General features: G+C 69.1%; 641 protein-coding genes, 3 tRNA genes, 10 pseudogenes and 2 riboswitches (2 of these 656 only partly in view). Of the genes and pseudogenes, 305 read left to right on the forward strand and 349 right to left on the reverse strand.

Going from position 1 to position 922746, the window contains the following annotated elements; genetic code table 11:
* The 3 genes in view from BHS09_RS18225 to BHS09_RS18235 are tightly spaced (at most 3 nt apart) and all read left to right on the forward strand, a layout consistent with a single transcriptional unit that may run on beyond the window.
* Positions 1–12433, forward strand: the 3' portion of a protein-coding gene (locus BHS09_RS18225) for a non-ribosomal peptide synthase/polyketide synthase (RefSeq protein ID WP_237080415.1). Its footprint begins 4721 nt before the window's first position; 12433 of the gene's 17154 nt are visible here — the last part of the coding sequence; its start codon lies beyond the left edge, outside the window; its stop codon occupies positions 12431–12433.
* Positions 12426–25571, forward strand: coding sequence for a non-ribosomal peptide synthetase/type I polyketide synthase (locus tag BHS09_RS18230; protein WP_140791666.1), 13146 nt, complete (start codon positions 12426–12428; stop codon positions 25569–25571). Before BHS09_RS18225 ends, BHS09_RS18230 begins: the two co-directional genes overlap by 8 nt.
* Positions 25572–25574: 3 nt before the next feature.
* On the forward strand, positions 25575–61406 hold the full coding sequence (locus BHS09_RS18235; RefSeq protein WP_140798446.1) for a non-ribosomal peptide synthase/polyketide synthase: 35832 nt from the start codon (positions 25575–25577) through the stop codon (positions 61404–61406).
* 54 nt (positions 61407–61460) lie between these two features.
* On the opposite strand, the gene BHS09_RS18240 is transcribed toward BHS09_RS18235, so the two are convergent.
* Together BHS09_RS18240 and BHS09_RS18245 are read right to left on the reverse strand one after the other, a co-directional pair.
* Positions 61461–62798: an ELWxxDGT repeat protein gene (locus tag BHS09_RS18240; protein WP_237080416.1), complete on the reverse strand. Its 1338-nt coding sequence runs from the start codon at positions 62796–62798 to the stop codon at positions 61461–61463.
* 328 nt (positions 62799–63126) lie between these two features.
* Complete coding sequence (locus BHS09_RS18245; RefSeq protein WP_140798448.1) at positions 63127–64419, reverse strand: ELWxxDGT repeat protein; 1293 nt, start codon at positions 64417–64419, stop codon at positions 63127–63129.
* Positions 64420–64794: 375 nt separating this feature from the next.
* On the opposite strand from BHS09_RS18245, the gene BHS09_RS18250 reads away from it, so the two are divergent.
* Positions 64795–66717, forward strand: a complete 1923-nt coding sequence (locus tag BHS09_RS18250) for a membrane dipeptidase (RefSeq protein ID WP_140791674.1) — start codon at positions 64795–64797, stop codon at positions 66715–66717.
* A gap of 165 nt (positions 66718–66882) precedes the next feature.
* Positions 66883–67698, forward strand: a complete 816-nt coding sequence (locus tag BHS09_RS18255) for a siderophore-interacting protein (protein ID WP_140798449.1) — start codon at positions 66883–66885, stop codon at positions 67696–67698.
* On the opposite strand, the gene mxcL is transcribed toward BHS09_RS18255, so the two are convergent.
* From mxcL to BHS09_RS18295, 8 genes are all read right to left on the reverse strand, one after another.
* On the reverse strand, positions 67695–68969 hold the full coding sequence (gene mxcL / locus BHS09_RS18260) for a myxochelin B biosynthesis transaminase MxcL (RefSeq protein ID WP_140798450.1): 1275 nt from the start codon (positions 68967–68969) through the stop codon (positions 67695–67697). The genes BHS09_RS18255 and mxcL overlap by 4 nt on opposite strands.
* A gap of 38 nt (positions 68970–69007) precedes the next feature.
* Positions 69008–70234, reverse strand: coding sequence for a myxochelin export MFS transporter MxcK (gene mxcK / locus BHS09_RS18265; RefSeq protein WP_161604893.1), 1227 nt, complete (start codon positions 70232–70234; stop codon positions 69008–69010).
* Positions 70235–70250: 16 nt separating this feature from the next.
* Positions 70251–71603, reverse strand: a complete 1353-nt coding sequence (locus BHS09_RS18270; RefSeq protein ID WP_140798452.1) for a class II 3-deoxy-7-phosphoheptulonate synthase — start codon at positions 71601–71603, stop codon at positions 70251–70253.
* A complete protein-coding gene (mxcG, locus tag BHS09_RS18275) occupies positions 71600–75940 on the reverse strand; it encodes a myxochelin non-ribosomal peptide synthetase MxcG (RefSeq protein ID WP_140798453.1) in 4341 nt (1446 codons plus the stop codon). The genes BHS09_RS18270 and mxcG overlap by 4 nt, the downstream gene beginning before the upstream one ends.
* A gap of 60 nt (positions 75941–76000) precedes the next feature.
* Entirely contained in the window at positions 76001–76900 is a 900-nt protein-coding gene (locus BHS09_RS18280; protein WP_140798454.1) for an isochorismatase family protein, read from the reverse strand.
* Between the two features lie 13 nt (positions 76901–76913).
* Positions 76914–78560 (reverse strand): (2,3-dihydroxybenzoyl)adenylate synthase, encoded by a 1647-nt coding sequence (locus BHS09_RS18285; protein WP_140798455.1) that lies wholly within the window; start codon positions 78558–78560, stop codon positions 76914–76916.
* Complete coding sequence (dhbC, locus tag BHS09_RS18290) at positions 78557–79765, reverse strand: isochorismate synthase DhbC (protein ID WP_140791690.1); 1209 nt, start codon at positions 79763–79765, stop codon at positions 78557–78559. Before dhbC ends, BHS09_RS18285 begins: the two co-directional genes overlap by 4 nt.
* Before the next feature lie 138 nt (positions 79766–79903).
* A complete protein-coding gene (locus BHS09_RS18295) occupies positions 79904–80677 on the reverse strand; it encodes a 2,3-dihydro-2,3-dihydroxybenzoate dehydrogenase (protein WP_140798456.1) in 774 nt (257 codons plus the stop codon).
* A 363-nt stretch (positions 80678–81040) separates the two neighbouring features.
* On the opposite strand from BHS09_RS18295, the gene BHS09_RS18300 reads away from it, so the two are divergent.
* Positions 81041–83428 (forward strand): ABC transporter permease, encoded by a 2388-nt coding sequence (locus BHS09_RS18300; RefSeq protein ID WP_237080417.1) that lies wholly within the window; start codon positions 81041–81043, stop codon positions 83426–83428.
* Between the two features lie 297 nt (positions 83429–83725).
* Here the strand turns inward: BHS09_RS18300 and BHS09_RS18310 are convergent, their stop codons facing one another.
* A complete protein-coding gene (locus tag BHS09_RS18310) occupies positions 83726–86206 on the reverse strand; it encodes an ABC transporter permease (RefSeq protein WP_140798459.1) in 2481 nt (826 codons plus the stop codon).
* Positions 86207–86284: 78 nt separating this feature from the next.
* Between BHS09_RS18310 and BHS09_RS18315 the strand changes: the two genes are divergently transcribed.
* Positions 86285–86587, forward strand: a complete 303-nt coding sequence (locus BHS09_RS18315) for a hypothetical protein (RefSeq protein WP_140791699.1) — start codon at positions 86285–86287, stop codon at positions 86585–86587.
* A 133-nt stretch (positions 86588–86720) separates the two neighbouring features.
* Here the strand turns inward: BHS09_RS18315 and BHS09_RS18320 are convergent, their stop codons facing one another.
* On the reverse strand, positions 86721–90107 hold the full coding sequence (locus tag BHS09_RS18320; protein ID WP_140798460.1) for a DUF4082 domain-containing protein: 3387 nt from the start codon (positions 90105–90107) through the stop codon (positions 86721–86723).
* Positions 90108–90488: 381 nt separating this feature from the next.
* Here BHS09_RS18320 and BHS09_RS18325 point away from each other — a divergent pair, with 381 nt between their 5' ends.
* The gene (locus BHS09_RS18325) at positions 90489–91199 is read left to right on the forward strand and encodes a hypothetical protein (protein WP_140798461.1); all 711 of its coding nucleotides are present in this window, start codon (positions 90489–90491) and stop codon (positions 91197–91199) included.
* 247 nt (positions 91200–91446) lie between these two features.
* On the opposite strand, the gene BHS09_RS18330 is transcribed toward BHS09_RS18325, so the two are convergent.
* Positions 91447–92523, reverse strand: a complete 1077-nt coding sequence (locus BHS09_RS18330) for a galactose-binding domain-containing protein (RefSeq protein ID WP_140798462.1) — start codon at positions 92521–92523, stop codon at positions 91447–91449.
* 291 nt (positions 92524–92814) lie between these two features.
* On the opposite strand from BHS09_RS18330, the pseudogene BHS09_RS18335 reads away from it, so the two are divergent.
* Positions 92815–93268: pseudogene (locus BHS09_RS18335) on the forward strand (sigma 54-interacting transcriptional regulator); the annotation flags it as partial.
* A gap of 27 nt (positions 93269–93295) precedes the next feature.
* Here the strand turns inward: BHS09_RS18335 and BHS09_RS18340 are convergent.
* Together BHS09_RS18340 and BHS09_RS40305 are read right to left on the reverse strand one after the other, a co-directional pair.
* A complete protein-coding gene (locus tag BHS09_RS18340) occupies positions 93296–94147 on the reverse strand; it encodes a type VI immunity family protein (RefSeq protein ID WP_140798463.1) in 852 nt (283 codons plus the stop codon).
* Positions 94140–94478, reverse strand: coding sequence for a helix-turn-helix domain-containing protein (locus tag BHS09_RS40305; protein WP_140798464.1), 339 nt, complete (start codon positions 94476–94478; stop codon positions 94140–94142). The genes BHS09_RS18340 and BHS09_RS40305 overlap by 8 nt, the downstream gene beginning before the upstream one ends.
* 405 nt (positions 94479–94883) lie before the next feature.
* Here BHS09_RS40305 and BHS09_RS18355 point away from each other — a divergent pair, with 405 nt between their 5' ends.
* The 3 genes from BHS09_RS18355 to BHS09_RS18375 all read left to right on the forward strand — a co-directional run bounded on the left by BHS09_RS18355 (position 94884) and on the right by BHS09_RS18375 (position 99673).
* Complete coding sequence (locus tag BHS09_RS18355) at positions 94884–96545, forward strand: FG-GAP repeat domain-containing protein (protein WP_161605162.1); 1662 nt, start codon at positions 94884–94886, stop codon at positions 96543–96545.
* A 489-nt stretch (positions 96546–97034) separates the two neighbouring features.
* A complete protein-coding gene (locus BHS09_RS18360; RefSeq protein WP_140798467.1) occupies positions 97035–98753 on the forward strand; it encodes a serine hydrolase domain-containing protein in 1719 nt (572 codons plus the stop codon).
* Between the two features lie 371 nt (positions 98754–99124).
* Positions 99125–99673, forward strand: coding sequence for a dihydrofolate reductase family protein (locus tag BHS09_RS18375; protein WP_140798468.1), 549 nt, complete (start codon positions 99125–99127; stop codon positions 99671–99673).
* Positions 99674–99921: 248 nt separating this feature from the next.
* Here the strand turns inward: BHS09_RS18375 and BHS09_RS18380 are convergent, their stop codons facing one another.
* Positions 99922–100239: an amidoligase family protein gene (locus BHS09_RS18380; RefSeq protein WP_237080418.1), complete on the reverse strand. Its 318-nt coding sequence runs from the start codon at positions 100237–100239 to the stop codon at positions 99922–99924.
* A 254-nt stretch (positions 100240–100493) separates the two neighbouring features.
* Here BHS09_RS18380 and BHS09_RS39925 point away from each other — a divergent pair, with 254 nt between their 5' ends.
* On the forward strand, positions 100494–100616 hold the full coding sequence (locus BHS09_RS39925) for a hypothetical protein (protein ID WP_257792147.1): 123 nt from the start codon (positions 100494–100496) through the stop codon (positions 100614–100616).
* A gap of 328 nt (positions 100617–100944) precedes the next feature.
* On the forward strand, positions 100945–101442 hold the full coding sequence (locus BHS09_RS18385) for a hypothetical protein (protein WP_140791711.1): 498 nt from the start codon (positions 100945–100947) through the stop codon (positions 101440–101442).
* Positions 101443–101526: 84 nt separating this feature from the next.
* Here the strand turns inward: BHS09_RS18385 and BHS09_RS40310 are convergent.
* Positions 101527–102106, reverse strand: a pseudogene (locus BHS09_RS40310) (ATP-binding protein).
* A 109-nt stretch (positions 102107–102215) separates the two neighbouring features.
* Here BHS09_RS40310 and BHS09_RS18395 point away from each other — a divergent pair.
* Genes BHS09_RS18395 through BHS09_RS18410 form a run of 4 tightly spaced genes read left to right on the forward strand, consistent with a single transcriptional unit; the run spans position 102216 to position 105851 of the window.
* Positions 102216–103430, forward strand: a complete 1215-nt coding sequence (locus BHS09_RS18395) for an aminotransferase class I/II-fold pyridoxal phosphate-dependent enzyme (RefSeq protein ID WP_140798469.1) — start codon at positions 102216–102218, stop codon at positions 103428–103430.
* Positions 103431–103448: 18 nt separating this feature from the next.
* Positions 103449–104339 (forward strand): HpcH/HpaI aldolase/citrate lyase family protein, encoded by an 891-nt coding sequence (locus BHS09_RS18400; RefSeq protein WP_237080420.1) that lies wholly within the window; start codon positions 103449–103451, stop codon positions 104337–104339.
* On the forward strand, positions 104336–104863 hold the full coding sequence (locus tag BHS09_RS18405) for a MaoC/PaaZ C-terminal domain-containing protein (protein WP_140791717.1): 528 nt from the start codon (positions 104336–104338) through the stop codon (positions 104861–104863). The genes BHS09_RS18400 and BHS09_RS18405 overlap by 4 nt, the downstream gene beginning before the upstream one ends.
* On the forward strand, positions 104850–105851 hold the full coding sequence (locus tag BHS09_RS18410; RefSeq protein WP_237080421.1) for an NAD(P)H-quinone oxidoreductase: 1002 nt from the start codon (positions 104850–104852) through the stop codon (positions 105849–105851). The genes BHS09_RS18405 and BHS09_RS18410 overlap by 14 nt, the downstream gene beginning before the upstream one ends.
* 5 nt (positions 105852–105856) lie before the next feature.
* On the opposite strand, the gene BHS09_RS18415 is transcribed toward BHS09_RS18410, so the two are convergent.
* The gene (locus BHS09_RS18415; RefSeq protein ID WP_140791720.1) at positions 105857–106861 is read right to left on the reverse strand and encodes a formylglycine-generating enzyme family protein; all 1005 of its coding nucleotides are present in this window, start codon (positions 106859–106861) and stop codon (positions 105857–105859) included.
* Positions 106862–107059: 198 nt separating this feature from the next.
* On the opposite strand from BHS09_RS18415, the gene BHS09_RS18420 reads away from it, so the two are divergent.
* The gene (locus tag BHS09_RS18420) at positions 107060–108202 is read left to right on the forward strand and encodes a hypothetical protein (RefSeq protein ID WP_140798470.1); all 1143 of its coding nucleotides are present in this window, start codon (positions 107060–107062) and stop codon (positions 108200–108202) included.
* Between the two features lie 41 nt (positions 108203–108243).
* Here BHS09_RS18420 and BHS09_RS18425 read toward each other — a convergent pair whose 3' ends face one another.
* Entirely contained in the window at positions 108244–108861 is a 618-nt protein-coding gene (locus BHS09_RS18425) for a hypothetical protein (protein ID WP_237078384.1), read from the reverse strand.
* Positions 108862–109066: 205 nt separating this feature from the next.
* Positions 109067–109130, forward strand: a riboswitch (guanidine-III (ykkC-III) riboswitch).
* Between the two features lie 17 nt (positions 109131–109147).
* Between BHS09_RS18425 and sugE the strand changes: the two genes are divergently transcribed.
* The 4 genes from sugE (at position 109148) to BHS09_RS18445 (ending at position 113360) form a co-directional block, all read left to right on the forward strand.
* The gene (gene sugE / locus BHS09_RS18430) at positions 109148–109468 is read left to right on the forward strand and encodes a quaternary ammonium compound efflux SMR transporter SugE (protein WP_140791726.1); all 321 of its coding nucleotides are present in this window, start codon (positions 109148–109150) and stop codon (positions 109466–109468) included.
* Positions 109469–109529: 61 nt separating this feature from the next.
* Entirely contained in the window at positions 109530–110729 is a 1200-nt protein-coding gene (locus tag BHS09_RS18435; protein ID WP_140791728.1) for an MBL fold metallo-hydrolase, read from the forward strand.
* 174 nt (positions 110730–110903) lie between these two features.
* On the forward strand, positions 110904–111605 hold the full coding sequence (locus tag BHS09_RS18440; RefSeq protein WP_237078385.1) for a hypothetical protein: 702 nt from the start codon (positions 110904–110906) through the stop codon (positions 111603–111605).
* A 222-nt stretch (positions 111606–111827) separates the two neighbouring features.
* Entirely contained in the window at positions 111828–113360 is a 1533-nt protein-coding gene (locus tag BHS09_RS18445) for a methyl-accepting chemotaxis protein (protein WP_140791730.1), read from the forward strand.
* A 36-nt stretch (positions 113361–113396) separates the two neighbouring features.
* On the opposite strand, the gene BHS09_RS18450 is transcribed toward BHS09_RS18445, so the two are convergent.
* The 8 genes from BHS09_RS18450 to BHS09_RS18485 form a co-directional block, all read right to left on the reverse strand.
* Positions 113397–114017: a cysteine hydrolase family protein gene (locus BHS09_RS18450; RefSeq protein ID WP_140798471.1), complete on the reverse strand. Its 621-nt coding sequence runs from the start codon at positions 114015–114017 to the stop codon at positions 113397–113399.
* 111 nt (positions 114018–114128) lie between these two features.
* Complete coding sequence (locus BHS09_RS18455; protein ID WP_026114134.1) at positions 114129–114398, reverse strand: DUF2277 domain-containing protein; 270 nt, start codon at positions 114396–114398, stop codon at positions 114129–114131.
* Positions 114399–114471: 73 nt separating this feature from the next.
* The gene (locus BHS09_RS18460; protein ID WP_140798472.1) at positions 114472–115686 is read right to left on the reverse strand and encodes a TolC family protein; all 1215 of its coding nucleotides are present in this window, start codon (positions 115684–115686) and stop codon (positions 114472–114474) included.
* On the reverse strand, positions 115686–118745 hold the full coding sequence (locus tag BHS09_RS18465) for an efflux RND transporter permease subunit (protein ID WP_140798473.1): 3060 nt from the start codon (positions 118743–118745) through the stop codon (positions 115686–115688). The genes BHS09_RS18460 and BHS09_RS18465 overlap by 1 nt, the downstream gene beginning before the upstream one ends.
* Before the next feature lie 5 nt (positions 118746–118750).
* Entirely contained in the window at positions 118751–120313 is a 1563-nt protein-coding gene (locus BHS09_RS18470) for an efflux RND transporter periplasmic adaptor subunit (protein ID WP_140798474.1), read from the reverse strand.
* Positions 120314–120583, reverse strand: a complete 270-nt coding sequence (locus tag BHS09_RS18475) for a hypothetical protein (protein ID WP_140791740.1) — start codon at positions 120581–120583, stop codon at positions 120314–120316. It abuts the gene before it with no gap.
* 155 nt (positions 120584–120738) lie between these two features.
* Positions 120739–121041 (reverse strand): hypothetical protein, encoded by a 303-nt coding sequence (locus BHS09_RS18480; RefSeq protein WP_140791741.1) that lies wholly within the window; start codon positions 121039–121041, stop codon positions 120739–120741.
* A gap of 34 nt (positions 121042–121075) precedes the next feature.
* Positions 121076–121585: a TlpA family protein disulfide reductase gene (locus tag BHS09_RS18485; RefSeq protein WP_140791743.1), complete on the reverse strand. Its 510-nt coding sequence runs from the start codon at positions 121583–121585 to the stop codon at positions 121076–121078.
* Between the two features lie 93 nt (positions 121586–121678).
* Here BHS09_RS18485 and BHS09_RS18490 point away from each other — a divergent pair, with 93 nt between their 5' ends.
* The gene (locus tag BHS09_RS18490; RefSeq protein WP_174260562.1) at positions 121679–122359 is read left to right on the forward strand and encodes an ArsR/SmtB family transcription factor; all 681 of its coding nucleotides are present in this window, start codon (positions 121679–121681) and stop codon (positions 122357–122359) included.
* Positions 122356–123681, forward strand: coding sequence for an MFS transporter (locus tag BHS09_RS18495; protein ID WP_140798476.1), 1326 nt, complete (start codon positions 122356–122358; stop codon positions 123679–123681). Before BHS09_RS18490 ends, BHS09_RS18495 begins: the two co-directional genes overlap by 4 nt.
* 115 nt (positions 123682–123796) lie before the next feature.
* Here the strand turns inward: BHS09_RS18495 and BHS09_RS18500 are convergent, their stop codons facing one another.
* Both BHS09_RS18500 and BHS09_RS18505 read right to left on the reverse strand, forming a co-directional pair.
* The gene (locus BHS09_RS18500) at positions 123797–125800 is read right to left on the reverse strand and encodes a M36 family metallopeptidase (RefSeq protein WP_237080422.1); all 2004 of its coding nucleotides are present in this window, start codon (positions 125798–125800) and stop codon (positions 123797–123799) included.
* A gap of 258 nt (positions 125801–126058) precedes the next feature.
* On the reverse strand, positions 126059–127549 hold the full coding sequence (locus tag BHS09_RS18505; protein ID WP_140791751.1) for an MFS transporter: 1491 nt from the start codon (positions 127547–127549) through the stop codon (positions 126059–126061).
* 206 nt (positions 127550–127755) lie between these two features.
* Between BHS09_RS18505 and BHS09_RS18510 the strand changes: the two genes are divergently transcribed.
* The 3 genes from BHS09_RS18510 to BHS09_RS18520 are packed head-to-tail and all read left to right on the forward strand — an operon-like array spanning position 127756 to position 129887.
* Positions 127756–128754 (forward strand): polyprenyl synthetase family protein, encoded by a 999-nt coding sequence (locus tag BHS09_RS18510; protein WP_140791753.1) that lies wholly within the window; start codon positions 127756–127758, stop codon positions 128752–128754.
* Complete coding sequence (locus tag BHS09_RS18515) at positions 128751–129347, forward strand: GbsR/MarR family transcriptional regulator (protein ID WP_140798478.1); 597 nt, start codon at positions 128751–128753, stop codon at positions 129345–129347. Before BHS09_RS18510 ends, BHS09_RS18515 begins: the two co-directional genes overlap by 4 nt.
* A gap of 18 nt (positions 129348–129365) precedes the next feature.
* The gene (locus BHS09_RS18520; protein ID WP_140798479.1) at positions 129366–129887 is read left to right on the forward strand and encodes a gamma-glutamylcyclotransferase; all 522 of its coding nucleotides are present in this window, start codon (positions 129366–129368) and stop codon (positions 129885–129887) included.
* Between the two features lie 203 nt (positions 129888–130090).
* Here BHS09_RS18520 and BHS09_RS18525 read toward each other — a convergent pair whose 3' ends face one another.
* From BHS09_RS18525 to BHS09_RS18545, 5 genes are all read right to left on the reverse strand, one after another.
* The gene (locus BHS09_RS18525; protein WP_140791759.1) at positions 130091–130300 is read right to left on the reverse strand and encodes a hypothetical protein; all 210 of its coding nucleotides are present in this window, start codon (positions 130298–130300) and stop codon (positions 130091–130093) included.
* Between the two features lie 1152 nt (positions 130301–131452).
* The gene (gene glgB, locus BHS09_RS18530) at positions 131453–133657 is read right to left on the reverse strand and encodes a 1,4-alpha-glucan branching protein GlgB (protein WP_140791761.1); all 2205 of its coding nucleotides are present in this window, start codon (positions 133655–133657) and stop codon (positions 131453–131455) included.
* Positions 133654–134988, reverse strand: a complete 1335-nt coding sequence (locus tag BHS09_RS18535) for a phosphotransferase (protein ID WP_140791762.1) — start codon at positions 134986–134988, stop codon at positions 133654–133656. The genes glgB and BHS09_RS18535 overlap by 4 nt, the downstream gene beginning before the upstream one ends.
* Positions 134985–136640 (reverse strand): maltose alpha-D-glucosyltransferase, encoded by a 1656-nt coding sequence (gene treS, locus BHS09_RS18540; protein WP_140791763.1) that lies wholly within the window; start codon positions 136638–136640, stop codon positions 134985–134987. The genes BHS09_RS18535 and treS overlap by 4 nt, the downstream gene beginning before the upstream one ends.
* 15 nt (positions 136641–136655) lie before the next feature.
* A complete protein-coding gene (locus tag BHS09_RS18545; protein ID WP_140798480.1) occupies positions 136656–138653 on the reverse strand; it encodes an alpha-1,4-glucan--maltose-1-phosphate maltosyltransferase in 1998 nt (665 codons plus the stop codon).
* Positions 138654–138873: 220 nt separating this feature from the next.
* Between BHS09_RS18545 and BHS09_RS18550 the strand changes: the two genes are divergently transcribed.
* From BHS09_RS18550 to BHS09_RS18565, 4 genes are all read left to right on the forward strand, one after another.
* Positions 138874–139473, forward strand: a complete 600-nt coding sequence (locus BHS09_RS18550; RefSeq protein ID WP_140791767.1) for a sigma-70 family RNA polymerase sigma factor — start codon at positions 138874–138876, stop codon at positions 139471–139473.
* A 90-nt stretch (positions 139474–139563) separates the two neighbouring features.
* A complete protein-coding gene (locus BHS09_RS18555; protein WP_237080424.1) occupies positions 139564–140283 on the forward strand; it encodes a dioxygenase family protein in 720 nt (239 codons plus the stop codon).
* A 4-nt stretch (positions 140284–140287) separates the two neighbouring features.
* A complete protein-coding gene (locus tag BHS09_RS18560) occupies positions 140288–140629 on the forward strand; it encodes a winged helix-turn-helix domain-containing protein (RefSeq protein WP_237080425.1) in 342 nt (113 codons plus the stop codon).
* Positions 140626–142167, forward strand: coding sequence for a sensor histidine kinase (locus BHS09_RS18565; protein WP_140798481.1), 1542 nt, complete (start codon positions 140626–140628; stop codon positions 142165–142167). Before BHS09_RS18560 ends, BHS09_RS18565 begins: the two co-directional genes overlap by 4 nt.
* Here the strand turns inward: BHS09_RS18565 and BHS09_RS18570 are convergent.
* Together BHS09_RS18570 and BHS09_RS18575 are read right to left on the reverse strand one after the other, a co-directional pair.
* Positions 142164–142799 carry a pentapeptide repeat-containing protein gene (locus BHS09_RS18570; RefSeq protein ID WP_140798482.1) on the reverse strand — a complete coding sequence of 212 codons (636 nt, stop codon included), beginning with the start codon at positions 142797–142799 and terminating at the stop codon, positions 142164–142166. The genes BHS09_RS18565 and BHS09_RS18570 overlap by 4 nt on opposite strands.
* A gap of 61 nt (positions 142800–142860) precedes the next feature.
* Positions 142861–143217, reverse strand: a complete 357-nt coding sequence (locus tag BHS09_RS18575) for a hypothetical protein (protein ID WP_011553706.1) — start codon at positions 143215–143217, stop codon at positions 142861–142863.
* A gap of 194 nt (positions 143218–143411) precedes the next feature.
* Here BHS09_RS18575 and BHS09_RS18580 point away from each other — a divergent pair, with 194 nt between their 5' ends.
* Positions 143412–144110, forward strand: a complete 699-nt coding sequence (locus tag BHS09_RS18580) for a hypothetical protein (RefSeq protein WP_140798483.1) — start codon at positions 143412–143414, stop codon at positions 144108–144110.
* 11 nt (positions 144111–144121) lie between these two features.
* The gene (locus BHS09_RS18585; RefSeq protein WP_140798484.1) at positions 144122–145081 is read left to right on the forward strand and encodes a hypothetical protein; all 960 of its coding nucleotides are present in this window, start codon (positions 144122–144124) and stop codon (positions 145079–145081) included.
* Positions 145082–145215: 134 nt separating this feature from the next.
* Here BHS09_RS18585 and BHS09_RS18590 read toward each other — a convergent pair whose 3' ends face one another.
* Both BHS09_RS18590 and BHS09_RS18595 read right to left on the reverse strand, forming a co-directional pair.
* Positions 145216–146145, reverse strand: coding sequence for a DUF4382 domain-containing protein (locus BHS09_RS18590; protein ID WP_237078388.1), 930 nt, complete (start codon positions 146143–146145; stop codon positions 145216–145218).
* A gap of 135 nt (positions 146146–146280) precedes the next feature.
* Positions 146281–147666 (reverse strand): sigma 54-interacting transcriptional regulator, encoded by a 1386-nt coding sequence (locus BHS09_RS18595; RefSeq protein ID WP_140791777.1) that lies wholly within the window; start codon positions 147664–147666, stop codon positions 146281–146283.
* Positions 147667–147752: 86 nt separating this feature from the next.
* Between BHS09_RS18595 and BHS09_RS18600 the strand changes: the two genes are divergently transcribed.
* Both BHS09_RS18600 and BHS09_RS18605 read left to right on the forward strand, forming a co-directional pair.
* Positions 147753–149657, forward strand: coding sequence for a serine/threonine-protein kinase (locus BHS09_RS18600; protein ID WP_140798486.1), 1905 nt, complete (start codon positions 147753–147755; stop codon positions 149655–149657).
* 76 nt (positions 149658–149733) lie between these two features.
* Positions 149734–151887: an alpha-amylase family glycosyl hydrolase gene (locus tag BHS09_RS18605; protein ID WP_174258823.1), complete on the forward strand. Its 2154-nt coding sequence runs from the start codon at positions 149734–149736 to the stop codon at positions 151885–151887.
* A gap of 59 nt (positions 151888–151946) precedes the next feature.
* Here BHS09_RS18605 and BHS09_RS18610 read toward each other — a convergent pair whose 3' ends face one another.
* Positions 151947–152156: a hypothetical protein gene (locus BHS09_RS18610; RefSeq protein WP_011553713.1), complete on the reverse strand. Its 210-nt coding sequence runs from the start codon at positions 152154–152156 to the stop codon at positions 151947–151949.
* Between the two features lie 229 nt (positions 152157–152385).
* Here BHS09_RS18610 and BHS09_RS18615 point away from each other — a divergent pair, with 229 nt between their 5' ends.
* Together BHS09_RS18615 and BHS09_RS18620 are read left to right on the forward strand one after the other, a co-directional pair.
* The gene (locus tag BHS09_RS18615) at positions 152386–152661 is read left to right on the forward strand and encodes a hypothetical protein (protein ID WP_090492493.1); all 276 of its coding nucleotides are present in this window, start codon (positions 152386–152388) and stop codon (positions 152659–152661) included.
* A gap of 62 nt (positions 152662–152723) precedes the next feature.
* The gene (locus BHS09_RS18620) at positions 152724–153455 is read left to right on the forward strand and encodes a PHP-associated domain-containing protein (protein ID WP_140791806.1); all 732 of its coding nucleotides are present in this window, start codon (positions 152724–152726) and stop codon (positions 153453–153455) included.
* A gap of 21 nt (positions 153456–153476) precedes the next feature.
* Here the strand turns inward: BHS09_RS18620 and BHS09_RS18625 are convergent, their stop codons facing one another.
* From BHS09_RS18625 to BHS09_RS18635, 3 genes are all read right to left on the reverse strand, one after another.
* Positions 153477–154223, reverse strand: a complete 747-nt coding sequence (locus BHS09_RS18625; RefSeq protein WP_140791808.1) for a hypothetical protein — start codon at positions 154221–154223, stop codon at positions 153477–153479.
* Between the two features lie 324 nt (positions 154224–154547).
* Positions 154548–154865: an FmdB family zinc ribbon protein gene (locus BHS09_RS18630; RefSeq protein WP_140798488.1), complete on the reverse strand. Its 318-nt coding sequence runs from the start codon at positions 154863–154865 to the stop codon at positions 154548–154550.
* A gap of 29 nt (positions 154866–154894) precedes the next feature.
* A complete protein-coding gene (locus BHS09_RS18635; protein ID WP_140798489.1) occupies positions 154895–156046 on the reverse strand; it encodes a hypothetical protein in 1152 nt (383 codons plus the stop codon).
* 444 nt (positions 156047–156490) lie between these two features.
* On the opposite strand from BHS09_RS18635, the gene BHS09_RS18640 reads away from it, so the two are divergent.
* The 4 genes from BHS09_RS18640 to BHS09_RS18655 all read left to right on the forward strand — a co-directional run bounded on the left by BHS09_RS18640 (position 156491) and on the right by BHS09_RS18655 (position 160020).
* Positions 156491–156982 carry a Fur family transcriptional regulator gene (locus BHS09_RS18640; protein WP_174258825.1) on the forward strand — a complete coding sequence of 164 codons (492 nt, stop codon included), beginning with the start codon at positions 156491–156493 and terminating at the stop codon, positions 156980–156982.
* Positions 156983–156987: 5 nt separating this feature from the next.
* The gene (locus BHS09_RS18645) at positions 156988–157503 is read left to right on the forward strand and encodes a TlpA family protein disulfide reductase (RefSeq protein ID WP_140791816.1); all 516 of its coding nucleotides are present in this window, start codon (positions 156988–156990) and stop codon (positions 157501–157503) included.
* A gap of 73 nt (positions 157504–157576) precedes the next feature.
* Positions 157577–157858: an FtsB family cell division protein gene (locus tag BHS09_RS18650; protein WP_140791818.1), complete on the forward strand. Its 282-nt coding sequence runs from the start codon at positions 157577–157579 to the stop codon at positions 157856–157858.
* Complete coding sequence (locus tag BHS09_RS18655; protein ID WP_140791820.1) at positions 157855–160020, forward strand: sensor domain-containing diguanylate cyclase; 2166 nt, start codon at positions 157855–157857, stop codon at positions 160018–160020. The genes BHS09_RS18650 and BHS09_RS18655 overlap by 4 nt, the downstream gene beginning before the upstream one ends.
* 55 nt (positions 160021–160075) lie before the next feature.
* Here the strand turns inward: BHS09_RS18655 and BHS09_RS18660 are convergent, their stop codons facing one another.
* A complete protein-coding gene (locus BHS09_RS18660) occupies positions 160076–162322 on the reverse strand; it encodes a di-heme oxidoreductase family protein (protein ID WP_174258826.1) in 2247 nt (748 codons plus the stop codon).
* 183 nt (positions 162323–162505) lie between these two features.
* Here BHS09_RS18660 and BHS09_RS18665 point away from each other — a divergent pair, with 183 nt between their 5' ends.
* Positions 162506–163369, forward strand: a complete 864-nt coding sequence (locus BHS09_RS18665; RefSeq protein WP_140798490.1) for a class I SAM-dependent methyltransferase — start codon at positions 162506–162508, stop codon at positions 163367–163369.
* Positions 163370–163446: 77 nt separating this feature from the next.
* On the opposite strand, the gene BHS09_RS18670 is transcribed toward BHS09_RS18665, so the two are convergent.
* Positions 163447–165156, reverse strand: a complete 1710-nt coding sequence (locus tag BHS09_RS18670) for an HAD-IG family 5'-nucleotidase (protein ID WP_140798491.1) — start codon at positions 165154–165156, stop codon at positions 163447–163449.
* 380 nt (positions 165157–165536) lie between these two features.
* Here BHS09_RS18670 and BHS09_RS18680 point away from each other — a divergent pair, with 380 nt between their 5' ends.
* Genes BHS09_RS18680 through BHS09_RS18700 form a run of 5 tightly spaced genes read left to right on the forward strand, consistent with a single transcriptional unit; the run spans position 165537 to position 171830 of the window.
* Positions 165537–167633, forward strand: a complete 2097-nt coding sequence (locus tag BHS09_RS18680; protein ID WP_237080427.1) for a serine/threonine-protein kinase — start codon at positions 165537–165539, stop codon at positions 167631–167633.
* 2 nt (positions 167634–167635) lie between these two features.
* A complete protein-coding gene (locus tag BHS09_RS18685) occupies positions 167636–168301 on the forward strand; it encodes a response regulator (RefSeq protein ID WP_174258827.1) in 666 nt (221 codons plus the stop codon).
* Between the two features lie 27 nt (positions 168302–168328).
* Positions 168329–169642, forward strand: a complete 1314-nt coding sequence (locus tag BHS09_RS18690) for a M16 family metallopeptidase (protein WP_140798494.1) — start codon at positions 168329–168331, stop codon at positions 169640–169642.
* A 29-nt stretch (positions 169643–169671) separates the two neighbouring features.
* Positions 169672–171129, forward strand: coding sequence for a M16 family metallopeptidase (locus BHS09_RS18695; protein ID WP_140798495.1), 1458 nt, complete (start codon positions 169672–169674; stop codon positions 171127–171129).
* Complete coding sequence (locus BHS09_RS18700; RefSeq protein ID WP_140791837.1) at positions 171126–171830, forward strand: RluA family pseudouridine synthase; 705 nt, start codon at positions 171126–171128, stop codon at positions 171828–171830. The genes BHS09_RS18695 and BHS09_RS18700 overlap by 4 nt, the downstream gene beginning before the upstream one ends.
* A 14-nt stretch (positions 171831–171844) precedes the next feature.
* Here BHS09_RS18700 and BHS09_RS18705 read toward each other — a convergent pair whose 3' ends face one another.
* Positions 171845–173383 carry a hypothetical protein gene (locus tag BHS09_RS18705; protein WP_140798496.1) on the reverse strand — a complete coding sequence of 513 codons (1539 nt, stop codon included), beginning with the start codon at positions 173381–173383 and terminating at the stop codon, positions 171845–171847.
* A 36-nt stretch (positions 173384–173419) separates the two neighbouring features.
* The gene (locus tag BHS09_RS18710) at positions 173420–174133 is read right to left on the reverse strand and encodes a hypothetical protein (protein WP_140791840.1); all 714 of its coding nucleotides are present in this window, start codon (positions 174131–174133) and stop codon (positions 173420–173422) included.
* Between the two features lie 30 nt (positions 174134–174163).
* On the opposite strand from BHS09_RS18710, the gene BHS09_RS18715 reads away from it, so the two are divergent.
* From BHS09_RS18715 to BHS09_RS18795, 18 genes are all read left to right on the forward strand, one after another.
* A complete protein-coding gene (locus tag BHS09_RS18715; RefSeq protein ID WP_140791842.1) occupies positions 174164–174979 on the forward strand; it encodes an MlaE family ABC transporter permease in 816 nt (271 codons plus the stop codon).
* A gap of 41 nt (positions 174980–175020) precedes the next feature.
* Complete coding sequence (locus BHS09_RS18720; protein WP_140800708.1) at positions 175021–175758, forward strand: ABC transporter ATP-binding protein; 738 nt, start codon at positions 175021–175023, stop codon at positions 175756–175758.
* A 105-nt stretch (positions 175759–175863) separates the two neighbouring features.
* Entirely contained in the window at positions 175864–177393 is a 1530-nt protein-coding gene (locus BHS09_RS18725; protein WP_140791843.1) for an MlaD family protein, read from the forward strand.
* A gap of 111 nt (positions 177394–177504) precedes the next feature.
* Positions 177505–178431 carry a PfkB family carbohydrate kinase gene (locus BHS09_RS18730; RefSeq protein ID WP_140791845.1) on the forward strand — a complete coding sequence of 309 codons (927 nt, stop codon included), beginning with the start codon at positions 177505–177507 and terminating at the stop codon, positions 178429–178431.
* 100 nt (positions 178432–178531) lie between these two features.
* Entirely contained in the window at positions 178532–178885 is a 354-nt protein-coding gene (locus BHS09_RS18735; RefSeq protein WP_217917601.1) for a TIGR02266 family protein, read from the forward strand.
* Positions 178886–178912: 27 nt separating this feature from the next.
* On the forward strand, positions 178913–179644 hold the full coding sequence (locus BHS09_RS18740) for a metallophosphoesterase family protein (RefSeq protein WP_002640070.1): 732 nt from the start codon (positions 178913–178915) through the stop codon (positions 179642–179644).
* 58 nt (positions 179645–179702) lie between these two features.
* Entirely contained in the window at positions 179703–180425 is a 723-nt protein-coding gene (locus BHS09_RS18745) for a hypothetical protein (protein WP_140798497.1), read from the forward strand.
* Between the two features lie 15 nt (positions 180426–180440).
* Positions 180441–181283, forward strand: a complete 843-nt coding sequence (asd, locus tag BHS09_RS18750) for an archaetidylserine decarboxylase (RefSeq protein WP_140798498.1) — start codon at positions 180441–180443, stop codon at positions 181281–181283.
* On the forward strand, positions 181280–182557 hold the full coding sequence (hisS, locus tag BHS09_RS18755; RefSeq protein WP_140791850.1) for a histidine--tRNA ligase: 1278 nt from the start codon (positions 181280–181282) through the stop codon (positions 182555–182557). Before asd ends, hisS begins: the two co-directional genes overlap by 4 nt.
* Before the next feature lie 145 nt (positions 182558–182702).
* Entirely contained in the window at positions 182703–183110 is a 408-nt protein-coding gene (locus BHS09_RS18760; protein ID WP_140798499.1) for a S24 family peptidase, read from the forward strand.
* Complete coding sequence (locus BHS09_RS18765; RefSeq protein ID WP_140798500.1) at positions 183107–183403, forward strand: PqqD family protein; 297 nt, start codon at positions 183107–183109, stop codon at positions 183401–183403. The genes BHS09_RS18760 and BHS09_RS18765 overlap by 4 nt, the downstream gene beginning before the upstream one ends.
* On the forward strand, positions 183403–183936 hold the full coding sequence (locus BHS09_RS18770; RefSeq protein ID WP_174258829.1) for a hypothetical protein: 534 nt from the start codon (positions 183403–183405) through the stop codon (positions 183934–183936). The genes BHS09_RS18765 and BHS09_RS18770 overlap by 1 nt, the downstream gene beginning before the upstream one ends.
* Before the next feature lie 11 nt (positions 183937–183947).
* A complete protein-coding gene (locus BHS09_RS18775) occupies positions 183948–187046 on the forward strand; it encodes an outer membrane protein assembly factor BamB family protein (protein WP_140798501.1) in 3099 nt (1032 codons plus the stop codon).
* 32 nt (positions 187047–187078) lie between these two features.
* The gene (locus BHS09_RS38865; protein ID WP_174258830.1) at positions 187079–187225 is read left to right on the forward strand and encodes a hypothetical protein; all 147 of its coding nucleotides are present in this window, start codon (positions 187079–187081) and stop codon (positions 187223–187225) included.
* Entirely contained in the window at positions 187213–188064 is an 852-nt protein-coding gene (locus BHS09_RS18780) for a hypothetical protein (protein WP_140798502.1), read from the forward strand. Before BHS09_RS38865 ends, BHS09_RS18780 begins: the two co-directional genes overlap by 13 nt.
* Positions 188057–188983, forward strand: a complete 927-nt coding sequence (gene miaA, locus BHS09_RS18785) for a tRNA (adenosine(37)-N6)-dimethylallyltransferase MiaA (protein WP_140798503.1) — start codon at positions 188057–188059, stop codon at positions 188981–188983. The genes BHS09_RS18780 and miaA overlap by 8 nt, the downstream gene beginning before the upstream one ends.
* 177 nt (positions 188984–189160) lie before the next feature.
* Positions 189161–189778 carry an HdeD family acid-resistance protein gene (locus BHS09_RS18790; protein ID WP_237078392.1) on the forward strand — a complete coding sequence of 206 codons (618 nt, stop codon included), beginning with the start codon at positions 189161–189163 and terminating at the stop codon, positions 189776–189778.
* Between the two features lie 116 nt (positions 189779–189894).
* Positions 189895–190821 carry a bestrophin family protein gene (locus BHS09_RS18795; protein ID WP_140798505.1) on the forward strand — a complete coding sequence of 309 codons (927 nt, stop codon included), beginning with the start codon at positions 189895–189897 and terminating at the stop codon, positions 190819–190821.
* On the opposite strand, the gene BHS09_RS18800 is transcribed toward BHS09_RS18795, so the two are convergent.
* From BHS09_RS18800 to BHS09_RS18810, 3 genes are all read right to left on the reverse strand, one after another.
* A complete protein-coding gene (locus tag BHS09_RS18800) occupies positions 190809–192536 on the reverse strand; it encodes a response regulator (protein WP_140798506.1) in 1728 nt (575 codons plus the stop codon). The two genes, BHS09_RS18795 and BHS09_RS18800, sit on opposite strands and share 13 nt — an antisense overlap.
* Positions 192537–192584: 48 nt before the next feature.
* Positions 192585–193541, reverse strand: coding sequence for a diguanylate cyclase (locus BHS09_RS18805; protein WP_140791872.1), 957 nt, complete (start codon positions 193539–193541; stop codon positions 192585–192587).
* Between the two features lie 399 nt (positions 193542–193940).
* Positions 193941–194684: a tetratricopeptide repeat protein gene (locus BHS09_RS18810; RefSeq protein ID WP_140798507.1), complete on the reverse strand. Its 744-nt coding sequence runs from the start codon at positions 194682–194684 to the stop codon at positions 193941–193943.
* 96 nt (positions 194685–194780) lie between these two features.
* Here BHS09_RS18810 and BHS09_RS18815 point away from each other — a divergent pair.
* The 6 genes from BHS09_RS18815 (at position 194781) to BHS09_RS18840 (ending at position 197805) form a co-directional block, all read left to right on the forward strand.
* A tRNA-Leu gene (locus tag BHS09_RS18815) sits at positions 194781–194866 on the forward strand.
* 102 nt (positions 194867–194968) lie between these two features.
* A complete protein-coding gene (locus tag BHS09_RS18820) occupies positions 194969–195643 on the forward strand; it encodes a response regulator (protein WP_140798508.1) in 675 nt (224 codons plus the stop codon).
* A gap of 101 nt (positions 195644–195744) precedes the next feature.
* Positions 195745–197031, forward strand: coding sequence for an RsmB/NOP family class I SAM-dependent RNA methyltransferase (locus BHS09_RS18825; protein ID WP_140796506.1), 1287 nt, complete (start codon positions 195745–195747; stop codon positions 197029–197031).
* Positions 197032–197087: 56 nt separating this feature from the next.
* Positions 197088–197489 carry a hypothetical protein gene (locus BHS09_RS18830; protein WP_237078393.1) on the forward strand — a complete coding sequence of 134 codons (402 nt, stop codon included), beginning with the start codon at positions 197088–197090 and terminating at the stop codon, positions 197487–197489.
* A 56-nt stretch (positions 197490–197545) separates the two neighbouring features.
* A tRNA-Ala gene (locus BHS09_RS18835) sits at positions 197546–197618 on the forward strand.
* 114 nt (positions 197619–197732) lie between these two features.
* Positions 197733–197805: transfer RNA gene (locus BHS09_RS18840), tRNA-Ala, on the forward strand.
* Between the two features lie 61 nt (positions 197806–197866).
* Here BHS09_RS18840 and BHS09_RS18845 read toward each other — a convergent pair.
* Positions 197867–198790, reverse strand: a complete 924-nt coding sequence (locus BHS09_RS18845; RefSeq protein ID WP_140791880.1) for a class I fructose-bisphosphate aldolase — start codon at positions 198788–198790, stop codon at positions 197867–197869.
* Between the two features lie 248 nt (positions 198791–199038).
* On the opposite strand from BHS09_RS18845, the gene BHS09_RS18850 reads away from it, so the two are divergent.
* Entirely contained in the window at positions 199039–200790 is a 1752-nt protein-coding gene (locus BHS09_RS18850; protein ID WP_174260564.1) for a TolC family protein, read from the forward strand.
* A 52-nt stretch (positions 200791–200842) separates the two neighbouring features.
* Entirely contained in the window at positions 200843–201448 is a 606-nt protein-coding gene (locus BHS09_RS18855; RefSeq protein ID WP_140791884.1) for an MlaC/ttg2D family ABC transporter substrate-binding protein, read from the forward strand.
* Between the two features lie 68 nt (positions 201449–201516).
* Here BHS09_RS18855 and BHS09_RS18860 read toward each other — a convergent pair whose 3' ends face one another.
* Genes BHS09_RS18860 through BHS09_RS18870 form a run of 3 tightly spaced genes read right to left on the reverse strand, consistent with a single transcriptional unit; the run spans position 201517 to position 205273 of the window.
* Entirely contained in the window at positions 201517–202518 is a 1002-nt protein-coding gene (locus tag BHS09_RS18860; RefSeq protein ID WP_140798510.1) for an NAD-dependent epimerase/dehydratase family protein, read from the reverse strand.
* Positions 202519–202545: 27 nt separating this feature from the next.
* Positions 202546–203727: an N-acetyltransferase gene (locus BHS09_RS18865; RefSeq protein WP_140791888.1), complete on the reverse strand. Its 1182-nt coding sequence runs from the start codon at positions 203725–203727 to the stop codon at positions 202546–202548.
* A gap of 7 nt (positions 203728–203734) precedes the next feature.
* Positions 203735–205273, reverse strand: coding sequence for an aminotransferase class I/II-fold pyridoxal phosphate-dependent enzyme (locus tag BHS09_RS18870; protein WP_140791890.1), 1539 nt, complete (start codon positions 205271–205273; stop codon positions 203735–203737).
* A 431-nt stretch (positions 205274–205704) separates the two neighbouring features.
* On the opposite strand from BHS09_RS18870, the gene BHS09_RS18875 reads away from it, so the two are divergent.
* The 6 genes from BHS09_RS18875 (at position 205705) to BHS09_RS18900 (ending at position 213788) form a co-directional block, all read left to right on the forward strand.
* Positions 205705–208206, forward strand: a complete 2502-nt coding sequence (locus BHS09_RS18875; protein ID WP_237078394.1) for an efflux RND transporter permease subunit — start codon at positions 205705–205707, stop codon at positions 208204–208206.
* A gap of 35 nt (positions 208207–208241) precedes the next feature.
* Positions 208242–209150, forward strand: a complete 909-nt coding sequence (locus BHS09_RS18880) for a phosphatase PAP2 family protein (RefSeq protein WP_140800709.1) — start codon at positions 208242–208244, stop codon at positions 209148–209150.
* Positions 209151–209187: 37 nt separating this feature from the next.
* Positions 209188–210378: an aminotransferase class I/II-fold pyridoxal phosphate-dependent enzyme gene (locus tag BHS09_RS18885; protein ID WP_140798511.1), complete on the forward strand. Its 1191-nt coding sequence runs from the start codon at positions 209188–209190 to the stop codon at positions 210376–210378.
* Positions 210375–211103 (forward strand): class I SAM-dependent methyltransferase, encoded by a 729-nt coding sequence (locus BHS09_RS18890; RefSeq protein WP_140791896.1) that lies wholly within the window; start codon positions 210375–210377, stop codon positions 211101–211103. Before BHS09_RS18885 ends, BHS09_RS18890 begins: the two co-directional genes overlap by 4 nt.
* Positions 211096–212073, forward strand: a complete 978-nt coding sequence (locus BHS09_RS18895) for a hydroxymethylglutaryl-CoA lyase (RefSeq protein ID WP_140798512.1) — start codon at positions 211096–211098, stop codon at positions 212071–212073. The genes BHS09_RS18890 and BHS09_RS18895 overlap by 8 nt, the downstream gene beginning before the upstream one ends.
* A 155-nt stretch (positions 212074–212228) precedes the next feature.
* Positions 212229–213788, forward strand: a complete 1560-nt coding sequence (locus BHS09_RS18900) for a methyl-accepting chemotaxis protein (protein WP_140798513.1) — start codon at positions 212229–212231, stop codon at positions 213786–213788.
* Positions 213789–213863: 75 nt separating this feature from the next.
* On the opposite strand, the gene BHS09_RS18905 is transcribed toward BHS09_RS18900, so the two are convergent.
* The gene (locus tag BHS09_RS18905; RefSeq protein ID WP_140791903.1) at positions 213864–215828 is read right to left on the reverse strand and encodes a TIM44-like domain-containing protein; all 1965 of its coding nucleotides are present in this window, start codon (positions 215826–215828) and stop codon (positions 213864–213866) included.
* 103 nt (positions 215829–215931) lie between these two features.
* Here BHS09_RS18905 and BHS09_RS18910 point away from each other — a divergent pair, with 103 nt between their 5' ends.
* Entirely contained in the window at positions 215932–216708 is a 777-nt protein-coding gene (locus BHS09_RS18910) for an enoyl-CoA hydratase-related protein (RefSeq protein WP_140791905.1), read from the forward strand.
* A 96-nt stretch (positions 216709–216804) separates the two neighbouring features.
* On the opposite strand, the gene BHS09_RS18915 is transcribed toward BHS09_RS18910, so the two are convergent.
* Positions 216805–217164, reverse strand: coding sequence for a YtxH domain-containing protein (locus BHS09_RS18915; RefSeq protein WP_140791907.1), 360 nt, complete (start codon positions 217162–217164; stop codon positions 216805–216807).
* A 202-nt stretch (positions 217165–217366) separates the two neighbouring features.
* Here BHS09_RS18915 and BHS09_RS18920 point away from each other — a divergent pair, with 202 nt between their 5' ends.
* The 13 genes from BHS09_RS18920 (at position 217367) to BHS09_RS18980 (ending at position 229884) form a co-directional block, all read left to right on the forward strand.
* Entirely contained in the window at positions 217367–218896 is a 1530-nt protein-coding gene (locus BHS09_RS18920; protein WP_140791910.1) for an acyl-CoA carboxylase subunit beta, read from the forward strand.
* Between the two features lie 71 nt (positions 218897–218967).
* Positions 218968–220113: an acyl-CoA dehydrogenase family protein gene (locus BHS09_RS18925; protein WP_140791912.1), complete on the forward strand. Its 1146-nt coding sequence runs from the start codon at positions 218968–218970 to the stop codon at positions 220111–220113.
* A complete protein-coding gene (locus tag BHS09_RS18930) occupies positions 220113–220976 on the forward strand; it encodes a hypothetical protein (protein WP_174258832.1) in 864 nt (287 codons plus the stop codon). Before BHS09_RS18925 ends, BHS09_RS18930 begins: the two co-directional genes overlap by 1 nt.
* Positions 220973–221755, forward strand: a complete 783-nt coding sequence (rnc, locus tag BHS09_RS18935) for a ribonuclease III (protein ID WP_140791917.1) — start codon at positions 220973–220975, stop codon at positions 221753–221755. Before BHS09_RS18930 ends, rnc begins: the two co-directional genes overlap by 4 nt.
* A 47-nt stretch (positions 221756–221802) precedes the next feature.
* A complete protein-coding gene (locus BHS09_RS18940; protein WP_140791919.1) occupies positions 221803–222510 on the forward strand; it encodes a peptidylprolyl isomerase in 708 nt (235 codons plus the stop codon).
* A 49-nt stretch (positions 222511–222559) separates the two neighbouring features.
* Positions 222560–223111, forward strand: a complete 552-nt coding sequence (locus BHS09_RS18945; RefSeq protein WP_140791921.1) for a peptidylprolyl isomerase — start codon at positions 222560–222562, stop codon at positions 223109–223111.
* Positions 223112–223233: 122 nt separating this feature from the next.
* Positions 223234–224178 (forward strand): GTPase Era, encoded by a 945-nt coding sequence (era, locus tag BHS09_RS18950; protein ID WP_140798514.1) that lies wholly within the window; start codon positions 223234–223236, stop codon positions 224176–224178.
* A gap of 1 nt (position 224179) precedes the next feature.
* A complete protein-coding gene (gene der, locus BHS09_RS18955; RefSeq protein WP_140791924.1) occupies positions 224180–225559 on the forward strand; it encodes a ribosome biogenesis GTPase Der in 1380 nt (459 codons plus the stop codon).
* 71 nt (positions 225560–225630) lie between these two features.
* Entirely contained in the window at positions 225631–226434 is an 804-nt protein-coding gene (locus BHS09_RS18960; RefSeq protein ID WP_140798515.1) for a tetratricopeptide repeat protein, read from the forward strand.
* Between the two features lie 11 nt (positions 226435–226445).
* Complete coding sequence (locus BHS09_RS18965) at positions 226446–227609, forward strand: outer membrane protein assembly factor BamB family protein (protein ID WP_140791928.1); 1164 nt, start codon at positions 226446–226448, stop codon at positions 227607–227609.
* Positions 227606–228034 (forward strand): (deoxy)nucleoside triphosphate pyrophosphohydrolase, encoded by a 429-nt coding sequence (locus BHS09_RS18970; RefSeq protein ID WP_090492616.1) that lies wholly within the window; start codon positions 227606–227608, stop codon positions 228032–228034. The genes BHS09_RS18965 and BHS09_RS18970 overlap by 4 nt, the downstream gene beginning before the upstream one ends.
* Positions 228034–228915: a ribonuclease H-like domain-containing protein gene (locus BHS09_RS18975; protein ID WP_140798516.1), complete on the forward strand. Its 882-nt coding sequence runs from the start codon at positions 228034–228036 to the stop codon at positions 228913–228915. Before BHS09_RS18970 ends, BHS09_RS18975 begins: the two co-directional genes overlap by 1 nt.
* Positions 228916–229071: 156 nt before the next feature.
* On the forward strand, positions 229072–229884 hold the full coding sequence (locus BHS09_RS18980) for a DUF3014 domain-containing protein (protein ID WP_140791932.1): 813 nt from the start codon (positions 229072–229074) through the stop codon (positions 229882–229884).
* Positions 229885–229912: 28 nt separating this feature from the next.
* Here the strand turns inward: BHS09_RS18980 and BHS09_RS18985 are convergent, their stop codons facing one another.
* Entirely contained in the window at positions 229913–230518 is a 606-nt protein-coding gene (locus tag BHS09_RS18985; RefSeq protein WP_174258833.1) for a hypothetical protein, read from the reverse strand.
* 283 nt (positions 230519–230801) lie between these two features.
* Between BHS09_RS18985 and BHS09_RS18990 the strand changes: the two genes are divergently transcribed.
* Positions 230802–233222, forward strand: coding sequence for an ABC transporter permease (locus tag BHS09_RS18990; protein WP_140791936.1), 2421 nt, complete (start codon positions 230802–230804; stop codon positions 233220–233222).
* Positions 233223–233525: 303 nt separating this feature from the next.
* Positions 233526–235619 (forward strand): S46 family peptidase, encoded by a 2094-nt coding sequence (locus BHS09_RS18995; protein WP_140791938.1) that lies wholly within the window; start codon positions 233526–233528, stop codon positions 235617–235619.
* Between the two features lie 122 nt (positions 235620–235741).
* On the opposite strand, the gene guaA is transcribed toward BHS09_RS18995, so the two are convergent.
* Complete coding sequence (guaA, locus tag BHS09_RS19000; protein WP_140791940.1) at positions 235742–237295, reverse strand: glutamine-hydrolyzing GMP synthase; 1554 nt, start codon at positions 237293–237295, stop codon at positions 235742–235744.
* 86 nt (positions 237296–237381) lie between these two features.
* Between guaA and BHS09_RS19005 the strand changes: the two genes are divergently transcribed.
* Positions 237382–238029 carry a hypothetical protein gene (locus BHS09_RS19005; RefSeq protein WP_140791942.1) on the forward strand — a complete coding sequence of 216 codons (648 nt, stop codon included), beginning with the start codon at positions 237382–237384 and terminating at the stop codon, positions 238027–238029.
* A 121-nt stretch (positions 238030–238150) separates the two neighbouring features.
* Here BHS09_RS19005 and guaB read toward each other — a convergent pair whose 3' ends face one another.
* Positions 238151–239608 carry an IMP dehydrogenase gene (guaB, locus tag BHS09_RS19010; protein ID WP_140791943.1) on the reverse strand — a complete coding sequence of 486 codons (1458 nt, stop codon included), beginning with the start codon at positions 239606–239608 and terminating at the stop codon, positions 238151–238153.
* A gap of 174 nt (positions 239609–239782) precedes the next feature.
* On the opposite strand from guaB, the gene BHS09_RS19015 reads away from it, so the two are divergent.
* Positions 239783–242086 carry a TIGR02266 family protein gene (locus BHS09_RS19015; protein WP_140798517.1) on the forward strand — a complete coding sequence of 768 codons (2304 nt, stop codon included), beginning with the start codon at positions 239783–239785 and terminating at the stop codon, positions 242084–242086.
* A 142-nt stretch (positions 242087–242228) separates the two neighbouring features.
* Positions 242229–288614, forward strand: a complete 46386-nt coding sequence (locus BHS09_RS39430; protein WP_237080430.1) for a non-ribosomal peptide synthase/polyketide synthase — start codon at positions 242229–242231, stop codon at positions 288612–288614.
* Here the strand turns inward: BHS09_RS39430 and BHS09_RS19040 are convergent.
* The 23 genes from BHS09_RS19040 to apbC form a co-directional block, all read right to left on the reverse strand.
* Complete coding sequence (locus BHS09_RS19040; RefSeq protein ID WP_140798518.1) at positions 288601–291162, reverse strand: patatin-like phospholipase family protein; 2562 nt, start codon at positions 291160–291162, stop codon at positions 288601–288603. The genes BHS09_RS39430 and BHS09_RS19040 overlap by 14 nt on opposite strands.
* A gap of 124 nt (positions 291163–291286) precedes the next feature.
* A complete protein-coding gene (locus BHS09_RS19045) occupies positions 291287–292066 on the reverse strand; it encodes a DedA family protein (RefSeq protein WP_140798519.1) in 780 nt (259 codons plus the stop codon).
* A gap of 408 nt (positions 292067–292474) precedes the next feature.
* On the reverse strand, positions 292475–292945 hold the full coding sequence (locus BHS09_RS19050; protein ID WP_140791951.1) for a cyclic nucleotide-binding domain-containing protein: 471 nt from the start codon (positions 292943–292945) through the stop codon (positions 292475–292477).
* 41 nt (positions 292946–292986) lie between these two features.
* Positions 292987–293502 carry a gamma carbonic anhydrase family protein gene (locus tag BHS09_RS19055; protein ID WP_090492640.1) on the reverse strand — a complete coding sequence of 172 codons (516 nt, stop codon included), beginning with the start codon at positions 293500–293502 and terminating at the stop codon, positions 292987–292989.
* Between the two features lie 4 nt (positions 293503–293506).
* The gene (gene miaB / locus BHS09_RS19060; RefSeq protein WP_140791953.1) at positions 293507–294895 is read right to left on the reverse strand and encodes a tRNA (N6-isopentenyl adenosine(37)-C2)-methylthiotransferase MiaB; all 1389 of its coding nucleotides are present in this window, start codon (positions 294893–294895) and stop codon (positions 293507–293509) included.
* A 73-nt stretch (positions 294896–294968) separates the two neighbouring features.
* Entirely contained in the window at positions 294969–295478 is a 510-nt protein-coding gene (locus BHS09_RS19065; protein ID WP_140798520.1) for a hypothetical protein, read from the reverse strand.
* 33 nt (positions 295479–295511) lie between these two features.
* The gene (locus tag BHS09_RS19070) at positions 295512–296909 is read right to left on the reverse strand and encodes a VWA domain-containing protein (RefSeq protein ID WP_140791957.1); all 1398 of its coding nucleotides are present in this window, start codon (positions 296907–296909) and stop codon (positions 295512–295514) included.
* A 253-nt stretch (positions 296910–297162) separates the two neighbouring features.
* Entirely contained in the window at positions 297163–298458 is a 1296-nt protein-coding gene (locus BHS09_RS19075; RefSeq protein WP_140798521.1) for a class I SAM-dependent RNA methyltransferase, read from the reverse strand.
* A gap of 7 nt (positions 298459–298465) precedes the next feature.
* Positions 298466–298834 (reverse strand): TIGR02266 family protein, encoded by a 369-nt coding sequence (locus BHS09_RS19080; protein ID WP_174258834.1) that lies wholly within the window; start codon positions 298832–298834, stop codon positions 298466–298468.
* A gap of 62 nt (positions 298835–298896) precedes the next feature.
* Complete coding sequence (locus BHS09_RS19085) at positions 298897–299553, reverse strand: CoA transferase subunit B (RefSeq protein ID WP_011553802.1); 657 nt, start codon at positions 299551–299553, stop codon at positions 298897–298899.
* Between the two features lie 11 nt (positions 299554–299564).
* Complete coding sequence (locus BHS09_RS19090; protein ID WP_011553803.1) at positions 299565–300263, reverse strand: CoA transferase subunit A; 699 nt, start codon at positions 300261–300263, stop codon at positions 299565–299567.
* An 81-nt stretch (positions 300264–300344) separates the two neighbouring features.
* Complete coding sequence (locus BHS09_RS19095; RefSeq protein WP_140791962.1) at positions 300345–301526, reverse strand: thiolase family protein; 1182 nt, start codon at positions 301524–301526, stop codon at positions 300345–300347.
* A 221-nt stretch (positions 301527–301747) separates the two neighbouring features.
* Entirely contained in the window at positions 301748–304255 is a 2508-nt protein-coding gene (locus BHS09_RS19100) for a WD40 repeat domain-containing protein (protein WP_140798523.1), read from the reverse strand.
* Positions 304256–304385: 130 nt separating this feature from the next.
* Positions 304386–306098: a 30S ribosomal protein S1 gene (locus BHS09_RS19105; RefSeq protein WP_002639616.1), complete on the reverse strand. Its 1713-nt coding sequence runs from the start codon at positions 306096–306098 to the stop codon at positions 304386–304388.
* A 370-nt stretch (positions 306099–306468) separates the two neighbouring features.
* On the reverse strand, positions 306469–307614 hold the full coding sequence (locus tag BHS09_RS19110; RefSeq protein WP_140798524.1) for an acyl-CoA dehydrogenase family protein: 1146 nt from the start codon (positions 307612–307614) through the stop codon (positions 306469–306471).
* Positions 307615–307624: 10 nt separating this feature from the next.
* A complete protein-coding gene (locus BHS09_RS19115; protein WP_140791968.1) occupies positions 307625–308077 on the reverse strand; it encodes an AgmX/PglI C-terminal domain-containing protein in 453 nt (150 codons plus the stop codon).
* A 5-nt stretch (positions 308078–308082) separates the two neighbouring features.
* Positions 308083–309225 carry an acyl-CoA dehydrogenase gene (locus BHS09_RS19120; protein WP_140791970.1) on the reverse strand — a complete coding sequence of 381 codons (1143 nt, stop codon included), beginning with the start codon at positions 309223–309225 and terminating at the stop codon, positions 308083–308085.
* Positions 309222–309929 carry a hypothetical protein gene (locus tag BHS09_RS19125; RefSeq protein WP_140798525.1) on the reverse strand — a complete coding sequence of 236 codons (708 nt, stop codon included), beginning with the start codon at positions 309927–309929 and terminating at the stop codon, positions 309222–309224. The genes BHS09_RS19120 and BHS09_RS19125 overlap by 4 nt, the downstream gene beginning before the upstream one ends.
* A gap of 4 nt (positions 309930–309933) precedes the next feature.
* Positions 309934–310710: an enoyl-CoA hydratase-related protein gene (locus BHS09_RS19130; RefSeq protein WP_140798526.1), complete on the reverse strand. Its 777-nt coding sequence runs from the start codon at positions 310708–310710 to the stop codon at positions 309934–309936.
* Between the two features lie 42 nt (positions 310711–310752).
* Positions 310753–311601 (reverse strand): 3-hydroxyacyl-CoA dehydrogenase family protein, encoded by an 849-nt coding sequence (locus tag BHS09_RS19135; protein ID WP_140798527.1) that lies wholly within the window; start codon positions 311599–311601, stop codon positions 310753–310755.
* 75 nt (positions 311602–311676) lie between these two features.
* Positions 311677–312120 carry a hypothetical protein gene (locus BHS09_RS19140; RefSeq protein WP_140791975.1) on the reverse strand — a complete coding sequence of 148 codons (444 nt, stop codon included), beginning with the start codon at positions 312118–312120 and terminating at the stop codon, positions 311677–311679.
* 2 nt (positions 312121–312122) lie between these two features.
* Positions 312123–312632, reverse strand: coding sequence for a hypothetical protein (locus BHS09_RS19145; protein WP_140798528.1), 510 nt, complete (start codon positions 312630–312632; stop codon positions 312123–312125).
* 16 nt (positions 312633–312648) lie between these two features.
* The gene (gene apbC / locus BHS09_RS19150; protein WP_140798529.1) at positions 312649–313734 is read right to left on the reverse strand and encodes an iron-sulfur cluster carrier protein ApbC; all 1086 of its coding nucleotides are present in this window, start codon (positions 313732–313734) and stop codon (positions 312649–312651) included.
* Positions 313735–314028: 294 nt separating this feature from the next.
* On the opposite strand from apbC, the pseudogene BHS09_RS19155 reads away from it, so the two are divergent.
* Positions 314029–315186: pseudogene (locus BHS09_RS19155) on the forward strand (IS3 family transposase).
* A 218-nt stretch (positions 315187–315404) separates the two neighbouring features.
* Here the strand turns inward: BHS09_RS19155 and BHS09_RS19160 are convergent.
* The 3 genes from BHS09_RS19160 to sppA all read right to left on the reverse strand — a co-directional run bounded on the left by BHS09_RS19160 (position 315405) and on the right by sppA (position 321787).
* Complete coding sequence (locus BHS09_RS19160) at positions 315405–318521, reverse strand: serine/threonine-protein kinase (RefSeq protein ID WP_161605163.1); 3117 nt, start codon at positions 318519–318521, stop codon at positions 315405–315407.
* 349 nt (positions 318522–318870) lie between these two features.
* Positions 318871–319944: a lipid A deacylase LpxR family protein gene (locus tag BHS09_RS19165; RefSeq protein WP_140798531.1), complete on the reverse strand. Its 1074-nt coding sequence runs from the start codon at positions 319942–319944 to the stop codon at positions 318871–318873.
* Positions 319945–319969: 25 nt separating this feature from the next.
* Positions 319970–321787: a signal peptide peptidase SppA gene (gene sppA, locus BHS09_RS19170; protein ID WP_140798532.1), complete on the reverse strand. Its 1818-nt coding sequence runs from the start codon at positions 321785–321787 to the stop codon at positions 319970–319972.
* 78 nt (positions 321788–321865) lie between these two features.
* Between sppA and BHS09_RS19175 the strand changes: the two genes are divergently transcribed.
* The gene (locus tag BHS09_RS19175) at positions 321866–322189 is read left to right on the forward strand and encodes a hypothetical protein (RefSeq protein WP_140796508.1); all 324 of its coding nucleotides are present in this window, start codon (positions 321866–321868) and stop codon (positions 322187–322189) included.
* 19 nt (positions 322190–322208) lie between these two features.
* Here the strand turns inward: BHS09_RS19175 and rtcA are convergent, their stop codons facing one another.
* The 7 genes from rtcA to BHS09_RS19210 form a co-directional block, all read right to left on the reverse strand.
* The gene (gene rtcA, locus BHS09_RS19180; RefSeq protein WP_140791989.1) at positions 322209–323291 is read right to left on the reverse strand and encodes an RNA 3'-terminal phosphate cyclase; all 1083 of its coding nucleotides are present in this window, start codon (positions 323289–323291) and stop codon (positions 322209–322211) included.
* Between the two features lie 153 nt (positions 323292–323444).
* Complete coding sequence (locus BHS09_RS19185; RefSeq protein ID WP_140798533.1) at positions 323445–325382, reverse strand: CocE/NonD family hydrolase; 1938 nt, start codon at positions 325380–325382, stop codon at positions 323445–323447.
* Positions 325383–325451: 69 nt separating this feature from the next.
* Positions 325452–326885, reverse strand: a complete 1434-nt coding sequence (locus tag BHS09_RS19190; protein ID WP_140791993.1) for a sigma-54-dependent transcriptional regulator — start codon at positions 326883–326885, stop codon at positions 325452–325454.
* Entirely contained in the window at positions 326875–328212 is a 1338-nt protein-coding gene (locus BHS09_RS19195; RefSeq protein WP_140791995.1) for a sensor histidine kinase, read from the reverse strand. The genes BHS09_RS19190 and BHS09_RS19195 overlap by 11 nt, the downstream gene beginning before the upstream one ends.
* Before the next feature lie 28 nt (positions 328213–328240).
* Positions 328241–328444: a hypothetical protein gene (locus BHS09_RS19200; RefSeq protein ID WP_140791997.1), complete on the reverse strand. Its 204-nt coding sequence runs from the start codon at positions 328442–328444 to the stop codon at positions 328241–328243.
* 337 nt (positions 328445–328781) lie between these two features.
* Positions 328782–329393, reverse strand: a complete 612-nt coding sequence (locus BHS09_RS19205) for a YdeI/OmpD-associated family protein (protein WP_140791999.1) — start codon at positions 329391–329393, stop codon at positions 328782–328784.
* A gap of 46 nt (positions 329394–329439) precedes the next feature.
* On the reverse strand, positions 329440–330717 hold the full coding sequence (locus BHS09_RS19210) for a hypothetical protein (protein WP_237080431.1): 1278 nt from the start codon (positions 330715–330717) through the stop codon (positions 329440–329442).
* A gap of 197 nt (positions 330718–330914) precedes the next feature.
* Between BHS09_RS19210 and BHS09_RS19215 the strand changes: the two genes are divergently transcribed.
* Positions 330915–332183, forward strand: a complete 1269-nt coding sequence (locus BHS09_RS19215; protein ID WP_418764028.1) for an MFS transporter — start codon at positions 330915–330917, stop codon at positions 332181–332183.
* Positions 332184–332196: 13 nt separating this feature from the next.
* On the opposite strand, the gene BHS09_RS19220 is transcribed toward BHS09_RS19215, so the two are convergent.
* On the reverse strand, positions 332197–332391 hold the full coding sequence (locus tag BHS09_RS19220; protein WP_140796509.1) for a hypothetical protein: 195 nt from the start codon (positions 332389–332391) through the stop codon (positions 332197–332199).
* 351 nt (positions 332392–332742) lie between these two features.
* On the opposite strand from BHS09_RS19220, the gene BHS09_RS19230 reads away from it, so the two are divergent.
* From BHS09_RS19230 to BHS09_RS19240, 3 genes are all read left to right on the forward strand, one after another.
* Positions 332743–333741, forward strand: a complete 999-nt coding sequence (locus BHS09_RS19230; RefSeq protein ID WP_140798536.1) for a bile acid:sodium symporter family protein — start codon at positions 332743–332745, stop codon at positions 333739–333741.
* Positions 333742–333867: 126 nt separating this feature from the next.
* A complete protein-coding gene (locus BHS09_RS19235) occupies positions 333868–334422 on the forward strand; it encodes a DUF2378 family protein (protein ID WP_237078400.1) in 555 nt (184 codons plus the stop codon).
* Positions 334423–334502: 80 nt separating this feature from the next.
* Entirely contained in the window at positions 334503–335579 is a 1077-nt protein-coding gene (locus BHS09_RS19240) for a hypothetical protein (RefSeq protein ID WP_174258835.1), read from the forward strand.
* Between the two features lie 30 nt (positions 335580–335609).
* Here the strand turns inward: BHS09_RS19240 and BHS09_RS19245 are convergent, their stop codons facing one another.
* The 4 genes from BHS09_RS19245 to BHS09_RS19260 form a co-directional block, all read right to left on the reverse strand.
* Positions 335610–336653, reverse strand: a complete 1044-nt coding sequence (locus BHS09_RS19245) for an alpha/beta fold hydrolase (RefSeq protein WP_140798538.1) — start codon at positions 336651–336653, stop codon at positions 335610–335612.
* The gene (locus tag BHS09_RS19250) at positions 336650–338221 is read right to left on the reverse strand and encodes a GMC family oxidoreductase N-terminal domain-containing protein (RefSeq protein ID WP_140798539.1); all 1572 of its coding nucleotides are present in this window, start codon (positions 338219–338221) and stop codon (positions 336650–336652) included. Before BHS09_RS19250 ends, BHS09_RS19245 begins: the two co-directional genes overlap by 4 nt.
* Before the next feature lie 12 nt (positions 338222–338233).
* On the reverse strand, positions 338234–340597 hold the full coding sequence (locus BHS09_RS19255; protein ID WP_140798540.1) for a GMC oxidoreductase: 2364 nt from the start codon (positions 340595–340597) through the stop codon (positions 338234–338236).
* 151 nt (positions 340598–340748) lie between these two features.
* The gene (locus tag BHS09_RS19260; RefSeq protein WP_140798541.1) at positions 340749–342224 is read right to left on the reverse strand and encodes an ELWxxDGT repeat protein; all 1476 of its coding nucleotides are present in this window, start codon (positions 342222–342224) and stop codon (positions 340749–340751) included.
* Between the two features lie 314 nt (positions 342225–342538).
* On the opposite strand from BHS09_RS19260, the gene gspG reads away from it, so the two are divergent.
* Complete coding sequence (gspG, locus tag BHS09_RS19265) at positions 342539–342991, forward strand: type II secretion system major pseudopilin GspG (protein WP_140798542.1); 453 nt, start codon at positions 342539–342541, stop codon at positions 342989–342991.
* 18 nt (positions 342992–343009) lie between these two features.
* Here the strand turns inward: gspG and BHS09_RS19270 are convergent, their stop codons facing one another.
* The 5 genes from BHS09_RS19270 to tesB form a co-directional block, all read right to left on the reverse strand.
* Entirely contained in the window at positions 343010–343711 is a 702-nt protein-coding gene (locus BHS09_RS19270; RefSeq protein WP_140798543.1) for a glutamine amidotransferase-related protein, read from the reverse strand.
* Between the two features lie 40 nt (positions 343712–343751).
* A complete protein-coding gene (locus tag BHS09_RS19275) occupies positions 343752–344030 on the reverse strand; it encodes a hypothetical protein (protein WP_237078401.1) in 279 nt (92 codons plus the stop codon).
* 85 nt (positions 344031–344115) lie between these two features.
* Positions 344116–346155: a DUF1592 domain-containing protein gene (locus tag BHS09_RS19280; RefSeq protein WP_140798544.1), complete on the reverse strand. Its 2040-nt coding sequence runs from the start codon at positions 346153–346155 to the stop codon at positions 344116–344118.
* 13 nt (positions 346156–346168) lie between these two features.
* Positions 346169–347461 (reverse strand): DUF1552 domain-containing protein, encoded by a 1293-nt coding sequence (locus BHS09_RS19285; RefSeq protein WP_237078402.1) that lies wholly within the window; start codon positions 347459–347461, stop codon positions 346169–346171.
* Between the two features lie 262 nt (positions 347462–347723).
* A complete protein-coding gene (gene tesB / locus BHS09_RS19290; protein ID WP_140798545.1) occupies positions 347724–348593 on the reverse strand; it encodes an acyl-CoA thioesterase II in 870 nt (289 codons plus the stop codon).
* A gap of 266 nt (positions 348594–348859) precedes the next feature.
* Here tesB and BHS09_RS19295 point away from each other — a divergent pair, with 266 nt between their 5' ends.
* Both BHS09_RS19295 and BHS09_RS19300 read left to right on the forward strand, forming a co-directional pair.
* A complete protein-coding gene (locus tag BHS09_RS19295; protein WP_140792027.1) occupies positions 348860–349783 on the forward strand; it encodes a bile acid:sodium symporter family protein in 924 nt (307 codons plus the stop codon).
* Entirely contained in the window at positions 349780–350757 is a 978-nt protein-coding gene (locus BHS09_RS19300) for a hypothetical protein (protein WP_140792029.1), read from the forward strand. The genes BHS09_RS19295 and BHS09_RS19300 overlap by 4 nt, the downstream gene beginning before the upstream one ends.
* Positions 350758–350839: 82 nt before the next feature.
* Here BHS09_RS19300 and BHS09_RS19305 read toward each other — a convergent pair whose 3' ends face one another.
* From BHS09_RS19305 to BHS09_RS19315, 3 genes are all read right to left on the reverse strand, one after another.
* Positions 350840–351322, reverse strand: coding sequence for an FKBP-type peptidyl-prolyl cis-trans isomerase (locus BHS09_RS19305; protein WP_174258836.1), 483 nt, complete (start codon positions 351320–351322; stop codon positions 350840–350842).
* A 118-nt stretch (positions 351323–351440) separates the two neighbouring features.
* On the reverse strand, positions 351441–353054 hold the full coding sequence (locus BHS09_RS19310; protein WP_140798547.1) for a ribonuclease H-like domain-containing protein: 1614 nt from the start codon (positions 353052–353054) through the stop codon (positions 351441–351443).
* A gap of 15 nt (positions 353055–353069) precedes the next feature.
* Entirely contained in the window at positions 353070–355487 is a 2418-nt protein-coding gene (locus tag BHS09_RS19315) for a DEAD/DEAH box helicase (protein ID WP_237078403.1), read from the reverse strand.
* A gap of 121 nt (positions 355488–355608) precedes the next feature.
* Here BHS09_RS19315 and BHS09_RS19320 point away from each other — a divergent pair, with 121 nt between their 5' ends.
* Positions 355609–356856 (forward strand): ArsB/NhaD family transporter, encoded by a 1248-nt coding sequence (locus tag BHS09_RS19320; RefSeq protein ID WP_140792036.1) that lies wholly within the window; start codon positions 355609–355611, stop codon positions 356854–356856.
* A gap of 15 nt (positions 356857–356871) precedes the next feature.
* Here the strand turns inward: BHS09_RS19320 and BHS09_RS19325 are convergent, their stop codons facing one another.
* On the reverse strand, positions 356872–357708 hold the full coding sequence (locus tag BHS09_RS19325; RefSeq protein WP_174259303.1) for a hypothetical protein: 837 nt from the start codon (positions 357706–357708) through the stop codon (positions 356872–356874).
* 173 nt (positions 357709–357881) lie between these two features.
* Here BHS09_RS19325 and BHS09_RS19330 point away from each other — a divergent pair, with 173 nt between their 5' ends.
* The gene (locus tag BHS09_RS19330) at positions 357882–358580 is read left to right on the forward strand and encodes a GspE/PulE/PilB domain-containing protein (protein WP_174258838.1); all 699 of its coding nucleotides are present in this window, start codon (positions 357882–357884) and stop codon (positions 358578–358580) included.
* A 2-nt stretch (positions 358581–358582) separates the two neighbouring features.
* On the opposite strand, the gene BHS09_RS19335 is transcribed toward BHS09_RS19330, so the two are convergent.
* The 6 genes from BHS09_RS19335 to trpS form a co-directional block, all read right to left on the reverse strand.
* Positions 358583–360730, reverse strand: coding sequence for a cyclic nucleotide-binding domain-containing protein (locus BHS09_RS19335; protein ID WP_140798548.1), 2148 nt, complete (start codon positions 360728–360730; stop codon positions 358583–358585).
* The gene (locus BHS09_RS19340; protein ID WP_140798549.1) at positions 360730–362850 is read right to left on the reverse strand and encodes a HEAT repeat domain-containing protein; all 2121 of its coding nucleotides are present in this window, start codon (positions 362848–362850) and stop codon (positions 360730–360732) included. The genes BHS09_RS19335 and BHS09_RS19340 overlap by 1 nt, the downstream gene beginning before the upstream one ends.
* An 86-nt stretch (positions 362851–362936) precedes the next feature.
* Positions 362937–365132, reverse strand: coding sequence for a pseudouridine synthase (locus BHS09_RS19345; RefSeq protein ID WP_140798550.1), 2196 nt, complete (start codon positions 365130–365132; stop codon positions 362937–362939).
* A 24-nt stretch (positions 365133–365156) separates the two neighbouring features.
* Complete coding sequence (scpB, locus tag BHS09_RS19350) at positions 365157–366146, reverse strand: SMC-Scp complex subunit ScpB (RefSeq protein WP_090494442.1); 990 nt, start codon at positions 366144–366146, stop codon at positions 365157–365159.
* The gene (locus BHS09_RS19355) at positions 366133–367002 is read right to left on the reverse strand and encodes a segregation and condensation protein A (RefSeq protein WP_140792046.1); all 870 of its coding nucleotides are present in this window, start codon (positions 367000–367002) and stop codon (positions 366133–366135) included. The genes scpB and BHS09_RS19355 overlap by 14 nt, the downstream gene beginning before the upstream one ends.
* A gap of 163 nt (positions 367003–367165) precedes the next feature.
* Positions 367166–368209, reverse strand: coding sequence for a tryptophan--tRNA ligase (trpS, locus tag BHS09_RS19360; protein WP_140792048.1), 1044 nt, complete (start codon positions 368207–368209; stop codon positions 367166–367168).
* A 258-nt stretch (positions 368210–368467) separates the two neighbouring features.
* Here trpS and BHS09_RS19365 point away from each other — a divergent pair, with 258 nt between their 5' ends.
* Positions 368468–369640 (forward strand): DUF4388 domain-containing protein, encoded by a 1173-nt coding sequence (locus BHS09_RS19365; protein WP_140792050.1) that lies wholly within the window; start codon positions 368468–368470, stop codon positions 369638–369640.
* A 53-nt stretch (positions 369641–369693) separates the two neighbouring features.
* Here the strand turns inward: BHS09_RS19365 and xerD are convergent, their stop codons facing one another.
* Genes xerD through BHS09_RS19400 form a run of 7 tightly spaced genes read right to left on the reverse strand, consistent with a single transcriptional unit; the run spans position 369694 to position 375729 of the window.
* A complete protein-coding gene (gene xerD / locus BHS09_RS19370; protein WP_140792052.1) occupies positions 369694–370626 on the reverse strand; it encodes a site-specific tyrosine recombinase XerD in 933 nt (310 codons plus the stop codon).
* Between the two features lie 45 nt (positions 370627–370671).
* The gene (locus tag BHS09_RS39030) at positions 370672–371652 is read right to left on the reverse strand and encodes a hypothetical protein (RefSeq protein WP_140798551.1); all 981 of its coding nucleotides are present in this window, start codon (positions 371650–371652) and stop codon (positions 370672–370674) included.
* A gap of 22 nt (positions 371653–371674) precedes the next feature.
* Positions 371675–372286 carry an L-threonylcarbamoyladenylate synthase gene (locus tag BHS09_RS19380; protein ID WP_140792056.1) on the reverse strand — a complete coding sequence of 204 codons (612 nt, stop codon included), beginning with the start codon at positions 372284–372286 and terminating at the stop codon, positions 371675–371677.
* 54 nt (positions 372287–372340) lie between these two features.
* Positions 372341–373639: a cation:proton antiporter gene (locus tag BHS09_RS19385; RefSeq protein WP_140792058.1), complete on the reverse strand. Its 1299-nt coding sequence runs from the start codon at positions 373637–373639 to the stop codon at positions 372341–372343.
* Positions 373636–374856 (reverse strand): sodium:proton exchanger, encoded by a 1221-nt coding sequence (locus tag BHS09_RS19390; RefSeq protein ID WP_140792059.1) that lies wholly within the window; start codon positions 374854–374856, stop codon positions 373636–373638. Before BHS09_RS19390 ends, BHS09_RS19385 begins: the two co-directional genes overlap by 4 nt.
* Positions 374857–374888: 32 nt before the next feature.
* Complete coding sequence (locus BHS09_RS19395; RefSeq protein ID WP_140792060.1) at positions 374889–375227, reverse strand: hypothetical protein; 339 nt, start codon at positions 375225–375227, stop codon at positions 374889–374891.
* A 46-nt stretch (positions 375228–375273) separates the two neighbouring features.
* Positions 375274–375729, reverse strand: coding sequence for a general stress protein (locus BHS09_RS19400; RefSeq protein WP_140792062.1), 456 nt, complete (start codon positions 375727–375729; stop codon positions 375274–375276).
* Positions 375730–376037: 308 nt separating this feature from the next.
* On the opposite strand from BHS09_RS19400, the gene BHS09_RS19405 reads away from it, so the two are divergent.
* Positions 376038–376781, forward strand: coding sequence for a TVP38/TMEM64 family protein (locus BHS09_RS19405; protein WP_140792064.1), 744 nt, complete (start codon positions 376038–376040; stop codon positions 376779–376781).
* Here BHS09_RS19405 and BHS09_RS19410 read toward each other — a convergent pair.
* The gene (locus BHS09_RS19410) at positions 376778–377722 is read right to left on the reverse strand and encodes a patatin-like phospholipase family protein (protein WP_237079679.1); all 945 of its coding nucleotides are present in this window, start codon (positions 377720–377722) and stop codon (positions 376778–376780) included. The two genes, BHS09_RS19405 and BHS09_RS19410, sit on opposite strands and share 4 nt — an antisense overlap.
* Positions 377723–377910: 188 nt before the next feature.
* Between BHS09_RS19410 and BHS09_RS19415 the strand changes: the two genes are divergently transcribed.
* The gene (locus tag BHS09_RS19415) at positions 377911–378534 is read left to right on the forward strand and encodes an SgcJ/EcaC family oxidoreductase (RefSeq protein ID WP_140798553.1); all 624 of its coding nucleotides are present in this window, start codon (positions 377911–377913) and stop codon (positions 378532–378534) included.
* Here the strand turns inward: BHS09_RS19415 and BHS09_RS19420 are convergent.
* Genes BHS09_RS19420 through BHS09_RS19430 form a run of 3 tightly spaced genes read right to left on the reverse strand, consistent with a single transcriptional unit; the run spans position 378522 to position 381887 of the window.
* Positions 378522–380021: a phosphatase PAP2 family protein gene (locus BHS09_RS19420; RefSeq protein ID WP_140798554.1), complete on the reverse strand. Its 1500-nt coding sequence runs from the start codon at positions 380019–380021 to the stop codon at positions 378522–378524. The two genes, BHS09_RS19415 and BHS09_RS19420, sit on opposite strands and share 13 nt — an antisense overlap.
* Positions 380018–380944 carry a fatty acid desaturase gene (locus BHS09_RS19425; RefSeq protein ID WP_140798555.1) on the reverse strand — a complete coding sequence of 309 codons (927 nt, stop codon included), beginning with the start codon at positions 380942–380944 and terminating at the stop codon, positions 380018–380020. The genes BHS09_RS19420 and BHS09_RS19425 overlap by 4 nt, the downstream gene beginning before the upstream one ends.
* Positions 380928–381887 carry a Rieske 2Fe-2S domain-containing protein gene (locus BHS09_RS19430; protein ID WP_140798556.1) on the reverse strand — a complete coding sequence of 320 codons (960 nt, stop codon included), beginning with the start codon at positions 381885–381887 and terminating at the stop codon, positions 380928–380930. Before BHS09_RS19430 ends, BHS09_RS19425 begins: the two co-directional genes overlap by 17 nt.
* A gap of 226 nt (positions 381888–382113) precedes the next feature.
* Between BHS09_RS19430 and BHS09_RS19435 the strand changes: the two genes are divergently transcribed.
* Both BHS09_RS19435 and BHS09_RS19440 read left to right on the forward strand, forming a co-directional pair.
* Positions 382114–382266 carry a hypothetical protein gene (locus BHS09_RS19435; RefSeq protein WP_201800531.1) on the forward strand — a complete coding sequence of 51 codons (153 nt, stop codon included), beginning with the start codon at positions 382114–382116 and terminating at the stop codon, positions 382264–382266.
* 83 nt (positions 382267–382349) lie between these two features.
* Entirely contained in the window at positions 382350–384008 is a 1659-nt protein-coding gene (locus BHS09_RS19440; protein ID WP_140798557.1) for a sensor histidine kinase, read from the forward strand.
* Between the two features lie 90 nt (positions 384009–384098).
* Here BHS09_RS19440 and BHS09_RS19445 read toward each other — a convergent pair whose 3' ends face one another.
* On the reverse strand, positions 384099–385892 hold the full coding sequence (locus BHS09_RS19445) for a thiamine pyrophosphate-requiring protein (RefSeq protein WP_140798558.1): 1794 nt from the start codon (positions 385890–385892) through the stop codon (positions 384099–384101).
* A 226-nt stretch (positions 385893–386118) separates the two neighbouring features.
* On the opposite strand from BHS09_RS19445, the gene mbhE reads away from it, so the two are divergent.
* From mbhE to BHS09_RS19485, 8 genes are all read left to right on the forward strand, one after another.
* The gene (gene mbhE / locus BHS09_RS19450; RefSeq protein WP_237079680.1) at positions 386119–388428 is read left to right on the forward strand and encodes a hydrogen gas-evolving membrane-bound hydrogenase subunit E; all 2310 of its coding nucleotides are present in this window, start codon (positions 386119–386121) and stop codon (positions 388426–388428) included.
* Entirely contained in the window at positions 388425–388868 is a 444-nt protein-coding gene (locus tag BHS09_RS19455; protein WP_140792081.1) for a Na+/H+ antiporter subunit B, read from the forward strand. The genes mbhE and BHS09_RS19455 overlap by 4 nt, the downstream gene beginning before the upstream one ends.
* Before the next feature lie 2 nt (positions 388869–388870).
* Positions 388871–389230, forward strand: coding sequence for an NADH-quinone oxidoreductase subunit K (locus BHS09_RS19460; RefSeq protein ID WP_140792082.1), 360 nt, complete (start codon positions 388871–388873; stop codon positions 389228–389230).
* Positions 389227–390732: a proton-conducting transporter transmembrane domain-containing protein gene (locus tag BHS09_RS19465; protein WP_140798560.1), complete on the forward strand. Its 1506-nt coding sequence runs from the start codon at positions 389227–389229 to the stop codon at positions 390730–390732. The genes BHS09_RS19460 and BHS09_RS19465 overlap by 4 nt, the downstream gene beginning before the upstream one ends.
* Entirely contained in the window at positions 390729–391202 is a 474-nt protein-coding gene (locus tag BHS09_RS19470; RefSeq protein WP_140792084.1) for a Na+/H+ antiporter subunit E, read from the forward strand. Before BHS09_RS19465 ends, BHS09_RS19470 begins: the two co-directional genes overlap by 4 nt.
* A complete protein-coding gene (locus BHS09_RS19475; protein ID WP_140792085.1) occupies positions 391199–391480 on the forward strand; it encodes an MrpF/PhaF family protein in 282 nt (93 codons plus the stop codon). The genes BHS09_RS19470 and BHS09_RS19475 overlap by 4 nt, the downstream gene beginning before the upstream one ends.
* On the forward strand, positions 391477–391848 hold the full coding sequence (mnhG, locus tag BHS09_RS19480) for a monovalent cation/H(+) antiporter subunit G (protein WP_140792086.1): 372 nt from the start codon (positions 391477–391479) through the stop codon (positions 391846–391848). The genes BHS09_RS19475 and mnhG overlap by 4 nt, the downstream gene beginning before the upstream one ends.
* A gap of 229 nt (positions 391849–392077) precedes the next feature.
* The gene (locus BHS09_RS19485) at positions 392078–392635 is read left to right on the forward strand and encodes a hypothetical protein (RefSeq protein ID WP_140798561.1); all 558 of its coding nucleotides are present in this window, start codon (positions 392078–392080) and stop codon (positions 392633–392635) included.
* Between the two features lie 18 nt (positions 392636–392653).
* Here BHS09_RS19485 and BHS09_RS19490 read toward each other — a convergent pair whose 3' ends face one another.
* From BHS09_RS19490 to BHS09_RS19545, 12 genes are all read right to left on the reverse strand, one after another.
* The gene (locus tag BHS09_RS19490) at positions 392654–393019 is read right to left on the reverse strand and encodes a cytochrome C oxidase subunit IV family protein (RefSeq protein ID WP_140798562.1); all 366 of its coding nucleotides are present in this window, start codon (positions 393017–393019) and stop codon (positions 392654–392656) included.
* A 10-nt stretch (positions 393020–393029) separates the two neighbouring features.
* A complete protein-coding gene (locus tag BHS09_RS19495) occupies positions 393030–393680 on the reverse strand; it encodes a cytochrome c oxidase subunit 3 (RefSeq protein ID WP_140798563.1) in 651 nt (216 codons plus the stop codon).
* The gene (gene ctaD / locus BHS09_RS19500) at positions 393670–395307 is read right to left on the reverse strand and encodes a cytochrome c oxidase subunit I (protein ID WP_140798564.1); all 1638 of its coding nucleotides are present in this window, start codon (positions 395305–395307) and stop codon (positions 393670–393672) included. Before ctaD ends, BHS09_RS19495 begins: the two co-directional genes overlap by 11 nt.
* Positions 395288–396328: a cytochrome c oxidase subunit II gene (coxB, locus tag BHS09_RS19505; protein WP_140792091.1), complete on the reverse strand. Its 1041-nt coding sequence runs from the start codon at positions 396326–396328 to the stop codon at positions 395288–395290. The genes ctaD and coxB overlap by 20 nt, the downstream gene beginning before the upstream one ends.
* Entirely contained in the window at positions 396325–396687 is a 363-nt protein-coding gene (locus tag BHS09_RS19510) for a hypothetical protein (protein ID WP_140792092.1), read from the reverse strand. The genes coxB and BHS09_RS19510 overlap by 4 nt, the downstream gene beginning before the upstream one ends.
* Positions 396684–397889, reverse strand: coding sequence for a hypothetical protein (locus tag BHS09_RS19515; protein WP_140798565.1), 1206 nt, complete (start codon positions 397887–397889; stop codon positions 396684–396686). The genes BHS09_RS19510 and BHS09_RS19515 overlap by 4 nt, the downstream gene beginning before the upstream one ends.
* Entirely contained in the window at positions 397886–398566 is a 681-nt protein-coding gene (locus BHS09_RS19520; RefSeq protein WP_140792094.1) for a c-type cytochrome, read from the reverse strand. The genes BHS09_RS19515 and BHS09_RS19520 overlap by 4 nt, the downstream gene beginning before the upstream one ends.
* Complete coding sequence (locus BHS09_RS19525) at positions 398563–399090, reverse strand: DUF3341 domain-containing protein (RefSeq protein ID WP_140798566.1); 528 nt, start codon at positions 399088–399090, stop codon at positions 398563–398565. Before BHS09_RS19525 ends, BHS09_RS19520 begins: the two co-directional genes overlap by 4 nt.
* Positions 399087–400511: an NrfD/PsrC family molybdoenzyme membrane anchor subunit gene (gene nrfD / locus BHS09_RS19530; RefSeq protein ID WP_140792096.1), complete on the reverse strand. Its 1425-nt coding sequence runs from the start codon at positions 400509–400511 to the stop codon at positions 399087–399089. Before nrfD ends, BHS09_RS19525 begins: the two co-directional genes overlap by 4 nt.
* A complete protein-coding gene (locus BHS09_RS19535) occupies positions 400508–403468 on the reverse strand; it encodes a 4Fe-4S dicluster domain-containing protein (RefSeq protein ID WP_140798567.1) in 2961 nt (986 codons plus the stop codon). Before BHS09_RS19535 ends, nrfD begins: the two co-directional genes overlap by 4 nt.
* Positions 403447–404094, reverse strand: coding sequence for a cytochrome c3 family protein (locus tag BHS09_RS19540; protein ID WP_140792098.1), 648 nt, complete (start codon positions 404092–404094; stop codon positions 403447–403449). The genes BHS09_RS19535 and BHS09_RS19540 overlap by 22 nt, the downstream gene beginning before the upstream one ends.
* Before the next feature lie 148 nt (positions 404095–404242).
* Positions 404243–405523, reverse strand: coding sequence for a dicarboxylate/amino acid:cation symporter (locus BHS09_RS19545; RefSeq protein ID WP_140792099.1), 1281 nt, complete (start codon positions 405521–405523; stop codon positions 404243–404245).
* Between the two features lie 184 nt (positions 405524–405707).
* Between BHS09_RS19545 and BHS09_RS19550 the strand changes: the two genes are divergently transcribed.
* The 4 genes from BHS09_RS19550 (at position 405708) to BHS09_RS19565 (ending at position 414957) form a co-directional block, all read left to right on the forward strand.
* On the forward strand, positions 405708–406814 hold the full coding sequence (locus BHS09_RS19550) for an isopenicillin N synthase family dioxygenase (RefSeq protein ID WP_140792100.1): 1107 nt from the start codon (positions 405708–405710) through the stop codon (positions 406812–406814).
* A 611-nt stretch (positions 406815–407425) separates the two neighbouring features.
* Positions 407426–410014 (forward strand): response regulator, encoded by a 2589-nt coding sequence (locus tag BHS09_RS19555; RefSeq protein WP_140798568.1) that lies wholly within the window; start codon positions 407426–407428, stop codon positions 410012–410014.
* Positions 410015–410102: 88 nt separating this feature from the next.
* On the forward strand, positions 410103–411368 hold the full coding sequence (locus BHS09_RS19560) for an MFS transporter (RefSeq protein WP_140792102.1): 1266 nt from the start codon (positions 410103–410105) through the stop codon (positions 411366–411368).
* A gap of 85 nt (positions 411369–411453) precedes the next feature.
* Positions 411454–414957 (forward strand): pyruvate carboxylase, encoded by a 3504-nt coding sequence (locus BHS09_RS19565; protein WP_140798569.1) that lies wholly within the window; start codon positions 411454–411456, stop codon positions 414955–414957.
* A gap of 16 nt (positions 414958–414973) precedes the next feature.
* On the opposite strand, the gene BHS09_RS19570 is transcribed toward BHS09_RS19565, so the two are convergent.
* From BHS09_RS19570 to BHS09_RS19615, 8 genes are all read right to left on the reverse strand, one after another.
* On the reverse strand, positions 414974–415444 hold the full coding sequence (locus BHS09_RS19570; RefSeq protein WP_140798570.1) for a Csu type fimbrial protein: 471 nt from the start codon (positions 415442–415444) through the stop codon (positions 414974–414976).
* Positions 415422–417716: a fimbria/pilus outer membrane usher protein gene (locus tag BHS09_RS19575; protein ID WP_237077242.1), complete on the reverse strand. Its 2295-nt coding sequence runs from the start codon at positions 417714–417716 to the stop codon at positions 415422–415424. Before BHS09_RS19575 ends, BHS09_RS19570 begins: the two co-directional genes overlap by 23 nt.
* Positions 417717–417786: 70 nt before the next feature.
* Positions 417787–418554: a fimbrial biogenesis chaperone gene (locus tag BHS09_RS19580; protein WP_140792106.1), complete on the reverse strand. Its 768-nt coding sequence runs from the start codon at positions 418552–418554 to the stop codon at positions 417787–417789.
* 16 nt (positions 418555–418570) lie between these two features.
* Positions 418571–419110 (reverse strand): fruiting body development fimbrial-like coat protein PRU, encoded by a 540-nt coding sequence (pru, locus tag BHS09_RS19585; protein ID WP_161604894.1) that lies wholly within the window; start codon positions 419108–419110, stop codon positions 418571–418573.
* Positions 419111–419567: 457 nt separating this feature from the next.
* Positions 419568–421316: an N-acetylmuramoyl-L-alanine amidase gene (locus BHS09_RS19590; protein WP_140792108.1), complete on the reverse strand. Its 1749-nt coding sequence runs from the start codon at positions 421314–421316 to the stop codon at positions 419568–419570.
* 85 nt (positions 421317–421401) lie between these two features.
* Complete coding sequence (locus BHS09_RS19595) at positions 421402–422166, reverse strand: DUF3592 domain-containing protein (protein WP_140798572.1); 765 nt, start codon at positions 422164–422166, stop codon at positions 421402–421404.
* Between the two features lie 49 nt (positions 422167–422215).
* On the reverse strand, positions 422216–423241 hold the full coding sequence (locus tag BHS09_RS19600) for a DUF3616 domain-containing protein (protein WP_237079684.1): 1026 nt from the start codon (positions 423239–423241) through the stop codon (positions 422216–422218).
* Between the two features lie 748 nt (positions 423242–423989).
* On the reverse strand, positions 423990–424229 hold the full coding sequence (locus BHS09_RS19615; protein ID WP_140798575.1) for a hypothetical protein: 240 nt from the start codon (positions 424227–424229) through the stop codon (positions 423990–423992).
* A 235-nt stretch (positions 424230–424464) separates the two neighbouring features.
* Between BHS09_RS19615 and BHS09_RS19620 the strand changes: the two genes are divergently transcribed.
* Entirely contained in the window at positions 424465–425022 is a 558-nt protein-coding gene (locus tag BHS09_RS19620) for a sugar O-acetyltransferase (RefSeq protein WP_140798576.1), read from the forward strand.
* Positions 425023–425082: 60 nt separating this feature from the next.
* Positions 425083–425676: a DUF998 domain-containing protein gene (locus BHS09_RS19625; RefSeq protein ID WP_140798577.1), complete on the forward strand. Its 594-nt coding sequence runs from the start codon at positions 425083–425085 to the stop codon at positions 425674–425676.
* 247 nt (positions 425677–425923) lie between these two features.
* On the opposite strand, the gene BHS09_RS19630 is transcribed toward BHS09_RS19625, so the two are convergent.
* A complete protein-coding gene (locus tag BHS09_RS19630; protein ID WP_140798578.1) occupies positions 425924–427930 on the reverse strand; it encodes an amidohydrolase in 2007 nt (668 codons plus the stop codon).
* 497 nt (positions 427931–428427) lie between these two features.
* On the opposite strand from BHS09_RS19630, the gene BHS09_RS39035 reads away from it, so the two are divergent.
* Positions 428428–428697: a hypothetical protein gene (locus tag BHS09_RS39035; protein WP_201800532.1), complete on the forward strand. Its 270-nt coding sequence runs from the start codon at positions 428428–428430 to the stop codon at positions 428695–428697.
* Here BHS09_RS39035 and mutS read toward each other — a convergent pair.
* Positions 428660–431431 carry a DNA mismatch repair protein MutS gene (gene mutS, locus BHS09_RS19640; RefSeq protein ID WP_140798579.1) on the reverse strand — a complete coding sequence of 924 codons (2772 nt, stop codon included), beginning with the start codon at positions 431429–431431 and terminating at the stop codon, positions 428660–428662. The two genes, BHS09_RS39035 and mutS, sit on opposite strands and share 38 nt — an antisense overlap.
* 149 nt (positions 431432–431580) lie before the next feature.
* Here mutS and nhaA point away from each other — a divergent pair, with 149 nt between their 5' ends.
* On the forward strand, positions 431581–432930 hold the full coding sequence (gene nhaA / locus BHS09_RS19645) for a Na+/H+ antiporter NhaA (protein WP_140796516.1): 1350 nt from the start codon (positions 431581–431583) through the stop codon (positions 432928–432930).
* 20 nt (positions 432931–432950) lie between these two features.
* Complete coding sequence (locus BHS09_RS19650; RefSeq protein WP_140792117.1) at positions 432951–434642, forward strand: ABC1 kinase family protein; 1692 nt, start codon at positions 432951–432953, stop codon at positions 434640–434642.
* Positions 434643–434652: 10 nt separating this feature from the next.
* Here the strand turns inward: BHS09_RS19650 and BHS09_RS19655 are convergent, their stop codons facing one another.
* The 6 genes from BHS09_RS19655 to BHS09_RS19680 all read right to left on the reverse strand — a co-directional run bounded on the left by BHS09_RS19655 (position 434653) and on the right by BHS09_RS19680 (position 443112).
* Complete coding sequence (locus BHS09_RS19655) at positions 434653–435114, reverse strand: DUF2267 domain-containing protein (RefSeq protein ID WP_140792119.1); 462 nt, start codon at positions 435112–435114, stop codon at positions 434653–434655.
* A gap of 389 nt (positions 435115–435503) precedes the next feature.
* Positions 435504–435998, reverse strand: coding sequence for a TlpA family protein disulfide reductase (locus BHS09_RS19660; protein WP_140792121.1), 495 nt, complete (start codon positions 435996–435998; stop codon positions 435504–435506).
* 115 nt (positions 435999–436113) lie between these two features.
* A complete protein-coding gene (locus BHS09_RS19665) occupies positions 436114–437151 on the reverse strand; it encodes an alpha/beta hydrolase family protein (RefSeq protein WP_237079685.1) in 1038 nt (345 codons plus the stop codon).
* Positions 437152–437387: 236 nt separating this feature from the next.
* Entirely contained in the window at positions 437388–440513 is a 3126-nt protein-coding gene (locus BHS09_RS19670) for an efflux RND transporter permease subunit (RefSeq protein WP_140798580.1), read from the reverse strand.
* Entirely contained in the window at positions 440510–441697 is a 1188-nt protein-coding gene (locus BHS09_RS19675; RefSeq protein WP_140798581.1) for an efflux RND transporter periplasmic adaptor subunit, read from the reverse strand. Before BHS09_RS19675 ends, BHS09_RS19670 begins: the two co-directional genes overlap by 4 nt.
* Positions 441698–441702: 5 nt before the next feature.
* Positions 441703–443112: a TolC family protein gene (locus BHS09_RS19680; protein ID WP_140798582.1), complete on the reverse strand. Its 1410-nt coding sequence runs from the start codon at positions 443110–443112 to the stop codon at positions 441703–441705.
* Between the two features lie 196 nt (positions 443113–443308).
* Between BHS09_RS19680 and BHS09_RS19685 the strand changes: the two genes are divergently transcribed.
* From BHS09_RS19685 to BHS09_RS19715, 7 genes are all read left to right on the forward strand, one after another.
* Positions 443309–445267: a MopE-related protein gene (locus BHS09_RS19685; RefSeq protein WP_140798583.1), complete on the forward strand. Its 1959-nt coding sequence runs from the start codon at positions 443309–443311 to the stop codon at positions 445265–445267.
* A gap of 17 nt (positions 445268–445284) precedes the next feature.
* A complete protein-coding gene (locus BHS09_RS19690) occupies positions 445285–445983 on the forward strand; it encodes an ABC transporter ATP-binding protein (RefSeq protein WP_140792131.1) in 699 nt (232 codons plus the stop codon).
* A gap of 100 nt (positions 445984–446083) precedes the next feature.
* Entirely contained in the window at positions 446084–446857 is a 774-nt protein-coding gene (locus BHS09_RS19695; RefSeq protein WP_140798584.1) for an MlaE family ABC transporter permease, read from the forward strand.
* The gene (locus BHS09_RS19700; RefSeq protein ID WP_140792133.1) at positions 446854–447600 is read left to right on the forward strand and encodes an MlaE family ABC transporter permease; all 747 of its coding nucleotides are present in this window, start codon (positions 446854–446856) and stop codon (positions 447598–447600) included. Before BHS09_RS19695 ends, BHS09_RS19700 begins: the two co-directional genes overlap by 4 nt.
* Before the next feature lie 13 nt (positions 447601–447613).
* On the forward strand, positions 447614–448363 hold the full coding sequence (locus tag BHS09_RS19705) for an ABC transporter ATP-binding protein (protein ID WP_140792135.1): 750 nt from the start codon (positions 447614–447616) through the stop codon (positions 448361–448363).
* Positions 448356–449366 carry an MlaD family protein gene (locus BHS09_RS19710; protein ID WP_140792137.1) on the forward strand — a complete coding sequence of 337 codons (1011 nt, stop codon included), beginning with the start codon at positions 448356–448358 and terminating at the stop codon, positions 449364–449366. The genes BHS09_RS19705 and BHS09_RS19710 overlap by 8 nt, the downstream gene beginning before the upstream one ends.
* A gap of 130 nt (positions 449367–449496) precedes the next feature.
* Complete coding sequence (locus BHS09_RS19715) at positions 449497–451212, forward strand: DEAD/DEAH box helicase (RefSeq protein WP_140792139.1); 1716 nt, start codon at positions 449497–449499, stop codon at positions 451210–451212.
* A gap of 86 nt (positions 451213–451298) precedes the next feature.
* On the opposite strand, the gene BHS09_RS19720 is transcribed toward BHS09_RS19715, so the two are convergent.
* The 3 genes from BHS09_RS19720 to BHS09_RS19730 all read right to left on the reverse strand — a co-directional run bounded on the left by BHS09_RS19720 (position 451299) and on the right by BHS09_RS19730 (position 454177).
* Positions 451299–452582 carry a PepSY-associated TM helix domain-containing protein gene (locus BHS09_RS19720; RefSeq protein ID WP_140798585.1) on the reverse strand — a complete coding sequence of 428 codons (1284 nt, stop codon included), beginning with the start codon at positions 452580–452582 and terminating at the stop codon, positions 451299–451301.
* Between the two features lie 73 nt (positions 452583–452655).
* Positions 452656–453549 carry a TonB family protein gene (locus tag BHS09_RS19725; RefSeq protein WP_237079687.1) on the reverse strand — a complete coding sequence of 298 codons (894 nt, stop codon included), beginning with the start codon at positions 453547–453549 and terminating at the stop codon, positions 452656–452658.
* Positions 453550–453688: 139 nt separating this feature from the next.
* On the reverse strand, positions 453689–454177 hold the full coding sequence (locus BHS09_RS19730) for an NUDIX hydrolase (RefSeq protein WP_140796518.1): 489 nt from the start codon (positions 454175–454177) through the stop codon (positions 453689–453691).
* Positions 454178–454414: 237 nt separating this feature from the next.
* On the opposite strand from BHS09_RS19730, the gene gltB reads away from it, so the two are divergent.
* The 3 genes from gltB to rnk all read left to right on the forward strand — a co-directional run bounded on the left by gltB (position 454415) and on the right by rnk (position 460971).
* Positions 454415–458980: a glutamate synthase large subunit gene (gene gltB / locus BHS09_RS19735; RefSeq protein ID WP_140798587.1), complete on the forward strand. Its 4566-nt coding sequence runs from the start codon at positions 454415–454417 to the stop codon at positions 458978–458980.
* A 3-nt stretch (positions 458981–458983) separates the two neighbouring features.
* Positions 458984–460444 (forward strand): glutamate synthase subunit beta, encoded by a 1461-nt coding sequence (locus BHS09_RS19740; protein ID WP_140798588.1) that lies wholly within the window; start codon positions 458984–458986, stop codon positions 460442–460444.
* Between the two features lie 110 nt (positions 460445–460554).
* Positions 460555–460971: a nucleoside diphosphate kinase regulator gene (gene rnk, locus BHS09_RS19745; protein ID WP_140792149.1), complete on the forward strand. Its 417-nt coding sequence runs from the start codon at positions 460555–460557 to the stop codon at positions 460969–460971.
* Between the two features lie 58 nt (positions 460972–461029).
* On the opposite strand, the gene BHS09_RS19750 is transcribed toward rnk, so the two are convergent.
* The 5 genes from BHS09_RS19750 to BHS09_RS19770 all read right to left on the reverse strand — a co-directional run bounded on the left by BHS09_RS19750 (position 461030) and on the right by BHS09_RS19770 (position 466867).
* On the reverse strand, positions 461030–461791 hold the full coding sequence (locus tag BHS09_RS19750) for a ParA family protein (protein ID WP_026114108.1): 762 nt from the start codon (positions 461789–461791) through the stop codon (positions 461030–461032).
* 9 nt (positions 461792–461800) lie between these two features.
* Complete coding sequence (locus tag BHS09_RS39040; protein WP_201800533.1) at positions 461801–462073, reverse strand: hypothetical protein; 273 nt, start codon at positions 462071–462073, stop codon at positions 461801–461803.
* Between the two features lie 83 nt (positions 462074–462156).
* Entirely contained in the window at positions 462157–462465 is a 309-nt protein-coding gene (locus tag BHS09_RS19760; protein WP_140798589.1) for a c-type cytochrome, read from the reverse strand.
* 53 nt (positions 462466–462518) lie between these two features.
* Positions 462519–463682 carry an efflux RND transporter periplasmic adaptor subunit gene (locus BHS09_RS19765; RefSeq protein WP_140798590.1) on the reverse strand — a complete coding sequence of 388 codons (1164 nt, stop codon included), beginning with the start codon at positions 463680–463682 and terminating at the stop codon, positions 462519–462521.
* A complete protein-coding gene (locus tag BHS09_RS19770) occupies positions 463679–466867 on the reverse strand; it encodes an efflux RND transporter permease subunit (RefSeq protein WP_237079688.1) in 3189 nt (1062 codons plus the stop codon). The genes BHS09_RS19765 and BHS09_RS19770 overlap by 4 nt, the downstream gene beginning before the upstream one ends.
* Positions 466868–466955: 88 nt before the next feature.
* Here BHS09_RS19770 and BHS09_RS19775 point away from each other — a divergent pair, with 88 nt between their 5' ends.
* Together BHS09_RS19775 and BHS09_RS19780 are read left to right on the forward strand one after the other, a co-directional pair.
* Entirely contained in the window at positions 466956–467510 is a 555-nt protein-coding gene (locus BHS09_RS19775) for a hypothetical protein (protein WP_237079689.1), read from the forward strand.
* 30 nt (positions 467511–467540) lie between these two features.
* Positions 467541–469112, forward strand: a complete 1572-nt coding sequence (locus BHS09_RS19780; RefSeq protein WP_140798591.1) for a GMC family oxidoreductase N-terminal domain-containing protein — start codon at positions 467541–467543, stop codon at positions 469110–469112.
* Here BHS09_RS19780 and BHS09_RS19785 read toward each other — a convergent pair.
* From BHS09_RS19785 to BHS09_RS19800, 4 genes are all read right to left on the reverse strand, one after another.
* Complete coding sequence (locus tag BHS09_RS19785) at positions 469096–469980, reverse strand: hypothetical protein (protein ID WP_140798592.1); 885 nt, start codon at positions 469978–469980, stop codon at positions 469096–469098. The two genes, BHS09_RS19780 and BHS09_RS19785, sit on opposite strands and share 17 nt — an antisense overlap.
* Positions 469956–470474 (reverse strand): NUDIX hydrolase, encoded by a 519-nt coding sequence (locus BHS09_RS19790; protein WP_140792159.1) that lies wholly within the window; start codon positions 470472–470474, stop codon positions 469956–469958. Before BHS09_RS19790 ends, BHS09_RS19785 begins: the two co-directional genes overlap by 25 nt.
* Positions 470475–470486: 12 nt before the next feature.
* Positions 470487–471485, reverse strand: a complete 999-nt coding sequence (locus tag BHS09_RS19795) for a radical SAM protein (protein ID WP_140798593.1) — start codon at positions 471483–471485, stop codon at positions 470487–470489.
* 512 nt (positions 471486–471997) lie between these two features.
* Positions 471998–472579, reverse strand: a complete 582-nt coding sequence (locus tag BHS09_RS19800; RefSeq protein WP_140798594.1) for a tRNA-uridine aminocarboxypropyltransferase — start codon at positions 472577–472579, stop codon at positions 471998–472000.
* 718 nt (positions 472580–473297) lie between these two features.
* Between BHS09_RS19800 and lspA the strand changes: the two genes are divergently transcribed.
* From lspA to BHS09_RS19825, 4 genes are all read left to right on the forward strand, one after another.
* Positions 473298–473825, forward strand: coding sequence for a signal peptidase II (gene lspA, locus BHS09_RS19810; protein ID WP_140792165.1), 528 nt, complete (start codon positions 473298–473300; stop codon positions 473823–473825).
* A 448-nt stretch (positions 473826–474273) separates the two neighbouring features.
* Positions 474274–475107 carry an MBL fold metallo-hydrolase gene (locus BHS09_RS19815; RefSeq protein WP_140792167.1) on the forward strand — a complete coding sequence of 278 codons (834 nt, stop codon included), beginning with the start codon at positions 474274–474276 and terminating at the stop codon, positions 475105–475107.
* 13 nt (positions 475108–475120) lie between these two features.
* Complete coding sequence (locus tag BHS09_RS19820; protein ID WP_140798595.1) at positions 475121–476710, forward strand: sigma-54-dependent Fis family transcriptional regulator; 1590 nt, start codon at positions 475121–475123, stop codon at positions 476708–476710.
* Between the two features lie 157 nt (positions 476711–476867).
* Entirely contained in the window at positions 476868–479225 is a 2358-nt protein-coding gene (locus BHS09_RS19825) for a hypothetical protein (RefSeq protein WP_237079692.1), read from the forward strand.
* A 95-nt stretch (positions 479226–479320) separates the two neighbouring features.
* On the opposite strand, the gene BHS09_RS19830 is transcribed toward BHS09_RS19825, so the two are convergent.
* From BHS09_RS19830 to BHS09_RS19845, 4 genes are all read right to left on the reverse strand, one after another.
* Positions 479321–480319 (reverse strand): hypothetical protein, encoded by a 999-nt coding sequence (locus BHS09_RS19830; protein WP_140796521.1) that lies wholly within the window; start codon positions 480317–480319, stop codon positions 479321–479323.
* 104 nt (positions 480320–480423) lie between these two features.
* Positions 480424–482667, reverse strand: coding sequence for a serine/threonine-protein kinase (locus BHS09_RS19835; protein ID WP_140798597.1), 2244 nt, complete (start codon positions 482665–482667; stop codon positions 480424–480426).
* On the reverse strand, positions 482664–484328 hold the full coding sequence (locus BHS09_RS19840; RefSeq protein ID WP_026114112.1) for an adenylate/guanylate cyclase domain-containing protein: 1665 nt from the start codon (positions 484326–484328) through the stop codon (positions 482664–482666). Before BHS09_RS19840 ends, BHS09_RS19835 begins: the two co-directional genes overlap by 4 nt.
* 107 nt (positions 484329–484435) lie before the next feature.
* Complete coding sequence (locus BHS09_RS19845; RefSeq protein ID WP_140792175.1) at positions 484436–485347, reverse strand: hypothetical protein; 912 nt, start codon at positions 485345–485347, stop codon at positions 484436–484438.
* Between the two features lie 71 nt (positions 485348–485418).
* On the opposite strand from BHS09_RS19845, the gene truD reads away from it, so the two are divergent.
* The 7 genes from truD to BHS09_RS19880 all read left to right on the forward strand — a co-directional run bounded on the left by truD (position 485419) and on the right by BHS09_RS19880 (position 493909).
* Complete coding sequence (truD, locus tag BHS09_RS19850) at positions 485419–487056, forward strand: tRNA pseudouridine(13) synthase TruD (RefSeq protein WP_140798598.1); 1638 nt, start codon at positions 485419–485421, stop codon at positions 487054–487056.
* A gap of 111 nt (positions 487057–487167) precedes the next feature.
* Positions 487168–487737, forward strand: coding sequence for an RNA polymerase sigma factor (locus BHS09_RS19855; protein ID WP_237078442.1), 570 nt, complete (start codon positions 487168–487170; stop codon positions 487735–487737).
* Positions 487734–488237 carry a hypothetical protein gene (locus BHS09_RS19860; protein WP_140792181.1) on the forward strand — a complete coding sequence of 168 codons (504 nt, stop codon included), beginning with the start codon at positions 487734–487736 and terminating at the stop codon, positions 488235–488237. The genes BHS09_RS19855 and BHS09_RS19860 overlap by 4 nt, the downstream gene beginning before the upstream one ends.
* A gap of 7 nt (positions 488238–488244) precedes the next feature.
* Positions 488245–489672 carry a DUF8173 domain-containing protein gene (locus tag BHS09_RS19865; RefSeq protein WP_174258839.1) on the forward strand — a complete coding sequence of 476 codons (1428 nt, stop codon included), beginning with the start codon at positions 488245–488247 and terminating at the stop codon, positions 489670–489672.
* A 233-nt stretch (positions 489673–489905) separates the two neighbouring features.
* The gene (locus tag BHS09_RS19870; protein WP_140792185.1) at positions 489906–491252 is read left to right on the forward strand and encodes a 2Fe-2S iron-sulfur cluster-binding protein; all 1347 of its coding nucleotides are present in this window, start codon (positions 489906–489908) and stop codon (positions 491250–491252) included.
* Entirely contained in the window at positions 491249–492766 is a 1518-nt protein-coding gene (locus BHS09_RS19875) for an FAD-dependent oxidoreductase (RefSeq protein ID WP_140792187.1), read from the forward strand. Before BHS09_RS19870 ends, BHS09_RS19875 begins: the two co-directional genes overlap by 4 nt.
* Before the next feature lie 348 nt (positions 492767–493114).
* The gene (locus BHS09_RS19880) at positions 493115–493909 is read left to right on the forward strand and encodes a trypsin-like serine peptidase (RefSeq protein ID WP_140792189.1); all 795 of its coding nucleotides are present in this window, start codon (positions 493115–493117) and stop codon (positions 493907–493909) included.
* A gap of 16 nt (positions 493910–493925) precedes the next feature.
* Here the strand turns inward: BHS09_RS19880 and BHS09_RS19885 are convergent, their stop codons facing one another.
* On the reverse strand, positions 493926–494786 hold the full coding sequence (locus tag BHS09_RS19885) for an SDR family NAD(P)-dependent oxidoreductase (RefSeq protein WP_140798600.1): 861 nt from the start codon (positions 494784–494786) through the stop codon (positions 493926–493928).
* A gap of 156 nt (positions 494787–494942) precedes the next feature.
* Here BHS09_RS19885 and BHS09_RS19890 point away from each other — a divergent pair, with 156 nt between their 5' ends.
* The gene (locus BHS09_RS19890) at positions 494943–495404 is read left to right on the forward strand and encodes a universal stress protein (RefSeq protein ID WP_140792193.1); all 462 of its coding nucleotides are present in this window, start codon (positions 494943–494945) and stop codon (positions 495402–495404) included.
* Between the two features lie 12 nt (positions 495405–495416).
* Here the strand turns inward: BHS09_RS19890 and BHS09_RS19895 are convergent, their stop codons facing one another.
* Positions 495417–496418 carry a hypothetical protein gene (locus BHS09_RS19895; RefSeq protein ID WP_237079694.1) on the reverse strand — a complete coding sequence of 334 codons (1002 nt, stop codon included), beginning with the start codon at positions 496416–496418 and terminating at the stop codon, positions 495417–495419.
* Positions 496419–496622: 204 nt separating this feature from the next.
* Between BHS09_RS19895 and BHS09_RS19900 the strand changes: the two genes are divergently transcribed.
* Complete coding sequence (locus tag BHS09_RS19900; protein ID WP_140792195.1) at positions 496623–497147, forward strand: hypothetical protein; 525 nt, start codon at positions 496623–496625, stop codon at positions 497145–497147.
* A gap of 1 nt (position 497148) precedes the next feature.
* Here BHS09_RS19900 and BHS09_RS19905 read toward each other — a convergent pair whose 3' ends face one another.
* The 4 genes from BHS09_RS19905 to BHS09_RS19920 all read right to left on the reverse strand — a co-directional run bounded on the left by BHS09_RS19905 (position 497149) and on the right by BHS09_RS19920 (position 501668).
* Positions 497149–497931, reverse strand: coding sequence for a lysophospholipid acyltransferase family protein (locus BHS09_RS19905; RefSeq protein WP_171410137.1), 783 nt, complete (start codon positions 497929–497931; stop codon positions 497149–497151).
* Positions 497932–497949: 18 nt separating this feature from the next.
* The gene (locus BHS09_RS19910; protein ID WP_140792199.1) at positions 497950–498732 is read right to left on the reverse strand and encodes an exodeoxyribonuclease III; all 783 of its coding nucleotides are present in this window, start codon (positions 498730–498732) and stop codon (positions 497950–497952) included.
* A gap of 81 nt (positions 498733–498813) precedes the next feature.
* Positions 498814–500568 carry a lamin tail domain-containing protein gene (locus BHS09_RS19915; RefSeq protein ID WP_140798601.1) on the reverse strand — a complete coding sequence of 585 codons (1755 nt, stop codon included), beginning with the start codon at positions 500566–500568 and terminating at the stop codon, positions 498814–498816.
* A gap of 131 nt (positions 500569–500699) precedes the next feature.
* The gene (locus BHS09_RS19920) at positions 500700–501668 is read right to left on the reverse strand and encodes an alpha/beta fold hydrolase (protein ID WP_140792203.1); all 969 of its coding nucleotides are present in this window, start codon (positions 501666–501668) and stop codon (positions 500700–500702) included.
* An 86-nt stretch (positions 501669–501754) separates the two neighbouring features.
* Here BHS09_RS19920 and BHS09_RS19925 point away from each other — a divergent pair, with 86 nt between their 5' ends.
* Positions 501755–502537 carry a phytanoyl-CoA dioxygenase family protein gene (locus BHS09_RS19925; RefSeq protein WP_140792205.1) on the forward strand — a complete coding sequence of 261 codons (783 nt, stop codon included), beginning with the start codon at positions 501755–501757 and terminating at the stop codon, positions 502535–502537.
* 2 nt (positions 502538–502539) lie between these two features.
* Here the strand turns inward: BHS09_RS19925 and BHS09_RS19930 are convergent, their stop codons facing one another.
* The gene (locus tag BHS09_RS19930) at positions 502540–504612 is read right to left on the reverse strand and encodes an ATP-binding protein (protein WP_237077252.1); all 2073 of its coding nucleotides are present in this window, start codon (positions 504610–504612) and stop codon (positions 502540–502542) included.
* 206 nt (positions 504613–504818) lie between these two features.
* Between BHS09_RS19930 and BHS09_RS19935 the strand changes: the two genes are divergently transcribed.
* Positions 504819–505586: a WbqC family protein gene (locus BHS09_RS19935; protein ID WP_237079695.1), complete on the forward strand. Its 768-nt coding sequence runs from the start codon at positions 504819–504821 to the stop codon at positions 505584–505586.
* 7 nt (positions 505587–505593) lie between these two features.
* On the opposite strand, the gene BHS09_RS19940 is transcribed toward BHS09_RS19935, so the two are convergent.
* Entirely contained in the window at positions 505594–507366 is a 1773-nt protein-coding gene (locus BHS09_RS19940; RefSeq protein WP_140792209.1) for an ATP-binding protein, read from the reverse strand.
* Positions 507367–507669: 303 nt separating this feature from the next.
* On the opposite strand from BHS09_RS19940, the gene BHS09_RS19945 reads away from it, so the two are divergent.
* The 4 genes from BHS09_RS19945 (at position 507670) to BHS09_RS19960 (ending at position 512305) form a co-directional block, all read left to right on the forward strand.
* Positions 507670–508446 carry a DUF6209 family protein gene (locus BHS09_RS19945; RefSeq protein ID WP_237079696.1) on the forward strand — a complete coding sequence of 259 codons (777 nt, stop codon included), beginning with the start codon at positions 507670–507672 and terminating at the stop codon, positions 508444–508446.
* A 90-nt stretch (positions 508447–508536) separates the two neighbouring features.
* A complete protein-coding gene (locus BHS09_RS19950; protein WP_140798603.1) occupies positions 508537–510198 on the forward strand; it encodes an acyl-CoA dehydrogenase family protein in 1662 nt (553 codons plus the stop codon).
* A 306-nt stretch (positions 510199–510504) separates the two neighbouring features.
* Positions 510505–511263, forward strand: a complete 759-nt coding sequence (locus BHS09_RS19955; protein ID WP_140792215.1) for a hypothetical protein — start codon at positions 510505–510507, stop codon at positions 511261–511263.
* Positions 511256–512305, forward strand: a complete 1050-nt coding sequence (locus BHS09_RS19960) for a GNAT family N-acetyltransferase (protein WP_140798604.1) — start codon at positions 511256–511258, stop codon at positions 512303–512305. Before BHS09_RS19955 ends, BHS09_RS19960 begins: the two co-directional genes overlap by 8 nt.
* 31 nt (positions 512306–512336) lie before the next feature.
* Here BHS09_RS19960 and BHS09_RS19965 read toward each other — a convergent pair whose 3' ends face one another.
* Positions 512337–513071: a DUF4336 domain-containing protein gene (locus tag BHS09_RS19965; RefSeq protein ID WP_237079697.1), complete on the reverse strand. Its 735-nt coding sequence runs from the start codon at positions 513069–513071 to the stop codon at positions 512337–512339.
* A 26-nt stretch (positions 513072–513097) separates the two neighbouring features.
* Entirely contained in the window at positions 513098–516142 is a 3045-nt protein-coding gene (locus BHS09_RS19970; RefSeq protein WP_140798606.1) for an error-prone DNA polymerase, read from the reverse strand.
* A gap of 373 nt (positions 516143–516515) precedes the next feature.
* Between BHS09_RS19970 and BHS09_RS19975 the strand changes: the two genes are divergently transcribed.
* Positions 516516–516998, forward strand: a complete 483-nt coding sequence (locus BHS09_RS19975) for an NfeD family protein (RefSeq protein ID WP_140792223.1) — start codon at positions 516516–516518, stop codon at positions 516996–516998.
* Between the two features lie 5 nt (positions 516999–517003).
* The gene (locus BHS09_RS19980; protein WP_140792225.1) at positions 517004–518110 is read left to right on the forward strand and encodes an SPFH domain-containing protein; all 1107 of its coding nucleotides are present in this window, start codon (positions 517004–517006) and stop codon (positions 518108–518110) included.
* Positions 518111–518202: 92 nt separating this feature from the next.
* Here BHS09_RS19980 and BHS09_RS19985 read toward each other — a convergent pair whose 3' ends face one another.
* Positions 518203–518652 carry a phytanoyl-CoA dioxygenase family protein gene (locus BHS09_RS19985; RefSeq protein WP_140792227.1) on the reverse strand — a complete coding sequence of 150 codons (450 nt, stop codon included), beginning with the start codon at positions 518650–518652 and terminating at the stop codon, positions 518203–518205.
* Between the two features lie 197 nt (positions 518653–518849).
* On the opposite strand from BHS09_RS19985, the gene BHS09_RS19995 reads away from it, so the two are divergent.
* Both BHS09_RS19995 and BHS09_RS20000 read left to right on the forward strand, forming a co-directional pair.
* Positions 518850–519224 carry a hypothetical protein gene (locus tag BHS09_RS19995; RefSeq protein WP_237077257.1) on the forward strand — a complete coding sequence of 125 codons (375 nt, stop codon included), beginning with the start codon at positions 518850–518852 and terminating at the stop codon, positions 519222–519224.
* Between the two features lie 239 nt (positions 519225–519463).
* The gene (locus tag BHS09_RS20000) at positions 519464–520966 is read left to right on the forward strand and encodes an ATP-binding cassette domain-containing protein (protein ID WP_140798607.1); all 1503 of its coding nucleotides are present in this window, start codon (positions 519464–519466) and stop codon (positions 520964–520966) included.
* Positions 520967–521029: 63 nt separating this feature from the next.
* Here BHS09_RS20000 and BHS09_RS20005 read toward each other — a convergent pair whose 3' ends face one another.
* Complete coding sequence (locus BHS09_RS20005; protein WP_140798608.1) at positions 521030–522004, reverse strand: NAD-dependent epimerase/dehydratase family protein; 975 nt, start codon at positions 522002–522004, stop codon at positions 521030–521032.
* A gap of 100 nt (positions 522005–522104) precedes the next feature.
* On the opposite strand from BHS09_RS20005, the gene BHS09_RS20010 reads away from it, so the two are divergent.
* Positions 522105–522635 (forward strand): FHA domain-containing protein, encoded by a 531-nt coding sequence (locus tag BHS09_RS20010; RefSeq protein WP_171410408.1) that lies wholly within the window; start codon positions 522105–522107, stop codon positions 522633–522635.
* A 19-nt stretch (positions 522636–522654) separates the two neighbouring features.
* Here BHS09_RS20010 and BHS09_RS20015 read toward each other — a convergent pair whose 3' ends face one another.
* The 4 genes from BHS09_RS20015 to BHS09_RS20030 form a co-directional block, all read right to left on the reverse strand.
* Positions 522655–523185, reverse strand: coding sequence for a hypothetical protein (locus BHS09_RS20015; protein ID WP_237079700.1), 531 nt, complete (start codon positions 523183–523185; stop codon positions 522655–522657).
* A 52-nt stretch (positions 523186–523237) separates the two neighbouring features.
* A complete protein-coding gene (locus tag BHS09_RS20020) occupies positions 523238–524749 on the reverse strand; it encodes a Y-family DNA polymerase (protein WP_140798610.1) in 1512 nt (503 codons plus the stop codon).
* Positions 524750–524757: 8 nt separating this feature from the next.
* The gene (locus BHS09_RS20025; protein ID WP_140798611.1) at positions 524758–525630 is read right to left on the reverse strand and encodes an ImuA family protein; all 873 of its coding nucleotides are present in this window, start codon (positions 525628–525630) and stop codon (positions 524758–524760) included.
* Between the two features lie 141 nt (positions 525631–525771).
* The gene (locus tag BHS09_RS20030) at positions 525772–526986 is read right to left on the reverse strand and encodes a vWA domain-containing protein (RefSeq protein WP_174259305.1); all 1215 of its coding nucleotides are present in this window, start codon (positions 526984–526986) and stop codon (positions 525772–525774) included.
* Between the two features lie 236 nt (positions 526987–527222).
* Between BHS09_RS20030 and lon the strand changes: the two genes are divergently transcribed.
* Positions 527223–529706, forward strand: coding sequence for an endopeptidase La (gene lon / locus BHS09_RS20035; protein WP_140798612.1), 2484 nt, complete (start codon positions 527223–527225; stop codon positions 529704–529706).
* 85 nt (positions 529707–529791) lie between these two features.
* On the opposite strand, the gene BHS09_RS20040 is transcribed toward lon, so the two are convergent.
* The 4 genes from BHS09_RS20040 to BHS09_RS20055 form a co-directional block, all read right to left on the reverse strand.
* Positions 529792–530637, reverse strand: coding sequence for a LysM peptidoglycan-binding domain-containing protein (locus BHS09_RS20040; protein WP_237079701.1), 846 nt, complete (start codon positions 530635–530637; stop codon positions 529792–529794).
* A 146-nt stretch (positions 530638–530783) separates the two neighbouring features.
* Positions 530784–533333, reverse strand: a complete 2550-nt coding sequence (locus tag BHS09_RS20045) for a hypothetical protein (protein ID WP_140798614.1) — start codon at positions 533331–533333, stop codon at positions 530784–530786.
* The gene (locus BHS09_RS20050) at positions 533333–538165 is read right to left on the reverse strand and encodes a hypothetical protein (protein WP_237079703.1); all 4833 of its coding nucleotides are present in this window, start codon (positions 538163–538165) and stop codon (positions 533333–533335) included. Before BHS09_RS20050 ends, BHS09_RS20045 begins: the two co-directional genes overlap by 1 nt.
* A 64-nt stretch (positions 538166–538229) precedes the next feature.
* Positions 538230–539381, reverse strand: coding sequence for an SH3 domain-containing protein (locus BHS09_RS20055; protein WP_237079704.1), 1152 nt, complete (start codon positions 539379–539381; stop codon positions 538230–538232).
* Positions 539382–539553: 172 nt separating this feature from the next.
* Between BHS09_RS20055 and BHS09_RS20060 the strand changes: the two genes are divergently transcribed.
* Positions 539554–540417, forward strand: coding sequence for an N-acetylmuramoyl-L-alanine amidase family protein (locus BHS09_RS20060; protein WP_174260565.1), 864 nt, complete (start codon positions 539554–539556; stop codon positions 540415–540417).
* A gap of 118 nt (positions 540418–540535) precedes the next feature.
* Here the strand turns inward: BHS09_RS20060 and BHS09_RS20065 are convergent.
* From BHS09_RS20065 to BHS09_RS20075, 3 genes and pseudogenes are all read right to left on the reverse strand, one after another.
* Positions 540536–554121, reverse strand: a pseudogene (locus BHS09_RS20065) (amino acid adenylation domain-containing protein).
* Positions 554118–565460 (reverse strand): non-ribosomal peptide synthetase/type I polyketide synthase, encoded by an 11343-nt coding sequence (locus BHS09_RS20070; protein WP_140800715.1) that lies wholly within the window; start codon positions 565458–565460, stop codon positions 554118–554120. Before BHS09_RS20070 ends, BHS09_RS20065 begins: the two are co-directional and overlap by 4 nt.
* Before the next feature lie 10 nt (positions 565461–565470).
* Entirely contained in the window at positions 565471–570738 is a 5268-nt protein-coding gene (locus tag BHS09_RS20075; RefSeq protein ID WP_237080458.1) for a non-ribosomal peptide synthetase, read from the reverse strand.
* Positions 570739–571063: 325 nt separating this feature from the next.
* Here BHS09_RS20075 and BHS09_RS20080 point away from each other — a divergent pair, with 325 nt between their 5' ends.
* Positions 571064–572044: an aldo/keto reductase gene (locus tag BHS09_RS20080; protein WP_140798619.1), complete on the forward strand. Its 981-nt coding sequence runs from the start codon at positions 571064–571066 to the stop codon at positions 572042–572044.
* 54 nt (positions 572045–572098) lie between these two features.
* On the opposite strand, the gene BHS09_RS20085 is transcribed toward BHS09_RS20080, so the two are convergent.
* From BHS09_RS20085 to BHS09_RS20095, 3 genes are all read right to left on the reverse strand, one after another.
* Positions 572099–573349 (reverse strand): DUF4130 domain-containing protein, encoded by a 1251-nt coding sequence (locus BHS09_RS20085; RefSeq protein ID WP_140798620.1) that lies wholly within the window; start codon positions 573347–573349, stop codon positions 572099–572101.
* Between the two features lie 70 nt (positions 573350–573419).
* Complete coding sequence (locus BHS09_RS20090) at positions 573420–574388, reverse strand: FHA domain-containing protein (protein WP_140798621.1); 969 nt, start codon at positions 574386–574388, stop codon at positions 573420–573422.
* On the reverse strand, positions 574376–575698 hold the full coding sequence (locus BHS09_RS20095; protein WP_140798622.1) for a S1C family serine protease: 1323 nt from the start codon (positions 575696–575698) through the stop codon (positions 574376–574378). Before BHS09_RS20095 ends, BHS09_RS20090 begins: the two co-directional genes overlap by 13 nt.
* A gap of 173 nt (positions 575699–575871) precedes the next feature.
* On the opposite strand from BHS09_RS20095, the gene BHS09_RS20100 reads away from it, so the two are divergent.
* On the forward strand, positions 575872–577272 hold the full coding sequence (locus BHS09_RS20100; protein ID WP_140798623.1) for a DUF3943 domain-containing protein: 1401 nt from the start codon (positions 575872–575874) through the stop codon (positions 577270–577272).
* A gap of 77 nt (positions 577273–577349) precedes the next feature.
* Complete coding sequence (locus BHS09_RS20105) at positions 577350–577763, forward strand: acyl-CoA thioesterase (RefSeq protein WP_237079705.1); 414 nt, start codon at positions 577350–577352, stop codon at positions 577761–577763.
* A 22-nt stretch (positions 577764–577785) separates the two neighbouring features.
* Here BHS09_RS20105 and BHS09_RS20110 read toward each other — a convergent pair whose 3' ends face one another.
* Positions 577786–578463, reverse strand: a complete 678-nt coding sequence (locus BHS09_RS20110; protein WP_140792269.1) for a hypothetical protein — start codon at positions 578461–578463, stop codon at positions 577786–577788.
* 425 nt (positions 578464–578888) lie between these two features.
* The gene (locus BHS09_RS38875) at positions 578889–579056 is read right to left on the reverse strand and encodes a hypothetical protein (protein WP_163973274.1); all 168 of its coding nucleotides are present in this window, start codon (positions 579054–579056) and stop codon (positions 578889–578891) included.
* A 467-nt stretch (positions 579057–579523) separates the two neighbouring features.
* Here BHS09_RS38875 and BHS09_RS20120 point away from each other — a divergent pair, with 467 nt between their 5' ends.
* The 3 genes from BHS09_RS20120 to BHS09_RS20130 all read left to right on the forward strand — a co-directional run bounded on the left by BHS09_RS20120 (position 579524) and on the right by BHS09_RS20130 (position 580952).
* A complete protein-coding gene (locus BHS09_RS20120) occupies positions 579524–580048 on the forward strand; it encodes a GNAT family N-acetyltransferase (protein WP_237079706.1) in 525 nt (174 codons plus the stop codon).
* Positions 580049–580155: 107 nt separating this feature from the next.
* Positions 580156–580503, forward strand: a complete 348-nt coding sequence (locus BHS09_RS20125; protein ID WP_140798625.1) for an ArsR/SmtB family transcription factor — start codon at positions 580156–580158, stop codon at positions 580501–580503.
* Entirely contained in the window at positions 580500–580952 is a 453-nt protein-coding gene (locus BHS09_RS20130) for an SRPBCC family protein (RefSeq protein ID WP_140798626.1), read from the forward strand. Before BHS09_RS20125 ends, BHS09_RS20130 begins: the two co-directional genes overlap by 4 nt.
* Before the next feature lie 15 nt (positions 580953–580967).
* On the opposite strand, the gene BHS09_RS20135 is transcribed toward BHS09_RS20130, so the two are convergent.
* From BHS09_RS20135 to BHS09_RS20150, 4 genes are all read right to left on the reverse strand, one after another.
* The gene (locus BHS09_RS20135; protein ID WP_140798627.1) at positions 580968–581636 is read right to left on the reverse strand and encodes a hypothetical protein; all 669 of its coding nucleotides are present in this window, start codon (positions 581634–581636) and stop codon (positions 580968–580970) included.
* Complete coding sequence (locus BHS09_RS20140) at positions 581633–581974, reverse strand: protealysin inhibitor emfourin (protein ID WP_140798628.1); 342 nt, start codon at positions 581972–581974, stop codon at positions 581633–581635. Before BHS09_RS20140 ends, BHS09_RS20135 begins: the two co-directional genes overlap by 4 nt.
* 20 nt (positions 581975–581994) lie before the next feature.
* Positions 581995–583149 (reverse strand): M4 family metallopeptidase, encoded by a 1155-nt coding sequence (locus BHS09_RS20145; RefSeq protein WP_140792282.1) that lies wholly within the window; start codon positions 583147–583149, stop codon positions 581995–581997.
* Between the two features lie 138 nt (positions 583150–583287).
* Positions 583288–583602 carry a VOC family protein gene (locus BHS09_RS20150; protein WP_201800534.1) on the reverse strand — a complete coding sequence of 105 codons (315 nt, stop codon included), beginning with the start codon at positions 583600–583602 and terminating at the stop codon, positions 583288–583290.
* Positions 583603–583738: 136 nt separating this feature from the next.
* On the opposite strand from BHS09_RS20150, the gene BHS09_RS20155 reads away from it, so the two are divergent.
* On the forward strand, positions 583739–585070 hold the full coding sequence (locus BHS09_RS20155) for a sialidase family protein (protein ID WP_140798629.1): 1332 nt from the start codon (positions 583739–583741) through the stop codon (positions 585068–585070).
* 18 nt (positions 585071–585088) lie between these two features.
* Here the strand turns inward: BHS09_RS20155 and BHS09_RS20160 are convergent, their stop codons facing one another.
* Positions 585089–586804: a phosphatidylinositol-specific phospholipase C gene (locus BHS09_RS20160; RefSeq protein WP_237079708.1), complete on the reverse strand. Its 1716-nt coding sequence runs from the start codon at positions 586802–586804 to the stop codon at positions 585089–585091.
* Positions 586805–587348: 544 nt separating this feature from the next.
* On the opposite strand from BHS09_RS20160, the gene BHS09_RS20165 reads away from it, so the two are divergent.
* From BHS09_RS20165 to BHS09_RS20195, 7 genes are all read left to right on the forward strand, one after another.
* Positions 587349–587831: a tetratricopeptide repeat protein gene (locus tag BHS09_RS20165; protein ID WP_140798630.1), complete on the forward strand. Its 483-nt coding sequence runs from the start codon at positions 587349–587351 to the stop codon at positions 587829–587831.
* Positions 587832–587983: 152 nt separating this feature from the next.
* Positions 587984–589069: a 6-phosphofructokinase gene (locus tag BHS09_RS20170; protein WP_174258843.1), complete on the forward strand. Its 1086-nt coding sequence runs from the start codon at positions 587984–587986 to the stop codon at positions 589067–589069.
* Between the two features lie 18 nt (positions 589070–589087).
* Complete coding sequence (locus tag BHS09_RS20175; RefSeq protein ID WP_140798632.1) at positions 589088–591028, forward strand: serine/threonine-protein kinase; 1941 nt, start codon at positions 589088–589090, stop codon at positions 591026–591028.
* On the forward strand, positions 591025–592032 hold the full coding sequence (locus tag BHS09_RS20180) for a hypothetical protein (RefSeq protein WP_140792293.1): 1008 nt from the start codon (positions 591025–591027) through the stop codon (positions 592030–592032). The genes BHS09_RS20175 and BHS09_RS20180 overlap by 4 nt, the downstream gene beginning before the upstream one ends.
* 28 nt (positions 592033–592060) lie before the next feature.
* On the forward strand, positions 592061–593953 hold the full coding sequence (locus tag BHS09_RS20185; RefSeq protein ID WP_140798633.1) for a sigma 54-interacting transcriptional regulator: 1893 nt from the start codon (positions 592061–592063) through the stop codon (positions 593951–593953).
* A 19-nt stretch (positions 593954–593972) separates the two neighbouring features.
* Positions 593973–594545 (forward strand): hypothetical protein, encoded by a 573-nt coding sequence (locus BHS09_RS20190; RefSeq protein ID WP_140792297.1) that lies wholly within the window; start codon positions 593973–593975, stop codon positions 594543–594545.
* On the forward strand, positions 594542–596155 hold the full coding sequence (locus BHS09_RS20195) for a peptidase associated/transthyretin-like domain-containing protein (protein ID WP_237079710.1): 1614 nt from the start codon (positions 594542–594544) through the stop codon (positions 596153–596155). The genes BHS09_RS20190 and BHS09_RS20195 overlap by 4 nt, the downstream gene beginning before the upstream one ends.
* A gap of 1 nt (position 596156) precedes the next feature.
* Here the strand turns inward: BHS09_RS20195 and BHS09_RS20200 are convergent, their stop codons facing one another.
* The 5 genes from BHS09_RS20200 to mutL all read right to left on the reverse strand — a co-directional run bounded on the left by BHS09_RS20200 (position 596157) and on the right by mutL (position 600715).
* A complete protein-coding gene (locus BHS09_RS20200) occupies positions 596157–596669 on the reverse strand; it encodes a hypothetical protein (RefSeq protein WP_174258844.1) in 513 nt (170 codons plus the stop codon).
* A gap of 90 nt (positions 596670–596759) precedes the next feature.
* Positions 596760–597746 carry a tetratricopeptide repeat protein gene (locus BHS09_RS20205; RefSeq protein ID WP_140798635.1) on the reverse strand — a complete coding sequence of 329 codons (987 nt, stop codon included), beginning with the start codon at positions 597744–597746 and terminating at the stop codon, positions 596760–596762.
* Between the two features lie 118 nt (positions 597747–597864).
* Positions 597865–598587 (reverse strand): hypothetical protein, encoded by a 723-nt coding sequence (locus tag BHS09_RS20210; RefSeq protein ID WP_174260062.1) that lies wholly within the window; start codon positions 598585–598587, stop codon positions 597865–597867.
* 17 nt (positions 598588–598604) lie between these two features.
* Positions 598605–598760, reverse strand: a complete 156-nt coding sequence (locus tag BHS09_RS38880) for a hypothetical protein (protein WP_163884409.1) — start codon at positions 598758–598760, stop codon at positions 598605–598607.
* 95 nt (positions 598761–598855) lie between these two features.
* Complete coding sequence (gene mutL, locus BHS09_RS20215) at positions 598856–600715, reverse strand: DNA mismatch repair endonuclease MutL (protein ID WP_140798636.1); 1860 nt, start codon at positions 600713–600715, stop codon at positions 598856–598858.
* 102 nt (positions 600716–600817) lie between these two features.
* Here mutL and BHS09_RS20220 point away from each other — a divergent pair, with 102 nt between their 5' ends.
* Both BHS09_RS20220 and BHS09_RS20225 read left to right on the forward strand, forming a co-directional pair.
* On the forward strand, positions 600818–601780 hold the full coding sequence (locus BHS09_RS20220; protein ID WP_140792309.1) for an SDR family oxidoreductase: 963 nt from the start codon (positions 600818–600820) through the stop codon (positions 601778–601780).
* Between the two features lie 2 nt (positions 601781–601782).
* Positions 601783–603654, forward strand: coding sequence for a lysophospholipid acyltransferase family protein (locus tag BHS09_RS20225; protein ID WP_140798637.1), 1872 nt, complete (start codon positions 601783–601785; stop codon positions 603652–603654).
* A gap of 39 nt (positions 603655–603693) precedes the next feature.
* On the opposite strand, the gene BHS09_RS20230 is transcribed toward BHS09_RS20225, so the two are convergent.
* Together BHS09_RS20230 and BHS09_RS20235 are read right to left on the reverse strand one after the other, a co-directional pair.
* On the reverse strand, positions 603694–604569 hold the full coding sequence (locus BHS09_RS20230) for a GGDEF domain-containing protein (RefSeq protein WP_140792313.1): 876 nt from the start codon (positions 604567–604569) through the stop codon (positions 603694–603696).
* A gap of 92 nt (positions 604570–604661) precedes the next feature.
* Positions 604662–607271: a carboxypeptidase-like regulatory domain-containing protein gene (locus BHS09_RS20235; protein ID WP_140798638.1), complete on the reverse strand. Its 2610-nt coding sequence runs from the start codon at positions 607269–607271 to the stop codon at positions 604662–604664.
* A 180-nt stretch (positions 607272–607451) separates the two neighbouring features.
* Here BHS09_RS20235 and BHS09_RS20240 point away from each other — a divergent pair, with 180 nt between their 5' ends.
* Positions 607452–607757 carry a DciA family protein gene (locus BHS09_RS20240; RefSeq protein WP_140792317.1) on the forward strand — a complete coding sequence of 102 codons (306 nt, stop codon included), beginning with the start codon at positions 607452–607454 and terminating at the stop codon, positions 607755–607757.
* Positions 607754–609268, forward strand: coding sequence for a CAP domain-containing protein (locus tag BHS09_RS20245; RefSeq protein ID WP_140792320.1), 1515 nt, complete (start codon positions 607754–607756; stop codon positions 609266–609268). Before BHS09_RS20240 ends, BHS09_RS20245 begins: the two co-directional genes overlap by 4 nt.
* A 76-nt stretch (positions 609269–609344) precedes the next feature.
* Here BHS09_RS20245 and BHS09_RS20250 read toward each other — a convergent pair whose 3' ends face one another.
* Complete coding sequence (locus BHS09_RS20250; protein WP_002636478.1) at positions 609345–609578, reverse strand: hypothetical protein; 234 nt, start codon at positions 609576–609578, stop codon at positions 609345–609347.
* A 359-nt stretch (positions 609579–609937) separates the two neighbouring features.
* Here BHS09_RS20250 and BHS09_RS20255 point away from each other — a divergent pair, with 359 nt between their 5' ends.
* Positions 609938–612073, forward strand: a complete 2136-nt coding sequence (locus BHS09_RS20255; protein WP_140798639.1) for a transglycosylase SLT domain-containing protein — start codon at positions 609938–609940, stop codon at positions 612071–612073.
* Positions 612074–612174: 101 nt separating this feature from the next.
* On the opposite strand, the gene BHS09_RS20260 is transcribed toward BHS09_RS20255, so the two are convergent.
* Positions 612175–612837, reverse strand: coding sequence for a glutathione S-transferase family protein (locus tag BHS09_RS20260; RefSeq protein ID WP_140798640.1), 663 nt, complete (start codon positions 612835–612837; stop codon positions 612175–612177).
* 92 nt (positions 612838–612929) lie between these two features.
* On the opposite strand from BHS09_RS20260, the gene BHS09_RS20265 reads away from it, so the two are divergent.
* The gene (locus BHS09_RS20265) at positions 612930–613430 is read left to right on the forward strand and encodes a winged helix-turn-helix transcriptional regulator (RefSeq protein ID WP_140798641.1); all 501 of its coding nucleotides are present in this window, start codon (positions 612930–612932) and stop codon (positions 613428–613430) included.
* 47 nt (positions 613431–613477) lie between these two features.
* Here the strand turns inward: BHS09_RS20265 and cmk are convergent, their stop codons facing one another.
* From cmk to BHS09_RS20280, 3 genes are read right to left on the reverse strand one after another with little or no spacing between them, the layout of a single operon-like run.
* Positions 613478–614170: a (d)CMP kinase gene (cmk, locus tag BHS09_RS20270; protein ID WP_140792328.1), complete on the reverse strand. Its 693-nt coding sequence runs from the start codon at positions 614168–614170 to the stop codon at positions 613478–613480.
* Complete coding sequence (gene hisC, locus BHS09_RS20275; RefSeq protein WP_140798642.1) at positions 614167–615258, reverse strand: histidinol-phosphate transaminase; 1092 nt, start codon at positions 615256–615258, stop codon at positions 614167–614169. Before hisC ends, cmk begins: the two co-directional genes overlap by 4 nt.
* Before the next feature lie 25 nt (positions 615259–615283).
* Positions 615284–616252 carry an acetyl-CoA carboxylase carboxyltransferase subunit alpha gene (locus tag BHS09_RS20280; protein ID WP_140792332.1) on the reverse strand — a complete coding sequence of 323 codons (969 nt, stop codon included), beginning with the start codon at positions 616250–616252 and terminating at the stop codon, positions 615284–615286.
* A 71-nt stretch (positions 616253–616323) separates the two neighbouring features.
* Here BHS09_RS20280 and BHS09_RS20285 point away from each other — a divergent pair, with 71 nt between their 5' ends.
* Positions 616324–617010 (forward strand): tetratricopeptide repeat protein, encoded by a 687-nt coding sequence (locus BHS09_RS20285; protein ID WP_237079712.1) that lies wholly within the window; start codon positions 616324–616326, stop codon positions 617008–617010.
* Positions 617011–617289: 279 nt separating this feature from the next.
* Here the strand turns inward: BHS09_RS20285 and BHS09_RS20290 are convergent, their stop codons facing one another.
* The 6 genes from BHS09_RS20290 to BHS09_RS20315 form a co-directional block, all read right to left on the reverse strand.
* Positions 617290–619257, reverse strand: a complete 1968-nt coding sequence (locus BHS09_RS20290; protein ID WP_140798644.1) for an ArsA family ATPase — start codon at positions 619255–619257, stop codon at positions 617290–617292.
* 269 nt (positions 619258–619526) lie between these two features.
* Entirely contained in the window at positions 619527–620981 is a 1455-nt protein-coding gene (gene nla6 / locus BHS09_RS20295; protein WP_140792338.1) for an enhancer binding protein Nla6, read from the reverse strand.
* A gap of 79 nt (positions 620982–621060) precedes the next feature.
* The gene (locus tag BHS09_RS20300; protein ID WP_140792340.1) at positions 621061–621798 is read right to left on the reverse strand and encodes a sensor histidine kinase; all 738 of its coding nucleotides are present in this window, start codon (positions 621796–621798) and stop codon (positions 621061–621063) included.
* 176 nt (positions 621799–621974) lie between these two features.
* On the reverse strand, positions 621975–622427 hold the full coding sequence (locus BHS09_RS20305) for a deoxycytidylate deaminase (protein ID WP_090490494.1): 453 nt from the start codon (positions 622425–622427) through the stop codon (positions 621975–621977).
* A 95-nt stretch (positions 622428–622522) separates the two neighbouring features.
* Positions 622523–623401 (reverse strand): S1 family peptidase, encoded by an 879-nt coding sequence (locus tag BHS09_RS20310; protein ID WP_140792342.1) that lies wholly within the window; start codon positions 623399–623401, stop codon positions 622523–622525.
* Positions 623402–623523: 122 nt separating this feature from the next.
* Positions 623524–625770 (reverse strand): PrkA family serine protein kinase, encoded by a 2247-nt coding sequence (locus tag BHS09_RS20315; RefSeq protein WP_140798645.1) that lies wholly within the window; start codon positions 625768–625770, stop codon positions 623524–623526.
* 273 nt (positions 625771–626043) lie between these two features.
* Here BHS09_RS20315 and BHS09_RS20320 point away from each other — a divergent pair, with 273 nt between their 5' ends.
* Complete coding sequence (locus BHS09_RS20320) at positions 626044–627564, forward strand: Hsp70 family protein (protein WP_140792346.1); 1521 nt, start codon at positions 626044–626046, stop codon at positions 627562–627564.
* 45 nt (positions 627565–627609) lie between these two features.
* Here the strand turns inward: BHS09_RS20320 and BHS09_RS20325 are convergent, their stop codons facing one another.
* Positions 627610–629670 carry a protein kinase domain-containing protein gene (locus BHS09_RS20325; RefSeq protein WP_140798646.1) on the reverse strand — a complete coding sequence of 687 codons (2061 nt, stop codon included), beginning with the start codon at positions 629668–629670 and terminating at the stop codon, positions 627610–627612.
* A 68-nt stretch (positions 629671–629738) separates the two neighbouring features.
* Between BHS09_RS20325 and BHS09_RS20330 the strand changes: the two genes are divergently transcribed.
* Positions 629739–631880, forward strand: a complete 2142-nt coding sequence (locus tag BHS09_RS20330; protein ID WP_237077269.1) for a carotenoid oxygenase family protein — start codon at positions 629739–629741, stop codon at positions 631878–631880.
* A 19-nt stretch (positions 631881–631899) separates the two neighbouring features.
* On the opposite strand, the gene leuS is transcribed toward BHS09_RS20330, so the two are convergent.
* From leuS to crtI, 3 genes are all read right to left on the reverse strand, one after another.
* Positions 631900–634386: a leucine--tRNA ligase gene (leuS, locus tag BHS09_RS20335; RefSeq protein ID WP_140798647.1), complete on the reverse strand. Its 2487-nt coding sequence runs from the start codon at positions 634384–634386 to the stop codon at positions 631900–631902.
* A 204-nt stretch (positions 634387–634590) separates the two neighbouring features.
* Positions 634591–634722, reverse strand: a complete 132-nt coding sequence (locus BHS09_RS39930; RefSeq protein WP_257792544.1) for a hypothetical protein — start codon at positions 634720–634722, stop codon at positions 634591–634593.
* Between the two features lie 455 nt (positions 634723–635177).
* Positions 635178–636635, reverse strand: a complete 1458-nt coding sequence (gene crtI, locus BHS09_RS20340; protein ID WP_335929545.1) for a phytoene desaturase family protein — start codon at positions 636633–636635, stop codon at positions 635178–635180.
* Positions 636636–636855: 220 nt separating this feature from the next.
* On the opposite strand from crtI, the gene BHS09_RS20345 reads away from it, so the two are divergent.
* Positions 636856–642150 (forward strand): trifunctional serine/threonine-protein kinase/ATP-binding protein/sensor histidine kinase, encoded by a 5295-nt coding sequence (locus BHS09_RS20345; RefSeq protein WP_140798648.1) that lies wholly within the window; start codon positions 636856–636858, stop codon positions 642148–642150.
* Positions 642151–642216: 66 nt separating this feature from the next.
* Here BHS09_RS20345 and clpX read toward each other — a convergent pair whose 3' ends face one another.
* From clpX to BHS09_RS20360, 3 genes are all read right to left on the reverse strand, one after another.
* A complete protein-coding gene (clpX, locus tag BHS09_RS20350) occupies positions 642217–643494 on the reverse strand; it encodes an ATP-dependent Clp protease ATP-binding subunit ClpX (protein WP_140792358.1) in 1278 nt (425 codons plus the stop codon).
* 223 nt (positions 643495–643717) lie between these two features.
* Entirely contained in the window at positions 643718–644374 is a 657-nt protein-coding gene (locus tag BHS09_RS20355) for a hypothetical protein (protein WP_140792360.1), read from the reverse strand.
* A 27-nt stretch (positions 644375–644401) separates the two neighbouring features.
* Positions 644402–645331 (reverse strand): AgmX/PglI C-terminal domain-containing protein, encoded by a 930-nt coding sequence (locus tag BHS09_RS20360; RefSeq protein WP_174259309.1) that lies wholly within the window; start codon positions 645329–645331, stop codon positions 644402–644404.
* A 44-nt stretch (positions 645332–645375) separates the two neighbouring features.
* Between BHS09_RS20360 and BHS09_RS20365 the strand changes: the two genes are divergently transcribed.
* Positions 645376–646221 carry a tRNA pseudouridine synthase A gene (locus BHS09_RS20365; protein WP_140798649.1) on the forward strand — a complete coding sequence of 282 codons (846 nt, stop codon included), beginning with the start codon at positions 645376–645378 and terminating at the stop codon, positions 646219–646221.
* A gap of 27 nt (positions 646222–646248) precedes the next feature.
* Here BHS09_RS20365 and BHS09_RS20370 read toward each other — a convergent pair whose 3' ends face one another.
* The 3 genes from BHS09_RS20370 to BHS09_RS20380 all read right to left on the reverse strand — a co-directional run bounded on the left by BHS09_RS20370 (position 646249) and on the right by BHS09_RS20380 (position 647652).
* The gene (locus BHS09_RS20370) at positions 646249–646413 is read right to left on the reverse strand and encodes a ribbon-helix-helix domain-containing protein (protein ID WP_011554065.1); all 165 of its coding nucleotides are present in this window, start codon (positions 646411–646413) and stop codon (positions 646249–646251) included.
* A gap of 59 nt (positions 646414–646472) precedes the next feature.
* Positions 646473–647048, reverse strand: coding sequence for a hypothetical protein (locus BHS09_RS20375; RefSeq protein WP_140792366.1), 576 nt, complete (start codon positions 647046–647048; stop codon positions 646473–646475).
* Between the two features lie 112 nt (positions 647049–647160).
* Positions 647161–647652, reverse strand: a complete 492-nt coding sequence (locus BHS09_RS20380) for a DUF1772 domain-containing protein (RefSeq protein WP_140792368.1) — start codon at positions 647650–647652, stop codon at positions 647161–647163.
* A gap of 77 nt (positions 647653–647729) precedes the next feature.
* Here BHS09_RS20380 and BHS09_RS20385 point away from each other — a divergent pair, with 77 nt between their 5' ends.
* From BHS09_RS20385 to BHS09_RS20395, 3 genes are all read left to right on the forward strand, one after another.
* Positions 647730–648518 (forward strand): helix-turn-helix domain-containing protein, encoded by a 789-nt coding sequence (locus BHS09_RS20385; protein WP_140792370.1) that lies wholly within the window; start codon positions 647730–647732, stop codon positions 648516–648518.
* An 89-nt stretch (positions 648519–648607) separates the two neighbouring features.
* Positions 648608–649546, forward strand: a complete 939-nt coding sequence (locus tag BHS09_RS20390) for a hypothetical protein (protein WP_140798650.1) — start codon at positions 648608–648610, stop codon at positions 649544–649546.
* 101 nt (positions 649547–649647) lie between these two features.
* Positions 649648–651480 (forward strand): leucine-rich repeat domain-containing protein, encoded by a 1833-nt coding sequence (locus BHS09_RS20395; RefSeq protein ID WP_237079713.1) that lies wholly within the window; start codon positions 649648–649650, stop codon positions 651478–651480.
* A 42-nt stretch (positions 651481–651522) separates the two neighbouring features.
* On the opposite strand, the gene larE is transcribed toward BHS09_RS20395, so the two are convergent.
* From larE to BHS09_RS20430, 7 genes are all read right to left on the reverse strand, one after another.
* Complete coding sequence (larE, locus tag BHS09_RS20400; RefSeq protein WP_140798652.1) at positions 651523–652419, reverse strand: ATP-dependent sacrificial sulfur transferase LarE; 897 nt, start codon at positions 652417–652419, stop codon at positions 651523–651525.
* A gap of 99 nt (positions 652420–652518) precedes the next feature.
* Positions 652519–653292: an adenylyl-sulfate kinase gene (cysC, locus tag BHS09_RS20405; protein ID WP_140792378.1), complete on the reverse strand. Its 774-nt coding sequence runs from the start codon at positions 653290–653292 to the stop codon at positions 652519–652521.
* Between the two features lie 192 nt (positions 653293–653484).
* Positions 653485–653898 (reverse strand): M67 family metallopeptidase, encoded by a 414-nt coding sequence (locus BHS09_RS20410; RefSeq protein WP_140798653.1) that lies wholly within the window; start codon positions 653896–653898, stop codon positions 653485–653487.
* Positions 653895–654536 carry a ubiquitin-activating E1 family protein gene (locus tag BHS09_RS20415; protein WP_140798654.1) on the reverse strand — a complete coding sequence of 214 codons (642 nt, stop codon included), beginning with the start codon at positions 654534–654536 and terminating at the stop codon, positions 653895–653897. The genes BHS09_RS20410 and BHS09_RS20415 overlap by 4 nt, the downstream gene beginning before the upstream one ends.
* A gap of 5 nt (positions 654537–654541) precedes the next feature.
* Positions 654542–654814 (reverse strand): ubiquitin-like small modifier protein 1, encoded by a 273-nt coding sequence (locus tag BHS09_RS20420; protein ID WP_140792384.1) that lies wholly within the window; start codon positions 654812–654814, stop codon positions 654542–654544.
* A gap of 7 nt (positions 654815–654821) precedes the next feature.
* Entirely contained in the window at positions 654822–655061 is a 240-nt protein-coding gene (locus tag BHS09_RS20425) for a sulfurtransferase TusA family protein (RefSeq protein WP_140792386.1), read from the reverse strand.
* Positions 655049–655816 (reverse strand): HesA/MoeB/ThiF family protein, encoded by a 768-nt coding sequence (locus BHS09_RS20430; RefSeq protein ID WP_140792388.1) that lies wholly within the window; start codon positions 655814–655816, stop codon positions 655049–655051. Before BHS09_RS20430 ends, BHS09_RS20425 begins: the two co-directional genes overlap by 13 nt.
* 122 nt (positions 655817–655938) lie before the next feature.
* Here BHS09_RS20430 and BHS09_RS20435 point away from each other — a divergent pair, with 122 nt between their 5' ends.
* The 3 genes from BHS09_RS20435 (at position 655939) to BHS09_RS20445 (ending at position 658455) form a co-directional block, all read left to right on the forward strand.
* On the forward strand, positions 655939–656325 hold the full coding sequence (locus BHS09_RS20435; protein ID WP_237077273.1) for a hypothetical protein: 387 nt from the start codon (positions 655939–655941) through the stop codon (positions 656323–656325).
* Between the two features lie 109 nt (positions 656326–656434).
* Positions 656435–657718: a sensor histidine kinase gene (locus BHS09_RS20440; RefSeq protein WP_140792392.1), complete on the forward strand. Its 1284-nt coding sequence runs from the start codon at positions 656435–656437 to the stop codon at positions 657716–657718.
* On the forward strand, positions 657715–658455 hold the full coding sequence (locus tag BHS09_RS20445; protein ID WP_140798655.1) for a response regulator: 741 nt from the start codon (positions 657715–657717) through the stop codon (positions 658453–658455). The genes BHS09_RS20440 and BHS09_RS20445 overlap by 4 nt, the downstream gene beginning before the upstream one ends.
* Before the next feature lie 16 nt (positions 658456–658471).
* Here BHS09_RS20445 and BHS09_RS20450 read toward each other — a convergent pair whose 3' ends face one another.
* A complete protein-coding gene (locus tag BHS09_RS20450) occupies positions 658472–659743 on the reverse strand; it encodes a glycoside hydrolase 5 family protein (protein WP_140792396.1) in 1272 nt (423 codons plus the stop codon).
* Positions 659744–659809: 66 nt separating this feature from the next.
* On the opposite strand from BHS09_RS20450, the gene BHS09_RS20455 reads away from it, so the two are divergent.
* A complete protein-coding gene (locus tag BHS09_RS20455) occupies positions 659810–660691 on the forward strand; it encodes an ABC transporter ATP-binding protein (RefSeq protein ID WP_140792398.1) in 882 nt (293 codons plus the stop codon).
* A gap of 9 nt (positions 660692–660700) precedes the next feature.
* Positions 660701–664306 (forward strand): ABC transporter permease/M1 family aminopeptidase, encoded by a 3606-nt coding sequence (locus tag BHS09_RS20460; RefSeq protein WP_140798656.1) that lies wholly within the window; start codon positions 660701–660703, stop codon positions 664304–664306.
* Positions 664307–664310: 4 nt separating this feature from the next.
* Here BHS09_RS20460 and BHS09_RS20465 read toward each other — a convergent pair whose 3' ends face one another.
* Complete coding sequence (locus tag BHS09_RS20465; protein ID WP_140798657.1) at positions 664311–664847, reverse strand: DUF2378 family protein; 537 nt, start codon at positions 664845–664847, stop codon at positions 664311–664313.
* A gap of 632 nt (positions 664848–665479) precedes the next feature.
* Here BHS09_RS20465 and BHS09_RS20470 point away from each other — a divergent pair.
* Genes BHS09_RS20470 through BHS09_RS20485 form a run of 4 tightly spaced genes read left to right on the forward strand, consistent with a single transcriptional unit; the run spans position 665480 to position 691843 of the window.
* Positions 665480–671938 (forward strand): type I polyketide synthase, encoded by a 6459-nt coding sequence (locus tag BHS09_RS20470; RefSeq protein ID WP_174260566.1) that lies wholly within the window; start codon positions 665480–665482, stop codon positions 671936–671938.
* A complete protein-coding gene (locus BHS09_RS20475) occupies positions 671935–681081 on the forward strand; it encodes a non-ribosomal peptide synthetase (RefSeq protein WP_140798659.1) in 9147 nt (3048 codons plus the stop codon). Before BHS09_RS20470 ends, BHS09_RS20475 begins: the two co-directional genes overlap by 4 nt.
* Positions 681078–691382: a non-ribosomal peptide synthetase gene (locus BHS09_RS20480; protein WP_140798660.1), complete on the forward strand. Its 10305-nt coding sequence runs from the start codon at positions 681078–681080 to the stop codon at positions 691380–691382. Before BHS09_RS20475 ends, BHS09_RS20480 begins: the two co-directional genes overlap by 4 nt.
* Positions 691379–691843 (forward strand): DUF2269 family protein, encoded by a 465-nt coding sequence (locus tag BHS09_RS20485; protein ID WP_140792410.1) that lies wholly within the window; start codon positions 691379–691381, stop codon positions 691841–691843. Before BHS09_RS20480 ends, BHS09_RS20485 begins: the two co-directional genes overlap by 4 nt.
* A gap of 85 nt (positions 691844–691928) precedes the next feature.
* Here the strand turns inward: BHS09_RS20485 and BHS09_RS20490 are convergent, their stop codons facing one another.
* The 4 genes from BHS09_RS20490 to BHS09_RS20505 all read right to left on the reverse strand — a co-directional run bounded on the left by BHS09_RS20490 (position 691929) and on the right by BHS09_RS20505 (position 698114).
* Positions 691929–693443, reverse strand: a complete 1515-nt coding sequence (locus BHS09_RS20490; RefSeq protein WP_140792412.1) for a DEAD/DEAH box helicase — start codon at positions 693441–693443, stop codon at positions 691929–691931.
* A 349-nt stretch (positions 693444–693792) separates the two neighbouring features.
* Positions 693793–695901, reverse strand: coding sequence for an elongation factor G (gene fusA, locus BHS09_RS20495; protein ID WP_140798661.1), 2109 nt, complete (start codon positions 695899–695901; stop codon positions 693793–693795).
* Positions 695902–696328: 427 nt separating this feature from the next.
* On the reverse strand, positions 696329–697519 hold the full coding sequence (locus tag BHS09_RS20500; RefSeq protein WP_140798662.1) for a cyclic nucleotide-binding domain-containing protein: 1191 nt from the start codon (positions 697517–697519) through the stop codon (positions 696329–696331).
* 118 nt (positions 697520–697637) lie between these two features.
* Complete coding sequence (locus tag BHS09_RS20505) at positions 697638–698114, reverse strand: FKBP-type peptidyl-prolyl cis-trans isomerase (protein ID WP_140798663.1); 477 nt, start codon at positions 698112–698114, stop codon at positions 697638–697640.
* Between the two features lie 171 nt (positions 698115–698285).
* Here BHS09_RS20505 and BHS09_RS20510 point away from each other — a divergent pair, with 171 nt between their 5' ends.
* Positions 698286–699482 (forward strand): metallophosphoesterase, encoded by a 1197-nt coding sequence (locus BHS09_RS20510; protein WP_140792420.1) that lies wholly within the window; start codon positions 698286–698288, stop codon positions 699480–699482.
* Between the two features lie 15 nt (positions 699483–699497).
* On the opposite strand, the gene BHS09_RS20515 is transcribed toward BHS09_RS20510, so the two are convergent.
* Entirely contained in the window at positions 699498–700262 is a 765-nt protein-coding gene (locus BHS09_RS20515; RefSeq protein WP_174259061.1) for a ZIP family metal transporter, read from the reverse strand.
* A gap of 192 nt (positions 700263–700454) precedes the next feature.
* On the opposite strand from BHS09_RS20515, the gene BHS09_RS20520 reads away from it, so the two are divergent.
* Genes BHS09_RS20520 through BHS09_RS20530 form a run of 3 tightly spaced genes read left to right on the forward strand, consistent with a single transcriptional unit; the run spans position 700455 to position 702000 of the window.
* A complete protein-coding gene (locus BHS09_RS20520; RefSeq protein ID WP_140798665.1) occupies positions 700455–701006 on the forward strand; it encodes an RNA polymerase sigma factor in 552 nt (183 codons plus the stop codon).
* On the forward strand, positions 701003–701668 hold the full coding sequence (locus BHS09_RS20525; RefSeq protein WP_140798666.1) for a DUF1109 family protein: 666 nt from the start codon (positions 701003–701005) through the stop codon (positions 701666–701668). The genes BHS09_RS20520 and BHS09_RS20525 overlap by 4 nt, the downstream gene beginning before the upstream one ends.
* The gene (locus BHS09_RS20530) at positions 701665–702000 is read left to right on the forward strand and encodes a Carotenogenesis protein CarS (RefSeq protein ID WP_140792428.1); all 336 of its coding nucleotides are present in this window, start codon (positions 701665–701667) and stop codon (positions 701998–702000) included. Before BHS09_RS20525 ends, BHS09_RS20530 begins: the two co-directional genes overlap by 4 nt.
* Before the next feature lie 16 nt (positions 702001–702016).
* On the opposite strand, the gene BHS09_RS20535 is transcribed toward BHS09_RS20530, so the two are convergent.
* Genes BHS09_RS20535 through BHS09_RS20545 form a run of 3 tightly spaced genes read right to left on the reverse strand, consistent with a single transcriptional unit; the run spans position 702017 to position 704907 of the window.
* On the reverse strand, positions 702017–702529 hold the full coding sequence (locus BHS09_RS20535) for a hypothetical protein (RefSeq protein ID WP_140792429.1): 513 nt from the start codon (positions 702527–702529) through the stop codon (positions 702017–702019).
* Positions 702530–702579: 50 nt separating this feature from the next.
* Positions 702580–703689: a hypothetical protein gene (locus BHS09_RS20540; RefSeq protein WP_237079714.1), complete on the reverse strand. Its 1110-nt coding sequence runs from the start codon at positions 703687–703689 to the stop codon at positions 702580–702582.
* 60 nt (positions 703690–703749) lie between these two features.
* Positions 703750–704907, reverse strand: a complete 1158-nt coding sequence (locus tag BHS09_RS20545; protein WP_140798669.1) for an AI-2E family transporter — start codon at positions 704905–704907, stop codon at positions 703750–703752.
* A gap of 109 nt (positions 704908–705016) precedes the next feature.
* Here BHS09_RS20545 and BHS09_RS20550 point away from each other — a divergent pair, with 109 nt between their 5' ends.
* Positions 705017–705490 carry a hypothetical protein gene (locus tag BHS09_RS20550; RefSeq protein ID WP_140798670.1) on the forward strand — a complete coding sequence of 158 codons (474 nt, stop codon included), beginning with the start codon at positions 705017–705019 and terminating at the stop codon, positions 705488–705490.
* A 31-nt stretch (positions 705491–705521) separates the two neighbouring features.
* Here BHS09_RS20550 and BHS09_RS20555 read toward each other — a convergent pair whose 3' ends face one another.
* The 7 genes from BHS09_RS20555 to BHS09_RS20585 form a co-directional block, all read right to left on the reverse strand.
* On the reverse strand, positions 705522–705641 hold the full coding sequence (locus BHS09_RS20555) for a hypothetical protein (protein ID WP_002636551.1): 120 nt from the start codon (positions 705639–705641) through the stop codon (positions 705522–705524).
* 42 nt (positions 705642–705683) lie between these two features.
* A complete protein-coding gene (locus BHS09_RS20560; protein ID WP_140798672.1) occupies positions 705684–707036 on the reverse strand; it encodes a DmpA family aminopeptidase in 1353 nt (450 codons plus the stop codon).
* A 110-nt stretch (positions 707037–707146) separates the two neighbouring features.
* Positions 707147–709336, reverse strand: a complete 2190-nt coding sequence (locus BHS09_RS20565; protein ID WP_140798673.1) for a D-alanine--D-alanine ligase family protein — start codon at positions 709334–709336, stop codon at positions 707147–707149.
* A complete protein-coding gene (locus BHS09_RS20570) occupies positions 709321–709965 on the reverse strand; it encodes an RDD family protein (RefSeq protein ID WP_174259311.1) in 645 nt (214 codons plus the stop codon). Before BHS09_RS20570 ends, BHS09_RS20565 begins: the two co-directional genes overlap by 16 nt.
* The gene (locus BHS09_RS20575; RefSeq protein ID WP_174259312.1) at positions 709962–710339 is read right to left on the reverse strand and encodes a hypothetical protein; all 378 of its coding nucleotides are present in this window, start codon (positions 710337–710339) and stop codon (positions 709962–709964) included. The genes BHS09_RS20570 and BHS09_RS20575 overlap by 4 nt, the downstream gene beginning before the upstream one ends.
* A gap of 204 nt (positions 710340–710543) precedes the next feature.
* Entirely contained in the window at positions 710544–711512 is a 969-nt protein-coding gene (gene hemB, locus BHS09_RS20580) for a porphobilinogen synthase (RefSeq protein WP_237077275.1), read from the reverse strand.
* A gap of 64 nt (positions 711513–711576) precedes the next feature.
* Positions 711577–711786, reverse strand: coding sequence for a hypothetical protein (locus BHS09_RS20585; protein ID WP_237077276.1), 210 nt, complete (start codon positions 711784–711786; stop codon positions 711577–711579).
* A gap of 298 nt (positions 711787–712084) precedes the next feature.
* Here BHS09_RS20585 and BHS09_RS20590 point away from each other — a divergent pair, with 298 nt between their 5' ends.
* The 3 genes from BHS09_RS20590 to BHS09_RS20600 are packed head-to-tail and all read left to right on the forward strand — an operon-like array spanning position 712085 to position 714919.
* Positions 712085–712972 (forward strand): ABC transporter ATP-binding protein, encoded by an 888-nt coding sequence (locus tag BHS09_RS20590; RefSeq protein ID WP_140800718.1) that lies wholly within the window; start codon positions 712085–712087, stop codon positions 712970–712972.
* Positions 712969–713805 carry an ABC-2 transporter permease gene (locus BHS09_RS20595; protein ID WP_140792442.1) on the forward strand — a complete coding sequence of 279 codons (837 nt, stop codon included), beginning with the start codon at positions 712969–712971 and terminating at the stop codon, positions 713803–713805. The genes BHS09_RS20590 and BHS09_RS20595 overlap by 4 nt, the downstream gene beginning before the upstream one ends.
* A gap of 1 nt (position 713806) precedes the next feature.
* Entirely contained in the window at positions 713807–714919 is a 1113-nt protein-coding gene (locus BHS09_RS20600) for a hypothetical protein (RefSeq protein WP_140798674.1), read from the forward strand.
* Positions 714920–714994: 75 nt separating this feature from the next.
* Here the strand turns inward: BHS09_RS20600 and BHS09_RS20605 are convergent, their stop codons facing one another.
* Positions 714995–715354 (reverse strand): hypothetical protein, encoded by a 360-nt coding sequence (locus BHS09_RS20605; protein ID WP_237079718.1) that lies wholly within the window; start codon positions 715352–715354, stop codon positions 714995–714997.
* 202 nt (positions 715355–715556) lie between these two features.
* Positions 715557–715823: a hypothetical protein gene (locus tag BHS09_RS20610; protein ID WP_237077279.1), complete on the reverse strand. Its 267-nt coding sequence runs from the start codon at positions 715821–715823 to the stop codon at positions 715557–715559.
* Between the two features lie 337 nt (positions 715824–716160).
* Here BHS09_RS20610 and BHS09_RS20615 point away from each other — a divergent pair, with 337 nt between their 5' ends.
* The 7 genes and pseudogenes from BHS09_RS20615 (at position 716161) to BHS09_RS20650 (ending at position 727166) form a co-directional block, all read left to right on the forward strand.
* On the forward strand, positions 716161–717825 hold the full coding sequence (locus BHS09_RS20615) for an Ig-like domain-containing protein (RefSeq protein WP_140798675.1): 1665 nt from the start codon (positions 716161–716163) through the stop codon (positions 717823–717825).
* A 682-nt stretch (positions 717826–718507) separates the two neighbouring features.
* The gene (locus BHS09_RS20620) at positions 718508–720835 is read left to right on the forward strand and encodes a DUF1588 domain-containing protein (protein ID WP_140798676.1); all 2328 of its coding nucleotides are present in this window, start codon (positions 718508–718510) and stop codon (positions 720833–720835) included.
* 5 nt (positions 720836–720840) lie between these two features.
* The gene (locus tag BHS09_RS20625) at positions 720841–722238 is read left to right on the forward strand and encodes a DUF1552 domain-containing protein (protein WP_140798678.1); all 1398 of its coding nucleotides are present in this window, start codon (positions 720841–720843) and stop codon (positions 722236–722238) included.
* 488 nt (positions 722239–722726) lie between these two features.
* The gene (locus tag BHS09_RS20635) at positions 722727–724001 is read left to right on the forward strand and encodes a hypothetical protein (RefSeq protein WP_140792448.1); all 1275 of its coding nucleotides are present in this window, start codon (positions 722727–722729) and stop codon (positions 723999–724001) included.
* Between the two features lie 63 nt (positions 724002–724064).
* Positions 724065–724415 (forward strand): annotated as a pseudogene (locus BHS09_RS40315) (DUF3857 domain-containing protein); the annotation flags it as partial.
* Positions 724416–724527: 112 nt separating this feature from the next.
* Complete coding sequence (locus BHS09_RS20645; protein WP_140798679.1) at positions 724528–726684, forward strand: xanthine dehydrogenase family protein molybdopterin-binding subunit; 2157 nt, start codon at positions 724528–724530, stop codon at positions 726682–726684.
* Positions 726685–726686: 2 nt separating this feature from the next.
* The gene (locus tag BHS09_RS20650; RefSeq protein ID WP_140792450.1) at positions 726687–727166 is read left to right on the forward strand and encodes a (2Fe-2S)-binding protein; all 480 of its coding nucleotides are present in this window, start codon (positions 726687–726689) and stop codon (positions 727164–727166) included.
* A gap of 36 nt (positions 727167–727202) precedes the next feature.
* On the opposite strand, the gene BHS09_RS20655 is transcribed toward BHS09_RS20650, so the two are convergent.
* Positions 727203–728288, reverse strand: a complete 1086-nt coding sequence (locus BHS09_RS20655) for an MBL fold metallo-hydrolase (protein ID WP_140798680.1) — start codon at positions 728286–728288, stop codon at positions 727203–727205.
* Here BHS09_RS20655 and BHS09_RS20660 point away from each other — a divergent pair.
* The 6 genes from BHS09_RS20660 to BHS09_RS20695 all read left to right on the forward strand — a co-directional run bounded on the left by BHS09_RS20660 (position 728279) and on the right by BHS09_RS20695 (position 734744).
* Positions 728279–728476, forward strand: a complete 198-nt coding sequence (locus tag BHS09_RS20660) for a hypothetical protein (protein WP_140798681.1) — start codon at positions 728279–728281, stop codon at positions 728474–728476. The two genes, BHS09_RS20655 and BHS09_RS20660, sit on opposite strands and share 10 nt — an antisense overlap.
* A gap of 183 nt (positions 728477–728659) precedes the next feature.
* Complete coding sequence (locus tag BHS09_RS39455; RefSeq protein ID WP_237079722.1) at positions 728660–729643, forward strand: glutathione S-transferase family protein; 984 nt, start codon at positions 728660–728662, stop codon at positions 729641–729643.
* 20 nt (positions 729644–729663) lie between these two features.
* Positions 729664–730272 carry a hypothetical protein gene (locus tag BHS09_RS20670; RefSeq protein WP_140798682.1) on the forward strand — a complete coding sequence of 203 codons (609 nt, stop codon included), beginning with the start codon at positions 729664–729666 and terminating at the stop codon, positions 730270–730272.
* A gap of 1809 nt (positions 730273–732081) precedes the next feature.
* Positions 732082–733017 (forward strand): LysR family transcriptional regulator, encoded by a 936-nt coding sequence (locus BHS09_RS20685; RefSeq protein WP_140798685.1) that lies wholly within the window; start codon positions 732082–732084, stop codon positions 733015–733017.
* Positions 733018–733077: 60 nt separating this feature from the next.
* Entirely contained in the window at positions 733078–734016 is a 939-nt protein-coding gene (locus BHS09_RS20690) for a pirin family protein (protein WP_140798687.1), read from the forward strand.
* A gap of 191 nt (positions 734017–734207) precedes the next feature.
* Positions 734208–734744, forward strand: a complete 537-nt coding sequence (locus BHS09_RS20695; protein ID WP_090490565.1) for an AAA family ATPase — start codon at positions 734208–734210, stop codon at positions 734742–734744.
* A gap of 109 nt (positions 734745–734853) precedes the next feature.
* On the opposite strand, the gene BHS09_RS38620 is transcribed toward BHS09_RS20695, so the two are convergent.
* Positions 734854–735027 carry a hypothetical protein gene (locus tag BHS09_RS38620; protein WP_161605164.1) on the reverse strand — a complete coding sequence of 58 codons (174 nt, stop codon included), beginning with the start codon at positions 735025–735027 and terminating at the stop codon, positions 734854–734856.
* Between the two features lie 24 nt (positions 735028–735051).
* On the opposite strand from BHS09_RS38620, the gene BHS09_RS39460 reads away from it, so the two are divergent.
* Both BHS09_RS39460 and BHS09_RS20700 read left to right on the forward strand, forming a co-directional pair.
* Positions 735052–735777, forward strand: a complete 726-nt coding sequence (locus BHS09_RS39460) for a hypothetical protein (RefSeq protein WP_237079726.1) — start codon at positions 735052–735054, stop codon at positions 735775–735777.
* A 17-nt stretch (positions 735778–735794) separates the two neighbouring features.
* Positions 735795–736442, forward strand: a complete 648-nt coding sequence (locus BHS09_RS20700; RefSeq protein ID WP_257792111.1) for an RsmE family RNA methyltransferase — start codon at positions 735795–735797, stop codon at positions 736440–736442.
* Here the strand turns inward: BHS09_RS20700 and BHS09_RS20705 are convergent.
* A complete protein-coding gene (locus tag BHS09_RS20705) occupies positions 736409–737215 on the reverse strand; it encodes an SDR family NAD(P)-dependent oxidoreductase (RefSeq protein WP_090490566.1) in 807 nt (268 codons plus the stop codon). The genes BHS09_RS20700 and BHS09_RS20705 overlap by 34 nt on opposite strands.
* 520 nt (positions 737216–737735) lie before the next feature.
* Positions 737736–738500, reverse strand: a pseudogene (locus BHS09_RS39465) (hypothetical protein); the annotation flags it as partial.
* 386 nt (positions 738501–738886) lie between these two features.
* Between BHS09_RS39465 and BHS09_RS20725 the strand changes: the two are divergent.
* A complete protein-coding gene (locus BHS09_RS20725; protein ID WP_011554118.1) occupies positions 738887–739144 on the forward strand; it encodes a dihydroneopterin aldolase in 258 nt (85 codons plus the stop codon).
* Positions 739145–739192: 48 nt separating this feature from the next.
* The gene (locus BHS09_RS20730; protein ID WP_020478328.1) at positions 739193–740482 is read left to right on the forward strand and encodes a mechanosensitive ion channel family protein; all 1290 of its coding nucleotides are present in this window, start codon (positions 739193–739195) and stop codon (positions 740480–740482) included.
* Between the two features lie 77 nt (positions 740483–740559).
* Here the strand turns inward: BHS09_RS20730 and BHS09_RS20735 are convergent, their stop codons facing one another.
* Positions 740560–740676: a PQQ-dependent sugar dehydrogenase gene (locus tag BHS09_RS20735; RefSeq protein ID WP_201800535.1), complete on the reverse strand. Its 117-nt coding sequence runs from the start codon at positions 740674–740676 to the stop codon at positions 740560–740562.
* A 53-nt stretch (positions 740677–740729) separates the two neighbouring features.
* Between BHS09_RS20735 and tnpA (BHS09_RS38885) the strand changes: the two genes are divergently transcribed.
* Together tnpA (BHS09_RS38885) and BHS09_RS20740 are read left to right on the forward strand one after the other, a co-directional pair.
* Positions 740730–740876 (forward strand): IS66 family insertion sequence element accessory protein TnpA, encoded by a 147-nt coding sequence (gene tnpA / locus BHS09_RS38885; RefSeq protein WP_174260567.1) that lies wholly within the window; start codon positions 740730–740732, stop codon positions 740874–740876.
* A gap of 320 nt (positions 740877–741196) precedes the next feature.
* Positions 741197–741385 (forward strand): annotated as a pseudogene (locus tag BHS09_RS20740) (transposase domain-containing protein); the annotation flags it as partial.
* A 115-nt stretch (positions 741386–741500) separates the two neighbouring features.
* On the opposite strand, the gene tnpC reads toward BHS09_RS20740, so the two are convergent.
* From tnpC to BHS09_RS20765, 5 genes and pseudogenes are all read right to left on the reverse strand, one after another.
* The gene (tnpC, locus tag BHS09_RS20745; protein WP_140798690.1) at positions 741501–743021 is read right to left on the reverse strand and encodes an IS66 family transposase; all 1521 of its coding nucleotides are present in this window, start codon (positions 743019–743021) and stop codon (positions 741501–741503) included.
* 46 nt (positions 743022–743067) lie between these two features.
* Positions 743068–743433, reverse strand: coding sequence for an IS66 family insertion sequence element accessory protein TnpB (tnpB, locus tag BHS09_RS20750; protein WP_140797277.1), 366 nt, complete (start codon positions 743431–743433; stop codon positions 743068–743070).
* A gap of 4 nt (positions 743434–743437) precedes the next feature.
* Positions 743438–743752 (reverse strand): IS66 family insertion sequence element accessory protein TnpA, encoded by a 315-nt coding sequence (tnpA, locus tag BHS09_RS20755; protein ID WP_140787622.1) that lies wholly within the window; start codon positions 743750–743752, stop codon positions 743438–743440.
* Between the two features lie 28 nt (positions 743753–743780).
* Positions 743781–744119 (reverse strand): transposase zinc-binding domain-containing protein, encoded by a 339-nt coding sequence (locus BHS09_RS20760; RefSeq protein ID WP_140798692.1) that lies wholly within the window; start codon positions 744117–744119, stop codon positions 743781–743783.
* Positions 744120–744513: 394 nt separating this feature from the next.
* A pseudogene (locus BHS09_RS20765) lies at positions 744514–744717 on the reverse strand (tyrosine-type recombinase/integrase); the annotation flags it as partial.
* Between the two features lie 82 nt (positions 744718–744799).
* On the opposite strand from BHS09_RS20765, the gene BHS09_RS20770 reads away from it, so the two are divergent.
* Together BHS09_RS20770 and BHS09_RS20775 are read left to right on the forward strand one after the other, a co-directional pair.
* Positions 744800–746437: an FAD-dependent oxidoreductase gene (locus tag BHS09_RS20770; protein ID WP_140792466.1), complete on the forward strand. Its 1638-nt coding sequence runs from the start codon at positions 744800–744802 to the stop codon at positions 746435–746437.
* Between the two features lie 58 nt (positions 746438–746495).
* Positions 746496–747740 carry a cytochrome P450 gene (locus tag BHS09_RS20775; protein ID WP_140798693.1) on the forward strand — a complete coding sequence of 415 codons (1245 nt, stop codon included), beginning with the start codon at positions 746496–746498 and terminating at the stop codon, positions 747738–747740.
* 354 nt (positions 747741–748094) lie between these two features.
* On the opposite strand, the gene BHS09_RS20780 is transcribed toward BHS09_RS20775, so the two are convergent.
* The 3 genes from BHS09_RS20780 to BHS09_RS20790 all read right to left on the reverse strand — a co-directional run bounded on the left by BHS09_RS20780 (position 748095) and on the right by BHS09_RS20790 (position 751313).
* Positions 748095–748559, reverse strand: a complete 465-nt coding sequence (locus BHS09_RS20780) for a tRNA1(Val) (adenine(37)-N6)-methyltransferase (RefSeq protein ID WP_237079730.1) — start codon at positions 748557–748559, stop codon at positions 748095–748097.
* 52 nt (positions 748560–748611) lie between these two features.
* Positions 748612–749757: a DUF1015 family protein gene (locus tag BHS09_RS20785; protein WP_174259422.1), complete on the reverse strand. Its 1146-nt coding sequence runs from the start codon at positions 749755–749757 to the stop codon at positions 748612–748614.
* A 68-nt stretch (positions 749758–749825) separates the two neighbouring features.
* Positions 749826–751313 carry a hypothetical protein gene (locus BHS09_RS20790; RefSeq protein WP_237079731.1) on the reverse strand — a complete coding sequence of 496 codons (1488 nt, stop codon included), beginning with the start codon at positions 751311–751313 and terminating at the stop codon, positions 749826–749828.
* A gap of 159 nt (positions 751314–751472) precedes the next feature.
* On the opposite strand from BHS09_RS20790, the gene BHS09_RS20795 reads away from it, so the two are divergent.
* Together BHS09_RS20795 and BHS09_RS20800 are read left to right on the forward strand one after the other, a co-directional pair.
* Positions 751473–752939, forward strand: a complete 1467-nt coding sequence (locus BHS09_RS20795; protein WP_140798694.1) for a deoxyribodipyrimidine photo-lyase — start codon at positions 751473–751475, stop codon at positions 752937–752939.
* A 104-nt stretch (positions 752940–753043) separates the two neighbouring features.
* Complete coding sequence (locus BHS09_RS20800) at positions 753044–753364, forward strand: polyhydroxyalkanoic acid system family protein (protein WP_011554140.1); 321 nt, start codon at positions 753044–753046, stop codon at positions 753362–753364.
* A 27-nt stretch (positions 753365–753391) separates the two neighbouring features.
* On the opposite strand, the gene BHS09_RS20805 is transcribed toward BHS09_RS20800, so the two are convergent.
* From BHS09_RS20805 to BHS09_RS20830, 6 genes are read right to left on the reverse strand one after another with little or no spacing between them, the layout of a single operon-like run.
* Positions 753392–755194 carry a protein-glutamate O-methyltransferase gene (locus BHS09_RS20805; protein WP_140801118.1) on the reverse strand — a complete coding sequence of 601 codons (1803 nt, stop codon included), beginning with the start codon at positions 755192–755194 and terminating at the stop codon, positions 753392–753394.
* Entirely contained in the window at positions 755188–756192 is a 1005-nt protein-coding gene (locus tag BHS09_RS20810) for a chemotaxis protein CheB (RefSeq protein WP_140792511.1), read from the reverse strand. Before BHS09_RS20810 ends, BHS09_RS20805 begins: the two co-directional genes overlap by 7 nt.
* 37 nt (positions 756193–756229) lie before the next feature.
* Positions 756230–758542, reverse strand: coding sequence for a hybrid sensor histidine kinase/response regulator (locus tag BHS09_RS20815; protein ID WP_140792513.1), 2313 nt, complete (start codon positions 758540–758542; stop codon positions 756230–756232).
* A 33-nt stretch (positions 758543–758575) separates the two neighbouring features.
* Entirely contained in the window at positions 758576–759829 is a 1254-nt protein-coding gene (locus BHS09_RS20820; protein ID WP_140792515.1) for a methyl-accepting chemotaxis protein, read from the reverse strand.
* Between the two features lie 5 nt (positions 759830–759834).
* Positions 759835–760209, reverse strand: a complete 375-nt coding sequence (locus BHS09_RS20825; RefSeq protein ID WP_140792517.1) for a CheW domain-containing protein — start codon at positions 760207–760209, stop codon at positions 759835–759837.
* A complete protein-coding gene (locus BHS09_RS20830) occupies positions 760206–760688 on the reverse strand; it encodes a chemotaxis protein CheW (RefSeq protein ID WP_011554146.1) in 483 nt (160 codons plus the stop codon). Before BHS09_RS20830 ends, BHS09_RS20825 begins: the two co-directional genes overlap by 4 nt.
* 170 nt (positions 760689–760858) lie before the next feature.
* On the opposite strand from BHS09_RS20830, the gene BHS09_RS20835 reads away from it, so the two are divergent.
* Positions 760859–761728: a response regulator gene (locus tag BHS09_RS20835; protein ID WP_140792519.1), complete on the forward strand. Its 870-nt coding sequence runs from the start codon at positions 760859–760861 to the stop codon at positions 761726–761728.
* A gap of 132 nt (positions 761729–761860) precedes the next feature.
* On the opposite strand, the gene BHS09_RS20840 is transcribed toward BHS09_RS20835, so the two are convergent.
* Entirely contained in the window at positions 761861–763165 is a 1305-nt protein-coding gene (locus tag BHS09_RS20840) for a radical SAM family protein (protein ID WP_140792521.1), read from the reverse strand.
* Between the two features lie 185 nt (positions 763166–763350).
* Between BHS09_RS20840 and ald the strand changes: the two genes are divergently transcribed.
* The 4 genes from ald (at position 763351) to BHS09_RS20860 (ending at position 768152) form a co-directional block, all read left to right on the forward strand.
* Complete coding sequence (ald, locus tag BHS09_RS20845; protein ID WP_140798697.1) at positions 763351–764475, forward strand: alanine dehydrogenase; 1125 nt, start codon at positions 763351–763353, stop codon at positions 764473–764475.
* A 242-nt stretch (positions 764476–764717) separates the two neighbouring features.
* The gene (locus BHS09_RS20850) at positions 764718–765359 is read left to right on the forward strand and encodes a sigma-70 family RNA polymerase sigma factor (RefSeq protein WP_011554150.1); all 642 of its coding nucleotides are present in this window, start codon (positions 764718–764720) and stop codon (positions 765357–765359) included.
* A gap of 22 nt (positions 765360–765381) precedes the next feature.
* The gene (locus BHS09_RS20855; RefSeq protein ID WP_140792525.1) at positions 765382–766290 is read left to right on the forward strand and encodes an anti-sigma factor family protein; all 909 of its coding nucleotides are present in this window, start codon (positions 765382–765384) and stop codon (positions 766288–766290) included.
* Positions 766291–766466: 176 nt separating this feature from the next.
* Positions 766467–768152 (forward strand): response regulator, encoded by a 1686-nt coding sequence (locus BHS09_RS20860; RefSeq protein WP_140798699.1) that lies wholly within the window; start codon positions 766467–766469, stop codon positions 768150–768152.
* Positions 768153–768203: 51 nt separating this feature from the next.
* Here BHS09_RS20860 and BHS09_RS20865 read toward each other — a convergent pair whose 3' ends face one another.
* The 6 genes from BHS09_RS20865 to BHS09_RS20890 all read right to left on the reverse strand — a co-directional run bounded on the left by BHS09_RS20865 (position 768204) and on the right by BHS09_RS20890 (position 775327).
* Entirely contained in the window at positions 768204–769337 is a 1134-nt protein-coding gene (locus BHS09_RS20865) for a hypothetical protein (RefSeq protein ID WP_140792529.1), read from the reverse strand.
* Positions 769334–770104 (reverse strand): type III pantothenate kinase, encoded by a 771-nt coding sequence (locus BHS09_RS20870; RefSeq protein ID WP_140796535.1) that lies wholly within the window; start codon positions 770102–770104, stop codon positions 769334–769336. Before BHS09_RS20870 ends, BHS09_RS20865 begins: the two co-directional genes overlap by 4 nt.
* Positions 770105–770117: 13 nt before the next feature.
* Positions 770118–771122: a biotin--[acetyl-CoA-carboxylase] ligase gene (locus tag BHS09_RS20875; RefSeq protein WP_140792532.1), complete on the reverse strand. Its 1005-nt coding sequence runs from the start codon at positions 771120–771122 to the stop codon at positions 770118–770120.
* A 31-nt stretch (positions 771123–771153) separates the two neighbouring features.
* Entirely contained in the window at positions 771154–771789 is a 636-nt protein-coding gene (locus BHS09_RS20880) for a hypothetical protein (protein ID WP_140798701.1), read from the reverse strand.
* Positions 771767–772684, reverse strand: coding sequence for a HEAT repeat domain-containing protein (locus tag BHS09_RS20885; RefSeq protein ID WP_140792536.1), 918 nt, complete (start codon positions 772682–772684; stop codon positions 771767–771769). Before BHS09_RS20885 ends, BHS09_RS20880 begins: the two co-directional genes overlap by 23 nt.
* Positions 772685–772750: 66 nt before the next feature.
* On the reverse strand, positions 772751–775327 hold the full coding sequence (locus BHS09_RS20890) for an HTH domain-containing protein (RefSeq protein WP_140798702.1): 2577 nt from the start codon (positions 775325–775327) through the stop codon (positions 772751–772753).
* A gap of 98 nt (positions 775328–775425) precedes the next feature.
* Between BHS09_RS20890 and BHS09_RS20895 the strand changes: the two genes are divergently transcribed.
* Complete coding sequence (locus BHS09_RS20895) at positions 775426–777624, forward strand: outer membrane protein assembly factor BamB family protein (RefSeq protein WP_174260568.1); 2199 nt, start codon at positions 775426–775428, stop codon at positions 777622–777624.
* Positions 777625–777637: 13 nt separating this feature from the next.
* On the opposite strand, the gene BHS09_RS20900 is transcribed toward BHS09_RS20895, so the two are convergent.
* A complete protein-coding gene (locus tag BHS09_RS20900; protein WP_174259314.1) occupies positions 777638–778552 on the reverse strand; it encodes a hypothetical protein in 915 nt (304 codons plus the stop codon).
* A 51-nt stretch (positions 778553–778603) separates the two neighbouring features.
* On the opposite strand from BHS09_RS20900, the gene BHS09_RS20905 reads away from it, so the two are divergent.
* The gene (locus BHS09_RS20905; RefSeq protein WP_140798704.1) at positions 778604–779635 is read left to right on the forward strand and encodes a homoserine O-acetyltransferase family protein; all 1032 of its coding nucleotides are present in this window, start codon (positions 778604–778606) and stop codon (positions 779633–779635) included.
* On the opposite strand, the gene udk is transcribed toward BHS09_RS20905, so the two are convergent.
* A complete protein-coding gene (udk, locus tag BHS09_RS20910; protein ID WP_140792544.1) occupies positions 779636–780271 on the reverse strand; it encodes a uridine kinase in 636 nt (211 codons plus the stop codon).
* A gap of 69 nt (positions 780272–780340) precedes the next feature.
* The gene (locus tag BHS09_RS20915; protein WP_237079732.1) at positions 780341–781993 is read right to left on the reverse strand and encodes an MbnB/TglH/ChrH family RiPP precursor modification enzyme; all 1653 of its coding nucleotides are present in this window, start codon (positions 781991–781993) and stop codon (positions 780341–780343) included.
* 116 nt (positions 781994–782109) lie between these two features.
* On the opposite strand from BHS09_RS20915, the gene BHS09_RS20920 reads away from it, so the two are divergent.
* The 4 genes from BHS09_RS20920 (at position 782110) to BHS09_RS20935 (ending at position 786588) form a co-directional block, all read left to right on the forward strand.
* Complete coding sequence (locus tag BHS09_RS20920) at positions 782110–782925, forward strand: GNAT family N-acetyltransferase (RefSeq protein WP_140798707.1); 816 nt, start codon at positions 782110–782112, stop codon at positions 782923–782925.
* 230 nt (positions 782926–783155) lie between these two features.
* A complete protein-coding gene (locus BHS09_RS20925) occupies positions 783156–783989 on the forward strand; it encodes a hypothetical protein (protein WP_237077290.1) in 834 nt (277 codons plus the stop codon).
* A gap of 297 nt (positions 783990–784286) precedes the next feature.
* The gene (locus tag BHS09_RS20930) at positions 784287–784979 is read left to right on the forward strand and encodes a response regulator transcription factor (RefSeq protein WP_140792552.1); all 693 of its coding nucleotides are present in this window, start codon (positions 784287–784289) and stop codon (positions 784977–784979) included.
* Positions 784948–786588, forward strand: coding sequence for a sensor histidine kinase (locus tag BHS09_RS20935; protein WP_140792554.1), 1641 nt, complete (start codon positions 784948–784950; stop codon positions 786586–786588). The genes BHS09_RS20930 and BHS09_RS20935 overlap by 32 nt, the downstream gene beginning before the upstream one ends.
* Here the strand turns inward: BHS09_RS20935 and BHS09_RS20940 are convergent.
* On the reverse strand, positions 786576–787754 hold the full coding sequence (locus BHS09_RS20940; protein WP_140792556.1) for a hypothetical protein: 1179 nt from the start codon (positions 787752–787754) through the stop codon (positions 786576–786578). The genes BHS09_RS20935 and BHS09_RS20940 overlap by 13 nt on opposite strands.
* A gap of 7 nt (positions 787755–787761) precedes the next feature.
* Complete coding sequence (locus tag BHS09_RS40065; protein ID WP_140792558.1) at positions 787762–789087, reverse strand: hypothetical protein; 1326 nt, start codon at positions 789085–789087, stop codon at positions 787762–787764.
* 176 nt (positions 789088–789263) lie between these two features.
* On the opposite strand from BHS09_RS40065, the gene BHS09_RS20950 reads away from it, so the two are divergent.
* Both BHS09_RS20950 and BHS09_RS20955 read left to right on the forward strand, forming a co-directional pair.
* The gene (locus tag BHS09_RS20950; RefSeq protein ID WP_140798708.1) at positions 789264–789785 is read left to right on the forward strand and encodes a hypothetical protein; all 522 of its coding nucleotides are present in this window, start codon (positions 789264–789266) and stop codon (positions 789783–789785) included.
* On the forward strand, positions 789782–790351 hold the full coding sequence (locus tag BHS09_RS20955; protein WP_140792562.1) for a DUF4123 domain-containing protein: 570 nt from the start codon (positions 789782–789784) through the stop codon (positions 790349–790351). The genes BHS09_RS20950 and BHS09_RS20955 overlap by 4 nt, the downstream gene beginning before the upstream one ends.
* Positions 790352–790416: 65 nt before the next feature.
* Here the strand turns inward: BHS09_RS20955 and BHS09_RS20960 are convergent, their stop codons facing one another.
* From BHS09_RS20960 to BHS09_RS20995, 8 genes are all read right to left on the reverse strand, one after another.
* Complete coding sequence (locus BHS09_RS20960) at positions 790417–792192, reverse strand: choice-of-anchor X domain-containing protein (protein WP_237079733.1); 1776 nt, start codon at positions 792190–792192, stop codon at positions 790417–790419.
* 225 nt (positions 792193–792417) lie between these two features.
* Positions 792418–793410 (reverse strand): cysteine synthase A, encoded by a 993-nt coding sequence (locus BHS09_RS20965; RefSeq protein WP_140798710.1) that lies wholly within the window; start codon positions 793408–793410, stop codon positions 792418–792420.
* Positions 793411–793460: 50 nt separating this feature from the next.
* On the reverse strand, positions 793461–794693 hold the full coding sequence (locus tag BHS09_RS20970) for an ABC transporter permease (RefSeq protein ID WP_140792566.1): 1233 nt from the start codon (positions 794691–794693) through the stop codon (positions 793461–793463).
* A gap of 4 nt (positions 794694–794697) precedes the next feature.
* Entirely contained in the window at positions 794698–795936 is a 1239-nt protein-coding gene (locus BHS09_RS20975) for an ABC transporter permease (RefSeq protein WP_140798712.1), read from the reverse strand.
* Positions 795933–796685 (reverse strand): ABC transporter ATP-binding protein, encoded by a 753-nt coding sequence (locus BHS09_RS20980; protein ID WP_140792570.1) that lies wholly within the window; start codon positions 796683–796685, stop codon positions 795933–795935. The genes BHS09_RS20975 and BHS09_RS20980 overlap by 4 nt, the downstream gene beginning before the upstream one ends.
* Positions 796682–797941: an efflux RND transporter periplasmic adaptor subunit gene (locus BHS09_RS20985; protein WP_140792572.1), complete on the reverse strand. Its 1260-nt coding sequence runs from the start codon at positions 797939–797941 to the stop codon at positions 796682–796684. The genes BHS09_RS20980 and BHS09_RS20985 overlap by 4 nt, the downstream gene beginning before the upstream one ends.
* Positions 797938–799284: a TolC family protein gene (locus tag BHS09_RS20990; RefSeq protein ID WP_140792574.1), complete on the reverse strand. Its 1347-nt coding sequence runs from the start codon at positions 799282–799284 to the stop codon at positions 797938–797940. Before BHS09_RS20990 ends, BHS09_RS20985 begins: the two co-directional genes overlap by 4 nt.
* A complete protein-coding gene (locus BHS09_RS20995) occupies positions 799281–799985 on the reverse strand; it encodes a YIP1 family protein (RefSeq protein ID WP_174258853.1) in 705 nt (234 codons plus the stop codon). Before BHS09_RS20995 ends, BHS09_RS20990 begins: the two co-directional genes overlap by 4 nt.
* Before the next feature lie 220 nt (positions 799986–800205).
* On the opposite strand from BHS09_RS20995, the gene BHS09_RS21000 reads away from it, so the two are divergent.
* Positions 800206–802737, forward strand: a complete 2532-nt coding sequence (locus BHS09_RS21000; protein ID WP_140792578.1) for an ATP-dependent Clp protease ATP-binding subunit — start codon at positions 800206–800208, stop codon at positions 802735–802737.
* Positions 802734–803603 carry a Rossmann-like and DUF2520 domain-containing protein gene (locus BHS09_RS21005; protein ID WP_140798714.1) on the forward strand — a complete coding sequence of 290 codons (870 nt, stop codon included), beginning with the start codon at positions 802734–802736 and terminating at the stop codon, positions 803601–803603. Before BHS09_RS21000 ends, BHS09_RS21005 begins: the two co-directional genes overlap by 4 nt.
* On the opposite strand, the gene BHS09_RS21010 is transcribed toward BHS09_RS21005, so the two are convergent.
* Complete coding sequence (locus tag BHS09_RS21010) at positions 803587–804912, reverse strand: hypothetical protein (protein WP_140798716.1); 1326 nt, start codon at positions 804910–804912, stop codon at positions 803587–803589. The genes BHS09_RS21005 and BHS09_RS21010 overlap by 17 nt on opposite strands.
* A 98-nt stretch (positions 804913–805010) precedes the next feature.
* On the opposite strand from BHS09_RS21010, the gene BHS09_RS21015 reads away from it, so the two are divergent.
* A complete protein-coding gene (locus BHS09_RS21015; RefSeq protein WP_418763903.1) occupies positions 805011–808415 on the forward strand; it encodes a TolB family protein in 3405 nt (1134 codons plus the stop codon).
* Positions 808416–808477: 62 nt separating this feature from the next.
* Here the strand turns inward: BHS09_RS21015 and BHS09_RS21020 are convergent, their stop codons facing one another.
* From BHS09_RS21020 to BHS09_RS21055, 8 genes are all read right to left on the reverse strand, one after another.
* Positions 808478–809239 carry a hypothetical protein gene (locus BHS09_RS21020; protein WP_237079736.1) on the reverse strand — a complete coding sequence of 254 codons (762 nt, stop codon included), beginning with the start codon at positions 809237–809239 and terminating at the stop codon, positions 808478–808480.
* Positions 809236–809991: a hypothetical protein gene (locus BHS09_RS21025; protein WP_237079737.1), complete on the reverse strand. Its 756-nt coding sequence runs from the start codon at positions 809989–809991 to the stop codon at positions 809236–809238. Before BHS09_RS21025 ends, BHS09_RS21020 begins: the two co-directional genes overlap by 4 nt.
* 14 nt (positions 809992–810005) lie before the next feature.
* Positions 810006–810482, reverse strand: a complete 477-nt coding sequence (locus tag BHS09_RS21030; RefSeq protein ID WP_140798720.1) for a hypothetical protein — start codon at positions 810480–810482, stop codon at positions 810006–810008.
* 192 nt (positions 810483–810674) lie between these two features.
* On the reverse strand, positions 810675–811247 hold the full coding sequence (gene nadD, locus BHS09_RS21035; protein WP_140792587.1) for a nicotinate (nicotinamide) nucleotide adenylyltransferase: 573 nt from the start codon (positions 811245–811247) through the stop codon (positions 810675–810677).
* 1 nt (position 811248) lies between these two features.
* Positions 811249–811920 (reverse strand): hypothetical protein, encoded by a 672-nt coding sequence (locus BHS09_RS21040; RefSeq protein WP_140792589.1) that lies wholly within the window; start codon positions 811918–811920, stop codon positions 811249–811251.
* Between the two features lie 3 nt (positions 811921–811923).
* The gene (locus BHS09_RS21045) at positions 811924–813144 is read right to left on the reverse strand and encodes an exo-beta-N-acetylmuramidase NamZ family protein (protein WP_140798721.1); all 1221 of its coding nucleotides are present in this window, start codon (positions 813142–813144) and stop codon (positions 811924–811926) included.
* Entirely contained in the window at positions 813144–814460 is a 1317-nt protein-coding gene (locus tag BHS09_RS21050) for an adenylate/guanylate cyclase domain-containing protein (protein WP_174258854.1), read from the reverse strand. Before BHS09_RS21050 ends, BHS09_RS21045 begins: the two co-directional genes overlap by 1 nt.
* 68 nt (positions 814461–814528) lie before the next feature.
* The gene (locus BHS09_RS21055; protein ID WP_011554192.1) at positions 814529–815257 is read right to left on the reverse strand and encodes a tetratricopeptide repeat protein; all 729 of its coding nucleotides are present in this window, start codon (positions 815255–815257) and stop codon (positions 814529–814531) included.
* A 75-nt stretch (positions 815258–815332) separates the two neighbouring features.
* On the opposite strand from BHS09_RS21055, the gene BHS09_RS21060 reads away from it, so the two are divergent.
* Entirely contained in the window at positions 815333–817738 is a 2406-nt protein-coding gene (locus tag BHS09_RS21060; protein ID WP_140800729.1) for an endonuclease MutS2, read from the forward strand.
* Positions 817739–817777: 39 nt separating this feature from the next.
* A complete protein-coding gene (locus tag BHS09_RS38625) occupies positions 817778–817936 on the forward strand; it encodes a hypothetical protein (RefSeq protein WP_161604899.1) in 159 nt (52 codons plus the stop codon).
* Here the strand turns inward: BHS09_RS38625 and BHS09_RS21065 are convergent.
* Entirely contained in the window at positions 817933–818733 is an 801-nt protein-coding gene (locus tag BHS09_RS21065) for a 4'-phosphopantetheinyl transferase family protein (protein ID WP_140792597.1), read from the reverse strand. The two genes, BHS09_RS38625 and BHS09_RS21065, sit on opposite strands and share 4 nt — an antisense overlap.
* 158 nt (positions 818734–818891) lie before the next feature.
* On the opposite strand from BHS09_RS21065, the gene BHS09_RS21070 reads away from it, so the two are divergent.
* Positions 818892–819659, forward strand: coding sequence for an ATP-grasp domain-containing protein (locus tag BHS09_RS21070; RefSeq protein ID WP_237079738.1), 768 nt, complete (start codon positions 818892–818894; stop codon positions 819657–819659).
* Positions 819660–819693: 34 nt separating this feature from the next.
* Here the strand turns inward: BHS09_RS21070 and BHS09_RS21075 are convergent, their stop codons facing one another.
* Complete coding sequence (locus BHS09_RS21075; protein ID WP_140798723.1) at positions 819694–820230, reverse strand: tetratricopeptide repeat protein; 537 nt, start codon at positions 820228–820230, stop codon at positions 819694–819696.
* A 31-nt stretch (positions 820231–820261) separates the two neighbouring features.
* On the opposite strand from BHS09_RS21075, the gene BHS09_RS21080 reads away from it, so the two are divergent.
* Positions 820262–820855, forward strand: a complete 594-nt coding sequence (locus tag BHS09_RS21080) for a hypothetical protein (RefSeq protein WP_140798725.1) — start codon at positions 820262–820264, stop codon at positions 820853–820855.
* A 62-nt stretch (positions 820856–820917) separates the two neighbouring features.
* Here the strand turns inward: BHS09_RS21080 and BHS09_RS21085 are convergent, their stop codons facing one another.
* Both BHS09_RS21085 and BHS09_RS21090 read right to left on the reverse strand, forming a co-directional pair.
* Entirely contained in the window at positions 820918–822270 is a 1353-nt protein-coding gene (locus BHS09_RS21085; protein ID WP_140798726.1) for a sigma-54-dependent transcriptional regulator, read from the reverse strand.
* A gap of 3 nt (positions 822271–822273) precedes the next feature.
* Positions 822274–823515, reverse strand: a complete 1242-nt coding sequence (locus tag BHS09_RS21090; protein ID WP_140798727.1) for a two-component system sensor histidine kinase NtrB — start codon at positions 823513–823515, stop codon at positions 822274–822276.
* A 538-nt stretch (positions 823516–824053) separates the two neighbouring features.
* On the opposite strand from BHS09_RS21090, the gene BHS09_RS21095 reads away from it, so the two are divergent.
* From BHS09_RS21095 to BHS09_RS21115, 5 genes are all read left to right on the forward strand, one after another.
* On the forward strand, positions 824054–825349 hold the full coding sequence (locus BHS09_RS21095; protein WP_140796541.1) for a TolC family protein: 1296 nt from the start codon (positions 824054–824056) through the stop codon (positions 825347–825349).
* Entirely contained in the window at positions 825346–826092 is a 747-nt protein-coding gene (locus BHS09_RS21100; RefSeq protein WP_140798728.1) for an ABC transporter ATP-binding protein, read from the forward strand. Before BHS09_RS21095 ends, BHS09_RS21100 begins: the two co-directional genes overlap by 4 nt.
* 45 nt (positions 826093–826137) lie before the next feature.
* Positions 826138–827586: an efflux RND transporter periplasmic adaptor subunit gene (locus BHS09_RS21105; RefSeq protein ID WP_140798730.1), complete on the forward strand. Its 1449-nt coding sequence runs from the start codon at positions 826138–826140 to the stop codon at positions 827584–827586.
* Between the two features lie 27 nt (positions 827587–827613).
* Complete coding sequence (locus BHS09_RS21110; protein ID WP_140792612.1) at positions 827614–828819, forward strand: ABC transporter permease; 1206 nt, start codon at positions 827614–827616, stop codon at positions 828817–828819.
* A gap of 141 nt (positions 828820–828960) precedes the next feature.
* Positions 828961–829518: a type 1 glutamine amidotransferase domain-containing protein gene (locus BHS09_RS21115; RefSeq protein WP_140798731.1), complete on the forward strand. Its 558-nt coding sequence runs from the start codon at positions 828961–828963 to the stop codon at positions 829516–829518.
* Between the two features lie 8 nt (positions 829519–829526).
* Here BHS09_RS21115 and BHS09_RS21120 read toward each other — a convergent pair whose 3' ends face one another.
* Positions 829527–830081 (reverse strand): response regulator, encoded by a 555-nt coding sequence (locus BHS09_RS21120; RefSeq protein ID WP_237079739.1) that lies wholly within the window; start codon positions 830079–830081, stop codon positions 829527–829529.
* Positions 830082–830100: 19 nt separating this feature from the next.
* Between BHS09_RS21120 and BHS09_RS21125 the strand changes: the two genes are divergently transcribed.
* Positions 830101–831435, forward strand: coding sequence for a sensor histidine kinase (locus tag BHS09_RS21125; RefSeq protein WP_140798734.1), 1335 nt, complete (start codon positions 830101–830103; stop codon positions 831433–831435).
* Positions 831436–831453: 18 nt separating this feature from the next.
* On the opposite strand, the gene BHS09_RS21130 is transcribed toward BHS09_RS21125, so the two are convergent.
* Entirely contained in the window at positions 831454–832734 is a 1281-nt protein-coding gene (locus tag BHS09_RS21130; RefSeq protein ID WP_237079740.1) for a lipoprotein N-acyltransferase Lnb domain-containing protein, read from the reverse strand.
* 161 nt (positions 832735–832895) lie between these two features.
* Between BHS09_RS21130 and BHS09_RS21135 the strand changes: the two genes are divergently transcribed.
* Complete coding sequence (locus BHS09_RS21135; RefSeq protein ID WP_140792619.1) at positions 832896–833426, forward strand: hypothetical protein; 531 nt, start codon at positions 832896–832898, stop codon at positions 833424–833426.
* A gap of 27 nt (positions 833427–833453) precedes the next feature.
* Here the strand turns inward: BHS09_RS21135 and BHS09_RS21140 are convergent, their stop codons facing one another.
* The gene (locus tag BHS09_RS21140; protein WP_174260569.1) at positions 833454–834209 is read right to left on the reverse strand and encodes an SDR family oxidoreductase; all 756 of its coding nucleotides are present in this window, start codon (positions 834207–834209) and stop codon (positions 833454–833456) included.
* 158 nt (positions 834210–834367) lie between these two features.
* Here BHS09_RS21140 and BHS09_RS21145 point away from each other — a divergent pair, with 158 nt between their 5' ends.
* The 3 genes from BHS09_RS21145 to BHS09_RS21155 all read left to right on the forward strand — a co-directional run bounded on the left by BHS09_RS21145 (position 834368) and on the right by BHS09_RS21155 (position 837419).
* Entirely contained in the window at positions 834368–835567 is a 1200-nt protein-coding gene (locus BHS09_RS21145; protein ID WP_140800730.1) for a metallophosphoesterase, read from the forward strand.
* Between the two features lie 147 nt (positions 835568–835714).
* The gene (locus BHS09_RS21150) at positions 835715–836500 is read left to right on the forward strand and encodes a tetratricopeptide repeat protein (RefSeq protein WP_140792623.1); all 786 of its coding nucleotides are present in this window, start codon (positions 835715–835717) and stop codon (positions 836498–836500) included.
* Positions 836501–836675: 175 nt separating this feature from the next.
* Positions 836676–837419 (forward strand): head GIN domain-containing protein, encoded by a 744-nt coding sequence (locus tag BHS09_RS21155; protein WP_140798736.1) that lies wholly within the window; start codon positions 836676–836678, stop codon positions 837417–837419.
* 16 nt (positions 837420–837435) lie between these two features.
* On the opposite strand, the gene BHS09_RS21160 is transcribed toward BHS09_RS21155, so the two are convergent.
* The 3 genes from BHS09_RS21160 to BHS09_RS21170 form a co-directional block, all read right to left on the reverse strand.
* Positions 837436–837654, reverse strand: a complete 219-nt coding sequence (locus tag BHS09_RS21160; RefSeq protein WP_140792627.1) for a DUF3185 family protein — start codon at positions 837652–837654, stop codon at positions 837436–837438.
* Between the two features lie 52 nt (positions 837655–837706).
* Entirely contained in the window at positions 837707–841240 is a 3534-nt protein-coding gene (rnr, locus tag BHS09_RS21165; RefSeq protein ID WP_140798737.1) for a ribonuclease R, read from the reverse strand.
* Positions 841241–841347: 107 nt separating this feature from the next.
* Positions 841348–842727, reverse strand: coding sequence for a protease inhibitor I42 family protein (locus BHS09_RS21170; RefSeq protein ID WP_140798739.1), 1380 nt, complete (start codon positions 842725–842727; stop codon positions 841348–841350).
* A 195-nt stretch (positions 842728–842922) separates the two neighbouring features.
* On the opposite strand from BHS09_RS21170, the gene BHS09_RS21175 reads away from it, so the two are divergent.
* The 3 genes from BHS09_RS21175 to BHS09_RS21185 all read left to right on the forward strand — a co-directional run bounded on the left by BHS09_RS21175 (position 842923) and on the right by BHS09_RS21185 (position 845830).
* Complete coding sequence (locus BHS09_RS21175; protein WP_140798740.1) at positions 842923–844155, forward strand: molybdopterin molybdotransferase MoeA; 1233 nt, start codon at positions 842923–842925, stop codon at positions 844153–844155.
* Between the two features lie 117 nt (positions 844156–844272).
* On the forward strand, positions 844273–844947 hold the full coding sequence (gene ribA, locus BHS09_RS21180; protein WP_140792635.1) for a GTP cyclohydrolase II: 675 nt from the start codon (positions 844273–844275) through the stop codon (positions 844945–844947).
* A gap of 49 nt (positions 844948–844996) precedes the next feature.
* Positions 844997–845830 carry an MBL fold metallo-hydrolase gene (locus BHS09_RS21185; RefSeq protein WP_140792637.1) on the forward strand — a complete coding sequence of 278 codons (834 nt, stop codon included), beginning with the start codon at positions 844997–844999 and terminating at the stop codon, positions 845828–845830.
* On the opposite strand, the gene lipB is transcribed toward BHS09_RS21185, so the two are convergent.
* The 5 genes from lipB to lpdA all read right to left on the reverse strand — a co-directional run bounded on the left by lipB (position 845820) and on the right by lpdA (position 852721).
* Positions 845820–846893 carry a lipoyl(octanoyl) transferase LipB gene (lipB, locus tag BHS09_RS21190; RefSeq protein WP_140798741.1) on the reverse strand — a complete coding sequence of 358 codons (1074 nt, stop codon included), beginning with the start codon at positions 846891–846893 and terminating at the stop codon, positions 845820–845822. The two genes, BHS09_RS21185 and lipB, sit on opposite strands and share 11 nt — an antisense overlap.
* Positions 846890–848785: a ClpX C4-type zinc finger protein gene (locus BHS09_RS21195; protein ID WP_140798742.1), complete on the reverse strand. Its 1896-nt coding sequence runs from the start codon at positions 848783–848785 to the stop codon at positions 846890–846892. Before BHS09_RS21195 ends, lipB begins: the two co-directional genes overlap by 4 nt.
* Positions 848786–848817: 32 nt before the next feature.
* Positions 848818–850074, reverse strand: coding sequence for a dihydrolipoamide acetyltransferase family protein (locus BHS09_RS21200; protein ID WP_140798744.1), 1257 nt, complete (start codon positions 850072–850074; stop codon positions 848818–848820).
* 60 nt (positions 850075–850134) lie between these two features.
* Positions 850135–851064, reverse strand: a complete 930-nt coding sequence (gene lipA / locus BHS09_RS21205; protein WP_090490647.1) for a lipoyl synthase — start codon at positions 851062–851064, stop codon at positions 850135–850137.
* Positions 851065–851323: 259 nt separating this feature from the next.
* The gene (gene lpdA, locus BHS09_RS21210; RefSeq protein WP_140792645.1) at positions 851324–852721 is read right to left on the reverse strand and encodes a dihydrolipoyl dehydrogenase; all 1398 of its coding nucleotides are present in this window, start codon (positions 852719–852721) and stop codon (positions 851324–851326) included.
* Positions 852722–852801: 80 nt separating this feature from the next.
* Between lpdA and BHS09_RS21215 the strand changes: the two genes are divergently transcribed.
* A complete protein-coding gene (locus tag BHS09_RS21215; RefSeq protein ID WP_237079742.1) occupies positions 852802–853938 on the forward strand; it encodes a hypothetical protein in 1137 nt (378 codons plus the stop codon).
* An 18-nt stretch (positions 853939–853956) separates the two neighbouring features.
* Here the strand turns inward: BHS09_RS21215 and BHS09_RS21220 are convergent, their stop codons facing one another.
* From BHS09_RS21220 to hisG, 10 genes are all read right to left on the reverse strand, one after another.
* Complete coding sequence (locus BHS09_RS21220) at positions 853957–854406, reverse strand: DofB protein (RefSeq protein WP_140792649.1); 450 nt, start codon at positions 854404–854406, stop codon at positions 853957–853959.
* A gap of 267 nt (positions 854407–854673) precedes the next feature.
* Positions 854674–855282: a bifunctional phosphoribosyl-AMP cyclohydrolase/phosphoribosyl-ATP diphosphatase HisIE gene (gene hisIE / locus BHS09_RS21225; protein WP_140792650.1), complete on the reverse strand. Its 609-nt coding sequence runs from the start codon at positions 855280–855282 to the stop codon at positions 854674–854676.
* Positions 855282–856061: a histidinol-phosphatase gene (gene hisN / locus BHS09_RS21230; protein WP_140792651.1), complete on the reverse strand. Its 780-nt coding sequence runs from the start codon at positions 856059–856061 to the stop codon at positions 855282–855284. Before hisN ends, hisIE begins: the two co-directional genes overlap by 1 nt.
* Positions 856058–856819 carry an imidazole glycerol phosphate synthase subunit HisF gene (gene hisF, locus BHS09_RS21235; RefSeq protein ID WP_140798746.1) on the reverse strand — a complete coding sequence of 254 codons (762 nt, stop codon included), beginning with the start codon at positions 856817–856819 and terminating at the stop codon, positions 856058–856060. Before hisF ends, hisN begins: the two co-directional genes overlap by 4 nt.
* Complete coding sequence (locus BHS09_RS21240; RefSeq protein WP_140792654.1) at positions 856819–857355, reverse strand: imidazoleglycerol-phosphate dehydratase; 537 nt, start codon at positions 857353–857355, stop codon at positions 856819–856821. Before BHS09_RS21240 ends, hisF begins: the two co-directional genes overlap by 1 nt.
* Positions 857352–858068: a 1-(5-phosphoribosyl)-5-[(5-phosphoribosylamino)methylideneamino]imidazole-4-carboxamide isomerase gene (locus BHS09_RS21245; protein WP_140792656.1), complete on the reverse strand. Its 717-nt coding sequence runs from the start codon at positions 858066–858068 to the stop codon at positions 857352–857354. The genes BHS09_RS21240 and BHS09_RS21245 overlap by 4 nt, the downstream gene beginning before the upstream one ends.
* Entirely contained in the window at positions 858065–858658 is a 594-nt protein-coding gene (hisH, locus tag BHS09_RS21250; protein WP_140798747.1) for an imidazole glycerol phosphate synthase subunit HisH, read from the reverse strand. The genes BHS09_RS21245 and hisH overlap by 4 nt, the downstream gene beginning before the upstream one ends.
* Positions 858655–859692, reverse strand: coding sequence for a pyridoxal phosphate-dependent aminotransferase (locus BHS09_RS21255; protein ID WP_140798749.1), 1038 nt, complete (start codon positions 859690–859692; stop codon positions 858655–858657). Before BHS09_RS21255 ends, hisH begins: the two co-directional genes overlap by 4 nt.
* Complete coding sequence (gene hisD, locus BHS09_RS21260) at positions 859689–860999, reverse strand: histidinol dehydrogenase (protein ID WP_174259424.1); 1311 nt, start codon at positions 860997–860999, stop codon at positions 859689–859691. Before hisD ends, BHS09_RS21255 begins: the two co-directional genes overlap by 4 nt.
* A complete protein-coding gene (gene hisG, locus BHS09_RS21265) occupies positions 860999–861859 on the reverse strand; it encodes an ATP phosphoribosyltransferase (protein WP_140792664.1) in 861 nt (286 codons plus the stop codon). The genes hisD and hisG overlap by 1 nt, the downstream gene beginning before the upstream one ends.
* A gap of 299 nt (positions 861860–862158) precedes the next feature.
* Here hisG and thiO point away from each other — a divergent pair, with 299 nt between their 5' ends.
* The 3 genes from thiO (at position 862159) to moaA (ending at position 865865) form a co-directional block, all read left to right on the forward strand.
* The gene (gene thiO, locus BHS09_RS21270; RefSeq protein ID WP_140798753.1) at positions 862159–863277 is read left to right on the forward strand and encodes a glycine oxidase ThiO; all 1119 of its coding nucleotides are present in this window, start codon (positions 862159–862161) and stop codon (positions 863275–863277) included.
* 290 nt (positions 863278–863567) lie between these two features.
* On the forward strand, positions 863568–864803 hold the full coding sequence (locus tag BHS09_RS21275) for an HD-GYP domain-containing protein (protein WP_140798755.1): 1236 nt from the start codon (positions 863568–863570) through the stop codon (positions 864801–864803).
* A gap of 57 nt (positions 864804–864860) precedes the next feature.
* On the forward strand, positions 864861–865865 hold the full coding sequence (gene moaA / locus BHS09_RS21280) for a GTP 3',8-cyclase MoaA (protein WP_140798757.1): 1005 nt from the start codon (positions 864861–864863) through the stop codon (positions 865863–865865).
* 82 nt (positions 865866–865947) lie between these two features.
* On the opposite strand, the gene BHS09_RS21285 is transcribed toward moaA, so the two are convergent.
* On the reverse strand, positions 865948–866313 hold the full coding sequence (locus BHS09_RS21285; protein WP_237077302.1) for a DUF4870 domain-containing protein: 366 nt from the start codon (positions 866311–866313) through the stop codon (positions 865948–865950).
* Positions 866314–866453: 140 nt separating this feature from the next.
* A complete protein-coding gene (gene thiC, locus BHS09_RS21290) occupies positions 866454–868328 on the reverse strand; it encodes a phosphomethylpyrimidine synthase ThiC (RefSeq protein ID WP_140798759.1) in 1875 nt (624 codons plus the stop codon).
* A gap of 49 nt (positions 868329–868377) precedes the next feature.
* A riboswitch (TPP riboswitch) is annotated at positions 868378–868485 on the reverse strand.
* Positions 868486–868695: 210 nt separating this feature from the next.
* Here thiC and BHS09_RS21295 point away from each other — a divergent pair.
* The 7 genes from BHS09_RS21295 to BHS09_RS21325 all read left to right on the forward strand — a co-directional run bounded on the left by BHS09_RS21295 (position 868696) and on the right by BHS09_RS21325 (position 876248).
* On the forward strand, positions 868696–869127 hold the full coding sequence (locus BHS09_RS21295) for a CBS domain-containing protein (RefSeq protein WP_140792676.1): 432 nt from the start codon (positions 868696–868698) through the stop codon (positions 869125–869127).
* Between the two features lie 66 nt (positions 869128–869193).
* A complete protein-coding gene (locus BHS09_RS21300; protein ID WP_140798761.1) occupies positions 869194–870585 on the forward strand; it encodes an SLC13 family permease in 1392 nt (463 codons plus the stop codon).
* A gap of 117 nt (positions 870586–870702) precedes the next feature.
* A complete protein-coding gene (locus tag BHS09_RS21305) occupies positions 870703–871200 on the forward strand; it encodes an OsmC family protein (RefSeq protein WP_140792680.1) in 498 nt (165 codons plus the stop codon).
* 27 nt (positions 871201–871227) lie between these two features.
* Positions 871228–872643, forward strand: a complete 1416-nt coding sequence (locus BHS09_RS21310) for a sigma-54-dependent transcriptional regulator (RefSeq protein ID WP_140792682.1) — start codon at positions 871228–871230, stop codon at positions 872641–872643.
* 83 nt (positions 872644–872726) lie between these two features.
* Positions 872727–873860, forward strand: coding sequence for a hypothetical protein (locus BHS09_RS21315; RefSeq protein WP_140792684.1), 1134 nt, complete (start codon positions 872727–872729; stop codon positions 873858–873860).
* A gap of 79 nt (positions 873861–873939) precedes the next feature.
* On the forward strand, positions 873940–874335 hold the full coding sequence (locus BHS09_RS21320) for a BlaI/MecI/CopY family transcriptional regulator (protein WP_026113894.1): 396 nt from the start codon (positions 873940–873942) through the stop codon (positions 874333–874335).
* Positions 874332–876248 (forward strand): M56 family metallopeptidase, encoded by a 1917-nt coding sequence (locus BHS09_RS21325; protein ID WP_140798762.1) that lies wholly within the window; start codon positions 874332–874334, stop codon positions 876246–876248. Before BHS09_RS21320 ends, BHS09_RS21325 begins: the two co-directional genes overlap by 4 nt.
* A gap of 25 nt (positions 876249–876273) precedes the next feature.
* Here the strand turns inward: BHS09_RS21325 and BHS09_RS21330 are convergent, their stop codons facing one another.
* The 4 genes from BHS09_RS21330 to BHS09_RS21345 all read right to left on the reverse strand — a co-directional run bounded on the left by BHS09_RS21330 (position 876274) and on the right by BHS09_RS21345 (position 880547).
* Positions 876274–877380: a sensor histidine kinase gene (locus BHS09_RS21330; RefSeq protein ID WP_140792688.1), complete on the reverse strand. Its 1107-nt coding sequence runs from the start codon at positions 877378–877380 to the stop codon at positions 876274–876276.
* Entirely contained in the window at positions 877377–878090 is a 714-nt protein-coding gene (locus BHS09_RS21335; protein WP_140798763.1) for a response regulator, read from the reverse strand. The genes BHS09_RS21330 and BHS09_RS21335 overlap by 4 nt, the downstream gene beginning before the upstream one ends.
* On the reverse strand, positions 878065–879255 hold the full coding sequence (locus BHS09_RS21340) for a sensor histidine kinase (protein ID WP_140792692.1): 1191 nt from the start codon (positions 879253–879255) through the stop codon (positions 878065–878067). The genes BHS09_RS21335 and BHS09_RS21340 overlap by 26 nt, the downstream gene beginning before the upstream one ends.
* 401 nt (positions 879256–879656) lie before the next feature.
* Positions 879657–880547, reverse strand: coding sequence for a LysR family transcriptional regulator (locus BHS09_RS21345; protein ID WP_140792694.1), 891 nt, complete (start codon positions 880545–880547; stop codon positions 879657–879659).
* 306 nt (positions 880548–880853) lie between these two features.
* Here BHS09_RS21345 and BHS09_RS21350 point away from each other — a divergent pair, with 306 nt between their 5' ends.
* Complete coding sequence (locus tag BHS09_RS21350) at positions 880854–882275, forward strand: RCC1 domain-containing protein (protein WP_140798765.1); 1422 nt, start codon at positions 880854–880856, stop codon at positions 882273–882275.
* Positions 882276–882366: 91 nt separating this feature from the next.
* On the opposite strand, the gene BHS09_RS21355 is transcribed toward BHS09_RS21350, so the two are convergent.
* Entirely contained in the window at positions 882367–883554 is a 1188-nt protein-coding gene (locus BHS09_RS21355; protein WP_237077303.1) for an SRPBCC family protein, read from the reverse strand.
* 236 nt (positions 883555–883790) lie between these two features.
* On the opposite strand from BHS09_RS21355, the gene BHS09_RS21360 reads away from it, so the two are divergent.
* Together BHS09_RS21360 and BHS09_RS21365 are read left to right on the forward strand one after the other, a co-directional pair.
* On the forward strand, positions 883791–884012 hold the full coding sequence (locus tag BHS09_RS21360; protein ID WP_140792700.1) for a hypothetical protein: 222 nt from the start codon (positions 883791–883793) through the stop codon (positions 884010–884012).
* Positions 884013–884190: 178 nt separating this feature from the next.
* Positions 884191–884871 (forward strand): phosphoribosyltransferase, encoded by a 681-nt coding sequence (locus BHS09_RS21365; protein ID WP_140792702.1) that lies wholly within the window; start codon positions 884191–884193, stop codon positions 884869–884871.
* 19 nt (positions 884872–884890) lie between these two features.
* On the opposite strand, the gene BHS09_RS21370 is transcribed toward BHS09_RS21365, so the two are convergent.
* The gene (locus BHS09_RS21370) at positions 884891–886087 is read right to left on the reverse strand and encodes a fatty acid desaturase family protein (RefSeq protein WP_140798766.1); all 1197 of its coding nucleotides are present in this window, start codon (positions 886085–886087) and stop codon (positions 884891–884893) included.
* A gap of 194 nt (positions 886088–886281) precedes the next feature.
* On the opposite strand from BHS09_RS21370, the gene BHS09_RS21375 reads away from it, so the two are divergent.
* From BHS09_RS21375 to BHS09_RS21420, 10 genes and pseudogenes are all read left to right on the forward strand, one after another.
* The gene (locus BHS09_RS21375) at positions 886282–888405 is read left to right on the forward strand and encodes a PAS domain-containing sensor histidine kinase (protein ID WP_140798767.1); all 2124 of its coding nucleotides are present in this window, start codon (positions 886282–886284) and stop codon (positions 888403–888405) included.
* Positions 888402–889769, forward strand: a complete 1368-nt coding sequence (locus tag BHS09_RS21380; RefSeq protein WP_140792708.1) for a sigma-54-dependent transcriptional regulator — start codon at positions 888402–888404, stop codon at positions 889767–889769. The genes BHS09_RS21375 and BHS09_RS21380 overlap by 4 nt, the downstream gene beginning before the upstream one ends.
* A 110-nt stretch (positions 889770–889879) precedes the next feature.
* Entirely contained in the window at positions 889880–890260 is a 381-nt protein-coding gene (locus BHS09_RS21385) for a response regulator (protein WP_237077304.1), read from the forward strand.
* A gap of 186 nt (positions 890261–890446) precedes the next feature.
* Positions 890447–892258: pseudogene (locus BHS09_RS21390) on the forward strand (OmpA family protein); the annotation flags it as partial.
* On the forward strand, positions 892258–893424 hold the full coding sequence (locus BHS09_RS21395) for a FecR family protein (protein ID WP_237079744.1): 1167 nt from the start codon (positions 892258–892260) through the stop codon (positions 893422–893424). The pseudogene BHS09_RS21390 and the gene BHS09_RS21395, both read left to right, overlap by 1 nt.
* Positions 893425–893495: 71 nt before the next feature.
* Positions 893496–894953, forward strand: coding sequence for a CHASE2 domain-containing protein (locus tag BHS09_RS21400; protein ID WP_140798771.1), 1458 nt, complete (start codon positions 893496–893498; stop codon positions 894951–894953).
* An 87-nt stretch (positions 894954–895040) separates the two neighbouring features.
* Complete coding sequence (locus tag BHS09_RS21405; RefSeq protein WP_140798772.1) at positions 895041–896825, forward strand: GGDEF domain-containing response regulator; 1785 nt, start codon at positions 895041–895043, stop codon at positions 896823–896825.
* Positions 896826–896863: 38 nt separating this feature from the next.
* A complete protein-coding gene (locus BHS09_RS21410) occupies positions 896864–897445 on the forward strand; it encodes an aspartyl/asparaginyl beta-hydroxylase domain-containing protein (RefSeq protein ID WP_140792720.1) in 582 nt (193 codons plus the stop codon).
* A complete protein-coding gene (locus tag BHS09_RS21415; RefSeq protein WP_140798773.1) occupies positions 897435–897641 on the forward strand; it encodes a hypothetical protein in 207 nt (68 codons plus the stop codon). The genes BHS09_RS21410 and BHS09_RS21415 overlap by 11 nt, the downstream gene beginning before the upstream one ends.
* Entirely contained in the window at positions 897638–898630 is a 993-nt protein-coding gene (locus BHS09_RS21420) for a sulfotransferase family protein (RefSeq protein WP_140798775.1), read from the forward strand. Before BHS09_RS21415 ends, BHS09_RS21420 begins: the two co-directional genes overlap by 4 nt.
* A 117-nt stretch (positions 898631–898747) precedes the next feature.
* Here BHS09_RS21420 and BHS09_RS21425 read toward each other — a convergent pair whose 3' ends face one another.
* From BHS09_RS21425 to BHS09_RS21440, 4 genes are all read right to left on the reverse strand, one after another.
* Positions 898748–899245 carry a DUF6232 family protein gene (locus BHS09_RS21425; protein ID WP_140798776.1) on the reverse strand — a complete coding sequence of 166 codons (498 nt, stop codon included), beginning with the start codon at positions 899243–899245 and terminating at the stop codon, positions 898748–898750.
* Entirely contained in the window at positions 899238–899651 is a 414-nt protein-coding gene (locus BHS09_RS21430; RefSeq protein WP_140798777.1) for a DNA-binding transcriptional response regulator, read from the reverse strand. Before BHS09_RS21430 ends, BHS09_RS21425 begins: the two co-directional genes overlap by 8 nt.
* 122 nt (positions 899652–899773) lie before the next feature.
* Complete coding sequence (locus tag BHS09_RS21435; RefSeq protein WP_140792730.1) at positions 899774–901132, reverse strand: sigma-54-dependent transcriptional regulator; 1359 nt, start codon at positions 901130–901132, stop codon at positions 899774–899776.
* Entirely contained in the window at positions 901122–903230 is a 2109-nt protein-coding gene (locus BHS09_RS21440; RefSeq protein ID WP_140798778.1) for a two-component system sensor histidine kinase NtrB, read from the reverse strand. Before BHS09_RS21440 ends, BHS09_RS21435 begins: the two co-directional genes overlap by 11 nt.
* A 153-nt stretch (positions 903231–903383) precedes the next feature.
* Here BHS09_RS21440 and BHS09_RS21445 point away from each other — a divergent pair, with 153 nt between their 5' ends.
* The 8 genes from BHS09_RS21445 to BHS09_RS21480 all read left to right on the forward strand — a co-directional run bounded on the left by BHS09_RS21445 (position 903384) and on the right by BHS09_RS21480 (position 910095).
* Positions 903384–904070: a TetR/AcrR family transcriptional regulator gene (locus BHS09_RS21445; RefSeq protein ID WP_140792734.1), complete on the forward strand. Its 687-nt coding sequence runs from the start codon at positions 903384–903386 to the stop codon at positions 904068–904070.
* Positions 904067–904864 carry a CoA transferase subunit A gene (locus BHS09_RS21450; RefSeq protein WP_140792736.1) on the forward strand — a complete coding sequence of 266 codons (798 nt, stop codon included), beginning with the start codon at positions 904067–904069 and terminating at the stop codon, positions 904862–904864. The genes BHS09_RS21445 and BHS09_RS21450 overlap by 4 nt, the downstream gene beginning before the upstream one ends.
* Positions 904861–905601 (forward strand): CoA-transferase subunit beta, encoded by a 741-nt coding sequence (locus BHS09_RS21455; RefSeq protein ID WP_140792738.1) that lies wholly within the window; start codon positions 904861–904863, stop codon positions 905599–905601. The genes BHS09_RS21450 and BHS09_RS21455 overlap by 4 nt, the downstream gene beginning before the upstream one ends.
* 47 nt (positions 905602–905648) lie before the next feature.
* Positions 905649–906686, forward strand: coding sequence for an alcohol dehydrogenase catalytic domain-containing protein (locus BHS09_RS21460; RefSeq protein ID WP_140792741.1), 1038 nt, complete (start codon positions 905649–905651; stop codon positions 906684–906686).
* A gap of 49 nt (positions 906687–906735) precedes the next feature.
* Positions 906736–907992 carry a hydroxymethylglutaryl-CoA synthase family protein gene (locus BHS09_RS21465; protein WP_140798780.1) on the forward strand — a complete coding sequence of 419 codons (1257 nt, stop codon included), beginning with the start codon at positions 906736–906738 and terminating at the stop codon, positions 907990–907992.
* 144 nt (positions 907993–908136) lie between these two features.
* Positions 908137–908622, forward strand: a complete 486-nt coding sequence (locus BHS09_RS21470; RefSeq protein ID WP_140792745.1) for an Hsp20/alpha crystallin family protein — start codon at positions 908137–908139, stop codon at positions 908620–908622.
* Between the two features lie 728 nt (positions 908623–909350).
* Complete coding sequence (locus tag BHS09_RS38630) at positions 909351–909494, forward strand: hypothetical protein (RefSeq protein ID WP_161604900.1); 144 nt, start codon at positions 909351–909353, stop codon at positions 909492–909494.
* Between the two features lie 85 nt (positions 909495–909579).
* Entirely contained in the window at positions 909580–910095 is a 516-nt protein-coding gene (locus BHS09_RS21480) for an SgcJ/EcaC family oxidoreductase (protein WP_140798782.1), read from the forward strand.
* Positions 910096–910098: 3 nt separating this feature from the next.
* Here BHS09_RS21480 and BHS09_RS21485 read toward each other — a convergent pair whose 3' ends face one another.
* From BHS09_RS21485 to BHS09_RS21515, 7 genes are all read right to left on the reverse strand, one after another.
* A complete protein-coding gene (locus BHS09_RS21485) occupies positions 910099–912531 on the reverse strand; it encodes a heavy metal translocating P-type ATPase (RefSeq protein ID WP_140798783.1) in 2433 nt (810 codons plus the stop codon).
* Positions 912532–912568: 37 nt separating this feature from the next.
* Positions 912569–913153: an HMA2 domain-containing protein gene (locus tag BHS09_RS21490; RefSeq protein WP_140798785.1), complete on the reverse strand. Its 585-nt coding sequence runs from the start codon at positions 913151–913153 to the stop codon at positions 912569–912571.
* A complete protein-coding gene (locus BHS09_RS21495) occupies positions 913150–913410 on the reverse strand; it encodes a hypothetical protein (protein WP_237079745.1) in 261 nt (86 codons plus the stop codon). Before BHS09_RS21495 ends, BHS09_RS21490 begins: the two co-directional genes overlap by 4 nt.
* A gap of 8 nt (positions 913411–913418) precedes the next feature.
* A complete protein-coding gene (locus BHS09_RS21500) occupies positions 913419–914636 on the reverse strand; it encodes a hypothetical protein (RefSeq protein WP_140798787.1) in 1218 nt (405 codons plus the stop codon).
* 173 nt (positions 914637–914809) lie between these two features.
* Positions 914810–915367 carry a hypothetical protein gene (locus BHS09_RS21505; protein ID WP_140798788.1) on the reverse strand — a complete coding sequence of 186 codons (558 nt, stop codon included), beginning with the start codon at positions 915365–915367 and terminating at the stop codon, positions 914810–914812.
* A 53-nt stretch (positions 915368–915420) separates the two neighbouring features.
* Entirely contained in the window at positions 915421–916350 is a 930-nt protein-coding gene (locus tag BHS09_RS21510) for a glycoside hydrolase family protein (RefSeq protein WP_140792761.1), read from the reverse strand.
* Complete coding sequence (locus tag BHS09_RS21515) at positions 916347–916697, reverse strand: hypothetical protein (RefSeq protein ID WP_140798790.1); 351 nt, start codon at positions 916695–916697, stop codon at positions 916347–916349. The genes BHS09_RS21510 and BHS09_RS21515 overlap by 4 nt, the downstream gene beginning before the upstream one ends.
* A gap of 177 nt (positions 916698–916874) precedes the next feature.
* Here BHS09_RS21515 and BHS09_RS21520 point away from each other — a divergent pair, with 177 nt between their 5' ends.
* Both BHS09_RS21520 and BHS09_RS40320 read left to right on the forward strand, forming a co-directional pair.
* Positions 916875–918188 carry a serpin family protein gene (locus BHS09_RS21520; RefSeq protein ID WP_140792765.1) on the forward strand — a complete coding sequence of 438 codons (1314 nt, stop codon included), beginning with the start codon at positions 916875–916877 and terminating at the stop codon, positions 918186–918188.
* 218 nt (positions 918189–918406) lie between these two features.
* A pseudogene (locus BHS09_RS40320) lies at positions 918407–918768 on the forward strand (trypsin-like serine protease).
* Between the two features lie 122 nt (positions 918769–918890).
* On the opposite strand, the gene BHS09_RS21530 reads toward BHS09_RS40320, so the two are convergent.
* From BHS09_RS21530 to BHS09_RS21540, 3 genes are all read right to left on the reverse strand, one after another.
* The gene (locus BHS09_RS21530; protein WP_140792767.1) at positions 918891–919589 is read right to left on the reverse strand and encodes a LysM peptidoglycan-binding domain-containing protein; all 699 of its coding nucleotides are present in this window, start codon (positions 919587–919589) and stop codon (positions 918891–918893) included.
* Positions 919590–919783: 194 nt separating this feature from the next.
* The gene (locus BHS09_RS21535; RefSeq protein WP_140798791.1) at positions 919784–922693 is read right to left on the reverse strand and encodes a helicase-related protein; all 2910 of its coding nucleotides are present in this window, start codon (positions 922691–922693) and stop codon (positions 919784–919786) included.
* A 10-nt stretch (positions 922694–922703) separates the two neighbouring features.
* Positions 922704–922746, reverse strand: partial view of a phospholipase D-like domain-containing protein gene (locus tag BHS09_RS21540; protein ID WP_140800731.1) — the 3' portion only. It continues 2150 nt past the right edge of the window; the window shows 43 of its 2193 coding nt (coding positions 2151–2193); its start codon lies off the right edge, out of view — the gene reads right to left on this strand; it ends in the stop codon at positions 922704–922706.

Below are 922746 nucleotides of genomic sequence, written 5' to 3' on the forward strand. Positions count from 1 at the left end.
ACGCATCGCGCTCTACCGCGGGGCCTGGCGCGAGGCGGGCCACGAGGGCGAGGGCCATGTGACACTGATGCTCCACACGTTCGTGGGGCACGACGTGGAGCGCGTGCGAGAGACGGTCGAAGCGCCGCTGCGGCGCTACCTGAGCAACTCCGCAGACCTGATGCGCGGGTTGGGCCGGACGCTGGGCGTGGACCTGGATCCCGCATCGGTTCGTCCGGAGGACCTGGACGCGCTCGTGGGACGGGCCTTCGGGCGCTTCTTCGAAGGGGCGGGACTCTTCGGGACGCCGCGCACCTGCCGGGAGCAGGTGGCGCGCATCGAGGCGCTGGGCGTGGATGAGGTCGCGTGCCTCATCGACTTCGGCGTGGACACGGATGCCGTGCTCGCCAGCCTTCCGGCGCTGGATGCCGTGCGGCAGCGCTGCGAGCGGGACTTCCGGCTTCAGTCGCAGGAGGAAATCACCGTGCCCGCGCAGCTTCGCCGGCACGGAGTCACGCATCTGCAATGCACGCCCTCCCTGGCCCAGGCGCTGCTCTTGGAGCCCGGTGCGGCCGGGGCGCTCGCGGGGCTGGAGCGCCTGCTCGTCGGCGGTGAGGCGCTGTCCGCGGAGCTGGCGGCACGGCTGCGGGACACCGTGGGCGGCGCGCTGCTCAACATGTACGGCCCCACGGAGACCACCATCTGGTCCTCGTCGCACGCCGTGGATGGTTCGCCGGGGCCGGTGCCCATTGGTACGCCCATCGCCAACACGTCGCTGTACGTGCTGGATGCGGAGCTGCGGCCCTTGCCCGTGGGAGTGCCCGGTGAACTCTACATCGGTGGCACGGGTGTCGCTCGGGGCTACCACGCGCGGCCAGAGTTGACCGCCGAGCGTTTCCTTCCGGATCCGGTGTCCGCCGACGCCGGTGCCCGGATGTATCGAACGGGCGACCGGGCACGGTGGCGCGCGGATGGAACGGTGGAGTTCCTGGGCCGGGTGGACCACCAGCTCAAGCTCCGTGGCTTCCGGGTGGAGCCTGGCGAAATCGAGTCCGTGCTTGCGCGGCACTCCGACGTGGCGCAGGCCGTGGTCGTGGCGCGGGAGGAGTCTGCTGGATGCGCTCGCCTCGTCGCGTACGTCGTCGCCCGGCCGGGTACGGCGCTTTCGGTGGAGGCGCTGCTGGCCTTCTCCCGGCGCTCCCTGCCGGAGCACATGGTGCCTTCGGCGTTCGTGCCACTCGACGCGCTCCCGTTGACGCCCAACGGGAAGGTGGACCGGAAGGCGTTGCCCGCGCCGGAGGGCGTCCGCGACGTCGCTCGGGAGTACGTGGCGCCTCGGACGGACACTGAGCGCCGTTTGGCCGAGCTGTGGGCCTCGCTGCTGGGCGTGGAGCGGGTTGGCGCCGAGGACGACTTCTTCGCGCTGGGCGGGCACTCGCTGCTGGCCACACGCGCTGCCTCCCGGATTCGTGAGGCGTTCGGGGTGGACCTGCCCCTGCGTGAGCTGTTCGAGTCGTCCTCGCCCGCGGCCTTGGGGGCGCGCATCGATGCTCGCCTCCTGGGGGCGTCCGGTGTGCCTCCGTTGGTGGCTCGGTCTCATGAAGGGGCGCTGCCACTGTCCTTCGCGCAGCAACGGCTCTGGTTCCTGGAGCAGCTCGAACCCGGCGGCGCCGCGTACAACGATGCGGTGGCTGTCCGTGTGGAGGGGGCGCTCGATGTAGCGTTGCTGGAGCGCTCTCTGAGAGAGGTGGTCCGGCGGCACGAAGTCCTCCGTGCCACCTTCCACGATGAAGACGGAACTCCTTCCTGGCGCATCCATCCCGAGGCCCGACTTGCTCTGGACCGGGTGGACCTGACCGCGCTTTCGGGGGCTGCTCAGGCGGAGGCCCTGTCGTTGCGATTGGCGCAGGAGTCGCTGCGGGCGTTCGACCTCGGCGCGGGACCGCCGCTTCGAGCCACGCTGCTCCAGGTGAGCGCGCGTGAGCACGTGCTCTTGTTGGTGCTGCACCACCTGGTGACGGATGGCGCGTCCATGGGCGTGCTCGTGCTCGAGGTAGCGGCGCTCTATCGGGCCTTCTCCCAGGGGCAGGTTTCGCCGTTGTTGGCGCTGCCGCTCCAGTACGTGGACTACGCGGCGTGGCAGCACGACTGGCTTCGCGGCGAGGCGCTGGAGGCGCAACTCGCGTATTGGCGGACCCGGTTGGAAGGGGCACCTCGGGCGCTGGACCTGCCCACGGACCAGCCTCGACCGGCCGTGCGCAGCAGCCGTGGCGTGAGCCGAAGCGTGCTCCTGGGTTCGGAGTTGTCGCGTGCGCTGAAAACGTTGGCCCAGCGCGAGGGCGCCACGCCCTTCATGGTGCTGCTGGCGGGCTTCTCCGCGCTGCTGTCCCGTCATGGAGGGCAGGACGACCTGTGCGTGGGAACGCCGGTGGAGGGCCGTGACCGGACCGAGCTGGAAGGGCTCATCGGCTGCTTCGTCAACACGCTGGTCCTGCGCGTGTCGCTGGCGGGCGCGCCCTCCTTCCGGGAGTTGATTGCCCGCGCGCGGGAGACCGTGCTGGGGGCCTTCGCGCATCAGGACGCACCCTTCGAGGAACTGGTGAAGGCGCTCCAGCCCGAGCGCGACCTGGGCCGCAGCCCGCTCTTCCAGGCCATGCTCGTGATGCAGGAGGACCCGCTGCCGGAGTTGGTGATTCCGGGGCTCCGGCTGAACGTCCAGCCGCAGCCGAGTCTCACCGCGAAGTTCGACCTGCGGCTCATCATCACGGACACGACGGCAGGCTTCTCCGCGAACCTGGAGCTGAGCACCGACCTGTTCGAGCCGGACACCGCATCGCGCCTGCTGGAGCACCTGCGCGTCCTGCTGGAGGCGGGCGTCCGTGAGCCGGAACAGCGGGTGCACGCGCTTCCCCTGATGACCTCGGCGGAGCGGCACCGGGTCCTGGTGGCGTGGAATGACACGGACCGTCCTTGGCCGGGAGTGAGCGTCCTGCATCGGCTCATCGAAGCGCAGGTGGACCGCACACCGGATGCGGTGGCGCTGAGCTTCGAGCGCGACACCCTCACGTATGGGGAGCTGGACCGGCGCGCGAATCAGCTCGCGCGCTACCTGCGGGCCCGAGGCGTGGGGTCGGACACGCGGGTTGCGCTGTGTGTGGAGCGTTCGCTGGAGATGGTGGTGGGGCTCCTCGGCGTGCTCAAGGCGGGGGGCGCCTACGTGCCGCTCGACCCGGAGTATCCCCGCGAGCGACTGGAGTACATGCTCGCGGACGCCGCGGCGCCGGTGCTGCTGACGCAGGCTCGGTGGTCGGAACGCCTGCCTCGGGGCGGCGCCACCGTGGTGTGCCTGGACTCGGAGTGGGACGCGGTGGCGCACGAGCGCGAGGAGCGTCTCGACTTGACCGTGGAAGGGAGCGGGCTGGCATACGTCCTCTACACCTCGGGCTCCACGGGCCGGCCCAAGGGGGCGATGAACACGCATGCCGCCATCTGCAACCGGCTCCTGTGGATGCAGGAGGCCTACGGGCTTGATGCGAGCGACCGCGTCCTCCAGAAGACGCCGTTCAGCTTCGACGTCTCCGTGTGGGAGTTCTTCTGGCCGCTGCTGGCGGGCGCGCGGTTGGTGATGGCGCGGCCTGGTGGGCACCGGGAGCCCGCGTACCTGACGGACACCATCGCTCGCGAGCGCATCACCACGTTGCACTTCGTGCCGTCCATGCTCCGGCCCTTCCTGGAGGAGACGGAGCTGGCGGTGTCCTGCGCCAGCCTGAGAAGGGTGTTCTGCAGTGGCGAGGCCCTGCCTCCCGAGCTGCGGGACCGCTTCTTCTCGTGCCTGCCCGCCGAGCTTCACAACCTCTACGGCCCGACGGAGGCCGCGGTGGACGTGACGGCGTGGGCCTGCTCACGTGAGGACCGTGGACATGTCGTGCCCATCGGGCGTCCCATCGCCAACGCGCGGATGTACGTGCTGGATGCGCGGCTGCGTCCCGTGCCGGCGGGCGTTCCGGGTGAGCTGTACATCGGTGGTGCACCGCTGGCGCGCGGCTACTGGCAGCGGCCGGACCTGACCGCTGAGCGATTCTTGCCGGACGCCTTCGCGGCGCAGCCGGGGGCGCGGATGTACCGGACGGGCGATCAGGCCCGCTTCCTGGCGAATGGCGCCATCGAGTACCTGGGCCGCCTGGATGACCAGGTGAAGGTGCGGGGCTTCCGCATCGAACTGGGTGAGATTGAAGCCGTGCTGTCCCTGCACCCCGGCGTGCGGACGGCGGCGGTAGCGATTCGAGAGGACGTCCCGGGAGACCGGCGCCTCGTGGCGTACGTGGTCGCGTCCTCGGGGGACGTGGCATCGGAGCTTCGGGCCTTCCTCGGTGAGCGACTGCCCGAGCACATGGTGCCGTCCGCCTTCGTCACGCTGGACGCGCTCCCGCTGTCGCCCAGTGGGAAGCTCGACCGTCGTGGCCTCCCCGCACCGGTGCGGGCAACGCAGGGGAGTGGTGCGGCCCACGTCGAGCCGCGTAACGCGCTGGAACTTCAGCTCGCGCACATCTGGGCGAGCGTCTTGGGCGTCGAGCGGGTTGGCGCCGAGGACCGCTTCTTCGAGTTGGGCGGTGACTCCATCCTCGCGCTTCAGGTGATTGCGCGGGCGCGGCAGGTGGGCATCCACCTCACGGCGCGCCAGCTCTTCCAGCATCCGACGGTGGCAGGGCTGTCCCAGGTGGCGACAAGCCGTCGTCGCCTGGGAGACCAGGGCCCGGTTGTAGGGCCCGTGCCGTTGACGCCCATCCAGCGGTGGTTCGTCGAGCGCGAGCTTCCTGAAGCGCATCACTTCAACCAGGCGTTGATGCTGGAGCCCCGTGAGCGCCTGGAGTCGGACGTGCTGGCTCGGGCACTGCGAGCCCTCGTGGACCATCACGATGCGCTCCGGCTGCGGCTGTCACGGAGTGAGACGGGGTGGGCGCAGTCGTGCGCGGAGCCAGGGCTCGACGTGCCACTGCGGCTCGTGGACCTGTCCGGGGTGGAGGCATCCGCGCAGGCCGTGGCGATGGAGCGCACCGCCACGGAGGAACAGGCGGAGGTGGACCTGAACGCGGGGGGCCTCCTGCGCGCGGTGTTGTTCGACTGGGGACCGGACCGGACGGGACGGCTGCTGCTGGTCATCCACCACCTCGCGGTGGATGGCGTCTCCTGGCGCGTGTTGTTGGAGGACTTGGAGACCTCGCTTCGGCAGCTTGCTCGCGGCGAGCCGGTGACGCTTCCCGCGAAGACGACGTCGTTCCAGGCCTGGGCACAACGGTTGGAGGCGCATGCGGCCTCGGGATTGCCCGCGGAGGAGGGAACCTACTGGCGGGATGTACTGAGCGCGGAAGTGGCTGCGCTTCCTCGGGATGTGCCGGGTGGGGTGAACTCGCAGGATTCGGAGCGCGTCATCACGGTGGCGCTGGATGCCGACGTGATGCACTCGCTGCTTCGTGCATCGTCGGCTGGACCTCAGCCGGGCCTTGAAGACGTGCTCCTCACGGGTGTTGCGAGCGCGCTGGCTCGATGGAGTGGCGGGCGCCGACTGCGCATCGACCTGGAGGCCCACGGGCGCGACGAGCTGTTCGACGACGTGGACCTCTCACGCACGGTGGGGTGGTTCACCGCGTTGTTCCCCGTGCGTCTGGAGTTGCCGGAGGAGATGGCGTCCGCCTCCGTGCTCGCGTCGGTTCGCGCGGCACGTGAGCACCGGAAGGGCAGGGGCCTTGGATATGGCCTGCTGCGCTACCTCCGTCATGAGGCCGGTGCTTCGTCTGAGGTCCTCTTCAACTACCTGGGGCAAATCGACTCAGGTGCGCGGGAATCGGCGCTGTTCACGCTGGCGCCGGAGCCCACGGGCGCCTCCCAGGGGACGCGTGGGCTCCGGAGCCATGTGTTGGAGGTGGTGGCTCGCGTCGTGGGCGGACGCCTGGAGTTGGCCTGGCATTACAGCGAGGCGCTGCATTCGCGTGCGCGCATCGAAGCCCTGGCGCGTCACTGTGTCGAAACGCTGGTGGAACTCGCGGGCGCAACGGAGGAGCGTCATCCGCTCTCACCCCTCCAGCATGGGTTGTTGTTTCAGGTGCTGCTGGAGCCCGGCACCGACGCGTACTTCGAGCAGCGAAGCTGGACGCTCGCCGGTCCGCTGAACGCCGGGGCGCTTCGGCGAGCTTGGGAGGCGGTGTCCGAACGGCATTCCTCCCTGCGCACCTCGTTCCTCTGGGAGGGGCTGGAGGAACCTGTCCAGGTGGTCCATTCACGGGCGACTCCCGTGTGGCGTGAGTTCGATTGGCGCGGGCGCTCCTCGGAGGAACAATCCCAGTCACTGGCCGCGTTTCTGCGTGAGGACCGGGCGCAGGGCTTTGTCCTGTCGAAGGCGCCGCTGATGCGGCTGGCGCTGATTCGACTGGAAGACCAGTCCTGGCGGTTCGTCTGGAGCTTCCATCACCTGCTGCTCGATGGGTGGAGCCTGGCGCGAGTCCTTGGCGAGGTGCTCGATGCTTACGCGGTGATTTCAGCGGGGGCAGATTGGCGCCCGCCCGCCGTGATGGATTTCCGCACTTACGTTGAATGGCTGGGCCGCCGCCGACCCGAGCAGGATGAAGCCTTCTGGCGGGCGCAATTCGAGGGCATCGACGCGCCGACGCCATTGCCCGCGGAAGGAGGCTCCACCGCGGCGAGTGACACGGGTGAGCACGCACTGGAGCTGGGCGAGGCCGATACCGCCGCACTCCAGGATTTCGCACGCCGCCACGGGCTGACGCCGAGCACGCTGGTCCACGGAGCGTGGGCGTTGCTGTTGTCCCGCTATGGAGGCGGGCAGGACGTCATGTTCGGGACGACACTCGCGGGCCGACCGCCTGAGCTGCCGGGCATCGAGGAAGCCGTCGGGTTGTTCATCCACTCGCTCCCTGTTCGCGCCCGTATTCAACATGGCGCCGGGTTGCTGCCCTGGCTGCGCGAGCTTCAGTCCCTGCTGGTGGAGCTGGGGCAACGGGAGCACGTCCCGCTCACCCGGCTTCAAGGGTGGAGCGACGTTCCCCGAGGCACGCCGCTCTTCGAGAGTCTCCTCGTGTTCGAGAACTACCCGGTGGATGCGACGCACGCGCGCGGTGCCGCCGGGTTGGCGCTGCGGGACTTCGCTGCCTTCGAGCGCACGCACTATCCGCTGACCGCGGTGGTCGTGCCGGGTCGCTCCTTGCGACTGAAGCTGCTGTACCGTCAGGAGCGCATCTCGAAGGCCGCCGCCGAGCAGTTGCTGACGCACTGGGGCGGTCTGCTTCAGGCGATGTGGCGTCGTCCTGAGCAGCGACTGGGCGACGTGTCCCTGCTGTCGGAGGCCGAGCGGCGCCGCGTGCTGGTGGAGTGGAACGCCACCGCGACCACGTACCCCCGCGAAGCCACGGTGCATTCGCTGTTCGAGTCCCAGGCCGCGCGGACGCCAGAGACGGTGGCGGTGCGGTATGGCGGCACGTCGCTGACGTATGCCGCGCTGAACGCGCGGGCGAACCAGGTGGCGCACCGGTTGGGGGCCTTGGGAGTCCGACGAGGGACTCTCGTGGGCCTCTGCGTGGAGCGCTCCGCCGAGCTGGTCGTCGGGATGCTGGGCATCCTCAAGGCGGGGGCGGCTTACGTGCCCCTGGACCCGACGTACCCGCGCGAGCGGCTCGCATGGATGATAGCGGATGCGGGGGCGCCAGTACTGCTGACGCAGGAACGGCTGCGGGGCGCGGTGCCTTCAGAGGGCGTGAGTGTCCTCACGGTGGAGGCGGTCTCGGCGCAAGGGGACGCCGCTGTACCGGAGACGCTGGGAGCCGGAGTCGGCGCAGCGGATGCCGCCTACGTCATCTACACCTCCGGCTCCACGGGGACTCCCAAGGGCGTCTGTGTTTCCCATCAGGCCGTGGTCCGGCTGGTGGTGGAGACGGACTTCATCCGCGTGCTGCCTGAGGATCGCGTGGCGCAGGCATCCAACGCCTCGTTTGACGCGGCCACGTTCGAAATCTGGGGTGCGCTCCTCAACGGTGCCCGAGTGGTTGGCGTGGAGCGGGAGACAGCGCTCTCTCCGCGTGCCTTCGCGTCCTGGCTGCGGGAGGAGGGCATTCGCGTTCTCTTCCTCACCACGGCCTGGTTCAACCAGGTGGCCGCGGAAGTGCCGGACGCCTTCAGCGGGTTGCGACAGCTGCACTTCGGAGGTGAGGCCGTGGACCCGCGGCCGGTCCGCCGGGTCCTTCGTGAAGGTGCTCCCGAGCGGCTGCTGCACGTCTATGGCCCCACGGAGAACACCACGTTCTCCACGTGGCACCTCGTCACGGATGTGCCCGAGGGCGCCGTATCGATTCCCATCGGGAAGCCGCTGGCGAACACGGTTCAGTACGTGCTCGACGAGGACATGGCGCCGGTGCCGCCGGGAGGCGTGGGGGAGCTGTGGCTTGGTGGCGACGGACTCGCGTGGGGCTATCTGGGACAACCCGCGCTGACGGCGGAGCGCTTCGTTCCGAACCCGTTCAGTGAGCGTCCCGGGACGCGGCTCTACCGGACAGGTGACCGGGTCCGTTTGTTGGCGGATGGCGTGGTGACGTTCGAAGGTCGCGTGGACGCGCAGGTGAAGGTGCGTGGCTTCCGCGTGGAGCCGGGCGAGGTCGAGGCCGCGCTGCTGCGTCACCCCGACGTCCGGCAAGCCGTGGTGCTGGCGCGAGAGGATGAAGCAGGGGGATCGCGGCACCTGGTGGCCTACGTCGTACCGACCGCGGAAGCCGCCGCGCCTCCCGCGCCTTCGCTCCTGCGGACCTTCCTCGCCACGCACTTGCCGGCGTACATGGTGCCTGCCGTCTTTATGGTGCTGGAGCGCCTGCCGCTGACGCCCAACGGCAAGGTGGACCGGCGCGCGCTGCCCGCGCCCACTGGCGAATCGGAGGTCATCGTACCCAGAGGCCCCGAGGAGGAATTGCTCGCGCGGCTCTTTGGCGAGCTGCTCGGCGTCTCCCGTGTCGGAGCCTCCGACAGCTTCTTCGATTTGGGCGGTCACTCCCTGCTGGCCACGCGGGTCGTCACACGGATTCACGCCACCTTTGGCGTTGCCTTGCCGCTGCGGGCCCTCTTCGACGACCCGACCGTGGCCAGGCTGGCCGAGCGCATTCGCGAGGCCCGGCAGTCATCCGGAACGGTGCGCCCGCCGCCCATCGTCCCCGTGTCCAGGGACAACCCCCTGCCACTGTCGACGATGCAGGAGCGACTGTGGCTGCTGGAACAGCTCCAGCCGGGCACGGCCCTCTACAACGTCCCCTGGGCCGCATGGCTCTCCGGGCCATTGGATGTGCCTGCCCTGGAGCGGGCACTGGCGGGGCTGTTCCTGCGTCACGAAGCCCTGAGGACCACCTTCTCCAGCAACGCGGGAGAGCCCGTCCAGGTCATCCATCCGAACGGCGACGTGGCGCTCCCCGTGGTCGACCTCGAGGGGCTTCCGGAGGCGGAGCGTGAAGCACAGGCCGTGCTCGCCGCGTTGGAAGAGGCTCGCCGCCCGTTCGACCTGGTGAATGGCCCTCTGTGTCGGGCATTGCTGATTCGCACGGCCGGTGATGCGCACCTGTTGGTCCTCACGCTGCACCACATTGTCTCGGACGGGTGGTCGCTGGGCGTGGCCGTGCGGGAGCTGTCGGCGCTTTACGGCGCGGAGCTGCGGGGCCGGCCTTCCTCGCTGCCAGCGCCTGCAATTCAGCCAGCGGACCATGCGGTGTGGCAGCGCCAGTGGCTGCAGGGGGAGGCGCTCTCCGCGCAGGTTGGATACTGGAGAAGGCAGCTCGCCGGGGCTCCGCCTGTCCTGGAGCTTCCCAAGGACTTCCCCCGGCCGAGCTTGCAGCGCTTCAGAGGCGACACGCTGGCGGTGCGTTTCCCCGCCGAGCTGTCGGAGGCGTTCCGCGCGCTGTGCATCCGAGAAGGCGTCACGCCCTTCATGGGCCTGCTGGCGGCCTTCCAGCTTTTGCTGTCGCGGGTGTCGGGCCAGGAGGACGTGTGCGTGGGCTCGCCCATCGCGGGCCGGCATCAGCCTGGGCTGGAGAACCTGATTGGCTTCTTCGTCAACACGCTGGTGCTCCGCGCGCGTCTGCCGCGCTCGAGCTCCTTCCGTGAGTTCCTGCGTCAGGTCCGGGAGGCGACGCTGGACGCATACGCCCACCAGGACGTGCCGTTCGAGAAGCTGGTGGAGGCGCTGCAACCGCCACGGAGCCTGAGCCATGCACCCCTGGTGCAGGTGGTGCTCGCGCTCCACGAAGCCACGCACCAGGACGCCGCGCCGGAAGGGCTGGCCCTGCGCCCTGTGGAGCTGGCCTCGGGGACGGCGAAGTTCGACCTCACGTTGTCCCTGACCGACGCACCAGAGGGGTTCACCGGCACCCTGGAGTACGACGCGGACCTCTTCACGCAGGCGACGGCCACCCGGCTGATGAAGGGGCTCCGGGTGTTGATGGAAGGCGCGGTGGCGGACGCCGGCCAACGCTTGGGCGAGCTGCCGATGATGGACATGGCGGAGCGTCAGCGTCTGCTCGTGGCGTGGAACGACACCGCGGTGGAGTACCCCCGAGAAGCGTGCCTCGCGGAGCTCTTCGAGGCTCAGGTGGCGCGCTCGCCGGACGCGGTCGCGGTGGTGTGCGAGGAGGCTCGGGTCACCTATGCGGAGCTGGACCGGGGGGCGAACCAGCTTGCGTGGTACCTGCGCAGGCAGGGGGTGGTTCAGGGGACTCCCGTGGGGCTGTGCGTTCAACGTTCGATCGACCTGGTGGTGGGGATGCTCGGCATCCTCAAGGCTGGTGGCGCCTACGTGCCGTTGGACCCCACGTACCCTCGCGAGCGCCTGGCGTTCATGGTGGAGGACACGCGCCTCCCCGTGGTGGTGGCGCAGCAGGCCGTGCTGGCCCTGCTTCCTTCGGGCAGTGCGGACGTGGTGCTCCTGGATTCGGCCTGGGATGAAATCGCGCGTGAGCCCACGGTTTCTCCTCGCGTGACGGTCCCGGCGGAGTCGCTGGCGTACGTCATGTACACGTCAGGCTCCACGGGAAGGCCCAAGGGCGTCTGCGTGCCGCAGCGCGCGGTGGCCCGGCTGGTGCTGGGCTCCCGCTTCGCGCGGTGGGGCGCGGACGAGGTCTTCCTCCAACTGGCGCCCATTTGCTTCGATGCCGCCACCTTCGAGCTGTGGGGCGCGCTGCTGCACGGCGCGAAGCTGGTCCTCTTCCCCGCGCAGCCTCCCACGGTGGACACGCTCAAGGACGTACTTGCGCGTCACGGTGTCACCACGCTGTGGCTCACGGCCGCGCTCTTCGATGCGCTCTCCGCCGCGAGGCCGGACGCCCTGGATGGCGTGCGGCAGCTCCTGGCGGGCGGTGACGTGCTCCCACCGGCCGCGGTGCGGGAGCGGCTCGGGCGCGGCGGCATCCTGGTCAACGGGTACGGGCCCACCGAGGGCACCACCTTCACCTGCTGCCATGTGATGGAGGGCGCCGTCGCGCCAGGGGCCATTCCCATTGGCCGTCCCATCGCGAACACACGGGTGTACGTGGTGGACGCGGAGTTGCGCCCCGTGCCGGTGGGCGTGCCGGGTGAGCTGCTCATCGGCGGTGACGGCCTCGCCTGGGGGTACCAGGGACGGCCGGAGCTGACTGCGGAGCGCTTCGTTCCGGACCCCTTCGGCTCGGAGGTGGGCGGGCGGCTGTATCGCACGGGCGACAGCGTGCGTTACCGCGAGGACGGCACGCTGGAGTTCCTCGAACGGCTGGACGGCCAGGTGAAGGTGCGTGGCTACCGGGTGGAGCCGGGCGAGGTGGAGGAGGCGTTGCGCCTGCACCCGTCGGTGGCCGAGGCGGTGGTGGTGGCGCGGCCCGACCCCGCGGGAGGCAAGCGACTGGTGGCCTACGCGGTGCCTCGGGCAGGGGAGACGTTGGACCCCCACGGCCTTCGCGGCTTCCTGGCGGAGTCGCTGCCCGAGTTCATGGTGCCTTCCGCGCTGGTCCCGCTGACGGCGCTGCCGCTCACGCCGGTGGGCAAGCTGGACCGGCTCGCGCTGCCGGAGCCGGAGGTCTCACGTCCGGCAGGGAGTGCCTTCGTGGAGCCCACCACCGCGCTGGAGCGTCAGGTGGCGGCGCTCTGGGCGAAGGTGCTCGGCGTGGAGCGGGTCGGTGTGGAGGACCACTTCTTCGCGGACCTGGGCGGCAGCTCCATGTCCGTGGTCAAGGCGTGCGCATTGCTGCGCGACGAGCTGAAGCGCGACGTTCCGGCGACGCGCTTCTTTGAACATCCCACGGTCCGCGCGTTCGTCATGTCCCTGGAGCGGGACGGCGAGCCGGCGGCAGACACCCAGGACAACGAGGCCCACGTGGATCGCGCCCAGCAGCGGCGTCAGGCGATCCGTCGGCAGGGCCGGCGAGGGAATCACGGCAATGGCTGAGCTTGATGACATGCAGGGCGAGGACTCCAGCAGCGACATCGCGGTCATCGGCATGGCGGGGCGTTTCCCGGGCGCTCGTAACCTGGGTGACTTCTGGAACAACGTCCGTGGCGGCGTGGAGTCCATCTCGTTCTTCTCCGAGGACGAACTGGAGCGCTCACCGCTCATTCCCGAGGACCTGTGGCGGCACCCGCGCTTCATTCGCGCGGGGGGCATCCTCGAAGGCGCGGATGGCTTCGACCACGGCTTCTTCGACATCCCGCTGCGCGAGGCGCAGTGGATGGACCCGCAGCAGCGTGTGTTCCTCCAGTCCGCCTGGGCGGCGCTCGAGGACGCGGCGTATGACCCCTCTCGTTACAAGGGGCGCATCTCGCTCTACGCGGGCGCCGGTTCGTCCGGCCACCTGCTGAACCTGCTGAGCGAGGCGCGGAAGGACGCGGGCGCGGGCCTGGAGCTGGCCACCGCGGGCCCGGAGAGCCTGGCGATGAAGGCGTCCTTCAAGCTCCAGCTCCGGGGCGAGAGCGTCGCCGTCTACACCGCGTGCTCCACTGGATTGGTTGCCATCCACATGGCCTGCCAGAGCCTGCTGACGCGGCAGTCGGACATCGCGCTCGCGGGCGCGGTGCGCATCGCCAGCCCGCAGCGCACGGGCTACCTGCACCAGGATGGGCTCATCTTCTCGCCGGACGGTCACTGCCGCGCCTTCGACCACCGCGCGGGTGGCACCGTGGCGGGCAACGGCGCGGGCGTGGTGGTGCTCAAGCTGCTCTCGGATGCGCTGCGGGACGGTGACCACATCCACGCGGTCATCAAGGGCTCGGCCGTCAACAACGACGGTCAACAGAAGGTCGGCTACACCGCGCCGAGCATCGAGGGCCAGACGGAGGTCGTCGCGGACGCGCTGGCCTATGCGGGCCTGGGCGGTGACGACATCAGCTACGTGGAGGCCCACGGCACGGGCACGTCGCTGGGCGACCCCATCGAAATCGCCGCGCTGACGCGGGCGTTCCGGAAGACGACGGAGCGCTCGGGCTTCTGCGCCATCGGCTCGCTCAAGACGAACCTGGGGCACCTGGACGCGGCGGCTGGCGTGGCGGGGTTCATCAAGGTGGTGCTGTCGCTTCAGCACGGTGAGCTGCCGCCGAGCCTGCACTTTGAGCGCGCCAACCCGGAGATTGACTTTGAGCGCAGCCCGTTCTTCGTCAACACGGCGCTCAAGGCGTGGCCGCGGGAGAATAGGCCGCGCCGTGCGGGTGTGAGCTCCTTTGGCATCGGCGGGACCAACGCGCACGTCGTCCTGGAAGAGGCGCCTCCGGCGGACGAGAAGGCGCGCGGCCACCGTCCGCTGCACGTGGTGACGTTGTCCGCCCGGACGCCTTCCGCCCTGGAGGTCATGGCTCGCGAGCTGGCGACGCACGTGGAGTCCGCGCCGGGACTGGCGCTGGAAGATGTGGCCTTCACCCGGAACGTGGGCCGCCGTTCCTTCGAGCATCGCCGTGCGGTGGTGGCGGCGGATGGGGCTGAACTGGCGGAGCGGCTGCGCAAGCCCGCGGCGGTGGAGGCGGGGCGGAATCGCCGCGTGGCCTTCCTGTTTCCGGGGCAGGGTGCGCAGGCGGTGGGCATGGGCCGCGAGCTGCACGCGGTGGAACCGGGTTTCCGGAAGGACGTGGACGCGGCGCTGGCACGGCTGGAGCCATCGCTTGCCGCCGAGGTGCGCGCGCTCCTGTTGCCCGCGCAGGGACAGGAGGCCATCGCGGCCCAGACGCTGGCGGACCCTCGTGTCGCGCTGCCCGCGCTCTTCATCGTCGAGCACGCACTGGCCCGACTCTGGATGTCCTGGGGCGTCCGGCCGCATGCGGTGCTGGGTCACAGCTTTGGTGAGTACGCAGCGGCCTGTGTGGCGGGTGTGTTGTCGCCGGAGGACGGCCTGCGGCTCGCGGTGGTGCGTGGCGCGCTCATGGCGCGGATGCCCGCTGGCGCGATGCTCGCGGTGGGGTTGGAGGAGGCGGAATTCGTTCCGTTCCTCAGCGAGGGACTCTCGCTGGCGGCCGTCAACGGCGAGGGCCGATGCGTCGTCTCCGGACCGGTGGAGGCCATTGACGCGTTGCAGGCCATGCTGTCGAGTCGCGGCGTGGGCATGGTGCGGTTGCCGTCGGCCCATGCCTTCCATTCCAGCGCCGTGGAGCCGCTGATGGTGGACCTGGCGCGGGCGGTGTCCTCGCTGCGCCTCAAGGCGCCGGAGTTGCCGTATGTGTCCAGCCTCACGGGTACGTGGATTCGCCCGGAAGAGGCCACCGACCCCACGTACTGGGCCCGGCAAATGCGACAGCCGGTGCGCTTCGCCGCGGGCCTGGAGACGCTTTTCGGGGATGGGTGCAGTGTCCTGCTGGAGGTGGGACCAGGGACGGACCTGACGTCGCTGGCGCGGGGGCGGGCGCGCAAGGAGCGACAGCTGGTCGTGGCGCCTTCGCTGCGCCGCCGTCCCACCGAAAGCGATGCCCGTGGGCTGTTGCAGTCCCTGGGAGACCTCTGGGGGGCCGGTGTGGACGTCGCCTGGGACAAGTTCCATGGCGCGGAGCCGCGCCGCCGCGTGTCGTTGCCCACGTATCCGTTCGAGGAGAAGTCCTGCCGACTGGAGTCGTCGGGCGCGCCGCTCGTGTTGCCCATGGCCTCCGTGGCCGTGGCAGGGGCCGCGCTGGCTGGCACCGGCTCCGTGCTCCCCATCGCCCCCACTGGCGCATCGGCTCCCGTCACCGTGGGGGAGATCCAGCAGCGCGTCATGGATATCTGGCGCGAGCGTCTGGGGGCGGTGGATGTCGGCCCGGATGATGATTTCCTGGAGCTGGGCGGCAACTCACTGATGGCGGCGCAGATGCTTACCCGTCTGCGTGAGACGTTCTCCGTACAGCTCCCGCTGAGCGCGCTGTTCGAGGCCCCAACCGTGGCGGGCATCTCCGCGCGCATCGAGGCGATGCTCCAGGCGGCGGGCCCCCTGGCTGGCAGGGCGGCATCCGAGGTGATGTTCCGCATCGACCGCGCGGGTGAGCTGCCGCTGTCCGTGGTGCAGGAACGCGTCTGGCGGATGGAGCAGCTCGACCCGGGCAACCCGTCCCTCAACATGCCCCTGGCCGTGCGCATCTCAGGCGCCCTGGATGTTCCGGTCCTGGAGCGGAGCGTCAACGAAGTCATCCGCCGGCACGAGATGCTCCGCGCGACGTACCGCGTGGAGGACGGGCGTGTGCGCCAGCGGTTCTCCGCCGAAGTCCGCATCCAGGTGCCAGTGGTGGACCTGCGCTCCCACGGGGGTGACCGGGAGGCGGAGGCGCTGCGGCTGGCACTGGATGAGGCGGTGCGGCCGTTCTCCCTGGAGCACGGGCCCATCGTCCGCGCCAGCCTGCTGCGACTGGCCGAGGCCGAGCACCTGATGCTGCTCACGGTGCACCACATCGCCTCGGACACGCTGTCCATGGTGGCCTTCTTCCGTGAGGCCGCGGCGAACTATCAGGCGTTCCTCGCGGGGCAGCCCGCTCCGTTGCCGGAGCTGGCGGTGCAGTACGTGGACGCGGCGGCCTGGGAGCGCCGCTCGCTGGCGGGTGGAACACTTGCGGCCCAAGAGGCGTACTGGCGCGAGGTGCTGGCGGACCTGCCTCCGTCGTTGGAGCTGGCCTCGGACCGGCCGCGAGGGGCCGACCTGCGGCTGCGTGGCGCCCGCTTCCCGGTGGCCTTCTCGCGTGAGCTCAGCGCGGCGTTGATGGGCTTCAGCCAGCGTGAGGGTGTGACGCCCTTCATGACGCTGCTGGCGGCCCTGGCGTCGGTGCTCGCACGGTACTCGGGACGCGAGGACATCGTGGTGGGGACGCCGGTGGGCAACCGTGCCCGTGGCGAGCTGGAGCCTCTCATCGGCTTCGTGGCCCATGCGATGGCCCTGCGCACCGACCTGTCGGGTGACCCGTCATTCCGCGAGCTGGTGGCGCGTGCCCGTGAGACGACGGTCGGCGCGTCCAGTCACCAGGACGTGCCCTTCGAGCACCTGCTGCCGTTGGTGGCCTCCGGAAGGGACCCGGCACGCTCGCGGCTGTGTGACGCAGCGCTGGTGCTACACGCGCACGTCACCACGGCGCCGCCCTCCGTGGCGGGCCTGGACATGCAGTTGGTGGAGGTGCCGGGAACGCCCGCGCAGTTCGGTGCCACGCTCGGTGAGCTGACGCTGCTGCTGAACGAGAGCGAGAGCGGCGGCTTCCACGGCTTCATCGAGTACGCCACCGACCTTTACGACGAGCCGCGCATCGCGCGCCTGTCGGCCCACCTCCAGACGTTGCTGGGGGCGGCCCTCGCGAACCCAGCGCTTCGCGTGTCACGGATGCCGCTGTCGGCCCCGGAGGAACGCAGCGCTGTCGCGCGGGTGCCTGCTTCGTTGGAAGGGGATACCAAGTCTGGTCAGGCCGTGGCTTCCAGCGAGCCGCCTTCCGGTCAGTCATCGAGCATTGGGCATCGGGACCTCGCGGATGCGGCTGTGCTGGCACGGTTTGCTTCGTGGGTGGCACGGACGCCGGACGCGGTGGCCATCAGCATGGGCGACCGTCGCCTGTCGTGGCGGGAGTTGTCGGCAAGGGCCCGAGGTCTCGCGGTCCGGTTGAAGCAGGAGGGCGTGGGCAGTGACGTGCCGGTGGCGGTGCGCATCACGCCGTCAGTGGAGTCGGTCATCGCGCTTTGGGGTGTGCTGGAGGCGGGCGGCGCATGCCTTCCCGTGACGGCCGGAGAGGTCGCGGAGCTGACGTCCCTGTTGCCTGCTCAGGGGCCCCGGTTGTTGCTGGTGGCCCGGACGGAGGACGTGCCGGCGTTGCCGAAGGGAATCCGCGCCCTCGCGGCGGGCTCGGTCGATTCGAGCGCGGAGGCGACGGAGCGCGTGCCCGCGGAGCGGTTGGCCTTTATCGTTCCTTCGCCCGAGGTGCTGGGCGGACACGGCCGGGTCATGCTGAGCCACCGCAACGTCGCGCACGTGCTGGCCTCATTGGATGCCCGGACGGGCGCGGGCGAGGGGGACGTGTGGTTGGCGGCGGGTGGTCCTTCGGCCGACCCGTCGGGATTGGACGTGCTGTGGGCACTGGCGCGCGGAATGCGCGTCGTCCTTCCACCCGAGCGGCTCGCCGCGCGCTTCGCCGTCCTGGGCCGCAATCCGGACACGCGGCGGCCTCTCGACTTCAGTCTTTCGTATTTCGCGAACGATGAGGACTCGCTGGGCGAGGAGAAGTACGAGCTGCTCCTCGAAGGCGCGAAGTTCGCGGACGCACACGGCTTCTCCGCTGTCTGGACGCCGGAGCGGCGTTTCCACTCCTTCGGTGGCTTGTATCCGCAGCCTTCGGTGGTCGGCGGCGCGCTGGCGATGCTCACGCGGCACGTGCAGATTCGCGCGGGCAGCGTGGTGTTACCGCTCCATGACCCCATTGAAGTCGCCGAGCAGTGGTCCGTGGTGGACAACCTGTCCCGTGGGCGCGTGGGGCTGTCCTTCGCCACGGGGTGGCACGCGAATGACTTCTCGCTCTCACCGGGGACCTTCGACCGGCGGCGCGAGGTGCTCATCGAGCGCCTGGAGGAAGTGCGGCGGCTGTGGCGCGGCGGCACGGTGCTGCGGCGCAACGGCGCGGGCAATGAAGTGGAGTTGGCGCTGCGGCCCAAGCCGAAGCAGAAAGAGCTGCCGGTCTGGCTGACGTCCACCGGCAACCCGGAGACGTTCCGGAAGGCCGGTGAGGTGGGGGCGGGCATCCTCACCAACGTGCTCGGACTGGGCTCGAACCTGGACGAGCTGGCGACGAAGGTGGCGCTCTACCGCGAGACGTACCGCAAGGCGGGACACGGCCCAGGCCAGGGGCACGTCACGTTGATGCTTCACACCTTCCTCGGCCAGGACCTGGACGAGGTGCGCGAGGCTGTGCGCGAGCCGCTGCTGCGGTACTTCCGCAGCTCGGTGGACGTGTTCGCCAACCTGGTGGCGAGCCAGGGCCTTCAGGTGGATGTGCGCGGCCTCACGCCGGAGGACGTGGAGGTGATGCTTGCCCAGGGGGTGGAGCACTACATCAAGGAAGGTGGCCTCTTCGGCTCGGTGGAGGACTGCGTGCGCGTGGTGGAGCGCGTGCGCTCCCTGGACGTGGACGAGATTGCCTGCCTCGTCGACTTCGGCGTGGAGCTGGAGCCGATGATGTCCAGCCTCCGCCTGCTGGACGTGGTGCGCCAGCGCAGCCAGGTGCAGGCCCTGCCCGCGGACGCGGTGCTGGCCGAAGGCGATGCTGGATTCGGCGCACTGCTGTCGCTGGTGCGAGACGAGGGCGTCACGACGCTGCGCTGCGCGCCGTCGCAGGCGCGTGCCCTGGCGGAGCTTCCTGGCGCCGAGGCGGCGCTGGGGAGCGTTCGTCTCTGGGTGCTTGGGGGCGAGCCGCAGGACGTCGTCACCTCGGCGCAGCGGGTGGCGGTGGAGTCTTCTTTGGTGGGCGCGGCGTGGCCGTCTCCCGCTTCGGCGCCCGTGTACGTGCGGGATGCGTCCGGCGCCCCGGTGCCCGTGGGCGTGGTGGGGGAGCTGGCCCTGGGCGGCGCGGCGGTTCCGCTGGGCTTCTGGAATGACCCGGAGGCCACGCGGGCGCGCTTCATCTCCGTTCCGGGCTCGGATGAGCACTTCTTCGTGACGGGCCAGCGTGCCCGTTTCCGCGACGCCGGCGAAGTGGAGTGCGTGGCCCCCGCGCGTGCGACAAAGGCGCGACGTTCTATCTCGCAGCCAGCTCGCGGCACCGCGGGCACCCGGGCCCCCGCGCAGCAGACGGTGGGACCGGATGCTTCCTCCGCGATGGCCACTCCCGTGGTGCGCGTAGGTCGGGACAAGCCGCTACCGCTGTCCTTCCCCCAGCAGCGCATCTGGTACCTCCACCAGTTGGACCCGGCGGGCATCGCGTACAACAACACCGTCACCCTACGCCTCGATGGCGCGGTGGACGAAGCGCTCTTGGAGGCCGCGCTGAACGCGCTGGTCCGTCGGCATGAAGTCCTGCGCACCACCTTCGCGCTCGAAGACGGCGGTGCGTACCAGGTGCTTGCCGACGCCATGCCCCTGGTGCTGGAGCGGCTGGAGGCCCGAGGCGGCACGTTGGAGGCGCGGGAGTCGGACGCGCTGAAGCAGGCCCTGACCGAGGCGCGCAAGCCCTTTGACTTGATGCACGGGCCGGTGATGCGAGCCGTGCTGATTCGCATCAGCGAGTCCGTGTCCGTGCTGCACCTCACACTGCACCACATCGCCTCGGACGGATGGTCTGGGGGCGTGCTCTTCCGCGAGCTGGTGGCGGGCTACGAAGCGCTCGCGGCGGGTCGGCCGTCACCGCTGCCGGAGCTCCCGATTCAGTACGCGGACTACGCAGTGTGGCAGCGCGGCTGGCTGGAGGGGCCGGGCATGGAGGCCCAGCTCGCGTACTGGAAGAATCAGCTCGCGGGCGCGCAGGTGTTGGAGCTGCCAACGGACCGTCCGCGTCCCGCGCGCTGGACGGGCCGGGGCGGCCGTCTCCAGGTCTCCGTGGACAAGCCGGTGATGGACGCGGTGTGGGCCGTGGGCCGTCGCGAGGGCGCCACGCCCTTCATGGTGCTGACGGCGGCGTTCCAGACGCTGCTGCACCGGTACTCCGGGCAGGACGACATCATCGTCGGAACGTCCGCGGCGGGCCGCAACCGTCCGGAGCTGGAAGGGCTCATCGGCTGCTTCCTGAACACGCTCGCAATCCGAGGCGACCTGTCGGGAGCCCCCACCTTCGTGGAGCTGCTGCGCCGGGTGAAGGTGGCGTCGATTGGCGCGTACGCCCACCAGGAGATTCCGTTCGAGCGGCTGGTGGATGAGCTGCGCGTGCCGAGAGACCCGAGCCGCATGCCGCTGGTCCAGGCGATGCTCACGTTCCACAACACGCCGCCCGTCGAGGTCCACACGCCAGGGCTGGGCGTGAAGATGGTGGAGCTGGACATCGGTGCCACCAAGGTGGACTTGTCGTTGGAGCTGCGTGAGACGCCGCAGGGCCTCACGGGCGCCTTGGAATACCCGGCGGACCTGTTCGACCTGTCCACGGTGGAGTTGCTGTGGGCGCGCTTCGTCCGGCTGCTCCAGGGCATCGCCGCGAATCCGTCGCAGCGCGTGTCGGAGTTGCCGCTGCTGTCCGACGCGGAGCGCCAGCGGATGCTGGTGGAGTGGAACGACACCCGCGAACCCTTCGCGGCGGACGCGACCCTGCATGGCTTGTTCGAGGCGCAGGCTGCTCGAACGCCGGACGCGGTGGCGGTAGTGGCCGAGGGCCAGCAACTCACGTATGCGCAGCTGGATGAACAGGCCAACCAGCTCGCGCACCATCTGCGTACGCTGGGCGTGGGGCCCGAGGTCCGCGTGGGGCTGTGCACGGAGCGCTCCGTGGAGCTGGTGGTGGGGCTCCTGGGCGTGTTGAAGGCCGGCGGCGCGTTCGTCCCCTTGGACCCCGCGTACCCCACGGCTCGGTTGACGCACATGATGCGGGACGCCGGGCTGTCCGTGGTGGTGACGGTGGATGACATCGCGGACGTGCTCCCCGCGGGCGGTGAGCTGCTCGTCGCGGTGGACGGCGACGGACGCCACATCGCGCGCAATCCGTCGGAGCCACCTCGCGTGGGTTCGTTGCCGGAGCATCTGGCATACGTCATCTACACGTCTGGCTCCACGGGCACTCCGAAGGGCGTGTTGGTACCGCATCAGGGCCTCTGCAACACCCTGGGCACCATCATCCGGGCGCATGACGTGCGGCCAGGGCGGCGCGTGCTCCAGGCGGCGGCGCTCGGGTTCGATGCGTCCGTCCTGGAGGTGTTGTCCACGCTGGTGGCTGGGGCGGAGCTGCACCTGGCGCCGCGCGAGTCACTGCTGCCGGGAGAGCCGCTGCGCGGCCTGTTGGCGTCGCGGGGCATCACCACGGTGACGCTCACGCCTTCGTCCCTGTCGCAGTTGGAGCCGGAGGGCCTTCCCTTGCTGGAGACGGTCATCTCCGCCGGAGAAGCCTGCTCGCCGGAGTTGGCGCGGCGCTGGAAGCCGGGGCGGCGACTGCTCAACGGATATGGGCCCACGGAGGCGTCCGTCTGCGCGACGCTCTCCACCGAGCTGGACGTGGAGCGGCCGGACATCGGCCGGCCCATCGCGAACATGCGCGCGTACGTGCTGAATGGGCGGGGGCAACCCGTACCTCCGGGCGTGCCGGGCGAGCTGTACCTGGGCGGACCGGGCGTGGCGCGGGGTTATCTGGGGCGACCGGAGTTGACGGCGGAGCGCTTCGTCCCGGATGCATTCTCGGGAGAGGCGGGGACGCGGCTGTACCGCACGGGCGACCGGGTCCGCTTCCTCGCGGACGGGCGCCTGGAGTACCTGGGCCGCACCGACTTCCAGGTGAAGCTGCGCGGCTTCCGCATCGAACTGGGCGAAGTGGAGGCGGTGCTGCGCCAGTACCCCGACGTGCGTGACGCGGTGGCCCTCGTGCGCGAGGACACGCCGGGAGCGCGGAGGCTGGTGGGGTACGTCGTACAAGCCGCCGAACTGGACGCGTCGGCGCTGCGCTCGTTCATGAAGGAACGGTTGCCTGACCATCTGGTGCCCGCTGCCTTCGTCGCGCTGGACGCGCTTCCGCTGTCACCCAGCGGGAAGGTGGACCGGGCGGCGTTGCCGGCTCCAGACGCAGCGCGCGGAGGCAACGCAAAGGTGTACACCGAGCCGCGCACCGAGGCGGAGAAGGCGTTGGCCGCGCTCTGGGCGCAGGTGCTGGGCGTGGAGCGCGTGGGCCTGCACGACAACTTCTTCGAGCTGGGCGGCGACTCCATCCTGGGCATCCAGATCGTCTCCCGAGCCAAGGCCCTGGGGCTGGAGCTGGAGCCGGCCATGCTCTTCGAGCGGCAGACGCTCGTGGAGCTGGCGGCCGCCGCGGGGACGGCGAAGGCAGGCACGGCGGAGCAGGGGCTGGTGGAGGGGCCCGTGCCGCTGACGCCCATGCAGCGCATCTTCTTCGACGAGTGGGCGTTGCCTCAGCCGCACCACTACAACCTGGCCGCGGTGCTGGAGGTGCGCCGCCCGGTGGATGCCGCGCTGTTGGAGGAGGCGTTGCGGACGCTGGTGTCGCACCACGATGCGCTCCGGCTGCGCTTCACGCGGGCACCGGAAGACTGGCGCCAGTCCGTCGCGGGCGTGCCCGAGCGAGTGCCCGTGAGGCGCGTGGACCTTTCTTCCGTGCCGGAGGCGGATCAGGGCGCCGCGTTGGAATCCGTGGGCGCGGAGGTTCACCAGAGCCTGGACCTGGGCGAGGGACTGCTGCTGCGCGCTGCCTTGTTCGAGCGGGGTGCGGGCCGTTCGTCCCGGCTGCTGCTGGTGGTGCACCACCTGGCGGTGGATGGTGTGTCGCTCCGTCCGCTGCTGGAGGACCTGGAGACGGCATACTCGCAGCTGGAGCGGGGGGCTCCGGTGTCGCTGCCGCCGAAGACGACGTCCTTCAAGGCGTGGGCGGAGCGGCTGGTAGCGCATGCTCGGACGGACGAGGTGGCGCGCGAGCTGCCGCTCTGGAAGGCCTCGCGTGACGTCCCCTCGCTCCCGGTGGACCTGTCAGGTGGCGACGACACCGCGGGCTCGGAAGCACTGGTGACGGTGACGCTGGACATGGATGAAACGAAGGCGCTGGTGGGCGAGGTGCCCCTGGCGTACCGGGCGCGCGTCGACGAGGTGCTGCTCACGGCGGTGGCACGCGCGGTGTCCCGCTGGACGGGCAGCCGCAATGTGCGGCTGGAACTGGAGGGCCACGGGCGCGAGGCCCTCTTCGGTGACGTGGACCTGTCTCGCACCGTGGGGTGGTTCACCAGCACCTTCCCGCTGGAAGTGGAGTTGCCGGAGGCGGGCAGTCCAGGAGACGCGCTCAGGACGCTGCGGGATGCACGGCGGCGGTTGCCGGTGAATGGCATGGGCTATGGATTGCTGCGCTACCTGCGCGAAGACACGGCCCAGACGCTGCGCGCCTCGTCGCGCGCGGAGGTGGGGTTCAACTACCTGGGGCAGCTCGACGCGGCGGCTCGGGGGGCGGAGCGCTTCGCCCTCACGGAGGAGCCGAGCGGCGCGTGGCATGGCGCGGGAGGCCGCCGGCCGCACCGTCTCGAGGTGAATGCCGTGGTGAGCGAGGGCCGGCTGAAGGTGGCCTGGGCCTACAGCACGCGCGTCCACCAGCGGGCGACCATCGAAGTCTTGGCTGACGGCTTCCTGTCATCGCTGCGTGAGCTGATGGATGGCCGGAGTACGCCGGACGCGGCGCGCCGTTCGCCTGGGGACTTCCCGCTCGCGCGCCTCTCGTCCTCGTCCCTGGACCGCTTACTGCGGCAATTCCCGAACCTGGAGGACCTGTACCCGCTCACGTCGCTTCAGCAGGGCATGCTGTTCCATGTCGCGCTCGCGCCCCAAGGCTCGGGGGTCTTCCACGAGCAGTTGGCGTGGACGTCACGTGGGAAGGTGGATGTCGCCGCGCTGCGACGGGCGTGGGCGGTGGTCATCGCTCGCAACGCCGTTCTGCGAACGTCCTTCATCCACGAGGGACTGCCGGAGCCGCTCCAGGTGGTCCATGCCAAGGCGGACCTGCCCTGGACGGAGCACGACCTGCGTGGTGTTCCCGCCGAGGAGCAGCGCGCCCGGCTTGAGGCGCTGGTCCGTGAGGACCGTGCCCGTGGCTTCAACCTGGCGCCCGCGCCTCTGGCCCGGATGGAGGTGGTCCGCCTGGCCGAGCAGGAGTACCGCTTCCTCTGGAGCCACCACCATCTGGTGATGGACGGGTGGGGCGTGGGCGTGATGTTGAAGGAGGTCTTTGCCTGCTACGCGGCGCTGACGCAGGGGCGCGACGTTGCCTTGCCTCGTCCCGCGGCCTGGCGCGACTACATGGCCTGGTTGCAGCGGCAGGACCTGTCCCGTGCCGAGGCGTTCTGGCGCGAGGAGCTCGCGGGCTTCACCACGCCAACGCCGCTGCCTGGCGCTCGGGCCGCCGCGCCCGGGATGGAAGCCGCCGTCACGGGTGAGGAGATTCTGTGGCTCTCGGAAGAAGCCACGGCCGCGCTTCAGGCCTTCGCACGGCGCAACGCGGTGACGCTCAACACGCTGACGCAGGGCGCGTGGGCGCTGCTCCTCGGGCGCTATGCGGGCCAAGAGGACGTCGTCTTCGGAGCCACCGTCTCCGGGCGTCCCGTGGACCTGCCGGACGCCGAGTCCATGGTGGGCCTGTTCATCAACTCGCTGCCCATCCGGGTGGGCCTGTCTTCCAACGCACTGGTGGTGCCCTGGCTGCAGAAGCTCCAGGCACGGCAGCTGGAGATGCGGAAGTACGAGCACAGTCCGCTGGTCCAGGTGAAGGGCTGGAGCGACATGCCTCGGGGCCTGCCGCTTTTCGAGAGCCTGCTCATCTTCGAGAACTATCCGCTCGACACCTCGCTGGGACAGGGCGTGCCGGGGCTGGAGGTGGTGGACGTGGAGAGCCATGAGCAGGGCAACCACCCGCTCATTGCCTATGTGGTTCCCGGTGACAGGCTGCGCTTGAGCCTGGCCTACGCTCCCGAGCTGCATGGCTCGGACGTGGTTGCCGAGTTGCTGGAGCACTGGCGCATCCTGCTGGAGGCCCTGGCCTCTGGCGTGGAGCGGCTCGCCGGCGTGACGGTGCCGGGGGACGCCGAGCGGCTTCAGGCCATGGCCATGGCGCGGGTGGCCCCCGCTGGCCACGCCGCGGAGTACGTCGCCCCTGCGACGCCGGAGGAACTGGCGCTGGCGGGGATCTGGACGGAGCTGCTCGGCCGGCCGCGCATTGGCGCCCGGGACGACTTCTTCGCTCTGGGCGGACACGCCGGGATGGCCGCGCGGATTGTGGCGCGCGTGCGTGAAGCGTTGGGCGTGGAGCTGCCGCTGACGGCGGTCTTCGAATCGCCCACGCTCGCGGGCATGGCGGAAGTGGTGTCCCGGATGGCGGGCTCGATGAAGCGGCTCGCGGATGATGCCATCGCACCGGCGTCGAAGTCGCTGGACCCGGCCGCATTGGATCAACTGTCGGACGAGGAACTGGACGCGCTGTTGGACGCGACCGAGGCGGAGGGCTGAGCCATGGGAAATGAGACGGACAAGAAGCCCACGCTCACGCGCGAGGAGAAGCTCGCGCTGCTCGCGAAGCGGTTGGAGAAGAAGCCCCGGCCCGCGCTTCCGCTGACGTTCTCTCAGCAGCGGATGTGGTCCCTGGAACAGCGCTCACCCGGACTGCCTGCCCACCACCTGCCGCTGATCCTGGAGCTGTCTGGCCGGCTGGACGTAGCCGTGCTGGAACGGAGCTTCCAGGAAGTGGCGCGGCGCCACGAGTCACTGCGCACGCACTTCGGCGAGGTCTCCGGCACACCGGTGCAGTTCGTCGAACCCCAGGCACGCCCGCCGTTCACGGTGGAAGGACTGGAAGACGTCCCAGAGGCGGTGCGTGAAGCCGCCGTGCACCAGCGCATCCAGCAGGAGCTGGAGACACCATTCGACCTGTCCCGCGGCCCGCTGGCTCGCGGGGTGTTGCTGCGCGTGGCTCCGGAACGCCATGTGCTCCTGGTGGTGGTGCACCACCTCATCTCCGACCCTGTGTCCATGGGCGTGCTCACCCAAGAGGTCGTGGCGCTCTGTGACGCCTTCGCCCAGGGCCTGCCGTCGCCGCTGCCTGTGTTGCCGCTCCAATATGGGGATTACGCGTCCTGGCAGCGAGGGAAGCTTCGCGGTGACGCGCTCGACGCGCACGTGGAGTTCTGGCGCAAGCGTTTGGAGGGCGCGCCGCATGAATTGGAGTTGCCCACGGACCGCCCGCGGCGCTCCGCGACCGGACGGGCAGCTCAGCGGAGGGCCTTGTTGCCCGTGTCATGGGTGGAACGCCTCGAGTCGCTGGCGCAGGCCGAAGGCGCCACGTTGTTCATGGCCGTGCTGGCGGGGCTCCAGGTCCTGCTTTCACGCTACGCCGGGCAGAAGGACCTGCTCATTGGCGCCTCGTACACGAACCGGGGCCGGCAGGAGACGAAAGGGCTCGTGGGCCTCTTCGTCGAGCCGCTGGTCCTGCGAGCGGACCTCTCCGGCCGGCCGGGCTACCGTGAGCTGCTGAGCCGCGCGAAGGCGGATACGGTGGAGGCCTTCGCGAACGCGCATGTTCCTTTCGAACCGCTGCTGAGTGCACTGGGCGTGGCGCAGGACCCGACGCGCGCACCGATGTTCCAGGTGCTCTTCGGGGAAATCGACGCGCCGCCACCGCTTCGCGAGGTGCAAGGGCTCGACGTGCGCGTGCTCGACGCGGATGTGTCGCGCACCGACGTGGACCTGACCCTGATGATGTCCCGAGGCCCTGATGGCCTTGCGCTGACGGCCACGTACAACGCGGCGTTGTACGACGCGGCCACCATCGAGGGACTGCTGGGCCATCTGGAGACGCTGCTCGACGCGGCGGTGGCGTCACCCGACCGGCCCGTCGAGACGCTGGCGATGCTCGCGGCCGAGGAGCGGCACCGGTTGCTGGTGACGTGGAACGGCGCGAACGAGCCCTTGCCTCCGGACGCCTGCGCCCATGCGCTGTTCGAAGCGCAGGTCGCGCGGACACCGGACGCCATCGCCGTGGTGTCCGGCGGTGAGTCCGTGACGTATCGCGAGCTGAACGCGCGGGCGAACCACGTGGCGGCACGCCTGCGCGCGCTCGGCGTGGGCCTGGAGTCCCGGGTGGCCGTGTGCGTGGAGCGCTCGGTCGAGTTGCTGGCGGCGTTGCTGGGTGTGCTCAAGGCGGGTGGCGCCTACGTGCCGCTGGACCCGGAGTACCCAGCGGAGCGCCTGGGCTACATGCTGGAGGACTGTGGTGCTCGCGTGGTCGTGGCACGGCAGCCGTACCGCGAGAAGCTGGGCGATGCACCGGGGCGGGTGTGGTTGGACGTGGCGTCACTCACGCCGGACGTAGAGGGGATGGCGTCCGAGCCGGCCGCCGTCGTTCCACCGGAAGCCGCGGCGTACGTGCTCTACACGTCGGGCTCCACGGGACGGCCGAAGGGCGTGGTGGTGCAACACCGCTCACTGGTGAGCTTCATTCGCGCGGAGTGGCAGGTCTGCCCGGTGGAGCCGGGCGACCGGGTGCTCCAGTTCGCGTCCATCAGCTGGGATACGAGCGCGGAGGAGATCTATCCGTGCCTCACTCGCGGCGGCACGCTGGTGCTGCGCACGCCCGAGATGTTGGACGTCCCGGAGGTCTTCCTGGCCCGGTGTGAAGCGGCCGGCATCACCCAGCTGAACCTGCCCACGGCCTTCTGGCATGAAGTGACGGCGAGCCTGGATGAAGGCAAGGCGCGCCTGCCCTCGGGCTTGAAGTGGGTGGTTATCGGTGGCGAGCGCGCCGTCCCCGCGCGGGTGTCGCAGTGGCGGCAACGCGTGGGCCGCGCGGTGCCTCTGCTGAACACGTACGGCCTCACCGAAGTGACAGCGGTGGCCACGGCCGTGGACGTGACCACCGACACCGAGGACTCCGGGCGCGAGGTGGCCATTGGCCGGCCGCTGACGAATGTCCGTATCTACGTCCTCGACGGGGAACTGGAGCCAGTGCCCGCGGGCGTGGTGGGCGAGATGTACGTCGGTGGCGAAGGTGTGGCGCGCGGATATCTCGGCCGGCCGGAGCTGACAGCGGAGCGGTTCGTTCCCGCGCTGCAAGGGGACGGGGCGCGGCTGTACCGCACCGGCGACAAGGCGCGATGGCGGCGGGACGGCGTACTGGAGTACCTGGGCCGGGGTGACTCGCAGGTGAAGGTGCGCGGTCATCGCATCGAGCCCGGTGAGGTGGAGTCGGCGTTGCTCGGGCAACCGGGCGTGCGCGAGGCGCTGGTCGTGGTGCGCGAGGACGCACCGGGCGACAAGCGGCTGGTGGCCTACGTGGTGCCCCGCGATGGGCGCGAGCTGGCGGGCGGCGAGGTGCGCGCGGGCCTGGAGTCGCGCCTGCCGCGATTCATGGTGCCGCAGGCGGTGGTGGTGCTGGAGCGGCTTCCGCTGCTTCCAAACGGGAAGGTGGACCGCAAGGCGCTGCCCGTGCCGGAGGCCGTACGGGAGTCTCGAAAGGAGGCGCACGTCGCGCCTCGGACGCCCGTGGAGCAGATGCTCGCGGGCTTCTGGGCGGAGGTGCTGCGCCTGGAGACGGTGGGGCTGCACGACAACTTCTTCGAGGTGGGCGGCCACTCGCTGTTGGCCATGCAACTGGTCGCGCGGGTCCGTGAAGCCTTCCGGGTGGACCTGCCGCTGCGCGACGTCTTCGAGTCGGCCACGGTGGCGACGCTCGCGGAGCGGATTTCCAGGGCGGTGGCGACCGCGGGCATTCCGGCGCCTCCGCTGAAGAGGATGGAGCGCGGCGGAACAGTCCCGCTGTCATTCGCGCAACAGCGCCTGTGGTTCCTGGCGCAGCTCGACCCGGCGAATACGTCCTACAACCTCTGGGCGCCTGTTCGTGTGACGGGGGTTTTGGACGTCGGCGCCCTGGCACGGAGCTTCGAGGCGTTGGTTCGCCGGCATGAGGCGCTGCGCACCACGTTCCGCGCCGAATCTGGCTCTCCGGTGCAGGTCATCGCCGCGGATACTCAGGTGCCGCTGGAGGTGGTGGACCTGTCCGTGTTGCCAGAGGGCGAGCGCGAGGCCTCGGTGAAGGCACGGACCGAGGCGGAGGTGGGCCGTCCGTTCCAACTGGCGCAAGGGCCCTTGCTGCGTACGGTGCTGCTCAAGTTGTCCGAGCAGGAGCACGTGTTGGTGCTGGTGATGCACCACATCGTGTCGGACTACTGGTCCATGGGCATCCTCGTGCGGGAGGTGGCCGCGCTCTACGAGGCATTGTCCCAGGGGCGGCCGGAACATTTGCCCGAGCTGTCCGTGCAGTACGCGGACTTCGCGATGTGGCAGCGAGATTGGCTCAAGGGGCAGGTGCTGGAGTCGCAGCTCGCGTACTGGCGGAAGCAGCTTGCTGGGGCGCCGCGAGCGTTGGAACTCCCCACGGACAAACCGCGACCCGCGACGCAGACGTTCCGGGGCGCGAACCTTCAGGTCCTGTGGCAGAAGGCGCTGTGGCGTGAGGTGGAGTCGCTCGGCCGACGCGAGGGCGCGACGCCCTTCATGGTGTTGCTGGCCGCGTTCCAGACGGTGCTGTCGCGCTACTCGGGCCAGGACGACGTGAGCGTGGGGGCTCCCATCGCAGGGCGTTCGCACTCGGAGACGGAGGGGTTGATTGGGTTCTTCGTCAACACGCTGGTCCTGCGGTCGAAGCTGTCGCCCGCGCTGAGCTTCCGCGCGTTGCTGGGGCAGGTCCGCGAGGTGACCCTGGGCGCCTATGCGCACCAGGACGTGTCATTCGAGAAGCTGGTGGAGGAACTCCAGCCCGAGCGCGATCTGAGCCGTAGCCCGTTGTTCCAGGTGACGCTGACACTTCAGAACACCCCCGCCGCCGAAGTCCAGCTGAGGGGCATCACGCTCAAGGGACTGGCGACGGAGGAGAAGACGTCGAAGTTCGATCTCTCCCTGGTGGTGGAGGAGGTGCCGAACGGCGTCGTGGCGATGGTCAACTACAACAGCGACCTGTTCGAGCCCGGGACGATGGACCGGATGCTCGGACATTTGAAGGTGCTGCTGGAGGCCGCCGTTACGGATCCGGAGAAGCGTCTGGCCGAACTGCCGTTGATGGGGAGTGAAGAGCGGCAGCGACTGGTGAAGGAATGGAGTGGGACGGCTTCTACGTACCCACGGGACGCCAGCCTGAGTGCCCTCTTCGAGGAGCAGGTGCGGCGGACGCCGGACGCGGTGGCGGTGGAGTACGAGGAGCAACGGCTGACGTACGCGGAGTTGAACCGGCGTGCCAACCAGCTGGCACACCACCTGAGGGGAATGGGCGTTGGGCCCGAGGTGCGGGTGGGGTTGTGTGTGGAGCGCTCACCGGAGCTGGTGGTGAGCGTGCTGGGCATCCTGAAAGCGGGGGGCGTGTACGTGCCGCTGGATGCCAGCTACCCGCTGGAGCGTCTGGCATGGATGAAGGCGGAGGCCGGCGTCGCATTGCTGGTGGCGCAGGAGAAGCTGGCGGACGAGGTCGCGGCGGGCGGCGAGCTGGTGGTGTGCGTGGACACGGAGTGGGAGACGCAGATTGCCCTCCAGCCGGAAACCACGCCCAGTGCCAACGTGGGCGGTGGAAACCTGGCGTACGTGATGTTCACGTCGGGAAGCACGGGGAAGCCGAAGGGTGTGGCCGTGCCGCACCGAGCGGTGTCACGTCTGGTGCTGGAGACGGACTTCGCTCAGTTCGGGCCTGAGGAGGTGTGGTTGCAACTGGCGCCCATCTCCTTCGACGCCTCGACGTTGGAGGTGTGGGGCGCGCTGCTGCACGGCGCGAAGCTGGTGGTGTACCCGGCGGGGACGCCGTCGCTGGAGGAGCTGGGCCGCAAGCTGGAGTCTTCTGGTGTGACGTCGTTGTGGCTGACGGCGGCGCTCTTCGAGCAGATGCAGGCACGCCAGCCGAAGGCGCTGGCCACGGTGAAACAGTTGCTGGCGGGTGGCGATGCCTTGCCGGTGTCTCGAGTGAAGGAGCGACTGGCGGCAGGTGGCCTGCTCATCAACGGGTACGGCCCGACGGAGAATACGACGTTCTCCAGCACGTACCGGATGGAGAGGCCGGAGGAAGTAGGTGCCTCGGTGTCCATCGGCCGGCCGGTGAAGAACACGGTGGCCTATGTGCTGGACGCGGGGATGCGTCCGGTGCCGGTGGGGGGGCCGGGCGAGCTGTACGTGGGCGGAGACGGGCTGGCAGTGGGGTACGTGGGGCGCCCGGAGCTGACGGCGGAGCGCTTCGTACCGAGTCCATTTGGTGAGGGAGAGCGGCTGTACCGCACGGGGGACGTGGTGCGGTGGCTGAGCAACGGGACGCTGGAGTTCCTGGGCCGAGCGGACACGCAGGTGAAGGTGCGTGGCTATCGGATTGAGCTGGGCGAAGTGGAAGCGGCGCTGGCCCAGCACGGTGGCGTCAACGAAGCCGTGGTGGTGGCACGCGAGGATGGGAACGAAGGCAAGCGGTTGGTGGCCTACGTGACAGCGCAGGAAGGTGCCTCGCTGGATGCGGGTGCACTGAGAAGCCACGTGAAGCAACGGCTGCCGGAGTACATGGTGCCGTCGGTGTATGTGGTGCTGGAGTCGTTGCCGCTGACGCCCAACGGCAAGGTGGACCGCAAGGCGCTGCCCGCACCGGATGCACAGGGTCCGAAGACGGCGCACTTTGAAGCGCCCCGCACGGCGACTGAGCAGAAGCTGGCGTCCATCTTCGCCGAGGTGCTCAACGTCGAGCGTGTCGGACTCGACGGAGATTTCTTCGAGCTGGGCGGACACTCGCTGCTGGCCACCCAGTTGGTGTCACGCGTCCGCGAGTCTTTCCAGGTGGAACTCCCCCTGCGGGACGTCTTCGAATCGCCGACGGTGGAGAAGCTCGCTCTTCGGCTGGAGGAACCGCAGGCGGGGGCTTCAGCCCTTCACGCACCGCCCCTGAAGCGGATCCCTCGGTTGGGGGCACTGCCGCTGTCGTTCGCTCAGCAGCGACTGTGGTTCCTCGAACAGCTGGAGCCAGGGAGTCCCGTCTACAACATCCCCTTGGCCATCCGGCTTTCGGGCGCACTGCGGGTCGATGCACTGGAGCGCGCGCTTCGTGAGTTGGTGCGGCGCCACGAAGTCCTGCGAACGACGTTCCGCACCGAGGGCGGGGCGCCCGTACAGGTTGTCTCCCAGCAGGCGGTGAACGCACTGCCGGTGGCGGACCTGTCGTCGCTCTCGTCCGAGGCGGCCGAGGCGGAGGTCCATCAGCTGCTGCGTGAGGAGTCCCTCCGCGGATTCGACCTCGCCAGTGGGCCGTTGCTGCGCACACGATTGCTGAGGCGCTCCGAGGCGGAGCATGTGCTTCTGGCGAACATGCACCACATCGTCTCGGACGGGTGGTCCATGGGCGTCATCGTCCGGGAACTCGCGGCGCTCTACGGGGCCTTCCGCGAAGGACAGCCGTCGCCGCTGCCTGAACTGGACGTGCAATACGGTGACTTCTCCGCGTGGCAGCGCGCCTGGCTGGAGAGTGGCGCGCTTCAGCGGCAACTGGACTGGTGGCGTCAACAGCTCGAAGGGGCCCCTCACGTCCTCTCGATTCCCACGGACAGGCCGCTGCCCGCGGTTCAGACTTTCCGAGGCGCGAATCTCCGGGTGAGCATCCCACCGGCGTTGACCTCAGGCGTGAAGGCACTGGCGCAGCGACATGGTGCAACGCCGTTCATGGTGCTGCTGGCGAGCTTCCAGGCGTTGCTGGCCCGGTACTCGGGGCAGGACGACCTGGTGGTGGGAACGCCCGTCGCCGGACGTAACCGCGCGGAGACAGAAGGGCTCATCGGCTTTTTCGTCAACACCCTGGCGCTGCGGGCACGTCCGTCCGCCGATAAGCCGTTCCTCACGTTGCTTCGCGAGGTGAAGGACGCGGCGCTGGGTGGCTACGCGCATCAGGACGTTCCATTCGAACAGCTCGTGGAAGCGCTCCAGCCGGAACGCACGCTCAGCCACTCGCCGCTGTTCCAGGTGATGTTCTCCCTGCAGAACACGCCGGTGCCGGAGGCGTTCGTGCCCGGGCTCTCGATGAGCGCGATGGACACGGAGATCGGCGCCGCGAAGTTCTTCCTGACGCTGGCGTTGGAGGACCTGCCGGACGGCTTCTCCGGCGTCTTCGAGTACAACGCGGACCTCTTCGAGACGGCCACCGTTCAGCGCATGGCCGCGCACTGGCTCACGCTGTTGGAGGCTGCCGTGGCCTCCCCGAGTCGCCGTTTGTCCGAGCTGCCGCTGCTCTCTCCTAAGGAGCGGCACCAGCTCCTGGTGGAGTGGAACGACACCACAGCGGAGTATCCACGCGATACGCCCGTGCACGTGCAGTTGGCGGACCTGGCGACGCGCATTCCGGAAACGGTGGCGCTCACTTGGGAGGGTGGGCAGCTTACTTTCGCGGAGCTGATGGCGCGGAGCCGCTTGTTGGCGGCGCATTTGCGGCGCTTGGGGGTGGGGCCCGAGGTCCGGGTGGGCCTCTTCGCGCGCCGATCGCCGGAGCTGGTGGTGGGACTGCTCGCCATCCTGGAGGCCGGTGGTGCCTGGGTGCCGCTGGAGCCGGATGCTCCCCGTGAGCGGCTGGCGCGCATCCTGGAGGACGCGGCGCCCGCGGTACTCCTCACCCAGCGGGCGTTGCGAGACCTGGCGCCCGCGACCTCGATGCCCGTGGTGTTGATTGAGGATGACCTTGGGTCAGTCGCCGCTGAGGTTTGGGATGCGAGCGCGGTGGCGGACAACGCCGCCTACGTCCTCTTCACCTCCGGGTCGACGGGCCGTCCGAAGGGCGTGCTCGTCTCCCACCGCGCATTGGCGCGACACACGGCGTGGTTCATCGCCACGTTGAAGCTGGGCACGGGAGACCGGGTGTTGCAGAAGGCCTCTGCTGGCTTCGACGCCTCGGTGCCCGAGTTGCTGGCCACGCTGGTCTCTGGTGCTCGGCTGGTCATCGCACCGCCTGATGCCGAGAGCGACACCGAGGTGCTGCTGGCCGCGTTGGAACGCCTGCAGGTCACGGTGCTCCAGTTGGTTCCGTCGCAGCTTCGCGTCCTGTTGGCGCACGAAGGTGTGGCGCGAGCTGCGGGCCTGAGGGTGCTGGTATCCGGGGGCGAGGCGCTGCCGGTGGAGCTCGTTCACCAGGCCCGGGCGCGGTTGCCGTCCACGACCATCATCAATGCGTACGGACCGACCGAGACCACGGTCGATGCCACGGCCTGGCTGGGAGGCGACCTGGGCGAAGGCCCCTTCGCGCCCATTGGCCGACCCATCGCGAACACCCAGGCGTACGTCCTGGATGCACAGGGCCAGCCTGTCCCAGTGGGCGTCCCGGGAGAACTCTTCGTCGGTGGAGATGGCTTGGCGCGCGGGTATGTGGGCCGGCCGGACCTGACGGCGGAGCGTTTCGTGCCGGGCGCCTTGGGTCATGCGCCGGGCGCCCGGCTCTACCGCACGGGTGATCGGGTGCGGTGGCGCTCGGGAGGTTCGCTGGAGTTCCTGGGCCGTGTGGACACGCAGGTGAAGGTGCGAGGGCACCGCGTCGAACCCGGTGAGGTGGAAGCGGTGCTTGCGGAGCACCCGGCCGTCCACGTCGCCGTGGTGGTGGCGCGGAAGGACGTTTCGGATGAGACGCGGCTCGTGGCCTACGTGGTGCCAAGGGATGAGGCAGGAGCCGTGGATGCCACGGCGCTGCGGGCCTTCCTGGCGGAGCGTCTGCCTCCGGCCATGGTGCCTTCGTGGTTCGTGGTCCTGGAGGCGCTGCCGCTGCTCCCCAGCGGGAAGGTGGATCGAAAGGCGCTGCCCGCACCGGACGTTGACGTCAGCGAGCGACAGTACGTCGCACCGCGCACCCCGACGGAAGAGCTGCTGTGCGGCTTCTTCAGCCGGGTGCTGGGCGTGGAGCGCGTGGGCATCCACGACGGATTCTTCGAGCTGGGGGGCCACTCGCTCCTCGCGACGCAGCTCGTCTCGCGGGTGCGTTCTGCCTTCCGGGTGGAACTCGCGCTGCGGGAGTTGTTCGAGGCGCCCACGGTGGCGGAGCTGGCGCGTCGCATTGATCTGGCGAAGCGGTCTGGGGTGGAGATGCCGGTGCTTCGGAGCCCGGCGGCGCCTCGCGCCCGTGAGCTGCCCTTGTCGTTCGCGCAGCAGCGACTGTGGTTCCTGGATCAGCTCCAGCCGGGGAGTGCGTTCTACAACGTGTCCGCGGTGGTGAAGTTGACGGGCCCGTTGGATCCGAGCGCGCTGGAGTGGAGCTTCGAGGAACTGGTGCGCCGTCATGAGGCACTGCGGACGACCTTCCGCGCCAAGGGGGGAACCCCGGTGCAGGTCATCTCGGCCGAGCCGACGCTCGCCTTCGCTGTGGTGTCCCTGGAAGCGCTGGAGGACACCGAGGGTGATGCCGCTGCGACGCGCTGGGCTGAAGAGGAGGCCCAGCGGCCCTTCGACCTGACGAAGGGGCCGTTGCTGCGTGCCACGTTGCTACAGCTGCGGGAGCGGGAGCGGGAGCACGTGCTGGTGCTGGTGATGCACCACATCGTGTCGGACGAATGGTCCATGGGCATCCTCGTGCGCGAGGTGGCCGCGCTCTACGAGGCGCTGTCCCAGGGACACCGCTCCCCGTTGCCGGACCTGCCGCTCCAGTATGGCGATTACGCTGTCTGGCAGCACGAGTGGCTGGCAGACGACGTGTTGGAGGCGCAGCTCGGATACTGGCGACAGCAGCTCGCTGGGGCGCCGAGTGCGTTGGCGTTGCCCACGGACAAGCCTCGCCCGGCGATGCAGACGTTCCGCGGGAGCATGAAGGAGGCGCTCTGGCCCTCCGAGCTATGGGCCGCGGCGAAGGCGCTCGGGCAGAGAGAGGGCGCGACACCGTTCATGGTGCTGCTCGCGGCCTTCCAGACGGTGCTGTCGCGCTACTCGGGCCAGGACGACGTGAGCGTGGGCTCACCCATCGCGGGCCGCACGCGCGAGGAGGCAGAGGGGCTGATTGGCTTCTTCGTCAACACGTTGGTGCTGCGGACGAAGGTGTCCCAGGTGTCGAGCTTCCGCGAGCTGTTGGCGCAGGTCCGCGAAGTGACATTGGGTGCGTATGCTCACCAGGACGTGCCGTTCGAGAAGCTGGTGGAGGAACTCCAGCCCGAGCGCGATCTGAGCCGCAGCCCGTTGTTCCAGGTGACGCTGACGTTGCAGAACACGCCTTTCTCCGAGGTCCAACTGCGAGAGCTGACGCTGAAGGGCGTCGACGCCGGGGAGAGGACCTCGAAGTTCGATTTGTCGCTGCTCGCGGAAGAAGTGCCGCACGGGTTTTCCGTGGCGGTGAACTACAACAGCGACCTGTTCGAGGCCGCGACGATGGAACGGCTGCTGGGGCACCTGCGCGTGCTCCTGGAAGCCGCTGTGAGCGCTCCAGAGACGCGGCTGCTCGACCTGCCGCTGATGGGTCGTGAAGAGCAGCAGCAGTTGGTGAAGGAGTGGAGCGGGACGGCTTCTGCGTACCCACGCGATGCCAGCCTGAGTGTCCTCTTCGAGGAGCAGGTGCGGCGGACGCCGGACGCGGTGGCGGTGGAGCACGAGGACCATCGGCTGACGTACGCGGAGTTGAATCGCCGTGCCAACCAACTGGCGCACCACCTGAGAAGCATGGGTGTGGGGCCTGAGGTGCGGGTGGGGTTGTGTGTGGAGCGCTCACTGGAGCTGGTGGTGAGCGTGCTGGGCATCCTGAAGGCGGGGGGCGTGTACGTGCCGCTGGATGCCAGCTACCCGCTGGAGCGTCTGGTATGGATGAAGCGGGAGGCCGGCGTCGCGGTGCTGGTGGCGCAGGAGAGGCTGGCGGACGAGGTGGCCGCGGGCGGCGAGCTGGTGGTGTGCGTGGACACGGAGTGGGAGACGCAGATTGCCCTCCAGCCGGAAACCACGCCCAGCGCCAACGTGGGCGGTGGAAACCTGGCGTACGTGATGTTCACGTCGGGAAGCACGGGGAAGCCGAAGGGTGTGGGCGTGCCGCACCGAGCGGTGTCACGCCTAGTGCTGGGAACGGACTTTGCGCACTTCGGGCCTGAGGAGGTGTGGCTGCAACTAGCGCCCATCTCCTTCGACGCCTCGACGTTGGAGGTGTGGGGCGCGCTGCTGCACGGCGCGAAGTTGGTGGTGTACCCGGCGGGGACGCCGACGTTGGAGGAACTGGGCCGGAAGCTGGAGTCTTCTGGCGTGACGTCGTTGTGGCTGACGGCAGCGCTCTTCGAGCAGATGCAGGCGCGGCAGCCGAAGGCCTTGTCGAGCGTCCGCCAGGTGCTCGCGGGTGGCGATGCCTTGCCGGTGTCTCGAGTGAAGGAGCGGCTGGCAGCGGGCGGTGTGCTCATCAACGGGTACGGCCCGACGGAGAATACGACGTTCTCCAGCACGTACCGGATGGAGAGGCCGGAGGAGGTGGGCGCCTCGGTGTCCATTGGCCGGCCGGTGAAGAACACGGCGGCCTATGTGCTGGACGGGGCAATGCGTCCGGTGCCGGTGGGGGTGCCGGGCGAGCTGTACGTGGGCGGAGACGGTTTGGCAGTGGGGTACGTGGGGCGTCCAGAGCTGACGGCGGAACGCTTCGTACCGAGTCCATTCGGCGAAGGAGAGCGGCTGTACCGCACGGGGGACGTGGTGCGGTGGCTGGCCAACGGGACGTTGGAGTTCCTGGGCCGAGCGGACACGCAGGTGAAGGTGCGTGGCTATCGGATTGAGCTGGGCGAAGTGGAAGCGGCGCTGGCCCAGCACAGTGGTGTCAACGAAGCCGTGGTGGTGGCGCGGGAGGATGGAGGCGAAGGCAAGCGGTTGGTGGCCTACGTGACGGCACAGGAAGGTGCTTCGCTGGACACGGGTGCATTGAGAAGCCACGTGAAGCAGCGGTTGCCGGAGTACATGGTGCCGTCGGCGTATGTGGTGCTGGAGTCGTTGCCGCTGACGCCCAATGGCAAGGTGGACCGCAAGGCACTGCCCGCGCCTGATGCAGAGCGTGCCGCAGGCGATCGCTTCGTTGCACCGCGTACCCCCGCTGAACAGAAGCTGGCATCCATCTTCGCCGAGGTGCTCAACGTCGAGCGCGTCGGGCTCGACGGAGACTTCTTCGAGCTGGGCGGACATTCGCTGCTGGCCACGCAGTTGGTCTCGCGTGTTCGCGAAGCCTTCCATGTCGAGTTGCCTCTACGGGACGTCTTTGAGGCGCCCACGGTTGAGAAGCTCGCCCAGCGGCTCGAGACGGAACCGAACGGCACGCAGGTGCTTCATGTGCCGCCGCCAACGCGAATTGAACGAACCGGGCCGTTGCCACTGTCGTTCGCGCAGCAGCGGCTGTGGTTCCTCGACCAGTTGGAACCGGGCAGCTCGTCCTACAACATCCCTATCGCAGTGAAGCTGACGGGGACGGTGCGGGTGGACGCGCTGGAGCAAGCCTTCGAGGCGCTGGTGCTTCGGCATGAGTCACTGCGCACGACCTTCCAGAGCAGCGGTGGTGCGCCGGCTCAAGTCATCGCAGCGGAGTCAATGGTCGAGCTGCGACTGGTGGACCTGAGTGACCTGTCTGAGGCTGAAAGGCCCTCGGAAGCCCAACGCCTGATCGCCGAAGAGGCGGCGCTTCCGTTCAACCTGACGCGCGGCCCATTGCTGCGCACGGTATTGCTGAAGCAGTCCGAGCAGGAGCACGTGCTGGTGCTGGTGATGCACCACATCGTGTCGGACGGCTGGTCCATGGGCGTGCTCGTCCGCGAGGTCGCCGCGTTGTATGAGGCGTGCTCGCAGGGCCTGTCGTCACCGCTGCCGGAGCTTCCACTCCAGTACGCGGACTACGCGGTGTGGCAGCGCGAGTGGCTCCAGGGTGAGGTCCTGGAATCACAGCTCGCATGGTGGAAGGAGCAGCTCCAGGGGGCCTCGCAGGCACTGGAACTGCCCACGGACAAGCCGCGTCCCGCGGTGCAGACGTTCCGTGGCGCCAGCCGGGATGTCCAGTGGCCGCGAGACCTGTGGGAGTCGGTCAAGGTGCTCGCGCATCGTGAAGGCGCCACGCCGTTCATGGTGCTGCTCGCGGCGTTCCAGACGGTGCTGTCGCGCTACTCGGGGCAGGATGACCTCTGCGTGGGCTCGCCCATCGCCAACCGCACCCGGGCCGAGACGGAGGGGCTGATTGGCTTCTTCGTCAACACGCTCGTCCTGCGTGCGCGACTCACCGGAAACCCCACGTTCCGGGAGCTGTTGGCGCAGGTTCGCGAACGGACGCTTGGCGCGTATGCGCATCAGGACATCCCCTTCGAGCGACTGGTGGAGGAACTCAAGCCAGACCGCGACTTGAGCCGCAGCCCGCTCTTCCAGGTGATGTTCATCCTGCAGAACACGCCCACCGTGGATCTGCACCTGCCGGGCCTGACGCTGGCGGGAATGGATGGTGACTCGCGCACGTCGAAGTTCGACCTCACCCTGGAGCTGGCCGAGACGCCGCAGGGGTTGTCAGTCAGCGCCGTGTACAACAGCGACCTCTTCGAGCCCGAGACGATGGACCGGCTGACGGGCCACCTGCGCGTGTTGCTGGAGGCCGCGCTCCAGACGCCGGATACTCGGTTGGGCGAGCTGCCGCTGCTGGGCGCAGGAGAGCAGCGCCGGTTGCTCGTGGAGTGGAACGACACACGCAGCGACTTCGTTCCCAACACCATCCAGGCCCTCTTCGAGGCGCAGGCCGCGAAGACGCCTGATGCGCTCGCGGTCGTCGCCGAAGACTCACGGCTGACCTACGAGGCGCTGAACCGGCGGGCCAATCAACTGGCGCACCACCTGCGTTCGCTGGGCGTCGGTCCGGATGTTCCGGTGGGCTTGTACCTGGACCGCTCCGCCAGCGCGCTGGTGGGCCTGTGGGGCATTCTCAAGGCGGGTGGTGCCTATGTGCCGCTGGACGTCACGTTCCCGGTCGAGCGCATCCGAAGTGTGCTCGCGGACGCGGGTGCCCAGGCGCTGGTCACGCAGGCGGCCCTGGCGGAGATCCTGCGCTGGGACGCGGGCGGGGTGGTCCGTCTGGATGCGGACGCGTCTTCTCTATTGGAACGGAGCGAGCGCAACCCGGAGCCCTCGGCGGCGCCGGAGAACCTTGCCTACGTCATCTTCACCTCTGGCTCCACGGGGCGGCCGAAGGGCGTGGCCATCGAGCACCGGCAGCTGGTTCATTACGTAGAAGGCGCCTCGCGCCGGCTGGAGCTGCCGGAAGGCGCTTCGTTTGCTTCCGTGTCCACGCTGGCGGCGGATCTGGGCCACACCGCTGTCTTCCCCACGCTTTGCCAAGGCGGCGCGCTGCATCTCGTGTCTCGTGAATGCGCGGCGGACCCGTCCGCCCTGGCCGCGCTCTTCGAGCGCGAGGCCGTGGACTGCCTGAAGGTCGTCCCCGCTCACTTGCAGGCGCTCCTGGCCTCCGGGAAGCCCGAGCGGGTGTTGCCGCGTCAGCGTCTGGTGCTGGGCGGTGATGTCTCGGATTGGGCGTTGATGGACCGGGTGCACGAACTGTCGCCGGACCTGGTGGTGTTCAATCACTATGGGCCCTCCGAGACGACTGTGGGTGTGCTCACGCTCCAGGTGGAGCGTGGGCCTCAGGGGCGTGTGTCGGCGTCGGTGCCGCTGGGGCGGCCCATTCCGAACGCGCGCGTCTACGTGCTGGATGCGTACCTGCGCCCGGTGCCCGTGGGCATTCCGGGAGAGCTGTGCATTGGTGGAAGGACCGTGGGCCGCGGCTACCTGGGCCGGGCGGACCTGACGGCCGAGCGCTTCGTGCCGGACGCGTACGCGGACGATCCGGGTGCGCGGATGTACCGGACGGGAGACCGGGCACGGCTGCTCGCGGATGGCCGGGTGGAGTTCCTGGGCCGCATGGATGACCAGCTCAAGGTTCGCGGCTACCGCGTGGAGCTGGGCGAGGTGGAAGCGGCGCTGGAGCGGCACCCCTCGGTGCGTGAGTCGGTCGTGGTGGCCCACGAGAGCGGGACGGATGGAAAGCGCCTGGTGGGCTACGCCGTGCCAAAGCCGGGCCACACCCTGGAGGTCGACACACTTCGTGACTTCCTGGGCCAGACGCTGCCTGACTACATGGTTCCGCAGGCCCTGGTGGTGCTGGAGGCGCTGCCGCTGACGCCCAACGGCAAGGTGGACCGCAAGGCGCTGCCTCCGCCTGACTTCCAGTCTGTGGATGCCGAGGCTGTTGTCGCGCCACGCACGGCCACGGAAGAACTGGTGGCGGGGCTGTTCTCCGAGGTGCTGGGGCTCGACCGTGTGGGGATCCACAGTGGCTTCTTCGAGCTGGGAGGGCACTCGTTGCTGGCGACGCAGGCCATCTCCCGCCTCCGCGGCACCTTCGGTGTCGAGCTGCCCCTGAGAGACCTCTTCGAGGCACCCACGGTGGCCGCGCTCGCCGCGCGGGTGGACCGTTGGGTGCGCGCCGGAGCGGGCTTCGCTGCACCTCCGTTGAAGCCTCGGACGGGACTGACGAGCGCACTGCCGCTGTCGTTCGCGCAGCAGCGCTTGTGGTTCCTGGAGCAGCTCGCGCCGGGGAGTGCCTTCTACAACGTGCCGGCGGTGGTGAAGCTGTCGGGACCGCTCGACGTGGCCGCACTGGAACGCAGCTTCGACGCGCTGGTTCGTCGCCATGAGTCCTTGCGGACGACTTTCCGCGCCGACGGTGGGACGCCCGTGCAGGTCATCTCGCCTGTGGGACAGGTGGTGTTCACGGTCGAGGACCTGAGCGGGCTCCCTGAATCGGAGCAGGAGGCACAGCGCCGAGCGGACGTCGAGGCGCTTCGGCCGTTCGATCTGGCCAAGGGACCATTGCTACGGACCACGCTGCTTCGGCTCGGAGAGCGGGAGCACGTGTTGGTGCTGATGATGCACCACATCGTGTCGGACGGCTGGTCCATGGGTGTCCTCGTGCGAGAGGTCGCGGCGCTGTACGAGGCGTTCTCCCAGGGCCGTCCATCACCCTTGCCGGAACTGCCAGTGCAGTACCCGGACTACGCGGTGTGGCAGCGGGAGTGGCTGAAGGGCGAGGTGCTGGAGGCGCAGCTCGGGTACTGGAAGCAACGTCTGGAAGGGGTGCCCGCGGCACTGGAGCTGCCGACCGACAAGGCGAGGCCCGCCGTTCAGACGTATGGCGGAGCTTTGCGGCACGAGGTGTGGCCGAAGGCGCTCTGGCGCGACATGGAGGCGCTCGGCCGTCGTGAAGGTGCGACGCCGTTCATGGTGTTGCTGGCTGCGTACCAGGGGGTGCTGTCCAAGTACGCGGGGCAGGAGGACGTGTGCGTGGGGGCTCCCATCGCGGGGCGCACGCAAGGCGAGACGGAGGGGCTGATCGGCTTCTTCGCGAACATGCTGGTGCTGCGGACGAAGGTGTCCCCGGCATTGAGCTTCCGTGAGCTGCTCGCTCAGGTGCGGGAGGTGACGCTCGGTGCGTATGCGCACCAGGACGTGCCGTTCGAGAAGCTGGTGGAGGAGCTTCAGCCCGAGCGTGACCTGAGCCGGAGTCCGCTGTTCCAGGTGACGCTGACGCTGCAGAACACGCCCGTGACGGAGGTGGCGCTCGGGGACGGCCTCACGCTGTCTGGCGTGGAGTCGGAGGGGCGGACGTCGAAGTTCGACCTCTCCCTGGTGGTGGAGGAAGTGCAGGACGGCGTGGTGGTGGCGGCGAACTACAACACCGACCTGTTTGAAGCAGAGACGGTGCGCCGGCTGCTCCATCATCTGAGGACCCTGCTGGAGACGGCCATCGCAGGGCCGGAGAAGCGGCTGCTGGATTTGTCGCTGATGGGCAGTGAGGAGCAGCATCGACTGGTGAAGGAGTGGAGTGGGACGGCTCCTGCGTACCCGCGCGATGCCAGCCTGAGTGTCCTCTTCGAGCAGCAGGTGCGGCGGACGCCGGACGCGGTGGCGGTGGAGTACGAGGACCAGCGGCTGACGTACGCGGAGTTGAATCGCCGCGCCAACCAGCTGGCGCACCACCTGAGAAGCATGGGTGTGGGGCCTGAGGTGCGGGTGGGCTTGTGCGTGGAGCGCTCACTGGAGCTGGTGGTGAGCGTGCTGGGCATCCTGAAAGCGGGAGGCGTGTACGTGCCGCTGGATGCCAGCTACCCGCTGGAGCGACTGGCGTGGATGAAGCGGGAGGCCGGCGTCGCGGTGCTGGTGGCGCAGGAGAGGCTGGCGGACGAGGTGGCCACGGGTGGCGAGTGGGTGGTGTGCGTGGACACGGAGTGGGAGGCGCAGATTGCCCTCCAGCCGGAAACCACGCCCAGCGCCAACGTGGGCGGTGGAAACCTGGCGTACGTGATGTTCACGTCGGGAAGCACGGGGAAGCCGAAGGGTGTGGGCGTGCCGCACCGAGCGGTGTCACGCCTGGTGCTGGGAACGGACTTCGCACACTTCGGGCCGGAGGAGGTGTGGTTGCAACTGGCGCCCATCTCCTTCGACGCCTCGACGTTGGAGGTGTGGGGCGCGCTGCTGCACGGCGCGAAGTTGGTGGTGTACCCGGCGGGGACGCCGACGTTGGAGGAACTGGGCCGGAAGCTGGAGTCTTCTGGCGTGACGTCGTTGTGGCTGACGGCAGCGCTCTTCGAGCAGATGCAGGCGCGGCAGCCGAAGGCCTTGTCGAGCGTCCGCCAGGTGCTCGCGGGTGGCGATGCCTTGCCGGTGTCTCGAGTGAAGGAGCGACTGGCGGCAGGTGGCCTGCTCATCAACGGGTACGGCCCGACGGAGAATACGACGTTCTCCAGCACGTACCGGATGGAGAGGCCGGAGGAGGTGGGCGCCTCGGTGTCCATTGGCCGGCCGGTGAAGAACACGGCGGCCTATGTGCTGGACGGGGCAATGCGTCCGGTGCCGGTGGGGGTGCCGGGCGAGCTGTACGTGGGCGGAGACGGCTTGGCCATGGGGTACGTGGGGCGCCCGGAGCTGACGGCGGAGCGCTTCGTACCGAGTCCATTCGGCGAGGGAGAGCGGCTGTACCGCACGGGGGACGTGGTGCGGTGGCTGGCCAATGGGACGTTGGAGTTCCTGGGCCGCGCGGACACGCAGGTGAAGGTGCGTGGCTACCGCATCGAGCTGGGCGAAGTGGAGGCGGCGCTGGCCCAGCACGGTGGCGTCAACGAAGCCGTGGTGGTGGCGCGGGAGGATGGAGGCGAAGGCAAGCGGTTGGTGGCCTACGTGACGGCACAGGAAGGTGCCTCGCTGGACGCGGGTGCACTGAGAAGCCACGTGAAGCAACGGCTGCCGGAGTACATGGTGCCGTCGGCGTATGTGGTGCTGGAGTCGTTGACGCTGACGCCGAACGGCAAGGTGGACCGCAAGGCGCTGCCCGCTCCGGATGCCCAGGGTTCGAAGACGGCGCACTTCGAGGCGCCTCGCACGGCGACTGAGCAGAAGCTGGCGTCCATCTTCGCCGAGGTGCTGAACGTTGAGCGCGTCGGACTGGAGGGGGACTTCTTCGAACTGGGCGGACACTCGCTGCTGGCAACGCAGTTGGTGTCGCGAGTGAGGGAAGAACTCCAGATAGAGCTCCCGCTGCGAGACATCTTCGAGTCCTCCACAGTTGGGAAGCTGGCCGAACGGATCGACACATCCCGCGGGACGGCAGAGGCCGCGGTTCGAGCACCACCCCTGACGCGCGCTTCTCGGAGCGATGCGCTACCGCTGTCATTCGCGCAGCAGCGGCTGTGGTTCCTCGACCAGTTGGAGCCAGGCAGTCCGTTCTACAACGTCCCCTCAGTGGTGAAGCTGACTGGGCGTCTGCAAACGACCGCGTTGGAGGCCAGCTTCAGTGAACTCGTGCGGCGGCACGAGTCATTGCGCACGACGTTCCGAGTAGTTGGCGGTGAACCCGTGCAGGTCATCGCAACGGAGCCGCTTCAGCCTTTCCAGCAGCTCGACTTCAGCGAACTGGAAACGGAGCGCGAATCCACGGTGCGGCGCTGGATTGAAGAGGAGATTCAGCGCCCGTTCAACCTGGAGACAGGGCCGCTGCTGAGGGCAACGCTGCTGAAGGAGGGGGAGGCATCGCACGTGTTGGTGCTGGTGATGCACCACATCGTGTCGGACGGCTGGTCGATGGGCGTGCTGGTGAGGGAGTTGGTGGCCCTGTACGAGGCGTACTCGCAGGGTCGCGAGTCACCGCTTGCGGAGCTGGAGATGCAGTACGCGGACTACGCGGTATGGCAGCGTGAATGGCTGAAGGGCGAGGTGCTGAAAGAGCAGCTCGGGTACTGGAGGAAGCAGCTAGCGGGTGCGCCAGCGGCGCTGGAGTTGCCGACGGACAAGGCGAGGCCGGCGGTCCAGACGTACCGAGGGGAGACGCGAGGGCTGGAGTGGTCGAAGGGGCTGTGGGAGGGCGTGAAGGGGCTGGCGCAGCGGGAGAACGCGACGCCCTTCATGGTGCTGCTGGCGGCATTCCAGGTGGTGCTGTCGAGGTACGCGAGGCAGGAGGACGTGTGCGTCGGGACGGCGATAGCGAACCGGACGAGGGCTGAGACGGAGGGGCTGATTGGCTTCTTCGTGAACACGCTGGTGCTGCGGACGAAGGTGTCTGCGGCATCGAGCTTCCGGGAGCTGCTGGCGCAGGTGCGCGAAGTGACGTTGGGTGCGTACGCGCACCAGGAAGTGCCCTTCGAGCGGTTGGTGGAGGAGCTGCAGCCCGAGCGGGACTTGAGCCGCAGCCCGCTGTTCCAGGTGATGTTGGTGCTGCAGAACGCACCTGGAGGGGCGGTGAGCCTGCCGGGGCTGAAGCTGGAGGCAGCGGAGTCGTCCGGGAAGACGTCGAAGTTCGACGTGACGCTGGGCTTGGGAGAGTCGAGCGCGGGAGGGCTGTCGGGCGCGCTCGAGTTCAACAGCGACCTGTTCGAAGCCGAGACGATGGAGCGGCTGTTGGGGCACTTGCGGGTGTTCCTGGAGACTGCTGTGAGCGCTCCAGAGCTGTCGCTGGCTGAGCTGCCGCTGATGGGCCGTGAAGAGCAGCAGCGACTGGTGAAGGAGTGGAGCGGGACGGCGTCGACGTACCCACGCGATGCGAGCCTGAGTACGCTCTTCGAGCAGCAATCACAGCGGACGCCGGACGCGGTGGCGGTGGAGTACGAGGACCGGCGGCTGACGTACGCGGAGCTGAACCGACGCTCCAACCAGTTAGCACACCACCTGAGAAGCATGGGTGTGGGGCCCGAGGAGCGGGTGGGCTTGTGCGTGGAGCGCTCGCTGGAGCTGATGGTGAGCGTGCTGGGCATCCTGAAGGCGGGAGGCGTGTACGTCCCGCTGGATGCCAGCTACCCGCTGGAGCGGCTGACGTGGATGAAGCAGGAGGCGGGCGTCACGCTGCTGGTGGGGCAGCAGAAGTTGCTTGAGTCCATGATGCTCTCCGATACCGAGTCCATGGTGTGCGTGGACACGGCGTGGGAGACGCAGATTGCTCATCAGCCAGAAAGCAATCTGAGTTCCAGTGTGGCCGGTGGGCATCTGGCGTACGTGATGTTCACGTCGGGAAGCACAGGGAAGCCGAAGGGCGTGGGCGTGCCGCACCGAGCGGTGTCACGCTTGGTGCTGGGAACGGACTTCGCGAACTTCGGGCCGGAGGAAGTGTGGTTGCAACTGGCACCGATTTCCTTCGACGCATCGACGCTGGAGTTGTGGGGCGCACTGCTGCACGGCGCGAAGTTGGTGGTGTACCCGGCGGGGACGCCGACGTTGGAGGAGCTGGGCCGGAAGCTGGAGTCTTCTGGTGTGACGTCGTTGTGGCTGACGGCAGCGCTCTTCGAGCAGATGCAGGCGCGGCAGCCGAAGGCCTTGGCCAGTGTCCGCCAGCTGCTCGCGGGTGGCGATGCCTTGCCGGTGTCTCGAGTGAAGGAGCGACTGGCGGCAGGTGGCCTGCTCATCAACGGGTACGGCCCGACGGAGAATACGACGTTCTCCAGCACGTACCGGATGGAGAGGCCGGAGGAGGTGGGCGCTTCGGTGTCCATCGGCCGGCCGGTGAAGAACACCGTGGCTTACGTGCTGGACGGTGCAATGCGTCCAGTGCCGGTGGGCGTGCCGGGTGAGCTGTACGTGGGCGGAGACGGCTTGGCGGTGGGGTACGTGGGGCGCCCGGAGCTGACGGCGGAGCGCTTCGTACCGAGTCCATTCGGTGAGGGAGAGCGGCTGTACCGCACTGGGGACGTGGTGCGGTGGCTGGGGAACGGGACGCTGGAGTTCCTGGGCCGAGCGGACACGCAGGTGAAGGTGCGTGGCTACCGGATTGAGCTGGGCGAAGTGGAAGCGGCGCTGGCCCAGCACGGTGGCGTCAACGAGGCAGTCGTGGTGGCGCGGGAGGATGGAGGCGAAGGCAAGCGACTGGTGGCGTATGTGACAGCGCGCACGGGCACGGGCCTGGAGGCCAGCGCGCTGAGAAACCACATGAAGCAGCGGCTACCGGAGTACATGGTGCCGTCAGCGTACGTGGTGCTGGAGTCTCTGCCTCTGACGTCCAACGGGAAGGTGGACCGCAAGGCGCTGCCTGCTCCGGTGACGATGCTGGGCACGCCAGGTTCAGATTATGTGGCGCCGCGCACTCCCACAGAGGAACTGCTCGCTGGGACCTTCGCGCAGGTGCTGGGCGTGGAGCGGGTGGGTTCGAAGGACAATTTCTTCGAGCTGGGCGGCCACTCGTTGTTGGCGACGCAGATGGTGTCGCGGATTCGGAGCACCTTCCGAATCGAGCTCCCGCTCCGTGACTTGTTCGAGGCTCCCACGCTGTCGGCCCTGTCCGAGAGGGTGGACCATGCCATTCGCTCGGGAGCGTCGATCACCGCTCCGCCCCTGAAGCCACGAGCGGATGGGAGCCGGGTGTTGCCTCCGTCGTTCGCGCAGCAGCGGCTATGGCTCCTGGACCAGATGGAGCGAGGGAGCGCCTCCTACAATGTGCCGGCCGTCCTTCGGGTAGAGGGGCCGCTCCAGGCTGAGGTGCTCGAGCGGAGCTTCGTGGAACTCGTGCGGCGCCACGAGTCGCTGCGGACGACGTTCAGCACTCGGGATGGAAAACCCGTTCAAATCATCGCAGCCGAACCGGTGCTGGCCTTCCGAAGCATCGGGCTGGAGTCATCGGCGGAGGCCGCGCGCACGGCGGAAGTCACTCGCCTGGTCGAACAGGAGGCACACCAGCCGTTCGATCTCGAACGTGGCCCGTTGCTACGCGTGACACTCCTGAAGCTGTCCGAGCATGACCACGTGCTGGTCCTGGTGACGCACCACATCGTGTCTGATGGGTGGTCCATGGGCGTCCTCGTGCGGGATGTAACCGCACTCTACGAGGCGTTCTTGCAGGGGCGTCCCTCACTGCTACCGGAACTGCCAGTGCAGTACCCGGACTACGCAGTGTGGCAGCGGGAGTGGCTGAAGGGCGAGGTGCTGGAGTCGCAACTCGCATACTGGAAGCGGCAGCTGGAGGGGGCACCCCAATCGCTGGACCTGCCGACGGATAAACCGCGGCCCGCGGCGCAGAGCTTTCGAGGAGGCCATCTCGACCAGTCCTGGCCCCTGGCTTTGTGGGAGCGGGTGAAGGCCCTGGCACGGAGTGAAGGAGCAACGCCGTTCATGGTGCTGCTGGCGGCCTTCCAGGTGGTGCTTGCCCGCTACGCGAGACAGGACGACGTGTGCGTGGGGTCGCCCATCGCAGGGCGTACGCAAGGCGAGACGGAAGGGCTGATCGGCTTCTTCACGAACATGCTGGTGCTGCGGACGAAGGTGTCTCCGGCATCGAGCTTCCGTGAGCTGCTCGCTCAGGTGCGAGAGGTGACGCTCGGCGCGTATGCGCACCAGGACGTGCCGTTCGAGAAGCTGGTGGAGGAGCTGCAGCCCGAGCGGGACTTGAGCCGCAGCCCGCTGTTCCAGGTGACGTTGACGCTGCAGAACACGCCCGTGACGGAGGTGAAGCTCGGAGATGGCTTGAGGCTCTCCGGCGTGGAGTCGGAGGGGCGGACGTCGAAGTTCGACCTCTCTCTGGTGATGGCGGAGGTGCCGGACGGCGTCATGGCGATGGTCAACTACAACAGCGACCTGTTCGAGCCCGGGACGATGGACCGGATGCTCGGACATTTGAAGGTGCTGCTGGAGGCCGCAGTTACGGATCCGGAGAAGCGTCTGGCCGAACTGCCGTTGATGGGGAGTGAAGAGCGGCAGCGACTGGTGAAGGAATGGAGTGGGACGGCTTCTACGTACCCACGCGACGCCAGCCTGAGTGTCCTTTTCGAGCAGCAGGCACAGCGGACGCCGGACGCGGTGGCGGTGGAGTACGAGGAGCAACGGCTGACGTACGCGGAGTTGAATCGCCGTGCCAACCAACTGGCGCACCACCTGAGAAGCATGGGTGTGGGGCCTGAGGTGCGGGTGGGGTTGTGCGTGGAGCGCTCACTGGAGTTGGTGGTGAGCGTGCTGGGCATCCTGAAGGCGGGGGGCGTGTACGTGCCGCTGGATGCCAGCTACCCGCTGGAGCGTCTGGCATGGATGAAGGAGGAAGCCGGCGTCGCATTGCTGGTGGCGCAGGAGAAGCTGGCGGACGAGGTGGCCGCGGGCGGCGAGCTGGTGGTGTGCGTGGACACGGAGTGGGAGACGCAGATTGCCCACCATCCCGTGAGCAATTCGAGCGCCAACGTGGGCGGTGGAAACCTGGCGTACGTGATGTTCACGTCGGGAAGCACGGGGAAGCCGAAGGGTGTGGCCGTGCCGCACCGCGCGGTGTCACGCCTGGTGCTGGGAACGGACTTCGCGCACTTCGGGCCTGAGGAGGTGTGGCTGCAACTGGCGCCCATTTCCTTCGACGCATCGACGCTGGAGCTGTGGGGCGCATTGCTGCACGGCGCGAAGCTCGTGGTGTACCCAGCGGGGACGCCGTCGCTGGAGGAGCTGGGCCGCAAGCTGGAGTCTTCTGGCGTGACGTCGCTGTGGCTGACAGCGGCGCTCTTCGAGCAGATGCAGGCGCGGCAGCCGAAGGCCTTGGCCAGCGTCCGCCAGTTGCTGGCGGGTGGTGACGCGCTGCCGGTGTCTCGAGTGAAGGAGCGACTGGCGGCAGGTGGCCTGCTCATCAACGGGTACGGCCCGACGGAGAATACGACGTTCTCCAGCACGTACCGGATGGAGAGGCCGGAGGAAGTAGGTGCCTCGGTGTCCATCGGCCGGCCGGTGAAGAACACGGTGGCCTATGTGCTGGACGCGGGGATGCGTCCGGTGCCGGTGGGGGGGCCGGGCGAGCTGTACGTGGGCGGAGACGGGCTGGCAGTGGGGTACGTGGGGCGCCCGGAGCTGACGGCGGAGCGCTTCGTGCCGAATCCATTCGGTGAGGGAGAGCGGCTGTACCGCACTGGGGACGTGGTGCGGTGGCTGAGCAACGGGACGTTGGAGTTCCTGGGCCGCGCGGACACGCAGGTGAAGGTGCGTGGCTACCGGATTGAGCTGGGCGAAGTGGAAGCGGCGCTGGCCCAGCACGGTGGCGTCAACGAAGCCGTGGTGGTGGCGCGAGAGGACGGGAGCGAAGGCAAGCGGTTGGTTGCTTACGTAACGGCGCAGGAAGGGGCCTCACTGGACGTGGGGGCACTTCGAAGCCACGTGAAGCAGCGGCTGCCGGAGTACATGGTGCCGTCGGCGTACGTGGTGCTGGAGTCGCTGCCGCTGACGCCCAACGGCAAGGTGGACCGCAAGGCACTGCCCGCCCCGGATGCTCAGGGTCCGAGGACGGCACACTTTGAAGCGCCCCGCACGGCGACTGAGGAGAAGCTGGCATCCATTTTCAAAGAGGTGCTGAACGTCGGGCGCGTCAGCGTCGACGAAGACTTCTTCGAGCTGGGTGGCCACTCGCTGCTGGCAACGCAGTTGGTGTCTCGCGTGCGCGAGTCCTTCCAGGTGGAACTCCCCCTGAGGGACGTCTTCGAATCTCCGACGGTGGAGAAATTGGCCCTCCGGCTGGGCCACGCACAGGTGGGGGGATTGGTGCCCCAGGCGCCACCGCTGAAGCGGGCACAGCGCCAGGGGGCATTGCCGCTATCGTTCGCGCAGCAGCGACTGTGGTTCCTCGACCAACTGGAGCCTGGCAGCGCTTTCTATAACGTACCGGTCTCAGTGAGGCTCACTGGCGTCCTCGACGTTGGAGCGTTGCGCCGTAGCTTTGATGAGCTGGTTCGCCGACACGAATCGTTGCGCACCACCTTCCATGCTCAGGACGGAATGCCCGTCCAGATTGTCTCCGACACTGCAACGACGCGGTTGGAAGTCTTGGCGCGCGGAACTCCGGACGACGGTGAAGGAGGGCTGGAGACAAAACGCCTCGTGGAGCAAGCGGCGCTTCGCCCGTTCAACCTGGAGACTGGACCGCTGCTAAGGGCGACACTGCTGAAGGAGGAGGAAGCGCACGTGCTGGTGCTGGTGATGCACCACATCGTGTCGGACGGCTGGTCGATGGGCGTGCTGGTGAGGGAGTTGGTGGCCCTGTACGAGGCGTACTCGCAGGGGCGCGAGTCACCGCTTGCGGAGCTGGAGGTGCAGTACGCGGACTACGCGGTATGGCAGCGTGAATGGCTGAAGGGCGAGGTGCTGGAAGAGCAGCTCGGGTACTGGAGGAAGCAGCTTGCGGGTGCGCCAGCGGCGCTGGAGTTGCCGACGGACAAGGGGAGGCCGGCGGTCCAGACGTACCGAGGAGAGACGCGAGGGTTGGAGTGGCCGAAGGGTTTGTGGGAGGGCGTAAAGGGGCTGGCGCAGCGGGAGAACGCGACGCCCTTCATGGTGCTGCTGGCGGCCTTCCAGGTGGTGCTGTCGAGGTACGCGAGGCAGGAGGACGTGTGCGTCGGGACGGCGATAGCGAACCGGACGAGGGCTGAGACGGAGGGGCTGATTGGCTTCTTCGTGAACACGCTGGTGCTGCGGACGAAGGTGTCTGCGGCATCGAGCTTCCGGGAGCTGCTGGCGCAGGTGCGCGAAGTGACGTTGGGTGCGTACGCGCACCAGGAAGTACCCTTCGAGCGGTTGGTGGAGGAGCTGCAGCCCAAGCGGGACTTGAGCCGCAGCCCGCTGTTCCAGGTGATGTTGGTGCTGCAGAACGCACCGGGAGGGGCGGTGAGCCTGCCGGGGCTGAAGCTGGAGGCGGCGGAGTCGTCCGGGAAGACGTCGAAGTTCGATTTGACGCTCGGGTTGAGTGAGACGGATGAGGGCCTTTCTGGAGGCCTCGAGTTCAACAGCGACCTATTTGAAGCCGAGACGATGGATCGGCTGCTCGGACACTTGAGGGTGTTGTTGGATGCAGCCGTCGCTCAGCCTGAGACGCGGCTGGCCGAGCTGCCGCTGATGGGCAGTGAGGAACAGCAGCGACTGGTGAAGGCGTGGAGCGGGGCGACTGCGCATTACCCACGAGAAGCGTCGTTGGCGCAGTTGTTCGATGCACAGGCGCAGCGGACGCCGGACGCGGTGGCGGTCGAGTATGAGGACCGACGGCTGACGTACGCGGAGCTGAACCGACGCGCCAACCAGCTGGCGCATCACCTGAGAAGCATGGGTGTGGGGCCTGAGGAGCGGGTGGGCTTGTGCGTGGAGCGCTCGCTGGAGTTGGTGGTGAGCGTGCTGGGCATCCTGAAGGCGGGGGGCGTTTACGTCCCGCTGGATGCCAGCTACCCGCTGGAGCGGCTGACGTGGATGAAGCAGGAAGCAGGCGTCACGCTGCTGGTGGGGCAGCAGATGCTGCTTGAGTCCATGGGGCTCGATGACACCGAGTCCAGGGTGTACGTGGACACGGAGTGGGAGACGCAGATTGCCCTCCAGCCGGAAACCACGCCCAGTGCCAACGTGGGCGGTGGAAACCTGGCGTACGTGATGTTCACGTCAGGAAGCACAGGGAAGCCGAAGGGTGTGGCCGTGCCGCACCGCGCGGTGTCACGCCTGGTGCTGGGAACGGACTTCGCGCACTTCGGGCCGGAGGAGGTGTGGCTGCAACTAGCGCCCATCTCCTTCGACGCATCGACGCTGGAGCTGTGGGGCGCACTGCTGCACGGCGCGAAGCTCGTGGTGTACCCGGCGGGGACGCCGTCGCTGGAGGAGCTGGGCCGCAAGCTGGAGTTGTCGGGCGTGACGTCGCTGTGGCTGACAGCGGCGCTCTTCGAGCAGATGCAGGCGCGGCAGCCGAAGGCCTTGTCGAGCGTCCGCCAGTTGCTGGCGGGTGGCGACGCCTTGCCGGTGTCCCGTGTGAAGGAGCGGCTGGCAGCAGGTGGCCTGCTCATCAACGGGTACGGCCCGACGGAAAATACGACGTTCTCCAGCACGTACCGGATGGAGAGGCCAGAGGAGGTGGGCGCTTCGGTATCCATTGGCCAGCCGGTGAAGAACACGGTGGCCTATGTGCTGGACGCGGGGATGCGCCCGGTGCCTGTGGGCGTGCCGGGCGAGCTGTACGTGGGCGGAGACGGCTTGGCAGTGGGGTACGTGGGGCGCCCGGAGCTGACGGCGGAGCGCTTCGTACCGAATCCATTCGGCGAAGGAGAGCGGCTGTACCGCACTGGGGACGTGGTGCGGTGGCTGAGCAACGGGACGTTGGAGTTCCTCGGCCGAGCGGACACGCAGGTGAAGGTGCGCGGTTACCGCATCGAGTTGGGTGAAGTGGAAGCGGCGCTGGCCCAGCACGGTGGCGTCAACGAAGCCGTGGTGGTGGCGCTGGAGGATGGAGGCGAAGGCAAGCGACTGGTGGCGTATGTGACAGCGCGCACGGACACGGGCCTGGAGGCCAGCGCGCTGAGAAGCCACATGAAGCAGTGGCTACCGGAGTACATGGTGCCGTCGGCGTACGTGGTGCTGGAGTCGCTGCCGCTGACGCCGAACGGGAAGGTGGACCGCAAGGCGCTGCCTGCACCGGATGCACACAGCCATAAGGCAGCGCACTTCGAGGCGCCACGGACTCCGACAGAGGAGAAGCTGGCGTCCCTCTTCAGCGAGGTGCTGAACGTCGGGCGCGTCAGCGTCAACGACGACTTCTTCGAGCTGGGCGGCCACTCCTTGCTGGCAACGCAGTTGGTGTCTCGCGTGCGCGAGGCCTTCCGAGTCGAACTGCCACTCCGGACAGTTTTCGAGTCCCGGTCTGTTGAGACACTGGGGAGGCGGCTGGACGGTGCCTCGGGAGCCGCTGTTTCGCTGAGAGGACCTCCGCTGGTTCGCGCTTCACGAGGCGGCGCGCTTCCTCTGTCGTTCGCGCAGCAACGGTTGTGGTTCCTCCACCAGCTTGATCCCGACAGCACCTTCTACAACGTGCCCGTGGCGGTGAAGCTCTTGGGGGTCCTTGATGTTGCAGCGCTGGAACGGAGCTTCCATTCGCTGGTTCTCCGTCATGAGGCGCTGCGCACGACCTTCCGTTCCGAGGCAGGCGTTCCCACCCAGGTCATCTCTCCCTCGGGAAGGGGCGCGCTGGAGTTCGTGGACCTGAGTGCACTCCAGGGCACGGAGAAGACCCAGGAGGTCCAGCGTCGAACGGAACTCGAAACACTTCGTCCGTTCAGCCTGGAGACAGGGCCGCTGCTAAGGGCAACGCTGCTGAAGGAGGAGGAGGAAGCGCACGTGTTGGTGCTGGTGATGCACCACATCGTGTCGGACGGCTGGTCGATGGGCGTGCTGGTGAGGGAGTTGGTGGCCCTGTACGAGGCGTACTCGCAGGGTCGCGAGTCACCGCTTGCGGAGCTGGAGGTGCAGTACGCGGACTACGCGGTATGGCAGCGTGAATGGCTGAAGGGCGAGGTGTTGGAAGAGCAGCTCGGGTACTGGAGGAAGCAGCTTGCGGGTGCGCCAGCGGCGCTGGAGTTGCCGACGGACAAGGGGAGGCCGGCGGTCCAGACGTACCGAGGAGAGACGCGAGGGTTGGAGTGGCCGAAGGGGCTGTGGGAGGGCGTGAAGGGGCTGGCGCAGCGGGAGAGCGCGACGCCCTTCATGGTGCTGCTGGCGGCCTTCCAGGTGGTGCTGTCGCGCTATGCGCGCCAGGACGACGTCTCTGTGGGCTCCCCCATCGCCAATCGCACGCGATCCGAGACAGAGGGGCTGATTGGCTTCTTCGTGAACACGCTCGTGCTGCGGACACGGCTGGATGGCAATCCCAGCTTCCGTGAGCTGCTGACACAGGTGCGCGAAGTGACGCTGGGTGCATACGCGCACCAGGAAGTGCCTTTCGAGAGACTGGTGGAGGAGCTGCAGCCCGAGCGGGACCTGAGCCGCGGTCCGCTGTTCCAGGTGATGTTCGTGCTGCAAAACACTCCAGGAGGCGCGGTAAGTCTGCCTGGGTTGAAGTTGGAGGCAGCGGAGTCGGCTGGGAAGACGTCGAAGTTCGACTTGACCCTCGGCTTAGGAGAGTCGAGCGCAGGCGGACTGACGGGCGCGTTGGAGTTCAACAGCGACCTGTTCGAAGCCGAGACGATGGAGCGGCTGCTCGGACACTTGAGGGTGCTGTTGGAGGCCGCCGTCGCTGAGCCGGCGAAGCGGCTGGCCGAGCTGCCGCTGATGGGCAGTGAGGAGCAGCAGCAGTTGGTGAAGGAGTGGAGCGGGACGGCTTCTGCGTACCCACGCGATGCCAGCCTGAGTGTCCTCTTCGAGCAGCAGGCACAGCGGACGCCGGACGCGGTGGCGGTGAAGTACGAGGAGCAACGGCTGACGTACGCGGAGTTGAATCGCCGTGCCAACCAACTGGCGCACCACCTGAGAAGCATGGGTGTGGGGCCTGAGGTGCGGGTGGGCTTGTGCGTGGAGCGCTCGCTGGAATTGGTGGTGAGCGTGCTGGGCATCCTGAAGGCGGGGGGCGTGTACGTGCCGCTGGATGCCAGCTACCCGCTGGAGCGTCTGGCATGGATGAAGGCGGAGGCCGGCGTCGCATTGCTGGTGGCGCAGGAGAAGCTGGCGGACGAGGTGGCCGCGGGCGGCGAGCTGGTGGTGTGCGTGGACACGGAGTGGGAGACGCAGATTGCCCTCCAGCCGGAAACCACGCCCAGCGCCAACGTGGGCGGTGGAAACCTGGCGTACGTGATGTTCACGTCGGGAAGCACGGGGAAGCCGAAGGGTGTGGCCGTGCCGCACCGCGCGGTGTCACGCCTGGTGCTGGGAACGGACTTTGCGCACTTCGGGCCTGAGGAGTTGTGGCTGCAACTAGCGCCCATCTCCTTCGACGCCTCGACGTTGGAGGTGTGGGGCGCGCTGCTGCACGGCGCGAAGTTGGTGGTGTACCCGGCGGGGACGCCGACGTTGGAGGAACTGGGCCGGAAGCTGGAGTCTTCTGGCGTGACGTCGTTGTGGCTGACGGCAGCGCTCTTCGAGCAGATGCAGGCGCGGCAGCCGAAGGCCTTGTCGAGCGTCCGCCAGGTGCTCGCGGGTGGCGATGCCTTGCCGGTGTCCCGTGTGAAGGAGCGGCTGGCAGCAGGTGGCCTGCTCATCAACGGGTACGGCCCGACGGAGAATACGACGTTCTCCAGCACGTACCGGATGGAGAGGCCGGAGGAGGTAGGCGCTTCGGTGTCCATTGGCCGGCCGGTGAAGAACACGGTGGCCTATGTGTTGGACGGGGCAATGCGTCCGGTGCCGGTGGGGGTGCCGGGCGAGCTGTACGTAGGCGGAGACGGCTTGGCGGTGGGGTACGTGGGGCGCCCGGAGCTGACGGCGGAACGCTTCGTGCCGAGTCCATTCGGCGAGGGAGAGCGGCTGTACCGCACGGGGGACATGGTGCGGTGGCTGGCCAACGGGACGTTGGAGTTCCTGGGCCGCGCGGACACGCAGGTGAAGGTGCGTGGCTACCGCATCGAGCTGGGCGAAGTGGAAGCGGCGCTGGCGCAGCACGGTGGCGTCAACGAAACCGTGGTGGTGGCGCGGGAGGATGGGAACGAAGGCAAGCGGTTGGTGGCCTACGTGACGGCACGGGAAGGTGCCTCGCTGGACGCGGGTGCACTGAGAAGCCACGTGAAGCAACGGCTGCCGGAGTACATGGTGCCGTCTGCGTACGTGGTGCTGGAGTCGTTGCCGCTGACGCCGAACGGCAAGGTGGACCGCAAGGCACTGCCCGCCCCGGACACGGAGGGCACGGCGAGCGAGAAGTATGTGGCGCCTCGAACGGTGACCGAGAAGACGCTGGCCGCAATCTTCGTCGACGTCCTGAAGGTCGAGCGGGTCGGGCTCGACGGAGACTTCTTCGAGCTGGGCGGACACTCGTTGCTGGCAACGCAGTTGGTGTCGCGCGTGCGGGAGGAACTCCAAGTGGAGCTCCCCCTTCGAGACATCTTCGAGTGCCCCACGGTGGAGAAGCTGGCCCAGCGGCTGGATCGCACGTCGAAAACGGATGGCGGCGTGCAGCCACCGCCGTTGGTACGGGTTCCTCGCGACAGGGCACTTCCCCTGTCGTTCGCCCAGCAGCGCCTGTGGTTCCTCGCGCAGCTGGAACCGGGGAGCACCGTCTACAACGTCCCTGCATCAGTGCGGCTGTCCGGCGCCTTGAACGTTCCCGCGCTGGAGCAGAGTTTCGACGCACTGGTCCGCCGTCACGAATCGCTGCGCACCACGTTCCGGACCGAGAGTGGGTCGCCGGTACAGGTCATCGATCCGCAGGGCAGCGTTCGGCTCGACATCGTGGATCTGCGCTCGTTGCCAGTGACGCGGCGGGAAGAGGAGGCCCAGCGGATCGCGCAAGAGGCGTCACAGCACCCGTTCGACCTTGAAAGCGGTCCGTTGTTGCGGCTCGCCTTGCTCGCGCTGTCGGAGCAGGACCATGTGTTGGTGCTGGTGATGCACCACATCGTCTCGGACGGTTGGTCCATGGGGCTCCTGGTTCGCGACCTGACCGAGCTCTATGCCTCCTTCTCGCAGGGACAGCCGTCGCACCTGCCGGAGCTGCCGCTTCAGTACGCGGACTACGCGGTCTGGCAGCGCGAGTGGCTCCAGGGAGAAGTCCTGGATGCGCAGCTCGGCTACTGGAAGCAACGCCTGGATGGCGCGCCCCGGTTGCTGGAGCTGCCCACGGACAGGCCGCGTCCGGCAGTCCAGTCCCTGGAAGGGGCATACGTGCCCTTCTCGTTGGGCCGTGAGCTGTCCGAGGCGGTACATGCACTCGCCCGCCGTGAAGGTGTCACGCCGTTCATGGTGCTGCTGGCGGCGTTCCAGGCCGTGCTGGCGCGTTACTCAGGGCAGGACGACGTGAGTGTCGGTTCGCCCATCGCCGCACGCACTCGCGGGGAGACGGAGGGGCTGATCGGCTTCTTCGTGAACACGCTGGTGCTCAGGACCCGGCTGGACGGCAGCCCGTCCTTCCGCGAGCTGCTGGCTCGGGTCCGGGAGGTCACGCTTGGCGCCTACGCGCACCAGGACGTGCCTTTCGAGAAGCTCGTCGAGGCGCTGCGTCCGGAGCGCAGCCTCAGCTATTCGCCGCTGTTCCAGGTCATGCTCACCTTCGACAGCACGCCAGATGCTGGGGGAGACACGCAGGCCGGCATGGGGATGAAGCACGTCGCCGTGGAGCACCGGGTGTCGCGGTTCGACCTCTCGCTCGGCTTCGTGGAAGGCAAGGACGGCTTCTCCGGTGGACTGGAGTACAGCACCGTCCTGTTCGAGCCCGAGACGGCGGAGCGACTGCTGTCCCACCTGAAGAGGCTGCTTGAAGGTGCCATGGCGGAGCCGGACCGGTCCGTGTTCGCACTGCCCTTTCTGGACTCGGTCGAACAGCGGCGGTTGCTGGTGGAGTGGAATGACACCGGCTCCGGCGGCGTCGCGGAGACGAGCATCCACGCCCTGGTCGAACAGCAGGCGGCGGCCACGCCCGACGCCGTGGCGGTGGTGGCTGGTGACGAAGTGCTCACGTACCGCGAGCTCATGCAGCGGTCGGACCAGCTGGCGCGGAAGCTCCGCACTCTGGGCGTCGGGCCGGAGGTCCGCGTAGGCCTCTGCGCGGAGCGCAATGCGGACCTGCTGATCGCGGTGCTCGGCATCCTCAAGGCGGGTGGCGCATACGTCCCGTTGGATCCGGCATACCCGAGCCAGCGGCTGGCCTTCATGATCGAGGACTCCCAGCCTCGCGTCCTGGTGGGCCAGCGCGCGCTGCTGGACGCGCTGCCTCACGGGGACGTGGCCCGGTTGGCGCTCGACGATGCGAATGGGCTCGTGGCGGTAGCCGAGGCGGCGCCTGTGTCCAGGACCGCTCCGGACCATCTGGCCTACGTGCTGTTCACGTCGGGCAGCACGGGCCGGCCGAAGGGCGTGGCCCTGGCGCATCGCAGCGCCGTGGCCTTCCTGCGCTGGACGACGCGGGCCTTCTCGTCGGACGAGCTGGTGGGGGTCCTCGCCTCCACGTCGCTCAACTTCGACCTGTCCGTGTTCGAGATGTTCGCGCCGCTCATCCGTGGCGGGGCCGTGGTCATCGCTCGCAATGCCTTGGAGTTGCCGTCGCTCCCGGGGGCCCGGCGGGTGACGCTCGTCAACACGGTGCCCTCCGCGATGGCGGAGTTGGTACGTGCCCATGCCGTGCCGGACTCGGTGCGCACGGTGAACCTGGCGGGAGAACCGCTGGCCCAATCCCTGGTGGAAGCCATCCACCAGTCCGCACCCGGTGTGCGGCGCGTGCTCAACCTCTACGGCCCCACCGAGGACACGACGTACTCGACCTGGACCGTGGCCCCTCGCGGCGCCACGCGGGAGCCCACCGTGGGGCGGCCGATTGAGGGGACTCGCGCGTACGTGCTGGATGCGCTCGGTCAACCCGTGCCTCAGGGCGTGGCGGGCGAGCTGTACCTGGGCGGGGCTGGGCTTGCGCGAGGGTATGTCGACCGGCCCGAGTTGACCGCCGAGCGCTTCGTTCCCGACGCGTTCAGTCCGCAGCCTGGAGCGCGGCTGTACCGCACCGGAGATCGCGTGCGGTGGTTGCCCGATGGCGTGCTGCAGTACCTGGGCCGAATCGACCAGCAGGTGAAGGTGCGTGGCTTCCGAATCGAGCTGGGCGAAATCGAGGCGGTGTTGCGAAGGCATCCAGACGTGCGCGAGGCCGTGGTGCTCGTGCGCGAGGACGGGAGCGAAGGGCGCCGCCTGGTGACGTACATCGTGCCCCAGCCGGACACGGTGCCCGATGCCACGGCACTCCGGCGCTTCGTGAAGGAAGGGCTGCCGGACTTCATGGTGCCCTCGGTGGTGATGGTGCTGGCCTCGCTGCCGCTGACGCCCAACGGCAAGGTGGACCGCAAGGCGCTCCCGGCGCCGGACGCCCTCCGTCCGGAGTCGACGCGGGCCTATGTGGCGCCTCGGGATGCGCTGGAGCTCCTGCTCGCGCGCATCTGGGAGGAGTTGCTGGGCACAGGCCCCATTGGCATCCACTCCGACTTCTTCGAGCTGGGTGGGCATTCGCTCCTGGCCATGCGGATGGTGTCGCTCATCCGCGAGCGCCTGGGACGCAGCCTGCCCGTGGTTTCACTGTTCCAGGCGGGGACGCTCGCGGAGCTGGCCTCTCGGCTCCGGCAGACACCCGGGCACGTGTCCCCGCTGGTGCCCATCCAGAGTGGCGGTTCGCAGCGGCCCGTCTTCTGCGTCCATCCCGTCAGCGGCAACGTCCTGCCGTACCTGGAACTGGCGCGGCGCCTGGGGCCTGACCAACCGTTCTACGCGTTCCAGGCCCCGGGCCTCGAAGGCGAGCGGGCTCCGCTGGGGACCGTGGAGACGATGGCCGCCACCTATGTGGAGGCCATGCGCGGCGTCCAGGCCAGCGGGCCATACCGGCTGGCGGGGTGGTCCTTGGGAGGTGTGGTGGCCTTCGAGATGGCGCGGCAGTTGGAACAGCAGGGGGAGCAGGTGGAGCAGCTGACGCTCATTGACGCCTACGCCTTCGATCAGCGGCCAGTGGAACCCGTGGGCGCGGAGTGGATTGCCGCCCGGTTCGTGGAGTTCACGGGCCAGCTCCTGGGCCTGCCCGTCTCGGAGTTGATGGCGGATGCGCATCCTGCGGATGAGGCTTCGCTGCTGGGCCGCGTGTTGGCGCTGGGGCGGCGCACCGGCGTTCTGGCTCAGGGCGTTGGATCCGAACAACTCCACGCGCTGTACCGTGTCTACGAGAGCAACCTCCGCGCCCTCTGGGATTATCAACCGGGACGCTACGGTGGCCGCGTCACGCTGCTGCGCGCGAGCGAGACGCACGTACCCACGGGCACGGATGGCGGCTGGGGAGCGCTGGCGGCAGGAGGGGTGGAGGTGCACGAACTCTCCGGTGACCACCACTCCATCCTCAGGGCGCCAGCGGTTGACGTGCTCGCGGAGACGATGGCGCTGAAGTCGTCCCCGTAGACGTCCACCTGTCGCAGGTGATGAGGCAGACACGCTCATCACCTGCGCTGGAAGTCACATCCTGTCCGGAGGAACGGGCAGCACCCAGATCTCCCGCCCGTGCACCGCATCTTGAGCGGTGAAGTAGATGAAGTCGCCCGCGCGGAGCAGGTCCTGCGGATAGGAGGATGCGGGCCCGGGGAGGATGTCCTGGAGCAACCGGGTGCCTCCTGGTTGCCCGTTGCTCACCCATAGCTCGTGGCCGTGGGCCGTGTCGTAGGCGTAGAGGACGACTCGGCCGTCATCCGTGGGAACGGGCGTGGGCACTCGCAGGTCCGGGGAGACGATGAGCGGTTGGTGCAGCAGCTTCGTGCCCTGCGTGGTGCCATCCGTCCTCCACAGCTGGACATCGAACGGGGCGGGACTCCCGACATCGTAGAAGAGCGTGAAGTAGAGCTTTCGATCGGTCGCCGTGAACGAGGACACGAAGATGAAGAACTCGCGCGGTGAGTTCGCGTACGGGTTGGGGATGGTCGCGACACGGTTCGAGCGCGGGTGGCAAGTCGGGTCTGGATCCAACTTGCGGAGGTCGGTCGCCGTGTAGCCAGGGGTGAACGTCGCGAAGTAGAGGCGCTTCTTGAAGACGGTGATGGGCTGCGCCTCCGAACCCTCGGGTCCAGGCCGGGTGTCCTCGACGAGCTCCGTGCCCCGGGCCGTGCCGTCACTGCGCCACAGTTCGCGTCCGTGCTCGCCGTCGTTGGCGGAGAAGTAGAGAATGCCCGCTGCGGCAGTCAGATTCCGCGGAAATGACGACCCCGTGCCCGGGAGGATGTCTTTCACCAGGCGGGTTCCCGCGGAGGTGCCGTCGCTGACCCACAACTCCGTGCCCGTCTCAGGCATGCCGAGACTCATGAAGAGGCGGTTGCCCACGCTCGCCACGTCCAGGGGACCGTTCACGGCCTCCTCTGGACCCAGGTTCTTCACGCGCACCGTGCCCGCGGAGGTGCCGTTGCTGCGCCAGAGCTCCACGTTGCCGGAGGCGATGATGGCCGGGCGGACCACCCGGAAGAAGAAGAGGGTGTCAGCCACCGCGATGAAGTTCTCCAGGATGGTGTAGCCGGAATCCGGGCGGAGGTTCTTGATCAGACGCGTGCCAGCGGTCGTGCCATCGCTCACCCACAGCTCGGCGCCGTGCTCCTCGCTGAAGCCCCCCGTGAAGAAGAGCTTCTTGTCCACCACCGTCAGCCGTCCGGGCGGGTCCACCAGGTGCTTCACCGGCACGGTGCTCGCGGTCGTTCCTTCGCTGCGCCACAGGGCGCCCTTGCCTGCCTCGAAGTCAAAAGCGGAGAAGAAGAGCCGACCCCGGAAGGACGTCAGGTCCGTGGGCGTGGGGCCGCCGAATGGGCCAGGCACCGGGTCCTCGGGCGGCGGGTAGATGTCCTTCAGGAGAGAAGCCGGGCCGAGCTCGGGATGCCTGTTTTCCCATTGAGCCGAGACCGTCTCGGGTGCGTCAGTGCCCGAGAGTGGTTCCTCCGTGAGGGATTCCCCGCATCCCATTGCCAACAAACAGACTCCCACCAACAAACGCCATGCACGCATGAATGTTCCCCCTCGATCTCGGGTGGCCGGCCCCTCGCCATCGGTATGCGTGGCGAAGCGCCACCGCCAGGGGGCGTCCTCGATTACGCGCGGCACCTGTTCACCAAAGCCAGACGGGGGCGAACGCCATCTCCGTGCGGGCTCAGGGTTTCGTCTGAATGCACTCGTTGGCGGGACGGAAGGGCAGGGCGTAGAGCTCGCGCCCGCTGGCTACATCCTCGGCGGTGAAGAACACGTCCCAGCCGGAGCGGATGAAGGCGCGTGGGTCTCGCGCTGTCCCCGCGTCGAGCTTCCGGGTGCTGGACACAGTGCCGTTGCTCACCCAGGGCTCCGCGCCCTGCCCCGTCGTCGCGCCGAAGAAGAGCCAGCCCTGGATGGCAGTCAGCTCGGTGGGAGAGGCGCCCTCCATCCCGGGCACCAGGTCCGCGAAGAGCTTCGTTCCTCCCGACGTGCCATCGCTCACCCACAGCTCGCGGCCGTGCCGGCCGTCATCCGCCGCGAAGTAGAGGTGGTCTCCGAGCACGGTCAGGGACGCCGGCGCCGAGCCCTCCGCTCCAGGCCGGAGGTCCTTCACCCGCCGCGTGCCGGACACCGTGCCGTTGCTGACCCACAGTTCCTCGCCCTCCGGCGCGTCCGAGCCCGCGCTGAAATAGAGCCGGCCCTGGAACGCCACCAGGTCGTGCGGGTACCGGCCCGGAAAGAAGCGCAGGCGGCGTGTGCCCTCCGCCATGCCGTCAGTGACGTAGAGCGTGGCCTCGCCTTCGTCGGGGTCCACCAGGAAGAAGAGCCTTTCGCCCACGGACTTCATGCGGAAGATGACAGTGTCCTCGAAGACCTTGAGGAGGGGCGTGAAGGCCGCGCCGCCTTCGCTGCGCACGAGCCAGTTCTCTTCGCCCACGCTGATGACGAAGTAGAGCGAGCCGTCGTGAATGGCGAAGCGGCGAGGGAAGGAACTGTCCTCGCCTGGGACGAGGTCCGCGACCTCATGGGTGCCGGCGTCCGTGCCATCGCTGGTCCACAGCTCGTTGCCGTGCGCGCCACCCGGCGCGGCGGCGGAGAAGTAGAGCCGGCCCTGGTACGCGACCAGCGTCTGCCCATCTCCCAGACTGGCGCCAATGGGAAGCACGCGCTTCACCAGGGACGTACCTTCGGACGTGCCGTCGCAGGTCCACAGGGCGCGACCATTCACGCCATCGTCCGCGATGAAGAAGAGCCGGTCTCCCACGCGTGTGAGGTCGGTGGGATTGGAGCCCTCCGGTCCCGGCGCGATGTCCCGGAGCAGCCGGGTTCCTTCGCCCTGCGTGCCGCTGCTCGTCCACAGCTCGGCGCCGTGTTGACCGTCATCCGCAGTGAAGAAGAGCAAGCCATCACCGTGAAGGCGTTCCTGGATGGCTGCGTCTTCGGGGCCGGGGTGGATGTCCGCGAGCCTGCGCACGCTGTTCCCGCAGGGCTCCCATGTTCGGTGGTCCGCGGGCCGCCGTGCGGACGCTTCATCGGATGATGGGAGTGTGTCGTCCACCGGTGGTGCCTCACAGGCAGCCAGAAGGGGCAGCAGTACCGGGAACGCACGCCAGGACTTCGTCATCAGCGGCTCCGTGAGGTCGAGACCATCTTGGAGCGTCAATCTGTGAATGGTGGGGGCTTGCCCCACCTGCCCACGGGCCCTGAACGCCGTTTGTAACGTGACGCTTCACACCGGTGTGACACCTGTCCGTTTCACTTCCCAAGAAAAAGTTGGAAACATTGAAAAACAGGACACACTCCTGGTACTCCGAGAGCACCTCCCCGCGGTACCGGAAAGGTGCACTGTATGCAGCGATGTATCGGATCAGCCCCACGGCGTTTCCTGTCCCTCTCCCTCATGTCCGTCATGGCGCTGAGCCAGGGGTGCCAACCCACGGATGAAGACTTGCTTGTCGAGGAGTCCGCGACGGGCGAAGTCGCACAGCCCGTTTCGGTTCCGGGCTTCGCGGAGATGCACCACCACATGTTCGCCGAGGAGGCGTTCAGCGGTGGTTGGTTCCACGGCAAGCACAACGGCTCCCTGGTGAGCTGTGACGGGGGCTTGCCGGAGAGCGACCACGCGCGCGTTCGCATGGACCTGAGCTCCATGCTCAACGTGTGCCCCAACGCGGGCGGAATCAATCTGAGCGGCGTGCCGGTGCTGTCGCAGATGTTCGGGGTGGGCGGCGCGGTGGCGTCGGAAATCATCGGCGAGGTCGAAGGGACGGAGGGCGACACCGGTCTCCACCTGGGCCGGATGAGCGTGCCCACGCAGTGGCCGCGCTGGGACACCATCGCGCATCAGCAGGCCTGGGAGGGCTGGCTGCAGCAGGCGCATCAGGGTGGCATGTCCCTGGTCACCATCTCCCTGGTGAGCAACGAGTTCCTCTGCAGGGCGTTGCCGTACCAGAACATCAAGCGTCCATGTGACGAGATGGTGGACGTGGACGTGCAGTTGCAGATGGCGCGTGACTTCGACGCTCGCACGCCGTGGGCGGAGATCGCGCTATCGCCGGCGCACGCGCGGCAGATCATCGCCTCCGGCAAGCTGGCCATGGTGCTCTCCATCGAGTCGAGCAAGCTGTTCGGCACCAAGAACTGGCAGTCCGAGCTCAACCGCGTCTACTCGCTGGGCGTGCGCTCCATCCAGCCGGTGCACCAGCTGGACAACCGTTTCGGCGGCGCGGCGCCCCACAACGCCATCTTCCAGGTCTCGCAGTTCCTGGAGAACTGCCACGTGGACACCGACTGCGCCCTCACGGGCAACGGCTTCACGCTGGGCTTCGACGTGGACGCGAACTGCAAGAACACCAAGGGCCTGACGACCGAGGGCCGGGCGCTGGTCGCCGAGATGATGAACAAGGGCATGCTCGTCGACGTGGCGCACATGTCCGAGCGCTCCGTGGACGACACGTTCGCCATCGCCCAGAGCCGCAACTACTACCCCATGTACATCTCCCACGGTCACTTCCGTGAGGTGATGCACCCGGGGCTCGCCGCCAACGAGAAGACGACGCCCGCGTCCATCATCCGCTACCTGCGCCAGACGGGCGGCATGTTCGGCCTGCGCACCGCGCACGACGAGACGCGCGACTACACCCGCACGCCGGTCGCCAACAACTGCCAGGGCTCCACGCGCTCGCTGGCGCAGGCCTACGAGTTCGGCCGCCTGGGCCTCAAGGTGAACATGGGCTTCGGCGCGGACCTCAACGGCTTCATCCAGCAGACCCGCCCGCGGTTCGGCCCCCACGGCGCCTGCTCGGCCGGCTTCGCCGCGGAGGCGGCGTTCCAGGCCCAGCAACAGCTCACCGCTGGCCCGCCGCCGCTGGGCACGGACTTCGACAACTACGGCCTGGCCCACGTAGGCCTGCTGCCGGACGTGGTGCGTGACCTGAAGCAGCTCGGCGTCAACACCACGGGCCTGGAGGGTTCGTCCGAGACGTTCATCCGCATGTGGGAGCGGGCCACCGGTACGCGCACCGGCATGGCGGACAGCGCGGCGAACATCGACACCAGCGGTGTGGCGGCCTACGTGCCGAAGGAGACCCGCGCGGCCCAGTATCCGACCAGCTCCACCTGCTCCAACGACAGCCACTGCGCCAGCACCCAGTACTGCGGCTGGGGGCTCAACGCCGGCAAGTGTCAGAACAAGAAGGCGAAGGGCGCCATCTGCGGCAGCGCCCGGGAGTGTCTGTCCAACAACTGCCGCTGGACCCTGACCTGCGGCTGAGGTCGTTTCCTGGCAGGTGAGTGGGGCGTATCCGCCGACACGCCAGTCGTCCCCGCGGCTGGCCGCTCGCTGAGCGGCGGCCACCGCGGGGCTCCTTCATTCGTTGCCCGACTGGGGGCTTCATGGTATCGAAAATGATAGTCAATATCGATACCTGGAGCATTCGTGACGACGACGACTGAGCGTGTCTATCGGCGGGGACCGTTCCCCGTGAAGTTCCGCCTCTTGGAGGTGAAGCGGGTGACGCGGGTGTCGCCGCAGATGGTCCGCATCACCCTGGCGGGCGAGGACCTGGAGGGCTTCTACAGCCCTGGCGCGGACGACCATGTGAAGCTGCTGTTCCCGGAGGAGGGCAAGCGCATGCCTGTCATCCCCACGGTGACGCCCACGGGGTTGGTGCTGAAGGAAGGCGAGCGCAAGCCGGACGCGCGTGACTACACGCCGCGCCGGTACGACGCCGCGGCGGGCGAGCTGGACATCGACTTCGTGGTGCACGGCACGGGGCCCGCGACGACGTGGGCCAGCAAGGCGCAGGTCGGTGACCTGCTGGCCGTCGGTGGACCGCGCGGCTCCACGTTCGTGGCGCAGGACTTCAGCTGGTACCTGCTCGCGGGCGATCCGTCGGCGCTGCCCGCCATTGGCCGCATCCTGGAGGAGCTGCCGGAGGGGACGCGCGCCATCGTGTTCTGCGAAGTCCCGGATGCGTCCGAGGAGCAGCAGTTCACCACCCGCGCCAACGCGACAGTGACGTGGCTTCACCGCAACGGCGTGGAGGCGGGGCACTCGGACGTGCTGCAGCAGGCCATCCGCAGGCTGGAGTTCCCCGCGGGGGACTACTTCGCCTGGGTGGCGGGTGAGGCGCACACCGTGCGCCCCATCAAGGACCACCTCATCAACGAGCGTGGCGCCAACAAGAGCTGGGTCCGGGTGACGGGCTATTGGAAGCGCGGCACCTCGGACCACCACGACGCGAAGGGCTAGGCCGCCGCCGGCTTCGCGAGGGAGCGGAGCACTTCGCCCGTCATCTCGATGGCGTAGTCAATCTGCTCCTCCGTGTGCGCCGTGCTGAGGAAGGTGACGTCGCGGCGCAGCAGGATGCCCCGGCGGGCCATGCCCGCCTGGAAGGGCTGCATCTGCTTCGCGTGCTCCGCCGGGTCCTTGGCGAACAGGAAGAAGGGAATCGCGTCGTAGCCAATCACGCGCAGCGACGAACCCGCGGCCTCCGCCTGGGCGTTGACGCCCTCGCGCAGCTTGCGGCCCAGACGGGCCAGGTGCTGGATGTAGGCGCCATCCCGGTAGCCCTTCAGCACCGCCTCGCACACGTACAGCGACAGCAGCTCACCGCCGAAGGTGGTGGACACCTGGAGCTCGCTCAGGCGGCTCAGGTACTTCTCTGGCCCGGCGATGGCCGACAGCGGCATGCCCCCGGCGATGCTCTTGGACAGGGTGACGAAGTCCGCGCGGACGTCGAAGAACTCCTGGGCGCCGCCCACGGCGAGCCGGAAGCCGGTGACGACCTCGTCCAGGGCGAACAGGACGTTGTTCGCGGTGCACGTGGCGCGCACCTGCCGCAGGAAGGCCGGGGTGAGGGGCCGGTTGTAGGGCACCGACAGCAGCACCAGGGCGAGCTCGCTGGCGTTCTTCTCGATGGTGGCCAGCAGGGCCGGCTCGTCCGGGGGCGTGAAGAGTGGCATCCGGATGGTCAGCGCCGCCAGCGCGGCCGGGACGCCCGGCGTGTCGAACATGAAGTGGTCGTGCCAGCCGTTGTAGCCGACGGTGATGATCTTCTGCTTGCCGGTGATGTGGCGCGCCAGGCGCACGGCGGCGGACGTGGCATCCGCGCCCGTCTTGAAGAAGCGCGCCATCTCCGCGCCGGGGATGAGGTCCACCAGCGTCTGGGCGGCGGAGACCTCCACGGGCGTGGGCAGCGAGTGGAGGACACCTTCCTCCAGGTGCTCCCGGATGGCGTTCACCACGGCCGGGTCATTGTGGCCCAGCATGTTGGCACCCAGGCCGCCGATGAAGTCGATGTACTCCTGGCCGTCCACGTCCTCCACCAGCGCTCCCTTGCCCTTGGCCAGGAACACGGGGAAGGCGCCGAGCGCGAACATCTCCGGGCGCTTCATCATGGACTGCGTGACGCCGGGGACCAGCCGCCGCGCTTCGGCGAGGAGCTGGTTGGAACGGTCGAGCTTCAGCTCGCCCTGGATGGGACGAGGCAGGGAAGGGTGCTTCTTGACGGGAGTGTCCATGGACGTTTCCTTCTGTGTGTCGAGACGGAGACTGCGATTCATCGAGGCGTGGGCGCCGCGTTGAGCGGGACGGCGCTACGGCCAAAGGTCCAGAGGATGAAGAGCGAGACGGTGGTGACGCCCACGGCGAGCCATCCGGCCAGCCCGAAGCCCACCAGCTCACCGCCAGGCGTGGTGGCCAGCATCAGGCCGCTGGCCCACGCCGCGAGCCCGGAGGCGCCGTCACTGGCGGCCATGTTCATGGCCATGTATCGCCCGCGCAGCGGTGGCGGCACCTTCGCGGAGATCAACGCGATGGTGGGGATGGGCCGCGTGGACGTCAGGGACATGAAGAGGACGAAGGCGACCATCACCACCGGCAGCGGAGAGGCGGGAAGGTGTGTGAAGCCCAGGTGCGGCACCATGGTGCCCACCAGCAGCAGCCCGAGCACCCGGGCGGGGCCGAACCGGTCCACCCAGCGGCCCACCTGACGCGCCGCGAGCAGCGTGGCGGCGCCGCCAGCCAGGTACACCCAGGGCAGGTCGGTCTGCTTCAGCCCGAGGTTCCCGACCATGAACGCGCTCAGGTACGGAATCAGCAAGAAGCTGGAGAAGGCGACGCTGAACGTCAGCAGCCAGCCCAGCGCGAAGCCCGGCGTGAAGAGCGCCGTGACGGCAGGCGCCTGACGCTCCGAACCCGTGGCGACGTGCGCATCCAGCCGCGGAAGCACGGCGAACAGCCCGAACCACAGGAGCGCCCCAAGGATGCCAATGGCCCAGAAGGGCGCGCGCCAGCCGAGCAGGTTGGCCATGCCCAGGCTCAGCGGAACACCCGCCACCGCGGACAGCCCGAGCGATGACATCACCGTGCCAATGGCCCGGCCCCGGCGCTCACCGGGGATGGTGTCCGCGATGATGGACATGATGACCGCGCCCATGAGGCCCGCGCATCCTCCAGCGATGCTCCGGGCCACCAGCAGCCACGCGTGGCTCTGCGCCGCGCCGCAGGCCAGCGTGGCCGTGATGAACCCCCCCAGGATGACCAGCAACGTGCTTCTGCGGCCAAACCTGTCGACCCACGCGAGCCCCAGCACGCCCATGGCGGCGGAAGCCAACGTGTAGGAGGACACCAACGTTCCGAACTGCGCGGCTGACAGACTGAACAGCCGCATGAACTCCGGACCCAACGGCAGGACGATCATGAAGTCCAGCAGGTGGGTGAACTGCACGCCCGCCAGCAGCAGGATGAGCAGACGCTCCTGTCGCGGTGAGAACGAGGCGGTCACGAAAGGCTCCTGCGATTCAAGCCGCACGGGCTTCGTGCGTGCGAAGGGACGGCATGGATTCGGCGACCAGGAAGGCCAACTGAAGGGCCTGGTCCGCGTTGAGCCGCGGATCGCAGTGGGTGTGGTAGCGGCTGGAGAGGTCGTCTTCCGTCACGGGCTGGGGACCGCCCAGGCATTCGGTGACGTTCTGCCCGGTCATCTCCAGGTGCAGACCACCCGGGTGGACGCCCTCCGCTGCGGCCGCGTCCATGAAGCCACACACCTCCGTGAGGATGCGGTCGAAGGAGCGCGTCTTGTAGCCATTGCCGGCCTTGTGGGTGTTGCCATGCATCGGGTCGATGGACCAGATGACGGGACGCCCGTCCCGGCGGGTGGCGGCCATGAGCCGGGGCAGCCGCTCCGCGACCAGGTCCGCGCCGAAGCGTCCGATGAGGGTGATACGGCCCGGGATGCCCTGGGGATTGAGGAGGTCCATCAGCCGGAGCACTTCGTCGGGCTCCATGGTGGGGCCACACTTGATGCCAATGGGGTTCTGGATGCCGCGCATGAACTCCACGTGGCCACCGTCGAGCTGGCGGGTGCGCTCGCCAATCCACAGCATGTGCGCGGACGCGTCGTACCAGCCGCTGCCGTCGGGCTCGGCGCGCGTCATGGCCTCCTCCACGTTGAGGAGCAGGGCTTCGTGGCTGGTGAAGAAGTCGATGGCATTGGAGCTGCTGCGAGGCTCCGGGCCGACACCCAGCGCCCGCATGAACGACAGGGATTCGAGGATGCGGTCCGCCAGCAAGCGGTTGATGCCGCCTTGGGGCCAGCGCTGGGGCTCGGCGAGCTCCTCGTAGCCGCGCTGGGCGAAGGCGCGCAGCAGGTTCAGCGTGGCGGAGGACTGGTGATAGGCCTTGAGCAGCCGGCGCGGGTCTGGCGTTCGCGCTTGGGCGTCGAACTCCATGCCGTTGATGATGTCCCCGCGGTAGCTGGGCAGGGTGACGCCGTCCAGCGTCTCCATGGGGCTGGAGCGCGGCTTGGCGAACTGCCCGGCGATGCGGCCCACCTTCACCACCGGACGGTTGCCGGCGAAGGTCAGCACCATGGCCATCTGCAGCAGCAGCCGGTAGGTGTCCCGGATGTTGTCGGTGGTGAACTCCTTGAAGCTCTCCGCGCAGTCGCCGCCTTGCAGCAGGATGGCTTTGCCTTCGGCGACCATGGCGAGCCGGGAGGTGAGTCGGCGCGTCTCATCCGCGAAGACGAGTGGAGGCAGGCGGGACAGCTCGGCCTCGGTCTGGGCCAGGGCCTGCGCGTCCGGATAGTCCTCCGGCATGTACTTGACGGGCTTGTGCCGCCAGGAGTCTGGCGTCCAGGTGGGGTTCGTCACGGGAGTGCCGTTTCGGTTGGCAGGCGGGTTGCGGGCACGGGCGGCAGCAGGCCCCGCGCAATGCAGTAATCGAGGTATCGGTACAGCAGCGCACGGTCCGTGGGCGGGCAGGTGATGCCCGTTCCCTCGAGCGCTTGATGGACCCGCTCACAACGGATGGGGCCCAGGCCAAACGCGGGCACGTCCGTGCCCGAGCGCAGGTCGAAAAAGGCGAGCGTGGATTGGTTCTCCCCGGTGCCAGCGCGCTCGGCCACGCGGTGGCGCCACTCACCCACGGGGCAGTGCTCCACGGGGTAGCCATAGTCACGGACCCACGCGAACAGCTCACGGAGCTTCACCTCGGGCGTGGGACACAGGTTGAACACCGTGGGTGGGCGGGCGTCGCGTGCCATGCGGACAATGGCTCCCGCCACGTAGTCCACGGGCGTCCACACCTCGGCGACGTCGAGCTGGGGCAGCGCGCCCACGGGGATGCCGGCCAGCAGGATGCGCCACACCAGGTCCTGCGGGTTGACGATGGCGCTGTCGGGCGCACCCACCACGCGGCCCAGCCGGTAAACGGCCACGGGAAGGCCGCGCGCTCCGGCCTGTTCGACGAGCCGCTCGGCAATCCACTTGCTCTGCTGGTAGCCGTCGCGCAGGCCCGGGTGCGCGGGCACGAAGGCCTCCGGGACGTCGGGGCTGAGGTCCGTCTGCGGCGCCACGGCCAGAGTGGAGACGTAGTGGAAGGGCTTGGCGCGGACCGCGGCGGCCAGGCGCAGCAGCTCGCGGGTACCCCGCACATTCACGGCCTGGAGGCTGCCGTATTCGCGCACCACGCTGACCACGGCGGCGTTGTGGATGACGGCGTCACACTCCGAGGCCAGCCCGTGGAAGCGCGCCTGACTCAGGCCCAGCCAGGGCTGGGTGAGGTCCGAGGGCAGCGCCACCACGCGCTCCGTCAGGTGTTCGGGGGAGAGCTGCTGGGACGCCAGCGCGGCCTGGATGCGCTCCAGGGCGTGAGCCTCGTCGCGAGCGCGGACCAGACACACCACGCGCGCGTCCGTCTGGCGCAGGAGTTGGTGGAGCAGGTGCGCCCCGACGAAGCCGGTGGCGCCGGTGAGGACGACTTGACGCATCCGTGGAGATTCGGCGGCCTGCACCGTGAGCTTGGGGACGACGTCCTCAGACAGCACGGCGTCGGCGAGCATGCTCTCGGTGAGGCCCCCGGCGTCAGAGGCGCCGTCGGTGCCTTGCTCCAGTGCCTGGGCCAGTCCGGCCGCCGTCGGGTAGCGGAAGACGGTGGCGACGGGAATCTCGCGGCCCAGCTCGATGCTGAGCCGGTTGGCGACCTGGATGCTCTGGAGCGACTGGCCGCCCAGGTCGAAGAAGTCATCCTGCGCGGACGTCGTCGTCACGCCCAGGACCTCTTCCCAGACCTTCATCACCACGCGCTCCAGGGCCGTGGTGCCCGCCGTCGTGGTCGCGACCTCCTCGGTGGGCAGCAGGCGGCGCAGCTCGGCGCGGTCCAGCTTGCCGGTGCTGGTGCGTGGCAGCCGCTCCGCGAACACGAACGTGCCGGGCACCATGGGGGCAGGCAGGCTGTCCAGCAGGTGCTGCCGCAGCTCCGCCACGGTGGGCGCGGGCTGCGTGGTGACGACGTGCGCGCACAGCCGGCGCGAGCCGCTGGGGAGCACCTGTCCGACGACGGCCGCCTCGCGCACGCCCGAGTGGCCGAGCAGCGCCGTTTCGACCTCGGACGGGTCGATGCGGTGGCCGCTGATCTTGAACTCGTCGTCGACGCGGCCCACGAAGACAATCTGGCCGTCCTCGCGCAGCCGGGCCTTGTCACCCGTGCGGTAGGCGCGGGGGCTTCCCGGCAGGGCGTCGAGCGTGATGAAGCGCGTGGCCGTCAGCGCCTCGCGGCCCAGGTAGCCCCGGGCGAGCGCGCCGCCCAGCAGGTGGAGCTCGCCTTCCTCACCCGTGGGGACGATACGGCCCTGCGCGTCGGCAATCACCGCGCGCACGCCCGGCAGGGGGCGGCCAATGGGCACGTCGTCCCCGGTGGGCGTCTCGTCGAGGCCACCGCTGAGCGTGGCGACGGTGGCCACCACGGTGGCCTCGGTGGGGCCGTAGGTGTTGAGCAGCCGGACCTGGGGACCTGCGGAGGCCCGCCAGCGGGCGACGCGCTCGGGCAGCGCGGCCTCACCGCCGATGATGACGGTGCGCAGCGAGGGCGGCAGCCGGGCCGCGCCCGTGGACACGCTGTAAGCCAGTTCGTGCCAGAAGGCCGTGGGCAGGTCCAGCAGGGTGATGCCATGGGTGGCGCAGGCTTCGAGCAGCCGGGGCACCGACTGGAGCATCTCGTCCGTGCGCAGCACCAGCGTGGCGCCGGCGCACAGGGAGACGAAGATCTCCTCCACGCTGGCATCGAAGTGCAGTGGCGCGAACTGCAGCACCCGGTCTTCGGACGCCACCTCGTAGCGGAACGTCGCGCCCGCAACGAAGTGGGCCAGGGCGTCGTGGTCAATCTGCACGCCGTTGGGCTGGCCGGTGGAGCCGGAGGTGTAGATGACGTACGCCAGCGGCGCACCCGGCTGGGTCGCCGTGGCCGGCTGCTCCGGGCCGGGGCGCCTGTGCACCGCGAGCTGCCCGGGTGCCTGCGGAGGCATGCCGGCCGTGAGGTCCTTCACGGCGCTGCTCACTGTCAGGCGTGGCGCGGCGTCATCCAGGATGGCCTTCGTCCGGGACTCTGGACCAAAGGGGTCCACGGGGAGGTATCCCGCGCCGGAGAAGAGGACACCCAGCGTGGCCACGATGGCGTCGATGCTCCGCGGCAGGGAGACGGCCACCAGCGTGTCGGGCCGCGCGCCGTCAGCCCGCAGCTGCTCCGCGAGCGCCTGGGCGGACTGGAGCAGGGCCGCGTAGGTGAGGCGGTGCTCGCCATGTTCCACCGCGATGGCATCCGGCCGCGCACGCGCCTGCTCCTTGAAGAGCTCCAGCACGGGCCGTTGCGGAATCGGCAGGGGACCGCCATCCGCGATGGAGGGCCGCGCGGGGGCAGGCGCCACCCGCACGGCCTGCTCGGGCGCGGCCAACAGTGACTCCAGCAGTTGGAGGAAGCCTTGCTGGTGGGCGTCCAGGACGTCGGGGCTGTAGCAGGCGGGGTTCGCGTCGAAGTCCACGCGCAGTCCGCTGCCGTCGGAGCGGGCGTACATGCCGATGGACAGGTCCTCGACGGGGCCCGCGGAGAGGTTGTGGGCGAAGGCCGGCATCCCCGCGAAGCGCAGGGCGTAGTCGAACGGCATGATGTTGACCACGGGGCCGAAGAGCCGCCGCTGGCCGCCCACGCGCTTCAAGTCGCGGCGAAGCTGCTCGTAGCGGTAGCGCAGGTGCGGCCGCATGGCGCGCAGCTCCGCCGCTACGTCGCGGGCCATGGCGAACAAGCCCGCGTCGGGCCGCACCGGGACGCGCAGCGGCACGATGTTCATGGCCATGCACGGCACGCGGATTGCGGCTGAGCCCAGGCGCGTCATCACCGGCAGACCCAGCACGACTTCGGGCGCACCCGTGTGCTGGTGCAGCCAGGCCGCCGTCGCCGCGAGCACCAGGTCCGGCCACGTGAGCCCGGCCTGCTTCGCGGCGGCCTGCATCCACTCCAGGTCCGCGGGCGACAGGTGCCGCGTCTGGCGCACGAACCGCGGCGACATTTGCGCGGGCTCCGCGAGCGTCACTGGCGTAGGCCCATGGGTGAAGCGCTCCACCCAGAAGGCGCGGTCCGCGGCGTGCTGCGCGCCCCCCTGGTAGGCGGCGTCCTCATCGAGGACGGCACGGAGGGAGCCGAACCCGTTCGTTGCGGGCTTGCCCGTCACCCGGGCCGTGTAGAGGTCCGCCACGCGGCGGGCCACCAGCGAGAAGCCGAAGCCGTCCAAGGCGATGTGGTGGGCCCGCTGGAACCAGAAGTAACGGTCCGGCGCCGCCTTGAACAGCGCTTCCGCGAACAGCGGGCCCTGACCCAGGTCCACCGTGCGCGTCAGGTCCTCGTGCATCCAGGCCTGTGCCTCGGTCCAAGGGGCGGGCGTGTGGCTGACGTCGGCGACGTGTAACTGCCACGACGCGCGGGGCTGCGCGAACTGCACGGGGCCGGAGGCACCGGGGACGAAGCGCGCGTGGAGCGCCTCCGCCTCGTCGATGGCCTGACGCAAGGCGGACTCGAAGTGCTCCACGACGAGCGGCCCGCGGATCTCGATGCACTCGCCCGCGTTGTAGACGGCGCTCGTGAGGTCGAACTGCTGGCCGACCCAGATTCCATGCTGGGCCGCGGACAGCGGCCAACCTGCTTCGTGTGTTTCGCCCATCGCCAGGGCCTCCCGTGTGTTCATGCGTCAGGGGCGCGAGGTGACTCGCGCACCGCGGAGCTACGCGGCGTTCCGGGAAGCGGGCGTGTTGCCCAGGGAGAGCAGCGTGAACCAGTCGGCGAGCGTCGGCCGTTCGGCCAGCTCCACGAAGGTTGTCTCCGCGCCAGCGGCCCGCCATTTCTCCACCAGCGTCATCAGCCGGATGGAGTCCATTCCGCGATCGAGCAGGTTGTCGTCGTCCCCCAGCGCCTCCGGCGACTCCTGGAGCAGCTCCGCCACTTCCGCGCGCACCTGCTCGCGGGTGAGCGTGCTGGCCGTGGCGACGGGGCCCAGCGCTTCGAGCACCTGCTGCGTGGTGGTGGTGACGGCGCACAGTTGGGCCGCGTAGCTCAGCGCGAGCTGGTGGTGCGCCAGGGAGAAGTCACCCAGCGCGTCGGCAATCAGGAAGGGCCGCACGTCGCTCATGAAGGCGTCGCTGGCCGTCTGCAGGCAGCCGATGTGCGCGTAGATTCCGGAGATGAGGATCTGATCGCGGCCCAGCTTCTTCATCTGCTCCATCAGGTCCGTCTTGCGGAACGCGCTGTAGCGCCACTTGGTGAGCTGGATTTCGCCTTCGGCGGGCGTCAGCGCGTCGATGATGCGCTTCTGGTCCGGTCCGCCGTTGATGCCGCCGCCCCAGAAGTCCAGCAACAGGCCGCGCTGCTCGGGCGTCTGGCCACCCGGCTGGGCCGAGTACACGACGGGGATGCCCAGCGCCGTGCAGTGCTGGCGCAGCCTTTGGATGTTGGCGACCAGCTCCGTCACGGGCGACTGGCCCTGCGCGAAGGCCTCCACGAAGTAGCGCTGCATGTCGTGGATGAGCAGCACGGTGCGGCTGGGGTCCGGCGTCCAGGTGACCTTGTTCTTCGGCAGGTCGGCGGCGCCGGGCATGGGATAGGGAGCGATGGCGGGGAGCGCCATGGGGTGGGTCCTTTCAGCGCGTCGCGCGCGAAACCGGAGTGGGGGAGGGAGCGCTGGCGAGCACGTCGCGCAGCGCCTTCTTGCTGACCTTGCCGACGCCCGTCTTGGGGAACGCCTCGACGAACTCGACCCGGTCGGGAATCTTGAAGGCGGCCAGGCCCCGCTGGCGCAGGAAGGCCGTGAGGACGTTGGGCGCGGGCGGCGTGCCTCGCGCGATGACGAAGGCGCAGGTGCGCTCGCCCAGGAACGCGTCCGGAACGGCGACCACCGCGGCGTCGTGCACGTCGGGGTGGGCCAGCAGGTGGTTCTCCACCTCCTCGGCCGCGACCTTGTCTCCGCCCCGGTTGATCTGATCCTTGGCGCGGCCCTCCACCACCAGGTAGCCCTGGGGCGTCACGCGGACCACGTCACCGGTGTGATAGAAGCCGTCGTTAGTGAAGGCCTTCGCGTTGTGGGCCTCCGCCTTGTAGTAGCCGCGGATGGTGTACGGCCCGCGCGTCAACAACTGGCCCGTTTCGCCCGGCGCCACGTCTTCGCCGTCCTCGTCCACCACCCGGATTTCGTCGTCCGGGGAGATGGGCCGGCCCTGGGTGCTGACGATGACCTCCTCGGGGTCATCCAGGCGCGTGTAGTTGACCAGGCCCTCGGCCATGCCGAACACCTGCTGCAACGTGCAGCCCAACGTGGGCTTCACGCGCTGGGCCGCCTCGGTGCTGAGGCGCGCGCCACCGACCTGGAGCACCCGCAGACTGGCGAGCTGGTGCCGGCGCGTCTTGGCCGCGTCCATCCAGACCATGGCCAGCGGCGGCACCACCGCGGTGATGGTGACGCGCTCGCGCTCGATGAGCGGGAACACTGTGTCCGGGCTGGGGTTGGGCGCCAGCACCGCCGTGCCGCCCGCGTAGAAGGTGCCCAGCACGCCCGGCGAGCTGAGCGGAAAGTTGTGCGCCGCGGGCAGCGCGCACAGGTACACGCTCGTCTCGTCGAGCTGGCAGATGTCTACGCTGCCGCGCAGGCTGTAGATGTAGTCGTCGTGCGTGCGCGGGATGAGCTTGGGCACGCCCGTGCTTCCGCCGGAGAGCTGGAAGAAGGCCACGTCGCTGGGCGCGGGCCCCGGCGGCAGCGCCGTGGGCGCGGCGTACAGGCTGCTCAGCGCCGTGAAGGGGCCCGCGTCACCGGCGACGATGACGTGCTTCAGCGTGGGGCAGGTGGTGCGCACCTGCTCGGCCAGCGTTCGGTAGTCGAAGCCGGCCTGCTTGTCCGCGATGACGTAGGCCGCCGCCTCCGTGAAGGCGCAGAAGTAGCCAATCTCCGACGAGCGGTGCGCGGGCAGCGCGAACACCGGCAGCGCGCCCAGGCGGAAGAGGGCGAAGATGACCTCGAAGAACTCGGCCACGTTGGGCAGCTGCACCACCACGCGGTCCCGGGCCTGGATGCCCAGGGCATGGAAGCCGGCGGCCAGCTGGCTGACGCGGGCGTCCAGGTCGGCGTAGGTGAGGCGGCGCTCACCGGCCACCAGCGCGGTCCGCTCGCCGTGACGCTGGGCGCGCTCGTGGAGGAGCTGGCCGAACGTCTCGCCGCGCCAGTAGCCGGCCTCGCGGTAGCGGGCGGCGTACGCCTCCGGCCAGGTGGGGCAGCCGGGGAGGACGGAGGACGTCATGACTGCACCCCGGCACCCTGGCCCAGGCCCATGGCGTGGAGCATGGTGCGGAACTTGGCCTCGGTCTCCGCCAGCTCGGACTCGGGCGTGGAGCCCACCACGATGCCCGCACCCGCGAAGAGGCGCAGGGTGCGCTCACTGGCCTCCGCGCAGCGGATGGTCACCGCCCACTGGCCGTCACCCGTGGCGTCGCACCACCCCACCGTGCCGGTGTAGTAGCCGCGCTCGAAGGGCTCGATGGAGCCAATCGCTTCGTGGGCCAGCCGCGTGGGGTAGCCACACACCGCGGGCGTCGGGTGCATGGCCGCCGCCAGCGTCAGCGAGGAGATGGAAGGGTCGGCCAGCTCACCGGTGATGCGGCTGGACAGGTGCCACATGGTGGCGGTGTTCACGAGCGACGGACCGGCGGGCACATGCAGCGTCTTGCAATACGGCCGCAGCGCCTCCGCGACGGCGTCGATGACCACCGCGTGCTCGTGCAGGTCCTTGGGCGACTTCAGCAGCGCGGCGGCGCGCTCCTGGTCCTCCAGCGGATCCGCGCTGCGGGCCGCGGAGCCGGCCAGGGGATTGGCGACCACTTGGAACCCAGAGCGGGACACGAGCAGCTCGGGGCTGGCGCCAATGAGCGTGCGCAGTTCCGCGCCGCTGGTCCCATCCTGCTGGGGGAGGTCGGCGGCGAAGGTGTAGCCCGATGGGTTGCGCTGCGCGAGGTTGCGCAGCAGTTGCCGCAGGTCGATGGGGGCGGCGGCGTTGAGGTGCAGCGAACGTGACAGCACCACCTTCTGGAGCGGCCCGCTCTGCATCAGCTTCAGCGCCTGCGCGACGCCGTCCAGGTACGCGGCGGGCTCCGGCACCGGCTGGACCGTGTAGCTGGTGCTGAGCGGCCGCTGCACCGGAACGTCCTTGTCGAACACCAGCGGCCCCGCGCGCTGGAGCGTCAGCGGCACCACGAGCTGCGCGGGCACCGAGCCGTCGAAGGGCACCGCGCCCACCGCCACGGGGATGTCGTGGTCGGCCTGACGCGCGTCATTCAGCACCGCCGTCACGCGCTCGGGGAGCCGCGCCAGGGCATCCGCGCCGCCCTGGTGCGGCACGGTGGCGAAGGTGCCGCGCGCCAGCAACGTGCGGCGCGGCGTGGAGAAGAAGAACGAAGAGCCAGCCTCGTAGCTCTCGAGCAACTGCGCGGCGAGTGTCTGCGGTCCCATGGGGTGTTCCTGTTCCTTCGGCTCAGCGGGCGTCGTGCACAGGGCGCCACAGGGCGGCGCCTCGGCGGCAGGTTATGAGTTGGATCCTAGTAATCATTCTCAACTTCTTGGCGGGCGTGGGCCTGCGCGAGGGCGGGGTCAGGCGTCGAGCGTCGCGCCCCCGTCGACGCGGAGGTCGTGCAGGGTGATGTGGCGTGCCGAGTCCGAGACGAGGAACCGCACCGCGTTGGCGATGTCCTCGGGGGTGGCGATGCGTTGCAGCGGGATGCCCAGGCGATAGGCCTCGGGCGAGCCGGCAATCACCGCCTGTGCGCCGGAGTCATCCGCCCAGAGCGCGCGCTGCATGGCGGTGTCCGTGGAACCGGGGGACACGACGTTGCATCGGATGCCGTGCGGGGCCAGCTCCAGGCCCAGGCACTTGGTGAACATGCTGGAGGCTGCCTTGGAGGCGGCGTACGCGGCCATCTGCGTGCGGGGCACGGCGGCGGCGTTGGAGCCCACGGTGACGATGACGCCGCCGCGCCGGGGCACCATGCGCCGGGCCACGGCGCGGGACACCTGGAACACGCCCAGGGTGTTGACGGAGAAGGTGAACGCCCAGTCCTCGTCGCTGAAGGACAGGATGGGGCCCGTGCGCAGGACGCCCGCCACGTTGGCCAGCACTTCGATGGGGCCCAGCTCCCGCTCGATGCGCTCCACCAGAGCGTCGACCGCGGCGACATTGCTCACACTGGCCGGGTAGGCCACCGCGTGCTGATTCTTCTGCCGAAGCTCGGCCACGAGGGAGCCCAGGCCGTCCGCGTTGGTGTCGACCGCGGCGATGAGGGCATCACCCGCCAGCGCACGCGCCACCGCCGCGCCAATACCTTGTGCGGCACCTGTGACGAGTGCCACCCGGGTGGGCGTTCCCATGTCCCTGTTCCTCCTTCTGGATGCCTGCGCCCGCTTGTTGGGCTTGCAATCGGATAATGAGAATGATTTTCATTATCGAGTAGGCACAGATATGTGCCACGCAGCGCCAGGGGTGTCAAGAAGGGAAGTAAGGGATTGCCGGTAACGCATATTGCAATGGCCACCCGGTCGGGCTGTCACGCATCGGGTTCCATCGCGGAGCCATGCTTCTTTTGGCCGCGTTGGAAGAGGTCCGGGCTCTTGTCCGATGATGGGATTTCGCGTGCCACAGGCGAACGCGAATCACGCCCCAGCCGGGTGTGCCAAGGGCCGTGTCAGGCGCGACGTTTGATGGCGTTGGAGTTGCAGCGGAGTCTGGCCTTCATGTCCCAGCTTCTTCAGGACGTTCGATTGTCCCTGCGTCGCATGCGGCGCGAGGCCGCCTTCACGCTGGTCATCATCACCACGCTCGCGCTGGCCATTGGCGCCACCACCGCCGTCTTCAGCGCGGTGTACCAGGTGCTGCTGCGGCCGTTGCCGTACCGGGCGCCGGAGCAACTGGTGACGCTGTACCAGTCGACGCCCCAGCGCGAGCGGCTGGGCGTGTCGCTGCAGTCACTCCAGGCATGGCGCGAGCGTGCGTTCGCGTTCCAGGGATTGGAGGGGCTGTCGATCCGCGACATTACCTTGGCGGGTGACGGTGAGTCGGAGCGGGTGCGCGCGGGGCGGGCAACAGCGGGTTTGTTCTCGCTCCTGGGCGTGCGGCCCTTGCTAGGGCAGGACTTCCACGCGGACATGAACGCCAATGGCCTGCTCCTGTCGCATGCGCTGTGGCAGCGGCGCTTCGGTGGCCGCCCGGACGTGGTGGGACAGGCGCTGATGGTGGATGACCAGCTCCACACGGTGGTGGGGGTGTTGCCCGCGGGCTTCCGCTTCGCACCGGACGTGGAGGCGTGGAAGCCGTTGGTCTTGTCCGCGGAGGAGTCGGCCGGAGGGGTGTGGCTGCGCGTGGTGGGGCGGCTGCGCGAAGGCGTGTCCGCGGAGCAGGCACGTACGGAGCTGACGGCCCTGGGTGCCGCGCTGGTGCGCGAGCCGGGCTTCACGGAGGAGCCCGCTGGGGTGCGGCTGGTGCCGTTGCACACACAGGTGGTGGAGGGCTCCCAGGAGCGGCTGTGGCTCCTGGCCGGCGTAGTGGCGTTGGTGCTGCTGGTGGCCTGCGCCAACGTGGCCAACCTGTTGCTGGCCCGGGCTTCCGCGCGGGAGCGCGAGGTGTCGGTGCGCGCCGCCCTGGGCGCGGGCCGAGGGCGGCTGGTGCGGCAGTTCCTGGTGGAGAGCGGGATGCTGGCGCTCGTGGGGGGCGCCGCCGGACTGGTCCTGGCGATGTGGGGCATGGATCTGCTGCGCGCGCTCATGCCACCTCAGTTCGTGGACGCCGAGGCCCTTCGCCTGCAGCCGAATGTCCTGGGCATCGCGCTGGTTCTCTCGGTGGTGACCAGCCTGCTCTTCGGCCTGGTCCCCGCGCTGCGGGTGTCGCGCGCGGATGCGCGGGGCGCGCTGGGCGGGCTGCGAGGCGGCGCGGGGGCCACGCGGGGCGAAGGCGGGCGCGTGGTGCTGGTGGTCGCGCAGGTGGCTCTGGCTCTGATTCCGCTGGTGGGCGCGGGCCTGATGCTTCGCACCCTCCATGCCTTGAGCGCCGTGCCGCTGGGCTTCAATCCCCAGGGCGTCACGGTGGTGGACCTCTCCCTGCCTTCGGCGAGGTACCGGGATGAGGCCGTCCAACGGGCCCTCTTCTCCAGCGTGCTGGAGCGGGTGCGCGCGCTTCCGGGCGTGACGTCCGCGGGCATGGCCAGCACCGTGCCCCTGTGGGGACGCAATGGCCTGGCTCCGGTGCTGCTGCCGGGCGAGCCGGCATCACAGGCGGACTCCCGGGAGTTGGTCCACTTCCGCACCACCAGCGACGGCTACTTCAACACCCTGGGCATCCCGCTGAAGGAAGGGCGCGCCATCGAAGCCTGGGATGGGGCGGGCACCGCGCCGGTGGTCGTGGTGAACGAGACGTTCGCCCGGCGCTACTTCCCCGGTCGGAGCGCGGTGGGGCAGCGCGTGCAACTGGTGCTCGACGGTGAGTCCTTCCGCGAAATCGTGGGCGTGGTGGGGGACGTCCAGCACAACAGCCTGGATGCGCCCCCGGCCAGCGAGGCCTTCGTCCCCATGGGACAGCTCTGGGGACTGCACATGCTGCTCACCGTGCGTGCCTCGCAGGACGCCGCCGCGCTGGCCCCGGTACTGCGCGAGCAGCTTCGCGCCGTGGCCCCCGAGCTCCCGAGAGCCCCGGTGCGCTCCCTGGAATCGGTCGTGGACGCCAGCCTGGGCCACACGGAGGTGCTGGGTTCGCTGCTGGTGGCCCTGGCGGTGCTGGGGCTGGTGCTCGCGGGCGTGGGGCTCTACGGCGTGTTGTCCTATTCGGTCAGTCAGCGGACGCGCGAGCTGGGCATCCGCATGGCATTGGGCGCGACCGGGCAACATCTGGTGTGGCGCGTGGTGGGGCAGGGGCTTCGGATGGCCGTGGCCGGCGTCGTCCTGGGCATTGGCGGCGCCGCCGTGCTCGCGCGCAGCCTGTCCAGTGTTCTGTATGGCGTGAGCGCGTTCGACGTCGTCACCTTCGCGGCCGTGCCCGCGCTGCTCGCCGCGGTGGCGTTGCTGGCCAGCTGGCTGCCCGCGCGCCGCGTCACCCGCGTGCCTCCGCACGAGGCGCTGCGTTCGGACGACTGAGCCGGGTGCTTTGCTCAGGTGATGGCCTCGCGAGGCACGGGGACCATTGCCTGGCGTATCCCTACGACGAAGGTGTCTCCAAGGTGCCGGTGGATGTCTATGGAAGGCTTGGCGAAGGGCCGGTGGTCATCGATGCGGGCTGGGGATTCCTGCTCCCCGCCAACCGGACCTATCCTTGGTTCAAGTAGCGCCGTGATGCGAAATGACGACGGCCGGGCCTCCCTGAAGGAGCCCGGCCGCCGTGGCGGACTCCTCGGGCGCCCGGGCGCCCGACTCCACCCCACGGGCCCGCCTGCCTCAGTCGTACTTGAGCGCGATGATGGGGTCCACGCGCGAGGCACGCAGCGCGGGCACCCAGGTGGCCACCAGTCCCACGCCCAGCAGCACCAGCGGCGCGGCGACGAAGGACAGCGGGTCCAGGGCGCTGACGCCGTGGACGAAGCCGGACACCACCCGCGTCAGCGCCAGCGCACCCGCGCACCCCAGCACCACCCCGCCCGCTACCGAGCCCAGGCCCTGTCGGAGCACCAGCCTCACCACATCGCCCCGCGTGGCGCCGAGCGCCAGTCGCACGCCCATCTCCCGCGTCCGCTGGCTCACCAGATAGGACAACACGCCGTAGATGCCCACTGCGGCCAGCGCGAGCGCCAGCGCCGCCATCATCCCCAGCAACATCATGTTGAAGCGCTCGGAGCCGAGCGAGCGCGCGACGTGGTCCTCCAGCTTCAGCGTCTCCATCACCGGTTGCTGCGCGTCCACCGCCCACACCTCGCGCTGGACGGCCGTTACGACGTCCGCGTGGCCGCCCCTGGCGCGCACCAGCAGGTTCTGCGGAATCATCCTCACGACCATTGACGCGACGCCCTGCGACATCTGTCCCGGCGCCAGGTACAGCACCGGGGGAGGCTCGTCATTCAGGCCGTCCTCGCGCACGTCCCGCACCACGCCCACCACGACGCGGGGCACCACGTCCCGGAGGGATGGCACCGAATGCGCCACCCGGATGCGCTGGCCGAGGGGGGCCTCGCCCGGCCAGAACCTGCGCGCCGCCGTCTCGTTGATGACCACCACCGGCTCAGAGCCCGCGACGTCGTTCTCCGCCAGCAGCCGCCCGCGGACGAGGCCGATGCGCATCGCACCAAAGTAGTCCGGCGTCACCGGGCGGTACTGCCCCCAGCCCGCGCCGGGGCCGTTGTCATCCCCCGTGTACTTGCCCTCGATGGAGAACGACATGCTGGGGCCCCTGTCCATGGGCAGCGACGTGGCGAACCCGACCGCCTCCACGCCAGGCAGCGCCCGCACGCGCTCCTCCACCTGCGTCTCGAAGCGCTCCAGTGCCTGCAACGTGCCGTAGCGTCCCTCCGGGAGCGACAGCCGCAGCACGTGGACGCCGTGCGGGTCGAAGCCCGGCTGCACGCTCTGGAGCGTGGAGAACCCGCGGATGAGCAGCGCCGCGCCCACCAGCAACATCACCGCCAACGCCACCTGACCCACCACCAGGAACGCGCGCGTGCGCCCGCCCCCCGGGCCCAGGGTCGCCCGCTGGCCGCCCTCGCGGAGCGCCATCTGGAGGTCCGTGCGCGACGCTTGCCACGCGGGCAACAGCCCGAACAACAGGCCCGTGAGGAGCGACGCGGCCAGCGTGAAGCCCAACACCGTGCCATCGATGCCCACCTGCGCGCCCGCGAGCCCTCCGTCCCCGGGCAGCAGAACCGAGGTGTCCGGCGCCAGCGACAACAACCCTGGCAACACCGCCACCGCCAACAGCACCCCGAGCCCTCCGCCGGCCACGGAGAGCAAGAGGCTCTCCGTGAGCATCTGCCGCGCGAGCCGCCCCGGCGCCGCGCCCAACGCCGCGCGCACCACCAGTTCTCGGTTGCGCGCCGCCGCTCTTGCGAGCTGGAGGTTTGCCAGGTTGACACATGCGATGAGCAACACCAGGGTCACCGCGCCCATCAGCACCCAGAGCGCCAACCGCGTGTCGCCCGCGAGGAACGCCCGCAGGTCCACCGGGGCGAACTCCTGGCCCTCATCAAGCAGGCCCGGGTTCTCCGCGCGCACGCGGCCCCCCAATGTCTCCAGCGCCGCCGCCGCGCCGTCGGTCGAGACGCCCGGGCGCAGCCTGCCGGTGACGAAGAGGTAGTGGGAGTTGGTCCGGTCCGTGAGGTCGAGCTGGAGCGGCGTCCACAGGTGCACGCCCGTGGGGTACGCGAACGACGCGGGCGCCACGCCCACCACCGTATAGGACTCGTCGTTGAGGACGATGGAGCGGCCCACCACGTCCGGCGCGCCGCTGAAGCGCCGCCGCCACAGGCTCTCGCTGAGGACGACCACGCGAGGTCCGCCCACCACGTCCTCCTCCGGCAGGAAGCCGCGTCCCAGCCTCGGCCTCACGCCGAAGGTCTCGAAGAAGCCCTCCGTTACGCGCATGCCCGGCAATCGCTCCGGCATGCCGTCGCCCACGGCGCTGAAGCCCGAAGGCAGCACCTCGTAGGCCGCGACGCGCGAGAAGGGCGACCCCTCCGCGGACATCCACACGTATCCAGCGATGGACTGCGACGCCGACCGCCCGTGGTCCTTGGTGACTCGCACCACCTGCATCAGCCGGTCTGGCTCCGGGTACGGCAGCGGCCGCAGCAGCACCCCGTTCACCACGCTGAAGATGGCCGTGTTCGCCCCGATGGCCAGGGCCAGCGTCAGGAGACAGACCAGCGTGAACCCACGACTCTTCAGCAAGAGCCGGAGCGAGAAGCGGACATCCTCGATAAGGGGGGACACGGGGGACCTCGGGGGGCGTGTGTTCGCCCTACGGCGCACGATGAGGACCATTGCACCTTCTGCGTCCGGGTACTTGAAGTGCGTCCGCGGCTTCCAGGTGCGCGCCTGGAAGTCCCGGCCCAGGCGCAACTCCTGGTCGATGGGGTTCGGGTCCACCACTTTGCCCGGGTTCATCTTCCCCTGCGGATCCCAGATGCTCTTGAACTCGCGGAGCTGGAGGCCTACACGGACCCCGGCGTAGCGCCGCTGCCGCCGCACATCACCTTCGAGCAGGCCCGGCACTTCGCATCGGCGCTCCTGGAAGGGGACGAGGACACGGCGGGCGTCATCAAGCAATCCCTCAAGGGCATGGTGGACAAGCTCCTCCCGCACAAGGGGTAGCGACTAGAAGGGCCGTCGCAACACGTCACAGGCAGGACCTCTCAGGCTTCATCCGTGGTGAAATGAAACGAGGCCCGACGCGAATGCACCGCGTCGGGCCCCGGCGGATGACGCGCCTTGGGGCGCGAGTGACTCAGTTGTAGGTGGCGGTGTAGGTTCCGGCCAGGGCGCCGTCAATGAAGGCGAAGTCCACGCCCTTGATGGTGCGCGTCACCGTCGTCACGGCGGAGCCCGCGCGGGTGACGGACAGCAGCGTGCGGCCCGTCGTGGTGCGGGTGGGCACCATGAGGGACAGGTTGCGCGCGGGGCTCGTGAGGTTGAAGGTGAGCACCGTGCCGGTGAAGGCCACGGTGGACACCTGGGTGGCCTCGCGGGCATCGAGCCACTCCAGCAGCTGCTTCGCGGTGATGACCGGCACGCCGTCACGCTTGGCGGACGCGATGATGGCGGCCGAGCCGGAGGAGCCGGCCGACGGCTGCGAGTCGACGTGCATGTTGGCGTTGAAGGCGCCGTAGTAGCCCTTGGTGCCCAGCGCGTTGCCCAGCAGCGTGTCGATGTGCAGCGGGTAGGACTGGCCGGACTCGTCCGTCATCTGCGTGGCGAGCTGGTAGACGTCCAGCGGAGTTCCGTCCAGGTCCGCGAAGCGCATGGCCAGGCCGGAGCCGGTGAACAGGCCCGGGCGGTCCTGCACCCAGTAGTCGGGCCAGTAGTAGTAGTTGGTGTCCATGCGGATGCCGTGCAGGCGCGACACCTTGGGCTGGGTGGACCAGTCGCTGAACGCGATGCAGTGCGTGCGGTTGGTGACAGGCGCGGGGACGGCGGGGAAGGCGGACGCGAAGCTGGCGAGCTGCGGGGTGAAGAAGTTCGGGTCCAGCGTGTTGGCCGTGTAGTCCGCGCAGCCGGTGTTGATGTGCAGGGCGTACTCGAAGCCCTGGGCCACGTAGTTGTTGGCCTGGGTGGCGCTCAGTCCGCCCACGTAGTCGTAGATGGTGCCTCGGATGCACTCCCAGTCGTCCACGCTGCATCCGGTGGGGCTGTCCGCGAGGTACTGGTTCCAGCGCTGGGTGGTGGCGCCACCCGGGTGTCCGTCGCCCGTCATCACCACGACGGCCTTCTTGGCGTTGGGGAAGTACCAGAGGCGCGGCAGCGGCGTGGTGCTCGTCTGGTGCAGCACGTTGGCGAGCAGTCGCTGCTGCTCGTCCGCCTGGGGAATCTGGACCTTGGCCAGGTTCACCCAGTCCGGCTGCGGGTCGAAGGACGCGTTGCCGTAGAACATGTCGCTGGCGCGCGCGCCCGGGCCGATGGAGGAGCCGTCCCGGTTCTGTCCCTGCCACGCCGGGTTGCCTTGCCGCGTGTAGATGACGGACTTCGCCAGGTCATACATGAAGGCGGTGGCGGTGCCGCTGCCCACGGTGCGCTGGCTGACGGCGGTGAACGTCGTCGCGGTGGTGGCGTCCGAGTAGAGCGTGGCGACGGTGCGCGTGCCGGTGACGATGGTGCGCTTGTCCGCGAGGCCGTGGTACTGCATCGTCTCCGCGGTGATGCCCGTGCCCGGGGCCTGGGTGTCGTTGACCAGGATGTAGCCATTGGCCTGCGTGCCCTGAGAGGCATTGAGTCCGAGCAGCGACTGGAGGTTCGCCGCGGGCCGCAGGGCGATGAGGCTGCCGCCGGCGGTGACCCAGTGGGTGATGAGCGTCACCTGGGTCGCGCTCAGCGTCTGCTCGCCGAGCACCAGCACCTTGTAGTCATTGAGGGAAACGGAGACACCCAGGTTACCGGCATCGGTTGTTGCAAAGGCGGCGATGCCCTCGGCCTCCAGGATTTCGCGCAGGTAGTCGGTGAAGGGGTTGCCGGGAGCGGTGGCCACCAGCACGGGGCCCGCGCCGTGGATGCCCGGGCGGGGCGGAGGTCCGTAGGTCTCGAAGACGACGTCCACCCAGTAATTGGAGTTCTGGTGGCTGCCGTTGGGGAACGTGGACGAGGAGGCGTAGGCGAAGACGCCGTTGCCGCCCGAGGTGGTGGCGCCGGGCAGGGCGTGCAGCGGAGGGGCGTCCACTCCGGTGGCCAGGCCGTTGCTGTCGAACGAGTAGCCGCCGAGCGGCGCGAAGTACGACGCCACGTAGGTGGTGCCGGCGGTGATGGCGACAGGGGAGGAGAACGTCACCTCCTGCCAGCCGACGGCCGTCTCGTTGGTGAAGGTGGCGGTGGCGAGCGGCTGGCCCGTGGCGCTCCACAAATTGCCCACGTGGGTGCCGTTGTTGCCGCTGCCCTTGTAGAAGCGCACGCCCGTCACCTGTCCGTCCACGTCCGCGCGGAACTTCACGCCCACTTCGATGGCGGCGGTGTCAGGGGTGGTGGCGGTGCCGGGCGTGGCGGTGGGGGCGAAGATACGGAAGGTGTTGTCCGGGGGCTGCGTCGGGGGCAATGCGCCGGTGGCCTGGAAGACGACGTCCACCCAGTAGTTGGAGTTGCCGAAGCTGTTGCTGGGGAAGGAGCCCGCGGCGCCGTAGGTGAAGACGCCGTTGCCGCCGCTGGTGCTGCCGGGCAGCGCGAAGAGGGGCGGGGTGTCCTGGCCGCTGGCGAGGCCACCGTTGTCGAAGGCGTATGCGCCGACAGGGGCGTGGTACGAGGCGACGTAGGTGGTGTTGGCGGCGACGGCGACAGGGGCGGAGAACGTCACCTCCTGCCAGCCGGTGGCCGTCTCGGAGGTGAAGGTGGCGAAGGCCAGGCGCTGCCCGTTGGCGCTCCAGAGGCTTCCCACGTGGGTGCCGGTGTTGGCTGCGCCCTTATAGAAGCGCACGCCCAGCACGTTGCCGCTCACGTTCGTCTTGAACTTCACGCCCAGCTCCACGGGGTCGGAGTCATTGGTGACGGAGGCGACGGCGGGCGTGGCGGTGGCGGGCCACAGGGTGACGGGCTCAGCCGGGCGAAAGACGACGTCCACCCAGTAGTTGGAGTCGCCGAAGCTGGTGCTGGGGAAGGAGCCCGCGGCGCCGTAGGTGAAGACGCCGTTGCCGCCGCTGGTGGCGCCCGCGAGCGCGTGGAGGGGAGGGGAGTCCACGGCCGAGGCCAGTCCCGCGCTGGTGAAGCCGTAGGCGCCGCCGGGCGCGTGGTACGAGGCGACGTAGGTGGTGTTGGCGCTGATGCGCACGGGCGTGGAGAACGTCACCTCCTGCCAACCGGAGGCCGTCTCTCCGGTGAAGGTGGCGAAGGCGAGGCGCGCGCCAGCGGCGCTCCAGAGACTTCCCACGTGGGTGCCGGTGTTGGCGGGGCCCTTGTAGAAGCGGATGCCGAGGATGTCTCCCTCGATGTCTGACTGGAACTTCACGCCCAGCTCCACCGGGGCGAAGTCATTGGTGACGGAGGGGACGGCCGGGGTGGAGGTGGGGGCGAATAGCGTGTACGTCGGCTGGGTGCGCGCGGTGGTGGGTAGCGCGAGCAGGACGGCCGCGAGCAGCGCCAGCGCGTGGGCGCGTGGCTGTCTCGCGACCCAGTTGGGCCGTGGCTTCGAGGGTGTCATTCGGACTTTTCCTTGGGGGATGGCACGACGAGACAGAGCAGCGGCGGCATCTTGCTGTCTGCCCCTGACGTGGACAATGGCGCGAGACGTAGGTCCGCGAGTCATTGCCGCATGACGCGATTTTTGGCTTCCAGGCGGTCGGACTTTTTCGGTGTCGGTTGTCTTCAGCCGTGATGGGGACCTTGAAAAAGGGCCCGACTCCATGCCGGGGGCTAGTGAATGGGAAATCCAGCGTTTAGACCTGACACGTCGTTCACCTCGGAATGGGCTGGCAGTACCTTGAGCTGGCCTTTGCGCGAGTCCCTCTCACGCGGGCACTCGGAGCTTCCCGCCCATGTCCAAGGGGAAGCGCAGATGCGCTGCGGCTGGTATGAAGGGGGGATGTTCCATTCTTTTGCAACGAGGGTTGTCCAGCTCGACGAAATCAAGGTCCGCTTCGAGGCCGCGAACGAAGCGGAGACCTTCGGCTGGTTCGTCGAGCACTTCGAGCGGATTCAGGATCGCGCCCAGCAACAGAACAAGCCCGCTGTCGAGATCCATCTGGCGACCGGGCTCGTGCGTGCCGACAAGCTCGTCCCTGCGTCTCCGTGGATTCTCGTTGTCGATGGAGATCTCGAGGTAGCGGGTGACATCGACCTGTCAACCCAGCCTTACGAAATCAGTCTGTTCGTAGTGTTCGGCAGCGTGCATGCGAAGAACCTGCGCTTCAGCGGAAGCGCGTGCTGCTACGCGACGAAGTCGGTCGAACTCGCGGGCGGATGCTTCGGAGATCACGGCGACGAGGCGGCCGAACTCCACACCACCCGTCTGAAGGCCCGCATGTTGATGCTCGACGGCAACACCGGAGTGAACGCTCAGCAACTCGATGCGGTGGTGTTCGCGAGCAAGGGCTGGGGCCTGCCTCGGCACTTCACCGACGATGACGTAGCCGCAGATTTCTTCGTCGCCGAGGCGCTGGATGAGGACGGTGGAATTGACGAGCGTGCGGTGTGGGAGTTGATGACGAGCGGGAAGGACCCGTTTCAGCCCGGAGCACTGGCGACGCTCAGCGCGAGGCGCGTCGATGCCGAGACCCGACTCAAGCCCCGGTAAGTCGTGCCGAAGCTCCGCAGTTCGTTGTCGGCGAGCTGTTCGTGGCCAAAGTCAGGCCTCTCCGTCGCGGGGGGCGACAACACGCGCGCCATGAAGGAGAGCAGCAACTCTTTCAGGCAAGCGCAGCGCGAGCGCCGCATCGTGCCAGCTCCGGCGCAGGGGGACGGTGTCGCCCCCTGCGCGGTGGCTGAGGAAGCCCTGGGTGGATGAGCCGCTTCGCGATGCACGAACATCGCGAAGCGCAGGGCTACTGCTTGCGATAGCAGAAGAACACGGGGTAATCGACGCCGGAGGTACCCAGAATCTGGACCGCCTTGAAGCCATCCGGGCAAGACGCCTGGCCGGTGAGGGGATTCACATACGGGCCGCCGCTGCCTTCACCGTACATTCCGCCAAAACGGTAGGGCGACGGCAGATGTGGCTCGTAGGGACGGTGGCAGTATCGGAGGTCGTAGTCGATGCCCGAGGACCCCAGCGCCGCGTCGGTCAGGTAGCCATCGGGGCATGAGGCGGCCTGCGTGATGTCATTCTTGTAGTCGCCGATACTCCCGAAGCCATACGCCCCGCCGAACTCCGCCAGGGGCACGTTCCCGTCCACCGCGTGGCGGCCACAGAAGTACATGTTGTAGTCGACGTTGGTCGTCCCCAGCGTCTGGTACGCCGTGTACTCCGGAGGGCAGGAGGGGCCCCCGGTATAGGGATTGACGTAGGTGCCCCCATTGAAGAACCCATACATGCCTCCGAAGTGCATGTGGGTGGCCGCCCCGAAGACCTGGACCTCGGCGAGGCTCAGGGGGTTGTTGGTGTTACCGAGCTGGACGCGGACATAGCGGGCCTTGCTGTTGATGCTGAGGGAGGTCCGCCGCGGCGCCACGCCCGCGAAGGGGTGGTCCTGCCAGGTCGTGCCGTCCTCCGAGATGCGCACCCGGAAGTTCTGGAGCCGGTCCGAGCAACAGTCGGTGCGGTTGTAGAGGACCACGTTGGAGATGAGGTGTGAAGCCTGGAGGTCGACCTGCCACCACGGCTGGGTTTGTTGGCTTTGCAGGGCGGTGTGGGTGACGGAGCCGGCCCAAAAGTCGCCGTCGGTATTTCCGTCCACCGCGAGCGACGGCTCGCCGCCGCCGCCGAGGTAGGCGCTCGACTGCAGCGCCGGCTTGCCGAGCGCGAGGTTGGGAGGCGAGAGCAACGCCTGCCGCGCGGTGGTGCTGGTGAGGTCATCCGGAGGGAGTTGCTCGGCGGAGGCGTCGGGGGAGCACGCGCCGAGGAGCGCGGCGCCCGCGATGCTGACGAGCCAGGGGAGGCGGAACATTCGGGTTGGGGACATGTATCGGTCTCTGGATGGGGTTCACGCGGCCGGAGGGGCCGGCGACATACCGACCCGCCGCGACCGCGCGCCGCTGCCCCAGAGCAGCCGACGTGCCACGGGGCCGCCGCCCGGGCTTCCGAGGGGGAGCGGCCCTTCCACGCGTGGCGCCGGCCGTTTCCACGCGTGGAACCCGGCGGCCGACGCGTGGAAGCGTCGCCGGAAGTCTGCTTTGCTCCGGGACGTGACCAGCCATCCCCGTCCCCCGGCGTGGGACCATTCCACGGCCGCGAGCCGTGGAAGTTGTCGGCGGCGGAGGTGGCCGCGGGCGTGCCGCTGGAGTTGGCCGGACGCGTGCTGCTGGTGCTGCCCCTGGCGGACCCGTCGTCGCGCGAGGCCGAGGACGCGCTGGGCATGGTGGGCAGCAGCATGGGGCTTCAGCGCATGCGCCAGCACGTCACCCAGGTGGCGGACCGTACCGGTGCTCGTTCGGGGCGAGACGGGCTCCGGCAAGGAGTTGATTGCCCGGGCCATTCATCAGCACGGCATGCGTAGGGACAAGCCCTTCGTCAGCGTGAATCTGGGCGCCATTCCCCGCGAGTTGGCGGCCGCGGAGCTGTTCGGCGCGCGCAAGGGCGCCTTCACCGGTGCGGTGAGGGACCAGACTGGCTTCTTCCAGGCCGCCCACGAGGGGGCGCTGTTTCTGGACGAGGTGGGCGAGGCACCTGCCGAGGTCCAGGTGATGCTGCTCTGCGTCCTGGAGAGCGTATAGGCGGGATAGAGGCCCGCTCGATCAGCGGACGCAGCGCCAGATGTAGCGCCCTGGCGTCCGTCGCCTGCTCTCCGCGCTCGCGATCATGCAGTGTGGGTCGTTCGCCAATCCGAAACAGCGTCCCACCCGGTGCAGGCCCGTAGGTGATTGCCGGCCCCAGCCCTTGACCACCGCGTCCACACGTCCGAGCTCGGAGAGCAGAGGCTCGAACACCATAGTCAGCCACGCGACCGTCTTGAGCGCGTTCTGCTGCACCGCCCGATGATCCTGCGAGATGCGTATGATATCGGTCTCGGGATAACGCATTGAGGTCCTCATGGCGTACGCCTCCGCCGCTGCGGACGAGTAGCGCGTGACATGGAAGGCGAACCCGGTGGTCGCGCAGACACACGGCACAGTCTCGAGCAGGCGCATCAACAGGGCCTGCAGCTCGCCCGCTCGCTGAAGGCCGAGTTCCGGCGGAAACGCCAGGGTGACCGAGTTGGCGTTTTTGGACTTGAAGGACGGTGACCCCTCTTCAGCGCTGGTGAACTTGAACAAAGCCTTCGGTGCATCCATCTCGCTGTCGCCGTCCTTCAGTTCCAGCGACACGTAGTCCTTCTTGCCCAGCGGCTCGGTGGCCCATCGCGCCAGCGTGCCCAGTGTCTTCTTGGTCACCGCTCGGTGCTTGCGCATCGTCTCGGTGGCATAGAAGCGGAGTCGCTCCGGCGGACAGACGGACAGGAAGATCTCCTGGCAGCGCAGCGCCGCAAGAGGGAACTCGGCGAACGTCGCTGTGGTGAAGAGGTTGATGGAGAAGGTGAACGAGGCCTGCCGGATGCCCTCTTCGTCCCGGAGGTCGAGCGAATCTATCAGCGTTGCGGTGTCAGACATGGGGCCGGCTCCTAGTGTCAGCGATGGGCACTGCTCCTCGGGATTGAGCTGCGGGGAGTAGGCGGGCAGGAAGTACGCGCGATATGCCGGGCGACCAGGCGTGGACGCTCACCGGGGCAAAACGCGAAGGTCGCCCCGGGTGTCGGCGTGCACGCAGCGCACGCAGGCCGCCCGAACGCAGCCGCGCGGCCCACTTGCTCACCGCGGCCTCGGACACCCCCAATTCACGCGCGACGCGCACCTGCGGAAAGCCGTGACGCAGCAGACGTGCTGCCTCAAGGCCTCGCTCCTGCTGCTGCTCGGCGGAGAGCCGACGGGCCTGCCAAGCCATGAGAAGTGCACCTCCTCACGAACTCAATAGCGCCACCGCGCCGTCAGCTACAAGTCCGTCGTCGCCATCCTCCAGCACCGCTGCTGCAGACCACGTTCCTTGGGGCGCAGGCACGAAGTGAGGACGTGGGCCGCCTCTTCATGGTCGGAGAAGGCACGCGCTCCGGTGCAGGGCTTCCCTCCGTGCTGTGCTCCGCAAAGATTTTGGACAAGGTGAACGCCTGCGTCTGATTTGTACCGCGCGCGGCGTCCGCAGGTTTTTTGGAATGTCAATTGGTTTGATGGTTGTCTGGACGGACGTTTCCATTATAGATGGGTGTCTGGAAATTCTCCTCGGGCAATAGTAAGTCGCCTGTGAGGCTGGGACCGCATGACATTGGGGCCGGCTGACCACTTGGGAGGGGAAATGAAAAAGAACATGCATTTGCGGTCGATGGCGTTGTCCATGATTGTTGGCGGGGTGCTTGCGACTCTCGTTTCGATGCCTGCGGTTGCAAGAGGGGAGGTTCAGTTGCCCCCTATCTCTGTTGCATTGGAGGAGTGCTCAAGTTGCCCCAAGTCGACGACCGGTACGATTGCGATTAACTTTCTCTGGACGGCGACGACTGGGACTTCAAGCATTGAAGGCGCTGCGCCAAGTAATGCCGTTGTTGAGTCGATCTATTTGGCGGGCCCTCCATTGGGACAGAATATACTTATTAGTCGCATTGACTTGGTTCACCTTGGTTGGGTTAATGCCATATTTAGAAGCTATGCAAATGGGCATGTTTGGTATCCCATGTCGACGCTGCCTGTGATGGCTCCTTGGGCTGGAAGGCTGGTTAATGGCGGGGAGTGGGAGGCAGTTCCAACGGTAGTGGCTATGAATGCGAATTCGCAATTGTCAATTCGCCTGATTATTAAATGGTATGTTCCCGGTTCTGGCGGGGGAGGTCCCGGCCCTGGGCCAGTTACCACAGGAAGTGGTGGAACGAAGTATTTTGCTGACTTTAATGGTGATGGCTACTCGGATCTCTTTCGCCAGAATCCGCAGACTGGAGAAGTGGAGACTCGTTTTGGCCGGACTGGGATGGGGGAGTTGTATTTTAGTGCGCCGACTCGGCACTTGTGGTTGCCGGGTCGCAAATTCGTGCCAGGCGACTTTAATGGCGATGGCTACTCCGATCTCCTGCTCTTTGATGTGTCGTCAGGGGCGATGGAGATTCGGTACGGCCAGGCTAATCTCTACCCGTTTCTTTTTAGTTTGTCATCGCAGAGGGTCCTGGGGGGGGACTTGGATTTTATTCCAGGGGATTTCAATGGCGACGGGATGACGGATGTGCTTCTTTATGAGGCTGCGACCGGGTTTGTGTCGATGATGTTTGGTGATGTGGGCATGGATGGGTTGCACTCAACGCCAGCTACGATTGAGGCGTGGACACTCGGGTTGACCCTGGTGCCGGGTGATTTCAATGGGGATGGCTATTCGGATTTGTTCATCTATTATCCTTGGGGCAATGTTGAAATCCGATATGGTCGTTCTAGTTTTGGGTCTCTTCATCTCAGTGCGGCGTCGCAAGAGGTGTGGAGTCCTGGTCTGAAGTTTGTTCCGGGGGATTTTAATGGTGATGGTCTTACGGATTTGTTCTTGTATCACACCACTACTGGGAATGGTGAGATTCGATTCGGGGCGACGGGATTGGGGTCTCTCACGTTCTCCCTGAATGCCACTACTTCGGGTGCTGTTGGGTTTGATTTTGTTGTGGGTGATTTCAATGGTGATGGGCGATCTGACCTATTTGTGTATAGATTGAGTGATGGGTATACGGCTTGGCATGCCGGTGTGCCAGGTGTGGAGTTTCCCAGTTTTGTTTCGGGAAGCAACCAGTATTGGGGCGCGGGGGTGACGTTGGCTCCTGGTGACTACAATGGTGACGGCTATACCGATTTGTTCTTGTTGCATTCGACGGGGGCGGTTGAGATTCGATACGGCCATGGAGGGGGGCCTACTCTATTGGTAGCTCCCTCTACGTATGTTACATGGCTGCCGGGATTGAATTTGGTGAGTGGGTATATTTACCGCCGCTAATTGAACTGCGGCGGTTTGGTTGAATGTCTGGCCCGGCAGCCCAGGGACCTGGGCTGCCGGGGGATTGAAGGGCTGATGGTGTCGGTGAGCGTCAAGGTAGATGTCGCGTGAAAGGACTCAGTCGATGCGCTTCAACTCCTGCACTGCCGGGGTGAGGTTCGGAGAGGGGCCGAGGCGGACGCGGTGAGCGTCAAGGTAGATGTCGCGTGAGAGGGTTCAGCCGATGCGCTTCAACTCCTGCACTGCCGGGGTGAGGTTCGGAGAGGGGCCGAGGCGGACGGGATGACGCCCAGCCACTGCAAGGTGGCCAGCAGCGTGGCGCCCAACCGGCCCGGTGGGGCGCTTTCTGCCGCTCACCGCCGGATGCGCGCGACTCACCGGTGTCAGGAGGCACTTCGCAGAGAGGACCGGCTGGGGGGAACCGGGTGAGGAATCCTCTGACTTGCACGGCGGCCTTCAGCCGCGACCCGTGCAAGGAGCCTTCTTCGCATGCGACTTCCCCGTCCCTTTCTCCTGCTGGTGGCTTTCGCTGTCGCGTGGGGGCTGTCAGGCCCCAGCGCTCATGCCCAGGCGACTCGCGGCTCGCGGGCCCCGCGTCATTCACGCGTCGACGCGGTGTTCGCGCCCTGGAGCGGCAAGAGCACACCCGGTTGCGCGGTGGGCGTCTCGCGCGATGGCGTGGTGGACTACGCGCGCGGCCATGGGATGGCGAACCTGGAATACGGCATTCCCCTCACGCCGCGGTCCATCTTCGGCATCGCCTCCATCTCCAAGCAGTTCACCGCGTTCTCCATCCGCCTCCTGGAGCAGGAGGGCAAGCTCTCGCTGGACGACGACATCCGCAAGTACCTGCCGGAGATGCCGGTCCGCGAGAAGCCCATCACGGTCGCGCATCTGCTCCACCACACCAATGGCTTGCGCGAGCAGGGCCAGTTGCTGAACATGGCCGGCTGGCGCAACGACGACGTGTACACCGAGGCGGACATCCTCTGGGCGTTGACCCGGCAGCGCGGGGTGAACTTCGAGCCGGGCGCGGAGGTTCTCTACGGCAATGCCGCGTACACGCTGCTGGCGATCATCGTGCGGCGCGCGTCCGGCAAGTCGCTGCGGGTGTTCGCCGACGAGCGCATCTTCAAGCCGCTCGGGATGACCGACACCCACTTTCAGGATGACCGGAGCGAGGTCGTGCCCCGGCGTGCTTCGGCCTACGCCGCCCGTGAGGGCGGAGGCTGGCGGCTCAAGATGTCCAACAGCGACCACTACGGCGCAGGCAACCTCTACTCCACGGTCGTCGACCTCCTGAAGTGGGAGCAGAACCTGCTCGACGGACGCGTGGGCGGTCCGGCGCTGGTCGCCTTGATGCAGACCTCCGGAAAGCTGAACGACGGCACCGTCACCGGCTATGGCAGTGGTCTGCGGCTGTCGGAGTATCGCGGCCTGCGTACGGTGAGCCATGACGGCATGGATGCCGGCTACCGCACGGAGGCCACGCTCTTTCCGGACCAGCGGCTGGCTGTCGTCACGTTGTGCAACGGCTCGACGCTTGAGGCTACGGACCTCGCGTGGAAGGTGGCCGAGGTCTACCTGGGGGACGTCATGAAGGACACGATGCCGCCCGCCGTGGCTCTGCCAGAGACGGAGCTGCCCGCGCTGGCCGGCGCCTACTGGAGTCCCCAGACGGATGAAGTGATGAGGTTGGAGGTCAAGGACGGGGCGCTGTGCCAGGTCGGCGTGCCCAAGCCGTTCGTGCACATCGGCCAGGGCGTCTTCCGCCCGGGCGAGTCCACGCATGTGTGGCGTTTCTCCGCGCCGGCCAAGGCCGGTGGCCCGCGTGAATTGAGCATCCGGGACGCGTGGCCTACGACGCGTGACTTCATCCGTGTGTCCGAGCCCCTGCCCACGAACGCCGAACTCGCTGCCTTCGTCGGCCAGTATCGTAGCGACGAGCTCGACACGATCTACACCGTGCGCATCGCGGACGGCAGGCTGGCCATCCAATGGTCCCGCCGGGACGAGGTCATGCTGGACGCCGTGGGAGGGGCCCGTTTCCTCGGCTCGCTGGGCGCGGTGTCCTTCACGCGGGCGGCTTCTGGTGGAGTCGACGGGCTGATGATCAGCAACCGTCGTCTTCGCCGTCTGCGCGCTGACCGCGTGGGCCCGGCACCTCAGCCACCTGCCGTGAGCACGAGCGACTCAGGCCGACGCTGACTCCTGGTGACGGGCGGGCCATCCACGACCACCGGCTCATCCACCCAGGTGGCTCCCGCGTGGCCCTCGTGCCGGGGCCAACCTCGCACATGCCGCGGGCAAGCCCAGGTGCTCCAGAATCACCCGCACCCCGGGGGCCCCCTCGCTTTCCACCCACAGTCATCGATGTGGGTGGAAAGCGCTCGAGCCGGCCGCGTGTCGCGGCAGCTTGGTATGGCCCGAGACCGCCTCCCCATTGCTCCACCTTCCTTCTTCGCCGCTACAGGAACTCGGTGGCCCCGTACGCGCCGCGCTCACTCGCCTTTGACGTACGCATGACGCAGCGACCGGATTTTGGGTAGATACAACCCCATCGACGGTATTCTTACGTAATGCGACCCCTTCGGTACTCCATCAACGTCACATTGGACGGGTGCTGCGATCATCGTGAGATACTCGCGGACAAAGACCTGCATCGTCACGCGCGCGAGAATCTCGACCAGGCGGATGCCCTCCTCTTTGGGCGGGTGACCTACGAAATGATGGAGGCAGCATTTCGACCGCCGACGCGAACGGGGGCGATGCCTGACTGGATGGAACCCTTCGCTCGGACGATTGACGCGGCAAAGAAGTACGTCGTGTCGAGCACCCTGGAGCGGGTCGATTGGAACGCGGAGCTCGTGCGCGGGGATCTGGAGAAGGCCGTTCGGCAGCTCAAGCGGGAGCCGGGTAAGGGATTGTTCGTGGGAGGCGTGAAGCTCCCTCTTGCGTTGGCGGAGCTGGGATTGATCGATGAGTACGAGTTCGTGGTGCATCCCAGGCTCGTAGGTCATGGGCCGACCTTGTTCGCGGGGCTATCGAAGCATGTCGACTTGAAGCTTGTGAGCCGGCTGGAGTTCGACTCGGGGGCGGTGGCGATGCGGTATGAGCCGAGAAGGTAGCCATCGGGCTTGTGCCCCTCCCTGTATCAGGGAAGAAGTCGCCTGGGCGGACTCGCCGAGCTGTTGATGCCCTCTGCGCGCGCCTCTCTCACTCGCCTTGACGCACTGCTGAACGCAGCCTTGGCGCGCGCATGACGCAGCGACCGGATTTTGGGTAGGTCAGGTATTAGGGCTGAGCCGGGAGGACGATCGAGAACGGATATTGGTCCTCGTCTCGGAGGTCCGGGTCATAGGGCCCCGTGGGCAGATCACTCGTTCGCGTGCATCGTGCCGTTGACGTACCTGAATTCAATCGTGCCTCTGAAGAAGAGGCTGTTGAGGTTGAGGCCGTGGTAGCGGCTGGAGTCGTAGCGGTTGAGTATGCTGTTGCGGCGCCCGTACCAAGCCTCATTCACCTCCTGTAGGTTGCGCGGGCGCCGGGCCTCCAGCCGCTGGAGGATGGCCGCGTCGATGGGGCGGCAGTTCCGGACCAGCCGCGCCGCGCTTACCCCGAGTGCTGTCTCCAGGAGGCGCTCCTGCTTGTGCCCAACCGTCTCAATCTCAATCCCAAACCGGAGCGTCTTCATGGCGTTTGCCTCTCGCATTCTCGCGAGGCTGTGGCGCCCGTCGCGAAAAACATACGCGCTCTGGTGTGCGAATGAGGCAAGTCATCTTCGACGTCTGGTGGGTGGATTTCGGTGTCTGGATTGATTGCGTGAAATCGCAAGGGTTCACGCCTGCTCTCTGAAGCTGGAGCGCGGCCGGCCCGCCTGCGTTGGGCAGCAGGCGGAACTTCAGTGTGTTTGGGCGGCGAAGATCCGCACGGAACAGAGTCGCCGCAATGAATGAACCGATTCTCTGCATCGCGCTGGGTGACGCCTTCGATGGTGTCCCTAACCCGAAGTTCGATCGCTGCGCCCTGGACGCGTCAAAGCTGCGGCAGACGGTGCGTCAACGCGGGTGAGCAGTCATTAGCCTCCTGCTCGCACCGGCATACAGCAGGCCTGCGCGCTGGGCGGGCAACAGACTGCACTCCAAGTCTGCTCTCACCGGCCCTCTCAAGAAGGCCCTCATCCTGGAGCCATTCACGCCGGCGAGAGCCGGAATGTCTCACGACAGGGACGGAAGTCGTGTGTGTCTTGTGGCGGATCCCGCGTCAATCTAGGGGTATGTCCCCCAGGGCTGGCGGAGACGGCATCCAGAGTGGTGTCGATATGGGCCGTGTGCTAAGCGCCTGGCGCGCCTGCGCAGGTTTTCGGCGACGAAAAAGTCACGCTCTAGGACAACGCGACATGAAAATGACTTCGGAAAGAATCTCCCGGTGGGCAACCAGTGCTCTCTCGGTACGGGGCCCTATGATCGTGGCGTTTCTCGCCATACTCGTCGTGCAAACCGCATGGACAAACACGTTCCTCGGAATCGACCTGGATTTCCTGATGCAGAACCGGGGGATTCTCCTACTCGTTCTATTTGGGGTGCTGTTCGTCCTTGACGGCCTCAGGATAGGCCTCCACAAGTTCCTCTCGTCACGCGCCCAGGGGGACGACAGCGACGTGAAGGACGAGCAGGAACATGTCACCGCGATATTCTCTCTTGATAAAGCAGACCCGGCGAAGCCAGGGGCGCTCGTGGGCATGGAACACCTGCAAGAGAAGCACAACTTCGACGCGCTGGACTGCCCGGAATGCGACGGAGAGGGGTGCAAAGGCTGCGACGACGGTGGCCTCATCCTCGTCTGGGAGAAGGAGCCCTGCGGCCCAGATTGTCCCATCCTGGCTACCAAGCAGTGATACTGGGCGCGGGTCAGCCGAGGGGTGAGCCTCAATGGTCACGTGAAAACCGGCCAAAGGGAGAGGACCGAGACAGGAGGACTCCTACCCCGCGGACTCAGAGGTCCGCACCTCCATGGCCCCCTTGGTGTCCTTGGTGTGCCAGCAGCGGGGACCGAATTGGAAGACGTGGGCATGGTGCAGCAGACGGTCGAGCATGGCGGCCACGGCGGCGTTGTCGCCCAGGAGCTTCCCCCAGTCCTCCACGGGCCGGTTGGAGGTGATGAGGGTGGCGGCCTTCTCGCAGCGGCGCATGATGAGCTCGAGCAGGTCCTCGGCAGCGGTGGCCCTGGGACTGGATGAAGGCGCGGCCGAGGGACTGGGCGATGTGACTCTTGCCGGGGCCTGGAGGGCCGAGGAAGAGCGCGTCATCGGTTCGCTCCACGAAGCCGCCGGTGGCCAGCTCGAAGACGAGGCGGCGATTCCCCCTGTGTCTGAGAAGAAGTCGCCTCGGCTGACGTGCCGAGCTGACAACGCCTTGGGGGCGAGACCTGGCGTCTGCCGCGGCGCACGCATGCCCGGCTACATACCAAGCGGGCTCAGCGGACTTCTGATGCGCGCGTAGCAACCCCGTCTGACATGGGCGGGTCAAACCGGCACCTGGGCTCTGACTCCAAGTTTCCACTGCGGTTGTGCGCGCGAACGATGGCTCGTGAGCAATTCAAGGGCAGGTCTTCCCAGCAAGGCGTGAATAGTCAGAACATGGTCGGCGCGCGCTCTTGAAGGAGGCGTCGATGGAAGGGAAGAACCGGTACCGCAACAGCGAGTCGATGATTCTCCACGGCAACCCGTCCTTCCAGGCGGCGAAGGAGGCGGGGCTGTTGGACCTGGCGGTCCACAACACCGGGCACGGCACGCTCGCGCTGCCGGACGGCCGCGAGTTCATCAACATGTGTTCGTGTTCCTACCTGGGCCTGGACGCCGAGCCCGAGGTGCTTCAGGGCGCCATCGACGTGCTCCAGCGCGAGCGGACCATGGACATGGCCATCTCCCGGCTGCGCATCCGGCTGGCCATCCTGGACGAGCTCGAAGCGCGGCTGTCCACGCTCTGGCGCTCGAAGGTCATCGTCACCACCACGGCGAGCTACGCCAGCGCGGGCTTGTTGCCGCTCATCGCTTCCGGGCACCTGCTGCCGGAGGGCCCGCGGCCCGTCGTGGTGTTCGACAAGTCCGCGCACTTCTCGATGAACCTCATCAAGCCCATCTGCGCGGACGAGACGGAGGTGCTGACGTCGCCGCACAACGACCTCGAGTTCGTCGAGGACGCCTGTCGCAAACATGCGCGCGTGGCCTACGTCGCGGACGGCTTCTATTCAATGGGCGGCGCGGCGGTGGTTAAGGAGTTGCTCGCGCTCCAGGACCGCTACGGCCTGTTTCTTTACTTCGATGACTCCCATGCGCTCTCCGTCTATGGCGAGGAGGGGGAAGGCTTCGTGCGGACGCTTGCGGGAAGCGAGCTGAACCCGCGCACCATCATCATCGCGTCACTGGGGAAGGGCTTCGGCACCGCGGGTGGCGCTGTCATGCTCGGGCCGAGTCAGCACGCGGACCTGGTGGGCCGCTTCGCCGGGCCGCTGGGCTGGTCGCAGAGCCTGTCCATTCCGGCCATTGGCGCCAGCATGGCCTCCGCGCGCATCCACGGCACGCTGGAGCTGGCGAAGCGGCAGCAGGCCCTGCGCGCCAACATCCGGTTCTTCGACGAGCGCATACCAACGCGGACCGCGGGCGAGGACTTCCCCATCAAGGTCATCGACGTGGGCCCGGAAGAAGTCGCGGTGGAGCGCTCGCGGCGGCTGCTGGAGCGCGGGTTCTATTCGTCGGCGGTGTTCTTCCCCATCGTTCCGAAGGGACGCGCGGGCCTGCGCATCATGTTGCGGTCCAACCTGTCGCAGGCGGACGTGCAGCGCTTGTGCGACGCCGTGCGGGAGATTTCCGCACCCACAGCCTGAGTGAGTGGAGGTGGCGTCATGCCGTTGTCCATTGCTTGCAGGTCCATGCTGGTGACGCCCGCCCTGGAGCCAACGCGCTTCGACAAGGCGGCCGAGGTGGGCGCGGATGTGGGGTTGCTGGACCTGGAGGACGGCGTGCCCTGGGCCTTCAAGTCCGAGGCGCGCCGCCTGGCCACCGAGCACCTGGCGCGAGGCCGCCGTTCGGGCCCCATGGCGTTGCGAATCAACAGCCTTCGCACGGAGGACGGGCTCCGGGACGTGCTCGCCCTGCTGGACACGGGGGCCCGGCCCGACATCGTCCTGCTTCCCAAGGTGGAGTCACCCGCCGAGCTGCAACAACTCGACGCGCTGCTGAGTCCCCGGCTGCCGGACGTGGCGCTGCTGGCCATCATCGAGACGTCTCGGGGTGTGGCCTCGGTGGATGACATCGCAACCGCCACGCCGCGGCTCCAGGGGCTCGTGTTCGGATCGGCCGACCTGTCCGCGCAGCTTGGAATCCCGCTGACGTGGGAACCCATGCTGTACGCGCGCTCGCGAATCGCCATGGCGGCGGGGACGGCGGGGCTGTCCGCCATCGACTCACCGTGCTTCGACCTGGCGGACCTGGACGCGGTGGAAGAGGAGACGCGCCGCGCCCGGGCGCTGGGGTTCGTCGGGAAGATTGTCATCCACCCGGCCCAGGTGGCCGCCGTCCACCGGGCCCTGCGTCCGTGCGCGCGCTCGGTGGACCATGCGCGCCGCGTGGTGGCGCAGGCGGAGGATGGGAAGGGCGGCATCCGGCGCCTGGGCAACGCCATGGTGGGGCCTCCGCTGGTGGCGGCGGCGCGGCGGGTCCTGGCCAACGAGCACCGGATGGAGGAACTGGAGTCTACGCCCCGGCGGCAGGGCGCCAGGACAGGAGACACATGAAGAAGATGGTCACCGCCCACAAGAAGGTGGGCAAGCAGCGCTACCGCGAGACGCACGGCCTCTACTTCGACGACTTCGAAGTGGGAGACGTGTTCGAGCACCGGCCGGGGCGCACCCTCACCGACGTGGACAACATGTGGCAGTCCCTGCTGTGCCTCAACACGCATCCGCTGCACATCGACGCGGTGTATGCCAGCAAGACGGAGTGGAAGAAGCCGCTGATGTCCAGCCTGGTGACGCTGGCCATCGTCGGCGGCATGAGCCTCAACAGCACCAGCGCGAAGGGCGTGGCGAACCTCGGCTGGGACAAGGTCCGGCTGACGGCGCCCGTCTTCGTGGGAGACACCATCTACGCGGAGAGCCGCGTGCTGGCCAAGCGCATGTCCCGCTCCCGTGGAACGCAGGGCATCGTCTCCGTGGAGACGAAAGGCGTGAAGGCGGACGGCACCGTGTTCATGACGTTCGAGCGCTCGTTCCTGGTGCCGCTCAAGAAGCACAGTGTGGACGTGGATGCGAACTACTGAAGCGGGGATGCGCGCGGTGACGCAGGACCGGCCCGGCGGTCCGGAGGTCTTCCGGCTGTGCGAGCTGCCGCGTCCAGCGCCAGGCCCGCGTCAGCTCCGCGTCCGGGTGCGCGCGTCCGCTCTGAACCGCGGCGACATCCTCCAGCGCAGCGGGGCCTATCCGCTGCCACCAGGTGTGACCAGCCCGCTGATTGGCGTGGAGGTCGCGGGCGAGGTGGAGGCGTGCGGCGCTGAGGTGCGTGACTTCGAAGCCGGCCAGCGAGTCTTCGGTCTGGTGGATGGTGGAGGCTACGCGGAGGCATGCCTCATGGAAGCGGGGATGGCCATCCCCATGCCGGCCCACTGGAGCTTCGTGGAGGCGGCGGCGACACCAGAGGCCTTCTTCACCGCGCACGAAGCCTTGCTGGAGCAGGGCGGCCTGCGCGCGGGCCAGTCGGTGCTCATCCACGCGGGAGGCAGTGGCGTTGGCACCGCGTGCATCCAGGTGGCCCGCGCGGTGGGCGCGCGGGTGTTCTTCACGGTGAGCACCGAGGAGAAGCGCCGCCGCTGCCTGGCCCTGGGCGGTGAGGCGGGCGTGCTGCGCACCGAGCAGGACTTCGCGCGGGAGCTGTCCGTCCTCACGGGAGGTGCGGGGGTGGACATGGTGGCGGACTTCGTGGGCGGCGCGGCCCTGGCGCGGAACCTGTCCGTGTTGAAGTTCGGCGGCTGCCTGCTCCTGCTAGGCGTGTTGGAGGGGATGGAGGGCGCGCTGGACGTGCGGCAGGCCATCCTGCGCCGGCTCCAGCTTCGCGGCATGTCGCTGCGCCCGCTGCCCTTGGAAGAGAAGGTGGCCGTCACGCGCCGCTTCCGCGAGCGGTGGTTGCCGGAGCTGGAAGCGGGGCGGGTGCATCCCATCATCGACTCCACGTTTCCGCTGGAGCGCGTGGCGGACGCGCACCGGCGCATGGAGTCCAATGCCAGCTTCGGGAAGATTGTCCTGGAGCTGTAGGCGGCTCAGGGGCGGACGACGCAGCGGAACCCGATGTGCGACGTGCCGCTGTCCACTGCCTGGGGTGAGCGCGCCGCCGGGCGGTACCGCAGGCAGTAGTTCGGCGCGCACAGGTGGCTGCCACCCTTGAGGACGCGGCGGGGAATCTTCACCTTCGGCAGGCACGGGTCCAGGCTGCGATCCGATGTGGCCGGTCCCCGCGGATTGACGGGGATGCAGCAGGGCTTTCCGCCGTTGCCCTCGTGCCGCTCCTGGTACCAGTCCGAGGTCCACTCCCACACGTTGCCGGCCATGTCGAAGAGGCCGTAGGCGTTCGGTGGGAAGTTGCCCACCGGGGACGTGCCCTCGAAGCCGTCCGTGTTCAGGTTCTGCCAGGGGAACTCGCCCTGCCAGGTGTTGGCCATCAGCTTGCCACCCGGCGCGAACTCGTCGCCCCAGACGTAGACCTTCCGCTCCAGGCCCCCGCGCGCGGCGTACTCCCATTCCGCCTCGGTGGGCAGCGCCTTGCCCGCCCAGTGTGCATAGGCGAGCGCGTCCTCGAAGCAGACGTGCACCACCGGGTACTGCTCGCGTCCCTGCCAGGTGCTGTCCGGGCCTTCGGGGTGCTTCCAGCAGGCGCCCGCCGTGTAGAGCCACCACTGCGTCAGGTCACGCAGGTCCACGCGAGCGAGCGTCTTCTTGAAGACGAGCGAGCCCGGGACGAGCAGCGCTGGATTCGCGCCGGGAAAGTCGTCGGGGTTCAAGGGGCGCTCGGCCACGGTGACGTAGCCGGTGGCATCCACGAAGCGCGCGAAGTCCGCGTTCGTCACCAACTGGCTGTCCATCCAGAAGTCCGTCACCGTCACCTGGTGCGTCGGCCGCTCCTCCGGATAGTGGTGGTCCGAGCCCATCCAGAATGTCCCACCGGGGATGTAGACCATGCCCGGCAGCGAGCGGGCTTCCTGTCCCGCGCCGTCCTCGAGGGGCCGGCCGCCCTGGGCCGCGACTTCGTCGATGACGTCGATGCTCATGTGCGTGCCTCCTTCCCTGCGAGAACGGAGGGGCGCGCCGTGCCCCGGCAGCAAACGTGGGGGCCGCGCGGCACGGAACAATCCGGCCCTCGGGGGTAGGCCTCGTGTCCGCGCCTGCTCCTGCCGGTCGTCCCTGGCGCCCGGCCGGGGGCCGCTTGTGGGTTCCTGGACGCATCCCCACCGTGGAGACGGCGCCTCATGGACCCGCACTCGACGATTGCCGAATTCTCCCTGGTGAAGGGCGGGCTGCTCTTCGAGACCGAGCGCCGGCTCCGGCGCGGTCCGCGCAAGCGTTATGACCCCGTGTTGCGGGCGCTGGCCTTCTCGGCGATCGGCTGGTTGCCTCTGCTGCTCTTCACGCTGCCTTCGGGCGGGCCGACCGTGGGCTCCCTGTTCAAGGAACTCCAGGTTCATGCGCAGTTGCTGGTGGCGCTGCCCGCGCTCCTCGCCGCGGAGCCCTACATCGACGGCCGCCTGGCTTTCGCGGTCCGCCAGTTCCTCAATTCGAACCTGGTGGCGACGGACGGCCTCCAGACGTTCGAAGCGGATGCCCGGCGCGCCATGCGGTGGCGGGACAGCTATATCGTGGAGGCGCTGCTGCTCATCCTGGCGTACGCACTCACGTTCATTACCCCGGCTGACCCCACCCGGACGTGGACCCTCAGCGGCGACGGGTTCTCCATGGCGGGGTGGTGGAACCTCGCCGTGAGCCAACCCCTGTTCCGTTTCCTGGCGCTCCGGTGGCTCTGGCGTGGCGTCGTGTGGAGCGCCTTCCTGCTGCGTGTGTCACGTCTGCCGTTGACCCTGGTTCCGACACATCCGGACATGATGGGCGGGCTCGGGTTCCTGCCCATCTGCCAGGCCAGCTTTTCGCCCGTGGTGTTCTCCCTGGCCGTGGTGGTGGCGGCATACACGTCCCGGGTGGAGCCCAAGGACCTGTCGGCCAACCCCACGGCCTACGTGATTCCGCTGGTGGTCATCGCGGCCGGAGCGGTGGTGCTGGTGTTCGCGCCGATGAGCTTCTTCGTGCCTCAGCTCGTGCGAGCGAAGCGGATCGGTGACGAGGACTTCTCGAAGGTCGCGTCCAAGCACTCGCGGCAGTTCGAACACAAGTGGTTCCGGGGCGGACCGGAGTCGGAGCTGCTGGGCGCGCCGGAGATGTCCTCGCTGGCGGACATCGGCACGGCCTTCACCCTGTCGCGGAGGATGCGCCTGTTGCTCTGGGACAAGATGGCCCTGCTGGCCGTGGTGGGGGCGGCGCTGGCGCCACTGCTCATGTTGCTGGTGATGGACCGGCAGTTCATCTCCGTCCTCAAGTTCATCCACGATGGCTTGAGGTGACGCGGGCCCGGAGGGCTCCGGGCCCGGTCCTGCCGATGCGCTCAGAACGTGGCGCCGACGTTCAGCGTGGCGTTGTAGCTGGAGCCTCCCGCGAACGTGACATCTGTCAGGGGCTGGTTCTCCGCGGGCGGCAGCGTGGGGACGAGCTCCTGGTTGAAGAGGAGGTTGTAGTTGGCCCGCAGGTCCGCGGTGAAGGAGCCGGTGTAGAAGCGCAGCCCCGCGCCCAGCGGCACGGCGCCGGCGGTGTCGTCGCGGTAGCCCAGCGCTTCCGCGCCGCGGCGGACGTTGTACCAGTTCATGCCGAGGCCGCCGAGGAGGTACGGCTGCACGGGGCTCGCCGTCAGGCCGATGGTGGCCACGGCCTGACCTCCGTTGCGGACGATGTCCGGGTTTCGTGCCAGGTCCTCCAGGCCGCGCCGGTCGAGCTTGTTGATGGCGCCGGTGTAGCCCAGCTCGATGCCCAGCACGGTGGACGGTTTGAGCGTGGCCGTGGCGCCGTACGCCGCGCCCGGATCGATTCGGGGGGCCAGCCCACCGCTGTAGCCCTCCACGCCGCCGCCCACGGTGACGGTGAGTCCGCGCATGTCGGACTCGTTCTTGGCCAGCGCCGTGCCTCCGCACAACGCGCCCGCGACGACCAGTGCCTGGATTCGTTTCATTTCGAGCGCCTCCAACAGACGGGGTTGTTCCGCCAGGAAGCTGGGGCCGCGGACAGGCCGGTTCAAGGCGAGCCGGCAAGGCATCTCCGCGAGCCCTCCCCAGCGTGCCTGTGTCCCACCGCCGGGCCCCACTTGGTGCGGTGGCATTGTCCGGCCGGGTTGAAACGGGAATCGCGTGGCTTTATAGAGGGGGACGCCAGCGGCCTCATCGTGAGGGTGTCTGGCCCGGACGAGGCGCGCCGTACCCGGTCAGGACAAGACGACGCGACAACGGGAGTCGTACGTCATGTCCTGGATTCTACTCATCATCGCGGGGTTGCTCGAGGTCGGTTGGGCCATCGGTCTCAAGTACACCGAGGGCTTCACCAAGCTGGTACCAAGCGTCCTCACGGGCGCCGCCATCGTCGCCAGCATGGTGCTCTTGGGGATCGCCACGAAGAACCTGCCCATTGGCACGGCCTATGGTGTGTGGGTCGGCATTGGCGCAGTGGGCGCGGCCATCATGGGCATCGTGCTCTTCAATGAGCCGGCCACGCCCGCGCGCATCTTCTTCCTGGTGCTGCTGCTCACCTCCATCGTGGGCTTGAAGGTCACCAGCGGCCGGTAGGTGGCCCTTCGGTGCTGATTTCCCAGGCGCTGCCTTGAAGGCAGCGCTACACGTGGGGGTCATGCGCGATGCGTTCCTGGGTGGAGGTCGTCCGAAGCGGCGGGGCCTGTGGCGGTATGCCCTGGGCGTGATGGGGCTGGGCGCGGTCGTGGGTGCCCTCCTCACGTGGACGACGACGGACGGCCTCCAGTCTTTCGGGGCGCGTGCGGATGGGGCGCGCCTGGAGCGGATGAAGGCATCGTCGCGCTACCAGGACGGCATCTTCATCAACACCGCCGGTGCCAGGCTGCCGCAGAATGGACCGGACTGGGGCACGTTGAAGGAGATGCTCTTCGGCACCCAGCAGCGTACACCGCCGTCCGCGCTGCCCATGGAACGGGACGTGGCCGCGGCGCTGGCGAAGCAGCCGGAGAGCGGCCTGCGCGTAACGTGGCTCGGCCACTCCACGCTGCTGGTGGAGATTGACGGCTTCCGCATCCTCACAGACCCCATCTGGGGCGAGCGCGCGTCGCCGTCCACCATTGCTGGGCCCAAGCGGTTTCATCCGCCTCCGCTTCCGCTGGACGCGCTGCCGGACGTGGACGCAGTGCTGCTGTCGCATGACCACTATGACCACCTGGACATGCCCACCATCCGGGCGATGGTGCCGCGTCAGGTGAAGTTCTACGCGCCGCTGGGCGTGGGGGCGCACCTGGAGAAGTGGGGCGTTCCGGCGGAGCGCGTGGTGGAGCTGGACTGGTGGCAGGAGGTGTCATTGGGGGAAGGGGAGGGACGCCTGCGCATGGTGGCCACGCCCGCGCAGCACTTCTCCGGCCGAGGCCTGACGGACCGCAACAGCACGTCCTGGACGTCGTGGACGCTGCTGGGCTCGCGGCATCGGGTCTTCTTCAGCGGGGACACGGGGCTGACGGAGGAGTTCGCGGAGGTGGGCCGCCGCTTCGGTCCCTTCGACGTCACCATGTTCGAGGTGGGCGCCTTCCATCCATCCTGGGGAAGCATCCACCTGGGGCCCCGGCAGGCGCTGAAGGCGCATGAGATGGTGCGGGGGCGCACCTTGCTGCCCATCCACTGGGGGACCTTCAATCTGGCGCTGCACGCCTGGGATGCTCCGGCAAACGAGCTGGCGGTCGAGGCACGCGAGCGGGGCGTGAGTCTGCTCACGCCTGTCCTGGGCCGCCCCGTGGAGCCGACGCGGGAGCGGGCGGACACTGCCTGGTGGAGCACGGTCCAGACGGCGGCGGTCGCTGGCGACGCGCCCTGATGCCTCGCCGAGGCCCTGACGTCACCACACGTCAGTTGGCACCCTGACAACCACGTCCTGGTCATCCGGTGGTCGCGTATGACCGCTCTGTCATTCTTCGGCCGGAATACAAGTTCTACAGACGATGCACTGAGATGTCTGTCGTTGGGTATGGGACGTGCAGTGCGGCCGAGCATGACTCGAACGGTCCTCGTAGCGGTGCTCCTGTGCGCGGGCGTCGGGAAGGCTCAAGGCGTGGAGGCCTCGTCGGTGCCGCAGGCCCCTCGCGCGGAGCGCGCCGGGCTGGCCATCTGGACGGCCTCCTTCATGGATTGGAGCCTGCTGCTGGTGGGGCCAATCCTGGGCGTGGGCCTCAATGTCTCGCTGCCGGTGGGCATGAACGTGCCCTTGACGGATACAACGGACGGAGTCTTCGAACTCCGACCCATGCTGGCGCGCAAGAGGTGCACCAATTTCCACGGAGACGCCATGCCCCGTTGCGGCACCCTGCAAGCCCTCCGGGCCACGGTGGGCCTGGCGTGGACGCCCTGGCCGGGCGAGCGCGGCGATGGCTTCTTCATCCAGCCCAAGCTGAGTGGCATGGTGACGCATCAGACCGTGCGTGGGACGGAAATCCCAGTGACGGCGGAGGGCACGAGGATGGAGACGGGCGGACAGGTCTCCCTCGGGTTCGACGTGGGGTACCGGAAGACGTCCCGCCGCTCGCGTTCTTTCCTGGCCCCGGTGATCGGCGTTGGCGTGGGCTATAGCTGGAACCAGCAGCGCGAGCGAGTCGACCCCGGGTGGCTCTTTGCCCGGGAGCAGGCGCGTGGCTGGAAGGACAAGTTCGTCGTGGACCTGAACCTGGACCTCTTGCGGTTCGGGGCCACATTCTGACGGCCGGGGGAGCTGCGTCAGTATCTGGATTCAACGCCGACCTGTGACAGGCGAAGTCCATGCCCGGCGTGAATTTGCACTGGGAAAGCAGTCGCCCGCGTCTGCGACGTAAGGGGTTCCCGAGGGATTGCACCCCCGCACGCTGGCGCCCACAATGCGACGCGTCTGGATTGTCAGATGGAGCATCATTCCCCGTTTTGAGCCCGGATCGGGCACGGCCGGATGCGACTCTCACTCACCCATAAAATCACCCTGGCGCCCATCGTCGTGGCGCTCCTGTTCGTCCTTCTCTCCCAGGGCTACACCGTGCCTCGGCTCCAGGAGGCCTTCGAGGCGCAGGGGCGGGAGCTGAGCGGCGCGCTGCCGACGGTGCTCGCCGCCGCGGTGGCGGACGGCATGAAGCGGAGCGCGCACGACGAGGTCCAGCAGACGCTGGAGGCCGTGGCTCGGCATGGTGGGGCGGCCTACGTCGCCGCGTTCGACGCGGGTGGGACGTTGGTGGGCGTGGCCGGTGAGAAGGCCCAGATGCTGCGGGATGCCCGCGAGCAGTTGAAGTCCTCCGAGGGAGGGCTCGTCCTGCGGGATGGGGACACGGAGCTGCAGGACCTGGTGGCGCCGGTTCCAGGTGACGCCGGCAGGGTCCACGTGGGCTTCGACCGCACCCATGCGCGTGGGCTCGTGGAGGGGGCGCTCGCGAACGTGGGCATCACCGCGCTGGTCGCGCTGCTCGTCTTCACCGCGGCGGCCTTCCTGGTCAGCCGCGCCATCGTGTCACCCCTGATCCAGCTCTCCGCGGCGGTCCGTCATATCGCCGAGCGCGGCGACCTGCGGCAGACTATTCGCATCGACTCGGATGACGAGGTGGGGCAGCTCGCGCGGGCCGTGGGCATGCTGGTGGGCAAGCTGAAGGAGCTGCTGCATCAGCTCCAGTCCTCCACGGAGCTGCTCAGCGACTCGGTGTCGGGGCTGACGGAGTCGGCGGACCAGCAGAATGAGATGGTGACGCGCCACGCGGCCGCGCTGCAAGAGACGCAGGTGACGGCGCAGGAGATTCGCCAGACGGCGATGCTGGCGTCGGGCTCCGCGGAGTCCGTCATCCAGGTGGCCGAGCGCGCCGAGCAGCTGAGCCGCACCGGAGAAGAGGCCGTCTCGGCGAGCATCGACGGCATGGAGGAGGTGCGCAATCAGGTGGCGGAGATCGCCGCGCGCATCACCGCCCTGGGCGAGCGGACCAAGCAGATCAGCGGCATCACCGAGACGGTGAAGGACCTGGCGGACCAGTCCCACCTGCTGGCCGTCAACGCCGCCATCGAAGCGGCGCGGTCCGGGGAGCACGGCAAGGGCTTCGTCGTGGTGGCGAAGGAGATTCGCGCGCTGGCGGACCAGTCCATCCGGGCCACCAACCAGGTTCGGCGCATCCTCCAGGACATCAATCAGGCCATCATCGGCACGGTGGAAATCACCGTCGAAGGCACCGAGCGCATGGAGGCGGGGCTGACGCAGGTCCGCACGTCCGGCGAGACGCTGAAGCAGCTCACCGCCATCGTCGAGGACAGCACCGCGGCGGCGCGGCAGATCGCGCGGACGGTCAGCCAGCAGGCCACGGGCATCGAGCAGATCTTCACCGCGGTCAACGAGCTGAACACCCTGATGACGGACACCGTGTCCCGCATCTCTACGACGAGTGACTCCGCCATGTCCCTGAAGATGCTCTCCGAGCGCGTCTCCCAGGTCGTCCGCGCCTACAACGTCTGATGGCGCCGCCGGAGCAGCGGTGAGGTTCTTCGACCGCTACGACGCGGACTGAGCGGCCTTCTTCGGTGACGTGTGTTTCGTGGCGCGGGGGCGCTTCGCGCTCAGGTGCACCTCATCGCTCCGGCAGACGCGCACATGGAGGAAGCGCTGGAGCTGGGAGAGCGCCAGGTCATGGTCGTTGTCGCTCTCCGCCGCGCAGCAGTCGCTCAGCACCGTGAGCTGGTATTCGTGCATGTGCGCGTCATGGGCGCTGAAGAAGATGCACAGGTTGGTGGCCAGCCCCGCGAGGATGAGCTTCCGGGTGCCCAGGTGCTCCAGCAATGGCACCAGGGAGGTGGCGAAGAAGGCCGAGTGCTTGGGCTTGAGGATGAAGTAGTCATCCGGCTGCGGCTTGAGGGCCCGAGCGACGTTCCGGCCCCGGCTCCCTTTGCGGGTGCAGTGGTCGTAGGTGTCGCGGAAGTTGCTGCGCCAGTACCCGAAGTTGTCGTTGACGTAGATGACAGGGACGCCGGCCCGCCGCATCCTCGCCGCGAAGGGGCCCAGCCGTTCCACCATGCGCAGGGCCCACGGGAGGACATTCTCCCCGCCAGGGAAGTCCAGGTCGTTGATGACGTCGATGATGAGCAGGGCCGTGTCGGAGCGTTTCCCCGCTGACATCCGCTGCCGTGGCTTCGTGATTCCGGCCTTCCGCGTCACATCCACCCCGTCTTCAGGAGGCTGCTGCGCGGAAGGGTAAGCACGGCCCCGGGGGACGGCGAGTCACCTCCGTCAGCGGGACTCCGCCTTCTTGTAGCGCAGGCGCTTCATGGCCTCGAAGCGGGCCCTGTCCTTGGGCGGCGTGGTGGCCACCAGCCCGTCGAGCATGCGCTTCGAACTCTGGAAGATTTCCTCGACGGCGACCTCGAAGGCGTCGGTGTTCTGCTTCGACGGCGTCCGCGTCCCAGCAATCTTCCGGACGAATTGAAGCGCCGCCGCGCGGATGTCGGCATCGGTGGCGGGAGGCGCGAAGTTGAACAGGGGCTTGATGTTCCGGCACATGCCCTCAGGGTAAAGCGAGTCCGGAAAACAGGCCATGGCCTGCCGCCGGCGGACGGCCGCCGAGGCGAAGCGCTCAGCGCAGGGTCCCCATGACTTTCAAGAACTGGGCGTGGGCGGTGTTCAGCTCTTCGAGTGCTTCGATGTAGCCACGGCGCCCATCCAAGGCCTCGCGCCGGATGATGAGCAGTTGCAGGGAGTCCACCTTGCCGGCACGGTAGGCCTCGGTGACGAGGTTCAGGTTCTCCTGGAGCGCGGCGAGCACCTCGGCGTCGAACAGCTCCGCGGCCGCCTGGGCGGACTGGTACCGACTGAGCGCGAGTTCGACCTCGGCGCGGACGAAGCGTTCGGTGGCGGCGAGCCGCTGCTGGGCCCTCCGTTCCCTCGCGACGCTCGCGCCTCGCTCGGCCTGGTTTCGGTTGAAGACGGGCAGGTCGATGTTGATCGTCCCTTGGATGATGGTGTCGTTCTCCTCCCGGCCGTAGGCCAGACCCACGCTGGGGCGGGGCAGGGCGTCGCGGCTGGCGAACCGGAGCTCGGCCCGGGCCGCTTCCCATTCGGCCCGGGCGGCTTTCACATCCTGGCGCTGACCGGAGGCTCGCTCGACGAGCACCGAGAGCGCGGGCTGGGGCGTCACCTCTGTCCGGAGCGCGTGCTCCAGGGTGATGTCTTCGTTGGGGTCCATGCCCAGCAGGAGCTTCAGCTCCGCCAGGGCCTGGTGCCGCAGCCGGGTGGCGCGGACCTTCTCCTGCAGGGCCCGGCCTCGCTCCACCGTCGCGATGTTCATCTCGATGTGGGAAGCGGCGCCTGCCTCGAGCCGCTCCTTCGCGACCTTGCGCCCTTCCTCCGCGAGCCCCAGCGCGTCTTCGCTCAGCCGCAGCGCTTGTTCGGACGCCAGCGCCCGGCCGAAGGCCTGACGCACGTCCGCGGCCAGCTCCACCTGGAGGGATTCCAGTCGGAACCGGCTGGCCTCCGTGGCGGCGCGCGCGGCGTCCTTGCGCGCGCGTCGCTGTCCGAAGATCTCGAGCTGCTGGCTGATGCCCACGTTGAGTTCAAGCGTGTCTCCCTCGTCGCGCAGTCGCGGACCCACGGCGGCCTGGAGCTGCGGATTGCTTTGAAGCGGGAGGTCCGCGCCCTCCCACCGCGCCTGCGCGGACGCGGCTTCGGCGCGGCCTTCGATGAGGCGAGGACTGTGTTCGAGCGCGAGCGTGACGGATTGCTCCATCGTCAGGGGGCGAGCCGAGAGGGCCGGCGTCGGAACGAAGAGAAGCAGGAGGGGCAGGACGCGCATCACGGAGTCCTCCTGAAGACCGAGTAGAGGACTGGGAGCACCACGAGGGTGAGCAGGGTGGACGACAGGACGCCTCCAATGACGACCGTGGCCAGGGGCCGCTGGACCTCCGCGCCGACGCCGGTGTTGAGCGCCATGGGCACAAAGCCGATGGCGGCCACCGCGGCGGTCATCAGCACGGGCCGCAGCCGGGACACGGCTGCCTGGCGGATGGCTTCGCTCAGGGCCTGGCCTTGCTCCAGAAGGGCGCGGACCCGTGAGACGAGCACCATGTCCCCCAGGACCGATACGCCGGACAGGGCGATGAAGCCCACGGCGGCGGAGATGGAGAAGGGCAGGCCCCGCAGCAGCAGCGCGAGCACACCGCCCACGAGCGCGAAGGGGACGCCCGCGAAGATGCGCACGGCGTCCAGGACGCGCTGATAGGTGAGGTAGAGCAGCAGGAAGATGAGTGCCAGCGCGACCGGCACCACGATGAGCAGGCGCGTCTGTGCGCGTTCGAGGTGTTCGAACTGACCGCCGTAGCGGACGTAGTAGCCCGCGGGCAGCTCCAGCTTCTCGTCGAGCGTGCGGCGGACCTCCGCGACGAAGCCGCCGAGGTCGCGGTCTCGCACGTTGGCCTGGACCACCAGCCGCCGCTTGCCCCACTCGCGCTGGATGGTGGTGGGGCCGGACGTCTCCTTCATGGTCGTCAGCCGTCCCAGGGGAACGCGCTCGCCGCCGGGCGCGGCCACGGGGATGGTGGCGAGCCGCGTGGGCTCCTCGCGGTACTCCTCGGAGAGGCGCACGGCCAGGTCGAAGCGCCGCTCGTCTTCGCGCACCTCGCCGACGATGCGCGTGCCCACTGCTTCCACGACGTCGAGGACGGAGCGGGCGGGAATCCCGTAACGGGCCACCGCGGCCCGGTCCACTCTGATTTCCAGCACGGGCTGGCCCGTCACCTGCTCCACGGTGACGTCGGCGGCACCGGGAATGGCCTTCACCAGCGTCTCCAACTCGCGGGCCTTGGCCTTGAGCACGTCGAGGTCATCCCCGAAGAGCTTGATGCCGACGTCGCTTCGCACGCCCGCGATCATTTCGTTGACGCGCATTTCAATGGGCTGGAGGAAGGCCATGCGCATGCCTGGGAGGTCCGCCAGTTCGGCCTTCATCTCGTTCACCAGCTCCTCCTGGGTGGTGGCCCGCTTCCACTGCGCTCGGGGCTTGAGGGTGATGAAGACGTCGGACAGCTCGACGCCCATGGGGTCCGTGGCCACCTCCGCGGTGCCGGTCCGGGTCCAGACGCGTCGCACCTCGTCTGGGAACCGGGACAGCAGCACCCGCTCTATCTGGCTGCCATAGCGGATGGATTCGGAGAGGGAGACCTCCGCCAGACGCACGGTGTTGATGACGAGCGTGCCTTCGGACAGGCGGGGGACGAACTCGCTGCCGAGGCGCGTGGCGGCGAGGGTGGCGCCCACGATGAGGAGCGCGGCGGCGGTCAGGGTGACACGCGCGTGGGCCAGCGCCCATTCGAGGACGGGCCTGTAGATTCGCTGGAGCCAGCGCATCAGCCGTGGCTCATGGTGAGGGCCACCGCCTCGCTTCAGCGCGAAGGAGGCCAGCACCGGCATCAGCGTCATGGAGAGCAGCGCACTGCCCAGGAGCGCGAAGATGACGGTGAGCGCCATGGGGCGGAACAACTTCCCCTCCACGCCTTCGAGGGCGAGGATGGGCAGGTAGACCACCATGATGATGAGCTCGCCGAAGAGCGTGGGCTTGCGGACCTCGATGGCGGCATCCCGCACCACCTCCAGCAGGGAGCGTCCGTCCCGGGCCTCGGAGAGTCGCCGCTCCGCGTTCTCCACCATGATGACGGAGGAGTCGACGACGAGCCCGAAGTCGATGGCGCCCAGCGACATGAGCGTGCCGGCGATGCCGAAACGCAGCATCGCGTTGAAGGCGAACAGGAGCGACAGCGGAATGGCCGCCGCCACGATGAGGCCGGCGCGCCAGTTGCCCAGGAAGATGAAGAGCACCGCGATGACGAGCAACGCGCCTTCCAGCAGGTTGGTCCGGACGGTGCGCAGCACGTGGTCCACCAGCTCGGTGCGCTCGTAGACGGGCTCCAGGCGGACGTCCTCGGGAAGCGTCCGCTGGATGTCCGCCAGCCGCTGGGCGAGCGCCTTCGTCACCGTGTGGGAGTTCTCGCCTACCAGCATGAAGCCCAGGCCCAGCACGGCCTCGCCCTCGCCATCCGCGGTGGTGGCGCCGCGCCGGATTTCATGGCCCACCTCGACGCGCGCCACGTCCCGGATTCGGACAGGGACGCCGTGGTGCGCCGCGATGACCACGTCCTCGATGGCGTTGCCGTCCGCGAGCACTCCCACCCCGAGCACGAGCGTCGCCGTGCCGCCCCGCTCGAGCACCCCGCCCCCGACGTTGGCGTTGTTCTCCTCCAGCGCCCGGTAGATGTCTCCGAGGGACAGGTTGAACTGCTGCAGGCGGCGGGGGTCGACGATGACGTGCCATTGCTTCTCCTCGCCGCCCCAGGCATTCACCTCCGCCACGCCCGGCACGCTGCGCAGTTGGGGCGCGATGACCCAGTCGTGCAGGGTGCGCAGCTCCTCGAGGCTCTTCGTCCGGCTCTTGACGAGATAGTGGAAGACCTCGCCCAGGCCGGTGGCGACGGGCCCGAGCGTCGGGGGCGCGATGCCCGCTGGCAGCTGCACCCGGCTCAGCCGTTCGGACACCTGCTGCCGCGCGAACCACAGGTCGGTTCCGTCTTCGAACTGGAGGGTGACCTGGGAGAGGCCGAACTTGGAGATGGAGCGCAGCTCGCTGACGCGAGGCAGGCCCGCGAGCGCCTGCTCCACGGGGACGGTGAGTTGGCGCTCCACTTCGTTGGGCGTGAGCGCCGGTGCGACGGTGTTGACCTGCACCTGCGTGGGCGTCGTGTCCGGGATGGCGTCGATGGGCAGCGCCCGGAAGGCGAGCAGGCCCGAAACGATGAGGGCCCCCGTTCCCAGGAGGACGGCCCAGCGGTGGGACAACGACCATTCGATGAGCCGGGTGAGCATGGCGGCTACTCGCCTCCCGCCGTCTCGCAGCAGCCCGCGCCGATGGAGTCCTTGAGAATCTCCGTCTTGAGCAGGAAGGCGCCGGTGGTGACGACCTCCACCCCCGCCGACAGGCCCTTGACGATTTCCACCTCCTCGCGCGTGCTGGCGCCCAGCTCCACCGCGACGGGCTCGTAGAGCCCCGGCTGCTTGCGCACGAAGACCAGCGTCTGGCCTTCCGCGCGCTGGATGGCCGCGTGGGGAACCAGCACCGCCTCATGTTCCGGGGCGACCTGCACCCGGGCCCTGAGGAAGAGCCCGGCCTTGAGGGCTCCGTCGGGGTTGGGCAGTTCGACCCGGGCGCGCACCGTGCGGGAGGCCCGGTCCACCGACGCGCCCACGCGGGCGAGCGTGGCGTCACGCGTCTGGCCGGGCATGCTTTCGAAGGTGAGGGTGACGCGCTGTCCCGCGCGAACCTGGGCCGCGTCCGCCTCCGGAATCTCCAGCAGGGCCCACATGGTGCTCAGGTCCGCCACCTGGATGAGCGGCTGTCCAGCAGATGCATGGCGTCCGGCGACGGCGTCTCGCGCCACCACCGTCCCCGCGAAGGGCGCCGACAGGGCATAGGTCCCCTGCGGGCCCTGGCCATTGGCGCCCGCGGCGGAGAGCGCCGCGCGGGCGGCATTGCGCTCGGCCTCGGCCGCCGCGACCTCCGCCTGGGCGGTCTCCACGTCTTTTCGTGCGCTGATTCCGCTCGTGGCCAGCCGCTGCTCGCGCTCGAGCGCCGAGCGCGCCACCGTCAGCCGCGTCTGTGCCGCCGACAGCCGCCCCTGGTCCGCGCCCACGGCCCCGGAGGTGACCAGCACCAGTGGCTGGCCCGCCTTCACCTCGTCGCCGACGTCCACGCGGACGTCCGTTATCAGCGCCTCGCTGCGGGCGGACAGCTGCGCCAGCCGGTTCTGGTTGAAGTCGAGCTGCCCGACGACGTCCAGGGTCCGGGCAAAGGGCCGCTTCACCGCGCGACGTGTCTGGATGCCAGCCTCGCGGACCGTCTCGGCGGACGCGAGGCGGACGCGCGTGCCCGGTTCGGGGAAGGTGGGGGGCTGGGCGCCCGCGGCCTTCACCAACTCCGGGTGGCAGTACGGGCAGACGGACTCCGGGAAGCCGTGCTCCCGGCAGTAGTCACCGGCCTCGATGAATTTCGCGACCAGCGACGGGTTGCATTTGGTGCAGCGGGACTCGGGGACCGCGTGCTCCTTGCACCAATCCTTGGGGGCGGTGTCCCGCGCGGTGAACGTGAGGCCCGGGTTGCATTGGAAGCACTGGGATTCGGGCACGCCGTGCTCACCGCACCAGTCGTCCTGGTCCTTGAAGACGTCGATGAGGTCGGGGGTGCACCGGGTGCACAGCTCCGCGGGGACGCGGTGCTCACAGAGTGCGGGCTCGGACGGGGTGGACGTGCCTCCCGAGGCGGCTGGAGCCGGTGAAGGCGCCTTCGCCGCAGGGGGACTCGCTGGTTGGCTGCAACTGGCGGCGCTCAGTGCCAGCAGCACCGCCAGGACGCTGGGGCCGACTCGGGAGGCACGCATCTACTTCACGCCCTTCTTGGAGAGTTCCGGGTTGCAGAGGACGCACTGGGATTCGGGCCGCGCGTGCTCGGGGCACCAGTCACCCTTGGCCTTGAAGACGGGGGCCAGCTTCGGGTTGCAGCGGGCGCAGAGGCTCTTCTGGACGCCGTGCTCGCAGCGCGGCTTCTCGGACCCGGCCGCCTGGGGCTGCTGGGCGGGCTTGCTCTCGTCGGCCAGGACAGGAGCGGCGAACAGGGACAGGACGACGGACAGCGTACGCAGCGAGTGCATGATGAGGCGCTCCTGCCGGGGCGCGTGCCCACGGCGGTGGTGGCCCGCGCGAAGGTGCGCGGGAAGGTCGGACAGGGCTTGGGCGGTGCGGGATGACGTGCGCGCACGTCCGGCCACGGCCCTCGCAAGACACACGTCTCCCGTGAAGGGCGGTGTCAGGCTCTGGGCGGCTGGAAGATGTCGGTCCCCACGCTGGAGAGCGTGGGCTCATCCACGCGCGAGGGGATGGGTAGCGGCCGGGGCGGCGGGACGAGACGCGCGTGGGGCGACGCGGGAGCGGGGGCGGCTCTCAGTGGGCAGCACACGCACAGCACGCAGTTGGGCGAGCAGTCCTCGCATTCGTCGGATGCCTCTTCCGCGCATTCGTCGTGCACGTCCGACGCCAGGGCCAGCGTCTGGAAGACGCCGCCCGTCATCAGGACGAGGAGCACGGCGAGAAGTCGCAGAAGGGACTGCATCCAGGACCGGCTTATTAAATGGGGCTTGGTGGTGTCAATCCAGCGGGCGAGGCGCTGAGGGTGGGGGCTCGCGTATCAGGCGCTCCAGCAGACGACGCATCGCGCTGGAATCCCATTCCCGCGGGCCCGAGAAGCGGGCGACCTGGCGGCCGTCGACCAGGAGGACGCTGACGGGAAGCAGGTTCACGCCGAACGCGTCACCGGCTCGTTTGTCCACGTCGAGGCGCAGGTGGAGCGGCGCGGGTGGAGGCCCCTTGAAGAACGACTCCACCGCCTGGGGCGTCTCGTCATGGCTGAAGACGACAACCTGGAGGTCCTCGGGGGGCGCTTTGGCCAGGGCGACGAGCTGGGGTGTCTCCTGCCGGCAGGGCGGACACCACGACGCCCAGAACACGATGAGCAAGGCGCGGGAGGGCGGCACGTCCGCGACGGTGGGCGCGGTCCCCTGGAGCCGGACATAGGCCGGTGGGGGCTCGCTCTTGCATGCCCAGGTCAGCGACGACAGGCCGAGCAGAAGCAGGCGCAAGGCGGTGGGGGGGCGCATCAGGGGCTGAGACCTCGAGGCGTGCGAGCGTCCCCGAAGGTACCACGTCCCCGTGGCTTGAGTATTCAAGTGTTCTATTGAATAGTTCCGTTCGTGACGACACCCCATCGACGCTTCAAGGACGCCATCTACGAACAGTTCGCCCGGCTCGGTAAGGCCGTATCGGCGCCGAAGCGGCTGGAGCTTCTGGAGCTGCTCAGCCAGGGGCCGCGGACGGTGGAGTCGCTCGCGGGGCAGGCGGGCCTCTCGGTCGCCAACGCGTCCCAACATCTCCAGGTCCTTCGCGCCGCGCGGCTCGTCGATGCGGAGAAGCGCGGCCTCTATGTCGAGTATCGCCTCGCGGACGATGACGTCTGGCGGTTCTTCCTGTCGCTGCGCGGGCTCGCGGAGGCGCGTCTGGCCGAGGTCGAGCAGGTCACCCGCGAGTACTTCACGCGGCGGGGCGCGATGGAGCCCGTCGAGGGGCCGGAACTCCTCCGGCGGGTGAGGGCCGGAGACGTCACCGTGCTCGACGTCCGCCCGGTGGAGGAGTATCGGGCGGGCCACATCCCCGGTGCGATTTCCATCCCCGTCAGCGAACTCAAGGCGCGGCTCGACGAGTTGCCGAAGGGCCGCGAGGTCGTCGCCTATTGCCGTGGCCCCTACTGCATCATGGCGGTGGAGGCGGTCGAACTGCTCCGCAAGCGGGGCTTCAATGCACGGCGCCTGGAACAAGGCGTCATCGACTGGCGTGCCCGCGGCTGGCGCGTCGAAAGCGAGGCCGCACAGTCATGATCTTCCGGCGTGACGTGGCGGGCCAGACCGCAGCGCGCCGCGCGGCGCCGGACGTCCGCCTGGGACTGAGGGAGAACTGGAAGCAGTTCTCCCTGCTCATGCTCACCAATGCCTTTGTCGGCGGCATGGTGGGCATCGAGCGCACCGTCGTCCCGCTGATGGGCTCCGAGGTGTTCCACATCGCGTCCACCACGCTCATCACCTCGTTCATCGTCAGCTTTGGTGTGGTCAAGGCGTTCGCGAACCTTGTGTCGGGGCAGTTGGCGGATTCCTGGGGGCGCAAGCGGGTCCTCGTGGCGGGCTGGCTCGTCGGCCTGCCGGTGCCCTTCATGCTCATGGCCGCGCCGGACTGGGGGTGGGTGATTGCCGCCAACGTCTTGCTGGGGTTGAGCCAGGGGTTCACCTGGTCGATGGCGGTCGTCATGAAGATCGACCTCGTCGGCCCGAAGGGACGCGGGCTGGCGGTGGGCCTCAACGAGTTCGCCGGGTACCTCGCGGTGGGGGCCACGGCTTTTCTCACCGGCGTGCTCGCGAGCCATTACGGACTGCGTCCCGTTCCGCTCTACGTCGGCGTTGCCTACGCCGTCATCGGGACCGCCCTGTCCATCCTGCTGGTGCGGGATACGGGCGGGCATGTTCACGCGGAGGCCAGGGCCGCGAGCCCCGTGGAGGCGTCCTTGGGCTTCCGTGAAGTCTTCGCGCGCACGACGTTCCGGGACCGCAACCTGTTCGCAGCCTCGCAGGCGGGGTTGGTGAACAACCTCAATGACGGGATGAGCTGGGGAATCTTCCCTCTGTTCTTCACGTCGCTGGGGCTCGGCATCGAGCGGATTGGCATCCTCAAGGCCGTCTATCCGGTGGTGTGGGGCGGGCTTCAGGTTGTGACGGGCCCCCTGAGCGATCGGTGGGGCCGCAAGGGGCTGATTGTCGCCGGCATGTGGGTGCAGGCCGCGGGGCTCGCCCTGACGGCGTGGGGCGGACGGTATGTCTGGTGGTTCGCCGGGAGCGTCCTGCTGGGGATTGGCACCGCCCTGGTCTATCCGAGCTTGATCGCGGCGGTCTCCGACGCCTCCCAGCCCGCGTGGCGCGCGCGTTCGCTGAGCGTCTACCGCTTCTGGCGTGACCTGGGATACGCCCTGGGGGCCTTGCTGGCGGGCCTCATCGCGGACCGCTTCGGTTTCGAGTCGGCGATTCTCGCCGTCGCCGTCGCGACCTTCATGTCCGGCACGACGGTGGCCGTGGTCATGCGTGAGGCGCCGCCGGCGGTCTGTGGTCGCGGGAGCGCCGGAGGTCGCGGCCTCGACGGGCTCCACGTGCCATGAAGGTCAGGAGCGCGCTTCGATTGGCGTGACACCCGGGGAGGCGCTGGGCACCGTGCGACTGACCCGGACCAGGCCGGAGCCCACGAGGGAGCTCCGGCCCGGTGGTGTTCAGCGACTAGAGCTTGGCCGCCGTCGCGCTGAAGGCAGCGCAGGCGGCGGGCACCGCGAAGCCGTTGGTGGGCGTCGTGCCGCCGGAGCCACTGGACACGGCGTTGGTGCCCATGCCGAACGCGGCGAAGGCCGTCCACAGGCGGCAGACGTCCTCGCCACCGTGCAGGGTGGTGGCCGCGGTGATGATGCCGTCACGCACCTGGGTGAAGGTGGGGCTGCACGGCGTGTTCTTCAGGCCCTGGGTGAAGTACAGCATCATGCGCTGGTTACCCGCGGTGCCCGTGGCGTCGTACAGGTTGGCGCTGAAGCCGTGGTGATTGACCAGGGCCCAGTAGGCCTCCCACATGCCCTGGGCGAACACGGCACCCACGCCGTGCGGAACCGCCATGCCGTTGATGCTGGCGTAGGTCCAGGTGTTGACGGTGCTGCTGGTGCTGTAGCGCTGGGGACGGATGCCCGCGCCCGTGGTGGGCTGGTTCAGGGCGTAGGTGCCCACGCCGCGGCCCTGCGCGCCGGTGTCCGTCGCCTTCGCGGTGTAGAAGAGCGACAGGAAGTCGCTGATGCCCTCGCCCGGCTGCTGGCGGTTCGACAAGCAGGACACGTTGCTGGGGCCGCCCACGAGGCGGTTGGAGATGCCGTGGCCGTACTCGTGGACGATGATGCCGGCGTCCAGGTCTCCGTCCTTGTTCGGCGTCACCGTGTTCCAGCGGTACATCTGCATGCGCGGCCGCTGGCCGTCCGGCGGGGTCATGAAGTTGGCGTTGTTCATGCCGCCGCCGTCCTGCGCCTCCGCGCGGACGTCGTCGTTGCCGGCGCCGCCCCGGCCGTAGTTGTTGACCTGGAAGTTACCGGACGCCTCATCGAAGCCGTACTGGTACTGGACGTCGTGGATGATGTTGTTCCAGTAGAACAGGTTGGTGACGGCCGCGGGGATGTACGTGGAGGGCGCGCCCGTGAGGGTGATGGGGAAGTCGCAGTGGATGGCCGCGGTGCAGTCGGGCTGCACGGCGGGCGGCAGGCCATCGTTGTTGGTGTCCTCGTAGGCGTGGACGTTGTTGCCGCGGAGGGTGGTGTACTCCGCGCCGGCTGCGCCGTTCGTATCGTGCCAGCCGTAGGGTGACGCCGTGGCGTTGGCGGGGTTGGAGACCAGCACGCGCCCGTCCGCCGGCGGCAGCGGCGTGGTGTGGTTGGGGCTCTCCACCGGCATGGGATAGACGCGGTAGGTATCATCGGCCGCCACCCAGTCGAAGCGGGTCCAGACCTCGCCCGTGGCCGCGTCCACCGTGACGTCGTAGGCGTGGTCGTTGTCCAGGGTGTGGACCTGGAAGCGCCACACCAGCCGTGCCTCACCACGGCGAACTGGCAGCACCGCCAGCTCCGCGTCGATGGGCTCGGTGGACAGGCCTTCCACCGCCACGCGCGTGCGCTGACGCGCGCCGGGCTCGGCCTTCAGGGACTGCGGCGCCGCGGAGATGCGGACGCCCAGGTGCTTCGCCACGCCCACCACCGCATCCGCGGCGCTCAGGCGCGGCGTGGTGCCGGCGAGCGAGGACTCCAGGGCCGGGAGGAAGTCGCTGTGCACGCTGAGCACTCGGCCGTCGCGGTCCACGTTGATCTGAAGCTGGCCGTTGTAGACGGGCAGGCCCCGGTACGTCTGGCGCAGGTACAGGTTGGTGACGCCGCTCACCTTCGAATAGACGCGGTCCGTCACCTCGAGGTTCGCCAGGTCGTTGAGCCCCAGCCCGAGCGCGTCCCGGTGCTTCTGGACGAAGTCCAGGCCAATGGCCATCGGGTCCCCGCTGCGCGGACCGGAGAGCGCACCCACCGGATTGGTGAGCGAGCGCACCAGGCCGTTGGACTCGTCGAACTCCACCATCAGTTCCGGCACGGCCTGCCGCAACGCGGCCTGGCTGGACGTCTGGGCAGACGAGATGCCAAACCGTGCCTGCGCGTTGTAGGCATCACGCGCATCGTAGTTACGAACGCCTGCCTCCGAATGGACTGCCATTGCAGCGGAACCCGAAAGGGTTCCCACGAGAAACACCGCATGAAAAAGGCGCCTTCGGTAAGGACCTGAGGACATGTCGTGCTCCTGCACTGCGGGTTGACCGAGCTCCTCTAGGAGCTACGGTGCTGGCACGGCAGAAATCACACTTTAAGTGAAAATAGCAAATCACCAGCTAATCTGGAATTCTGCGGTTTTGTGCAACGGATTTGCACAGTCCCGCAGTATGACAAGCAATGACGCTGTTACGTCTTTTGAATGTCAATCATCCAACGCGGCGCGGTGAGCAGGAATTGGCCGCGGAAGCAGGCGCGACAGCAGCGCGCTCACGGAGCGCACGGGGTGGGCGCCGGGCTCGGGGATGCGCGCCGTCAACAGGGCCGCGCCCAGGCGGGCCACAGAGGACAGCACGAAGAGCACGTGCAGGTTCGCCCAGACGTGGCCGCCCAGGGTGAACTGGGTGGGCAGGGCGGCGGCGATGGCGCCTCCCAGCGCGGCCGCGGCGGCATAGGCCAGGCCGCCGGCGGTGGCGAAGGCGGCCAGGTAGAAGGGACGGTTCTTCCGGGGCGCGACCGTCAGGGGCAGCTCGAAGATGGCCAGGCCGTGGCCGCTCCACAGCGCCCCGGCGAGGAGGACGTCGAAGAGCAGGGGCCACAGCGTCCCCGCGGAGGGCAGCAGCCACAGGGCGGGGATGGTAGCGATGCCCAGTGAGCACGCCATCAACACGGGCTGGGCGCCGCAGCGGTCAATCGCGCGGCCCCAGAGTGGCGCCGCCAGGATGCGCACGCCCGCCACCGCCGCGGCATGCAGCGCCATGATGACGAAGGTCATCTTGAGGTTCTGGAGGCTGTGCAGCGCGAAGAAGGGCGCGGACACCCCCACCGCCGCGTTCCAGGCCACCTGGTAGGTGAGCACCCGGCGCGCGTTGTCATCCTTGAAAGGGACCAGCGCGCCCTTGAGCTCCAGGGGCGGCGTGGTGCCCGGGGGCGCCGGGTCGTGCTGCGAGGCCATGAACAGGGTGGTGACGATGCCCATGACGCACGCGCCCAACGCGAGCAGCGGAAGGGCCACGCCCACGCCGCCCGCGGGGCGCAGCCGGTCCATCAGGAGGCCCGCGCCCAGGGAGGCCAGCGTGCCCGCCAGCGTAGTGAGCGCGGTGCGGCGTCCGAAGAAGCGGCCCCGGACGGCGCGGGGCACCAGCTCCCCCATCCACGCCACCCAGGCGTTGTTGCCCACCACGCTCAACGCGGCGGAGATGCCGGCCACCGTCAGCAGCAGGTGCTGCTGGGATTCGAAGGGCAGGCCCAGCCAGGGCAGCACCGCCAGGGGGAACATCACCACGCGGGACAGGCACACCGCGGTGAGGGCCACGCGCCGGTGGCCGAAGACGCCCGTCAGCCAGGCCGCGGGGAACTGCACGAACTGCGCGAAGAAGGGCAGGGCCGTCATCACCCCGACGAGGAAGGGCCCCAGCTTCAGCGCGATGGCCCAGGCGGTGAGCACCGTCGCGCCCGCGCACGCGGTGAAGACCTCCGAGAACATGCCCTCCACCACGGACACGCCCAGCGTCCGGCGCAGCCGGCCCTGCTGGGGGCGGACCATGGGCCCGGGGCCGTCCGCGGGCGGCGCCCCCAGGAGCGGCGCCGTCGAACCGGGCAGGGACGCGCCGGGTCGGAACAGCGGAACCGCGGAAGCAAGGGAGGCGAAGCTGAAGCTGCGGAGAAACTGCCGACGGAGGGCTGCGCGAGTCACAGGTCCGCGTTCTGTCGCACGCTCCGCCGGGCCCTCTCAATCCACCCCCGGTGGGCCCCAGAGTGCCCGGCCGCTCTCCGGGCGAGTGCGGCGCGGCTGTCCCACATGCTCCGGTACCCGTTCGCGCCCGGCTGCTGGGCAGCGCTGGAATCAGGTGCAGTTCAAGCGGTCTTGAACTATATGAACGGACGAGGAGACGGCGCACTATGGATCTGGCTCGGGAGCTGACGGATTTTCTGGGGGCGGTGGAGCAGCGGCTTGGCAGCACCCTGGTGGATGGCGATGCCGGTCCGGACGTGAAGGGCGACACGCTGATGGAGGCGGCCCGCCACCTGTGCCTGGGCAGCGGCAGCAAGCGCGCGCGCCCCATGCTGGCGCGGCTGTTCGGCGGCGCGGTGGGAGTTCCGGCGGAGCGGCTGGTGGACGTGGCCGTGGCCGCGGAGCTCATCCATTCCGCCAGCCTGCTGCACGACGACGTGGTGGACGCGGGCATGTTCCGCCGGGGCCGGCCGACGGTGAACGCGCGCTGGGGCAACATCGTCGCGGTGATGAGCGGCGACCTCATCCTGTCCACGGGCCTGTACCAGCTGTCCCAACTGGACGCGCGGCTGACGCGCAGCGCGCTGTCGGTCGTCTCCGAGATGACCCGCGCCGCCATCGCCGAGGTGGAGGCTCGCGGCGACCTGGACCTGCCGCTCAACCGGCTGCGCTTCATCGCCGAGGGCAAGACGGGCTCGCTGTTCGGCTGGTGTGGCAACGCGGCGGCGACGCTGGCGGAGCACCCCGAGGCGGTGGAACGTTTCGACGGCTTCGGGCGTCACCTGGGCGTGGCGTTCCAGATCGCCGACGACATTCGCGACATCCTGGGCACGGACGTGGGCAAGCCGCGTTACGCGGACGTGCACTCGCGCACGCCGTCCATGCCCATCCTCCTGGCGGTGGCCAAGGATGAGTCGCTGCGGCGCAAGCTGAAGGACGCGTGGGCGTTCTCGGCGATCACGCCGGAGCGCACGAAGGAGATTGGCGCGGCCATTGAAGCCACGGGCGCGGTGGATGCCTCCATGGCGCGGATGAACGTCGAAATCGAGGCGGCGCTCGACAAGCTGGGCCACTTCGCCAAGGAGCCCGCGGGCGCGGAGCTGGTGAGCTGGGCGCGGAGGCTGTCGGCCGGCATCGCGGAACAAGTCCAGGGGCGCGCTGCATGAAAGGCTACCTGTGGACGGGGGGACCCGGTAGCTCGGCCTCGGAGGCGCCGCCAGCGGATGGCCGGCTGGCGCCCTGGGAAGCCATCGCGGTGGACGCGGTGGGCAATGTCATTGAGTTCTGGGGGTTCAAGCGCAACCAGGGCCGGGTCTGGGCCCTGCTATACCTGCGCGGTGAGCCCCTGACCGCGGGCGAAATCGAGCGCGAGCTGGACCTGTCCAAGGGCGGGGTCTCCATGCTGCTGCGCGACTTGGAGCGCTGGGGCGTCATCCAGCGCGTGCGCCTGCCCCAGGACACCGTCTGGCGTTACGGCGCGGAGAACGACCTGGTCCGGATGGTGACGCACGTCATCGAGGAGCGCGAGGCGGGCTTCGTCGCGCGCATCCGCGCCGACCTGGCGGAGGCCCGGCGGCTGGCGGAGACCCAGTCGGGGCTGCCCCCGGACCGGCTTCAGCGGTTGGAGAAGATGGCCACGCTGGCCGAGCACGTGGAGCGCGCGCTGCGGCTGTTCATCAAGACGTCCCGGCTGGATGTGTCCGGTGTGCTGTCCGTCTTCCGGGACGAGGCCACCGGGGGACGCCGGGGCTCCAAGTAGTCAGTCAAAGGGGCGGACATGGATTCGCATTACGATCAGGTGATGAAGGCGCGTGCGGGCGCGGACCCGTCGGCCACGCGCCTGTACTTCGCGTACTCGACCATCCTGGACCGCGCCGCGTTCGAGGAGTGGCGGTCCCAGCACAGCTACGACTTCTTCGAGCTGCCCGAGGGGCGGCTGGCCGAGGCCGTGGATGTCGATCTGGTCTATGACTTCCCGTCGCGCTGGTGGGGTGGGCGCGTCGCGGGGCTGACGGATTCCGCGGGCCAGAAGGTGTACGGCCGCCTGTTCGAGATTCGCGGCCAGGACTGGCCCATCATCCAGCACAAGGAAGGCTTCGTGACGAGCATGTGCGTGGAGCGGCCGGTGCGCGTGCGCGTGGATGGGCAGGAACTGGAGGCCACGGCGTTCGTCACGAATCCGCGGCGTGCGTCGGCGGACGGCCCGGTCAGCACCCGTTTCGTGGACGCGCTGGTGCGCGGTGCCCTGGCCGCGGGCCTGCCAGCGGACTACGTGGAGCGGCTGAAGCGCGGCGAGTAGCCCTCGCGGGCGTTCCGTAAGCCCTCGGACACAATCCAGCGTGGTGCCTTCCCTCCGCGCTGGGAGTGCGCAGCTTGGGCGGCGCGTATGTTCTTCTTCTTCTCGAACCGGCTCGGCTGTATCGGCAGCATCCTGGTGTCCATCGCCCTGAGCGCGGTGCTCTACTTCCTGTTCATGCGCTGAGGCCCGGCCCCTGGGCAGGCTCACGGCTTGCCGTGCCACAGGTCGTCCGAGTCCTCGGAGTCCAGTGGATGGATGGTGATCTCACGCCCGTCCTTGTCGGGCGTGCTGCGCACCGCCTCCGTCTCGTCCGGCGTTCGAGGCGCCCGCTCCGAGAAGCTGTCGTTCTGGAGGTGGCGCTGACGCTGCTCACTGGTCCCGCCGTACCCCTCGATGATCTTCTTCTTTGTCATCCCCGTCCTCCTGGTGCGTCGATCGCCCAGAAGTAGGCTGGGGTCGGATGGAGGAGGGAGCAAGCGGCACGGCCTGCTCGCCTGGTGTGCGGGCGGTGTATCGGGGGTTGGCGGGCAGTGCCTACATGCACAAAACATCAGGTGTTTTCAGGGGGCCTGAGACCATCGTTCCTACATGAACGTCAGGGCAGGGGCCCGGCGATCATGATCGGGGGTGATTGACTGCCTGGATGTTCAGTGGGTCATGCGGTGGTTGGTCCGCCAAGGCCTACATGAACGCGCTATCAGGCATTTGGCCTCATGTTCGCGGTGTCGCTGTGAGCGGGCTTCAGTGACACACCGGGTTCTGGTTGCTGCCGATTTGCTGATGACGTGTTCAGAGGGGCGAGTACCCTCGATTGCATCAATGCCCACATGGTCGTGTGTTCAGTGTCGCGCGGAGTTCTGATCGCGGCCTGTTTGCTGATGGTATGTTCAGTGGTCCGGATGGCGCTGTGGACGCGAATGCCTACATGGTAGCGCGTTCAGTACCGCGTATCGGCCTGAACGCGGCATGTTGCTGATTCAATGTTCAGTGGTTCGGGCGTCGTCTTGGGTATTCATGCCTACATGGCAGTGCGTTCAGTGCGCCGCTCGGCCGAGCGCCGTCTTCGGGCTGGCTGGATGTTCAGTGGTTTTTGGCACCCCGTATTGAGATGCCTACATGGTCATGCGTTCAGTGTTGCCACAGAGGCTGATCGCCGTCTTTGGGCTGATTGGATGTTCAGTGAGTTTTGGCACCCCGTGTGTCGAATCCTACGGGCCTGCTCGTTCAGTGCCTGGCTGGTTCCCTTTCGCTGACGGGATGCCCAGTGATTTCAATGCACTCTGACGGGTCGTGCATGGGATTAATGTCTGTGATTGATGTTTGTCTTTGATGTTTTTGTTGGCATTCATTGCGAAGAGTCATTGAGGGGCCCGCTGGAGCGCAGGCTGGTTCACGCGCGGGGCGGTGGCTGCTCTGGTGGGAGACCCACCATGGCGAAGACGAACGACACCAGGCGGCGAGCAAAGCCCGTCGCCGTCGCCCCCAGTTCGCACACTGTGCCTCGACGCAGGAACCAGGAGTCCGCGGTGATGCTGTGGTGAACGCCCCTGTGTCGAGGGATTGGCTCAGCCCGGCGTGAACCACAACACGGACAACGGGGGCAGGGTGAGGGTGGCCGAAGCCGGCTGGCCATCCCAGCCCGTGGGTTCGGTGTGAATCTGGCCCATGTTGCCCAGGTTGGAGCCGCCGTACTGCTCGGCGTCCGTGTTGATCAACTCCACGTAGCGGCCCTGGAACGGGAAGCCCACGCGGTAGTTCTCCCGCACCGTCGGCGACAGATTGGCGATACACACCACATGCCGTCCTGGCTGACGCGCGCGCCGCACGAACGCGAACACGTTGTACGCGGCCGAGTCCGGCTGGAGCCACTGGAAGCCCATGGGCTCGCCGTCCGCGTCGTGAAGCGCGGGCATGTCCCGGTAGATGCGGTTCAGGTCCGAAACCAGCTGAAGGATGCCGTGGTGCCCCGGGTCGTGCGTCAGGTGCCAGTCCAGGCTCTTGTCGTGGTTCCACTCGGCCGGCTGGCCGAACTCGCCGCCCATGAAGACGAGCTTCTTGCCCGGGTGCGCCCACATCCATGCGAACAGGGAGCGCAGGTTGGCGCGCTTCTGCCACGGGTCGCCCGGCATCCGCCCGTACAGGCTGCCCTTGCCGTGCACCACCTCGTCATGGCTCAGCGGCAGCATGAACTGCTCGCTGAACGCGTACAGCAAGCCGAAGGTGAGCTGGTTGTGGTGGTACTGCCGGTAGATGGGGTCCTTGGAGAAGTACGACAGCGTGTCGTGCATCCACCCCATGTTCCACTTGTAGTCGAACCCCAGGCCGCCTTCGGACACCGGCGCGGACACCTTGGGCCAGGCCGTGGACTCCTCGGCGATGACGACGACGCCCGGGTGCTTGCGGTGGACCGTTTCGTTCAGCTCGCGCAGGAAATGGATGGCCTCTTCGTTCTCCCGGCCGCCCCAGCGGTTGGGAATCCACTCGCCCTGCTTGCGGCTGTAGTCGAGGTAGAGCATCGACGCCACCGCGTCCACGCGCAGTCCGTCGATGTGGTACTCCTCGATCCAGAACAACGCGTTGGCGATGAGGAAGTTGCGCACCTCATTGCGGCCGAAGTTGAAGACCAGCGTGCCCCAGTCCGGCTGCGCGCCCTTGCGCGGGTCGGCATGCTCATACAGGGCCGTGCCGTCGAACTGCCCCAGGGCGTGCAGGTCGCGCGGGAAGTGTCCGGGCACCCAGTCCACGAGCACCCCGATGCCTTCCTGGTGCATGTGGTCGATGAAGAAGCGCAGGTCATCCGGGTGGCCGAAGCGCGCCGTGGGAGCGTAGTAGCCACCGACCTGGTAGCCCCAGGAGCCACCGTAGGGGTGCTCGGCCACGGGGAGCAGCTCGATGTGGGTGAAGCCGGTGAACTTGATGTACTCGGCCAGCGCGGGAGCCAGCTCCCGGTACGTCATGGGCCGGTCGCCGTCTTCCACCACCCGGCGCCAGCTGCCCAGGTGGACCTCGTACACGCTCCACGGCTGGTGATGGACGTCCCGCCGCTGCGCGCGTTGCTCCAGCCACGCCGCGTCGCCCCAGGTGTAGCGCGCCAGGTCGTGCACCACGGAGGCCGTGGCGGGGGGGACCTCGGTGCGGAAGGCGAACGGGTCCGCCTTGAGGACGTTGGGCCCGCCCTGGCCGGGGCGAATCTCGAACTTGTACCGGGTGCCTTCGCCCACCTCGGGGACGAAGAGCTCCCAGATGCCGGAGGAGCCCATGCGGCGCATGGAGTGCAGCCGGCCGTCCCAGCCGTTGAAGTCACCGACCACGGACACGCCCGCCGCCGTGGGGGCCCACACCGCGAACGAGGTGCCGCGCACGCCGTTGTGGTGCAGCAGGTGCGCGCCCATGCGCTCCCAGAGCCGCTCGTGGCGGCCTTCACCGGCGTAATACAGGTCCATCTCCCCCAGGGTGGGGAGGAAGCTGTACGGGTCGCGCAGCGTGAAGACGCGCTTGCCGGGGTACTCCACTTCCAGCAAGTAGTTGAACGTCTGGTCCTTGCCGTTGATGCGGGCCTCGTAGACGCCGCCCAGCCGGTGCGTCATCGCGACGCGGCCGCCGGATTCCGGCAGCACGTGGATGGCCACGGCGTCCGGGCGGAAGGCGCGAATCACCACGCCATCCCCATCCGGGTGGATGCCCAGGACAGAGTGTGGCTCCGGATGCCTCAGCTCCACGACACGCTGAAGCTCCGCGTCGACCTGGGCCTTGTCGGCTGGCTTCCTCACTTGGGTGCCTCCATACGCAAGAGGGCCTGGACGGGGATGCGCACCCAGTCGGGCCGGTTCTGCATTTCGTATCGGACTTCGTAGAGGAGTTTCTCCAACTCGAACGCACGCAGCATCACGTCGAAGGTGTCTTCGTCCGTGGGCAGGAAGGGCGCGCCGCGCGTCACCTGCCGATAACCTTCCACGAAGGCGTCGCGGATGGTGTTCATGCGCTCGTGGGGCGTGCCACCCTCCAGTGCAACCGTCGCCTCCGCGTAGTCGAACGAGCGGATCATCCCCGCCACGTCGCGCAGCGCGCTGTACTTCTCCCGGCGGGTGGTGAAGGAGCGCGCGGGCTCGCCTTCGAAGTCGAAGATGATCCACTGGTTGTTGGCGCGCAGCACCTGCCCCAGGTGGAGGTCGCCGTGGATGCGAATCTTCTGGCCGGAGGGCGGCACCTGCGCCAGGCGCTTCGCGTACTCGATGAGGTCGTCGCGCCGGTTCTCCAGTTCCGGGTACTGCCGGCTGGCGTCCGCCAGCGTCACGCCCAGCTCCCCGACGATGGAGGCGCTCCAGCGCTGGAGGTCCTCTTGCAGCAGCGGCTCCGGCGTGAAGGCCGGGTCTTCGTCGGTCGCCGAGGCGAACGCCAGGTGGAGCTCGCCCAGACGCGAGCCCAGATCGCGCATCTCCGACTGGAAGCGCTCACCCACGGCACGTTCCTGGCGCAGCCGGTCCAACGTGTACTTCCAGCCGTCCGTCGCGTCCGGCACGAAGCGGTGGGCCACCGCGAGCGTCGCGCCCGCCGCCCCTTCCAGATGCAGCGCGCCCACCAGCGTGGGCGTGGCACGGAACGACGTCTTGGTCGCGAGGAAGCGGCCCACCTCATGCTCCGGATTCACGCCGGCTTCCAGCTTGCGGATGATCTTCAGGATGACTTTCTCACCCAGCACCACCGAGGTGTTGCTCTGCTCCACCTGCAGCCGCCGCACCTCTGGTGACTCCGAGAGGGCGAGCAAGCCGTCCTGACCGCCAATCCATTCGCCTTGCACGCGGCCGGACGCGGACGCCACCTGGCCTTCGGTTCGGATGAGGTCGAAGAGGCCGCGCAGGCATTCGTCGCTCTCCAGCGCGTCTCGCACGCCTTCGGTGGAGGGATGGACGGGCAGCAGGTAGCGCTCCGGGCTGCCCAGTTCGTAGATGACCTCCACCACGGCGAGGCTGAAGGTGCAACCGCCCGATTCGACGGTAGCGTGGTCCATCACCGTGACGTGCTTGATGGGCCAGGCCTTGCCGCTGAACCAGCGCTGGTGCTTGAGGTAGTCAGGGAGCTTGGTCAAATCGAGGGTTGTCATTCGAGGCTCCTCACCTGCTGGGGCCTGTCCAGCCGGAACCACAGGAACATGAAGGGGCCCATGGAGAGCTGATACGGCAGCTCACTCACCCGCGGGAAGGGGGTTTCTCCAATCAGCTCTACCGGCACGGCGCCCTCCCACTCACGCATGTCGAGCACCGCGGGCTGGGCGAAGCGTGACAGGTTGCACACCACCAGAACCGTCTGGCCCTCCCATTCACGGATGAAGGCCAGCACCTTGCGATTGTCCGTCTGGAGGAAGCGCAGGTTCCCCAAGGAGAAGACGGGGTAGCGCTGGCGGATGCGAATCATCCGCTTCACCCAGTGCAGGAGGCTGGACTTCACCCGCTCCTGCGCTTCCACGTTGATGGACTGATAACCGTACACCGGGTCGGCGATGACGGGCGCGTACAGGCGTGCGTAATCCGCGCGGCTGAAGCCCGCGTTGCGGTCTCCCGTCCATTGCATGGGCGTGCGCACGCCGTTGCGGTCGCCGAGGTAGATGTTGTCGCCCATGCCAATCTCGTCGCCGTAGTAGAGGACGGGCGTGCCGGGCAGGGTGAAGAGCAGGCTGTGCATCAGCTCGATGCGTCGGCGGCCGTTGTCCATCAGCGGCGCCAGCCGGCGGCGGATGCCCAGATTGATGCGCATGCGCGGGTCGGTGGCGTATTCCCGGTACATGTAGTCCCGGTCCTCGTCCGTCACCATCTCCAGCGTCAGCTCGTCATGGTTGCGCAGGAAGATGGCCCACTGGCAGTTGTCCGGGATGTCCGGCGTCTGCTGCATGATTTCGACGATGGGCGTGCGGTCCTCGCGGCGCACCGCCATGAAGAGGCGGGGCATCACCGGGAAGTGGAAGCCCATGTGGAACTCATCGCCGTCGCCGAAGTACACGCGCACGTCGGCGGGCCACTGGTTCGCCTCCGCCAGCAGCATCTTCCCCTGGTATTCGGAGTCGATGGTCTTCCGCAGGCGCTTGAGGAAGGCGTGCGTCTCCGGGAGGTTCTCGCAGTTGGTGCCTTCACGCTCGAAGAGGTAGGGCACGGCGTCGCAGCGGAACCCGTCCACGCCCATGTTGAGCCAGAAGCGCATGACGTCCAGCATGGCTTCCTGCACTTCGGGGTTGTCGTAGTTGAGGTCCGGCTGGTGGCTGAAGAAGCGGTGCCAGAAGTACTGCTTGGCCACCGGGTCCCACGTCCAGTTGGAGCGCTCCGTGTCCAGGAAGATGATGCGCGCGCCCTTGTACTGCTCGTCGGTGTCGCTCCAGACGTACCAGTTGCGCTTGGGGCTGTTGGGGTCGCTGCGCGCTTCCTGGAACCAGGGGTGCTGGTCACTGGTGTGGTTCACCACCAGCTCGGTGATGACGCGGATGTCACGCTTGTGCGCCTCATCCACCAGCCGCTGGAAGTCCGCGAGCGTGCCGTAGTCCGGGTGGACGCCGTAGAAGTCCGCGATGTCGTAGCCGTCGTCGCGCAGCGGCGAAGGGTAGTGGGGCAGCAACCAGAGGCAGTTGATGCCCAGGTCCTGGAGGTACGGAAGCTTTTCAATCAGACCGGGGATGTCCCCGTGGCCATCTCCGTTGGAGTCATGGAAGGCACGAAGGTGCAGCTCGTAGATAAGGGCTTTCTTGTACCAGAGGGGATCCAGGTCCATACGCCTCTCGGGTTGTCACTCGTAGTAGTCGAACGCGTTCTCAGTGCGGCGGAACCGGTGAACGGCCCAGAGGGCCGCGGGCTGCTCGGGCGTCAGGCGCACCTGCACGTCGGGACCCTGCCATAGCGAGCGCTGGTCCGACATCAACTCGTGCACCTGATACGTCTCGTCGGGGCGCGCGCCCAGCCACTCCAGTGGCACGTGCAGCAGCGCCTCCTGGGCTGCATACGGGTCCAGGCTCACCGCCATCAGCACCATGCTGCCGCCGTCTGGCGTGCGCTTGCCGTAGAAGAGGACTCGGTCGTTGTTCGACGAGAAGAAGCGCAGCGTCCCGTACTGATGCAGCGCGGGGTGCGTGCGGCGCGCGGCGTTGAGGCGCGCAATCCAATCCCGGATGTTGCCGGGCCGGTCCAAATCCCAAGCGACCAGCTGGTACTTCTCCGAATCGGTGTACTCCTCCTTGCCCGGGATGGGGCGGCCCTCGCACAGCTCGTAGCCGCAGTACATGCCCCACACGGAGGAGAGCGTGCCGGCCAGCGCCGCGCGCAGACGGAAGGCACCGGGCCCCGCGTTCTGGAGGAACTCCGGGAGGATGTCCGGCGTATTGGGCCAGAGGTTGCCGCGGAAGTAGTCGGATACCGGCGGCTGGGTGATCTCCTCCAGGTACTCCTGGAGCTCGCCCTTGAAGTTGCGCCAGGTGAAGTAGGTGTACGACTGGGTGAAGCCCACCTTGCCCAGGGCCTTCATCACCTTGGGGCGGGTGAAGGCCTCGGACAGGAAGAGGACCTGCGGATGGGCTTCCTGCACGCGGCGGATGAGCCAGGCCCAGAATTGCGTGGGCTTGGTGTGTGGGTTGTCCACGCGGAACGTGTTCACCCCTTGCTTCACCCAGTGGAGGACGACGGATTCCAGCTCTGCCCAGAGTGACTCACGGGCGGGGCCCATCCAGTCGAAGTTGACGATGTCCTCGTAGCGCTTGGGCGGGTTCTCCGCCGTCTTGATGGTGCCGTCCGGCCGGTGCTGGAACCACTCCGGATGTTCCTTCACGTACGGGTGGTCCGGCGAGCACTGGAAGGCCAGGTCCAGCGCCACCTCGATGCCGTGTGCCTGCGCCGTCTCCACGAAGTGCCGGAAGTCCTCCAGCGTCCCCATCTTCGGGTGCACGGCCTTGTGGCCGCCTTCCGAGGCACCAATGGCCCAGGGGCTGCCCACGTCGTCGGCCGCCGCGGTGAGGCTGTTGTTCTTGCCCTTGCGCGCCGTGCGGCCAATGGGGTGGATGGGCGGGAGGTAGACGGTGTCGAAGCCGAGCTGCTGGATGTACGGCAGCCAGGCTTCCGCGTCCCGGAAGGTGGCGTGGGTGACGCCGTCGCGCTTCGCCGAACGCGGGAAGAATTCGTACCACGCGCTGAAGCGGGCCTTCTCCCGGTCCGCGAAGACCTCCAACACCTTGTCGTAGCGGCGGGCCAGTGAACGGTCCGGGTGGGTCGAGGCCACGTCGGCCAGCTCGGGCGCCAGGGCCACGGCGAGGAGGTCAGGGGAGGGGGCCTGTCGCAGCCGGACAGCCGCTTCGGTCAGCACCCGAGCGTCGTCCATCTGCTTCGCCGTGCGGGCTCGGGCGGCGGCGCCTTCCAGCAGGGCGGCGCCTTCCAGCAGCTCGCTGCGCACGTCGCGGCCCGCGTCGACCTTGCGCTTCAGCTCGGACGTCCAGGTCCGGAAGAGGTCTGGCCACGCTTCAATCGAGTATTCGTAGCGGCCGTTCCGAGCGAGGGGGAATTCGCCTTCCCACCGGTCATTGCCGAGGAAGCGCATGGGCACTTCCTCCCAGTCGGTCTGCTGGGACCGGGGCGTCACCTGGCGCCAGCGGATGACGGCGACGAGGACGTCATGGCCTTCCTTGAAGACATCGGCCTTGACGGTGCACCGCTCTCCCACGACGCGCTTCACGGCGTGACGTCCAGCGTCCAGCTCGGGGCTGACTCCCTCGATGAATACGCTTCCGAGTCGTTCAGTCATGGTGGCCGGCAGCCCTTATAGGTCTTGGGTTGTGATTGCCTCGCGGCGAATCGCGGCTGTTGTCGATGCTGGACGGCTTCCGTGCCGGCCGCGTTGGCTCGTCAACGTTAAGGATGGGGGCGGGCACTGCCCACCCTGGAAGGCACAGCGCGCCCGGGTGCCCGCCTGCCGATACTTGAAGCTGGGAACTGCCCTGCCGATTGAGCTATCCGGGACGAACATGGCGCCTCCTTCCTCCGCTGTGCCCCGAGCAAGCGACCCAGCGCTGGACCTGGTCCTCCTCCGGCAGGTCGCCATGGGAAGCCCGCAGGCCATGCGCGACGTCTACGCGCGCTGCGGTGGACGGTGCTTCGCCATCGCGTTGCGGTTGCTACCGACCCACGCTGACGCGGAAGAGGTGTTGCAGGAGAGCTTCCTGGAGGTCTGGCGGCGCGCCAGAGAGTTCAATCCAGAACGCGGCGGCCTGGAGGCCTGGGTGACGACGATTGTGCGCACGCGCGCCATCGACCGGCTGCGGGCGCAGGGAACGGCGGCCCGCGTGGTGGAAGGGGCCGCGCAGCAGGGGCCTCCGGTCAGCGCCGCGCCCGCCGCGCCGGACGAAGCAGTCAGCCAGGGGGAGGCTCGCGCTCGCGTGGTGGCGGCGCTGGCCCAGCTTCCTCCGGAGCAGCGGGCGGTGGTGGAGCTTGCCTACTTCGAAGGCCTCTCCCAGCGGGAGATTGCCGAGCGCACCGGAGACCCATTGGGCACGGTGAAGACCCGTGCGCGGCTCGCGTTGGAGAAGCTGGGGGCGTTGTTGGAGATGCTGCGCCCCCACGCCTAGCCCCGCTTAAGATTCCCTCAAGCTTTTCCGTCCGGAAGGGGGATGTGCCCGCCGACGTGGGCACGTCACCGGTTGGAACGGAGGCTGTGGATGAAAAGCGAAGTCATGTCGCGCCGTCGGATTCTCAAGGGCACGGGAGTGACGCTGGCAACCCTGCCGCTCGCTCGCTTCCTCATCGCGTGTGGCGAGGGCACGGACCCCATCGATGAATCGAACCCGGACGCGGGGACCGGGGCCTCCGCCTGGGCCACCGGCGGCACCTCGGCGATGACGATGGCGGACACCTATCCGGATCCGTTCGCCGCGGGCATCGGCACGGTCTGCGCGCTCACCTGCGAGGCCACGCTGGGGCCCTGCTACGCGACCACCATCGAGCGGCAGGACATCAGTGAAGGCGAGAACGGGCTGCCTGTCCGGCTGGCGCTTCTGGTGGTGAATGAGAACTGCGAGCCCATCCCCAACGCCACCGTGGATATCTGGCACGCGGGGCCTGCCGGCCTGTACTCGGGTGAGGACGCGAGCGACTTCTGCACGTCCGGTGACGCAGAGGCCCGGGCCGCGCGCTGGTTCCGCGGGGTGCAGACGACGGATGCGCAGGGCCGGGTCAACTTCGATACGTGTTTCCCGGGGTGGTACAGCAGCCGGACCATCCACATCCACTTCACCGTGCGCGTGGATGGGGCGGAGTTCGTCACCTCGCAGCTCTTCTTCGATGACGCGCTCAGCGATGCGGTCGTCAACACCCAGCCGCTCTATGACGCGCGGGGCGCCCGGGACACGACCAACCAGATGGCCGGAGGAACTCATTGAGCGGGTGCGGGCCCGGCTCCGGCGGCCGACGATGCAGAAGCCGGACGCCGTCGTGGCGCTGGGGCCGCTGCGCATCGACCTCCAGGCCGGCGAGGTTCGCGTCCATGATCAGGTCGTGGAGCTGACGCGGGTGGAGTTCGCGCTGCTGGCGGCGTTGGCGCGCAGGCCGCGCGAGGCCGTGACGCGGCAGTGGTTGGTGGAGCATGTGATGGACCCGGAGCGCGAGGGAACGGAGCGCACGCTGGACGTGCATGTGTCCCGGCTCCGGCGGAAGCTGGGCGCCCAGCACGGCGTGGAGACTGTCTGGGGCGTGGGCTACCGCCTCGTGCCGGGGGATGGCTCGTGAAGCTTCGACTGCGTCTGGCGCTGACAGTGGTCGCGGTGTCGGTGCCGATGGTCGCCAGCGTGGGGTACGTCCAGCACTCGCTGCGGCAGCGCAACCAGGCGGAGGTGCTGGAGGCGTCCACGCTGGCACGGATCCAGGCGGGAGCGCGGGAGCGCTGTGAGGCGCAGCCCGCGACATGGGGTGCGCGGCGAGGGCCCAGGCCACCAGCGTTTCAAGGGAACTCCGAGGGTCCGCCGCGCACCGCCGACGGGCGTCCCGCGGCGCCCGGCGAGGCGGAGCCTCCGTGGCGCGAAGAGGGCCCGCGTGGCGGCGGTCCTCTCGCCCCGGCGCGGCCTCCTCGCATGGACCGGCCCGGGCCCAACGGACCGTGGCCCATGGGCGTCGCGCATTTCGCGTACGGTGCCGGGCTCGAATCCCTGAACCCCGACGCTCCCGTCCTTTCCGAGTCGGTGCGGCGGGAAGCCCAGGAGGGACGTGCGACGGTCGTCCGTCGAACGGCGCGGGACGGTGAGTCGGTGCTCGACGTCCTGATTCGCATGCCGTGGGAGGAGGGGCCCTGCGCGTTCATCCTCGCCCGGCGGATAGAGCCCCGGGGACCACCGCTTGGCGGCATTCCCCCTCCGGAGGTGCTGGGCGTCCCGCTGCTGGCCGTGCTCGTGATGGCGTTGGCGCTGGGGCCCGTGGTCCGGCGCGTGCGGCAGCTCACCGCGGAGGTCCGTGCGTCCGCGAACAGCCGCTACGTGGAGCCCGTCCTGGTTCGAGGCCATGACGAGGTGGCCGAGCTGGCCCGCGCGTTCCAGGAGGCTCGCGCCGAAATCCAGTCCCAGCTCTCCCAGCAGGAGGCCCGGGAGCAGGCCCTGCGGGACTTCCTGGCCAACACCACGCACGACGTGATGACCCCGCTCACGGTGCTCCAGGGACACCTGTCGGGACTCCAGCAGCGGTTGAGCCGGGGGGAGCCCCTGGAGTCCTCCGTGGTCGGAGATGCGATGGGAGAGGCGCACTACATCGCGTCCCTGGTACACAACCTGGCGGCGGCGGCGCGGCTCGAAGCCGGACGGCCCCAGGTCCAGTGGGCCGAGGTGGACCTCAACGCCGCGGTGTCACGCGTCTTGGGCCGGCATCAGCCCATTGCCCGCCAGCAGCGAATCTCCCTGGAGAGCGGCGTGCCGGAGACCGCTGTCTGGGTCCACGGAGACGTGACGCTCATCGAGCAGGCCGTGAGCAACATCGTGTTCAACGGCATCCACCATGGCCGCGAGGAAGGACACGTCGCGGTGGTGTTGGAGCATTCACGCGACCAACGCTTCCGGTTGCGCGTCATCGACGACGGGCCCGGCATCTCCGAGGAGGAGCGCGCCCGGCTGATGGAGCGGCGCTTCCGTGGCAACGCCGCGCGCACACGGGGGCTTCAGGGCCAGGGGCTGGGGCTGCACATCACCCACCATGTCGCGCAGGTGCATGGCTGGACCTTGTCGCTGGCGCCATCGGAATACGGCGGCCTGGAGGTCGTGCTGGAGGGCGCGTCCTCCCACTAGCGGCCCTTCTTGCGCTCCGTCTTCGCCTTCGGGCCCTCACCGTAGCCTGACACCACGAGCCCGAGCGTCTGGACGAAGTTCACCGCGGCCTCCACGGGGATGCGCGTGGCCTTCACCCGGTTGCGCGCGGGGTCGATGAACACGCCCTGCGCGGTTCCGAAGTCCGCCTTCGTGAGCGTGCAGCCGCGGAAGTTGCTGCCGGTGATGTCCGAATCGCTGAAGTCCGACTCGGACAGGTCCGTGTCGATGAAGTTCATCTCCAGCGCCGTGCAGCGCAGGAACGCCGTCTTCCGCAGGCTGAGCCCCGCGAAGGTGCAGTAGCGCAGGTTGGAGCCGTCGAAGGAGACTTCGGGGAAGCTGCCCACGTCCGTCCAGTCGATGCCCATCAGCTTGGAGCTTTCGAACCGCACGTCCCGCAGCGACGTCTCCGTGAACCGGGCCCGCGTGAGGTCGCAACCAGTGAAGACGCAGGACTCCATCCGAGTCCTCGTCCAGCGGCTCTCCTGCAGCGTGCAGTTGAGGAACGTGCAGCGGTAGAACTCCTTCCCGCCCAGGTCCGTCTCCTGGAGGTTCAGGTCGGCGAAGGTTTCGTTCTCGAAGCTGTCTTCTTCGTGGATGCGCTGGGAGGCCATGGCGGGCCCGTCACTAACGCCAGATGGCGCTCGCGGGCCAAGTCATTTCGCTCCGGACTCTCTATCCATGACGGACGGTGAAGGCCGCCAGCAGGGGCCCCGCCAGGCGGGTGTTCGCGGGAGACGTCGGTCCTCCTTCGGGAAGCTGCGTGAGGAGCGCCTCCAAGGCGGGCTTCATCTCCTCGAAGGCGGCGGTGGCCGCCGCCGCGTTGTCGAAGAAGCGGTGGTAGAGGAGCCAGCCGGTGACGGAGCAGGCGATGGCGTGGAAGGAGCGGGTGTCATCCAACTCGTAGGTGAGCCGCGCCAGGCCGCCGAAGTCCTCATCCCGCGCGATGGTGCCGCCCTGGGTGCCCATCCATCCGATGGAGCCCCCGTCTTCATATGGCCGCCACGCCGCGTCGTCCGCACGTCCCACCATTCCACCCCTTGAAAGGAAACCGGCGCCATCATGCGTGCCCCGGGGCGGACGCTCCAGGACTCCGAGGCCTCCGCTTCGTCCGGAGGTGGACGTCGGTTCGGCGCGGCGGAGGTAGGGAATGGGAGCACGCCGCGGTTCGCGGAACAGTTGCGGCGGGACGGTTTGTGCCCGGCGAGGCGCCGTCCTAACCTGCCATGTCCATGAAGGCGATCCTCGTCTCCCTTTTCCTGTTGGGCTCGGCGCCGGACTCCAGCGCGCCAGCGATTCCGCCCGAAGCGCTCGCGGCTCCCCCTGTCGCGGATGAGTCACCCACCGCGTGGTCCTGCACCGTGGACACCCTGCGCGCTGGGAGGGAATGCGTGTTCGAGGCGGACCTGTCCGCGGGCGCGCCCAGCGATTCGCAGGACGCGTCCAACAAGAAGCTCCTCCAGGACGTGGCCCGCGCGCTGTGCACGGAGGCAGTGGGCAACATCCGGGAGGGCCGCCCGGACGCGACGCTCACCGCGGTCTGTGAGCGGCGCTACATCACCGCCGTGGACCAGTGCGGACTGGAAGGCACGTCGTTCGTGGTGGACGCCAAGGGCCGCTTCGCCCCCGGCGCCCGCTCTTGCTACCGCGCGCTGGCCAACGTCCTTCAAGAGGTGCAGTTCATGGCCACGGTGGCCTCGCCGTGCTGCGAGTGCGCCGCCCGCGCCAACTGCCCGGGCACCGCGGACCGCTGCTATGCCGAGGTCGCTCAGCAGGCCACCGCGCCCCAGACGCAGGCGTGCCTGAGTGATCGGTGCGCGGATGCGTGCGCCGTCGTGCTTCCGCTGCCTCGCTCCGGTGCGCACCCCGCGCCCACCGTCCAGCAGCGCAGCCGTTCCACCAGCCCTGGCTCCGCTTCCCTGTAGGAGTTCCGCCCATGCGCCGTCCTTCCTGGAAGCTGTCCACCTGGGCCCTGCTGGGCTCCTTCACCGCTGGCTGCGGCGCCTCGCATTCCCACGTGACGTGGTCGGAGGACGCGCCTCACCCGAAGGAGGAGGTGTTCGTCGCCAGGCCTCCGCCGGAGCCGCCCGCGCCCAGCCCTACCTCGGACCCCAAGGCCTTCGCCGCCCGGTACGCCAACCCGGCGGTGTGTGAAGCCGCCGCGCGGCGGCTCCAGCGGGCTTCACGGGATGAGGCGTGGGATGGCCTGAAGGCCTGCATCGAGCACACGCCCTTCACCCAGCTCAACGCGCTGCTGGGACGTGCCTGGGCGCGGGACCTGAGCGTCCGTCCCGAAGGCGCCAGGCTCATTGCCCGTGTGGTGGCCCAGCGCGGTGGCAGCGTGACGGGGGAGCTGCGCTACCTCCAGGAGAAGCAGATCCCCATCTTCTCACTGGCCTCCGCCATGGACCGGCCGGACACGTACAAGGGCCGCTACGTGCTGCTGCGCGCGCAGGTCGCGGACCAGCGTTCGGAAGGTGAGCGCCCCACGGTGTGGCTGGTGGAGCAGGCCCTCAGCTCCGTCCAGACGGACGAGGTCGTGGGCTATGGCGAGCGCATCGACTCCGTCACCGCGTACTCGGGTGACCTGGCCGGCCAGTCCGTGCTCACGGGGCCGGGGCAGATGGGGGGAACGGTGAGCACGTCGGAGCGCTCCGGCCGCAACACCACGCGGCGCTTCGTGGAGAACATCTCCGATGAAACGGGCCGCGAGGCACTCGGCCGTCTGGCGAGCGCCGACCCGTTCCTGGAGACCCGGCGCGACTACGTCATCCTCGCGCGTTTCGACGGCGTCCGCCTCACGTCGGGCGGCGCGGAGACGGATGATGAGGCGCCGCGCATCCCGGTGCTGACCATCGTCAGCTACCACGCACCGCAGGCGCTCGTCGTCTACTGAGCCGCCTTCGACGTGGGCTCTCCGCTGGATGACGCGGAAAAAAAACGAGGCGCCGGGAAACTTGCCCCGACGCCTCGCCCTGGGAACCGACCCCGCGCCAGTCCCCACGTAACCGTGTGCAGGTCGCGCCCGCGCTACTGCTGGGTCGCACCCGTAATCGTGAAGTGATTCGCCACGTCGCGGCCCGAACCCACTTCCACCGTCACCGGATGGTCGGGCGCGGTGGAGGCGCTGACGAAGGAGGGCGGCTCGAGGTGCACCGTGAAGGTGCCCGGAATGAGGAACTTGAAGACCGCCTCGTAGGTGCCGTCGCCGTCCTCGTCGGTCAGCGCCAGCCGCTCACGGCTGCCCGCCTCGTTCGTCATCACCGCGTTGAAGTCGCCCAGCGTCACCTGGTGGCCGTCCACCACGGGCAGCGTCACCGTGGCGGCTGTGTCCGCCGTCACGCGGATGCTGCCGGAGGCCGTCACCTCGGCGGACTTGATGACCGGACGCATCACCCACTTGCCCGAGTTGCCCGCTTCCTTGCCAAAGCTCTGGCCGACGTCGAAGTCCACGAGCAGCACCTTCTGCTCGCCTTCGATGGTCAGCTTCTCGGAGAACTTCACCTTCAGCCCGGACGTGCCGTAGCTGGGCATGTGGAGCTGGCCGCCCACCTGCGTGCCCGCGGGCAGGCCGGAGTAGTCGGCTGACGACGCGAACACGGTCGACGCGCCGTCCTCATTCGCCACCTCGATGTAGCCACCGGTGATGACGAAGCGAAGCTCGGAGTAGTCGCCATTGGGGACCACCGCGTCAGACACCAGTTCGGACGTGGAGTTGGCGAGCTCCAGCAGGCTCACGGTGACGGGGGTATCGCGCAGCACCACGCGACCACCTTTGCCGTCGCCGCCTTGCAGATAGATTTCGGAGATGGTGACGACCGCGGTTCGGATGTCGTCTCCCGGCGCGTCGGTCAGCAGCAGGGTGACCTTTCCCTCATTGCCGCCACACGCCATCAGCGGGAGCAGGGCGATGGGCAGCAGGGCCAACAGGGTCGAGCGCAGGCGCGAGCGAAGAGTCATGGTCGGCACGTCCCGGAATAGGGCCCGCTGGAATACCGGGCCGTTCGACACGTAATGACCCGGCCCGGAAACAACCGGCCACGCGAACCTGCTCACGTCGCCGCGAAAGCAGGGGGCCCGGAGGCCCACACCCACTCACGCCGGTGACGTGTCCAGGCCGTGCTTGCGCAGCAGCTTGCGCAGGTACACGCGGTCGATGCCCGCCTCGCGGGCCGCGCGGGACACGTTGCCCTCGCAGCGGTCGATGAGGGCGCGCAGGTAGTCGCGCTCGAAGCCTTCGATGATGCGGTCCTTGGCTTCCTTGAAGGGGAGGTCCAGGGAGATGGGGCGCGTGCTCTCCGGGTCGTCCGAAGGCGGCGGCAGGGTGGTGGGGTCCTCGGCGTGGGAAGGCAGGTCCGGGATGTCCGGCAGGGCCTCGTCGCCCAGGTTCACCACCCGGTCCACCACGTTGCGCAGCTCGCGCACGTTGCCCGGCCACGGGTACTGCGCGAGCAGGGCGCGCGTCTGGTCCGACAGCGCGCTGGGAGGACGCCCCATCCGCTGCAGCACCGTGTCGACGAGCAGCGGCACGTCTTCCAGTCGCTCCCGCAGCGGCGGAAGGCCGACGCGGAGCACCGCGAGCCGGTGGAAGAGGTCTCCACGGAAGCGCCCGGCCTGCACCGAGCCCTCCAGGTCCTGGTGCGTGGCCGCGACGACGCGCACGTCAAAGGTGCGGTAGTCGTTGGAGCCCACGCGCTTCACCTGCCGGCGCTCCAGCGCGCGCAGCAGGCGGGGTTGGACTTCCAGCGGCAGTTCGCCGACTTCGTCCAGGAAGAGCGTGCCGCCGTGGGCGCGCTCGAAGGCGCCCGCGCGGTCGGAGTGCGCACCCGTGAAGGCGCCTTTCACGTGTCCGAAGAGCTCGCTCTCCAGCAGTGAGGGGGCGATGCCCGCCAGGTCCGCGATGACGAATGGCCCCCGGGCCCGAGGGCTGTGCGTGTGGATGGCCTCCGCGCACAGCTCCTTGCCCGTGCCCGTCTCGCCCTGGATGAGCACGTCCGACTCACCCGCGGACAGCCGCTCCAGCAGCGTGAAGAGCTCCCGCATGCGGCGGCTGTTGCCCACCAGCGAGCCGAAGGCGCTGCGCGCGGACAGGGGACGCGCCCGGGGACGTTCGCTCTCCGGCATCAGCTTCAGCTCGGTGGTGCCCAGCTTGAGGACCGCGCCCGTGCGCACCTCCAGCTCCTGGAAGCGCATGCCTTCGCAATAGGACCCATTGCGCGAGCCCGGGTCCACCGCGCGCACGCCGCTCTCGTTCACCTCGAGGATGAGGTGCTGGCGCGACACCGCCCGGTCCGACAGGAGGATGTCCGCATCCCGGCCCGAACCCACGCGATAGCGTCCCGGCATCAGCGGCCAGTCGCGGCCAGCGTCCGGACCCGACAACACCACCAGCCGGGTACGTACCCGTTGGACGCGAATGGCCGGCAACGCATCGGTGCGGACCAGCTCGTCGTCCCCATCCTCATCTCCCAGACTCGCCACGGCGCGGACGATATCACAGCCGCTTTGCGGGGTTGGCCTCCGCATTCCCGGGTTATGCGGTAAAGTTTGAAAAGGGGGCACCCGCGATGGCAAGTGCGCCGCGAGAACGATTCGGCCGGTATGAACTTCAAGAGCGGGTAGGCCAGGGCGGCATGGCGGAGACGTGGCGTGCCCGGCTCCGGGGCGCGGCGGGCGTCACCAAGTCCGTGCTCATCAAGAAGGTGCTCCCGGAGTACGCCAACGACGAAGCCTTCGTGTCCATGTTCATCAGCGAGGCGCGCATCTCCGCCACGCTGTCGCACGGGGCCATCGCCCAGGTCTTCGACTTCGGGAAGGTGGACGGGCAGTACTTCCTGGCCATGGAGCTGGTGGAAGGCCAGCCGCTGAACCGCATCCTGAAGCGGGCGCTGCGCTCCGGCTACCACTCCCTGCCGGTGCCCCTCGCTGTCTTCATCGCCATGGAGATGTGCCGCGGCCTGCACTACGCCCACACTCGCAATGACGAAAAGGGCGAGCCGCTGGGCATCGTCCATCGCGACATCTCTCCCGACAACGTCCTCATCGGCTACGAGGGACAGGTCAAGATCGTCGATTTCGGCATCGCGAAGGCGCGCTCCCTGCGCAGCTTCAACACCGAGCCCGGCGTGGTGAGGGGGAAGTACCTGTTCTTCTCGCCGGAGCAGGCGCGGGGGGAAGCGGTGGATGCCCGCACGGACGTCTGGGCCACCGGCGTGGTGCTGTTCCAGATGCTCTGCGGCCGGCTGCCGCTTGAGGGACAGGTCCACACGGTGTTGCAGCGCTTGAACAGCGGCCAGCCGCTGCCCTCACCGCGACAGGTACGGTCCGACATCCCGGTGGCGCTGGACTCCATCCTCCAGCGGGCGCTCGCGCTCCGGAAGGAATCCCGTTTCGAGTCCGCCCATGCGCTCGGGGATGCCCTGGCCGGGTTCCTCTACTCGTCCACCCCGCGCTTTTCGCCCATGTCCGTGGGGTACCTGCTGCGGGAGCTGTACCGCCCGGACCTGGAGGCGCTCGGGATGACTGCCCGGGTGCCGGCCTCCTTCGCGGAGGAGATGTCCATCTGGCGCGAGGCGCCCCCGCTGCCAGCGCCCACGCAGCACGGTGTGCCAGCGCTGGACCTGGAGCCGGACTACCGCACCGAGGAGAGCGGGCCCGTCGAGGTGGACGACGCGGAGAAGGTGGCTCCCGCGCCGCGTGCGACGCGGGTGGGCCTGTTCGCCGAAGGCAGCCGCGGCTCCCAGTGGGTGGCCGGTGTCGGCCTGGTGATGGCCGCGGTGCTCGCCGTGGTGGCGGTGACGCGGGTGGGCTCCGATTTACTGGCCGCCGCCAGGGAAGAGGCGCGCGCGCCCGGGCCGCCCGTGGCGCAGCGGATCATGCCACCCGCGTTGCCTCCCGCAGCACCCGTGGCCGCGCCCTCGAAGCCCCCGGCCGCGGAGGAGGCGCCTTCGCGGGCCGCCGAGGCCATGGTCGAGAACGCGGATGACGACGAGGTGTCGGGAAACGCCGACACGCCGGATGACGCACCCGAGGCCGCGGCCGGGCGTTCCGGAGTGGCGCGTCCGGTCTCCGGGACGCGGAGCGGCAAGGTCATTCCCGCGGCTGGCACGGGCGCTCGAGGACAGACGCGGCAGGCCCCGGCGGCGCTGCTGGGCGAGGCGGGCAACGCCCTGGCGGTGTCGCCGGTGACGGCGGGGCCCGCGTACAGGGTGCTCACCGCTGGGCGAGCCCTCCAGCGTGAGGGGAAGTACACCGCCGCGCGGAACTCCGCCCGTGAGTGCGCCCGGCTCGAGCCCGGCAACGCCGAGTGCTACCTGCTGCTGGGGGCCGTGGAGGTGAAGCTGGGGCGAATCGAGGAGGGGGCTCGCAACTACCACCGCTTCCTGGAGCTGGCCCCGTCGGACCATCCGCTCGCGAGCACCGTCCTGCGCATCCTGCAGGAGTACGAAGCCCACCAGGTCGGGCGTCCATAATTCGACGCATTGAGTCATCTGGTTCCCCGCCGGGGGCTTGGAAAAGCGAGTGAGCCTCCCGTACAAGGGGGCCTGCATGACGCGTTTCCGCCTTCCTCGACGCCTGATGCTCCCTGCGCTGCTGACGGCGGCCGCATGTGGTGAGTCCGACTCCATCCCTGTCCGGACCTGCGACGTGACGTTGACCTACGCACCGCAGCAGTCCGTGGCGGGCACGGTTCAGGTCATGGGGGAGTGGAACAACTTCGCCGCCCTGCCTCAGCCCATGAGCGACCGGGGTGACGGCGTGTTCACGCTCCGCCTGGAAGGGCTGGAGCCGCGCGACTACGGCTACCGCTTCGTGGTGGGCAACAAGCAGGAGATGGACCCGGAGAACCCGTACTCGCGCTGGGTTCGCGCGGAGGAGTATTCGCGCCTCACCGTCCCGGACTGCCGCCAGCCCGTGCTGGAGCTGAACCGCTTCACGGTGACGCCCGAGGGCTCGCTGGACGTGGCTGTCTCCTACCTCGACGGGACCGACAAGGCCGGCCCGGCGGGTGAGGGCATGGTGATGTCGCTGGACGGCACGCCCCGGCCGGATGCCTATGACGCCGCCACCGGCCGCTTCAGCCTGAACGTGCAGGGCCTGGAGCAGGGCAAGCACCACGTGAAGGTGGTGGCCAAGGACAGCCAGGGCCGAGAGGCGAAGTCGCTCTACCTGCCGTTCTGGGTGGAGCCGGAGCGCTTCCACTGGGCTTCGGGGCTGATGTACTTCGCCTTCACGGACCGCTTCCACAATGGCCGGCTGGAGAACGACGCTCCGGTGGCGGACGTGGACCCCATCGCCAACTATCTTGGCGGGGACTTCGCGGGCATCACCCAGAAGCTGGAGGAGGGGTACTTCGACGCGCTGGGCGTGCGCACGCTCTGGATTTCGCCGGTGGATCAGAACCCGGAAGGCCGCTTCATCGGCACGGGCGGCAAGTACTACACGGGCTACCACGGCTACTGGCCGTCGAAGCCTCGCGAGACGCAGCACCGCTTCGGCTCGCTGGAGGAGCTGCGCGCGCTCACGGCGGCCGCGCACAAGCGGGGCATCCGCGTCATCGCCGACCTGGTGCTCAACCACGTCCACCAGGAGCACCCCTACTGGACGAGCCACGGGCAGGAGGGCTGGTTCAACACCGCCGCCAGTTGCGTGTGTGGCACGCAGGACTGCGACTGGGAAGCCCAGCGCCTCATCTGCAAGTTCACGGACTATCTGCCGGATTTCAACTGGCGCTCGTCGGACTTCGTGGACCAGTTCGCCGCGGACACGCTCTGGTGGCTGGAGCAGGCGGACTTCGACGGCTTCCGCCTGGACGCGGTGAAGCACATGGAGCAGGTGGCCGGGCGCACCATCCGCGGGAAGCTGAAGGAGATCACCACGATGACGGGCACCGAGTTCTACCTCGTGGGCGAGACGTACGTTCACGTGGATGGGCGCTCACAGATTGCCCGCTACATCAGCCCGCGCGAACTGGACGGTCAGTTCGACTTCCCCCTGTACTGGCCCGTGCGCGAGGCCTTCGCGGACGGCCAGGGCTTGCAGCGTGTGGACGACGCCGTGCGCGCCAACGAGGAGGCCTATGCGCCGGGGACGCTCAACTCGCCGTTCCTGGGCAACCACGACGTGGCGCGCTTCATCTCCCAGGCCGCGGGGCAGCTGCGCGGGGATGGGAGTGATCCCTTCGGTCCCAACCGCCCGTCCTCGGTGGTGACGGACCCGGCCGCCTTCGAGAAGATGAAGTACGGCTTCGCCTTCGTGCTGACGCAGCCGGGCGTGCCGCTGGTGTACTACGGCGACGAGGTCGGCCTGCCGGGCGCGGGTGATCCAGACAACCGCCGCTTCATGCGCTTCGGCAGCGCGCTGGCGCCGCTGGAGCGGGAGCTGCTCGACTTCGTGCGGACGCTGGGGCAGGCGCGCCTGGCGCACGAGGCGCTGCAGACGGGCGCGCGGCGGACCCTGCGCGTGGAGAACGACCTCTACGTGTTCCAGCGCGATCTGCCGGACGGACGGGGCGCTTTGGTGGCCATCAATCGTGGCGCCATGGAGCGCTCACTGGTGCTGGATCTGATGGGGAGCCTGGCCGCGAGCAGCGGCACCTACGTGGACATCTTCACGGGGCAGACGCTGCAGCTCGCCGGCACGGAGACGGTGCTCGTCGTCCCGCCGCGCGGCGTCGCTGTCTACGTGCCCCACCAGGAGTAACAGAGCAGGGATGTTCCGGTGGAGGGGTGGGCCGTCCCCCTTCCGCCGGCGCATTCCGCTCAGGACTGCGGGGCCGCCTGCTCGCTCTTGCCGTGCTTGTAGAAAAGCACGAGGGTGTAGCAGTGGAATTCGTTGTCGGAAGACTGACAAACGACCCGGTCCACAATCTCCAGGTCAGAGTTGCTCTTCAGCCACCGGGTGACGTTCTCACCCAGCTCCTCGCGCTCCTTCGCCTTGGTGGCGGAGAAGACCTTCACGCCCGTGAACATCGCCTGCCACTCCTTGTGCGGTGCTGATTCAGGACAATAGGAAGTTATCGCACGCGCCGTTCCGGGGTGTCAAAAACCCGGCTTCCCTGTTGTGGGGATGTTGATCGTCCATGCCTGGGGGTTTGCAGTCTCCCGCCCGTGCCTATGTTGATCGAGTCGCACCTGATTGCCTGGGGCGCTCGTGGCAGGGGGCCGCGAGTGGCGGCGGAGTGGGGAAGGGGGAAGGCCCGTGGACATGAAGACCAAGAAGGACCTGGCCGTAGACTTCATCAACACCATCCGGACGATGGAGCCCTCCGCGCTGAATGCGCTCATCGTCAAGGAGGCGGGTGAAGAGCTGGCCCAGTTCTTCCTCAATTACAGTGCGAATCTCATCTCCAAGGACCCGTCCCGGGTGCTGGAGAACACGTCCTCGCTGATGCTGATGGGGTACCTCATCCGCACCTACGAGGAGAAGAACACCCAGGCCACCCAGGGCACCTTCCAGTCCTACGCGTTCGCCTGAGTCGCGGGCAGGGCGTTGCAGGCTCGACAGGGCTCGGGGGAGCCTGTTAGGGAGCAGCGCCCATGCTCATCGACCTGCACGCCCATTCCCACCTGTCCAAGGGTTGCGAGCTGGACCCTCGCGCCGTGCTGGAGCGGGCCGCCTTGTTCGGCCTGGACGGGGTGGCCTTCACCGAGACGAACACCCAGGACGGCTGCGACGAGCTCTTCGAGATCGGCGCGAAGTCGAAGCTCAAGGTCTTCGTCGGGCTGGAGCTGGTGACGGACCGTGGACAGTACCTGTGCTTCTTCCCGAAGCCGGAGCTGGCCCCGGAGCCGGTGCAGATGTGGGGCAGCAACCGCGAGAAGCCGTGGAGCGCCGCCGAGTGCCTTCCCAAGGTGAAGGCCCTGGGCGCCGCCATCGTCGCCGCGCGCCCCTATGACCGGGACTCGCAGAATCCGGCCATGGACTTCATCCGCTCCCTCGGCGTGCTGAGCGCCGTGGAGGGCTACAACGCCCGGGTGAAGCAGACGTCCAATGACCTGGCCGTGGAGGCCGCCGCGGCGCTGAAGCTTCCCTGTGTGGGAGGCAGTGACGCCCGGGGCTCGCTCGACGAGGTCGGCCGGGGTGCCACGCTCTTCAAGCGGCCGGTGCAGACGCAGGCCGAACTGGTGGCCGAGCTGCAGAAGGGGGATTTCTGGCCGGTGATGGCCGGCGATCTTCCCCGGCTTACGCGCCCGGGAGAGGCCCAGGCGGCGCGCAAGTCCGGTGGTGGCGGCCGTGGTGGCGGTGGTGGCAAGCGCCGCCGTCGTTAGCCGGCGCTCACCGAAGTCCACTCAGGGGACGACCTGGTCGCCGCCTTCCTCGGCGCGCGCGAGGCGTCCGTCCGTGAAGAAGACGCGGCGGCGGCCCCCGGGGTAGGTCCACTCCTCGTGCCTGGCCGTGCCCTCCAGGGAGCGCCGCACCGTCTCTGGCGGGCCCCAGGCCATGCGTGCCGCGTCCATGGACATGTTGGCCACCAGTCGCTTCTCACGCACGGCCTCCTGCACCGCGGGCGGCAGCGCGTCCAGGGTGGGCTTCAAGTCCCGCGCGGACAGGTACTTCTCCAGCTCCGTGCGGAAGTCCTCCGGACGGTCCAGGTTGGGCGGCATCACCAGGATGAGCGGCGGCGCGTTGGCGGGTGCGCCGGCTTCCGTGAGGTACACCCAGGGCCAGGCGCGCGGGCTGTAGAGGACGCGCTCGGTGATGACCCAGGAGGTGGGGAACTCCACGCGGGTGATGCGCAGCTTCGTCCCGGCGGGGAGCACGCGCTCCACGGCGCCCGGGTTGATGGGGGTGCCCTTCGTGTCGTCGAGGAGCCGGACGTCCTCGGGGGCGTAGGGCGTCAGTAGTCGCTTGGAGGCGTCACCGAAGAGCGGCGTGACGTTGCTGGAGACGCGGAGGTACTGCTCCGCCTCCGGGCCGGAGAGCGTCTGGTTGAGGGAGGTCCGCGCCTCGGGCGGCATGCGCGTCTGGGACGCACAGCCCGCGCCAAGCACGGTCAGCAGGGACAGGGACAGGATTCGGAATGGGGCGAGCGGCATGGCACCTCCGCGGGGACAGGGCGCGGCAGGTGTCCTGATTAGCTCACCGGGCTGGCTGCGTCAGCGGGGATGGCTCCACCGCCTCGCGCTTGCCACCGCGGCATCCGCGCTGGGGCGGGCAGATGGGGCCGCGGCCATGCGGATCCGCGACGAGCAGGAAACGGCCGAGCCCGCGGGTGTCCGTCAGCTCTGGATGGCCACACAGAGCGCAGTGACGGGGAGGACGCTTGGAGGGGGGGAAGGGCACGGGGAGTGAGTGTGCGCCGCTCCCATGCCCTGAGCGAATTTTCGGCGGGCCCGGCCCGGGTGGGCGCGGGCCGGGGACTACTTCTTGTCGCCCGAGGCCGCCGGCGCGGGGGCCGGAGCGGGCGTGCTGGGCGCGCTGCTGGCCGACGAGGACGCGCTCGACGAGGAGGAGGAGCCGCTGCTCGACGCGGAGCTGCCGCCGTCCTTCTTGGTGGAGCTGTACAGGTCGGAGTACCAACCCCCGCCCTTGAGGACGAAGCTCGAGCGGCTGACGACCTTGGTCATCGACCCCTCGGCGCCGCACCCGCCGCACGTGGCGGGGGCGGGGTCGGAGATCTTCTGCAGCACGTCGATCATCTTTCCACAGCTCTGGCAGGAGTACTCGTAGATGGGCATGGTTCTCAGTGCCTCGTCAGGGTGTTGATTCAGCGGGAGCTGGCCAGCAGCTGCTTGCGCAGTCCGTCCGCCAGTCCCAGGCGATCGAAGGCGCGGAAGACGAGCTCGGACGGGGCGCCGTGCTTGCGGCCGACGGCATCCGCCAGTTCGTGCAGGTCTCTGGCATCGTGCAGGACGTCACCGACCAGCCGCTCCAGTTCCTTGCGGAGCATGTCGGCGAACTTCTTCTGGATGCCCAGGTCGGCCAGGTACTTCTCGCGCCCGAGCAGGTCCAGCCGGTGCGTCAGGTGGGGCGCGGCCAGGGCCTCGCGGCGGAAGCGCTCGCGCAGGGCCTCCACGTCCTCCGTCAGCGACAGCACGGACACCAGCCGCTGCAGCTCCGACGGGCTCAGGCCCAGGGCCCAGGCCACGCGGCCGGCGGCGCCCCGCTGGGTGGTGAAGCCGTCCAGCACCTGGCGGCGCTCCTTCTCCACCATCGCGTCCATCAGCGCGTGGTCCCGGAGCACGTTCTCCAGATCCATCTGCGTCAGCTCGCCCCGCGCGCCATTGAAGCGCTGGGACAGGGCACGCAGCAGCGCGAAGCGGTGGTCGGCGGCCTCCAGGGCGGCCTCCACGATGGGCTTTCCGGTCAGGCGCGTCAGCTCCAAGAAGGACGCGCGCGGCGCCTCCACGCGGGTGAAGCGGCCCCGGGGGCGCGGCAGGTCCCTGCGCGAGAGGGCGGGCTCCTCGGCGAAGTCGGCGGGCGAACCCAGCGAGTCCTCCGTGGGGGCGCGCTTGCGCGGGGCGATGCGCTCCTTGACGGTGGCCTCCAGGTCCTCCTTCGCGGCCTTGCTGCCCTTCTTCCCGGCGGACGCATCCGCGGCGGGCGGCGGGGCGAAGGTGAGGGTGGGCTCGGCGGGAGCCGGAGCGGGCGGCGCCTTCTGATCGCGCACGTGAGCCAGCTCGCGGGCGACCTCGTAGAAGCCGCATGCCTGACGCTGCGCGGCCACGGAGGCCTGGGTGCCGCTGAGGATGTCGATGACGGCGAAGGGCCCCAGAGGGGAGGCCTCGGGTTCACCGTCCGTCAACGCGCGGACGCGGAAATCATCAGCCTCGGCCAGGAGGGCCAGCGCTTCGCGGACCTCGGGGGCCGGGGCGGGTGCCTTCGCGCGCCTGCAGAAGTCCGAGACGGCAACCGCCACGGGGGTGGGGACGTCGTCGGGCTGCCGTCTTCTCTGCCAGGGACTGTTCATGAATGTCGCGGAAAAATGCTCGTTTACGAGGGCGGATGCCTCTATCTTCGCCTACAGACAGGTGTCAATGAGCCAGTCCGATTCCAATCTAAACAGCCTACGGCGAGTGCAAGTCGCGGGGACGGGCGGGCGGGAGGGGAGGCGCTCCCCAGGGCCGCACGCCTAAGCGTTGCAGGGAGGGTGGGACGGGAGTATCAGGCCTGCGGCGTTCAGAGACCAACACATGCCGGTGACGTTTTCTTCTCCGGCGGGGCGCCTTTGTTGGGAAATGGCCGGGTCGCGAGGGTTGGCCGGATTGGTTACAAGAAGAGCGGAGGGCGAGGCAGCGGCGGGCCTCCACCCAGTGGCGCCCGAGGCATGGCGCGGACCCGCGGCGACTTTGAAGGATTTCACATGAGCAACAGCCACAGCCATCATCACCACCACGACGACGACCGGGACAAGGACGAGGTGCTTGCCCGCTACATGGCCCAGCATGGCCTGAAGAGCACGCGGCAGCGCAGCCTCATCATCGACACGTTCTTCGCGGTGGGAGGCCACCTGTCGGTGGAGGAGCTGTGGAACAAGGTGCGCGAACAGGACACCAAGGTGTCCGTCGCCACCGTGTACCGGACCATGAAGCTGCTCAGTGAGTGTGGCCTGGCCCACGCGCGCAACTTCGGGGACGGGCAGACGCGCTACGAGGCGGCCGCGGGGCGCGACCACCATGACCACCTGGTCTGTACGCGCTGCGGCACCATCATCGAGTTCGAGAATGAGCGCATCGAGGCGCTCCAGGACGCCGTGGCCCGCAAGCACGGCTTCAAGGTGACGTCGCACAAGATGGAGCTGTACGGCCTGTGTCGTGACTGTCAGCGGGCCGGGCCGCCCGCCTCGGAGGCCTGATCGCCATGTCCCGCGCGCTGCTACGGGGCGCCGTCGTGGCGCTGGTGGCGCTGGCCGGCTGCCGGGGCACTCGGCCGGTGGACGCGGGGTACGCCTTCCTCAACGCGCTGGCGCTGCCGTCGGTAGGGCCCACGCCGCATGACGTGCGCGCGCTGGACGGGAAGGTGGTGCTCGTCTCGTTCTTCGCGACGTGGTGCTTCCCGTGCCTGGCGGAGATGCCCACGCTGGAGGCGCTCCAGAAGGACTACGGCCTTCAGGGCTTCCAGGTGGTGGCGGTGGGCATGGACCTGGAAGGGGAGAAGGTCCTGGCCCCCTTCGCGGACCACTATGCGCTGCGCTACCCGGTGCTGGTCGCGAACCAGGCGATGATTGAAGGCCACAGCGCCTTCGGGGCCATCCAGGGCCTGCCCACCACCGTGCTGTTGGACCGCCGGGGCCGCGCCGTGGCCGGCTGGCATGGCGTGGAATCCCACGCCGACATGGCGAAGGCCGTGGAGAAGCTCCTGGCCCAGCCCAAGTAGCTTCCCGGCATTGCTACAGGCCTGGAGCGGAAATCTTGCGGGGCAGGGGGCCACTGGTACGGTCCTCCGGCTCATGACGGCGAGGCGAAAGTTCCTGGTGGTGGCGGTAGGGGTGGCTGCGGCCCTGAGCCTCGTGTCCGTCGTGGACGCGAAGGGCTTCCGCCGCTACCTCTCGCTCCGGCAGGACGTGGAGTCGGTGCAGGCCCGCAACCGCTCCCTGTCCGCCCAGAATGAGGCCCTGCGCAGTGAGATTGCCGCCCTGCGCAAGGACCCGGCCGCGCTGGAGCGCGCCGTGCGTGAGGAACTCGGCTTCGTGAAGCCGGGCGAGCTTGTCTTCCACCTGGAGTCCCCATGACGTCGCTTCCCGAGTTTCCGTCTCCCGGAAGGTTGCTGCGTCTCGCGGTCCGGTCCATTCCCGCCGCGGCCGCGCTCGCCACGTTCATCCACCTGGCGCGCGGCGGCTTCCGGGGGCTGAACACGCTGGGGTGGACCGAGGCGGCCCTGGTGGGCTGCCTCCTGGTGGGCATCGCCGTGGCCGCCTGGCGCCGGGCCATGCGTGGCGCTGTGGGCGCTGTCATCGACCTTCGGGACGACCTGGAGCTGGGCGGAGCGCTCATCTCCGCGGCCTTCGTCGTGGTGGCCATTGGCGGCGGGGACTTGTTCCCCATCGTCTACTTGCTGATGGCGTTCCTGGTGGCCTTCCTGCCGCGCAACGCGGGCCTCACGCTGCTGGGTGTGGCGCTGGTGTACGACGCGCTGGTGACCCTGGGCGGTCCGGTGCCCAACGCCACGGGCTACCTGACGCACGCGGCCTTCCTGGCCCTGTTCTCCGGCCTCTACCACCTGGTGCTGGCGGCGCGCATCGCCGCCGCGCGCCGGGCGGAGAGCGACGCGGTGCAGAAGCGCATCCGCGAGGTGGAGGAGCGGGCGCGCACCTTCAGGCTGGTGTCGTCCGGCACGCAGGACAGCTTCAGCGGGATGAGCTCGGACGAGAAGTGGCTGGTGGCCTCGGTGAAGGAGATCGAAGGCGCCGTGCAGGCCGCGCTCGAAATCGCGGAGACGGGGCTGCGCACGTACACCTGCGCCGCGTTCCTGCTCACGTCGGATGACCGGAGCCTCAAGCTGTACGACTGCCGCTCCGGCTCCGAGCGCGTGCAGCGCGAGCGCTTCAACGCGGGCGAGGGCATCATCGGCGGCGTGCTCAAGCGCCGCGCCCCGGTGCGGATGAACTCGCCGAACGGGCTCAAGGGCGTGACGCACTACGAGGGCAGCGGCCCCGCGGTGCAGGCGCTGCTCGCGGTGCCCATCCTGGAGGCCAGCGGACTGGTGCGCGGCGTGCTGGTGGCGGACCGGCTGGCGAACGAGCCCTTCAGCGACCAGGACGAGAAGCTGCTCTCCACCATCGCCGGCGAGGTGCTGCGCTCCATCGAGGTGGAGCGGGTGATGAGCTACATCCGCAAGACGCGCGACGAGAAGGACCGATTCTTCCGCGCCATCGAGGAGCTCAACCGCGCGGGCAGCCCGGACCAGGTGTTCGTGGCGGTGCTGGAGAGCACCCGGCAGTTGGCGGGCCTGGACTTCTGCGCGGTGACGCTGGTGTCCGAGGTCGACGGCAAGCGCATGCACCGCGTGGTGCGCATGTCCGGCGTGACGGCGCAGGGCCAGGCGCTGTCCGGCCAGAGCTTCGAGGACAACAACGGGCTGGTGGCCAACGTGGTCCGCTACGGGGCGCCGCTGCCGGGCCGCGACATCAAGGCCATGGACCGACAGATCATCTTCGACGACGAGACGCAGATTCGCGGCCTGGGGGCGCTGAAGATCTTCCCGCTGGTGGCGGGTGACCGCATCCTGGGCACGCTGGTGGCGGGCTCGCGCAAGAAGGCCGCGTTCGAACAGGACGTGCTGCGGATGATTGAGGTCATCGCCATCCAGGCCGCGCAGGCCGTGCTGCGTGCGCAGCTCTTCGAGCAAATGGAGCGGATGGCCACCACGGACGGCCTCACCGGCCTGTTCAACCACCGCACCTTCCAGGCGAAGGCGGACGAAATCCTGGCCCAGGCGCGGCGCTACCAGCGCAAGTGCTCCATCATTCTCACCGACGTGGACCACTTCAAGAGCGTCAACGACACCTATGGTCACCCGACGGGCGACCAGGTGCTCAAGGGCGTGGCCCGCATCATCAAGACGATGGCGCGCGACACGGACATCGTCGCGCGGTACGGCGGCGAGGAGTTCGTCATCATCATGCCGGAGACGGACGCCAAGGGCGCCTTCACCATCTCCGAGCGCATCCGCGAGGCCGTGAAGGCGGAGACGTTCCAGACGGAGATGGGGCCGCTGAAGATCACCATGTCGCTGGGCATCGCCACCTTCCCCGACAGCGGCACGGAGAAGCAGCAGCTCATCGACCTGGCCGACCAGTGCCTCTATCACTCGAAGCGCAACGGCCGGAACCAGTCCGTCACCGTGGCCATCATGCAGGGCGGCCGGAAGCTCCAGGCGGCGAACGCGTCCTGAGTGTGAAGAAGGGGGCCGCCCGTGACGCGCGGCCCCCTGGACCTGCTTCGGCGCATTACAGCGAGCGCAGGAACGCCAGCAGCGCGTCGCGGTCCGCGCTGTTCATGTTGGCGAAGTTGTTGCGCGCCGCCTGGCCCTCGCCGCCGTGCCAGAGGATGGCCTCGGCGAGGTTGCGGGCGCGGCCGTCGTGCAGGTAGGCCTCGCCGCCGCTGACGCCCGCCGTCAGGCCGATGCCCCAGAGCGGGGGCGTGCGCCACTCCGCGCCGGTGGCCTGGCCGTCCGGCAGGTTGTCCGCCAGCCCCGTGCCCATGTCGTGCAGCAGCAGGTCCGTGTACGGACGGATGGTCTGGCCGCGCAGCTCCGCGTGCGGGTGGTACGCGCTGGTCGTCAGGCTGGCCGTGTGGCACCGCGCGCAGCCCGCGTTGTTGAACAGCGTCTCACCGCGCAGCGCCGTGGCGTCGCTCAGGTTGCGGCGCGCCGGCACGCCGAGCAGGGAGATGTAGCGCGTGAGCTTGTCCAGCTCCGTGTTGGCCAGCTCGGTGCTGGTGCCGGTGCAACCCTGCTGCGACGGACCGCAGTCCAGCGACGGGAACACGGAGGTGGTGACGCCGATGTCGCTGTTGAGGGCCTCGGCCACCTGGTGGCGGACCGTGGCGGTGCTGGCCTTCCAGCCGAAGCGGCCCAGGCGCGTCACGCCCGTCTGTGGGTCGCGCACCTGGTGCATGCGGCCGGAGATGCCGTCACCGTTGCTGTCGTTGGGGTCCGCCAGCGCGGCGATGGCCGACTCGGGGATGGCCTCCAGCAGGCCCATGCCCACCAGCTGCGGGGTGATGCGCGCCGAGTAGTTCGTGGGCGTGTTATTGGTGAAGCCGTAGTTGGGTCGGCGCAGCTCGAACCGGGTGCCGTCACCGTAGGTGCCGGAGCTGACGGTCCACCCGGTGATGCGGGCCTCGCCCTCGGGCGTGCCGCTGGTGCGGCGCGGCTGCAGCCGGTAGCCGAGGAACGGGTCGGCGGCGCCATTGGCCTGGCCCACCTTCACCACATAGTTCGTCAGCGTCGTGTTGTTGCCCGGGGGCAGGGCGCGGCCGTTCTGCACGTGGCAGGCGACGCAGGACGGGGCGACGTAGTTTGGGCCCAGCTTGCCCTGGTGCTGCGTGAGCGCGGGGTTGCCCGGCTCGGAGTGGCTGCCATCACCGAAGTTCGTGTGGTGGATGCGGCGGCCTTCCACGAAGGGCTGCGCGCTGACCGGCGCCAGGTTGTTGGCCATCTGCAGGAAGCGGTTGTCGGGCTCGTTGGACTGCGGCGAGCTCAGCGTGGTGCGGCCACCGCTCCAGCCCGCCTGTGGCATGGGGATGGAGTCCCGGATGGAGCCCGTGACGTCGAAGGGCACCACGCCGCCCGAGCCGACCATGTAGAGGTACGTGGTGGCGTAGTAGTTGAAACGGCCTTCCACCGGTTGACGAAGGAAGACACCCACCTCCAGCTCCATTCGGTCGCCCACGCGGATGGCGCGGCCTTCCTTGGCGTTGAAGTCGACGCTGGATGTGAAGTGATAGTCGTTCACCTGGGTGAACTGGGCGTTGTGGAAGTACTCCGCCACGGTGCCGAGTCCACGGAAGAAGGCGCGGAAGTCAGGGCGCTCGTAGGGATAGACGGTGTGCAGGTTCACCGTGACGCGATTGCCACCCTTTGCGACCTCGTCGACGATCTCGATGTAGTGCGTGCGCGCCTGGAAGTAGAGGGGCAGGTAGTGGTCGTACGCCTGGAACATGTCCTCGCGCGCGTGGCGATCCCGGACGCGGTCGCCCACGCGGGTGATGATGGCGGAGGCCGTCTCCTGGACCGTCGCGGGCTCCAGCGGCGTGGACGTGGTGTACAGCGGGACGATGGGGCCCGTGGGAGGCGTGCCCGCGTCCGTCGGAGGTGGCGGCGTGCCCGCGTCGGTGCCCGCGTCCGGCGGGGGCGGAGGCGGGGTCGTGCCGGAGTGCGTGTAGCGCGTCCAGGCCGTGTCACGGGCACAGTCGCAGGACACGTCCCAGTACGTGAATGAGTAGTCGATGGTTTCGCCCGCGGACAGGCCGGTCACCGTGTACTGGTTCCGACCGTTGACGATGCCCATCCGATAGTTGAGCTGCCCCTGATTGTTTTGGACGTAGTGGATGTCCGCCCAGGCGTTGGTGTCGACGTAGAAGACGGCGGACGAGCCCGACGGCGTGACTCCAAAGGTGGCTGCGAACGCGTCGCCCACCAAGAGGGTTGCGACCATTACGACAACGGCCATTCCTGTTGCTCTGTTGTGCATCGTTGTCCTCTCCAAGCGATCCACTCCGGGCGCGGATTGGGGAGATTCTCCATCGTCCGAAGGAAGTCCGATTCTGAGGCACGAGGGCGCGAAATCCTATGGAGTTCGTTAATTCGTACTAATCCTGTCGGCTCCGCGACGGAGTCTGGCAGGGCCTTCCACGGTTGACGCGATGGGCCAGCCGTGACGTGGCGCGGAGCGTCGTGGATGGCGGAATCCGTTGCTCCTTCGCTGCGGGCATGGTGGATGCGAGGCAGGAGGGTGACCCTGGTACCGCTGGCAGTGACGACGAGCACGAAGGTGGATGCGGCGCTGGTGCGCGAGGCGCGGGCCGTGGCGGCGCGGTGGGGTGTGCCCTTCCTGCCTCGGCGCGCGAAGGAGAGCGTGGCGCCGTGGCTGGGGACGAAGGCGGCGGCGCTCTTGGTGGTGGGCGGTGACGGCGTGACGCTGTGGGACGCGGAGGGCTCGTTCGGGTTCCACGCGGGCATGGCGCACCTGCGGCGGATGCGGCTGCGGGCGGGGGAGCCGGATGCCTTCGTTCGGGTGGCGGAGCTTCGCGCCGGGGACTCGGTGCTGGACTGCACGTTGGGGCTGGCGCAGGACGCGATGGTGGCGTCACTGGCGGTGGGGCCCTCGGGGCGCGTGGTGGGGCTGGAGCGGAGCCTGGCGCTGGGAGCGGTGGCGGGGGAGGGGCTGCGGCGCTATGCGCTGGGCGAGGACTCAGGGCCCATTGAAGTGGTGCACGCGGATGCGCGCGAGTACCTGAAGACGTTGCCGTCGCGCGCGTTCGACGTCGTCTTCTTCGATCCGATGTTCGCGAAGCCGCGCAAATCACAGCCGGCGTTCGACATGCTGCGCCGCTTCGCGGAACACGCGCCGCTGACGCAGGCGACGCTGGAGGAAGCCCGGCGCGTGGCGCGGCGGTGGGTGGTGGTGAAGGGCGCGAAGTACACGGACGACCTTCGCAAGCTGGGCCTGGAGGATGAGCCCGGCTCGCGCTTCACCGACGTCATCTGGGGCCGCGTGGGGCCCTCCGCCGAGCTGTGAGGGCGGTTATCACCCTCCAGGGGTGACTGCCTGACAGGTTCCGATCCTGCGGGAAGCTCTGACGCGTCGCCTGAGGCCTACTCGTTCCCGGCGCCCTTCGGGGGGCCTTCGCTGCCCATCGGGGACAGCCGGGCGGACAGGGCTCCGGCCTGCTCGTGGGCCATCTTGTCCCGCGGTGAGCGGTAGTACTGCATGGGCGAATGGTGCAGGAAGTTCGACACCCGGCTCGTGTACAGACAGGCGTACTGCTCCACCTGGTAGCCAAAGCGGCTGTTCTCGTTGCCTTCCTTGAAGAGCAGTCCCCAGTACGGGTTGAAGCCTTCCTCCACGTCCTGCTCGAGCGTGTCCGCGACCTCGTTGGCCTCTTTCAAGGCCCGCCGCATCCGGTCCAGCTCCAACTTTGTCTGCTTGCGGAGCTCCTCCACGCCCAGCCGCTCATCCGGCGCCAGCTGTTCGCGCTCCAGCCGCCGCTCCAGGATGTTGAGCAGCGTCTTGTGGTGGTTCACCTCGTCGTCCAGGCGCTCACGGAGCACCTCCACCTGCGACAGCGTTCCAATCTCCTCCTGCCGCGTCGCCGTGTACGTGATTTCGTCCTCAATCTCCTGGACCACCATGCACGTGCGCCACAGCGACGACTTCTTCGACTTCAGGATGTCGCCGTAGATGTGGTCGCCCACGTACAGGATGTTCTCGCCCCGGTAGCCCGTCAGCTCCTCGAAGCGCGCCAGGTTGCCGCCCGAGTACACCTTGCCGCGCTCCAGCGACGAGGCCTCGCCCACCACGCGGCCTTCCTCCGTGGAGGCATCCAGCTCCAGGAAGGGGTGCGAGTCGGTGAAGAAGCCCGGCTTGCCCGCCGACGTCACCACCACGTCGAAGTAGTTCCTCCAGCTCGGATACTCCGCGAGCTGTCCGTCCAGGAGGTACTTCATCACCGCGTCCGTGTAGTCCCACGCGGAGTTCGTCAGCAGGAACAGCCGCTTCCCACCCGAGCGCAGCTTGTGCAATGCCGGCCCCAGCTCCGGGTCCAGGAACACGTAGCGCGCCAGGTCCTTGCGCACCTCGCGCTTGAGCGAGTTGTCCCGATGCACCGTGTCGATGGCCTCCCGGATGTCGTCGTACAGCTTGCCGTACTGGACCGTGTGGCCCAGCGACTCCAGCAGCTCGATGATGCCCGCGAACAGGCACGTCTCCGGCAACGCGAACAACGTGTCGTTCCACGCGAACTGCGGGTTTCGCAGCCGCACGCGCTTGTTCCGGTACAGCTCACGCGAGACCTCGCGCTTCAGCGGGCGCAGCCCGTGGTACGCGCGGCCCACGTGGCCGAAGCGGTCCATCTTCAGGATGTTGCCGTTGACGCGGTCCACCGCCAGCCCGCGCATCACGAAGTGATGGTCGTACAGCAGCCCGCCCACCACCGGCGGATAGCCGTACTCGCTCACCAGCTTCGCCAGCGTCATGTCGAACGACAGCTGCTCCAGCCGGCGCATGTGATAGATGGCCAACGTGTAATCCATGTCGAAGCCGAACAGTTCGACACTGGCCATGCGCAGGTTGCGGTTGACGAAGATGTCCCGCGCCCGTTGCACCACCACCTGGCGCTCGCGGGGCGACGTGAGCAGCCGCGTGAGCTCCTCGTCGGCGAGCAGTCCACCGGCTCGCTGCGCGGCGTCCTCGGCGCGGGCTCGATTGAGGGGAGAACGGAAGCTCCCGTGAAGCGGGTCCGGCGCGGGCCCACCCGGGATGGGACGGAACGGGGAAAGTGATGGTGCCAAGGGACTCAGACACATAACACGCGTGTGGGTGGCCCGGCTCTTACCTTGCGGGGCTTGGAGTCGGCATGGCACGCTCCGGGGTCTGCGATGCGCTCGCCCACCCGACGACAGCCCTCGGAGGCCCCCGAGGCGGTTCAAGCTCGCCTGTCCGCCCGGATCGCCGCGCTCGAAGATCGGGTTCGCCGCCTGGAGGCCCGGTTGCGTCTGAAAGTCGCCGCCACCGAGCCCGCCGCGCGAAGAGCCGCCCAGCGTACGGCCGAGCGCCCGGCCCGGGCCCGTCCCCGCTGCCCGGGGTGCACGCTGGAGCTGCCGCGTGGCCGCCGCGGTGAGTCGTGCGTGTGGTGTGGCTTCGTCTTTTCCGCCGTCACGCGGCGACGTCCGGCGCGAAAGAAGCGATGACGGCCACGTATCGGCTGACGAGCAAGGTGGAAGGCGGGGAACTGGCCGAGCTGTATCAGGGCATCGAGCTCCCCGGCATCCCCGTGGTGGTGAAGCTCTTCCACCCCAGGACGTCCGATCCGGCCTACGCCCATGACCTGGCGGAGACGACGCGGCTGCTCCAGCCCGTGCGGCACCCGGGCATCCTCCACGTCGTGGACCTGGGCGTCATCCGCCAGCGCCTGGCCGTGGTCCGCGAGGACGTGGACGGCTTCACCCTGGGCACCGCGCTCCAGCGCCTGCACTCCAAGGACGTGGTGCTGCCGCCCACCGTGGCGCTCCACATCATCATCCAGCTCCTGGAGGCCCTGCATCAGGCGCACGAGGCGGGCGTGGTGCACGGCGCCATCACCCCGGGCAACGTGGTGCTGTCGCATGACGGCCTGCCCGCGGTGTGCGACTTCGGCGCGCTGCGCGCCCTCATGGCCGTGCCCCAGCTGCGCAAGTCGTTTGGCCACCGGGGCCGCGGCACGTACCGCGCGCCGGAAGTCACGCGGGGCGAGCCGCACTCCGCGCAGTCGGACATCTACTCGCTCGGCGCCATTGCCTACGAGCTGCTCACCCAGCGTGAGCCCGTAGTGCCCGGCAGCGGCGGGGTGTCCACGCGGCGCAGCGAGGCCTTGCCGCCGCCCAGCCGCGTGGACCGGCGCATCAATTCACGGCTGGACCCGCTCATCCTCCGCGCGCTGGAGCCCACGCCCCAGCGCCGCTTCCGCTCCTGTGGCGAGTTCGCCACGTCGCTTCGCAATCAGCTCGCGGCCAGCGGCGGCATGCCCTCGGCGGACGACGTTCGCCGCTTCGTGCGGGAGCTGTTCCCCAACGAGATGAGCCTCGTCAGCTCGGGGCCCCCGCCGTTCAAGGAGCCCTTCACGCTGGAGCCCATCTCCGGCGCGGAGATGGACGACCTGCGCGCGGAGGAGCTCGAGAAGTCCGTGGTTCAGCGCGCCCCATACAGCCGCGCGCTGACCGAGGACGAGGCCAACGCGGAGACGCAGCAGGCCTCCGAGCCCGCGTTCGAGGAGTACCGCCCGGAGCTGTACGAGCGGGACGTGGCGGACGTGGCCACGCGGGTGCGGGCGCCCTCGGGCGCGTCCGCCTCCGACGCCACCGCCGCGCCGGGGGAAGATGACACCGGGCCCGCTCCCGCCGGACCGCTGGAGCAGGGGTGGGAAGCGCCGCCGGGCGCCGCTCCGCCGAAGCCTCGCCGCCAGCAGTCGTCGGTGGGGGGAGGGAGCGGCCACACCCGCATCGGGCGAAATCCGCGCCTCAAGGTCGTGGAGGACTTCTCCGCGCCCGAGCCGTCCGCGGATGACGAGGGCTCGGTCTCCGTCTCCGCGCCAGGTCGCCGCGGCGCCCGGGTCCGCCGCGCTCCCGCGGAGGCCAAGGGGCCCAAGACGATTCCGGACGTGTTGCCCGCGGTGCAGCCGGCCTCGGCGCGAGCGCGTGACGACATCGCGATGCCGCCGTCCGATCCGGCGTTGCCTTCGACTTCCGACGTGCACCGGCGCCTGGTGAGCGCGGAGCAGCGGTTGTCCGTGGCCCAGCACCGGTATGGACGCCGGTTGGGCATCGCGGCGGCCATCGCCGGGGTGGGGTTGGTCACCTTCCTGGTGGCCGCGTGGCAGCTCGGTGGTGATACCGCACCCGCACCGGAGGAGGCCCTGCGGGAGGCGAAGGCCGAGGCAGCTCCCGTGGGCCCACCGCCCGCCATGCCCATCGCGCCGCCGCCGCCGGTGCCGGTGCCGGCGCGTCCGCTTGCTCCAGAAGCCGCGTCGCGAGGGGGCGAGGAGGACGCGGCCCCCGAGCCGAAGCCTCCCTCGAAGTCTCAGCGCGCGTATGTCACCATCACCACCAATGTGCCGGCGGCCGTCTACGTCGACGGCACGCGGCTGAGCAGTCGTACGCCCCTCAACCGATACCCCGTCAAGGTGGGCACCCGGCGCATCAAGCTGGTGTCCGTCGCCACCGGTGAGCCCAAGGAGCTGGACCTGCGCATCAAGCGGGGGCAGCACCTCAAGGTCCTGGTGGACTCGTTCACGTCTCCGAGGCGGTGACCATGGACCCGACCCGCATCTTCGTCGTCGAGGATCAACCCCAGCTCCTCAAGAACCTGGTGAAGGTGCTGGCCACCTTTCCCGAACTGGAGGTGGTAGGCACCTCCCAGGAAGGGGAGGCCGCGGTGGAGGACATCGTCCAGCTCCGCCCCCAGCTCGTCCTCCTGGACCTGGAGTTGCCCGGCATCAACGGCATCCAGGTGACCCAGCGGGTGAAGCGCCGCGCCCCGGAGGTGGAGATCCTCATCCTCACGTCCTTCGACGACGAGACGAAGGTCTATGAGGCCATCCAGGCCGGGGCCTCCGGCTACCTGGTGAAGCGGGTGGGGCCGGAGAAGATCCGCTCCGGCATCCAGGAGGTGATGGAGGGCGGAACGGTCCTGGAGCCCATCATCGCCAAGCGTTTCTGGAACTACTTCCAGTCCGTCCAGGCGAAGTCCACCCAGGAGGAGAAGAAGCCGGAGAACCCCTGGGCGCTCACGCCGCTGGAGTTCGAGGTGCTGCGCTACGTGGCCAAGGGCCTGTCCAACGCCGAGGTGGGGCACGTGATGACGCTGGAGCGGCGGACGGTGCGCACGCACCTGTCGCATATCTACCGGAAGATGGGCGTCAACTCTCACGTGGAGGCCGTGGTGATGGCCCTGCGTGCGGGTGTCGTGGATCTATAGCCACGCTCTGGTTAGGTTCGGGGTCCTATGTCCAAGGCTTCCCCGAGCAAAGTACCCACTCGCGTGGCGGACCCCGCACTCGAGTCCCTGTTCGACGTCCACGAGGCCACGCTTCCCAACGGCCTCCAGGTGCGGCTGCTCGCCAACCACCAGGCTCCCGTTGTCAGCCTCTACACCGTGTTCCAGGTCGGCAGTCGCAACGAGCGGCCCGGCATCACCGGCATCAGTCACCTGTTCGAGCACATGATGTTCAACGGGGCGAAGAAGTACGGCCCCAAGATGTTCGACAAGACGCTGGAGTCCAACGGCGGCCGCTCGAACGCGTACACGTCCACCGACCTGACGGTGTACTACGACGACTTCTCCGCCGACGCGTTGGAGACGGTGCTGGACCTGGAGTCGGACCGGATGCGCTCGCTGCGCATCTCCCAGGAGACGCTCACCAGCGAGCGCGAGGTGGTGAAGGAAGAGCGCCGCGTCCGCGTGGACAACGACATCTTCGGCATCATGGACGAGGAGCTGGGCACGCTCGTCTACAAGGCGCATCCCTACCGCTGGCCTGTCATCGGATGGATGGCGGACATCGAGGCCATCCGCCGCGAGGACTGCCAGGACTACTTCCGCACCTACTACGCGCCCAACAACGCCGTGCTCTACATCGTCGGGGCCATCGACCCGAAGAAGACGCTGGCGCTGGTGCGCAAGTACTACGGGAGCATCCCCAAGGGCCCCGCGCCCGCGGCGGTTCTCAACTCCGAGCCCGAGCAGAAGGGCGAGCGCCGCGCCGAGGTCCGCCACCCCGCGCAGTCCCCCGCGCTGATGCTGGGCTTCCGGGGGCCGGCCGCGCGCGATGACGACACCTTCGTGCTGGACGTCATCCAGTACGTGCTGACGAAGGGGGAGGGGAGCCGGCTGATCCGCTCGCTGGTGTACGAGCAGAAGTTGGCCGTGTCGCTGATGCTCGACTGGAGCTGGCGCATCGACCCGGGCACCATCCTCTTCTACCTGGCCCTGAAGCCGGACTCCGACCCGAAGAAGGTGGAGGCCGCGCTGTACGCCGAACTGGAGAAGGTCGCGCGCGAGGGCATCACCGAGCGCGAGCTGCAGAAGGCGCAGAACAACCTGCGCTCGGACCACCTGCGCGAGCTGGCCACGAACAGCGGCCGGGCGCATGCCCTGGGCCACTACGAGGCGCTGCTCGGCGACTGGCGCCGGTTGCTGACGCTGCCCTCCACCTACGCCTCCATCACCAACGACCAGGTCAAGGCCGTGGCCGCGAAGTACTTCGCGCCCGAGCACCGCTCCGTGGTGACGCTGGTTCCCGCGCCCACCGAAGCCTGAGCCCGGCCCGTACAAGGAAACCTCCCGATATGGCCTCTCGCAAGAGCCCCTCCCGAAAGTCCCCCGCACGTCCGGCGAAGCGCGCCGGCGGCAAGGCCCCCGTTGCCCGCAAGGCTTCGTCCGCGCGCAAGGCCTCGCCGAAGCGTGGCGCGCCACGCGCCACGACGAGCGCCCTCACGCTTCCCACGCTGCACGAAAGCACCACGTCCAGTGGCCTGAAGGTCATCGCCGCCGAGCGCGGCCCCCTGCCCATGGTGTCCGTGCGACTGGTGATTCGCGCGGGCAGCGCCACCGATCCGGATGGCAAGCACGGCCTGGCGGACTTCACCGCCCGGCTGCTGCGCCGGGGCACCCGCCGGCTGAACGCGCAGGCCATCGACGAAGCGGTGGAGTTCGTCGGTGCCAGCCTGGGCGTGGGTGTGAGTGAAGACACGCTGTCGGTGGCCCTCACTACGCCGTCCGAGCATTTCGTGCCGATGCTCGGCATCCTGGGCCAGTTGGTGCGCGAGCCCACGTTCCCGCAGTCCGAAGTGGACGATGCGCGCGAGCGCGAGCTGGCGCAGTTCGCCAATGACCTGGACGACCCGTCCATCATCGCCGACCGAGCCATGGTCCGCGCGCTCTGGGGCAACCACCCCTACGGCCATGACGTGGGCGGTTCGTCGAAGACCGTGAAGACCTTCACGCGTGATGACGTGGTTCGCTTCCACCAGGAGCGCATGGGCCCGAAGGTGTCCATGCTCATCGTGGTGGGGGCGATGGACCCGCAGCGCGTGGCGGCCGCGGCGGAAGATGCCTTCGCGGATTGGACGGGCGGGCCGGACGCGCCCGTGGCCATTCCCGCGCCGGAGCGCATTGCCCTGGGTGGGCGGGTCATCATCGTGGACAAGCCGGACCAGACGCAGTCGCAGGTGCGGCTGGGCGGCCCCGGCATGCGCATGGGCCATGAGGACTACTTCCCGGCCACGGCGATGAACATCGCCCTGGGCGGTGGATTCACCTCGCGCCTGATGAACGAGATTCGCGTCAACCGCGGCCTCACGTACGGCGTCAGCTCGTGGTTCGACTCGATGAACGCGGCCGGCGTCTTCGCGCTGTCCACCTTCACCAAGACGGAGTCCACGCGCGAAATCATCGACGTGGCGCTGGCGGAGATTGGCGGCGTCCGGGAGAAGGGGCTCAAGCCCCGCGAGCTGGCGGATGCGCAGTCCTACCTCGCCGGCCTGTACCCGCTGCGCACGGAGACGAACGAGTCCATTGCCGGAAGCATCGCCGAGGCCCGTTTGCACGGGCTGGGGGATGACTGGGTGGAGAGGTTCCGGGACCGGCTGCGCGCGGTGACGCCGAAGGAAGTCGTGGCCGCCGCGAAGAAGTACTGCTTCGCGCAGGCTCCCGCCGTGGTGGTGCTGGGCAAGGCGGACGTGGTGAAGAAGCAGCTCAAGGGCCTGGGCCCCATCACCGTGGTGCCGGCGTCGGAGTACGAGTGACGGACGTCCGCATCCTCTTCGAGGGCGGCGGCGTGCTCGTGGTGGACAAGCCGCCCGGGATGCTCGTCATTCCCGGGCGCGAAGGCGGCCCCTCGCTCCGGGAACTGCTGGAGACGCAGCGGCGCCAGAAGGTCTTCGTGGTGCACCGGTTGGATCGGGACACCTCGGGGGCCCTGGTGTTCGCACTGGACGCCGCGGTGCACCGGGCCCTGTCGGGTGCCTTCGAGACGGGGAAGGTGCGCAAGCGCTACGTGGCGCTGGTGGAGGGCCGGGTCGAAGCGCCGCAAATGGTGGATGCGCCCCTGGTGGCCGGCAGGAAGGGGCGCATGCGCGTGGCTCGGCCTGGGGATGCGGAAGCCAAGGCCTCGCGCACCCGCGTGCGGCCCGTGGAGACCTTCGAGCGTGCGTCCCTGGTGGAGGCCGAGCCTCTCACGGGGCGGACGCACCAGATTCGCGTGCACCTGCTGTCCCTGGGGCACCCGCTCCTGGTGGACCATCAGTACGGCCGCGAGGCGCCGCTGACGGAGAAGGACCTGGGCGGGGAAGGGGACTCGGTGGTGCTGTCTCGCACGCCGCTTCATGCCGCGCGTGTGGAGTGGCCTGCCCTGGCAGGTGTCGAGGCACGTGCCGTGGAGGCGCCCGTGCCCGGGGACATGGCCCGTGCCCGCGAGTTGCTGCGGGCGTCCGTCACTTCACCTTGAAGCCTAGGGCCGGTTCATGGTTCGAACCTCATGCCCAGGTACATCGCGAGCCCGCCGAGCTGACTGTCCAGCCAGGGCGTGTGCACCGGCGCCCAGGCGCCACGCGCCTCCGCCAACGCGCTCCAGCGGCCGAAGCGGTGGGCCGCTTGTAGGGCGACGAAGCCCATGCCGGAGACTCTGCTCTCTTTCACTTCGCCCTGGAAGTCGCTGGAGAGGTAGTGGTGGAAGGGGACGGGACCGGCGCCTGCCCGCCCGTGGAGGGAGAACGCGCCACGGCGGAAGAAGTCCGCGCGAACGGAGAGCAGCAGGGGCAAAGCCATCACTTGCGAGCGGACCACTCCGAGCGCCTCTACCGGGCCTCCGTACATGGCGGTGCGGGCTCCGACTTCCAGCTCCGCCGCGATCCGGTGCCTCCACCAAGGCGTGAGGACGGAGACGCCCACGCCGCCCGAGGGGCCGGTGTTGGCGCCACTCGCGATCACACCTCCCGCGAGCAGGAAGAACGAACTCCGCCAGGTGTCGACCGCCTCGGAGGCGCGCGCGGTGACGGATGTGGACAGCACGGTGACGCCAGCCTCGGTGTGTGCTGCGTGCGCCTGGTCCCGGCGGCGGACGCGCACCTTCACCCGCTTGGCTCCGGAAGCTGGAGCGACGCGAACACGCAGCACGTCCTGGGCATTGGCGCCGACGTCGGCCGAGTGGGGAGCCTCTTCAATCGGAAGCTTTTGTGCTGGCGGAGCGGAGCCGCTTCTGGCGGGGGCCGTCCGCGTTGCCGCATCTGACAGAGGCCCCGTCGTCGGCATTTCCTCAGAGGTTGGGGCCACCACCGCTGACGGAGGACGCGTCGTCGGCATGTCCTCATCGGCAGGGGCGACCACCGCGCCTTCCGCCACCACGTCGACATCACTGGCGCGCAGGGGCGCTTCGCCCGCCATCAGTAGCCAGCCTCCCTCCACCGCGGGCAGGGCAGGCGGCGTGAGCGCCGCGGCCAGCGGCGAGTCCGGCGGCGGGTCCAGTGGAACGGCTGCATCGGTGCGAAGCGTCCCTCGCGTGGCCAGCACTCGCGCCTCCCGGACGCCAGGAGGGACTTCGACAGGCACGCGAGCCTGCCCCCGGGTGTTCGCCCGAACAGGGCCGAAGCGACGATTCGCGACCTCCACCTCGACACGCGCGCCCGCCGCCGTGGCGACATCGAGCTCCGTGAGGCCCACCAGGGGCAGCCGCACCACCGTCACCAGGGGCGGCGCGTCCGCGGTGGGAGCGTCCGTCCAGAAGAGGAGCACGGCCACCTGTGGATAACGCACGGAAGGAGGCCGCCACTGGAAGAGGCGGACAGCACCACCCTCCACACGGTTCGAGGCGAAGGTGCCCGTGGATGCCGCGGCGTGGAGGGTTCCCGTGCCGGCGGGGACCTGGACCTTCAACGTCACCGGCGCATCGGTGCCGAGCACGATGCGCTCGGGCGACCAGGACACGGTGACGTCATGCTCGGCCGCCAACCCCGCCACCGGCATGGCGAGGACCATCAGGAGGGGCAGCGCGCGCAGTGTCATCGTCCGTGCCCCTCCATGATGGATGTGCGGCCCCGGTCAATCCTCCGACGCGGGGGGCGGCTCGGCGCCGTCAGCGGGCGCCGGCTCGGCGCTGTCACCGACGGGCTGGGGCTTGTCCGCGGGTCCGGTCACCTGCCGGTTGGGCGGGTTGAAGACCGGCTTCTCCACCGGGCCACCACCACGGCCGTGCACCAGCGTCTTGGTGTCGGTGCGGAAGGTGATGTCCACCTTGTCGCCGCGAACGGCCGAGACGTAACCCGTGCCAAAGGTGGGATGCTGAATGACCTGATCCACCTTGTACGTGTCCTTCGGGCTGTAGCGGGGCGCGTTGGCGACATCCTTGCCAGCGAGCTGCTCCTCGAAGGAGATGATGATCTTCTCCGCCTTCGCGGACGCGCTCGAGCTGCTGGAGGACGTGCGCGTGGTGCGGGTGGTGCTGGACGAGGGGCGATCCGTCGCGCCAGGCGCCCCGCGATAAGCGTGATCTCCGCCACACGTGTTGCAGCGCACCCGAGCAATCTTCGTTCCCACCATCGCCAGGATGGTGTGCGCGAGAGTGAGCTTGCAGCGGGTACAAAGCGCATCCACCTCGCCGCCGACCTTATGAGTTGCCATGTTCGTTCGTCTATTTCTCTGCCCTGCGGGGGACGCCGCCGGGCATGGGAGTAAAGGGGCGCGGAACATAACGGCATCGCTTCCAAGGGAGGAAGTGTCTTCGTCGCTTGCCTCCCCGGGCCTTGTGCCGGCCACCGGGCCGCCATAAAGAGTAGCCCCGAACGCATGACCACGCAGACCCCCAGCAAGCCGGCACGCGAGCCCGGGCCCTTCACCCAGGCCGTCACGCGCTTTGGCCAGGGCCTCATCGACATCGTCAGCACCCTGGGCGGCATCATCACCATGGGGCTGGACGTGTTCCGCTGGAGCGTGCGGCGCCCCTTTCGGCTGGTCAACCTCTTCGCGCAGCTGGACTTCGTGGGCGTGGGGTCCATCTTCATCGTGTCGCTCACCGGCACGTTCACCGGCATGGTCTTCGCGCTGCAGACGTCCACCGCCTTTCGGCTCTTCGACGCGGAGAGCCTGGTGGGTCCCACGGTGGCTCTGACGCTCACCCGCGAGCTGGCGGCCGTGTTCTCCGCGCTGATGGTGACCATGCGCGCAGGTTCTGCCATGTGCACCGAGCTGGGCACCATGCGCGTCACCGAGCAGGTGGACGCGCTGGAGACCATGGCCGTCAACCCGGTGCAGTACCTGCTGGTTCCCCGGGTGCTGGCCGGCCTCTTCATGGTGCCGGCGCTCACCATGCTCTTCAACACCATGGGCATGGGCGGGGCCTACGTGGTGGCCGTCGGGGGCCTAGGCATCTCCCCCGGAACCTTCCTCACCCGGACGCAGCAGTGGCTGGCGCCCGAGGACATCTTCCAGGGCCTGCTCAAGGGCGCCGTGTTCGGCCTGGCGGTGTCCCTCATCTGCTGCTTCAAGGGCTTCAACGCCTCGGGCGGCGCCAAGGGCGTGGGGCAGGCCACCACGGAGGCGATGGTGGCCAGCGCCCTGTCCATCTTCATCCTCGACTTCATCCTGGGCGTCCTCTTCTTCTGATGTCGCCCCCGGCCTCCAACGCTCCGGCGTCCGGCACGCCGATGATCCAGGTGGTCGACCTGCACAAGACGTTCGGCGACCACAAGGTGCTCACCGGCATCAACCTCACCGTGCCGGCCGGCAGCACCTGCGTCATCCTGGGCGGCTCAGGCTCCGGCAAGACGGTGCTGATGAAGCACATGATTGGCCTGCTCAAGCCGGACCGCGGCCAGGTCATCGTCGACGGGGAGGACATCGTCCCCATGAGCGTCGAGTCGCTTCAGAGGGTGCGCAACAAGTTTGGCATGGTGTTCCAGGCCGCCGCGCTGTTCGACTCGATGACCGTCTTCGAGAACGTGGCCTTCCCGCTGCGGGAGCACACGAAGGATCCGGAGGACGTCATCCGCCAGAAGGTCCGTGCGCGCTTGGACCTGATGGGCCTGAAGAAGGACGTCGAGGACCGGTTCCCCGCGGACCTGTCCGGCGGCATGCGCAAGCGGGTGGGCCTGGCGCGGGCCATCGTCATGGACCCGAAGGTGGTCCTCTATGACGAGCCGACCACCGGCCTGGACCCCATCACTACGGACTACGTGGACGAGATGATCCTGGCCGCGCAGAAGGAACTGGGCGTCACCAGCGTGGTCATCAGCCATGACATCTCCTCCGCCTTCAACGTGGCGGACCAGATTGCCTTCCTCTCCAAGGGCGTCATCGTGGCCAGCGGTTCGCCGGAGCAACTCCGCGAGGCGGATCACCCCGCGGTGAAGGTGTTCCTGGAGACCTGGTTCGGGAAGAACTGACCGGGGCGCGGGGCGGCGGGAGGGCGGGGGGCCATAGGAAAATGTGGCACTCGGAATGCAAAACGTTAGAGTCGCGCCGGCCGGTCGCGCTCGGAGTCACATCAGGTGAAGAAGCTCGTCACGCCCTTCCGTGTGGGCCTGCTGGTCATCGCGGCGGGGGCTTTTTTCGTCACCTTCGTCCTGTTCGCTCGCAAAGGTGGTTTGAGCGACAGCGAATCCACGAGGGTGTGGGCCTATTTCCGGGATGCGTCCGGCCTGGCCGTGCGTGGGCGCGTGCAGATCGCCGGTATCCCGGTGGGCGAAATCGACGACATCTCGCTCGAGGGGACCCGGGCGAAGGTCTGGTTGAAGATCCGTAACGACGTGGACCTGCGCGAGGACGCCGTCGTCACCAAGCGCTCCGAATCGCTGCTGGGTGACTACCTGCTGGACCTGAACCCCGGCACGGAGGGCGCCCCCAGCCTGGAGACGGGTGGGCAGATCCGCCGCGTCGTCGACACCCAGGGCATGGAGGCCGTCTTCGAGTCGCTGTCGCAGATCACCGCCGACATCCAGGAGGTGACGGGGGCGCTGCGGGAAGTGCTCGGCGGTGAGCGGGGTGCGGGGTCGCTCCAGCGCATCGTGGAGAACCTGGTGCGGCTGTCGGACTCCGTGGATGCCACGGTCCGCCGCAACGCGGACCGCCTGGACACCATCGTCGGCAACGTCGAGGCCATCTCCGCGGACGTGCGCGGCATCACCCAGGGCAACCAGGCGGAAATCACCCGCATCATCGACAACATCGAGTTCATCACCCGCGACGTGCGCCAGGTGCTCGGCAGCGTGAAGAACATCGTGGGCACGGGTGAAGGCGACGTGAAGGAGACCGTCGCCAGCCTCAAGGAAACGCTCAAGAAGCTGGACGGCACGCTGGGCAACCTGGAGGAGATCACCCGCAAGGTGAAGGACGGGGAGGGCGCCGCCGGCGTGCTCCTGGCCGACGAGGCCGTGGGCCGCGAGCTCCGCGAGACGGTGCAGGACGTGTCGCGCTTCGCTTCCCGCCTGACCGACCTCCAGGCGGAGATTGGCATCCAGAGCACCTACCTGGCCGCGCAGGGAAATTCGAAGAACGTCTTCTCCGTGCGGCTCATCCCCAAGCCGGACAAGTACTACCTGCTGGAGCTGGTGGACGACCCTCGCGGCAGCGTGACGACGGAGGTGTTGCAGACGAACCCGCCGTCCGAGGGCGACCCCGTCGTTCAGACGCGGAAGGTGACGAAGGAGAGCCTCAAGGTCAGCGCGCAGTTCGCCAAGCGCTGGTACTTCACCACCCTGCGCGTGGGCCTCATCGAGTCCACCGGCGGCGTGGGCGCCGACCTGCACTTCTTCAACGACGCGCTCCGGTTCCAGGTGGATGCCTTCAACTTCGCGGACGACGAGCTGCGCTACCCCCGCCTGCGCGCCAGCCTGCGCGCCCAGCCGCTCGATCACCTCTATTTGATCGCGGGTATGGACGACATGCTCAACGCGCAGCAGCGGGACCTGGCGACGCGGCGCCTGGTGGCGGGCCGCGACTTCTTCGTGGGCGGCGGCCTGTTCTTCACGGACGATGATCTGAAGGCCATCCTCACCTTGACAGGCATTCCGACGCCCTGAACCCACCGCTCGGCGCTTGACGGAAAACGGGAAACGACGTACCCGGCATGGGCACGGGGCCCAGGGGAGCGCCGTGCCTGATTTCACGGCATCTCCCCCCAGGAAGCTCGCATGTCCCTGCTCGTCGTCGGCTCCGTTGCCCTGGACTCAGTGGAAACCCCCTTCGGCCAGAAGGAGGACATCCTCGGGGGCTCGGCCACCTACTTCTCTACGTCGGCCTCGTTCTTCAGCCCCGCGCGTGTCGTGGCGGTGGTGGGCGAGGACTTCCCCGAAGGGCACCTCAACTTCCTTCGCGGACGGGGAATCGACCTGGAGGGCCTCACCCGGGAGACGGGCCGCACCTTCCGCTGGAAGGGCCGCTACAGCTACGAGCTGAACGAGGCGCAGACGCTGGACACCCAGCTCAACGTCTTCCAGGCCTTCTCCCCGAAGCTGCCGGAGTCGTACCGGGATACGCCCTATGTCTTCCTGGGCAACATCCACCCGGAACTCCAGGCGCAGGTGCTGGACCAGGTGAAGGCGCCGAAGCTGGTGGCCGCCGACACCATGAACTTCTGGATCAAGGGCAGCCGGGCCGCGCTGCTCAAGACGCTCTCCCGCGTCAACCTCCTGTTCGTCAACGACGCGGAGGCCCGTCAGCTGGCCGGCGAGCACAACGTGGTGAAGGCCGCTCGCGCCATCATGGCCATGGGCCCGCAGCGCGTGGTCATCAAGCGCGGTGAGTACGGCGCGCTCCTCTTCGAGGCCGAGCACATCTTCGCGTGTCCCGCCTTCCCCCTGGCCGAGGTCTTCGACCCCACCGGCGCGGGGGACACCTTCGCCGGCGGCTTCATGGGCGCCCTGGCCACCTCCAATGGTGTGTTGGACCAGGCGTTGCTGCGCCGCGCCATGGTGATGGGCAGTGTCATGGCCTCCTTCACGGTGGAGAAGTTCAGCCTGGAGCGCCTGCGCGAGGTGACGCGGCCGGAGATCCACGCCCGCTTCGCCGAGTTCCGGAAGCTGACCCACTTCGACGACCTGGGCCCCCTGGAGCGATGAGGCCGTGGGCAAGGGTGGGGCGCTCCACCACCCTCGAACTTGACTGCGGAATCAGGCCGTCCCTAGGCTGTGGATTCGGGTGACGGAAGAAGGTTCCGGGTTGAGCGAAAACCGAAAGTCCACGCGGATTCCCACCCAGCTTCGGTGCTGGTGCGAGGGTGACAACGTCACGCTCTATGCGCGAATCTCGAATTTGAGCGAGGGAGGGCTGTTCCTCCGCACGAGCACGCCCCTGGCACGAGGGGCGCGTACGGTGGTGAAGCTGTCCCCCGCGGGCCATCAGGACATCCAGGCCCAGGCCACGGTGGTGTGGCTTCGGGAGGCGGAGGAACGAGCGCTTCCCGCGGGCATGGGGTTGCGTTTCGAGTCCCTGGACAGCGATACCCTGGGACGGCTTCGCCAGATGATTTCGCAGCAGCAGCAGAACCAGGTGAAGGCCGGCTGGGCGGGTTGAGCCCACGCCACCGGACCGAGGCCCCGCATGCGTATCGCCGTCATTTCCGACATCCACTCCAACATCGAGGCGCTCACCGAGGTGCTCCGCGTCGCCGAGCACCAGAAGGTGGACCGGTTCGTCTCGCTGGGGGACATCGTCGGTTACGGGGCGTCGCCCAACCCGTGTTGTGAGTTGGTGCGCTCGGTGGCGGAAGTGACGCTGCTGGGCAACCACGACGCGGCGGTGGCGGGGCGGATGGACTATTCGTACTACTACGACGCCGCCCGGCACGCGCTGGACTGGTCCGCCAACGTCCTCACGGACGAGAACATGGCCTGGCTGCGCAGTCTCCCGTACACGTACCGGATTGGCGACGTGGGCTTCTGCCATGGTTCGCCCATCGACCCGAAGGCGTACGAGTACATCTTCGCGCTGGAGCAGGCCCGGGAGCTGACGCCCTACGTGGCGGAGTTGCCGGAGGTGACGTTCATCGGCCACAGCCACCTGTGCCGCGCCTTCGCCATTGGCAATGGCGAGGTGAACGACGTGGTGGCCCAGAAGTTCGGCATCCGCCGGGGCTACAAGTACATCATCTCCGTGGGCAGCGTGGGGCAGCCGCGCGACTACGACAACCGGGCGTGTTTCGTCATCTGCGACACGGACGCGCGCACGGTGGAGTACATCCGCGTCGAGTACGACATCGAGACGTCGGCGCAGAAGATCTTCGACGCGGACCTGGCGCTGAACTTCGGCAAGCGCCTGTTCCTGGGCGTCTGAGGCCCGTTCCGGGGCACAAAAGGCGGACAGGCGCGGGGAAATGACATAAACCCGTGTCGTGCGCACCCTGGTCCTCCGAGCGTCCCTCAGGCCCCTCGTGGGCGTCGTCTCCGCAGTGCTGCTCACGCTGGCGCCCACCGCCTGCCGCCGCGAGCCTCCCGCCCCTTCCGCCGAGTACGAAGAGGCCGCCCGCCGCTTCCGCGAGCTGTATGCGCAGAAGCTGGATGACGCCTTCCTGGATCCGCAGGTGGGAGAAATCGAGGCAAAGCTCCAGCGCGTCCCCGCGGACAGCCTGGACGCCGAGGGCGCCCGCGAACTGCTCCAGCGCATCAAGGACGGACGGAACCGGATGGCGGCGGCCGCCAACGAGCGGGACGAGGCCGTGGCCAGCGCGCGGGAGCTGCCGCCGGGCTCGTACTCCGCGCCGTCCACCGAGGAGTCGGCGCGTCCCTCGGCTCCGGTGGAAGCGCCGGATGCCGGGCCTCCGGATGCCGGTGCTGGCGGTGGCCCCCAGGCTGGCACGGCCGCGTCCGAGCTGGTGGCGGGCTTCCGGGGGTGCTTCCAGCGGGGCACCCCCATCGATGTGCAGGGACGGGGCATGCGGGAGACCTGGCAGCTCGCCGACCGCACCGCCTGTCGCCTGGAGTACCCCCAGCATCAGGATTCATTCCTCCTGATTGAAGAGGGGAAGGTCCTCACGCTGTTACCCAAGAGTGCCGTGCAGACCGTCCCCGTCACTCCCGACGGCGGTCCGGCACCCGCGACCGACGCCGGTCGCTAGAACCGATTCGCCGATATGAACGACCAGACTTTCATGAAGTTGATGCAGGTGTTGCCCAAGTCCGCGCTCTCCACCGTGGTGGGGATGGCCACGCGACTGCCCGTGCCCGCGCCGGTGCATCAGGCCGCCATGCGCGCCTTCGCCAAGGCCTACAACGTGGACATGGAAGAGGCCGAGCACTCCTTCGACCACTACCCGACCTTCGCCCAGTTCTTCACCCGGGGCCTGAAGCCCGGCCTGCGTCCGGTGGACGCGGGGGAGAAGGTGGTGGTGTCCCCGGTGGATGGCCGCGTGTCCCAGGTGGGCTATTCGGATTACGGGCGCTGCCTGCAGGCCAAGGGCATCGAGTACACGGTGGACGAGCTGCTGGGGGACTCCGAGGCCGCCAAGCCCTTCCACGGCGGCGCCTGGACGACCATCTACCTGTCGCCGCGCGACTACCACCGCATCCACGCGCCGCTGGGCGGCACGATTACGGGCTACGCGTACATCCCTGGTGAGTTCTGGCCGGTGAACCCCGCGTCGGTGAAGAACAAGCAGTCCCTGTTCTGCGTCAACGAGCGGCTGGTGACCTACCTGGACACCGTGGCGGGCAAGTGCGCGGTGGTGAAGGTGGGAGCCACCTGCGTGTCGCGCATCAAGGCGGCCTACGACGAGGTGACGACGCACACCGGGCAGCCCGGCAAGGTGCACCGCTACGGCGCGGCCATGCCGGTGGAGAAGGGTGGGGAGCTGGGCCGCTTCGAGATGGGCTCCACCGTCATCCTCCTGTTCGAGCCCAAGCGCGTCACCTGGGACGACAGCCTCCAGGAGGAAGCCGTGGTTCGGCTGGGCAAGCGAATCGGAGCCATCACGTGAGTCAGAAGGTCGCGGGCGTCAAGGGCATGAACGATCTCCTCCCTGGGGAGATCGAGATCTGGCAGCACGTGGAGGGGCTGGCCCGCGAGCTGTTCGGCCGCTTCGGCTACGGTGAGATCCGCACGCCCATGGTGGAGGACACCGCCCTGTTCGTGCGCAGCGTGGGCGAGGAGACCGACATCGTCGGGAAGGAGATGTACACCTTCAACGACAAGGCGGACCGCAGCCTGTCCCTGCGCCCGGAAGGCACCGCGCCCGCGGCGCGCGCGTACATCGAGCACTCCATCGCCAACCAGGAGCCGCTCACCCGCTGGTTCTACACAGGGCCCATGTTCCGCTACGAGCGGATGAAGACGGGCCGCTACCGCCAGTTCTATCAAATCGGCGCGGAGGCCTACGGCGCGAAGGAAGGCGCCCAGGACGTCGAGATGATGGACATGGTGGTGCAGTTCCTGGAGCGGCTGGGGCTCAAGGACATCACCCTGAACATCAACTCGCTGGGGGACGAGGCCTGCCGGCCCGCGTACCACACGAAGTTGGTGGAGTACCTCCAGGCCCACCGCGAGGAGCTGTGCGCGGACTGCCAGAAGCGCATGGAGAAGAACCCCCTGCGCGTCCTGGACTGCAAGAACGAGAAGTGCCAGGCCATCGCCGCGGCCGGACCCAACGTGCTGGAGTCCCTGTGCGAGCCCTGCCGCGCGCACTTCGACGACGTGCAGCGGAAGCTGACGGCGCTGGGTATCCGGCACGTCGTGAATCCACGCATGGTGCGTGGGTTGGACTACTACACGCGCACCGTCTTCGAGTTCATCGCCTCGCACCCCGCGCTGGGCACCGCCAGCACCGTGGGCGCCGGTGGCCGCTATGACAAGCTGGTGAAGAGCCTGGGCGGGCCGGACGCGCCCGCGGTGGGCTTCGCCTGCGGCCTGGACCGGCTGGTGCTGCTGCTGAAGGAGAGCGGCCAGCAGTTCGCCGTGCGCCCGGACGTCTTCGTCGCGGTGGCGGACGCGGGCTCGCACGATGCCGCCCTGGTGCTGGCCAGCCGCCTGCGCCGGGAGGGGCTGCGCGTGGAGTTCGATACCCGCGGAGGCAGCCTCAAGAGCCAGATGAAGCGCGCGGACAAGAGCGGCGCGGACTTCACCCTGGTGCTGGGCGAGGTCGAGCGCACCAGCGGCCATGCGAAGCTGAAGCCCATGGCCGGAGGCGAGCCCATCCCCGTCGCGCTCGACGAGGTCGCCAGGGTGGTGCGGGAGCGGAAGGCCGTTCCGGCATAGCGGCTTGTGGGGTCGAGAACAGTATTCCGGGCGGTTCTTGCCAAGTCTGAGAAACTGAGGTAGGCGCGTAACCCCTGATAAACGTTGGGTTATTGGGTCGGCGGGAACTCGCGGGCGCAGGTCGGGTCGGCTAGACTGACCTGCGATGCCGCGCGACACTTCCACCCCCGTTGTGCCTCCGGCCCTGAGCTGGGTCCCCGTCCACGGGGACAGCATGTGGCCATCGCTGCGCTCGGGCGACCATGCCGGCGTGGAGCCGTTGGAGGGGGCTCCACGACCTGGTGACGTCCTGCTGGCGCACTTCGACCATGCCCTGGTGCTGCACCGACTGCGGCGGTGGGAGGCCGGAGCGGTGGCGCTGCGAGGCGACAACTCGCCCCAGGAGGATCCACCGCTGGCGCCGACGCGCGTGCTGGGGCGGGTGCGCCGCGTCCGCCGGGGAGGCGTCGTCCTGGAGACGGGGTGGGACCGGGGTCCCCGGTGGCTGGGCCGGCTGCGGGTGGCCGTGAAGTGGCGCCTGGCGGCGTTGCTGGGCCGGGGAGGTGCGCGATGAGCGCGGAATTCGCGGCGGACCATGCGCCGCGCTGGCGCGAGGGCGTCTCCGGCCAGCGCTTCGGCTCGGACTTCATCGTCCTGGATGCCGAGGGCAACACCCTGCGTGGGCTCAACGGAACGGCCATTGAAATCTGGGAACTGTGCGACGGGACGCGCACGGCGCGGGCCCTGGTTGAGCAGGTGGCCCAGCGTCACGGATGGGACGTGGAGCAGGTGCTGACCGACACGCTCAAGTTCTTCTCGGAGCTGACCCGGCTGGGGCTCATCGACGAGTTGGAGGAGGCGCGGTGATGCGGACGCGTTTGGCGCTCCTGGCGGCGGCGGTGATGCTGGCCTCGTGCACGGAGGGCGTGGCGCCCTATGCCCCCGTTCATGCGCCCCCGGCGCAGGAGCCGGTGGCGCCCACGGACGTGTTGCCCCCGCGCGAGGGTTCGGAGGCCAGGCCGCCGCCCGCGCCGGTGGAGGAGCCGGAAGTGCCTCCGCCTCCGCCGCCCGTGGTGCCGCGGGGCTCGGCCACCGTCATTGACCTGGGAGAGGGGCGCCGGGGCTTGCTGTCGGTGGAGCAGGTGGACGTGGACCTGACGGTGAGCGGCGTGCGTGGCCGGCACACGGTGTCAGTGGAGTTCGTGCCGCCTTCCGGGCTGCCGTATGAGCGCCGCTCGGCGGAGGTGGATTCACGCGTGGACGAGTCGCGCACGGTGCGCTTCTCCCTGCCCGTGGCCGGCACCGCCGTGGCGACGTCCGGCATGAGCGGGACGTGGCAGGCCCGGTTCTTCCTCGATGGGGCGCCGCTGACGGCGGCTTCCTTCACCCTGGATCCGTGAGGGCTCCATTCATGCGTCCGTTCTCCGCTCCCCTCGTCGCCGCCGCCGCGCTCCTGGCGCCCTCGCTGGGGTGGGCGCAGTCGATGTCCCCGACCGCCGTCTTGACCACGCAGCCGCAGGGTGGGGACACCCGCGCGCGGGTGGTGATGGACGAAGCCTCCGAGCTGACGGTCGATGTCCGCAACAACACCTTCAGCTGGTCGCCGCTCTTCCGGCGCATCAACGAGGTGTGGTTCGCGCTGCCCAATGGCTACATCCCGCTCGCGTCCATCCCGCCCCCGGGATGGACGGTGGACTACATCGCCAATGAGCGGTGGGTCATCTTCTACAATCAGGACTCCTGCAACGGCAGCGGCGACTACGGCCTGGGGCAGGACGAGTCGGCCCGGTTCGTTCTTCGCGTGGTTCCACCGACGTCGAACAACGACCAGAACAACGAACGCTTCATCGCGAGTCAGACGTTCGCGCGTGACACGTGCGCGGGGGGCGACTTCACCACGTCGGTGACGACCTCGGCCGCGAGCTGGATTCGCTCCGGCCTGTACACCCAGGTGGACGTGCGTCCTCGGGTGATGGGAGTTGGCGGCGACATCGACGCGCGGATGGTGGTGGAGAACCGGACAGGCACGAACCACAACAATACCACGGTTGAGGGACCCTCCACGGGCGCGGGCGCCGTCACCTTCCAGGTGGTGGACACCGAGCCGACGCCGTTCCGCATGAACATCGCCAGCCGGAACGCGGGCGTTTATTCCGCGAGAGTGCGGACGGGCTCGGCCGGAACGCTGGTGGCGCGGGTGCGGGGCGTCAGTGGGAACGGCAACACCGTGTCGCCCGCGATGGACGCGCGGATGGTCAACGTGGGGGCGCTCCCGGTGGCCATGGACGTGGACACCGACGACGCTTTCAACAATGAGCTCGTGCGGGTGCGGCTCACGGTGACCAACCCGACCTCGACGGACACGTTCCTGAACGTGACGCCGCGCGCGCCCGTGTTCCAGGGAACGGCAGCCGCGTCGCTCGTGTCGGGGCCTGGGCCCGCGAGCGTTCCCCGGCTGGACCCGGGCGCCTCCGCGCACTTCGTCTGGACGTACCAGCTCACGGGCTCCCCGTTCGCGAACTACCGGTTCCGGGGGCAGGTGGATGCCACACGCAACGGCGCCTCTGTGACATCGAACCTGGTGGACTCGAGCCAGGGGCGCATCGTGCAGCACCGCGTGCGGACGAACATCAGCGCGGCGGCCGCCAACTCCACGAACCGGTCCGTCATCTACACCATCCAGAACCGGGGCCCCATGCCGCTGCATGAGGTCCGGCTGCTGCGGCCCGCGCTCAACTACTTCACCGTCAGCGGCGTGCTGCAGACGCCCACCGGGTGGCGCATGGCGTCCAACAACGCCACCACGGGCATCACCTGGGAGTCGACGAACGCCACGGGCATCCCGGTCAACGGCGAGCGCTCCTTCACGGTGGTGTATTCCAACTTCGGGGCGGGCGCGTCGCTGTCCGGGCCCACCACGTTCCGTCATCGCTTCCACCTCATCGACGATTACGGCGGGCCGCAGATTCGCATCGACACCCCGATGACGCTGGTGCAGGGCACCGTGCCGGACGTCAACCGTCTCACGGGCGTGGCGCGCGATGGCAGCGTGACGCTCGCCTGGGACAACCCGGCGGTGCACGGGGGCGTGCTGATTCTTCGCGCGGAGGGCGCGCCGCCGAACCTCTCTCCGACGCAGGGGCTGACCTACGCGGTGGGGGCCTATCTGGGCAACGCCCAGGTGGTGTACGCGGACGACGTTGGCGCCACCACGACGTTCACCGATACGTCCGTCACCAACGGCACCACGTACTACTACCGCGTCTTCAACTCGGATGACCTGCGGTGGTACTCGCCGGGCAACCAGCCGACGTCGCAGGCCCTGGTAGCCACGCCTCGGGCTCGCGTGGGCGCGGCGCCGCTGTGGTGTTACTCGGTGGGCCTGAATGCCTCGCAGCAGCCCATCACCGAGCTGGGCACGGGCATCTTCAGCGCCTTCAACGACTCCGTCGTCGCCAACCTCACGCAGGTCACCAATCCGTCGGCGGATGGCGCGGAGCGGTGGCGGCCTCGCCCGCTGGCGGGCCTCATTGGCAGCCGCTTCCCGGTGGTGCCGCTGCATGGCCTGTCCGGGCAGTACATCCTCGTGGGTGACCAGGGTGGCGTGGCCAGCGCGCTCAATGCCGCCACCGGCCAGGTGCTTTGGCGCTGGGACAATGGTGGCCAGCCCATTGGCACCATCCAGTCGTTCCCCGTCACGCAGCTCTTCGACTACGCGAACGCCGCGTACCGGGCCGCGCACCCCAACCGCGACCTCGTCTTCTTCGCCACGCGGCTGGCGGACGCTTCGCGCAACCGGGTGGTGGCCCTGAATGCCGCCACCGGCGCGCCGGTTTGGAGCTACCAGCCCGGGAATCTGGGCATGGTGGCGGGCGGCATGGTGGTGGACTACACCACCAACCGGCTCTTCGTGGCGACCCGCGCGCACGCGGGATCGCCGAACACGCTTCGGGTGCTGAACACGCTGACGGGTCAGGTGCTGGCCCAGCTCCCGGTGGGCGACGTGGAGCTGAGCCTGGTTCGCAATGCGTACAGCAACCTGATTCTCGTGACGGACAGCGATGGCTTCGTGCACGGCGTGGACGCCGCCACGGCGCAGCTCGTGTGGAGCCTGCCAGTCACCACGCGCCCGGCGCCGAACACGCCGGCCTTCACCAGCTTCGTGCGGCCCCAGGGCTTGGGCTTCGTGGCCAGCCTCGCGGCTGGCCGGGTGGCGCTGTACGACGTGTCGGGGCCCGCTCAGTCGCCGCCGGTGCTCCGGTGGAGCACGCCGATTGCGTCTCCCTCTGGCGCCTTCTCCTTCAATCGGAATGGCGCCGTGCGCCTCTACGTTGGCAGCTCCGACGGACAGGTCCACCAGTTGGAACTGCTGGATGGCTCCGACTCTGGTCAGGTCTCGATTGGTGGTGCGCAGCGTATCGGGACTCCCACCATCGACCACACGGTGAGCCGCCTCCACGTGGGCTCCGAAGATGGTCGCATCTGCGCGTTCCCAGTCCCGTTCCCTTGAAGAACGTCCCTTCTTCCTCGCTCGCACACCCCATGACTTCGGACGCCTTCCAGACGCCGCCCCCTCCTGACGCCGGCCCTGCCTATGAGGCGCCGGCCATTCTCTGGGAGCAGCCCTTCGTGGCACTGGCGCAGATTTCCCAGTGCAACATCCCCGGTGAGTCGGAGTGCATTCCCTGACCCTTCCGCCGGAAGGCCCCACGGCGGACGCGGCCCTCTGCCTGCGAATCGCCGGTTGGACGGGAGTTGTGGAAGTCGGCGATGCGGGCCTGCGAGACTCGCTCCGGCGCATGTTCTCCCGGTTCGTGGTGTCCCCAGCGCGACAGGGCAGTGAGGTGGCTCGGCTCGTGGCCGTGGCCCCCGCCCAGGCGCGTCCTGCCCCCGTCATTCGCGAGCTGCCACGGGTCCACCGAGCGGAGGACGGCACGCTGCGCCTGGCCGGCGAGGACTACGACGCGACGCTTTCCGCCGACGGCCTCCAGGCCCACGTTGAGGGGCAGGGACGGTTTCCCGTGGAGACGGTGCTGAAGGTGATGCTTGCCCGGGCGCTGGCTCGGCGTGGCGGGCTGCTGGTGCATGGCGTGGCGGTGGCGCACCAGGGCCGGGCCGCGCTCTTCACGGGGCACTCGGGGGCGGGGAAGAGCACGCTGGGGGGCCTGTGGGCGCAGGCGGGCGGGCAGGTGTTGTCCGATGAGTTGGTGGCCGTGTGGCCGGAGCCGGGCCGTGGGTGGCGGGCGGCGGGGACTCCCTGGAACGTGGGGCAGGCCGTCGAGGCGGAGCTGCGCGTGGTGGGGACGTTGGCGTGGGACGGCGTGTCGACGTGGGAGCCGCAGGCCGCTGGCGACGTCGGACGGATGCTGCTCGTCAATGCCCTGCTGCCCGAGGCGACGCCCGTGGGGCGGGGTGGGCTGCTTGGCGCGGCGGGACGGTTGCTGTCGGAGGTTTCGCCCGTGCGGTTGGTGTTCGCGCGTGATGCGTCCGCGGCGGCGGTGATTCAGGGAGCGTTGGCGAATGGGTGAGGGTGGAGCGCAGCGGCCACTGTTGACCGTGATTGCCGGGCCGACGGCGTCGGGGAAGACGGCGCTGGCGATTGCGCTGGCTCAGCGTGCTGGTGGCGAGATTGTCAGCGCGGACTCGCAGCAGGTGTACCGGCACTTCGATATCGGCACGGCGAAGCCCTCCTCGGAGGAGTTGGCCGCGGTGCCTCATCACCTGGTGTCCGCCGTGGACCCGATGGAGGCGTTCTCCGCTGTCGAGTACCAGCGCCGTGCGGACGCCGTCATCGCGGAGATTGCCGCACGCGGCCGGCCTGTCTTCGTCGTGGGCGGCACCGGGCTGTACTTGCGCGTGCTGCTTCACGGTGTGCTCGAGGCGCCCGGGGCCTTGCCGGAGTTGAGGGCGGAGTTGGAGGCGCTGGCGGCCGGTGAGGGGCGCGAGGCGGTGCACCGGAAGCTGGCGGAGGTGGACCCGGAGACGGCAGCGAAGCTTCCTCCGCAGGACCTGGTCCGCGTCATCCGGGCGCTGGAGATTCATGCGCAGACGGGCGTGCCTGCCTCGGCGTTCCGGAAGGCCCATGCCTTCGCGCCGGACCGTTATCCCTTCCAACTGTACGTCCTGTCGCCACCGCGCGACGTGTTGTACGGGCTCATCAACACGCGCACGCGGATGTTGTTCGAGCGTGGGCTCGTCGAGGAGACCCGCGAGCTGCTGGCGCGAGGGTACGCCGATGCGGCGCCCATGCGCAGCGTGGGCTACGTGCAGGCGCGCGCCGTCGTCGAGGGTCGGATGACGCGCGAAGAGGCCATCCACGACACCGCGCAGGAGACGCGCCGCTACGCCAAGCGGCAGTTGACGTGGTTCCGGAAGGAGCCCGGTGCTGTCTTCCTGGCTCCCCCGTACGAAGCGGCGCTTCCGCGCGGCGGCTGTTGCTCACCCTGACGGCCCAAGGGCCGGGGCGGGCGAGGGACGGAGCGGCGTCAGCGAGCGTTGTCGGCCCCAACGCGGTGGCCCATGTTCGGCGATGGATGTGCCGGGTTCCTTTGTCGCCTGCCGACAGGCGGGCGAGACGCGAGGCGGCTCGGCCTCCGAAGTGCACTCGCTTCGGGAGTAGTCACCATGGCCTTCACCGATGAACGCAAACCGGAAATCCTGACCCCTGACACGAGGCCGAGGGTGAACTCGGCGGCCTGGGGTGGCCCCTTCATCATGGGGATTTTGATGACGCTGCTGGGGATTGTCGCGCTGGGGGCCGCCTTCTTCACCAGCCTGGTGACGGCCATCCTCTTCGGCGCGATGCTGGCCGCAGCCGGCGTCATGGAAGTCATCTCCGCCTTCCGGACGCGCAAGGAGGGCGGGCCGTTCTGGTTGTACCTGCTCAGCGGCATCCTCTCCGTCGTCGTGGGTCTGTTCGTCCTCGTCTACCCGGCGGCGGGACTGGGTGCCATGACGCTGCTGCTGGCGGGCTACTTCTTCGCCAGCGGGCTCTTCCACGCCGTCACCTCGGTGATGGACCGCTATCCCCGGTGGGGCTGGGACTTCTTCTACGGCGCCGTGTCCATCTTCCTGGGCATCATCGTGATGCGGCAGTGGCCCATCTCCGCCGTCTGGCTGGTGGGCACGCTGGTGGGAATCGGCATCTTCTTCCGGGGCGTGGCGCTGATGGCGGGCGCCCTCTCCGTGCGGAAGGTGCTCCGCTCGGGCGGTCCGACAACGCCTGCCTCCATCTCCCACTGACGGGCAGGCGGCCAAGGGCACCGGCTCCCGTCCAGGGCGGACACATCCCACGTGTCCCCCTGGATTGGCGCTTGCCATGCCCCGCGCAGGCGCGGCAGCGTACGCGCCCTGCGACCATGATCGACTACGACCCGCACCGTTGGTGGAGCTACTTCCATTACCTCCGCGGTTCCATGGTCCGCGAGATTGTGGCTCGGGTCCTCGTCTGTGTGTTGTGGGCCGCGGGCGTCACCGCGGTCCATCATCACATCAAGCCCCTGGACATCCCGGCCACGGTGCACACGCTGGCGGGCATCTCGCTCAGCTTGTTGCTCGTCTTCCGGACCAACGCCTCCTATGACCGCTTCTGGGAAGGCCGGAAGCTGTGGGGCGGCATCGTCAACGAGACGCGCAACCTGGCCCGTGCATCCGGCGTCTTCATGCGTCGGGACGCCGCGCTCTACGGCACTCTGCTGCGGTGGATCATCGCCTTCCCCTATGCCGCCGCCTCGTCACTGCGAGGGGAGCGCGACCTGGGCCCCGTCGCCTCCGAGCTGCCGCGCGACGAAGCGGACGCGGTGCTGGGCAGCCAGCACGTCCCGCTCGCGGTGTCGCAGAAGATGTCCGTCGTGCTCGATGAGGGCCGACTGCGGGGCTGCTACCCCGAATACGTCCAGATGCAGCTCGACCAGAATGTCCAACTGCTCATCGACTACATCGGTGGCTGCGAGCGCATCCACAAGACGCCCATTCCGTTCGCCTACATGATGCACCTGCGGCGAGCGCTGCTCGTCTACTGCTACACGCTGCCGTTCGCGCTGGTGGATTCGTTCGGCTGGATAACGGTGCCGGCCACGTTCGTCGTCGCCTACGTCTTCTTCGGCATCGAGGAGATTGGCGTGGAGATCGAGGACCCGTTCGGCCACGACGACAACGACCTGCCGCTGGAGCGGATCTGCGAGACGATCCGCGGCAACCTCAAGGCGCTGATGCCCGGGAGCGCCGAGGCCATCCACGCCCCGGTCTCCGCGGTCGCCATCCCCGGCGGTGGTCAGGACGCGTAGCGGTCCTCGGCCAGCTCGCGCGTGTCGTCCGCGGCGTGCGGCGCGGGCTCCAGAACGGGGACTCGGCCGGTGAGGATGCGCAGCAGCCGGTCAGGGTCCACGGGCTTGGGCAGGAAGGCCTCCGCCCCCGCGTCCAGGGCCCGCTGCCGGACATGCGGCCGGTTGAGGCCACTCATCACCAGCACGCGGGTGTTCCGGGTGAGGGGATGCTGCTTCAGGCCCTCGGCCAGCCGCAGGCCATCCACCCAGTGCAGCACCACGTCCAGGAGGATGGCCGTGGGCGGCCGCCGGGCCACCGCGCAGAAGAGGGCCAGCTCGTCGGCGAAAGACACCACCTTCGCCCCGGTGCTCTCCAGCAGCGCAGTGAGCGCCTCGCGTGCGTCCGGGTCGTCATCCACGACGTAGTAGAGGTCCGGCTCCAACTCCGGCACTACCGAGGGGACTGGCTCCACCGTGGTGCGCAGCCAGGAGCCGACCAACTCCTTGAGTCCCTCCCAGCGCGCGGCGCCAAGGAGCGCGATGGGCGTGGGGCCGCTCAGGCCCAGCACCCCGCCGCCGAAGGTGCCACCCAGCGTCCGTCGCCCCTTCGCCTTGACGAAGGCCTCCGGCGAGCGAGGGCCCGCTCGGCGCAGCCAGGTCATCGTCCGGGCTCCCGCGGCGGCGTCCTCCAGCATTTCGCCCAGGCCTTCGCGCACGTAGCGGCGCTCCAGGGTGCCCGTGTCCAGCCCGCCGTCGAGCAGCGCCACCGCCGCGCGGCTGCACGAAGCCAGTGTCTCCGACAATCCCACCTGGAGCGGGTGGCCGAAGGCCGCGGGCCCCACCGCGATCTGCCCCGGCGCCACCAGCGTCCGGCCCGGTCCGTAGGGCAGGCGGGTGGTCTCCAGGGCCGCCAGCTCGAAGCCTTCCTCCACCAGGCCGTCGCGCGCGGCCATCATCAGTACCTGGCACAGGTCCGCGGGCGTCACCGCCGGCCCGAAGGCCAGCGCGTACACCGAGTTGGCGCCAGGCAGCAGGAACAGGCCATCCACCGTTGGCAGGGGCGCAATCCACAGCCGGGCCACCGGAGCCAGCTCCAGCCGAGGCGAAGCGTGGCGCAGGCGAGCCTGCACCGCCGGGATGGTGGGGGCAGGGCGGAAGCCCTTGAAGAAGGCGTCACCCATCAGCGGCCCAGCGCCCGTGGCCAGCGCCACCGCATGAAAGCGATCGCCACTGCCCTGGGCGCGCACCACCAGCGAGCCCGCGCCGCGCACGGAGGCGGGCGCATCCGGCGCGGGGGCCTGCCGCTCCACGCGCTCGACGTGGCGGGGAAGGAAGCGGGCGCCCTGGGCGCTGGCCGCGGTGGCGAGCACATCCCGCACCTGCTCCAGGCCGCCCAGCCCCTGGGGCCAGCCGTCCACCACCCAGAGGCCACCGGGTGTGGAGGACAGCAGCTCGCGCCGGCCCTCGGCGATGATTTCAATGCCGCGCAGCTCATGGGCGCGCCATTCGGAGGGAATGCGGCAGCCCAGCGCGGCCAGGCGTGAGCGGCATTCCGGCGTCAGCACCGCCGGCGGAGCGGTGCGCTCCTGCGTTCCTCCGGAGTAGACGCGCACGTCCAGCGCCAGCCCGCGGGCCCTCCCGTTGAAAAGGAGTGAGGCGGCAAGCCCCGCTCCGGCAATGCCGCCTCCCACCACCGCCACCCTCGAACCTGTCGCCAGTCTGTTCCCCAGCATCATCCGCGCCCTCGCTGCTGCCCCGCCGTTGCCTGCCTCACCGCGCCCCGTTCAGTGCCGCTGCGCCGGAGGCGAATTCGCGGGCCGGCCGAACACGACGACCCGATCCCGCCCCTCGCGCTTTGCCTCGTAGAGGGCCGCGTCCGCCGCCTTCATCAGCGACTCGGTGTCCTCGCGGGGCCCTTCGAAGGTATGGTCGGCGATGCCCACACTCACACTCAGTCCGAAGGGGGCAGGGCGGCCGTCGCTCTTCTGGACGCCGACGGCGCGCAGCCCGGTGCGGATGCGCTCGGCGAAGACGGCTGCTTCCAACGCCGTCTGGTGCGGTAGCAGCGCGACGAACTCGTCTCCACCGAAGCGGGCCGCGAAGTCCGACTCACGCAGCTCGTGCTTCAACTGGGTGGCCAGCGCGAGAATCGCCCGGTTGCCCACGTCATGGCCCATGCCGTCGTTGATGGCCTTGAGGTGGTCCAGGTCGATGATGACGACGCTCAGCGGGTACTGGTAGCGCTGGGCCCGGCGGAACTCTTCTTCCATCCGGATGGTCAGCGCCCGGAAGTTGGCCAGCCCCGTGAGGCCGTCCGTCTGCGCCAGGACCTGCAGCCGGCGCTGCTGCTCGCTCTGGCGCAGCGCCCGGTCGATACGGGCCAGCAGCTCCCGCGCGCTGGCCGGCTTGTGGATGAAGTCCACGGCGCCCATCTCCAGGCAGCGCTCCAGCGTGGCCTCGTCCGCGTCGCCCGTCAGGAAGATGACGGGCACCGCCTCCGTGCGCGACTCGCGCTGGAGCATCTCCAGCACCGCGAGCCCGTCTCCGCTGGGAAGGAACCTATCCAGGAGGATGAGGTCCGGGCGGTGCTCTCGCGCCAGCTCCAGCCCCGCATCCGAATCCGGAGCGGCGAGCACATCGAAGCGTACGGCGAGCAGGTCCACGAGGCTCTCGCGGACCTGTGCGTCATCTTCGATGATGAGCAGAAGGGACCGCTCGGAGGTCCGGCCGCGCCGTTCCATGCACCACTCCGCTTCACTCGGCTGCTGCGAAATGGCAGGCCGAAAGTCTCGGGTGCCACGCCCTGCCGTGTGCTCCCAACGCCCCTGCGCCCCACGCGCATCCGCCGCCGCCCGGTCCTGCAAGCACACCCCAACGCCCACAACCTTCACCCGAGACCTCCGGCTGCCAAGCCTGTCAGGCTCCGCGAGACGGGGCCGTTCCCCGTCATCCGTGAGGACGGTGCGGGAGCAAGCACCATGCCCCGCGGTGGGGGAGGGCAGTCAGAGTGTTTCCGGGCGGTTGCGCACCCTCTGCGTCGCCCTGTTGTACAGGGTCGGAAGACGTTGCAGCGCGCTGAGGGGCAAGCCGGTAGATATTCCCGTGCGCGGGCGGACGCTCAATGGCCGCGCGACGGGTCGCTAGCGTCGGGTGCTGAACTGCATGCGGCGGCCGCCCATGGGGGGCATGACCGGCGGCGGAGCCTCGAGCCCGAACTGCCACCACATGGGCTCGTACGGCTTCATCTTCAGGCGCTTGTCGTTCTGGAGCTGGGCGAGGCTGCCCTTGAGCTTCTCGTCCTTGGGGTTCTGCTCCACGCCCCGGGCGAGCACGCGCAGCGCGCCGTCCTTGTCCTTGTTCTGCATCAGGCACCAGGCATAGGCCGCCCACACAATGGACTCCTTCTTGCCGCTCTTCGTGGCGGACTCGAACGCCTTCTTCATGGCGTCGAAGTCCTTGCGCTGGAAGTACAGGGCGCCTTCCATGGCCTTGGCCATGTAGTTGCGGCCGCTGCCCTTTTCGAAGGCGGCCTTGGCGCCCTCGTGGTCCTTCACCATGTACTTCAGCATGCCGATCTGGGAGTGAAGCTCCGGACCGACCAGGAACTGCCACTTGTCGTAGACGAGCCCCTGCTCCAGCGTCTTCACCGCCCGGTCCACCCGCGACTGGGCGTCCTTCTGGCTGGTGGGCTGGGACTGGAGGTCCTTCTGGACCACCGTCATCAGCGCCTGGACGCGGCTGGCCACCCGGCGAGCGAGCACGATGTAGGTGCCGACGAGAGCCAGGATTCCGGGGACGAGCCCCGCCCAGATGGAGAAGCCGGCCACCTTCACCAGGAGCGCGACGGCAATTCCCACACCGAGGGAGATGAGAAGGTTGTACATGGGGGGCCCCTCTTAGCGATGTGCGTGGAGCACCGCAATCTTCGGATGCACTTGGTATCAAGTCGCGGTATACGTCTGCTCGTCGCGACAGCAGGGGGCCCTCTGTCGAAATTGGTAGACGAGGCGGACTCAAAATCCGCTGCGGCTGACCCCGCGTCCCGGTTCGAGTCCGGGGAGGGCCATCATCCGAAGGGCAGGACCGGCGAGGTGGTCTTCCGCTGGAAGCGCCCGGTCCTGGTAAAGGACAGGCTCCAGCAGGTAGGGGCGGCGGAGGTCCCCCGTTAATGAGGGTGTTGCTGGTCGAGGATGACGCGAGCCTGCGGGAAGGCATGGGCGAGCTCATCTCCGAGCTCGCGCAGGTCCACGCGGTCGGCACCGGGGAGGAAGCGGTCGCGGCCCTCGAGGCCGAGCGCTTCGTCCTGGTCATCAGTGATCTGCGCATCTCCGGAGGCGAGCTGGGCGGCCGGACGGTCGTCGAGGCTGCCCGGAAGCGTCAGCAGGCGGTGGCCATTGTCAGCGCCGCGACGCCGGACGAGGTGATCCAGGCCGTCCAGCCCCAGGTGGCGGACGCCATTCTCCTCAAGCCGTTCCAGATCGATGACATCTACGCCCTGGTGGAGCGCTTCATCGCGCTGCGTCAGGACGTGGAGCGGCTGGCCACCCAGGGGCAGCGGCCTCCCGCGAGCGCCTGGTCGCAGTGGGGCGCCCACGTTCAGCTCGCGCGGGAAGACGCATTGAGGGCAATGTGGGTGTCCGTGACGGCCGGCGGCGACTTCGGCTGGACGTTCCACCCGACACCCGCGGGCGTGGGGATTCAGGTGGTCGAAGGCGTACTCGAAGTGGATGGCATGTCGTACTCGGCGCCCGGATATTTCTTCCTGGGGGCCGGGCAGGCGCCTCCGATGCGCAGCCCGGAAGGCTGCCTGGTCGTGGCCGTGGGACTGAAAGGGCAGGGCTGAGGCACGTGGATTCCGTCTGGCCGTCAACGCCCGTAGACCCGGATCGCCTGGGTCGTCCGTCCCGTCGTGGTGCGACGGCGGCACTCGAAGCCCACATCGCGGTGCTTCGCGGCGAGCCATTGAAGGCCGCGCTCGCCAACGCCTTGCGAGAGGCCAATGGCCTGGGCGGCCAGGAGCGGCGCTTCACCGCCATGGCCGTGCGCGAGCTGTCCCGGCACCAGCGCTTGCTGGACCTGGCGGCCCGGTTGCTGGGCCACACCATGGGCAAAGTGGGGCTGACGGAGGACCAGGCGCTGGTGCGCTACGCCCTCTGGCGCCGCATCTTCTGTGGTGAGGGCTGGGCCCGCATCGGTCCCGAGGTCCGGCTGCCGGGGCCCGTGCGTCCGCGCACCATCAAGGACGACCTGCTCCAGCGCGTGGTGGAACAGCCGCTGCCGGAGGCGCCGCTCCCGGAGTCCCAGACGGAGCGGCTGGCCATCCGCTACTCGTTCCCCAACTGGTTGGTGCAGCGCCTGGCCCAGGTGTACCCGGAGGATGTGCTGGAAGGACTGCTGGCGTCGCTCGATGAGGAGCCGTCGCTGCACTTCCGCGCGCGGCCCCCGGGGACCCGGGACGCGGTGCTGGCGGCGCTGAAGGAAGAGGGCGTCAACGCCGAACCGGTGGCCGCGGCGCCGGATGCCGTGCGGGTGACGGACTCCAGCCACCGCGTCTTCGAGACTCGGATGATGAAGTCCGGCCGGCTCCAGGTGCAGGACGTGGGCAGCCAGCTCATCTCCGAGATGTGCCGTCCCCGGGAGGGCTCGCTGGAGGGCTTCACCGTGGCGGACGTGTGCGCCGGCGCGGGCGGCAAGACGCTGGCGTTGGCGGACTTCGTCGGGCCCCGGGGCAAGGTGCTGGCCGGGGACCGTTCGCGCCGTCGGCTGGCCGAGGCGCGTGAGCGCGTGCGTCACTTCTCCCTCCGGCAGGTCGCCTTTCCACATCCGCTTCCGCTGTCCGACGCGGACGTCCTTCTGATCGATGCGCCGTGCAGCGGCACGGGCTCCCTGGCGCGCGAGCCGGATCAGAAGTGGAAGCTCACAGCTCAGGAAATCGCCAAGTACCAGGCCACGCAGTCGGAGTTGTTGGATGAGGTGTCACGCCAGGCGAAGCCGGGTGCACTCATCGTCTATGCGACCTGCTCGGTGATGCCGGAGGAGGACGAGGCGGTGGTGGAGGCCTTCCTCGCGAAGCATCCGGACTTCACGCTGGAGCCAGTCGAAGACGTACTCGGCGCGGAGCGGGCGGCGCTCGCCGCGCAGGGGCCCTATCTGAAGGCGTTGCCTCCCAAGGTTCCCGGGGGAGGATTCTTCGCGGCCCGGCTGCGGAGGACAGGGGCGGGGCCGGGTTGACAGGCTCCGAGAGCGCACGCTACGCAATCGTTGATTTCTCAAGGAGTGTGACTGACTTGGCGGCCGACTCGAAGCAGTCCGAGGTGGTGAAGCAGATCAACGAGGCCTTCCAGGCGGCGCAGGACCGGTTGGCCCAGCTTCGCGAGGCGGTGGAGCGCAACACGGATCTGGCCCGGGCGAACGCTCGCACCACCGTGCTGAAGGATCAGAAGGAGAAGGCACTCAAGGAACTGGGTGAAGCCGTCTGGCGCCAGGTCCAGAAGGGGCGGCTGGACCTTCCGGCGGGTTTCGGCGTCGCGCTCAAGGCGGTGGAAGCAGCGGAGCAGGCGGTCGAGGCCCACGCGCGTGAGCTCACCGACCTCCTCCGGGAAGGGGAAGAAGTGGCGCAGCGGTTGAACGAACAAAAAAACGCACCGAAGCCTCAAAGAGTTCTGGTGCCTGGAGCGAAGAAACGGTAGAAGGCACCCACTTCGCCGGTCGGGCCGCTCCCCAAAGCGGCTCATCAGTAAAAGACGGGGCTATAGCTCAGCTGGGAGAGCGCTTGAATGGCATTCAAGAGGTCATCGGTTCGATCCCGATTAGCTCCACTCTGAAATGAAGAGGCCCGCCAGGGGAACCTGGCGGGCCTTTTGTTTTGAAGCGTAGAGAGTAGCCGCTTCGCCAGTCGGACCGCTCCCCAAGGCGGCTCAGCAGCAAAAGACGGGGCTATAGCTCAGCTGGGAGAGCGCTTGAATGGCATTCAAGAGGTCATCGGTTCGATCCCGATTAGCTCCACTCTGAAATGAAGAGGCCCGCCAGGGGAACCTGGCGGGCCTTTTGTTTTCCGCCGAGCCGATTACGCCTTGCCGGCGAAGATGGCCATCACGTCCTTGAGGAGCTTGATGGACTCCTCGTGCGGACGCTGGAAGGCGTTGCGGCCCATGATGGAGCCGAAGCCGCCGCCGGCGTTGATCTGCTTGATCTCCTCCAGGAGGGCGTCGGTGCCCTTGGCCTCGCCGCCGGAGAAGATGACGATGCGCTTGCCGTTGAAGGCGGAGCGGACGACCTCGCGGACGCGGTCCGCCATCGTCTTGGTGGGGATGCCGGCCTTCTCGAAGGCCTTCTTCGCCTCGGCCTGCTCGATGTGGTCCTGCGGCGGCTTCACTTTGATGACGTGGGCGCCGAGCTGGGCGCTGATCTGCGCCGCGTACGCCACCACGTCGATGCCCGTCTCACCCTCCTTGGACAGGTTGCCGCGGGGGTAGGCCCAGAGAACGGTGGGCAGGCCGTACGACTTGGCCTCGGCGATGATGTCGCGGAGGTCCTCGTACTGCTCGTTGCGCGCCCCGGAGCCCGGGTAGATGGTGTAGCCGACGGCGGTGCAGCCCAGGCGGACGGCGTCCTTCACGGAGCTCGTCACCGCGGACATGGGGTGGGGCACCTTGGCCAGGGTGTCGGAGTTGTTGACCTTGAGGATGAGGGGAATCTCACCCGCGTACCTGCCGGCCACCGCCTCCAGGAAGCCCAGCGGCGCCGCGTAGGCGTTGCAGCCCGACTCGATGGCCAGGTTGATGTGGTAGTCCGGGTCATAGCCGGCGGGGTTCGGACCGAAGGAGCGGGCCGGGCCGTGCTCGAAGCCCTGATCCACCGGGAGGATGACGAGCTTGCCCGTGCCGGCCAGCGTGCCGGTGTTCAGCAGCCGGGCCAGGTTGGTCAGCGTGCCGGGGTTGTCGGACGGGTACCACGACAGGATCTGCTTGACGCGATCGGTATGGGGCATGTGTGGGGATCCTCTGTCTCGGGAACACGGCGCAATCTGCTGCATGCGCCACGTCCTACCAACTCCTTTTCGCGCGCGAGTGTCACGGGTTCCACGACAGTGCACATCCCCCGTTCCTTTCGGCGCGGCCGTCCACAATCTCCGGCCGGTGCCATGGGACGAACAACACCGGTGACGGCCCGCTGTCGAACGGACATGCTGCGCCGCCGTGGGGTTCTCGGCTATGGGGAGCTACACAAGGCGGGTTGATGCGCAGACACCTGGATCATGGCGTGACAATGGCGCTGGTGCTCGTGGCGGGCGTTGCCGGAGCGCAGCTCACCCCCGGTTCGGTCGGGACGGGGAGCAGCCCTTCAACCGGCACCGGAAGCACGCCGGCCCCCTCCACGCCCGGCGCTACGCCAGCGCCGACGACGCCGGACCTGGGGACGCCGGGTTCCGACGCGCCGACGACGGTGCCTGACACTGGGGCGCCCGGAGGGACGCGGCCCACGCCGCGCGTGGGAACCGGGGGGAGGGAATTGCCGCCGAGTCCGCCGGGCATTGCTCCCAGCTCCATTGAGGAGACGCCGGGTTCCTCCCAGCGGGGGCAGGCCATTTCACCCGCACCAGTCTTGGAACCCTCCGCCGAGGCGGAGCAGGTGAAGGAGGGCGTGACGGATGCGCCGGACTCGGAGGAGAAATCCGCGCGGCGGGAGCCGCTGACGCTGGCGCAGCTGGTGACGCGGGCTCGCGAAGCGGACTCCCGGGTGGAGGAGGCGACGGCGGAGCTGCGCAAGTTCCAGGCGCTCTACCAACAGGCGCGGTGGGCCTGGTTCCCCAAGTTCGAAATCACCGTGGGCGCGGGAGGCCCCACGCCCGAGGCCCGCAACGACGGCCTGGGTGGACCGCCCACCACGGAGGCTACTTATAAAGGAGACCTGAACTTCGGCCGCGTCGGCGTGACGATGTTCTCCACCGGCAACGCGGTGCTGCCGCTCTACACCTTCGGCAAGCTGACGGCGCTGGAGAAGGCGGGCGCGCAGGGGCCGGTGCTGGGGGCCGCGCTCCGCGAGCGCACGCGCAACGAGGTCGGCTTCCAGGCCGCGCAGGCGTACTTCGGCTACCAGTTGGCGCGGAACGGGCTTCAGCAGATTGAAGAGGTGTCGAAGCGGCTGGAGGACGCTGGCCAGCGCATCGAGCGGCTGCTCAAGGAGGACTCGGGCCAGGTGTCCGCTGTGGACTCGTACAAGGTCCGCTTCTTCCGGCAGATTGTCGAAGCGCGCAAGGCGGAGGCCCTGCAGGGGCGTCAGTTCGCGCTCGCCGCCATCGGCCTGCTGGCGAACGTGGGGCCCGAAGACGCCGTCACCGTCGTGGAAGAAGACCTGGAGCTCAAAGAGGACGTTCCGGTGCCCAGCCTGGAGCAGGCTTTGGTGCGCGCGGAGCAGTCCCGTCCGGAATTGACGGCCGTCGCCGCCGGCATCGCCGCTCGCGAGCAGGAGGTCTTCATCCGCGAGCGCAGCTACTACCCGGACCTGGGTCTGGCCGGCTTCTACGATGTGCGCTTCACCACCAGCGCCACGCGACAGCGCACGCCCTTCGCGTTTGATCCGTTCAACGACCGCACCGCGGGCCTGGGCCTGGTGATGCGGGGGACGTTCGACATTCCCATCAAGGACGCCCAGCTCGAGCAGGCCCGCGCGGAGCTGGACAAGCTGCGCGCGCAGGAGAAGCAGATTCGCGCGGGCATCCGCCTGGAGGTCTCCAAGGTGCACGGCGAGCTGGTGTCCGCCTGGAGTCGCGCCCGGGCCTTTGGCGAGGCGGAGCGGAGCGCCCGCCGGTGGGTGACGGCCGCCTTCACCGCGTTCGACCTGGGGACCGGTGACACACGTGACCTGGTGGACGCTTTCACGGCCTATGCCCAGGCTTCAGGTGACAAAGGCAAGAGCTGGCACGACGTTCGGGTAGGTATGGCCGCCCTCGCGCGGGTAACCGGGGCGCCGCTGGCTCCGGGTGAATAACCATGCGCTCACTACAGTCTTCCCTGCCGTCCTTTCACTCGGAGCCCATTGAATGATTGCTTCCCTGCTTGCCGCCACCTTGCTTGCCGCCGCGCCCGGCCCACTGACGGTCGTCCAATCCGGGAATGCGGACGTGCAGAAGGCCGCCAACGCGCCCGGTGCCACTGCGCAGTCGCTCGCCACCGTCGTGGAGAAGTTCGTCGACTTCGAGGAACTGGCGAAGCGTGCGCTGGGTGACAAGACCTGGGCCGGCCTCCAGCCCGCCCAGCGCAAGGAGTTCACCGAGACGATGACGGGCCTGCTGCGCGCGTCCTATGCCCAGAAGGCCCTGGGGCAGGCGCAAGCGCAGGTGAAGTACGGCGAGGAGGGCGTCGACGGTAACGAGGCCTCCGTGGGCACCACGGTGACGGTGAAGAAGGACGCCGTCCCCGTCGAGTACCGCCTGTACCGCACGTCGGCGACCGGAGCGTGGCGCATCTACGACGTCATCACCGACGAAGTGTCCCTCGTGGACACGTACAAGGGGCAGTTCCGCAAGCTGCTCGCCGACAAGGGCTTCGACGGCCTGCTGTCCACGCTGAAGAGCAAGCGGACGCAGTTGGAGAAGGAGAACGCGGCGTCGGCCGAGAAGAGCGCGGAACAGACGGCGGTCCCCTGACGCCCAGCGCGGTCCGCGTCACGAGTCCAGGCCGAGGTACCCTCGAGGGTGCCTCGGCCTTCGTCTTTTCAGCGGCCGCCCGCCTCGCGGTATGCCGCCAAGGTGCCGGCCAGGCCCTGGGCCAGGGGGATGGTGGGCAGGAAGCCCAGCTCCCGGTTCGCGCGCTCGGTGGAGCACGTCCACGCTGCGCACCGCATCTCCCGCACCTTGTCCCGGTTGAGGATGGGCACCGTGCCGCGCAGGCGGGCCACGGCTTCCGAGCCCAGCCCCACCACGTAGCTGACCGTCTGCGGCACGGGCAGCACGGCGGGCCGGCCCTTGCCGAGCGCCCCGGCCATGGCCGCGCAGACGTCCTCCCAGGAATGCTCCACGCCGTCGGACACGCCATACACGCCGCGCGCCGGGTCTTCCTTCGACACCGTGGGGCCGCGATCCGCGGCCGCGAGCAGGGCGGTGCACAGGTCATCCACGTGGATGAGCGAGTAGCGCTTGGGCCCGAAGCCGCTCTTCAGCGCCAGCCCCAACTTCGCCATGGGCAGCAGTGACGGGAGGAACTCCACGTCACCGGGCCCGTAGACGATGGGCGGCCGGACGATGACGGACGGAACCCGGTCCGCGAACTCCCGCACCGCCTCCTCGCCGCCCAGCTTGCTGCGGCCGTAGATGGACACGGGCGCGGGCGGGTCCTCCTCGCGGCGCGGGCGCTCCGGCGTGGACGGACCGGCGGCGGCCAGCGACGAGCAGTACACCAGCCTGAGAGGGTGGGGCTGGGCGGCCATGGCCTCCACCAGGCGGCGGGTGCCCTTCGCGTTGCCCTCGATGTAGCCCTCGGGCTCGCGGGACTTGGTGACACCCGCCAGGTGCAGCACGCAGTCCACGTCGCGCACGGCTTCGGCCAGTCCCGCGCCCGTTGTCAGGTCCGCCACCACGAAGCGGGCGCCCAGTCCCTCCAGGGGCCCACGGCGCGAGCTGGCGCGCACCATAAGGGTGAGCGTGTCGCCACGCTCCACGATGCGGCGCGCGAGCCGCTGGCCAATGAACCCGGTGCCGCCAGTGAGCAGGAATCGCAAGGAAGACTCCTCGGAGTCGGGCTGCGGTCAGAGCGCGCGCGTGTAGACGCGGTACGTCTTGGAGCGCTGGGCGCCCATGGACTCGATGGCGCGGTTGACCAGGTGGTTGTCCTCGAGCGTCCAGGAGATCTCCCCGCCCACGTAGCCCAGCCGCTTCGCCGTGCGCAGGGTGTCCAGGTACAGGATGGCGTCCAGGCCGCGGCGCCGGAAGCCCTCCTTGATGCCGAGGATGATGAGGCGCAGCCGGTTGATGCGGCGCGAGGCCAGCGCCAGCTTCACCAGGCCGATGGGCAGGCCGAACGTGGTGAGCCGCCCGTTGGCCGCGCGGATGGCCTGGTTGGCATCCGGCACCGTCAGGGAGAAGGCCACCGGCTCGCCCTGGACCTCCGCCATGAGCGCCAGCTCCGGCCGGACGACCGTCTTGAGCTCCTTGGCCAGGTGGTCGAACTCCGCGTCGGTGAAGGGCACGAAGCCCCAGTTCTTCTCCCACGCCGAGTTGTAGATGTCGCGGATGCGCTTCACCTCGGCGTCCAGGTCCTTCATGTTGACCGGACGCACGACGACGCCGTCGCGCACGCGAATCTTCTCCGCGATGCGCACCACCTTCTCCGGCGGCTGCGCGGACGATGACAGCTCGTAGGCGTACAGGTCCTTGGCCTTCGTCAGGCCACAGGCCTCCAGCAGCGCCGCGTAGTAGGGCGGGTTGTGCGGCATCATCACCGCGGGCGGCGTATCGAAGCCGTCGATGAGCAGGCCCCAGTCCTGGTTGGAGGACAGGTTGGCCGGCCCCAGCATGGCGTCCATGCCCCGCGGGCGCAGCCAGGCCGCGGCGGCCTCCAGCAGGGTCCGGGCGACGCCCGCGTCATTCACGCACTCGAAGAGGCCGAAGAAGCCCTCCTTCGTGCCGTGAATCTCCATGTGCCGCGGGTTGCGAATGGCGGCGATGCGGCCCACCACGTCCGGGCCGCGCCGGGCGAGGAACAGCTCCAGCTCGCCGTACTCGAAGAAGGGGTTCTTCTTCGGGTCCAGGAAGTCCCGGCGCTCCATCTCCAGCGGAGGAACCCAGTGCGGGTCGCTCTTGTAGAGGGCGTAGGGGAGGCGGATGAACTGCATCCGCTCCGCCTCGCCGCGGACAGGGGTCACCTGCACGTCCGATGGCATGGTCGAGGACGCGTGGGTCGGCTGGGACGGCTCGGCGTGGAGGGCCATGGGCGGTTCAGTTCCGGTCGGAGTGGGCGCCGTTGCGCATGAAGAAGTGAGCGCCCTTCTCCAGCAGCAGGCCCGGCAGCTCGCCGCGCTTCTCCCATAGCTTCATGGGCGCGTTGCCCAGCTTGCGGAGGTCCTCCGGCTGGAGGTTGGCCGCGCGCCAGGTGAGCTGCTCCACCGCGTCGAACAAGCGGCCAGCCACCTCGCGCGACGACATGCGCGACAGCTGGTCCAGCGTGATGCCGCCCTTGTCCGCCAGCAGACCGTTCGAGCCCGCGGCCCACTTCTCGCTCGCGCGGTTGGACAGGATGCGGGTGCCCGGGCGGGCGATCTGCACCGGCTCGTAGACGGTGGGACGCGTCTCTGGAATCACGCCCAGCTTCCGGCCAATGGTCTCGAAGGTGTCGAGCACGCGGTCCAGCTGCGCGTCCGTGTGCGTGGCCATGTATGAGGTGCGGATGAGCGCGTGGCCTGGCTCCACCGCCGGCGGAATCACCGGGTTGGCGAAGACGCCGGCCTCATGCAGCGCGCGCCAGAAGCGGAAGCACTTCACCTGGTCGCCGATGTGCACCGGCACCACCGGCGTCACCGACACACCCGTGTCGAAGCCCATGGCGCGGAAGCCGTTGTGCATCTTCTCCGCGATGTCCAGCAGGCGGGCGCGGCGCTCCGGCTCCGCTTCGATGATCTCCAGCGCCTTGAGCGCCGCGGCGATGGAGCCCGGCGTCATGGACGCGGAGAAGATGACCGAGCGCGCCTTGTGGCGGATGTAGTTGATGACCTCGAAGGGCCCGGCCAGCACTCCGCCCAGCGACGCGAAGCTCTTGGAGAAGGTCCCCATGACGAGGTCCGTCTCCTTTTCCAGGTCGAAGTACTCGGACGTGCCCCGGCCCAGCGTGCCCAGCACGCCCATGGCGTGCGCGTCATCCGTCATCACCCGCGCGTTGTAGTGCTTGGCCAGCTCCACGATGCGGGGCAGGTTGCAGATGTCGCCCTCCATGGAGAAGACCCCGTCGGTGACGATGATCTTGCCCGCGTCCGGATCCGCCTGGGACAGCAGCTGCTCCAGGTGGTCCATGTCGTTGTGGCGGAACTTGCGCTCGGTGGCGAAGGACAGGCGGATGCCGTCCACCAGCGACGCGTGGTTCTGGCGGTCGCTGAAGACGATGTCGTGCCGGCCCAGGATGGACGCCAGCGCCAGGTTCGTCTGGAAGCCCGTGGAGATGACGATGGCGGACTCGCGGTTGAGGAACTTCGCCAGCCGCGCTTCCAACTCCTCGTGCAGCGCCAGTGTGCCGTTGAGCAGTCGCGAGCCGGAGCTGGTGGTACCGAACTTCTCCGTCGCCTTGATGGCCGCTTCCTTCACGCGCGGATCGGCGGACAGGCCCAGGTAGTTGTTGGACCCGACCATGATGACGCGCTTGCCTTCGATCTCCACCTCGGTGGCACCGTGCGACGCTTCGATGGCACGGAAGTACGGATAGAGACCCGTAGCCTTCGCGATACGGTAGTCCTTCCAGTTACGGCACTTGTCGAAGACGTCGCTCATGGGTGATCGGTCTTTCTCTCAGGCTGCGTCGGGAGGCATGGACCGGCCCGGGAGCCTGGGGCTCTCCAGTCGCGACTCCCCCGATTGAAGGAACGTTCCACATCGGGGATTTCTGCGTCCGGCGGCCTCCCACGGGGGACGCGGGGCCGTGAATAAAGAGGGAGCGCGGCAGTGTCAAGGCAAGCGCCGCGCCGTCCATCTCGCTGTCGTCCCCCGTATCCGGGCTCGCCTTGACAGCACTGAGACTTTGATGGCACCCCGCCGTCCGACACACGGTGTTCTCCAGTCGATACTGGAGCGCAAGGTGTGCATTGGGCTGCACACCTGCCGTGGGCGGTGCGCGCCTGGAAGCCTTCCGCTTCACCCGCTGTTCAAGAGCGCCGCTGACTGGCCGGGAATTTGCTCCGTGGCCGGTCCCCGAGGAGTCGACGTTGGCCAGGTCTCAACGGTGGTTCGAAGGCTTCATCCAGGCCGCGGTCTCGCGTCCCTGGCAGGTGTTGCTCGTGTTTGCGCTGCTCGCGCTGGGCGGTATGGCGCTGGCGTCGCGGTTGGAGTTCCGCGGGTCGTTCGTGGAGCTGCTCCCTCAGGGATCCCAAGAAGTGCGGGATCTGACACTCGTGTCAGAGAAGGCAGGCGGGGACGGCTACCTGGTCCTCGTGGCAAAGGGAGACACGCCGGAGCGCCTGGAGGCATACGCGGCCGAATTGCAGACGCAATTGGAAGCGATGCCCGAGGTCCGCTACGTCGAGCACCGCTATGACGTGGACTTCTTCCGTCGAAATGCGCTGCTGTTATTGCCCATCGAGAAACTCGCTGCGTTGCGCCAGGACCTGACGGCGCGTGTGCGTTACGAGCGACAGCGCGCCAACCCCTTCTTCTTCGACCTGGGGGGCACGCCGGAGCCGCCGGACTTCGAGGCCATCGCGAAGAAGTACGCGCCGGACGCGCCCATGCGCGCGTCATTGGCCAGCGCGGACGGCACCGAAGTTTATTTGATGATCAAGCCGTCTGGGACGGCGGGGGACCTGGGGTTCGCACGGCGCTTCGTGGACCAGGCGATGGGCACCGGACGTACGCTCGCGGCGCAGCGCTATCCGGGCGTGACGCTGCAGGCCACGGGCAACTTCCAGGGGCGCATCGAAGAGGACGCGGTGATGCGCGGCGACCTGTCGCGCGCCGGCACGCTGTCCGCGCTCATCGCGGTGGGACTCATCCTGCTCGCCACGCGGCGGGTCGCGGCGCTGGCCGTCGTTGGCATCCCCGTCATGGTGGGCGTGGTGTTGACGTTCGCGGCGGCGCAGCTGGCCATCGGCCACCTCAACATCGTGACGGGTTTCCTCGTCGCCATCTTGATTGGCCTGGGCATCGAGTACGGCGTTCACCTGTGCATGCGGTACTGGGAGGAGCGGCGCACGCGTCCGGCCCGCGAGGCCATCGCCACGGCGGTGCGCGGCACCTTCAGCGGCGCGGTGACGTCCGCGGTGACGAACGCGGCGGCCTTCTTCGTGTTGCTGCTGGCCCAGTTCCAGGCCTTCAACCAGTTCGGCCTCTTGGCCGGCCTGGGGGTGCTGCTGGCCGTGTTGGCGACGTATGCGATGGGCCCCTCGCTGCTGGCCATCGCGGAGCGGCTGCGTCCGGCCCGCGTGGATGTGGCGGCCGAAGCCACCGCATCCCAGGTGTCCCAGCCGGAGCGGGCGTGGCGGCGCTGGCCCACGGGCGCCATCGCCGCGCTGGCGCTGTCGGTGGTGGGCTTCGCCGCGTTCTCCGTCTCCGTGGCGCCCCAACTGGGCTTCGAGACGGACATGCGCAAGCTCAAGGGCGAGTCCCCGGCATCGCGCCTGGATGACCGCGTCACCGAACAGCTGGGCCAGCCCCTCAACCCGGCCATCTTCCTGGTGGATGACGTGGCGCAGGCGGCGCAGGTGGAGGCCGTCATCGCGGAGGTGAAGCAGCGCAACGGCGCGGACTCCGCCATCCTCGACTCCGCGTCCCTCAATGACTTGCTGCCGTCCGATGTCGAGCGCCGGGAGGTGGAGCTGTCGGCTTTGCGCGAGGCCTTCCAAGGTCTGGAGGACCTGCCCGCGGAGCTTCGCGCGGACGCGCGGCTCCAGGAGTTCCAGCGGATGCTGGAGGCGAAGCCCTACGGCCTGGATGCGTTGCCGGTGGAGGTGCGCCGGCGCTTCGAGGCCACGGACGGGAAGGGCACCTTCCTGCTCCTGTTCCCCTCCGTCTCCAACTCCGACACCGAGGAGCTGCGGCGCTGGGCCACACAGATCGACCAGGTGGTGGAGGGCGTGAAGGCGCGCGGCATCGACATGGCCGTGCTGGACAGCAACCGCATCGCCGCGCGCATCTTCGCGCTGGTGAGCGCGGACGGACCGCTCATCCTGTGGTCCGCCGCCGCGGTGGTGTTCGTCGTCATCCTGGTGAGCCTGCGCAGCTTCAAGCGCGCGTTGCTCGTCACCGGGCCGCTGTTCCTGGGCATGACGTGCCTGGCGGGTGGCATGTACCTGTTCGACGTCCAGCTCAACTTCATCAACGCGGTGGTCCTGCCGAACCTGCTGGCCATCGCCGTGGACAACTCAGTGCATCTCTTCCACCGGTACGAGGAAGAGGGGCCCGGCTCGCTCGGCAAGGTGGTGCGCCACACGGGGCTGGCGGCCGTGGTGGCCACGCTGTCCAACGCGGCCGGGTATGGCGCGCTGCTGGTCGCCAACCACCAGGGCCTGCGGAGTATCGGTCAGATTGCGCTGCTGGGGGTCATGTGCACCTTCTTGGGGACCACGGTCTTCTTCCCCGCGCTGCTCGCCTTGCTGGAGCGGTGGAAGGGGCGCGAGGATGCGGTGGCGGGGAAGGGGGCGGTCGTTCAGAGCCTCGAACTCGGCGAATCTGGCGCGCAAGCCGCGCCGCCGGGGGAGCGTAAGTCGGCGTGAGTTCCTGGTATTCCCAAAGCGTTCGCGGTGAGGCGGTGCGCGTCCAGCTCACCACCGTGGACCTCATCATCGTCGTGTCGTGCGCGTTGGCTTCACTGCTCCTGCTGGGGCCGGGCCGGTGGGCGCCGGATGCGCTGCGCTGCGCGGGATTGTTCGCGGTGGTGGGCGTGGGGCCGCTCGTCCTCCGCACGGTGGCCGCGTCGTTCCCGGGGCACCGGTGGCTCCACGCCCTCGCGGACTGGTGGCTGCTGCCCACGGCGGTGATGACGCACGGCTGGCTGTCTCCCGTGGTGGACACGGTGAACCCCCTCCTCAAGGACGCGCAGTTGGTGGCGGCCGACCAGCGGCTCTTCGGCATGCAGGCGGCCGTGGTGCTGTCGCGCGTCGTCCCGGCGTGGCTCAACGACATCCTGCTGGTCTGCTACTACGGCCACTTCATCTGGGCGCTGGTGATGGGGCTGGTGCTCTACCGGCGCCCGGGCGGCGCGGAGTACGACGAGTACCTCACCGCCCTGGGGCTGCTCTTCTTCCTCAACTACGCGGCCTACGCGCTGGTGCCGGCGGTGGGGCCTCGCTACTTCCTGGTTGACGCGTTCGATGGGCCGCTGCAGGGCTCGCTGGCGCCGCTGCTGGATTCACTCATGCGCAAGCCGCTGTTCGCGCGTGACTGCTTCCCGTCGGGACACACCGGCGCCACGCTGCTGGTGCTGTACTACGCGTGGCGGTTCTCCCGCCGTGTCTTCTGGGTGATGTTGCTGCCGGGCCTGGGGCTCATCGCGGCCACGCTGGTGGGCCGTTTCCACTACGCCACGGACCTGCTCTGCGCGGTGCCCATGGTCATGGTGGTGACGGGGCTGGCGCTGGGCGTCTCCCGGGCGGCCCGCCAGCGCGAAGTGGTGAAGGACGCGCGTTCCGTGCCGGTGGACGCTATCGTCAGGCCCTGAGCGCCCGGACGGTACGCGGCGCGAGGAGCCGACGTCCATGTCCAGGCCCGTAGCCGCGCAGCGAGTCACCCGGTTCGCCACCACCGTCTTCTCCGAGTTCAGCGCCCTGGCCGCCCGCCACGGCGCGGTGAACCTGGGGCAGGGGTTCCCGGACTTCGACGGTCCGGCGGCCATCAAGGAAGCGGCGCAGCGCGCCATCCGCGACGGGGGCAACCAGTACGCCATGGGCGCGGGCGCCCGGGAGCTGCGCGTGGCCATCGCCGAGCACTCGGCGCGCTTCTACGGCCAGACGGTGGACCCGGACACCATGGTGACGGTGACGAGCGGCGCCACCGAGGCCATCCTCGACACGCTGCTGGGGCTGGTGGACCCGGGCGACGAGGTGGTGGCCTTCGAGCCCTTCTACGACTCCTACGACGCCAACATCACCTTCGTGGGGGCCACCGCGCGCTTCGTGCCGCTGCGCCCGCCGGACGCGGACCACGCGCAGTGGTGGTTCGACCGGGACGAGGTCCGCGCCGCCTTCAACCCGCGCACCCGGTTGCTCATCCTCAACACGCCGCACAACCCGACGGGGAAGGTGTTCACCCGCGATGAATTGACGTTCCTGGGCGAGCTGTGCGCCGAGTTCGACGTGAAGGTCCTCTCCGACGAGGTGTACGAGCACATCGTCTTCGAGCCCGCGCGCCACCTGCGTCCGGCCACGCTGCCCGGGCTGGCCGAGCGCACCGTGACGGTGAGCAGCGGCGGGAAGACGTTCAGCCTCACTGGCTGGAAGGTGGGCTGGGTCATCGCGCCGCCGCCGCTGCGGGACGCGGTGCAGCGGGCCCACCAGTTCGTGACCTTCGCCACCGCCGCGCCGCTGCAGGCCGCCATGGCGGAGGCACTACGGTTGCCAGACGCGTACTTCACGGAGCTGACGGCGTCCTACGCGGCGAAGCGGGAGCGGCTGCTCACCGGGCTGCGCGAGTCCGGGCTGACGGCGTTCGCCCCGGAGGGCAGCTACTTCATCCTCGCGGACATCGCGCGCCAGGGCTTCGCCGATGACGTGGCCTTCTGCCGCCACCTGGTGTCCGAGGTGGGCGTGGCGGCCATTCCGCCCAGCGTCTTCTATGGTCCGGCGCACCGGCACCTGGGGCAGGGGCTGGCCCGCTTCGCCTTCTGCAAGACGGAGGCGGTGCTGGACGAAGCCGTGCGCCGCCTGCGCGCGGGCCTGTCGTCGCGATGAGCTTCTTCGGTGAGCTCTACCTTCGCAGCACGCTGCCGTTCCTGTCGGAGGCCGTCACCGCGCGTGAGGTGGACTACCTGGCCCGAGCCTTCACGGACGTGGCGGGGCCGGCGCCGGTGGTGGACCTGGGGTGCGGCCATGGCCGCCACGCGGCGCGGCTGAACGCGGTGGGGCCTCTGGCCGGGCGCGTCATCGGGCTGGAGTTGGACGCACTGTCGTTGGCCATGCGGCGCCCGGGCTTCCCGGCGATCCAGGGAGACTTGCGGGCCCTGCCGTTTCGCGAAGCGTCTCTAGCGGGGGCCTACGCGTGGTACTCGACGCTGGCCGCCTTCACGGATGGCGAGCACATGCACATCCTCCGCGAGGTCGCGCGCGTGCTGCGGCCAGGAGGACGGTGGGTGTTCCAGACGGTGCCGTTCGAGCGACTGGCGGCGTCCCCCCGGGCGGCCTTCCGCGAGACGCTGCCGGATGGAAGCGTCCTGGAGGAGGAGAGCTGCTTCGACGCCTCGACGGGGCGGGACGAGGGACGTCGGACGCTGACCTCTCCGGAGGGTCGATGCCTGCGCGCGTCATATTCCCTTCGTTACTATCCCCTTGCGGATTGGGTGAGGCTGTTGGAAAGCACGGGATTTTCCGTCGTCTGGGTGCACGGTGGCCTGGCGGGTGGGCCGCTGGACGCGCAGTCAACCGACCTGATCGTGGGAGCGGAGCGGCGCCATGGCTGAGATGCAGGAACACTCCAGGGCGAGGTTGGGCTGGCTGGGCCAGTTGCCCAAGCAGGTCGACGTCTACGAAGTCGGTCCCCGGGACGGCTTGCAGAACGAGCTGCGCACGCTGCCCACGCGGGACAAGGCGCGCCTCATCAACGCGCTGGTGGCCGCGGGGGAGAAGCGCATCGAGGTGACGTCGTTCGTGTCACCCAAGTGGATTCCCCAGCTCGCGGACGCGGAGGAGCTGCTGCGGCTGGTGGGCCGGCGCGAAGGCGTCGTGTTCTCCGCGCTGGTGCCCAACCTCAAGGGCCTGGAGCGCGCGAAGGACGCGGGCCTGGAGGAGGCCGCCGTCTTCATCTCCGCCTCCGAGGCGCACTCGAAGAAGAACATCAACAAGAGCATCGCCGAGGCCGTGGTGGGCGCGCGCGAGGTGACGGCCTCCGCGCTGCAGGCGGGCATGCGCGTGCGCGGCTACCTGTCCACCGTGTGGGGCTGCCCCTACGAGGGCGACGTCCCGGTGGAGCGCGTGGTGGACATCTGCCGGCAGCTCGTGGATGCGGGCATCTACCAGCTCAGCCTGGGTGACACGATTGGCATCGGCACGCCGCGCCAGACGGAGGTCCTCCTGGAGGCACTGCTGAAGCACATCCCCGTGGAGAAGCTGGCGCTGCACCTGCACGACACGCGCGGCACCGCGCTGGCGAATGCGCTGGTGGGCCTGTCCGCGGGCGTGACGACCTTCGACGCCAGCATTGGCGGCCTGGGCGGGTGCCCCTACGCCCCGGGAGCGGCGGGGAACCTGGCCACCGAGGACGCCGTCTTCATGCTCCACGGCATGGGCGTGGACACCGGCATCAACCTGGACCGGCTGGTGGAGGCCGGGGAGATTGCCCAGGAGCTGATCGGCCGGAAGCTGGCGGGCAAGTACCTCCAGGCCGCGCTGGGCGAGCGTGAGAAGAAAGCCGCCCGCCGGGCCCAGACGTGAGCGAGCCCTGCCCAGTGCCGAGGTCATGAAGTACCTGACAGTCCTAAAATCCAGGTATCATTGAAAAATTCTGTTCGGACTTACGTTTTGAGGTGGTGAGCGGGTAGGGTTGAGGTCGTTTTGACCCCACCTGCTGCCTCAACGGGAAGTGCCGGATGAACGTCTCGCTTGATGCCGACGTCCTCGCGAGACGTTCGCAATCGCTGTTCGACGCCCACCAGGTGGCGCTGAGCCGCCGCACGGACCGGATGTTCGCCGTGCTGATGGGACTCCAGTGGGTCGCAGGGCTGGTGGTGGCCCTGGCGCTGTCCCCCCGGACGTGGAGCGGGACGTCCAGTCAGGTCCATCCGCACGTCTGGGCGGCGGCCGGCCTGGGAGCCCTCCTGGCGAGCCTGCCGGTGGCCATGGCGTGGACGTTGCCGGGGCGGGAGGCCACGCGGTTCGTCATCGCCACGGCGCAGGCGTTGGTGTCCGGGCTGCTCATCCATCTGACGGACGGGCGCATCGAGACGCACTTCCACATCTTCGGGTCCCTGGCGCTGCTGGCGATGTACCGGGACGCGCGGGTGCTGTTCCTCTACTCGGCGCTGGTGGCGGCGGACCACCTGCTTCGCGGCCTGTACTGGCCCCTGTCCATCTTCGGCGTGGAGTCCGCCAGTGCCTGGCGCGCGTGGGAGCACATCGGCTGGGTGGTGTTCGAGAACGTGTTCCTCCTGATTGGCGGGCGAGGCGCGGTGAAGGATGCCCGGGCGCTGGCGGCGCGACAGGCCTGGTTGGAGTTGTCTCAAGGAGAGGTTCGCACGCGCGTGGTGGAGCCGCTGGTGGACTCGGCGCGGGCGCTGACGGAGGCGACCCATTCGCTCGTGTCGAGCACGGATGATCAGCGCGCGATGCTGTCGCGCCAGTCCGCGGCGCTCACGGATACGCAGGCAGTGGCGAACGAGATGCAGCGGGCGTCTTCCACGGCCTCTCATCAGGCGGATGCCATCCTCGCCTCCACGCTTCAGGCGGGGGACGTGGGGGCCGACGCCGAGGCCATGCTGGGCCAGAGCATGGAGGGCCTGGAGGCCATCCGCGCACAGGTGATGGAGATGGCCGGGCTCCTGCGTGGATTGGACGGCCAGGCGCGGCAGCTCTCGAGCGTCACCCTGGCGGTGAAGGACCTGGCGGACCAGTCCCACATGGTGGCGGTGAACGCGGCCATTGAGGCGGCGCGCGCGGGGGTGCACGGCAAGGGCTTCGCGGTGGTGGCCACGGAGATGCGGCGGCTCGCGCAGCAGTCCGTCCGGGCGGCCGGGCAGGTGAGCGGCATTCTGGACACCGCGCACCAGTCGATCCAGCACGTCGTGGAGCTCTCCCTGATGGGGGCGGAGCGGATGGCGCGGGACATCGAGGTGGTGCGCGCGTCGGGAGAGCGCTTGCGGGGCCTGTCCACCGTGCTGCGCACCAGCACCGAGGGCGTGCAGCAGATTTCAGTGGCGGTGGCGCGACAGGCCGCGGGCGTGGCGCGGATCTCCGGAGCGGTGGATGAATTGTCCGCAATGATGAGTCAGACGCTGGGCCGTGTTGAACAGACGACCACCGCCGCCCAGACACTTCGCGTGGTGACGGGCCGTGTCCACGGCGTCATCGACACCTATCAAGGCACTAGGACGGATGAGGCGCCGCCAGCGAACGATGCGGGCCGGGTGATTGCGTTCAGCCGGGACGCGTAAGCGGGCGTCCGCCGCGTGTGAGGTTGCTGGCCGGGGCGCGCGGTGCCGCCGCGCCCCGGAGCCCACCCCTTCGCCTCAGCGTCCGCCGAGCATGGACTCCAGCCGGTCCTGAAGTCCGAGGTGGGCGGCTGCGCTCACCAGCATCCGCCGCTCCTTGCGGTCGATGCGGCCGTCCACCAGCGCCATCTCCACGATGTTGCGCAGGAACACCTCCGCTTCGGGGCTGCCCTTCGCCACGAGGCGGTCGAAGAGCTGTGGCCCCATGGTCAGCGCCAGCTCCACGTTGTCCCACGTCACGCCCCAGCGCTCCGAGCACAGCTTCAGCAGCTTGCGCTCCGCGGATGTCACCTCGCCGTCGGCGGCGGCGATGGCGGCCATCATGTACAGCAGGCGCTGCCGCTCCTGGACGTCCATCACCGCGTCCTCGGGCCGCGGCGTGTGGCCATGGTCACCCAAACGTTGTTGCGGCGCGTCCCGGCGCGGAGGGAGGGCCCGGAACCGCGCGTCCTCGTCCGCGTTCCACGCCTCGAACGTGCGCGCCGCCGCGAGCACCCAATCCCGCTCACCAGTGGCCAGCGGCGTGCCGCAGTATTCGCAGTCCGTGGCGGCGCTGTTCGTCAGCGGCGCGTTGCACTGCGGGCACCGGTTCGTGGACATGCCGTTGGCGGTGTTCGTCTTCGCGCCGTGCTTGCGCGTCAGCGTGAAGATGTAGCGCTGGGGCACGGTGGGCAGGGAACGGGGCCGCTCGTTGGCGGGCCCCACGCCCATGCGCGCGCTCCAGCGAATCTCCACGTGCGCCACGTCCTGGCCCTGCGGGTCCACTTGGAACGAACGCACGTCCGCGGAGCCCACGGCGCACTCCAGGAACACGCGGCGGAACCCCTGGCGGCGCAGGCCCTCCAGCTCCGTCTCCAGCCGTTGCACGGTGTCCGTCCGGGCCACCTTGGCCAGCGGCTTCGTGTCGCCGCGGCTCTGCGCGTCAATCCACTTCCAGAACAGCAGCGACGCGCGGTCCTCCAGCACCTCCAGGTTGAGCGCCGGGTCCGACTCGCGTGCCTGCATCAGCCCGTCCACCGTCTTGTGGTACGGCGCGTGCTCGATGCCCTGCGTGATTTCGGACAGCGTCCAGTCGTAGTTGCCCGAGTTCACCACCGCACCGCAGAACTCGCAGCTGTTGGCCGCGCCACCGTTGAACGGCGCGCCGCAGTTGGGGCACTTGCCCTGGAACAGGTCCGCGCCGATGCGCGTCTGCGCCCCCGGCTTGCGCACGAAGGTCCAGACCTCCGTGAAGGCCTCGCTGGGGACCTTGCGCGCGGCCTCTGTGGCCTGCGCGTCGCTGAAGGACACCGGCACGTCGGTGTCTCGCATCCGGGCGTGGACACGGACGTGGATGCTGTCGAACCACTGGCTCTGGTCCAATCCGATGAGCTGGAGGTCCAGCACCTCGAAGTCGGTGATGGCGTCCCGCACGCCCTGCGCGCGCATGAGCTCCAGTTGCACGCCGAAGCGCTGGAAGGTGGCGTCCGACAGGAAGGGCCGCACCGGCGTCATGTCCCGGAGGAACCACGCCTGCTGCAGCTCCATGAACAGCCACTTCGTCTTGTCGAGCATCGGCTCCAGCTCGAAGGCGGGGTCCTTCAGCTTGAGGGCGTTCACCCAGCCTTGCACGTCACGCTGGGACACCTGGGTGCGCTGATACGCCTCGCGCTGCTCCAGGGCGCGCCTGGTGGTGGCGTCCGGATGCAGGTTGCGGCGGTACAGCCAGTACACGATGCCGCCAATGCAGAGCAGCGGCAGCATGACCTTGGGGTAGCGGAAGACGAGGCTGAAGAGCTGGTAGACGACCCAGAGCGCGACGCCGTCCCCGTCGCCGCCGCCGCGGCCACCGCCATTGCCGGACGAGGGGCGGGAGTAGTGCTCGCCGCCACCTCCGCGGCCCAAGGCTTCGAGCGGGAGCAGGAGCGCCACGTAGGCGATGGCGGGCAGCCAGGGGGCCCACCGGGAGAGTCGGTGCGAGATGGAGCGCAGAGGCGTGGCCATGTCCCCCATGCTAACCGTTTCCGCCTTGCCAGACCCGGCTTATGGCCGCACTCTGCCGCGGCCCAGAGCAGCCCGCCTGCCAGGCCGGGAAAGGGGAACGAACATGCCGGAATTCAAGGTCGACGCACGAGGTCCCATCGAAATCTGGACCATCGACGGCGAGAGCCGCCGCAATGCCATCAGCCGCGCCATGTTGAAGGAGCTGGGCGAGTTGGTGACCCGCGTGTCTTCCAGCCGTGACGTGCGCGCCGTCGTCATCACCGGCGCGGGCGACAAGGCCTTCTGCGCCGGCGCCGACCTGAAGGAGCGCGCCACCATGGCCGAGGACGAGGTCCGCGCCTTCCTGGACGGGCTGCGCCGCACCTTCCGCGCGCTCGAGAAGAGCGACTGCGTCTTCATCGCCGCCATCAACGGCGCGGCCTTCGGCGGTGGCACGGAGCTGGCGCTCGCGTGTGACTTGCGCGTGGCCGCCCCGGCGGGGGAGCTGGGCCTCACCGAGGTGAAGCTGGGCATCATCCCCGGCGGCGGAGGCACGCAGCGCCTGGCGCGCCTGGTGGGCCCGGGCCGCGCGAAGGACCTCATCCTCACCGCCCGCCGCATCAACGCCGCGGAGGCCTTCAGCGTGGGGCTGGTGAACCGGCTGGCGCCGGAGGGCCACCTGCTGGCCGTGGCGTACGGGCTGGCGGAGTCGGTGGTGGAGAACGCGCCCATCGCCGTGGCCACGGCCAAGCACGCCATCGACGAGGGCACGGGCTTGGAACTGGACGACGCGTTGGCGCTGGAGCTGCGCAAGTACGAGGAGATCCTCAAGACGGAGGACCGCCTGGAGGGCCTGCGCGCCTTCGCGGAGAAGCGCCCGCCCGTCTACAAGGGCCGCTAGCCCGCACGAACGACTTCGGGGACGGAAGGCCCGGTTCGCACCGGTGCCCCGTCCCCGAAGTGCATCACGTCATGGCCCGAAGGCCGCGCGCGCCGGTCAGGCGTTCGCGGTGCGCTCCTGGCCCATGTTGACGTTCTGCTTGTTCATGTAGGCCGTGGCCTTGTCCTTCACGGTGGTCCGCAGCTCGGTGCCCGTCTTCGGGGCCAGCAGCAGGGCCGCCACGCCACCCGCGGCCACGCCGAGGAGGAAGATGCCCAGGCCGCCCAGGCTCGCGCGCGCCGGCTTGTAGGTGGTCAACCCCACATGCCGCAGCACGTCATCCGGCTCGAAGTCATCCCAACGGTTCCGCGCCACGCGGGGCAGGTCATTGACGAGCTTGTGGGCCAGCCACTTCCGGTACAGGTCGCTCCGGGCAATCCCCTTGGCCATCCACTTGCCTCTCTTCGCTGCGAACATGCGTCCCTCCTGGGCCGAATGGTTGCCGGGTGCGCATCACTCGCGAGCACGCCCCCGTTACGCACCAAGGTAGGCAGGGGAGCCTGGAGCGGCATCCCCTGGGGAACTGTTCTGCGCGGTGCGTCGTCTGCCTGTCACGCCGCGCCGGTCCCCCAGCGAGAAGGCAGCCAGCCGTAGCCCTTTCTGCTATGTGCCACGGGCCATGTCCCAAGACTCGAGACTGCTGGAGAAGATCGCCCAGGTGGAGAAGGGTGGCGCGCAGAAGTACCACGCGAAGAACACGGAGGCGGGCAAGCTCTTCGCCCGCGAGCGCATCCGCCTGCTGGTGGATGAAGGCTCCTTCGTGGAGGACGCGAAGCTCGCCAACAACCTGGACCCGGACCTGCCCTCGGATGGTGTCGTCATCGGCGTGGGCAAGGTGGCCGGGCGCACCGTGGCCATCATGGCCAACGACTCCACGGTGAAGGCCGGCAGCTGGGGCGCCCGCACGGTGGAGAAGATCCTCCGCATCCAGGAGACGGCCCGCGACCTGCGCTGCCCGCTGTTCTACCTGGTGGACTCCGCCGGTGCCCGCATCACCGACCAGGTGGAGATGTTCCCCGGGCGCCGTGGCGCCGGCCGTATCTTCTACAACGAGGTGCACATGTCCGGCTTCGTGCCGCAGGTGTGCCTGCTCTTCGGTCCGTCCGCCGCCGGTGGCGCGTACATCCCCGCGTTCTGCGACCTGGTCATCATGGTGGAAGGCAATGCCTCCATGTACCTGGGCAGCCCGCGCATGGCGGAAATGGTCATCGGCGAGAAGGTCACCCTGGAGGAGATGGGTGGCGCGAAGATGCACTGCTCCGTCTCCGGCGTCGGCGACGTGCTGGTGAAGACGGAGCAGGAGGCCATCGAGGCGGCGAAGAAGTACATCGGCTACTTCCCGGAGAACTTCTCCCAGACGCCGCCGCGCGCCGAGCCCAAAGCCCCCAAGGCCGGCGGCAAGAAGGTGGAGGAGATCGTCCCCGTCGATCAGAACAAGCCCTTCAACATGCATGAGCTCATCAACGAGCTCATCGACGAGGGCAGCTGGTTCGAGGTGAAGAAGCTCTTCGCCCAGGAGCTCGTCACGGGCCTGGCCCGCATCGACGGCCGCCCGGTGGGCATCGTCGCCAACCAGCCCAAGTACAAGGGCGGCGTGCTGTTCGTGGACAGCGCGGACAAGGCGGCCCGCTTCATCTGGCTGTGTGATGCATTCAACATCCCGCTGCTCTACCTGGCGGACGTGCCGGGCTTCATGATCGGCACCAAGGTGGAGCGGGCGGGCATCATCCGCGCTGGCGCGAAGATGATCTCCGCCGTGTCCGAGGCCAGCGTGCCTCGCATCTGCGTGGTGGTCCGCAAGGCCTACGGCGCCGGCCTCTACGCCATGAGCGGCCCTGGCTTCGCCCCGGACGCCACCATCGCGCTGCCCGGCGCGATGATCGCCGTCATGGGCCCGGAGGCGGCGGTGAACGCCGTCTACTACAACAAGATTCAGGAGCTGCCGGAGGCCGAGCGGCCGGCCTACGTCCAGAAGCTGCGCGACGAGTACAAGCAGGACGTGGACATCTACAAGCTGGCCAGCGAGCTGGTCATCGACGACATCGTCCCGGGTGACCGGCTGCGTCAAGAGCTCACCCAGCGCTACGGCGTCTACTCCCAGCGGCATCAGCCCCGGGCGGAAAAGAAGCACGGTGTCTATCCGGTTTGAGTAGGTAGCGTTACCCCACCTCCAAGGCCCGGGCTGCGCCTGGGCCGTCTGCTATAGATCCTGCTGACACCATGGATTTTGACCTTCCTGAAAGCCATCGCGCCCTCCAGTCCTCCATCCGTGACTTCTGCGAACGGCGGGTGAAGCCGTATGCCCGCGAGTGGGACAAGGACGAGAAGTTCCCCATGGATGTCGTCCGGGAGTTGGGGCAGCTCGGGGTGATGGGCATGCTCGTCGCCGAGGAGTTCGGCGGAGCGGCCATGGACTCGCTCGCCGTGGCGGTCGCGGTGGAGGAGATCGCTCGCTACGACGGTTCGCTCGCGCTGACGGTGGCCAGCCACAACGGCCTGGGCACCAGCCACCTGCGCGTGTTCGGCTCGGACGCGCAGCGCCAGAAGTACCTGCCCAAGCTGGCCACGGGTGAGTACCTGGGCGCGTGGGGCCTGACGGAGCCGGGGTCTGGCTCGGACGCGTCGAGCATGAAGACCACGGCCGTGCGCAAGGGCGACGGCTGGGTGCTCAACGGCGCCAAGATGTTCATCACCCAGGGCACGGTGGGTGACGTGTTCGTGGTGCTGGCCGTGACCTCGCCGCAGAAGCGGCAGAAGGGCATCACCGCGTTCCTGCTGGACAAGGGCCTGCCGGGCTTCAGCCAGCGCCCCATCCACGGGAAGCTGGGCATGCGCTCGTCGGACACGGCCGAGCTCATCCTGGAGAACGTGGAGGTGCCGGACTCGGCGCGCGTGGGCGAGCTGGACCACGGCTTCATCGACACGATGAAGATCCTGGACCGCGGCCGCATCACCATCGGCGCGCTGGCGGTGGGCCTGGGCCGGGGCGCCCTGGAGGAGTCCATTGGCTACTCGCGCGAGCGCACCGCGTTCGGCCAGCCCATCAGCGAGTTCCAGGGCCTGCGCTGGATGATGGCGGACATGAAGACGGAGCTGGACGCCGCCCGGCTCCTGGTCCACCGCGCGGCGAAGCTGGCCGACGAGGGCAAGCCGTATTCGCGGGAGGCCTCCATGGGGAAGCTGTTCGCCTCCGAGGCCGCCATGCGGGCTTGCAACAAGGCCGTGCAGATCCACGGTGGGTACGGTTACACCCGCGAATTCCCCGTCGAGCGCTACCTGCGCGACGCCAAGCTGTGTGAGATCGGCGAGGGAACCAGCGAGATCCAGCGTACAATCATCGCCCGGGAAACCTTCAAAGGGGCTTGATGGACACCGCGCGGCTGGAAGGCCTCGGGCTGCAGTTGCGGGAGGACGCGGCCGGCACCGAGGCGGTGCTGGACCTGGATGCGTCCCCGCTGGTCAATCCCGTCACCCGGGCGTTCATCCCGGAGGTGACCTTCCAGGTGATGGGGGACCGTCTCATCCCCATCACGCCGCCCGCCGTGGTGGGTCTGGCTCCCATCCTGGTGGGCGCGCTCAGCGACGTCGCCGATATCGAGGCGCTGCTCGCGGACGCGTTCAACGAGCACATCTTCCACATCCAGCGCCGCTCGGCGGAGCTCCAGGTGCTGGGGCTGACGCCGCGCGTGGATCCGGAGACGCTGGAGCTGTCCACGGAGGTGGTGGACGGTGAGCTGGCCGTCACGCTGGTGTCGGACCGGCTGGGCAACTTCCGCGTGGCCCGCGTGGCCCGGGGGAAGGAAGACCTCTCCACCGGCAGCGGCCACACGCTGGAGCTGTCGGAGTTCCGGGAGCGCGCGGCGCTGACGGGCTACCTGGTCGCGCTCTTTGGAGAGCCGGCGACCCGTCCGCAGGCGGCGCCGGTGGGCGCGGGGCTGGTGCGCTTCTCCGACATCGTTGAGAAGTTCGGCGCCGAGGCGTTGGTGCCTCCCCGCAGCAGCCTGGAGCTGCTGGCGCAGTTGCAGGTGGAAGGCCGTCCGTACCGCTTCGCCGCCGCGAGGGTGGCGGGCCGAACCTTCCGGGGGCTGCTGGCGGGTCCCCAGGGCAAGGAGTGGGCGGGGCGGTTCGAACTGGATGAGTTTCCAGGCATCGTGCGGATGGTGGCGGACCTGCTGAAGGTCCCTCCCGCGGCCGTGAGGCTGGTGGGCCCGGACGCACCTCAGGAGTGATGCGTTTGAGTGGTGCGGACAAGATGAGCCCGTCCGAGCGGGTGCAGTTGCTGGAGTCGCGGTTGGGGTTGAGCTTCTCCCGGATGGAGACGGCGCTGGAGGCCCTGACGCACAAGACGTACGTCAACGAGACGCGGGACAAGGAGCTGAAGGACAACCAGCGCTTGGAGTTCCTGGGCGACTCGGTGGTCAACCTTGCCGTCAGCCACCGGTTGATGTCGCGCTGCCCGGGCCTGCCCGAGGGCGACCTGACCAAGATGCGCGCCCGCGTCGTCAACGAGGACGGCCTGGCCCGCGTGGCCCGGACCATTCCGCTGGGCGACCTGCTGCTGCTGGGGCGGGGCGAGCTCATGTCCGGCGGCCGGGAGAAGAACTCGGTCCTGGCGGACGCCCTGGAGGCCGTCTTTGGCGCGGTGTTCCTCACCAGCGGCCTGGACGCCGCGGTGGCGCTGGTGGACCGGTATTTCGCGGACCTGCTGGACGAGGTGTCCAGCGGCCAGGGCCGGCTCGACTACAAGACGCTGCTCCAGGAGATGGCCCACGAGCGGCTCAAGCTCCAGCCCCGCTACCGCGTCGTCTCGGAGTCCGGTCCGGAACACTCCAAGGTGTTCGAGGTGGAGCTGATGCTGGGGGAAACGGCCTTCGCCCGGGCCACCGGCCGAAGCAAGAAGGAGGCGGAGCAGTCCGCCGCGCAGGCGACGCTGGAGAAGCTGCGGGAAGACGCCGCGTGTCCCACCTCCCCCCCGCCCGGAACGCCACGACACGACACCCCGGCGTGAAACCCCTTGGATGGGGCAGGGGGCGGCGCGTAAGGTGCCGCGCCGACATGCCCCCCGCCTCCCTCCGAAAGACGCTCGCGCTGGTGACCTGCCTGCTGGCGGGCTCCGCCCTCGCCGCTGATTCCGGCAAGTGGACCCGGAAGGCCGCGGCCGGCAAGGACCTGTACGCCACGCTCCAGACGAGCGAGGGCACCATCGTCGTCCGGCTCTTCGCCAAGGACGCGCCCAAGACGGTGGCCAACTTCGTGGGCCTGGCCGCCGGTGAGAAGGAATGGCGGGACCCCAAGACGGAGAAGATGTCGAAGAAGCCGCTGTATGACGGCACGGTGTTCCACCGGGTCATTCCGGGCTTCATGATTCAGGGCGGGGACCCCACGGGCAGCGGCTTCGGGGATCCGGGCTACCGCTTCGCGGACGAGTTCCAGAGCGGCCGCACCTTCGACAAAGTGGGCCTGTTGGCCATGGCCAACGCGGGGCCCAACACCAACGGCAGCCAGTTCTTCATCACCACCTCCACGCCCGGGCACCTGGGCGGCAAGCACACCATCTTCGGTGAGGTGCTGGGCGGCTACGACGTGGTGGAGAAGATCAGCAACTTGCCTCGGGACAACCGGGACCGCCCGCGCACCGCGGTGGTACTTACCCGCGTGGTGCTGGGCGACAAGGCTCCCGCGGGCGTGACGGCCCCCGCGGCGGGCAAGGAAGCGGCGCCCCAGAAGGACGCGGGCGCGAAGACGGTTTCACCAAGGCCGTGACACATGACCGGGTCCGTCCGAAGGGCGGGCCCCCACACGGGAGGGTAGCATGGGAATGTTGGACGAGGCCCGCGCGGGCAATGACCTTTACGCCACCTTCGACACCACGCAGGGGCAGATCGTGGTGAAGCTGTTCGCGAAGGACGCGCCCAAGACGGTGAGCAGCTTCGTGGGCCTGGCGACGGGCGAGCTGCCCTTCCAGGACCCGAAGACGGGTGAGAAGACCCAGCGCGCCTACTACGACGGCATCATCTTCCACCGCGTGATTCCGGGCTTCATGATTCAGGGTGGTGACCCCACGGGCACCGGCCGCGGCGGCCCGGGCTTCAACGTGGAGGACGAGTACCAGAGCGGCCGGACCTTCGACAAAGTCGGTCTGCTGGCCACGGCGAACGTCGGCCGCCCCAACACCAACGGCAGCCAGTTCTTCATCACCACGTCCAAGCCGACCTACCTCAACAACAAGCACACCATCTTCGGTGAGGTGCTCAGCGGCTACGACGTCGTGGAGAAGATCGCCGGCGTGCCGCGCGACGGCGATGACCGCCCCCGCCAGCCCGTGGTCATCAACAAGCTGACCATTTCGACGACCCAGCCGTAGCCCGTCTACTCGCCGCCCGTTCTGGCATGGCCGGGCGGGCGGTGAGCTGTGATAGGGCGCTGTCCAGACGTTCCCTTTTCGGGCCTCCGCGGTAAGCGGCGTCCCAGATCACCTCCGAAGCAATGGCCTCCCCCAAGACACACCGCAGCGGCTTCGCCGCCCTCATCGGGCGCCCCAACGTGGGCAAGAGCACGCTGCTCAATGCATTGACGGGCGAAAAAATCGCCATCGTCTCCCCCAAGCCGCAGACGACGCGCAACCGCATCCTCGGCGTCGTCACCCGTCCGGAAGGGCAGGTGGCGTTCATCGACACGCCGGGCATCCACCAGGCCAAGGGCGAGCTGAACCGCTACATGGTCGAGGTGGCCCTCCAGGCGGCGGAGGAGGTGGACCTGGTCCTCTTCCTCATCGAGCCGCCGGCGAGCGAGAAGCCCGAGGTGAGCCCAGGCAACCGCGCCATCCTCGAACGGCTGCAGAAGATCGGCAAGCCGACCTTCCTGGTCATCAACAAGATCGACAGCGTTGCCAAGGGGCAGCTGCTGCCGCTCATCGACCTGTACCGCCAGGAGTTCCCCTTCGCCGAGGTGGTCCCCATCTCCGCCCGGGAGAAGGACGGCGTGGATCGGCTGTTCCACACCGTCCTGGGACACCTGCCGGAGGGAGAGAACGTCTTCGACGAGGACATGCTCACCGACCAGCAGGAGCGCGCGCTGGCGGCCGAGTACATCCGTGAGCAGGTGCTGCGCCACTGCCGCCAGGAGATTCCGTACTCCACGGCCGTGGTGGTGGACATCTTCGACGAATCCGAGCGCGAGCCCCGGCCGGGCACGCCGCCGAACCAACTGGGCGGGCTCATCCGCATCGCCGCGTCCATCTTCGTGGAGCGCGACAGCCAGAAGGCCATCATCATCGGCAAGCAGGGGCAGATGCTGAAGACCATTGGCACCGATGCGCGCAAGTCCGTGCAGCGGTTGCTGGGCGCGCATGTGTATCTGGACCTGCGCGTCCGCGTGGAACCGCGTTGGAGCGAGCGCCCCGAAGGCCTCAAGAAGCTGGGATACGACTGAAATGAAGCCCCTGGTCGCAATTGTCGGACGCCCCAACGTGGGCAAGAGCACGCTGTTCAATCGGCTGGTGGGCCGGCGCGTCGCGCTGGTGCAGGACGAGCCTGGCGTGACGCGGGATCGCCACTACGCGGACGCGGAGTGGGAAGGCCGCAAGTTCACCTTCATCGACACCGGCGGCTTCGTGCCCGGTGACGAGGACCAGCTCCTCCAGCAGGTGCGGGAGCAGGCGCAGCTGGCCGTGGACGAGTGTGACGTCATCGTCTTCGTCACCGACGCCCGGGCGGGCCTCACCGCCGCGGACGAGGCCGTGGCCAACTACCTGCGCAAGAGCGGCAAGCCGGTGGTGCTGGCCGCCAACAAGCTGGACAACACGACTGGGCAGATGCAGGCGCTGGCCGGTGAGTTCTACCGCCTGGGCCTGGGCGACGTGCAGGCCCTGTCCGCCGAGCACGGCCTGGGCATGCAGGAGCTGTTCGACTCGGTCGTCGCCAGGCTGCCGCCCAAGGAAGAGGACGAGGACGCGGAGGCGCCGCCGGACGACGGCATCATCCGTCTGGCCATCATCGGCCGGCCCAACGTGGGCAAGAGCACCCTGGTCAACGCCATCCTGAAAGAGAAGCGGGTGGTGGCCAGTGAGGTGGCGGGGACCACGCGGGACCCGGTGGACTCCGAGCTCACGTACAAGGACCGCAAGCTGCTGCTCACCGACACGGCGGGCATCCGGCGCAAGAAGTCCATTGCCCAGCGCGTGGAGCAGTTCTCCGTCGTGGCCGCGCTCAAGGTCATGGAGCGCAGCGACGTGGCGGTGCTGCTGATGGACGCCACGGAGCCGGCGGTGGACCAGGACGCCAAGCTGGCGGGCCTGGCGGAGGAGCGCGGCCGCGCCCTGGTCATCGTGGTGAACAAGTGGGACCTGGTGGGCGCGGACCAGCGCCGCCAGGAGACCTTCCGCGAGTCCCTCAAGCACTCGCTCAAGTTCGTGGGCTATGCGCCCATCCTCTTCACCTCCGCGCTGACGGGCTCCAAGGTGGAGAAGGTCGTGGACGTGGCGACGGAGCTCGCCGACCAGTTCCGCTTCCGGGCGCCCACGCCGCAGCTCAACCGGCTGCTGGAGCACATGGTGGACAACCATCCGGCGCCCATCGTCCGGGGCAAGCCGCTGCGCATGTACTACATCGCCCAGGTGGCCGCGGCGCCGCCGACCTTCACCATCACCGTGAACCATCCGGACGGCGTTCCGGACATGTACAAGCGGTACATCACCAACCAGCTGCGCAAGACGTTCGACCTGCGCGTGCCCATCCGGCTCATCTTCAAGGGCCGGCCCGGGCAGGCCAAGCGAGAGGCCCGCAAGCGGCCGCAACGCCAGGGGAAGCGCTGAGGCGTCAGTGCGTTGACACTCGCGGCGCGCGCTCCATACAGTGCGCCGCTCTTTAAAAGAGGTTTCCAGACGTGGCCGGAACCACCAAGACCGAGAAGATTCGCCAGAAAGAGCTCAGCCAGCCGGACTCCTTCCAGAAGGTGGGCACCGAGGCGAGCGACTGGCTTGCGCAGCGCCAGAAGATTATCGGGCTCGCCGCGGGCGTGCTCATCCTGGGCGGCGTGGGCGTGGCCATCGCCAGCGAAGTGTCCAAGCGCGGCGAAGAGAAGGCCTCCCAGGCGCTGGGACAGGCGCTGACCGTGCTCGACCGGCCCGTGGAGGGCGTGGAACCCGCGCAGCCCGGTGACACGGAGCCCCCCTTCAAGTCGGTGAAGGAGCGCGACGAGGCCGTGGTGAAGTCGCTGGGCGAGTTCCGCCAGCAGCACGGCGGCACCCCGTCCGCGGTGACGGCCGCCCTGGCCGAGGGCAAGGCGCAGTTCCGGCTGGGCAACTACGCCGCGGCGCAGACCGCCTTCGGTGAGTACCTCAAGGGCGCGGCCCAGAACGATCCGCTCCGCGCGGAGGCCTTCGAGGGTCAGGGCTACGCGCTCGAGGCGGACGGCAAGTACGAGGACGCCATCAAGGCCTTCGAGCAGATGGGCGCCGCGGGTGGCCCGTTCCTGGTGGGCATGGGCGACTACCACAAGGCCCGGATGCTCATCCTCCTGGGCAAGAAGGAAGAGGCGGCCCAGGTGCTGTCGAAGCTGACCACGGCGCAGCCGAACACGGCGGCGGCGCGTCAGGCCGGTGAGCGCCTGGCGGTGCTGGCGTCCGAAGGTGTGAAGGTTCCTGCCCCGGAGGCTCCGGCGGCTGCACCCGTTCCGGACGCGGGGTAGAAACACACGCCATGACGATGCGGCTCGTGAGCTGGAAGCGTTGGCTGGGTGGCGCTGTGGCGGCAGGGCTTCTGGGCGGCTGCAGTGGCGTGCGGTACTACGGCAATCCGGAGTTGCCCCGGCCGCCGTCGAACACGCCGCTGGAGTACTTCTCCGTCAACTGGTGGGCGCCGCTCGCGCCCCCGCAGACGCTGGAGTACGGGCCGCGTGAGACGGCGACGCCGGCCTATGATGCCGTCAGCCGGACGACCGTCGCGCTCACGCGGGACGGGTTCGCCCGCGGCGTGGGTCCCGACGGCCAGGTGAAGTGGAAGTACAAGACGGGCAGCCGCTTCAACGCCGGGGCCCGGGTGGTGGACGGCGTGGCCTATGTTCCGGGCGGGGACGGCGTGCTGTACGCGCTGGACGCGGCCTCGGGCGAGGAGAAGTGGAAGTACGTCGCGGGCGAGGCCCTGGCCACGGTGCCCGTGGTCGCGAATGGCCTGGTGCTCGTGGCCTCGGAGAGCGACACGCTCTTCGCGGTGAAGATCTCGGATGGGCAGTGGGCCTGGCAGTACCGCCGGGATCCGCCCACCGGCTTCACCGTCCGCGGCGCTTCGCGGCCCCTGGTGCGCGAAGGGGTGGCCTACATCGGCTTCTCTGACGGCTTCGTGGTGGCGCTCAGCGTCGACGACGGCGGCGTCACCTGGGAGCGCTCGCTGTCCGGCGCCGGCTCCGAGTTCCTGGACGTGGACAGCAGCCCGGTGATGGACGCCAACGGGCAGCTCTACGTCGCGTCGTACAAGAGCGGCATCTTCGCGCTCGAGTCGGAGTCGGGCGACCTGGTGTGGAATACCTCCGTGGCCGGCATGACGTCGCTGCTGGTCAGCGGCCAGGTGCTCTTCGCCGCGGGTGACGGCCGCGTGGATGCATACCTGGCGGAGACGGGACGGCTCCTCTGGTCGCATCCCCTGGGGGAACGGGCGGCCTTCGCTCCGGTGTTTGCCCAGGGAATGCTGCTTGTGCCCACGTCCAGTTCGCTGCTGTTCCTGGAGCCCAAGACGGGGCGTTCGCGCGTGTCGTGGAACCCCGGGAGTGGCATCACCGCGCCGCCTTTCGCGGCGGGCAGGCAGCTGTTCGTGCTGTCGAACAATGGCTACCTGTACTCCCTGGACATGAACGGGATTGACGGGTGACGGCTCCGGCTCGCAGGACGGTCCGCGTGGTGGCGGCGCTGATTCCGCGGCCGGAGGATGGACGCCAGTTCCTGGTGCAGCAGCGGCTCCCTGGTGGAAGCCGCGCCTTGCTGTGGGAGTTCCCCGGCGGCAAGGTGGAGGCCGGGGAGACGGACGAGGCCGCGCTGGCCCGTGAGTGCCGCGAGGAGCTGGACGTGGAGCTCGCCGTGGGCCGGCGGCTCTGGGAGGGCCAGCACTCCTATCCGGACCTGACGGTGGAGCTGGTGTTGTTCCTGGCCCGGATTGTCTCGGGCGAGCCCCGACCCCTGGGCGCCCACGCGCTGGCGTTCCACACGCCGGCGCAGATGCAGTCACTGCCGTTCTGCGAGGCGGACATCCCGCTCCTGGACGACCTGGTGGCGGGAAGGTTGGGCGCGCTCGATTGATGCTGCAGCGGACGTTCCAGCACATCCCCAGCGTCGGTCCCTGGCGGGAGAAGGACCTGTGGTCCCGCGGCATCCGCACCTGGGATGATTTTCCGGAAGCCGGCCAGGGCGTGGCGCTCAACCGGAAGTCCGACGACGTGGCCCGGGCGCGCATCGCCGAGGCGAAGGACGCGCTGGCCCGCCGGGACTTGCGCAAGCTCGCGGAGCTGCTTCCGAGCCGGGAGCACTGGCGGCTGTACCCGGAGTTCCAGGACGACGCCGTCTATTTCGATATCGAGACGGACGGCCGGGAGGCCCAGGCGCCCACGGTGGTGAGCCTGTTCGATTCGAAGGGCCTTCACGTCTTCATCCAGGGCCGGAACATGGACGCGCTGCCGGAGGCCATGGCGGCCCGGCGGCTGTGGGTGACGTTCAACGGCTCGTGCTTCGACGTGCCCGTGCTGCGTGACTACTTCGGCCCAGCGCGATTTCCGGTGCCGGATGCGCACATCGACTTGCGGTTCGTGACGCGGCGCCTGGGCATGGGCGGCGGCCTGAAGGAAATCGAAGGGAAGATCGGCGCCGAGCGTCCGCCGCACATGAAGGGCGTGAATGGCTACGACGCGGTGCTGCTGTGGCGCGCGTACCAGCGCCGCGGCGACGTGGAGGCCCTCCGGTTCCTCGTCGAGTACAACCTGTACGACGCCTTCCAGCTCCGGACGCTGATGGACGTGGCGTACAACCGCGGCGCCGACGACTTGAACCAGGATGTTCCCCGGCTGCCAGTCTTCGAGCGTGGCGACGTGCTTTACGACGTGAGCCGCATCATCCTGGAGCTGGGGCCGACTGAGCGCGACCTGCAGACGCTTGCTCGCGTCCGGGCCATGGAGCAGGACGGCTGAGCGGGCAGGGTGACTGTGCCCGGTTCACCGTCCTGGCGGCAGCCGTGCGTTCGCGAGTACCGGACGGTGAACACCTCCGCGTGTGAAGTGTAGCGGTCTGGTGGAATGACCTGGGGAGGCGTTTGTAGGTTGAAGGGTCCACCTACGGAGGAATGAATGAACGACCCGACGAATCCGACGCCGGCCGAGGTTCCCGAATCCGCTTCAAGCTCCAAGGGCAAGACGCTGGCCGTCGTCCTGGGGCTGGCGGGCCTGGCGTTGGTGGCGTCGTATTTCGGTCTGCGGCGTCAGGCGTCACTACCCGCGGAGGTTCTCGCGATTCCGACGGAGCCTGCTGGCGAGACGGCCGCGGCGCCCCCGACGATGCCCGAAACGTCGCTGCCGGAACGGGACGCCGAGGTCCGCAGCCTGGCGAGCCAGCTTTCGCCTGATCCCGAGCTCGCGCGGTGGATGGGCGAAAAAGACCTGGTACGGCGCTTCGCGGCCGCGGTGAACAACATCGCGGACGGTTCGAGCCCGCGCACGGTGCTCGGGTTCCTGGCGCCCACGGGGGCTTTCCAGGTGAGCCAGGTGGACGGCACCACGGTCATCGATCCGGCCAGCTACGCGCGCTACGACACCGTGGCCCGCGTGATTGGCTCCATTGACACTCAGTCCGCGGCCAGCGTGTACCGTGAGCTGAAGCCGCTGATTGACCAGGCGCACGCGGAGATTGCGCCGCCGGGACAGACATTCAGCAGCGCCTTGAGCGCGGCCATCCAGCATCTGCTCAAGGTGCCCGTGCAGGAAGGCCCGGTGGAAGTCGTTCCCGAAGGCGCGCTGTATGCCTATGCGGCGCCGGAGTTCGAGGACCTGAGCCCCGCGCAGAAGCATCTGCTGCGCATGGGGCCCCAGAACATGCAGCTCATCCAGGCCAAGCTGCGGGAGCTGAAGAGCTCGCTGGGCCTGCCGCCAGTCGCCGACCGCTGATTCAAAGCCAGTCCCGGGTCGCCCAGTCTCAACGGCGTTTCTTCTTGCCGGCGGGCTTGGGCGGAGGGGCTGGCTTTTCCTTTTCGCCAGCGATTTGAAGGGCCTGGCGGAACTCGTCGACGTCACGGCCCAGGCCGTCGGTGAACGCGGTGCCGGTCTGGGCATCCACGACCAGGGTGTACCTGAATCCGGACTTGAGCGGCTGCGGCAGCTGGATTCGGTAGACGAGGCCGGTTTCGGATTCCTCGACGTCGTCATCGGACACCATGGCCCGGTCGGCTTCGTCGAACAGCCGGACCCGGTAGTTCTTGAGCGGGCTGGACGTCCGGAGCTCCAGGAGCGACGTGGGCTCAATGATGGTCGCGTCATCGGGGGCCGGGGCGATCTCCGTGAGGCCCGCGGCGGCGATTCCAGCGTCCTCGGCGATGCCTGCGTCGTTGGCGGGTGCCGCGGCGGGGGCGCTGGGCGGCGCCCGGTAGCTGAGTGAGAACCGGGTCGGCGGCGGCGTCGCGGGGACCTGGGGTGCCTCGGCGACCCCTGAGTCCGGGCTGGCGGCCGGCTTGTCCGGGCAGCCCGAGAGGACGAGAGCGCCACAGCAGGTGGCGGCGACGAGTCCGAATCGAAGAAGACGCATGTGGTGGCCACGGTATGCGCCTGGATGGACGCCGGAAAGCACCGAGTGCCGGGCAGCCAGCCGGGCCGTGGGTTGGTAGCAATGGGCCCGCGGATAACCGTCCAGGACGTGACCTCTCCCTCTGAAAGAAGGTCCGATAACATGCGTTATGTAAACTAAGCGAGCGCGAATCCTGGGGTCGATTCAGGCCGTTCCCCCTCCCTGGTTTCTGGGCCGTCCGGGCCGGTTTCGGTCCGTCGATTGCAGTCGATTCCGGCAGGATCTCCACCCCCGACGTCCCGCCATGACCTTCTTCGATTCGATCGCCGCGGATGTTCGCTTCGCGCTCCGCACCTTCCGCCGCTCGCCCGGTTTCGTCGCGGCCGCCGTGCTGTGCCTTGCGCTGGGCATTGGCGCCAACGCCGTCATCTTCAGCGTGGTCCACGGAGTCCTCCTCCGGCCGCTGCCGTACGCGGAACCGGAGCGGCTGGTCAGCCTCGTCGAGGTGCGCCCCCAGGGCTATGGCGGCCCGGTGTCCTGGCCCACGTTCTGGGCCTGGCGCCAACACAGCCCAGCCTTCGAGCACATGGCGGCGTTCACAGGCGGCGGCGTCACCCTCCAGGCCCAGGATGCGCCTGAACGCCTCCAGGCTCTTCGCGGAACGGCTGACTTCTTCACGGTTCATGGCGTGCCGCCCTTGCTGGGCCGGACTTTCGCAATCGACGAGGACCTGCCCGGCCAAGCCCCGGTCGCGGTCCTCAGTGAGCGTCTCTGGCGCGCCCGTTTCGGCGCTGACCCGGCCGTCCTCGGCCGTTCCGTGAGCCTGGATGGTCTGGCCCACACCGTCATTGGCGTGATGCCCGCGTCTTTCGACGCGTCCACGGACGTCTGGCTGCCCCTGGTGGCTCCGCCGGACGCCGCCGCCCGGACCCGGTCCACGGTGCTGACCCTCCGGGCCCGCCTGGCGCCAGGCGTCTCGCTGGCCTCCGCCGAGGCCCAGCTGAAGCAAGTCGCCGCGAACTCCGCGGCGGCCCAGGCGGAATCCCACCGGGACCGGAGCGCCCGGGTCATTCCGCTCGACGAAAGCCAGACACAGTCCTGGCGGGCTCCGCTCCAGGTCTTGCTCGGAGCCGTCGCCCTGGTGCTCCTCATCGCGTGTACGAACGTCGCGAATCTGCTGCTGGCCCGCGCCGGCACCCGGCGGCGCGAACTGGCCGTTCGCCTGGCCCTGGGCGCTGGCCGGGCCCGGGTCGTCCAGCAGCTCCTGGTCGAAAGCCTCCTGCTGGCGGTTCTGGGCGGCGTGCTGGCCTCATTGCTGGCGCGTTGGGGCCTGGACGCGCTGCTCGCCCTGGCGCCGGAGAGCCTGCCCCGGCGTCAGGACATCGCGTTGGACGGCACGGCCTTCCTGTTCCTCCTCGGAATCACCAGCGTCAGCGGCCTGGCCTTCGGGCTGCTTCCGGCCCTCCAGGTCTCCCGGCTGGACGTCCGTGGTGGGCTCGCCGCCGCGGGCGATGGCAGCACGGTGCCGGGCTTCGGCCGTCGCCTGGGGGCCTCGCTGGTCGTTGTGGAGATCGCCCTATCGCTGGTGCTGCTCGTCGGCGCGGGCCTGCTCGGACGGGGCTTCCTGCACCTGCTGGGGACTTCCACCGGACTTGCCCCCGGCCAGGTACTCACGCTGCACCTGTCCATCCCAGACGACCGGTTCTTCAAGGACGGCGCCCTGGACGCGGAGCTTCCGGGACGGCTCCTGGAGCCGGTGCTGGAGGCGGTTCGCGCGCTCCCGGGCGTCACTGCGGCGGGTATGACGTCCGTGCTCCCCATCCAACGGGCCTGGAACAACGCTCGGTATCAGGTCGAAGGAACTCCTCTGCCAGAGCCCGGCGACGAACCTCGCGCCGAGCGCCGCGCCACCAGTCCGGGCTACTTCGCCGCCATGGGCATCCCCCTGCGCCAGGGGCGCGATTTCACGTCCCTGGACGCCGCGCCGGACCAGCCCGGCGTGGTCATCGTCAACGAAACCCTGGCCCGCCGGCACTTTCCGGCAGGAGGTGCCCTGGGCCACCGGCTGCGCATCGGGGCGACGCCGTACACCATCGTCGGCGTCGTGGGCGATGTCCGCCAGGCGGGACTGGAGCGCGACCCCTTGGCCGAGTTCCACGTCCCCCATGGCAGGCCCTGGGGCGATGACGGGCTCGTCCTGGTGACGCGCACGTCGGTGCCGCCGGAGACGCTGCTGCCGGCCATCCGGGAGGCCATCCGCCGCGTGGATGGCACCGTGCCCGTCTACCGGGCGCTCACCCTGGAACAGGTCATCTCGCAATCCCTGGCGATGCGCAGGCTCGTCCTGGGGCTGCTCGGCGGTTTTGCGGTCCTCGCCGTCCTGCTCGCCGCTTACGGCCTCTATGGGGTCATCTCGCTCCGGGTCGCCCAGCGCACGAGGGAGCTGGGCGTCCGGATGGCGCTCGGTGCCCGGCCCGCGGACGTGCTCCGGCTCGTCCTGGGCCAGGGCGCGGGCATGACGGCCGTGGGCCTCGGGGTGGGACTTGGGGCGGCGCTGGCCCTGTCCCAGGTGCTCGCAAGCCAGCTTCACGGCGTCAGCGCTCGGGATCCGTGGACGTTCGGGGCCGTGGCGGCGCTGCTCGCGGCCGTGGCGTTGCTCGCCTGCTGGGTTCCGGCCCGGCGGGCGACGCGAATGGACCCGCTTCAGGCGCTCCGGAAGGAATGACGTCGGGACTTCCGCGTCCCAGGCCTGGGATGCGGAATCCCAGTCGTGGAACGCAGCCGGATGACACGTCGCGTTGACGGGAAATCCTGACGCGAATGCGACTTTTTCCTCCGCGTCACGTTGTTCCTCAATGGGCCCGGTTCAAGGCCGGTTTCTCCTCGGAATCCAACCTCTGGCGGCGGGAATCAGATGCCTGCTTGCATGTTGGGTTCCCCGGCGAATCTCCCCGCTTTTTACTGGCTTGACCCAGCCAGGAGCTTCCCGCAGAACCGCGACACCCATGGCCCTGGAAAGGACCGTTTCATGAAGCGTTTGTTCGTGATTGCCACCCTCCTCGGCGCGGCTCCCGCGATGGCCGACGAGGGCATGTGGACCTACAACAACTTTCCCTCCGCGAAGGTGAAGGAGAAGTACGGCTTCGAGCCTTCCCAGCAGTGGCTGGACAACGTGCGCCTGTCCTCGGCGCGTCTGGCGGGCGGATGCTCGGCCAGCTTCGTGTCCGCCAACGGCCTGGTGATGACGAATCACCACTGCGCGCGCGGCTGTATCGACCAGCTCTCCACGGCGAAGAAGGACTACATCGCCAACGGCTTCTACGCGAAGGCGCAGGCCGAGGAGACCCAGTGTCCGGCGATGGAGATCAACCAGCTGGTCAAGATCACCGACGTCACGGAGACGCTGAACAAGGCCACCCAGGGCCTGACCGGTAAGAAGTACGCCGACACGCTGAAGGCGAAGATGTCCGAGCTGGAGCAGGCCTGCTCCGCCGGCAACGCCAAGGCGCGTTGTGACGTCGTCACCCTGTACCAGGGCGGCCAGTACAACCTCTACGAGTACAAGCGCTTCCAGGACGTCCGCCTGGTGATGGCGCCCGAGCACGCCATCGCGTTCTTCGGCGGCGACCCGGACAACTTCGAGTTCCCCCGCTACGACCTCGACGTGACGTTCCTGCGCGTCTACGAGGACGGCAAGCCGGCGACGACGAACAACTTCTTCAAGTGGTCCGACAAGGGCGCTCAGGAAGGCGAGCTGACCTTCATCTCCGGCCACCCGGGCCGCACCTCGCGTGGCCTCACCATCGCGGAGCTGGAGTTCCAGCGTGACGTGGTGCTGCCCAAGACGCTGATGACGCTCTCCGAGATGCGCGGCATGCTGACCGAGTTCGGCCGCCGTGGCGCCGAGCAGCGCCGCATCTCCACCAACCTGCTGTTCGGCGTGGAGAACTCGGTGAAGGCGCTCAAGGGCCGTCACGAGGCCCTGCTGGACAAGACGTTCTTCGCGCAGAAGGTCGCTGCGGAGCAGGACCTGCGCAAGAAGGTCGAAGCCAACCCGGAGATGCAGAAGAAGTACGCCGCGGCGTGGGATGAGATCGCCAAGGCCCAGGCGCAGCTGCGCAACATCCGTCAGGACCTGACGTTCATGGAGAACAGCGGCGGCCTGTCCTCCACTCTCTTCCAGGTGGCCCGCACGCTGGTGCGCGGCGCCGAGGAGCTCCCGAAGGCGAACGGCGAGCGCCTGCGTGAGTTCAACCAGGCCAACGTCCCGGCGCTGGAGGCCCAGCTGTTCAGCCCGGCTCCCGTCTACCCGGAGCTGGAGATTGCCCGCCTGACGTTCGGCCTCACCAAGATGCGCGAGGAACTGGGCTCCGACCACCCCTTCGTGAAGAAGGTGCTGGGCAAGGAGTCCCCCGAGAAGCTGGCCGCGCGGCTGGTGAAGGGCACCAAGCTGCGTGACGTGAAGGCCCGCCAGGCGCTGTACAAGGGCGGCAAGGCGGCCATCGCGGCGTCCAAGGACCCGATGATTCAGCTGGCCGTCGCGGTGGACCCGGACATGCGCGCCATCCGCAAGACGTACGAGGAGAACGTCGAGTCCATCATCCGCAAGAACAGCGAGCTGGTGGCCAAGTCCAAGTTCGAGATCTACGGCACCAACCAGTACCCGGACGCGACGTTCAGCCTGCGCCTGTCCTACGGCGCGGTGAAGGGCTACTCGGAGAACGGCAAGCAGGTCAGCCCCATCACCCAGATGGCGGGCACCTTCGAGCACGCCACGGGTGAGGAGCCCTTCGCGCTGCCGAAGTCCTGGCTGAAGAACGAGAAGGCGCTGGACGGCACCACGCCGATGAACTTCGTCTCCACCAACGACATCATCGGCGGCAACTCCGGCTCGCCGGTCATCAACAAGGACGCGGAGATCGTCGGCATCGTGTTCGACGGCAACATCCAGTCCCTGGGCGGCGAGTACGGCTTCGACGAGAGCGTCAACCGCTCGGTCAGCGTCCACAGCCAGGCCATCATCGAGTCGCTGACGAAGATCTACGGCGCCACGCGGCTGCTCGAGGAGCTGCGCCCGGGCAGCACCAAGGTCCCGCCCGTGAAGGCCAGCCCGGCGAAGTAATGCCTTCGGGCGAAGATGGGGGCCCCGGCGCGGTCGGCCAGGGCCCCTGAAACACGAAGAGGCTGCCCGGCACATGTACCGGGCAGCCTCTTTCGCGTCAGGGCGTCAAACGCCCTACCGCCCTACTCCCATTCGATGGTCGCGGGGGGCTTGGACGAGATGTCGTAGGCGACGCGGTTGATGCCGCGCACCTCGTTGGTGATGCGCGTGGAGATGCGCTCCAGCACGGGGAACGGCAGCCGGGCCCAGTCCGCAGTCATGCCGTCCACGCTGGTGACGGCGCGCAGCACGCAGGTGGACTCGTAGGTGCGCTCGTCGCCCATGACGCCCACGCTCTGCACCGGCAGCAGCACCGCGAAGGCCTGCCACACCTCCTTGTAGAGGCCGGCGCTGCGAATCTCCTCCTGGACGATGGCATCCGCGCGCCGCACCAGCTCCAGGCGCTGCTCGGTGACTTCACCCAGGACGCGGATGGCCAGACCCGGGCCGGGGAATGGCTGGCGGGACACCATCTCATCCGGCAGCCCCAGCTCGCGGCCCAGGGCGCGGACCTCGTCCTTGAAGAGCTCGCGCAGCGGCTCCACCAGCTTGAGCTTCATCGTCTCCGGCAGGCCGCCCACGTTGTGGTGGCTCTTGATGGTGACGGAGGGGCCCTTGTACGACACGGACTCGATGACGTCCGGGTACAGCGTGCCCTGGGCCAGGAACTCCGCGTCCTGCACGTCGCGCGAGGCCTCCTCGAACACGGCGATGAACTCGCGGCCGATGATCTTCCGCTTCTTCTCCGGGTCCGTCACCCCGGCCAGCTTGTCCAGGAAGCGCTGGCGGGCATCCACCGTCTTCAGCGGGACGTGGAAGCGGTCCACGAAGAGCGCCTCCACCTGGGCGCGCTCGTTCTGCCGCAGCACCCCGTTGTCCACGAAGATGCACTGCAGCCGGGGGCCAATGGCCCGGTGCAGCAGCAGCGCGGCCACGGAGCTGTCCACGCCGCCCGACAGCGCGCAGATGACCCGGCCGTGCTCACCCACCTGGCGGCGGATGGTGCCCACGGCCTCGTCGATGAAGCCCTTCATCGTCCACGAGCCGCTGACCTTGCACTCGTTGAAGACGAAGGCGCGCAGCATGGCCTTGCCCTGCGGCGTGTGGACCACCTCCGGGTGGAACTGGACGCCGAACCAGGGCTTCGTCGTGTGGGCGGTGGCGGCGAAGGGCGAATTGCCGCTGCGGCCAATGGCCTCGAAGCCGGGGGGCAGCGCCTCCACCCGGTCGCCGTGGCTCATCCAGACCTGGACTCTGTCCCCGGGGGTGAACTCGGCGAAGGGGCCGCGGCGGGCCAGCACCTCCACCTCCGCGTTGCCGAACTCGCGGTGGGCGCTCCGGTCAATCTTGCCGCCCAGCAGCTTGGCGGTGAGCTGGAGGCCGTAGCAGATGCCCAGCACGGGGACGCCGGCTTCGAAGACGAACGGGTCGCACCGGGGGGAGTCCGGGGCCTCCACGGACGCCGGGCCGCCAGAGAGGATGATGCCGCGGGGAGCGTACTTGCGGATGTCCTCCGCCGGGAGGTCCGGGCGGTGGATTTCGCAATAGACGCCCAGCTCGCGGACGCGCCGGGCGATGAGCTGGGTGTACTGGCTCCCGAAATCGAGGATCAGGATTTTTTCGGCGTGCAGGTCCACCTGGGAGTCTCCAAGAGGGGCGTCGTTGACGGCTGGGGGCCCTTATCGCTACAAACTTCCGGAATACAACGCCCAAGTACCTTCAATTGTTCGAGGCCTGGATGCTCCGCCGCCTGTCCGCCCCTACCGCTGCTGCGACCCTACTCCTGCTGTCCGCCACCGGATGCGTGAAGGAGATCTCCTCGGATGAGCGGCTGGACCGCGAAACCCAGAATCTCTCCGCGAAGGAGATGCCGGGTGCCGCCGAGCTGGAGAAGCTCACCTGCGAGGACTCCACCGAGGCGCTCATCAAGGCGCGCAATGTGAACCGGCCGGAGACGGACCGGCTGGTGGACTACATCGAGCTGTACTCCTCCCTCCGCAAGCGGACCGCCACGTTCGAGGATGCGATGAACCGCAACCCGGACCTGAGCTACCGCGAGGGCACCCAGCACCTGGTCAACGCCAAGGACAACTGCATCCAGCAGACGGCCGACGTCCGGGTGGAGTTCGAGACCTACATGCGGGAGCTGGTGGGCGTGCCCACCGTCCAGGAAATCAAGGGCGGCAACACCGTGACCATCGCCCGGCTCGACTTCAACACCCTGCGCCAGGCCATCGAGACGCTGGAGCCGGACGACAAGGACACGCTGCTCAACCAGGTGAACTCCGCGGAGAAGCGCGTGGCCCCGTCGACCCCCGCGGCCGATGAGTCCGCCCCCGCGTCGGGTGGTGGCCGCAAGCGCGGCCGGTAAGGACGCTCCGGCCGTCTCTGGCTGGACACCCAGGGCCCCGCCGAGAGGCGCGGGCCCTTTTTCATGGCCTCGGGACGCGGCGCGGGAGGACGGGCCACCGCCCTCCCTGGCGCCCTCCGGACTACCCGACGCGGTAGTTCGGCGCTTCCTCGGTGATGATGACGTCGTGCACGTGGCTCTCCTTGAGCCCGGCCGAGGTGATGCGGACGAAGGTGGCCTGGGTGCGCAGCTCGTCGATGGTGCGGCAGCCCACGTAGCCCATGCCGCTGCGGATGCCGCCCAGCATCTGGTGGACGTTCATCGCCAGGGTGCCCTTGTACGGCACGCGGCCCTCGATGCCCTCGGGCACCAACTTCACGGCCTCCACGTCCGCCTGGAAGTAGCGATCCTTGGCGCCCTGCTTCATGGCGCCCAGGCTGCCCATGCCGCGGTAGCTCTTGTAGCTGCGGCCCTGGTACAGGATGACGTCGCCCGGGGACTCCTCGGTGCCGGCGAAGAGCGAGCCGACCATCACCGTGTTGGCGCCCGCCGCCAGCGCCTTGACGATGTCGCCCGAGTACTTGATGCCGCCGTCGGAGATGACGGGCACGTCGTGCTTCTGGGCCTCGCGGACGCAGTCATCCACGGCCGTCACCTGGGGCACGCCCACGCCGGCCACCACACGGGTGGTGCAGATGGAGCCGGGGCCGATGCCCACCTTCACCGCGTCCACGCCCGCCTGGATGAGCGCGCGGGTGGCCTCGGCGGTGGCGACGTTGCCGGCGATGAGCTCGAAGCCCTGGAAGTTCTTCCGGGTGTCGCGCACGCCATCCAGCACCGCGGTGGAGTGACCGTGCGCGGTGTCCACGACGATGACGTCCACGCCGGCCTTGATGAGCGCCTCCACGCGGGCCTCGCGGTCCGCGGACACACCCACGGCGGCGGCGCACAGCAGGCGGCCCATGCCGTCCTTGGCCGCGTTGGGGTGCGTGCGGCGCTTCTCGATGTCCTTGATGGTGATGAGGCCCTTGAGCTCGAAGGCCTCGTTGACGACGAGGAGCTTCTCGATGCGGTGCTCGTGCAGCAGCTTCTGCGCATCTTCCTGCGTGATGCCTTCGCGGCCGGTGACGAGCTTGCGCGTCATCATCGACTCCACCGTCTGGGTGAAGTTGGTCTCGAAGCGCACGTCGCGGCTGGTGACGATGCCTACCAGCCGCTGGCCCTTCACCACCGGGATGCCGGACACGCCGTGAAGGCGCATCAGCTCCAGCGCGCGGCCCAGCGGGGCCTCCGGTTCGATGGTGACGGGGTCCACCACCATGCCGCTTTCGAACTTCTTGACCTTGAGGACCTCGAGCGCCTGCTGCTCGGGCGTCATGTTCTTGTGGATGACACCAATCCCGCCCTCCTGGGCCATGGCGATGGCGGTCCGGGACTCCGTGACGGTGTCCATGGCCGCCGACAGGAGGGGGATGTTGAGACGGAGATTGCGGGTGAGCCGGGTCGTCAGGTCGACGTCCTTGGGGACGACCGAGCTCTCGCCCGGGACCAGGAGGACGTCGTCGAAGGTGAGGGCGAGCCGGATATCGGGGTTGAGCATGAGCAGCGCTCCCGTGGGCAGATGCCCGCGGGGCACCACAGCCCGCGGGTGCGGTTCCATACGAGGTACGCTGCCCCGGCGCAACGGAGAAGGGCGCTGATTTTGACGCCCGTTCCCTCGGAGTTCGGGCGATAATCGCAACCCAGTATCCCCTCTCGTCTCAGGAACCGGGCATTGACGGATTCGAATCAGGGTGCGGTCGGGCTCGTCGTGAAGCTGCCCTTCGCGACGCCTGAGGAGTTCCTGGCGAAGTACGGCCCGAATGTGACCCGGGGTGGCATCTATCTGCGCGCACGCGCGGTGAAGCCACCGGGGACGGCCGTCACCTTGGATCTCAAGCTGGCGGGCGGGGAACGCATCATCTACGCGGCGGCCGTCGTTCACTACGTCACAGGTCAGGGCGGCCCGGGCGTGCTCGGCATGGGCCTGCGCTTCCTGAACGCGGATGCGCCCACCCGGCGGCTCCTGGATTCGCTGGTCGTCACCCTGCCCCACGCCCAGTCGGATGTTCCCCCGGTTCCTCCCAATGTAGGGCCGCCGGATTACACCGTCCCACCCACGGAGCAGACGCCCGTCGCCCTCGCCGCCGAGCTCTTCGCGCCGGCCCCCGTGCCAGGCAGTGCTTCAGCCGAGGCCCCTGCCGCGCCGCCGCAGATGATCTCCAACGCGGCGTTGAACCTCAGCTCGGAGGACCCGAAGCGCGCCGGTGTCGTCATCGGCATCGACCTGGGGACAACGAACTCGTGCGCGGCCTACGTCCGCAACGGCAAGCCGGGCGTGCTGCCCAGCCGCGAGGGCCACAACACGGTGCCCTCCATCATCGCCGTCAACACGCGCGGCAAGCTGGTGGTGGGCCACCCCGCCAAGGGGCAGATGCTCACCAATCCGCGCCAGACGGTGTACGGCGCCAAGCGGCTGGTGGGCCGGCCCTTCGCGTCCCTGGTGGTGGAGCAGATCAAGGACCGCTTCCACTATGAGATCGCCGCCAGTGAGAATGGCGACGCGGGCGTGAAGCTGGGCGAGCACGTCTACACGCTCCAACAGATCTCCGCGCTCATCCTCCGGGAGGTCCGGGAGGTGGCGCAGAACCAGCTGGGCCATCAGGTGTCCCGCGCGGTCGTCACCGTCCCCGCCTACTACAACGACAACCAGCGCCAGGCGGTGCGCGAGGCCGGGAAGCTGGCGGGCCTGTACATCGAGCGCATCCTCAACGAGCCCACCTCGGCGGCGCTGGCCTATGGCTACGGCCGCAAGCTGAACCAGCGCGTGCTCGTCTATGACCTGGGCGGTGGCACCTTCGACGCGTCGGTGCTGGAGCTGAACGACAACGTCTACGAGGTCATCTCCACCGGCGGCGACACGTTCCTGGGCGGCATCGACTTCGACTCCGCCATCGTCACGTACCTCCTGGACGAGTTCCAGAAGACCACGGGCCGCGCGTTCCAAGGGGACCGGGTGGCCCTGCAGCGCATCAACGACGCGGCCGAGCGCGCCAAGTGCGCGCTGTCGGAGCGCTCGGAGGTGCGGGTGCACGTCGCGTTCGTGACGATGATCGACAACAAGCCGTGCGACCTGGACGTCATGCTCTCGCGGCAGAAACTGGTAGAGCTGACGGAGGGGTTGGTGGATCGCACCCTCCAGGTCTGCGAGGAGGTCCTCCGAGCGAAGAAGGTGACGCCGCAGGACATCGACGAGGTCATCCTCGTCGGTGGGCAGAGCCGCTTCCCGCTGGTGCACGAGAAGATCACGAAGTTCTTCGGCAAGCCGCCCAGCAAGGGCGTGCACCCGGACGAGGCCGTGGCGCTGGGCGCGGCGCTGCTGGCGCACAGCCTGGGGCAGTTGGAAGGCGTGGTGCTCATCGACGTGCTGCCCATGGCCATTGGCGTGGGCCTGCCCGGTGGCCGCTTCAAGGCGGTGATGGAGCGCAACACGTCGCTGCCGTCCACCAAGAGCTACACCCTGGCCACGCACCGCGACGGCCAGACGGAGCTGGAGCTCACGGTGTTTCAGGGCGACTCCGACAAGGCCGCGGACAACGAGTACCTGGGCACGCTGAAGCTGGAGGGCCTGCCGAAGCTCCCGCGTGGCGCCGTGCAGGTGAACGTCACCTTCGAGGTCAGCAACGAGTCGCTGCTGAAGGTCACCGCGCGCGAGGCTTCGTCGGGCCGCGAGGTGACGAGCACCTTCACCACGCGCGACACCCCGGAGGCCGTGAAGGCGCGGCTGGCGCAGATCGAACCAGAGACGCCGCCGGCGCCCGGCCCGGCAGCCGCGGCACGGAGCGCGGGCCACGCGGGGGCCACGGCCACAGGGCCCTCCGCGCCGGTGAAGGTGCCCATGGCCACGGCCGCGCGGCCGGTGCTCGTTCGGCCCGCTTCGTCGGCTCCCGTGCCCTCGATTCCTGCTGTCAGTGTGACTGTTGCACCCAAGCAGAAGGGCTTTATGGGGTGGCTCAAGGGGTTGTTCGGAAGAGCCTGAGAACGCGCACTGCGTGTCCTGATCGCACTCAGTGTCATGTATGGTTTCGGTAATTTTCCGGTGAATCTGGCCATCGCCTAGATAGTCGGATTTGCCTGCTATGTAGCGCCTCGCTTCCTTCCGGACAGACGAGCGCGCTCCCATGCATGAGACTCCGCGAACCCTCCTCGAAGTCCTGACCCAACGCGCCTTCAGCGAGACGGCGCACCGGAAACAGTACGCATTTCTCGGCGATTCAGACGGTGAGGAAGCCTCGCTGAGCGCGAGGGAACTTCACGCGCAGGCGGCGCGCATCGGCGCGCTGTTGCAGGCACAGGGTGCGCAGGGCCAGCGTGTGTTGCTGTTGTACCCGCCGGGGCTGGACTACGTCGCGGGCTTCTTCGGCTGCCTCTACGCGGGTGCGGTGGCGGTGCCCGCCTATCCGCCGGACCCGGTGCGGCTGGAGCGCACCCTGCCCCGCCTTCGCGCCATCATCCAGGACGCCGAGGCCACGGTGGTGCTCACGACGTCCGGCATCCTCTCGCTCGCGGACTTCGTCTTCGAACAGGCGCCGGACTTCCGGACGCTGAAGTGGCTGGCGACGGATGAACTGCCCGTGGGCGGTGAGTCGTCGTGGATTGAGCCCCAGGTGAGCCCGGGCACGCTGGCGTTCCTCCAGTACACGTCCGGCTCCACGGGCACGCCCAAGGGCGTGATGCTCAGCCACGCCAACCTGATTCACAACCTGGGGCTGATTGCCGGCGCCTTCCAGACGGGGCCGCAAAGCTCGGCCGTCATCTGGCTGCCGCCGTACCACGACATGGGCCTCATCGGAGGCATCCTCCAGCCGCTGTTCGCGGGCTTCCCCGTGACGCTCATGTCGCCCATGTCCTTCCTCCAGCGGCCCATGCGCTGGCTAGAGGCCGTGTCCCGGTATGGTGGCACCATCAGCGGTGGACCCAACTTCGCGTTCGAGCTGTGCGCGCGGCGGGCCACGCCCGAGGACATCCAGGCGCTCGACCTGCGGGCCTGGGACGTGGCCTTCTGCGGCGCGGAGCCCATTCGCGCCGCCACGTTGGATCGCTTCGCGGAGGTGTTCGCGCCCAGCGGGTTCCGCCGCGAGGCCTTCTACCCCTGCTATGGCCTGGCCGAAGGCACGCTCATCGTCACGGGTGAGGAGAAAGGCCGCGTGCCGCGGGTGCACGTCCTGCAGGACGCCGCGTTGGGCCACGGGCAGGCGGTCCGCGTCGAGCCAGGCTCCGAGGGTTCGAGGACCCATATCGGTTGCGGCTCCACGCTGGCCGAGCAGCGGCTGCTGATCGTGGACCCGGAGTCGCGCGTGCCACGTGCGCTGGGCCAGGTGGGCGAAATCTGGGTCTCCGGTGGAAGCGTCGCGCAGGGCTACTGGCGCAAGCCCGAGGACAGCGTGGACATCTTCCAGGCTGTCCCGGTGGGCGAGGAGGCCGGTCCGAAGTACCTGCGCACCGGCGACCTGGGGCTGCTGCTGGAGGACGGGCAGCTCATCGTCACCGGCCGGCGCAAGGACCTCATCATCCTGCGGGGCCGGAACCTGTATCCGCAGGACGTGGAGAGCATCGTGGAGCGGGCCCACCGCAAGGTGCGTCCGGGCTGCATCGCGGCGTTCGCCATCGAGACTCCGGAGGGCGAGGCCCTGGCGGTGGTCGCGGAGGTGTCGCGAGACCTGGCGGAGGGCTCGGACCCGGCCGCGCTGGGCGCCGTGGCGGACGCGCTGCGGAAGGCCATTGTCGCGGAGCTTCAGGTCCAGCCGCACACGCTGGCGCTGCTGCCGCCGGGCTCGGTGATGAAGACGTCGAGCGGGAAGATCCAGCGCTTCGCCTGCCGTGCCGCCCTGGTGTCCGGCGAGCTGCCCATCGTGTGGCGCAGCGGGACGGGTGTCATCTCGGGGCCCGCGTCCCTGCCCGCTCCCGCGCCGGCTCCGGCCATCCAGCCCGCGCTCTCCCAGGAGGCACTGGAGACGGCGCTGCATGAGGAGCTGGTGGCGGTGCTCGGCGCCGAGGCTGTTGGACAGGACGCCAGCACGCCGCTGACGTTGCTGGGCCTGGACTCGCTGGGGGCCGCCGACCTCCAGGGCCGCGTGGAGAAGCGGTTGGGGGTGCGCGTCTCCATCGCCGCGCTGTTGCAGGACCTGAGTCTCCGGTCGCTGGCGGAGTCCGTGTCCGCGGAGGGCACGGGGCGCCGGTTGCCACCGCTCCAGCACCGTCCCGCCGGTGACGCGCCCACGCCCGCGTCCTTCACGCAGGAGCGGCTGTGGTACCTCCTCCAACTGGATCCATCCTGGACGTCGAACCAGATTCCGGTGGCGCTGACGCTGCGTGGGACGCTCGACGTGGCGGCGCTGGAACGGGCCCTGTCGGAGGTGCTGCGCCGGCACGAGGTACTGCGCACCCGCTTCGCGTCCCGCGATGGCGCGCTGCTTCAGCGCGTGCAGGCGCCGAGCCCCGTCTCCCTGCCGTGCCTGGACTTCACGGGCGTGAGCGGTGACGCGCGGCAGGCGACGCTCGAAGCCCAGGCAGTGCTCGATGCGCAAAGCCCCATGGACCTGGAGGCAGGCCCGCTGGTGCGGTGCTCCCTGCTGCGCTTCGGGCCGGAGGACCACGTCCTGCTGACCGTCCTGCACCACCTGGTGGTGGACGGCACGTCAGTCGCGCTGTTCATGCGCGAGCTGGCGGCCCTTTACGGCGCGTTCGTGGAGGGACGGCCGTCGCCGTTGGCGGAGCCGGAGTTCCAGTACGGAGACTTCGCCGCGTGGCAGCGCGCGTACTTCACGCCGGATGCGCTCACTACGGAGCTGTCGTGGTGGAAGGAGACGCTGGCCGGCGCGCCCCAGTTGCTGGCCCTGCCCACCGACCGGTCCCGGCCGCAGCGGTTGTCCGTCCACGGGGCTCGTCGCCTGCGCCTGCTGCCCGCGTCCCTCATGGCCCGGCTGCATGCGCTGGGACGGCGCCAGGGCGCCACGCCGTTCATGAGCGTGATGTCCGCGCTGGCCACGGTGCTGCACCGCTGGAGCGGCCAGTCCGACTTCGTCGTGGGCACCGTCATCTCCGGCCGTGACGCGGCGGGCACTCGCGAGCTGATGGGCGACTGCACCAACTTCATCCCGCTGCGGGTCCGCCTGCCCGAAGCCGCGACGTCCGCGGACATGCTCTCCGAGGTGAAGTCGCGGATGCTGGGCGCGCTCGCGCATGGGTACGTGCCGTTCGAGCAGGTTCTCGCGGCCGTGCAACAGCCCGGAGCGGAGCGCCGCGAGTTGTACAACGTGGGGTTCATCCTCGACGACTACGAGCTGCCTCGCGCGCTGTCCGTCCGGGGTGGACTGACGCTCGACGTGTCCCTGGTGGACAACCACACGGCAGAGCTGGACATGACCTTCGAGGCGACGCACCGTCCTGAAGGCCTGCTGATTGGCTGCAAGTACTCCGCGGACCTGTTCGATGCGGAGACGGCGGACCGGCTCCTGAGCCATCTGGAGCATGTGATTCGCGGAATGGTGGAGGCGCCGGATGCGGCGCTGACCACCCTGCCGTTGATGAGCGATGCCGAGCGGCAGCACGCGCTCCACGGCTGGAATCCCCGCGTCGAAGCACCTCCGTCCGGCACGCTGACGGAGCTCATCGAAGCGCAAGTCGAGCGGACGCCGGACGCGGTGGCGGTGGCGTTCGAGTCGGAGCGACTGACGTACCGGGAGCTGGACGCGAGGGCCAACCAGGTGGCGCATCACCTGAGGAGCCTGGGTGTAGCCCCGGAGTCGCTGGTGGGCGTGTGCCTGGAGCGCTCGGTGGACATGGTGGTGGCGCTGCTGGGCGTGCTGAAGGCGGGTGCGGCCTACGTGCCAGTGGACCCGGCGTACCCGAAGGAGCGGCTGGGGTGGATGCTGGAGGACACCGGGGCGTCGGTGTTGCTGACGCACGAGAAGTGGAAGTCGGTGCTTCCGCCCAGCGCCGCGCGCGTGGTGTGCCTGGACAGCGAAGCGGGCGAAGTGGAGCGGCAGCCGGTGACTCGGCCGTCGGTGCGAGTGGGCCCGGAGTCGCTGGCGTACGTCATCTTCACCTCTGGAAGCACGGGCCGTCCGAAGGGGGCGATGAATGCGCACGGAGGCGTCGTCAACCGGCTGAAGTGGATGCAGGAGGAGTACGGGCTTAACGGCACGGACGTGGTGCTGCAGAAGACGCCCTTCAGCTTCGACGTGTCGGTGTGGGAGTTCTTCTGGCCGCTGCTGGCGGGGGCGAAGCTGGTGGTGGCGCGGCCGGGAGGGCACCAGGAGCCGGCGTACTTGGTGAAGCTGATGAAGGCGGAGGGCGTGACGACGGTGCACTTCGTGCCGTCCATGCTGCGTGCCTTCGTGGAAGAGCCAGGGCTGGAGGGACTGGGAAGCCTGCGGCGTGTGGTGTGCAGCGGCGAGGCGTTGAGCGCGGAGTTGGTGAAGAAGGCGTACGCGCGGCTGCCCGCACCGGTGCGGGTACACAACCTGTACGGCCCGACAGAGGCAGCAGTAGACGTCACGTACTGGCCCTGCCCGCGTGGAGAGGACTTCCACCGCGTCCCCATTGGGCGGCCCGTGGCGAACACGGTGCTGTACGTGCTGGACACGCACGGGCAGCCGGCGCCGGTGGGCATTCCGGGCGAGCTGCACATTGGTGGCGTGCAGGTGGGGCGCGGCTACTGGCAGCGGCCCCAGCTGACGGCGGAGCGCTTCATCCCGGATGCCTTCAGCGGCATTCCGGGCGCGCGCCTGTACCGCACCGGAGACGTGGCGCGGTGGCTGCCCGACGGCACGCTGGAGTACCTGGGCCGGGCCGACTTCCAGGTGAAGCTGCGCGGCTTCCGCATCGAGCTGGGTGAAGTCGAGACCGCGCTTGCCGCGGACCCGGCCGTCCGCGACTCCGTGGTGCTGGCTCGTGAGGATTCGACGGGTGACCAGCGGCTGGTGGCCTACGTCGTCCTGGACGATGCGGCGGCGGCGCAGGAGGTCGACGCGTCCTCCCAGTGGCAGGCCATCTACAACGAGGCCTACGCACGCGAGACGCCGGAGAGCGAAGACCCGACCTTCAACATCGTCGGATGGGAAGACAGCTACACTGGAGATCCTCTTCCGCCCGCGCAGATGCGTGAGTGGGTGGACACCACCGTGGCGCAGATTCTCAGCTTCCAGCCCAAGCGGGTGCTGGAGCTGGGGTGCGGCACCGGCCTCCTCCTGTACCGGCTGGCGCCTCGCTGCGAGGCCTACTGGGGCGTCGATTTCGCCCGGCCCGCGCTGGACCGCATCGAGCGCCAGCGTGAGCGCATGGGCGGAGCCCTGGACTCCGTCCATCTGCTGCACCGGAGCGTGGACGACTTCTCGGGTCTGGAGCCGGGCTCGTTCGACACGGTCGTCATCAACTCAGTCGTCCAGTACTTCTCCAGCCCTGAGTTCCTGCTCGACGTGCTCCGCGGGGCCGTGCGCGTCCTGAAGCCAGGGGGCCGGGTGTTCCTGGGCGACGTGCGGAGCCTGGAGCTGCTCGAGGCCTTCCGTGCCTCGGTGCGCCTGCACCGGACCGCGGGCCCCGTGGCCACGTCCCAGTTCGCCTACCGCGTCCAGCGCGACATCCTGGCGGAGAAGGAGCTGGTCCTCTCCCCTGCCTTCTTCACCGCCCTGCCAGAGCGCATCCCGGGCATCCAGCGCGTGGAGGTGCTGCCGAAGCACGGGCGCTACGACAACGAGCTCAGCCGCTTCCGCTACGAGGTCATCCTCCACGTCGGCGACGCCGCCAAGACTCCCGCCCGGCGCTCGAAGCCGGACTGGGTGGACGGCGCCGGATTCTCCCTGGACAGACTGCGCGAGCAACTGAGCGCAGGGCCCGGACTGCTGGCCGTGCGTGGGCTCCCCAACGCGCGCGTCCTGGAACCCACCCGGCTCGTTGAACTGCTGTCCGCCACGCCGCCGCCCACGGTGGCGGGCCTTCGCGAGGCCCTGCATGACTGGCCGGGTACCCGCGGCGTGGAGCCGGAGGACCTGTACGCCCTGGGCACGGAGCTCGGCTACGAGGTCCGGGTGAGCTGGGCCTCCGCGCACCGGAATGGTGCGCTGGACGTCGTGTTCGCGCGCCCCGGTGAAGTGGACACGCTCGACCTGTCCCCCGAGCCGAAGCAGGTCACCTCCTGGGATGGCCTTGCCAGCGATCCGCTGCGGGGGGCTCGGAGTGCGCAGGCGGTGAGCCGTCTCCGCGACACGTTGGCGGACAAGCTGCCGCCGCACATGGTGCCCTCCGCCTTCGTGGTGCTGCCCGCCCTGCCCTTGTCTCCCAATGGCAAGGTCGACCGCAAGGCACTGCCCGCGCCGGAGGCCGAACGCCTGGGCGCCGCGGACGCCTTCATCGCGCCCCGGACGCCCACCGAGGAGAAGGTGGCGCGCATCTTCGGCGAGATTCTGGGCCAGTCACGAGTCGGCGCGAACGATGACTTCTTCGCGCTGGGGGGACACTCCCTGCTGGCCACGCAGGTGGTCGTGCGCGTGCGCGCGCAGCTCAACACGGAGATCTCGCTGCGCACCCTGTTCGACGCGCCCACCGTGGCCCGTCTGGCGGAGCGCATTGAATCGCAAGCCCAACTGGCCGACGCATCGGGTGTCCCGGCACTGGTCCCGCTGGAGCGCGGTCCGTCCGCTGACGAAGGACTGGCTGCGTCCTTCGCCCAGCAACGGCTCTGGTTCCTGGAGCAGTTGCATCCCGGACAGGCCGCCTACAACCTCCCCGCGGCCCTGCGGCTGACGGGACAGTTGGATGTAGATGCCCTGCGGCGCACCTTCCTGGAAGTGGTCCGTCGTCACGAAGCGGTGCGCACCACCTTTGTCACGCGCGAGGGCCAGCCCGCCCAGCGCATCCAGCCGGCGCCTGCTGAATGGCCACTGCCCGAGGAGGACCTGCGCGGCCTGGAGCCCGAGGCCCGCGACGCGGCCGTCCAGGCCCGGATGGCCGAAGAGGCCCACCACGCTTTTGATTTGGAGAAGGGTCCGCTGCTGCGCACCGTGCTGCTGCACACCGGCGCGGACGCGCATGTGCTGCTGCTGTGCATGCACCACATCGTCTCGGACGGCTGGTCCATTGGCGTGCTGGTGCGGGAAGTGGCGGCGCTCTACGAGGCGCTGTCGCAGGGGCGCGAGGCAGCGCTGCCCGCGTTGACGGTGCAGTACGCGGACTACGCCGCGTGGCAGCGGCGCGTACTGGAAGGCCCGGCGCTGGCGCCGCAACTGAACTGGTGGCGCTCACGCCTCGAAGGCGCTCCCACGCTGGAGTTGCCCACCGACCATGCGCGTCCCGCGGTCCGTAGCGGCAAGGGCGCTTCGTACTTCTTCTCGCTGTCCTCTGAGCAAGTCGCGGGCCTGGAGCGCGTGGCCTCGGCCCACAACGCCACGTTGTACATGGTGCTGATGGCGGGCTGGCAGGCGCTGCTCGCTCGCTACTCCGGGCAGACGGACTTCTGCGTGGGCACGTCGGTGGCTCATCGCACTCGGCCCGAGCTCGAAGGGCTCATCGGCTTCTTCGTCAACACCCTGGCGCTGCGCGCGAACGTGGACGGCGATCCGCGTTTCGATGAGCTGGTGGCGCGAGTCCGAGAGGAGTCCCTGGCGGCCTTCGCGAACCAGGACGTGCCCTTCGACAGGCTGGTGGAGGTGCTGGGAGGCCAGCGCGACCTGTCGCGCACCCCGCTGTTCCAGGCCGCCTTCGTCCTCCAGAACGCCCCCATGCAGCCCCCCACGCTGCCGGGCATGGTCGTCGACGTGCTGCACACGGGCACGGACACGGCCCGGTTCGATGTGACCGCGTTGCTGGTGGAGCGCGGCGGACGGCTAGACGGCGAGCTCGAGTACAGCCTCGATTTGTTCACTCCGGAGACCGCGCGCCGCATGGTGGAGCATTTCCAGCGGCTGCTCCGCGGCGTCGTGGAGGACGCGGCGTGCCGCATCAGCGCGGTGCCGCTGTGGAGCGAGGCTGAACGCCACGAAGTGCTCGTGGACTGGAACGACACGGCCGCGCCCTACCCCGCCGACACCACCGTCCATCAGCGCTTCATGGAGCAGGCGCAGAGGACTCCGCAGGCCATCGCCGTCGAGCATGAAGGCCGCTCGCTCACCTACGCGGAGCTGGATGCGCGTTCCAACCAACTCGCGCACCACCTGCGCTCGCTGGGCTTGGGCGCCGAATCGCGCGTGGGCGTCTTCCTGCACCGGGGCTTGGACTTGTTGGTGGGCCTGCTGGGCATCCTCAAGGCGGGCGGCGCCTACGTGCCGCTCGCGCCGGAGTACCCCGCGCAGCGGCTGGCCTTCATGGCCGAGGACTCGGGTGTGGCCGCCATCCTCACCGAGTCCGCGCTGGAGGACGAGCTGCCGGCCGGTTCGCAGCTCATCGTGGTTCTGGATGACGAGTGGGCGCGGATTGAGCGCCAGCCGTCGACGCCCGTGACGGGTGGGCTCGTGGGGCCGGAGCAGCTCGCGTACATCACCTACACCTCTGGCTCCACGGGGATGCCCAAGGGCGTGGCCATCCCGCACCGGGGCGTGGTGCGCCTGCTCATCGGCTCTCGCTTCGTGGACCTGGGGCCGTCGGAGGTGGTGCTGCAACTGGCGCCCCTGGCCTTCGACGCATCCACCCTGGAAATCTGGGGCGCGCTGCTGCACGGGGCGCGCCTGGTGCTCTACCCGCAGCGCACGCCGGACCTGGCAGAGCTGGGCCAGGCGCTGGTGCGGCACCAGGTGTCGGTGCTCTGGCTGACGGCTGCGCTCTTCGAGCAGATGCAACAGCACCAGCCGGAGGCCCTGGGCCAGGTGCGTCAGCTGCTTGCTGGCGGCGACGTGCTCCCGGCGCCTCGCGTCCGGGAGCGGCTGGCGCAGGGCGAGGGGTTGGTGAACGGCTACGGCCCCACGGAGGGCACCACCTTCACCGCGTGCCACCGGATGGCGCCGGGCGACGTCGTGGGTGACTCCGTCTCCATTGGCCGGCCCATCGCGAATACCCAGGTGTACGTGTTGGACTCGGCGATGCGGGCGGTGCCCGTGGGCGTCCCGGGTGAGGTGTTCATCGGTGGCGACGGCCTGGCCCGGGGTTACCTGGGGCAGCCGGCCCTGACGGCCGAGCGCTTCGTGCCCAATCCCTTCGGGCCTCTGGGGGCTCGGTTGTACCGCTCGGGAGACCGTGCGCGTTGGCAGGCGGACGGCACGCTCCAGTTCCTGGGCCGTGTGGACTTCCAGGTGAAGCTGCGGGGCTTCCGCATCGAGCTGGGTGAAGTCGAGGCCGCGCTGCGCAACCACTCCTCGGTGGAGACGGCGATTGCCGTGGTGCGCGAGGACATCCCGGGGGACCGGCGACTGGTGGCCTACGTGACACCGGAGGACGTGGACACCTCGGCCCTCCGGGAGAATCTGCGCCAGCGGCTCCCCGAGTACATGGTGCCCAACGCCGTGGTGGCGCTGAGCACCCTGCCCCTGTCGCCGAACGGCAAGGTGGACCGCAAGGCCCTCCCGGCTCCAGACCTCGTCGGTCTGGGGGCTGCTGACTTCGTAGCGCCCCGAACGGAGCTGGAGCAGCAACTGGCGCTCCTGTTCAGCGAGGTGCTCGGCCTGGAACGCGCGGGCCTGAACGACGACTTCTTCGAACTGGGAGGCCACTCGCTGCTGGCCACCCAGGTCGTGACCCGGCTTCGCGCGCAGCTTGGCGTGGACCTGCCGCTCCGCACGTTCTTCGAGGCCCCCACCGTGGCGCGTCTCGCCGCGCGCCTGGAGTCGGCGCCGCGGACCAGCACCTTGCTTCCCTTGGAGTCCCTGCCCCGGCCAGCCCAGGGCGAGGCGACCTTCGACGTCTCGTTCGCGCAGCAGCGGCTCTGGTTCCTGGATCAACTGCAGCCCGGACAGTTCACCTACAACGTGCCCGCGGCATTGGAGCTGAAGGGGCGGTTGGACGAGGAGGCGCTGCGGCGCACCTTCCTGGAAGTGGTCCGCCGTCACGAAGCGGTGCGCACCACCTTCGTGACACGAGAAGGCCAGCCGGCCCAGCGTATCCACCCGGCGCCCGCCGAGTGGCCACTGCCCGTGGAGGACCTGAGCGGGCTGGCGCCGGAGGCGCGTGACGCGACCGCGCAGGCCCGGATGGTCGAAGAGGCCCACCGCGCCTTCGACTTGGAGAAAGGTCCGCTGCTGCGCACGGTGCTGCTGCGTACCGGGCCGGACGTGCATGTGCTGCTGCTGAGCATGCACCACATCATCTCGGACGGCTGGTCCATGGGGGTGCTGGTGCGGGAAGTGGCGGCGCTCTATGAGGCGCTGTCGCAGGGGCGCGAGGCATCGCTGCCCGCGTTGACGGTGCAGTACGCGGACTACGCCGCTTGGCAGCGGCGCGTGCTGGAAGGCCCGGCGCTGGCGCCGCAGTTGAGCTGGTGGCGCTCGCGACTCGAAGGCGCTCCCACGTTGGAGTTGCCCACCGACCATCCGCGGCCGGCGGTGCGCACGCTGCGCGGCGCCACCCAGACGTTCACGCTGCCGCCTTCCCTGGTGGCTGGGCTGGAGCGCGTGGCCTCGGCCCACAACGCCACGTTGTACATGGTGCTGATGGCGGGCTGGCAGGCGCTGCTCGCGCGCTACTCCGGGCAGACGGACTTCTGCGTGGGCACGCCGGTGGCCCATCGCACGCGGCCCGAGCTCGAAGGGCTCATCGGCTTCTTCGTCAACACCCTGGCGCTGCGCGCGAACGTGGACGGCGATCCGCGTTTCGATGAGCTGGTGGCGCGAGTCCGAGAGGAATCCCTGGCGGCCTTCGCGAACCAGGACGTTCCCTTCGACAGGCTGGTGGAGGTGCTGGGAGGCCAGCGCGACCTGTCGCGCACCCCGCTGTTCCAGGCCGCCTTCGTCCTCCAGAACGCCCCCATGCAGCCCCCCACGCTGCCGGGCATGGTCGTCGACGTGCTGCACACGGGCACGGACACGGCCCGGTTCGATGTGACCGCGTTGCTGGTGGAGCGCGGCGGGCGGCTAGACGGCGAGCTCGAGTACAGCCTCGACCTGTTCACCCCTGAGACCGCGCGCCGCATGGTGGAGCACTTCCAGCGGCTGCTCCGCGGCGTCGTGGAGGACGCGGCGCGCCGCATCAGCGCGGTGCCGCTGTGGAGCGAGGCCGAACGCCACGAAGTGCTCGTGGCCTGGAACGACACGGCCGCGCCCTACCCCGCTGACACCACTGTCCATCAGCGCTTCATGGAGCAGGCCCGGCGGACGCCGGAGCGTGTCGCGGTGACCTTCGAGGGTCGCTCGCTCACCTACGCGGAGCTGGACGCTCGTTCCAACCAATTGGCCCGGCACCTCGTGTCCCTGGGACTGGAGCCGGAGGCCCGCATTGGCGTGTGCGCGTCGCGCGGGTTGGAGCTGGTCATCGGGGTGCTGGGTGCACTCAAGGCCGGTGGCTGCTACGTGCCCTTGGACCCGTCCTGGCCCGTCAAGCGCCTGGAGCACGCGTCCTCGTTGGCGCGCCTGTCGGCGGTACTGACGTGGCAGTCGCTGTTGCCGTCCCTCAAGGAAGGCCCGTGGCACGTCGTGGCGCTGGACGCGGATGCGGCGGACATCGCCCGCCAGTCCCCGGAGGCCGTGCAGGTTCCCGCGTTCCCGGAGGGACTGGCGTTCGCCACCTTCACCTCGGGGTCCACGGGAACGCCCAAGGGCGTGGCCCTGCCGCATCGGGGCTTGCTGCGGCTGAGCGAGGGCTCCCGCTTCCTCACCCAGGCGCCCGAGGAAGTCACCCTTCAGCTCTCGCCTCTGGCCTTCGACGTCTCCAGCGTCGAGCTGTGGGGCACGCTGCTGCACGGCGGCAAGCTCGTCGTGTACCCGCCCGGGACGCCCGAGCCGGACGCGGTGGCCCGGCTCATCGTCGAGCACAAGGTGTCGTGGCTCATCCTGGCGACGTCGCTCTTCGAGCTGATGCAGCAGCACCAGCCCGATGTCCTGGCGCGAGTGCCCAACCTGCTGACGGGCGGCGAAGCGATGCCAGCCCCCCGGGCGCGGGAGCGGCTGGCGCGGGGGGGTGCCCTGACCAACGCCTACGGGCCAACCGAATGCAGCACCATGGCCACCCGGCTCACACTGTCGCCTGGGGACTCCGTGGGCCGCTCCGTCCCCATTGGCCGGCCCATCGACAACACCGAGGTCTATGTCCTCGACCCGGCGCTGCGTCCCGTTCCAGTGGGCGTTCCGGGTGAGCTGTGCCTGGGAGGACCGGGCCTCGCGCGCGGCTACCTGAACCGCCCGGACCTCACCGCCGAGCGCTTCGTGCCTCACCCTTTCAGCGCCGCCCCCGGAGCCCGGCTCTACCGCACGGGTGACCGCGTCCGCTGGAGTCCGGACGGCTTGCTGGCGTTCCTGGGCCGGTTGGATCACCAGGTGAAGGTGCGGGGCTTCCGCATCGAGCTGGGTGAAATCGAAGCCGTGCTGCGCGCCCATCCCTCCGTCGTCGAGGCCACGGCCGTCGTGCGCGAGGACGCCTCCGGGAGCAATCGCGTGGTGGCGTATGTCGTTCCCCCGCAGGCGGATGTGGCTCCGCTGCGCGAACACCTGCACCAGCATCTGCCGGACTACATGGTCCCGTCCGCGTTCGTCGGACTGGACGCCTTCCCGTTGACGCCGAATGGCAAGGTGGACCGCAAGGCACTGCCGGCTCCGGACCTCGGTCTGGGAGCGGCGGACTACGTGGAGCCTCGAACGGAGCTGGAGCAGCAACTGGCGGCCCTGTTCCGCGACGCGCTCGGTCTGGAACGCGTGGGCCTGAACGACGACTTCTTCCTCATGGGCGGCCACTCGCTGCTGGCCACCCAGGTCGTGACCCGGCTGCGCGCGCAGCTCGGCGTGGACCTGCCGCTCCGCACGTTCTTCGAGGCCCCCACCGTGGCGCGTCTCGCCGCGCGCCTGGAATCGGCGCCGCGGACCAGCACCTTGCTTCCCTTGGAGTCCCTGCCCCGGCCGGCCCAGGGCGAGGCGACCTTCGACGTCTCGTTCGCGCAGCGCCGCCTGTGGTTCATGGAGCAACTGCATCCCGGACAGGCCACCTACAACATGCCCGCGGCCTTGCGGCTGACGGGACGGTTGGACGAGGAGGCCCTGCGGCGCACCTTCCTGGAAGTGGTCCGCCGTCACGAAGCGGTGCGCACCACCTTCGTGACGCGCGAAGGCCAACCGGCCCAGCGCATCCACCCGGCGCCCGCCGAATGGCCGCTGCCCGTGGAGGACTTGAGCGGCTTGGAGCCCGACGCCCGTGACGCGGCCGTGCAGGTCCGCATGGCCGAAGTGGCCCACCATGTCTTCGATTTGGAGAAGGGACCGCTGCTGCGCACGGTGCTGCTGCGCACCGGGCCGGACGTGCATGTGCTGCTGCTGTGCATGCACCACATCATCTCGGACGGCTGGTCCATGGGCGTGCTGGTGCGGGAAGTGGCCGTGCTGTACGAGGCGCTGTCTCAGGGCCGAGAGTCCCCGCTGCCCGCGCTGACGGTGCAGTACGCGGACTACGCCGTGTGGCAGCGGCGCGTACTGGAGGGCCCGGTGCTGGCGCCGCAGCTGGACTGGTGGCGCTCGAGGCTCGAAGGCGTTCCCACGTTGGAGCTGCCCACCGACCATGCGCGTCCCGCGGTCAGTAGCGGCAAGGGCACTTCGTACTTCTTCTCGCTGTCCTCGGAGCAGGTCGCGGGCCTGGAACGCGTGGCCTCGGCTCACAACGCCACGTTGTACATGGTGCTGATGGCGGGCTGGCAGGCGCTGCTCGCTCGCTACTCCGGGCAGACGGACTTCTGCGTGGGCACGTCGGTGGCCCATCGCACGCGGCCGGAACTCGACGGGCTCATCGGCTTCTTCGTCAACACCCTGGCGCTGCGCTGCCGGTTGGACGGCAATCCGACCTTCGCCGAGCTCGTGGCCCGTGTCCGCGACGAGGCCCTGGGCGCCTTCGCCCATCAGGACGTGCCGTTCGAGCAGCTCGTGGATGCCGTGGGCGGTGAGCGCGACCTGTCCCGGACGCCGCTGTTCCAGACGCTCTTCGTGCTTCTGAACTCGGACCTGATCCAAGCGTCGTCGCTTCCGGGGCTCCACGTCGACGTGTTGCCGAACGCGACGGACACGGCCCGGTATGACTTGACGCTCGCGATGAGGGCACGCGGCGGCGAGTTGGAAGGCCAGCTGGAATACAGCCTGGACCTCTTCACCGCGGACACCGCCAGACGAATGGTGGAGCACCTGCGGGTGCTTCTGTCGGCGGTGGCGGATGGGGCCGGTTCGCAGCGGCTCAGTGCGCTGTCCATGATGGAGGCCCAGGAGCGCCAGCAGGTTCTCTCGACCTGGAATGCCACCCAGGCCGCCTATCCGATGGACGCGACCGTGCCTTCGCTCTTCGCGGAGCAGGCGCAGCGGACTCCGCAGGCCATCGCCGTCGAGCATGCGGGCCGCTCGCTCACGTATGCGGAGCTGGATGCGCGTTCCAACCAACTCGCGCATCACCTGCGCTCGCTGGGCCTGGGCGCCGAATCGCGCGTGGGCGTCTTCCTGCACCGGGGCCTGGACTTGCTGGTGGGCCTGCTGGGCATCCTCAAGGCGGGCGGCGCCTACGTGCCGCTCGCGCCGGAGTACCCCGCGCAGCGGCTGGCCTTCATGGCCGAGGACTCGGGAGTGGCCGCCATCCTCACCGAGTCCGCGTTGGAGGACGAGCTGCCCGCCGGTTCGCAGCTCATCGTGGTTCTGGATGACGAGTGGGCGCGGATTGAGCGCCAGCCGTCGACGCCCGTGACGGGTGGGCTCGTGGGGCCGGAGCAGCTCGCGTACATCACCTACACCTCTGGCTCCACGGGGACGCCCAAGGGCGTGGCCATTCCGCACCGGGGCGTGGTGCGCCTGCTCATCGGCTCTCGCTTCGTGGACCTGGGGCCGTCGGAGGTGGTGCTGCAGTTGGCGCCCCTGGCCTTTGACGCGTCCACCCTGGAAATCTGGGGCGCGCTGCTGCACGGAGCGCGCCTGGTGCTCTACCCGCAGCGGACGCCGGACCTGGCAGAGCTGGGCCAGGCGCTGGTGCGGCACCAGGTGTCGGTGCTCTGGCTGACGGCGGCGCTCTTCGAGCAGATGCAGCAGCACCAGCCGGAGGCCCTGGGCCAGGTGCGTCAGCTGCTCGCTGGTGGTGACGTGCTCCCGGCGCCTCGCGTCCGGGAGCGGCTGGCGCAGGGCGTGGGGTTGGTGAACGGCTACGGCCCCACGGAGGGCACCACCTTCACCGCGTGCCACCGGATGGCGCCGGGCGACGTCGTGAGTGACTCCGTCTCCATTGGACGGCCCATCGCGAATACCCAGGTGTACGTGTTGGACTCGGCGATGCGGGCGGTGCCCGTGGGAGTCCCGGGTGAGGTGTTCATCGGTGGCGACGGCCTGGCCCGGGGTTACCTGGGGCAGCCGGCCCTGACGGCCGAGCGCTTCGTGCCCAATCCCTTCGGACCTCTGGGTGCCCGGTTGTACCGCTCGGGAGACCGTGCGCGTTGGCAGGCGGACGGCACGCTCCAGTTCCTGGGCCGAGTGGACTTCCAGGTGAAGCTGCGGGGCTTCCGCATCGAGCTGGGTGAAGTCGAGGCCGCGCTGCGCAACCAATCCGCGGTGGAGACGGCCATCGCCGTGGTGCGCGAGGACATCCCGGGGGACCGGCGGCTGGTGGCCTACGTGACACCGGAGGACGTGGACACCTCGGCCCTCCGGGAGCATCTGCGCCAGCGGCTCCCCGAGTACATGGTGCCCAACGCCGTGGTGGCGCTGAGCACCCTGCCCCTGTCTCCGAACGGCAAGGTGGATTGCAAGGCCCTGCCGGCTCTGGACTTGTCGCCCGCCGAAGACACCCTGGCGGGGGACCTGCCCCTGCTCCAGCAGCAGTTGGCGGCGCTGTTCCGGGAGGTGCTGCACGTCGAGCGCGTGCGGCCTCACGACGACTTCTTCGAACTGGGCGGCCATTCGCTCATGGCCACGCAGTTGGTGACGCGCATCCGCGCGGCGCTCGGCGTGGAGGTCCCGCTGAGGACGCTGTTCGAGGCGCCTACGCTCGCGGGCCTGTCGCAGCGCATCGAGGCGCTGATGATGCAAGCGTCCCGCGCGGCGATGCCTCCGTTGCTGCCCGTGCCCCGGGATACGGCGCTGCCTTTGTCCTTCTCGCAGCAGCGCCTGTGGTTCCTGGCGCAACTCCAGAAGGGACATTCCGTCTACAACGTGCCCTTCGCACTGAAGCTGTCCGGGGCGCTGGACGTGGACGTGCTGCGGCGCACTTTCGCCGAAGTCGTGGCCCGGCACGAGGTGTTGCGTACCTCCTTCTCCGCGACGGAGGGACTGCCCACGCAGCACGTACAGTCAGCACCAGAGGTCTGGGACCTTCCGGTGGAGGATTTGTCCGCGCTGAAGGGGCCGGCTCGCGACGCGCGCGTGCGGGAACGGATGACGGAGGAAGCCCGCTTCCCGTTCAACCTGTCCGTGGCGCCCCTCCTCCGCACCGTGCTGCTCCGTCTGGACGCGGACGAACACGTGCTGCTGCTGTGCTTGCACCACATCGCCTCGGACGGCTGGTCCATGGGCGTGCTCGTGCGTGAGGTCGCCGCGCTCTACGCCGCGCTCAGTGAGAACCAGCCGTCTCCCCTGCCGCCCCTGCCTGTGCAGTACGCGGACTTCGCCGCGTGGCAGCGGCAGTGGGTGCAGTCGCAGGGCATCCAGACGCAGCTTGCCGAGCTGCGGAGCCACCTCCTGGGTGTTCCCGCCTTGGAGTTGCACGGCGACCTGGGCCGGCCCGCGACCCGTACCGTACGTGGCTCGAGCCACTTCTTCATCGTGTCGGCGGAGCTGGCGGAAGCCCTGAAGAAGGTGGCTCGTGACCAGGGGGCCACGCTCTTCATGGTGCTACTGGCGGCCTATGAAGTCCTGCTCTCCCGCTACTCGGGACAGAAGGACTTCTGCGTGGGCAGCCCCATTGCCCACCGCACCCAGTCCGAACTGGAGCCCCTGATCGGCTTCTTCGTCAACACGTTGGCCCTGCGGGCCCGGTTGGACGGAGCGCCGACCTTCGCGGAGTTGGTGTCGCGCGTCCGCGAGGAGTCCTTGGCGGCCTACGTGCGCCAGGACGTGCCGTTCGACCGGCTGGTCGAGGCCGTTGGCGGCGAGCGCGGAGGCGGCAGGTCGCCGCTCATCCAGGTGATGTTCGCCCTGCAGAACGCGCCCATGCAGCCGCCATCGCTGCCGGGTGTGACGGTAGAGCAGCTGCGGTCCAGCACGGACACGGCCCGGCTCGACCTCACCCTGTCGCTGATGGAGCTGGGCGACGGGAGCCTGGAGGGAGGGCTGGAGTTCAGCCTCGACCTCTTCACGCCCGAAGCGGCGATGCGTCTGACACGGCACTTCCACACGCTGCTGGAGGCGGTCGTGCGCGATCCGCAGACGCGCATTCAAGCGCTGCCGATGCTACCCGAAGACGAACGGCAGCAGGTGCTGAAGGGCTTCCGGGGACGGGAGATGGCGCCCGCTGCCGAGACGACCATCCACGCACTAGTGGAGGCGCAGGCGGCGCGCACGCCGGACGCGGTGGCGGTGGCGTTCGAGTCGGAGCGGCTGACGTACCGGGAGCTGGACGCGAGGGCCAACCAGGTGGCGCACCACCTGAGGCGCCTGGGTGTAGCCCCGGAGTCGCTGGTGGGGGTGTGCCTGGAGCGCTCGGTGGACATGGTGGTGGCGCTGCTGGGCGTGCTGAAGGCAGGCGCGGCCTACGTGCCGGTGGACCCGGCGTACCCGAAGGAGCGTCTGGGGTGGATGCTGGAGGACACCGGGGCGTCGGTGTTGCTGACGCACGAGAAGTGGAAGTCGGTGCTTCCTCCCAGCGCCGCGCGCGTGGTGTGCCTGGACAGCGAAGCGGGCGAAGTGGCGCGGCAGCCGGTGACTCGGCCGTCGGTGCGAGTGGGCCCGGAGTCGCTGGCGTACATCATCTTCACCTCTGGAAGCACGGGCCGTCCGAAGGGGGCGATGAATGCGCACGGAGGCGTCGTCAACCGGCTGAAGTGGATGCAGGAGGAGTACGGGCTTAACGGCACGGACGTGGTGCTGCAGAAGACGCCCTTCAGCTTCGACGTGTCGGTGTGGGAGTTCTTCTGGCCGCTGCTGGCGGGGGCGAAGCTGGTGGTAGCGCGGCCCGGAGGGCACCAGGAACCGGCGTACCTGGCGAAGCTGATGAAGGCGGAGGGCGTGACGACGGTGCACTTCGTGCCGTCCATGCTGCGTGCCTTCGTGGAAGAGCCGGGGCTGGAGGGACTGGGAAGCCTGCGGCGTGTGGTGTGCAGCGGCGAGGCGTTGAGCGCGGAGTTGGTGAAGAAGGCGTACGCGCGGCTGCCCGCACCGGTGCGGGTGCACAACCTCTACGGCCCGACAGAGGCAGCAGTAGACGTCACGTACTGGCCCTGCCCGCGTGGAGAGGACTTCCACCGCGTCCCCATTGGCAGGCCGGTGGCGAACACGGTGCTGTACGTGCTGGACACGCACGGGCAGCCGTCTCCTGTGGGCATTCCGGGCGAGTTGCACATTGGCGGCGTGCAGGTGGGGCGCGGCTACTGGCAGCGGCCCCAGCTGACGGCGGAGCGCTTCATCCCCGACGCCTTCAGCGGCATTCCGGGCGCGCGCCTGTACCGCACCGGAGACGTGGCGCGGTGGTTGCCCGACGGCACGCTGGAGTACCTGGGCCGGGCCGACTTCCAGGTGAAGCTGCGCGGCTTCCGTATCGAGCTGGGTGAAATCGAGGCCGCGCTGCGCACGCATCCCGGCGTGCGCGACGTTGTCGCCGTGGTCCGTGAAGACGCCCCGGGCGATCAGCGCCTGGTGGCCTACGTCACGGGAGAGCCGGCGCCGGAGGTGACGGCGCTGCGGGCACGGCTGGCTGAGCAGCTGCCGGCCCACATGGTGCCCACGTCCATCGTGACACTGCCGGCCCTACCTCTGTCTCCCAACGGCAAGGTGGACCGTAAGGCCCTTCCTCAGCCGGTTGCCACCCCTGTCCCCGGGGCCGCCGCCCCGCCCGTGCAAGAGCGCATGACTCCGTTCCAACAGCGCGTCGCCGCCCTCTTCCGTGAACTCCTTCGCGTGGAGCACGTGGGCCTGCACGACGACTTCTTCGCATTGGGAGGCCACTCGCTTCTGGCCACGCAGCTCATCTCCCGGCTGCGGACGACGTTCGGCGTGGAGCTCTCCCTCAACGCGCTCTTCGACGCGCCCTCCGTGGCCCGTGTCACCGAGCTCGTCGAGGAAGGCATGCTCATGCGTGCCAGCGCGCCCCAGATTCCTGCGCTCCGGCCCGTGCCGCGCGATGGGAACCTGCCGCCGTCCTTCGCGCAGCAGCGACTGTGGCTCATCGACCAGCTCCAGCCCGGTGGCAGCCAGTACAACCTGCCGGGAGCGCTCCGGCTGGAAGGCGCGCTGGACACCGAGGCTCTGCGCCGTGCGCTGGAGTACCTCGTCAAACGCCATGAGCCGCTGCGCACCCGCTTCGTGATGCGTGACGGTGACCCCATCCAGGTCATCCACCCCGCGACGGACTGGGCGCTCCCCTTGACGGACCTCACTGGCCTGCCTCGATGCGACCGGGAGGCCGAGGCGCGCCGGCTGGCCGCCACGGATGCGGGGCAGCCGTTCGATTTGAGCGCGGGCCCCCTCCTGCGCACCCTGCTGTTGAAGCTGGACGCGGAGCTGCACGTGCTGGTGCTGACCATGCACCACATCGTGTCGGACGGCTGGTCGCTCGGCGTCATCGTGCGCGAGGTCGCCGCCGCCTACGATGCGTTCGCCCAGGGCCGCGGCCCCGCGCTTCCGCCGCTGCCCATCCAGTACGCGGACTTCGCGTCCTGGCAGCGGCAGTGGCTTCAGGGGGACGTGCTCACCGCGCAGGTAGACTGGTGGAAGGCGCAGCTCGCCGGTGCGCCCCAGGTGCTGGACCTGCCCACCGACAAGCCGCGGCCCACCCATCGCTCGCAGTTCGGCGAGCTCTTCCCCATCCATCTGTCCCAGGACGTGGTGGCGCCGTTCCTCGCGCTGGCGCGCCAGGCGGGGGCCACTCCGTACATGGCGCTGCTGGCCGTGTGGCAGGTGCTGCTCTCGCGTTACAGCCGGCAGGAGGACCTGCTGGTCGGCTCGCCCATCGCGGGCCGCCGCCACGGCGAGGTCGAAGGCCTGGTCGGGTTCTTCGTCAACACGCTGGTGCTGCGGGCCCGGGTGCGTCCGCGCGACTCGTTCCGCGCGCTGCTCGCACAGGTCCGCGACACCACCCTGGCCGCGTACGAGCACCAGGACCTGCCCTTCGAGAAGCTGGTCGAGGAGCTCCAGCCGCGCAGGGACCTGGGCCGCAATCCGCTGGTGCAGACCTACTTCTCGCTGCTGAACACCCCCACGGGCCCGGTGCGGGCCACGGGCCTCACGCTGAGGCCGGCGGACGTGGACATCGGGACCTCGCGCTTCGACCTGGGGCTCGCCCTCATGGATGACGCCGACGGCTTGCGCGGCGCCATCGAGCACAGCACCGACCTCTTCGAGACCGCCACCATTGCCCGCCTCGCCGGGCACCTGCGCGTGCTCGTGGCGTCCGTGACCGCCGCGCCGGACCAGCCGCTGGGCACGCTGGACATGCTCACCCCGGGCGAGCGTCAGCAGCTTCTCCGGGAGTGGAACGACAACGCGGCCCGGTACGACGGCGCTGGCGGCACCATCGCGGAGGTCATCGCGCGGCACGCCTCCCTGCGCCCCTTCGCCGTCGCGCTGGAGTGTGGTGAGGAGACGCTGACCTTCGAGCAGTTGGACACTCGGGCCAACCAGCTCGCGAACCTGCTCCGTTCGCGCGGGGTGAGCACGGAAGTGCTCGTGGCCGTGAGCCTGGACCGGGGCACGGCGTGGGTCATCGCGCTGCTGGCGGTGCTCAAGGCCGGAGGCGCCTTCGTGCCGCTGGACGCGTCGTATCCCGCGCAGCGGTTGGCCATCATGCTGGAGGATGCGCCACCGCACCTGCTGCTCACGTCGCGGGCAAACCACGCCAGGCTGCCGCTTCCCGACGGCGGGCTTCCCACCCTGCTCCTGGAAGAGCTGGACCTGTCAGAGTGGCCCACCACGTCCCCGGTGTCCGACGTGGGACCGAATCACCTGGCCTACGTGATGTTCACGTCCGGGAGCACGGGGCGCCCGAAGGGCGTGGCCATCCCGCACCGGGGCGTGCTCCGCCTCTCGCACAGTGAGCCCTTCATCCACTTCGGCGTCCGGGAGACAGGGCTCGTCATGGCGCCTGCCTCGTTCGACGGCTCGGTGATGGAACTGTGGATTCCGCTGCTCAACGGAAACCGTGTCGTCCTGTATCCGCCGGAGGCGCAAGCCAGCGACCTGGACACGCTGTCCCGCGTGGTGGAGCGCCACGGCGTCACGCTCGTCCACTTCCCCGCGGGCCTGTTCTCACAGGTGGTGGAGCACCGGACCGACCTGCTGAGGAAGCTGCGGGCCATCCACGTGGTGGGTGACATCCTGTCCGCCCCGCACACGCGCCGCACGCTGACCACCGTCGGAGTCCCCGTCACCAACGGCTACGGGCCGACGGAGAACTCCATCATCTCGGCCAGCTACACGGCCTACGAGGCCTCGCAGGTCGGGGCCTCCGTGCCCATTGGCCGGCCTGTCTCGAACACGCAGGCCTACGTGCTGGATTCGCAGCTCCAACTGGTCCCCGTGGGAGTGCCCGGCGAGCTGTACGTGGGCGGCGAAGGACTCGGGCGCGGGTATGTGTCGCGGCCGGACCTCACGGCGGAGCGCTTCATCCCCGCCCCCTTCGCCACCCAGCCCGGTGCGCGCCTCTACCGGACGGGAGACCTGGTCCGGTGGCGCCCGGACGGCACGCTGGAGTTCATTGGCCGCACCGACAATCAGGTGAAGGTGCGCGGGTTCCGCATCGAGCTGGCGGACGTCGAGGCCGCGCTGCGCACCCAGCCCGGCGTGCTGGAAGCCGCCGCCGTGGTCCGCGAGGACGTCCCCGGTGACAAGCGGCTGGTGGCCTACGCCATGGGACGCGACGACGCGCCGCTGGATGTCGCGGCGCTCCGCGCGGGGATGCGTCAGCGGCTCCCTGAGTACATGGTGCCGTCCGTCTTCGTGGTCCTCCCCACCTTGCCGCTGAGCACCAGTGGCAAGGTGGACCGGAAGGCGCTCCCCGCGCCGGACAGCGCGTCCACGGGCCGCGATGGCCATTTCGTGGAGCCTTCGAGCCCGCTGGCGCAGCAGCTCGCCGCGCTGTGGGCGAAGGAGTTGGGCACGGAGCGCATCGGCCTCCATGACCACCTCTTCGACGACCTGGGCGGAACGTCCCTGTCGGTGGTGCGCATCGCCAAGCGCATGCGGGAGACGTTGAACCGGGAGGTGCCGGTGGTGTGGCTGTTCGAGCACCCCACCGTGGACGCGCTGGCCGCCGTCCTGGAGCGCGACGCGAAGGTGGATGAGGCCCCCGCCGTCCCCGCGCGGCCCGAGCCTGCTTCCGAGCCGAGCGCCGAGGCGAAACCCGCCACGGGCTCTGGCCTGGTCGCCATCGTGGGCATGTCGGGCCGCTTCCCGGGTGCCAGCTCCGTCCAGGACTTCTGGCGGAACCTGCGCGACGGTGTGGAGTCCATCTCCCGCTTCACGCCCGAGGAACTGGAGCGGATGCCCGGCCTGCCCGAGGGATTGGAGCTGTCACAGCACCCGGCCTTCGTCCCGGCTGGGGGTGTCCTGGACGGCATCGACGGGTTCGACCCGGGCTTCTTCGACCTGTCGCTGCGCGAAGCACAGTGGATGGACCCACAGCAGCGGCTCTTCCTCCAGACGGCGTGGTCCGCGCTGGAGGACGCGGGCATCGACCCGGAGCGCACGCCCGAGGCCATCTCGCTGTACGCGGGCGCCGTCGACTCCGGCTACAAGGACGCGGTCCGGGCCACGCTGCCGCTGGATGGCGCGGCGCTGTTCGAACTCTACGGCACCGCCACCCATGAGAGCCTGGCCACCAAGGCCTCGTTCAAGCTGGGGCTCACCGGGGAGAGCGTCCTCGTCTACACGGCGTGCTCCACCGGGCTCGTCGCCGTCCACCTCGCCTGCCAGAACCTGCTGGCGGGTCGTTCGGGTGTGGCGCTGGCGGGGGCCACGCGCATCGCCGTCCCGCAGCGCACGGGCTACGTCTACCAGGAGGGCATGATTCTCTCTCCGGACGGACACTGCCGGAGCTTCGACGCGAACGCGCAGGGCACGGTGTCCGGGAACGGCGTCGCGTGCGTGGTCCTCAAGCGGCTGGAAGACGCGCAGCGGGATGGTGACTCCATCTACGCCGTCATCCGGGCCACGGCGACGAACAACGACGGACGCTACAAGTCCGGCTACACCGCCCCCAGCGTCCAGGGCCAGGCGGCGGTCATCTCCCAGGCGCTCGCGCGCTCCGGCGTGCGGGCCCAGGACATCGGCTACGTGGAGGCCCACGGCACGGCGACGCCGCTGGGTGACCCCATTGAAGTGGCCGCGCTCCAGCGCGCCTACGGCCTGGGCGCCGAGCACCGGGGCACCATTGCCCTGGCCTCGCTCAAGAGCAACATGGGGCACATGGATACGGTGGCTGGACTGGCGGGCCTGATGAAGGTCGCGCTGTCCCTGCACCATGGCGAGGTGCCGCCCAGCCTGCACTTCGAGCGGCCCAATCCGCAGATCGACTTCGACGCGAGCCCCTTCTTCGTCAACACCACCCGGCGGCCGTGGCCGAGGACCGAGACGCCGCGACGCGCGGCCGTCAGCTCCTTCGGCATTGGCGGCACCAACGCCCACGCAGTGCTCGAGGAGTCCCCCATGGCGCACAGCGGCTCCACCACGCGCTCACATCAAGTCGTCACGCTGTCCGCTCGCTCCGCCGAGGCGCTGGAGGCCGCGTCGCGGCAGCTCGCCGGGCATGCCGAGGCCCACGCGGCGGACCTGTCCCTGGCGGACGTGGCCTTCACGCATGCCGTGGGACGCAAGGCCTTCGAATTCCGGCGCACCGTGGTGGCCCGGGACGCCGCGGACCTGACGGCGCGGCTGCGCAAGCCGTACACGCCGGTGAAGGTGACCGATGCCGACGTGAACCGCCGCCGGGTGGCCTTCATCTTCCCGGGCCAGGGCGCGCAGCAGGCGGGCATGGGCCGCGAGCTGTACGAAGCGGAGCCGGCCTTTCGTGCCCACGCGGATGCGTGCCTGGCGCTGCTGGAGCCCGCGCTCCGGGAGCGAGTCCGCGAGGTGCTGTTCGCCGGGCCAGGAATGGACGCGGCGGCGGTGGCTGACACCCGTGCCGCCCTGCCCGCGCTGTTCACCGTGGAGTATTCGCTGGCCCGGATGTGGATGGACTGGGGCCTGCGGCCGTACGCCGTGTTGGGGCACAGCTTCGGTGAGTATGCCGCTGCGTGCCTGTCGGGCGTGCTGTCGCTGGAGGACGCGATGCGGCTCGCCGTGGCACGTGGCGAGCTGATGCACCGCATGCCCCCGGGCGCGATGCTCGCGGTGGCAATGCCTGAGTCGCAGGTGCTGCCGCTGCTGACGGGCCGGCTATCGCTGGCCGCCATCAACGCACCGGACCGCTGCGTCGTCGCCGGGCCGATCGCGGAGGTGGAGCGGCTCCAGGAGGAGCTGCGCCGCCGTGAGGTGGGCACCGTGCGGATGCCCGCGCCGCACGCGTTCCACTCCGCAGACGTGGAGCCGCTGATGCCGGCGCTGGCGGACGTGGTGAACTCGCTCCAGCGCCATGCGCCGGCGCTTCGGTATGCCTCCAGCGTGACGGGACGTTGGGCACAGGCGAATGAGCTGGCCCAGCCGGATTACTGGGCGGCGCAGATGCGCCAGCCGGTGCGCTTCACGAATGCCGTGGGGGCCCTGCTCGAAGAGGGATGCAGCCTGTTGCTGGAGGTCGGCCCGGGTCAGGACCTGACGCCGTTGGTGCGTGCCTGCCTGGGACGCGACAAGGAGCGGGTCAAGGCGGTGGCGACGCTGCGCCGTGGCGGCACGACCACGGAGCACGCGAGTCTGATGACCGCGGTGGGCGAGCTGTGGACCCTGGGCATCTCGGTGGACTGGAACGTCTTCTACGGCCACGAGCAGCGGCTGCGCCTGCACCTGCCCACGTACCCGTTCCAGGAGAAGCGGTGCTGGGTGGAGGCACCCGCGCGGCCGGCGCATGCGGCCATTCCCACGCTGGCGAATGGCGCGGGGCACGCCGCTTCGTTCCAGGCGCCAGGGGGCGCTGTCTCGCCTGCGGCTGCGCTCGCTTCGGTGGCAGCGTCGGGTGTGCCTGGTTCGTCCGCGACGTCATTCCAGGCGTCGGCCGGTTTCGCGACCACCGGGGCGGCACAGCCTGTGACATCCGGTTCTACGGCTTCATTCCAGGTCCCGGGCACTTTCACGACGCCCGGAACCACTCAGGCCTCATCCCCTGTGTATGGCGGGTTCCACACGTCCTCGGCACCCGCATCAGGGACGCAGCTCGGTTCTCCGGCTGCGTCCCTGGCACCAGGAAGCTTCGCGACGCCCGGAGTCACGCCGTCCTCTGCCCACGTGCCCAGCGGGCAGAATGGCTCCTCGGTTCCGGTCCAGGCCCACGGCGGCCTCGCGGCCCCTCACGCCACGTCGCCGCATCAGGCCTCGGGGACGCCTACGCCTTCTGCCACGCCAGAGCGTGAAGACGCGCCGCGAGGCGACGTCGAGGAGCGGCTGGCGGCACTCTGGCGCGATCGGCTCGGCCTGACGTTCGTGGGCCGGGACGACAACTTCCTGGAGATTGGCGGCAACTCGCTGATGGCCGCCCAGCTCCTCAACCAGGTGCGGTCCACGTTCGGCGTCCAGCTCCCCCTGGCCGCGCTGTTCGAGGCCCCCACCGTGGCGGGCATCGCCCAGCGCATCGAGCCCCTGCTGCGTCAGGGCCCGGTCGTGGAGACCACCCGCGAGCTGCCCATCGTCCCGCTGCCTCGCGACCGGCCCCTGCCGCTGTCCTTCGTCCAGGAGCGCGTCTGGCGCCTGGAGCAGCACTTGCCGGGCTTGTCCGCGTACAACATTCCGTTCGTCTTCCGGCTGGAAGGCGCCGTGGACGCGGTCATCCTGGAGCACGCCGTCCAGGAGATCATCCAGCGCCACGAATCCCTACGGACGACCTACGACGTGGTGGAAGGCCGCCCGGTCCAGCGCTTCCACGCGCGGATGCACGTCCCGCTGGTGCGCCTGGAGCTCACCGGTACCTCCGAACAGCGCGAAGCCGAGGCGATGCAGCTGGCGCGCGAGGACGCCGCGAAGCCGTTCGATCTGGTGAAGGGCCCCGTTGTCCGGACCACGCTGCTCCGGCTCGACGAGCGCCTGCACATCCTGCTGGGCAACATCCACCACATCGTCAGCGACACGCTGTCCATCAACATCTTCATCCACGAGCTGTTCCAGTGCTACGCGGCCTTCCAGCAGGGCCGTCCGGCGCCCCTGCCGCCGCTGCCCGTGCAGTACGCGGACTTCGGCGCATGGCAGCGGCAGTCCATCGCCGAAGGGCGTCTGCCCGAACAGGAGCAGTGGTGGCGCAACCAGCTGGCCGCCATGCCTCGGCAGCTGAGCATCGCCACGGACCGGCCGCGCCCCAAGACAAGTCCACTGACGTCAGTGCGCATGCCGGTGTCCTTCTCGGTCGCGCTGTCCCGGGAAGTGGCGGAGTTCGGCAAGCGTGAGAGCTACACCCCGTACATGATGGTGCTCGCCGCCTGGCAGGCGCTGCTGCACCGCTACAGCGGGCAGACGGACATCATCGTTGGCACGCCCATTGGCAATCGCACCCGGCCGGAGCTGCTGCCGCTCATCGGGTACGTGGCGCACTCGGCCGCGTTCCGCACCAGCTTCGCGGACGATCCGACGTTCCTCGAACTCCTGGCCCGCGTGCGGCAGGAGGTCAACGACGTCCAGTTGCGTCCGGACGTGCCCTTCGAGCACCTCGTGGAAGCCCTCGTCCCAGGCAAGGACATTGGCCGGGGGCGGCTGACGGACACCATCTTCGTCTTCCACACCACCGTGGGAGGCACGGCCGCCGCGCTGGAGCTGACTGGTGTCCGCGGAACCATGGTGGAAGTGCCGGACGCCCCGGTGCAATGGGGCGCGACGCTGTCCGACCTGTCCCTCGTGCTCGGCGATGACGCCGGCCGCATCAGCGGCGCGCTCGAGTACGCCACCGAGCTGTTCGACGAAGCCACGGCCCGGCGCATCGTGGAGCACCTCCAGGTGCTGTTGGGCTCGGCGCTGGCCCGGCCCTCGGAGCGAATCTCCCGGTTGCCCCTGGCCACGGAGGCGGACCGGCGCGCCTGGCCCGCCCCCCTTCCCCGGCCCGTCTCCACGCCGATTCCCTCGCGGCTGTCCCAGCGCGCGGCCCGGCAGCCGGGAGCCACCGCCGTCATTCAGGGCTCGACGGCGTGGGCCTGGAGCGACCTCGCCCAGCGTGCGCGCAACGTCGCCGCAAGGCTGCGAGCGCTCGGTGTGCAACCCGGTGAGCCGGTCGCGGTCTGCCTGAAGCCGTCCCCCGCGAAGCTGGCCGTCCTCTGGGGTGTCCTGGAGGCCGGTGGCGCCGTCGTGGCGGTAGGCCCCACGGACCTGGGGCGCCTGTCGGACTTCGCGTCGTCCGGAGCCCGGGTGCCGGTGCTCGTCACGTGGCGCGGCATCATGACCGCCGCCCGGCTGGATGCGGCGCGGGTTCTCCATGTGGAGGACGCACTGGAGTCTTCTGGTGCCCATGCGGAGCGCCCTGCCCCGGCCCCGGAGGCGCTGGCGTGGCTGTTGCCCGTGGGTCCCAACCAGTCGCCGTGGGCCCTGGTGCATCAGGGGCTCACCGAGCTCTTCGACGCGCTCGACAAGCGGCTGCGGCCCGCGGAAGGCGCCACGTGGGTGGCCGCCGCGGAGTCCTCTGCCGAGCGTCCGGAGCTGGAGGCCCTGTGGGCCCTGTCACGCGGGCTGACCGTGACGTTCCCCTCCGAGCAGGTGACGGCCCAGTGGGAGGTCCTCCAGGGCGGCGGTCCGCGCCAGGGCGCGATGGACCTGAGCCTCATCTACTTCGCCAACGATGAAGACTCACTCGTCGGTCCGAAGTACGAGCTGTTGGTCGAGGGCGCGAAGTACGCGGACGCCAACGGCTTCTCCGCGGTGTGGACGCCGGAGCGGCACTTCCACTCGTTCGGCGGCCTCTATCCCCAGCCCGCCGTGGTGGCGGGCGCGCTGGCCACCATCACCCGCAACCTGAGCCTGCGCTCGGGCAGCGTCGTCCTCCCGCTGCATGACCCGCTGCAGGTCGCCGAGCAGTGGTCCGTGGTGGACAACCTCTCCGGAGGCCGCGCGGGTCTGTCGATTGCGACGGGCTGGCACGTGGCGGACTTCACCTTCGCCCCGCAGAACTTCGAGGATCGCCGCAACATCCTGCTGCGAAACCTGGAGACGGTGCGCGCCCTCTGGCGAGGCGAGAAGCTCCGCCGTCCGGGTGGCGGCGGCGTCACGGTGGAAGTCGGCCTGCGGCCCAAGCCCGTCCAGAAGGACCTGCCCGTGTGGCTCACGGCCGCCGGCAGTCCGGAGACGTTCCGCCTGGCCGGCGAAGTGGGCGCCGGCGTGCTCACCGGTCTGCTCACGCAGTCACTGGAGGAGCTGAAGCAGAAGGTGGCGCTCTACCGCGAAGCCTGGCGCCGGAACGGGCATCCGGGCCGTGGCCACGTCGCGCTGATGCTGCACGCGTTCATCGGCGACGACGAACAGGAGGTGCTGCGCACGGTCCGCAAGCCGCTGCTGAGCTACTTCCGGAGCTCGGCGGAGATCACCGCCACGCTGCTGGCCGCGCAGGGTTACCAGGGCGAAATCGACAAGGTGTCCGAGGAGGACGTGAATGCCCTGCTCGAACACACCTTCGAGCACCACGCGAAGGGCACCGGCCTCATCGGCACGGTGGAGAGCGGCGTGCAGCGCCTGCTCCACGTCCGGGAAGCCGACGTGGACGAGGTGGCCTGCCTCATCGACTTCGGCCTGGACACGCCAGTGGTGCTGGAGGGCCTGCGCCGGTTGACCGTGATTCGCGAGCGCCTGGAGCAGGACGCCTCGCAGCGGAAGGTCCAGCGGCAGGCGGAGGGAACGCTCGCGGTCGACGAACTGCTGGCGCTGGCCCGGCAGTCGGGCGCCGTCCTGCTGCACGCCTCGGCGCGGCTGGCGCGCACGCTGGTGGAGCTGCCGCGGGCCCGCGAAGCCCTGGAGCCCGTGGGCGCGCTCGTTCTGGACGGTGCCTCCACGGAGCTGGCCCTGTCGCTGCACCGGAACCTGGGCACGGAGGTCCTGCTCGCGGGTGCCGCTGGCGAGGGCGGCCTGCTGCCACGGCCTCCGACGGAGCGTGTCCCCGAAGGGCTTCAGTCCTGGGTGCTGGACGCGGCCGGATTGCCGGTGCCCCCCGGCGTCGTCGGTGAGCTGGCCCTGGAGGGCGCTGGCCTTCCCTGGGACTTGTGGCGCGCCAATGAGCAGGAGCGCCGCCGTTTCGTGCAGCACCCGTCGAGCAGTGAGGCCCGTCTCTTCCGGACCGGGCGGCACGCGCGGCTCCGCGTGGACGGCCGCGTGGAGCACGTCACCCTCCCCTCCGCGCCCAAGGCACAGGCCCCCGCGCCGAAGCCTCCACCGAAGGCGCCCCCTGCGCCCATGCAGCCCGCGCTGACGCAGCAACCCGAGCCCGCGGCGATTCCCCGCGTACCCCGGACTCGGCCGCTGCCCCTGTCCTTCGCGCAGCAGCGGCTCTGGTACCTCCAGCAACTGGACCCGAGCAGCACGGCGTACAACAACGGCTCCAACTTCCGCCTCACCGGCCCGCTGAACGTCGAGGCGCTGCAGGCTGCGCTCAATGAGGTGGTGAAGCGGCACGAGGTCCTCCGCACCACGTACCAACTGACGGAAGACGGCGCGGTGCAGGTCATCCACGCGGAGGGCACGCTGCCGGCTCTGGTGGAGGACGTCCCCGGCGACTCGGTGGAAGCGCGCGAAGCGGAGATGCTGCGGCGGTGCGCGGCGCTCGCAGCGCTTCCCTTCGATCTCGAGAAGGGCCCGGTGGCGCGCGCGTTGCTGCTCCGGATGGGACCGGAGGACCACGTCCTGAGCCTGATGCAGCACCACGTCATCTCCGACGCGTGGTGCACCCTGGTGCTGGGCCGCGAGCTGTCGGTGCTCTACTCCTGCTTCAGCGCGGGCATCCCCTCGCCGCTTCCACCGCTGGAGGTGCAGTACGCGGATTACGCGGTGTGGCAGCGCCAGTGGCTGGAAGGCGCCGTGATGGAGGCGCAGGTCCGGTGGTGGAAGGAGCAACTGACGGGTGTCCCGGCGCTCGAGCTGCCCACGGACCGGCCCCGGCCCGCGGTGCAGTCCTATGCGGGCGGTAGCTACAGTTTCGAGCTGCCGGCCGAGGTCACCGAACCGCTGCTCGCCTTCGGGCGGCGCGAGGGCGCCACGTCGTTCATGGTGCTCATGGCGCTGTTCCAGGCGCTGCTGGGGCGCACTTCGGGACAGGAGGACTTCGCGGTGGGCATCCCCACGGCCGGCCGCTCCCGCCCGGAGGTGGAGGGGCTGCTGGGCTGCTTCGTGAACACGCTCGCGCTGCGCTCGCGGCTGGAGGGCGCCCCGTCGTTCCGGGAGCTCGTGGGCCGCGTGAAGCGGCATTCGCTGGAGGCGTTCGCGCACCAGGACGCGCCCTTCGAGCGCGTCATCGAGGCGCTCCAGTTGCCGCGTGACCAGAGTCGCACGCCGGTGTTCCAGGCCGTCCTCAACGTGATCAACACGCCCACCGTGGACGTGGCGTATCAGGGGCTGAAGCTGAGCGGGCTCGGCCTCTACCCGGACACCTCCAAGTTCGACCTGAGTCTGGAGGTCGTCGAGCGCAAGAACACCCTGTACTGCCGCTTCGAGTACGCATCGAGCATCTTCGATGGCGCCACTCTGGAGCGGCTCGCGGGCCATCTGGCCGAGCTTGCCCAGGCGGTCGTCGCCACACCGGACCTGCCACTCCAGCGCGTGGCGATCCTCTCAGAGGACGAGCGCCGTCAGGTGCTGAAGGGCTTCCAGGGACGGGAGATGGCACCCGCGTCCGAGGCGAGCATTCACGCGATGGTGGAGGCGCAGGTGGCGCGCACGCCGGACGCGGTGGCGGTGGCGTTCGAGTCGGAGCGGTTGACGTACCGGGAGCTGGACGCGAGGGCCAACCAGGTGGCGCACCACCTGAGGAGCCTGGGTGTTGCCCCGGAGTCGCTGGTGGGCGTGTGCCTGGAGCGCTCGGTGGACATGGTGGTGGCGCTGCTGGGCGTGCTGAAGGCGGGCGCCGCCTACGTGCCAGTGGACCCGGCGTATCCGAAGGAGCGGCTGGAGTGGATGCTGGAGGACACCGGGGCGTCGGTGCTGCTGACGCACGAGAAGTGGAAGTCGGTGCTCCCGCCCAGCGCCGCGCGCGTGGTGTGCCTGGACAGCGCGGCAGACGAAGTGGCACGTCACCCGGTGACTCGGCCGTCGGTGCGAGTGGGCCCGGAGTCGCTGGCGTACGTCATCTTCACCTCTGGAAGCACGGGCCGTCCGAAGGGGGCGATGAATGCGCACGGGGGCGTCGTCAACCGGCTGAAGTGGATGCAGGAGGAGTACGGGCTTAACGGCACGGACGTGGTGCTGCAGAAGACGCCCTTCAGCTTCGACGTGTCGGTGTGGGAGTTCTTCTGGCCGCTGCTGGCGGGGGCGAAGCTGGTGGTGGCGCGGCCGGGAGGGCACCAGGAGCCGGCGTACCTGGTGAAGCTGATGAAGGCGGAGGGCGTGACGACGGTGCACTTCGTGCCGTCCATGCTGCGTGCCTTCGTGGAAGAGCCGGGGCTGGAGGGACTGGGAGGCCTGCGGCGTGTGGTGTGCAGCGGCGAGGCGTTGAGCGCGGAGTTGGTGAAGAAGGCGTACGCGCGGCTGCCCGCACCGGTGCGGGTACACAACCTGTACGGCCCGACAGAGGCAGCAGTAGACGTCACGTACTGGCCCTGCCCGCGTGGAGAGGACTTCCACCGCGTCCCCATTGGGCGGCCCGTGGCGAACACGGTACTGTACGTGCTGGACACGCACGGGCAGCCGTCTCCTGTGGGCATTCCGGGCGAGCTGCACATTGGCGGCGTGCAGGTGGGGCGCGGCTACTGGCAGCGGCCCCAGCTGACGGCGGAGCGCTTCATCCCGGATGCCTTCAGCGGCATTCCGGGCGCGCGCCTGTACCGCACCGGAGACGTGGCGCGGTGGCTGGCGGACGGCACGCTGGAGTACCTGGGCCGAGCCGACTTCCAGGTGAAGCTGCGCGGCTTCCGCATCGAGCTGGGTGAAATCGAGGCCGCGCTGCGCACGCATCCCGGCGTGCGCGACGCCGTCGCCCTGGTGCGTGAGGAGACGCGAGGGGATGCCCGCCTCGTGGCCTACGTCACGGGTGACTCGGCGCCGCTGGAGGCCGAGACGCTGCGAGCGCACCTCCTGAAGCAGCTCCCCCAGCACATGGTGCCTTCAACCTTCGTTCACCTGGGCGTCCTGCCGCTGACGCCCAGCGGAAAGGTGGACCGCAAGGCCCTGCCCGCCCCCGAGGCGCCCACCGTCCAGCGGGGCCTCTACGTGGCGCCGCGCACGCCGACGGAGGAGGCCCTGGCCGAGCTCTTCGCCCAGGTGCTCAGCGTCCGCCGCGCCGGCATCCACGACGGCTTCTTCGAACTGGGAGGCCACTCCCTGCTGGCCACCCAGGTGGTGGTGCGCGTGCGGACGCGCTTCGGCATCGAGCTCCCGCTGCGCGCCTTCTTCGAGTCACCCACGGTCGCCGGGCTCGCGGCGTACCTGGACGGCCAGAAGAACGCGCCTGCGCAGACCAACGCCGCGGTGCCGGCACTGACCCACGCGGACCGGCGCGCCTCGCTGCCCCTGTCCTTCTCCCAGCAGCGGCTCTGGGTCATCAGCCAGTGGAGCGAAACGGGCAGCAGTGCCTACAACCACCCGCTGGCGCTCCAGCTCACGGGCGCGCTGAACCTGCCCGCGCTCCAGCGAAGCTTCGACACGCTGGTTGCCCGTCACGAGGTGCTGCGGACGACGTTCCGCATGGAAGGCGACGCACCCGTCCAGGTCATCCACCCGCCCTCTCAGGTTCCCATCCAGGTCTTGGACTTGTCGGGTGAGGCCGTCGCCCATCTTCGTGAGGCGGAGACGCTGCGGCGGGTCCAGGAAGAGGTCCAACGCCCCTTCGACCTGGCGAAGGGCCCGGTGGTCCGCGGCATCCTGTTGAAGCAGTCCGCGACGGAGCAGGTGCTGGTGCTCAACATGCACCACATCGTCACCGACGGCTGGTCCAACGGCGTGATGGTCCGGGAGATGGCGGCGATTTATGGCGCCTTCCGGCAGGGCCAGTCGTCTCCCCTGCCCCCGCTCCCGTTCCAGTACGCGGACTTCGCGGCGTGGCAGCGGAAGTGGCTCCAGGGCCAGGTCCTGGAAGCGCAGCTCGACTACTGGCGCGGGATGCTCGCGGACGCGCCGCCGTACCTGGAGCTCCCCACTGACAAGCCGAGGCCGGAGCAGCCGTCCTTCCAGGGCGACAACACGCCCATCCAATTGCCGGCGGCCCTGAGCGACGCCGTGGACGCGCTCGCGCTGAAGGAGCGTGCAACGCCCTTCATGGTGTTGCTCTCTGCCTTCCAGGTGCTGCTGAACCGGTACTCCGGGCAGGAGGACGTGTTGGTGGGCTCGCCCATCGCCGGCCGTCGCCACGCGCAGACGGAGGGGCTCATCGGCTTCTTCGTCAACACGTTGGTCCTGCGCGCTCGCTTCGGTATGGACCCGACCTTCCGGGAGCTGCTGGCCCAGGTGCGTGACACCACGCTGGGGGCGTACGAGCACCAGGACCTCCCCGTCGAGCGGCTGGTGGAGGACCTCCGCCCCGCCCGTGAGGAGGGCCGCACGCCGCTCTTCCAGGTGATGTTCGCCCTCCAGAACACGCCGGTTCCCGAGCTGACGCTCCCGGAGCTGTCCCTCCGGGGCTTCGAGTCGAAGCACACAGTCAGCCGCTTCGAGCTGGAGCTGGTCCTGTCCCGCGCGACGGAGGGCTACCAGGGCGGGCTCGTCTACAGCACCGACCTGTTCGGGTCCGCCACGGCGGAGCGACTGGTGGCGCACCTCCAGGTCCTGCTGGAAGAAGCCGTGACGTCGCCGGACACCCCTGTCTCCGCGCTGCCGCTCGAAAGGGAGGAGGCGCCGCAGCCGGACGACGCAGCGGACATGGCCCGCGAGGCGACCTTCCACCTGCGCGTCGAGGAGCAGTCGGATCGGACGCCCGATGCCCCCGCCGTGTCGCTGGAGTCCCAGGTCCTCACGTACGCCCAGCTCAACGCGAAGGCGAACCAGCTCGCCGCGCAGCTGCGCACGCTGGGCGTGGGCCCGGAAGTCCGCGTGGGCTTGTGCCTGGAGCGCACGCCCGACGCCATCATCGCGGTGCTGGCGGTGCTCAAGGCCGGCGGGGCCTTCGTCCCCATCGACCCGGCTGCACCAGCGCAGCGCAAGTCCTTCGTCCTGAAGGACAGCAACGCGTCCGTGCTGCTCACCCTCCAGCACCTGGCCGATGCCTGGAGGCCCCAGGTCCGGCACCTGCTGTGCCTGGATACCGAGGCCTCGAAGCTGGCGTCACTCCCGACGCGGAACGTCGTGGTGAGCGTGCGCGAAGAGAACCTCGCGTACGTCATCTACACGTCCGGCTCCACGGGTACGCCCAAGGGCGTCATGGTGCAGCACCGCTCGTTGCTCGCCATGCACGCGGGAACGACGGAGGCGTTCCAGGCAACGGGCGCCACCCGGCAGCGCGTCAGCCTCAACGCCCCGTTCCACTTTGATGGGGCTTTGGAGCCTCTGGTCCATCTGGCGGACGGACATTGCCTCTGCCTGGTGCCCGAGGAGACGCGGAAGGATCCGGAGGCGATGCTGGCGTGGGTGGGGCAGCAGCGCGTGGACGTGCTGGACTGCACGCCCGCGCAGCTGACGCTCCTGCTCCAGGCAGGACTCCTGGAGCAGGAGAATGTGCCCTCGCGCATCGTGTGCGCGGGAGAAGCCATGGCCCCGTCGCTCTGGAAGCAGTTGGCCAGCACGGAGCGCACGACGGCCTACAACGCCTATGGCCCCACGGAGAGCACCGTCTGCGCCACCACGGCGAGCGTCCGGAACAGCACCGCGCCCGTGCCCGTCATCGGGCGGCCCATCCAGGGCACGCGGGCCTACGTGCTGGATGCGCGGCAGCGGATGGCCCCGGCGGGCATCGCGGGTGAGCTCTACCTGTCGGGAGACGGCCTGGCCCGTGGGTACCTGGGACAGCCGCAGTTGACCGCGGAGCGCTTCATCCCGGACGCCTTCAGTGGACAGCCGGGGGCCCGCCTCTACCGCACGGGAGACAAGGCGCGGTGGCGGCATGACGGCACGCTGGAGTACCTGGGCCGGCTCGACTTCCAGGTGAAGCTGCGCGGTTTCCGCATCGAGTTGGGTGAAATCGAAGCCGTGCTGCGGACCCACGACCAGGTGCAGGAAGCCGTGGTGCTGGCACGCGAAGACGTGCCCGGCGACAAGCGGCTCGTGGCCTACGTTGTTGTCGTGGTGACTCCCGAGGCCCTGGTGACCGCGGAGATGTTGCGTCAGCACGCCCAGGCGCGGCTGCCTGAGTACATGGTGCCGTCCGCCTTCGTGCTGATGGGCACCCTGCCCCTCACCCCCACCGGCAAGGTGGACCGGAAGGCCCTGCCCGTCCCTGACGTCTCGAACCTGGCCGTCAAACACGACGTCGAGCCGACCGCGACGCCCCTCGAGGCTCAGCTGGCGGAGGTCTGGAAGGAGCTGCTGCGTGTCCCCACCGTGGGCCGCCGCGACAACTTCTTCGAGCTGGGCGGTCACTCCCTGCTGGCCACCCAGGTGGTGGCGCGCATCCGCGCCACCTTCGACGTGGACCTGAACCTGCGCACGTTCTTCGCGGCGCCCACCGTGGCCGCGCTCGCCGAGCGCCTGTCCTCCGCCTCATCCGGTCCCCGGCTTCCAGCCCTGACGCGAGCCCGGGGGGACGGAGCCCTGCCGCTCTCCTTCGCCCAACAGCGGCTCTGGTTCCTGGATCAGCTCCAGCCAGGGAACGCGTCCTACAACATGCCGACGGCGATGCGCCTGTCGGGTGCGCTGGACGCGGCCGCCTTGCAGCGTGCCGTGGATGAAATCGTCCGTCGGCATGAATCGCTCCGCACCACCTTCCAGACCGAGGACGGTGCGCCTCGTCAGGTCATCCACGCGCCGCACACCGTGGCGGTGGACCGGGTGGACCTCTCGGGCATCCAAGACGGGACGCACCGGGAAGCGGAGGCGCTGAAGCGCGTCACCGCCGATGCCCGGCGTCCCTTCGACCTGACCCAGGGCCCCCTGCTGCGCGTCACGCTGTTGAAGCTGGAGCCGTCCGAGCACGTGTTGCTGCTGTGCATGCACCACATCATCTCGGATGGCTGGTCCATGGGCGTGCTGGTCCGAGAGGTGACCTCGCTCTACGGCGCCTTCCACGCCGGTCAGCCCGTCACGCTGCCCGAGCTTCCGGTGCAGTACGCCGATTACGCGGTGTGGCAGCGGGGGTGGCTCCAGGGCGACTCGCTGAACCAGCAGTTCGGCTTCTGGAAGGAGCAGCTTGCGGGCGCTCCGCACGCATTGGAGCTGCCGACCGACAAGCCGCGCCCGGCGTTCCTGAGCACCCGGGGCGCGTCGGTGCCCGTACAGCTCTCCCTGGCGCACAGCCAGGCAGTGGAGACGCTGGCACAGCGCGAGGGTGTCACGCCCTTCATGGTGCTGCTCGCGGCGTACCACATGCTGCTGAACCGGTACTCGGCCCAGGATGACGTGTTGGTGGGCTCGCCCATCGCGGGCCGGCACCATGCGCAGACGGAGCGCCTCATCGGCTTCTTCGTGAATACGCTGGTGTTGCGCGCGCGCTTCGGCCGCGAGCTGACCTTCCGCCAGCTCCTGGCGCAGGTGCGCGACACCACGCTGGGGGCCTACGAGTACCAGGACCTCCCCGTTGAACGATTGGTGGAGGAACTCCAGGTCGAGCGGGACCCGAGCCGCACCCCGCTCTTCCAGACGCTGTTCACGTTGCAGAACGCGCCCATCCCCGAGCTCGTGTTGCCGGGCCTGACGGTGCGGCCGGCCGACGGTGAGGACACGGGCGTGGCGCTGTTCGAGCTGAGCCTGGACCTGTTCCGTGGCGCGGACGGCTTCAGCGGGACGCTCAACTACAGCACCGATTTGTATGAAGAGGCCACGGCTCAGCGGCTGGCCTCGCACTACCAACGGCTCCTGGAAGGCGTCCTGGCCCGGCCGGACGAGCGTGTCGCCGCGCTGCCGATGATGCTTCCCGAGGCGCGTCAGGCCGTGCTCGAAGCCGCGAGCGGCGCTCGGGAGCCACTTCCGAAGGACGCGCGCATCCACGCGCTCTTCGAGGCACAGGTGTCTCGCACGCCCGACGCGCTGGCCGTGGTGGCGGGCGCCGAGTCGGTGACGTACCGGGAGCTGGATGCGCGGGCGAACGCGCTCGCCCTTCGCCTTCGCGCGGCGGGCGTGGGACTGGAGCATCGCGTCGCGGTGTGCGTGGAGCGCTCGGTGGAGCTGCTGGTCGCGCTGCTCGGTGTGCTCAAGGCTGGCGGGGCGTACGTGCCGCTGGACTCGGAGTACCCGGCGGAGCGCCTGCGCTTCATGTTGGAGGACAGCGGCGCCCGGGTCATCGTGGCCCGTGCTGCGTTCCGCGAGCGACTGGGTGCAGCGGAGGGCTGCGTCTGGCTGGACGCGGAGGTGCCTCCCTCCTCCGGCGTGCCCCAGGCCCCCGCTGTCCTGGTGCCTCCCGAGGCCGCGGCGTACGTGCTCTACACGTCCGGCTCCACGGGCCGGCCCAAGGGCGTGGTCGTCCAGCACCAGTCGCTGGTGAACTTCACCCGCGCGGCGTGGACGTCCTTCCCGGTGGCGCCCGGAGACCGGGTGCTCCAGTTCGCCTCCATCAGCTGGGACACCAGCGCGGAGGAGCTCTACCCGTGCCTCACGAGCGGCGGGACGCTGGTGCTCCGGACTCCGGACATGCTCGACGAGCCCGGTGCGTTCCTGGCGAAGTGTGAAGCGGCGGGCGTGACGCAGCTCAACCTGCCCACGGCCTTCTGGCATGACGTGACGGCGAGCCTCGATGCGGGCACCGCCCGTCTCCCCTCGGGGCTGAAGTGGGTGGTGATTGGCGGCGAACGCGTGGCGCCGGAGCGGGTGGCCCAGTGGCAGCGGAGCGTCGGTGCCGAGCTGCCACTGCTGAACACGTACGGGCTCACCGAGGTGACGGCGGTGGCCACGTCCGTGAACCTGTCAGCGGCCGGAGTCCTGGCGTCCCCGGGCGCCGAGCGCGAGGTCCCCATTGGCCGGGCGCTGACGAACGTGTGGATGTACGTGCTGGACCGCGAGCTGGAGCCCGTCCCCCCGGGCGTACCCGGCGAGCTGTTCATCGGCGGCCGGGGTGTGGCCCGAGGCTACCTGGGCCGGCCGGAGCTGACGGCGGAGCGCTTCGTGCCTTCGCCCTTCGGTGACAGCGAGCGGCTGTACCGGACCGGCGACCTGGCCCGTTGGCGCCGGGACGGGAACCTGGAGTACCTGGGCCGCGGCGACACCCAGGTGAAGGTCCGCGGCGTCCGCATCGAGCCTGGAGAGATTGAGGCCGCCCTCCGCGCGCATCCCACGGTCCACGACGCCGTGGTGCATGTCCGCGAAGACGTCGCTGGCGACAAGCGGCTGGTAGCGTACGTCGTGCTGTCGTCCGCGCCAGACGCGGGCCAGCCGGAGGCGTCCGCCCTTCGGGAACACCTGCGCCGGAACCTCCCCGAGTACATGGTGCCCGCCGCCTTCGTGTCGCTGTCCGCCCTGCCCCTGACGCCCAGTGGCAAGGTGGACCGGAAGGCCCTCCCCGCGCCGGAGGCCTCGCAACTGGCCCTCAAGCGCGACAGCCTGCCACCCGCGACGTTCATGGAGGCCCGGCTGGCGGAGGTCTGGCGGGAGCTGCTGCGAGTCCCCACGGTGGGACGCCACGACAACTTCTTCGAGCTGGGAGGCCACTCCCTGCTGGCCACGCGCGTGGTCGCCCGCGTCCGCGCTGACTTCAACGTGGAGCTGAGCCTTCGCGCCTTCTTCGAGGCCCCCACCGTGGCGGCCCTCGCCGAACGTCTGGGCTCCGCCACGCCCGGCCCCCGGCTGCCACCGCTCACCCGGGCCCGGCGCGACGGGCCGGCGCCGTTGTCCTTCGCCCAGCAGCGCCTGTGGTTCCTGGACCAGCTCCAGCCGGGCAACGCCTCCTACAACATGCCGACGGCGCTGCGCCTGTCGGGGACGCTGGACGTCGACGCCTTGCAGCGCGCCGCGAATGCCCTGGTGGAGCGGCACGAATCACTCCGCACCACGTTCCAGGCCCAGGGCGGCGAGCCCCGCCAGGTCATCCATCCATCGCGAGCGCTGCCGCTGAAGGTGGTGGACCTCTCGGGACTCCAGGGGCGGGCGTACCGGGAATCCGAGGCGTTGAAGCGCGCCACCCACGATGCACAGCAGCCGTTCGACCTGTCCACGGGGCCCCTGCTGCGTGTCACCTTGCTGAAGCTGACCCCCACCGAACACATGCTGGTGCTGTGCATGCACCACATCATCTCGGACGGCTGGTCCATGGGCGTGCTCGTCCGGGAAGTGGCCGCGTTCTACGATGCCTTCCTTCGCGGACAGCCCGCGTCCCTGCCCGAGCTCCCCGTGCAGTTCGCCGACTACGCGGTGTGGCAGCGCGGGTGGATGCAGGGCGAGACGCTGAAACAGCATCTGGGCTGGTGGAAGGAGCAGCTCGCGGGCGCGCCGCACATGCTGGACCTGCCCACGGACAAGCCGCGGCCCGCGGTGGTGACGCACCAGGGCGCTGGCGTGCAGGTACAGCTTCCGCTCGCGCTCAGTCAGGCGCTGGAGGCGTTGGCCCAGAAGGAAGGCGTCACGCCGTTCATGCTGTTGCTCGCGGCCTTCCAGGCGCTGTTGTGCCGGCACTCGGGACAGGACGACGTGCTGGTGGGCTCACCCATCGCCGGGCGCCGTCAGGCCGAGTCCGAGCCACTCATCGGCTTCTTCGTCAACACGCTGGTGCTGCGCGCCCGAATCTCCCCGGAGACGACCTTCCGCCAGTTGTTGGCGCAAGTGCGGGACACCACCCTGGGCGCGTACGAACACCAGGACGTGCCCTTCGAGCGGCTGGTGGAGGAACTCCAGCCCTCGCGAGACCTGAGCCGCACGCCGCTGTTCCAGGCCATCTTCGCCCTGCAGAACGCACCGGGCTCCGAGCTGGCCCTCCAGGAACTCTCCCTGCGAGAGCTGGAGCCGACGCATGGTGTCAGCCGGTTCGAGCTGGAGCTGGCGGTGGCCCGCCTCCCGGAGGGCTACCAGGGCGCGCTCATCTACAGCACCGAGCTGTTCGAGCCCGCCACGGCGGAGCAACTGATGGAGCATCTCCGGCTGCTGCTGGAAGGCGCCGTGGCGTCACCGGATGACCCCGTGTCCACCCTTCCCCTCCACACGGAGGCGGAGCAGCAACAGTTGATGGTGGACTGGAACAGCACCACCTCCAGCGTCCAGCGCGGTGGCATCTTCCACACGCGCTTCGAGCAGCAGGTGGGACGCACGCCCAACGCGCCTGCCGTGGCGTTGGATGAGCAGGTGCTGTCCTTCAGCCAGCTCAACGCGAAGGCGAACCAGCTCGCCGCGCACCTGCGCACGCTGGGCGTGGGCCCGGAAGTCCGCGTGGGCCTGTGCCTGGAGCGTACGCTGGAAGCCATCATCAGCCTGCTGGCGGTACTGAAGGCCGGAGGGGCCTTCGTCCCCATCGACCCGATGGCGCCCACGCAGCGCCGCTCCTTCATGCTGGAGGACAGCGGGGCCACCGTGCTGCTCACCGTCCAGCACCTGGCCGAGGCCTGGCGGCCCCAGGTCCAGCATCTGCTGTGCCTGGACACCGTGGCCTCGAAGCTGGCGTCACTGCCCACGTACAACGTCCCCGCGAACGTGCGCGGAGAGAACCTCGCGTACATCATCTACACGTCCGGCTCCACGGGCACTCCCAAGGGCGTCATGGTGCAGCACCGCTCGCTGCCGTGGTTGCTCCAGGGAATGACGGAGTCGCTGGAGATGTCCGAGCCCGCCGGGCAGCGCCTCAGTCTCAACGCGCCGCTGTACTTCGACGGCACCGTCGAGCGGCTCATGCACCTGGCGGAGGGACACTGCCTGTGTCTGGTGCCAGAGGCCACGCGGAAGGACCCGGACGCGATGGTGGCGTGGTTGGAGCAGCAGCGCGTCGACATGCTGGATTGCACGCCCGCGCAGCTGGCACTCCTACTCCAGGCCGGGCTCCTCGAACGAAGCCACGTCCCCGCCAGGATTTTCTGCGGAGGCGAGGCCATGTCGCCCATGCTCTGGAATCGACTGGCCAGCACGGAGCGCACGACGGCCTTCAACGTCTACGGCCCGACCGAGAGCACGGTGTGCGCCACCTCCGCGCGCGTTCAGGGCAACCCGAGTCCCGTTCCCGTCATCGGTCATCCCATCGCGGGAACGCGGGTGTACGTGTTGGACTCGCACCAGCAACTGGCGCCGCTGGGAACCGCGGGCGAGCTGTGCATCGCGGGAGAAGGTGTGGCCCGGGGCTATTTTGGCAGGCCGGGACTGACGGCGGAGCGCTTCATCCCGGACGCCTTCAGTGGACAGCCGGGGGCCCGCCTCTACCGCACGGGAGACAAGGCCCGGTGGCGGCATGACGGCACGCTGGAGTACCTGGGCCGGCTCGACTTCCAGGTGAAGGTGCGGGGCTTTCGCATCGAGCTGGGCGAAATCGAGGCGGCCCTGCGCACCCACGGCCAGGTCCAGGACGCCGTGGTGCTCGCGCGCGAGGACGTACCGGGCGACAAGCGGCTCGTGGCCTACGTCGTGGGCGACTCGGTCACCGCCGAATCGCTGCGCCAGCACCTCCTGCAGCGGCTGCCTGAGTACATGGTGCCGTCGGTCTTCGTGCCACTGGGCGCCCTGCCGCTGACGTCCACTGGCAAGGTGGACCGCAACGCGCTGCTGGCACCGGACGCATCCCAGCTCGCGCTCACGCGCGACGTCGAGCCGCCCGCGACGCCCACGGAGGCTCGGCTGGCGGAAATCTGGAAGGAGCTGCTGCGAATCCCCACCGTGGGCCGGCATGACAACTTCTTCGAGCTGGGCGGACACTCCCTGCTGGCCACCCAGGTCGTGGCCCGTATCCGCGACGCCTTCGATGTGGAACTGAACCTGCGCGCGTTCTTCGCGGCCCCCACCGTGGCGACGCTCGCCGAGCGGCTGGCCTCCACGACGCCCAGGCTCCGGCTCCCGCCCTTGACGCGCGCCGGGAGGGACGGTTCGGTGCCGCTCTCCTTCGCACAGCAGCGGCTGTGGTTCTTGGATCAGCTCAATCCTGGAGACGTGTCGTACAACATGCCGTCCGCGCTGCGGCTGTCGGGGATGCTCGATGTCGAAGCCCTGCGGCGAGCCGTGAGTGCCATGGTGGAGCGGCACGAAGCGCTCCGCACCACGTTCCAATCGGTGGCTGGCGAGCCCCGGCAGGTCATCCACCCACCACACGACACGGTGGTGGAGGTCGTGGACCTCTCGGACATCCAGGACCGGGCCCAGCGGGAGGCGGAGGCGATGACGCGCGCCACCCGGAATGCCCGACAGCCGTTCAATCTCGCCACGGGGCCGCTGCTGCGCGCCACGCTGCTGAAGCTGGAACCGTCCGAGCACGTCCTGTTGCTGTGCCTGCACCACATCGTCTCGGACGGCTGGTCCATGGGCGTGCTGGTGCGTGAGGTGACCACGTTCTATGAGGCCTTCCAGAACGGGAACCCCGCGGCCCTTCCCGAGCTTCCGGTTCAGTACGCCGACTACGCGCTCTGGCAGCGGGGGTGGCTCCAGGGCGAGACGCTGAAGGAACAGCTCGGCTGGTGGAAGTCGCAGCTGGCCGGTGCACCCCATGCGCTGGAGTTGCACACCGACAAGCCCCGGCCCGCGGTGCTGCGTCACCACGGCGCGGTGGTGCCGGTGCTGCTGCCCCAGGAACTCGCGCTGATGCTGGATGCGCTGGCGCAGCGTGAAGGCGTCACGCCGTTCATGCTGCTGCTCGCGGCCTTCCAGTCGGTCCTGGCCCGTCATGCCGGGCAGGATGATGTGTTGGTCGGCTCGCCCATCGCCGGCCGGCGCCACGCGGAGACCGAGCCGCTCATCGGCTTCTTCGTGAACACGCTGGTGCTGCGCGCCCGCCTCACGCCCGCGATGACCTTCCGTCAGCTTCTGGCGCAAGTCCGTGACGCCACGCTGGGCGCGTATGAGCATCAGGACGTGCCCTTCGAGCGGTTGGTGGAGGAGATCCAGCCCTCGCGAGACCTGAGCCGCACGCCGCTGTTCCAGGTGATGTTCGCGTTGCAGAACACCCAGGTCCCCGAGCTGGCCTTGCCCAAGCTGTCGGTCCGTCCCGCGGACGCCGACGACTCGGGGGTGACGCTGTTCGAGCTGAGCCTGGACCTGGTGCGTGCCCAGGATGGCTACGAGGGTGCGCTCGTCTACAGCACCGAGCTGTTCGAGCGGGCTACGGCGGAACGGCTGGCCACCCATCTCCGGCTGCTGCTGGAGCGTGCCGTGGCCGCGCCGGACCTGGCCATCGCCACCCTGTCCCTCCACACGGAGACGGAGCAGCAGCAGTTGATGGTGGACTGGCACGACATCGCACCGGACCGCGAGCGTGGTGTGCTCTTCCACACGCGCTTCGAGCAGCAAGCCGCGCGCACGCCCGAGGCCCCCGCCGTGACACTGGGGGCGCAGGTGCTGTCGTTCGCCCAACTGGACGCGAGGGCCAACCAGCTTGCCTCGTCCCTGCGCTCGCTGGGCGTGGGCCCCGAGGTCCGCGTGGGCTTGTGCCTGGAGCGCACGCCGGACGCCATCGTCGCGGTGTTGGCGGTGCTCAAGGCGGGTGGCGCCTTCGTGCCCATCGACCCGTCAGCGCCGGCACGGCGCAAGTCCTTCGTCCTGAAGGACAGCAATGCGTCCGTCCTGCTCACCGTCCAGCCGTTGGCGGATGCCTGGAAGCCTCAGGTCCGGCATCTGCTGTGTCTGGACACCGGGGCGTCGAACCTGGCGTCACGGCCCACGGATGACGTCGCGGTGGAGGTCCGAGGCGAGAACCTCGCGTACGTCATCTACACATCCGGCTCCACCGGCACGCCCAAGGGCGTCATGGTGCAGCACCACTCGCTGGCTTCGCTGCACGTGGCCTCGAACCTCGCGTTCCACCTGGGGCAGGCGCCGGGGCAGCGGTTCAGCCTCAACGCGCCGCTCTACTTCGACGTCAGCATGGACCAGCTCGTCCATCTGGCGGACGGGCACTGCTTGTGCCTGCTGCCCGACGACACACGGAGGGATCCGGAGGCGATGCTGGCGTGGCTGGAGCAACAACGCGTGGACGTCTTGGACTGCACGCCCGCGCAGCTGACGCTCGTGCTCCAGGCTGGGCTGCTGGAGCGTGCCCACGTCCCGGCGCGGATTCTGTGCGCGGGTGAAGCCATGGACCCGTCGCTCTGGAGCCGCCTGGCGAGCACGGAGCGCACGACGGCGTTCAACGCCTACGGCCCCACGGAGAGCACCGTGTACGCGACGTTCGCGAAGGTGCAGCACAGCCCGAGTCCGGTCCCCGTCATCGGCAAGCCGCTCGCGGGGACTCGGGCGTACGTGCTGGATGCGCGGCAGCAACTGGCCCCCCTGGGCACCGCGGGCGAGCTCTACCTGGCGGGGGATGGCCTGGCCCGAGGCTACCTGGGCCAGCCAGGCCTCACGGCGGAGCGCTTCGTCCCCCACCCGTTCGCGACCATGCCGGGCGAGCGGCTCTATCGCACGGGCGACAAGGCCCGCTGGCGGCATGACGGCACGCTGGAGTACCTGGGCCGGCTCGACTTCCAGGTGAAGCTGCGCGGCTTCCGCATCGAGCTGGGCGAAATCGAAGCGGCCCTGCGTGCACACGAAGCGGTCCAGGACGCCGTGGTGCTGGCGCGCGAGGACGTGCCCGGCGACAAGCGGCTCGTGGCCTACGTCGTGGGCGGCGCCGTCACCGTGGAGGCGCTGCGTCAGCACCTCCAGCAGCGGCTGCCCGAGTACATGGTGCCTCCGGCCTTCGTCTCACTGCCGGCCCTGCCCCTGAACCCCAGTGGCAAGGTGGACCGCAAGGCCCTGCCCTCGCCCACGCTCGCGGACACCCGAAGCCAGGAGGTCCACGTGGCGCCGCGGGATGGGCTGGAGCTGCGGCTCGTGCGTACCTGGGAGCAGTTCCTGGGAGTGGCGCCCATCAGCGTGCGCTCCAGCTTTTTCGAGCTGGGGGGCCACTCGCTGCTGGCCGTGCGTCTGGTCGCGGCCCTGCGCGAGTCCCTGGGCCGGCCGCTTCCCCTGGCCGCGCTGTTCCAGGCCCCCACGGTGGAGCAGCTCGCCGCGTTCCTGCGCCGCGAGGACTCTGGACCGGCGTCGTCTCTGGTCCCGTTCGACGCGGGCCGGAGTGGAACGGAGGTTCCGTTCTTCTGCGTGCACCCAGTCGGAGGCAACGTCCTGACCTACGCGGAGCTGGCCCGGCTGCTGGGGCCGGAGCGCCCGTTCTACGGACTCCAGGCGCAAGGGCTCGACGGCAGCACGCCGCCGCTGGGCACGGTGGAGGAGATGGCCGCCGCCTATGTGGAGGCCATCCGCACGGTCCAACCCGCCGGGCCCTACCTGCTGGGCGGCTGGTCCGTGGGCGGCGTCATTGCCTATGAAATGGCGCGCCAGCTTCGCGAGCGTGGCGACACGGTGGCCTTGTTGGCGCTCATCGACGCCTACACGCCCGCGGTGCTCAACGCCGCCGAGCCGGAGCCCGACGCCGCGCAGGTCGTCTCCGCTTTCGCGAGCGACCTGCTGGGCATCGGGTTCGCGGACCTGGCCACGCCGGACGCGTCCCAGTCGCCCGAGGCCCAGGTAGAAGCGCTCTGGGAAGCCGGTCAGCGCGCGGGCGCCCTGACGCCCGGAATGGAGCCCGCGCACCTACGGGCCCTGCTCCAGGTCTTCGAGGCCAACCTCCGGGCCGCCCGCCGCTACCAGCCGCCCGCGCTGAACCCGGGCCGGGTGTTGCGGCTCCAGGCGACGGAGGGCGCGGAGGGCCTGCCCGAGGACGGCGGATGGAAGGCGCTCGTGGGAACCGGCCTGGAGCAGCACGCCGTGTCCGGCGACCACTACAGCGTGCTGCGCGCCCCGGGGGTCCGCGAGCTGGCGGACCGGCTCCGGAGCGCGCTGAAGCTCACCACCGGGTGAGGAGGAACTCGACGCCCAGGCCCAGCTCCTTGAAGTACTTGGGCGTCCCTCTGATGAGCCGCCGCTCTCCCTCCGTCTTCTTGAGGAGGTAGACCGGCATCGTGAGCCGCACGCCCACCATCTCCGCCAGGTCCACGCCCAGGCGGGCCTCCGGAACCGTCAGCGCCCATTCGTTGGGCTTGCTGAGGTAGCCCGCGGACACGCCCAGTCCGGCGCGCCACCGGACGTACGGCCCCAGGTCGAGGAACGGAATCGCGCCGGAGAAGCCGTCCATGTCGGAGACGCAGTCGATGTAGAGGCCCAGCGAGGCCCAGCGGATGCGGGTGTCGTTGGGCACGAGCTGGTCCATGTCCCGCACGCCCAGCCCGGACAGCACGGCGCCGAAGCGCCACTCATTGCGGCTGTAGGCGTAGTCGTCGCGTCCCTGCTCGGACGCCAGGAACGGAAGCTCCACGCCCACGCCCACACCGCGCTGGCGCATGGCGCTGAGCGTCCAGACATGGTGCGGCTTCGAATACGTCAGCCACTCGTCCAGGAACGCGGCGCCCGCGGGACGGAGCGGAATCTTGAGATTGCCCCGCTGCTGCGTGACGAGGCTGTGGAAGGCGGTGCCCACGCGTTGGCGGACCGGGATGAGGTCCTCTCGGGTCCCCGTGGCTTCAATCCCCTCCATGACGCCTTCGCTGTACTGGTAGCCCACGTCGCCCAGCACGGAGAGCAGGTCGTCGACCTGTCCCTTCTGAAGCTGTCCCGCTTCCGCCTTCTTCGTCAGGGCATCGGTGGCCTGGCGCAGCCGCCCCAATTGCGGCGTCGTCGTGCAGTCATTGCCCACGACGCAGCGGAAGCCGAGCGAGTCGATGCCCAGGACCTTCAGCACGCGGAGCTCACGATCCCTCAGACGCTCCTTGCCAGCGCGAGGCACCAGCAGGTCGACGGCGCGCGTCGAGGTGAGCTGAGTGGACAGGAAGCGGATGGCGTCCTGCATGCCCCGGTAGAAGTCGTGCTCGCGGAAGCGCCGGTCGAAGAAGCCCATCATCGCGAACTGGAACTCCGACGGGAGCACGGACGTGCGGCGAGGAATCTGGATGCGGCCCGACAGATTGATGTCGTGCTCCAGCGTGTTGAGCACGGCGCTGTCGCGCGCGGCGTTCAGCACGTTGCCCAGGTACTGGAAGTAGGCCTCGTCCAAGGGGCTGCGGGAGCGCTCCGGCCGTTCCGGCGGTGACGCCCAGTCCCAGCCGACCGCGTCCTGGTCCAGGTAGACGACGGGGAAGCGCTCACGATTGAGCGTCGTCTCCCGCGAGGTTCCGCGCTCCACCCACCGCGAGCCGAGCCGCACCGCCAGGTCCACGGGGTTGTTGTTGAGCACGCCGCCGTCAATGAGCTTGAGGGACTCCAGGGGCCCCCATTGCGTCTGGTTGAAGAAGGAGACCTCGACGGGAACAGGGGGGAACGCGAGCGGAAAGGCCCCGGAGGCCTGCGGGGTAAGCAGCAGGTTCGACAGGGACACCTCATGTCCGCCGTCGCCCGTCGGTTGGGCGCCCAGCGCCGGGTAGTACGCGAGCTCCTTGGGCTTCACTCCGATGTGGGGGAACGACGCGCTCACCGCGCCCTCCATGAAGGGCAGCCGGGCGGTGAGCTTCCCTTCGCCCTGCGTCATTACCTGGACGACCAGCTTCTCCGTCACGCGCTTCAGCTTGAACTGGGCGTCGGGTCCGCCGTCGCCGAAGGGAACTTCGCGCCCTCGCAGGTTCGTCACGGTGATGCCGTAGGCGAAGGTGCAGTCCTCCTTGAAGCGGGTCGTCTGGGCCTTCTTCAGGATGAGCTGCAGGGTGTCCTGCATGTGGGGCTCGCTGAAGAGATGCGTGCCCTGAGGTGGCTCATTCCGCTCTTCGGGGAGCAGCCGCCCCAGGTCGAGCTGGTCGATCCACACAGTCCAGAAGAGGCTCTGCTCCGGAGACCACGTGGGCTGGGCGAACGCCGTGTCACACGAAGCCAGTCCCCCGAGCAGCGCGTTCACCGCCCCCGCCGAGGCGCCCGTCCACACACGCGGCGCGGGGTTGCCCAGGTCCGCCTGCTCGCCTTCTCGCTGCGCGACGCTCCAGAACCGGACCAGTGTGGAGATGAACCCCGCCTGATACGCGCCCAGGCTGATGCCGCCGCTGACGACCAGGGCCGGCGCGCTGCGCTCCGTCTCCTCGGCCAGGGCGCGGGCCCGCGCGGGGTCTTCGATGTGCGGTGGCAGGAACGGCGTCCCCTCGGGGACGAGCGCGGTGTCCTTCGCGAAGGCGTCACCATCCGGCGGAATGGGCGGCACCTCGGGGCTCACCGCCGGAACGTCTTCAGTGACAGCGCTGGCCGGCACTTCGCCCGGTTCGGCTTCGGGCAGCGCCGCTGGCGCATCAGGTGGGGCGTCCGCCGACACGGGGTTGGCGGGTGTGGAGGAGTCCTCGGCCTCGGATGGGGCCAGTGGGACGGCTTGCGCCTGCGCGGTGCTGGTGGTTGCGAGCAGGACCACGGCACAGGCACGAAGAAGGTTCTTTGGCATTCACGGGGCTCAGATGAAGGTCGACGTTGAGGCTATCCCTCAATCCTGACCCTGATCCCGGAAGCCCGGCAACCACGGAAGGCGCCGGGGAAGCTGTCGTCCCCGGCGACCTTTGTTCGAAGGCCTACGACTTCTGCAGCTCGTGCGAGCTGTCGGCGGCGGCCTGCTCCGGTGCCGCGACGAACAGGGCGTCGCCCGTGCTGGACACCTGGGGACGCAGCGGCGCGGCCACCGACTCGTGGACCAGCGCGGGAACCACCACGGGCTCCACGATGGCGGCGGCCTGGGCGCGCTGCGCGGCCTGCCGGCGGCGCCACACGAAGTAGCCGATGGCTGCCGCGGCCAGCACGCCCATCACGGCGAACTGCCCTTCCTTGAACTTGGAGATCATCGTGTCCAGCTCGCCACCGAAGTGGAAGCCGAGCCAGATGAACACGGGCGCGGACAGCAGCGCCGCCAGGCCATCCCAGAAGATGAAGCGCCAGTAGGACATGCCCACGGAGCCCGCGGTGAAGTACGTCACGGCGCGCACGCCCGGCATGAAGCGGGCGATGCAGACGATCTTCTGCCCGTGCTTGACGAAGAGCCCTTCCACCTTCGCGCGTTTCTCGGGTGTGACAATGCGGGCGAAGAAGCCACCGCCGCCTTCACGTCCCAGCCTCCCCCCCAGCCGGCGGCCGGCGAGGTAGATGAGGCTGTCGCCAACGAGAATGCCCGCGAAGCCGACCACCATCATCACCGACAGGTTGGCGGCCCCCTTGTGGGCCAGGAAACCCCCGAGGATGAGGGAGATGTCCTCCGGAAGAGGAACACCCAGCCCGCAGGCCACCAGGATGCCGAACACGGTGGCATAGGCGAAGAAGCCCTGCGAGTCGCCGAGGAGGTTGGTGAGAAGTTCTTGCACGCGTCGTCCTGTCCATTCACGTCCGAAGGGCCCGCCCCGGCACTCACCTGAGGCCGCCCCTCTAGCGCCCAGACATCAACCGGGCGCGGGTCGTCAAAACTCCGGGTCAACAAGGGGAATCGACTACAAAAATCCCTGAAACCCGGCCTCCGCTTGGGCCCTCTTCGGTGCCCCTCGTCCCTTCTTATTCTCCGACCGCCGCCTCCCGCTGCCCCACTGTCCCGACGTCGCGCCGCCCCTTCGGGCAGCCTGCCCACCTGGGTTCCAGTCGTCCAGGAGGCCCATTCCGCCCCGGCCCGCACTGCGGAACGAGGTGGGAACTCCATCCACCAGGCCCTACCCCATCCCGCATAGCCAGAGCCGCCGGGCAGCTTAACCACCGCCCGCCCGAATGGCGTCACCTTCGGCTCAGGCCGCGGGCGCTTTTCCGATGAGCGTGCGCAGCATGTCCCGGTTGTCCCGGGCCTTCTGGCCGAAGTGCGCGACGATGCCCATCAGCAGCTTCACGCAGGCCTGCGGCTTGGTAGCCAGGAGTTTCTGGAAATCCGCGGCGCGAATCTCCAAGGCCAACACGTCGGTGACGGCGGTGGCGGTGCACAGCCGCTCACCCTTCTGCACCAGGGCCAGCTCCCCCAGGGGTTCGCCGGAGCCGACCTCACCCAGGGACACATCCTCGCCCCCGGCGCTCTTGGCGCTCAGGCGCACGGTGCCTTCACCCACGATGAGGAGCGAATCCCCCGTCTTGCCTTCAGCGAAGAGCGCGGTTCCCTTGGGGAACGCACGGGTGACGGCGACCCCGGCGAAAATCTGGATGCCGGTGTCCGTGAACCCCTTGAACAGCGGGCACGCCTTGAGCGTTGTGGCAGGCACGAGAGCCATGGATGTGCTCCTAACACGCCCAGCGTAGGCTCGCGAGCGACTCAGCGGTCCGTGTGGTACTCGGCCGCGAGCAGCACGTAGTGCTGGGCGGACATCAGGAGGAACTCACGCTCCGCCTCGGTGATGGGGCGCTTCACCCGGCCCGGAGAGCCCACCACCAATGAGCCCGGGGGGATCTTCGTGCCCGGCGTCAGCAGGGCTCCCGCGCCGATGATGCAGTCGTCCCCCACCTCCGCGTCGTCCATGACGGTGGCGCCCATGCCCACCAGCACCCGGTTGCCGATGGTGCACCCATGGAGGATGACGTGGTGCCCCACCGTCACGTCGTCCCCCACCGTGGTGGCGGACCTGCCGCTGGTGACGTGAATCAGGGAGAGGTCCTGCACGTTGGTGCGCTTCCCGATGCGGATGGGATTCACGTCCCCGCGCAGCACGCAGTTGAACCAGATGGAGGAGTCCTCCCCCACCTCGATGTCACCCACCAGCTGGGCGGAGTCGTCCACGAAGCATCCCGGGTGGACGCGGGGGGATACACCTCGGAATGGCCTCTGGGGCATGGGGCTACGCCTCCGCGACGACGTGGAACGGCGCCTCGGCCATGGGCACCGGCAGCGGCTCCACCGTGGGCGGCTTGAGCAGGGCCACCTGCTTGCCCGAGAGCTGGTTGGGCGTGGCGCGCTCCACCTTCACCGTCACGAAGGCGCCCGCGGGGGCGTCCCCTTCGAAGTTGACGGTGCGGTTCTCCGGCGTGCGGCCGAAGCGCTTGGTGGCGTCGTAGCGCGAGTGCCCCTCCACCATGACCTCCACCTCCGAGCCCACCAGCGCCGCGGTGATTTCGCCGCTGATGCGCCGCTGCAGCTTCTGCAGCCGCTCCAGGCGGGCAATCTTCACCTCATGCGGCACCGGGCCCCAGTCCTTCTCGCGCAGGGCCGCGCCCGTCTTGGGCCGCGGGCTGTAGACGAAGGAGAACTGGTTGTCGTAGCGGACCTGCTCGGTCAGCTGCATCGTCATCTCGAACTCCTCCTCGGTCTCCCCAGGGAAGCCGACGATGATGTCCGTGGTGACGGCGATGCCCGGCCGCGCCTCGCGCAGCTTCGCCAGGCGCTCCAGGTACTGCACCACCGTGTAATCGCGGCGCATCATCTTCAGGATGCGGTCGCTGCCACACTGCACCGGCAGGTGGAAGTGCGGGGTGATCTTCGGCTGGACGCGGAAGGCTTCGATCAGCTCGTCGGACAGGTCATGCGGGTGGCTGGTGGTGAAGCGCACGCGCTCGATGCCGGGGACCTCCGCGGTGCGCAGCAGGAGCTGCGCGAAGGAGATGCCGCCCGCGTACGAGTTCACGTTCTGGCCGATGAGCGTCACCTCGCGCACGCCGACCTTCGCCAGGTCCGCCACCTCGACGAGCACGTCCGGGAACGCCCGGCTCACCTCGCGGCCGCGCGTGTGCGGCACGATGCAGAACGAGCAGACGTTGTCGCAGCCCTTCATCACCGTGACGAACTCGGTGACCTTGCCGCGGGACGTCTCCGGGTCGGCGCGCGGGAAGACGTACTCCTCCGAGTTCACGAAGGCCGTCTCCACCACCCGCTCCCGCTCCGCGGACACCCGGCCGATGATGTCCGGCAGGCGCGCGATGTTGTCGGGACCGAAGACGAAGTCCAGGTACGGCACCTTCTTGAGGAGCTTGTCCTTCTCCTGCTGCGCCACGCACCCGCCCACGCCAATCAGCGCGCCACGGCTGGCCTTCACCGGCTTGTACCGCCCCAGGGCGGACAGCATCTTGTCCTCCGCCTTCTCCCGGATGGAGCAGGTGTTGAGGATGATGAGGTCGGCGTTGTCCGGCACCGGCGTCGGCGCGTAGGACATCTGGCTCAACACCTCGCTCATGCGGAGCGAGTCGTTGACGTTCATCTGGCAGCCGAAGGTGTGGATGAAATAGCGCTTCATGGAAGAACCCTGAGCAAGTACGTGCCCTTATCCGATGGCCGGACGCGGAATGCAACCGGCCGCCCGCCCGGCTTCATCCCCGGCTGAGCAGGTGCGTCAGGCGGGTGTGCAGGTCCACCAGCTCCGTCTCGCGGGCCCGGAGCAGCACCAGGGCGTCCTCGCCGTAACGCCGCGCCAGGGCGTTGGTTTCGCGCTCCTGTTTGGCCAGCTCGTCCTGGATGCGGCCCTTGAGCTCGTCCGCCGCGCCGCCCTGAAGCTGCCCCAGCTTGTCCTGGAGCTTGCGGACCGCCCAGCGCCGCCCGCCGAAGGCTCGCAGCAGCGCGCTGCCCTGCTCCGCCGTCTTGGGGGCCAGCCCCGACGCGGCCAGGGCCTCGGTGTGGGCCTTGGCCAGGGTCTCCGTCCCCTGCCCGGAGGCCTGGGCAAGGTAGGTCTGCTGGTAGCGGACCAGGGCGTCGAGCATCGCCGCGTCCAGCGGAGGGGCGGCCCAGCGCAGGGTGCGGTCGTCGGCGGCGGTGAGGTCCGTGGACGACTCCCGGTTGGGGACGTCCTGGAAGCCGTTGTCGTCGAAGAGGAAGGAAGACATGGGGAGGTGCCTTGCGGGGGAATGGGCCCGGGACTACGCGGGCACGAGCTGGTCGGCGATCCGGGCCAGGTCCGACACGGAGGTGACGACGACGGCCTGGTGACAGTGCTTCTCGTAGGTGAGCATCTCGCTGTCGCCAATGCCCCAGTTGCCACGCTCCTCGGGGCAGATCCACAAGAGCCGCTTCGCCTTGCGGCGCAGGTCCTTGAGGGCCCAGGCGTTGTTCGCGTTGTAGTTGTTCCGCCCGTCGCCAATCACCATCACGGTGGTCCGGCGGGTGATGCTGCCCAGGTGGTCCCGGGTGAAGTCGGCCAGGGCGCGGCCGTAGTTGGAGTTCGCGCTCAGCGACACCGTCTTGCCCGCGGTGGCCATGTCGATGGCGGCGTCGACCTCCAGGTCCTTGAAGTACTGCGTCACCTCGCCCACGTCGGACACGAAGACGAACGAGCGCACGCGGACGAAGAGCGACTGCATCGTGTGCATGAACAGCAGCATCATCCGCGAGGCCTGTCGCACGGAGTCGGACACGTCGCAGAGCACCACCAGCTCCGGGCGCTCGGGGCGGCGGCTGCGGAACTGGGGCACCATGGGCACCCCGCCCCACGGCAGGTTCCGGCGCAGGGTGCGCCGCACGTTGAGGGCGCCCTTGCGGTGCGAGCGCTGCTTCCGGATGAGCCGGCTGCGCAGCTTCTCCGCCAGGGTGCGCACGGCGGACTCCATCTGGTCCACTTCCGCCTGGGTGAGCAGGTGCAGCGGCTTGTCCGCGGCGGTGTCGGTGCGGCGGCGGATGCGGGCCTCGGCCTGGCGCTTCACTTCCTGGCGGGCGGCGTCCTCGATCTTCCGCATCGCGGCCGCGACATGGCGCGAGACAATCTCCACCCCTTCCGGTGTGAGGCCGCGGGCCCGTAGCTCGTCCTCGAGCGACTTCATGTCGTTCCGGGCCTTGTCCGCTCCAGCCGCCGCCAGCATGCGCCTGGAGAAGAACCCGGCCTGGAGCGGACTCTCCATCCGCGACAGGTCCAACTGCAGCGAGGCCATCCGGAAGATCTGCGCCAGCCGGGCCCGGTCTCCCATCAGCACGGCCTGCGCCAGGGGGGACATCTCCGGGAGGAGCTGGTGCATCTGGATGAGGACCATCTTCAGCAGGTCGCCCTCCAGGTAGCCTTCCTCCTCCAACTGCTGCGCCAGCGACTTGTCGATGGCCTCGAACGTCCTCGCCGCGCCGGAGAAGTAGAACTCGAAGGCCCGGTTGAAGGTGTCCACGTCCAGCTCGCGCTTCACCAGCGTGGTGCGGAGCACCGAACGGAACAGGTTCCGATCCTTGAGGCCTACCTCGGACGTGGCGCGCAGCGCGTCCTGGACCTCGGACGTACTGACGCGCACACCGTTCTGGCGAAGGACCTCGGCGAACTCGACGATGCGGGCATCCACGCAACCATCATGTCCGGGGACGGCCCGCGCGCAATCGGGAATGCACGACCGTGAAGCGAGCGGATGCCTGCCTCCCTGGTACACGCGGTGTAATCACTAAAATTTACTGAATTGCAGATTGTTCCGATCTACGTCCGCCGTCTATGGAAGCCGCTTTCAGAGGGAAAACAGGCAAGACGTGGCCTGGACGCCACGAGGCGCCCGAATCCCGCTGCTCAACGCAACAAAGACTGATGGTGCGTGTTGCCGCTGTTCAGGCCGACCGCTCGAAGGACATCACGGCCTCGACGTGATGCGTCTGAGGGAACATGTCGACCACCTGGAGGGCCAGGGGCTTGTACCCGGCGGCGACCAGGCCCGCGGCGTCCCGAGCCAATGAAGCCGGGTCACACGCCACGTACACCACGCGGCGCACCCCCAGGGCGGTCATCCACTTCGCCAGGCCTGGGGCTCCCGCGCGCGGCGGGTCCGCGAGGCACACATCGAAACGGCGCTGTTCGGCCACCAGCCCGTCGCACACCTTGCGGGCGTCGCCCTGGATGAAGCGCACGTTCGTCACCCCGCCCTCCCGCGCGCTCCGCTGGGCCAACTCCACGCCCACGGGGGATGACTCCACGCCCAGCACGGACGCGGCGGTTCCGGCCAGGGGGAAGGTGAAGTTGCCGTTGCCCGAATACAGCTCCAGCACGGAGTCGGACTCCCGGGCTCCCAACTCGTACACGGCCGAGGTCACCAGCCCCACGTTGGCTTCGGCATGGGCCTGGGCGAAGGCATCCGGCCGCAGGTACAGGGGGACTTCCGGCCGCAGCGGTGAGTAGGAGCGCAGCGCGGGCTTGCCCAGGAGCCGGGCCGAGCCCTCCTTCGGCGTCAGCACCGCGCCCTCCAGCCGCAATGCGCGCACGGCCGCCTCCGCGGCCTCCAGGTGGCGCGCCGTCACCGGGCCGCTGAGATTCACCGCGAACGCGGCCTTGTCCCCTTCGGCCAGCAGCAGCACCTCCTCGGTGTCCTTCGCCAGGGGCTTGAGCAGCGGAGCCAGCTTCCCGGGAAGCGCCGTCAGCACGGGCGTGAGCGCGCCGCAGACCTCCACGGGCACGCGCTCGTGGCTGCGCCGGCCGAAGTACCCCAGCGCCCCCTTGCCCGCGGGATGCAGCACCGCGCGGCGCCGGTAGCCCCAGTCCCTGGGCGCCACCAGCAGCGGACGCACGGTGAAGCTGTCCCGAGCCAGGTGGCCCAGGTGCTCCAGCGTGGACAGGACGATCTCCTGCTTCGCGGTGCGCTGGGCGGGCTCGGCCAGCCCCAGCCAGTCACAGCCGCCGCAGTCGGACGCGTACACGCAGGGCGCGTCACGCCGGTCCGGGCCTGGCGACACCACCTGCCGCAGGATGCCGCGCAGCACGCGGCCTTGACTCTCCAGGTGGACGCGCACGGTGTCCCCCGGGAAGGTCCCCGGGATGAAGACGGTGCGCCCCTGCCAGGAGGCCACGCCTTCGCCGAGCTGGCCGAGGCGTTCGATGGTCAGTTCAATGGGAAGTTCGGGTAGCGGCAGCATTCAGGCGCTATTCGGGCGGGAGCTCCGAGCGCAAGCGCTCCACGAACTCCTCGATACGCGATCGCTTGTCTTCATCAACGTCCAGGAACTCCACCGCCATCCCTGGGGACTGGGGCGCGGGCACGCCCACGGCATTGGTGCGCGTCACCCGCCCCTTCAGCTCCACGGGGAAGTGCGCGCCGGGCAGCGTCACCAGCAGCCGCACCACCGTGTCCACGGACAGCGGCTTGTCGGTGTTGATGTACAGGCCACCCTTCGACAGGTTCACCGCCCAGTCGGTGACGAAGCCAGAGACGCTGCGGTAGGCCACTGGCAGTTCGTACTCCAGACGGGGCGCGCGGGGATGAGGGGTCGAGGTGTTGGGACTGTCTGCCATGGGATGCGCTCCGCCGCGGGATTCGTACAACGCCCGCGGCGGTGCACCTTAGCCCCACACGCTCAGACTTTCATCTCACGGACGTCGGGGGCCACCGTCAGCTTCGGCTCGGTGAGCTTCTGTACCTGCTCCACCGTCACCCCGGGGGCCACCTCGCGCAGGATGAGCCCCTGCGGCGTCACGTCGATGTACGCGTGGTCCGTGACGATGTGGTGGATGCACTTGAGGCCCGTCAGCGGCAGCGAGCACTTCTTGAGGATCTTGGGCTTGCCGTCCTTGTTGGCGTGCTCCATGGCCACGAAGATGCGCTGGGCACCGACGGCCAGGTCCATGGCGCCGCCCATGCCCTTGATCATCTTTCCGGGGATCATCCAGTTGGCCAGGTCGCCCTCTTCGCTGACCTCCATGGCGCCCAGCACGGCCATGTCGATATGGCCGCCGCGGATCATCCCGAACGACAGGGCCGAGTCGAAGAACGCGGCGCCGGGCACCGCCGTCACCGTCTCCTTGCCGGCGTTGATGAGGTCCGGATCCTCCTGGCCTTCCACGGGCCAGGGGCCGATGCCCAGCAGGCCGTTCTCCGACTGGAGCACGATGTCCATGCCCGGCGGGATGTAGTTGGCCACCAGGGTGGGCATGCCGATACCCAGGTTGACGTAGAAGCCGTCCTGCAGCTCCTGGGCGATGCGCTGTGCAATCTGTTCACGAGTCAGTGGCATGGCTGGGCTCCTCAGGCCGACTTGCGGACGGTGCGCCGCTCGATCCACTTCTGGAGGTTCTTCGCCTGGACGATGCGCTTCACGAAGATGCTCGGGATGTGCACCAGGTCCGGGTCCAGCTCGCCGGGCTCCACGATGTGCTCCGCCTCGACGATGGTGACCTTGGCCGCCATGCACATCATCGGGGAGAAGTTCCGCGCCGTCTTCCGGAACACCAGGTTGCCCCAGCGGTCCGCCTTCCACGCGCGGACAATGGCGAAGTCCGCCTTCAGCGGCGTCTCCAGCACGTGCAGCCGCCCGTCGATGACGCGCGTCTCCTTCCCTTCGGCCACCTGGGTGCCGGCGCCCGTCGGGGTGAAGAAGCCGCCAATGCCGCAGCCGCCCGCGCGGATGCGCTCGGCCAGGGTTCCCTGCGGGTTCAGCTCCACCTCCAACTCGCCGGAGAGGAACTGCCGTTCGAACTCCTTGTTCTCTCCCACGTAGCTGGACACCATCTTCTTCACCTGCTTGTTCTGAAGCAGGATGCCGAGCCCCAGCTCGGTGGTGCCGCAGTTGTTGGAGATGATGGTGAGGTCCTTCACGTTCTTCCGGTGAAGTGCCTCGATGAGATTCTCCGGGTTGCCGCACAGCCCGAAGCCGCCGCTCATGAGCGTGCAGCCATCCGGGATGTCGGCGACCGCCTCGTCCGCGTTCGCGTAGACCTTGTTCATCCGCCCTCCCGCATGTGCGAACGGGGTGAAGGCCCTTGGCGGGCCCCCACCCCGTGCCTCTCCCCTATCGGGAGAGGAAGTTCAGCGCTCCACCATCAGTGCGATGCCCTCGCCGCCGCCGATGCAGAGCGACGCGACGCCACGCTTCTTGTCCAGGTCCTGCATCGTCTGCAGCAGCGTCACCAGCACGCGCGCACCGGACGCGCCAATCGGGTGGCCCAGCGCCACCGCGCCGCCGCGTACGTTCACCTTCGACACGTCCAGGCCGAGCAGCCGGTTGTTCGCGATGGACACCACCGCGAACGCCTCGTTGATCTCCCAGAGGTCCACGTCACCCGCGCTGATGCCCTGCTTCTTCAGCAGCTTGTTGATGGCGTCCGTGGGCGCGATGGTGAACTCCACCGGCTTGCGCGCCGCCTGGGCGTAGCCCGTGATGCGGCCCAGGATGGCGCGGCCCTCGGCCTTCGCGCGCTCCTCGCTCATCAGCACCAGCGCCGCGGCGCCGTCGTTGATGGAGGACGCGTTGGCGGCCGTCACCGTGCCGTCCTTCTTGAACACCGGCTTCAGGCCCGGAATCTTGTCCGGCTTCGCGTTGCGGGGACCCTCGTCGTCGGAGACGGTGACGACGTCCTCCGGCTTCTTGCCCGGAATCTGGACCGGGACGATCTCCGCCTTGAACAGGCCTTCCTTCTGGGCCTGGATGGCGCGGCGCGTGGACTCCAGCGCGTACTCGTCCTGCTGCGAGCGGCTGATGTCCTGCGTCGTGGCGCACTCCTCGGCGCAGATGCCCATGTGGACGTTGCCGTACACGTCCCAGAGGCCGTCGTGGATCATCGCGTCCTTGAACTCCACGTTGCCCATGCGCGCGCCGCCACGCATCGTGTGGCTGATGTACGGCGCGTTGCTCATGGACTCCATGCCGCCCACGACGACGACGTCCGCGTCACCCAGGGCAATGGCCTGCGCGCCCGCGCTGACGGCCTTGAGGCCGGAGCCACAGACCTTGTTGAGCGTGGTGGCGGGGACCGTCTCGGGCAGGCCGGCGAAGATGGCCGCCTGGCGAGCGGGCGCCTGGCCCACGCCGGCGGTGAGCACGCAGCCCAGGATGACTTCCTGCACGGCCTCGGGCTTCACGCCCGCGCGCTCCAGCGCCGCCTTGATCGCGATCGCGCCCAGCTGAGGGGCCGTCAGCTTGGCGAGCGCGCCCTGAAAGGCACCAATGGGGGTACGGGCCGCGCCTACGATGACGACGTCACGAGCCATGAAAACTGCCTCCTCTTGAGGATGTGCGGATGCTTTTCGATAACAGTGTCGGGGGCCCTTATCACCGGCCACTTCCCTGAGTTCAAGCATCCTTGCTCGTCACACGGACGTGAGCGTCCACTGTGCACGACGCAACGCGCCAGCGTGGGCAAAGGCGCGAAGTCACGAGGCCTCCTGGCTCGGACCCCGCGCCCCTGCCCGCCCGACCGGTCGGACGGTTCCTAGCGGACGAACCAGGAGAACAGCTCCGCGTCCCACCCGCCCGTCGTGATGACCTTGCCGTCCCCCCGCCAAGAGATGCCCAGGACCGTGCGTTCGTGGGCGCCAATGACAGTGGGCCGGAACGCGCCTTCTTCACGGACGTCCCAGGTGAAGAGCAATCCTCCTTCGCCGCCACTGGCGAGCCGCGTGCCATCCGGGCTCCACGCCAGGGCCAGTTGGATGAGCCAGGTACTGGCGCCCGCAACGAAGGCACCCGTGCTCAAATCCAGGACGGCGAGCCGCTCACTGCTGCTCAGCGCCAGGCGCGTCCTGTCGGGGCTGAGCGCGGCGGCCACGATGCCCGTCAACCCGGGTTCCATGCTTCGAAGGACACCGGACGCACGGTGCCAGAGGTTCCATGCCCCATGGCTGTAGACGATGAGCAGCGACGCTCCATCGGGCGTCCATTCCAGCTCAACGACGGGGCTCGGCGTCTCCGGGATGCGCAGCAACTCCGTGCCGCTGCCCACGTCCCAGACCTGGACGGTTCCTTTCATCCCGGTGGGCGACAACGTCGTGCCCGCGCCCGCCAGGGTCCGGCCGTCTGGCGTCAGCGCGGCGTGCTCCACCCTGGATTGCTGTCCATGAGACCACGGCGTCAGCTCGACGGGCGTGCGCACCCGGGTGCCCGCATTCACGTCCCAGACGCAGAGCCGGCCGTCATCGCCTCCCGTCGCGAGTCGCGTGCCCTCCTCGCTCCACCCCAAGGCACGAACGTCTCTGCCCCCATGTCCGTCCAGCGCTCGCAGCGCCAGGCCTGAATCACTCCAGAGCCGGACCTTGCCCTCGCTGCCGGCCGACGCCAGCCGATCTCCCGCGGGACTCCACGCCGTGACGTTGACCGCCCTCAGATGCGCCAGCAGCTCAGTGCGCCGCACGCGCGCGTGCTCCGCATCCACCTGGAAGACGGACACCGCGCCGGGCTCGCTCTCCAGCGCGACGAACGTGTTGTCGACCGGGTGGAACCGCACGGCGCCGTAGCCGGACGCAGTCAGCGGTTTGGGGGGAGGCTCGGAGCCATCCGCCACCACCGTCCCGGTGTCGGCCTCCAGGACCGTCAGCGAGCGGAGTCCATCCACCACCACGAGCCAATCCTTCGTGCGGCTCCAGTCCAGGCGGGCGGACAGGCCCCACGGGCCTGTCCACGCGGCCTGCTGCTCGTGGGTCACTGCCTCATACACTCGCACGTAGCGGTAGCTGCCCACCGCGTACCGCGCGCCGTCCGGGCTCCAGGCGAAGCCATGGGCATTGCTCTGCCGGTAGAGCGGCCCCGCTGGGGCAAGCGGGTGAATCTCCACCATCTCGCCCTGCACCTCGAGCGCGATACGGCGTGCATCCGGGCTCCAGTGGATCTGGTGGATGGGATACTCCGTCAGCAAGGGCTCCCGGCGCTCCGTCCCCGTGTCCGCGGACCAGAAGCGCACTTCCCCGCCGCCCGTGCCCAGGTTGCCGATGCTGGCGAACTCGTTGCCGTCCGGGTTCCAGGCAACGCCCAACACCGGGCCCGAATGGGCGCGCCAACGCTGGACAGGCGCGCCTGTGTCCGGGTCGATCCGGGCCAGCTGCCCATCCTCGAAGCCGGCGACCAGGTCCTCCCTCCTGGGCCCCCACGCCACGGCACGAATGTCCGAGCCCTCCATCCGAATCACCTGGGAGACGTGGCCGAGCTGCGCATTCCAGATGCGCAGTGAGCCCTCCCCCCCGACTCGATCCAGCACCGCGAGGAGGACCCCGTCCGGGCCCCAGGCCACGGCGCTGGGGTTACGCGCACCTGACTGCCTCCAAAGCGCGGAGTGCTCGAGCTTTGGAGCGAACCCCACGCCACAGCGCCGGTCCTGCTCGACTCGGATGACATGGGGCAGCTGCTCCGGCCCGCAGCGCATCCATCCGGTGAATCGCCATCCCTCCGCGGGCTCCGCCTGGAGCGTGACTTCGGTCCCCACATCGAAGCGCGCCATGCACGGGCCCGCGCAGTCGCTCACCCCTTCCGGCGTGCTCGTGACCCGCCCTGCGCCAAAGACTTCGACGAAGAGCGTCCGCTTCCCATCATCCAGGGGTGGAGCCGGTTCGACGGTGAAGGCCACGGGCTCGGACCACGCCCCCACCCGCGAGTGCACGTCAACCGCGCGGCAACGGACTTCGTAGTCGCCCACCGCCTGGAACGCCCGGCTGACTTCTCCGGGGGCTCCGCTGGGAAGGCGTGCGGAAACACCCGGTGTGGGATCCGCGCGCCCCCAATCGAAGACGTAGGTGAGCGCATCTCCTTCCGGATCCTCGGCAGTGCACCGGAAGGCTCCTGCCTCTCCCACCGTAAACTGCTCCGCGAGCACTTCGACACGCGCCGGCCCTGGGGGCCGTGAGTCGGAAGACGCCGGGCTGCGACCACACGAAGAAACAAACATCGCGCTCAGCGCGAGCGCGCAGGCCACCTGGGTGCGACGGCCCCAGGTCAAAGAACGTGCAAACATGGCATCCCCCACGCGCTCGGCCCCGAAGCGCGCGTCGCCCTGCATAGCAGGCCCCGCCCCGAAACGGCAACGGCCGGGCCCCCTCTCGGGAACCCGGCCGTCTCGCCGTGTTGGCGCGTGCGGCTGAAGACTACTTCTTCAGCTTGCTCGCCATCACGTCGCCGAGGCGCGCCTTCGAGCCTTCCGCCTGCTTGCGGAGGTACTCGCGGTAGTCCTCGCCCTCGCCGATCAGCGCCTTCATCGACAGCGCGACCTTCCGGTCCGGGGTGTTGATGTCGATGATCTTCACCTCGACATCCTGCGCCTCCTGCACCACGTCACGCGGGTTCTCGACACGCTCCTCCTTCAGCTCGGAGACGTGGACGAGGCCCTCGATGCCCGGCTCGATCTCCACGAACGCGCCGAAGTCGGTGACCTTGGTGACCTTGCCCTTCACGCGGCTGCCCACGGGCAGGCGCTCGGACAGCGTCTCCCAGGGGTCCGGCTGGAGCTGCTTGATGCCCAGGCTGAAGCGCTCGTTCTCGACGTCGATGTTGAGCACCACCGCCTCGACTTCGTCGCCCTTCTTGAACATCTCGCCCGGGTGCTTGATGCGCACCGTCCAGGAGATGTCGGAGACGTGCACCAGGCCGTCCACGCCCTCCTCGACGCCGACGAACACGCCGAAGTCGGTGACGTTGCGGATCTGACCCTTGATGACGGAGCCGATCGGGTACTTGTCCTCGAGCAGCGTCCAGGGGTTCTGCTCGATCTGCTTCATGCCCAGCGCGATGCGCTTGGCCTTCGGATCGATGTCCAGGACGACGGCCTCCACCTCCTGGCCGACCTCCAGGATCTTGGACGGGTGCTTGAGGCGCTTGGTCCAGGACATCTCGGACACGTGCACCAGACCCTCGACGCCCTGCTCGATCTCGATGAACGCGCCGTAGTCCGTGATGGACACGACCTTGCCGCGCACGCGGGTGCCGACCGGGTACTTCTCGTCGGCGCGGTGCCACGGGTCCTCCTGGATCTGCTTCAGGCCCAGGCTGACGCGCTCCTGCGTCGGGTCGAACTTGAGGACGACGACGCGAACCTCGTCACCCACGTTGAACATCTCGCTCGGGTGACCGATGCGGCCCCACGACATGTCCGTGATGTGGAGGAGACCGTCGATACCGCCCAGGTCGATGAACGCACCGTAGTCGGTGAGGTTCTTGACCACGCCCTTGAGGACGGCACCCTCCTTGAGGTTCTTGAGGGTCTCCTTCTTCATCTCCTCGCGCTGCTTCTCGAGGAGGACGCGGCGGGACAGGACGATGTTGCCGCGCTTCTTGTTGAACTTGATGACCTTGAACTCGAATTCCTTCGAGATGTACTGGTCAAGGTTCCGCACGGGGCGGATGTCAACCTGCGAGCCGGGCAGGAACGCCTTCACGCCGATGTCGACGGACAGGCCGCCCTTCACGCGACCGACGATGGTGCCCTTGACGATCTCATCGCGCTCGCAGGCGGCGCTGATCTCGTCCCAGATGCGCATCTTGTCGGCCTTCTCCTTGGAGAGGACGACCATGCCGGTGTCGTTCTCGCGGCTCTCCAGGAGGACCTCGACGGGGTCACCGGCCTGAACCGAGACCTCTCCGCGAGGGTTGGTGAACTCGGAGATCGGGACCTGTCCCTCGGACTTGTAGCCGATGTCGACAATCGCGAAGTCCTTCGTCACCTGGACCACGGTGCCCTTGACGATCTCCCCTTCCTTCAGGATGCCGTCACCACCGCGCTCCTTGAGCGAGGCCTCGAACATTGCGGCAAAGTCTTCGTCGCCGCCGTCCATCCCGACCTGCTGGTTCACGTTCTGCTGCATGAAATGGAAGTCCTTTGAAACCGGTACAGCTGCCCCCTGATGGTGGTTTTTCCGTCGCGGCCTGCGGGGAGCAGCGGGCAGTGACGTTCGTCCTCCTCATTGAGGACTTGATTTGATGGAAGCCGCGCACCCTAGACACCGGTGATTCCGGTAGTCAAGCGAGCTCGTGCCCCTTGTGCTGTTGGGTGGATGTCCTACCCCAGGAAAGTCAATGCCTCCTAGTTAAGAACGCCTGCCCTACCGCGCAGCCCCGTCCCACAGGATGCCTGCCCCCAGCCTGGTGCTCGAACGAGCGGCCAAGGCCCTGAAATTCCAGGGCCAACTCCGGGCCGCGCTCAACCGCCGGCGGCCCCGGATTTCTTCCCGGCCGTCAGCCCTGGAGCTTGAAGCTCTCGCGGGCGATCACCATCCGCTGCACCTCGCTGGTGCCTTCGTAGATGGTCTGCACCCGGGCGTCGCGGAAGAACCGCTCCACCGGGAACTCGTCGATGTAGCCGTAGCCGCCGTGGAGCTGCACGGCCTTGTCGGCCACCTTGTTGCTCATCTCGCTGGCGAAGAGCTTCGCCATGGAGGCCTCGCGGGAGAACGGCTGGCCCTTCTCCTTCATCGACGCCGCGCGCAGCGTCAGCAGCTCCGCCGCCTCCAACTGCGTCTGCATGTCCGCGAGCATGAAGCGCGGGCCCTGGAACTCGCCAATGGGCTGGCCGAACGCCTGACGGTCCTTCACGTAGGCCACGGTCGCCTCGAGCGCCGCGCGCCCCACGCCGCAGGCCTGCGCCGCGATGCCAATGCGCCCACCGTCCAGCGCCACCATGGCCAGCCTGAACCCCTGCCCTTCGGCGCCCAGCAGGTTCTCCGCCGGAACCTCGCAGTCCTCGAACGTGAGCGACACCGTGTTCGAGGAGCGCAGGCCCATCTTGTCCTCGTGCTTGCCGATGATGAGCCCCTTCGTCCCGCCTTCGACGATGAAGCACGACAAGCCCTTGTTGCCGGCGGGGGACGTGCGCGCCCACACCACCATCACCCCCGCGTACGCGCCTGAGGTGATCCACTGCTTGCTGCCGTTGAGGACCCACACGTCCCCGCGCCGCACCGCGGTGGTGCGCAGCGCGCCGGGGTCGGAGCCCGCATGGGGCTCGGACAGCGCGAACGAGCCCGCGATGGCCTCGCCGGACGCCAGCCGCGTCACGTACTTCTCGCGCTGCGCGTCGGTGCCGAACGCGTTGATGAGCTCGCCGCACATGTTCGTGACGGCCATGGCCACCGACGTGGACGCGTCGGCCGCGGCCATCTCCATCATCGCCAGCGCATAGGCCACCACGCCGGCCTCCGAACCGCCGTAGCGCGCCGGGAGGTTCACCCCCAGCAGTCCCATCTCTCCCAACTGCCGGAAGAGGTCCGTGGGAAAGCGCTCTTCGCGGTCCAGTGTCCGGGCAAGGGGGGCCACGCGCTCGCGGGCGAACTTGCGAGCGGTGTCACGGATGAGGGTCTGCGTCTCGGTGAGCTCGAGGTTCACGGCGGTTGTCCTACTCGATGGCCTTGAGGTTGAACGGGTACTCGATGGGGCGGTCCGTGCCATCCGGAGGCTTCGGGAAGGTCATGGACGACAGGACGGCCTGGACGCAGTCGTGCAAGCTCGGGTCCTTGAGCGTGCTGGTCTTCTTCACCACCCGGGCGTCCTTCACCAGGCCGTTGGCGTCGATGGTGAAGGTCGTCATCAGCTTACCCTCCACCGTCCGGTCCTTCTCCGCCATGTGGTCCTCGTAGCACTCCTGGATGCGGCGCTGGTGGTACTGGACGACCTGACGGATGGAGTCGGGCGTGAAGGGCAGCCGCTCGACGTCCGGCCCGTCGCGCTTGGCGGGGGCCGGCGTCGCGGCGGCGGGCTTGCCGCCGGCGGGCGCCTTCGCGGGGGCGGCGCCCTGCGCGAGCGCCACCGCCGAGGCCAGGACGACTGCGGAGAGAAGCGCTCGGGTCATGACGGTTACTCCCTCAGCAGGTTGGCGGCGATGACGATGCGCTGGATCTCGCTCGTCCCTTCGTAGATTTCCGTGATGCGCGCGTCGCGCACGTGGCGCTCCACGTCCATCTCCTTGCTGTAGCCCATACCGCCGTGCACCTGCAGGGCCTTGTTCGCCACGCGGCTGGCCATCTCGCTGGCGTACAGCTTGGCCATGGCGCTCTCCGCGCTGTGACGCACGCCCTTGTCCTTCTGCAGGGCCGCCCGCCACACGAGCAGCCGGGCCGCGTCGATCTCCGTGGCCATGTCGGCGATCATGAACTGGATGGCCTGGTGCTCACGGATGGGCTTGCCGAAGGACTTGCGCTCACCGGAGTAGCGCACCGCCTCTTCGTACGCCGCGCGCGCGATGCCCAGCGCCTGCGACGCGATGCCGATACGGCCGCCGTCCAGCGTGCTCATGGCGATCTTGAAGCCCTCGCCTTCCTTGCCGAGCATGTACTTGGCCGGCACGCGCATGTCCTCGAAGAACATGGAGCAGGACCAGGCGGCGCTGATGCCCATCTTCTTGTCCGGCTCGGCGCGGATGAACCCCGGGGTGTCCGTGGGGACCATGAACGCGGTGATGCCCTTGTGGCCCGCTTCCCGGTTGGTCATCGTCATCAGGACGATGGCGTCGGCCTTGGGGCCGTTGGTGATCCAGTTCTTCGAGCCGTTGATGACGTACTCGTCACCCTTGCGCACGGCGACCGTCTTCTGCGCGGCGGCGTCGCTGCCGGCCTCGGGCTCGGTGAGGCCGAAGCAGCCCAGCTTCTCGCCCCGGGCGAAGGGCGCCAGGAACTGCTCCTTCTGCGCGTCCGTGCCGTACTTCATGATCGGATCGCAGTAGAGCGAGTTGTTCACGCTCATGATGACGCCGGTGGAGGCACAGCCGCGGCTGATCTCCTCCATGGCGATGGCGTAACAGACGTTGTCGAGCCCGGCGCCGCCGTTCTGCTCGGGAACGGCCACGCCCAGCAGGGACAGCTCGGCGAGCTTCTTCACCGCGTCCGTGGGCCAGGCGTGGTGCTCGTCCCACTTGCGAGCGTTGGGGATGAGCTCCTTGGCCGCGAACTCGCGGGTCATCCGCTGGATTTCACGCTGGATGTCGGTCAACTCGAAGTTCATGGAACCTCCATAATATGAGGGGCTTCCCTCTGGAACAGCGAAGACGCGGCGCGTGCGCGGAAGCGCGCCGAGGCGTGCCGGTGAGACACCGTCCGGTCGCCTGAGACCCGGGATTCCCCGGGAGTACCCAAGAACATATTGAGGGGCACCGTGACGTCGAGGCTGACATCCAGCCGGTTCCCCTCCCCCGTCCATGCCCGCCGCACGACCACGGACAGGGTCCACGGCACTGTGTCCCGGTGCCGCTCGATGAAGTCATAGGATAATCCCAGCCCCGCCACGCCCCCTGAGCCGTCCTGTCCCCACAGTCCCGCCCCTTCGGCCAACACTCCGAAGCGCGCTGCGTCAGGAAACGCATACACCCGTGCCCCGGCGAGCATCCGGAAGGCCGACCGTCCCAGCCGGAGCTGAGGCTCCAGGAACGGCGACACGACCAGCGTGGGCCCCGGCACGTCCAGCGGCGGCAGGGCCCACGGGTGGATGGGCCAGGACAGCACCCAACCCTCCTGGGTGTCCGGCCCCCACTCGTAGCGGACGTCGGGGATGAGCGGCTCCAGGAAGCAGCCCGTGTAGAGGCACAGCGAGCGCTTCCAAGACACCAGCACGGGGGCCCGCCCGTCCTTGTCCCCGCCGTCGTCCGAAGCCTGGGCCGGCTCGGCGGCCAGGAGACACGCCAGCAGTCCCCCGGCCGCGAGCCCCTTCACCGCGCTACTTCCCGGTGAAGGTCGCGGGGCGCTTCTCCAGGAAGGCCTTCATGCCCTCGCGCTGGTCCTCGGAGCCGAACAGGTCGCCGAAGGCCTTGCGCTCGATGTCGTTCGCGGCGCGCAGGTCCTGGTCGGCGCCGGCCTCGATGACCTGCTTGGCCTTGGAGATGGCCAACGGGCTGTTCTTGAGAATCTTCTCCGCCACGGCGCGACAGTGCGCGAGCAGGCCGTCCGCGGGGAGGACCTCCAGCACCATGCCAATCTCCTTCGCCTTCGCCGCGTCGATGCGGTCGCCGGTGAAGATGAGCTCCTTGGCGCGGGCGCGGCCCACCACGCGGGTGAGGCGCTGGGTGCCGCCGAAGCCGGGGATGACGCCCAGGCCGACTTCCGGCAGGCCGAGCTTGGCCTTCTCGGAGGCGTAGATGAAGTCACAGGCCAGGGCCAGCTCGGAGCCGCCGCCGAGCGCGAAGCCATTCACGGCCGCGATGGTCGGAATGGGCAGCGCCTCCAGCGCGGCCATGACCCGGTGCCCCAGGGCACCGAACTCCTGGGCCTGCGCGTCGGTGAGCGCGGCCATCTCCGCGATGTCCGCGCCTGCGACGAAGGCCTTCTCGCCGCCGCCGGTGACGATGAGGACGCGCACGTCCGCGGGCAGCGACTTCAGCGCGGACTCGAGCTCCTGCAGCGTCTTCGTGTTGAGGGCGTTGAGCGCCTTGGGGCGGTCGATGAAGAGGGTCGCGATGGCGCCCTCCTGCTCCAGCCGGATGTTCTCGTAGGCCATGTTCGAGGCTCCTGGGGTGGAAGTGGGTAACCGCGTGGCGGCTCAGTACTTGTAGAAGCCGCGGCCGCTCTTCTTGCCGTACCAGCCGGCGTCCACGTACTGACGCAGCAGGGGGCTGGGGCGGTACTTGGAGTCGCCCAGGCCCTTGTGGAGCACCTCGGCGATGTAGAGGACGGTGTCCAGGCCGATGAAGTCCGCCAGTTGCAGCGGGCCCATGGGCTGGTTGGTGCCCAGCTTCATCGCGGTGTCGATGTCCTCGACCGAGCCCAGGCCCTCCATGACGGCGAAGCAGGCCTCGTTGAGCATGGGGATGAGGATGCGGTTGACGATGAAGCCCGGGTAGTCCTTGGACACCACGGTCGTCTTGCCCATCTTCTCCGCCAGGGCGCGCGTGGTGTTGTACGTCTCATCGGACGTGGCGGCGCCGCGGATGAGCTCGACCAGCTGCATCACTGGCACCGGGTTCATGAAGTGCATGCCGATGACGGACTCGGGGCGCTTCGTGGACGCGGCGATGCGGGTGATGGGGATGGACGAGGTGTTGGTGGCGAGGATGCCGCCCGGCCGCACCACGGCGTCCAGGTCCTGGAAGATGCGGCGCTTGAGGTCCTCGTTCTCCGTCACGGCCTCGACGGCGAAGTCCACGTCCTTGGCCTCGGTGACCTTCGTCAGCGTGGCGAGGTTGGCCTCGGCGGCCTGCTGCTTCGCGGCGTCGAGCTTGCCCTTCTCCACCAGCTTCTTCAGGCCGGCGCGGATGCGGTCGGCGCCCTTGGCGAGCCCTGCTTCGGAGACGTCCGCCAGCGTGACGCGAAGGCCCGCGACGAGTGCCACCTGCGCGATGCCCGCGCCCATCTGCCCTGCCCCGACGACGACAATGTGTTCCGTTGCCATGGCGTGTACGCACCTCTTGGGTCGGAAAGAGTGAAGAACGGCGTGCGGCGGCCTTAGCCCACGCCCCCGGGTCGGTCAACGAACTGCGGCGGGCAACTGGAGCTGCCGGACGATGTACTGCTCCTCGCCGACGACGAGCTCCGTCTCCAGGCGCACCCGGGCGTCGCTGCCCTCACGTTTCACGAAGAGCGCCGCGTCCCAGGTGCCCTCGGGCAGGTCCACCTTGTACGTGAGTTCAGGCGGAGGTCCCGAGGGGAAGAACCGCTCCTCGCGCTTGAGGAGCTGGCCTTCCGGGTCGGAGATTTGGAGGTCCACGGCGCGCACGGAGGCCCAGCCCGGGCCCGCGAGTTGGAAGGCGACGTCGCGCTCGGGGGTGCCCGTCACCTGCCACAGGTAGAGGCCGAGGGCGACGAGCAGGAGCAGCGGCAGCCGCTTGGCCAGCGCGCTCTTCCGTTCGTTCGGGCGCGGAGGCGGCGCGGCACTCGAGGGGGACTCAGCGGGAGGGGGCGTGTCCGCCACCGTTACTCCTTTTTGGTGCGCTTCGCGCTGGGGCGCTTCGCGTTGAGCTCGGAGATGACCACGCTGGGCGTGGCGGACCGGCGGGCCTTGGTGGGCTCGGCGGAGGCTTCCGGCTCGGAGGGCTTCTCCTCCTTCTCGGGAGGAACCAGGCGGATCTGCGCCTTGATCTCCACCGTCATGCCGGACATGAGCTTGAGGAACTCGTCGCGCAGCTTCTCGGACTGGAGGAAGCGGCGGAGCTCTTCGGTGACGGCGCGCGTCACCTCGTCCTTGGTCTTCTCGGCCTGGCCGAGGATGAAGCCCAGGGCTTCCTTGGGGAGTTTGAGCTGGCCCGCGAGGTTGCGGATGCCCTCTTCCGTCATGAAGAGGGCACCCAGGCCGGCCACGGCCATGCGGCGGACGAACTCCGGAACGAAGCCCGCGGGCCCGTTGGAGCCACTGGATCGGTCCTGCCGTTCGTCTTCGTCGAGCAGCGGATCGGGTGGGAAGTCGTCGTTGCCGGCCGGGGCCATGATGTCTCCTCGATAGTTAGCGGGCCTGCATCACCGGCAGCGGAACGCTCTTGATGCTCTGGGCTGACACGCGCCCTGCGATGTTCCGCGCGACTTCCTGGAAGGCCTTCGCCTCCGGGCTGTCCTTGGCACCCACGACCACCGGAACGCCGGAGTCTCCAGACTCCCGCACCTTCAGGTCCAGCGGGATTTCACCGAGGAATGGAATCCCGAACATCTGCGCGGCCTTGCGGCCGCCGCCGTGGTTGAAGATGGCCGTGGTGTGCGAGCAGTTCGGGCAGACGAACTGGCTCATGTTCTCCACGATGCCCAGCACGGGGATGTGGACCTTGTCGAACATCTGCTTGGCGCGCACCACGTCCGCGAGCGCCACGTCCTGGGGCGTGGTGACGAGCACGGCGCCCGCGGCCCGGACGGACTGGGACAGCGTGAGCGCCACGTCGCCGGTGCCGGGAGGCAGGTCGAGGACGAGGTAGTCGAGCTCGCCCCAGTTCACGTCGCGGACGAGCTGCATCAGCGCGCCGTGGAGCATGGGGCCGCGCCAGATGAGCGCCTGGTCGGCCTCCACGAGGAAGCCGATGGACATGACCTTGAGGCCGTGGGCCTCGAGCGGATTGAGCTTCTTGCCGTCCGGGCTGACGGGGCGCTTGTCGCCCAGGCCGGTCATCATGGGGACGGAGGGGCCGTAGAAGTCCGCGTCGAGCAGGCCCACCTTGGCGCCGTGCTGGGCCAGGGCCGTGGCGAGGTTGATGGAGACGGTGGACTTGCCCACCCCGCCCTTCCCCGCGCCGACGAGGATGATGTTCTTCACCTGGGGGAGGAGCGCGCCAGCGGGCATGCCGCCACCGGCCGCGCGGACCTGGGCGCCCCACTCGATGTCAAAGGACTTGAGGCCGGGGACGGCCTTGAGGGCGGCCTCGGAGTCGGCCTGGATCTTCCCCTTCATGGGGCAGGCAGGCGTGGTGAGCTCGATCTTGAGTTTCGCGGTGTCCCCGCTGACGCGGATGTCCTTCACCATTCCCGCCTTCACGAGGTCGATGTGAAGCTCGGGATCCATCACCTTCGACATCGCAGCGAGGATGTCGGCCTGGGTAACGCGCATCAGGACACCTGAAACCTTTGGAAAACGGGCGGTTGTAAGCCGCCAACGGGCGCGGAATCTGCCAGCCCAGGGGGGGCTGTCAACGTCGTTTAACGGGGCTGTACGCCCAGCGCACCCTGTAGGTGTCAGGCACGGTCGCCTACTGTCGGCCCGCTGAACGAGCCTATCAGGAGCGCTGGTGCGGGCCCCGGACGGCGGGACGAGGGGTTGGTGCGCTACTTGATTGGTCTGCTCCCCAATTTTCGGACCAGTTGAAGAGTGAGAGAGTCCTCGCGGCCAGGAGGTAGGTCGGTCGTGAGGAAGAGCAGGTTTACCGAGGAGCAGATGGTCCGCATCCTGAGGGAGGCGGAGGCGCCTGGGGCCAGCGTGGTGGAGGTGGCCCGGAAGCACGGCGTCGCCGAGCAGACGCTCTACCGTTGGCGGCAGAAGTTCGGCGGCATGGAGGCAGGCGACGCGACGCGGCTCAAGGAGAAGGAGAAGGAGAAGGAGAAGGAGAACGCGCGGCTGAAGAAGTTGCTGGCCGAGAGGGACCTCGAAATCGAGGTCATGAAGGAAATCTCCACAAAAAAATGGTGAGCGCGTCCGTCCGTCGCCGGCAGGTGCAGTACGCCGAGGAGCGAGGCGTGTCGCAGCGCCGGGCGTGCGCGCTGTTACAGGTGGCCCGCAGCAGTCTGGGCTACGTCCGTCGCAAGGAGGCGAGGGACGCGGCGCTGGTGGAGAAGCTGCGAGGTATCGCTCGGGCACGTCCCCGGTTCGGCTACCGGCGGGCCTGGGCGCTGCTGCGGCGAGAAGGGCCTATGGTCAACGTGAAGCGGGTGCATCGGCTCTGGAGGAAGGAGGGGCTGGCTCTCACTCGAAGGAGGCCGAGAAAGCGCCTTCGGCTCGGACGGCCGCGGCAGCCGAAGCCCGAGGGCGTCAACTCGGTATGGGCCTTGGGACTTCGTGCACGACGCATGCGCCAACGGGCAGAAGCTCAAGTGTCTCACTGTCGTGGACGAGTACAGCCGCGAATGCCTGGCCATCGACGTGGCGGGGCGCATCAACTCCAGATGAGTCATCGAGATACTCTCGCGCCTGGTGGCGGTGCACGGTCCGCCGAAGTACCTCAGAAGCGACAACGGTCCGGAGTTCATCGCCAAGGCCCTGCGAGGGTGGCTGGAGGTCAGCGGCATCCAGACGGCCTACAGCGACCGGGGCAAGTCCTGGCAGAACGGTACCAACGAGAGCTTCAACGGCCGCTTTCGCGATGAGTGCCTGTCCGCGGAGTGGTTTGCCAACAGGAGGGAGGCCGTCGTCCTCATTGATGCGTGGCGGTACGGCTACAACGAGAAGCGTCCGCACAGCAGTCTGGGCTACAAGACACCCGCGGAGGTCGGAGCTCGCCGTGCCCATGCCGACCCCGCCGCATCATCCCCCGAGCACGGAATCAGCAGCGCCGCAGGACTCTTGTAACGCGTGGTCCGAAGAACGGGGGCAGATCACAGGCAGCATCGAGAGGTAGAGCTTGGTGGGCCCCTTCTCGCTCCTGAGCCATTCGCAGAGCAATCACTGCTCGTTGCCCGGGGCCAGCCCCACGGAGTGCCCCTGGGTGATACGGATGCTCAACGCTGCGAAGCGCAGGCGCTTGCATACCTTAGGGCCGTCACCCGACTGCCCCACATTCAAAAGCACTACTCCAGGGCTCTTGCATAGGCTTTAACCTCCTGATCGTCACGCAGGGGTAACAGGCCTTCTTCAGTGTCAAATCTATACCACTGCCAATTCTTCCCATCCGTAATAACTGCGAAAGGGACCCTGAAGGCCATAGCAGAAGATCCGAGTTCATTGAGTCGAATGTTCATGTTTTTGGGGTGATTGAGAGGTTGCGCGTATCGAATGACAAAGATCGGCCTATTTGAACCACGTGCCAAAGCCAGGAGGCGTGTTCGGTGCCTACGGCCATGGAGCGTGGTAGTGGCTTCGACGTCAACCTTGCCCACATGTGGCCACGCCTCGATGATTTCTACGAGTTTCTTCTCGCCCTCATGCATCCATGCGAACGACCGGTCACCTAGCGGCGATTCCACCTCTCCAGCGCGCAGAGACATGAACGATGCCGCTAAATCTGCGGGGACCTCATAGGTTTTATCGAGAGTCACTAGGCTGACATATTGGACCTTAGTGCCAAGGACCTCTAGGAGCGTCCAACTTCCATCGGACATCCGCGTCATGAATGGAGCGAGTTCACTTTCTGTGTTTCTGCGGAGAACTCGTGAACCAATCTCAAGAAGAGAGTGTAGAGAGGGGGCGAACTGCCTAGCCATGATGCCTGCGGACTCGCTAAGCCCGAAATGAGCAACCTGATTGCGCGTATTGGCAAGTTCTTGGAGCGCCGGAGCCAACTCCAAAAGAGCCGACAAATCAGTACGGAATGGCTCATCTGACGTGCCGAGCATGCTCTGCCATTTTGGTGTCACGGTAAAAATCAATCCACCGAGCGAGCGCGTGGTAACGTCGCCCCATGCTCGTGGGAGGAACTCCTCGTTCCGCTCGCGAGAAAACCCAATCATTATGGCAAGAATGGCTCGTCGCGCATATTCGGCGGCGCGAAGAATCAGACCAACGTTGGCATCATTGGATTGAGGATCGCTATGCTCAATGAATTGAATATACGAGTGGAGTCCATGCAGGTGCGCGGGAGCATTCTGTTGGTCGCCAGTATCTGAAACCTGAGCAGCAGTCACTGGAGCACGCGCGGCAAGGAGCGCAAGCAGCATTTCAGAAGGCTCGCCAGGGGCCATCGCACAGAAGAGGAGCCGATCGGCCGTCCTCTGAAGTCGAGGAAACCCCAGGGCACTCCGAACTGTCGTTGGGCAGGCACGAATAGCATCGGACAGTCGAGCCGCACCCGCCGAGGCAACGGTCGTCAGCGCAATGGCGACACGCTCATCGCTGGCGATTTCGGCTCCATCGAAAGTCCAGATTCCCTCATGCTCTCCTTTTAAGTCATGTAGTTCATAGCTCTCATTGATCCGGTCTCCCATCTGGACTGGGGCACCACCCCAGTTTGCCTGCTGTCTTTCCAGGAGCGCATCACGCATTGCGGCAGCAGACTGGAAGCGGTGCTCTGGCGCAGTTTGGGTTGCCTTGCGGACGATTGCATGCAGCCCAGGCGGGAGCTTGTCGGAAATTACTCTCATTGGTCCCAGTTCTCCTGCCACGAGGAACTCAAGGACACGGCCCAGGGCGTAAAGATCGGCCCGCTCATCGACCTCGCCAGTGCGCTGAAGTTGCTCCGGAGCGGCGAACGCGACCGTTCCCACGGCGTCGAGCGTCCGCGTCTGCCTTGCTAAGTGCTCAGCAGTCGCGATTCCGAAGTCAATGAGGCGGACACTTCCTGTTCGGTCCACAATGATGTTTGATGGCTTCACGTCTCGATGGATCACACCGTGCGCGTGCGCGGACTCCAATGCGCTGAGAACATCTAGGCAAATGGTGACGGCCCGACTTGCAGGGAGCGACTTGCGATCAACCGCTGACTGAAGATCCTCACCGTTTACATACTCCATGAGTAGATGCGGCGATGGCTCGTCACGGTAGTCTGATACTTTAACGATAGATGGGTGGTTTAGATTGGCAAGGAGTTCGTGCTCCATTCGCAGGCGTTGTCGCTGCAACTGATTCACGGCCACGATGTGGCGTAGTACCTTCACGGCAATGTTAGGCCCCGGCGGGCGGCCCTTGAATTCTTCGCGTGCTAAATAAACTATGCTGCTAGCTCCCGCCCCGAGTTTTCCCTGGATCTTGAGTCCGGGGATGACGACAGGCTCGCCAGGAAAGATGAGTTCTGCCAGCCTGCTTGCGACCGGTTGGGAAACGGCGCCTGAACGCCTCACGGACAGGGGCTTGATCTGCCGCAACTCTTCTCGTGTGGTGATGAAAGACGAGCGCTCGGTACGAGCAGCACCTCGTGTACCCCCATGAAGTGCACTATACTCAAAGTGCTTCTCGATGCCATTCCAGCCGTAGAGCATACGGGCTTCGAGCATGCCGCTGGCCTCATTGCGCGCGATCACGACAAAGGGAGCGAGCAGGAGCACGTCCCCGCTTCGAGAGGCGATGAACGGAACCTTCGTGGGCACCTTCAACTCGCTCCCGTCGATGAGCTGGGAGGCCCATTCGGGCTCCGTCCCAGAGAACCGAAGGACACGAACGACTTCCGATCCATTCTGGAGTTCTTCGCGAGTGGCGACGTAGAGGAGCGGATAGTCGTGCAGGAACCGGAGTGCCTCGCACACAGTGCGCAGAGGTCCATCTATTTGCGCAAGGCATTCTTGGGCAGTTGCTTCGTCTGGCAGGGGAGCGCCATCTCGGTGGAAGAGAGTGTTGCGAAGGTCGATCAGTTGCTTGAGATGCTCGGTGATGGATGACCTTTCGAGCTTCCCCCCGGGCCCTAGGGTTACGAGCAGGGAGGTAAATTCAGGCGCAACCTGCGCCTTGCCACTCGCGAGAATGCTTCCGGCAAGTGCCTCCGCAGCCAATGCCCAATCTCCCAAACTGGGAGTATCCAGTTTATTGATGAGCTTGAGATATGCCTCAGGAGGGCGCAGATCCAGCCCTGCATTTTCAGCAGCAAGAACCGCGACGATGTAGCGTTGGACGAGGTCGGCGAAGCCAAGCCGCCACCCCAATCGTTCCCGTGCATCGCCTATCGCTGACTGTGCACGACGGTAAGCTTCGACGAGCATCTGCGGCGCATAGCAGCGAAGGACGAGATCCGAGGATGCGACATCCACAGCAGTGCGCATATCGTGCCTTCCGTCACCCCGCCCATCTTCCCCGCTGCGTGATCTCGTCATGCTCCTCTTCATACACGCATTGGGGTATTCGCTGCACGAGCCCATCCCTCTCAGTGCGCCTCTTCGATAGGTAATCCGAATCGTCATGACGCCATGGGCCAAAGTGGGCATAACAGCGCCCAACGAAGGCCGAAACTGGGCTGGTCTCTGGCATGAACCATCCCCAGTGGAATTGCCCCCGTCAAATTGGGCAAATCAGGGGTGAGCGTTAGCAGTACGGAACGCGCGGGGTGACTTCATCTTGAGCCCGCGATGCGAGCGGCAGTGGTCCTGCGCGAAGCGGGCCTGTCCCAATGTCTCAGTGCAGATACGACAGCTGAATCTGGGTGAACCGGTGGCCGGATAGCAGCGGGTTCGGCGGGTCGGCCAGTTCTTGGGAGCGGAAGACCATGCTCAGGCCGAGCTGGAACCCGCCCGCCCGGAAGGCCGCGCCGAACTCGCTGTCCCCGACGATGGGCGCCTTCCGGACGCTGATGCTCGGACGGAAGAGCGTTCCGTCCAGGAACAGGTTCCTCGCAACCACCCTCGCCTGCCCCCGCGCGTACAGGTAGGCCTCCCAGGCGCGTTCATCTCGAATGGCCATCAGCTCCGAGGAGGCTTCCCCCTGCGCCCGCTGAGCCTCCAGTTCCTTGACTACGGACGGCATGATTGGCGCCAGGCCATACGGCCGAGCGAGATAGCCCACACGGACCGTCCCTCCCAGGCTCGCGTTCACGAAGACCGTGCCCAGCATCGCCCCGGCGGACCACGTCACGTCCACCACGGGGCTCCAGAGCAGCGGCTGCTCGCGGAGCGCGGAGAAGTGGAACGCGGGCTCGGTGGGCAACTGCTTCTCCCAACCCACCGGAATCCTTGCCACCGTGTGCCCGAAGATGTCGTTCAGCGTCCGGTGCAGCCAGCGCTGCGTCTGCGCCGCCCCGGACGCCGGACCCGTGACGCCCACCGTGGCCTGGAGCGTCAGCCTCGACGAATCCGCGGGCGCCCTTCCCGCATAGATGTGCTGGAAGAAGATGCCGCCGTGCAGCCAGCCCCCATAGGGCCGGTCATTCGGATCCGGGAACACCTCCTGCTCCGGCAACGGAACGATGCGGCTGGGCGTGTACATGTTCTGCGCCAGCGAGCCGCCACAGAGGTACCGGTGCTGCACGCCGTCCGGAAGCCGCAGCGCCCGCGCGATGGAACGGCACCCGTCGTATTCCCCGAAGTGCTCGATGCGGACGCCGTTCGTGTAGAGCCGGTCGCTCTTGGCCAACACGTCATTCTCGAAGTGAAGGCTCGTGACGAACGGCAGCTTCTCCTCCACCTGCGCGGTGGAAGAAGCCTCCGCCTGGGCCAGACAGGATGCGGTCAGCAACGCGAGTGCCTTCAGCATCCCTCCAGTCTACCGCTCGCGCCCGTCAGCCCCCGAATGGCCACTGGTCATCAGGAAACACTCTACCCACCACGTCGGCCACCCCGAAGCGCGCGGCATCTTCAAACGCCTCCGTGCCGCCCAACCCATTCAGGCTCAAGGCCGTGGGGCACAGCGCATACGTCTGCGCATGGGACGCCCTCATCAACAGCCTCAACAGGTTCACTCGCTGCTTGGGCGCGCCATAGGTCATGACTTCGAACCGCTCCGCCGCGTCCACCTTCGCCAGCGACAGCGCATGTCGGCAGGCCTCCTCGAAGCCCGCGACCTGATCCACCAGTCCCACGGCCTTGCCGCGCACGCCCGAGTACACGCGGCCCTCCGCCAACTGGTGGATCTCCTCCTTCGTCCGGCCCCGCCCCTTCGCGACGATGTCGAGGAACGCCTGGTACATCTCCTCCACCTCGGCCTCCAGCGTGGCTTGCTCTTCCGGCGTGAAGCCACGCGAGAACGAGAGCATGGCCGCGTTCTTCCCCCGGACCAGCACCGTCTTGTGCACCCCGAGCTTCTCCATCAGCCCGGACACATCGAACTTGCCAGCGAAGACGCCAATCGAGCCCACCATGGCGTGCGGCGCGGACCAGATCTCCTTCGCGCCCACCGCCACCATGTACCCCGCGCTGGCGCACACCCGGTCCATGTACGCGATGACGGGCTTCTTCCGCGCCACACGCTGCACGGCCTCCAGCATCTGCTCCGAAGCCAGCGGCGTCCCGCCCGGACTGCTGATGTAGACGACCACCGCCTTGGACCGCTTGTCCCGCCCCGCGGCGCGCAGCGCCTTCACCACTGTCTCCGCGGTCGCCATCTTCCCGCTGCCACCCTTGCCCGGGATAATGATTCCCGACACGGGCACCACCGCGACGCGCGGGTTCCGCCGCATTTGCTTCCAACGCACCGGCGGGAAAGGAACCGTGGACAGGTATGTCTCCATCGGCTCCAGCTCCGTCTCCTCCTCCCCGTCCTCCGGCTTCACCAGCCCCAGGTGTGCGGGCAGGTTGGCCTCGCTCACCAGTGCGTCCACCAGCCCCGTGTCCAGCGCCCGGCGGGCACTGAAGGGCCCCTGGTCGATCAGCGCCCGGACCTCCTCCGGCGTCTTGCGCCGCCCCCGAGCCACCACGTCCACCAGGTCCGCGTAGCGCTCGTCGAGGAACGACTCCACCGTCCGCGTCTGGATGTCCGAAACGGCGGGCCTGGTGAAGAGCTCCGGTGCCGTCTTGTAGTCCCCGCGCCGGATGAATTGCGGCCGGATGCCCGCGCGCGACAGGCCCGCGCCCAAGGCGGTGGCCTCGGCGGCGTAGCCCACCAGCTCCACGCGGCCCATGGGGGGCAGGAGCACCTCGTCCGCCGCGCACAGGAGGGCATATCCCTCGTTGTCCACGTGGACCGCCCAGCCCACCACCCGCTTCCCCTGGGCCCGGAACGCCGTCAGCACCGCCACCAACGCATCCCGCTTCGCCGCGGGCACCGTCAGGTCCTCCACCTCCAGGAGGATGCCTTTCACCCGGCTGTCTTTCGCCAGGAGCTCCAACGACTCGCGCAGGCGTTCCACGGACGTGACATCCGAGGGCTCGGGGCGGCTTCCCCCCAACTGCAACCGGCGGCGGCGCCGCTCGCGGTACGGCGGGTCCCCCGTCAGCCGGAAGCGGACGTAGGCGGGCCGGTGGCTGGCGGCCATCATCCGGAAGGGGGCGCCCAGCAGGGAGGCCAGGAGGAGGTACAGGTTGGCGACGACGATGAAGGGCAGGCGCAGCATGGCGTCCGGAATGGAAATGTGGGTCCCCGGCCCGTAATGGACGCTCACTCAGGGTGCAAGCCCTGTTCAGTCCATCCGTTGGGTCGTGATAGCCTCCCCCGCCATATGCGATACCTCGTTCCCAGGATGCTCCTCGTCCTCGCGCTCAGCTCGGGTGGTGCCGCGCTGGCCCAGCCTCGCAAGCAGGTCCAGAATTTCCAGGCCCCCCGCGAGATGACCGCCGAGGAGCGTGAGGCCGCCAAGCAGCGCGCCATGGGCAACAACCTCAACTCCTACGGCAAGGACGTCCAGCTCAAGCAGAAGCCGATTCCGTGGATGGCCATCGGCCTCGCGGGGCTCGTGTTCGTGGTCGCCGTGCCTTTCGGCATCCGCGCCTACCGGAACACGTCCAAGGACATCGGGGGGCAGAACACCTTCGGCGCCAACCGCGGCGACGACGAAGCCGCCTGAGCCGGTTCCGGCCCGGACTTCAGGCGGGCCGGACCTCCACGGAACCTCCCGCATCCACCGTGACGCGCACGGGAAGGAAGCGCTCCACGACACGGGCGTGGGTGGTGAGGTGGTCGGTGATTCGCGCCGCCGTGAATCGCGTGGTGCCCGGTGACGCCGGCCCCAGGCGCCCGGCGGCCAGCAGCGCGGCGGGCAGGAGAATCTGATCGGCCAGGTGCTCGTCGAGCGCCCCACCCGTCTCCATGAACCGCGCCAGGGCCTCGCCTCCCTCGCGGCCCACGTCCTCGGCGGGGCGGCCCCGCTCTCCCAGCGCGGTGAAGCCCGCGATGGTGTGCTCGAACTGGGCCAGGACGAAAGTGACAGTCCCCACCGAGCGCGTCACCGCCAGCGGGCGGTTGTCTGCCTCCGCCAGGATGCCGCGCTCACGCAGCGCCCCCACGGCGGCCCTGGATTGACGCTCGGCGATGGTGAACGGCAGCCCGCCGGTGAAGGACGACACGCGGACCTCGCGCAACATGCCTCGCGCGGGCAGTTCCACCAGCCGGGGCGGCTCCTGCGGCGGCCCCACCTCCGCGACAATCTCCCCCGCGCCCTCCGGGTAGAAGCCGGCGTGCACCAGGGACAGCAACACCGGCAGGCCATACGCATGCGCCACCGGCTGCCAGACAGTGGCCACGTAGTGGAAGCTGGGGCTGTGCGGCAGGTGCGTGCCGCCTCGCAAGGTCAGCCGTCCTCCGCCGGCCAGGGCCAGCGGATAGACGAGGCACTGGAAGAGCAACGGCGTGCTGCCCGCGGTGCCCACCTCCAGCAGGTAGTCGCCGGCGCGCACGGGGGCCGGGGTGAAGGTGAGCTCGGAGGCACCGACGGTAGCGCCTTCGGAAGAGGCGGCACCGCCGCACAGTGCCTCGGCGCCGCGTACGCAGGCCAGGTGCTGGGGACGCAGACCAGGCGGATCACGTCGCTCGCGCAGGCGCGTGATGTGGAACGGGCGGCCGGTGATGAGAGACAGCGACAGCGCGGAGCGGAGAATCTGCCCGCCCCCTTCGCCCTCACTCCCATCCAGTCGCACCAGCCCGGTGTCGGGCCCCTGGGTGCCGGTCATGTCCCTCCCGTTTCGGGTGCCACCGCGTGAATGAAGGCCCAGGGTAACAGGAACGCAAGGCTGGCACCCCCACGAGAACACCCTTCCCTTCGCCGCTGCACAAAAGCAGCCCTGATGGCGGCGAACGGAGGGGGCCGCGTGGGGGCCCTCGCGCTACTCGTCCAACGAGGGCAGCACGCCCACCTGGATGAAGCTGGGGTTCGCCGCGGAGTGGTAGACGCGGTGGAAGGCGCGAGTGAAGTGCTCCTCCTTCGCCTCGAAGATGTTGGGCACGTAGGTCTGCGGGTTGCGGTCGATGAACGGGAACCAGCTCGACTGGACCTGAATCATCACGCGGTGCCCACGCTGGAAGGTGTGGAACACGTCGTTGATGACGAAGCGCACCTTCGTCACCTCGTTGGGCTTGAAGGGCTTGGGCTCGCTGTAGCTGTCGCGGAACCGGCCGCGGAAGGGCTCTCCGCGCACCAGCGTCTGCTGATGGCCCCGGTTCTTCCCCCCCTTCTCTTCATCACCCTTGCGCCACCCGCGCACCTTGCCCGGGTTGACGTCCACCAGCTTCACCACCCAGTCCGCGTCGGTGCCCGTCGTGGAAACCCACAACTCGGCCTCCAGCGGTCCCGCCAGCGTGAGGTCGCGCTCCAGCGGCTCCGTCTCGAACACCAGCACGTCAGGCCGGCGCGCGGCGAAGCGCTGGTCCTCCGTCATGTAGTCCTTGCTCCAGCCCGTCATCACCTCCTGCGTGTACGGCACGGGCTTGGCCGGGTCGCTCACGTACTCCGCGAAGGACGCGCCCGTCGTCTTGGGCGCCGTCGTGGCCAGTCCGCCCTTGGGCTGGAAGTACAGCTTCGTCTCGCGCAGCCCCTTGGGCGGCCACGTGTCGAAGCGGCGCCAGCGGTTGGCGCCCGTCTCGAACACCATGGCCTCCGGCACGTCCGGCTTCGCGCCGCCCTTGAGGTGGTGCTTGAAGAAGTCCAGCGCCAGCGTCTGGTAGGCCTCGCTGGTGGCGAAGCCGAAGTCCGCGTCGCCCAGGGACTCGCCATCGCCGCGCTGCCAGCCGCCGTGCGGCCACGGGCCCATGATGAGGCTGTTGGAGATGCCGGGGTTCTGCTTCTCGATGGCGGCGTAGGTCCGCAGGGGGCCGTAGAGGTCCTCGGTGTCGTACCAGCCGCCCACCGTGAGCACCGCCGCCTTGATGTTCTTCAGGTGCGGCAGCAGGTTCCTCGCTTGCCAGAAGCTGTCGTAATTGGGGTGCGAGGTGACGTCCTTCCAGAAGGCGACGTCCCCCTTGAGGTGCTTCGCGTCCGCGTTGCCCAAAGGCCCCAGGTCCAGGAAGAACTGGTAGCCGTCCGGCGTGCCGTGCTCGAAGCGCTGCCACTCCTCGTTGTCCGTGGGCTGGGGCCGCGGCTTGCCGAAGGTGGAGAAGAAGTTGAACGCCAGCGCCAGGTTGAAGGCACCGTGGCGGTGCATGTCATCCCAGAACCAGTCGGCGATGGGGGCCTGCGGCGACACGGCCTTGAGCGCGGGGTGCGAGTCGATGGCGCCCGCCGACGCGTAGAAGCCCGGGTACGAAATCCCCCACTGCCCCACGCGGCCGTTGTTGTTCGCCACGCGCTTCACCAGCCACTCGATGGTGTCGTACGTGTCGGTGCTCTCGTCGAAGTCCTTCGGCCCCGACTTCTTCGGCTTGTGGGGGCGGACGTTGACGAACTCGCCTTCGGACATGTTGCGGCCGCGCACGTCCTGGAAGGCGAAGATGAAGCCGTCCTTCTCGAACGCCTCGGTGGGGGCCAGCGCGGGGGGATACCGGTCCACGCCATAGGGCGCGACGCTGTACGGCGTGCGCACCAGGATGATGGGATAGCGCTTCCCCGGTGACGCGTCCGCGGGGACGTAGACGGAGGTGAACAGGCGCGTCCCGTCCCGCATGGGAATGCGGTACTCGAACTTGGTGTACTGCGAGCGGACGCGTTCGGTGCGCTCGGGAGAGATGCTGTAGGGTCGCTTCGGGGCTGGCGGGGTGGACTGCGCCTGCGCCGGGCCTGCGGAGGTGGCCAGCAGGACAGCCGCGAGGCATCGGGTCACGGGATGCATGCACGCTCCTGGAACGATGACGCTGGAAGGACGGCCCGCAACACCCGAGCGGCCCGCTTGTTCCCGGAATCAGATCCGCTCTTCCCCGCCGTCGTCCAGCCCGTACTTGCGCAGCTTGTCATGCAGGGTGGCCCGGCCAATACCCAGCCGCCGCGCCGCTTCACTGCGGTTTCCACCCGCCATGCGCAGCGCGTCCAGGACCAGGCCGCGCTCGTACGCCTCCACGCGCTCCTTGAGCCCCGCGCCGGGAGCGCCGTCCTGTGGCCCTGGTCGGACCGGATCCAATGACGCCCCCGGGGAGCCACTATCCGCCCCTGCCGGCTCGGCGGAAGGCAACTGGCCCAGGTCCAAGCGCCCCTCGCTGGACAGCGCGACCAGGCTCTCCAGCGTGTTCTCCAGCTCGCGCACGTTGCCCGGCCACGGTAAGGCGCGGAGCCGCTCGAAGAAGCCGTCGGGGATTTTCAGCGGGCCAGTGTGGAACCGGTCGATGAAGCGGTCCAGGAACACCCGCGCCAGCACGGGGATGTCCTCGGGGCGCTCGCGCAGCGCTGGCACCCGGAGTTGGACGACGTTGAGCCGGTAGTAGAGGTCCTCGCGGAACGCGCCCTCCAGGGCCAGGCGGCGCAAGTCCCTGTGGGTGGCGGCGATGATGCGCACGTCCACCGTCACTGGCCGGTCCTCCCCCACCGGTCGCACCTCGCCCTCCTGGAGCACGCGCAGCAGCCGGGCCTGGAGCGTGGGCGCCAGCTCGCCCACCTCGTCCAGCAGCAGCGTGCCTCCGTCCGCCTCACGGAAGAGTCCGGGCCGCGCGCGGTGGGCTCCAGTGAAGGCGCCCCGGGCGTGGCCGAACAGCTCGGCCTCCGCCAGTTCCTCGGTGAGCGCCGCGCAGTTGAAGCGCAGGAAGGGCCGGTTCGCGCGCGGCGAGGCCCGGACGAGCGCGTCCGCCACCCGCTCCTTGCCCGTGCCGCTCTCACCGGTGATGAGCACCGTCACGTCCCGGGAGCCCGCCAGCTGCACGAGTTGCGCGAGCCGGGCCATGGGCTCCGAGACGAACACCAACGAGCGGGACAGGTTCAGCTCACCCGAAAGCCGCGCGTTCTCCTCGCGCAGTCGCACCGACTCCAGCGCGCGGGAGACGACTGCCAGCAGCTCATCCACCTCGAAGGGCTTGCGGAAGTAGTCGTAGGCCCCCGCCTTCATGGCCTCCACCGCGAAGCGCTCGGAGCCATGCGCGGTGATGACGATGACGCGGGGTGTCCGAGGAAACGTACTCAGCCGACGCACCAGCGCCATGCCGTCCATCCGAGGCATGCGCAGGTCGGAGATGACGAGCTCGTAGGGCCGCGCCGACAGCTTCTCCAGCGCGTCCTCGCCATCCACGGCCTCATCCACCTCCACGCCGGAGAGGCTCTTGAGCATCTCCCGCAGGGTGAAGCGAACGCCCGCGTCATCATCCACCACCAGGACGCGCGTGGTGCCGCCCTCCTTGGCCTCATCCCACATGGGCGACTCCGTGCAGTGGCCGCAGCAGCTCCGCCGGCAGCTCTCGAGGAAGCGTCAAAGCCGCCTCGCATCCGCCTCCTACCGCGTTCGCCAGCGTGACGTCTCCACCGTGCTGTCGCGCCAGGGCCCGCGCCACCGTCAGGCCCAACCCGGAGCCCTTGGCCTTGGTCGTCACGCCTGCGTCGAACACACGGGCCACGAGCTCGGAGGACAGTCCAGGACCTGCGTCGCGCACGGAGACGCGGGCCTCGCCCACGGGCAGCGCGCGGACCTCGACGGTGACCCGCCCGCCCGCGGGGCTGGCCTCGATGGCGTTGTGCAGCAGGTTCATCAACACCTGCTTCACCTTGCGCGAGTCACACATCGCCGCCACGCCTTCCGTCCCCTTGCGATCCAGCCGCACGCCGTGGCCCGCCGCCAGGCCTTCGTGCAGCACCAGGGCTTCGTCACACAGCGCGCCCAGGTCCACGGAGCTCACCGTCAAAGGTACCAGCGGCCGGGTGAAGTTGAGGAACTCCTCCAGGATGCCCTGCATCCGCACCACCTCGCCCGACAGCACCTGCAGGCGTTCGGCGGGCTGGGCGCGGCCTGCTTCGCGAGCCATGAGCTGGGTGAGGCCCTTCACCGTGGCCAGCGGGTTCTTCAGCTCGTGGGCAATCTCCCCGGACATGGCCTCCAATGCGCCCGCATATGAGCGATGCGTGGCCAGCAGCTCGTCGCGGCTGGCGAGCGCTTCGCTCAGCATGTTGTCGAAGGTCGTCCGGATGGCGCCACCCGCGGCGCTGCACACGCAGAGCATGATGGCGGTGACGAGGGCGCCCGCGACGAGCAGGACGGACGACGGCGCGCCGAGGAACCACAGGGGCAGCCCCTGAACCAGCCCGGAGATCTGGACGAAGGAGACGACCATCAGCGTGGACAGCTGCGCCATCAGCAGGCGCGAGCGCTCCCGAGGCGCCGCCGTGAGGCTCGACAAGAAGCCCAGGGGCAACGCGGCGGGGAGGACGGGGCTGGCGATGCCGCCTGTCCCCACGATGATGCACGTCAGGATGATCTGCCCCATCCACAGGTTGAGGGGCACGCTGCGCGCGTCGACGCCGTCGCGCTGGAAGCGGCGGAACTCCTGGAAGAAGCAGGTGAAGGCGCCCACCCCCACCACACTCATGAACACGCATCGCCAGGGCGCGCCGTCGATGACGGCGACACACACGGCGGACAGCAACAACAACAGCGACAGGAACAGGCGGACACGAACGAGCCGGCCGAACAGGCGCCCGAAGTGCTTGAGTTGGATGTCCTCGAAGTAGCGCTGGGTCCGCGAGTCCATGGGGTCTCTCCCGCTCACGCCTCCCCGCTCATCGTACGTCAGCCGCGTCCCCCTCGATGAGCGTCAACTGGGGCGCCGCCTTTCGCTCCGGGACGCGCGCCCCGGACACGGTCTGCCCTCCCGTTGCCGCGCGCTCGGTGGAGGACGTGCGGGGTTGGCTGGCCTGGGACGCAGCACGGCGCGGCGCAGGCCGCAGTGGCAGGCCGAAGTACAGGTACATGTCGAGCAACATGGATTGACTTCCCCTTGGCGGATGCGTGGACGCTGAAACGCATCCGGCCTGGAGCAATGATGATGCCACCGGCTGTCCGGCCATTCACCGGGGCGCGCCACTTCGCGAGGAAGCGGCGAAACGCACCGTGCCATGGGCTCCAGGCGCCCTTTCGTGAAAAAGGATGAAGTTGCGTGAGGCAACCCCGGATGTGACGTGCGCGTGAAACCACCCTGCGGGGTCGGGTCACCGCCGGGGTTCCGGCGGGGTGCCGGATTTCCGGCAGGTCCGCCGCACGGCCCTCCGGCACACGTGCGGCGCCGGGTATCGGAATGGGACTTGCCGGGCTCGTCCCCGTTCATGCGTGAAGCGATTCGTGCCGGGCCAGCATCTCGACGAACTGTTCGATTCGCCGAGCCCGCGTCTCCGCCTTCTTCGCGGTGTGGACGCGCCACAGGATGGCGTACCGGTTCGCCGCGTTGAGCGTGGCGAAGAACGCGGCCGCCTTCGCATTTGCGGCCAGGGCGCGGGCCAGGTCCTCGGGCACGGTGGCCTTGCTCTGGGACTCGTAGGCGGCGTCCCAGCGGCCATCCTTCTTGGCGAGCGCCACGACCTCCATGCCCGACGGCTTCATCCGGCCCGCGGCGATGAGCGCTTCCACCTTCTCGCAGTTGACCTTGGACCAGACGCTCTTCGCGCCCCGGGGGGTGAACTTCTGAAGCCACGCGGTGTCGTCGAAGGCGTTCTTCTGACCGTCAATCCAGCCCCACTCGAGCGCGACGTCGAGCGCCTCGGCGTAGGTGACGGATTCGATGCCCGAGCCCTTCTTCGCCAGCTTCAACCAGAGGCCGCGCGCCGAGGCATGGTTCGCTTCGAGCCAGGACGCCCATGCCGCGGGCGACGCGAAGGCAATCGTGGGGAGCTCAGCGGCGGGGGCCTTCTTCGCGGCGGCCTTCTTCGTCGGACTCATGTCGGCGTCAGCGGATAGCACGGCCCCCCAGCGCCCCGCCAACACCCTACGGAGGACTCTCCGCCGCCGTCCTCGTGTCTCCCCCACCGCCCAGCAGCATCTCCTTCAATGCGCTCAGCCCCTTGCCGCCGGCGGCCCGCACGCCCTCAAAGGAATCCCCCGCCGCGCGGGCGAAGTCGTCCATGGAGCGCTGTGCGAGGCCTTGCCGCACCCGGTTCATCCACAGGACGGGCGCCAGGACCTCCCCTGCCCGCACCGGTCCCAGGAGTGTGACGAGGATCTTCTCCGGGCCGCCCGCCCTCGCCACGAGCGCCTGTCCCAGGATGGCGGCGGCCCGCGCCTGGAGGAAGATGGGCAGCCGTTCGCCGTGCTTGCGCATCGCGTCCGCGCTGGCCTGGATGTCACGCCGCTCGGTCTCGCCCAGGTATGGACTCTTCGCCAGGGTGTCGAGGTAGCGCGCGGATTCGTCGTAGCGCTCCCGGCGGAAGTGGATGAAGGCCCAGCCCCACCACGTCAGCTCATTCTCGATGCCAAGCTTCTCCAGGGAGCCCAGGCCCCGCTCGAGGTCGTCTTCCGCCGCGCGCTCACGCTTGAGGCCCATTCTGTTCCAGGCCCGCAGGAAGTACCCCGTGGCCAGCAGCGTCTCGCGAACCTGTGCCCGCGAGGCATCCCGCACCGATGGATAGTCGCTGTCGGGCATCGCCTCGGCTTCGGACAGGAACGCATTCAGTTCCTCCTCAGCCGCGTAGTGATAGCCCGCGCCGCAGAAAGCCATCCCCCGGCTGCCGCGAACCGACACGCGCAGCCCTGGCGGCCACGCGGGCTGAGGCGTGGCGCGCGACAGCTCGTAGAGCACCAGGTCGGTCGCGGGCACACGGTTGCCCGAGTCCGCCGCGTCCAGCACGAACCACAGCGCGGAGAGGAACGCGTGCTCCTGGCCCGCGTCGTAGCCCGGCAGCGGAGGCGGCTGGTCCGGCTGGAAGCGGTTCCACAGGAGGGGGAACTCGTCTTCGTCGCGCTGCTCCAGCGTCTTCTTGGCCTTGTAGAACGCGACGCCCAGGTCCAGGTACGCCTTCGCCACGCGGAGCGCTTCTTCCTCGGAGGCAGCCTTCGCCGGCAGCTCCCGCGTGTCCGACAGCGTCTGCCAGAGCGCGGCGACCTCGGCGGGAGCGTTCGGCTGACCTTCCGCGCGCATCGTCAGCTTGAGCGCCCGGTACGGGACCAGCGAGTAGGCGTCGCGAATGCGCGCTTCGATTTCCTCCCGCTCCAGTGCGGCTCGCTCCGCATCGGACTTGCGGCAGCCGCCCAGGACCGTCAGCAGCATCACTGCGAAAACGCGTCCCAGGAGGCGTGGCGCCGAGCGTGGCGTGGAGACTGGGTTCACCCCGTCCTTCGCGTCCTTGTTCATCGGGAAAGGAAGGTATCACGGCGACCTTGGCGTACCCATGCCCCTGCCCCCTTGGGAGCCGACACAGGCAGACGGTGGCGCGTGACGGGCCCGTGGATTACAGCGCCGCGAGCATGACTCATCAGGCTGCGGCTTCCGGGCTCTCCATCTTCCATCATCGAGACTTCCGCTTCTATCTACTGGCGCGCCTGTGCGCGGTGCTGGCCGTCCAGATTGAGTCGGTGGCCATTGGCTGGCAGGTCTACGAGCTCACGGGCAGCGCGCTCGCGCTCGGATACACGGGTCTGGCGCAGTTCGTGCCGTTCCTGTCGCTGTGTCTGGTGGGCGGCCAGGTGGCGGACCGCGTGGACCGGCGGACCATCCTGGCGGTGTGCCAGACGGTGATGCTGGTCTGCAGCCTGCTGCTGCTCGCCTTCACCTTGGGCCATATCCGCGACGTGCGCTTCGTCTATGGCGTCCTGGTGCTCTTCGGCGCGGCGCGCGCGTTCCATGCCCCGGCGGGCTCCGCGCTCACCCCGCATCTGGTGCCGCCCGAGCACCTGACCCGCGCCGTGGCCATCAACTCCACCACGTGGCAGGTGGCCACCATTGGCGGCCCGGCCGTGGGCGGCATCCTTTATGGCTGGGCCGGCGCCACGGCGGCCTACACGGCCTCCGCGATGTTGTGCGCCCTCTCCGTCATCTGGATTCTCGTCCTCAAGGTGCGCACCGGGCGAGCGTCCGCCGAGCCGCTCTCCCTGTCGACCCTGGTCGCGGGGCTCGGCTTCGTTCGACGGCAGCGCCTGCTGCTGGGCAGCATCACCCTGGACCTGTTCGCCGTGCTCTTCGGTGGCGCGGTGGCGCTCCTGCCCATCTACGCGCGGGACATCCTGCACACGGGGCCATGGGGCCTGGGGCTGCTGCGCTGTGCGCCCGCGTTCGGCGCAGCGGTGGTGGCCGTCTTCCTGGCCATGCGGCCCATGGGCGGCAACACCGGCCGGAAGATGTTCATCGCGGTCGCAATCTTCGGCGCGGCCACGCTCGTCTTCGGGATGAGCCGCTCGTTGCCCCTATCGCTGGCGGCGCTGGCGATAGCGGGCGCCGCGGACATGATCAGCGTCGTGGTCCGACACACGCTGGAGTTGATGGCCACCCCGGACGACATGCGAGGCCGCGTGGGCGCGGTGAACATGATGTGCATTGGCGCCTCCAACGAGCTGGGCGAGTTCCGCGCGGGAGGGCTCGCTGAGTACGTGGGCGCCGTGCCCGCGGTGGTGGCGGGAGCGGTGGGCACGCTGGCGGTGGTCGCGCTCTGGGCGTGGGCCTTTCCCGAACTGCGGCGGGTGGACCGCCTGGAGTCCTTCGCGAGGACGAAGGAGCCTCCAGCGGCACCCGCGAGTTGATGTCCCGCGAGGCTCAGGCCTGCGCGCCGTCGTAGCTGACGCGCAGGCCGCGATGGGTCACGGTGATGAGGGGCCGACCCAGCCAGCCACAATGGCGGCACACTGCGCTGGGACCGGAGGCGGTGACGCGCACGGGCAGGTCCGCCGCGCAGACGGGGCACCCCTCGGGAAGCGTGTAGTCACGCGAGGTTGCGTTCACTTCGGTCATGTATTTCAGGTAACGCAGTCGCGCGTCGCCGCAAGCAGCCGGCCAGACACGCTGACGTGCAGCCGGACCTGGGCACGGCTGACAGGCCGCTGGGTTCAAGCCGCGTCCAGCCCCGGCCACCTCGTCGAGGTCCGCCAGCAGCACCCGCACTCCCTGCGCCGTGAGGGCTTCCGCCACCGCGAGGCCGATTCCGTGAGCCGCACCCGTGACCAGCGCGCACCGACATGAATGTCGATTCATGTTTATATCGATATGGTGGAGCATGGCGCTGGCGTCGGCAATGTCACCACCTGCCCGCCCCGCGCACTCCTCGGTGGAGGTCCGCAGCTGCCCGGAGTAAGGGGGGCAAACATGCCCCTTCGCCTCGTGAAACGACTTGCCCGGGACTGGTTCCTGCTGGGGATGTTCGCCGCCGTCATCCTGGCCGCGCTCTTCCCGGAGTTCGGCGCGTCGGGCGGACCGATGCACGCGGACGTCGTCGCCGACGTGGGCATCTTCATGGTGTTCCTGCTCCACGGCCTGGGCCTGCCCGCGGCCCAGCTCCGCGCGGGCGTGGTGACGTGGCGAGTCCACGTGGTGGTCCAGGCCTTCACATTCGTTGTGTTTCCGCTGCTGTGGTGGCTGGGCGACGTGCTGGTGGGCCGCTGGCTGCCGGCGGACCTGTCGATGGGGCTGCTCTATCTCTGCGCGGTGCCGTCGACCATCTCCTCCTCGGTCGCGATGACGGGCGTCGCCCGGGGCAACGTGCCCGCCGCCATCTTCAACGCCAGCCTGTCGAGTCTGCTGGGCATCGTGCTGACGCCGCTCATCATCGGCCTGTTCGCCAGCGCCACCGGGCAGTCCCTATCCATGGGCCAGGCCGTCCTCAAGCTGTCGACACTCCTGCTGCTTCCCCTGGCACTGGGACAGTTGCTGCGCCCGCTGGTGGGCGGCTGGTTCGCGCGCTACCGGCCCTATACGAATGCCTTCGACCGGGTGATGATCCTGGTCCTCGTCTATTCGTCGTTCTGTGACTCGATTGCCTCGGGCCTGTTCTCTGACTACGGCGCGGAGGTGCTGGGCCTGGCCTTCATGGGCGCGGTGCTCATCCTGGCCATCGTGCTGATGCTGACCACGCGGACGGCTCGGGCGCTGGGCTTCTCCAAGGAGGACGAAATCACGGTGGTCTTCTGTGGGTCGAAGAAGACACTGGCCTCAGGTGTGCCCATGGCGCGGCTGCTCTTCGGCGCCAATCCCGCCCTGGGACTCATCGTCCTACCGTTGATGTTCTATCACCAGGTCCAGCTCCTGGTGTGCTCGCTCCTGGCGGAACGCTACGCGAAGCGCCCGGCGGGACAACCTGCCGCGTAGGCCTCGGCGCGCATCCCCGGCGGACCAGCACTGTGATAGGTGCGCCAACCACGTATGTCAGCGCCGCACAGAACGTCAGGGGCCTGGCTTGACCCGGCCGGTACAGCTGGGGCTGGAATGCACCCCATGGCCGAACGACTCGTCTTCCCGCCCATCGTGGAAGGGCTCTTCGTTCGGGGTCTGTCCGGACGGGTGACGCCCCTGCTCAAAGAGCAGTTGCGAAGCGAGGGACTGGACCTGGACCGGCCGCTGCTCCCCGCGTACTCCCTGGAGTCGTGGATTCGCTGCGTCACGCTGACAGCGAAGGCGCTGCACCCCCACGAGCCCGACGAGGTGGCGTGGCGGATGCTCGGCGAGCGGATGATTGACGGTTACCGCGACACGCTGATGGGCCGCGCGCTGCTCGGGGTGATGAAGCTGCTGGGGCCCAGGCGGATGCTGTCGAAGGCACAGCACGGATTCCGGACGAGCAACAACTACACCGAGGTCCGCATCACGGAGACGGGACCGACGGAGGCCGAGGTCTGGCTCAACGAGCCCGGAATGCTGCGCTACTTCAAGCAGGGCGTCATGCTCGCCATGTCCCGGGCCGCCGGTGGCGTGGCCGCGTCGGTGGATGTCCGCACCTTCGACGAACACTGCGTCACGTACCGCGTCTCCTGGAAGGACTCGAGCCGCTGAGGCGGCTTGCCCTGGGGGCCGCCCCTCTGCGACCGTAGTCCCGCGATGGCGCCCTGGCGCCGTTGGTGAGGGGGGACGATATGCCGTCGAGCGAGCGCGCCAATCTTCCGCGCTGGAAGGGGCAGCAAGGCTTCTTCGAAATCTGGTTCCTGTGTGTGCTCGACCCTGGAGGCGAGCGCGCCTGGTGGTTCCGCTACACGCTCTTCACCCCCGCGCCAGGAGCCCCCGGTGAGCCACGCGCCATGCTGTGGGCGGCGGCCTTCGACTGCGCCACCGCCACGCCCGCGCTGGGACTCAAGGCCATCCATCCCCTCTCCCGCTTCTCCGCCAACACCTCGGGCCGCTTTGGCATCCAGATTGGTGACGCGGAGCTGGCGCCGGGCCGGTGCCACGGCCGCGTCGCCTCGGGAGGCCATTCCATCGAATGGGATTTGCGCTACACGCCGGAGTCCGCGGAGGCGGTGAGACGCGCTCCTCGGGGCGCCGACCTGCTGCCACTCACGACGCACGTGGCCCATGCCCATGACGACATCGCCTTCACCGGCGCCGTCACCGTGGATGGGCACCGGTATGACGTCCAGGGCGCGCCGGGGCTCCAGAAGCACCTGTGGGGACATCGTCGGCTGGAGGAGTTGACGTGGCTCTACGTGCCGCGCTTCCAGGAGGATCTGGAGGCCCGCCTGGAGGTGTTGTCCGTGCGCTCCCGCCAGCATCCGCTCAGTCCAAGACTGTCGCCCATCTACCTGCGTACCGCGCGGCGGGAACACCGGTTCCACGAAGCCCCGGACATGCTGTTCACGCGCCTGCAGTCGCCTCAGCCGGGTGAGCTGTGCTTCCAGTCCCGCTCGGCCACCGTGGCCGTGAAGGGCCGCGCGTGGTGCGATCCCAAGACGCTGGTGGGCTACGTCTACCGGGACCCGACGGGCTGGGACGTCCACGTGGCCCAGAGCGACGTGGCCACCTGTGAGCTGGAGCGTTTCACCCGCCCCCATCCCTTCGCGGTCTGGAGACCGGACGGACGGCTCACGTCCACCGTGGGCGCCCTGGAGTTCCACGCGCCCGAGCCCCTGGAGGGCGTGCGCTACATCGGATGGGATGAGACGTCTGTCTCGGATGCACCGGGCGAGGCACCGCCCTCGGTGGCCGAAGGCGCGTAGCGGCGCGAGTGCTCAGGGCGCCGTATCCGGTCAGGCCATGGCCTCCAGCGCGCCGCGTATCACCGGATACGTATCCTGCGACGCAGTGCTTCCCATGAAGGTGTCCAGGTGGCCGTACCCCGCCAGGACCTTCCGCTGGTAGTACGACGCACCATTCTCTTCACGCAGCCACTCATAGGTGAGCTCCGTGGACGCGGGCATGTATGTGCCGTTCTGTTCTCCGGACACGAAGGTGATGGGACGCTTCAGGTGCTCCGCGCGCAGGTATGACGGCGGCCGCTCCCGGCCATAACGCCGGAGGTTCTCCTCCCGGCCATGGTCGAAGCCCACCGCGTATCCCGAGCGCGCCATCTGCGCCAGGTGGCGGAACGTCAGCATGTTGCAGGGACCGAACTGCTCGTCGAGCCGGTCATGCGTCTCCCGGTTGATGCGCGCGTGCCGGAAGAGCTGCCCGTACATGAACGTCAACCGGCGGCAGACGGTGCTGTCGCATTCATGGCGGAACAGGTCCACGAAGGTGCCGAAGGCCGCCTGGAACAAAGGACTGCTCGGGTCCTCGTCCGGCGTCAGGTAGTCGCGGGTGATGTCCAGCACGTCCGGCAGCCGCAGCATCGCCTTGACCTGTGTCGAGGGCGGGACGATGTGGTGCAGCGCCACCTGTGAAGCGACCACGCTCTGAACGTCCGGCAGCAGCCCCGCCGCCATCGCCATGAAGAACGTCGCCGAGCCCGCGCAGTGCACCACCGCCTGCACGGAGTCCGCGCCGGTGTGCTCGCGGACATGCCGGACGGCGGCGGGCATGTCGTGGCGGGCGGCGTCATCCAACGTGAACTGCCGCAGCGGCAGCTCCACGCTGGCGCGCCAGTCCAGCAGCCAGGTGTCGTAGCCGTGGCGCACCAGGTGCTGCACGAAGTTCTCCTGCACCGTGGGCAGCATGAACATGCCGCTCCACACCCCCGCGCCGTGGACGAGGAGGACAGGCCCCTTCGCGCCGCCCTGGTAACGCGTGAGCTGCAACGGAACGCCGTCGCCCGCGGGAAAGTCGTGCCTTTCGGCGGAAGGAAGCGTGTTCATGAAGCGCTCCTCGAATGGGATGAGAATCCGTGCACCACGGCCTCGGCGATGCGCTCGGCCACGGCACTGATGGTCATCACCGGGTGGAAGCCGATGGCTGTCGGGATGACGGAGCCGTCCGCCACGTGCAGCCCGGGATAGTGGAAGACCTCTCCCTCGGTGGACACCACGCCGCGCTCGGGAGCTTCCGCCAGATGGGCACCGCCAAGCGAATGCACCGTGAAAGGCCGCTTGAAGAGCTGCCAGGTGACCAGCGGCGCGAAGGTGGCGCCGTACTGGGCCGCCAGGTCTTGCATCGCGTTCGTCATCCGCCGCACCAACTCCGCGTTCTCCCCGGCGAAGTCCCACGACACGTCGAGCTGCCCGTCATCGAGGTGCATCCGTCCGTTGGCGTTGTCCTGGCCGATGCCAAACAGGTTGGATGTGCGCGCCGCATCCACGTCGGTACGCATGGGCCGGCTCATCAGGCCCTTCTTGAACGCCGCGTGAACGGCTGGGCCCAGGCAGGTCCACAGCGGTGCCCCCAGGCCCTGGAGCCGTCCGAGGTTCGGCTGCCCCAGGCCCGCGAGGACTTCCATGGCGGGCTGGTTGAACGTGGCCGTCACCAGCGTGAAGCGCGGCTGCCGGTCAGTGAAGCGCATCACGGTGGACACGTCGGGCCCCACCCAGGGCTGGATGTCCTCGCGCGCGCCCTGCATCGACGCCAGGAAGTCCCCGTTGCCCGAGTAGCCATGGCCCAGCCGCCGGCTCACCCGAGGCAGCGTCCGCGCGACGTCCCGGCTGCGCAGCAATATCTCCACCGTGCCCAGCGTCCCCGCGGCCAGCACCACCCGCGAGCCCTCCACGGCGTGCCGCTCCCCCGACACCAGGTCCTGGCAGTGGACGCGGTAGCCCTCCCGCACCGGCTCCACGTGGGAGACGAGCGTACGGGCCAGGACCAGCGCCCCCAGCGCCTCCGCCCGCGCCAGGTACGTCAGGTCCATGGTGTTCTTCGCGCCGTGTTGGCAGCCGAACTCGCACTCGGCGCAGAGCTGGCACACGCGCCGGCCCGGTCCCGGCGGCTCCGAGAAGGCCACGGCCACGGGCGGGTCGAACGTCTCGCGCCCCATGCCCCGGGCCGCACGCTGGAAGAGGTCGCGCTTGCGCAGCGGAATCGAGGGCGGCACCGGATTCAACCGCAGCTCTAGCGCCACCTTGTCGAAGTAGGGCTCCAGCGAGTCCCGGCGGTACGTCCGGGGCCAGCGCGGGTCCTCGAACACCTCGGCGTCCGGCCGCACGTGGACGTTGGCGTAGATGAGCGAGCCGCCGCCGACGCCGCTGGCCGTCACCGTTCCGATGCCGGACAGGAAGCGCACGTCATAGAGGCCCTGCGCCTTGCGCCGCGTGGCATGGCGCCAGAGCACCTCGTCCGTTCGCGTCACGTCCCGGGGAAAGTCACCGGGCCGGTAGCGCTTGCCGCGCTCCAGGACCAGCACGGACTTGCCCGCCTGGGCCAGGCGCAGCGCGCTGATGGAGCCCCCAAAGCCAGAGCCCACGACGACCACGTCGTACCGCGATGCCTTCGCCACGATGCGCCTCTCTTACTCCAGCTTGGTTCGCGCGAAGACGTCCCAGAGGTTGCCCATGAACATGCTCCCAAAACGCTTCAGGGCCTGGGCCTTCGCCAGCGGTGACGTCGTTCCCAGCACGGCGAAGGTCGTGAGCTGCTGCAGGAAGTCCGGCATGCCCAGACGGATGATGCCGCTGGCCACCGCGGGCGCATGCCGGTCGCTACCCCGGCGGATGACGGTGTAGAGCGTGGACGTGTCCGACCACATGTCGAAGCCGTCGTCGTCCCGGACATGCTTGTAGCCATCCAGCAGGTACTGCTGGCCGTCCATTCCGGTGAAGGGCAGCAGGTAGAGCATCCGCCGCTCGTAGTAGCTGTCCGTGTCCACGAAGAGATTGAAGACGCCGTGGTCCACCTTCGCTCCGCCAGGAGGCGTGAGGCCGTGGACGTGGACGGTGCCTTGCGCGATGCCTGAATGGGCCTTCTCCGCGAGGAAGCGGTCCAGGTTGGGCAAGGTGATGGTGAGGATGAACTCGGCCACCCTGGCCTCTGACTTGCCCTCCTCCTCGGCGCCCGCGTAATCCGTTTCCGGCAGGTGGCCGTGGTTGATGAAGCCGCGCATCCGCTCGGTGAAGCGCAGCCCCACCACGGGCGTTGGCGACAACACGGTGCCTCCCTCTGGAATCACCACGCTCCGCATCGGGTCCTCTCTTGGCACCACCCGCGTGGGTGCCACACTCGTGCTCATCCGCATCGACGCGCGGAACGGTTCCGCCGCCGCCCGGCCCGAAGCCGTTCCGGCCCGCTCAGGGGCGGTCCAGGTGGGGTTCCCCAGCACTTGCCGGATGGCGGCCTCGACGTTGCGCTCCGCCACCGCGGCGATGGTGGATGACGGGTTCACCCCGGTGCTCGCGGGCAGCGCGGCGCCATCCAGCACGTACAGCCCAGGGTAGCCGTGCACCTCACCGTCCGGGGTCAGCACACCGTATGCGGGCTCCTCCGCCATGGTGCAGCCGCCCAGGTTGTGGACGGACACGGGGATGTGAAGCCGATCCCACAGGGGGTTGAAGACGGCGCGCGCCCCGAGCGCCCGTGCGATGTCCTGGCAGATCTGCTCCTGCGTCCGGTACAGCGGCAGGTTGGAAGGCACGTCCCAGCGCACCTCCATGTCCCGAGTCAAAGGCCGCAGCGCGAGTCGCCCGTTGGAACGGTCCCTTCCCATGGCCAGGAACACGGCCTGGAAGCGCCCGCGCTCCTTGCCCATGACGGTTTCAGGCTGGGAGCGCCGGCGCAGGGCGCGGACCAACTGCTTCTGGAGCAGGTCCGCTGGGACACGGAAGTCCCGGCCCATGTCCAGCACCTGAAGCAGCCCCGCCGCCTGCCCGGGGTGCCCGCCCTCCTGGAAGAGGAACCACGTCTTGTCCGCGCCCTGCCCCTGGTCCACCACCAGGCTGGTGGTGATGGTGGGGCCCTCGGACGGGTCCCACACCTCGCGCGTCTCGAAGGCGAAGGCCAGGAAGTCGCCGTTGGCCGAATAGCGGCACCCCAGCCGGTCGCTGATGCGCGGGAGCGTTCCCCACTGATCGCGGCAGCGCAGCAGCAGCTCCGTGGTGTTCACCGTGCCGGCGCACAGGAACACGCGGCGGGCCTCCACGGTGCGCTCGGCGCCGCCCGCGGCATGGTCGGTATAGGTGACGCGATAGCCCGCGGGAGACAGCGGCTCGATTCGCGTGGCCTCCGCCTGGGTGGTCATCTCCGCGCCCTGCTGTTCAGCGACCGCCAGGTAGTTCAGGTCCAGCGTGTTCTTCGCGCGGACGTTGCATCCGATGTCGCATTCGCCGCAGTAGTTGCAGCCCTCCTGAGCGACGCCGAACTTGTTGGGCATCGGCTCGCCGGCGGGGGCGAAGCGCACGGCGAGGTCTGGGTAGAAGAACTGCTGCTCGCGGCCCAGCTTGCGCGCGACGTCCCGCATCCGCTTCGCCTTGGTGGGCAGGCCACGCGCGGACGCGGTGATGGGCTGGAGGTCCAGCATGTACGCGACCAGGTCGTAGTACGGATCCAACGCGGCGCGGCTGTAGCCCTCCGGCCAGTCGGTGTCGAAGGTCTCCGCGGGAGGGCGCAGGTGGACGTTGGCGTAGATGAGCGAGCCGCCGCCGTAGCCCGCGGCCTGGACAATGCTCATCCCCGGCAGCAGCTTCACGTCGAAGAGGCCCTGGCCGTACCGCCACAGCCAGCCGTTGAGCGGGTTGCTCCAGTCGCGGGGAAAGCTCCCCTTCGGGTAGCGCAGGCCCCGCTCCAGGACGCGCACGGTCAGGCCCGCCTGTGCCAGCCGGCAAGCCGCCACCGCTCCCCCAAAGCCGGTGCCAATGACCAGCGCGTCGTACGTCGGCGCCATGTTCCCCCTCGTCGAGACCTGTCCCCGCGGCAGGTTTCAACTGACACCTTATTAACGCACGAGGGTCTGATCCTTCGACCTCCACCCATCCGGGGAACCCAACCCCTTGGAATCGTTGTTACCAAAAGGGGCTGGGCGTGGGCGCCGAAGCTCAGTAGGCGTGGTGCTGCTTGCACTCCCCCTTCGGACGGAACGGCAAGGCCCACAGCTCGCGTCCAGTCTTCCCGTCATCCGCCGAGAAGAACACGTCCCAGCCTGAGCGCACGAAGTCGCGCGGCGACGATGAAGCGCTCCCGTGCGCCAGACCGCGCAGCGCCTTCGTGCCCGAACGGGTGCCATCGCTCACCCAGGGCTCGTGCCCATGCACCCCATCGCTCGCGGAGAAGAACAGCGTGCCTTCAATGGAGGCCAGCGCTTCGGGATCCGATGAGCCACCACCGGGCGCCAGATCCTTGAAGAGCCTGGTCCCCGAACCGGTGCCGTTGCTCACCCAGAGTTCACGTCCCTCTCCGGAGCCATCATTCGCGGCGAAGAAGACTCGCGACTTCAGAACCGCCAGAGAGCTCGGTGAGGAGCTCATGGGCCCTGGCCAGATGTCCTTCACCAGCTTCGTGCTTGAGGTCGAGCCGTTGCTGCTCCAGAGCTCCTCACCCTCTGGCTCACCTGCCCCGGCGCTGAAGACGACACGCGAGCCCAGTGCGACCAGGTTGTGCGGATACTCTCCGTAGAAGTACCGCAGCTCTTGCGTGTTCGAGGCGGCCCCATCCGTCTTCCACAAGCTGGCTTCGCCCTCGTCGTTATCCACGAGGAAATAGAGGCGCGACTTCACAGCCAGCAAGTCGAAGATGACGTTATCTCCTACCAGACTGAGGACGGGAATGGCACCTGGCGCTCCGGTGCTACGCCAGAGATGAGTCTCATCGCTCCAGGGGCTCCGCTTGGACGCGACGAAATAGAAGGCCTCGTTACCCACGCGAACGATCCTTCGCGGGAAGGAGCTAGCGGGTCCGGGCTCGATGTCCTCGACGAGGTACGTCCCCGCGTCTGTTCCATCACTGCGCCACAGCTCGTATCCGTGCACGCCGTCGTTCGCGCCGAAGTACAGGACGCCACCGAACTCAACCAGCATGGGATCGTTTATCCAGTGGAAGGGGTCCGGCCGGAGAATCCCATCCTCCGGCCCCGGGTAGATGTCCTTCACCAGGTACGTGCCGGCCGACGTCCCGTCGGTCACCCACAACTCGTAGCCGTGGACGCCGTCATCCGCGGCGAAGAACACCCGGTTCCCCACCCGGGTGAGATTCGAAATCTCCGCCCCTGCCAGCCCTGGGTAGACGTCCTTCACCAGCGACGTGCCGCTTCCTTCCGTTCCGCTGCTTCGCCACAACTCACGTCCATGCACCCCGTCGTCCGCCGTGAAGAAGAGGACTCGGTCGCCGTGGATCAGATCGGCCGGATTGGACCCCACGGGGCCAGGGTGGATGTCCGCCAATCGAACGGCCTCCTTCCCGCACAACTCCCACTTCTGACTCAAGGAGGACTCCTGGCTCGTGAAGTCGACATCATCGACTTCGGTGCCACAACCCGCGGCTCCCAGGAGAATGAGAAGTGGAAGATGGGGCTTCATGACGGCCTCCGTTGAGGGCGCGGTCCATCCGCGCCGAATCCGGAGGGTGAGAGTCTTACGTACCCGCATCCACCTGCGCAGGGGTGGCACTCAGCGGGCGGAAAGCGACAGTCGCTCACGCTGCGCACGCGGGGACCGCGGCGCGTCCGGTCAGGCACGGCGACTGCACTGACGAACGTCCGCGCCTGGCGCCGAAGCCCTGGTCCAGGCGCACGCAACCCGCGGCATGTGCAACGCCCTTGCGCCGGCAGACATGACGACACGTCGGGCACGCACGCGCCGGACACAACGTCACACGAGGTCACAACTCAAAGATGAATCCAACCCAGCAGAAGCTGAACGCTCGGCGTCGTCACGCTCGCGGATTTACGCTGATTGAAATCATGGTCGTCATCACCATCCTCGGACTCATCGCCGCGGCGGTGGGCGTCTCCGTGATGTCGAACCTGGAGGAGGCCAAGCAGAAGACCGCCGCCCTGGACATCAAGACATTGGAGACGGGGCTCAAGCTCCACTACATGAAGACCGGCAGCCTCCCTGAGACCCAGACCGGCCTGGAAGAACTCCTCCAGGCGCGCTCGCTGGAGCGACTGCCCAAGGACCCGTGGAACCGCGACTACGTGTACATGAATGAGGGCGGCAGCCCTGTCATCCTGTCGTACGGCGCGGACGGTGTCCCAGGGGGCGACGGCAGCGACGCGGACATCTCCTCCCAGGTGGCGTCACCGTCCGCGAGCGCGGCCCGCCGCCCCAAGGGGCTCCGTTAGTCCGAGCCCTCGAGCACGTCAGCGGCCCGCCGCCACGCGCGCGAAGTGGTGCGCGAGGCGGTGCAGCACCTCCGTGTTGTCGGCCTCAGCCGCCTTGAGCTTGGGCAGCTGCGCCTTCAGCTCTTGGGGGTTCTTTCCGCGTTGCTGGAGGCTGTCCGCCTCGATGTCAATCCATCGCCCCAGCTCGCTGGCGGTCAGCTCCAGGTGGAACTGGAAGCCGTAGGACGCACCCAGCCGGAAGGCCTGCTGGGTGTACCGGTCCGTGGACGCCAGCAACGTGGCGTCCGGGACGGGCGCATATGTGTCACCGTGCCAGTGCGCCACCACCGTGCGCGGACGGGCCCCGGACAGCACGGGGTCCTTCTGCGCCTCCGGCGTCCATCGCACCGGACCCACGCCCACCTCGAAGCCATTCTTCCCGGGGAACACGTCCGCGCCCGCCGCCGCCGCGAGCATCTGGGCGCCCAGGCAGAAGCCCAGGCACGGGCGCTCGTAGGCGAGCCGCTCCATGAGGATGCCCAGCTCTTGCCGCAGGAAGGGATGCTGCTCGGATTCGTAGACGGCCATGCGGCCGCCCATGACGACCAACAGCTCCGCGTCCACGTCCTCCCGGCGCACGGCGCGGAAGCGGTTCACCAGCGTGAAGCCCGCCTCCTGCAACACCGGCCCCAGCAGGCCGGGCCCTTCGTGCTCCTCGTGCTGGAACACCACCGCGCGCATCGTCGTCACCTCCAAAGCCGCGGGCGCCCTGCCCGCCGGCTCAATCGTATGCGCACGACGTGCAGATGTTGAGGCAGGTCCCCACCTGCTCTCTGTATTCCTTCACACACTCCTGGTTGGAGGCGCAGTTCACGTCGCTCGTACATCCGGGCACGCACGAGCTGAAGGTGGCGTCCGCGCAGTACTGCCCCGGCTGGCAGGGGTCATCGCCCATGAACTCTCCGCACTCGGTGTACCCCTGCTGGAGGGGCGCCATGACACAGGCGCTGGTTCCCAGGGCAAGCACGGAGAGGACGGCGGGCCAGAGGCGGGTACGCATCGAAAGACCTTTCGGGAGCAAGCGGAGGATGTCCGCTTGCTCTCGACGGCCGTCCGAGCGCCGTATTCACGGCCCGTGCGTCGTTCTACTTCGCGGCCGGCACCGGGCAGCGGTTGCGGAAGCTGTCGCTGAGGGCCACGGCCACCAGCAGCTCGGGGAGCCGGTGTCCACCCGCCGAGAAGCGCGTGTCCACGTAGCGCACGGTGGCCTCGTCCTCGTCCGTCAGCGCGCGGCCCAAGCCATAGGCCAGCGCCTGCCGCGTCATGCACGTCGCGAAGGCGGGGTCGCCCTTGAGGATGGTCGCCAGCTCACGCGGTCCCTGGAATGACACGCCCTTGAAGTTGCCCGTGGCGTCCACCGGTGAGCCGTTGTCCGTCTCCCGCCAGGCCCCGGCCGCGTCGTAGTTCTCCAGGCCGAAACCGATGGGGTCCAGCGTGTCGTGGCAGCCCGCGCAGGCGGGGTTGGCGCGATGCAGCTCGGTGATCTGCCGCAGCGTGGAGCCCGGCGGAACCTGCGTGGGCAGCGCCTCCACGCCCGGAGGCGGCGGAGGAGGCTCCTGGCACAGCAGCTTGCCCAGCACCCACTTGCCGCGAAGCACCGGCGACGTGCGCGTGGCCAGCGACGCCTGCGCCAGCACACCCGCCTGGCCCAGCACACCGCCTCGCCGTCCGTCGCCCGTGCTCACGCGCGTGACGGAGGCGGAGCCCGGCCGAGGCAGGCCGTAGTAATCCGCGAGCCGGTCGTTGACGTAGGTGAACTCCGCGTCCAGCAGTTCCAGCGCGCTGCGGTCCTCGTTGAGGAAGGCGCGGAAGAAGCTCTCCCCTTCCTCTCGCATGGCGCGCTTGAGCTCGGAGTCCATGCCGGGGAACAGCGTCGGGTCCGCGGTGATGCCGTCCACCTTCCGCAGGCCCAGCCACTGGCCGGCGAAGTTCTGCACCAGCGCCTCGGACCGAGGGTCCTTCAGCATCCGGCGTACCTGCGCTTCCAGCACCTCCGGGTCGGACAGCCGGCCCGCGTCCGCCAGTGACGTCAGCTCCGCGTCAGGCTGGCTGCTCCAGAGGAAGTACGACAGGCGCGATGCCAGCTCGCGCGCGGACAGCTCACTCTTGCCCGTCCCAGGCGCCTGCGTCTCCACTACCTGAAAGAGGAAGTGCGGCGACAGCAGCACCGAACGGAACGCGAACTTCGCCGCCAGTTCGAAGCCGTCCCCCGACTCCCGCACGAGCGTGTAGACGCTCATCAACTCCGCGACCTCGTCCGGCTTCGCGGGACGCCGCCAGGCGCGGTTCGCCAGCGACTCCACCATCTGCCGGGCACATGCTTCTTCCCCGGTGGCGGCCGGTTCGCACACGCGCAGGTGGCGCTGGGTGGCTGCCGACGTGGGCGCGGGCGAGCGGACCTCCATCCAATCCAGCAGGAGGTTGCGGTCCGTGGACGTGTCCGGGTCGTAGATGTCGTTGGTGAAGCGCACGGTGAAGCGCTTCTGTCCCGGCGAGTCCACCCGCACCGGCTTCGTGTACACCGTGGGCGTGGTGGCCGGCACGTCGAGCGACGCCACCACGACGCCATCCAGCAACCACTGCATCCGCACCGGGTCCGGCGGCGCCTGCGTGCCCCACGCGCGCACGGAGAGCTGGTACTCGCCGGCTTGCGCGAAGGTGAAGGTGGCGGAGAGGTCGCCGTTGGACCACAGATTCCACACGGTGCCGTTCTGCTCACTGGCACCCGTGGTGGCGCTGGCGGACTCGGCCTCGATGCGAACGGTGCCACCACCGGCGCTGGCGGCGCCGTCCCGGGCCCAGGCCTGGTCGATGAGGCGGCCCGCGGTGGCCTCATAGGCCTCCACCAGCGCGGGGGACACGCCCAGCAGGCTGGCCTCGTTGTCGAAGCCGTGGCCCGTGGGGTCCGCCGGGAAGGTCGTCGCGGGCCGGCCCGTCTCGCCGAGCAAGTCCCTCACGGTGTTGTCGTACTCCGCGCGGTTCAGCCGGCGCAGCGAATGCGCGCCATCCGAGCAGTTCTGCGCGGCGACGACGGGCTTGGGGTCCTGGGTGCGCGCGACGGGGAGTTCGTCCGAGCACGCGGTGAGCAGCAGCGGGATGCCGAAGAGCAGTGAACGGGTCTTCATGTGCGGTCTCCCCTCACGCCAGTCCGGCCAGCGGTCCCTGCGCCAGCGGTCCGAAGGTGCCTCGTGGAATCTCGAAGGCCTGGAGGATGGAGAGCAGCACATCTCCACACCGCTTGCCCTGTGCCCGCATGTGCCGGCCCGGCCGGATGGCACCGCCCGCGCGCCCCGCGAGCAGGACCGGCATGTCGTAGTGGTTGTGCCAGTCGCTGTGCGAGATGTCGCTCGAGTAGAACACCGCCACGTTGTCGAGCAGCGTGCCCTCCCCCTCCGGCACCGCCTTCAGCCGCTGCACCAGGTGCGCGAAGCGGGCCACCTGCCACCGGTCGATCTCCACCTTGGCCGCCAGCTTCACCGGGTCGTTGCCGTGGTGAGAGGCATCGCCATGGTGGGAGAAGGCCCGGCCGTTGACGGTGAACATCATCGGGCTGACGCACATGCCGAGCATCAACGTGGCGACGCGGGTGGCGTCGCACTCGAAGGACTTCACGATGAGGTCGCACATCAGGTTGGCGTAGGCCGTGCCATCCATGGGGATGCCCACGGGCCGCGCGCCCGTGGTGCACGCGGCGGCCGGGGCACCCTGCTCGGCCTTCTGGATGGCGACTTCGATTTCGCGGATGCCCGTGAGGTACTCGTCCAGCCGGAGCTTGTCCGCCTGGCCCAGCTTCGTCTGAAGCGCTTTCGCCTGGCCCGTCATCCGGTCGAGCACGCTGCGCCGGTACATCCAGAGGCGCCGCTCCGCCTCCGTGGGGCCTTCGGCCTGAAGCGAACCGAAGAGGCGGTCGAAGATGACGCGTGGGTTGTAGACGTTGGGCAGCCGCTGGCCGCGGGAGAACGTCGCCATGCAGTGGTCCTCACCGCTGCAATGGTCCTGCGTGTCGTCATAGGACGACGTCTTCGGGTCGATGAAGCCGTCCCCGTTCGCGTCGCGGTAACCCGGGTTGTAGTAGCCGTTGTTCTCCACGCTCAGCGTGAGCGCCGGCACGCGCACCTGGGCCGACGTGGCGCGCGCAATCACCTGATCGATGGAGTCCGTGTTGCCCGCGACGATGCGCTCGGACGCGGTGAGCATCATCCAGAAGCCGCCTTCGTGCGTGCGCTCGTAGTAGTCCCACGCGCCCAGCCGCATGCCGCTCAGCACCAGGACGTCATCCTTCACCGGGGCCAGCGGGGACAGCGTGGGCGTCAGCGCGTAGTTCGCGCCTTCGGTCGTCGGGAACCATTGGTCCGGGACGACGCCCGCGGAGTGGAACATGCCCACGAAGCGCAGCGGCGGCTTCGCACCGGACGCTTGCGCGCGTGCCATCGAGGGAGCCATGGCCTCCAGCCAGGGCAATGCGAGCGCCGCTCCCGCGGCCCCCCGTAGCAGGCTGCGTCGCGACAGCTCCCAGGTTCTCGATTTCGGCACGGGGGGGATCCTTGTTGTCTGAGCCACTGTCTTGCTCAGCAACGAGGGTGCCACCCCTGAAAGCACCAGGAATTCCGGAGAGTTGCAGCCCTCGTGGATTCCCGAGTGCGCGGCGGGGGGCTCGACCCCACACGCGGGTGTGGGGTGTCGCCCCCGTTTCTCAGGCCTTGGGCTTGCGGATGCGCAGCAGCCCTTCCTGAGCCACCGAGGCCACCAGCCGGCCGTCACGCGTGTAGACGCTGCCGCGCGACAGGCCGCGCGCGTTGCCCGCCCACGGGCTGTCCATGGAGTACAGCATCCAGTCGCTCACCTTCAGGTCCCCGTGGAACCACAGGGCATGATCCAGGCTGGCGCCCTGGATGCGGGGCTGGAAGAAGCTGGCCGCGTGGGGCAGGAGCGCGGTGCCGATGAGGTTGAAGTCGGACGCGTAGGCCAGCACGTACCGGTGCACCTGCGGATCCTCCGGCAGGTCGCCGTTGGCTCGGAACCACACGTGCTTGATGGGCGCCTTCGCCTCCGGATTGAACGGATCCTCCGGCGCCACGGGCCGGATCTCAATCGGCTTCTCCCCCAGGAACTTCTCCCGCAGGGCTTCCGGGATGCGCTCGGACAGGCGGCTCAGCAGCTCCTGCTCCGTGGCCAGTCCCTCCGGGCCCGGCACCTCCGGCATGGGCGCCTGGTGGGCAAAGCCCTCTTCGTCCCCGTGGAAGGAGGCGATCATCGTCAGGATGGGCTCGCCCTTCTGCACGGCCACGACGCGGCGCGTGGTGATGCTGCCGCCGTCCCGCACCCTGTCCACCGTGTAGACGACTGGAAGCGTCGCGTCGCCCGGGCGCAGGAAGTAGCCGTGCAGGGAGTGGACATGGCGGCCGGCGGGCACCGTCTGGCTGCCCGCGGACAGCGCCTGCCCCAGCACCTGGCCGCCGAAGAGCTGGCGGAACCCCAGGTCTTGACTCCGGCCACGAAACAGATTTTCCTCGATTTTCTCCAGTTTAAGGAGCGACAACAGCTCATCCAGGACTCGGCTCATGGCCCCTGTCGTAATCGACCCGTGCACCGGTGTCTCGGGAAGTGGCGCCCTGTCCATGCTCCCTCGCCGGGTCCCGCCCGACCGCGAAGCCGTGTCGGTTCACGATGAGAATAGACGGCTCATGCGCAGCGCCGCAGTGCATCAATGACATGCGGCGTCATGGGTTGCCTCCACTTTTAGCAACCTTTGAGAGCGGAGACGCTTGAAGCGCCCCGCCCTCTTGCGCGACGCTAATGCTCAACGCTGGACACTCCATCGGGGGGCGAATGCAGTCGAATGTATTCACGGCGGTACTCATGCCGCTGGCGCTGGCCGTCATCATGCTCGGGCTTGGCCTGACGCTGACGCTGGCGGACTTCAAGCGGGTCATTGTCTATCCGCGCGCCATCCTGGTGGGCCTCGGCTGCCAGATGTTGGTGTTGCCGGTGGCGTGCCTGCTCATCGCCCACGCCTTCAGTCTGCCGCCGGAGCTGGCGGTGGGACTGATGCTGCTGGCGGCGTCCCCTGGCGGCGCGACGGCGAACCTCTTCAGCCACCTGGCCCGCGGTGACGTGGCGCTCAACATCACGCTGACGGCGGTGAACAGCGCGCTGTCGCTCGTCACGTTGCCGCTCATCATCAACCTGTCGCTCGCGCACTTCATGGACGAGGGCCGCGCGGTCCCCATGCAGTTCGCGAAGATCGTGCAGGTGGTGTTCATCGTGCTGGGGCCGGTGAGCCTGGGCATGTTCATCCGCTCGCGCAGCGCGGCCGTCGCGCAGCGCATGGACAAGCCCATTCGCATCCTGTCCACCCTCTTCCTCGTCGCGGTGATTGCAGCGTCCGTGTACACGGAGCGCGCGAATGCGCTCAGCTTCTTCCGCCAGGTGGGCCCGGCGGCGCTGGCCTTCAACCTGGTGAGCCTCGCGGTGGGCTACTTCGTGCCCATCCTGCTGCGCCTGCCCCGGCGGCAGGCTGTTGCCATTGGAATGGAGATTGGCATTCACAACGGAATGCTTGCGATTGCCATCGCGCTCAGCCCGACGCTGCTGGCGAACTCGACCATGGCCATTCCCCCGGCCATCTACAGCCTCATCATGTACTTCACCGCGGCGGCCTTCGGCTTCTATGTCAGCCGGCGCTACGCGGATGAGCAGAACCCCGCCGTACACCGCACCCCCACGTCACTCCCCGAGAAGGTGTCTCGATGACGCTGCGTCGACCGCTGTCCGTGCTTTCCCTGTCACTTTGCCTGGGATTCTCCGCACCAGCCGCCGCCGAAGAGCCCGAAGCCGCTGCCCTGCCGTCGACTCCGCAGACAGCCCCCAAGCCCACGGACGCACCCACGGCCCCCACGCTCCCGCCGCTGGGGCCCGACACCCGTCTGTATTTCGCCAACATCAACTTCCTGCGTTGGAACCCGCTGGGCATGGAGACCCAGAACCGGCTCATCCTCCAGAAGCGGATGTTCGACGGCGAGTCCATGTTGACGCGCGACAACTTCGTCAACGGCGCGTTCGCCATCAAGGCCAACCCGGCCTCGGTGAAGATTGGCCCCGTCTTCGAGATTCAGCCGCTGGCCATCTTCAACCTGCGGGCGACCTATGAGTACGTCCGGTACTTCGGCACCTTCGGGTTCCTCCAGTCGTACAACAACCCGATGTTGGACTTCTCCGACGACGCGCGAGACCTGACGGAGGGCGACGCGTACAGCACCTCCGGTCACCACTACATGGTGGAGCCCACGCTCCAGGCGCGCTTTGGCTCGTTCGTGGTGCGGAGCAAGGCGTCCATCGAGTACTGGAACGTGGCGCTGCGCGAGGGCAACGGTGCGTCCTTCTACGACGCGCTGCTGGACACGCTCATCCCCGGCCGGGGCTGGGTGTTCACCAATGACACCGACCTGATGATGCTGACGACGCCGCAGCTCACGCTGGGGGCCCGCTTCAGCGGTGTGTGGCCGCGCTACCAGGATGGCTCGGGTGGAGCGCAGAACGTGGACAACAGCCACACGCGCATCGGCCCCATGATGGCGTACGCCCTGAACACGCGCGAGGGCTCGTCGTTCAACCGGCCGACGATCCTGCTGAACTTCGCGTGGTACCTGAACCACCCGAACCGTGGCGGCGCCCTGCCCTACATGATGGGCGCCTTCGCCTTCACGTCCGACTTCCTGGGCGGCTAGGCGGAGGACTTCCGCCGGGCGTCACGTCTTGGAGACGCCCGGCGTTGAAGCAAGGATGGGCCCGCGAAGGCGCCCGTCCGAATCAGTGAGAGTCGTGGGGCCCGTGGGCGTGGCCGTGCTCCAGCTCCTCGGCCGTCGCGGCGCGGACGTCCCGCACGGTGACCTCGAAGTGCAGCGTCTTGCCGGCCAGCGGGTGGTTGAAGTCCACCAGCACGGAGTCGGCCTTCACTTCCTTGATGAAGAAGTCCACCTCGTCCCCATCCGGGTCGGTGGCGCTGAGCACGCCGCCCGCCACCAGCTCCAGGCCCTCCGGGAACTCCGTCTTCGGGACTTCCTCGATGCCTTCCGGGTCGTAGTCGCCGTAGCCCTCGTCGGGACCCACCGTCACCTGGAGGGTGTCACCACGCGCCTTGCCCTCGAGCGCCTTCTCCAGGCCCGGGACGATTTCCTCGTGCCCCTGCAGATAGACGAGCGGCTCCCCCGGCTCGCTCTCGTCCACGGCCTTGCCGTCGCCGAGGTGGAGGCGGAAATCGATGGAGACGACGCTGTCCTTGGTAATTTTCATGGGGCCCTCATAGCGCACGGCCGTGGCGTGTGCCTCAATCATGTGCCTGTCTGACAATGGGGCGAGCGTCCCGCCCGGATCGACTGTCCGATTCCAGTGGTGCGGAAGCCCAGAATCGTCAGGTTCCCGAGCGAGGGCTCCCCATTCCCAGGTCCAGCGAGGCCGCCCGGGTGCTCCGGGCCAGGCGCGTCTCCAGGCGAAGGATTCGGCGGTGGTGGTCCACAGGCAGCTCCGCCGCCGAGGCCAGCTTCGCGTGGTGCAGCGCCCGCGCGAGGTCCTTGAGGCCATGCTCGTACAGCTTGGTGAGCTGGAGGTGCAGCGGCGGGGCCTGGAATCCCTGGGCGGTCTTCAGTGCCTGGTGCAGGTGCGCCACCGCGGCCGAGGCGTCACCCGCCTTGCGTGACAGCCGGGAGGCCAGGGCCAGGGCTTCGATGCCCACGGCGCCGGTGTCCCCCGCCGCCGCGGCCCGGGCGAAGGCCTGGGCGCGCTCGTAGTCGCGGGCCCGGAGCGCCACGCCCGCGAAGCCGAGCAGGTCGCGAGGGTCCGCGTCCCGGGGCACGGAGGCGCCTGGGTCCCCTGCTCGGAAGCGGCGGACCAGCTCACCGAGCAGGGCCGCGAGGAGGAGGAGGTCGTTGACGTTGTGCTCCAGCACGGGCGTCAGCGCCGAGCCGTCTCCGCCGCGCAGGTAGCGGAAATACAGGTCGGGAATCAGCGAGCCGTCCACGTCGTCGACGCGCCGGAAGCCGAGGACCTGGTCTTCCAGGTGGACCAGCCGCGTGCCGGCGCCCCGGTGCTTGAAGACGCGGCGGGCGCAGTGGAGCAGGTCCAGGTGGGGCAGCTCCGCTGGAGCGGGGACGCGGTTGAGGACGAAGCGCGTTCGCAGGAGCGGCCAGTCGAAGCTCTTGCCGTTGAAGGTGACGAGGCAGGAGGACGCGGCCATGCGCTCGGCGAGCGAGCGCAACATGGGGGCCTCTTCTCCCAGGCGCCGAAGGAAGAGCTGGTGCACCTTGAGCGAGCGGCCCTCGAACCACGCCAGTCCCACGAGGAAGGGCACGGTGCCGGTGCCTCCCGCGAGCCCGGTGGTCTCCGTGTCCAGGAAGAGCATCCGCTGGAAGTCCACGCCCGCCAGGTCCGCGTGCAGCGCGAGGCTGGCGACCAGGGAGCCTTCCACGTCCAGGGCCGCGGCGAGGGGCGCGGAGCCGTGGTGGTGCTCCGGAGAGAGGATGCGCTCGGAGACGTGGACAGTGCCGTGGGCCGTGGCGCGGGACTCCACGGGCAGTGGGCCAGGAGGTGCTGGAGGTGGCGTGCCTCGGCGCGCGGCGGCCAAGCCCTGGCGCTCCGACCAGTCCGACAGCATCCTGCGCAGGCTGTCGATGCGCGGATCTCGGGGGGCGGATGGAGGTGAGGTTGTGACTGGGCGTGCTGCCGGGGCCTCCACCGTGCCCTCTGCGCGGGCGACCTGCGATTCCGCGCCGGCGGGCGTTGCGTTCTGAGAGGCCGTTTCAGCTGTGCCCGGGACGGGCGTGGACGGCGCCTCCATGCGCCGGGCCTGAACCAGCTTCGCCAACTGCGCGGCGAGCGCGTCGGGCACGCCCGCTTCGGCCCGAGGCGCGGGCGTGTCATCAGCGCGCGCGGCGGGCTCGGCCTGTGGCTCCGCCACAGGGGGCTTCGGGGGTGACTTGCCCCCGGGGCCCACGCTCGTCAGGCGCGCCAGCTTGCGCTTGAGGTCCACGGCCGCGCCTCCCGGTTACTGCATTCCCGCGATGCCCAACGCCGATAGCACGTCGAGCGCCAGTCGCTTGCGCGGATGCGGGTCCACGGGCGCCTGTCCCGGCATCGCACCCGCAGCAGGGCCGATACACGCCGGACAGCCATCCTCGCACGTGCACGACTCCAGCAATCGGCGCGCACGGTTCAGCAGTTCGTCCCGCTGGTCGTACAGCCGCGCCGCCAGCCCCACTCCGCCGGGCACGTTGTCGTACAGGAACAGCGTCGGGTCGAAGCCCACGCCACCATCCTTGCGCGGCGGTCCCTCCGCGTCATCCCGGCTCCCCAGCGTCTTGCCGATATCCCGAGGGTCGATCATCAACCCCACGCACGCCACCGTGCGCAGCGCCGTGGTCAGGCCACGAAGCGCATCGATGACCGCCGGGCGCGGCGCCCGCATGGCGCGCACCACCGTCTCCGGCACCGTCAGCCAGAGCGCCGTGGTGTGCATCTGCATCTCCGGCAGCGCCACGTCGCCGTAACCAACGTTCTCATGCGTGTGGTACTTGATCTTCTTGTACCCCACGACCTTCTCGATGACGCTCACCTCGCCCATGCCCGCCTGAAGGTCCGGGCCCATGGGCGCGGCCTGGTCCTCCTGGATGACGTGCACGCGCACGTAGGTCATCGCGTCGGTGAAGTAGTCCGGCGCCACCTTCCGCACGAAGGCCTTGTGGTTCTCGTAGTCGAAGCGCTCGACTTGATACTGCTCGGCCTCGTGTTGGTAGATGGCCTGCTCGTGCAGCATCGTGTGCGCCGAACGGAAGTCCATCTCCGCCAGCGTCCGGTCCGTCCCCTTCTCGATGATGACCACGTTGTCCCAGCCCACGCTGCGCAGAGACACGTGGTTGGCTGGATACGCATCCGTGGACCAGTGGAACACGCGACGGCCCGCCTCGCCCACGGTGGGGTGCACCACCTCGTGCTGCGCGAGGAACCCGAGCGCCTCCGTGGTGGACTCCGGCGGCACGTCCCCGAAGGGCTCGCCCTCCTCGAACGGCAATTCGAAGGAAGCGCACTTGAGGTGCTGGACCAGAATCTCCACGTTGTCCGGGTCGATGCGCGCGTGCTCCACCGGCGAGCCCACGAGGAAGCGCGGGTCGCCGGCGAGGTACTGGTCCAGCGGCGCGCTCGACGTCACCAGCAGCGCCAGGCTCCCCTCACCGCGCCGCCCTGCCCGGCCGAATCGCTGCATCAGCGCCGCCACCGAACCCGGGTAGCCCGCGCACACCACCGCGTCCAGCGAGCCGATGTCGATGCCCAGCTCCAGCGCGTTGGTGGCCACCACGCAGCGGACTTCACCCGCACGCAGCGCCGCCTCCGTGGCGCGCCGAGTGCCCGGCAGGTACCCACCGCGGTAGCCCTGGATGAGAGACGGGTCCAACTTCTCCTCGACGAAGCGGTCGCGGAGGTACTTGAGCATCACCTCGATGTTGTTGCGCGACTGCCCGAAGAGCAGCGTGGACACGCCCGCGCGCACCAGGTCGGCCGTCAGCCGCACCGCCGTCTTGAGGTAGCTGGCCCGGATGCCCAGCTCCGCGTTCACCACGGGGGGGTTGAACACCATGACGCGGCGCTCGCCGGAAGGCGCCCCGCTCTCAGACACCAGCGTCACGTCCCGCCCGAGCATCCGCCGCGCGTGGGCCTCCGGATTGCCAATGGTGGCCGACGCCGCGACGAACACCGGGTCCGCGCCGTGGAATCGCGCCACGCGCTGGAGCCTGCGCAGCACGTTGGCCAGGTGAGAGCCGAAGACGCCCCGGTACGTGTGGAGCTCGTCGATGACGACGTAGCGCAGGTTGGAGAACAGGCGCGCCCAGCTCGCGTGATGCGGAAGGATGCCCGTGTGCAGCATGTCCGGGTTGGTGAGCAGCACGCCGCTGCGCTCCCGCGCGGCCCGGCGCGCATCCGCCGGCGTGTCACCATCGAAGGTGATGGCGCCGTGGGACAGGCCCGCCTCGCGCATCAGCGCGCGCAGGGACTCTTCCTGATCTCTGGACAGGGCCTTGGTGGGAAACAGGTACAGCGCCCGCGCCTGGGGCTCGCGCGCGAAGCGGTCCAGCAGCGGCAGGTTGTAACAAAGGCTCTTGCCGGAGGCGGTGGGCGTGGCGATGACCAGGCTCTGGCCCGCCCGAGCCAGCCGGTACGCCTCCGCCTGGTGCGAGAAGAGCTGCTGGATGCCTCTCTTCTCGAGCGCGTCGCGCACCTGGGGCGCCACCTCTTCCGGAATGGGCGCGAAGACGCCCGCCCTCGCGGGGGTGGCCTCATCCAGGACGAAGCAGGAGCGGAGCTGCCGGTCCGACCGCCACCCCTCCAACACGGAGTCCAACCCGCGAGGCGCGTTCCACGGCGTGCGACGGGCCCCTCCGAAAGCGCCCGGTTCCTTCTCTGGCTTCATGGGCCGGGCACTGTACAGACGTATACCGAGGCAAACAACGCGGGAGCGCGCCTCATTGGTTTGAGCTCCAGCCAATCCGCGCAGAGGCGGACGTGCGGGCACTCCACTAGTGTGCCGCGCCGTGGCCCTCGCCATCTTCCTGTTCACCTACGTCTTCATCGCCGGTGCGCGCCTTCCGTACCTGAAGCTGGACCGCCCCGGGGGCGCGCTGCTGGGCGCCGTGCTGATGGTCGTCTTCGGCGTCGTCACTCCCGCCGAGGTCTACAACCACAGCGCCGACGCGAACCGTCACGCCATCGACGCGGACACCATCGTCCTCCTGCTGGGGATGATGCTGCTGGCAGCGTACATGTCCCAGGCGTCCTTCTTCCGCACCGCGGGCGCGTGGGCCGTGCGCAGGGCGCACACGCCCCGGCGGTTGCTGCTCGCCGTGACGTTCATTTCGGCCGCGCTGTCCGCGTTCCTGGTGAATGACACGGTGTGCTTGATGCTCACGCCCCTGGTGCTGGCCACCGTGGAGGACGCGCGCCTGCCGCCGGCTCCGTACCTGCTCGCGGTGTGCATGGGCAGCAACAGCGGCTCGGTGGCGACCTTCACCGGCAACCCGCAGAACATGCTCATCCAGGGAGCCTCCGGGCTGTCCTACGCCAGCTTCGCGGCGTACATGGCCCTGCCTGCCCTGCTCTCCACGGCGGTGGTCGCCGCCGGACTCCTGTACCTGTTCCGGCATGACCTGCCCGTGAAGCAATTCGAGCCCCACCCTCCGCCTCCGCCAGTGGACCGGGGCATGATGGTGCTCACCTTGACGGTGCTGTCCGGGGTTGTCGTGGCCTTCTTCGCCGGGCTGCCCATGAGCTGGAGCGCCCTGGCCGGCGCGGCCCTGGTGATGGCCCTGGCGCGCCGCGAGCCACGCGAGGCGCTGGAGCGCGTGGACTGGGTGCTGCTGCTCTTCTTCGCCAGCCTGTTCGTGGTCGTCTACGGCGTGAACAAGCACGGCTACGCGGAGGACATCCGCGTCCTGTTCGAGCCCCTCATGGCGGGCCCGCCCCTGCGGGAGACGCTGGGCTTCGCGGGGCTGACGCTGGTGGCGTCCAACCTGTTCAGCAACGTGCCCTTCGTCATGCTGGCGCGGACGTGGGTGCCCACGCTGCACGACGTGGAGCTGGGCTGGCATGTGCTCGCGCTGGGCTCCACGCTGGCGGGCAACCTCACGCTGGTGGGGAGCGTGGCCAACCTCATCGTGTTCGAGGCCGCGCGCGGGAAGGTCAACATGAGCTTCCTCCGCTTCCTCCGCGTGGGCCTCCCGGTGACGCTCGTCAGCTTCGTCGTGGGGCTGACCGTGCTCCTGGTGGAGCACGCGCTGTTCTGAAGCAGACCGTGTGACTCAGGGGTCGGGGTCCGGCAGCTCGCCGGGCGCCAGCTCGTCTTCCGGAGGCTTCGTCGCCTCGGGTGCCGGAGCCGGGGCGCCCGCCTTGCCGGGAACCACGTCCGAAGCCGCCGCGGAAGCCCGGGGCGGCGGCGCGCCGCCGCGGTCGGTGGGCGTCAGGTCCTTCACGAACATTCGCGCCACGTCGTCCAGCATGGACGTCATCGCCGCGCGGAAGAGTGACGGGTCCTTGCCCACCTTGAACGGGTCCAGGTGCTCCTTGCCCTCGGCGACCTGGTCCATGGCGAACGGGCGGCGCCACACCTCCGTGCGCCCGTCCAGGGTGAACATGCGGCCATAGCCTCGCAGGTACGCGCCCGCGCGGCCGTCATCGCTGCGCATGCCGTAGTCCTGGATGACGAACTCGACGATGGTGTCCGCGCCCAGCGACGCCACCAGGTCGTAGTCCGGCGCGTTGGCCGGCACCTCCTCCACCAGGAAGCTCTCCAGCACCGAGGCCACCCGCGCGGGGTCCACCACGTGCGTCCACGGGAACTCACGCGGCAGTTGCGACAACGTGGTGACCCGGAGGCGCTCGGAGATCTCGAAGCGCGTGACGGCCTGAAGCAGCTTCACCGTCAGCCGCCGGTCCGCCTCCACCGGCTCCAGCTTCTTGAGCTTGTTCCGGTACGCCGAGTCCTCGCGGAACACGTGGCTCTTGGGGCCGGCCCCGTCCTCGATGCGGGAGATGAAGGCCGGACGCCGGACGCGGTCCAGGTCCGCGCCAGCCAGGCGCTGCGACGCACAGCCCGAAGCCAGCAGCAGTGCGAGAAACGGCAGTATCCGTCGCGTCATGTAGGGACTGTTCTACCCCATTCCCTGCCCTCACGCTCCTCCCCAGCCTCCGAGGTGTTGGCTGGTCTCCGGTAGTGCCTGACTGGCTGCTATGCTTCACGGCCGTGAAACAGCCGCCTGTCACACCCTCTGTCTCGCTCCCTGGCCGCAAGCGCCGGCTTGGGGAGATTCTCATGGACGCCGGGCTCCTCTTGGAAACCCAGCTCCGCTCCGCCCTCGCGGAACAACGCAAATGGGGCGGCAAGCTGGGCCTCACCCTGGTGCAGATGGGGTACGTGGACGAAAGCTCCATGGTCCACGCCCTGTCGCGGCAGCTCGCCATTCCCACGGTGGATTTGGAGCAGCACACGCCGTCCGCGGTGGTGTTGCAGGCGCTCCGGGCGGACATCGCCGAGCGCTACACCGTCTTTCCCATCGCCGCGGATCCGGCCACGAAGACGCTCACCGTCGCCACCGCCGACCCCACCAACGTGGAGGCGTTCCAGGAGCTGGCCTTCCACTGTGGCCAGCGCATCCAGGTGGTCGTCTCGAGCGCCTCGTCCATCGAACGCGCCATCCGCCGCCACTACCACGGGGAGGTCACCTCCACGACGGCGACCCCGCTGTCCTTCGGCATGGACGAGCCCACTTTCGAGCTGGCGCCCCCCGCCGAAAGCGCTCCCCTGTCCATGACCGTGCGCGCGGCCTCGGCGGCCCTGGCGCAGCCCGGCCGTGAGACGGAGCTCACCCAGCGCGTGGAGGAGCTGACGCAGCAGGTGGCGGGGCTGGAGCGGATGGTGGCTCAGCAGGCCCGCTCGCTGCGGGCCATGCTGGAGCTCCTGGAGACGCGCGGCCTGGTGACACGAGACGACTACCTCGCCAAGGTCCGCTGACGTCAGACGAGGATGAGGTCTTCCTCGACGCCGGCTTCGGTCAGCACGCGCTGCGTGCGCCGGAGCCGTTCGTCGCTCAGGTTCGAAATCAGGGCCAGGATCTGCGGGTGGCTGGAGATGAGCGCGTCGAAGTCGGCGCGCGGCAACCGCAGCAGCGTGGTGCGCCGGGTGGCGGTGACGGTCGCGGTGGCTGGCGTCTTCTGGAGCAGGGAAATCTCTCCGAACACGTCCCCTTCCCGGAGCTGCGTCAGCAGGTGGCCGTCCTTGCGCACCTCCACCTCGCCGGACAGGACCACGTAGAGGCCGTCCGTCGGGTCGCCATCACGGATGATGACGGTGTCACGCTCCACGTCCCGGGAGCGGAAGCGCTCCACGAGCGCGCGCCGGTCCTTCCGTCCGAAGAGGCGGAACAGCTCCGACGTGTTCATCACGTTCGTCAGCATGCGCTGCCGGCAGAACTTCTTCAGGGCCCGGGCCACCTGCGGGTGGCTTCCCGAGAGCTCGGCGAGCACGCTGGCGGAGATCTCCAGGAGCTGGGTGTCGTCAGACGCGGACTCCACCGAGGCCGTGCGCGCCGCGCCGGACAGCAGGGCCATCTCTCCGAAGAAGGTGCCTCCTTCGAGCGTCGCGATGTCCTGGCGCTGGCCCTCCTCCGTCCGGAAGACGCGCACCGCGCCCTCGCAGACGACGTAGAAAGCACCGCCGTGGCTGCCCTGGTCGATGATTCGCTCGCCCGGGCCGAAGCGGCGCAGCGGGCAGCGCTCGAACAGCTCGATGAAGGCGTCGCGAGGCAGGTCCGAGAAGAGCGGAATCGCGGGCAGCGCGTCCAGGGAACCCGCTTCGGGAGGGACCTCCTCCGTCAGGCTGTAGATCTCTTCCTCGATGCCGTCGCTGATGGACGTGGCCCCCAGGCCTTGTCGATCCAAGCCCGCCTGCGCGGCCAGCTCCACCGCGTGCAACAGGGAGTCGGCTTCCAGCTCCAACTCGGTGAAGGAGGACGGACTCGTCGCCGTCCGGAAGGAGGCGCCCAGCGCGGGGGACAGGTCGTGGCCCGGGAGCGCGGTGGCGCCCGCGGGGACCGGTGGGTCGGCACGGCGCGACCGCAGTCCTGGGGGCGCGGAGGAGGCCGCGGCTTCAGCAGCGGCGGGCGCTGCCTGCGTGGTGATGGGCGACGACAGGGCTTGCCAGCGGCCGCTGTTCGAGACGGACCGTGGCGGTTCGGCCGGCGCGGGTTCGGGCGCGCGAGCAGCGCCCACCGCGGGCAGCCGCTGCGACGCGCGCGGTGCCAGTCCTGGCGGCAACGCGCTCGTCGCCGGACGCGCGCCTCCGGGTTGAACAGCGGGAATCCGGGTCGCGAGCGGCGGCGCTTCTGGCTCACGGATGGCCATCGGGGGCGGGATTGTGGCCACCACACTCGTGGATGCCTGGACAGACGTGGCCAATGCGGACGCCTTCGAATCGGTTCCGCACGCGTCGTCCACCAGCGTCCCTGCCACGACGGGCTCCATGTCCAGCGTCAACTCCACGCCAGCGGTCCCCTCTTCCGACGCCAGTCCTACCTCGACCGAGTGGACGACTTCTTCGGTGCCACGCGTGGACGCGTCGGCGGACAACAACAGCTCTGGAGGCAGCTCCGCGGACAGGTCCACCGCGGGACCACCGGCCGCCAACGGGGCTGGCGAAGCACCGTCCTCTCCCTCCCCCAAATCAATGGCGGCGACGGCCGCGCGCACTGCCTCGGGCAGGCGCGACGTCACAGCGGGCTCGGAGGACGCCTTCACCGTCACGGACGACGCGCTGCTCATCGGGCCCCGGGCGCGTGCGCCCATGGGCGTCCCTCGGCGCGCGTACAGGTCCGCGAGCATCTGCTGCACGCCGCGGTGAGCCGGGTCCAGTTCGAGGATGAGCTTGCTCGCGGCGATGGCGCGCGGAAGGAACCCCTCGCGCGCGAAGCCTTCGGCGGCGGATTGATACGCCGAGATGGCCCGGTCCCGCTGCCCTGCCTTCACCCAGGCATCCCCGGAGCGCAGGCGTGACTGATGGTCCTTGGGCTCGGCCCGGCAGTAGTCCTCGTAGAGCTCCGCCGCCTTGGAAAAGCGTCCCTTGGTGAAAGCCTCGGACGCCTTGTCCTTGAGCTTGCGCAACTCCATCAGCGAGCGCCCTCCGACGCGGTGCTCTCGGACGCCGGTGCGGCGCCCGCGGCCTCACGCACCGTCCGGAAGTAGTCCGCCTTGAGGGCATTCAACTGGTCCGCATGCGCGGCGCCGCCCAGCTTCCGGAGCGACGAAGCCGCCGCGGCGCGAATCTCGGGCAGGTCGTGGAACAGGTCCTTGGCCACCGCGTCCGCCGCCTGCGCGTCGCCAATGATCCCCAGCGCCAGCAGCACGTCGCGGCGGGCCACGCTGTTGGGCTCGTCCAGCGCCTTCACCAGCGTGGGCACGGCGTCCTTCGCCTGAATCCGTCCCAGCAGGGCCGCCGCGAGCGCCGCTTCCGGTCCACCTTCTCGCACCACGGCCTGGAACTGCGCGGAAGCGAAGCCCGGCACACCGCCGGCACGCGTGAGCGCATCCAACACCAGCAGCTTCTCGCTCCCCATCTTCGGCAGCATCTCGATGAGCGCGGCCTGCCCCGCCTCGCCGGCCTCCGCCAGCGCCTGGGCCAGGGCCTTCTGCAGGTCGCGGTCCGGCTCGACGAGCCCGGCCTTGGCCACGTTGACGCCCTCGGGGCCCAGCCGCGCCAGTCCCATCAGGGCCGCCACGCGCAGCGCGGCGCTGGAATCCTGGGTGTAGCCGGTGAGCAGCTCCAGGGCTCCGGGTGCCTTCAGCGTCCCCAACGCTCGCAGCAGCGTTGCCAGCGGCACCAGCCGCTCCGGCGCCACGTCGTCATACAGCTCGGTGGGCACGCGATGCCGCACCACGTCCCGTCCGGACTCACGCACCCGGGCGGCATTGAGCTCCTTCACGCGCCCCAGCAGGTCCGCGTGCCGCGACGGCCGGTCATCCTTCATGCCAGGCGTCGACGGGGTGGGCGGCATGGTCGAAGGGTCGAACCCCACGCCGAACTTCTCCGGGAGCGCTTGGGTCACCCAGTCGGCGCGCAGCGCTTCCAGTCCCTTGACCTCCTGTTCGTAGAGCTTCTGCAACGCGGGCACCACGGAGGCATCCCCCACCTCCGCCACGGCCTCCACCGCGAGCAGGCGCAGCGTGGCGTCCGGATGGCTCAGCCACGGCACCACCTTGCCGAGCAGCGGCAGCGCAGCGGGTCCCAGCCCCTCGACGGCCTGGAGGCCACTGGCGGCCGTGGCCGGACGTGCCAGCCGCTCGCCAATGGGGTCCACCGGACAACCGCCGCGCGCGCGCATGCTCCGGCCCGCGACGAGCGCCTCCGCCGGTGCTCCCTCCATGACGATGGCGCACAGTGAAGCATCCGTCTGCGGCGTCCGGGGGAAGGACACGATGGCGTCGATGGCCAGCGGGCTGACGGCGCTCTTCTCCACCGCCACCATCTGGAGGCGCTGCGTGGCCACCGGATCCTGAAGCTTCATCAGCGCGTGGATGGCGGACTCGCGCAACTCGGGGAAGTTCTCCTCCAGCAGCAGCGCGATGGGACCCACCGCGCGCTTGTCGCCGGCGTCACCCAGCCCGCGCACGGCGGCGGCGGCGAGGATGACCTGGCTGTCGCGAACCAAGGGCAGCAGCCGGTTGACGGCGTCGGGTCGGCCGCTCTTGCCCAGCTCCTCGGCGGCGCCCACGCGCTCGGGCAGCGCGCCTTCGGTCAACGCGAGCTGGTTGCGGTCCCACTGCGAGCGGGCCTCGGCGGCGACCACCTCCGCCATGGCACCTGGAACGTTGGCGTTCTTCAGGGCCTGGACGATGACCTGACGCGTGGCCCGGCCCCGCCGTCCGTACTGGAGCGTGAGGTACGCCTTGGCCTTTTCGTTGTTCACCTTGGACAGCGCCATGGCGGCGCGGCCCTGGACCTCTTCGTCCTGGTCCTCGAGCAATTCGCCGAGGAGGTCCACGACGCGGGCGTCCTGGCTCTCTCCCAACGCCACGGTGGCCTCGGCCCGGACGATGGCGGCGAAGTCCTTCGCCGCTCGAGTGAAGAGGACCAGGTCATCCGGGTTGCCCTGCCCGGCCAGCTTCTTCACCGCGAGAGCGCGGACCTCCGGACGAGGACTCTGGAGGTCCGCAAGAAGCTGGTCCCTGCTGCCGTTGCAGCCGAGGAGCAGGGCAAGTGCGAGAATGAGGGGGCGTGCGCCGGTTCGCATCGGTCTCCGGTGAGGGAAACGGTGTAGGAGTCGGCGCCGGTTATATCAATCCCCCTCGATTCCCGCCCAATCCACCGCGTCATGTATCAACGCGGACGGCGAGGCCCCCGGGGAGGAGGCCGGCCCGCGCCGCCTCGGGGACGCTCATTGCTCCAGCTCGGGGCGCTTGCCCGCTCCTTCTTCTTGCCCCAGTCCTGGAATCCGCCGGACTTCTCGGCGGGAGCCCCCTTGCGAGCCCCGGCCCGGACGACGCGTTCACGGGGATTCCCGCTTTCGTCGGTGGGCGTCCAGGTGCTGCGTGCGGGGCGTCCGCCCTCGGAGCCCTCACGGCGAGGACCACCCCGGCCACGCGGAGCGTCTGCCCCTTCGGCGCGAGGCTTCCATTCACGGCGCTCCGGGCGGCCAGCACCCGCGCCTCCGGAACGGGGCGAGTACGGACGGCCTTCACCCCGCGGGGCACGGCCGGCGCCGCCGCCAGCACCCCACGACTTGCGCTCCGGACGGCCTTCGCCACCCGCGCGCGGTGCGCGAGTCCGCGGTGCGGCGTCTCCGCCAGCACTCCACTCACGGCGCTCCGGACGACCCGCGCCACGGCTCTTGGGGGCTCCGCCCTCGTCACCGCCAAACGAGCGACGGGCGCCGCCAGCACCACCGAATGCGCGGCCCGCACCGCGAGCGCCCGTGTCACTGCCGAAGGACCGACCCGGACCACGGCTCCGAGGAGCGCCCGATTCATCACCACCGAAGGAGCGGCCCGCACCACGGCCACGCGGCGCGCCTGCCCTGTCACCGCCGAAGGAACGGCCGCGCGGTGCGCCCTCATCGCCACCAAACGAACGGCGCGCGGGCCTGCCCTCGTCACCACCGAAGGAGCGGCGCGCGGGCTTGCCCTCGTCACCACCGAAGGAGCGGCGCGCGGGCTTGCCCTCGTCACCACCGAAGGAGCGGCGCGCGGGCCTGCCCTCGTCACCACCGAAGGAACGACGCGCGGGCCTACCCTCGTCACTGCCGAAGGAACGGCGTGCGGGCTTGCCCTCGTCACCACCGAAGGAACGGCGCGCGGGCCTACCCTCGTCACTACCGAAGGAACGGCGCGCGGGCTTGCCCTCGTCACTACCGAAGGAGCGACGCGCGGGCCTGCCCTCGTCACCACCGAAGGAGCGGCGCGCGGGCTTGCCCTCGTCACCACCGAAGGAGCGACGCGCGGGCTTGCCCTCGTCACTACCGAAGGAACGGCCCACGCCACGGCCACGCGGCGCACCTGCCTTGTCACCGCCGAAGGAGCGGCCACGCGGCGCGCCCTCATCACCACCGAACGAACGGCGCGCGGGCTTGCCCTCGGCCGAAGCCCCCTTGGGCCGACCGAAACGCGCCAGGCTCGAACCACCCGCGGACGCCGCCTTGGCCGCACGGGCCGGCGCCTTGCGCGCGGGCTTGGCGGCCACGGGCGCATCATCATCCATGGACAGCTCCGCCTCGTCGTCCGAGTCGAAGCCCGGAGCCGCGCGGCCATGCCGGCGCGGAGGCAGCTTCAGCTCACCCGTCGGCGGCGCGGTCTTGCCATCCGACACCTCGTGCAGCAGCTCCACCTCGCTCGTCTTGAGCGGGCGCAGCTCGCCAGGGCGCAGCCCTTCCACGCCCACGCCGGCGTAGGACGGACGGAACAGACGCACCACCGGGTGCCCCACCGCGGCGCACAGCCGCTTGATGAGGTGCGGGCGCCCTTCCGCCACGACAATCTTCAGCCAGGTGTTCCGCTCCGCGGCCTCGAACACGCCCACCGACACCGGCGTGGCCATGCCATCCTCGAGCCGCACGCCGCCGCGCAGCTTGTCCAGCGTGGCCACGTCCGGGGCGCCCTTCACCTTCGCCAGGTAGGTGCGCGGCACCTGGAAGCTGGGGTGCGTCAGCTTGTGCGCCAGCGCCCCATCATCCGTGAACAGCAGCGCGCCCTCGGCGTCGTAATCCAGACGGCCCACCGGGAACAGGCGCTTGCCCGTCTCTTCCACGTAGTTGGCCACCGTGGGCCGGCCCTGCGGATCCGACAGCGTCGTCACGACGCCAACGGGCTTGTAGAGCAGGAAGTAGGAGGATTCATCCGGAGGCGTGACGAGCGTCCCGTCCACCGTCACCAGGTCCGTGCCGGGCTCCACCCGGCTGCCCAGCTCCGTCACCGTCTTGTTGTTCACCGCGACGCGGCCCGCGGTAATCAGCTCTTCTGCATGCCGGCGCGAAGCAACTCCCGCGCGGGCCAGGTACTTCTGTAGTCGTTCGGCCGCCATACCATCCTTCTTCCATGCTGCCCGTCACTCGGGCTTGGGCCCCGTCGTATCACCCGTCTCGGGTTTCGGGGGCGTCGTGTCCAGGACGCTGGAGCTGACCTTTTGTGTCCGGTCTGCGGCCGCCATGGCCTCTTCCAGGTCCTCCAGCGCGGCTTCACTGGCCGCCGCGCTCTTCTCCATCCGCTTCGTGAATGCCGGGTCCGACAGCGCTTCCACCGTCCCCGCAGCCGGGGGCGCCGGCTTGTCTTCCTTCTCGACGATCTCCCGGTGCTCCTGCGTCAGCTCGTGGAACTCACGCAGCGTGGGCAGGGCAGACAGGTCCTTCAGTGCGAAGAACTCCAGGAACTCACGCGACGTTCCGTAAAGGATGGGCCGCCCTACTTCTTCGCGCTTGCCCAGGATCTTCACCAGCTTGCGGTCCATCAACGCCTTGATGACCGCGCCGCAGTCCACGCCGCGGATGTCCTCGATTTCCGGCCGCGTCACCGGCTGCCGGTACGCGATGATGGCCAGCGTCTCCACCGCCGCCCGGGTCAGCCGCTGTGGCTTCACCCGCAGGTAACGCCGGACATATTCACCCGAATGCGGGTCCGTCCGGAACTGCCAACCGCCCGCCACCTCGTACAGCACGATGCCGCTGATGCCGTCGCGGTGGATGCCGGAGAGCTGGTTGAGGGCCTCGGCGATGAGCTCCCGCTCGATGCCGGTGGCCATGTACAGCTCGTCCACCGACAACGGCCGCTCCGCCACGAAGAGCACGCTCTCGATGACGGTGCGGATGCGGTCCGTGGACAGCTTGCGGCTCTTGGAGAGGAGCTTCTCGAACGACGTCTCCAGGTCCGGAGGCGCCTCGTCCGAGTCCTCCTCGATGGAGGCTGCTTCCAGCTCATCCAGTTCGTCTGCCGGGCCGGGGCCCGTGACAGCAGCGATTTCCTCTTCGGAGAACGGGCCGGGGCCGCCGGGCGTGCCCGGTTCTGGAGTCTCGTCCTGCGGTCCGTTGCTACCGGTAGTCACTGTCGTCGACCTCCGTGGGAGCCAGCTTCTCCAGCGCGTCCCCGTTGGGCAGCAGCAGGATGGGCCCCATCGGCTCGTCCTGCACCACCCGGATGAGCCGCCGCTTCACCATCTCCAGGATGGCCAGGAAGGTGATGACCACCTCCTGTCGCGACGGGGTTTCCTCTTCCGTGAACAAGCTCTCGAAGAGAACCTGTCCATGGGGGCGCAGGCGCTCTACTACGCGGAGGATGGCCTCGGACAGCGTCACGCGCTCCCGGACCACCTCGTGCTGCAGTTTGGGCTGCAACCGCTCCAGCACCCGGTCGAGTGCCTCCACCAGCTTGAGGACGCTGAACTCCTGGAGACCCACCTCCTCTTCGGGGATGGGCACCGCCTCCACCGGGACGTTGCGCGCGAAGACGTCGCGGCCGAGCAGGTCCTGCGTGGCGAGCTGTTCAGCGGCATCCTTGTACTTCTGGTACTCCAGCAGGCGCCGCACCAATTCCGCGCGCGGGTCCTCGGTCTCCTCGGCGACCGCGAGCACCTCCGCCCCCTCCTGCACCGCGACGGCGTCCTGCCGGGGCAGCAGCATGCGGCTCTTGAGGTGCGCCAGCGTGGAGGCCATCACCAGGAACTCCCCGGCGATGTCGAGGTTGATCTCCCGCATCCGCTCCAGGTGCTCGAGGTACTTCTCCGTGATCAGCGCCAGCGGGATGTCGAAGATGTCGACCCGATGCTCCTTGATGAGATGGAGCAGCAGGTCCAGCGGACCTTCGAAATTGGGCAGCGCGATGCGGAAGTTGTCGCCAGGACTCCGCGGCAACTCCCCTTCACGAAGGGCCTCATCGGCCGGCGAGCGACGTTCCTCACTCACCGGATGTCCTGGATGGCGTCAACGGTATGGGTGGGGGCGCGTCATCGCGTAAGGGCCCGACTTTCTTAGGCAGCGGGCACGAGCCTGGAGGACACACACCCATACCAGTGGCCCCCAGGTGGGTCAAACAATCGGCAGTGAAAGCCCGTTCAGGCACACGGACTCATGGGACTCCCACGGCCTTGCGGACCTGGTCCATGAGGCGGGTCGCCTCGGCCCGGGCCCGGTTGGCGCCGTCCTGGAGGATGCGCTCCACCTCACCCGGGTCGGCCGCCAGCTCGGCATACCGCTGACGGGCCGGGCCAAAGGCCGCATGGTAGGCCTCCAGGAGCTTCTTCTTGTAGTCGCCGTAGCCCTTCCCGCCTGCCTTCCAGGTGGCGTCCACCTCGGCGAACTCGGACTCGGGGAGCATCAGCTTCAGCAAGTCGTAGAGCGGCGCATCGCTGACGAGCCCGGACGGCGGCGGCTGCGTGGGCACCGGCTTGGGCGCGTCCACCGGCGTCGAGTCCGTCTTGATGGACATGATGCGCTTCTTGATTTCCTTCTCGTCCCCGAACAGCTCGATGGTGTTCCCGTAGGACTTGGACATCTTCTGTCCGTCGACGCCGGGAACTGTCTGGGTGGCCTCCTGGATGCGCGCCGCGGGCAGCTTGAGGATGCCGGGCGCATGGCCCCGCTCCTTGCCTTCCGGGTCGGCAGGGTCGTAGCCGGGCACGTACTGGGTGTTGAACTTCACCGCCCAGTCGCGCGCGAACTCGATGTGCTGAATCTGGTCCTTGCCCACCGGGACGAAGTCCGCGCTGTAGAGCAGGATGTCGGCGGCCATCAGCACCGGGTAGGCGAAGAGGCCGAAGTCAGGACTGATGCCCTTGGCCACCTTGTCCTTGTAGCTGTGGGCCCGCTCCAGGTGCGCGTGCGGCGTCACGGTGCCCAGAATCCAGTACAGCTCCAGCACCTCGCGCACGTCGCTCTGCCGGAAGAGCACGGCCTTCTTCGGATCCAACCCCAGCGACAGGTAGGCCATCGCGGCCTCGCGCGTCAGCGCCAGCGCGGCCTTGGGATCCCTCACGGTGGTGAGCGCGTGCAGGTTGGCGATGAAGTAGTACCCCTCGCCTTCATCCTGGAGCTGCACGAACTGGCGGAGCGCGCCGTAGTAGTTGCCGATGTGCAGCCTGCCGGACGACTGCACTCCTGAAAGAATTCGCATGGACTCGCTCTGATTCGGTTAGGCGGAATCGGGAATCGGACGGGGCTGGTTCGCATACCCGACGCTGCGCTGCAACCTTCCGTTCGTCCTGCTCCGACTCCGTCCAGGACTGGAAGTCAAGACGGACTCTCCCTGGAACTTTGCGCCCCGTCAGGAAATCCTGAGCAAATCCAGGTACTTGCAATTGAATCACGGTGGGTGCGCCGGTACCCTGGGGGTTCCTCACGCGGGCCAACCCACCTTGGAGGAAGCACCTGCATGGAGCCATTCAACGGAAGTCTCGCCAGCTATCGCTTGCAGTTGGTGATGCCGCCGCTGTTCAGCGCGCCCGGGGTTGAAGGGGTGCTGAGGGTGGAACGCGGCGCGGTGCGGCGCTGCTTCCACGTCAAGGACGGCTACCTGGTGGGCGAGAGCTCCAACGACCCGCGCGAGCACCTGGCCCAGGTCCTGGTGAACCTCCGCATCCTGGACGCGCCCCGCGCCGCGGCGGCCTTCGAAGCGGCCGAGGGAGCGGGCATGCCCTACGGCACCTTCCTGGTCCAGCGCTGCTTCGTGGAGCTGCCCCGCCTCATCGAGGCCCTGGAGCACAAGGCGCGTGAGTCCCTCTTCGACTGCTACGCCTGGGAGTCCGGCGAGGTGGAGTTCACCCCCGGCCTGCCGCCCGCGTCCCGGGCGATTGGGCTCAAGCTGTCGCTGTCCACGCTGCACCGCGACGCGGTGACGCGGCAGCGCGAGTGGAGCATGTTCCGCGACATCTTCCCGCGCATGGACACGACGTTCCGCGTCTTCCGAGAGTTCGCCGTGGAGACGTACTCGGAGGAGGAGGACGTCCTGCTGGACCTGGCGGCGAGCGGCGCCACGCTGGGAGAGATGCTGGCGAGCGCCCGGGAGGCCCCGCTCTTCGCCGCGCGCTGGGTGCTGCACCTGTACCGGCGGGGTGCCCTGGCCCCGCGCAAGGCCCGCGGCCCCCGATTGGGTGAAGCCGCCGAGTTGGAGGAGCTGCTCACCCTGGTGAAGCGCTTCCTGGAAGCCGGCCAGTATGACCATGCCGTCGCCCTGGCGGCGCAAATCCTGGAGCAGGGCCCCGTCCCCGAAGCCCATGCCCTGTACCGCGAGGCGGAGATTCGCCTGACGCTGGCCCTTAGCGACGAGCTCTTCGCGCTGGACGGGCGCCTGGTGTTCGAGCCGATTCCGCGCCCCACCCCGCCCGACCTGACGGCGGATGACCTGTACCTGTACTCGAAGCTGCGCGGCAGCCGGAGCATCCGGCAGGCCCTGCGCACGGCGGCCATGGGCGAGCTCGCCGCGTCCCGCTCCGTCCACCGGCTGATGGCGTCCGGGCTGATTCGCGTGGCCCCGCTGCCAGGGAGCGGGCCCCGGCGGGCCCACACGGACCCGTTCGGCCTCCCCATCCACAGCGTGGGGAGCTGAGCGCCAGCGGACGGAACGTTCCTTCCGCAGCGCCCGGGGCCCCGGGCCGCCCCCTACCGCGCGGCGGCTCGCGTCTTCTTCGCCTTGGGGACGAAGACGTCGCTGCGCGGATGGAATTCGTCGTACACGGACCGCAGCCGGGCGGCGTTCACGTGGGTATAGATTTGCGTCGTGGCGAGGTCCGCGTGCCCCAGCATCTGCTGGACGGCGCGCAGGTCCGCGCCGCGCTCCACCAGGTGCGTGGCGAACGAATGCCGCAGCTTGTGCGGCGACAGCGGCTTCATGATGCCCGCCTTCAGCGCGTACCGCTTGAGCAGCTTCCAGAAGCCCTGCCGGGTGAAGCCAGAACCTCGCGGCGTGACGAACAACGCCTGGGACTTGCGCCGTCCCAGCACCGCCGGCCGTGACTCCGCCAGGTACGCCTGGACCTTCTCGATGGCCACGCGCCCCAGCGGGACGAGCCGCTCCTTGGCGCCCTTGCCCTTCGCCACCAGATAGCCCGCCGTGAGCTGCACGTCGTTGATGCCCAGCCCGCACAGCTCGCTCACGCGGAGGCCAGTGGCGTACAGCACCTCCAGCATGGCCTTGTCACGCACGCCCGTGGACGTGCGCTCGTCCGGGGCCGCCAGGAGCTGTTCCACCTCTTCCAGGGTGAGGAACGACGGCAGCTTCCGGGCGGATCGGGGCGTGTCCAGGTCCTCTGTCGGGTCCTTGTCCGCCATGCGCTCGGCGACGAGGAACCGGTGGAAGCCGCGCAGGGCCGCCAGGTGACGGGCCTGGCTGCGCTTGCCCAAGCCCCGCTTGCCCAGCGCGGACAGGTGCGCGGACACGTCTTCCTGACGCGCCTGCGTCACGTCGGAGACGCCGCGGGAGCGCAGGTCCTCGAAGTACACGTTGATGTCTGCGGCGTAGGCGTCCACCGTCTTGCCGGACAGTCCGCGCTCCGCGCGGATGAAGGCGATGAACGCGTCGAGCATTCCTTCCATCGCCGCGCAGGCTACCGGAGGCGCGCGGCGAGGCAACTCAGCGGCTCAAGCCCGGGGCTCCCCCGCCCCCTCCGGCGACGCCGACTCCAGCGCCTGCACCACCCACGGCCAGCCCACCACGATGTTCCCCGGCGAGCGCAGGCAGGCATCCGCCACCGCCAGCACCTCCGCCGGCCGCGAGCGCACCGCCAGCGCCAGATGCCGCCCCAGGAAGGGATGCGGCAGATAGCTGAGGTTGTGGTGACGCACCGGAACCCAGCCCAGCGTGGGCCGCCCCGTCCAGCGCTCCACGGCATATGCCACCGCCGAAGCCAGCACCTCCAGCGCATACAGAGGGAGCCGGAACGCGCTCACCAGGAAGGCCACCAGCGCACTGGCGGCCACCGCGCCGGCGTAGGACGCATTCGTCGTCCCACTCCAGAGCAGCATCGGTGTCAGGCTGGCGAGAATGGCCGCCAGTTGGACCCGCACCACGGTGGGGCCCCGGCCAATGGCGATGCCGCTGATGCTCCCGCACGCCAACCCAGCCACGCCCCCCAGGCACATGCCCACGACCATGCCCGCCACCCCACCCAGCTCCGGCCCGAAGGCATCCGCGGCCGTGGCATGCAAGCCCAGCAGCGTGGCCAGACTGGCCAGCGACCCCAGGAGGACGCCCGCGGCCAGCCCCAGCACCTGCGCCACCACCAGCCCCACCGCCGAGCAGAACAGCGCCGACAACACCCAGCCTCGCTCCAGCGGCAGGCCCGCCGTCACGAGCGCCAGGCCCAGCACCTGCGTCACCACCGGCGCGCCGACGAGCAGCACCAGCAGCATGCGCCGGACATAGACGACCGTGGCCCGGTCTCCCTCGGGCTGCTCGCGACACAACGTCCCCAGCCGCGCGCCCGGAACGCGGATGCCCGCGGCCCGCAGCCGGAAGTGCAGGTCCACCGGCCGAAACAGTAGCAACAGTAACAACTTGAGCAGCCCTGGGACCTGCTCCGGCGCATCCACGGAGCTCGGCCGTGTTCCCCCCTGTGCCAAGAAATCCCCCTATTCTCGGGTTCTAGTCCTCCAGCCTACCCTTCCCCTGCCGGAGGATTTCAAGTGAATCGCCGATGAGCGAAATCACCGTCGACGGTTCATTGAGTGTCACACCCCCGTCAAGGATGAGGTCCAGGCCGTGTCCCAGCTCGGCCTTGATATCCTTTGCGTCCGTGAGGGGCTCACCCTCCGTGTTGGTCGCGGAGGTCGTCACCAGAGGGCGGCCCAGGGCCCGGGCCAGCTCGCGGGCGAGCGACGCGTCAGGCACCCGGATGCCCACCTGCTTCTGCTTGGACATCATCAGGTCCGGCACCAGGCGCGTCGCTTCCAGGATGAAGGTGAACGCACCCGGAGTGAGGCTCTTCATGGTCCGGTACGCGAAGTTGCTCACGTGTGCGTAGCGGGCCACGTCCGACAGGTCGGGACAGAGGAAGGACAGGGGCTTCTTCTTGTCGCGCCCCTTGAGCTGGTACAGCCGCTCGATGCCCTTCTTGGAGCTCAAGTCGCAGCCGAGCCCGAAGTACGTGTCCGTCGGGTAGGCCAGCAGGCCGCCGCGCTCCAGCACCTCCACCGCTCGCTGGATGTGGCGGGGTGAAGGGTGCTCCATGTCCACCTCGAGGATGGGTGCGGCCATGATGTCCTCCGTGCCTCCTATGGACTGCTGCTGAAGGTGTGGATGCCTGACAGCCTATGCCGTTCCCTGCGCGTCGTCCGCGCGGATCTCCCCGGAGGCCGCCAAGGCGCGCCGGGTGAGGACCGGCCCCACCAGTTCGTGGGCGGTAATCATGGCGACGATGAGCACCTCCACCTGGGGGCCAAAGGTCGGAAATGTCCTGGACACCAGGGCCGCCAGGCCAAACGTCACGCCCGCCTGGGAGATGAGTCCCATCCACAGGTAGCGCTTGAGTCGCGGGTCGTCCGCCGGGGCGAAGCGGCGGCAGGAGAACCAGATGGCCACGCCGCGCAGCGCGACCAGCAACATCGCCGCCGGCCCCACCGTCAGCAGGGAGTCCAGCTTCAGCCCCGCGCCCGCCGCGGCGAAGAAGAGCGCGAACACCGGCAGCCCCGCCTGCTGGATGGCGTTGTGGATGCGCTCGCCCGCGTGCTCATCCAGGTTCGCGATGAGCGCCCCCGCCGCCAGCGACACCAGCAGCGGAGACAGGTGCAGGCGCGTGCCCCCTTCCGCCGCCGCGAAGCACAGGCCCACCAGGAACAGCGGCAGCTCCCGCTTCACACCGCGCATGTAGATGAGCATGCCCACGGCCAGCACCAGGCCCACCACGACCGAGCCGAACAGCTCCCACCCCACCCCGCCCAACAGCTCCGTCACGTCCAGCCCGCCGCCGAAGCTCGCCTTCGTCAGGCCCGCGGCGAGCGCGAAGGCCACCATCACCAGCAGGTCGCCGATGATGACCAGCGCCATCAGGAACTCCGTGAAGGCGCCACGCGCGCTCGTCTCCTGGACGATGGCGATGGTGACGGTGGGCGAGAACGACACCACCACCGTGGACAGCAGCGCGCTGACCGCCAGCGCCTGGGGCACCGTCATGTCCGCCAGGAATGGCAGGAAGGGCTTGAGCGCGAAGGTGGCCCCGAAGCACACCAGGAAGGTGACGCCGCACACGGCCGCGCACAGCAAGGCCACGCGCGCACCCACGCGGCGGATGAGCCCCAGCCGGAGCTCGGTGCCGGCCACCAGCGCGATGAGGCTCACCGCCAGCCCCTTCACCAACTCCAGCCCCTTCACGCCCGCGTTCGGGATGAAGCCCAGCACATAGGGCCCCACCGCCACGCCCACCAGCAGGTAACCGGTGAGGCGAGGCAGACCCAGGCCCTTGGCCACCTTTCCCGCAAACAGGCCGCACAGCAGCAGCGCGCCCGCCGCCAGCATCACCGGCGTCCCCGAGTCAGCCCGGAGCACCTGCGCCCGGCTGATGATGGCCAGGAGCACCATCAACAGCAGCAGCCGGATGACGGCCCCCTTCATGCCGCCACCTTGTGGCCGTCAGTCGAGTTCGCGGAGATGCTGCGGGGCGGGTCCACCACGTACTGGAAGGCCTGGCCCGCCAGCAGCTCGTTCACCACCGCGCCCATCACCACCACGTCCAGCACGCGGCGCGCCAGCACACCCGGCACCAGCATCCCGTACTCCGCCACCAGGCACAGCGCCAGGCCGCCCTGGGCGATCAGCGCGTAGCCCAGCCGGGGTGGCAGCACGAGCGTCTGCTGCACCAGCCGCCGCGCGAACCGGCCGCCCAGCATCTTTCCCAGGAAGCGCAGGCCCACGAAGGCGGGCATCAACACCCAGGCCCAGTAGTCCCGCGCATGCACCGCGCAGCCCACCAGGAACACGAGCACCAGGAACACGGGCCGCTCCACCCGGCCCAGCGCGCGGGCCACGCGCTCCGAGGTGCGGCCTCCCACCACCGCCAGCGTCGCCCCACACGCCACGCCCGCCAGCAAGGGCGACACCCGCAGGTACGCCGCCGCGCCGCTCACCAACACCACGCCGCCCAGCGTCACCGTGGTCAGCTCCGCCAGGTCCTTCAACGAATGTGTGAGGAAAGCCAGCAGCGCCCCACACATGACGCCCAGCAGCAAGGCCAGACACACCAGCCCCAGGCCTTCGCCCACGTTGCTGGCGGCGCCGATCATCAAGGCCAACGCCAGCACGCCCAGCCCCACCGCGTCATCCAACATGGTGAGCAACGCCACGCCCAGGCCACGCGCCCGGTCCAGGCGCCCCGCGCGCCACGCGAGCACGGCCGAGTGCCCCGAAGAAAGGCTGGCCGCCGCCCCCAACATCGCCGCCGCGCCCACCGCGCCGAGCAGCCCCCGGACGGACGTGAAGACGAGCGGCACCAGCAATGGCAGCGCCACGAAGAAGAAGGCCGTTCCGGAGTGCGCCAGCCCCGACAGGTAGACGGACCGCGGCAACAGACGCAGCAGCCGGGGCTCCAGGTTCAGGCCCAGCAGCACGCCCGCGGTGCCCAACCCCAGCGCCATCACCGGGCGCATGGCCTCCAGGTGCCGCTCGCTGAGCACCCCCGCCACGGAAGGCCCCAGGAAGATGCCGAGCAGAACGAAGAGGAAGCCGCTGGCCGCCAGTCTCGCCAGCGCTGGAAAGCGCCCCGGGTCCAGCGCGCGGCTGGAGGCGAGCAGCGACAGCGCCGCGATGGATAGGAAGACGAGCAGCGCTTGCACAGCCCGTGCTTATAACGACGGGACGCTTCCCGTCACGACCGGCGATGCGTGGGCGCGGAAATCACTGGCATGGCGACCAGCCGTCCCATGGGTGGATCGTCCGCATCCATTTCCAGTTGGACGCGCTGCACCAACCGCTCCATCTCCTCGGCGGGCAGGCCTGGCAACAGGCTCACCAGGATGACGCGATCGTCATCGGCGCCCAACGCCAGACTGCGGAGCCCCGCGAACACGGGGACCTCGGCGGACAATGCCGCCGCCGCGCTCCGAGCCCGCACCACCAACGGCTCCGGGATACCGAACTCCCGGAGCCGGCGGATGGCCCGCTCGGTTCCTTCCAACTGTTCAAGGAACGTGATGACCAGGTACACGCGGCCCTCTTAGTCGGTCCGCGAGTCTGGCGCCACGCTCGCGGTGCTACTCGTTCTGTCCCGGCCCCGCCGGCTCTCCGGAAGAAGGGGGGGGAGACGGCGCCGCACCCTCCTGGGGCGGAGCACCTGCCGTGCCCTCCTGCGCCGCCATGGCGGCCCGCGCGGCCCGCTTGCCCTCTTCGATGAGCTTCTTCACCTTCTGCCCACCCTTGCGGCCAATCTCCTCGTAGAAGTTCGGACCCCGGGTGGCCTTCACACGGTCGCCACCCTTCTTGCCGATCTCCTCGTAGAACTTGGCGCCGCGCTCGGCCTTCACCGTCTCGCCGCCCTTGCGGCCGATCTCCTCGTAGAAGGAGCGACCGCGCTCGGCCTTCACCGTGGCGCCGCCCTTGCGGCCGATCGTCTCGTAGAACTCGCGACCGCGTTCGTTCCGGACCGTCTCGCCACCCTTCCGGCCCGCTTCGGCCACCGTCATGCTGCCCTTGTTGTCCTTGTCCGACATTTCCCTATCTCCTCTCGTGACTACCCCAGCCCTCGCCTTGGTGCCCCTTGCCTGAAACCTTGGGACGGAAGCGCCCCGATGCAAGCAAGCTCCGTACACCGCCAGCCGTTCACGCCTGATACGCCACACGAAAACACCTGTGATTTCGTGGGTTTCGCAACGCCTGCCGAGCTTTCGGACCGGGCGGCGGGCTGCCCGGCCGGACGCTTTCATGTTGGAAACACCCCACTGCACATTGCGGATTCCCGAAACCACCTTCACTTTCAGGCCCACGGCGCGGCGGAAGTGGGGCCGCGGGGAGGAACGGCGTGGCGCAGTCGGTGAAGACCTGGCTCCGGGTGTTGGCCCCGATGCTCGTCTCAGTGGGGGGGCTTGTCGCACTCCGGCTGCTCGGGCCGGACTTCGTCGACCAGCAGCGCCTCGCCAGCTGGTTGGAGCCCTTCGGGAAGTGGGCGCCCATTGCATACATCGGCTTCCTTGCCATCCGGCCCGTGACACTGCTTCCGGGTCAGCTGCTGACGGCCGTGGGCGGGATGATGTTTGGCACGCTCGCAGCGACCCTCTATTCACTAACGGGCGGCTTGCTGTCGGGCCTGCTGCTTTTCGCGGCGGCGCGCAAGCTGGGCACCGGGCTGATGAAGCGCCTGGCTGGCAGCAAGTACCCCGCACTGGTGCGGGCGGCGAGGCGGCACGACTTCCTCTTCGCCTTCACCGCCTGCATCAATCCGCTGTGCCCCACCGACGTGATGCTGGCGGCGGCGGCGGCGAGCGGAGCGCGGCTGATGCCCACGCTGGCCGGCGTCATCCTTGGCACCATTCCTGGCACCTTCCTCACGGCGCAGCTCGGCAGTGGTCTGGCCCAGGGCCGCACGACGATGACAGTGGTCTCCGCCGTGGGTCTGGTGGTGTCGCTGGTGCTCGGCGTCTACATCGGGCGGCGCTTCTACAAGGAGATCAACGCAGATGCGCCGGAGCCGCATTCGGCACCGTCGCCCCCCGCGCCACGCTCCATCCGTCATTCCGAAGGGACGGCCAAGCCCGCGGCGTTCTAGGCATGCATGGGGGGCTCCGGGAAGAGCTCCACGCGGCGCTGCACGCGCTCTCCAGGGCCCACGCCCGTGGGCAGCGAGACGGCCCGGGCCATCTCCTCACCATGCCGCAGCCGCATCCGGATCACCTCCGGCGCGAAGTCCAACATGTCCCCCATGGGCCGTGCGGGCTCGATGACGGTGATGCGGCAGTACCGGTAGGGCACCCCATCCGGACGCCGCACGGTGAGCCCCGCATCATAGGCCTGACGGACGATGTCGTTGATGCGCACGAAGGCATCCACGTCATTGAGCAGGATTTCGTTGAGGGTGATGTCGGTCAGGCTGCGCGTGGCCACCTCCAGGAGATTGGTCGGCGGCTTCGCCCGTTCAATCTGGGACGGTGAGCAGACGATGACGACGATTTCCGTCGGGCCGAACTCCAGCGCATCCCCCAGGGGCGTGGCGTTGCGCAGGCCCCCGTCGACCAGGGCCGACGCGCCGACGGGCTCCCAGAGGATGGGCAACGTCGCGCTCTGCCAGATGGCATCCAGGAAGTCCCTCGAATCACTGGGCACCAGCTCGTAGTTGCCGGAGACCAGCGACACGCGCCCCACGTGGGCGGGCACCCGGAAGCGGTGCCCGGCGAGGTGCCGCTGGATCAGCTCCCGCATGGGCGAGTTGTCATACAGCCCCAGCTTGCGGAACAGGCCCACGCGCAGGGCCACGAGTGGCCAGGGCAGCTTCCGGTAGAGGTCCGCCTCGCGGATGTTCAACCAGATGTCATTGAGTGCCCGGTAGGAGTGCTGGGCCAGCAGCGCGGCGTTCAGGGCGCCCACGGACACGCCGAAGATGCGCTCCCAGCGGAAGCCGTGGACCTCCCGGAGGACGCGCTCGGCGCCGACATGGAAGGCTCCCTTGGCGCCACCGCCGGACAGTACGAGTGTTGCGGGACGATCCTTCATGGCACGCCTCCTGGGAAATGGACCTGGCGCAGATGGATAGGCGCGTGCCAGCGCGGCAGGAATCACCCCGGGGCGTGGGCCCCTGTCCACCGGCCCTCGGTGCGCTGGGGCACCCCGGACGGCAACTTCCATGCACCACCGGCCGGAAGGCTCTCTAGGATGGGCGGATTCACCCCTCCGGAGCCTCGATGATCCGCTTGCCTGGCTGTTGTGTGGTGGCGCTGCTGTTCGCGTTCCTGCCGTCCGCGGTGCTGGCCCAGCAGCCCACCGCCGACGCCGCCACCCATGACGCCCTGCGCGTCCTCAAGCAGGAGATGGAAGACGCCCTCAATGCCCAGGACATCGACCGGCTGCTGAGCCACCTGCACCCGGATGTCTCCTTCACCACGATGAACAACGACGTGCGCGTGGGGAAGGAATCCATCCGCGCGTACTACGACGAGATGATGCGCGGGCCGAATCGCGTCGTGGACCGCATCCAGGCGAAGTTCGAGGTGGACGACCTGACCCGCCTGTACGGTGACACCGGCATCGCGCGCGGTTCGTCGCGGGACCACTACGTCCTCACGGACGGCACGGACATCGTCATCGACGGCCGGTGGACCTGCACCCTGGTCCGGGAGGGCGACCACTGGCGGATTGCCGCGTTCCACTACTCCACCAACGTCTTCGACAATCCCCTCCTCACGCGGGTGAAGCACCTCGCGCTCGCGGGCGCGACGGTCATCGGACTTGGCGCGCTCGTGGCGGGCGCGGTCATCGGCCGGAGTCTGCGGCGCCGAAGCCCCGGGCCCGCCTCTCACGCGCCCTGAAGCCGACGGGCCGGCACTTCGGCCAGGAAGGGATGGCGCCGGGGAAGGCGCTTGCGCCAGAAGGACTCGATGGAGCGGTGGAACAGGCGCAGCAACGCCAGCCCCGGACGGCCCTCCAATGCCGCCAGCTGTCCGGCCGAATCATCCAACAACGCCCTGGCCCGGACGTACTCCGCCGTCATCCACTCGCGGCCCGGCTCCGTGCCCAACAGTGCATCGATGTGCGTAGGGTCCGCCCCCTCACTCCGGACGGCCGCCGCGACCACTTCCGGAACGTTGTAGAGCCCCTGGACCAGGTCCTCCCGCAGGTCCCGCATCACCGAGCACCAACCGAATGCATCCATCAGCGCGGGCGCGTCCTCGGCCCGGACGCCCGCCCCGGCGACGTGCAGCATCAAATCCACCGACAAGCAGAACGTGTCGCGTTGCTGCGCGCGAAGCGCCTCCGCGCTCCACCACTGTCCGGCCTTCACCCGCTCCCGGTCCTTGCGCATCGTCCGCACCAGCGCGAAGACCTGGGCGCGCGCCGTGTCGTCTCCCAGCCGCTCGAGCAGCACGCGCCCCAGCGTGGCCGCCGTCCCCCGGTCCTCCCCTCGCCCCGACTCCAGCTCCAAGAGGAGCGCGTCCACCCAATCGAGCGGCTCTCCGTCCACGGCGCGGTCCCCGTCCAGCACGTCGTCCACCAGTTGGAGGAAGCAGAAGCCCACCCGAGCCACCCGTGCCTCGCGCCACCACCGGCTCACCGCGTAGCGGTAGAGCACCAGGGCAATCAGCCCGTAACGCAGGTGACGCCGCGCGAAGCGGTAGGACTCCCGGGCGCACAAGGCTTCGACTCGCAGGGCCTCCAGGAACGCCGCGCGGCGCGTCCAGGGAGCCACCCACCGCCACGTGCCCCAGGCCAACAATGCCCCCGCGACCACATCCACCACGTGGTGTTCGTGGATGAGCAACGTCGACGCCGCGATGGCCAGCGCCCACAGGCCGAACAGGGCACGCCCCAGCGCCCCCGCCCGCTCCGCGTAGGCCAGGGCCGCCGTGCACGCGAAGGCCACGTGGAGGGACGGCAGGTAGTTCCGCTCCAGGTTCAGCGTGTCCGCCAACTGGAAGACGCCCGCCCAGGTCCCCTCCACGGCGCGCGGCGGCCAGGCTACCTCCACCGGGAAGAGCAGGAAGCTCACACCCGCGAGCGCTGTCTCCACACATAACGCCAGCGCGAAGGGCACCATGTCCCGCCACGTCCGGAAGACGAACAGGGACAGCAGGAGCAACACGTCCATGCTGACGTAGACCAGCGCCCAGGACGGCATGAACGGGATGTGACGCTCGAAGGGCAGCTCTACCCGGAGGCCCCCGGTGTAGAAGCCCGTGAGCCAACTCGCGCCGCCGTAGACGGCGACGAAGAACAGGGCGAAGCCCATGGCCATGACGGCCGTGAGGACCAGCTCTTCCTTGCGTGGCCAGCCGAACAACGCGGGACGCGGGCTCATCGCTCCTCCATTGCGGCGGGCAGTGGCCGAGGGCCTCGCCACATGGACAGCCAGATGCGCAGGAAGGACGGTCGCGCCACCTCCGGGTCCACGTAGCGCCCCAGGTAGAGCCAGGGCACGTGCGGGTGCCGGTGATGGGCCCGGTGATAGTGGTAGTTGAGGAACAGCCACCGCACCGGAGCGGCCACGCGCAGGTCCCACGCGCCGTCACGGACATGCAGCGGTGACCACGCATGGTCCGCGTATTGGAGCGCGCTCCAGTTGACGGCGAAGGCCGCGTAGCAGAGCCCCCACCCCATCGCGGACACATCCAACGCCAACACGAGTCCCACCTGCACACAGGCCGCCAGCAGCACCTCCGCGCGGATGGCGCCTCCAGGCGCTGCTTCCAGGCGTCCGAGGTACGCGTCCGCGCCGGTCTGCTCGCCGTACCGGGTGCCCGTGCCGCGCAGCCGGTGCAGCAATCCGGGAACGAGCGCGAAGGCCACCGCCCCCACCGGGACGAACAGCCAGTAGAGCCCGGTGAGGATGGAGTACCACTGCGCCCGCTTCAGGAAGCGGTTGTCTCCGGGCCGGAAGTAGTCGAACTGCTCCAGGTGCGTCCGGTTGTGGCGGTGGTGGTTCAGGTGGAAGGCGCGCTGCATCGTGAAGGACGTGGGAAAGAACGCCGCGGCCACCCGGCCCAGCGTGTCGTTCACCCGCCGCACGGGGTGCAGCACGCCGTGCGTGGCCTCATGCAGCAGCGAGAACACGGTGTTGTTCACGAAGGAGAAGACGACCGCCGCCAGGAGTTGGACGGAGAGCTGCTCCGCATGTGACGCAAGCCACAAGCATCCGGCACAGGCCGCCATCGCGCAGACCAGGAGCACGGCGTTGAGCGCGGCCGGAATCGGGGTTCCCTCGCCCTCACCCGCGGTCATCATCGGGCGCCTCCGGCAAGTTGTCGGTGAAGTCGAGCACCTGGCGCAGCACCGGGTCCGCCGCCGCTCCCGCCCGGTTGAAGCGCATCCCGTCGAGCACGGACAGGTCGCGCCGCAGGAACGACGTGAACAGCCACCGCGACACCTGGAGCGCCAGCCAGTCCACCCCCGGAAGCCGACTGCGCCGCGCGGCGAAGGCCAGCCGCACGAACAACCCCTCCTCACTCTGATGAAGGCCCGCGAGCAACGCGCTTCGCGTGCGCCCCAGGTCGGTCTCCACGGACAGGAGCGTGCCGCCATGCAGCGTGAGCGTGACACCGATGCGATCGCCGGACAGGAACTTCATCACCCGGTCACTGAGCCCGCTGCCCGTGACGCGGGACGTGTACCGAACGCGCAAGGTGAACGGGTCCGGGCGCTCTACCACCGGCGCGTCCCGCAGCTCGCGATGGTGCACCGTGCGCAGGTGCTCCAGGTCGAAGGCATTGGCCACCACGGGCAGCCAGTCACAACGCACCGCGAAGCGATCCGACGTCCCCCAGCGCAACGCCCCGTTGCCCAACTCCGGCGGAGGAAAGAGCACCACCGGGCCATTGAAGACCAGGATGGCGCCGTACCGCTCCACCACGGGGAAGGCCCGCTGTGCCGTCTTCCCTCGGCAGGCGCCACTGCCGTCGAACTGCCAGTGGTGGAGCGGACACCGCAGCGAATCACCCACCACGGTGCCACGACCCAGGTGCGCGCCCATGTGGGGACAATGGGCGGCGAGGGCGTGGACCGCGCCGCTCCGTCCCCGGAAGAGGACCAGCTCCCGTGTTCCCGTGCTCCAACGCATCACCTGCCCGGGCCGGAGCGCCTCGGAGGGGCACACGAGGTGCCACGCGCGCAGCCGGCCTGGCTCGGGGTGACGCCCAGGCTCCGGCCGCGAGGCAATCTTCACCACCATGTCGAGACCCTAACGGACCGTCCCGCCCTGTGGCCATCCGCACGCGGAGGGAAGTGCCCCCTCGCGAAGCCCCCAAGGCCGATGCCCTCGCTCGCTGGCGAACACCGTCGGACCAGGAGCGTCCCCGCCGAGACATGCCACGCGAGGGCCCGTTCGTGGCCCCCTCCTCCTCCTTGGGCTCGCCGTGGAGCGTGACGCGGAAAGAGTCACGGAGGTCGCCAGTCCCTTGCGGGAAGGACTCCCAGGCGCGCTGTGGCGGACGGCCAAGGCGTGCGCCGTGGCGGGGCTGGCCCTGGACCTGCTGCCGCGGCGTCCCCGGTGGATAGAGGTGGCGGCGGACGGCCGGCCCTTGGAATTCCCTCTCCTAGTGCTGCGCTAGCACTGCATTCAACGAGACACGTTGAGTGTCTCCGGATGCGGGAAGCAGCAGGCGATGTCCATCATGGAGGATGAGGACTCCCGATGACGAGCGTTGCGGGCATCATCCGTCGACATCAAGAGGAAATCATCCGGCGGTGGTTCGAGCAGGCAGCTCAGGCCGCGTCCGCTCGAGGGCTCGACGCCCCCGAGTTCAAGAACATCATGCCTGTCTACGTGGCCTCGCTCGCTGACGAGGAAGGGGCGCCCGGTGCGCTTGCCCACGCGCGGCGGGCGCACGTCGAGACGCATGTGGCCGCCCGCCTCCGGCAGGGCTTCAACGTGGCGGAGGTCATCGAGGAGTTCGCCATCCTGGGACGGTGCATCGCCAGCATGTGGGCGAACGCTTCGCCTGAAGCCCGCCCTAGCGCCCTTGACGTCGAGCGGCTCTTCACCGAACTGCATGCCGCATCGACCGCCGTGTCGGAACTCTTCAGCCGTCACCTGCTGGAGGATGAACAGACGGAGAAGCGATACCTGCGACTGCTCCAGAAGGTGGCCAGTGAGGCGCTCGTCGAGGGGGATGCGGCATCCCTGCGTGACCACTTGAAGGATGTCCTCGAGTTGATCATCGAGGCGATGGGCGCCCAGAGTGGTGCCGTGCTCCTGTATGAGGCCGAGGGGGAGCGACTCGTCACCGCGGCCGCCGCGGGATTGGCGAGCGATCAGCTCGAGCACTACGCGGCATCCATGAATCCTGCGTCCTTTCCTGGCAGGGTTGCCGCCGCGGGCGAGGAGACCAGCTCGGTCCTGGATGCCGAGACGGCGTCGCTCGAGGTGAGCCCTCCGCTGCGTCAGAGCGGACTTCGTTCGCTGCTCGGGGTTCGACTTCCCCCCCACCGCGCACTGGTAGGCATCATGTATGTCGGCCTTGCCGAGGTCAGGGAATTCACCGCCCGGGAGAAGGGGCGGCTCCTGTCTCTGGGCCAGCAGCTGAGCGTCCACCTGGACAACGCCAAGCTGTACGAGAATCTGCGCGAGAAAATCGAAGCGTTGCAGGCCGAGCGAGCGCTTCGCGAGCACTTCGTCTCGGTGCTCGCCCACGACCTTCGCGGCCCCCTGTCGGCGGCAAAGTCTGGGGCTCAGCTGCTTATGCGGCATCCCGAGCGACTGGACCAACGACGCGACCTGGCGATGCGCATTGACCGGAACATCGAACGCACCGACCGGATGGTGCGGGATCTCCTCGACGCGAACCGCATCCAGGGGGGCCAGCGGCTCCCGCTTCGCCTCGACATGTGCGACCTGGGCGGTGTCGCTCAGGAAGTGGTCGAAGAGCTGATTGCGCTCCATGGGGACCGCTTCGTCCTCCACTCGGAGGAGCGCGTCCGGGGAATCTGGAGCGCGGAAGAGCTCCGCCGCGCTCTCTGGAACCTGGGCAGCAACGCCATCAAGTACGGGGCCGCCGCGGAGCCCATCACCTTCACCGTCACACGCGCCGGAGACCGGGCGCGAGCGTCCGTCCACAACCGCGGCCCCGTCCTCGCGCCCGCTGACCAGGAACAGATTTTCAAGCCCTTCACCCGGACCCACTCTGCGCAGGGAGGCCCTTCGAAGGGTTGGGGGCTTGGACTGACGCTCGTCTGGGGGTGTGCGCAAGCACATGGAGGAACGGTCTCCGTCCAGAGTGACGCCGCGACCGGAACGACCTTCTCCCTGGAGCTGCCGCTGGACGCCCGCCCCTACCAACCTCGCGAGCCGTGAGCCGCCGTCCTGCCCCGGTATCGGGCGTTGGCTGACAGAAGGGTGACACCCCAGTACCCCGGCCAATGGAGGAGCGCCGGAGCTTGCCGCTCAAGACTTCCCGCCGCCCCGAGGCAGCAGTGTCTCCACCATGCCCTTGAGCGACTGCTTCAGGATGCCGCCCGTGTCCACGTCGCCCTTCGCCAGCGCCTGGGCATAATGCTTCGCCTGTTCGAAGGTGATGTGGGGCGGTAGCAGCGGGACGTCCGGGTCCACGTAGGCCTCGAAGACGACGGGCCGGTCGGCGCTCAGCGCCTCATCCCACGCGCGGCCCAGCGACTCCGGCCGGTCCACGCGAATGCCCTTGAAGCCCAGGGACTCCGCATAGGCCGCGTAGGGGAAGTCCGGCAGGTCCTGGGACGCGGGCAACTTCGGATCGCCCGCCAGCACGCGCTGCTCCCACGTCACCATGTTGAGGTCCCGGTTGTTGAGGACCATGACGATGAAGCGCGGGTCCTTCCACTCCTTCCAGTACTTGGCCACGGTGATGAGCTCCGCGTTGCCATTCATCTGCATGGCGCCGTCGCCCACCAGCGCGATGACGGGCCTGTGCGGGAATGCGAACTTGGCGCCGATGGCGTAGGGCACGCCGCAGCCCATGCTGGCCAGGTTCCCGGACAGCGAGGCCATCATCCCCTTGCGTATCTTCAGGTGCTGCGCGTACCAGCTCGTGCCCGACCCCGAATCCGCCGTCAGGATGACGCCATCCGGCAGCCGGGGCGACAGCTCGAAGAACACGCGCCGCGGGTTGAGGGGATTCGCGCTGTCCATCGCGAGCGCCTCCGCCGTCTTCTCCCACTGCCGCACGCTCTTCACCACGCTGTCGCGCCAGCTCCGGTCCTTCTTGTGCTCGAGCATGGGAATCAGCGCCTTCAACGTCTCCTGACTGTCCCCCACCAGCGCCACCTCCATGGGGTAGCGGATGGCCAGCATCCGGCCATCGAGGTCGATTTGAACGCCCCGGGCCTGCCCCTCCTTCGGGAGGAACTCCGAGTACGGAAAGCTGGTGCCCACCATCAGCAACGTGTCGCAGTCCGACATCAGGTCCCAGCTCGCCTTGGTGCCCAGCAGCCCGATGGAGCCGGTGACATAGGGCACGTCATCCGGCAGCACCGCCTTGCCCAGCAGGGCCTTCGCCACGCCCGCGCCCAACAGCTCCGCCACGTGCATCACCTCGTCCGCCGCGGCCTGCGCTCCGGCACCCACCAGCATGGCCACCTTCTTCCCGGCGTTGAGCACGTCCGCCGCCCGCCGCAAGTCCCGCTCGCGAGGCAGCACGCGCGGCACGCTGTAGCCCACGCTCGAATGGAGGGTGCCGTGCGCGTGCGGAGGCTTGTGGTAGGCCTCTTCCTGGACGTCATTGGGGATGATGACGCACGTCACGGTGCGCTCGTAGATGGCGACGCGCATCGCCCGGTCCACCGCGTGGCGGATGGCGGAGGGGCTGGTCACCATGGTGATGTATTCGCTGGCCACGTCCTTGAAGAGGGACAACAGGTCCACCTCCTGCTGGAAGTGGCCGCCCAGCGCGGCGCGCGTCTGTTGTCCGACGATGGCCACCACCGGCTGGTGGTCCAGCTTGGCGTCATAGAGGCCATTGAGCAGGTGGATGGCCCCGGGCCCCGACGTGGCCAGACACACGCCCGGCTCGCCGGTGAACTTCGCGTGCGCACAGGCCATGAACGCGGACATCTCTTCATGGCGCGTCTGCACGAAGCGGAACTCCGACGTGCGCCCGAGCGCGCCGAGGATGCCGTTGATGCCGTCACCGGGATAGCCATAGATGCGGCGGACGCCCCACTGGGACAGGCGGTGCAGCAGGTAGTCGGAGACGGTGGCGCTCATGACGGCTCCTCGGGTTCGGGGACGCCATCAAGCTAGGCACCCGGGCACCGCCGCCTGCGGCGGAGCTCCCATCCGCCCGTCCAGCGGCCGGGGCAGCGACCGGGCACTGGTCGACACTTCGAGGCTGGGCGACCGCGGGGACTGTCCACCACTGGCCCTCGCGGAGGCCGTGCAAGGAAGAAGCCTGGAGGCAGACACCCAGGCAATGGCCTGCTGGCCCTCGGTCATGGCTCTGTGTATCGCCTTCTTCGTTCCGTTCATCGCCGCGGCTTTGGCCGTGCTGATCACCCGGCTGTTCAAGTCATGGGCGGGCTGGGTGCTCGCCCTGTTTCCGGCGGGGCTGGCGGTGTGGTTCGGCGCACAGGTTCCCGCCGGGGTCCAGGGTGAGGTGCCATCGCTGACGCTGCCGTGGATGCCGGACCTGGGCATCGAACTCGCGCTGCGGCTGGACGGCCTGTCCCTGCTGATGGCGCTGCTCATCACCGGCCTGGGCACGCTCGTGGTCATCTACGCGGGGCGCTACCTGGTCCACCATGAGGTGCTGGGCCGCTTCTACGGCTGGCTCCTGCTCTTCATGGGCGGGATGCTGGGCATCGTCCTCGCCGACAACACGCTCCTGCTCTTCGTCTGCTGGGAGGTGACGACCTTCAGCTCGTTCATCCTCATCGGCTTCGAGCACAAGGAAGACGCCGCCCGCGAATCCGCGCAGCGGGCCCTGCTCATCACCGCGCTGGGCGGACAGTCCCTGCTGGTGGGCCTGCTCCTGCTGGGCGACGTGGTGGGCACGCTGTCCATCTCCGGCACCATCGCCGCCGCGGGCACCGTGCGCGACAGCCCCCGCTACCTGGCCATCCTCCTGTTGGTGCTGGGCGGCGCCTTCACCAAATCAGCGCAGATGCCGTTCCACACCTGGCTGCCGGGCGCGATGACGGCACCCACGCCCGTGAGCGCGTACCTCCACTCCGCCACCATGGTGAAGGCCGGCGTCTTCCTGCTGGCGCGGCTGTCGCCCGTCCTGGGAGGCACACCCCCGTGGGAAACCATCCTCACCGTCGTGGGCACGACGACGATGGTGCTGGGCGCCCTGCTGGCGCTGGGGCACACGGACCTCAAGCTGGTGCTCGCGTACGCGACGGTGAGTGTCCTGGGCGCATTGGTGATGTTGCTGGGTCAGGGCACCGCGGCCTCCATCCAGGCCATGGTGACGTTCCTCACCGCGCACGCGCTCTACAAGGGCACGCTGTTCCTGGTGGCGGGCTCGGTGGACCACGAGACGGGCACGCGCGACGTGGCGCACCTGAGCGGGCTGCGCAAGCGCATGCCGATGACGGCCGCGGCCTCCGCGGCCGCCTCCTTGTCGATGATGGGCCTGCCCCCTCTCTTTGGCTTCATGGGCAAGGAGCTCATCTACGAGGCCTGCCTGGAGGGCCCAGGGGGCTGGCCCCTGGCGGTGGGGGCCACGGTGGGCTTCGGCGGCATGGTGGCCGCGGCGCTGCGCGTGGGCGTACAGCCCTTCGCGGGCAAGACGTTCCGCGCCGAAAAGCCGGAGTCGAAGGTCCACGAAGCGCCTCCGTCCATGTGGGTGGGGCCCGCGCTGCTCGCCGCCGCCGGGCTGGTGTTGGGCCTGGTGCCCTGGGCCATCCAGCCCCTGCTGGCCATCGCGGCGGTGGACATTGGTGGAAGCCAGGCGGGGGACCTCAAGCTGACGCTGTGGCATGGCGTGACACCCGCCCTGGGGTTGAGCGCGGGGAGCCTCGTCTTGGGCGGGGGCCTCTTCGCGCTGCGCCAGCCGGTGCTGAAGGGCCTGCGCGCCCTGAACCTGTCCAGCCACGGCCCGGAGCGCTTCTACCAGGCCTCCCTGAGCGGCCTGCTCAAGCTGTCCTCGTCGATGACGCGGGTGCTCCAGAACGGCTCGCTGCACCAGTACATCGTCGTCACCCTGGCCACGTTCGGCGGACTGCTGGCGCTGGCCGTCTTCCTGCGCCTGGGGGAATGGCCCCGGGGCGTGTCCAAATACGTGCTGTCTCATGAAGTGGTGGTCCTGGTGGGCATCCTGGTGTCGGCGGTGCTGGCCGTGGTGTCACGCTCGGCGCTGACGTCCATCCTCGCGCTGGGCGCGCTGGGCCTGGCGGAGGCGCTGCTGTACGTGTTCTTCGGCGCGCCGGACCTGGCCATGACGCAGATCGTGGTGCAGACGCTCACCGTCATCCTGTTCGCGCTCGTCTTCTCGCGCTTCCCGGTGCAGCCGCATGAGCACCGCTTCCGCTGGTGGACGGCGGCCCTGCCCCTGGCCGTGGGCGGGCTCATCACCTGGATCATCCTGCACGTGGCCTCGGTGCCCTCGCACACGCGGCTGGCGGACTTCTACGCAACGCAGAGCGTGCCCGCCGGCAAGGGGCTGAACATCGTCAACGTCATCCTGGTGGACTTCCGGGCGCTCGACACCCTGGGAGAGGCCACCGTGCTGGCGACGTCCGGACTGGGTGTCTATCTCCTGTTCCGCACGCGCTCGCAGCGAAAGAAGAGGCAGGTATGAACCCCGTGGTGATGCACACCGTGGCGCGGCTGATGGCCCCGGTGCTGCTGCTCGTGTCCCTGGTGCTGGCCGTGCGGGGCCATGACATCCCCGGTGGCGGCTTCGTTGGCGGACTGATGGCGGCCACTGCGTTCGCGTTGCTGATGGTGGCGTTTGGCCGGACCGCGGCGCGCAAGCAACTGCGGGTGCACCCCACCCGGTTGGCCGCTGCGGGCCTGCTGGTGGCGCTCTTCAGCGGCGTCCCTTCGATGATGGAAGGCCGGCCCTTCCTGTCCGGAATCTGGGCGCGGTTGCCCGTGCCGGGGACGGATGGATTGAAGGTGGGCACCCCGCAGCTCTTCGACCTGGGCATCTATCTGGTCGTCCTGGGGACGGCCATGTGCTTCATCCTGGGCATGGCCCGGGGCGAGGACACCACGGCGCCGGAGATGGGGGGCTAGGCATGGAACTGTTCCTCGCGATCACCGTGGGCGGCCTCTTCGCTGCGGGGTTCTACTGCCTGATGCTCCACAGCATCGTCCGCATCGCGCTGGGGCTGGTGCTGCTGGGCAGCGCCACCAACCTCCTGATCTTCACCATCAACGGGCTGCAGCGCGGCTTCGCGCCCCTGGTGCCCGAAGGCCAGGAGGCCCTCTCCCCGCCCTACGCGGACCCGGTGCCCCAGGCCTTCATCCTCACCGCCATCGTCATCAACTTCGGCCTGCTCGCGCTGCTGCTGGTGCTGGTGCACCGCGCCGCGCAGGAGACGGGGACCGATGACACGCGGGCGCTGCGCACCGAGCTGAAGGACTCCAAACAATGACGCACTCCGTGCTGCTCAGCCTGCCCATGATCCTGTGCCTGGGCGCCGCGGCCACGGGGCTGCTCGCCCCGTCACGCGCGTGGCCGCGCCGGTGGCTGGCGCTGATGACCATGGTGTCCCTCGCCGTGGTGGGCGCGATGCTGCTGGTGACGGTGCGCCGCGAAGGCATCCAGTCCATGCAGGTGGGCGGGTGGGCGGCGCCCTTTGGCATCACCCTGGTCGCGGACCTGCTGAGCGCCCTGCTGGTGCTCGTCACCGGGGTGATGGGCCTGACGGTGGTCTCCTACTCAGCGGCCACGCTCCCGGCGTCGAAGGAGGCGGGCGCCTACTACCCGCTGGTGCTGGTGCTGGTGGGCGGCGTGTGCGGCGCGTTCCTGACCGGAGACCTCTTCAACCTTTTCGTGTGGATCGAGGTCATGCTGGGCGCCTCGTTCGTGCTGCTCGCGCTGGAGGCCCGACAGGAGCAGCTCGAAGCGTCCATCAAATACATGTCGCTGAGCCTCATGGGCTCGGTGGTGCTGCTGTGCGCGGTGGGCCTGCTGTACGGGGCCGCGGGCACGCTGAACCTGGCGGACCTGGCCGTCACGGTGCCAGGCCTGGACACGCCGAACCTGATGACGGTCGTGTCCATGTTCTTCCTGGTGGCCTTCGCGCTGAAGGCGGGCGCCTTTCCCCTCTTCTTCTGGCTGCCGGCCTCGTACCACACGCCCCCGGCGGCGGTGACGACGCTCTTCTCCGCGCTCCTCACCAAGGTCGGCGTCTACGCCCTGGCGCGCGTGTTCACCCTGGTCTTCACGCAGGACCCTCAGCTCACCAGCACCCTCCTGCTGGTGATGGGCGGCCTCACCATGGTGACGGGCGTGCTGGGCGCGGTGGCGCAGTACGACATGCGCCGGCTGCTGTCCTTCCACATCATCAGCCAGATTGGCTACCTCATCGCCGCCCTGGGGATGCTCACCCGGGGCGCGCTGACGGCGTTCATCGCCTTCCTCATCCACTACATCTTCGCGAAGTCGGCGCTCTTCCTGGTGAGCGGGGCCACCGCGCGAGTCACCCGCACCTATGACTTGCACCAGATGGGCAACCTGTACCGGAGCCAGCCCCTGCTGGCCGCGCTGTTCTTCATCCCCGCGCTGTCGCTCGCGGGCGTGCCGCCCTTCTCCGGGTTCTTCGCCAAGCTGGCCGTCATCCAGGCGGCGCTGCGGGCCGAACACTGGATCATCGCGGGGACGGCTGTCGTCGTGGGCCTGCTCACCCTCTTCTCCATGATGAAGATCTGGCGCGAGGCCTTCTGGAAGGCGCCGCCGGAGAACCAGCCGCAGGAACCCGCTCGGCCGCTGAGCCTGGGAGACGGCGTGCTCGGACCCTGCATTGCGATGACACTGTTCATGGTCGTCCTGGGCCTGGGAGCCGAGCCGTTGCTGGAGCTGGCGGACGCCGCCGCGGGCCAGTTGCTGGACCCGGAGGAGTATGTGCGGGCGGTGCTGGGGGGACGCCCATGACCGCGTTCCTCTGGAACCTGATGCTGGCGCTCCTCTGGGCCGCGATGCTGGGGAACGTCACTCCGGAGAACCTCCTCACGGGGTTCGTCATCGGCTTCGTGCTGCTGGCCCTCATCGACACGCAGCATGTGCCCTCGCGCTATGGGACGCAGGCGTGGAACGTGGTGCGGCTGGTGGCGGGGGTGGGCTGGGACGTGCTGGTCGCCAACGTGCGAGTGGCCTACGAGATCGCGACGCCCAAGCTCCTCACCCGTCCCGCCATCTACCGCTACGACATGGAGGCGCGCACGGACGCGGAGATCACGCTGCTGACGCTCATCGTCACCTTCGCGCCGGGCACGCTGGCCCTGGAGGTGTCCGAGGACCGCAAGGCCATCTACGTCCACGTCATGTTCGCCACCACCCGGGAGGCGTTCTGCCAGGAGCTCCGCGAACGTGTGGAGATTCCACTGTTGAGGGCACTGCGATGAGCGACTGGCTGCAGAACATCACCCAGGGGGCCCTCGGGGCCATCTCCGTCTCGATGTTGTTCTCGCTCCACCGGCTGCTCCGAGGTCCGTCGCTGACGGACCGGGTGGTGGCGCTGGACCTCTTCTCGCTCCAGACGTCGGCGGTCATCACCGTCTACGCCCTTTGGGTGGGACAGCCCGAGTTGGTGGACGTGGCGCTGGTGCTGGCCGTCATCGGGTCCATGGGCACCATCGTCATCGCCAGATACCTCTACAGCGCACGGAAGGGCGTCCCATGAAGGAAATCATCACCGCGGTGTTGCTGGTGTTGGGGGCGCTGCTGATGCTCCTGGCGGGGCTGGGCCTGTTCCGGATGCCGGACCTGTTCCTGCGGCTCCACGGGGCCGCGAAGGCGTCCTCGCTGGGCGTGGGCCTGCTGATGGGCGCGGCGGCGCTGGGCCTGGGAGACGTCAGCGTGGTGGCCCGCGCGGCGCTGGGCGTCACCTTCGTCTTCGTCATGACGCCAGTGGCCACGCTGCTCATCGCGCAGGCGGCGTTTCGCGCCGGCATCCCGCTCTGGGAGCGCACGCACCAGAACGACCTGGAGGAACACCACCCCGCTGGAGGTCCGTACGAGCCGCGCCTGGGGCCCGACGGCGAGGATTGAACGCCAGACACGGGTGGATGCGCCTCCAAGGTCCACCGGGCCATGGCGGGCCGCTACGCCCGGTGCACGGGACTACTGGCCCCGTGGACCGGCACAATGCCCGCCAGGCAGCGAACGACGCGCCCGGGAGACACTACGCGCGGCACGAGAGCGCGAGGGACACTGCCGCCACGCCCAGGCCCGTCCCGTCACGTCATGGGTCGGGACGAATCAGAAGGAAGGTGGCGCCATGGACCGCAGGCGGCAGCGGGAGCTCCAGGCGGAACACGCGGACGCCGTGGCCCACTGGAGCCTGGTCCGGGACGTGCTCATCGCGGGAGGGCTGGTGGGCACGCTCGGCGCCTGGGTCATGGCCGCGCTGGCCCTGCTGCTGGGCGGTATCACCCAGGGCGACCTCTGGTACGCGCCACGGCTGGTGGGCGGCGTGGTCTTCAGGCACGCGCCCGCTGGGGCCGCGGCGGTGGTGCTCGGCTTCGTCCTGCACTTCGCGACGGCGGGAGGGCTCGCCACCGCCTTCGCGATGCTGGTGCCTCGGGGTGGCACGGCACTGGCGGCCGTGATGCTGGGCCTGCTCGCGGGCCTGACGCTCCAGGCCGTCATGCCCGTGCTGGTCGTCCCCTGGGCCGCGCCCCCGCTGGAGCGAGCGGGACCGCCCATCGCCGCGTTCCTGCTCCTGCACCTGGTCTTCGGCGCGTGCCTGGGCGTCCTGACGCCTGTCCGGAAGGTCTTGCTCCACATGGATGCGAAGCGCCGTGGCGTCCGGGCACTCCCGGCACCACCGCCCTGAGCCCGCGGCTCGGGCGCATCAGGGCAGCGGCAGCCAGGGCGGCGCCGCGCGAGGAGGGCCGCTTCGTTCGGTGCCCGGCAACCGCGATACGGGAAAGGGCCCTGGCGGCAACGTCGGCCACGCCCGGGCCGCGGCTTCCGCCAACACCAGCCCCACCAGGATGCCAACGAAGACGCCCGCGGTGCCGATGACGAGCCGGGGCCCGCCGGGCCGCTCCGCCAGGTGCATGAAGAAGAAGGCAATCAGCACGGCCTTGCACAGCGCGATGCCCAGCGCGGCCGGCACCGCCCACGCCCCCAGGGGCAGCCTCGACAGCCCGAAGGACAGCGTGGCCAGCGCCAGCAACACGGCTCCGACGGCCAGCACCTGGACCCCGCCCCGCATGCGCGCCTCCTCACGTCAGGTACAGCAGTGGCCAGAGGAACAACCAGACGACGTCCACCAGGTGCCAGTACATCCCTCCCAGCTCCACGGGCGTGTGGAAGCGGGCCCCGAACTCCCCCGCCAGCGTCCGCAACGCCAGCGTGACGAGCACGCCCACACCCACGAGCACGTGCACGGCGTGCACGCCTGTCATCACCCAGTACAGCGTGAAGTAGAGGTTGGCGCCGGGAAGGGCGAACGCCTCATAGGCGTACCAGGCGCCCGGCAGCGCCCCGTCATGCACGTGCTTCGTGTACTCCGCGGCCTTGATGAACAGGAACGCGATGCCCAGCAGCACCGACAGCGCGAGCAACGCCGCCGCGGCGAAGTCGCGTCCATTCCGGATGGCATCCACCGCGAGCGCCACCAGGATGCTGCTGCTCACCAGCACGAAGGTGTTCAGCGTCCCCAGGAACACGTCCATGTGCGCGGGCGCCTGCTGGAACACACCGGGATACGTCAGCCGGTACAGGGCATACGCGGTGAACAACACCGAGAAGAGCAGCACCTCCGTGGCCAGGAAGATCCACATGCCCAGGTGAGCGGCGTCCTGGCGGGACGCCTCGTCTCCAAAGTGGAGCGCACGGGGCTCCACCGGGCGGGGGCTCGCCTCATGCCGCATGCTCCACCTCCGTGTTCGCGCCAGGGTTCGCATAGTCGTGCGGCGGCCTGGGAAACCGCGGCGGCGCATGGAAATTGAACTCGGGGGGCGGTGAGTCGCTGAGCCACTCATACCCCTCGCTGCCCCAGGGGTTCCGCCCCGCCGCGCGGCCATGCCGCAGCGACCAGCCCAGGTAGACGGCGACGATGAGGAAGCCGAATCCCAGCAGGGACGCCCCAGCGGTGGACGCCACGTGCAGCGGCTGGAACGCCTCCGGGTAATCCGCGTACCGGCGGGGCATGCCCAGATTGCCCAGCAGGAACTGAGGCAGGAAGGTGGCGATGAAGCCGAAGATGATGAGCACCGCCGTCCCGATGCCCATGCCCTCCGGGTACATGCGGCCGAACATCTTCGGGAACCAGTAATGCAGCGCCGCGAGGAAGGCCATCAGCGACGCGCCCACCATGATGAAGTGGAAGTGCGCCACCACGAAGTACGTGTCGTGCCAGTGCAGGTCCGCGGACGTGACGGCCACGGCGACTCCGCTCATGCCTCCGAAGAAGAGCAGGAAGATGAAGCCGAGCACGTAGGTGAACGGCGTGGAGACCCACAGGCTGCCCCGGTACATGGTGCCCAGCCAGGTGAAGATCTTCATCGCCGTGAAGATGGCCACCAGCATGGACAGCACGCTGAACGCGCCCGCTCCGAAAGTGGACTGCCCGGAGACGAACATGTGGTGTCCCCAGGTGAGGAACCCCACGAAGGAGATGCCCACCGTGCTCCAGACAATCACCCGGTAGCTGAAGGGACGCTTGCGGCTGAAGGCGCACACCGTCTCGCTGATGACGCCCATGCCCGGCAGCACCATGATGTAGACGGCCGGGTGGCTGTAGAACCAGAACAGGTGCTGGTAGAGCAGCGGGTCCCCTCCCCGGCTCGGGTCGAACAGCCCCGCGCCCGCCACCCGCTCCAGCGCCACGAGCATCAGCACCATGCCCAGCACGGGCGTCGCGAGCACCTGGATGATGGACGTGCCGTAGAGCGCCCACACGAAGAGGGGCACCTTCATCCACGTCACACCGGGGGCCCGCATGGTGTGCACGGTGGTGATGAAGTTGATGCCGGTGAGGATGGTGGAGAACCCCACCACGAAGACGCCCAGGAGCACGGGCATCACCTCCCGCCCGGTGACGGTGCTGTAGGGCGTGTAGAACGTCCACCCCGTGTCCACGCCGCCCTGGAACACGCCCCACAGCGTCATCACCGCTCCGAGCATGTAGAGGTAGAAGCTGGCCAGGTTGAGCCGGGGGAAGGCCACGTCCCGGGCGCCAATCATCAGCGGCAGCAGGAAGTTGCCGAAGGCCGTGGGGATGGACGGGATGAGGAACAGCCACACCATGACGACGCCGTGCACGGTGAAGGCGCGGTTGTAGGCCAGCCGCCCCATCACCGTTTCACCGGGCGTCAGCAACTCCACGCGCAGGGCCAGGGCAAACACGCCCCCCAGCAGGAACATCAGCAGCAACACGGCCAGGAACATCACGCCAATGCGCTTGTGGTCGCGCGTGGTGAGCCAGGACCAGAGCCCTCGCTCCGCGTCCAGATAGCTGGGCCCCGCGACGGAGGGCTCAGCGTGGGAGGGGGCCATACGTGGGCTCCTGGGCGGGGGGCGGCTCCGGACGCTCCGGCTGGAGCGACTTGATGTACTCGACGAGCGCGCCCACCTCGCCAGCGCTCAGCCGCCCGTGGAAAGACGGCATCACCGGCGCGTAGCCCGCGACCACCTTCGCCAGCGGGTCCATCATCGACTCGGTGAGGTACGCGACGTCGGCGCGCACGCTGTCACCCGAGGCCAGCGGCTCCTCGCGGCCGTACAGCCCCAGCCAGGAGGGTCCGATGTGCGGCGTGCCGTCGATGGTGTGGCACTGGAAGCAGCCCTGCCGCGTGGCGACGACCGCCCCTCGCCGCGCGAGCGGTCCCCGGGTGCCCTCCTCCCCGGAGTATTCATCCGCCACCCAGGTGGGTTGAGCCAACTGCCGGGCCCGCCAGGACTCGAAGGCCGCGGGCTCCAACGCCACCACCTCGGCGCGCATGCGCGAGTGGTCCAGGCCGCAGTACTCCGCGCAAAACACCCGGTAGCGGCCCGGCATCACGGCCTCGAACCAGACCTCCGTGTAGCGCCCAGGCAACGCATCCATCTTCAAGCGGAAGGCGGGGACGTAGAAGGAGTGGATGACGTCGCGCGACGTGAGTAGCAGGCGTACGGGCGTGCCGGTGGGAACGTGCAGCACGCCCACCATGCCCGGCCCGTCTGGGTACGCGAACTTCCACATCCACTGCTTGCCGGTGACGTAGACGTCCAGCGCGTCGCGCGGCGGCGTGCGCGCCCACACGTAGTCCTGGAAACCCAGCGCGCCCCAGAGAAGGAAGAAGGCCAGCGGCACCCCGGCGAACGCGGCCTCCATCCAGGTGGGCGCGGCCATCGTCGGCTCCTGCGCGGGGGCTCGCCCACGGCGGTAGCGCACCAGGAAGAAGAGCCCGGTGAGACCAATGCCCGCGCCCACCACGAAGGTGGTGCCGATGATGAAGAAGTGCAGCCGGTCCACGCGCGGGGCCAGTGACGACGCCGCCTCGGGGAGGAAGAGGATGCGCCGCATCAGGTCACTCATGGTCGCGCCCCCTCTTCCGCGGAGAGGACCTGTTCCATGGCCCGCTCCACCGGAAGGTGGATGACGCCCGCGTCCCGGTCCACCCAGCCATACGCCTGCAACCGTGCCCGCTGTGCGTCGCGCAGCCGAGGCGCGCCGTCCTCCAGGGCGAAGGGCCGCTGGTTGACGTCCGCGACCTCGGGCGTCCCCAGGGCCGGGGGAAAACCCGCGCTTGCCACGGGCGCGTACCGGTCCTCTCCCCAACGGACCACGAGCAGCGCCGCCGCGACCAGGACAAGCCACGCGGCCCCCACCACGGCGATGCGCCGCCCTGGAAGTTGCTGGTGCTCTGGCGGAGGTGGCGTGAAGCCGGTGCTCATGAGCGCGGCACCCGCAGCGAATGGGGCAGGAAGGGGTCTCTCACCGGCACCGTGTAGCCACCGCGCGCGAGCAGCCCCCACGCAGCCACCGTCCATCCCCCCACGCCGGCCCACGCCGTGGCGCTGGTCCAGTGGAACGTCGCCGCACCGGGAGAGAGCGCGGGCCATACCAGCCAGTACACGTCCAGTGCCCGCATGAGCAGCAGCCAGGCCCCCACCGCGGCGAGCGCGCCCGCGTCCTGCTTCACGCGACGGAGCAGGAGCAGGAAGAACGGCACGCCGAAGTGCCCCACGGCCAGCACCACCGCCACCGCGAGCCAGCCTCCGTCCAGGCGGGCGCGGTACCACGTCACCTCCTCCGGCAACGAGGCGATCCACACCAGCAGGAACTGCGAGAAGCCGCAGTAGGCCCACAGGCAGACGAAGCCCAGCAGCAGCGTTCCCAGCCGGAGGAAGTGCGCCGGCCCCATCAACGCGCCGAACTGTCCCGCGCCTCGCGCCAAGGCGGCGGTGAGGGCCACCGTGGCGAGCGCGCCCACGACCGCGCCACACCCGACCGTGAGCGCGTACACGGTGGACTGCCACAGGGGCTCCAGCGACATCAGCCAGTCCAGGCTGGCGAAGGACAGGCACAGCACCATCAGCGGCAGCGCCCCCGAGGCCAGCCGCCGCTGGTACAGGGTGATGCGCACCGCCCGCTCGGTGATGCCCGGCTCCGCGTCCTGTCGCACCGACCAGCGGAACAGGAGGACGCCCACCGCGCCCCAGACGGCGAAGTACAGAATGGCCCGGCCCAGGAAGAAGGGCACGTTGAGGTACGGCTGCTTGTGCGCCAGCAGCTGAAGGTCATGCCCGCTCAGACTGGAAGGAAGCGCGACCCAGGGGAACAGGTGTGGCATCGCCAGGGCCACGGGGACGAAGAGCAGCGCGAACAGCGGGCAGCTCGCTGCCATGATTTCCAGAGACCGCCGCAGCACCGTGGGCCACCGGGCGCGCGCCGCGTGAAACGCAGCCAGGATGATGAGCGCCCCCAGGCTGAGCGACAGCCAGTACGCGAAGGCGAACAGGTAGCCGTGGGCGGCCTCCCTGGGTGCGGCCCATCCCCCCAGCAGCGTGGCCAGGAGCCCCAGGCTCCCCACCGCGGCGGCGCCCCAGGTCACGCGCCGGCCTTCCGTCAGGCGTGTCAGCACCGCGGCCGTCATGGCGCACCCTCCACGGGTTCCCGCATGAGTTCATCTCGTGCGTCCTCGGGCGCGGCGGACAGCGGTGCGCGCTGGCTGTACGCCAGGACCCGGAGCCAGGCCACGACCTTCCAGCGCGCCTCGGGCGTGAGTGCGTCCGCGTAGGAAGGCATCAACCCATAGCCGCCTGTGATGACCGAGTAATAGAAGCCCGGCGGGTGTGGCAGCGCCTCCCATCCAGGTGGCACCGGGCGGGCGCCCTCCCCTGCGTCCGCTGGCCCCTCAACTCCATGCTCGGGATGTGAGTGCGCCTCGCCGTACAGCGAGGGAGGCGGCCGCGCGCCCATGTTCTGGGCGACGATGCTCTGCCCGTCACCGAGCAGTCCGTGACACGGCGCGCACCAGGTCTCGAAGTGGGCACGCCCCTCCCGCAGCGTGTCGCGCGTGAACGGCACGGGGAGCCGCTCCACCTCCACCCAGCCGCCATCCGGAGAGCCCCGGCGGGCATACGCGGCCTCCTGGAAGTACCACTCGCGTGCGACTGTCCCGGGGACTCGGGGCCGCATCGCCCGCGCGTCCGCGAAGTACGGGTTGGCGACAAAGGCTCCGTCGCGAGCCTGCACCCGCATCGGGTCCAGGTCCTCGCAGCCAGCTACCGCCGAGAGCCCGAAGGCGACCCGTGCAAGACGAGCCCTCATCGCCGGCCCTCCACCGCGAGCACGACCGCGGCGCCGAGCTGGCGGAGGGCGCCTTCCGCCGCGTCCACGCCCTCCGAACCGTCCACGGCGACGGCGAGCCAGAACCCGTCGATGCTGGCGCTTCGGAACGCCTCCAGGTGGAGGAACGGATGCGTCACCCGCGGCAGGCCACACGCCACGATGACCCCCAGGAAGATGGAACCCGCCGCCGCCAGGACAGCGGACTCGAAGGTGATGGGAATGAAGGCGGGGCCACTGTGCAGCGGACGTCCGCCCACGTTCAGCGGCCAGTCCACGGCCTGCGTGAACCACTGCACGACATAGGCGCCCACCGCGCCGCCCACCCCGGCGAGCAACGCCAGCAGCGGCAGCCGAGAAGTGGGCAGTCCCAGCACGGCGTCCACGTCCTCCACCGGGTACGGGGTATGCGCGTCCAACCGGAGGAAGCCCGACGCCCGCAGCGCCCGGGCCGCCTCCACCATCCGCTCCGGCGAGCGGAACTCGCCCAGCACCCATCGGCTCATCGCGCGCCTCCCTCCCGTGCCGACACGTCATGGGCGAAGGCCTCGGAGGCCTCGAGCTCGTGTTGGAGCTCCTTCACCTCGCTGATGGGAATCGGCGGCAGGAAGCGGAGGAACAGCAGGAAGCCCAGCCCGAAGAGCCCCACCGTTCCGGACAGCAGGCTCAGGTCCACCCAGGTGGGCGCGTAGTGCCGCCAGCTCGAAGGCAAGAAGTCCTCGCTGAGCGGAGACACGATGATGATGAAGCGCTCCAGCCACATGCCCACGTTGACGAGCAGCGCCGCGCACCACAGGACCACCGGCTGGGTGCGCAGCCGGGCGGACCAGAAGAGCTGTGGCACCAGCACGTTGCAGGCGAAGACAGTCCAGAACGCCGGCGCATAGGGGCCGGTGCGTAGGATGTTCATCGCGTGCATCTCGTAGGGGCTTCCGCTGTACCAGCCGAAGAAGTGCTCTTGAACGTAGCCGTAGGCCACGAAGAGACCGGAGACGAGCAGCAGTCGCGCCAGCGCGTCCAGGTGCGCCTGCGTCACCACCGCGTGCAGGTGGAGCGCCCGCCGAGCGGGAATCAACAGCGAGAGCACCATGGCCAGCCCGGAGAAGATGGCGCCCGCCACGAAGTACGGAGGAAAGACGGTGCTGTGCCAGCCCGGAAGCTGCGCCACGGCGAAGTCGAACGAGACGATGGTGTGCACCGACACGACCAGCGGCGTCGCCAACCCCGCGAGCAGCAGGTACCCGGTGCGCCAATGCCGCCAATGGCGGGCACTCCCCCGCCACCCCAGGGACAGCAGGCCCCAGACTCGGCGCCGCCAAACCTGCTTCGCGGTGTCGCGCGCGGTGGCCAGGTCCGGCAGCAGGCCCAGGTACCAGAACAGCACCGACACGGTGAGGTACGTGGTGATGGCCACCACGTCCCATGTCAGGGGCGACCGGAACTGCGGCCACATGCGCAGCGAGCTGGGGTACGGCACCAGGTAGTAGAACTTCCAGGGCCGGCCCAGGTGCAGCAGGGGGAACAGCGCCGCGCACACCAGGGCGAAGAGCGTCATCGCCTCCGCCATGCGGTTGACGGAGCTGCGCCACTTCATGCCGAAGAGCAGGAGGATGGCGGAGATGAGCGTGCCGGCGTGGCCAATGCCAATCCACCAGACGAAGTTGATGATGCCGAACGCCCACGCCACCGGGATGTTGTTGCCCCACGTCCCCACGCCCGTGACGAAGGTGATGGTGATGGCCACCGCCAGCAGCACCGTCAGCGCCGCGCACACTCCGACGAGCGCCCACCACCCCATGCCCGGCGCGGTGAGCACCGGCCGCAGCAGCGCCTCACCGAGCTGCGCGTCCGGGCGTCGCTCCTCGAGCAGCGGGTGGACGACCAGCGGGTCCGCCGTCACCGGTGCCAGGGGCAGTGGCTCGCTCATCCCGTGGCCTCCCTGGGATTCTTCAGCCGGATCAGGTGGACGGTGCGCGGCTTCGTCCCCAGGTGGTTCAACAAGGCGTAATGGCGCGGGTCCTGGTGCAGCCGCGTGACGGGGTCCTCCGGTTGGTTCAAGTCACCGAAGACGATAGCCTCCGTGGGGCACGCCTGCTGACACGCGGTGCGCACCTCCCCTTGCCGGATGGCGCGGTGCTCCACGCGCGCGGTGATGCGGGCGGCCTCGATGCGCTGCACGCAGTACGTGCACTTCTCCATCACCCCGCGCGAGCGCACCGTCACCTGGGGGTTGCGGTACATCCGGTCCAGGGGCCCGCCGTGGTTGTATTCCAGGTAGTTGAAGCGCCGGACCTTGTAGGGGCAGTTGTTGGAGCAATACCGCGTGCCGACGCAGCGGTTGTAGACCATCTGGTTGAGCCCCTCGTCCGAGTGGACGGTGGCGGCCACGGGGCACACGTACTCGCAAGGCGCGTACTCACAGTGCACGCACATCAGCGGCTGGGTGATGACGGACGGGGTGTCCACGTCCCCCATGAAGTAACGGTCGATGCGCAACCAGTGCATCTCCCGTCCGCGCCGCACCTGGTCCTTCCCCACGGCGGGGATGTTGTTCTCCGCCTGGCACGCCACCACACAAGCACTGCACCCCGTGCAACGGTGCAGGTCGATGGACATGCCCCAACGATGGCCCGACGCGTCCGGCACGGGCTGTGGCGGATACAGGTGTTCCGTTGGTGCCTGGAGCGCCGGGAGCCGCGCATCGCCCTGTGCCGCGAAGTGGGCGGCCGTCGTCTGGAGCGCCACGGGCCGGCCCTCCATGTGCCAGTGCTCCTGCGTCAGCGCGAAGTCGTGGTGGCCTTCCACGCGCGTGAGCCGCACGCCGGAGGCCCACCAGGGCGCGTCCTGGAAGCGCAGCACCTGGGCATCGAAGCCCACGCCGCGCGCCACCGGACTGCCCAGGCGCTGGCCGTACCCCAGGGGCAGCGTGAGGGTGTCATCGGCTTGCCCGGGAACCACCAGCACGGGTGCTTCCACCGAACGGCCGCGAAGCTCCAGGCGAACGCGGTCGCCTCGCACCAGCGACAGGCGCGAAGCCGTGGCGGGACTCACCCACACGGCATTGTCCCAGGTGAGCTGCGTCACCGGGTCCGGCAGCTCCTGGATCCAGGGATTGGCGCCGTAGCGGCCGTCATGGACCTTGGCGTCCGCGGCGAAGTGCAGTTCCAGCCCGTCCCCCGGGGGAGGCAGCGCCTGGACCGCCGCGAGCACCGAGGCGGCGTCCACGGTGGCCTGCTGCAAAGGCAGCTGCGTGCCAGGAACGACGCCCTCCGCGAGCCAGCGCTCCCATTCATCCTCGAAGCGCCCCGATGCCGCAGCGTGTTCACGCCACTGGGCCCGCAGTCGCTCGTAGGGCGTGGTCGCCAATGCTCCGGCGAAGGCCGCCAGCAGCTCCAGCGGAGGCACGGCGCTCTCCAACAGCGGCGCGATGAGCGGCTGCAGGATGGTCGCGGTGCCATCCACCGCGCGCCCATCGTCCCAGGCCTCGAACGGATGCGTGGAGGGTACGGACCAGGACACCCGCGCGGCGGTCTCATCGTCGTGGAGCGCGCAGTACACGGCGTCCTCCACCAGACCCAGCGCCTCCCCCAGGGGCACGTCCGTGGGCGCGCGGTAGACGGGGTTCCACGCGGTGATGAGCAGCGTGTCCACCACGCCCGCGCGGATGTCCGCGACGAGCGCCGGCAACGCCGCCGCGTCCGGCGCGGGCACCAGGAGCGAGTCCACGCACCGCACCGTCCCACCGTGCAAGGTCGCGTTGAGCAGATGCGCCAGCGCGTGCACCGCCGCGGGCTGGGATTCCCCCACCACGATGAACGCCCCGTCCCCCTGCTCCGCCAGGTCCCGAGCGGCCCCCGCCACCCAGCGATGCTCCGCGGGATCCAGCGCCCCGCGCCCGAGCACCATCAACGCATCGCGCCCCAGCAACCGCCCCAACTCCGCCGCGAGCGCCCGGGCAATCCACGGCACACGAGACGGGCGCGCCCGGAGCCGTTCGTCCGCGAAGGCACCCGTGAGGCTCAGGCGACTCTCCACCACCCAGAGGCGGTTGAGCGCCGGCGGCATGCGCGCGGAGACGAACTCACGTGGCGCGCGCAGTCCTCCCATCAGCGTGGACAGGAAGTCGTCATCCAGGGCCACCACGGCGCGCGCTGAGCGCCAGTCCGGCATCGCGCGCAGCGGCCGGCCCCACGCCAGGCGAGCGCCCTCGTGCGCGTTCCCCGTCTGCGTGGCGCTGAAGGGCACGACCCGGGCCTTCGGGAAGCGCTCCAGGATGCGCTCGAAGGTCCGGGCCCACAGCGGTGACGCGGTGGGCTCCACCAGCAGGCGAAGTCCTGCCCCTCCGTCCTGGCGCGCGGCGCGACGGCGCACCATCTGGAAGACCTGGGACAGGGAGGTGGGCGCGTCCCGGTGGCGCACGGTCCGAGCACGGTGCGGGTCATACAGGCCCAGCAGCGACGCCTGCTCATGTGCGCCCGCCGCTCCCAGGCTCTCCGGATGGGACGGATTGCCTTGCACCAACGTGGGCCGCCCCTCCTGGCTGCGCACCAGCACGCCCCGCGCGTAGCCCTCCAACGAAAGCCCCGTGGCGTAATGGAGCGGGATGCCCGGAGTGACGTCCGGCGGTTGCCGCGAGTACGGCAGGACCTTCTCCGGCGGCGCGCGGAAACAGCCCGTCAGGCCCGCGGCGGCGGTGCCGAACGCGGCCAACTCCAGCAACACGCGCCGGGACAGCCCCCGAGGTGGCGCATCGGCATCCAAGGGGAACTCACCCGGCGACGGCGCGGGCGCGGCGCCCTGTCTCGCCTCCAGACTGCGCCAGGGCTCGGCTCCATCCAGGACAGGGAGCGGATATCGGTCCGTCAGCGGTGGCATGTGGAGCACTCGGTCCGGGGCGAGACATCCAGGGCCTGCATCACCCGCAGCCCCACGTCGCGGGCCGGGCCCCGCGGGCTCCACGTCATGTCCGCGACGTGCTCCGGAGGCCGCAGGTGCGGCGCCGGGTCGCGGTGGCACTCCAGGCACCAGCCCATGGTGAGCGGCGCGACCTGCTCCACCAGCGGCATCTGGTCCACGCGGCCGTGGCAGCTCACGCACCCCACGCCCTTGTGGACGTGGATGGCGTGGTTGAAGAAGACGTACTGCGGCAGCCGGTGGACCCGGTTCCACGGAATGGGCCGGTCCTCGAAGTAGCTCTGGCGCACGGGCGCCAGCAACGCGCTCTCGTTCCAGATCTGCGCGTGACAACCCATGCACCGGCTGGTGGGTGGAATGCCCGCCGAAGGCCCCCGCCACGCGCCGTCGTGGCAGTAGCGGCAGCCAATGCCCTCGTCCGCCGCGTGGTGGCGGTGGTCGAACTGCACCGGCTGCTGCACGGGCTCGAAGGCCCCCGTCCCCAGTGGACTGCGGGCCAGCAGCAGCAACGCCACGGGCGTGGCCACCGGCAGCACGGCCATCAGGCCGAGCACGCCTCGCAGGACTCCATCGGTCGCCGGTGGAAAGAGGCCCATACACCGCCCAGGCAGGCATGAGGCCCGCACCTAGCGGAGCGGCGTTTGGGGGCGGTAGCGCGGACCTCGCGGCGTGTCCGTTACTCCAAGCCAGGGAGGGACGCCCGTCGGAGAGCGCACACGCGCGTGCCCTCTGGACGGAGGCGGTTCAGTCCGCCTTCACCGCGTCCTCTTCCAGCGCGATGGCGGGGGACGCACCGTTGTAGACAGCGGCATCGAGCAGGCCCTCTTCGCGCGCCACCAGCACCGGGACCAGCATCTGGCCCGTGACGTTGGTCATCGTGCGCATCATGTCGAGGATGCGGTCAATGGCGAGCAGGTAGCCCAGCCCCTCCAGCGGCAAGCCCGCGGAGCTGAGCACCACCGTGGCCATGACCACCGCCGTCCCGGGCACGCCCGCGGTACCGAAGCTGCCCAGCACCGACGCCAGCAGGATGATGAAGTACTGCGACGCGGACAGCTCCAGGCTGAAGTACTGCGCGACGAAGAGCGACGCGATGGCCGGGTAGATGGCACCGCACCCATCCATCTTGATGCTGGCCCCCAGCGGCACGGCGAAGGCCGCGTAGTCCTTGTTGACGCCCAGGTTGTTCGTCACGGCGCGCAGGGCCACCGGCATGGACGCGAAGCTCGACGAGCTGACGAAGGCCACCTGCATGCCGGGCGCGGCGCCCCGGAAGAAGCGCAGCGGATTGAGCCCGTGCGTCATCAGGAGGCCGCCGTACACGAAGACGATGTGCAGCGCGCACGCCACGTACAGCGCCAGCACCAGCTTGCCCAGCGGCAACAAGCGCTCGAAGCCGTAGGTGCCCACCAGCGCGGCGATGAGGCCGAAGGTGCCCAGCGGCGTGAGCTCCAGCACGAAGCGGGTGACCTGAATCATCGCGTCGCTGGCCTCGCGGACCAGCTCGCGCAGCCGGGCCGTCTTCTCGCCGAGCTTCACCAGCGCGAAGCCCAGCAGGCCGGCGAAGAAGATGACCTGGAGGATCTTCCCATTCGCGAGCGCCGCGAACGGGTTGGTGGGCACCACGTCCAGCAGCACCTGGAGGGGGCCAGGCACGTCCCGTGGCTTGTAGGTTTCGGTGGCCATGAGCTGACCCACGCCCTCCCCGGGGCGGAGCAGCGCGGCGACGCCCAGGCCCACCCCCACCGCCAGCGCGGCGGTGACGGCGAACCAGAGGAACGTCTTGCCGCCGAGCACCGCCATGCTCTTCTGCCCGTGAAGCGCCGCCACCGCGTTGATGACCGCGAAGAACACCAGCGGTGTGGCGATCATCTTGATGAGGTTGACGTAGAGCGTGCCCAGCGGCTGGAACCAGGGCCCCGCTGGCTCCCCCACGAGCCACCCGGCCACGGCCCCGAGCACGAACGCCCCCAGGACACGTTGCCAGAAGGGAATGCGGAACCAGGCGGAGACGAGCTTCTTCACGAGGGAGACCTCTCGACGGCGGGCGGCGGACGATAACCCCAGGCCCCAGGCCGCGCAGAATTTGCGCCAGGGGTGCCCGCGCCGGGGATCCGGGTTTTGCCGCGCCCGACCGGCCCCGGCGGGACGCCACAGAGCATCAGGGCCTCCCATTTATTCCCGAGGAGCGGTACACCTGGGCCCCATCATGGCCGAGACCTCTTCGCTCAACATCCCCACTGTCGACCTCGCCGACCTCGCGTCGGATGACTCCGCTCGTGTCGAGCGCGCCGCCGCGGCGATCCGCGAGGCCTTTGGCGTCTTTGGTCTCGTGTACCTGAAGAACCACGGCGTCGACACCCAGGCGCTGAACCGGTTCTACGACGCGTTCGCGGCATTCATCGGCCGGCCCGCCGAGGAGAAGAAGCCCTACGGCCGCGCGGACATCTGGTACCAGCGCGGCTGGACGCCTCCGAACACCGAGGTCGCGGTCGCCAGCAATGGCCAGCCGGACTTCAAGGAGTGCTACTTCGTCGCGCCCTACCCCAACGACGCGCAGTCCGCGCTCGAGTTCCCGGAGCTGTACCCGGAGAACGTGTGGCCCCAGAACGCGCCGCCCTACTTCGAGGACGGCATCATGACGCTGGGCCGCTCCCTCCATGAGGCCGGCCTGAAGCTGCTCCGTGGCTCCGCGGTGGCCCTGGGCCTGCCGGAGACACTGTTCACCGACCTGTGCGACCGGGGCGCCCACGTCACCCGCGCGCTCCAGTACCTGCCGCTCACCAACGCGCAGGTGAACACGGACATCGTCTGGGGCGAGGAGCACACCGACTTCAACCTGCTCACCCTGCTCCCGGGCGGCCGCTTCCTGGACCCGGAAGGCAGCCCCGCGCCCGGCCCCGACAATAAGAGCGGCCTCTACCTCCGCACCCGCGCGACGCCCGAAGCGCCCAACGGCCTCCAGGTGCGCGGAACGGCGCCGGCGGGCTGCATCGTGGCGCAGGTGGGCCAGCAATTGGAGATCCTCACGGGTGGCACCTTCCTCGCCACGCCGCACGTCATCACCGCCCCGGGCGTGCCGGGTTGGCAGCGCCAGTCCGCCGCGCACTTCATGCACGTGCACACGAACACCGTGCTCTTCCCGCTGGAGAAGTTCCGCAGCGCGGATGCCGTCCGGAACTACGCGCCGCCCGTGCTCGCGGGGACGTATGACATCAAGACGCTGGTGGACATCGGCCTGGCGCCCGCGAGTGCGCTCGACAAGCTGGGTTACCGGCACTACGACCGGCTGAACCGCCAGCGCGCTGGCGCGTAGTCCTGGCGGTACCGCTTGAGGCCCCGGAGACAACCGGGGCCTCGCGTGAAACACAGTCATCAATCACAGATAAACTCAATCACAGACACTGAAGACAGCCATTGTGCGCCTGTCATTGTATTTGTCCTGCAGTGACAGACTCTGTCATTGGCGAGGCCCCTTGCCGTCCGCTCGTCATCTGCCGGAGGGTGCCAAAAACCACTGAAAAGAACTTCATGTAGGCATTGCCCTCCCGGATGAGGCGCAATTCCATGCGAGGAGGAAGGCCGGCGGCCCCTGAAAACCACTGATGACGTGTTCATGTAGGCATTGCGCGTCCCCCTCCGGCGCCTGGCCGCGCGCCAACGTGTCAGGCGGGCGGGCGACCAGCATCACGACGCGCGAAAACTGACTGAAGGTTCGTTCATGTAGGCATGGTGCATCCGTGCCGCAGACTCTTGGGGCCTCCGTCCTGGGGCCGTGCGTTGCCGCCATTCCAGTGTGTCGCCTGTGCGACAGAGATACCGTCCCAGAGGTAGAGGCAATGGCGTCCTGGTGGCAGACCAGTCAAGGGTAGCGCGCCCTGCCCCCGTCGGCGTGACCCGCCTCAGGGTGAGGAGCTTCGCCGCACGATGCACCCCATCATCGACTTCAAGACGCTCTTCGACGTCTCACCCAACCCGTACATGCTGCTCGACCGCGAGCTGCGCTTCGTCGCCGCCAACCTGGCGTACCTGCGCGTCACGGCCAGCAAGCTGGACGAGCTGCTTGGCCGGAGCGTCTTCGAGGCCTTCCCGGACGACCCCTCGGACCCGAACAGCGCCAATCTCCGGCAGCTCCGGGAGTCCTTCCTGCGCGTCCTCGCAAAGCGGGCGCCGGACATCCTGGCCCTGATTGCCTACCGCGTCCCCGAGTTGACGAATCAGGGCGTCGTCCCGACGTACCGGTACTGGAGTGCCACCCACATCCCCCTGCTCGATGCCTCGGGCGAGGTGGCCTACATCCTCCAGCACACCATGGACGTCACGGAGCTCCAGCGGCTGCAGGAGGCCGTCCAGGCCGCGACCGGCTCCACCGGCACCAGCAAGCCTCCACCATCGCAGCTGGAAGCCGGCGTCTTCCAGCGCGCGCTGCAGGTCCAGGAAGCGAACCAGAACCTGGACCAGGAGCGGCGCCACCTCCGTCGACTGTTCGAGCAGGCGCCCGGCTTCATGTGCTTCCTTCGCGGTCAGGACCATGTCGTCGAGCTGGCGAACGCGGCCTATATGCAGCTCGTCGGCCACCGGGACATCCTCGGCAAGCGCATCCGGGACGCCCTGCCCGAAGTGGACGGACAGGGGTACTTCGAGCTGCTGGACCGTGTCTTCACCACGGGTCAGGCCTTTGTCGGCCGGGGCATGAAGGTCTTCCTCCAGCGAACCCCCGACGACACGCTGGCGGAGAGCTACGTCGACCTCGTGTATCAGCCCATCATCGAGCCGGACGGGTCCATCTCCGGCATCTTCGTCCAGGGCCACGACATCACGGAGCAGAAGCGCGCCCAGGACGAGCTGCGCCAGTACAAGGACCATCTGGAGGAGCTCGTCCGGGAGCGCACCCGCGCCTTGGAGGAGAGCGAGGCCGAACGGCGTCAAGCGGAGGCCGCCCTCCGGCAGGCCCAGAAGATGGAAGCGGTGGGCAAGCTCACCGGCGGCGTGGCACACGACTTCAACAACCTGCTCCAGGTCATCAGCGGAAACCTGCAGCTCCTGTTCCGGGATGTGGGCGACAACGCCCAGGCGCAGCGTCGGCTGACCACGGCGGTGGGCGCGGTGGAGCGCGGCGCCCGGCTCGCGTCCCAGCTGCTGGCCTTCGCCCGGCGGCAGCCGCTCAATCCCACGGTCATCAACCTGGGCCGCCTGGTCCGCGACATGGACGACCTGCTGCGGCGCGCGCTCGGCGAGGACGTGGCGCTGGAGACCATCATCGGCGGCGGGCTTTGGAACACGTTCGCCGATCCGAACCAGCTCGAAAACGTCATCCTCAACCTGGCCATCAACGCGCGTGACGCCATGGCGGGCGAAGGCAAGCTGACCGTCGAGGCCGGCAACGCCATGCTGGATGACCACTACGCCCAGCTCCACCCGGACGTCGTGCCGGGCCAGCACGTGTTGCTGGCCATCTCCGACACCGGCTGCGGCATGCCGCCCGAGGTGCTGGAGCGCGCCTTCGAGCCGTTCTTCACCACCAAGCCCGAAGGCCGCGGCACGGGCCTGGGGCTCAGCATGGTGTATGGCTTCGTCAAGCAGACGGGCGGCCACGTCAAGATCTACAGCGAGGTCGGCCACGGGACGACCATCAAGATCTACCTCCCCCGTTCGCTCCAGGCGGAGATGCCGCGCGCCGAGGTCATCCCCGAACAGGTCGAGGGCGGCACCGAGACGCTGCTCGTCGTCGAGGACGACTCGGAGGTGCGCGCCACCGCGGTGGAGATGCTGACGGAGCTGGGCTACCGCGTGCTCAAGGCCTCTGACGGGCAGAGCGCGCTCGCGGTCATCCAAAGCGGCATCCCCATCGACCTGCTCTTCACCGACGTGGTGATGCCCGGCCCGGTCCGCAGCCCTGAACTGGCGCGGCAGGCCAAGGCCCTCTCCCCGGACATGGAGGTGCTCTTCACGTCCGGCTACACGGAGAACGCCATTGTCCACGGCGGCCGGCTGGATCCGGGCGTTCAGCTGCTGAGCAAGCCCTACCGCCGCGAGGACCTGGCGCGGAAGCTCCGCCAGCTCCTGGCCGCCCGGCAGCACCGCATCGCCCAGCGCGAGACCACCCAGCCATCCCGCGGCGGCGCCACCACGCCGGCACCCGCTCGCGTGAAGCGGACCGAGCTGCGCATCCTCCTGGTGGAGGACGACGAGAACATCCGCCTCCCCGCATGCGAGCTGCTGGAGACGCTGGGCCACACAGTGACGGCCGTCGCCCGCGCGGAAGAAGCCACGCCCCTCTTGCGCGCACAGGAGTTCGACCTCCTGTTCACCGACGTGAGCCTGCCCGGCCAGTCCGGCATCGAGCTGGCCCACCAGGCCGTCCAGGACGTGCCCGGCCTTCGCGTCATCATCGCGTCCGGCCACGGCACCAACGTGGACACCGGTGACAAGGGGCCGCTCGACGGCGCCGTCCTCCTGCCCAAGCCCTACGGCCTCTCCCAGCTCGAGCAAGCGCTCTCCCAGGTCATGGCCTGAAGGTGAATTCAGGTTCATGCAGTGCGTCATGCATGCGCCATGCGCGGGGCGCTTGCTCCTCGCGCAACAAAGTCCGTTAATCGGGCGTATGAAATTCCTGAGAGAGCTCCGCTCGGTCCTGAACCTGACCGTGCTGGTGGCCGGGCTCGGCTACTTCGTCGACCTCTTCGACATCACACTGTTCGGCGTGGTGCGTATCGCATCGCTCAAGGACATCGGCGTCACCGACCCGGCCGACATCCTCCAGAGCGGACTGCTCATCTACAACGCGCAGATGGTGGGCATGATGGTGGGCGGCCTGCTTTGGGGCGTGCTCGCCGACAAGCGCGGCCGCCTGTCGGTGATGTTCGGCTCCATCCTGCTCTACTCCTTCGCGAACCTGGCCAACGCCTTCGCCTGGGACGTCACCAGCTACGCCGTCTTCCGCTTCCTGGGAGGCGTGGGGCTCGCGGGTGAGCTGGGCGCGGCCATCACCCTGGTGGCGGAGTCCCTGCCCAAGGAGAAGCGCGGCCTGGGGACCACCATCGTCGCCACGCTGGGCATGCTCGGCATCGTCGCCGCGGCCTTCCTGGGCCAGCACATGCACTGGAAGACGGCCTACCTCACCGGCGGCTTCATGGGCATCGCGCTGCTCTTCGCGCGCTTCAAGGTGTCGGAATCGGAGCTGTTCACCAAGAAGACGGACCCCTCGCGCGCCAACCCGCTGCTGATCCTCACCGGCGGCCGGTTCCTCAAGTACATCTGCTGCATCCTCATCGGCGTGCCCATCTACTTCACCACGGGCATCCTCTTCACCTTCGCGCCCGAGCTGACGGCCGGCCTCGACGTCCAGGGCACCGTGACGGCTGGCAACGCCATCCTCTACGGCTCCATTGGCCTGACGCTGGGTGACCTGTTGGCGGGCGTCTTCAGCCAGTGGCTCAAGAGCCGCAAGCGCGCGGTGGCGATGAACCTCTGCGCGGGCTTCGTGCTGATGCTCGTCTACGGCCTCACCCCGGGCCTCACCAGCACCATGGTGTACGGGCTGAGCTTCCTGATTGGCATCACCGTGGGCTACTGGGCCGTGCTGGTGACCATGGCCGCCGAGCAGTTCGGCACCAACATCCGCGGCACAGTGGCCACCACCGTCCCCAACTTCGTGCGTGGCTCGGCGGCGCTCGCGGCCAGCGGCTTCGCCTACCTGAAGGGCGAGATGTCGGTGTCCACCGCGGCGATCATCGTCGGCAGCATCTGCTTCGGCCTGGCGCTGCTGGCCCTCACCCGGCTGGAAGAGACGTTCCACCGGGACCTGGATTACGAGGAGACGGCGACCGGCCCACAGCCTGCCGCCCAGCCCTCGCAGTCCGGCACCTGACGCACGGCGCGGCGCCGCGCCCTGAATCGGACGTTCGCCCCGGCAGCCGTTGCTCCGGGGCCTGCCGGATGCATACAGCGCGCACATGGAACATGTGTCGCTGCGTCCCATCCAGAAGGTCCTCTGCGCCAACCGCGGTGAGATTGCCATCCGCGTCTTCCGCGCGTGCAACGAGCTGGGCATCCGCACCGTCGCCATCTACAGCGACGAGGACCGCACCCACGAGCACCGCCACAAGGCCGACGAGGCGTACCTCGTCGGCCGGGGCAAGCGGCCCGTGGAAGCCTACCTGGGCATCGACGAAATCCTCGACGTGGCCGAGAAGGCGGGCGTGGACGCCATCCACCCCGGCTACGGCTTCCTGTCGGAGAACGCCGCCTTCGCGGAGGCGTGTGAGCGGCGCGGCATCCGCTTCATCGGCCCGCGCTCGGACGTGGTCCGCACCATGGGCGACAAGGTCGCCGCCAAGCACCTGGCCGACGCGTGCGGCGTCCCGGTGGTTCCCGGCATCAACCTGGAGGGTGACGACGCGCACGTGCTGGAGCAGGCCCGTGCCTTCTTCGCGAAGCAGGGTGGCCCCATCCTGGTGAAGGCGGCCCATGGCGGTGGCGGCCGAGGCATGCGCGTGGTGCGCGAGGCGAAGGCGCTGGAGGACGCGCTGGCCTCCGCGCGTTCGGAGGCGAAAAGCGCCTTCGGTTCGTCGGCGGTGTTCCTGGAGCGCTTCCTGGAGCACGTGCGCCACATCGAGGTGCAGCTGCTGGGAGATTGGCACGGCAACATCGTCCACCTGCACGAACGGGACTGCTCCGTGCAGCGGCGCCACCAGAAGGTCATTGAGATTGCCCCCGCGCCCAACCTGGCCCCGGCGGTGAAGGAGGCCATCTGCGACGCGGCGGTGCGGCTGGCGCGCAAGGCCGGCTACACCAGCGCCGGCACCGCCGAGTTCCTGGTGGCGGGCGACGCCTTCTACTTCATCGAGTGCAATGCCCGCCTCCAGGTGGAGCACACCGTCACCGAGCAGGTGACGGGCGTGGACCTGGTACAGAGCCAGCTTCGCATCGCGGAGGGCTACCGGCTGGACGCGCCGGAGGTGGGCATCTCCCTGCAGGAGGACGTGGTGCCCCGGGGCTACGCGGTGCAGCTGCGCGTCACCACCGAGGACCCCGCCAACCAGTTCATGCCCGACGCGGGCGTCATCACCGCCTGGCGCGCGGCCATGGGCTTCGGCATCCGGCTGGACGGCTCCAACGGCTACACCAACGCCGTCATCTCCCCCTACTACGACTCCATGCTGGTGAAGGTCATCGCCTACGCGCCCACGTTCCAGGGCGCGGTGATGAAGGGCCAGCGCGCGCTGCGCGAGTTCCGCATCCGCGGCGTGAAGACGAACCTGCCCTTCCTGGAGAACGTGCTCGCCCACCCCGCCTTCCAGCAGGGAGAGACGTACACGCGCTTCATCGACGAGACGCCGGAGCTGTTCCAGTTGGAGCCCCGCCGGGACAGGGCCACCAAGCTGCTCCAGTACCTGGGCGACGTCATCGTCAACGGGCACCCCACCATCAAGAAGGACCAGCGGCTCAAGCCCACGCAGTTCCTGGAGCCGCGGCTGCCGGTGACGCCTTCGGGCCCGGTGCCTCGGGGCACCGCGCACATCCTGGCGGAGAAGGGCCCGCGCGGGCTGGCGGACTGGGTGCTGGCCCAGAAGCGCGTGCTGCTGACGGACACCACCATGCGGGACGCGCACCAGTCCCTGCTGGCCACGCGCATGCGCACGCGGGACATCCTCCGCGTGGCCCCGGCCACCGCCCACCTGGCCTCCGAGCTGTTCAGCCTGGAGAGCTGGGGCGGCGCCACCTTCGACACCACCTACCGCTTCCTCAACGAGGACCCGTGGGCCCGCCTGCGCGCGCTCAAGGCCGCCGCGCCCAACCTGCTCCAGCAGATGCTCCTGCGCGGGGCCAATGCCGTGGGCTACACCAGCTACCCGGACAACGTGGTGGAGGCCTTCATCGACGAGGCGGCCCAGGCGGGCGTGGACGTGTTCCGCATCTTCGACAGCCTCAACGATTTGGGCAGCATGGAGGTCTCCATCCGCCGCGTGCTGACGACGGGCAAGGTGGCGGAGGTGGCCATCTGCTACACGGGCGACGTCGCCAACCCCAAGCGCACGAAGTACACGCTGGACTACTACGCGGACCTCGCGAAGCGGATTGAAGACTCCGGCGCGCACTTCCTCTGCATCAAGGACATGGCCGGCCTGCTGCGCCCGCGCGCGGCGGCCATACTGGTGCACCGCCTGCGCGAGGTGACGCGGCTGCCCATCCACCTGCACATGCACGACACGTCCGGCAATGGCATCGCCAGCTACCTGGAAGCCATCGAGCAGGGCGTGCACGTGGTGGACGTGGCGCTGGGCAGCATGGCGGGCCTGACGAGCCAGCCCAGCCTCAACGCGCTGGTCAGCGCCCTGCGCGGCCACCCCCGTGAGACGGGCCTGGCCAACGCGCGCCTGCAGCCGCTGGCCAACTACTGGGAGGACGTGCGCGAGTACTACGCCCCCTTCGAGGCCGGCCTCAAGAGCACCACCAGCGAGGTGTACTACCACGAGATTCCCGGCGGCCAGTACTCCAACCTCCGGCCGCAGGTGGCGGAGCTGGGCCTGCTGGGCCGGTGGAACGACGTGAAGGACGCCTTCGCGCTCGTGAACGTCCTGGTGGGCGACATCCCGAAGGTGACGCCGTCGTCGAAGATGGTCGGCGACTTCGCCATCTTCCTGCTCAAGAACGACCTCACGGTGCGCGCCTCCACGTTGGCGGAGGCGGCCGCGCTCACGCGCCAGAGGCTGATTGAACAGGCGCCGCGCCTGGACTTCCCCACCAGCGTGGTGGGCTACTTCCGGGGCGAGCTGGGCCAGCCGCCCAATGGCTTCCCCGAGGACCTGCGCGCCGCCGTGCTCAAGGGCCTGCCTCGCGTGGAGGGACGGCCCTCCGCCAGCATGCCGCCGCTGGACCTGGACGCGCTCCAACGGGAGCTCTCCGCGAAGACAGGACATGCGCTCACCCGCGTGGACGCCCTCTCCAGCGCGCTCTATCCGCGTGTCATGGCCGGCTACCTGGAAGACCTGGGGCGCTACGAGGACGTGTCCATCCTCGACACCCCGAACTACTTCTACGGCATGGAGGTGGGGCAGGAAGTCTGGGTGGACCTGGAGCCGGGCAAGACGCTGGTCATCAGCATGTCCGCGGTGGGCGAGCCGGATGAAGAAGGCGTGCGCACCGTCTACTTCGCCCTCAACGGCCACAACCGCACCGTGCACGTGAGGGATCGCAGCCGCGCCGCCACCGTGGAGGCGCGCCGCCAGGCGGACCGCGCGAATCCCAATCACGTCGCGGCGAGCATGCCGGGCACCGTCATCGCCCTGCACGCCAAGTCGGGAGACGCCGTGGAGGCGGGCGCGCCCCTCGTCACCCTGGAGGCGATGAAGATGGAGACGGTGGTGCGGGCTCCGCACGCCGGCACCGTGGCGGAGGTCGTCCCGGCGCTCAAGGCCTCCGTCCAGGGTGGCGACTTGCTGGCGGTGCTCCAGTGACGGAGGGCCTGGGCCCTCAGAAGGTCACCGTCATCACCAGGGTGTCTGAGTAGGCACCTGCGGGGATGGCCTGCCCGGCCGGGATGCGCCCGAAGATGGGCACCGTCACCTCCACCCCGAACACGGGAAGGACGGGCCCGTAGCGCCCCGTACCGCCCGCGCCGTTGCCCCAGATGATGAGGCGCGTCGCATCCAGGTAGAGGTTGTACTGCAGGCGGGGAGCGCCCGGCCCCGCCATGCTGCGTGCCTGGTAGTTGCCCGAGCCACCGGCGCTGAAGTCGATGGTGATCGGGGTGACCTGCCCCTCACACCGGTAGGTGATGCTCCCGGCCGAGTCCCGGGGGAGCAGGTCGGTGGTGAGGTAGGTGCCGAAGCTCACCCCCACCGTGCCGCGAATCTGGCAGACGGCGCCCGCCCATCCGGGCAGCAGTCCGCATACGCCCGCCGCGATGAACGCGGCCGCCCTATTTCGCATCGTCATGGACACACCTCACGGTTCCCAGGTCAATGACCTTGCCCTCGAGGGATGGAACTTCCAGCGAGGTCGCGCAACGGCCCTTGGGGTAGACGACTGTCGCCGGCAGACGCCCTTCGGGCAGGCCCACCAGTTCGAACTCACCATTCCACCCGATGGGTGAGCTCCACTTCTCTCCGTCCTTCTCGGCGCGAATCTCACCGTAGGACAGCCAGCGCGTATCCTCCGCCGAGTCGATGGTCACCTTGCCCCGGTAGGCGCGGATCGTCTGCGTCTTGAAGTCCAGCACCACGCCGCCTCGCTGGTACGTGGCCACCACCTGCTCCGTGGAGGGGATGTAGACGTCCAGCGGCACCTGATGGTCCGCCAGCGAGAGCCGGTTGGCGTTGTAGGCCTGGAGCCGCGTCACCACCAGCTCGCCGCTGGAGTCCGTGCGCCCGATTTCGTGGTTGTTGAGCCGCACGCCCACGCCCTCCACGCCCTTCACGCGAACCAGCGCGTAGCCCTGGTCCACCGCGCGCGTGGGACGCACGCGCCCGCCAATCAGCACCAGGCCGCCGGCGACCTCGGCCATGCCCGCCATCCGTCCTTCGAACCACTCCGCGCCCGCGCTGACGCGGCCCACGTTGGAGTCGAAGTCGGCGCGCGCCATCGCCTGGTCCACCGCCCCCACCCGGCCCTGCACCTGGTAGCCCAGGCCGCCCTCCATGGGCACCGAGCGGGCGATGTCCACCGACGTGGTGCCTTCCCCGCGCAGCGCCTGGGAGTGTCCCACCGTGCCCGTGGTGCGGGAGTCGAAGATGGCGTTCAGGTACACCATTCCCTCGACGGCGGAGCCGCCTCGCTCGGAATTGCTGCGGTTGGCGGAGAAGGACAACGTCGACCAGTCGGTCAGCCGCGCGGAGGTGGTGGCGCCCAGCCACGTCGTCCACCCGTCTCGCTGGTAGCGTGACAGCATCGCCTGCCCGCCCACGCTGACACTCTCCCCCAGCGCCAGGAACAGTGAGCCGCCCGTCTCCACGGTGGGGTGGTCGTCATCCAGCTCGAGGCTGGTGTGTGTGTAGGACTCGTTCATGCCCCGTCCGAAGACGGAGCCCCCCACCCAGCGGCGCTGGAGCGCGTACACGACGCCCGCCGCCAGCCCCGTTCGCCGCTCGCTGCGGCTGATGGCCTGTGACAGCTCCAATTCGCCGAAAGGCAGCTGGATGAGCTGCATGGCGCCGGTGCTGACGACGTTGGGCGCCAGCTCCAACCGCACGCCCGGCGTCAGCCACGATGTGAGGCCCATGCGGAAGTTGCCCAGGAGCATGGGCCGGCCGAAGTCGAAGTTGTAGAGATTGACGGACTCCCGCTCGATGCCCGCGGAGAGTCGGTAGTCGACCACTCCCGGAGAGAGCTGCTGCCCGCTGAGATAGTAGGACGTGTTCACCTCGCTCGCCCGGCCGAACGCGTCCCGGATGACGTAGCGCGTGTTGCCCTCGCCCCGGGGCACCGTGAGGTTCTCCAGCCGGAAGGGACCGGGCGGGAGCTCGGTGCGCTTCACCAGGTGGTTGTTGACGTAGACCTCCAACGTGGACGGCGTGGCGACGTCGCCCGCGAAGTCCTGCATCGGGTTGCGCACGAAGTACGGATTCAGCTCGAAGGTGCGCATGAGGTGGAAGCCGGCCACCACCGCGCCGCCGCCCAGCACGCCGCCAAATCCCGTGGACTCACCCGCGATGGCGCGCACCATGTGCTTGGGGAAGTCCAGCGACAGCTGCGTGAGCCCCCGCAGGGGCACGGAGCCGGGCCGCCACCTGGCCTGCGTCGTCAACAGGCCCCGCCCCACCGACGCGCCGGCCTCTCCAAAGAAGGTCAGCGAGGTGTTGCGGGCGTGGGCCGCGTAGTTGATGAAGCCGCTGGGACTGCCGCGGACGGCGTAGTCCGACGGCGCCTGCGGCCCCAGGTTGATGCGCGTCTGGTCGAAGACGGACGCGGGCAGCTCGCACGACAGGCTGACGGTCCGCTCGTTCAGGGTGCAGCGCCCTTCGGGCTCCAGGGACCGCGCGGAGATGTATGTCTTTCCTTCGATGACTTCCAGGCGGCCCCCGAGCGCCACCAGGTCCACGCCATGGGCCTCGAGCGTGGCCGCGGGGAGCAGCACGTCGCTGCCGCGCAGCATGGGGAAGGTGGCGCCGCGGGGCACGCCGTTCAGGGTGAAGTCCGCGACGATGGGCATCGGCGGCGCGGAGGGGTTGGCGGCCACCGGGTCTTGCGCGGCCGCTGACAGGGCCCCCAACGACAAGGACAACGCCAGCACCGTGTATGAGGGCGCACGGGTTACTGCAAGTCGGGAGGGGGCCATGGTGCGTCGGTCAGCGAGCGCAGGGAGCGGGAGAATCCACGGGGGAGGTCTGACGGAGCACGCCCTGGTCGGTCTCCATCTCCACTTCCACCGTGCGGACCTTGCGGCAGGCCTTGCCAGCGATCTCCATGGCATACACCTGCGCGTCGCCCGCCAGGACGTACCAGCCGGGCTCCTCTTTCTCGACCAGCCGCTTGCCCTTCGCGTCGAGCCCCCGCACCCGGAGGTTCCGGATGAAGAAGTTCACCGTGCCCGGGTTCCGCACCCGGACATGGAACTTCGACTCGCGCAGCACGGCTTCCGCGATCTGGCCTTGAACGGTCTTCTTCTTGGGTGCGACAAAGACAGGCACTGAGACGCGGGTGAGGACATTCAACCCAGTTGACTGGGTGGACGGTTGCAGCGGGGGAAGCTCCTCCACGACGATTCGGAAGGAGCGTTCGTTATCCTGTGGAGCCGAGGAGCTCCCCACCCGGATGGGGCGGGACTCCCCGGGCTCCAACGTCAACATGGACGGGAAGAAGAACAAATCCTGAGTCGGCGCGAGCGACATGCGCCCTTCTTCGTCCTGAACCCAGGAATAGACAGAGGCTTGGAAGCGTGTGGTTTCGCTGCTCTTGTTCCTCACGTTCATCACCACGCCACGGGCGCTTGAATCCAATTCAAGCCGAACCGGACTGACATCGAGCTCAGCCGCGCTCGCGGTCCCCATGGCAATCCATTCCAAGGCAGCCGAACACATCAGGCCGCCGGTCCAAGACAGAAGACGGTTACGCATGTGTTATCGCCCCGAATCAGAAGGTGATGGTGGCGACGACGGTGTCGTTGTACGTGCCGGAGGGAACGTTCTGGCCGCGCGGAACCGTGCCGTAGACCAGCACGGGGACGGGCAGGCCCGTGCCCAGGAACGGGAGGCCCGTGCCAGCGGTGTTACCCCACACGATGAGGCGGGTGACGTCCTGGTACAGGTTGTACGCGAGGTAGTCCGCCGACGCCGTGTTGCGCATCCGGCGCAGCGGGGCCGCGTCCGTCGAGCCCGCGGACGGGTGCAGGCCCTGGCCCAGGGTGATGACCGCGGTGCCGAGCAGGGTGCACTGCACGCTCAGCGTGCCCGTGCCGAACAGGTCGATGCCCAGCGCGGAGTTGACGATGATGGGATCGTAGGTGCCGAAGTTCAGCGTGCCGCCGCCGCCGCCGGAGCCAATGGCGCAGGAGCCACCGACGTTGGCGGTGACGTTCAGGTTGGCGGTGGCGGTGGCGGCCTCAGCGGGCGAGAAGGCGACGAGAGACGCGGCGGCGGTGACAGCGGCAACGGCAGTCTTGATTGCGTTCATTTGAGTTGCGTGCTCCATCGAGCGGCCGGTTGATTCCGGCTGCGTCAGGGCATTGCAACCCGCTCGCCGACCGCTGAGCGGCCCGGCGTACCCCTCCCTTCAGCGCATGTCGCATCAATGCCTCGCGTGCGCTTCCAGGCAATACGTGGAATTGTTCTCTTGTTTGTTTTTACAGCGAAACGCACACATGTCCCTGGGGGGAGCCCTTCAGGGAGGGACGGACAGGCTTCGCGGCCCGCACCAGGTCCTTGGCATGTGGCATCGTGTGACGGGATGTGCCCAGTGGACGTAAGTTCATTCCCCACGCTGGGCAAAACTCTTCCCACCCCTGGAACGAGAAGCGCGAGGGTGTCCGGCGGCGTCTACCCGGTGACACGCGCGTTGCTCAGCCGAACGGAACTGAACTGCCTAGCGCGTCCGTCCTTGCTACCCACTGCTGGCGAAGCGCCGGACGCGCTCAGTCCACCTTCGCCACGCGGCGACGGTCTCCGAGGAACTCCTCCACGCCATGGGCAATCGCCTTGGCGACCTCGGTCTGGTAGACATTGGACTTGAGACGCGCCTCTTCGTCTGGGTTTGAGAGGAACGACGTCTCCACCAGAATGGCCGGCATCTTCACGCCCAACAACACATAGAAGAGCGCTTCCTTGTGGCCCAGGTCACGGATGCCCTTGTACTTGCGGGAGAGATCCCCCACGAGGCTGCGCTGCACGTGGCTGGCGAGCCGCGAGGACTCCTCGGTGTTCGCCTTCGTGGCCAGGTCGGCCAGGATGAACTGGAGGTCGCTGATGCCCTTCTCCGAGGACGCGTTCTCCCGCGCGGCCAGACGGATGGAGTAGCGGTCCGCCGACGTGTTGAGGGTGTACGTCTCGATGCCGCGCAGCGTGCGCTTCTCCGCGGCGTTGCAGTGGATGGAGATGAACAGGTCGCCGTGCTCGGCGTTGGCATACTTGGCGCGGTCCTCCAGGCGGATGAACCGGTCATCGTCGCGGGTGAGCACCACCTCCAGGCCCTTCTCGCGCAGCTCCTCCGCCAGCTTGAGGGAGATGGACAACGCCACGTCCTTTTCGCGCGTCCCCCCCTTGCCGATGGCGCCCGTGTCGTGGCCGCCGTGGCCGGGGTCGATGACCACGCGCCGCACCTTCAGGCCGAGCTGCTCCGCCAGCGTCAGCTCCATGCTGCGCGACTGCTTGGCCACGGCCTTCAGCCGGGCCTGCGCCACCTTGTCGTCCACCGGACGGGTGATGGGACGCGGGGGCTCCGCGGCAGCGGGCTTCGAGGCCATGGCTGCGGCGACGGCCGCGTCCAGGCTGCCTTCGCGCGTGTCCGCCTTCACGGGCGCGCTCGGCTCCTTCTGCGGAATCCTGGGCGACGGCTCGCGCGCCATCTTCTCGATGGCGGCCACCAGGCTGGACGCAGGCCGCTCCGCGGGCACCGAGGCCTCCACGGCCGGCTCCGGCTGCGCGTCCTTGGACGTGTCGGCGGAGGCAACAGCCTTGGACGTGTCGCTGTCGCCCGCGCTGGAGGTATCAGCCGAGGACGTGTCGGTCGAGGTGACGGCCTTGCTCGACGCGGAGCTCTTGCCGGAATCAGCCACGGTGACCGCCTTGCCAGCGGTGCCCGTCTTGCCCGACGCGGAGGAATCAACCTTGGCCACGACAGGCGCGGCCTTGCGAGGCGGCGGCGGCGGGGCCTTGGGCGACGGCAGCGAGGCCAGCAACTCCCGCATCTCCCGCGCACGGTCACCCTTGCCGTTGATGGCCAGCGTCTCCGTCAGGACCTTGCGCGCGGACTCCGGCTGGTCCAGCCGGTGGACGTGAATCTTCGCGAGCGCCAGCGCCCCGTCATCCGACAGCCGGTGCTTCGGGTAGCCCTCCAGCAACTTGGTGTAGTCGGTGATGGCGGCCTTGAGGTCGTCCTCCACGAAGGAGATGCGGCTCAGTTCCTGGAGCATCTCCGCCGCGGTGAACAGGGCATCCGGCGCGCGGTCCGACTTCGGGAAGCGAGCGGCCACGGATTCGAAGCGCGTCACCACGTTCAGCCAGTGATGGCGCAGCTTGCGCCGGGCCGCGTCGTCCTTCAGCGCGTAGTAGACCTTGCGAGCACCCTGGTAGGCCTCCTCGGCCTCGTCTCGCTTGGCGGCCCCCACCGCGCTCGGGACGAGCAGCAGCAGCACGGGCAGCACGATGACGAGGCGCGAGTGCATGGGGTTCCTCCGGGTAGGTGCGAGCTACAGGCGTGTGTCACACAGCCCCACCCCCCCGGCAAATTTTCGGCCCCCACCATCTGTGTCAGCGCAGCCACCCCAGCACGCCCGCGAGGTCCTGGTCGATGACGCGCGCCCACCCAGGCTGCCGGGGCACCACCGCCGCCAGCACCTTCTCCCCGTTTCGCACGGGCGCTCGCCCCGGCCGGACCCGCGCGCGAACCGCGTGTTTCACGTCCTGCCGGAAATAGTGGGCCGGAAAGGACACCTCGCCCCGAGTCTCCGGCAGGGGCCCGTCCGGCGTCAGCCACACCAGCGCGCCCAGCCGCAGTGGCTCCACCTCGGAGCGCCACAGCCGCCGCATCTCCCACGCGAAGTACCCCACGGCCACGAGCACGCCCAGGCCGATGCCCCAGGGGAGCAGCCCCACGCGCAGCGCCCGGGAGCGAGCGAAGCCAGCCTCGCGCGGCCGGTCCGGCGTGGCGGGGTCCACCAGCAGCGTCACCCGGGCGCCCCGCCCCAGGCCCTCGGCGTACTCGGCGAAGGTCCGGATGCCGGACACGGAGTGCTCCGCCTCCGCGAAGGTGTAGAGCACCTCCAGGGCGGCTTCCCCGCCATCCCGGGCGTCCGCGGGCGGCAGGCGGGAGGCCACCACCAGCCCCTCCACTTCCTCCGCACGGGCGGCGAAGCCCTGCTCCTCAACGAAGTAGCGTCCGGCCCAGCCGGCACCGGTGCCCAGGACCGCTACCGCCACCAATCCCAGGAGGACGCCTCGCACCACGCGCCCCACGGCGCCGGGCACCTGCGTCAGTCGGACCTTTCGGGGGGCATGCGGAATGGCCAGCTGCATATGGCCGCGCAGCCTACCCCAAGCGCGGCGGACGGACGCACACGCCACCTCACGGCGACTCCGACAGCCGAACCCAGACGCCCCGGAAGCGCTTGCGCGCCGCGTCCTTCAGTCGCTTGCACTCGACGCCGTCCACCAGCGCGGTGCCGTCGTCGCTGAGCAGCAGGATCTCCTCGGCGTCCTCCGGCGTGAAGAAGGCCTCCGGGTTCAGGCCCGCCAGGTCCACCGATTCCACGGCGACCGGAGCATCCTCACCGCCGCGCCAGGTGAACAGGCGCGAGGTGCCCTCTCCCGCCGTGCCACCGCTGATGATGAGGTAGCGGCCTCGCCACCAGGACAGCGAACGGATGCCCAGGCCGCCCAGGTCCAGTTGCACGGGCTCGCCCAGCTGGGCCCGTGCGCCCTCCTCCTCTACCAACGACACCGGATTGAGCAGCGGTACCAGCAGCGCCTTGCCGTCGGGCACGGGGCTGCGGAAGCCCACGAGGATGGAGCGCCCATCCGGCATGGCCGTCATGCCCTCGATGTTGAGCCCGCCCGGGGCCTTGGGCGCCTTCGTCTCCGCCCCGTCCAGCCCGAAGCGCGCCAGCTGCGGCGCCGCGAGCATGTCATCCAGGAGCTGCGTGTACGGCCGCCCCACCAAGCGGGGCACCGCGTCCGTCTCCTCAGTGGCGAAGAAGCGCAGCCGGCTGGGCGCCTTCTTCCCGGAGCTGCTGCGGCCGTGGGATGTCAGCCAGAAGGACAGCGAGCCCAGCCCGGTGGCCGCCTCGATGTCCGCCTCCGGGGCCTTCTTCTTCGCCGCGGGCAGCTCCAGGTGCGGGGACAGGTCCACGCTCTGCACCGGCGGACCGCCCCGGCGCGCGTCATAGACACGGAGGATGTTGTCCTCGTCGTCGCCCACGACGAACAGGTCGCCGCCGAGCGACACCGCGCCGGAGGCGTCACACATGCCCTCGAAGCGCAGCACCTCGCGGCCATCCATGGACGCGGCGGCTACGGCGTCGGGCCGTTCCCCCACGCTGTGCGCCGAACACCCCCAGACCAGGACTCCCATGCAGACAGGCAGCAGCCTCATGGCCCCACTCTTGGCCACGGTCAGCGCATGCGGGGAGTGGCGTGACGCCGACTGTGCGCTGGGCGACATCAGGACTGTGGGACCGGCACGAGCTCCCGTGCCGGCCTCGGAGGTGGTGCCCGCTCACCGGTCAGGAACCTACTCGCACTGCCAGGCGCCATCGATGCAGCGACAGACGGACCACTCGCAGTCATTGGGGATGTAGCAGCGGCGGTTGACGGTGGTCGAACAGGCCTTGCCCGCGACGTTCTGACACCAGTTCGAGGACGGGCCCGGCTCGCACAGGCTCTGCTCTTGCGTCCCGGCACTCCCGGCGCCTGATTCAGATGCATTTCGCAGCATCTTCAAGGTTCCTTTCGCTCAGGCATTTCTGCCTGAGCGACCTTGCAGGAAATCCTCGGCCAATGTGTTGCCAGCACCGCCCTGTGCCTTCACTTCTTGGGAGGGTTGTTTCCGCGACCTCCGCCAGAGGGGCGCCCGGTCGTGCTCGGAGCATTGGGCGGCCTGCCATTACCAGCGCCGCCTCCGCCCTTGCCCGAACCTCCGCCCCCCTGCCCTCCACCATTGCCCTTGCCACCACCGGACCCCTGACCGCCGCTTCCGTTGCCTTTGCCCATCATGCCTCCTTGGTGAGGAAACACGCAGACGAGACACCATCCCCTGACATGATGGAAAGGCCCCGCCCGCCCCGACGTGCAATTGCAGACATCGAGCGCGCTCGTTCATTCAGAGCCTGCCCCGTCGCCGCTCAACGCAGGAAGCGAGAGAGCACCGCGAAGTCGCCCGGTGGATGGCGAACAGCGAGCCCCACATCTGGGAGAGCAGTGCACTGTCGGCTTGCCCACCTCGCCTGCGCTCGCGCTCTCGAGGTGATCTGCACCATCGGCTTCCCCCGAAGCGCCTGCGTCACGTCGTCGGGTCGCAGCAATGGGTCGCTGACGTCGTAGTCATTCACATCCACCACCACCTCCTCCTCCGCGGTGGCCACCGCCTCCTTTCCGGCGGGGGAGCTGTCCGCGAGCCACGCCCGACAAGCCCAGCCCTTGATGCAAGACGAAGCGGCGCGCGCCGGGCTGGGGCCAGGAAGTTCGCCCCCCTTTGATGTGAAGGTTCCGCGTCGGAAAGTGGACGCGGTGGAATGGGCGCGCTTCCAGCGACCAGCGGGGTGAGCAACCGTCAGGCGCCCTTCCCTGCCGAAGAGAATCCATCAACGAGGACCACCGATGAAGAGTGAGCGCCAGAAGATGCTGGACGGAGAGCTTTACGATCCGTTTGACGCGGAGTTGGTGGCGGCACGTGTTCGTGCGCGGGACCTCTGCCAGACGCTCAACGCCACCCGTGAAGGTGAGCAGGAGGAGCGGAGGCGCATTCTTCGCGAACTGGTCGGCGCGGGTGGCGAGACGGTGTGGATGCAGCCGCCCTTTTTCTGTGACTACGGCACGAACATCGAGTTGGGCGAGCGGGTGTTCTTCAACTTCAACTGCGTCGTGCTGGACGTGTGCAAGGTCCAGATCGGCGACTACACGCTCTTCGGACCTGGGGTGCAGATCTACACGCCCATGCACCCGTTCAACGCGGAGCTGCGGCGGAAGGAGGAGTTCGGCAAGCCCGTCACCATCGGTTCGGATGTCTGGGTGGGCGGTGGGGCCATCATCCTCCCTGGCGTACGAATCGGCTCACGCGCCGTCATTGGCGCCGGCAGCGTCGTGACCCGGGACGTGCCTGACGGGGTCTTCGCCGCCGGGAACCCGTGTCGTGTCATCCGCGAGATTACGGAGTAGCCGTCCCCCAGTCCGCGCGGGGCCTTTCGCCCGGGAGGCCCCGCGCTTGATCGCAGGAGAATGAGCCTCTGGGTCCTCGTCGCGGCGATTGTTGCCGGGTTGCTGGCCGCCGTCCCTCCATGGTGGTTCGCGCGGCGGCGTCCCGGCTACAGCCACTTCAGGAACACCATCAGCGAGCTCGGGGAGACCGGGGCCCCCGATGCGGCCCGAGTCGCCTGGCTCGCCTTCGCACCCCTGGGCCTCGCGGTCTGGGGCTTCGCGGCGTTGCTTGGAGGGCGACTGCCGGACGACGCCGGAACCGGCCTCGTGCTGCTTTCGATGCTGGGCGTGAGCTACGTCGGCGCCGCGGTGTTCCCGTGTGACGCTGGAGCACCGTTCTGGGGGACGTGGCGGAACCAGATGCACAACCTCGTCGCCACCATCGGCTACTTCGGCGCGGGAGCTGGGTTGATTGAGCTCGGGCGCACCTTCGAGGACCTGGCGACGCTGTCCACCCTTGCGCGGGTCACGTCGATGCTGGGTAAGGGCGTCCTCGCCGGAATCTTCGTGCTGTCGTTCGAGTCGCCTGTGCGCGGACTCACCCAGCGCCTCATCGAAGCGGCGGTGTTCGGCTGGATGGTGCTGGTGGGCGTGTGGTTGGTGTTGGGGCCGTGATCCAGGCAATGGGGCCCCTGCCGCGGCAGGGAACGACCGAACGGAGAGGGCCACACAGTCCTCTCCGTGCAGCCAAGGTCACGGGAACTCGGGCGGGCAGTGAATCGCGCACTCGCCCGGGATGATGGGGCGGCAAGTGTGCATGCCAGCGTTCAGGCACTGGGCATTGTGACGGTCCGCACAACGACGAACGCCTCCCGCGAGCAAACCCCGCAGGAGGCGTCTGGACCGAGCGCCCGAAGGCCAATCAGTGACGGCTGCTGGTGGCCCGCCCGTTGATGTACGTCTGGATCACCGGAATCTGGCTGATCTTCGTGGGGTCGCCGCCCTTGGCCGGATCGAAATCGAGCGGGTTGGCGCCCAGCACGACGAAGTCCGCCACCTTGCCGGGCTCGATGCTGCCCAGCAACGTGTCGAGCTCATGGTGGCGGGCCGGCACCACCGTGATGGCGCGCAGCGCCTCCTCGACGGTCGCCGCGTGCTTGGCGCCCAGCACGTACTCCCTCGTGAAGTCCGGATAGGACCAGGTGCGCCGCGTGACGGCCTGCTCCACGAACCAGAGGGGACGCGTCGGGGTCACCATCGAATCGCTGTGGAACGAGAAGGGAATCTCATTCTCACGGTCATAGGCGATGGGGTCGATTTCGTTCGCGGTCTCCTGCCCCAGCATCCCCACGAACGCGTGACCCCAGTACGCCACGTGCCCGATGAGGTGCGTCACCTGGACGTCGAGCGCGGGCACCGACTTCTTGTCCAGGGTGCCCGCTCCCTTGCGCAGGTCACCAATGCGCTTGGAGAGCGCGGGCTGGCCCACCGTGTTGTGGATGAGGAGGACCCGGTGGGGGTTCTCCTTCCCCTGCTGGAGCTGCGACAACGCATCCAGCGCCCAGGTGTTCGCCCCGTTGCCGTTGGCGTGGAGATTGAACCGCCACGTCCCCTGATTCCAGAGCGGGCTCAACTGGTCCACGATGGCCTGCGCGTTGTCGTAGTCCGCCCGGCCCTCGCCTTCACCCGAGCAGTGCCCACCCTCCAGGTAGTGATACGGCGAATCAAGCTTCGCGGTGCAGCCCTGCGTCGAGCCATCGACCCAGATCTTGATGCCGCCAGCGCCCAGCCACTTCGGCAGCGCACAGTCATTGCCCGCCTTCGGCTCACAGGCGGGCGCCGTCGGCTGGAGATTCGCACCCGACGCGGCCTCCGCGACCACGACGCCCGTGATTCGGAAGGGGAACCCGGGCAGCTCGGTGAACCGCTTCACGGCGTTGACCTGCGCCACGCTCTGGAGACCACCATCCGCGATGGTGGTGACGCCCGCGTCACGCAGCGCCAGGATGGCGCGATCGATCTCCGCGCCGCCCTGCTCCGCGAGCTTGACCGGATCGGAGTGCATCAGCGCCAGGGGCAGGTTCTGCTGCATCGCCTTCATGAACGGCGCGTAGCCGGACGACTCCCGCAGCAGGCCCGTGAAGTTTCCAGACGCATCCGTGGCCCACTCGCCCCCGCCCTGACCAACGGAGTCGGGCGGCTTGCAGCCCTTGACGACTCCGTTCGGACAGACGGCCTCGAAGGCCTTCTGGTTCACGTAGGCCAGGTGGCCCGACTGGTCCAGGATGAGCACCGGCCGGTCCTTGGTCACGCATGCGTCGAGGTAGAACTTCGGCTGCGCCATGAAGGTCGAAGGGCCGCCCTTCCCGCACCCCGTCGAGTTGTCGAACGTCTGCCTCGACGGATCCAGGTTCATGCCCAGGACGAAGACGTCGCTCCCGATGGCACTCGAATCCTCCACCTTCATCGAGGAGAGCGCGCGCAGCACCTCGCTGCGGGACTTGCAGTCCACGGACGGGTCCACCCGGTACGGAGGCGGCAAACAGGGCGCCAGGTCATGCGAGCCCAACACACTCTGGATGAGCGTGGGCAGGAAGTGCATGTGCGGGTCGAAGAAGCCCGGCATCAGCACTTGTCCGGGCGCGAGCTGGACCACCTCCACCGACGTGGACAGCCCCTGCTGGAGATCGAACGCCTTGCCGACCTTCAGGATCTGTCCCCGGTCATCCACCAGGACGGCCTCGGCGACGGTCCCCTTGTCGTCCATGGTGAGGACCTTCCCCAGGAACAAGGTGGAGCCAGGCCTGGCGGGGCCGCGCTCGACGGGCGCCGCACAGGACGACAGGAAAGCGAGTGCGGCCCCAAGCACGGAGTAGCGAGGGAATGCACGGGGAAGACATGAGACATCTCGACGCAGAGGTCCAGACATAGAGTTCCTTTTCAAGGGGTGCGACAATATACACAGCAGCCCCATTAAATCCATACACCACAAAGACAGTAAATTCAGACACGTCAAAATCTCATTCGACACGTCAACACGGCTCCTGACACGTCAAATGCGACAGCCAGCCCCAGGGCAGTCACCCGTCGGTCCGTCGGCTGACATGACAAACCCGCCGTTGACGTGTCAGCGCGCCGTCCGACGCGTCCACACCTGCAAAGGGGCTGCTCCCCAGAGGCTCGCCGAATGACCAGGGGGCGCCGATATCCGCACCGAGCATCCGCTTCAGTGCCCTGGAGTTCGGCTGTGACGCCGTCGCGTCGAACCGGCTCATCCAGCAACACCGGAACGCCCCCAGCAGCGTCCCGCAGCCCCGCGAAGGGGCCGCCGGGGCAGCCACCCGCTCACGCGGAGGCAACTCCTGTGGGTACTCGCGGGTGGAGCATGAACTGACGCGACATTCCTTCCAGGAGGACGTCAATTACGTGCCGCCCATCACGCACCTCATCCAGCAGGCCCGGCCTGAGCTGGCGCTGCTGGAGGCCAACGCGAAGCGCGTGCCCGCAAGCCCCTTCTCGCCCACGAACAACCGCATCGAGGCGGTCGTCCACGGGGGCTCGGGTCCAAAGGCCGCGTTGGAAGCGGCCCGCCGCGTCCAGTTGGTGCGGCTGTACCTCTGGGCTGAGCACCGGGCGAGGCGAGGCCCGGCGCTGCTTCCTACTCCAGCTCGCGCTGAAGCTTCGCCAGCAGGTTGAGCGCATCCAGGGGCGTCATCCGGTCAATGGTCGCCCCCTTCAGCGCATCCAGCGTCTTCTGCTGCGCGGGCGTCACCCCAGCCGAGCCCTGAGCCGTGGGCGCCGGCTCCGCGCCGAACAGTCCCAGCTGCCCGGACGAAGCCCCACGCCGTCCACCCTGCGGCTGCCGCACGGCCACCCGGGGCCGGCCCGCGTCATCCAGCTCACCGGACTCCAGATTTTGGAGCAGCTCGCGCGCGCGCCCGACGACTTCCGGCGGCAGACCCGCCAGCTTCGCCACCTCGATGCCGTAGGAGCGGCTGGCCCCACCCGGCACCAGCTTGCGCAGGAAGATGACCTTGCCGTTCTGCTCCTTCACGGCGATGCACAGGTTCTTCACCCGAGGCCGCTCGCGGGCCAGGTCCACCAACTCGTGGTAGTGCGTGGCGAACAGCGCGCGCGCCCCCACCGTGTCGTGCAGGTGCTCCGCCACCGCCCAGGCAATGGAGAGCCCGTCGAAGGTGGACGTGCCACGGCCAATCTCATCCAGGATGATGAGGCTCTTGTTCGTGGCGTGATGGAGGATGTGGCTGGTCTCCGTCATCTCCACCATGAAGGTGGACTGACCGCGCGCCAGATTGTCCGCCGCGCCCACGCGCGTGAAGATGCGATCGCACAGACCGATGCGCGCCGCCTTCGCCGGAACGAACGAGCCCGCCTGCGCCATCAACGCCGTCAGCGCCACCTGCCGCATCACCGTGCTCTTGCCGGCCATGTTCGGACCGGTAATCACCATCAGCTGCGCGTCCTCGGCCGGGTCCAGGCGAACGTCGTTGGGAACGAACGAATCGCTCGCCCCCAGCATGCGCTCCACCACCGGATGCCGCCCCGCGGTGATGCTGAGCGCCACGGACGCGTCCACCTCCGGCCGCGTGTAGCCATACTCCGCCGCGCACCGCGCGAAGGACAACAGCGCGTCCCCAGTGGCCACCGCCTCCGCGGCGGACCGGATGCGCGGCGCCGCCGACACCACCTGCGTGCGCAGCTCCTCGAAGAGCTGAATCTCCAGCGCGCACCGCCGCTCCTCGGCGGTGAGGACCTGCTCCTCGTACTCCTTCAGCTCCGGGGTGACGAAGCGCTCGGAGTTCACCGTGGTCTGCTTGCGGATGTAGTCCTTGGGCACCCGGTCGAGGTTCGACTTCGTCACCTCCAGGTAGTAACCAAAGACCTTGTTGTAGCGGACCTTCAGCGAGGAGATGCCGGTGCGCTCCTTCTCCCGCTGCTCGATCTGAAGCAGCAGGTCCTTGCCTGACGTGGACAGCGCCACCAGCTTGTCCAGCTCCGCGTGGAAGCCGGCACGAATCATGCCGCCGTCCTTCAGCGTCACCGGCGGCTCGTCCGCCACGGCGCGCGACAGCAGCTCCGCCAGCTCCGGCAGCGCGGACAGGGGGCCCGTGAGCGACTTGAGCAGCGAGGACTCACACCGCGCAAGCACCGCCACCACCCGGGGAAGCTGCGCCAGCGACAAGCCCAGCGCGCGCAAGTCCCGGGCGTTGCCCGCGCCCAGCGACAGCCGGCCGCACAGCCGCTCCAGGTCCCCCACTTCCTTGAGGATGCCTGCCAGCTCCTCGCGCCACACGCTGCGCCCGGACAGCTCGTCCACCGCGTCCAGCCGCGCGTGGATTTCCGGCAGCGAGCCCAGCGGAGACGAAAGCCAGCGCGCCAGCTTGCGCGCGCCCAGGCTCGTCACCGTCTTGTCCAGCACGCCCAGCAGCGAGCCCTTGCGCCCACCGTCCCGCAGCGAGCGCAGCACCTCCAGGTTGGCCCGGGAGGACTCATCCATCAGGAGGTTGCCGCCGCGCTCCTGCCGGCTCAGCCGGTCCACGTGCGCCGCCGCCGTCTTCTGCGTGTCCTTCAGGTAGCGCAGCGCAGCGCCCGCGGCGCCCGCGGCCAGGGGCGCGTCATCCAATCCGAAAGCGGACAGCGACTGCACCGCGAAGTGACTGCGCAGGTAGCCCGCCGCCCGCGTGGGTTCGAACGACGCGGCCTCGCCCTCCGCCACCGCCGGCGTGCGCACCATCCGGGCGAGCAGCTGCGCCACCTCCGGCGCGTCCCGCTTCCCGTCCGGCACCAGCAGCTCACGGGGCTCCACGCGCGACAGCGACTCCGCCAGCTCCGCGATGCCCGGGGCCTCCAGGGCCATGAACTCGCCGGTGGACGCCTCCAGCAGCGCCGCGCCCCAGCCCTTGTCGTTCCAGGACACGGCGGCCAGGAAGTTGCTGGCCTGAGGCTCCAGCACCTCTTCGTCCAGCACCATGCCCGGGGTGATCACCCGCGTGACTTCCCGGCGGACGATGCCCGGCCCGTTGCCCGGCTCCTCCACCTGTTCGCAGATGGCGACCTTCAGGCCCTCGGACACGAGGCGGCCGATGTACCGCCGCGCGGCATGGTAGGGCACCCCGCACATGGGCACCTTGTCCGCGCCCTTGGCCCTCGCGGTGAGGGTGATTTGGAGGATCTCCGAGGCCTTCACCGCGTCCTCGAAGAACATCTCGTAGAAGTCACCCAACCGGAAGAACAGCAGCGAGTCCGGGTGGAGCGCCTTCACCTCCATGTACTGGCGCATCATGGGGGTCAGGGAGGCAATCTCCCGGGCGCCCGCACCCTCGTTTACCGGCCCCACCTCGGGCGTCATGTCCCCGGGGAGCTCCACCGCTGCTGTCTTGCCTGCCTTCGCCTGCTGCGTCACGGCCATCCCTGCCCTTCTCTCATGGCCCCACCCCTGGATCAACGAACCGGCGCCCTACCCGCCGAGTTCCCTTACCACCCACCGCCGACATTCCACCCACCCCACCGCTGAAAACGGGTGCCATGCCCGACGACGCGGGGCATCGTGCGCGCCGCATGGCGCAGACGCCCCCTACTTCAGAGGCCCGGCCCCGGCCTCCCGTGCCCGCGCTCTTCCGCGTGGCCCTGGCCCCCATCCAGGCCTTCTTCCGCCTGGAGGCGGCCAGCGGCATCCTGCTGGCCCTGTGCGCGGTGGCCGCCATGGCGTGGGCCAACTCGCCGTGGGCCGCCACCTACTCCGCGGTGTTCGACGCCCGCATGACGGTGGGGGTGGCGGGCGTCCACGCGGGCTTCACCGTCCGCGAGCTCATCAACGACGGGCTGATGACGCTGTTCTTCTTCGTCGTCGGCATGGAAATCAAGCGCGAGCTGAGCTCGGGCGAGCTGCGCACCTTCTCCCGCGCGGTGCTGCCGCTCATCGCCGCGATGGGCGGCATGATTGTTCCCGCCGCCCTCTACGCCGCCTTCAACCAGGGGACGCCCGCGCAGGCGGGCTGGGCCATCCCCATGGCCACCGACATCGCCTTCTCCATTGGCTGCCTCACGTTGGTCAGGACGCGGGTGAGCCACGGGTTGGTCGTGTTCCTCACGGCGCTGGCCATCTTCGACGACATCGGCGGCATCCTCGTCATCGCCGTGTTCTACGGTTCAGGGCTTCACGCGAGCTGGCTCGTGGGGGCGCTGGGTGTACTCGCCGTGCTGGCGTGCCTCAACCACTTCCAGGTGCGCAACGGCGTGGCGTACGCGCTGGCGGGCGCGGCGCTCTGGTACACGATGCACCACGGCGGCATCCACGCCACGCTGTCGGGTGTGGTGCTGGGCCTGTTCATGCCCGCACGCCCCCTGCGTCCGGGCCGCCACGTGCTGGAGGAGCTGCGCCTCTACGTAGACCGGGCGCTCCTGACGGCGATGGATGAGGCGACGCGGGGCGCGCAGATTCTCTACCTCGAGGAGCGCCTGGAGGAACTGGAGCCGCCGCTCAACCGCTTCGTCCACTTGTGGCACGTGCCCGTGGCGTACGGCATCGTCCCCCTCTTCGCCCTGGCCAACTCAGGCATCTCCCTGGAGGGCATGGGCTGGGCGGACCTGCTCCGGCCGCTGCCGCTGGGCATCATCGCCGGCCTCTTCGTGGGCAAGCAGGTGGGCATCTTCCTGTTCACCTGGGGCTCGGTGAAGCTGGGCGTGGCGGACCGGCCCGGCGGTGCGACGCTGCCGCAAATCCACGGCGTGGCGGTGGTGGCGGGCATTGGCTTCACGGTGGCCCTGTTCGTGGCGGGGCTGGCCTTCCCCACCCAGCCGGAGCTGCTCACGGAGGCCAAGCTGGGCATCCTGGTGGGCTCGCTGCTTTCCGCGGTGGTGGGCTACGCACTCTTGCGCTTCGTGGCGAAGCCGGCCGTCCCGGCGTAACGTAGAGGACAGGAACGCTCGTGATTCTCCAAGACCTCAACCGCGTGCGGCAAATCACCGTCATCGCGGCGCGCCACGGCTTTGGCGAGCTGGCGGAGCGCGCGGGCCTGTGGCGCATCCTCGGCCGCAAGGAGAAGGTGGAAGTCTCGCCGGAAGCCCAGCGCGCCTCCACCGCGCGGCGCTTCCGCATGCTGCTCAACGACCTGGGCCCCACCTTCGTCAAGCTGGGCCAGGTGCTGTCCACCCGCGCCGACCTGCTGCCCGCCGAGTACATCGACGAGTTGGCCATGCTCCAGGACCACGTGGAGCCCATCTCCCTGGAGGATGTCCGCGAGCAGATTGAAGGTTCGCTCGGCGCCACCGTGGAGAGCCTCTTCGCCACCATCGACCCGGCGCCGCTGGCCGCCGCGTCCATCGCCCAGGTGCACCGCGCGGTGACGCTGGAGGGCGAAGAGGTGGTGGTGAAGGTGCAGCGGCCGGGCATCGCCGAGCGCATCGACTCCGACCTGGGCGTGCTGCGCAGCCTGGCGCGCCTGCTGGAGGCCGTGGTGGAGGAGACGGGCGTGTATACGCCCACCGGCATCGTGGATGAGTTCGACCGGGCCATCCACGAGGAGCTGGACTTCATCAACGAGGCCACCAACATCCGGGCCTTCCTGGAGAACCACCGCGAGCGGCCCTACCTCAAGATTCCGCGCGTCTACTCCGGCCTGTCCAGCCGCACGGTGCTGACCATGGAGTTCATCCGCGGCGTGAAGCTCAACCCCGCGGAGCTGAGCGAGCCCGAGCGCAAGGCCATTGCCCAGAACATCCTGGACGCCTCCTTCCGGCAGCTCTTCGAGGACGGCCTGTTCCACGGCGACCCACACCCGGGCAACCTGCTGCTGCTGGAGGACCACCGGCTGGCATTGCTGGACTTCGGCGTGGTGGGCCGGCTGTCGCGCCCCATGCAGGAGACGCTGGTCATGCTGTGCCTGGCGGTGGCGCTCAAGGACAGCGAATCCGTGGCGCGCATCCTCTACCGCGTGGGCGTGCCGGACGCGCGTGCCAACCTGGTGGGCTTCCGCAACGACATCGAGGCGCTGCTCGGCCAGCACCTGGCCACCACGCTGGGACAGGTGGACACGCGCTCGCTGCTGAGGGACTTGCTGGACCTGGCGGTGAAGTACCGCATCCGCATCCCCAAGGAGTACGCACTGCTCAGTCGGGCCTCCGTGTCCACGGAGGGCATGCTGCGCAGCCTGTACCCGGAGATGAACATCATCGAGGTGGCGCTGCCGTACGCCAAGGAGCTGCTCGCCGGGCGCTATGACCCGATGCAGCTCCAGGGCGGACTGATGCGCACGCTGCTGCGCTTCCAGTCCATGGCGCAGGACCTGCCCACGCAGCTGTCGCAGATCCTGCTGGACATGGAGTCCGGCAAGTTCACCGTCACGGTGCGCGCGGACCAGTTCGACAAGCTGAACGAGAACCTGCGCAGCGCGGCGGTGATTGCCTTCATGGGCCTGTGCGCGTGCGGCTTCATCGTGGGCGCGTTCATCTCCTTCGCGCCCAAGCCGTGGATGTACGGCAACATACCGGTGCTCGGCGTGGTGGGCATCGCGGTGGCGGCGGCCTTCTTCGGCGCGGCCATCACCTGGTACCTCTTCGGTGGCCGGGGCCTGGGCAAGGTGCGCTTGAGCCGCTTCCTCAAGAAGCCCAAGCGCCAGTAGCCCGCCGACTCTAGACGGGCCGGCGCCACAGGTCGGCGAGGTCCGCCGGGAGCTGCGAGGCCACGGCCGCCACCTCGTCGTCTGGAATCCGGTCCCGGATGGCGGTGAACACCACCGTCAGGACGCGCAGGGCCTGGTCCATGGGGATGCGCAGGTGGTCCGCCACGTCGGTGATGAACTCCGCGCGGTCCATGCGCTTCGCGTGGGACGGGCCCCGGTGGATGCTGCACGCCCCGAGGATGGCGCCGATGCCGCCCTTCCCCAGCGACCAGAGCAGCTTGAGGTCCTCTCCGTCGGACAGGCGCCGCGCGAGCGTGCAGAACACCGCCTCCGCGCCCTTCCGGGCATCCACCCCATTCACCTGGAATTCGCGGCTGTTGCCCAGTTCGTCCAGGAAGCCTTGGAGGTCAGCGGGCTCTTCACGCTCCTTGACCGGCGTGGCGTTGATGGGGGGTTCGGTGTGCTCCGCCATGGGGCTGCCTCCTTGCGTGCCAGTGCGGCCGTGCCGCGTGCAGTCAGCGCTTGTGATGGTGGACATGGCGCGGGCACGCTTCACCCGGAGCGCGCCGTGTGCCTCGGCCTGCATCCCCAGGAGCGAGTGCCCGGTAGGAGGCACGCCACCCATTTTCCAGAGCGCCATCCCTACAAGCATGCCGAGCATTATCGACAATCAGTTGTGGCCAAGCCTCATCCCTGCCGCCCGATAATGCGGCAGCAGAAAGCCACCTCTGGGGCACACGAGGAGCCCCTCGGATGGCAACTGGGGGGCATTTTTCTCTCGCGATTCGCCCAGATGGTTCTCTTTGGGCAGCTGGCAGGCCCTCGTCCTTCGGTCACATCCGCGCGCTGGCCTTCCAGTAGCTACGGCGCAGCGAGCAGCGCCTCCAGGCGCCGCGCGTAGAACCCACGCGAACGCTCGCCGTTGACGGTCGCCACCACCACGCCCTCTCGGTTGATGAAGACGGTGGCGGGCACGGTGGAGATGCGCAGCGGGCCCAGCACCTCCCCCTTCGCCGTGGCCACGGTCATGTGCACCCCTAGCTCGGCCGCAGTCTGGCGGTTTCGCGCCTCGCTGGGATTGAGCGAGAGCGCGAGGAAGCCGACGCCGCGCGCCTCGTACTCACTCCTCAGGGCTTCGAGCTCGGGCAACTCCCGGGCGCAGGCGTGTCAGCCTGGGGCCCACACGTTGATGACCCAGGGACGGCCCAGCAGCGCCTCCCGGTCGATGCGCTCGCCCTCCAGCGTTTCGGCCCGCAGGGTCTCCGGCACCGGCGTGCCGGGGCGGTCATAGCGGTCACACGCTCCCTGCACCAGGACGAGCGCGAGCAGGAGCGGGAAGCAAAGGAGACGGCGCATGGGCTTCTATATGCACACGGAAGCACGCCCGCGCATCTTCTTTCCGTGTGGGAGTTCCCGCTGCGAGAAGACCTGGCGGGACTCACGTTCAAGTGCCTGATGATGACGGACGAAGCTATCTCTGCGCGCTCAACACGCGCTGGAAGAACGCCACCGCCTCCGCGCGCGTACGTGCCTGCGAGGCCGCGCGCGTCCCCGGCGTGGCATCCCGGCACAGCATGGCCGCCACCTTGAAGCCCAACTCCGTGCACTCGGGCAGGAAAGTGAAGTGGGCCGCGTCGTCCAACACCACCGTCGTCGCGTCGGGCAGCAGCTTCGCCAGATGCAGGCCGTGCTGTGCATGGGGCATGAGTTCGTCCCCCTTGGCGAGCACCAGCATCACCGGCACGTCGATGTCCGCCACGTCCCGCGCCTCGTAGGTCCCCGCCATGCCGGGTGCCATGGCGATGGCGGCGCGCACTCGCGGGTCCTTGTACGACGCACGCGCCACCGCCATGTCGATGCGGCTGTAGTCCACGTCGCGAAGCTCGTCGCAACCTGGGTGCTCGCGTGTCTCAGGTGCCGTGCAGAGGTTCGCGATTGGTGACAGGTTGAGCCGCGCGCCCGCCAACGCCAGCGCCGTGTAGCCCCCCATGGAGTGCCCCGCCGCGCCAACGCGCTCTGCGTCCACACGAGGCCCCCAGACCGCGTCCTTCAAGAGCCCGTCCAGGAGGGCCGTGAAGTCCTGGGGCCGCTCCCAGCCGCGCACATGGCCCTCTGGACTCGTGTCTCCGTAGGTATTGCCGGGATGGTCCACCGACACGACGATGAAACCGTGCGCGGCCAGGTGCGCGCCGAACCAGGACATGTTGACGGCCGCGCCACCATTGCCGTGGGACAGCACCACCAGCGGCCAGCGCTCCCAGGCATCCGAGACAGGTGCGTCCTTCGCGGCGACGAAGGGCACGAAGATGGGAGACGCCGTGTGCTCCACCATGAGGGAGCCCGGCGGCGCTGGATACCAGACCACTGTCTTCAACGAACGCTGGCGGGCCGCGTCCTCGAAGGTCCGCGTCGTGAAGCCCACGGCGTATGCCGCGTCGGCGCCTTGACGAGACGTGTTCGACGAAGGCGCCTCCGGAACGGGCCGCGAGGAGGCACAGCCCCACATCATGAGGGCCACTCCGAGGCCCGCTGCCCCCAGGAACTTCGAGCGACGGTTGACGACAGAGACACTGCGACCGCGAGACGAAGGAGGGCGCATGGAAATCGACCGATGACGACCACCGGGCGCCAAGCCCGGAGCAGATGACCTTTACCGCAGCCCCCGAGGACGACCGCCGTCAGGCCACCGCAGCGTCACGAAGACGTCCGCGATGGCCTTATCACCCAAGCGGTCAGCCGCGCCGCTCATCCATGTGCCGCCGGGCGCGGCGCATCGCCATGCTCCGGGTGCTGCGGCGGCTCGTGGGTCTCATCGTCCTTCTTGCCGAACCGCTCACCCAACCGCGTCTTCATGCGGTCCGCCACCACGTAGAAGGCGGGCACCACCAGCAAGCTGAGCACCGTGGACACGGACAATCCACCGAGCACGGCGATGGACATGGGCGCGCGCGTCTCCGAGCCCGCGCCCAGCGCCAGCGCCGCCGGCACCGCCGCCATCATGGTCGCGGTGGACGTCATGAGAATGGGCCGCAGCCGCACCGGCCCCGCGCGCAGCATGGCCTGCATCGCGTCCGCGCCGCGCTCCCGCTCTTGCAGCGCGTAGTCCACCAGGATGATGGAGTTCTTCTTCACGATGCCCATCAGCAGCAACAGGCCAATCATGCTGAAGATGTTCAGCGTGGTGCCCGTGGCGAACAGGGCAAAGGCCGCGCCCGCCACCGACAGCGGAAGAATCGTGAGCACCGTCACCGGGTGCAGGAACGAATTGAACTGCGCGCCCAGCACCATGTAGGCCACGCCAATCCCGAGGAAGAGCGCGAAGAACAGGCTGCTCATCGAGTCGCGGAAGGCCACGCTGGCGCCACCCGCCACCACGCGCACGCCGCCGGGCAGCTCCTTCGCCAGCCGCTCCACCGTCGCCAGGGCCTCTTCCTGGTTCGAACCCGGCGCCACGTTCGCGAAGACGCTGATGGCGCGCTCACGGTCCCGCCGGGTGATGGCCTGCAGCGCGGGCCGCTCCTCCTGCGTCACCAGCGACGACAACGGCACCAGCGCGCCGCTGGCCGTCCGGACCTTCAGCGTGGAGAGGTCCTCCGGCCGGGAGCGCTGATCCGCCAGGAGCCGCATGCGCACGTCGATGCGCCGGCCGCCGGTGCTGTACTTGCCCACGCGCACGCCGCCCACCAGCGCGTTGATGGTGGTGGCCACCGACTGGATGGGAACGCCCAGGTCCGCCGCGCGGCCCCGGTCCGGGGTGATGCGCAGCTCCGGCATGCCCAACTGGTAGTCCGTGTCCACGTCCACCACCTTGCCGCTGGCCTGGAGCTTCTCCCGCATCTCCTGGCTGGCCTCCACCAACTGCTCCCACTCCGAGCCGCGCACACTGAACTCCACCGGGAAGCCGCGCTGCGCCGTGAAGCCGCTCTGGGACTGGTCCTGCACCACCGCGCGCAGGCCCGGGTAGCTGTTGAACTCCTTTCGGAGGATCTGCTGGAAGTCCGCCTGCGGCATGCGCTCGTCGGGCGGCTTCAAGCTGACGAACATCATGCCGGTGTTGACCGCGCCGCTGCCGAAACCGCCGACGACGGAGAAGACGCGCGTCACCTCGGGCCGGCTGCTGGCGAACTCCTCCGCGCGCAGGAACAGCCGGTTCGTCTCTTCGATGTTGCTGCCCACCGCCGTCTGCATGCGCACCAGCAGGCGGCTCTGGTCCTGGGACGGCACGAACTCACCCGGCAGCGCACGGAAGACGAAGACGCTGGAGGCCGTCAGCGCCACCGCCACGCCCAGCACCCACCACGGCCGCTTCAGGCCCCAGGCCAGGGTGCGCGCGTAGACGCGCTCCAGCTTCTCGAAGCCCCGGTCCACCCAGACGCCAATCCGGCTGCGGCCTTCACGCGACGTCTTGAGCAACTGCGCGCAGCGCGCGGGGGCCAGGGTGATGGCCTCCACGTAGGACAGCAGCACCGCCACGCACAGCGTCACGCCGAACTGGAGGAAGTACTTGCCGATGACGCCGCTCATGAAGACGACGGGCAGGAAGATGGCCACCACCGCCGCCGTCGCCGCCAGCGCGGCGAAGGTGATTTCCGCGGTGCCCTCGCGCGCGGCGCGCACCCGGTCCTTCCCCTCTTCGGAGTGCCGGTAGATGTTCTCCAGCACCATGATGGCGTCGTCCACGACGATGCCCACCGCCAGCGCCAGGCCCAGCAACGTGAAGGTGTTGAGCGTGAAGCCCAGGAAGTAGATGACCGCCACCGTCCCCAGCAGTGACATGGGGATGGCCAGCACCACGTTCATCGTGCTGGAGAGCGAGCCCAGGAACACCCAGCACACGAAGGCGGTGAGGATGCACGCGAGCATCAGCTCGAACTCGATTTCGTGGACGCTCTCCTCGATGAACTGCGTCGAGTCGAAGTTGATGCCCAGCTGCATCCCCTCCGGCAGGTCCTTCTGCATCTTGTCCAGCTCGGCCCGGATGCCCTGGGCCACCGCCACGGCGTTGGCGCCGCGCTGCTTCTTGATGCCCAGGCCCTGCGCCGGCTCGCCGTTGATGCGCGCCATGCGGCGCACGTCCTCGAAGCCGTCCTCCACCAGCGCCACGTCCTTCAGGTAGACGGGGAAGCCGCCCTGCTCGCGCACGATGATGCGCCGCAGCGTCTCCAGGTCCAGCGCCTCGCCCATGACGCGGACGTTGACCTCGCGGCCCTGCGTCTCGATGCGGCCGGCGGGCAGCTCCACGTGCTCGCGCTGGAGCGCCGCGGACACGTCCGCCACCGTGAGGCCCAGCGCGTCCAGCTTCTGCGCGTCCACCCAGATGCGGACGTTGCGCTCCAGCATGCCGCCCAGCTGCACCTCGCCCACGCCCGGAATCGTCTGGAGCTTCTCCTTCACGCGGTAGCGGGCGTAGTCACTCACCACCTGCTGGCTGAAGGGCCCGGACACGCCGACCCAGAGGATGGGTTGGTCCTCCGGGTTGGACTTGGAGATGATGGGTGGATCGATGTCCAGCGGCAGCCGGCGCTGCACCTGGCTCACCTTGGTCTGCACGTCCTGGAGCGCCAGGTCCACGTTGCGCGACAGGTCCAGCTCGACGGTGATGTTGCCGCCGCCCTGGCGCGCGGTGGAGTTGATGGCCGTGACGCCCTCCACCTGCGTCACCGCTTCCTCGATGAACTCGAGGACGTCGCTCTCCACCGCTTCCGGGTTGGCGCCTTCCCACGTGACGGAGATGTTGATGGTGGGGAAGTCGACGTCCGGGAACTGGCTGATGCCAATACGCTGCGCGGCCACCAGTCCGAAGACGATGGTGGCCGCCATGATCATCCACGCCAGGACGGGCTTCTTGATGCACGCCTCGGTGATGTTCATTGCCGGGCGCCTCCGCCGCCGCTGGCGGCCTCCGGTTCCAACCGAGGCTCACCCGTGAAGGTGGGCTTGGGTCCTTCCGCCACGCGCACGTTGGCCCCGTCGCGCAGGGCCTCACCGCCGCGCACCACCAGCATCTCACCGGGCTTCACGCCGTCACGGACCTCCACGCGGCCATCCGCGGTGCGCAGGCCCAGCTCCAGCACGCGCTCACGCGCCTTGTTGCCCTCCACGACGTAGGCCAGGAAGCCGCGCTCGCTGGCGCGCACCGCCGTCTGCGGAATCACCGGACTGCCGCCGCGCGTGTCCACGGGCACCGCCACCGTGGCGAAGGCGCCCGGACGGAGCCGCTCGGCGTCCTCACCGGTGACTTCCGCCGTCACCGGCACCATGCGGCTGGCATCATCCGCGGCGGCGGCCACGTGTGTGATCTTCGCCGTGAAAGAGCCACCACCCGCGGCCTGGGCGGAGAAGCGCGCCGTCATGCCGGGCTGGATGCGGGACACGTCCGCCGCCGGAACAGTGAAGCGCAGCAGCAACGGCTCGCGCCGCAGCAGCGTGGCCAGCACGATGCCGGGCTGCACGTACTGGCCCGTCTGCACCGTGCGCGTCTGGAGCACGCCGTCCATGGGCGCGCGCACATAGGCGTCACGCTGGTTGAGCTGCGCCTGGTCCAGCAGCGCCTTCGCCGCCGCCACGTCCGCCTCCGCCGTGCGCGCGCGGGCCTCGAAGGTCTCCAACTGCTCGGCGGGCAGCAGACCGGGGCTGACCTCGTTCACCGCGGTGCGGCGCTTCGCACCAGCCTCCGCCTCCACCAGCGTGGCGCGGGCCCGCGCCAGCGTGGCCTCCGCGGACCGCACGGCGATGGCGTAGCGGGCGGGCTCGATCTCCGCGAGCACCGCGCCCTTCTTCACCGACTGCCCTTCCGCGAAGAGCACCCGCTCCACGGCGCCCGGCACGCGGGCGGTGATCTGCACCCGCTCGAAGGCCTCCACGGAGCCCACCGCGTCTACCACGTACTCCACGTCCCGCGACTCCACCGGAGCCACCTCGACGGGGAACTGGATGGCTGCTCGGCCGCCACCTGCCGGCGCTGCTCCGCCTTGGGCGCTTTGCGCGTCCTTCTTGCAGCCAACCCCCAGGGCCAGCGCGGCCACGGCCAGACCCAACGTTCCTGCGCGTCGCATTTCCTTCACGGTTCCTTCCCCAATGGGTCGAGTCCGACTGCCGCCCGCAGCCCCAGCAGCGCCACGCCCAGCGCGAATCGGCTCTGGGCATACGCCACCTCCGCCTCGAACTGCCGCAGCGAGGCGTCCGCCACCGTCAGCGCCGTGGACAAGCCCTGACGGTAGAGAATCCCCTGCTCCTCCGCATTCTGCCGGGCCGTGCGGACCGCCAGGTCGCTCTGTGCCAGGGCGGCCTGGGCATTCTCCAGCGCCACCCTCGCCTGCTCGATATCCACGTCCACCCGGCGCGTGGTGGCCTGGACCTGGAGTTCCGCCGCCCTTGCCAGGGCCACGCGCTCCCGGCGTTCGGCATAGCGCTCGCCGCCGTCGAAGAAGTTCCAGATGAGGTTGACGCCCAGGAAGCCGTCACCCGTGCGGCCCGCGAGTCCGGCCTCGTTCGTGAGGCGGTAGGTGGCGGACGCACCCAGCGTGGGAAGCAGCCGGGCGAGCGGTTCCTTGGCGCTCTCCTCCAGCGCGTCCACCCGCAGCCGCGCGGCCAGGATGTCCGGCCGGCGGTCCAGGGCCCCATCCGCCAGGGAGGCGTGGGCCCGAGGCGGCCGGCTGGCGTCCGACAGCAGCGCGTCCGGCGAGGCCAGCGTGCCCTTCACCGAGGACACCAGCAGGAAGCCCAGCTCCAGGCGCGTGGTCTGCGCGGCGTTGCGCGCGTTGGACATCTGCACCTCGGCGCTGGCCGCCTCCAGCTCCGCGCGCGTCACATCGTTGCTGCTGGCCAACCCCGCCTTGGCGCGGGCCGACGCGTCCTGAAGTGACTGGCGGGCGAACGCGAGGCGCTGCTCGGCGGCGCGGTACACCTGCTCCTGGGCCAGGGTAGCGAGGAAGGCGTTGGCGGCCTCGAAGCCAATCTGCCGGCGCGCCTCCACGGCCTCCAGCTCCGCCGCGTCGCCGTCCCTCCGCGCCGCGCGGTACAGGAAGATGCCCCGCGCGTCGAACAGCGGCATGGAGGCGACGAAGTTGGCGTTGAAGGCGTTGTTGCGCTGGATGACCACCGTCTGGCCACCCACTTCGCGCGTCACTTCATACAGACGCCGGGTATAGATGCCCGTTCCCGTCAGCTCTGGGAAGAAGAAGGCCCGTGCCCGAGCCAGCCGGGCCCGTGCGGCCTCGGATTGCTGCTCGGCGGCCAGCGCCACCTCGTTACGCTTCGCGGCAAGTTGCACCGCCTCTTCCAGCGTCAGCGGACCACCTGCCGTGGACAGGGCTTCCGCGGGCGGAGGACTTGCTGGGGCATCCTTCGCGGATTCGGAGGCGGCGGGTGCGCCCCCCTCGGTCGCGGGCTGCTGCCCCGAAGCACTGGACGCGGTCAGGGCGAGCCAGGCGCAGAGGGGCACGGTGATGGCGTGACGGGGTCTATGCATGAACGGGCGGGGAAGGCTCGGGCGTCGGGGGGTCGGCGCGCCATATAAACGGAGGTAGAGAGAAGGGGCTATGACGATTCGGCGTCTGGACGCTGGCCTGCGCGACGGACTATGGGTGGCGTCGGGTTCTCCTGGGTTCCGTAGCTCACTGTAGAAAGATTGCGGGCGCCACCAAGCGCCCGGGAATGCTCGGCCGATGCGTTTATTCCTGATGGGTTGCGTTCTCGCGGTGGTGTTTTCCGTTTCCGGATGCCGGAAGCAGGAAGACCCGCCCAATGCCGGGGCCGTCCGCGTTCTCGTCTCGTATGCGACGTTTCGCCCGGGCTGTCTCACGCTGACCGTCACGGATGTGGACGAACCCAGCCGCACCGAGACCGCCGACATCCGGATGGAGCCTTCTGCTCGCAGCGACGTGCGGACGGTGGCCATCCTGGGCCGGGAGGGCTGGAGCCGGAACCTGCGGCTCACCGCGACCGCCAACGAGCGCTCCTGCAACGGGCCCGTGGTGGCACGGCACGAGGTCACCACGCAGGTGCCCACGGTGGGCACCGCGACCGTGGAGCTCGACCTGCGCGCCCTGGACCTGGATGACGACGGCTACGTCACCAGCGAGGGCGCCTTCCCTGGCTCGGATTGCAACGACGACGACCCGGCCATCCACCCCGGCGCGACGGAGCTGTGCGACGGCGTGGACAACAACTGCGTCAACGGCGAAGCGGATGCCCCCGGCGGCGCGACCTACTACCGCGACGCGGACGGTGATGGTTTCGGCGACGCGTCCGCCCTGCCCAACCTCTCCTGCACGCCTCCCGCGGGCTATGTCCTGGAGGCCGGTGACTGCAACGATCGGGACCCCAACATCCACCCCAGGCAGGCCGAGCTGGTCTGCGACGGCAAGGACGACAACTGCGATGGGTACATCGACAACGACCCGTTCGATGTGGGCACGCAGTGCCAGACCGAGCAGAACTGCGCCGGGTCCAAGCAGTGCGCGAGCACCGCGCTGACGGCCTGCGTCAGCAGCGAGACGCCGCGGGAGTGGTTCGTGGACGAGGACGGTGATGGCCAGGCGGGAACCTCCGTGGGGCTCTGGTGCGCCAACCCGCCGCAGGACGCCGTGGAGGACAACACGGACTGTGATGAGAGCTCGCGCTTCGTGTCGAACTCGGCCCCCGAGGTGTGCGACCGGCTGGACAACGACTGTAACGGACAGGTGGACGAAGACCTGGCGGGCTGCGACACCGTGGCCTGGACGACGACGAACGCGACGCCCTCCTCGATTGTCTGGGACACGGTGGCTGCGTACCCCGGCAACAAGGGCTGGCTCGCCGGACGCGACGGCCACGTCGCCCACGTCGATGGCGGGACGCTCAACTCCGTGGCGAACTGCCCGGGCCAGTGGAAGTCCTCCTGGGTGACGAACAGCGGCCGCGTGTTCCTGGGCAACAGCGCGGGCAAGTTCACCACCCGGCTGCCGACCGACACCAGCGCGTGTGTCGACGTGGATGGTCCCGGGAGCGCCAGCATCAACGGGATGGTGGGCTTCGAAAGCGGCAACCGCGTGGCGCTGTACGCGGTGGACAGCCAGGGCCGCATCCTCCTCTGGAACTACGAGGAGGGCGCCCCCACCCAGGCGGCCCCCGAGGAGCTCACGCGGCTCAACGACAACCTCAAGTCCATTGACGGTACCAGCCCGCGGACGCTGTTCGCCGCGGGCGCCGAGACGCAGGGCGGCACCAACCACCCCGTGGTCTGGCGCGGCCCCACGGAGGACGGTGGCACCTGGCAGAAGGAAGCCCTGGGCAACATCGGGACGACCGGATTCCTCTACGACATCCAGGTGCTCTCACCGAGCCATGTCTACGCCGTGGGCGACAGCGGGCTCTTCCTGGAGCGCGCGGGCACGACGTGGAGCGTGAAGCCCGCCATCACCCTGCCAACCCAGACCCCGGCGGACATCCGCGGACTGGTGGCCTTCGGCGGCAAGGCCATCTACGCCGTGAGCTCCGGAACGAACAACATCCACTTCTTCAATGGCACCACCTGGAGCACCGCCTTCACGCCGTCCAGCCCCATGAACGCGCTGAGCGGAACCGGCCCGGCGGACGTCTGGGTGGCGGGCTCCGGCGGCGCGCTCGTGCGCTGGCGGCCCTGAGGCGGCGAGCGGACACCATGGACCTGCGCGCGGACGGCCTCACGGTATGGTACGGAGCGAGGCAGGTCCTGTCCGGCGTGAGCTGCGCGTTGCCGCCCGGGACGCAGGCACTGGTCCTGGGGCGCTCGGGCGCGGGGAAGACGACGCTGGTGAAGGCCCTGGCCGGCCTGGTGCGGCCCACCGAAGGCCGTGTGTTGTGGGATGGGCAGGAAGCGGCGCGTCTGACGGCCGCCGAGCGGCGCGAGCAGCAGGCGTCGTTCGGCATGGTGTTCCAGACGGATGCCCTGTTCGACTCGATGACGGTGCTGGAGAACGTCATGGCGCCACTCACCCGCCGCCACGTCCCGGAGGCCGAGGCCCGGGCCCGCGCCAGTGACGTGCTGCGGGCGGTAGGGCTCGCGGACGCGGCGGACACGCTGCCGGAGCGTCTGTCTGGCGGCATGAAGAAGCGCGCGGGAATCGCGCGGGCCCTGGCGGCGCGTCCGTCGGTGGTGCTGGCGGATGACCCGTTCGCGGGGTTGGATCCGGGCACGGCGCGGCAGGTGGCCCGGGTGCTCCTGGACGTGTCCCAGGGTGGCACGCTGCTGGTCGTGGCGACGGAGGCTCCGATGGACCTACCCCTGCCCCGCTGGCTGTACCTGCGGAGTGGCCGGCTGGTTCATGACGGGCCACCCGCGCCCGAGTTGGAGGATGCACCGGACGAGGTGCCGGCGTGACGCGAAGTGCGCGAGCACATCAAGGTGTCACGACGCGCCACCAGGAGGGCGCGGACACAGCCGTGCCGCTGCCGAGCCTGCACCAGGACGAGGTGCCGCCATGCCGCTCCTGACGAGGCTCGGACGAACGGCGCTGGACGCGCTCCGCGGAACCGGCGCGCTGGGCCTGGTCGTGGGCCGCACGGTGCTGGCGCTGCCGAAGCTGGAGCGCCGCGAGCTGGGCCGTGCGCTGGTGCAATTCGGCTACGGCTCCCTGCCGCTCGCCCTGGCCACGGCGGCGCTGGCCGGCATCATCGTGGTGCTGCAGTCGGGCATCTACGTCCAGCGCTTCGGCGCGCGGGCCTTCCTCGGCTGGGCGGCGGGTTACGGCGTGCTGTGGGAGTTCGGCCCGCTGCTGCTGGGCCTCATCATGTCGGCGCGGCTCGGCGCGCGAAATGCGGCGGAGCTGGCGCTGATGCAGGTGGGCGGACAGATTGAAGGGCTGAGAGGCATCGGCCTGGACCCCTTCGCCATCCTCGTCGCGCCTCGCGTGGTGGCCATGGAGGTCAGCATGCTGGCGCTCAGCGGCGTCACCTTCGCGGTGGCCATCCTCTTCGAGTCCGTGGCCGCCCTGCTCGCCCTGGGCCTTCCGGTGCGCGTCTTCTTCGGCACCTTCTCCCAGCTTCTGGGGCCGCTCGACCTCCTGGGCGGCGTGGTGAAGACAGGCATCTTCGGCCTGGCCATCGCCCTGCTGTCCACCACCGTGGGCCTGTCCGCTCGAGGCGGCGCACACGCCGTGGGCCAGGCGGCGGCCAACGCGGTGGTGCGCAGCTGCGCGGCCATCTTCGTCCTCGACTTCGCCCTCACGTCCTTGCTCGCGGGGTGGATGGGATGAGCGGCGTGCTGTCGTTCTTCGGAGCGCCGGTGGTGATGCTGGCGCGCACGGTGCGGGCCTCCACCCGGGACGGCGTGCCCTGGCGCGAGTCCCTGGCACAGCTCCACGAACTGGGCGGGCGCAGCGTGTGGCTGGTGATGTCCGGCATGGCCTTCTTCGGCGCGGTGCTCGTCACCATCGCCAACAGCCAGGCACGGCGCTTCGTGGGCAACGTGGCGGTGCTGGGGCCCGCGTACTTCGAGCTGCTCATCCGCGAGCTGGGCCCGGCCGTGTCCGCGCTGCTCACGGCCTCACGCGCGGGCGCGGCTCACGCGGCCGAGCTGTCCACCATGAGCGTCAACGAACAGGTGGAGGCCCTGGAGATGTCCGCGGGCGACCCCTACGCGGACCTCGTCGCGCCCCGGGTGATTGCGGGCGTGCTGGGCGTGCCCCTGCTGTGCACCCTTGGCACCATCGCGGCCACGCTGTCCGCGGCGGCGGTGGCGCAGTTCGCCTTCGGCGTGGACGGGCGGGCCTTCATGGACCCGCGCTACGTGGACGGGTGGGACTTGCTGGCCGCGTTCCTGAAGGCCGCGGGCTGCGGGCTCTACATTCCGCTGGCGGCGGCGGTGGCGGGCCTCAAGGCGCGCGGCGGCGCCGAGGCCGTGGGCGAGGCCACCACCGACGGCGTGGTGGCGGCGAGCCTGGGGTGCCTGCTCATCGACCTCGCCGTCTCGCTGGCCTTCCAGCTGCTGCGCCTGTGAGCGAGCCCCGCGCATGACGCCCCTTCCCGACAGCGAGGCCCTGCGATTCCTGGACGTGCACGTCGCGTTCGACGAGGGACGCCGGCGCGTGCTCGCGGGGCTCACGGCGGAGGTGTCCACGAAGGAGCTGACGTTCATCGCGGGCGCCAGTGGCACCGGGAAGAGCGTGCTGTGCCGGCTGGCGGTGGGGCTGCTGCGCCCGGACGCGGGCGAAGTGACGTTGTGGGGGGAACGCGTGGACTCCAGGCCCGAGCGCGAGCTGGTGCCGCTGCGCCGACAGGCGCCCTACCTGGTGCAGGGCCCGGCGCTGTTGGATTGGCGCACGCTCCGGCAGAACGTATGGCTGGCGGACCCGGCGGCGTCCGTGGACGACGTGGACGCCGCGCTGGCGCAGGTGGGTCTTCTGGACTGGGCGGACCGGCTGCCACCGGAGCTGGGGCCCGGAGCGAAGAAACGGACGGCCATCGCCCGGGCGTTGGTGCTCAAGCCGCGCTATCTCCTCTTCGACGAGCCGACGACGGGCCTCGACCGGAAGGCGGCGGGCCAGGTGGAGGAGGCGCTCGCATCGCTGAAGGCGCGGGGCCTGGGGGGAATGGTGGTGTCCCACGATTACCGGCAGCTGAAGGCGCTGGCGGACCGGGTGCTGGTGGTGGCGAACAAGCAATGTGCCTACCTGGGCACGCCGAAGGGCTTCCTGGAGTCCTCCGCGCCCGAGCTGCGAGTACTGACAGCGCCATTCATGGAGGGCGCGACGGATGGATGAGCGACGGCTGGAGCTGAAGGTGGGCGCCCTGGTGCTGGCCGCCATCGTGGGCGTGCTGTTGTTGCTGTGGCTGATGGGCGAATTGAAGCTGGGCTCGGAGACGGGGCTGGCCGTGGACTTCGGCCACACGGGGAACGTGGTGGAGGGCGCCCCCGTGAAGCTGGGCGGCGTGCAGGTGGGGCGCGTGCAGGACATCCAGCTCCAGCCCGAGCGGCGGGACGCGCAGGGACGCCCGCTGCCCGTGCGGATGGAGCTCGCGGTGGCACCGGAGGCCGTGGGCGCGCTGCGCAAGGACGCGCGCGTGACGGTGGCCACGGTGGGCATCCTGGGAGAGCCCTACCTGGAGCTGAACCCGGGCTCGGCGCCGGAGCGGCTGCCCGCGGGCACGGCCGTGCGGGGAACGGACGCGCCCCGGCTGGACGTCCTGGCCGAACAGCTCACCCGCTTCGTGGACCTGCTGTCCCAGATGCTGGAGGAGGACCCGGAGGCCATCCGCGGCCTCGCGGCGAACGTGTCCCGGCTGGCGCGGACGCTGGACCAGTTGCTGACGGAGAACCGGGGCGACGTGAAGGTGCTGGCGTCCGAGCTGGCGGCGGCCTCGAAGGATTTGCGCCAGCTCGCGGGCCTGGCGCGCGAGGCCTTCCAGCCTGGAGGCAAGGGCGCGCGGCTGCTGGACGATGCCTCGGCGGCGGCGGCCGTCGTTCGTCGCGACCTGCCGGGGCTGACGAAGTCCGCCGGGACGACGTTGGACGGACTGGCGGCCGTGACGGGCCCGCTGGGGCCCGAGGACGGCGCGCGGGTCAAGGTCGCGCTGGAGCGGCTCACCTCTGCCTCGGGCCAACTGGAGAGCATCGCGGCCCGCGCGGACCGGGTGCTGGCGAAGCTCGAGGCCGGCGAGGGCACCGCGGGTGCGGTGCTCCAGGACGGCACGCTCTACGAAGAGCTGCGCATGCTGGTGACGGACCTCCGAAAACACCCGTGGAAGGTGCTCTGGAAGGACTGAGGCCGGGGCGTCGGGCACCTATCAGGACGCAGCGTGAAGACGCGGAAACACGGGCCCAACTGTTCAGGGTGTGGCCTCCCCCCCATTCTGGGAGCGCACCGAATCACTGCTGGTGGTACAAGCCCGAGCCGTGAAAGCCCCCCAGCCCCCCGCCCCCGTCGAGGCCACCTTCGATTCCCTGGGCTTGAAGCCCGCGCTCGTCGAGGCGCTCAGCGCGCTCGGCTACGAGGAGCCCACCCCCATCCAGGCCGCCGCCCTCCCGCCACTGCTCGCGGGGAAGGACCTGCTCGGCATCGCCGCCACCGGCACCGGCAAGACAGCCGCCTTCGCCCTGCCCCTGCTCAACCACGTGGAGCCCGGCGCGTGCCGGCCCAACACCACGTCCGCGCTGGTGCTGGTCCCCACGCGCGAGCTGGCCATGCAGGTCTCCGAGGCCATTCACCGCTACGGCCAGAAGCTCGGCATCTCCGTGCTGCCCCTGTACGGCGGGCAGGTCATCGGCCAGCAGCTCCGCGTCCTCAAGCGCGGCGTGGACGTCGTCGTCGCCACGCCGGGCCGCGCGCTGGACCACCTGCGCCGTGGCACGCTGCAGCTCGATGATGTGCGCGTCGTCGTGCTCGACGAGGCCGACGAGATGCTCGACATGGGCTTCGCCGAGGACCTGGAGGCCATCCTCTCCGGCACGCCCGAGGACCGGCAGACGGCCCTCTTCTCCGCCACGCTCCCGCCGCGCATCGCCAGCATCGCCGAGCGTCACCTGCACGAGCCCGTGCGCGTGAAGATTGCCCGCGAGAAGGTGGAACAGGGGGAGATTCCCCGCGTCCGGCAGACGGCCTACGTCGTGCCGCGCGCCTTCAAGATCGCCACCCTGGGCCGCCTGCTCGACGTGGAGTCGCCCACCGCGGCCATCATCTTCTGCCGCACGCGGACGGAGGTGGACGACCTCACCGTCTCCCTCAACGGCCGCGGCTGGCGCGCCCACGCCCTGCACGGCGGCATGACGCAGGAGCAGCGAGACCGCGTCATCAAGCAGCTCAAGTCCCAGGGCACCGACCTGCTCGTGGCCACCGACGTCGCGGCGCGCGGCCTGGACATCCCCCGCCTGTCCCACGTGGTGAACTTCGACGTCCCCAACGCGCCCGAGGCCTACGTGCACCGCATCGGCCGCACGGGCCGCGCCGGCCGCGAGGGCGTGGCCATCACCCTGGTGGAGCCCCGCGAGCACCGGCTGCTGCGCAACATCGAGCGCGTCACCGGCCAGCGCATCGAAGTGTCCACCGTGCCCACCGTCGCGGACATGCGCGAGAAGCGGCAGGAGATGCTGCGCGCATCCCTGCGCGAGACGCTGGTGGCCGGTGAGTACGACTCCCTCCGTAACGTGGTGGAGAGCCTGGCCAGCGAGTTCGACGCCATGGACATCGCCGCCGCCGCTGTGAAGCTCCTCCATGAGGCCCAGGACGAGGGCCGCGACACGGAGGAGACGGAGATCCCCGTCGTCGCGCCGCCGCAGGAGCGCCGTGAGCGCACGGGCGGCAAGTTCGGAGCGCCCCCGGGGCGTCCAGGCCGCCCGGAGCGCGGCCCGAAGGCCCGCGGTGGCCCGCCGACGTGGGACGTCACCCGCCTGTGGATTGGCGCCGGCCGTCACGCCGGCGTACGCCCCGCCGACCTGGTGGGCGCCATCGCCGGGGAGGCGGGCGTCGAGTCCTCCAAGATTGGCGCCATCCAGATTGGCGACGCCTTCTCCCTGGTGGAGGTGCCGGAGTCCGACGCCAACCGCATCATCGCCGCGCTGAAGAACGCCACCCTGCGCGGCAAGAAGGTGCTGGTCCGGAAGGATCGGACCTGACCTTCCGGCTCGGGGGGAAGTGCCCGCCTCGTGAGTGGGAGGATGACGAGCGAACCCGTCACGCTCACGAGGAGGGCTGAAACCCGTCAGGCCACCGGCTCGGACTGCGCGGCGGCTTCTTCCCGAGGCTCGGTGTTCGTCCGGCGCCGGGGGAAGAACCGGCGCCACGACAGCGCGAAGCCCGTGTAGACGAGGAACACGCCGCCCAGCGACGCGATGGCGGCCACCAACTGGCCCATGAGCCCCAGCGCCTCGCCGGTGTGCAGGAAGCGCAGCCAGGTGCGCAGCTTCCGGCCGCTGTTGTAGTCCGCGTACGTCTCCTGCTTCGCCACCTCGCCCGAAAAGGGGTTGAGGGACACCTGCCTGGAGGAGAACAGCGGCCACGCATCCGCCTCGCGGAGGGTGACCGTCACCGCGTCCACGCCGTCCGCGTTCCCCTTCCCGCCACGCTCGCCTTTCGCCTCCGGAGCCCCCTTCGCCTCCGGCCCACGGCCCCCCTGCGCGGGCGCACCGCCCGGACGCGCCCCACCGCCCAGGCGCACCGTGGCGGACGACCAGGTGGGCGACGTCTTCTGCGCTTCGGCGATGAGGACATCCATCGGCTTGCGCGGCGTCTCCACCTCGGGCGCGGGCACCTTCACCGACGCCGAGCCCGGCGGCCACTGCGACGCGGGCGGCGTGTTGCCCGTCATGGTGAAGACCAGGTTGGACGCCCACTTGTACGAGATGACCATGCCCGACGCCGTGAGCACGATGAGCACCGGCAGCGACCAGAAGCCGATGACGTTGTGCCAGTTCCAGTCGCGCGCCTTGCCCTTCAGCCCACGCCGGAACCACAGCGACGGCCGCATGGCGCGCAGCGTCCATTTGCGCGGCCACCACAGGTACAGGCCGGAGATGGCCAGGAAGAGGAACACCGCGTTGCTCGCGCCGGTGATCGCCTTGCCCACCGCGCGGTTGTCACCGCCGGCGGCCAGCCACCGGTGAAACTCCACGTTCCATTGGAGGAAGCCGCGCAGGCCCGTCGCGCCATTCCCCAGCACCTCGCCGGTGTAGGGGTTGACGTAGGTCACCGAGCCCCGGCCCATGCTCACGAGCACCGAGGACGTCGGCTCCGGATACACCGTCACCCCGGAGGGCTGTCCGTCCGTCCGCGCCGCGCGGGCGCGTTCGACCAACGCCTCCACGGGGAGCCGGGGCGCGCCCGGAGACGGCAGCTGCACCGTCCGGACATCCCGCTCCGCCCATTCGATGAGCTGCTTCTCGAAGGCGATGACCACGCCCGTGAAGGACATGATCGCAATCACCAGGCCGGTGGCGATACCGACGATGAGATGAATCCAGAAGATGATGTTTCGGAAGGTGCGCATGAAACGGCTCGAGCGCGCGCCGAAGCCCACGCGAGGAGAACTGGAGCGGACCTGGCGCGACACCGCGCCAGACTCACTTCAGGGAGAAGTTCACCGGAATGTCGATCATGACTCGCGCCAGCCGCCCCGAACGGCCCAGCGCGGGCGTGAAGTGCCACTGATTCACGGCGGCAATCGCCGCGGCGTCCAGGGCGGGCACGGAGCGCATCACCTGGGTGTGCTCCTGCTCCACCCGGCCGTCCGTGCCAACGATGACGCGCACCACCACCACGCCCTGGATGTTCCGCTGCTTCGCCAGCCGGGGGTAGTCCGGCCTGACCTGCTTGAGGACCGTGGGGGGCCGCATCACCTGCTTCAGCGTCAGCGCGTCGCCCGTGCCTCCAATGGCCGTCGACCCGACGATGCCGCCCTGCGTTCCACCCACGACGCCGCCGACCACGCCACCCACCACCCCGCCCACCGCGGACGCCTCGCTGCTCGCGGACGCCGGCTCCACCTTCGCCACCGTGGGCTCGGGAACAGGCTCGGGCTCCACCACGGGCTCCGGCTCAGGGGGCGTCTCCGGCTTCACCTCCGCCACCGGCTCGGGCCGGGGAACGGGGGTCGGCATCACCCGCTGCGCCGGCTTGGGACGCGCCTGGCGCTGCACTTCCTTCTTCGCGGCCGGCTGCGCCCCGCCGCCCCCCGCGGGCGGCGGGGGAGGAGGCGCGGCGAACGCCAGCAACACCAACTCCGGCTCCTCCCGCACCACCTTCTTCGGCAACGCCGGAGACACGGACAGTCCCACCGCGACGACGACCGCGTGGAGCAAGACCGCCACGACAACGGCCCCGCTCCAGCGGCTCCAGAACCCCTCCACCCCGGCGGCATCCCCCATGCGGAAGAGCGCGCCAGCGGGCTGCGCCAACACCGCGGATGCGGCATCCGCGGCGGGCTCCGGAAACTCGAAATTGAGAATCGTTCTCACTTTCACTACGGACGTGGATACCCCCCACGGCCCTCATCCGTCAACGCTCGCTGAGTAAAACTTCTTACGCACGGTGGAATGCCCGTCCGCTGGTCCACGGAGGGATGGCGCCCGGAAAAGCCCTTTTTGCGACAGCCCTTTACAGGCGGCTGAAGGACCAGCTCAGCGCGCGGCCACCGGAATACGGCATGACCCCATGGAACGGCCGGGGGTCGGCGTCGAACACCAGCGGCAGGAAGTGCCGGTCGCCGTCCCACAGGTTGAGGCCTTGGATATCCGCCACGGGCACCCAGGAGAGGGAGCCCTCCGGGTTCCGCTCCAGCGGGGTGCCTTCAAAGCGGTCGATGCGAAACACGAAGCCCAGCCAGTCCTCCCCGTGCTTGCCGAAGCCCGGCCAGGAGATGGTGCCGCGCAGCACCATCCGCGTGCACTCGATGCCGGCCTCCTCGCGAATCTCCCGGCGCATGCAGGCGGCCACGTCCTCGTCGCGCTCCATCTTCCCGCCCAAGCCATTGAACTTCCCGTAGTGGGCGTCATCCGGGCGGGCGTTGCGGTGGACGAGCAGCACGCGCTGCCCGTCCGGTGACATCACATAACCGAGCGTGCCGATGATCGGGGTGTACGGCATGGGAGCGACCTCGCGCGGTGCGGCGTCCAGGCGTCGGAGCCCCTTGGCCACCGCCGGAATGTGACAGAGCGCGGCACTGTAGTTCATGCCGGGTCAGCCAGGTCCCTCCTCACCCCGCCCTGCTCGCACGGTGGGTCGGGGACTTCCCTTTACGCCAGCCAACGCAGCGCGTTAACCTGTTGCGACACAAGCATTATTCTTGATGACAACCCGCGTCGTCGGGAGAGGGGACTCTTGATGTCGGCATTCCGCCCCGGCCGGTACGGCCTGTATGAGCCAGACACCGAGCATGACGCCTGCGGCGTGGGATTCGTCGCCCACCTGAGGGGTGAACGCTCGCGAGGCATCGTCGAGGACGCCCTGGAGCTCCTCAACCGGCTCAGCCACCGGGCGGCCGCGGGCAGGGACCCACGAACCGGCGACGGCGCCGGCATCCTGGTGCAGCTCCCCCACCGCTTCTTCGAGCGCGAGTCCCCAAAGCTGCCCTTCGCCCTCCCCCCGCGCCGGCACTATGGCGTGGGCCAGGTGTTCCTCCCGCCGGAGCCCGAGGCCCGGGCCGCCTGTGAGGCCGCCTTCGAGGAAGTCGTCATACAAGAGGGCCAGCGCGTGCTCGGCTGGCGCGACGTGCCCGTGAACCCGGAGCACCTGGGCCCCGTGGCTCGTGAGGCCGCCCCCGTCATCCGCCAGCTCTTCGTGGCGCGCCGGCGAATGGTCCCCAGCGCCTTCGAGCGGAAGCTGTACCGCATCCGCAAGCTGACGGAGAACCTCATCCAGGCGCGCGGCGTGGACCCCAAGGGCCGCTTCCACGTGGCGTCGCTGTCGTCGGAGACGCTCGTCTACAAGGGTCTGATGTTGCCGGTGGACCTGCCGCGCTTCTATTCCGATTTGCAGCAGCCTGACTTCGTGAGCGCGCTGGGCCTGGTCCACTCGCGCTTCTCCACGAACACCTTCCCCACGTGGGAGCTGGCGCAGCCGTTCCGCTTCATCGCGCACAACGGTGAAATCAACACCATGCGCGGCAACCGGAACTGGATGACCGCGCGGCGTGGCCTGCTCCAGACGGCGCGCCTGGGCGGCAGCCTGGAGGCGCTCCAGCCCATCATCGTCCCGGGCAAGAGCGACTCGGCGCAGTTCGACAACATGGTGGAGCTGCTCTACCTGGGCGGCCGCACCCTGCCCCACGCGCTGATGATGATGATTCCGGAGGCGTGGGAGGGCGACGCGCTGATGTCCGACGAGCGGCGCGCCTTCTATGAATACTCCTCCGCGCTGCTGGAGCCCTGGGACGGACCGGCGGCCATCGCCTTCACGGACGGGCAGCTCATCGGCGCCACGTTGGATCGCAACGGCCTGCGGCCCGCGCGCTACCTCGTCACAGAGGACGACCGCATCATCCTCGCCTCGGAGATGGGCGTCATCGACGTGCCGCCCTCGCAGGTCCGCCGTAAGGGCCGCCTGACGCCGGGCCGCATGCTGCTGGTGGACACCACCGAAGGACGCATCCTGGAGGACGAGGACGTCAAGCGCGACATCACCACGCGCTGGCCCTACCGCCGCTGGCTCCAGCGCAACGTCTACACCTTCGACAACCTCCCCGCCGTCGCCGCCCCGGTGCGGCTGCGCGGCGAGGAGCTGTGGCGGGCCCAGCGCGCCTTCGGCTACACCGCCGAGGACGTGCGCTCGGTGCTCACGCCCATGGCGGAGACGGGCAAGGAGCCGGTGGGCTCCATGGGCACGGACACGCCGCTGGCGGTGCTCAGTGACCAGGCCCCCAGCCTCTTCTCCTACTTCCACCAGCTCTTCGCGCAGGTGACCAACCCGCCCATCGACCCGCTGCGCGAGTCGCTGGTGATGACGCTGGCCACCGCGCTGGGCCCGGAGAGCAACACCTTCGAGGAGACGCCGGAGCAGTGCCACCGGCTGTCCCTCCCCGGCCCCATCCTCACCAACGGGCAGCTCGCGCGGCTGGCGGCCATCAACGACGAGGGCCTGTTCGAGACGCGCCGCCTGTCGCTCCTCTACGCCCTGGACGGCGGCGAAGGCGCGCTCGAGGCGGCGGTGGAGAAGCTCTGCAACGAGGCCGTGGACGCGGTGGACGCCGGCGCCAGCATCCTGCTCTTGAGCGACCGCGGCGTGGACGCGGCGCACGCGGCCATCCCCGCGCTGCTGGCCATGTCCGCGGTGCACCAGCGGCTCGTCCGTGACGGCATCCGCATGTACACCGGCCTGCTGCTGGAGACGGCGGAGGCGCGCGAGGTGCACCACTTCGCCTGCCTGTTCGCCTACGGCGCCGCGGCGGTGAACCCGTACCTGGCGTTGGACACGCTCCGGGCCCTGGCGGACAACGGCGAGCTGGCCGTGGACGCGGAGAAGGCGCAGGACCGCTTCATCCACGCCGTGGAGGAAGGCCTGCTCAAGGTGATGTCGAAGATGGGCATCTCCACGCTCCAGTCCTACCGCGGCGCGCAGCTCTTCGAGGCCGTGGGGCTCCAGCGCTCGCTGGTGGAGCGGCACTTCACCGACACGGCGTCGCGCGTGGAGGGGGTGGGCCTGCCGGAGCTGGGGCGCGAAGTGGCGGAGCGCCACGCCCGGGGCTTTGGCGCGGAAGCGGACGTGGAGGCCGGCATGCTGCCCGTGGGCGGCCAGTACCGCTGGCGCCGTCTGGGCGAGCGGCACAAGTGGAACCCGGCCACCATCGCCAAGCTCCAGGCGGCGGTGCGCGCGAACGACGCCGCCACCTTCGCGGAGTACTCGCGGCTGGCGGACGACGAGACGCGCGAGCACAGCAACCTGCGCGGCCTGCTCGAAATCGCCCACGAGGGCCGCACGCCGGTGCCGCTGGATGAAGTGGAGCCGGCGCTCGCCATTGCCCGGCGCTTCGTCACCGGCGCCATGTCCTTCGGCTCCATCAGCGCGGAGGCGCACGAGACGCTGGCCATCGCGATGAACCGGCTGGGCGGGCGCTCCAACAGCGGCGAGGGCGGCGAGGAGTCGCGGCGCTACACCCGCGACGAGAACGGCGACCTGCGCCGCAGCGCCATCAAGCAGGTGGCCAGCGCGCGCTTCGGCGTCACCACGGAGTACCTGGTCAACGCGGACGAGCTCCAAATCAAGGTGGCCCAGGGTGCCAAGCCCGGCGAGGGCGGCCAGCTGCCCGGCCACAAGGTGGATGAGCGGATTGCCCGCGTGCGCTGGTCCACGCCGGGCGTGACGCTCATCTCTCCGCCGCCGCACCACGACATCTACTCCATCGAGGACCTGGCCCAGCTCATCTACGACCTCCAGTCGGTGAATCCGGCCGCGCGGGTCAGCGTGAAGCTGGTGAGCGAGGTGGGCGTGGGCACCATCGCCGCGGGCGTGGCCAAGGCCGGCGCCAGCTGCGTGGTCATCTCTGGCTACGAGGGCGGCACGGGCGCCTCGCCGCTGTCCAGCATCCAGCACGCGGGCCTGCCCTGGGAGCTGGGGCTGGCGGAGACGCAGCAGGTGCTGGTGCACAACGGGCTGCGCTCGCGCATCCGCGTGCAGGCGGACGGCGGCATGCGCACCGCGCGCGACGTGCTGGTGGCCGCGCTCCTGGGCGCCGAGGAGTTCGGCATGGCCACCGCCAGCCTGGTGGCCGTGGGCTGTATCATGCTGCGCAAGTGCCACCTCAACACCTGTTCGGCGGGCATCGCCACGCAGGACCCGGGGCTGCGCGAGCGCTTCCAGGGCAAGCCCGAGGACGTGGTGAACTTCTTCCTCCTCATCGCGGAGGACCTGCGCCAGCGGATGGCCGCGCTGGGCGCCCGCACCCTGGAGGAGTTGGTGGGCCGCGTGGACCTGCTGCGGCAGCGTCCGGCGGTGGACCATTGGAAGGCGAAGCGCGTGGACCTGTCCGGGCTGCTGGCAGCGCCGGCCGCGCCGGACAGCGAGCCGCGCCACTGCACCGAGCCGCGCATCAAGGACGTGTCCGACCACCTGGACCACGCGCTGCTGCGCGACGCCAGCGCGGTGCTGAACGGCGGGCCGCCCATGCTGCTCAACGTGCCGGTGGCCAACACGCACCGCGCCGTTGGCGCCCTGCTGTCGGGTGAGATTGCCCGCCGTCACGGGGGCCAGGGCTTGCCGGATGGCCGGCTCCACGTGCGGATGAAGGGCTCCGCGGGCCAGAGCTTCGGCGCCTTCGTGGTGAAGGGCGTGACGCTGGAGCTGGAGGGCGACGCCAACGACTACGTGGGCAAGGGCCTTTCCGGTGGGCGCATCATCGTCTACCCGCCGCAGGCCAGCCGCTTCACCGCCGAGGAGAACGTGCTGGTGGGCAACACCGCGCTCTACGGCGCCACGGCCGGCGAGGTGTACCTGCGGGGGCTCGCGGGTGAGCGCTTCGCGGTACGCAACAGCGGCGCGCAGGCCGTCGTGGAGGGCGTGGGCGACCACGGCTGCGAATACATGACGGGCGGCGCGGTGGTGGTGCTGGGCCCCACCGGGCGCAACTTCGCGGCCGGCATGAGCGGCGGCATCGCCTACGTGCTCGACCGCGAGCAGTCCTTCCGGCAGCGCTGCAACCTGGAGATGGTGGAGCTGGAGTCCCTGGTGGACGAGTCCGAAATCTGGCTCGTGCACGGCATGGTGGAGCGGCACCTGCACCACACCGGCAGCGGGCTGGCGCGGCGGGTGCTGGACAACTGGGAGCTGATGGTGCCGCGCTTCGTGAAGGTGATGCCCACGGACTACAAGCGGGTCCTCCAGGCACGACGCGCGGCGCGCAGACCACCGGAGTCCACATCCGCGGCGCTGCCCCAGTCCGCGGCGGGGAGGGCCTGAGCCATGGGTAAGCCAACGGGATTCATCGAGTGGGAGCGCGTCCACGCAGACAAGCGGGACAAGGCGGACCGGCTGGGCGACTGGCGCGAGTTCGCGCTGCCGCTGGCCCCCGACGAGGCCAAACGGCAGGCCGGCCGCTGCATGGACTGTGGCGTCCCCTTCTGTCACCAGGGCTGTCCCCTGGGGAACCTCATCCCCGACTTCAACGAGGCCGTGTACCGCGGGCGCTGGCGCGAGGCGTATGACCTGCTCAGCCGCACCAATGGCTTCCCGGAGATGACGGGCCGGCTGTGCCCGGCGCCGTGCGAGGCCGCGTGTGTGCTCGCCATCGACCGGGACCCGGTCACCATCGAGCAGATGGAGAAGGAAATCGTCGAACGGGCCTTCAAGGAGGGCTGGGTGAAGCCCCGGCCTCCGGCACGCCGCACCGGGAAGACGGTGGGCGTGGTGGGCTCCGGGCCCGCGGGACTGGCGGCGGCGGCGCAGCTCAACGCGGCCGGACACACCGTCACCGTGTACGAGCGGGACGCCCGGGCCGGCGGCCTGCTGCGCTATGGCATCCCCGACTTCAAGCTGGAGAAGTCCGTGGTGGACCGGCGCCTGGCGCTGATGGAGGCCGAGGGCATCACCTTCGTCACCGGCGTGGACGTGGGCGGTGCCCTGAGCTACCGCGAGCTGCGCGCGAAGCATGACGCCCTGGTGCTGGCCCTGGGCGCGCGCCGTCCGCGCGAGCTGGAGGTCCCCGGACGCGAGCTGTCCGGTGTCGTCCAGGCCATGGAGTACCTGGAGCACCAGAACCGGCTCGTCTCGGGCCATGGCCAGAAGGATTCCCGCCTGGACGCGGCCGGCCGGCACGTCGTGGTGCTGGGCGGCGGCGACACCGGCTCGGACTGCCTGGGTACCGCGCTGCGTCAGGGTGCGGCGAGCGTGCGGCAGGTGGAGCTCCTCCCCGCCCCGCCCGCGGTGCGCGCGGAGGGCAACCCCTGGCCGAGGTGGCCCGTCATCTTCCGCACCTCCACCAGCCAGGAGGAAGGCGGCGAGCGCCGCTTCGCGCTGATGACGAAGCGGCTGACGGGCAGCGACGGACGGCTCCAGACGCTGCAGGCCGTGGAAATCGAGTTCCAGCCCGAACCTGGCGCCCTGCCCCGCCTCATTGAACGTCCCGGCACCGAGGTGACGTTCGAAACGGACCTGCTGGTGCTGGCCATGGGCTTCACGGGGCCCGAGGCGGGCAACCTCTCCGAGGAGCTGGGGGTGAAGCTGTCCCCCCGCGGCACGGTGCAGGTGGACGCCCGCTTCGCCACGTCCGCGGACGGGGTGTTCTGCGCTGGGGACGCGAGCCGGGGCGCCAGCCTCATCGTCTGGGCCCTGTCGGACGGCCGTGAAGCCGCCAAGGCCTGCGATGCGTATCTTTCTGGGGGGCGCTCCGCGCTGCCCACCCGGGGCGCGGACTGCGCCTTCTGAGCGGAATGAAACGCCCGGGTCGCCTTTTTGGGGCGAGTCGGGAATAAATAGCAGGTGAGGCAGTTAGAATGGGCTTAACCCATTACTCCCTCCCACAGGAGGCCCCTGACATGCGAAGCGAACAGACCCTCATCGTGACCGAAGCCGACCTGGAGCGCCTGCGCCAGGTGGTGGACCACAACGGAGGCGGCCGTACGGCCGAGTTCGCGGAAATGCTCGACGCGGAGCTGACCCGGGCTCGCGTCGTCGCGTCGGAAGAGGTGCCGCCCGACGTCGTGACGATGAACAGCAAGGTCGTCTTCGAGGACGAACAGACGGGAGAGCGCCGGGAGGTCACCCTTGTCTACCCGCGCGACGCCAGCAGCGACGACGGCCGCATCTCCGTCCTGGCCCCCATCGGCAGCGCGCTCATCGGCCTGACCGTGGGGCAGACCATCACCTGGCCCCTGCCGGGCGGACGCTCCAAGCGGCTGCGCATCGTCGCGGTGCCCTACCAGCCCGAGGCCTCGGGCCACTACAACCTCTGATTCGGCTTCCCCCGGACGGCACCGTGCGCCCTCGTGGCGGACGGTGCCGTTTGCCGTTTCAGCGCAGGCCCACGCGCTTCGCCAACTCCTGCGCCAGGGCCCGCAGTTCCTCCACGCCGGCCGCCTGCGGGCTCGTGTCGAACACCACCTCGTAGCCCAGCCCCGCCTGGTTGATGGACTCCGAGCGTGGAATTCGCGCCCGCAGCACGGGCACCGTGGACTCGCTCAACGCGCCCTCCATGGCCTCGTTGGTGGCGGTGGTGCGGCGATCCCACAGATTCACCACCGCGACCAGCTCACCGCCCTGCTCGCGAACGTCACGCCAGGCGGTCTCGATTTCCCCCAGGCCCTGGAGCGCGAAGGCGCCGGTGGGCACGGGGGCCACGACCAGGTCCGCGGAGGCGAGCACGGCCTCGGTGTAGGCCCCGATGCTGGGCGGGGTGTCCGCGAGGATGATGTCCGGCGTCCACCCCAGCGTCTTGAGCGCGCGCGGAATCGCCTGGAGGCGGTGGCCCCACTGGAACAGTTCGCGCTCCTGCGCGGCCATGCGCGGCGCGGCGGGGGCGATGAACAAGCCGGGCCGCTTCGGTGAAGCCACCACCACTTGCGCCAGCGTGTGCTTGGGACGGGGCCCGAGCGCATCCCCCACACACGGGCCTTCCCGGCTCTCCAGTCCCAGCACCAGCGATGCATGGGCCTGAGGGTCCAGGTCCAGCAGCAGCACCTGGCGGCCGGCATCCGCGAGGGCCGCCGCCACATGCGAGCAGAGCGTCGTCTTGCCGACGCCGCCCTTGATGGTGGAGAACGCGATGAACGCCATGGCCCCGGTCTATACCGGACGTCCCACGGGGAGAGAAGCCACGGGCGGCGGCGTCTCTCCCGCGCTCAGTCCACCCCCACCTTGCACTCGGGGAGCGCCTGGCGCAGCCGCTCGATTTCCTCTGAGCGCGGGCAGCTCGCCCAGCTTCCGGCCGTTGAACAGCAGCGCCTTCGAGTCTCGGGGGAACTTGTCGAACAAGGCAGCCGGGCCCTTCGCCTTGGCGGGCGCCGTCGCCTTGATGGAAAGGGACGCACCCTCCAGGGCCTTAGTCAGCGCCGCCAACTCCTCCTCGAGCCACGAGGAGAACGTCCCCAGCCCGTCCACTCCCCGCAACGGCGTGCGAAGAAAATGGGCACCTCCGCGCGCTACTTCTGCGTCAGGATCCACTTCACCAGCGCGCGCGCCTCGGCCTCCGACACCTGGGCATTCGCCGGCATCGGAATGGCGCCCCAGACGCCGCTGCTGCCCTTGCGCACGCGCTGCGTCAGCTTGTCCTCCACGCCCTCCTGCTTCGCATAGCGGGCGGCCATCTCCTTGAACGAGGGACCGACCAGCCGCGCCGTCGCGGAATGGCACGTCATGCAGCTCTTGGCCTTCGCGAGCTCCTCGCTCGCGGAGGCCACGTTGGACACCAACGCCACCGCGAAAACAGACAGCCACAGAAAACGCTTCATTGAAGTCTCCAGTCCAAACAGCATATCGAGACCGACCGACAGCTCCACGCAAACTAGAGCGCGGCACGCCCTTCCGCGACGCGCACCACGCGCCCATCGCCCAGGGTGTCCGGTGGGCTCAGCACCACCCGGTCCTCGGCGGACAATCCGTCCATCACCTCGACATGAGCGCCCAGGTCACGCCCCAGCACGACCACGCGCTGCTGGACGGCATTCGCCTCCCCCACCACGAGGACCGTGGGCCCCTCCCTCCGCATGGCCAGCGCGCTGGCGGGGATGAGCATGGGCGGAGCCTCGCGCTCGATGAGCAACCGGACGCGCACGAATGCCCCTGCGAACAGCGCCTCTGCGTTGGCGAGCTGCACCTCCGTCAGGAGCGTGCGGGTCCCTGGGTCCAACACCCCCGCGGTCCGCACCACGCGTCCTGGCAGCGCCCGCGCGGGCGCATCCAGCGTGGAGATCCGCGCCTCGAGCCCCGGCCGGATGTCATGGGCGAGGGACTGCGGCACATCCACGTAGACCTTCAGCGTGTGCGTCTGCGCGAGTTCGAACAGGCTCGTCATACCGCTGCCACTGCCCGCGGTGACCAGCGCTCCCCGGTCCACGTTGCGGCGCACGATGACACCATCGAACGGCGCCACCACGCGGCGATACGCGTACAACGCATCGAGGCGCTCCACCTCCGCCTTCGCGCTCTTCAGCGAGGCCTCCGCGGAGTTGGCCCGCGCCCGCGCCTCTTCCGCCACCTCGTGGCTGACGTTGCCCTCTCCCGCGAGAATCTGCCCGCGCCGCGCGGACGCGCGAGCGAGCTCCAGGTTCCGCTCCGTCTCATCCAGGCGCGCCCGGGCCCGGTGACACTCCGCCTGGAGCTCGGGCGCTTCAAGCTCCGCCAGCAACTGGCCCGCGCGGACCCGGTCGCCCAGGTCGACGTGGATGCGGCCCACGAAGCCATTGATGCGGGCGTGCAGCGACGCGCGCTGACTGGGGAGGACCGTCCCTGGCAACGTGAGCTCCGCCTTCGGCTCGGACCGCGTCACGCGCGCAGTGGCCACGAGCGGCGGCAGACGGGCTTCCGCTTCACGCCGGTCCAACGCGCGCGACCGCTCCAACCGTGGCGCCACGCCGAGCCCCAGCAGCACCAGGAGCAAGGCGGCGAACACCCAGGGCCAGCGCCCGCCTCGCGCCGCGGCATCCACGCCAGGGGTCTGCTCCGTCACGCTGTCACCGAGGGCTCGAGTTCAGGGGACGCCGCGCGGACAGCCCGCCGCGCCTGCATCAGACTGTAGACGACGGGAACGAAGAACAGGGTCGCTACCGTGGCGCCCACGAGGCCGCCAATGACGGCGCAGCCGAGCGCGGCGTTCTGCTCGCCGCCCTCGCTCAGGTTCAGGGACATGGGGAGCATGCCGAGGCCCATGGCCAGCGCCGTCATCAACACGGGGCGCACCCGCACCCGCCCCGCTTCGAGCGCCGCCTCCGCCGCGCTCGCGCCTCGCGCGAGCTGCTCGTTGGCGAAGGACACCACCAGCACGGAGTTCGCCGTGGCCACGCCCACGCTCATGATGGCGCCCATCAACGAGGGAATGCTGAACGGCGTCTGCGTGGCGAACAGCGAAACCACCATGCCCACCACCGCCCCGGGCAGCGCGGTGATGATGATGAAGGGGTCCAGCCAGGACTGGAAGTTGACCACCATCAGCGCGTAGACGAGCACCGCCGCGAACAGCAGGCCCAACAGCAGCCGGTCGAAGCTGGTGCGCATGCTGTCCACCTGCCCACGCACCTGGATGCGCGAGCCCGGCGGCAGCTCCTCGCGGTAGCGCTCGACGAGCCGCTCCAGCCGCGAAGCCACGCTGCCCAGGTCCGTGTCCTGGACGTCCGCGCGGACGTTGAAGGTGGGCTGGATGTCCACGTGGGTGACGAAGACGGGCGTCCACTCGCGCTGCACCCGGGTGAGGTCGCCCAGGAGCTGGGGCCCCTCCCGGGTGGGCAGCGCCATCCGCGTCAGGTCCTCCACCGAGGACACCCGCGTCTCCGGCACGCGCACCGACAGGGGATAGCTGTTCCCCGTCTTCGGGTCGATCCAGAAACTGGGGCTCACCTGCGAGCTGGATGACACGGTGAGCAGCACGTTGTTCGCCACGTCCCGCTGTGTGAGCCCCACCGCGCTGGCGCGGACCCGGTCCACCTCGAAGTGCAGCCGCGGCGCGTTCACCACCTGCGACAGGCGCACGTCCACCGCGCCCCGGACCTGCCCCAGCTCCGCCTCGAGCTTGCGCGCGATGGCATAGGTGGCCTCACGTTGGGAGCCCGAGACCTGCACGTCAATGGGCGACGGCAGCCCGAAGTTGAGAATCTGCGTCACGATGTCCGCGGGCTGGAAGTAGAACGTGAGCTCGGGGAAGCGCCGCGGCAACTGCTCGCGCAGCAGCCGGACGTACGCGTCCGTCCGGACCCGACGCTGCGGAGCCAGCGTCACGAGGACCTCCCCGTCCGCGCTGCTCACGTTGGAGGTATCCGTCAGCGCGAGGTTGTAGCCGCCCGGCATGCCCATCATGTCAATCAGGCTCACCCGGTCCTCGGCGGGAATGAGCTCACGCACGGCGTCCTCCACGAGCGACAGGTACCGCTCCGTCTCCTCGATGCGCGTCCCCGGCGGCGCCACGACGTGAAGGCGGAGCTGGCCCGCGTCCACGGTGGGGAAGAAGTCGCGGCCCACGAAGGGCATCAACCCCACCGCCGCCAGCACCGCGAGCAGGAAGAGCACCAGCACGCGGCGCGGCCGGGCCAGGGCGCCCTGGAGCGCGCCCACGTACCGCGCACGGAAGCGCTCGAAGCCCGCCTCGAACCGGTGGTGCAGTCGCGCCAGCCACCCCGTCTGGGGCTGCCCATGCCGCTGAACCTCCGCGCGAAGCAGGAACTGCACGAGCGTGGGCACGAGCGTGCGCGAGAGCAGATACGAGGCCATGACGGAGAGCCCCACCGCCAGGCCCATGGGCAGGAACAGGTACCGGGCCGGCCCCTCCAGGAAGAGCACCGAGATGAACACGATGCCAATGGAGAGCGAGGCGACGAAGGCCGGCACGGCGATCTGCTCCGCGCCATCCAGGATGGCCTGGGTGAGCGGCTTCCCCATGGCCAGGTTGCGGTGGATGTTCTCTATCTCCACCGTGGCGTCATCCACGAGGATGCCCACGGCGAGCGCCAGCCCGCCCAGCGTCATTGAGTCGAGCGTGTACCCAAGGCCCCGCAACACCAGGATGGCCGCGAGCACCGACAAGGGAATGGAGATGGCGATGATGAGCGTGCTCCGCCAGCTTCCCAGGAACAGGAGGATCATCGTCGCCGTCAGCAGCGCGGCGATGACCCCTTCAGCCAGGAGCCCGTGGATGGCGGCCGTCACGAAGGAGGACTGGTCCGCCAGCAACCGCACCGACAGCCCCTCCGGCGCGGCGGCCTGGATGGTGGGCAGCAGCTCGCGCACGCGGCGGGCGACCTCCAGCGTCGAGGCGTCCCCCGTCTTCATCACGGACAGGATGACGGAGCGCCGGCCCTCCTCCCGGGCGATGTTCGTCTGCACCGCGAAGCCGTCATGCACGTGCGCCACGTCCCGGAGGAACACGACGCGGCCATCGCCCCGGCGCACCGGGATGTCATTGAGCGCAGCGAGCGTCTCCGGACTGCTGTTGAGCGTCACGCGGTACTCGTGCGCGCCCATCTTGAGGTTCCCCGTGGGCAGGACCAGGTTCTGCGCGGAGACCGCCGAGGCGACGTCATGCGGCGCCAGCCCATGGGCCTCGAGGGCCTCCAGGTCCAGGTCCACGGTCATCTGACGGACCTTGCCGCCCATGAGCTGGGGAATGCGCGCGCCCCGGACCGTGCCGAGCAGGGGCCGGACGCGTTGATTCACATGGTCGTAGATTTGCGACTCGGTGAGCGTCTCGCTGCTGAACGACACCTGGAGGATGGGCACACTGCTGGCCGAATACCGGAGGATGATGGGCGGCTGCGTCCCCGGAGGCATGCGCCGGGTGATGGATTGCGAGGACGCCGTCACCTGAGCCATGGCCTCGGCCACGTCAGCCCCGGGGTGTAGATACAACCGGGCGACCGATACACCGTCGAACGACTGGCTTTCCTGCCGGGCCAGGTTCGCCACGTTGTTCGCCAGGGAGTACTCACTGTACTGGGTGATCTGCCGCTCGATCTGCTGCGCGGGCAGCCCGTCATAGCTCCAGACGACGCTGATGACGGGGATGTCGACCTCGGGGAGAATGTCCGTGGGGGATTCGCGGATGACCTGCACACTCACGAAGACGAGCAGCAGCGCCGCCACCACGAAGGTATAGGGGCGTCGGAGCGCCAGCCGGACGATCCACATATCGCCTCCGCTCTTTGCCATGGAGCAGCAATCGAGGCAATGTCCGCAACCCTTGCTTCCGTTGGGAAGACTGGGGCAGCATGAAGGCTGAGCCGTCATGAACAACGCCGTGAAAACATCTCCCTCCTCTGGGACTGTGCTGACACAAGCGCTGCTGAATCGCAGACAGCTCCTGCAGTGGTTGGGAATCGGCGTGGTGGCCTCCAGTTGCGGAACGCTTCGCCCGCGGCTGATACCTCCCACGGAGGGAGCGGCGCCCCTCCAGCTCATCGCCCCCGACAGCGCAGGGCCGCTCCCCGACGACGTGCGGGACGTCCTGCTCGACACGGCCCGCCGAATCTCACGCTTCGTGGGAATCGACGGTCACCACAACGAGGCGCTGCTGGAAGGCTATCTGCGCCTCAAATGCGAGGAGCGCCCCTCGTACCTGGCCACCTACACCCGCTTCGCGGCGGAGGTGAAGCGGCCCGAGAAGCTCTCCGTGGAATGGCTCTTGGAGCTGCCGGAGCTCCACCGCGTGAAGGTGGTGGGCGAGCTGGCCATCATGTCACTGGTCGGCGGGGGCTTCCGGACGTTTGGCTTCGGCAACATGAATGGCCACATGGGCGGCCTCTGGCACGAGCCGCACGCGTCTGGTTCCTATCGCGCCTCGGACGAGCTGTAGTCAGCGCGGCCGCCAACAGGATTTGACAACATGAGGCTGTGTATCGTCGGAAGTGGTGTTGCCGCGGTCATCACCGCCCGCGCCGCGCTGGAGCGGGGCTACGAGGTGGTGATGCTCGAAGCCGGCCCTCGCACGCCCATGCGGGACTCGCGCCGCTGGCTGGACTTCGTCACCACGGGCGTGCGGCCCTACCACGCCTGTGAGGACTCGCAGGGCGACGCCAACTCCCGTCCCGGTGTCCAACCCGAGCGCGACCACTTCCTCATCAAGGGCAGCCGGCTCATGGCCGTGGGCGGGTCAACGCTGCACTGGAGCGGCTGGACGCCCCGCCTCCAGCCCGAGGACCTGGAGCTGCGCAAGCGCACCGGCAAGGGGAACGACTGGCCCTTCAGCTACACCCAGCTCGAGCCCTATTACAGCCAGGCCGAGTCCCTGCTGAACGTCACCGGCCCCAACGCCCCCGTGGACGGACATCCCACGCCCTGGCGCTCGCAGCCCTACAAGTGGAACAGCCCGCCGTATCCCATCGAGTCAGAGCCGGTGCGCCACGCCCTGAAGGCGCTGGGCATCACCTATGACCACATTCCCATGTCGCGCAGAGGCCCCGGCGGCGAAGGTGTGGGCGGCCCGTGCATGACGTTTGGCACGTGCCGGTATTGCCCGATGGGCGCGCGCTTCGACCCCACCCTGCTGCTGGCGGACATGGAGTCCCACCCGGGCTTCCGGTTGCTCGCGAGCAGCCCGGTGCTGGCCGTGCGCATGGCGGGAGCGGTGGCCCAGGGCGTCACCTACCGCACCCCCGAGGGCGAGACGGCCACGCTGGACGCGGACGCCGTGCTGGTGGCCGCGGGCGCCCTGGAGACGCCCAAGCTGCTGTGGCACTCGGGCTTCGATGAGCAGCGCCTGCCCGCGCTCGGGCGCTACCTGATTACCCACCCGATGCTGAAGCTCGAGGGCAAGCTGGCGAAGCCACCCCGGGAGTTCAACGGGCGCGAAGTCCCCATGCCCGCCCTCTTCTCGCGGCACTTCGACACGCCGGAGCAGCAGGCCGCCGGGAAGATGATCTTCTCCGAGTACCCGGAGGAGCCGGACCTGCAGTCCTGGGTCCGCCAGGAGCAACTGGCGCCCGCGTACATCGACTCCTTCGCCCGGGAGAGCCGGCTCAACCTCCATGGCTTCATCGAGGAGTTCCCCCAGGCGGAGAACCGCCTGCGCTTCACGGGCAAGCCGGGCGAGCGCCAGGTGGAGATTCACTACGCGGTGGACGCGGGGTTCGCCGCGCGCTGGCAGTGGATGACCGACACCTTGATGCAGGTGATGAAGGCCGCGGGCTGCCGCGAGTCGGAGGTCTGGGTTTCGGGCGTGATTCGCCGGGCGGACCACTCGGTGGGCACGGCGCGCTTCGGCCAAGGGCCGGACTCGGGCGTCGTGGACGGGAGGCACCTCGTCTTCGGAACGAAGAACCTGTTCGCCCTCACCAACGGCAACTTCCCGAACAACGGCGCCATCAACCCGACGCTGACGCTCACCGCCCTCTCGCTGCGCTTCGCGGACCAGGTGCTGCCTAGCCTGGCGCCGTCACGCACTACAGCGCGGCCTTGAGCACGGCCAGCGCGACGATGGCCGCGACGGCGAACACCTCGCGCCGCGCGGGCGCCTCCTGGATGAAGGCGTTGGCGAACACCAGGGAGAAGAGCGTCACCGAGTTGAGGATGGGCCAGGCGACGACGCGGTTTCCCGCCGCCAGCGCCATGACGAAGGCGACCTGATTGCCCACGGTGAAGAGGGCGCGCACGAGCAGGTTGGTGCGTGCGCGGCCGTCCACGACCAGCTCGCTCAACTGCGCCCCTAGCGGCCCCCGGGCGCCGAAGAGGAGCAGCAGCACCAGACAGGCGGCGCTCCTCCAGAACATCAAGGCGGTACTCACCTCCAGGTTGGTCGCCACGCCCGAAGGCTGGCCCTGGAAGAAGAGCTCCCCGCAGAGGCTCTGCACGAGCACGGCCACGGTGATGAAGAACGCCGGCAGCCACAGGGCGCGGCGGTTGTCCGAGGCCCCTCCCGCCGCCAGCAGCGAGCAGCCGGACACGGCGAGGGCGAACAGGTACTCGGTCCAGTGCACCGTGCGGCCGGAGAGCATGAGCGCCAGGGGGATGAGCACATCCCCGATACGCGAGGCGATGTTCACCCGGGCGACCGTGAGGTGCCGGAAGCCGAAGGAGAAGGCGAAGGCCACCCCCTGGACGCTCACCGCGAACAGCGCGAGCTTCGCGTTGCCATAGAGCGCCCACCCCGCCCTGTCCTCCATGGGCAGCAGCGGCGTCAGCGCCGCCAGCAAGAGGAACGGGACGAAGTTGTTGGCGAAGTTGAGGACGAGGATGGACTGGCGGCGGAGCCCGTAGCTGAGCCGGTCGAAGACGCTGTTTCCCGACCGCAACAGGACGGACGTCAGCGAGTAGAGGACTGTTTCCATCGCGTCCGCGCGTCGGCGCTCGGCCCGGGGAAGAGGCGCTCCAGACAGGGCCACAACTGGGGATGACAGGGCTCATCCAGCAGGCGCCCCAGCTCCTCTGGCGCCAGGAAGATGCCCCCGTCCACCTCCCGCTCGGAGAAGCGCAGCGGGCCTTCCATTCGGGCGCGGTAGAGGAAGATGCGCCGGTGGTGCCCATCGTCGAAGATGAACTCGGCCACGGGCACCAGCGGCCCCTCCAGGCCCAGCTCCTCCAGGAGCTCCCGCTGGGCGGCCTCCAGGGGCGCCTCGCCCGCGCTCACGTGACCTCCCGCGGACGTGCACAGGTGGCCGGGCATGAAGGTCATGTGCCGGGAGCGCCGCTGCAGGAAGACCTTGCCGTCGCGCTCCACCATCACATGCACGATGCGATGGGGCAGCTTCTGGCCGTAGATCTGGTCGCGGGGCGCGCTCCCCACCACCTGCCCCTGGGTGTCGATGACGTCAATCAGCTCCATGCCACGGACATCCTATGCGACCAGGGGCTTCCGGCCTTCCATGGGAATGACCTCGATGCGGTCCCCCACCCACTTCCGGAAGTGTGCGTCCAGGTCGTAGTTCTCTTGCTTCCAACCGTCCTGGACGGAGCCCGTCACCAACGAGCTGAAGAAGAGCTTCTTGCCGGTGACGATCTCCTCGGTGCCCATCATCCCGTCCGGCCAGATGAGGAAGTAGTAGCGGCTGTAGTTGACGGTGCGGTCCGACAGGCGAATCTGCATGTCGGGGTAGCGCTCCCGCAGCCGCTCCACGGTCGCGGTGACATGCGACGTCTCCTCCGGCATCAACTCGCCGTAGATGTGATAGGCGCGGCCGGCGGAGAGCGTCCAGGAGATGGCCCAGTCGCGGATGCCCCGCTCGTAGATGAACTGGGCCAGCTCCTCGACATGCTGGCTGTTGTGGCGGTTGAGACAGGTCAGGATTCGCGGCGCCACGCCATTGTCCACGCACAGGCCTATGGCCCGGAGCGTCTCCTGGTAGGTGTTACCCTTGGCGTTGCGGCTGGGGCGAATCTCGTTGTTGACCCGCTCGTCCATGGAATCGAGGCTGATTTCCACGCGCGTGCAGCGAGACACCGTCTTCATCATCTGCTGCGTCAGGAAGGTGCCGTTGGTGCCGAGGATGGTGGCGACACCATGGTCCGTGAGCTTGTCGATGACGTTCAGCGTGTCTCGGCGCATCAACGGCTCACCGCCAGAGAGAATCTGTCGCATGATTCCCGCGCGGATGACTTCGTCGGCCACCTTGAGCTGCTGGGGCGTGGAGAGCCGCTTCGACGGCAGGTCCTCGACGTTCCCGTAGCAGTGGATACACACGAGGTTGCACGGCGCAGTGACCAGCCATCCACAACCGATGGGACTCCGCGGCACAGGCACGCAACCCTCGAACACCTTCGCCGAGAACTCATCGCGGAGGTTGTCGTAGATGATGGTGCCCCAGCTCTCCTGGCGCTCTCTGATGCGTACGGACATGGTGAGGAATTAAGAACAGCCCCGCAGCCGACAATGGGCCGCAGAGCCTTGGTTGATGAATCTGAGCCGCCCAATCGAAAGACACACCACGCCCGGGAGGACGCCCCTGCCGCCTTGGGCATGGGTACAGTCACGTCCGCCCGACAGCGCCCCCGAACCTTCCGGGGCTCCCCCTCGTGACCTCTTGAAATAGAAGAGCCAGCCTACGCTGACGTCACAGAGATGTTACGCGGGTTTCACTTTATCCGCAAGAGCGAGTTTTTCTGTTTCTTCATGACGTCCCTGAAAGAGGCTCATCTGCCGCGACATTCTCTTTAACTCACGCCACTGACATCGCGGTGTCGGACGCCGCCGCGAGCCAGCACCGGCTCCGTGCTCCGAACGCATCGCTTCCGCGGAGAAGCGGTGGATGCCCCCGGCAACGCAATCACAGACATCCCGAATCCATCAAGACCGGCTCAAGCGCGTGTCAATTCACGAAGACACGGAGCCGCGCACGGATACCCGGGGACTCAATACAAGGTCCCGCACTCGGCGATCCGCTGGACTCGGAGCGCGGCGAGCCGCGCCAGGGGCATGGCCACATCGGCCCCCTCCAGCGCCGCCACCGCTCGAGCCACGGCATCCAGGGTGGACATCCCGGAGGGGTGCGAGGGTTCGCGGAGCCGGAGCAGTCCTGGCTCCGGTGGCGGCAGCGCCAGGCGAGGCAGCGTCCGTAGCGCGGCGACCCGTTGTGTCATCCGCCGCGCCTGGGACCAGCTCGCGTCCAGCACCACCAGTTGCCGCGGTGGCGGTGCATCGGGCGGCGCGGGCGGCCCATCGGGATAGAGCAGCCACGTCCCGGGCTCGGAGAGCAGCTCCAACTCCGCGCTCCCGCTGAGGGAGCCATGGATGAGGCGCTTCGAGTTCACCAGCGCCAGCGCGGCCACGCCGCCGGTGTTGCTCTTCTTCGCGATCTCCATCACGTGCTGCAGGAGGAGGATTCGCGTCCGCGTGTGGACCTGGGGAATCTCGTCACACAGGCACAGGTGAAGCGCCAGGTTGCAGCGGGAACAACGCGGGCGACTGGCGAGACGGGAAGACACTGCCCCCATCTTGGTCCGGCCCTTGGACGAACAGAAGCACTCGTTTCCCCCTGGCCCTCGTGCTGGGATGCTTCGTCATGGGTGATTGGGCGGTGACGACGCACTGAACCTGGACACGGCCGCGAATGCCTGAAGCCAGGGACTTTCCGAGCGACCGCTGAGCTGCCCGGGAGCCCTCCGGCGCAAGCCGCTTCGCGCGAGCCGCGGCGCTGCTGGGTGAAGACGCCTCCCTCCCGCCTGCGGTTCAACACGCGGTGCTGTGTCTGCGCACCCCCATCCGCTTCGAGCGCCCTCTTGCATCCTGGAGCCTGAGCGAGAGCCATCTGGACTCGGCCCCCGCCGCCCGCGTCGCTGAGGCGCTCATCGCCGGGGCCCCCTCTCATCGCCGGGGACGGATGGAATGCGTGGTGGGACTCTTCACTTTCGAGTTCGGCTGGGTCCACACAGGCGTCCTGACGCTGTTCATCGACAATTCGATGGAGCGAAGTGGGGCCGAACTCGAAATGACAGGCCGGTTCAACGCACTCTCCGAAACAAAGGAGGTCGGCCCGTTCGCGCACTCCCTGTACATGGAGCGGCCCACACCGGTCCCGATGCCCCTCGTCGCCTGGCCCTTCCCCACGCGGTAACTCGGTCTGCCAGTGGCCCTGCGAGCACGATGAGCATCCGCTCACCGACACTCCCGGTGGTTGTCCGGCCACCTCATTTGTAGGAGGCTGCGCCGCCAATGACTCCGGAGCGTCGAAAGTACCTTGTCGTGGGCGGGCTGGCCACGCTGTTGCTCATCCTCGACCAGTGGACGAAGGTCCTGGTCCGCGAGCATGTGAAGCCCCTGGGCTACACCGGCATGAGCGTCTTCGGCGACGTCATCCGCTTCCAGTACGTGGAGAACACCGGCATCACCTTCGGCATGTTCCGGTCGCTGCCCTACGCCCAGCTCATCCTCAGCGCGGTGGCCATCCCCGTCTTCCTGCTGGTCATCCACCTGGTCCGCCAGACGCCCGCGGACCACTACCGGCTGCACGTCGCGCTCGGCCTCGTCGGCGCCGGCATTGGCAACCTGATTGACCGCGTCCGCCTGGGCAGCGTGACGGACTTCGTCGTTGCTGACCTCGGGTTCTGGCCTCTGAACCCCTGGTATGCCTTCAACGTCGCGGACGCCGCGCTCGTCGTCGGCGCCATCTTGATGGCCTTCGACTCACGTCGTCCGAAACCGGCCCCTGCGCCCGCTCCCGCTCCGAGTCAGGGCGACTAGCCAGGGCGTGGGCGCGCGGTCGCTTCCTCGCGACGCACCACGCAGCAGGGGAATCCGCCGCGAGCGGCCAGCCCGGAACAATCCCTCCAGCACCAATGTGTACCCCTGGAGCTGGAGGTCCGTGATGCGGCCAGCTTCTCCAGATACTCGGCGGTCGGAGTGCCCTCCGCGCACTGGTGGATGCATGCATTTTCCCGCATCGGGTGAGCAATGAAGACAGGACTGCCGTGCGCCATTGGAAGACGTGCCCGCCGCCCTGCCATGCGACCGACCTGCACCGGTTTGGATCGCCCGCACCAGGCGAGCGCGCTCCATTCTGGAGCACCGATGGGCGCACCCAAGGCCCTCACCCCTGATTCCGGGCACTTGGGAATGGCACACACCATGCTCTGAGGCTCCGGGCATGAGGGCGTCCCAGGCGGAGGCCCCCCATTCAAGGAGACTCACGATGGAAGTCCGGTTTCATGGCGTTCGGGGGAGCATCGCGGTGTCGGGCTCGCGCATTGGCGGCAACACGGCCTGCGTGGAGGTGACCAGCCAGGGCCACCGCCTCATCCTGGATGCCGGGACGGGCATCCGCGCACTGGGCGAAATCATGATGCGCGAGGGCGCGCCCCAGAAGGCCACGCTTTTCTTCTCGCATCTGCATTGGGACCACGTGCAGGGCTTCCCCTTCTTCACGCCGGCCTACCTGCCCACGTCCGAGCTGACGCTCTACGGCCCGGGCGCGAATGGGGCCCAGGCGCTCCAGTCCGAGCTGGCCGCGCAGATGCAGCCGCCCCACTTCCCGGTGCCGCTGAGCATCATGCGCTCGCGGATGGACTTCCGCTCGGCGCTGCATGCCCGGCCCGTGGAGGTGGGCCCCTTCCGCGTCACGCCCATCGACGTGCCGCACCCGCAGGGGTGCCTGGCGTACCGCGTGGAGGCGGATGGTCATTCGTTCGTCTACGCCACGGACGTGGAGGTGCGGGTGCAGGACCTCGCGCCGGAGGTGGGCCGCCTCTTCGAGGGCGCGGATGTCCTGTGCCTGGACGCGCAGTACACGCCGGACGAATACGAGGGCCGCACGGGCGTGGCGAAGAAGGGCTGGGGCCACTCCACCATGATGGATGCCGCGGGCGTGGCCGGGCTGGTGGGGGCGCGCCGACTGTGCCTGTTCCACCATGACCCGGCGCACGGTGACGACGTGCTCGAGGACATGGCGGAGCAGGCCCGCGCCCTCTTCCCCGTCTGCGAGCCCGCACGCGAAGGCCAGCGGCTGGTGCTGGGCCGCGCGGCCTGAGAGGGGCGGTCCCATGCCGTCTGGATGTTATGGTGCGGCCTCCGCGTTCGTCCTTCCGCCGTTGCCCGCCATGCCCCAAGCCCCCTCGGACGTCTCCCAGGTCCTCCTCCCCTTCGGAGGACTCGTTGGCAGGGAGGTGGACCTCGACGCGTTCCTCCAGACGCTGATGGACCGCATCGCCATCACCCTGCAAGCGGACCGCGGCACCCTCTGGCTGCTGGACCCGGCCCGCCGCGAGCTGTTCAGCCGCGCCGCGCACCTGCCCGAGGTGTCCCAGATTCGCGTCAAGCTGGGCCAGGGCGTCGCAGGCACCGTCGCCGAGGCGGGGCACGCCATCAACGTGCCGGACCCGCGCGGCGAGCAGCGCTTCTTCGCGGACATCGACCGGATGACGGGCTACCGCACCACCAGCCTGCTCGCCGTGCCACTGCGCGACGGAGACGGCGCCCTCTACGGCGTGCTCCAGGTCCTCAACCGCCGCGGCGAGGACCGCTTCACCGGCGAGGACACGCAGCGGCTCACCGCCATCGCCTCGCAGGTGAGCACCGCCCTCCAGAGCACCAGCCTCTACCAGGAGCTCCAGCGCGCGAAGGACCAGCCCCAGGTACCGGTGGGCTACTTCTTCAACCGCATCATCGGCGAGTCCACGCAGCTCCAGGCCATCTACCGACTGGTGCGCAAGGCCGCTCCCACCGACGCGACGGTGCTGCTACGCGGCGAGAGCGGCAGCGGCAAGGAGCTGTTCGCCCGTGCCGTCCATGTGAATGGACCCCGCAGGGACCAGCCCTTCATCAAGGTGGACTGCGCGGCGCTGCCCGCCACGCTCATCGAGAACGAGCTCTTCGGCCACGAGCGCGGCGCCTTCACCGGCGCGGACCACCGCGTGCCCGGCAAGTTCGAGGCGGCCAGCGGCGGCACGGTGTTCATCGACGAGATTGGCGAGCTGCCCCTGCCGGTGCAGGGCAAGTTGCTGCGGGTCATCCAGGATCGCGAGTTCGAGCGCGTGGGCGGAACCCAGGCCGTGAAGGTGGACGTGCGCATCGTCGCGGCCACCCACCGGGACCTGGCCCGCATGGTGGCCGAGGGCCGCTTCCGCGAGGACCTCTACTACCGCATCAAGGTGGTCGAGGTGGTGCTGCCGCCGCTGCGGGAGCGCGGCGCGGAGGACATCGAGCGGCTCGCCCGCCACTTCGTCGCAGCCGTCGCCCGGAGGCACCGGCTGACGCCGCCCCGCCTCAGCGCCGCCGCGGTGGAGCGCCTCAAGCGCTACCGCTGGCCCGGAAACGTGCGGGAGTTGGAGAACTGCATCGAGAGCGCCGTGGTGCTCTGTGAAGGGGAGATTCTCGAAGAGCACCTGCCCCTGCCCAATGTGGACCGGGCCGCCCTGGCGCCTCCCGCAGCCTCTCAGGGTGTCAACGCGCCAACTGCACCCGCGCCCATGGATGCGGGCCTGCTGCCACTGGCGGAGGTCGAACGCCGCCACATCCTGCGCGTGCTGGACGCCGTGAAGGGCAACCGCACCGCCGCGGCCCGCGTGCTGGAGATTGGCCGCAACACGCTCGCGCGGAAACTCAAGGAGTACGGCCTGGGCGACGAGCCCTGACGCACCGCACGGAGGCGGCCTCCACCCCACCCTCCAGGGCATCTGTCCGCTGACCACCGGTCTTTTCTGGTATCCGCCTTGTTCCGAGCTGAGCAACGGCGTACGACAAAGAGACCTCCGGCCCACGTGCAGGAGGCTTCAGCCCAGGGGGACGCGCATGAAAGTGGTCAACAAGCTGCTGGAGAAGCTTCCCGACGTCGTGGCGGGCAAGGTGCCCGACGTGAAGCTGCAGGACCAGGACATCAAGGTGCCGCTGGCCCAGGGGACCTTCACGGAAGAGAAAATCCTTCCGCCCAAGCTGGCCATGCACGGCATCACCCTCTCCTTCGAAACCACCGGCGAAGCGTCCATCCGCAACTTCAACTCGCTGGGCGACGTGGACGAAAACGGCATCGTCGGCGAGCCGAGCCCGGAGAGCGCCGAGGCAGGGCCCCGGCCCCAGCTGCTGCTGGGCAGTGACATCGGGTGGATGCGCTACCAGGTGTCCGCGCGCGTGAAGGCCGCAGTGAGCGCCAGCCTGTCCTTCCTCGCCTCCGAGAACCAGACGGAGCTGTCCGTCACGCTCAGCGACTACCGCGCGCATCCGCTGGGCCAGAACATGCGCGAGGCGGTGCGCTCCGACCTGTCCGAGCTGCGGCTGATGCAGGCCACCGACCTGGCCAAGCTGACCACGGGGGACGCGGTGGCGTGGCAGGCCCGCGGCGCGCTCCACACACGGCTGGAGCTCAACTGGGCGGACATCTTCCCCACCAACCTCAACCGCCTGGGCTTCCTGCGCGGCAACGAGCTGCTCGCGCTGAAGACCAGCGCCAAGGCCAGCCTCTCCGCCCGGGTGTCCCTCACCGACGACTACCAGCTCAGCTTCTCCCGTCCCCGTGCCGGCCGCATCCAGGTCGCCGTGCGCAAGGTGAAGTCCCATGAGCAGGCGCTCTCCGCCGGCCTGGGCATCACCGTGGAGCTGCTGGACCCGGCGGCGGTGAAGGCCCAGCTGGGCCAGCTGTTGGAGGCGCTGCTGGGGCCCGTCCTTCGCGACCTCGTCAAGAAGGGCACCACCGCGGTGGAAATCATGGACGGCCTGGTGGACAAGGCCAGCAAGGCGAAGCTGGACGACAACCAGAAGAAGGTGCTGGGCCTGGTGCTGGAGCGCCTTGGCATCGACCCGCAGCTGGCGGACCCGGCCAACCTTCCGCAGGCCTGGGCCGACTTCAAGGCCCGCGTCGCCGAGGCGATGGAGAACGCCGTCCGCTCGCAGGTCGCCGAGGGCTTCGAGTACGAATACCTGCGCCTTTCGGAGGCCTCCACGCTGCTGGAGGTCGTCGTGGAGGACGTCACCGCGATGCGCTTCCACGAGTCCCTGCTCAAGGGCAACCTGGTGGAGCTGCTGAAGTGGATGAAGAGCCTCCCTGCCCAGCAGAGCGAGTTCGAGCTGCGCAACTACCTCCACGCCACCACGCTCACGCGCCAGCAGGCCTACGGCTTCTCCCTGGGGGTTGGCTCGTTCGAGCTGCTCAAGGCGAAGAACGTCAGCAAGCAGTCCTGGGTGACGCAGGAGAACTTCCAGGGCGCCCGGCGCATGGCGTTCCTCGGACGCCGGGGCTACGAGGACAAGCTGCTGGGCACCCGCGGACAGTGGGTGGTGGACCTGAAGGCGGACATGACGCGCTTCTCCCCCACCCCCGTGGCCTCCGACTTCGGCTACGGACTGCACCTGATGCTGTGGGGACGGCAGAAGAAGCTGTCGCGCAAGGACCTTCAGCAGGCGGTGGATGACGCCGTCGTCTGGGGCGTGCTGGACGCGAAGGACGCGGCCACCGTCATCAGCGTCATGCAGGAGGACGTGGGCAAGCACCCCATCGAAACGCGGCTCGAGCTGAAGATGGCGGATGACTCGTTCCGCGCCCTGGTGCCCCGCATCCAGACGCTCGAGCTGTCCCGCTTCTCACGCGCCCTGGCCCGCGCGCTGCCCTGGAGCGATCAGCTTCCCCGCGCCTCCGCCGAGTTCCGGCGCGCGGTCTACGCCCCCATCTGGGAGGCCTACCTCCGCGAGGTGCAGGAGCAAGGCAGCCTCATGCTGAATGACTTGTCACCCAGCCGAGCCGCGCAGATCGCCAAGTGGTACTTCCAGAAGGACCCCACGGTGCGCGACCTGGGCAAGGACCTGCAGCTCATCGAAAGCGAGTGGCGCCCGGGTGGCGGCAACTTCAGCTTCGCGGAGGTCATCTCGAAGAACCCCAACACGCTCATGAGGTGCAGGAACTTCGTGAGCGGCATGGTGCGCCTGCGCCGCGCCATTGACGAACGCAAGGCCCCGGACGAGCTGCGCACCGTGTTCGGCGAACTGGAAGGCATGTGGACCACCGGCTTCCACCTGCGCGCCGCGGGCTCCCTGCTCTCGGACCTGGCGCAGTCCACGCCGCTAGGCCTCGCGGGCGTCGAGCGGACCCTCACCGTGCGGGTGGCGGACAGCGAGGAACAGCTCGTGTTCTCCACCACGCGAGGCACCGGAGCAGACTGAGCGCGTCCCGAGCGGCCTGGGCGTCAGTGCTCGGACCGCGAGGCCCACGGGCGCATCACGCTCCTTGCGCGGCGGTACGGACCCCGCCGCGCGTCTCATAGCGCCCGTGACAGGACGACGGCCGCTGCCATGGACAACACCCCGGCCGCCGCGAAGTGCCGCCAGGCCCGGCGCGCCAGCGTCTCACTGGTGGCCGGCGCCTGGGGTCCCAGCACCAACATCGCGGGGCCTCCCTCCCGACCGACCAGGGCATAGCTGCCCTCGACAGGGCCCCTCCGGAGTTCGCCCACCACGAGGCAGGATTCGCCCACCGCGCCCACGCGCTCCCAGGACAGGGCCTCGGGTTCGATGGCGGGCCTCGGGCTGGGGGCGTCCGTGGACGGAACGTTCATTCCACCCGGGGCTGGGCTCAGGCTGGCCGCAGACTCCCGCACGCGCGCTGTCACCGGATGCGCCGTCTGATACCAGGACGCGGGCACCGTGCCTGGCAGGGCCTTGCACCGGCGGACCTCCACCGGGGCCATCAGCGACGCGGGCGAAAAGGACACAGAGGCACGGGCGCGCTGGCCCCGCAGCGCCAGCACCGGCGCATACGCGCGCTCACGCGACAACAGCGGCCCGCGCCGGCCGTCCGCCGCCACCTCGCGCACCTCCGCGTCGAAGAAGACACACGGCACGCCGCCGGGCGACGTCAACGTCGACTCCGCGTCCAGGACGCCGTGATAGACGCCCCAGCCTGGGGACGCACCGGCACGCAGGGCCGCCACCGCTTCATCCAGCGGCACCGGTGCCGAACCCCGCAGCACGTTGGCCCGGGTCCGGGCCCAGGCGCCCCGCAGCGCCAACCCCGCGGCCAGCACCAGCAGGACAGAGCCCATGGCCTTCACGGCCGTCTCCGAGGCCAACACCGCCCCGGTCCCCTGAACGTGCCGCAGCACGACGAGCGCCACCCCCGCCAGAAGTCCGAACCACAACAGGGGCACGCGGTAGGGACGGGACGCCACGTCCTTGCGCCCGTAGGCGAAGGCCGCCACCAACAGTCCCAACAGGCACGCCGCGTAGACCGGCGCCAGTGCCATGCGCCACAGCTCCATCCCGTCCCCCTGAAGGCTCGGCATGGACTCCCGCGTGGCGGAACATGCCGAGAGCAAGGTGGGGATGGAGCGGCGTCCGCGCAAGCCTTCGCCTGCCGTGCGGGCTACTCGGGGCCGGCGGCGACGCGGCGGACGGGCCGGGGCATCAGGTGCCCCCGGACCTTCAAGTCATCGAACGAGCAGGACAGGTTGCGGCAGCCCAGGGCCACCTTGCCCACGCGGTCCTCCAGGCCCACCAGCAGCTTGCGGGCGAAGCGCTCGTTGTTGAGGAACGCCTCCACCAGCACGCCCGAGCTGTTCCGGCGCAGCTGCAGCCGCACCTGGTAGGGGCCGTGGGCCGGCAGCGGCATCTCGTCCTCGACGAGCGCCTCCGTGTCCTGCGCGCTGTTCCCCACCACCTCGCGCCCGTCCGGCATGAAGTAGCGCCACGACAGCCGCATGCCCACGTCCGGAATGGCGAACGCGGAGACCTGCAAGTCCTTGATGCGGAACGCCAGCTCGCCGTAGTGCTGCGCATCCGCGTCCTGCGCGTACTCCGGTCCCAGCTGCGCCACGTCCATCAGCACTTCGGCCGTGAAGTCGTTGGACGAGAAGTAGCGCTGCGCGATGTACGCGCGCGGAATCAGCCGCCGCCCATTGGTCTCCTTGCCCGCCTGCAAGGCCTGGAGCTCCCCATCCACCAGCCGCCATTGGCCACTGTGGACGTTGACCTCCTCGTTGCCCTCGTTGAAGCCCAGCTCCAGGCGCGAAGTGCCCCCGGCCTTGGCGGGCGCCGCGAAGGAGAGCGATGAGAAGACCTCGCCGTAGGTGTTCGGCGGCAGCGCCCGGTTGCCGGGCTTCACCTGGACGCCCTTCGTGCCGATGATGACGCGCTGGTCGTCGCCCAGGTGGAGGCTCACCGGCCCCACGAACCACCGGACCGCGAAGCCCAGCAGCGCCAGCCCGCCCACCACCGACAGGCCACCGCGCACGCGCCGCCAGCCCGAACGGAGCTGACGCGACAGCGCGGTCTGCCGCACCGGCCGTACCGATCGCGCGGCCGCGGGCACCATGCGCCCGTCCAGGTTGCTCTGTGGAATGCCCGGCGCGGAGCTGGTGGCAATCATCGCCTCCAGCGCGGCGCACAGCTCGCCGGCCTTCTCGTAGCGCGCGGCTGGGTCCTGCTCCAACAGGCGGTCCACCACCGGGTCCACGCGCGGGTCCAGCCCCGGCACCTTCGAGGAGGGCAGCTTGAAGCGGCCCAGCGGCAGCTCCCCGGTGAGCACCTCGTAGAGGATGACGCCCAGCGAGAAGAGGTCCGCGCGCCCGTCCACGTTCTTCGCGTCGCGGCGCTGCTCGGGAGCCATGTAGTTCAGCGTGCCCATGGCCACCGACGTCGCGGTGAGCTGCAGCCGCGAGTCCGGCGCGCGGATGCCCGCGAGGCCGAAGTCCGCCACCTTCACGTGCCCGCGCCCGTCCAGCAGGATGTTCTCCGGCTTCAGGTCGCGGTGGATGATGCCCTTGTCGTGCGCGCACTCGATGGCGCGCGCCACCGCCAGGAGGAGCTTGATGCCCTTCTCCGGCGTGAGCCCGGCCGACATCGCCTCGCGCAGCGAGCGGCCTTCCACGTACTCCATGACGAAGTAGTAGTGCTCGCCCGCCACACCCCGGTCGATGATCTGGATGATGTGCGGGTGGTTGAGCGCCGCCAGCGCCGTGGCTTCCTTCTCGAAGCGCGTGACGAACTCCGGGTCCTTCGCCAGCCGCGGCGGCAGCAGCTTCACCGCCACCGTGCGCCCCAGCGACTGCTGCCGCGCGAGCCACACCTCGCCCATGCCGCCGCGCCCGAGCATCTCCAGCAACTCCAAGCCCGGCAGGTCCACCTTGCCAGCGCCCACGAAGGTGCTGTCCTCGTGCGCGTTCAGCGCCGAGTGCGCAGTGTCCGAGCCCGTCTTCGCGGACGAGCGAACCAACGTCTGCTCCACTGACGCGTCCGAAGCTCCGTTGCTGGAAGGAATGGCCACACCGCTGGTCCCCGGCGCCGCCACGCCTGGCAGCCCGCTCCCGTCGCCGCGAGGCCCGGAGCGCGCGGGCTCCGAAGCGCGCGAAAGGGAGATGTCGATGCCCGGCTCCGGCTCCGCGTGAGGAACCACCGTCACCACGCCGGAGGTCCCATTGGCCGGAGGGCGCTGCTCCTGGATGCCGCTGCCCGTGGGCACCATCGTGTTGCGCGCCACCTCGGCGGCCACGTCACCCCGGCGGGCCTCGAACCGGATGCCGCAGCGGCACTGGACACGCTGGCCGCTCACGTAGACGCGGATGTCGTGTGGATGGCCGCAGTTGGGGCAGGCCTGCGTCGTCGGGCTCATGCTCGGCGTGAGGAGGAAGCGGCGGTGGTGTATTCCAGCCCGTGGACGCGGTAGGTCGGCACGGCCTTCTCCTTGCCCTTCACCTGGAGGGCCGGCAGCCCCTCCACGTCGAAGCCGGCGCCCGCCCTGCGCACCGTGGACTCGGAGGCCAGCACCTCGCCGCTCTTCGCCATGCCACATAGGCGCGAAGCGGTGTTCACCGTGTCGCCAATGGCGGTGAACTCGTGGCGTTCGGCGCTGCCCATGTAGCCGACAACGGCCTGCCCGGTGTTCACCCCGATGCCGACCTCAATGGGCTGCTTGCCCGCGGCCACGCGGCGGCGGTTCAGCTCATGCACGGCGTCTTGCATCTCCAAGGCGGCCCGAAGCGCGCGGGCGGCATCGTCCGGGTGCGACAGCGGCGGCCCCCAGACGGCCATGACACAGTCCCCAATGAACTTGTCCAGGTTCCCCTCGTGGCGGAACACCACCCCGGCCATGGCGGTGAAGAATGCGTTGAGCATGTCTACCACCTCTTGCGGAGAATCGTTCTCCGAGATGGTGGTGAACCCGCGGATGTCCGCGAAGAGGCAGCTCACCTCCGCCAGCCTGCTCTGCGCCAGGTCTTCCGTCTCACCGGCGATCACCGCGTCGGCGACGGCCTTGGACAGGAAGCGGCTGAGCTCCGCGCGCGTCACGGCCTCGGCGCGAATCTGCTCAGCCAGCGCCGCGTTCTCCAGCGCGATGCTCGCCTGCGAGGCGATGCCGGAGAGGATGGTCAGGTCCTTCTCCGAGAAGGCGTTGATCTGCTGCCGGCTGTCCAGGAAGAGCACCGCCTGAATCTTCCCGTTCACCTTCAGCGGCACCGCCATGGCGGACCGGATGCCCTGCGCGACGATGCTCTCCGCCGCGGAGAAGCGCTCGTCGATGATGGCGTCCGCCGTCAGCACCGCCTTGCCCGTCTCCACCACGCGCTTGAGCACGGTGTCGGACAGCATGACGTTGACGGCCTTGTCGGAGCGGTGGTGCACCGCCGACGGGATGAACTCGCCGTCCGCGGCCACCTTCAGGATGACGCCGTGGTCCGCGGCCAGCAGTTGGAAGGCCACCTTGAGGATCTGCTCGAAGAGCCCCGTCTGGCTGCCCTGCAGGCTCACCTGGCGGTGGAACTCATGGGCGATGCGCAGCTTCTCGTAGTCGCGGCGCAGCGCCTCCACGTCCGACACCTGTTCGGCAGGCCGGAAGTTCTGCGGCACCTGGTCCATCTGCGCCAGGAAGGCCGGCATGGAGATGGACTGCGCCACCACCGTCACGCCCGGCGCGGTGGGCGCGTTGGCCGGCGCCACCGGCTCGCCGCTGTGGAAGATGAGCCGCGAGGCGCCCAGGGAGATTTCGTCCCCGTCGCGCAGCTTGAGCTCCTTCACCCGGCGGCCATTCACGAAGGTGCCGTTGGACGAGCCCAGGTCCTTGAGGATGAAGTCCTTGCCCACGCGCTCGATGACCGCGTGTTCCTTGGAGACCTCCCGGTCCACCAGCCGCAACGTGTTGGACGGATGCCGGCCCAGGGACGTCGCCGGCCCCAGGGGAAACTCTCCGAGCGTGCCATCCGCGAAGCGCCCTGTCAGACGGGGGCCGCGAATCTGCCCGGGTTTGGGAGCGAAAGGGACGGGGGACTGGCTCACGCGGAAATCCTCACCGGCCCGGACACTACCAGAGGCCATCGGCACCGGGGAACGCTCGGAAATCACCACTGCACGGCCGAGCAGCGTCCGCCTGGCGGGACGGCTCCTCAGCGACGGGCCGCCGGCTTCCTGTCCGCACCGCCCGCCCGGATGGCCAGGCCCACCGAAGGCATCACGGTAACGCCCCCCAGGTTCCGCTCCATCCCGAAGAGCTGCGGCCTGCTCCGGAAGTAGCCCCCCGTCACCTCGGCATAGAGGTGGACGTACCGGTAGCCCACGGCGATTCCCAGCGTGGAGCCCACGAAGTGGCTGCCCACCGTCGCGGGAAGCGTCGCGTCGAAGCCCGACACCGGCTTCCCCTGCTGGGAGTAGTCCACCAGCCGCGCGTCCAGCCGGGTGCGACTGTAGATGTACTTGGGCGCCGCGTAGAGCTTGAAGACGTCCCCCCAGTCCGCGCTGAGGTACAGGGGCACCTCCACGTCGTAGCGGCTGAAGTCGTTCATCTCCACCACCTCCAGCACGTCCAGGACCGGGCTGCTGAAGAAGTGCTTGGACACCCCCACCCCCAGGGACATGTCAAAGGAGCGCTGGCCCAGCTCCAGATAGCGGCCCACCTCATCTCCGCCGTGGGCCAGCTGGAACTTCAGGTCCCCGCGCAGGGAGATGCCGCTGTAGCGCAGGCCCACGTCCAGCCGGTCCACCACCCCCACCCGGACCATCAGCTCCGGATTGACGCCCGGCGGGGCCACCATCAGCGCCACGCCCGCCGTCAGCAGCTCCTGCTGGGCCTCCTCGCTCAGCGTGTAGGGACGGTCATTCGCCACCGCGTCCCGGGCCGCCTCACCCTGCTCGATGCCGGCGTCCACCACCCGGACCAGGGACCCCACCGGGATGAAGAACCCCGCCCCGCCCGTCACCTGGACCTGCCCCGGCGCCAACGTCCGGGCCGTCTGCTGCGTGGACAGCGTGGATGCACACCCCGGAGCCAGGGCCAGGAGCAACAGGGGAAGAATTCGCATGGGAGGTCACGTTATCCCCTTTCTGGCGCAGGTGCTTCATTCCGGGGCGCCGCGCTGGTAAGGGGGGCGCCGTGCGAATCAAACAAAAGCCCGAGGACTTCTCCGTCAAGGAGTCATACCGTTTCGACGAAGTCGACTCGGGACGTCACCGCGTCTACCTGATGGACAAGCAGAAGCTGTCCACCTTCGACGCCGTGACCCGGCTGCGGGATGCGTTCGGCCTCAAGCCCGGCGCCATCAGCTACTGCGGCCTCAAGGACAAGCAGGGCCGGACCGAGCAGATCATCGCGGTGGACGGCGCCGACGTGGACATGCAGGAGCCTGACCTGCGGCTGAAGTACCTGGGCCGCACGGACAAACCGCTGTCCGCCGCCAACATCACCTCCAACCGCTTCTCCGTCACGGTGCGCTCGCTCCAGCCGGAGTCGCTGGGGCCCCTCAACGTGGCCGCCGCCGAGGTCAACCGCCTGGGCGTCATCAACTACTTCGACAGCCAGCGCTTCGGCTCGCTGAAGCACGGCCAGGGCTTCATCGCCAAGGACCTCATCCGGGGCGACTTCGAGGCCGCGCTGCACAACTACATGGCCAAGCCGTCCGAGCTGGACCGGACGGAGGACGCCAAGATCAAGGCCTTCTGGAAGGAGAACTGGGGCCGCTGGGACGCGCGCGTCCCCTACGAGGGCACGCGCAAGTACCACCGCGTCCTCAAGTCCCTGCGCGACCAGCCGGGTGACTACCTGCGCGCCTTCATGCAGATCGACGCGGACTACCGCGCGATGCTGATCTTCACCTACCAGAGCTTCCTCTGGAACGAGGGTGTGCGGCGCTACCTCCAGCTGATGCTGCCGCGCGAGCACCTCTTCCCCATGCGCTACCAGGCTGGCACGCTGCTGTTCCACCGCGACGCCAGCCCGGAGGTGCTCCGCACGCTGCGCGATGCCTCCTTCCCCCTGCTCGCGCCGAACTCGACGTTCAGCGACCCGAAGGTAGAGGAGGCCGTGCGCTGGGTGCTGGGCCGCGAGAAGCTCCAGCTGTCGGACCTGCAAGTCCCCGGCGCCGAGCGCAGGCTCTACTTCAAGCACGAGGAGCGGCCCCTGCTGTCGTTCCCGCACAAGCTCGTCGTGGGCCGCACGCAGGCGGACGAACTCAACCGCGACGACATCAAGGTCAACATCGCCTTCACCCTGCCGCCTGGCGCCTACGCCACCCTGGTCATCAAGCGGCTGTTCCACTTCGAGTACACCGAGGACAGCGCGGAGACCATCCGCGCCTCGCAGCGGCCGAAGCTGGTGGAGGCCGAAGCCGCCGCCGCCGCGCACGAGCCCTCCAGCCGCCGGGGGCCGCCCCGCCGTGACGCGGACGGCGCACGCGCCGGAAGCCGTGGCGCTCCGGGTACGGAGACCCGCCGCCGTCCATCCGGAGACCGCGACACGCGCGCGCCCGCCGGCAACCGCGATGCCCGGGGCGCTGGAGCTCCGGGCCGCCGCCGCACCGGTCCGCGTGAGGTGGAGATCCTCGAGCCCGCCTCGGGCCGCGCCCGCACCCTGGCCGCCAAGGTCCCCGCGCCCACCCAGGCCGCGGAGCCCGCCGCGCCACTGGGCTTCCGTGAGCGGCAGCGCCAGCGCAAGGACGCCCGCTCGGCCGCGCGCGCGGAGACCGAGGCCAAGCGTGTGGCCAAGGCCAAGCCCCCGAAATCACGGAAGAAATAGAGATGTCTCTCCCGGATGCAATGGGCGGACGGGCGCGCCGTAGACCAAGGCGTGAACGCTCTTGCCCTCGACGACGCTCCCGGGACGCTCGCCCATGCCATCGGGATGCTGATGGCTGAGGAAGCCCCTCCGCTTCCCTGGAAAGCGGACGTGCAGGCCGCCCGCCGAGGTGACCCGTCCGCTTTCGAGTCCCTGGTTCGCAGCGTGCAGCGCCCCGTCTACGGCCTGGCGCTGCGGCTGCTCCAGAGCGAGGCCGAGGCCGCGGAGGTGGCGCAGGAAGCGCTGCTTCGCGCCTACCAGAACCTCCACCGCTACGACGACGCGCGCCCGTTCGACCTGTGGGTGCTCGCCATCACCCGCAACCTCTGCCTGGACCTGCTCCGCCGCCGCACCAAGGTGCGCACCGAGGAGTTGGAGCCCATGAAGGAGGTGCTCCCCAGCGGCGAGGCGTCGCAGGAGGAAGGCGCCATCGCGCGCGAGGAGCGGCAGTCGCTGGAGGAGGCCATGGCCACTCTGTCCGTCGAGGACCGGGAGGTGCTCGCCCTCTATTACGTCCAGAAGCGCACGACGAAGGAGATCGCCCAGATCATGGGCTGTGCGCCTGGCACCATCATGGCCCGGCTCTTCCGGGCCCGTGAGAAGCTGCGCAAGAAGATGACGACCGAGGAGGCTCCACGATGAATCCCCACCTGTGCCCGGACCTCGAAGTCCTCTTCGCGGAGCTGGAAGCCGGCGAAGGGCCCGCGCTGGACCACGCCGCCGAGTGCGCCGCCTGCGCCGCCGTCCTGGAAGATCACCGGCTGATGGAGCAGGACCTGTACCGGCTGGCGGATCCCCTTCCCCCGCCCACCCTGGTGGCCAGCGTCATGGCGCGCGTGTCCGCCGAACCCGTGCCCCGGCGCCGCGAGGTCTGGTCCGGGCTGGCCATCCTGCTGACGTCGATGCTGGGCGGGCTGGGCTATCTGGTGATGAGCGACCAGGCGCTCGGCCGGCTGGGAACCGGGCTGGCCTCCGTACTGGTGCAGGGGCGCCCCTTCATCGAAGGCGTACTCAGTGGCGCCAACGCGTTGTGGTCCACCGCAGGCATGACGGTGGCCTGCTCTCTCGCCTTCCTCCTGCTGACGTCGCTGTACGGTCTCAAGCGGCTTGCCGGCACCGGGCCCACTCCTTCCGAAGCGTGAGCGAACCATGAAGCTCCTTCCTCGAATCCTCTTCCCCGCTCTGCTGCTCGGCGCCCCCCTGGCGCTTGCCCAGGACACGGCGCCCCAGGCTGGCGTGACGGCTCCCGCCGCGAGCACCATCGACATCAGCTTCCGCGGCACCCTGCGCGACGCCCTCAAGACGATCGCCGACAAGGGGGGCCTCAATCTGGTCGTCACCGGCGACCTGGACTCGCCCGCCGAGGTCCACCTGCGCGGCGTCACGGCGAACCAGGCCCTGCGCACCGTGGCCCGGGCCTATTCGCTGCGCCTGGACCAGGACGGCACCATCTTCACGCTGCGACCCATGACGGCGCAGGAGAAGCGCGCCGCCGAGTCGGGTGAGTCCGAAGCCAACGTCGACGCCGCGCCGCTCGAGATGGTGGTGCCTTCCATCCCGCCCATCCCTCCGATTCCCGACCTCCCGAACGCGTTCTCCGAGGAGACGCGGAACGAGATGAAGCGCGCCCGGGACGAGATGAAGCGGACCCGCGACGAGGTGCGGCGCAACATGCGTCGCAACGGCAGCCGCAACGTGGTGGCGCGCGGACAGAACCTGGAGGTGAAGGAAGGCCAGTCGGTGGAGAGCGCCGTGGTGTACGGCGGCAACCTGGTGGTCAACGGCCACGTGAAGGATGACGCGGTCGCCTTCGGCGGCAACCTGGAGGTCCACGGCCGCGTGGACGGAGACGCGCATGCCTTCGGCGGCAACGTCATCCTGGGGCCGGACGCACACGTGGAAGGCGACGTGTCTGCCTTTGGCGGCTCCGTGGAGCGCGACGACGCCGCCCAGGTGGAAGGCAGCATCGAGTCCTTCGGCGGCGCGGGGATTGGCCGCATGGTGGCCAGTGAAATCAAGAAGGGCGTGAAGGAAGCCAAGGACCCCTCCGAAAACCGGAGGGACCGCGACGATGACGGCGCGGGCATGGCGGGCTTCATCCTCACCTTCGCGGTGCTCTTCGGGCTCGGCTTCCTGGGTCAGATGTTCTTCCCCGCGCGCATGAAGCAGCTGGGTGAGGAAGTGCGCCGCAGGCCGGTGCAGACGGGGCTCACCGGCTTCGTGGGACTGCTGGCGATGATTCCCCTCACGGTGGTGCTGTGCATCACCATCATCGGAATCCCGGTGGCGCTGGTGCTGTGGATGGCGGCCCCCGTGGCGGCGGCGCTGGGCTACGCGGCGGTGGCGAGCGAGCTGGGCACGCGGCTGCCCATCCTCCGCGGCCGGAAGACGCAGGCGGTGGTGCTGGCCCTGGGGCTGCTGGTGCTGATGGTGGTGGGCTCGCTCCCCATCCTCGGTCCCATCATCACCACGCTGGTCGGCCTGATGGCCCTGGGCGCGGTGGTCCGCACCCGCTTCGGGCACCGGCCGCAGGGCATGCCCGAGCCCATCATCCCCTCGACCGAGCAGCCTGTCTGACAGGGATTGCCGGGTGCTTTGCCCGGCGCGTCACGCACCGACGCGAGTCTTCAGGGGGACTGTCCCGGGCGCCACACGGCCCGAGACGGTCCCCTCTCGTTTTACAGTGTGCGCCTTAGCCAAGCTCGGGCGCGCCATCACCACGCCTATCGGCCAGGCGTGTTGGGCATAGCGCGTCATGCCTTCAGAGGCTTTGACCGCCCGGTCCGCGTGCGCCATTTTGCGCGCACCCTATGCGACGCCTTCCCGACGTACCGCCGCGCGGCCGGGCCATCACCGTGGACCTCGAGGGCGAGAGCCTCCCCGCCATCGAAGGTGAGCCGGTGGCGTGCTCGCTGGTTGCCGCGGGTGAGCCCATGCTCGCCCGCTCCATCAAGTACCACCGGCCGCGAGGCCCCTACTGCTTCGCCGGGGCCTGCTCGCATTGCCTGATGCGGGTGGACGGCGTGCCCAATGTCTACGCGTGCCGCACGCCCGCGCGGGACGGCATGAAGCTGGAGCGGCAGAACGCCTACCCCTCCGCGAAGGTGGACATCTTCGAGAGCATCGACTGGTTCTTCCCCAAGGGCATGGACCACCACGAGATGTTCGCCGGCGTGCCGGTGGCCGAGCAGGTGATGGCCAAGGTGGCGCGGCAGCTCGCGGGGCTGGGCCTGCTGCCCAAGACGCCCGCGCCAGTGACGGCGCCCGCGCGCACGGTGCGCACCCGCGTGGCCGTGGTGGGCGGCGGCGCGGCGGGACTGGCGGCGGCGCGCGTGCTCACCGAGCGGGACGTGGGCTTCCTCCTCATCGAGCGGGACGACGCGCTCGGTGGCCGGCTCGCGAACGGCGCGCCGGAGGCCGGCGGCCCCAGCCTGGACGACATCCACCGCATCTCCCCCAGCAGCGTGCTCACGCGGGCCACCGCGCTGGGCCTGTATGACGACGATGCGGGGCGCTTCCTCGCGGTGGGCACCTGGGAGGCGGACGCGCCGCGCCTGGTGAAGGTGTACTCGGAGCGCTTCCTGCTCACGCCCGGCGGCCATCCGCCCACGCTCCCCTTCGAGAACAACGACCTGCCCGGCGTCTACGCGGGCCGAGCGGCCAGCCTGCTGCTGCGCCGCTACGACGTGGCGCCGGAGACAGCAGCCCTGGTGGGCTGGGGCGCGGAGCTGCACGCGCTGGCGAACCTGCTCCAGGAGCGCGGCACGAAGGTGGTGGCGGTGGTGGACCTGCGGGACACGCCGCCGGCGGGCGCCCATGCCACGGCGGTACGAGGCAGCGAGCCCAAGGCCCATGGCCTGCGCGGCGTGAGCGCCTTCAGCTACACGCGCGAGGGCGGCGGCCGCGAGAAGGTGTCGTGTGACGCGGTGCTGGTGTCCGTCCCCGTCAGCCCCAGCTTCGAGCTGGCGCGGCAGGGCGGCGCGAAGGTGCCGTTCGACGAGAAGCGCGGGCTCTTCGTGGTGGAGACGGACGCGGACGGGCGCACCCAGGCGCCGGACGTGTACGCCGCGGGTGACGTCACGGGCGGAGGCACCGCGAAGGACGCGGCGGCGGCCGGACGGCGCGCGGCCCAGGCGCTGGTGGGAGGGCTGTCATGAGCAAGGCGATGATCTGCTCCTGTGAGGACGTCACCGTCGACGACATCCGTCACGCGGTGTCCCGGGGCTTCTGCGACGTGGAGTCGGTGAAGCGCTACACCGGCTTCGGCACCGGCATCTGCCAGGGCAAGAGCTGCTCGGCGGCGGTGGCCGCGCTGCTGGAGAAGGAGAAGGCGCTCAAGCCCGCGGCCGTGGTGCCCTTCACGCCGCGCCCGCCGCTCTACCCCACCGAGCTGCGGATGATGGCCTCCGCGCCCGTGGACGAGTCCCAGCCGCCCGTGGGCGGGCTGCCGCAGGAAGTGGACGCCTTCCCCGCCGCGCTGCGCCCGGAGGGGCCGGTGCCCGCGAAGGCGAAGGTGGTCATCATCGGCGGCGGCATCATGGGCCTGGCGCTGGCGTACAACCTGGCGCGCGCCGGTGAGACGGACGTGGTGGTGCTGGAGCGCGGCTACCTGTGCGCGGGCGCGTCCGGCCGCAACGGCGGCGGCGTGCGCATGCAGTGGGGCACGCCCTCGCTGGTGGAGCTGGCCAAGCGCTCCATCGAGTTGATGAAGGGCTTCGCGCGCGAGCTGGGCATCAACGTCTGGCTGCGCCAGGGGGGCTACATCTTCCTGGCGAAGACGAAGCCGGTGGCCCAGCGGCTGGAGCGCAACGTCTCGCTGCACAACCGCTTCGGCGTCCCCACCCGGCTCATCACCCCCGACGAGGCGCGCGGCATCGTCCCCGGGCTCACGATGAAGGACTGCCTCATCGCGTCCTACAATCCGGAGGACGGCGTCATCTTCCCCTGGCCCTTCCTGTGGGGCTATGCGCAGGGCTGCCAGAAGCGCGGCGTCCGCGTGGAGACGTACACGGACGTCACCGGCTTCGAGACCAGCGGTGGCCAGGTGCGCAAGGTGAAGACGACGCGCGGCGACATCGCCTGTGACACCGTGGTGCTGGCCGCCGGCGCCTGGAGTCCGCAGGTGGCGAAGCTGGTGGACGTGAAGCTGCCCAACGAGCCGCACCGCCACGAAATCCTCAGCACCGAGCCGCTGAAGCCCTTCCTGGGGCCGCTGGTGTCCGTGCTCGACAGCGGGCTGTACTTCAGCCAGTCCATGCGCGGCGAAATCGTGGGCGGCATGGGCGACGCCAAGGAGCCCGCGGGCCTCAACATGGGCAGCACCCTGCGCTTCGTGTCGCGCTTCGCGCAGGCGCTGATGGAGCAACTCCCCCAGGTGGGCCACGTGAAGGTGCTGCGCCAGTGGGCCGGCTGCTACGACGTGACGCCGGACAACAACCCGATTCTGGGACGCACCCCGGGCCTGGACAACCTGCTCCAGATGTCCGGCTTCGTGGGCCACGGCTTCATGATGGCCCCCGCCGTCGCGGAGCGGATGGCGAAGTGGATGGCCACCGGCGAGTCCGACGAGCTCTTCACCCGCTTCAACCTCCGGCGCTACTCTGACGCGGCGGGCCATTCGCGTGACTTCGGCACCGGAACGCTGGAGCGCGAGGACATGGTCATCGGCTGAGCCCCAGGCCGCGCTGCTCCCGGGCCGCGCCTGGACCCGTCTCCGCCGGGTCCGGACGCGGCCCTTGTATTTTTCCGGAGCCTGTCCTGGCCGAAGACAACGGCTGGGGAGCGAATTGACCCGGAACGCACCAGCTCCGGATAGTCTCGCAAATCACGAAAAACACTGGCGGCCGTCAGCGGGGTTGTGAAGCGCCTTTACATCAACAACTGGGTTACCTGGACAGGGACGCACCAGTCGCGTGTGCCGGCACGGTGCTCGCTCCGAGTAGAGACGCTCGGAGTGGAGACATGGCACGGCGCGTGCCTTGGCGCCTCGCCGCGCAATCCAGCGCGAGGAGGTGTTCCGATGTTCCCGAAGAGCGTTCGTGCGCTGTTCCTGGTGGGAGCCCTGTCTGCCTGCGGTACCGAAGCACCTCCCGACGTTCCCAACGCGGACGGCCAGGAGCCTCTGCAGTCGCAGGAGTCCAACGTCATCGTGGGCTCGGTGAACTGGGTGAGCGCCACGACGCTGTCCGGCACGCAGCGCACGCGCTCTCTCGCGGTGGGCTACCTGTCCATTCCGGCGGTGAGCTCGCGTTGCACGGCGTGGCTGGTGTCGCGGGACGTGATCATCACCAACAACCACTGCGTCGGCAGCAGCTCCGAGGCCTCCGGTGCGCGCGTGTCCTTCAACTATGAGGACGGCGTCAGCTCCACCGCTCGCGTCTGGTACAACTGCGGCACGATGATCCGCACCTGGGCCGGCGACGACATGACGGCGCTGCGCTGCACGGCCACCAACGGCCAGCTCCCGGGTGACGTGTACGGCTGGCTGACGGTGGCCAGCGCCAACGCCGCCACCAACGCCAGCATCTACGTGGTCCACCAGAACTGCGACTACTACACGACGAGCGGCTGCACGCCGACGAAGAAGTCCTCGCCGGGCGTGGTGCGCAACGCCAACTACAGCACCACGGACCTGTCCTACGACGCGGACACGCTGGGCGGCTCGTCCGGCTCGCCCGTGCTGTCCTCGTCTTCGCACCAGGTGGTGGGCCTGCACCACATCGGCCTGGGCGGCAACTCGCAGGGCCGCGGCACGGCCAACACCGGCGTGAAGGCCACGCGCGTGAAGGCGCGCCTGGCCGAGATTGGCCTCTAGGTCCGGGCACCCCGCGTCACGCGGGTGATGGCTCGCCCGACAGCGGCAGCGTCTGGGGGGCCTGCCGTGATGGGAGCAGCAACTCCTCCCGCCGCAGGCCCCGCAGCGCCATCCGCCCCAGGCTCCGCTTGAGCCCGCGTGGCAGCAATGGCAGCAGCCGCATCACCCACCGGTGCCCCAGGCCCGGGTACACCAGGGCCTCGCCGCGCTCGAAGCCGGCGAGCGCCTCGCGGGCGCAGCGCTCCAGCGACAGGTGGAAGAAGGGCGCCAGCGACTCCGCGCCCTCCACACCCGCTTCCCACAGCGGCCCCGGAGCCACGCGCGTCACCGTGACGCCCTGCCCCTCCACTTCCAGGCGCAGTGCCTCCGTGAAGCCGTCCAGGAAGCGCTGGGTGGCGGAGAAGGTGGCCGAGCCCGGCAGGATGAGCTGCGCCGCGCCGGAGCCGATGTTGAGGATGCCGCCCCGTCCCCGCTCCAACATGGGCTTGAGCAGCCGGTGCGTCAGCAGCGCGGGCACCCAGACGTTGGCGCGCAACATGGCCTCCACACGCGCCCAGCCCTCCTGGGCATACAGCGCCTGGTCGCCTTCCGCGGCGTTGTTCACCAGCACGTCCACGCGGACGAAGTGCTCCTCCAGCGAAGCGAGCAGCGCATCCACCTGCCGGGGATCGCACACGTCGCAGGATTCGACGAGCACGCCCAGCGTCGGGTAGTTCAGCAGGAGTTCCTCGCGCAGGGGCTCCAGTACCTGGGCCTGATGGTCCACGAGCACCAGGGTCCGAACGCGACGCGCAAGCAGCCGGGCAAGCTCCCGGCCAATCCCCCGGGCCGCGCCGATGATGAGCACGGTTCCTTGGTCGATGGGGAGAGGACGCATGACAAAATCCTCCGTTCGTTGAGGTGCCCATCGTGCGCATGCCTTGCGCGGTCTGCCGCTCCCCCTGCAGGGTTTGCACGCCCGGACAGCAGACGACCGGCGCGGCGCCTGGCACGGCACTTCCATCTGGGGTGCGCCATGCCCAGAAAAGAAGACATGGCGACTGTTTCCCGAATCCTCGTTCCCGTGGACCTGTCGGACGGCTCCCGGGAGGTCATCGACTACGCGGTGAAGCTCGCTCGGCCTTTCAAGGCATCGGTCGAGGTGGTCCACGCCTGGGAGCCACCCCAGTACGTGGCGCCGGACCTGCTGGTGGCCGCGCCGGGGTGGAACTCCCAATCCCTGGAGCACGTCGCCGTGGAAGCAGCGACGAAGGAGCTGACGGCCCAGGTGAACAAGGGGGAGCCCCCGGGCGTCCCGGTGAGCCAGAAAATCGTCGTGGGTGAGGCGGCGTCCACCATCCTCGACCTCGCCGAGCAGGACCAATGCGACCTCATCGTCATGGGTACCCACGGCCGGCGCGGCCTTCCCCGCCTGCTTCTGGGAAGCGTGGCGCAGAAGGTCGTCGCCCGCGCGTCCTGCCCGGTGCTCACCATCCACCTGTCCGAGCAGAAGTAGCGCGGACGCGCCTCACGGCCCCGGGGCGGGAGCCACCGGGGGAGCGGCCTGCTCCCCCGCCTTCCGCCGCGAGGCCAGCACCGTGGGCACGGCCAGCACCGCCATGGCGGCGACGACGAGCGCGGCGCCCACCAACTCCAAGGCCCCCGCGCCCGGCTGTCCCAGCGTGACGGACATCACCACCGTCGCGACCACTCCAGCGAGCACGCTGGACGCGCGGTTCACCGGCACGCAGAAGGCATTCTCCCGCCCGTCCAGGAGGATGAGGCCGCCGAAGATGCCGGTGGCCTGCGACAGCAGTCCCACGGCGATCTCCGAGACCAGGTGGCCTCGCGACAGGGCCCCGGTGAAGCCGTCGCGGATGTCACCCAGCACGCCATCGCCGCCGATGAGGGCCAGCACCGCCAGGGTGCCCACCAGCACTGGCGTGGCCACCATCTGCTCCTCCACGAAGTAGCGGATGGAGACCTCACGTTCGCCGGACTTGGCCAGTTGGCTCATGGCGCGCAACCGGAAGAAATAGGCCGCCAGGTACACGCCCACATCCACCGTGGCCAGGAGCGTCAGCGTGGGGCTGACCGACGAGCCCGCGGCCACCGCCACCGCCGAGAAGCTCAAGCCCAAGGCCACCCATGAGGGCCAGCGCACCCGCCGTCCACTGAGGACGTCCACCAGCGGCGCCAGGACGAGCACGCCGCCGCGCATCAACAGCATCATGAAGACGATGGACGCCCCCGGAAGGGTGTACGCCAGCGTCGTGGTGCCGATGATGGCCGCCGAGCAGAACCCCGACAGCAGCGTCCACCGCCCTGGTGCCGGCACCTGGAAGCCCCACACCTGGCGGTGCCCCGCGTAACGCCACCAGCGCATCCACGTGAGGAAGGCGAACATTCCCACCAGCGAGGCCGAGGTGCTCACCGGCAGGAGCGTGAAGCCGGAGATGCCCTCCCGCATGCCGGGCAAGGCGCCTCCGGACAGCGCCTTCGTCAGCGCGCTGTAGGGGGCATAGGCCACGAAGTAGCCCAGGGCGTACCCCCAGATGCTCAGGTCACGGACGTCATCATTTCGAAGGGGCGTGGCGGACAGGACGTGTTCCCGGGTGGGGTGTGGGGACAGGGTTGTGCAAGCCGCACGCCGGGCAGGTGGCTGGCGTGGGCACGCAATCGTTTCCAGACGGGCGCGTATCCAGCGGCGTCACGGCTTTCACAGGAGCCTCGCATGCGCTCGTCCCCCATTGCCACCCTGGCCCTCGGGCTCGCCCTCGCCACCCCTGCCTTCGCCGAGGACGACGCGAAGTCGCCCCAGAAGTGGAAGGTGGTGTGCGCCACGCAGTCGAAGGACGGAAGCCGCGCCGTCCAGGGCACCGACCTGATCATCGAAGCCGGTGAGAAGATGAAGGACGGCGTCGCCGTGGAGGGCAACGTCATCGTCCGCAAGGGCGCGGTGGTGGAGGACGTCGTCGCCATCCGGGGCCGCGTCATCGTTGAGTCGGGGGCCCGGGTGACGGGCAACGCGGTGTCCCTGGGCGGCGAGGTCCGCGTCCACAAGGGCGCCGCTGTCGAGGGGAACGCCATCGCCCTGGGGGGACGGCTGAAGGTGGATCAGGACGACGCGGTGAAGGGCGACAAGGTCAGCCTGTCCTTCGAGATTGGCGGCCGGGACATCGTGCGCGGCTTCATTGAAGACGCGCTCGACGAGGAGACCGGCTGCCACATCGTCGACGAGAGCGATAAGGACGTCTGAGTCACGCGGCGCTGGCCGGCCCCGGAGGCACGGCCGGCTCGGTGCCGGTGCGCGTCAGCGGCATCAGCGAAGCCCGCAGCGACAGGATCTGATCGCGGGCCAGGTTCTTCAGCGTCTCCACGTCCGCCAGCGTCATCCCCTTGGTGGAGATGGGCGTGCCCACCGTCACCAAACCGCGCGAGGTGGCGAAGCGCCAGGAGTGCTTCGGCAGCGCCCGCCGCGTCCCGCTCACCGCCAGGGGCAGCACGTCCGCCTGCGCCTCGATGGCCAGCCGGAACGCGCCGTCCTTGAATGGCAGCAGGTCATCCGTCTTCGAGCGCGTCCCTTCCGGGAAGATCATCACCGGCATGCCCTTGGCCAGCCACTGGCGGCACTTCGCCATGGCGCCCGTCGCCGAGTCGCGGTCGCCGCGGTGCACGGGGACGTCCCCCGCCATCCACATGCTCCAGCCCACCACGGGAATCTTGAAGAGGCTGGCCTTGCCCAGCCACTTCATCTCCCACGGCAGGTGCGAGATGAGGAACGGGTCCGCGTTGGACTCGTGGTTGCTCACGACCACCGTGTTCGGCGCGAGCTTGTCCGGCACCGGGCCGTGCACGCCGAAGCGCCAGAACGGCGTCAGCTTCGCCGCGGTGACGCCGATGAGCCGGAAGCAGCGCCCCGTCACGTGGCGCTTGTGGTCGAAGGCCCAGGTCAGGATGGCCAGCGACAGCTGCACACAGAAGCCAACCAGCGCCACCAGGCCAATCTCGATCCACGTCCAGATGGAGAGCAGTGCGTTCATGAGAGCCTCGAACAAGCGTCAGCGAACCGCGGGGTCCAGGTCCACGCTCACCGGACAGTGGTCCGAGCCGAGCACGTCCGGGTGGATGCCAGCCTTGCGCACGTAGGCCATGGCCGCTGGCGAGGCCAGGACATAGTCGATTCTCCAGCCGATATTCTTCTCCCGAACGCCGGCCCGCTGACTCCACCACGAATAGTGCCCCCCACCCTTGTTGAAGTGGCGGAAGGTGTCCACCCAGCCGGCGCGAATCCACCGGTCGAACTCCTCACGCTCCTCGGGCCGGAAGCCGCTCGTCTCCCGGTTCTCCTTGGGCCGCGCCAGGTCGATTTCTTGATGCGCTGTGTTGAAGTCGCCCATCACCAGCACCCGGCCACCGTCGCGCAGGGGCTTCTCCAGCCGCTCGAAGAGGCGCTGGTAGAAGGTCAGCTTGTAGGGGATGCGGCTCAGGTCCCGGTCCTTCCCATTGCCGTTGGGAAAGTAGCCGTTCACCACGGTGAGCTTGCCGAAGCGGGCAATCTGCAGGCGCCCTTCGACGTCCAGCTCCCCCACGCCGAGCACCGTCACGACTTCATCGGGCTCCAGGCGGCTGTACAGTCCGACGCCGCTGTAGCCCGGCCGCTCCGCCGCCACGAAGTGCGTCTTCCACCGGGACGGTGAGCGCACCTCGTCGGGAAGCTGGTCGGCGCGCGCGCGGACCTCCTGCAGACCAACGACTTGCGCCCGGCACCCCGCGAGCCAGGGCAGGAAGCCCTTGCGGTGCACCGAGCGAAGTCCGTTCACGTTCCACGAAACGACTCGCACGGGGAAGGCTTATGGCCCGCCCCGTGCGGCATTACCAGCCCCTACCGCACACACGGGCGGTAGGGGCGAACACGCGACCTGCTACGGCTCCGCCGCGCTCGACGCGTTCTGCGGCTGACGCGTCGGACGGAGGATGAAGTCCGCCGAGTTGTCGTTCGAGTCGTGACCGTTGCCCTGCAGTTCGTCCGCGCCGCCGACGACCATCGTCGCCGCGGTCGACGCGGCCGAGGCCTTGCGCTCGTAGCTGCCCGCGACGGGCGGCACGGTGGCGATGCGCGTGCCCTCCGGCTGGTTGGCGTTGCTGCCGTAGCCCACCGTGTCCACCACCAGCGGCGAGGTGATGGCGTCGGTCAGCGCCATCTCCGGGTAGCCCAGGCGCACATGGCCCGCGGAGCCGCCCATCGCGATGGTGCCACCCCAGTTCGCGTTACCCGTCACGGTGTTGCCCGACGAGCTCGCGTAGCCCGTCGACACCACCAGGAAGTAGCTGCGCGGCGCGATGACCGAGCCGGCGGGCAGCGCGAAGCTGCTGTTGTAGCCGGTGGTGCCCGTGGCGGACTTGTACTGGAGCTTCCAGCCAGAGATGTCCACCGCGCTCGACGTGGGGTTGTAGAGCTCGATGAACTCGTCGCCGGCGCCACCGGGGCCCGCGGGGGCGAACTCGCTGATGACGATGTGGCCCGTGCTGCTGCCGCCACCGCTCACCTGCACCGCCGCCGCGATGGACTGACCGTTCAGCGCGGCCACCAGCTGACCCTCGCCGCCCGTGCTGCCCGCGGTGAAGTCGAACTTGGCGGACAGGCTGTTGGCCGTCACCGTCACCGTCGCCGGCACCGTGCCGAGCGACGCGGGCTCCAGCGCGAGCTGGATGACCGTGTCCTGCGCCGGGGGAACGTCCAGCTCCACCGTGAAGCCTTGCGTCTGGCCAGCGCTCACCGAGATGACCTCGGGCGACAACGTGGCCAGCTCAGCGGCCTGATCCGCCGCCAGCACCCGAACCGTGGCCGCACGCGTGTCGTTGCCCAGCGTGGCCGTCAGCGTCGCCTTGTCCGTCTCCGGATCCGCGGCCAGGTTCGCCGTCACCTGCACCGTGGCGGAGCGCTCACCCGGGGCGATGCGCACCAGACCACCCTGCACGTTCAGCACGGGGCTGGACGAAGCAACCTCCACCCAGACCTCCGCCGGAGCGTCCTCACGCAGACGCACCGTCAGCGCCTCGGGGAACGTCGCCCCCGTGGTGCCGGTGCGCGCGAAGGTGCCCGTCGGACCGAAGCTGTCCAGCGAGACCTGGACCGTGCCCGCGTCCGTACCGGCGTCAACGTCCGTGCCCGCGTCGGTGCCAGCGTCGTCCTCGCCCGTGCCCGCGTCGGTGCCGGCGTCGTCCTCGCCCGTGCCCGCGTCGGTGCCGGAGTCCGGCTCACCTGAACCACCGTCCTCCTCCGAACCCGCGTCCGGCTCGCCCGAGCCACCATCCTCGGTGGTGCCAGCGTCGTCCTCACCGGTGCCCGCGTCCTCGGTGGTGCCAGCGTCGTCCTCACCGGTGCCCGCGTCCTCGGTGGTGCCAGCGTCGTCCTCGACGATGCCGCCGTCCTCTTCACCGGTGCCGGCGTCATCCTCAGTGCCGGCATCCTCCCCGGTGCCCGCATCCGGCGTGGGGCGACGGCAGCTGTTGTCACAGCTGTCGTTGTTGTTTCGGTTGCCGTCGTCGCACGTCTCGCCAGCCTCGACGATGCCATTGCCGCAAACGGGCCTGGGTTCAGGGTCGTCGCCACATGCGGACATCAAAAGGAGCAGTGCGGACAGCGGCGCCAGCATCTGCCGGAAGGACCAGGGCATGGGTAAAATGTCTCCGTTGAAACTTGAAGAGCCCCCTGCATCCCATATCTGTCACCCGCGACGCAATCCAGGCGGCAGTTTCCGATTTCACTGGACCCAAACCTGGGTTCTGATCCTCCCAGCCTCCCCTCTTAGGACGGAGGCACCGGAGCGTGCTCCCCGACCTCATGGGGCGGCTCCAAGCCGTGGTCCACGAGGAAGACACGCACGGCCTCGGCGATCTCCGACCCGGCCTCCAGCAAGCCGGCGTGCCCCGCGTCATCCACCCGCATCCAATGTGCGTGCGGCATTGCGTCACGCATTCGTTCCATCTCTCCCAGCGGAACGAGCAAATCGTTGCTGGCGGCGACGATGAGCGTGGGCACCTGCACCGTCCTGGCCACGTCCCAGGAATGGCCCTCCACCATGCCCCGGAGGGTGTACCAGTAGGCCCTGGGGCTCATCCGGCGCAGGGCGAGCATGAACTCGTCGATGTCCGCCCGAGGCGCCCGGGCCCGGAGCGCCCCCACCATCCGCGCCAGGGGATAGGCGAAGCGGCTGGCCATCACCGCGTGCGCCACGGGCGCCGCCAGCGGCAGCGTGGGCGTGGCCAGCTTGAGCATGCCCCGGGTGGCGGCCAGGAACGCGCGGGCCCCCGCCGAGTCCGCCCCCGAGCCGAACGCCCCCGGCGCCCCGGCGATGAGCGTCATGGACGGAACCAGGTCCGGCCGCCGCCGGTACAGGTCCAGCAGGACGCGCACGCCCATGGAGAACGCCACATGGTGCGGCGGCCGCCCATCCCCCCGGGCCATCGCCGCCTCGGTGATGCGCTCCAGGTCATCCACGTGCACGCGAATCTGGTACCCGTCCCCCAGGGATTCATCGCTGCTGCCGTGGCCCCGGTAGTTCCAGTGCACCACCCGGTGGTCCTGCTCCAGGTTTCCCACCAGGTAACGCCAGAAGTTCTCCGAGGAGCCAATCCCGTTCGTCAGCAGCACCGTGGGGCGGGCCGCCAGCTCTGAGTCGGCGGTGGCCTCCCGGAGGTTGCCGAAGTGGGTATGCCAGGCGACCCGGGTACCATCCGGGGCAGTCACAAAGCGCGTGGTGCGACGGTAGGGCATGCCACCTCCCACCATGAGGCGCCCGGGCCGGGGGCGCAAGCATCAACCTGCCCTGACGGGCTCGTGCCGGGGTATGAGGGGGCGCCATGCTTTGCGTCGACGTGGAACGGTTCGATATCCGCCCTGCCCTGGCCCACTACGCCGAGCACGGCTACGCGAAGCTGGGCCGCGTGCTGGGGGACGAGGGCCTGGACGCGCTCCGCGAGCGAGCCGACGACCTGATGCTGGGCCGGGTCGTCCACCCGGGCCTCTTCTTCCAGCCGGACGCCACCACCGGCCGCTACGAGGACGCCCCCCTGGGGCTGGGCTGGCAGGGCCCCTCCCTGGACTACCGCAAGCTGGAGAAGCTGGAGAAGGACCCGCGCTTCCTGGCCTGGATGGAGAACCCGCTGTTCGAACGCATCGCCCGGGCGCTCATCCCCGGCGACATCGTCCTCTACCGCGCCATCCTCTTCCACAAGGGGCAGGCCGGCGGCAGCAACCTGCCCTGGCACCAGGATGGCGGCCGGCTGTGGGGGCTCACCCACGAACCGGAGCTGCAGGTCTGGACCGCGCTGGATGACGCCCCCGAGGACGGCGGCTGTCTGGAAGTCGTGCCGGGCAGCCACCGAGGGGGACTGGTGACGCCGCTGGGCGGGGTGATTCCTCCGGACGCGGTGGCGGCGGCCGACGCTGAATCCCGCGTCCTGTCCCTGCCGGTGCGCGCCGGCGAGGCCATCCTGGTCCACAACCACCTCTGGCACCGCTCCGGACGCGGGCGCCCCGGCTTGCGCCGCCGCGCCTTCTCCGCCTGCTACATGGACGCGGCCGTGCGCTGCCTGCGCAAGAAGAAGGCCCCCCGCGTCTTCCCGCCCATGTTCCGCCGCTGACCTCAGCCCACCAGGGGCATGCGCAGCGGCGGCTCCACCGGCTCCTTCGCGCGCCGCGCCACCGGCAGGGAGACTCGGAAGGTGCTGCCCCGTCCCTCCTCGCTCTCCACGGAGATGTCTCCACCGAAGCCGGTGACGATGCCGTGGCAGATGGACAGGCCCAGCCCCGTGCCCTCACCCACCGGCTTGGTGGTGAAGAAGGGGTCGAAGATGCGGGCGCGCACCTCCGGCGGCATGCCCACGCCCGTGTCGCGCACCTCGATGATGACGCGGTCCCCGGCGGTCCGCAGGCTCAGCCGGACCTCGTGCTGCTCTGGCTGGCCCATCGGAATGGCCTGCGCGGCGTTGATGAGCAGGTTCAGGAACACCTGTCCGAAGCGGCCCTCGTTGCCCTCCACCAGCGGCACCTCGCGGTAGTCGCGGACGAGCTGCGCGCGCAGCTTCAGCTCGCTGCGCGCCAGGGTGATGGCCGACTCGAGCACCGCCTGCACGTTGACGGCGGTGGCCACCTCGTCATCGCCCCGGGAGAAGGTCCTCAAGTCCCGGACGATCTGCCGCACGCGGTGCGCGCCGTCGGTGGCCTCGCGTAGCACCTCCTCCAGCTCCGCCATGCGGCCCGACGGTAACTCCGGCGCCAGGGCATGCAGCTCGCCCGCGAGGAACGACAGGTTGGAGAGGACGAAGGCCAGCGGGTTGTTGATTTCGTGCGCCACGCCCGCCGCCAGCGTGCCCACCGCCGCCAGCCGGTCCGACACCACGAGCTGCGCCTGCATGGCCTTGCGGTCGGTGACGTCCACCGCCACGCCCGCAAGCAGCCGCCGCCCCGAGCGCTCCCGCACGATGAAGCGGTAGGTGAGCCAGTGGCGCTCGGTGCCGTCGCGCGCGGGAATCATCGTCTCGGTGATGCTCTGCTTGCCGGATGTCAGCACCGCGTCGTCATCCCGGCGCGACTGCTCGGCGGAGGCCGCGGGCATCAACTCCACGTCGGACACGTTGGACATGTCCGCGCCCACCGGATAGCCGAAGAACCGGCTGTAGCGCGCGTTCACCCAGATGCGGCGGCCCCGCTCGTCCTTCATGAAGGCCACTGCGGGGATGTTGTCCATGAAGGACGCGAACAGCTCCTGCGACTCCTCCAGCGCGCCCATCGCCAGCGTGTTCTGCACCATCAACTCCTGGCGCGCCTGGGCCTCGGCCGCGTTGCCCATGGCCGCGCCGAGCAGACCCGCCATCAGCTCCAGCGTGCGCACGTCCCGGTCCTCGAACGTGTTCGGCCGCCGGCTGGTGACGTTGAGCGCGCCCACCGGACGGCCCTCGCGCCACAGCGGTACGCAAATCATCGACCGCGCGCCCACGTGGCGCAGCGCCATCACGTTGACCCGGACGTCCGCCTCCGAGTCATCCGTGCGCATCACCTCGCCCCGCAGCAGGCTGGCACCCGTGAGGCTGCCCTCCACCTTCAGCCGGAAGCCAATGAAGGGCGCCAGGCTGCCGGTGGCCACCAGGTAGGTCACCTCCTCCTCGGTGTCCGCCCCCAGCAGCGCCACCGCCGCGCCATCCGCGCCGCACAGCACCCGCGAGCGCTCGCACAGCAGCCGCATCAACTCGTCGAGCCCGTAGCCCGCCATCGCCACGTCCGACTGCATCTGGATGATGGAGGCCAGCCGCGCCACCTCGCCCCGCGCCTCCGCCTCGGACGTCCGCCGCTGACGTCGCGCCGCCACACGCCGCTCCAACAACACCCGCCGTGAGCGCACCTGCACCGGGGTGAAGGGCTCCACCAGGAACTCGTCCACGCCCGCGGCCAGCAGCGGCTCGAGCGCCGCGTCGGTGCCGTCCCGCGCCAACCCCAGCACCAGCGGATCCTCGGGACGGGCCCGCGTCCGCAGCGCGTCCAGCCAGCGCGCGTCCTCCACCAGGTCCGCCGCGTCCACCACCAGCACGTCCACGGGCCCGTGCCCCAGCGCCGCGCCGGCTTCCACCAGGTCGGCGGTGCTGAACACGGCCTGACCCTGGCGCCGCAGCTCCTCCGCCACGGGGTGCCGGTCATCAGTGGTGAGACACAGGAACTTCATCCAGTCGCCCTGCTCCGTGGCCCCAAACACACGGGGTGAAAAATACTATGATTCTGTAGCACGGCATTTCCAGCGGGGGCGTCCTGATAGGTGGGGGTCAGGTACACCCCATGCCCGGTGGAAACATTCCGGCCGGAGGGCAAACGGGTGGCCACCGGGTGGCGCCAGGACGCTATCCTCCGCGCGTGCCGGGCATCCCTGGAGTCGTGGTCGCCGAGCAGCCGCACTACCTGCCGTGGGTGGACTTCCACGAGCAGCTGGCCCGCGCGGGGACCTTCGTCGTGCTGGACAACGTGCAGTGGCTGCGGCGCGGCTGGCAGCGGCGCACGCGGGTGGCCCTGCCCCACAACGTCCCCCTGCCCCCGCCCACGGAGTCCGGGTTCCAGTGGATGTCCATCCCCTTGGAGGACCCCCACCGGGACACCCTCATCAAGGACCTGGCGGTGGATGCCCGTCAGCCCTGGGCCCGCGAGCACCTGCGCACGCTGGTGTCGCTGTACGCGAAGCGGCCCTACTTCGCTTCGCAGGTATTGCCCCGGCTGGAGCCCTTCTATGACGCGGCGGCGCGCGAGTCGGGCCCGGGTTCGCTGCTGCGGGTGCTGCTGGCGAGCATGGCGCTCTTCAATGAGCCGCTGGGCCTGACGCCGAACCTGGTCCTGGCATCCACCTTGGACAAGCAGGGCGAGGACAAGTCGGCCCGGTTGGTGGCGTACTGCCAGCAACTGGGCGCGCACACGTACTACTCGGGGTTGGGCTCGTCCCTGTACCTCCAGGTGGGCCTGTTCCGGGACGTGGACGTGCGCGTGCTGTGGCAGCGCTTCCGCCATCCCGAATATGCACAGGGCCGCCCGGGCCGCTTCGTCCACGGCATGTCGTTGGTGGACGTGCTGGCCAACGTGCCGGTGGACGAGGTGCGCCAGTGGCTGGAGCCTTCGCCCTGGGGACCGTTCGCGCCCCGGCCCCCGGGCGAATGAGGGTGCCTCAGCCCGCGGAGGCCGACGTCCCCGCCGGCTTGTCCTTGTCGAAGCGCACGAAGTAGCCACGCACGGCGGAATCCAGGAGCTCGGTCGTCAGGCGCGGCTCCAGGCCCTGGTAGTGCGCCATGTCGATGACCTGATCCAACAAGTCACGCGGCTGGCAGGCGGCGAACGGACGCCCCACCGGGCGGTAGTGCGCGTCGATGAGGTAGTCCACTGCCGCCGCGTTGTAGGGCACGCCGCGCTTGCGGCACATGACCTGGAAGATGTCGTGGAACTGCTCCTCGTCCGGGCGCTGCACCTCCAGCTTGTAGCGGACGCGGCGCAGGAAGGCGTCATCCACGAGGTCGCTGGGGTCCAGGTTGGTGGAGAAGGCGGCGAACACGTCGAAGGGCACCTGCAGCTTCTTGCCGGTGTGCAGGGTGAGCATGTCGATGTCGCTCTCCAGCGGGACGATCCACCGGTTGAGCAGGTCCTTGGGGGACACCTTCTGCCGGCCGAAGTCGTCGATGAGGAGCATGCCGTTGCTCGCCTTCATCTGGAACGGCGCCTCGTAGTACTTCACCTCCGGCGAGTACACGAGGTCCAGCATCTCCAGCGTCAGCTCACCGCCCACGACGACGAGCGGACGCCGGCAGCGCACCCAGCGCCGGTCATACGGCGGCGAGCCGGGCTCGTCCTCCACCACCTTGTGGAGGTTGGCGTCGAAGATGCGCACCACGAAGTCGTCGATAAGGATGGCGTGGGGGATGAAGATGTCCCCGTCGAAGCAGTTCACCATGCCCTGGCAGATGGCCGTCTTGCCGTTGCCCGGGGGCCCGTAGAAGAAGATGGCGCGGCCAGAGTTCATCGCCGGACCGATGCCGTCGAAGATGTAGTCCTTGATGATGAGGTCGCCGAACTTGTCCTGCATGCGCGCGCGGGTGATGCGGTTGCCGCGCACGGTCTGCTTCTTCACGGCGGCCGCCCACTCCAGGAAGGGCACGGGCGCGGGGCCGTTGTAGCGGTTGCGGTCGAGCACCTGCCGCAGCACGTCCGTCACAAACGTGGTGAGCTGGTAGATCATCGTCGACTTGCCCACGCCCGAGCCGCCACCGCCGCGGATGTCGACGTACTTCTGGCGGCGCAGGCCTTCGATGACGTCGTCCACCAGCGCGGAGGGCAGTTGGAGGCGCGCGGCGATGTCCATGCCGCGCATCTCACCGGCGAAGAAGAGCGCCTTGAGGACCAGCTCTTCCACGAAGGTGGTGTTGAGGCCCGTCTCGAGCAGGGTGCGCGGCTGGGCGGGCCAGAAGCGGTCGCCCTGGCTGACACCGCCCTCCTCTCCCGGCCGCCGGGGCGCCCGGCGGTCGGGGCCGTTGTACTGCGCGCTGGCGGCGGTGCCGCGCCGGTCCGGGCCCGAGTACTGGGACGGCCCGGGCCCGCGTCGCTCACGGGGTTCCGGCGGGGCGACGATGACGGACGGCAGTGTGGCCGGGGCCGGCGGCGGAGCACGGCGGTCCGACGGCGAGGACGAGGCGCGGCGCTCGGTGGGGAAGTCGGGCTCGTCCGGCTCCGGCGGCAGCGCGGGACGTGAGCCCGTGACGGCGCCCGGGGGACGCGGCGGGAGCGCAGCGGTCGCCCCCGTGCCACCGACGCGCGGGCGAGGAGGCCCCGACAGCACCGGCGTGGGCGCCGCGGGCGGCACCACGGCCGTTTCCACGGGGGTGACGCTGCGGCTGGACTCGTCGCTCGACGAGCCGGAGTCCGGGGATGGCGGTCGCCTGAACAGGGACATGCGGTGCTCGCTCCAGGGTGTTCGCGCCGGAGCCTACCGCATCGGTCCGGTTTGGACGAAACGGAGTTACGGATGAAACGGGGACTTCCGGATGAATGTCCGGGCACGCGCGTCGCTTTGGAGTGCATGCCCGTTCGCCGGGACGCCCAAACGCGACCGTGCTCGCCGTGCCCCTGGCAGACAGGCATTGGCGAGTGTTTCATGAAGCAGAACAAATAGAAAAACACTGAACGCCGGTGTGCCTGTCAGCCACCTCGACGATAGTGCGCGCGCAGCCCCCCATCCTTCGCACTGGAGGTCTTCGTGAAGCGACTTCTGTCCGTCCTCGCCCTGCCCCTGCTGCTGCTCGGAACCACCGCGGCGGCGCAGACGACGCCCACCCTCACGTTCCACGGCAACTGGACCATCAACCAGTCGGAGGTGCTGACCGAGGGGAGCCAGGTGCAGGTCGTCTACAGCACCGCGCGCCTGCCGCAGTGCCGCGTCAACAACCCCGACGGCAGCCCCGCGTGGAGCATCACCGGCCACTACCGCATCAATGGCTCCGCGCCGGCCAGCTTCGATGTGGCGGGCGCGCCCGTCACCGGCAATGGACCGACGCTGGACCTGCAGGAGCAGGGCCTGCTGGAGCTGTGGTTCCTCGTGTCCAGCCCGGGCTGTGAGCACTACGACTCCAACTACGGCAACAACTTCCCGTTCAACGTCCTGGAGGACAGCGCCACGCCCACGGCGACGCTCGTGTTCCAGCAGGACTGGGTGGAGTACGTGGTGGGCACGCCCCGCCGGGGCCAGCCCTTCGTCGTGGACTATGACATCGCGCGCCTGCCCGAGTGCCGGCTGCTCTACAACGGCGCGCCCACGTGGGACGTGGGTGTGCGCTGGCGCTTCAACAACGGGGTGACGGGCGAGAAGAGCGTCACCACCACCAGCGGCTATACGCGCACAGGCACGCCCGTCACCATCATCCCTCCCGCCGGGGCCACCTCCGTGCAGCTCTGGTTCGAGAACTGGGACCGCGGCACCTGCCGCCGCTGGGACTCCGACTACGGGGCGAACTACACGTTCAACCTGCAGCCGTAGGCCGTCTGGCAGCACCACCCACGTTCCGGCCCGGATGCCCTCGCACCACGAGACGCGCCCAGGCCGGAATGTGGGTGCTACCTTTGACGCATGAGCTTCTTCCAGGAACCGCCGAGGCTGGGCAATCAGTACGACGACGATGCGCTGCTCCAGAGCTACCTGGCACGCACCCTCCCCGAGGACCTGCGGCGCGCGTTGACGGATGAGTTCCGCGAGCTGGGTGAGTTGGGCGGGGATTACTTCTACCGCTTCCAGCTCCGCGACCGGCTGAACGAGCCGGAGCTGACCCAGTGGGATGCGTGGGGCCACCGCGTCGACCACATCGAGGTGTCACCACTGTGGAAGGAAGCCGAGGCCCTGGCCGCGCGGCGCGGACTGGTGGCCACGGCCTACGAGCAGAAGAACGCCGAGCTCAGCCGCGTCCACCAGTTCATCCTCAACTACCTCGTGCAGGCGTCGCTGGACGTGTACTCGTGCCCGCTGGCGATGACGGACGGCGCGGCGCGCTCGTTGCTAACGCTGGGCAACACGGCGCTCATCGACCGCGCCCTGCCCCACCTCACGTCCCGGGACCCGGCCACGGCGTGGACGTCCGGTCAGTGGATGACGGAGCGCACCGGCGGCTCGGACGTGGGCCTCACGCAGACGGTGGCCCGGCAGACCCCGGAGGGCTGGCGGCTGTCTGGTACGAAGTGGTTCACCTCCGCGACGACGGCGCAGATGGCGCTCACGCTGGCGCGTCCGGAAGGCAACGGCCCCGGAGGCAAGGGCCTGGCCCTGTTCTACGTGGAGACGCGCGACGCGGCCGGAAGGCTCAATGGCATCCAGATCAACCGGCTCAAAGACAAACTGGGAACGCGCAAGGTGCCCACGGCGGAGCTGTCATTGGATGGCACGCTGGCCATTCCCGTGGCGGGGCTGACGGATGGCATCCGGAACATGGCGTGGATGCTGAATGTGACACGCACCTGGAACGCGGTGGGCTCCGCATGGGGCATGCGCCGGGCGCTGGCCCTGGCCCGGGACTATGCCCAGCGGCGGGTGCAGTTCGGCGCGAAGCTGGCGGACAAGCCGCTGCACATGGACACCCTGGCGGGGCTGGAGGCGGAGTTCCAGGCGGGGTTCCTGCTGGCCTTCCGCGCCGTGGAGCTGCTGGGCCGCATGGAGGCGAAGGTGGCAACCGAGCAGGAGCTGCTCCTGCAGCGGCTGGTGACGCCCCTGGCGAAGCTGACCACCGGCCGGCAGGTGGTGCACGTCACCTCCGAAGTCACGGAGGCCTTTGGCGGCGCGGGCTACGTGGAAGACACGGGCATTCCGCGGCTCCAGGCCGACGCCCAGGTGCTGTCCATCTGGGAAGGCACCACGAACGTCCTCTCCCTGGACACCCTGCGCGCCCTGGCGAAGGAAGGCGCGTTGGAGGCGTTCTTCCACGAGGTGGAGGGCCGTCTGGGCCAGGCCCGGGACGCGGGCCTGCGGCCCTGTGTCGACGCGGCCCAGGGCGCGCTGGAGCACGCGCGGGCCTGGGTGGCCGGTGCCATGGAGGACCCCGCCACCCTGGAGGCTGGCGCCCGGCGCTTCTCGCTGACGCTGGGACGGACGCTGGAGCTGGCCTTGCTCTGCGCCCATGCGCAGTGGTGTCTGGACCATGGCCACGGCCCCCGGAGCAAGGCGGCGGCACGGCGCTTCGCCTCGCACGGCGTGGACCTCATCCAACCGGCCGCGAGCCTGGAGGATGTCCGGCTATTGACCTGAGGTGTCGCATCCGACACCAGCCCAAAACAACACGACACATCAAAACAGCCTCAATCATTTACACGCAATTCCTATCCCAGGGGCCGCCCGGCCCCTCCCTCCGGGGCAGGCGCCCTTGAAGGCATACGGGCGTCGGATCACAGACGACGCCCCTCCCCTCACGCTGAGCCCGCACTTCACCTGCCCACTCCCAGACGCGGCGCCTGTGTAACACATCACGCTTCAACGGGAGACCTGACCGGCCAAAGACATACTCGTAAAAAAGCAGAAAAAACCAGCTGCGAAATGCATCCATCATCTCGAATCATGCTCACCATGCACACGATGCAATGGCGAAGCTTGGACGAGATGATGGGGGGGCTCAGACCACCAGAGAACTGCTGCCTCGAGCAGCTCTCGCGGGACTCCGTCGATCAGGTCACTGCGCTTCTGGGGAAGTGGTACCCGGACATCCGGGTCGGCACGGAGAGCCGGCACCTGGAGCCCTCTTTCTATGAGCAGTATGTCTGTATCCAGGGCGAGTCTCCGGATCGGCCGGTGTATGCGATTCTGGGAAGGGATCGGGACACCCAGGAAATCATCGGGCTGCTGACGCTGGAGAAGAACGCTCGCGGCCTGCAGTTGTCTGCCGCGATGGGGGCCGTTGAACCCTCTCAGCGAGGCCTGGGCCTGGGCCAGTTTGGTATCTCCCTGCTGGAGCAGGTGGGCCGCAACATCGGCGCCGAGGTCGTCCTCTATTACTCCACCCTGAAGATGGCCCGGGCGCAGCGCAACGCCGAGCACCGCGGCTTCAAGCTGGTGGGACTGGTGCCCGCGTTCGATGTGGACGCCATCGCGCCCAACACGGTGAAGCGCGTCTACGAGGCCATCTACGCGAAGGTGCTCGTCGGTCCGGAGAAGATCCACCTCCCCGACTGGAATGCCCTCATCCCCACCACGCGCGCGCTGTACACGCATCTCTTTGGCCAGCACCCGGCCGCCGCCACCCTGGAGCACATGAACGCCGTCTCCGTTCCTACCTCGGCACCGATGCCCATCTCCGCGCCCGAGGCCCGTCATGGTTGAGGTCCGCACCTTCGAGGGCGACGCGAAGGAAGCGTCCCAGTTCATCAACAGCGTCTGGCAGCGCACCTACGGCGCGAAGATGGGATTGACGATCTGGGACGAGCGTTTCTTCGACTGGCTGCTCTTCAGCAATCCCCTGGCGGACCGGGACTATCTGCTGGGGGCGTATTCGAAGGGCAAGCTGGTGGGAGCCTTCCTGGCGGAGCCGGCGAAGATCCAGCTCGGCCAACGGCAGGTGGATGGCACCTACGGGAGTTGGGTCAGCGTGGCACCCGAGAGCCGGGGCCAGGGGATTGGCATCAAGCTGTCGGACACCATGCAGGCACGCCACCGCGAGCGTGGCGCCGCGCTCACCTTGAGCTGCGTGGCCGACGGCACCCTGGGCCAGGGCTTCTGGGGCCGGCGGAGCCACACGCGCTACCTCAACGACCTGGGCATGTGGCTGCACATCTTCAACGCGGAGAAGGCGGTCCGCTGGTCGCTGAGCGCCACCGAGCGCGCGTTCCTCACCCTCACGCGTCCGCTCCACCACCGGGGCTTCCTGGCGGCGCACACCGACGGCATCCGGGCCTACCAACCCCGGGACCTGCCGCAGTGCATGGCCCTGGTCCAGAAGATGATGCGGCCGGTGAACCTGGGCTACGCCTACACCTCGGAGCGCCTGGCCCACCAGCTCCAGTTCCGTGACATCCCGCGCACCTTCGTCCTGGAGCGAGACGGCGTCATCCAAGGCATGGTCAACTACTACACCCTCCAGATGACGGCCCGAGGCCTCCTGACGACGGGATTGGTGGACCTGCTCGCCTTCCAGGACGGGCTGCCCTTTTCGGAGCAACGGCGGCTGCTGTGGGTGGCCATGCAGGACATGGTGGACCAAGGGGCCGACTGCGCCGCGATGCTGCGCAGCCCGTGTACGCCCACGCACCTGATGCTGCGCTCCGGGTGGTTGCCATTCCCCGGGGGCTCCCGGGTGACGTGCCTGCTCACCACCCCCGACGTGGAGCTGCCCGCCTCGCCCCGGGTGTTCATGCACCTGCGCTGAGGCAGCGCGCGCGAAGCTGAAGCCCTGTGCTTCAGCGCAGCCAGGAGAAGGCGCGCTCGAGCGGAGCCACACCCTCATCGAGGTAGCAGCGGCCGTGCGCGAGGAGCACCCGACGAGGCTGCCATGCCATCATCTGCTGGTAGCAGGCGCGCGCCTGCGCGGTCCGGCCCCAGGTCGTCACCCGCACCTCGCGTGGCGTCTGCCCCGGCCACATCGTCCCGCCGAGCGTCAGCAGCCATCTCAAGCGAGGCCGGAGACGCTCGGGCTCCAACGCCATGACCAGGTCCGCGAGAATCAAGGTCGAGGACGCACCGTGGAAGAACACCACCTCTTCCACGAAGCGGCTGCCCCGGAAGATGAGCTGGCCCAACTCCGTGGACCAGGCCGAGGGCGCGGCGTCGTCGAGGTCGGCATCGAATGGGACGTCAATCTGCTGGGAGCGCGCCCGTTCGCGAACGCCCGGAGACGCCCAGGCCGTCGCGCGCGGATAGCGCGCCTTCCAGGCCGGAATGCCCGCGTAGTGGAACCGGTTCGGAGAGACGAGATGTTCCACCGGGCCGAGTGCGTCGACCTGTTCGAACAACTCGGGCGTTGGTGCCGTGGGCGACCAGAGCCACAAGCCTCCCGAACCCAGGCGAACGATGACCATGCGCGTCGGGAACGGCAGGGAGATGGGGCCCACGCGCATCCTCGCCACCGGCCCGTCCACCCACCAGACACCGTCCGTGACCGGCTTGAGGGTGGAAAGCGGCACATAGGGACGCACCCCATCGTTCCATTCGAGGCCAGCAGTCATCGCCCAGGCAGCGTACCCCGCTGTCCATGCAATGACGCCACTCGACTGGACTTCACGTTCGTCACCTTGCCGGAGCGCTCCAGGACGCCTTCTCCCACCAGGAAGAGCGCGCCATGGATGTCCTTGCGGCACCGCTCGTACACGTCCGGAGGCACCACCAGGTTCGCGATGCCCGTTTCGTCCTCCAGGGAGATGAAGCAGATGCCCTTGGCCGTGGGCGGACGCTGGCGGCAGATGAGCATGCCTCCCACCGCCACCCTCCGCCCGTGGGCCACCTTCTTCAGTCCCTCCGCCGTCACCGCGCCCTGCTGCTTCAGCACCGGGCGCAGCAACTCCAGCGGGTGCTTCTCCAGCGACAGCCCCACCGTGTCGTAGTCCGCGCAGACCCGCTCCATCACGTCCATGGACGGAAGCTCCACCGCCGTGCCGTCCATGGCCATGCCGAAGAACAGGTCATCCGAGTCCAGCGGCCCCAGCGCCTGGAGCTCCCACAGCGCCTGACGCCGGGAGCCGCACAGCGACGACAGGGCGCCCGCCAAGGCCAACCGCGTCAGCTCGTGCCGGGGCGCCCGCGACCACCGCGCCAGGTCGCCCACGTCGCGGAAGCCCTCGCGCTTCGCCGTCGCCACGCGCCGCCCCGCGGACTCGCCCAGACCCTTCACCATCCGGAGCCCCAGCCGCAATGCGGCCCCGCCCTCCTCCAACGTGCAGTCCCAGCTCGAGTGCCGCACGTCCACCGGCCGCACCTCCACGCCATGCCGCTGCGCGTCCGCCACCAACGTGTGCGGCGCATAGAAGCCCATGGGCTGCGAGTTCAACAGCGCCGCCGTGAAGGCCGCCGGGTAGTGACACTTCAGCCAGCTGGACGCATACGCAATCAACGCGAAGCTCGCTGAATGGCTCTCCGGGAAGCCGTAGTGCGCGAAGCCCCGGAAGTTGTCGAACCACTCCTCGGCTTGTTTGCGTGTGTACCCCCGCGACACGCAGCCCTCCACGAAGCGCCCCCGGTATTGCAGCAGCATGGATTCGGCGCGCTTGTGGCTCAGCACCCGCCGCAGTCCGTCCGCCTCGCCCGCGGTGAAGCCCGCCGCCACCATGGCCAGCTTCATCGCCTGCTCCTGGAAGAGCGGCACCCCCAGCGTCTTGCCGAGAATCTCCTTCACCGCCTCGCTCGGGTACGCCACCTGCTCCTGGCCGTTCCGTCGGCGCAGGAAGGGATGCACCATGTTGCCGACGATGGGCCCCGGGCGGATGAGCGCAATCTCCACCACCAGGTCGTAGAACGTCCTCGGCCGAAGCCTGGGCAGCATGTTCATCTGTGCCCGGCTCTCAATCTGGAACACGCCCATCGTGTCCGCCTCGCACAGCATGTCGTAGACCTTCGGGTCCTCGGCTGGCACCGTCGCCAGGGACAGCTCCCGCCCATGGTGCTCGCGAATCAGCGCGAAGCACTTCGACAGCGCCGTCAGCATGCCCAGCGCCAGCAGGTCCACCTTCAGCAGCCCCACCGCGTTGATGTCGTCCTTCTCCCACTGGATGACGGTGCGGCCCGGCATCGCCGCGTTCTCCACTGGAACCAGCTCCGTCAGCGGCTCGCGTGTCATCACGAAGCCGCCCACGTGGATGGACAGGTGCCTGGGGAAGCCCTCCAGTTCCATGGCCAGTGCCAGCGTCTTCTGGACCCGGCCGTCCTCCGCGGACAGGCCCGCCTCGCGCAGCACGTCCGGCGTCACGTCGAAGCCGTTCGACGCGGACACCTTCGACAGCCGGTCCACCTGGTCCAGCGACAAGCCCAGCGCCTTGCCCGTCTCACGCAGCGCCAGCCGGCCCCGGTAGCAGATGACCTCGCAGACCATGCCCGCGTGCCGACGCCCGTGCTTCTCGTAGACGTACTGGAGGACCTCCTCGCGGCGCTCGTGCTCGAAGTCCACGTCGATGTCTGGTGGTTCCTTGCGCTCCATGCTCAGGAAGCGCTCGAACAACAGGCCCATCCGCACCGGGTCGATGGCGGTGATTTGCAGCGCGTAGCAGACCGCCGAGTTCGCCGCGCTTCCCCGCCCCTGGCAGAGAATCCCCTGGGCCCTGGCGAAGCGGACGATGTCCCACAGCGCCAGGAAGTAGCCGGCGAAGTCCAACGCGGCGATGAGCTTCAGCTCGTGTTCAATCTGCTTCACCACCGCCGGGGGCGCGCCTTCCGGATAGCGGAACTGAAGTCCTTCGTACGTCAGCACGCGCAGGTGCGCGTCCGAGGTGCGGCCTTCGGGCAGGTCCTCTTCCGGGAAGCGGTAGTGCAAATCATCCAATGAGGCGTGGCAGCGCGAGGCCAGCTCCGCCGCGCGCGCCAGGGCCTCTGGCCGATCCGCGAACAGGCGCGCCATGTCCCGTGGGGACTTCAGCGTCCGCTCCGCGTTGGGTAACAGCCGAGTCCCCGCCCGGTCCACCGACGTCCCATGGCGAATGGACACCAGCACGTCCTGCAAGGCCTGCCGCCGGCGATGGTGCGTGTGCACGTCGTTGTGCGCGACCAGCGGCACGCCGAGCTCCAGCGCCAGCCGCTCCGCCCGGGCCTCGCGCTCCGCGTCCCCCGCGGACAGGGTCCGGCAGATGCCGACGTGGAAGCGCTCCGGGAAGGCCTCCGCCAGTGAAGCGACCTGCTCGAAGGGCGCGGGCTCGGGCAGGAGCGCGAGCAGCCCCGCGGACCGGTCCGCCACCGCGCGCCACGGCAGCCCGGCCTCGCCCTTGGGGTGGGTCATCCGGCTCTGGGACACCAGGGCGCACAGGTTCGAGTACCCCGTCCCATCCGCCGCGTACACCACCACCGGCGGGCCGTCCTCCAGCGTCAGTTCGGCGCCCAGGATGAGCCGCACCCCGTGCTCCTTCGCGGCCAGGTGCGCCTTCACCACGCCGTACAGGCCATCCGCGTCCGTCAGCGCGAGCGCACCCAGCCCGAGCCTCGCGGCCGTGGCCACCAGCTCTTCCGGATGCGAGGCCCCGCGAAGGAACGAAAAGTTGGAGCGGCAGACCAGCTCGGTGTAGTCCACGCCCGGATCTAGATACCGAACAGGCGTTCAGGCGCTAGATTGGATCTTCGCGGTGCGGGCAAGCGACTTCATGGGTTGACGCGGATGAGGGCGATCCGTACGGGGTGGCGACTGCTGCTTGCCGGACAGAGTGGGCGGCCCCCTCCTTCAGGGCACCCAACCAGGCCTGGCAAACTCATCAGGCGCTGCCTCAGCCTTGTTACGAGATTTGTAAATGTCGCATCCGCGCAGCAAGTCCTGCACACCCGCGAGGCCGGGCACATCCCAGGGAGTTAAGCGACCTGCGCTCCACCCAAAAGCCTGAGCTGTGATGTTTGAAGTTCGCGCCGCCGCCGTTTGACAGGATGCCGATCCGACTGCCAAACATGTCTTCATGGACCTCACTCCCACCGCGTGGCAGCTCTGGCTGATCGCGGCGCTCCTTCTGGGAGCGCTGGAGATGCAGCTCACCAGCTTCATGGTCCTCTGGCTCGCCGTGGGGGCGCTGGCCTCCTCGATCGGGGCGGCATTGGGCCTGGGCCTCAACGGCCAGCTCTACCTGTTCACCGCCGTCTCCGTCGCCCTGTTCGCGGCCTCCCGCACCCTCTTCAAAAGCGTTTTCATGCGCGACGCCACGCATTTGAAGACAGGTATCGAGGCCATGCTTGGTCAGGAGGCGGTGGTGGTGGAGACCCTGGGCGACCCGCTCGGGGGCACGGTGCGCATCAATGGCGAGCTGTGGACGGCGCGCTCCCTGTCGGGCCCGGTGCCCGAAGGCGAACTCGTCACCGTGGAGCAGGTGGAAGGTCTCAAACTCTGGGTGCGCCGACCGACGGCGTCGTTGCCGGTTCCCTCGGGGGACCCGAGGAAGGAGTAGGCGGGATGGAAATCGTGACGATTTTCGGCATCTTCGCGGTCATCCTGGTGGGCATCGCCGCCACCGGTATCCGCATCGTTCCGCAGGCCAAGGTCATGGTCGTGGAGCGACTGGGCAAGTTCTACAAGACCGCCAGCAGCGGCCTCAACTACCTCGTCCCCTTCGTGGATGCCCCCCGCGCCATCGAGATGCGCACGGGCAACCGCTTCATGCGCAGCAACCTCGTGGACCTGCGTGAGCAGGTCATGGGCTTCGACACCGTCCAGGTCATCACCCACGACAACGTCAACATGGAGGTCGGCTCGGTCATCTACTACCAGATCGTCGAGCCCGCGAAGGCGCTCTATCAGGTGGAGAACCTCGCGCTCGCCATCGAGCAGCTCACGATGACGAACCTGCGCAACATCATGGGCGGGCTGACGCTGGACCAGACGCTCACCAGCCGCGAGACGGTCAACACCAAGCTGCGCATCGTGCTGGACGAGGCCACCGAGAAGTGGGGCGTCAAGGTGACGCGCGTGGAGCTGCGCGAAATCGAGCCGCCCCAGGCCATCAAGGCCGCCATGGCCAAGCAGATGACCGCCGAGCGTGAGCGCCGCGCCGAGGTCACCAAGGCCGAGGGCGACAAGGCCGCCGCCATCCTCCAGGCCGAGGGCGAGAAGATCTCCCGCATCCTCCGCGCCGAGGCCGAACGCGACGCCGAGGTTGCCCGCGCCGAAGGCCACAAGCGCGCCACCATGCTGCAGGCCGAAGGCAAGGCCGAGGCCACCCGGCTCGTCTTCGAGGCCATCCACACCGGCCGCGCCACCCCCGAGGTGCTCGCGCTGCGCTACATGGAGACCCTCCAGGAGCTGGGCAAGGGCGACAACAAGATATTCGTCCCCTACGAGGCCACCGCCACGCTGGGCGCCGTCGCCACGCTCAAGGAGGTCTTCGCCCAGACCGGGGATGCCACCAGGCCCGCCCCGGCGCCGGCCCGCTCCGCCGCGAGCCTGAGCGCCCAGGCCATTGCCAGGAACACGGCGGTCCCCGAGCACGCCACCCTCCCCGGCAGCACGCCCGCCGTGGCCCCTCGGCGCCAGCGGCCCGCCCTGGACACGCAGGACGACTGAGCCCAGGCGTAGGCAGCCCCCGCGGGAGGAAGACGCCTCTCGCGGGACACTGAGCAGGGCTCGCGTTCGTCCCCGCGCTGCAGCGGGGCGAATCAGGACGGGGCCCGCTCAGCGAACGTCATGCAACCCCGCTCGGCGGGAACATCCACCAGCGCCACCCAGGCGGTGAGCGTCACCAGCTCACCGCTGATGGGGAATGCGCCTTCGTCGACGTGCACGGGCGTGGGCGCCGAGCCCACCTGCTCCTTGCGCAGGAGCTCCGACTTGAACAGTCGCAACGGCCGGCCAGCCAGTTGCTCCGCGATGGCCGTCACCTCGGGATGGAGCGCCAGGCGGCGCATGAGGCGGCTTTCGAGCTCCGCGTCCGCGCCCCAATCCATGACCCTCCCCGCTTCGGAGGGCCATTGGAGGGTGTCATGACGGCGCAGCATCGCCGTGGCCTCCTCGAGGAACTCGGCGACCTCCGCGGGAGTGAGCACCTGCGGAACCTTCAGGTAGCCATCGGTCCGATACTGCGTGACTTCGCGCTCATGCAACGCCATGGATGTCTCCTGGGTGCAGGTTCGGGATTCAACTCCGCACGGAACGCGCTGGCGTGCTCGATGGCCCAGGACGCGAAGGTCCGCCCGGCGCGTCCCGTCACCTGCTCCACCGTGGGGACGACGCGCGCCGCCGCTTCGCGGGAACCTTCCATTTGTCCGGATGTCAGAGCCTCCGAACACACCCACCGGAGGAGAGCATGCAGAACATCTTCATCGCAGGAGGCTGGGGGATGTACCCCACGTTGCTCGCGGGAATCGCACTCATCGCCACCTGCGTCCAGTACGCGCGCCGGCCCGCGCCGCGCTACGTGCCGTTGATGCTGTCGCTGGGACTCTGCACCTTGATTGCCGGCACGCTCGGCTTCGCCACCGGCATCCTCTCCCTCCTGCACGCCTATAGCGGCCCGCTGTGGGACCAGGGCCCGCGCGTGCTCTTCATCGGCACCTTCGAGGCGCTGTACAACGTGGCGCTCGCCTTGCTGCTTGCCATGCTGGGCGCCGTGCTGGCGTCCATCGGCGCGTGGCGGCTCTCCCGCCGCATGGGGAACTTCGCCGCGCCCGCGGCAGGTTGATGCGCGACAGCCGGACGCACTGCCGGAGGAGTGCCCCCTGCCCGCATGAAGGCGGGGGTTGCATTCCGGCGCGCGTCTGGACATAGATTGCAGCCATCCCCAGGAGGGATTGACGCCCCCTCCCAACGAGAGGTCAGACGCACCCTTGAGGACGCTTCGCTGAATTCCCAGGTCCGTTGACGTTCCCGCGCTGAGCCGCCTTCGGGCTGGCTTGCGCCCTGGATTCAGGAGCTTCCTTTATGTCTTCCGTGCGCGCGCACCGCGTTTCGTTCGCCTTTTCCGACGCCGTTCCCGTCCTCTCTGAAGTCGACTTCCACCTGTCCCCTGGCTGGACGGGGCTCGTGGGCGCCAATGGCGCCGGCAAGTCCACCCTGCTCCGGCTGTTGGCGGGAGAGCTGACGCCCACCGAGGGACACCTTCAGTTCGAACCCTCCGCCCCCACCCTCCGCCTCTGCCGGCAGGAGGTGGAGGCGCTGACGCCCGACATCTCCGCCTTCGCGGAGTCGTGGGACTCCGTCGCGCGGCGACTGCACGGCCAGTTGGGCCTGGACGTCACCGCGCTGGAGCGCTGGCCCACGCTGTCCCCGGGCGAGCGCAAGCGGTGGCAGGTGGGCGCCGCCCTGGCTGCGGAGCCCCACTTGCTGCTCTTGGACGAACCCACCAACCACCTGGATGCGGAGGCCCGCACATGGCTGGTCTCCGCGCTGCGCCGCTTCCGGGGCCTGGGCATCGTGGTGTCACACGACCGCGACCTGCTGGAGTCCCTCACCACCTCCACGCTGCGCGTCCACCACGGAAGCGCGCGGCTGTGGCCCGGCGCCTACACCGCCGCGCGGGCGCACTGGGAAGCCGAGCGTGAGACTGAAATCGCCACCCACCAGCAAGCCCGCGCCGAACAACGCCGCGCGGCGCATCTGCTGGACCAGGCCCGGCGCGAACAACAGTCCGCGGATGCCGCGCGGCACACCCGCAAGCGACTGAAGAACAAACACGACAACGACGCCCGCTCCATGGGCGCCAAGGTGGTGGCCGGCTGGGCGGAGGCAGGGGCCGGGCGGCGCGTGGGCACCGCACGACGCGAGTTGGAGCGCGTCAGCGAGGCCGTGGGCGAGTTCACCGCGGACAAGACGGTGGGCCGCTCCGTCTTCCTGGACTACGTGCGCGCGCCGAACCCGTGGCTCTTCACGCTGGACGTGCCCGGCCTCCGCGCCGGTGACGTGGAGCTGCTGGGCCCCGTGAATCTCTCCGTGAGCCGCGAGGCCCGTGTGCGCATCGAAGGGCCCAACGGCGCCGGCAAGAGCACCCTGGTGCGCGCACTGCTGGAGAACGCGCGCATTCCGCTGGAGCGCGTGCTCTACCTGCCCCAGGACGTCAGCGCGGACGAGGCCCGGGCCACGCTGGACGCGGTGCGCGCACTGCCGCCCGAGGAACGCGGACGTGTGCTGTCACTCGTCGCGGCGCTCGGCGTGGACCCGGAGCGGCTGCTCGCCTCCGAGCAACCCTCCCCCGGCGAGGTGCGCAAGCTCCTCATCGCCCGGGGACTGGGACAACACGCCTGGGCCCTGGTGCTGGACGAGCCCACCAACCACCTGGACCTGCCGTCCATCGAACGGCTGGAGGCGGCGCTGCGGGAGTACCCCGGCGCGCTGATGCTCGTCACGCATGACACGTCCTTCGCCCAGGCCAGCACCTCCGAGGTGTGGCGCGTGGAGCATGGCCAGGTGACGGTGACGTCCGGGTAGCCGGCACAGAGGCCCCGCCTCAAGGCACGTTGAAGACGCCCAGCCACGTCTCGTTGTTCTTCCTCAGGTGCCCGACTGTTCGTGGAACCACGCCACCAGCCGTGTCAGTCCCTCCTCCACGGAGACGCGCGGCCGGAATCCCGTCTCCCGCTCCAGCGCGGCAGGGTCCGCCCAGGTCGCGTCCATCTCCCCAGGCTGCGCGGGCGTGGACTTCACCCGCGCCCGGGCGCCCAGGAGCCGCTCCAGGACGGAGAGGAAGGCCCGCACCGAGACAGGCTCGCCCCGGCCCACGTTGAGGACGCGATGGCGAGGTGCCCCTGGGGGCGGCCGGTCCAGCACGCGCACCACGGCCTCGGCCACGTCCTCCACGTACGTGAAGTCGCGCTGCATCCGGCCTTCGCCGTGCAGTGACAGCTCGGTGCCGTCACGCAGGGCCTGGAGAAAGCGCAGTGGGGCCATGTCGGGTCGTCCCCAGGGGCCGTACACCGTGAAGAAGCGCAGGCCACTGGTGGGGAGCCCATGCAGATGGCTGTACGCGTGCGCCAGCAGTTCATCGGCGCGCTTGGTGGCCGCGTAGACGCTGAGCGGGTGGTCCGCCGCGGCGCCTTCCTGGAACGGCGGCACCGAGCCCGCGCCATACACGGAGCTGGAGGACGCGTAGACCAGGTGCCGCACCCGGGCCGCGCTGGCCTGCTCCAGCACCTGGAGGAACCCCGACACGTTGGCGTCCACGTACGCCTGCGCGGTGCCCGCCGGCGCCCGCACGCCCACACGCGCGGCCAGATGCACTACGGCCTCGGGGCGCGTCTCCTCGAAGAGCGCTCGCAGCGAGGGGCTGTCGGTAACATCCACGGGTCGGAAGGTGAAGCCCGTCGCCCCCGGCAGCGTGCCGAGCCGCGCCAGCCGGGCCTGCTTCAACGCCACGTCCCCGGACGGGTCCAGGTTGTCCACGCCGATGACGGCATCACCGCGCGCCAGCAGCCGTGCACTGACGTGGTGGGCAATGAAACCCGCAGCTCCCGTGACGAGTACCCGCATCCACCTCCACGCTCCCACGCCTACCCCCAACACGCCACGGCGGAAGACGTGGACGCGGCGCTTCCCGTCCCCGCCACTTGCACGTAGGGTGGAGGCCCTCATGGTGTCCGTGAATCAGCTCCGCCCCTTCGCCGGTGCCTCGCTGGACGCGTTCCGGGCCGCGTCCGGCCCCGTGGCCCTCATCCAGCAGCCCGTGGAACTCGTCGGCCAGCACAGCCGGGGCCTGGCGGCACGCACCGTCGGCATGGCACACCGCGCGCACATGGACGAGCGGCTGCTCGCCATGCTCCGCGACTTCGACAACCTGGAGGTCCACTTCCTCCAGCCCTCCGTGGACGGCGAGGAGCTGACGGTCGGCCGCACCGAGGAGTGCGACCTGGTGGTGCCCGACCCGTCCGTCTCCCAGCATCACGCCACGATGCGCTGGAACGCCGCCCGCGGCGGCTTCTCCGTGCGTGACGCCGAGTCCATGAACGGCACCTTCATCAACGGTGCCCCCCTGGGCTACCGTGCCCAGGTGCTGCTCCACGACGGGGACACCCTGGCCTTCGGCGACGCCCAGTTCCTCTACCTTCGCGCCGAAACCGTCTACGAACACCTGCGCCTGGCCAGCCCGAAGAAGGCCCCCTGAGCCGGCCCCAGCCCGGAGCTCACGGAATGGCCTGGATGGCCTCCACCACCGCCTTGCGCAGGTAGGAGCGGAGGTCCGTCTGCGCCTGGTACATGCCAATCGTGGAGACGGTGCGCGTGGGGTTGCTCCACCGCAGCTTGCCGTTGGGTCCCACCACCCCCGTCTCCAGCAGCACCTCCGCGCGGCCCATCAGCTGGGCGGACGTCACGTCCACCCAGTTCAGCACCACCACCACTCCGGCCTCGGCCTCGTTGTCCTGGATCATCGCCACCACCTCGTGGATGGTGGGTGACGGTGCCTGGGAGATGCGCGTCCCCACCACCTCGAAGCCCCGCTCACTCAGCGTGGCCTGGGCCTGGCTGACGAGCACCGAACGGGGGTTGCCTTCTCCCATCATGTCCTGCCGGTACGTGAAGGTCGGCAGCGCATCCACCCGGGAGCCCACCACCACCACCACCTTGCGCAGGGCCCCCGGCGGGCGGACCTGACGCGGAGCGCACGAAGCGAGCAGGAGGCAAAGCAGGACGGCCGCGGGACGGAAGACGCGCATGACGGGGAACCTGGGAGACGGGTACGAGGCCACTATGCTGGGCCGCCGGGCCTCAGTCGAACAGTCCCTGGAGATAGAAACGTCCATCCCGTCCGTCGCGGAACACCCAGGCGGGGCCCAGCCCCTCGAAGTGGACCCGATAGTAGTCCCGTTGAAAGGGCGTCTCCGACCACCACTCCCCGCCCAGCCGCTCCGGCCCCGTGAGCGCCGTCACCCGGTGCCGCCGGCCCCCCATGCGCGCGGCCAGCAAGCGTCCGGACTCCGCCACTTCCGCGTCCAGACACGCCGGCTCCGCCAGTAACCGGGAGGGACGCTCCCGTGAGGCCGCCTGCACCGAGGCGCGCCGGGCTCCTGGCTCCAGCAGCTCCGCCGACAGGCCCCGCCGCGCCTCCGGAGGCCGGAAGGCCCGTGTTCCATGGGCCGCCTCGGGCCGGTGGACCGCCTCCAGGCCCGCCGCGAAGAGCGACGCCTCCCCCAACGTGGACGCCAGCCGCGACAGCACGACTTCCAGCGCCGCGTCGCCCTCCGGCGCGTCCCCCAGCGCGAGCTGCTGTCCTCCGTCCTCGGAGTGCTCGTCCACCCGAGCGGACACCTCCGCCACCGGGTTCTCCAGCCGCAGTTCCTCCAGCCGGTGCCGCGCCAACTCGTGCAACAGCTTCGCCCGCGCCGTGGGCCGCGCCAGCGTCAGCGTCACCTGCCGTTGCCCCGAGGGGTCCAACTTCAGCGTGAAGGTGAGCCGCACCGCCGCCCGGCACCGCCCGGACAACCGTGCCCCCAGCCGGTCCGTCAGCGTCTTGAGCGCGAAGCGCAGCGGCTCGAAGGACTCGGCCGGGAAGTCCAGCACCACGCGCTCCTCCAACACCTCTTCCAGCGCCGCGGGGACGAAGGGCGTGTCGTCCTCTCCGCGGCACCGCGCATGAACCCGTGCGCCAGCCGCGCCGCCCCGGGCCGCCACGGCCCCCGCGGGCAGCGCCGCCACCTCGCCCAGCGTGGTGAGGCCCAGCGCGGAGAACGCCGCCCCCTCGCGGCCTTCCAACGCGGACAGCGGCAACGGCGCCAGGGCCCGAGCACTGTCCCCCGGAGCCACCACCTCCACCCGGCGCGCGCCATGCCGGGCCACCGCGCGCGAGGTGAAGGCCTCCGAGGCCACCACCACGTGCGCCCGGTAACCCAGCTCGGCGCACAGCGACAGCATCCGCGTGCCCAGGCCTTCCTCGCTGTCGCACAGGTGCGCGGCCCCCGCGTCCAACCACAATCCATCCGGTGCGCAGAGCTGGAAACCCGGGGCCAGTGGCAGCAGCGCCTCGCCCAGCGCCGTCAGCGCGCGCAGCTCGTCCTCCGGGCGATAGTCGAAGTGACGCAGCCCTGGCTCCAGCGCGGTGGCCGCCGTCAGCGTCATCCCCGGGCGTACCCCCGCCTTCAGCGCCGAGGTGGAGGCGAAGGCCACGCGGCGCTGGCCACGCACCGCCTCCACCAGCGCGAAGGGACGGCCCGCAAGTTCCGGGGACTCCACCACCCGGCGCTGCGCCGGGAAGCGGGTGAGGTGCAGATAGGCCCTGCGCATGTCGTGCCTCAGTGCGCCGGCAGGGCCGCGTCCAGTCCCTGCCGCATGGGCGGCATGGGCGCGTCACGGCCGGGACGCTGGCCCAGGATGCCCAGCCCGTTGCGCAGCGCCCCGGACTGATCTCGCAGGAAGTCCGGCGTGTCGTCCTCCGTGTCCTCAGCCACGTCCAGCAACCGGCCGCCTCCCTCCAGCCCCAGCGCCGGGTACAGCGCGCTCCACGGCAGCTCCGCCCGAGCGCCCGTGCCCCCCTGCCGGCTGCGCACCACCTCCACCGACCAGCCGTCTCCGTCCCGAGCCTCCGTCCGCAGCCGGACCACGCCGTCCGCTGGGGACTCTGGCGAAGTAAGCAGCAGGAGCAGCCCGCCGCCGCGCGCCGCCGCGTCCGCCAGCTTGCGCGCCTCCGCCAGGGCCACCCGGCACGCGCGCCCGCCGGGATTCACGCCGCGCGTCAGGTCCAGCACCACGCAGGCGAAGGCCCCGCTCCGGGCCAGCTGCACCGCCGCCCAGACGCGCTGCTCAGGAGCCTGGGGCCGGACGATGAGCAGCCGCTCCAGGTCCACACCCAGGGCCGCGGCCGAGGGCGAGTAGAGCTCCCGGGGGCCATCCACCCAGGCGCACAGCCGCGCCTCCTGGTGCGCCGCGGCCACCGCGTGCAGCGCCAGGCTGGTGCGCCCCGAGGCCGCCTCACCGCACAACTCCACCACCTGCCCCAGTGGCAGGCCCCCCGTCGGCAGCAGGGCGTCCACCGCCGACAGGCCCGTGCGGAGCACCGCCAGGTAGCGCCGGGGCGCCGCCTGCAACTGGCGGATCCGCTCCCGAAGCTGCTCCATGACCGAGCCCGTTCCCTGCCCCGCTCCCACTCGCTGCTCCGCCGCGCTCATCTCGCCTCCTCGCCAGCCCCTCCGGACCGGACGACCGGCGGGGCGGTCGTCCACTATCCTCAGAGGTCTGACATGCGCCTTCATGGGACGCATGGCGGTGGGTGCGTGGATCAGACCCGCTGGCGCGGGTTCACCCGGGCATCAGCCGGCGCAGAGGACCTTCACCTCCACCTTCTTGTCGTCCGCGCGGCGCAGGCAGCTCGACTGGAAGAACAGGCGGGCCGGGTACGCCTCCGTGGAGGCCTCGTAGCGCAGGTCGCCCGCGGCCACCGAGCACCGCTCCACCTCGTCATTGGCGCGCGTCAGCTCCACCTGGACCAGCCGGGGGTCGGGCAGGTTCACCACTTCGATGCTCTGCGCCACCGTGGCCAGCTCCGCGATGCGCAGCAGGGTGTCGCGGTAGTTGTCCCGGCAGATGGAATCGAGGTTGTCGAGCCCCTGGTCGAACGCCTCCGCCATGGCGCGCTGCCGGTGGCCGGGACCGTAGGAGGTCGGGCAGTCGACGTTGCGCACGAAGGTGCCGTCGGGCGTCACGTCGCGGATCAGCTCCGCCCGCTTGTCGGACAGCGCCACCGGCCCAATCGTGGCCCAGAGCACCTGACGCGAGGCCCCCGTTGAATCCCGGAGTTGCTGGAACGTGGCGAAGTACTCCTCCACCGGCGTCAGCAGATGGGACTGCTCACTGCAGTTGTCGATGGACGTGTCGTCGGACACCCACACCGGAGGAGGGCGCTGGATGGTGCTGCAGTCTTCCTCGTCGGTGACCACCGCCACCAGCAGCCGCGCGCCGTCGCGCAGGAACCCGGCGTTGCCGTTCTCCGCCCCCGGCGTCGACACCAGCGGCTCCGTCACGGCCAGCCGGACCGCCTCGAAGGGCGTCTCCTGCCCGCTGCCATCCGTCCCCCGGATCACCAGCCGGCGGAACTTCTCCAGCACGTACGGATCCGTGCCGTCGATGAAGCGCTCGTCGGTGGGGTTGCCCGCCGCGTCCGGCACGCGCTGCAACCGGCCAGACTCCCTGGTGTACTCGCGGTACTGCTCCTGCCCCTGGAACATGGCCAGCCGGTACACGGACGTGGTGATCACGCCCACCCGGAAGTCCTGCGAGACGCCGCTGCCCTCCTTGAGCGCCTCCAGGAAGGCGGGCAGCTCGGTGGCGATGGCGTTCTGCTCCTCCTCCATGGAGCCGGAGTTGTCGATGACGAAGAGGATGTCCGTCTTCTGCGGCGCGATGACGGGGGACTCGCTCTCGCACTTCCCGGGCAGATTGGAGCCCGGTTCGTCGACGGGCGACCGGCATGACGTCCACAAGAGGGACGGCAGCAGGAGCAGGTGGGCGAAGGGTCGGAGCTTCATGGGGGGCCTCTCGAAGAGCTGCGCACCCCGGCGGGGCGCCGCGTCAGATGCTAGGGGGGCGATCATGCCCCACCCTACGTCCGGACGCGAGACTTCCGAGGAACCCGGGAGAGATGACGGGGGGCGGAAAAACGCACACTGCGTTTGCCATGTCCGTTTTGGTTGTTACGTTGGTTCATCCGCCGCAGAAAACCTGGAAATGTTCACTGGTTGTCGAAGGGAAAAGGCTGAACTTCATGTCCGATGAGAAGAAGAAGGGCACCGCTGCGAGCGCTATGCCCACCGCGATGGCCCCTCCGGGGCTCATCAACAAGGAAGACATCCCGCAGGTGCTTCCCATCCTCCCCCTGCGCAACAGTGTCTTCTTCCCGGGCGGGGTGCTTCCGCTGGCGGTCGGCCGCCAGAAGACCATCGCCCTGATCAAGGACGCCGTGCGTGACGACCAGGTCATCGGTGTCGTCACCCAGCGCCGCGCCGAAGAAGAAGATCCGGGTGCCGCCGACCTCTACACCATGGGGACGGTCGCCCGCATCGTGAAGCTCCTGAAGATGGGCGAGGACAACTACTCGCTCGTGGTGCAGGGGCTCGCCCGCTTCCGCGTGGTGGAGCTGGTCCAGGAAGCGCCCTACCTCAAGGCCCGCGTGGACGCCGTGGAGGACAAGACCTCTTCGGAGAACGTGGAAGTCGAGGCGCTGGGCATCAACCTCAAGAAGCTGGCGCGCGAGGTCATCGAGCTGATGCCCGAGCTGCCCGCCGCCGCCACCGAGCTGGTGGAGAGCATCACCCACCCCGGCCACCTGGCGGACCTGATCGCCGCCAACGTGGACGTGCCCATCGAGGAGAAGCAGGCCGTCCTGGAGACGGTGGACCTCAAGGCCCGGATGAAGCTCGTGCTGGAGCTGCTCAACCGGAAGCGGGAGATCCTCAAGCTCTCTAACAAGATCGACTCCGCCGTGAAGGGCGAGATGTCGAAGACCCAGCGCGAGTACTACCTGCGCCAGCAGCTCAAGGCCATCAAGGAAGAGCTGGGGGAGATGGGCGAGGAGGAAGAGGAGCTCGACGAGCTGCAGGAGCGCCTGAAGAAGGCCGGCCTGCCGCCCGACGTGGAGAAGGTCGCCAACAAGGAGCTCAACCGCCTGAAGACGATTCCGGCGGCCTCCAGCGAGTACACCGTCTCGCGCACCTACCTGGATTGGATCGCCGACCTGCCGTGGGCGAAGATGTCCGAGGACAACCTCGACATCGAGAACGCACGCCAGCAACTGGACAAGGATCACTTCGGCATCAAGAAGGTGAAGAAGCGCATCCTGGAGTACCTGGCCGTCCGCAAGCTGAAGAACGACATGCGTGGCCCCATCCTGTGCCTCGTCGGTCCGCCGGGCGTCGGTAAGACGTCGCTGGGCCAGAGCGTGGCCAAGGCCACGGGCCGCAAGTTCGTGCGCCTGTCGCTGGGCGGCGTGCGCGACGAGGCGGAGATCCGCGGCCACCGCCGCACCTACGTGGGCGCCCTCCCCGGCCGCTTCATCCAGAGCATGAAGAAGGCCGGCACGAAGAACCCGGTCATGATGCTGGACGAAATTGACAAGCTCGGCGCCGACTTCCGTGGCGACCCGAGCGCGGCGCTCCTCGAGGTGCTGGATCCGGAGCAGAACAACACGTTCAGCGACCACTACCTCGACGTGCCCTTCGATTTGTCCAAGGTGATGTTCGTCGCCACGGCGAACCAGCTCGACCCCATCCCCGGTCCGCTGCGTGACCGCATGGAGATCATCGAGCTGACGGGCTACACCTTCGAGGAGAAGCAGAGCATCGCCCGCATCCACCTGGTGCCCAAGCAGCTCAAGGAGCACGGGCTGAGCCCGGACCACATCGACATCACCGACGAGGCGCTGCTCACGCTGACCACCGCGTACACGCGCGAGGCCGGTGTGCGTAACCTGGAGCGCCGCATCGCGGACATCTGCCGCGCGGTGGCGGTGGAGGTGGCCGGCGGGAAGACGGAGAAGCAGACCATCAACGCGGACCGGGTGAAGGAGATCCTCGGGCCCGAGATGTTCTACTCCGAGGTCGCCGAGCGCACCGAGGTTCCGGGTGTGGCCACGGGCCTGGCCTGGACGGCGGCGGGTGGCGACCTGCTCTTCATCGAGGCGACGAAGATGGCGGGCAAGGGCGGCATGACGCTCACCGGCCAGCTGGGCGACGTGATGAAGGAGAGCGCCACAGCGGCGCTGAGCTACCTGCGCAGCAAGGCCGAGCAGCTCGGCATCAGCCCGAACTTCCTGGAGAAGACGGACCTGCACCTGCACTTCCCGGCGGGCTCCATTCCGAAGGACGGGCCTTCCGCGGGCGTCACCATCCTGACGGCGCTCACCAGCCTCCTGACGGGCATCCGCGTGCGTCACGACACTGCGATGACGGGCGAGGCCACGCTGCGTGGCCTGGTGCTGCCGGTGGGTGGCATCAAGGAGAAGGTGCTGGCGGCGCACCGGGCGGGCATCAAGCGGGTTATCCTGCCCGAGCGGTGCCGCAAGGACCTGATCGACGTGCCGGATCAGGCGCGCAACGAGCTGGAGTTCATCTTCGTCACCCACATGGACGAGGTCCTGAAGGCGGCGCTGGAGACACCTCCCGTCGGTGTGGCGGGCACCCCGGGCGGCGAGCCGGGCAAGGAGGCTCCGCTGCCGAAGCCGGCCGAGTCCGCCCCTGAGGTCCGCGCCTAGCGCACGACCTTCCAGCCCATAGGAAGTGACACGGGCAGGTTCCCTTCTGGGAACCTGCCCGTTGTCTTTGCGGGACTGGTGGCGCTCAGAGCGAGAACAGGAAGTGACGCGGCTCCGGGACGCGCTTCACCCGCAGGATGTGACTGTGCTCCACGGGCAGCCGGGGGACGGCCTCTGGACGGGGAACGTAGAGGATGCCCGGGTCGTCCTCTCGGGTGAAGACGTACTGCCCACGCGAGCCCTTACGCGTGCAGCCCACGTCGAGGATGAGGTGCCGCTCGATGTCCGCCGCATCCGTGGTGTCCCAGTTGAAGCGGGTGAGTTCCTCCACCGTGAGGCCATACATCTCCGCCACGCTCTCCAGCGTCTCTCCGTCAATGACCCGGTGCTGGGTGACTCGTGCGAGGAAACGCGGCGCGCTGGCCACCCTCGCCCTCTGACCGCTCTTCGCGAGTTTCTGCTGGGACCACGGCCCTCCCGTCCGTACCAGCGCGAGGGTGTTATCCAGGGTGGCGCCCTTGAGGACGGACAGGACGTGGGCATTCCCCTTTGGAACGTCCCTCAGGTCGATGCGGCCCTCAGAATCCGTCCGAGCCTGCTGCTCAGACCGGTCGTCGAGTTGGATGCGTAACTGGACGCCGGCAATGGGCACATCGGTGACGTCGTCCACCACCTGAAGCCGCAGCCAGACCGGCTCCTCCACCGGCGCAGACACGCGTTCTGTCCGCGGACCGGAGAATGGCGGCGGAACGGAGGATTCACGCGGAGGAGCCTGCGCCAGCCGGAGGACTCCCGCGTCCAGAAGAAGCGCGGCTTGCCGCACCACTTCATCCACCGGCAGCGGTGCGCGCACCCCACTGCGGTGTCCATGCGCGTAGACCAGGGACTGGAGCGTGCGCTGATTGGACGCATCCTGCGCGAGCTGGCGCAAGCGCCGTTCCAGCGCCCAGCCCCCGGCAGGCATCACGAACGCGTACCCAGTGGGCAGACCCTCATGAAGCGCGAGGACAATGTACTCGCGTAACCCGTCTTTCAGACGAGGATGGAGAAACATGCTGTCACCTGGAGAAGACGTCTTTATTTGCGGTACTTCTGACCTTCACGGAGGTGCCGCTCCACCGGAACCAAGATGTCTGCCTTGGTGATGAAGCCCTTGCCGCCGCGGTCCAACCCCTTGTTGGGCTCGTAGCCTCTCGCCCCCTTGGCATAGCAGACGAAGGATGCGTCCTTGCCGAGCGCTTCCGGACAGAGGATGCAAGCGTAGACATCACCGAGATTGTCCAGAGGGAGCTTCGACCGCGCCTTCCACATGCGGAAGTACTTGGCGACATAGTCGAGCTGCTCGACAGCGCTCATCCTCACCAGTGCGGACAACTTGATATCGAGCGCATCTTTTCCTTCGTTGATGGCCGTGAACTGAATGAGGCCAAAAGCCTGATGCCCTGCCCGGTTCGGTGTATCGGCACGGAAGGCATTTCCTGTCTCGAAAGCCATGCACGCCATCAAGTCATCGGCGTTCATCTCCAGTTGATCGGCGATGATCAGCACCTTCCTCCGGAACGCCTCCGTCACATTCGGGTGACTGCCGTAGATGAGCGTGCCTTCGATGCGGCGGGGTGTTCCCTCCAGGTCCAGGTGGATGGCAGGAAGCACACTGGAGTGGTTGGCATTCGCCCGCTCCACCAGACGCGCTTCAATCCGAAACCGGCCCTTGCGCCGCATCCGCTCGACGAGCGCCGGCTCCCGGAGACGCGCCACCACCCGTCCACGAGCGTCGCATTGCCCCGCCGCCCCCTTCGCGACCTCATACCGGAAGGGCACGGCACCGAAGACAACGGGCTCCGCGACGTCAGCGAAGAACTCATACAGGCGAAACTCGATGACATCCCCCTCCTTTCCGTTGGGGATGTGGAGGGCCTGACAGCGGACTTCCAGGATGGACGTATCATCCGTGAGCTGGACGAACTCGGCGCGAAGTCCCTGGAGCCGGGGAACGCCTGGGTACTCCACGGAGAAGGCCGGTGGCGCTGCCACCAACTCGTCCCAGAGCCGCGCATCCGGCTTTGAGACTCGACCCTGGATGAAGACCTTCTGGCGGATTCGAGGATCGTCGAATCGAACGAGCGCCTCGTAGTAACGAGGATTCCCATCAAGGGGCCGCGCCTCCAACCGAAGCACCTCGGTCTCCCGAGAGGCCGTTGGCTCCATGGGACTCAGGTCGTCGCAGATCGAAAAGACAGGCGAAGCCTCACGCCAGTAGTCGAGATCCCCGATGACCTTCACGGTGATGAGCAGGTGGTTGTCGCGAGCCCCCAGCCAGACGTCCCCGAAGCGAGGCATGCGCGAAGGCCGGACCGCCAACTCCTTGGAGGCCAGTGCCGTCACCAGTTCCTGGCGCATCCGGTCCTGCTTCTGTCGCGCGGGAGCCCTGGCCAACGTTGGGGACTCCAGCCACAGGTCCTCGTCCTCGAACGCGAGGAATCGCGTCTCATCGAAGTCCAGCACCGAGCGGATGGGCACGTATTCATCGGTCCCCGTCAACGAGCGCGGAATCCGCAACAAGGCGAAGCTCTTCCGGTGCAGCCAGTCCTCAGCGTCGAGGAACTGCCGTAGGAACAGGCCCCTCTCGTTGGCGTTCACCAACACCGACCGCGAGACGGGGTCCATCAGGGTGAAGGACAGGGCCTCGCCACGCGTCTGAGCCTCGTACCGCCAGTGGGTCAGCTCCAGGGGGAGCTCGAAATCCGGCTCCAGATGCTCCACCGTCGCGGTGACCGCGTGGTGCTTGAATTCGAACCCGGTCAGCTTCGGCTTCGGGCACACGCATGCTCTTGGCTGCTCCCACACCACGTAGGGCCGCGTCTCCCCCTCGATGTCTCGGAGCACTTCGAGCCGCAGGTCGAAGGCGTACTCGCCCTGAATGGGCTCACGCCATGGCACTCGGAGACCATCCCCACTCCAGGCGCAGCCAACTCGCCAGTCCTTCGCGCCCAAGTCGGAAGAGCCCCATTCCAGCGCGGCATAGCGCTGCTCCTCTGGAGCCATCCTCGGCGCCACGCCACGCTTCGGCTCCACGGAGTGGTAGATGGAGAGCCGAAGCGTCGCGCCGGTGAAACGTGCATCCATGTCCGGCTTCAAGCGGAACCGTCGGCCAAACAGGACAGGGACGCTCAGGTCGAGCCCCCTGAGCCCCAAGGGGATGTCGAACTCGAAGGGCTTTTCGAGGCAGCATTCCTGCGCGAAGGGGAAGTCGGGGACGACGGTCAACTCCGCGTGGCCCCGGCCGAAGAAGCTCGCCTCGTAGATGTCCGCCTCGAACTCCAACGTGCATGACCTGCCATTGACACGCAGTGGGACGTTGACCAGCGTGTATTCCCGCGCTGGCATCCCACGCGCGTGCGTCTTGATCAGAACGCTGCAGACCGTGTCTGCCGGCAGGTTCTTGTGCGTTCCCTCCAGGATGAAGGCAATCCTGTCCTGTTCGGCCCGGTGGCTCCTCAGGGAGAGCTTGAGTTCCGTAGGGGCCACCGCGACGAGATAGAAGACGCCCTCGGCTCCCGGTTCACGCCGAAGCTCGAAGCGCTCGCCACCAGCATGTGACTGTGAAGCAACGGCTGTGTCCGCCATCACCCTTCCCCCTTCATGGGCACGGCGCCCAGGTCGTCTGACCACCACCACAGATTGGGGCGAATCCGCACTTCGTCGTGTACTCGGGGCACGATCCGCTCGGGCAACGAGAGATTCAGTTCCCGAGCAAGATCTGCGTCGTTCTCATGAATCGGGACGACACGGAGCACGTATTCCCTGGCACCCTCCAACGCGGCCTCGACATCATTGAGATCCACGTCCGCATGGAGCGCCCCTTCCACATCCGTCAGACCTTGCCCTTGGCGTTCCGGTTTGTAGACAACGCTGCCCTTCTTGAGCTTCAGCGGAAGCCCGGGCTGGCCGCCTGGCAGCGACGGACTGGCGAGTTCCAATCGGAAGGGTCTGCTCACCGGGACGGCCTCCGTCATGACGGCCACCTTCAGGCTGAAGGCATCATGGTAGTGAGACCGCGCTTCAAGCCTGGCGTTGCGCTGCATGGTGTAAGCACGGCCCTTCGCGGGCTGGACGTCGATCCGTTCGTGCCCCAGGGGCACATGCTTGTTCACCACCTCGGCGGTCGGGATGAGAATTCGCCCCTGAACCTGCGCATCCTCGAACCCGAAGGTCCGCACCACGCACCCATTCTGGATGACGGACTCACGTGCGGCGGCTTCATCGAGGGAACTGTGGCCCACCTTGATGATGGGTCGAGCCTTCTCCCAGAAGGTCCGATTCCCACCCAGAAACCGAGAGGAAAGCTGAATCCCCCGGGCGGTGACGAAGACCTTGGGCGCTTCGAGCGAAGGGATGTGAAGGACCTCCGACACCTCGGTGGACCACACCTCCAGCGCCCCCGCTTTGGCGCCGCTCCGCAGCGCGTCGAGCGTCACAGGTTCACACCGGCTCCCCAGCGTATCCGCCGTCACCAGACGCGAGTCCCGCGCGCTTCCCCCGTTCGGGAAGAACGCGCCGAACTTCACATGGACCTCATGGGTACCTGGGATGCCCTTCCGCAGTTCCGAGAAAGCAGCGCTGGCGTCGAACCGGATGACAAGTTCACCAGGATGACGTCCCTCCGCTGGCGCTGGGACTCGGACGCGAATCGCCCCCTTGGCCGCGTCCCCCAAGGCGGTGAACCAGCCATCCTCTCGAACCTTCTCGGCGGCATCCTTCAACCGCCGGGCATTCGTGGCCGTGAGCACAATGGACAATCCGTCCTCGGCCAGCGCGGACAACGCCAGCAACTGCTTCTCTGAATACGCGCACTGGATACGCTCCACCGCCTCCACGAGCGCCCAGGCCAACGGAGGCTCTGTCTGGGAAGCAGCGGCCTTCAAGAAGGCGCGGTAGGTGAAGTGCCGCGTCACATACGTTTCCAGCTTCTTGAGCGCCCCCTTCTGAATGAAGCCGTCAACGACGCGGAGTCCAGAGGCCTCATTGAACGCCGAGTCCTCCCGCCCCTGTACGGGGATGGCCACACGGGCCAGTTCGAACGCAGGTGCCTCCGGGTGCAGCCCTTCCTGCTTCGTGGCCTTCGCCCATGCGCTCAGAAGCACCCAACCCCGAAGAAGCTTTGGGCAGTTCTCCCTGAAGGGAATACGCCAGGAGAACGTTCCATCCTCGTGAGACTCGGGAGCGTAACGAGCCGAGGAAACAACCTGGCTCCCAGGAACCTCCGCCGACTCGCGCCCACCCAGCAACACCGGCGGGAGCACCTCCAATGTCGCGGTTCCCACGAGCCGGGCACCCGGCATGTCGAGCGTGCAAGCCCCCCAACCCGGCAACTCCACCTGCGCGAAGAAAGCACCATCGGTGCAACTTCCGCTCGCGAGGAAGCAGCGTGTGCCCTCATGCAGCACATGCAGTTCCACCTCATCGTCTCCACTCCCGCGCACCACGGCCCCCACGTCCAGGAGTTCCCCCACCCGGAATGCGGCATGAGCGCTTCGTGCTGGGAGCCACCCCACCGCGAGCACGTCCTTCGAGTTGCTCGGGCGCCAGGCCGGCAGGTCCGAGAACCGGACGAAGCCATGCCGGACCATGAGCATCAGGAGCCAGGCGAAGGTGACGGGGTGCGGGTTGTCGACCAGCCCCTTCGTAGGCAATTGGTCGACGTCAGGCGCCGCTGCGAAGAGCATCTTCTTGCCACCGTTGTCCCCCACGGGCCCGAGGAAGGGCACTTCCTCCGGATGGGCCCAGAATCCGACTGCCTCCGCGTAGCGTCCCAGCAGCCTCTTGGCCTCGTCCGGCTGCTGGATGTCGACGATCTGGCTCCCCATTCGAAGCTGCCCGTGAATCTCCAGATGCTTCATCACCTGAACGACGATGCTCTCCGGCAACCACTCGTTCAGGTGCCTGAGCACCACGTTTCGCCAACGGACGGACGCCAGCCTCTTGAAGTGCTGAAGCTCCTGCTCGAGTGCATCCTGAGCACCGCCGCCCACCTGCAGCAGAAGGCCGGCGCCGTCGGCCGGCTCCACGAAGATTCGTCGAGCCCCTGCTGGCAAGCGCACGTTGAGACGACTCTGTTTTCCATCGTAAGCGACGTACCGTTCGCCCGAGGGAGGCTCGAAGGTCAGCTTGAGCCAGTAGGTCCCTTCAGGGAGCGCGTCCTTGTAGTTGGTGATGACAAGCTCTGCGGGAAACGAAGGCTCGCCGGCATCACCAGGCGCATCATCGGACGAGAACGCGAGCGCGCGAGGTGAGCGAAGAATCGCCTTGAGCGCGCCGTGGTGATACGTCTGCTCGAAGCGGGAGAGGCACTCCTCTTCGGGGTTCCCTGTAGCGTGAATCGACTTGGGCGCCAGCTTCATCAGCGCGTCGAGTTCTCCCTTCGATGGGTCGAAGAAGTTGTTCTGGTCCGCCTCCTCGAAGACCTTGAAGAAGTCTCCCAGGCCCAGCGAGTCCTTCGCGAAGTCGAGGAAGGCCTTGAGTTGCCCTGGCTCGGATGGCGCCAGGATTTCCCAGTGGACGAAGCCATCTCCAATGGCCTTGCTCCTGCTGTCGACATAGCCAAGCACCGCGCCAGCCTCCAGCTTGAGCAAGGGGTGGCGCAGCGTCACCATCCGCCCCTCGCGCAGTGCTTCATGAATACCCGTCAGGTCCTGGTCCGCCGGCCTCCAGAGCGCTCGGACATCATCCCCCTGTGCCTCTCCCAGGCGTAGTGTCTCGGGCACGCCCAACCCCGTCCCCACGACGGAGTAGCTCCCCCCCTTCTTCTCGACGACATCCGCTCCCGCCTCCGGCAGGGCCTCCTGCAACCACCGCGTCTGGCGAAACGCCTCATGCGCCGGATCAACCACCGTCAGCGCGCCGTGGCGCCGCACGAGCAGCTTCAACCAGTCCACGTTCCGGTATGTGTCCGGGTCCTTCCAGTCCGGAGGAACGAGGTGCATGTAGAGGCTGTAGAACGTAAAACGCCGCGGCGGCTGGCCCTCCGTCTTCGCTGCCTCTTCGACATCGTGCCGGACGAGGACGAAGGAGTTGTGGTTGCCTGTGAATTCCCGGGCCAGTTCGTGCGCCTCGGGTCCATCCTCGACACGCTCCTTTTCTTCGAGGGGAGCAGGCAGGCCATGGGCCAATCGGACGGCCACCACGTAGCCCGGGGCAAAGCAACGAACCTCTCGCACGCCGGACCTGGCTGCGGAGCTCGTCGCCCCCTCCCGCGCCGAGAAATGCGACGCAGGCAAGTGGATTCCCGAATGAAGATTCCGGCGCATTCCCAATGGGAAGAGCCCACCGGGCGGCATCTCCGTCTCCGTAAGGGCGTAGCAGTTGATGGGCCGGAAGCGGATATCCCCGTGGTCGAACGGATACGCGACCGTGCGCATCACGTTGGTTTCGAGAAAGCCAGACGGGACGACGGTAGGACGGAGCGAGTAGAGAAAGGCTCCGCCCTTGTGCTCGTCGTGGCGGTAGTCCATGAACAAGTCGTCAGGCACCGCGCTATAGGTGTTCTCCTCGAACAGCTTGCGGGCACGAATCAGGACGACGGACGCCTGCGCATTTGCCCAGTCACCCCTGCGCACCCGGATGAGATCGTGCTCACCCGTGACTTGCTTCCTGGCGAGCGCCGCCAGGTCCGTGCCATCCCGAGAGCCTGGATCAGGAGGAAAGAAGAGATGGGTTCCCTTCTGAACCCCAACCTTGTTGTTCTGCGTTGCCGGGTCCGCGACCACCAACCACAGGTGCCTCCCGGTTCGGTCCACCAACCAAGCGAATCCGATGATCAGGATGAGATGAATGGGAGCATCTCTAGCAACGGAGAATCCCGAATAAAGAATGACCGGATTGTTGGCCGCGAGCGCTTTGAGAATCAGTGACAGCTTGTCTTCGATGAGACGAGGATCGCTCGCAATCCTCGCGGCGTGCCTTCGTCGATCCTGGAGTGAGTACGGCAACACATGCGAGTACGCCATGCCGAGCACAGCGGACGCACTGAGATTACCGCGGGACACGTTGGAATCACCGCGAGACGCATTGAATTCCGGAGGAACAACCGTGGCCCAATGAGGCGGTTTGCCCCCCCGATTGGACACGAAATACCCATCCAGATTTCCACCAAAAGGTGGCTCTACCGGCTTGAGATGAAACGCCCGCTGCCCTCCTGGGTAGCGCAGATCCAAGAAATGCCCTGGATTTCCACCATCCCAATGGGTGATGAACCTTGAGGCAAAGTCGCCCCCTTGGGTCACCTGATAATAGTTATACGCCATTGCACTGGCAGTCCGCCCACACCAATCAGATGGCCCTCCAGGATAGTGCTGTCCCAGCAGAGGCACCTTGAGGATGTGATACTCCTCCAGCGCAGACAACAGCAGCTCTGGCAACTCATATTGCCAGACGGCTCGATAGATATTCTGTCTAGACACGACTCGCTCCCCCACGAGTACGTTCAATTGCTCCGAATCAGTGCCCCCCGGCACTGGAGCATGACTACGGCCCGCCCTGCATACACTCCCCTCCGAGGTCGGGATACTTCTGAAATACATGCGTGCACGCCAGTTCGCCCAGGTATGCGATGTCGCCGTCAGGCTCTGGAAGCTTGAAGGTTTCCTGTCGTGCCTTCTCCCCGTCGATATCCGCGAGTGTCAACCGCAGAGTGTTCTCATGTTTCGACACAGCAGAAACCCATAGAAACTCCATGCTCTCTCCCTCACTTTCGATCATGACAAGGACGCGCCCGTGAATGTCCGGATCAAAGACGAGGAGATAGGGGCGCTTCAGGCAAGCATTCCATCGCATCCGAGGAATGCCATCCTCCGCCTTCATCGATAACAGTGCCCACTTGCTAGGAATCAATCGAAAGAAGGCCAGCTCAGCCTCATTCAGGACGTATTGCCCAAACGGAGCCCTCGAATAGACATCCGAAGATGCGCTGACACCAGAGAACAGCGCCTTGTCCAGCACTGACGTCAATAGCGAACTGGATTGCTCCAACACCTCGCCTTTGACCTGAATCGTCGCTGTTTCTTCGAAGCGCCTGTTATCGAACCGGAATCGCCCACGATATACAGTCAGACTTTCGGCCGAACCAAATGCAATGACGAACAACTCATTTCTTACCTCTGCCCGAACCTTGACCCCATCAACATGGCTCGTACTGGTGCTCCTCAGACAACGTTCGGGATCATTCACAGTGCAGACAAAATCAAACGGCCTCCGCAGGCTCGGTTTCTTTAGCCGCGCGACGGCATCCAAATTGCGCTCGAAGAACAACGTCGCCAGTTCCTTCTGAAGGCCAGCGTCCTCAGGAGCCAGCGTGGCGGCACGCAGGGCACTCTCCTCCCGCTGCTGCAACGTCCGCTTCGGGTCCTTGGCCTCCGCGGCGAGCTTCTCCACCGACGGCTTCTCGGGGCCCAGAAACGTCCCCACCACGAAGCCTTCCGCCTCTCCGCAGCGCACTCGGGCCCATCCCCCCTCGAGGGATTCCTGCGTCCTGCACTCCGTCCCAATGGGCAGCTTCTGGAGGACCTCCGCCGTCTTGCAGGCCGCCTTCCGCAGATTCAGCGAGGAACCCTGGACGTATGCCGGGGGCGGCTCTCCCCCAGCAGCGGCCATTAGCAGGCCTAGCAGCATCGTCTTCATGCCCTGTACCCCTCCCCCTCTGTTGAAGACACTGTCATGCCGGTCCGACGCAGGTTCATGAGTGGCTGTTCTGCTCAGTGAGTCGAATAAGACCGCGACGTGGGCTTCCAAACCACCCCATCAACAAGGGAGACTACGCAGCGACGCCCCTTTCTTGGGCATTTCAAGCACCATGCCGAAGCTCTTTTTGCTGCTGGGACTGGGACTCGCCCTATGGGCCAGGCCCGCCGCCTCCGCCGAGCCCACCACCGTCGCTCCCACTCCCACATGGCCCGCTCCGGGCGCCCCCCTCGCCGTTTCCGAGGTGCGCTTCCCCAAGGACTTCGGAAAGCGCCGCATCTACCTGGACGCAGGGCACGGCGCGGAGGGGAACACCGGCAACAAGGGCGTCACCTGCGAGGACGAGGAGACCTTTACCCTTCGAGTGGCGGAAGACCTGGCGAAGCGGCTGGAGGCAACCGGCCACTTCCAGGTGCGCCTGAGTCGCAGGCCGGGCGAGCGCGTCCCCTATCCCACCCGCGTCACCGCCGCCGAGCGGTGGCGCGCCCATGCCATGCTCAGCCTGCACTCCGACTCACGTGGCACCGCCACACCATGGTCTCCAAATCCGGACCAGGAGTGCAACCGGCAGGACTCCGCCCCTGGCTTCACCGTGCTCTGGTCCGAGTCCGCGGAAGCCACCACGCTCCTCCAGACTGGACGCGCGGGACTGGCCCGCGCCCTGGCGCGCAGGCTGGGCCAGGCGGGCTTCCCGCCCTATGACGGCGTGGACTACGAAGGCCTCTACGCCATCGACTCCAAGCAGCCCGGCGTCTTCGTGGCGCGTGAGCCCACGCACCGGCAGATATTCGTGCTGCGAAAGCCGCGCATCCCCTCCGTCATCATCGAGACCCACCATGCGCTCGACTTCGAGGAGTCCGCACGGTGGCGCGAGCAACGGACCCTGGAAGCCTTCGCCGCCGCCGTGGCCCAGGGACTGGTGGATGCGCTCGTGCCCGAAGCGGCCACCCAGCCTCGCACAACCCGCCCCCGGTGAACCCGAGCCGCAGCGTCCCGTGACATGCTCCAGGCCATCCACCGGACCTCATGATGGATGGCTCGCCATTCATAGGTGAGCGGTACATCGGGCTCTGCCATTCAGGCGGGGTCCTCGCTCACCCCTCGCGTTGCTGCCCCGCTGCCTCGTGCCGTCCATTGGCGGCGCCGACGTGTTCGACAAGGCGGCGCGCCAGCGTCTCCACCCGCGGATCCCGGAGCACACTGTAGTGGTCTCCGGGAACGTCCTCCACGGCGAGCCCCGATGGCACCCAGCGAGCCCATCCGTGGGACGGCTCCACGGCCTGGGAGCGTTGCGCATCCTTCGCGCGCAGCAGCAGCACGGGGCACCGAACGGGACCGGGGCGGTAGGCCGCCAACGCCCGCAGGTTCGCTCGGGTCACGTCACGCCAGGCGCGGAGCGTTGACGCCTCGATCTCGGGAGGCAGCCATCCTGCCTGTCGCGCGTGCTCGACGACGACGGCGAATTGCTCCTCGTCGGACAGGCCCGAGAGCGCCTCGGGGCGAAGGGTGGACTCGGCACCTGCCGTCCGTGCCAGGTCCATGGCCATTCCAGCGAGCAGCAACGCCGCATCGGGTTCCCGCGTAGGCGCGTTCTCGTCGGGAGCGAAGCTGTCCAGCAGAATCAGGAGCGCCACGGACTGCCCCTGACGCTCCAGCTCGCGCGCCATCTCGAACGCCACCACGCCACCCAGGGACCAGCCGCCCAGCACATAGGGGCCCTCGGGCTGACGCTCGCGCATCGCCTCCACGTAGCGGCGGGCGAGCGCCTCCACCTGATCAAGAGGAGGCTCGCGTCCATCGAGCCCCGCAGCCTGGAAGCCGTAGAGAGGCCGCTCGCGTCCCATGCGCCGAGCCAGCGCACGATACGGCCCCACGGCGCCGCCGACGGCGTGCACGAGGAAGACAGGCGTGCCGGCACCTTCGGGCTGCAATGCCACACAGTCACGCGTGGCCCCTTCCGTATCCGAGCCTTGCAACCAAACCGCGAGCCGCAACACCGTTGGCGCCTCGAAGAGGGCACGCAGCGGCATGTCCACGCCAAGCTCCGTGCGGACACGCGCCACGACCTGGGTTGCCAACAACGAATGGCCTCCCAGCTCGAAGAAGTCGTCATGAAGACCGACACGTGGCACGCCCAGCACCTCCGAGAAGATGCCCGCCAGCGCGTGCTCGGTGGCCGTGCGCGGCTCGGCGAAGGCTTCATTGGCAACGTGCGACCGCAGGTTGTGAGCAGCCAATACCTTGCGGTCGACCTTGCCGTTGGGCGTCAGCGGCAGTGCCTCCAGCACCACCACCACCGACGGCACCATGTACTCCGGCAGCTTCTGCCTCACGTACTCCTTCAGCGCCCCTCCCTCTCCCCCTGGCGCCACCACGTACGCCTCCACCCGCTTCTCCTGCCCCTCTCCCCTCACCACCGCTGCCGCTTCCTTCACCTGCGCGTGCTGCTTCAGCGCCTCCTCCACCTCCCCCAACTCAATCCGGTACCCCCTCACCTTCACCTGCGCGTCCCGACGCCCCAGAAACTCCAGCAGCCCACTCTCCTGCCACCTCACCTCGTCCCCCGTCCGGTACACCCGCTCTCCGTCCCCAAATGGCGACGGCACGAAGCGCTCCGCCGTCCACTCCGGCCTCCCCACGTACCCCTCCGCCAGCCCCTCCCCTCCCACGTACAACTCCCCCTCACCCCCACCGGCACCGGCCTCATTCCTTCGTCCAGCACGTACACCCGCGTATTCCCCACCGGCTTCCCAATGGGCACCGTCACCCCCACGTCCTCCTCCGCTACGCGGTGCACTGTCGTGAAGGTCGTCCCCTCCGTCGGCCCGTACCCGTTGATGAGGACGCCCCCTCCCCTCACCCTCTCCCTCACCCGCCCCACCGCCAGCACGTCGCCTCCCGCCAGCACCTGCCTCACTCCACTCAGCGCCTCTGGCTGGTACGCCTGCATCTGCTCGAAGAGGGCCGCCGTCAGCCACAGCGACGTCACTCCCGCCTCCTTCAGCCTCCGCCCCAGCGCCTCCAACTCCAGCGGCCCCTCCGGGTACACCACCAGCTTCCCCCCGTGCAGCAGCGCGCCCCATACCTCCAACGTCGACGCGTCGAAGCCCGTTGGCGCCAATTGCAGCCACACCTCCTCCGGGCCGAAGTCCGCCACGCCGCTTCCCACCACCAGTCGCGTCACCGCTCGCTGCGGCACCGCCACCCCCTTCGGCTTCCCCGTGCTTCCCGACGTAAACATCACGTACGCCAGGTTGCCCCCTCCCACTCCCGGCACCGGGTTTGTCTCCGGCTGATGGGCAATCTGCGTGTCCCACTCCGTGTCCACGCTCACCACCAGCTCACCACCCGCAGCCACCTCGTCCGCCAGCCGCTCCTGCGCCACCAGCAGCGCCACCCCAGCCTCCCGCTTCATCCACCCCAGCCGCTCCAGCGGGTAGCTCGCGTCCAGCGGCACGTACACGCCCCCCGCCTTCAGAATCCCCAGCGCGCTCACCACCCATTCCAACGAGCGCTCCACGCACAAACCCACTCGTACCTCGGGGCCCACCCCCATTCCCCTCAGGTGGTGCGCCAACTGGTTTGCTCGGCGATTCAACTCCCCGTAACTCACCTGCTGTCCAGCCCACTCCACCGCCACCGCGCCCGGTGTCTTCTCCACCTGCGCTTCAAACAGCTCCGCCAGCGATGCGTCACTCGGGTACTCCTCTCGCCGCCCGCTCCACTCCTCCACCAAGCGCAGACGCTCGGTGGCTGGCATCAATGGTAGCTCGCCCAGGCGCGTTTCCGGATTCGCGACCGCGGCCTCCAGCAGCACCGACACCTGCTTCAGCAGCCGCTCCGCCGTCTTCGCCTCGAACAGGTCGCTGTTGTAATTGACTGACGCGGCGGCACCTTCCGGCAGCTCGACGACGAACATCGACAGGTCGAACTTCGACGTCTGAATCCGCGCGTCCATCACCGTCAGCGACAATCCCTGTCGCAGCTTCACTTCGGGCGCAGGCGTGTTCTGAAGTGTCAGGGACACCTGGAACAACGGGCTGCGACTCAGGTCCCGCTCCGGCTGCAATGCCTCCACCAGCTTCTCAAACGGGACGTCCTGGTGCGCATAGGCGCCCAGGGTCACCTCACGCACCTGCGCCAACATGTCCCGGAAGGAAAGCTCGGGACGTACGCGAGCCCTCAGCACCAGGGTATTTGCGAAGTTGCCGATGAGCCCCTCCGTCTCCGCCTGCGTGCGACCCGCGATGGGGAAACCCACGCTGATGTCGTCCTGCCCCGAGAGCCGCCACAACACCGTCTGATACGCCGCCAGCAGCACCATGAACGGCGTGGCCCCTTCTCGCCGCGCGGTCGACTCCACTTGCTGCCACAGCGCCTTCGGCCACATCTGCCGCTGGACTCCACCTCGAAAGGTCTGCGCCGCGGGGCGAGGCCTGTCCGTGGGGAGGTCCAGGAATCGCGGCGCGCCCGCCAGTGCCTCGCGCCAGTAGCGAACCTGCGATTCCAACACCTCGTCCTTCAACCACTCGCGCTGCCAGAGCGCGTAGTCCGCGTACTGCACGGGCAGCTCCGGCAATGGTGACGGCAGCCCTTGCGAGAAAGCGTCGTAGATCGCCGCCAACTCCCGAAGTAGCACGCTCGCGGACCAGCCGTCCGAGACAATGTGATGCAACAGCAGCACGAGGACATGCGCCTGCTCGGACTGCTTCAACAGCAGGGGGCGTAGCAGCGGCCCACGCGCGAGCTCGAATGAGCGGTCGACTTCCGCGCGCACCCGGTGCCGTACCTCGGACTCATCCTGGGCGCCCAACTCGACCACGGAGAGGTGGAACGGCGATGGCGAAGCGATGCGCTGGACAGGTGCTCCGCCCTCATCCGGGAAGGCCGTCCGCAGGACTTCATGACGGCGCACCAACTCCGAGAAGGCTCGCTCCAGGACAGACACATCCAGGGGGCCATCCACCCGCAGCACATACGGTACGTTGTACTCAGTGCCGCCCGGCTTCAGCCGATCCAGGAACCACAGTCGCTGCTGCGCGAATGACAGCGGCACCCGGTCCCCCCGAGGCATCGGACGCAGCGCGGGCAGCGTCTGGCTTCGAGTCGCCTGCTCCACCTGCTGGGCAAAGGACCTCAAGGTGGGCGCCTCGAAGAGGGCACGTAGCGGGACCTCTACGCCCAGGACCGCACGCACGCGCGCCACCACCTGCGTGGCCAGTAGCGAATGTCCACCCGACGCGAAGAAGTCGTCCTGCCGGCCCACCCGCTCCATCCGCAAGACGTGGGCCCAGACAGCGGCCAGCGTCTCTTCCATGGGGGAAGCCGGCGCCTCATAGGCGGGAGCCGAGCCACGCGCCGACACGTCCGGCACGGGCAGCGCGCGCCAGTCCACCTTGCCATTGGGCGTCAGCGGCAATGTCTCCAGTACCACCAGCGCTGACGGCACCATGTGCCCAGGAAGCCGCTGCTGGAGGAAGGCCTTGAGGGCCGCGATGTCCGGAGCAGCCCGGGCCGTACGAACGGCGTAGCCCACCAGCCGTTTTTCGCCAGGCACCTCTTCTCGCGCGATCACCACCGCGTCCTGGACGTCGGGATGCGCTCTGAGCACCGCCGCCACTTCTCCGGACTCCACCCGGAACCCTCTCACCTTCACCTGGAAGTCCGTCCGCCCGATGAACTCCAGTCGCCCATCCCCCAACCACCGCACCTTGTCTCCCGTGCGGTACATCCTCGCTCCAGCCTCCCCACTGTACGGGTCCGGTACGTACCGCTCCGCCGTCAACTCCGGGCGCCCCACGTACCCTCGCGTGACCTGCGCCCCTCCCACGTACAACTCTCCCCCCACGCCCACCGGCACGGGACGCAGGCTCCCGTCCAACACGTACACCCGCGTGTTGCCCATCGGCCGTCCCAGCGGCACCGCCGCGGGTGACTCCGCTCGACGCGGCAGCTCCACGCGCCCCGCCAGCACACCCACCGTCGTCTCCGTCGGGCCGTAGTGGTTGTGCACTTCGCACCCGGGCGCCAACGCCGCCACCTGCTCCAGCAGGCTCCACGAGGCCGCCTCTCCTCCCACCACCAGCCGCTTCGTCGGCAGCACCTGCACGGGCGCTACGCCACTCATCAGCGCCGCGAGGTGCGAGGGCACCACCTTCAAGCACTCCACCCCATGCCGCTGGAAGTACTCCGCCACTCCCGCCGCGCTGCTTGCCCTCTCCTGCGTCAGCACATGCAGCAGTCCCCCCGTCCACAGCGCCGCGTACAGCACCGTGTTTCCCAGGTCCGCCGCCAACGTCGACACCAGCGCGAAGCGTGTGCACTCCGCCAACCGCAGCCGCGCATTCGCCGCTTCCACGTAGTTGGCAAGCTGCCCGTGTGTGACCGCCACGCCCTTGGGCCGCCCCGTGCTTCCGGACGTGAACAGCACGTACGCCAGCTGTTCGGGGTGCACCTCTACCCGCGGCGCTTCCGTCGGCTGCGCCTCGAGCCGCGCCGCGTCTCCATCCATCTCCACCCGGCGCGCCGACAGCCCCTCGAAAGTCGCCGCATGCCGAGCCTGCGTCACCACCACCGGCGCAGCCACTTCTTCCACCAGCGCGCGCAGGCGGGACACGGGCTGCGAGGGGTCCAGCGGCACGTATGCGCCTCCCGCCTTCAGGATCCCCAGCATCGCCACCACCCACTCCACGCCACGCTCCAGGCACAGCGCCACTGGCACTTCCGCGCCCACCCCCATTCCCCTCAACTGGTGCGCCACCTGGTTGGCCTGCGCCTCCAACTGGCGGTACGTCAGCTCCCGCTCCTCGCACCGCACCGCGGGAGCCTCCGGCGTCCGCTCCGCGTGGTGCTCGACGCACCGGTGGACAGCCTCCCACCGGAGAGCCTGGACCGATCCGTTCCATTCCACCAGCACCTGATGACGCTCGGCATCGGTCAGCAGCGGTATCTCGGACAGGCGCGATTCGGGCCGCGTGGTGACGGCCTTCAGCACCTGCTCCAGGTGGAACACCATCCGCTCCGCCGTGGCCTCCGTGAAGAGGTCGGTGCTGAACTGGAGCAAGCCCTCGAAACCCCGTGGTGTCTCCCCCATGCTCAACGAGAGCTCGAAGCGGGCCGCCTCCTTGTCAATCAACCCCATCGGCTTCACGGTCAGCGCGGGCAGCGTCAACGGCCCCACCGGGGCGTTCTGCAACACGAAGAGGACCTGGAAGAGCGCGCTGCGCCCCAGGTTCCGCTCGGGTTGCAGGTCCTCCACGAGCTTCTCGAAGGGAAGGTCCTGATGATCGTAGGCCCCCAGTGTGCGCTCACGCACCTGCGCCAGCAGCTCGCGGAAGGTGGCATGGGGCTGGACCTGGGCGCGGAGAACCAGGGTGTTGACGAAGAAGCCGATGAGCCCCTCGGTCTCTTCGTACCGGCGCCCCGCGATGGGCGAGCCCACCAGCACGTCCTCCTGCCCCGAGTAGCGCGACAACAGAAGCTGGAAGGCCGCCAGCAGCACCATGAAGGGCGTGGCTCCCTCGGCATGGGCCAGCGCCGTCACAGCGTCGCTCATCGGCCGTGGCAACCGCACCGGCACCCATGCCCCACGGTGCGACAACGTCGCCGGCCTGGGCTTGTCGGTGGGCAGCTCCAAATGAGGAGGCGCGCCAGACAGCTGCTGCCGCCACCAGTCGAGCTGTGTCTCCAGCACGGCCCCGCTCAGCCATTGCCGCTGCCATACCGCGTAGTCCGCGTACTGCACGGGCAGCTCCGGCAACCCGGGCGACCGTCCTTCGAGGAAGGCCGCATAGAGCGCGCCCACCTCGCGGACCAGCACACCCAGCGACCAGCCATCCGAGACGATGTGATGCAGCACCAGCACCAGGGTGTGCACGTCCGGCGACAGCCGCGACAGCCCCACGCGCACCAGGGGGCCGCGCTCCAGATGAAACGGCCGCAGAGCTGTTCGCGTCGCACGCGCGCGGAATTCCGCCTCGCGTTCCGCTTCCGGCAGCGCGCTCAAGTCCTCGAAGGCGAGCTGGACGTCCATGGCCGGATGAACGACCTGGACAGGCTGGCCCTCGTGGGAGGCAAACGTGGTGCGCAGCGACTCATGGCGCGCCACCAGCGCGGAGAACGCGCGCTGCAACGCGTCCACATCGAGCGAGCCCTCGATTCGGAGGACGATGGGGACGTTGTAGCTGGCACTGCCCGGGTGGAGCTGGTCGATGAACCAGAGCCGCTGCTGGGCGAACGACACGGGCAATGCGCCCATGCGAGGTACCCGGGTCAGCGCTGGCACGCTCGGCGCCGCCGCTTCCCGCGCCGACTCCTCGATTCGCAGCGCGAGCCCTTCGAGAGCAGGTGACGCGAAGAGCGTGCGCAGGGGCAACTCCACGCCGAAGGCGGAGCGGATGTGCGCGATGAGCTGCGTGGCCAGCAACGAGTGCCCGCCCAACTCGAAGAAGTCAGCGTCCGCGCTCACCCGCTCGATGCCCAGCACTTCACACCAGATGATGCTCAGCCGCTGCTCGGTGACCGTACGCGGCTCGATGTGCTGACGCGGCTCGGAAGGCCCCGCTTCAGAGGCCAACAGTGCCTTGCGGTCGACCTTGCCGTTGGGCGTCAGCGGTAGTGCCTCCAGCACCACCACCACCGACGGCACCATGTACTCCGGCAACTTCTGCCTCACGTACTCCTTCAGCGCCCCTCCCTCTCCCCCTGGCGCCACCACGTACGCCTCCACCCGCTTCTCCTGCCCCTCTCCCCTCACCACCGCTGCCGCTTCCTTCACCTGCGCGTGCTGCTTCAGCGCCTCCTCCACCTCCCCCAACTCAATCCGGTACCCCCTCACCTTCACCTGCGCGTCCCGACGCCCCAGAAACTCCAGCAGCCCACTCTCCTGCCACCTCACCTCGTCCCCCGTCCGGTACACCCGCTCTCCGTCCCCAAATGGCGACGGCACGAAGCGCTCCGCCGTCCACTCCGGCCTCCCCACGTACCCCTCCGCCAGCCCCTCCCCTCCCACGTACAACTCCCCCCTCACCCCCACCGGCACCGGCCTCATTCCTTCGTCCAGCACGTACACCCGCGTATTCCCCACCGGCTTCCCAATGGGCACCGTCACCCCCACGTCCTCCTCCGCTACGCGGTGCACTGTCGTGAAGGTCGTCCCCTCCGTCGGCCCGTACCCGTTGATGAGGACGCCCCCTCCCCTCACCCTCTCCCTCACCCGCCCCACCGCCAGCACGTCGCCTCCCGCCAGCACCTGCCTCACTCCACTCAGCGCCTCTGGCTGGTACGCCTGCATCTGCTCGAAGAGGGCCGCCGTCAGCCACAGCGACGTCACTCCCGCCTCCTTCAGCCTCCGCCCCAGCGCCTCCAACTCCAGCGGCCCCTCCGGGTACACCACCAGCTTCCCCCCGTGCAGCAGCGCGCCCCATACCTCCAACGTCGACGCGTCGAAGCCCGTTGGCGCCAATTGCAGCCACACCTCCTCCGGGCCGAAGTCCGCCACGCCGCTTCCCACCACCAGTCGCGTCACCGCTCGCTGCGGCACCGCCACCCCCTTCGGCTTCCCCGTGCTTCCCGACGTAAACATCACGTACGCCAGGTTGCCCCCTCCCACTCCCGGCACCGGGTTTGTCTCCGGCTGATGGGCAATCTGCGTGTCCCACTCCGTGTCCACGCTCACCACCAGCTCACCACCCGCAGCCACCTCGTCCGCCAGCCGCTCCTGCGCCACCAGCAGCGCCACCCCAGCCTCCCGCTTCATCCACCCCAGCCGCTCCAGCGGGTAGCTCGCGTCCAGCGGCACGTACACGCCCCCCGCCTTCAGAATCCCCAGCGCGCTCACCACCCATTCCAACGAGCGCTCCACGCACAAACCCACTCGTACCTCGGGGCCCACCCCCATTCCCCTCAGGTGGTGCGCCAACTGGTTTGCTCGGCGATTCAACTCCCCGTAACTCACCTGCTGTCCAGCCCACTCCACCGCCACCGCGCCCGGTGTCTTCTCCACCTGCGCTTCAAACAGCTCCGCCAGCGATGCGTCACTCGGGTACTCCTCTCGCCGCCCGCTCCACTCCTCCACCAAGCGGCGCCGCTCCTCGGCTGACATCAACGACAGCTCCGACAAGGTCCGGCGCTCCGAACCACACAGATCGCGCAGGAGCTGGCGGGCCTGCTCCACCATCCGCTTTGCCGCCGACGCGTCGAAGCGCCTGGCGTCGTAGGTCAGGCGCAGCTGCCATTCACGCCCGGGGACAGCCATCATCGTCACCGGATGCGAGTCCACCTCGACGATGTACGGATCGCGAACCACCAGCTCGTCCGACATCGTCGTGAGGCCCGCATCCCGGGGGTAGTTCTCGAAGACGACCAGGCTCTCGAACAACGCGGAGCCAGGAGGAACCTCACTCCAGCGGCGCACCTCCACCAGGGGTGACGTCTCGTACTGCCTCGCCTCCTGGAGCCAGGCTTGCAACTCCTTCAGCCAGGGGCCCACGGGGCTCGACGCGGGCAGGCGTACTCGCACGGGGATGGCGTTGATGAACAAGCCCACCATCGCCTCGATACCGGCAAGCTCCGGGGGCCTGCCGGAGACGGTCAACCCGAACAGGACGTCGTCCTCTCCGGTATAGCGCCACAGCAACAGCGCCCAGGCCGCTTGCAACAGCGTGCCTCCCGTGACGCCCTGCTGGCGCGAGAAGGCCTCCAGTGCCGCCGTCTCCTCCGCGCTCATCCGGAGCAGCACTTCACCCAGGAGCGTCACATCACGCGGCGCCCCTCCGAGTTCCAAGCGCGTGGGCTCCGTGAAGCCCGCCAGCGCGGCGCGCCAGAAGTCCCGGGCGGCGCCCAGGTCCTGACGCCCCAGCCACGCGATGTAGTCGCGGTACGGCCGCACGGCGCTTCGTGCCAGCGTCACGCCTCGCCGCAGCGCCTCATACCGGGTGAGGACTTCCCGCAGCACCACCTGTGTGGACCACCCGTCCAGCAACAGGTGCGTCAGGCTGAACACCACGCGCCACACACGCGCTCCCGTGCGAAGCATCGTCAGCCGGAAGCCGGGCGCGCGGGTGAGCACCAGCCCCCTTCGGCGATCCTCCTCGAAGAACGCGGCCAGTCGGGCCTTCTGGTCGGCCTCGGACAGGTGGCGCAAGTCCTCGACGTCGACGGGAGGCAGCACCTCGCGCATCACCGCCTGGAGCGGCGTGTCCAGCCCCTCCCAGAAGAACGCGGTCCGGAGGATGGCGTACTGATCGGCGGCCTGCCGCCACGCTTCCACGAAGGCGCGCTCATCCAGTGGGCCTTCGACCTCGAAGGAGATCTGATTGAAGTACGGCTGGGTCTCGCTCTCCTGGAGATGGGAGATCAAGATTCCATGCTGGAGCGGTGACAGCGGGTACAGGTCCTCGATGTCCTCCAAGTAGTAACCGTGCGCGGCCAGCCTCTTGGAGAATGCCTCCAGGCCCTCTGGGGAGAGACCTGACAACGGAAAGCCGGAAGCGGACCCGTCCGGAGGCTCCTCCGTGAGCTGGGGATCGACGGGAGGGGCATCCCCCGCCACCGCCGCCAGCCCCGCCACGGTCGGGTGGTCGAAGAGCTGCTTCATCCGGAGGTGCAGCCCCGCCTGCTCGGCCCGCGAGACGACCTGGATGGCGATGATGGAGTCGCCACCCAGCTCGAAGAAGTTCTCGTGGATGTCCACCCGCGGCCGGTCGAGCACCTGCGCCCAGATGGCCGTGAGTGTCTCTTCCTTCGCGTTGCGCGGCCCCTCGAAGACTCGCGCTGCTTCTTCGGGCAGCGCTGGCGGCGGCAGCGCGCGCCAGTCCACCTTGCCATTGGGTGTCAACGGCAGGGCGTCCAGCAACACCAGCGCCGACGGCACCATGTGCCCAGGAAGCCGCTGCTGGAGGAACGCGCGCAGCGCCGCCGTGTCAGGCGCTGGCTGCGAGGCGGGCGTGGCATATGCCACCAGGCGCTTGTTTCCGGGCACGTCTTCGCGCGCCACCACCGCCGCGTCCCGAACCTCGGGATGCGCTCTGAGCACCGCCGCCACTTCCCCAGGTTCCACCCGGAAGCCTCGCACCTTCACCTGGAAGTCGACCCGGCCGATGAACTCCAAACGCCCGTCCGCCAACCACCGCACCTTGTCTCCCGTGCGGTACATCCTCGCTCCAGGCTCCCCGCCGTACGGGTCCGGCACGTACCGCTCCGCCGTCAGCTCCGGATGCCCCAGGTACCCTCGCGTCACCTGGGCGCCTCCCGCGTACAGCTCCCCCGCCACTCCCACCGGCACAGGACGCAGGCTCCCATCCAGCACGTACACCCGCGTGTTCCCCATCGGCCGCCCCAGCGGCACCGCCGCCGGCGACGTCGGCCGACGCGGCAACTCCACGCGCCCCGCCAACACGCCCACCGTCGCCTCCGTCGGGCCGTAGTGGTTGTACACCTCACACCCGGGCGCCAGCGCATGCACCTGCTCCAGCAGGCTCCACGACGCCGCCTCCCCGCCCAACACCAGCCGCTTCCTCGGCAGCACCTGCCTCGGCTCCGCACCGCTCATCAGCGCCGCGAGGTGCGAGGGCACCAGCTTCACGCAGTCCACCCCGTGCCGCTCGAAGTACTCCGCCACGCCCGTCGGACTACTCGCTCGCTCCTGCGTCAACACATGCAGCAGCCCCCCGGTGCACAGCGCCGGGAACAGCACCGTGTTCCCCAGGTCCGCCGCCAGCGTCGACACCAGCGCGAAGCTGGCGCAGTCGGCCAACCCCAACCTCTCAATGGCCGCTTGCACATAATTCGCCAGCTGACCGTGTGTGACCGCCACCCCCTTGGGCCGCCCGGTACTTCCTGACGTGAACAGCACGTACGCCAGCTGCTCCGGGTGCACCGCCACGAGCGGCGGTGCCGCTGACGGCCACCGATCCAGCAGCGCGGCCTCTCCCTCCACCACCACCCGGCGCGCGCGGGTCCCTTCGAAGATCGCGGCATATCGCGCCTGCGTCACCACCACCGGCGCGCCGACTTCTTCCACCAGCATCCGCAGCCGGGACTCTGGCTGCGAGGGGTCCAGCGGCACGTAGGCGCCCCCTGCCTTCAGGATGCCGAGCATCCCCACCACCCACTCCACACCTCGCTCCAGGCACAGCGCCACGGGCACGTCCGCCCCCACGCCCTGCCCTCTCAGCTGGTGCGCGAGCTGATTGGCACGCGCTTCCAGCGCTCCGTACGTCACCACCTCCTCCTCGCACTGGACGGCTGGCGTGTCCGCGTTGCGCGCGACCTGCGCCAGGAAGCGCTCTTGCACGCTGGCCCAGGCCGCGAAGCCGGTGCGCGTGCCGTTCCACGCCACAAGCACCTGGTGACGCTCGGGCTCGGAGAGCAGAGACAGCGTCCCCAAAGCGCCGTCGGGCCTCGCCGCCATCGCCTCCAGCACGAGGCGAATTCGTTCGAGCTGTGCATCCGCGAAGGCCGCTGTGAAGCGCGCCCGGTCGTACCGCAAGCACAGCGGAAGCCGGGAGCCGTTCGTCGAGATGAGCGTCAGCGGGAAGTGGTCCGCTTCGACCGCGCGAATATCCCCCACCGCCAAGGCCCTGGCGGAGGACGTGAGTTCGGCATCCAGCGGGTAGTTCTCGAAGACGACCAGCGTCTCGAAGAGCGAGGTGCCAGCGGGCACACCGCTCCAGCGCTGGACCTTCACCAGCGGCGCGTGCTCGTGCTGCCGCGCCTCCACCTGCATCTCCTGGATTTGCCGCAGCCAGGGCCCGAACGACGCATCTGGAGGCAGCCGCACTCGCACGGGCTGGGTGTTGATGAACAACCCGACCATGTCCTCCACGCCCGCAAGTCCCGGGGGACGTCCGGAGACAGTGGTGCCGAAGACGACATCTTCCGCCCCGCACAGGTGACCGAGCACCAAGGCCCAGGCCCCCTGCACCAGCGTGTGCAGCGTGAGCCCCTGCCTCCGCGCGAAGCGGCTCAGCTCCGAGGTGAGCGCTTCCGACAGGAACAGCTCCCGCGAACCCTTGCCCTTCCCTTCCCCGCCACCGGGCTCGACACGAGGATTCGTGGGCGCGTCGAAGCCTTCGAGCGCCTGCCGCCAGAACGCCTCGGACACCGCCAGGTCCTGCTCGCCCAGCCAGCCGATGTAGTCCCGATACGGCCGAGGCGCCGCGATGCGAGGCTGCTTCCCCGCGCACGCGCCCTCGTACAGGGCGAGGACGTCGCGGATCACCAGCGGCACGGACCAGCCGTCCAGGATCAGGTGGGAATGGCTGAAGACGAAGCGATGCGCGTCATCGCCGATGCGCAGCAGCGCCAGGCGCACCAACGGCGCCCAGGACAGGTCGAAGCCCTCGCGACGGTCCTGGGCCAGCAAGGCGTCCAGCCGGGACTCGCGTGCTTCGGGCGACAGGTCGCGCCAGTCCTCGATGCGGACCGGCAGGTCCACCTCGCGAAGAACGACCTGCATCGGCTCGTCCACGTCGTCCCAGACGAACGCCGTGCGCAGCACCGGGTGCGCCGCGACGACCGTGTTCCACGCCTGGGTGAAGACCTCCACGTCCAGGTGGCCGCGCAGCTCGCAGACGAGCTGGTTGAAGTACAGACCCCGGCCGGGCTCGGCGATGGCATGGAACAGCATGCCGCCCTGCAACGGCGACAGGGGGTACAGGTCCTCGATGTTGTCGCTCATCGCGTCTTCTTTCCAAACCGTGCGGCCAGCTTGTCGAGCTGCGCCTGTTTCACCTTCGCGAGCGGAAAGTCGGAGGGCGAGTGCCCTCCCGCATCCGGCGCGCGCGATGCGTGCAGCAGCGCCTGGAGGCGCGCGAGGAAGTCCTCGGCGACACGCGTCACCGTCTCACGGCGGTGCACCGCCTCGCTGAAAGTCCAGAGGACCACCAGCCGCCCGTCACGCACCATGCCCGTCACATCGAGCAGGTATGGCCGCCGCGCGCTCGGGGCTCGCTGCCGCAGGGCCGCCGTCTCGGGTGCGAGCAAGAAGGGAGCCCCCTCGCCCACGGCGCCGTCGAGCTGCCCCAGGTGGTTGAAGCCCACCTCCGCCAACGGCAATGCCGCCAGCGCCGCGTCCCTCGACACGTAGCGGAGCAGCCCCCACCCCATGCCTCGTGACGGCACGGCACGCAGCCCCTCCTTCACGGCGCGAAGTGCCTCGCCCGGCCCCGTCGCCCCCCGCAGGTCCAGCAGCGAGGGAAACACCCGGGTGAACCAGCCCACCGTGCGAGATACATCCACGCCCGGAAGCACCTCTTCCCGTCCGTGCCCCTCCACGTCCACCAGCGCGACAGCCCCTCCCGCCCACGCGGTCAGTGCCTGCGCCAGCGCCGTCAGCAGGGGCTCCTGAGGCTGCGTGTGCCAGGCCTTCGGGACATCCTGCAGCAGCGCGCGCGTCTGCTCTGGCTCCAGCGTCACCTGCACCGTGCTCGCGGTGGCCTCCGTGTTGAGGCCCCCCGTGAAGTCCACGGGCAGCCGGGAGGCCTCGCGCCAGGGCCGCTCCAGCCACCAGGCCCGCTCCGCCATGAGCGCCTGCGATCGCGCCAGCGACTCCAGGCCACGGGCCCACGCCTGGAACGAAGTCGTCTTAGGGGGCAGCACCACGGCGTCCCCCGCCGCGAGCCGCGTGTACGCCGCCGCCAGGTCCTCCAGGAGGATGCGCCAGGACACCGCGTCCACCACGAGGTGATGGACCACCAGCACCAACCGCGAGGGGTGGCCCGTGCCCCACTCCAGCAACACGGCCTGGACGAGCGGCCCGTCCAGCCGCAGCGCGCGTTGCGCCGCCTCCGCGTGCCGCGACAGCGCCGCGGGGCGCTCCGCCTCCGGCACGGTGGACAGGTCCACGCGCGCCACCGTGACGCGCGCTCCTGGCTCGCAGATGGCCTGGTGCCAGCCGTCCTCCCCGCGCGCGAAGCACAGCCGGAGCGCGTCATGATGCGCCAGCAGGTGTGCCAGCGCGCGCTCCAGCAAGGCGGCGTCCAGGGAGGCTCTCGCCTCCAGCAGCAGGGACATGTTCCAGTGGTGTGGCGCCTCCAGCCCCAGTTCGAAGAACCAGTGCTGGATGGGCGTCAGCGCCACCGGCCCCACGACGGGGCCTTGCTCGGCCTGCACCGCCAGGCGCGTTCCCGCGACCGAGGCGAGCCGCGCCACCGTCGGGTTCTGGAAGAGCTGCTTCGGGGACAGCTCGATGCCCTGTGCGCGCGCGCGGGTGACGATCTGCAGTCCCAGGATGGAGTCGCCCCCCAGTTCGAAGAAGTCGTCGTGGATGCCCACGCGTTCGACGCTCAGCACCTCCCGCCAGAGCGACACCAGCGTGGCCTCCACCTCCGAATGAGGCGCGGCCGGCGCCGCCGCGGATGCCGGGTCCGGCGTGGGCAACGCCCGGCGGTCCACCTTGCCGTGCCGGGTGCGCGGCAGCGCGTCCATCGCGACGAAGGCCGCGGGGACCAAGTACGGCGGCAGGCGCGAACGCACCCACTCCTTCAAGGCCTGTGCGTCTGGCTTCTCACCCGGCCCCTCCGTCGCGAGCACCCCGTAGGCGACCAGGCGCTTCGGCCCCTTCGCATCCTCACGCGCGACGACGACGGCCTCCTTCACCGCCGGATGCGCGAGCAGCGCGGCTTCGACCTCACCCGGCTCGATGCGGAAGCCCCGCACCTTCACCTGATGGTCCACGCGGCCGATGAACTCCAGCGTCCCGTCCGCCCGCCAGCGCGCCACATCGCCCGTGCAGTACATGCGCGCGCCGAAGTGGCCGTCGAAGGGGTCCGTCACGAAGCGCTCGGACGTGAGGCCAGGTTGGCCCAGGTAGCCTCGCGCCACGGCCGCGCCGCCCACGTACAGCTCGCCCGGTGCGCCCCGCGGCACCAGCCTGCGGTGCGCGTCCAGCAGGTACACGCAGGCCCCAGGCACCGCGCGCCCGATGGGCACGCGCCCCTCTTCGTCCACACGCACCCGGTGCACCGTGCTCCAGATGGTGGCTTCCGTGGGGCCGTACTCGTTGAACAGGGACACCGCAGGCAACGCCTCATGATGCGCCCGCGTCAACTCCACGGGACACGGCTCGCCTCCCACGCTCACGGCGCGCAGGCCCGTCAGCCCTCCCACCGGCGCCGCCGCCAGTATCTGCCCGTAGAGCGAGGGCACGGAGACGAGGTGCGTGACGTGTGAACGCGCGATCCGCTCGGCGAGTCGGCGCGGGTCCCCATGTTCCTCGGCGTCCGGGTAGCGCAGCGTGCCGCCTCCGAACAAGGACCACAGCAGTCCCGCGAGCGAAGCGTCGAAGGTGAAAGGTGCCAGGGACATCACCACCCCCGGCTCGCCGTACACGTCGGCGCGGGCCTGTGTCGCGGCCACCAGGTGCCGGTGCTCCAGCACCACGCCACGCGGCCGGCCGGTGGAGCCGGAGGTGTAGACGACACACGCCGCGTCCATCCCCTCCGGAAGGCCGCGCACGTCCTCGGACGCCTCGGGCAGGGAATCCAGGGCGATGACCGTCAGCCCCTCGCGCGAGGGAACCCGCGCACGGCACGACTCGGAGACGACCAGCGCCTGGGCCCGTGTGTCCGCGAGGATGCCGGACAGACGCTCCGCCGGGTGGTCCACGTCGAGCACCACCACGGCCGCCCCCGCCCGAGTCACGCCCATCAGCCCCGCGACCACGTCCGCCGGCTGCGACACCGCGAGCGCGACGATGTCACCCCGCTTCACGCCTCGCGACACGAGGAGCCGGGCCAGCCGCCCCGACAGCACCTCCACTTCGCGATACGTGAGCGTCCGGACGCCATCCTCCACCGCCACCCGGTCCGGCGTCCGTGCCACCTGGGCCAGGAACCGCGAAGGCAACGTGTCCGCCGGAAGGTGCCCTGCCGTGGGCGCGGGATTCCACTCCACGAGCAACCGGTTTCGATCCGCGCGGTCCAACAGGTCGAGCTGGGACAGCCGGACTTCCGGTCTGCCGGCGGCGGCCTCCAGCAACCGGAGGAGCGAGCCCGACAGCCGGGCAATGGTCTCCGCGTCGAAGAGCCCGGTGTTGTACTCGATGCTGCCTCGCAGGCCCTCGGGCGACTCGGTGACTTCCAGCGCGAGGTCCAGCTTGGTCGCACCCGCATGCACGGGACGGCTGTGAAGCTGGAGCCCGACGAGCGACAACGCCGCGGCGGGCGTGTTGTGCAGAATCAGCATCGTCTGGAAGACGGGCGTGTGGCTGAGGTCGCGCGGCGCGTGCAGCACCTCCAGCAGCTTCTCGAAGGGCACCTCCTGGTGCGCGAACGCGTCCAGCGCCGCTCTTCGCACCCGCCCCAGGACCTCTGCGAACGAGGGGTCGCCGGACAGGTCGGCGCGCAGGGCCATGGAGTTGATGAAGCAGCCAATCAACGGCTCGACCTCGGGCCGGTCGCGGCCCGCCACCGGCGTGCCCACCGCGAAGTCGTCCTGCCCGGTGTACGCATGCAGCAGGACCTGCCACGCGGCCATCAGCACCATGAAGGGGGTGGCACCCTCCTTCCGCCCCATCGCCACCAGGGCGTCGGTGAGGGACTTCGGAACAGCGAAGGGCAGTTGCTCGCCCTCGTGCGTCTGCAACGGAGGACGCGGACGGTCCACGGGCAGTTGGAGCACGGGGACATCCGCCAGCACGTCGCGCCACCACGCCTGTTCGGCCTTCAGGGCGGAGCCTCGCATCTGCTCCAACTGCCAGAGCGCGTAGTCCGCGTACTGCACCGACAGGGCGGGCAAGGAGGCAGGCCGACCCGTCAGCTCGGCCTCGTACAGCCGAGCCATCTCGTGCACCATCACGCCCGCGGACCAGCCGTCCGAGATGATGTGGTGCAGCGAGATCAGCAGGACGTGCTCGGTACTTCCCAACCGCAGCAAGGTCGCGCGGAGCAGCGGTCCCCGCTCCAGGTCGAAGGGACGGCGCGCCTCTTCACGTGTCCAGCGGGCGACGTCCGCTGCACTGGCGCCCTCCGCCGCCTCCAGGGAGATGGAGACCTCCAGCGACGGCGCGATGGTCTGCACCGCCGCGGTGCCCTCCATGGAGAACGTGGTCCGCAGGGCCTCATGCCGACGCACCACCGCGTTCAACGCCCGCTCCAGGGCCGCGGCATCCAGGGCACCGCTCACGGTGAACGCGACGGCGTTGTTGTAGGCGACGTTGCCCGGCTCCAGCCGGTCCAGATACCAGAGCCGCTGCTGCGCGAAGGACAGCGGCAGCGGACGGCCCCGGGGGACCCGGATGATGGGCGTGGGCGCCTCGGGCTTCTTCGCCACGCCTTCCCGAGCGCCCATCGTCTTCGGTGGTGTCGGCCTGCCCTCCGGAACAGGCAGGGCGGGCAACAGCTCCAGCGAGCCATCCCGTTTACGCCGCGCACGCCGGCCCGTGGCCATCCGTCTCGCGTCATCCGTGCTTCCGGCGAGGATGCGCACCGGGGTGGAGTCCGGCGCGTTCCAGAGCCCGCGTGGCACGCCCGCGCCCTTCACCACCAGCTCACCGATGACGCCCACCGGCACGGGCTGGCCGCGCCCATCCACGACGTCCCAGCGCGAGGCAGCTCCCGGCTCGTCGGCGAACGCCCAGGCCCCCAAGCCCAGGTCCGGCTGCCGGTGCGCGACACGCCAGGGCATGGCACGCGCCAGGGATGCCGCCGCCTCTTCGGACGCGCCTTCGAGCCAGACGTGGCGAACGGGCCGGAGCGCCTCCGCCGCGTCGGGCAGCGCCAGCATCGAGCGCGCCAGCGCCGCGGTGCAGTGCAGGTGGGTGATGCCCGCCTCGCGCACGAGCGCCAGCAGGGCCTCCGCCGCGCCCGGGCCTTCCCGCAGCGACGGCATGGGGACCGCGAGTCCGGGCTCCGGGGAATGGCGACCGCGCAAGGCATCGAGGTGCCGCAACCCCTCCAGGGTCGCCTCCACCTCGACGCCGAAGTCCACCAGGCAGGCGATTTCATCCACGTCGAGCCGCTGGACACGCTCCACCATGGGACCGCAGGAGTCCGGCGTACCGAAGAGGCCGCCGCTCTCCACGTACCGCTCCACGCCGTGCGCCAGCAGCGCATCCATGTCCGCGGGCGTCAGCGAGCGGGGGTCCATGTCGAGCCCCATGCCGGCCATGAAGCCCGCGGCGATGTCCACGGAGCTGCGGAAGTAGTCGAGCAGCGGCTGGCGCGCCCTACGCCGGACCTCGGCCGGGTCGTCGCCAAGATACGCATGCAGCATCAAGCTCACGTGTCCCCGTCCCGCATGGCCATGTTGCCGCCAGGCGTCGCGGTACAGCGCCACCTTCCCCTCCAGGTCCTCCAGGTGCTGGCCCATCAGGTTGGTGAGCACGTAGGCCCCCAACTCGCCCGCCAGCCGGAAGGTCTCCGGGTTTCCGGCCGCGGTGAGCCAGATGGGCAGCGTCTGCTGCACCGGGCGTGGCCGCAGTGAGAGCGTCACTTCCTCGCCCGCGCCATTGCGCCGGCACACCGTCCCGCCTCGCCACAGGGTGCGCACCTCCTCGAGGCCTCGGTGCATGACCTCCTTCCGGCGTGCGTACCGGTCCGGCGCGAACACGAAGTCATTCGCGTGCCAGCCCGAAGCGAAGGACACGCCCACGCGGCCATCGGACAGGTTGTCCAGCACGGCCCACTCCTCCGCGACGAGGATGGGGTCATGCAGCGGCAGCACCACGCTTCCCGCGCGGATGCCCAGGCGCTGCGTCACCGTGGCCACCCCCGCGCCCACCACCGCCGGCCGCGGGTACAGGCCGCCGAACGCATGGAAATGCCGCTCCGGCGTCCACACCGCGGAGAAGCCATTCGCATCCGCGAACTTCGCGGCGTCCAGCAGCAGGCGGTATTTGCGGCCGCCCAACGAGTCCTCGTCGTTGGCGAAGAACGACAGGCTGAAGTCCAGGCGCCGTCGAGCAGGCTCCGCGCCAGCGACCACCGGCGTGAAGCGCGCGCGCTCCGCCGGCAGCACCACCCGCAGCCCACGTGTCAGGGCCCAGAGGACCTCCAGCCCGGTGCCGGGCACCTGCGGCTCCTCCGCCGCGAGCCAGGCGCCTCCCTCCGGGGTCGCATCCGCGTCCAGACGGCCAAACAGCTCCGCCACGGTGCGGTGTGTGTGGATGGCCCGGAGCGGCTCGCCCCGCGGCCCTGTCCACGGCTCGAGGCAGACCATGCCCGAGGCGGAAGCCCGCCGAGGCTCCCCTGGGGTGCCTTGGACTGAATCTCCTGCCTGCGCGAGCACCGTCTCCACATGGAGGACGCGCGCGGCATCCAGGGGCACGCCCGTGCGGACCTTCGCGTGGGTCAACAGCAGCGGAGGCGGCGCGCCTGGAGGCGCGAGGTCCGGCAACTCCATCAACCGCGGCACGGACAGCAGGACGTAGGCCGCGCCCGTCTCCTGGACCGCCCACTGCGCGACCACGCGCTCCACCGACGGCTCCAAGCACACCGCCACCAGCGCCTCGGGCCCCACGCCGCGGTCCGACAGCACGGCGGACAGGCGCCCCGCGGCCCCTTGCAGCTCGCCCCATGTCACGCCCCGCCCGTCCGGCGCTGTCATCGCCACCTGGGACGCGCCCGTCATGGCGCGAGCCCGAAGCAGCGCCGCGATTGGCGTCACCGCCGACGCGGAAGCCGCGGGCTCCGAGGCCAGCGCCTGACCGGCCCGTGCGTGCTCCAGCGGCAGCGCGGAGAGGGCCTGGCCGGGCTCCGCCACCGCCGCTTCGAGCAGCGTGGTCCAGTGCGCCACCATCCGCTCCACGGTGTCCCGCTCGAAGCGCTCCTCCGCGTAGTCGACGGTACCGGAGAAGCCGTGCTCATGCTCGCCCAGGCCCACGGACAGGTCCGACAGGACGGTGCCGAACTCGGGTGGACCGTTCTCGAGCTCCGCCAGGCTCATGCGCAGACCCGGCAGCTCCAGGTTCAGATTGAACCGGCTGTGCAGCACGAACATCGAGTCGAAGACCCGGCCGCGGCCGGTGTCCTTCGCGGGCTCGATCTCCCGCACCAGCGACTCATACGGCACGTCGGGGTGCGCGTAGGCCTCCATCATCACCTCGCGCACGCGCGCCACCAGCTCCTTGAATGGCGGGTCCCCGGACAGGTCCGTCCGCAGCGGGACGGAGTGCGCCACGTAGCCGATCAACGGCTCCAGCTCCGGCCGGCTCCGGTTGCCAATGGGCGTCCCCACCACGACGTCATCGCGGCCCGTCCAGCGCGACAGCAGCGCCTTCCAGGATGCCAACAGCACCATGAACGGCGTGGCACCCTCTCGCTGCGCGAACGCCTGGACCGAGGCCGAGAGAGCGCGCGAGAAGCCCACGCGCAAGCACTGGCCACGGAGCGCGGGCCCCTCCCCCCGCGGCCGGTCCACCGGCAGCTCGAGCGGACGCGGGAACGCCGCCAGACGCCCGCGCCAGGCCGCGACCTGGGAAGCGAACGCGCCGTTCTTCAGCGCCAGCTGCTGCCAGGCCGCGTAGTCCACGTACTGCACGGGCAAGGTGGACAGCGCCAACGGCCGCCCCTGCATGAAGGCGGTGTAGTGGTCCCCCAGCTCCTTCGCGAGCACCACCAGCGACCAGGTGTCACACACCACGTGGTGCACGGTGACGGCCAGCAGATGCTCCTCCGGCGCCAATCGCCAGAGCCGGGCGCGGGCGACCGGCCCGTGCTCCAGGTCGAACGGCCGGGCCACCTCGTCGTGCACCCGCGGCTGCCACGCCGCGGGGTCCAGCGGTTCGGCGGAGAGCGACAGCTTCAGCTCCGGGGCGATGCGGACACTCGGAGCGCCTTCGCCACGCGGATAGGACGTGCGCAGCGCCTCGTGGCGCTGTGCCACCGCCTCCAGTCCCCGCTCCAGCAGCGCCACGTCCAGCGCGCCATGCAGCCGCAGCACCACATACATGTTCAGGGCCGGGTTGCCCGGAACGGCCTGCTCCAGCGCGCAGATGCGCTCCTGCACCACGGAAAGCGGCAACGCTCCGCCACGCGGGATGCGGACCAGTGGCGGCAGGACCGGCTCCGTGGACGCCGTCCCTGGCGTGCCCAGCCGCGCCTGGATGCGGGCCGAAATGCCCGCCACCGTGGGCGCGTCGAAGACGTCACTCAGGGGGAGCGAGACAGGGAACGCCTCCCGCAAGCGGGTCAACAACTGCGCCGCCATCAGCGAGTTGCCACCCAGCTCCAGGAAGTCGTCGTGGATGCCGAAGTCGGTTCGGCCCAGTCGCTCGCGCCAGATGGCCAGCACCTTGCGCTCCACGTCCGTGTGGGCCCCGACCTGATCCGCTGGCGCCTCCAGGTCGGGCGCGTCTCCGGCTTCCGCGAGGCGCTCCGCCACCGCCGTGGACGTCTCCGGCCGAGCCACCACCGAGGTGGGCAGCGGGGTCCGAAAGGTCTGCCGCTGGAAGGGATAGGTGGGCAGCGCCACCTTCTGGCGTGACTCGTGCGCGTAGACGCGTTGCCAGTCAATGGCGAGCCCCTGCGCCCACACCGTTCCGAGCGCCTCCATCAACGCGGCGTGTGCATCCAGGGCCGAGCCCGCCCGAGGCAGCGAGGCCACGGCACGTCCTCGACGTCCTCGAAGCCCCAGCCTCGCCAGGGCGGTCAGCGCCTGGTCCGGGCCGACTTCGAGGAACACGTCGCACCCGTCCGCCTTCAGCGTCTCCAGTCCGTCTCCGAAGCGCACCGGCGCCCGCATCTGGCGCAGCCAGTAATCCGGGTCCGTCGCCTCCTCCGGGCGAATCCACGTCCCGGTGACGCTGGAGACGTACGGACGCTGGGGCGGAGACAGGCGCAGGCCCGCGACCACGCGCCGCAGTTCCTCCATCACCGGCTCCACCGCCGCCGAGTGGAACGCATGCCGCGCGGGCAGCCGCAGCACGCCCACGCCCCGCGCGCTCAGCTCGCGCTCCAATGCCTCTACGTCCCCCGAGGGCCCGGACACCACGCACCGGTCCGGCCCATTCACGGCGGCCAGCGACAACGCCCCCGTCAGCAGCGGACGAACTACCTCTTCCGCGCAAGCCACCGCCGTCATGCTTCCGGGTGGCATCCGCGCCATCAGACGGCCCCGCGCCGACACCAGCGCCAGCGCATCCTCCAGCGGCAGGACCTCCGCGAGGCAGGCCGCCACGTATTCGCCGAAGCTGTGCCCCAGCAGCGCACGCGGGCGCACGCCCCACGCTTCCCACTGACGCGCCAGCGCGTACTCCACGGCGAACAGGGCGGGCAACGCGATGCCCGGGTCGGCCAACGCCTGCTCCGCGGCGGCCTCGGCGCCAGGCGAGGGAAACAGCACGTCACGCACCGCCGCCCCCAACCGGGCCCCCAGCCCCTCCAGGCAGGCCTCCAGGGCCTCACGGTAGACGGGCTCCGCTGCGTGAAGCGCGCGTCCCATGCCCACCGTCTGCGCGCCCTGGCCCGGGAACAGGAAGGCTACGCCCTGCTCGCGTGCCGCCACGAGGTTCTCCACGACATGGGGTTTCCCCGGGCCGCGCAGCTTCGCCTGCAACTCCGCGCGGTCCTTCGCCACGAAGGCCCGCCGGTGCTCGAAGGCACGGCGGCCCACGTTGCGCGTGAAGGCCACGTCCTCCAGCGCCACGTCGGTCGGCGCGGCCTCCAGCCAGGCAGCCAGTTCCCGCACCGCGGCGTCCAGGGCCTCCGCTGAGCGGCCCGACAGCGTCACCAGTTGGGTGGGCCGGACACTGGGCGAGGCAGGCTCCGGAAGCGGCGCTTCCTCCAGCACCGCGTGCGCGTTCGTCCCTCCGATTCCGAACGAACTGACGCCCGCGCGGCGAGGCACCGGGCCGCGGGGCCATGGCCGCAAACGGTCGACGACGAAGAACGGGCTGTTCGCGAAGTCGATGGCGGGATTCGGCCGCTCGAAATGGAGCGTGGGCGGAAGCTCCTCGTGCGCCAGGGCCAGCGAGACCTTGATGAGCCCCGCCAGACCTGCGGCCGTGTCCAGGTGGCCGACGTTCGGCTTCACCGACCCCAGCGCGCAGTACCCCTTCCGGTCCGTGTGCCGCCGGTACGCCCGCGTGAGCGCCGCGACCTCGATGGGGTCTCCTAACGAAGTGCCCGTGCCGTGCGCCTCCACGTAGCCGATGTCGCCCGCGTCCAGGCCCGCGAAGGCCAGCGCCTCGCCGATGACGTCGGCCTGCCCCTCGACACTGGGCGCCGTGTAGCCCACCTTCAGGCCACCGTCATTGTTGATGGAGGAGCCGCGGATGACCGCGTACACGCGATCACCGTCCCTGCGCGCGTCCTCCAGCGGCTTGAGCACCACCACCGCCACGCCGTTGCCCGGCACCGTTCCCGCCGCGCGCGCGTCGAACGCGCGGCAGTGCCCGTCCGGCGACAGGATCATCCCCTCCTGGAACAGGTAGCCCGAGCGCTGCGGCATCGCCAGGCGCACCGCGCCCGCCAGCGCCACGTCCGACTGGCGCATCAGCAGGCTCTGGCAGGCCATGTGGACGGCCACCAGTCCCGTGGAGCAGGCGGTGTAGAGGGACAGGCTCTCGCCCCGCAGGCCCAGCTTGAAGGACGCCCGCGTCGCCAGGTTCTCCGCGGAGGTGCTCATCAGCTCGTAGAACGAGGCCGGGTCCAGGTTCCCCTGCCCCAACATCGCCAGGCCGTGCAGGGATGCGCTCGCGCCCGCGTAGAGCGAGATTTTCCCCGCGAAGCGCTCCGGGTCGAGCGCCGCGTCCTCCAGCGCCGTCCAGGCACACTCCAGGAAAACGCGCTGCTGCGGATCCATCCACTCCGCCTCGCGAGGGGCCATTCCGAAGAAGGCCGCGTCGAAGCGGTCGCCGCCTTCCAGCTCCGCGGCCACCGGCACGAAGTCCGGATGATGGCGCACCGCCTCGGACATCAGCGGAGAAGGCTCCAGCGCCTCGGCGGGCACGCGGGAAATGGACTCCACGCCTTCGCGGAGGTTGCGCCAGAAGGCCCGCGCGTCCGCGCTCCCGGGGAACCGGCTGGCGATGCCGATGATGGCGATGTCGCTACCCGCGCTGCCGTTGTTCTCGCTCATGGTGTCGTGCTCAGTCATGGCCCCGGGGGTTCCTTCCACGCCGCTGGAGCGCCTGCCGGCGGGCCTCCGCGCGCGACTGGTGCTTCACGTCAGAGGCGGGCTCGGGACGTGCCTCAACCTGCAACCTGCGGGCGAGTTCGTGGACGGTGGGATGTTCGAAGAAGTGGGTGATGGGGACTTCCTGGCCCAGCGCCGCGCCCAGCCGCGAGCACGCGCGCACCGCGGACAGCGAGCTGCCGCCCAGGTCGTCGAAGAAGTGGGCATGCACGTCCACCGCGGGCAGCCCCAGTGCCTCCGCCCAGGCGCGAGCCACTGTCTCTTCCAGGGGCGTGCGAGGCTTTCCCGCTGGCGACACGGCGAGCGATGGCCGCGGCAGCGCCCGCACGTCCACCTTGCCCGTGGCCAGCAGCGGGAGCGCCTCCACCGGAACGATGTCGACCGGAATCATGTGCTCGGGGAGCTGCTCGCGCAGCCGCGCCCGGAGCTCTCCCGGTGGAAGTATGTCTCCGGGCGGTGGCACGATGTACGCGACCAGCCGCGGCTCGCCCTCCGCGGAAGGACGCCACGCGGTGACATGGGCCTGTCGCATGCCAGTCAGCTCGCGCAGCGCCGTCTCCACCTCGCCCGGCTCGATGCGGAAGCCACGGATCTTCAGCTGCGCGTCCGCGCGCCCCTGGAAGTCCAGCCTTCCATCCGCGCGGCGGCGTGCCATGTCGCCCGTGCGATAGAGCCGGGCCCCGGGCTCGCCGCCGTGAGGGTCCGGGATGAAGCGCTCGGCCGTGAGCTCCGGCCGGTCCAGATAGCCACGGGCCACCGACGGCCCGCCGACGTACAGCTCGCCCGCGACCCCCACGGGAACCGGCTGGAGCGCCTCGTCGAGCACATAGGTGTCCACGTGGGGCATGGAACGCCCGATGTTGGGCGGCCCCACTTCGTCCGGAGCGATGACGCCCCAGGTCGCGCCCACCGTCACCTCGGTCGGGCCATAGCCGTTGTAGAAGGCGCGGCCCTCGGCGAAGCGGGCCACGAGGCTCGCCGGACACGCCTCCGCGGCCACCATGAACATCGACAGGTCCGGCAGCGGCCCCTCCGGGAGGAGCGCTGCGACAGGGGGAGGCAACGTCGCCGAGGTGATGCGCTGCTCGCGCAACATCCGGTACAGCGCGTCACCCGCGGGGGGACCACCGGGCGACAGGTGCAGCGCGCCTCCCGAGGCCAGCGCCAGGAAGTAGTCCCACGCCGACATGTCGAACGCGGGCGAGGCGAACTGCAATACCCGCGAGCCGGGCCCGATCGGCAGGTCCGACACCATCGACTCGCACAGGTGCGCGGTGCCGCGGTACGGCACCATCACGCCCTTGGGCTTGCCCGTGCTCCCGGACGTATAGGTGATGTAGGCCGCGCAGTCTGGAGGTGGCTCGCCGGCATCCCACAGGGACGTGTCCGGCATGTCATCGCCGTCGCCGTGCGCCTCCCATGGCAGCAGCGTCACCCCTTCGGGCAACGCCAGGCGCTGGGCGTAGCGCTCCTGGGCCAGCAGCACGCGCGCGCCGCAGTCCGCCAGCGTCCACGCCACGCGCGCGGGGGGATACGAAGGCTCCTGGGGCACCACCGTGCCCCCGGCCTTCAAGATCGCGAGGAAGGCGACGACCTGCTCGGGGCTGCTGCGCTCCAGCAGCGTGCCGACACGGACCTCCGGCCCGACACCATGGCGTCGCAGGCGCGCGGCGAGCCGGGCCACCCATGCCGCCAACGCACGATAGGACCAGCTCGACGCGCCCGCGACGAGCGCGGGCGCCTCCGGCGTCTTCGCGGCCCACTCCTCGATTCGGTGAACGATGCCGGGCACGGGCGCGCCCCGCGTGTCCTGTGTCCTCCGCCCCAGCGCCAGCAGGGTGCCGCGCTCATCGGGAGCCAACAGGGACAGGTCGCCCAGCGGCACCTCCGGCTGCGCCACGGCGGCATCCAGCAGCGCCCCCAGGTGGCGCGCCATCCGTTCGGCGGTCATGGCGTCGAAGAGGTCGGCGCAGTACTCCAGCCTCCCCACGAAGGCCCCTTCCAGTTCCGCCATCATCAGCGCGAGATCGAAGGCGGCACCGGGATGACTCAAGGGGACGGACTCGACCGTCAGGTCATCGCCCAGCCGGGCGCTCGCACCCGAGGCCCCGACGGCGAACGCACCCAGGAGCTCGTTCTCGGGACGGGGGGACTGCAGGGCGAACATCGTCTGGAAGATGGGCGCGCGCGACGGGTCACGCCGCGGCTGAAGCTGCTCGACGAGCCGCGTGAAGGGCAGCTCCTGGTGCTCCAGTGCCTCCAGCACGGTGGTCCGAACCCGCGCCACGAGGCCAGAAAAGGACAGCGTGCGCGGCACCCGGGCGCGCAGGGCCACGGGGTTGATGAAGTAGCCCACCTGTCGCGACAGGTCCGCTCGCGGGCGGCCCGCGGTCGGCGTACCGACGATGAGGTCCTCCTGCCCCGAGTAGCGCCGCAGGAACGCCAGGTAGCCGGCCAGCAGCACCATGAACGGCGTGGCGCCGTGCGTCCGCGCCAGGGCCTTGAGCCGCGTGGACGTCTCGCGCGGCAGACGGAAGGCCACCTGCGCCCCTCGGAACGACTGGAGCCTGGGTCGAGGGAACGACGTGGGCAGGTCCAACACGGGCAGCTCGCCCCCCAGGCGCTCACGCCACCAGGCCAGGAGCGCGTCGCCCTGCGCTCCCGTGCTCCGCCGCGCCAACGACAGGAGGATGGGCGCCACGGGTGGCGGCGGCGGCGACAGGCCGGACGGCGTGCCTCGGACCTCCGCCGTGTAGAGCGCGCCCAGCTCCCCCGCGATGACCTCCAATGACCAGAAGTCCGTGACCAGGTGGTGCATGGCGAGCAGCAACACGTCCCCACCCGGCGCACCGGTGTAGAGCCGGGCGCGAACCAGCGGGCCCCGCTCCAGGTCGAAGGACTCCCGTGCATCCGCCTCGAGCCGCTCACGCAGCGATTCATCCGTCCAGGAGGACGCCTCCACCAGCGCCAGCTCCAGCGGCGTGACGCAGGATCTCCTCGCTGGAGCCCCCTGCACCTCGGGGAACGCGGACGACAACGCGGGGTGACGGGCAACGAGCGCGGAGAACGCGCGAGCAAGCGCTCCGCCGTCCACCGTCGTGACGAAGCGCACCGCTTGGGACACGTGGTAGGCCTTGCTGCCCGGAGCCATGCGCTGGAGGAACCACAATGCCTGCTGGCCATCGGAAACGAAGGCCGCGGGGTCACCAGGCAAGGCGGCCGGAACCCCGAGCCGCGCCTCGGCGCCCTCGGTCCGGGCCCGCTCGACCCACTGCGCCAGCTCGCGGAGGCTCTGCCCCTGGAGCACCGACGTGATGGGTGGAGACACGCCCCATGCCTCGTCCACGGCGTGCAACACCTCCAGTGCTCTAATCGAGTCGAGCCCTTGGTGCATCAGCGGCACATCCACGCTCAGCGCCGGTCCACTCGCGCCAAGCAGTGACGCCAGCCGGGACCGGAGCACCGCGAGCACGTCCGCCGCTTCGGGCGCCGCGTCAGGCCCGATGTCCAGGGAAGCCGCCGCGGCGTCCTCCTTCCATGCGTGCACCCCGTCCAGCGTCCCCGCCAGGAAAGCCTCACGGGTGGCGCGCCGCTGCACCTTGCCGCTCGACGTCTTCGGCAATGTCCCGGCGGCGATGAGCACCACGGCATGGACGGCCAGACCATGCGCTTCGCCCAGCGCCGCGCGGATGCTTGCGACGACCTCGGCCGCCGCTTCCGGCGTGGCGACCTTCGCGGCGACCTCCTGCACGATCACCAGCCGCTCTTCGTCGCCAGCGTCCACCGCGAACGCGGCACCGCACCCGGGGCGCACGCCGGGATGGCAGCGATCCGCGGCGTGCTCCAGATCCTGCGGGTAGTAGTTGAGGCCGCGCAGCACCAGCACGTCTTTCAAGCGGCCGGTGATGAAGACCTCGCCACCTTCGATGACCGCCAGGTCTCCGGTACGCAGGTACGGGCCCTCCCCCGAGCCCGCCAGCCGGCCATGGAACGTGCGTTCCGTTTCGTCGGGGCGCTGCCAGTACCCATCCGCCACGCTCGGACCGCGAACCCAGAGCTCGCCCATCCGGCCCGGCGCACACGGATGGCCGGTTTCCGGATCCACTACCCGCACGTCCTGGCCACCCAGCGCCTGCCCGCATCCCACCAGCGCCGTCGCGGGAGCGTCCGCCTCGGGGGCCCGCGCCTCGCCGCGCAGCAGGCCATCACGAGAGAAACGCCGCACCACCGGCACCGCCGAGCGTGCCCCTCCCGAGACGATCAGCGTCCCCTCCGCCAGCCCGTAACAAGGATAGAAGGCCTCGCGCCGGAAGCCCGCCGGGGCGAACGCCTCCACGAACCGCTCCAAAGTGTCCGCGCGTACGGGTTCCGCACCGCTGAACGCCACCTCCAGCCGGCTCAGGTCCAGCGCCGCGCGCTGTTCGGGCGTGGTCTTGCGCACGCACAAGTCGAAGGCGAAGTTGGGCGCGCCGCAGACCGTCGCACCGAAACGCGACATCGCCTCCAGCCACCGAAGCGGGCGCTGGAGGAAGGCCATGGGAGGCAGCAGCACCGAAGGGATGTCTCGGTACAGCGCCTGGATGAGCCCTCCAATCAGCCCCATGTCGTGATACGGCGGCAGCCAGTGGGCGGCCACCGGCTGGGGCCGGGTGTCGAAGCCCCGGGCCATCAACCACGAGTTGTGCAGCAGATGACGGTGCCGCAGCACCACGCCTCGTGGCGTCCCCGTCGAGCCCGACGTGTATTGAAGGAACGCCACCGAGTCGCCCCGCAGGACTGGCGCGCGCCAGGCCTCCGCTTCGCTCGGGGACACGGCGTCCGTGACCAGCCAGCGCAGCGCGTGCAAGTCGGGCGCCCCCTCCGTGAGGGGCTCCACCATGTCCGCGATGCCGGAAGTCGTCAGCGCCACCCGGGCGCCACAGTCCGCCACCAGCGCCTGGAGCCTGGGCAAGGTGCGGCCCAGCCGCATCGGGTCCGGTGGATAGGCGGGCACCGCCACCACGCCCGCGTAGAGACACGCCAGGAAGCCCAACGTGTAGTCACGGCCCGGCGGGTACATCAGCAACGCGCGCTCACCGGGCGCCAGGTGTCGTTGTAGCAGCGCCGCCACCGCGCGAGCGCTCGCGTCCAACTCCGTGTAGGAGAGGGCCTGCTCCCCCGCATCGTCGAGAAACGTATAAATCCAGTCGTCCGGCTGCGCGGCGGCGCGAGCCCGACACATATCCACGAGGGTGACATCCTCTGGGCAGACGAATTCGGAGGCGGGGTCGGCGCGGGTCGGAAGGTGCATGTCGAGAGTCCCGAAGCACTGCCTGGAGGCACCGCCCGAGACGCCGCGTCACGTCCCCTGCTGGAAGCACGAGGGGCACGCTCCGCATCGCTCCGAACAGCGCCCCTCGGATTCCGGCTCTATCTACCGGATTCCAAGTAACCAGAAAAGACCTGGTACGCGCGCGACCCGGTCTTCCACGGTATGAGCCATGGCACGCCCGGTGACACAACGAGGCGTGTTGCCATCCACGCTGAACGAATGAGGAACCAACGGAATGAAATACACCAACCTCGGACGCACGGGCCTGCGTGTGTCTCGTCTCGGCCTGGGCTGCATGAGCTACGGCACGCCCAAGTGGCGCCCCTGGGTGCTGGATGAAGAAGCCTCGCAGCCGTTCTTCCGGCGAGCGGTGGAGCTGGGCATCAACTTCTTCGACACCGCGGACATGTATTCACTGGGCGCCAGCGAGGAAATCACGGGCCGTGCCCTCCGCCGTTACGCGCGCATGGACGAGGTGGTGCTGGCCACCAAGGTCTACTTCCCCATGGGGGACGGGCAGAACATGCGGGGCCTGTCGCGCAAGCACATCGTCCAGGGCTGCGAGGCCAGTCTGAAGCGGCTGGGCGTGGAGGCCATCGACCTCTACCAGATTCACCGGATGGACCCGAACACGCCGCTGGAGGAGACGCTGGCCGCCCTGGACCAGCTCGTGCGCCAGGGCAAGGTGCGCTACCTGGGCGCGTCCTCCGCGTATGCGTGGCAGTTCGCGCGGGCGCTGGGCGTCGCGGACCTGCGCGGCTGGACGCGCTTCGTGTCCATGCAGGGCCACTACAACCTCGTCTACCGCGAGGAGGAGCGGGAGATGCTGCCCCTGTGCGAAGCCGAGGGCATTGGCGTCATCCCCTGGTCGCCGCTGGCGCGTGGCCTGCTCGCGGGATCACGCAAGTCGCTGAAGGACCGGGACGCCACGACGCGGGCGAAGTCCGACACGCTGTCCCCCATGCTCTATGACCAGGCCGGTGACTGGGACGTGGCGGAGGCGAACCGGAGCGTCGCGGAGAAGCGCAACGTGCCTCCCGCGCAGACGGCCCTGGCCTGGCTCCTCTCGCGCCCCGCGGTGACGGCGCCCATCATCGGCGCCACGAAGCTGGAGCACCTGGAGGATGCCGTGCGCGCGGTGGACCTCAAGCTGACCGCCGACGAAGTGAAGGCCCTGGAGGCCCCCTACCAGCCCCACGCCGTGCGCGGACTCTGAACGCACCGCGCATGCAGGCCCGCGAGGCCCCGGGCATGTCCCGGGCCCGCGGCGTCATGGACCGTCCACGCGCCGGGCACGCGCTTCACCCGGGAGCCGCTGCCGCAGCCACGCCGCCGCCGACCGGAGATCCGCTTCGAAGTGGATGCGCGCCTCCGCCCGCGCCCGGCCTTCTGGAAGCCGAAGCACCGCTTCGGGGTCAAACGTGGCCATCCAGCCCTCCGCCCACCGCGTGTCCAGCAGCTGCCCCCGGCTCAGGTGCATGCGGAACCCCACCCCCAGGAAGGCCTGCGCCGCCACGGGCCCCAGCGCGATGATCATCCGCGGGCGGACCTCCGCCACCACGCCCTCCAGCCCATGACGGCAGGTGCGCCCTTCCCCCCACGCCGTCGGAGGGAGCCCCCCGTGACGCGAGCGGCATCCGTCCCCGCACGGCCGCACCACCCGGCGACTGGAACGCGTGAGCCCCGCTCGGCCCAACACGACCTCCAGGAGCGCTCCCGCGGAACCCGCGAAAGGCGGCTCCGCGCCGTCCACGGGTGAAGCCCCCACCAGCAGCAAGGACGCGCGCTCCGCGTCCGTCCGTGGGGGCGAATGGGGCGCCGCCAGCCCTACCCGGGCGCGTGCCCACTCCGGCAGCGCCCCGCCTTCCTCGAAGGTCAACCGCTCCCGGTCCCAATGCGCCCAGGTGTCTGGCGTGAACAGGCTCCAGGAGAAGGCCGGGAAGCGACGCACGAGGAACGGCGCCACGTCCCGGACGATGAGGTGTTCGGGCCGGTACCACGCGACATGGTGTTCGCGCCCGTCCCGCCACACCCGGCGGAAGCGCAAGGCCGCCAGCAGCGCCTGCGTGTCCCGCCGCACCGCCTGCTCCAGCCACCGCAGCCGCCGCACGTCCGCGTCGTCGTGACACTCCAGCAGCGACGGCTCTCCATGAGTCAGCCGCCACAGCACGCGGTACAGCAGCGCCCAGCGCGCCGGCTCGCGGTGGCACACCACCTTCTGCGCCAGCCCCACGAAGTCCCGAGGCACCCCGGACGCGGCACGCCCCCAGGCCTCCCAGCGCGCGGCCTCCAGCCACATGCCCTGGCGTCCACGCGTTTCCTCGAAGTGCACCCGCTCCGGAGGTTCGCCCCGCGCCAGCAGCCCCCGCGCCACCACCCGGAAGGACGCCAGGTCCGGCGCCACGAAGACCCGCGTCAGCCCACCGTCCCGGTGTCCGGCCGCGGGCCGTTCCCCCCGCGCGCCCCGGACCTGCGACCACCGGGCACCGATGACAGGCCTCAACTCCTGATGGACGTCCATCCGGGCATTCCTACCTGCCCAGTCTGACATCCGCCTTCCCGCCCGTGACGTCCTTCTGGCCCCCGGCGGCTCACGGGTCGCGCGCCAGCGCGTCCACCTGTTCCTGGACCTTCACGGCGTCGGAGAAGAAGTCATCCATGGGCTCGGTGCCCACCAGCCGGAAGGCCGGCGGCAGGAGCGCCCGGCGGAAGCCCAGCTCCGTGCTGAAGGACTCGTTGCCCAGCCATTCATCCGCCCGCGACAGCGCGCCAAACGACAGCGTGACGACGGCGATGACCCGTATGAGCCGCCCCGGTTCCCAGCGCGTCACGTAGCGCAGGTGCCAGTAGAGCCCCCAGGCCATCAGCGCCAGGAAGGCGACGTGGTGGGCCCAGGCCAGATTGCCACTCACGCCCAGGCTGAAGCCCACCAGCGTGAGCAGCGGCTGGATGACGACGGAGCCCAGCAGCACCAGCGCGGCCACGGTGGCATGCGTGCGGTAGTGGAACTGGCGCCGGGCGATGCGGCTCGCCACCGACCAGCCACCCGCCCACAGGAAGGTGATGCCCAGCGGCACCACCAGCGCCACCGTCAGCTCCCCCCAGTCCGTGCGCCCGTAGTTGGCCAGGTAGCCTTCCAGCAGGCTGGCGCCCAGCAGGGCCTGCAGGGCCAGGGAGAAGTAGCGGGGCTGCTCGAACACGCGCGGCCTCGGCGCGGTGGGCGCCGCCGCCACGACGGTCTTCTCCACTGGGTGGCTGCGCGCGCGGAAGCGCAGCACCGTGTCCCCCACCGACACGCGGGTATCCGTGGCCAGCTCCAGCTCGGCCAGCTGCGCCCAGGGCTCCACGCGGTAGGTGCCGTTCTGGCTGCCCACGTCGCGCAGCACCAGCGTGCCGTCCTCGCGGCGCTCGATGCGCAGGTGCTCGGCGGAGACCTTCGGGTCATCCAGGATGACGTCGTTGCCGTAACCCCGGCCGACGTTGACGGGGAAGCGCTCCAGGCGATGACGGGCCTGGACGGAGTCCCCTTCCAACACCTCCAGGAAGATTACTTCGTCCACGACAGCCCCTCCAGGTAGCGGCGCGCCAGCTTGCGGCCATTGTCCGCGGTGAAGCCGGCCAGCGTGAGCGACGTGTCCACGCCGCTGGTGCTGGCATTGAGCGTGGCCGCGCGCAGCACCAGGTCATAGAGGCCGGGGAACTTCCGGTAGGCGCGCATGCACAGCGCGGCACGGACGGGCAGGCCCGCCACGTCCACGAACTCCGACTGGCAGCGGTAGTTGGTGACGTCCTGCCGCGTGGCCTCCACCGAGTCCGGGTCCTGTGAGAAGAGCGCGCTGTAGAGCGCGGAGAAGCGCAGCGCGCCCAGCTTCTGGCTGGTGGCGTGTTGATGCAGGAAGGCCACCACGCCCGTCCGGTGGCGCGAGGACACGAAGATGTCCTCCTCCGACGAGCACTGGTAGTTCGTCACCGTGTACGGCACCTCGGGGTCATGCGGCGTGTCCCCCCAGCACTTGAGGAACGTGCCCCAGCGCCCCGGCACGCGGTAGCTGCCCAGCGACTGCTGCGGCACGGGCGCGCTCAGCAGTCTCTCGGTGACGCGCTGCTGATTGTCCAGGAGCTGCGCGCGCACGGTGTCCAGCAGCGCCTGCGCGCCGGAGTCCTTGGCTTCCAGCGCGCGGGCCAGCAGCTCGCGCGCGTGTTTCACCGGCACCAGGAAGCCCACCTGGTTGCCCATGGTCGCCACGTTGACGCCCACCACGCGGCCCTCGCCCGTGAGCGTGGGACCGCCGCTCATGCCCGGGTTGATGGCCCCGCTGAAGTGCAGCCGCTCATAGAGCGCGTCGTGGATGAAGCCGTTGTACGTCCCCTCCACGATGGTGGTGCCCAGGTCGCGCGGATTGCCCATGGCGAACAGGCGCGCGCCCTGCGGCGGCTCGCGGTCGTCCAGGTCGAAGAAGCTCTGCACCGGGGTGGCCGTCTGGATGATGGCCAGGTCATGCACCACGTCCACGTCCACCAGGCGCACCGGCACGGGCTCTGCGCCGCCCTTCAGGACCAGCTCCGCCGTGTAGTCCTCCGGGTGGATGACCACGTCGGAAATCACGTGGTAGTTCGTCACCGCGTGCCCGGCGGCCGACACGAAGAAGGCCGAGCCGATGGACGAGCGCGTGCCGGAGCGCCGCTCGATGATGCGCACCTGCGCGACCTGTCCCTCGATGCGCTGGAACAGCTCGTGCGTGGCGGGCGGCAGCGAGCTCAATTGCACGGCGGGCGCGGCTTCGCGGGTGCCAGGTGCGGGAGGCGGGCTCGGCTCCGCCGGAGCCACCGGCGACTGCGTGAGCACCGCTGCGAGGATGAAAGCGAACATGGATGCGGCGCACCCTACCCCACCGCGCCCTCCGACGGACGTCCAGCCTCATGTCCCGCGCCAGGCAGGCGGCCGGGCGGTCCGTCCACCCACCGACGTGGGCCCGCGCCGCCGGTCCATGGTCGCACCGCGCGCGGGGTCCCCATCTTCGCCCTTCGGGTGGGGGAGCCGGCATGCGTCACAGCCAGTGGTGCGGCCGGCGCGGACCCGCGGCGCGATGGCGGAAGGTGGCGCTGCTGTCATTCCTGCTGCCCTCGCTCGCCCAGGCGGCGGAGCTACCCGCGGATGCGCCACGCGCCGGGGACGAGGAGGACGCCGCCCCACCTCCCCGGCCCCGCCAGTTCTGGTGGGCCCTGGGTGAAGTGACGGCCATCAACCTCACGGTGTGGGGCTTCAACCGATACATCATGAACAAGGACTTTGCCCGGGTCGGCCTGGACGCATGGCGAACGAACCTCGAAACGGGGTTCGTCTGGGACAAGGACGATTTCAGTACCAATCAGTTCGCGCACCCCTACCACGGCAGCACGTACTTCAACGCCGCCCGGGACCACGGCTTCAACTACTGGGGCGCCATGGGCTTCACCCTGGTGGGCAGCCTCCAGTGGGAGTTGTTCGGCGAGAACCATCTGCCCTCCTTCAACGACCTCATCAACACCACGATGGGTGGGTGGGCCCATGGTGAGGTCATCTACCGGCTGTCCTCCATGCTGCTGGACCAGCGCGCCACGGGAACCCGGCGCGTCGCCCGTGAGGTGAGCGCGGGGTTGCTCAATCCCGTCCGAGGCGTCAACCGCGTGGTGCGCGGGGATGCCTGGCGCAGCGCCCCCACCCCGGAGGACTGGCAGCCGCCCGTGTTCGCCGTGCTGACACGCACCGGCTACCTGAACATCGACGCGGGCACGACGCTGAACCAGTTCTTCGCGGAGCTGGACCTGCGCTACGGCGATGCCCTGCGCTTCCCGGTGGACGCGCCCTTCGACGCCTTCAACATGGGCGTGCAGTTCACCACCGGCGAAAACCGGCTCATCAGCCGCGCCGAGGTGAAGGGCGCGCTGGCGATGCTCCCGCTGGAGACGGGTGGGAACGAGCGCGTGCTGCTCGGCGCCTTCCAGCACTTCGACTATAACGACACGCAGGCCTACGAGCTGGGCGGACAGTCGATCGGCGCGGGGCTCGTGTACCGCTACCTGACGCAAGAGGGCCGCGAGCTGCGTCTGGCGCTTCATCTGCGAGGCGTGGTGCTCGCGGGCATCACCTCCGAGTACGCCGACAAGGTGGGCCGCGACTACGACTACGGCCCGGGCCTGGGCTTCCACTTCGAGGCGTCCTACGGGCGCTGGCCGTGGGAGTACCTCAAGCTGCACGCGGGCACCACGTGGCTGCACACGCTCAACGGCGCGGACGGCAACCACCTGGTGCATGAGGGCACCTTGCTGCTGGACGTGCCGTTGTTCGCCAACCTGGGCCTGGGCGCCAGCTTCACCTTCTTCGAGCGAAACAGCTTCTTCCGCGACTTCGATACCGTCTCACGCGGAATCCCTCAGGCCCGGGTGTTCCTCTCCGTGCACTGACCGTCCACACGGGGCGCAGGTGACTTGGCGGCCTGTGAGGCAGCCGGTAGCGTCGCCCGTGCCCAGGAGTCGCTCACGTGAATCCCCCGATGCCGTCGCTCCCCTCCTCCGCCACCGAGACCCGGATGGTGGACATGGTGTTCCCCGACCAGGCCACGCACTACGGCGTCCTCTTCGGCGGGCAGGCGCTGCGGATGATGGACATGTCCGCGTTCATCACCGCCAGCCGGTACACGCGGCCCAACGTCGTCACCGCCTCCAGTGAGCGCGTGGACTTCCACATCCCCGTGCGCCAGGGCCAACTGGTGGAGCTGGTGGGACGCGTGGTGTCCACGGGAAGGACGTCGCTCACCGTGGAGGTGGAGATGTTCGCCGAGGAGCTGCTCACGGGCGCCCGTGCGCTGTGCACGCGCGGCCGGTTCATCATGGTGGCGCTGGATGAACATCACAAATCCACGCCGGTGCCACCGCTCGCGCCAGAGCCCACGTAGGGGTCGCTTCGGTCGCGCACGGCTACGACGTGGGGTTGCCCGCCGCGTGACGCAGCCGCCGCCGTCGCCACGCCGTGTACGAGACGACCAGCGCTCCAGCCAGGGTTCCCGCCAGCGCGCCCAGCACCCGGCGTGGGACGGGGCCACCCACGCTCGGCGGCTCGTGGCGGAAGGTCTCCAGAGAGGCACGCACTTGCGGCTCCAACGCCTGCCACCGCACCGCGGGCGCGCTGACCATCACCACGGCATGCTCGCCCTCCGAGGCCAGGCCCGCGACGAGCACCGTGCGAACCTGCCCCGCCTCGCGCAGCGTCCCCAGCACCTCCACACGCGGTGTCACCCCGCCCAGGCGCTCCACACGCTCGGCGGCAAGCGGGAGTCCCAGTTCGCGCTGGTAGTGCTGCATCACCGCGGACGCGAACTCTTCCCGGTCGGAGGGGCTCGCGCTGAAGCCACGCCCCACCACGGACACGAGCAGCGTGGCTGCGTCCGGGCCCTCACCGTCGGTGAGGGCCGCCGACAAGGCGCGCGGCGCGTCCGGGTCCAGCGCCACCGCACCCACGCGCGAGCCGGCGTACTGCTCCCACCGCACCATGTGGAAGCCTTCCGGAGGGCGAAACGAATAGCCATCCCGGCGCAGCTCCGTTCCGAGCGCGCCCGGCAGCGTCAGCAGTCCGACGGCCAGGAAGGTGGCGTGCACCGGGGCATCATAGTCGCCCACCCACGCCCGCGCCCGCCCGGCAGCCGGGTGGCCTCGCGACCTCAACGCACGGCGTGTGGCGCTGCGGAGCTGGGCTGACGATGGAGGCTGGCCCGGAGTGCCGAATCGGCCTGTCCTACAGCACTCGCTGTGCGCACCGGCGAACCAGACAGGGCCGGCAGCACCGCGGGAGGTCAAGGCGGCTGGACGGGCGACTACAGGGGCGATAGCTCGTACGACACGGAGGCTTTGGCCAGCCCAGAGAACCCGTGGGAGCGTGTGGTGGACTCGGTGCGTCGACCGGCGGCGCCGCCGGTGCCGCGATCAACGCCGGGGGCACGCGGTGAACGTGCCGGATGGCCGTTACGACACCGGCGGGGGCCGCATTCGCGGCCCCGTCACGCCTTGAAGTGCTGGCACCGCAGCTACTGGCAGGTCACCGGGTCCTTGCAGGAGTACGTCAGCTGAAAGAGCGCGTGGTGGTCGCCATACGGCGTCTGCTCGCAGCGCAACTCCTGCTCCACGGCGTTGCAGTATCCCGCGGGGCACGCGGCCGAGGCCGCCGCATAGGCCTGCTCCCGAGCGGTCTCCATGGCACCGTGGCAGCGGAGCGGATGGTTGGCACCTCGCGTCACGACGTACCGCTCACCGCCGCAAATACAAGGCGCGGCACAATAGGTGTAGCCCTGGCCACAAAACACCCAACCTCCGTTGCTGTCCCCCGAGAGACACAGGCCGTTGGTGGCACCACAGGACACCGGGGCGGCTCCCGGGCATTGACGGGTCACCGTGCAGGTCAGGTCCTGCTCCGTCTCTCCGAGCCGGATTTCATCCTCACCCGGTTCCCCCACATTGCACGCGGCCAGAGCCACGACAGCCAACACGACACCGCAGCGCCGGAGTCCTTCGAAGTGGATTTGCATCGCCGGGACGCTAGTGGCGGCCGCGCCAAGGCATCCATCGTGGGAACCCGCATCGCGCTAGTGCATCGGAATGACGACGCGATACTTTTTCCGCCGTGAGCAACTCTCCCGGTTAGCCACGACGCACCTTGCCAGCCATGCTCCAGGCATTTCAGCGCATCACCACGGAACGCCTGCTGCTTCGCGCCGTGCGCGACAGCGATTTGGACGCCGTGTTCGCCTTGCATGCGGATCCAGAGACGAACGGGTTCAGCGTCTCCGGTCCCATGCGCTCACGAGAGGAGGCGCATCGGCAACTGACACTGTGGCTGGACGACTGGTCCCGACACGGCGTGGGCTACTGGGTGGTGGAGCGGCGCGAAGCCCCTGGTGACGTCGTGGGCTTCGGTGGCGTGCGCCACAAGGTGCTCGAAGGGCGCCCGGTGCTGAACCTCGCCTATCGCTTCACACCCCGGACCTGGGGCACCGGGTATGCGACGGAGATGGCCCGCACGGCCCTGGCGCTGGCCCAGCGTCACCTGCCCGATGTGCCCGTGGTCGCCATCATCCACCCGGACAATGAGGCCTCCCTCCGCGTCGCGGAGCGCAGCGGAATGCGCTTCGAGCGCGTCATCGACTACGCCGGCACGCCCAGCCGGCTCTACGTGCCCGCACCGCCGTAACGCCCTGCCCCCGTCCGCACCGGGAGCGGGTGGCCAGCCCCATTGGCCTCCGCCAATACTTAAGCATCGGCTTGACAATCAAATCCCGCGTCCCAATACTTAAGTCCGTGCCTAACCAATCAGCCATCGACCGGGTCTTCCACGCCCTGGGGGACCCCACGCGACGAGCGATGGTCGAAACCCTGGGCAATGGACCCGCCTCGGTGAGTGCGCTCGCCAAGCCGCTTGGTATCTCGCTCGCGGCCGTCGTCCAGCACCTTCAGGTGCTCGAGGAGAGCGGCCTCGTGACGACCGAGAAGGTTGGCCGCGTGCGCTCGTGCCGGCTGGAGCCCAAGGGCTTCCGGGTGGCCGAGCAGTGGATTGCCGATCGAAAGAGCCTCATCGAGCGGAAGTTCGATCGGCTCGAAGCCCTGCTGTCCGAAGAACCCACCCCACCCGCTGGAGACAAACCGTGACCGTCGTTCACAGCACCTTCACCATCGACCGCACCTTCAACGCCCCCGTTCCCCGCGTGTTCAACGCGTTTGAGAACCCTGAAATCCGCCGCCGCTGGTTCGTCGAGGGCGAGGGCTGGAAGGTTGGCCGCTACGAGCTCAACTTCCAGGCGGGAGGCCGCGAGGGCGGTGTCTTCCGGTTCCAGGGCGGCCCGGAGATTGGCAACGACACGCTCTACACGGACATCATCCCCAACGAGCGCATCGTCTTCGCCTACACGATGACCGTCGCTGGCAAGCGCATCTCCTCGTCGCTGGTGACGGTGCAGTTCACCGCCGAGGGCGACAAGACGCTCATGTCCTATACCGAGCAGGGCGCGTACTTCGAGGGCGGACAGGACGCGAGCCGCGGCCGCGAAGCCGGCACGAAGGAGCTGCTGGAGAAGCTGGCGCGAGAGTTCACGCGCTGAGCAGGCACGTTGGACTCATTCAATTGCGGCGATCCGGTACTCGCCATCTTCTAGCACCAGCCGGACGGCGCGCTCGTCACCCAGCGGGAACACGGCCTCGCCCGCGCCGACGCGGACATGCGTATTGAGTGCGAGCCGGGCACGCCGGAGACGTTCCCTCGCAAGGGGTTCGCGCTCGAAATCCTCGCGAAGGCGCTCCGGGGTGTAACGCGCGCGCAGGGGCCCGGCGAGTTGGCTCCAGGCGGACTTCCAATCACGAGCCTCCACCCTCTCGATGAATTGGCGAAGGGCGGCCCGAGGAACATCCGCGGGCCGGGCCTCGACGATACGCCACCCCTGGGGGGACTGAGCGACCGTCAGGGAGGGTGCTCGCGCCTCGAGGTTCGGCGCGCCGGCTCGGACGTCCGCAGCCCTGGCGCTGCGAGCCCCCGCATCCGAATAGCGCTCCAGGAACGCCGCCTCCTCCTCGGGCCCACCCACCGTCAGCGCGTACGCGTCCCCGACACGCCCTTCCTCGAGGGCGCGGGCATATGCCTCCGCGACGGAGGCGGGCTCTCGCGGCGTGGTCGCACAGGCGGTCAGCAGGAGACAGAAGACCCAGGAACGGTTCATGCGCATCGCGGGGAGAATACCTGCCCGGGCATTCCGGCCAATCGCTGTCTTCGACCAGGCACGGAGTCTCACCTGGGCGTGCCTGGCCGGGCGCCGCGGCGCTGCGCCCTCTCCGCCTTCGTCACCTGCTCCAGCAACTCATGGAGCCGTGGCTCCTCCACGGGCTCGAGGAACTGGACGGTATGCCGCCGCCCCCCCTCCTCCACGGTCAGGGTGAAACGGCGGGCGTCCGCGGAGCCTGGAGGAATGGTGCCTACAACGGGAGGCAGTTCGAAGAAGCGGGCAGCCTGGACGCTTTGCCGCAGCGCCTCCGCTTGCTCTGGGGGCAGGCTTGCCAGGTCCACTCCCCTGGGCCGGGCCAACCCAGGGAAGTAGGCGGGCCCACCTTCGCGCTTGATCTCGATGCGCATGGCGGCCACCGAAGAACCCCTTACGCCCTGGGGACTCGCTTCGCGGTCGTCGAAGGCTGGGTGACGGCGCCGACGAATGACGGAATGCCGATGCCTGGTTTGGGGACGCGGATGCCCACCTGCTCCCAGGCATCCCGGACCGCGTCCGCCTCTTCCCCGGATCCATACAGGCGCATCGCGGACATCATGGTGATACGCGCGAAGTCGAGGAACCCCATGTCGGGCTTGATGTGTGAGTCGCGAATGGCGTCGTACCAGATGCGCCCCGCCCGCTCCCAGGCGTAGCCGCCCAGTTGCGACGCCACCAGATAGAACGCTCGGTTGGGGATACCGGAGTTGATGTGCACGCCTCCGTTGTCCTCCCACGTACGGACGTAGTCCTTCATGTGCCCGGGCTGCGGGTCCTTGCCCAGCACGTCATCATCGAAGGCCGTCCCCGGATTCTTCATGGAGCGCAGCGCGACCCCCTCCACGTTGCCAGTGAGGAGTCCCGTGCCGATGAGCCAGTCCGCCGCATCCGCCTTCTGCTGAAGCTTCATCTGCCGCACCAGCGAGCCGAAGACGTCGGACATGGACTCGTTGAGCGCACCCGCCTGGCGGAAGTACCAGAGCGGCCCTTCGTCCTCGGTGACACCGTGCGCGAGTTCGTGCGCGATGATGTCCAGGCAGATGGTGAATCGGTTGAAGAGGTCACCGTCCCCATCCCCGAACACCATGCGCCGCCCATCCCAGAAGGCGTTGTCGTAGTTCTTCCCGTAGTGGACGAAGGCCTGCAGCGGCATCCCATCTCCGTCGATGGAATTGCGCCCGAAAATCTCCCAGAAGAAGTTGTAGGTGTCTCCCAGGCCGTCATAGGCCTCGGTGACCGCGATGTCCTCCGTCGCCCCCTGCCCCTCGAAACGAACGGGCGTGCCAGGAAACGCTTCACTGTTCCTCAGGTCGTAGATGGTCCGATGCAGCGCTGATTCCACCATCATGGCCCTGGGACGGGTGACGAGCGTCGATGGGGTCGTTCTGCTCCCCGCGAGCCGGAGCGCACGGAACGTCGAATCCGTGGAAAGCGTCCGCAAGGCCCGCTCACGTTGCTCGCTGGTGCCGTTCTGCGCGATGGAGCGAGCCAGGTAAGGCGGCAGGATGCAGTGAATGGAGTGCCGGTGTCGTGTTGGGTGAAACATGACGAATCCCTCTGCTGAATGGGCTCAGCCACGAGGGTAGGAACGCCGGACCTCCCTTCGGACGACTCGGCCGCGCACGGGCTCCGTCGTCATGAAGGAGCACAAGCACGCGGGCGAGCCCGGGCCTCCAGGTTCCCGTCAACGCGCCTCTTGAGTCGCCACCCACCACGGGGTGCCACCCGCGTCGCGGAACCCACCGCGCTTGTCACCATCCCCACTGTTGACGGGAGCCTTCACGGCCACGGCGCCAGTGTCGAGCGCGCGCTGGTAGGTCCGGTCCACGTCCGCGACGTACACGTGGACATGGGCCGGCACCACGGGCCAGCCGGTGGCCGCGTCGCTCAGCATGATGACAGTGTCGCCGATGCGCACCTCACCATGGACCATTCTACCGGCGTCTCCGGGAATCATGCGCAGCCGCTCGGCACCGAAGACCTCATCTCGGCATCCCATGGCGAACTCGCCCCCTCGTTTTCCAGGGCGTCTCCCTGTTCGCCATTCCCCTGCGAACAGCGCTCCCGATCACTGACACCGCACGCGGCTGGCGTCTATTCCTCGGCGACGCCTTTGGTGAGGAGGGATGGGGAACATGGCGAGCACGATGAACCGATGTCTCAGGAGCGTGCTGTTCGGAACCGTGCTGCTCTCCAGGACTGCGGCGGCGCAGGAAGCTCCGGCACGGCTCCAGGAGTCCTTCGGTCCGGTGCTGAATTTGAGCGGGACGCCCACCTTCAACTTCGAATTCCAGACAGCCGTCGCCGACAGCAACGTCTACATCGTGTGGAGTGATACATCGTCCCTGGACGTCACCCACGTCTACCTGCGCAGGAGCTCGGACCAGGGAAAGAGCTTCGAGCCTCCCTTGAGACTGAGCACCGACACCGGGCCCGCCTACCTCCCCACCGTGGTCGCGGAGGGAAAGAAGGTCTACGTCGCCTGGCGCGAACAGGGCATCCAGTTCCGCGTGAGCCATGACAACGGAAGGAACTTCGACCCCGCGGTGACCCTGGCCTCGCACGGCTTTTCGCCCCGGCTCGCGGCCGAGAACAGCGATGTGTACGTGACCTGGACCGAGCCAACGGGCGCGCGGTCCGCGACCCAGCACTTCCGGGCGAGTCACGACAAGGGACTGACCTTCGGCCCCACACTGGCGCTGGATGACCGTCATGGCATCGGGGTGACGGAGATGACCGCGTCCAACAATCGCGTCTACCTGGTGGGCGACGACATCGGCGCGGATGACCGGCCCGACGTGTACATGAGGACCAGCCCCGACGAGGGAAACGCCTTCGCACCGCGTCTCAACCTCAGTGCCGGCGAGGGCCCGGGGCAGCCGTCACTGCTCGCCCGCATCGCCGTCAAGGACCAGAAGGTCCACGTGGTCTGGGAGGAATGCAACGACCTCTTCCCGGACACCTGCGCCATCCTCTACCGCCGCAGCACCGACCGGGGGGCCAGCTTTGGACCCACCCAAGCCATGAGTGGGAGCCAAGGCTTCGCGCTCGCTCCGGACCTCGAAATCTCGGGTCAGCACGTCTTCGTGGCGTGGCAGGACGACAGCCCCGGCAACTTCGACATCCTCCTGCGCGCCAGCAACGACCACGGGGCCACGTTCTCCGCGCCACGCAACCTGAGCCTCACCCCGGGATACTCCGGCTCCGTCAGCCTCTCCGCGGCCCAGTCGCATCTGCGCGCCGCGTGGGAGGACTCCACCGCCGGCTCGGTCGACATCTTCTACCGGGCCAGCGGTGACCTGGGCGCGTCGTTCACGCCCGTGACGAACCTGAGCAACACGCCGACGCGCTCTTCCGCGCCACGTGTCTTCGCCTCCAGCGGCGGAGCACATGGCTACGTGGCCTGGCTGGAAGACCTGGCCAACGAAAACACCGACGTGTTCTTCCGCCGCACCGAGGCGAAATAGTCCGGGCCCTGCCCGCGCCTACCGCAGGCCCGTCCGGGTCATCGACATGGAGGACACCTTGTCGTGCCACGAGCCTCCCGGCATCGCGTTGACGTCACCCACGTTCTGGGACGTGGTGAAGCAACGGCCCGACAGGTTCGCATGCTCGCACAGCGTCGCCTGGTACGGCCCCAGCACGGTGACGGAGCTCAGCACGTCGTTGAACCCCACGCTGCGCAGATCGCCCACGCTGCCGCCGAGCCAGACGAGGTTGCCCTCGAAGTTCGAGTGCTCGTGGAGGTAGACGCCTTCCGAGGCGGAGTGCCCCTGGACCGCGTACGTATAGTCACCCGACGAGAGGTGCGCGCCCCGGCCGTAGTCCGAGTACGCCCAGTTGCTCAGCCCACCCGGCGACTGCTTCACCACCACGGACCAGCTCTGGAATGGGAACCGGGAGCTCAGGCGGCCATGCAGCGCGAGCGCCCTTGCCGCCACGTTCCCTGACAGGCCCCCGAGTTGCTCTCTCACGTAGTTGGACAGGAAGTCCCTGCCCACCACGCTCGTCACCGAGCGCGTCAGATAGGCGATGTGGGTGTAATCATCGATGGCGTCGGACTGGTAGAAGTTCCCCTGGTGGCTGATCCACCCGCCCCAGGACTTCTTCAGCGCGGCGATGTGCCAGTTGCGCCCGGGCACGGCGTTGTGGACGAAGTTCCGGATGCCGTGCCACCGCTCCTCCGCGTTGCCAACCATGGTGTGCGCGGTGTTCCTGAAGATGACGTTGAAGTCATCCGGCAGCCATGTCGTCGAGGACAGGAGACGGAAGTTGAGGGCCAGGATGGCGTCAATCAAGCCCGCTCCCGGGAAGTCCATCATCAGGATGCCCGCGCGCTGGACGTGCCCCGCCACCAGGTGGTCGATGGCGAAGTCATTCACACCGCGAATGGCCATCCCGTCTCCGCCCGCCACCGTGAAGGGATGCGCGAGCGCGGAGGCGCCACTCAGGAAGTTGACGAACAGCGTGGACGGCGAGCCCGTGTTGGTGCGCCCCAGGTGCGCGCGGACCTTGTTCCACTTGTCGTCGATGTCGAAGATCGTGGACACCGTCCAATCGTCCTGGAGGTCCAGCCCTCCCCAGGGGATGCCGTAGGCGCCACCGCCAAAGCCGTCCAGGATGACAATCTTTCCGCGGACCTCGCCCAGGGCGGGCACGTGGCTCCCGGTCCAGATGTAGGGCCTGTAGGCGGGGTTGTTCCGGTACGCCTCGTACGTCGCGGCGAAGCTGCGCGTGATGTTCTCCTCGGTGTGCTCCTTCTTCACGCGCATCACCAGCGTCTCGCTGGGGTTCGCGTTCAGGAACTGGATGGCGGTCTGAAGCACGTTGTCGAAGTTGACGTGCAGGTAGACGACGCCGTGGTGGATGGTGAAGCTGTCCGCGATGTGCCGGCAGCGGATGTCCAGCGCGCGGATGCCCGCGTCGAGCTGACGGCGCAGGTCCAGGGACTGGGTCTGCGTCAGGGAGCCGCCGTAGGACTGGTACGCCATCGTGTCATGTGTCCCCGGCAAGGACAGGGCGGCGAGGCTCGTCGAGTCGGGAACCCAGTTCATCCAGTTGGGATGATGCGTCTCGATGCTGCCCGAATCGTTGTAGTAGCGGCCTCGCGCGGAAGCGGGGGAAGAGATGGCGACGAGGCCCACGGCGAGCATCGCCACCGCGTGACGGAGGCGGATGGAGGGATACGACGTGTCTGACATGGATGGCGTCCGGGAAAGAGTCGCGACAGCATCGAGGCACGCCCAAGATTAGACGCCAACATGGATATTTGGAAAAACAAGGATAGCCACGACGCGCCCTGCCCAGCATCCCGCCACGCGCACCATCGAAGCTGGCGCGGAGCTACGCGGGCGCCTGCATGAATCCTCCTTTCAAAGCCTTTCCGAAATGGAAGGTATTTCCAGGATACGGATTCCTCGTCATGGCTCGAAGTCGAAATGTGTCGCGCCCTGAAAGTGGCGGATGAATCACGTCTGACTTGATTCAAAACAGGTACACGGGCGCTGTGACACTCCGGGTGTCGCAACACACGCAGTCCTTCGCATTCCAACTCGCACGCGAAGCTCAGGCGACCGCGAGCGGCCCAGGCTTTTCGACGGCACGCCACCAGCCTCCCGGAATCCGCGCCTGGGTGCCGGCCACCCCGACACAGCGTGTGGCCTCCCGGAATCCGAGCCTTGTCGCGGCGTCTCCCTGCGTGTTCGTTGTGACATCCCCGCGCAGCGCGGGTAACCTGCCGGGGAGATGAACCCCGCCGCCAGGGCCGACATGGAGTCACGTGCCGATCGCGCCCTGCGCCGCGGCGAGCTCACCGAAGCGCTCGGTCTGTACGAGTCGCTCGTGCGGGCCTTCCCAGCCGACGAGGGGCTTGTCCTCAAGCTCGCCAACGCGCGCGAGCTGCTCCAACCCGCGGAGTTGGAGGTGCTCGAAGCCGCCCGGGCCGAGGCCAGCATCCCCCTCCCCATGGGCCCCTCCTCCCCCGTTCAGGAAGGCGAGCGCCTCTTCGCGCTGGGCGACTATGCGGGCGCCGCCGCTTGCTACCGGCGCGCGGTCCAGGAACGCCCGGACAGCGAGCTGCTCAAGGAGCGGCTGATCGAGATCTTCGGCCTCGCGAAGGCGATGCCCCTACAGTCACCGACAGATAGGGCGCTCCCCGACAAGCCGGAGCCTCGACTCCAGGCCTTGCTGGACCGCGTGGCCTCGCGCCGCCGCCTGAAGCGGGACTGAGGAAAAGGCCCGTTTCCACTCGCGAATCCGCCCTGATCGGTGATTCGCGCGTTGCACCCCCGGGCCCCCCCCCCTACAATCAGGTCCGACGTTTCTGTCATGGTGAAGCACCCTCCCTCTGACACCCGCGTCCGACCTGTATGCCCCGTCCCATGAGACTTGGAGTCCTGACCGGCGGCGGCGACTGCCCCGGCCTCAACGCACTCATTCGTGGCCTCGTGAAGCGGGGCACGCACGAATTCGCCTACGAGTTCGTGGGCATCGAGAACGGCTACATGGGCCTGGTGGAGCCAGGGCTCGCCCACCCGCTCACCGAGGAGGACACCCGCGGCATCCTCCCCAAGGGCGGCACCATCCTGGGCACGTCCAACAAGGCAAACCCCTTCAGCTACGCGACCCGTGAGGACGGGCACTGGGTGGAGCGGGACGTGTCCGACCAGGTCCTGCGCCGCTGCGAGGAGCTGGGCCTGGACGGGCTCATCGCCGTGGGCGGCGACGGGACGCTGTCCATCGCCCACCGGCTCGTGGAGAAGGGGCTCAAGGTCGTGGGTTGTCCGAAGACCATCGACAACGACCTGTCCGGGACGGATCAGACGTTCGGCTTCGACACCGCGCGGCTCATCGTCACCGAGGCGCTCGACCGCCTGCACTCCACCGCCGAGGCCCATGACCGGGTGATGGTGGTGGAGATCATGGGCCGCCACGCCGGCTTCCTCACCCTGGAGAGCGGCATCGCCGGGGGCGCGGACGTCATCCTGATTCCGGAGATTCCGTACAGCGTGGAGGCCGTGGTGGAGAAGATCCGCCGCCGCGCCACCCGCCGTCGCAGCTTCTCCATCATCGCCATCTCCGAAGGCGCGTTCCCCCAGGGCGGCGAGCTGGCCGTGCTGGACTCGGCGGAGGCCATCCCCGGCCGGGGCGTGGTGCGGCTCGGCGGCTCGGGGAAGGTGCTGGCGGACCTGCTGGCCCGACACATCGAAGCGGAGATTCGCGTCACGGTGCTGGGCCACCTCCAGCGCGGGGGCAGCCCCAGCGCGGCGGACCGGGTACTGGCCACTCGCTACGGCTGCAAGGTGCTGGACCTGGTGAGCGCGGGCCAGTGGGACCACATGGTGGCCCTGCGCGCGGGCGAAATCATCGCGGTACCCTTGAGCGAGTCGCGCAAGGAGCGCCGGGTGGATCCGGCGGGCGAGCTGGTGCGCTTCACCAAGAGCATGGGCATCAGCTTCGGGGACTGAGGGGACCGCCAACTCGCCATGACGACGCTCGTCGGCCGCCATATCGGTCGCTACCGCATCCTCGAGCAACTGGGCTCGGGGGGCATGAGCGTCGTGTACAAGGGGCTCGACACCGCCCTGGACCGTGAAGTCGCGGTGAAGGTGCTGCACCCGCACCTGGCCGGCAAGGACGAGTCCCGCCGGCGGCTGGCCCGCGAGGCCCGCGCGGTGGCCAAGCTGCACCACCCCAACATCCTGGAGGTCTTCGACTTCTCCGCCGCGGACGCCCAGGACGCGTTCATCGTCACCGAGTACATCCGCGGCCAGACGCTGAAGGCGTTCATGGACGAGGGACCCATGGACCCGCCGGAGCTGGCGGCCATGGTCATCCACGAGCTGGCCGCGGCGCTGGCGCACGCGCACGAGGCCGGCGTCATCCACCGCGACCTCAAGCCCGAGAACGTCATGGTGCGCGAGGACGGCGTCCTCAAGCTCATGGACTTCGGCATCGCGCGGCTGATGGACATCGAGGAGCGGATGACCGTCACCGGCACGCTGGTGGGCTCGCCGGCCCACATGGCCCCGGAGATCATCGAAGGCCTGGAGGCGGGCCCCACGGCGGACGTCTTCAGCGTGGGCATCATGTTCTACGCGGCGATGACGGGACGGCTGCCCTTCAGCGCGCCCAACACCACCGCCACGCTCAAGCGCATCCTGGACGGGGACTACGAGGACGCGCGCCGGCGCGTGCCCGCACTGTCGGACGAGCTGGCGGACATCTGCGCCATCTGCCTCCAGCGCGACCCGGAGCGGCGCTACCCCGACGCGGCCCGGCTGCGGGACGCCCTGGCGGACTACCTGGCCGGCCTGGGCTTCGCCCGCGTGGGCGAGGAGCTGGTGTCGTACTTCGCGGACCCGCCATCGTACCGAAAGCTGGCCCGTCAGCGCATCGTCGCCACCCTGCTGGAGCGCAGCGAGCGGCAGCTCGCGGAGAAGCGCACCCCGCGCGCCCTGTCCAGTCTCAACCAGGTGCTGGCGCTGGACGCCACCAACGCGCGGGCGCTGGCGCTCCTCAAGGGCATCCAGCGCGCCCAGCGCATCAAGACGTGGCGCCGCCGGGGGCTGCGTCTGGGCGTGGGCGTGGCCGCCGCCGCGGTGCTGGGCCTGGGCGGCTGGCAGGCGCGCCACGCGAACGACGCCGAAGCCACCACCCCGCCCGACGCCACCACGCCCGGACAGGTCGCGGCCACGCTGCCTCTGGCCCCGCCTTCCGAGCCGCTCGCCACCGTCGCGCCTCCCGACACCACCCCGGCCCCGAAGGAGAACGCCGGGCGTCCCGGCCCTGGCACGTCGCAGCCGCCCCGCCCGGCGGGACCGGCTCCGCGCGTGGTCAAGGGCACGACGACACCGGGAGGCCTGGCACCGCGGACGGACGGCACGCCGGCCGTGGGCGGCACCGTGCGCGGAATGAGCACGCGCCCCTCGGGTGAGGACGAGGAGGCACCGCGCAAGCCGCTGGTGCGCAAGCTGCCGGTGTCCATCCTGGTGCGCCCCTATGGCAGCATCCGCGTGGATGACGGAGCGGCCAGCGCACAGCCGCTCCAGAAGCATGACGTGGAGGTGACGCCGGGCCGGCACACCGTCACCATCTCGTGCGACTACTGCGAGGACGTGGTGGACACCATCGACGTGCAGCCGGAAGGCGACAACGTCTTCCACCTGCGCGCCCAGCCCAAGGCATCCCGCCTGTCGGTCGACTTCGAGCCCGCGGGCGCGCTGGTCCGCGTGGGCGACGAGCTCCGCTCCGCGGAGGACAGCGTGAAGACGCCCTTCGAGGTCCGCTCCCCGCGAGGCCCCGCGGGCTTCCAGCACACCGTGGTGGTGGAGGTCTCCCACCCGGGTTACGTGTCGGAGCGCCGGGTGGTGCATCTGCGGCCGGGCGAACCCACCACCCTGCGCGGGAGCCTCCGCCCAGAATGAGCCGCTGCCTCCCGCTCTTGCTCACGGCGCTGATGCTGCTCGCTCCGGGCGCCACGCTCGCCCAGGACGCCGGTGACCCGGAGGTCGCCGCGCTGCGCGCCAGCTTCGAGTACGGCAAGTACGCGGAGGTGATGGACCGCGCGGCCTCGCGCATCGACCGGGGCGGCCTGGACGAGGACGACCTGGCGGAGCTTCACAAGCTCGCGGGCCTGGCGGCCTTCAACCTGGGCCGCACCGACGACGCCCGCCGTCACCTGCGCGCCCTGCTCCGGTTGGATCCGGACTTCAGCCTGGACCCCTTCGTCGTCCCGCCGCCCGCGGTGGCCTTCTTCGACACGCTCAAGGAGGACATGGACACGGAGCTGGACTTCCTGCGCCAGGAGCGGCGGCTGCGTCAGGAGCGCGAGAAGGCGGAGGCCGAGCGCCGCGAGCGCGAGCGCCTGGAAGCCGAGGTGCAGCGCCGCCGCGCCGAGGAGCTGGCGTCCCAGGTGACGGTGCGCACGGTGGAGAAGCGCAACTTCCTGGTCAACTTCGTCCCCTTCGGCGCCGGCCAGTTCCAGCAGGGCCGCACCAGTCTGGGCATCGTCTTCGCCGCCACCGAAGGTGTGCTGGCGGTGACGAGCATCATCTCCTTCTTCGCCTACGAAGGGCTCTTCGAAGAGCGCACCATCGATTTGGACAACGTGCTGGACCCGGACGGCCGGGCCTCCGTCACCGTGCGCTACATCCCCACCAGCCGGGCCAGGCAGCGCGACGCGTGGCAGTTGCTCAAGCTGTCGTCGGCCGCGGGCTTCTACGCCGTCTACGCCGTGGGCGTGGTGGACGCGCTGTTCCACCACGAGGACCAGGTGGTCCGCAGCACGGTGGAGCCTCGCGCCGAACAACCCGCGGAGCTGTCCCCCCGCTCCACTTCCGCCCGCGCGACGGCACCGAAGACGTACACGCGCGTGGGCATCTACCCGACCCCCGGCGGACTCGGCGCCGGTCTCACCCTCTCCTTCTGACGGAGACTCCCTCCAGGTACGTGAAGCCATGGCCAGCCTCACCGTCCGCACCCCCGATGGCAAGGTCCGCGCGGTCTCCCTGCACAAGCGCCTCACCAGCATTGGCCGGGGCCCGGACAACGACATCCCGCTGGAGGACACCTCCGTGCCCTCCAGCGCCCTGCACGTCACCTTCGACGGCACGCGCTACGAGGTGGGCAGCCTGGGCGCCACCTTCCACGTCAACGGAAAGAAGCGCGACGCCCATGCGCTCTCCACCGGCGACGTGGTCCGCGTGGGCCACACCGAGCTGCTCTTCGCCCGGGAGGACGCTCCCCGTGCCCCGCCTCCACCCGCGTCCCTTCCGCGCGAGCTGGTGCACACGTCCAATCCCGACTCGCACACCTCGGAGCTGCCCGGCGTCCCCGGCCGCGAGCTGCTGCTGCTGCGCCGGCTCACCGCGTTCAGCGAGCGGCTGCTGGGGCTCTACGACCTGGAGCGCCTCCTGGAGGGCCTGATGGACGAGGCCATCGAGGTGACGCGCGCCGACAAGGGCTTCCTCATCCTGATGGAGAACGGGGAGCCGCGCGTGAAGGTGGCGCGCAACGTGTCCCGGGAGAACATCGAGGACGCGGTAGAGAAGGACAAGATCTCCGACTCCATCATCGCCAAGGTGGTGAAGGAGCAGAAGGCGCTCATCGTCGCGGACGCGCTGGACTCGCCGGAGTTCAACAAGAGCGAGTCGGTGGTGAACCTGCGCGTCCACTCCGTCATGTGCGTGCCGCTGATGCAGAAGGGCGACCTCTTCGGTGTCCTCTACGTGGGCAATGACCGGCTGGTGAACCGGTTCGAGCCCAAGAGCGCGGACATGCTCACCATCTTCGCGGCACAGGCGTCGCTCATCCTCCAGAACGCGATGCTGGTGAGCGACCTCAAGCTCGACAACACCGAGCTGCGCCGCAAGCTGGAGGACCAGCGCTATGGCGACATCGTCGGCGCGTGCCAGGGCATGCGGGACGTGTACAAGCGCATCGACAAGATCGCGCCCACGGACATCTCCGTGCTCATCACCGGCGAGACGGGCACCGGCAAGGAGCTCATCGCGCGGGAAATCCACCGCCGCTCGCCGCGCGCGAAGGGCCCCTTCATCACCATCAACTGCGGCGCGATTCCGGAGAACCTGCTGGAGAGCGAGCTGTTCGGCCACGTGAAGGGCGCCTTCACCGGCGCGGTGGCCACCAAGGCCGGCAAGTTCCAGGCGGCCATTGGCGGCACGCTCTTCCTGGACGAAATCGGGGAGATGCCGCTGCAGCTCCAGGTGAAGCTGTTGCGCGCGCTCCAGGAGAAGGTCGTCTACAAGGTCGGCGACAACCGCGGCGAGGCGGTGGACATCCGCGTGGTGGCGGCCACCAACAAGGTGCTCGAGGACGAGGTGAAGAAGAACACCTTCCGCGAGGACCTCTACTACCGCCTCAACGTCGTCACGCTGAAGCTGCCGCCCCTGCGCGAGCGCGGCGAGGACGTGGTGGTGCTGGGCCGCTTCTTCCTCCAGAAGTACGCCCGCGAGTTCAGCTCCAAGGCCCGCGGCTTCACGCCCTCCGCCACCGTGTCCATGCGCAAGTACGGCTGGCCGGGCAACATCCGCGAGTTGGAGAACCGGCTCAAGAAGGCGGTGGTGCTCGCGGACAAGCCGCTCCTGGGGCCAGATGACCTGGACCTGAAGCCGGAGAACCTGGAGCCCATCATGCCGCTGCTCCAGGCCAAGGAAGAGTTCCAGAAGCGTTACATCAACGAGGTGCTCGCCCGGAACAACGGCAACCGCACCAAGACGGCCAAGGACCTGGGAGTGGACCCGCGCACCATCTTCCGGCATCTGGAGAAGCTGGAAGCGGAGAAGTCAGGGCGGCCCCTGCCGCCCGAGGAGGGAGACGAGCTGCTCTAGGGGAGCGGCCCGTCCGGGGATGATGGAAGCCACGACGCGGCGATACTCCTGGAGACGAGAGCTGTGGCTGCTGATGGCCGCGGGCTGCGCCGCGTCCGGCTGCCTCATCCCCCAGGACGACACGTTGCTGGACTCCGTGCCGGAGTTCATGAACCGGCCGCCGCGCATCATCGACAGCCTGGTGGCCCCCCAGCAGCGCTTCATCCCGGACTTCGGCGCCGACGGCTGCGACCTCGCTTTCGAGGTGGCCGTCGAGGACCCGGACGTGGACGACCGCATCGTCGTGCACTGGTACGTGGACTACAACCCACAGGACCCGCGCGGCCCCTACCGCCAGTATGAGCTGGCCAGCACCCGCGAGCCCCGGCGCTCGGACCGGGGCACGCTGCTCATCAGCCTCGCGTCCGCCAACAACCCGCTGAGCACGCCCGGCCCCCACCTGGTGGAGGCGCTGGTGAGCGACGCGGAGCTGGTGGACCGCGTGGTGCGGCCCCGGCCGGTGCAGCTGCCGGACGGCACCACCATCGACAACCCGGGCTTCGTCGTCACCTATTCGTGGGTGGTCAACACCGTCCAGGGAGACTGCCGGTGAGGCGCCAGCGGCGGGTGCGGCGACTTGCGTGGACGGTCCTGCTGTCAGGCCTGCCCAGCGCCGGCTGCGTGCTGCTGGAGGAAGCGCCCGACCCCAGCCAGCTGGTGTGCCGCGCGGACAGCGACTGTGCCGTCAACGAGGTGTGCTTCCCGGACGGCTGCGGCGACCCGGGCCGGGACATCGTGGTGGAGGTGACGCCCAACCCCCATGACGGCCTGCACGCGCAGGACTTCCAGGTAGCCGCCATCCGGCCGGAGCTGAACCTGGCGCTGTTCGGGCCCGCCACCGTCCAGGGCAGCACCGTGCGCGCCACGACTCCCGTCGGCAGCGCCCCGCGCCCCTACAACGAGCCGCTCCACCTCACCGCCCGCGGGGAGAGCGCGCTGCTGCCGGGTGTGGCGCGCCTCTTCACGGCCGACCTGGTCCCGCTCAACGGCGCCTGGGTGCTGCCCGTAGGGACCGGGACGTACACGGTGACGTTGGAGCCGGAGGACCTGGGGCTGCCACCGGTGCGAGGCGAAGCCACCGTGTCGCCCGGCGGCGCCGTGCCCCTGCAACTGGTGCTGCCCTCCCCCACCCAGGTGGCCCGGCTGGAAGGCCGGGTGGTGCGCCAGGGCGCGCAGCCCGTGGACGCCGCGCTGCAGGTCCAGGCGCTGGACGCGGACCTGACGCCCCTGTCCCAGCGCGTGCCGGTGGTGCGCGGCTCGGGCGCCTTCTCCCTGGCCCTGCCGCTGGAGGCCTCGCAGCGCACCAGCCTCCTGGTGCGCGTGACGGCGACAGGCGACGTGTGGGTGCCGCAGAAGACGTTCACCGTGGATCCCCGCGAGCCGCTCACCGCGCCGTTGGAGCTGGGTGACTATGGCGAGCCGGTCCAGGTGTCCGGCCGCATCCTGGGACGGGACGGCCGGCCCGTGGTCCAGGCCTCCGTGTCCCTGCGCGGACCCGTGGGAGGCGGCGGCACGTACCAGGGGCCCCTGGGCGCCACCGACGCGGAGGGCCGATTCACGGTGGAGACGCTCCCGTCGGGGCCGGGCGGCAACCTGTCGCTGGTGGTGGTGCCGCCGTCAGGCTCCACCGCGGGCCTGACGGTGCAGTCGGTGGAGGTGCCTCGCACCGGCGCGGTGCTACCGGACGTCGTGTGTCCGGACCGGCGCATCATCCGGGGGACGATTCTCCAGACGGACAACACCTCCCCGGCGCTGGGCGTGCGAGTGCTGGCGGATCCGGTGGGACAAGTGCCGGGCTGGCCGCGTCCGCCGGCGGGCAGTGAGTCCCTGGGCACCACGGACGACACGGGCGCCTTCCGTCTGGGGTTGGATCCGGGCATCTACCGCGTGGACTTCATCCCCACGGAGAACCTGCCCCGCGTCAGCCGCGTCATCACCGTGCTCCCCGGCGACGACGCGTCCGATCAGGTGCTGGCCACCTTCCCGCTCCAGCGCGGCCGCACGGTGCGGGGCATGGTGACGGAGGCTGGAGCGCCCTCGCCCTACGCCTCCGTGCGCTTCTACCGGGTGGCGGACCTGGGAGGGCGCCCGTCGCCTGTGCTGCTGTCGCAGACGGTGTCGGACCACCTGGGGCGCTACACCGCCCTGCTGCCGGTGCGCTGACTCAGGGCAGCCGGCCGGCGCCGGGGTTGCGGCCCGCGGCGTTCAAGGCGTCGTGCAGCGCATCCACCGCGCCGCCAACCTCTCCCGCGTACTGCACCGCGTGGATGGCGTAGAGGTCCTGCACGCGCACCAGGCGGCGGAACACCTCGCGCAGAGGGGCGCGCTCACGCGAATCGAGCGCACATTCGGACTCACGCACGCGGAGCTTCTGCAGCCACGCGGTGCGGAAGCGCATCCATTCCTGGTCGACGCTCTTGGCGGGAGACACGTTCACCAGCTTCTCGCGCCCGCTCTCCAGCTCCGTCCACAGGGTCCGCGCGCCATCCAGGCACTCACGGAACGTGAGCGCGACGGGGGCGGGAGGCAGCTTCTCCGGCGTCATGGCCGAGACAGAGCGGCCGACACTCCAGATGAGCCACAACGAGAACAGCGTGGTGAGGAGGATGTAAATCCCATACGCGGCACCACGAAAGCGGCGATAGCGGGGATCTTTCCGGGGGTCGGGAGCGGACACGGGGCCCACGTCTTATGACCGTGGACCCCGTGTGGCAACGCTTCCGTGTGTCCACCGTCCGGTGGGTGGGGCCCCGGGCCCCACGGGCGGCTACTGGCCGGGCTGGCTCGTCGCCTGGGCCGGAGCCGCGGGCGCCGCGCTCTCCGGGTTCATCAGGCGCTTCACCGTGGCGATGCGGCCCCGGAACTGCGACTGGTATGGGCTGTTGAGGTAGGCACCGGCCGCGTCACGGGCGATTTCCAGCGCCTTATCGTACTGGCCGACCTCCTGGTAGGAGTGCGCCAGCAGCAGCATGGCGTAGTCGCGCGTCTTCGACTTGCGGTCGCCGTCCACGAAGCGGGCGAGCAGCGGCACCGCCTTCTCGTGGTTGCGGGTGTTGTTGTAGGCCGTGCCCAGGAAGAAGGACGCGTCCAGCGCCTGGTCCTGCGGCGGGTTCATGGCCAGGAACCGCTCCATGTTGGAGATGACGCTGTCCATCTCGTTCTTGCGGAAGGCGATCTTGCCCTGCTCGAACGCGGCGTCGCCCGTCTCCCGGCGCAGCACGGCGGCGCGGTCATTGAGGGCCTGGCGCTCCAGGTTGCTCAGCCGCGACGTGTCCAGCTTCACCAGCGCGTCGATGCCCTTGAGGCGCTCGTCACCGGGCAGGCTGGTCATCATCTTGTAGACCTTGTTCGCCTCCTGCTGGACCGACTGGTGCGCCGCGGTGTCCGCGCGCTGCTTCTCCAGTTGGCCGGTGAGGTCGGCGACCGTCTTCTCCAGGCGCTCCTTTTCGTTGGTGGCGCTGGAGCTGCGCGCGCTGGTGATCATCAGCGCGGCGCCCACGGAGATGACCGCGAAAAGCACGTAGGCCACCGCGGACGACAGCCACTGGCGCTTCTGGAAATCTTCGTGGCGTTTGCCAACCGCCTTCACCTCCGCATGGAGGTTCTTGAGCAGGTTGTCGCTCTTGATGACGAGGTTGCGTGCCTCGACGATCTCACGGCGCAGATCCGTGAGCTCCTTTTCCACATCCGTTTTCGGCTGGTCTGGCATGGACATCTTCCTAGGCCCGGAAATCATCTCGGCCGATTCACGCATCGTAAGGAGTTCTCCCGGTCATGCGGCGATATTTTCCGCAGCGGAACAGCGCTGCTTAGCCAATGCATTTCCCAGAAGAAGGGCGACAGCGCCCGGCCCGCCTGCTTCCCCTCCGGACTTACAGGCTCCCAGGGAGCGGCCGTGATGGCTCTGCTGGAAAGCTGTACGTCACGCCCAGCGAGAGCCAGCTCCCGCCCAGGCTGAACGAACCGACGCGCGCCGTGGACGGCCCCACCGGACCCCGGAGGAACGCGAGCCGGTAGTCCGCGGTGATGCCCCAACGCGGCGTCAGGCGCAACGTGGCGCCCACGTTGCCCATCCACGTCTGGGTGGTGATTTCCTGGAGCTCCTCCCCCTTGCGCTCCGACGAGGCGAGCGTGGGCCCCGTCAGCAAGCCCGCGAAGGGCACGAGCCCATGGGGCCCCAGCTGCGGAATCACCGTCTGGAAGCGCAGGCCGATGAGCGCCCCGTAGCCCAGCACGTCCACCTGCCGGGCCTGCGGCGGCCCGCCGTCGACGCCCGGCTCGTTGAGGTACAGGCGACTCTGCGTGCCGAACAGGTCGATGCCCACCTCCAGCAGGTCGGAGATGGCGTAGGCGAAGGACGCCACCACCGTGGGCCCGCCCGCCACTTCCCGGGCACGCGGCAGCCCCTGGTTGGCCTGCCGCGAGTACCAGCCGTCGTAGAGCGTCTTGTTGGGGGTGATGCGCCAACCGCCCTGGATGGTGATGCGGCCCACCCCATCCAGCGAGGTGGACACGTCCTCGTCGCCGTAACCGAAGTCCTGAGCGGCGGCGGGAGCGGAAAGCAGCAGTGCGAGCGGAAGAAGGCGGCGGAGCATCAATGGCGGCTTTGGCGTCAGGGGCGCTTGGGGCTCAGCGCGATTTCCAGGAAGGTGGTCCGCCGGCGGCGCAGCGATGCGACGAAGCAGCGCACCACGCATCCGGCGCCGAACTCGCGCAGCACCACGCCGAGATTCGCCACCACGTCCCGCAGGGTGATCACACCGTGCATGTGCCCGCTCCTGTGCGCTGCGGAGGTTGGCCTGGGTGCTACAGGCGTGTGGCGCACGGTAACAGGGGGTCCCCCCCCGTCAATTTTCGGGGCACTCAGCGGGCGCGCCGCTCCAGCTCCAGCAACGGCATCTCCAGCACCACCACCGTGCCGTGGCTGCACGTGGGGTGGAAGTCGGCCCGGTCCAACTCCCCGAGCAGCGCGCGGAACTGCGCGTCGGAGAGCGGCACGGCGCCAGCCTGCTTCGCGGCGTGGCACGCCATCACCCGCACCGCCTCCGCCAGCGACACCGTGTCCAGCGTCGCGCTCTTCGGCGGAAGCGCCCGCGCCAGGGCCTCCAGCAGCGCGCGCGCGTCCGCGCCCTCCAGTCCCGGCGGCACCGTCTTCAACGCCACCGTGGTGCCACCGAACGGCTCCACGTCGAAGCCCAGGCGGGACAGGGCATCCCTGCCCTCCACCAGGGCCTTGGCCGCCGCGACGGGCAACTCCAGCGTGGTGCCGAAGAGCGTGGGCGCTGGAGGCGGCTTGCCGGACTCCAACGCGCGCAGGTAGCCCGTCAGGCGCGCGCGCTCCAGCGCCGCGTGCGGATCCATCACCACCAGCGTGCCACCCGGTCCCTCGCAGACATGGAAGCGGCCGCCCAGCATGCCCAGGGGCCGCAGCGCGCCGAAGTAGCCCGGCGGGGGTGCCTCGTTGAGTTGCGGCTGCGCCTGACCGAACGCGGGGGCCTGCCCCACCGCGGCGGCGAAGGGCAGCGCTCCCGGCCGAGCCCCCTGCCCCAGCGACCCCAGGGACGGCCCCCCCGGACCAGGACCCGGCGCGTCCATGGCGGTGGGCAGCGGACCGCCCCACGCGGCTTCCTGGGCGCGGGTGAGGAAGCGCTCCACGGCGTGCGCGTAGTGCGCGGCGTCCATGGGCTGGCCGGCCTGGGACGCGGCGCCCTCCACGCCCGAGCCCAGCCACGGCGCGGCGCGCAGCATGCGGCTGAGCGCGGCCGTCACCGCCTCCTGGACACCCCGGGCGTCGGCGAAGCGGACCTCCTGCTTCTGCGGGTGCACGTTGACGTCCACCGCGCGCGGGTCCACGTCGATGTGCAGCACCACCACGGGCTGGCGCCCGGCGGCGAGGAAGTCCTGGTACGCGCGCTGGATGGTGCCAATGAGGCCGCGGTCCCGGATGTAGCGGCGGTTGACGAAGGTGTAGAGGCCGCGCGCGTTGTTGAAGGTGAACTCAGGCGAGGCGGCGTACCCCGTGACGGCCACTCCCAGCCGGCGCTCCTCCACGGGGAACAGGTGCGGATGCGACGTGGAGCCCAGCGCCGCGGCGATTCGCTCGCGCGGGTCATCCGGGCAGGCCGCGCTGGAGAAGAGCGTGCCGCCCTCGTGCGAGGCGAAGAAGCCCACCTCCGGGTACGCCAGAGCCAGGCGCACCACGGCCTCCTCCGAGTGCTTCAGCTCCGTGTCGCCCCGGCGCAGGAACTTGCGGCGCGCGGGCACGTTGAAGAACAGGTCCTCCACGGTGATGACCGTGCCCGTCCGCGGCGGCGCGTCCTCCACCAGCGGTGGCCCACCACCCTCCACCGACACCCGCGTGCCCACCTCGGAGTTCGCGGCCGCGGAGTGAAGTGTGAACCGGGAAACGGATGCGATGGCGGGAATGGCCTCGCCCCGGAACCCCATGGAGTCGATGTGGAACAGGTCGTCCAGCTCGCGCAGCTTGCTGGTGGCGTGGCGCTCCAGGCAGGCCACGGCGTCCGTGCGCCCCATGCCGTGCCCGTCATCCGACACGATGATGCGGTCCACGCCCCCGCCGTCCAGCTCGACGCGGACCGTGCTGGCACCGGCGTCAATGGCGTTTTCCACCAGCTCCTTCACGACGGAGGCGGGGCGCTCCACCACTTCGCCGGCGGCAATCTTGTTGATGAGGACGTCGCTGAGACGGGCAATCCGGGACATGGCGGCCGGACACCCTCCGCCACCCAGGCGACGTTGTCCAGCAACACAACATGAGTCGCGGCTGACAATCCCTGGCGGCTGGGCTAACACCCGACACCGCGTATGGACGTGTCACGACCAGGCAAGGGGCGGCTGCGCATCGCGGTGACCGGCGCGAGCGGCGACTACGGGCGGCTCCTGCTGTCTCGGCTGGACCAGGATCCCGACGTGGAGAGCATCCTCGTGCTCGACGTCGTCCGGCCAGAGGGCGACAAGGTGGAATTCCACCGCGTGGACCTCACCCGGTACGACGCCGAGAGCGAGCTCACCGACGCGCTCACCGAGCGCCCCGTGGACGCGCTCTATCACCTGGCGTTCCTGTTTGGTCCCATCCGCAACGGCTCCCTGGCGCACGAGCTGGAAGTCATCGGCACCATGAACGTGCTGACGGCAGCGGGCCGCTCGCGGCTGCCCCGGCTGGTGGTGCCCTCCTTGACGGCTGTCTACGGCGCGCGTGGAAACAACCCCGCAATGCTGCGCGAGGACTCGGCGCTCCAGGGTTGCCCGCACAGCCGCTTCGTCACCGACAAGGTGGAGGTGGAAGGCCAGGTGCGCGCCTTCCGGGAGCGGCATCCGGACATGCGCGTGCTGGTGCTGCGCTTCGCGCCGGTGCTCGGGCCCTCGGTGGACAACCCGGCCACGCGCTTCTTGAAGAATCCAGTGGTGCCCACGCTGATGGGCTTCGATCCGCTCTGGCAGGGGCTGCACGAAGACGACGCCGCTCGTGCCTTGCACCTGGCCTTGCGCGCGGACGCGTCCGGTGAGTTCAACATCGTGGGCCGAGGGGTGATGCCAATCTCCGGCCTCATCCAGCAGGCGGGCGCGCGGCCGCTCCCTCTGCCAGGGCCCTTGTTTCGGGCCGGCCTGCATACGTTGGACGCCGTGGGCGCGGGCACGTTGCCCGTGGCCCTGCTCGACTACATCCATTACTCATGGGTCGCGGACGGCGAGCGCGCCGAGTCCGCACTCGGTTTCATCCCCCTCCACCATGTCAAAGACGCCGCTGCGGCGCTGAAGAGGAGCTAGTCATGGCCAAGGGCGTCCTTGGGAACGATCCCTTCAAGCGCGGCGCCGCGTCGCGCCCCACCGAGGGCTCCACGCCGGGTGGCGAGGAAAAGGCCGCCGCCGCGGAGACGGTGACGAAGAAGCCGGAGACGGACGGGACGGCGTCCGCGAAGGCCGGTGGCAAGGCGGCTGCCGCGAAGTCGCGCAAGCACGAGGGCAAGAAGACGTCCGGGAAGGCCAAGGGAGGCAAGAAGGGCGCCGCCGCGGCTGCCCGGCCTCCGGCGCAGGCATCGGGGACGCGGGTCCCCGCGCCGCCGCAGGCCCCCATGACTTCTGCCCACGACGCGGAAGACGCCGTGCTTCCCCTGCGCGAGCCCGCGGTGTCCACGCCGCTCACGCTGGACTCACGAGCCTCCGGCCCGGTGAACGATGCCGGTGCCCCCACGTCGAAGCAGCGCGACGTGGACCTTGCCTTGGCGGAAGCCCTGGCCGCCGACGTGGCCGAAGCCACCGCCACCGCCGCGGTGGACGCGGCGCTGGGCGCGGAGCCCGGCCCCGACGCCGAGGTCGAGCGGCTCATGGCCACGGAGTTTGCGACCGAGCTGGCCGAAGCCGCGGTGGAGGAAGCGCTGGAGCAGGGCGCTGCTGCCCGGTCTCCGGAACAAGAGCAGGAGCTCGCCGCCGCCGTGGCCGCGCAGGTCGCGGACAGCGCCGCGCGGGCCGCCATCGACGAAGTGCGCGCCCGCCACGCCACACCGGATGCTCCGGTCGTCACCCGGTGGGAGCGGGAGACGTCGGTCCGCGTCGTGGTGACGGAAGAGGCGGACACGTCCGCGGTGGAGCCGGAAGTAGAGCTTCCGGATGCCACGCGCGACGAGTTCCCTCCCGGCCGCAGGGGCCCGCTGTCGCTGGTGCCTCCACCCGCCACGAACGCGGGTGAGTCATCCTATCGGGAGTCCTTCGCTCCGGAGTCCGGACGGGGTGAGCCCGAGGGTATCCGTCCCCTGGCGGAGCGCGCCGTGGCGGCCCTGTCCCTGGCGCGTGATATCGCTGGGCAGGCCCTGGCGAGCGAGAGTCTGGCCCGGGCGATGCTCGCGATGGGCGGTCTGAAGGACATGCTCCGCGCCGGCCTGGGCACGGGCGGTGGCGCGAACCTGGACGAGTACGGCAAGGACCCATCGCTCGTCGAGCGGCTGGAGCCCGTGCTCGAGTTCCTCTATTCGCAGTACTGGCGCGTGTCCGTGCAGGGCGTGGACCACGTGCCGCCGGGCGCGGCCATCCTGGTGGCCAACCATTCGGGCGCCCTGCCCTACGACGGGCTCGTCATGTCCATGGCCCTCGCGCGTGAGCGCCCGGACCTGCGCGAGCCCCGCTGGCTGGTGGAGGACCAGGTCTTCCACGCGCCGATGGTCGGCACCCTCTTCAACCGACTCGGCGCCGTGCGGGCCTGCCCGGAGAACGCGCTGCGGCTCCTGGACGAGCATCGTCCGCTGGTCGTCTTCCCCGAAGGCTACCAGGCCCTCAGCAAGCCCTTCGGTGAGCGTTACCGGCTGAAGCGCTTCGGCCGCGGCGGCTTCGTGAAGCTGGCGCTGCGCACCGGCGCGCCCATCGTCCCGGTGGCCATCGTGGGCGCGGAGGAGACGTCGCCGCTGCTGGGCCGCATCCCCGCCTCCTTCCTGGGACTGCCCTACGTGCCCCTCACTCCGCTGGGCCCCCTGCCCCTGCCGGCCAAGTGGAGCATCCGTTTCGGCGAACCCATTGGCGTCGAGGACCTCGCGCCCGAGGCGGCGGACGACCTGGGCGAAGTCCAGCGCCTCACCGAGCGCACCCGCGAGGCCATCCAGAGCATGCTCCAGTCGCTGCTGCGCGAGCGCCGCTCCGTCTTCGCGGGCTGAAGCGGCAGCGCCTGGACAGGCACGTGGTGGGCTGGAGACTCAGCCCACCACGCGGTTGCGGCCGGACGTCTTCGCATCGAAGAGCTTCTCGTCGGCGTCGCGCACCAGCTCCCCCGACTCGCGGTGGTGCGGCTCCAGCACCGCGAGGCCCACCGACACCGTGACGGGAATCACCTGCCGGTCGAACTCGAAGCGCTGCTTCTCCACCAGCCGGCGCACCTTCTCCGCGAGCTGACGCGTGCCGGACAGCGACACCTCCGGCAGCAGGATGGCGAACTCCTCGCCGCCGTAACGCGCGAACACGTCCTCACGGCGGATTTTCGTGCGCACCGTGGATGCGAGCTGCTTGAGCACCGAGTCCCCCGCCAGGTGCCCGTACTTGTCGTTCACGGCCTTGAAGTGGTCGATGTCCAGCAGCACCAGCGACAGCATCCGCTCGTAGCGGCGGCTCCGCGAAATCTCCCGGTCCAGCTGCTCGTCGAAGTAGCGCCGGTTGTAGATCTGCGTGAGGCCGTCCATCGTGGTCAGCCGGTAGATTTCGTCGTGATACGCGGCCTCGATGTTGCCACCGGCGATGTACTTGAAGATGGTGCGGCCAATCTTCACCAGGTCGCCGTTGCGCAGCTCACGCACACCCTCCGCCAGCTCGTCGTTGATGAACGTGCCGTTGGTGGAGCCCAGGTCGCGGATGCGCACGCCCTCTCGCGAATTGGTGATGCTCGCGTGGTTGCGGCTGACCGACTCCTGGTCGATCTGGATGTCCGCCTTGGACGAGCGCCCGATGAGCGTCTCCTCGGACGTGAGGTCGAACTTGCGCCCCAGGTCCAAGCCGTAGATCACCACCAGCGCCGCGTCGAGGTTGACCGGCCGGTCGGAGATCTTCGAGATGACCGTGACGACCGTCTCCTTCTGCACCATGCCTCCCGGGACAACAACGCTACCACCCGGCAAATCAAGAAAGCGAGTCAGTGCACGAGAACGCAGGTGGGTGTTCCCGCACTCGGGCCTCAGGGAATGTCGACCTGCCGGGTCGCGGTGACGAGCGGACGCAGGGGGTCACCCTTCAGGTCCACCAGGGTGGCCACCAGCGACACCCCCAGCCCCGAGCACCTCGCCGGGAGCTGAAGCTCCACCTCGCCGCGTCCCGGTGCAACGGGGGCGGAGGCGAACAGCACCTGGTCATTGCAGCCCGAGCCGCCCCGCAGGCTGACGCGCACCTGACCTTCGCCCCCGGAACCCGTGCCCAGCCGGAAGCCGGAGACGCTCACCCGCACCGCGCTGCCTCGGGCCAGCCGCTGCCCGTCCGCTTCCGGATGGCGCCACGTCACCTCCGGCCGGCCCAGACTCAGCGTGGCGACGGCATCCGTCAGGTCCGCGAGCCGCTCCGCGCCCAGGCCCTCCGCGGCCGCCAGGCGGGACGGGCCCTGCCCCACGCGCCGGTCCAGGCCCCGCACGCGCAGCGCCTCCACCTGGAGCTTCGCCCGCGTTTCCTGCAGCAAGCCGTCGAGGGTGCGGTCCTCGAACCCCAGCGGCGGCCGGGGAACGACGACGCCGTCGCCCGTATCGTCCGGGTCCATCAGCACCGTCCAGCGGCGGCCGGCGCGGTTGGTGAACTCGGCGCGCACCACGCTGGCCCGTCCGTCCACCTGGGCCTGGAACTCGCGGCCGACGAGCTCGCCGTGGGCGTCCCCGTCGAAGTTGTAGCGAACGGATTCCGGGAGGGAGAGGAAGCTCAGCCCCGCGTCCACGGGCTGCACGCCATCCGGGTCGAACTTCGGCCTGGGCAGGTTCGCCACGAGCGTGCTGGTCGCCACCGTGCCGTCCTCGGCCTGGTCACCTGACGTGGCCGACACCACCAGCCGGTACGGCAGTCCCTCCAGGCCCCGGTGCGTGGGCGCCATGCGCACGGGCACCAGCCCGGGCCGGCCCAGCCGCGCATCGGCGTCCGTGTTCGGATCGGCCGGCGCCACGTTGGCCGCTGCGCCCAGCCCCAGCGGAACCATGCCCCGGCCGGGGACCGCCACGGTGGCCAGCACATAGGCGCGGGCCAGGTGCGAACCCCGGTACTGAGGCAGCGGCGGCACACGCACGGCGAAGGGGAACGACAGCCGCACACCCGGCGTGTCCCGCTCGAAAGGCAGCGCCTGCGCGTACTCCGCCGCACGGGTGTCCGGCTCGCCGGTGAGGATGCCGGGCGTGGGCGCCAGGGTGAAGCGGGCGTCACGTGACAGCGCCGAGAAGAAGCGCGTCGAGCCGGGCAACAGCTGCCCCAGTTGCAGCAGCGGATCCGTCCCCGGCGCCATGAGGTTGAGGGGGAGTTCCTTCAGGGGGAGCGCGCCCGTCAGCGCCCAGGCCGTCCGCGTCCCACACGCGCCCGTGCGAATGGCCAGCTCCGCATCCAGCACACCCGGTAGCGAGCCGTCACACACACCCGCCACGCCCGGGGCCGCGACGTCTGGCGCGGTGCTGCCCGTCAACCACAGTGCGCTGCCCGACGGCAGCGACAGACGGTCCTGGCCCGTGCCCAAGGGGAGCGCCACCTCGTGCTCCGGGCCCAGGAAGGACTCGGGAGCCAGGTCGGAGGGGAGCCCCGGCACGGACAAGCCCATCAGCCCCACGCGCAGCGAGACCGCCGTCGAGAAGGTCTCCGTCAACGTGGGGAATGGGCCCTTCACGCCACCGAAGCGGTCCAAGGGGTTGCGACGCAGGGCCATCCGCACGTCGCGGAACTGGCTCGCGTCGTGGCGCGCCAGCGTCAGGTAGCCGTAGTCGGGGTGGAAGGCAGAGAGCGCCACCTCACCTTCCGCGGGCACCCAGGCGGCTCCGTCGGCGTTCGTCACCATGGTCGCTCCCAGGCCGCCGTCATTGTCGGACACCGCGACGACGGCCAGCGGCACCGGGCGCCCGGTCAGCGCATCCACCACCAGCACGCGCACCCCACCTGGGGCCACTTCGGCGGGCAGCACGGTGACGCGCGCATGGCAGGAGACGTTGCCCACTCGGACCGCCAGCGCCAGGTGCTCCGAGGCGGGCTCGCCCAGCACGACAGAGGCCTGGTGGCCGTCCCCGCCTCCGACCACGGAGGGAGACAGCACCTCCCACGCCACGCCATCGCGCAGCACCAACGGAGCGCCCGTCGATTCGCGCACCCACACGCGGAAGTCCACCGTCATGCCCGGGGTGCCCACGACGACGTCCGGCGTCACCTCGCACGCGGCCGCACGGGATTCGGACGGCGGCGAGCCACACGCTCCGTCTCGGCACACCGTGCCTGAGTCACAGTCCGTGTCGGCGGCACAGACCACGGGCACGCACCGGTTCATGTCGCATTGGCAGCCGGCGCCGCCTACCTCGTCACACGCGGCCAGTGCATGAGGGCCCCGCCGCGCCACGCCGCAATCCTCGCGCGTCAGGCAGGCGGGCTCGCAGCGCGAGGTGGCCGAGTCACAGAAGAAGAGCGAGGGGTCGGGGCAGTCCTGATCGACGGAGCAGTACGTCCCCTGTGGGAACGGACCCGCGGGGATGTCAGGCCCCATGTCCATGTCGCCGCAGCCGCTCAGGCACAGCAGGACACAGGCCAGGCAAGCCAGCACGAGGGGGCGGGGGGTGTGACTCATACGGATGCGGCTCCGGGGGGACCGTCCGCGACCTTACAGCCAGGACGCGCGCTGCGCGACGGTACGCGGCGCCGGCCGCCGCACTTCGAGCCCCATCATAGCCCGTCCGCCCGCCGTGCGCCCCCCCTCCGCACGTGATGGTTGGCTTTCGGGGTTAACGGATCGATGATCGCCCCCCTGATGGCCCGGAGTGAACCCAAGTCCCTGGAAAGTCTCCTTCCCCGCGTCCTGGCACGGCTGGCGGGAGAGTCCGGCAAGGGCCACGCGTTGGCGCCCGTGTGGGCGGCGGTGGTCGGTCCGCACCTCGCACGCCACACCACCCCCCAGGCCCTGCACGGAACCACCCTGGTGGTGGCGGTGACGGGCGCCCAGTGGGCCCAGTCGCTGGAGTCCGAAGCGGCCTCGCTGTGCGAGCAGCTCAACGCGCGGCTCGGCCCAGGCACGGTGAAGGCCCTCTCCTTCACGTTCCAGGTGGCGCGACGATGATGGCCCTGCTGGCGCTCAGCGCCTTCCTGGCCGCCGCACCGCCGACATCGGCCGGAATGGAACGCAGCGCCGCCCAGCACGTGAGCCGCGAATTCGAGCGCGTGGGACGGCGCGTCCCGGTGGAGGACCCGAAGCTGACCACCGCCGCGCGGCGGCTGGCACACGAGGCCCTCACCGAATACACCACCGGCGCGCCGGGCCTCTTCACCCTCACCTCCGCCGTCAGTGACGCGGGCGCGGCGGACCCCTCCCCGCGCGCGCTGGTCATCCGGGCGTGGGTGCCACGGCACGCCATCGAGACCTTCCTCGACCGCGACGACTTCAACAGCGAGCGCACCTCGCACTTCGGCGTGGGCGTGTCCGTCCTCGGCGAGCGCGCGGCGCTCGTCCTGCTGCTGGTGGACCGCAAGGCGGAGCTCCAGGACTTCCCGCGCCTCATCGCCAACGGCAAGCGCTCGGCCATGACGCTCTGCGGCGTCCTGGTCCCACCGCTGCGGCGGGCAGAGGTGTACGTCACCCAGCCGAACGGCGGGGTGAGCCTCATGCCCGTCCAGAACCGGGGTGCGGGGGGCGGCTTCTGCAGCCGGCTCGCCTTCGCCACGCCGGGTACGTACACCGTGGAGGTGGTGGGACGCGCGGACGGCGGGCCGGAGGTGGCGGCGCTCTTCTTGGTGGACCAGGGTGAACCCCGCAAGCACGCCGCCAGTGAGGACACCGCCGAGCCCACCACGCTGGAGGACGCCCGCCGGGCCGTCTACGAGCGCATCAACGCCCTCCGGCGCGCCCACGCGTTGCCCGAACTGTCCCCCGACGCCGAGCTGGAACAGGTGGCCCAGGACTACAGCGCGCGCATGTCGAAGGAGGGCTTCTTCGCCCACATCGCTCCGGACGGCTCCACGCTGACGAAGCGCCTGCCGGCGGGCGCACGCTACGTGCGCGCGGGAGAGAACCTGGGCCTGGCCCCGGGGCCGTTGGCGGCCCACTTCGGCATCGAGCACAGCCCTGGCCACCGCCGTAACGTGCTGGATCCGGGCTTTCGCTTCATGGGCGTGGGCGTGGCGTTCCACACGGTGAACGGGCGCAAGGAGGCCATCCTCACGGAGGTCTTCACCGTCGCCCCGCCCGCGTCGCCGGAGCTGGCGGACCCGCGGCAGGAGGCCTACGACGCCCTGAGCCGGCTGCGAGCGACCCGCAAGCTGCCGCCCCTGTCGCGCAACGCCGCGCTTGAAACACTGGCACACGCCCACGCCAAGCGCGCGCTGGAGCTGGACCAGCCCTCGGCCCAGCCCGGTGAAGCCCCGGTGCACGACCGCGTCTTCGAGCTGCTGCCCGACGCGGGAACGGCGTCCGTGGACTTCTTCGTGGTGTCGGACCCCACGGCGATTCCGGAGTCCCGCAGCATGGCCGACGCCACGAACAACCGCGTGGGCGTAGGCGTGGTGCGGGGAGACTCCCGCCGCTTCGGTACGAATCAATACTGGGTGGCCGTCATCTACGCGGCCGTCCCCTGACGCCCCGCACGGAGACGCCGTGCGTGGTGGTGCCCCCGGTGTGTGTGGCCAGGGGCGTCAACGCCATGAGCCCCGTTCAGACAGGCCGGCGCTGCGTGGCGTAGGCCTCGAGCCCCATCTGCGGCGGCGCCACCTGCTGATACATCGGACACTTCATGCAGGTGAACGACTGCCAACCTCGCCGGACGGCTTCATCCAGGCAGTTGTCATACTGATGACAGTTGAGGTTGCGGTGGGTCTCGACGCCGGCTCGCTTCGGCCCGGCTTCGGGGTTGATGGTTTGTGGCAGATCGGCTGGACACGGCTTCATGAAGCCCTCCCTCTGAACTGTTTCCCCCCCGAGCGCTGTGAACGAGCAGTGCTACCTGACGACAACGACTGGACCCGCCATGCAACGACGGACCGGAGTGGCGCTGAGCGGCGGCGCAAGGTAGTGATTCACTCCCGGTGACGCAATGGGTCGGCTGTTCCTACCCAAGTGCGCGTAATCGCCTGGACGCTTTCAGCGAATGACATCTGGTGCTGAACAGTCAGGACTGGCCCGACGCCGCGCGGATCTAGGACTTGTCGCGCCCGCTGTCAAACCACCCTCCCTCCAGGGCAAGGGGAATGATCGGTGTGTGCGTCTCGTTGGCAGGCCGCAAAGCCGCGTCGTGAAAGGAAGACCACATGAGTTGGAGTGGGTGGGTTGCGGGGGTGGTTGCGGGGATGTCGCTGGGACAATCCCCCACGGCGCTGGAGGCCGTCCGCCTCCACAAGCCGGATGCGGCCGCCCTGGCGCGCGCGGAGCTGACGGCCTGCGCCGCGAAGAAGTGCGACGACGCGGGGCGGCTGGCGCTGCTCGCGGGGACGCTCGCCCTCTCTGACGGCCAGGCCGGCGAGGCAAGGGAGCTGCTGGCTGCCTGGCCCGCCCCTCCACTGCTGGCGCCGTACCACGCCTTCTACCTGGGCCAAGCCCGCTTCTACGCCGGGGACGCCGCGGGCGCGGCGGACGACTTCGCGCGAGTACTGGAATCCAAGGCACCCGTGGAACTCGCGGCCCGCGCCCGTGCGCGCCTGGGTGAGTCACTGCTCAAGGCAGGCAAGCCCCAGGACGCGGCCCAGGTGCTGGAGGCCGCGGCCAAGGCGTCGCCCACCGTGGAGCTGCTCTATCAGCGTGCCTTGGCGCGCGGCGGCTCCGGAAACCGCGCCGGACAACGCGCCGACATGATGACGGTGGCGTTGCGCTTCCCCACCCACCCCTACGGCGACGAGGCCATGGCGTGGCTGACGGAGGGCAGCACGCCCCCCGTGAAGCTGGGCTACACCGAGCGCACCACGCGCGCGGACCGCTTCCTGGACGCGGGCGCGACGAAGCGCGGACTCGACGAGCTCGCGACGCTGGACCAGGAGAAGCTCGACAAGGCGCAGGCGGCCCAAGTGGCACTGCTGCGCGCGAAGGCCTGGATCGCGCTGGGGCGGACGGAGGATGCGGAGAAGGCGCTCGCGCTGGCGCGCAAGGGGCCCGCCGCCGTGGCCGCGCAGGCAGACCTGCTGGTGGCGCGGCGCGCGCTCCGGTCCGACGACAACGCCAAGGCCCGAACGCTGATGGCGGCCCTGGACAAGAAGTACCCCTCGCAGCCCGCGGGTGATGAAGGCGCCTTCTTCGCGGGATGGTTGGATTTGCAGGCCGGGCGCTTCGCGGACGCGGTGCAGGCCTTCACGGCTTTCGAAACGCGTTATCCGCGCTCACGTCGGCGCGACGAGGGCATGTGGTTCCGCGCGCTGGCCCACCTCCGTCAGGAGGAGTACGCGAAGGCGCGCGCCACGCTGGATGCGTTCCTGGCCGCCTATCCCAAGAGCAGCATGGGGCCGCAGGCGCGCTACTGGATGGCGCGCAGCCGCGAGCTGGAAGGGGCGAAGGCAGACACGCTGGGCCCCGCGTATGAGGCCGTCATCACCTCGGCGCCCGCGTCCTTCTATGCGCTGATGGCCAACGAGCGGCTCAAGGCGCTGAGCCTGAAGACGCCCGCGCACTTCCCTCAGCCGCCGCAGGTGCTGAAGCTGCCCCGCCCTCCCGAGCTGGAGCTGGCGGTGGAGCTGACGCGCGCGGGGCTGTTCCGTGACGCGGCGGACGAGGTCGAAGCCCACGCGGCGCGGCTGCGCTCGGCGGACCAGGCCCTGCCCTTCGCGCACGCGCTGCTGGGACTGGGCGAGTACGGCCACGCCTACGCGGTGGCGGCGCGCCACCTCTGGGGACGGGCCTTCGGCGCGCGCGCTCCGGAGGCCCTGGCGCCCTTCTATCCTCGCGCCTTCGCCACCGCGGTGGAGGGCGCGGCGACGCAGCACCAGGTGGACCCCTACCTGGTGTGGGCCATCATGCGGCGGGAGAGCGCCTTCCGGCCGGAGGTGATGAGCATCGCCGATGCGCGAGGGCTGATGCAGATCATCCCCAAGACGGCGAACGCCATCGCGGAGAAGCTGACGGAGCCCGTCCCCGCGCCCGCGGACCTCTTCTCCCCCGAGCGGAACATCCGCTATGGCGCCTGGTATCTGTCCCGGCTGATGGATCGCTTTGGACACCCGGTGCTCGCGGCGGCCGCGTACAACGCGGGCCCAGGCTCGGCGGCGAAGTGGGTCCAGGAGCGAGGCTCACTGCCACTGGACCTCTTCGTGGAGACCATCCCCTTCAAGGAGACGCGCGGCTACGTAAAGCAGGTAGTGGCGGACCTGTTCCTCTACCACTCCTTCTACGGCGACGGCACGGGGGCGCTGAAGCTGCCGCTGCAGGTGCCCGCGCCGTCGAAGGAAGGCGTCAGCTTCTAGGCGCCGGTCGGGGCGCCAGGCCGGCGACAAACGAGCCCGCGGACCGCTTGCCGTGGACGTAGCGGGTGCTCGCGAGACAACGCGCAGTCGCGCGCCGGGCTTCAGTCCCGGTCCGGCGCGCCCAGGGGAAAGAGCGGCCGGAATTGCCGCGCCTCATTCACCGCGCGGGCGAAGGACGGGCGCGCAAGCAACCGCGTGCGGTAGGCGCGCAGCACGGGAAACGCATCGGAGATCTGGTGCGTCCAGTCCGCGTAGAACAGCGAGGGCGCGGCCGCGCAGTCCGCCAGCGTGAAGTCCTCTCCAGCGGCGGCCCAGGTCCTGCCTGCGAGCTGCCCTTCGAGCCAGGAGTAGGCGACCTCCAGCTTCTTCACTGCCAGGGCCAGTCCTTCCTGGCGCTTCACCGAATCACCCGTCAGCGCACCGTCGACCGCGTGCTGCGCCGCGTTCATGACGTGCAGGTCGAAGAAGCGATCGAGAAAGCGCACGGCGAGCGCGGCCATCGGTTCCGCGGGCAACAGGCGCACGGGCCCGGGATGTGCGAGCTGCAGGTACTCGATGATGATGCTGGTCTCGGCGATGTCGCGCTCGCCATCCACCAGCAGCGGGAACTTGCGCAGCGGCCAGCGCCGCGACCACTCGGCCGAATGCTGAGGTGTTTCCGGCCCGATACAGCGGAACTCGAAGGGCGTGCCGTTCTCGTACAACGCGATGAGGACCTTCTGCGTGTACGAAGAAAAGGGATGACCGTAGAGCACGAGTGACATCGGAGGGCTCCTGTCGCAGACCACTTGCATATCGCAAGCAGTCGAAACCCTATCCCTACCACTTGCACATCGCAAGGAGTAGCCTGGAGAGAATGGCCATGGCGCAGACAGGGCGATCCGGCTGCCCGATCAACCTGACGCTCGAACAGCTCGGCGACCGTTGGAGCCTGGTCGTCATCCGCGACGTCATGTTCGGAAACAGGCGCAGCTACGGCGAGCTGCTCGCGCAGAGCGAGGAACGCATCGCCTCGAACATCCTCGCGGACCGGCTGAAGCGCCTGACGGCGTCCGGCCTGCTGACGCGACGCCCGGATCCCACCCACCGACAGAAGGTCATCTACAGCCTGACGGAAGCGGCCATCCAGCTCGTGCCACTCCTCGCGCACATGGGCGCATGGGGCCGCCGGCATACGCGCCCGAGCAAGGAGCTGTCCGTACGCGCGGAGTTGCTGGAACAGGGCGGCGCGCCGCTTTGGAACGCCTTCATGGAGGAGCTGCGCCACCTGCATCTCGGCGCGCTGCGGCCGGCGCGCTCGGTATCCGGCGAGCTGCAGGCTGCCTACGAGAAGGCGCTGGCGAAGCGCTCCCGCTGAGCCCGGCGCGTCGTCCTCTTCGCCGGGCGTAGTTTCCCCTACCCGCGCTAGGCGCGCTGGGCCATCCGGCGCAGGATTTCAGACTCCATCCCGTGCACCACCTCCGACAGGGGGATGCTGCTGGAGTCCACGTGCACCGCGTCCTCGGCGGCCTTCAGCGGTGCCACGGCGCGGGCGGAGTCGTCGCGGTCCCGCTTCGTCTGGTCCGCGAGCACGGCGTCCAGGCTGCTCTCCACGCCCTTCTGGAACAGCTCCTCGTAGCGGCGCCGGGCGCGCACCTCGGGGCTGGCCGCCAGGAAGAACTTCGCGTCCGCGTCCGGGAACACCACCGTGCCAATGTCACGGCCCTCCAGGATGGCGCCCTTCTCCGACTCGAGCGCCAGCCGCCGCTGAAGCTGCAGCAGGCCCGCGCGCACCACCGGCCGCCCGGAGACCTGTGACGCCGCCATGGAGATGTCCGGCGTGCGAATCTCCCCGGACACGTCCTGGCCGCCCAGGAAGACGTGGTTCTCCTCGCCCACCACCTGGAAGTGGATGTGCACGCGGCCCAGCAGCTCGCCCAGGCGGGCGTCGTCGTCGAAGGCGATGCCCTCACGCTGGGCCATCAAGGCCACGCAGCGGTAGATGGCGCCCGTGTCCACCAGCGAGAAGCCCAGCCGGCGCGCCAGCAGCTTGGACACCGAGGACTTGCCGGCGCCCGCGGGGCCGTCGATGGCGACGATGAAAGGCCGGGCGCTCATGACAGGAGCTCTTTCAGCACCTGGACGCAGCGCGCGTTCTCCGCGGGCGTGCCCACGGAGATGCGCACGTGGTTCGGGAAACCCTGCCCCGCGAAGGGCCGGACGATGATGCCCTTGCGCAGCAGCTGCTCGTACAGCGCCACCGCGGGACGACCGAAGTCCACGAACACGAAGTTGGCGTGGCTGTGCGTGTGCGTGCCGCCCAGCTTCGGCAGCTCCGCGGCGAAGTAGTCCAGACCCGCGCGGTTCACCTCACGCGTGCGGCGAACATGCTCGGTGTCTTCCAGGGCCGCCAGACCCGCGGCCTGGGCCAGCACCGTCAGGTTGAAGGGCATGCGCGTGCGGTGCAGGTACGCCGCCAGTCGGGCATCCATGATGCCATAGCCCAGGCGCACGCCCGCCAGCCCGTGGATCTTGCTGAAGGTGCGCAGCGCGACCAGGTTCGGGTGCTGGCTGACCAGCGGCACGGCGCTGGTGTACTCGGACCACTCGACGAACTCGAAGTAGGCCTCGTCGTGCACCACCAGCACCTCCGGCGGCACCGCGGCCAGGAAGCGCGTCAGGGCGTCGCGGCTGAACGCGGTGCCCGTGGGGTTGTCCGGGTTGGCCAGGAACACCATCCGCGTGCGCGGGGTGATGGCCTTCGCCATGGCCTCCAGGTCGTACTGGTAGCCCTCGCGCATGGGCACCTCCACGAAGGGCCGCCCATGGGCCTGCGCGGAGATGCGGTACGCGGAGAAGGAGCCCTGGCACAGGAGGATTTCGTCCTCCGGCGTGGTGAAGGTGCGGATGAGCAGCTCGATGAGCTCGTTGGAGCCGCTGCCCAGCACCACCTGCTCCGGCTTCACGTCCACGTTCGCGGCCACCTTGCGCACCAGGTGGAAGGACGTGGCGTCGGGGTACAGGTGCGTCGCGCCAGAGATGTTCCGCATGGCCTCTACGGCGCGCGGAGAGGGGCCCAGTGGATTCTCGTTCGAGGCCAGCTTGATGACACCCTTGAGGCCGAACTCGCGCTCGGTCTCTTCAATGGGCTTGCCGGGCACGTACGGCTTGAGCGTCTCAACGTGGGTGGGGACGAGCGGTCGCATGGTGTGAGGTCCTGAGTACGTGGTTTCAGCGTCCGGAGAACACACCGAGCGCGCGAAACTTCGCGTACCGGTCCTGGACCAGTTCATCGGGCGACAGCTCGGCGAGCTGCCCCAGGTGCTTGCGCAGCGTCTTGCCCAGCGCCTCCGCCATCTTCGCGGGGTCGCGGTGGGCACCACCGGCGGGCTCGGCGACGGCCTCGTCGATGATCTTCATCTCCAGCAGGTCCTTCGCGGTGAGCCGCATCGCGTCCGCGGCCTTGTCCGCCTTGGCGGCGTCGCGGAACAGGATGGAGGCGCAGCCCTCCGGAGAGATGACGGAGTAGACGCTGTTCTGGAGCATCAGCACGCGGTTGCCCACGCCAATGGCCAGCGCGCCGCCGGAGCCGCCCTCCCCCACCACCGTGGAGATGATGGGCACGCGCAGGCGGCTCATGACCTCCAGGTTGACGGCGATGGCCTCGGCCTGTCCCCGCTCCTCGGCGCCGATGCCCGGGTACGCGCCCGGCGTGTCGACGAAGGTGAGGATGGGCTTCTCGAAGCGCTCGGCCAGCTCCATGAGGCGGCGGGCCTTGCGGTAGCCCTCCGGGCGCGGCATGCCGAAGTTGCGCGCCATGTTCTCCTTGGTGTTGCGGCCCTTCTGGTGGCCCATCACCATCACCGGCTTGCCGTCGAAGCGCGCGAAGCCGCCGACGATGGACGGGTCCTCGCCGAAGGCCCGGTCACCGCACAGCTCGACGAAGTCGGTGAAGAGGTAGTGGACGTAGTCGAGGAAGTAGGGGCGGTTCGGGTGCCGGGACATCTGCACCACCTGCCACCGAGTCAGGTCGCTGAAGATCTCCGTCTGGAGCTTCTTCGCCTTCTTCTCGAGCTTGGAGATCTCCGAGGAGAAGTCCACCGTGCCGCTGGTGGAGAGGACCTTGAGCTCGTCGATCTTCTTTTCCAGCTCAATCAGGGGGCGCTCGAACTCGAGCACATAGCTGGTACCGGTTGCCATGGCGCGGAACTAGCACCAGGGTATGGCGGCTTTCAACGCGCAAGCGGTTACGCACCCCAGTATGGAGGCACATGCACCCGGCCCTGCCCCTGTTGCTCCTGGCCCTCACAAGCGCCGCGACGCCCCCCCATGCCCAGGGACTGAACACCCAGGGCTTCCGGCTGTACCAGGCGGGGCGCTACCCAGAGGCCCTGGAGCGCTTCCAGGCGTCCGCCCGGGAGTCCCCGGACTATGCGCTGGCGCACTACAACCTGGCCGCCACCCTGGGGGTGCTCCGCAAGCAGGGGAAGGTCTGCGAGTACAGCGCCCACCGGGACGTCATCGTCGAGCACCTCACCCAGGCGGTGAAGCTGGATGCCCGGCGGCTCGCCCGCGCGAAGGAGGACGCGGACTTCACCCCCATCCGGGACACCCTGGGCTGGCAGAAGCTGCTGGGCCGAAGCCCGGCGAGGGAGGCGGATGTCCCCGTGCTGCTGCGCGAGGTGTCCTGGTTCGGCCCGGGCGTGGGCGTCTACGGCACCACCCAGGGGCTGCGCTTCGGTCCCTCCGGCAGGGTCACCCTGTGGACGAAGGAGGTGGGCGATGACGGGACGCCCCGCCAGAAGGAGGTGCGGGGCCGCTACACGGTGCGCGGCAGGCAGGTAGCGCTTCGGTTGAATGGCCGTGCGCCGCTCGAAGGCACGCTGACGGAGACGGGCGCGCTCACCTTCCCTGGCCTGGAGACGTTCACCGACTCACCTTCGGAATGCGAGGCGTGAGCCCCCGCGGGCCTCCGTGCATTCCAGCCATCAGTCGCGAGGCGAGGCACGCTCGCTTTCAGATACGGCCCGCGCAACCCCCTTGGCACCCATGCCGCGCGTCGTCATGGTGCGCACGGGGGCAGGTGGGAAGGGATGATTCTTCGGGGTGGAATCAGGGCGTGAGGCGGATGTGGCGGCGGCCCCCTCTACTTCTGCACAACAGCCAGGACGCTCCCGCCGGGTGAAACGAAGCCCGGCAGGGCGCCCCTTTGGCCCGATCCACGACGGGCCTGGACCTCAGGCCGCCTTGGTCTTCGCGGCCGGCAGCGACAGCGCGTACCACGCCGTGCGGAAGGCCTTCAGCTCGCGCAGGCCCGCCGGGTGACGGCCCAGGGCCGGCGCCATGGTGACGGGCAGGCCCAGCTTCTTCTCGATGGCCTTCGCCGCGTTGAGCTCCAGCTTGCGCCGGTTCTCGCACTTCTCGCAGGTGGACTTGGGGCCCACGCGGTTGACGAGCACCCGCTCCACGGGGAGCTTCTTCTCCTGCAGGTACTCCACCAGCCGCTCGGTGCGGGCCGCGGCCAGCTCCTCGCCACGCGTGACGACCACGAAGCGCGCCTCGCTCGGGGAGGCCAGCGCGTCCTCGAAGCGCTTCACGTGCTTGAGCATCCCGGCGATGTCGTCCGCCAGCTCGCCCAGGCCCTTGGCGCGGTGCTTGGTGAGCACCGCGTGCAGCGCGCCCAGCCACGTCTTGGCCGTCTCCGCCAGCTCCACCACGCGCACGGACGTCACCACCGGCGACGAGTCCACCACGATGCGCTTGAAGCGCTCCTGCACCAGCGCGTCCGTCAGACAGGACAGCGCGGCCAGCTCGTCGATGCCCGGCGGCGCGCACTCCAGCAGGTTGCGCAGGTAGAGCAGATCCGCGGGCACCTCGCTGCCCGACCGGGGAGCGCCCTCGAAGGCCTTCTCCGCCTTCTCCTTCACCCGCTTGCGCAGGGCATTGAACCAGCCGGCGATGTCCAGCTCACGCGCGTACAGGCCCTTGGTGCCCTTCACCTGCGTTTCCGTGTCCGTCAGGCGGCTCTGCAGCACGTCCGACAGCGAGTGCGCCGGATCCGTGGAGATGAGGAGCACCGGCCCCTCCTTCTCCGTCAGCGTCACCGCGGCGGCGGCGGCGCAGGAGCTCTTGCCCACCCCGCCCTGCCCCACGAAGAAGATGAGCCGCGTGGGCGGCAGCGGCGGCGCGGCGATGGGCGGCATGGACGGCGCGCGCACCAGCGCCGGAGGCCCTTCGGCCGCGGCGAACTCCAGCGCCTTGGTCTCCTTGCCACTGGCCCACGCCTTGGCGAACAGCGCCAGGCCATCCAGCCCGCGCGGCGCCACTTCACGCCGGCCCAGCAGGTGCACCGGCACCGTCTTGTCCAGCGCCTGGAACTTGCGGACGTGAGGGGCCTGTAGGCCGCGGCGGCCCTGGCACGCGGGACAGCCGTCCTTGTCCTCGATCTGGTTGACGACGATCTCCGTCACCGGCAGCCCGCGCTCGCGAAGCTGGGTGAAGAGCATGCGCGTCTGCGCCTCGGGCACCGGCTCCGCCAGCGCCACCAGGTGGAAGGCCGTGCGCGCGGGGTCCTTCAGCAGCGCCAGCAGCTTCTCCGCCTTCTGCCCCACCTGCTCCAGGAAGCCGGGCGCCTCGGCCGCGGCCGCCGCCTTCTTGCCCTTCTTCGCCGGCGCCTCCGTCTTGTCCCCACCGGCCTTCACCAGGCCCAGGAACTTGCGCAGGCTCGTCGGCAGGTCGAACAGCCGCAGGGTGTGGCTGGTCGGCGCGGCGTCCACCACGATGCGGTCGAACTCCTCGCCCTCCAGCAGGTCCACCACGTGGAAGAGCGCCACCAGCTCCTCCAGCCCCGGCACGGCCTGCTGGTACAGCTTGCCCATGTCGTCGTCCGACACGTGCGTGCCCTTCGCCGCGGCCTTCGACAGCGCGGGCAGGTAGGACGCCAGGAAGGGCTTCATCAGCGCCGCCGGCTCCACTTCCAGGCCGTACACGCCGCCGTCTCCCTTGCCCGGGACCAGCTTGGTCGCCTTGGCCGGGAGCTTCTTCTTCACCAGGTCCGACAGGGAGCGGACCGGATCCAACGACACGAGCAGCACCCGTTCCTTGGGCGCATCCTCCGACAGCCTCAACGCATATGCCGCCGCGAGCGTAGTCTTACCTACCCCGCCTTTGCCGCCGAAGAAGTGAAGTACTCGCGCGTCGCTCATTGCGTTGTGGCCTTCCTTGTGCCCCCCCGCGGCACCCGATGCACACTCCGGGGCGCCCGAATAGATTGGCGCCGCTGGAGTTGCCCGAGGCGTGGAACATGTACGGCCGGGCACTCCCTGTGGGTGGGAGACCCCCCCAGAATCCCCCGTCCGGAGGTCAAAAGTCAAGAATTGACGGGGGTTTCGCGGCGGGGTCGCCGCCTGGGCGGGCGTCCCCTCCGAGCCAGGCCAAGAGCCCGGAATCCGAAGGGGATTTCCTACCCGTGAGGTCAGCGGATGACGAACGAGTTGGTGCCCATGGCCCCCATCCCGCCGTCGCTTCCCTGCCCGCCCAGGGGACCGCCACCGCCGCCGCCGGGCGCCTGCTGCGCGCGGGCCTCGGCCGCGTAGCGGTTGAGCTTGTTGTAGAGCGTCTTCTCGCTCACCCCCAGCACCTCGGCGGTGCGGGCCTTGTTGTTCCCGTTCCGCTGGAGGCTGCCCAGGATGTACTCGCGCTCCACCGCGTCCAGGCTCAGCCCGAAGGGCAGCCGGAAGGTGTGGCGCTCCGGGCTCTTGCCCGCCATGTCGGGCGGCAGGTGCTCGCGGGTGATCAGCTCCCCGTCGCACAGGATGACGGCGCGCTCCACCGCGTTGCGCAGCTCGCGGATGTTGCCCGGCCAGTCGTAGTTCTTCAGGACCTCCATGGCCTCCGGGTGCACGCCGCTGACGCGCTTGCCGGAGTCGCCGCGGAACTTGTCCACGAAGTGCTGCACCAGGATGGGGACGTCGTCGCGGCGCTCGCGCAGGGGCGGCAGGTGGATCTGGAAGACGTTGAGGCGGAAGTAGAGGTCCTCGCGGAAGCGCCCGTTCTTGATCTCCTGCTTGAGGTCGCGGTTGGTGGCGCAGAGCACGCGCACGTCCACCTCGATCTCCACCTTGCCGCCCAGCCGGCGCAGCCTGCCCTCTTCCAGCACGCGCAGGAGCTTGGCCTGCAGCTCGATGGGAATCTCACCCAATTCGTCCAGGAAGAGCGTGCCGCCGTGGGCCATCTCGAACACGCCGGGCCGCCGCTGATCCGCGCCGGTGAAGGCGCCGCGCTCGTGGCCGAACAGCTCGGACTCGATGAGCGTGGCCGGGATGGAAGCGCAGTTGATGGCGATGAAGGGCTTGTCGCGGCGCAGGGACAGGTTGTGCACCGCGCGGGACACCACTTCCTTGCCCGTGCCGGACTCGCCGCTGATGGACACGCTGGCCTTGGAAGGCGCCACCTTCTCCACCAGCTCGATGACCTTGCGCATGCCCGCGGACTGGGCAATCAGGTCCGACGAGCCGAGCTGCTTCAGCCGCCGCCGCAGCGTCTGCACCTCGCGCATCGTCTCCTTCTTCTCCAGCGCCCGGTCGATACAGACCTTGAGCCGCGCGGTATCCAGCGGCTTGACGATGAAGTCGTAGGCGCCCTCGCGGATGGACTCCACCGCGGCGTCGATGGTGCCCCGCCCCGTCAGGAAGACCACCGGGCAGTCCGGCAGCTCCTCCTTCAGGTTGCGCAGCAACCAGAGCCCATCCGTCTCCGGCATGGCCAGATCCGACAGGACCACGTCCGGCCGGAACTCGTTCGCCTTTCGGAGGGCGTCATGCCCGTCGAATGCGATCTCGACCTTGTGTCCCCAGGCGCTGAGCATGTCCGCCAGCGCCTCACACGTGTCGCGTTCGTCATCCACGGCCAGGATTCGTGCGCTGCCCAAGTGAAGACCTCCCGTACTGCGTCGTGACGCGAAGTTGTCGTGACTCGAAATCAGAAGCCGGCCCGTCTCGATGAGACACTCAGGCGCGGGAGAAACTCAGGCGGCACAGCCCCGCCCGGACGTACAGGTCGACGCCCAGCTGTGAACAGCGCAGTTGCAGCGCGGCCACGGCTTCAGGCAGGGGCTCGGGGCAGGCGCCGGCCGAATCCTCGACCTCCAGCACCGCGCTCGTCTCGTCCCCGCGCACCGTGACGCGGATCGAGCCGCCATTCTCCGCCCGGCGGAAGGCGCGCAGCAGCGTCTGGATGAGGAAGAAGCCCAGCTCCGACGTGTCCGGCAGGCGGACCTGGACGCCCGCCTCCACCGCCGCCTGGACCTGGACGCGGCGCTTGCGGCCCTCGTGCCCCAGCACGCCCAGCGCCCGCGTGGTGACCTCCGACAGGTCCGCCACGCCCGGCGCGCCGCCTCGGAAGACGATGAAGTCGCTGAACAGCTTCAGGATGCCGTCCACGCGCTGGATCTGATCGCGCATGGCCTTGAGGTTCTTCTCCTGTGACGGCGGCACGCTGCCGGTCTCCGCCTTCAGCTTCTCCGACAGGACCTCCAGGTGGATGGCCAGCGCGTTCAGCGGATTGCGGACGTCGTGCAGCAGGCTGTCCATCAGCGTGGGGACGGCCAGGTATCGGGCCGCGCCCACCACGGGCTGCGGCGCGTCCCCAACAGAGGATGCACTATTTGACATTGCTGTCGAGGTAACCAACTGGAACTCCTCGGGATTTTCCCTGATCCACCCCCGCCGCCGCCCAACCGGAGCCAAGAGTTAGGGAGCCGTTCCAACATCGTCAACCCTGGGGCGGTAATTCTTGCCGGAAGCGGCAAATTCCCCATGCACGGCGCGGACTTAGGTCCGCCCGCGAGTGTCTTTCAGGTGACGATTGAGGAGCGCGCGCGATCCGCGCGGAAATGCCCGTACTGCCCCGCGGTGCGGGGCGATCAGGCACCCGAGGCGGGAGGCCGGGCGGCGTCGCCCAGACCCACCAGGTCCAGCTTCAGCCGGGCCGCGTACTCGAAGATGCGAGGGTCCCGGTAGAACTCGCCGAACACGATGCGCACCAGGCCCGCGTTGGCGATCAGCTTGAAGCACGGCCAGCACGGCGAGGCGGTGGTGTAGATGGTCGCCCCGTCGATGCTGACGCCGTTGGTGGCCGCCTGGATGATGGCGTTGGCCTCCGCGTGGACGGTGGCCACGCAGTGGCCGTTCTCCATCATGTGGCCCACGTCATCGCAGTGCGGCAGCCCGCGGATGGCGCCGTTGTAGCCGGTGGACAGGATGGTCCTTCCCCGGACGATGACGGCGCCCACGTGCTTGCGATCACACGTGGCGCGCGAGGCCACCTGCGTCGCGATGTCCATGAAGTACTGATCCCACGAGACACGTCCGGCCATCCCACACCTCCAGACCGGCGGATGTAACCCGCTCTCGCGTGGTGTCGAGATTCCTGCCGGCCCGCCCAGCGGGCCTGAGACACCGCGCGAAGTGACTAGCGCCCGGCGGCGTGGGCGAGTCCACCTTCCGTCGCGGGCTTGCGCGCCAGCAGCCGGCCAAAGCCCTTGGCCTGGAGGAAGTGGCGCACCTTCGCGCTGGGTGCGGCGAACGTCTCTCCCGGCATGGGCACGTCGAAGCTGTAGTTCTCCTCCTGCACCTCGAAGTCCACCTTCGCGGTGCGGTAGCCCTCCACGATGGCCAGCAGCCGGCCCGTCGTCAGGCTGAAGATGCCGCCGCCCGACGCGCCGTAGCCGATGGGGGCGTCCGTCTTCACCATCTTCGGGCGCTGGGACTCCTTGTCCCATTCGACCTGGGACAGCATGCCTCCGGACAGCGACAGCGCGCGGCCAAACGGCGAGGCGGCCACCACCACGTCCTCACCCAGCTCCAGCTCCGCGTCGTCCGCCAGCTCCACCGCGGGCAGGTCCAGCCCTGGCACGCGCACCAGCGCGAGGTCCAGGTCAGGCACCTGCCCCATGGCCACCACCTCGCCCCGGTGCTCCAGCGACTCCGCGCGGCGGTCCACCAGCACGCGCAGCTCCGGAGCCTCCATCCCGTCCATGGCCACCGCATGCGCGTTGGTGACCACCCAGGCGACCATGGCCCCGCTCTCATCCCGCTCGGCGCCCACCACCACGCCCGACGCCGTGCTGAGCACCCTTCCCTGCGAGGCGAGCTGCAGCCGCACGTTGTGGGGGAGGATGCGCCGCACCTGCTCCTTGCGCGTCATGCGAGGCGCGTCCGGCACCGCGAGGACCCGCTCGACGACGGGCGCCACCTGAGACGCGGGGGTGGCGGCGGCCGGCTGAGACGGCGCACCGGCGCACGACACGAGGGCGAGCAGGGCGGGGGCGCCCAGGAGGAAGCGGGTCATCGACTCTCCGGTCTGGGGGGAAAACGGATGCAGCCAGTACAACTCCCTGGCAGCCCCCATCATCCCGAGCCCTTTCCGGCTTTGAAAGCAGGCGTCCAGGCGGGCCCCGGACGCCTGCCCGGTCACGCGTAGCGCTTCTTCATCAGGAAGAGGATGGCGTCCTTCGCGCACGCCTCGCAGTAGCCGTAGCGCTCCGCCATCGTCTTCAGCGTGCTCTGCACCTGCGTCTGCTCGCGCGCGGTGAGCTGGTTGCGGTCCTCGGACAGGTACTTGAGGATGTTCTCCTTGTTCTTGCGCAGCACCCGCTTGCGCTCCTCGAAGTAGTGGTCTCGCAGGCGCTTGAACATGTCCGGGAAGATGCGGCCGTAGTCCATGACCGCGTCCGGGTTGTCCAGCCGGTGCGCGCCGATGGAGGCGATGAGCCCCCGGCGGAAGTCGGCGGCGTCCTCGCCGCGCGGCATGATGATGGCCTCCACCTCCACCATGCGCTGCTCTTCTGGCGCCTCCATCACCCCGGTGACGCGGTTGCGCATCTTCTCTCCGCGCACCCAATGGCTGATGGTCTGGATGTAGCGCTCCACCAGCTCGCGGTACTGCCCCTCCGACACCAGGCCCATGGACTCGCGCACCTCCGAATCCACCCGGTCCAGGTACTCCGCCTCCGCCAGCTTCACGAAGGCGTCATGGTCGTGGTAGCCGTCCACCACCTCCTGCAAGAGGAACTCGTAGACGCTCTTGTCCTTGCAGATGGCGGACAGCTCCTCCAGCACCGCCAGCGCGTTGAGACACTTGTAGTCGGCGTTCTGCGCGGCATTGAAGAGCGCCGTCTTTATTTCGCGCGCGCTGGCGCCCGAGCGTCCCTCGTAGTTGGGGTACGCGTCCGACTCCGTGAACAGCTCCTCGCGCAGCTTGCGCAGCTCCTTGGTGTTGGCCAGGCTCAGGCGATCCGGCGGCGCGCCCTCTTCGTAGAGGTGCAGCTTCTCCACCGGCGTCACCTGGTCGATGAGCTCCTTCACGTCCTGCGGGTAGCGGTCCGGAATGGGCTTCTTCAGCCGGGTGAGCACCGCCCACATGGCCGCCAGCTCCGTGGCATGCGGTGCCACGTGCTTGCCCACGGTGGTGGAGGTGATCTGCGCGTCGTAGATCTGCTGCTCGGTGCGGTAGCGGCGCAGGTAGGGCACGCGCACCAGCTCGATGCGGCCCTTGAAGGATGCGAAGTCCGGCAGCTCCTTGAAGGCGTTGAGGTGCTTCTCGTTCGCCGACGCGATGAGCACCTCGTCGAGCTGGAGGACAAAGGGCTCCAGCGGGACCTCGCCCGTCTCGCTGAAGCCCAGCAGGTACTTGAAGGCCTCCAATGGCCGCTTGAGCAGGTCCGCGTACTCGATGAGGCCGCGGTTGGCGTGGACCAGGGGGCCGTGCGGCTCGAAGAGCACCGTGCTGTGCAGCGGCGCGGGCACGTTGAGCTGGGTGCGGTCCGCGGTGAGCTGCTGGACGACGGCGTCCACGCTCATCTGCGGCTCCACCGTCACCGTGCCCACCTGATAGCGGCGCGACACGTAGAAGCGCTCCACCTGGACGTGGCGCATCACCTTCAGCCAGTCCCCGCCGTAGGAATTGAGCAGCGCGGTGTAGATGCGGCGGCACTTGGAGCACAGCTCGCCATCACGCACGTAGTCGGACAGGATGAAGTCGCCGCTCTCCCCGTCCCCGTTGCCCAGGCCCTTCTTCTTGAGGGCCGTCTCCAGCAGCTTGCGGCGCTCGCCGGGCGGGACGGCGAAGAGCGGATGGTCCCGCAGCTCGCAAGGCATGCGCAGGTCGATGGACTCCGCCTCCAGGTGCGCGAAGGTGGTCATCTCCCCACTGGCGGAGTCCCGCTCGCCGAAGCCGATGGAGCCCTTGATGAGCTTCTCCGACGGGAACACCCAGGCGAGCCGGTAGAGCGCGCCCTGGGGCAGCCGGGAGTACGCCTCCATGCCCTCCTTCAGGGCATTGACGAGCGTGGACTTGGCGCTGCCATTGGGCCCGTGCAGGAGGATGAGCTTGTTGATGCGGCCGGCCCGCACGAAGTTGCCGAGCAGCCGGTAGATGGCGTTCTGCACCTCCTCCTGGCCCGCCACCCGGTCGTCCCGGTCGCCGCCGGGCGCATCGAAGACCTGGAAGCGCCGGATGGTGCCCGTGGGATGCGGCACCGTCGTGGTGCCGAAGTGGTCCATCACGTCCCGCAGGTACTGCGCCGCGTTGCGGGCCTGGCCCTTCGGGTCGCTGAAGAAGAGGGAGAGATATTCCTCGAAGGAGAGAATCGACCGGTTCTTGACGAAGTCGGCGTTCACCTGCGCGCCCACTTCCTGCAGATAGCCCTTCGCGTCCAAGTTGATTCTCCTCTGGTCAGTCATCCACCACCAAGTTTTCCGCCCGGGCCACCAATGTCCAGCACCCCGGATGGCATTGTCGGCTGGGGCACGCGCTGCTGGCCACCGGGCGGGCACCGGGAGCGCTAAGGCCCCCTCCTGGGGAAGCAGGGAGCCCGGGTCCGCATTCCCGGGGAGCGGCAAACGTCGGGGTGTGTGAACTCGCGCGCGACGCGAGGGTGCGCTACGGTCTTTATCTTCCTCTGCGGCCTACCCACCCGGAGTCCAAGCAAGATGCACAAGGAGCCCATCATCGGCATCGACCTCGGCACGACGAACTCGTGCGCGGCGATCGTCGAGGACAGCGGGAACGTCAAGCTCATCCCCTACAAGGGCGGCGAGTACACCATCCCCTCGATCTTCGCGATCGACGACAAGGGGAACGAACTCATCGGCTACGAGGCCAAGCGCCAGTGGCAGCTCAACCCGCGCAACACCGTCTACGGCTCCAAGCGACTGGTGGGCCGGGGCTTCGGCACCGAGGTCGTCGACACGATGAAGAAGGTCGTGGCGTACAACATGCGCCCCGGCAAGCAGAGTGACGTCATCCTGGACGTGGGGAAGAAGGAGTTCGCCCTCCAGGAGGTCAGCGCCAAGATCCTGGGGAAGATCCGCGAGGTCGCCTCCAACTACCTGAAGATGCCCATCAAGCGGGCGGTGGTGACGGTCCCCGCCTACTTCAACGACCGGCAGCGCCAGTCGGTGAAGGACGCGGGCAAGCTCATCGACCTGGAGGTCGTCCGCATCATCAACGAGCCCACCGCGGCGGCGCTGGCCTACGGCGTGGGCAAGGGGCTGAAGGAAAAGGTCGTCATCTACGACCTGGGCGGCGGCACCTTCGACGTCTCCATCATCGAGATTCGCGACCGCGTCTTCGAGGTGAAGTCCACCGGCGGTGACGTCTTCCTCGGCGGCATCGACTTCGACAACGCCATCATCCACCACGTCCTCAAGGACTTCGCGGCGAAGACGGGCATCGACCTCGCCACGGACCCGGTGGCCATGCAGCGCATCAAGGACCTGGCCGAGCGCACGAAGATCGACCTGTCCGCGCGCGAGGAAGTCCCCTTCAACATCCCCTTCATCACGATGACGTCGCAGGGCCAGCCCCTGAACATCGAGATGAAGTTCACCCGGAAGATGCTGGAGCAGCTCACCAACCAGCTCGTGGATCGCACCCTGCAGATGGTGGCGCGCGTGCTGGTGGACTCCGGGCTGTCCACCAAGGACGTCGACGAGGTCATGCTCGTGGGCGGCCAGACGCGCATGCCCATCGTCCAGGACCGGCTCACCAAGTTCTTCGGCAAGCCGCCCAGCAAGGGCGTGCACCCGGACGAGGCGGTGGCCATTGGCGCCGCGCTCTACGCGCACTCGCTGCAGGACGACACCAACCTGCGCATCCAGTTGCTGGACGTGATTCCCATGGCCATTGGCCTGGAGAAGGCCGGCGGCGCCTTCCACGTCGTCTTCCCGCGCAACGCGGCCATTCCCAACGCCAAGCAATTGCTGGCCACCACCAGCATGGACAACCAGACCGAGCTCGCCGTGCGCATCTTCCAGGGCGACAACGAGCTGGTGGCCCGCAACGACATGCTGGGTGAGTTCACCTTCTCCGGCATCCAGCCCGGTCGCGCCGGCGCCGCGCAGGTGGAGATCACGTTCGACGTGAACGTGGAAGGCATCCTCACCATGCGCGCGCGTGACCCGGCGTCCGGCCGCGAGATGAAGACCACGGTGCGCGTCAGCCAGGCCTGATTCGCATCCCCTGCCCCGCTCCCATTCGCCAGGAGCGGAGCGCCCTCAACCGCCCCGGCCCACGGCCGCCGCTTCCGGCGGCAGGAAAGCCGTCGCGTCCTCCGGACCCAGCGGGCCCTGGCCCTCATCGCGGGCCAGCTCGAAGAGGCCCGCCTCCACGGGCACCAGGTGGAAGCGTGACGCCGCGCGCGCCTGGGCCCGGCCGCTGACCAGCACCTGCCCGCGCCCGGCCCGGACCGCCAGCCGCGCCGCGGTGTTCACCACGTCCCCCAGCACCGTGAAGTCCAGCCGGCCGGAGGCCTTCGCCCCCACGCTGCCGGCCACCAGGTCACCCGAATCCAGGCCCATGCAGACGCCATGCGCGTACGGTGCGCCCTCGCCGCCACGCGATGCCAGCGCGCCCAGTTGCCGGTGAATGGCGTGACAGGCCTCCAGCGCCAGGTCCACGTGCCCGGGGCCTCGGAAGACGGCCATCACCGCGTCCCCCATGAACTTGTCCACGATGCCGCCGCGCGCGAGCAACTCCGGGACAATGGCCTCGAAGTTGGCGTTGAGGCGGCGCAGGGACTCCGGCGGCGCTTCCTGGTGCAGCACCGGTGTGAAGGCATCCACGTCGATGAACACCACCGTGCCGTCCACCCACTCGCCCGCCATGGCGTCCGAGCCCTGGAGCAACGGCGGCAGACGCTCCAGCACCGCGCCCGGGACGAACATGCGCAACAGGCCGTTCTCCTCCGTGTAGCGCACGGTGCGGCGCAGCTCGCGCACGTGCTTCAGCGTCTTGACGAGCGTGGCCTCCAGGTCCGGGAAGTCGATGGGTTTGGTGATGAAGTCGAAGGCGCCGCGATTCATCGCCGTGCGAATGTTGTTCATGTCCCCATACGCGGAGACGATGACCACCCGGGTCAGCGAGCTGATCTCCCCCACGCGCGACAGGAACGTCAGCCCGTCCATGCGCGGCATGTTGATGTCGCAGAGGACGACTTCGATGTCGGGATGCTGGCGCATCTCCTCCAGCGCCTCCTCGCCGTCCGCGGCGAAGAGGAACTGGTAGACGGAGCGGCGGATCTGCTTGCGGAAGCTCTGCTCCATCAACACGACGATGTCCGGCTCGTCATCCACGACCAGGATCTTCGCCGGGCGCGACGGCCGGCCCGCGTCCACCGCGCTGGTGAGGGCGGAGGCCAACTCGTGCGCGGACTGGAAGCGGCGCGCGGGGTCCACGTCCAGGGCGCGCGCGAAGAAGGCGTCCACCTCCGTGCCCAGCTCCGGTGCCAGGCTGGACGGCGGCGCGGGCGGCGGCGGCACGTTGCCCAGGCGCATCTGCCGCAGTGACTCCAAGGGGAACGGGTGCTGCCCCGTCAGCGCGCGATACGCCACCACGGCCAGCGCCCAGAGGTCACAGCGGTGGTCCAGCCGCGGCTCCAGCCCTCGGAGCTGCTCGGGGCTCATGTACCGGGGCGTGCCGGCCATCTCCTCCTCGGGATGCGGCCGGGCCGCGCCGCCCGACATCAGCAGCGCCAGACCGAAGTCCAACACCTTCACCTGTTCGCCATGCTCCGTGCGCGCGAGGAACAGGTTGGCCGGCTTGAGGTCGCGGTGGATGACGCCCGCGGCATGCGCGGCGGTGAGCGCGCGGGCCGCCTGCGTCACCAGCCGCTCCACCATGGCCAGGGACAGCCGGCCGCGGCGGTTCAACAGGGCCTCCAGGTCCTCTCCCACCAGCCACTCCATGACGATGTAGGGCGTCTCGCCGGAGAGGTCGCAGTCGTGGACCTGGATGACGTGGGGGTTCTGGAGGCGGGCAATCGCCCGCGCTTCCCATTCGAACTGCTGGCGCGCCAGGGGCGCGGGCGCGCAGTGGGCCGCCATCAGCTTGAGGGCCACGCGGCGCTGGAGCTTGGGATCCAACGCCACCCAGATGGTGCCCATGCCGCCGCCAGCCAGCCGCCGCTCCAGGACGTAGCGGTCGCCAATGACTTGTCGCTCGGAGTTGGAGTCTTCGACCATGGGAAGCGGGAAGTGTCTCACACCGGCCCCTCGCAAGGTACTGCGGGCGGCCCTCTCCCACGGCAGCCAGCCGCGCGGCGGCGACCGGCCTGTCACAACGCGCGTGCTACGGTCCCCGCCCCCATCCCGATACGGCGTGCACTCACCCAACCTCCGGAGGCGTCATGCCCGAGACTGAATCCGTCCTGAAGCACCCCGCCCCCGCGGCGACCGAAGCAGCCCCTTCCCTCTCGCGTGAGCCGGACGGCCATTCGCTCCCCGGTCTGCACGTCCCACCGGGGCTCAGGCCCGGCATGCCGCGCAACGCGATGACCACCAGCCCGGTGGAGTACGTCAACGAGCCGCTGCAGGTGCTCGCCGGCGCGCTGCCAGAGGACCTGCAAGGTCACGTCTATGTCGCGGGGCCCAGCGTGCACGCGGGCTCACCGGCCCTGGCTTCGGACGGGCTCGTGATGCGGCTGGACTTCCAGGTGGGCGGCGCCCGGTTCACCACCGCCACCATGCGCACCCCGTCGTACTACGCACGCCAGCAGGTGGACGCGGGCGCGACGGCGCGAGGCCCCCTGACTCGGCTGCTCAACCGCTTCCGCGAGACGACGCTGGCAGACGTGTCACTCACGCTGGGCCCGCAGGAGACGCCCAACACGGCGCCCTTCCTGGTCGAGGGCGAGCGGATGCTGCTGGTGACGACGGACGCGGGCCGCCCGTGGGCCATCCACCCCAAGACGTTGAAGGCGTACACACCGCTAGGCTACCTGCGTGAGTGGAACCGCGCTCTCCCCACGCCGTGGGCCTTCCCGCTGCTGCAGAGCACGGCCCACCCGGCCTTCGACCCCGCCGAGCGCATGGGCCTGCGCATCGACAAGGACCGGCCCCGCCTCTTCTTCACCAACCACGCGCCCAAGTGGCCCCTGGGTCCCGGTTACACGCAGTTGGTGAGCTGGGACACGGAAGAGAACCGGCTGCACCACTGGAAGCTGATGGACGCGGCCACGGGCGAGCCGGTGTTGGCGTCGTCGCTGCACCAGATCGCCGCCACGCGGGACTACGTGGTGCTGCTGGACGCCAACTTCCCCATCAACTTCTGGCAGATCGCCGCGCAGGCGGCGGTGCCCTTCCTGCCGCGGGTGCAGCGCGCGGTGGAGTGGCTGACGGCGTCCCCTGCCGCCCCGCAAGCGGTGTTCTGGGTGGTGCGGCGAGCGGACCTCCAGACGTCACCCGGGACGCTGGACCCGGAGAATCCGCCGCTCGTGTCCGCGCACCGCTTCCAGGCCGGAGGCGGCGGGCTGCACTTCGCCGCCATCTACGAGAACCCCGACGACGTCATCACCCTGGTCGCCGCGCACTCGCCTACCGAGGACCTGTCCCATACGCTGGAGCCGGGCGAGCTGCTCATCAATGGCAACCGCGTGCAGGACTGGCAGGCGGGAATGCCCACGGCGGTGCCCGTCACGCGCAGCTCCATGGGGGTGCACCGCATCGACATGAAGCGGCTGCGCATCCAGTCCAATCTGTATTCGCATGACGACTTCACGTGGGGCCTGACGGTCTTCTCCAACGCCGGCCTGGTGAATGGCGAGCTGGAGGCCCACCTCCGGCTGCTGGGCCATGTGATGAACGGCAAGGTGCCCACGAAGGAGCTGGCGCTCTACATCAACTCGGACGGCTTCACGGCGGACATGGTCCCGGAGGCGCTCTACCAGCTCTACAAGCCCATCGTAGGAGACAAGTCCGCGCTGCCCATCCGCGACGGCCGCGCGGCGAGCTTCTTCAAGTTCTTCGTCGACTCCGGCCGCTTCGAAGGCTACGTGCTGCCCACCGGCTGGTTCGGCTTCGCGCCGCAGTTCGTCCCCAGCGCCCGGTTCCCCCAGGTGCCACACTGGAAGGGCTACGTGGTGGCGCTCGTCGTGTCGGACCCGACGCCGGACCTGCCGGCGAACTCCACGGGCGACGAGGTCTGGATCTTCGACTCCGAGGACATCGCCAAGGGCCCCATCTGCCGGCTGGGCAGCCGCAACTTCGACGTGGGCATGACGCTGCACACCACCTTCCTGCCCCCGGGCCTGCCAGACCTCCTGGAAGGCCAGCCTCCGGGCAACGTGGCCCCCTACTGCGTGGACGTGCGGCAGGACCTGGACATGGACGCCATCGAACGGACGTACCTGGAGTGGCCCCAGACGCTGCTTCCACGGGTGCCTCGGGTGCTGTTCGCCCCGTGGCGCCTGGGCGTGAAGTGGGCGTTGAACTTCCCGAAGCTGCGTCAGGTGCTCCAGGAGGACGTGTATCCGCACTTCCCGCGCAGGTGACTGCGTTCGCCGCAGCGCCTCAGCCAACGACAATGTTGATGATTCGCCCTGGCACGTAGACGAATCGGCGCTCGGTCTTTCCAGCGAGATGCGGGATGAGATCCGGCTCTTGGTGGACGGCGTCACGCGCCTCCGCCTCCGTGGCGTCTCGCTTCAGGCGCAGCTTCCCCCGGACCTTGCCGTTGACCTGGATGGCCATTTCGACCAGCTCGTCCACGGTCAATGCGGGGTCGTATTCAGGCCACGGCTGGAGGGAAATGGACTCGCTTGCGCCCCAGCGGTGCCAGAGCTCCTCCGCGAGGTGCGGCGCGAATGGGGAGAGAATTCGCGCGAAGACCCTGGCTGCATCGAGCGGCACACGCGGGAGCTCGGCCAGCGCGTTGGCGAGAATCATCATCGCGCTCACGGCGGTGTTGAAGCGCAGCGCTTCGATGTCCTCCCCCACCTTCCTCACCGTCTTGTGCAGGAGCCGCAGCGCGTCCTCGGTCAGCGCCGCCGGCGCACCGCCCTCGTCCTCCGCCACGAACGCGAGCGTATTCCACACGCGGTCGAGGAATCGCCGCACGCCGATGACGCCGTTGGTCTGCCACGGCTTCACCGCCTCCAGCGGGCCCATGAACATTTCGTACATGCGCAGGGCGTCCGCACCGAACTGCCGGACGATGTCGTCTGGGTTCACCACGTTGCCGCGCGACTTGGACATCTTCTCGTTGTTCTCACCGAGGATCATTCCCTGGTGGACGAGCTTCTTGAACGGCTCTGCGTGCGTAACGAGGCCGCAGTCGAACAGCACCTTGTGCCAGAACCGGGCGTAGAGCAGGTGTAGCACCGCGTGCTCCGAACCGCCGACATACAGGTCCACTGGCATCCAGGCGTCGTAGGCCTGCTGCGAGAAGACGGCCTGGGTGTTCTCCGGGTCGATGAAGCGCAGGTAGTACCAGCACGAGCCCGCCCATTGGGGCATCGTGTTGGTCTCTCGCGCATACCACTTTCCGTCCCGCTGGAAGAAACGCCAATCCAAGGCGCGGGCCAGCGGGCCCGCAGGATCCTCGCTGGGCTTGAAGTCCTCGAGCTCGGGGAGTCGCACCGGCAACTGGTCCTCTGGCACGGGCAGAGGCTGGTCGTAGCGAATGGTGTGGGGATGCACACGCGGGTCCGTTGAGCCCTCCGCGAGCTCGACCGGGAAATAGATGGGGATAGGCTCCCCCCAATAGCGCTGGCGCGAGAACACCCAATCCCGCAAGCGGTACTGGACACGCCGTGCGCCCAGGCCCTCACGCTCGAGGTGGGCGAGCATGGCCGCCTTGGCCTCGGGCGTCCGCAGCCCATCGAGGAAGCTCGAGCGCACCGCGACGCCCTCCCCCACGAAGGCCTCGGTCCACGTGCCGGTCTCGCTCAGGGCGCCGTCGAGCGAAACCACCTCGACGACAGGCAAGCCGAAGGCACGCGCGAACTCGAAGTCACGCGCGTCGTGGCCGGGCACGCCCATGATGGCGCCCGTCCCATAAGAGCCGAGCACGAAGTCCGCGACCCAAATGGGGAGGCGCGCTCCCGTGAGCGGGTGCAGCGCGTAGGAGCCGGTGAACACGCCGGTCTTGGCTTTCGTGAGCGCGGTGCGGTCCAACTCGCTTCGGCTCGCGGACTCCTCTCGGTAGGCCAGAATCTCGGCGCGCTTCTCCGCCGTGGCGAACCGCTCCAGCAGCGGGTGCTCGGGTGCGACGACCATGTACGTCGCGCCGAAGAGGGTGTCCGGACGGGTGGTGAAGATGCGGAGGCGGTCCGCGCTGCCCTCGATGGCGAAATCGACCTCAGCGCCCTCGCTGCGCCCAATCCAGTGGAGCTGCTTCTCCCGCGTCTCGGGCCAATCCAGCCCCGCGAGGTCCTGGGCGAGCCGATCGGCGTACGCCGTGATGCGAAGCGTCCACTGCCGCAGCGGCAGCCGCACAACCGGGTGACTGCCCCGCTCGCTCTTCCCGTCAATGACCTCCTCGTTGGCGAGCACCGTTCCGAGCGCCGCGCACCAGTTCACCGGGAGCTCGGCCTGATAGGCAAGACCGCGCTCGAAGAGCTTGAGGAAGAGCCACTGCGTCCAACGCACGTACTCCGGGTCCGTCGTGGAGAGCTCGCGAGACCAGTCGTACGAGAACCCGAGAGACTTGAGCTGCCGCTTGAACGTCGCGACGTTCTTCGCGGTGGTCTCGGCCGGGTGGGTTCCCGTTTCGAGCGCGTGCTGCTCCGCGGGCAGGCCGAACGCATCCCATCCCATGGGATGAAGGACATCATAGCCCCGCATCCGCAAGTACCGCGAGACGATGTCCGTGGCCGTGTAGCCCTCCGGGTGCCCGACGTGCAACCCGGCCCCCGAGGGATAAGGGAACATGTCGAGGATGTATGCCTTCGGCTTGCCGGGGTGCCTGCGCGCCTCGAAGAGGCGCTGTTCTTCCCAACGGGCCTGCCAGAGAGGTTCGATGTTCGCCGGGTCGTACTTCGGCCGTTCTGTGGACATGGCGCGCCAGTTACCACAACGGGCATGCCCAGTCAGCAGACGGCAGAGCGGCTCTTCGGGTGGTCCGCTCCGCCCATCACCGGTTCAATCGTAATCCCCGCGCTACATGACACCGAAGGCGATGTTAGCAATGGGAGACCTGTTGGAGGAGCGCTCCAAGCCTGATGCGTTCTCCTCCGGTAGCAATTGATTGAAGGGACAGGTTCACAGAGGCAGCGCGAACCCATTGAACTGGAACTGGCCTTGGAATTGAGCGACCAGTCCCCCCATGCTCGTCTCCTTCACGCCCTGCTCCTCTCTGGCCGCGACGCGGGACATGGGAGGGATGGGGCTCACCGACCCCATCCCTCCCACCAGGGAAGCGTACATCTGGAGACCGTCCGGGGAGGTGTGCGGACCCGGTCACACCCGCTCGCGCTCACCCCCGCGGCCTGACGGCCCTTCTTCAAGTCCGACCGCGCGAGAACGCCTCGTGCATCAGTAGCAAACAGGGAACTCCTCACAGATGCAGTGAGGGCCCAACTGGACGCACTGATAGAAACATGTACAGCTCTCATCGGCGCACTGGTTTTGACACCAATCCCCGCTGGCTTGGGCCTCCGGCGGACGGACCGTGCCCATTACGCTTCCAAACATAATGCCCACGACAAAGACCCACTTCTGGATTCCCTTGCGCATGATAAATCCTCTCAACGGGACTGCGCGGAAATCCTATCACAAGACAAAACCCGCCAAGACCCTCCTGTCGCGCCTCAATGCGTCATCAGGTCCAGTGTTCCGCGAAAAATACGCTAAGCAAGTGGAATCACGGTGTCCACGATCTTGGCGGAGCACAGCACAGCGGGAAGCCCAGCGCCGGGGTGCGTGCCCGCTCCGACCATGTAGAGGCGATCCACGTCCTCACTCCGGGCCTGCGCCCTGAGGAACGTCGTCTGCAGCAACGTCGGCGCGAAGCTGAACGCGGCCCCCTTGAATGACCGCAGTTCGTCACGGAAGTACTCTGGTGTAACCATCCGCGAAGTCACCAACTCCCCCTCCAGCCCCGGCAACACGGTCCGCGAAAGGCGCTCCTCCAGCTCGCGTCGAAAGGCCCCGGCCCTGTGCTTCCACTCCGAGCCCGTCCCCAGATGTGGCACCGGCGCCAGCACATAGAAGGCATCGTGCCCAGCCGGAGCTAGCGCCGCGTCCGTCGCCGTGGGCCTGTGCAAATACAGCAACGGGTCCGCCGACGGATGTCCAGGCCCCTCCAGCCCCGAGAACATCCCCCGGAAGTCCTTGCCGAACAGCAGCGTGTGGTGGGCGACCTCCGGGTACTGACGCCGTGTCCCGAAGTACCAGAGGAACGCGCTCATCGAGTACCGCGCCCGGCTGATGCGCTCGTCCGTCCAGTGCTTCCGGACATGCCCCGGCAACAGGTACCGATACGTCCACGCCGCGTCCGCGTTCGACACGACCACGTCCGCCGCCAGTCCCGTACCGTCCCCGAGCCTCACACCCGTCGCCTTCCGCCCTTCCAACGAAATCTCCGTCACCTCACTGCCGTAGCGGACCTCGCCGCCCAGGGCCTCCAGCAGTTCCACCAGGCCACGAACCAGCGCCCCGGTGCCGCCCACCGGGAAGAACGCACCCCAACGCCGCTCCACGAATTGAATCGACGTGTACACCGCGCTCGCGGTCTCGAAGGGGCTGCCGCCAATCAGCAGCGGATGGAAGCTCAACGCCTGCTGCAGCCGCTCGTCCCGGATGTGCTTCGACACCAGGCCGAACATGGACCGGAACGCCTCGTCCCGCACCAGCGCGGGGGTGAACGGCGCCAGACTCAGCACGTCCGGCACCGGCGTGCTCATCAGAGGCCCAATGCCCGCCTCGTACATCCGCTCCACGCGGGCGCACAGAGCCAGGAATCCCGCCTCATCCCGGGGAGACAGCCGCCGCACGGACTCGCGCATCGCCTCGCGGTCCGAGTGGTAGTCGAACGTGGAGCCATCCGGGAACCGCATCCGGTACAGCGGCGCCACGGGCCGCAGCTCCACGTGGTCCGCCATGCGTTGCCCCGCCAGCACCCACAGCTCTTCCAGCAGGTGCGGACACGTGATCACCGTGGGGCCCGCGTCGAACGTGAAGCCGTCCTGCTGGAAGGCGTTCGCCCGCCCGCCCGGGCTGTCCATCCGCTCAAGCACCGTGACGCGCCACCCACGCGCCGCCAGCCGGATGGCCGCGGCCAATCCGCCGAAACCACTGCCAATCACGATTGCGCGTCGTCCACCGCTTCGTGCAGCCAGGCCAGCCATCCCAGAGGGTCTCAGCACGGTGACTCGATCCATCGCACACCCTCGAGGCCCACTCCACTCCGGCCTGCGGGCAGGCTTCCGTCCTCACCTCGCCCGCGCTCTGTTGCGAGCCCCCAGTGCCAGGGCTACCCTCCCCGCCTCAACGGGGAGTGCGCTCCTTCGCGCACGGGTGGAAGCAATGATGGATGTGCCCGGCTACCGCATCGGCAGAGAGGTCACTACCGCAGGCGCCTTCCAGCTCTTGCGCGCTACACGCGAGGAAGACGGCGCTTCGGTCATCCTCAAGGTCCCCGACGCTGCGCGGCTCCCCTCCGCCACCACGCGGCTTCGCCATGAGTGGGAGCTGACGAACGCCCTGAGTCTCGACGGCGTCCTGCGGCCCCTGGCGTGGGCCGAAGCGCGGGACGGAGCACCTGTGCTCATCCTGGAAGGCTTCGGTGATGCGACGCTGACCCAACGCCTGTCACACGGGCGCGTGGAACCGCGCGCCGCATGCCGCATCGCGCTGTCGTTGGCGCGCGCCCTGGGTGCCATCCACGAGCAGGGCATCCTCCACCGGGACCTGAACCCCAGCAGCATCCTCGTGGGCACGGATGGCGAGTCCGTGAAGCTCACCGGCTTCACCCTCGCCACGCGCAGACCTCGTGCCGAGGTCGCTCCGCTCGCCCCCGAACGGTTGGAGGGCAGCCTCGAATACCTCTCCCCCGAAGGCACCGGGCGCACCCACCGCAGCGTGGATTCGCGGGCTGATTTCTATTCCATGGGCGTGGTGCTCTACGAGCTGCTCACCGGGCGCCGCCCCTTCGCGGACACGGATGCGCTGGGCCTCATCCACGCACACGTCGCCCTGCCCCCGCCTCCGCCCGTCAGTGTCGAACCCGAGCTGCCCCAGCCCCTGTCCGACATCACGCTCAAGCTGCTCGCCAAGTCCCCCGAGGACCGCTACCAGAGCGCCTACGGGCTCGTGGCGGACCTCCAGCGCTGCCTGGGTGCCCTCGAGGGCCCCGGCCCGGTCGCCGCCTTCATGCTGGGCGCCAAGGACGTCCCCGAGCGCTTCGCCGTCCCCGAGAAGCTCTACGGCCGCGAGCACCCACAGGCGGCCCTGAGCGAGGCCTTCGAGCGCGCCGCCTCGGGCCGCTCCGCCTTCGTGCTCGTCTCTGGCGCAGCGGGCATGGGCAAATCGGCCCTCACCGGGGTGCTCAAGCGGCCCGTCGCGGAGCGCCAGGGTCACTTCGCCCGAGGAAAGTACGACCAGCTTCTCCGCGACACCCCCTACAGCGGCATCTTCGAGGCCTTCCGCGAAGTGGCTCGCGGACTCCTGGGCGGACAGGAGCAGGAGCTGGCTGCCTGGCAACACCGCCTCCTCGAAGCCGTGGGCGGCATGGGCCGGCTGGTGGTGGACGCGGTGCCTCGCATGGCGCTGGTGCTTGGCGACCAGCCTCCCGTCCCGGAGCTGGGGCCCGCGGAGTCGGAGCTGCGCTTCCAACTGGTCCTGCGCAAGCTGGTGGCCGCGCTCGCCACGCGGGAGCATCCCCTGGTGCTCGTCCTGGACGACCTCCACTGGGCGGACAGCACCAGCCTCCAGCTGTTGCGGCTGCTTCTGACGGACCGGGACATCGAACATCTGCTCGTGGTCGCGGGTTGCCGCTCGGAAGAGCTGGGCCCCGACCATCCCGTGGAGTCCCTTGCCCGCGCACTACAGGACCACGGCACGCCGGTCCACCGCATCGACCTGGCGCCGCTGTCGCCCGAGGACGTGACGAGGCTGGTCGCGGACGTGTTCCCTCCCGCCGAGGGCCAACCCGACGCGCAGCTCGACGACCTGGTGCTGTCGCTGACGGAAGGCAACCCGTTCCACGCGGTGCAGTTGCTGCGCACCTTCTACGAACGCGGGCTGGTGCGCTTCGACGCGGACGGCGGTGGCTTCCGGTGGGATGCCAGCGCGCTGCGCGGACAGGACTTCAGTGACGGCGTGGTGGCGCTGCTCACCTCCCGCATCCGCGAGCTGAGCTCTTCCGCGCAGGCGCTGCTGCCCATGGCCGCGGCGCTGGGCCACACGTTCGACCTGCGCGGCCTGGCCATCGTCCTGGAGCGCACGGATGAGGAGGCCGAGAAGGGGCTCGGTGAAGTGCTCCAGGCGGGGCTGGTGGTACCCATCGACGAAGCCGACCTCGACGCTGGGGGCGCGTATCAATTCACACATGACCGCGTGCAGCAGGCCGCGCTCGAGCTGATTCCCGCGGACGTGCACCCGGAGATCCATGCCCGCATCGGCCGGCTGCTCCTGCGGCACACGCCCCCGGAGCGACTCGACGAAGGACTCCCGGAGCTCGTCAGCCACTTCCACCTGGCGTTGCCCGTGCTCCACGACGAGCAGGAGCGTCACCGCGTGGCGGAGCTGGACCTGCGCGCTGGCCGCAGCGCCAAGTCCCGAGGCGCCTGGTCCGCGGCCCTGCGCCTGCTGAGCACAGGCCTGTCGCTACTCGGCGAGGACGGCTGGCGGAAGGACCGGCGGCTCACCTTCGACCTGCACGTCGACGCGGCGGAAGCGGCGTACCTCGCCGCGGACTTCGACCTGATGGAGCGGCTGGCGGCAGCGGCGCTGGCCCATGCGGTGGACGGCGCGGAGGAGGTCCGGGTGCAGGAGGTCCGGCTCCAATGCCTCGCGCACCGGGGTGAGCACTCACGCGGCGTGGACCTGGGCCTGGAGGTGTTGCGCAAGCTGGGTCAGCCCCTGCCCGCGAATCCGAAGCAGCCTCACGTCCTGGCCGCGGTGGCGAAGACGAAGATGCGCCTGAGCCTGCGCAAGCCCGAGGACCTGGCGGCCCTCCCCGAGTGCACCGACCCGCTCCTGCTCGCCACGCTGCGGCTGCTGGTGAAGCTGTCCTCGCTGGCCTTCATGGCCCGCCCGCTGCTCTTTCCGCTGGTGGTGCTCCGCGTGCTCCAGCTCACAATCCGCCACGGCGCCACGGGCGTGGCCGCGTTCGGCTACGTGGGCTACGGGCTGATGCTGAGCGTGCACCTGGGCAACCCCGAGGAGGGCTTCCGCTACGGACGGCTGGCGCTGAAGACGCTGGACCGCTTCCAGGCGGAGAGCCTGCGGGCCATGGTGACCTTCGTCTTCAACCTCTTCATCCGGCACTGGAAGGAGCCGCTGTCCGCCTGCGTCGACGACTTCCTCGCCGCCGCGCAGAAGGGCCAGGAGACGGGCGACATCGAGTACCTCGGCTATGCGTCCAGCGCGGGCTGTGCCACCGCCCTCATCGCCCGGGACGGATTGGCCGACGGTGGCCCGCGCATGGACCGGTACCGGGACATCCTGGCCACCCACCGCCACAAGAACGTGCTCTTCACCGAGTACATGCGCCACACGCTCGACTCCCTCACGGGGGCCTTCACCGGCAACGTGGAGGCTCGCGAGGAGGAGCTGGTCGCGCCGTACCGTCAGCTCGACTACGGCAACGGCATCGCCACCTGTGACGTGCTGCGCACCTTGCGCCGCTGGCTGTGGGGCGATGCTCGCGGTGCGCTGGAGAGCGCCGCGGCGGTGGACGCCCAGGTGGAGCTCATCGCCGGGCAGATCTACCTGCCCTGGTACAAGTTCTTCCAAGGCCTGGCGCTCATGGCGGTCCACCCGACATTGGGGCCGCTGGACCGGATTCGCTCGTCACGGGCCATCGACGCCATCCGCAAGTCCATGCGCGGCTGGGCCCGCATCGCCCCCATGAACTACGGCGCCCGCGCGGAGCTGCTGGACGCGGAGCGGGCCCGCCTGGACGGAGAGGGGGACTTGGCCGCGGATGCATATGACCGGGCCATCCGGCTGGCGCGCCAGTACGGCCTGTCGCTCGACGAAGGCGTGGCCTGCGAGGCCGCTGCACGGTTCCACCTGACGCAAGCCCGCGAGCGCGTGGCCCGCACCTACCTGGAAGAAGCCCGCGCCGCCTACCTGCGTTGGGGGGCCCGCGCCGTCGCGGCTCGACTGGAGCGGGAGCACCCGCGGCTCTTGCCGTCCGCCCCCACGCATACGCGCACGGATGCCCCCACCGAAGCGTCACTGGCCGCGCTGGACCTGGCGTCCGTCATCAAGACGGCGCGCGCACTGTCCGGCGAAATCGTCCTGGGCAAGCTGCTGCGCAAGCTGATGACGCTGGTCATCGAGAACGCGGGCGCGCGGCGGGGCCTGCTGCTGCTGAAGCGGACCGAGGGCCTGGTCATCGCGGCGGAAGGCTCCGTGGACGGCGATGGCGTGGTGCTCGAGGCGCCCATTCCCATGGAGTCCTCCGCGTCGCTGCCGACCTCCATCATCCACTACGTGGTGCGCACCGGAGAGACGGTGCTCCTCCACGACGCCTCGGCGGAAGAACCCTTCTCCGAGGACCCCTACGTCCGCAGCGCCCAGCCCAAGTCACTGCTGTGCAGCCCCCTGTTGAAGCAGGGCTCGCTCACGGGCGTGCTCTACCTGGAGAACGACGCCACGCGAGGCGTCTTCACCCCGGAGCGGCTGGAGGTGCTGCGCCTGTTGTCGTTCCAGGCGGCCATCTCCCTGGAGAACGCCGACCTCTACGCCAGCCTGGAGGAGTACAGCCGGACGCTGGAGCGCCGCGTGGAGGAGCGCACGGCCGAAATCCAGCACAAGAACGCCGAGCTGGCGGACACGCTCACCCGGCTTCAGGAGATGCAGCGCCAGCTCGTGGCGCAGGAGAAGCTCGCGTCCCTGGGCGCGCTCACCGCGGGCATCGCCCACGAGCTCCAGAACCCGCTCAACTTCGTGAACAACTTCTCGAACCTGTCCTCGCGGCTGGCCGGCGAGTTGGAGGAGACGTTGAAGGGCATCGCGGACCGGCTCGACAGCGAGGCCCGCGAGGACGTGCTGGAGACGCTCCAGGACTTGAAGCAGAACGCCCAGCGCATCCACAGCCATGGCAAGCGCGCCTCGGACATCATCAAGACGATGCTCCGGCACTCGCGCAAGTCTGAGGGCACCCGCTCCAAGTCGGACCTCAACCAGCTGGTGCGCGACAGCGTCAATCTGGCCGTGCAGGGCCTGCGCAGCCGTCCGGGCGGCGCCAGCGTGAAGATGGAGACCACGTTGGACCCCACCGTGGGCATCGTGGAGCTGGTGGCCAGCGACATCAGCCGGATGCTCACCAACATCCTCGACAACGCCTTCTACGCCGCGGCGCAACATCAGCATCAGGCCGGCGAGGGCTTCACGCCCCAGGTGCACCTGAGCACCCACCGCGTCGGAACCAAGGTGGAGCTGCGCATCCGCGACAACGGGCCAGGCATCCCCGAGGACCTCCGCGAGAAGCTCTTCGACCCCTTCTTCACCACCAAGCCCGCGGGCGTGGGCACGGGGCTGGGGCTCTCGCTGTGCCACGACATCGTCCAGGAGCACCAGGGCGACATCCGCGTGGAGAGCGCGCCCGGCGCCGGGGCCGAGTTCATCATCACCCTGCCCGCGCCCTGAAATGCGAAGGCCCCGCCTCCCGTGAGGGAAGCAGGGCCTTGGGACACCTGGAGAAGCAAGACGCCGCTAGGCCGTCTTCTTCTCCTTCTCCATGACGAGCTGGGGCGCCTCGTGCTTGGTGATGACCTGCTCGGTGATCTTGCACTCCTTGACGCCCTCGCGGAACGGCACGTCGTACATGATTTCCAGCATGGCATCCTCCAGGATGGCGCGAAGGCCGCGCGCTCCGGAGTGACGGCGCATCGCCTCGCGGGCGATGGCGCGCAGCGCCTCTTTCGTGAAGGTCAGCTTCACCTTCTCAAACTCGAAGAGCTTCTGGTACTGCTTCACCAGGGCGTTCTTCGGCTGGGAGAGGATGATGACCAGGTCCTCTTCCTTCAGGTCGTTCAGCGTGGCGATCATCGGCAGGCGGCCGATGAACTCCGGAATCATGCCGAAGCGCATGAGGTCTTCCGGCTCGGTCAGCGCCAGCAGCTCACCCACGCTCCGCTCCTCGCGGTGGGTGATCTTCGCGCCGAAGCCGAGGCCCTTCTCGCCCACGCGGCGCTTGATGACGCCGTCGATGCCGTGGAAGGCGCCGCCGCAGATGAACAGGATGTTCGTCGTGTCGACCTGAACGTACTCCTGCTGGTTGTACTTCTTCCCGCCGCGCGGCGTGACGTTGGCCCGGGTGCCTTCGATGATCTTCAGCAGTGCCTGCTGCACGCCCTCGCCGCCCACGTCGCGGGTGGCGCTGGGCATGTCACCCTTACGGGCGATCTTGTCGATCTCGTCGATGTAGACGATGCCGCGCGAAGCCTTCTCCACGTCGTAGTCGGCGTTGTGGAGGAGGTTCTGGATGATGTTCTCCACGTCCTCGCCCACGTAGCCGGCCTCGGTGAGGCTGGTGGCGTCGGCGATGGTGAAGGGCACGTTGAGGAAGCGCGCCAGCGACTGGGCCAGCAGCGTCTTGCCACTTCCCGTGGGACCGATGAGCAGGATGTTGCTCTTGCTCAGCTCCACTTCCTCGCCGGTGGGGCCCTTCACGCCCGGACGCGGCCGAGAGGTCGGCTTCTTTTGATAGATGCGCTTGTAGTGGTTGTACACCGCCACCGCGAGGACCTTCTTCGCCTGGTCCTGTCCGATGACGTAGTCGTCGAGGAACGCCTTGATCTCCGCCGGCGTCGGCAAGCTGACCTGGGGCTTGCCCTCCTCGCGCTCGTTCTCGTCCGCGATGATGTCGTTACACAGCTTGATGCATTCGTCGCAGATGTAGACCGTCGGGCCCGCGATGAGCTTGCGGACCTCGCGCTGCGACTTGCCGCAGAACGAACAAGACAGGTTGACGTGGTGCTCCTTCTTCACTGCCGCCTCCGAGTTCGCCGGCTCCGGACACCCGGAGCCTCCTTCGCCGTCCACCGCTCCCCTACCCGCACGGGCTGCCCACGTCTCGAACAGCCGTCAGGCCCACCTTCCACGCGGCCCTGAACCACTATAGGGCCCTCCCCTTCGGGCAGGAAGCCCGGCGGTACAGGCCCGTTGCCGAGCGCACAGCCCCGGCGACGGGTCAGCGTTCAGTAACAGCGGCTCAGGCGTCCGTCACGCCCGAGGCGATGTCCTCGAGGTCTTCAGCCAGGGCGGCTGCCCGCTCGGCGACGGCGTTCGGAATCCGACGACTCCCCGACAGCTCGCTCGCGAGCTTGCGGGCCATCTGTGCCAGCTTCCGCACCTGGGCGCTCTCCGGAGGCGGCTCCGGCGGGGGACGGGGGAAGCGCTCGGCGAACTCCTTCTTCAGCTCGGCCGGGTTCTTCTCCGGGCTCCAGATGCTGTCGCGCAGGGACTTGTATTCAGTGGGCGACAGCTGGCCCCGCTCTTCCGCGTCCGCGAGGACTTCGATGACCTCGAAGGCGGGTGCGCGCTGGGGGAACTCCTGTGCGGTAAGCTCCTCCTCGGGCTCGTGCTTGGTCAGGAAGCTGAACGAGCGGGTGAGCTTCAAGGCGGTCTGCTTCTTGATGTGCAGTTCCTTGAGGCAATAGGCCTCGAAGGAGGGGTAGCCCCACTCCTCGAACTTGGCCTCGTCCCGGACCTGGACCAGGAGCTTGCCCAGCTCGGCCCAGGTGGACTTGAAGCGCTTGGCGGCCGTCAGCACGGTGTGACGGAAGGTTCCCGGCGGGACGCTCAGCGCCTTCTTCGCAATTTCGGTCTCTGCAACGGATGCGGCGGACATGCCCACGGTATCGGGCATGCCCGGGGTGCCGGCAAGAAAGTGACCCTACCCCCGCTTGCCGATGGTGAACGACAGGCCCACCGTGGCTCGCTCGCCTTCGTAGGCGCGGAACGGCCACTTCTGCATCTCCGCCAGCAGGCACTCGTAGAGTGGACCCTTCTTGAACTGGGGGTTGTCCACCCAAAGCTTGCTGACGCGGCCGTCGTTCCCGATGACGAACTCCATGGGGACCTTGGCGTAGATGCCGGGGGTGCGCTCCGCCTCTTCCTTGAAGCAGCGGAAGAGCGTGGACTTGTTGCTGGCCACCACCCGGTTGATGGCGGACTGGTCGAACTGCTGCGTCATCTCCATGCCCTCCGGGTCGGTGGTCACGCTTCCCTGGGGGCGGGGCTTCCGGTCCGCCGGCGCCCGAGTGGTGGAGGCCATGGCCACCTTGCCCGGACCGCTGCTGCCAGTGGCGGGCTTCACGCCCGGCTCGCCCGAGCCCGGACGGCGTGCCCCATTGCCGGGGTACTCGAAGAGCTCCTCGTCATCCACCCGGGCCTGGGCCACGCGGATGGTGATTTCGCCCATCTCGAAGTCGTCCGTCTGGACCTCGCCGCCACCGAACCAGCCGTGGACGGCGGCGTTGCGCGCCACCTGGATGCCGACGATGCCCAGCACCACCACGCCCGCCGCCGCGGCGCCGCCGAGAATCTTGAGGCGCTTCGCGGACTTCGCCCGCTCCACGACGACGGCGGCATCCACGCGGGCGCGCGCCTCCGCCCGGGCCACGTGCACGCGGAAGGCGTCCACATCGGACATGCGGTGGAAGTCCCGCTCTCCAGCGGGCGCCACCAGGGTGTCCAGCGTCAGCTCACCCGAGGTGAGCTTCTCCACGATTTGAGCACCACTGACGGGCCCCAGGACGAGGTCCCCGTGCTTGAAGAGCCAGAGTCCGTCCACGTCCGCCGCAAGGTCTTGTCCAGCCGCCATTTCGCGCGCGAGTATCCCGTGGTTCCCCACACCCAAGCAACGGCGTGCTCCCCTCTACCTCCAAGCGGATTCCCGTCGCACTGTGGATCTGGTACCGCGGCGGAATCTTCCGCGGCTTCCAGCGCCAACCTGAGGGCCCCACCGTCCAGTCAGCCCTGGAAGAGGCGCTGCGGTCCGTGGGGGTGCCGGCGACCCTGATGCCTTCGGGGCGCACGGACCGGGGCGTCCACGCCCGGATGCAGGTGGTGAGCGTCCGGCTGGAAGCGGGTGACTCGGCGGAGTCCTTGGAGAAGCGGCTCCCGCCCTGGTTGCCACCGGGCCTGGGCCTGTGCGGGGTGCGCCGGCCCACGTCCTTTCATGCGCAGTGGAGCGCGAGCGGCAAGGAGTACCGCTACCGGTTCCAGCTGGGTGGGGCCGTGACGCCCGACTGGGCGCCATATGCGTTGGACGTGTCCGCGGAGCCGCTGTTCCAGGCCACGGCGGTGACGCCGGAGCGGTTGGGAGCGCTGCTGCGTTCGGCGGAAGGGACGCGGGACTTCATCGCGTTCCATGAGAAGTCCAGTCCACGCAAGCCGCGCACGCTGGAGTCCGCCACCCTGCACGAGTTGGGCGGTGGGCTCTACGAGGCTCGGCTGCGCGGGGACGGCTTCGCGCGCTACCAGATCCGCTACTTGATGGGGAGCGCGTTGAAGGTGGCCGCGGGGCTGCTGCCGGAAGAGGCGTGGCTCGCGGCGCTCGAGACGGGACAGGCCATGGAGGGCTTCAAGGCGCCCGCTCACGGCCTCGTGCTCTGGGAGGTTCGCTACCCTCCCGGAGTGGACCCCTTCACCGCCGGGGAGCGTCTCCATCCCCCGGGGCTTCCGCTGGAGCCACCCTTCCACATCGGGTGACGCGCGGTGGGGCCCGGACGGCCGCCATCAGTCGACGAGCCGCTCTTCGTACTTCGCCAGCAGATCCGAGATGGCCTCGCGGAGGTACTCGCTCTGACGGATGCGCGTGGTGCGCGACAGGTCCTTGAGGGCGTCGAGCTTCTCGCGGTTGAGCCGGAAGACCACTGAGGTAAGGCGGGGATTCATGTCCATGTGCGCGACCTCCTACAGATGCGCACACATTCTCACAGGTCGGTCTGATCGCAAGAAATTCACTTCGATCCGACCGGGAAGATCCACTGAACCCCGGTGAAGGCTTCGGCGTCTCCGCGCAGGCCCGCGCCAAACCCGAGCGAAAGCCCGAGTCCCCCGAACACCGCGAGCCGCTCGGAGAAGGTGTGTCGCACGCCCAACGCTACGCGAGGCCCCAGCCACGGCCCAGAAAACGGCCTGATCAGCAGGCCCAGATCATAGAAGGTCTGCCAGGACCCATCGCCGTAGAAGTTCCGGAAGCCTCCGGCCACCGATAGATCCGGGCCGCGCAGGCTGCCGCGGATCACCACGAAGACCTCGTCCCCGTCGTAGCCCACGGTCCGGCTGGCCCCGAGGTCCAGGTGCGCGTCCCCGCCCTTCTCGGCGTCGGACTCCGAGCGATCAATGGACTCGGTGTAGGAGGCGCCGGGGCCGAGGATCAGCGAGAAGGCCCGTCGTTCCGCGTACGGCGCGTCCACGTACTCCGCCGCGCCGGCCGCCGCGGGCAGGATCACGGCGCAGGTCCTGATCAGGCCGTGGATGCGGCGTGTCAGGCGGGAAGCCCCTCTGGGGGATGTGGAGTGATCGCGGGCCATGGCGCGGATCCCGTTTCTAACAGGGTCCGAGCTTGGGATGCGCCAGTCCGTGGTCCCCTGCCCTGTCGTGGCTTCTCTGGGCGTTGCTCACGCACGGAATCGGACGCTGAGTTCACCCACCTGCCTTCCACCGGAGCCATGACAGGGCCTGGAGCGAAGAGAGCCAGGCCCCCGCCACGAGCGCATGACGCAGGTGGTTCATCCAGGCCCAGGTCACTGCGGTCTCCACGGCGGCGGCGTTGTCGGGCGACGCCATCAGCCGCACCATCGTGGGGATGAAGTACGAGAAGGTCAGGAGCCGGTCGGCCAGCGCCGCCAGCGCGGCCCCGAGCCACCAGACGCGCAGCGCGCCGGTGGCCTGGGATGCGAAATAGAGACTTGCCAGGGTGAGCAGCGTCAGCGGTCCCGTGGAGACGAAGGCCCAGAAGCGGAGTCCCACGTTGTCCTGCCGCGCGGCCTCCGCGGACCAGTGTCCGCCCAGGGTGTCGAGCCATCGGGGCAACGAGACGCGGTGCTCATAGAGTCCCGCGCCAAAGGCGATGCCCAGGACGACGACGAAAAGCCACAGGACGGTTGCCGCGACGGAATGCTTCAGGTTGATCATGGCGCCAGGATGCGGTCCGGGCTCGTGGCCGTCTTTCGTGCCCTTGCGTCGTTTTTCGCCTTCCTGCGGAGTTCCTGATGAGCCCCCGGCCTGCCCTGCTCGAACAGATTGGTTCGGACGTCGTGCAGTTCCAGGATGCGTCCGCGGAATTCGATGCCACCGTTGGAAAGGTCCTGGCGCTCGGGCGCGCGGACCTCGCGTGCCTGGCGCAGCTTCACTTCGGTGGCCCGACTCCCCTGGGCGCAGTCACCCGCGAAGCCGACGTGGCGCGGCTGGAGTTGGCAGGCTACGTCCAGCGGGAAGCGGCCGGTGGTGGCCAGCGGCTGGTGCTCACCGCGCATGCACGCGAGTGGATTGAAACTTTGTGGGGCCCCTTGCAGGCGGATGGGCACCAGCTCATGGCGGCGCTGCCAGAGGAGCACCTGCGGATCATCGCGGGTTTTCTGAAAGCGGCGAGAGGCATCCAGGACCGGCACGCGTCCCGGGTGGCCAGACTGCTTCAGGAACCGGGGACCTCACGGGCGGCGCGCCAGCGAGGCGGACTCTCCCCCGCCGCACTTCACCGTGTGCAGCTTTACGCGGAGGCGCACCTTGCCGAGCCCATCCGCGTGGGTGAGCTCGCCAAGCGCTCCGGATTGAGCGTCTTTCATTTCACTCGCGCCTTCCGCCAGTCCACCGGCATGACACCGCACGCCTGGGTGCAGCAACGACGCGTGGAGCGGGCGCGCGACCTGTTGAGCAACTCGTCGCTGCCATTGGGCGACATCGCGCTCGCGGTTGGCTTCAGCTCGCAGAGCCACTTCACCACGGTGTTCCGCAGATGCACCGGACTGACTCCGGCTGTCATCCGACGCGGCCAGCGGTGAGGCGCCTGGAGTCAGGCTCCACCCAGCCATCCCCTGTTTGACAGCTTTACTCCGCCTCCGTAGGGTCGTGTCCGTCCCAGGGGGGAGTCATGCAAAAGTTGAGTCTGGCTGCGTGTGCGCTCGCGATGCTGATCGCCGCGTGTGGGGAATCTTCGTCAACCGGGCCGTACACACCGATTCGCGCGACCGAAGGAGTGATGCGTCTGCCATTGGTGTCGACCGCGCCCAATGGCGTCCAGTACCGGCTCGTGGGGGCGGTCTTCGTCATCACTGGGACGGAGTCGCTCACGATCACGGATACGTCACCGGACACGCTGATAGTGCCGTTGGTGGCCGGAACCTATTCCATCCAGCTTGAGGGTGATTGGCACGTCGAACGCGTGGGCACGCCATCCGAGGTCGTGCCAGTGCAGCTGATTTCTCCCAACCCGATGGCGTTCTCCCTCGCGGAGCGGGACATGCGCGAAATTCGATTCCTGTTCAAGCTCCCCGCGGACGGCAACGCAAACGTGGGCATCACCGTCGATGAGGGTGGTTGGATTACGGGCACCATGCGATTCACTGATCATTGGCCACGAGACCCGCCCAGTGAGTACGCCGAATTGGTCGGGCAGGAGGTGCCATTTACCATCAGCTTCGAATTCGCCTACCTGAGTCGCAACTACTGGCGAGGACTCTCGGTGGCTACGAATGAGCTCGTCGTCCAGTTCGGGGGCCCCTACTCCGCGCTGCTGCATGATCATATCGCAAGATATCTAAGCGGTGACACAGCCAGATTCGAGTTGAACCGAGGCGAATCGAATCTCATCTACTTCGACAACTTCACGACGATGGGAATGAGCACTACAGGCAATACCCCGTACCATCTGCAAATGACTGGGCGACACCTGTTCCGAGGAGTCTTGGACTCCGAACAAATTCCTGTCAGCCAGCCGTTCCCGTTCACCACGGAAGTCACTCTTCAAAGATACGACACCTCTGAAGGCATGCTCCGTGGAGTCGCGACTGGTACCGGCACGACCCAGTAGTGGGAATCGAAGGGCACGTTTCCGGGATCCGCGCTGCCGCATCGAGCAAGCCCCTGTGCTTGCGCCTTGACCTGAGTGCATGGAGGGGTTGTTCTGACTCCATGCACTCGGGAACCCTGAGATTCGCCGGATTGTTTCTTGTCATGGCGGCCTGCGCCACCCGTCCCGCGCCCGTCATTCCCGCTCCTTCCTCGATCCCCGTCGTCGTGACGGCTCCCAGGCCGCTCCTCACGGTGTTCCGCCTCGAACCGGATGGGACAAGCGCTGAGTTCGGGCATTTGCCACCAGGGCCCGAAGGCTTCACCCCACCTGACACGGGCAACTGGTACGCAGAACCCTTGCGCCCCGTGCGTACCGAAGCGGAGGCTCGCGAAATCGCCGCCGTGTTGCGCGCGCATCGCGTGCCCGAATTGTCCTTTGGCGCTGTCGGAGTCCCAGCCCCCGGGCTGCTCGCGGCCCTGCTCCAGGAGTCCGGTGTCGTCGCGCTTCAGCTGTCTGGCACGGACTTCGGCAATGCGCACCTCGCCTCGCTGGAAAACGCAACTCAGCTCGAGGCCCTGCACCTCAATGCCACCCGGGTCACCAACGCGGGGCTGGCTCCTCTCAAACGAATGCAACGACTGGCAGTGCTGCGGCTGGACGAAACGCCGGTCTCCGACGCAGGCCTTGCGTCGCTGTCAGAGCACACCACCCTGCGTCGAGTAACCCTCGCCGGAACAGCCATAACCCCCCAGGGACTTGGATTCCTCGCGAGGCAACCGGGGCTGGAGGAACTCGACCTGTCGGATACCGCGGTGGACGACACCGTCCTCGCAGTGCTGCCAAGCGCCCCGTTACACACGCTCAACCTCAGCGGCACGAAAGTCACGGATGCAGGCCTCCGCGGCCTCAACACCATGCCCTCCCTTCGGCGGCTGGGCCTTGCGCGTACCGCTGCCTCAGACGCCAGCCTCGCGCACGTCGCGGAACTCCGTGAACTGGAAGCCCTCCACCTGGGCAACACCCAGGTGACGGACGCTGGGTTGCTCCACCTCGCGAAACTGCCCGCGCTTCGTGCGCTGGTTCTCAGCAAGGCGCGAATCCGAGGCGCAGGACTTCGCCACCTCGCGGGCCTCTCTCGACTGGAAGCGCTTCACCTCGACGACACGCGAGTGGGCGACGCAGCGCTGCGCCATCTTCGAGGACTCAACGAGTTGAGAGAGCTTGACCTCTCGCGCACGGCCATTACGGGCACGGGACTTCAAGAATTGAGCACCTTGGTGGCGCTCGAATCACTCTGGCTCTCAGGGCTCGCGCTGACGGACGATTCCCTCACGGCACTCGCACCCCTCAGCCAACTGACTCGACTCGCGCTCAGCCACACGCCGATTGGCCCGGAGGCACTGAACAACCTGGGTTCCCGCCCACTCCTGCGACACCTGGACTTGAGCAAGACCGGGCTCACTGACGAATGGGTGCCCTCCATACGGCGGGCCTTTCCCGGCCTCCATTCATTGAAAGCCGAACGCACCCTCCTCACGGACGTGGGGCTGGGCCAGTTCGCCGAATGGACAGAACTGGAGGCAATCCATGTCGCGGGGACTCTCATCAATGGCTCTGGCCTGACGAGCCTGCACACGCTTGCCCGACTCACGACGCTCGACCTCGGCGCGACGAGGTTGGACGCAGAGGGCCAGAAAGCGCTCCAGGGTTTCACGAGCCTCGTCTGGCTGAGCGTCGCCGGCGTCCGCACCGGCGACGAGGTGCTTGGCCACCTTCCCAGTTCGCTCCGCACGCTCTACCTGACGCGCACGAAGGTCACCGACGCCGGCCTTCCAGCGCTGCTCAAGCTGCCACGTCTCAGGGAGCTCAACCTGCGAGGCACCGCGGTCTCCACGGAGGCCAGGGATGCCCTGGCACGGGAGCGCGGCATCCACCTCATCACCGGGCTGTGAGCCGCTCCCCAAGCCTGGTGCTCATCGCCAAGGAGACGCGGCTCAGCTCACCACGGGCAGCGGGAACCCTTCCGGCTTGCCCGTGGCCCCCAGCCGCGCGACGCCCACCGCATCATTCATGCGGCCCGAGCGGAACGGCTCCAAGTCCAGCGCCACGAACTTGAACCCCAGCGCCAGGAACGCGGTGTTGATCTTCTGCCGCACGTCCGCCGCGAGGAAGCGCTCGTACTCCTCCGCCGCCACCTCCAGCCGCGCCACGTCCTGGTGGTACCGCACGCGGAACTGACGGAAGCCCAGCTTGCGCAGCTCCGACTCCGCGGCGGCGATCTGCAGCAACCGGTCCCGCGTCACCGCCGTGCCATATGGAATCCTCGACGCCAGGCACGCCATCTGCGGCTTGTCCCACGTCGGCAGCCCGAGCGACTGGCTCCACGCGCGGATCTCCTCCTTCGTCAGCCCCGCCTGCGCCAGCGGCGACACCACCTGGTGCTCCTGCGCCGCCTTGTGCCCGGGCCGGTGGTCCTTGAAGTCGTCCGCATTGAAGCCGTCCAACACCACCGCCAGCCCCAGCGACTTCCGCTGTGCCTCGCAGATGTCGTACAGCTCCGTCTTGCAGAAGTAGCAGCGATTCGTCGGGTTGGCCGCGTACTGCGGATTCGCCAGCTCGTTGCTGCCCAACACCACGTGCCGGGCGCCCAACCGCCTCGCCAGCTCGCGCGCCTCGTCGGCCTCCTCTGGCGCCACGGACGCGGACAGCGCGGTGAGCGCGAGCGCCCGGTCGCCCAGCTCCTCCACCGCCACCTTCAGCACGAAGGTCGAATCCACACCTCCGGAGAACGCCACCAGCGCGCTGCCATGGGCCCGCAGCGCGGCGCGCATCACCTCCAGCTTGGGGCGCGACGACTCACACAGGGACTGGATCCGCTCGGGGCTCAACATGAAGCTCTCCTAAAACCAAAGGGCCCCGGATTGCACGCGCCGTTGCGCGGCAACCTGGAGCCCCTCAGGAATGAAACCCAGGCCCGGAAGCCCGGCCGCCTAGCGAGCCTTCCGCTTCGCGGCCTTCTTCGCCGCCGGCGCCGGCTTGCCCACCCGGGCCGCGCGCGTGGCCGGACGGGCCTTGGCACCCTTGTCCGCCTTCGGCGCCTTCGCCGCGGGCTTGGACTCCTCGGCGCGACGGGCCTTGGCGCCGCCCTTCTCGGCCTTCTCTGCCTTCTCGCCCTTGGCCGGCAGCGGGTTGGCCTTCATCTTCTTGCCGGTGATGACCTTCAGCTCCTCGGTGCTCATGTAGCCGAGGTCCAGAAGCGACTGGAAGATCTTCGCCGCGCCGTCCTCCACCGACTCCACGTCGGAGTGGATGGTGACCTCCGGCGAGTTGGGCGGCTCGTACGGCTCGGTGATGCCGATGAAGTTGGGGATCTCCCCGTTGAGCGCCTTCTTGTAGCGGCCCGTGCTGTCGCGCTCGATGAGCTTCTCGGTCGGGCAGTCGACGTAGACCTCCACGTAGCGACCGATGGACCGGCGGTTCTCCTCACGGCCCGGCTTGTACGGGCTCACGCAGGGAACCAGCGCCGCCACACCGTTGCGCGTCAGCAGGTTCGCCACGAAGCCCAGCCGCTTCACGACGGTGGTACGATCCTCCTTGCCATCCCCCAGCCCCGCCCACAGCGCCTCGCCGAGCTCACCCTCGTCGAGGATCTCGACGTTGCGGCCCACCTGCCGCAAGCGCGCGGCGATGTAGGCGGCGGTGGTGCTCTTCCCGGTACCGGACATGCCGGTCAGCCAGAGGGTGAAACCAGTGTTGGAGGCCATATGGGTCGTCTACTCCCTGCGTCCGGAGCACTTCTTGCAAGCTCGTAGGGACGCCGCAGATCCAGAAGATGGACGCGGTTATAGACGAAAACCCGGCCACTTGACAATTCGCGCCCACCTTTCCGCAGGTGGGGGTGACGGGCACCCAAGTGCCTGCTCAGACAAGGCTTTTTCGTTTCTGCAATGAACTTTTCAGCTCGCTCGTGACACGAAGTTTCCCGCACGCCACTCATACTCCGACACGTAGTGAACACAGCCGCGGTGTATGGATCCAATGAGATAGGAAACATTGGGGAGCAACGGACGCCCCTCAGGAGCCGCCCGCAGCAGGTCCTCCTGGGAGAAGGTCGCCGGTGCATCCACATGCGAGTGGAACACGCACACCACTCGCTCTGACCGTGCATCCGCTTCGATGCAGACGGCCAGCCACTCCTCGGGTGCGAAGGCGTACGCCACCCGCGGGTTTCCGGCGGCGTTGCGCAAGGGACGGCTCCGCAGGCGCCCTGTCCCTTCCTCGCGGAGGAGCACCCCACAACCCTCGAACGGATACGCGGCCTCCAGGTGCCTCCCCACCTCGGTGAGGATGTGCTCGGGCCAGTGACTCACTGCGCGCCAGGCGCCTCACGGCCCGCGCAACGTGAGCACTTTCGCAGCGCCATCTCCTCCACGGTTCCGGGCGCCACCAGCCACCGGCCTCCCAGCGCGGGGCCCAGGCCCAGCCGCAGCCGCTGGAACACGAGCGCCCCCAACGTCCCCACGGCCACGCCCAAAGCCCCATCCGGGGGCGAGCCCAGGTGCCGCACCGTCTCACCGAAGCACCAGAGGCACCCCTCCGCGCTCCGGAAGACGACGGCGGCCCGCATGCCATCGCCCCCCAGGGCCACCCAGGGCGCCTCGCCACTCCACGCCGCGGGCAGCTCCGCGACCAGCCCTCCGCCGTGTCCTACCGCGCCGGCGTCCGGGTTCAGCGCGGGCACCTCGCGGGCCAGCGCCTCCGTCACGGGCAGGCCGACGTCATCAGGCCCCATCAGGAAGCCCGGCGCCCAGGGCCCCAGCGTCAGCGAGCCCGCGCCCGTCACCGGCGTGCCAGCTCCCGCCAGGTACGCCGCCGCCGTCAGCCCCGACGCGCCGATGCCATCCAACCGCGCCGTGCCCGCGAGCAGGGACTCCTGGCCGCGTCCGCCCACCTCGCGCAGGAGGATCTGGCGGGAGTAGCGCAGGATCTGATCTTCACGCAGCGCCATCGCCGTCAGCCTCCCGCCATGGCGGGGATGAGGGTGATGCGGTCAGCGTCCTTCACCGGCGTGTCCAGCCCGTTCAGCGCGCGGATGTCCTCGTCGTTCAGGAACACGTTCACGTAGCGCCGCACCGCGCCGCGCTCGTCGAACACCCGGCCGCCAATGCCCGGATGGCGCGCGTCCAGGTTGTTCAGCACCTCGCGCACGGTGGCGCCCGGGGCCGTGACTTCCGCCTGGTTGCCGGTGAAGCCCCGCATGGGGGTGGGAATACGAAGGGTCGCCATGGCTCACTCACCTGCCCTGCTTGCGGAGCACCAGCCGGTGCGTCCCGTCCGGGAGCGCGTCCAGGGACACGACTTCGTGGCCCTCGTCGCGCGCGTTGCGAGGCACGTTCTTCAGCGGCTCGGTGCCCCGAAGCAGCACCTCCAGCAACGTACCCTGCTCCAGTGATTCCAACTTCAGCTTCGTCCGCACGTAGGTCATCGGACAGACCTCGCGGGTGATGTCCAGCGTCGCCTTCATGTCGCGCACACCTCCGGAGACTCAGGGTACGCGGGGATGGCCGTGACGCGGCAACCCTCGCAGTCCGGCGCCCGCGCCACGAGCGTCCTCCGCCCCAGGAGCGACACGGCATCCAGCACGTGCAGCGTGGCCTCGCCCTGCCCACCTCGCGCGGCGCCCGACAGCAGCTCCAGCGCCAGCAGGGCCTGCACCGCGCCCACCAGCCCCGCCAGCGAGCCGAGCACCCCCGCCTGGGCACACGTGGGCACCGCGTCCGGCGGGGGCGGCGCTTCATAGAGGCAGCGCAGGCACGGCCCACCCGGGTCCACGCGCATCGCCTGTCCCTGCATGCGCAGCACCCCGCCATAGACGAGCGGCACGCCCGTCAGCACCGCCACGTCCGACAGGAAGAACTTGGTGGCCACGCCATCCGTGGCGTCGATGACGGCGTCGTGCGCGCGAAAGAGCCCCTCCGCGTTGCTCGCGTCCACGCGCTCGGTGAGGGCCTCCGTGCTCAGGCCGGGAAAGGCCCGAGCCAGGCCCGCCGTCGCGGACTCCGCCTTGTTCCGGCCCACGTCCTCACTCCGGTGCCAGAGCTGGCGCGGCAGGTTCGTCACGTCCACGCGGTCTGGATCCGCCAGCGTCAGGTGCCCGACGCCGGCCTGGGCCAGCGCCAGTGACGCCGGGCATCCGAGCCCGCCAGCCCCCACCAGCAGTACGCGCGCGCGCTCCAGCCGGGACGCATGGGGAATTCGGGGATGGTGGTCTGTACCATGGCCATGCATCGGATGACTGCTCCACGCGGTCGGAAACGAATATGGTGGGGCCGCCTGCGTACCACCATGCAGAAGGGCGCAGGTGTCTCTCCACCGTCCCGCGTCCGCGCGGCCCCCACCTGCCAGGACATATGAAAAACCTGACCGGCGTGCTCGTCTTTTCCGCTGTCCTCTTCCTGGCTCCTGGCTGCACCCGCAAGACAGGCGAGGCCCCGGGCCCCACCGACGCCTCCGCCGCGACGGACGAAGCCGCGCGCACCGGCGCCAGCAAGGGGGCCCTGAGCGCGGAGGACGCGGGCTCGGGCAGCACGACGCGCGCGGCCCAGGAGGCCTGCGTGGACACGTGGCTCCAGAAGCAGGGGCTGGACGCGTACGGCAACCCGGAGGGCAGCATGTACGCGGGCGGCACGCCGCTCTTCAACGAGCGCACGGGCGAGCAGATCGACCGGCTGGACTTCATCTTCAAGAACAAGCCCGAGGCACGCCAGGCGTGCTCGGGTGACGCCTCCACGGAGTAACGCGGCGCTTCCTCCCGGCGTGGGGCCTGCCCCCTCGCCCTCCAGAAAGCGAGGCGGGCCACCTCCGGGATTCCCGGCCCCCCGGTTGCTCCCGTAGAGTACCGGACGAATGGATTCCCAACTCGCATTGAGCGAGGAAACGCCTGCCAACGACCTGCGCGCCCGGGTGCGCAAGGTCCTGGAGCGCCGCAAGCTGACGGACAGCGTGTCGGCGGAGCAGGCGACCGCCTCGTGGGAGCAGGACCGCTTCGTGGCCCGGGCCCGCGCGCTCTTCTACGCGCGGATGATGTTCCTCACCTTGGGCCTGCTCATCCTCGCGGTGCCGGCCTGGAGCGGCTACTTCGGCCTCACCGGTCCGTTCTCCTTCGTGGGCTACTTCGCGATGCTGCTCTACAGCGTCGCCAACCTCCTGGTCATCGACCACCCCAAGGCCGGCCGCTGGGTGACGTACATTACCCTCTGCCTGGACGTGACCATCAGCGTGGTGCTCATCGCCAAGCCGCACGTCGGCGGCGGTCTCCAGAGCCCGCTGCTGGCCACGCAGCTGCTCTTCACCACGCTCTTCGCCATCCTCTTTCCCAAGCCGCTGGCGATCCTGCCGCCGCTGCTGGCGCTGCCCATCACCACCCGGCTGGACCTGCTCCTCAACCGCTCCGTGACGGCGGTGGAGCTGCTGACCCTGCTCTGGTACCTGGCGCTCAACTTCATCATCGTCTACGTGCTCGTGTACCTGAACGAGCGCGAGGCCGCCGCGCACCGCGAGGTCGTGTCGCTCCAGGGGGACCTCAAGGAGCTGGCGGTGGTGGAGGAGCGCAACCGGCTGGCGCGGGAGATCCACGACGGCCTGGGCGCGTCCCTGTCGTCGATGATCATCCAGTCCGAGTACATCCTGAACCTCGCGCGCGAGGAGGGCCTGCGCGGGGAGATCCGCGAGCTGAAGCTCACCGCCGAGGAGTCCATCGAGGAGCTGAGGCGCAGCCTGCGGATGATGCGCGAGGACTTCGAGCTGGCACAGGGCCTGGAGGACTACGCGAAGACGTTCCGCGAGCGCACCGGCCTGGACATCCGCTTCGAGCGCACCGGGCTCCAGCGCAAGCTGAACCCGGACGCGCAGCTGGCGCTGTTCCGCATCCTCCAGGAGTCGCTGTCGAACGCGGTGAAGCACGCGGAGGCCAAGGGCGTCCAGGTGCGGCTCGACTTCAGCGAGGACCGCGTCAACCTCGTCGTGCGCGACGACGGCAAGGGCTTCGACCCTTCCCGGACGCCGCGCGGCCACTACGGCCTGTTGAACATGCGTGAGCGCGCCATGAAGCTCGGTGGTCAGCTCATCGTGGACTCGTCACCCGGCGCTGGCGCCCAGGTGGCATTCTCCCTTCCCTGTCGCCCGTCATGACCGGAGCTCCCGTGGACGCCCCGCAGCCTCCCGATTCGCCGCCCATTCGCGTCTTCGTGGTCGAGGATCAGACGAAGATCCTCAAGAACCAGCTCCGCCTCTTCGAGAACCACCCGGAGCTGGACATCATCGGCACGGCGCTCTCCGGTGAAGCCGCGCTGGAGGAAGTGCCCAAGCTGATGCCGGACGTGCTGCTGCTCGACCTGGGCCTGCCCCGCATGAGCGGCATCGACGTGACGCGCGAGGTAAAGGCGCGCTTCCCGAAGATTGAAATCCTCATCTTCACCATCTTCGACGAGGAGGACAAAGTGCTGGAGGCCGTGAAGGCGGGCGCCTCCGGCTACCTGCTCAAGGGCGCCCCGGTGGACAAGATCATCGAGGCCATCAAGGAGGTCCGCGCGGGCGGCACTGTCATCCAGCCCAACCTGGCCCGCCGGCTGCTCCGTCACTTCCGCGTGGAGCCCGACGCCAGCCCCGTGGCCTCGCCGCCCTCCGCGCCGGAGCCGTCGGCCAGCGACTTGCCCCAGGAGCCCCTGCTCAAGCCGCTGTCGGACCGCGAGCGCGAAATCCTCCAGCTCATCGCCAAGGGCGTGTCCAACAGCGAGGCGGCGCGCCTGCTCGACCTCAGCAAGGCCACCATCCGCACGCACCTGGAGCACATCTACCGGAAGCTGGAGGTCACCAACCGCGTGGAGGCCGTCACCGAAGGCATCCGCAAGGGCCTCATCTCCGTCTGAGCCGGAGCGCCCGCGCTCAGCGCCCCGTGGAGACCGCCGCGCCCGGACGCTCCGCGGCGGCGGCCTCCATGACCAGGTCCGCGTACCGGTTGACCGGATCTCCCGGCTGCGTGCCGTCCCGGTAGTAGAAGGTGTAGTCGTCCCAGGCCTCCGGCCGGGCGTCGTTGGAGAACATCCACAGCGCCCCCGCGCCGACGCCTTCCTTCCGCATGCACTCCAGCCAGCCGCGATAGAGCGCGCGCCGCTGTGACACGTCGAACGTGCCTTCGTTGCGCAGCCCCAGTTCGCCCACGAACAAGGGCTTGCCCAGGTTCCGGGCGATGGCGGCGTGCTCCCGAATCCACCGGGCGCCGGCCTCGGCCGTGTCGATGCCGCCCAGGCCCCAGGACTCTGGATAGAAGTGCACCGACGCGAAGTCGATGTACGGGGACGCCGTGTTGCGCGTGAAGCTGGCCCCCGGCGTGCGGAGCACCGGCGACCCGGAGCGGGACCAGAAGCCAGGGTCGTACCCGTCGGGAGAAGGCTCGAAGCCCTCCTCCCCCGTCCCCACCAGGTGGCCGGGCGCGTGCGTCTTCACCTCGCGCGCCACGTCATCAATCCACGCGCGCAGTCGCGCCCCTTCCTTGTCCAGCCCCCGTCCCCGCGGCTCGTTGAGCAGCTCCCAGGCCAGGACGGCCGGGTGGTCGCCGTAGCGGATGCCGTCCACCGTGTTCACCCGGTTGAGCAGCCGCGCCACGTGCGCCTTGTAGTGCGCCACCACCACCGGGTCGGTGAAGAACCGGGCATCCCCTTCCACGGGCCGGGGGAGGCCCGCCCACTCCACGTACTGGCGCGCGCCCCCGTACGCATCCCAGTAGTTCCCCAGCGTCAGCACCAGGCGGACGCCATGGAACCGGGCGCGGGTGAGCACCCAATCCAGGCCGACCAGGGCCACCTCGTCGTACTCCAGCGGCGCCACCTGGATGGCGGTGTCCCCCACCTTCGACAGTGCGTCGTTGTGTCCGTTGGTGCGCAGCGCGCGCACGCCCAGCGCGGAGGCCTTGGCGAGCACCTCTTCCAGCACCGGGGACTCCGCCGCCCCCCGCCGCGCGTCCCGGGTGGCCTCTTCCTGTAGGAAGTAGGCGTTGAGCACCATGGCGCCGGACGGCAACCGGTCCAGGTGTTGCGCCGGGCCGCCCGAGCAGCTTGCGGCCACCGCCTCCAGCATGACCGGGTCCCCCTCTCCGCAGGCCCCCAGGAGGAAGGCGACGGCCGCGGAGGCAGTGGAGGTCCGGCGAGAAAGGGGCATGCCTACATGGTAACGACGCCACGCGCTCCACGCATCGGTCCCGAGGACTGGGCTAGGTTCGCCGCCATGGACCTCAGACTGGAAGGCGTGTCGAAGACGTACCCCAACGGCACCCGTGCGTTGCAGGGTGTCAACCTCACCATTCCGCGCGGAATGTTCGGGTTGCTCGGACCGAACGGCGCCGGCAAGTCCACGCTGATGCGCAGCATCGCCACGCTGCAGGACGTGGATGCGGGCACCATGACCTTCGACGGCATCGACCTGCGCCGGGACAAGGACCGGCTGCGCGAGGTGCTGGGTTACCTCCCACAGGACTTCGGCGTGTACCCCAAGGTGACGGCCTGGGACATGCTGGACCATCTGGCCCAGCTCAAGGGCCTGGCCCAGCGCGGCCCGCGCCATGACACGGTGAAGGCGCTCCTCCAGAAGACGAACCTCTGGGAGCATCGCGACCGGCGGCTCGGTGGATTCTCTGGCGGCATGAAGCAGCGCTTCGGCATCGCCCAGGCCCTGCTCGGCAATCCCAAGCTGCTCATCGTGGACGAGCCCACCGCCGGGCTCGACCCCGCCGAGCGCTTCCGCTTCCACAACCTGCTGGCGGAGATCAGCACCGACGTGGTGGTGCTGCTGTCCACGCACATCGTCTCCGACGTGGCGGACCTCTGTCAGAACATGGCCATCCTCGCCCAGGGGAACGTCGTGGCCAGCGGCCACCCGCTGAAGCTGGTGGAGTCCCTGCACCAGCGCGTGTGGAAGCGCTTCGTCACCCACCAGGAGGAACTGGACGCGCTCATGAAGCAGTTGGAGGTCATCGCCGTGCGGCGCGTGGCTGGCCAGCGACTGGTCCACGTCTACGCGGAGTCCCCGCCAGAGGGCTTCGAGCCCGCCAGCCCCGACCTGGAGGACGTCTACTTCCACGCGCTCGCCCGGGCGACCAAGCAGTCCTGAGGGCACGCCATGCTCACCGCCCTCCTGACCTTCGAACTGCGGCGCCGGATGAAGATGATCTCCACCTGGGTCTACGCCCTGGTGCTGGCCGCCGCCGCCGCGATGATAACGCTGGCGATTGGCGCCGTGTTCAAGGGGTTCTCGGTGACGTCGGGCCCGGAGCTGGTCCGCGTCAACAGCCCGCACACCATCTTCTACTTCACCACCGGCATGGCCTACGTCGGCCTCTTCATGGTGGCCGCCGTCTTCGGCCAGGCCGCCTACCAGGACTTCGGCCACAACACGTGGATGCTCATCTTCACGAAGAACGTGAAGAAGGGCCCGTACCTGCTCGGCCGGTTCCTGGGCGCGTACCTCTTCAGCGCGGTGCTGATGCTGGCCATCATCCCCGGGCTGCTGGTGGGCGCCGCGGGCGTGTGGCTGGTGGATGCCGAGCGGCTCGCTCCGTTCCAGCTCACTTCCTACCTCTGGCCCTACGTCGTCGGCGTCTGGCCCACGCTCTTCTTCGCCGGCGCCGTCTTCTTCTCGCTGGCCGCCCTGACGCGGCGCATGGCCCCCGTGTACGTGGGCGTCGTGGTGCTGGTGATGGGGTACCTGGTGCTCAGCGCCGCCATGTCCGACGTGCAGCACCAGGACCTGGCGTCCCTGCTGGACCCGTTCGGCTTCCTCACCTTCGAGAACGCGACCCGCTACTGGACGGCGGCCGAGCGCAACCGGGACCACGTCCCCTTCGCCGGGCTGCTGCTCGCCAACCGGCTGCTGTGGAGCGCGGTGGGCGCCGCGATACTGGGGCTGGCGGTCCTGCGCTTCCGCACCACCGTGGAGGAGCAGCGGGGACGCGGCACGCGCAAGGAGACGGCGGCCTCCGCCCCAGCCGCCATCCCCACCACCGTGGCGGCGCCCACGACGGGCAGCTGGCTGCGCACGGCCTTCGCCACCTCCTGGCTGGCCTACCGCGACATTCTCCGCTCCCCGGTGTTCTGGTCCTTCGTCGTGGCGGCGCTGGCCTTGGGCACCATGGGGATCTCCCTCTCGAAGCAGATATTCGGCACCGCCACCTGGCCGGTGACGTGGCAGGTGCTGGAGACGGCCACGCGAACGTTCCAGCCCTTCCTGCTCATCACCATCACCTTCTATGCGGGTGAGCTGGTGTGGAAGGAGCGCGACGCGGGGCTGGCCGACATCGTGGACGTCACGCGCGTGCCGTCCTGGGTCACCTATGGCGCGAAGCTGGGGGCGCTGCTGCTCGTGGCCTTCTCGCTCAAGGCCGTGGCGCTGGTGTCCGCGCTGCTGTCCCAGGTGCTTCGCGGCTACTTCGACATCGAGTGGAACCTCTACGCCAAGCAGCTCTTCCTGCTGGACTTCCCGCATGACGCGCTGCTGTGCGTGCTGGCCTTCTTCGCGCAGGTGCTCATCCATCAGAAGTACCTGGCGTACCTGGTGATGGTGCTCTACTTCGTCCTCCAGGCCGCGCTGGGTCTGATGGGCGTGGAAGACGCGCTGGTCCGCTACGGCTCCGAGCCCACGCTCCGTTACTCCGACCTGAACCGGTTCGGCAGCAACATCCCCGCGCTCGTATGGCACCGTGTCTACTGGTACGGGCTGGCCGCGCTGCTCGTGGCGGTGGGCTACCTGCTCACCGTCCGAGGCCGGGAGGCGCGTTGGAAGCAGCGCTGGGCGGCGGCCAAGGCGCGGCGCACGGGCGCGTGGACGGCGGCCGCGGCGCTGTCGCTCTGCGTCTTCGTCGGGGCGGGCGCGTTCATCTACTACAACACCCACATCCTCAACCCGTACATCACGAAGAAGGACCGGGAGCGGCAGCAGGCCCGCTACGAAAAGGAATACGCGTCCTACGCCGCCCTGCCCCACCCGCGCATCACCGCCGCGAAGGTCACCTTCCACATCCACCCGGAAGAACTGCGCCTGGAGGCCCTGGGCAGCTACCGCATCCGCAACAAGACAGCCGTGCCCATCTCCAAGGTGATGCTCAGCCTGCCGGACGACGCCCGGGTGCGCGGCCTGTCCCTGGCCGGCGTGACGAAGCCCGCGATGCATGACGCCGAGCTCGGCATCTTCGTCTACGAGCTGCCCACGCCGCTGGCGCCCGGCGCCGATTCCGCCATCGTGTTCGATCTGGAGTTCGGCACGAAGGGCTTCACGCACGGTGGGGCACGCACGGACATCGTGGGCAACGGCACCTTCTTCAACAACATGAACCTGCCGGTGCTGGGCTACCAGAAGGGCGCCGAGCTGGAGGACGACCGGGACCGCAAGGACTACGACCTGCCGCCTCGCGAGCGCATGCCGGACCGCGACGACCCGAAGGCGAAGCAGGACAACTACATCCGCCAGGACTCGGACTTCATCGCCTTCGAGGCCACGGTGAGCACGGCGAAGGACCAGATTGCCATTGCCCCGGGCTACCTGGAGAAGGAGTGGACCGAGGGCAACCGCCGCTTCTTCCACTACCGGATGGACAAACCCATCCTCAACTTCTTCTCCGTCCTGTCCGCGCGCTACGAGGTGATGCGCGACACGTGGCGAGACGTGAAGTTGGAGATCTACCACCACCCCACGCACACCTTCGCGCTGGACCGGATGATGCGCGGCATGAAGGACACGCTGGAGTACTGCAGCGAAAACTTCGGGCCGTATCAGCACCGGCAGGCCCGCATCCTGGAGTTCCCCCGCTACGAGAGCTTCGCCCAGGCCTTCCCCAATACGATTCCGTATTCGGAGGCGCTGGGCTTCATCGCCCGCGTGGAGGACGGACGCGCCGACGACGTGGACTACCCGTACTACGTCACCGCGCACGAGATTGCCCACCAGTGGTGGGCGCACCAGGTGGTGGGCGCGCGCGCACAGGGCGCCACGATGACGTCGGAGACGATGTCGCAGTACGCCGCGCTGATGGTGATGAAGCACCGCTTCGGGCCGAAGAAGATGAAGCGCTTCCTCAAGTTCGAGCTGGACCGCTACCTCGCTGGCCGCGCGTTCGAATCGAAGAAGGAGGTGCCGCTGGCACGGGTGGAACAGCAGCAGATGTACATCCACTACCAGAAGGGCAGCCTCGTCATGTACGCGCTGCAGGACTTCATCGGCGAGGATCGGGTGAACCGCGCCCTGCGCCGCTACGTGGAGAAGGTCCGCTTCCAGGGCCCGCCGTACACCGGCTCCTCCGAGCTGCTGGGCTTCCTCCGGGAAGAGACGCCGCCGGAGTACCAGTACCTCATCGAGGACCTGTTCGAGACCATCACCCTCTATGACAACCGCGCCGTCTCCGCGCAGGTGCGGCAGAACGACAAGGGCACCTGGGACGTCACCCTCAAGGTGAAGTCGAAGAAGTACCGCGCCGATGAGAAGGGCGAACAGACGGAGGTGGACTTCAACGACTGGATGGACGTTGGCGCGCTCGACGAGCGCGGCGAGGCCGTCTTCCTGGAGAAGCGCCGGGTGACGAAGGGCGAATCGGAGCTCACCTTCACCGTTCCCGTGAAGCCCGTCCAGGTGGGCATCGACCCGCTCAACGTGCTCATCGACCGCACGTCCACCGACAACGTGACGGAGCCCACCGTCGCGTCCGCGGTAGCGCTGGGGAGCCCGTCCACGCCCTGACGGGTCAGCTCCAGCGAATGCGCAGGTCGAAGCCGTCGGGCGGCTCGTAGCGTTCCACGTTCGCCTGGGGCTCGGTGGCGCCGGCCTGCCGCAGCGCACCTTCACAGGTGCCCGCGGCGGCCTCCGCCGGGAAGGGGTAGCCCCGGAAGCGGACGCGCCAGTCCGCCGGGCCCAGGGATTCCACCTGGATGTCCACCGGGGAGAAGACGGAGCTGAAGCTCAGCGACACGCGCTTCATGGCGCGCTCGGGCCCGGCCACCTTGAGGGCAATGCCCACCACCTTGCCCACCAGGGTGTCGAAGTAGCTGCGCACCAGCTCCCGCCCCAGGGTCCGGTAGGCCGACTTACGGTCCATGCCCTGGTAGCGGTAGCGCACCGTCGCGTCCTGACAACCCGCGAACACGGCCGCGGGATAGGTGGCGCGGGGCTTGTCCATGTCGAAGCCCGCGGCCAGGAACTCGGCCTGGAGCTTCGCGTCGGGCTGCGCCATGCGGACCAGGGATTCGAACAACGTTGATTGAACAGTGACTTCGGCTGGCATCGGTGGCGCGGCACCCTAGAGAAGTCAAGCGGCTCGGGAAAGCGGATGCACCGGCGTTGTTTGACTCGCCAACGTCCGCGCTCAATCGCCGCGAAGGCCGCAGTGGTCTGGCAGTTGGAGCCGGGCCAGCAGCGTGGGCGGCATCCCCCACTCCACGGGCGTGAAGTAGACCTGGATGCCTCACATCACTCCCGATGTCTCAGTGAGTGAGAATGAATCATCCAACCCGGCGACGAAGCTGTCCTTGTGACATGCGGCGACACAAGCGTCTCGCGAGTCGAGAATCCGGAGCAACAGCCCGAAGTCGCTCCCAGCGGCCGTATTCCGATTCATGACGGAAGACGCGCACTGGCAAGGGAGCAAGGGACACGGCGGAGCCTCACAAGTGTCAGACAGTCCTGAGAGGATGTCCCCGGGCGCCAATGCCAGAGGGGGAGCCCCGCGCGACATCCGTAACAGGAATTGGGTGAAGAAACCTGGCCTCGACCGTTTCTCACCAACTTGAGACGTCGTGTCCCAGAGGGCACGCGGCTGTGACACATGCTGTAACCCATTCATACACAACCAATCTCGAGAGTTAAGAATACAGCCTTGGCTTTACGAGCAATCCGCTATTGGCGTAGGTTTTAGATATGAGCGCAGTGTCCAATATTGAGCACGACCCCATCGCAATCATTGGCATCGGCTGCCGCTTTCCAGGGGGCGCTAAGTCACCGCGCCACCTCTGGGAGCTGCTCACCCAGGGCCGCTGCGCCATCGTAGAAGTCCCGAAGGAGCGCTGGGACCACCGCCGGTACTACGACCCGGACCCAGACAAGCCAGGCAAGACGTATGTGCGGGCGGGAGGCTTCCTGCAGGAGGCCATCGACACGTTCGACGCGGCCTTCTTCTCCATTTCGCCCCGGGAGGCGGCGACGCTCGATCCGCAGCAGCGGCTGCTCGCGGAGGTGGCGTGGGAGAGCCTGGAGGACGCGGGCCTTCCGGCGGACAAGCTCGCGGGCAGCCCCACGGGGGTCTACGTCGGCGGGTTCATGCTGGACAGCATGCTCACGCACATGGGGCCGATGAACCGCGAGCTCATCGGACCGCACACGGCGGTGGGCTCGACGATGACGGTGCTCTCCAACCGCCTGTCGTACATGTTCGACTTCCAGGGGCCGAGCATCTCCCTGGACACGGCGTGTTCCTCGTCGATGGTCGCCGTCCACCTGGCGTGCCAGGACCTGCGGAACGGCACCACGTCACTGGCGCTGGCGGGTGGCGTCAACGTCATGTTCCGGCCCGAGATCTTCGTGGCCATGAGCAAGGGCAAGTTCCTGTCGGCGGACGGGTACTCCAAGAGCTTTGATACCCGCGCGGACGGCTACGGCCGTGGCGAGGGCGCCGGCATCGTGGTGCTCAAGCGGCTCTCCGACGCGGTCCGAGATCAGGACCGCGTCTACGCCGTCATTCGAGGAACGGGCGTCAACCAGGACGGACACAGCGAGTCCATGACGGCGCCGAGCTCTCGCGCGCAGGAAGCGCTGATTCGCCGCGTCTGCGCCAGCGCCGCGCTGGACCCCACTGAAATCCATGCCTTCGAAGCCCATGGCACGGGCACCGCCGTGGGTGACCCGGCGGAGCTGGGAGGCCTGGGCGCTGTCTCCAAGCGCGAGGACGGCCAGGGACCGTGGGTCGGCTCGCTCAAGGCCAACATCGGGCACCTGGAGGCAGCGGCCGGCGTGGCCGGGCTGATCAAGGCGAGCTTGTGCCTGCAGCACCGGCAGCTGCCCCCGCAGGCCAACCTGCGCAACCTCAACCCCGCCATCCCCTTCGACACGCTGGGCATCCGCATCCCGCGCGCGCTCGAAACGCTCGCGCCCCGCCAGGACGAGCCGCTGCGGATGGGCGTCAACTCCTTCGGCTACGGCGGCACCAACGCCCACTGCGTCATCGAGCAGGCGCCCTCCGCCGAGTCGCAGGCCCGCGCCGACGGCCCCCCGGCGCCGCTGCTGCTCCCCCTCTCCGCCCGCAGCCCCGAGGCCCTGCGCGCCCTGGCCCAGTCCTACGCGGAGATGCTCGCCGCTCCGGCGTCGGCCTCGCTGTCGGACATCTGCTTCTCCGCGGCCACGCGCCGCGCCCACCATGAGCACCGGCTGGCGCTGCTGGCGACGGAGGACGTGGCCGACCTGACGGCGCGGCTGACGTCCTTCGCGTCGGGCAACCCCGCCGAACTGGGCACTTCCGGCCGAACGCTCCAGGCCGCGGATGCCCGGCCCGTCTTCGTGTTCACCGGCATGGGGCCCCAGTGGTGGGCCATGGGCCGGGAGCTCTACGCGCAGGATGCGCTCTTCCGCGCCACCCTGGACCGCTGCGACGCCCTCTTCCAGCGGCTGGCGGGTTGGTCGCTGCTGGAGCAGATGCTCGCGGACGAGAAGTCCTCCAACATGGCGCGGACGGACATCGCGCAGCCCGCGAACACGTTCCTCCAGATTGGCTTGCTGGAGATGTGGCGACGCGCGGGCATCACGCCCGCGGCGGTGATTGGCCACAGCGCGGGTGAGGTCGCGTCGGCCTATGCCGCCGGCCGCTTCACGCTGGAGCAGGCCATACTCGTCATCTACGAGCGCAGCCGCATCCAGGCCAAGGCCGCGGGACAGGGCAAGATGGCCGCCGTGGGCCTCTCTGAGGAAGGCGCGCGCGCCGCCATCCGGGGGCGTGAGGACCTGGTGTCCATCGCCGCCATCAACGGCCCCAACGCGGTGACGCTGTCGGGTGACGCGAAGGCCATCGAGGAGATCGCCGCGGAGCTGGAGGCGCGCGGCGTGTTCCAGCGCATCCTGAAGGTCGAGGTGCCGTACCACAGCCCCGCCATGGAGGGCCTGAAGCCGGAGCTGCGCCGCTGCCTGGCCGCGCTGAAGCCTTCCGCCGGGCACCTGCCCACCTACTCCACCGTCACGGGCGGGCGCATCGAAGGCATTGCCTACGACGCGGAATACTGGTGCGACAACATCCGCGAGCCCACGCTCTTCGCGAAGGCCGCGGGGCAGATGCTGAAGGACGGCTACCGGCTCTTCATCGAGCTGGGGCCCCACCCCGTGCTGCTGGCGTCCATCAAGGAATGCTGCGCGGAGGCCCGCGTCGAGGGCCGCGTCCTCACCTCCCTCCGGCGGCAGGAGCCCGAGCACAAGACGTTCATCAAGGCCGTGGCCGAGCTCTACGTCGCGGGCATTCCCATCGACTGGAGCGGCCTCTATCCGCAGGGCTCGCGTTACACCCCGCTCCCCACCTACCCCTGGCAGCGAGAGAGGCACTGGCACGAGTCGGAGGAGGCCCTTACGGACCGCCGGGGCTCGACCGAGCATTCGCTGCTCGGCCCCCGCGTCTCCGCGCCGTTGCCCACCTGGGAGCGCGGGCTGAACGCGCGCTTCCTGCCGTGCCTCCAGGACCACCGCGTCCGGGGCTCGCTCGTCGTCCCTGGCGCTACCTACGTCGAGCTGGCGCTCGCCGTTCGCCGCGCCATGGGCCTCTCGGAACCGCATGCGCTGGAAGAGGTGCGGTTCGAGAACGCGCTCGTCGTCACCGGCCATGACGAGCCCGTCGTCCGGACCACGTACGACGAGGCGGCCCAGACGGTGACCATCTACAGCCGGCCGCGCGACAACCGCACGGCGTGGACCCGCCACGCCACCGCGCGCATCCGCCGGAGCGTCCATACGCCGCCGGAGATGCAGGCCCGGGTGAGCGAGCTCGGCATCCACGCAGAGGCGCCGCTCGACACCGAGGCGCTGTACCGGATGCTGGCGACCCGCGGGCTCGAGTACGGCCCCAGCCTGCGCGGCATCCGCACGCTGCGCCGCAACGAGAAGGAACTGCTGGCCGAGATTGTCCTTCCCGAAGCGGAAGTGGCCCGCATCACCGCCGATTCGCAGCTGCTGCTCGACCCCGTGTGGTTGGACCCCTGCCTCCAGGCCATGGTGTCCTGGCTTCCCGAGGACGACACGCGGCTCTACCTGCCCATGGGCTGCCGGAGCATCCAGCTCTCCACGCCACCCGAGCCCCACGCGCCGCTGTGGTGCCATGCCCGGATTCGCGCGCGCACGGCCCACACGCTCGAGTGCGACATCACGCTGCTGGACGGCGAAGGACGGGTGTCCGCGAGGCTGACGGGCGTCGAGTGCGCCGCGCTCGCGGACCGTGAGGAGTCCGTGCCCAGGCCGGCGTTCTACGACTGGACGTACACGCACGCCTTCGAGGCCACCGCCGAGGAGCTGCCCGCGAAGAGCCAGGGCACCTGGCTCGTCTTCGCCGACCAGGGCGGAATCGGCGCCGAGCTCACGCGTGAACTCCAGCGGACCGGCATCCAGGACCTGGTCCTGGTGACGCGGGGCGAGACGTTCGTCCGCGAGTCGAACCACCGCTTCCAGATTCGCTTCGGAAACGCGGAGGACGTCCATTCCCTCGTGGAGGCCGTGGGCCGCGTCCGCATCCAGCACGTTGCCTACCTCGCCGGCCTGGACGCGCGTCCGGGAGCCGAGTCGAACGACGTGCAGGCGCTGCTCGACGTGGTGCTGGCCCTGGCGCCGGGCGATGGCGCGTCGCTGCGCATCGTCACCCGCGACGCACAGCGCGCGGCCCCGGGCGACGCTCTGGGCGCGCTGTCCGCCACGCCGCTGATTGGCTTCGCGCGCGTCGTTCCCGCGGAGTTCCCGCACCTGCGGACCCGCTCCATCGACCTGCCGAAGAGCGCTGCGGCGTCGCAGCCGGAGCTGATCGAACGGCTTGCCCGCGAGCTGCTGGCGGACACGCAGGAGGAGGAGGTCGCGCTTCGCGATACCCGCCGCTTCGTCCGCCGCCTCAGCGCGAAGCCCCTGCCGGAGTGGGAGGCCCAGACGAAGGGCACGCCCGCGCTGGCTGGTGTGGAGCAGGTGTTCGAGATCGCCCTCGACGGCGCCGAGCGCCGGCCGCGTCGCGCCACGCGCAAGCAGCCTGCGCGCGGAGAGGTCGAAATCAAGGTCACCCACGTGACGCTGACCCGCGCCGCGGCCGTGCAAGGCAGGCGTGCATCCGACACGCACTGGCCGCTGGAGGTGGGCGGTGTGGTCGTCGCGGTGGGCGAGGCCACCCCGGGCTTCACGTCCGGCCAGGTGGTGCAGGCGCTGGTCGCGCAAGAAGCGCCCGTGGTCGGCACGCACGTGGTGCTGCGCCTGGACCGGGACTTCATCAGCGCGGGCACGTCCCAGGGACGGCTGCTGCCCTTCCTCGGCGCCGAGTACGCGCTCCATGTGCATGGCCACATCCAGCCCTCCGAACGGCTCCTCGTCATCGGGGACGCCGGTGGCGTGGGGACCGCCGTGGTCGAGCTCGGCCGCGCCGCGGGAGCCCGGACGGCCATCATCCTGGACGGCGACACGCGGCAGGCGCCAGAGGGCGTTCGCGTCTTCGACCGGCGCTCGCCTTCCCTCCCGGAAGACATCCTGGCGTGGACGGACGGCGCGGGCGTGGACCTGCTGGTGAACGCGTCCTGCGACGCGGAGCCCACCATCACCAGTGTGCTCGGAGCCTTCGGCCGCTTCGTCGATGCGGGCCCGCTCGCTCCGGCGGAGGGCCTGTTCGCCACCGCCTGGCCCCGTGGCGCGGCCTGCGCACGCGTGGACGTCGCGGCCATGCTGCGCCAGCGTCCCCAGGAGGTCGCCGCACGGCTCCAGTCCGTCCTCGGCCGGTTCCAGACCCTGCCGGCGCTGCCGTCCGAGTCCTGGTCCGTCACCCGCGCGGAAGAGGCACCGGCCTGGCTGGCGGAGCATTCGCGGGACCAGGGCCTGGCCCGGCTCACGCTGACGTTCGCCGACGGTGAGCCGCTCGCGCTCGCTCCGGCGGCGGACGAGCCGCTCTTCGATGCGAACGCCACGTACCTCGTCACCGGTGGCTTCGGCGGGTTCGGCCTCGCGCTCGCCCGCTGGATGGTCGCGGAGGGTGCGCGGAACCTCGTGCTCACCGGCCGAAAGGGCGCCTCCACGCCGGAAGCCAGGCAGCTGGTCCAGGAACTGGAAGCTGCCGGCGCTCGCGTCACCGCGGCCGCCGCGGACGTCAGCAGCATGGACGACATGCGGGCGCTGTTCGCGCGCATCGACGCCACGCACCCGCCGCTCAAGGGCGTGCTGCACACGGCGGCCGTGCTGGACGACGCGCCGATGCCCGACCTGAACCTCGAGCGCATCCAGCGCGTCATGGCTCCCAAGGCGGGCGGCGCGTGGACTCTTCACGAGCTGACGCAGGACCGGCAGCTGGACCTCTTCGTCCTCTTCTCGTCCGTCGCCGCGCTGATTGGAAATCCGCGGCAGGGCAACTACGTCGCGGCGAACAGCTTCCTCGACGCGCTCGCGGAGCACCGGGCCGCGCGAGGGCTGGCGGCCATCAGCATCCACTGGGGCGTCCTGGGTGAGTTCGGCATGGCCCAGGACGAAGCGGTGCGGACCTACCTCGAATCGCTCGGCCTCAACCCGATGGCGCCCGCCACCGTGTTGACCGCGCTCAAGCGGGTGCTGCGCCTGCGCACGCCGCAGCTGGGCCTCTTCGATGTGCAGTGGTCCAAGCTGGGCCGCGCCGCCCCGCACCTGGGCAAGTCCGCCAGGACGGCACACCTGCTGGGCAGTGCCCAGGGTGGCGCCCAGAGCGAGGCGGAGCAGCTCCGCGGACACCTGTCGGGTCTGGCCCCCGAGGCCCGGCAGCCGGAGCTGGAGAAGTTCCTCGTCGAGCGGCTCGCCACCATCCTCCAGATTCCCATGGAGCGGGTGGAGCCGCAGAAGCCCCTGTCCCTGCTGGGCGTGGACTCGCTGCTGTCGATGCAGGTCCAGCGGACCATCCGCGAGGCGCTCGGCGTCGAGATTCCCGCGCTGGAGCTGCTGCGCGCCGGGAGTCTGGTGGAGGTCGCCACCAACCTGTCGTCGAAGTTCGACGGGCCCGCGGCCGCCGCCGCTGCGCCCGCGCCGGAACCGGTGACGGAGGAAGCCGAAATCGAGCAGCAGGTGAACAGCATGTCGGAGAGCGAGCTGGACACAATCCTCCAGGCCATGCTCGCCGCGCAGACGGCGCAGGAGAGGGAGACGGCATGAGCACCCCGGCTGACAACATGAAGGGCCTCTCGCTCGAGGCGAAGCGCAAGCTGCTCGCCGAGCTCATGGCGAAGTCCGGGAAGGCGGCCCCCCGCCTCTCCCCGCTCGCGTCCGGCCAGAAGGCGCTATGGCTCCTGCACCAGCAGGACCCGGAGAGCGCGGCCTACAACACGCCCTTCGCGCTGCGCATCCGCTCGCAAATGGATGTGGCGTCGCTCAAGCGCGCGTTCGGAATGCTGGCCGAGCGCCACGCGTCCCTGCGCACCACGTTCTCGTCCACCGCGGAAGGGCAGCTCGTCCAGACGTGCCACCCGACCCTCGAGCCGAGCTTCACCCACGTGGACGCGCAGGGCTGGAGCGCCGAGCAGCTCCAGGCCGAGGTGGCCCGCGCCTACCGTCAGCCGTTCTCCCTGGAGCGGGGCCCGCTGCTCCGGGGAAACCTCTTCTCCCTGGAGGCCGAGGACCACGTCCTCCTGATGACCGTCCACCACATCGTCTACGACGGGTGGTCCGCGGGCATCCTCCAGCAGGAGTTCAATCAGCTCTATCAGGCCATCGCGCGAGGCGAGCAGCCGTCCCTGCCGCCCGTCACGGGCAGCTACGCCGCCTTCGTCGCGCAGCAGGCGGAGACGATGTCGGGTACCTCGGGGCGGGCCCACTGGGACTACTGGCAGAAGAAGCTCGATGGTGAGCTTCCCATCCTGGCGCTGCCCGCCGACCGCAGCCGGTCGGCGGTCGCCGCGAACCGGAGTGGCGCGAGCCCGTTCCGCCTCTCCGCGGAGCTGACGGCCCGTATCAAGGCGCTCGCGCAGAGCGCCGAGTCCACGCCCTTCGTCGTGCTCGTATCCGCCTATGCCGCCCTGCTGGGGCGTCTGGCGCGGCAGGAGGACATCCTGATTGGCTCGCCCACGGCGGGCCGGCCCGGCTCCGCCTTCCATGACGTGGTGGGCTACTTCGCCAACGCGGTGGCGCTGCGCGCGGACCTCTCCGGCGCGCCCTCCACCCGGACCCTGCTGGGCCGGATGCGCACCGTCGTCCACGAGGCGCTCGCGCACCAGGACTTCCCGTTCGCATCGCTCGTGGAGCGCCTGGACATCGAGCGCCGTCCCGGCGTGTCTCCCCTCTTCCAGGCGTCCATCTCGCTTCACGCCTCGCGCGAGGGCGGCGGCGCCATGGCGCTGTGGGCCTCGCCCGACGAGGACGCCCGCGTCTATTGGGGCAACCTGCAGCTCGAGCCCTTCCCCATCAGCGACCAGGAGTCGCAGTTCGACCTCACGCTGGAGATGTGGGAGACGCGAGGCGCCTTCTCCGGCGTGCTGCGCTTCAACCGCGCCCTCTTCAACGACGACACCGTCGCCCTGTGGCGCGGCTACTTCGAGAAGCTCGTCGAGGAGATGGTCCGCGCACCGGATGAGCCGGTGGCCCGGCTGTCCCTGGCGGTCAAGGCCCCGTCCCCCGTACACGAGGCGCGCGTTGGAAGCGCCCCGGCCGTCACCACCGCCCAGACCCTCACCGGCTGGTTCGAGGCCCAGGCCGAGCGCAGCCCGAATGCCACCGCGCTGACGTTTGGCGAGACGCACCTCAGCTACGCCGAGCTCAACGCCCGGGCGAATGTCCTGGCGCATGCGCTGCGCGACCACGGCGTGGGCCCCGAGTCCCTGGTGGGCATCTGCGTCGACCGCGGCGTGGAGCTGGTCGTCTCCATCCTCGGCGTGCTCAAGGCCGGCGGCGCCTATGTGCCGCTGGACCCCGCCAGCCCGAAGGACCGGCTCGCGTTGATTCTGGAGGACGCGGAGGTCGCCGCGCTGGTGACCGAGTCCAGCCGCACCGGCGAGCTTCCCACCCAGCGTGTGCCCACCATCTTCGTGGACGCGCTCGACTGGCAGGGCGGCCGGCGTGCGCCGAATCCCGCGCCGGCCATCACGCCGGACAGCGCCGCCTACGTCATCTACACGTCCGGTTCGACGGGGCGCCCCAAGGGCGTCATCGTCACCCACGCCAACGCCACCCGCCTGTTCACCACGTCGGAGCCGCTCTACGGCTTCGGGCCGGATGACGTCTGGACGCTGTTCCACTCCGCGGCGTTCGACTTCTCCGTCTGGGAGCTCTGGGGGCCGCTGCTGTACGGCGGGCGCCTGGTCGTCGTGCCCCACTGGATGACGCGCGCGCCCGAGGCCTTCGGTGAGCTGATTGCGCGTGAAGGCGTGACGGTCCTCAACCAGACGCCGTCCGCGTTCCGTGCGCTGACGCGCGCGCCGTCCATCGCGGATGGCAAGGGCGGCCGCAGCCTCAAGTGGATCATCTTCGGCGGAGAGGCGCTGGACGCGGCGACCGTGCGCCCCTGGTTCGAGCGGTATGGGGACGCCGGCACGCAGCTCATCAACATGTACGGCATCACCGAGACCACGGTGCATGTCACGTACTACCGGGTGACAGAGGCCGACCTCACCTCCGCCGCGAGCCCCATCGGGCGCCCGCTCCCGGACCTCGAGCTGCACCTGCTCGACGAGCACGGCCAGCCCGTGCCGGCCGGCGTTCCGGGGGAGATGTACGTCGGCGGCGCGGGTGTTGCGCGCGGCTACCTGAAGCGCCCCGAGCTCACCGCACAGCGCTTCATCGAGGACCCGTCTTCGCCGGGCAAGCGGCTCTACCGCTCGGGCGACCTCGCCATCCGCCTCCCGGATGGCGGCTTCACGTACCTGGGGCGCATCGACGACCAGGTGAAGATTCGCGGGTTCCGCATCGAGCTGGGAGAAATCCAGTCGGTGCTCGCCACGCACCCGGCGGTCGCGGATGCCTACGTCACCACGCATGAGCGGAGCGCGGACGACCGGCGCATCGCAGCCTACGTCGTGCCCAGGGACAACGCCGCGGAGACGCTCCTGTCCTCGGATGCGGACGGCGGCGTCGGTGACACACACGTGGGCGAGTGGAAGGCGCTCTACGACGACCTCTATGCACGCTCCGCCAGCGAGCCGCAGCTGGACCCCAGCTTCAACATCGCGGGCTGGGACAGCAGCTACACCGGCGCACCGCTCAGCGCGGAGGCGATGAAGGAGTGGGTCGACCACACGGTCCACCAGATTCTCGTGCGGGAGCCCCGCCGCGTGCTCGAGATCGGCTGCGGCACCGGTCTGCTCCTCACGCGGATCGCGCCGTCCACGGAGGCCTACTGGGCCACGGACGTCTCGGGTGTCGTCGTCAACATGCTCCGGGGCGTCACGGCGAAGTCGGCCGGGCTCGAGCATGCGAAGCTCTTCCACTGCGCGGCGGACCAGTTGGACGGCATCGACTTCGGCGACATGCGCTTCGACGCGGTGATGCTGAACTCGGTGGTCCAGTACTTCCCGAGCGCGGAGTACCTCGCCCAGGCCCTGGAGAAGGCTTCACAGCGGCTGGACACGGGCGGCGTCATCTTCGTGGGTGACGTGCGGAACTTCCGCCTGCTGGAGGCCTTCCACGCGTCCATCGTCCTGGCGCAGGCGTCCGGCACGCTCGAGCCGCAGGTGCTCAAGGCCCGCGTGGCGCAGCGCATGGCGGCGGAAGAGGAGCTGGTGCTCGCCCCGGACTTCTTCTGGGCCCTCAAGCAGCGCATCCCCCGCCTCACCCACGTGGAGATTCGCCCGAAGCGGGGCGCGTGCCTGAACGAGCTGACGCGTTTCCGCTACGACGTGCTCATCCACCTGGACACCCCGCCCAGCCCCGCCTCCGACGTGGCCTGGGGCCCGGGCAACGTGAGCCTGCCCGAGCTCCGCGCCCGGCTGACCCAGGACGGCACCCGGCGTGTCGGCCTGCGCGGCATCCGGAACGCGCGAGTCGAGGCATCCTTGGACGCCCTGGCGAGCGTGACGGATGGAGCGTCCTCGCGGCCCGGCTCCTTCGAGAAGCTCCGTCGGCGTGTGCTGGACCGCGATGCCACGACGCCCGCGAGCGATCAGGAGCCTGGCATCGACCCCGAGTCTCTCCACCAGCTCGCGGAGGCCCTGTCCCTCAACGTCGCCTTGGACTGGTCGCGCGGCGGCGTGGATGGTTCCTTCGATGCGGTCTTCAGCCCGGCCGCGAAGTCGGCGCACGGGCCCGTGGCCCTCTTCGGCAGTGCACCAGAAATCGTCGCGGGGGCGCGCCGCGCCAATGACCCGCTCCGGAGCCGGGTGGACCGCCGCCTGGAGAGCGAGCTGCGCAAGCGGTCGCAGGCGAGCCTTCCCGAGTACATGGTGCCCGCGAGCATCATGGTCGTCGACCGGATTCCCCTGACCGAGAACGGCAAGGTCGACCGGCGCGCCCTGCCCGTTCCATCCGTCTCACAGGGCCTGGAGACGGCCTACGTCGAGCCGCGCAACGGCGAGGAGGAGATCCTGGCCAGCATCTTCGCCGAGCTGCTCGGCGCGGAGCGCGTGGGCGTGCACGACAGCTTCTTCGACCTGGGCGGCCACTCGTTGCTGGCCACGCAGGTCGTGTCCAGGATTCGCGCCGTGCTGGGCGTGGAGATTCCGCTGCGCACGTTCTTCGCGAGCCCCACCGTCGCGGGGCTCGTGGCGGCCGTCCAACAGCAGCGCCAGCGCCCCGGAGCGGCCGCGGTCGACTTCACCGGGCCCATGGAGCGCCCGGAGCGCATTCCGCTGTCCTCCTCCCAGGAGCGGCTGTGGATCGTGGACCGCATCGAGGAGACGCGGGCCCCCATCTACGTCATCCCGCTGGTGCTCCGGCTCCGAGGCCCCCTCCACCACGAGGCCCTGCGGCAGAGCCTGGACGCCATCGTCCAGCGACACGAAGTGCTCCGCACGTGCTTCCCGGCGGAAGGCGCGCAGCCCTTCCAGGTCATCTCCACGAACGTCTCGACCGAGCTTCCGCCCAGTGAGGAGCTGGTCCATCCGGCCGGCGCTTCGGAGGCGGAGCTGCTCAAGCTCATCCAGGTCCAGGCCGGCTTGGAGGTCTCCCGGCCGTTCGACCTCGAGCGGGGTCCGCTGCTGCGGATGCGCCTCTTCCGCATCTCGGAGTCGGACCATGTGCTGGTCCTGACCATGCATCACGTCGTCTCCGACGGCTGGTCCGTTGGCATCCTCGCGCGTGAGCTCGCGGCCGGTTACAACGCGCTGCGCTCGCAGCGTGAGCTGGCCTTGCCGCCGCTCCAGGTCCAGTACGCGGACTTCGCGCTGTGGCAACGGCAGCTCCTGCGGGACGGTGCGCTCGCGGAGTCCATTGAAGCGCACAAGCAGCGCCTTGCGGGGGCGCCCACGTCCCTCAACCTCCCCAGCGACCGGCCCCGGCCGGAGACGCCGACGTACCGGGGCGGCGTGGTCCGCTTCGACGTGGACCGTTCCCTCACGGCGCGCCTGAAGGAGCTGAGCCGCCGGGAAGGCGCCACGCTGTACATGACGCTGCTGGCAGCCTTCACCGCCTACCTGTCACGGCTGAGCGGACAGAAGGACCTCATCATCGGCTCGCCGGTGGCGAACCGGAATCGCGCGGCGGCGGAGCCGCTGATTGGCTTCTTCGTCAACACGCTCGCGCTCCGGATGGACCTGTCCGGCGACCCCAGCTTCCTGGATCTGCTGTCGCGCGTCCGGCGCACGGCCCTGGACGCCTACGCGGACCAGGACGTGCCTTTCGAGAAGCTGGTGGAAGTGGTCGCGCCCGAGCGGAGCCTCAGCCGCCAGCCCCTGGTCCAGGTGATGTTCGCGCTTCAGAACGCGCCGTTCTCACCGCCCGCGCTGGACGGGCTCGACGTGCAGCTGCTCGACCTGGACAGCGTCACCGCCAAGTTCGACCTGACGCTGTCGATGCAGGAATCCACGGATGGCCTCTCCGGCCTGCTCGAGTTCAGCGCGGACCTGTTCGACCGCGAGCGCATCGAGCGGATGGCCGAGCACCTCGTCGTCATGCTCCGTGAAGCGGTGCAGGCGCCAGAGCGCCGGGTGCCCGAGTTCGCGCTTCTGGGTGCGAGCGAAGCCAGCCTGGTGGCGAAGTGGGAGCAAGGACCCAGCGCGCCGTCCGTGCCGGACTCGGTGGTGGAGCTGTTCCAGGCGCAGGTCGCGCGCGCACCGGAGGCCATTGCCCTGGAGCATCGCGACGTCCGCCTGAGCAACGGCGAACTCGACCGGCGCGCGACGCGCCTTGCCCGGCACCTGGTTTCGCTGGGCTTCGGACGGGAGAAGCGGGCCGCCATCTGCCTGCCGAAATCGGTGGACTTCATCACCTGCATCCTGGGCGTGTGGAAGGCCGGCGGCGCGTATGTCCCGCTCGACCCGGAGTACCCCCAGGCGCGCCTGGGCCACATGCTGGACGACTCGGGCGCGGAGGTGCTGCTCACGGAGCGCGCCCTGGGCGAGCGGCCGGGCTTCCGGGGCCAGACATTGTGGATGGATGAGCCCCTGCCGGAGCACGCCGAGCCGTCCACCCTCCCGTTCCCCGACGCGGGCTCCGCCGCCTACGTCATCTACACCTCGGGTTCCACCGGGAAGCCGAAGGGCGCGGTGCTGGAGCACCGGGGCGTGGCGAACATCGCCGTGGCCTCGGTCCCGCTCTTCGGGCTCGGACCGGACAGCCGTATCCTCCAGGCGGCGTCGCTGTCCTTCGACGTGTCCGTCTGGGACATCGTGATGGCGTTCGCCAGCGGCGCCCGGCTGGTGCTGCCCACCGATGAGACCGCGCGCGTGGGCGAGGCCCTTGCCACGGTGCTCACGGAGAAGCACATCACCCAGGTGGTGCTGTCACCCTCCGCGCTCGCGACGCTGCCGGAAGGGGCCTATCCCGACCTCCGCGTGCTCATCACGGCCGGAGAAGCGCTCCCCGCGGAGCTGGTGAAGAAGTGGGTGACGGATACCCGTCGCTTCGTCAACGCGTATGGTCCGACCGAGACGACCGTCATCGCGACAGTCGCCGAGCTCAAGAAGGGCGACACGGGCGTTCCGTCCATCGGCCGGCCCCTGCCGGGGCTCGTGGCGCGCATCCTCGACGCCGACCAGCGGCAGGTCCCCATCGGGGTTCCCGGCGAGCTGTACGTGGGCGGTGTGGCGCTCGCGCGGGGGTACCACGGACTCGACGAGCTCACCCGGACGCGCTTCATCCCGGACCCCTACTCCGACGCTCCGAACGCCCGGCTCTACCGGACCGGCGATCTCACGCGCTGGAGTGCCGACGGCAGCATCGACTTCCTGGGCCGCATCGACGACCAGGTGAAGCTGCGCGGCTACCGCATCGAACTCGGTGAGGTGGAAGCCATCGTCGACAGTCACCCCGCGGTCCAGCGGTCGGTCATCGTGGTCCACCAGGGGCAGCTCGCGGCCTATGCCGTGGGCCGTCCAGGCACGTCGCTGACGATTCAGTCCCTGCGCGACCATGCCATGGGCCTGCTTCCGAACTACATGGTGCCGGCGCACTTCGTCGTGCTGGAGACCTTCCCGCTGACGCCCAGCGGCAAGGTGGACCGCAAGAAGCTGCCGGACCCCGTGCAGGCCCAGGCGCCCGCCGCCTTCGCCGACGCGCGGACGCGGGAGGAGCAGCTCCTGTCCAGCATCTGGGCCACCGTTCTGAAGAAGGAGTCCGTGGGCATCCACGACAACTTCTTCGCGCTCGGCGGTGACTCCATCCTCGGGCTGCAGATCATCTCCCGCGCCACACAGCAGGGCCTCCGGCTGCGTCCGCGCCAGCTGTTCGAGCACCAGACCATCGCCGAGCTGGCGCGCGTGGCCTCCAGCACCCAGGTGGTCAACGCCGAGCAGGGCCTCGTGACGGGAAGCGCGCCCCTCACCCCCATCCAGCATTGGTTCTTCGACCAGAACCGCGCCGGGCCGCAGCACTTCAACATGGCGGTGATGCTCGACGTGGAGCCAGGAATCGACCTGGCCGCGCTCCGCGGTGCGCTCGAAGCGGTGGAGCGCCACCACGACGCGCTCCGCTTCCGCTACCGCAAGGACGGTGACGGCTGGACCCAGTTCCACGCGGAAGAGGAGGCGCTGACTGGCATTCCCCTGGACACGCTGGACGTGGACGGGAGTGAGCACGTGGAAGAGGCGCTCGCCGACCTCCACGAGTCCATGGACCTGGAGCAGGGCCCGCTCATGCGCGCCGCCCTGCTGCGGCTGGGTGGGGACTCCGCGCGGCTCGCGCTGGTGGCCCACCACCTGGTGGTGGACGCCGTGTCGTGGGGAATCATCATCGAGGACCTGCTGACGGCGTACAGCCAGCTGTCGAATGGCCAGGAGGTCGGCCTCCCGCCGAAGACGACGTCCTTCCAGCACTGGGCGAAGCGGCTCGAAGCGTATGCGGCGACGCCCAACGCCCGGGCCGAGCTCGACGCCTGGCTCGCCACGGCGCAGCGGGACGACTCCCAGGACCTGCCACTGAACGACCCCCACGCCCCGGACACGGTCAGCGACGCGGGCACGCTCGTGACGTGGCTGGAGGCGGAGGAGACCCAGCTGCTGCTGAACGAGGTCCCGACGGCGTACGACGTCAAGGTCAACGAGGCCCTGATTGCCGCGCTCGCCCGGACGCTCACGGGCTGGTCCGGCAACAGCACCGTCCGAATCGATTTGGAAGGCCACGGACGCGAGTTCCTGTTCGAGGATGTGGACCTGAGCCGCACGGTGGGCTGGTTCACCGCGCTCTTCCCGCTCCGCCTGCACGTGGGGGCCCGGGAAGGCGTGCGTGAGACGCTGGCTCGCGCGAAGGACGCGTTGCGCCGGACGCCTCGTGGCGGAATCGGCTACGGCGTGCTCCGTGCGCTGTCGCCGGATGCGTCGATTCGTTCGAGGCTCGGCGCGATTCCGAACGCGGGCATCGTCTTCAACTACCTGGGACAGATGGGCGCAGTGCCGACGCAGGGCGTGGTGCGAGGCGGCGCCAAGGAGGGACTGGGCCTGCTGCACGCGCCTGGTGCCACCCGGCCCCACCGCATCGAGCTCAACGCCGTGGTCGAAGCGGGCCAGCGACTCCGCCTCGACTGGACCTTTGGCGCCAAGGTCTTCCACAAGGAGACCATCGAGCGGCTGAACGCGGAGTTCCACGCCAACGTGCGAGCGATGATTCGCGAGCGCGCGGAGCCCGCCGCTGCGGTCCGGGTGGCGTCTGACTTCCCGGCAGCGCGTCTCAGTGCCAAGGATTTGAAGCGCGTGCTCACGCTGACGAAGAAGCCGCGATGAGCCAGGTGGATGGTGAGGGGCAGGACAGCGCCATGACGTCAGAAGAGTCGATCGAGGACATCTACGAGCTCGCCCCCATGCAGCACGGCATGCTCTTCCACGCGCTGATGGAGCCCGGCGCGGGCATGTACGTAGAGCAACTGAGCTGCGAGGTCCGGGGGGACCTACCCATCGAACGTTGGAAGGAGGCCTGGCAGCATGTCCTCGCCCGGCACCCCATCCTGCGCTCGGGCTTCCTCTGGGAAGGTCTGGAGAAGCCGCTCCAGGTCGTCGCGGTGGAGGCCGAAGTCCCCTGGCGCATCGAGGACATCCGGCACGTGCCGGCGGATGCGCAGCAGCGGTGGATTGAGGACTTCCTGCGCGAGGACCGGCTCCAGGGCTTCGATCTGGGCACCCCGCCCCTGATTCGCTGCGCCCTGCTCCGGCTCGACGACGCGCGCCACCTGTTCGTATGGACGTACCACCACCTGCTGCTGGACGGGTGGTGCTTCTCCATCGTCCTCCGTGAGGTGCTCGGTGCCTTCGAGGAGGGCGTCGCAGCGCTGCCGCCAGCCGCACGCCCCTACCGCGACTACATCGCCTGGCTCCAGGAGCAGGACCCCGCCCGCGCGGAGTCCTTCTGGCGCGAGCGGCTCCAGGGCTTCAAGCAACCCACGCCACTGCCCTTCACCGAGCGGCAGGACGCCAGCGGACCGGCGGGCGATACGCAGCCGGAGGTCACCAAGCGGCTATCGCCGGAGCTGACCGCGCGGCTCACGGGCTTCGCGAAGTCACACCGCTTGACGCTCAACACGCTGGTCCAGGGCGCGTGGGCGCTCGTGCTGGCGAGGGCGACAGGCACGGACGACGTCATCTTCGGAGTGACGGTCTCCGGCCGCCCCGCCGACCTTGCCGGTTCCGAGTCCATCGTCGGACTCTTCATCAACACCTTGCCCCTGCGAGCGCGGCTGGATGGCACGGCGCCAGTCGCCACCTTCCTGTCGGGGCTTCAGGCCCAACAAGGCGCGGTCGAGCCGTATAGCTACGCCTCGCTGGCGGACATCCAGCATTGGTCGGACGCGCCGAAGGACCGGCCGCTCTTCGAGAGCATCCTGGTGTTCGAGAACTATCCGCTCGACGCCTCGACGCTCCTGCCTCGCAGTGGCCTCACCATCAGCTCGGTCAACACACACGACCGCATCAGCTACCCACTGGCGCTGGTTGCCATCCCGGGTGAGTCGCTGGAACTGCGCGTCATGTACGCGGCGGACGCGTTCTCCCGTCCGATGGCCGAGCGCATCGCGCGGTTGCTGGAAGCCGCGCTCGAATCGCTGCCGGGCGCGAAGACGGTCGGCGAGATCGACCTGATGGAAGAGGCCGCCTGGGGCGTGCTGGCGGAGTGGGGCCAGAATCCCCGTGCGTTCGACGTCACCAGCCCTGTGACGACGCTGTTGGCTCGGGCCGCGCCCGACGCGACCGCCGTGGTGGGCCCCGACGGACAGTCCATCAGCTACCGCGAACTCGACAGCCGCGCCGAGCGCGTGGCGCGGCACCTCCGTCAGCTGGGCGCCGGACGGGAGCGCATCGTCGGCGTGTGCATTGGCAGGTCCGTGGAGATGGTGGTGGCCCTCCTGGGCGTGCTCAAGGCGGGAGCGGCCTACCTGCCCCTGGACCCCAACTATCCCGCCGAGCGGCTCGCCTACATCGTGGGCGATGCGGCCCCGGTCGCCATCCTCAACACGGGTGCGGACCCCATCGCGGACACGCGCGTTCCCCGACTCGACGTCTCCCGAGTCCTGAACGAGTCGAACACGCCCGACGTGCCCGCGAAGGAGCTGGTGCAGCTGGATGACCTTGCCTACGTCATCTACACCTCGGGTTCGACCGGCGCGCCCAAGGGCGTGCTGGTCACGCACCGCAACTTGATGAACCTGGTCTCCTGGCACACGGAGGCCTTCGGACTCACGGCGAAGGACCGGACGACCCAGCTCGCCAGCACCGCGTTCGACGCCGCCGTCTGGGAAATCTGGCCGACGCTCGCCGCAGGCGCCACGCTGCACCTCGTCCCACCTGAGCTGTCGAGCGCGCCCGCCGACCTGGCGAACTGGCTGGTGGCGCAGCAGATCTCCATCAGCTTCCTCCCGACGGTGGTCGCCGAAGCCGTGCTGGCCTTGCCGTGGCCTTCGCCGTGCGCGCTGCGCTTCGTGCTCACGGGTGGTGACCGGCTCCACGCCACACCGCCCGCGGGACTCCCCTTCCAGCTCGTCAACAACTACGGCCCGACCGAGACGACGGTGGTGGCGACGTCCGGAACCGTCGCTCCGGATGGCAGACAAGGGCTGCCCTCCATCGGCCGGCCGGTCGCCAATGCCCGCATCTACATCCTCGACCGCCAGCGGCGTCCCGTCCTTCCGGGTGTCGTCGGAGAGCTATACATCGGCGGCGCGGGCGTCACCCGGGGATACCTGAACCGGCCGGACCTGAACGCGGAGCGCTTCGTTCCCGACCCGTTCGCGGGTGTGCCCGAAGCGCGCATGTACGCGAGCGGCGACTTCGCCCGGTTCCTCGCGGATGGGAGCATCGCGTTCCACGGCCGCGCGGACCGTCAGGTCCAGATCCGCGGCGTGCGGGTGGAGCCTGGCGAAATCGAGGCCGCGCTGGCGGCCCACCCTGACGTCACCGCTGCTGCCGTGGTGAGCGAGGCGCAGCGGCAGAACGGTGACGTCCGCCTGATTGCGTTCGCGGCCAGCGACCGTTTGCCTCAGCCCGACGCGGCCGAGCTCATGCACTTTCTGGCGACGAAGCTCCCCGCGGCCATGATTCCCAGCCGGGTCATCGTCATCGACCGGCTTCCGCTCACGCCCAACGGGAAGGTCGACACCACGGCGCTCGAAGCGCGTGCCCAGGAGGCCCAGCCACAGGTGGCATCGGCCGCACCCCGCACGCCCCATGAGGAGATTCTCGCCGGCATCTGGAGCGCGGTGCTCGGCCAGGAGCACGTGGGCATCCACGATGACTTCTTCGACCTCGGGGGACATTCGCTGAAGGCGACCCAGGTCATCGCGCGCACCCGCGAAGCCTTCGGCGTCGACATTCCCGTCCGAGCCATCTTCGAGCGCCGGACCATCGCGCAGCTCGCAGAGACGCTCTCTGGACAGGGCACGGCGGTCGAGCCCATCCCGCACGTGGAGCTGACGGGAGACACGCCCGTTGCTCCGGGCCAGGAGAGCCTGTGGTTCATCGACGCGCTCGGGGGGGACAGCGCGGCGTACAACGTCCCGTTGGTGCTCCGGCTCCAGGGGACGCTCGACAGCAGCGCGCTCGCGAGGACGCTTCAGCTCCTGGTTGAACGCCACGAGGCGCTCCGGAGTACCTTCCATGACCGTGGAGGCACGCCCGTCCTGCGCGTCCAGGCGCCTGCCGCCTCCGTGCTCGTGAGCGAGGACATCTCCCCTGCCCTCCTCGACACACGCATCGCCGAGGAAGTCGCCGCGCCCTTCTCGCTGACGAAGGGCCCGCTCTTCCGGGCGCGTCACTTCCGGCTCGCACCCGACAGCCACGTCCTGGTCCTCAACCAGCACCACATCATCGCCGACGCATGGTCCGTCGGGGTCCTGCTGCGCGAGTTCTGCATCGTGTACGCCTCGCTGGTGAGCGGCACGGAGCCGGCCCTGCCCGCGTTGCCCGTTCGCTACGCGGACTGGGCCGCATGGCAGCGGCAGCGGCTGGAATCAGGACGCCTGGACGAGAGCGTTGCCTTCTGGCGTGAGACCTTGAAGGACGCCCCGCCCGTCCTTCCGCTTCCCACCGACCGTCCGCGACCGGAACGGCAGCGGTTCCATGGGAAGACCCATGGCTTCGTGCTCGAAGCGCCGCTGGGCCAGCGGCTCGAAGCGCTCTCCCGGAGCTCGGGCGCCTCGCTGTTCATGACCCTCCTTGGCGCCTTCGCCGCGTATCTCGGGCGCATCAGTGGCCAGGAGGACGTGGTGATTGGTTCGCCTGTCGCCAACCGCGACCGGCACGAAACGGAGGGAGTGGTCGGGTACTTCCTCAACACGCTCGCGCTCCGCGTCGACCTGTCTGGAGACCCGACGTTCTCCGAGCTGCTGCTGCGCGTCCGCAAGATGGCGCTCGATGCCTACGCGCATCAGGACGTTCCCTTCGAGAAGCTGGTGGCCGCACTCGAGCTGCCGCGTGGACTGGCGCACAACCCGTTGTTCCAGGTGATGTTCGTCCTCCAGGGCCAGAGCGGTGGCGAGCTCCAGCTCCCCGATGTTCGCGCCGCGATTCAAGCGCCGGAGAGCTCGACGTCGAAGTTCGACCTCACCTTCTTCGTGGAGCCGCGCGAGGGCGCTCTTTCCTGCAGCATCGAGTACGACACGGACCTCTTCGACGCGGACCGGATTGACCGGATGGCCGCGCACCTCGGCCGGCTGCTCCAGGCCATCGCCGAGGAGCCCGAGCTCCACACCTCAGAGCTCCCGCTCTTGTCCAACGAGGAGCGGCGTCTGTACGCCGACCTCAACCGCACCGAGCGCAGGTACACCGGCCGTACCCTCCCCGAGCTGTTCGAGCGTCAGGCCCAGAAGACGCCTGACGTGGTCGCGCTGGAGCACCAGGGCGAGACTCGGACCTACCGGCAGCTCCACGAGGCCGCGGAAGCCCTGGCCGACCGGCTGGGCGCATTGGGCGTGGGCCCAGGGGTCCGGGTTTCCATCTGTCTGGACCGCTCCGTCAATGCGCAGGTCGCCCTCCTCGCGGTCCTCAAGGCCGGTGGCGCCTATGTGCCGCTCGATCCGACGTACCCGCCTGAGCGCCTTCGCTACATGCTGGAGGACGCCAAGCCGCGCGTCCTGCTCACGGAGAAGAAGTACAGCGGTCTGCTACCGTCCCAGGACCTGACGCAGATCCTGCTGGATGACACGCAGGCGCCTGCCACGAAGACGCCGCGGCCCCGGGTGGAGCCGCATCATCTGGCCTACGTCCTCTACACGTCGGGCTCGACGGGCAAGCCCAAGGGCGTGGCCATGCCGCACCGGGCACTGGTCAACCTCATCGAGTGGCAGACCGAACACGCCCGCCCCCTGCGCACGCTCCAGTTCGCGCCGCTCAACTTCGATGTGTCGTTCCAGGAGACCTTCTCCACCTGGTGCTCGGGTGGCACGTTGGTCCTCATCGATGAAGGCACGCGACGCGACCCGGACGCGCTTGCTGCGTACCTCGATTCGGCGCGCGTGCAGCGCCTCTTCCTGCCAGCCGTGGCGCTCCACCATCTGGCGCAGGCCGCGCTGCGCACCGCGCACCGCGTGCCGGGACTCGCGGAGGTCATCACCGCGGGAGACCAGCTCCGCATCACCGACCCCATCCGCCGCTGGTTCCAGGAAGGTGGCAAGCGCCTTCACAACCACTACGGTCCCACCGAGTCGCATGTGGTGACGGCGCATGAGCTGGAGGGCGACCCGCGGCAGTGGCCCGGACTGCCGCCCATCGGGCGGCCCATCGCCAACGCCGCGGTCCACCTGCTCGACGCGAACCAGCGTCCCGTTCCGGTGGGCGTGCCCGGAGAGCTCTATCTGGCGGGCACGTGCCTCGCGGATGGATACCTGTCGCGGCCGGACCTCACCGCCGAACGCTTCGTCGACCTGCCCCTGTCTCCCTCCGTGCGGGCGTACCGTACTGGCGACCTCGGCCGGTTGACGCCGGAGGGGAGCATCGAGTTCCTCGGCCGCGCGGACGACCAGGTGAAGATTCGCGGCTTCCGCGTGGAGCCCGGCGAGATTGAGCGCGCCCTGTGTGCCCACCCCGGCGTCCGCGATGCGGCGGTCATTGTCGACGGGGATGCCACGCGCGAGAAGCGGCTCGTCGCCTACGTCGTCCCGGAGACGGCGCCGCTGGCCGAGCTGCCGGACTTCCTCGCCAGGGACCTGCCCGAGTACATGGTCCCCGCACTGTTCGTGCCGCTGCCCGAGCTGCCCCGCACGCCCAGTGGCAAGGTCGCGCGTCGTGCGCTCCCTGCGCCCGTCGCTCCGGAGCAGGCCGATAGCACGTTTGAGCCGCCCCGCACGCCCACGGAAGCGACCGTTGCACGGGCCTTTGAACACGTCCTGGGCCGCGGCGCTGTCGGACGCGACCAGGACTTCTTCGAGTTGGGTGGACACTCGCTGCTCGCGATGCAGGTCGTCGCGCGGATTCGCGGCGACGTGGACGCGGAGTTCCGCGTCTCCGACCTCTTCGAGCAACCGACAATCGCCGCGCTGAGCCGGCTGCTGGACGCTCGTCACGGAAGCCAGACGCTGACGCGGTCTCGGATTGAACCGGCCCCGGAGGGCGCTGACATTCCGCTGTCGTTCTCACAGGAGCGGCTCTGGTTCCTGAACCAACTGTTCCCGGAGAACTCGGCCTACAACCTGCCGATGGCGCTCCGGCTAACGGGCACGCTGGATGCCGAGGCCTTCCGGGAGAGCCTGGCAGATATCGTCCAGCGCCACCCTGTCCTCGGCATGCGCTTCGTCGAACGGGATGGGGGCGTGTGGCAGGAACCCCGGACACAGCGCACGGTGCCCTTCGAGCAGGTGACGCTGGGACCGACATCGCCCGAGGCGCTCCGTGGCCTCATCGATGAAGAGGCGGCACGGCCCTTCGACCTGGCGAACGGCCCGCTGTTCCGCGCGAAGCTCTTCCGGCTCGGAGACACGGAGCACGTTGTCGTCGCGACGCTGCACCACACCGTCGGTGACGGCTGGTCCATCAGCGTGCTCGCACGCGAGCTGTCCCAGCTCTACGCGGGACGCGTCTCTGGCCAACCGGTGTCACTATCCCCTCTCGCGGTCGACTACCGGGACTACGCGTACCAGCAGCGGCGGCACCTCCAGGGAGAGGTGCTCGAGCAGCGCCTCGACCACTGGCGACAGGTGCTGCGTGGCGCGCCTTCGGCCCTGGACCTGCCGATGGACCGCCCTCGCCCCGCCAAGGTAAGCATGCGTGGCGCGACCGAGCGCATCTCGTTGGGCCACGAGCTGAGCGGCGCCATTGAAGCCCTGAGCCTGCGCACCGGCGGAACGAGCTTCATGGTGCTCCTGGGTGGTTTCGCCGCGTATCTCGCGCGCATCACCGGGCAGGAAGACATCGTCATCGGAACGCCCGTGGCCAATCGCGACCACGCGGAGCTGGAGCCGTTGATTGGCTTCTTCGTCGGGACGCTGCCGCTGCGCGTCGACCTCTCCGGAGACCCGACCTTCGAGGAGGTGGTGACCCGCGCCCGGGGCACCGCGCTGGACGCCTTCGCGTACCAGGATGTCCCGCTCGAAAAAATCGTCGAGGCGGTCAACGTCGAGCGGAGCCTGAGCCACACGCCCCTGTTCCAGGTAATGCTGGCGCTCCAGAACACGCCCACCAGTCAGTTGAGCCTGCCAGGGCTGACCTTGGAGCCCATGGCGCTCGAGCTGGGCACGTCGAAGTTCGACCTCTCCCTCTCGTTCGAGCCCAGGCCCGAGGGCCTGACCGGCGTCATCGAATACAGCACGGACCTCTTCGATGCCTGGCGTATCCAAGCCATGGTGCGGCAACTGACCGGGTTCCTCACGCGGCTCGTCGCCACGCCGCGCGCGCGGATTTCGGAAGTCGACCTGCTGAGTGACGGGGAGCGCGCGGCGCTCAGCCCTCGGGCTCCCGAGCCGATGCCCCGACTCCCAGCCGTTCATGAGGTCATCGCGGAGCAAGCGCGGAAGACGCCCGAGGCCATCGCCGTCGAAGCGGAGGACGGCACACTGACCTACGCGGCCCTCGAGGCGCGGGCCAACGCCGTCGCCCAGGCGCTCGTGCGCCGTGGCGTCACGCCGGGAGCGCTCGTCGCACTGGCGGTGGAGCGCTCCGCCGGGATGATGGCGGGACTGCTGGGCATCCTCAAAGCCGGGGCGGCCTATGTCCCGATCGACCCTGCCTACCCGCGCGAGCGACGGGCCTTCATGCTCGAGGACAGCGGTGCCCGACTGGTCATCACCCAGGCGCACCTCGCGGACTCATTCGCGAGCGCCGAGGTGCTCGTGCTCTCTGAAGAGACCCAGGACACGTTCGACGCACGAAGCGGGGACCTCGCCTACTGCCTGTTCACCTCCGGCTCGACGGGTCAGCCCAAGGGCGTGCTGATTGAGCACCTCAGCCTCGCCAACCACATGCAGTGGATGGCGGAAGCGCTGCCGCTCAGCTCAACGGACCGGCTGCTGCAACGCACCTCGCTCAGCTTCGACGCGTCCGTGTGGGAGTTGTTCGCGCCGCTGATGGCGGGAGCCCGGCTGGTGCTGGCACCGAAGGGCCTCACCGCGGACACGGAGCACCTGGTCCGCGTGCTTCAGGAGCGCGGAATCACCGTGCTTCAACTGGTGCCTTCATTGCTGACGGCGCTGGTGGAGGAGCCTGGGCTCGCGGGCGTCTCGACGCTCCGGCGCGTGTGCGTGGGCGGTGAGCCCCTGCCTTCGGCGACGGTCCGCAAGGTCTTCAGCCGCTCGAAGGCCGAGGTCTGGAACTTCTACGGGCCGACCGAGGCAACCATCGAGGCGGTCGTCCATCGCTGCGAGCCGGATTCGGTCGGCGTCCATGGCCCCACGGAGCCCATTGGCCGGCCCATCCTCCGGATGGAGGCGCTGGTCCTCGATACGAAGCTGCGGCCCGTGCCCACCGGCGTCCCCGGAGAGCTCTACCTGGCGGGCCCCGGCCTCGCCCGGGGCTACCTGAAGCGCCCCGAGCTGACCGCCTCGCGCTTCATCGAGCACACCTTCCCGGGAGGCCCCACGCTCCGCATGTACCGGACGGGTGACGTGGTCCGCCGCACACCGGATGGGACGCTCCTCTTCGTGGGTCGAGCGGACCGCCAGGTCAAGCTGCGCGGCCACCGCATCGAGCTGGGCGAGGTCGAGGCCGCCATTGCCCGCCATCCGTCCGTGCGCGACACCGCGGCGCTAGTGCGAGGCACCGGTGGCGACGCGCGGCTGGTGGCCTTCGTGACGTCCCAGGATGGCGCGCCGCGCCTGGAAGCCGCCGAGCTGCGCGGCTTCGTGGAGCGGCAGCTCACGGCCTCCATGGTGCCTGGACAGTTCGTCTTCCTGGAGGAACTGCCCCACGCGCCCAACGGCAAGGTGGACCATCGCGCGCTGGCCGCGATGCCCATTGACGAGGCGCGCGTCACCCGTCCGGAAGGACTGCCGCGCGACGCCATGGAGCTGGAGACGGTGCGGCTCTTCGAGGAAGTGCTGGGGATGCGCGCGGTGGGCATCCACGACAGCTTCTTCGACCTCGGCGGCCACTCCATGCTCGCGCTCAAGCTGAAGCTGGCGGTGGAGAAGCGGCTGAATCGTCCCTTCCCCCTGGTGTCCCTGTTCCAGAATCCGACACCGGCCCAGCTCGCCAAGGTCCTCCGCACGGGCGACGCGAAGGCGTCACCGCTGGTCCCGCTGACGCCCGCCGCCCATGCGATGATGTCGCCACCGTCTGAGCCGTCAGCGGCCCCGCCCACGCCGGCGCTCTACCTGGTCCCCGGGGGCGGCTCGACACCTTTCTACCTGCTCTCCCTCGCACGGCATCTGGAAGGCGCCGCCGTGTTCGGGCTCCAACCCCAGGGCCTGGACGGAGAGGCGCCGCCCCACGAGACGGTGGAGTCCATCGCCACGTGGTACGCGGACGCCATCATCGCCGTGCAGCCCCAGGGCCCCTACTGCATCGGTGGCCATTCGCTGGGCGGGCACATCGCCTATGAGCTCGCGCAAGAGCTCCAGGCCCGTGGCAAGGACGTCCGCGTGGTCGCGATGCTCGACACCGTGGCGCCCTTCCCGGAGGCAACGCAGCCCCTGAGCGACAACTGGGACACCGCGCAGTGGATGGCCCACCTGGGCGGCGTCATGGAAGGCTTCTTCAACGTGAAGCTCGACCTCGTCCTGCCGGAGCTCCAGGCGATGGATGAGGCCCAGCGCCTGCAATTCTTCGTGACGCGACTCCAGGCAGTGGCCGTCCTTCCCGAAGGCGCGCAGCCCAGCCACGTGCAGGGCATCCTCAACGTCGCACGCGCCCACGACGGGCTGAACTACCGGCCACGCCGCACGCTGCCGGTGCCCCTGGTGGTCTTCCGCGCCGAGGACCGAAGCGATCCGCACCGGGCGGAGCTCGATGGCCTCCTGGAGGACGATACGCTGGGCTGGAGCCGCTTCACGGGGACCGACTGCGCGGCCCACCCCGTCCCGGGGACCCACCTGACACTCATCCGCGACCCGCACGCGGCCGTCCTCGCCCATCACCTGCTGCCGCACCTGCCCCGTCCGACACCCGCCCCATGAATGTCCACAACGTCCTGAAGCTCCTGCACCTCATCGCCGTGGTGGTGTTCCTGGGCGACATCGTCGTGACGGCCGTCTGGCGGCTGCTCGCGGACAGGACGCGCGAGCCCCGGGTGATTGCCTATGCCCTGCGGCTGGTGCAGTTCACCGACAAGTACCTGCTGGTGCCCAGCGTCTTCGCGCTCGCCGCCACGGGCATGCTGCGCGCGCACCTCCAGGGCATCCCCCTGTGGACGAACCCGGCGCTCGCCGCGGGACAGGTGTGCTTCATGCTGTGCGGCGTGGTGTGGAGCCAGACGCTGCGCCCCATCCAGGCGCGGCAGTTGGCCATGGCCGAGGCGCTGGGTGACGCCGGGGCCTCGTTCGACGACTACCTGCTGCTCACGAAGAAGTGGTTCCGCTGGGGCATCCTGGCCATGGCGCTCGCCTTCGGCTCCATGGCGCTGATGGTCCTTCACTGAAACGCGAAAGGGAGCCCGCCCCATTGGCGCGAGCTCCCTTCCCGGACTTCACGGCGGGCTATCGCCGCCGTCTGGACTCAGCCGCTCAGAACCACTTGGGCGACGGGCGGCGCGGAGGAAGCGGAGAGGCCTCGGGGGCCTTCGCCGGCGCCTGCGCCACCGCGGGGCGGCCGCCACCCGAACCGCGGGAGCCACCCTGGCCCCCACGGCTGGCGTTGCCACCGGAGCCACCCGAGCCCTGGGCCGAGCGGCCACCCTCGGGACGACCCTGCCCACGGCCACCGCCTCCGGCTCCGGCTCCGCGGCCACCCCGGCGGCGCCGGGAAGCGCCCGCGGAGTGCCCGCCACCACCACCACCGTTCCCCGCGGGACGCGGCGCGCCCTGGGAACGCCCACCGTTGCCCGAAGAAGGCCGGGCCTCCGGCGCGGCGCCGGACGCATGGCTCACGGGACGCGGCGCGGGCTGGCCCGAGCGGTACGGATGGTCCTCCACCACGGGCACGTTGCGGCGGATGGTGCGCTCGATGTCGCGCAGGTACGCGCGCTCCTCGGCGTCGCAGAAGGACACGGCGGTGCCACTGGCCCCCGCGCGGCCGGTGCGGCCAATGCGGTGCACGTACTGCTCCGGCACGTTGGGCAGGTCGTAGTTGACGACGTAGCTCAGCCCGTCGATGTCGATGCCACGCGCGGCGATATCCGTGGCCACGAGCACGCGAAGCGTCCCGGAGCGGAACTCGTCGAGCGCGCGCTCACGGGCATTCTGGCTCTTGTTGCCGTGGATGGCCGCCGAGCTGACGCCCGCGCCCTCCAGCTGCTTCGCCACCCGGTTCGCGCCGTGCTTGGTGCGGGTGAAGACGAGCGCGCGGTGGATGTTGCCTTCCTTCAGCAGGTGCGTCAGCAGCCCGCGCTTCTGCTCGCGCTCCACGAAGTACACCTGCTGGCTCACCGTCTCCGCGGTGCTGGAAGCCGGCGTCACCTCCACGCGGATGGGGTCCGTGAGGATGCTGCGCGCCAGGTCCACGATGTCCGGGGGCAGCGTGGCGCTGAAGAACAGCGTCTGCCGCTTGGGCGGCAGCGCCTTGATGACGCGCCGCACGTCGTGGATGAAGCCCATGTCGAGCATGCGGTCCGCCTCGTCGAGCACGAACACCTCGAGCGAGCGCAGCGACACGAAGCCCTGCTCCATCAGGTCGAGCAGGCGGCCCGGCGTGGCCACCAGCACATCCACGCCATTGCGCAGCGCCTGCACCTGCGGATTCTGGCCCACGCCACCGAAGATGACGGCGTGACGCAGGGGAAGCCCTTTGCCATAGGTCCCGAAGCTGTCGCCCACCTGACCCGCCAGCTCGCGGGTGGGCGTCAGGACCAGGCAGCGCACCGGGCGCGCCCCGCCCGCGGGCGCCTTGGCGGACAGCCGCTGGAGGATGGGCAGCGCGAAGGCCGCCGTCTTACCCGTGCCCGTCTGGGCCACGCCGAGCACATCGCGCCCGGTCAGCGCGTGGGGGATCGCCTTCTGCTGGATGGGCGTGGGGGTGGTGTAACCCTCCGCCTTGACGGCGCGCAGGAGGGTGTCGTGAAGCTGAAGTTCGTCGAAAGTCATGGGTTCCTGATGTTGAAGTGAGCCCGCCTCCTCCCCAGGGGAGGAAGCCCGCGCAGCGCGCCCAGTCGGACGTATGTCCGGGGCGCCTGGCGGTGCGCGGTCGGGCCCGGCCGGCCGAACCGCTTTGGGAACGGATGGAAACAGGGGGTCTCCCCTACCCATTCCGGAGAATCGGCGAGCGACCCTGCACTTTCCCGTCCCGGAAGTCCCGTGAAATCAACGGCTTGCTTGCCGGTTTTGTGGCCCCTGATGGACATTTGTACAGCGTCCAGATCCTTCCACCTCGAAAGACCTGGAATGTCCTGCCAGCCCCGGGAGCCATTCCTGGCTCCCGGGGCTGCCCTTCACCTCAGGCCCGGGCCTCCGCCGGGTAAGCGGCTTGGCGTGCCTCCGGCACCGGCTCGTATGCGCCCAGACGCATGCTGGCCTGGGCCCGGCCCTGGGTGCGGCCTCGCAGCCCGGTGACGTAGCCGAAGAGGCTGGCCATGGGCACCCGGGCGGAGACGAGCCGCACCACGCCGCGCGCCTCCATGCCCAGCACCCGCCCCCGCCGCGCCGCCAGGTCTCCCAACACCTCGCCGAGGTACTCCTCGGGCGTGGTGACCTCCACCTCCATCACCGGATCCAACTGCTGCACGCCCGCCCTGTGCGCCGCCGCCTGGAGCGCCAGGGAGCCGGCCACGGCGAAGGCCTGGGGCGTGGAGTCACGCACGTGCGTGTCCCCATCCACCAGCCGCACCTCCACGTCCACCAGCGGCACGCCGTCCCGCACGCCTCGGGCCATGGCCCCGGCCACGCCCTTCTCGATGGCGGGCACCAACTCCTTGGGAATGGTGCCCCTGCGCGTGTCGTCCGTGAAGACGAGCCCCGCGCCACGCGGTGCCGGCCCCACGTCCAGCACCACATACGCGTACTGTCCCGGCCCGCCCGACTGGCGGACGTGGCGGTACTCCTGCCGCACCTGGCGACGGAGCGTGTCGCGCCACGCCACCTTGGGCTGGCCCACGCGGGCCTCCACGCCGTGCTCTGTCCTCAAGCGGTCCACCACCACCTCCAGGTGCAGCTCACCCATGCCGGACAGCAGCACCTGGCCGCTCTCCGGGTCCACGCCCACACGCAGCGACGGGTCCTCCGCCGCCAGCCGGTGAAGGCCGTCCTCCAGCTTCGTCAGCTCCGCGGGCGAGCGCGCCTCCACGGCGAGCTGCACCACGGGCTCCATGACGCCCAGCGACTCCAGCACCACGGGCTCCGCCGGGTCGCACAACGTGTCGCCCGTGCGCACGCCCTTCAGGCCGAGCGCCGCGCAGATGTCCCCCGCATGGACCTCCGCCACTTCTTCGCGACGGTTGGCATGCATGAACATCAAGCGCCCCACCCGCTCACGCCGCCCGGTGGCGGGGTTGAGCAGGGCGGTGCCCGCGCGCAGCGTGCCCGAGTAGACGCGGAGGAACACGATGCCGCCCACGGCCTTGTCGCTCATCAGCTTGAAAGCCAGGGCGCTGGGCGGCCCCGAATCGGACACGGGCCGGGACACACGCGCCTCCTTGCCCGGGACATAGCCCTCCACGGCGGGCATGTCCGACGGCGCGGGCAGGTAGTTGACGATGGCGTCCAGCAACATCTGCACTCCCTTCTTCTTGAAGGCCGACCCGCACAGCACCGGCACCAGCGTCCGCGCGAGGGTGCCCGAGCGCAGCGCGCGCTCCAGGTCCTCCGCGGTGATGTCCTCCAACCGCCCGTCCACGAACTTCTCCAGCACGGTGGCGTCCGCGTCCGCGCACGCCTCGATGAGCCGCAGGCGCTGCGCCTCCACTTCCGCGCGCACCGCATCCGGCACGGCCTGGCCATCGACGAAGCTTCCGTCTTCCCCGTCGAACATCACGGCCCGCATGCGCACCAGGTCCACCAGCCCGCGGAACTCCGAGCCCTCGCCCAGGGGCCACTGCACGGCCACCGGACGCGCGCCCAGCCGCGCCTGGATGGACGCGACGCTCATGGCGAAGTCCGCGCCCACCTTGTCCATCTTGTTGATGAAGGCGATGCGCGGCACGTTGTACCGGTCCGCCTGCCGCCACACCGCCTCCGACTGGGGCTCCACGCCCTGGCTCGCGTCGAAGACGGCGACCGCGCCGTCCAGCACGCGCAGCGAGCGCTCCACCTCGATCGTGAAGTCTACGTGCCCCGGGGTGTCCAGAATGTTGATGCGGTGGGGCACACCCGCGCCCATCCCCTGCCGGGGTTGCCAGAACGTGGTGGTGGCCGCGGAGGTGATGGTGATGCCGCGCTGCTTCTCCTGCGGCAGCCAGTCCATCTCCGTGGAGCCGTCGTGCACCTCTCCCACGGAGTGGATGCGACCGGTGAAGAAGAGGACGCGCTCAGTGAGCGTCGTCTTCCCCGCGTCAATGTGCGCCATGATGCCGATGTTGCGGTACCGCTCGATGCGTGTGTGGCGAGACATGAAGGACTCCCGTTCCCGTCGGGCAGCGAGGCCCGCGGGTTGAATTGAGGCGCCGGTTGGAATGAGGGGACGACGCCGCGAAGGCCTCAGCGGCACACACGCGCGACTCGCCGGAGGGGCACGACAGGCCCGCTCAGGGACGCGTGAGGACACACGAGGACGCGGCAAGAGAGAGGGCGGAGCCGGGGCTCACGGGAACCAGCCAACCCGCGCGCCGGAGACACCGGTCCGCCAACTCAAATGTCGAGCAGAACCTCGTGACGGGGGGCGAGGCACACGTCCGCCGCCGGCGCGAACGTGCGCGCACACAGCAGGGCGTTGAAGAAGACGGGCCTCATGATGCGTTTGAATTAAAGCACAGACGCCTTGTTGTCAATCCGGGCACGGGTGCGAACACGCGAGCCCGGAATGACAGACACGCGGGCTGTCAGGTGCTGAGCGCCCGCACGCGCGCCGCGAGGTTGTGCGTGAAGAGGCGGAAGATGCGCAGCGCCGCCGCGTCATGCGTGTCCAGGTAGTGCTGGAAACCCGCGCGGGTGATGCGCAGCGCGCGGACCGCCGTGCGCGCGCGGACCTGCGCGGACACCGGGGCATCCTGCACCAGGGAGATCTCCCCCAGGTACGCGCCAGGCCCCAGCGTGTTGAGCCGGCGCGCATCCGGCTCCGGACCGCTGAACACGTCCACCGCGCCCTCCAGGAGCACGAAGAGGCCACTGCCCGGCGAGCCCTTCTCCAGCAGCACCGCGCCCGACGGGATGAGCACCTGCCGCGCCACGCGGTACAGGTCCTTCATGTCCTCGAGCGACAGCTCTCCAAAGATGGGGATGGCCTTCAGGTAGTGGTAGCCATTGGACTCCGGCGCCGCCGCGTTCGAGGGCAGACGCGCGATGACGGCCTCGGCCTCCGCGTCCATGCCCAGGCGGCGCAGCAGCCGGGCCTTCTCCGCCGCCAGCGCCGGGTCTCCCCGCGCCGACTCCGTGCCGCGCATCGTGTCGGCCAGGAGCGCCAGCGCACGCCGCGTGAAGCCCTCGCCATCCAGCAGCTTGCACATGCGCAGCACGGACTCCAGGTGACGCGGGTCACCGGAGGGAACGCTCGCGAGCGCTTCCACCTCCGCGTGCGACTGACCCAGCTCGCGGTAGAGCTGGGCCGCCTCGTACGGGCGGCCCAGGCGCACCAGGCAGTGCGCCATGGCCTCACGCGCGCCCAGGCCGCGATAGGCCTCCAGCGCGCGCTCCATGGCGCCGCCCCGCTCGAAGGCGGCCGCGGCGCGCTCCACCTCACCCGCGCGCAGGTACGCCTCCGCCGCGTCCACGTAACGCCCGCCCTGGACATACAGCTCCGCCACCAGGGCCGCCGCGCCGCATCCATCCAACAGGCGCGCGGCGCCCGAGAAGTCTCGGGCCTGGCGCAGGACTTCCGCCAGACGCTGGCGCTCCGCCACCGCGGCCTGCGCGGCCTCCTTCTGGAGCCGCTCGCGCTGGGAGCTCCCCAGCTCCTCGTAGAGCTGCGCCGCCACCTCGGACGACGGCTGCGTGAGCAGCCCGTGGAACGCGCCCTCCCCCGGGACTGCTGCTCGGGGGCCTTCCAAACTCATCTCCGCCTCGGACCGCGACATCGCTCGCCTCCCCCATTCCGGGTCACCACGCACCTCCGGACCGGTCCACGCCGGCCCGGACTTCCCGGAAGACACGGAAATTCTATAGCACGTCGGCGAGCGGAGTTCCTCGCCTCCGTCAGCGGACGGACACGAGCTCGGTGTCGAAGATGAGGACCGTGTACGGCGGAATCCGGCGGCCCGAGCCGGTGGCGCCATAACCCAGGGACGACGGGATGACGAGGCGGCGACGGCTCCCCACGCGCATGCCGGCGATGCCTTCATCCCAGCCCGCGATGACCTGCCCCGTGCCCAGGGTGAATCCGATAGCGGGCCCGTTGCCGGTGGCATCGAAGCTCCGTCCGTCCGGCAGGTAGCCCGTGTAGCGAACCTGCACGCGATTGCCCGCCTGGGCCTGCGCGCCATCCTCCACGACGAAGGTGTCCTGGATGTAGAGCCCGCTATCCATCCGGGTCATCTCGGCCAGGTCCACGTTGAGCGACTCCGCGTACGTCACCTTGGTCGGGTCTCCCGAGTCGGGGTTGACGCTTTCGTCGTCACCACAGCCGAGCAGCGAGACAGCCAGGAGCATGGGAACCAGCAGGGAGCGGAGCATGACGACCTCGAAGGGGTGCGTGAACCGGGAATCGGCCTCGCGAGACGGCGAAGCCTGCCCCGGCGCGGCGGCGTGGGAAAGGGGCCCGGGGTGTGCCTGGCCCACCTTCCTGCTTGCCCCCCCTGGAATCCTGGAGCGCGACGGGAACGCTTTCGTTATGCAGGATTCCCGATGCCACGCTGGGTCAGCCTGCTCCTCTTCTTCGTTCCCGTGCTCGCCGTGCTGTCGGTGGGCCATGTCTATCTCTACCGCCGGCTCGTCCGTGACGTGACGAAGCGGAAGTGGCTGCGGCGCACCGCCCAGGGCCTGTTCGCAGTGGGCTTCGTGGGCGCCCTGAGCGCGCGGGCCATTGGCTCCGTGCTGCCCTCCGAGGGCGCCCGGCGCCTGGGCATCGTCTTCCTCCTGTGGATTGGTCTGGTCCTCTACCTGCTCATGTTCACCCTGGCGGTGGACATGGTGCGGGCCCTGGCCGCGTGGCGTGAGCGCCGCAAGGCACGCGCGGAGACGACAACCCCCACCGCGCCCGCGTCGCCGGAGCGCCGGGTGCTGCTGGGTCAGGGGCTCGCGGTGGGCGCGGGGCTCGCGGGCGTGGCGGTGAGCTCCTACGGCGGCTGGCGCGCGTACCACCCACCCGATGTGCGAGACATCCCCGTGCGGCTGCCCCACCTGCCGCGCGAGCTGGAAGGCCTCACGCTGGTGCAGCTCACCGACATCCACATCGGCGGGGTGATTCAGCGCCGCTTCATGGATGAGCTGGTGTCCCGCACCAACGCACTCAAGCCAGACGTCATCGCCATCACCGGGGACCTGGTGGACGGCTCCGTGGATGCGCTGGGTGTCTTCGCCGCAAGCCTGGGGAAGCTGAGCGCGCGGTACGGCACCTGGTTCGTCACCGGCAACCACGACTACTACTCCGGCGCCGATTCGTGGGTCGCCTTCCTGGAGGGGCTGGGCATCCACGTGCTGCGCAACCGCTCCGTGTCCATTGGCGACGGTGCGGCGTCCTTCCAGTTGGCGGGCGTGGACGACTGGAGCGCGCACCGCATGGGCGAGCGCGGCTATGACCTGGACGCGGCGCTGCGCGACGTGCGGCCCGACCGGGCCTCCGTGCTGCTGGCGCACCAGCCGTCCAATTTCGACGAGGTGGCCCGGCGCGGCGTGGGGCTCCAGGTCTCAGGGCACACGCACGGCGGACAGATGTTCCCGGGAAACCTGATGGGGGACCTCATCTGGGGAGACCGCAACGCGGGCCTGAGCCGCACAGGCGACTCGCTCATCTACGTCAGCCGGGGTTGTGGCTTCGTGGGCCCACCCATGCGCGTGGGCGCGCCCCCGGAGATTGCCCGACTGGTGCTGCTGCCCGCCTAGACCCCTCGGGCCGCGTCAGCCCAGCGACATGGCCAGCACCAACGCGAGCACGAAGCCCCACATGAGGCCGGTGGTGGCCTCGCGCTCGAAGCCGCCGCGGTGGCTCTCCGGAATCATCTCGTGGCTGATGACGTAGAGCATCGCCCCGCCCGCGAAGGCCAGTCCCCACGGCAGCAGCGCGGAGCTGAGTGACAGGGCCAGGAGGCCGAACAGCGCCCCCACCGGTTCCACCATGCCGGTGAGCAGCGCCAGGAACGCGGCGCGCGACGCGGACGCCCCCGTGGCCCTCAGCGCCAGCGCCACCACCAGTCCTTCGGGAATGTTCTGCGCGCCGATGCCCAGCGCCACCGATAGGCCCAGCTCCGGCTGCGGCGCGGCGAAGGACACGCCCACCGCCAGGCCTTCCGGGAAGTTGTGCAGCGTCATGGCCAGCACGAACAGCAGCACGCTGTTCCACTTCGTGCCGCCATGGCCCTCGTGGCCCTTGAGCGCATGTTCGTGCGGCATCAGGTCGTGCCACACGCGCAGGAACAGTCCACCCAGCAACACCCCCGCCGCCACGCGCAGTGCCGCTGAGAGCCCGTCATGGCCCTGCCCTCTCACCAACTCCATCGCGGGGATGACCAGCGAGAAGGACGTGGCCGCCAGCATCACGCCCGCGCTGAAGCCCAACATCCGGTCCTGGGCCTTCCGGCTGAGCTCCGAGGTGACGAGCACGGGCAGCGCGCCCAGTCCCGTCGCCGTGCCCGCCAGCAGGCTTGCCACCAACCCCGCCCCCATGCCTTCGATGCTCCAATGGTCCACGCGTCCGAGGTGCCTCCGCGCCCAACACTAACGGCCTCGCCCTCCAGGGCAGGACGGGATGTCGCCGACGTTCGCAACCCCGCGACTTTCCAATACTTTCCCCGCCGAACCTTGAGAATCGAGACCGCCGGAAACACTTTCGCAGGTGGCCCGTAGAGGAGTCGGGTGATGCGGAGCCAAACGGACGAAGAGCTCATGGAACGGTTTCGCGACGGAGCACAGGACGCCTTCGAGGACCTCTTCGCGCGGCACGCGCCGCGGGTCCAAGGCTTCCTGGCCCGGATGGTGCGCAATGGCGCGCTCGCGGAAGACCTGCTCCAGGCCACCTTCTTGTCCGTCATCCGCTCGCGGGGCCGCTACGAGCCCGGCACCCGCTTCACGCCGTGGCTGATGACCATTGCCGCGAACGCCGCGCGCGACGCGCTGAGGCATCAGCGGCACGTGGACGCCTATGCATCCCAGGAGGACACCGCGACGCCCGCATCCCCGGCGCCGGATGACAGCGACCCGTCGCTGCGCAGGCATCTGCTGGACGCATTGCACCAACTCCACCCGGACCACCGTGAAGCCGTGGTGCTCAGCAAGGTGGAGGGCTGGTCCTTCGAGGAGATTGGCGCGCTGCGCGGCATCAGCCCTGGCGCCGCGCGGCTGCGGGCGCACCGCGGCTACGAGAAGCTGCGCGAACTGCTGGGCGAGCTGGAGCTGGAGGTGGCGCGATGAAGCCACCGACGGACCTGGACCAGCTGCTCACCCAGACGCCCGCGAAGGACAACGCCGCGATGGAGCGCGTGCTCGCCGCGGCCCGGGGCGAACTGGCGCTTCGTCGTCCGGTGCGGCGCTGGCGCACGCAGGCCGTCTGGTTGATGGCGGCGTCGGCGGGACTGGGCCTGCTGGCGGCCGTGGTGATGCTCGCGGTGGGCGCGGTCACCGGCCCCCTGCTCCTGGCGCGCGCCCCCCTGCTGGCCATGCTGGTGGGCACCAGCGCGGTGTGTGCGTGGGGCGCGCTGTCCCCCAAGGGCCGCTGGATGCGCCGGCTGGGCGTGGGGCTGGCGGTGGTCAGCGCGGCGGCCCTGGTGCTCGCCCGAGGCACGCCGCACAGTCCCCCATCGCTCCCGGGCTGGGTCTGCACCGTCAGTCACCTGGCCATCGGCGTGGTGCCACTGGTGGTGGCGCTGTTCGCGCTGCGTGGGGCCTTCTTCCAGCCGCTGCGCGCCGTGGTGGCGGGCCTGTCGGTGGGTTCGACGGGCGCGCTGCTCGGAGAGCTCGCCTGTGAGCAGGACGGGCGGCACGTCCTCTCCCACCACCTGCTCGCATGGGTCGTCATCACCGTCGTACTGGTGGTCATCTCGAAGTCGCTCAAGCCCCGTTCCTACGCGCCATGATCCAGGACCCCTCACTCATCATCTGTCATGACGTGGACGGCGCACCGGTGCGCATTGGCGCGACGGTGAAGGTCGTGCCGCACTCCGAGGACGGCACCATCAGCCAGCGCTTCCTGGGCAAGACGGGAATCGTCGTGGGGCTGGTGTTCGACGACCCGGCCACGCAGTACCCCGATGACCCGCTCATCCAGGTGCTCGTCGAAGGGCTGGGCGAAGACCTCTTCTTCCCGGAGGAACTGGAGCTGGCCCCGGAGTGGGCTCGCAACCGGATTGCCCAGCACCGTCAGGCCGTGCGGGCCGGCGGACGGAGCTCGCTGGAGCGCATGCCCTGACGTGGCGGGACACGCGTCAGCGCGTACCCGACTGGCCTCGCGCGAACGCCACCGCCTGGGTGATCGCCTTGGAGCTGGGAAAGAGACTCCTCGCCCGCTCCTCCACCTCCAGCGCCGCGTCCAGTTGTCCCTGCGCGCCCAGCGCGTGAATCCACCCCGCCCACGCCTCCTCCAGCAAGGCCATCGCCGCACTGGCCGCGGAGGAGAAGGCCCGCTCCGCCTCGTCGGGCGCCTGTCGCACCGAGACGAGGAAGTGTCCCAACGCCAGCAGGGGCTCCGGGGCCCCCGCGGAGACGTCCGACGCGGAGCGGAGCACCTGCTCGGCCTCGGACACCGCGGCCTCCGGGTCCGCCGCCTCGTGCCGGCCAGCCAGCAACGTGCGGCTCAACGACAGGAGGTTGGGAACGAACGCGGGACAGCCCTGCGCCAGCGCCCGGTACGCCTCGAGCCGGTGACCGCCCTCCAGCGGCTCCGCGTTCGCCAGCTTCCACTTCCTGCGCAGCTCTTGGGGGGACACGTGCTCGGACATGTCCGCACCCTACGCCTCCGCCGCGCCGGAGTGGGAGCCGGCAACGCGCCTCAGTAGGACGCGGTGATGCCCCAGTGCAGACTGGAGTACGTCTCCGCCGCCACGCCGCCCTCATCCCAGCCCAGCTTCGTGCCCGCGCCGGAGAACGTGTCCTGGAAGCGGGACACGCGGAAGCGGACCGAGTAACCGAAGGGCCCCCAGATGTCGCCCCCGACGCCCAACTCCGCCTCCCAGCCGAAGCTGGACACCGACGTGCCGTAGTCGCTGACCTCCGCGTCCAGCGCCGCGCTGCCGGCGCCCAGGCCCTTGCCCGGCTTCGGGCTCAGGAAGAACTGTCCCGCGCCCTCCAGCCGGACCCAGCGCAGCAGCGGCACCGACACCTCCAGCCCCACGGCGGGGAACAGGCGGTGCGTCCCGGTGAGCGGGCTGTTGGCGGACTCGTCCACGTCGAAGGCGCGGGTGAGCAGGCCCGCGCGCAACCCCGCGTAGCCCAGCGGCGCGTTCGCCTCCCCCATGCCGAAGAAGTAGCGGTAGAGTGCCTGCGCGGTGAGCACCGAGTCGGTGGCCACCACCTCGCGCGTGGTCGACCGGCCGGCGTCACTCACCAGCGTCACGTTGGTGGAGGAATACCCACGCCGGTAACCCAGCGACAGGCCCAGGCCGCGCAGCAGTGATTCGCTGCGCGCCAGCGGCAGCAGCTCCAGTTCGGCGGCGATGCCCAGGTACGGCACCGACGACGCATAGCTCACCGTGTCCCCCAGGCGCTCGTTCGCCGGGAGCCGGTCATATTCGCCACAGGACTTCACGCCGGGCCGCGCGCAGTAGTTGCGCCACGTCGTCGTGCCCCCCAACGTCAGCCGCGCCAGGGGCGGGCGTGCCGGCGCGTCTCCCACCGTGCCGCCAGAGCCCGTATCCAGCGCCACCTCCAGGAAAGGGGCGGTGGTGGTGTGCGACTCCGGGTCCACCTCCATGCCCCACGTCTTTACGTCTCGCGGACGGGCGGAAGCCGTGGCCTCTTCCGGGAGCGACAGCTCCTGGGGCCGCGCCGGTGCCGAGTCCTTCCGCTTCACCGCGGCGGCCAGGGCCTGCGGCGAGGCCAGCGCCACCACCAGGGCGCACCACAGCCCCCAGCGAACCATCGAGAGTCGGGAGGTCGTCATTCCCCGGGGAGGTTCACCCACCCCGTCGGGGAAGTCCAGGCTCGGCGGTTCTCCTGTCGCTCAGGCGTTGAGCGTCGCCGCGGGTCCCATCGCCGGCGCCGCGGGAGACATGCGGGAGGAGACGGGCTCGGACATGGGAGGCGCCGACGTGTTCTCGTCATCGGCGGACAGGTGCTCGGCGCGGCCGATGCCCAGGAAGTCCCGGCGGTAGATGCGGACCATGGCCATGAAGATGGAGGCGATGAGCGGCCCCACCAGCAGGCCCATCATCCCGAACACGGCCAGCCCGCCGAACATGGACAGGAAGACGAGCAGCGGGTGCAGCGCCATGCGCGAGCCACACAGCCGGGGCCGGATGACGTTGTCGATGCTGCCCACCAGGAAGGCGCCCCAGGCCAGGAGGAACACGCCCTCGCTCACCTGGTTGGCGGCGATGAGCACCACGCCAATGGGCCCCCACACCAGGGCCGTGCCGCCCACGGGCACCAGCGCCACCAGCACCATGGCCGCGCCCCACACGCCGGCATGCGGCACCCCCGCGATGAGCAGCCCGACGAAACCCACGGCGCCCTGGATGAGCGCGGTGACGGTGTTGCCATAGATGATGGCGTACGCGACGTCGGTGAACTCGCGCGCGAAGGCCTCGAAGTAGCGCCTGTCCAGCGGGATGAGCCGCATGACCTCGGCCACCAGCCGGCGCCCGTCGAGGAAGAAGTAGTACATGGCCACGGACATCAGGAACAGGTTGATGACCAGGTCCGTGCCCGCCGCCGCCACGTCGCGCAGCAACGACGCGCCGCCCGTCACCGCGGCCAGGAGCGCCCGCTCCGTCTCCGCGCTGTCCTCGCCCAGCCGGAGGTAGCGCTCCAGGCCCAGCGGCAGGCTGGCCAGGAACGGGTGACGCAGGTGCTGCTGCTCCAGCAGGACCTGCGCCTGGCCCACGAGTTGGAACACCTCGCGCGCCACCATCCACCCGACCAGCGCCAGCGGTGCCAGGATGAGGACGAACACGGTGACGGTGGACACCCCGGCGCTGAGAGACTTGCGGCCCCCCAGCTTCTGGCACAGGGAGTCCTGCACCGGCATGAACAGCACCACCAGGAAGCCGCCCAGCAACACCGGCATCAGAAACGGCAGCAGAATCCTGGAGAAGAGAATCAGCGCCAGGGCAAAAAGCCCGGCGAATACAAAATTGGACCACCGCCTCGAGTCAGCCACCGCCCCACCCCACCCCGCCCTACGAGCCCACCGAACGCCGCCCTTGCCCAACGTAGGAACCGGCCGTCCCACCGGGAAGTCCGGCTTCCGTCTCAAGGAGAACCAAATCATGACTTCTGGACGTTTCGCCCCCTTCGTCGCCGGGTTGCTCCTGCTCACCACCGGCGCCTGTGGCGGAGAAGCCCCGCCCTGCACGGATTGTCCCGCGGTCGAAGGCCGCTACCGGCTGCAGTTCAACACGGACGGGGGCGTGCCTTCGGAGTGCGCGCTCCTGGGGGTGGAGGTTCCCAAGGGTGAAGTCCTGGACATCGCCCGCTCGGGCGAAAACCTCACCAGCCGGCTGGCGGGCGTCCCCGTCCGGGGCACCATCACCTCCCAGGGGACCTTCCTGATGACGGGAACGGGAGTGCCCTCGGCGAACCGGACGGACACGCTGACGCTCACCGGCAGCTACATGGCGCCGCTGACGGATGGCGGGACGGCGTCCATTACCGGCGTCCTCACGGGCAGCTACGTGCGCGCGTCCGACACGGGGGGACAGCGCTGCAACGTCAGCAGTCCGTTCTCGGCGACCCGGGACTGAGCCACGGGCCGCACGAGCGCGGTCGGAACGACTACTTCTTCTTCGACTCGGCGGCGGCCTTGGCCTCGGCCTTGTTCTTCTTGGCCCGCTTCTTCCAGGCCTGCTTGATCTTCATCTGCACGCGACGGTGCTTGCTCTTGCTGCGGGCCATCTTTGACTCCTGTGCTCCGTACGGAGACGTGAAAAGAGGGGCTTAACTATCAGAACCCGCCGGGCTCCCGGAAGAGGAACCCTCGGGCCCCCCCGGCTCTCCGGTGTCGTCCGGTGCCGGACGGGTGGGAAACGGGATTCCCTCGGCGCTCCGGACCTGGGTCGGCCGGGCGGTGGACGCCTTCACCTCCCCCTCCCGGTCCTCGTTGCTGGGCCGCTCCCTGGCCGCCGGGGCGCTCGACTGCTGGGGACGCTTCTTCACGGACGCGAAAATCGGCTTGTAGGCGTCCAGGAAGCGCCGGACCTCGTCCAGGGGGAGCGCCGGGCAGTGGTTGCCGTTGGCGCCCGTCATGGACGTGGCCATGCACATGGCGTTGAGGATGGCCTCCTCGGTGGCCTCCATGACCGCCTCATAGAGGGGGTCCAGGCGCTGATCCAGGAGGAGCTTCAGCTTGTAGACCATCTTCTGCGTGCGCCGGGGAATGATGTTCGCCGTGGAGAAGCCGACGACAATCTCCCCTGAGCCGTGCGCCGCGTAGCTGCCCACGCGGCCAATGCCCAGCGCCACGCGCTTGCAGAGGCGGTTGATTTGATGGCTCAGCAGCGGCGCGTCCGTGGCCACCACCGCGATGATGGAGCCGTACGTCTGGCCGCGCTTGGGCGTGCCCTTGAACTTCTCCGCCAGAACCTCGCCCACGGGCAGGCCGCCCACCCGCAGGTTGTGCATCTTCCCGAAGTTGGACATCACCAGCACGCCCAGCGTGTAGCCGCCCAGCACCTCCGGCAGCTTGCGGGACGACGTGCCGATGCCGCCCTTGAAGTCGCACGTCACCATGCCGGTGCCGCCGCCCACGTTGCCCTCGGCCACGGGGCCGGTGGAGGCGTTGTTGATGGCCTCGAAGACATGCTCCTCGCGCACGTGGCGCCCGGAGATGTCGTTGAGCCAGGAATCGTCACACTCCCCCACCACGGGGATGATGACATCGTGCTCGTCGCCGATGCCGGGGTAGCGGTCCACCAGGTAACGCGCCACGCCGTCCGACACCGCTCCCACCGCCATGGTGTTGGTGAGGAGGATGGGCGTCTCGATGAGGCCCCACTCCATGAGTTGCGTCATGCCGGAGACCTCGCCCGCGCCGTTGAGCACGAAGCCGCCTCCCGTCATGCGCTCCATGAAGATGTTCCCCTGGTTGGGGAGGATGGCGGTGACCCCCGTGCGCACCGGACCGTGCCCGGGGCGAAGCGGACCCTCGCCCCGTATCAACGTGCTGTGCCCGACGAGCACCCCCTCCACGTCGGTGATGGCGTTGAACTTGCCGGGCTTGAAGCGCCCCAGCGGAAGGCCCAGCTCACGGGCCCGGACGCGCGGACCCGTCTCCTCGGGGATGTGCACCATAGAGGGGGGACACTAACCGACCACTCCCCACCGTCAACCACTCCAGCCGGCCCCGCCCGCCCCCTCGAAGAGGAGGCACGGGACGGGGCGGCCGGGGCGTCGCGTGGGCCTCAGGCCTTCGCGTCCACGCGCGGTGACGGCTCCACCGCCGGTGACGCCGGTGCGGGGGCCGTCGCGGCCACGGGCTGCGCGGCGGTGGGAGTCCCCTCCTCCAGGGGCACGCTCTTGCGCAACACCGAGGCGGGGTGCTCGCTGGCGGCGCGGCGCGCCTCGCGCTCCTTGTAGCGGCGGATGGCGGGGGCCATGATTTCGCCGATGAGCCCCCGGTAGTCCATGCCAGCGCCCTGGGCGATGAGCACCAGGTCGCTCCAGCCCGGCGTCAGGCCCGGCAGCGGATTGCACTCGATGAAGTAGATGCGCCCCTTGTCGTCCATGCGGAAGTCGATGCGCGCGACGTCGCGGCATCCCAGCGCCATGAACGAGTTGCGCGCCGCCGTGCGCAGCCGCTCCAGCAGCGCGGGCTCCAGCTTCGCCGGCGCGTCGTAGCGGATGCGGTCCGTCCAATCGAGCTTGTGCTGGAAGCTGTAGACGGGGTTCTTCTCCTCCCGGTCCAGGAAGACGATCTCCATGGGCGGCAGGACGCGGGGCCGCCGCTCGCCCAGCAGGCCCACGGTGAACTCGCGGCCGCGGATGTACTCCTCGATGAGCGCGGGCTGCTGGTACTTGCCGGCAATCTCGCGCACCACCTCGCGCAGCTCCGCCTCGCTGTGGCAGACGCTCTTGGTGACGACGCCCTTGGAGCTGCCCTCCGCCACCGGCTTCACGATGAGCGGGAAGCTGGTGAACTCCTTGTTGAGGCGCTCCTTGCCCGTCGCCATGAGCTGGAAGTTGGGCGTGAGGATGCCAGCCTGCCGGACAATCTTCTTCGCCAGGCCCTTGTCCAGGGCGATGGACAGCGTGGCCGGGTCCGAGCCCGTGTACGGGATGTCCAGCAGCTCCAGCAGCGCCGGGACCTGGCTCTCTCGGTTGCGGCCCTTGAAGCCCTCCGCGATGTTGAACACCACATCCAGCGGCGTGCTCGACAGCACCGAGGGAAGCTCGGCCGTGGCCTCCAGGTCGATGACCTCGTGGCCCCACGACGCAATCGCCTCGCGGATGGCCTGGAGCGTGTTCGGCGAGTCGTACTCGGCCTCGCTGTCCTCCACCGTCTCCGCCGTGGCCGTGGGCTTCACGCGCTTCACGTTGAAGCTGAAGCCCACGCGCAGCGGACCGCTCTTGCGCGCCGGCTTGCCCTGGCGACGCGACGAGTCCTTGATTTTGTACCGCTTCGCCGCGCTGGTGATGATGGAGTTGATGACCCCATCCAGGTGCAGGCCGTCCAGCTCCGCCGCCGCGTAGATGCCCGCGCGCGGCTCCAGACTGGGGAGCGCGTTGATCTCCAGGAAGTACGGCACGCCCGCGTCACTGAGGCGCACGTCGATGCGGCCCAGGTCGCGGCAGTCGAGCGCCCGGTACACCTTCTGCGCCATCCGCCGGATGTCCTCCGCCGTGCGAGGCGGAATCTGCGCCGGGGCGCGCACGCTGACCGTGCCCTCCCGCGACGTCTTCAGCGCGTAGTCGTAGATGGCGTACTTGCGGCCCTGCGTGACGGCCGGGTCGATGACGTACTCCACCGGGGAGAGCACGCCGTCGTAGTCATTGTCCACCGACTCCAGGAACGGCACGGCGAGGTCGCGGCCGGAGATGTACTCCTCCACCAGCACTCCGGACGGGTACTTCTCCAGCGCGGCGGCCACCTTGGCGCGGACCTCGTCCAGCGTCTCCGCGATGGAGTCCTGGCTGATGCCCTTGGACGAGCCCTCGAAGTTGGGCTTCACGATGACGGGGAAGCGCAGGTTCTCCGCGGACAGCTCGCTGAGTTTCTCCACGTACTGCCAGCCGGGCGTGCGGATGCCCTGCTTGGACAGCACCAGCTTGGTGAGCTGCTTGTCGAGCGTCACCGCCAGCGCGTACGCGTCCGAGCCCGTGTACGGGAAGCCCAGCTCGTCGAAGAGGGCCGGATAGAAGGCCTCGCGGAAGCGGCCGCGGCGGCCCTCTGCGGTGTTGAAGATGAGGTCCGGGCTGTAGGCCTCCAGCCGCGCCACGGTGCGCGAGGCCGGGCCGCTCACCTCGAAGCGCTCCAGCCGGTGGCCGATGCGCTCGATGGCCGCCGCGAGCGCGTTGACCGTCTCCTGCGTGTCGAACTCCGCCTCTTCTTCCAAATCAGACAGCCTGAGGTTGTGGGTCAGCGCGATGCGCACGGGTACCCCCTTCGCTTCCTGAACGACGAGCGTCCACGGCGCACCTTCGCCGCGGACATGAGCCTGCCGGAGGCGCGCTCATGCGCGACCGGCGTGCGAGCTGCAACGGTTACGCCCGCGACAACCTTCCCGTCGACCACCTGCGTCTGCGCCCAGGTGTCGCCCAGCCGCCAGCCCAGCGGATCCCTCAGCACGCGCCATGCTTCCACGCTGCCGATGACGATGAGCCCGGCGGCCGCGGCCACCGTCCCATGCGGCGCGGGCATCATGCCCAGCAGCACGATGAGCGCCAGCGGCGCGTTGCGCAGGGTGCTGTCGCGGTGCCGCGCCGCCGAACGCGTGGGCAGGTGCATCACCTTCACGCCGAAGATGCGCTTGCCCACGCTCTGGCCCTGGAGCATCCCGTCCGCCAGCAGCAGGAACAGCAGCGCCACCACCGCGCCCGCCGCCCCCCCCACGACGTACAGGCCCCACGCCACCGACACGTCCACCGCCCGCGCGCCGCCGCGCAGCCAGAGCGAGGCCTTGGGATAGGGGGAATCGGGTTGCGCGTCTCCGGACACCAACCGCAAGGCGCGGCCCCCTTGCCGACTTGCCGCCATGAACACGCGGCTTCGCGCGGTGCTCACTCCTCCGGCTCCAGCGTGAGGCCTTCCTCGCGCGGCTCGGGCTCGTCCAGCCCCGCCAGACGCGCCAGCCGTTCGTGGGCGCTCAAAGGAGAAATCATGGGCGCGGCCCACTCGGCGTGCTCGCGCGTGTACTCGGCCGCGAGCGCCGCGGTGGGGCTGCCCGTCTCCGACATCCGCAACAGCCGCCCGCGCGCCGCGTCTTCATCATGCCTGGCGGGGCTGCCCTGGCGCGTGAAGAGGACAAAGGCCATGGCCGGGCGCTTGGAGGACTCGCGCATCGCGAACTGGATGCCGTCGAGGTTCCAGCCCTGGGTCGTCCACTCGTTGAGGGTGCGCTCCAGGGCGCCCTCGTCCACCGTGGACAGCTCGACCACTTTGTACTGCAAGGGCACTGGGGGGGGGACACGGGCCGCGCGACCGGCGCCGGACCGCTTCTTCGCGGTGGGCCGGCGTTGGGGCGGGGGCTTCTGGGACTTTCGTCCAGGCCGCTTTTTGGTTGGCATCGTGCGACGCACATTTGGACGCAACGCGCGCGGCGGATCAAGGGTCAACCCGCCGCGAGCCCGCCCGGCTGTTGCCTACAGGAGCTTCGCCGCCTCCAGGGCGTGGTAGGTGATGATGAGGTCGGAGCCGGCGCGCTTCATGGACGTGAGCGTCTCCAGCATCACCCGCTCGTAGTCAATCCACCCGTTCTGCCCGGCGGCCTTGAGCATCGAGTACTCGCCGGACACGTTGTAGGAGACAACGGGCAGCTCCCAGCGCTCGCGCACGGCGCGGATGACGTCCAGGTAGGCCAGCGCGGGCTTGACCATGATCATGTCCGCGCCCTCCTCCACGTCCAGGGCCACTTCCTTGAGGGCCTCGCGGAAGTTGCCGGGGTCCATCTGGTAGCCCCGGCGGTCACCGGAGGTCGGCGTGTTCTGGGCGGCCTCGCGGAACGGCCCGTAGTAGCCGGACGCGAACTTGGCCGAGTACGCCATGATGGGCAGCTCGCCGAAGCCCGTCTCGTCCAGGGCGGCGCGGATGGCGGCCACGCGGCCATCCATCATGTCCGACGGAGCGATGATGTCCGCGCCCGCCTTGGCGCAGCTCACGGACATCTTCGCCAGCAGCGGCAGCGTGGCGTCATTGACGACGTGGCCGCCTTCCAACACGCCGCAGTGGCCGTGGTCGGTGAACTCGCATAGGCAGACGTCGACGATGACCTGGAGGTCCGGCTCGGCCGCCTTGATCTCCTGGATGGCGCGCTGGACGATGCCGTCGTCGGCGTAGGCCTGGGTGCCGCGGGCATCCTTGTGGTTGGGGATGCCGAACAAGAGGACGGCGGGCACGCCCAGCTTCCGGGCCTGCCTGGCCTCGGCGACGACGTGCTCCAGCGACAGGTTGAAGATCCCCGGCATGGAGACGATGGGACGGCGCACGTCCCGGCCTTCCACGACGAAGAGGGGATAGATGAAGTCGCCCGGGTCGAGGCGCGTCTCGCGCACCATGTCACGCAGGACGGCGTTGCGGCGCAGGCGGCGGGGTCGGTGGATGGGATAGGCCATGGCGCTCGCCGGTATAAACCGGCGGCGCCGCGCCTTCATCGTTTTGGGCCCCCGGCCCGCCTGCTCAGCCTGCGACGAGCCTCCAGCTCTTCTGATGGTTCCGAGCCTCCCGTGCGTGCCGCAGGGCGCGGCGCTCGGCGATGTCCGCTTCGTGCAGGGCGCGGGCGTAGCGCACGCGTGCCGCCTCCGTCCCGGCCGCCAGGTCCTTGTCGGCCTGCTCCAGCTCGCGGCGGGCATCCAGCAGCTGCTGTTCGATGCGGTCCTCGTACGTCATGTCTGGTGCTCCTCGTGGCTTGAGTTTGCCGCCGGACGATGCATGGGCCGGACCGTGGAGCTCCAAAGAGTCTGCAAGCCGCCAAGTCCCCGGAACAACGAGCTACCGCGGCGCGGCAGGCACGGATGGCGTGCGAAGCGGCTTTCCCACGGGCGCGAAAAGAGCGTCGCGGTGGGCCGTGGCCGCCCAGCGCGCCCGGCTGCCCGCCCGGTATGCAAGTCGAGGCAATCGACTGACGCCAGGGTCGTCTACAGTCGTAATCGTGAACAGCCAGGTGCCAGCCATCGAAGTGAGGGGACTGAGGAAGACGTACCACCGGGCCTTCCGGAAGGGAGGCAACGAGGCCCTCCGTGGCATGGACCTGACGGTGCCGGAAGGAAGCGCCTTCGGCCTCATCGGCCCCAACGGTGCGGGCAAGACAACCTTCATCAAGAGCATCCTGGGCATCGTCCAGCCCACGGAGGGGTCCATCCGGGTGCTGGGGGGCTCGCCCGAGGACCCGCGCATCCGAGCCCGCATCGGCTACCTGCCCGAGCGCCTGCACCTGCCCGGAACCTGGACGGCGCCCGCCTTCCTGGCGACGGTGACGCGGCTGAAGGGCCTCCCCGTGGACCCCGCGGTCAACCTGCGCCTCCTGGAGCGCGTGGGCCTGTCGGACGCGGTGGGCCGGCGCATTGGCGGGTACTCCAAGGGCATGCGTCAGCGGCTGGGCCTGGCCGCGGCGCTGGTGGGCACCCCTTCCCTGCTGGTGCTGGACGAGCCCACGGACGGAATCGACCCCATGGGGCGGATGGAGGTGCGGCGCATCCTCCAGGACGAGGTGCAGCGAGGCACGACGCTGTTCCTCAACTCCCACCTGCTGGCGGAGACCGAGCGGGTCTGTGACCGCGTCGCCATCCTCGCGAAAGGCCGCGTGGTGCGCGAGGGCCGGCTGGAGGACCTGGCGCGCGGCGGCGTGCGGTGGCTGGTGCGCTTCGCCCCGGGCGCCAACACGGAGGTCCTGGTGACGGCAGGCTTCGTCCGAGGCGTCGCGGAGGGACAATACGTCGTCGAGGCGGAGGACCCGGCGGCGCTCAACGGGGCATTGGACCGGGCGCGCGCGGCGGGGGCATTGATGGTGGAGTTGCGGCGTGACGGAACGGACTTGGAGTCGGTGCTGATGGGAACAGTGGAGGCCGCAGCGTGAAGCCCGTCCTGGGAATCGCGGGCTACGTGCTCCGTGAGGCGATGTCGCGCAAGTTCATCCTGGCCTTCATGGTGGGCATCACCCTGGTGCTGACCGTGGTGGCGCTGAGCTTGCGCATCGAAGTGGTGGACGGAGCGCTCGCGGCGTCTCGGCTGTTCGGCGAGGAGCTTCGCTCGAGCATCCGCTCCGTCGACGTGGCCCTGCGGCCCGTGTACCAGGCCGCGGCGTTCCTGGTGTTCTACGGCGGCATCCTGTTCGGCATCGTCGCGTGCTCGGACTTCGCGCCGTCGCTGATGTCACCCGGGCGCATCGAGCACCTGCTGGCGCTGCCCATCCAGCGCTGGCACCTGCTGGCGGGGACGTTCCTGGGCGTGATGGTGCTGGCGCTGGGCGGGACGCTGTATGGGACGACGGGGCTGGTGCTCATTTTCGGCGTGAAGGCGGGGTACTGGACGGCGGGGCCGCTCATCGCTGGATTGCTGGCGTGCGTGGGCTTCGCGGCGGTGTACGCGGTGATGCTGACGGCGGCGACGCTGGTGCGCAGCGCGGCGCTGTGCGCGGCCTCCGGCTTCGTCTTCCTGGTGGGAGGAATCATCGCGGGCTACCGGCAGCAGATGACGCCCTTCTTCGAGGAAGGCTTTGGACGCGAAGCCTTCCGGGCAGTGACGCTGGTGTTGCCGCGGCTGTCCGCGCTGGCCGTGGCCGCGGGCGACATCGCCGCGTCCACGCCGTTGGAGGTGCGCTCGCTGGGCTTGCTGTTGCTCGGTGTGCTGGTGTTTGGATTCGGAGCCTTGGCGGTGGGGTTCTGGCGCTTCGAGGGAAAGGATTACTGACATGGACAACCGTGGACGCCGCCGGGTGTGGCTCGTCGTGGCGGCGATGCTGTTCGTGGTGGCCGCGGTGTTGATGTTCACCGGGCAGGGTGAAGAGCCCGCCATGGAGACGCCGAAGGTGGAATTCCCCCGGCGGATGCGGGCCCCCGAGCGGGAGCGCGCGGAACGGCGCCGGACGCATGTCCTGCCCGTGCAGGTGGACGCGGGCACGCAGGAGCGCGCGCGCCCCAGGGACCCCTTGCTGGCCGCCCTGCCCCGCGGCGAGGGCAAGACGGCGGTGGTCATCGAGGCGAACGCGCTGCGGCACTCGCCCATTGGTGAGCTGCTGCTGGACTGCCTGATGCGGGATGGCGGGAAGCGGCTGCAGGAGCTGCGGAACCTCAGTGGCGTGGACCCGCTCCAGGACCTGGACCGCCTGGTCATCACCGATGAAGGGATGATGCTGTCAGGCAACTTCGGCAACGCGAAGTTCAAGGAGCTGCTGGGTGAGCGCGTGTCCATGGACTACGGCGAAGGCGCCCGGGTGTACGAGCCGGGCGACATGACGGTGACGCGGCCGGATGGGAGCACGGCGCGTGGCCGGAGCGAGGCCGCGGTGGCGACGTGGAACAACGAGCTGCTGGTGATTGGCAAGTCGCCGGACGAGGTGAAGGCGGTGGTGGACCGGGTGGAGGGCCGCGGTCCGGACGAGCCCCCCGCCATCTCCGAGGGCAGCACCTACGGGGAGATGTATGGCGTGCTCTCCGTGGACCAGCTCGCGCGGCTGTTGCCCAAGGAGCAGGCGGAGCTGGCGGACCGCATCCGCCGGGTGGCCCAGAACGTGGAGCTCCACGTGGACGCGAGCGGCGATGTGGCGATGGTCGCCGAGGTCCGCGGCGCGAATGGCGACGAAGTCACGGACCTGGGCAAGACGCTGGGCGCCGCGCTGAGCATGGCGCGCATCAAGGCGCAGGCCGAAGGCGAGAAGGACCTGGCGCAGTTGCTCGACTTCGCGCGCGTCCAGCCGGATGGCACGTCCTTCAAGCTGGAGATGGCGGTGCCGCTCGACGTCATCAAGCAGCGACTGGCGTTCTGCAAGGAAGAGCGGAGTGCGGCGGAGGCGGCTGAGCGATAGGCCGGGAGTCGTCGCTTGCGCGCTGTCCACGACGCCCCCTGGCCTTCCCGCCTGGGGGCGTCGTCGTTCCTGGAATCACGGCTGAAGCGACACGCCCACGTCTTCCTGTTCGCGACGGCGCAGCTCCGCCGCGGCCTTCGCCGCGGGGAAGAGTGTGATGATGATATAGGCGCGGATGATGAGGGCGACGACGGGCACGCGCCCTCCCTCCGTAACGGTATCCACCACCGTGGTGAGCGCATCGGCGATGTACAGGATGCCGGCGAGGATGGGCGCCGCCCGGGTGCCCCGGTAGGTAAAGAAGCCAAGCACCGCGACCACCACGCCGATGAGGATGGAGCCCAGCCCCATCCCCACGGCCTCCAGGGCCTCGCTCTCCACCAGCAGCCCGATGACGCCGAGCAAGGTGTTCACCCCGGCCAGGAAGTAGAGCATGTTCGCCGCGCGCGTGACCTGCTGCGACGGGTCCGTGTCCGAGCCTGGAAGTGCCTCTCCAGTGCCAGCTTCTTCGACCCCACGTGAATCCCCCTCCGTCGACCCCAAACCGGGTCAGGGGGCGCAGCTAGCTGTCCTATGGATGACATTGCAAAGTCACGGGCGATTTCAGGCGGCGCCGTGGCGAAGCCCCGGGGCCGGCTCAGCCTCGCAGGGCCACGCCGAGGCCGATGATGACCAGCATGGCAACATGGAACCAGCCGACGTTGCGAGCGAGCACGGCCCATCCCTCCCCTGAGCCAGGAGCGGCACCGCGCCGGATGGCCGCCAGCTCCTGGTAGCCCAGCACGAGCCCCACGAGCCCCGGCACGAACTCGATGAACCCCACCGTGGCGAAGATGAGCGCCAGCGTGGCGCGTTTGGAGGGTTTCTCTCCCAGCGCGACGGTGTGGCAGTGAAGGCAGAGCATGCGCCCCACCTGCCACCTGCGGCAGCCTTCACACAAGAAGGTGCCGCAGCGGCTGCACGTCCCCTCCGCGGGCCTCTCGGGATGTCCGTACATGGGAACAGGGCGTGACCCGGCCGCTCTTGATCACCGCCCCATGACAGAGACAGTCCTCGCGGCTGGCTTTCCCTGAAGAATTACACCCTATAATGACAGGCACTAATAGAGCGGGCCCTCACCAGGGCTCGGTCGCGACATCCACTCCCCTCCCCTGGCGCGCCCCAGCCGATTGTTTGATATATCGTTGCGCGCTGCCGCTCTCAATTCCATGCGAGCACAGCCTCCTCAAGGGAGAATCCACATGCGCATCGTTTCGAAAGGGGCCCGTGGCCTTTCCGCACTGATTGGCGCGGCGGCCCTGGCATCCATCGGTTGTGGTGATGTCCCGGACGCGTCGGAGAGCTCCCAGGCCGAGCTCCTGCAGACAAGCGCGCCTCTGGATTGCCTCTCCTCCATCAAACCGGAGCGGGAGCTGCTCATCCAGGATGCGACCGTGCTGAATGACCCGGTGCGTACGGCCTGGTCCGGAGCGATGCCCAAGGTGCGCGGGGCCGCGGACGGCGCGTGGAGCTTCGGCCGACGACTGGCGGAGATGAGCGGCGACGTCGCTCCCTCCGAGTTCGTCCGCGACGGGCTCCAGCGGGGTGCGGAACAGGACGCGGTCGCACGCACGCTCGTGCCCCAGCTCCTCGAAGCGTGGCCAAGACTCGCGGATGGCACCCTGGACATGACGAAGGCGCCGCTGCGGCTGAAGGCCATCGTCAACCACGTGGACACCCACAATTCGGACCGGCACAGCGCTGGCGAGGGCCACCTGGTCTTCGATGCAATCGATGCGGACGGCAAGCCGCTGCCCCTCACCGCCACCCTCGTGTACGACCTGCCGGCATCCAAGCCCTCGGACGCGCTCCACTGGGCCCGGCAATGGCATGCACTCGCCACGCAGACTCCGGGTACGGAGGCATTCAACACCACCCTCCAGGCCGTCACCGACCGATTCACCGCCGCCCCAGGCCGGCTCCAGGTGAGCACGACGGAATCGGTCCTCGACTCAGCGCGCTCGAAATCCACCGACGCGCGGCGCCTCGCGAAGGACTTCGGAAACCTGCTGTGTACCGATAGCGCAGCCCCTACCGTGACGCTCCTCTCGCCGAGCCCGGGCAGTGCCGTGCGCGGCACCATCACCCTGGCGGCGAGCGCCTACGATGACGTCGGCGTCACGCGCGTGGACTTCTTCTCAGGGTCCACCCTCATCGCCTCCGACACCCAGCCCCCTTTCATCGTGGACTGGGACACGACGACGTCCGCCTCCGGCACCCAGGCGCTGACAGCCCAGGCCTTCGACGCGGACGGCAACATGGGCATCTCCGACCCGGTGAGCGTCATGGTGGACAACTTCGCTCCCATCATTCTTTCGGGCACGCCCCAGTACAACCCACAGACCCTGAACTACGTGCGCGGCAACATCACCGTGGGCTGGTCCGTGACGGACCAGTCCCTCTCAGGCGTGGTCCTGGCCGAGTTCTTCCAGGAGGGGTACCTCAAGGGCTCGCTGACGAGCCCCACCAGCTTTGGGTACACCTTCGCGTGGGACACGCGGGTGCTGGCCAATCGCCCCTACAGCCTGACCCTCCGCGCGACTGACAGGGCAGGCAATGTCGCGATGCACACCCGTTCGCTGATCGTCGACAACGCGCCGCCCACGTCCGTCCTGACCGCACCGGCCAACGGAGACGTCGTCAGTGGTGTCGTCACGCTGGCTGCCAATGCGAGTGACAGCCAATCGCTCTACTACGTCGCCTTCGAGATCGACGGTGTCATCCAGACACCCTATTCGACCACCGCGCCCTTCACCCGTACGTGGGACACGACGGGCAAGTCCGGCACGCACGTCATTGTCGCCATCGCGTATGACCGCGCGGGCAACAGCCAACGCAGCAACGCAGTGACGGTCACCGTTCCGTGAGCCACAGGCGGGCACTGACGCCTCGGTAGCCCCCCTGGTCTCACCTTGTCCGGGTGCCCCGTCGAAGGGCCGCGCCAGACCTGCTGGCGCGGCCTCTCTTCGTAACCGTCCGGCGAATGACGTGGCGTGAGATGTTGAAGACGGTTGGGTGCCGTGCTCGGCGAGCGCTGCAAAAGGACTGGGCGAGAAGGCATGGTCCGGCGTGAGCCACCAGGGAGCGCCGGCGATGCTCGGCGGAAGGCCCCTCCCCTCGTTGGAGCACCCATGCAATCGCCGCGACAGTACAATGCGCCCGCACTCTTCACCCTGTCGACCCTGCTGTATGTGGTGATTGGCGTCCCCGCCTGCACTGCCTGTGTCCTCTTCCTCTCCGGTGTCTTCGTCACGTTCCTCGTGGGAGGGCTGAGTCAAGCGGCTCGGCGACGCGTCGCCGCTTCCATTCGTCGGACAGCAGCTCACCGATGCGTGAGTTGGGATGCGTCTGCACGCTCGGGGCTTGGTCGATGGCTGTGCTGGCGCATTGCTTGACTGCCGCTGGCAGCTTGATCCACCTGTCCACTGAACCCGGGCAACTTCACCTGCGAGCCACCACCGACGGCACCACAGGGTGCCCAGGCAGGTCTGCGCCCGTTTTGCAGGGACTGCTTGCTATCCCACCTGCCGTCCGTGCCAGTCTGGCCGGATGAACCGCGTCCTCCTGCTGGCCGGACTGTTGAGCCTCGTTGCGTGCAAGGGCTCCAACGAGCCAAACACCAACGCCGGAGGCCCTAACAACCCAGGGGAGCCCGGGGGGCCCGGTGGGAACCTGGGCGCCGCGTGCGTGGTGCAGTCGGTGCTCGCCGAGCGCTGCGCCAGCTGTCACGGCGCGCTGCCGACCCAGGGGGCGACGATGCCGCTGCGCACCCTGCACGACATGCGGGTGAGTTCGGTGATGGATGGGAGGCTCAGCAACGCCCAGCGCGCGCTCATCCGCATGCGCGACGACGCGTCTCCGATGCCGCCGGCCCCGCATGAGCGCGCGAGCGCAGCCGACCTCGCCGCGCTCGAGACCTGGATCGGGGAGGGGATGCCCCTCTGCAGTGGCACGGGCGGCCCGCCCGTGACCGTAGTGCCCGAGCCCAACCTGCTCGATCAGTCTGTGCTCTTCAGTTGCACCGAAGGCGTGCGCTCGGAGGCGCCGACGCGCATCCGCCGCTTGAACCGGCGCGAGTTCACCCGCAACGTCGGTGGCTCGGTCGAGCGCAGCTGGACCGGGTTCAGCTTCTACGACAACCCGCTCGATCCCAGCGCCATGGAGCAGTACAGCTCCTGGGCCACGGACGAGACGCTGGACGAGGCCACGGTGGAGCTCTTCCTGCCGGTGGTCGGCGCGGCCGCCGCGCCGTGGACGATGAACTACCCGGACGGCAACCGGATGGAGCGTGTCTACACCAACAGACGCTTCAGCTGCATGTTCGACGACGCGAACCCGAGCGACACCTGCAAGCGATTCCACCTTGGCCAGATGCTCGAGTTCGGCGTCTTCTTCCGCCCGCCCACCGAGGATGAACTCACGCGCCTCACCGCCTTCGCGACCACGGTCATCGGGCAGGAGCCGAGCCACTCCCCGCGAAACCGCGCGGACTCCATCACGCGGATCTCCAACGCCGCGTGGATGATGACCGGCGCCATGTTCCGCCGCGAGATGGGCGGTGAGCTTGCCGACGGTCGCGTGGAGCTGACCAGCCTTGAGCTGGGCTCGCAGCTGGCCTACGCGCTGGCGGGGCGCGCGCCCTCGGCTACGCCGAGCTTCGTGTGGCCGTACTTCTCCGCGCCCCTCGAGGGGCATCTGGCGGACGTGGCGACCGCCGCGAAGGATGGCTCGCTCAAGCAGGATGCGACGACCACCGCCCTGATCGAGAAGTACCTGGGCGGCGTCGACGCCAACCAGAACGGGACACCGCGCTTCGATCTGGTGCAGGACTACAACGAGGAGCAGCGCTCCAAGCGCGGACATTACTGGCTGGGTGACGGCGTCGCGGGCTTCTTCCGCGAGTGGCTCGGCTACGCGCACGTGGCCGCGGCGTTCAAGGAGTCCCCGGCGGCGACCTCGCGCTTCGAACTCGAGGGGCTCGGCTACATCAGCTCGGTCTCGTACGACAACCTGCTCACCAACTTCCATCCGCTGGAGCCGACCTTCATCCAGCAGTTCGACGATCTGATCGCGCGGGTGGTCGTCGAGGATCAGGACGTACTGGCGAACCTGCTCACCACGCGCACCTTCTACGTGCCCTCCATGCAGCACGCGGCGTACGACTCGCACAAGGGCCTCTCGCATCCCTACAACGTCAGCGAGATCCTCCCGGCGACCGTCGCGGGCCGCTGGAAGACGCTGCCTGCCACCGAGCGCGCGGGCGTGCTGACCCACCCGGTGTGGCTGGCCGCGCACGGCGGCAACTTCGAGGACGATCCGTCCATCGTCCACCGCGGCAAATGGGTGCGCGAGAACCTCCTGTGCGGCTTCGTCCCACCGCTCAGCAGCGTGCAGGTGGCAGCCCAGGTTGGCGCTCACGCTGCCGACAAGAACGCGCGCCGCCGCCTGCAGGAGGCGACGGCCGGATCGCAGTGTCAGGGCTGTCACCGACTGATGGAGCCGCTCGGCCTGCCCTTCGAGATCTACAACCACGCGGGCTTCCTGCGCGCGCGGGATCGCTCGCCCAGCGGAGGCTGGACCACGCCGGACGGAAGCTCGACGCTCACGTCGATGCCGGAACCCGGGCTGGACGGCCCGGTGCGCGACGCGGTGGAGTTGAGCGAGCGCCTGGCGACCTCGCAGCACGTGAAACGCTGCTTCCTGCGACAGGCCTTCCGCTACTTCATGGGCCGCCCGGAGAACCCGAGCGACGCATGTACGCTGACACAGATGGAGCAGGCCTATGATCAGAACAACGGCTCGTTCTCCAAGATGCTGACCACGCTGATGACCAGCGACACCTGGAAGACGCGGCGTGTGCCGCAGGCTGGAGAGTAACTGCCATGTTCTCGCGACGAACCGTCCTGAAGGGCATGGCCGCCGGCCTCTTCGCGCCCTACTTCCACGACGTCTACGCCCAGTCGTCAGCGTTGCCGGCACGCCTGGTGCTGGTCCTCGAGTGCAATGGCGTCTACCCCCGCGCGCTCCTGAGCACGGGCACCCGCGCGGCGCTGGGGGGGCGCGCCAACACCTCCGACCGCATCTTCTGGGACGCGTACAAGGACACGCCGCTGGTGCGCGAGGGCGACAATCTCGCCAGCGCGATCAGTCTCGGGCCGCTGGCGGCGTCTTCCGGCAACATCGACCTGGTGAACCGCTCCGCCGTGCTGCTGGGGCTCTCGAACCTCATCGCGGGCGGCGGGCACTCCAGCGGGACGGGCGGGCTGAGCTGCGCGGTGAACGGCGCGGGCGCGACCTTCGACGCGGTGATCGCACCTCGCCTGCGCCGTGGTGCACCGTTCGACGTGCTGCGCCTGGGCACCAGCTCCGCGCGCGTGTCGATCGTGTACGAGACCTGCGCGCTCGGACCACGCAAGCCCGCGGGCATCATCGTCAACCCGTCGCTCGCGTTCGACAGCACCTTCGGCTCGCTGCTCGGCGGCTCGACGAACGGGCGCGATCGCAAGATGCTCTTCGACTTCGCGCTGGCCGACTCGCGGAAGGCACTGGCGGAGTTCAGCGGCAACTCCAACGAGCGGCTGAAACTGGAGCGCTACGTCTCCTCGCTCGAGTCGCTGCGCACGCGGGAGGATCAGCTCGAAGGCATGGCGGAACGCGTGCGGCCCTACCTGCCACTGGCACCGAAGGACAACCCGCTCATCACCGGCGCGGGCTCACCGCCCGACTCGTTGAAGTGGTTCGAGGCGCAGTTCCAGATCGCCACGGCGTCCCTCCTGGGCGGGCTGACGAACACGGTGGTGCTGGCGACGGGTACCTCGGGCTTTGACGTGGCCTACGGCCCGGACGTGACCGACATCCCGCGACACAGCTTGCAGCACGGCCTGGATGCGGGGCAGAACTGGGATCGCGTCGCCGAGGTCACCCGCCGTCACGTGCAACTGGTGGCGAACCTGGCGAGGACGCTGGCCGCCACGCCCGAGGTCGGCGCGAGCGGCTCGATGTTGGATCACACCGCGATCGTCTTCATGTCCGACAACGGCGAGCAGCACCACTCGACCTCGCGTGAGTGGCCGAAGCTCGTGGTGGGCGGCAACGCGCTGGGCCTGAAGACCGACGGGCGCACGGTCGTGTACCCAAAGTACGACGCGGCCCGGAACCGGCAGGTCTCGAACCTCTTCAACACGCTCGGCCACGCGTTCGGAGACGCGGACTTCAACACCTTCGGGCAGGAGGGCAGCACGCGCATCGCGCCGGGACCGCTGAGCGAGCTGTATGGCTGAGCCGTGAGAGCGGGCTGGGCGGGTTCCACGTCGTTTTTGGCAGGCATGTCTCGCGGGTGCCACTCCTGGGCCGGCGGTGTTCCCCTTCGTGCGCTGGCCTCGGCGCGGAGCCTGTCCGTCATCCCGAACTGGGACGACATCGTTCCACTCGACGATGGCACTCTGTCCTGATTCGAGCACGCCGAAGTCGACTGCGTACCCCGCGGTCCCCTCCCCGGCGAACGCCCACTGCACTCCGACGCGGACACCCGCGATGCCGGTGCCGAGCGCACGGACGGCGGAGGCTCGCACCCAGCGCCTGCGTGTCCGGGCCATGCCGCCGTCGTTTGTTTGAAGGCACGGAGCCCCGGAGTCCTGCGTCGCGCGCGCAGGGGCCGCGGATTGAATCTCGTGTCCACCGCCATATCCGGGCTGCATCCTCCGGGCGGCTGGTTGGGCGCGTGGAGCCCCCCACTTTTGCGCCGTCGTTCGCGAAGGGGAGGCTGCACATGAAGCGGGAAGTGAGAGCCGGCATCGCCGGGCTGCTGTTCGGGTCCATGCTGGCTGGCTGCGGGGTGGCGCCGGAACTGGAATCGCCGCAAGGCAACGAGGAGCTGGAGGCGTCCACGAGCGCCGAGGCCGAGCTCGATGCGCATCGGGATGACTCCACGCCTGCCGCGGTGGCGCGTTACGGGCCCGCGGTTGCGTACGGTGATGGCAAGTACTTCGCGGTCTGGACCGACGTGCGGACCGGCGGCATCTGGGGCACTCGCGTGAAGCCAGACGGCACCGTGCTGGACAAGGGAGGCATCCGCATCAACATCAGCGACGAGACCGGGTCCCAGCCCGGCATCGCCTTCAATGGGACGCACTTCTTCGTCGTCTGGGGGGGCCGGGATGGCGTCGACGGCGTTCGCGTGAAGCCGGATGGCACCGTCGTGGGGCCGGTGTTCCGTGTCATCCAGACGGATGAGTTCCAGGGCCCGACGCGCGTCGCGTGCTCCCCGAAAATCTGCCTGGTGACGTACACCGTCACGGGTGACACCGAGACGGTCATCTTCGTCACGCGCGTGACGAAGGCCGGCGTCGTGCTCCCGTCGTCCGACCGGTCCATCAGCGCCGGCTTGAACTACGCGGCTGACGCGTCGGCGGCCTGGAACAACAGCAAGAAGGAGTTCCTGGTCGTCTGGTCTGACCAGCACGGCGAGGGCCCGGAGAACGCGGACATCTACGGCAACAGGGTGAAGGAGGACGGCACCGTCCTCGACGACGACGGCTTCCCCATCTCCACGGCGGAGGGCGCCCAGACGACGCCCGACGTCGAATGGACGGGCAAGAACTACCAGGTGGTCTGGTCCGATACCCGTAACGGGAACCCGGACATCTACGGCGCGCGGGTGAACGGGCAGGGCAAGGTGAAGGACCCCGACGGCATCCCCATCACCATCGCCGCGGCCGCGCAGACCGCACCGCGCATCGCGCACCACAACAACAAGTCCCTGGTCGTCTGGGATGACACGCGCAACGGTCCGCACAGCATCTGGGGTTCGCGGTGGGACGAGGACGGGGACGTATGGGACGGCTCGGGCTTCCCCATCTCCAGCGAGGGCCTGGCGCAGCAGTACCTGCCAGACGTCGCCTACGGGTCCGACAAGTTCTTGACCGTCTACGCCGCCCAAAACGTCTACGAGCCCTTCGCGCCACACTACATCGTGGGTACGCGCGTGACGCACCAGGCGCAGGTGAAGGACGTGCCCGCCATTCCGCTCACGCGCAAGTACTAAGGCGTTGAAGGAGAGGCCAGCTCCGCTGGCCGGCCACCACGCGGACCGCTGCCTTCGGTCCGCGTGCGAGGCGACACGGCTACACGGAGTTCGCGCCGCACCAATGGCGGGCGTCGTCACGCACCGTCTTCCGCATCCTCACCCACGCGGGCGGGCGCGCGTGGGCCGAGGCCCGCGTGGAATGGTCCCCCTGGCGCCAGCAACGGCCGCTGCTCCGCGCGTGTCATCTCCCCGGACGGCAAGGTGCACCTGCTCGACGAGCAGACGCTGCACGACGCGCCCGTGGAGGCCCCTGGCCCCGACAGCTCCACGGACGCAAAGGCGCTGCGCGCGCCCCTGCCGGCACTGCGTCCCGGCAGCGTGTTGGAAATCGAGTCCGTCGTGGAGGACACGCAGTCGTTCTTCGAGGCAGGCAGCGTGTGGATGAGGCTGCACAGTCCTCACATGAACAGCACGCGTGTCGGATGGGTGGACGCACGGCTTCGCGCTGCTGGACCCACAGAGCGAGCATGTGAGACTTTGCCCCATGGCGGATATGCTCAAGCCAGACGCGACCGTTTCCGAGGGGCTGGACCGCCGTCGATTCCTGACGTGGGTCATGGCCTCTCCCACGTTGATGATTGCCGCCCGGTGGGGGCTCGACGTGCCCGAGTCCGAGGCGGCGGAGCCCCTGAACGGGGCGACGACGGCGCTGAGCCTCTATCTCGCCGTCCAGTCCGATGGGCGCGTTGTCACCACCCTGCCCCGCACGGAGATGGGCCAGGGCATCACCACGGCCGTGGCCATGCTCGTCGCCGAGGAACTCGACCTGGCGCTCGACCAGGTCGACGTGCGCAGCGCCGACGCGGACCCTCGCTGGGTCATCCAGCTCACCGGCCTTTCGTCAACGATGCGCTCCCTCACGGGCCCCCTGCGCGCCGCGGCGGCGGAGGCACGGGCACGGCTGGTCACTGCCGCGGCGCTGCGGTGGCGCGTCCTGGCCCCTACCCTCTCCACCTCGCACGGTGGGGTGAGTGCACCCGACGGGCGGCGGGCTGGCTATGGTGAGCTGGCGGAGGACGCCGCTCGCGTGCTGCTCCCCGCGGTCTCCAGCCAGCCCAGGCCCGTGAGCCAGTTCAAGTTGGTGGGCCAGCCCACCGGCCGCATCGACGCGAGGGACATTGTCACGGGCGCCACGCGCCATGCCCTGGACCTGGACATCCCCGAGGCGCTGCCGGCGGTGGTGGCCCGGCCCCCCACGCTGCGCGGCACCGTCCAGGCGGTCGACGATGCCTCGGCGCGGACGATGCCCGGCGTGGTGGCGGTGGTACCCCTGGGCACTGGCGTGGCGGTGGTGGCCCGAACCTTCGGACAGGCGCTCGCGGCGCGCGCGGCGCTGCGCATCACCTGGACGCCCGGCCCCGCCAGCGCGCTGTCGGACGCGGACATCCGGGCCCGCCTGCGTGACGCCATGGGCCCAAGGCCCCTGCCGCCGCTGTTCACCACGCGGACGCTGGAGGGACGCTTCGACTTCCCCTACCTGGCGCACGCGACCATGGAAACGCAAAGCTGCGTGGCCCGCGTGCAAGGCGGACAGGCGGAGGTCTGGGTGGGGGCGCAGGACCCCAAATACGCGCAGCGCGAGGTGGCCCGAGCGCTCGGCTGGGGGCTCACGCCGTGGCAAGTGACGGTGCACACCCTCCGGGCCGGTGGTGGCTTTGGCCGCAGGTTCTTCACCGAGGCCGCGGAGGAGGCCGCGCTCGTGTCACGTGCCATTGGCAGACCGGTGAAGCTGATGTGGAGCCGTGAGGATGACATGCGCCACGGCCGCTTCCGCCCGGCCAGTCACCACCGCATCCTCGCCTACCTGGGCCCGGGCGGACGAATCCTGGGCTGGCATCACCGCGCCGCCATTCCCACCGTGGCATTCCCCCACGGCTTCGGTGACGCCCTCACCTCGCTGGCTGGCGAGGTCCTTCCCGAGGTCACCAGCGCGGTCTTCTTCGCGCTCTCACAGAAGCTCCCGTACGGCTTCGGATGGGTGAGCCAGGAACTGCGAGACGTGGCGATTCCAATTCCCACCGCGTCGTTCCGCTCGGTGTTCACCAGCCAGGTGGGCGTGTCCAACGAGGTCTTCGTCGACGAACTGGCCCGCGAGCTCCAGGTGGACCCCGTCGCGCTACGACGCGAGCGGCTCACGTCGAATCGCCTCAAGGCGGTGCTGGACAAGGTCGCCACGGAGGGACAGTGGGGCCGCGGCCTGCCCCCCGGTGTCGCCCAGGGCGTCGCCGTCCTCGAGGAGTGGGACAGCGCCATCGCGCACCTCATCGAAGTGGACGTCACGGGAGAGACGCCTCGGGTGCTGCGCATCGTCATCGCCGCGGATGTCGGCCTGCCCATCAACCCCAAGGGCATCGAGGCCCAACTCCAGGGCGCGGCGGTGGACGCGATGTCCACCACGCTGAGCGCGGGAATCCACATCGATGCGGGCGCGGTGCGCGAGGGCAGCTTCGCGGATTATCGCTGGATGCGCATGAAGCACGTCCCGTCCGACATCCAGGTGCACCTGGTCCGCTCGGATGACCGGGTGGGCGGCGTGGGCGAGCTCGGCTATCCCAGCGCGGCGGCGGCCCTGACCAACGCCATTGCCCGGGCGCGAGGCTCGATGCCCACCCGCTTTCCCATCCTCGAAGAGGGAGTCTGAGCATGCCGGCACATCAGTTCATCCTCAATGGCCAGACGGTGTCGGTGGAAGCGCCCGAGGACCTGTCGCTGCTATGGGTGCTGCGCGACGTGCTGGGCGTGACAGGCCCGAAGTACGGCTGCGGCGTGGGCGTGTGCGGCGCGTGCACCAGTCACCTGGACGGCGAGGCCTTCCGCCCCTGCATCCAGCCGGTGGGTGGACTGTCTGGCCGCGAGGTGGTCACCATCGAGGGGCTGGGCGCTCAGGGACTGCATCCCGTGCAACAGGCGTGGATGGATGAGGACGTGGCCCAGTGCGGCTTCTGCCAGCCGGGGCAGATCATGGCCGCCGTGGCGCTGCTCAAGAGGAACGCCCAGCCCTCTGACGCGGACATCGACGCGGCGATGAGCGACAACGTTTGCCGCTGTGGCACCTATGTCCGCATCCGCGCCGCCATCAAGCGCGCCGCCCTGCTGCTGCGAAGCGGCGCGGGCGGCGGGTGATGGTGACAGTGCTTGTCACGCACTTCGGCGGCTTCGTCAGTCAGCGGGCTCTGTCACGGCCCCCTCCGGCGCCGGTTCCGTCTCGGTCTGCTCGACCTCGCGCCACCAGGGGTCAATGGACTGCACCTGGCGCGGCTCAATCGGCTGTCCGAGCCGCGGCATGACCAGCGGCGCATTCGCCGGGGCGAGCTTCACGAGCGTCTCCGCGGGCTCGTCCCAGGAATGGATGGCGAGATTGAACGTGCCCCAATGGACCGGCAAGAAGGCGCCACCGCCCAGCAACTCATGCGCTTTCAACGCGTTCTCCGGTCCGAGGTGAATGTCTCCCCAGGCCGGGTCCCACGCGCCGACCTCGAGCAGGATGAGGTCGAACGGTCCCAGCCTCTGCCGGATCTCGACGTACTCCTGCGTCAGGCCCGTGTCGCCGCTGAAGAAGACGGCGTGACGTGGGCCGCGCACCACGATGGACGACCACGCCGTCCGGTTCCTATCGGCCACGCCGCGCCCCGAGAAGTGCTGCGAAGGCGCCGCGGTGAAGGTCAGGCTGCCGACCTGCACGGACTCCCACCAGTCGAGCTCGGTGATTCGCTCAGGGGGCACGCCCCACGCCTCCAGGTGCGCCCCCACCCCGAGCGAGGTGACGAACGGGACACCGAGCGGGATGAGTTGAAGGAGGGTCGCATAGTCGAGGTGGTCGTAGTGGTCGTGCGAGATGACGACCGCGTCGAGCGGGGGAAGTTGCTCGATTTTCACCGGCGCGGGGTGAAACCGCTTCGGTCCCGCGAAGGGGAGCGGAGAGATGCGCTCTCCCCACACCGGGTCTGTCAGCACGCGCATTCCATCGACCTCGAGCAGGACGGTGGAATGACCGAGCCATGTTGCGCGGAGCCCGCTTTGCACCGGGCGCAGCCACTGCTCGAGCGGACTGACGATGGGCAGCACGCCCGTTGGCACCCGCCGCTGACCTCCCCAGAGGAACTCCTTCATCGTCGAGACAGCGGTGCCCTTCTTCAGCCCCTGACTCACCGGGAAGGTGTTGTGGAACGTGCCGTCCTTGAAGCGCGGTGACGCCTTCATGCGCTCCAGCCGAGCCCCCTGCGCCTTGCTTCCGAGTGCCTGCATTCCGAGTCCCTCGCATTCGCCCTGAAACCATCAAGGATGCGTACCGCCGCGTCGTCAACAAGGACATCCGTGGCATGCTCCTGGGCGGCGGCCCCGTGGAGGACCTGCCCGAGCCGGTGCAGAAGTTCATCGACGACGTGATGCTCCCCACCTGCATCGTGCTCGTCAACGCCATCGAGGAGGACTGACAGAACCTCCAGGCCGTGTTCAGCGAGGAGGGGTAGACGGTCGAGGCCATCGTCACCTTCCTCCAAGGCCTGGCGAAGACCAGGACGAACCTGCTGCGGCTGGACACGGACCAGGACGCGAGCCAGAAGGAGGCCAGCACTGCGGCCAAGCGCTACTCGGTGATTGGCGCGGGGATTGCCTCGGTGGCCGCCCTGCTCGCTTCGTTAATGGGCTTCGTGCGCACGGACCTGGAGGAGGCGAAGCAGCAAGGGATGCTCGGCAAGTGCCTGCGGGCCTCCATCCTCGGCATGGGGCTCATCGCCGCCGCCTTCACCGACCCTGTTGAAAGCCCCGCGATGGAGGGCACCGCGCACGACCTGCGGCTCGTCGTCTGGGTCGCGAGCCTTGGGGTACACGCCTGCCCAGGCTGCGCTCCCAGCAGGTGCGTGGCAGGGGCCGCCAGCCTGGTGGCTGTCTTGCGCCTCAACACCCAGCCTGGGGTGGCCCTCGTGACGGGGCCAACCTCGCACATCGCTCTACACAGGGAGCACCGCATGGCCGAGCTGGTTCTCACTACCTACGACTGGGTCCCCAAAACGCCGCGAGGCTATGTGCGCGACCTTCGCGTGCGATGGGCGTTGGAGGAGGCCGGGCTGCCCTACCGCGTGGAGAGCACGCCCTTCCGCAACCGCAATGCCGAGCACCTGACGCACCAGCCCTTCGCACAGGTCCCGTGGCTGACGGACGGCGACCTCTCCCTCTTCGAAAGCGGCGCCATCCTGCTGCATCTGGGCGAACGCAGCCCCGCCCTGATGCCGGCCGATCCGCGCGGCCGGGCCGAAGCCATCGAATGGGTGATCGCCGCCCTCAACTCGGTGGAGATGGCGAGCCTGCCGTGGTCGTTCTTTCAGTTCGGCATGGCGGACAAGGCGGCGTCGAAACCGTTCGACGACTTCCTGAAGCTCCGCCTCGACCGCTTGGAGCCGGTGCTCGCTGGGCGCGATTGGCTGGCGGGCAGTTTCTCCGTCGCCGACATCCTGATGACCGACGTGCTGCGGCTCGTAGTTCGGTTCGACGGACTGGCGGCGCACCCGGCCTGCCTCGCTTACGTTGGCCGCGCCACCGCCCGCCCTGCCTTCACGAAAGCGCACGCGGACCAGATGGCCCACTTCGCCGCGGCGGACTGAGACCTGAAAACTCCCGCCCAGTGGCGCTGTTGAAGGTAGCGCCCTCCGCCGCCGACTGCCATCCTCGCTGGATGGGCGCGAATGCCCTTGAGTACCGCGCGATTCAGGCGTTCTACGGACAGCGCCGCGCTCGACGCTCCGGCATTCCGTACCTGCACCACATCGACGAAGGGCTGTGGGTCCTTCGGGCCCTGGGCGCGAGTGAGCAGGCCCAACGCGCGTACTGTCTACACCCGCTGGTGCAGGACGTTGACAAGCGCGCCGCCGCCTGGGCCCAGGCGCTCGCCACTGGAGCGGACCTCATGTCGCCACCCGTCGAGGGTGTGAGTGACAACCCGCGTGTCCTCGCACTCGCGCTGAACTACCAGGAGACGGCCAATGCCGCACTGTCTCATCGACCAGACCTGAAGGGGCCCGGCGACATCGCGCTCAGCATGGAGCCCGCGGTCAACGACATGCTTCGCGCCGACAAGGTCCAGAACTACAAGGACTTCATTCGCCATCACCGGGGAACCCATCCCCGGTCCGCCGAGTTGGAGCGCTATTTCCAAGCATGGCTCGCGCGCCTCGAAGTGTCTCCGGAGCAGGTCACGCGCTGGCACGCGGCGCTCGACCACCTCTCCCGCTGATGCGTCGCCATCAACGTGGAGATGGCAGAACCTCACCGGACTCGACGCGACCGACCAGCCCCCTCCCAACGCCGCCCCACTCTCCTGGAGCATGCCCGTAGCAACATCGGCATGGGTGAGTGGTTCGCCTCCGTTCCTCGGCTGACATCACCTGCACTTTGTCTTGTCGGACCGTCGCCGACAGGCCGCAGGGATGGAGGATGACTCCCTGGCCGGCATCGCAAGGAAGCCGCGCGGCCCGCAGGCCGTGCCCGCCAGGGCCAGCACGAGGGACCTCCACTGGAGTCGAGCGCGGGAGGCCACAGTGCCGGGCCCGGGCTACATGCTCCGCTCCGGCCCGGCGAACATTCACATGGAGTCAGCGGCGAGTTGGACAAGCTGCCGCCGCTGAATGCGATACAATCCGGTCGAACGAGCCTGCGACCCGATGTGACGGCTCAGGTCTCTTCCTGAACCATCACGTTGACGGTTCGGGGGCGGTCAGCGGTCGTCCCGTCCCCCACCTGGCCGAGGCTGTTGCGCCCCCAGACCCAGCCGGCCCCCTCCGGACTCATGGCCGCCGTGTGGAAACGGCCCGCCGTCACGGTGAAGACGCCCGTCAGCCCCGCAGCCCACCACCGTGGCACAGATGGCCAGGGCCACCCACCGCCAACCACTTCCGTCCTTCCTGTCTCATCCATCCCCCTTTGCCATCGCGCTGCGTAAGCGCTGCCGTCCCAGGCCGGCCGGGCGGCAAGAGTGGCCAGCACCTTCCGGGAGGGAGCGCCAGGAGACCTACAATATTCCAGAAACATTACAACTGAGTGAGCCCTACCCCATGGGAGTCGACAGGGAACCCAAAGGCAGACACCCAGAAAGCAGAAAAGTCACGACCCCGGCTGAAGAGGACACCCGCAGCTCTGGTTTGAGAATCTTCAGCGGGATGTCTTTCAAGCTCTTCAATGGCGCGCCACCCACTGGGAAGCGACGGTGGCGGTGGACGCCCAAATGGGAGGCGCGAGGCACGCCTTTTCGATTGCGCTGGCCCGCTGAGACTTCGCGGCATCCATTCGGCAAAGCACCAAAACGCCACGCCTGGGGAATTCTGCCCCAGGAGTGACAGCGCCCGTTCCTCACACGCGTTGAGTGACGTGCCGGATTGGGTGGATGCGCCTGGCCTCTGCGCGACTCTGGTGAACGGCCTGCGAATTGCTCGGTAATCAGGTCGCCGCGCCAGTGATTACCCGGGGCAGCCCCGTGTAGGGGGCCGAGCACCCCCATAGGGCACACTGCTGCCCAGGCCGCCCTCCCATCAGGGCGCGGCAAGAGCCTGAGTTGGGCCTGTGGGTTGTCTTGAGCGCCTCAACACCACTCCGCCTGGGGTGGCCCTCGCGCCGGGGCTGGCCTCGCACCTGCAGTGGCCAGGCCCAGGTGCTTCAGAATCGCGCGCACCCCTCGTGCTCCCTTCACGTACGCCAACACCCGGCGCCTGCCTCCACACCTCACGCAGCCGAACACGTCGAAGTCGCACGTCCTCCTCAGCAACTCGGCCCAGTCCACTCGCGGCGGCCTCTGCTTCATCCGCTCCGTTCTGGCCGCGGCCTCCTTCCCCGCTCTCGCCTCCTCCTCACCTGTTTGGGGGAACAGAAATGGCCGCAGTTTGGCGCCTGGAGCGGCGGAGGCCATCTCCCGCGAGATGCTCCGGGGCGCCCTCCCGGAGAGCACCGCCGCCGCGACGATGGCCACACCCATCGCCTCCTGGCTGTCCTCGAAGAAGTAGCGCGAGGACGCGCGCGTGCATCATCGCCGTCGATGTGATGCAGTCGCGCGGTGCTCGAAAGCGTCACCATCGACCAGCTCCGCACGCTCCGCGCGGTGGCCGAGGAGGGCAGCTTCTCCGCGGCGGCCCGGAAGCTCGGCCAGGGGCAGCCCGCCGTCAGTCAGGCCATGCAGCGGCTGGAGAAGCAGCTCGGCCTGCGGCTCTTCGACCGGAGCGGGCGCGTCCCGCGTCTGACGGCGAAGGGAGAAGCCGTCGTCGCGGCGGCGCAGCGACTCCACGAGGACATCGCCTCGTTCCAGGCGGTGGTGGGCCGGCTCAAGAGCGGCGAGGAGACGAAGCTGTCGCTGGTGGTGGACGCCATGTTCCCCACCGCCGCACTGCTGGACTTCGTGCGGGAGCTGGCGCGCACGCACCCGGGTGTGGAGCTGGCGCTGGAGGTGGAGCTGCTGTCCGCGGTGACTGAGCGCGTGCGCGAGCGCCGCGCGACGCTGGGCATCGCCGGCGCGGACCTGGACCTCACCGGCCTGGAGCAGCGCCCCATCGCGCTCCTCAAGATGATTCCCGTCGCCGCGCCCTCGCATCCGCTCGCGGCGGTGAAGGGCGTCCTCACGGAGGCGCACCTCGCCTCCGCCATCCAAATCGTCCTGAGCGAGCGGCTGCCGGAGGGCAAGACGGGCACGGCGGACCGGGGCGTCATCGGCTCGCGACTCTGGCGAGTCGCAGACCTGATGACCAAGCACTCGCTCCTCGTCGGCGGCGTCGGCTGGGGCCACGAGCCCGAGCACCTCGTCCGCAACGACCTCGCCGCCGGACGGCTGGTGGCGCTGCGACTGGCGGCCTGGGAGGGAGGGCCCCCACCCCAGCGCCCGCTCGCCCTGGTGCGCCGCAAGGGCACGCCGCTGGGCCCGGTGGCGACGTGGGCCTCGAACCGGCTCACCTCGCTGTGCCAGCTCGCGCTCGGGGGCGCGGACCATCACACGACGTGATGAAAAGCATCACGACCTGGAGCGATTTACAGACGGGGCTCGGCTCTTAGATTTGGAGGCATGAGCACCACGACCCAAGTCAGCGTTCCCACTTCTCCTCGAGCCACTTCCCGCCCCCGCACCCTGGAGAGTGTCCATGGTGGCGGCGAGCTGCACTGGGTGGGTGACGGCTTCCGCGTCCACACCCTCGTGCCGAGCGGCGGCCTGCGCCAGGAGCGGACCAGTCCGTTCCTGCTGCTCGACTACCATCCGCCCCATGACTACCCCGCGCTGGCGAAGGGCCAGCGGGGCGTCGGCTGGCATCCGCACCGTGGCTTCGAGACGGTGACGCTCGCATTCGAAGGTCACGTCGCGCACCGCGACAACGCGGGCCACTCCGGAGTCATCAGTCCCGGGGACGTGCAGTGGATGACGGCGGCGTCCGGCATCCTCCACGAGGAGTACCACGAGCACGACTTCTCCCGGCGCGGGGGCACGTTCCACATGCTCCAGCTCTGGGTGAACCTGCCTCGCCAGCACAAGATGTCCGCTCCGGGCTACCAGCCCATCACGAAGGAGCAGATTCCGGTGGTCCCCGTTCAAGGAGGCGGGGAGGCCACGGAGCACAGCCGGGTGCGCATCATCGCCGGGAGCTACGGTGACGCGAAGGGTCCCGCCAGGACCTTCACGCCCATCTCCATGCTCGACGTGAAGGTGCGCGCGGGCGAGGACTTCAACCTGTCGCTGCCCTCGAACCACAACGCCCTGGTGCTCGTCGCCAACGGCCGCGTGACGGTGGACGCGGAGAGCATCCGGAGCGGTGAGCTCGCGGTGTTCGCCAACGACGGGGAGACCCTCTCCCTCCGGGCCGGCGAGGACACGCACTTCATCGTCCTCGCGGGCGAGCCCATCCACGAGCCCATCGCCCATACCGGGCCGTTCGTGATGAACAACCACCGGGAGATCATCCAGGCCATCGACGACTTCGAGTCGGGCGCCTTCGGTGGGATTCCTGAGTAACGGGGCGCGCGGCGGCTGACGGCGCGCAAGGAGTTCTGGCGCCTCCGGGACACACCGTCCCGGGGGCGTCAACGGCAGGGGCCGCCGGCCTGGTGGCTATCTTGCGCCTCAACACCACGCGGCCTGGGGTGGCCCTCGCGCATGCCCGCGCCCCGAGGGACGCGATCCTCGGGGATGCGGTATGAGCAGGCATGCGCATCGCCGTGACGGGTTCACACCGGGTGGGCAAGTCGACGCTGATTGACTTGCTCGGAGAAGAGCTCGAGGGGTACCGGCTCGCGGAAGAGCCGTACCTCCTCCTCGAGGAAGAGGGTTACGAGTTCGCGTCTCCCCCCTCCCTGGAGGACTTCATCGAACAGCTCCGGTTCTCGGCCGAGCTGCTTCAAGCCGAGAAAGACTCACGCGACATCCTGTTCGACCGCTGCCCTGTCGACTTCCTGGGTTATCTCCAGGCGCATGAGGACGCGGAGGCGTTCGACCTGGAGGAATGGCATCCCCGGGTCCGCTCCGCCATCCAGACGCTCGACCTCATCGTCTTCGTGCCCATCGAGGCACCGGATCGCATCCGGCTCCGGGCCCGTGAAGACATCCACATGAGGACCGCGGTAGACGAGACGCTGTCCAGGGTGCTGCTCGACGACCCGTACGAGCTGGGCGTGGAGGTGCTCACCGTCCACGGCACGGCGGACGCGCGGGTGAAACAGGTCCTTGCACGGGCAATCCGCTGACCGGGAGGCGTTTGACGAACGGCCCGCAGGCTCGGCCCCCCGTCCCCTTGCCCCGCTCAGGCAAGGCTCCAGACGCGAACCCTTCTCGCGTCTGGAGCCCGCCCGTGAATCACGGCGTGTACGTCACTTCGAGCTGCGGGCGCTTGGAGGCGTCCTCGGCCTCGCGTGAATGGTAATAGCTGATGTACCCACTGCTGGAGATGCGCAGGGAGATGCGTCGTTCTGTCGCATCCGATGCCCCCAACGGCGCACCGGAGACGTCCGGCTGGTTGTGGAAGGGCATGCTGTATTCATCCCAGGCATTGTCTTGCACGAGGTGCGTGTAGGTGTTGCCCCAGGTACTCAGTACTGGGAATTCAACTACACGACCAACTGGATCCACCCCCTCTACGAGCTGCCCTTCACCGGCGGCTTCCCCGACCAATCGGCGACGGACCCGGCGAACACGTATCAGGAAGGCAAGATCGGCCGGAAGGCATCGATCGTTCCGGGCAATCGGATCGGCCTCAACAAGGACCCGCAGCGGACCATCGAGTTCGGCGACAACCCGTCCCTCCCGCGCGATCCGGATCGCTTCGACACAGAGGAAGACTCTCAGCGCAAGTTCCGCCAGCGCTTCATTCCGAGCGGCGTCGCGCGGGAGGTGTTCCTGAACGTGTTCCAGCGACTCGACTCCTTCCAACCGGGTGTGACCAACCTCGAGCAGCGGCTCGTGGCGGCCTACAAGGCGGCGATCACCGTCGCGGACACGAATGGTGACGGCATCATCCAGGCGGCCGAGGGCGACATCGACACCTGCAGCGCAAAGTGCTTCCCTGCGACGCCGAGCGACGAGTGCACGGACAGTGACAGCTCGTGCCTCTACCTTCCGGCCACGACCTACAACCGCTTCGCGGTGACCCGGGAGATCAACGACGGATACCTCGCGCCGCGCTTCGCTCCGAGCCAGCGTGGGTGGGTGCTCTCCGGCAACAGGGTCGAAGTCTCCCCGGCAGTGCCGGCCTCCGCAGGCCGCGACAGCGACGACCGCTGACCAAGGAGCCCACCGGCGTGGACCGAGCGCCGCCTCGCCCACGCCGGCCTGGGCACGCGCACGTCTCGCCACCGGTCGCCAGCCTTGGCGTGGATCGCGTGATCCTCGTCAACGCCGCACGGGTGGAGAAGAGCTACTTCGATTCCAAGGTCATGGCCGACGAATTCGTGCATGAGCTCCTGGTCCTCGGGCTCAAGCAGGCGCGCGACACGGTACTGCCGGAGATCCTGGTGCGCTCGCGCTTCCGACCATTCGTCGAAGACGAGCTCGATGCGCTCTGTTCGGACAGCCCGGTGCGCCTCATCCCCCACCCTCCGGCCAGCACGCCGGTGGAAGCACTCGCTCCCCTCCCAGCGGAAAACGCGGTCTTGGCCATCGGGCCGGAGGGCGGCTGGGTTCCCTTTGAAGTTGAACTCATCCAGGCCCGAGGCTTCACTCCCTTCAGCCTCGGCCCCCGGATCCTGCGAGTCGAAGTCGCCGTGCCCCTGTTGCTGGGACAGCTCGCGCTCCTGATTCACGCCTCGGCTGATGTGGTCGCGTTCCGGAGAGAGCCGAACAGCTTGAGTACCGCCTGGGGCCGCACCCACGGCCCACGACGAATTCATCCGGGCCGTGAATCAGAGCCGCGCCGCTACTTCGCGGCGCGGCTCAGCATGTCCCAGTAGCTGTGCAGGCCACGGATGTGGTTTCCACCATCGACGGAGATGGTCTCCCCGGTGATCCACGCCGCGTCCTCGCCGCACAGGAAGGAGACCACGCCCGCGACATCCGACGGCATTCCACACGGCTTGCCCAGCGGCGTGCGAGCCAGGAACTCATGACCCATGACCTCGATGAGTCCGACACTCTCCGCCAGCGGTGTCTGGATGGCTCCAGGGGCCACCACATTCACCCGGATTCCATGCCGCCCGAGCTCCGACGCGGCGACCTTCGAGAGGTTCGCCAGTCCCGCCTTCGACGCGCAGTAGTGCGACAACCCATCCGTCACCGCGAGCTGGTTCAGGGAGGAGATGTTGACCACCACGCCGGGCTTCTTGGCCTGCACGAGCGCCCGCGCGAAGGCCTTCATGAACAGGAAGGGCCCCTTCAGGTTGATGGCCATCACCTGGTCGAAGTCCTCGTCCGGCAGGTCGAGCAGCGGCGCCAGCGTGGCGGTCCCCGCGTTGTTCACCAGAATTCCTGGCAGGCCCAGCTCGCGCGTGGCGACCTCGAGACTCCGGGCGACATCCTCCGGCCGGCGGACGTCACCCGTGAAAGGCACGGCGCGCGCATTCCCGTCGAACATGCGGTTGAGGTCCCTGGCGGTCTCCTCCACCTTCGCCTGAGTCCGGCCAAAGACAAGCACGTTGGCCCCATCCCGCATCAGTCGCTCGGCGATTCCCCGCCCGATGCCCTGTGCAGCTCCCGTCACGATGGCACTGTTTGATATGAGATTCACGCTGCCTCCTGGCTGCTGGTGAGTCACACGGGATGATGGCAGCCAGGAACTCTTCGTCCATTTCAGGGAAATCGTCCTCGGCTGCCGTGGCAGACACCCGCATCGCCATCGTCAGGGAACACCGCTCACGGCCACGCACGAAACTTTTCCACGAAGAGGGCCGCTCTTGTTACCCCGCTTCCCGCCAGGGAGTCTGAATAACCTCCCAGCGGCCCCCCCTGCGGCTGGGCTTGCCCACGGCATGTGCGAGGTTGGCCCCGGCACGAGGGCCACCCCAGGCCGCGTGGTGTTGAGGCTCAAGAGGCGCCAAGAGGTCCTGGCCCCTGCTACGCACCTGATGGGAGCGCGCTCTGGGCAGGCCTGTACCCCAAGGGGGCTCAAGCCGCCTTCCACCACACGGGAGCATCACTCGGGCGGCCCCGTCAGCGGCCCTCCTCGGCCCCTCTGCACCCTCCCCCACCAACAGGGCCCCCATCCCTCTTATGCGTGGCGGGGACATCTCCCGCCACAGGGGAAGTACTCAAGGGGAAGGCTGCAGCGCCTTGCGCTCCTTCGCGCAGACCAGGACCAGCGCCAGCATGCTCATGCTGGCGCCGCCGATGTCGAACTTCTGCTCCTTGAAGTCGGGGTACCGATTCTCGAGGATGCGCCCCTCCGCGATGCAGTCGTTGAGCTGCGCGAGCGCCTCGCTCTTGCGCCCCTTGGAGAGGTGGGCCTTCGCCGCGTCGTAGGCCTTCCGCTGGCCCTCCTGGAACCGGAGCTCCACGTCGACCCGCTTCAGGGGCGCCTGCAGGGCCTCGGCCTTCTGGGCGCACTGGGGCATCACGTCCTGGGGCCGGGTGGGGCTCCCGTCCACGAGCACGTCGACCGCCGCGAGGCTGGCGTTCTCCTTCACCATCCGGGCGCCCTCGTCCTGGCATGCCTTGAGCTTCTCCGCGGCGCTCGCGTACAAGGCCCTGCGCTTGCGCAGGTCCGAGGAGGACGCGGCGGATGCCGCTGCCTTGCACTCCTTGGCGTACAGAGCGTAGTCACGGTCCTTCTTGACGAAGGCGGCACCGGCCTCCAGCACCACGCCAATCTGCTTGACCGCGTTCTCCGCGGCCTGGAGCTGCGCCTCCGACGGCGTCTCCTTCTGGACCTGGGTGACCAGCGCCACCGCGTTCTTCCGGGCCTCGTCCACCTTCGCGCGCTGCTGCTGCAGGTCGACCTCGTACCGGCGCCGTTCCATCGTCACCCGCCCGTCCTTGAGCAGCTGTCGCGCCTCCGCGGCGGCCGGGCTGATGGACGTATAGGCGGGATAGAGGCCCTGTTGAGGGTGAGGGCTGGAGCGGAGGGGCCGAGGAGGGCCGCTGACGGGGCCTCCCGAGCGATGCTCCCGGCTGGTGGACAGAACGCTTGCCCCCCCCTTGGGGTACATGCCTGTCCAGACCGCGCTCCCATCAGGTGCGTGGCAGGGGCCGCCGGCCCGGTGGCTGTCTTGCGCCTCAACACCACGCGGCCTGGGGTGGCCCTCGTGCCGGGGCCAACCTCGCACAGGCCGTGGGCAAGCCCAGGTGCTCCAGAATCGCCCGCACCCCGGGGGCCCACTTCACGTACGCCAAGACCCGCCGCCGGCCTCCACACCTCACGCAGCCGAACACGTCGACGTCCTCCTGCATCCGCCAGACCCTGGTGTTCGATCTGGAAATGGGCGTTGACAACCGCAAGCCCGCCGCCACCGACGACATCGCGCACACCCTCAACTACAAGGCCGTCTCCAAGCGACTGATCGAGTTCGTCGGCCAGTCTGACTTCGGTCTGGTGGAGACCCTGGCCGAGCGTTGCGCGGCCATCGTGCTGGAGGAGTTCGGCGTGCAGTGGCTGCGCCTGAAGCTGTCCAAGCCCGGCGCGGTACGTGGCGCGCGCGGTGGGGGTGCTCATCGAACGTAGCCGTCAAGACGGCTGACCGCACCCAAGCCAAGGAGGTATTACCTGCTCATGAATGTGCAACAACCCGTGACGATCCTGCCGTGGCTGAGCGCGCTTCAACGCCAGCTGGAGCCCTGGCCGATGGCCTGGCCGGTCACTGTGCTGGCGGCGCTGCTGGGGGTGGCCTGGCTGGCCAACTTCGTCACCAAGAAGATCCTGCTGCGCGGCCTGCACCATGTGATCGAGCGGCTGTCCGGCCCCGAGCACGACACCCGGCTGGCCTTGCGCGCGGTGGAGCGCCTGTCCAACGTGGTGCCGTCGGTGGTGATCGCCTCCGGGCTGTCGCTGGTGCCGGGTCTGCCGGCAGCGCTGGTGGTCCTGCTCCAGGGCGCCTGCCACGTGTGGACAGTGGCCACGCTCGCGCTGGCCGCCAGCCATGCCTTCGACGCTTCCAACGCGTTCTACGAACGCCGCCCGGATGCGCGGAACAAGCCGATCAAGGGCTACCTGCAGGTGGCCAAGATCATCGTCTTCGTACTGGCCGGCCTGTCCATCGTGGCCACCCTGGCCGGCGTGAAGCTGCTGCATGTGCTCACCGGTCTGGGCGCGGCCACGGCGGTGCTGATGCTGATCTTCCAGGACACGCTCCTGTCGCTGGTGGCCAGCGTGCAGATCAGCGGCGATGGTCGCGTGCGCATCGGTGACTGGATCGAGATGCCCAGCCAGAACGCCGACGGTGATGTGATCGATATTGCCCTGCACACGGTGACGGTGCAGAACTGGGACAAGACCATCACCACCATCCCGACCAAGAAGTTGATCAGCGACTCGTTCAAGAACTGGCGCGGCATGCGGCAGAGCGGTGGCCGCCGGATCAAGCGCTCGATCTACCTGGATCAGCACAGCGTGCGCTTCCTGGATGATGCGTTGCAGCCACGCATCTACCAGTTCGCATTGCTCGATGATTACCTGGCCAGCAAGCGCGAGGAGCTGGGGCAGTGGAATGCCCAAGTGGCCGCCGTGCATCCCGAGCCCGTCAATGCCCGCCGGCTGACCAACCTGGGCACGTTCCGCGCCTATGTGGAGCGCTACCTGCGCACCCACCCGCGCATCAACCAGAACATGACCCTACTGGTGCGTCAGATGGCACCGACCGAGCACGGCCTGCCCCTGGAGATCTACTGTTTCACCGCCTCCACGGCCTGGGCCGAGTACGAGGCGACCCAGTCGGACATCTTCGACCACCTGCTGGCGATCCTGCCCGAGTTCGGTCTGCGCGTGTTCCAGCAGTCCTCCGATGCGATGTTCATGGGCTTGCAGCGCGCCCAGGACTGTGCCACGCCGGTGGTGCGCGGCTGAGAGGCTGGGCCTGCCGACCCGGTGTCATCCACGCAAAAGGCCGGGCAATGCCCGGCCTTTTACGTGTGCGAAGGCGCTTACTGGCCCTTGGGCGTGAGCTTGAGCAGGCGGCCGGCCTTGCCGTCCTGGAGCAGCCAGATGGCGCCATCCGGGCCCTGTCCGACCTCGCGGATGCGCTGTATCCGTCCGGCCAACGACGTGCTGAGAGACGTTGAGTGAGGAGTCGGCGCCGAGGACCCTGGCGTGCATGTCGAAGCCGGTGGAGAAGCAGGAGTGGTTCCGGGTCGCCGAAGCCTTCGAGGCGAGCGGGCTGACGCAGAAGGCGTTCTCGCGGCAAAGAGGGCTGCGGCTCAGCACGTTGCAGTCGTGGGTGTGCCGGCGTCGACGTCAGTAGTCCGAGAAGCCGGAGCAGGTGCGCCTGCTGCCGGTGGAGGTAGCTGTCGCGCCGCAGCTGAGTACGAAGCTGCTCGAGGTGGTGCTGGCCAGCGGAGCGCGCCTGCGGTTCTCGTAACCGTCCGGCCAGTGACGTGGCGTGAGCGGTTGCAGACGGACGAGGACCGTGGTCGGCGTACGCCGTGAGGATTCAGAGACTGGGCTGGAGGCGTGAGTCGGGCGGGTCGGCGGCGCGTCGCCGCTTCCACTCGTGGAAGGTGATCTGCCCCCGTTCTTCGGACCACGCGTTACGAGAGTCCTGCGGCGCTGCTGATGCCGTGCTCGGAGGCGGCGCTGAGGAAGGCGGCCCTGGGCCGGAAGAATTTCCTCTTCGTCGGCCACGAGGCCGCGGGCGAAAACCTCGCGGGCCGCTACGCCCTGGTTGCCACCTGCGAGGCCAACCAAGTCAATCCCGAGGCGTACCTCGCGGACGTCCTGCTGCGTGTGCAGTCGCACCCCAACTCGCGCATCAGTGTGAGCTGCAGCCTCGTAACCGACCGACGTAACCGTCCGGCCAGTGATGTGGCGCGAGAGGTTGCAGGCGGACGAGTAGCGTGTTCGGCGGGCGCCGCGACGAGCGAGCTGTTCAGATGCAGAGCTGGAGAGGTGAGTTGGGCGGGTCGGCGATACGCCGTCGCTTCCACTCGTGGGGCAGCAGTTCGTCGATGCGGGAGTTGGGGTGCGTCTGAACGCGCAGCAGGACGTCCGCGAGGTATGCCTCGGGATTGACTTGGTTGGCCTCACAGGTGGCCACCAGCGCGTAGAGACCGGCCAGGTTCTCCCCCGCGGCCTCGTGGCCGACGAAGAGAAAATTCTTCCTCCCCAGGGCGGCCTTTCTCAGCGCCGCCTCCGCGCGGTTGTTGTCCAGGGGTAGGCGCTCATTCTCGACGAAGCGCGTGAGGGCCGCCCACTGCTTGAGGGCGTAGGAAATAGCCTGGCCCAGCGGACTCTTGGGTGGGTGCCGCGGCGTCTGTTCTTCAAGCCAGACGTGCAGTCGCGCGAGGACGGGGGCGCTGTGCAATTGGCGCAGAGCGCGGTGGGCGGCGGTGCGCACCACGTCCGCGCCTCTCGCCTGGGCCTCCACTCGGTAGAGTTCGAGGATGAGGTCCATGGCATGGCGCGCTTCGGGCGCGGTGGCCAGCGCGTCGAAGAATCGGCGGCGGCAATGCGCCCAGCAGCCGACGCGCACCCGGCCCTGGGGCAGCGTCACCGCGTTGTAGCCGGTGTATGCGTCCACCACGAGCGCACTCGAGGTACCTCCCAGGACTTCCTTGGGCGTCCTGCTCGCCCGGCCCATGCTGAAGCGGTAACCAATGAGCCACTCACCGGCTTCGTTCTGGGTGAGGAAAGTCCAGAGGTAACCCAGCCGCGTCTTCTTCACGTCCAGCACGCGCAGAGGCGTCTCGTCCGCCCACACCACGTCCGCGGCTGCAATGCATTGCAGCAGGTGCTGCGACAGCGGCAGCAGCACCGAGGCGGCTTGGTGGAAGAGGTCCGTCAGCGTGCTGCGACTCATGGGGACGCCACTGCGCTCAACACGTTGGGCCAGCCGGTGCAGCGGCATGGCGTCGGCACACTTCGACGTCACCACATGCGCGATGAAGCCCGGGCCGTACTCGCCCCTGTCCACTACTCTGGCCGGAGGCGGGGCGGTGACGACGCCCCGGCCGCACGCGCACGCCAGCACTTCCTGCACGTGCACTTGCTTCTCGAAGCGCGCCGGCACGTACTCGTACAGCACCGAAGCGCGGCCCTTGCCCAGTGGCTTCATGTCCTCGCCGCCACACGCAGGGCAGTGGCGCGCCTCGGTTGGCACCGCGTGGCGAATCTCCCGTGCGGGTGCCTCCTCCGCCTTCCGGGAGGCTCTCTCCCGGCGCTTCTGCTTCGCGGCCTCGGCCCGGGCCGCCGTCGAGTCCGCGTCCCCTCGCAGCTCGGCAGCCACTGTCGGCAACTTCTCCGCCCTGCGGCCGAAGACGTGACGCTGCAGGGCCGCCAACTGCCCCTTGAGTGCGTCCACCTCCCCGCCGATACGGCTCACCTCGGCCTTGAGTTCCTCCGCCTCCTCGCGCCAGGGGCAGAAGTGGTCTTGAGGGAGCTCTCGAGGCACCCAGCTTCAACATGCCTCCGCCACGCTGCGTCCCGGGCCCGGCGCGTCAGGTGCCCGTGCGCCCGGGAGGCGTCCAGGCAGGCTGGCGCCTCACCTGCGCCACGTCAATGCCGTCCAGCAGCATCGCCAACTGCGTGGCGTCCAGGTGCACCACCTGCGCGCCCGCGTCCACCGGTGGTAGGCGGAAGCGGCCCGTCTCCAGCCGCTTGTACAGCAGCACGAAGCCGCCTCGACTCCACGTCAGCACCTTGACTCTGTCGCCCATGCGCGAGACGAAGGCGAAGAGGTGCCCCGAGTAGACGTCCTCGCCCCATGCGCTGCGCACCAGTGCCATCAGGCCGTCAATCGACTTACGCATGTCCACCGGCTCTGTCGCCAGCACCACGCGCACCGAGGCTGGAAGGGCAAACACTGCCTCACCGCCCCAGCGCGGCGACGAGCCGGGCCACGTAGTCGACGTCGGTGCCCTCCTCGAAGCGCACCCGCGCTCCGCTCGCCGTTACCACCTCCAGCATCGACTCCGTCGCCGTGGGCCTCGTCGCGACCTCCACCGGCAGCAGGCGCACTACCTCTGCCTGACTGCCGTGCTGGCGTCGGCGCCGGTACACCCACGACTGCAACGTGCTGAGCCGCACGCCTCGCTGCGAGGAGAACGCTTTTTGCGTCAGTCCGCTCGCCTCGAAGGCTTCGGCGACCCGGAACCACTCCTGCTTCTCCACCGGCTTTGACATTCCCACCAGGGTCCTCGGCGCCGACTCCTCACTCAACGCCTCTCAGCACGTCCTTGGCCGGACGGATACGTATCCATCGCACCCGGTGCGGAAAGGACAACGTCCACTGACGGAAGGGCACGTGCGGCAGCACCCGCTCCACCAGGTGCACCGCCGTCACCTGCGCCCGCTTCGCGTTGCAGGAGGGGCACACCCCTCGCCCCTTGCACGAGAAGGCGACGAGCAGTTCGTCCTTACAACTCTCGCAGCGCACCCGCGCGAATCCGTGCACCAGCACGCCGCACTCCAGGTACCTGGCGAAGTCCCGCTCCACGTACCGGGGTAGGCCGCGCCCCACGTCGCTCGCCTCCGCCAGCAGCGGTGGCAAGGTTCTCCCTCACCGCCTCGTACAGCACCGTCCCCTCCGGCTGCCTCCGCCGGTACGCCCACCCCCGCTCCTCCACCTGCCCCTCCCCAAATCCACCTCGCCAGGGCACACGCTACCGTCAGCCTCCCACGGGCTTCTCGTGAGCCCTGCGAGACTGGGAAACTCGGGCCGCTCGCGCCCGTGAGCGGGTTGACCCTGTGTGGCCGCATGTGCCCCCAGTGTGCCCCTCAAGCGGGGATGAGAACGGGACAAGACGGGGGAAGACGGGATAGGGCGGACCAAACGAACCGACGTCAGATCAAGGCGATAGTGGGTAACAGCGCGCCCTGCTTGGGGTTTCCTATCGCCTTGGCCGTGGGTTCGATTCCCGCCGCCTCCACTTTTTAGTACGTCTTTACGGATGGTTAGCGGCTTCCTCCATCCGTGTTGCACGTATGTCGCACGCGGGCGCAAGCGGCAGGGGCCGGTCGAGAACACCGACCGCCTCTCGCCGCGTGTCGGGGCTCAGGTGGGCGTAGCGCTCGGTCATCTCGATGGTGACGTGTCCCATCAACTCCTGAATGACCTTGAGCGGAACGCCCCGCATGGCGAGGTGGCTAGCATTCCCTTCGAACTTCCGGCCCATTCCTCCCGTGCGCCTCCCATGCGAAATGCCACCCCTTTGAGGAGGCCGTGTGCCCATGAGAGTCGTCGTCGACCTCACCCGCTGCCAGGGGTATGCGCAGTGCGCCTTCCTTGCGCCGAGCGTGTTCAGGATGCAGAGCGGGGATGCGCTGCTGTACGACTCCAACCCCGACGACGCCCTTCGTGAGCAGATCAAGCGAGCCGCTGCGGCGTGCCCCGTCCAGGCCATCCACATTGGCGGGATGGGCACCCTGGCGGCGATGCGGAAAGAGCCTGCACAGCGACGGAAGCCCAGGGGGCCCGTGCGTCTCACCGACGCGGAAGCGGCGTTCAAGCGCGGTGGCCGCATCGTTATCGTCGGCGCATCCCTGGCCGGGTTGACTGCCGCCCTCATGCTCCGCACCCAAGGCTTTGCTGGGTCGTTGACCCTCATCGGGGATGAGGCCTACGACCCGTACGACCGGCCGCCGCTCTCCAAGCAGGTCCTGACAGGTTGGGTGAAGGCAGACCACACCCTATTGCCTTACAGCGACGAGCTCGATGCGGACTGGCACCTGGGAGTCCGTGCCATGGGACTGGACCTGGCCGGCAGGCAGGTCCTCCTTGCTGACGGGAACAGGGTCCAGTTCGACCGGTTGCTGATTGCGACGGGGGCGCGTGCCCGGCCGTGGCCCAACGACGCGGAGGCGTCGCTGGAGGGCGTAGAGGTGGTGCGCACCCGCGACGATGCGGCCCAGTTGCAGCGCCGTCTGGCCGCCAGACCCGGCCGGGTTCTGGTCATCGGCGGCGGGTTCACCGGCTCGGAGGTCGCCTCCGCGTGCCGCGAGCTGGGTCTGCCGGTGACCGTCACGGAGCGGGGGGCCACTCCACTGGTGGGGGCGCTCGGCGGAGTTGTCGGGGCGGTCGCAGCCGCCTTGCAACGCGACCATGGCGTCGACCTGCGCTGCGGCGTCACCGTCACGCGGCTGGAGGGGGATGCAAACGGGAGGCTGCGGCGGGCCCACTTCTCCGACGGCTCGACACTGAACGTCGACGTGGCCGTGGTCGCGCTAGGGGCGATCCGCAACGTGGAGTGGCTGCGCGACTCGGGGCTGGCGGTGACTCGATGGGGGGTGGCCTGTGATGCGGCCTGCCACGCGTTCGACATCAACGGCCTGGTGACCGGGAACATCTTCGTCGCCGGGGACGTGGCCCGCGTCCCTCACCCGATCTACGACTACCAGTTCCTGTCCCTCGAGCACTGGGGCAACGCGGTCACCCAGGCCAAAATTGCGGCCCACAACATGCTCAGCCCGGAAGCGGACCGCTGGCCACACCTGGCCATCCCCACCTTCTGGTCCACGCAATTCGGCGTCAACATCAAATCGGTGGGTGTGCCGACCTTCTCGGACGCGCTCGTCATCACCCAGGGCTCACTCGCCGAGCGCCGATTCGTCGCCGTCTACGGCTACAAGGGGCGTGTCACCGCCGCGGTCGCTTTCGACCAGCCCAAATGGCTGGAGTTCTACCAGGGCTTGATCGATGCGGCCGCGCCGTTCCCGCCCGCCTTCCGCACCGTCCATCAGCCCGCCGAGATGCGGCCCGTCCCTCCCGAATTTCCGAAACGGGCCGTGTCCGACCAGGAGGCCACCGTCATGGTCACCGGCCGTGAACCCTACGAGCGGCGGGTCCGGTGGGTGTACCGGCACCTTTGAGCCGAGTGTCGGCAGCCGCGTCACCCCACCCCTCCAACGGACTCAAGGAGACCGCTTCATGGCACAGGCCAGCATCTTCGAGCAGATCCTCGACCCGGCCAACCGGGCCAACCCCTACCCGCTCTACGCCGAGTTGCGGAAGACTCCCGTGGCGCGCGAGGCCGACGGCACGTACATCGTCAGCACCTACGATGAGATTGTCGCGTTGCTCCACGACCCACGGGTCAGCTCCGACATACGCAACCTCGTCCGGCAGGCCGGTGCCACGCCCTCCCCCCAGGAGGGCCCTCCAGGGCTGCCAGAGCCCTTCATCCGGCGCGACCCTCCCGACCACGACCGGCTCCGGAAGCTGGCGATGAGGCCCTTCGGGCCGCCGCACACCCCCGGACGCATTGATGCCCTTCGTCCCTGGCTGGTCGAGACCACCACGGGCCTGCTTGACGCGCTCGCGGGCAAGAACCAGGTCGACATCGTCGGCGACGTGGCCTACCCATTCCCTGTGACTGTCATCTGCAAGCTGCTGGGAGTCCCTCGCGAGGACGAATCGCGCTTTCACGAGTTGGCCGACGCGGGCATCGAGACCCTTGACCCCACCACAGGGACGATCGAGCAGCGAAAGGCCAAGCGCGACCGGACGAAAGCGGAGCTGGGGCAGTACCTCGCTGCGCTCGCCGATGCCCACCTGCGCCAGCCCGGCGGCGACCTGCTCTCCGGGTTCCTGACGGATAACGGCCCCAACGGGCGGATGTCGCGGGAAGAGGTGTTGAGCACCGCCGCGTTGCTGCTCGTCGCTGGCCATGAGACCACCGTCAACCTCATCGCCAATGGCATGCTCACCCTGCTGCGCCACCCCGGCGTGTTCGAGCGGCTGCGCCGCGAGCCCGAGCTGAGCATCCCGCTGGTCGAGGAGCTGCTGCGCTATGAACCACCGGTGCAGTTCCTGCCTGACCGCGTCACTCTGGCCGACATCGACATTGCCGGCACCACCATTCCCCAGGGCTCGCCGCTCGTGCTGATGCTCGCTGCGGGCAGCCGCGACCCAGAGCGCTTCGACGACCCCGACCGCTTCATGCCCGACCGGCCCAACAACTCGCACCTGGGCTTCGGCAGTGGCATTCACTACTGCTTTGGTGCACCGCTTGCCCGGTTGGAGGCACAGATTGCCTTGACCGAACTCGCCTGCCGCCTTGAGCACCCCAGGCTCGTTGCCGACCCGCCCCCCTACCGGCCCAACCCGACCTTGCGAGGTCCCCTCCACCTCCTCGTCGAGGTCGACGGCATCCGGGCGGCGGGCGTGCGATAGCGTCTGCCCCGGCTCACTGACCAAAGGCGACGGGCTTCGCCATGTTGCACGTATGTCGCAGGAACGTGCGGAATGGGCTGGAACAGGACGGGACGAGACGGGACGCGGCGGGATACCGACTCCTAAGCATTCCGGGCGGTTACGAGGTAAGGGCGCGATTCTGCTAGAGGTTTCGCACCGCCCGGCGCGGGTTCGATTCCCGCCGCCTCCAACTCTCACCGGCGGAGGCTGGTTGCTAACAGGCTCCGGCATGAAAATCTGCGCGGCCTCCGCTCAATATCTTGCCAGCCAGGGCACGCTTGAAGAGCCGTGGACGGTCAAGCAGGTGCTCCCCTGCGCCCCTGCGTCCTTCATTCACATCAACATCGCGTTCACCTCATCCGTGAACGCGTGCTCGTCATCCCCGTGCAGCACCAGCGGCGGCAGCACCGTCAGGTCCGCCCTGCCCGCCTTGACGGCATGGAGCAGCACCCGCTTCGCGGGCCGGTCCGCCAAGGGATGCACGCACCGCACGGTGCGCGGCTCCAACCGGTGAAGCCTCCGCACGGACGTCAGCTCCCCGAACCGTGACGCCGGATACACCATGAACAGCGCGCCGCGCGGCACCAGCAGGTGGTCCGCGGCGCGCACCACGTCCTGGAGCTCACATGTCAGCTCGTGCCAAACAATCACCTTCTCCATGGACATGCTGCTGCGTCCGGATGCTCGCGTCCGATACGACGGATTGCACAGCACGTGCGCGAAGCTGCCCGTGCACCCCACCGCCGCCAATCGAGTCCAGCGTCTCCCCTGGTCCTGGCTGGAGTTCGAGCGGAACACGCCGGGGCTTGTCCTCCGGCGGGCTTGGGCTCAGGACCCGCACGCCAGGAGGTCAGACTTCCCGGTCCAGGTAGAGCAGCCCCGCTGGTGGCAACGGTTCGACTCGAAGGGTGCTGGGTGGCAGCGTCGCCTGTGCCTCCATCACCGCGCGCACCTCCCACAGCGGCGGCGGATTGAGGGCGAAGCCCGCCTGGAACATCCCCGACTCCACGCCCTGCACCAGCGCTTCCATCCCCTGCACCGGGTACACCTGCGAGTGCCCCGGCGCCTCCGGGTCCTTGATGCCCAGCACGGTCCGCAGCACCAGCGCGTTGAGCAACGCCAGGTCCAGGCTCCGCAGCGTGGGATTGCGCGGCGCCCCCTTCAGGTGCGCCAGGTCCAACCCCTGACGGAACCGAAGGATGCGGCCTCGGCCTCCCGGCAACACCAGCAGCACCGCGTGGTGCCCGGTGATGAGCGTGGCCAGTCGCTCTCGCGCCACCGCCAGACCGCGCGGGGTATTCAGGGGCTCATCCAGTTCGTAGACGCGCGCATACGCCGTCACCAGCGTGAGGAACGTCTCCTCCTTGAAGGTCTCCACGCCCTTGAGCGCGCGGTGGATGGGTAGCAACTCCAGCCCCGGGTCGGACAGCGGAACCACGGCCGCCAGCGTCGGGCCGCGCTCGTTCAACGCCGCCAGTGGGCGCATGGGCGCTTCATCCAGCACCGCTTGGAGCCGCTTCGACACGGGGGAAGGCTCGATGCGCCGCAGCGACAGGGTGTTCTGTCCGTAGCGCCCTTCCCACACGACGATGGCGCGCTCGGAAGCCTCCGCGAGCAATCCGCGCAGCACCCCATGGTCATCCGCGGTCAGCGTGATAGCGGGCTCCGCTTCCCAGGCCCTGGGCCGGTACGGGTCATGCTCCAGCGAGGCGCCCGCATCCGGGTTCAGGGCACACAGGAGGAAGCGCACCGGCGGGCCGCCGAGCTTGCCGGCGGGCCCCTGCACCTCCACCAAGTACATCGCGGGGCGTGAGTCCCTCAGCAGCGCGCCCGAGTCCCGCATGCGCCGCAGCTCCGCCGTGGGATTGGCTGCCTCCAGCAGGGGGCGGACGTGAGACGGCTGGGGCACCGCATTGCCACGCGGCACGTAGCCGCTGGGCTCCAGCGAGGAATCCAGCGAGCCAAGAAGGGCCGAAAATGGATTGACGCGCGCCATGTCGGGGGGAAGGTGGTGCCTCCTGCCCCGCCGTGCCATGGCGCTCGCCAGGTTGCTCCAGGCCGCGTCTACCACCAGACGTTCGTGTACGGCCGGTCCTTCTCTGAGCGGCCAGCCATCTTCAGGGCGGAGCGGTCCACGCTCTCCTCCCACAGCAGGCTCACCGTGGTGATGGCCCCCGCCGAACCGAGGAACGACAGGACGTACGGCGTGGACTGATCGAAACCACCCAGCACCACGCCGGAGAGGAGCAGCACCACCGCGCCCACGCCACCGCCGAAGATGTTGGCTCGGACGATTTGGGACGGCGTTGGGTTGTAACGCATGGTGGCCAGCGCCAGCGCGCCCGCGCCGATGCCCGGCGCCAGCAGCAGCGTGTCCCGCCACGTCTTGCCGGACACGGGCGTCCCGGAGAAGTGGATGATGGCCAACAGCAGCGCCGAGTAGGCCGCGCCCCAGCCCGCACCGGACGAAATCAACAAGCCGTCGTTGAGCGGAAGCTGGCCGCCGCCAATGCCCGCCGTGAGCCACGCGCCCAGCTCCGCGCCCAGGAAGGCGGACCACGTCAGGATGCCCGCGTCCTGCGTGAAGAGGTCCATCAGGCCCGCGGTGAACATGCCGCCCACCACCGAGTTGGCGATGCCGAAGTTGGCCATGGGGCGGTCCACCCAGTTGTTGAACTGCCACCACGATGAGGCACCGAAGCCCAGGCCCGCGCCGATGAGCGTGCCCGCCAGCATCGCCTCACGCGAGCTCTTGTCGAAGTTGAAGTCGCTGGCGAACGCCTGCGTGAAGAAGCCACCCAGAGCGCCCAGCGTCGTGTGATGCACGATGAAGCTGAAGCTGCCCGGACCGGAGAGGAACGGGCCCTGGCGCGGCCTGCCGTCCAGCATCACCCCTGTGTCCTCGATGGGAGGCACGCCCCGCTTCGCCATGGCCCGGTCGTCCGGCGTCAGCGGCGACTGCGGCTTCGTCCGCAGCGAGTCCGGATCCGGAGGCAGCGTGGGCGCGTCGCTCGCCGTCGCGGAATCGCCCGGATAGCGAGCCGGGTCCTGCGCATTCGACGGGGGATAGGCATTCTGCGCCGGGGGATAGCCCTGCGGCGTCTGCGGCTGCGCATACGGGTCCACCGGCTGCTGCGTCTGCGGCGGCTGCGCGTACGGGTCCACCGGCTGCGTGGACGACGGCGGTTGCGCATACGGATCCGCTGACGGCTGCTGCGTCTGCGGCTGCGCATACGGGTCCACCGGCTGCTGGGTCTGCGGCGGCTGCGCATACGGGTCCGCGGGCTGTGCGGACGCCGGCGGCTGCGCGTACGGGTCCGAGGGCTGCTGCGTCTGCGGCGGCTGCGCATGCGGGTCCGCGGGCTGCTGCGGCGCCGTCTGACGATACGTGGGCTGCGGAGGGGCCGCATAACCCGCGGGGGCAGACGGAGGCTGCGCAGACCCCGGGGATGGATAGGTTCCGCCAGCCTGCGCCTTCGCGGGCTCCGGAAGGACCAGCGCGAGAGCGAGGGCGGTGATGGGGAGATAGCTCCAGCTTCTCAATGATGACACGCAAGGACTCCTTCGGTCCGGCCGGACGGCAGAAAACCACAACCTGTCCTCGGGTGTCGGAAATTGGAGCGCCATCCGACCTTCCCTGTCCCCTCGTTCACAGCCACGCACTTCTTTTCCTCCGCGACGCGAATACGGCTCGCGTATCAGTGAGGCCCCATGCCTGAAGGCTTCTCGTGGTCCGAACTCGGCGTCGATTCGGCGCGCGTCCAAGTGGTGAAGGACCTCCCCCTTCCTTCCGGCCGCCGCGACTTCGTCCTCTACTGGTGCATGGTCAACCATCGCGCCGAGCAGAACCACGCGCTGGATGCCGCCATCGGTCTGGGCAACCACCTGGGCCTGCCCGTCGTCGTCTACCAGGCCATCCGTCCGGACTACCCCCATGCCTCCGACAGGCTCCACGCCTGGGCCCTGGAGGGGATGATGGACATGGCCACCGGCTGCGCCGCGCGCGGGCTGCCCTACTGGCTGGAGCTGCCCCGGACCTCGAAGGAGCACCGTCCCCGGCTGGCCCAACTCGGCCGGCGCGCCGCCGCCATCGTGTCGGACCTGTTCCCCACGTACATCATCCCGGGCCACCTGCGTGGCGCCGCCAAGGCCCTGGACGTGCCGCTGTTCTCCGTGGATGCGTCATGCGTGGTGCCCATGCAGCGCATCGCCACGCGGCAGATTGGCGCCTATACCTTGCGGCCCAAGCTGAAGAAGCTGTGGCCGGAGTACCTGGACCGCGCCGTGCCCAACCGCGCGGTGAAGGCCGCCGCGGCCGGACGCAAGCTGGAGCCGGACTTCGCCACGTCGGACGCACGCGAGGCCCGCGAGTCCCTGGACGCCTTCGACTTCGACCATTCGGTGGCGCCCATCAAGGAGCGCGGAGGACGCAAAGCGGGCCTTGAGGCGCTCCAGGCCTTCGTGCACCAACGGTTGGAGGGCTATGACGAAGGCCGCAACGACCCGGGCCTGGCGCGACAGTCCAACCTGTCCCCCTTCTTCCACTGGGGCAACCTCTTCGCGGGAGAGGCCGCGCGCGCCGCCATCCGCGCACGCGGCGCGCAGGATGCTTCGGTGCAGGGCTTCCTGGAGGAGCTGCTCGTCCGCCGTGAGCTGGGCTTCAACTACTGCCTCCACACGCCGGGGCCGCAGCAGCTCTCCGTGGCCTCCCTGCCTCCGTGGGCGAAGGAGACGCTCACCCGCCACCAGAAGGACGCGCGCGAGCACCGCTATTCGTTGAAGCAATTGGAGACAGCGCGGACCGCGGACGGCTTGTGGAACGCGGCCCAGCGCGAGCTGGTGGAGCGTGGCCGCATCCACAACTACCTGCGCATGCTGTGGGGGAAGAAAATCCTGGAGTGGACGCCATCCCCCCAGGAAGCGCTGCAACGCATCGCGTTCCTCAACGACAAGTACGCGGTGGATGGCAGGGACCCCGCAAGCGTCGCCAACTTCATGTGGGTGCTGGGACTGCATGACCGCCCCTTCCAGGAGCGGGAGGTGCTGGGCAAGGTGCGGCCCATGAGCTCCCTGCGCACGGCGACCAAGTACAACCTGGCACCCTACCTGGAGCGCTGGGGCCGCCCGGAGGACCCACCGGTGAAGCTCAAGCGCGTTCGCAAGGCGGCAGGCACGTGAGCAAGCCTGTTGACATCCGCGCGCCCAAAAGTGACACGGCGGTTCCATTCCCGCTCCGGCACGGCTAAACGCTCGAAGCGGGACACCGAGATCAGGAGCCAGCCATGGGAATGATGAAGTTCGATATCCCCCACTCCCTCCCCAAGGAGGAGGTCAAGCAGCGCGTCGATCAGCTGCTCCAGTACTGGGGCGGCAAGTACGGCGTGAAGGCGGACTGGCAGGGGGAAGGCGCGAAAATCGTCGGCAAGGTGATGGGCATCCAGATGGACGCCTCGTTCGTCATCACCGACAAGGCCGTCGAGGGTGAGGGCACCGACCCTGGCATGCTGCTGCGCGGCCAGGCCAAGAGCTACCTGCAGAAGAAGTTCGGCTCCGTGCTCGACCCGAGCAAGAGCCTGGACCAGGTGAAGAGCAGCCTGGACTGACGTGAAGCCCGGGACGCGGCCCCTGCCTCAGCGCAGGGGCTGCTCCTCCAACGCGGCCAGGGCGTAACGCGCCGCGCGAGAGATGGCATCCGCCGAGTCCGGCATCTCCGGGTAGTGCCCCGCGAGGGGACGCTGCGGGAAGCGAAGCTGGGCAATGGCGTTTCGGTAGCTGCGCCGCGCCGCCTCATGGTCCTGCGTGCGCTCGTGCACCTGCGCCAGGAGGTAGTGGCCAATGGCCAGCGTGGGCTCCAGGAACAGGGCCTTGCCCAGCTCGGAGCGCGCCTCGCTCAACTCCCCTGCTTGCAACGCGGCGACCCCGCCGAACACCCGCGCCTCCACGCACAGCGGCTCGCGCTGAATGGCCTGCGCGAAGGCCTCGCGCGCCTCGGGGATGCGGCCGGTGAGAGAGAACAGGTTGCCCAGCGTCAGCAGCCCATCCAAGTCACTGGGCTCGTCCGCGAGCAGCCGCTGCACGCCGGCGATGGCCGCCGAGAAATCCCCCTGCGACATCTTCCGCACCGCCATGGCCAGACGCTCCGCCGGAGGCAGCAGCGTGGGCCAGGCGGGCACCTCCATGGTGGGCGCGCGCGGCGTGGTGGCCACGGCCGGAAGCTCGGTGGTGATGCGCGGACGGGCGGAGTCCACGCTCCCCACCGTGGGCAGCTCCGCGGTGACACGCGAGCGCACGGCGCTGGGAGGCGGCGGCGCGGCGATGGCCGGCAACGGCGAGTGAGGCGACACCGCGGGCAGCCGCCCCGGCACCACGGAACGCGGACTGGAAGAGGCGCCCACCGCCGGCAGCGTCACGCTGGGCGAGCCAGGCGCCGCCACCGACGACGCAGACACCGCGGGCAGCCGCGTCGTCAACGGGACGTCCGCGGGCTGCATCCGCTTGCGCAGGTCCGCGGTGAACGCGTCCACGGGCACGGGCCTGCGCGCGGCGACGTCGGGCTCGCCGGGATACGGGGTGATGCGCAGCGGCGGCGCCCGCATGCTCTTGTCGTCCAGCGGGCGGCGGTACACGAACGCCCCATCGACTTCGATCATCTCGAAGCGGTCGTAGACCTTGAAGAGGCTCTCCGAGTACCCCAGGAACAACAACCCGCCCGGCCGCAGCGCGGCGAGGAAGCGGTCCATCAACCCGCGGATGGTGGGCAGGTCGAAGTAGATGATGACGTTGCGGCAGAGGATGAGGTCCAGCGACGACAGGGCCACCTTGTCGAAGACGGGAACGGCCAGGTTCTGTCCGTCGAAGCGGATGTACTCACGCAGCGCGGGCAGCGCCTCATAGCCCTCTTCCACGGGCCTGAAGAAGCGAGTCAGCCGCTCCTGGTTGATGCTGATGGCCCGCCGCGAGGTGAAGCGCCCCTGCTTCGCGGCCTCCACCGCGGCCAGGTTGAGGTCGGTGGCCCACAGGTCCACCTCCAGCGACAGCGCGCCCAGCTCCGCCAGCACCATGGCCAGGCTGTAGGGCTCCTCCCCCGTCGCGCAGCCCGCGGACCAGATGGACACCTTGCGCATCTCGCGCCGCGAACGGGACACCAGTTCCGGCAGCACGCTCTTCTCCAGCGCGCGGAACTGCTTCCCGTCGCGGAAGAACTCCGTGTGCCCCACCGTCACCAGCGGCAACAGCGAGCGCAGCTCCTCTTCGCCACCGGCGCCCGTCAGGCGCTGGATGTAGTGCTCGGGCTCATCCAGGCCCAGCACGGGCATGCGCGCGGACAGCGCCAGCCGGAGGCTGTGGAAGCCATCCGGCGTGATTTTCAGCCCCGCGCGCTCCAGCAGCAGCGCGGCGAGTTGCTGCAAGACTTTCTGGCTCGCCGTCAGCACACGTCCACCCACTGCATCAGCGCCGCGCCAATCCGGCTCAGTGGCAGCACCTCGTGCGCCGCGCCCATCAATACCGCCTCGCGCGGCATGCCCCAGACGACGCTCGACGCTTCGTCCTGGGCAATGGTCCGACCGCCGCGCTCTCGAATCTCCTTCAACCCTCGCGCCCCGTCGCGCCCCATGCCCGTCAGGATGACCCCGATGCAGCGCGGGCCGAACGACTCACCCGCTGAAGTCAGCAGCATGTCACAGGACGGCCGGAAACCGCGAAGTGCGGGGCCCGCGTCCAGCTCCAACCTGCCCTCGGGTCGGACCAAGAGGTGACTGCCCGACGGAGCGATGTACACCGTGCCCGGCGCCATGAGCACGTCATGTTCGGCCTCCAGCACGCGCAGCGCCGTTTCATTGGACAGCCAGTGCGCCAGCCCTTCCGTGAAGCCGTCACTGATGTGCTGGCAGTAGGCGATGGGCGCCGGGAAGGCGCGCGGAATCATCCGCAGCACCTGCGCCACCGCCTTGGGGCCGCCCAGGGACGCGGCGATGGCCACCAGCGGATACGGCGGAGGCGGCTTCGTCTCACGCGCCGCTTGCGGTGGCGGCCGCGTCTGCACCTGCCGCACCGCCTTCACCTGCGCCAGCAGCACCAGCTTGCGCGACACATGCGCCCAGAACTCGGGCCCGGGATTCGCTGGACGCTCCAGCACGTCCAGCGCGCCCGCCACCATCGCCTGGAAGGCCTCCTGGCCGGACAGCACGCCCGGGTGCAGCGCCAGCACTGGCACTGGCCGCTCCACCATGACGTGCTCGATGGCGGGCAGCGCGTCCAGCGCGCTCAGGTCCACCAGCACCACGTCCGGAAAGTGCCGCTGCACGGCCACCAGGGCGCCGGCGAAGTCCACTTCCGCCGGCCCCACGGGCACCAGGGATTCCCCATCGAACAGGCCCCGGGCCGCGAGCGCACGCAGCCCCTTGCCCACCATGAGCACCCGAAACGCCATTCCTGCGACTGCCGCGCCACCGCCCAAGCCTGGCTCCTCAGGTCAGCCGGTCGATGGCCTGCGCGAGAACCTCCACGCCCAGCTCGCCCTTGACGAGGTACGCGTCCGCGCCGGCATCCAACCCGCGCCGCTTGTCCTCGGGTGAGGCGAGCGACGACAGGATGATGACCGGAATGCGAGCCACCGCGGGCGTCGACTTGAGCCGTCGCGCCAGCGAGAACCCGTCCAGCTTGGGCATCTGCACGTCCGTGAGGATGAGGTCGTAGGTGTTGTTCTGCACCTTCACGTAGGCCTCTTCGCCGTCCTGGGCTTCCTCCACCGAGTGCCCCAGCGCCTTCACCAGCGCCCCTTCCGTGGCGCGGGCAATGGGCGAGTCATCCACCAGCAGCACCCGGAGGCGCTTGGCGGCGGGGGCCTGGGTGACGGGGCGGGCCATGCGGCGCACCTCCGCCATGATGTCCGGGACATGGAGCAGCACGGCGATGCGCCCGTCCTCCAGCGCCGCGGTGCCGGCGATGAAGGGCGCGGCCTTGAGGAACTCGCCGCCGCAAGGCTTCACGGCCACTTCGCGCTCGTCCACGAAGCCGTCCACCACCAGCGCCGCGTGGTCCTCGCCGTGACGCACCACCACCGCGGGTGGCTTGTCGAAGCGATTGCCGCCGTTGAGGCCCAACAGCGGCCCCAGCGCCACCAGCGCCGTGGGCTTGCCACGGTGCCGCACGGCCAGCGTGCCGAAGATCTCCAGCCGGTCATCCGGCTTGACGCGCATGACGGCTTCCACGTCCGCGGCGGGCATGCCGTAGACGTCGTCCCCCAGGCGCACCAGCAGCACCTTCATCAACGCCAGCGACTGCGGCAGGCGCAGGGTGATGGTGCTGCCACGGCCGATGCGGCTGTTCACGCCCACCGAGCCGCCCAGCGTCTCCACCTTGCGCTTCACCACATCCATGCCCACGCCACGGCCAGACAGCTCGCTGACCTGGTCGCGGGTGGAGAAGCCGGGGCGGAAGATGAGCTCGATGGCCTCTCGCTCCGACAGCGCAGCGGCCTGCACCGCGTTGATGAGGCGCTTGGAGATGGCCGCCTGACGCAGCCGCTCCGGGTCGATGCCGCGGCCGTCGTCCTCCACCTCGATGTGGAGCATGTCGCCGTCCACGCGCACGCGGATGCGGATGCGGCCGTTGAGCGGCTTGCCCAGCTGCTGGCGCGTGTCCGGGGACTCCACGCCGTGGTCCACCGAGTTGCGCAGCAGGTGCACCAGCGCGTCGCGCACGTCGCCCAGCATGGACCGGTCCACGCCGATGTCGGCGTTCTCGATGACCAGGTCCACTTCCTTGCCCTGCGTGCGCGACATCTCGCGAACGGCGCGCGGGAAGGCGTCGAACACGGTGGACAGCGGCACCAGCCGGGCCTCGGCCACGTGGTCCGCCATCTTCGCCAGGTTGCCGTGCAGCGTGTTGATGCCGTCGTCGTTGCGGCGCACGAAGCGGAACGCGTCGTCGCGCAGCATGTGGAGGTCGCTCTCCACGCGGTCCAGCTGCTCACGCACCTCGTTCGAGATGTCGATTTCTTCCGCCAGCCGGAGGAAGCGGTCCCCCAGGCGGCTGAAGCGCTCGAACAACGCCTCCGTCTCCGAGCTGCGAAGCCGGCCACGGGCGCTCTCCACCAGCAGGTCGCCCGCGAGCAACCCCAACGCGTCGAGCACCTCCACGTTGACGCGGATGCTCCGGTCGGCCACCGCGGACTTCGCGGCGCTCGGGGCCTCCTCGTCACGGCCATGCGCGGCAGCCGGGTGATGCGCGGTTGCAGCGGCGTGCGCCACCGGCTCGGCCACGGGGGCCTGCGTCGGGGGCGCTGCCACCGGAGCCTGCACCGGCGCGGCGACGGCCGCCGGTGCCACCACGGGCGCGGCGACAGGGGCCGGCGGCGGTGCCGCGGGCCGTGCGCCAGCGATGGCGGGCGGCGTCTGTCCGGAGACTTCCGCGAGCATGCGGACCATCTCCTCGCTGGCCGAGTTGCCCGTGTTGGCGCCGGACAGGTCTTCGTTGAGATCGGAAAGGACGTCGCACGCCCTGAGCAGGACGTCGGTGGCCACCTCCGTGGCCGTCTTGCCCTCGCGCTCTGCGCGCAGGACGTCCTCGGCGGCGTGCGCCAGCTGCCCGATGGCGGCCAGACCCAACATGCGGGCCTCGCCCTTCATCGTGTGCAGCTCGCGCGCGACGTCCTCCGCGGCCTGGTCCGCGGTCTCCTTCTCCAGGTCCAATACCCCCAGCTGAATCTTCTGGAGGCGGTCTGCGGTGACCTCCTGAAACTTCTTCAGGAGGGATTTCTTGAGAGCCTCGGTGTCCATGGCCGGCGTACGCCCCTCCCCTTCCAGGAAGCGCTAGTCGGCCTTGAACCGCTTGATGAGCTCGGCCAGCCGTCCGGCCAACTGCGTCAGCTCCGCGGCCGCGCCCGTGGCCTGCTTCGAGGCCTGCGTCGTCTGGCGCGTCACATCCTCGATCTCCGCCATGGAGGCCACCACCTGCTCGGTGGCCGTGCGCTGCTGCTGCGTGGCCAGGTTGATGACGCGGGCCGCGTCGCTCGTCTCCTGGACGCCGGCGAGGATGCCTTCCACCGCCTGCGCCGCCACCGCGCCCAGCTTCTCACCGGACTCCGTGGCGGACTTGGACGCCTCGGCGGCGCCGGCCGCGGCGGCCGTGGCCTCGCGAATCTCGGTGATGAGGTTCTTGATCTCCTTGGTGGAGTCCAGGACGTTCTCCGCAAGACGCCGCATCTCCGCCGCGACGATGGAGAAGCCCTTTCCGGCCTCACCCGCGCGGCTGCCTTCCAGCGCCGCGTTCAGCGCCAGCAGGTCGGAGCGGTCGGCAATCTCGTCGATGACTTCCACCACCGTGCCGATGCGCTCCACGCGCTTGGACAGCTTCGCGATGGAGTCCGCCACCGCGACGCCGTCGCTGCGGATCTGCTGCATGGCCTGGATGAACTCGCCAATGGCGCCCCGGCCCGCGCGCGCCGCGCCCAGCGTCTCTTCCGCCACGCGCGCCACGCTGCCCGCGTTCTCGGCGATCTGCGCCGACGCGTGCTTCAGCTCTTCCATGGTGGCGGTCGTCTCGTGGATGGCCGCCGCCTGCTCCGTGGAGGACGTCTCATGCTGCGTGGAGGCCGCCAGCACCTGATTGGCGGACGAGGACAGCCTCAGGGCCGCCTCGTTGATCTCCCGCACGAAGGTGCGCAGCGTCTCAATGACCTTGCCGAAGCCCTCCAGCAGGGGCCCGAGCTGCGGGTCTTCGGTGGTGGTGTTCCACCGGGACAGGTCGCCCTCGCGCACCAGGCCGATGAGCGCGTCCAGCGCCTGGTCGATTTCCTGCGCCGCCACGTGCTTGCGGTGCTCGGAGGCCGAGAACTGGTCCAGCACCTGGTTGAGCAGGTGCGCCAGCTCCGCGCCGGACTCACCGACCAGCTCCTTGGGCACGCGGGCCTGGAGGTTGCCGGACAGCACCGTCAGCAGCGTGTCGGTGATGGCCTTGGTGGAGGAAGAGGTCGACGCCGCGTTCGTGGCGCCGGCCTTGGAGGCGGGGGCCTTCCGGGCGCGAGCCTTGCCCGCGGGCTTCTCGTTGGGGGTGTCCAGGGACATGTGTCTCAGTGCCTTCCTTGAGTCCTTGCGGTTTCGACCAGATCGATGAGCAACACGGTGCGGGCCTCTTCCAGGCACACACCGACTGCGTAGGCTGCGGCGCCGGCCGTGGGAGGCATCCGGCGCAAGGAATTGACGGGGATGGAGCGCACGCCGTGCACGGCGTCCACCTTGAGGTGGGCTTCACCCTCCGGGGTGTCGAAGACGATGGCGCGGTTGCCCCGGTGGGGCAGCCCCAGCTCCGGCAGCGTGAGGTCCTCCGGCAGCGCGCGGTCGATGCGCAGCACCTGGGACGCATCCGTGCCGTAGAGCGTGGCGCCGATGTCGAAGAAGAGCAGATCCACCTCTTCCTCCTTCTCGTGGAAGGCGTCGTCGTTCACCGCGCCACCGCCCGCTGCCGCGCCGTCTGGAGCAGCTTGGAGAAGTTGAGGAGGTTGATGGCTTCCTGGTTGCCGCTGGCCTGCACCACGCCCAGCAGGTGCTCGGCCGCGGCGTCACCGCCCAGGGGCGGTGGGAGGATGTCCGCCACGGGAATGCGGCGCAAACCCAGCACCGTATCCGCGACGACTCCGGCCACGTAGCTGCCCGTGACGCCGACGAACAGGCGGGTGCGCGGGCCGATGCGGGCCTCTCCCTTGGAGAGGAAGCGCAGCAGGTCCAGCACCGGAAGCACCTCGCCCCGGTGGCCGGTGACGCCCATGATGAAGGACGGGGTCCGGGGCAAGGGCGTGAGCAGACCGGCCCGAAGCACTTCGAGCACGTTCTCACTGGGCACGCCCAGGCGGAGGTCGCCCACGCGGAAGCAGAAGAACTCCTGCTCCGGCCGGGCCTGGGCGGCCAAGGCGCGGTCCGGAGCCATCCGGAGTGCTCGCTGGAGGGGAGTCGAGGTCGTGGTCAAGGCGCCAAAGTATCCGGAGGCGATGAATAGCGGTCAAGAGGACCTGACGACCAGACCGCCTGGTCGCCGTTTCGATGGTCCGCGCTGCACCAAAGGTGTAGGGTTCCACCGCGAAGCCCTTGAGGAGGACGATGTCGCGCGTACTGGTCATTGATGACAGCCCGATGCTGGTGGAGCTCACCGTCCGGGCGCTCACCGCCGCCGGCTACCAGGCGAGCGGCGCGCAGGACCTTGCCAGCCTCGAGCAGAAGCTCGCCGAGGGGCCGTTCTCGCTCATCCTCATGGACGTCAACATGCCGGAGATGTTCGGCGACGACGTCGTGGAGTACCTCCGCCGGCAGAAGAAGGTCACCGCGAAGCTGGTCCTCTATTCCGACATCTCCGAGGCGGAGCTGGACGGAAAGACGAAGGCTTCGGGGGCGGACGGCTACATCCTGAAGAGCGGTGGGCTCGAAGCCGTGCTCGGCGGGGTCATGGGTCTCATTGGCCCCCCCGCCCTGGGCATCCCCACCGCCGTGCCCACTCCGGCCGCGGCCCCCGCGGCGGCGCCCACCCCGCCGGCTCCCGCGGCCCCTGCCCCCGCGGCGGCGGCCGGCCTCAAGCCGGCTCCCACCACGGGCGGGCGCAAGCCGCGCATCCTCATCGTGGATGACAGCGAGATGACGGCCCGCATCATCGAAGCGGACCTGGTGGCCAAGGGCTTCGAGGTCCACGTCGCCGACACCGCCGACAAGGCCACGAAAATCATCCTCAAGAAGCAGACGCGTCCGGACCTGGTGCTGCTGGACGTGCGCATGCCCAACGTGAACGGCGAGCAGTTCTGCCGCTTCATCAAGAGCAACAGCCTCTTCAAGGGCATCAAGGTGCTGCTGTGCTCGGGTGAGAACGTCGAGGAGTTGCAGCGCATCTGCCGCGAGGCGGGCGCCGACGGCTACATCCCCAAGGACGCGGTGATGGGCAACCTGGTGGCCAAGGAGCTGATGCCCACCGGTAACGAGTAGTCCCCAGGGGCCGCGTCGCGGCCCCTCTTGGCGTATTGCCCCCGAGGCCGCGCCACCTGCCTCCCGAGGACGGAGCGCCCACCGGGCCTCCCGGCCGACGGAGGAAGGAACGCCCTCCCCCGCCCCCGGGCGCTACCGGAGCCCGGCCGCGTTCTCGCGCTCTTCCAGCCCGCGCGCGAAGTTGCCCACGATGAGCCCCGGGCGTGCCGCCTTCAGCCGCTGAAGCAGCGTGCGGATGCCCACCGGCTCTCCTCCCGCGCCGCGCTCGCGCGCCACCTCCAGGTACTGCAGCGGGTCGATGCACAGCGAGCGCGTCTGCACCTGGTCCACGCGGTACTTCTTCACCAGCCGCTCCAGCGCCCGCACCTCGCCCTCGCGGTCGGTGACGCCGGGGAACAGCAGCAGGTTCAGCGCCAGGTACGCGCCGCGCTCACGCGCCAGGGCGATGGAGGCCTCCACGTCCTCCCAGCCGTACTTCACCGGCTTGTAGTAGGCCTCGTAGAGGTCCTTCACCGCCGAGTTGAGCGACACGCGGATGGCATCCAGCCCCGCGTCGAAGAGGGCCTCCAGGCCGCGCGTGAGGCTGGCGTTGGTGTTGATGTTGATGGAGCCCGCCTGCGTGCGCGCCCGCATGTAGCGGATGGCCTCGGCAATCTGCTTCCAGCGCGTAAGCGGCTCGCCCTCGCAGCCCTGGCCGAAGCTCACCATGGTGCGGCCCGGCGCGTGCTCCAGGTGGAAGAGGCCAATCTGGCCCATCTCCTCACCCGTGGGCCCGTCATCCATGCGCTCGTGCGACGCCGGTGGGCCGTCCGCCGGCTGGTCGGAGATGCAGCCCACGCAGCGTGCGTTGCACATGACGGACGCGGGGATGGCGGCCTCGTCACGCACGTAGAAGGTGTTCTGCGACGTGAAGCACCGATAGAGCATCGCGCACGTCTTGAGCTGCTTCAGCACCCGGTTGTCCGGGAAGCGCGCCATGTGCTTCGCCACCAGGTCCTTCATGTCCGGCGTGGAGAACCGCTCCGGGTCCCAGTGGGAGCGACGGTCGGTATGGATGGCCCACGCCACCGGCCCCTCTCCCACCCAGGCCGCGGCGGTGTACGCCCACTGCGGCAGCACGGGGCCACTGCCCTTCACCTCGCCGGGGAGGAAGGTGCGCGTGTAGCCGGGGGGCAGCAGCGCGCCCACTGCGTTGGGGACAAACGTCTTGCCCCCCACCTTCATCTCGCGGACGAGCTCCAGCTCCCCCGTCTCCGGATGCAGGCCCACCGGGAGGCGCCCTGGCAGGTGGACGAGCCGCCCGGCGGACGGCAGCGGAATGGGCTTGTCCTGCGGAGGAACGAGCTCTTCGCCGCTGCGCAGCGTGGCGAGCAGGTACGGATGTTCCATCACCCGTCCCTTGGGGTCCGCGAATAGGAGCTTCGGAGCAGACGTCATGTCCCTGGTAACTAACACGAGCGGCGCACGCTTCATCACGCATCGCATCCAACGCCTCGCGTCATGTCTTCAGGGGTGTTTGACGCAAATGGCGCTCATGCCGGGCTGTCCGCCCGCGCCTTGATTCCCCCTTGGGCCCTCGTTAGGGTCCGCGCGCTTTTTTACGTCCCCTCTCGGAGGCAGTCGTGATCGTCGGAGTTCCCAAGGAGATCAAAACCCGCGAGTACCGCGTCGGCATGGTGCCGGCTGGCGCCGCCGCCTTCATCGCCGCGGGTCACACGGTCCTGATCGAGACGAACGCCGGCGTTGGCTCCGGCATCCCCGATTCGGAGTACCAGCGCGTCGGCGCACAGATCGTCTCCACCGCGGACGAGGTCTGGAAGCGCTCGGAGATGATCATCAAGGTCAAGGAGCCCATCGCGCCCGAGTACGCGCGCATCCAGCCCGGCCAGGTCATCTATACGTACTTCCACCTGGCCGGCGTGGACCCGGAGCTGACCAAGACGTTGCTCCAGAAGAAGGCCGCGGCCGTGGCCTATGAAACGCTGCAGCCGGACGACGGCAGCCTTCCGCTGCTCAAGCCCATGAGCGAGGTGGCCGGAAAGATGGCCATCCAGGTAGGCGCCAAGTGCCTGGAGCGGGCCCACGGCGGCAAGGGCATCCTCCTGGGCGGCGTGCCCGGCGTGCGCCGGGGCCGCGTCACCGTCATCGGCGGCGGCGTGGTGGGCCTGTGTGCCGCCAAGGTGGCGGTGGGCATGGGCGCAGAGGTCACCATCATCGACGTCAACATGGAGCGCCTCACCTACCTGGATGACGTGTTCCTCGGCCGCGTCGGCGTGCTGGCCTCCGACTCGGAGAGCATCGCCCGCTCCGTGCGCGAGGCCGACCTCGTCGTGGGCGCGGTGCTCATCCCCGGTCGCAAGGCCCCGAAGCTCGTCTCCGAGGCCCTCATCTCGGAGATGAGCCCGGGCTCCGTGGTGGTCGACGTGGCGGTGGACCAGGGTGGCTGCATCGAGACGTGCAAGCCCACCACCCACGACAACCCCACGTTCGAGGTCCACGGCGTCGTCCACTACTGCGTCGCCAACATGCCCGGCGCCGTGCCGCAGACGTCCACCTACGCCCTCACCAACGTCACCCGCCCCTATTCGCTCATGATCGCCAACCAGGGCCTGGCGGCGGCCGTGAAGGCGGACCGCGCCCTCTCGCGTGCGCTGAACACCTACAACGGCCACGTCACCTACGAGGCCGTCGCGAAGGACATGGGCTACCCCTACATGCCCATCGCGGACGCGCTCGCCGGCAAGTAAGCCCGGTAAGCAGGCAAACGACGCAGTCCCTGGCGGGGAGGTTCGGATGGCGACATCCGGCCTCCCCGTTCGTTATCTCTGCTAGGGAATATGTTTCCCTGGCCGGCGTCGTGTATTCCCGAAGCGGGCGTCCGGGCGGGTGTCGTGGGATGCCGTTGTTGCCCTGGTTGTTCCCGTGCATACATTTGGCGGGTAAGCGACAACTCATTCCCCTTTTGTTTCGGGCCCTTGGAAGGCGGGACATGTTGGATTTCAGGCAACCCAACCGGACGAAGCAGGAATTCGAAGAGCTGGCGCTAGCCCATCTGGACCCGCTCTATTCGGCGGCGCTGCGCCTGACGAAGAACGAGCGCGACGCCGAGGACCTGGTGCAGGACACCTGCATGCGGGCGTACCGCTTCTTCGACAAGTTCGAGCGCGGGACGAACATCAAGGCCTGGCTCTTCAAGATTCTCACCAACACCTTCATCAACCGCTACCGGCGGAAGGTGAAGGAGCGCACGGTGGTCGAAGGCGTGGAGCGCGAGGCCGTCCACGAGCGCTTCGTGAGCCGGGACGCGACGGACTTCGCGGCCAACCCCGAGCAGTACTTCTTCGACCGGCTCCTGTCGGACGACGTGCTGCGGGCCATTGACGCGCTGCCCATCGACTTCCGGCTGGTGGTCATCCTCGCGGACCTCCAGGAGTTCTCCTACAAGGAGATCGCGGAGATTCTCGAGTGCCCCGTGGGCACGGTCATGAGCCGCCTGTTCCGCGGACGCAAGCTCCTGCAGAAGAACCTGCGTGAGTACGCCGAGGGCCAGGGCGTATTCCGGCATGACGGTGAGCCGGTGAACGCCCCCGCGGACCTGGAAGAGTATCGCCACAGGAAGAAGACAGGGTAGAAACCCGTTCCTAGCGCGCGCCATGAACTGCCAGGACCTCGAACGGCTGCTCTATCCGTACCTCGACGGCGAATTCCAGCCCGAGGAACGAGTGGACCTCGAAACCCACCTCTCCGGGTGCGCTGATTGCCGGCGCCGCGCGGAGGAAGAGAAGCAGATGCAGCAGGCGCTGCGGCGAGCCGCGCGCCACTCCGTTTCGGGCATGCGGGCCCCCGCCTCGCTCCGGGCCGGCATCCAAGTGGGCCTCAAGCAGGAGCAGCGCCGCGTCCAGTTCGGCGTCTGGCTGCGCGCCGGGGCCATGGCGCTGGTGGTGGTGACGGTGGGCGGCGGCTGGGCCGCGTTCCACGCCGAGCAGCGCCTGAGCGCGGCCAGGACGGAAGCGGTGCAGCGCCACAGCAAGAGCAAGGCGCTCCCCTTCGAGATTGCCTCCAACGCGCCGGAGCAGGTGGAGGAGTGGTTCAAGGACAAGGTGGATCCGCGCATCACCGTCCCGCAGATTCCCAAGGCCAAGCCGCTGGGCGGGCGCATCTCCATCCTCAACGGCCGCGAAGTCGCGTACATCAGCTACGAGACCCTTCCCGACAACGAAGGTGAGCCGAGCCGCCGCTTGGGCGTCTTCGTGCTCCCTGGCAACGACGAAGTCTCCATCCCGAAGTTCCAGGCCCTGCAAGCCGTGGAAGTGGACTCCGCGCAGGGCTTCAATGTCGTCACCTGGCGCGACGATGAAATCGTCTACGAGATGGTGACGGACATGGACGAAAGCGACATCCGCCGGATGCTCGCCGAGCGCGACAGTGGTGAGAAGCTCGCGCGCAAGTCCGCGCCGGAGGCCGACGAGCCGCTGTATTCGCTCCCGCCCGCGCCTCGCGCGCCACGCTCCCGGCCTCCCATCTCCGTCGAGCCCGTGACGTACCCGACGTACCCTCAGTGACGGAAACGTCGGCTGTGTGACGGCGCTTGCCCGCTCCCCGGGCAGCCGGAATTCCGCCTGGTCCGAACATTGACGCTCCCGCGCATGGCCGATAGCCTCGACGCACATCATCACCTTGCGCGTCGCGGCCGGTAGGGCGTTTGCGCGCGCCGCACACCAGGACGGGCCGTCCCTCCATGTCGAAGAAAATCCTGATCGTCGAAAGCGACACCGCGCTCTCCGCCACCCTGCGCTCGGCCCTGGAGGGCCGGGGCTTCACGGTCGAAGAGACGACCGACGGCAAGGGCAGCGTGGAGCAGATCCGCAGGGACCGGCCGGACCTCGTGGTGCTCGCGGTGGACCTGTCCGCGGGACAGAACGGCTACCTCATCTGCGGCAAGCTGAAGAAGGACGATGACCTCAAGAACGTCCCCATCCTCATCATCGGCAACCCGGACGGCTTCGCGCAGCACCGCAAGCTGAAGGCCCACGCCGACGAGTACGTCGCCAAGCCGGTGGACGCGGATCAACTGGTGGAGCGCGCGGGGGCACTGATCGGCTTCCCCGAGCTGCCCGCCACCGAGGACGTCGTCGACGAGAGCCTCACGCTGGACGCGCTTGGCGACGAGCCGATGACGGCGGACTTCGGCGAGGAGATCTCCGTGGAGACCGCGGAGGAGCCTCCCGTCACGGGCGAGGAGTTGGACCTGGACGCCGCCTTCGGCGACCTGTCCGCCCCCGAGGAGCCGCCGTCCTTCGAGGAAGAAGTCGTCGTCGCGCCGCCCGAGGCGGTGGTGGAAGGCGTGGAGGAGGACTTCTCCACGCTCGACTCGCTGGGCACCGACTCGGATGATCCGCTGGAAGGGCTGGATGACTCCGACGAGAAGACGGTGATCGGCTTCATCGCCCCCGCTCCCGTAGCCGCGCCCCCTCCCGAGCCTCCCCGCGCCGTCGCGCCGCCCCCCGTGCCCCGCCCCATCGCGGCCCCCCGCCCCGCCCCGCCGCCCGTCGCGGTGGCGCCGGCCGCCGACGCCGCGGAGCTGCGCAGCCTGCGCACGCGGGTGGCCGAGCTCCAGGCCGAGCTCGACGACTCGCGTGGCATGGCGTCCCACGCCGAGGAGCGCGTGCGTGACCTGGAGGCGCAGCTGGAGAGCCAGGCCACGGAGCTGGAGGCGGCCCGGGCGTCCTCGGGCAAGAACGACAAGGACACCTTCGCCCTCCGCGACGCGGCCAACAAGAAGGACAAGGAGATCCTCCGCCTCAAGACGGAGCTGAATCAGAAGGACCAGGAGATCATCGAGCTCAAGGACCAGAGCCTGGAGCTGGAGCAGAAGGCCAGCACCGCCGAGTCCGAGCTCGCCCAGCGCGACGCCCAGCTCAAGACGCTGAGCGCCCGGGCGGACTCACTCGCCTCGGACCGCAAGCGCGTGGACCAGCAGCTGGCCGCCGCCAAGGAAGAGGCCCGGGGCGCGTCCGCGCAGCTCACCGTGCTGCAGACGGAGCTGGACCAGCACCAGGCCCAGGCGCAGGCCTACGCCGCGGAGCTGGAGGAGCTGCGCGCTCGCGCGGGGCAGCTGGAGGCGGACGTCCAGGCCGCGCAGCATGAGGCCGAGGACCTGCGCGTCCAACTGGGCCAGGCCCAGGTGGAGCTGTCCGAGCAGAGCAGCCGCGCCAGCGCGGAGGCCGACGAGCTGCGCGGCCGCATCGCCGAGTTGGAGGCCGCCACGGCCCGCAACGAGGAGCGCGTGACGCGCCTCTACGCACGCATCAAGAGCGAGGAGAAGCTGCGCGAGAAGACGAAGAAGGCGCTCGTCATCGCCCAGCAGCTCCTGGACGAGCCCGCCTCCTCGGTGGCGGACGACGCCAGCGAAGCCGCGGCCTAGTCGCACGGGCCGCGCTCCCCGGGCCCACCGCGCCCGGGGCACCGCCGGCCCCTACCCCTGCTTCTTCGGGGTCGTCTTCTTCTCGTGCAGCTTCTTCGCGAAGCCCTGCACGGCCGCGGGCACGTTCTTGTCGCGGCTGAGGTCCTTCAGCTCGGCGTCCCGGAACGAGTTGAGGAACTTCATGGTGACGGTGAGCGGGACCTTGGGGTTCTTCACCAGCGCCATCTTCACCTTGTGGTTCTTCGTCCACTCGCGGTTGCTGTAGATGACGCGCAGCACGTCATCCATCATCGCGCGGTTGGTGGCGAACGAGAGCACCTCGCCGTCGGTGATGCGCGGGCTGCGGATGACGGCCACCGCTACCAGCTTGTTCGTCTCGCGGATGAGCGCGGTGCGGGCTTCCTTGTTGCCCAGCGTGGCCAGCTTGATCTTCTCCGCGATGGACATGCGCATGATGCGCTGGGCCAGCGTCAGGCGCTTGCCCTCCTCCATGGGGGCGGCGGATTCGTCCGCGGCCTCCTGGAACTCCTGAAGCACCTCCTCCGCGGTGGGGCCCTGCGGCGGGGGCGCCTCCGCGGCCTCGGGGCCGAAGACGCGCACGCGCGCGGCCTTCATCTGCGGCACGTCCATCAGCGTCAGTCCGCTGCGCACCGCGAAGTCGCAGACGTTGTCGATGAGCGACACCGGCGCGCTCGCATTGACGCAGAGGTTGCGGAGGATGTCCTCGTGGCGCAGAAGACGGAGCTGGTTCTGCCCGATGATCTCCGCCAGCTTCGGGCTGCAGTCCTTCGCCACGTCCGCCACCGCGTCGTCCGGCGTGCTGGCGTTGAGGACCAGCATCTCCGCGTAGGCCTCGTTGCCTTTCACGAGCCCCAGGAGGTAGCCGAGCACCTGCGGCTGCACCTCTTCGTCGCGCAGCGCGGAGCCCAGAATCCTGTCCGGCAGCCCCGCGGCCGTCTTCGCCGCCGTCTCGCGCACGTTCGCGTCCGGATCGTACGTGAGCATGTAGAGCGCGCCCACCATGTCGGAGGGGCTGAGCGGAACGAGCGACTTCGCCGCCATCATCCGCAGCGGCACCGGCGCCGCGGGGTCCACGTGCTTGCGCAGATTGGGCGGCAGGAACTCCGCATCGAAGGGGCAGCCCGGGGGCGGTGTCGGGACAGCGTTGGGAGCGGCAGTGGTCATGACGCGTGATTCCTTCCGTAGATGATGCGCAGGCCCTCGAGCGTGAGGAACTCATCCACCTGGTGGATGACCTTCGACTCGCTGGCCACCAGCGACGCGAGCCCTCCAGTGGCGACGACCTTCACCGGAAAGCCCAGTTCGGCCTGCATGCGGGTGCAGATGCCGTCCACCATGCCCACGTAGCCGTAGACGAGCCCGGCCTGCATGGAGTGCACGGTGTTGCGCCCGATGACATGCGGCGGCCGCGCGAACTCCACACGCGGCAGCTTGGAGGCATTCTGGAACAGCGCCTCCATGGAGATGTTGATGCCGGGGCAGATGCAGCCCCCCAGGTACTCCCCCTTCGGCGACACCGCGTCGAACGTCGTCGCGGTGCCGAAGTCCACCACCACCACGCCGGCGTGGTGCTTCTCGTAGGCGGACACCGCGTTGACGATGCGGTCCGCGCCCACCTCCCGGGGATTGTCGTAGAGGATGGGCATGCCCGTCTTCACTCCGGGCCCGACGAACATGGGCCGGATGCGGAAGTACCGCTCGCTCATCTTCTCCAGGTTGGACTGGAGCGGCGGCACCACGCTGGACACGGCCACCGCTGTCACCTTCGTCGGGTCGATGCCGCAATGGGTGAAGAGCTGCCGGACCAGGATGCCGTACTCATCCGAGGTGCGGCGCGTGCTGGTCTCCACGCGCCAGTGGTCGAGCAGGCGCCGGCCCTCGAACACTCCGAGCACGGTGTTGGTGTTGCCGACGTCGATGGCCAGGAGCATCACACCGCGCACTCTATCGCCGTGGGCGAAGCTGCTCCACGTCGCCCGCCAACACGCGCTCGAGCGAGCCCTCCGCCGTCCGGACCAGCAGCGCCCCGGACGGGTCGATGTCCTCGGCCCGCCCCCGCAGCTCCTGCCGGTCGGTGCGCACCAGCACGTCCTGCCCCAGCGTGGACGACAGCGCCTTCCAGCGGGCACGCACCGCGTCGAAGCCCGTGGCCAGATAGAGGTCCAGCCACTCCTCCAGCCGCGTCCAGAGGGAGGCGGCGAAGCGGGTCCGGTGCACCGGCTGCCCCAGGGCCAGCGACAACGACGTGGCGGTGGCCCGCAGCTCCTCCGGGAAGTGCTCGGCCTGGGAGTTGAGATTGACCCCCACGCCCACGATGACGAAGTGCACGCGCTCGGGTTCGGCGGACAGCTCGGTGAGGATTCCCGCGACCTTGAGGCCGTCGATTTGGACGTCGTTGGGCCACTTGATGGCGGCCTCCACGCCCGCGTCGCGCAGCGATTCCGCCAGCGCCACGGCCGCCACCAGCGTCAGCTCCGGCGCGCGCTGGGGCGGCAGGTCCGGACGAAGGATGGCGGAGAAGTAGAGGTTGAGGCCCGGCGGGGACACCCAGGTGCGGCCCCGGCGCCCCTTGCCCGCGGTCTGCTGCTCGGCCACCACGACCTCACCGTGCTCGGCGCCGTCCTGGGCCAGGCGGAAGGCCTTCTCGTTGGTGGAAGGCAGCGATTCGTGGTGGTGGATGGTGCGGCCCAGGTCGTGGGTGCCCAGCAGCGGGCCCACCTCGAGCGAGGTGAGCCGGTCCGGCACCGCCACCAGCCGGTAGCCTCGCGCGGACACCGCCTCGATGCGGTAGCCCTTCGCGCGCAGGGCCTCCACGTGCTTCCACACCGCCGTGCGCGACAGGCCCAGCTTGCTGGAGAGCGCTTCACCGGAGGTGTAGTCGCCCCCGCTTTCCGACAGGAAGCTCAGGATGAGCTCTTCCTGGGTCTGCTCGTTCGCATTGGCGGCCACAGCGGCACCTCGTGGAGATTCCTCCACCGTATCAACCCGAAGGCGGCGCCGCGCCGTCCCGGAGCTGCCAGGCCGTCAGTTCCAGGGAGGTCTGCGGCATCAGCTGGCCGTTGGTCTCCACGGCCACTTCGATGCGCACCACGCCGACGCCAGGCGCGAACGTCATCGTATTCACCAGCGTGGCCTTGGCGTCCACCCGGTTGCGGCCCTCCACCTGGACACAGTTCGGGAAGGTGCCCGCGGGCGTCTCACAGGAGTCCCCCGCCTGGACAATGTGGTAGCGCTCCGTGGAGGACACGGACACCACGTTCGTCCACGAGTGCCCGGTCCGCACCGGACCGCGCAGCAGGTAGCGCTTGGGGTCTCTCAAGCCGTAGCCGTCCAGCGAGAGCTGACCGCCCTGGCTGTCATGGAAGACGCCGGCCTCTTCCTTGAGAATCTCCACGGTGACTTGTTTGTCGTCGCGGCCGTTGAGCCGGTAGGTCCAGCTGTTGCCCACCGCGAGCGGGTAGTACGCGGACACGTCATCGGTGCTGGCGCTCGCGCCCGCCGCCGCGTCGACGTTCTTGGAACAGCCCGTGCCCAGCACCAGGGCCGCCAGTACCGCGGCCCCGCCCATGCCGAATGAACGCTTCATGTCGATGTCAGTCCGCGCGGCTGGGGCCACGCGCCTCCGCAGGTGAGTGCTTACGTGATGCGTAGAGCGTGTCCAGCGCCTGTTGCGCGGCGGCCTGGACGGCGGGCGCATCGTGCCCCTGCGCCATCGTGTAGAGATAGGCCTCCGCCTCCGGGCCACCGATTTCGCCCACCGCGAAGACAATCTCCTGCACGAAGCCCAGGTCACGGCCACGCACCAGGTCGATGAGCACGGGCACGGCGGCTCGCGCCTTCATCTCCACGAGCGAGCCCATCGTCCTGCGCACCGTCTCTGCGTCGGTCGCTTCCTTGAGCCGGTCGATGAGCAGCGGCGCGGCCGCCGGGTGCTGCCGTTCCGCCAGCGTGCGCAGGCTGAACTCCCGCACCCGCGAGTCCGAGGCCTTGAGGTCCAGCACCAGCTCTTCATCGGTGCGGTCCAGCGCCGTCAACTGCATGACGGCGGACTCGGTCACCTGGCGCAGCACGTTGGCCAGTGCCGTGCGCATGGCCTTCTGCCGTCCCGCGGGCGAGTCCTCCTCGACGGGCGCCTCTCCCAGCCCGACCAGTTCGTAGCGCTGGGGCAGACTCCCACCGAAGCGCTCCAGGACCAGGTTGGCACCTACTTCGGCGAAGCTGCGCGGGTCACCGTCCTTCAGCACTTCGCGGGTGAAGGGCACATCCAGCGTCAGGCGCCAGGGCCGCTCCTCGCGAGGCGCCTCCGCGCCCTTCTGCTCGAAACGGCCGGAGTCTTTCAGGGCGGCGGTGAAGAGCGTGGCCACGCCCTCGGGAGCCAGGCCCAGCAGGGCGTTGTCCCGCAGGGTGGCCCCGGAGAGTTCCACCGGCGCCACCGGGTAGCGCGGCGACTGCCATCGGCAGGCACCGAGCAGCAGGACGACGCAGGAGGCGAGCAACAGGACCGGCTTCATCGCTCCCCAGGGTAACACCTGGAGAGCGGCGGCGCCGACCAATCCCTCACCTCCTGGAGTGCCGCGTCAGCTATCGCGCTCCCCGGACGGCCCCTTGGGGGGCACGGACGAGTCAGCGGACGGCTCACCGTCGGTGGGAGAGGGAGCAGGCTCGCTGACCTGTGCGCCCTCCGCGGATCCAGAAGACGTCGTCATCGCGGCACCAGGGGCCACTTCGCCCGCCGAGCCGTCCTGCACGCCCGCCTGAGTCAGCCCCGAAGTCGGAGCAACCGATGACGTCTCCTCGGAAGGAGCAGTCCCGGACACGTCCACCTGTGTGGCGACGCCCACGGACGCGGATGCCACTTCGCCGGAGACCGCCCCGGAACCGACATCACCAGCAGAGGCAATCGCTTCGCCCGACACGGCACCTGGGGCAGCAACCGAGCCCGCTCCACTGTCAGCGCTCGCATCGCCCGACTTGGAGACGGGCGGTGCCTCGCCAGCACCGTTCGCAGCAGGAGACGCGACCCCCGTAGCACCGGTCCCGGCAGTCGACACTCCGGTGGCACCGACAGAAGTCGTCTCTCCAGCGACGCTCCAGGCGGCCGTATCTCCGCCAGCGCCCTCAGCCGAGGCTCCGGCCTCGCCAGCAGCGGCACCGCCCGTAACGGAGGCACCCGCCTCGCCCGCGGTACCACCGGCACCCGAAGCACCGGCCTCGCCAGCACCCGTAGCCGAAGCACCGGCCTCGCCCGCGGTACCACCGGCACCTGTGTTGGAGGCACCCGCCTCCCCTGTGGCACCACCAGCACCCGCAGCCGCGACTCCCGCCTCGCCCGCGGTACCACCGGCACCCGCAGCGCCCGCCTCACCAGCGGCAGCGGCCTCTCCAGCAGCCCCCGCCTCACCAGGAGCTCCGGTGGCACCGGCCTCACCCGCGCGGCTGCCACGGCCGCGACGGCCCCGGCGACGGCGGCGGCGGCGCTTGCGGTCACCCGGTGCCCCTTCGGCACCGGCATCCGCGGCGGTTCCATCGGGACGCGCACCACCCACGAAAGCGCTGGCGGCCTCGAGGTCGTCATCCTCCCCGTCCTCGTCGTCGCCCTCCTCATCGTCCTCGCGGCCCTGCAGGACCGGCGCGGCCGGAACCGGAGCGGCTTCACGCGCATCACCAGCGGGAGCAGCCGGAGCTTCCTCCGTGGAAGCCCCCGCGGTGGCCTCCGCTTCACGAGCCTCACGGGCCTCGCGCGACTCACGCTCACGGCGGCGCTTCTCACGCGGACGCTCGCGTTCCGCCGGTGCCGCGGCCTCGGTGGGCTCCTCGCCTTCCCGGGCCTGCTTCTCGCGCTGACGCTCCTCGCGGCGCTTCTGGGCCTCCTCGGCATCCAGCTTCGCGGCCTCGAAGAACTTCTCGTCGACCTCGTACAGCGCGACCTGCGTGACGGAGACGGCCGTCTCCGCTTCCAGGAACTTCTCGCCCAGCGCGTCACCGCACCAGAGCATCACCAGCGAACCATTGGCCTGCGCCTCGGTGCGCGCATCACCACGCACGTCACCCGGGCTCACCAACAGGCCCACCTGCGCCGAGTAGTGGCCCAGGTCACGCCGCAGCTCCTGCACCGACTTGCGGTCGATGCCGGGCGTGCCCTTCAGCATGCGCACCGCGTAGCGCAACTCCACGCTGCCCTCGCGCTTGCGCGCCGTGAGCAAGGGCCCTTCCTTGGACCGCTTGGCCACCTTCAGCTCGCGGAAGCCCAGGCCGTGCATCATCTTCACGACGGACTTCTCGAACGTACCGACGTCCAGTTCGCCCAGGCGCTTGCGCAGCCCACGCGCCACGGAGCGGCGCGCGTCCTTGAGCGCGGCGCGCAGCGTGGACACCAGCGCGGCATCCGCCGGGGCCTCGCCAGCGGCAGCTGGCTTGCCCAGCACCGGACGGCCAGCCTCCAGCGGGATGCCCAGCGCCTGCGCGAACGCGGCCTGGAGCTCCAGCGGAGGGGCCTCGCTCGGGGCGCCAGCGCGCTCCAGCGACACCTCACCAGAGTCCTTGCTGAAGGCGTACTGCGGCCGGCGGCCCGCGTCGATGCGACGCTGGTTGTCCTCCAGCAGCGCGGTGAGCACCGCCTCCACCGTGGTGTCCTCGGCGCACAGCTCCTTGGCCCGGGCACGCTCGATGATCTGATCGGTGCGCAGCCCGATGTCCGACTCGCTGAGAATCTCGAACACCACCTCGGGCAGCGGCGGGAAGCGCTTGCGGCGACCGCCACGCTCCTCGTCCTCGTCGCGGCGGCGCTTGCGGTCGCTGCCACGGCCCGCGACCCGCACGTTGTCCGTGCGCGGCTCCGGGTGACGCTCCGCCGGACGCAGCGGCGGCAGCTCTTCTTCAGGATGCGGCTCGACCACGCCGGTTTGAGCCAGTGCCTCGACGTCCTCGGGAATCGACCAGTCAACCAGCGCGAAGGTGTCCTTCGCCGTCACAAGTACCTTGCGATCCCGCGTGCGGCGCGCCATGGCTGCGAGGCGCGACAGCATCGTCACCTCAGGCGTCTTGCCCACGTGGGACAGCAGGCTCTGCTGGATGGACTTCTCGGTAATTTCAAGGAAGTGGAGGGGACGACCTTCGCTCTCCAGGATGCGGAGCGCGGCCTCGTAGAATGTCATCGAGTATTCCCCAGGAATTCCGAACGGTTACAAAAATGTAGGTCCGTATAGGCGGCGGATGCTAGCCATCGCTAAACTGGCTTGTCAACGAACGCAAGATGACCCGCATACGCATCGGACAGCGCTGGAAACGCGAACCCGCGGCTTCCCCGCTCGATTCCATCGCACTGGAATTGGACGGGGTGGACCTTCTGTCCGGGGCCGTGGAGGAGTCTCTAGCAGAAGTCGTCCCCTCCCTGGTGCGCTCAGTTGCGGCGCTAGCGGGTGGGCGTCAGAAACTGGCCCAGGTCTCCCTGCCCGAGGCCCACCTGGAGCTGGTGCTCCGCCGCATGGGGCCGGAGGTGGAGCTGCTGGTGGCCAACCTCTCCCGCCCTGCCCGGCTGATGCGCCCGCCCGTCCGGGTGGAGCTGGAGGAACTGGTGGAGGCGGTCCGTGAGGCCGGCGAGCGCTTCCTCGCCGACGTCACCCGGGCCGGGCCCAAGTCGCTGGCCACCACCGTGGGGCAAGCCCTCAAGGAGCCGCTGAAAGGCCTGAACCGGCCCGCCCGTCCTCCAGACGAGGCGCCGGCCCGGCCCGCCACCCGGCGCGTGGAGCCCACGGAAGTCCCGGGCTTCGGCTTCGAGCTCCGGGACGCCGGCGTCCCCATGGGCCGTGGCGCCGCGCGGGGGACGGCCGGACTGCTGGCGCCCCTGCTGGCATCGGGAGAGGTCTGGCTGTCGCTGCCCGGAAAGGCCGAGGCCTGGCGCGTCCCCGGCCCGCCGTTCCTGACGGCGCTGGAGCTGTCGCGACAGGCGGTGGAGCTGGCGCGCGCGGTGGAGCTGGGCGAAAGCCGCTTCGAGCTGGCCCCCGCGGGGGCGAAGCCTTCGCTCCTGGTCGACCTGAAGTCGGGCCAGGCGAAGGCGGGACGCACCGGGACGCCCTTCCCGCTCGCGGGCAACGTGCTCGCCGCCGCCCTCTTCCACCTGGGCGAGTCCCTGGCCGCGGCCTTCGCGGAGGCGGACCGCGCGCTGGTGGCCAACCCGTACCGGATGGAGCTGGCGGAGCGCTGCCGCGAGGGCCTTTCGCACTTGCGTGGCCCCGTGCAGCCCCCCGAGGCCAGGGGCGCGGCCCGAGAGAAGAAGGCCCGGGCCACAGGCCAGGGCACCTCACGTCCGTTGAAGGTCCCCGGCCGGTTGCGCCGGCTGCGCTTCGCGAAGCTGTGGGAGAAGCGCGGCCTGCCGGACGCGGAGGAATCGAGGCTGCTGCTCGGCCGGCACGGGCCGGTGTACTGCGCGCCGCAGCTCGCCTCCGCGTTCTCCCGAAAGGACGGAGCCCTGCTGTGGAAGCGCGCCGCGGCGCTGGGTGTGGCCGCGTCGGCGGATGGCCACGCGGTGGCGGCGGACATCGCGCGTGTCTACGGTTTCACGGGCCGGGGCGGCGGCGCGCGCTGGCTGCATGACCACGACGGAATCCCCCTGGGTCCGCTGCTACTGCGCAAGGACGGCCTGCTGCTCACCTTGTCCGAGGACCGCACCGTCGTGGCCTTCGCGGAGGCCACGGGCCGCGAGGTCTGGCGCCTGGCGCCGCCGCGGACCCAGCGCAGCTGGCTGGCCACCCAGGGACACCGCGCGCTGGTGGGCACGGACTCGGGCTACCTCTATGGGCTCGACCTGGAGGACGGCCAGGTCCGCTACCGCATGCGCGCGCCCATGCCGTTCCACGGGCCACCCGTGGCCTGGGGCCGGCGCTTCCTGGCCATGCTGGGCCGCGGCTCGCACTGGGCCGTGTTGCTCGCGGATGCGCACACCGGCGAATCCGTATGGACGCATGAGCCGGACCTGTCCCACCTGTCCGCGCCGTTGCCCGTGGGCTCGCGGGTGTTCATCGCCGGAGAGCGCGAGCGCGAAGGCATGCTGCTCTGCCTGGACGCGAAGGGCCGGCGCCTCTGGGAGCGCCCGCTCAACCTGGGCCCTGGCCCCTATGCGTTGGCGCCCCTCCCCCGCGCGGTGGTGGTGACGAGCGCCTCGGGCGCCGCCACACGGGTGGCCGCATCCGGCACGGTGGACTGGCGCGTGGGCGCCGCGGGCGAGCCGCTCATCAGCGCGCTCCCCGCCCATACCGCGCGCGACGTCACGCTGGTGCCAGGGGAGCGCGTCCGCGCGGTGGACCCCCGCGGCGGGCAGGTGCTCGCGGAGGTCCAGGCCGGCGTGGGGCTCGTCGCGCTCCAGGCCGACGTGCGCCTCAACCTCTACTTCCTGGACGATGCCGGCACGCTGTCCGCGTACCGGCTCGGCTCTCACTTCACGGTGGTCGAGTAACCCCCGCGAAGGCCTAGTTCGCCGCGGCCTTCGACGGGTCGATCTCCTCCTCGGGGCGCTCTTCCTGGGTGGCGCCCTCCCAGGACTCGCCGGCGCCGAGCTTCCATTCCGACGGCACGTCCAGCTTCCACACGTAGGTGGACGCCGCGGTGCCGCCCGACGCCGCGCTGGAGGAGAGGTTGATGGTCATCTCCACCTTCGCCACCTCGTTCGGGAGCAGGTCCAGGTCGTAGTGGCCCAGCACCATCTGCGGAGGGAACGCCCGGACGAAGCGCTCCGGGTGGTCAATCTTCATGGACGGGTCGGCGCCGCGCATCTCGCCCAGCAGCTTCCCCTTCGCGTCGGTGAGCTTCCACACCGTGTCGAACGTGGCGCTGGTCATCATCTTCAGCACCTTGCCGTCGTCCTTGAGCACACGCTGCGCGCCCCACACCGCCAGCTGCAGGCGGATCTGCGGCTTGCCCAGCACCATCACCACGTCGGAGGAGATGATGTCCAGGCGCATGCCCTTGTCCGTGGCCGTCCACACCGGGCGGTAACGGCCCTCGCGCAGGCTGTCGAACGTCTTGCGCGTGTACTCGTAGAAGGCCTTGCGGTCGTTGGCACGGTCATCCTTCGCGCCACTCTCCTCGCGCTTCTCCAGCTCCAGGAGGTAGTCGTCGAACTTCGTGTTCCCCTTGAAACGCGTCAGGTGCGCGTCCACCTGCTCGAAGTAGTGCTTGAAGAAGGGCTTCAACTCATCACGGTAGCTGGCCTCGTCCGGGTTGGCGCGCATCCAGCCCACCCGTTCGAGGTACTCCGCGTGAATCCGTTGCTGGTCCGCATCCCGCTGGGCTTCCAGCGCGCGACCGCTCGCGCTGCGATAGCTCATGACGGCGGCCAGCAGCACACCCGCGACGATGACGATGACTCCGAAGTAGCGCTTCACGCGGCAGTCTCCTGTGCCTTTGTCCTGGCAGTGATATGAAAAATCCCCAACGTGATCCAGGCCACCGGGACCCACCTGTTCACCACGCCCCTTCCATTGGAGGAAGGAGAGCTGCTGGGCAATCCCCAGGTGGCCTGGGCGGCCTACGGAGAACCATCAGACGGCAAAGCGGTGGTGTTGCTGCACGACCTCGCGCACTCGCACCTCGCGCTGGGCCCGCCGGAGGACTCGGCGTACCAGCCCTCCGGCTGGGGACGCGCCCTGGTGGGGACGAACCTCGCGTTGGACCCCGCCATCACCCCCGTCTTCTCCCCCGGATTGCTCGGCAGCCCTTTCGGTAGCACGTCGCCCGCAACGGTGAATCCCGCGTCGGGTGAACGCTGGGGGCTCGAGCTGCCGCCGCTCACGGTGCAGGACATGGCGCGCGCCGTGTCGGCCACGCTGCGCGCGCGGGGACTGACGCAGGTGCGCGCGCTGGTGGGCGTGGGACTGGGCGCCCATGTGGCGCTGCGACTGGCGTCGCTGTTCCCCGACCTGGCCGAGGGCGTGGTGGCCATCGGCGCGGCGCGCGCGCTGCCCGAAGGCGTGCGCGAGAAGCTGGGCCTGTCCTGGCAGGTGCTGCGCGCGGACCCGGACTACCGGGACGGCCTCTACGCGCTGGACGCGCCGCCGCGAAAGACGATGCGCAAGCTGCGCCTGGACTTCCAGAAGCTGCTCTGCGGGCGTGAGTTCCTGGCCTCCGCGTACCCCGCCCCCGAAGCGGCCCGCGCCGCGCTGGAGACGGAAGCGGACGCCTTCGCGGACGCCTTCGACGCGGTGTCCTGGGCGTCGCTGTGCTCGGCGTACGCGGGCAGTGACGTGTCGGACGGCTTCTCGCGAATCCGTGCGCGGGTGCTCCTGGTGACGGGGACGTCGGATGCCATGGCCCCGGTGAACCGGGTGCGTGACACCTACCACCTGCTGAGCGCCGCGGGCGTGAGCGCCCGCTTCCTCGAGCTGCCGGGGCCCGGGGACCACGCGGCACTGCTCCAGGACGCGGAGCGGCTCCATGGCCCGCTGAGCGACTTCCTGCGGCGGTGCTGACTAGTCCCGCTTCACGGCGCCGGAGAGCTTGCCGCGAAGCGCGCCCACCAGCATGCCGATGGCAATCTCGTTGTTGCCGCCGTGCGGGATGATGATGTCCGCGAAGTGTTTGGACGGCTCCACGAAGCCCATGTGCATGGGCCGCACGTGGCGCAGGTACTGGCTCACCACGTGGTCGAAGTCGCGGCCGCGGTCCTTGATGTCGCGGGTGAGGCGCCGGAGGATGCGAAGGTCGTCGTCCGCGTCGACGTAGATCTTCACGTCCATCACATCCCGGACCTCCTTCATGTGGAGCACCAGGATGCCCTCGATGAGGATGATGTCGCCGGGGTCGACGTTCTTCGTCTGCGGCGTGCGCGACGAAGTGACGAAGTCGTAGACGGGCTTCTGGATGGGCTGCCCGGACTTCAGCGCTTGCAGGTGCTGAACCAGCAGCTCCCTGTCGAAGGCATCCGGGTGGTCGAAGTTCACCTCACGCCTGTCCGCCAGCGGAAGGTCCTTCAAGTCCCGGTAGTATGAATCCTGATCGATGAAGGCCACGCGGCAATCGGCCAATGCCTCGCGTACCTTGCGGGCAACGGTGGTCTTGCCGGACGCGGTGCCGCCCGCGATTCCGACGACGAGGGGGGACGCCATGTGGGCGCGACGTATCTTACCAGGACGACCAGCGCAAGGGTTCGGTCCAATCCTGAACAATTCTTCCCGCTATCCCCGGCGGATCAGCCCACGCCCCCTCGCCGCCTCCAGCAACCCAGGGACTACCTCCGCCTCGGCCATGGGCCGCACAGCGAGCATTCCCAGGAATTCACCCAAGGCCGGGGGCACCGACATCACCTCCGGTCCTCCCGCCTTGCGCCGAGCGACGAAGGACCAGGGCCCCGGGCCCGGCCGGCGCGCCACCTGGTTCAGCGAATCCAGGCCGGACAGTTCCAACGTGCCACACGCCCACGCACGGGCCGTGAGGTGCCGGCGCACGGCTCGGGCGGAATGGACCAGCTCGGACAGGTCCACGGGAAGCGACCCGACCCGCACGTCCTCCATCAACCCCACCTGCCCCGGCGCGGGCGCGGGCACCCGCCGCGTGAACAGCGACGGCAGCAGCATCTCCAGCGTCAGCGCCGCCGACGCCCCCTCATCCGGTGACTCGCGCAGGCGGCGCATGGCCCAGGACGCGAAGGACTGCCCGGGCGTCCGCGCCACGGAGTCGAAGAGCTTCCGGTACTCCTTCGAGCCGGTGAAGGCCGCCAGCCCCTCCCGCGTGCCCGCGAGCAACAACCGGGTGAGGGGCCAATCGCGGTCCAGGACCTCCGCGACCACGGCCAGGCGGAAGTCCTGGTCCGCCAACGTGCCGGCTTCGTCCTCCACGGAGGCCGCGGGCGCGGCGGCGTAACCCGCGTCGAACAAGGCCCAGGGCTGGCTGTCCTCCGTGAGTGGAGGCACGGCCGCGACAGCCGCCGGTACGCGCCACGTCAGTGGCGGCCGCGCTCCCGAGGGCACCAGCTGGCGCAGGCGGCGCAAGGACATCCGGGCGACCTCGGGCGGGTGGCCATCCCCCTCGAAGGTGACGGCGCGCAGCGACGGGCAGCGCGGAATCAACGAGGCCAGCAGGTCGAACAGCTCCTCGCGCACCGGCTGCGTGTGGTCATCCACGTAGAAGCTGCGCGGACCCCGGTGCGTCACCACGCCTCCGGCGATGTGCAGCTCGATGACCTGGTCGAGCGGAAAGCCATCCAGCCCCGTCTCCAATGGCAGTCCCGCGGAGAGCTGATGGCTGAGCAGGTGCCCCAGGTCGAGCAGCAGCGGCGCCCCGGTGCGCGCGTGCAGCTTCGCCATGAAGTCGAGCACATGCCACTGCCCGCGCCGCGCGAGCACCGCGGGGTTCTCCAGCGCGAGCGGCACGGACAGGTGCCGCTGGACATGGAGCGCGTGGGACACGCACGCCTCCAGGCCCGCTTCGTTGAAGGGCGGCGTGAAGTAGAGGTAGCCCGGGAAGGGCTGCCCGTCCACGTGCCACCAGCCCACGTCGTTGCCCACCCAGGGACTCTCCACGGCGCGCGCGTGGGCGTCCAAATCCCTCAAGGCCTGGCCTGGCTCCAGCGCGGGCCCCCAGAGGTTGAGGTGGACGGGATGGAAGAGCACCGGGACGTCCTGGCGACGGCGCCACATCTCCGGGAACAACGAGGCGTGCGCCTTCGACTCTTCCAAGGAGAGCGGCGCGCTGTACTCCACGTAGTCGAAGAGGCCCGGTGACTCGTCCAGCAAGCGGTAGGGCTGCGGCACGTCCGCCACGCTCAGGTTGCTGCTCAACCCCAGGCCCCGCCAGGGCAGTGTCCATGTCTCGGAAACCGCATGCGTCATCCGCTCAACGTAGACGCGCCCCGCGTCCACCGCCACCCGCGACTGCCGGGCAGTGGCGCGCTGAACGCTCCCGAGGTCGGGTATGCTCGCCGATTCCCCTCCCCCCAGGAGCCACGATGCCCGCCCCCTCACGCGTCGAGATAGATGAGTCCAACGCGCAGTACCGTGGAGCCTGGAGGCTGTTCGCCCTGGGCAGCAAGTCGGGTGAAGTGGTGGAGCGCCCCGAGGTCTACATCACCGCCTGCCACGTAGCCTGGTCGATGATGAACTCCGCCTTCCTGCGCGCGCCCGTCGAAACGGAACAAGCGCTCGCGGCCGCGGCGGCTTCGGCGGCGCGCTACTTCTCCGCCGGCAAACATGGCTGGAGCTTCGTCATCTGCGACGACTGGCTGGCGCCCTCCGTGCGCGACAACGCGCCCTCCATCCTTGCCTGGTACGGGCTCAAGTCCGAGATGGGCGTCACCGGAATGGTGGCGGACCGGCTGGCGCCCGCCATTCACCCACAGCCCCCGTTCGCCGTCCGTCCCGTCACGGATACCTGGGGCCGGCAGGCCGTGGCCGACATCAACGCCAACGCCTACGACGTCCCCCGCCACTTCGGCCGTGAAGCGTTCGACGAGGACACGCTCTACACCCCGGACTGCCAGGGCTTCGTGGCGTGCCGCGACGAAGAGGCCGCGGCCAGCACGGTGGTGCTGCGCGTGGATGCCGCCGCCTACGTCGCCCTCGTCGCGACCCAGCCGCAACACCGCCGGCAGGGTGCCGCCGAGGCCGTGATGCGACATGCGCTGGCGAAGGCCCATCAGGACTGGGGCACCGAGCGCACCGTCCTCCACGCGACCAGCGCGGGCGAGCCCGTCTACACCCGCATGGGCTACCGGCCGGTGACGCGCTTCCGCATGTACATGGCGCCTCCACCGGGCCAGGGCTGAGCCACGCGCGAGGGCTCGGCACGGGGGAGTAAAAACAGACTCACGCCATTTCGAGAGAGTGACTGGCTTTTTCTACCGAGCTTGAAAGCCAGTCGCCCCACCTCATTGAAGAATGCCGCTCTCGCATGAACTGCGGCCCACATTCTTCGATGGCGTGGAGGTTATGGCACACTGATCCGTGAGGGGGCTTGCCGCACGTCTTGCATCGCCCAGCCACACGGAGTCCGTACATGGCCAAGTGGGATGATCTCGTCCTGGCGATTCCACCGCACGCGGGCGGCAGATATCAGGCGCCCGCCGCGGTCACGCTGCTGGAGACACTCCTCGGCCTTCACGAAGCACAGCTCACCCTCCTTCGCGGGTTGCATCGCGACGTCCGGCCGCTGCGGGAAGGTCCCTTCCATGCCGGGCGGCTCCACCTGGAGGCCGTGCGCGCCCCTCAGGCCACCCGCGACGAACAGCTGGAGCGGCTGAAGTCCGCGCGGAGCTGCTTCACGGAAGCCATGGGCACCGAGCGCGACAAGGCGCGGCTGTCGTTCATCGCCCTGCACCTGGGCCTCTGCTGGCTGCTGCTGGGCGCGGAGCGGGATGCGCGGGAGTGGACGCAGCTGGCCCACCGCACGGCCGTGGAGGCCATGAAGGACATCCTGGTGGAAGCCTCGAAGCACCAGGGCCTCACCCAGAACCGGTACCTGGATCCGGCGCTCACCTTCTTCATGTTCTTCACCAGCACGGCCACGCTGGGCGCGGGCTACCTCTTCTGGGACCGGGTGCTCAGCAAGCGCACGGGCACGGTGATGCGGCGCGCGCTGGGGCAGATGCAGGCGCTGGCGGACTACGTGGACATGCTGGGCGAGGTCCGCCTCCGCCTGGGCGAGCTCCCCCATGACGTCGCCCGGTACGAGCTGACCCACGGCGTGGACGAACAGCAGTCCGTCGCCCGCATCACCATCCGGAAGCTCATCAGCGACCGGGAGGCCATCTACTTCAACGGCCGGGAGACCCGGAAGGTCACCTGGAACGACCAGGAGCGCTCCGAGGTCATCACCCGCGAGCTGATCTGACGCCGGGCGCTGTCACCGTCCCGTCAAAACCTGTTTTCAGGATTGCCGCGAGCGAAACGTCAGACCGGCCCGCCATAGTAGCGGCACTTCCTCGATGGGGGCGAAGGTGACGGCGCAAACGATGCTCGTGTTCATTCCAGTGATTCTCCTACTCGCCGCGGCGATTGCGATTCCGCGGCCCCGCCGGCGCTCACGCCGGTAGTCGTAGTCACGGCCGGGGTTGCGCCCCGGCCGTCTCCCCGGCCCGGGCGGGTGTAGAGTGCGGCAGTCGTCGCAACCCTCCCCTCCCGAGCAGCCGTGGCCGAACGTCCCACAGTCCTGGTCGTCGACGATGATCCTCACCTGAGGGAGATCGTCCGCTTCGCACTGGAGCAGGGAGGCTTCCGGGTGGATGAGGCCGCGGACGGCCGCGCCGCCCTGACGCAGGTCGACCGGGCCCTCCCAGCGCTCATCGTCCTGGACATCATGATGCCGGAGCTGGACGGGCTCGCCGTGTGCCGAGAGGTCCGGCGCAAGCACGAGCTGCCCATCGTCTTCCTCTCCTCACGGGATGACGAGGTCGACCGCATCCTTGGCCTGGAGCTGGGTGGCGACGACTACCTCACCAAGCCCTTCAGTCCGCGCGAGCTCGTGGCCCGCGTGAAGGCGGTGCTCCGGCGCGCGCGGCCCGCCCCGGAGGTCGAAGTGCCCGCGGCGCGGATGCAGTCCCGAGGGCCGCTGCGCATGGACGCGGAGCGCTGGCGCGCGTGGTGGCAGGACACGGAGGTGGTGCTCACGGTGACGGAGTTCCAGCTCCTGGCCACGCTGCTCCGAGTCCCCGGCAAGGTCTTCACCCGGGATGAGCTGATGAACCGCGTCTACGACGACGTGGTGGTCAGCGACCGGACCATCGACAGTCACGTGCGCCGGGTCCGGCAGAAGTTCGCCAGCGCGGGCGGAGACGTCATCGAGACGGTGCATGGCCTTGGCTATCGGCTCGCCCTCCCCTGAGCGCCGCGCGCGCCCGCGCTTGTGGCTGGTGTTCGCCGCCGTGGGCGTCGCGGGGTTCGCCCTCACGCTTGCGGGGCTCGCCTTCGTGCGCGTCTACGACAACCAGCTCATCCGCCAGACGGAGTCGGAGCTGATTGCCCAGGGCGCGGTGGTCGCGGAGGTCTTCCGCGAGCGGCTGCGCGCCACCGTGCCGGAGGGCGTATACGGCCGCGAGCGCACCGCTCCCTGGCCCTTCCCCATTCCCGACGACACGCGCCTGCGCCCCATCCTCCCGTCGCTCAGGGCCTCGGATGCGTCCCTGCCACCGGGCGACACGCCTCGGCCTTCGCTCGTTCCCGCGGAGCCGCTGTCACAGGCGGCCGGACTGCAGTTGACGCCGCTGCTCGAACAGGTGCGCGCGGCGACCCTGGCCGGCATCCGCGTGGTGGACACCGAGGGCGTCGTGGTGGCCAGCAGCAGCCCCGCGCTGCTGTGGACGACGCTGGCGGACCGCACCGAGGTCCAGCGGGCCCTGCGCGGCGAGCCCGTCAGCGTGATGCGCCGCCGCGTCGCCGATCCCGAGGACACCCCACTGGCGTCACTCAGCCGCGACACCGGCATCCGCGTCACGGTGGCGCTGCCCGTGCTGGAAGGCGATCGCGTCTGGGGCGCGGTGGTGCTGACGCGCACGCCCATGACGTTCGCCAAGGCGACGTACGCGGACCGGTGGAACCTCACCGCCACCGGCTTCGTGTTGCTCGGCGCGGTGGCGCTGATGTCGCTGGCCGCCGCCGCGCTGGTGGGCCGGCCGGTGCGCGCGCTGGTGAAGCAGACGCGCGCCATCGCCATGAGCGACCCCGCGGGCTTCGAACCCATGGCGCGCCCCGTGGTGGCGGAGCTGGCCGAGCTCTCCGAGTCCCTGGCCGGCATGGCCACCGCGTTGCGAGATAGGAACCAGTACATCCGTTCCTTCGCGGCCAACGTGTCGCACGAGTTCAAGACGCCGCTGGCCTCCATCCAAGGCGCGGTGGAGCTGCTTCGAGACAGCGCCGACGCGATGTCCCCCGAGCAACACGCGCGGTTCCTCGCCAACGTGGACGCGGATGCCCGCAGGCTCACCCGCCTGGTGCAGCGCCTGCTGGAGCTGGCCCGTGCGGACTCCATGACGGCCACGCTCGCGCAGGTGGAGCTGGGCCCGCTGTTGGAGGGGCTCGCCCTTCGCGCCCGCGCGGAAGGCGCCACGGACATCCATGTGACGGCACCGCCCACGGGACTGAAGGTGAGCCTCCCGCAGGAGGTGCTCGACGACGTGCTGTGGCAGCTCGTCACCAATGCCCGCCAGCACGGTGGCGACACCATCCGCGTGGACCTGTCGGTGGAGCAGGCCCCGGAGGCGGACATGGTGCGCGTGGTGGTGAAGGACAACGGCAAAGGCATCTCCGAGGCCAACCGTGCGCGCATCTTCGACGCCTTCTTCACCACCGCCCGCGAGCGAGGCGGCACGGGCCTGGGCCTGACGATTGCCCAGTCCATGCTGCGCGCCTTCCACGCGAGGTTGGAACTGCTTCCTTCCGACACGGGCACCACCTTCGCGGTGGTGGCGCCCGTGCCCCGGCTTCAACGGAAGTAGCTGTCGGAGATGTCCACGGAGTAGCCCAGCTCCAGCGTGGGCGAGGACGCGGCCACCAGGAACTGGCGGAAATGCAGCGCCTTTCCGGGCAGGCCTGACACCTCCGCGGCCACGGCTCCCGTCGACTCGTACTGCTCCAGGCTGCCGCCCTCGCGCCGGTAGTTGAACACCGCTGGGAAGTGCGCGCGTGCACGGAGCTCCGCCACCGGCCAGGAGACTCGCGGCAACGCCAGCTTCAACCGGCCGGAGAGGTGGAAGACGCCCAGCTCTCGCGACAGCACCACCTCCAGCGTCCCGCCCGTCTCTCCCAGCCGCGCCGGAGTGGCCTTCAACGCCAGGGTGCCGTTCTCCGACTCCACGGGGACGGGAATGGCGTTCAGGGTGACGCGCTCGAGCCGGTGTCCTTCGGGCAGCACCAGCTCCAGCGGCTGCTCGCGGTCCAGGCTCAGCGCGTAGCTGACGCGCAGCGTGGCACGGCCTTCCAGCGTGGACACCCAGGACGCTGTGGCCTCGGTGATGCGCGGCTCGAGCGGCGGGCGCACCTGCTGCTTCTGGCTTTGTGCCACCCGCGCCACCGCCGCGCGCCAGCCGACGCGCAGCGCGCCTTGCACGGGATAGACGGCGTGGGACTCGCCTCCCATCGAAGCCACCGGCTCGGTGAGTGTGAAGACGGACGTGTCCGCCTCCAGCGCCAGCGGCACCGGGGACGCGTGGGGCCCGAAGCGCAGCTGGGCACGGCGCTCCGGCCCCGCTCCGGGCGAGCGGATGGAGACGCCCACGTCGAAGACGTAGCGCCCCGCCTTCCGCGTGAGCAGGCAGAGGTACCCGTCGACGACGCCCACGGAGCCTTCCTCCAGCGCGGGCAACGCGGCCGGGAACGTGTCGGCGTCGAGTTGGAGCAGGCGCACCTGCGTCCAGCGTCCATCCGCGAGCACCTCCACGTCGAAGTGCCCGTCCACGAAGAGGGCATCCGCCGTGAGCCGGCCCTTGAGCTGGCTCTTCACCAGGGCCGCCATCGGAGGTGCTTCGACGGGCGCCGACTGGCGCTGCGCGTAGAGGGGAATCAGTTCCTGAAGCGGCACGGTGGCGGTGCCGGAGGGAGACGTGGAGGCCGAGCCATCGGCCGTGGTCAGCAGGAGTCCAACGAAGAGCGGTACGGTCCACATGGCGGAATCAGCTCGCTTCCGGGGTGACAGGGGTGGAGGCAGCGGGAGCCACGGCGGCGCGCGGAGGCTCACCGGGCAGGGACAAGTCGGAGAGGAAGGCCCGCACACCAGCGCGGGTGGAGAGCACCATCAGCCCCAGCAGCGCGGCGAGAATCTCCAGCGTGTAGATGAGGCCGGTGTAGCCCTGGAGGATGACGGCGCCGGTGGGGACCACCAGCGTGGCGCCCCATAGTCCCGCGAGCACGGACGTCCGCTCCTTCGGGAAGAGCCACCGGACGTACACCACCACCGCCGCGCCCAGGCCCACCGCGCAGAGGGCGTAGGCGGCGTAGAAGTTCATGAAGGCCGCAAGGTACGCCAGCAGCACGAAGAAGAAGCCGTACACGGACGCCAGCAGGTACGTCTCGTGGAGCGCGAGCGAACGGCGGTGGCGCAACCCCAGGGCCGCGAGCAGTGCGAGCAGCCCTAGGAAGGGCACCCAGGCCCGGGTCGCCATCGTGCCCACCAGCGCGTCGAAGGTCTTCTCCGACGGGAGGATGACGCCCAGGTTCACCCCCGACTCCAACGACTGGAAGGCCCAGTCCAGCGTCACCGCGTCGGCCGTGGTGTTCACCGACGACGCGGCCAGCACGCCCGCCGGGTAGTCGTAGTTCTCCCCTCCTTCGACGGCGACATGGACGCGCACGTCCCGCGCGGGGAGCGCCGGGTCCAGGCGGTACACGAATGAGTTCAGCCCCCGGGCGCGGTAGCGGATGGTGAAACGGGACGTGGCGCCCTTGGCGATGCGGCCCGTCCACACCAGCCGGTTGCCGGACTCGCCCAGGTCCAGGCTGGACTCCTGGCCGTCGACCAGGAACTGGAGCTCCGACAGCAGCACCTGCGACTTGTCCATCTCCATGGGGAAGATGAACGCCACGTCGATGTCGGTGCTCTCGCGGTTGACCACCGCGTAGTCGGCGTTGAGGGTGAAGTCGAAGCCGGAGAAGTAGCGCAGCCCGCGCTTGCGGTAGTTCATCTTCGCCTGCACCTCGACGTGCTGGCGGTCGAAGGGCAGCGGCTTCAGCTCGGTGAAGATGGTGCCGCTGTGCACGTAACGCAGCGACGGCGCGGGCTGGGTGACGGGCGCGCCCCAGCGGTCCTCCACCCCGGCGGCCAGCTCCGAGTTGGCGAAGTCCGTCCGGTCCGCCACCTGCCCGGCGATGACGGCCGTGGCGAAGACGACGATGACCAGACTGCCGAAGACGTGGTGGGCCACGAGCCAGCGAAGGGCTCGGCGAAGGGCGCCTTCGGGCGCTCGCGGCGGACGGGGAGGCAGCGGAGGAGGTGCGTTCATGGGCGCAGGATGTGCGGCCCCCGTGCAACGGTGATGGCCCCCTTGTGCGGCTGCCAAGGAATGTTCGTGCAGATTTCGTGCAGGCCGGGATGCAGCTTCACCCGGCCCCGGGTACACTCTGAGTCCATTCCGCGTCCTGGACGCGGCCCTTTCCCTGAAGCCCCGACAAGGTCGTCATGTCCGTCCCTGGAATCGGCTTCCCTGGCCCCTGGCGGCTCCGCTCTGGAGCCGAAGAATACGAACTGCTCGTCATGCGAGCCGTGACGGCCCTCGACGAGCGGGAGTGCGTCCCGGCCGAGCACATCACCTGGCAGCTCGACCATTGGCTGACCTCCGCCCGCAGGCCCCTGCTGGAGATGTACGAGGCCCTGGGCGGCATCCTTCCGTGGAACGCCAGCTCACTGGACCGCTCCCGGCAGGACGCGCGCGTGCGTGAGCGGCTGGTGCAGGCGCTGGAGCGCCGTGAGCTGGTGGCCCTGCGCGTGCAGCGCCGCGCCGCCGCCTGGGCGTGGCCGGAACCGGCTCTGCCGCCCCCCCGGCCCGAGCCCGAAGTCATCCCCCTGGCGCGCCCGCCCGTGGAGGTCTTCACCCTCTTCCCAGACCCGGCACGGCAGGCCGAAGTCCTGCGCCAGGCCGCGGCGGCGGGTGTGCCGTTCTGCGAGGAGTGTGAAAAGAAGAAGCAGCAGGCTGCGGCGTGAGCGCCCCCGTCCCCCAGCTTCCGGGCCTGCTGCAGTGGGTGCGTCAGGCCACGGAGGAAGCGCCCACCTCGGCGCTCTACGCCATCCTGGATGGGGCGCGGGCCCCCAACATCCACCGGCTGGTGCTCACCTGTGGCCTGACGCAGAGCTGCCTCTACGCGGGGAAGCTGCCGCCGGAGCTGGTGGAGGTGGCGCCCTACCTGGTGCAGCTGAGGCCCGGAGCGCCCGCCACGGAGCAGCTGCTCGCCGCGGGCTGGGGCAAGAGCTGGGGCATCTTCGTGCAGAGCCCGGCCCACCCGGACGCGCTGCGGCGGCACCTGCGGCGCTTCCTCAAGGTCAAGGACGCCAACGGCAAGCCACTGGTGTTCCGGTACTACGACCCGCGCGTGCTGCGCGTCTACCTGCCCACGTGCACGGACGACGAGCTGGACTTCCTCTTCGGCCCCATCGAGCGGTTCTTCGCTGAATCAGAGGACGGCGGCAACATGCTCGCCTACGCGCGCCGTCCCGAGGATGCGCCCCTGGACGCGCCGCCGCTGTCAATCCTCCCGACGCCGCTCATGTAGCGGCCTCGGCCGCCCTCCCCGGGGCGCACCGTTGAATCGATGCGCCCCGGTCGGGCTTCCCCGCCTCAGTGCGCGGAGAGCAGAGGCCGGTCGAACGCGCGCGCCAGGCAGGACTGGTTCGCCACGCTGTCCAGGTTCGTGTTGCGCATCTGGATTTCGTAGAACGGACGGCTCAGCGACGTCACGACGGGGTCCTGCACCCAGTAGGCCGTGGAAGGACTGGCCATGCCCGTGGCGAGGAAGAGAGACAGCGTTCCGTTTTCGTCGATGTGCGTGAACTCGGTGCGCGTTTCGCGGCCGTGGCAGCCGCTGCAGGTGTTGCGCGAGAAGATGTGACGGGCGTCGTTGACGGAGATGCCCGACGCACGCCAGTACGAGTCCGTCGGCGACGAAATCCACGGGAACGCGCCGAGGAACCGCGTGCTCGACGTGGGGTACGTCGGCGGCACGGTGTAGCTGTTGGCCAGGATGGCGGGCGTGTTCGCGTTGATGAAGTCACGCAGCACCGTCGTGTTGTTGTGCGAATCGCCTGGCGTCAGCACCGTCGACTGGCCCTGCAGGCGGTTCACCGAGGGGCCCGAGCCCATCAGGTGGAACTCACGCAGCTCCCACGGATAGCGCAGCCACTCCTCGTTGGTGCGGATCTGGTTGATGGCGCTGCCGTTCGGCTTGCGGGGCGCGGCGTTGCGCACCACCACCTGCTGCGTGAGGCTCGCCAGCGCCGCGTTGTACGCCGAGCTGCCCAGAATCATGGACGGCGCCGACAGGTTCAGCCACCCCTGCGCCCAGGTGCGGACCGCGTCACAGCTGGCGTGCGGGACGCCGTACTCGAAGATGACCAGGAAGGGCCGCACGCCACAGGCCCCGCTTGAACGATCCACCGCGGCGAAGACGAAGCGCAGCTCGCCCGCGTTACCGGAAGCGTAGGCGGACGGCCCCGCGCCGGCGCCCAGGTCCAGGCGGTTGACGATGGCCACCAGCTTGAACGGCGACCGCGCCAGCTCCAGCCCGCCGCTCGAGCGCGGCCACGGCGTGAGGATGCGCGCGGTCATCGCCGGGCGCGCCGGCACCGTCCAGCCGTTGATGTTCTGGTTCACGGTCCACTGACGCAGCCAGTGCTCCGTCAGGTTTGCGGGCGACACGTACGAGCTCGCCATCTCCCGCATCAGGTGGTTGAACGTCCACACACCATTCGGGTTGCCGGCGTTCGTGCACGGGTCATACGTGCGCGTCGGGTCATTCACCACGTTGGGGTGGGTGATGATGAGCGAGTTCTCCGGCTTCACCGCGAGGGAGATACCCGCGGGGAAGATGGAGATGGGGACACCCGGCCGGAAGACGTCGGGCGACAGCGGCGTGAGTGCGCGCTCGGAGACGCGGACGCGGTTGTCGAAGGTCGCGACCGTCAGCGGCGTCTGGGGATTGCGCGCCTGGAACTCGCGAATGCGATCCTGCGTGGCCCGGTGCGTGACGAAGTCCACGTCGCCAATGGCGGAGAACACGCCGTCACCGGCCTGCTCGTCCCCATTGAGGCCCTGGTCGTTCAGCACGAGCGCCTGCCCCGAGTCCGATACCACGGGAACCTGCTGATGCTCCTGCCCCTGCGCGAGCTTCGCGCGGATGAGGCTGCGCGTCCTCGACGTCAGCTCGCTGTCGAGCGCGATGGCATCCATCGAATCGATGATGGGCGCGGCGCCCGTCTGCGCCTGCTCCTGCGCCGCGGCGGCCGGCTCCTCCGAAGGGAGGGACTCGGAGCCACCACACCCTGCGAGCAGAGATGTGGCGACGACGCCAGTCCAGGCGCGCAACACGCCTGGAAACTTCTTGGAGGACTGATTCATGGGGGACTCCTCGCGGGTAGACTGCAACGCGGCCGTGTGCACCCCGCAGGCCAGAGTCCTCTTTCAATGCCTTCAAGCGCAGCGCGTGCGCCGCCGCTGGTGGCAATGACAAATCACGCCACAGCGTGACTCGCCCTGTAACACCAGACGTCACAGACTCAAGGGAGAGTCATTGCAGTCCCAGGGTGTTGAATTGCAGCACGGCCACCCGAGAGCCCCGCCCTTTCAAACCTCCGGAAGCGGCCTCACCTCCAGTTGCTTGGACGCGAGGAACTCCGGGTTGAACACCTTCGACGCGTAGCGGCTGCCGTGGTCGCACAGGAAGGTCACGATGCGCAGCCCCTCACCCCGGTGACGGCGCGCCAGCTCCCACGCGGCGCGCACGTTGAGGGCCGCCGACGTGCCCACCACCAGCGCGTCCTCGCGGGCCAGGTGGTAGAGCATCTCCACCATCTCCTGGTCGCCCAGGCGCATGGCCTCGTCCACGCGGGCCCGGCGGAAGTTCTCCGTGAGGCGCATGATGCCAATGCCCTCGGTGATGGAGGAACCGGGCCCTTCCATGCGCCCTTCGCGCACGAAGGTGAAGAGGCCCGAGCCCGGTGGATCCACCAACACCACGCGCACGGAGGGGTTCTTCTCCTTCAGGTAACGGCTGACGCCGCCCATGGTTCCACCGCTGCCCACGGACGCCACCAGCACGTCCACGCGGCCCTCGCACTGCTCCCAGATTTCGGGGCCCGTCGTCTCGTAGTGGTAGTCGCCGTTGGCCGGGTTCTCGAACTGGTTCGCCCAGAAGCCGCCCTGCGCTTCCGCCAGCACGCGGGCCTGGTGGAAGAAGTGGTTTGGATTGGCGAAGGGCACGGCGGGGACCTTGCGGACCTCCACGCCCATGGCCTCCAGCAGCTCGTACTTCTCGCGGGCCTGGTTGTCCGGCATGGTGACGACCACGCGGTACCCGCGCTCGCGGCCCAGCAGCCCCAGACCGATGCCGGTGTTGCCCGCGGTGCCCTCGAAGATGGCGCCGCCCGGCTTCAGCAGGCCCTGCGCCTCCGCGCGCTGAATCATCCCCTTCGCGGCGCGGTCCTTGATGCTGCCGCCGGGGTTCATGAACTCGGCCTTCGCGAGGATTTCACACCCCGTCTGTCGGCTCAGCGAGCCGATGCGCAGCAGCGGGGTGTTTCCGACGGAGTCCCAGAGCGTTCCAATGCGAGGCGCCATGGGCTGTGCTTAACGCGAAGGGTGGCGCCCGTCACCGGGAACCACCGCCCTCAATCCGCCCGCATGGCCTCCACCGGATCCAACTTCGCCGCCCGGGCCGCCGGGTAGATGCCGAACAGGAGCCCGACGCCGCAGCTCATGAACAGGGCCAGGCCCACCGCCCACGGGGGCACCTGCATGGGAAAGCCCATCATCCAGTTGCCCAGGAACACCAGCCCGAAGCCCAGGCCCAGGCCCAGGGCGCCGCCCATCAGCGACAGCAGCACCGCCTCCGTGGCGAACTGTCCCAGGATGCGGCGCTTGCGCGCACCCAGCGCCTTGCGCACGCCAATCTCCCGCGTCCGCTCCATCACCGACACCAGCATGATGTTGAGGATGCCAATGCCGCCCACCACCAGGGACAGCAGACACACGCCCACGCCCGCGATGGTGATGACCTGGGAGAGCTGATTGAACGACGCCGTCACCGACTCGTTCGTGTGCAATTCGAAGTCGTTGGGCATGTTCGCCGGAACGTCGCGGCGGCGGCGCATCAGCGAGGCCACCTCGTCCTGCGCCTTGCTGAACAGCTCCGGGGACTTCGCCTGCACGCTGATGTCCAGCGAGCGCTTCTTCCCGTAGAGCTGGTGAAAGACGCTCAGCGGAATCATCACCTGGTTGTCCAGGCTGAACATGCCCAGCATGCTCCCCCGCTTCTGGAGCAAACCGATGACGCGGAAGGGCCGGCCCTTGATGCGCACCTCGTGGCCCACCGGGTTCATGCCGGGAAACAGCGCGTCCGACACGTCCGTCCCCAGCAGCACCACGTAGCGGCCGTCCAGCGCCTCCACTTCGTTGAAGTAGCGGCCGGCCTGCACCGATACGCCGCTCACCAGCGGGTAGTTGGCCGGCGTGCCGAACACGCGAACCGAAGGCCGCGTCTCCGAGCTCGCGGTGGACAGCTTCTGGCCACCCTCGTCGTCGGTGGGAACCACCGTCCCCACCGACGGGCAGGACTCCTCGATGGCCCGCGAGTCGGGCATCTCGAAGTCCTTGCGCTTGGCGAACTTGGCCCAGTTGATGCGCCCGAAGCCGCCCGCGGGCCACTTCGTCACCTGGAAGGTGTGGGCCCCCATCCGTCCCAGGTCGTTGTTCACCTTGACCCGCAGGCCCTCGATGAGCCCCATCATCGTGATGACCGTGGCCACGCCGATGACGATGCCCAGCAGCGTCAACAGCGAGCGCAGCGGGTTGCCCAGGAAGGTGCCCAGCGCCAGCCGCAAGTTGTCCAGGAACGCTCGCATCACATCACTCGTAACGGAGGGCTTCCACGGGGTCCAGGTTCGCCGCGCGCGCCGCCGGCCAGATGCCGAACAGCAGGCCCACCAGCGCGGCGAAGCCCACCCCCGCCACCACGGTCATCGGCTGCACGTCCGCCGCCAGCGGCGTGATGAGCGACACCACCTTGGCCGTGCCCAACCCCACGGTCGTCCCCAGCAGGCCTCCCACCGCGGACACGCTCGAGGCTTCCATCAGGAACTGGAAGACGATGGTCCGTTTCCGGGCGCCCAGCGCGCGTCGCACGCCAATCTCCCGCGTCCGCTCGCGCACCGACACCAACATGATGTTCATGATGCCGATGCCACCCACTAGCAGCGTAATGAGCCCCACACCCACGGCGACACCGTAGAGCGCGCCCGTGAGCTGCTCGTACGTCTGCGCCATGGCCTCCGGCCGGTTGATGGAGAAGTCGTCGTCCGCGCCCGGCGGCGTGGAGCGCACGCGCCGGAGGATGCCGGTGAGCTGGTCCTCCGCGGACCGCATCTGCGAGGCATCCTCCACCGCCATGGCGATCTCGAAGCTGCGGCCCTTGCCGAAGCTCGAATAGAACGTCTTGAAGGGGATGAAGACGAGCAGGTCCATGCTCTCGCCCACCATCTTCCCCTTGCGGCTGAGCGTGCCCACCACCTGGAAGGTGCGGTTGTCGATGCGAATCGACTGCCCCACTGGACTGACGCCCGGGAAGAGCCCGTCCACCACGTCCGCGCCCACCACCGCCACCGGCCGCGTCGTCGCGTCGTCCGCCTCGGTGAGGAAGCGCCCGCCGGTGATTTCGTAGCCAGAGATGTTGAGGTACTCGTGCGTCACGCCCTGGATGCGCACGGTGGACAGCTGCTCGCCGCCGTGCGCCACGTCCGACAGGCGCGACACCGCCGGGGACATGGCCGTCACGAAGGGCGCCAGCGTGCGCAGCCGGTGCATCTGCTCCAGGGTGAAGTTCTTCCGGTTGCGGTACTTCCACCAGTCGCCCTTGATCATCCAGGGCCACTTGGACACGTACATCGTGTTCGCGCCAAACGTCGCGAGCTGCTGGTGGAACGACGTGTTGAGCCCCTGGATGATGCCGACGATGGCCAGCAGCGTGGCCACACCGATGCCGATGCCCAGGGTGGTCAACACCGTGCGCAGGCGGTTGGCCTTCAATGAGAAGACCGCGATGCGCGCGCCTTCCAGCACATCCACGCGGAAGGCGGACCGCTGACTCATGCGCCCCCCGCGTTCAACACGTCCGTCGCCGTCCCCAGGGCCACCTTGCGGCCGTCACCGTCCGCGACAATCTCTCCGTCGCTGAGGCGGATGGCCCGGGGGCAGCGCGCCGCCAACTTGGGCTCGTGCGTGACGAGCACCAGCGTGTGGCCCGCCTTGTGGAGCTGCTCGAACAGGCGGACGATCTCCTCACCCGTGGCCGAGTCCAGGTTACCCGTGGGCTCGTCGGCCAGCAGCATGGAGGGCTCGGACACCAGCGCGCGGGCAATGGCCACGCGCTGGCGCTGACCACCGGACAGCTCGTTGGGCCGGTGGTGCATGCGGTGGGTGAGCTGCACCTTGTCCAGCGCCGCCTTGGCCCGCTCGCGCCGCTCACGCGCGCCGATGCCCCGGTACACCAGCGGCAGCTCCACGTTGGCCAGGGCCGTCTCCTTGGGCAGCAGTTGGAAGGTCTGGAAGATGAAGCCAATCTCCACGTTGCGGATGACGGCGAGTTCGTCGTCGCTCATGATCGACACGTCCTTGCCGTTCAGCATGTACCGGCCGCTGCTGGGCGTATCCAGGCAGCCGAGCACGTTCATCATCGTGCTCTTGCCAGAACCTGACTGGCCGATGATGGCCACCCATTCTCCCCGGTTGATGCCGAAGGAGACGCCGCGCAGCGCGCGCACCTCTTCCCCACCCACGTGGAAGACGCGGGTGATGTTCTCCACCTGGATGAGCGGTCCCGCGCCACTGGCCTGACTCACGACTTCCGACCGCCCTTCATTCCCGCGCCCGGTTCGGGCTCACGCACGATGTCGCCGTCATTCAGCTCCTTCGACAGCGTCCGGTACGGACCTTCAATCACCCGGTCGCCCTCGTTGAGTCCGGAGACGATCTCCAGCTCCGTGTCGGAGGCGATGCCCGTCTGGACGCGGCGCACCTGCGCCTTGTTGCTGCTGTCCACCACGAACACGACCTTGGCCAGGGACTCCGTCCGCTTCGCCGTCAGCCCGCCACCTTCGATGGGCGCCTTGTAATCCGGCAATGAGCGGTCCGAGCGCACCGTCACCGCCTGGATGGGCACCAGCACCACGTCATTGTGCGTCTCCGCGGAGATGCGAACCTCGGAGCTCATGCCCGGAAGCACGCCGGGCGGACGGGTGTCCAGCGCGACGGTGATGGGGAAGCTCGTCACCTCGGCCTCGGTGCCCTCGTTCTTGATGAGCGCCTTCTGGGCAATCTCCACCACGGAGCCCGAGTACGTCTGGCCCTCCAGCGCGTCCAGCGTGATCTCCGCGGGCTGGCCCGGCTTGAGGTGCACCACCTCGTGCTCGCCCACCTCGAACTTCACTTCCATGGCGCTGAGCGCGGCGATGGTCATCACCACGTCCTCGGACAGGTCCGAGCCACGCACGCGCTCACCCACTTCACGCGACAGCTCGATGACGTTGCCATCGATGGGCGACACCAGCGTCGTGCGCGTGAGGTCCGTCTGCGCCTGGTCCACGATGGCCATGTTGCGCGCCTGCATCTGCTTGGCGGAGGCCAGCCGCGCATCCGCCGTGCTCTTCGTGGCTCGCGCCGTGTCCACCTCGGCGGTGGACGAGAGCCCCTTCTTCGCCAGCTCCTCCACGCGCGCGAGCTCCAGCTGCGTGCGGCCCACTTCCACCTCCGCCACCTGCACGTCGGCGCGCGAGGCGTTCAGCGACGCCAAGGCCTGCTTGTGCGCGGCCTGATAGAGGCGCGGATCGATGCGGCCCAGCACCTGGCCCTTCGTCACCGCCTCGCCGTCCTTCACCGCCAGCTCCACCAGGTCACCGGAGAGGCTGGACGAGATCTTCACCGTCGTGGCCGCCTGCACCTTGCCCGCGCCGGTGATGGTGCGGGTGATGGTGCCCTTGCGGGCCTTCGACAGTTGGACTTCGAGCGACGGCGGCGGACGGTCCTTCAGCCCACCCACCGTGATGGCCGCAGCACCCAGGAACAACGCGCCAGCAATGGCACCCTTCCACCACTTCATTTCGACTCTCCCGGGCTCAGGGCGCCCATGGCCCGCAGCAACGAATAACGAGCGATTTCGACATCGATCCTGTTTTCCAGCAAGGCGAGTTCAGCGCGCGTCAGGCTCAGCTGCGCGTCGCGGACCTCCAGGGTGGAGCCCGCGCCAGCGCGGAAGCGCGCCTCCTGCATATCGAGGCCCTGGACAGCGGCCTCGACGTTCTGCGCGGCCAGGCGAGCGGCCTCCAGCTTGGCCTCCAGCGTGCGGTGCGCGGCGCGAACCTCACCCTCGATTTCCCGCGCCGTCTGCTCCAGCGTCAGCTGGGCCTTGCGGATGTCCGCCTCGGCACGGCGGGAGCTGGCGCCCGTGGACAGACCGGTGAAGATGTCCCAGCTCAAGCCGACGGCCGCCGTGAAACGGTTCTGCAGGCGCGGCTCGGTGAAGACCAGCGAGGCATCCGGACCACCGCGGTTGTAGAGGCCCTGGGCCACCAGACGGGGCAGATACTCCGACCGGGCAATGGACTGCCGCAGCTCCGCGGCGCGGATGCGCAGCTCCAACGTCTTGAGCAGCGGCCGGTACGCGCGCGCCGACGAAAGCGCTTCGTTGACGGACGGGGCGGGCAGAGGCTCGGTCGTGAGCACGCCCGGGTCGGAGGCCGTCAGCACATCGGTGCCGGGCCGGGCCAGCCACACCGCCAGCTGCGTCTGGTCGTTGACCAACTGCCCGAGCATGGCCGTGTAGTTGATGCGGTCGGTCCCCAGGTTCACCGCGGCGGTGATCTCCTCGTTCTTGCCCGTGCGTCCCGCATGGAAGAGGGCCTGAGCACGCTCGACCTGCTCTTCGCTGCGCTGGACGGTGGCCTTCAGCACGTTGAGCGTGGCCTGGGAGCGATACAGGGTGAAGAAGCGGCGGATGGCCTCCAGCTCGGAGGTGTCCGCCTCCTCCCGCGCCTGCCCCTTCTGCGCGTCACGCACCACGCCACTCTGCTCCAGCTGCTTCCAGCGGGCGCGGTCGTAGATGATCTGCGTGAGCGACATGCCCAGGTCGTAGTTCTGCGTGCTGGTGGAGGGCGTCTCCACCGCGTTGCGGACGAAGCCTCCCGGGTTGGCCGGGTCCGGAACCGTGATGAACTCCTGCCGGCGGCCGAACCAGATTTTTCCCGCAGAGGCATCGACCGAGATCTGCGGCAGCAGCGCTGCACGGGACAGCTTCACGTCCTCGTCCGCCATCGCCACGTCCAGCAGGGACTGGATGGCGGCGACGTTCTGCCGGCCCTCGGCGCGTGCCTGGTCCAGGGTGATGGGTGTGCCGGAGTCCACGGGAACGGCGGCCAGCGCGGCCGCGACCACGAGCGCGTTCATTGCGCACCTGCCTGAGCGGGAAGGCCGATGAGGAAGATGCCCGCGTACATGGCGTACAGCGCCACCGCGAGCAGCAACGCGCGCCCACGGCTCATCCCGGTGGCGGCGGAGAAGCCCAGGCCCAACAGGCCCGTGCTCCAGAGGTTGAAGAAGTCCACGGTGGACGCCACGCGCTGCATCTTCGGACTCAAGCCTTGCAACACGGCTCCCAGATTCGACGGTACGAGGTTCATCACCCGCGCCACGGTAATGGAGTGCTGCGCCGCGATGCAGAGGGTCAGGATGAGGTGGTAGAGCGCGATGGGCAGCAGCGCCAGCACGGCCGCGGACAGCAACTGCTCGAAGGACGCGGGCCGGTCGAAGAGCCAGCTGGCCACCCACAGGATGCAGGCCAGGAGCAGCGCCATCAGCGGCATCAGGATGGCGCCCTTGGCGATGCCACCGACCAGCGCCTTGCGTGACTCCGTTTGGATCTTGTCCGTGAGGTCCGCCTCGGACAGCCCCATCAGCCCACCAGAACCCTGGAGCTGGCGGATGACGTCAGGCGCGACGTCCCAACGGAGGGAAAAGAGCGTCCCGGAAGCGGACACGCACAAGGCCAGGATGAGGAGAGGCCACACCCAGCGGCGCGCCTCGACGGCGGCACGGGTCCCATCGAGGGGATCGACGAAGACGCGGGCCGGTTGAGCAAGAGAAGTCATATGGTGGTGGAGGTCTCGGAGCGAAGTACGACGCTCGTCCTCAGGCAATTGCCTGGCCAGCCGAAGAAAGACGCCGAACAGGCAGGCAGCCAGCCAAATTCCGCTGGCGGACGCTTTCTACTCCAGTGCTTTAAGACACATGTAGCGGCCTGTAGCGGAAATTTTGCCGGACACCCCAAGAGGGTGTATTCCGCTCGTCTGGTCGCTTGCCGGAGTTCGAATGGTCGATAGCACGGACCTCGCGCAGGTCCTCCACGAAGCGAATGACATCGCACAGAGCGTGGTGCAGAGGGTCACCTCCGCCCACGTGCTCCTGGCGCTCTTCACGGTGGAGAACCGTGCACAGCTGCTGCTCAAGGAGCGAGGCGTGGACGAGGACGCCATCCTCCAGCTGCTGACGGCCGCTCCCGCGGAGCCGGACGGCCTGCTCCGGGAGCTGCGCGAGAAAACCCGGGAGATCGCCACCAATGTGGGCTCCCATGAGGCGGACTGCCTCCACCTGCTCATCGCCGTGGCCCGAGTTCGCTGCGCGGCCCAGGAGCTGCTGCTGCAGGCCGGGCTGGACCTGGGCGGCCTCATGCGCGTGGCGATGTCCTACTTCACCAGTGGTCACATGCCGCGCCGCCTCCAGTTGGGCCGGTCGCACACCCTGGGCCCCCGGCCCGCGAGCCGTCCCCTGGGCGCGCCGCCGTCTCCCCTCCCGGCCTCCGCCGTCACGCTGAGCCTGCCGCGCTCCCGGCCCGGCGCCCCGCCGTCGTCGCCCCCGTCCTTTACCGCGCCGCCGCCACCGCCGCCGCGCTACAGCACGCCCGCGCTGTCGCCACGTGACCTCATCGACGTGGACGAGGAGCCGGAAGCGCTTCCGCCGCCGCCCGCGCCCGTCGCACGCGCCGCGCCGTCCCCTGCCTCGACGCCCACGGCCACCCCTATACCCTCGGCCCGGCCGGCGCAGTCCGCCTCCGCGTCGCCCGTGCTCGACGCCAAGGCCTACCCCCTGCTCACCTCGCTGGGCCGCAACCTGAGCCAGGCCGCCCACGAGGGCCGCCTGGACCCGGTGGTGGGCCGCGCGCGCGAGGTCGAGGAGGTCATCGACATCCTGGGCAAGCGCCGCACCAACAACCCCTGCCTGCTGGGCGAGCCCGGTGTGGGCAAGACGGCGGTGGTGGAAGGCGTGGCGCAGCGCCTGCTCGAGCTGCGTGGCTCTCTGTCGGAGAAGGTGCTGGTGGAGCTGGACATGGCCACGCTGGTGGCCGGCACGCAGCTGCGCGGCTCGTTCTCCGAGAAGCTCAACGCGTTGAAGGACGAGGTCCGCCGCGCCGAGGGCCGCGTGGTGGTCTTCATCGACGAAATCCACACGCTGGTGGGCGCGGGCTCCACGGGTGACGGTCCGCAGGACGCGGCCAACGAGCTGAAGACGGCCATGGCGCGCGGTGAGTTCCCGTGCATCGGCGCCACCACGCACGACGAGTACCGCAAGTTCATCAGCACCGACCCGGCCCTGGAGCGCCGCTTCACCGCCGTGGTGGTCAACGAGCCCTCCGTGCCGGAAACGGTGGAGATCCTCCGCGGCGTCATCGGCCGCTACGAGGAGCACCACGGGCTGCGTTACACGCCCGAGGCGCTGGAGGCCGCGGCGTCCCTCGCCAGCCGCTACGTGACGGACCGCTTCATGCCGGACAAGGCCATCTCCGTGGTGGACCTGGCGGGCAGCCGCTGCCACCGCGAGGGCCTTGACGTGGTAGAGCCCGCCGACGTGGCGCGCGTGGTGGCCAAGCTCGCGGGCGTTCCCGAGGAGCGCCTGCTGATGAACGACTCGTCGCGGCTGCTCCGGCTGGAGCAGGACCTGGCGGAGCGCGTCATCGGGCACTCAGAGGCAGTCACGCGCATCGCCCGGGTCATCCGCCGCAACTACGCGGGCTTCGCGTCGCGCCGCCCCATGGGCAGCTTCCTCTTCCTGGGCCCCACGGGCGTGGGCAAGACGGAGATGGCCCGCGCGCTGGCGGACGTGCTGTTCGGCAACCGCGATGCGCTGGTGCGCCTGGACATGAGCGAGATGTCCGAGCAGCACGGCGTCTCGCGCCTCATCGGCTCGCCCGCCGGCTACGTGGGCTTCGGTGAGGGCGGACAGCTCACGGAGCCCGTGCGCCGCCGGCCCTCGTCGGTGGTGGTGCTGGACGAAATCGAAAAGGCGCACCGCGAGGTGCAGATGCTCCTCCTCCAGGTCCTGGAGGAAGGCCGCCTGACGGACGGCAAGGGGCGCCACATCGACTTCTCCAACACCGTCATCGTCATGACGACGAACCTGGGCGCGGAGGCCTTCTCCCGCACCGGCCGCCCAGTGGGCTTCGGCGCGGATTCCGCGGGCCCCGGGGACGCCATGGACATGGCGTCTTCGGTGGCGCGCAAGGCGCTGCCGCCGGAGTTGTGGAACCGCATCGACGAACGGCTCCCCTTCCGTCCCCTGGCGGAGGTGGAGGTGGCGCGCATCGCCACGCTGCTGCTGGAGGAGAGCAGCAAGCGCCTAGCCACCGAGCGCGGCATCGAATACGTGGCGGGCGACGACGTGGTCGGCCACCTGCTGAAGTCCGGCGGCTTCGACCCGCAGCTGGGCGCTCGCCCCATGCGGCAGATGGTGCAGCGGCTCGTGGAGGGCCCCCTCGCGGAGCGCATCCTGTCGGGTGAGTTCGGTACGGGCGACCGCGTGCGCATCGCTGTGAACTCCGGACAGCTCCAGTTCCAGCGCGAGCGATGAGCCCCGGGCCCCGCCGCCGCGCAGGGCCTTTGAAACGGCGCCCACCCGTCGTCATTGTCGGGATGGGCCGCCTGGGTGGTGCCCTCGGGCTGGCGCTCCAGGCGAAGCGCTGGCCCGTGCGCATCCACTCCCGCACGGATGAAGGCCGCGAGCGCGCGGAAGCACTCGGCTTGAAGACGGCCGCACCCGCGGACCTGAAGCGGGCCCGCGTCATCCTCCTGTGTGTTCCGGACGCGGCGGTACCCGCCGTCGCACAGGCGCTGTCCACCACCCTCCCCCGCACGGCCGCACTGGTGCACACGGCGGGCGCGCTCTCGCTCGATGCGCTGGGCACGGCCAAGGGCCGGAGTCGCGGCTCGTTCCATCCGCTCTGCGCTGTCTCCTCGCCACGTGACTCGCTGGCGGGTAGCACCGTGGCGGTGAGCACCCCGTCACGCACGCTGCGGGAGGTGCTGCGTCACATGGCGGTGGACGCGGGGCTCCGCGTCATCGAGGTGCCAGAAGCCCACCGCGCGGCCTACCACGCGGGCGCGGTGCTGAGCGCTGGAGGACTGGTGTCGCTGGCGGATGCGGCGGTGGCGGCCCTGGGCGCCGCGGGAATCCCTCCAGCGGACGCTCTGGCGGCCCTGTTGCCGCTGATGCATTCGGCGCTGAGGGGACTGGAGACCCGGGGCCTCGCGGGGGGGCTCACCGGCCCTATCGTCCGCGGAGACTCCGGCGTGGTGGCGGCGCACCTGGAGGCGCTCCCCGCGGACGTCGCCCCCCTCTACCGGCTGCTGTCGCGGCGCGCGCTGGGGCTGGCCGGAGACCGGCTGGAGCCCACGTCGCGCGCCGCGCTGGAACGGCTGCTCAAGCCGTCAGGATGATGGAGCCCTGCAGGGCCTTGCGCACCACGGCCAGGGCCTGCTCGGACGCGGCCTCGGCCTCGGTGAGCCGGCGCAGGGACAGCTCGCCGCCCTGAACCTGCGTCACGGAGCGCTTCAGGTCGGAGAGCAGCGTCAGCGCGGCCTGCAGCATCTCCTTGCCCTGCGGCGACTCGGTGGCGGGCTTGCCGGCCGCCTTCGCCACGTACTCCGTGAAGCGCTGGAGCGTCTCCGCCGTCTTCGCGGGGTCGAACTGCTCCAGCAGCGGCTGGATGCGCGAGGCGTTGATGCGGATGAGGCGAAGCGCGCCCACCCGGCCGAAGCCCGGGTGCACCAAACCGATGTCACTCATCTCGAACGCGCCCAGCAGGCCCTCGTCGGGGGCCTTGTGCGCGTGCGGCACCAGGTCCACGAAGAGCGGCAGCGGGTCCGCGCCCTGGCGGAACATCTCCAGCTCCTCCTCGTCCAGCGGCGGGAAGCTGGCCGGGGTGCCGATGAACAGCAGCGGTAGCACCAGGTCGTGCCAGAAGTCCTCAGGCGCCGAGCCCGTCCCACCGATGGTGCCGAACAGGTGCGCCATCAGCTCCGCCAGACGCGGCGCGCGCTCGGCCTGATCGATGAGCGACTTGGTGGTGTCCAGGCGCTGGAGGGACTGCACGATCTGTCCCTCGAACTGCTGGCGGGCCTCGGGCGGCAGCGGCGGCTGGGTGCGGCCCAGCGCGTTGCGCACGTCCCGAGCGAGCCCGTCCGGCTTCGTCTCCAGGGCCGTGGCGGCCTTCTTCGGGTCCAGGACGACGAACTGGAGGAACCCGGGGTCGAAGAGACGCTGGTAGTCCACCGGCGTCAGCTTGGGCGCCTGGCCTCCCAGGGCCTGCGCCGGGTTGCCGCCAAAGCGGGCCTGTCCCAGCGAACGGCGGATGTCCGCAGCCAGGTCTTCCAGGCGGGCCAGCTTGCCCTGCCCCAGCGAATCCATCACCGCGCCGAACGGCGACAGCATGATGATGGCCTCCGGGAAGCCCAGCGTGGCGCCCTCCGGCGAGTCCCGGTTGGGGAACCAGAAGGCCTGGTGCTCCTGGATGAGCCGCAGGGCGAACGCCCCCGCCAGGCCCAGCGCGAGGGTCTGGTGCTCCGGCTTGTTCACCTGGAACTGGCCGCCAGTCAGCTGCGCGATGGCGGGTTCAATCTCCACCCAGGGCGCCTTGAGCAGGTCGACCGGCTTGCCGGTGGCCTGCTCCAGGGCAGCGGCGACCTGCATCTGGGCATTGTGAACGTGCTGCGGAACGGGATGCGCCTGGGTGGCGGGTTCGGACATGGCGGAATCCAGACTCGGAAATAGGGAGGCGACGGGGCCATCCCTTACCGTGAAATTCGCGGTCGTGGCTACGATTTGTGGCTTGTAGGATGGCCCGCATGCCCGCTTCCCGCTGGTGGCTTCGTTGGGCTGTCCTCGCCACCTGTCTCCTGCTGACAAACGGCGGGTGTGCCTTCGTCACACCCCGTTTCCCCCAGAACATCCAGGCCTCGTTCGCTCGGGACGAGATGCGCAAGCTCACCACCGAGTCCCTGGAGCTCTACTACCCGGCCCAGCTCCGGGGCGCGGCCCTGCGCATGGCGTCGCGGCTGGAGGGCTGCGTGGCCCGCCTCCACGAGCAGACGTGGCAGAAGAAGAAGCGGGACCGGGTGCTCGTCTACCTGACGAGTTCCAACTTCAACAACGCCTACGTAGTCCCCGACTACGCCAGCACGCCCCAGCAGATGGTGATGCCTTCCCACCTGACGCTGGAGCTGTTCAACCTGTTCAACCTGGGCGAGGTGGACGTCGGTGACGTGGCTTGCCACGAGGCCGTCCACTACGTGCAGCTCCAGCAGACGGACGGCGTATGGGGTTTCCTCAACCTCGTCACCGGCGGCCTGTTCCAGCCCAACTCCTATACGGAGTCGTGGTTCCTGGAAGGACTGGCCACCTACTACGAAGGGCAGTTCGGCAAGAACGCGGGACGGCCGCACAGCCCCATCTGGCGAGGCTGGTACGACTCCGTGGTGCAGGCCACGGGAGGACGGCTGAACCCTGGCTACCTGTCCCCCGAGCAGCGCGCGCTGGACCCGTTCGGCGGCAACTACATCACCGGCATGCACTTCGTGGAGTACCTCGCGAAGCGCTATGGGGAGTCGAAGCTGTGGAAGCTGGTGGATGAGCAGGGCGACTCCCTGGTGCCTCCGCTGGCGGTGACGCTGCGCTTCAAGCGTGTGTACGGGCGGGACATCGGCTCGCTGTTCGCGGAGTACACGCAGTCGCTGCGGGAGAACCTGCAGGTGCGCGAGCGGCCCTCGGCGCAGCGGACGTGGGTGTCCGACGCGGGCTACTTCTCCCGGCTGGCCTCGAACGCGGCCAGTGGGGTCACCGCGACGGTGGGCGTGGGCCGGGAGCGCTACTCACGGTTGACGGTGCTGGAGCCGGATGGCCGTGTGCGCTTCGAACGGCCGCTGGTGGAACTGCTGCCCGGGCGCCGCTGGGTGCTGGGCTCCCCGACGCTGGTCAGCGGCATGTCATTCAGCCGCGATGGCGCGTGGCTGTACCTGGTGATGGCCGACCTGAACACGGAAGGAGGCTACACCGCGAAGCTGTGGAAGGTGGATGCGCGCACGGGTGACGTCGTTCGGCTCTGGGACGACGTGATGGGGATGGGCGGCAGCATCACGCTGGACGGGACGGCCTACGTCTACGTCCGCGTCGATGGGGATTCGGCCAACGTCGTGCGGCTGGATTTGGAGACGGACACCCGGAAGGCCCTCACCGACTTCAGCGCCAGCACCTCCGTGGGGCCGCCCGCGGTCGCTCCGGATGGCGAGCGGGTCGTCTTCCCCCTCTCAGGGGACGCGGGTTGGGACCTGGTCCTGCGGGAAGCGGATGGACGCCTTCGGTGGCTGACGCGCGATGGCCGCTTCAACTACTCGCCCAGGTGGCTGGATGATGAACGCCTCGTGTTCCTCCGGGAACATGAGGGGCGACTGCAGGCCCACGTCCTCACGGTGGCGACGCGGGAAGTGGTTCGCATCACGGACGCGCCGCACCTGGTGATGGACGTTCATCCCGTGGGGACCGAGGAAGTCGTGTTCCTCAACCGGGATGGACTGAACTTCACCATCGACCGCGCCCCACTGGTGCCCATTGCGCCGACGGAGGCCGACGCAGGAACGGCGCGCGTGGAGGTGGCGGGGCACACGGTGCTGGCGCAGGCGCCCCACCCTTCGGCTACGTCTCCCGAGGACGAACCCGGAGCGCCCCGGCTCCCCGAAGTGCGCACGGAGGCTCCGGCATCAGACTCGGGTCATGCGGCAACGGCCGCACCGTCCGAGTTCGAGTTCGCCGCGTTCCCCAAGCCCGGCGCTCCGGTCCAGGCCAATGCGGCGCAACCGCCCTCGCCGTCAGAGGTCGCGCCGGGCATTGGAACCCCGCCATCCGGGCAGCCGTCCGCCAGCGACGAGGCGGCACAACCGTCTTCTCCACCAGAGGACGCGCCGGGCATTGGAACCCCGCCCTCCGAGCAGCGACCCACCAACACTGCCGAGGGCGCCGTACCTCCCCCTCCTGGGCCCTCGTCGGAGCAGCCTGCCACCGAGGACACCGCACCGGCGTCCCCATCTCCCGCGGCCGAAGACGCGCCCACGGCGCTCACGGGTCTCGACGGTCCTGTCGAAGCCCCGCCTGACCCGGGCACGGAGCTCCAGATTCTCTCGGACGAGCCCTACTCGCCACTGGAGCGCTTCTTCATCCCCGAGCTCCGCGTGCCCTACCTGCTCGCGGGAGCCGACCCCGACAACACGGACGACACGTACATGATGGGTGGGCTGGCTCTGGCGGGACAGGACCGGCTCGGCTTCCACGCGTACTCGCTGCAGCTCTCCTTCGACTCGCGCGAAGACGCCCCCAGCCTCTCTCTGGCCTACGGCAACGCGCAACTCGCGCCCTGGTACATCCAGGTGTCGGGCGCGTACATCCGCCAGAATCAGCGCACCGACCTCCAGGCCACGGCCTTCGCTTCGCGCTCCTTCTGGACCACGCCGGTGACCTTCGGCGTGCTGGCGCTGCGCCGCGAGTACGACGCCACGGACCGCTTCCCACGCATGGTGACGCGCATCGTCGGCCCGGAGGTCTCCGTGTCGTACTTCGCGGGTGACGCCACGTCCTACGGCAGCACTCAGCGAGGCCTGGGCATGACGGCGGCCGCGGGTGTGTACCCCGGCGCATTCCTCCGGGACTCCACCATGGGCGACGTGCGCCTGGGACTCGACGCCTTCACGGGGGGCCTTCCCTTCACGGGGCGCGACAACCTCCGCCTCACCGCGGTGGGGCGCTTCCTCCCCGGCGCGCCGTCCGGGCTGCTCCAGGTCGGCGGCCTGAGAGCGGGGCAAATCTGGTACACCAACCGCGAGAGCCAGCAGACCGCTCCCCTGCCCCTGCAGTTGCAGCCGGGCATCGCCTTCAGCGAGTACCTGCGCGGCTACGAGGACCTGGAGATTCGCGCGCGCAACGCGCTCATCGGCTCCGCGACGTACCAGTACCGGGTCCCCATCGACTACGGATGGGCCTCCACGCTGTGGCTCTTCCCGTCCCTCTTCGTGCGCGACGTCGGCGTCGAGGCCTTCGGCTCGCTGGCCCGCACCGACAACCGCGCCGACCACGCGGCCGTGGGGGCCTCGGCGTCACTGCACCTCACCTTCGGGCAGGCGGTTCCGGTGTCCCTCTATTACCAATATGCCTACCGCTTCGAGCAGGGCCTGGACCACCTGCACCTCATCGGCTTCGGGCTCTGACTTGGGCTTGCCCCTCAACCTGCTCGCGAATCACGAACCTTGGTTGAGCACTCGCATGTCGCTTACAGCCCCTCGTCCTTGCAGAGGTCGTCCTGCAGATCCGTCAGCGCCTTCCGCGCCCGCATGGGCTGGCAGGTGTTGGCCAGGAAGTAGGACGAGGCGCCCACCGTCGCGCTCTTGAGCCTCGCGCCAAGCGCCGACCAGCACCATTCGAACGCCACCTTCCTCGCATCACCCGCGCGGGCATCCGTCGAGGGCAGGTCCAGTGCGGCCAGCACCGCCTCCGCGAGCGCCTCGTCCTTGCAGGCGCCAGCCTCCTTCCCACCCCGCACCGCCGAGGCGAAGAGCGGCATCGCGACATAGGCGAAGTGGCCCCTCTTTACGAGCCGCGCGGCCTGGAGCGTCGTCTCAGCGCTCGCGTCCCCCGTCAGCTCCCGGTACGTGTCGATACAGCCACTCCGCTCGAGCTCGAGGCAACGCTCCAGGTCCTTCAATCCTCGCGCGTCGCGCGCCGAGGAGAAGCCGGGCGCCTTGGCGAGGAAGGCAAACCGCTGCCCCAGAGCGCGCGCCTTCCGGGCGGTGGCGAACGGGTCCTTGTCGTCCGGAGCCATGGCCGATTCGACTTCGGCCGTCGCCGCCTCCGTCACGAGCGCGCGCCATGTGTCGGTGCGCGCGGCGGGAGGAACCTCCTCCGCGCGCTCCAGCAGCTCCGCCCAGGACTTCTGCACGGCCAGCGCCCGGAGGTCTTCGAGCGTCGCGGCCGGGCGAGCCAGCACCGGCGCCGCCAGGAGGTACGCCAGCACCATGGGCAGTCGACGCGTCACTTGAGCCTCCCGTCCAGGAACGCGGGCCCCTCGGCCGCGCCCCCTTGAGTAGTGGTGAAGATGAGCGCGTCGGCACCCCGCTCGAACGCGAGCGCAGGCCCGAAGCGACAGGTGAGGACCGCGACATCCTTCACGGCGGCACAGCGCTCCCGGGCCCGCGTCGCGAGCGGCGCACACACCGCCCAGACGTCCAGCTCCGCCATCACCACATCGTCGAAGGTCTTCCAGTCGAACGTGAAGGTCGGTGACGTGCCACACGCCTTGCGCAGCGCCGCCATGGCCTCGGCGGCGCGCGCGGTGTACTTCTTCTCCAGGTGGGGCCAGGCCTTCTTCTCGAAGGCCGCGATCCGCCCGGACTCCTGTTGCAGCAGGTGCGCGGAAAGCACGTCGGAGGCAGACGCCTTGCCCGTCGCCTCCTGGCTGAACTTGACGCGGAAGGATGGCTTCCCGGGAACGAAGGCCTCGTAATCGCCAGCGCGCTGGGACAGCAGCACCCAGTCCGCGCCGCGATGACGGACGACGTAATCAACACCCCGCCCCGTGTCCCGGGCCTTGCCGCGCACCGAGAGGCCATCCTGCTCGGAGTCGGTGCCCTGAAGCCGCAGCACCACCTCCGACGCCTCCCGGGGCGCCAGCGTCACGACCTCGATGGACTGCCCGTCGGTGCCCCGATAGACCTTGAGGGCCAACGACTCCAGTGACTCCGCCGCCACGGCCCCCTGGGCCCACAGCAGCAGGAGCACCATCGCCATCCTCCGCGCCATGATCAGTTCAGCGCCTTCTCGAGGGTCGCCTTGGTGTTGTCCTCGATGTTCGTGTGGTCCACGCTCATGCGGTACGTCAGCGTGCCCTTGTCGAGCGAGATATTCCGCAGCGTCGCGTCGTTGGTGCCGTCCTTCTTCTCGGGCGGCTTGACGCCACCGAACAGGCACGACACGCCGGTCACCTTCTTCGCAATCGCCTTCTTGTAGGCCGGGCGCTCGCACATGCTGGTGACCGCATTGATGGCCGCCTCACAGTAGGAGCCAAAGCTCGAGTTCGCCCAGGCCTCCGGCTTGAAGTTCTGGAAGTCGGTCTTGACGGTGAGCTTGGTGCCACACTTCTCGTTCGCGGCATTCACAGGCTCGGAGATCTTCTCCTCGAACGACGCCTTCGCCTCCTCCTGCGCGGGCTTGAGATCCTCCTCGGCGAAGGCAGACGTCGACAGCAGGGCCACGGCGGCGAACACGAGCTTCGAATTCATGTGATGTTTCTCCAGGAAAGAACAGCCATCACGAGTTTCAAACTGCCCTGGTTTTTACGCAAGCGTATCAACGGAATAGAAGCCCTGTAGAGGGTGAGGGCTGGAGCGGAGGCGCCGAGGAGGGGCGCTGACGGGCGCGTCACCTGAACGGCGGGGCAGCATGGCGAAAGTCGAGTCTGACGGACGGCGGCGCTACGGCGTCCGCTTCAGGCCATAGAGGCCGTGCTCGCGCGCATAGGCAATGGCGCGCGCGGGCACCAGGTCCGACGGAGCCTCGCCGCGCGCGAGCAGGTCGCGAATCAGCGTCGACGACACCTCCGCCAGCGGCGGCCCCAATGTGTTCGGCGCCGGGTACCCCGCGCGGTTGAGCACCATCACCCGCGACAGTTCCTCGATGCGATGGAAGTCCTTCCAATGCGGAAGGTCGCGCAGGATGTCGCTGCCGATGATGATCGACCAGCGGATGTCCGGATGCCGCGCCACCAGCAGGGTCAGCGTGTCCACCGTCCGGCCGGTGAGGCCCGGATCCTCCTCGACCCGGCTCGTCTTCAGCCAGCCCGATGTCTCCGCGCACAGCGCATCGCACATGGCGACGCGATGCTCGAAGGGCTCCATCTGCTTACCGAACGGGTGCTGCCAGGACGGCATCAGCCACACCTCGTCCACGTCCTGGGTGGCATGGACGTACGTGGCGGCCATGAGGTGCCCCACATGGGGCGGGTTGAACGAACCTCCGAGGAGCGCGACCTGCACGGCGGGCCTCACGTCACTTGAGGGACAACTTCGGGGACTTCTTCTCCAGAACGATGACCTGGGGCTCCAATATCGAGTGCCCATCCAGGCGGAACGCGGAGAAGCGCAGGTTCCGGTCCACCTTCTCCAGGAGCGCACAGGTCTGCTCGGCGGCGCCCACCAGTCGGCCCGGCGTCAGGAAGTAGCGCGGGCCAATCTGAACCACCTTGGGCTCCGGCTCCTTGCCGTGGACGAAGAGCAGCGCGTTGAGCAGGTCATCCCGCGTCAGGTCGTTCTTGTCGTGCACCACGCAGCAGAGCGTGTCCCCCATCAGGTCCATGACCTTGTTGTTGATGGAGGGGTCTCTGAACTGGAGCGATTCGCGCTCGGGCACGCGGATGAAGCGCTCCATGACGAGCCGGCGGTCGTCCTCCGACGCCACGTCCGCCGGAGCCTCCGCGCGCGACGGCGTGCGAGGCAGCGCGTCCTGGCTTCCCAGCCAGTTCGTCACGTCCGCCAGGAAGTCCGCATCCGAGTACTCACGCCCGCCCCGGCTCTTCTGCCGCCGCCACAGCACCCATTCATCCAGGTCCGTGTAGCGCGCGCCCGCGAAGAGAAAACGCCGCGCCCCCTTGGAGCGCAGCAGCTCGTAGGCCGCGTCGAAGGCTTCGAGGTCCCCATGGCTGTCGGAGAAGACGCCGATCACGCCTCAAGCGTATAGCAGGTAGGACGTCCTGTGACGTGCGAACGTTTCCGTCTGAGCGGAGAACCCCTCCAGCAACCGCTCCAGCGGCCACCCCGCCTCGATGCCTCGGCGCACCTGGTCCGTCCCGCAGAGCAGGTCGAAGGCTGGCACATCCTCGACGAACTCGTAGGCATCCGCGCGCCAGCCGAACGAGCCCGGGCCAATGTCATGCAGCGCCTGGAAGATGGCGACGCCGGTGCGCAGGGGCTGGAAGGCCTGCCGGTCCGTCACGTGGATGAAGGCGCCGTTGCAGGACTGGCCCGTGTACTTGTCGAACGTCGGCGTGAAGCCCACGGCCCGGAAGGCGACCCCGGGCAGCTCCTCCTTCGCCAGGCGCGCCAGCAACTGGTCCGTGTCCACCCACGGCGCCCCGAACTGCTCGAAAGGACGGCAGGTGCCGCGGCCCTCCGAGACGTTGGTGCCCTCGCCCAGACACATGCCCGGGTACACCAGCGCGGTGTCGGCGGTGGGCATGTTGGGCGACGGCGAGATGAAGGGCAGCCCCGTTTCCGACCAGAACTGGCCGCGGCGCCAGCCTTCGCACGGCACCACGGTCAGCTCGCAGCCGAAGCCCTCCTGGACGTTGAAGAGGCGGGCCAGCTCCCCCGCCGTCATGCCGTGGCGGTTGGGCAGCGCGTACAGGCCCACGAAGGAGCGGAAGCCCTCCCCCACCAGGTTGCCTTCCATCGCCGCGCCGTTGAGCGGGTTCGGCCGGTCCAGCACGTAGAAGGGCACTCGGGCCTTCGCCGCGGCCTTCATGGCCAGCGCCATGGTGTAGACGTAGGTGTAGTAGCGGCTGCCCACGTCCTGGATGTCGAAGACGAGCGCGTCCAACCCCTGGAGCGACTCCTGCCGGGGCGACAGCGATTCGAAGGTGGAGCCGTAGAGGCTGTACACCGGCACGCCGGTGCGGCGGTCCCTCGCCTCGTCCACGGCGACCATGTACTGCGCCTCACCCCGGATGCCGTGCTCCGGACCGAAGAGCGCCGCCAGCGTGACGCCGTCCGCGCCCGACAGCAGGTCCGCCAGGTGGCGGAAGCGAGCATCCACGCTGGTGGGATTCACGATGGCGCCCACGCGCTTGCCCTTCAACGCGGAGAAGCCCTGCTCCACCCACACGTCCAGTCCCGTCTTCACCTTCGTCACGGCGTTCCCTTCCTCAGCCAGCCCCGAGGGCCGGCACATCAACGCGCCTTGAAGCCCTTGAGCGCGCTGTCCGCGGCCGCCTTCGAGTCGCACTTGGAGAAGCCGAACAGGCCCATCCGCACTCCCTCATCGGGCCCACCGTCGGACTTCAGGTCCTCCAGCGCGCTCACCGCCCGCTTCAGCTGGAGCCGGCCTACCGTGGACGCAGCATCCGAGCGTACGTCACATCGCACATGCGACAGCATCTCGATGAGGCGGTCCTCCGCGGCGCGGCTGCCAGCCTTCACGGCCGTGGCGTAGACCTTCAGCGCGTCATCGGGCTTGCCCGTCGCTTCCGTCAGACGGCCCAGCAGGAAGTTGCGCCGCCCGGAGTCCTGCTCCTTCATGATGAGGGTCCGGACGTCCTTGGCCAGCGCGGTCCGCTCCTCCTCCGGTGCTCGCTCCACCGCCTTGATGGCGCGCACCGTCTCGTCGCCACTGAACGCCAGCATCGCGACGCCCGCGAGCACGACGGCCGCGCCCACGCCCACCAGCGCGCGGTGCTTCTGGACCTGCGGTGGAAGCGTTGCCATGCCGCGCGAAAAGAGCGAACCGCCCACCGTACGCGCCTGCCGCCCGAGCTCCGCGGCCTGCTGGCCCAGCACCGTGGCACCCGCGGCCGCGCGTTGACTGATGACCGCGGCGCTCGCCGCGGCCCGCTGCCCCAGCACGGACAGGTCCACCTGCGCCCCCGGTGACGAAGCCTCCGCCACGCGGGACAGGGCCAGGTTCCCGAAGGGCGGCATCGATTCGGAGCCCGGCGCCTCGGCGATGGCGCTGGCCGCGGGGGCCTCCACGCGGTACGGCGCCCGGGGCACGTGGAAGACGCGAATCTTCCCCGGGATGCCCTTCAGCTCGTAGGCGCCCACTTCCTTGGAAGGCACCTCGGCCTTGTTCATCGCCAGGTAGACGGCCTCGGTGAAGTACACCTCGCCCGCCTCGGCGATGCCCTCCACCCGGGCGGCGATGTTGACGGGCTCGCCGAAGATGTCGTTCCCGTCCAGCCGCACCTCGCCCACGTTGATGGCCACGCGAACGTGAATCTGCTCCGACACCTCCACCGTCCGGTTGTGGTGCCACAGCCGGTCCTGGATGGCGATGCCGCTGAGCACCGCCTGGGTGGGCGATTCGAAGGTGACGAGGTACGCGTCACCGATGGACTTGACGATGCGCCCGCCAAACGCCTTGAACAGCGGCGCCAGCAGGGCCTCGTGGACCTGGAGCAGGCGCTGGTTCTCCTCCAGCGTCTGCCGGCTGGTCCGCTCGGTGAAGCCCTTGATGTCGGTGAAGACGATGGCGAGGTTGGCGGTCTTCAAAGCCCGCGCAGTGTATGCGCCACCGTCGAGGGTGCAATCGCAACTGCGTACCGAATGACTGCTCGCTGTCAGCGACGTGATGGTTTGAGGTCACGCATTCGCCGCTTCGGAGGGGCTTCCAGCGCCGCGCGGACCCGCTCCGCCAGCTGGGGCCGCCCCGTGCGCGTGTAGAAGTCGGCGAGCCGCCGGAGGACCAGCGGACTGGCCGGCTGGAAGCCTCGCGCCGCCAGCAGCTCCTTCTCCGCGTCCAGCAGGCGCTCCTGCTTCTCCAGCACCTCCGCCAGCTGGAGGCGCACCTGCACCCACTCCGGCTTCAGCCGTGCCAGGTAACGCAGGTGCAACTCCGACTTGAGCAGGTCCCCCATGTCCAGCCAGAGCGTCCCGAGCCGGAAGCGGGCCTCCTCGTAGGAGGCGCGCAGCTGCACGGCCTGCTCGTACGCCTGGACGGCCTGCCGGCGGTCATCCCGCTCCTCCCACAACAATCCCCGCAGGTACCAGGCGCGGGGATTGTTGGGAGCCTGCTGGAGCGCGGCGTTCAGGTGGGACTCCGCCTGCTCCAGCGCGCCTCCCGTCTTCAACAGGAGCCGGGCCATCTCCAACCGGGGCAGCTCCCACGCGGGTTGGGCCCGGACCAGGGCCTCCAGCGCGGCCAGGGCGCCCACATCATTCCCATCCGCTTCCAGGGCCAGGGCCTCCGGGAGCGAAACCACCGTCCGTGACGAGGCCGGTGTCAGGGCAGAAGGCTCCGCTGCGTCAGTCGCGCCCGCCAGCAAAGCCACCAGGATGACCCACCTCATGTGCGGCTGATAGCAGAGCCGACCCGGGCGCCTCAATAGATCCTCTTGACGGCCAGACGGCCGCGCATGAAACCCATGACCGTGCAGATATCGCAAAGAACGCTGGAAGACCTGGGCTTCGCGGACGTGCTCCGCGCGTTGGCGCAACGCTGCAGGACCGAGCCCGGCAGGGAGCGTGTGCTCGCCCGGCCCTTCCTGGACACTCCCGAGGCCGTGGCGGAGGCCCTGGCGCTCGTCTCCGAGACCCGCGCGTTGTCCCAGGAGCAGTTCTCCCTCCCCTTGGGTGGCGTGACGGACGTGCGCACGCCCATCGGCCATGCGGCCAAGGGCGGAATGCTGGAGCCCCGCCAGCTCATCGACTCGGCGCAGCTCCTGTTCGCCTTCGTCCGCACCCGCGAGGCGCTGGACGAACGCCGGGCCCGCGTCCCCCGGCTTGTGGAGATTGCCCGCCGGATGCCCTCGCTGGAGCCGCTGGCCCGCCGCATCGACCAGTGCTTCGAACCGGACGGTGAGATTTCCGACCGCGCCAGCCCGGAGCTGCGCGAAGCCCGGGACCGGGCACGTGGGCTCCATCGCCGCATCAAGTCGCGGCTCGACGAGCTGCTCCACGACGAGACCTTCCTCCCCAAACTTCGCGAGAACTACTACACGCTCCGAAACGGGCGTTACGTGGTGCCGGTGGTGGCCAACTACCGCTCGGAGGTGGACGGCATCGTCCATAACGCCAGCCAGACGGGCCAGACGCTCTTCATGGAGCCCCAGGCCATGGTGGGCCTGGGCAACGACCTCGCCATCGCCCAGTCGGAGGTGACCGAGGAGGAGCGCAAGGTGCTCCAGGCCCTGAGCGACCAGCTCGGCCGGGAGTCGGAGCGCATCCTGGAGGGCCTGGACGCCGTGGCGGAGCTGGACGAGGCTGAATCCGTGGCCATCCTCTCCGCGGACCTGGGCGCCAGCATGCCGGCCTTCGAGAACGTCACGGACATGCAGCTGCGGCAGCTGCGCCACCCGCGCCTGGTGCTCAAGGGCTCCGAGGTGGTGGCCAACGACGTGACGCTCACGGGCGATGCGAAGGCCCTGGTCGTCTCCGGCCCCAACGCGGGCGGCAAGACGGTGACGCTGACAGGTGTGGGCCTCTGCGCGCTGATGCTCCGCGCCGGCCTGCCGATTCCGGTGGCTGAAGGCTCCCGGATGCCGCTGTACCGCTCCGTCCACTCCACCGTGGGTGACGCGCAGGACCTGGAGCAGGGCCTGTCCACGTTCAGCGCGCACGTGGTGATGCTGCGCGACATCATCGGCGCCGTGGGCGAGGGCTCGCTGGTCCTCATCGACGAAATCGCCGCGGACACCGACCCGCGCGAGGGCGCGGCCATCGCCATCGCCGTGCTGGAGGAGCTGATGTCCAAGGGCGTGGTGGTGCTCGTCACCACGCACTTGGAGGAGCTGAAGGCGCTGGCGCACATGGACCCGCGCTTCCTCAACGCGCGCGTGGGCTTCGACTCGAAGCGCATGGCCCCCACCTACCGGCTCCAGATTGGCGCCGCGGGCCAGTCGTCGGCCATCGAGATGGCGGTGCGCGTGGGCCTGCCCCAGAATGTGTGCGACCGCGCCCGGGAGCTGTCCGCCAACGCCGGCGGTCCGCTCACCAAGGCGCTGGCGGCAGCCGAGGAGGAGCGTCGCAAGCTCTACGAGGATCTGGAACGCGCCCGCGTGGCGGCCCAGGAGGCCGAGGCGCTCCGGGCCGACCTGGAGAAGCAGAAGCAATCCTTCGAGCGCGAGCGCCGCGCCCGGATGATGCAATTCAACGACGACGTACACGCGGCCAGCGAGCACGCGGCGGCGGAAGTGCAGAAGCTGCTGACGAAGCTGCGCTCCGAGCAGAACGAGAAGGCCCTCGCCGAGGCCCGGCAGCAGCTCCAGCAGCGCGCGGACGAGGCGCAGAAGCGCGCCCTGGCCGCCAAGGCGGAGCTGTTCCAGGTGGAGGCACCCGGCCCGGCCAACCTGAAGGTGGGCGCCTGGGTGCACCACTCGGGGCTGAACCGCGACGTGGAAATCCTGGAGCTGGCGGACAACCACGCGGTGGTGTCCGCGGGTGGCGCGCTGAAGATGCGCGTACCCACCACGGAGCTGTCGGGCGCGCGCACGCGCAAGCCGCAGCAGGCGAAGTTCCCGGAGCGTCAGAAGCAGGATGTGGCACTCAAGCGTGCGGCCTCCGCGGCCCCCGCCGAGGTGGAGGCCACCAATTTCCGCTGCGACGTGCGTGGCATGCGCGCGGACGACGCGCTGGCGGAGCTGGAGTCCTTCCTGGACCGCGGCATGCGCAGCGGAGAAGACGCCGCGCTCGTCATCCACGGCCATGGCACGGGGGCGCTCAAGCAGGCCATCCGTGACTACCTGGCCGCGTCTCCGTACATCCGCATGTACCGGCCGGGTGAGGGCCACGAAGGCGGCGACGGGGTGACAGTGGTCGCCCTGCGCGCCTGACCGCAACCGCGATACGGACTGAAGCATCCAGGGCTGGAGGTGGCTGGAAATGGCCGCCTCCGGCCCTTCGTCTGTCAGGCCAGCCCGCGCGACCGCCAGCGACTCCGCGGTGTCCACGCCCAGGCGCTGGAGCTTGAAGCACTGGAGATGCGCTGGCGCCAGCGCATGTCAGGCGCGGCGCCGGAGCTGGTGGCCTAGCTTCGAGACCCGTCGCGACCAAACACTTGGCGAATGCGCTCCAGGTCCGCCGGTGCGACATGGAGCAGCGAGTGCTTGGGAGACACCACCGCGAGCACGTACCCGCCGAGCACCCAGGCACGGGCGCGGTACTGGGCGAAGTTGCGGAAGAGGCAGCCGTAGCCTCCCGCGACATGCCCCTCGAAGGCGTCGACCTCCAGGACCTCGAACGGGGCGGTGAGCCCACAACGAAGGGCCTTGGAGAGAGCTTCCTTCATGGTCCAGATGACGTTCGCCGCCAGTTCGCCGCCGCCGGGCGCGTGACGGACCATGGCCAACTCGCGCTGCGGCATCACTGATTCGAAGACGTCCGTCCGTTCGGGAGAGAGCTGCTCGACGTCGACGCCAACGATGTGCTCCGGCCCACACGCAACCGCGGCCGCCACCGAGCGCGCGTGGCTGAGGGAGACCACGGGCGAATCCCCTCCCGCGCCCCTGACCACCGGGTGTTCGAAGACACCGGGCGCGATTTCGACCGCGTGCATCGGTACCTGGACGCCGAGCCCGCTGATGGCGCGTTTGGCTGCGTAGCGCCCCAAGAAGAACCCGAGCCGTCGCGAGTCCGCGCGAAAGCCGTCCAGTCGCGCCCGCTCGTTCGGATGGAGCAGTGCCAACTGCGCATCGTTGATGGCCGCAGCGGACTCCTGATGGACACAGGCCAGCACCGCCGGCACCGGCACGCCGTGGCGCACCATGCCGAGCGACACCGTCGCGGAGGACTCCAGTCCGAGCGGGTCGTGAGGGTCAGAGCCGGTCATGGCGCTGGATTCTGTGTCAACCCGCCCGGGACCTCAATCACAGCCGAGCCCCTGGCCCAGGGTGAAATCATGGCAATGTCGTCAGATACCCGGCTCACGCGGAAAGCCGTCAGTTGGCGCACACCGCGAACGTCCCGACGCCTTTCTCCGAGGCCACCATGCATTGGGTCGTCCAGCACAACCTGTTCAACGAGCCTGGCTTCCACACGCTGCTCGGCGTGCTGCGGCGCGGCGAGATTCCGCACACCGTCGTGAAGGTCATCCCGTTCGATGGCGGTGTCGAGCCGACTGTCGACGTCGACGGGCCCGTCATCGTGATGGGCTCGCTCAGCCTGACGCGTTACGCGAAGCGGAGAGGCTGGACGCCGGGCGCGTTCCTCAACGACAACTTCGACTTCCGGATCTGGCGCGAGCAACTGGGCCACCACCTGCTCAACGCCGATGCCCAGGTCCACCGCTTCGGGGACGTTCCGCCGAGGGAGGGGCCCTTCTTCATCCGCCCCTGCCTGGACGACAAGTCCTTCTCCGGAATGGTGACCACGTGGGACGACTTCAGCACGTGGCGTGCGAGCGCCCTCGCATTGGGCGAAGGCGCCACGGTCGATGCCGACACCTGGGTGGCCGTCAGCCCGCTGAAACACATCCAGCGTGAGTACCGCATGGTCGTCGTCGACGGACGCGTCATCACCGGCAGCCGGTACAAGCTCGGGGACCGCGTTGCCTCGTCTCCCGAGGTCGAGCCCGACGTGCGTGCCTTCGCCCAGGCCATGGCCGACACCTGGACGCCAGACCGGGCCTACGTCCTGGACGTCTTCATGCACGACAGCGACCTATACGTCGGGGAGCTCAACAACCTCAACGCGGCGGGCTTCTACGCCTACGACGTCGCGAAGATGGTGGACGCCATCGAAGCGATGCCCTGGTAGCGCGGTCCGGGCACCGCTCCGCGCGTGTCGCGGCTCAGGACACGCGCTGGTGCTCCGCGAGCACGTCATCCAGCGCCTGGGCCTGCAGCTTCACGTCGGGATCCGAGTCCGTCAGGGCCTTCGCGGTGTGAACGCGAGCACGCGCGGCGTCCGACTTCGCCAGGGCCATGGCCATGAAGAGGTGCGCCCGCGTGTCGTCGGGGTGGGCCTCCAGCACAGGGGTGAGGACCTGTACCGCTCGTGCGTCCTCTTCCCGCTCCAGCAGTGCCATGGCCAGGTCGTGCGCCGGGCCCGGCTCCGACGGCGCCCGGGCATGGGCGTGCTCCAGGAGTTCCACGGAGCGTGCGCGCTCACCCGCCAGATCCAACACGCGAGACAATCCGTGCATCACCGCCACGTCGCCCGGGGACTTGCGCAGCGCCTCTTCCAGCAGACGGCGGGCTTCGGCCACATCCCCTGCGTCCAACCGGGCCATTCCGTCGCGATAAAGGTCCGTTCCCACTGAGTTCTCCTGGCACCACGCGGTGCGTCGGTCATTTCCACGCAACTTCAAGTCTACAAACTGCGACAAACTGAGAGGAAGCTATCCCCCGGACTTCATCATGCTCGTTCGAAACGCCCCCGTCTCGGCCCGCCGCCCAGCGAACTCCCCCTCGGAGTCGCCCGCCGCGGAGAAGCCAAACGCCGCCGCGGTCCCCGCGGCCATCCACCAGAAGGACTCGTTCAGCAACACGACGACGGCGCTCCAGCGCACGGCGAAGGTGGGCGCGGCACCCGCGGGCGACCACGGCAAGCTGATGACGGAGTACCTGACCGGCGCCCGCCCTCCCCCGGCGGACTTCGAGAAGGTCATCGGCTACAAGCCCTACGCCATCCAGACGCCGCACGGTCAGCGGATGCAGGACCCGCTGGGCTACGCGTCCGTCCCGCTGAAGATCGGCCCGGACAAGGAGTTCGACCCCGCGGCCAAGACGCACGACTACGGCTACGACCTGCTGCGCTACTTCGACAAGAAGGGCACGCCTCTCGGCCCCGATGCGCGCAAGGCCGCCGACGCCCTCTTCCGCAAGGACATGTTCGACTACGCGAACGACCAGAAGGGCGCGATGAACCGCTTCAAGTACCGCTCCTGGGCGCAGATCTACGCCACCGCGGTGGAGCTGAACTCGAAGCGGCAGGGCAACGGCCCTCCGTGAACCCCGCCTGAGGTTGCCGGGGCGCGCGGCGCGGAGTCTCTCCTCCGCGCCGCTCGATGCGCTCAAGGCGACTCGTAGCGCCGCAGCTTGTCGTACAGCGTCCGCAAGCCAATCCCCAGCCGCTGAGCGGCACGCTTGCGGTTCCCCGCCTCGTCCGCGATGGCTTGCTCAATGGCCCGTCGCTCCAGTTCCTCCAGCGTCAGGCTGGGAAGCCGGCCCCCCTCCGAGACGGGCGCATCCACCACGGGCCCCGCCGCGCCCGTTGGATCCAGCCACAGGTGCCGAGGCTCCACCACCGGCCCATCCGCGAGGATGGCGGCACGCTCGAGCGCATTGCGCAGTTCGCGGACATTGCCCGGCCAGGTGAACGCCTCCAGCCGCGCCACGGCCTCCGGTGACAGACGCAAGCCCGGACGACCCAGCTCGTCGCCGATGCGGCGCAGCAGCAGCTCCGACAGCGGCCGCAGGTCCTCGCGCCGCTCGCGCAGGGCCGGCAGCCGGATGGGGAACACGGCCAGCCGGTGGTAGAGGTCCTCGCGGAACTCACCGCGCGCCATCATCGCCTTGAGGTCGCGGTTGGTGGCCGCCACCCAGCGCACGTCGGCTTCCAGGGTCCGCGTACCACCCACGCGCTCGAAGCGGCGCTCCTGGAGGACGCGCAGCAGCTTGGCCTGGAGCTCGGCCTTCAGCTCGCCGACCTCATCCAGGAAGAAGGTGCCTCCCTGCGCCAGCTCGATGCGGCCGCGCCGCTGGGCCACCGCGCCGGTGAACGCGCCCTTCTCGTGACCGAAGAGCTCGCTCTCCAGGAGTGTCTCCGTCAGCGCCGCGCAGTTGACGGCCACGAAGGGGCCGTCCGCGCGCTCACTCCACTGGTGGAGGGCCCGCGCCGTCACCTCCTTGCCGGTCCCGCTCTCCCCCACCAGCAGCACCGTGGCCTGCGTGGGCGACACCTTCCGCAGCGCTTCCACCACCGGGTGCATGGCGGGAGCACCCCAGCTCAGCTCCACCTCGCCCGCCGACTGCCGCGCCTCTGTCTTCCAGTTGAGCAGCGCGCGCCGCTCCAGGGCCCGCGCCACCGTCAGGCGCAGCTCGGCGGGGCTGCCCACCGGCTTGAGCAGGAAGTCGAAGGCGCCCGCCTTCATCGCCGCCACGGCGCTCTCCACCGTGCCCACGGCGGTGAGCACCACCACCTCCACGTCGGGCTGCTCCTCGCGAACCTTGCGCAGCAAGGTCAGCCCGTCCATCCCGGGCATCCGCAGGTCCGTGAGCAAAAGGTCCACGCCCTGCCTCGCCATCAGCCGCGCGGCCTCTTCGCCGTCGGCGGCCATGGTCACCGAGTGACCTTCGTACTCCAGCGCCTCGGCGAGGAACGAGCGCACGCCCTCTTCGTCATCCGCCACCAGGATTCGCGCCATGGCTCAGGCTCCTCTCGCGGGAACGGTGAGACGGAACTCCGCGCCACCACCGGCATGGCTTCGCGCGCTCACCGTGCCACCGTGCAGTTCGACGATGCGGCGGGTGATGGCCAACCCCAGGCCCACGCCGCGCACGCGGCCCGTGACGAAGGGCTCGAAGATGCGCTCCTCCTCCTCCTCGGCGATGCCGGGCCCGTGGTCCTTGACCGTGAACACCAGGAACGTGTCCTGCCGCTCCACGGTCGCCTCCACGCGCTGGCCTTCGGGGCTGGCCTGGACAGCGTTGCGCAGCACGTTCTCCAGCGCCTGCTGCAACCGGCCCGCGTCCAGAGGCCAGGGCGTGCGGTCCGGCAGATAGCGAGCCTCCACACGCGCCGCTCCCGTGCTCTCCACCGCCGCGCGGAGCACGTCGTTGGGGTCCGCCTCCACGCGGCGAAGCTCACCGCTGGCCACGAAGCCCAGCAGGTCGTTCATCAACTGCTCCAGCCGGACGGCCTCCGACACCACCCGGTCCGCCTTGGGCGCCAGGACGGCGTCACGCTCCACGCGCTCGGCGAGCAGCTGCGCATGGCCCTTGAGCGACGCCAGCGGATTACGCAACTCATGCGCCAGCACCGCGGACATGGTGCCCAGGGCCGCGAGCCGCCGGCCGCGCTCCAGTTCCTCCGACAGCGCCTCCCGCTGCGCCAACGAGCGCGAGAAGGCGAAGGCCAACGCCAGGATGCCCACGCACGAGGCCACCGCCACGCCCAGCAGCCGCTGCGAGCGCGACTCCAACGCCAGGGCGGTGAGCGGCTCGAACTCGTAGACCATGCGCAGGTGCTTGCGCGGCTCCTGGGAATCACCCTGCTCCGACATGGCGCGGACCTCCTGCTGTGTCAGGGGACCGAAGGCAGGGCGGGGCCGGCGGAGGCGGCTGACCAGGCGCGCGCGCGCCCCTTCGACCACCAGCGGCGAGCCCTCATGGAAGAGAAGCCGCCCCAGCTTCACCTCCCCGGCGGACGCCAGCACCTGGTCGTCATCCATGACGGCCACGTAGCGCAGGCCGCCCTCCCGGTGGGATGCCAGGAAGGTGTTCAGCGCGGACGGGTCCGGGAGCCCCTCCGTGTCGCGGAAGGCCTCGAAGCCGGCCACCATGATGACGTTGGCCATGCCCCGGGTGACCAGGGCGGACGACTCCAGCGCGGTGTTCCGGATGAACAGCGCCGCGGACATCAGCACCGCGCACATGAGCACCGCCGCCACCCAGGGCGCTCGAGGCCCAAGCGGCCGCCACCAGGGAGCGCCGCTCACCGCCGACCTCCGCCGTGGGGACTCCAACTCCATCGCACACCTCCACAGGCTGCGAACTCTGCATGCGGAGTGCGGAATCCGCACTCTCTTCTGTCGGCGCCGCGCGCCTCGGGAGCCGTCGGTCGTCCGAGCATGAGAGGAGGCATGGGGCGTTCTCCTGGGAGTGGAGGGCGGCCACGTGGCCGCTGGCAGGGCGAAGGAGCAGGCGCGAAACCTCGGCGCGCCCACATGTCGCCCCCGCCCTGTGCAATCACGGGGCCCAGGCCCGCTGTTCAGGCTCGCGCACGTGAACCCGAGGGAGACCTCGAGGCGTGCATGCGGAGATGGCCGGCATCGCATGCGGAATCCGCACTCGCACTGCGGTTCCCGCAGGCCCGGCGCCACTTTCCCTCCACATTTCCAGGGGTTGGACCGTGGCAAGGCAAATGCAATGGCCCGGCTTGCGATGAAAAACGCACAGACACCGTGGTGGAAGCGGCAACCCTACCGGATGACGGCCCTGGCCCTGGGCTTCCTCGGGCTGGTGACGGCGCCCGGCGTGGGTCTGGCCCAGGCAACGACGACGATGACGACGGTCTCCCTGGAGGAGGCCATCGCCCGGGCGCTGAAGACGAGCCCCCAGGTGGCGCAAGCCGCCGGCACCGTCACCACGACGGGGGCCGCCGAGCGCAGCGCGTTTGGAGCCTACCTGCCCAACCTGTCCGCGAGCGCGAACAGCTCCCTGGCCAGCAGCCAGCGCCTGGACCCCACCACGGGCGCGGTGTTCAACGCCCCCAGCGACACGTACAGCGCCGGCTTGTCGGCCTCGTGGAACGTCTTCACCGGTGGCCAGCGCGGCGCCACCAGCAAGCAGGCCCAGGCGCGCTCCAGCGCCGCCCGGGCCGGACTGATCGCGCAGCGCGCGTCCGCGGTGCTCGACGTGGAGCGTTCCTATTACGAAGTCCTGCGCGCCGGGGGCCTGGAAGCGGTCGCCGTGTCCCGCATCGAGCGCGCGAAGCAGAACGCGGAGGCCGCGGATCGGCGACTGGCGGTGGGCTCGGCGACGCGCTCCGACGTGCTGCGGGCGAAGTACGACCTCACCTCCGCGCAGGAGGCCCTGCTCTCCGCGCAGACCCAGCACGCCGCCGCGACCCTGTCGCTGGGCCGGCTCATCGGAGAGGACGGCCCGGTGGACGCCCAGCCGTTGGAGCTCCAGGACGTGTCCACCTTCGCGCTCACCGACGAGGCGCTGACGGACGAAATCACCGCCCAGGCGCCGTCCATCCAGGCCGCGGAGGCGGACCTTCGGGCGGCCGAAGCCAGCGTGAAGGTGGCCAGGTCGTCCTACCTGCCCACGGTGCGTCTCTCCGGCGGTTATGACTGGTTCAATGACGAGCCCGCCTTCAACGGAGGCCGCACGAGCTGGTCGGTCCGGATGGGCCTGTCCTACCCCATCTTCGACGGCTTCGTTCGCGAGGAGCGCGTGGTGAGTGCGCGGACGCAGGCGTCGGTGGCCCAGGCCACGCTGTCGGATACCCGGCGCGCGCTGCGCTCGAGCGTGGGGACATCCCTGAATCAGCTCAAGCTGGCGTCGAACCGCATCGCCCTGGCCACGGAGTCCGTCGCGGTGGCCCAGGAGGACCTGAAGGTGCAGCAGGAGCGCTACAAGCTGGGCGCCACGACCATCATCGAGCTGCTGACGTCGCAGGAGAACCTGGTGACGGCGGAGATCAACCTGGTGGCCTCCCGCTTCGACTACCGGATTGCGCGCGCGGAGCTGGAAGCGCTCGCGGGGAGGCCGCTGTGAGCACGTCCACCAACCCCCAGCAGCAGGCGGGCGCGGGCCCGGCGCGGGACATCTCCGACGTGGTCATCCGCGTGGAGGGCCTGCGCAAGGACTACACGATGGGCTCCGAGGTGGTGCGCGCGCTGCGCGGCGTGGACCTCACCATCCGCCGCAACGAATACGTGGCCGTCATGGGCCCGTCCGGCTCCGGAAAGTCCACCTTCATGAACCTCATCGGATGCCTGGACGTCCCCAGTGAAGGCCAGTACTGGCTCAACGGCCAGCCGGTGGCGGGCATGTCGGAGAACGCGCTGGCCCGCATCCGCAACCGGGAGCTGGGCTTCGTGTTCCAGAGCTTCAACCTGCTGCCCCGCGCCTCCGCGCTGGACAACGTGGCCCTGCCGCTCATCTACGCGCGCATCCCCAAGAAGGAGCGCCGCGAGCGCGCGGCGGCGATGCTGGACAAGGTGGGCCTGGGCGCGCGCAAGGACCACCGCCCCAACGAGTTGTCCGGCGGTCAGCGCCAGCGCGTGGCCATTGCCCGCGCGCTCGTGACGCAGCCCGCCCTGCTGCTGGCGGACGAGCCCACGGGCGCGTTGGACAGCCGCACGGGTGAGGAGATCATGGCCCTCTTCGGCGAACTGCACAGCCAGGGTCAGACGCTGATGCTCGTCACCCACGAATCGGACATCGCGGCGCATGCGCAGCGGGTGCTGTTCCTGAAGGACGGCGTCATCGAGCGGGACGAGCGAAATCGGGACTGAATTTTCGCCACGCGCGCTGCGTGGGACAGGGAACGGGAGGTCGTCGTGAGCAAGACGAAGAAGTGGATCATCTCAGGCAGCGCGGCGCTCCTTCTCGGCGCGGGGGTGTACGTCACCCAGCGCGGCGAGGAGCCCAAGAAGAACGAGCGCTCGGCGGCGGTGGCCATGGTGGAGCGCCGGGACATGGAAGTGGTGGCCGAATCCGCGGGCCTGGTGGAGCCGCTGCGCGTCGTGGAGGTGAAATCCCAGGCCTCCGGTGAAGTGCTGAAGGTCCACTACGACACGGGCGACACCGTTGCCGAGGGCACGCTGCTGGCGGAAATCGAGCCGCGCGACGTGCAGAACGCGCTGGCGCAGGCCCAGGCCGACCTGGAGTCCGCGCGGGTGCGGCTGAACACGACGGAGGCCCAGCGCCAGCGCATGGAGGCGCTGCGCAAGGACGGCTACGTCACGCAGCAGGAATACGAGACGGCCGTGGACGCGTCGGCGACGGCACGGGCCACCAAGGTGCGGGCGGAGACGAACCTCCAGTTGGCGCGTGAGCGCAGCCGGGACGTCACCATCATCGCTCGCAGCCCCGGCACCATCCTGGAGCGGACCATCCAGCCGGGCGTCATCATCGCCTCCGCCACCAACAACGTGTCCGGTGGCACCGCGCTGTTCAAGATGGCGGACCTGTCGGTGATGCAGGTGCGCGCCAAGGTGGACGAGACGGACGTCGGGCAGATCAAGCCCGGCCAGAAGGCGCGCGTCACCATGGAGGCCTACCCGGGCCGCACCTTCATCGGCGAGGTGGTGAAGATCGAACCGCAGGCCCTGGTGGAGCAGAACGTCACCCTCTTCCCGGTGCTGGTGCGGATGGACAACCCGGACGGCCTGCTGCGGCCGGGCATGAACGCGGAAGTGGCCATTGAAATCTCCCGCCGCCGCAATGCCCTCACCGTGCCCAACACCGCGGTGGTGGGCGTGCGGGACGCCCGGACCGCGGCCTCCGCGGTGGGTGTTTCCGAAGAAGCGCTGCGCGCGGTGATGCGGCCGCCGGGAGCCCCGAGCCACCCGGGCGCGCCGTCCGGACCGACGACGGTGTCGGCCGTGGGAGAAGCCGGCGTGGGCGCCACCGCCGCGGTGGCCAATGGCGCCGGGCCGGGCGCGGTGCCCGCCAGGGGCCAGGGCGGCATGGGTGAAGGCCAGGGCGGCGGAGGCCAGGGCCGCGCGGGCCGCCGCGCTCGCGAGGATGTCCAGGGCGCGACGGACACGCGGCAGGGAGTCGTCTTCGTGCAGAGCCCCACCGGTCCGCAGCCCCGGCGCGTCACCCTGGGCCTGAGTGACTGGGAGAGCACGGAAGTGGTGAGCGGCCTGGAGGATGGCGAGAAGGTGGTGCTCATCACGGTGGCGAAGCTCCAGCAGCAGCAGAAGCAGACCACCGAGCGGATGCGCCAGATGTCGGGCGGCGTGATTCCCGGCGCGGGTGGTGGCCCGCGCGGGCCGCGCTAACCCCCAGGTCCATCAGGAGGACACGTCATGGGTGAAATCATCCGGGTCGCATTCGATGCGGTCCTCGCCAACAAGCTGCGGTCGCTGCTGACCATGCTGGGCATCGTCATCGGCATCGCGGCCGTCATCACCATGGTCGCGCTGGGCGAAGGGGCGCAGCGCTCAGTGGCCCAGCGGCTCCAGGGGCTGGGCACCAACGTCCTCACGGTGCGCCCGGGTCAGGCGTTCACGGGCGGCATGATTCGCGCCCAGGCGTCGATGACCATCGACGACGCGGAGGCGCTGCGGGAGAACGCGCGCCACATCCAGGCCGTGGCGCCGGAAATCGAGTCGCGCTTCCAGGTGGAGTACGGCGCGAAGAACGCGAACCTGTCCGTCGTGGGCACCTGGCCGGACTACTTCCGCGTCAACCAGGGGCAGATCACGAACGGCCGCCTCTTCACGGACGCGGAGGACAAGGGCCGGCGCCGGGTGGTGGTGCTGGGCGCCCTGGCCGGTGCGCAGCTGGGCCTGACGGACACCGCGTCCCTGGTGGGCGAGTCCATCCGCATCCGGGGCATTCCGTTCGAGGTCATCGGCGTGCTGGCCGAAAAGGGCGCGCAGGGCTTCAACAACCCGGATGAGAGCCTCTACATCCCGCTGTCCACCGCGCAGTTCCGCGTCATGGGCAGCGACCGCATCCGCTCCATCGCGGTGCAGGCCGTGAGCGACACGTCCATGGACGACGCGATGGCGGAGATCGACCAGAAGCTCCGGCGCGAGCACCGGCTGCGCCCGGAGCAGCCCGCGGACTTCAACATCCGCGACCAGGCCTCGCTGCTCAACACCATGCAGGAGACGACGCAGACGTTCTCCCTGCTGCTGGCCGGCATCGCCGCCATCTCCCTGCTGGTGGGAGGCATTGGCATCATGAACATCATGCTGGTGTCGGTGACGGAGCGCACGCGCGAGATTGGCTTGCGCAAGGCGCTGGGCGCCACCGGCATGGACATCATGCTCCAGTTCCTCGTGGAGTCCCTGGTGCTGTGCCTGGCCGGAGGAACGCTGGGCCTGCTGCTGGGCATTGGCGGCGCGGCGATGCTCCAGCGCGTGGCGGGCTGGACGGTGGTGGTGGCACCGGAGGCCATCATCGTGGCCATCGCCTTCTCGGCGACGGTGGGCGTGTTCTTCGGCATCTGGCCGGCGCGGCGCGCGGCGAGCCTCGCGCCCATCGAGTCGCTCCGTTACGAGTAGCCGGAGTCCTGGCCTCGGGCGCCAGCCCGCCCGCCGAGGAGGCGGCGGGCACGGCGCCCGAGCGCGTTTCAAGCCCTCCTCTTCCGGGCCGGGACTTCACAGGGTGCACATGTTTGCGGGCCTGACTCGAGGAGGGACGACATGGCGGATGGCAAGCGAATCGCGTGCATCGTGGGGAGCGGCTTCGAGGACTCCGAGCTGCGGGTTCCCTACGACAAGCTGCGCACGGAGGGCCACGAGGTGGTCCTCATCGGAAAGAAGGCCGGAGAGGAAGTCGTCGGCAAGCAAGGCAAGGAGAAGTTCCGCGTGGAGCGGAGCATCGACGACGTCCAGGTGCAGGACTTCGACATGCTGCTCATCCCCGGCGGGCACTCTCCCGACAACCTCCGGGCCGACGAGCGCTTCGTCCAGTTCGTGAAGGAGTTTGATGACCGCGGCAAGCTCATCGCGGCGGTGTGCCACGGGCCCCAGCTCTTCATCTCCGCGGACATCCTGGACGGACGGACACTCACCGCGTGGACGACGATTCAGCATGACTTGCGCCGCATCCCCAATGTCCAGGTGAAGGACGAGGCGGTGGTGCGGGACGCCAACTGGATCACCAGCCGCAAGCCGGACGACCTCGAGGACTTCAGCCGCGCCATCATCGAGGACCTGAAGGGCGCGGGCGCCCGAGGAGAGCGGGAAGCACGCACCTGAGGTGGCGTCTACTTCCGGCCGCTGAGAATGTGCTGGAGGAGCTGACGCGAGATGTGGAGCAGCTTCGCGGCCCCGCGCACGCTCCCATCGGATTTCGCCAGGGCCTCGTCCACCAACGTGTCGCGGACGAGGCTCTCGAAGCCGTGCAGAGGCACCCGTCCCGCGCTCGCCCGCAGCGCGGTGACCAGATCGGGGGGACGCGCCAGCGTCTCCAGCCAGACGGCCTCCAGCCGCGCGAGGTCCAGCGGCTTGGGAAGGAAGGCACGCACGCCCTCCTGCGCGAGTTGGAAGGCCTGCTCCGCCGTCGCCGTTCCGCTGATGGCGATGACGTGTGGCAGCGGCTCCAGCTCACACAGCGGCGCCAGCAGCTCGATGCTGTCCCCATCCGGAAGGCTGACATCCAGGATGACGGCGTCGGGCGCATCACTCCGGAGAACCTGACGCGCCGCGGCGATCGAAGCCACATGGGTGCACCGCTCGGCGCGAGAGCGCAGCGCCTCCTCGATCGCACGCGCCAGACGCGTGGCGTCCTCGACGACCAGGAGATGTCGGACCCGCCCCACCCATGGCAACTTACCATGAATGCCTGAGAGTCCTCGACCGCTGGCGCTGGAGCAGATGGCGCAGCGGGTGCTGTCCGACGCTTCGAACGAGGGCGAAGCGCTGGTCAGCGGGGTCCGGATTGTCTTCTGTGCCCTCATCCTGACGCGCTTCCTGGCACTGGGTGGCGCCCACGCAGAGGGCGGCGCCGCGGCGGCATTGCTCCAGCTTCCCCTGCTGCTGGGCAGCATCGTGGTGTCGGCGATGGCGCTGTGGGCGGCTCGGCGGCGGATGTTCGGCGCGAAGCTGCTCGTGGCCTCCACGGTGTTGGACGCGGTCTTCGCCCATGCGTCCCTCCTCTCCACGGTGCTCTGGCATGGCCCCCACTACACCGGCCTGCTGCGAATGCCTGACCCCGCGGCGGCCATCGCGGTGGCCTTCATCACCGCGCTGCGGCTGTCGCCCGCGGCCGCTTGGATTGGGACGGCGGCCAACCTCCTGTTGATGGCGGGCCTGACGGCGGTCGACTTCCACGTCAATGCAGGGCAGTCCACCTACGGGGCGAAGGAGCTGATGCTCCTGTTCATCTTCATCGGCAGCGCGGGAGTCTTCGCCTCGGTGATTTGTGGCATCGCACGGCGGCTGGTCCTCAAGGCCGGAACCGCGAGTGCCCACATCGAGAGCGCGCGTACGAACCTGCGCACGCTGCTGCGCGAGCACCACGACGTGCGCACGTTGCTGTCCGCGGCGAGGCTCCGCGCCGACCTCCTCCTCCGCGAGCCCATGGGCGCCAGCGCGCCCGGCCATGCGAGCGCCCTGGTGCAGGACCTGGGTGAGCTGAGCAGCTTCATCGAGAGCGTGAAGACCCGGACGCTGAGCGAGCTGACCCTGATTGAAGACGCGACAGCGGTGAACGTGGGCGCCACGCTGCGCCGCGCCATGGAGGTCGTCCAGGCGAGGTTCTCCCGGGTCCGGTTCGAACTGGCAGAGACAGCGGGCCTGGCGCGTGCCGCCGCCAACGACGTCAGCGTCCGGATTGTCGGCGGAGAGCGCGGGCTCACGCATGTGGTCACCAACCTGTTCGTGAACGCCTGTGAAGGCGATGGCCAGCAAGGCGCGCGCACGGTTCGAATCAGCGTGGAGCCGAACCCGGCGCTGCACCGCGTCCTGCTCAGCGTGAGCGATGACGGACCGGGCTTCCGGCCGGGGTTGCTGGAGGGAGAGCGGCCCCGGGGCGGCACGACCAAGCCACAGGGGTCTGGACTGGGCATGCTCCTGGTGAGCGGGCTCGTCGAGGCCAGCGGCGGCACCTTGCGCGCCTGCAACCCGCCCGAGGGAGGCGCGCGGGTCGAAGTCACGCTGCCCTTCAACGGGTAGCTCAGCGGGCACCTTCGCTCAGCCCGGCAGCAGGCCCCGCCTCGCAAGCGCGAGCGCCACGGTCGGCCGGCGCGACCGCCAGGCGTGAGCGAGCCCCAGTCCGAGGTTCGCCACCAGCCACAAGGCCATGGGCCCGCGGTTGTCCTGGTCGAAGGAGGGCAAGAGCTTGAGCACCACCGCGAGCAGCGAGCCCGCCACGAGCAGCCAGACGCATCGGCGTGCCCAGCGCTCCGCGCGCTCGCTGCCGGTCATCATCAGGAGGCCCAGCGGAAGCAACCCGAACGCAAGCGGATTGGCCAGCAACAGGTTCTCATTGCGCTGCATGACGTCGAGCCTGGAGAACAGCATCAACCCACCCAGCGCCACGCCCGCCGCGCCGAGCGTGAGCCCGAACACGGCGTGATAGAGGCCAAAGAGAATCTGGAACACCCGGTGCGTGCCGCGTCCGCGCAGGAACGCGAGGAGGACGGCCAGGACCGCACCTCCAGCGCCAGGTCCCCAGGCGGCGGCCCCCTCCCAGCCAGCGCCGACAGGAGCAGCCACGGCAATGGACGAGGACGAAGCCCCTTCGCGCCTGACCAACGGGATGCGCTTGCCGGAGCCATCCACGTAGGACACCCCCATGAGCAGCCTGGCGAACTCCCGAGGAAGGAAGGCCTCCTCCCATTGGGTCGCGGGCGCGTCCACGGCGTCGTTCAGCCATAACATCAGGAGCAGCTCCGACACCGGATGCGTCTGGACGTATCGCCGGAGGAGTTCTCGCTGGGTGGCACGCGCCGGCGCCGCGAGCGCTTCCCGAAGCGCGCCACCCAATGCCTCATCAAGGACATCCCGCACGCGCGTCGCACAGTTGTCCCTGAGCGGGTGATAGGCATATTCGCGCGAGGCGGGTTGGACGTCGCGCTCCAGCCGCGCCAGGAGCCGCTGACGCTGCTCCACCGAGAGCGCGAGGTCCTGCACGTCAATGGACCGCGCCATCGCGCGGTACAGCGAGAAGCTCCGCTCCACGGACAGGCGCGCCGCCCAGAACGTCGGACGGCCCAGGAGAAAGCGAACCGGTCCTCCATTCGCGATGGACGTCGTGCCATAGCTGTAGAGGAGGCCCGTCTTCAGGCGCGCGTCCTCGACCCACAGCGCGCTGTGACCGAAGCGCTGGTGCATGTCCGCGCCTGGGCCAATGGTCACCAACCGGATGCGCAGCGACTCGGGATGTTGACCAAAGCCCTCGGGTGAGGGCGCGGCGAACGCCGCTGCGCGGAACAGGGCCACGACCAGGATGAGCACCGCGTGTCTCGCCATCCCACCGCAATGCCCCACGCCCGCGGGGTCAGGGCAGTGCAAAAAGATTGGCAGTGTTCACGCGAAGCGCGTCGCGACAGGGTCCCTATCGGCTCGCGGGCCTCGCGCACCGAGTCAATGACACACACACCAATCCCTGGATTGGCAAGGAGAAGCCCCACATGAACACGACCCACAACCCGCACACGTATTCCAGGCGCTTCCTGGCTGCCTTCACGGCCACCCTGGCCGTGGCCATGCTCGTCATGACCCCTGGCAAGGCACACGCCATGGATGGTGACAGAGAGGTGACGCACCTTCGTGTCCGCGTTGTCACCGGAAGCGACGACCTGCGCAAGGCGAGCAACGCCTTCGCTGAGTTCAGCTACACGGTGACCATCAACAACCAAGTCTCCCACCACTCCATCAGCCAGAACCTGAACAACGGAGCGAACTGGCCCAACGGGTCGACGCGCACCGTGGAAATCGCACTCCCCCTGGGCGTCCTCTACGGCAACATGCGCGAGTTCGCGATCCGGTTTCAATCCGGGCAGTCAAACCCCTTTGAGACGGGTGACAACTGGAACCTGAACGACATCCGGGTCACCGCCATCCTGGACGACGGGACGGAGGCCATCATCGTTCAGGACTCCGGCAACCCCTACCACCGCTTCAAGAGCGACGTGAACACCCGGCGAGCCTGGGTGCTGTGACGTCGCCGTGGGAACAGCCCGGTAGCGTCAGGCGGTTCCCTGCTCGAAGGCCTCCACGTCCTGGTAGTACCGCTCCACCTGGGCCTGGGTCGCCGTCTGGGTATAGACCTCCGGACGTGGGTGTTCGATGACGTCGAGGATGACCTTCGCGGCGTCCTCGACGCGTTGGGCCCCTGGCAGCACCCGCGAATCCGGCCCACCGCCGAGCGCGTTGTCCCCGAACGCGGTGGCGACCACGCCGGGCATCACCACCGTCACGGTGATGCCCGGATGCGTCTCACGCAGCTCCTGGCGCAGGCAGGCGCTGAGCGCGTTGAGCGCATGCTTCGCCGCGCTGTACGCCGACCGGTGGGGAACGATGGGCAGCCGCCCCAGGGCGCTGGAGACATTCACCAGCTGCCCGGCGTCGCGTGACTGGAAGTGCGGCAGCACCGCCTGCATGCCGTACAGTGCGCTGTTCACGTTGTCGCGCCACATGGCCTCCAGGTCCGCGTCCGTGAGCTCCGCCACGGAGCGCGTGATGCCCCGCCCCGCGTTGTTCACCCACACATCAATGCGGCCAAATCGGGCGAGCGCGGCGTCACGCAGCCGCTCCATGTCCGCGCGCCGGGTCGCGTCCGTGACCACCGCGAGTGCCTCACGCCCGCACTGCCCGGCCACCACTTCCAGCTCCGCCTTCCGTCGCGCGGCCAGCACCAGACGGGCGCCCTTCCCGGCCGCTTGCCGCGCCAGCTCCGCGCCAATGCCGCTGCTTGCTCCAGTGATGACGACGACCTTGTCCATGTCCACGGCCCTCCCTGTCTGACGGGGGGGCCTCTATCAGGCGCCCTGCCCCCCCGCGAGCCCGCCCGGCCGCCGTGGGCGAAGCCTTGCCACCCAGGCGCCACGATTACCGTGGGCCGTGCCGTGGTACCGTGCGGCTCTCCCGCGACCCTTTCTTCATACCGGTGCGACTCTTCTCCTTTTCGATGCTCATCGGGCTCGGCGCGGTGCTGGGCCATCTGTACCTGTACCGTCGGCTGGTGCGCCCCCTGCTGCCTGGCCGCCTGCCTCGGCTGCTGGCCCTGGCCGTGCTCGTCGCGATGACGGGCGTCCTGGGGTTCCGGCGCACCGTGCTGGACCTTCTTCCAGAAAGCGCCGAAGGGCTGCTCACCATGGCGGTGTACGCATGGATGGGCGTGGCGCTCTGCCTCGTCATCGCCCTGTTGCTGACGGACGTGGGCCGGGGACTCGCGGCCCTGGCAAGGCGGGTGCGGCCCCACGCCTCGCCCGCGCCTCCCTCACCAGCGCCCAGCACCACCGTGGACGAAGACCGGCGGCGCTTCCTGGGCCAGGCCGTGGCGGGGAGCGCCTTCGTCGCGGGAGGCGGACTGGCCACCTATGGAAGCTGGCGTGCCTTCTCACCGCCGCTCGTCACCGAGCTGGCCGTGAAGATTCCCAAGCTGCCCAAGGCCCTGGACGGGCTCAGCATCGTGCAGCTCACCGACATCCACGTGGGCCACTTCATCCAGCGCCGCTACATGGACGCCCTGGTCCAGCAGGCCAATTCGCTGCGCCCGGACCTGTTCGCCATCACGGGAGACCTGGTGGACGGCGACGTGGCTTCGCTCGGCGGCCACGTCGCCGCGCTCGCCGCGCTGAAGTCCCGGTACGGCAGCTACTTCGTCACCGGCAACCACGACTACTACTCCGGCGACGAGGAGTGGTCCGCGTTCCTGGAGTCGCTCGGTATCGAGGTGCTGCGCAACCGGCACGTGCGCATTGGTGACGCGGGCGCTTCGTTCGACCTGGTGGGCGTGGACGACTGGAGCGGTGGCCGGCGACGCAACAAGAAGGGGTATGACCTGGACCAGGCGCTCGCGGGGAGAGCTCCGGACCGCGCCGCGGTGCTGCTTGCGCACCAACCGGCGAACTTCAAGGTGGCGGCCGAACGCGGCGTGGACCTGCAGATTTCGGGGCACACCCACGGTGGACAGCTCGTGCCCATGACGTTGCTGATTGGTCTGGCGTGGGAGCACTCCGCCGGGCTGTACGCGCACGGTGACTCGAACATCTACGTCAGCCGTGGCTGCGGCTTCTGGGGACCGCCCATGCGCGTCGGCAGCCCGCCAGAGCTCGTCAAACTCGTGCTGACGGCGTGACGCACTGGGACATCCGGTGCGCGGCCTGCCTGCTCACCAGGGCGCTGGCCATCGGGCGAAGGGCCGCGGCGGCTCGACTTCGGGTATGCTCCCCGGCAAATCAGGACCCGTGAGGGTGGGTCCTCAAGAATCTTGAGAGGCACAGATATGAAGCGCCTGGGAAAAGTCGGTCTGCTGGTCGGAGCGCTCACGCTGGGTGGCGCAGTCGTCGGGTGTAAGGCCGAGGACGACACCGCGAAGAAGCACCGCATCGTCGGCAGCGACCACTTGAGCAAGAAGGAGTTCAAGGAAGCCGCCGCGGCCTACGCGCTGTCGCTCCAGGCAGACCCCAAGCAGGAGAAGGTCTGGGAGAAGAAGGCCTTCGCCCACATGCAGCTGGGGCAGATGAACGAGGCCGCCGAGGCCGTCCTGAAGATGGGCGAGTTCAAGACGACGCCCACGGAGAAGGCGGAGATCTACCGGACGCTGGCCAGCATGTACATGACCGGCGGCACCACCGAGGAGGCCGAGAAGTACTTCAACGAGGCCCTCAAGCTGGAGCCGAAGGACGAGGCGTCGCTCGGGTGGATCGCGGAGATCTACGCGCAGCGCGGCGGCGCCCGCTCCATGGGCGCGCCCATCATCAAGGAGTCCCTGGAGAAGTCGCTCAGTTATTACGACCAGGTCATCGCCATCAACCCCAACTCCGCCAACACCTATCTCAACAAGCGCGTGGTGATGGGCCGGCTGATGGAGTTCGAGCGGCAGCAGAAGGAGATGGCGCTGTCCGAGGCGACCGAGAACGCGAAGAACAAGGAAGTCGTCGCCGAAGCGACGGCTCGCGCCGACGAGCACCAGAAGCGCATGGACGAGTACCAGGTGCAGTTCGCGGAGATGACGAAGAAGTTCAGTGAGGCACAGAAGGCCGCGAAGGCGGCGGCGCCCGCGCAGTAACCCACCGCAACCTGCCGGACAGAACGCAAGGGCCTGGGACCGCGAGCCGGTTCCGGGCCCTTCGTGTTTCAGCCCATGCCCACCGTTGCCACGGGGCCTGGGTGACACTGTTCCCCTCCCAGGGTGTTCCAACCTCCGCGACGTCGGTGACGTCCGGAAACCTGGGAGTGAAGACATGCGCATCGCGAAGTCAGGAGCCTGGGTGGGGACCGCGTTGCTCGCGGTGGCCCTCACCGCGTGCTCCTCCGGTCCTTTCGTGGAGGGCAATGGACGTGTGGTGGAGAGCGAACGGGAGATCCCCTCGTTCGACGAAGTCGTGGTGAACGACGGCATCTCCGCCACCGTCGTCGTGGATCCAGCGCAGCCCGCCAGCGTCATCGTCGAGGGTGACAGCAACCTCGTGTCCCTGATGCGCACCGAGGTGCTGTCCGGGGCGATGCTCCGGGTCCACTTCCTCGCGGACGACGTCGGCCACTGGGAGTCCGCCAATCCCCTTCGTGTCCGAATCACCGTGCCGACGCTGACGTCCTTTCAGCGCTCGGGCGGCGGCACCGCTGACCTGAGTGGGAGCATCGACGTCCCCTCTTTCCTGCTCACCGCGAGCGGCGGGGGCACGATTCGAGCGCGAGGGTTCGTGACGGAGCGGTTGACGCTGGAGACCAGCGGCGGAGCGGAAACCACCCTGGAAGGGCAGGCCACGCTCCTGGACAGTGAGATGTCAGGCGGCGGCCGCCTCTTCGCCACGGGCCTCCAGACGCGCGACGCACGGCTGGAATCGAGCGGAGGCGGCACCACCGAGGTGCGGGTCTCCGGCTCACTGCGAGTCGAAGCCTCGGGCGGCGCGGACATCCGCATCACCGGAGCGCCCACCGTCGTCGAGAAGGACCTCTCTGGCGGCTCGGCGCTCCGCTTCGAATAGCCGAGGTACGCCCGGCTCAGCGGCGCCGTCTGCCTCCGCCTGCGAGCACCATCAAGATTCCGCCCACCAGCGCCGCGCCGCCCCCCGCCAGATACAGCGTGGTGCGGTCGGTGTTCCGGCCGGTGAACAACTCCGTGGCCCGCTCCGCGAGCGAGTCCCGGGCCTTGAGCCCGGACCACAGCAACACGGCGCCCGCGATGGCGAGCATGACACCCAGCAGCCGGACGAAACTCACGTTGCCTCCTGAAGTCACGGGCCTCCCTTGAAGCAGAAGGCCCGCGTCGGTCTCAGCGCTTCTTGCGCCCCGTAGGCGCCTTCTTCTTCGCGGCTCCCGAAGCCTTCGCTGGCTTCGCGGCACGCGCCACGGTGGGCTTCGCGGCCTTCTTCGACGGCGCCTTCGCCTTGGACTTCGACGCGGCAACCTTGGTGGCCTTCGCGGCGGCCCGAGCAGGCGCCGCCTTCTTCGCCTTGGCGGTGGGCTTCTTGGCCTTCGTGGCGGCGGCCTTCTTGGCGCTGCCGGCTGCGGTGGTCTTCTTCCGCGCCGGAGTGCGCGTCGCCTTCGCCACGGCCTTCTTCCGCGTCGCCTTCCGCTTCGGCGCAGCCGTCTCTGGCGCGGGCGCGGGAGTCACGGGCGTCTCGACGCTCGCGGGCGCGGCTCGCACGGGCTCCGGGGCCACAGGAGTCGGGGTTTCCGTCACGGCCCGGCTGGGAACAGGCGGGGGCGCTTCGACGGGCGCCTCGGGCGGCGGGCGCGGGGGCTCTATCGAGAATGCCCTGTCGTCCTCGGACTCGCGCCCGGGCTTGGGAGCGGGGAACCGGGGCCCCGGTCCGCCCTGTGGCTTCTGCTTCTGGAACGACCGGCCGTGGGAAGCGCCGCGGGGTTCAGGCCCACGCTGACGCTGGGACGCCAACGCGCGAATCCGGTCGAAACCCGGGTGTGGAGACCGGGCGGCGTCATCGCCCGCCGGCAATTCCCATGAAGCGGGCGCGGACGGCGCTTCGGACGGAAGCGGCTCGGCCGTTTCGGCGGACACGGGCGCCGGTGCCTGCGGCTCCGGGCGGATGAACGTCCTGCGCTTGGGCCACGCGGGCGACTCGGCACGAGGAGGTTCCTGTCCTTCCGGCGCCCTGGGCGGGAACCGAGGCTCCTTCCGGTGCGGCGCGGCCTCCTCACGACGGCCTTCGCGGGAGAAGCGTCCGCGCGGACGTCCCGTGCCCGTCTCCTCGTGATGCCCAGAGGGCGCGCCCTGGCTCGTGGCGGCGGCTTCCCGTTCGCGGCGGCCCGGGCGCCCTGCCCGCTCCCGCCGGCCATCCCGCTCGCGGTGCGACGGTGCCTCGGCCGTCCACGCCTGACGCCGGTGCGGCTGATCGCCCCGCGTCGCGACGCGGCTCAGCAGCGCCTCGCCCTCGAACTGGAGCGCCTCGAAGTCGATCTTCTTCGCCGTCACGTTCACGGACGTCAGCCGCACCCGCAGCTTCTGTCCCACGCGCACCCGGCGCCCATTCGCGTACACCAGGGAGTGCGTCAGCTTGTCCAGCTTCGCCCCGGGCCCCAGCGTCTCCGCCTTGACCAGGCCTTCGACGTGCACCTCGTCTAGTTCGACGAAGAAACCGAAGTCGGTGATGGCTGCCACGGTGGCGGCGAACTCCTCGCCCACGCGGTCCTTCATCAGCAGGCACGCGTAGAAGGACACCACCTCCCGCTCGACCTGCATCGCCGCGCGCTCGCGCTCGGAGCACTGCGCGGACATGTCCTCGAGCTGGTCCTCCTCGCGCTCCAGCATCGACTGCGAAGGCTTGCGCCCCTTCCGGGCCCAGTGCGCCTTGAGCAGCCGGTGCACCAGCAGGTCCGGGTAGCGGCGGATGGGCGACGTGAAGTGCAGGTAGTGCTCGGCGGCCAGGCCGTAGTGGCCCACGCGGGACGACGTGTACACGGCCTGCATCATGGAGCGCAGCAGGAGCTGGTTCAGCGCCCGCTGCTCGGGGTGGCCCTGGAGCTGGCTGACGAAGGCATCCAACTCCTTCGACGACACGCCGTCCTCGACGCGCATCTTGAAGCCATAGGCCTCCGCCAGCGCGGCGAACGTGGCCAGCTTCTCCGGATCCGGCTCGCCGTGGAACCGGTACACCGTGGGCAGGCCCTCGTCCTGGAAGAAGGTCGCCACCGCCTCGTTGGCGGCGAGCATGCACTCCTCGATGAGCCGGTGGCTGTCCTTGCGCTCGCGCTTGTCCATGCGCGCGGGCAGGCCTTCCTCGTCCAGCACCACCTTGTGCTCGGGCAGGTCGAAGTCGATGGCGCCGCGCTCCTTGCGCATCTTCATCAGCGCGCGGGCCAGCGACATCAACCGCTCGAAGTGGGGCTTGTGCGCGTTGCGGTGCGGCACGTCCTTGCCGGCGAGGACGTCCTGCACCTCGTTGTACGTGCACCGCGCCACGCTGCGCATCACCGCCGGATACAAGTCGTAGGAGCGACGGTGGCCGCGGCGGTCGAACGTCATGTCCGCCACCATGCACAACCGGTCCTCGTCCGGGCGCAGGGAGCAGATGCCGTTGCTCAGCCGCTCCGGCAGCATGGGCAGCACCCGGTCCGGCAGGTACACGGACGTGGCGCGCCGCAGTGCCTCCGCGTTGAGCGCACTGCCTTCCCACACGTAGTGCGTCACGTCCGCGATGGCCACCACCAGCCGCCACCCGTCCGCCTGGTCCTCCACGTAGACAGCGTCGTCGAAGTCGCGCGCGTCCTCACCGTCGATGGTGATGAGAGGAAGGGCGCGCAGGTCGCGCCGGTGCTCGCCGCGGGCCTCTTCCTCCGACACCGTCACCGCGTAGCGGTCCGCCTCGCCCATGACCTCCGGCGGGAACTCGTCCGAGAACCCCTGCGAGTAGGCGACGCCCAATACCTCGGCGCTCGGCGTGCCGGGCTTGCCCAGGGAGCCGGCGACCTCGCCGTGCAGCCCCCTGTCCGGGTCCAGCATCTGGGCACCAATGCCCAGTTGGACCTTCACCAGGTCCCCTTCGCGAGCCATCTGCGTCAGCGGCACGCGAATGGGGCCGGGCAGGCTCGAATCCGTGGGGTACACCACGGCGTAGCGGCCCTTCACGACGTAGGTGCCCACCGCCAGCTCGCGACGGCGCTGAACCACCCGGACGATCCGGCCCTCCAGGCGCGGAGGCCGCCCCGAGACGGCCACCACCACCCGGTCATTGTCGAGCGCGCGCTGGGCCTCGTGCGGCGGAAGGAAGACGTTGTCCCCTTCCCCCGACAGCGGATGCACGAAGCCGAAGCCATCCCGGTGGACGTGGAGGATGCCTTCCAGCAGGCCATCCTCTTCAACCTCGCTGAAACGACCCCGGCGGCCGGGCCACTCCCCCCGCTCCTGCCGGAAGCCCCCTCCGTGCTTCGAAGCGCCCTTGCGCTCACGCCCCGGGCCCTGCTCCTGCCAGCCCGCGCGCTTCCCACGCGCCCCCGGCTCATGCCGGCGGGCCGCGAAGCCGCCAGGGCCCGCCGCGCGCTGCCCGGCCTGCCGAGGCCCACGACCTGGCCCGCCTTCGCGGGGCCCTTCGGCGTCGCGCTGACGCCACGCCATGGGAGCGCCCTGCTCCCTTGCACGCACGTCGGCCTCGCGCCGCGAGGGCTGCCGGGGCACGAAGCGCTTGCCGTCCTTGAGGATGTCGCCCTGACGGACGAGCTCGCGCAGGGCGCGCTTGAGCTCCGTCTGTTGTCCGGGGTGCAGGCCCGCGAGCCGGAGAAGCTCCTTGATGCCCAGCGGGTGGTCTGCTTCAGCGAGGATCTGCTTGAGAAGGTCTTGAGAAAGGCTCACGGTGGGGTCGCGGCTCGGCCGCTACGGGAACGGGTAAGCCCGAAGCGGCCGGACGGGAACCCCCCGGCGACCGGCCGCCCCCCGGAACCTGCTCCGGGCGGCGACCCTCAGGGCTTGACCGTGACGTTGATTTTGAAGGAGCGGTCCACCAGGCCAGGCGACAGCGCCTTGGCCAGGAAGAACTCCACCTCGAAGGTGCCCGGGTTGCGCGGGGTGAAGAAGAACTCGCGGGTACCAGGACCGTCCTCGGGCGCGGGCTCGAAGTTCGCTTCGCGCAGGCCCACGCGCTTGGCCACCGTGGGCTCGATGGCCCAGGTGAAGCCGGGATGCTCGGGCAGGCGCACGGCGAGACCGTGGTTGAGGCGCACGTCCACGGACGTGGGGACCTCTCCCTCGATGTGCACCAGCTCCATCTCGTCGCGGGACACGGCGCGCGCTTCGGACGGACGCAACTCCACGTTCTCCGCCAGGATGCGGCCACCCCAGCCGGACGTCTTGTCGACGACGCCCTGCACCTGGAGCGTGTACCCCACGTGCTTGCGCAGGGCCTTGCCAGCGGCCTTGCCCTCGATGATGAATGACACCTGCTGGCGCGTGCCGCCGTTGGACACGACGAGCACGAACTCCTCGCCCGTCATCTCCAGGTTGCCACGCACGCCCGCGAAGCCCTTGATGCCCGCGCCCATGCCAGCCGCCGTCACCATGGAGACCTCACCGGGCGACAGGTAGCGCAGCCGCGCCTCCGTCTCCACCGGGGCGGCTTCCACCACCTCGGAGTCCGGCTTCTTGGCCGAGTACTTGCGAACGTCCACCACGCCAGCGTGGTTGGTCGTCTTGCGGATGAGGCCGCTGACGGAGACCTTGTGGTCCACGTAGGCCGGGAGGACTTCCTGATCCGGGCCCTGGAGGAGGAAGGTCAGCTCGCGCTTGTCGCGCCCGACGACCACCAGGTGCGGCATGTCGTTGGTGACCACCAGGCGCCCCTTGAGGCTGCCCTCGCCCGTGACGCCGCGGCCTTCACCGGCCGTCAGCAGCTGCTCCATCTCACGCTTGGTGAGCGGCTCGCCCGGGGGCGGGAGCTTGGTGGCGCGAGGACGGGGCCTCTCCACCGGAGGAGCGGCGGGTACCGCGCTCGCCTTCCCCGCCTTGGCGCCCGCGGCGGACTTCGCTGCGAGTGGCGCCTTCGCCGGAGATGCCTTCGGGGTCTTCGCTGCTGGGGATGCGGCCTTCGCGGCCGAGGCTGTCTTCCCAGCGGGCGCGGCCTTCTTCGCGGTGGCCTTCTCCTGCACGGCCTTCTTCACCGCGCTCTTGGCCCCCTTCGTTACGTCCGATGCCGCTTTCGCCAATTTCGTCGCCGCCTTCGCCACCCGCTTGGAGGCGTTCTTGATCAGATCCAGCCGGGCAGCGGAGTCCTTCTTCGCAGCGGGCTTTGCGCCAGCCTTGCCAGCGGGAGTCGTCTTCTTGGCCCCGGACTTGGGCTTGGCCATCGACGCAGTCTCCTTGAGAGTTCCCGTGTCCTTTCAACGGGTTGGCGGACCTACCCAGAGGGCAGGCAAGCCTCGCGATCACCGTTGCTTGTAACGATGATCAGGTAGGCTGTCAAACTAACACTTGATTATCTCACGGACTTTGTTCGTGAACGGGTCCAAGCCACAGAGCCACGGCATGGCTATAAGCCGGGCATGAACGACTCCGCCACATTGCTGCCGGAAGAAGACGCCCGGTCGCAGATCCTGGCCCTGTGCGCGCCCCTTCCCACCGAGTGGTTGCTCTTGGATGACGCGCTGGGACGCGTGCTCGCCGAGGATGTGATGGCGCAGCGGACGCTCCCTCCCTGGGACAACTCGGCCATGGATGGCTATGCGGTGCGCAGCGCGGACCTGGCGGGTCCCCTGCCCGTCCGGCTCAACGTCGGAGAGACCATCTACGCCGGCGCGGTGGGCCACCAGGCGCTGGTCCCCGGGGTATGCGCCCGCATCATGACGGGCGCCCCCCTCCCCGCGGGTGCGGATGCGGTGGTGATGCGAGAGCGGACACGGCCCGTGGTCCAGAGCGGCGCGGATCAGGTCGACGTGCTCGAAGCGGTGGCCCCGGGCCAGTTCGTGCGGCCCCGGGGCGAGGACGCTCGGGAGGGACAGCTGCTGCTGGCACGCTGCACGCCGCTGGGCATCCCCGAGCTGGGCCTCCTCTGGGCCCAGGGCCGACAGGCCGTGCCTGTGTCGCGCGCACCGCGAGTGGCCATCCTCTCCACTGGCGACGAGTTGTGCCACGCGGACGAGCCGCCCAACGGCCGCATCGTGGACACCAATGCTCCGTCACTGGCGCTGGCGGTCCGCCGCGCGGGCGGCATTCCCACGCGGCTGGGCATCGCTCGGGATACGCGCGACGCCGTACTGGCCGCGCTCTCCCGGCTGGACGGGTTCGACGTGGTGCTCACCAGCGCGGGTGTGTCCGTGGGCGAGCGCGACTACGTGAAGGAAGTGCTCGCCGAACTGGGCGTGGAACAGCACTTCTGGCGCGTCGCCATCAAGCCCGGAAAGCCGCTGGTGGTGGGCCGGCGTGGCGCAACGCTGTTCTTCGGACTTCCGGGCAATCCCACCTCCTCCCTGGTGACGTTCGAGCTCTTCGTGCGACCGGCCCTCCGCAAGCTGCTGGGCCATGCGCAGGTGGGGCCTGGGCGCGTGGCCGGACGCCTGGACGGCAAGCTCTCCAAGCCTTCCGGTCTGGCGCATTTCGTCCGCGTCACGGCTGCTTGGAGAGAAGGCAGCCTGTGGGCCCGTCCACTGGCGACACAAACGTCCGGTGCCCTGCGTTCTGCCGCGGCAGCCACACATCTGCTGCATTTCCCTCGGGAAGCCAGCAGCTTGACGGCTGGGGACGCGGTAGAACTGCTTCCGCTCTCATGGGTGGCCTGAGGAACAAAGGACGCCGTGGAGCATCCTCTTGGGGGCTCGTGCTCGAAAGTTCGAGCCCGCCTTGACTTGAGAACCTGAGGACTCCAAACAGGGGCCCGCATCTGGAGAGGACTCAACATGTCGGACACACGCTCACCTCAGGTCCTTCCGACCCGTAAGCCCACGCAGCACCTGGAGCGGTTCTCGGAGGCGGACATCCCGACCGAGCGCGGCTCGCTGCGGACCATCGTGTTCCGGGACAAGCGCAACGGGCGGGAGCATGTCGCGCTCGTGGTGGGAGAGGTTTCAGGACACGAGGGTGTGCCGGTGCGCATCCACTCCGAGTGCCTCACGAGCGAGGTCTTCGGCAGCCTGAAGTGCGACTGCCGCGAGCAGCTGGACCGCTCTCTCGACTTCATCACCCAGTCGGGACAGGGCGTCGTGCTGTACCTGCGGCAGGAGGGGCGCGGCATCGGCCTGGGGAACAAGATCAAGGCCTACGCGCTGCAATCCAAGGGACTGGACACCTACGAAGCCAACCGGCAGCTGGGTTTCGCGGACGACCTGCGCACGTATGACATCGCGGCGGAGATGCTGCGGAGCCTGGATGTGCGCTCGGTGGACCTGATGACCAACAACCCGCTGAAGATCGCGGGCATCGTCGAAGAAGGCATTCCCGTCCGGCGTCGAATCCCTTCCCGGACCGAGCACAATCCGCATAACGTCGACTACCTGAGGACGAAGCGCGAGCGTACGGGGCACCTGATTGAGCTCTTCGCCGAGGACGACGACACGGAAGCCCAAGCAGGCTGAGCAGCCCCCCGCGAGGCGACGGAACACCGTCGCGCGCAACCAGGCCCGCGTGCCCTTCGAGGTGCGCTTCTGGGGTGTGCGCGGCTCCATTCCTTCACCGGGCGCGCACACGAAGCGCTACGGCGGAAACACGCCCTGCGTGGAGGTCCGCTGCGGGGACGAGCTGCTCATCTTCGACCTGGGCACCGGCGCGCGCGCGCTGGGGCATGCGCTGGTGGCGAAGAAGAAGCCGGTGAAGGGCTCCATCTTCATCTCGCACTACCACTACGACCACCTGCAGGGCCTGCCCTTCTTCGGGCCCATGTTCCTGCCCTCGAGCGACCTGACTGTCTACGGCCCGGCGCGGCACGGGCAGTCGGTGAAGCAGCTCCTCAGCGGGCAGATGGTGCCGCCGTACTTCCCGGTGACGGCGGACGGCGTGTTCCGGGCGCAGCTCACGTACACGGATCTGGCCGCCACGCAGACGCTGCAATTGGGCCCTGCGACGGTCCGGACCATCGAGCTGAACCACCCGGGCGGCAACATGGGCTACCGCGTCGAGTGCCAGGGCCGCTCGGTGGTGTACGCCACCGACCTGGAGCACGGCAGCGACATGGACGCGGCCTTCTACGCGTTCGCCCAGGACGCGGACGTCCTCATCTACGACGCCATGTACACCGAGGACGAGTACCACGGCCGCACCGGGCCAGCTCGCACCGGCTGGGGCCACTCCACCTGGCAGGCCGCGGTGCATGCGGCGGATGAAGCCGGGGTGAAGAAGCTGGTGCTCTTCCACCACGACCCCTCACGCGATGACGCGGGCATGGACCGGCTGCTGCGTCAGGTGCGCAAGCACCGCCCCGACGCCATCGCCGCTCGCGAGTCCCTGGTCATCAAGCTGTAGCGCGCTTCACCGTCTCCCGCAGACCCCGGAAGGGAAGCCGCTCCAGGGCCGTGGGCACGTCGACCCACTCGAAGGCGTCGTGCTCGGCGCCCAGGCGCACGTCCGCGTCCGGGGGCACGTGGACGGCGAAGCCGTTCTCCTCCACGAGTTGCGGTGGCAGCGCCTCTCCCAAGGCGAAGGCGTGGCGGTAGTCCAGGTCCACCAGCGGCACGCGGAGCCCTGTCTCCTCCTCCAGCTCCCGCGCCGCGGCCTCCGCTGGCGACTCACCCGCTTCGAGCCTCCCGGTGAGGACCTGCCAGAAACCGCCCCGCTCCGGGCGACGGCGCACGAGCAGCACCCGCGCTTCGGGGCCCCGGCCCTTCACCACCGCGATGCTCACCGTCCGCATCGGCGGCGGCGCGTCCACGCGCTCGCTGTCGAACACGGTGCAGAAGCTGATGGCGATGGCCTCTTCCACCTCCGCCATGGGGAGTGCGCGGCCCAACTCCCGCTGCATGGACGTGACGCCTGCTTCTCGGATGCCACACGGGACGATGAGCTGGAAGTGGTCCAGGTTCGTGTTCACGTTGAGCGCGAAGCCGTGCGTGGTGAGCCAACGCGACAGGTGCACGCCAATGGCGGCGATCTTCCGCGCGTCCGGAGCACCTTCTGCGCCAATCCAGACGCCGGGCCACTTGGGGATGGGGCCCGCGGTGATGCCCCACTGGGCCAGCACCTGCATGACGGAGCGTTCCACGTCGCGCACGTAACGGCGCACGTCGCGTCGGTCCTCCGGCAGCAGGAAGATGGGGTAGCCCACCAGCTGGCCGGGGCCGTGGTAGGTGACGTCGCCGCCACGGTTGGTCTCGAAGACCTCCGCGCCCTCCTTCGCCAGCTGCGCGTCGCTGGCGACGATGTTCTCGCGCTTCGCGGCACGGCCCAGGGTGAGGATGGGCGGGTGCTCCAAGAGGAGCAGCACATCGCCGGAGAGTCCCTGGCGGCGGGACTCGCTGAAGAGGTGCATCAGCGCGAGCCCGTCCTCGTACTCCACTCGGCCCAGGCGATAGACGGTGATGGTGTTCATGACGTTCGCTTCTTTCGAGCCTTCCGCGGGGGCGAGGGCTTCACGGTGGGCGCCAGGCTCCACGTTCCCGTGGGCACCCGGTTGAGGAGGGCATGCAGCTCGTGGCCCGCGCGCGGCGAGCGGCTGGCCTCCTGGGCCAGCGCAATGAGCACGTCCTCGGAAGCGGAGACCGCGGGCTCGCGCGAGCCCAGGCGATGGCGGGCAATCTCCACGAATTCAGATTGTGTGGGCACCTGGAGCGGCAGGAGCACCTGCACTTGCTCCAGGATGTCCGTGGGCACAGTTCCGCGCACGGACTGAGTCAGCGCGGCGGTGGTGGGCACTGGAACACTGTGTGAGTCCCCGCGGAGGCTCAGGCCCCGAACCTCCGTGCCTTCGCCCCTCGCGCTCAGCACGACGGCAGGTCGACTGTCTCGAGCCAGGAAGGCTCGCAGTGTCGCGTGTGATGACGCATCCAGGCGGTCCACGTCCTCCACCAGCAGCGTGCGAGAGGAAGTCGTCAGGTCCAGGTCCGCGACCGTTGTGATGACGCCCACGGCCTCTCGCTGGAGTTGCTGGAACCAGACGCTCTTGCCACTGCCTTCGGGCCCGACGAGCAACAGGGTCCGCGCGTGGGCCCCGAGCGACTGTGTCAGCAGCGCCTGCGTCGCGCCCTGCCCCACGAGCCCCAAGACAGGTGTCACGGGCCGTTCCAGTCGCGACACCGTGGGCAGAGGCACCGGGGTGACGTCTCCAAGCAGCGATTGCGACTCGGTCAGGCAGCTCTTGCAGATGAACGCGCCCGCGGGCCCTGCGACCAGGTCCCCCGTGTCCGTACGCGGACGGCAGCAGAAGGAGCACCATGCGTCGAGCGCCGCATCCGCACGCGTGGGGCCGCGCTCGATGAGCCGAGCCTCTCTGCGACGCCGAGGTCGCGCATCCGTGAGGATGTCCTCTCCGAAAGGTGCGTCCTCTGCCACGCCCACCATTCGTGATGAAGCAAGCCGCGTCGTGGACGCCTCGTCGCCCGGATGTTCCCGCTCGCTCATGCCATCCGGAGAACTGTCCGCTGAGGCGAGCTCTGGCGCGGGTATGGACGCGGAAGAAACGCGCCCTCCGGGCAACTCCGCTGATTCCCCCCCCGGCGGCGTGGATGTGGAAGGAACGTTCCGTCCAGACCTTTCCGCAGAAACGGCCGCTGGAGCGAGGGCGGACGTGGAAGGAACGTTCCGTCCAGGCGCCTCCCTGCCCCAGCTCAGCCTGGACGCAACACCGCCCCGAACGTCCACGGTCGCATCCAGCGGCGACGAGGAATCTTCTGCCCCTTCGACCGCGCCCGCGATGCGCGCAATCTGCACTTCGAGCCGCTGCAGATCTTCCGCGACCTCCGACTCGATGACCCAGGCCTGGGCGGCGTCGCGAGGCGCATCGTCACCGGCATGCAAGGCCGCCTCGCGCAACGCATCCTCGATGAGCCGCTGCCGGTGGACGACGTCCGGCAGCAACTCCGACTCCAGGGAACGCACCAACCCGGATGCAGGCAATGCCTCTTCGTCGTCGGCGTCCGACCCAGGCCAAGTGAGCACAGGCTCCGGCATCCACTCCAGCCGGTTCACCGCATCCGCGATGTCCGCGCGGCTACCGTCCAGCCGCTGCGCATGGCGAAGCAGTTGCAACGCGCGGGACGGATTACCCGCCTGACGATACAGCTCCGCCGCTTTCTGCAGGCACTCCACCGCACGGGCCACGTCCCCCTGTGTCTCGGCGGACTGCGCAGCGCGGATCAGCTCGCGAGGGTTCTCGGCCATACGGGGAGAGCCTAACCGGCTCGGGGCACCCGCGCGCGGCCCTCGAACGCGGGCCCCACCTCCAGGCGCTTCCCGGCCCGGCTCCAGGGCCACCACGCCCCTCATGTCAGGGGCGTGGACCTGCCACGGCGCTCACCTCACGCCATGGCCAGGAACAGCAGGTCCGGCTTCTCCAGGTACTTGATGATCTCGTACGTGAAGTCCGCCGCCACCGAGCCGTCGATGACGCGGTGGTCGCACGACAGCGACAGGTTCATCATGTCGCGCACGACGACCTGGTCCCCCACCACCGCCGGGCGCTTCTTCAGGCGGTGCACGCCCAGGATGCCCACTTCAGGGTGGTTGATGATGGGCGTGGCGAACAGGCCACCGCTCTGCCCCAGCGAGCTGATGGTGAAGGTGCCACCCGTCAGCTCCTCCATCTTCAGCTTGCGGTCGCGCGCGGCGGCGCCCAGGCGGGCCGTCTCACGCGCCAGCTCGGCCAGCGTCAGCCGGTCCGCGTTCTTCACCACCGCAACGGTGAGACCGTCCGGCGTCGCCGCCGCCATGCCGATGTTGTACTCGCCGCGGACCACCAGCTCCTGCGACGCCTCATCGAAGTTCGCATTCAGGTGCGGGAACTTCTTCAGCGCCGCCACCGTCGCCTTGATGATGAACGGCAGGTAGTTGAGCTTGGTGTTCTCACCGGCCGCCGCCAGCTGCGCGTTCAGCCGCGCGCGCAGGGCCACCAGCTCCGTGGCGTCCACTTCCTCGACGAACGCGAAGTGCGGCGCCGTGAACTTCGACCGCACCATCTTCTCCGCGATCTTCTTGCGCAGGCCCCGAAGCGGAACGCGCTCGTCCGCCGCGCCCGAGCTGACGGCAGGAGCCGCGGGACGCGCCTTCTGCTCGGCCGGAGCCGCGACGACGTTCTTCTCGCCACCCTCCAGCGCCGCCACCACGTCCGCCTTCGTCACGCGGCCCTGCGGCCCCGTGCCGGCAATCGCCGCCAGGTCCAGCCCGTGCTCGCGCGCCATCCGCCGCGTCACCGGCGTGGCCAGCACCTTGGACGCCGAGGCAGGCGCCCCACCGCCATGGCCACCCGCCGCGGCCACGGGAGCCGCCGCCGGCGCGCTGGCCTCGCCATGACCACCGGCCTGCGCCGGCGCATCGCCCTCCACCTCCAGGGTGACGAGGAGCTGGTGCACCTTCGCCATGTCGCCTTCATTGCCGTGCGTCTTCACGACACGGCCCGCCTTGGGAGCGGGCACGGTGACGGTGGCCTTGTCCGTCATCACCTCGGCGAGCACCTGGTCTTCCTTGACGGAATCCCCCGCCTTCACGTGCCACTTCACCAGCTCGCCTTCCATCACGCCTTCACCAAGGTCGGGGAGCTTGAATTCGAAGATCGCCATGGAGTCGTCTTTCCGGGAAGCAGGGGTGTTGGGTCAAGCCATGAATCGGAGCGTCACAGGTCAGCCGAGCCGCTCGAGCCGCTCGCGCTCCATCAGGCCCTTCATGAAGAACTCAGCGGCCCGGTAGCTGGACCGCACCAGCGGACCGGAGGCCACGTAGAGGAAGCCGTAGGACTCGGCCAGCGTCTTGTACGCCTCGAACTGCGCGGGCGACACGAAGCGCTCCACACGCAGGTGGTACTGAGACGGCTGCAGGTACTGGCCCAGCGTCAGCACGTCCACGCCCACGTCGCGCAGGTCCTTGAACGTCTGCTCCAGCTCCGCGTCCGTCTCCCCCAGGCCCACCATGACGGACGTCTTGGTGTACAGGCCCTCGGGGCGGTTCTTGAGGTACTCCAGCACGCGCAGGGACTGGTGGTACTTCGCGCGCCGGTCACGCACCGTCGGCGTGAGGCGCTCCACTGTCTCCACGTTGTGCGCCACCACGTGGGGCTTGGCCTCGGCCACGGTGGTCAGGTCCTTCTCCACGCCCTTGAAGTCCGGGATGAGCACTTCGACGATGGTGCGCGGGCTCTCCCGACGCAGTTCGCGGATGGCGGAGGCGAAGTGGCTGGCGCCGCCATCCGGCCGGTCATCCCGGTTCACGGACGTGACGACGATGTACTCCAGGTCCATCTCCTTCACCGCCTGGGCCAGATGGATGGGCTCCATCGGATCCAACGGCGGCGGCGCGCCGACCTTCACGTGGCAGAAGCGGCACGCGCGCGTGCACACCTCGCCCATCAGCATCACCGTGGCGGTGCCACCGCCCCAGCACTCGGCGATGTTCGGGCAGCGGGCCTCTTCGCACACCGTGGCCAGCTTGGTGCGCTTCACGATGGCTTTGACCCGCTCGTAGCCTTCTCCGTGCGGGAGCCGCACCTTCAGCCACTCCGGCTTGCGGGTGGTCTCAGTCACCTGGGGGAGAGGGAACCGGTCGGGAGTCGCCATGGATCGCGGGCCTTCTATGGGTTGGACGGAGGACGTTCAAGCGGAAGCCACTGACGCGAGGCGTCAGCATCCACCAGTCGTCCGCCAGTTGTCGCCTCTCTACTAATGCCCCCGTCGCCTGGGGACAGGCCACAGGAGCACCCGTGAGGGCGGCCAGGCAGGGGACCGTCACCTCGCGCGGCCGCGGGGGCCGGAAATACGAGGGGCCGTCCGCGGCACACCGGGACGGCCCCTGGGACTTCAAGCGAGGCGCCGCCGCCTAGAAGTGGCGCGGGTGGCCCAGCGTGGCCTCGGCACCCTCGTGCACGATTTCCGAGAGCGTCGGGTGCGCGTGGATGGTGTTGGCCAGCTCCTCGGTGGTGATCTCCAGCTTCAGCGCGACACACGCCTCGGCCAGCAGCTCCGTCGCGTGCGGCCCGATGAGGTGCACGCCGAGGACCTCGTCGTACTTCCGGTCCGACACGATCTTGATCATGCCGGTGGCCTCGTTGGAGATGGCGGCCTTGGTCACGGCGCCCATCGGAGCGATGCCCACCTTCACGTCGTAGCCGCGCTCCTTGGCCTTCTTCTCCGTCAGGCCCACCGAGGCGACCTCGGGGTAGCAGTAGGTGGCCGACGGCGTCAGGTCGTAGTTGATGGGCTGCGGGTTCTTCCCGGCAATGTGCTCCACCGCCACCACGCACTCCGCGCTGGCCATGTGCGCCAGCATCGGCGTGGGGATGATGTCGCCCACGGCGTAGACGTTCGGCTCGGAGGTGCGCAGCATCGAGTCGACCTTGATGTAGCCGCGCTCGGCCTGGATGTTCGTCTTGTCCAGACCCACGTCCTCGGTGACCGGCGAGCGGCCCACCGCCGACAGGAGGATTTCCGCCTCCAGCGTCTTGGTCTCGTTGCCCACCTTCATGGTGACGCGCACGCCGTCCGCCGTGTGCTCCACCTTCTCCACCGCGGAGCCGGTGTGCACGTCGATGCCGCGGCGCTTGAAGATCTTCTCCAGCTCCTTGGAGATGTCCGCGTCCTCGATGGGGAGCAGCGCGGGCAGGTACTCCACGATGGAGGTCTTGCTGCCCACGTGGTTGAACACGGAGGCGAACTCACAGCCCACCGCGCCAGCGCCCAGGACGATGATGCTCTTGGGGACGCGGTCGATCTGCAGGATGGAGTCGCTGTTCAGCACCCGCTTGTGGTCCACGGGGACGTTGGGCAGGGACTTGGGCACCGAGCCCGTGGCGATGATGATGTTCTTCGCCTCCAGGACCTGCTTGGAGCCGTCCGCGGCGGTGACCTCCACCTTGCCCTTGCCGGCGATGCGGCCGTGGCCCTTCACCACCGTCACCTTGTTCTTCTTCATCAAGAAGTCGATGCCGTTGGCACCCTTGGTGACAATCTTGTCCTTGTGCTTCATCGCGTTGGGCCAGTTGATGGCCGGGCTGCTCACATCAACGCCGAAGTCAGCCGCTTCGCGGACGTGGTGGAACAGCTCCGCGGTCCACAGCAGGGACTTGGTCGGGATGCAGCCGCGGTGGAGGCAGGTGCCGCCCAACCGCTTGTCCTTCTCGATGATGGCCGTCTTCAGGCCCAGCTGACCCGCGCGAATGGCGCCCACGTAGCCGCCGGGGCCCGAACCGATGATCACCACGTCGAACGTCTCAGCCACGCACGCCTCCGTAATTATTGCGGATGGAACCCGGTGGGGCTGATAACCCCCGGTCCCGGTTGGAATCAAGGAGTTTGCTCGTGCGCCGTTTCCCGCTCCGAACCCTCCTCTTGATGTTGGCAGCACTCATCGCCTTCGGGCGCCTGTGGTGTGTGACGCACCAGGAGGAAGCGCCCGGTGCCCGGCCCGAGCGCATGGCCCAGGCGGGTGACGCCCCGGCCGGCGCCCCCGTCCCCTCCTCCGCCCCCGAGTGCCTCACGCTGGAACGGGCCCTCGAAAGCGCCCTCCGCACGCCCCAGGACACCCGGGTCCTGGACGAAGCGCGCCAGCAGCTCGACGCATGCCGTCAGCCGCCCGTCCGCGCCTGCGCGCTGGGCGTGGCCCTGGACGCCCGCTCGCCCTTATCCGAGGGAGAAGCCACACCGCTGCGTGGCCTGCTGACCAGCCTGTGTGAACGCTGCCCGCCCGCCGCCAATTCGTGCGCCCGGGCCGTGGGGCAGGCCCTGCTGAGTGCCGCGGTGGGGTCGAATGCCGACATCGCGAGCGCGAAATGGAACCTGGAGCATGCGGGGCCGGGCCTGGGAGGGGCATGTGCCTCGCTCGTCCAGTTGGGGCTCGCACCCGCGGCCCAGTCAGACCTCACCGTGCGGCCCCCGGTGCTCGCGCTCACCGGGGAGCTGGCGCCCCGCTGCTCGCAGGCAGGCTTCCTGGATGACGCGCTGCTGCGCGCCGCCGCTGTGAACCTCGTGGCGCCCACGCCCGCGCTGGTCGCCCTGGCCGCGGTGCCCATTCCTCCCGAGACGAGCGCCATGAAGCCGGACCGGATTGAAGGCACCGAGCCCGGCTTCCAGGCGTTCGACCGGGACGAGAACACCGGGGTTCCGGTCGGCAAGGCGCTCAAGAGTGAGCGCTGGGCGGCGGACGGAGCGCTGCGCGCCAGCTACGCACCCACGCTGAAGCAGCTCGTATCGATGAGGATCCGCGCCACGGGCCCGGGAACGGTGCGGGCCATCGTCCGGACACCGGAAGGCGTGGGACTGAAGGACCCGGAGAAGGACTTCGCCTTCGTCAACCCCACCGTGTGCCGCTTCACCGGCACGGGTCAGTGGGAGCAGTGCCCGCTCCAGGTGCCGCTGCGCGACGTGGACGCCGTGAGCGTCTTCCCCGAGCGCGCGGACACCGAGCTGAAGGAGCTGGAGGTCCGCGGCGCCCGCTGAAGGCGCCGCCGACCGACGTCAGGCGACGAGGCCGCGCTCCTTGGCCATCGTGAAGAGTGGCGCGGCGTCCTTCTTCAGCACCGCGCTCACGTCCTTGACGATGGAGTCACCCGACTTCGCGACCGACAGGAAGTTGTCGAAGGTGCGCGTGAGGATGAGCACGCCGGAGATGATGACGCGCTGAAGGTTGTGCTGCAGGTCCGTGCCTTCATAGATGAGCCACGCCTGCTCCACGCAGGTGCGGCGGGCATCCATGAGGAACTGGTTGAGTACGGTGCGCTCGTTCGCGTCGGGCACCTTCGACTTCGAGCTCACCGACCCCACGTAGATGAGGTTCGTGTTGAGCCGCGTCGCCGCTTCCTGCATCTGCGCCAGCACCAGCGTCACGTCCTCCTTGGTCGGAGGATTCTCCCAGCGGGAGAAGATGACTCGGTCGATGATCTCCGCTTTGTAGGTAGGGCCGTTCACGATGCCTCCGGTGAGGCGAGCGCCTGACCGGCACCCGCCCGGCTTGCCACGCTGCCGTGCGGTCGGATCTGTAGCAGGAACACTCCATTCGTTGAAGTGCACGACACCTGAACCTGCATTCATTTCGCCCGGCACCGCGCTCCTGTCCTGCAGCGGAAACGGACAAATCCAATTGGACCGACACGGACACTCAGGGAAAACACGTATACGCCCGCGTCATCTCCAGGATTCACCGGATACTGTCGTACAGCGGACGTGCGCGGCGGCTCAGCGCGGAGCGCGCCTGGCGAGGACCGCCTTCACGTCATCGAGCGAGAGGCCCAGGGGCCGGACAGCGACGAGCACGTGGTAGAGCACGTCCGCCGCTTCCTCCGCGGCACGTGACGGATCCGCGTCCGCGCACGCCGTCACCAACTCCGCGGCCTCCTCGCCCAGCTTCTTCAAGCGCAGGTTGCGGTCCTCCAGCAGGCGGCGCGTGTAGCTTGGAGGCGCATCATCGGGCCGCTCCACCGGTGCGGCGCGGCGAGCGAGCGTGTCATCCAGCGCGCTCAGCGCATCCCAACGGCCAGGGCCGAAGCAGGTCTCCGTCCCCGTGTGACACGCCGGGCCCGCCTTCTCCACGCGCGCGAGCACCGCGTCACCGTCACAGTCGGCGCGGAGCGCCACCACGCGCTGGACGTTTCCACTGGTGGCGCCCTTGTGCCACAGGCCGCGCGTGCGCGACCGGTAGTGCAGCTCCCCCGTGGCCAGCGTGCGCTCCAGGGCTTCCCGGTCGGCATGCGCCACCATCAACACGTCACCGGTGCTCGCGTCCTGCGTGACGACCGTCACCAGACCGTTGCCCTTCGCGAAGTCGAGCGCGTCCAGGTCGAACATCAGCGTGTCTCCACGGCGCCGAGCCGCTCCCGCACCACGCGCGCCATGGCCGCGTTGGTGGCGATTCCATTTCCGCCGAACGCGGTCCGCCGCCCCGTCCAGTCGGTGAACACACCGCCGGCTTCCTCGATGATGGGCTGCAAGGCCGCTCCATCCCAGGGGGACAGCAGCTCATCCACCATGACCTCCGCGCGCCCGGTGGCGACCAACAGGTAGCCGTAGCAATCCCCCCAGGTGCGGTCCACGGCCGCATCCCGCGCGAGCGCTCGCCAGGCGGCCCCGCGCTCCGGGTACACCGGGAAGCGCTCATCCGTGGACAGCACCACTGCCTGGGACAGCTCCGCCTGCGTGGACACGGCCGCGCGCTGGTCGTTCCAGAAGCAGCCCTGCCCCGGCGCCGCCACCAGCAACTCACTCACCGCGGGGAAGTACGCGGCCCCCACGAGGATGCGCTCACCTTCCGCCAACGCCACCAACGTGCCCCACAGGGGGACACCGCGGATGAACGTCTTCGTCCCGTCGATGGGGTCCAGGATCCACCGGCGCTTCGCGCCCGGACGCGTCTCGCCGAACTCCTCGCCCAGGATGCCGTCCTGGGGGAAGCGCGCTTCCAGCCACTCGCGCGCACGGGACTCCGCCGTGCGGTCCGCCACCGTCACCGGAGAGCCGTCCGACTTCGTGTCCACCGCGATGCCACCGCGGAAGAACCCCAACGCCGCGTCACCCGCCATCCGCGCCACCTCGGCGGCGGCCTGCATCAGATTTCCAGAGTCCGTCATGCCACGCTCCGAATGTGAAGGCCGCCCTCGCGGAGCAGCGCCTTGATGGCGCCCACCGTAGTGAGGCCGTCGTGAAGGATGCCCGCGACCAATGCCGCATCAGCGCCTCCCTCCTGGAACGCATCCCGGACGTGCGCCGCGCTGCCCGCGCCGCCCGAGGCGATGACGGGCACATCGACCGCCGCCGACACGGCCCGCGTCAACGCCAGGTCATAGCCCGTCCGCGCGCCATCCCGGTCGATGCTGGTGAGGAGCACTTCCCCTGCCCCTCGCGCCACGCACTCACGCGCCCAGGCCACCGCGTCCAGGTCCGTGGGCTTCCTGCCGCCATGGGTGTAGACGCGCCAGCGGTCGCCGTCTCGCTTCGCGTCGATGCTGGCCACCACGCACTGTGCGCCGAAGCGCTCCGCACACGCGGTGAGCAGCGCCGGATTGGCCACCGCCGCGGAGTTGATGCTCACCTTGTCCGCGCCCGCTCGCAGCGCCCGGCCCACGTCATCGACCGTGCGCACCCCGCCGCCGACAGCCAGGGGAATAAAGAGCTGCTCGGCGGTGCGCCGCACCAGCTCCCACAAGGTATCCCGCTCCTCGGCGCTGGCGGAGATGTCGAGGAACGTCAGCTCATCCGCACCCTCCGCTTCGTAGCGCCGGGCCAGTTCCACCGGGTCACCCACGTCGCGAAGTCCCTCGAACTGGACGCCCTTCACCACGCGTCCGCCCTTCACGTCCAGACAGACGACGAGCCGCCGCGTGAGCATCACTTCACCTCCAGGGACACGGCGCCCTTCATGCTGAACACCGAGCCGGAGTCCACCATGGCGTCCCGCAGCGCCAGCCCCAACGCCTTGAAGGACGCCTCCGTCGCGTGGTGGCTGTCCTTTCCGCGCAGCACCCGCAGGTGCAGCGTCACCCGGGCGTGCTCGCTGAACGAGCGCATCCAGTGCTCGTAGAGCCGGTTCTTCAACGGGCCCTGGTAATAGAAGCGCCCCCCCGCATCCAGGCAGGCCTGTACCAGCGCGTCGTCCATGGGAATGGTGCGCTCGGCGAAACGCGCGGCCGTGGCTGGAATCACCTGCTGCACCGCCGTGCCCAGCGTGATGGCCACGTCCTCCATCACATGGTGCGTGAGGTCCCCCCGCGCATGCAGCGAGAGGTCCAGCCCCGCGTAGCGCGCGAAGGTGGCCAGCATGTGGTCGAAGAACTTCAACCCCGTGTCCACGTTCGTGACGCCCTTGCCCGGCGACAGCTCCACCCGGACCTGCGTCTCCTTCGTCTCCCGAATGACAGTGGTCATCCCGCGAACTCCCGAGCGACTGCGCTCGCATCCAGCCTTCCGGTGTACAGCGCCATGCCAATGACGGCCCCGTATGCGCCCGCCGCCGCGAGGGCCCGCAGGTCCTCCAGCGTCGTCACGCCGCCCGACGCGTACAGACGGTGCCGGCTGGTGCTCGCCACTTCCCGCATCAACGGCAGGTCCACTCCCGACAGCTGCCCCTCCTTGTGGACCGCCGTCACGAGCAGGCCCGCCAGCGGCAAGGGCTTGAAGGCCGCAAGCACCTCCCGGATGTCGCGATGGCTTCCCTCCGTCCAGCCTCGCGTCACCACCTCGCGCCCCTTCACGTCCGCGGCCACCACCACCCGGCCGGGGAAGCGGTTCGCGATGTCCGCCAGCCAGCCGGCGTCTTCGATGGCGCGAGTCCCCACCACCACGAACTCGGCTCCGCCCGACAGGATGGCCTCCACCCGGTCGGAATCGCGCACGCCGCCGCCCACGGAGAAGGTGAGCCCTCGCTCGTAGGCGGTCAGCTGGAAGATGGCGTCCGAGTTGGAGCCCTTGCCCAGCGCCGCGTCCAGGTCCACGACGTGGAACGCGCGGAAGCCGTGACGGCGCCACTGCTTCAATGCCTCCAGCGGGTCCTCCACCCGGACCTTCTCCGCCGCGAACGAGCCGCCCACGAGCTGGACGCACGCGCCCTCGCGTAGGTCGATGGCTGGAATCGCAATCACGGCGCCACCTCCCGCAGGAAGGCCTGCACGAAGCGCACGCCCGCCGTGGAGGACTTCTCCGGGTGGAACTGCACACCCACCACCCGTCCCCTGCGCACCGCCGCCGGGAAGCGGTCCGCCTCGTGCGTCGTCCACCCCGTCACCACCGAAGCATCCGCGGCGCGACAGACGAAGCTGTGCGCGTAGTACACGGTGTCCAGCCGCGCACCCGCCAGCGTGCGTTCGTCCTCGACCTGGTTCCAGCCAATCTCGGGCACTCGCTTCGCTGCCAGCCGTGTCACCCGGCCCGCGAAGTAGCCCAGGCCGGCGCCCTGGCCTTCGTCACTGCCTTCGAAGAGCAACTGCATGCCCAGGCAAATGCCCAGGCAGGGCAGGCCCTTCTCCAGTGCCTCGCGCATGGCATCACGCCCCGGCTTGAGCCGCGCCACCGCCGCACCGAATGCGCCCACCCCCGGCAGCACCAGCACGTCGGTGTCCAGCGCACGCAAGGGGTCCTCCTGGACGCGCACCTCAGCGCCCGGCACCGTGGCCAGCGCCTTGGCCAGCGAGTGGAGGTTGCCCGCGCCGTAGTCGAACAAGGTGACTCTCATCGCAACGCCTCCCGCAGCGCGGCCAGCGCCGTCTCCATCAAGGGCCAGGGCCCCACACCGATTCGGAGCGCGTCGCCCACGCCCGTCAGCACCTGGAACGCCCGCACATTCACGTCCCGCTCGCGCAGCCGCTCCGCGACCGCCAGCGCACCTGGAAGTGGCACCATCAGGAAGTTGGCTTCCGATGGCAGAGGCGTCAGGCCCAACGACACCAACTCGCCGCGCAGCCGCTCGCGACAGGCGACGGCTTCCTCCGCACGGGCTCGCACCCAGTGTGCGTCACCATTCAGCACCGAGACGGCCACGGCCTCCGCGACACTGGTGAGCTTGTAGGGTCCGCGAGCCTTCTCGACCTCCGCCACCAGTTCGGGCGAGCCGACGCCCCACCCGACTCTCAGCCCCGCCAGCCCGAAGGCCTTGGAGAAGGTGCGCGTCACCAGGACATTCGACCGCCGTCGCGCCAGGTCGAGGAAATCCGTCCCTGGCGAGAAGTCCGCATAGGCCTCATCGATGATGACGATGCCGGGTGCGTCCTCGGCAACACGCTCCACCGCCGCCCGCGACAGCGCGGTGCCTGTGGGGTTGTTGGGCGAGCACAGGTAGATGACCTTCGCACCCGTGCCGAGCAGCGCGTCCGCATCCACGTCGAAGTCCGGCTTCAACGGTACTGGCACGGCCTTGAGTCCGTTCACCTTGGCAAACAGCGGAACCATGACGAAGGTCGGGTCCTGAAAGGCCAGCGTGTCCCCGGGCTCCAGGAAGGCACGCAGCGCCGAGTCGATGACGTCATCCGAGCCACAGCCCGTCGTTATTTCTTCGGGCTCAGCGCCAATGGACGCAGCCAATGCCCGGCGCAGGTCCTGGGCATGACCCCGCGGATAACGCGGTACGTGGGACACGGAGGTGGCAAGAACCCGCTCCACGGAAGGCGGAACGCCAAAGAGGTTGGTGTTGTCACTCAGGTCCACGCGGCACGGCCGCTTCGAAGGCGCGTACAGCGGAATGTCACGATACGAAGCCCGCCTGGGAATCATGGCCGCCCCCAGGCGCGCGCGGCGTCCGCGTGCGCGAAGAGACCTTCACTGTCGGCCAGCCGCCCCACGTCCTCCGCCAGAGACGCCGCGGCTGTGGGCGCGACGCGCTGGTAGGTGGTCCACCGGTAGAAGTCGAGCAGGTTGAGTCCCGAGTACGCCCGCGCCAGCCCCGCCGTGGGCAGCACGTGGTTGGAGCCGGTCATGTAATCGCCGTAGGCCACCGACGAGCGCTCACCCAGGAAGACGGTGCCCGCGTTGCGCACCCGTCCCAGGTCCTCCCGCGCCGACGCGGTGGCGATGAGCAGATGCTCCGGCGCGAAGTCCGCCACGAAGGGCCAGGCTTCCTCCAGGGACGCCACCGTCAGCACCGCGCCGCGAGAGCCCAGGGCCGACGTGACGATTTCCCACCGCTTCGCGCGCTCGGCCTGCCGCTCCACCTCCGCGGCGATGGCGTCCGCCAGCGCGTCGCCCAGCGCCAGCGTGACACAAGCCGCCTCCGGATCATGCTCCGCCTGAGCCAGCATCTCCCGCGCCACCGCGGCAGGGTTCGCCGTGTCGTCGGCCACGACCAGGATTTCACTGGGACCCGCGGGTGCTTCAATCGCCACCGCGCCCACCACCTGCAGCTTGGCCTCGGCCACATAGGCATTGCCCGGCCCCACGATGCGGTCCACGCGCGGCACGCTCTCCGTGCCATAGGCCATGGCCGCCACCGCGCCAGCGCCGCCCAGCGAGAAGACGCGGTCCGCGCCCGCCAGGGATGCCGCCGCCAGCACGCTGGGGTGTGGCAATCCATCGGGCCCCGGCGGCGAGCACACGATGACCTCGCCCACGCCCGCCACCTTCGCGGGCACCACGCCCATCAGCACGCTGCTGGGGTACACCGCGCGGCCTCCCGGTGCATACACCCCCACGCGGCCCAGCGGATCCGGCCGCCGGCCCACGAGGACACCGGGCTCGGTTTCGACCTCCACGCATTGCGGCTTCTGCGGCGCATGCGCCAGGGCGATGTTGCGGGCCGCTCGGGCCAGCGCGTCCCTGACCGATGGCTCCAATCCGGCGAGCGCCGCGGCACACACCTCTCGCGGAACCTCCAACGCCGTCAGCTCCACGCGGTCGAACTGCCGCGCGAGTTCGAAGAGCGCCTGGTCTCCTTCCGCTCGCACGCGGGCGATGAGCTCCCGCACGCGCAGCGCGACGCGGGCATCGGAGCCACTCGCCCGGTCCAGCAGTCGCAGGAGGTCCTCCCGAGCAAGAGCGGACAAAGGACCGCGGTACCTCAGGGTCGACGAAGCAAGGAAGGCCATCACGCCATCAACCTTTCAATGCGGGTGACGAGGATGCCCTCACAGCCCAATGACTTCAGCGCGTTGATGGTGCGGTAGATGGTCTTCGCCGGCACCACCGCGTGCACGGCCACGAAGTCACCGCCGTCCAGCACGTCCACCACGGTGGGACCATTGAGGCCCGGGAGGACTTCGCGCACCCGGATGAGCGAATCCTTCGGCACGTTGGCCATCAGGTAGCGCTTGTCGCGCGCCGCCAGCACCGAGCCCAGCGCCTGCTTCAGCTCGTCCAGCTTCCGCTGTGCGTCCACCGGATTGCCCTTGCACGCCACCAGCCGCGCGCTGGACTCCAGCACCGTGGCCACCTCGCGCAGGCCATTCATCTTCAGCGTGGAGCCGGTGGACGTCAGGTCCACGACGATGTCCGCGATGCCCAGGTGGGGCGCAATCTCCGCCGCGCCCGATACTGGGACCACCGCCACCCGCTGCCCGCGCCTGGCGAAGAACTCCTGCGTCAGCCGGGGGAAGCAGGACGCGACCCGCATGCCCTCCTTCACGTCCTCCGGCGAGGCGAAGCCGCCCTCCTCCCGCGCCGCCACCACCAGGCGACACCTGCCGAACTCCAGGTCCATCAGCAGGTCCAGATCACGTCCGGCCTCACACACCAGGTCCCAACCGGTGACACCCGCGTGCGCGGCGCCGTCCGCCACGAACTCCGGGATGTCCTGGGCGCGGACAAAGATGGCCTCGAACTCTCCTCCCAATGACGCGGTGAGCGCGCGCTCACCGCGGGCCCGCACCTCCAGGCCCGCGTCATTGAACAACTCCCGTACTTCGTCCGAGAGGCGGCCTTTGTTCGGCAGAGCAATCTTCAGCAGCATGGGGGACCTTCGAGACTGCGGGGAGACAACGACGCGGAAACGAAAAAAGGCCCGTCCTGGGAGGACGGGCCTTCGGTCGCTGCGGCAGGTGCCGAGGTGGGTGCGTCTAGCGTCTCACCCAGGCATGCGCATGGCGAACGGTCCCGTCGGGGCCGAGCCGATGATGCGCATGGTGATGGTGAAGGGACGCGAGGAGCATCGCAGCATGAGTAACGACAAAGCGCCCCGCCGTCAACCGGGCCCGGGGGAGAGCCCGCGCAACGCTTGCAAACACTCGCGCGGGCGAGCAGGAAGCGCCCATGCAAGTCGCGGACGTCATCATCGTGGGTGGGGGCATCATGGGCTGCGGCATCGCGCTGCGGCTGCGGCAGGCCGGAGTGCGCGTCGTCGTGTTGGAGCGCTCCATTCCAGGCGCGGAGGCCTCCAGCGCGGCGGCGGGAATGCTCGCGCCCCAGATGGAGTCCGACGGTCCGGGCGCCTTCCTGGAATTGTGCCTGCGCAGCCGCGGCCTCTATCCCGCCTTCGCCGCCGAGCTGCGCGAGCTGTCCGGAGTGGACGTGGCCTACCGGCCCTGCGGCATCCTCAAGGTCGCCTTCAACGAGGCCAGCCTGCACCACCTGGACGCCACGGTGGCGTGGCAGCGTGGCATGGGCCTCCGGGCCGAGTTGCTCGACGGCGCCGCGGCCCGCGCCCTGGAGCCACGCCTGTCCGCGAAGGCCGTGGGCGCCGCGCACTTCCCGGACGACCATCAGCTGGACAACCGGCTCCTGGTGCGCGCCCTGACAATGGCCGCCGCCCGGGTGGGCGCGGAGTTCCGCAGCGGCTACGTGCGCGGCGTGGTGCAGGAAGGCGGCCGCGCGGTGGGCGTGGACCTGGACGGCGAGTTGCTGCGCGCCGACGCGGTGGTGCTGGCCGCGGGCTCCTGGTCCGCCCTGGTCCACGGCGCCGGCGTGGAGGCCCGGGCGGTGCGACCCGCGCGCGGGCAGATGGTCCAATTCCAGACACGCCTGCCCCTGCTGGACCGCATCGTCACGTCCGAGAAGGGCTACCTGGTGCCGCGCGCGGACGGCCGGGTCATCGCTGGCAGCACCATGGAGCTGGTGGGCTTCGACAAGCAGGTGACCGCGGCGGGGCTGGCGCGCATCCTCGACATGGCCCTGGAGCTGTGCCCGGAGTTGGGCTCGGCGCCCGTCACGGAGACGTGGGCGGGCTTCCGGCCGTGGACCGAGGACAAGCGGCCCTACCTGGGTGAAGGCCCCGTTCCCGGGCTCTTCCTGGCCACGGGCCACTTCCGCAACGGCATCCTCCTGGCCCCCATCACCGCGAAGCTCGTCGCACAGGCCGTGCTGGGTGAGCGGCCCGCCGTGGACCTGGCCCCCTTCCGGTACGACCGCTCGCCCGCCCAACCCCGCACCTGACGCAACCCGACGTCAAGGGTGAGGAGTCGTCCATCTGCCTCCTCGGACGCAGGTGGCACGACAGGCGTCACCGGGGCCCGACCCGTCCCTGGGGCCGCGAGCGGACGGGCGGGCGGTCCCGGCGCCTGATTCAGAGGGACGGACAGGACGCTGAGCCTGCCTGTCCTACCCACCGCCAGGGGTCGTCCCCTCGCCAGGTCCCCCGATCGATCAGCCGTGAACCCTGATCCGATGGTAAATTCCCGTACTCGTTGGCCAATGAAACCCGGAAACCTCTAGACTCGCTCGCCGTGGAAGCCATCCCCCCTGCCCCACCCCGAATCCTCATCGTCGACGATGACGACTCCGTACGAGACGTCATCTCTGTCCTGCTACGTGAGGAAGGCTACAACTGCGTCGTCGCCAATGGGGCCGAGATGGCCCTGGACCTGGCGGGCGAGGAGGAGACGCCGCTCGTCATCAGCGACATGAAGATGCCGGGCAAGGACGGCCTCTGGCTCCTGGAGAACCTCCGCGAGCGGCTCCCCGACACCTCCGTCATCATGCTCACGGGCTACGGTGACACCGAGTCGGCCGTGGACTGCCTGCGCCGCGGCGCGGTGGACTACCTGCTCAAGCCACCCAAGCTCACGGACCTCATCCGGGCCATCGAGCGGGCGCTGGCCAAGCGCCGCATCGAGATGGCCCGCAAGCGCTACCAGAAGAAGCTGGAGCGCAAGGTCCGGGACAGGACGGCCGAGCTGCGCAGCGCCCTGCGCGACATCGCCAACACGTACCAGAACACGCTGCTGGCCCTGGTGGCCGCCCTGGACGCGCGCGAGCACGAGACGAGCGACCACTCCCAGCGCGTGGTCAGCTACACGTCCGCCATCGCGCAGCGCATGGGCATCCAGGGCAAGGAGCTGGAGGAGATCGGACGCGGCGCGCTGCTCCACGACATCGGGAAGATTGGCGTGCCGGACGCGGTGCTGCTCAAGCCCGGCAAGCTCACCCCGGACGAGTGGCTGGAGATGCGCAAGCACCCGGACATCGGCTTCCAGATGATCCAGGCCATTCCGTTCCTGGACACGCCCGCCTCCATCGTCCTTTCGCACCAGGAGCGCTGGGACGGCGCCGGCTATCCGCGCAACCTCCAGCGGCAAGAAATCCACATTGGCGCGCGCATCTTCGCCGTGGCGGACACGCTGGACGCGATGACGAGCGACCGGCCCTACCGCAAGGGCACGACGTTCACCAACGCCATCCAGGAGATCAAACGCTGCGCCAACACGCAGTTCGATCCGGAGGTCGTGCGGGCGTTCCTCGACATTGGCGAGGAGGGGCTGATCCGCATCAAGCAGGAGATGGCGACGAAGAAGCTCCAGCTCCCGCAGGCCGAGCAGGACGCCCATGACGCCGAGGCGGAGCTGGCCCGGCTCACGGATCTGGACGACGACGTGGACGCCGCCGTGCCTGGCCACTCCACCAGTGACGAGGACGAGCCCAAGTCCGCCGTCGTTCGTTCGGCGGCTGGCAACAAGGGGTGAGTCTGGCTGGAAGAGATGACCGCACGGGGGGGCGGCTGTTATGAGGACAGGTCCGCCGTGACGACGCCTGCCCCCCAGCCCCCGCCCTCCGTGCTGGCTCCGCCCCTGCTGGACGCGCAGGGGCGGCGGATGACGTACCTGCGGCTGAGCATCACCGACCGGTGCAACTTCCGGTGCAGCTACTGCTCGCCCGCCTCGTGGGGCGGCAAGCGGGACCTGCTGGGCCCCGAGGAGCTGGAGCGAATCACCTCCGTCTTCGCCCGCATGGGCATCCGCCGTGTGCGGCTCACCGGCGGCGAGCCGTTGATCCGCCCGGACATCCTCGACATCGCCCGGCGCATCGCCGCGGTGCCCGGCATCCAGCACCTGGCCATCACCAGCAATGCCAGCCACCTGGAGCGACTCGCCCTCCCCCTGCGCGAGGCGGGCGTCACCCAGCTCAACCTGAGCCTGGACACCCTCCTTGCGGAGACGTTCCGCCGCATCTCCAAGCAGGGGGATTTCGACGCGGTGCTGCGAGGCATGGACGCGGCGGCGGGCGCCGGTTACGCGTCCCTCAAGCTCAACGTCGTCATCATGCGGGGCGTGAATGACGAGGAAGCCCCCGCCCTGATCGCCTATGCGCACGCGCGCGGCTTCACGCCCCGCTTCATCGAGCTGATGCCCTTCGGTCAGGGCACGCCGGTGCCCACCGCGGAGCTGGTAGAGCGGCTCCAGGCGTCAGGACTGCCGCTGGAACCCTCGCCTGATGACACGGGCGACGCCGCCGGTCCGGCGCGCTACTGGCGTGCGCCCGGAGGCCGCGTGGGCTTCATCTCCCCGCTCACGCAGAACTTCTGCGGCAGCTGCAACCGCGTGCGCGTGGCGTCCAATGGCGACTTGCGCAGCTGCCTTGGCGGCCGGGCGCAGGCGCCGCTGCACCAGCTCATCCGCGGCGGCGCCAGCGACATGGAGCTGGCCGTGGCCATCCGCCGGGCGCTGGGCGACAAGCCAGAAGGCCACCGCTTCACCGAGCCCGGCAACGGCGCCACGCTGCTGTCCATGATGGGCATCGGCGGTTGAAAACACGACGGGCGGGCCCGCGCCTTCGCGCCTGGCCCGCCCGAGTGTTCCTGGACCGTTTCCGCCGGCCCCGCGTGGCGCGCTACTTCACCAGTCGAATGTTGACCGGGTACTTGTAGAGCTGACCCTCGTTCGCCTTCAGGCCCGCGATGATGGCGAAGACGATGGCGACGATGCCGACGATGGGCAGCAGGACGGCGCCAATGCCGATGCAAACGGTGATGGCGCTGACGAAGGCCGCGATGAACATCGTGATCTGGAAGTTCAGCGACTCCACGGCGTGGGCGCGGACGAAGGAGGACTCCTTGCCCTTCGTCAGCATCAGCACCAGCGGCACGGCGAAGCCCAGGCCCACGAAGTTGGCCAGGATGGTGCCCATGTGAGCGAGCAGCCCCATCGTCTTCTCATCCTGGGTCGGCATCGGCGTACCACTGACGAACGAACCCATTTGCTCCTGCGGCGGAGTCTCCATTGAAAATCCCCTCCAAAGATGTCTCGGGCGCGCACACCGCACCCAGCGGGGTCCACCATGACACGCGCCCGCTCCGATTGTCACGTCCAGGACAGGTGATCTGACGGGTCACCCGCCTAGCGGTACAACTGGCTCCCAGCCTTCTTGAATTCCTCGCTCTTCTCATCGAGCGCGGACTGAAGCGCGGCGTCGTCGCTCACGCCCTGCTTCGCAGCGAAGTCACGCACCTCTTGCGTGATCTTCATGGAGCAGAACTGCGGACCGCACATGGAGCAGAAGTGCGCCACCTTCGCGCCTTCCGCCGGCAGCGTCTCGTCGTGGAAGGCGCGGGCGCGCTCGGGGTCCAGCGACAGGTTGAACTGGTCCTCCCAGCGGAACTCGAAGCGGGCCTTGGACAGCGCGTTGTCCCGGGCCTGAGCCCCTGGATGCCCCTTGGCCAGGTCCGCGGCGTGGGCGGCGATCTTGTACGTGATGACGCCTTCCTTCACGTCATCCCGGTCCGGCAGGCCCAGGTGCTCCTTGGGCGTCACGTAGCAGAGCATCGCCGTGCCGAACCAGCCGATCATCGCCGCGCCGATGCCGCTGGTGAAGTGGTCGTAGCCCGGCGCGATGTCCGTGGTGAGAGGCCCCAGCGTGTAGAACGGCGCCTCCCCGCACACGGCCAGCTGCTTCGTCATGTTCTCCTGGATGAGGTGCATGGGCACGTGGCCCGGGCCTTCAATCATCACCTGCACGTCGTGCTTCCAGGCAATCTGGGTCAGCTCGCCCAGCGTCTCCAGCTCTCCGAACTGCGCCGCGTCGTTGGCATCCGCGATGGAGCCCGGCCGCAGCCCGTCTCCCAGGCTGAAGCTGACGTCGTACGCCTTCATGATTTCGCAGATCTCCTCGAAGTGCGTGTAGAGGAAGTTCTCCCGGTGGTGGGCGAGGCACCACTTGGCCATGATGGAGCCGCCACGGCTGACGATGCCGGTCAGGCGCTTCGCCGTCCACGGCACGTAGCGCAGCAGCACGCCCGCGTGGATGGTGAAGTAATCCACCCCCTGCTCGCACTGCTCGATGAGCGTGTCGCGGTACAGCTCCCAGGTGAGGTCCTCCGCCTTGCCGCCCACCTTCTCCAGCGCCTGGTAGATGGGCACGGTGCCGATGGGCACCGGCGCGTTGCGGAGGATCCACTCGCGCGTCTCGTGGATGTTGCGGCCGGTGGACAGGTCCATCACCGTGTCCGCGCCCCAGCGGATGGACCACACCATCTTCTCCACCTCTTCCTCGATGGAAGACGTGACGGCCGAGTTGCCGATGTTGGCGTTGATCTTCACCAGGAAGTTGCGACCGATGATCATCGGCTCCAGCTCCGGGTGGTTGATGTTGGCCGGGATGATGGCGCGGCCCCGCGCGATTTCGTCGCGCACGAACTCAGGCGTCATCACCCGAGGAATCGCCGCGCCCCACGACTGGCCCGGGTGCTGGGCCGCGAGCGAGGCCTCCACCTGGAGGTTCTCCCTCAGCGCCACGTACTCCATCTCCGGGGTGATGATGCCCTTGCGCGCGTAGTGCAGTTGCGTGACGTTGGCGCCGGACTTCGCCACGCGCGGCGCGCGGCGGTGGGCGAAGCGCAGGCCCGCAAGTCGCGGGTCCGCTTCACGTGCGCGGCCGTATTCGGAGCTCACGCCGGACAGCGCTTCAGTGTCGTTGCGGCCCAGAATCCAGGACTCGCGCAGCGCGGGCAGGCCCTGCCGCAGGTCGAGCTCCGCGGCCGGGTCCGTATACGGCCCGCTGGAGTCGTAGACGTGCACGGGCGGGTTGGCCGTCTCCTTCGCGTCCGGGCCGTGGCCATGGCGCGTGGGCGTCTGGCTGATTTCACGCAGGGGCACGCGCAGGTCCGGGTGCAGCACGCCGGATACGTACACCTTGCGCGAGGCTGGCAACGGGCCCCGGCTGATTCCCTCCAGCACCTTCCCGTCGACCTTCAGGCTTCTGGACGCTCCGCTCATCACGCATCTCCTCTTGAGAGGGCGGACGGGCTGACGGTCGGGGGGCAGCAAGCCTCCCGGGCCGCTTCCCTCCGCCGGTACTAACCGGTTCAGGTTCCAAGGGTTGGCCGGAACTACGGCCGTCTCAGCCCCTTCCGGGGCACCCCTAGCGACAGGGTGAGCATCTAGCGCACGGCGAGGCCGCCTTCAACCCGGCCGCGGGCGGAAGCGCTTGTCGACCGCGCAATGTCTGCGGAGCGCCAATCCTTCACGCAAACCTTGCGCGTCCAGAGGCAGGGAAACACCGTTCCCTGGGGCAGACCGGTTGGCCCCGGAGATGCAGTGATGAAGGGACGATAGACGTCTTCCACCCGCCAGGAGTACCGCCATGCAGATCGTCGGAGAGCTGATGACCCGTGACGTCGTCGCGCTCAAGGAAACGCAGAACCTGGCCAAGGCGGATGAGTTGCTCCGCCTGCACCGCATCCGTCACCTGCCGGTGGTGCGGCAAGACAAGCTGGTGGGCCTCATCACCCACCGCGACCTGCTGCGCGCCGCCGCCACCCACGCCACGGATCCGGCCGCGCAGCCGCTCTGGGCCGCGGACATCATGACGCGTGACGTGCAGACGGTACGCCCGGACACGCCGCTGCGCCGGGCGGTGACGCTGATGCTCGAGCACAAGTACGGCTGCCTGCCAGTGGTGGATGAGGGCGGCGTCCTCCAGGGCATCCTCACCGAGGCGGACCTGGTCCGCTACGCCCAGCACCTCATCGGAGAGCAGGACCGCCGGGAGTTGGCCGCCGAATACAATGCCTGACCCCGAAGCCAGCGCGTGAGTGGCGGACCCGCGTCCCCTCTCCGCCTGGCGCGCGTTCCCCACGCCATGTCCCCCACTCCCCTGGCCGGAGCGGCCTCCGCCGAGGTCCCCCTCTCCGCGACTTCACCCGGCGTCTCCGCGTCCCGGCATGCGTTCGCACTGGCCGGGCTCACGGGGGTGACGCTGGTGGCGCTCCTCGGCGTCGAGGGACCGGTGGCCACGCGCACGGTGCTCATCGGCGGTGCGTGCCTGGTGCTCTGGCTGACGGAGGTGGTGCCCTCCTTCGTGCCCACGCTGCTGCTGCTGGGCGCCACGCCCGTCCTCCTGGGGCCGTTGGACCGTGCCTACCAGCTGCCGTCGGTGCTCGCGTGGTGCGCGGACCCGGTGCTCATCCTGTTCCTGGGTGGCTTCACGCTGGAAGTGGCCGCCATGCGGCACGGACTGGACGCCTCGGTGGCGCGGCACGTGATGCGGCTGTCGGATGGGCGGCCGCGGCGGCTGGTGTTGCTGGTGATGGCGGGCGTCGCCTTCCTCTCCATGTGGATGTCCAACGTGGCCGCGGCGGCGATGATGCTGGCCGCGCTGCGTCCCCTGCTCCAGGCGACGCCCGCGGGCGCGCCGCTACGGCCCGCGCTGCTGCTGGGCGTGGCCCTGGGTGCCAACGTCGGCGGCATCGCCACGCCCGTGGGCAGCGGGCCCAATGCGCTCGCCGTGTCCGCCGCGTCCGCACATGCGCAAGTCACGTTCGCGAAGTGGATGTCCTTCGCCCTGCCGCTCACGCTGCTCCTGCTGCTGGCGGGCTTCGGCCTGGTGCTGCTGCGCTTCCGCGTGGGCGGCAGGCTGACGCTGCCCGCCGAAGCGCCCGTGTCCCTAACGCGCTCGGGACGCCGCGTGCTCTGGGTGAGCGCGGCGTGCGTGGTGGCCTGGCTGTCGGAGCCGCTCCACGGTGTGCCCGCGCCCGTGGTGGCACTGGCCGCCACCGCGCTGCTCTTCGGCAGCGGCCTGCTGAAGCGCGAGGACCTGGGCCGGTTGGACTGGGCCACGCTGCTCCTCATCGCCGGTGGCATCGCCCTGGGCCGGCTGATGGAACACTCCGGGCTCATCGCTCGCGCACTGGCCCGCGCGGACCTCGCGGGCTGGCCGGTGCCCGTGCAGCTGGGGGTATTGGTGGCCGCGGCGGCGGTGCTGTCCGCGCTGATGAGCAACACGGGGACGGCGGCGCTCCTCATCCCCCTGGCCACGCAACTCCATCCCGCCGCTTCGACGCCGGTCCTCGTCGCCCTGGGATGCTCGCTGGGCATGCCCTTCGTCATCAGCACACCGCCCAATGCGATGACGGTGGGCGAGGGCCTGGCCTCCTCCGAGCTGATGAAGTTGGGGGTTCCCCTGATGTTGGGCGGCTGTCTGCTGGTTAGCCTTTCGGGACCGACCGTGCTGCGCCTCTTTGGATTGCCATGAGTTTCCCTCCCCGCCTGGTCGGCACCACGGTACGAACGCAGCGTCCCGGAAGAAGCAGTCGCGCGGCATGCGCGTTGAAGGGGCACTACCTGCTCAGGCTTCGGTGGAGGTGAGCTCGTGACGAACGTGACCATCACTGAGTACGAAACGCGCCTCTATTGGCAGGGGGAGCGCGGTGCCGTGCTGACGAGCGACCGTGCGCCGCCCGTGCCCATTGGCCAGCCGCTGACCGGGCAGGACACCGTGGCCGTGGGCCCCTGGTCCCCGGAGGCCCTGCTCGTGGGCGCGGTGGAGGGACGCACCCTGCTGGCGTTCCTGGAGCAGGCGCGGGAAGCGGACGTGCGCGTGCTCTTCTACCAAAGCTCCGCGGTGGCCCGCGTGGTGTGTGGCGCGGACCAGCCGCCGCACCTCACGGACCTCATCGTGCGCCCACACGTGGCCGTGGCCACCGAGGCCGACGCGGAGGCCGTCCGCCTCATCTTCACCGAACTCCCCGCGCACTGCTTCCCCAGCTCCGTCATCAACATCACTCCGCGCATCGAACCGGTGGTCGAGACGTGGCACGCTCGTAGCAGTGGTCGAAGCGTACCCGCCGCGATTGCCCCTGCATCCTGACCTGACAGCAAAGGCTCCACCTCCCCCATGTCCCCACAGCGCATCCTGGTCGTCGACGATGAGGACAATGCCCGCCGGGCGATTGCCACCATCCTGAATGAGGAAGGCTACGAAGTGGCCGAGGCCGCCAACGGCGCCGAGGCCCTGGCTCGCATCGGCGAGTTCTCCCCCGCGGTGGTGCTCACCGACGTGCGCATGCCGCAGATGGACGGCCTCACGCTGTTGAAGACGGCGCGCGAGCAGGGCAGCGACGCCACCTTCGTGATGATGACGGCGTTCGCCAGCGTGGAGACGGCCGTGGAGGCCATGAAGTCCGGCGCCGACAACTTCCTGCTCAAGCCGCTGGACGCGGACCAGGTGCTCGTCACCCTGGGCAAGGTGCTGGAGAAGCGCAGCCTGCGCCAGGAGGCGGAGGCGCTGCGGGACCAGGTACGCTCGCGCGTCCGCCGCTTCCACGACATCATCGGCGAGTCGCCCCAGCTCCAGGGCATCTACGACGTCATCCGGAGGGCGGCGGGCACGCGCGCCACGGTGCTCATCCTGGGTGAATCGGGCACGGGCAAGGAGCTGATTGCCCAGGCCCTGCACCAGGAGTCGCCACGCAAGGACAAGCCCTTCATCCGTGTGCACTGCGCGGCCCTGTCCGAGAACCTGCTGGAGAGCGAGCTGTTCGGCCACGAGAAGGGCTCATTCACGGGAGCGCTGGCCCGGAAGGAAGGCCGCTTCGAGCTGGCGGACGGTGGCACGCTGTTCCTGGACGAGATTGGAGAAATCTCCCCCGCCGTTCAGGTGAAGCTGCTGCGTGTCCTCCAGCAGCGTGAGTTCGAGCGCGTGGGTGGCACCCAGACGCTTAAGGTGGACGTGCGCATCGTCGCGGCCACGCACCGGGACCTGGTGGCCGAGGTGAAGGCCGGCCGGTTCCGCGAGGACCTCTACTACCGGCTCAACGTGGTGAGCGTGACGCTGCCGCCGCTGAGGGACCGCAAGAGCGACGTCCCCGCGCTGGTGAACCACTTCCTGGAGAAGTACAGCGATTCGTACGCCAAGCAGGTGCGAGGCCTGGCGCCCGGGACGCTCCAGGCGCTGCTGTCCCATGACTGGCCGGGCAACATCCGCGAGCTGGAGAACGCCATCGAGCGCGCGGTGGTGCTGGCGCAGGGGCAGGAGCTGACGACGGATGACCTGCCGCCCGTGCTGCGCGGCCCCCGGCCGCATGGGACATCCACGGGCGCGCTCATCCCGGGAGCCACGCTGGCCGCCATCGAGCGCGAGGCCATCCTGCGCACGCTGGAGATGGTGCAGGGCTCCACGTCCCGGGCCGCCGAGGTGCTGGGCATCAGCGTGCGGAAGATTCAGTACCGGCTCAAGGAGTACGGCACGCCGGGCGGCGCGCCGCTCAAGGTCGTGGCCGATGAGGTGGATGACCTTGCCGCGGAGTCGTAGCGGTTTGATGGGTGGGCTGGGGCACTGCTACCGTGCCCTGGATGAGATGGCGTTCGAGGCGAGCCTCGGTTCACCGGGGCAACGTGCTGCTGCGGGTCCTGGTCTGGGGTGCGAGCGGAATCCTGCTGCTGGCCGTGCTGGCCCTAGCGGCCTTCCACCTCTGGTCTCAGCGCCAATACGGCCCCGCCATCGGGCAGTTCCGGGCCGACGTCACGGCGCAGGTGGACTTCTTCTGCGAGCAACAGGCGCTGCTGGGCGCGGAGCCGTGGTTTCGCGAACCACGGGCCTTGGGCGATGCGGGCCCGCTGCTCAATGAATGGCTCCGCGTGGCATCCGGCCCGCCCGGCCTGGGAGAGTCACCCCTTCGGCTCCCCGCACACCTTCTGTTGCTCCAGAAGGCCGAGAGCATGGAGGACTGGATAACGTCGGACCTGGACCTCTCTAGCCTGGACTTCGGCTGGATGCGCCAGATGCATGCGTTCGACCACTGGAATGCAATTCCCCGTGCGTCCATCCCACCGGACAAGCCTTTCGACCTGATGTCCGCGCCCTTTCCGGAGTTCTCGCTCCTGGTGCTCTGGTCGAAGTTGCGGCTCCGGCATGCGGTTGAGCAGGGGACGCCGCTGGAAGCCGTGCGCGACGTGAGGCAGCTCGCGTGGCTGGCCTATCGCACGGACACCCTGGTGGGCGGCATGGTGGCCATTTCAATACTCACGATTGAGCACAAGCTCTACGCCACCTTGGAGAACCCTCCGCCCGACTGGCGGCCCTTGAGCCCCGAGCAACTAAAGCGCTTCAAGGCCGTGCTGTGGTCCGCCTCGGCCTTTTCGAGCATCGCGTCGCCCGTGGAGGTCAGCGAGAAGGCACGCGCGTGTGAGCCGGCGATTGGCCGCTGTATTGGCCTGGTGGAAGCCGCCCTTCGAGGCCGTTACCTGGAACCCTATGCGAAAGGCACGCACCGGCAGGCGTACCTGGAACTCAAGACAGCCAGCGCGGCGGGCCACTGCCCCACGCAACTGCTGGCGTCCATCTGGGAGCAAGGGTTCACGGTGACGGATGACGATACAGGGCTGGGTGCAGGGGACGAGCGTCCCCTGGCGGCGCGGCTGATTCCCACGAGCGCCCTCAGGGGCCCCTTCGCACTCCAAATCCTGGCATCCTCGCTGACCACCCTCGACCCGCTCCGCGAGCTCAAAGCCCTGTCCCCCGCCCCATAGCAAGGGCAATGCCTCCAGGGACGGACATCTACGACGAGCGTCGTTGACTCTTACGACGGCCGTCGTAATACTCCGCGAAATGACCACCCACGCCCTCCCGCAGCCGACGCGTGCCGAGCTGGCCATCCTCCGTGTGCTCTGGAAGCAGGGCCCCAGCACCGTCCGGCAGGTGCACGAGCTGATGCGGGGCACCCAGGACAAGGACACCGGCTACACCACGGTCCTCAAGCTCCTCCAGAACATGACGGAGAAAGGCATCGTCCAGCGTGACGAGAGCGAGCGGACCCATGTCTATGAAGCCGCCATCAGCGAGACGCGCACCCAGCGCGACCTCCTGCGCGACTTGATGGACCGGGCCTTCGGGGGGTCGGCCACGTCGGTCGTGGCACAGGCGTTGTCCATGAAGCGCGCCTCCGCCGAGGAACTGGCGGAGATTCGCAGGCTGCTCGACGCACACGAAAAGCGGGGGAAATGATGGACGCGCGTTATCTCCACGCCCTGGAACAGGCCCTGCTCGGCTTCCTGTGGCAGGGCGCGGTGGTGGCCCTGGCCGTCGCGGGTATCCTGTCCCTGACGCCGCAGCGCGCCGCGCGGACGCGTTACGCCACCGCGTGCCTGGGGCTGGTGGCCATGGCCGTGCTTCCCGTGGTGACGTTCCTGACGGCGCTGGCGGAGGCCTCGCGCGCCGTGACGTTCGGAGCCTTCGAGTCCCTGGCCCAGTCCAGCATGCTGACCGTGGTCGCGACGGAGACCGCGTCCCTGGCGGAGCCGCACTGGACGGAGGTGCTCCGGCCCTGGCTGCTGCCAGCGTGGTGCTGCGGCGTTCTCCTCCTGTCGGCCCGGACCGTGGCCGCCTGGCTCATCACCCACCGGATGGCCCGGCAGGAGACGCAGGCCCCCTCGGCCCCCTGGCGTGAGGCGCTGACGCGTGCGTTGCGCCACGTCCACCTGTCCCGGCCCGTGCGCCTGCTGGCCTCCGCCCGCATCGACGTGCCCATGGTCATTGGCCTGTGGCGCCCCCTCATCCTGGTGCCGGCGGGTGCCATCACCGGGCTGTCCGCCGCGCAGTTGGAGGCCATCCTCGCCCATGAGCTGGCCCACATCCGACGCCACGACTACCTGGTCAACCTCCTCCAGTCCTTCGTGGAGACCCTCCTCTTCTACCACCCGGCCGTCTGGTGGCTGTCCCACCGCATCCGCGAGGAGCGTGAGCACTGCGCGGATGACCTGGCCGTCCAGTGCTGCGGGGATGCGCTGCTCTACGCCCGCGCCCTGGCCCACATCGAGGAGCTGCGCCTGGCCCCGTCACCCCACCCCGCCCTGGGCGTGAGCGATGGCTCACTGCTGATGCGCGTGCGCCGGCTGCTGTCCGTGTCCGAAGGCATGACGCCGCGCCGGTCCTGGCGGCTCGCCAGCGGGCTGGGAAGCGCCGTGCTCGCCGTGGCCCTGGGGTCGTCGCAGCTGCCGGAGACGGCCCATGCGACGGAGCCAGTGAGCGCGCCGCCCCTCCACGTGGAGGCAACCCCCAGCACGGGGCAGCGACTGTCCAGCACCCTGCCCATGCACCATCTGCTCGTGGCCCCGGCGACCTTCTCCGCCCAGGCCCGGCAGGCCCCCGCGCCCATCGAGCGCCCGAAGGCGGCGGCGAAGGCAGAGCGAGCACCCGCGGCGAAGCCCCGTCCCACGCGGCCCGCCCCCCTCCTCATCCCGGACACAGGGACGATCGCCCGCACGGAGCTGTCGCGCGTGCCCTACTCGCTCGACGGTGAGCCCGCCGCGCCCGTCCTCCTCGAGGACACCTCCCTGGAGTCGCCCGAAGCCGCCCTGGCCGAGGCCGCCTCCGCGCACGCCGACGAGCACGCCACCGAGCTGCCCCGGGTGGTCGTCTCCGCGCCGGCGCCCTCGCGCGCCTCCGCGTTCGACGCAGTCTACAAGGCCATGAAGGCGTCGGCTCCCGTCAAGACGCTCCGGCCCGGAATCACCCCACCCCGGTTCCTCTCGGGCGAGCGCATCCACCTTCCCAATATCGCCTACGGGATTCAGTCCCACTTCGGAGGCTTCCCCAAGGGCGCGGTGGTGGCCCGCTGCATCATCACCGCGCAGGGCTCCGTCACCGACTGCCAGCCCATCCAGGGCCTGCGGGGCCTGGAGGAAGGCGTCATCCGCACGCTCTCCACCTGGCGCTACGAGCCCGCCACGCTCAACGGGAAGCCCGTGGCCGTGCGCTACGTCTTCGACGTCTGGTTCACGAGGGAGCCGGGCGGCGGAACGCACGAGTCCCGGCAGTTCGCGGGCCTCGACCTCTCCGACGTGGTGGGCGCCGCGGCCCCGGGGACGTGCGACGACTGCGACGCCTTCGAGTTCCACAGCCCGACGGCGCAGCGGTAGCGCGTCCCGCCTGCCGCTGACGGCCCTACCCCGCCAGCGGCATCCGGAGGATGAAACGAGCGCCCCCACCGGGCGCCGTGTCCACCTCCAGCGAACCGCCATGCTGCGTGACGATGGCATGGACGATGGACAGCCCCAGCCCCGAGCCCTGAGCCTTCGTGGTGAAGAAGGGCTCGAAGATGCGGTCCCGGACCTCCTGGGGAACACCCGGGCCGCTGTCGTCCACGGTGAGCCACACGCGCCCGCCCTCGTGCCCCGCAGACAACGTCACGGTGCCTCCCGCTGGCGTGGCCTCCAGCGCGTTGAGACACAGGTTGATGAGCACCTGACGCAGCCGCTCCTCCTCGCCCGCCACCGACGGCACCGGCGCTTCGCGTGGCGTGACGTCCAGTGACACCTTGCGGGACGCGGCCTGCCCGCTCAGCAGATCCACCACCCGCCGCAGCAGCTCGTTCACATCCACGGAGGCGGGACGGAACTCGCGAGGCCGCGCGAACTGGAGGAAGTCCTCCAGGATGTGGTCGAGGCGGCGAATTTCATCGCGCACCAAAAGCAGCGGCTCCAGCAAGGGCGCCTGCTGCCCATCCGGAAGACGCCGCAGACGCCGCTCGAGGACGGAGAGCTGGAGCGCCGCCGCGTTCAGCGGGTTGCGGATTTCGTGGGACAGGCCCGCCGTCATCGTCCCCACCGCCGCCAGCTTCTCCGTCACCTGGGCGCGCCGTGCCAGCTCGCGCTTCTCCGCGTGCAGGCGCACCTGCCGCATCGCCTGCTCCAGCGTCAGCAGCAGCTCCTGCGGCGCGCAAGGCTTCATCAGGTACGCACACGCACCCGCCCGCACCGCGGCCACTGCCGTCTCCAACGTGGCGAAGCCCGTGAGCAGCACCACCTCCGAGTCCGGCGACGCGGCCTTCAGCTCGGCGGCCAGCGCCGTCCCATCTCCGTCTGGCAGGCGCAGATCCACCAGCGCCACGTCGAAGCCCTCCCGGACCCGCTCGCGCGCCGCCTTGCAGCTGGACGCGCCGCGGACGGCGTAGCCCGCATCCCCGAGCAACTCCTCCAAGTTGTCCAGGAAGGCCGCGTTGTCATCCACCACCAGGACGGACGGAAGGGACGGAGGAGTGGGCTCGCTCATGAGGCGTGGGTGGGGCGTGCCGCGTGCGCCGTTTCCAGCACCTCCATCAGCGCGCCTGGGTCGAAGGGTTTGGAGAAGACGCCCGTGGTCCCATCAAGCGGGGCCGCGTCGGGATAGGCGGTCATGACGAACGTGGGCAGGTGAGGATAGCGCGCGCGCAGCCGTCGCAAGGCCTCACCATCCGGCCCTCCGGGAATGCGCAAGTCCACCAGCGCGGCGAAGGGCTGCGCGCAGAGGATTCGGTCCGCGTCCAGCACCGAGGCCGCCGTCACACAGGAGAAGCCGCGCCCGCGCAGCAGCTCGGCGATGTTGTCGCTCAGCGCCGGGTCGTCCTCCACCAGCACCACCAGCCCATCCCGGCGAGCACCGGACAGCAGCTCCACCAACGTGGGGATGGGCACGGGCTTGGGCAGCACCGCGAGCAGGCCTTCGCGCCGGGCCGTCTCCAAGTCATCCTGGCGTGGGTGCGCGGTGATGACCACCGCGGCCAGGCCCGGATCCACGCGGCGGAGCTGGTGCACGGCATCCGCGCCGCTCATGCCGGGCATGCGCATGTCGGTCAGCAGGACGTCGAAGCGCGTGGTGCGCGCCAAACGCACGGCCTCGTCACCGCTCGTGACGACAGTGGCCGCGTCCCCGCCGTCGCGCAGAATCTCCGCGAGGTTCTCCGCGAACGCCAGGTTGTCATCCAGCAGGAGGTACTGGCGCATGCGTCTCCTCCGAAGCGACGAGGGAAAGCCGAATCACGAAGCGCGCTCCCGCTCCGGGACGGGGGACATACGCGATGCTCCCCCCATGCCGCTCCACGATGCGCTTGACCAGCGCGAGCCCGAGCCCGATGCCGCGCGCCTTCGTCGTCATCAGCGGCTCGAAGAGGCGGCGGCGGATGACGTCGCTGACGCCCGGCCCGGAATCCTCCAGCACCAGCTCCACCATCCCCGGCTCGCACGTGGCGGCGGACAGTGACACCGTCCCGCCCGTCTCCTCCAGGGCCTGGACGGCGTTGTCGAGCAGGTTCACGAACACCTGGCGCAACTGCCCCGCGTCTCCTTGAACCGCGGGCAATGAGGTCAGTCCCTCCGCGCTCACGACGACAGTGTCGGGCCGCTGCACGGCCTTGAGCGCTTCCTGCCAGACCTCGTCCAACCAGACCTCCTGCCGGTGCAGGGGCCGGTCCCGAATCATGTCCAGCAGGTCGGAGACGATGCGGTTGGCGATGCCCACCTGGTCGCCAATGCGGTCCAGGTGCTTCGTCGTGCGCTCGTCCACGGCCCCCGGGCGCCCCCGGAGGATGTAGAGCGACGTCTCGATGACGCCCAGCGGATTGCGCAGCTCGTGGCCGATGGAGCCCACCAGTTGGCCAAAGGTGGACAGCCGCTCGCTGCGCGCCTGCTGCGCCAGCAGATCTTCCCGGTACGTGTGGAGCATGATGGCCAGCTCCAGGTCGAGAATCTTCCCCACCGCGGAGCGGGCCGCGCGGAGCGCCGCGGGCTGCTCCAGGTAGGTGGCGTCGATGTGGCTGTTGAACTCCTGCCGCAGGACGTTCATCGCGCCGAACATGTAGTGCTGCGGCAGGGCGATGCGCACGTGCATGCGGCCAATGCGGCAGCGCAGCGCGTAATAGACCTCGTCCCAGGGGCCGCGGAGGAGCTGGTCCATCCACACCTGCAAGGTGCCGCGCAGGTGCCCCACCTGGCTCTCTCCCCCTTCGAGCGCCTGCCGAGCCCCCTCATGCTCCAGGATGCGGTCGTAGAAGACACGAGCGAAGCGCGGGAAGTGGGGCTTCGCGGTGGCGTGCAAGGTCATGAGAGCCTGCTCGTCCGCCGAGCAGAACCCCACGTACCGCTTCAATTCCTCGAACAAGGTTTCCGCCATGAGTCCTGGGGTAAGAGCCTATCCGCGCTGAACGCATGAGAGCAGGAACTTCCTCCCCCGCTTCGCGCTGGCTCGGCACGCCGCCCAGGGGCCACGGCCCGCGAGTCCAAGGACTCCGCCGGGGACATGACATGGACCGCCTGTGGCGCACCGCGAATGGCCATGAAGGCTCCTGGAGCCCGGCCATTCCGGCCCGGCGGGAACTCTTCAGCAAGCCTCAGGCCAGTGCCTGTGCACGGAGGGCGGCCCAAGGACGCGCGCAAGATGTGCGCGCATCCCCCATCCGGCCCCGGCATGCGCAAGGTTTGCGCGTGAACATGGGTTCACGGCGAATCCCCACAGCCCCCAGACTCCACTCCGTCCTGGTATCGCGTCTGCCCCCGCATGACACGGGTGTGCCGTCATTCTCCTCCACCGAGCAGGTACTCCAGCAACTCACGAACAGGAGATGACAGGCCGTCCCAGTCCTGGAAACAGACACAGAGTCGGCGCTGGGCCCAGGACTCCGACAGGGGCACCTTCCGATAGGTGCCCTCCCGCTGATGCCGATTCGCAACGCGCTCCGGGACGATGCCCAGGCCCACGCCGTGAGACACCATCTCGCACAGCCCCCGGAAGCCCTTCATCCGGACGCGGAAGGACACGTCGAATCCCGCGCGACGTGCGTGCCCGTCAATGTGCTCCTGCAAGGCGCTCTCGGCCGCCAGGCCGACGAAGGGCTCCCGATACACATCCCTGAGCGCGAGGCTCTTGGATGCAGCCAGCGGGTGCCCGGCGGGAATGATGAGCACCAGGGGGTCGGGCGCCACCGGGCGGACTTGAAGCGTGCCCGTCTCCACGGCGTCCGAAATCAGTCCGGCCTCCGCCAGGCCTGCCTCGACCGCCTTGACGATATCCGCGCTGGTTCGCTCTCTCAGGTCGATGTTCAGCCTCGGGTGCCTGGCAAGCCATGGCGCCAGCTTCTCGGGCAGGTACTCGGTCAGCGCCGCGGTGTTGGCATAGAGGCGAATGGTGCCGCGCCGGCCTGAAACAAACGCATTCAACTCATCCTTCAACAACTCCTGTTGATGCAGGATCAACCGAGCGTGGTGCACGAGTGCGTCACCTGCCTCGGTCGTGACCACGCCCCGAGGCCGCCGCTCGAGCAGCTTGACGCCCACCGCATCCTCGATGCTTCGCAGACGCTCGCTCGCGGATGCCAGCGTCAGGTTCGCGCGTTGGGCACCTTGCGTGATGCTCCCCGCATCCACGATGCAGAGGAACAAGCGAAGATCCGCGAGGTCGAGCCGCATCGCGCCTCCTGCGCACGCTGCCTCCGGCGCGTCCGAAGGGAGTCACGAGACGCTCCGCATTGTGCCAGAGCACGCCGGGTGGTCCAGTCGGCGCTCGTCGCGCGCCTGGAGCGCGCCCACTGGAATCGCCATGCCCCAAGACGACGGAAAGCGGGTCGCCAGCATCGCCATGCGCGGTCATTACCTTGCGAGGCGCGCAAGCCGAAGGGCGGTGAAGCGCCTCAACCGGACCCAGGGAGTGAGGTGCACGAGGTCGTCGTATGGCGTGGTTCCGGCCTACCACGGCCATCGAGTAACAATTGCCACATGCCCTTTCCTCGCGCGGTGTTCGTCTCGCTCGCCTTGGTCCTCCTCGGATGCTCCGGGTCGTCGAACGACTTGGAAAGGGAGGCGCCACCGAATGACGCGGAGTCCACAAAGGCGGAAGACAGTCTCGCCGGACTGACTCGCATCGCGACCGCCGAGTACCAGGCGTTCTATCTGGTGGATGGGCAGGTGCTGGGTATCGGCTCCAACCGCGCTGGACAGCTCGGCGTGGGGCATTCCATTGCCGGCAACCACGTGCCCCCCATTCGAATCTCACTTCCGGAGCACCTGCGCTTCAAGGACGTCGCGGGCGGTGGGTTCCAGAGTCTGGCGCTCGACACCCAGGGGCGCGTGTGGACGTTCGGCCAGAATCTCTACGGCCAACGCGGGGATGGCACCACGAACGACTCCCCCAACTCGAGCACGACTCCGAACAACGGCCAGCCCTACCTCATCCTCACCGACGCCACGGGCGCGGTGTTCGACAATGTCGTCGCGGTGCGCAGCGCGATGCTCTTCAACATGGCCTTGAAGGCAGACGGCTCCGTCTGGGTCTGGGGCATGAGCGGCACGGCGATTGGCAACACGCTGGGCATTGCCGGCGATGGCAACACCAGCGCGCGCAACATCACCCGCCCCACACGCGTCCCCCTGCCCCCAGGCGTGCGAATCACCTCATTCACCACCAACGACAACACCCTCTTCGCGACGGATGACGCGGGAACGGTGTGGGCCTGGGGTGGTGGCACCGCTGCGGGGGAGACATTGGGCACGGGCAGGCACAACGACTATGCGCGGCCGAATCCGGTGAACATCCCCGTCAAGGTGACGGAAGTCGCCGCGGGTGGCAGTCGCTGGGTGGTGGCGCTGGATGAGCACGGCGACCTGTGGGGCTGGGGCATCCAGGGCACCTATCTGGGCCTGGGCAATCCCGCGGGCGGGTGGTACCCGGTGGCCACGCCGGTGAAGCTGTCCTTCCCGGTGTTCGGCGCACGCAAGGTCACCCACGTGTCCGCGAACGGCCACGCCACCCACGCCATCCTGGACGACGGCTCGCTGTGGGGCTGGGGCGACAGCGCGATGGGTGAAGTCGGCAACGGGGTGATGCTGGACTTCGCCACCTACCACACGCCCTACCGTTGGGACTGGTCGCAGTATCAGATGATGGTCTTCGACCCCGTGCGGATTGCCCCGGGCGTCACCTTCAGGGCCCTGCACAACACCGCGCAGTCGTTCTACGGCTACGCCACGGCCACGGATGGGACCATCTACTCCTGGGGCCGGAACAAGACGGGTGTGCTGGGCAACGGCGTGCTGCCCACGGGTGACCTGGCCAACCGGCCGGACAGTTGGAACGTGGCAACCGCCACGGCAGTGCCCGCGCACCTGCTCGACTTCGCCATCCCGACGCCGTCGAAGTAGGCCACCGCGGCGCGGCGAGGGGCGCAAGCGCTGCTTCCGCGCTTGCGCTTTGGAGAGGGCGGCGGAATTGAAGCGCCGGGGCCGGCACCGCCTAGTGAGTGAGGGGGCCCCGGGACTCCATCCGCCGGGGCGCGACCTGCTCGCGCGTCACCGTCTCACGGCCGGTGGCCCTTCCCCGCTCCAGCAGCGACTTGAAGCGCAGCAGGTCGTCATCCATCTGCTTCTTCGGGTCCGCGCCCAGCAGCCTCGCGAAGGCATGGCCAATGGCCCCGGCCGGCGGGTTGTAGGACAGCCGGATGTCCACCCGAGTGCCGCCACGCGGCGTGGACTCGAAGTGGATGACGCCCAGGTTCTCCACCGCCGTGCCCTCCACGCTCTTCCAGGCCAGCACCTTGTTGGGCACGAACTTCGTGACGACGGCGTCCCATTCGAAGTGCAGCCCCGCGGGCCCGCGCACCTTCCAGTGCGAGCGGCCCTCGACGCCCGGAATCACTTCATCCACGTGTGTCATGAACCGGGGGAAGTTCTGCATCTCCCTCCAGAAGGCGAACACCTCCTCCACCGGCGCGTTCACGTTGATGTCCTTGTGAAGCGTGATGGCCCGCCGTCCCGCGCCCATCCCCGTGAGCCGTCGCAACCCCAGGTTCGTGAAGGCCCGCGTGCCCAGCATCACGCCGCCCAGGGCCGCCAGGGTGCCCGTCAGTCCCCGGCGTCCCAGCCCCCAGGCCGCCAGTGTCAGGCCGCCCAGCGCCCCGAAGAGCCGTTCGGACGGCGACCAGTGCTCCTGGAGGAAGATCCTCGACTCACCCGAGCGCATGCTGCCTCCTTGCAGCGCCGGGTGCGCTGAGCCCTCCGCATACGGAACAAGCTGGTTGTCCAGCCCATGCACCCCCTGCACCTTGCCGATGCGGGGCAGCACGCGCCGGAGTTCCTCGCGAAGGATGGGGCCCTCCAACCGAACCAGGCCATCCCGAGCCATCACGCGAATCGCCCCGGGATGCGAGCACACCCGGCCCAGGGCCGAGCGCACCCGTTCCTCCAGGACAAGGTCCTCCACCGGTGCCCGGTGCAGCTTGCGCATCGATTCGAAAAAGACGCCGCGCGAGCGCTGCGAGAGGTCCCGAGCGACGACGCCCACCGCGCCTCCCGCCTCATGCGCCGCGTGGACGGCCTTCCCCTGCAGATGGGATCTGCGCCAGCGGCCACTGCGTGGATCCGTCCAGTACATCAACCCCAGGCCCAGCCCAGCGCCACCGATTCCCCATAGGGCAGCTTTCATCGTCCGCCTCCTTCTGGCTCGTGTCCTTCGCTCCTCGGAACGTGAAGGCGGCGATGGCGCAGTGCAGCAGACGGGAAGGGGCTGCCTCGCTCGCGTCCGCGGGGGATGCCCGGCCACCAACCGGGCGGCTCAGCGCCCGGAGGTCCTCGCGTTGACTGGGCAACGAGGACGGTGCCCACAGGCTCGGGCGTGCCCACTGTCTTTCGTGCTGGTCAACCCGAGAGGAGCAACACGGCATGCCCGAGGTACCGACGACACCTGACTCGCCCGTGAAGGATCCCGACCCCGACAAGAAGCCCGGGCGTGAGCCTCCCGGGCCGCAGGCGCCGCCGAAGAAGGACCCTCCCACGCGACAGCCGCCGGAAATCGAGCCGCCGCAGCCGCCCGAAATCAAGCCGCCCGGCATTCATGATCCGCCAGTGCCCAATCAGCCTGGACGACCGGAAATCATCGCGTGAGCAACACCGGGAGCGTGGCGGACGAGCACGCCGAGCCCCCCGCGGCGTGAAGACGGGAGGCCAGGCGAGCGACTGGCGCCAGCACGAACGCCCGTCCCGTTCCACGAGGCCACCGGCGTGGCCAGCTTTCTCCTGACGAGCGCCCGTTCCACTCCAGGGAGCGGCGAGGAGTGGCGGCATGCGAGAGCCCGAATTCCAGGACCGCTATGAGGGAGGCCGCGTGCTAGCGGACCACCTGCGGCGCCACGCGCGGCAACCCGGCACGCTGGTGCTGGCGCTGCCACGGGGCGGCGTACCCGTGGGCGCCGAAGTCGCGCGGGAGCTCGGAGTGCCGCTCGATGTCTTCCTGGTCCGCAAGCTGGGCACGCCCGGCCACGAGGAGCTGGCCATGGGCGCCATCGCCTCCGGGGGCGTGCGGGTGCTCAACCGCGAGGTCGTGGACGAGCTGAACATCGGCCGCGAGCAGATTGAGGCCACGGCCCGCCGCGAGGCCGTGGAGCTCCAGCGGCGTGAAGAGAGCTACCGGGAAGGCCGGCCGCTCCCCGACGTGCGGGGGCGCACCGTCCTCCTGGTGGATGACGGGCTGGCCACTGGAACGACGATGCGGGCGGCCGTGGCGGCGCTGCGGCTCCTGGAGCCCGCGGCCATCATCGTGGCTGTGCCCGTGGCCGCGGCCGAGTCCTGCGAAAGCCTGGCCCAGGTGGCGGACGAGGTCGTCTGCGTCCGCATGCCCGAGCCCTTCTATTCCGTGGGCCTGTGGTACCGCGACTTCGCGCAGACCGAGGACGACGAGGTGCGCGACCTGCTCGCCGAGGCAACCCGGGAACGGGCTTCCGGCGAAACACAGCCTTCCGCCTGAGCCCGGCGCCTCGCGGACCTCAGCCGCGCGGAGCCGGCCCCCATGAGCGCATGGACGTCCGCCCCACCATGATGTCCACCAACCGCTTCACGCGGCGGAAGACGCTCTCCTGCGCGTAGGGCACGCCGTGCTTCTCGCACAGCGCCTTCACCTTGGGCTGCGCCTGCCGGTAACGCGTCATGGGCAAGCTGGGCCAGAGGTGGTGCTCGATCTGGTAGTTGAGCCAGCCGTGGAGGAAGTCCACCACGTCGTTGCCGGTGGCGTAGTTCACCGAGCCCACCACCTGCCGCACGGAGAACTCCGCGCCGCTGCGCGCCCGACCCTCGAAGCGGTAGAGGTCGTCCCCCGCGTGGTTGGGCGCGATCAACACGAAGCTCTGGATGTTGGTGAGCACTTCCGCGAAGACGCTGTTGGCGAAGACGCTGAGGACGGCCCACGCGCCCAGTGGCGCGAAGAGCGCGGGCAGCAGCACGAAGCGCAGGCCCGCGTAGGGCAGCAGGCACGTCCACCAGAAGGCACGGCCTTCGACGGAGAATGGGTTGAAGGCGGTGATGAGGGGCAGCGTGCCTGGTTCGTCCGGTCCTCCCGCGCGCTTGCGTTCGAAGCGCCGCCACTCCAGGAACGTGTTGGGCGCGTAGTACGTCACCTTCCACGTGCAGGCGAAGAACGCCACCAGCGCGTACTTGGCCAGCATGGGCATGCGCGATTGGCGCAGCCACTCCGTGTTCATCTCCACCAGATCCGGGTCCACCGCCTCCCCCGTGCGTCCGTGGTGCAGCACGTTGTGCTCGTGCCGCCACGCCTGGGGATGAATCCAGTCCGGCCAGTCCAGGAAGCGGCGCCACCCGGTGGCGAAGCGCTTGCCCGTGTAGTGCGCCGGCACGCCCGGCACCTTGTCGTAGCCTCGGTGCGTGACGTGATGGGCCATCATCGTCCAGCGCGCCGTGTTTCCCTGCGCGATGAGCAGCGCCGACACGGGATTGGGCATCAGCCACGCCGTCGCGTAGCCCAGCGCGGAACAGGCCCGGCCCCAGCGTTCAATCTTCCGCGCGTGCGCCAGGTCCGCCTCGCCGAGCGAAGACTCCAGCTCCTGCTTGAGCGCCTGAAGGTCCTGGGCGAAGGCCTCCGGCTCGGAGAGTGCGTGGGGGTGGGGATGGGAGATGGGAAGGGACGTCTGCGGCACTGCGTCGACGAGCAGGGGGACTGCCAGGGTCATGATGGGACCGGCATCTCGGTGAGGGCATCCAGGTGGGCGGCCACCAACCTGGTTTCAGGCCCTGAAATTCCGGATGCCGAAATCCACGAGCCCGTTCTCTCGCCCACCACGCCACCAGGGCGGCACACCCATGCCAGACGAGCCACCGCCCGGCCGAGGATTGCGGTTAAGCTCCCGCGCTCGCCGCCCACCGCATGCACGAGTTCCCTTCCCGTCGACAGTTGCTGCTGGCCGTCCTGGTGGCCACGACTCTCTCCGCGGCCGTCGAGGGGGTCTGGAGCTACTCCGGGGCGGTGAGCCCCCCTGCCCGCGTCCTCCTCACCGCCGCGGTGGGACTGCTCATCAGCGGCACCCTGGCGCTGTTGCTCCTGCGAACCCGGGAGCGCGCTCACCGCGCACGGGACGCCGCCCTGCGCAGCGCGGATGATGCCAGCGCGCTTCGCGAAGCCGTCATGGACGTGACGTCCGTGGGCTTCGCCTTCTTCGACCGCGAGCTGCGCTACGTTCACGTCAACACGGCCCTGGCGGCGATGCATGGCCTGCCCGCGGAGCGCCACCTGGGCCGGCACGTCACCGAGGTGATGCCCGACCTGGGCAAGCGCATCGCTCCGCGCCTCCAACTGGCGCTCAGCACGGGGGCCTCCATCCAGGACACCCTGCTCCAGGTGGAGACGCCCGCCGCGCCGGGCGAGAGCCGCTTCTGGTTCGGCAGCTATCTGCGCGTGTGCGGCGCGAACGGCGAGGTGCTGGGTGTCATCGCCGCGATGTCCGAGTTCACCGAGCGCATGCGCGCGGAGCAGAGCCTCCAGGAGCACGAGGGCCGGCTGGACGTGCTGACGCGGTCGCTGCCGGACTACCTGTGGGGCGGCAAGCTGCGCGGCGGGAGGCTGCGCGACTTCTACTGCACGCCCGTCATCGAGCGCACCACCGGTTATGCCGCCTCCGCGTTCGTCCAGCCCGCGCCGGATGGCGGACCGCCGCCGCTGTGGGCGGAGATGATCCACCCCGAGGACCGCGCCCGCTACCGGGCCAGCATCGAGGGCCTGTCCCCCGGCGCCGAGGCGGAGCTGGAGCACCGGCTCATCTGCGCCGATGGCCGCGTGCGTTGGGTGCGCAGCCGCGCCGCCGCTTCCGCGTTGGATGCGCAGGGTGAGCTGCATGTCGGCTGCGTCGTCACCGACATCACCGACCGGCGGCTCGCGGATGACCTGCGCCAGCGCCTGCATGACAGTTTCCGCCGCTCCGCCCAGGAATGGCGCCGCACCTTCGACGCGGTGGCTTCGCCGCTGATGGTGTTGGGGGCGGATGGCACCGTCCAGCGTCTCAACGCCGCCGCCATCGCGCTCTTCGGAGGCATGGACCCGTCCGGCCAGCCGCTGTTCACCGCGGCCAGTGCCACACCCTGGTCGCACGCGCTGCCGTTGGTGGAGGAACTGCGCCGCACCCACGCCAGCGCCACCCGCGAGCTGGGCGACCCGGTGTCACACCGCACGTGGGAGGTGTCCGCCACCTGGCTGGAGGAAGCGGGCGGCGAGGACTCGCGCATCATCCTGGTGGCCACGGAGGTGACGCGTCTCCTGGAGCTCCAGGCCAGCCTGCGGCGCAGTGAGACGATGGCCGCCATGGGCGCCATCGTCGCGGGCGTGGCCCACGAGGTCCGCAACCCCCTCTTCTCCATCTCCGCGGTGGTGGACGCGGTGGAGGCGACCTTCGGCGCGCGCGCGGAGCTCAAGCCCTACGTCGACGTGCTGCGCGGCGAGGTGAAGCGCCTCAACCACCTCACGCAGGAGCTCTTCGAGTACGGCCGCCCCACCCGCGGCGAATGGGTGGAAGGCCCTGTGCTCCCGGTGATGATTGATGCGCTCTCCGCGTGCGCCCTGGCCAGTGACCGGGCCGGTGTGAATGTGAATCGCGAGTTGGCGGCGGCGCTGCCCCGCGTTCGCATGGACGCCCGGCGTTTGTTTCACGTGTTTCGCAACGTGGTGGAGAACGCGGTGCAGCATTCACCGGCGGGCAGCGCGGTGCGGGTGGCGACGGAAGAAGTGGAAGAGGCGGGCCGGGCCTGGGTGCGGTGCACCGTGCGCGACGGTGGGCGGGGCTTCCGCGCGGAGGACCTGCCCCATGTCTTCGAGCCCTTCTTCAGCAAGCGGCGCGGCGGCACGGGGCTGGGCCTGGCCATCGTCCAACGCATCATGGAGGAGCACCAGGGTATCATCCGCTTGCGCAATCACCCGGAGGGCGGCGCGGAAGTCACACTGCTGCTTCCAGCTGTTTCTTCGCGTGTATCAACCCAGCACGTAGACTCCCTCGCTTCATGACGCGTACCCGAATCCTTCTCGTGGACGACGAGCCCGGCATCCGCCTGGGCATGCGGGGCTTCCTCACCGCCCATGGGTTCGACGTGGACGAGGCCACCAGCCTCGCCGAGGCGCAGGAGGCGTTCCGCACCACGCGTCCGGACGTCGCGGTGGTGGACTACCGGCTCACGGACGGCACCGCGCTGGAGCTGCTGCCGCGCCTCAAGGACATCGACGCCTCGGTGCCCCTGGTGGTGCTCACCGGCCATGGCTCCATCGAGCTGGCCGTCCAGGCCGTGAAGGAAGGCGCCGAGCAGTTCCTCACCAAGCCGGTGGAGCTGGCCGTCCTCAAGGTGGTGCTGGACCGGCTGGTGTCGCAGCGCCGCGAGCGGCAGCGGCTGCTGGCGGAGCGTTCGCGCATCGCCCGTGGGACGGTGGACCCCTTCATGGGTGGCAGCGCCGCCATCCGCGCGCTCCAGGCGCAGGCCGAACGCATCATCGAAAGCGACAGCCCGGTGCTCATCACCGGCGAGACGGGCAGCGGCAAGAGCGTGCTCGCGCGGTGGCTGCATGAAGGCGGCCCGCGCAAGGACGCGCCCTTCGTGGACCTCAACTGCGCGGCGCTCTCCAAGGACTTGCTCGACTCGGAGCTGTTCGGCCACGAGAAGGGCGCCTTCACCGGCGCGGTGGCCGCCAAGCAAGGCCTGCTGGAGGTCGCCGACCGGGGCACCCTCTTCCTGGACGAGATTGGCGACATGGACTCGGCCGTCCAGCCCAAGCTCCTGAAGGTGCTGGAGGAGAAGCGCTTCCGGCGGCTGGGCGACGTAAGGGACCGCCGCGTGGACGTGCGCCTCATCGCGGCCACGCACCAGGACCTGGCCGTGGCCGCCCGGGACAAGCGGTTCCGCAGCGACCTCTACTTCCGCGTCAGCACGCTCATCCTCCATGTCCCCCCGCTGCGTGAGCGGCCCGAGGACATCGTCGGGATGGCGCACCACTTCCTGGCGGAGCTGGGCGCGGCGCGAGGCCGCGGCGGCGTGGGGCTGCAACCCGACGCGGAGACGGCCCTCACCCGCTACACCTGGCCTGGCAACATCCGCGAGCTGCGCAACGTGCTGGAGCGCGCGGTGCTGCTGTCCGGCGGCGGGCCCCTGTCCCGGGGGGACTTGCGCTTCGAGGCCGCCGCCGGCGTGGCCGCCTCCGACGCCGACGACCACCTCACCCTCGAGGAGTTGGAGCGCCGCCACATCGAGCGCATCCTCCGCCTCGAGCACGGCCACGTGGAGCGCGCCGCCGCGCGGCTCGGCATCCCCCGGTCGTCCCTCTACGAGCGGCTGAAGCGCCTGGGCATCAACCGGTCCGGATTCCAGAAACCGGATCCGTAGCCTGGACGCAGCGAGCAGACACTGGCCGGGACGCGGGAGCAAGCACCGGAATTTACTTGGAACCGGGACAAGCCCGTCTCTGGCCCTGAGCTTGCTTGAGGGCCCGCCCCGTGGCACAGAACATCCTGATCGTCGACGACGAGTCTTCCCTCTGCTGGGTGTTGGGCCAGTTCTTCTCCGGGGCCGGCTACCGCGTGGACTCGGCGGGCTCGCTGGACGAAGCGTTGGACCTGATGACGACGGGCCGCTACGACCTGGTCATCAGCGACCTGCGCCTGAGCGGAACGCTCTCCGAAGAAGGGCTGATGCTGGCGGACTTCGTGCGCCGCTACACGCCCCAGACGCGGGTGGTGCTGCTGACGGCGTTCGCCACCCAGGAGCTCACCGACCGCGCGCAGGCGCTGGGCGTGGACCTGGTGCTTTCCAAGCCGCAGCCGCTGCCCGCGCTGGCCGAGCACGTCTCACGCCTGCTCGCCGCCGCCGCGGTGTAGTTCGCGCCCCTGCTGCCGCGTGCGAGTCCCTCCAGGCGCCTCGCGACGACGCGTTATCGAGCTGCATGTCGCCGGGATGGACCCGAACAACTGGGACACCGACTGCTCATCGTTTCTTGAGTCAGTCATCCGCCGGTGACAACCTTCGCGGCTCCTCGGCGGGGCCCGTCCCAGCCTCGACCTTCCATGCACCTTCCTCACCTCACACCGTCATCACCGCGCAGCTTCCTTCGCCGCGTGACACGGCTCGCCGCCCCGTTGCTGCTGGTGGCTTCGGCCACCGCCAGCGCCCAACCCGCGGCGTCGCAGGCCATCGACGTGCAGCAGTACAAGCCGGCCCCGGGCGCCTATGACGTGCTCGGCATGCACGGCGCGCGCATCGCGCCGCACCTCTCCTGGAACCTGGGCGCGTCGCTCAACTACGCGAATGATCCGCTCAACCTCGTGGACCCGCGAGCGGACCGGTTCCTCTACCGCATCGTGGACAGCCAGCTCACGCTGGACCTGATGGGCGCCATCTCCCTGTTCGACCGGGTGGAGATTGGCGTCGCGCTGCCCCTCTCCCACACGACGCCGGAACCCGCCGCCGCGGTGGCGCCAGACCTGTCGAACGGCGTGGGGACCACGGGCGTGGGTGACCTGCGGCTGGTGCCGAAGGTCCGCCTGCTCTCCACCGACAGCGGCATCCACCTGGCCGTGACGGCACCCCTGACGCTGCCCACGGGCGGCGGCTCGAAGTTCCTGGGCTCGGACACGGTGACGTTCCAGCCGCGCTTCGTGGCGGAGTGGGCCACCACCGCCGTCCGCCTGCTGGCCAACGTGGGCTTCAACGTCCGCCGCGAGGAGCAGTTGCGCAACCTCCGCGTGGGCAACGAGTTCGCCTACGCGGTGGGCGCCGAGGTGCCCCTCACGCAGGCCCTCACGGCGCAGGCCACCCTGGCGGGCGCGCTGGGCCTGAAGGAGACGAGCGCCGAGGAGCGGCCCATGGAAGCACTGGCCGCGCTGAAGTACCGCTTCACTCCGGGGTTGGCCGCGCATGTGGGCGCGGGCCCGGGCCTGTCGCGGGGCTATGGCACCCCGTCCTTCCGCGTGCTCGCGGGGGTGGCCTGGACGCCATTCGAGTCCAAGGGCGGCCCCGCCTCCGCCGCGCAGGTCTGCGACCTGGGGCCCGAGGACTTCGACGGCTTCCAGGACGACGACAACTGCCTGGACCCGGACGACGATGGTGACGGCATCCCCGATGTCACCGACGTGTGCCCCACCGAGCCGGAGACCTTCAACGGCTTCCAGGACGAGGACGGCTGCCCGGATGACCCGGACGCCCACCAGCCGCCCACCGAGGCGGGCCAGCCCGCACCGGCCCCGGCGCCCCTGGCGCTGCCGCCCGCGCCGGTGGATACCGACAAGGATGGCGTCGTCGACTCGGAGGACCTGTGCCCGACCGAGCCGGAGGACATGGACGGCTTCGAGGACGAGGACGGCTGCCCCGACCCCGACAACGACCAGGACGGCATCCTGGACGCCGTGGACCAGTGCCCGCTGGAGGCGGAGACCATCAACGGCGTGAACGATGACGACGGCTGCCCGGACAAGGGCAAGGCGCAGGTGCGCGTGGAGGGCGCGCGCATCGTCATCCTGGACAAGGTGTACTTCGGCACGGACCGCGACGTGATTCTGGCCAGGTCCCACGGCCTGCTGCGGCAGGTGGCCTCCACGCTCAAGGCGAACCCGAGGATCCTGGTGGTCCGTGTGGAAGGCCACACGGATGACCAGGGCAACGACGCGAAGAACCTGGACCTGTCCCAGCGGCGGGCGAGGAATGTGGTGGCCTTCCTGGTGAAGGAAGGCATCGCGGCGCAGCGGCTGGACGCGGTGGGCTATGGTGAGGCGAAGCCGGTCGACACCAACACGACGGCCAAGGGGCGCGAGAACAACCGTCGCGTCGAGTTCAACATCGTGAAGGTCGCCGAGCCTTCGACGGGAGGAGGCACGCGTTGATGCGGACAGCCCCTTGGATGATGGCGGTGATGCTGGCGGGTCCACCCGCGCTCGCCGCGCAGGCGCAGGCGCCGTGCGGCGGGCTGCGCTTCGACAATGGCCGGATGGTGTTCGGCCGGCCGCTGGCGCCCCAGGGCGCGGAGACGGACGCGTGCCTGGCGCACGTGGCCCAAGCGCTCCTGGCGCGCCCCGCCATCCGTTCCGTGACGGTGGCGGCGAAGCTTCCGGACGCGGACCGGCTGGACGGCCGGGGCCTGGCCGCGGCGAAACGGGCCGCGGACGTGCTGGTGGCGGCGGGCGTGCCCCGCACGCGGGTGTCCGCCATGGCGCCGCCGTCCGTGGAGGGCGAGCCCGCACAGCTCCAACTCGCCTACGTGGAGCGGCCCGCCCAGCCCGCGGTGGCCCGGCTGCGGGCGGCCAGCGGCGCGGTGGAGGCCGGCGCGACGGAAGCCCTGCTCCTCGCGCGGACGGTGGGCGACTCACTCTACCCGGGCGAGCTGCTGCGCACCGGCGCGGACGCCCGGGCGGAGCTGGCCCTGGCGGACGGCAGCATGGTGCGCGTGGTGGAGAACAGTCTCATCAAGGTGGGCGCCATCGAGCTGATGGCGAACCTCCAGCGCAAGGTGCAGTTGGACTTGCTGCGAGGCACCGTGGAGACGGACGCGGCGCCGGGTGGCGCGGGCTCCATCTTCGAGGTCCGCACGCGCGGCGCGGTGGCCGGTGTGCGAGGCACCCGGTTCCGCGTGTCGGCCCAGGACGACGGCACCAGCCGGCTGGAAACACTGGAGGGCAACGTGGCCCTCAGCGCGGAGCAGGCCGAGGTCGAGGTGTCGGGCGGACATGGCTCGCGCGCGAAGCCGGGCTCGCCCCCGGAGCCGCCTCGCCCGCTGCTGCCGGCGCCCACGCTGGTGGGCCCTCGGGGGGGCGCGTTCGCCACGGCCCCGAAGGTGTCCTGGCGGACGCTGGAGGGCGCCGCGACATACCGCGTGGAGGTGGCCCGCACGGCGGACTTCGCCGCGAGTGTCCAGACGTATGACAGCGCCAGCCCGGAGCTGGAGATTCCCGGGCACCGCCAGGGCAAGTGGTTCTGGCGGGTGATGGCCGTGGACGGAGACGGCTTCGTGGGCTTCCCTTCGAAGATCTACGCCTTCGACGTCCTGCCCTGAGAAGGGTGCATTGCGTGCGCCCATCCGCGCACGCATGATGGCCGGGCCCTGCCTGCCAGCAGGCCCCGCCCATGGACTCCAGTCCCGCCGAACCCCACCGCCGCGACGGTCCCCGTCTGCCCTCGCCCGCCGTATTGCGGGTGCTGGGTGCGTGCGTGGGCATCGCGCTGGCGGGGGTGACGGCGGCCACCGGTGGCGCGCCGGGCTTCCTGGAGCGCTCGCTCTACGACAAGGCGGTGAGCCGGCTGCTGCCCGCCGTGCCGCCGAGCGCGGACCTGGTGCTGGTGGAAGTGGATGACCGCGCCCTCGCGACGCTGGGCGAGCGTTGGCCGCTGTCACGCACCACGTGGGCCCGCGCCTTCCATGCGCTCGCCGCCCAGCGCCCCGCCGCCGTGGCGATGGACGTCGTCTTCGACCAGCCCGGGCCGCGTGACGCGCTTGAGCTGGGTGAGGACATCCTGGAGGCGCTCCGCCGCTCGGGGCTGACGGAGCAGCCCGCGGGTGAAGCCTTGGCGGCGGACCTGGAGGCACGGCTCCACGCGCGCGACGGCGATGCCCGGCTGGCCGAAGCGATTTCAGAAGGGCACGGCGTCGTCCTGGGTGCCGCCGCGCTCACCAACGACGTCCCGGTGATGGCGCCTCTCGAGGATGGCGCGCTGGGCACGCCGCTGGCCCTGCCCGCCCAGTCGCTGCGGCTCCAGGCCCAGGAGGTGGCGGGGAGCATCGCGCCCCTGCGCATGGCGGCTCGGGGCAGCGGAACCCTCAACATGCTGGTGGACGGTGACGGCGTCATCCGTCGCTATCCCTACGCCGTGGGCGTGAGCGGACAGGCCTGGCCTTCGCTGGCGCTGGCCACCGCGCTGCACCTGACGCCCGAACGGGCGGAGCCTCTGCGCGAGCTGGCGGCATTGGACCATGGCGCGCCGTTGATGCGGCTGCCCGCCCCCAACTGGCTGCCCCGGGTGAGTCTGGCGGACCTGCTCCACGCGGACCCGCGCTCGGTGGGCTTGGACCTGGCGCTGCGTGGCAAGACGGTCTTCGTGGGTGTCACCGCCACGGGGCTGCATGGCCAGAGCACCCTGCCCGGCCAGGTGGCGGTGCCCGGCGTGGAGATTCACGCCTTCGCCATGGACAACCTGCGGTCGGGCCGACTGATGCGCTCGTCGGGCCTGGTGGCGCTGCTGGGCGTTCTGGAGACCGCGGCGGTGCTCGTGGCCTTCGCCTGGCTCTGCCGGCGCGCGCGCACGTCCGGCGCGGTCCTCCGGTGGGCGGTGACGCTGGCTGTCCTGCACACGGCGCTGGTGGCGTGGCTGGCGTCGGACCCGGGCTGGGTCATTCCCCTGGTCCCCTCGTGGGTGGGCCTCATGCTGATGCTGGTGGTGGACGCGGCGTCGCGCGCGCAGGAGGTGGGCCGGCAGCGAGGCGCCCTCCGCCGGCTCTTCATCCGCTACCCCCAGGCATCCGTGGAGCCGGCAGCACCGCGGCAAGACGCCCAGCGCGCCCGCGCCGACGCAATGCACCAGGACTAGCGGACAGCCAGACAACCGCGCCGGGCGACACCACGTCACACGAAGCCTTGAGCCGGGCAGCAGCCGTGGCAGCATCCTCGCTCCTGCATGCGCCGCTACGCCCTCATCGCCGAGCCCGACCCACAGCGAGCCGCTGGCCTCTTGTCCCTGGTGACGGAGGAAGGCCTGGAAGGCGTCGTCGCCAAGGATGGAGCGGAAGCCCAAGACGTCGTGCGCCAGCGCGGTGCCCCCCTGCTGCTCGTCACGGACCTGGCGCTGCCCCGGCTGGACGGCTTCGCGCTGCTGACGTGGCTTCGGGAACAGGAGGACTCTGCCGGAACGCAGGTGGTGGTGGTCACGGCCTTCGACGAGCTGCGCGTCCGCGCATGGCAGCTCAAGGAGGCGCTGGGCATCCACGCGTTGCTCAGTCGCCGGGCCTCCTCGGAGGTGATGCGGGACACACTGCGTCGCGTTCTCGCAGGGCAGCTCGCGCCACAGCCGCCTCCGGCGGAGGGGGCCGCGGAGCAGGAGCGGCAACGGCTGGCGAGCATCGCGGCCATGCACCTGGTCGACAACGGACCGCCCGAGGCGGAGCTCCAGCAGCTCGTGAAGGAGGTCGCCCAGGCCTTCGGTGTTCCCGTGGCGCTGCTGACGCTGGTGCTGGGCGAGCGCCAGTGGTTCAAGGCCCACGTCGGCCTGCCACCCACCCTCGCGAAGGACCGGGGCACGCCACGCGACTGGGCGTTCTGTCACCACGTGGTGCAGGGGCGCGAGCCGCTCGTCGTACCGGACGCCCGGCGCCATCCCTACTTCCGTGACAACCCGCTGGTGCGCGACGGCATCGTGGGCAGCTACGCGGGCGCACCGCTGCTGACGTCCACGGGCGAAGTCCTGGGCTCGCTGTGCGTCATCGACACGCGCCCGCTCGTCCTGGGCGCCGAGGACCTGGCCGCGCTGCGGGAGCTCGCGAACCGCGTCGCGGAGGACCTGGAACAGCGGGCCCGGATGAAACAGGCCACCGGAAAGGCCCAGGCAGAGCCCGCGCTCACCGAAGCGTCGGCCCTGGGACTCCTGCGTGATGCGGTGCAGGCCCTGGACGTCGCGGCCCTGCTGGTGGCGCCTGGACGCAAACCCCACGCGTGCAACACCGCGATGACGGACCTGCTGGGCCTGCCGCCCGAGCCCTTCCCGGCCATGACGTTCGATGCCTTCTGCCAGCACGTCGCGGGACTCACCGCGGACCCGGCGAGCACGCTGCGGCAGCTCGACCTGGCCTCCGAATCGTCCCGAGGCCTCCGGATGACGCTGGTCCTGGAGCGGCCCCAGCCGCACCGGCTGCGCTGGGTGGCTCGGCCCTTCCCCATCCCTGGCGGCATGGCGCAGATGCTGACGCTCGCCGACATTGGACACACCCGGCCAGCCCGTGAGGAGCGGGAGCGGCAGTACCGGGTGGACGCGCTGACGGGACTGGTGTCGCGGCGCGCGGGCGAGGAACGGGTGCTGCGCGAGATTGGCCGCTGCCGCAGGGATGGCATGCCCTTCAGCGTGCTGCTCGCGGACCTGGTGGGACTGGGGCGCATCAACGCGACTCGAGGTTTCGACGCGGGCGACGCCACGCTGCGAGACGGAGCCCGCGTCACCGAAGCCCTGGGAGTCCCTGGAGGCTTCGCGGTGCGATGGGAAGGCGGGACATTCCTCCTGGCCCTCCCCGGCGTGGGCGCGGCGCAGGCCGAAGCGTTGCGCCAGAAGCTGCACGACACCCCTGGTGCGCCCGATGTGGTGTCCGCCACCGTCACCGTCGAGGGTGAGGAAGACCCACAGGGAACGCTGGCTCGAGCCCAGGCAGCGCTCATCCGGGCCAAGACGGAGCACCGGCCACTGCGGCTGGCCTGAGCCACGCTGGCCCCCTTCACCGCGACGAGGAGCACCGCATGTCGACGCCCGTGCCCGACCGCCTCCGCCTGCCCTTCCACTTCGACGCCGCGCCGCTCCAGCAGGAACTCGCGGCATTGCCCGCCGAGGCGTGGGTTCCCCACTTCAACAAGCGCGAATACGAAGGCGAGTGGAGCGGCGTGCCCCTGCGCTCCATTGGCGGCATGGAAGGCCGCATCTATCCAGACCCGGCGGGCCGCGAGCGATACGCCGACACGCCGCTGATGGCGCGCTGCCCCGCGTTCCGCGCAGTGCTGGCCACGTTTCAGTGCCCCGTCGGCGCCGCGCGTCTGCTGAAGCTCGCGGCGGGCGCGCGCATCCGCGAGCACACTGACTACAACCTGGGCTACGCGGACGGCGAGGTGCGGCTCCACGTGCCCATCACCACGCACCCCGATGTGGCCTTCTTCCTCGGAGGCGAGCGCGTCATCCTCCAGCCCGGTGAGTGCTGGTACCTGGACTTCAACCGTCCCCACCGGGTGGACAACCCCAGCGACACCGACCGCGTCCACCTGGTGCTGGACTGCGACGTGAACGACTGGCTGCGAGACGTCTTCATGGGGGCCGTGAATGGGCGCTGAGGCCTTCGAGCGCTTCCGTCTCCGCGTCCTGGAGGACGTCACGCTCCAGGAGGCACTCCGCGAGACTCCGGACACCACGGCCTTCGTGGCACGCGCCGTCGAACTGGGCGCCATGCACGACTGCCACTTCACCGCCGAGGACATCCACGAAGCCCTGCGCACCGCTCGCCGGGTCTGGCGGGAGCGATGGATATGACACCAGACCTGGAGGGCTGGGTGCCCGCGCGCATCCACGTGGACGGCGGGCAACCGCGCGTGGACTGGTGCCACATGGGAGGCCAGCGATTCACGGACCCGTTCTTCGACGAAACGCTGGAACGGCGGCTCCGCCACCCATTCGCCCTGCTCTTCCGGCATCAGACGTCCATGGACGCGCTGGTGGCACGACAAGCCGAGAAGCCCGGCCTGCCAGTGCGCGGGCTCGTCTTCCACATGTCCCGCTGCGGCTCCACGCTGGTGGCGCAGCTGCTGGCCGCGCTGCCGCGCCACATCGTGCTGACCGAAGCCGGCCCCGTGGACACGGTGCTGCGCGCGCACCAGCACGTGCCAGGCGTCACGGACACGCAGCGCATCGAATGGCTGCGCGCGGTGGTGGGAGCCCTGGGACAGCAGCGCCATCCGGAGGAGCACGCGGTGTTCCTCAAGCTGGACGCGTGGCACATCATGGAGCTCCCGCTGCTGCAGCGCGCCTTCCCCGGTGTGCCGTGGATGTTCCTCTACCGGGATCCGGTCGAGGTCATGGCGTCGCATCAAAATCACCGGGGCGCGCACATGCTCCCAGGACTGCTGAACCCCGCGCACCTGGGCCTGGAGCCCGGACAACTCGAAGGCATGCCCCTGGACGAGTACGGCGCGCGCGTCCTCGCTGCCATCTGCGACGCGGGCCTACGAGGCTATCGCGCGCGGACAGCCCAGGCGCGGCTGATGGACTACCGGCAGCTCCAGCCGGAAGGCCCACGGGTGCTCACGGAGCTGTTCGCTCTCGAGCTGACGGCCGAGGACACCCCGCGCTTGCGCGACGTCTTGGAGCGGAACGCGAAGAACCCCGTGCTGCCCTTCGAAGACGACACGGAGGAGAAGGCTCGCCGCGTCTCATCGCATGGGCGGGCCCTGGCGGAGCAATGGGGCCGTCCCATCCACGACGCGCTGGAAGCCGAACGCCTGCGCGGGAATGTTGGGACGTAGCGCGAGCCACCTACGCCCGGCGCTACCGGGCCAGGGCCGCCTGCTCGGCATTGCCTGTGGTCACCGCCATGCTCCGGCCGAAGTCCCGCGGCACGCCAACCGCCACGGCGCGCTCGCTCAGTGCCGTCCTCGCGCCGCGACGGCGTCCTGGATGAGCCCGGCGAGCAGCATGAGGGACTTCGGATCCTTGCTCGCGCGCACGCGCCACGACCCGGCGCGGGTATGCAGCACCAGCCGGTACGACTCCTCGGCGAGGACGAGCCGCGCGATGCAGCCGAAGATGACCATGACGACGGCGATCAACGCCGCCTCATAGCCCCCCTTCGCCGTGCTGCTGGAGACGGACAGCGCGGACAGGGCCGGCAGCCCCACGCTCATGCACAGGCCCAGCGTGGCCAACACAGGAACCATGCGAGGCGTGCGCCGCACCGTCTCCACCCGCTGGACGTCCGCGAGCAGCAGCGTCCTGCCCCGGGCGACGACCCGCTCGGTCGTCACCCGCAGGCCGGCGTCCTGGAAGAGCGGCACTTCGGAAGGAGCGGGCGGCGCAACAAGCGGGCGGTCCGGATACGCGGGAGTGGCGGGCACCGCGGACACGGCGAGAGGCTCAATCATGGGACGACTCGGTGGACGGCGGCACGGCCCCGCCGGGAGAGATGAATACGGAACTCGGATGACCTGGAACGTGGGCCAGCAACACCCGGCGCAGCTCACCGAGCGGCCGGCCCAGCGCGAAACAGTCGCGGGCGCCCAGCCGCAGGGCGAGTCCCACCAGCCGCTCATCGGCGAAGGGCACCAACACGATGATGGGCCCCTGGGGCGAAAGCTCCCGGGCGCGCTGAAGCCGACGCTGGAGACTCTCACCGCGCTCGACGTGGACGAGCACGAGGTCCGGACACCCACCCGCCGGCGCGCCCGACTCCAGCGCGATGCCCAGCTCGGCCAGCACGTCCATCAGGAGCGAGCTGAGCGACGCATCCCCTCCGAGCAGGAGGGCACGGGCGATGGACGAGGACTTCACGTTGCAACATCAAGCAATGCCCATGCCCGCTGTCCCCGCCCCGAGAGCCCGGGCAACGTGCGGGCGAACCGTTGCATCACGCCAGACGTCCCTGGCGGATTACCACGGTGTCCAGAGCGCCCCTACCCGCGCTCCCGCTCGCGACGGTGGATGGTCGACACATCGATGCCGAGCACCTCGGCCGCGCGCGTCTTGTTCCCGCCGCAGCGTGTCACCATCCACGCGATGTACTCCGCCTCCAGCCGCCGCAGGGGCCACAGCGCGTGCTGCGCCATCACCAACGGCTGCACCTCCGGCGCCTCGGGCGGCAGGTGTGGGCGCAAGTCCTCCAGCCCCACGACTTCGCTCGCCACCATCACCGCCAGCCGCTCTATCAGGTTCTCCAGCTCACGCACGTTTCCCGGCCAGGGCAAGGTGGCGAGCGCGGCCACCGCCTCTGGAGACAAGGACTGCATGCGGGAGCGAGGGTTGCGCGCGCGGGCGCGGGCCGTGAAGTGCTCCACCAGCAAGGGGATGTCCTCGCGCCGCTCCGCCAGCGGAGGCAACAGCAGTGTCACGACATTGAGCCGGTAGAACAGGTCCGCGCGGAAGCGGCCCTCGCGCACGCGGGCGTCCAGGTCCTGGTGCGTGGCGGCGACGATGCGCACGTCCACGGTGCGGCTGCCGTCGGCGCCCACCGCGCGCACCTCGCCGTCCTCCAGCACGCGCAGCAGGCGAGCCTGGAGCTCCAGCGGCATGTCGCCAATCTCGTCCAGGAACAGCGTGCCCCCATCCGCCTCCACGAAGAGGCCGCGACGGGCGTGGGTGGCGCCGGTGAAGGCACCCTTGAGGTGACCGAACAGCTCGCTCTCCAGCAGGTCATGTGGCAGCGCCGTGCAGTTGACGGCCACGAAAGGCCCGGAGGCGCGAGGCCCCTGGAAGTGCAGCGCGCGCGCCACCAGCTCCTTGCCCGTGCCGCTCGGGCCCCGCAGCAGCACCGCCGCCTGGGCGTAGGCCACGCGGTCGATGAGTTCGTAGAGGTTCCGCATCGCCGCGCTGCGGCCCACCAGCGCGCCCAATCCGCTGCGCTCGGCGGCGGCGCGCCGCAGTGCCCGGTTCTCCACCTGGAGCCTGCGCTCCTTCAGGGCCCGCTCGAGGAAGAGCAGCACCTCATCCAGGCGGAAGGGCTTGGTGAAGTAGTGGTACGCACCGCGCTTCATCGCCTCCACCGCGCTCTCCACGCCGCCGAAGGCCGTCATCATCAACACGGGGATGTCCGCGTCGAGCGCCCGCACGGCCTCCAGCACATCCAGGCCGTCCACCCCCTCCATGCGCAAGTCACACAGCACCGCGTTGTAGGCCTGCGCGCGCGCCATCCGGATGGCCTCTTCGCCGCCCGTGGCCAGGTCCACGACGTAGCCCGCGTCCGTGAGGGGCTCCCGCAGCATGAGGCCCATGTCCACGTGGTCATCGACGACCAGGATGCGTCCTTCAACCGACATACCGCTCCTCCCCGCTGGGCTTCGCGATGGGCCAGAGCACGGTGACGCAGGTGCCCCGGCCCTCCTCGCTCTCCAGCTCCAGCCGGCCACCATGGTTGCGCACGACGTGGGCCACCATCGTCAGCCCCAGTCCCGTGCCCTGTCCCCGCTTCTTGGTGGTGAAGAAGGGGTCGAATACCTGATTGAGGTGCTCCCTGGGAATGCCGCAGCCGTCATCGCGGAGGGTGAGCGCCACCAGCCCCCACGGCTCCGCCTCCGGCACCGCCGCGGACAGCGTCACCTGCCCGCCCTCGCCACACGCGTGGCAGGCGTTGAGCGCCAGGTTCACCAGCACCTGCTGGAGCTGGTCCGGGTCCGCCGCCAGTGGAGGCAGCGTCTCTGGCACTGTCACCTCGAAGCGAACCCCGCGCCGCTCCACCTCCATGCGCAGCAACTCCTGGACGTCATGGAGCAGGGAGATGAGCGGCACTGGCCGCACCGCCGTGGGCTGGAGGCGCGAGAAGTCCAGGAGCTGCCGCAGCGTGCGGCTCACCCGGTCGATCTGCTCGATGATGACGGCGATGCCAGGCCACTGCGGGTGTTCCTTTCCCAGCTTGCCCAGCACGTACTCCGCGCGCCCACGCACCACGCCAAGCGGCGTGCCAATCTCATGCGCGATACCGGCGGCGAGCACGCCCACCGTGGCCAGCTTCTCCGCGCGCAGCAGCTGCGTCTCCAGCGCGCGCACGTTGCTCAGGTCCTCCACCACCAACAAGGTATGGACCTCCGGGTGGCGCGCCTCCAGCGGCACCGCGTGAAGGTTGAACCGGCCCTCGTCGCCGAAGAGCACCAGTGTCTCTCCCAGGATGCTGTGGGCGCGCGACTCGCTCGCGGCGGCGGCCACCAGGGCGCGAATCCGGGACACCACCGGCGCCGGGGCCTGAGGGAAGGCCGTCTCCAGCGGCGCGCCAATGGCGTCCGGAGGCATGCGCTCGCGGAGCACCTGGTTCACCGCGCTGATGCGCCCGTCCACCGTGAGCGCAAGCACCCCGGAAGGAATGTGGTCGAGAATCTTCTGCGTCTTGTCGTGCAGGTGCGCCAGCTGGTCCGCGTGCTGGCGACTCTCACGCAAGGCGGCCGCGCGCCGCTGCGCCAGCACCACGTACACGGCGAACGTCACCAGGAAGAGCGCCACCAACAGCGCCGCGGCCATGAGCCGCCAGATGAGGGCCTGCTGATGCGAGCGCAGCGTCGCGGTGGACACCAACGTGGCCGCGGCCCAGTGGCTGCCACCGCGGACGCGGATGGGCGTGAACACGGCGATGGCCTCCGAGCGGCCCAGGCCCAATCGCTCGGCCTCCTCCGCGCGCAGTGGCAACGCGCCTCGTTCGCCCTCGCGCATGCGCGCCGCCAGCGCCGCGAAGCCCGGCACCGATGCGCCCTCCGTCTCCAGCCGCCGGAACCAGTCCGCCAGGGTGGCATCGCTCGCGGAGGTCGGCTGGCCATACGCGCCCAGGAGCAACAACCGCGCGTCCGGGTCCGACGTCACGATGCGCAGCGGCGTGAAGAAGGACGTCGTGTCGACCAGCACCGCCACCGCGCCCTCGGGCCGGCCTTGCGCATCCTCGGGCAGCGCCGTGGCCATGACCCGCAGCGAATCCAAGCCGCCATCCTCCATGGGAGGCGACAGGGTGACGTCCCCCGGCGGCCGCAGCAGGGCCCGCCGGCCCGCCTCCGCCATCTGCGCCAGCACGGGCCCACGTGCCACCTGCTTGCCCATGCGCCGGTCCAACATGCGCAGCCATTCCTTGCCGCTGGCGTCGTAGGCGATGAGGACCTTGTACTGGCCCACCGCCTCCAACAGCGCCCGCATCTCCCGCCGGTGCTCCGCCAGCGTGCCGGGCTGGGACATGAGCTCCCCGGCGAAGCGCAGGTCCTCCGCCACGTCCTCCAGCGTCTCCGCCACCCCGCGCGTGGCCTCGTCCAGCTGGGCCTGGCGCTCCACCGCGAACTGGTGCCACTGGGCCGCCCGGTTGCGCTCCAACAGGGTGAACACCCCCACCCCCACCGTCGTGAGGGCGACAAAGAGCAGCAGGACGGGAACGAGCGCGTACCGCATGGCCCGCGGAGTCTAACCGCCAGCCCCTCCCCAACCCCTTGAAATAGCAGGGAAATCAAGAAGCTCGCCGGCCAGGGGGCCCACTTTGGCGATTGACACCTCGCGTCGAGCGCTGCTACCTACCGGTCGGTAGGTCTCAAGGAGGGAGCAGACGTGACGAACACCGGAGGACGGAAGCCGGACGAGGGCGAGCGCTACCGAGCCATCCTGGAAACGGCGGCGAGGCTCATCTGCGACCGGGGGTACGAGGGCACGTCGATGCAGGAGATTGCCGCCGCGTGCCGGATGACGAAGGCGGGCCTCTACCACCACATCCAGAACAAGGAGCAGCTGCTCTTCGCCATCATGAACTACGGGATGGACCTGTTCGAGGAGCAGGTCCTCTCGCGGGTTCAGGACATCGCGAATCCAGTGGAGCGGCTTCGCGCGTGCATGCGCCACAACATCCTGCTGGTGACGCGGGGGTGGAGCAAGGAGGTCATCATCATCCTCCACGAGCACGCCACGCTCACCGGCGAGACGCGCGCCTTCATCGACGCCCGGAAGAAGAAGTACGTGGACTTCCTGGAGGAGGCCTTCGCGCAGGCCTCGCAGCAGGGCCTTATCCGCCCCGTGGACCCGACGGTGGGCGCCTTCTCGTTCCTGGGAATGGTGCTGTGGATCTACAAGTGGTTCAAGCCAGACGGGCGCCTCACGGACGAGCAGATCGCCGACGGCATGGTGGACATGCTGTTCCCGCCCTTCGCCGCCGCTGGTGACACCGCCGGACAGGCAGGGCCCTCCCCGTTGCGCATGGTGCCGAGCGTGTCGGCCACCGGCACGGATTCGGAGGACGCATGAAGACGGCGCGCTGGTGCTCGCTGGAGGAGGCGGTGGCCTCCATTCCGGATGGCGCGTCGCTGGCCACCGGCGGCTTCATGCTGGGCCGCGCCCCCATGGCGCTGGTGATGGAAATCATCGCGCAGGGCAAGCGCGACCTGGGCCTCATCTCCCTCCCCAACCCGCTGCCCGCGGAGTTCCTCGTGGCGGGCGGCTGTCTGGGCAAGCTGGAGATTGCCTTCGGCGCGCTGAGCCTTCAGGGCCGCGTGCGTCCCATGCCCTGCCTCAAGCGGGCCATGGAGCAAGGCACCCTCGCCTGGCGCGAACATGACGGCTACCGCGTCGTCCAGCGGCTGCGCGCCGCGTCCATGGGCCTGCCCTTCATCCCCGCGCCGGACGCGGACGTGTCCGGGCTGGCGCAGACGGAGCCGCCGCCCACGGTGGAGGACCCCTTCACCGGCCAGCGCGTGGCGGTGGAGCCGGCGTTCTATCCGGACGTGGCGCTGATCCACGCGCGCGCCGCGGACGAGCGCGGCAACCTCTACATGGAAGACCCGACCACGGACCTGCTGGTGGCGGGCGCGGCGAAGCGGGTGATTGCCACGGTGGAGGAGCGGGTGGCGAAGCTGCCTCGCGCCACCCTGCCCGGCTTCCAGGTGGACCGCATCGTCCTGGCCCCCGGTGGCGCCCTGCCCACCGGCTGCGCAGGGCTCTACCCGCACGATGACGCGATGCTGGCCCGCTACCTGTCGCTGGCGGAGACGGGCCGCGAGGCGGAGTTCCTGGAAACGCTGCTGACGCGGAGGGCGGCATGAGCGCGACGCTGGACATCACCCCGGCGGAGACCGTGGTCGCCCTGCTGGCGCGGCAGATTGATGACGGCGGCGTGGTGGCCACGGGCGTGGCTTCACCGCTGGCCATCCTGGCCATCGCCGTGGCGCGCGCGACGCATGCGCCGGACCTGACGTACCTGGCCTGCGTGGGCTCGCTGGACCCGGAGATTCCCACGCTTTTGCCCTCCTCCGAGGACCTGGGCTACCTGGATGGCCGGTCCGCGGAAATCACCATTCCGGACCTGTTCGACCACGCGCGGCGCGGCCGGGTGGACACCGTCTTCTTCGGCGCGGCCGAGGTGGATGCCGAAGGCCGCACCAACATGACGGCCAGCGGCAGCCTGGACAAGCCGCGGACGAAGTTCCCCGGCGTGGCGGGCGCCGCGACGCTGCGGCAGTGGGTGCGCCGGCCGGTGTTGCTGGTGCCGCGCCAGTCGCGCCGCAACCTGGTGCCGGAGGTGCAGGTCGCCACCACGAGAGACCCTCGCCGGCCGGTGACGCTCATCTCCGACCTGGGCGTGTTCGAACTGGGCGCGTCCGGCGCACGGCTGCTCGCGCGGCACCCGTGGGCCTCGGAAGAGAGCATCGCGGAGCGCACCGGCTTCGCCTTCCAGGTCCCCGAATCGCTGCCCGTCACCCCGCTGCCGGATGCCCGCACGGTGGCGGCCATTCGCGCCATCGATCCGCACGGCTACCGCGACGCGCTCGTCGGCGCCTGAGCAGGGCCGTTCCCCTTCCACGAATTCAGATGCACGGAGGCACCTAGATGAAAGCCGTCGTACTGCGCAGCTTTGGTGAAGCGGGCAACCTGAAGATGGAGACCGTGCCCATGCCCCGTCCCGGGCGTGGCGAGGTCCTCCTGCGCGTGCATGCCTGTGGCGTCTGCTACCACGACGTCATCAACCGCCGAGGCAACCTGCCCCGCACCAGCGTGCCCGCGATTCTCGGCCACGAGGCCGCAGGTGAAGTCATTGAAGTCGGCCCGGACACGCCGGGCTGGAAGACGGGAGACCGCGCCGCGACGCTCCAGCGCATGTCGTGTGGCGACTGCGCCCTGTGCCGCAGCGGGCGCAACAGCCTCTGCAAGACGGACAACCGCTTCTTCGGCGAGGAGCTGGCCGGTGGCTACGCCCAGTTCATGGTGGCCCCCGTCGGCGGCCTGGGTCGGGTGCCGGCGTCGCTGCCCTGGAACGAGGCGGCCACGGTGTGCTGCACCACCGGCACGGCCGTCCACACGGTGCGCACGCGAGGCAAGGTGCGCGCGGGCGAGACGGTGCTCATCACCGGCGCCAGCGGCGGCGTGGGCCTGTCCTCCGTGCAGCTCGCGCGGCTGGACGGCGCGCGCGTCATCGCGGTGACGTCCAGCGAGGCGAAAGTACAGGCGCTGAAGGAGGCGGGCGCGGACGAGGTCATCGTGTCGCGCGGGCTGGACTTCGCGTCGGACGTCCGCAAGCGCACCCAGGGCGCGGGCGTGGACGTGGCCGTCGAAATCGTCGGCAGCGCCACGTTCGACCAGACGCTGAAGTCCATGGCGCCCGGAGGCCGCGTGGTGGTGGTGGGCAACCTGGAGTCGGGGATGGTGCAGCTCAACCCGGGGCTCGTCATCGTCAAGGAGCTGGAGATCCTGGGGGCCTACGCCACCACACAGGCGGAGCTGGACGAGGCCCTGCGCCTGACGGCCACCGGCGGCGTGCGGCAGTTCGTGACGGACGCGGTGCCCCTGGCCGAGGCCGCGAAGGCTCACTTCCGGCTGGAGAACCGCGAAGTGGCGGGCCGGCTGGTGCTGGTGCCCCCCGAGGCGTGAGCGAAGCGGCGGCTGGAATCCAGAGCACGACAAGGAATCGAGGAGTCCGATGAAGAAGCGCGTGGGAATCGAAGCGTTGGCGGTCGCGGTGCCGTCCCGGTACGTGGACATCGAAGACCTGGCCCGGGCACGGGGCGTGGACCCGGCCAAGTACACGGCGGGCCTGGGCGCCCAGGAGATGGCCGTCACCGACCCCGGCGAGGACACCGTGGCCCTGGCGGCCACCGCGGCGGCCCGCCTCATCCGTCAGCAGGGCGTGGACCCGTCGCGCATCGGCATGCTGGTGGTGGGCACGGAGACGGGCATCGACCACTCGAAGCCCGTCGCCTCGCACGTGCAGGGCCTGCTGAAGCTGCCGCGCACCATGCGGACCTACGACACGCAGCACGCGTGTTACGGCGGCACCGCCGGGTTGATGGCGGCGGTGGAGTGGATTGCGTCCGGCGCGGGCGCGGGCAAGGTGGCCGTGGTCATCTGTTCGGACATCGCGCGCTATGGGCTGAACACCGCGGGCGAGCCCACCCAGGGCGGCGGCGCGGTGGCGCTGCTGGTCTCCGAGCAACCCGACCTGCTCGCCATGCACGTTGGCCTCAACGGCGTTTGCACCATGGACGTGTATGACTTCTGGCGGCCCGTGGGCCGGCGGGAGGCGCTGGTGGACGGACACTACTCCATCACCTGCTACCTGGAGGCCCTGTCCGGCGCTTACCGGGGCTGGCGCGAGAAGGCCCTGGCGGCGGGCCTGGTCCGCTGGTCGGACACGCTGCCCGGCGAACAGCTGGCGCGCATCGCCTACCACGTACCCTTCTGCAAGATGGCCCGGAAGGCCCACACCCAGCTGCGCCTGTGCGACCTGGAGGATGCGGCGGGCGCGGCGGCTTCGACGGCAGAGTCGCGGGAGGCGCAGGCGAAGTCGGCTGCCAGCTATGACGCGCAGGTGGCGACTTCACTGGGACTCAACTCGCGCATCGGAAACGTGTACACCGCGTCCCTCTACCTGGCGCTGGCGGGAATGCTGCACCGCGAGGCCGGCGCGCTGGCGGGACAGCGCATTGGCCTGCTGTCCTACGGCAGCGGCTGCGCGGCCGAATTCTACTCCGGCACGGTGGGCGAGAAGGCCGCCGAGCGGATGGCGAAGGCGGACCTGGAGGCGGTGCTGGCCCAGCGCGAGCGCGTCTCCATCGAGGAATACGAGCGCCTGATGAAGCTGCCGGCGGATGCGCCCGAGGCCGTGGCCCCGTCGCCCGGTGCCTTCCGGCTGACGGAGATTCGCGACCACCGCCGCCAGTACGCCGAAGGGACCTGACGCGGGGCGCCGGGCGCCCATCCCAGACGCGTGACGAGGCACCGGCAGGCTCCCCGGTGCCTCCCCTTCCGCCGCCGTCTCCCTACCGTGAATCCCTGAACCCCTGCCTCGACAAACGGGGCACGGCTGAAAGGAGACGGAATCATGGCGGACCTACCTGCCCGCAGAGGCGGAGGCATGCTGGGAGCCCCGCGCGGCTGGGACCCCTTCGAGCGCATGCAGGAGCTCTTGGGATTCGACCTCGGCCGGATGCTCGGCCCCCAGGGCACACGGGAAGGCGGCTTCGCGCCCGACTTCGAGGTGAAGGAGACCCAGGATGCCTTCATCTTCAAGGCCGATGTCCCCGGCGTGGAGGAGAAGGACCTGGAAATCACCCTCGCGGAGAACCGGCTGACCATCAGCGGCAAGCGGGAAGAAGAGCGCCGCGACGAAGGCGACCGCTATTACGCCTACGAGCGCAACTATGGCTCGTTCAGCCGCACCTTCACGCTCCCCCGAGGCGTGAATGCCGACGACGTCCAGGCGGACTTCAAGAGTGGCGTCCTCAACGTGCGCATCCCCAAGAAGTCCGAGGAGCAGCCCAAACGCATCAAGGTCGGCGGCGAACGCGGTGAGAAGGCGAAGGCCTGAGCCACTTCGCTGAGCAACCCCGGGGGCCCCGCGGGCCCCGCCGGGTGAGCCCGGCGAATCGGCGCATCAAGGCAAACAATCGGATGGACGCCTCCGGACACCCGCGCTTCGGGTGGCAAGGGCCGCCCGGAGGCGTCCGCGCATTGCGACCCGCACAGCCGCGGCATATACATCAGACATCGTGTCTGGACTTTCGCGGCTCCTCGCGCTCGCGCTGTTGCTCCTCTGGCAGGCTGTTGCCAGTGGCGCGGGCGGGCTTGGGCACTCCTGCGAGAAGCAGGTCCACTCACGGGCCTCCAAGTGCGAGTGCCCCCACGGGGCCGTGCACTCGGAGGCGGCGGACGAGGGGCTGCCGGTACTGCACGCGCACTGTTGCGACGCGCCACACTGGGATTTGCCCGCCCCCACCGAAGCGGGCTCCGCCAGTTACGCCCCCTTCATCCAAGCGCCTACCGTCCTCGTTCCCGCCGCCTGGCTGCCCAACCCGCCGCTCCTGAGCGGGCCACGGCCTTCCCTCGCGCGAAGGGGCGCACCTCAAGGTCAGGGCCTCCCTGTCTTCCTCCGCATCCGCACGTTGCTGATTTGAGCCAAGCGCCTCCGCGTTGACGCTCGATGTCGGCTGTCCAGGCACCGCCCGCGCGCAGCGCGCGTGGCAACGGGACACGTCCGCCATCGAGCCCCATGCCGAATGCGCTGTTTCTCAAATCAATGACGACAGGAGTCGCGACGTGGACATGCTCTGGGAGCTGATAGTGGGAACCGTGCTGTTGACCCTTCTCATCGTGGTGGTGACGCCAGCGATGTGGAGTTCGAGGTTGAGCCTGCGGCAGAAGCTGAAGAAGGACGCCGAACACAGCAAGCCAGGCGCCTGAGGCAACGGGAGGGGCGCTCGGGAGAAGCCGGCCGTGTTATGGGATTTGGCACGACAACCAGCTTTTCCCGAAAGAAGGCTACCAAATGATGCGCCGCGCCCTTCCCCTTCCCTTCCTGGCCACCCTCCTCCTGCTGGCGTCCGCGTGCGCGACCACCGGCACGGCGCCAGCGGAGGCAGACATCCTCCAACTCGTGAGTGACCAGGCGGAGGCCTGGAACCGCCAGGACGCGGTGGCCTGGTCCAAGGACTTCGCCCCGGACGCGGCCTTCATCAACATCGTTGGCACCGTCTTCGAGGGCCGCGATGAAATCCAGGAGCGCCACGCGGGCATCTTCGCCACCATCTTCAAGGGCAGCCAGAACCAGGTCACCGTGCGCAAGGTCCAGTTCATCCAGGAGGACCTGGCCATTGTCGACACCACGCACGAGGTGACGGGCCATCCCGGCCTGCCCCCCGGCGTCCAGGAAACCGAGCCCGGCCTGCTGCGCACGCAGATGCGGTACGTGATGAAGCACGTGAACGGGCAGTGGCAAATCCTGGCCGGCCAGAACACGGACGTGAAGCCCAGGCCCCAGGCGGCCGCGCCCCAGACGCCCTGATGCTCAGTGGGTGGTGGACTCCTCGCGCTGGGCGGCGCGCGCCTGACGGAACAGCGGCGCCAGCGCGGCGAAGCCAGCCACCACCGTGGAGCCGTTGTTGACCACGGCGGCGGCGACAGGCGGCAGCCATCCCAGCGCCGCGAGCACCATGGCCACGGCATTGGGCACCAGCACCAGCCCGAGCCCCAGGTGCACGCGGGCCAGGGTGTCGCGGCCCGCGTCGAACGCCAGCAGCAGGTCATCGAGGCTGCCTCGCAGCAGCACCACGTCCGCCGTCTCCAGCGCCACGTCCGTCGCACCCCTCAAGGAGATACCGACGTCGGCGAGCGCGAGCGCCGGGGCGTCATTGATGCCATCCCCCACCATGGCCACGATGCGCCCCTGGCGCCGGAGCGCGCGCACTTGCGTGGCCTTGTCCTCGGGAAGCAGCTCCGCGATGGCCTCGTCCACGCCCAACCGGCTCGCGACCTCCGCCACCCGCGACGGCGAGTCCCCGGACAGCAGCACGATGCGCCGGCGCCCGTTCTCCTTCAGGGCCTGCACCACGCCCGCGCTCTCCGGTCGCAGCGTCTCCACGTAGCTGATGCACCCGGCCAGCGCGCCATCCACGGTGACCCACAGGGTGGCGACATCGCGCGGCACGGACCGGGCCAGCGCCGAGCCCGCGTCCGTCACGTCCACACCTTGCTGCTGCATCCAGCGCGCGCTGCCCACGCAGACGCGGCGCCCGTTCACCTGGGCGCAGACGCCCCGCCCCAGGACGAACTCCTCCAGTCCCGCCTCGGGCTGCGGCACCTCCACGCCTTGCGTCTGGGCATGCCGTCGCACCGCCTCCGCCACGGGATGAGACTGACGCAGCTCGGCAGCGGCGCTCAGCGACAGCACCTCGCGCGCGTCCCAGCCCCGCGCGGGAATGACGTCCACCACTTCCGGGACACCCAACGTCAGCGTGCCCGTCTTGTCGAAGACGATGGTGTCCGCCTGGGCCAGCCGCTCCAGGTACTGCGCCCCCTTGATGAGGATGCCCTGGCGCGCCGCGAGCGTCATCGCCACCAGCGCGCTCGCCGGCACGACGATGCGGACACCCGTTCCGAAATCCGTGATGAGGATGCTGATGGGCCGTGACGCCTGGCGCGTCCACAGCCCTGTCGCCGCGGCGAGCCCGAAGGTCGGCAGCACGACGCCGTTCGCCACCGAGTCCACCTTCGCCTGCAGCGTCATGGGCTTGGCGCCCGCTCCTTCGAGGATGTGGAGGATCTTGGCCGCCGTGGTCTCCACGCCCGCGCGCACCACCCGCACCCGAAGGCTGCCCTCGCCCACCACGGACGCGGCCAGCACGCGGTCCCCCGCCTCGCGGACGCGGGGCTCCGATTCACCCGTGAGCGCCTTCTCATCCACCCACGCAGTGCCGGACACCACCGTCCCGTCGGCGGGCACGCTCTCCCCCGAGTGAACGACGATGAGGTCACCCTCCTTGAGCCGGTCCGCCCGGACCTGCTCCACCTCTCCGTCCACCCGCAGCCGCCAGGCGTACAGCACCTCCAGCCGCATCAACCGGGAGATGGCGGACCGGGCGCGGTCCGCGCTGCGCTCAATCAGCAAGTCGCCAATGCCCAGCAGGGAGGTGATGAGCGCCGCCGTCCGCACCTGCCCCGTGGCCAGGGACACCCCCACCGCCACCAGGTCGAGCAGGTCCACGGTGATGCGCCGCTCCGCGACGGACTGGAAGGCGCGCTGTGCCAGCGGCAGGCTCGTCAGCGCGACGCCCGCGGCCAACACGGGCATGGGCGCCGCATTCACGACGCACGCGGCGAGCACCGCCGAGTTGAAGACGGTGGCGGCCCACTCCCGCCGGGGCGGCTCGGGCGCGGCGGGCCAGGTGGACGGATCGCTCGTGCGCAGGGCCGCCATCAACTGGCTCGCGTTGAGCATCTCCGGGTCGAAGCTCACCACCAGCGAATGGATGGCCGGCGAGGCGCTCGCCTTGTGCACCCCCGGCAGCGTCGCGGTCCAGGCCGACAGCTTGAGGATGTCGTCGTCCTCGAGCCCTCGGACGCGCAGCCGCACGCGTCCGGGCAGTGCGTGCAGCACCTCCACCTGGAACGGCTTCGGCGGAAGCTGGTGCAACGTGAAGACGAAGTCCCGCACCCGCAGCGCGAACGCGCCGGGGAAGCGCGAGGCTTCCTGGTAGTGCACCTTGACCAGGCCCGTGCTGCGCTGACACGTGGCCACCTGGACCTCGGGGCGGGACTCCAACCAGCCAAGCAACTGGCGCAGCGTCTTGGAATCCTCCGCCGCGCCTCGGATGAGGAGCCGGCCCGGAGCCACGTCCGTGACGTGGACGGACACGGGCCGCTGATGCCCATCCAGGACATCGTGCGCGCGCCCCTTGAAGCCGCGCGCGATGCCACTCAGGAACTCCACCTCCGCCCGCATGAACGCCCCCCGAGCTGAACGCAGTGCAACCGCGGCCTCACGCGTGGGGCCGGGGCCGGAAGGCCACCGTCCCGCTGACGCGCGCGGCGTCTTCCTGCTCCTGCTCTCGCACACCGTCACGGAACACGCTGTAGGCCCAGTACAGCGCGTTGTCCCAGCGAGGCAGCCAGCCCTTCTGCGACGGGTTCGCGACCAGCGAGTAGATGCCCGTGGCCGTCAGCACCACGGGAATCAACTCGTAGAGCCCCGCCCCCGTCAGCTCACGGGCCAGTCCGTCCAGCCACCGGGCGCCACTCACCACGTGCTCAGCCGGGGCCTTCCGCGACTTCGCCATGAACTTGGCGTCGACGATGCCGTCCAGGCCCGCCGTGTCGACGATGGCCGCCAGGAGCGATTCCACGTCGGCCGCGCCCGGGCTGTACTCGATGAGCAAGCTGCCCGTGAGTGGAGAATGGACGGTGCCGAACACCCCTTGCGTCTCCCCCAGCTCACCGCGCACGCGGTCCGCGAGGCCCGCGTCATCTCGGAAGCAGCTCGCGCGAACACGAAGCCGGCCCGGGGAGTGGTGCACGAGCAACAACCACTCCCCTTCGATGGCGCCCGAGTCCGGGTCGAGCCTCATGCGTGCCCCTCCCGGCTGTCCGCGACGGGCCTGGCGCCGCTGTCCGCCGCACGCCGGCCGTGGGCCTGATGGAGATTCGCCCGCGAGCGCGCCTCAGCCACCAGGTCTGAGAGGAACTCACGCTCGGTGGCGATGACCCGCCGCGTCCACCCCACCAAATCAAACGCCGCCGTCGCCATGGAGACGACCGCGCCGCGTGAGTTGTCGACGGTGCTCCGGGCCATCCAACCGGTGGCCACGCCCGTCAGGAATGCCACCGCCGTCTTCATAGCGCCCCCGGAGCGGCATGGGCGTCAGCGCCCAGCCCGGAGATAGGAGACGACGGCATCCGCCCGTCGCGCGGCTCGGACTGGTCGCCCTGCGGCGCACGAACGACGCCGTGGGTCCGGAACTGCTTCAGCAGGGCCTGAACCCGCTCGCGACGCAACGGACGGTTGAGGGCGGTGGCGGCCTGCCGCAGCAGCAACCACTCCGCGTTCGACATGGACAGGTCCACCGCGGCAATCACCTCGAGCGCGTGCAGGAAGGCATCCCGCGCGGGCTCGGGCACCTCGTGGAGACGCTCGACCCACTGCGCCTCGTCTTCGCCCAGGCGCTCCAGCAGCCGCTTGCGCGCCGCGGAAGGGATGTTGCGCAGCAGGTGCGTCAGCATGACCGTCGCCTCGGCCCGCAGCACCCCATCCGTTCCGAACAGGCACCAGGCGCCTTCGATGAGCAGCTCCACACACCGCGCGTCCACGGCCCGCACGGCGGAGAACGCATCGTCCAGGGCGCGGCGGTAGCGCGCATACTCCACCGAGGCCTCGCCCAGCCGACGAGTGCGCCGCCAGCTGGTGACGGAGGAGGTCAGGACGCTGGCGAAGGGAAGGAGGTTTCGCAGCACGCCCTCCCCCATCAAGCGGTTGCCCAGCTTCCGCTCCGCCGCCTCCGTGTCCTCGGTCAACATGCGGCCCACGAGCCCCGCACCGCCGCGGTCCGCGTCCTCCCACGTCTCCGAGCCCGACGTGAGGGCGTTCAAGTGGAGCAGATCCCACGGGTCATCCGGGTCGATTCGCACGCCGAACGCGGACGCCACGTCGCACATCATCCGGGCCTGGATGAGCGAGCGCAGCATCGTGTCCAACCCCATGGCGGCTCCAGCCACGGGGACGGCCACGAGCGCCCCCACGAAGCCAGTGTCCAGGGTGAACATGGCCGCGCTGGTGGAGATACCCGCGGCGCTTGCCCCCACCAGCGCAGCCTCCTTGCTGGCACGCCGGATGAAGGCATCCGTCTCGGACGCAGGGACGGCGGACGCGGCACCGGCGCGCCGCGCCTCGTAGTGACGCACGTAGGCGGTCACCAGCCGGGCGTGCCACGCGCCCGAACGGATGTCATCGAAGCGCAACTCACGCCCGAGCTTCTCGGCGAAGTCTCGCAGCGGGTGCAGTGCGGCCGCGGGCGTCGCGGCATCTTCCGGGTGGAATGGAGCGGTTCGTGTCATGGGCATGAGTGCGGAACAGCCGTGCGCGCCAGACCTGGAGGGCGCGACACGGCTGGTGGGGGGTACATCCGATGTGGGCTTCCAGGAATCGGCGCACTCAAGCTAGGGGGATTCGAGGACCGGGAGAACCGGTCCTGCGGGGCAACGCCTACGCCGCCGGGTTGACGTCGGACTCAGCGGACGGGGATGGCGGCCCGGGCGGTGCGCAGGAGCTCGGTGAGCTCGACACGCGCCTGCGCCTTCGCCGCCGGGTCTTTCTCGTCCTGACCTCGCTGCTCCAACAGCGCCGTCACCATGGCGCCCGCGGCGGCCTTGGCGCGGGCCCAGGGATTCGTCTCCGCGTCCACTTCGTTCGTCGTCACCGCGGCCCAGACTTCACACAGGTGGCTGGCCGCGTCCGCGAACGCGGCGACGGCGGGCTTCCGTTCGAGGATGGACGCGTTGCGCAGGTCCCCCAGCGCCCCCGCGATGACGTGCCCCTGGCGAGGTGCCTCACCGCGGGCCTGCGCGAAGAGGTCCGCGGCGGCGGCACTGCCCTCGACGCGCGTCGCGGCCTGCCGCAGCCACTCCGCACAGACCTGGAAGGCCGTGGGCTCCGGGAACTGCGCCGTCAGCCAGCCCAGCAAGGGATAGAGATACTCGGAGCGCTGCCAGGCCTCGTCCACGGAGCCACAGGCCAGGCCCGACTGCTGGAACATGCTGAGCAGGAACGCATCAGGGGATTCAGTCATCGCGGCGCCCACTCTCTCCCCGCGGTGGGCGCGGAACAACCCCGAACGTGGCCCTACGGTGCGCCCGTGGGCAGTGACACGTAGTGCTCACCCAGCTCGGTCAACGTGCCGGCGGCGCCGAGCAGGCTCGCGAAGCACGGGTCGTTCGTCCACCGCCCCGTGAACCACGCATAGCGGAACACGTCCTCGCGCCGCTCGCAGACGGCCACCATCTCCGTCATCTGCACCCGCTGCTTGGCGGCCGAGTCAATCTGCGCGCCATCCGGCTGGCTGTGGCAGTTGGCGAACTCGGTGACCCAGAACGGCTTGCCGTACTTCGTGAGCCGGTCCAGGTGGTACTCCAGGCCATAGTCGTACCAGTGGAACCCGAGGTAATCGATGTGTGGATCGCGGTTCCCGTTGGCGGCGCGATAGGCGGAATAGAAGGCGTCCAGCCAGACGACGGGGTCGCCATAGCCCTGCATGGTGCCCCAGTTCATCGCCGGCCCCACCAGCTTCACGCCGGTGTTCTGGGCGACACGCTCATACCGTGGCCACAGCTCCGCCGCGGCCTGCGGCGACATGTTGGCCTGGTCCGTGAGGTTGGGCTCGTTGAGGAGCAGCAGGTACTGGATGCGCGGATTCGCCCGGAGGATGGACTCAATCCGCGCCGCGTCGAAGTTCCCGTTCCAGAGCATGGGAATGAAGTCCATGCCGTAGCGCGTCTGGAAGTCCGCGGGCACGCCCGGATGCGGCGTGGGGCTCCAGTTGTACCACCAGCTCACGCCGGGAGCGACGGCCGCCAGGTCCTCGGGCGTCGAGAGGTCGAAGGCGATTCCCCGCTTCGCGCTCTTCGTCGCGATGACGCCGGCGTCGGGCACCTGCGCGCCGGCGTCGGGTCCCTGGGCGCCGGCATCCGGCTCCGGGCCTGGCTCCGGTGCATCCCCGCTGCATCCGACGATGAGCGCGGCGAGCCCCGCGATGATGAATTCAAGGTGCCTCACGCGCGACCTCCCGTCGGGCCAAGAGGGCCTTGTGCGTTGCGCTTGAACAAGGTCAAGAGCCCCGCCAGCGCCCCCAACCCCGGTGAGCTGCCCAGCAGCGCCGCGCCCAAGATGAAACGATTGTAGTCATCACCGGAAGGGGCGCCCGAGGAGTCTGGGCCTCCGAACATCCACATCAACGCCGTCACGCCGACGACCACGGTGACACCTCCCCCCATCAGCAGGAAGTGCTTCCAGGAGCCGTACCCCTTGCGAATGGCGAACACGAGGATGAGGACCGCCACGCTCCCCACCGCACACGCAATGGCGAGCGCCACGATGAAGCCGCCGATGATGACCATTCCCATGGCGGTGCATCCTACCCCCGCCCGCTCAGGCACCCCAGGTGCTCCGTCGAGAGCGTCCACGGTTTTCTGAGGCACGCCGGAGCCTCAGGAGCGACAAGCCCTGGAATTCACTTGGCCGCGCGTCGAGCACGCGTCTTGCTTTGGCTCACGGCTCTTCCAGACATCCACGGAGGCCCCATGGACATCCCTCGCATTCAAGTCGTCGCCTGCTGCGCCGCTACCCTGCTCCTTGCTGGCTGTGAGAGCACCCTGTGCGGTTCGGCGCCCCCCACCGCGGACGCCAGCTGCCTTCCCCCTGAACTGGAGCAAGCGCCGGGCGAGTATGTCGCCTCGTCGGCCCCTCGGGACGCAGCGCCTACCACCACCGACGAAGAGCTGGCGGCCTTCGTCAGCGGCAACACCAGCCTGGGCGTGGCGCTCTATCAGCGCGCCATCCAGGAGAAGCAGAACGTCTTCTTCTCCCCCCACAGCGTCACGCAGGCCCTCTCCACGGTCTACGCCGGGGCTCGTGGGAACACCGAGGCGCAGATGGCCCAGGCCCTGCGCTTCTCCCTGTCCCAGGCAAGGCATCACCCCACGGCGAACGCGTTGGAGCGGGCACTGGCGAAGCCCCCGAGCCATCCACCGGCTTCGGGGACACCGCCGGCCTTCCATTCCCTGAACTCGGCATGGGGTCAGCAGGGCATGACCTTCCATGACGACTTCCTCGACACCCTGGCCCGGCATTACGGCGCCGGCATGCATCTGATGGACTTCGAGAACGATGCGGCCGGTGCGCGCGCGCAAATCAACCGCTGGGTCGAGGTGAACACGAAAGACCGCATCCAGGACCTGGTCAATGAAGAGTCCCTCCCGGATGCGACGCGCTTGATGCTCATCAACGCCGTCTATTTCAAGGGCGCGTGGTCGTGGCCGTTCAGCGAGCGCGGAACGCGGAACGCGGCCTTCCGGGCCCTGGATGGAACGAGCCACCAGGTCCCGACGATGAGCGGCGGCATGGGGCAGTACATGGAGGGGGATGGCTTCGAAGCCGTCACCCTGGACTATGCCGGAGGCACCTTCCGGATGGTGCTCATCATCCCGGAGTGGGAGCGCTTCAAGGAGGTGGAATCCCGGCTGTCTCCCGCGTTCTTCAACGAAGTCCGCGCACGGCTCGAGAACCGCCGGATCGATATCCGGCTGCCGCGCTTCCAGATTGAGTCCGAGCTCCCACTCATCCCTGCCTTGCAAGCGCTGGGCATGGAGGATCCGTTCACGGCGAGCGCTGACTTTTCGGCCATCTCCCCCACGAAGCTCATGATTGCGACCGTGAATCACAAGGCGTTCGTGGCCGTGAACGAGCTTGGGACGGAGGCCGCCGCCGCGACGGCCGTGGGTATGGTCCCCGTGTCACAGCCGGAGCCAATCCACGTCAATCGGCCGTTCATCTTCGTCATCGAACACGTGGCGACACAGAACGTGCTGTTCCTGGGGCGGTTCGTGAAGCCTTGATGCCCCCGTGGCACCACGGCCCCGTGCCCCGCGACGAACAAGGTTCAGGAAGGTGCGACTGACGCGTCAAGCGCCTCCACTTGACGTGTCATGACGCGAGCAAGGCCTGCTGATCCGCGGATAAGCACGTGACTCGATTGGGCAGCAATCCGGCATGTCCACAGCCTGGGTGGTGAGGGCGGTCCTTCACCCACCCGCAATACAATCCGGACACGACGATGAACGACATCGCCGTTCTCAAGCTCGACCGGCCCATCAAGTTCAACCAGGCCGTTGCCGGTGCCTGCGGGCCCCCACCCTCAATCACCGGGTCGTGGCCAGTAGCTACCGCTCCCAGGGAATCACCATCGACGAGCAGGCGATGCTCGGGGCTGGGTACAATCAAGGAGGCAAGGACGCATGCCAAGGGGACAGCGGAGGACCTGCCGTCGTAGCGGGGCCCCAAGGGTACGTGCTCCAGGGAGTCGTGAGCTTTGGCGTGGGCTGCGCGAGGCCGGGGTTGCCCGGCATCTATGCGCGTGTCTCCAATTACATCCCGTGGATCAACACGCAGATCAGGACCCACAGCGCCGTCAGGTAGGGGGCGCGTGAGAGGGCTCCGTCAGGCGCCGGTCCCCCGTGAACTTGAATCCCGGACACGACATCGCCCCCGGTCGAAAGCCCCGGAGGCGATGAGATGACAGGTTCCGCCGTGCGGCGGAACTAGATGAGGGGCATGAAGACCTTGAACCCGCTGCGGCCGCTGTTGGTCGTGTTGCTCTCGATGAAGTCGCTGGCGGACGAACGGCCGTCGCCGGTGGTGATGGCCGTGTGGCCGTAGATGCTGCCCAGCCGAGTGGAGGTGCTCTCCCAGGTGAGGACGAGGCCCGGAATCTTCAGCGCCTGCTCGAGCGACATGTTGACCTGCTTGAACTTGTCGCGCGGCAGGTTGTCGTCGATCTGGTTGCCGTTGCCCCAGACCTTGAAGCCGAAGGCGTTCTGGATGGCCCGGCTCACGCCCGTGGCGCACAGGCCCTGGCTGTTGTACCCGCCCATGCCCAGCGCGGCCTGGCGGCCCGCCTCGGCGAGCCTGCGCATCGCGGGGGTCGCCTGGCCCGGGGCCACGCCGCCGCCCCCGCTGACCGCTCCGCCACCCGACGCACCGCCGGAGCTCCGCGGACCGCTCTTGCCAGAGTCGAAGGAATCCTTGCCGCTGTGGCCCGTGGCGCGGCCGCCAGCGCTCCCGGGGAGGCGCAGCGTGTCACCCGCGTAGATGAGGTCCGGATTGGCGATCTTGTTGATGCGCGCCAATTCCTTCACCGACGTCTTGAAGCGAGCGGCGAGCTCCGAGAGGGTGTCCCCCTTGCGAATCTTGTAGGAGGAAGATGCTCCCCTGCGGCTCGAATTGATGGACGTGGACATTCAGGTCTCCTGGCTCCCATTGTCGTCACGGCCCTCCCTGAGTTGCGTCCGGTTTCCCAAAATCTTGGAATCCGCAGGGAAACGAGGGGCTGTAAATCGAGAAAACCCGAATAAAACCAGGTAACTGGAGGCGCTCGATTGCGGTGCGGCCTCCGTGCCGAAGTGAGCATCACCGTTCCAGGAGAAAAAGCGTTCTAGCCGGCGTCGGGTAGCCGTGCCTTCGCCACGGGCCCCAACTCCACGCGGAGCGCCTGCGCGAAGGCATCTGGCAGAGGCTTCAGGGGGTCGTCCGCCAGGCCGTACTCCTCGATGCGGGGCGCCGCCCCCAGGAGGAACTCCAGCCAGCGCTCCCGCAGTCGAACCGTTCGCTCCAGGCGCTCGTCGATGGTGTTGGCAATCAATGGAAGGTGAACGTCCAGGGTGGTGTCCGGCTGTCGCGCGCGAAGCCGCTGGACGAGCGACCCCAGCCGGTCGACGCGGCCCACGCGCTGCTCGAGCTGCGCGGGGTTCCACGCCAGGTCGTGATGAACCACCCGGCGGCAGTGATGATGCAGGTCCAGCCCCTCCTGCATGACCTCGTTGGCCACGAGGACCATCGGGTACAGTGGCGTGTTGAAGGCCTCGCGGAGCCGCTCCCGGCTCTCGCCCTCCACGGTGTGGCGGACGAGCGCACCCGCGCGAACCGCATCATCGAGCACTTCGCGCCGCCGCTCCTCGTCGAGCTTCCCCGCATAGGTCAGGAAGCGCTTCAGCAACTCGAACCAGGGCCGTCCCCGAGGCGTGGTCCAGAAGCGGTCCACCACAGACGACAGCGCCCGGGACTCCACCGCCTCCACGTCAACGCCCTGCTCCTTCGCGAATGCCAGCAGATCCGGAAGGAAGGGGACATTGCGAGCGACGAGGTAGCTGGCGAGCCGCTCGACGGTGCGGACCCGCAGCTCGGGAGGTACCTCGAACAGGGCACCCTTGAGGTAGGACCAGAGATGCTCGCCGCGAAGCACGAGGGCCGCGTCCCCTGCGTCAATCGACCAGGAGGGCGTCCTGTCTCCCTCGGCGGAGTCCTCGACGTCGTCGGCCACGAGGTCGAAGCCGAGCGCCACGTAGCGCGCGTCCGTCAGGCGCCTCAACACCTCCGGGTCGACATCCGCCGCCAATACTCCGTCTCGCACGAAGAGGGCCACGGCCTGCTCGACACAGCGCTTGACCAGGGACCAGTCCATCCTCTCCGCTTGCGTCTTCGAAACGCGTTGCTGGCGCAGGAGGACGTTCGCCCGCTCGATGACGCGCTCAAGGTGGGCCCCCTCCACCAAGACGCCCTCCAACAGCGTACCGGTATACCGCTCTCGCAGCGCGAGGTAGAGCGCATCCTGAGCGCGGCCGAACCGATCACGCAAACGAGAGTGATGTCCATCCACCCGCTTGCCGTCCAGCTCGTGCTCGAAGATGTCGCCGTGGCTCGCGGCCGGAAACACCTTCCTCCATCGCTCCAGCAAGAGATTCTCCCATTCCGCCTCGATTCTCCGCTTCAGCTCACGGAGCGTCTCGATGCGGGCGCAGAAGATGAGCGTCTTCTCGTCGCGGGCGACAGCCTCCAGCGCGTCCCGCACGACGTGGTCCACCTTCGGGTGGCCCCCCTGCTCCACGCGCAGTTCCCCCACCACGCTCCGCAAGAGCCCGCGGTAGGCCTCGGCGTCGCCATCGGGCAGGGACTGCCGCTCACTGGAGAGCAGCGCACCCTCGCGCGCGGCCCCGTAGGAGGAGACCATGTTGATCTGAACCGCCGCCTTGTGGGTGCGGCTCTTCTCCCGGAAGAGCTCCGCGATGAACCGCTCGTAAAGCATGAAGGGAACACCCGCCCCACCCTCGGCCCGCAGCCGGGGGCGGTGGCTCCTGCGGTAGACACGCTTGTCCTCCCGGAGGCTCCGAATCATCCACCGCCGGAAGCCCGGCTCGACGCGCTCCGCCTTCAAGGACAGCAACCGGCGCGCGCACAGGACCACCGCCCGCAGGGAAGCATCCGCCGGCTCCTCCACGAGCCGGGGGTCCCTGGAGAACAACGCGCCGAAGTCCGAGATGGCGGCCTCGTCCGCTTGTGACCAGACGCGCTCAAGCTCGTTATAAGCCTGCTTGTAGTCCCCCACGTCGTCCAACAATCGTTGGGCCTGCTCCATCAGGTCAGCAGGCGCGGACCGGGCCAGGGCGAAGAGCGAGAGCACCTGCTTCAGCTCGTCGACAGAGAGCTGGAACGGCGTGGCCGTGAGGAACAGCGCCTTTTCAAAGCGCCCCTCGAAAACAGTGCGCACCCCGGTGGCCCGCACCGAGTCCACGTTCTTCAGCTTATGGGCCTCGTCAACGATGAGCAGGTCGAAGTCGGGGATGAGCTGCCCGACCAGGCGGAAGCGCAGGTCCATCAGCGCATCATCGACCCGCCTCTGGTTCGCGAAGCCGTCGTACTCCTCGCTTTTCCAGAGCGCGTCGAGTGAGCCCTCTCCCGCGCGCTGTTTGTGTCTTTTCAACGCCTCTCGGGCATGGGGCCTGATGACCGACCACTCGAAGGTGTCGAGGAACGCCTGCTGCTCGACGTCCACGCGCACCACCGCGCCCTCCCGGTAGCGACGAAAGATGGCCGCCACCTGATTGCCGGCGAGCCCCTGTGCATCCGCCCACAACGAAAGCAGCCAGGCCTGGTCCGCCAAGGAGCGACTTCCCGCGAAGATGTTCACGGGCGCGATGGTGATTCGCGTCTCGCGAGTGGCCGCGACCAGTTCAGCCAGGGTGCTCGCGGCCATGGACTGACCCGCGAAGCCCCGATACATGGGGCGGCTGGTGTCACAGAAGGCGCGCAGCTCCTTGGACCACTTCGTATTGAGGTCGGGCCCCGGGGTGAGAATCAGCGCCCGGGCATCCGGCAGCACATGCAACCGGGCCGCAAGGACGCCGAGCGCCTCATACGTCTTCCCCATTCCCACTTCATCCGCCAGCACGACGCCTGGCTGATCATCGAACAGCTCCAGCGCGCGGAGGACGGTGTCCTCCTGTCGCTCGATGTCACGCAGGGGCACCGTCGAATCGGCCCGTGCATCCAGGTGCAGGAAGCTCCGCAACCAGGTCCGCTCACGTCTTTCTATGGGTGCCCTCGAGCCCGTAGAAACGAACG

Source organism: Myxococcus xanthus (assembly GCF_006402735.1).
GTDB classification, from domain to species: domain Bacteria; phylum Myxococcota; class Myxococcia; order Myxococcales; family Myxococcaceae; genus Myxococcus; species Myxococcus xanthus_A.

What these genes read in the sequence shown, in the direction of transcription:
- BHS09_RS18230 (WP_140791666.1), top strand. Translation starts at nt 12,426, where the DNA reads ATGGCTGAGCTTGATGACATGCAGGGCGAGGACTCCAGCAGCGACATC.
- BHS09_RS18235 (WP_140798446.1), top strand. Translation starts at nt 25,575, where the DNA reads ATGGGAAATGAGACGGACAAGAAGCCCACGCTCACGCGCGAGGAGAAG.
- BHS09_RS18250 (WP_140791674.1), top strand. Translation starts at nt 64,795, where the DNA reads ATGCAGCGATGTATCGGATCAGCCCCACGGCGTTTCCTGTCCCTCTCC.
- mxcL (WP_140798450.1), bottom strand. Translation starts at nt 68,969, where the DNA reads ATGGACACTCCCGTCAAGAAGCACCCTTCCCTGCCTCGTCCCATCCAG.
- mxcG (WP_140798453.1), bottom strand. Translation starts at nt 75,940, where the DNA reads ATGGGCGAAACACACGAAGCAGGTTGGCCGCTGTCCGCGGCCCAGCAT.
- BHS09_RS18280 (WP_140798454.1), bottom strand. Translation starts at nt 76,900, where the DNA reads ATGGCGCTCCCCGCCATCGCTCCCTATCCCATGCCCGGCGCCGCCGAC.
- BHS09_RS18285 (WP_140798455.1), bottom strand. Translation starts at nt 78,560, where the DNA reads ATGACGTCCTCCGTCCTCCCCGGCTGCCCCACCTGGCCGGAGGCGTAC.
- dhbC (WP_140791690.1), bottom strand. Translation starts at nt 79,765, where the DNA reads ATGGGACCGCAGACACTCGCCGCGCAGTTGCTCGAGAGCTACGAGGCT.
- BHS09_RS18295 (WP_140798456.1), bottom strand. Translation starts at nt 80,677, where the DNA reads ATGGGAACGCCCACCCGGGTGGCACTCGTCACAGGTGCCGCACAAGGT.
- BHS09_RS18300 (WP_237080417.1), top strand. Translation starts at nt 81,041, where the DNA reads ATGTCCCAGCTTCTTCAGGACGTTCGATTGTCCCTGCGTCGCATGCGG.
- BHS09_RS18320 (WP_140798460.1), bottom strand. Translation starts at nt 90,107, where the DNA reads ATGACACCCTCGAAGCCACGGCCCAACTGGGTCGCGAGACAGCCACGC.
- BHS09_RS18325 (WP_140798461.1), top strand. Translation starts at nt 90,489, where the DNA reads ATGTTCCATTCTTTTGCAACGAGGGTTGTCCAGCTCGACGAAATCAAG.
- BHS09_RS18330 (WP_140798462.1), bottom strand. Translation starts at nt 92,523, where the DNA reads ATGTCCCCAACCCGAATGTTCCGCCTCCCCTGGCTCGTCAGCATCGCG.
- BHS09_RS18340 (WP_140798463.1), bottom strand. Translation starts at nt 94,147, where the DNA reads ATGTCTGACACCGCAACGCTGATAGATTCGCTCGACCTCCGGGACGAA.
- BHS09_RS40305 (WP_140798464.1), bottom strand. Translation starts at nt 94,478, where the DNA reads ATGGCTTGGCAGGCCCGTCGGCTCTCCGCCGAGCAGCAGCAGGAGCGA.
- BHS09_RS18355 (WP_161605162.1), top strand. Translation starts at nt 94,884, where the DNA reads ATGAAAAAGAACATGCATTTGCGGTCGATGGCGTTGTCCATGATTGTT.
- BHS09_RS18360 (WP_140798467.1), top strand. Translation starts at nt 97,035, where the DNA reads ATGCGACTTCCCCGTCCCTTTCTCCTGCTGGTGGCTTTCGCTGTCGCG.
- BHS09_RS18375 (WP_140798468.1), top strand. Translation starts at nt 99,125, where the DNA reads ATGCGACCCCTTCGGTACTCCATCAACGTCACATTGGACGGGTGCTGC.
- BHS09_RS18380 (WP_237080418.1), bottom strand. Translation starts at nt 100,239, where the DNA reads ATGAAGACGCTCCGGTTTGGGATTGAGATTGAGACGGTTGGGCACAAG.
- BHS09_RS39925 (WP_257792147.1), top strand. Translation starts at nt 100,494, where the DNA reads ATGAATGAACCGATTCTCTGCATCGCGCTGGGTGACGCCTTCGATGGT.
- BHS09_RS18385 (WP_140791711.1), top strand. Translation starts at nt 100,945, where the DNA reads ATGAAAATGACTTCGGAAAGAATCTCCCGGTGGGCAACCAGTGCTCTC.
- BHS09_RS18395 (WP_140798469.1), top strand. Translation starts at nt 102,216, where the DNA reads ATGGAAGGGAAGAACCGGTACCGCAACAGCGAGTCGATGATTCTCCAC.
- BHS09_RS18400 (WP_237080420.1), top strand. Translation starts at nt 103,449, where the DNA reads ATGCCGTTGTCCATTGCTTGCAGGTCCATGCTGGTGACGCCCGCCCTG.
- BHS09_RS18405 (WP_140791717.1), top strand. Translation starts at nt 104,336, where the DNA reads ATGAAGAAGATGGTCACCGCCCACAAGAAGGTGGGCAAGCAGCGCTAC.
- BHS09_RS18410 (WP_237080421.1), top strand. Translation starts at nt 104,850, where the DNA reads ATGCGAACTACTGAAGCGGGGATGCGCGCGGTGACGCAGGACCGGCCC.
- BHS09_RS18415 (WP_140791720.1), bottom strand. Translation starts at nt 106,861, where the DNA reads ATGAGCATCGACGTCATCGACGAAGTCGCGGCCCAGGGCGGCCGGCCC.
- BHS09_RS18420 (WP_140798470.1), top strand. Translation starts at nt 107,060, where the DNA reads ATGGACCCGCACTCGACGATTGCCGAATTCTCCCTGGTGAAGGGCGGG.
- BHS09_RS18425 (WP_237078384.1), bottom strand. Translation starts at nt 108,861, where the DNA reads ATGAAACGAATCCAGGCACTGGTCGTCGCGGGCGCGTTGTGCGGAGGC.
- sugE (WP_140791726.1), top strand. Translation starts at nt 109,148, where the DNA reads ATGTCCTGGATTCTACTCATCATCGCGGGGTTGCTCGAGGTCGGTTGG.
- BHS09_RS18435 (WP_140791728.1), top strand. Translation starts at nt 109,530, where the DNA reads ATGCGCGATGCGTTCCTGGGTGGAGGTCGTCCGAAGCGGCGGGGCCTG.
- BHS09_RS18440 (WP_237078385.1), top strand. Translation starts at nt 110,904, where the DNA reads ATGACTCGAACGGTCCTCGTAGCGGTGCTCCTGTGCGCGGGCGTCGGG.
- BHS09_RS18445 (WP_140791730.1), top strand. Translation starts at nt 111,828, where the DNA reads ATGCGACTCTCACTCACCCATAAAATCACCCTGGCGCCCATCGTCGTG.
- BHS09_RS18450 (WP_140798471.1), bottom strand. Translation starts at nt 114,017, where the DNA reads ATGTCAGCGGGGAAACGCTCCGACACGGCCCTGCTCATCATCGACGTC.
- BHS09_RS18455 (WP_026114134.1), bottom strand. Translation starts at nt 114,398, where the DNA reads ATGTGCCGGAACATCAAGCCCCTGTTCAACTTCGCGCCTCCCGCCACC.
- BHS09_RS18460 (WP_140798472.1), bottom strand. Translation starts at nt 115,686, where the DNA reads ATGCGCGTCCTGCCCCTCCTGCTTCTCTTCGTTCCGACGCCGGCCCTC.
- BHS09_RS18465 (WP_140798473.1), bottom strand. Translation starts at nt 118,745, where the DNA reads ATGCTCACCCGGCTCATCGAATGGTCGTTGTCCCACCGCTGGGCCGTC.
- BHS09_RS18470 (WP_140798474.1), bottom strand. Translation starts at nt 120,313, where the DNA reads ATGCGTGCCTCCCGAGTCGGCCCCAGCGTCCTGGCGGTGCTGCTGGCA.
- BHS09_RS18475 (WP_140791740.1), bottom strand. Translation starts at nt 120,583, where the DNA reads ATGCACTCGCTGCGTACGCTGTCCGTCGTCCTGTCCCTGTTCGCCGCT.
- BHS09_RS18480 (WP_140791741.1), bottom strand. Translation starts at nt 121,041, where the DNA reads ATGCAGTCCCTTCTGCGACTTCTCGCCGTGCTCCTCGTCCTGATGACG.
- BHS09_RS18485 (WP_140791743.1), bottom strand. Translation starts at nt 121,585, where the DNA reads ATGCGCCCCCCCACCGCCTTGCGCCTGCTTCTGCTCGGCCTGTCGTCG.
- BHS09_RS18495 (WP_140798476.1), top strand. Translation starts at nt 122,356, where the DNA reads ATGATCTTCCGGCGTGACGTGGCGGGCCAGACCGCAGCGCGCCGCGCG.
- BHS09_RS18500 (WP_237080422.1), bottom strand. Translation starts at nt 125,800, where the DNA reads ATGGCAGTCCATTCGGAGGCAGGCGTTCGTAACTACGATGCGCGTGAT.
- BHS09_RS18510 (WP_140791753.1), top strand. Translation starts at nt 127,756, where the DNA reads ATGGATCTGGCTCGGGAGCTGACGGATTTTCTGGGGGCGGTGGAGCAG.
- BHS09_RS18515 (WP_140798478.1), top strand. Translation starts at nt 128,751, where the DNA reads ATGAAAGGCTACCTGTGGACGGGGGGACCCGGTAGCTCGGCCTCGGAG.
- BHS09_RS18520 (WP_140798479.1), top strand. Translation starts at nt 129,366, where the DNA reads ATGGATTCGCATTACGATCAGGTGATGAAGGCGCGTGCGGGCGCGGAC.
- BHS09_RS18525 (WP_140791759.1), bottom strand. Translation starts at nt 130,300, where the DNA reads ATGACAAAGAAGAAGATCATCGAGGGGTACGGCGGGACCAGTGAGCAG.
- BHS09_RS18535 (WP_140791762.1), bottom strand. Translation starts at nt 134,988, where the DNA reads ATGACAACCCTCGATTTGACCAAGCTCCCTGACTACCTCAAGCACCAG.
- treS (WP_140791763.1), bottom strand. Translation starts at nt 136,640, where the DNA reads ATGGACCTGGATCCCCTCTGGTACAAGAAAGCCCTTATCTACGAGCTG.
- BHS09_RS18545 (WP_140798480.1), bottom strand. Translation starts at nt 138,653, where the DNA reads ATGACTGAACGACTCGGAAGCGTATTCATCGAGGGAGTCAGCCCCGAG.
- BHS09_RS18550 (WP_140791767.1), top strand. Translation starts at nt 138,874, where the DNA reads ATGGCGCCTCCTTCCTCCGCTGTGCCCCGAGCAAGCGACCCAGCGCTG.
- BHS09_RS18555 (WP_237080424.1), top strand. Translation starts at nt 139,564, where the DNA reads ATGAAAAGCGAAGTCATGTCGCGCCGTCGGATTCTCAAGGGCACGGGA.
- BHS09_RS18570 (WP_140798482.1), bottom strand. Translation starts at nt 142,799, where the DNA reads ATGGCCTCCCAGCGCATCCACGAAGAAGACAGCTTCGAGAACGAAACC.
- BHS09_RS18575 (WP_011553706.1), bottom strand. Translation starts at nt 143,217, where the DNA reads ATGGTGGGACGTGCGGACGACGCGGCGTGGCGGCCATATGAAGACGGG.
- BHS09_RS18580 (WP_140798483.1), top strand. Translation starts at nt 143,412, where the DNA reads ATGTCCATGAAGGCGATCCTCGTCTCCCTTTTCCTGTTGGGCTCGGCG.
- BHS09_RS18585 (WP_140798484.1), top strand. Translation starts at nt 144,122, where the DNA reads ATGCGCCGTCCTTCCTGGAAGCTGTCCACCTGGGCCCTGCTGGGCTCC.
- BHS09_RS18590 (WP_237078388.1), bottom strand. Translation starts at nt 146,145, where the DNA reads ATGACTCTTCGCTCGCGCCTGCGCTCGACCCTGTTGGCCCTGCTGCCC.
- BHS09_RS18600 (WP_140798486.1), top strand. Translation starts at nt 147,753, where the DNA reads ATGGCAAGTGCGCCGCGAGAACGATTCGGCCGGTATGAACTTCAAGAG.
- BHS09_RS18605 (WP_174258823.1), top strand. Translation starts at nt 149,734, where the DNA reads ATGACGCGTTTCCGCCTTCCTCGACGCCTGATGCTCCCTGCGCTGCTG.
- BHS09_RS18610 (WP_011553713.1), bottom strand. Translation starts at nt 152,156, where the DNA reads ATGTTCACGGGCGTGAAGGTCTTCTCCGCCACCAAGGCGAAGGAGCGC.
- BHS09_RS18620 (WP_140791806.1), top strand. Translation starts at nt 152,724, where the DNA reads ATGCTCATCGACCTGCACGCCCATTCCCACCTGTCCAAGGGTTGCGAG.
- BHS09_RS18625 (WP_140791808.1), bottom strand. Translation starts at nt 154,223, where the DNA reads ATGCCGCTCGCCCCATTCCGAATCCTGTCCCTGTCCCTGCTGACCGTG.
- BHS09_RS18630 (WP_140798488.1), bottom strand. Translation starts at nt 154,865, where the DNA reads ATGCCCATCTACGAGTACTCCTGCCAGAGCTGTGGAAAGATGATCGAC.
- BHS09_RS18640 (WP_174258825.1), top strand. Translation starts at nt 156,491, where the DNA reads ATGAGCAACAGCCACAGCCATCATCACCACCACGACGACGACCGGGAC.
- BHS09_RS18645 (WP_140791816.1), top strand. Translation starts at nt 156,988, where the DNA reads ATGTCCCGCGCGCTGCTACGGGGCGCCGTCGTGGCGCTGGTGGCGCTG.
- BHS09_RS18650 (WP_140791818.1), top strand. Translation starts at nt 157,577, where the DNA reads ATGACGGCGAGGCGAAAGTTCCTGGTGGTGGCGGTAGGGGTGGCTGCG.
- BHS09_RS18655 (WP_140791820.1), top strand. Translation starts at nt 157,855, where the DNA reads ATGACGTCGCTTCCCGAGTTTCCGTCTCCCGGAAGGTTGCTGCGTCTC.
- BHS09_RS18660 (WP_174258826.1), bottom strand. Translation starts at nt 162,322, where the DNA reads ATGCACAACAGAGCAACAGGAATGGCCGTTGTCGTAATGGTCGCAACC.
- BHS09_RS18670 (WP_140798491.1), bottom strand. Translation starts at nt 165,156, where the DNA reads ATGTGTCTGAGTCCCTTGGCACCATCACTTTCCCCGTTCCGTCCCATC.
- BHS09_RS18680 (WP_237080427.1), top strand. Translation starts at nt 165,537, where the DNA reads ATGACGGCCACGTATCGGCTGACGAGCAAGGTGGAAGGCGGGGAACTG.
- BHS09_RS18685 (WP_174258827.1), top strand. Translation starts at nt 167,636, where the DNA reads ATGGACCCGACCCGCATCTTCGTCGTCGAGGATCAACCCCAGCTCCTC.
- BHS09_RS18690 (WP_140798494.1), top strand. Translation starts at nt 168,329, where the DNA reads ATGTCCAAGGCTTCCCCGAGCAAAGTACCCACTCGCGTGGCGGACCCC.
- BHS09_RS18695 (WP_140798495.1), top strand. Translation starts at nt 169,672, where the DNA reads ATGGCCTCTCGCAAGAGCCCCTCCCGAAAGTCCCCCGCACGTCCGGCG.
- BHS09_RS18705 (WP_140798496.1), bottom strand. Translation starts at nt 173,383, where the DNA reads ATGACACTGCGCGCGCTGCCCCTCCTGATGGTCCTCGCCATGCCGGTG.
- BHS09_RS18715 (WP_140791842.1), top strand. Translation starts at nt 174,164, where the DNA reads ATGACCACGCAGACCCCCAGCAAGCCGGCACGCGAGCCCGGGCCCTTC.
- BHS09_RS18720 (WP_140800708.1), top strand. Translation starts at nt 175,021, where the DNA reads ATGATCCAGGTGGTCGACCTGCACAAGACGTTCGGCGACCACAAGGTG.
- BHS09_RS18730 (WP_140791845.1), top strand. Translation starts at nt 177,505, where the DNA reads ATGTCCCTGCTCGTCGTCGGCTCCGTTGCCCTGGACTCAGTGGAAACC.
- BHS09_RS18740 (WP_002640070.1), top strand. Translation starts at nt 178,913, where the DNA reads ATGCGTATCGCCGTCATTTCCGACATCCACTCCAACATCGAGGCGCTC.
- asd (WP_140798498.1), top strand. Translation starts at nt 180,441, where the DNA reads ATGAACGACCAGACTTTCATGAAGTTGATGCAGGTGTTGCCCAAGTCC.
- BHS09_RS18760 (WP_140798499.1), top strand. Translation starts at nt 182,703, where the DNA reads ATGCCGCGCGACACTTCCACCCCCGTTGTGCCTCCGGCCCTGAGCTGG.
- BHS09_RS18765 (WP_140798500.1), top strand. Translation starts at nt 183,107, where the DNA reads ATGAGCGCGGAATTCGCGGCGGACCATGCGCCGCGCTGGCGCGAGGGC.
- BHS09_RS18770 (WP_174258829.1), top strand. Translation starts at nt 183,403, where the DNA reads ATGCGGACGCGTTTGGCGCTCCTGGCGGCGGCGGTGATGCTGGCCTCG.
- BHS09_RS18775 (WP_140798501.1), top strand. Translation starts at nt 183,948, where the DNA reads ATGCGTCCGTTCTCCGCTCCCCTCGTCGCCGCCGCCGCGCTCCTGGCG.
- BHS09_RS38865 (WP_174258830.1), top strand. Translation starts at nt 187,079, where the DNA reads ATGACTTCGGACGCCTTCCAGACGCCGCCCCCTCCTGACGCCGGCCCT.
- miaA (WP_140798503.1), top strand. Translation starts at nt 188,057, where the DNA reads ATGGGTGAGGGTGGAGCGCAGCGGCCACTGTTGACCGTGATTGCCGGG.
- BHS09_RS18790 (WP_237078392.1), top strand. Translation starts at nt 189,161, where the DNA reads ATGGCCTTCACCGATGAACGCAAACCGGAAATCCTGACCCCTGACACG.
- BHS09_RS18795 (WP_140798505.1), top strand. Translation starts at nt 189,895, where the DNA reads ATGATCGACTACGACCCGCACCGTTGGTGGAGCTACTTCCATTACCTC.
- BHS09_RS18800 (WP_140798506.1), bottom strand. Translation starts at nt 192,536, where the DNA reads ATGATGCTGGGGAACAGACTGGCGACAGGTTCGAGGGTGGCGGTGGTG.
- BHS09_RS18805 (WP_140791872.1), bottom strand. Translation starts at nt 193,541, where the DNA reads ATGGAACGGCGCGGCCGGACCTCCGAGCGGTCCCTTCTGCTCATCATC.
- BHS09_RS18810 (WP_140798507.1), bottom strand. Translation starts at nt 194,684, where the DNA reads ATGTACAACCTTCTCATCTCCCTCGGTGTGGGAATTGCCGTCGCGCTC.
- BHS09_RS18820 (WP_140798508.1), top strand. Translation starts at nt 194,969, where the DNA reads ATGAGGGTGTTGCTGGTCGAGGATGACGCGAGCCTGCGGGAAGGCATG.
- BHS09_RS18845 (WP_140791880.1), bottom strand. Translation starts at nt 198,790, where the DNA reads ATGCCCCATACCGATCGCGTCAAGCAGATCCTGTCGTGGTACCCGTCC.
- BHS09_RS18850 (WP_174260564.1), top strand. Translation starts at nt 199,039, where the DNA reads ATGCGCAGACACCTGGATCATGGCGTGACAATGGCGCTGGTGCTCGTG.
- BHS09_RS18855 (WP_140791884.1), top strand. Translation starts at nt 200,843, where the DNA reads ATGATTGCTTCCCTGCTTGCCGCCACCTTGCTTGCCGCCGCGCCCGGC.
- BHS09_RS18865 (WP_140791888.1), bottom strand. Translation starts at nt 203,727, where the DNA reads ATGGCCCTCCACGCCGAGCCGTCCCAGCCGACCCACGCGTCCTCGACC.
- BHS09_RS18870 (WP_140791890.1), bottom strand. Translation starts at nt 205,273, where the DNA reads ATGAGCGACGTCTTCGACAAGTGCCGTAACTGGAAGGACTACCGTATC.
- BHS09_RS18885 (WP_140798511.1), top strand. Translation starts at nt 209,188, where the DNA reads ATGTCCAGGCCCGTAGCCGCGCAGCGAGTCACCCGGTTCGCCACCACC.
- BHS09_RS18890 (WP_140791896.1), top strand. Translation starts at nt 210,375, where the DNA reads ATGAGCTTCTTCGGTGAGCTCTACCTTCGCAGCACGCTGCCGTTCCTG.
- BHS09_RS18895 (WP_140798512.1), top strand. Translation starts at nt 211,096, where the DNA reads ATGGCTGAGATGCAGGAACACTCCAGGGCGAGGTTGGGCTGGCTGGGC.
- BHS09_RS18900 (WP_140798513.1), top strand. Translation starts at nt 212,229, where the DNA reads ATGAACGTCTCGCTTGATGCCGACGTCCTCGCGAGACGTTCGCAATCG.
- BHS09_RS18905 (WP_140791903.1), bottom strand. Translation starts at nt 215,828, where the DNA reads ATGGCCACGCCTCTGCGCTCCATCTCGCACCGACTCTCCCGGTGGGCC.
- BHS09_RS18910 (WP_140791905.1), top strand. Translation starts at nt 215,932, where the DNA reads ATGCCGGAATTCAAGGTCGACGCACGAGGTCCCATCGAAATCTGGACC.
- BHS09_RS18915 (WP_140791907.1), bottom strand. Translation starts at nt 217,164, where the DNA reads ATGTTCGCAGCGAAGAGAGGCAAGTGGATGGCCAAGGGGATTGCCCGG.
- BHS09_RS18920 (WP_140791910.1), top strand. Translation starts at nt 217,367, where the DNA reads ATGTCCCAAGACTCGAGACTGCTGGAGAAGATCGCCCAGGTGGAGAAG.
- BHS09_RS18925 (WP_140791912.1), top strand. Translation starts at nt 218,968, where the DNA reads ATGGATTTTGACCTTCCTGAAAGCCATCGCGCCCTCCAGTCCTCCATC.
- BHS09_RS18930 (WP_174258832.1), top strand. Translation starts at nt 220,113, where the DNA reads ATGGACACCGCGCGGCTGGAAGGCCTCGGGCTGCAGTTGCGGGAGGAC.
- BHS09_RS18940 (WP_140791919.1), top strand. Translation starts at nt 221,803, where the DNA reads ATGCCCCCCGCCTCCCTCCGAAAGACGCTCGCGCTGGTGACCTGCCTG.
- BHS09_RS18945 (WP_140791921.1), top strand. Translation starts at nt 222,560, where the DNA reads ATGGGAATGTTGGACGAGGCCCGCGCGGGCAATGACCTTTACGCCACC.
- era (WP_140798514.1), top strand. Translation starts at nt 223,234, where the DNA reads ATGGCCTCCCCCAAGACACACCGCAGCGGCTTCGCCGCCCTCATCGGG.
- der (WP_140791924.1), top strand. Translation starts at nt 224,180, where the DNA reads ATGAAGCCCCTGGTCGCAATTGTCGGACGCCCCAACGTGGGCAAGAGC.
- BHS09_RS18965 (WP_140791928.1), top strand. Translation starts at nt 226,446, where the DNA reads ATGACGATGCGGCTCGTGAGCTGGAAGCGTTGGCTGGGTGGCGCTGTG.
- BHS09_RS18975 (WP_140798516.1), top strand. Translation starts at nt 228,034, where the DNA reads ATGCTGCAGCGGACGTTCCAGCACATCCCCAGCGTCGGTCCCTGGCGG.
- BHS09_RS18980 (WP_140791932.1), top strand. Translation starts at nt 229,072, where the DNA reads ATGAACGACCCGACGAATCCGACGCCGGCCGAGGTTCCCGAATCCGCT.
- BHS09_RS18985 (WP_174258833.1), bottom strand. Translation starts at nt 230,518, where the DNA reads ATGCGTCTTCTTCGATTCGGACTCGTCGCCGCCACCTGCTGTGGCGCT.
- BHS09_RS18990 (WP_140791936.1), top strand. Translation starts at nt 230,802, where the DNA reads ATGACCTTCTTCGATTCGATCGCCGCGGATGTTCGCTTCGCGCTCCGC.
- BHS09_RS18995 (WP_140791938.1), top strand. Translation starts at nt 233,526, where the DNA reads ATGAAGCGTTTGTTCGTGATTGCCACCCTCCTCGGCGCGGCTCCCGCG.
- guaB (WP_140791943.1), bottom strand. Translation starts at nt 239,608, where the DNA reads ATGCTCAACCCCGATATCCGGCTCGCCCTCACCTTCGACGACGTCCTC.
- BHS09_RS39430 (WP_237080430.1), top strand. Translation starts at nt 242,229, where the DNA reads ATGCATGAGACTCCGCGAACCCTCCTCGAAGTCCTGACCCAACGCGCC.
- BHS09_RS19040 (WP_140798518.1), bottom strand. Translation starts at nt 291,162, where the DNA reads ATGCCAAAGAACCTTCTTCGTGCCTGTGCCGTGGTCCTGCTCGCAACC.
- BHS09_RS19050 (WP_140791951.1), bottom strand. Translation starts at nt 292,945, where the DNA reads ATGGCTCTCGTGCCTGCCACAACGCTCAAGGCGTGCCCGCTGTTCAAG.
- BHS09_RS19055 (WP_090492640.1), bottom strand. Translation starts at nt 293,502, where the DNA reads ATGCCCCAGAGGCCATTCCGAGGTGTATCCCCCCGCGTCCACCCGGGA.
- miaB (WP_140791953.1), bottom strand. Translation starts at nt 294,895, where the DNA reads ATGAAGCGCTATTTCATCCACACCTTCGGCTGCCAGATGAACGTCAAC.
- BHS09_RS19065 (WP_140798520.1), bottom strand. Translation starts at nt 295,478, where the DNA reads ATGTCTTCCTTCCTCTTCGACGACAACGGCTTCCAGGACGTCCCCAAC.
- BHS09_RS19075 (WP_140798521.1), bottom strand. Translation starts at nt 298,458, where the DNA reads ATGCTGCCGCTACCCGAACTTCCCATTGAACTGACCATCGAACGCCTC.
- BHS09_RS19080 (WP_174258834.1), bottom strand. Translation starts at nt 298,834, where the DNA reads ATGGCAGACAGTCCCAACACCTCGACCCCTCATCCCCGCGCGCCCCGT.
- BHS09_RS19085 (WP_011553802.1), bottom strand. Translation starts at nt 299,553, where the DNA reads ATGCCACTGACTCGTGAACAGATTGCACAGCGCATCGCCCAGGAGCTG.
- BHS09_RS19090 (WP_011553803.1), bottom strand. Translation starts at nt 300,263, where the DNA reads ATGAACAAGGTCTACGCGAACGCGGACGAGGCGGTCGCCGACATCCCG.
- BHS09_RS19095 (WP_140791962.1), bottom strand. Translation starts at nt 301,526, where the DNA reads ATGGCTCGTGACGTCGTCATCGTAGGCGCGGCCCGTACCCCCATTGGT.
- BHS09_RS19100 (WP_140798523.1), bottom strand. Translation starts at nt 304,255, where the DNA reads ATGTTTGCACGTTCTTTGACCTGGGGCCGTCGCACCCAGGTGGCCTGC.
- BHS09_RS19105 (WP_002639616.1), bottom strand. Translation starts at nt 306,098, where the DNA reads ATGCAGCAGAACGTGAACCAGCAGGTCGGGATGGACGGCGGCGACGAA.
- BHS09_RS19115 (WP_140791968.1), bottom strand. Translation starts at nt 308,077, where the DNA reads ATGACCCGAGCGCTTCTCTCCGCAGTCGTCCTGGCCTCGGCGGTGGCG.
- BHS09_RS19120 (WP_140791970.1), bottom strand. Translation starts at nt 309,225, where the DNA reads ATGAACTTCGAGTTGACCGACATCCAGCGTGAAATCCAGCGGATGACC.
- BHS09_RS19130 (WP_140798526.1), bottom strand. Translation starts at nt 310,710, where the DNA reads ATGGCCTACGAGAACATCCGGCTGGAGCAGGAGGGCGCCATCGCGACC.
- BHS09_RS19135 (WP_140798527.1), bottom strand. Translation starts at nt 311,601, where the DNA reads ATGGCAACGGAACACATTGTCGTCGTCGGGGCAGGGCAGATGGGCGCG.
- BHS09_RS19145 (WP_140798528.1), bottom strand. Translation starts at nt 312,632, where the DNA reads ATGGCCCCGGCCGGCAACGACGACTTCCCACCCGATCCGCTGCTCGAC.
- apbC (WP_140798529.1), bottom strand. Translation starts at nt 313,734, where the DNA reads ATGCGCGTTACCCAGGCCGACATCCTCGCTGCGATGTCGAAGGTGATG.
- BHS09_RS19160 (WP_161605163.1), bottom strand. Translation starts at nt 318,521, where the DNA reads ATGCGCACTGCTGTGGATGTCGCATCCTCGGATCTCGTCCTTCGCTGC.
- BHS09_RS19165 (WP_140798531.1), bottom strand. Translation starts at nt 319,944, where the DNA reads ATGCTGAAGGCACTCGCGTTGCTGACCGCATCCTGTCTGGCCCAGGCG.
- BHS09_RS19175 (WP_140796508.1), top strand. Translation starts at nt 321,866, where the DNA reads ATGCTCCTCGTCCTCGCGCTCAGCTCGGGTGGTGCCGCGCTGGCCCAG.
- rtcA (WP_140791989.1), bottom strand. Translation starts at nt 323,291, where the DNA reads ATGACCGGCACCCAGGGGCCCGACACCGGGCTGGTGCGACTGGATGGG.
- BHS09_RS19185 (WP_140798533.1), bottom strand. Translation starts at nt 325,382, where the DNA reads ATGCATCCCGTGACCCGATGCCTCGCGGCTGTCCTGCTGGCCACCTCC.
- BHS09_RS19190 (WP_140791993.1), bottom strand. Translation starts at nt 326,885, where the DNA reads ATGTGGGATGAGGCCAAGGAGGGCGGCACCACGCGCGTCCTGGTGGTG.
- BHS09_RS19195 (WP_140791995.1), bottom strand. Translation starts at nt 328,212, where the DNA reads ATGGACTCGCGGACCCAGCGCTACTTCGAGGACATCCAACTCAAGCAC.
- BHS09_RS19200 (WP_140791997.1), bottom strand. Translation starts at nt 328,444, where the DNA reads ATGTTGCTCGACATGTACCTGTACTTCGGCCTGCCACTGCGGCCTGCG.
- BHS09_RS19205 (WP_140791999.1), bottom strand. Translation starts at nt 329,393, where the DNA reads ATGAGTCCGACGAAGAAGGCCGCCGCGAAGAAGGCCCCCGCCGCTGAG.
- BHS09_RS19210 (WP_237080431.1), bottom strand. Translation starts at nt 330,717, where the DNA reads ATGCTGCTGACGGTCCTGGGCGGCTGCCGCAAGTCCGATGCGGAGCGA.
- BHS09_RS19215 (WP_418764028.1), top strand. Translation starts at nt 330,915, where the DNA reads ATGACTCATCAGGCTGCGGCTTCCGGGCTCTCCATCTTCCATCATCGA.
- BHS09_RS19220 (WP_140796509.1), bottom strand. Translation starts at nt 332,391, where the DNA reads ATGACCGAAGTGAACGCAACCTCGCGTGACTACACGCTTCCCGAGGGG.
- BHS09_RS19230 (WP_140798536.1), top strand. Translation starts at nt 332,743, where the DNA reads ATGCCCCTTCGCCTCGTGAAACGACTTGCCCGGGACTGGTTCCTGCTG.
- BHS09_RS19235 (WP_237078400.1), top strand. Translation starts at nt 333,868, where the DNA reads ATGGCCGAACGACTCGTCTTCCCGCCCATCGTGGAAGGGCTCTTCGTT.
- BHS09_RS19240 (WP_174258835.1), top strand. Translation starts at nt 334,503, where the DNA reads ATGCCGTCGAGCGAGCGCGCCAATCTTCCGCGCTGGAAGGGGCAGCAA.
- BHS09_RS19245 (WP_140798538.1), bottom strand. Translation starts at nt 336,653, where the DNA reads ATGAACACGCTTCCTTCCGCCGAAAGGCACGACTTTCCCGCGGGCGAC.
- BHS09_RS19255 (WP_140798540.1), bottom strand. Translation starts at nt 340,597, where the DNA reads ATGGCGCCGACGTACGACGCGCTGGTCATTGGCACCGGCTTTGGGGGA.
- BHS09_RS19260 (WP_140798541.1), bottom strand. Translation starts at nt 342,224, where the DNA reads ATGAAGCCCCATCTTCCACTTCTCATTCTCCTGGGAGCCGCGGGTTGT.
- gspG (WP_140798542.1), top strand. Translation starts at nt 342,539, where the DNA reads ATGAATCCAACCCAGCAGAAGCTGAACGCTCGGCGTCGTCACGCTCGC.
- BHS09_RS19270 (WP_140798543.1), bottom strand. Translation starts at nt 343,711, where the DNA reads ATGCGCGCGGTGGTGTTCCAGCACGAGGAGCACGAAGGGCCCGGCCTG.
- BHS09_RS19275 (WP_237078401.1), bottom strand. Translation starts at nt 344,030, where the DNA reads ATGCGTACCCGCCTCTGGCCCGCCGTCCTCTCCGTGCTTGCCCTGGGA.
- BHS09_RS19280 (WP_140798544.1), bottom strand. Translation starts at nt 346,155, where the DNA reads ATGAAGACCCGTTCACTGCTCTTCGGCATCCCGCTGCTGCTCACCGCG.
- BHS09_RS19285 (WP_237078402.1), bottom strand. Translation starts at nt 347,461, where the DNA reads ATGGCACGCGCGCAAGCGTCCGGTGCGAAGCCGCCGCTGCGCTTCGTG.
- tesB (WP_140798545.1), bottom strand. Translation starts at nt 348,593, where the DNA reads ATGAGCCGAGTCCTGGATGAGCTGTTGTCGCTCCTTAAACTGGAGAAA.
- BHS09_RS19295 (WP_140792027.1), top strand. Translation starts at nt 348,860, where the DNA reads ATGCAGTCGAATGTATTCACGGCGGTACTCATGCCGCTGGCGCTGGCC.
- BHS09_RS19300 (WP_140792029.1), top strand. Translation starts at nt 349,780, where the DNA reads ATGACGCTGCGTCGACCGCTGTCCGTGCTTTCCCTGTCACTTTGCCTG.
- BHS09_RS19305 (WP_174258836.1), bottom strand. Translation starts at nt 351,322, where the DNA reads ATGAAAATTACCAAGGACAGCGTCGTCTCCATCGATTTCCGCCTCCAC.
- BHS09_RS19315 (WP_237078403.1), bottom strand. Translation starts at nt 355,487, where the DNA reads ATGAAGCCAGAGAAGGAACCGGGCGCTTTCGGAGGGGCCCGTCGCACG.
- BHS09_RS19325 (WP_174259303.1), bottom strand. Translation starts at nt 357,708, where the DNA reads ATGACGCGACGGATACTGCCGTTTCTCGCACTGCTGCTGGCTTCGGGC.
- BHS09_RS19330 (WP_174258838.1), top strand. Translation starts at nt 357,882, where the DNA reads ATGGACGCCGGGCTCCTCTTGGAAACCCAGCTCCGCTCCGCCCTCGCG.
- BHS09_RS19335 (WP_140798548.1), bottom strand. Translation starts at nt 360,730, where the DNA reads ATGGAGTTGCGCAAGCTCAAGGACAAGGCGTCCGAGGCTTTCACCAAG.
- BHS09_RS19340 (WP_140798549.1), bottom strand. Translation starts at nt 362,850, where the DNA reads ATGCGAACCGGCGCACGCCCCCTCATTCTCGCACTTGCCCTGCTCCTC.
- BHS09_RS19345 (WP_140798550.1), bottom strand. Translation starts at nt 365,132, where the DNA reads ATGGCGGCCGAACGACTACAGAAGTACCTGGCCCGCGCGGGAGTTGCT.
- trpS (WP_140792048.1), bottom strand. Translation starts at nt 368,209, where the DNA reads ATGCGAATTCTTTCAGGAGTGCAGTCGTCCGGCAGGCTGCACATCGGC.
- BHS09_RS19365 (WP_140792050.1), top strand. Translation starts at nt 368,468, where the DNA reads ATGGAGCCATTCAACGGAAGTCTCGCCAGCTATCGCTTGCAGTTGGTG.
- xerD (WP_140792052.1), bottom strand. Translation starts at nt 370,626, where the DNA reads ATGGAAGGAATGCTCGACGCGTTCATCGCCTTCATCCGCGCGGAGCGC.
- BHS09_RS19380 (WP_140792056.1), bottom strand. Translation starts at nt 372,286, where the DNA reads ATGGCCGCACCCATCCTCGAGGTGGACATGGAGCACCCTTCACCCCGC.
- BHS09_RS19385 (WP_140792058.1), bottom strand. Translation starts at nt 373,639, where the DNA reads ATGAAGGGGGCCGTCATCCGGCTGCTGCTGTTGATGGTGCTCCTGGCC.
- BHS09_RS19400 (WP_140792062.1), bottom strand. Translation starts at nt 375,729, where the DNA reads ATGTCGGACAAGGACAACAAGGGCAGCATGACGGTGGCCGAAGCGGGC.
- BHS09_RS19410 (WP_237079679.1), bottom strand. Translation starts at nt 377,722, where the DNA reads ATGAAGGATCGTCCCGCAACACTCGTACTGTCCGGCGGTGGCGCCAAG.
- BHS09_RS19415 (WP_140798553.1), top strand. Translation starts at nt 377,911, where the DNA reads ATGATCCGCTTGCCTGGCTGTTGTGTGGTGGCGCTGCTGTTCGCGTTC.
- BHS09_RS19420 (WP_140798554.1), bottom strand. Translation starts at nt 380,021, where the DNA reads ATGAGCCCGCGTCCCGCGTTGTTCGGCTGGCCACGCAAGGAAGAGCTG.
- BHS09_RS19425 (WP_140798555.1), bottom strand. Translation starts at nt 380,944, where the DNA reads ATGATGACCGCGGGTGAGGGCGAGGGAACCCCGATTCCGGCCGCGCTC.
- BHS09_RS19430 (WP_140798556.1), bottom strand. Translation starts at nt 381,887, where the DNA reads ATGGTGGTGAAGATTGCCTCGCGGCCGGAGCCTGGGCGTCACCCCGAG.
- BHS09_RS19440 (WP_140798557.1), top strand. Translation starts at nt 382,350, where the DNA reads ATGACGAGCGTTGCGGGCATCATCCGTCGACATCAAGAGGAAATCATC.
- BHS09_RS19445 (WP_140798558.1), bottom strand. Translation starts at nt 385,892, where the DNA reads ATGAGCGCCACCGTCTCCGACTACCTGCTGCACCGCCTGTCCCAGTGG.
- mbhE (WP_237079680.1), top strand. Translation starts at nt 386,119, where the DNA reads ATGGCTCTGTGTATCGCCTTCTTCGTTCCGTTCATCGCCGCGGCTTTG.
- BHS09_RS19455 (WP_140792081.1), top strand. Translation starts at nt 388,425, where the DNA reads ATGAACCCCGTGGTGATGCACACCGTGGCGCGGCTGATGGCCCCGGTG.
- BHS09_RS19460 (WP_140792082.1), top strand. Translation starts at nt 388,871, where the DNA reads ATGGAACTGTTCCTCGCGATCACCGTGGGCGGCCTCTTCGCTGCGGGG.
- BHS09_RS19465 (WP_140798560.1), top strand. Translation starts at nt 389,227, where the DNA reads ATGACGCACTCCGTGCTGCTCAGCCTGCCCATGATCCTGTGCCTGGGC.
- BHS09_RS19470 (WP_140792084.1), top strand. Translation starts at nt 390,729, where the DNA reads ATGACCGCGTTCCTCTGGAACCTGATGCTGGCGCTCCTCTGGGCCGCG.
- BHS09_RS19475 (WP_140792085.1), top strand. Translation starts at nt 391,199, where the DNA reads ATGAGCGACTGGCTGCAGAACATCACCCAGGGGGCCCTCGGGGCCATC.
- mnhG (WP_140792086.1), top strand. Translation starts at nt 391,477, where the DNA reads ATGAAGGAAATCATCACCGCGGTGTTGCTGGTGTTGGGGGCGCTGCTG.
- BHS09_RS19485 (WP_140798561.1), top strand. Translation starts at nt 392,078, where the DNA reads ATGGACCGCAGGCGGCAGCGGGAGCTCCAGGCGGAACACGCGGACGCC.
- BHS09_RS19490 (WP_140798562.1), bottom strand. Translation starts at nt 393,019, where the DNA reads ATGCGGGGCGGGGTCCAGGTGCTGGCCGTCGGAGCCGTGTTGCTGGCG.
- BHS09_RS19495 (WP_140798563.1), bottom strand. Translation starts at nt 393,680, where the DNA reads ATGCGGCATGAGGCGAGCCCCCGCCCGGTGGAGCCCCGTGCGCTCCAC.
- ctaD (WP_140798564.1), bottom strand. Translation starts at nt 395,307, where the DNA reads ATGGCCCCCTCCCACGCTGAGCCCTCCGTCGCGGGGCCCAGCTATCTG.
- coxB (WP_140792091.1), bottom strand. Translation starts at nt 396,328, where the DNA reads ATGAGTGACCTGATGCGGCGCATCCTCTTCCTCCCCGAGGCGGCGTCG.
- BHS09_RS19510 (WP_140792092.1), bottom strand. Translation starts at nt 396,687, where the DNA reads ATGAGCACCGGCTTCACGCCACCTCCGCCAGAGCACCAGCAACTTCCA.
- BHS09_RS19515 (WP_140798565.1), bottom strand. Translation starts at nt 397,889, where the DNA reads ATGACGGCCGCGGTGCTGACACGCCTGACGGAAGGCCGGCGCGTGACC.
- BHS09_RS19520 (WP_140792094.1), bottom strand. Translation starts at nt 398,566, where the DNA reads ATGAGGGCTCGTCTTGCACGGGTCGCCTTCGGGCTCTCGGCGGTAGCT.
- BHS09_RS19525 (WP_140798566.1), bottom strand. Translation starts at nt 399,090, where the DNA reads ATGAGCCGATGGGTGCTGGGCGAGTTCCGCTCGCCGGAGCGGATGGTG.
- nrfD (WP_140792096.1), bottom strand. Translation starts at nt 400,511, where the DNA reads ATGAGCGAGCCACTGCCCCTGGCACCGGTGACGGCGGACCCGCTGGTC.
- BHS09_RS19540 (WP_140792098.1), bottom strand. Translation starts at nt 404,094, where the DNA reads ATGGGCCTCTTTCCACCGGCGACCGATGGAGTCCTGCGAGGCGTGCTC.
- BHS09_RS19550 (WP_140792100.1), top strand. Translation starts at nt 405,708, where the DNA reads ATGGCCGAGACCTCTTCGCTCAACATCCCCACTGTCGACCTCGCCGAC.
- BHS09_RS19555 (WP_140798568.1), top strand. Translation starts at nt 407,426, where the DNA reads ATGCACCCCATCATCGACTTCAAGACGCTCTTCGACGTCTCACCCAAC.
- BHS09_RS19560 (WP_140792102.1), top strand. Translation starts at nt 410,103, where the DNA reads ATGAAATTCCTGAGAGAGCTCCGCTCGGTCCTGAACCTGACCGTGCTG.
- BHS09_RS19565 (WP_140798569.1), top strand. Translation starts at nt 411,454, where the DNA reads ATGGAACATGTGTCGCTGCGTCCCATCCAGAAGGTCCTCTGCGCCAAC.
- BHS09_RS19580 (WP_140792106.1), bottom strand. Translation starts at nt 418,554, where the DNA reads ATGCGTAACCGTCTTCTGTCTTGGACCGGCGGCCTGATGTGTTCGGCT.
- pru (WP_161604894.1), bottom strand. Translation starts at nt 419,110, where the DNA reads ATGAACGCAATCAAGACTGCCGTTGCCGCTGTCACCGCCGCCGCGTCT.
- BHS09_RS19590 (WP_140792108.1), bottom strand. Translation starts at nt 421,316, where the DNA reads ATGCACTCGCGCCTCGTCATCGTGCTGCCCGTGCTGCTGCTGCTCGTC.
- BHS09_RS19595 (WP_140798572.1), bottom strand. Translation starts at nt 422,166, where the DNA reads ATGCAGCTGGCCATTCCGCATGCCCCCCGAAAGGTCCGACTGACGCAG.
- BHS09_RS19600 (WP_237079684.1), bottom strand. Translation starts at nt 423,241, where the DNA reads ATGAGGCTGCTGCCTGTCTGCATGGGAGTCCTGGTCTGGGGGTGTTCG.
- BHS09_RS19620 (WP_140798576.1), top strand. Translation starts at nt 424,465, where the DNA reads ATGAAGAGTGAGCGCCAGAAGATGCTGGACGGAGAGCTTTACGATCCG.
- BHS09_RS19625 (WP_140798577.1), top strand. Translation starts at nt 425,083, where the DNA reads ATGAGCCTCTGGGTCCTCGTCGCGGCGATTGTTGCCGGGTTGCTGGCC.
- BHS09_RS19630 (WP_140798578.1), bottom strand. Translation starts at nt 427,930, where the DNA reads ATGTCTGGACCTCTGCGTCGAGATGTCTCATGTCTTCCCCGTGCATTC.
- mutS (WP_140798579.1), bottom strand. Translation starts at nt 431,431, where the DNA reads ATGGCCGTGACGCAGCAGGCGAAGGCAGGCAAGACAGCAGCGGTGGAG.
- nhaA (WP_140796516.1), top strand. Translation starts at nt 431,581, where the DNA reads ATGGCGCAGACGCCCCCTACTTCAGAGGCCCGGCCCCGGCCTCCCGTG.
- BHS09_RS19655 (WP_140792119.1), bottom strand. Translation starts at nt 435,114, where the DNA reads ATGGCGGAGCACACCGAACCCCCCATCAACGCCACGCCGGTCAAGGAG.
- BHS09_RS19665 (WP_237079685.1), bottom strand. Translation starts at nt 437,151, where the DNA reads ATGATGTGGGGCTGTGCCTCCTCGCGGCCCGTTCCGGAGGCGCCTTCG.
- BHS09_RS19670 (WP_140798580.1), bottom strand. Translation starts at nt 440,513, where the DNA reads ATGAACATCACCGAGGCGTGCATCAAGAAGCCCGTCCTGGCGTGGATG.
- BHS09_RS19675 (WP_140798581.1), bottom strand. Translation starts at nt 441,697, where the DNA reads ATGCGACGCGCAGGAACGTTGGGTCTGGCCGTGGCCGCGCTGGCCCTG.
- BHS09_RS19680 (WP_140798582.1), bottom strand. Translation starts at nt 443,112, where the DNA reads ATGCATAGACCCCGTCACGCCATCACCGTGCCCCTCTGCGCCTGGCTC.
- BHS09_RS19685 (WP_140798583.1), top strand. Translation starts at nt 443,309, where the DNA reads ATGCGTTTATTCCTGATGGGTTGCGTTCTCGCGGTGGTGTTTTCCGTT.
- BHS09_RS19690 (WP_140792131.1), top strand. Translation starts at nt 445,285, where the DNA reads ATGGACCTGCGCGCGGACGGCCTCACGGTATGGTACGGAGCGAGGCAG.
- BHS09_RS19695 (WP_140798584.1), top strand. Translation starts at nt 446,084, where the DNA reads ATGCCGCTCCTGACGAGGCTCGGACGAACGGCGCTGGACGCGCTCCGC.
- BHS09_RS19700 (WP_140792133.1), top strand. Translation starts at nt 446,854, where the DNA reads ATGAGCGGCGTGCTGTCGTTCTTCGGAGCGCCGGTGGTGATGCTGGCG.
- BHS09_RS19705 (WP_140792135.1), top strand. Translation starts at nt 447,614, where the DNA reads ATGACGCCCCTTCCCGACAGCGAGGCCCTGCGATTCCTGGACGTGCAC.
- BHS09_RS19710 (WP_140792137.1), top strand. Translation starts at nt 448,356, where the DNA reads ATGGATGAGCGACGGCTGGAGCTGAAGGTGGGCGCCCTGGTGCTGGCC.
- BHS09_RS19720 (WP_140798585.1), bottom strand. Translation starts at nt 452,582, where the DNA reads ATGCGCACCTTCCGAAACATCATCTTCTGGATTCATCTCATCGTCGGT.
- BHS09_RS19730 (WP_140796518.1), bottom strand. Translation starts at nt 454,177, where the DNA reads ATGCCGTACACCCCGATCATCGGCACGCTCGGTTATGTGATGTCACCG.
- gltB (WP_140798587.1), top strand. Translation starts at nt 454,415, where the DNA reads ATGTCGGCATTCCGCCCCGGCCGGTACGGCCTGTATGAGCCAGACACC.
- BHS09_RS19740 (WP_140798588.1), top strand. Translation starts at nt 458,984, where the DNA reads ATGGGTAAGCCAACGGGATTCATCGAGTGGGAGCGCGTCCACGCAGAC.
- rnk (WP_140792149.1), top strand. Translation starts at nt 460,555, where the DNA reads ATGCGAAGCGAACAGACCCTCATCGTGACCGAAGCCGACCTGGAGCGC.
- BHS09_RS19750 (WP_026114108.1), bottom strand. Translation starts at nt 461,791, where the DNA reads ATGGCGTTCATCGCGTTCTCCACCATCAAGGGCGGCGTCGGCAAGACG.
- BHS09_RS19760 (WP_140798589.1), bottom strand. Translation starts at nt 462,465, where the DNA reads ATGAAGCGTTTTCTGTGGCTGTCTGTTTTCGCGGTGGCGTTGGTGTCC.
- BHS09_RS19770 (WP_237079688.1), bottom strand. Translation starts at nt 466,867, where the DNA reads ATGGCAAAGAGCGGAGGCGATATGTGGATCGTCCGGCTGGCGCTCCGA.
- BHS09_RS19780 (WP_140798591.1), top strand. Translation starts at nt 467,541, where the DNA reads ATGAGGCTGTGTATCGTCGGAAGTGGTGTTGCCGCGGTCATCACCGCC.
- BHS09_RS19785 (WP_140798592.1), bottom strand. Translation starts at nt 469,980, where the DNA reads ATGGAAACAGTCCTCTACTCGCTGACGTCCGTCCTGTTGCGGTCGGGA.
- BHS09_RS19790 (WP_140792159.1), bottom strand. Translation starts at nt 470,474, where the DNA reads ATGGAGCTGATTGACGTCATCGACACCCAGGGGCAGGTGGTGGGGAGC.
- BHS09_RS19795 (WP_140798593.1), bottom strand. Translation starts at nt 471,485, where the DNA reads ATGTCCGTACGCATCAGAGAGCGCCAGGAGAGCTGGGGCACCATCATC.
- BHS09_RS19800 (WP_140798594.1), bottom strand. Translation starts at nt 472,579, where the DNA reads ATGGGGGCAGTGTCTTCCCGTCTCGCCAGTCGCCCGCGTTGTTCCCGC.
- lspA (WP_140792165.1), top strand. Translation starts at nt 473,298, where the DNA reads ATGACTCCGGAGCGTCGAAAGTACCTTGTCGTGGGCGGGCTGGCCACG.
- BHS09_RS19815 (WP_140792167.1), top strand. Translation starts at nt 474,274, where the DNA reads ATGGAAGTCCGGTTTCATGGCGTTCGGGGGAGCATCGCGGTGTCGGGC.
- BHS09_RS19820 (WP_140798595.1), top strand. Translation starts at nt 475,121, where the DNA reads ATGCCGTCTGGATGTTATGGTGCGGCCTCCGCGTTCGTCCTTCCGCCG.
- BHS09_RS19825 (WP_237079692.1), top strand. Translation starts at nt 476,868, where the DNA reads ATGAAAGTGGTCAACAAGCTGCTGGAGAAGCTTCCCGACGTCGTGGCG.
- BHS09_RS19830 (WP_140796521.1), bottom strand. Translation starts at nt 480,319, where the DNA reads ATGGAGCTGTGGCGCATGGCACTGGCGCCGGTCTACGCGGCGTGCCTG.
- BHS09_RS19835 (WP_140798597.1), bottom strand. Translation starts at nt 482,667, where the DNA reads ATGAGCCCGACGACGCAGGCCTGCCCCAACTGCGGCCATCCACACGAC.
- BHS09_RS19845 (WP_140792175.1), bottom strand. Translation starts at nt 485,347, where the DNA reads ATGCGAATTCTTCCCCTGTTGCTCCTGGCCCTGGCTCCGGGGTGTGCA.
- BHS09_RS19855 (WP_237078442.1), top strand. Translation starts at nt 487,168, where the DNA reads ATGGCTGAGGAAGCCCCTCCGCTTCCCTGGAAAGCGGACGTGCAGGCC.
- BHS09_RS19860 (WP_140792181.1), top strand. Translation starts at nt 487,734, where the DNA reads ATGAATCCCCACCTGTGCCCGGACCTCGAAGTCCTCTTCGCGGAGCTG.
- BHS09_RS19865 (WP_174258839.1), top strand. Translation starts at nt 488,245, where the DNA reads ATGAAGCTCCTTCCTCGAATCCTCTTCCCCGCTCTGCTGCTCGGCGCC.
- BHS09_RS19870 (WP_140792185.1), top strand. Translation starts at nt 489,906, where the DNA reads ATGCGACGCCTTCCCGACGTACCGCCGCGCGGCCGGGCCATCACCGTG.
- BHS09_RS19875 (WP_140792187.1), top strand. Translation starts at nt 491,249, where the DNA reads ATGAGCAAGGCGATGATCTGCTCCTGTGAGGACGTCACCGTCGACGAC.
- BHS09_RS19880 (WP_140792189.1), top strand. Translation starts at nt 493,115, where the DNA reads ATGTTCCCGAAGAGCGTTCGTGCGCTGTTCCTGGTGGGAGCCCTGTCT.
- BHS09_RS19885 (WP_140798600.1), bottom strand. Translation starts at nt 494,786, where the DNA reads ATGCGTCCTCTCCCCATCGACCAAGGAACCGTGCTCATCATCGGCGCG.
- BHS09_RS19890 (WP_140792193.1), top strand. Translation starts at nt 494,943, where the DNA reads ATGGCGACTGTTTCCCGAATCCTCGTTCCCGTGGACCTGTCGGACGGC.
- BHS09_RS19900 (WP_140792195.1), top strand. Translation starts at nt 496,623, where the DNA reads ATGCGCTCGTCCCCCATTGCCACCCTGGCCCTCGGGCTCGCCCTCGCC.
- BHS09_RS19905 (WP_171410137.1), bottom strand. Translation starts at nt 497,931, where the DNA reads ATGAACGCACTGCTCTCCATCTGGACGTGGATCGAGATTGGCCTGGTG.
- BHS09_RS19915 (WP_140798601.1), bottom strand. Translation starts at nt 500,568, where the DNA reads ATGCCCTGGTCCTTCCGGCAGATGCTGGCGCCGCTGTCCGCACTGCTC.
- BHS09_RS19920 (WP_140792203.1), bottom strand. Translation starts at nt 501,668, where the DNA reads ATGCCCTACCGTCGCACCACGCGCTTTGTGACTGCCCCGGATGGTACC.
- BHS09_RS19925 (WP_140792205.1), top strand. Translation starts at nt 501,755, where the DNA reads ATGCTTTGCGTCGACGTGGAACGGTTCGATATCCGCCCTGCCCTGGCC.
- BHS09_RS19930 (WP_237077252.1), bottom strand. Translation starts at nt 504,612, where the DNA reads ATGAAGTTCCTGTGTCTCACCACTGATGACCGGCACCCCGTGGCGGAG.
- BHS09_RS19940 (WP_140792209.1), bottom strand. Translation starts at nt 507,366, where the DNA reads ATGTCCCTGTTCAGGCGACCGCCATCCCCGGACTCCGGCTCGTCGAGC.
- BHS09_RS19950 (WP_140798603.1), top strand. Translation starts at nt 508,537, where the DNA reads ATGAGCTTCTTCCAGGAACCGCCGAGGCTGGGCAATCAGTACGACGAC.
- BHS09_RS19955 (WP_140792215.1), top strand. Translation starts at nt 510,505, where the DNA reads ATGCTCACCATGCACACGATGCAATGGCGAAGCTTGGACGAGATGATG.
- BHS09_RS19960 (WP_140798604.1), top strand. Translation starts at nt 511,256, where the DNA reads ATGGTTGAGGTCCGCACCTTCGAGGGCGACGCGAAGGAAGCGTCCCAG.
- BHS09_RS19975 (WP_140792223.1), top strand. Translation starts at nt 516,516, where the DNA reads ATGGACCTCACTCCCACCGCGTGGCAGCTCTGGCTGATCGCGGCGCTC.
- BHS09_RS19980 (WP_140792225.1), top strand. Translation starts at nt 517,004, where the DNA reads ATGGAAATCGTGACGATTTTCGGCATCTTCGCGGTCATCCTGGTGGGC.
- BHS09_RS19985 (WP_140792227.1), bottom strand. Translation starts at nt 518,652, where the DNA reads ATGGCGTTGCATGAGCGCGAAGTCACGCAGTATCGGACCGATGGCTAC.
- BHS09_RS19995 (WP_237077257.1), top strand. Translation starts at nt 518,850, where the DNA reads ATGCAGAACATCTTCATCGCAGGAGGCTGGGGGATGTACCCCACGTTG.
- BHS09_RS20000 (WP_140798607.1), top strand. Translation starts at nt 519,464, where the DNA reads ATGTCTTCCGTGCGCGCGCACCGCGTTTCGTTCGCCTTTTCCGACGCC.
- BHS09_RS20005 (WP_140798608.1), bottom strand. Translation starts at nt 522,004, where the DNA reads ATGCGGGTACTCGTCACGGGAGCTGCGGGTTTCATTGCCCACCACGTC.
- BHS09_RS20010 (WP_171410408.1), top strand. Translation starts at nt 522,105, where the DNA reads ATGGTGTCCGTGAATCAGCTCCGCCCCTTCGCCGGTGCCTCGCTGGAC.
- BHS09_RS20015 (WP_237079700.1), bottom strand. Translation starts at nt 523,185, where the DNA reads ATGCGCGTCTTCCGTCCCGCGGCCGTCCTGCTTTGCCTCCTGCTCGCT.
- BHS09_RS20020 (WP_140798610.1), bottom strand. Translation starts at nt 524,749, where the DNA reads ATGCGCAGGGCCTATCTGCACCTCACCCGCTTCCCGGCGCAGCGCCGG.
- BHS09_RS20025 (WP_140798611.1), bottom strand. Translation starts at nt 525,630, where the DNA reads ATGAGCGCGGCGGAGCAGCGAGTGGGAGCGGGGCAGGGAACGGGCTCG.
- BHS09_RS20030 (WP_174259305.1), bottom strand. Translation starts at nt 526,986, where the DNA reads ATGAAGCTCCGACCCTTCGCCCACCTGCTCCTGCTGCCGTCCCTCTTG.
- lon (WP_140798612.1), top strand. Translation starts at nt 527,223, where the DNA reads ATGTCCGATGAGAAGAAGAAGGGCACCGCTGCGAGCGCTATGCCCACC.
- BHS09_RS20045 (WP_140798614.1), bottom strand. Translation starts at nt 533,333, where the DNA reads ATGGCGGACACAGCCGTTGCTTCACAGTCACATGCTGGTGGCGAGCGC.
- BHS09_RS20055 (WP_237079704.1), bottom strand. Translation starts at nt 539,381, where the DNA reads ATGAAGACGATGCTGCTAGGCCTGCTAATGGCCGCTGCTGGGGGAGAG.
- BHS09_RS20060 (WP_174260565.1), top strand. Translation starts at nt 539,554, where the DNA reads ATGCCGAAGCTCTTTTTGCTGCTGGGACTGGGACTCGCCCTATGGGCC.
- BHS09_RS20070 (WP_140800715.1), bottom strand. Translation starts at nt 565,460, where the DNA reads ATGAGCGAGAACAACGGCAGCGCGGGTAGCGACATCGCCATCATCGGC.
- BHS09_RS20075 (WP_237080458.1), bottom strand. Translation starts at nt 570,738, where the DNA reads ATGTGTCGGGCTCGCGCCGCCGCGCAGCCGGACGACTGGATTTATACG.
- BHS09_RS20080 (WP_140798619.1), top strand. Translation starts at nt 571,064, where the DNA reads ATGAAATACACCAACCTCGGACGCACGGGCCTGCGTGTGTCTCGTCTC.
- BHS09_RS20085 (WP_140798620.1), bottom strand. Translation starts at nt 573,349, where the DNA reads ATGGACGTCCATCAGGAGTTGAGGCCTGTCATCGGTGCCCGGTGGTCG.
- BHS09_RS20095 (WP_140798622.1), bottom strand. Translation starts at nt 575,698, where the DNA reads ATGTTCGCTTTCATCCTCGCAGCGGTGCTCACGCAGTCGCCGGTGGCT.
- BHS09_RS20100 (WP_140798623.1), top strand. Translation starts at nt 575,872, where the DNA reads ATGCGTCACAGCCAGTGGTGCGGCCGGCGCGGACCCGCGGCGCGATGG.
- BHS09_RS38875 (WP_163973274.1), bottom strand. Translation starts at nt 579,056, where the DNA reads ATGGAGACCGCTCGGGAGCAGGCCTATGCGGCGGCCTCGGCCGCGTGC.
- BHS09_RS20120 (WP_237079706.1), top strand. Translation starts at nt 579,524, where the DNA reads ATGCTCCAGGCATTTCAGCGCATCACCACGGAACGCCTGCTGCTTCGC.
- BHS09_RS20140 (WP_140798628.1), bottom strand. Translation starts at nt 581,974, where the DNA reads ATGCGCATCGAGATCAAGCGCGAAGGTGGGCCCGCCTACTTCCCTGGG.
- BHS09_RS20145 (WP_140792282.1), bottom strand. Translation starts at nt 583,149, where the DNA reads ATGTTTCACCCAACACGACACCGGCACTCCATTCACTGCATCCTGCCG.
- BHS09_RS20150 (WP_201800534.1), bottom strand. Translation starts at nt 583,602, where the DNA reads ATGGGATGCCGAGATGAGGTCTTCGGTGCCGAGCGGCTGCGCATGATT.
- BHS09_RS20155 (WP_140798629.1), top strand. Translation starts at nt 583,739, where the DNA reads ATGGCGAGCACGATGAACCGATGTCTCAGGAGCGTGCTGTTCGGAACC.
- BHS09_RS20160 (WP_237079708.1), bottom strand. Translation starts at nt 586,804, where the DNA reads ATGTCAGACACGTCGTATCCCTCCATCCGCCTCCGTCACGCGGTGGCG.
- BHS09_RS20165 (WP_140798630.1), top strand. Translation starts at nt 587,349, where the DNA reads ATGAACCCCGCCGCCAGGGCCGACATGGAGTCACGTGCCGATCGCGCC.
- BHS09_RS20170 (WP_174258843.1), top strand. Translation starts at nt 587,984, where the DNA reads ATGAGACTTGGAGTCCTGACCGGCGGCGGCGACTGCCCCGGCCTCAAC.
- BHS09_RS20175 (WP_140798632.1), top strand. Translation starts at nt 589,088, where the DNA reads ATGACGACGCTCGTCGGCCGCCATATCGGTCGCTACCGCATCCTCGAG.
- BHS09_RS20180 (WP_140792293.1), top strand. Translation starts at nt 591,025, where the DNA reads ATGAGCCGCTGCCTCCCGCTCTTGCTCACGGCGCTGATGCTGCTCGCT.
- BHS09_RS20185 (WP_140798633.1), top strand. Translation starts at nt 592,061, where the DNA reads ATGGCCAGCCTCACCGTCCGCACCCCCGATGGCAAGGTCCGCGCGGTC.
- BHS09_RS20190 (WP_140792297.1), top strand. Translation starts at nt 593,973, where the DNA reads ATGATGGAAGCCACGACGCGGCGATACTCCTGGAGACGAGAGCTGTGG.
- BHS09_RS20205 (WP_140798635.1), bottom strand. Translation starts at nt 597,746, where the DNA reads ATGCGTGAATCGGCCGAGATGATTTCCGGGCCTAGGAAGATGTCCATG.
- BHS09_RS20210 (WP_174260062.1), bottom strand. Translation starts at nt 598,587, where the DNA reads ATGCTCCGCCGCCTTCTTCCGCTCGCACTGCTGCTTTCCGCTCCCGCC.
- BHS09_RS38880 (WP_163884409.1), bottom strand. Translation starts at nt 598,760, where the DNA reads ATGCACGGTGTGATCACCCTGCGGGACGTGGTGGCGAATCTCGGCGTG.
- mutL (WP_140798636.1), bottom strand. Translation starts at nt 600,715, where the DNA reads ATGTCCCGGATTGCCCGTCTCAGCGACGTCCTCATCAACAAGATTGCC.
- BHS09_RS20220 (WP_140792309.1), top strand. Translation starts at nt 600,818, where the DNA reads ATGGACGTGTCACGACCAGGCAAGGGGCGGCTGCGCATCGCGGTGACC.
- BHS09_RS20225 (WP_140798637.1), top strand. Translation starts at nt 601,783, where the DNA reads ATGGCCAAGGGCGTCCTTGGGAACGATCCCTTCAAGCGCGGCGCCGCG.
- BHS09_RS20235 (WP_140798638.1), bottom strand. Translation starts at nt 607,271, where the DNA reads ATGAGTCACACCCCCCGCCCCCTCGTGCTGGCTTGCCTGGCCTGTGTC.
- BHS09_RS20240 (WP_140792317.1), top strand. Translation starts at nt 607,452, where the DNA reads ATGGCCCGGAGTGAACCCAAGTCCCTGGAAAGTCTCCTTCCCCGCGTC.
- BHS09_RS20245 (WP_140792320.1), top strand. Translation starts at nt 607,754, where the DNA reads ATGATGGCCCTGCTGGCGCTCAGCGCCTTCCTGGCCGCCGCACCGCCG.
- BHS09_RS20250 (WP_002636478.1), bottom strand. Translation starts at nt 609,578, where the DNA reads ATGAAGCCGTGTCCAGCCGATCTGCCACAAACCATCAACCCCGAAGCC.
- BHS09_RS20255 (WP_140798639.1), top strand. Translation starts at nt 609,938, where the DNA reads ATGAGTTGGAGTGGGTGGGTTGCGGGGGTGGTTGCGGGGATGTCGCTG.
- BHS09_RS20260 (WP_140798640.1), bottom strand. Translation starts at nt 612,837, where the DNA reads ATGTCACTCGTGCTCTACGGTCATCCCTTTTCTTCGTACACGCAGAAG.
- BHS09_RS20265 (WP_140798641.1), top strand. Translation starts at nt 612,930, where the DNA reads ATGGCCATGGCGCAGACAGGGCGATCCGGCTGCCCGATCAACCTGACG.
- cmk (WP_140792328.1), bottom strand. Translation starts at nt 614,170, where the DNA reads ATGAGCGCCCGGCCTTTCATCGTCGCCATCGACGGCCCCGCGGGCGCC.
- hisC (WP_140798642.1), bottom strand. Translation starts at nt 615,258, where the DNA reads ATGCGACCGCTCGTCCCCACCCACGTTGAGACGCTCAAGCCGTACGTG.
- BHS09_RS20280 (WP_140792332.1), bottom strand. Translation starts at nt 616,252, where the DNA reads ATGGCAACCGGTACCAGCTATGTGCTCGAGTTCGAGCGCCCCCTGATT.
- BHS09_RS20285 (WP_237079712.1), top strand. Translation starts at nt 616,324, where the DNA reads ATGCACCCGGCCCTGCCCCTGTTGCTCCTGGCCCTCACAAGCGCCGCG.
- BHS09_RS20290 (WP_140798644.1), bottom strand. Translation starts at nt 619,257, where the DNA reads ATGAGCGACGCGCGAGTACTTCACTTCTTCGGCGGCAAAGGCGGGGTA.
- BHS09_RS20305 (WP_090490494.1), bottom strand. Translation starts at nt 622,427, where the DNA reads ATGGCCGGACGTGTCTCGTGGGATCAGTACTTCATGGACATCGCGACG.
- BHS09_RS20310 (WP_140792342.1), bottom strand. Translation starts at nt 623,401, where the DNA reads ATGACCCGCTTCCTCCTGGGCGCCCCCGCCCTGCTCGCCCTCGTGTCG.
- BHS09_RS20320 (WP_140792346.1), top strand. Translation starts at nt 626,044, where the DNA reads ATGCACAAGGAGCCCATCATCGGCATCGACCTCGGCACGACGAACTCG.
- BHS09_RS20330 (WP_237077269.1), top strand. Translation starts at nt 629,739, where the DNA reads ATGCCCGAGACTGAATCCGTCCTGAAGCACCCCGCCCCCGCGGCGACC.
- leuS (WP_140798647.1), bottom strand. Translation starts at nt 634,386, where the DNA reads ATGTCCACAGAACGGCCGAAGTACGACCCGGCGAACATCGAACCTCTC.
- BHS09_RS20345 (WP_140798648.1), top strand. Translation starts at nt 636,856, where the DNA reads ATGATGGATGTGCCCGGCTACCGCATCGGCAGAGAGGTCACTACCGCA.
- BHS09_RS20355 (WP_140792360.1), bottom strand. Translation starts at nt 644,374, where the DNA reads ATGCCCGATACCGTGGGCATGTCCGCCGCATCCGTTGCAGAGACCGAA.
- BHS09_RS20360 (WP_174259309.1), bottom strand. Translation starts at nt 645,331, where the DNA reads ATGGCGGCTGGACAAGACCTTGCGGCGGACGTGGACGGACTCTGGCTC.
- BHS09_RS20370 (WP_011554065.1), bottom strand. Translation starts at nt 646,413, where the DNA reads ATGGACATGAATCCCCGCCTTACCTCAGTGGTCTTCCGGCTCAACCGC.
- BHS09_RS20375 (WP_140792366.1), bottom strand. Translation starts at nt 647,048, where the DNA reads ATGGCCCGCGATCACTCCACATCCCCCAGAGGGGCTTCCCGCCTGACA.
- BHS09_RS20380 (WP_140792368.1), bottom strand. Translation starts at nt 647,652, where the DNA reads ATGATCAACCTGAAGCATTCCGTCGCGGCAACCGTCCTGTGGCTTTTC.
- BHS09_RS20385 (WP_140792370.1), top strand. Translation starts at nt 647,730, where the DNA reads ATGAGCCCCCGGCCTGCCCTGCTCGAACAGATTGGTTCGGACGTCGTG.
- BHS09_RS20390 (WP_140798650.1), top strand. Translation starts at nt 648,608, where the DNA reads ATGCAAAAGTTGAGTCTGGCTGCGTGTGCGCTCGCGATGCTGATCGCC.
- BHS09_RS20395 (WP_237079713.1), top strand. Translation starts at nt 649,648, where the DNA reads ATGCACTCGGGAACCCTGAGATTCGCCGGATTGTTTCTTGTCATGGCG.
- larE (WP_140798652.1), bottom strand. Translation starts at nt 652,419, where the DNA reads ATGTTGAGCCCCGAGCGGATCCAGTCCCTGTGTGAGTCGTCGCGCCCC.
- cysC (WP_140792378.1), bottom strand. Translation starts at nt 653,292, where the DNA reads ATGGCCTCCAACACTGGTTTCACCCTCTGGCTGACCGGCATGTCCGGT.
- BHS09_RS20415 (WP_140798654.1), bottom strand. Translation starts at nt 654,536, where the DNA reads ATGGCGCTGCGTGAAGATCAGATCCTGCGCTACTCCCGCCAGATCCTC.
- BHS09_RS20420 (WP_140792384.1), bottom strand. Translation starts at nt 654,814, where the DNA reads ATGGCGACCCTTCGTATTCCCACCCCCATGCGGGGCTTCACCGGCAAC.
- BHS09_RS20430 (WP_140792388.1), bottom strand. Translation starts at nt 655,816, where the DNA reads ATGCATGGCCATGGTACAGACCACCATCCCCGAATTCCCCATGCGTCC.
- BHS09_RS20435 (WP_237077273.1), top strand. Translation starts at nt 655,939, where the DNA reads ATGAAAAACCTGACCGGCGTGCTCGTCTTTTCCGCTGTCCTCTTCCTG.
- BHS09_RS20440 (WP_140792392.1), top strand. Translation starts at nt 656,435, where the DNA reads ATGGATTCCCAACTCGCATTGAGCGAGGAAACGCCTGCCAACGACCTG.
- BHS09_RS20445 (WP_140798655.1), top strand. Translation starts at nt 657,715, where the DNA reads ATGACCGGAGCTCCCGTGGACGCCCCGCAGCCTCCCGATTCGCCGCCC.
- BHS09_RS20450 (WP_140792396.1), bottom strand. Translation starts at nt 659,743, where the DNA reads ATGCCCCTTTCTCGCCGGACCTCCACTGCCTCCGCGGCCGTCGCCTTC.
- BHS09_RS20455 (WP_140792398.1), top strand. Translation starts at nt 659,810, where the DNA reads ATGGACCTCAGACTGGAAGGCGTGTCGAAGACGTACCCCAACGGCACC.
- BHS09_RS20460 (WP_140798656.1), top strand. Translation starts at nt 660,701, where the DNA reads ATGCTCACCGCCCTCCTGACCTTCGAACTGCGGCGCCGGATGAAGATG.
- BHS09_RS20465 (WP_140798657.1), bottom strand. Translation starts at nt 664,847, where the DNA reads ATGCCAGCCGAAGTCACTGTTCAATCAACGTTGTTCGAATCCCTGGTC.
- BHS09_RS20470 (WP_174260566.1), top strand. Translation starts at nt 665,480, where the DNA reads ATGAGCGCAGTGTCCAATATTGAGCACGACCCCATCGCAATCATTGGC.
- BHS09_RS20475 (WP_140798659.1), top strand. Translation starts at nt 671,935, where the DNA reads ATGAGCACCCCGGCTGACAACATGAAGGGCCTCTCGCTCGAGGCGAAG.
- BHS09_RS20480 (WP_140798660.1), top strand. Translation starts at nt 681,078, where the DNA reads ATGAGCCAGGTGGATGGTGAGGGGCAGGACAGCGCCATGACGTCAGAA.
- BHS09_RS20485 (WP_140792410.1), top strand. Translation starts at nt 691,379, where the DNA reads ATGAATGTCCACAACGTCCTGAAGCTCCTGCACCTCATCGCCGTGGTG.
- BHS09_RS20490 (WP_140792412.1), bottom strand. Translation starts at nt 693,443, where the DNA reads ATGACTTTCGACGAACTTCAGCTTCACGACACCCTCCTGCGCGCCGTC.
- fusA (WP_140798661.1), bottom strand. Translation starts at nt 695,901, where the DNA reads ATGTCTCGCCACACACGCATCGAGCGGTACCGCAACATCGGCATCATG.
- BHS09_RS20500 (WP_140798662.1), bottom strand. Translation starts at nt 697,519, where the DNA reads ATGTCGCGGTCCGAGGCGGAGATGAGTTTGGAAGGCCCCCGAGCAGCA.
- BHS09_RS20505 (WP_140798663.1), bottom strand. Translation starts at nt 698,114, where the DNA reads ATGCTCCGCTCCCTGCTGGTTCCCATGCTCCTGGCTGTCTCGCTGCTC.
- BHS09_RS20510 (WP_140792420.1), top strand. Translation starts at nt 698,286, where the DNA reads ATGCCACGCTGGGTCAGCCTGCTCCTCTTCTTCGTTCCCGTGCTCGCC.
- BHS09_RS20515 (WP_174259061.1), bottom strand. Translation starts at nt 700,262, where the DNA reads ATGGGGGCGGGGTTGGTGGCAAGCCTGCTGGCGGGCACGGCGACGGGA.
- BHS09_RS20520 (WP_140798665.1), top strand. Translation starts at nt 700,455, where the DNA reads ATGCGGAGCCAAACGGACGAAGAGCTCATGGAACGGTTTCGCGACGGA.
- BHS09_RS20525 (WP_140798666.1), top strand. Translation starts at nt 701,003, where the DNA reads ATGAAGCCACCGACGGACCTGGACCAGCTGCTCACCCAGACGCCCGCG.
- BHS09_RS20530 (WP_140792428.1), top strand. Translation starts at nt 701,665, where the DNA reads ATGATCCAGGACCCCTCACTCATCATCTGTCATGACGTGGACGGCGCA.
- BHS09_RS20535 (WP_140792429.1), bottom strand. Translation starts at nt 702,529, where the DNA reads ATGTCCGAGCACGTGTCCCCCCAAGAGCTGCGCAGGAAGTGGAAGCTG.
- BHS09_RS20540 (WP_237079714.1), bottom strand. Translation starts at nt 703,689, where the DNA reads ATGACGACCTCCCGACTCTCGATGGTTCGCTGGGGGCTGTGGTGCGCC.
- BHS09_RS20550 (WP_140798670.1), top strand. Translation starts at nt 705,017, where the DNA reads ATGACTTCTGGACGTTTCGCCCCCTTCGTCGCCGGGTTGCTCCTGCTC.
- BHS09_RS20555 (WP_002636551.1), bottom strand. Translation starts at nt 705,641, where the DNA reads ATGGCCCGCAGCAAGAGCAAGCACCGTCGCGTGCAGATGAAGATCAAG.
- BHS09_RS20560 (WP_140798672.1), bottom strand. Translation starts at nt 707,036, where the DNA reads ATGGTGCACATCCCCGAGGAGACGGGTCCGCGCGTCCGGGCCCGTGAG.
- hemB (WP_237077275.1), bottom strand. Translation starts at nt 711,512, where the DNA reads ATGGCCTATCCCATCCACCGACCCCGCCGCCTGCGCCGCAACGCCGTC.
- BHS09_RS20585 (WP_237077276.1), bottom strand. Translation starts at nt 711,786, where the DNA reads ATGACGTACGAGGACCGCATCGAACAGCAGCTGCTGGATGCCCGCCGC.
- BHS09_RS20600 (WP_140798674.1), top strand. Translation starts at nt 713,807, where the DNA reads ATGGACAACCGTGGACGCCGCCGGGTGTGGCTCGTCGTGGCGGCGATG.
- BHS09_RS20605 (WP_237079718.1), bottom strand. Translation starts at nt 715,354, where the DNA reads ATGCTCTACTTCCTGGCCGGGGTGAACACCTTGCTCGGCGTCATCGGG.
- BHS09_RS20610 (WP_237077279.1), bottom strand. Translation starts at nt 715,823, where the DNA reads ATGCTCTGCCTTCACTGCCACACCGTCGCGCTGGGAGAGAAACCCTCC.
- BHS09_RS20615 (WP_140798675.1), top strand. Translation starts at nt 716,161, where the DNA reads ATGCGCATCGTTTCGAAAGGGGCCCGTGGCCTTTCCGCACTGATTGGC.
- BHS09_RS20620 (WP_140798676.1), top strand. Translation starts at nt 718,508, where the DNA reads ATGAACCGCGTCCTCCTGCTGGCCGGACTGTTGAGCCTCGTTGCGTGC.
- BHS09_RS20625 (WP_140798678.1), top strand. Translation starts at nt 720,841, where the DNA reads ATGTTCTCGCGACGAACCGTCCTGAAGGGCATGGCCGCCGGCCTCTTC.
- BHS09_RS20635 (WP_140792448.1), top strand. Translation starts at nt 722,727, where the DNA reads ATGAAGCGGGAAGTGAGAGCCGGCATCGCCGGGCTGCTGTTCGGGTCC.
- BHS09_RS20645 (WP_140798679.1), top strand. Translation starts at nt 724,528, where the DNA reads ATGGCGGATATGCTCAAGCCAGACGCGACCGTTTCCGAGGGGCTGGAC.
- BHS09_RS20650 (WP_140792450.1), top strand. Translation starts at nt 726,687, where the DNA reads ATGCCGGCACATCAGTTCATCCTCAATGGCCAGACGGTGTCGGTGGAA.
- BHS09_RS20655 (WP_140798680.1), bottom strand. Translation starts at nt 728,288, where the DNA reads ATGCAGGCACTCGGAAGCAAGGCGCAGGGGGCTCGGCTGGAGCGCATG.
- BHS09_RS20690 (WP_140798687.1), top strand. Translation starts at nt 733,078, where the DNA reads ATGAGCACCACGACCCAAGTCAGCGTTCCCACTTCTCCTCGAGCCACT.
- BHS09_RS20695 (WP_090490565.1), top strand. Translation starts at nt 734,208, where the DNA reads ATGCGCATCGCCGTGACGGGTTCACACCGGGTGGGCAAGTCGACGCTG.
- BHS09_RS38620 (WP_161605164.1), bottom strand. Translation starts at nt 735,027, where the DNA reads ATGCCCTTCCACAACCAGCCGGACGTCTCCGGTGCGCCGTTGGGGGCA.
- BHS09_RS20730 (WP_020478328.1), top strand. Translation starts at nt 739,193, where the DNA reads ATGAATGTGCAACAACCCGTGACGATCCTGCCGTGGCTGAGCGCGCTT.
- tnpA (WP_174260567.1), top strand. Translation starts at nt 740,730, where the DNA reads ATGTCGAAGCCGGTGGAGAAGCAGGAGTGGTTCCGGGTCGCCGAAGCC.
- tnpA (WP_140787622.1), bottom strand. Translation starts at nt 743,752, where the DNA reads ATGTCAAAGCCGGTGGAGAAGCAGGAGTGGTTCCGGGTCGCCGAAGCC.
- BHS09_RS20770 (WP_140792466.1), top strand. Translation starts at nt 744,800, where the DNA reads ATGAGAGTCGTCGTCGACCTCACCCGCTGCCAGGGGTATGCGCAGTGC.
- BHS09_RS20775 (WP_140798693.1), top strand. Translation starts at nt 746,496, where the DNA reads ATGGCACAGGCCAGCATCTTCGAGCAGATCCTCGACCCGGCCAACCGG.
- BHS09_RS20785 (WP_174259422.1), bottom strand. Translation starts at nt 749,757, where the DNA reads ATGGCGCGCGTCAATCCATTTTCGGCCCTTCTTGGCTCGCTGGATTCC.
- BHS09_RS20795 (WP_140798694.1), top strand. Translation starts at nt 751,473, where the DNA reads ATGCCTGAAGGCTTCTCGTGGTCCGAACTCGGCGTCGATTCGGCGCGC.
- BHS09_RS20800 (WP_011554140.1), top strand. Translation starts at nt 753,044, where the DNA reads ATGGGAATGATGAAGTTCGATATCCCCCACTCCCTCCCCAAGGAGGAG.
- BHS09_RS20810 (WP_140792511.1), bottom strand. Translation starts at nt 756,192, where the DNA reads ATGGCGTTTCGGGTGCTCATGGTGGGCAAGGGGCTGCGTGCGCTCGCG.
- BHS09_RS20815 (WP_140792513.1), bottom strand. Translation starts at nt 758,542, where the DNA reads ATGGACACCGAGGCTCTCAAGAAATCCCTCCTGAAGAAGTTTCAGGAG.
- BHS09_RS20820 (WP_140792515.1), bottom strand. Translation starts at nt 759,829, where the DNA reads ATGTCCCTGGACACCCCCAACGAGAAGCCCGCGGGCAAGGCTCGCGCC.
- BHS09_RS20830 (WP_011554146.1), bottom strand. Translation starts at nt 760,688, where the DNA reads ATGGCTCCGGACCGCGCCTTGGCCGCCCAGGCCCGGCCGGAGCAGGAG.
- BHS09_RS20835 (WP_140792519.1), top strand. Translation starts at nt 760,859, where the DNA reads ATGTCGCGCGTACTGGTCATTGATGACAGCCCGATGCTGGTGGAGCTC.
- BHS09_RS20840 (WP_140792521.1), bottom strand. Translation starts at nt 763,165, where the DNA reads ATGACGTCTGCTCCGAAGCTCCTATTCGCGGACCCCAAGGGACGGGTG.
- BHS09_RS20850 (WP_011554150.1), top strand. Translation starts at nt 764,718, where the DNA reads ATGTTGGATTTCAGGCAACCCAACCGGACGAAGCAGGAATTCGAAGAG.
- BHS09_RS20855 (WP_140792525.1), top strand. Translation starts at nt 765,382, where the DNA reads ATGAACTGCCAGGACCTCGAACGGCTGCTCTATCCGTACCTCGACGGC.
- BHS09_RS20860 (WP_140798699.1), top strand. Translation starts at nt 766,467, where the DNA reads ATGTCGAAGAAAATCCTGATCGTCGAAAGCGACACCGCGCTCTCCGCC.
- BHS09_RS20865 (WP_140792529.1), bottom strand. Translation starts at nt 769,337, where the DNA reads ATGACCACTGCCGCTCCCAACGCTGTCCCGACACCGCCCCCGGGCTGC.
- BHS09_RS20870 (WP_140796535.1), bottom strand. Translation starts at nt 770,104, where the DNA reads ATGCTCCTGGCCATCGACGTCGGCAACACCAACACCGTGCTCGGAGTG.
- BHS09_RS20885 (WP_140792536.1), bottom strand. Translation starts at nt 772,684, where the DNA reads ATGAAGCCGGTCCTGTTGCTCGCCTCCTGCGTCGTCCTGCTGCTCGGT.
- BHS09_RS20890 (WP_140798702.1), bottom strand. Translation starts at nt 775,327, where the DNA reads ATGACATTCTACGAGGCCGCGCTCCGCATCCTGGAGAGCGAAGGTCGT.
- BHS09_RS20895 (WP_174260568.1), top strand. Translation starts at nt 775,426, where the DNA reads ATGACCCGCATACGCATCGGACAGCGCTGGAAACGCGAACCCGCGGCT.
- udk (WP_140792544.1), bottom strand. Translation starts at nt 780,271, where the DNA reads ATGGCGTCCCCCCTCGTCGTCGGAATCGCGGGCGGCACCGCGTCCGGC.
- BHS09_RS20915 (WP_237079732.1), bottom strand. Translation starts at nt 781,993, where the DNA reads ATGACGCATGCGGTTTCCGAGACATGGACACTGCCCTGGCGGGGCCTG.
- BHS09_RS20920 (WP_140798707.1), top strand. Translation starts at nt 782,110, where the DNA reads ATGCCCGCCCCCTCACGCGTCGAGATAGATGAGTCCAACGCGCAGTAC.
- BHS09_RS20925 (WP_237077290.1), top strand. Translation starts at nt 783,156, where the DNA reads ATGGCCAAGTGGGATGATCTCGTCCTGGCGATTCCACCGCACGCGGGC.
- BHS09_RS20935 (WP_140792554.1), top strand. Translation starts at nt 784,948, where the DNA reads ATGGCCTTGGCTATCGGCTCGCCCTCCCCTGAGCGCCGCGCGCGCCCG.
- BHS09_RS20940 (WP_140792556.1), bottom strand. Translation starts at nt 787,754, where the DNA reads ATGTGGACCGTACCGCTCTTCGTTGGACTCCTGCTGACCACGGCCGAT.
- BHS09_RS40065 (WP_140792558.1), bottom strand. Translation starts at nt 789,087, where the DNA reads ATGAACGCACCTCCTCCGCTGCCTCCCCGTCCGCCGCGAGCGCCCGAA.
- BHS09_RS20950 (WP_140798708.1), top strand. Translation starts at nt 789,264, where the DNA reads ATGTCCGTCCCTGGAATCGGCTTCCCTGGCCCCTGGCGGCTCCGCTCT.
- BHS09_RS20960 (WP_237079733.1), bottom strand. Translation starts at nt 792,192, where the DNA reads ATGAATCAGTCCTCCAAGAAGTTTCCAGGCGTGTTGCGCGCCTGGACT.
- BHS09_RS20965 (WP_140798710.1), bottom strand. Translation starts at nt 793,410, where the DNA reads ATGGCGCCTCGCATTGGAACGCTCTGGGACTCCGTCGGAAACACCCCG.
- BHS09_RS20970 (WP_140792566.1), bottom strand. Translation starts at nt 794,693, where the DNA reads ATGCGAGCGTTCCTGGACAACTTGCGGCTGGCGCTGGGCACCTTCCTG.
- BHS09_RS20975 (WP_140798712.1), bottom strand. Translation starts at nt 795,936, where the DNA reads ATGAGTCAGCGGTCCGCCTTCCGCGTGGATGTGCTGGAAGGCGCGCGC.
- BHS09_RS20985 (WP_140792572.1), bottom strand. Translation starts at nt 797,941, where the DNA reads ATGAAGTGGTGGAAGGGTGCCATTGCTGGCGCGTTGTTCCTGGGTGCT.
- BHS09_RS20990 (WP_140792574.1), bottom strand. Translation starts at nt 799,284, where the DNA reads ATGAACGCGCTCGTGGTCGCGGCCGCGCTGGCCGCCGTTCCCGTGGAC.
- BHS09_RS20995 (WP_174258853.1), bottom strand. Translation starts at nt 799,985, where the DNA reads ATGACTTCTCTTGCTCAACCGGCCCGCGTCTTCGTCGATCCCCTCGAT.
- BHS09_RS21000 (WP_140792578.1), top strand. Translation starts at nt 800,206, where the DNA reads ATGGTCGATAGCACGGACCTCGCGCAGGTCCTCCACGAAGCGAATGAC.
- BHS09_RS21005 (WP_140798714.1), top strand. Translation starts at nt 802,734, where the DNA reads ATGAGCCCCGGGCCCCGCCGCCGCGCAGGGCCTTTGAAACGGCGCCCA.
- BHS09_RS21010 (WP_140798716.1), bottom strand. Translation starts at nt 804,912, where the DNA reads ATGTCCGAACCCGCCACCCAGGCGCATCCCGTTCCGCAGCACGTTCAC.
- BHS09_RS21015 (WP_418763903.1), top strand. Translation starts at nt 805,011, where the DNA reads ATGCCCGCTTCCCGCTGGTGGCTTCGTTGGGCTGTCCTCGCCACCTGT.
- BHS09_RS21025 (WP_237079737.1), bottom strand. Translation starts at nt 809,991, where the DNA reads ATGGCGATGGTGCTCCTGCTGCTGTGGGCCCAGGGGGCCGTGGCGGCG.
- BHS09_RS21030 (WP_140798720.1), bottom strand. Translation starts at nt 810,482, where the DNA reads ATGAATTCGAAGCTCGTGTTCGCCGCCGTGGCCCTGCTGTCGACGTCT.
- BHS09_RS21045 (WP_140798721.1), bottom strand. Translation starts at nt 813,144, where the DNA reads ATGTGCCGGCCCTCGGGGCTGGCTGAGGAAGGGAACGCCGTGACGAAG.
- BHS09_RS21055 (WP_011554192.1), bottom strand. Translation starts at nt 815,257, where the DNA reads ATGAGGTGGGTCATCCTGGTGGCTTTGCTGGCGGGCGCGACTGACGCA.
- BHS09_RS21060 (WP_140800729.1), top strand. Translation starts at nt 815,333, where the DNA reads ATGACCGTGCAGATATCGCAAAGAACGCTGGAAGACCTGGGCTTCGCG.
- BHS09_RS21065 (WP_140792597.1), bottom strand. Translation starts at nt 818,733, where the DNA reads ATGACCGGCTCTGACCCTCACGACCCGCTCGGACTGGAGTCCTCCGCG.
- BHS09_RS21070 (WP_237079738.1), top strand. Translation starts at nt 818,892, where the DNA reads ATGCATTGGGTCGTCCAGCACAACCTGTTCAACGAGCCTGGCTTCCAC.
- BHS09_RS21080 (WP_140798725.1), top strand. Translation starts at nt 820,262, where the DNA reads ATGCTCGTTCGAAACGCCCCCGTCTCGGCCCGCCGCCCAGCGAACTCC.
- BHS09_RS21085 (WP_140798726.1), bottom strand. Translation starts at nt 822,270, where the DNA reads ATGGCGCGAATCCTGGTGGCGGATGACGAAGAGGGCGTGCGCTCGTTC.
- BHS09_RS21095 (WP_140796541.1), top strand. Translation starts at nt 824,054, where the DNA reads ATGACGGCCCTGGCCCTGGGCTTCCTCGGGCTGGTGACGGCGCCCGGC.
- BHS09_RS21110 (WP_140792612.1), top strand. Translation starts at nt 827,614, where the DNA reads ATGGGTGAAATCATCCGGGTCGCATTCGATGCGGTCCTCGCCAACAAG.
- BHS09_RS21115 (WP_140798731.1), top strand. Translation starts at nt 828,961, where the DNA reads ATGGCGGATGGCAAGCGAATCGCGTGCATCGTGGGGAGCGGCTTCGAG.
- BHS09_RS21125 (WP_140798734.1), top strand. Translation starts at nt 830,101, where the DNA reads ATGCCTGAGAGTCCTCGACCGCTGGCGCTGGAGCAGATGGCGCAGCGG.
- BHS09_RS21130 (WP_237079740.1), bottom strand. Translation starts at nt 832,734, where the DNA reads ATGGCGAGACACGCGGTGCTCATCCTGGTCGTGGCCCTGTTCCGCGCA.
- BHS09_RS21135 (WP_140792619.1), top strand. Translation starts at nt 832,896, where the DNA reads ATGAACACGACCCACAACCCGCACACGTATTCCAGGCGCTTCCTGGCT.
- BHS09_RS21140 (WP_174260569.1), bottom strand. Translation starts at nt 834,209, where the DNA reads ATGGACAAGGTCGTCGTCATCACTGGAGCAAGCAGCGGCATTGGCGCG.
- BHS09_RS21150 (WP_140792623.1), top strand. Translation starts at nt 835,715, where the DNA reads ATGAAGCGCCTGGGAAAAGTCGGTCTGCTGGTCGGAGCGCTCACGCTG.
- BHS09_RS21155 (WP_140798736.1), top strand. Translation starts at nt 836,676, where the DNA reads ATGCGCATCGCGAAGTCAGGAGCCTGGGTGGGGACCGCGTTGCTCGCG.
- BHS09_RS21170 (WP_140798739.1), bottom strand. Translation starts at nt 842,727, where the DNA reads ATGGCCAAGCCCAAGTCCGGGGCCAAGAAGACGACTCCCGCTGGCAAG.
- BHS09_RS21175 (WP_140798740.1), top strand. Translation starts at nt 842,923, where the DNA reads ATGAACGACTCCGCCACATTGCTGCCGGAAGAAGACGCCCGGTCGCAG.
- ribA (WP_140792635.1), top strand. Translation starts at nt 844,273, where the DNA reads ATGTCGGACACACGCTCACCTCAGGTCCTTCCGACCCGTAAGCCCACG.
- lipB (WP_140798741.1), bottom strand. Translation starts at nt 846,893, where the DNA reads ATGAACACCATCACCGTCTATCGCCTGGGCCGAGTGGAGTACGAGGAC.
- BHS09_RS21195 (WP_140798742.1), bottom strand. Translation starts at nt 848,785, where the DNA reads ATGAGGGGCGTGGTGGCCCTGGAGCCGGGCCGGGAAGCGCCTGGAGGT.
- BHS09_RS21200 (WP_140798744.1), bottom strand. Translation starts at nt 850,074, where the DNA reads ATGGCGATCTTCGAATTCAAGCTCCCCGACCTTGGTGAAGGCGTGATG.
- lipA (WP_090490647.1), bottom strand. Translation starts at nt 851,064, where the DNA reads ATGGCGACTCCCGACCGGTTCCCTCTCCCCCAGGTGACTGAGACCACC.
- hisIE (WP_140792650.1), bottom strand. Translation starts at nt 855,282, where the DNA reads ATGTTCGACCTGGACGCGCTCGACTTCGCGAAGGGCAACGGTCTGGTG.
- hisN (WP_140792651.1), bottom strand. Translation starts at nt 856,061, where the DNA reads ATGACGGACTCTGGAAATCTGATGCAGGCCGCCGCCGAGGTGGCGCGG.
- hisF (WP_140798746.1), bottom strand. Translation starts at nt 856,819, where the DNA reads ATGCTCACGCGGCGGCTCGTCGTCTGTCTGGACGTGAAGGGCGGACGC.
- BHS09_RS21240 (WP_140792654.1), bottom strand. Translation starts at nt 857,355, where the DNA reads ATGACCACTGTCATTCGGGAGACGAAGGAGACGCAGGTCCGGGTGGAG.
- hisH (WP_140798747.1), bottom strand. Translation starts at nt 858,658, where the DNA reads ATGAGAGTCACCTTGTTCGACTACGGCGCGGGCAACCTCCACTCGCTG.
- BHS09_RS21255 (WP_140798749.1), bottom strand. Translation starts at nt 859,692, where the DNA reads ATGATTCCCAGGCGGGCTTCGTATCGTGACATTCCGCTGTACGCGCCT.
- hisD (WP_174259424.1), bottom strand. Translation starts at nt 860,999, where the DNA reads ATGGCCTTCCTTGCTTCGTCGACCCTGAGGTACCGCGGTCCTTTGTCC.
- hisG (WP_140792664.1), bottom strand. Translation starts at nt 861,859, where the DNA reads ATGCTGCTGAAGATTGCTCTGCCGAACAAAGGCCGCCTCTCGGACGAA.
- thiO (WP_140798753.1), top strand. Translation starts at nt 862,159, where the DNA reads ATGCAAGTCGCGGACGTCATCATCGTGGGTGGGGGCATCATGGGCTGC.
- BHS09_RS21285 (WP_237077302.1), bottom strand. Translation starts at nt 866,313, where the DNA reads ATGGGTTCGTTCGTCAGTGGTACGCCGATGCCGACCCAGGATGAGAAG.
- thiC (WP_140798759.1), bottom strand. Translation starts at nt 868,328, where the DNA reads ATGAGCGGAGCGTCCAGAAGCCTGAAGGTCGACGGGAAGGTGCTGGAG.
- BHS09_RS21295 (WP_140792676.1), top strand. Translation starts at nt 868,696, where the DNA reads ATGCAGATCGTCGGAGAGCTGATGACCCGTGACGTCGTCGCGCTCAAG.
- BHS09_RS21300 (WP_140798761.1), top strand. Translation starts at nt 869,194, where the DNA reads ATGTCCCCCACTCCCCTGGCCGGAGCGGCCTCCGCCGAGGTCCCCCTC.
- BHS09_RS21310 (WP_140792682.1), top strand. Translation starts at nt 871,228, where the DNA reads ATGTCCCCACAGCGCATCCTGGTCGTCGACGATGAGGACAATGCCCGC.
- BHS09_RS21320 (WP_026113894.1), top strand. Translation starts at nt 873,940, where the DNA reads ATGACCACCCACGCCCTCCCGCAGCCGACGCGTGCCGAGCTGGCCATC.
- BHS09_RS21325 (WP_140798762.1), top strand. Translation starts at nt 874,332, where the DNA reads ATGATGGACGCGCGTTATCTCCACGCCCTGGAACAGGCCCTGCTCGGC.
- BHS09_RS21330 (WP_140792688.1), bottom strand. Translation starts at nt 877,380, where the DNA reads ATGAGCGAGCCCACTCCTCCGTCCCTTCCGTCCGTCCTGGTGGTGGAT.
- BHS09_RS21335 (WP_140798763.1), bottom strand. Translation starts at nt 878,090, where the DNA reads ATGCGCCAGTACCTCCTGCTGGATGACAACCTGGCGTTCGCGGAGAAC.
- BHS09_RS21340 (WP_140792692.1), bottom strand. Translation starts at nt 879,255, where the DNA reads ATGGCGGAAACCTTGTTCGAGGAATTGAAGCGGTACGTGGGGTTCTGC.
- BHS09_RS21345 (WP_140792694.1), bottom strand. Translation starts at nt 880,547, where the DNA reads ATGCGGCTCGACCTCGCGGATCTTCGCTTGTTCCTCTGCATCGTGGAT.
- BHS09_RS21350 (WP_140798765.1), top strand. Translation starts at nt 880,854, where the DNA reads ATGCCCTTTCCTCGCGCGGTGTTCGTCTCGCTCGCCTTGGTCCTCCTC.
- BHS09_RS21355 (WP_237077303.1), bottom strand. Translation starts at nt 883,554, where the DNA reads ATGAAAGCTGCCCTATGGGGAATCGGTGGCGCTGGGCTGGGCCTGGGG.
- BHS09_RS21360 (WP_140792700.1), top strand. Translation starts at nt 883,791, where the DNA reads ATGCCCGAGGTACCGACGACACCTGACTCGCCCGTGAAGGATCCCGAC.
- BHS09_RS21365 (WP_140792702.1), top strand. Translation starts at nt 884,191, where the DNA reads ATGCGAGAGCCCGAATTCCAGGACCGCTATGAGGGAGGCCGCGTGCTA.
- BHS09_RS21370 (WP_140798766.1), bottom strand. Translation starts at nt 886,087, where the DNA reads ATGACCCTGGCAGTCCCCCTGCTCGTCGACGCAGTGCCGCAGACGTCC.
- BHS09_RS21375 (WP_140798767.1), top strand. Translation starts at nt 886,282, where the DNA reads ATGCACGAGTTCCCTTCCCGTCGACAGTTGCTGCTGGCCGTCCTGGTG.
- BHS09_RS21380 (WP_140792708.1), top strand. Translation starts at nt 888,402, where the DNA reads ATGACGCGTACCCGAATCCTTCTCGTGGACGACGAGCCCGGCATCCGC.
- BHS09_RS21395 (WP_237079744.1), top strand. Translation starts at nt 892,258, where the DNA reads ATGCGGACAGCCCCTTGGATGATGGCGGTGATGCTGGCGGGTCCACCC.
- BHS09_RS21400 (WP_140798771.1), top strand. Translation starts at nt 893,496, where the DNA reads ATGGACTCCAGTCCCGCCGAACCCCACCGCCGCGACGGTCCCCGTCTG.
- BHS09_RS21405 (WP_140798772.1), top strand. Translation starts at nt 895,041, where the DNA reads ATGCGCCGCTACGCCCTCATCGCCGAGCCCGACCCACAGCGAGCCGCT.
- BHS09_RS21410 (WP_140792720.1), top strand. Translation starts at nt 896,864, where the DNA reads ATGTCGACGCCCGTGCCCGACCGCCTCCGCCTGCCCTTCCACTTCGAC.
- BHS09_RS21415 (WP_140798773.1), top strand. Translation starts at nt 897,435, where the DNA reads ATGGGCGCTGAGGCCTTCGAGCGCTTCCGTCTCCGCGTCCTGGAGGAC.
- BHS09_RS21420 (WP_140798775.1), top strand. Translation starts at nt 897,638, where the DNA reads ATGACACCAGACCTGGAGGGCTGGGTGCCCGCGCGCATCCACGTGGAC.
- BHS09_RS21425 (WP_140798776.1), bottom strand. Translation starts at nt 899,245, where the DNA reads ATGATTGAGCCTCTCGCCGTGTCCGCGGTGCCCGCCACTCCCGCGTAT.
- BHS09_RS21435 (WP_140792730.1), bottom strand. Translation starts at nt 901,132, where the DNA reads ATGTCGGTTGAAGGACGCATCCTGGTCGTCGATGACCACGTGGACATG.
- BHS09_RS21440 (WP_140798778.1), bottom strand. Translation starts at nt 903,230, where the DNA reads ATGCGGTACGCGCTCGTTCCCGTCCTGCTGCTCTTTGTCGCCCTCACG.
- BHS09_RS21450 (WP_140792736.1), top strand. Translation starts at nt 904,067, where the DNA reads ATGAAGACGGCGCGCTGGTGCTCGCTGGAGGAGGCGGTGGCCTCCATT.
- BHS09_RS21455 (WP_140792738.1), top strand. Translation starts at nt 904,861, where the DNA reads ATGAGCGCGACGCTGGACATCACCCCGGCGGAGACCGTGGTCGCCCTG.
- BHS09_RS21460 (WP_140792741.1), top strand. Translation starts at nt 905,649, where the DNA reads ATGAAAGCCGTCGTACTGCGCAGCTTTGGTGAAGCGGGCAACCTGAAG.
- BHS09_RS21465 (WP_140798780.1), top strand. Translation starts at nt 906,736, where the DNA reads ATGAAGAAGCGCGTGGGAATCGAAGCGTTGGCGGTCGCGGTGCCGTCC.
- BHS09_RS21470 (WP_140792745.1), top strand. Translation starts at nt 908,137, where the DNA reads ATGGCGGACCTACCTGCCCGCAGAGGCGGAGGCATGCTGGGAGCCCCG.
- BHS09_RS21480 (WP_140798782.1), top strand. Translation starts at nt 909,580, where the DNA reads ATGATGCGCCGCGCCCTTCCCCTTCCCTTCCTGGCCACCCTCCTCCTG.
- BHS09_RS21485 (WP_140798783.1), bottom strand. Translation starts at nt 912,531, where the DNA reads ATGCGGGCGGAGGTGGAGTTCCTGAGTGGCATCGCGCGCGGCTTCAAG.
- BHS09_RS21490 (WP_140798785.1), bottom strand. Translation starts at nt 913,153, where the DNA reads ATGAGGCTCGACCCGGACTCGGGCGCCATCGAAGGGGAGTGGTTGTTG.
- BHS09_RS21500 (WP_140798787.1), bottom strand. Translation starts at nt 914,636, where the DNA reads ATGACACGAACCGCTCCATTCCACCCGGAAGATGCCGCGACGCCCGCG.
- BHS09_RS21505 (WP_140798788.1), bottom strand. Translation starts at nt 915,367, where the DNA reads ATGACTGAATCCCCTGATGCGTTCCTGCTCAGCATGTTCCAGCAGTCG.
- BHS09_RS21515 (WP_140798790.1), bottom strand. Translation starts at nt 916,697, where the DNA reads ATGGGAATGGTCATCATCGGCGGCTTCATCGTGGCGCTCGCCATTGCG.
- BHS09_RS21520 (WP_140792765.1), top strand. Translation starts at nt 916,875, where the DNA reads ATGGACATCCCTCGCATTCAAGTCGTCGCCTGCTGCGCCGCTACCCTG.
- BHS09_RS21530 (WP_140792767.1), bottom strand. Translation starts at nt 919,589, where the DNA reads ATGTCCACGTCCATCAATTCGAGCCGCAGGGGAGCATCTTCCTCCTAC.